Origin of the sequence: Candidatus Tumulicola sp. (assembly GCA_036490475.1) — a bacterium.
Lineage (GTDB): Bacteria > Vulcanimicrobiota > Vulcanimicrobiia > Vulcanimicrobiales > Vulcanimicrobiaceae > Tumulicola.
On the sequence record DASXDT010000006.1, the window covers coordinates 288,358 to 1,211,103 of the forward strand.

At 60.7% G+C, this 922,746-nt stretch carries 857 protein-coding genes and 4 tRNA genes (2 of these 861 cut by a window edge); 384 read left to right on the top strand and 477 right to left on the bottom strand.

Annotated elements, in window-relative coordinates:
• The 3 genes in view from VGF98_09030 to VGF98_09040 are tightly spaced (at most 29 nt apart) and all read right to left on the bottom strand, a layout consistent with a single transcriptional unit that may run on beyond the window.
• Positions 1–2,195 carry the 5' portion of a hypothetical protein gene (locus VGF98_09030; GenBank protein HEY1681764.1) on the bottom strand. The gene continues 643 nt to the left of window position 1, outside the view, so only the first 2,195 of its 2,838 coding nucleotides appear in the window; the start codon lies at positions 2,193–2,195; its stop codon lies beyond the left edge, outside the window.
• 29 nt (positions 2,196–2,224) lie between these two features.
• Positions 2,225–2,890 carry a hypothetical protein gene (locus VGF98_09035; GenBank protein HEY1681765.1) on the bottom strand — a complete coding sequence of 222 codons (666 nt, stop codon included), beginning with the start codon at positions 2,888–2,890 and terminating at the stop codon, positions 2,225–2,227.
• Positions 2,887–3,501, bottom strand: coding sequence for a hypothetical protein (locus VGF98_09040; protein ID HEY1681766.1), 615 nt, complete (start codon positions 3,499–3,501; stop codon positions 2,887–2,889). The genes VGF98_09035 and VGF98_09040 overlap by 4 nt, the downstream gene beginning before the upstream one ends.
• On the opposite strand from VGF98_09040, the gene VGF98_09045 reads away from it, so the two are divergent.
• The 6 genes from VGF98_09045 to VGF98_09070 all read left to right on the top strand — a co-directional run bounded on the left by VGF98_09045 (position 3,488) and on the right by VGF98_09070 (position 9,741).
• Positions 3,488–4,489 carry a hypothetical protein gene (locus VGF98_09045; protein ID HEY1681767.1) on the top strand — a complete coding sequence of 334 codons (1,002 nt, stop codon included), beginning with the start codon at positions 3,488–3,490 and terminating at the stop codon, positions 4,487–4,489. The two genes, VGF98_09040 and VGF98_09045, sit on opposite strands and share 14 nt — an antisense overlap.
• Positions 4,482–5,843 (top strand): CRISPR-associated endonuclease Cas1, encoded by a 1,362-nt coding sequence (gene cas1, locus VGF98_09050; protein ID HEY1681768.1) that lies wholly within the window; start codon positions 4,482–4,484, stop codon positions 5,841–5,843. The genes VGF98_09045 and cas1 (VGF98_09050) overlap by 8 nt, the downstream gene beginning before the upstream one ends.
• 81 nt (positions 5,844–5,924) lie before the next feature.
• Complete coding sequence (locus VGF98_09055) at positions 5,925–6,227, top strand: hypothetical protein (GenBank protein ID HEY1681769.1); 303 nt, start codon at positions 5,925–5,927, stop codon at positions 6,225–6,227.
• Positions 6,228–6,258: 31 nt separating this feature from the next.
• Positions 6,259–7,017 carry a hypothetical protein gene (locus VGF98_09060; GenBank protein HEY1681770.1) on the top strand — a complete coding sequence of 253 codons (759 nt, stop codon included), beginning with the start codon at positions 6,259–6,261 and terminating at the stop codon, positions 7,015–7,017.
• 272 nt (positions 7,018–7,289) lie between these two features.
• Positions 7,290–7,634: a hypothetical protein gene (locus VGF98_09065; protein ID HEY1681771.1), complete on the top strand. Its 345-nt coding sequence runs from the start codon at positions 7,290–7,292 to the stop codon at positions 7,632–7,634.
• Between the two features lie 373 nt (positions 7,635–8,007).
• Positions 8,008–9,741 (top strand): AAA family ATPase, encoded by a 1,734-nt coding sequence (locus tag VGF98_09070; protein HEY1681772.1) that lies wholly within the window; start codon positions 8,008–8,010, stop codon positions 9,739–9,741.
• A 203-nt stretch (positions 9,742–9,944) separates the two neighbouring features.
• Here the strand turns inward: VGF98_09070 and VGF98_09075 are convergent, their stop codons facing one another.
• The 5 genes from VGF98_09075 to VGF98_09095 form a co-directional block, all read right to left on the bottom strand.
• Positions 9,945–12,062, bottom strand: coding sequence for an SIR2 family protein (locus tag VGF98_09075; protein ID HEY1681773.1), 2,118 nt, complete (start codon positions 12,060–12,062; stop codon positions 9,945–9,947).
• A 430-nt stretch (positions 12,063–12,492) separates the two neighbouring features.
• Complete coding sequence (locus VGF98_09080; protein HEY1681774.1) at positions 12,493–13,188, bottom strand: hypothetical protein; 696 nt, start codon at positions 13,186–13,188, stop codon at positions 12,493–12,495.
• A 1,434-nt stretch (positions 13,189–14,622) separates the two neighbouring features.
• Positions 14,623–17,538: a hypothetical protein gene (locus VGF98_09085; GenBank protein HEY1681775.1), complete on the bottom strand. Its 2,916-nt coding sequence runs from the start codon at positions 17,536–17,538 to the stop codon at positions 14,623–14,625.
• Positions 17,535–18,200 (bottom strand): hypothetical protein, encoded by a 666-nt coding sequence (locus VGF98_09090; protein HEY1681776.1) that lies wholly within the window; start codon positions 18,198–18,200, stop codon positions 17,535–17,537. Before VGF98_09090 ends, VGF98_09085 begins: the two co-directional genes overlap by 4 nt.
• Positions 18,197–18,676: a hypothetical protein gene (locus VGF98_09095; protein ID HEY1681777.1), complete on the bottom strand. Its 480-nt coding sequence runs from the start codon at positions 18,674–18,676 to the stop codon at positions 18,197–18,199. Before VGF98_09095 ends, VGF98_09090 begins: the two co-directional genes overlap by 4 nt.
• 122 nt (positions 18,677–18,798) lie before the next feature.
• Here VGF98_09095 and VGF98_09100 point away from each other — a divergent pair, with 122 nt between their 5' ends.
• From VGF98_09100 to VGF98_09130, 7 genes are all read left to right on the top strand, one after another.
• Positions 18,799–19,806 carry a hypothetical protein gene (locus tag VGF98_09100; GenBank protein ID HEY1681778.1) on the top strand — a complete coding sequence of 336 codons (1,008 nt, stop codon included), beginning with the start codon at positions 18,799–18,801 and terminating at the stop codon, positions 19,804–19,806.
• Positions 19,799–21,118: a CRISPR-associated endonuclease Cas1 gene (cas1, locus tag VGF98_09105; GenBank protein ID HEY1681779.1), complete on the top strand. Its 1,320-nt coding sequence runs from the start codon at positions 19,799–19,801 to the stop codon at positions 21,116–21,118. The genes VGF98_09100 and cas1 (VGF98_09105) overlap by 8 nt, the downstream gene beginning before the upstream one ends.
• Before the next feature lie 55 nt (positions 21,119–21,173).
• Positions 21,174–21,839, top strand: coding sequence for a hypothetical protein (locus tag VGF98_09110; GenBank protein ID HEY1681780.1), 666 nt, complete (start codon positions 21,174–21,176; stop codon positions 21,837–21,839).
• Positions 21,840–21,942: 103 nt separating this feature from the next.
• Complete coding sequence (locus VGF98_09115; GenBank protein HEY1681781.1) at positions 21,943–23,334, top strand: AAA family ATPase; 1,392 nt, start codon at positions 21,943–21,945, stop codon at positions 23,332–23,334.
• Positions 23,335–23,346: 12 nt separating this feature from the next.
• Positions 23,347–23,892: a hypothetical protein gene (locus VGF98_09120; GenBank protein ID HEY1681782.1), complete on the top strand. Its 546-nt coding sequence runs from the start codon at positions 23,347–23,349 to the stop codon at positions 23,890–23,892.
• Positions 23,893–24,900: 1,008 nt separating this feature from the next.
• Entirely contained in the window at positions 24,901–25,245 is a 345-nt protein-coding gene (locus tag VGF98_09125; protein ID HEY1681783.1) for a hypothetical protein, read from the top strand.
• Positions 25,246–25,715: 470 nt separating this feature from the next.
• Complete coding sequence (locus VGF98_09130; GenBank protein HEY1681784.1) at positions 25,716–26,402, top strand: hypothetical protein; 687 nt, start codon at positions 25,716–25,718, stop codon at positions 26,400–26,402.
• A gap of 3 nt (positions 26,403–26,405) precedes the next feature.
• Here VGF98_09130 and VGF98_09135 read toward each other — a convergent pair whose 3' ends face one another.
• The 9 genes from VGF98_09135 to metF all read right to left on the bottom strand — a co-directional run bounded on the left by VGF98_09135 (position 26,406) and on the right by metF (position 36,507).
• Complete coding sequence (locus VGF98_09135; protein HEY1681785.1) at positions 26,406–28,241, bottom strand: helicase-related protein; 1,836 nt, start codon at positions 28,239–28,241, stop codon at positions 26,406–26,408.
• Between the two features lie 136 nt (positions 28,242–28,377).
• Complete coding sequence (gene secF, locus VGF98_09140) at positions 28,378–29,742, bottom strand: protein translocase subunit SecF (GenBank protein HEY1681786.1); 1,365 nt, start codon at positions 29,740–29,742, stop codon at positions 28,378–28,380.
• 3 nt (positions 29,743–29,745) lie between these two features.
• Positions 29,746–31,113, bottom strand: coding sequence for a protein translocase subunit SecD (gene secD / locus VGF98_09145; protein ID HEY1681787.1), 1,368 nt, complete (start codon positions 31,111–31,113; stop codon positions 29,746–29,748).
• 120 nt (positions 31,114–31,233) lie between these two features.
• Positions 31,234–31,443 carry a hypothetical protein gene (locus VGF98_09150; protein HEY1681788.1) on the bottom strand — a complete coding sequence of 70 codons (210 nt, stop codon included), beginning with the start codon at positions 31,441–31,443 and terminating at the stop codon, positions 31,234–31,236.
• A gap of 90 nt (positions 31,444–31,533) precedes the next feature.
• The gene (locus VGF98_09155; protein ID HEY1681789.1) at positions 31,534–33,561 is read right to left on the bottom strand and encodes a flagellar biosynthesis protein FlhA; all 2,028 of its coding nucleotides are present in this window, start codon (positions 33,559–33,561) and stop codon (positions 31,534–31,536) included.
• On the bottom strand, positions 33,558–34,577 hold the full coding sequence (locus tag VGF98_09160; GenBank protein ID HEY1681790.1) for an EscU/YscU/HrcU family type III secretion system export apparatus switch protein: 1,020 nt from the start codon (positions 34,575–34,577) through the stop codon (positions 33,558–33,560). Before VGF98_09160 ends, VGF98_09155 begins: the two co-directional genes overlap by 4 nt.
• Positions 34,574–35,287, bottom strand: coding sequence for a flagellar biosynthetic protein FliR (locus VGF98_09165; GenBank protein HEY1681791.1), 714 nt, complete (start codon positions 35,285–35,287; stop codon positions 34,574–34,576). The genes VGF98_09160 and VGF98_09165 overlap by 4 nt, the downstream gene beginning before the upstream one ends.
• The gene (locus VGF98_09170) at positions 35,284–35,553 is read right to left on the bottom strand and encodes a flagellar biosynthetic protein FliQ (GenBank protein HEY1681792.1); all 270 of its coding nucleotides are present in this window, start codon (positions 35,551–35,553) and stop codon (positions 35,284–35,286) included. The genes VGF98_09165 and VGF98_09170 overlap by 4 nt, the downstream gene beginning before the upstream one ends.
• A gap of 48 nt (positions 35,554–35,601) precedes the next feature.
• Positions 35,602–36,507, bottom strand: a complete 906-nt coding sequence (gene metF / locus VGF98_09175) for a methylenetetrahydrofolate reductase [NAD(P)H] (GenBank protein HEY1681793.1) — start codon at positions 36,505–36,507, stop codon at positions 35,602–35,604.
• 122 nt (positions 36,508–36,629) lie between these two features.
• Between metF and VGF98_09180 the strand changes: the two genes are divergently transcribed.
• A complete protein-coding gene (locus tag VGF98_09180) occupies positions 36,630–37,604 on the top strand; it encodes a GlxA family transcriptional regulator (GenBank protein ID HEY1681794.1) in 975 nt (324 codons plus the stop codon).
• A 1-nt stretch (position 37,605) separates the two neighbouring features.
• Positions 37,606–39,120 carry a glycosyltransferase family 39 protein gene (locus VGF98_09185; protein HEY1681795.1) on the top strand — a complete coding sequence of 505 codons (1,515 nt, stop codon included), beginning with the start codon at positions 37,606–37,608 and terminating at the stop codon, positions 39,118–39,120.
• Positions 39,121–39,134: 14 nt separating this feature from the next.
• Here the strand turns inward: VGF98_09185 and fliP are convergent, their stop codons facing one another.
• From fliP to lexA, 35 genes are all read right to left on the bottom strand, one after another.
• On the bottom strand, positions 39,135–39,800 hold the full coding sequence (gene fliP / locus VGF98_09190) for a flagellar type III secretion system pore protein FliP (GenBank protein ID HEY1681796.1): 666 nt from the start codon (positions 39,798–39,800) through the stop codon (positions 39,135–39,137).
• Positions 39,797–40,057 carry a flagellar motor switch protein FliN gene (gene fliN, locus VGF98_09195; GenBank protein HEY1681797.1) on the bottom strand — a complete coding sequence of 87 codons (261 nt, stop codon included), beginning with the start codon at positions 40,055–40,057 and terminating at the stop codon, positions 39,797–39,799. The genes fliP and fliN overlap by 4 nt, the downstream gene beginning before the upstream one ends.
• A complete protein-coding gene (locus tag VGF98_09200; protein ID HEY1681798.1) occupies positions 40,054–40,821 on the bottom strand; it encodes a FliM/FliN family flagellar motor C-terminal domain-containing protein in 768 nt (255 codons plus the stop codon). Before VGF98_09200 ends, fliN begins: the two co-directional genes overlap by 4 nt.
• 5 nt (positions 40,822–40,826) lie before the next feature.
• On the bottom strand, positions 40,827–41,552 hold the full coding sequence (locus tag VGF98_09205; GenBank protein HEY1681799.1) for a hypothetical protein: 726 nt from the start codon (positions 41,550–41,552) through the stop codon (positions 40,827–40,829).
• On the bottom strand, positions 41,543–42,088 hold the full coding sequence (locus tag VGF98_09210) for a hypothetical protein (protein HEY1681800.1): 546 nt from the start codon (positions 42,086–42,088) through the stop codon (positions 41,543–41,545). Before VGF98_09210 ends, VGF98_09205 begins: the two co-directional genes overlap by 10 nt.
• Positions 42,089–42,144: 56 nt before the next feature.
• Entirely contained in the window at positions 42,145–43,722 is a 1,578-nt protein-coding gene (locus tag VGF98_09215) for a pepsin/retropepsin-like aspartic protease family protein (protein HEY1681801.1), read from the bottom strand.
• A 51-nt stretch (positions 43,723–43,773) separates the two neighbouring features.
• Positions 43,774–45,000 carry a hypothetical protein gene (locus VGF98_09220; protein ID HEY1681802.1) on the bottom strand — a complete coding sequence of 409 codons (1,227 nt, stop codon included), beginning with the start codon at positions 44,998–45,000 and terminating at the stop codon, positions 43,774–43,776.
• On the bottom strand, positions 44,997–45,458 hold the full coding sequence (locus VGF98_09225; GenBank protein HEY1681803.1) for a FliH/SctL family protein: 462 nt from the start codon (positions 45,456–45,458) through the stop codon (positions 44,997–44,999). The genes VGF98_09220 and VGF98_09225 overlap by 4 nt, the downstream gene beginning before the upstream one ends.
• Positions 45,451–46,917 carry a flagellar M-ring protein FliF C-terminal domain-containing protein gene (locus tag VGF98_09230; GenBank protein ID HEY1681804.1) on the bottom strand — a complete coding sequence of 489 codons (1,467 nt, stop codon included), beginning with the start codon at positions 46,915–46,917 and terminating at the stop codon, positions 45,451–45,453. The genes VGF98_09225 and VGF98_09230 overlap by 8 nt, the downstream gene beginning before the upstream one ends.
• A 1-nt stretch (position 46,918) precedes the next feature.
• Positions 46,919–47,188 carry a hypothetical protein gene (locus tag VGF98_09235; GenBank protein HEY1681805.1) on the bottom strand — a complete coding sequence of 90 codons (270 nt, stop codon included), beginning with the start codon at positions 47,186–47,188 and terminating at the stop codon, positions 46,919–46,921.
• Complete coding sequence (locus VGF98_09240; protein ID HEY1681806.1) at positions 47,185–47,517, bottom strand: hypothetical protein; 333 nt, start codon at positions 47,515–47,517, stop codon at positions 47,185–47,187. The genes VGF98_09235 and VGF98_09240 overlap by 4 nt, the downstream gene beginning before the upstream one ends.
• Complete coding sequence (locus VGF98_09245) at positions 47,514–47,729, bottom strand: hypothetical protein (protein ID HEY1681807.1); 216 nt, start codon at positions 47,727–47,729, stop codon at positions 47,514–47,516. Before VGF98_09245 ends, VGF98_09240 begins: the two co-directional genes overlap by 4 nt.
• 63 nt (positions 47,730–47,792) lie before the next feature.
• Positions 47,793–48,395: an HD domain-containing protein gene (locus tag VGF98_09250; GenBank protein ID HEY1681808.1), complete on the bottom strand. Its 603-nt coding sequence runs from the start codon at positions 48,393–48,395 to the stop codon at positions 47,793–47,795.
• A 25-nt stretch (positions 48,396–48,420) separates the two neighbouring features.
• A complete protein-coding gene (locus VGF98_09255; protein HEY1681809.1) occupies positions 48,421–49,497 on the bottom strand; it encodes a DUF3810 family protein in 1,077 nt (358 codons plus the stop codon).
• 47 nt (positions 49,498–49,544) lie between these two features.
• Entirely contained in the window at positions 49,545–49,934 is a 390-nt protein-coding gene (gene rpsI / locus VGF98_09260; GenBank protein ID HEY1681810.1) for a 30S ribosomal protein S9, read from the bottom strand.
• A gap of 10 nt (positions 49,935–49,944) precedes the next feature.
• Entirely contained in the window at positions 49,945–50,370 is a 426-nt protein-coding gene (gene rplM / locus VGF98_09265) for a 50S ribosomal protein L13 (GenBank protein ID HEY1681811.1), read from the bottom strand.
• Positions 50,371–50,449: 79 nt separating this feature from the next.
• Positions 50,450–51,229: a tRNA pseudouridine(38-40) synthase TruA gene (truA, locus tag VGF98_09270; protein ID HEY1681812.1), complete on the bottom strand. Its 780-nt coding sequence runs from the start codon at positions 51,227–51,229 to the stop codon at positions 50,450–50,452.
• 11 nt (positions 51,230–51,240) lie between these two features.
• Positions 51,241–51,681: a DUF5069 domain-containing protein gene (locus VGF98_09275; GenBank protein ID HEY1681813.1), complete on the bottom strand. Its 441-nt coding sequence runs from the start codon at positions 51,679–51,681 to the stop codon at positions 51,241–51,243.
• Between the two features lie 16 nt (positions 51,682–51,697).
• Positions 51,698–52,444, bottom strand: coding sequence for a phosphatase PAP2 family protein (locus VGF98_09280; protein HEY1681814.1), 747 nt, complete (start codon positions 52,442–52,444; stop codon positions 51,698–51,700).
• The gene (lysS, locus tag VGF98_09285) at positions 52,441–53,940 is read right to left on the bottom strand and encodes a lysine--tRNA ligase (protein ID HEY1681815.1); all 1,500 of its coding nucleotides are present in this window, start codon (positions 53,938–53,940) and stop codon (positions 52,441–52,443) included. Before lysS ends, VGF98_09280 begins: the two co-directional genes overlap by 4 nt.
• A gap of 26 nt (positions 53,941–53,966) precedes the next feature.
• Positions 53,967–54,476: a transcription elongation factor GreA gene (greA, locus tag VGF98_09290; GenBank protein HEY1681816.1), complete on the bottom strand. Its 510-nt coding sequence runs from the start codon at positions 54,474–54,476 to the stop codon at positions 53,967–53,969.
• Positions 54,477–54,568: 92 nt separating this feature from the next.
• Entirely contained in the window at positions 54,569–55,474 is a 906-nt protein-coding gene (locus VGF98_09295) for a hypothetical protein (GenBank protein HEY1681817.1), read from the bottom strand.
• Positions 55,471–56,583 carry a hypothetical protein gene (locus VGF98_09300; protein ID HEY1681818.1) on the bottom strand — a complete coding sequence of 371 codons (1,113 nt, stop codon included), beginning with the start codon at positions 56,581–56,583 and terminating at the stop codon, positions 55,471–55,473. Before VGF98_09300 ends, VGF98_09295 begins: the two co-directional genes overlap by 4 nt.
• On the bottom strand, positions 56,580–57,008 hold the full coding sequence (locus VGF98_09305) for an SRPBCC family protein (protein ID HEY1681819.1): 429 nt from the start codon (positions 57,006–57,008) through the stop codon (positions 56,580–56,582). Before VGF98_09305 ends, VGF98_09300 begins: the two co-directional genes overlap by 4 nt.
• Positions 57,009–57,019: 11 nt before the next feature.
• Entirely contained in the window at positions 57,020–58,291 is a 1,272-nt protein-coding gene (locus VGF98_09310; protein ID HEY1681820.1) for an aspartate aminotransferase family protein, read from the bottom strand.
• Positions 58,288–59,283, bottom strand: a complete 996-nt coding sequence (dusB, locus tag VGF98_09315; protein ID HEY1681821.1) for a tRNA dihydrouridine synthase DusB — start codon at positions 59,281–59,283, stop codon at positions 58,288–58,290. The genes VGF98_09310 and dusB overlap by 4 nt, the downstream gene beginning before the upstream one ends.
• A gap of 10 nt (positions 59,284–59,293) precedes the next feature.
• On the bottom strand, positions 59,294–60,997 hold the full coding sequence (locus VGF98_09320; GenBank protein HEY1681822.1) for a hypothetical protein: 1,704 nt from the start codon (positions 60,995–60,997) through the stop codon (positions 59,294–59,296).
• A gap of 9 nt (positions 60,998–61,006) precedes the next feature.
• Positions 61,007–61,615: a YoaK family protein gene (locus VGF98_09325; protein ID HEY1681823.1), complete on the bottom strand. Its 609-nt coding sequence runs from the start codon at positions 61,613–61,615 to the stop codon at positions 61,007–61,009.
• A gap of 30 nt (positions 61,616–61,645) precedes the next feature.
• Positions 61,646–62,416: a type III pantothenate kinase gene (locus tag VGF98_09330; protein ID HEY1681824.1), complete on the bottom strand. Its 771-nt coding sequence runs from the start codon at positions 62,414–62,416 to the stop codon at positions 61,646–61,648.
• A complete protein-coding gene (gene coaBC, locus VGF98_09335) occupies positions 62,407–63,594 on the bottom strand; it encodes a bifunctional phosphopantothenoylcysteine decarboxylase/phosphopantothenate--cysteine ligase CoaBC (protein ID HEY1681825.1) in 1,188 nt (395 codons plus the stop codon). The genes VGF98_09330 and coaBC overlap by 10 nt, the downstream gene beginning before the upstream one ends.
• A 2-nt stretch (positions 63,595–63,596) precedes the next feature.
• Positions 63,597–64,430 (bottom strand): pantoate--beta-alanine ligase, encoded by an 834-nt coding sequence (panC, locus tag VGF98_09340; protein ID HEY1681826.1) that lies wholly within the window; start codon positions 64,428–64,430, stop codon positions 63,597–63,599.
• A gap of 15 nt (positions 64,431–64,445) precedes the next feature.
• On the bottom strand, positions 64,446–64,748 hold the full coding sequence (locus VGF98_09345; protein HEY1681827.1) for an FHA domain-containing protein: 303 nt from the start codon (positions 64,746–64,748) through the stop codon (positions 64,446–64,448).
• Positions 64,749–64,767: 19 nt separating this feature from the next.
• On the bottom strand, positions 64,768–66,021 hold the full coding sequence (locus VGF98_09350; GenBank protein HEY1681828.1) for a methionine gamma-lyase family protein: 1,254 nt from the start codon (positions 66,019–66,021) through the stop codon (positions 64,768–64,770).
• Positions 66,018–67,151 carry a PTS transporter subunit EIIC gene (locus VGF98_09355; GenBank protein ID HEY1681829.1) on the bottom strand — a complete coding sequence of 378 codons (1,134 nt, stop codon included), beginning with the start codon at positions 67,149–67,151 and terminating at the stop codon, positions 66,018–66,020. Before VGF98_09355 ends, VGF98_09350 begins: the two co-directional genes overlap by 4 nt.
• Positions 67,152–67,194: 43 nt before the next feature.
• Positions 67,195–67,821, bottom strand: a complete 627-nt coding sequence (gene lexA, locus VGF98_09360; protein HEY1681830.1) for a transcriptional repressor LexA — start codon at positions 67,819–67,821, stop codon at positions 67,195–67,197.
• A gap of 225 nt (positions 67,822–68,046) precedes the next feature.
• Between lexA and VGF98_09365 the strand changes: the two genes are divergently transcribed.
• Positions 68,047–68,325 (top strand): LysM peptidoglycan-binding domain-containing protein, encoded by a 279-nt coding sequence (locus VGF98_09365; protein ID HEY1681831.1) that lies wholly within the window; start codon positions 68,047–68,049, stop codon positions 68,323–68,325.
• A gap of 71 nt (positions 68,326–68,396) precedes the next feature.
• Here VGF98_09365 and VGF98_09370 read toward each other — a convergent pair whose 3' ends face one another.
• The 18 genes from VGF98_09370 to VGF98_09455 form a co-directional block, all read right to left on the bottom strand.
• On the bottom strand, positions 68,397–68,606 hold the full coding sequence (locus VGF98_09370; GenBank protein ID HEY1681832.1) for a hypothetical protein: 210 nt from the start codon (positions 68,604–68,606) through the stop codon (positions 68,397–68,399).
• 55 nt (positions 68,607–68,661) lie between these two features.
• On the bottom strand, positions 68,662–72,672 hold the full coding sequence (locus VGF98_09375; GenBank protein ID HEY1681833.1) for a TonB-dependent receptor: 4,011 nt from the start codon (positions 72,670–72,672) through the stop codon (positions 68,662–68,664).
• 99 nt (positions 72,673–72,771) lie between these two features.
• Positions 72,772–73,392: a hypothetical protein gene (locus VGF98_09380; protein ID HEY1681834.1), complete on the bottom strand. Its 621-nt coding sequence runs from the start codon at positions 73,390–73,392 to the stop codon at positions 72,772–72,774.
• Positions 73,389–74,444 carry a redoxin domain-containing protein gene (locus VGF98_09385; GenBank protein HEY1681835.1) on the bottom strand — a complete coding sequence of 352 codons (1,056 nt, stop codon included), beginning with the start codon at positions 74,442–74,444 and terminating at the stop codon, positions 73,389–73,391. Before VGF98_09385 ends, VGF98_09380 begins: the two co-directional genes overlap by 4 nt.
• A 112-nt stretch (positions 74,445–74,556) precedes the next feature.
• Positions 74,557–78,462, bottom strand: coding sequence for a TonB-dependent receptor (locus VGF98_09390; protein ID HEY1681836.1), 3,906 nt, complete (start codon positions 78,460–78,462; stop codon positions 74,557–74,559).
• 219 nt (positions 78,463–78,681) lie between these two features.
• Positions 78,682–82,635, bottom strand: coding sequence for a TonB-dependent receptor (locus VGF98_09395; protein ID HEY1681837.1), 3,954 nt, complete (start codon positions 82,633–82,635; stop codon positions 78,682–78,684).
• A 143-nt stretch (positions 82,636–82,778) separates the two neighbouring features.
• A complete protein-coding gene (sucD, locus tag VGF98_09400; GenBank protein ID HEY1681838.1) occupies positions 82,779–83,669 on the bottom strand; it encodes a succinate--CoA ligase subunit alpha in 891 nt (296 codons plus the stop codon).
• Positions 83,666–84,829: an ADP-forming succinate--CoA ligase subunit beta gene (gene sucC / locus VGF98_09405; GenBank protein ID HEY1681839.1), complete on the bottom strand. Its 1,164-nt coding sequence runs from the start codon at positions 84,827–84,829 to the stop codon at positions 83,666–83,668. Before sucC ends, sucD begins: the two co-directional genes overlap by 4 nt.
• Positions 84,826–85,983 carry an acyl-CoA dehydrogenase family protein gene (locus tag VGF98_09410; GenBank protein HEY1681840.1) on the bottom strand — a complete coding sequence of 386 codons (1,158 nt, stop codon included), beginning with the start codon at positions 85,981–85,983 and terminating at the stop codon, positions 84,826–84,828. Before VGF98_09410 ends, sucC begins: the two co-directional genes overlap by 4 nt.
• Positions 85,983–86,819, bottom strand: a complete 837-nt coding sequence (locus VGF98_09415) for a 3-hydroxybutyryl-CoA dehydrogenase (GenBank protein ID HEY1681841.1) — start codon at positions 86,817–86,819, stop codon at positions 85,983–85,985. Before VGF98_09415 ends, VGF98_09410 begins: the two co-directional genes overlap by 1 nt.
• Before the next feature lie 5 nt (positions 86,820–86,824).
• Entirely contained in the window at positions 86,825–88,168 is a 1,344-nt protein-coding gene (locus tag VGF98_09420; protein ID HEY1681842.1) for a thiolase family protein, read from the bottom strand.
• 57 nt (positions 88,169–88,225) lie between these two features.
• Positions 88,226–89,089: a cation diffusion facilitator family transporter gene (locus VGF98_09425; GenBank protein HEY1681843.1), complete on the bottom strand. Its 864-nt coding sequence runs from the start codon at positions 89,087–89,089 to the stop codon at positions 88,226–88,228.
• 13 nt (positions 89,090–89,102) lie between these two features.
• Entirely contained in the window at positions 89,103–89,696 is a 594-nt protein-coding gene (locus VGF98_09430; GenBank protein ID HEY1681844.1) for an isoprenylcysteine carboxylmethyltransferase family protein, read from the bottom strand.
• Between the two features lie 9 nt (positions 89,697–89,705).
• Positions 89,706–90,650, bottom strand: a complete 945-nt coding sequence (locus VGF98_09435) for a GDP-mannose 4,6-dehydratase (GenBank protein ID HEY1681845.1) — start codon at positions 90,648–90,650, stop codon at positions 89,706–89,708.
• A 12-nt stretch (positions 90,651–90,662) separates the two neighbouring features.
• The gene (gene gmd / locus VGF98_09440) at positions 90,663–91,640 is read right to left on the bottom strand and encodes a GDP-mannose 4,6-dehydratase (protein ID HEY1681846.1); all 978 of its coding nucleotides are present in this window, start codon (positions 91,638–91,640) and stop codon (positions 90,663–90,665) included.
• Positions 91,641–91,658: 18 nt separating this feature from the next.
• Positions 91,659–92,417, bottom strand: coding sequence for an OAM dimerization domain-containing protein (locus VGF98_09445; GenBank protein HEY1681847.1), 759 nt, complete (start codon positions 92,415–92,417; stop codon positions 91,659–91,661).
• On the bottom strand, positions 92,414–93,970 hold the full coding sequence (locus VGF98_09450; protein ID HEY1681848.1) for a lysine 5,6-aminomutase subunit alpha: 1,557 nt from the start codon (positions 93,968–93,970) through the stop codon (positions 92,414–92,416). The genes VGF98_09445 and VGF98_09450 overlap by 4 nt, the downstream gene beginning before the upstream one ends.
• A gap of 60 nt (positions 93,971–94,030) precedes the next feature.
• A complete protein-coding gene (locus VGF98_09455) occupies positions 94,031–95,335 on the bottom strand; it encodes an oligosaccharide flippase family protein (GenBank protein HEY1681849.1) in 1,305 nt (434 codons plus the stop codon).
• A gap of 164 nt (positions 95,336–95,499) precedes the next feature.
• Between VGF98_09455 and VGF98_09460 the strand changes: the two genes are divergently transcribed.
• The 5 genes from VGF98_09460 to VGF98_09480 are packed head-to-tail and all read left to right on the top strand — an operon-like array spanning position 95,500 to position 99,164.
• Entirely contained in the window at positions 95,500–96,093 is a 594-nt protein-coding gene (locus VGF98_09460) for a sigma-70 family RNA polymerase sigma factor (GenBank protein ID HEY1681850.1), read from the top strand.
• Positions 96,074–96,616 carry a zf-HC2 domain-containing protein gene (locus VGF98_09465; protein ID HEY1681851.1) on the top strand — a complete coding sequence of 181 codons (543 nt, stop codon included), beginning with the start codon at positions 96,074–96,076 and terminating at the stop codon, positions 96,614–96,616. The genes VGF98_09460 and VGF98_09465 overlap by 20 nt, the downstream gene beginning before the upstream one ends.
• Entirely contained in the window at positions 96,613–97,467 is an 855-nt protein-coding gene (locus VGF98_09470; GenBank protein ID HEY1681852.1) for a polymer-forming cytoskeletal protein, read from the top strand. The genes VGF98_09465 and VGF98_09470 overlap by 4 nt, the downstream gene beginning before the upstream one ends.
• 9 nt (positions 97,468–97,476) lie before the next feature.
• On the top strand, positions 97,477–98,685 hold the full coding sequence (locus VGF98_09475; protein ID HEY1681853.1) for a PLP-dependent aminotransferase family protein: 1,209 nt from the start codon (positions 97,477–97,479) through the stop codon (positions 98,683–98,685).
• 17 nt (positions 98,686–98,702) lie between these two features.
• Positions 98,703–99,164: a hypothetical protein gene (locus VGF98_09480; GenBank protein HEY1681854.1), complete on the top strand. Its 462-nt coding sequence runs from the start codon at positions 98,703–98,705 to the stop codon at positions 99,162–99,164.
• A gap of 3 nt (positions 99,165–99,167) precedes the next feature.
• Here the strand turns inward: VGF98_09480 and VGF98_09485 are convergent, their stop codons facing one another.
• Together VGF98_09485 and VGF98_09490 are read right to left on the bottom strand one after the other, a co-directional pair.
• On the bottom strand, positions 99,168–100,127 hold the full coding sequence (locus VGF98_09485) for a glycosyltransferase family 2 protein (protein ID HEY1681855.1): 960 nt from the start codon (positions 100,125–100,127) through the stop codon (positions 99,168–99,170).
• Positions 100,124–103,195, bottom strand: a complete 3,072-nt coding sequence (locus VGF98_09490; protein HEY1681856.1) for a hypothetical protein — start codon at positions 103,193–103,195, stop codon at positions 100,124–100,126. Before VGF98_09490 ends, VGF98_09485 begins: the two co-directional genes overlap by 4 nt.
• A gap of 56 nt (positions 103,196–103,251) precedes the next feature.
• Here VGF98_09490 and VGF98_09495 point away from each other — a divergent pair, with 56 nt between their 5' ends.
• A complete protein-coding gene (locus VGF98_09495) occupies positions 103,252–103,791 on the top strand; it encodes a histidine phosphatase family protein (GenBank protein ID HEY1681857.1) in 540 nt (179 codons plus the stop codon).
• A 1-nt stretch (position 103,792) separates the two neighbouring features.
• Here the strand turns inward: VGF98_09495 and VGF98_09500 are convergent, their stop codons facing one another.
• Positions 103,793–104,779, bottom strand: a complete 987-nt coding sequence (locus tag VGF98_09500) for an ATP-grasp domain-containing protein (protein HEY1681858.1) — start codon at positions 104,777–104,779, stop codon at positions 103,793–103,795.
• Positions 104,779–105,780, bottom strand: a complete 1,002-nt coding sequence (locus tag VGF98_09505; protein ID HEY1681859.1) for an NAD-dependent epimerase/dehydratase family protein — start codon at positions 105,778–105,780, stop codon at positions 104,779–104,781. Before VGF98_09505 ends, VGF98_09500 begins: the two co-directional genes overlap by 1 nt.
• 220 nt (positions 105,781–106,000) lie before the next feature.
• On the opposite strand from VGF98_09505, the gene VGF98_09510 reads away from it, so the two are divergent.
• Both VGF98_09510 and VGF98_09515 read left to right on the top strand, forming a co-directional pair.
• A complete protein-coding gene (locus VGF98_09510; protein HEY1681860.1) occupies positions 106,001–107,122 on the top strand; it encodes a DegT/DnrJ/EryC1/StrS family aminotransferase in 1,122 nt (373 codons plus the stop codon).
• An 11-nt stretch (positions 107,123–107,133) separates the two neighbouring features.
• On the top strand, positions 107,134–108,177 hold the full coding sequence (locus tag VGF98_09515; protein HEY1681861.1) for a Gfo/Idh/MocA family oxidoreductase: 1,044 nt from the start codon (positions 107,134–107,136) through the stop codon (positions 108,175–108,177).
• On the opposite strand, the gene VGF98_09520 is transcribed toward VGF98_09515, so the two are convergent.
• Genes VGF98_09520 through VGF98_09560 form a run of 9 tightly spaced genes read right to left on the bottom strand, consistent with a single transcriptional unit; the run spans position 108,151 to position 121,874 of the window.
• Complete coding sequence (locus VGF98_09520) at positions 108,151–110,544, bottom strand: hypothetical protein (protein HEY1681862.1); 2,394 nt, start codon at positions 110,542–110,544, stop codon at positions 108,151–108,153. The two genes, VGF98_09515 and VGF98_09520, sit on opposite strands and share 27 nt — an antisense overlap.
• Positions 110,460–113,081, bottom strand: coding sequence for a hypothetical protein (locus VGF98_09525; protein HEY1681863.1), 2,622 nt, complete (start codon positions 113,079–113,081; stop codon positions 110,460–110,462). The genes VGF98_09520 and VGF98_09525 overlap by 85 nt, the downstream gene beginning before the upstream one ends.
• On the bottom strand, positions 113,078–114,373 hold the full coding sequence (locus VGF98_09530) for a glycosyltransferase (GenBank protein ID HEY1681864.1): 1,296 nt from the start codon (positions 114,371–114,373) through the stop codon (positions 113,078–113,080). Before VGF98_09530 ends, VGF98_09525 begins: the two co-directional genes overlap by 4 nt.
• Entirely contained in the window at positions 114,337–115,242 is a 906-nt protein-coding gene (locus tag VGF98_09535) for a glycosyltransferase (protein ID HEY1681865.1), read from the bottom strand. The genes VGF98_09530 and VGF98_09535 overlap by 37 nt, the downstream gene beginning before the upstream one ends.
• On the bottom strand, positions 115,239–117,056 hold the full coding sequence (locus tag VGF98_09540) for a glycosyltransferase family 87 protein (protein ID HEY1681866.1): 1,818 nt from the start codon (positions 117,054–117,056) through the stop codon (positions 115,239–115,241). The genes VGF98_09535 and VGF98_09540 overlap by 4 nt, the downstream gene beginning before the upstream one ends.
• Positions 117,037–117,711, bottom strand: a complete 675-nt coding sequence (locus tag VGF98_09545) for a pentapeptide repeat-containing protein (protein ID HEY1681867.1) — start codon at positions 117,709–117,711, stop codon at positions 117,037–117,039. Before VGF98_09545 ends, VGF98_09540 begins: the two co-directional genes overlap by 20 nt.
• Entirely contained in the window at positions 117,708–119,681 is a 1,974-nt protein-coding gene (locus VGF98_09550) for a glycosyltransferase (GenBank protein ID HEY1681868.1), read from the bottom strand. Before VGF98_09550 ends, VGF98_09545 begins: the two co-directional genes overlap by 4 nt.
• The gene (murJ, locus tag VGF98_09555; protein HEY1681869.1) at positions 119,678–121,330 is read right to left on the bottom strand and encodes a murein biosynthesis integral membrane protein MurJ; all 1,653 of its coding nucleotides are present in this window, start codon (positions 121,328–121,330) and stop codon (positions 119,678–119,680) included. Before murJ ends, VGF98_09550 begins: the two co-directional genes overlap by 4 nt.
• Complete coding sequence (locus tag VGF98_09560; GenBank protein HEY1681870.1) at positions 121,299–121,874, bottom strand: sugar transferase; 576 nt, start codon at positions 121,872–121,874, stop codon at positions 121,299–121,301. The genes murJ and VGF98_09560 overlap by 32 nt, the downstream gene beginning before the upstream one ends.
• Positions 121,875–122,314: 440 nt before the next feature.
• On the opposite strand from VGF98_09560, the gene VGF98_09565 reads away from it, so the two are divergent.
• Together VGF98_09565 and VGF98_09570 are read left to right on the top strand one after the other, a co-directional pair.
• Complete coding sequence (locus VGF98_09565; protein ID HEY1681871.1) at positions 122,315–124,240, top strand: hypothetical protein; 1,926 nt, start codon at positions 122,315–122,317, stop codon at positions 124,238–124,240.
• 8 nt (positions 124,241–124,248) lie between these two features.
• On the top strand, positions 124,249–125,076 hold the full coding sequence (locus tag VGF98_09570; GenBank protein HEY1681872.1) for a hypothetical protein: 828 nt from the start codon (positions 124,249–124,251) through the stop codon (positions 125,074–125,076).
• Between the two features lie 12 nt (positions 125,077–125,088).
• Here VGF98_09570 and VGF98_09575 read toward each other — a convergent pair whose 3' ends face one another.
• Positions 125,089–125,682 (bottom strand): hypothetical protein, encoded by a 594-nt coding sequence (locus VGF98_09575; protein HEY1681873.1) that lies wholly within the window; start codon positions 125,680–125,682, stop codon positions 125,089–125,091.
• An 81-nt stretch (positions 125,683–125,763) separates the two neighbouring features.
• On the opposite strand from VGF98_09575, the gene VGF98_09580 reads away from it, so the two are divergent.
• The 7 genes from VGF98_09580 to VGF98_09610 all read left to right on the top strand — a co-directional run bounded on the left by VGF98_09580 (position 125,764) and on the right by VGF98_09610 (position 135,601).
• On the top strand, positions 125,764–126,726 hold the full coding sequence (locus tag VGF98_09580; protein ID HEY1681874.1) for a glycosyltransferase family 2 protein: 963 nt from the start codon (positions 125,764–125,766) through the stop codon (positions 126,724–126,726).
• The gene (locus VGF98_09585; protein HEY1681875.1) at positions 126,723–128,009 is read left to right on the top strand and encodes an O-antigen ligase family protein; all 1,287 of its coding nucleotides are present in this window, start codon (positions 126,723–126,725) and stop codon (positions 128,007–128,009) included. The genes VGF98_09580 and VGF98_09585 overlap by 4 nt, the downstream gene beginning before the upstream one ends.
• On the top strand, positions 128,006–129,376 hold the full coding sequence (locus VGF98_09590; protein ID HEY1681876.1) for a hypothetical protein: 1,371 nt from the start codon (positions 128,006–128,008) through the stop codon (positions 129,374–129,376). The genes VGF98_09585 and VGF98_09590 overlap by 4 nt, the downstream gene beginning before the upstream one ends.
• Positions 129,373–132,894: a transcription-repair coupling factor gene (gene mfd, locus VGF98_09595; protein ID HEY1681877.1), complete on the top strand. Its 3,522-nt coding sequence runs from the start codon at positions 129,373–129,375 to the stop codon at positions 132,892–132,894. The genes VGF98_09590 and mfd overlap by 4 nt, the downstream gene beginning before the upstream one ends.
• Before the next feature lie 127 nt (positions 132,895–133,021).
• Positions 133,022–133,966: a peptidylprolyl isomerase gene (locus VGF98_09600; protein HEY1681878.1), complete on the top strand. Its 945-nt coding sequence runs from the start codon at positions 133,022–133,024 to the stop codon at positions 133,964–133,966.
• Positions 133,967–134,045: 79 nt separating this feature from the next.
• Positions 134,046–135,230, top strand: coding sequence for a nucleoside triphosphate pyrophosphohydrolase (gene mazG / locus VGF98_09605; GenBank protein ID HEY1681879.1), 1,185 nt, complete (start codon positions 134,046–134,048; stop codon positions 135,228–135,230).
• Between the two features lie 11 nt (positions 135,231–135,241).
• Positions 135,242–135,601, top strand: coding sequence for a hotdog domain-containing protein (locus VGF98_09610; protein HEY1681880.1), 360 nt, complete (start codon positions 135,242–135,244; stop codon positions 135,599–135,601).
• A gap of 4 nt (positions 135,602–135,605) precedes the next feature.
• On the opposite strand, the gene VGF98_09615 is transcribed toward VGF98_09610, so the two are convergent.
• Both VGF98_09615 and VGF98_09620 read right to left on the bottom strand, forming a co-directional pair.
• A complete protein-coding gene (locus tag VGF98_09615) occupies positions 135,606–136,991 on the bottom strand; it encodes an MATE family efflux transporter (GenBank protein HEY1681881.1) in 1,386 nt (461 codons plus the stop codon).
• A 5-nt stretch (positions 136,992–136,996) separates the two neighbouring features.
• The gene (locus VGF98_09620) at positions 136,997–137,446 is read right to left on the bottom strand and encodes a PadR family transcriptional regulator (protein ID HEY1681882.1); all 450 of its coding nucleotides are present in this window, start codon (positions 137,444–137,446) and stop codon (positions 136,997–136,999) included.
• 158 nt (positions 137,447–137,604) lie between these two features.
• Between VGF98_09620 and VGF98_09625 the strand changes: the two genes are divergently transcribed.
• The 6 genes from VGF98_09625 to gpmI are packed head-to-tail and all read left to right on the top strand — an operon-like array spanning position 137,605 to position 143,258.
• Positions 137,605–137,880 (top strand): S4 domain-containing protein, encoded by a 276-nt coding sequence (locus VGF98_09625; GenBank protein ID HEY1681883.1) that lies wholly within the window; start codon positions 137,605–137,607, stop codon positions 137,878–137,880.
• A complete protein-coding gene (gene whiA, locus VGF98_09630) occupies positions 137,877–138,737 on the top strand; it encodes a DNA-binding protein WhiA (protein HEY1681884.1) in 861 nt (286 codons plus the stop codon). Before VGF98_09625 ends, whiA begins: the two co-directional genes overlap by 4 nt.
• A 32-nt stretch (positions 138,738–138,769) precedes the next feature.
• Positions 138,770–139,783, top strand: a complete 1,014-nt coding sequence (gap, locus tag VGF98_09635; GenBank protein HEY1681885.1) for a type I glyceraldehyde-3-phosphate dehydrogenase — start codon at positions 138,770–138,772, stop codon at positions 139,781–139,783.
• 6 nt (positions 139,784–139,789) lie between these two features.
• Positions 139,790–140,971: a phosphoglycerate kinase gene (locus VGF98_09640; protein ID HEY1681886.1), complete on the top strand. Its 1,182-nt coding sequence runs from the start codon at positions 139,790–139,792 to the stop codon at positions 140,969–140,971.
• A gap of 5 nt (positions 140,972–140,976) precedes the next feature.
• Positions 140,977–141,714: a triose-phosphate isomerase gene (gene tpiA, locus VGF98_09645; GenBank protein ID HEY1681887.1), complete on the top strand. Its 738-nt coding sequence runs from the start codon at positions 140,977–140,979 to the stop codon at positions 141,712–141,714.
• Positions 141,711–143,258 (top strand): 2,3-bisphosphoglycerate-independent phosphoglycerate mutase, encoded by a 1,548-nt coding sequence (gpmI, locus tag VGF98_09650; GenBank protein ID HEY1681888.1) that lies wholly within the window; start codon positions 141,711–141,713, stop codon positions 143,256–143,258. The genes tpiA and gpmI overlap by 4 nt, the downstream gene beginning before the upstream one ends.
• A gap of 354 nt (positions 143,259–143,612) precedes the next feature.
• Here gpmI and VGF98_09655 read toward each other — a convergent pair whose 3' ends face one another.
• From VGF98_09655 to lgt, 12 genes are read right to left on the bottom strand one after another with little or no spacing between them, the layout of a single operon-like run.
• On the bottom strand, positions 143,613–143,921 hold the full coding sequence (locus tag VGF98_09655) for a hypothetical protein (protein HEY1681889.1): 309 nt from the start codon (positions 143,919–143,921) through the stop codon (positions 143,613–143,615).
• On the bottom strand, positions 143,893–144,582 hold the full coding sequence (locus tag VGF98_09660; protein HEY1681890.1) for a sigma-70 family RNA polymerase sigma factor: 690 nt from the start codon (positions 144,580–144,582) through the stop codon (positions 143,893–143,895). The genes VGF98_09655 and VGF98_09660 overlap by 29 nt, the downstream gene beginning before the upstream one ends.
• Positions 144,579–144,752, bottom strand: a complete 174-nt coding sequence (locus VGF98_09665) for a hypothetical protein (protein ID HEY1681891.1) — start codon at positions 144,750–144,752, stop codon at positions 144,579–144,581. The genes VGF98_09660 and VGF98_09665 overlap by 4 nt, the downstream gene beginning before the upstream one ends.
• Before the next feature lie 45 nt (positions 144,753–144,797).
• Positions 144,798–145,283: a GNAT family N-acetyltransferase gene (locus VGF98_09670; GenBank protein HEY1681892.1), complete on the bottom strand. Its 486-nt coding sequence runs from the start codon at positions 145,281–145,283 to the stop codon at positions 144,798–144,800.
• 29 nt (positions 145,284–145,312) lie between these two features.
• Positions 145,313–146,041: a flagellar hook-basal body protein gene (locus tag VGF98_09675; protein ID HEY1681893.1), complete on the bottom strand. Its 729-nt coding sequence runs from the start codon at positions 146,039–146,041 to the stop codon at positions 145,313–145,315.
• Between the two features lie 9 nt (positions 146,042–146,050).
• Positions 146,051–146,656: a flagellar basal body rod C-terminal domain-containing protein gene (locus VGF98_09680; GenBank protein HEY1681894.1), complete on the bottom strand. Its 606-nt coding sequence runs from the start codon at positions 146,654–146,656 to the stop codon at positions 146,051–146,053.
• 55 nt (positions 146,657–146,711) lie between these two features.
• On the bottom strand, positions 146,712–147,713 hold the full coding sequence (locus VGF98_09685) for a beta-ketoacyl-ACP synthase 3 (protein HEY1681895.1): 1,002 nt from the start codon (positions 147,711–147,713) through the stop codon (positions 146,712–146,714).
• Positions 147,710–148,780, bottom strand: a complete 1,071-nt coding sequence (gene leuB, locus VGF98_09690; GenBank protein HEY1681896.1) for a 3-isopropylmalate dehydrogenase — start codon at positions 148,778–148,780, stop codon at positions 147,710–147,712. Before leuB ends, VGF98_09685 begins: the two co-directional genes overlap by 4 nt.
• Positions 148,781–148,789: 9 nt before the next feature.
• A complete protein-coding gene (locus VGF98_09695; protein HEY1681897.1) occupies positions 148,790–149,338 on the bottom strand; it encodes a DivIVA domain-containing protein in 549 nt (182 codons plus the stop codon).
• Between the two features lies 1 nt (position 149,339).
• On the bottom strand, positions 149,340–149,744 hold the full coding sequence (locus VGF98_09700; GenBank protein HEY1681898.1) for a cell division protein SepF: 405 nt from the start codon (positions 149,742–149,744) through the stop codon (positions 149,340–149,342).
• A 2-nt stretch (positions 149,745–149,746) separates the two neighbouring features.
• Complete coding sequence (locus tag VGF98_09705; GenBank protein ID HEY1681899.1) at positions 149,747–150,415, bottom strand: YggS family pyridoxal phosphate-dependent enzyme; 669 nt, start codon at positions 150,413–150,415, stop codon at positions 149,747–149,749.
• On the bottom strand, positions 150,412–151,278 hold the full coding sequence (gene lgt, locus VGF98_09710) for a prolipoprotein diacylglyceryl transferase (protein HEY1681900.1): 867 nt from the start codon (positions 151,276–151,278) through the stop codon (positions 150,412–150,414). The genes VGF98_09705 and lgt overlap by 4 nt, the downstream gene beginning before the upstream one ends.
• A 45-nt stretch (positions 151,279–151,323) precedes the next feature.
• Here lgt and VGF98_09715 point away from each other — a divergent pair, with 45 nt between their 5' ends.
• The 6 genes from VGF98_09715 to VGF98_09740 are packed head-to-tail and all read left to right on the top strand — an operon-like array spanning position 151,324 to position 156,062.
• A complete protein-coding gene (locus VGF98_09715) occupies positions 151,324–152,058 on the top strand; it encodes a cytochrome c biogenesis CcdA family protein (protein ID HEY1681901.1) in 735 nt (244 codons plus the stop codon).
• A complete protein-coding gene (gene lspA / locus VGF98_09720) occupies positions 152,036–152,524 on the top strand; it encodes a signal peptidase II (GenBank protein ID HEY1681902.1) in 489 nt (162 codons plus the stop codon). The genes VGF98_09715 and lspA overlap by 23 nt, the downstream gene beginning before the upstream one ends.
• The gene (locus tag VGF98_09725) at positions 152,502–153,401 is read left to right on the top strand and encodes an RluA family pseudouridine synthase (protein ID HEY1681903.1); all 900 of its coding nucleotides are present in this window, start codon (positions 152,502–152,504) and stop codon (positions 153,399–153,401) included. The genes lspA and VGF98_09725 overlap by 23 nt, the downstream gene beginning before the upstream one ends.
• Positions 153,402–153,408: 7 nt before the next feature.
• Positions 153,409–154,515: a tRNA guanosine(34) transglycosylase Tgt gene (gene tgt / locus VGF98_09730; protein HEY1681904.1), complete on the top strand. Its 1,107-nt coding sequence runs from the start codon at positions 153,409–153,411 to the stop codon at positions 154,513–154,515.
• 10 nt (positions 154,516–154,525) lie between these two features.
• A complete protein-coding gene (locus tag VGF98_09735; protein ID HEY1681905.1) occupies positions 154,526–155,179 on the top strand; it encodes a type 1 glutamine amidotransferase domain-containing protein in 654 nt (217 codons plus the stop codon).
• A gap of 10 nt (positions 155,180–155,189) precedes the next feature.
• On the top strand, positions 155,190–156,062 hold the full coding sequence (locus VGF98_09740) for a hypothetical protein (protein ID HEY1681906.1): 873 nt from the start codon (positions 155,190–155,192) through the stop codon (positions 156,060–156,062).
• Here the strand turns inward: VGF98_09740 and VGF98_09745 are convergent.
• The 6 genes from VGF98_09745 to VGF98_09770 form a co-directional block, all read right to left on the bottom strand.
• The gene (locus VGF98_09745) at positions 156,059–156,736 is read right to left on the bottom strand and encodes a hypothetical protein (protein HEY1681907.1); all 678 of its coding nucleotides are present in this window, start codon (positions 156,734–156,736) and stop codon (positions 156,059–156,061) included. The two genes, VGF98_09740 and VGF98_09745, sit on opposite strands and share 4 nt — an antisense overlap.
• 11 nt (positions 156,737–156,747) lie before the next feature.
• Positions 156,748–157,257: a sigma-70 family RNA polymerase sigma factor gene (locus VGF98_09750; GenBank protein ID HEY1681908.1), complete on the bottom strand. Its 510-nt coding sequence runs from the start codon at positions 157,255–157,257 to the stop codon at positions 156,748–156,750.
• A 33-nt stretch (positions 157,258–157,290) separates the two neighbouring features.
• Complete coding sequence (gene ileS / locus VGF98_09755; protein ID HEY1681909.1) at positions 157,291–160,053, bottom strand: isoleucine--tRNA ligase; 2,763 nt, start codon at positions 160,051–160,053, stop codon at positions 157,291–157,293.
• 34 nt (positions 160,054–160,087) lie between these two features.
• The gene (gene csaB, locus VGF98_09760) at positions 160,088–161,170 is read right to left on the bottom strand and encodes a polysaccharide pyruvyl transferase CsaB (protein ID HEY1681910.1); all 1,083 of its coding nucleotides are present in this window, start codon (positions 161,168–161,170) and stop codon (positions 160,088–160,090) included.
• 3 nt (positions 161,171–161,173) lie between these two features.
• Positions 161,174–163,177, bottom strand: a complete 2,004-nt coding sequence (locus VGF98_09765) for a DUF5693 family protein (GenBank protein HEY1681911.1) — start codon at positions 163,175–163,177, stop codon at positions 161,174–161,176.
• 220 nt (positions 163,178–163,397) lie between these two features.
• Complete coding sequence (locus VGF98_09770) at positions 163,398–164,171, bottom strand: enoyl-CoA hydratase (GenBank protein ID HEY1681912.1); 774 nt, start codon at positions 164,169–164,171, stop codon at positions 163,398–163,400.
• 74 nt (positions 164,172–164,245) lie between these two features.
• On the opposite strand from VGF98_09770, the gene VGF98_09775 reads away from it, so the two are divergent.
• Entirely contained in the window at positions 164,246–166,819 is a 2,574-nt protein-coding gene (locus tag VGF98_09775) for an MBOAT family protein (GenBank protein ID HEY1681913.1), read from the top strand.
• 14 nt (positions 166,820–166,833) lie between these two features.
• Here VGF98_09775 and VGF98_09780 read toward each other — a convergent pair whose 3' ends face one another.
• The 6 genes from VGF98_09780 to VGF98_09805 form a co-directional block, all read right to left on the bottom strand.
• Complete coding sequence (locus VGF98_09780) at positions 166,834–168,192, bottom strand: alkaline phosphatase family protein (protein ID HEY1681914.1); 1,359 nt, start codon at positions 168,190–168,192, stop codon at positions 166,834–166,836.
• Between the two features lie 130 nt (positions 168,193–168,322).
• Positions 168,323–168,481 carry a hypothetical protein gene (locus VGF98_09785; GenBank protein HEY1681915.1) on the bottom strand — a complete coding sequence of 53 codons (159 nt, stop codon included), beginning with the start codon at positions 168,479–168,481 and terminating at the stop codon, positions 168,323–168,325.
• A 19-nt stretch (positions 168,482–168,500) separates the two neighbouring features.
• Positions 168,501–168,576 (bottom strand) — tRNA-Val (locus VGF98_09790).
• A gap of 10 nt (positions 168,577–168,586) precedes the next feature.
• Complete coding sequence (locus VGF98_09795; protein ID HEY1681916.1) at positions 168,587–169,879, bottom strand: S41 family peptidase; 1,293 nt, start codon at positions 169,877–169,879, stop codon at positions 168,587–168,589.
• Positions 169,880–169,982: 103 nt separating this feature from the next.
• Entirely contained in the window at positions 169,983–170,945 is a 963-nt protein-coding gene (locus VGF98_09800) for an L-threonylcarbamoyladenylate synthase (GenBank protein HEY1681917.1), read from the bottom strand.
• Positions 170,946–171,830 carry a PhzF family phenazine biosynthesis protein gene (locus VGF98_09805; protein HEY1681918.1) on the bottom strand — a complete coding sequence of 295 codons (885 nt, stop codon included), beginning with the start codon at positions 171,828–171,830 and terminating at the stop codon, positions 170,946–170,948.
• A gap of 70 nt (positions 171,831–171,900) precedes the next feature.
• Here VGF98_09805 and VGF98_09810 point away from each other — a divergent pair, with 70 nt between their 5' ends.
• From VGF98_09810 to VGF98_09825, 4 genes are all read left to right on the top strand, one after another.
• Positions 171,901–173,241 (top strand): alkaline phosphatase family protein, encoded by a 1,341-nt coding sequence (locus tag VGF98_09810; protein ID HEY1681919.1) that lies wholly within the window; start codon positions 171,901–171,903, stop codon positions 173,239–173,241.
• 141 nt (positions 173,242–173,382) lie between these two features.
• Positions 173,383–174,660, top strand: a complete 1,278-nt coding sequence (locus tag VGF98_09815; protein ID HEY1681920.1) for a 3-oxoacyl-[acyl-carrier-protein] synthase III C-terminal domain-containing protein — start codon at positions 173,383–173,385, stop codon at positions 174,658–174,660.
• A 5-nt stretch (positions 174,661–174,665) separates the two neighbouring features.
• Positions 174,666–175,844, top strand: a complete 1,179-nt coding sequence (locus VGF98_09820) for a sulfotransferase (GenBank protein HEY1681921.1) — start codon at positions 174,666–174,668, stop codon at positions 175,842–175,844.
• 14 nt (positions 175,845–175,858) lie between these two features.
• Entirely contained in the window at positions 175,859–176,365 is a 507-nt protein-coding gene (locus VGF98_09825) for a hypothetical protein (GenBank protein ID HEY1681922.1), read from the top strand.
• A gap of 1 nt (position 176,366) precedes the next feature.
• Here VGF98_09825 and VGF98_09830 read toward each other — a convergent pair whose 3' ends face one another.
• Complete coding sequence (locus VGF98_09830) at positions 176,367–179,081, bottom strand: adenylate/guanylate cyclase domain-containing protein (GenBank protein HEY1681923.1); 2,715 nt, start codon at positions 179,079–179,081, stop codon at positions 176,367–176,369.
• On the opposite strand from VGF98_09830, the gene VGF98_09835 reads away from it, so the two are divergent.
• From VGF98_09835 to VGF98_09845, 3 genes are all read left to right on the top strand, one after another.
• A complete protein-coding gene (locus VGF98_09835) occupies positions 179,073–179,570 on the top strand; it encodes a cupin domain-containing protein (GenBank protein HEY1681924.1) in 498 nt (165 codons plus the stop codon). The two genes, VGF98_09830 and VGF98_09835, sit on opposite strands and share 9 nt — an antisense overlap.
• 2 nt (positions 179,571–179,572) lie before the next feature.
• Positions 179,573–179,989: a CARDB domain-containing protein gene (locus VGF98_09840; protein HEY1681925.1), complete on the top strand. Its 417-nt coding sequence runs from the start codon at positions 179,573–179,575 to the stop codon at positions 179,987–179,989.
• 70 nt (positions 179,990–180,059) lie between these two features.
• Positions 180,060–180,422 carry a rhodanese-like domain-containing protein gene (locus VGF98_09845; GenBank protein ID HEY1681926.1) on the top strand — a complete coding sequence of 121 codons (363 nt, stop codon included), beginning with the start codon at positions 180,060–180,062 and terminating at the stop codon, positions 180,420–180,422.
• Positions 180,423–180,434: 12 nt separating this feature from the next.
• Here VGF98_09845 and VGF98_09850 read toward each other — a convergent pair whose 3' ends face one another.
• Positions 180,435–181,790 (bottom strand): alkaline phosphatase family protein, encoded by a 1,356-nt coding sequence (locus VGF98_09850; GenBank protein HEY1681927.1) that lies wholly within the window; start codon positions 181,788–181,790, stop codon positions 180,435–180,437.
• A gap of 55 nt (positions 181,791–181,845) precedes the next feature.
• Positions 181,846–183,288, bottom strand: a complete 1,443-nt coding sequence (locus tag VGF98_09855) for a hypothetical protein (protein HEY1681928.1) — start codon at positions 183,286–183,288, stop codon at positions 181,846–181,848.
• Between the two features lie 114 nt (positions 183,289–183,402).
• Between VGF98_09855 and VGF98_09860 the strand changes: the two genes are divergently transcribed.
• Positions 183,403–185,934 (top strand): SpoIIE family protein phosphatase, encoded by a 2,532-nt coding sequence (locus tag VGF98_09860; GenBank protein HEY1681929.1) that lies wholly within the window; start codon positions 183,403–183,405, stop codon positions 185,932–185,934.
• Positions 185,935–185,939: 5 nt separating this feature from the next.
• On the opposite strand, the gene VGF98_09865 is transcribed toward VGF98_09860, so the two are convergent.
• Both VGF98_09865 and VGF98_09870 read right to left on the bottom strand, forming a co-directional pair.
• Entirely contained in the window at positions 185,940–187,283 is a 1,344-nt protein-coding gene (locus VGF98_09865; protein HEY1681930.1) for an alkaline phosphatase family protein, read from the bottom strand.
• Positions 187,283–188,482: a patatin-like phospholipase family protein gene (locus VGF98_09870; protein HEY1681931.1), complete on the bottom strand. Its 1,200-nt coding sequence runs from the start codon at positions 188,480–188,482 to the stop codon at positions 187,283–187,285. Before VGF98_09870 ends, VGF98_09865 begins: the two co-directional genes overlap by 1 nt.
• A gap of 103 nt (positions 188,483–188,585) precedes the next feature.
• On the opposite strand from VGF98_09870, the gene VGF98_09875 reads away from it, so the two are divergent.
• Positions 188,586–190,682: a catalase gene (locus tag VGF98_09875; protein HEY1681932.1), complete on the top strand. Its 2,097-nt coding sequence runs from the start codon at positions 188,586–188,588 to the stop codon at positions 190,680–190,682.
• Positions 190,683–190,802: 120 nt separating this feature from the next.
• Here the strand turns inward: VGF98_09875 and VGF98_09880 are convergent, their stop codons facing one another.
• The 3 genes from VGF98_09880 to VGF98_09890 form a co-directional block, all read right to left on the bottom strand.
• Positions 190,803–191,735, bottom strand: a complete 933-nt coding sequence (locus VGF98_09880; protein HEY1681933.1) for a GAF domain-containing protein — start codon at positions 191,733–191,735, stop codon at positions 190,803–190,805.
• 140 nt (positions 191,736–191,875) lie between these two features.
• Complete coding sequence (locus tag VGF98_09885; protein HEY1681934.1) at positions 191,876–192,535, bottom strand: hypothetical protein; 660 nt, start codon at positions 192,533–192,535, stop codon at positions 191,876–191,878.
• Between the two features lie 27 nt (positions 192,536–192,562).
• Positions 192,563–192,946 (bottom strand): transcriptional repressor, encoded by a 384-nt coding sequence (locus VGF98_09890; GenBank protein ID HEY1681935.1) that lies wholly within the window; start codon positions 192,944–192,946, stop codon positions 192,563–192,565.
• Positions 192,947–193,099: 153 nt separating this feature from the next.
• Between VGF98_09890 and VGF98_09895 the strand changes: the two genes are divergently transcribed.
• Together VGF98_09895 and VGF98_09900 are read left to right on the top strand one after the other, a co-directional pair.
• Positions 193,100–195,451 (top strand): TonB-dependent receptor, encoded by a 2,352-nt coding sequence (locus VGF98_09895; protein ID HEY1681936.1) that lies wholly within the window; start codon positions 193,100–193,102, stop codon positions 195,449–195,451.
• Between the two features lie 39 nt (positions 195,452–195,490).
• Entirely contained in the window at positions 195,491–196,405 is a 915-nt protein-coding gene (locus VGF98_09900; GenBank protein HEY1681937.1) for a ketopantoate reductase family protein, read from the top strand.
• A gap of 76 nt (positions 196,406–196,481) precedes the next feature.
• On the opposite strand, the gene VGF98_09905 is transcribed toward VGF98_09900, so the two are convergent.
• Positions 196,482–197,666, bottom strand: coding sequence for a hypothetical protein (locus tag VGF98_09905; protein ID HEY1681938.1), 1,185 nt, complete (start codon positions 197,664–197,666; stop codon positions 196,482–196,484).
• A 240-nt stretch (positions 197,667–197,906) separates the two neighbouring features.
• On the opposite strand from VGF98_09905, the gene VGF98_09910 reads away from it, so the two are divergent.
• The 6 genes from VGF98_09910 (at position 197,907) to VGF98_09935 (ending at position 205,624) form a co-directional block, all read left to right on the top strand.
• The gene (locus VGF98_09910; protein HEY1681939.1) at positions 197,907–199,433 is read left to right on the top strand and encodes a multicopper oxidase family protein; all 1,527 of its coding nucleotides are present in this window, start codon (positions 197,907–197,909) and stop codon (positions 199,431–199,433) included.
• Positions 199,434–199,604: 171 nt separating this feature from the next.
• The gene (locus VGF98_09915; protein ID HEY1681940.1) at positions 199,605–201,134 is read left to right on the top strand and encodes a hypothetical protein; all 1,530 of its coding nucleotides are present in this window, start codon (positions 199,605–199,607) and stop codon (positions 201,132–201,134) included.
• A gap of 16 nt (positions 201,135–201,150) precedes the next feature.
• The gene (locus tag VGF98_09920) at positions 201,151–202,062 is read left to right on the top strand and encodes a hypothetical protein (protein ID HEY1681941.1); all 912 of its coding nucleotides are present in this window, start codon (positions 201,151–201,153) and stop codon (positions 202,060–202,062) included.
• Positions 202,063–202,091: 29 nt separating this feature from the next.
• A complete protein-coding gene (locus VGF98_09925) occupies positions 202,092–202,556 on the top strand; it encodes a (2Fe-2S)-binding protein (protein ID HEY1681942.1) in 465 nt (154 codons plus the stop codon).
• A 3-nt stretch (positions 202,557–202,559) separates the two neighbouring features.
• Positions 202,560–203,549, top strand: a complete 990-nt coding sequence (locus VGF98_09930) for a xanthine dehydrogenase family protein subunit M (protein HEY1681943.1) — start codon at positions 202,560–202,562, stop codon at positions 203,547–203,549.
• A complete protein-coding gene (locus VGF98_09935; GenBank protein HEY1681944.1) occupies positions 203,546–205,624 on the top strand; it encodes a xanthine dehydrogenase family protein molybdopterin-binding subunit in 2,079 nt (692 codons plus the stop codon). Before VGF98_09930 ends, VGF98_09935 begins: the two co-directional genes overlap by 4 nt.
• Positions 205,625–205,628: 4 nt before the next feature.
• Here the strand turns inward: VGF98_09935 and VGF98_09940 are convergent, their stop codons facing one another.
• Positions 205,629–206,270, bottom strand: a complete 642-nt coding sequence (locus tag VGF98_09940; protein HEY1681945.1) for a hypothetical protein — start codon at positions 206,268–206,270, stop codon at positions 205,629–205,631.
• 298 nt (positions 206,271–206,568) lie between these two features.
• Here VGF98_09940 and VGF98_09945 point away from each other — a divergent pair, with 298 nt between their 5' ends.
• The 3 genes from VGF98_09945 to VGF98_09955 all read left to right on the top strand — a co-directional run bounded on the left by VGF98_09945 (position 206,569) and on the right by VGF98_09955 (position 209,345).
• Positions 206,569–207,468: a DNA-formamidopyrimidine glycosylase family protein gene (locus VGF98_09945; GenBank protein ID HEY1681946.1), complete on the top strand. Its 900-nt coding sequence runs from the start codon at positions 206,569–206,571 to the stop codon at positions 207,466–207,468.
• A gap of 207 nt (positions 207,469–207,675) precedes the next feature.
• Positions 207,676–208,464: a hypothetical protein gene (locus VGF98_09950; protein ID HEY1681947.1), complete on the top strand. Its 789-nt coding sequence runs from the start codon at positions 207,676–207,678 to the stop codon at positions 208,462–208,464.
• Positions 208,461–209,345 (top strand): oxidoreductase, encoded by an 885-nt coding sequence (locus VGF98_09955; GenBank protein ID HEY1681948.1) that lies wholly within the window; start codon positions 208,461–208,463, stop codon positions 209,343–209,345. The genes VGF98_09950 and VGF98_09955 overlap by 4 nt, the downstream gene beginning before the upstream one ends.
• Positions 209,346–209,352: 7 nt before the next feature.
• Here the strand turns inward: VGF98_09955 and VGF98_09960 are convergent, their stop codons facing one another.
• The 5 genes from VGF98_09960 to VGF98_09980 form a co-directional block, all read right to left on the bottom strand.
• Positions 209,353–209,883, bottom strand: a complete 531-nt coding sequence (locus VGF98_09960) for a hypothetical protein (GenBank protein ID HEY1681949.1) — start codon at positions 209,881–209,883, stop codon at positions 209,353–209,355.
• Between the two features lie 11 nt (positions 209,884–209,894).
• Complete coding sequence (locus tag VGF98_09965; protein ID HEY1681950.1) at positions 209,895–210,506, bottom strand: hypothetical protein; 612 nt, start codon at positions 210,504–210,506, stop codon at positions 209,895–209,897.
• 4 nt (positions 210,507–210,510) lie between these two features.
• Positions 210,511–211,185 carry a hypothetical protein gene (locus VGF98_09970; GenBank protein ID HEY1681951.1) on the bottom strand — a complete coding sequence of 225 codons (675 nt, stop codon included), beginning with the start codon at positions 211,183–211,185 and terminating at the stop codon, positions 210,511–210,513.
• 60 nt (positions 211,186–211,245) lie between these two features.
• The gene (locus VGF98_09975; protein HEY1681952.1) at positions 211,246–213,261 is read right to left on the bottom strand and encodes a M28 family peptidase; all 2,016 of its coding nucleotides are present in this window, start codon (positions 213,259–213,261) and stop codon (positions 211,246–211,248) included.
• A 62-nt stretch (positions 213,262–213,323) separates the two neighbouring features.
• Positions 213,324–214,316, bottom strand: coding sequence for a hypothetical protein (locus VGF98_09980; protein HEY1681953.1), 993 nt, complete (start codon positions 214,314–214,316; stop codon positions 213,324–213,326).
• 109 nt (positions 214,317–214,425) lie between these two features.
• Between VGF98_09980 and VGF98_09985 the strand changes: the two genes are divergently transcribed.
• The 3 genes from VGF98_09985 to VGF98_09995 all read left to right on the top strand — a co-directional run bounded on the left by VGF98_09985 (position 214,426) and on the right by VGF98_09995 (position 216,838).
• Complete coding sequence (locus VGF98_09985; protein HEY1681954.1) at positions 214,426–215,322, top strand: helix-turn-helix domain-containing protein; 897 nt, start codon at positions 214,426–214,428, stop codon at positions 215,320–215,322.
• Between the two features lie 45 nt (positions 215,323–215,367).
• On the top strand, positions 215,368–215,781 hold the full coding sequence (locus tag VGF98_09990; GenBank protein ID HEY1681955.1) for a VOC family protein: 414 nt from the start codon (positions 215,368–215,370) through the stop codon (positions 215,779–215,781).
• Positions 215,782–215,875: 94 nt separating this feature from the next.
• A complete protein-coding gene (locus VGF98_09995; GenBank protein ID HEY1681956.1) occupies positions 215,876–216,838 on the top strand; it encodes a hypothetical protein in 963 nt (320 codons plus the stop codon).
• A 16-nt stretch (positions 216,839–216,854) separates the two neighbouring features.
• Here VGF98_09995 and VGF98_10000 read toward each other — a convergent pair whose 3' ends face one another.
• The 13 genes from VGF98_10000 to VGF98_10060 form a co-directional block, all read right to left on the bottom strand.
• Positions 216,855–218,072 carry a serine hydrolase domain-containing protein gene (locus tag VGF98_10000; protein HEY1681957.1) on the bottom strand — a complete coding sequence of 406 codons (1,218 nt, stop codon included), beginning with the start codon at positions 218,070–218,072 and terminating at the stop codon, positions 216,855–216,857.
• A gap of 29 nt (positions 218,073–218,101) precedes the next feature.
• Positions 218,102–219,460 carry a M20/M25/M40 family metallo-hydrolase gene (locus VGF98_10005; GenBank protein ID HEY1681958.1) on the bottom strand — a complete coding sequence of 453 codons (1,359 nt, stop codon included), beginning with the start codon at positions 219,458–219,460 and terminating at the stop codon, positions 218,102–218,104.
• Between the two features lie 45 nt (positions 219,461–219,505).
• Positions 219,506–221,791 carry a penicillin acylase family protein gene (locus VGF98_10010; GenBank protein ID HEY1681959.1) on the bottom strand — a complete coding sequence of 762 codons (2,286 nt, stop codon included), beginning with the start codon at positions 221,789–221,791 and terminating at the stop codon, positions 219,506–219,508.
• Positions 221,791–222,183: an MmcQ/YjbR family DNA-binding protein gene (locus VGF98_10015; protein ID HEY1681960.1), complete on the bottom strand. Its 393-nt coding sequence runs from the start codon at positions 222,181–222,183 to the stop codon at positions 221,791–221,793. Before VGF98_10015 ends, VGF98_10010 begins: the two co-directional genes overlap by 1 nt.
• 131 nt (positions 222,184–222,314) lie before the next feature.
• Positions 222,315–222,734 carry a nuclear transport factor 2 family protein gene (locus VGF98_10020; GenBank protein HEY1681961.1) on the bottom strand — a complete coding sequence of 140 codons (420 nt, stop codon included), beginning with the start codon at positions 222,732–222,734 and terminating at the stop codon, positions 222,315–222,317.
• A gap of 94 nt (positions 222,735–222,828) precedes the next feature.
• Positions 222,829–223,230, bottom strand: coding sequence for a hypothetical protein (locus VGF98_10025; protein HEY1681962.1), 402 nt, complete (start codon positions 223,228–223,230; stop codon positions 222,829–222,831).
• Positions 223,231–223,243: 13 nt separating this feature from the next.
• On the bottom strand, positions 223,244–224,458 hold the full coding sequence (locus VGF98_10030) for a hypothetical protein (protein ID HEY1681963.1): 1,215 nt from the start codon (positions 224,456–224,458) through the stop codon (positions 223,244–223,246).
• A gap of 93 nt (positions 224,459–224,551) precedes the next feature.
• Complete coding sequence (locus VGF98_10035; GenBank protein HEY1681964.1) at positions 224,552–225,679, bottom strand: hypothetical protein; 1,128 nt, start codon at positions 225,677–225,679, stop codon at positions 224,552–224,554.
• A 1-nt stretch (position 225,680) separates the two neighbouring features.
• Positions 225,681–226,160, bottom strand: coding sequence for a plastocyanin/azurin family copper-binding protein (locus VGF98_10040; GenBank protein HEY1681965.1), 480 nt, complete (start codon positions 226,158–226,160; stop codon positions 225,681–225,683).
• A 287-nt stretch (positions 226,161–226,447) separates the two neighbouring features.
• Positions 226,448–226,993, bottom strand: coding sequence for a DUF1697 domain-containing protein (locus VGF98_10045; GenBank protein HEY1681966.1), 546 nt, complete (start codon positions 226,991–226,993; stop codon positions 226,448–226,450).
• Positions 226,994–227,080: 87 nt separating this feature from the next.
• Positions 227,081–229,291, bottom strand: coding sequence for a catalase/peroxidase HPI (gene katG / locus VGF98_10050; GenBank protein ID HEY1681967.1), 2,211 nt, complete (start codon positions 229,289–229,291; stop codon positions 227,081–227,083).
• A 191-nt stretch (positions 229,292–229,482) separates the two neighbouring features.
• Positions 229,483–230,643 (bottom strand): hypothetical protein, encoded by a 1,161-nt coding sequence (locus tag VGF98_10055; GenBank protein HEY1681968.1) that lies wholly within the window; start codon positions 230,641–230,643, stop codon positions 229,483–229,485.
• Between the two features lie 15 nt (positions 230,644–230,658).
• Positions 230,659–231,441 (bottom strand): 3-hydroxybutyrate dehydrogenase, encoded by a 783-nt coding sequence (locus VGF98_10060; GenBank protein HEY1681969.1) that lies wholly within the window; start codon positions 231,439–231,441, stop codon positions 230,659–230,661.
• A gap of 55 nt (positions 231,442–231,496) precedes the next feature.
• On the opposite strand from VGF98_10060, the gene VGF98_10065 reads away from it, so the two are divergent.
• Positions 231,497–232,495 carry an NAD-dependent epimerase/dehydratase family protein gene (locus tag VGF98_10065; GenBank protein ID HEY1681970.1) on the top strand — a complete coding sequence of 333 codons (999 nt, stop codon included), beginning with the start codon at positions 231,497–231,499 and terminating at the stop codon, positions 232,493–232,495.
• Between the two features lie 52 nt (positions 232,496–232,547).
• Entirely contained in the window at positions 232,548–233,033 is a 486-nt protein-coding gene (locus VGF98_10070; GenBank protein ID HEY1681971.1) for a DUF488 domain-containing protein, read from the top strand.
• A gap of 202 nt (positions 233,034–233,235) precedes the next feature.
• Here the strand turns inward: VGF98_10070 and bfr are convergent, their stop codons facing one another.
• The 4 genes from bfr to VGF98_10090 form a co-directional block, all read right to left on the bottom strand.
• The gene (gene bfr / locus VGF98_10075) at positions 233,236–233,724 is read right to left on the bottom strand and encodes a bacterioferritin (protein ID HEY1681972.1); all 489 of its coding nucleotides are present in this window, start codon (positions 233,722–233,724) and stop codon (positions 233,236–233,238) included.
• 47 nt (positions 233,725–233,771) lie between these two features.
• Positions 233,772–234,533, bottom strand: coding sequence for a TraB/GumN family protein (locus VGF98_10080; GenBank protein HEY1681973.1), 762 nt, complete (start codon positions 234,531–234,533; stop codon positions 233,772–233,774).
• Positions 234,530–235,129 (bottom strand): TraB/GumN family protein, encoded by a 600-nt coding sequence (locus tag VGF98_10085; protein ID HEY1681974.1) that lies wholly within the window; start codon positions 235,127–235,129, stop codon positions 234,530–234,532. The genes VGF98_10080 and VGF98_10085 overlap by 4 nt, the downstream gene beginning before the upstream one ends.
• Positions 235,130–235,268: 139 nt before the next feature.
• Positions 235,269–236,357: a S41 family peptidase gene (locus VGF98_10090; protein HEY1681975.1), complete on the bottom strand. Its 1,089-nt coding sequence runs from the start codon at positions 236,355–236,357 to the stop codon at positions 235,269–235,271.
• A gap of 82 nt (positions 236,358–236,439) precedes the next feature.
• Here VGF98_10090 and VGF98_10095 point away from each other — a divergent pair, with 82 nt between their 5' ends.
• A complete protein-coding gene (locus VGF98_10095; GenBank protein ID HEY1681976.1) occupies positions 236,440–236,931 on the top strand; it encodes an Lrp/AsnC family transcriptional regulator in 492 nt (163 codons plus the stop codon).
• On the opposite strand, the gene VGF98_10100 is transcribed toward VGF98_10095, so the two are convergent.
• Complete coding sequence (locus VGF98_10100; GenBank protein ID HEY1681977.1) at positions 236,928–238,733, bottom strand: FAD-dependent oxidoreductase; 1,806 nt, start codon at positions 238,731–238,733, stop codon at positions 236,928–236,930. The two genes, VGF98_10095 and VGF98_10100, sit on opposite strands and share 4 nt — an antisense overlap.
• 122 nt (positions 238,734–238,855) lie before the next feature.
• On the opposite strand from VGF98_10100, the gene VGF98_10105 reads away from it, so the two are divergent.
• The 3 genes from VGF98_10105 to VGF98_10115 all read left to right on the top strand — a co-directional run bounded on the left by VGF98_10105 (position 238,856) and on the right by VGF98_10115 (position 242,615).
• A complete protein-coding gene (locus tag VGF98_10105; GenBank protein ID HEY1681978.1) occupies positions 238,856–239,731 on the top strand; it encodes an ABC transporter ATP-binding protein in 876 nt (291 codons plus the stop codon).
• Positions 239,728–241,248, top strand: coding sequence for a hypothetical protein (locus tag VGF98_10110; GenBank protein ID HEY1681979.1), 1,521 nt, complete (start codon positions 239,728–239,730; stop codon positions 241,246–241,248). Before VGF98_10105 ends, VGF98_10110 begins: the two co-directional genes overlap by 4 nt.
• Before the next feature lie 107 nt (positions 241,249–241,355).
• Positions 241,356–242,615, top strand: a complete 1,260-nt coding sequence (locus VGF98_10115; protein ID HEY1681980.1) for a GAF domain-containing SpoIIE family protein phosphatase — start codon at positions 241,356–241,358, stop codon at positions 242,613–242,615.
• 21 nt (positions 242,616–242,636) lie between these two features.
• Here VGF98_10115 and VGF98_10120 read toward each other — a convergent pair whose 3' ends face one another.
• On the bottom strand, positions 242,637–243,212 hold the full coding sequence (locus VGF98_10120; GenBank protein HEY1681981.1) for a YceI family protein: 576 nt from the start codon (positions 243,210–243,212) through the stop codon (positions 242,637–242,639).
• Positions 243,213–243,301: 89 nt separating this feature from the next.
• On the opposite strand from VGF98_10120, the gene VGF98_10125 reads away from it, so the two are divergent.
• The 3 genes from VGF98_10125 to VGF98_10135 are packed head-to-tail and all read left to right on the top strand — an operon-like array spanning position 243,302 to position 246,399.
• On the top strand, positions 243,302–245,395 hold the full coding sequence (locus VGF98_10125) for a SpoIIE family protein phosphatase (protein ID HEY1681982.1): 2,094 nt from the start codon (positions 243,302–243,304) through the stop codon (positions 245,393–245,395).
• Positions 245,388–245,591 (top strand): hypothetical protein, encoded by a 204-nt coding sequence (locus VGF98_10130; protein ID HEY1681983.1) that lies wholly within the window; start codon positions 245,388–245,390, stop codon positions 245,589–245,591. Before VGF98_10125 ends, VGF98_10130 begins: the two co-directional genes overlap by 8 nt.
• A gap of 7 nt (positions 245,592–245,598) precedes the next feature.
• Complete coding sequence (locus tag VGF98_10135; protein HEY1681984.1) at positions 245,599–246,399, top strand: hypothetical protein; 801 nt, start codon at positions 245,599–245,601, stop codon at positions 246,397–246,399.
• Here VGF98_10135 and VGF98_10140 read toward each other — a convergent pair.
• Positions 246,396–247,415, bottom strand: a complete 1,020-nt coding sequence (locus VGF98_10140) for a hypothetical protein (GenBank protein HEY1681985.1) — start codon at positions 247,413–247,415, stop codon at positions 246,396–246,398. The genes VGF98_10135 and VGF98_10140 overlap by 4 nt on opposite strands.
• Positions 247,416–247,499: 84 nt before the next feature.
• On the opposite strand from VGF98_10140, the gene VGF98_10145 reads away from it, so the two are divergent.
• The 5 genes from VGF98_10145 (at position 247,500) to VGF98_10165 (ending at position 252,610) form a co-directional block, all read left to right on the top strand.
• A complete protein-coding gene (locus VGF98_10145) occupies positions 247,500–248,330 on the top strand; it encodes a 5'-3' exonuclease H3TH domain-containing protein (GenBank protein HEY1681986.1) in 831 nt (276 codons plus the stop codon).
• Positions 248,331–248,525: 195 nt separating this feature from the next.
• Positions 248,526–249,359 (top strand): WD40 repeat domain-containing protein, encoded by an 834-nt coding sequence (locus tag VGF98_10150; GenBank protein ID HEY1681987.1) that lies wholly within the window; start codon positions 248,526–248,528, stop codon positions 249,357–249,359.
• 282 nt (positions 249,360–249,641) lie between these two features.
• Positions 249,642–250,766 (top strand): DEAD/DEAH box helicase, encoded by a 1,125-nt coding sequence (locus tag VGF98_10155; GenBank protein ID HEY1681988.1) that lies wholly within the window; start codon positions 249,642–249,644, stop codon positions 250,764–250,766.
• Positions 250,767–250,977: 211 nt separating this feature from the next.
• The gene (locus tag VGF98_10160) at positions 250,978–251,412 is read left to right on the top strand and encodes a GNAT family N-acetyltransferase (protein HEY1681989.1); all 435 of its coding nucleotides are present in this window, start codon (positions 250,978–250,980) and stop codon (positions 251,410–251,412) included.
• Positions 251,413–251,461: 49 nt separating this feature from the next.
• A complete protein-coding gene (locus VGF98_10165; protein ID HEY1681990.1) occupies positions 251,462–252,610 on the top strand; it encodes an alpha/beta hydrolase in 1,149 nt (382 codons plus the stop codon).
• Between the two features lie 8 nt (positions 252,611–252,618).
• Here the strand turns inward: VGF98_10165 and VGF98_10170 are convergent, their stop codons facing one another.
• On the bottom strand, positions 252,619–254,121 hold the full coding sequence (locus VGF98_10170) for a hypothetical protein (protein HEY1681991.1): 1,503 nt from the start codon (positions 254,119–254,121) through the stop codon (positions 252,619–252,621).
• Positions 254,122–254,370: 249 nt separating this feature from the next.
• Here VGF98_10170 and VGF98_10175 point away from each other — a divergent pair, with 249 nt between their 5' ends.
• The 3 genes from VGF98_10175 (at position 254,371) to VGF98_10185 (ending at position 257,765) form a co-directional block, all read left to right on the top strand.
• Complete coding sequence (locus VGF98_10175; GenBank protein ID HEY1681992.1) at positions 254,371–255,885, top strand: arylsulfatase; 1,515 nt, start codon at positions 254,371–254,373, stop codon at positions 255,883–255,885.
• Between the two features lie 19 nt (positions 255,886–255,904).
• A complete protein-coding gene (locus VGF98_10180; GenBank protein HEY1681993.1) occupies positions 255,905–257,128 on the top strand; it encodes a class I SAM-dependent methyltransferase in 1,224 nt (407 codons plus the stop codon).
• A 118-nt stretch (positions 257,129–257,246) separates the two neighbouring features.
• Positions 257,247–257,765 carry a hypothetical protein gene (locus VGF98_10185; protein HEY1681994.1) on the top strand — a complete coding sequence of 173 codons (519 nt, stop codon included), beginning with the start codon at positions 257,247–257,249 and terminating at the stop codon, positions 257,763–257,765.
• 118 nt (positions 257,766–257,883) lie between these two features.
• Here VGF98_10185 and VGF98_10190 read toward each other — a convergent pair whose 3' ends face one another.
• Positions 257,884–258,360 (bottom strand): cupin domain-containing protein, encoded by a 477-nt coding sequence (locus tag VGF98_10190; protein HEY1681995.1) that lies wholly within the window; start codon positions 258,358–258,360, stop codon positions 257,884–257,886.
• Between the two features lie 262 nt (positions 258,361–258,622).
• Between VGF98_10190 and VGF98_10195 the strand changes: the two genes are divergently transcribed.
• The gene (locus tag VGF98_10195) at positions 258,623–259,132 is read left to right on the top strand and encodes a GAF domain-containing protein (protein HEY1681996.1); all 510 of its coding nucleotides are present in this window, start codon (positions 258,623–258,625) and stop codon (positions 259,130–259,132) included.
• 348 nt (positions 259,133–259,480) lie between these two features.
• Here VGF98_10195 and VGF98_10200 read toward each other — a convergent pair whose 3' ends face one another.
• Positions 259,481–260,071, bottom strand: a complete 591-nt coding sequence (locus tag VGF98_10200; protein ID HEY1681997.1) for a TetR/AcrR family transcriptional regulator — start codon at positions 260,069–260,071, stop codon at positions 259,481–259,483.
• Positions 260,072–260,209: 138 nt separating this feature from the next.
• Here VGF98_10200 and VGF98_10205 point away from each other — a divergent pair, with 138 nt between their 5' ends.
• Together VGF98_10205 and VGF98_10210 are read left to right on the top strand one after the other, a co-directional pair.
• Positions 260,210–260,767: a YceI family protein gene (locus tag VGF98_10205; protein ID HEY1681998.1), complete on the top strand. Its 558-nt coding sequence runs from the start codon at positions 260,210–260,212 to the stop codon at positions 260,765–260,767.
• Between the two features lie 116 nt (positions 260,768–260,883).
• Positions 260,884–261,639 carry a hypothetical protein gene (locus VGF98_10210; protein HEY1681999.1) on the top strand — a complete coding sequence of 252 codons (756 nt, stop codon included), beginning with the start codon at positions 260,884–260,886 and terminating at the stop codon, positions 261,637–261,639.
• Between the two features lie 74 nt (positions 261,640–261,713).
• Here VGF98_10210 and VGF98_10215 read toward each other — a convergent pair whose 3' ends face one another.
• The 5 genes from VGF98_10215 to VGF98_10235 all read right to left on the bottom strand — a co-directional run bounded on the left by VGF98_10215 (position 261,714) and on the right by VGF98_10235 (position 273,239).
• Complete coding sequence (locus VGF98_10215) at positions 261,714–264,806, bottom strand: multicopper oxidase domain-containing protein (protein ID HEY1682000.1); 3,093 nt, start codon at positions 264,804–264,806, stop codon at positions 261,714–261,716.
• 1,000 nt (positions 264,807–265,806) lie between these two features.
• Complete coding sequence (locus VGF98_10220; protein ID HEY1682001.1) at positions 265,807–268,185, bottom strand: lanthionine synthetase LanC family protein; 2,379 nt, start codon at positions 268,183–268,185, stop codon at positions 265,807–265,809.
• An 838-nt stretch (positions 268,186–269,023) separates the two neighbouring features.
• A complete protein-coding gene (locus tag VGF98_10225) occupies positions 269,024–270,097 on the bottom strand; it encodes a hypothetical protein (GenBank protein ID HEY1682002.1) in 1,074 nt (357 codons plus the stop codon).
• A gap of 123 nt (positions 270,098–270,220) precedes the next feature.
• Complete coding sequence (locus VGF98_10230) at positions 270,221–271,168, bottom strand: hypothetical protein (GenBank protein ID HEY1682003.1); 948 nt, start codon at positions 271,166–271,168, stop codon at positions 270,221–270,223.
• 709 nt (positions 271,169–271,877) lie between these two features.
• Positions 271,878–273,239: a hypothetical protein gene (locus VGF98_10235; protein HEY1682004.1), complete on the bottom strand. Its 1,362-nt coding sequence runs from the start codon at positions 273,237–273,239 to the stop codon at positions 271,878–271,880.
• Between the two features lie 1,335 nt (positions 273,240–274,574).
• On the opposite strand from VGF98_10235, the gene VGF98_10240 reads away from it, so the two are divergent.
• Both VGF98_10240 and VGF98_10245 read left to right on the top strand, forming a co-directional pair.
• Positions 274,575–274,865 carry a type II toxin-antitoxin system RelE/ParE family toxin gene (locus VGF98_10240; GenBank protein HEY1682005.1) on the top strand — a complete coding sequence of 97 codons (291 nt, stop codon included), beginning with the start codon at positions 274,575–274,577 and terminating at the stop codon, positions 274,863–274,865.
• An 8-nt stretch (positions 274,866–274,873) separates the two neighbouring features.
• Positions 274,874–275,194, top strand: coding sequence for a HigA family addiction module antitoxin (locus VGF98_10245; protein ID HEY1682006.1), 321 nt, complete (start codon positions 274,874–274,876; stop codon positions 275,192–275,194).
• 15 nt (positions 275,195–275,209) lie between these two features.
• Here VGF98_10245 and VGF98_10250 read toward each other — a convergent pair.
• From VGF98_10250 to ada, 8 genes are all read right to left on the bottom strand, one after another.
• Positions 275,210–275,284, bottom strand: a tRNA-Glu gene (locus tag VGF98_10250).
• 46 nt (positions 275,285–275,330) lie between these two features.
• The gene (locus tag VGF98_10255; GenBank protein HEY1682007.1) at positions 275,331–275,819 is read right to left on the bottom strand and encodes a methylated-DNA--[protein]-cysteine S-methyltransferase; all 489 of its coding nucleotides are present in this window, start codon (positions 275,817–275,819) and stop codon (positions 275,331–275,333) included.
• Positions 275,820–275,890: 71 nt separating this feature from the next.
• Positions 275,891–276,568, bottom strand: a complete 678-nt coding sequence (locus VGF98_10260; protein ID HEY1682008.1) for a hypothetical protein — start codon at positions 276,566–276,568, stop codon at positions 275,891–275,893.
• 178 nt (positions 276,569–276,746) lie between these two features.
• A tRNA-Ile gene (locus VGF98_10265) sits at positions 276,747–276,818 on the bottom strand.
• A 69-nt stretch (positions 276,819–276,887) separates the two neighbouring features.
• On the bottom strand, positions 276,888–277,232 hold the full coding sequence (locus tag VGF98_10270; GenBank protein HEY1682009.1) for a hypothetical protein: 345 nt from the start codon (positions 277,230–277,232) through the stop codon (positions 276,888–276,890).
• Between the two features lie 5 nt (positions 277,233–277,237).
• A complete protein-coding gene (locus tag VGF98_10275; protein ID HEY1682010.1) occupies positions 277,238–278,167 on the bottom strand; it encodes a hypothetical protein in 930 nt (309 codons plus the stop codon).
• An 11-nt stretch (positions 278,168–278,178) separates the two neighbouring features.
• Positions 278,179–278,748: an alpha-ketoglutarate-dependent dioxygenase AlkB gene (locus VGF98_10280; protein HEY1682011.1), complete on the bottom strand. Its 570-nt coding sequence runs from the start codon at positions 278,746–278,748 to the stop codon at positions 278,179–278,181.
• The gene (gene ada / locus VGF98_10285; GenBank protein HEY1682012.1) at positions 278,745–279,791 is read right to left on the bottom strand and encodes a bifunctional DNA-binding transcriptional regulator/O6-methylguanine-DNA methyltransferase Ada; all 1,047 of its coding nucleotides are present in this window, start codon (positions 279,789–279,791) and stop codon (positions 278,745–278,747) included. Before ada ends, VGF98_10280 begins: the two co-directional genes overlap by 4 nt.
• A gap of 151 nt (positions 279,792–279,942) precedes the next feature.
• On the opposite strand from ada, the gene VGF98_10290 reads away from it, so the two are divergent.
• Positions 279,943–280,614: a 2OG-Fe(II) oxygenase gene (locus tag VGF98_10290; GenBank protein HEY1682013.1), complete on the top strand. Its 672-nt coding sequence runs from the start codon at positions 279,943–279,945 to the stop codon at positions 280,612–280,614.
• A 1-nt stretch (position 280,615) separates the two neighbouring features.
• Here the strand turns inward: VGF98_10290 and eno are convergent, their stop codons facing one another.
• Both eno and ndk read right to left on the bottom strand, forming a co-directional pair.
• On the bottom strand, positions 280,616–281,890 hold the full coding sequence (gene eno, locus VGF98_10295) for a phosphopyruvate hydratase (GenBank protein ID HEY1682014.1): 1,275 nt from the start codon (positions 281,888–281,890) through the stop codon (positions 280,616–280,618).
• A gap of 38 nt (positions 281,891–281,928) precedes the next feature.
• Positions 281,929–282,384 carry a nucleoside-diphosphate kinase gene (gene ndk, locus VGF98_10300; GenBank protein HEY1682015.1) on the bottom strand — a complete coding sequence of 152 codons (456 nt, stop codon included), beginning with the start codon at positions 282,382–282,384 and terminating at the stop codon, positions 281,929–281,931.
• A gap of 66 nt (positions 282,385–282,450) precedes the next feature.
• On the opposite strand from ndk, the gene VGF98_10305 reads away from it, so the two are divergent.
• Positions 282,451–283,224: a biotin--[acetyl-CoA-carboxylase] ligase gene (locus tag VGF98_10305; GenBank protein ID HEY1682016.1), complete on the top strand. Its 774-nt coding sequence runs from the start codon at positions 282,451–282,453 to the stop codon at positions 283,222–283,224.
• Between the two features lie 3 nt (positions 283,225–283,227).
• On the opposite strand, the gene VGF98_10310 is transcribed toward VGF98_10305, so the two are convergent.
• Positions 283,228–283,773: an archaemetzincin family Zn-dependent metalloprotease gene (locus VGF98_10310; protein ID HEY1682017.1), complete on the bottom strand. Its 546-nt coding sequence runs from the start codon at positions 283,771–283,773 to the stop codon at positions 283,228–283,230.
• A gap of 96 nt (positions 283,774–283,869) precedes the next feature.
• On the opposite strand from VGF98_10310, the gene VGF98_10315 reads away from it, so the two are divergent.
• From VGF98_10315 to VGF98_10330, 4 genes are read left to right on the top strand one after another with little or no spacing between them, the layout of a single operon-like run.
• Positions 283,870–284,232: a holo-ACP synthase gene (locus tag VGF98_10315; protein HEY1682018.1), complete on the top strand. Its 363-nt coding sequence runs from the start codon at positions 283,870–283,872 to the stop codon at positions 284,230–284,232.
• A complete protein-coding gene (locus VGF98_10320; protein ID HEY1682019.1) occupies positions 284,229–285,758 on the top strand; it encodes an NAD(P)H-hydrate dehydratase in 1,530 nt (509 codons plus the stop codon). The genes VGF98_10315 and VGF98_10320 overlap by 4 nt, the downstream gene beginning before the upstream one ends.
• Positions 285,759–285,782: 24 nt before the next feature.
• A complete protein-coding gene (locus tag VGF98_10325) occupies positions 285,783–286,427 on the top strand; it encodes a hypothetical protein (protein HEY1682020.1) in 645 nt (214 codons plus the stop codon).
• Between the two features lie 48 nt (positions 286,428–286,475).
• Positions 286,476–287,876: a selenium-binding family protein gene (locus VGF98_10330; GenBank protein HEY1682021.1), complete on the top strand. Its 1,401-nt coding sequence runs from the start codon at positions 286,476–286,478 to the stop codon at positions 287,874–287,876.
• A gap of 6 nt (positions 287,877–287,882) precedes the next feature.
• Here the strand turns inward: VGF98_10330 and VGF98_10335 are convergent, their stop codons facing one another.
• The 5 genes from VGF98_10335 to VGF98_10355 all read right to left on the bottom strand — a co-directional run bounded on the left by VGF98_10335 (position 287,883) and on the right by VGF98_10355 (position 292,021).
• The gene (locus tag VGF98_10335; GenBank protein HEY1682022.1) at positions 287,883–289,076 is read right to left on the bottom strand and encodes a serine hydrolase domain-containing protein; all 1,194 of its coding nucleotides are present in this window, start codon (positions 289,074–289,076) and stop codon (positions 287,883–287,885) included.
• Between the two features lie 26 nt (positions 289,077–289,102).
• Positions 289,103–289,654, bottom strand: a complete 552-nt coding sequence (locus VGF98_10340) for a glutathione peroxidase (GenBank protein ID HEY1682023.1) — start codon at positions 289,652–289,654, stop codon at positions 289,103–289,105.
• 54 nt (positions 289,655–289,708) lie between these two features.
• Positions 289,709–290,374, bottom strand: a complete 666-nt coding sequence (locus VGF98_10345; protein HEY1682024.1) for a hypothetical protein — start codon at positions 290,372–290,374, stop codon at positions 289,709–289,711.
• A gap of 82 nt (positions 290,375–290,456) precedes the next feature.
• A complete protein-coding gene (locus tag VGF98_10350; protein ID HEY1682025.1) occupies positions 290,457–290,981 on the bottom strand; it encodes a sigma-70 family RNA polymerase sigma factor in 525 nt (174 codons plus the stop codon).
• Positions 290,982–291,058: 77 nt separating this feature from the next.
• Complete coding sequence (locus VGF98_10355; GenBank protein HEY1682026.1) at positions 291,059–292,021, bottom strand: hypothetical protein; 963 nt, start codon at positions 292,019–292,021, stop codon at positions 291,059–291,061.
• Between the two features lie 143 nt (positions 292,022–292,164).
• Here VGF98_10355 and VGF98_10360 point away from each other — a divergent pair, with 143 nt between their 5' ends.
• From VGF98_10360 to VGF98_10370, 3 genes are read left to right on the top strand one after another with little or no spacing between them, the layout of a single operon-like run.
• Positions 292,165–292,512, top strand: a complete 348-nt coding sequence (locus tag VGF98_10360; GenBank protein ID HEY1682027.1) for a hypothetical protein — start codon at positions 292,165–292,167, stop codon at positions 292,510–292,512.
• Positions 292,509–292,979 carry a hypothetical protein gene (locus VGF98_10365; GenBank protein HEY1682028.1) on the top strand — a complete coding sequence of 157 codons (471 nt, stop codon included), beginning with the start codon at positions 292,509–292,511 and terminating at the stop codon, positions 292,977–292,979. Before VGF98_10360 ends, VGF98_10365 begins: the two co-directional genes overlap by 4 nt.
• Positions 292,961–293,332, top strand: a complete 372-nt coding sequence (locus tag VGF98_10370) for a DoxX family membrane protein (GenBank protein ID HEY1682029.1) — start codon at positions 292,961–292,963, stop codon at positions 293,330–293,332. Before VGF98_10365 ends, VGF98_10370 begins: the two co-directional genes overlap by 19 nt.
• Here VGF98_10370 and VGF98_10375 read toward each other — a convergent pair.
• Positions 293,292–294,281 carry a WYL domain-containing protein gene (locus tag VGF98_10375; protein ID HEY1682030.1) on the bottom strand — a complete coding sequence of 330 codons (990 nt, stop codon included), beginning with the start codon at positions 294,279–294,281 and terminating at the stop codon, positions 293,292–293,294. The genes VGF98_10370 and VGF98_10375 overlap by 41 nt on opposite strands.
• Before the next feature lie 87 nt (positions 294,282–294,368).
• On the opposite strand from VGF98_10375, the gene VGF98_10380 reads away from it, so the two are divergent.
• The gene (locus VGF98_10380; protein ID HEY1682031.1) at positions 294,369–294,941 is read left to right on the top strand and encodes a hypothetical protein; all 573 of its coding nucleotides are present in this window, start codon (positions 294,369–294,371) and stop codon (positions 294,939–294,941) included.
• 3 nt (positions 294,942–294,944) lie between these two features.
• On the opposite strand, the gene ligA is transcribed toward VGF98_10380, so the two are convergent.
• The 6 genes from ligA to uvrB are packed head-to-tail and all read right to left on the bottom strand — an operon-like array spanning position 294,945 to position 305,970.
• Positions 294,945–296,960, bottom strand: coding sequence for an NAD-dependent DNA ligase LigA (gene ligA, locus VGF98_10385; GenBank protein ID HEY1682032.1), 2,016 nt, complete (start codon positions 296,958–296,960; stop codon positions 294,945–294,947).
• 5 nt (positions 296,961–296,965) lie between these two features.
• On the bottom strand, positions 296,966–299,920 hold the full coding sequence (uvrA, locus tag VGF98_10390) for an excinuclease ABC subunit UvrA (protein ID HEY1682033.1): 2,955 nt from the start codon (positions 299,918–299,920) through the stop codon (positions 296,966–296,968).
• A 15-nt stretch (positions 299,921–299,935) separates the two neighbouring features.
• Complete coding sequence (locus VGF98_10395; protein HEY1682034.1) at positions 299,936–300,658, bottom strand: HAD family hydrolase; 723 nt, start codon at positions 300,656–300,658, stop codon at positions 299,936–299,938.
• Positions 300,655–303,117 carry a glycoside hydrolase family 38 C-terminal domain-containing protein gene (locus tag VGF98_10400; GenBank protein ID HEY1682035.1) on the bottom strand — a complete coding sequence of 821 codons (2,463 nt, stop codon included), beginning with the start codon at positions 303,115–303,117 and terminating at the stop codon, positions 300,655–300,657. Before VGF98_10400 ends, VGF98_10395 begins: the two co-directional genes overlap by 4 nt.
• Positions 303,114–303,899: a DUF4239 domain-containing protein gene (locus VGF98_10405; GenBank protein HEY1682036.1), complete on the bottom strand. Its 786-nt coding sequence runs from the start codon at positions 303,897–303,899 to the stop codon at positions 303,114–303,116. The genes VGF98_10400 and VGF98_10405 overlap by 4 nt, the downstream gene beginning before the upstream one ends.
• A gap of 25 nt (positions 303,900–303,924) precedes the next feature.
• Positions 303,925–305,970 (bottom strand): excinuclease ABC subunit UvrB, encoded by a 2,046-nt coding sequence (gene uvrB / locus VGF98_10410; GenBank protein HEY1682037.1) that lies wholly within the window; start codon positions 305,968–305,970, stop codon positions 303,925–303,927.
• 122 nt (positions 305,971–306,092) lie between these two features.
• Here uvrB and VGF98_10415 point away from each other — a divergent pair, with 122 nt between their 5' ends.
• The 3 genes from VGF98_10415 to pth are packed head-to-tail and all read left to right on the top strand — an operon-like array spanning position 306,093 to position 308,381.
• A complete protein-coding gene (locus VGF98_10415; GenBank protein HEY1682038.1) occupies positions 306,093–307,079 on the top strand; it encodes a ribose-phosphate pyrophosphokinase in 987 nt (328 codons plus the stop codon).
• A gap of 51 nt (positions 307,080–307,130) precedes the next feature.
• Complete coding sequence (locus VGF98_10420; protein ID HEY1682039.1) at positions 307,131–307,775, top strand: 50S ribosomal protein L25; 645 nt, start codon at positions 307,131–307,133, stop codon at positions 307,773–307,775.
• 27 nt (positions 307,776–307,802) lie between these two features.
• Positions 307,803–308,381: an aminoacyl-tRNA hydrolase gene (gene pth, locus VGF98_10425; GenBank protein ID HEY1682040.1), complete on the top strand. Its 579-nt coding sequence runs from the start codon at positions 307,803–307,805 to the stop codon at positions 308,379–308,381.
• Here pth and VGF98_10430 read toward each other — a convergent pair.
• The 7 genes from VGF98_10430 to meaB all read right to left on the bottom strand — a co-directional run bounded on the left by VGF98_10430 (position 308,353) and on the right by meaB (position 316,691).
• Positions 308,353–309,618: a M48 family metalloprotease gene (locus VGF98_10430; protein HEY1682041.1), complete on the bottom strand. Its 1,266-nt coding sequence runs from the start codon at positions 309,616–309,618 to the stop codon at positions 308,353–308,355. The two genes, pth and VGF98_10430, sit on opposite strands and share 29 nt — an antisense overlap.
• Positions 309,570–310,658 (bottom strand): GGDEF domain-containing protein, encoded by a 1,089-nt coding sequence (locus VGF98_10435; protein HEY1682042.1) that lies wholly within the window; start codon positions 310,656–310,658, stop codon positions 309,570–309,572. The genes VGF98_10430 and VGF98_10435 overlap by 49 nt, the downstream gene beginning before the upstream one ends.
• Before the next feature lie 75 nt (positions 310,659–310,733).
• Positions 310,734–312,074, bottom strand: a complete 1,341-nt coding sequence (gene glmU / locus VGF98_10440; protein HEY1682043.1) for a bifunctional UDP-N-acetylglucosamine diphosphorylase/glucosamine-1-phosphate N-acetyltransferase GlmU — start codon at positions 312,072–312,074, stop codon at positions 310,734–310,736.
• Positions 312,071–313,576 carry a glutamate--tRNA ligase gene (gene gltX / locus VGF98_10445; GenBank protein HEY1682044.1) on the bottom strand — a complete coding sequence of 502 codons (1,506 nt, stop codon included), beginning with the start codon at positions 313,574–313,576 and terminating at the stop codon, positions 312,071–312,073. Before gltX ends, glmU begins: the two co-directional genes overlap by 4 nt.
• A gap of 7 nt (positions 313,577–313,583) precedes the next feature.
• Positions 313,584–313,997: a cobalamin B12-binding domain-containing protein gene (locus VGF98_10450; protein HEY1682045.1), complete on the bottom strand. Its 414-nt coding sequence runs from the start codon at positions 313,995–313,997 to the stop codon at positions 313,584–313,586.
• 6 nt (positions 313,998–314,003) lie between these two features.
• Positions 314,004–315,707, bottom strand: coding sequence for a methylmalonyl-CoA mutase family protein (locus VGF98_10455; protein ID HEY1682046.1), 1,704 nt, complete (start codon positions 315,705–315,707; stop codon positions 314,004–314,006).
• A gap of 54 nt (positions 315,708–315,761) precedes the next feature.
• A complete protein-coding gene (meaB, locus tag VGF98_10460; protein HEY1682047.1) occupies positions 315,762–316,691 on the bottom strand; it encodes a methylmalonyl Co-A mutase-associated GTPase MeaB in 930 nt (309 codons plus the stop codon).
• Between the two features lie 8 nt (positions 316,692–316,699).
• Here meaB and VGF98_10465 point away from each other — a divergent pair, with 8 nt between their 5' ends.
• The 6 genes from VGF98_10465 to VGF98_10490 all read left to right on the top strand — a co-directional run bounded on the left by VGF98_10465 (position 316,700) and on the right by VGF98_10490 (position 325,492).
• The gene (locus VGF98_10465) at positions 316,700–318,106 is read left to right on the top strand and encodes a glycoside hydrolase family 125 protein (protein HEY1682048.1); all 1,407 of its coding nucleotides are present in this window, start codon (positions 316,700–316,702) and stop codon (positions 318,104–318,106) included.
• Positions 318,107–318,152: 46 nt separating this feature from the next.
• The gene (locus VGF98_10470; GenBank protein ID HEY1682049.1) at positions 318,153–321,368 is read left to right on the top strand and encodes a PDZ domain-containing protein; all 3,216 of its coding nucleotides are present in this window, start codon (positions 318,153–318,155) and stop codon (positions 321,366–321,368) included.
• A gap of 32 nt (positions 321,369–321,400) precedes the next feature.
• On the top strand, positions 321,401–322,873 hold the full coding sequence (locus tag VGF98_10475; protein ID HEY1682050.1) for a DUF2723 domain-containing protein: 1,473 nt from the start codon (positions 321,401–321,403) through the stop codon (positions 322,871–322,873).
• Entirely contained in the window at positions 322,870–324,384 is a 1,515-nt protein-coding gene (locus VGF98_10480) for a glycosyltransferase family 39 protein (GenBank protein ID HEY1682051.1), read from the top strand. The genes VGF98_10475 and VGF98_10480 overlap by 4 nt, the downstream gene beginning before the upstream one ends.
• Positions 324,385–324,448: 64 nt before the next feature.
• A complete protein-coding gene (locus VGF98_10485; protein ID HEY1682052.1) occupies positions 324,449–324,826 on the top strand; it encodes a hypothetical protein in 378 nt (125 codons plus the stop codon).
• Between the two features lie 33 nt (positions 324,827–324,859).
• On the top strand, positions 324,860–325,492 hold the full coding sequence (locus tag VGF98_10490) for a DNA-3-methyladenine glycosylase I (protein ID HEY1682053.1): 633 nt from the start codon (positions 324,860–324,862) through the stop codon (positions 325,490–325,492).
• Here VGF98_10490 and VGF98_10495 read toward each other — a convergent pair.
• On the bottom strand, positions 325,380–326,264 hold the full coding sequence (locus tag VGF98_10495; GenBank protein HEY1682054.1) for an alpha/beta fold hydrolase: 885 nt from the start codon (positions 326,262–326,264) through the stop codon (positions 325,380–325,382). The genes VGF98_10490 and VGF98_10495 overlap by 113 nt on opposite strands.
• Positions 326,265–326,373: 109 nt before the next feature.
• Here VGF98_10495 and rocD point away from each other — a divergent pair, with 109 nt between their 5' ends.
• Positions 326,374–327,585, top strand: a complete 1,212-nt coding sequence (gene rocD, locus VGF98_10500) for an ornithine--oxo-acid transaminase (protein HEY1682055.1) — start codon at positions 326,374–326,376, stop codon at positions 327,583–327,585.
• Between the two features lie 11 nt (positions 327,586–327,596).
• Here the strand turns inward: rocD and VGF98_10505 are convergent, their stop codons facing one another.
• Positions 327,597–329,462, bottom strand: a complete 1,866-nt coding sequence (locus tag VGF98_10505; protein HEY1682056.1) for a hypothetical protein — start codon at positions 329,460–329,462, stop codon at positions 327,597–327,599.
• Between the two features lie 107 nt (positions 329,463–329,569).
• Positions 329,570–330,499 (bottom strand): DUF2249 domain-containing protein, encoded by a 930-nt coding sequence (locus VGF98_10510; protein ID HEY1682057.1) that lies wholly within the window; start codon positions 330,497–330,499, stop codon positions 329,570–329,572.
• A 72-nt stretch (positions 330,500–330,571) separates the two neighbouring features.
• Between VGF98_10510 and VGF98_10515 the strand changes: the two genes are divergently transcribed.
• The 7 genes from VGF98_10515 to VGF98_10545 all read left to right on the top strand — a co-directional run bounded on the left by VGF98_10515 (position 330,572) and on the right by VGF98_10545 (position 336,827).
• Positions 330,572–330,823, top strand: coding sequence for a ferredoxin family protein (locus tag VGF98_10515; GenBank protein ID HEY1682058.1), 252 nt, complete (start codon positions 330,572–330,574; stop codon positions 330,821–330,823).
• 6 nt (positions 330,824–330,829) lie between these two features.
• A complete protein-coding gene (locus VGF98_10520) occupies positions 330,830–332,083 on the top strand; it encodes a hypothetical protein (protein HEY1682059.1) in 1,254 nt (417 codons plus the stop codon).
• 51 nt (positions 332,084–332,134) lie between these two features.
• Positions 332,135–333,772, top strand: coding sequence for a cytochrome c oxidase subunit I (gene ctaD, locus VGF98_10525; protein HEY1682060.1), 1,638 nt, complete (start codon positions 332,135–332,137; stop codon positions 333,770–333,772).
• Between the two features lie 301 nt (positions 333,773–334,073).
• Positions 334,074–334,835 carry a translation initiation factor IF-3 gene (infC, locus tag VGF98_10530; protein ID HEY1682061.1) on the top strand — a complete coding sequence of 254 codons (762 nt, stop codon included), beginning with the start codon at positions 334,074–334,076 and terminating at the stop codon, positions 334,833–334,835.
• Positions 334,795–334,956, top strand: coding sequence for a 50S ribosomal protein L35 (locus VGF98_10535; GenBank protein HEY1682062.1), 162 nt, complete (start codon positions 334,795–334,797; stop codon positions 334,954–334,956). Before infC ends, VGF98_10535 begins: the two co-directional genes overlap by 41 nt.
• A 12-nt stretch (positions 334,957–334,968) precedes the next feature.
• Positions 334,969–335,328 (top strand): 50S ribosomal protein L20, encoded by a 360-nt coding sequence (gene rplT / locus VGF98_10540; GenBank protein ID HEY1682063.1) that lies wholly within the window; start codon positions 334,969–334,971, stop codon positions 335,326–335,328.
• A gap of 74 nt (positions 335,329–335,402) precedes the next feature.
• Positions 335,403–336,827: a serine hydrolase domain-containing protein gene (locus VGF98_10545; GenBank protein ID HEY1682064.1), complete on the top strand. Its 1,425-nt coding sequence runs from the start codon at positions 335,403–335,405 to the stop codon at positions 336,825–336,827.
• A gap of 5 nt (positions 336,828–336,832) precedes the next feature.
• Here the strand turns inward: VGF98_10545 and VGF98_10550 are convergent, their stop codons facing one another.
• Both VGF98_10550 and VGF98_10555 read right to left on the bottom strand, forming a co-directional pair.
• Positions 336,833–337,105 carry a hypothetical protein gene (locus tag VGF98_10550; protein HEY1682065.1) on the bottom strand — a complete coding sequence of 91 codons (273 nt, stop codon included), beginning with the start codon at positions 337,103–337,105 and terminating at the stop codon, positions 336,833–336,835.
• Positions 337,106–337,166: 61 nt separating this feature from the next.
• On the bottom strand, positions 337,167–337,724 hold the full coding sequence (locus tag VGF98_10555) for an NUDIX hydrolase (protein ID HEY1682066.1): 558 nt from the start codon (positions 337,722–337,724) through the stop codon (positions 337,167–337,169).
• A gap of 48 nt (positions 337,725–337,772) precedes the next feature.
• Between VGF98_10555 and VGF98_10560 the strand changes: the two genes are divergently transcribed.
• The 5 genes from VGF98_10560 to VGF98_10580 all read left to right on the top strand — a co-directional run bounded on the left by VGF98_10560 (position 337,773) and on the right by VGF98_10580 (position 343,044).
• A complete protein-coding gene (locus VGF98_10560) occupies positions 337,773–337,979 on the top strand; it encodes a hypothetical protein (GenBank protein ID HEY1682067.1) in 207 nt (68 codons plus the stop codon).
• Complete coding sequence (locus VGF98_10565) at positions 337,976–338,761, top strand: RNA methyltransferase (protein ID HEY1682068.1); 786 nt, start codon at positions 337,976–337,978, stop codon at positions 338,759–338,761. Before VGF98_10560 ends, VGF98_10565 begins: the two co-directional genes overlap by 4 nt.
• A 327-nt stretch (positions 338,762–339,088) precedes the next feature.
• Entirely contained in the window at positions 339,089–340,123 is a 1,035-nt protein-coding gene (gene pheS, locus VGF98_10570) for a phenylalanine--tRNA ligase subunit alpha (GenBank protein ID HEY1682069.1), read from the top strand.
• Between the two features lie 15 nt (positions 340,124–340,138).
• The gene (gene pheT / locus VGF98_10575; GenBank protein HEY1682070.1) at positions 340,139–342,505 is read left to right on the top strand and encodes a phenylalanine--tRNA ligase subunit beta; all 2,367 of its coding nucleotides are present in this window, start codon (positions 340,139–340,141) and stop codon (positions 342,503–342,505) included.
• On the top strand, positions 342,502–343,044 hold the full coding sequence (locus VGF98_10580) for a CvpA family protein (GenBank protein ID HEY1682071.1): 543 nt from the start codon (positions 342,502–342,504) through the stop codon (positions 343,042–343,044). The genes pheT and VGF98_10580 overlap by 4 nt, the downstream gene beginning before the upstream one ends.
• Here the strand turns inward: VGF98_10580 and VGF98_10585 are convergent.
• The 9 genes from VGF98_10585 to VGF98_10625 all read right to left on the bottom strand — a co-directional run bounded on the left by VGF98_10585 (position 343,041) and on the right by VGF98_10625 (position 354,583).
• Complete coding sequence (locus VGF98_10585) at positions 343,041–344,186, bottom strand: alanine--glyoxylate aminotransferase family protein (protein HEY1682072.1); 1,146 nt, start codon at positions 344,184–344,186, stop codon at positions 343,041–343,043. The two genes, VGF98_10580 and VGF98_10585, sit on opposite strands and share 4 nt — an antisense overlap.
• A 97-nt stretch (positions 344,187–344,283) precedes the next feature.
• Positions 344,284–345,312: a hypothetical protein gene (locus VGF98_10590; GenBank protein ID HEY1682073.1), complete on the bottom strand. Its 1,029-nt coding sequence runs from the start codon at positions 345,310–345,312 to the stop codon at positions 344,284–344,286.
• Between the two features lie 131 nt (positions 345,313–345,443).
• On the bottom strand, positions 345,444–347,882 hold the full coding sequence (lon, locus tag VGF98_10595; GenBank protein HEY1682074.1) for an endopeptidase La: 2,439 nt from the start codon (positions 347,880–347,882) through the stop codon (positions 345,444–345,446).
• A gap of 27 nt (positions 347,883–347,909) precedes the next feature.
• Positions 347,910–348,299 carry an Hsp20/alpha crystallin family protein gene (locus VGF98_10600; protein HEY1682075.1) on the bottom strand — a complete coding sequence of 130 codons (390 nt, stop codon included), beginning with the start codon at positions 348,297–348,299 and terminating at the stop codon, positions 347,910–347,912.
• 65 nt (positions 348,300–348,364) lie between these two features.
• A complete protein-coding gene (locus VGF98_10605) occupies positions 348,365–348,898 on the bottom strand; it encodes a hypothetical protein (GenBank protein HEY1682076.1) in 534 nt (177 codons plus the stop codon).
• Between the two features lie 55 nt (positions 348,899–348,953).
• On the bottom strand, positions 348,954–350,339 hold the full coding sequence (locus tag VGF98_10610; protein HEY1682077.1) for an alkaline phosphatase family protein: 1,386 nt from the start codon (positions 350,337–350,339) through the stop codon (positions 348,954–348,956).
• Positions 350,336–351,697 (bottom strand): alkaline phosphatase family protein, encoded by a 1,362-nt coding sequence (locus VGF98_10615; GenBank protein ID HEY1682078.1) that lies wholly within the window; start codon positions 351,695–351,697, stop codon positions 350,336–350,338. The genes VGF98_10610 and VGF98_10615 overlap by 4 nt, the downstream gene beginning before the upstream one ends.
• Positions 351,694–353,076, bottom strand: coding sequence for an alkaline phosphatase family protein (locus VGF98_10620; protein HEY1682079.1), 1,383 nt, complete (start codon positions 353,074–353,076; stop codon positions 351,694–351,696). Before VGF98_10620 ends, VGF98_10615 begins: the two co-directional genes overlap by 4 nt.
• Before the next feature lie 133 nt (positions 353,077–353,209).
• Complete coding sequence (locus VGF98_10625; protein ID HEY1682080.1) at positions 353,210–354,583, bottom strand: alkaline phosphatase family protein; 1,374 nt, start codon at positions 354,581–354,583, stop codon at positions 353,210–353,212.
• Positions 354,584–354,838: 255 nt separating this feature from the next.
• Between VGF98_10625 and VGF98_10630 the strand changes: the two genes are divergently transcribed.
• The 4 genes from VGF98_10630 to VGF98_10645 all read left to right on the top strand — a co-directional run bounded on the left by VGF98_10630 (position 354,839) and on the right by VGF98_10645 (position 360,638).
• Entirely contained in the window at positions 354,839–355,903 is a 1,065-nt protein-coding gene (locus tag VGF98_10630; protein ID HEY1682081.1) for an SMP-30/gluconolactonase/LRE family protein, read from the top strand.
• Between the two features lie 201 nt (positions 355,904–356,104).
• A complete protein-coding gene (locus tag VGF98_10635; GenBank protein HEY1682082.1) occupies positions 356,105–357,445 on the top strand; it encodes an alkaline phosphatase family protein in 1,341 nt (446 codons plus the stop codon).
• A 50-nt stretch (positions 357,446–357,495) separates the two neighbouring features.
• Positions 357,496–358,821 (top strand): amino acid permease, encoded by a 1,326-nt coding sequence (locus VGF98_10640; protein HEY1682083.1) that lies wholly within the window; start codon positions 357,496–357,498, stop codon positions 358,819–358,821.
• A complete protein-coding gene (locus VGF98_10645) occupies positions 358,818–360,638 on the top strand; it encodes a hypothetical protein (GenBank protein ID HEY1682084.1) in 1,821 nt (606 codons plus the stop codon). Before VGF98_10640 ends, VGF98_10645 begins: the two co-directional genes overlap by 4 nt.
• Here the strand turns inward: VGF98_10645 and VGF98_10650 are convergent.
• The 3 genes from VGF98_10650 to VGF98_10660 are packed head-to-tail and all read right to left on the bottom strand — an operon-like array spanning position 360,589 to position 363,919.
• On the bottom strand, positions 360,589–361,287 hold the full coding sequence (locus VGF98_10650) for a hypothetical protein (GenBank protein ID HEY1682085.1): 699 nt from the start codon (positions 361,285–361,287) through the stop codon (positions 360,589–360,591). The two genes, VGF98_10645 and VGF98_10650, sit on opposite strands and share 50 nt — an antisense overlap.
• 56 nt (positions 361,288–361,343) lie before the next feature.
• Complete coding sequence (locus VGF98_10655) at positions 361,344–362,900, bottom strand: glycosyltransferase family 39 protein (protein HEY1682086.1); 1,557 nt, start codon at positions 362,898–362,900, stop codon at positions 361,344–361,346.
• The gene (locus VGF98_10660) at positions 362,897–363,919 is read right to left on the bottom strand and encodes a hypothetical protein (GenBank protein ID HEY1682087.1); all 1,023 of its coding nucleotides are present in this window, start codon (positions 363,917–363,919) and stop codon (positions 362,897–362,899) included. Before VGF98_10660 ends, VGF98_10655 begins: the two co-directional genes overlap by 4 nt.
• 96 nt (positions 363,920–364,015) lie before the next feature.
• On the opposite strand from VGF98_10660, the gene VGF98_10665 reads away from it, so the two are divergent.
• Positions 364,016–364,462 carry a hypothetical protein gene (locus VGF98_10665; GenBank protein HEY1682088.1) on the top strand — a complete coding sequence of 149 codons (447 nt, stop codon included), beginning with the start codon at positions 364,016–364,018 and terminating at the stop codon, positions 364,460–364,462.
• A 9-nt stretch (positions 364,463–364,471) separates the two neighbouring features.
• Here the strand turns inward: VGF98_10665 and VGF98_10670 are convergent, their stop codons facing one another.
• The 9 genes from VGF98_10670 to VGF98_10710 form a co-directional block, all read right to left on the bottom strand.
• On the bottom strand, positions 364,472–365,899 hold the full coding sequence (locus tag VGF98_10670; protein ID HEY1682089.1) for an MFS transporter: 1,428 nt from the start codon (positions 365,897–365,899) through the stop codon (positions 364,472–364,474).
• A 38-nt stretch (positions 365,900–365,937) separates the two neighbouring features.
• Positions 365,938–366,348 (bottom strand): hypothetical protein, encoded by a 411-nt coding sequence (locus tag VGF98_10675; GenBank protein ID HEY1682090.1) that lies wholly within the window; start codon positions 366,346–366,348, stop codon positions 365,938–365,940.
• A gap of 23 nt (positions 366,349–366,371) precedes the next feature.
• Positions 366,372–367,382, bottom strand: coding sequence for a 2-oxoacid:ferredoxin oxidoreductase subunit beta (locus VGF98_10680; protein ID HEY1682091.1), 1,011 nt, complete (start codon positions 367,380–367,382; stop codon positions 366,372–366,374).
• An 11-nt stretch (positions 367,383–367,393) separates the two neighbouring features.
• The gene (locus tag VGF98_10685; GenBank protein HEY1682092.1) at positions 367,394–369,214 is read right to left on the bottom strand and encodes a 2-oxoacid:acceptor oxidoreductase subunit alpha; all 1,821 of its coding nucleotides are present in this window, start codon (positions 369,212–369,214) and stop codon (positions 367,394–367,396) included.
• A 101-nt stretch (positions 369,215–369,315) separates the two neighbouring features.
• Complete coding sequence (locus VGF98_10690; protein ID HEY1682093.1) at positions 369,316–369,792, bottom strand: carboxypeptidase-like regulatory domain-containing protein; 477 nt, start codon at positions 369,790–369,792, stop codon at positions 369,316–369,318.
• Positions 369,793–369,830: 38 nt separating this feature from the next.
• Complete coding sequence (locus tag VGF98_10695; protein ID HEY1682094.1) at positions 369,831–370,343, bottom strand: carboxypeptidase-like regulatory domain-containing protein; 513 nt, start codon at positions 370,341–370,343, stop codon at positions 369,831–369,833.
• 99 nt (positions 370,344–370,442) lie between these two features.
• Complete coding sequence (groL, locus tag VGF98_10700; GenBank protein ID HEY1682095.1) at positions 370,443–372,110, bottom strand: chaperonin GroEL; 1,668 nt, start codon at positions 372,108–372,110, stop codon at positions 370,443–370,445.
• Between the two features lie 19 nt (positions 372,111–372,129).
• Positions 372,130–372,435, bottom strand: coding sequence for a co-chaperone GroES (groES, locus tag VGF98_10705; protein HEY1682096.1), 306 nt, complete (start codon positions 372,433–372,435; stop codon positions 372,130–372,132).
• 121 nt (positions 372,436–372,556) lie between these two features.
• Positions 372,557–372,931 (bottom strand): hypothetical protein, encoded by a 375-nt coding sequence (locus tag VGF98_10710; protein ID HEY1682097.1) that lies wholly within the window; start codon positions 372,929–372,931, stop codon positions 372,557–372,559.
• Between VGF98_10710 and VGF98_10715 the strand changes: the two genes are divergently transcribed.
• Entirely contained in the window at positions 372,930–373,412 is a 483-nt protein-coding gene (locus VGF98_10715) for a hypothetical protein (protein HEY1682098.1), read from the top strand. The two genes, VGF98_10710 and VGF98_10715, sit on opposite strands and share 2 nt — an antisense overlap.
• On the top strand, positions 373,409–374,539 hold the full coding sequence (gene alr, locus VGF98_10720; GenBank protein HEY1682099.1) for an alanine racemase: 1,131 nt from the start codon (positions 373,409–373,411) through the stop codon (positions 374,537–374,539). Before VGF98_10715 ends, alr begins: the two co-directional genes overlap by 4 nt.
• Positions 374,540–374,548: 9 nt before the next feature.
• Here alr and VGF98_10725 read toward each other — a convergent pair whose 3' ends face one another.
• The 16 genes from VGF98_10725 to mraZ all read right to left on the bottom strand — a co-directional run bounded on the left by VGF98_10725 (position 374,549) and on the right by mraZ (position 391,592).
• The gene (locus VGF98_10725) at positions 374,549–375,268 is read right to left on the bottom strand and encodes a 1-(5-phosphoribosyl)-5-[(5-phosphoribosylamino)methylideneamino] imidazole-4-carboxamide isomerase (GenBank protein ID HEY1682100.1); all 720 of its coding nucleotides are present in this window, start codon (positions 375,266–375,268) and stop codon (positions 374,549–374,551) included.
• A gap of 1 nt (position 375,269) precedes the next feature.
• On the bottom strand, positions 375,270–376,439 hold the full coding sequence (locus tag VGF98_10730; protein ID HEY1682101.1) for a citrate/2-methylcitrate synthase: 1,170 nt from the start codon (positions 376,437–376,439) through the stop codon (positions 375,270–375,272).
• A gap of 180 nt (positions 376,440–376,619) precedes the next feature.
• Positions 376,620–377,561 carry a D-alanine--D-alanine ligase gene (locus VGF98_10735; GenBank protein HEY1682102.1) on the bottom strand — a complete coding sequence of 314 codons (942 nt, stop codon included), beginning with the start codon at positions 377,559–377,561 and terminating at the stop codon, positions 376,620–376,622.
• Entirely contained in the window at positions 377,558–378,511 is a 954-nt protein-coding gene (gene murB, locus VGF98_10740; GenBank protein ID HEY1682103.1) for a UDP-N-acetylmuramate dehydrogenase, read from the bottom strand. The genes VGF98_10735 and murB overlap by 4 nt, the downstream gene beginning before the upstream one ends.
• The gene (gene murC / locus VGF98_10745; protein HEY1682104.1) at positions 378,508–379,890 is read right to left on the bottom strand and encodes a UDP-N-acetylmuramate--L-alanine ligase; all 1,383 of its coding nucleotides are present in this window, start codon (positions 379,888–379,890) and stop codon (positions 378,508–378,510) included. The genes murB and murC overlap by 4 nt, the downstream gene beginning before the upstream one ends.
• Complete coding sequence (locus tag VGF98_10750; protein HEY1682105.1) at positions 379,887–380,987, bottom strand: UDP-N-acetylglucosamine--N-acetylmuramyl-(pentapeptide) pyrophosphoryl-undecaprenol N-acetylglucosamine transferase; 1,101 nt, start codon at positions 380,985–380,987, stop codon at positions 379,887–379,889. The genes murC and VGF98_10750 overlap by 4 nt, the downstream gene beginning before the upstream one ends.
• 18 nt (positions 380,988–381,005) lie before the next feature.
• The gene (gene ftsW, locus VGF98_10755; protein HEY1682106.1) at positions 381,006–382,187 is read right to left on the bottom strand and encodes a putative lipid II flippase FtsW; all 1,182 of its coding nucleotides are present in this window, start codon (positions 382,185–382,187) and stop codon (positions 381,006–381,008) included.
• The gene (murD, locus tag VGF98_10760) at positions 382,180–383,556 is read right to left on the bottom strand and encodes a UDP-N-acetylmuramoyl-L-alanine--D-glutamate ligase (GenBank protein HEY1682107.1); all 1,377 of its coding nucleotides are present in this window, start codon (positions 383,554–383,556) and stop codon (positions 382,180–382,182) included. The genes ftsW and murD overlap by 8 nt, the downstream gene beginning before the upstream one ends.
• On the bottom strand, positions 383,553–384,551 hold the full coding sequence (mraY, locus tag VGF98_10765) for a phospho-N-acetylmuramoyl-pentapeptide-transferase (GenBank protein ID HEY1682108.1): 999 nt from the start codon (positions 384,549–384,551) through the stop codon (positions 383,553–383,555). The genes murD and mraY overlap by 4 nt, the downstream gene beginning before the upstream one ends.
• Positions 384,544–385,257, bottom strand: coding sequence for a coenzyme F420-0:L-glutamate ligase (locus VGF98_10770; protein ID HEY1682109.1), 714 nt, complete (start codon positions 385,255–385,257; stop codon positions 384,544–384,546). The genes mraY and VGF98_10770 overlap by 8 nt, the downstream gene beginning before the upstream one ends.
• A complete protein-coding gene (gene murF / locus VGF98_10775; protein HEY1682110.1) occupies positions 385,254–386,621 on the bottom strand; it encodes a UDP-N-acetylmuramoyl-tripeptide--D-alanyl-D-alanine ligase in 1,368 nt (455 codons plus the stop codon). The genes VGF98_10770 and murF overlap by 4 nt, the downstream gene beginning before the upstream one ends.
• Positions 386,618–388,078, bottom strand: a complete 1,461-nt coding sequence (locus VGF98_10780) for a UDP-N-acetylmuramoyl-L-alanyl-D-glutamate--2,6-diaminopimelate ligase (protein HEY1682111.1) — start codon at positions 388,076–388,078, stop codon at positions 386,618–386,620. Before VGF98_10780 ends, murF begins: the two co-directional genes overlap by 4 nt.
• Positions 388,071–389,801 (bottom strand): penicillin-binding protein 2, encoded by a 1,731-nt coding sequence (locus VGF98_10785; GenBank protein HEY1682112.1) that lies wholly within the window; start codon positions 389,799–389,801, stop codon positions 388,071–388,073. The genes VGF98_10780 and VGF98_10785 overlap by 8 nt, the downstream gene beginning before the upstream one ends.
• 9 nt (positions 389,802–389,810) lie before the next feature.
• Entirely contained in the window at positions 389,811–390,263 is a 453-nt protein-coding gene (locus VGF98_10790) for a hypothetical protein (GenBank protein HEY1682113.1), read from the bottom strand.
• The gene (gene rsmH / locus VGF98_10795; protein ID HEY1682114.1) at positions 390,264–391,136 is read right to left on the bottom strand and encodes a 16S rRNA (cytosine(1402)-N(4))-methyltransferase RsmH; all 873 of its coding nucleotides are present in this window, start codon (positions 391,134–391,136) and stop codon (positions 390,264–390,266) included. It lies immediately after the preceding gene.
• Positions 391,137–391,148: 12 nt separating this feature from the next.
• Positions 391,149–391,592, bottom strand: coding sequence for a division/cell wall cluster transcriptional repressor MraZ (gene mraZ / locus VGF98_10800; protein HEY1682115.1), 444 nt, complete (start codon positions 391,590–391,592; stop codon positions 391,149–391,151).
• Between the two features lie 922 nt (positions 391,593–392,514).
• Between mraZ and VGF98_10805 the strand changes: the two genes are divergently transcribed.
• Positions 392,515–393,558, top strand: a complete 1,044-nt coding sequence (locus tag VGF98_10805) for a DUF3800 domain-containing protein (GenBank protein ID HEY1682116.1) — start codon at positions 392,515–392,517, stop codon at positions 393,556–393,558.
• A gap of 271 nt (positions 393,559–393,829) precedes the next feature.
• Complete coding sequence (locus VGF98_10810) at positions 393,830–395,551, top strand: hypothetical protein (GenBank protein ID HEY1682117.1); 1,722 nt, start codon at positions 393,830–393,832, stop codon at positions 395,549–395,551.
• 276 nt (positions 395,552–395,827) lie between these two features.
• On the opposite strand, the gene VGF98_10815 is transcribed toward VGF98_10810, so the two are convergent.
• The gene (locus VGF98_10815) at positions 395,828–396,313 is read right to left on the bottom strand and encodes a hypothetical protein (GenBank protein ID HEY1682118.1); all 486 of its coding nucleotides are present in this window, start codon (positions 396,311–396,313) and stop codon (positions 395,828–395,830) included.
• Positions 396,314–396,647: 334 nt separating this feature from the next.
• Between VGF98_10815 and VGF98_10820 the strand changes: the two genes are divergently transcribed.
• Positions 396,648–397,004 carry a hypothetical protein gene (locus tag VGF98_10820; GenBank protein HEY1682119.1) on the top strand — a complete coding sequence of 119 codons (357 nt, stop codon included), beginning with the start codon at positions 396,648–396,650 and terminating at the stop codon, positions 397,002–397,004.
• Between the two features lie 260 nt (positions 397,005–397,264).
• Here the strand turns inward: VGF98_10820 and VGF98_10825 are convergent, their stop codons facing one another.
• The 4 genes from VGF98_10825 to VGF98_10840 form a co-directional block, all read right to left on the bottom strand.
• The gene (locus VGF98_10825; protein HEY1682120.1) at positions 397,265–397,492 is read right to left on the bottom strand and encodes a hypothetical protein; all 228 of its coding nucleotides are present in this window, start codon (positions 397,490–397,492) and stop codon (positions 397,265–397,267) included.
• A gap of 18 nt (positions 397,493–397,510) precedes the next feature.
• Positions 397,511–398,698, bottom strand: a complete 1,188-nt coding sequence (locus VGF98_10830) for a papain-like cysteine protease family protein (GenBank protein HEY1682121.1) — start codon at positions 398,696–398,698, stop codon at positions 397,511–397,513.
• Positions 398,699–398,711: 13 nt separating this feature from the next.
• On the bottom strand, positions 398,712–399,104 hold the full coding sequence (locus VGF98_10835; GenBank protein ID HEY1682122.1) for a hypothetical protein: 393 nt from the start codon (positions 399,102–399,104) through the stop codon (positions 398,712–398,714).
• 392 nt (positions 399,105–399,496) lie between these two features.
• Complete coding sequence (locus VGF98_10840; protein ID HEY1682123.1) at positions 399,497–400,648, bottom strand: hypothetical protein; 1,152 nt, start codon at positions 400,646–400,648, stop codon at positions 399,497–399,499.
• Positions 400,649–402,334: 1,686 nt separating this feature from the next.
• On the opposite strand from VGF98_10840, the gene VGF98_10845 reads away from it, so the two are divergent.
• Positions 402,335–403,348: a hypothetical protein gene (locus tag VGF98_10845; GenBank protein HEY1682124.1), complete on the top strand. Its 1,014-nt coding sequence runs from the start codon at positions 402,335–402,337 to the stop codon at positions 403,346–403,348.
• A 1,230-nt stretch (positions 403,349–404,578) separates the two neighbouring features.
• Here the strand turns inward: VGF98_10845 and VGF98_10850 are convergent.
• The 3 genes from VGF98_10850 to VGF98_10860 form a co-directional block, all read right to left on the bottom strand.
• Complete coding sequence (locus tag VGF98_10850) at positions 404,579–405,076, bottom strand: hypothetical protein (GenBank protein ID HEY1682125.1); 498 nt, start codon at positions 405,074–405,076, stop codon at positions 404,579–404,581.
• 564 nt (positions 405,077–405,640) lie between these two features.
• Complete coding sequence (locus VGF98_10855; protein ID HEY1682126.1) at positions 405,641–406,189, bottom strand: GNAT family N-acetyltransferase; 549 nt, start codon at positions 406,187–406,189, stop codon at positions 405,641–405,643.
• A 115-nt stretch (positions 406,190–406,304) separates the two neighbouring features.
• Entirely contained in the window at positions 406,305–406,553 is a 249-nt protein-coding gene (locus VGF98_10860) for a hypothetical protein (GenBank protein HEY1682127.1), read from the bottom strand.
• A 1,244-nt stretch (positions 406,554–407,797) separates the two neighbouring features.
• On the opposite strand from VGF98_10860, the gene VGF98_10865 reads away from it, so the two are divergent.
• Positions 407,798–408,721, top strand: coding sequence for a hypothetical protein (locus tag VGF98_10865; GenBank protein HEY1682128.1), 924 nt, complete (start codon positions 407,798–407,800; stop codon positions 408,719–408,721).
• A gap of 63 nt (positions 408,722–408,784) precedes the next feature.
• A complete protein-coding gene (locus VGF98_10870; GenBank protein ID HEY1682129.1) occupies positions 408,785–410,947 on the top strand; it encodes a glycosyl hydrolase family 28-related protein in 2,163 nt (720 codons plus the stop codon).
• 2,642 nt (positions 410,948–413,589) lie between these two features.
• Here VGF98_10870 and VGF98_10875 read toward each other — a convergent pair.
• Complete coding sequence (locus tag VGF98_10875) at positions 413,590–414,945, bottom strand: alkaline phosphatase family protein (protein ID HEY1682130.1); 1,356 nt, start codon at positions 414,943–414,945, stop codon at positions 413,590–413,592.
• 1,064 nt (positions 414,946–416,009) lie between these two features.
• Here VGF98_10875 and VGF98_10880 point away from each other — a divergent pair.
• From VGF98_10880 to VGF98_10900, 5 genes are all read left to right on the top strand, one after another.
• The gene (locus tag VGF98_10880) at positions 416,010–417,290 is read left to right on the top strand and encodes an Nramp family divalent metal transporter (protein HEY1682131.1); all 1,281 of its coding nucleotides are present in this window, start codon (positions 416,010–416,012) and stop codon (positions 417,288–417,290) included.
• A gap of 1,797 nt (positions 417,291–419,087) precedes the next feature.
• On the top strand, positions 419,088–419,375 hold the full coding sequence (locus tag VGF98_10885; GenBank protein ID HEY1682132.1) for a hypothetical protein: 288 nt from the start codon (positions 419,088–419,090) through the stop codon (positions 419,373–419,375).
• 376 nt (positions 419,376–419,751) lie between these two features.
• Positions 419,752–420,498 carry a TIGR04255 family protein gene (locus tag VGF98_10890; protein ID HEY1682133.1) on the top strand — a complete coding sequence of 249 codons (747 nt, stop codon included), beginning with the start codon at positions 419,752–419,754 and terminating at the stop codon, positions 420,496–420,498.
• On the top strand, positions 420,491–420,796 hold the full coding sequence (locus tag VGF98_10895) for a hypothetical protein (GenBank protein ID HEY1682134.1): 306 nt from the start codon (positions 420,491–420,493) through the stop codon (positions 420,794–420,796). Before VGF98_10890 ends, VGF98_10895 begins: the two co-directional genes overlap by 8 nt.
• Positions 420,797–420,903: 107 nt before the next feature.
• Positions 420,904–421,356 carry a GNAT family N-acetyltransferase gene (locus VGF98_10900; protein HEY1682135.1) on the top strand — a complete coding sequence of 151 codons (453 nt, stop codon included), beginning with the start codon at positions 420,904–420,906 and terminating at the stop codon, positions 421,354–421,356.
• A 909-nt stretch (positions 421,357–422,265) separates the two neighbouring features.
• Here VGF98_10900 and VGF98_10905 read toward each other — a convergent pair.
• Entirely contained in the window at positions 422,266–422,880 is a 615-nt protein-coding gene (locus tag VGF98_10905; GenBank protein ID HEY1682136.1) for a hypothetical protein, read from the bottom strand.
• Positions 422,881–424,260: 1,380 nt separating this feature from the next.
• On the opposite strand from VGF98_10905, the gene VGF98_10910 reads away from it, so the two are divergent.
• On the top strand, positions 424,261–425,517 hold the full coding sequence (locus tag VGF98_10910) for a Fic family protein (protein ID HEY1682137.1): 1,257 nt from the start codon (positions 424,261–424,263) through the stop codon (positions 425,515–425,517).
• 610 nt (positions 425,518–426,127) lie between these two features.
• Here VGF98_10910 and VGF98_10915 read toward each other — a convergent pair.
• On the bottom strand, positions 426,128–427,666 hold the full coding sequence (locus VGF98_10915) for a LuxR C-terminal-related transcriptional regulator (protein HEY1682138.1): 1,539 nt from the start codon (positions 427,664–427,666) through the stop codon (positions 426,128–426,130).
• Between the two features lie 1,546 nt (positions 427,667–429,212).
• Between VGF98_10915 and VGF98_10920 the strand changes: the two genes are divergently transcribed.
• Entirely contained in the window at positions 429,213–429,785 is a 573-nt protein-coding gene (locus VGF98_10920) for a hypothetical protein (GenBank protein HEY1682139.1), read from the top strand.
• Positions 429,786–430,738: 953 nt separating this feature from the next.
• Here the strand turns inward: VGF98_10920 and VGF98_10925 are convergent.
• The 5 genes from VGF98_10925 to VGF98_10945 form a co-directional block, all read right to left on the bottom strand.
• Complete coding sequence (locus VGF98_10925) at positions 430,739–431,809, bottom strand: hypothetical protein (GenBank protein HEY1682140.1); 1,071 nt, start codon at positions 431,807–431,809, stop codon at positions 430,739–430,741.
• Positions 431,810–431,858: 49 nt separating this feature from the next.
• Positions 431,859–434,207 (bottom strand): glycosyl hydrolase family 28-related protein, encoded by a 2,349-nt coding sequence (locus tag VGF98_10930; protein HEY1682141.1) that lies wholly within the window; start codon positions 434,205–434,207, stop codon positions 431,859–431,861.
• A 1,070-nt stretch (positions 434,208–435,277) separates the two neighbouring features.
• Positions 435,278–436,324 (bottom strand): hypothetical protein, encoded by a 1,047-nt coding sequence (locus VGF98_10935; protein HEY1682142.1) that lies wholly within the window; start codon positions 436,322–436,324, stop codon positions 435,278–435,280.
• A gap of 1,156 nt (positions 436,325–437,480) precedes the next feature.
• Entirely contained in the window at positions 437,481–438,146 is a 666-nt protein-coding gene (locus VGF98_10940) for a hypothetical protein (protein ID HEY1682143.1), read from the bottom strand.
• Between the two features lie 505 nt (positions 438,147–438,651).
• Positions 438,652–439,101 (bottom strand): integrase core domain-containing protein, encoded by a 450-nt coding sequence (locus tag VGF98_10945; protein ID HEY1682144.1) that lies wholly within the window; start codon positions 439,099–439,101, stop codon positions 438,652–438,654.
• Between the two features lie 151 nt (positions 439,102–439,252).
• Between VGF98_10945 and VGF98_10950 the strand changes: the two genes are divergently transcribed.
• Complete coding sequence (locus VGF98_10950) at positions 439,253–439,684, top strand: hypothetical protein (GenBank protein HEY1682145.1); 432 nt, start codon at positions 439,253–439,255, stop codon at positions 439,682–439,684.
• Positions 439,685–441,127: 1,443 nt separating this feature from the next.
• On the opposite strand, the gene VGF98_10955 is transcribed toward VGF98_10950, so the two are convergent.
• Positions 441,128–441,910: a helix-turn-helix transcriptional regulator gene (locus tag VGF98_10955; GenBank protein ID HEY1682146.1), complete on the bottom strand. Its 783-nt coding sequence runs from the start codon at positions 441,908–441,910 to the stop codon at positions 441,128–441,130.
• Between the two features lie 1,135 nt (positions 441,911–443,045).
• Here VGF98_10955 and VGF98_10960 point away from each other — a divergent pair.
• The 3 genes from VGF98_10960 to VGF98_10970 all read left to right on the top strand — a co-directional run bounded on the left by VGF98_10960 (position 443,046) and on the right by VGF98_10970 (position 445,585).
• Positions 443,046–443,429: a hypothetical protein gene (locus VGF98_10960; GenBank protein HEY1682147.1), complete on the top strand. Its 384-nt coding sequence runs from the start codon at positions 443,046–443,048 to the stop codon at positions 443,427–443,429.
• Between the two features lie 1,055 nt (positions 443,430–444,484).
• Positions 444,485–444,745, top strand: coding sequence for a hypothetical protein (locus VGF98_10965; GenBank protein ID HEY1682148.1), 261 nt, complete (start codon positions 444,485–444,487; stop codon positions 444,743–444,745).
• 468 nt (positions 444,746–445,213) lie between these two features.
• Positions 445,214–445,585, top strand: coding sequence for a hypothetical protein (locus VGF98_10970; protein HEY1682149.1), 372 nt, complete (start codon positions 445,214–445,216; stop codon positions 445,583–445,585).
• Positions 445,586–445,859: 274 nt separating this feature from the next.
• Here the strand turns inward: VGF98_10970 and VGF98_10975 are convergent, their stop codons facing one another.
• On the bottom strand, positions 445,860–446,258 hold the full coding sequence (locus VGF98_10975) for a hypothetical protein (protein ID HEY1682150.1): 399 nt from the start codon (positions 446,256–446,258) through the stop codon (positions 445,860–445,862).
• A 371-nt stretch (positions 446,259–446,629) separates the two neighbouring features.
• Here VGF98_10975 and VGF98_10980 point away from each other — a divergent pair, with 371 nt between their 5' ends.
• The 4 genes from VGF98_10980 to VGF98_10995 all read left to right on the top strand — a co-directional run bounded on the left by VGF98_10980 (position 446,630) and on the right by VGF98_10995 (position 452,801).
• A complete protein-coding gene (locus tag VGF98_10980) occupies positions 446,630–448,573 on the top strand; it encodes a hypothetical protein (GenBank protein HEY1682151.1) in 1,944 nt (647 codons plus the stop codon).
• A 394-nt stretch (positions 448,574–448,967) separates the two neighbouring features.
• Entirely contained in the window at positions 448,968–449,780 is an 813-nt protein-coding gene (locus VGF98_10985) for a PHP domain-containing protein (GenBank protein ID HEY1682152.1), read from the top strand.
• Positions 449,762–451,627: an AAA family ATPase gene (locus VGF98_10990; GenBank protein HEY1682153.1), complete on the top strand. Its 1,866-nt coding sequence runs from the start codon at positions 449,762–449,764 to the stop codon at positions 451,625–451,627. Before VGF98_10985 ends, VGF98_10990 begins: the two co-directional genes overlap by 19 nt.
• Before the next feature lie 181 nt (positions 451,628–451,808).
• On the top strand, positions 451,809–452,801 hold the full coding sequence (locus VGF98_10995; GenBank protein ID HEY1682154.1) for an HNH endonuclease: 993 nt from the start codon (positions 451,809–451,811) through the stop codon (positions 452,799–452,801).
• A gap of 20 nt (positions 452,802–452,821) precedes the next feature.
• On the opposite strand, the gene VGF98_11000 is transcribed toward VGF98_10995, so the two are convergent.
• From VGF98_11000 to VGF98_11015, 4 genes are all read right to left on the bottom strand, one after another.
• The gene (locus tag VGF98_11000) at positions 452,822–453,541 is read right to left on the bottom strand and encodes a hypothetical protein (GenBank protein HEY1682155.1); all 720 of its coding nucleotides are present in this window, start codon (positions 453,539–453,541) and stop codon (positions 452,822–452,824) included.
• 473 nt (positions 453,542–454,014) lie between these two features.
• Positions 454,015–455,085 (bottom strand): AAA family ATPase, encoded by a 1,071-nt coding sequence (locus VGF98_11005; protein ID HEY1682156.1) that lies wholly within the window; start codon positions 455,083–455,085, stop codon positions 454,015–454,017.
• Complete coding sequence (locus tag VGF98_11010) at positions 455,082–455,621, bottom strand: hypothetical protein (protein ID HEY1682157.1); 540 nt, start codon at positions 455,619–455,621, stop codon at positions 455,082–455,084. The genes VGF98_11005 and VGF98_11010 overlap by 4 nt, the downstream gene beginning before the upstream one ends.
• Positions 455,622–455,818: 197 nt before the next feature.
• Complete coding sequence (locus VGF98_11015) at positions 455,819–456,940, bottom strand: site-specific DNA-methyltransferase (protein HEY1682158.1); 1,122 nt, start codon at positions 456,938–456,940, stop codon at positions 455,819–455,821.
• A gap of 1,147 nt (positions 456,941–458,087) precedes the next feature.
• Between VGF98_11015 and VGF98_11020 the strand changes: the two genes are divergently transcribed.
• Positions 458,088–459,059: an HNH endonuclease gene (locus VGF98_11020; GenBank protein ID HEY1682159.1), complete on the top strand. Its 972-nt coding sequence runs from the start codon at positions 458,088–458,090 to the stop codon at positions 459,057–459,059.
• A gap of 317 nt (positions 459,060–459,376) precedes the next feature.
• Here the strand turns inward: VGF98_11020 and VGF98_11025 are convergent, their stop codons facing one another.
• Positions 459,377–460,915, bottom strand: coding sequence for a helix-turn-helix transcriptional regulator (locus VGF98_11025; GenBank protein HEY1682160.1), 1,539 nt, complete (start codon positions 460,913–460,915; stop codon positions 459,377–459,379).
• Between the two features lie 1,384 nt (positions 460,916–462,299).
• Between VGF98_11025 and VGF98_11030 the strand changes: the two genes are divergently transcribed.
• The 4 genes from VGF98_11030 (at position 462,300) to VGF98_11045 (ending at position 466,942) form a co-directional block, all read left to right on the top strand.
• Positions 462,300–462,830 carry a hypothetical protein gene (locus VGF98_11030; protein HEY1682161.1) on the top strand — a complete coding sequence of 177 codons (531 nt, stop codon included), beginning with the start codon at positions 462,300–462,302 and terminating at the stop codon, positions 462,828–462,830.
• Between the two features lie 982 nt (positions 462,831–463,812).
• A complete protein-coding gene (locus VGF98_11035) occupies positions 463,813–464,622 on the top strand; it encodes a hypothetical protein (GenBank protein HEY1682162.1) in 810 nt (269 codons plus the stop codon).
• 85 nt (positions 464,623–464,707) lie between these two features.
• Positions 464,708–465,325, top strand: a complete 618-nt coding sequence (locus VGF98_11040; protein ID HEY1682163.1) for a hypothetical protein — start codon at positions 464,708–464,710, stop codon at positions 465,323–465,325.
• Between the two features lie 930 nt (positions 465,326–466,255).
• Positions 466,256–466,942 carry a hypothetical protein gene (locus VGF98_11045; protein ID HEY1682164.1) on the top strand — a complete coding sequence of 229 codons (687 nt, stop codon included), beginning with the start codon at positions 466,256–466,258 and terminating at the stop codon, positions 466,940–466,942.
• A gap of 3,014 nt (positions 466,943–469,956) precedes the next feature.
• Here the strand turns inward: VGF98_11045 and VGF98_11050 are convergent.
• On the bottom strand, positions 469,957–470,421 hold the full coding sequence (locus tag VGF98_11050) for a helix-turn-helix transcriptional regulator (protein ID HEY1682165.1): 465 nt from the start codon (positions 470,419–470,421) through the stop codon (positions 469,957–469,959).
• A 184-nt stretch (positions 470,422–470,605) separates the two neighbouring features.
• On the opposite strand from VGF98_11050, the gene VGF98_11055 reads away from it, so the two are divergent.
• Both VGF98_11055 and VGF98_11060 read left to right on the top strand, forming a co-directional pair.
• The gene (locus VGF98_11055; GenBank protein HEY1682166.1) at positions 470,606–470,989 is read left to right on the top strand and encodes a hypothetical protein; all 384 of its coding nucleotides are present in this window, start codon (positions 470,606–470,608) and stop codon (positions 470,987–470,989) included.
• A gap of 10 nt (positions 470,990–470,999) precedes the next feature.
• Entirely contained in the window at positions 471,000–473,684 is a 2,685-nt protein-coding gene (locus tag VGF98_11060) for an HD domain-containing protein (protein ID HEY1682167.1), read from the top strand.
• Positions 473,685–474,518: 834 nt separating this feature from the next.
• On the opposite strand, the gene VGF98_11065 is transcribed toward VGF98_11060, so the two are convergent.
• The 3 genes from VGF98_11065 to VGF98_11075 are packed head-to-tail and all read right to left on the bottom strand — an operon-like array spanning position 474,519 to position 477,861.
• Positions 474,519–475,403, bottom strand: coding sequence for a TniB family NTP-binding protein (locus VGF98_11065; protein ID HEY1682168.1), 885 nt, complete (start codon positions 475,401–475,403; stop codon positions 474,519–474,521).
• The gene (locus VGF98_11070; GenBank protein HEY1682169.1) at positions 475,400–477,211 is read right to left on the bottom strand and encodes a Mu transposase C-terminal domain-containing protein; all 1,812 of its coding nucleotides are present in this window, start codon (positions 477,209–477,211) and stop codon (positions 475,400–475,402) included. The genes VGF98_11065 and VGF98_11070 overlap by 4 nt, the downstream gene beginning before the upstream one ends.
• 32 nt (positions 477,212–477,243) lie before the next feature.
• Positions 477,244–477,861: a TnsA endonuclease N-terminal domain-containing protein gene (locus VGF98_11075; protein ID HEY1682170.1), complete on the bottom strand. Its 618-nt coding sequence runs from the start codon at positions 477,859–477,861 to the stop codon at positions 477,244–477,246.
• A 255-nt stretch (positions 477,862–478,116) separates the two neighbouring features.
• On the opposite strand from VGF98_11075, the gene VGF98_11080 reads away from it, so the two are divergent.
• Positions 478,117–479,115 carry an aldo/keto reductase gene (locus tag VGF98_11080; GenBank protein HEY1682171.1) on the top strand — a complete coding sequence of 333 codons (999 nt, stop codon included), beginning with the start codon at positions 478,117–478,119 and terminating at the stop codon, positions 479,113–479,115.
• 7 nt (positions 479,116–479,122) lie between these two features.
• Here VGF98_11080 and VGF98_11085 read toward each other — a convergent pair whose 3' ends face one another.
• From VGF98_11085 to VGF98_11110, 6 genes are all read right to left on the bottom strand, one after another.
• Positions 479,123–480,061: a hypothetical protein gene (locus VGF98_11085; GenBank protein HEY1682172.1), complete on the bottom strand. Its 939-nt coding sequence runs from the start codon at positions 480,059–480,061 to the stop codon at positions 479,123–479,125.
• Positions 480,058–480,504: a hypothetical protein gene (locus tag VGF98_11090; GenBank protein ID HEY1682173.1), complete on the bottom strand. Its 447-nt coding sequence runs from the start codon at positions 480,502–480,504 to the stop codon at positions 480,058–480,060. Before VGF98_11090 ends, VGF98_11085 begins: the two co-directional genes overlap by 4 nt.
• 11 nt (positions 480,505–480,515) lie before the next feature.
• A complete protein-coding gene (locus VGF98_11095; protein ID HEY1682174.1) occupies positions 480,516–481,178 on the bottom strand; it encodes a hypothetical protein in 663 nt (220 codons plus the stop codon).
• Positions 481,179–481,257: 79 nt separating this feature from the next.
• Positions 481,258–481,503 carry a hypothetical protein gene (locus VGF98_11100; GenBank protein ID HEY1682175.1) on the bottom strand — a complete coding sequence of 82 codons (246 nt, stop codon included), beginning with the start codon at positions 481,501–481,503 and terminating at the stop codon, positions 481,258–481,260.
• Positions 481,504–481,521: 18 nt separating this feature from the next.
• Positions 481,522–482,481 (bottom strand): hypothetical protein, encoded by a 960-nt coding sequence (locus VGF98_11105; GenBank protein HEY1682176.1) that lies wholly within the window; start codon positions 482,479–482,481, stop codon positions 481,522–481,524.
• Positions 482,482–482,612: 131 nt separating this feature from the next.
• The gene (locus VGF98_11110; protein ID HEY1682177.1) at positions 482,613–484,478 is read right to left on the bottom strand and encodes an aspartyl protease family protein; all 1,866 of its coding nucleotides are present in this window, start codon (positions 484,476–484,478) and stop codon (positions 482,613–482,615) included.
• Between the two features lie 204 nt (positions 484,479–484,682).
• On the opposite strand from VGF98_11110, the gene VGF98_11115 reads away from it, so the two are divergent.
• From VGF98_11115 to VGF98_11125, 3 genes are read left to right on the top strand one after another with little or no spacing between them, the layout of a single operon-like run.
• Positions 484,683–485,156: a lytic transglycosylase domain-containing protein gene (locus VGF98_11115; protein HEY1682178.1), complete on the top strand. Its 474-nt coding sequence runs from the start codon at positions 484,683–484,685 to the stop codon at positions 485,154–485,156.
• Positions 485,157–485,172: 16 nt separating this feature from the next.
• A complete protein-coding gene (locus VGF98_11120) occupies positions 485,173–486,327 on the top strand; it encodes an LptF/LptG family permease (protein HEY1682179.1) in 1,155 nt (384 codons plus the stop codon).
• A gap of 4 nt (positions 486,328–486,331) precedes the next feature.
• On the top strand, positions 486,332–489,040 hold the full coding sequence (locus tag VGF98_11125) for a hypothetical protein (protein ID HEY1682180.1): 2,709 nt from the start codon (positions 486,332–486,334) through the stop codon (positions 489,038–489,040).
• Here VGF98_11125 and VGF98_11130 read toward each other — a convergent pair.
• Positions 489,037–489,195, bottom strand: coding sequence for a hypothetical protein (locus VGF98_11130; GenBank protein ID HEY1682181.1), 159 nt, complete (start codon positions 489,193–489,195; stop codon positions 489,037–489,039). The genes VGF98_11125 and VGF98_11130 overlap by 4 nt on opposite strands.
• Entirely contained in the window at positions 489,176–489,943 is a 768-nt protein-coding gene (locus tag VGF98_11135; GenBank protein HEY1682182.1) for a hypothetical protein, read from the bottom strand. The genes VGF98_11130 and VGF98_11135 overlap by 20 nt, the downstream gene beginning before the upstream one ends.
• Between VGF98_11135 and lnt the strand changes: the two genes are divergently transcribed.
• A complete protein-coding gene (gene lnt / locus VGF98_11140) occupies positions 489,942–491,420 on the top strand; it encodes an apolipoprotein N-acyltransferase (protein ID HEY1682183.1) in 1,479 nt (492 codons plus the stop codon). The genes VGF98_11135 and lnt overlap by 2 nt on opposite strands.
• 4 nt (positions 491,421–491,424) lie before the next feature.
• Positions 491,425–492,198, top strand: coding sequence for a hypothetical protein (locus VGF98_11145; protein ID HEY1682184.1), 774 nt, complete (start codon positions 491,425–491,427; stop codon positions 492,196–492,198).
• A gap of 28 nt (positions 492,199–492,226) precedes the next feature.
• Here the strand turns inward: VGF98_11145 and VGF98_11150 are convergent, their stop codons facing one another.
• The 8 genes from VGF98_11150 to VGF98_11185 form a co-directional block, all read right to left on the bottom strand.
• Entirely contained in the window at positions 492,227–492,502 is a 276-nt protein-coding gene (locus VGF98_11150; GenBank protein ID HEY1682185.1) for a hypothetical protein, read from the bottom strand.
• A 71-nt stretch (positions 492,503–492,573) separates the two neighbouring features.
• Entirely contained in the window at positions 492,574–492,762 is a 189-nt protein-coding gene (locus tag VGF98_11155) for a KGG domain-containing protein (protein HEY1682186.1), read from the bottom strand.
• A gap of 134 nt (positions 492,763–492,896) precedes the next feature.
• Positions 492,897–493,475 (bottom strand): dephospho-CoA kinase, encoded by a 579-nt coding sequence (gene coaE / locus VGF98_11160; GenBank protein HEY1682187.1) that lies wholly within the window; start codon positions 493,473–493,475, stop codon positions 492,897–492,899.
• Positions 493,476–493,483: 8 nt separating this feature from the next.
• Positions 493,484–494,761, bottom strand: coding sequence for a S1 RNA-binding domain-containing protein (locus VGF98_11165; protein ID HEY1682188.1), 1,278 nt, complete (start codon positions 494,759–494,761; stop codon positions 493,484–493,486).
• Between the two features lie 45 nt (positions 494,762–494,806).
• Positions 494,807–495,589, bottom strand: coding sequence for a bifunctional DNA-formamidopyrimidine glycosylase/DNA-(apurinic or apyrimidinic site) lyase (mutM, locus tag VGF98_11170; GenBank protein ID HEY1682189.1), 783 nt, complete (start codon positions 495,587–495,589; stop codon positions 494,807–494,809).
• Positions 495,590–495,611: 22 nt separating this feature from the next.
• Positions 495,612–496,049 carry a DUF192 domain-containing protein gene (locus VGF98_11175; GenBank protein ID HEY1682190.1) on the bottom strand — a complete coding sequence of 146 codons (438 nt, stop codon included), beginning with the start codon at positions 496,047–496,049 and terminating at the stop codon, positions 495,612–495,614.
• A complete protein-coding gene (polA, locus tag VGF98_11180) occupies positions 496,042–498,654 on the bottom strand; it encodes a DNA polymerase I (protein ID HEY1682191.1) in 2,613 nt (870 codons plus the stop codon). The genes VGF98_11175 and polA overlap by 8 nt, the downstream gene beginning before the upstream one ends.
• A 5-nt stretch (positions 498,655–498,659) precedes the next feature.
• Positions 498,660–501,014 carry a hypothetical protein gene (locus tag VGF98_11185; GenBank protein ID HEY1682192.1) on the bottom strand — a complete coding sequence of 785 codons (2,355 nt, stop codon included), beginning with the start codon at positions 501,012–501,014 and terminating at the stop codon, positions 498,660–498,662.
• A gap of 263 nt (positions 501,015–501,277) precedes the next feature.
• On the opposite strand from VGF98_11185, the gene VGF98_11190 reads away from it, so the two are divergent.
• From VGF98_11190 to VGF98_11225, 8 genes are all read left to right on the top strand, one after another.
• A complete protein-coding gene (locus VGF98_11190; GenBank protein ID HEY1682193.1) occupies positions 501,278–501,817 on the top strand; it encodes a hypothetical protein in 540 nt (179 codons plus the stop codon).
• Positions 501,818–501,824: 7 nt separating this feature from the next.
• Positions 501,825–502,673, top strand: a complete 849-nt coding sequence (locus VGF98_11195; protein HEY1682194.1) for a fumarylacetoacetate hydrolase family protein — start codon at positions 501,825–501,827, stop codon at positions 502,671–502,673.
• Positions 502,670–503,047: a DUF4267 domain-containing protein gene (locus VGF98_11200; protein ID HEY1682195.1), complete on the top strand. Its 378-nt coding sequence runs from the start codon at positions 502,670–502,672 to the stop codon at positions 503,045–503,047. Before VGF98_11195 ends, VGF98_11200 begins: the two co-directional genes overlap by 4 nt.
• Before the next feature lie 39 nt (positions 503,048–503,086).
• The gene (locus VGF98_11205) at positions 503,087–504,199 is read left to right on the top strand and encodes a Re/Si-specific NAD(P)(+) transhydrogenase subunit alpha (protein HEY1682196.1); all 1,113 of its coding nucleotides are present in this window, start codon (positions 503,087–503,089) and stop codon (positions 504,197–504,199) included.
• Positions 504,196–504,510, top strand: coding sequence for an NAD(P) transhydrogenase subunit alpha (locus tag VGF98_11210; GenBank protein HEY1682197.1), 315 nt, complete (start codon positions 504,196–504,198; stop codon positions 504,508–504,510). Before VGF98_11205 ends, VGF98_11210 begins: the two co-directional genes overlap by 4 nt.
• Positions 504,507–505,913, top strand: a complete 1,407-nt coding sequence (locus tag VGF98_11215; GenBank protein HEY1682198.1) for an NAD(P)(+) transhydrogenase (Re/Si-specific) subunit beta — start codon at positions 504,507–504,509, stop codon at positions 505,911–505,913. Before VGF98_11210 ends, VGF98_11215 begins: the two co-directional genes overlap by 4 nt.
• Positions 505,914–505,980: 67 nt before the next feature.
• Positions 505,981–506,613, top strand: coding sequence for a hypothetical protein (locus VGF98_11220; protein HEY1682199.1), 633 nt, complete (start codon positions 505,981–505,983; stop codon positions 506,611–506,613).
• 12 nt (positions 506,614–506,625) lie between these two features.
• Positions 506,626–506,802: a hypothetical protein gene (locus VGF98_11225; GenBank protein HEY1682200.1), complete on the top strand. Its 177-nt coding sequence runs from the start codon at positions 506,626–506,628 to the stop codon at positions 506,800–506,802.
• On the opposite strand, the gene VGF98_11230 is transcribed toward VGF98_11225, so the two are convergent.
• The 5 genes from VGF98_11230 to VGF98_11250 all read right to left on the bottom strand — a co-directional run bounded on the left by VGF98_11230 (position 506,799) and on the right by VGF98_11250 (position 514,196).
• Positions 506,799–507,800 carry a hypothetical protein gene (locus tag VGF98_11230; GenBank protein HEY1682201.1) on the bottom strand — a complete coding sequence of 334 codons (1,002 nt, stop codon included), beginning with the start codon at positions 507,798–507,800 and terminating at the stop codon, positions 506,799–506,801. The genes VGF98_11225 and VGF98_11230 overlap by 4 nt on opposite strands.
• Before the next feature lie 63 nt (positions 507,801–507,863).
• Positions 507,864–508,904, bottom strand: a complete 1,041-nt coding sequence (locus tag VGF98_11235; GenBank protein ID HEY1682202.1) for a hypothetical protein — start codon at positions 508,902–508,904, stop codon at positions 507,864–507,866.
• 63 nt (positions 508,905–508,967) lie between these two features.
• Entirely contained in the window at positions 508,968–509,372 is a 405-nt protein-coding gene (locus VGF98_11240; protein ID HEY1682203.1) for a DUF1398 family protein, read from the bottom strand.
• A gap of 1 nt (position 509,373) precedes the next feature.
• Positions 509,374–512,607 (bottom strand): efflux RND transporter permease subunit, encoded by a 3,234-nt coding sequence (locus tag VGF98_11245; GenBank protein ID HEY1682204.1) that lies wholly within the window; start codon positions 512,605–512,607, stop codon positions 509,374–509,376.
• Positions 512,604–514,196 carry a peptide ABC transporter substrate-binding protein gene (locus VGF98_11250; protein ID HEY1682205.1) on the bottom strand — a complete coding sequence of 531 codons (1,593 nt, stop codon included), beginning with the start codon at positions 514,194–514,196 and terminating at the stop codon, positions 512,604–512,606. The genes VGF98_11245 and VGF98_11250 overlap by 4 nt, the downstream gene beginning before the upstream one ends.
• 106 nt (positions 514,197–514,302) lie before the next feature.
• Between VGF98_11250 and VGF98_11255 the strand changes: the two genes are divergently transcribed.
• From VGF98_11255 to VGF98_11265, 3 genes are read left to right on the top strand one after another with little or no spacing between them, the layout of a single operon-like run.
• Positions 514,303–514,773, top strand: coding sequence for an Lrp/AsnC family transcriptional regulator (locus tag VGF98_11255; protein HEY1682206.1), 471 nt, complete (start codon positions 514,303–514,305; stop codon positions 514,771–514,773).
• The gene (locus tag VGF98_11260; GenBank protein ID HEY1682207.1) at positions 514,770–515,825 is read left to right on the top strand and encodes an L-erythro-3,5-diaminohexanoate dehydrogenase; all 1,056 of its coding nucleotides are present in this window, start codon (positions 514,770–514,772) and stop codon (positions 515,823–515,825) included. Before VGF98_11255 ends, VGF98_11260 begins: the two co-directional genes overlap by 4 nt.
• Positions 515,826–515,835: 10 nt before the next feature.
• Positions 515,836–517,215 (top strand): KamA family radical SAM protein, encoded by a 1,380-nt coding sequence (locus VGF98_11265; protein ID HEY1682208.1) that lies wholly within the window; start codon positions 515,836–515,838, stop codon positions 517,213–517,215.
• A 13-nt stretch (positions 517,216–517,228) separates the two neighbouring features.
• Here the strand turns inward: VGF98_11265 and VGF98_11270 are convergent, their stop codons facing one another.
• Entirely contained in the window at positions 517,229–517,909 is a 681-nt protein-coding gene (locus tag VGF98_11270; protein HEY1682209.1) for a hypothetical protein, read from the bottom strand.
• Between VGF98_11270 and VGF98_11275 the strand changes: the two genes are divergently transcribed.
• Positions 517,908–518,513: a hypothetical protein gene (locus tag VGF98_11275; protein HEY1682210.1), complete on the top strand. Its 606-nt coding sequence runs from the start codon at positions 517,908–517,910 to the stop codon at positions 518,511–518,513. The two genes, VGF98_11270 and VGF98_11275, sit on opposite strands and share 2 nt — an antisense overlap.
• Here VGF98_11275 and VGF98_11280 read toward each other — a convergent pair.
• Both VGF98_11280 and VGF98_11285 read right to left on the bottom strand, forming a co-directional pair.
• Entirely contained in the window at positions 518,506–519,828 is a 1,323-nt protein-coding gene (locus VGF98_11280; GenBank protein HEY1682211.1) for a cytochrome P450, read from the bottom strand. The two genes, VGF98_11275 and VGF98_11280, sit on opposite strands and share 8 nt — an antisense overlap.
• Positions 519,825–520,157 (bottom strand): translation initiation factor, encoded by a 333-nt coding sequence (locus VGF98_11285; protein ID HEY1682212.1) that lies wholly within the window; start codon positions 520,155–520,157, stop codon positions 519,825–519,827. Before VGF98_11285 ends, VGF98_11280 begins: the two co-directional genes overlap by 4 nt.
• Here VGF98_11285 and VGF98_11290 point away from each other — a divergent pair.
• Positions 520,147–520,695, top strand: a complete 549-nt coding sequence (locus VGF98_11290; GenBank protein ID HEY1682213.1) for a TIGR00730 family Rossman fold protein — start codon at positions 520,147–520,149, stop codon at positions 520,693–520,695. The genes VGF98_11285 and VGF98_11290 overlap by 11 nt on opposite strands.
• 408 nt (positions 520,696–521,103) lie before the next feature.
• On the opposite strand, the gene VGF98_11295 is transcribed toward VGF98_11290, so the two are convergent.
• From VGF98_11295 to VGF98_11305, 3 genes are read right to left on the bottom strand one after another with little or no spacing between them, the layout of a single operon-like run.
• A complete protein-coding gene (locus VGF98_11295) occupies positions 521,104–523,254 on the bottom strand; it encodes a prolyl oligopeptidase family serine peptidase (GenBank protein HEY1682214.1) in 2,151 nt (716 codons plus the stop codon).
• Between the two features lie 13 nt (positions 523,255–523,267).
• Entirely contained in the window at positions 523,268–523,687 is a 420-nt protein-coding gene (locus VGF98_11300; GenBank protein ID HEY1682215.1) for a carboxymuconolactone decarboxylase family protein, read from the bottom strand.
• Positions 523,687–527,922: a multifunctional oxoglutarate decarboxylase/oxoglutarate dehydrogenase thiamine pyrophosphate-binding subunit/dihydrolipoyllysine-residue succinyltransferase subunit gene (locus tag VGF98_11305; GenBank protein HEY1682216.1), complete on the bottom strand. Its 4,236-nt coding sequence runs from the start codon at positions 527,920–527,922 to the stop codon at positions 523,687–523,689. The genes VGF98_11300 and VGF98_11305 overlap by 1 nt, the downstream gene beginning before the upstream one ends.
• A 260-nt stretch (positions 527,923–528,182) precedes the next feature.
• Here VGF98_11305 and VGF98_11310 point away from each other — a divergent pair, with 260 nt between their 5' ends.
• Both VGF98_11310 and VGF98_11315 read left to right on the top strand, forming a co-directional pair.
• Entirely contained in the window at positions 528,183–529,028 is an 846-nt protein-coding gene (locus tag VGF98_11310) for a dienelactone hydrolase family protein (protein HEY1682217.1), read from the top strand.
• Entirely contained in the window at positions 529,025–530,221 is a 1,197-nt protein-coding gene (locus VGF98_11315; GenBank protein ID HEY1682218.1) for a DNA recombination protein RmuC, read from the top strand. The genes VGF98_11310 and VGF98_11315 overlap by 4 nt, the downstream gene beginning before the upstream one ends.
• A 12-nt stretch (positions 530,222–530,233) precedes the next feature.
• Here VGF98_11315 and VGF98_11320 read toward each other — a convergent pair whose 3' ends face one another.
• Together VGF98_11320 and VGF98_11325 are read right to left on the bottom strand one after the other, a co-directional pair.
• Entirely contained in the window at positions 530,234–530,773 is a 540-nt protein-coding gene (locus VGF98_11320) for a hypothetical protein (GenBank protein ID HEY1682219.1), read from the bottom strand.
• Positions 530,760–531,314, bottom strand: coding sequence for a peroxiredoxin (locus VGF98_11325; protein HEY1682220.1), 555 nt, complete (start codon positions 531,312–531,314; stop codon positions 530,760–530,762). The genes VGF98_11320 and VGF98_11325 overlap by 14 nt, the downstream gene beginning before the upstream one ends.
• Positions 531,315–531,392: 78 nt before the next feature.
• Between VGF98_11325 and VGF98_11330 the strand changes: the two genes are divergently transcribed.
• On the top strand, positions 531,393–532,250 hold the full coding sequence (locus tag VGF98_11330; GenBank protein HEY1682221.1) for a hypothetical protein: 858 nt from the start codon (positions 531,393–531,395) through the stop codon (positions 532,248–532,250).
• A gap of 1 nt (position 532,251) precedes the next feature.
• Here the strand turns inward: VGF98_11330 and VGF98_11335 are convergent, their stop codons facing one another.
• Complete coding sequence (locus VGF98_11335; GenBank protein HEY1682222.1) at positions 532,252–532,794, bottom strand: DUF4760 domain-containing protein; 543 nt, start codon at positions 532,792–532,794, stop codon at positions 532,252–532,254.
• An 8-nt stretch (positions 532,795–532,802) separates the two neighbouring features.
• Entirely contained in the window at positions 532,803–533,951 is a 1,149-nt protein-coding gene (locus VGF98_11340) for an acyl-CoA dehydrogenase family protein (GenBank protein HEY1682223.1), read from the bottom strand.
• A 45-nt stretch (positions 533,952–533,996) separates the two neighbouring features.
• Between VGF98_11340 and ftsE the strand changes: the two genes are divergently transcribed.
• The 5 genes from ftsE to VGF98_11365 all read left to right on the top strand — a co-directional run bounded on the left by ftsE (position 533,997) and on the right by VGF98_11365 (position 539,622).
• Positions 533,997–534,707, top strand: a complete 711-nt coding sequence (gene ftsE / locus VGF98_11345) for a cell division ATP-binding protein FtsE (protein HEY1682224.1) — start codon at positions 533,997–533,999, stop codon at positions 534,705–534,707.
• The gene (locus VGF98_11350; GenBank protein ID HEY1682225.1) at positions 534,673–535,554 is read left to right on the top strand and encodes a permease-like cell division protein FtsX; all 882 of its coding nucleotides are present in this window, start codon (positions 534,673–534,675) and stop codon (positions 535,552–535,554) included. The genes ftsE and VGF98_11350 overlap by 35 nt, the downstream gene beginning before the upstream one ends.
• A gap of 4 nt (positions 535,555–535,558) precedes the next feature.
• Positions 535,559–536,767 carry a peptidoglycan DD-metalloendopeptidase family protein gene (locus VGF98_11355; GenBank protein HEY1682226.1) on the top strand — a complete coding sequence of 403 codons (1,209 nt, stop codon included), beginning with the start codon at positions 535,559–535,561 and terminating at the stop codon, positions 536,765–536,767.
• Positions 536,768–536,832: 65 nt separating this feature from the next.
• Positions 536,833–538,245: a S41 family peptidase gene (locus tag VGF98_11360; GenBank protein ID HEY1682227.1), complete on the top strand. Its 1,413-nt coding sequence runs from the start codon at positions 536,833–536,835 to the stop codon at positions 538,243–538,245.
• A 12-nt stretch (positions 538,246–538,257) separates the two neighbouring features.
• A complete protein-coding gene (locus tag VGF98_11365) occupies positions 538,258–539,622 on the top strand; it encodes a S41 family peptidase (GenBank protein HEY1682228.1) in 1,365 nt (454 codons plus the stop codon).
• Between the two features lie 46 nt (positions 539,623–539,668).
• Here VGF98_11365 and VGF98_11370 read toward each other — a convergent pair whose 3' ends face one another.
• The gene (locus VGF98_11370) at positions 539,669–542,290 is read right to left on the bottom strand and encodes an Rne/Rng family ribonuclease (protein HEY1682229.1); all 2,622 of its coding nucleotides are present in this window, start codon (positions 542,288–542,290) and stop codon (positions 539,669–539,671) included.
• A 189-nt stretch (positions 542,291–542,479) separates the two neighbouring features.
• Here VGF98_11370 and VGF98_11375 point away from each other — a divergent pair, with 189 nt between their 5' ends.
• Positions 542,480–542,884 carry a hypothetical protein gene (locus tag VGF98_11375; protein ID HEY1682230.1) on the top strand — a complete coding sequence of 135 codons (405 nt, stop codon included), beginning with the start codon at positions 542,480–542,482 and terminating at the stop codon, positions 542,882–542,884.
• Here the strand turns inward: VGF98_11375 and VGF98_11380 are convergent.
• The 7 genes from VGF98_11380 to VGF98_11410 form a co-directional block, all read right to left on the bottom strand.
• Positions 542,863–543,705, bottom strand: a complete 843-nt coding sequence (locus tag VGF98_11380; GenBank protein HEY1682231.1) for a hypothetical protein — start codon at positions 543,703–543,705, stop codon at positions 542,863–542,865. The genes VGF98_11375 and VGF98_11380 overlap by 22 nt on opposite strands.
• 76 nt (positions 543,706–543,781) lie before the next feature.
• Entirely contained in the window at positions 543,782–545,128 is a 1,347-nt protein-coding gene (locus VGF98_11385) for an alkaline phosphatase family protein (protein HEY1682232.1), read from the bottom strand.
• Between the two features lie 667 nt (positions 545,129–545,795).
• Entirely contained in the window at positions 545,796–546,938 is a 1,143-nt protein-coding gene (gene rodA / locus VGF98_11390; GenBank protein ID HEY1682233.1) for a rod shape-determining protein RodA, read from the bottom strand.
• Positions 546,935–547,480: a cell division topological specificity factor MinE gene (gene minE / locus VGF98_11395; protein HEY1682234.1), complete on the bottom strand. Its 546-nt coding sequence runs from the start codon at positions 547,478–547,480 to the stop codon at positions 546,935–546,937. The genes rodA and minE overlap by 4 nt, the downstream gene beginning before the upstream one ends.
• Complete coding sequence (minD, locus tag VGF98_11400) at positions 547,477–548,325, bottom strand: septum site-determining protein MinD (GenBank protein ID HEY1682235.1); 849 nt, start codon at positions 548,323–548,325, stop codon at positions 547,477–547,479. The genes minE and minD (VGF98_11400) overlap by 4 nt, the downstream gene beginning before the upstream one ends.
• Before the next feature lie 3 nt (positions 548,326–548,328).
• Complete coding sequence (gene minD / locus VGF98_11405) at positions 548,329–549,120, bottom strand: septum site-determining protein MinD (protein ID HEY1682236.1); 792 nt, start codon at positions 549,118–549,120, stop codon at positions 548,329–548,331.
• Positions 549,117–549,974, bottom strand: coding sequence for a septum site-determining protein MinC (locus VGF98_11410; GenBank protein HEY1682237.1), 858 nt, complete (start codon positions 549,972–549,974; stop codon positions 549,117–549,119). The genes minD (VGF98_11405) and VGF98_11410 overlap by 4 nt, the downstream gene beginning before the upstream one ends.
• Positions 549,975–550,167: 193 nt before the next feature.
• Here VGF98_11410 and VGF98_11415 point away from each other — a divergent pair, with 193 nt between their 5' ends.
• Positions 550,168–552,216, top strand: coding sequence for a M48 family metalloprotease (locus VGF98_11415; protein HEY1682238.1), 2,049 nt, complete (start codon positions 550,168–550,170; stop codon positions 552,214–552,216).
• Positions 552,217–552,232: 16 nt separating this feature from the next.
• Positions 552,233–553,237 (top strand): hypothetical protein, encoded by a 1,005-nt coding sequence (locus VGF98_11420; protein ID HEY1682239.1) that lies wholly within the window; start codon positions 552,233–552,235, stop codon positions 553,235–553,237.
• 25 nt (positions 553,238–553,262) lie between these two features.
• Here the strand turns inward: VGF98_11420 and VGF98_11425 are convergent, their stop codons facing one another.
• Positions 553,263–553,991 (bottom strand): RDD family protein, encoded by a 729-nt coding sequence (locus VGF98_11425; GenBank protein HEY1682240.1) that lies wholly within the window; start codon positions 553,989–553,991, stop codon positions 553,263–553,265.
• Between VGF98_11425 and VGF98_11430 the strand changes: the two genes are divergently transcribed.
• The gene (locus tag VGF98_11430) at positions 553,990–555,063 is read left to right on the top strand and encodes a stage II sporulation protein M (protein HEY1682241.1); all 1,074 of its coding nucleotides are present in this window, start codon (positions 553,990–553,992) and stop codon (positions 555,061–555,063) included. The genes VGF98_11425 and VGF98_11430 overlap by 2 nt on opposite strands.
• Here the strand turns inward: VGF98_11430 and VGF98_11435 are convergent.
• Genes VGF98_11435 through VGF98_11455 form a run of 5 tightly spaced genes read right to left on the bottom strand, consistent with a single transcriptional unit; the run spans position 555,008 to position 559,919 of the window.
• Positions 555,008–556,351, bottom strand: a complete 1,344-nt coding sequence (locus VGF98_11435; protein ID HEY1682242.1) for a DUF58 domain-containing protein — start codon at positions 556,349–556,351, stop codon at positions 555,008–555,010. The genes VGF98_11430 and VGF98_11435 overlap by 56 nt on opposite strands.
• Positions 556,341–557,300 carry a MoxR family ATPase gene (locus VGF98_11440; GenBank protein ID HEY1682243.1) on the bottom strand — a complete coding sequence of 320 codons (960 nt, stop codon included), beginning with the start codon at positions 557,298–557,300 and terminating at the stop codon, positions 556,341–556,343. Before VGF98_11440 ends, VGF98_11435 begins: the two co-directional genes overlap by 11 nt.
• Positions 557,297–558,355, bottom strand: a complete 1,059-nt coding sequence (locus VGF98_11445) for a DUF4350 domain-containing protein (protein HEY1682244.1) — start codon at positions 558,353–558,355, stop codon at positions 557,297–557,299. Before VGF98_11445 ends, VGF98_11440 begins: the two co-directional genes overlap by 4 nt.
• On the bottom strand, positions 558,352–558,993 hold the full coding sequence (locus tag VGF98_11450; protein HEY1682245.1) for a hypothetical protein: 642 nt from the start codon (positions 558,991–558,993) through the stop codon (positions 558,352–558,354). The genes VGF98_11445 and VGF98_11450 overlap by 4 nt, the downstream gene beginning before the upstream one ends.
• Complete coding sequence (locus VGF98_11455; GenBank protein ID HEY1682246.1) at positions 558,990–559,919, bottom strand: hypothetical protein; 930 nt, start codon at positions 559,917–559,919, stop codon at positions 558,990–558,992. Before VGF98_11455 ends, VGF98_11450 begins: the two co-directional genes overlap by 4 nt.
• A gap of 79 nt (positions 559,920–559,998) precedes the next feature.
• Here VGF98_11455 and VGF98_11460 point away from each other — a divergent pair, with 79 nt between their 5' ends.
• Positions 559,999–560,652 (top strand): prepilin-type N-terminal cleavage/methylation domain-containing protein, encoded by a 654-nt coding sequence (locus VGF98_11460; GenBank protein HEY1682247.1) that lies wholly within the window; start codon positions 559,999–560,001, stop codon positions 560,650–560,652.
• Here the strand turns inward: VGF98_11460 and recR are convergent.
• From recR to dnaX, 3 genes are read right to left on the bottom strand one after another with little or no spacing between them, the layout of a single operon-like run.
• Entirely contained in the window at positions 560,647–561,255 is a 609-nt protein-coding gene (gene recR, locus VGF98_11465) for a recombination mediator RecR (GenBank protein ID HEY1682248.1), read from the bottom strand. The genes VGF98_11460 and recR overlap by 6 nt on opposite strands.
• 2 nt (positions 561,256–561,257) lie before the next feature.
• The gene (locus VGF98_11470; GenBank protein ID HEY1682249.1) at positions 561,258–561,566 is read right to left on the bottom strand and encodes a YbaB/EbfC family nucleoid-associated protein; all 309 of its coding nucleotides are present in this window, start codon (positions 561,564–561,566) and stop codon (positions 561,258–561,260) included.
• Complete coding sequence (dnaX, locus tag VGF98_11475; GenBank protein ID HEY1682250.1) at positions 561,563–563,251, bottom strand: DNA polymerase III subunit gamma/tau; 1,689 nt, start codon at positions 563,249–563,251, stop codon at positions 561,563–561,565. The genes VGF98_11470 and dnaX overlap by 4 nt, the downstream gene beginning before the upstream one ends.
• A 159-nt stretch (positions 563,252–563,410) precedes the next feature.
• Between dnaX and VGF98_11480 the strand changes: the two genes are divergently transcribed.
• Positions 563,411–565,048 (top strand): RecQ family ATP-dependent DNA helicase, encoded by a 1,638-nt coding sequence (locus VGF98_11480; GenBank protein HEY1682251.1) that lies wholly within the window; start codon positions 563,411–563,413, stop codon positions 565,046–565,048.
• 136 nt (positions 565,049–565,184) lie between these two features.
• Positions 565,185–566,846 (top strand): hypothetical protein, encoded by a 1,662-nt coding sequence (locus tag VGF98_11485; protein ID HEY1682252.1) that lies wholly within the window; start codon positions 565,185–565,187, stop codon positions 566,844–566,846.
• Here VGF98_11485 and VGF98_11490 read toward each other — a convergent pair.
• The 26 genes from VGF98_11490 to dnaA form a co-directional block, all read right to left on the bottom strand.
• Complete coding sequence (locus VGF98_11490; GenBank protein ID HEY1682253.1) at positions 566,843–567,886, bottom strand: glycosyltransferase family 1 protein; 1,044 nt, start codon at positions 567,884–567,886, stop codon at positions 566,843–566,845. The genes VGF98_11485 and VGF98_11490 overlap by 4 nt on opposite strands.
• Positions 567,883–568,755: a tetratricopeptide repeat protein gene (locus VGF98_11495; GenBank protein ID HEY1682254.1), complete on the bottom strand. Its 873-nt coding sequence runs from the start codon at positions 568,753–568,755 to the stop codon at positions 567,883–567,885. The genes VGF98_11490 and VGF98_11495 overlap by 4 nt, the downstream gene beginning before the upstream one ends.
• A gap of 7 nt (positions 568,756–568,762) precedes the next feature.
• Entirely contained in the window at positions 568,763–569,908 is a 1,146-nt protein-coding gene (locus VGF98_11500) for a hypothetical protein (GenBank protein ID HEY1682255.1), read from the bottom strand.
• 91 nt (positions 569,909–569,999) lie between these two features.
• The gene (locus VGF98_11505) at positions 570,000–570,455 is read right to left on the bottom strand and encodes a hypothetical protein (protein HEY1682256.1); all 456 of its coding nucleotides are present in this window, start codon (positions 570,453–570,455) and stop codon (positions 570,000–570,002) included.
• Positions 570,452–571,393, bottom strand: a complete 942-nt coding sequence (locus VGF98_11510; GenBank protein HEY1682257.1) for a DUF3084 domain-containing protein — start codon at positions 571,391–571,393, stop codon at positions 570,452–570,454. The genes VGF98_11505 and VGF98_11510 overlap by 4 nt, the downstream gene beginning before the upstream one ends.
• A gap of 6 nt (positions 571,394–571,399) precedes the next feature.
• Positions 571,400–572,509, bottom strand: coding sequence for an LptF/LptG family permease (locus VGF98_11515; protein ID HEY1682258.1), 1,110 nt, complete (start codon positions 572,507–572,509; stop codon positions 571,400–571,402).
• A gap of 17 nt (positions 572,510–572,526) precedes the next feature.
• Positions 572,527–573,270: an LPS export ABC transporter ATP-binding protein gene (lptB, locus tag VGF98_11520; protein HEY1682259.1), complete on the bottom strand. Its 744-nt coding sequence runs from the start codon at positions 573,268–573,270 to the stop codon at positions 572,527–572,529.
• On the bottom strand, positions 573,267–573,809 hold the full coding sequence (lptC, locus tag VGF98_11525; protein ID HEY1682260.1) for an LPS export ABC transporter periplasmic protein LptC: 543 nt from the start codon (positions 573,807–573,809) through the stop codon (positions 573,267–573,269). The genes lptB and lptC overlap by 4 nt, the downstream gene beginning before the upstream one ends.
• On the bottom strand, positions 573,806–575,020 hold the full coding sequence (locus tag VGF98_11530; GenBank protein ID HEY1682261.1) for an O-antigen ligase family protein: 1,215 nt from the start codon (positions 575,018–575,020) through the stop codon (positions 573,806–573,808). The genes lptC and VGF98_11530 overlap by 4 nt, the downstream gene beginning before the upstream one ends.
• Complete coding sequence (locus tag VGF98_11535) at positions 575,008–576,177, bottom strand: hypothetical protein (protein HEY1682262.1); 1,170 nt, start codon at positions 576,175–576,177, stop codon at positions 575,008–575,010. The genes VGF98_11530 and VGF98_11535 overlap by 13 nt, the downstream gene beginning before the upstream one ends.
• Positions 576,174–576,908, bottom strand: coding sequence for a metallophosphoesterase (locus VGF98_11540; protein HEY1682263.1), 735 nt, complete (start codon positions 576,906–576,908; stop codon positions 576,174–576,176). The genes VGF98_11535 and VGF98_11540 overlap by 4 nt, the downstream gene beginning before the upstream one ends.
• Positions 576,905–578,029: a hypothetical protein gene (locus VGF98_11545; GenBank protein ID HEY1682264.1), complete on the bottom strand. Its 1,125-nt coding sequence runs from the start codon at positions 578,027–578,029 to the stop codon at positions 576,905–576,907. Before VGF98_11545 ends, VGF98_11540 begins: the two co-directional genes overlap by 4 nt.
• A 9-nt stretch (positions 578,030–578,038) precedes the next feature.
• Positions 578,039–578,806 (bottom strand): acyl-ACP--UDP-N-acetylglucosamine O-acyltransferase, encoded by a 768-nt coding sequence (gene lpxA / locus VGF98_11550; protein HEY1682265.1) that lies wholly within the window; start codon positions 578,804–578,806, stop codon positions 578,039–578,041.
• Positions 578,803–579,276: a 3-hydroxyacyl-ACP dehydratase FabZ gene (gene fabZ, locus VGF98_11555; protein HEY1682266.1), complete on the bottom strand. Its 474-nt coding sequence runs from the start codon at positions 579,274–579,276 to the stop codon at positions 578,803–578,805. The genes lpxA and fabZ overlap by 4 nt, the downstream gene beginning before the upstream one ends.
• Positions 579,277–579,291: 15 nt before the next feature.
• A complete protein-coding gene (gene lpxC / locus VGF98_11560; protein ID HEY1682267.1) occupies positions 579,292–580,152 on the bottom strand; it encodes a UDP-3-O-acyl-N-acetylglucosamine deacetylase in 861 nt (286 codons plus the stop codon).
• On the bottom strand, positions 580,145–581,170 hold the full coding sequence (lpxD, locus tag VGF98_11565; GenBank protein ID HEY1682268.1) for a UDP-3-O-(3-hydroxymyristoyl)glucosamine N-acyltransferase: 1,026 nt from the start codon (positions 581,168–581,170) through the stop codon (positions 580,145–580,147). The genes lpxC and lpxD overlap by 8 nt, the downstream gene beginning before the upstream one ends.
• 1 nt (position 581,171) lies before the next feature.
• Positions 581,172–581,582 (bottom strand): OmpH family outer membrane protein, encoded by a 411-nt coding sequence (locus VGF98_11570; protein ID HEY1682269.1) that lies wholly within the window; start codon positions 581,580–581,582, stop codon positions 581,172–581,174.
• The gene (locus tag VGF98_11575; GenBank protein ID HEY1682270.1) at positions 581,579–582,880 is read right to left on the bottom strand and encodes a hypothetical protein; all 1,302 of its coding nucleotides are present in this window, start codon (positions 582,878–582,880) and stop codon (positions 581,579–581,581) included. Before VGF98_11575 ends, VGF98_11570 begins: the two co-directional genes overlap by 4 nt.
• A complete protein-coding gene (locus tag VGF98_11580; protein HEY1682271.1) occupies positions 582,855–583,658 on the bottom strand; it encodes a hypothetical protein in 804 nt (267 codons plus the stop codon). The genes VGF98_11575 and VGF98_11580 overlap by 26 nt, the downstream gene beginning before the upstream one ends.
• A gap of 9 nt (positions 583,659–583,667) precedes the next feature.
• Positions 583,668–585,932 carry a POTRA domain-containing protein gene (locus VGF98_11585; GenBank protein ID HEY1682272.1) on the bottom strand — a complete coding sequence of 755 codons (2,265 nt, stop codon included), beginning with the start codon at positions 585,930–585,932 and terminating at the stop codon, positions 583,668–583,670.
• 172 nt (positions 585,933–586,104) lie between these two features.
• Positions 586,105–591,366 (bottom strand): translocation/assembly module TamB domain-containing protein, encoded by a 5,262-nt coding sequence (locus tag VGF98_11590; GenBank protein ID HEY1682273.1) that lies wholly within the window; start codon positions 591,364–591,366, stop codon positions 586,105–586,107.
• Positions 591,367–591,454: 88 nt separating this feature from the next.
• Entirely contained in the window at positions 591,455–593,359 is a 1,905-nt protein-coding gene (gyrB, locus tag VGF98_11595; protein HEY1682274.1) for a DNA topoisomerase (ATP-hydrolyzing) subunit B, read from the bottom strand.
• Positions 593,349–594,203, bottom strand: a complete 855-nt coding sequence (locus VGF98_11600) for a DUF721 domain-containing protein (GenBank protein HEY1682275.1) — start codon at positions 594,201–594,203, stop codon at positions 593,349–593,351. The genes gyrB and VGF98_11600 overlap by 11 nt, the downstream gene beginning before the upstream one ends.
• Complete coding sequence (recF, locus tag VGF98_11605; GenBank protein ID HEY1682276.1) at positions 594,197–595,306, bottom strand: DNA replication/repair protein RecF; 1,110 nt, start codon at positions 595,304–595,306, stop codon at positions 594,197–594,199. Before recF ends, VGF98_11600 begins: the two co-directional genes overlap by 7 nt.
• Positions 595,307–595,358: 52 nt before the next feature.
• Entirely contained in the window at positions 595,359–596,477 is a 1,119-nt protein-coding gene (gene dnaN, locus VGF98_11610; GenBank protein ID HEY1682277.1) for a DNA polymerase III subunit beta, read from the bottom strand.
• Positions 596,478–596,806: 329 nt separating this feature from the next.
• Positions 596,807–598,180 (bottom strand): chromosomal replication initiator protein DnaA, encoded by a 1,374-nt coding sequence (dnaA, locus tag VGF98_11615; GenBank protein ID HEY1682278.1) that lies wholly within the window; start codon positions 598,178–598,180, stop codon positions 596,807–596,809.
• Between the two features lie 428 nt (positions 598,181–598,608).
• Here dnaA and rpmA point away from each other — a divergent pair, with 428 nt between their 5' ends.
• The 4 genes from rpmA (at position 598,609) to VGF98_11635 (ending at position 601,240) form a co-directional block, all read left to right on the top strand.
• Positions 598,609–598,887 (top strand): 50S ribosomal protein L27, encoded by a 279-nt coding sequence (gene rpmA, locus VGF98_11620; protein HEY1682279.1) that lies wholly within the window; start codon positions 598,609–598,611, stop codon positions 598,885–598,887.
• Positions 598,888–598,966: 79 nt separating this feature from the next.
• The gene (gene obgE, locus VGF98_11625) at positions 598,967–600,229 is read left to right on the top strand and encodes a GTPase ObgE (GenBank protein ID HEY1682280.1); all 1,263 of its coding nucleotides are present in this window, start codon (positions 598,967–598,969) and stop codon (positions 600,227–600,229) included.
• Positions 600,226–600,837 carry a nicotinate (nicotinamide) nucleotide adenylyltransferase gene (gene nadD, locus VGF98_11630; protein HEY1682281.1) on the top strand — a complete coding sequence of 204 codons (612 nt, stop codon included), beginning with the start codon at positions 600,226–600,228 and terminating at the stop codon, positions 600,835–600,837. The genes obgE and nadD overlap by 4 nt, the downstream gene beginning before the upstream one ends.
• Positions 600,824–601,240 carry a DUF3465 domain-containing protein gene (locus tag VGF98_11635; GenBank protein ID HEY1682282.1) on the top strand — a complete coding sequence of 139 codons (417 nt, stop codon included), beginning with the start codon at positions 600,824–600,826 and terminating at the stop codon, positions 601,238–601,240. Before nadD ends, VGF98_11635 begins: the two co-directional genes overlap by 14 nt.
• Before the next feature lie 126 nt (positions 601,241–601,366).
• On the opposite strand, the gene VGF98_11640 is transcribed toward VGF98_11635, so the two are convergent.
• The 3 genes from VGF98_11640 to VGF98_11650 are packed head-to-tail and all read right to left on the bottom strand — an operon-like array spanning position 601,367 to position 604,499.
• Positions 601,367–602,482: an ABC transporter permease gene (locus VGF98_11640; protein HEY1682283.1), complete on the bottom strand. Its 1,116-nt coding sequence runs from the start codon at positions 602,480–602,482 to the stop codon at positions 601,367–601,369.
• Positions 602,479–603,414, bottom strand: a complete 936-nt coding sequence (locus tag VGF98_11645) for an ABC transporter ATP-binding protein (GenBank protein HEY1682284.1) — start codon at positions 603,412–603,414, stop codon at positions 602,479–602,481. Before VGF98_11645 ends, VGF98_11640 begins: the two co-directional genes overlap by 4 nt.
• The gene (locus tag VGF98_11650) at positions 603,411–604,499 is read right to left on the bottom strand and encodes an HlyD family efflux transporter periplasmic adaptor subunit (GenBank protein ID HEY1682285.1); all 1,089 of its coding nucleotides are present in this window, start codon (positions 604,497–604,499) and stop codon (positions 603,411–603,413) included. The genes VGF98_11645 and VGF98_11650 overlap by 4 nt, the downstream gene beginning before the upstream one ends.
• 17 nt (positions 604,500–604,516) lie before the next feature.
• Here VGF98_11650 and VGF98_11655 point away from each other — a divergent pair, with 17 nt between their 5' ends.
• Genes VGF98_11655 through mrdA form a run of 4 tightly spaced genes read left to right on the top strand, consistent with a single transcriptional unit; the run spans position 604,517 to position 608,329 of the window.
• Positions 604,517–605,140: a Maf family protein gene (locus VGF98_11655; GenBank protein ID HEY1682286.1), complete on the top strand. Its 624-nt coding sequence runs from the start codon at positions 604,517–604,519 to the stop codon at positions 605,138–605,140.
• A 57-nt stretch (positions 605,141–605,197) separates the two neighbouring features.
• A complete protein-coding gene (gene mreC / locus VGF98_11660) occupies positions 605,198–605,971 on the top strand; it encodes a rod shape-determining protein MreC (GenBank protein ID HEY1682287.1) in 774 nt (257 codons plus the stop codon).
• Positions 605,952–606,479, top strand: coding sequence for a rod shape-determining protein MreD (gene mreD, locus VGF98_11665; GenBank protein ID HEY1682288.1), 528 nt, complete (start codon positions 605,952–605,954; stop codon positions 606,477–606,479). Before mreC ends, mreD begins: the two co-directional genes overlap by 20 nt.
• Positions 606,476–608,329, top strand: a complete 1,854-nt coding sequence (gene mrdA / locus VGF98_11670; protein HEY1682289.1) for a penicillin-binding protein 2 — start codon at positions 606,476–606,478, stop codon at positions 608,327–608,329. The genes mreD and mrdA overlap by 4 nt, the downstream gene beginning before the upstream one ends.
• Here mrdA and VGF98_11675 read toward each other — a convergent pair.
• Together VGF98_11675 and VGF98_11680 are read right to left on the bottom strand one after the other, a co-directional pair.
• The gene (locus tag VGF98_11675) at positions 608,313–608,708 is read right to left on the bottom strand and encodes a hypothetical protein (GenBank protein HEY1682290.1); all 396 of its coding nucleotides are present in this window, start codon (positions 608,706–608,708) and stop codon (positions 608,313–608,315) included. The genes mrdA and VGF98_11675 overlap by 17 nt on opposite strands.
• Positions 608,705–611,929 carry a DUF11 domain-containing protein gene (locus VGF98_11680; protein ID HEY1682291.1) on the bottom strand — a complete coding sequence of 1,075 codons (3,225 nt, stop codon included), beginning with the start codon at positions 611,927–611,929 and terminating at the stop codon, positions 608,705–608,707. The genes VGF98_11675 and VGF98_11680 overlap by 4 nt, the downstream gene beginning before the upstream one ends.
• A gap of 87 nt (positions 611,930–612,016) precedes the next feature.
• On the opposite strand from VGF98_11680, the gene VGF98_11685 reads away from it, so the two are divergent.
• Positions 612,017–613,213: a pyridoxal phosphate-dependent aminotransferase gene (locus VGF98_11685; protein HEY1682292.1), complete on the top strand. Its 1,197-nt coding sequence runs from the start codon at positions 612,017–612,019 to the stop codon at positions 613,211–613,213.
• A 28-nt stretch (positions 613,214–613,241) separates the two neighbouring features.
• Entirely contained in the window at positions 613,242–614,324 is a 1,083-nt protein-coding gene (trpS, locus tag VGF98_11690) for a tryptophan--tRNA ligase (protein ID HEY1682293.1), read from the top strand.
• A gap of 10 nt (positions 614,325–614,334) precedes the next feature.
• Here trpS and VGF98_11695 read toward each other — a convergent pair whose 3' ends face one another.
• From VGF98_11695 to rpmH, 16 genes are all read right to left on the bottom strand, one after another.
• Complete coding sequence (locus tag VGF98_11695) at positions 614,335–615,060, bottom strand: bifunctional hydroxymethylpyrimidine kinase/phosphomethylpyrimidine kinase (protein HEY1682294.1); 726 nt, start codon at positions 615,058–615,060, stop codon at positions 614,335–614,337.
• Positions 615,057–615,725, bottom strand: a complete 669-nt coding sequence (gene thiE / locus VGF98_11700; GenBank protein ID HEY1682295.1) for a thiamine phosphate synthase — start codon at positions 615,723–615,725, stop codon at positions 615,057–615,059. The genes VGF98_11695 and thiE overlap by 4 nt, the downstream gene beginning before the upstream one ends.
• Entirely contained in the window at positions 615,701–615,883 is a 183-nt protein-coding gene (locus VGF98_11705) for a hypothetical protein (GenBank protein ID HEY1682296.1), read from the bottom strand. Before VGF98_11705 ends, thiE begins: the two co-directional genes overlap by 25 nt.
• Positions 615,880–616,731 (bottom strand): ParB/RepB/Spo0J family partition protein, encoded by an 852-nt coding sequence (locus tag VGF98_11710; protein HEY1682297.1) that lies wholly within the window; start codon positions 616,729–616,731, stop codon positions 615,880–615,882. Before VGF98_11710 ends, VGF98_11705 begins: the two co-directional genes overlap by 4 nt.
• Positions 616,728–617,483: an AAA family ATPase gene (locus VGF98_11715; protein ID HEY1682298.1), complete on the bottom strand. Its 756-nt coding sequence runs from the start codon at positions 617,481–617,483 to the stop codon at positions 616,728–616,730. The genes VGF98_11710 and VGF98_11715 overlap by 4 nt, the downstream gene beginning before the upstream one ends.
• Positions 617,484–617,510: 27 nt before the next feature.
• Entirely contained in the window at positions 617,511–618,938 is a 1,428-nt protein-coding gene (locus VGF98_11720; GenBank protein ID HEY1682299.1) for an HD domain-containing protein, read from the bottom strand.
• Between the two features lie 122 nt (positions 618,939–619,060).
• Entirely contained in the window at positions 619,061–619,738 is a 678-nt protein-coding gene (gene rsmG, locus VGF98_11725; GenBank protein ID HEY1682300.1) for a 16S rRNA (guanine(527)-N(7))-methyltransferase RsmG, read from the bottom strand.
• Positions 619,738–620,142, bottom strand: coding sequence for a DUF302 domain-containing protein (locus VGF98_11730; protein ID HEY1682301.1), 405 nt, complete (start codon positions 620,140–620,142; stop codon positions 619,738–619,740). The genes rsmG and VGF98_11730 overlap by 1 nt, the downstream gene beginning before the upstream one ends.
• Positions 620,135–622,006: a tRNA uridine-5-carboxymethylaminomethyl(34) synthesis enzyme MnmG gene (gene mnmG, locus VGF98_11735; protein HEY1682302.1), complete on the bottom strand. Its 1,872-nt coding sequence runs from the start codon at positions 622,004–622,006 to the stop codon at positions 620,135–620,137. Before mnmG ends, VGF98_11730 begins: the two co-directional genes overlap by 8 nt.
• The gene (locus VGF98_11740) at positions 622,003–622,563 is read right to left on the bottom strand and encodes an HdeD family acid-resistance protein (protein HEY1682303.1); all 561 of its coding nucleotides are present in this window, start codon (positions 622,561–622,563) and stop codon (positions 622,003–622,005) included. Before VGF98_11740 ends, mnmG begins: the two co-directional genes overlap by 4 nt.
• Positions 622,564–622,657: 94 nt before the next feature.
• Positions 622,658–624,004: a tRNA uridine-5-carboxymethylaminomethyl(34) synthesis GTPase MnmE gene (gene mnmE / locus VGF98_11745; protein HEY1682304.1), complete on the bottom strand. Its 1,347-nt coding sequence runs from the start codon at positions 624,002–624,004 to the stop codon at positions 622,658–622,660.
• A gap of 8 nt (positions 624,005–624,012) precedes the next feature.
• Positions 624,013–624,669, bottom strand: coding sequence for a R3H domain-containing nucleic acid-binding protein (locus tag VGF98_11750; protein HEY1682305.1), 657 nt, complete (start codon positions 624,667–624,669; stop codon positions 624,013–624,015).
• Positions 624,670–624,674: 5 nt separating this feature from the next.
• A complete protein-coding gene (locus VGF98_11755) occupies positions 624,675–625,547 on the bottom strand; it encodes a YidC/Oxa1 family membrane protein insertase (protein ID HEY1682306.1) in 873 nt (290 codons plus the stop codon).
• Positions 625,526–625,795 carry a membrane protein insertion efficiency factor YidD gene (yidD, locus tag VGF98_11760; protein HEY1682307.1) on the bottom strand — a complete coding sequence of 90 codons (270 nt, stop codon included), beginning with the start codon at positions 625,793–625,795 and terminating at the stop codon, positions 625,526–625,528. Before yidD ends, VGF98_11755 begins: the two co-directional genes overlap by 22 nt.
• A gap of 1 nt (position 625,796) precedes the next feature.
• Entirely contained in the window at positions 625,797–626,117 is a 321-nt protein-coding gene (gene rnpA / locus VGF98_11765; protein HEY1682308.1) for a ribonuclease P protein component, read from the bottom strand.
• Positions 626,117–626,251, bottom strand: a complete 135-nt coding sequence (rpmH, locus tag VGF98_11770) for a 50S ribosomal protein L34 (GenBank protein ID HEY1682309.1) — start codon at positions 626,249–626,251, stop codon at positions 626,117–626,119. Before rpmH ends, rnpA begins: the two co-directional genes overlap by 1 nt.
• A 141-nt stretch (positions 626,252–626,392) precedes the next feature.
• On the opposite strand from rpmH, the gene VGF98_11775 reads away from it, so the two are divergent.
• From VGF98_11775 to VGF98_11800, 6 genes are all read left to right on the top strand, one after another.
• Positions 626,393–627,751: a metallophosphoesterase gene (locus VGF98_11775; protein ID HEY1682310.1), complete on the top strand. Its 1,359-nt coding sequence runs from the start codon at positions 626,393–626,395 to the stop codon at positions 627,749–627,751.
• A gap of 49 nt (positions 627,752–627,800) precedes the next feature.
• Positions 627,801–629,066 (top strand): beta-ketoacyl-ACP synthase II, encoded by a 1,266-nt coding sequence (gene fabF, locus VGF98_11780; GenBank protein HEY1682311.1) that lies wholly within the window; start codon positions 627,801–627,803, stop codon positions 629,064–629,066.
• A gap of 104 nt (positions 629,067–629,170) precedes the next feature.
• Positions 629,171–629,773 carry a ribonuclease III gene (gene rnc, locus VGF98_11785; GenBank protein HEY1682312.1) on the top strand — a complete coding sequence of 201 codons (603 nt, stop codon included), beginning with the start codon at positions 629,171–629,173 and terminating at the stop codon, positions 629,771–629,773.
• Positions 629,770–633,336, top strand: a complete 3,567-nt coding sequence (gene smc, locus VGF98_11790; protein HEY1682313.1) for a chromosome segregation protein SMC — start codon at positions 629,770–629,772, stop codon at positions 633,334–633,336. Before rnc ends, smc begins: the two co-directional genes overlap by 4 nt.
• Positions 633,329–634,894, top strand: a complete 1,566-nt coding sequence (gene purH, locus VGF98_11795) for a bifunctional phosphoribosylaminoimidazolecarboxamide formyltransferase/IMP cyclohydrolase (GenBank protein HEY1682314.1) — start codon at positions 633,329–633,331, stop codon at positions 634,892–634,894. The genes smc and purH overlap by 8 nt, the downstream gene beginning before the upstream one ends.
• A gap of 2 nt (positions 634,895–634,896) precedes the next feature.
• Positions 634,897–635,289 (top strand): VOC family protein, encoded by a 393-nt coding sequence (locus VGF98_11800; GenBank protein HEY1682315.1) that lies wholly within the window; start codon positions 634,897–634,899, stop codon positions 635,287–635,289.
• A gap of 2 nt (positions 635,290–635,291) precedes the next feature.
• On the opposite strand, the gene VGF98_11805 is transcribed toward VGF98_11800, so the two are convergent.
• The gene (locus tag VGF98_11805; GenBank protein ID HEY1682316.1) at positions 635,292–636,407 is read right to left on the bottom strand and encodes a hypothetical protein; all 1,116 of its coding nucleotides are present in this window, start codon (positions 636,405–636,407) and stop codon (positions 635,292–635,294) included.
• Between the two features lie 73 nt (positions 636,408–636,480).
• Between VGF98_11805 and hisS the strand changes: the two genes are divergently transcribed.
• Genes hisS through VGF98_11875 form a run of 14 tightly spaced genes read left to right on the top strand, consistent with a single transcriptional unit; the run spans position 636,481 to position 648,990 of the window.
• Positions 636,481–637,767 carry a histidine--tRNA ligase gene (gene hisS / locus VGF98_11810; GenBank protein ID HEY1682317.1) on the top strand — a complete coding sequence of 429 codons (1,287 nt, stop codon included), beginning with the start codon at positions 636,481–636,483 and terminating at the stop codon, positions 637,765–637,767.
• 27 nt (positions 637,768–637,794) lie between these two features.
• Positions 637,795–638,244: a biotin/lipoyl-containing protein gene (locus VGF98_11815; GenBank protein HEY1682318.1), complete on the top strand. Its 450-nt coding sequence runs from the start codon at positions 637,795–637,797 to the stop codon at positions 638,242–638,244.
• Complete coding sequence (locus VGF98_11820; GenBank protein ID HEY1682319.1) at positions 638,229–638,840, top strand: SIS domain-containing protein; 612 nt, start codon at positions 638,229–638,231, stop codon at positions 638,838–638,840. The genes VGF98_11815 and VGF98_11820 overlap by 16 nt, the downstream gene beginning before the upstream one ends.
• The gene (gene rfaE1 / locus VGF98_11825; protein HEY1682320.1) at positions 638,837–639,820 is read left to right on the top strand and encodes a D-glycero-beta-D-manno-heptose-7-phosphate kinase; all 984 of its coding nucleotides are present in this window, start codon (positions 638,837–638,839) and stop codon (positions 639,818–639,820) included. The genes VGF98_11820 and rfaE1 overlap by 4 nt, the downstream gene beginning before the upstream one ends.
• Positions 639,810–640,298 carry an adenylyltransferase/cytidyltransferase family protein gene (locus VGF98_11830; protein HEY1682321.1) on the top strand — a complete coding sequence of 163 codons (489 nt, stop codon included), beginning with the start codon at positions 639,810–639,812 and terminating at the stop codon, positions 640,296–640,298. Before rfaE1 ends, VGF98_11830 begins: the two co-directional genes overlap by 11 nt.
• A gap of 12 nt (positions 640,299–640,310) precedes the next feature.
• Complete coding sequence (locus VGF98_11835; protein HEY1682322.1) at positions 640,311–641,525, top strand: hypothetical protein; 1,215 nt, start codon at positions 640,311–640,313, stop codon at positions 641,523–641,525.
• Between the two features lie 11 nt (positions 641,526–641,536).
• Entirely contained in the window at positions 641,537–642,424 is an 888-nt protein-coding gene (locus tag VGF98_11840) for a glycosyltransferase (protein HEY1682323.1), read from the top strand.
• A complete protein-coding gene (locus VGF98_11845) occupies positions 642,421–643,431 on the top strand; it encodes a glycosyltransferase family 9 protein (GenBank protein HEY1682324.1) in 1,011 nt (336 codons plus the stop codon). Before VGF98_11840 ends, VGF98_11845 begins: the two co-directional genes overlap by 4 nt.
• 2 nt (positions 643,432–643,433) lie before the next feature.
• Positions 643,434–644,336: a glycosyltransferase family A protein gene (locus VGF98_11850; protein ID HEY1682325.1), complete on the top strand. Its 903-nt coding sequence runs from the start codon at positions 643,434–643,436 to the stop codon at positions 644,334–644,336.
• Entirely contained in the window at positions 644,333–645,313 is a 981-nt protein-coding gene (locus VGF98_11855) for a glycosyltransferase family 9 protein (protein ID HEY1682326.1), read from the top strand. The genes VGF98_11850 and VGF98_11855 overlap by 4 nt, the downstream gene beginning before the upstream one ends.
• Positions 645,310–646,215 (top strand): glycosyltransferase, encoded by a 906-nt coding sequence (locus VGF98_11860; GenBank protein HEY1682327.1) that lies wholly within the window; start codon positions 645,310–645,312, stop codon positions 646,213–646,215. Before VGF98_11855 ends, VGF98_11860 begins: the two co-directional genes overlap by 4 nt.
• Complete coding sequence (gene aspS / locus VGF98_11865; protein HEY1682328.1) at positions 646,208–647,965, top strand: aspartate--tRNA ligase; 1,758 nt, start codon at positions 646,208–646,210, stop codon at positions 647,963–647,965. Before VGF98_11860 ends, aspS begins: the two co-directional genes overlap by 8 nt.
• A 13-nt stretch (positions 647,966–647,978) precedes the next feature.
• Positions 647,979–648,335: a hypothetical protein gene (locus tag VGF98_11870; protein HEY1682329.1), complete on the top strand. Its 357-nt coding sequence runs from the start codon at positions 647,979–647,981 to the stop codon at positions 648,333–648,335.
• A gap of 7 nt (positions 648,336–648,342) precedes the next feature.
• Entirely contained in the window at positions 648,343–648,990 is a 648-nt protein-coding gene (locus VGF98_11875) for a dihydrofolate reductase family protein (GenBank protein ID HEY1682330.1), read from the top strand.
• A 9-nt stretch (positions 648,991–648,999) separates the two neighbouring features.
• On the opposite strand, the gene VGF98_11880 is transcribed toward VGF98_11875, so the two are convergent.
• The 12 genes from VGF98_11880 to VGF98_11935 form a co-directional block, all read right to left on the bottom strand.
• A complete protein-coding gene (locus VGF98_11880) occupies positions 649,000–649,422 on the bottom strand; it encodes a hypothetical protein (protein ID HEY1682331.1) in 423 nt (140 codons plus the stop codon).
• A gap of 5 nt (positions 649,423–649,427) precedes the next feature.
• Positions 649,428–650,462, bottom strand: a complete 1,035-nt coding sequence (locus tag VGF98_11885; protein HEY1682332.1) for a DUF2332 domain-containing protein — start codon at positions 650,460–650,462, stop codon at positions 649,428–649,430.
• A 15-nt stretch (positions 650,463–650,477) separates the two neighbouring features.
• Complete coding sequence (locus VGF98_11890) at positions 650,478–651,170, bottom strand: uracil-DNA glycosylase (GenBank protein HEY1682333.1); 693 nt, start codon at positions 651,168–651,170, stop codon at positions 650,478–650,480.
• 1 nt (position 651,171) lies between these two features.
• Positions 651,172–651,690: a tRNA (cytidine(34)-2'-O)-methyltransferase gene (locus tag VGF98_11895; GenBank protein ID HEY1682334.1), complete on the bottom strand. Its 519-nt coding sequence runs from the start codon at positions 651,688–651,690 to the stop codon at positions 651,172–651,174.
• Positions 651,691–651,693: 3 nt separating this feature from the next.
• Complete coding sequence (locus VGF98_11900; GenBank protein ID HEY1682335.1) at positions 651,694–652,155, bottom strand: RES family NAD+ phosphorylase; 462 nt, start codon at positions 652,153–652,155, stop codon at positions 651,694–651,696.
• Between the two features lie 8 nt (positions 652,156–652,163).
• Positions 652,164–652,598: an antitoxin Xre-like helix-turn-helix domain-containing protein gene (locus VGF98_11905; protein ID HEY1682336.1), complete on the bottom strand. Its 435-nt coding sequence runs from the start codon at positions 652,596–652,598 to the stop codon at positions 652,164–652,166.
• Between the two features lie 29 nt (positions 652,599–652,627).
• Positions 652,628–653,512, bottom strand: coding sequence for a C39 family peptidase (locus VGF98_11910; GenBank protein HEY1682337.1), 885 nt, complete (start codon positions 653,510–653,512; stop codon positions 652,628–652,630).
• Positions 653,509–655,131 carry a peptide ABC transporter substrate-binding protein gene (locus VGF98_11915; GenBank protein HEY1682338.1) on the bottom strand — a complete coding sequence of 541 codons (1,623 nt, stop codon included), beginning with the start codon at positions 655,129–655,131 and terminating at the stop codon, positions 653,509–653,511. Before VGF98_11915 ends, VGF98_11910 begins: the two co-directional genes overlap by 4 nt.
• Positions 655,128–656,180 carry a DUF1611 domain-containing protein gene (locus VGF98_11920; protein HEY1682339.1) on the bottom strand — a complete coding sequence of 351 codons (1,053 nt, stop codon included), beginning with the start codon at positions 656,178–656,180 and terminating at the stop codon, positions 655,128–655,130. The genes VGF98_11915 and VGF98_11920 overlap by 4 nt, the downstream gene beginning before the upstream one ends.
• Complete coding sequence (locus VGF98_11925; protein HEY1682340.1) at positions 656,177–657,193, bottom strand: dipeptide epimerase; 1,017 nt, start codon at positions 657,191–657,193, stop codon at positions 656,177–656,179. Before VGF98_11925 ends, VGF98_11920 begins: the two co-directional genes overlap by 4 nt.
• Before the next feature lie 47 nt (positions 657,194–657,240).
• A complete protein-coding gene (locus tag VGF98_11930; protein ID HEY1682341.1) occupies positions 657,241–657,741 on the bottom strand; it encodes a hypothetical protein in 501 nt (166 codons plus the stop codon).
• A 247-nt stretch (positions 657,742–657,988) separates the two neighbouring features.
• Positions 657,989–658,717: a TIM barrel protein gene (locus VGF98_11935; GenBank protein ID HEY1682342.1), complete on the bottom strand. Its 729-nt coding sequence runs from the start codon at positions 658,715–658,717 to the stop codon at positions 657,989–657,991.
• Between the two features lie 69 nt (positions 658,718–658,786).
• On the opposite strand from VGF98_11935, the gene rpiB reads away from it, so the two are divergent.
• The 31 genes from rpiB to VGF98_12090 all read left to right on the top strand — a co-directional run bounded on the left by rpiB (position 658,787) and on the right by VGF98_12090 (position 684,614).
• Positions 658,787–659,308: a ribose 5-phosphate isomerase B gene (gene rpiB, locus VGF98_11940; protein HEY1682343.1), complete on the top strand. Its 522-nt coding sequence runs from the start codon at positions 658,787–658,789 to the stop codon at positions 659,306–659,308.
• Positions 659,309–659,319: 11 nt separating this feature from the next.
• The gene (gene glyA, locus VGF98_11945) at positions 659,320–660,567 is read left to right on the top strand and encodes a serine hydroxymethyltransferase (GenBank protein HEY1682344.1); all 1,248 of its coding nucleotides are present in this window, start codon (positions 659,320–659,322) and stop codon (positions 660,565–660,567) included.
• A gap of 10 nt (positions 660,568–660,577) precedes the next feature.
• Positions 660,578–661,015 carry a cytidine/deoxycytidylate deaminase family protein gene (locus VGF98_11950; GenBank protein ID HEY1682345.1) on the top strand — a complete coding sequence of 146 codons (438 nt, stop codon included), beginning with the start codon at positions 660,578–660,580 and terminating at the stop codon, positions 661,013–661,015.
• The gene (locus VGF98_11955) at positions 661,012–662,097 is read left to right on the top strand and encodes an MraY family glycosyltransferase (GenBank protein ID HEY1682346.1); all 1,086 of its coding nucleotides are present in this window, start codon (positions 661,012–661,014) and stop codon (positions 662,095–662,097) included. Before VGF98_11950 ends, VGF98_11955 begins: the two co-directional genes overlap by 4 nt.
• A gap of 14 nt (positions 662,098–662,111) precedes the next feature.
• Entirely contained in the window at positions 662,112–663,281 is a 1,170-nt protein-coding gene (gene wecB, locus VGF98_11960) for a UDP-N-acetylglucosamine 2-epimerase (non-hydrolyzing) (protein HEY1682347.1), read from the top strand.
• Positions 663,278–663,463 carry an AtpZ/AtpI family protein gene (locus VGF98_11965; GenBank protein HEY1682348.1) on the top strand — a complete coding sequence of 62 codons (186 nt, stop codon included), beginning with the start codon at positions 663,278–663,280 and terminating at the stop codon, positions 663,461–663,463. The genes wecB and VGF98_11965 overlap by 4 nt, the downstream gene beginning before the upstream one ends.
• The gene (locus VGF98_11970; protein ID HEY1682349.1) at positions 663,460–663,882 is read left to right on the top strand and encodes a hypothetical protein; all 423 of its coding nucleotides are present in this window, start codon (positions 663,460–663,462) and stop codon (positions 663,880–663,882) included. The genes VGF98_11965 and VGF98_11970 overlap by 4 nt, the downstream gene beginning before the upstream one ends.
• Before the next feature lie 31 nt (positions 663,883–663,913).
• Positions 663,914–664,645: a F0F1 ATP synthase subunit A gene (gene atpB / locus VGF98_11975; GenBank protein ID HEY1682350.1), complete on the top strand. Its 732-nt coding sequence runs from the start codon at positions 663,914–663,916 to the stop codon at positions 664,643–664,645.
• A 24-nt stretch (positions 664,646–664,669) separates the two neighbouring features.
• The gene (gene atpE, locus VGF98_11980) at positions 664,670–664,954 is read left to right on the top strand and encodes an ATP synthase F0 subunit C (protein ID HEY1682351.1); all 285 of its coding nucleotides are present in this window, start codon (positions 664,670–664,672) and stop codon (positions 664,952–664,954) included.
• A 19-nt stretch (positions 664,955–664,973) separates the two neighbouring features.
• Positions 664,974–665,405: a hypothetical protein gene (locus VGF98_11985; protein HEY1682352.1), complete on the top strand. Its 432-nt coding sequence runs from the start codon at positions 664,974–664,976 to the stop codon at positions 665,403–665,405.
• Positions 665,402–665,899, top strand: a complete 498-nt coding sequence (locus tag VGF98_11990) for a hypothetical protein (protein ID HEY1682353.1) — start codon at positions 665,402–665,404, stop codon at positions 665,897–665,899. Before VGF98_11985 ends, VGF98_11990 begins: the two co-directional genes overlap by 4 nt.
• Positions 665,892–666,434 carry an ATP synthase F1 subunit delta gene (gene atpH / locus VGF98_11995; GenBank protein HEY1682354.1) on the top strand — a complete coding sequence of 181 codons (543 nt, stop codon included), beginning with the start codon at positions 665,892–665,894 and terminating at the stop codon, positions 666,432–666,434. Before VGF98_11990 ends, atpH begins: the two co-directional genes overlap by 8 nt.
• A gap of 10 nt (positions 666,435–666,444) precedes the next feature.
• Positions 666,445–667,944: a F0F1 ATP synthase subunit alpha gene (atpA, locus tag VGF98_12000; protein HEY1682355.1), complete on the top strand. Its 1,500-nt coding sequence runs from the start codon at positions 666,445–666,447 to the stop codon at positions 667,942–667,944.
• 8 nt (positions 667,945–667,952) lie between these two features.
• Entirely contained in the window at positions 667,953–668,807 is an 855-nt protein-coding gene (gene atpG, locus VGF98_12005; GenBank protein HEY1682356.1) for an ATP synthase F1 subunit gamma, read from the top strand.
• Positions 668,808–668,836: 29 nt separating this feature from the next.
• On the top strand, positions 668,837–670,309 hold the full coding sequence (atpD, locus tag VGF98_12010) for a F0F1 ATP synthase subunit beta (protein HEY1682357.1): 1,473 nt from the start codon (positions 668,837–668,839) through the stop codon (positions 670,307–670,309).
• A 4-nt stretch (positions 670,310–670,313) separates the two neighbouring features.
• The gene (gene atpC / locus VGF98_12015; GenBank protein ID HEY1682358.1) at positions 670,314–670,733 is read left to right on the top strand and encodes an ATP synthase F1 subunit epsilon; all 420 of its coding nucleotides are present in this window, start codon (positions 670,314–670,316) and stop codon (positions 670,731–670,733) included.
• Between the two features lie 60 nt (positions 670,734–670,793).
• Positions 670,794–672,146 carry a UDP-N-acetylglucosamine 1-carboxyvinyltransferase gene (gene murA / locus VGF98_12020; GenBank protein HEY1682359.1) on the top strand — a complete coding sequence of 451 codons (1,353 nt, stop codon included), beginning with the start codon at positions 670,794–670,796 and terminating at the stop codon, positions 672,144–672,146.
• A gap of 9 nt (positions 672,147–672,155) precedes the next feature.
• The gene (locus VGF98_12025; protein HEY1682360.1) at positions 672,156–673,136 is read left to right on the top strand and encodes a rod shape-determining protein; all 981 of its coding nucleotides are present in this window, start codon (positions 672,156–672,158) and stop codon (positions 673,134–673,136) included.
• A 15-nt stretch (positions 673,137–673,151) separates the two neighbouring features.
• Complete coding sequence (locus tag VGF98_12030) at positions 673,152–673,817, top strand: L-threonylcarbamoyladenylate synthase (GenBank protein HEY1682361.1); 666 nt, start codon at positions 673,152–673,154, stop codon at positions 673,815–673,817.
• Positions 673,814–674,620, top strand: a complete 807-nt coding sequence (locus VGF98_12035) for an LptA/OstA family protein (protein ID HEY1682362.1) — start codon at positions 673,814–673,816, stop codon at positions 674,618–674,620. Before VGF98_12030 ends, VGF98_12035 begins: the two co-directional genes overlap by 4 nt.
• A gap of 8 nt (positions 674,621–674,628) precedes the next feature.
• Entirely contained in the window at positions 674,629–675,915 is a 1,287-nt protein-coding gene (locus tag VGF98_12040) for a replication-associated recombination protein A (GenBank protein HEY1682363.1), read from the top strand.
• Positions 675,916–676,009: 94 nt separating this feature from the next.
• Positions 676,010–677,167: a cysteine desulfurase family protein gene (locus VGF98_12045; protein ID HEY1682364.1), complete on the top strand. Its 1,158-nt coding sequence runs from the start codon at positions 676,010–676,012 to the stop codon at positions 677,165–677,167.
• A 56-nt stretch (positions 677,168–677,223) separates the two neighbouring features.
• On the top strand, positions 677,224–677,640 hold the full coding sequence (locus tag VGF98_12050; GenBank protein ID HEY1682365.1) for a DUF948 domain-containing protein: 417 nt from the start codon (positions 677,224–677,226) through the stop codon (positions 677,638–677,640).
• 7 nt (positions 677,641–677,647) lie between these two features.
• The gene (locus VGF98_12055) at positions 677,648–677,998 is read left to right on the top strand and encodes a hypothetical protein (GenBank protein HEY1682366.1); all 351 of its coding nucleotides are present in this window, start codon (positions 677,648–677,650) and stop codon (positions 677,996–677,998) included.
• A complete protein-coding gene (locus VGF98_12060; protein ID HEY1682367.1) occupies positions 677,964–678,332 on the top strand; it encodes an STAS domain-containing protein in 369 nt (122 codons plus the stop codon). Before VGF98_12055 ends, VGF98_12060 begins: the two co-directional genes overlap by 35 nt.
• Positions 678,329–678,766, top strand: a complete 438-nt coding sequence (locus VGF98_12065; protein HEY1682368.1) for an ATP-binding protein — start codon at positions 678,329–678,331, stop codon at positions 678,764–678,766. The genes VGF98_12060 and VGF98_12065 overlap by 4 nt, the downstream gene beginning before the upstream one ends.
• Positions 678,767–678,770: 4 nt before the next feature.
• Positions 678,771–679,571, top strand: coding sequence for a SigB/SigF/SigG family RNA polymerase sigma factor (locus VGF98_12070; protein HEY1682369.1), 801 nt, complete (start codon positions 678,771–678,773; stop codon positions 679,569–679,571).
• A gap of 45 nt (positions 679,572–679,616) precedes the next feature.
• Entirely contained in the window at positions 679,617–682,223 is a 2,607-nt protein-coding gene (alaS, locus tag VGF98_12075) for an alanine--tRNA ligase (protein HEY1682370.1), read from the top strand.
• Positions 682,220–682,936 (top strand): hypothetical protein, encoded by a 717-nt coding sequence (locus VGF98_12080; protein ID HEY1682371.1) that lies wholly within the window; start codon positions 682,220–682,222, stop codon positions 682,934–682,936. Before alaS ends, VGF98_12080 begins: the two co-directional genes overlap by 4 nt.
• Before the next feature lie 4 nt (positions 682,937–682,940).
• On the top strand, positions 682,941–684,116 hold the full coding sequence (locus VGF98_12085) for a hypothetical protein (protein ID HEY1682372.1): 1,176 nt from the start codon (positions 682,941–682,943) through the stop codon (positions 684,114–684,116).
• Positions 684,117–684,146: 30 nt separating this feature from the next.
• Positions 684,147–684,614 (top strand): hypothetical protein, encoded by a 468-nt coding sequence (locus VGF98_12090; GenBank protein ID HEY1682373.1) that lies wholly within the window; start codon positions 684,147–684,149, stop codon positions 684,612–684,614.
• A gap of 274 nt (positions 684,615–684,888) precedes the next feature.
• Here VGF98_12090 and VGF98_12095 read toward each other — a convergent pair whose 3' ends face one another.
• The gene (locus tag VGF98_12095; GenBank protein ID HEY1682374.1) at positions 684,889–685,389 is read right to left on the bottom strand and encodes a GNAT family N-acetyltransferase; all 501 of its coding nucleotides are present in this window, start codon (positions 685,387–685,389) and stop codon (positions 684,889–684,891) included.
• 165 nt (positions 685,390–685,554) lie between these two features.
• Here VGF98_12095 and VGF98_12100 point away from each other — a divergent pair, with 165 nt between their 5' ends.
• A complete protein-coding gene (locus VGF98_12100; GenBank protein HEY1682375.1) occupies positions 685,555–686,199 on the top strand; it encodes a hypothetical protein in 645 nt (214 codons plus the stop codon).
• Positions 686,200–686,479: 280 nt separating this feature from the next.
• Here VGF98_12100 and VGF98_12105 read toward each other — a convergent pair whose 3' ends face one another.
• The 3 genes from VGF98_12105 to VGF98_12115 are packed head-to-tail and all read right to left on the bottom strand — an operon-like array spanning position 686,480 to position 688,965.
• Positions 686,480–686,902 carry a hypothetical protein gene (locus tag VGF98_12105; protein HEY1682376.1) on the bottom strand — a complete coding sequence of 141 codons (423 nt, stop codon included), beginning with the start codon at positions 686,900–686,902 and terminating at the stop codon, positions 686,480–686,482.
• A 52-nt stretch (positions 686,903–686,954) separates the two neighbouring features.
• Positions 686,955–688,706: a DUF255 domain-containing protein gene (locus tag VGF98_12110; GenBank protein HEY1682377.1), complete on the bottom strand. Its 1,752-nt coding sequence runs from the start codon at positions 688,704–688,706 to the stop codon at positions 686,955–686,957.
• Positions 688,699–688,965, bottom strand: coding sequence for a hypothetical protein (locus VGF98_12115; protein ID HEY1682378.1), 267 nt, complete (start codon positions 688,963–688,965; stop codon positions 688,699–688,701). The genes VGF98_12110 and VGF98_12115 overlap by 8 nt, the downstream gene beginning before the upstream one ends.
• An 87-nt stretch (positions 688,966–689,052) precedes the next feature.
• Between VGF98_12115 and ligD (VGF98_12120) the strand changes: the two genes are divergently transcribed.
• The gene (ligD, locus tag VGF98_12120) at positions 689,053–690,678 is read left to right on the top strand and encodes a non-homologous end-joining DNA ligase (protein HEY1682379.1); all 1,626 of its coding nucleotides are present in this window, start codon (positions 689,053–689,055) and stop codon (positions 690,676–690,678) included.
• Positions 690,679–690,685: 7 nt separating this feature from the next.
• Here the strand turns inward: ligD (VGF98_12120) and VGF98_12125 are convergent, their stop codons facing one another.
• Positions 690,686–691,870, bottom strand: coding sequence for a serine hydrolase domain-containing protein (locus VGF98_12125; GenBank protein HEY1682380.1), 1,185 nt, complete (start codon positions 691,868–691,870; stop codon positions 690,686–690,688).
• 77 nt (positions 691,871–691,947) lie between these two features.
• Here VGF98_12125 and ligD (VGF98_12130) point away from each other — a divergent pair, with 77 nt between their 5' ends.
• Complete coding sequence (gene ligD / locus VGF98_12130) at positions 691,948–692,982, top strand: non-homologous end-joining DNA ligase (protein HEY1682381.1); 1,035 nt, start codon at positions 691,948–691,950, stop codon at positions 692,980–692,982.
• A gap of 7 nt (positions 692,983–692,989) precedes the next feature.
• Positions 692,990–693,853, top strand: a complete 864-nt coding sequence (locus VGF98_12135) for a Ku protein (protein HEY1682382.1) — start codon at positions 692,990–692,992, stop codon at positions 693,851–693,853.
• Here the strand turns inward: VGF98_12135 and VGF98_12140 are convergent, their stop codons facing one another.
• A complete protein-coding gene (locus VGF98_12140) occupies positions 693,854–694,231 on the bottom strand; it encodes a hypothetical protein (protein HEY1682383.1) in 378 nt (125 codons plus the stop codon). It lies immediately after the preceding gene.
• 55 nt (positions 694,232–694,286) lie between these two features.
• On the opposite strand from VGF98_12140, the gene VGF98_12145 reads away from it, so the two are divergent.
• A complete protein-coding gene (locus VGF98_12145; protein HEY1682384.1) occupies positions 694,287–694,850 on the top strand; it encodes a PadR family transcriptional regulator in 564 nt (187 codons plus the stop codon).
• Positions 694,851–694,857: 7 nt separating this feature from the next.
• On the opposite strand, the gene VGF98_12150 is transcribed toward VGF98_12145, so the two are convergent.
• From VGF98_12150 to VGF98_12160, 3 genes are read right to left on the bottom strand one after another with little or no spacing between them, the layout of a single operon-like run.
• Positions 694,858–696,084: an MFS transporter gene (locus VGF98_12150; GenBank protein ID HEY1682385.1), complete on the bottom strand. Its 1,227-nt coding sequence runs from the start codon at positions 696,082–696,084 to the stop codon at positions 694,858–694,860.
• The gene (locus VGF98_12155; protein HEY1682386.1) at positions 696,074–697,027 is read right to left on the bottom strand and encodes a trypsin-like peptidase domain-containing protein; all 954 of its coding nucleotides are present in this window, start codon (positions 697,025–697,027) and stop codon (positions 696,074–696,076) included. The genes VGF98_12150 and VGF98_12155 overlap by 11 nt, the downstream gene beginning before the upstream one ends.
• A 58-nt stretch (positions 697,028–697,085) precedes the next feature.
• The gene (locus tag VGF98_12160) at positions 697,086–697,478 is read right to left on the bottom strand and encodes an acyl-CoA thioesterase (protein HEY1682387.1); all 393 of its coding nucleotides are present in this window, start codon (positions 697,476–697,478) and stop codon (positions 697,086–697,088) included.
• Between the two features lie 63 nt (positions 697,479–697,541).
• Here VGF98_12160 and VGF98_12165 point away from each other — a divergent pair.
• The 5 genes from VGF98_12165 to VGF98_12185 all read left to right on the top strand — a co-directional run bounded on the left by VGF98_12165 (position 697,542) and on the right by VGF98_12185 (position 701,710).
• Positions 697,542–697,625, top strand: a tRNA-Leu gene (locus tag VGF98_12165).
• A 332-nt stretch (positions 697,626–697,957) separates the two neighbouring features.
• Entirely contained in the window at positions 697,958–698,650 is a 693-nt protein-coding gene (locus tag VGF98_12170; protein HEY1682388.1) for a hypothetical protein, read from the top strand.
• Positions 698,651–698,728: 78 nt separating this feature from the next.
• Positions 698,729–699,799, top strand: a complete 1,071-nt coding sequence (locus VGF98_12175) for an FAD-dependent oxidoreductase (GenBank protein ID HEY1682389.1) — start codon at positions 698,729–698,731, stop codon at positions 699,797–699,799.
• Between the two features lie 63 nt (positions 699,800–699,862).
• Positions 699,863–700,897, top strand: coding sequence for an NHL repeat-containing protein (locus VGF98_12180; protein HEY1682390.1), 1,035 nt, complete (start codon positions 699,863–699,865; stop codon positions 700,895–700,897).
• A 42-nt stretch (positions 700,898–700,939) separates the two neighbouring features.
• A complete protein-coding gene (locus VGF98_12185) occupies positions 700,940–701,710 on the top strand; it encodes a hypothetical protein (GenBank protein ID HEY1682391.1) in 771 nt (256 codons plus the stop codon).
• Here the strand turns inward: VGF98_12185 and VGF98_12190 are convergent.
• Positions 701,688–702,107, bottom strand: coding sequence for a hypothetical protein (locus tag VGF98_12190; protein ID HEY1682392.1), 420 nt, complete (start codon positions 702,105–702,107; stop codon positions 701,688–701,690). The genes VGF98_12185 and VGF98_12190 overlap by 23 nt on opposite strands.
• A gap of 146 nt (positions 702,108–702,253) precedes the next feature.
• Here VGF98_12190 and VGF98_12195 point away from each other — a divergent pair, with 146 nt between their 5' ends.
• The 7 genes from VGF98_12195 (at position 702,254) to VGF98_12225 (ending at position 710,354) form a co-directional block, all read left to right on the top strand.
• The gene (locus tag VGF98_12195; protein HEY1682393.1) at positions 702,254–702,940 is read left to right on the top strand and encodes an NUDIX domain-containing protein; all 687 of its coding nucleotides are present in this window, start codon (positions 702,254–702,256) and stop codon (positions 702,938–702,940) included.
• Between the two features lie 17 nt (positions 702,941–702,957).
• A complete protein-coding gene (locus VGF98_12200) occupies positions 702,958–704,259 on the top strand; it encodes a radical SAM protein (GenBank protein HEY1682394.1) in 1,302 nt (433 codons plus the stop codon).
• Positions 704,260–704,321: 62 nt separating this feature from the next.
• On the top strand, positions 704,322–705,254 hold the full coding sequence (locus VGF98_12205; GenBank protein HEY1682395.1) for an aminotransferase class I/II-fold pyridoxal phosphate-dependent enzyme: 933 nt from the start codon (positions 704,322–704,324) through the stop codon (positions 705,252–705,254).
• 154 nt (positions 705,255–705,408) lie between these two features.
• The gene (locus VGF98_12210) at positions 705,409–706,359 is read left to right on the top strand and encodes a hypothetical protein (protein ID HEY1682396.1); all 951 of its coding nucleotides are present in this window, start codon (positions 705,409–705,411) and stop codon (positions 706,357–706,359) included.
• On the top strand, positions 706,356–707,168 hold the full coding sequence (locus tag VGF98_12215) for an FAD binding domain-containing protein (protein ID HEY1682397.1): 813 nt from the start codon (positions 706,356–706,358) through the stop codon (positions 707,166–707,168). Before VGF98_12210 ends, VGF98_12215 begins: the two co-directional genes overlap by 4 nt.
• Positions 707,165–709,885 carry a molybdopterin cofactor-binding domain-containing protein gene (locus tag VGF98_12220; protein HEY1682398.1) on the top strand — a complete coding sequence of 907 codons (2,721 nt, stop codon included), beginning with the start codon at positions 707,165–707,167 and terminating at the stop codon, positions 709,883–709,885. Before VGF98_12215 ends, VGF98_12220 begins: the two co-directional genes overlap by 4 nt.
• Positions 709,875–710,354: a hypothetical protein gene (locus VGF98_12225; GenBank protein ID HEY1682399.1), complete on the top strand. Its 480-nt coding sequence runs from the start codon at positions 709,875–709,877 to the stop codon at positions 710,352–710,354. Before VGF98_12220 ends, VGF98_12225 begins: the two co-directional genes overlap by 11 nt.
• An 11-nt stretch (positions 710,355–710,365) precedes the next feature.
• Here the strand turns inward: VGF98_12225 and VGF98_12230 are convergent, their stop codons facing one another.
• The 4 genes from VGF98_12230 to VGF98_12245 are packed head-to-tail and all read right to left on the bottom strand — an operon-like array spanning position 710,366 to position 715,180.
• Entirely contained in the window at positions 710,366–710,845 is a 480-nt protein-coding gene (locus VGF98_12230; protein HEY1682400.1) for a hypothetical protein, read from the bottom strand.
• The gene (locus tag VGF98_12235) at positions 710,842–711,501 is read right to left on the bottom strand and encodes a DUF5671 domain-containing protein (GenBank protein ID HEY1682401.1); all 660 of its coding nucleotides are present in this window, start codon (positions 711,499–711,501) and stop codon (positions 710,842–710,844) included. The genes VGF98_12230 and VGF98_12235 overlap by 4 nt, the downstream gene beginning before the upstream one ends.
• Positions 711,498–714,734, bottom strand: a complete 3,237-nt coding sequence (locus tag VGF98_12240) for a hypothetical protein (protein HEY1682402.1) — start codon at positions 714,732–714,734, stop codon at positions 711,498–711,500. The genes VGF98_12235 and VGF98_12240 overlap by 4 nt, the downstream gene beginning before the upstream one ends.
• Positions 714,731–715,180 carry a nuclear transport factor 2 family protein gene (locus tag VGF98_12245; GenBank protein ID HEY1682403.1) on the bottom strand — a complete coding sequence of 150 codons (450 nt, stop codon included), beginning with the start codon at positions 715,178–715,180 and terminating at the stop codon, positions 714,731–714,733. Before VGF98_12245 ends, VGF98_12240 begins: the two co-directional genes overlap by 4 nt.
• A 78-nt stretch (positions 715,181–715,258) precedes the next feature.
• On the opposite strand from VGF98_12245, the gene VGF98_12250 reads away from it, so the two are divergent.
• The gene (locus VGF98_12250) at positions 715,259–715,759 is read left to right on the top strand and encodes a hypothetical protein (protein ID HEY1682404.1); all 501 of its coding nucleotides are present in this window, start codon (positions 715,259–715,261) and stop codon (positions 715,757–715,759) included.
• Between the two features lie 7 nt (positions 715,760–715,766).
• Complete coding sequence (locus VGF98_12255) at positions 715,767–716,243, top strand: GNAT family N-acetyltransferase (protein HEY1682405.1); 477 nt, start codon at positions 715,767–715,769, stop codon at positions 716,241–716,243.
• Here VGF98_12255 and VGF98_12260 read toward each other — a convergent pair.
• On the bottom strand, positions 716,240–716,920 hold the full coding sequence (locus tag VGF98_12260; protein HEY1682406.1) for a hypothetical protein: 681 nt from the start codon (positions 716,918–716,920) through the stop codon (positions 716,240–716,242). The two genes, VGF98_12255 and VGF98_12260, sit on opposite strands and share 4 nt — an antisense overlap.
• 85 nt (positions 716,921–717,005) lie before the next feature.
• Here VGF98_12260 and VGF98_12265 point away from each other — a divergent pair, with 85 nt between their 5' ends.
• From VGF98_12265 to VGF98_12280, 4 genes are read left to right on the top strand one after another with little or no spacing between them, the layout of a single operon-like run.
• On the top strand, positions 717,006–717,500 hold the full coding sequence (locus tag VGF98_12265; GenBank protein HEY1682407.1) for a hypothetical protein: 495 nt from the start codon (positions 717,006–717,008) through the stop codon (positions 717,498–717,500).
• A 31-nt stretch (positions 717,501–717,531) separates the two neighbouring features.
• Positions 717,532–718,815, top strand: coding sequence for an amidohydrolase family protein (locus VGF98_12270; protein ID HEY1682408.1), 1,284 nt, complete (start codon positions 717,532–717,534; stop codon positions 718,813–718,815).
• 4 nt (positions 718,816–718,819) lie between these two features.
• A complete protein-coding gene (locus VGF98_12275) occupies positions 718,820–719,161 on the top strand; it encodes a DUF190 domain-containing protein (protein HEY1682409.1) in 342 nt (113 codons plus the stop codon).
• On the top strand, positions 719,158–719,547 hold the full coding sequence (locus tag VGF98_12280) for a CrcB family protein (protein ID HEY1682410.1): 390 nt from the start codon (positions 719,158–719,160) through the stop codon (positions 719,545–719,547). The genes VGF98_12275 and VGF98_12280 overlap by 4 nt, the downstream gene beginning before the upstream one ends.
• 73 nt (positions 719,548–719,620) lie before the next feature.
• Here the strand turns inward: VGF98_12280 and VGF98_12285 are convergent, their stop codons facing one another.
• Genes VGF98_12285 through VGF98_12295 form a run of 3 tightly spaced genes read right to left on the bottom strand, consistent with a single transcriptional unit; the run spans position 719,621 to position 724,042 of the window.
• Positions 719,621–721,048 carry an alkaline phosphatase family protein gene (locus tag VGF98_12285; protein ID HEY1682411.1) on the bottom strand — a complete coding sequence of 476 codons (1,428 nt, stop codon included), beginning with the start codon at positions 721,046–721,048 and terminating at the stop codon, positions 719,621–719,623.
• Between the two features lie 55 nt (positions 721,049–721,103).
• Entirely contained in the window at positions 721,104–722,669 is a 1,566-nt protein-coding gene (locus tag VGF98_12290; protein HEY1682412.1) for a multicopper oxidase family protein, read from the bottom strand.
• A gap of 38 nt (positions 722,670–722,707) precedes the next feature.
• Positions 722,708–724,042: an MFS transporter gene (locus tag VGF98_12295; GenBank protein HEY1682413.1), complete on the bottom strand. Its 1,335-nt coding sequence runs from the start codon at positions 724,040–724,042 to the stop codon at positions 722,708–722,710.
• Positions 724,043–724,091: 49 nt separating this feature from the next.
• Here VGF98_12295 and VGF98_12300 point away from each other — a divergent pair, with 49 nt between their 5' ends.
• The 5 genes from VGF98_12300 to VGF98_12320 all read left to right on the top strand — a co-directional run bounded on the left by VGF98_12300 (position 724,092) and on the right by VGF98_12320 (position 728,137).
• Entirely contained in the window at positions 724,092–724,343 is a 252-nt protein-coding gene (locus tag VGF98_12300; GenBank protein ID HEY1682414.1) for a hypothetical protein, read from the top strand.
• 3 nt (positions 724,344–724,346) lie between these two features.
• Complete coding sequence (locus tag VGF98_12305) at positions 724,347–725,189, top strand: YegS/Rv2252/BmrU family lipid kinase (GenBank protein HEY1682415.1); 843 nt, start codon at positions 724,347–724,349, stop codon at positions 725,187–725,189.
• 5 nt (positions 725,190–725,194) lie between these two features.
• Entirely contained in the window at positions 725,195–726,169 is a 975-nt protein-coding gene (locus VGF98_12310; protein HEY1682416.1) for an aldo/keto reductase family protein, read from the top strand.
• Positions 726,170–726,238: 69 nt separating this feature from the next.
• Positions 726,239–727,702 (top strand): winged helix-turn-helix domain-containing protein, encoded by a 1,464-nt coding sequence (locus tag VGF98_12315; GenBank protein HEY1682417.1) that lies wholly within the window; start codon positions 726,239–726,241, stop codon positions 727,700–727,702.
• Positions 727,703–728,137 (top strand): carboxymuconolactone decarboxylase family protein, encoded by a 435-nt coding sequence (locus VGF98_12320; GenBank protein HEY1682418.1) that lies wholly within the window; start codon positions 727,703–727,705, stop codon positions 728,135–728,137. It begins immediately after the preceding gene.
• Here VGF98_12320 and VGF98_12325 read toward each other — a convergent pair.
• The gene (locus VGF98_12325) at positions 728,134–729,612 is read right to left on the bottom strand and encodes an RDD family protein (GenBank protein HEY1682419.1); all 1,479 of its coding nucleotides are present in this window, start codon (positions 729,610–729,612) and stop codon (positions 728,134–728,136) included. The two genes, VGF98_12320 and VGF98_12325, sit on opposite strands and share 4 nt — an antisense overlap.
• A 253-nt stretch (positions 729,613–729,865) precedes the next feature.
• Between VGF98_12325 and VGF98_12330 the strand changes: the two genes are divergently transcribed.
• From VGF98_12330 to VGF98_12340, 3 genes are read left to right on the top strand one after another with little or no spacing between them, the layout of a single operon-like run.
• Positions 729,866–730,264: a GntR family transcriptional regulator gene (locus VGF98_12330; protein ID HEY1682420.1), complete on the top strand. Its 399-nt coding sequence runs from the start codon at positions 729,866–729,868 to the stop codon at positions 730,262–730,264.
• Positions 730,261–731,175 (top strand): ABC transporter ATP-binding protein, encoded by a 915-nt coding sequence (locus VGF98_12335; protein ID HEY1682421.1) that lies wholly within the window; start codon positions 730,261–730,263, stop codon positions 731,173–731,175. Before VGF98_12330 ends, VGF98_12335 begins: the two co-directional genes overlap by 4 nt.
• Positions 731,172–732,203, top strand: coding sequence for a hypothetical protein (locus VGF98_12340; GenBank protein ID HEY1682422.1), 1,032 nt, complete (start codon positions 731,172–731,174; stop codon positions 732,201–732,203). Before VGF98_12335 ends, VGF98_12340 begins: the two co-directional genes overlap by 4 nt.
• 110 nt (positions 732,204–732,313) lie before the next feature.
• Here the strand turns inward: VGF98_12340 and VGF98_12345 are convergent, their stop codons facing one another.
• From VGF98_12345 to VGF98_12380, 8 genes are all read right to left on the bottom strand, one after another.
• Complete coding sequence (locus VGF98_12345) at positions 732,314–733,510, bottom strand: ABC transporter substrate-binding protein (protein ID HEY1682423.1); 1,197 nt, start codon at positions 733,508–733,510, stop codon at positions 732,314–732,316.
• Positions 733,507–734,367, bottom strand: a complete 861-nt coding sequence (locus tag VGF98_12350; GenBank protein ID HEY1682424.1) for a 4-hydroxybenzoate octaprenyltransferase — start codon at positions 734,365–734,367, stop codon at positions 733,507–733,509. The genes VGF98_12345 and VGF98_12350 overlap by 4 nt, the downstream gene beginning before the upstream one ends.
• Entirely contained in the window at positions 734,364–735,893 is a 1,530-nt protein-coding gene (locus tag VGF98_12355; GenBank protein HEY1682425.1) for a menaquinone biosynthesis decarboxylase, read from the bottom strand. The genes VGF98_12350 and VGF98_12355 overlap by 4 nt, the downstream gene beginning before the upstream one ends.
• A gap of 41 nt (positions 735,894–735,934) precedes the next feature.
• Entirely contained in the window at positions 735,935–736,885 is a 951-nt protein-coding gene (locus VGF98_12360; GenBank protein HEY1682426.1) for a HAMP domain-containing sensor histidine kinase, read from the bottom strand.
• Complete coding sequence (locus VGF98_12365) at positions 736,855–737,523, bottom strand: response regulator transcription factor (GenBank protein HEY1682427.1); 669 nt, start codon at positions 737,521–737,523, stop codon at positions 736,855–736,857. The genes VGF98_12360 and VGF98_12365 overlap by 31 nt, the downstream gene beginning before the upstream one ends.
• 9 nt (positions 737,524–737,532) lie before the next feature.
• Positions 737,533–738,108: a plastocyanin/azurin family copper-binding protein gene (locus VGF98_12370; GenBank protein HEY1682428.1), complete on the bottom strand. Its 576-nt coding sequence runs from the start codon at positions 738,106–738,108 to the stop codon at positions 737,533–737,535.
• Positions 738,109–738,196: 88 nt separating this feature from the next.
• Positions 738,197–738,994, bottom strand: coding sequence for a tetratricopeptide repeat protein (locus VGF98_12375; GenBank protein ID HEY1682429.1), 798 nt, complete (start codon positions 738,992–738,994; stop codon positions 738,197–738,199).
• Positions 738,995–739,010: 16 nt separating this feature from the next.
• Positions 739,011–739,274 (bottom strand): hypothetical protein, encoded by a 264-nt coding sequence (locus tag VGF98_12380; GenBank protein ID HEY1682430.1) that lies wholly within the window; start codon positions 739,272–739,274, stop codon positions 739,011–739,013.
• Positions 739,275–739,391: 117 nt separating this feature from the next.
• On the opposite strand from VGF98_12380, the gene VGF98_12385 reads away from it, so the two are divergent.
• Complete coding sequence (locus tag VGF98_12385) at positions 739,392–741,356, top strand: carboxypeptidase-like regulatory domain-containing protein (protein HEY1682431.1); 1,965 nt, start codon at positions 739,392–739,394, stop codon at positions 741,354–741,356.
• Here VGF98_12385 and pnp read toward each other — a convergent pair.
• Positions 741,353–743,719: a polyribonucleotide nucleotidyltransferase gene (gene pnp, locus VGF98_12390; GenBank protein HEY1682432.1), complete on the bottom strand. Its 2,367-nt coding sequence runs from the start codon at positions 743,717–743,719 to the stop codon at positions 741,353–741,355. The genes VGF98_12385 and pnp overlap by 4 nt on opposite strands.
• 146 nt (positions 743,720–743,865) lie before the next feature.
• Here pnp and VGF98_12395 point away from each other — a divergent pair, with 146 nt between their 5' ends.
• Positions 743,866–744,723, top strand: a complete 858-nt coding sequence (locus VGF98_12395) for a transketolase (GenBank protein ID HEY1682433.1) — start codon at positions 743,866–743,868, stop codon at positions 744,721–744,723.
• Positions 744,716–745,687 carry a transketolase C-terminal domain-containing protein gene (locus VGF98_12400; GenBank protein ID HEY1682434.1) on the top strand — a complete coding sequence of 324 codons (972 nt, stop codon included), beginning with the start codon at positions 744,716–744,718 and terminating at the stop codon, positions 745,685–745,687. Before VGF98_12395 ends, VGF98_12400 begins: the two co-directional genes overlap by 8 nt.
• On the opposite strand, the gene VGF98_12405 is transcribed toward VGF98_12400, so the two are convergent.
• Both VGF98_12405 and rpsO read right to left on the bottom strand, forming a co-directional pair.
• A complete protein-coding gene (locus VGF98_12405) occupies positions 745,671–746,060 on the bottom strand; it encodes a DUF805 domain-containing protein (protein HEY1682435.1) in 390 nt (129 codons plus the stop codon). The genes VGF98_12400 and VGF98_12405 overlap by 17 nt on opposite strands.
• A gap of 56 nt (positions 746,061–746,116) precedes the next feature.
• The gene (gene rpsO, locus VGF98_12410) at positions 746,117–746,386 is read right to left on the bottom strand and encodes a 30S ribosomal protein S15 (GenBank protein ID HEY1682436.1); all 270 of its coding nucleotides are present in this window, start codon (positions 746,384–746,386) and stop codon (positions 746,117–746,119) included.
• 117 nt (positions 746,387–746,503) lie between these two features.
• Between rpsO and VGF98_12415 the strand changes: the two genes are divergently transcribed.
• From VGF98_12415 to VGF98_12430, 4 genes are read left to right on the top strand one after another with little or no spacing between them, the layout of a single operon-like run.
• Positions 746,504–747,088, top strand: coding sequence for an NADPH-dependent FMN reductase (locus VGF98_12415; protein ID HEY1682437.1), 585 nt, complete (start codon positions 746,504–746,506; stop codon positions 747,086–747,088).
• Complete coding sequence (locus VGF98_12420) at positions 747,085–747,432, top strand: Rieske (2Fe-2S) protein (GenBank protein ID HEY1682438.1); 348 nt, start codon at positions 747,085–747,087, stop codon at positions 747,430–747,432. Before VGF98_12415 ends, VGF98_12420 begins: the two co-directional genes overlap by 4 nt.
• Positions 747,432–747,932 carry a hypothetical protein gene (locus VGF98_12425; GenBank protein HEY1682439.1) on the top strand — a complete coding sequence of 167 codons (501 nt, stop codon included), beginning with the start codon at positions 747,432–747,434 and terminating at the stop codon, positions 747,930–747,932. The genes VGF98_12420 and VGF98_12425 overlap by 1 nt, the downstream gene beginning before the upstream one ends.
• 24 nt (positions 747,933–747,956) lie before the next feature.
• A complete protein-coding gene (locus tag VGF98_12430; protein ID HEY1682440.1) occupies positions 747,957–748,520 on the top strand; it encodes a type 1 glutamine amidotransferase domain-containing protein in 564 nt (187 codons plus the stop codon).
• Between the two features lie 18 nt (positions 748,521–748,538).
• On the opposite strand, the gene VGF98_12435 is transcribed toward VGF98_12430, so the two are convergent.
• Together VGF98_12435 and VGF98_12440 are read right to left on the bottom strand one after the other, a co-directional pair.
• Complete coding sequence (locus VGF98_12435) at positions 748,539–749,114, bottom strand: hypothetical protein (protein ID HEY1682441.1); 576 nt, start codon at positions 749,112–749,114, stop codon at positions 748,539–748,541.
• Entirely contained in the window at positions 749,111–749,674 is a 564-nt protein-coding gene (locus VGF98_12440) for a hypothetical protein (protein HEY1682442.1), read from the bottom strand. Before VGF98_12440 ends, VGF98_12435 begins: the two co-directional genes overlap by 4 nt.
• A gap of 20 nt (positions 749,675–749,694) precedes the next feature.
• Here VGF98_12440 and polX point away from each other — a divergent pair, with 20 nt between their 5' ends.
• The 3 genes from polX to VGF98_12455 all read left to right on the top strand — a co-directional run bounded on the left by polX (position 749,695) and on the right by VGF98_12455 (position 753,334).
• Entirely contained in the window at positions 749,695–751,446 is a 1,752-nt protein-coding gene (polX, locus tag VGF98_12445) for a DNA polymerase/3'-5' exonuclease PolX (protein HEY1682443.1), read from the top strand.
• A complete protein-coding gene (locus VGF98_12450) occupies positions 751,443–752,231 on the top strand; it encodes an alpha/beta fold hydrolase (protein HEY1682444.1) in 789 nt (262 codons plus the stop codon). The genes polX and VGF98_12450 overlap by 4 nt, the downstream gene beginning before the upstream one ends.
• A 137-nt stretch (positions 752,232–752,368) precedes the next feature.
• Entirely contained in the window at positions 752,369–753,334 is a 966-nt protein-coding gene (locus VGF98_12455) for a branched-chain amino acid transaminase (GenBank protein ID HEY1682445.1), read from the top strand.
• On the opposite strand, the gene VGF98_12460 is transcribed toward VGF98_12455, so the two are convergent.
• Positions 753,301–754,287: a serine hydrolase gene (locus VGF98_12460; GenBank protein ID HEY1682446.1), complete on the bottom strand. Its 987-nt coding sequence runs from the start codon at positions 754,285–754,287 to the stop codon at positions 753,301–753,303. The genes VGF98_12455 and VGF98_12460 overlap by 34 nt on opposite strands.
• Before the next feature lie 86 nt (positions 754,288–754,373).
• On the opposite strand from VGF98_12460, the gene VGF98_12465 reads away from it, so the two are divergent.
• From VGF98_12465 to rocF, 3 genes are read left to right on the top strand one after another with little or no spacing between them, the layout of a single operon-like run.
• The gene (locus tag VGF98_12465) at positions 754,374–754,820 is read left to right on the top strand and encodes a DUF5069 domain-containing protein (protein ID HEY1682447.1); all 447 of its coding nucleotides are present in this window, start codon (positions 754,374–754,376) and stop codon (positions 754,818–754,820) included.
• A complete protein-coding gene (locus VGF98_12470; protein ID HEY1682448.1) occupies positions 754,820–755,914 on the top strand; it encodes an AI-2E family transporter in 1,095 nt (364 codons plus the stop codon). Before VGF98_12465 ends, VGF98_12470 begins: the two co-directional genes overlap by 1 nt.
• Positions 755,911–756,798, top strand: coding sequence for an arginase (gene rocF, locus VGF98_12475; GenBank protein HEY1682449.1), 888 nt, complete (start codon positions 755,911–755,913; stop codon positions 756,796–756,798). Before VGF98_12470 ends, rocF begins: the two co-directional genes overlap by 4 nt.
• A gap of 10 nt (positions 756,799–756,808) precedes the next feature.
• On the opposite strand, the gene VGF98_12480 is transcribed toward rocF, so the two are convergent.
• The gene (locus VGF98_12480) at positions 756,809–757,474 is read right to left on the bottom strand and encodes a hypothetical protein (GenBank protein HEY1682450.1); all 666 of its coding nucleotides are present in this window, start codon (positions 757,472–757,474) and stop codon (positions 756,809–756,811) included.
• A 92-nt stretch (positions 757,475–757,566) separates the two neighbouring features.
• Between VGF98_12480 and VGF98_12485 the strand changes: the two genes are divergently transcribed.
• Positions 757,567–757,821 (top strand): glutaredoxin domain-containing protein, encoded by a 255-nt coding sequence (locus VGF98_12485; GenBank protein HEY1682451.1) that lies wholly within the window; start codon positions 757,567–757,569, stop codon positions 757,819–757,821.
• A gap of 12 nt (positions 757,822–757,833) precedes the next feature.
• Here the strand turns inward: VGF98_12485 and VGF98_12490 are convergent, their stop codons facing one another.
• The 15 genes from VGF98_12490 to ubiE form a co-directional block, all read right to left on the bottom strand.
• A complete protein-coding gene (locus VGF98_12490; protein HEY1682452.1) occupies positions 757,834–758,475 on the bottom strand; it encodes an MT-A70 family methyltransferase in 642 nt (213 codons plus the stop codon).
• A gap of 1 nt (position 758,476) precedes the next feature.
• Entirely contained in the window at positions 758,477–759,253 is a 777-nt protein-coding gene (locus VGF98_12495) for a DUF92 domain-containing protein (protein ID HEY1682453.1), read from the bottom strand.
• A complete protein-coding gene (locus VGF98_12500) occupies positions 759,250–759,993 on the bottom strand; it encodes a uroporphyrinogen-III synthase (GenBank protein ID HEY1682454.1) in 744 nt (247 codons plus the stop codon). The genes VGF98_12495 and VGF98_12500 overlap by 4 nt, the downstream gene beginning before the upstream one ends.
• A 25-nt stretch (positions 759,994–760,018) precedes the next feature.
• Entirely contained in the window at positions 760,019–761,341 is a 1,323-nt protein-coding gene (hemA, locus tag VGF98_12505) for a glutamyl-tRNA reductase (GenBank protein ID HEY1682455.1), read from the bottom strand.
• A gap of 22 nt (positions 761,342–761,363) precedes the next feature.
• Entirely contained in the window at positions 761,364–762,662 is a 1,299-nt protein-coding gene (gene hemL, locus VGF98_12510) for a glutamate-1-semialdehyde 2,1-aminomutase (protein HEY1682456.1), read from the bottom strand.
• A 71-nt stretch (positions 762,663–762,733) separates the two neighbouring features.
• Positions 762,734–763,738, bottom strand: a complete 1,005-nt coding sequence (gene hemB / locus VGF98_12515) for a porphobilinogen synthase (GenBank protein ID HEY1682457.1) — start codon at positions 763,736–763,738, stop codon at positions 762,734–762,736.
• Positions 763,735–764,691: a hydroxymethylbilane synthase gene (gene hemC / locus VGF98_12520; protein HEY1682458.1), complete on the bottom strand. Its 957-nt coding sequence runs from the start codon at positions 764,689–764,691 to the stop codon at positions 763,735–763,737. The genes hemB and hemC overlap by 4 nt, the downstream gene beginning before the upstream one ends.
• Positions 764,681–766,219, bottom strand: coding sequence for a cytochrome b N-terminal domain-containing protein (locus VGF98_12525; protein ID HEY1682459.1), 1,539 nt, complete (start codon positions 766,217–766,219; stop codon positions 764,681–764,683). Before VGF98_12525 ends, hemC begins: the two co-directional genes overlap by 11 nt.
• Positions 766,220–766,238: 19 nt before the next feature.
• Positions 766,239–766,868 carry a ubiquinol-cytochrome c reductase iron-sulfur subunit gene (locus VGF98_12530; protein HEY1682460.1) on the bottom strand — a complete coding sequence of 210 codons (630 nt, stop codon included), beginning with the start codon at positions 766,866–766,868 and terminating at the stop codon, positions 766,239–766,241.
• Positions 766,869–766,982: 114 nt separating this feature from the next.
• On the bottom strand, positions 766,983–767,936 hold the full coding sequence (gene ccsB, locus VGF98_12535; GenBank protein HEY1682461.1) for a c-type cytochrome biogenesis protein CcsB: 954 nt from the start codon (positions 767,934–767,936) through the stop codon (positions 766,983–766,985).
• Between the two features lie 7 nt (positions 767,937–767,943).
• On the bottom strand, positions 767,944–769,308 hold the full coding sequence (locus tag VGF98_12540; protein HEY1682462.1) for a cytochrome c biogenesis protein ResB: 1,365 nt from the start codon (positions 769,306–769,308) through the stop codon (positions 767,944–767,946).
• The gene (gene tatC, locus VGF98_12545) at positions 769,290–770,054 is read right to left on the bottom strand and encodes a twin-arginine translocase subunit TatC (GenBank protein HEY1682463.1); all 765 of its coding nucleotides are present in this window, start codon (positions 770,052–770,054) and stop codon (positions 769,290–769,292) included. The genes VGF98_12540 and tatC overlap by 19 nt, the downstream gene beginning before the upstream one ends.
• 10 nt (positions 770,055–770,064) lie before the next feature.
• A complete protein-coding gene (locus tag VGF98_12550) occupies positions 770,065–770,361 on the bottom strand; it encodes a twin-arginine translocase TatA/TatE family subunit (protein HEY1682464.1) in 297 nt (98 codons plus the stop codon).
• A 17-nt stretch (positions 770,362–770,378) separates the two neighbouring features.
• A complete protein-coding gene (locus tag VGF98_12555) occupies positions 770,379–771,371 on the bottom strand; it encodes a polyprenyl synthetase family protein (GenBank protein HEY1682465.1) in 993 nt (330 codons plus the stop codon).
• The gene (gene ubiE / locus VGF98_12560; protein ID HEY1682466.1) at positions 771,368–772,090 is read right to left on the bottom strand and encodes a bifunctional demethylmenaquinone methyltransferase/2-methoxy-6-polyprenyl-1,4-benzoquinol methylase UbiE; all 723 of its coding nucleotides are present in this window, start codon (positions 772,088–772,090) and stop codon (positions 771,368–771,370) included. The genes VGF98_12555 and ubiE overlap by 4 nt, the downstream gene beginning before the upstream one ends.
• 79 nt (positions 772,091–772,169) lie before the next feature.
• On the opposite strand from ubiE, the gene VGF98_12565 reads away from it, so the two are divergent.
• Positions 772,170–773,045: a phospholipase D-like domain-containing protein gene (locus tag VGF98_12565; protein HEY1682467.1), complete on the top strand. Its 876-nt coding sequence runs from the start codon at positions 772,170–772,172 to the stop codon at positions 773,043–773,045.
• Here the strand turns inward: VGF98_12565 and VGF98_12570 are convergent.
• The 3 genes from VGF98_12570 to rsmI are packed head-to-tail and all read right to left on the bottom strand — an operon-like array spanning position 773,042 to position 776,207.
• Positions 773,042–773,800 carry a TatD family hydrolase gene (locus VGF98_12570; protein HEY1682468.1) on the bottom strand — a complete coding sequence of 253 codons (759 nt, stop codon included), beginning with the start codon at positions 773,798–773,800 and terminating at the stop codon, positions 773,042–773,044. The genes VGF98_12565 and VGF98_12570 overlap by 4 nt on opposite strands.
• The gene (gene metG, locus VGF98_12575) at positions 773,797–775,338 is read right to left on the bottom strand and encodes a methionine--tRNA ligase (GenBank protein HEY1682469.1); all 1,542 of its coding nucleotides are present in this window, start codon (positions 775,336–775,338) and stop codon (positions 773,797–773,799) included. Before metG ends, VGF98_12570 begins: the two co-directional genes overlap by 4 nt.
• Positions 775,335–776,207 (bottom strand): 16S rRNA (cytidine(1402)-2'-O)-methyltransferase, encoded by an 873-nt coding sequence (rsmI, locus tag VGF98_12580; GenBank protein HEY1682470.1) that lies wholly within the window; start codon positions 776,205–776,207, stop codon positions 775,335–775,337. The genes metG and rsmI overlap by 4 nt, the downstream gene beginning before the upstream one ends.
• Positions 776,208–776,294: 87 nt before the next feature.
• Between rsmI and VGF98_12585 the strand changes: the two genes are divergently transcribed.
• Positions 776,295–776,627 (top strand): hypothetical protein, encoded by a 333-nt coding sequence (locus VGF98_12585; GenBank protein ID HEY1682471.1) that lies wholly within the window; start codon positions 776,295–776,297, stop codon positions 776,625–776,627.
• 16 nt (positions 776,628–776,643) lie between these two features.
• Here VGF98_12585 and VGF98_12590 read toward each other — a convergent pair whose 3' ends face one another.
• Positions 776,644–778,065, bottom strand: coding sequence for an aminopeptidase P family protein (locus tag VGF98_12590; GenBank protein ID HEY1682472.1), 1,422 nt, complete (start codon positions 778,063–778,065; stop codon positions 776,644–776,646).
• A 77-nt stretch (positions 778,066–778,142) separates the two neighbouring features.
• Between VGF98_12590 and VGF98_12595 the strand changes: the two genes are divergently transcribed.
• On the top strand, positions 778,143–778,511 hold the full coding sequence (locus VGF98_12595; protein HEY1682473.1) for a DUF202 domain-containing protein: 369 nt from the start codon (positions 778,143–778,145) through the stop codon (positions 778,509–778,511).
• 18 nt (positions 778,512–778,529) lie between these two features.
• Positions 778,530–779,081, top strand: coding sequence for a hypothetical protein (locus tag VGF98_12600; protein HEY1682474.1), 552 nt, complete (start codon positions 778,530–778,532; stop codon positions 779,079–779,081).
• Positions 779,082–779,083: 2 nt separating this feature from the next.
• Here VGF98_12600 and nadC read toward each other — a convergent pair whose 3' ends face one another.
• The 6 genes from nadC to VGF98_12630 are packed head-to-tail and all read right to left on the bottom strand — an operon-like array spanning position 779,084 to position 784,096.
• Positions 779,084–779,989, bottom strand: coding sequence for a carboxylating nicotinate-nucleotide diphosphorylase (gene nadC / locus VGF98_12605; GenBank protein HEY1682475.1), 906 nt, complete (start codon positions 779,987–779,989; stop codon positions 779,084–779,086).
• Entirely contained in the window at positions 779,940–781,439 is a 1,500-nt protein-coding gene (locus tag VGF98_12610) for an L-aspartate oxidase (protein HEY1682476.1), read from the bottom strand. The genes nadC and VGF98_12610 overlap by 50 nt, the downstream gene beginning before the upstream one ends.
• Positions 781,440–781,467: 28 nt before the next feature.
• Positions 781,468–782,499 (bottom strand): quinolinate synthase NadA, encoded by a 1,032-nt coding sequence (gene nadA, locus VGF98_12615; protein HEY1682477.1) that lies wholly within the window; start codon positions 782,497–782,499, stop codon positions 781,468–781,470.
• Between the two features lie 12 nt (positions 782,500–782,511).
• Positions 782,512–783,480 (bottom strand): alpha/beta hydrolase, encoded by a 969-nt coding sequence (locus tag VGF98_12620; protein ID HEY1682478.1) that lies wholly within the window; start codon positions 783,478–783,480, stop codon positions 782,512–782,514.
• Positions 783,477–783,695, bottom strand: coding sequence for a helix-turn-helix transcriptional regulator (locus tag VGF98_12625; protein HEY1682479.1), 219 nt, complete (start codon positions 783,693–783,695; stop codon positions 783,477–783,479). Before VGF98_12625 ends, VGF98_12620 begins: the two co-directional genes overlap by 4 nt.
• Positions 783,692–784,096 carry a hypothetical protein gene (locus tag VGF98_12630; protein HEY1682480.1) on the bottom strand — a complete coding sequence of 135 codons (405 nt, stop codon included), beginning with the start codon at positions 784,094–784,096 and terminating at the stop codon, positions 783,692–783,694. Before VGF98_12630 ends, VGF98_12625 begins: the two co-directional genes overlap by 4 nt.
• Positions 784,097–784,612: 516 nt before the next feature.
• Here VGF98_12630 and VGF98_12635 point away from each other — a divergent pair.
• From VGF98_12635 to VGF98_12665, 7 genes are all read left to right on the top strand, one after another.
• Positions 784,613–785,596 carry a sulfate ABC transporter substrate-binding protein gene (locus VGF98_12635; GenBank protein ID HEY1682481.1) on the top strand — a complete coding sequence of 328 codons (984 nt, stop codon included), beginning with the start codon at positions 784,613–784,615 and terminating at the stop codon, positions 785,594–785,596.
• A 9-nt stretch (positions 785,597–785,605) separates the two neighbouring features.
• Positions 785,606–786,466, top strand: coding sequence for a sulfate ABC transporter permease subunit CysT (gene cysT / locus VGF98_12640; GenBank protein HEY1682482.1), 861 nt, complete (start codon positions 785,606–785,608; stop codon positions 786,464–786,466).
• A complete protein-coding gene (gene cysW, locus VGF98_12645) occupies positions 786,459–787,322 on the top strand; it encodes a sulfate ABC transporter permease subunit CysW (GenBank protein ID HEY1682483.1) in 864 nt (287 codons plus the stop codon). The genes cysT and cysW overlap by 8 nt, the downstream gene beginning before the upstream one ends.
• Positions 787,319–788,371, top strand: a complete 1,053-nt coding sequence (locus VGF98_12650) for a sulfate ABC transporter ATP-binding protein (GenBank protein HEY1682484.1) — start codon at positions 787,319–787,321, stop codon at positions 788,369–788,371. Before cysW ends, VGF98_12650 begins: the two co-directional genes overlap by 4 nt.
• 67 nt (positions 788,372–788,438) lie before the next feature.
• Positions 788,439–789,221: a sulfite exporter TauE/SafE family protein gene (locus tag VGF98_12655; protein ID HEY1682485.1), complete on the top strand. Its 783-nt coding sequence runs from the start codon at positions 788,439–788,441 to the stop codon at positions 789,219–789,221.
• A gap of 50 nt (positions 789,222–789,271) precedes the next feature.
• Complete coding sequence (locus VGF98_12660; protein ID HEY1682486.1) at positions 789,272–791,200, top strand: oligopeptide transporter, OPT family; 1,929 nt, start codon at positions 789,272–789,274, stop codon at positions 791,198–791,200.
• Between the two features lie 55 nt (positions 791,201–791,255).
• Positions 791,256–791,903, top strand: a complete 648-nt coding sequence (locus tag VGF98_12665; protein ID HEY1682487.1) for a peptidylprolyl isomerase — start codon at positions 791,256–791,258, stop codon at positions 791,901–791,903.
• Positions 791,904–791,916: 13 nt separating this feature from the next.
• Here VGF98_12665 and VGF98_12670 read toward each other — a convergent pair whose 3' ends face one another.
• Together VGF98_12670 and VGF98_12675 are read right to left on the bottom strand one after the other, a co-directional pair.
• Positions 791,917–793,248, bottom strand: a complete 1,332-nt coding sequence (locus VGF98_12670; protein ID HEY1682488.1) for an alkaline phosphatase family protein — start codon at positions 793,246–793,248, stop codon at positions 791,917–791,919.
• 59 nt (positions 793,249–793,307) lie between these two features.
• Positions 793,308–794,654, bottom strand: coding sequence for an alkaline phosphatase family protein (locus VGF98_12675; protein HEY1682489.1), 1,347 nt, complete (start codon positions 794,652–794,654; stop codon positions 793,308–793,310).
• A 67-nt stretch (positions 794,655–794,721) separates the two neighbouring features.
• Between VGF98_12675 and VGF98_12680 the strand changes: the two genes are divergently transcribed.
• Entirely contained in the window at positions 794,722–795,528 is an 807-nt protein-coding gene (locus VGF98_12680) for an isocitrate lyase/phosphoenolpyruvate mutase family protein (protein HEY1682490.1), read from the top strand.
• Between the two features lie 4 nt (positions 795,529–795,532).
• Here the strand turns inward: VGF98_12680 and VGF98_12685 are convergent, their stop codons facing one another.
• Entirely contained in the window at positions 795,533–796,339 is an 807-nt protein-coding gene (locus VGF98_12685; protein HEY1682491.1) for a hypothetical protein, read from the bottom strand.
• A gap of 123 nt (positions 796,340–796,462) precedes the next feature.
• Here VGF98_12685 and VGF98_12690 point away from each other — a divergent pair, with 123 nt between their 5' ends.
• Genes VGF98_12690 through VGF98_12705 form a run of 4 tightly spaced genes read left to right on the top strand, consistent with a single transcriptional unit; the run spans position 796,463 to position 798,625 of the window.
• On the top strand, positions 796,463–797,008 hold the full coding sequence (locus VGF98_12690) for a hypothetical protein (protein ID HEY1682492.1): 546 nt from the start codon (positions 796,463–796,465) through the stop codon (positions 797,006–797,008).
• 59 nt (positions 797,009–797,067) lie between these two features.
• Positions 797,068–797,667, top strand: a complete 600-nt coding sequence (locus VGF98_12695; GenBank protein ID HEY1682493.1) for a hypothetical protein — start codon at positions 797,068–797,070, stop codon at positions 797,665–797,667.
• Positions 797,664–798,062: a hypothetical protein gene (locus tag VGF98_12700; protein HEY1682494.1), complete on the top strand. Its 399-nt coding sequence runs from the start codon at positions 797,664–797,666 to the stop codon at positions 798,060–798,062. Before VGF98_12695 ends, VGF98_12700 begins: the two co-directional genes overlap by 4 nt.
• Before the next feature lie 41 nt (positions 798,063–798,103).
• Positions 798,104–798,625: an AAA family ATPase gene (locus tag VGF98_12705; GenBank protein HEY1682495.1), complete on the top strand. Its 522-nt coding sequence runs from the start codon at positions 798,104–798,106 to the stop codon at positions 798,623–798,625.
• Between the two features lie 481 nt (positions 798,626–799,106).
• On the opposite strand, the gene VGF98_12710 is transcribed toward VGF98_12705, so the two are convergent.
• The gene (locus VGF98_12710; protein ID HEY1682496.1) at positions 799,107–801,410 is read right to left on the bottom strand and encodes a DNA internalization-related competence protein ComEC/Rec2; all 2,304 of its coding nucleotides are present in this window, start codon (positions 801,408–801,410) and stop codon (positions 799,107–799,109) included.
• Between the two features lie 86 nt (positions 801,411–801,496).
• Here VGF98_12710 and VGF98_12715 point away from each other — a divergent pair, with 86 nt between their 5' ends.
• Entirely contained in the window at positions 801,497–802,573 is a 1,077-nt protein-coding gene (locus tag VGF98_12715; GenBank protein HEY1682497.1) for a hypothetical protein, read from the top strand.
• A gap of 106 nt (positions 802,574–802,679) precedes the next feature.
• Positions 802,680–803,606 (top strand): NAD-dependent epimerase/dehydratase family protein, encoded by a 927-nt coding sequence (locus tag VGF98_12720; GenBank protein ID HEY1682498.1) that lies wholly within the window; start codon positions 802,680–802,682, stop codon positions 803,604–803,606.
• On the opposite strand, the gene VGF98_12725 is transcribed toward VGF98_12720, so the two are convergent.
• Positions 803,590–804,822 (bottom strand): FAD-dependent oxidoreductase, encoded by a 1,233-nt coding sequence (locus VGF98_12725; protein HEY1682499.1) that lies wholly within the window; start codon positions 804,820–804,822, stop codon positions 803,590–803,592. The genes VGF98_12720 and VGF98_12725 overlap by 17 nt on opposite strands.
• Positions 804,819–807,287 (bottom strand): leucine--tRNA ligase, encoded by a 2,469-nt coding sequence (leuS, locus tag VGF98_12730; GenBank protein ID HEY1682500.1) that lies wholly within the window; start codon positions 807,285–807,287, stop codon positions 804,819–804,821. The genes VGF98_12725 and leuS overlap by 4 nt, the downstream gene beginning before the upstream one ends.
• A 74-nt stretch (positions 807,288–807,361) precedes the next feature.
• Here leuS and VGF98_12735 point away from each other — a divergent pair, with 74 nt between their 5' ends.
• From VGF98_12735 to VGF98_12755, 5 genes are all read left to right on the top strand, one after another.
• Positions 807,362–808,021, top strand: coding sequence for a helix-hairpin-helix domain-containing protein (locus VGF98_12735; GenBank protein HEY1682501.1), 660 nt, complete (start codon positions 807,362–807,364; stop codon positions 808,019–808,021).
• A 32-nt stretch (positions 808,022–808,053) separates the two neighbouring features.
• On the top strand, positions 808,054–809,853 hold the full coding sequence (locus tag VGF98_12740) for a long-chain fatty acid--CoA ligase (GenBank protein ID HEY1682502.1): 1,800 nt from the start codon (positions 808,054–808,056) through the stop codon (positions 809,851–809,853).
• On the top strand, positions 809,853–810,155 hold the full coding sequence (locus tag VGF98_12745; GenBank protein ID HEY1682503.1) for a hypothetical protein: 303 nt from the start codon (positions 809,853–809,855) through the stop codon (positions 810,153–810,155). Before VGF98_12740 ends, VGF98_12745 begins: the two co-directional genes overlap by 1 nt.
• A gap of 93 nt (positions 810,156–810,248) precedes the next feature.
• The gene (locus tag VGF98_12750) at positions 810,249–811,778 is read left to right on the top strand and encodes a hypothetical protein (GenBank protein HEY1682504.1); all 1,530 of its coding nucleotides are present in this window, start codon (positions 810,249–810,251) and stop codon (positions 811,776–811,778) included.
• A 16-nt stretch (positions 811,779–811,794) separates the two neighbouring features.
• Positions 811,795–813,342, top strand: a complete 1,548-nt coding sequence (locus VGF98_12755; protein ID HEY1682505.1) for a hypothetical protein — start codon at positions 811,795–811,797, stop codon at positions 813,340–813,342.
• Positions 813,343–813,422: 80 nt separating this feature from the next.
• Here the strand turns inward: VGF98_12755 and VGF98_12760 are convergent, their stop codons facing one another.
• Genes VGF98_12760 through tsaE form a run of 8 tightly spaced genes read right to left on the bottom strand, consistent with a single transcriptional unit; the run spans position 813,423 to position 817,564 of the window.
• Positions 813,423–813,839 carry a hypothetical protein gene (locus tag VGF98_12760; protein ID HEY1682506.1) on the bottom strand — a complete coding sequence of 139 codons (417 nt, stop codon included), beginning with the start codon at positions 813,837–813,839 and terminating at the stop codon, positions 813,423–813,425.
• Positions 813,805–814,830 (bottom strand): TPM domain-containing protein, encoded by a 1,026-nt coding sequence (locus VGF98_12765; protein ID HEY1682507.1) that lies wholly within the window; start codon positions 814,828–814,830, stop codon positions 813,805–813,807. The genes VGF98_12760 and VGF98_12765 overlap by 35 nt, the downstream gene beginning before the upstream one ends.
• A 43-nt stretch (positions 814,831–814,873) precedes the next feature.
• The gene (locus VGF98_12770; GenBank protein HEY1682508.1) at positions 814,874–815,011 is read right to left on the bottom strand and encodes a hypothetical protein; all 138 of its coding nucleotides are present in this window, start codon (positions 815,009–815,011) and stop codon (positions 814,874–814,876) included.
• A complete protein-coding gene (rsfS, locus tag VGF98_12775; GenBank protein ID HEY1682509.1) occupies positions 815,008–815,340 on the bottom strand; it encodes a ribosome silencing factor in 333 nt (110 codons plus the stop codon). Before rsfS ends, VGF98_12770 begins: the two co-directional genes overlap by 4 nt.
• Positions 815,337–815,927, bottom strand: coding sequence for a bis(5'-nucleosyl)-tetraphosphatase (symmetrical) YqeK (yqeK, locus tag VGF98_12780; protein ID HEY1682510.1), 591 nt, complete (start codon positions 815,925–815,927; stop codon positions 815,337–815,339). Before yqeK ends, rsfS begins: the two co-directional genes overlap by 4 nt.
• 19 nt (positions 815,928–815,946) lie before the next feature.
• Complete coding sequence (rimI, locus tag VGF98_12785) at positions 815,947–816,477, bottom strand: ribosomal protein S18-alanine N-acetyltransferase (protein HEY1682511.1); 531 nt, start codon at positions 816,475–816,477, stop codon at positions 815,947–815,949.
• Complete coding sequence (gene tsaB, locus VGF98_12790) at positions 816,474–817,136, bottom strand: tRNA (adenosine(37)-N6)-threonylcarbamoyltransferase complex dimerization subunit type 1 TsaB (protein ID HEY1682512.1); 663 nt, start codon at positions 817,134–817,136, stop codon at positions 816,474–816,476. The genes rimI and tsaB overlap by 4 nt, the downstream gene beginning before the upstream one ends.
• Positions 817,133–817,564 carry a tRNA (adenosine(37)-N6)-threonylcarbamoyltransferase complex ATPase subunit type 1 TsaE gene (gene tsaE, locus VGF98_12795; protein ID HEY1682513.1) on the bottom strand — a complete coding sequence of 144 codons (432 nt, stop codon included), beginning with the start codon at positions 817,562–817,564 and terminating at the stop codon, positions 817,133–817,135. Before tsaE ends, tsaB begins: the two co-directional genes overlap by 4 nt.
• A gap of 57 nt (positions 817,565–817,621) precedes the next feature.
• Here tsaE and VGF98_12800 point away from each other — a divergent pair, with 57 nt between their 5' ends.
• The 3 genes from VGF98_12800 to trxA all read left to right on the top strand — a co-directional run bounded on the left by VGF98_12800 (position 817,622) and on the right by trxA (position 822,043).
• Positions 817,622–819,037 carry an alkaline phosphatase family protein gene (locus VGF98_12800; GenBank protein ID HEY1682514.1) on the top strand — a complete coding sequence of 472 codons (1,416 nt, stop codon included), beginning with the start codon at positions 817,622–817,624 and terminating at the stop codon, positions 819,035–819,037.
• 54 nt (positions 819,038–819,091) lie between these two features.
• The gene (gene gyrA, locus VGF98_12805) at positions 819,092–821,596 is read left to right on the top strand and encodes a DNA gyrase subunit A (protein HEY1682515.1); all 2,505 of its coding nucleotides are present in this window, start codon (positions 819,092–819,094) and stop codon (positions 821,594–821,596) included.
• 120 nt (positions 821,597–821,716) lie between these two features.
• On the top strand, positions 821,717–822,043 hold the full coding sequence (gene trxA / locus VGF98_12810) for a thioredoxin (protein ID HEY1682516.1): 327 nt from the start codon (positions 821,717–821,719) through the stop codon (positions 822,041–822,043).
• A 3-nt stretch (positions 822,044–822,046) separates the two neighbouring features.
• Here trxA and VGF98_12815 read toward each other — a convergent pair whose 3' ends face one another.
• Positions 822,047–823,594 carry an aldehyde dehydrogenase family protein gene (locus VGF98_12815; protein HEY1682517.1) on the bottom strand — a complete coding sequence of 516 codons (1,548 nt, stop codon included), beginning with the start codon at positions 823,592–823,594 and terminating at the stop codon, positions 822,047–822,049.
• Between the two features lie 50 nt (positions 823,595–823,644).
• Here VGF98_12815 and VGF98_12820 point away from each other — a divergent pair, with 50 nt between their 5' ends.
• Entirely contained in the window at positions 823,645–824,313 is a 669-nt protein-coding gene (locus tag VGF98_12820; GenBank protein HEY1682518.1) for a SelB C-terminal domain-containing protein, read from the top strand.
• Here the strand turns inward: VGF98_12820 and VGF98_12825 are convergent.
• Positions 824,248–825,339: a hypothetical protein gene (locus VGF98_12825; GenBank protein HEY1682519.1), complete on the bottom strand. Its 1,092-nt coding sequence runs from the start codon at positions 825,337–825,339 to the stop codon at positions 824,248–824,250. The genes VGF98_12820 and VGF98_12825 overlap by 66 nt on opposite strands.
• Before the next feature lie 100 nt (positions 825,340–825,439).
• On the opposite strand from VGF98_12825, the gene clpB reads away from it, so the two are divergent.
• The 5 genes from clpB to VGF98_12850 are packed head-to-tail and all read left to right on the top strand — an operon-like array spanning position 825,440 to position 830,247.
• Positions 825,440–828,067, top strand: a complete 2,628-nt coding sequence (clpB, locus tag VGF98_12830; protein ID HEY1682520.1) for an ATP-dependent chaperone ClpB — start codon at positions 825,440–825,442, stop codon at positions 828,065–828,067.
• Complete coding sequence (locus tag VGF98_12835; protein ID HEY1682521.1) at positions 828,067–828,951, top strand: aldose epimerase family protein; 885 nt, start codon at positions 828,067–828,069, stop codon at positions 828,949–828,951. Before clpB ends, VGF98_12835 begins: the two co-directional genes overlap by 1 nt.
• A 50-nt stretch (positions 828,952–829,001) precedes the next feature.
• Positions 829,002–829,484: a DUF6438 domain-containing protein gene (locus tag VGF98_12840; protein ID HEY1682522.1), complete on the top strand. Its 483-nt coding sequence runs from the start codon at positions 829,002–829,004 to the stop codon at positions 829,482–829,484.
• A 4-nt stretch (positions 829,485–829,488) separates the two neighbouring features.
• Positions 829,489–829,842 (top strand): hypothetical protein, encoded by a 354-nt coding sequence (locus VGF98_12845; GenBank protein ID HEY1682523.1) that lies wholly within the window; start codon positions 829,489–829,491, stop codon positions 829,840–829,842.
• A gap of 12 nt (positions 829,843–829,854) precedes the next feature.
• Positions 829,855–830,247 (top strand): hypothetical protein, encoded by a 393-nt coding sequence (locus VGF98_12850; GenBank protein ID HEY1682524.1) that lies wholly within the window; start codon positions 829,855–829,857, stop codon positions 830,245–830,247.
• Positions 830,248–830,264: 17 nt separating this feature from the next.
• On the opposite strand, the gene typA is transcribed toward VGF98_12850, so the two are convergent.
• Positions 830,265–832,091: a translational GTPase TypA gene (gene typA, locus VGF98_12855; protein HEY1682525.1), complete on the bottom strand. Its 1,827-nt coding sequence runs from the start codon at positions 832,089–832,091 to the stop codon at positions 830,265–830,267.
• Between the two features lie 113 nt (positions 832,092–832,204).
• On the opposite strand from typA, the gene VGF98_12860 reads away from it, so the two are divergent.
• The gene (locus VGF98_12860; protein HEY1682526.1) at positions 832,205–832,624 is read left to right on the top strand and encodes a VOC family protein; all 420 of its coding nucleotides are present in this window, start codon (positions 832,205–832,207) and stop codon (positions 832,622–832,624) included.
• 13 nt (positions 832,625–832,637) lie between these two features.
• Here the strand turns inward: VGF98_12860 and VGF98_12865 are convergent, their stop codons facing one another.
• On the bottom strand, positions 832,638–833,018 hold the full coding sequence (locus tag VGF98_12865) for a VOC family protein (GenBank protein ID HEY1682527.1): 381 nt from the start codon (positions 833,016–833,018) through the stop codon (positions 832,638–832,640).
• A 151-nt stretch (positions 833,019–833,169) separates the two neighbouring features.
• Between VGF98_12865 and VGF98_12870 the strand changes: the two genes are divergently transcribed.
• Entirely contained in the window at positions 833,170–834,129 is a 960-nt protein-coding gene (locus tag VGF98_12870; protein ID HEY1682528.1) for a hypothetical protein, read from the top strand.
• 25 nt (positions 834,130–834,154) lie between these two features.
• Here the strand turns inward: VGF98_12870 and VGF98_12875 are convergent, their stop codons facing one another.
• The 4 genes from VGF98_12875 to VGF98_12890 are packed head-to-tail and all read right to left on the bottom strand — an operon-like array spanning position 834,155 to position 842,769.
• Positions 834,155–835,207: a hypothetical protein gene (locus VGF98_12875; protein HEY1682529.1), complete on the bottom strand. Its 1,053-nt coding sequence runs from the start codon at positions 835,205–835,207 to the stop codon at positions 834,155–834,157.
• Positions 835,204–839,742, bottom strand: coding sequence for a translocation/assembly module TamB domain-containing protein (locus VGF98_12880; GenBank protein HEY1682530.1), 4,539 nt, complete (start codon positions 839,740–839,742; stop codon positions 835,204–835,206). The genes VGF98_12875 and VGF98_12880 overlap by 4 nt, the downstream gene beginning before the upstream one ends.
• 1 nt (position 839,743) lies before the next feature.
• The gene (lysA, locus tag VGF98_12885) at positions 839,744–840,979 is read right to left on the bottom strand and encodes a diaminopimelate decarboxylase (protein HEY1682531.1); all 1,236 of its coding nucleotides are present in this window, start codon (positions 840,977–840,979) and stop codon (positions 839,744–839,746) included.
• Positions 840,976–842,769: a hypothetical protein gene (locus tag VGF98_12890; protein HEY1682532.1), complete on the bottom strand. Its 1,794-nt coding sequence runs from the start codon at positions 842,767–842,769 to the stop codon at positions 840,976–840,978. Before VGF98_12890 ends, lysA begins: the two co-directional genes overlap by 4 nt.
• A gap of 87 nt (positions 842,770–842,856) precedes the next feature.
• Here VGF98_12890 and VGF98_12895 point away from each other — a divergent pair, with 87 nt between their 5' ends.
• Positions 842,857–844,230 (top strand): APC family permease, encoded by a 1,374-nt coding sequence (locus VGF98_12895; GenBank protein HEY1682533.1) that lies wholly within the window; start codon positions 842,857–842,859, stop codon positions 844,228–844,230.
• Here the strand turns inward: VGF98_12895 and VGF98_12900 are convergent.
• Together VGF98_12900 and VGF98_12905 are read right to left on the bottom strand one after the other, a co-directional pair.
• Positions 844,227–845,087 carry a hypothetical protein gene (locus tag VGF98_12900; GenBank protein HEY1682534.1) on the bottom strand — a complete coding sequence of 287 codons (861 nt, stop codon included), beginning with the start codon at positions 845,085–845,087 and terminating at the stop codon, positions 844,227–844,229. The two genes, VGF98_12895 and VGF98_12900, sit on opposite strands and share 4 nt — an antisense overlap.
• A 4-nt stretch (positions 845,088–845,091) precedes the next feature.
• The gene (locus tag VGF98_12905) at positions 845,092–846,141 is read right to left on the bottom strand and encodes a hypothetical protein (protein HEY1682535.1); all 1,050 of its coding nucleotides are present in this window, start codon (positions 846,139–846,141) and stop codon (positions 845,092–845,094) included.
• 93 nt (positions 846,142–846,234) lie between these two features.
• Between VGF98_12905 and VGF98_12910 the strand changes: the two genes are divergently transcribed.
• Positions 846,235–847,155 carry an alkaline phosphatase family protein gene (locus VGF98_12910; GenBank protein ID HEY1682536.1) on the top strand — a complete coding sequence of 307 codons (921 nt, stop codon included), beginning with the start codon at positions 846,235–846,237 and terminating at the stop codon, positions 847,153–847,155.
• On the opposite strand, the gene VGF98_12915 is transcribed toward VGF98_12910, so the two are convergent.
• Positions 847,126–848,643 carry an MFS transporter gene (locus tag VGF98_12915; GenBank protein ID HEY1682537.1) on the bottom strand — a complete coding sequence of 506 codons (1,518 nt, stop codon included), beginning with the start codon at positions 848,641–848,643 and terminating at the stop codon, positions 847,126–847,128. The genes VGF98_12910 and VGF98_12915 overlap by 30 nt on opposite strands.
• Between VGF98_12915 and VGF98_12920 the strand changes: the two genes are divergently transcribed.
• Positions 848,642–848,872 (top strand): hypothetical protein, encoded by a 231-nt coding sequence (locus tag VGF98_12920; protein ID HEY1682538.1) that lies wholly within the window; start codon positions 848,642–848,644, stop codon positions 848,870–848,872. The two genes, VGF98_12915 and VGF98_12920, sit on opposite strands and share 2 nt — an antisense overlap.
• 4 nt (positions 848,873–848,876) lie before the next feature.
• Here VGF98_12920 and VGF98_12925 read toward each other — a convergent pair whose 3' ends face one another.
• Complete coding sequence (locus VGF98_12925; GenBank protein HEY1682539.1) at positions 848,877–849,695, bottom strand: GNAT family N-acetyltransferase; 819 nt, start codon at positions 849,693–849,695, stop codon at positions 848,877–848,879.
• A 3-nt stretch (positions 849,696–849,698) separates the two neighbouring features.
• On the bottom strand, positions 849,699–850,163 hold the full coding sequence (locus VGF98_12930; protein HEY1682540.1) for a GreA/GreB family elongation factor: 465 nt from the start codon (positions 850,161–850,163) through the stop codon (positions 849,699–849,701).
• A 52-nt stretch (positions 850,164–850,215) separates the two neighbouring features.
• On the opposite strand from VGF98_12930, the gene VGF98_12935 reads away from it, so the two are divergent.
• The 3 genes from VGF98_12935 (at position 850,216) to VGF98_12945 (ending at position 853,937) form a co-directional block, all read left to right on the top strand.
• Positions 850,216–850,923: an NAD-dependent deacylase gene (locus tag VGF98_12935; protein ID HEY1682541.1), complete on the top strand. Its 708-nt coding sequence runs from the start codon at positions 850,216–850,218 to the stop codon at positions 850,921–850,923.
• Positions 850,924–851,059: 136 nt separating this feature from the next.
• Complete coding sequence (locus tag VGF98_12940; protein ID HEY1682542.1) at positions 851,060–853,474, top strand: protease pro-enzyme activation domain-containing protein; 2,415 nt, start codon at positions 851,060–851,062, stop codon at positions 853,472–853,474.
• Positions 853,475–853,595: 121 nt separating this feature from the next.
• Positions 853,596–853,937 (top strand): hypothetical protein, encoded by a 342-nt coding sequence (locus VGF98_12945; GenBank protein HEY1682543.1) that lies wholly within the window; start codon positions 853,596–853,598, stop codon positions 853,935–853,937.
• A gap of 51 nt (positions 853,938–853,988) precedes the next feature.
• Here the strand turns inward: VGF98_12945 and VGF98_12950 are convergent, their stop codons facing one another.
• Positions 853,989–854,297 (bottom strand): hypothetical protein, encoded by a 309-nt coding sequence (locus tag VGF98_12950; GenBank protein HEY1682544.1) that lies wholly within the window; start codon positions 854,295–854,297, stop codon positions 853,989–853,991.
• A gap of 80 nt (positions 854,298–854,377) precedes the next feature.
• Here VGF98_12950 and VGF98_12955 point away from each other — a divergent pair, with 80 nt between their 5' ends.
• Complete coding sequence (locus tag VGF98_12955) at positions 854,378–854,779, top strand: hypothetical protein (GenBank protein ID HEY1682545.1); 402 nt, start codon at positions 854,378–854,380, stop codon at positions 854,777–854,779.
• Here VGF98_12955 and VGF98_12960 read toward each other — a convergent pair.
• The gene (locus VGF98_12960) at positions 854,776–855,609 is read right to left on the bottom strand and encodes a FecR family protein (GenBank protein HEY1682546.1); all 834 of its coding nucleotides are present in this window, start codon (positions 855,607–855,609) and stop codon (positions 854,776–854,778) included. The two genes, VGF98_12955 and VGF98_12960, sit on opposite strands and share 4 nt — an antisense overlap.
• An 87-nt stretch (positions 855,610–855,696) precedes the next feature.
• Here VGF98_12960 and VGF98_12965 point away from each other — a divergent pair, with 87 nt between their 5' ends.
• Genes VGF98_12965 through VGF98_12995 form a run of 7 tightly spaced genes read left to right on the top strand, consistent with a single transcriptional unit; the run spans position 855,697 to position 865,165 of the window.
• Positions 855,697–856,434, top strand: coding sequence for an SDR family oxidoreductase (locus tag VGF98_12965; protein ID HEY1682547.1), 738 nt, complete (start codon positions 855,697–855,699; stop codon positions 856,432–856,434).
• A gap of 48 nt (positions 856,435–856,482) precedes the next feature.
• Entirely contained in the window at positions 856,483–858,471 is a 1,989-nt protein-coding gene (locus tag VGF98_12970; GenBank protein ID HEY1682548.1) for a glycoside hydrolase family 20 zincin-like fold domain-containing protein, read from the top strand.
• Complete coding sequence (locus VGF98_12975) at positions 858,468–860,477, top strand: hypothetical protein (GenBank protein ID HEY1682549.1); 2,010 nt, start codon at positions 858,468–858,470, stop codon at positions 860,475–860,477. The genes VGF98_12970 and VGF98_12975 overlap by 4 nt, the downstream gene beginning before the upstream one ends.
• Positions 860,474–861,865 (top strand): dipeptidase, encoded by a 1,392-nt coding sequence (locus VGF98_12980; GenBank protein HEY1682550.1) that lies wholly within the window; start codon positions 860,474–860,476, stop codon positions 861,863–861,865. The genes VGF98_12975 and VGF98_12980 overlap by 4 nt, the downstream gene beginning before the upstream one ends.
• The gene (locus VGF98_12985) at positions 861,862–862,329 is read left to right on the top strand and encodes a hypothetical protein (GenBank protein ID HEY1682551.1); all 468 of its coding nucleotides are present in this window, start codon (positions 861,862–861,864) and stop codon (positions 862,327–862,329) included. Before VGF98_12980 ends, VGF98_12985 begins: the two co-directional genes overlap by 4 nt.
• Positions 862,326–863,069 (top strand): class I SAM-dependent methyltransferase, encoded by a 744-nt coding sequence (locus VGF98_12990; GenBank protein ID HEY1682552.1) that lies wholly within the window; start codon positions 862,326–862,328, stop codon positions 863,067–863,069. Before VGF98_12985 ends, VGF98_12990 begins: the two co-directional genes overlap by 4 nt.
• 14 nt (positions 863,070–863,083) lie before the next feature.
• Complete coding sequence (locus tag VGF98_12995) at positions 863,084–865,165, top strand: hydantoinase/oxoprolinase family protein (protein ID HEY1682553.1); 2,082 nt, start codon at positions 863,084–863,086, stop codon at positions 865,163–865,165.
• Between the two features lies 1 nt (position 865,166).
• Here the strand turns inward: VGF98_12995 and VGF98_13000 are convergent, their stop codons facing one another.
• The 3 genes from VGF98_13000 to VGF98_13010 all read right to left on the bottom strand — a co-directional run bounded on the left by VGF98_13000 (position 865,167) and on the right by VGF98_13010 (position 869,847).
• Entirely contained in the window at positions 865,167–865,913 is a 747-nt protein-coding gene (locus tag VGF98_13000) for a Type 1 glutamine amidotransferase-like domain-containing protein (GenBank protein ID HEY1682554.1), read from the bottom strand.
• Positions 865,913–868,144 carry a hypothetical protein gene (locus VGF98_13005; GenBank protein ID HEY1682555.1) on the bottom strand — a complete coding sequence of 744 codons (2,232 nt, stop codon included), beginning with the start codon at positions 868,142–868,144 and terminating at the stop codon, positions 865,913–865,915. The genes VGF98_13000 and VGF98_13005 overlap by 1 nt, the downstream gene beginning before the upstream one ends.
• A 164-nt stretch (positions 868,145–868,308) precedes the next feature.
• Positions 868,309–869,847 (bottom strand): amino acid permease, encoded by a 1,539-nt coding sequence (locus VGF98_13010; protein ID HEY1682556.1) that lies wholly within the window; start codon positions 869,845–869,847, stop codon positions 868,309–868,311.
• A 105-nt stretch (positions 869,848–869,952) separates the two neighbouring features.
• Here VGF98_13010 and VGF98_13015 point away from each other — a divergent pair, with 105 nt between their 5' ends.
• The 3 genes from VGF98_13015 to VGF98_13025 all read left to right on the top strand — a co-directional run bounded on the left by VGF98_13015 (position 869,953) and on the right by VGF98_13025 (position 872,590).
• Entirely contained in the window at positions 869,953–870,870 is a 918-nt protein-coding gene (locus VGF98_13015) for a hypothetical protein (GenBank protein HEY1682557.1), read from the top strand.
• A gap of 67 nt (positions 870,871–870,937) precedes the next feature.
• Entirely contained in the window at positions 870,938–872,032 is a 1,095-nt protein-coding gene (locus VGF98_13020; GenBank protein HEY1682558.1) for an AI-2E family transporter, read from the top strand.
• Positions 872,033–872,044: 12 nt separating this feature from the next.
• Positions 872,045–872,590, top strand: a complete 546-nt coding sequence (locus tag VGF98_13025) for a GNAT family N-acetyltransferase (protein HEY1682559.1) — start codon at positions 872,045–872,047, stop codon at positions 872,588–872,590.
• Here VGF98_13025 and VGF98_13030 read toward each other — a convergent pair.
• Both VGF98_13030 and VGF98_13035 read right to left on the bottom strand, forming a co-directional pair.
• Complete coding sequence (locus VGF98_13030) at positions 872,583–873,035, bottom strand: DUF4870 domain-containing protein (protein HEY1682560.1); 453 nt, start codon at positions 873,033–873,035, stop codon at positions 872,583–872,585. The genes VGF98_13025 and VGF98_13030 overlap by 8 nt on opposite strands.
• 39 nt (positions 873,036–873,074) lie before the next feature.
• On the bottom strand, positions 873,075–873,527 hold the full coding sequence (locus VGF98_13035; protein ID HEY1682561.1) for a DUF4870 domain-containing protein: 453 nt from the start codon (positions 873,525–873,527) through the stop codon (positions 873,075–873,077).
• A 72-nt stretch (positions 873,528–873,599) separates the two neighbouring features.
• Here VGF98_13035 and VGF98_13040 point away from each other — a divergent pair, with 72 nt between their 5' ends.
• The 13 genes from VGF98_13040 to VGF98_13100 are packed head-to-tail and all read left to right on the top strand — an operon-like array spanning position 873,600 to position 884,119.
• Positions 873,600–874,946, top strand: a complete 1,347-nt coding sequence (locus VGF98_13040; protein ID HEY1682562.1) for an FAD-dependent oxidoreductase — start codon at positions 873,600–873,602, stop codon at positions 874,944–874,946.
• 14 nt (positions 874,947–874,960) lie between these two features.
• Positions 874,961–876,058, top strand: coding sequence for a hypothetical protein (locus tag VGF98_13045; GenBank protein ID HEY1682563.1), 1,098 nt, complete (start codon positions 874,961–874,963; stop codon positions 876,056–876,058).
• 6 nt (positions 876,059–876,064) lie between these two features.
• Positions 876,065–877,126, top strand: coding sequence for a hypothetical protein (locus VGF98_13050; protein ID HEY1682564.1), 1,062 nt, complete (start codon positions 876,065–876,067; stop codon positions 877,124–877,126).
• A complete protein-coding gene (locus tag VGF98_13055; protein ID HEY1682565.1) occupies positions 877,126–877,986 on the top strand; it encodes a hypothetical protein in 861 nt (286 codons plus the stop codon). The genes VGF98_13050 and VGF98_13055 overlap by 1 nt, the downstream gene beginning before the upstream one ends.
• Positions 877,983–878,309, top strand: coding sequence for a hypothetical protein (locus VGF98_13060; GenBank protein ID HEY1682566.1), 327 nt, complete (start codon positions 877,983–877,985; stop codon positions 878,307–878,309). Before VGF98_13055 ends, VGF98_13060 begins: the two co-directional genes overlap by 4 nt.
• Positions 878,310–878,366: 57 nt before the next feature.
• The gene (locus tag VGF98_13065) at positions 878,367–879,254 is read left to right on the top strand and encodes a BadF/BadG/BcrA/BcrD ATPase family protein (protein ID HEY1682567.1); all 888 of its coding nucleotides are present in this window, start codon (positions 878,367–878,369) and stop codon (positions 879,252–879,254) included.
• Positions 879,251–879,961 (top strand): N-acetylmannosamine-6-phosphate 2-epimerase, encoded by a 711-nt coding sequence (locus tag VGF98_13070; protein ID HEY1682568.1) that lies wholly within the window; start codon positions 879,251–879,253, stop codon positions 879,959–879,961. The genes VGF98_13065 and VGF98_13070 overlap by 4 nt, the downstream gene beginning before the upstream one ends.
• Before the next feature lie 59 nt (positions 879,962–880,020).
• The gene (coxB, locus tag VGF98_13075; GenBank protein HEY1682569.1) at positions 880,021–881,115 is read left to right on the top strand and encodes a cytochrome c oxidase subunit II; all 1,095 of its coding nucleotides are present in this window, start codon (positions 880,021–880,023) and stop codon (positions 881,113–881,115) included.
• A 13-nt stretch (positions 881,116–881,128) separates the two neighbouring features.
• Complete coding sequence (gene ctaD, locus VGF98_13080) at positions 881,129–882,808, top strand: cytochrome c oxidase subunit I (GenBank protein ID HEY1682570.1); 1,680 nt, start codon at positions 881,129–881,131, stop codon at positions 882,806–882,808.
• Positions 882,809–882,810: 2 nt separating this feature from the next.
• Positions 882,811–883,431, top strand: a complete 621-nt coding sequence (locus VGF98_13085) for a heme-copper oxidase subunit III (GenBank protein HEY1682571.1) — start codon at positions 882,811–882,813, stop codon at positions 883,429–883,431.
• Between the two features lie 10 nt (positions 883,432–883,441).
• Positions 883,442–883,654: a hypothetical protein gene (locus tag VGF98_13090; GenBank protein ID HEY1682572.1), complete on the top strand. Its 213-nt coding sequence runs from the start codon at positions 883,442–883,444 to the stop codon at positions 883,652–883,654.
• A gap of 2 nt (positions 883,655–883,656) precedes the next feature.
• Entirely contained in the window at positions 883,657–883,860 is a 204-nt protein-coding gene (locus VGF98_13095; GenBank protein HEY1682573.1) for a hypothetical protein, read from the top strand.
• Between the two features lie 22 nt (positions 883,861–883,882).
• The gene (locus tag VGF98_13100) at positions 883,883–884,119 is read left to right on the top strand and encodes a hypothetical protein (protein HEY1682574.1); all 237 of its coding nucleotides are present in this window, start codon (positions 883,883–883,885) and stop codon (positions 884,117–884,119) included.
• Between the two features lie 104 nt (positions 884,120–884,223).
• Here VGF98_13100 and VGF98_13105 read toward each other — a convergent pair whose 3' ends face one another.
• From VGF98_13105 to VGF98_13125, 5 genes are all read right to left on the bottom strand, one after another.
• On the bottom strand, positions 884,224–885,171 hold the full coding sequence (locus tag VGF98_13105; protein ID HEY1682575.1) for a hypothetical protein: 948 nt from the start codon (positions 885,169–885,171) through the stop codon (positions 884,224–884,226).
• Positions 885,172–885,433: 262 nt separating this feature from the next.
• Complete coding sequence (locus VGF98_13110) at positions 885,434–886,024, bottom strand: hypothetical protein (GenBank protein ID HEY1682576.1); 591 nt, start codon at positions 886,022–886,024, stop codon at positions 885,434–885,436.
• A 9-nt stretch (positions 886,025–886,033) separates the two neighbouring features.
• Positions 886,034–887,365, bottom strand: coding sequence for an MFS transporter (locus VGF98_13115; GenBank protein HEY1682577.1), 1,332 nt, complete (start codon positions 887,363–887,365; stop codon positions 886,034–886,036).
• Positions 887,362–888,237, bottom strand: coding sequence for a heme o synthase (locus VGF98_13120; GenBank protein ID HEY1682578.1), 876 nt, complete (start codon positions 888,235–888,237; stop codon positions 887,362–887,364). Before VGF98_13120 ends, VGF98_13115 begins: the two co-directional genes overlap by 4 nt.
• A complete protein-coding gene (locus VGF98_13125) occupies positions 888,234–889,145 on the bottom strand; it encodes a COX15/CtaA family protein (GenBank protein ID HEY1682579.1) in 912 nt (303 codons plus the stop codon). The genes VGF98_13120 and VGF98_13125 overlap by 4 nt, the downstream gene beginning before the upstream one ends.
• A 112-nt stretch (positions 889,146–889,257) precedes the next feature.
• Between VGF98_13125 and VGF98_13130 the strand changes: the two genes are divergently transcribed.
• From VGF98_13130 to VGF98_13140, 3 genes are read left to right on the top strand one after another with little or no spacing between them, the layout of a single operon-like run.
• Positions 889,258–889,689: a hypothetical protein gene (locus VGF98_13130; protein ID HEY1682580.1), complete on the top strand. Its 432-nt coding sequence runs from the start codon at positions 889,258–889,260 to the stop codon at positions 889,687–889,689.
• Between the two features lie 23 nt (positions 889,690–889,712).
• Entirely contained in the window at positions 889,713–890,828 is a 1,116-nt protein-coding gene (locus VGF98_13135) for a hypothetical protein (protein HEY1682581.1), read from the top strand.
• Between the two features lie 28 nt (positions 890,829–890,856).
• The gene (locus VGF98_13140) at positions 890,857–891,351 is read left to right on the top strand and encodes a hypothetical protein (protein ID HEY1682582.1); all 495 of its coding nucleotides are present in this window, start codon (positions 890,857–890,859) and stop codon (positions 891,349–891,351) included.
• Here VGF98_13140 and VGF98_13145 read toward each other — a convergent pair.
• From VGF98_13145 to VGF98_13165, 5 genes are read right to left on the bottom strand one after another with little or no spacing between them, the layout of a single operon-like run.
• The gene (locus VGF98_13145) at positions 891,348–891,770 is read right to left on the bottom strand and encodes a DUF6582 domain-containing protein (protein ID HEY1682583.1); all 423 of its coding nucleotides are present in this window, start codon (positions 891,768–891,770) and stop codon (positions 891,348–891,350) included. The two genes, VGF98_13140 and VGF98_13145, sit on opposite strands and share 4 nt — an antisense overlap.
• An 8-nt stretch (positions 891,771–891,778) precedes the next feature.
• Positions 891,779–892,807, bottom strand: coding sequence for a hypothetical protein (locus VGF98_13150; protein HEY1682584.1), 1,029 nt, complete (start codon positions 892,805–892,807; stop codon positions 891,779–891,781).
• Entirely contained in the window at positions 892,804–893,199 is a 396-nt protein-coding gene (locus VGF98_13155; GenBank protein ID HEY1682585.1) for a cytochrome c oxidase subunit 4, read from the bottom strand. The genes VGF98_13150 and VGF98_13155 overlap by 4 nt, the downstream gene beginning before the upstream one ends.
• On the bottom strand, positions 893,196–894,782 hold the full coding sequence (gene ctaD, locus VGF98_13160) for a cytochrome c oxidase subunit I (protein ID HEY1682586.1): 1,587 nt from the start codon (positions 894,780–894,782) through the stop codon (positions 893,196–893,198). The genes VGF98_13155 and ctaD (VGF98_13160) overlap by 4 nt, the downstream gene beginning before the upstream one ends.
• Entirely contained in the window at positions 894,779–895,426 is a 648-nt protein-coding gene (locus VGF98_13165; GenBank protein ID HEY1682587.1) for a cytochrome c oxidase subunit II, read from the bottom strand. Before VGF98_13165 ends, ctaD (VGF98_13160) begins: the two co-directional genes overlap by 4 nt.
• A gap of 57 nt (positions 895,427–895,483) precedes the next feature.
• Between VGF98_13165 and VGF98_13170 the strand changes: the two genes are divergently transcribed.
• The 5 genes from VGF98_13170 to VGF98_13190 are packed head-to-tail and all read left to right on the top strand — an operon-like array spanning position 895,484 to position 899,722.
• Positions 895,484–896,080: a cytochrome c oxidase subunit 3 gene (locus tag VGF98_13170; GenBank protein HEY1682588.1), complete on the top strand. Its 597-nt coding sequence runs from the start codon at positions 895,484–895,486 to the stop codon at positions 896,078–896,080.
• Entirely contained in the window at positions 896,077–896,886 is an 810-nt protein-coding gene (locus VGF98_13175; protein HEY1682589.1) for a Rieske 2Fe-2S domain-containing protein, read from the top strand. Before VGF98_13170 ends, VGF98_13175 begins: the two co-directional genes overlap by 4 nt.
• Positions 896,887–896,889: 3 nt before the next feature.
• On the top strand, positions 896,890–898,254 hold the full coding sequence (locus tag VGF98_13180) for a cytochrome bc complex cytochrome b subunit (GenBank protein HEY1682590.1): 1,365 nt from the start codon (positions 896,890–896,892) through the stop codon (positions 898,252–898,254).
• Positions 898,251–899,021, top strand: a complete 771-nt coding sequence (locus VGF98_13185; GenBank protein HEY1682591.1) for a cytochrome c oxidase assembly protein — start codon at positions 898,251–898,253, stop codon at positions 899,019–899,021. Before VGF98_13180 ends, VGF98_13185 begins: the two co-directional genes overlap by 4 nt.
• On the top strand, positions 899,012–899,722 hold the full coding sequence (locus VGF98_13190) for a c-type cytochrome (protein HEY1682592.1): 711 nt from the start codon (positions 899,012–899,014) through the stop codon (positions 899,720–899,722). The genes VGF98_13185 and VGF98_13190 overlap by 10 nt, the downstream gene beginning before the upstream one ends.
• On the opposite strand, the gene VGF98_13195 is transcribed toward VGF98_13190, so the two are convergent.
• Genes VGF98_13195 through VGF98_13205 form a run of 3 tightly spaced genes read right to left on the bottom strand, consistent with a single transcriptional unit; the run spans position 899,723 to position 901,378 of the window.
• On the bottom strand, positions 899,723–900,490 hold the full coding sequence (locus VGF98_13195) for an SDR family oxidoreductase (protein HEY1682593.1): 768 nt from the start codon (positions 900,488–900,490) through the stop codon (positions 899,723–899,725).
• A gap of 3 nt (positions 900,491–900,493) precedes the next feature.
• Positions 900,494–900,970, bottom strand: a complete 477-nt coding sequence (locus VGF98_13200; GenBank protein ID HEY1682594.1) for a hypothetical protein — start codon at positions 900,968–900,970, stop codon at positions 900,494–900,496.
• Between the two features lie 9 nt (positions 900,971–900,979).
• Entirely contained in the window at positions 900,980–901,378 is a 399-nt protein-coding gene (locus tag VGF98_13205) for an ATP-binding protein (protein ID HEY1682595.1), read from the bottom strand.
• A 199-nt stretch (positions 901,379–901,577) separates the two neighbouring features.
• On the opposite strand from VGF98_13205, the gene VGF98_13210 reads away from it, so the two are divergent.
• The 5 genes from VGF98_13210 to VGF98_13230 all read left to right on the top strand — a co-directional run bounded on the left by VGF98_13210 (position 901,578) and on the right by VGF98_13230 (position 905,383).
• Complete coding sequence (locus tag VGF98_13210) at positions 901,578–902,018, top strand: hypothetical protein (GenBank protein HEY1682596.1); 441 nt, start codon at positions 901,578–901,580, stop codon at positions 902,016–902,018.
• Between the two features lie 16 nt (positions 902,019–902,034).
• The gene (locus tag VGF98_13215) at positions 902,035–903,630 is read left to right on the top strand and encodes a peptide chain release factor 3 (protein ID HEY1682597.1); all 1,596 of its coding nucleotides are present in this window, start codon (positions 902,035–902,037) and stop codon (positions 903,628–903,630) included.
• Positions 903,630–904,016 (top strand): hypothetical protein, encoded by a 387-nt coding sequence (locus tag VGF98_13220; protein HEY1682598.1) that lies wholly within the window; start codon positions 903,630–903,632, stop codon positions 904,014–904,016. The genes VGF98_13215 and VGF98_13220 overlap by 1 nt, the downstream gene beginning before the upstream one ends.
• Positions 904,017–904,035: 19 nt before the next feature.
• Positions 904,036–904,992, top strand: a complete 957-nt coding sequence (locus tag VGF98_13225) for a pyridoxal-phosphate dependent enzyme (GenBank protein ID HEY1682599.1) — start codon at positions 904,036–904,038, stop codon at positions 904,990–904,992.
• Between the two features lie 76 nt (positions 904,993–905,068).
• On the top strand, positions 905,069–905,383 hold the full coding sequence (locus tag VGF98_13230; GenBank protein ID HEY1682600.1) for a hypothetical protein: 315 nt from the start codon (positions 905,069–905,071) through the stop codon (positions 905,381–905,383).
• Between the two features lie 199 nt (positions 905,384–905,582).
• Here VGF98_13230 and VGF98_13235 read toward each other — a convergent pair whose 3' ends face one another.
• From VGF98_13235 to VGF98_13255, 5 genes are read right to left on the bottom strand one after another with little or no spacing between them, the layout of a single operon-like run.
• A complete protein-coding gene (locus VGF98_13235) occupies positions 905,583–906,236 on the bottom strand; it encodes a hypothetical protein (protein HEY1682601.1) in 654 nt (217 codons plus the stop codon).
• 9 nt (positions 906,237–906,245) lie between these two features.
• On the bottom strand, positions 906,246–906,818 hold the full coding sequence (locus VGF98_13240) for a peroxidase-related enzyme (GenBank protein ID HEY1682602.1): 573 nt from the start codon (positions 906,816–906,818) through the stop codon (positions 906,246–906,248).
• Between the two features lie 4 nt (positions 906,819–906,822).
• Positions 906,823–907,245 carry a hypothetical protein gene (locus VGF98_13245; GenBank protein ID HEY1682603.1) on the bottom strand — a complete coding sequence of 141 codons (423 nt, stop codon included), beginning with the start codon at positions 907,243–907,245 and terminating at the stop codon, positions 906,823–906,825.
• Positions 907,246–907,248: 3 nt separating this feature from the next.
• Positions 907,249–908,133 (bottom strand): alpha/beta hydrolase, encoded by an 885-nt coding sequence (locus VGF98_13250; GenBank protein ID HEY1682604.1) that lies wholly within the window; start codon positions 908,131–908,133, stop codon positions 907,249–907,251.
• A gap of 33 nt (positions 908,134–908,166) precedes the next feature.
• A complete protein-coding gene (locus tag VGF98_13255; GenBank protein HEY1682605.1) occupies positions 908,167–908,850 on the bottom strand; it encodes a YkgJ family cysteine cluster protein in 684 nt (227 codons plus the stop codon).
• Positions 908,851–908,911: 61 nt separating this feature from the next.
• Between VGF98_13255 and VGF98_13260 the strand changes: the two genes are divergently transcribed.
• Positions 908,912–909,886 (top strand): ROK family protein, encoded by a 975-nt coding sequence (locus tag VGF98_13260; protein HEY1682606.1) that lies wholly within the window; start codon positions 908,912–908,914, stop codon positions 909,884–909,886.
• Here the strand turns inward: VGF98_13260 and VGF98_13265 are convergent.
• On the bottom strand, positions 909,883–911,076 hold the full coding sequence (locus VGF98_13265) for a glycosyltransferase (protein ID HEY1682607.1): 1,194 nt from the start codon (positions 911,074–911,076) through the stop codon (positions 909,883–909,885). The genes VGF98_13260 and VGF98_13265 overlap by 4 nt on opposite strands.
• Positions 911,077–911,087: 11 nt before the next feature.
• On the bottom strand, positions 911,088–911,633 hold the full coding sequence (locus tag VGF98_13270; protein HEY1682608.1) for a hypothetical protein: 546 nt from the start codon (positions 911,631–911,633) through the stop codon (positions 911,088–911,090).
• 101 nt (positions 911,634–911,734) lie between these two features.
• Between VGF98_13270 and VGF98_13275 the strand changes: the two genes are divergently transcribed.
• The 7 genes from VGF98_13275 to VGF98_13305 all read left to right on the top strand — a co-directional run bounded on the left by VGF98_13275 (position 911,735) and on the right by VGF98_13305 (position 919,078).
• Positions 911,735–912,295, top strand: coding sequence for a lytic transglycosylase domain-containing protein (locus VGF98_13275; protein ID HEY1682609.1), 561 nt, complete (start codon positions 911,735–911,737; stop codon positions 912,293–912,295).
• A 45-nt stretch (positions 912,296–912,340) separates the two neighbouring features.
• On the top strand, positions 912,341–912,814 hold the full coding sequence (locus VGF98_13280) for a hypothetical protein (GenBank protein HEY1682610.1): 474 nt from the start codon (positions 912,341–912,343) through the stop codon (positions 912,812–912,814).
• A 1-nt stretch (position 912,815) separates the two neighbouring features.
• The gene (locus VGF98_13285; protein HEY1682611.1) at positions 912,816–914,213 is read left to right on the top strand and encodes an amino acid permease; all 1,398 of its coding nucleotides are present in this window, start codon (positions 912,816–912,818) and stop codon (positions 914,211–914,213) included.
• 115 nt (positions 914,214–914,328) lie between these two features.
• The gene (gene egtD / locus VGF98_13290; protein ID HEY1682612.1) at positions 914,329–915,282 is read left to right on the top strand and encodes an L-histidine N(alpha)-methyltransferase; all 954 of its coding nucleotides are present in this window, start codon (positions 914,329–914,331) and stop codon (positions 915,280–915,282) included.
• Positions 915,283–915,308: 26 nt separating this feature from the next.
• On the top strand, positions 915,309–916,346 hold the full coding sequence (locus tag VGF98_13295) for an ATP-dependent DNA ligase (GenBank protein ID HEY1682613.1): 1,038 nt from the start codon (positions 915,309–915,311) through the stop codon (positions 916,344–916,346).
• A 106-nt stretch (positions 916,347–916,452) separates the two neighbouring features.
• Positions 916,453–917,370: a hypothetical protein gene (locus VGF98_13300; protein ID HEY1682614.1), complete on the top strand. Its 918-nt coding sequence runs from the start codon at positions 916,453–916,455 to the stop codon at positions 917,368–917,370.
• A gap of 82 nt (positions 917,371–917,452) precedes the next feature.
• Positions 917,453–919,078, top strand: a complete 1,626-nt coding sequence (locus VGF98_13305; GenBank protein ID HEY1682615.1) for a multicopper oxidase domain-containing protein — start codon at positions 917,453–917,455, stop codon at positions 919,076–919,078.
• Here the strand turns inward: VGF98_13305 and VGF98_13310 are convergent, their stop codons facing one another.
• Genes VGF98_13310 through VGF98_13325 form a run of 4 tightly spaced genes read right to left on the bottom strand, consistent with a single transcriptional unit; the run spans position 919,079 to position 921,940 of the window.
• A complete protein-coding gene (locus VGF98_13310) occupies positions 919,079–919,690 on the bottom strand; it encodes an ABC transporter permease (protein HEY1682616.1) in 612 nt (203 codons plus the stop codon).
• The gene (locus tag VGF98_13315; GenBank protein ID HEY1682617.1) at positions 919,687–920,472 is read right to left on the bottom strand and encodes an ATP-binding cassette domain-containing protein; all 786 of its coding nucleotides are present in this window, start codon (positions 920,470–920,472) and stop codon (positions 919,687–919,689) included. The genes VGF98_13310 and VGF98_13315 overlap by 4 nt, the downstream gene beginning before the upstream one ends.
• Entirely contained in the window at positions 920,469–921,344 is an 876-nt protein-coding gene (locus tag VGF98_13320; protein HEY1682618.1) for a glycine betaine ABC transporter substrate-binding protein, read from the bottom strand. The genes VGF98_13315 and VGF98_13320 overlap by 4 nt, the downstream gene beginning before the upstream one ends.
• Positions 921,341–921,940 (bottom strand): ABC transporter permease subunit, encoded by a 600-nt coding sequence (locus tag VGF98_13325; protein ID HEY1682619.1) that lies wholly within the window; start codon positions 921,938–921,940, stop codon positions 921,341–921,343. Before VGF98_13325 ends, VGF98_13320 begins: the two co-directional genes overlap by 4 nt.
• A gap of 47 nt (positions 921,941–921,987) precedes the next feature.
• Here VGF98_13325 and ppk1 point away from each other — a divergent pair, with 47 nt between their 5' ends.
• On the top strand, positions 921,988–922,746 hold the start of the coding sequence (gene ppk1 / locus VGF98_13330; GenBank protein HEY1682620.1) for a polyphosphate kinase 1. Its footprint extends 1,365 nt past the window's final position; the window shows 759 of its 2,124 coding nt (coding positions 1–759); it begins with the start codon at positions 921,988–921,990; the stop codon falls past the right edge of the window.

Below are 922,746 nucleotides of genomic sequence, written 5' to 3' on the forward strand. Positions count from 1 at the left end.
ATGGGGAACCTACGTCGCATCGGAAGGTCGAAGTCGATCAGGGCTTTTGATTCCTCTCGTTGCGCTTTACTCACCCTCAGATTGTCAATCAGGATCTTGAGCCAGGCATTGCGCGCGAGGTTCTTCGTTGTTTCGGACGGCGTTCGTCCGATGATTGCTCCCAACGCGCTTTCCATCGCTTTCACGATCTCGATACGTCGATTGGGCAACCATTTGAATAGCACATACCGTTTGGCTGAGATTGCAAAGCATCGAAGGTTCGGATGCTTCGGATGCTCTCTCTTAAGTAGATGTGGAACGACCGAACGGTCATAGGGACTAAGGGCGTTGAACTGCTCGCGAATCTCTTCGACTTCTGCCTCCGAGATCGCGGGAATGTCTTTCGGGCAGTCCGGCCCGCAGGTGATTGCCAGACTGTCGGTATCGCAGAACGCGAACGATCCGCCTCGTTTGGTGACTTCCGATTCGAGCATTGCTAGCATCAAGCGGGCGCCGCCGGTCACGAGGGTTGCAATGATCGGATTGAAATAGCTGCCGGGCCGTTCATCGTGAATATTGGGCGATGGAAAAATCTCGTCCGAGAACACCGTGCCCGGTGTTACGGTCTTGCGCGTGTTTCCGGGCTTCACGTTGACCTCAGCATATATTCCGTATGAGCCGCTGTTCAGGAACAGCTTGAGTCCCATCTCTAACGGCTTCAGGGCTTCGTCCGCTTCTGGATCATTCTTGATCTTTTGGCGTTCCTCCACAATGGTCTTGAAAAACGGCTGGCTCGAACGCAACGGAAATTTGTTGCGAAACAAGACCGTCTTCGAACGGCGCTTGCCTCTGGTGACGACGCGCATCGCTTTGTGGATGGTCGGCGATGGTCCGCCAAGCAGCATTCCCGCCAGGACATCGGCCAATGTATACCAGCGCAGTTCCTTCGTCCGAATGGGCGACACGGCAATCGTATACGGGTCCTTGTCCTTCTCGCGCATGCGGATCGGCAAGATGGCGCCGTTCGGGTCCAGCTGGACCAAGCAGTTGAGCTTCGGCCAGATCTTCGGATCGAACAGCGAGATGTAGCGGCTACCGCTATCCATTCGGGCCACAAGGGCCGTCACGTCGGCTGTTGCGTCTTCCAGGTCGATTACCGGGGAAGTCAACACTCTGTCGAGCCGCTGTAGGCAAAAGATCGTCGGGTACATCGAGGTGAAGTCGAGCACCCAAACCGGAACGTCCGTCTTGCGAACGCGCACATCTGATCTCCCACCGAAGTACGCAGAAAGAAACCAGCCGAGATGCTCGGGCGAGAAGTCCGGTTGCTTTTCGAGCAGTGGAACGATGCCTAGTTGTTGCAGATAGGCTTTCGCTACGCTGGCCGTCGAGTACAGGCGCCCCATGTAGCGCGAATGCTTCGGCTTTCTTCGTTCGTTCGCAAACGTCGCGAAGGGATGCATCGAATATTCCTCGCGCAACGCTCTGTACAATGCCCAGGTGGCTCGCACGTCCTGACGGCCGTAGGTCAATGCCGCGCGACTAATCGATCCAAGTTCGGGCGCTTCCATCTTGTGGGTGAATGCATTGAATGCTTTCCCGGCGCTTTTGAGCCTATGCCGTTCTCCGGTAAAGGCTCGCGTGACGGCGCTGAGATCGCAAAAGCGCCCATGGAAGAATGGCGTTTCCCAGTCGTAGAGTTTACGTTTCGGCGTGAAGCCGATGAAGGCGGCATTCCCAGATGGAGATTCGATTCGAAGATCGTGCCACGTCAAGCGACGGCTCAAGGCGAATGTGAACTTGCGGCGATTGCGCCCGGATCCGCATCGAGCAAGATAGGCGATCCGGCTCAGATCGAATGGGAGATTGAAGCCGACGCAGACCGCTCCACGCAGATAGACCTCCGGGTAGAACATGTCTTCTACGAATTGCTCGCGGCTGTACAGCTTCAGATTACATCGCGCGGCGTATTCGGTTACGCATTCCATTTCGGATTGATCCAGCAGATCTGAGACTATCATCGCTTCCTGCACCATTCGATCCCGGATGTATAGCCGAAAGAAGCCGAAGAGAAGGCGCTGGGCGGTGTCTGTCGTGGTTTCCGTATCAAATACTAGGGCGCGCTCGCCGTAGGGCGTCTTGCGCCATCCAGGGCCTTTTGTTCGGTTCTTCGGTTCGACGCGTTCGGGCTTGTTTGGCTCCACCCAGGCGCGCACGGCGCTTTGCCGAGTAACCCATGGTGCACTCATGGCGTGCTCGCGGTCGGATGCGGTAGCTCCAGAACAGGAGTTGCGGGAAGCATGGTCCCGTAGTCCCTGCCGTACCTGGATACGAGGTGGGCATCAGCCCGGACGTTCCACAAGGCCCACAGGATAAGACCGGCACTGAGGACACCAAGAAAGACGGCGCGCGGCATCTGGTCATTGGCGCCGTCCCAGAAGGCTATCATCCCAATGATGGCGGCGGCGCCGAACTCAAACGCCGCCTGCAGTTCCAGCGCGCGCCGATTCGAATCGCGTAACCGTAGCGCGGCCATCGGCCCAACCTCGGCGCTTTGCGACTTGATCGCGTGGTGATTGGAGCAAAGAGGCACTCGGAACTCGCTGTTGGCGGCGTTCTCGACGTGGTCCAGTTCCAGGATCCGGACCTCCGACTCACCGCACACCACGCACATTGGTTTGGAGTAGCCGGCCATTTCGAAACGCCGCATCTTTTGCTTGCGGCTCTTGTCCGTCACCGTCTTGTTCCGCCCCTTACAGTTGCGGCACAAAATCGATTCGCAAGCATTACGGGGCTGGCACAGCATGCCGATCTCAGCATTGCCACACGTTACGCATTGTGGATCATCGACGCCGAAGCGCTGCTCCTTGCGGATTCGCGCGTCCTTTAATGCGGTAGAGTAGTCGTTCATGCCGCTGCCTCCGGCGCATAGATATCAGCAAATGAAACTGCACCAGCGCGGCCCAGGCGATCCAGCACCTTTGGATCCGTGACGAACTCGAACGTCTCACCTTTGCTCCGAACGTGCTTCCCTCGAAAGCGTTCCAGCGCGGTGGTTTCGCCGTTGCGGTAGTAGTCCCGGGCAGCGTTGTTAAAGTCGCTCACCCGCGACGCCGTTCGAGAGCTGCGCGTGGTGACCGTCACTTCGCCCTGGGCCGTCAGCATTCGTAAGCGCCGCACCAGATGATCGGTGCGCTTCACATCCAGCCGTCCGGAGCGGACCTCCAGCGCTGACCCTGCATGGCGCTTCACCGTCTTGAGGGTGGTGCCCGTCAGTTTGGCCGCCTTCGTCATGGAGAGGGCTGGGTTGCGCCGCTTCATGCTAATTGCGTCGAGCGCCCGGCGCCGGGCGTCCTCTTTGAAGAATATCGCGCGTAGGTCGAGCGTTTGCTGTACTGCCATCGAGCGGGCCTCCTTTGACCCGATGCCATCTAACGTACCGCCGAAATAGACTTCTAGCTCGACAGTTTCGCGCGGAGCCAAAACGGATCGGGTCGAATACTGACAGGTGGAATCACGCATTCGGGTCACCGAAGCGATGGCAGTCTTGAAGGGGAATGGCGTTCAGATCAGCCCCGATAAGCTTCAGCGTTGGCGCTGCTTCGGAATCGAGTCCGTTCGAGTAGGGCGCGCCAACTATCTTGATCCGCCCGTCTACCGAAATCTGCAGTATATCCTAGAGATCGAACGGAGATTTGGATTCTCGCGCGACCACGACGGGTTAGCGCTCGAACTCGCTTATAGAAGATATCCGACCGTCCCGTGGGATCGCGTACATGACGGGGCTTGCAAAGAGCTACGAATAATGTTTAACAAGTTCAGCCGTGAGCTCTACCGCATCGATAACTCCAGCGGCTTCGTAGCGCCGCGTGCGAATCATCTAGCCCGCATGATTGCGCGCCGATACATCCCGGACCGCAAAATAAAAGAAGGTCCGTCTCGGAAAGTCGCGCGCGACATTCTGGTCAGAGTTGCTGAACTGTGGCTCCGTGTAACCTATAACAACGAATCTATCAAGGATTATCAAATTCGCCCAATCTTGTACATAATGGGTGGCCACGACCCACTTGTCATCCCGTTGGCGGCCAGCATTGCGGTACTACTGAACATCGTCGTTCCGATACTACGAGTAAATCATCGTAACTCGTTGCATGAGGTTTTGGAATCAGATTTCGATATTGCTAGAATTCAGGCGACGGTTTCGGCTATGCGTAGTATCTTCGCCCTCAATCAACAGCTCTGGATCGCCGGCGTCGCTGCCTTCGAGTCTCATACAGTGGACTATCCATCGATTGAAGACGTCGAACTTGGTTCGGACAGAACCGATATTTCGCTGCGCAGCATGATCTATGCCGGGGCGGCGTATCTCGAAGCTGACCCAGCGGCAAAACCGGCTATGGACTTGTTTAAGGCTGGCACGCCACCGGACTTGTCTGTGCCGATCGCACAGCTCGCCGGACTCAAGAATGCTATCACGACCGTTTTTTCCGGGAGCTTGTCGAATGACTGACACGATTCTGACCGTCGACGGTTACAACGCGTCGTTGAACGTTGAGCGTGGCCATCTGATTGTACGCGATGGGTTCACACAAGGTGACCGGCGTGAGATTCGCTTTCCACGCGGCCGCTGTAGAGTGAACCGGATCGTGGTCCGTGCCCCAGGCGGGACGGTCACAATGGACGCGATCAGGTGGTGCGCCGATATGGGCATCGCACTTTCGTTCATGGACTCGGACAGCCGCCTCCTGAACTGTATGGTTCCGGACGCCCCGCACGACGGTCCAGTGAAACGTGCCCAGGCAATTTCCGCCGTCACTGACGATGCGCCGCACCTGGCACGGTATCTCCTCGGGAAGAAGATGGACTCGCAGATTCATGCCATGGAACGAGACTTTCCGCGTCTCGGAATAGGAACAGTCTCGGGGAATTCCGCGAGTACCGCGCAAGTCCACGCTTGCAAAGCGGGACTTTCGAAGGCGACAACGCTCGTAGACTTCCTGGGACTGGAAGGGCGTGCTGCGCAGTTCTATTGGGACGTGCTGGTCGAGACGCCGCTTCCGTGGAGACCGTGGGCTTTGTCTCGGATTCCGGCCCATTGGGCCGCGATCTCGCCGCGAACTTCCGGACGCCGCGACAGGGTTCGAGACGCTACGGACCCGTTCAACGCCGTACTCAACTATGCGTATACATTGCTAGAGGTCGAGACTCGGATCGCCTGCGAGGCTGTTGGCCTGGATCCAGACCTGGGACTGATCCACATTGACGACCGACTTCGAGAGTCGTTCATTTACGATCTGCTGGAACCGTTGCGAGCAAAAGCCGATGTCTGGGCTCTGGAACTATTGCGGAAAGAGACGATGCGACCGGTGATGTTCCATGAGCTGCGAGATGGCATCGTGCGCTTAGATCCTGACCTCGCCGGTCTTCTCGCGAAGTCGCTGATGCCGCGCTTCCGGAGCGCTGCGCTGGATCTCTCTAGCGACTATGCAAAGCAGCTACGTCGGATCACAGTACAGCGGCGATTGCTACGTGAGGCACCGAAGCCGATTGAGCAGCGTCGCGACATGTGCGAGAACTCGCGCTGCGGATACTGCAAAGAACGGTTACCGCGAAAGCGGTTAAAATACTGCGGTCGTACCTGCTATCTGAAGTACAGCACTGAAGTTGCCAGACCTATAGAGAAGGCGCATGCGCGACTTGCGGAGCTACGGGCTTCTGGGTTAAGCCCAGGGCATGGAGGCGAAGCGGCGAAGCGGCGCGGCTCTGCCCTCTCTGAGAATAATAGACTTGGGATTACCGGGAGGCGAGCTCGGCCGGTGGGCGAGAATGCGTCGATACGTTCAAAAAGGCCCACGCAAAAATAGCCCGATGAGGCGTCGAGCTCTCGCTCGTCAATCGTCGTGCCGGGTGGAGCGCGAACTTAGTCTCGGAGGGTAGCCCTACGATTGAACGAATCCTTTTGGTGGCATGAAAACGTTATGGATGAGGAACCACCCATGACCACAGCACTCGCTTCTCCCGCAAGTCCGCCTGCTCTCGACCCCGCCTACGCCGAATCGATCACTCAGCGACTCAGCGATCTTGGGGTGAAGCCCGTCGGAATAGTCAATCGGCAGCTCGTTCTACGCATCGAGGATACCGGGAGTGTAAACGCGCTCGGCCCGGACCGTTTCGTTGAAACGCTGCTGGATCGATTGAGAAGTGAGCAGCGGCTTTGGGAAAGCATTGATTCAATCAACTTTACCTAAATCGTCCGCTCCGCGGTTGCCGAGGGTTGCCGTGATTCTAACGAGCGCGTGCTACGCCGCGCTCGTTTTTTCTATCTGCGCTTTCGCATTTTGGCTTCCCGAACACCCGCCGTTTTTTCGCTGTCTCTTCGCCCAGGCGGAGTGCTCCGCCGCACTCGCAACCTGGGCGCTCGTCGCAGTTAGCACCGTAGCATTCCTGGCCGCATACTATGCGGCTCTAAAAGCCTCGGAGGCCTTCTTGGTGTCTGCTCAAGCGTTGGAAGTCTCGCAGAACGCTTTTGACCTTGAAAGCCGAGCAATTCTTGGCCAGTCGTTATGCGATCATAACGACAATCAAAAACCGCGCGTCACATTGTACGTGGACACTCAAGCGCGAACGGTTGAGTATGCAGCGCCGACCGTTTTAGACGACAAGGACTATTTCTCGATCCACTACGATTTTCTAAGCCTAGGTCGCACCCCGCTTGAGCAGGTATTCGCTACCGTGGAAATTTTCCCGACAGCCGCGGAATCATTTAAGTCGGAAATATTAGTTGGAAACCTGACATCACAAAAAGATGCGCACATAGAGCTTCGTATCAAGCGGGTTCTAAACCCACCGCAGATAGAGTGGCATTCAGTAGCGCGCGATACGCGAGGCGAATTGGCGTATCACCCGGTACCGCGGATCGCTGTGCAAGTCGTCATTGATAAGAATTCGGTCGCTGACATTAAGTACTTTCCCGTGTTGGCGCCGCCCGATGAACAGATCTCACAAAAGCAAGTAGACCCGGCGGATAAGAGTGCCTGATCAACCAAAGTCGCCTCAAGACTACAGACTCGACAGCTACCTCTGTTGGCCAAAAACTTGGTTCTGGCGGGGAGTCTTGGTACTGGTGCCGCTCGCGCTCGCGTGGATCTCGTACCATCAGGGAGCCGAGCTAGGGAATAATTCTTGCCCCACGGAGGATGCGGCTAGTTACAGCAGACAAAACTGCCAAACGATTCTTCGTAAGAACTTCGAGCACCATTTAAACAGTATCGATTACACCGTGCGGAGCATATTGAAAAAGGAACGATTCCGTGGCCATTAGCGTTTACGCGTCAGCGTCGGCAACGCCCGAGAGTCTACTTGAAAGCCTCAAACAGAAGGTTCGCGTGGGCGATATTGAGACCTGGAGTATCGACTCGGACGGCGACTTTACTCACACACCGCAACAATGGAAGGACCAAGCTTACTTGCGTCCGCGTATCGTGAATGGCGTCCTGCAATTCTTCTTAATCGGACGAAAAAGCGTTAAAATGTCCAAGGAAGTGTACGGAGTCTATCATGGACGCTTCTCCGAAATGCTTTTAACACACTTTGACACTTCGATGCGCGAACTGAAACTTTCGTCCCTGCGGGCACCTGGCGACGTATTTACATAGAATATGGAGCCCAGTAATCATTGAGGCCAGAAACTGGCCTTTGGTGTTTCTCGCGCGGCCACGCAGATAGCGTTGCTCATGAGTTTATCCACTGCAGTGGCCGACCAACTCAGGGAAACAGCGAACGCTCCTAGCCGACTGCGTCTAACAAGCTGGGCATCGCCGGAGCCGAAATAGACCCCAAGAGAGCTTTATCACGTGGGTATCCGATTGCGAGATCTAGCATGCCTGGGAAAGAAGGGGGCGGCCTCCCTTTTGGCGAGTTCACATACACGCTTCATCGTCTGACCTATCTTGGCGGTTTGAAAATCCAATGGACGTACAAGATTATCGCCGGAGCGTGAAGGGGAAATATACTTAACTCATGCCATGCGTGATTGAAACGCTGTCATTTAGCGACGGTTCCGATGTAAAACTGTCCAGATTGACGATTATCGTAGGCCCTAATAATGGAGGCAAGAGCAGAGCCCTTCGCGACATCGAAGCGGTTGTCACAAATAACATTCATCATCGCCCGCAGGTTGTGACGGGAGCAAGGCTCATTCTGCCAAGTACCCTTGAGGAGGCCGTGAAACTAAGTGGCTTTCGATATACCGAAAAAGGGCTTGACGGTTTTAGAGTGGAGGGCCTTGCATCATCTATGTCGGAGCCCTTCGCCCGAGATAATCTCTCAAAAAAGGCGGTGGTCGATATTTTCTCGGCTGCAGCATCCGCGGCACAACGAACGCAGCAGATACTCAGTATTTTTGGCCAAGGATTCGTTATGCGTCTCGGAACCGAGGAACGTCTGGCAATATCGAGCCTGAAGCAAGTCGCCCCGGCGGGAGCCCCCACTTCGCTAATAGATCTTTTGTTTCGTGGAGGTGCGAACGCGGAGCGATCACTTGCCTCCGCAATATTGCAAGCATTTCCAAGCTCTTATTTAAGGCTTGATTATAGCACTCAGTCGCGCGTCACTCTACGCGTCGGTGATTCGGACATCTTAACAGTAAGCATCGATCCTCGCGAACAAGTCCTAGACTTCGAGCCATTTTCGATGTTAGAGTCGCAAGGAGACGGGCTCAGGAGCTACGCGGCACTTTGCTTAGGCCTCGATATTGCGAAACGTCCGGTGACACTGATAGATGAGCCTGAGACTTTCTTACACCCGCCGCAAATCCAGGCTCTGGGCAGATATATCCATGAATCTGGAAGTCAACAGATTATAATCTCAACACACAGCGTCGACCTAGTCCAAAGCATAGCTCATGCCTCGTCTGAAGCGACAATTATTCGTCTCACCCGAACGGAGAACGTAAATCACGCACGAGTTGTCTCGCCAAGCAGATTAGAAGATTTAATTTCAGACCCGTTGGTCTCATCCGCTCGTTGCCTCGATGCGATGTTCTACCGCGGGGCTGTAATTACAGAGGGCGACTCGGATAGACTGCTCTACCAACGAGTGTATGATCGTCAGTTTAGAGGTGATGATATTCATTTCCTAAATGCTCAAAGCAAGCAAACTATTCACAAAATAGCACGCGCTTACAACGAAATGGGAGTTCCTTGCGCTGCCATAGTGGATTTCGACATATTAAACGACGCTCGAACCTTCACCGAGTTACTGAATGCCTTGAGTATTGAGGGCTCTTCAAGAGAAAAAGCGATTGCTTTGCGAGCACGGATTGCTGGAGATATAGAGGGGCCCGGAAAGCTTGAAGAAAGGCGCGCCAGCTATGTCAAGCAAGTTGAAACGACCCAAAGAAGAATCGACTCAACGACTGATGTTCAAGCACAAATGCAAGACCTCTCCGACCTGGGTGATAAACTACGCTTTGCAAACGATCCCTGGCTTGACGCAAAGCGCAATGGCGCCGGCGCACTACAGGATGATTCGAGCGTTGCTTTTTTCGAGCTGTGTGACATTGTCGAGCGTTCAGGTTTGTTCATCGTTCCAGTAGGCGAACTCGAGGGTTGGCTCCATGACGCGGTGAGTACATCGCGTAAGAACAAGGCAAACTGGCTAGCAGCCTCGCTGAAAGCACTTCCCCATCTTTTAACGGAGCCGACAGATGTCTGGGCTTTCATTGCGCGCGTTCGCGAATATTTGATCGGTCAGAGTAATTAGAAGGTGGATGACACTCTAGAAGAGGCAGGTGAGCAGTCCAGGCCACTAACTTATGTTTTCGGGGACACGGTGAGCGCCGGAATAGCGAAGGTGAAGCGGACCGGAAGTTTGAAGCCACTTTGTAATATCCCATGGGTTTCGCAGAGGGATATTACAAAGTGACTTCAAACTTCCGGTTTCTACTTGATCCTCGACACGCAGTTCTAATCATCCTCGCTCCCATCGAGGATATCTTTCGCATACTCTAGCGACTCCTCAGCGGTAAGCATGCCGTCTCCTTCGGATTTCGCAGTAGCATCTGAACGATACGCCTTTGCGCTTTCAATATCTCCACGCTCCTCTTGCAATTTAGCTAGCGTTGCAAGGAGCTCGACAGCATTCTCGAGTGGAAGTTTCGGATTTGATCCGACCAAGCGAGAAGCAGTAGTTAGTATAAGAAAAGCGGCGTCAAGATTTCCCTCCTTCCAACAAATCAAACTTATATGCGAAGCGACGGTATAAATCATCTCGATTGCAGTTCTCGACAGATCGCCGACAGATAGATCCGCCGCCTCATTGAACAGCTTAATTGCCTCCACTATATTGATTTTTGCGTCGTACGAGGCTTCAGCCATCATCAGGGTTACCATTTTGGAACGAACCTCGGTTCGTTCATCCTGCGCATAGCGTCGGATGATGTCGATTGCACTCTCTTCCGATGTGAAATCCATCGATAACCGCGACCATCGCACTTCGGCGTCTAGTCTAAGTGCGACATCGATGGGACGATCAGACGTTTCTAGCGCAGCCGCAACTTGTGCGTACAAAGTCCGGGCCTGCTCCGATTCGTCATGCTGTTCGAACCAGTAACCTAGGCCGACTTGAGCCAAGAAAACAAAATACGAGGTCTGTTCGAAGGCTCTGTAGCGATTTATAAGCTCTTCCAGAAGATCTCTTGTCCTTGCGCTCTGCCCAGCAGCAACGATCTCCGAAATTAATGCGGACGCACCTACTTCAAGAAGGGTAGCGTCGTTGTGTATTTCAAATAGTTGCCAGCAAAATTGTTCGATTAACTCGTTGGCCCGTCGTTGGTCTTCCTTCTGTAGATGCCTGCCCAGTCGTTGCAAGCCGACGACAAGGAACTTCAATTCATCCGCCTTGAGCAGTGGTATTCTCGCTACGAGCGAATTTGCGGCCTGAAGAGCCAACTTTTCATTCAGTTCCAGTAAATGCTTTCGAAAGACGTTTAAATACGATTCAGGCGAATCGCTCAGAAGCAGTTGACGAGCTCGCTGGACTTGATCGACAACATGTCTGAAATCGTAAATGTCCGCCGTACGGTTGTCATTCGTCGGAGGCATCACATCGCTAAACTTCTTCGCCAACGATCCAAGCGGGTCTAGAACGAAACTAGGTAGGGGAGCTTTCGTCACTTTTATTAGTTCTTGAAGGACCTCCGCTGCGTCAAGCGATTCGGAAACATCAACAATTCGCTGATCGACCGGATCCGTTAATGTAACCTTCGTAAAGTTGGCTTGGGGATTGTCGGTGTTGATAAGGCTCTCATCGGATGAAACGAAAGTGATGTCTTCACTGTTGCGAACATCAAGTGGTAGTAACCGGATCTGTTGCCGATTGTGAAGAAACCAATAAGCAGTAAAGCGAAGTGGATCTTTAAGTCTTCTTCGAAAGGCCGTCATGAAGACGTCGTTTGCCCAGCCCGAGTAGCCGATAATAATGGGTGCCGTTTGGGCTAGCCATCGATCGAGCAGTGACATCATCGATGACGATGTTGCTCTGTCTTCCCGCCTGCGTTCTTGTACGCGACCCTTCAAATTAGCGCAGTCATAGAACCGGAACGAGCCGTGAATGTGAACTATTTGTGTTTCCTCCACGTTAACCTGAATTCTTTCGGTCGTTCTAGGGTGGTCGCACAACGTATAACGCTGCTCGAAAAGATCGAGGGATCGCGTCAATAGATCATCAAAATTGGTTGTAAATGCAGTATTTGCCACTTTGCCAGCACAAAGCAGATGGGCAAGACGCAAGTTAGCTGGAGTGATATACGCGGAGTCCACTAGCGTAGTTAAGTAGGGTTTCAACAGCGATGGGTCCGGGAAGGCCGAGTTGAGCCAGTATGAGTAGGTGTCAAGGGCGTTTCCAGACGGCGCTGCTGGTTCCGGGTAACGCTCGTCGGATGCCCGCAGATCCGCGTATTTCTGTTCACACTGCTTGACGATTTCAGACGCAGTCGGGATTGACGGGAACGACAGTCCAGCGCCCACCATGAAAAAGTAAGGTGTCCAGCGGGACTCAGCTAGCGTGCGCTGGATGTTCGCCATCGCGTGGGGTAAACTGATTACTCGCAATTTATGTGCAGCTCGCTTCTTGTAAGAGGAGTTGGGTCGTCCGAAGGTGTCGCAGCGGCGTCGCTCGCTCTAGCGACTACAGAATCAGACCTAGGATTCTGCGTCGTCAGGCTGCTTAGATAAGTCCGTTGTCTCTTACATCATTGCGGTTAATAAGGTTCAACAACATCTTAGCGGCGCGAGCGCTCTTTTTGATAGGCGTGGGAAGTACTCCGCACCCAATGTGCGTGACAAAGAGGAGATTAAGCGTAGACGCCACTTCCGATTCCGTCGGATCGCTCTCTAACAAATTTAGAACGTCCGTTATGCAGTCGTCATACTCATGAGGCACTTTCGCCCAGGTGCGCAGACCCAGCGGATCCCAGGTCTTCCACAAGATGTTGCGGACATCGGCGGAATGCATTTACCGTGTCCTCTGTCGGGGCAAGCCCGGAGAAGGCGATGGGGACGGAACAGCCTGCGCACCACTGCTTTGTATATCTGTTTGTGAGGCGCTTCTAACTGTCACTAGATTCCAGTTGATTGCCGCCGGCCTTGTACCATATGTTATGGACGGTATTTCCGTGGTGCTTGACACGGCAACGTGAAACATCGTCCCGTCCTTGATAAGGATGTCGTTGCCTCGGTGAGTGAACACCCCAGCAAGGCCGAACAGTAGATATTGTCCTACTTCGTTCCCGTTCTTTTCTGAGTTTTTGTCGGCATCTGCCGTAGCGCCATTGGTTTCAACGTCGAGGGTGCTCCCGTCCGGAGCGACAAGCCTTTTTACGGTAAAGCTCAACTCGCCGCCGGAGTGCCACATCCCGGCTCGCTTCAGGTGGGTTATAACTCCATAGCCCGGCGAGCCTTTTGGCAGCACGAGGTTTCCCCGGAAGTAGTAATCCTCACTAGTGATTACTGCGAAAGTATCATTCTCGTTCGATATTCGCGATCCGATGTCTCCGCCGATCAGTTGAACGCTGATGAGATCTCCTGATGTGACTCGTACCAGCGGCGTTGAAGTAGGGGCAGGCGAGGGGGCAGGCCGGGCGACAGCGGTTTGACCAAAGAGGTAGAATAACGCAACGATGACAGAAAGAAAAAGTGCTGGCTTTTGCAAAAGAAATCCTTTTCTTAGCGCGACAGCTTAGAACTCTACATTGATGGAGGTAGCGCAGGTTCGGACGGCGTCTAGGTCGACAGCGTTTGCCATCGCAGGGCTACGATAGTTGGATCGGAGCACTCTGAAAGACTCGGCAATCAATCCACGCGCGGTACTGTACGTTTTCGAATCTGAATGAATATTGGGAGAACTGCACAAATCAAGCGCGGTTGTTATTTCATTTCGCTCCGCATTGGACCAGTCTCCGCTAAGTCGAGCCTGTGCGATCCTCAGCACTTGCTGACCCATCAACTCGGAAGTCTCGACGATGACGTGCGCAGTATCGTTGCAAGGCGACACCCCTTGGCAGTTTTGATATAAGGACATGACGCAAGTATTAGATAATTCGACGGCCTGACGAGCGTCGGAACTCGCTGTAGGATAGTCATTCCCATTCAACTCGGCGTATGAACGCTGCAGGGTGGTTACTATCGTGTTGCTGGATCCAGGACCACAGTGCGAGTCAATGAGCGACGCCACTGAGCCGGGAGTCACGGAAACCGTTGTTCGGGTACCGGTGGAACCTGATGTGAAGCTGACGTTTGCCTTAGCATTATCAAGAAATGTCTGCAAAGCAGGAAGCGATAAGGCTATGTTGTTTTGAAGCGCTCCCGTCGTCCCGGTGTTGACCGCAGTAACCATGCCATATACTACCCCTGTTTGCATATCGAACAAAGGACTGCCACTATTGCCGTGATCGGTCTGAGCGTCGTATTCAATAAACGACCCGTCACCGGCCACTGAGCTAACCGATCCTTCATGGAACGATGGCTGTAGGCTGTTGAGATCGTTGGCTAGAGAAAACTGAAACGCTGGGAATCCCGCGATTCCGATTTGAGTTCCGACTGGGGGCGCCGTTGCACTAAGCGTCAGCGGATGGCACGATGAATGATAAACCGCAAGGACAACCGCATCCAATGTGGCCGTTCGTACAACCTGTCCATGCTGCAAGCTATCTCGATCAGAAAGCATTATCACTCGAGGGAATGAATCGGTACCTACGACATGTCGATTGGTTAATAAATAGGCCGTGTCGTCGTGGCTTCCGATGCAGAACGCAGTCCCCGCTCCCACGTGCTTGCCGTCTTTCGAAATTACCAAAGCCAGGGAGGGTTCTATTGACGCGAACGTTTCAGTAGCCGCCGACCCGATAATCGGCTCAGACGCGAACGAGCATACAACGATGACGCATATGAATGCGTAAATGATGCGCATACTTAACTCCTCAGCGCGCTTAGGTTAACTCGAACGATTGAACCGGACCGTGACTGATAATGGCTTTACATCGCGGGTGGTCCAGGCGCCTCCCTTCCATGGCCCGGGTGCCCCGAACGGGTCGAAAGCCTGATCGTTCAAACGCGGTTGACGTCCGGACGACCCCCACCCGACAGTTCATGCAGACCTTGGTGCCCGGACAGCCGGAAATCCGTCCGTGGCGGAAAGAGCAACTTGGCGTCGCCGTGCGGATGCTCTGATCTTTCGCGCCGTTGCGTCACGCGGCTGAGAGGCGCTCTTTACGATGCTTCGCCACGCGCGTTCCGAAATCGCGATCTCAGCCGCCACCTCGGCTTGCGGAAACCTAGAGAGCGACACGATGCATTCATCGAGATCGTCGCGCTCGTATTCGACGGGAAGGATTGACACGATACTCGACCCTCGATCTTCGTCGAGGCGATCCACTTCCTTCCCGATGTGCCAAACAGGCTCCGACTGAATGGCAAGCCGCGACAGCAGTCCGATGGTAAGCCCCCCCGCGACATTGCCGTGCTGATCGGCGGCTTTAGCTTCGGGATGCTCCTGATACTTTTTGATATACTCGTCTAATCGCATCACACTAACGGTGCCCGCATGCCCCGTTCCGAACCAATCGAGTTTAACGCGCTTCCCCGTTCTAAAATCGATCCATTGCAGCTTCATTGACGCCTGGGCGTCGTCTTCGCGTGGCGCGATGGGCAATACATCCTTGCGCCCTACTTGCGTTTCAGGCGTCACCGTCTGTACGAATCCGAATGGTTTAACGGATTGGTCGTAAGAACGGTCTTTGTTGAATGCAGCCATGCGTTTGTAGATCGCCGGTTGGTTGATTGGAAACTTGCGACGCATCGGAAGATCGAAGTTGATCGATGCTTCGGACTCCCTTCGTTGTGCATCACTTACGTTCAAATTATCCATCAGGATCTTGAGCCAGACATTTCGCGCGAATGCCTCCGTTCGTTCGGTTGGCGTTCGACCGATGATCGCTCCCAGGGCGCTTTCCGATGCTTTCACGATCTCGATACGCCGATTGGGCAACCACTTGAATAGGACGTACCGTTTGGCTGAGATGGCAAAGCATCGAAGGTTCGGATGCTCCGTATGCTCCTTCTTGAGCAGATTGGGGACAATCGAACGATGGTACGGATTCAATGCATTAAACTGCTCTATGATCTCATCGACATCCGATTCACTTATCGATGGAATGCCTTTGGGGCAATCGGGTCCACCATTGATGGCAAGGCTATCGGTATCGCAGAAGGTGAAGCTGCCGCCCCGCTTGGCGACCTCCGATTCGAGCAAAGCCAGCATAAGACGAGCGCCGCCCGTCACTAGCGTTGCAATGATCGGATTGAAGTAGGCGCCGGGGCGTTCGTCATGGATATTAAGCGACGGGTAATTCGTGTCCGAAAAGACGTTCCCCGGCGCGTCGGTCTTCCCGGTTTTGGTCGGCTGCACGTTGATCTCCGCGAAGATTCCGTACGCACCACTGTTTGCGAATATTTTTAAGCCCAGTTCTAACGGCTTGAGGGTCTTGTCGGCTTCGCTCTCGCTCTTTGCTTTTTGACGTTCCTCCACGATCGTCTTGAAGAAAGGGAGGTTCGAATGCAACGGGATTAACCCGCGAAAGAGCGCCACCTTCGACTTGCGCCGTCCTTTCGGCACAACACGAACGGCTTTGAGAATGGTCGGCGCTGAACCACCTAACAGCATTCCCGCCAAAACGTCGGCCAATGTATACCAACGCGGCTCTTTGGTCTGGATCGGTGACACGGCAATCGTATACGGTTCGTTATCCTCTGCCCGCATCCGAATGGGTAGGATCGCGCCGTGCGGATCGAGCTGTACCAAACAGTTGAGTTTCAGCCACAGCTTCGGATCGAAGAGTGAGACGTAGCGGCTACCGCTAGCCATTTGCGTCACAAGGGCCGTCACGTCGTCCGTCGCGTCTTCTAGGTCGATCTCCGGCGCCGTGAGCACCCTGTCGAGCCGCTGAAGGCAGAAGATCGTTGGATACATGGACACGAAGTCCAGCAGCCAGACTGGCACGTCCAACTTACGGACCCGCACATCCGCTCGTCCACCGAAATAAGCGGAAAGGAACCATCCAAGATACTCGCGAGAAAAGCGCGGCTGCTTTTCCAAGAGCGGCGCGATGCCCAGCTGGCGGAGATACTCCTTTGCCACGCTGGCCGTCGAACTTAAACGACCCATGTACCTCGAATGCTTCGGTTTCTTTCGCTCGTTGGCAAACGTTGCAAACGGATGGTGGATGTATTCCGTTCGTAGGGCCTTGTAGAGCGCCCAGGTCGCTCGTACATCTTGACGACCATAGGTCAGTGATGCGCGCGTGACTGATCCGAGTTCCGGAGCCTCCATCTTGCGAGTATATGCACGGTACGCTTTCCCGGCGCTCTTGAGTGTATTCCGCTTCCCGTTAAAAGCCCGCGCAACGGCGCTGAGATCGCAGAAGCGGCCATTGAAAAACGGCTGTTCCCAATCGTATAGCTTGCGCTTAGGTGTGAAACCGATGAATGCAGCGCTGCCCGTGGTTGATTCGATGCGAAGATCGTGCCACGTCAACCGACGGCTCAACGCAAAGGTAAACTTGCGCCGATTGCGCCCGGAACCGCATCGAGCCAAATATGCGATCCGGCTGAGGTCGAATGGGAGATTGAAGCCGACGCAGACGGCACCCCGAAGGTAGACTTCCGGATAGAAGATCTGTTCAACGAACTGCTCGCGACTGTACATCTTGAGCCCGCATCGCGCGGCGTATTCTGTGACGCATTCCATTTCGGATTGATCGAGCACGTCCGAGACGATCAATGCCTCTTCGGCCAATCCATCGTGAATGTATAGTCGAAAGAAGCCAAACAGAAGGCGCTGTGCTGTGTCGGTCGTTGTTTCCGTATCAAATACCAGGACGCGATCACCATAGGGCGTCTTGCGCCATCCAGGGCCTTTCTTGGCTTCCTTACGCTCGGGGCGTTCCGAGTGCGGCTCTACCCAGGCGCGCACTGCGCTTTGCCGAGTCACCCATGGCGGCGTCATGACGCGCTCCCTGTGGACGCCGGTAGCTCCAGCACCGGGGTCGCAGGAAGCAGCGCCCCATAATCCGAGCCGTACGTGGAAGCTAGGTGTGCGTCGGCTCGCAGGTTCCACAACGCCCACAGGATCAGACCTGCGCTGAAGACACCAAGAATCACCGCGCGCTCCGCCTGCTCGTTGGCGCCGTCCCACACGGCAATCATGCCGATGATCGCGGCAGCGCCGAACTCGAATACTGCCTGCAGTTCAAGTGCACGCCTGTTTCGGTCGCGCAGACGCAGTTGAGCCATCGGGCCCACCTCGGCGCTTTGCGACTTGATCGCGTGATGATTGGAACACAGAGGAGCCAGAAGCATGCTGTTGGCGGCGTTCTCCACATGGTCCAGTTCCAGGATCCGGATCTCCGGCTCACCGCACACCACGCACGATGGTTTGAAGTAACCAGCCTTTTCGAACCGCCGCATTTTTTGCTTGCGGCTCTTCTCCGTCACAGTCTTTGCACGTCCCTTACAGTTGCGGCACACAATCGTCTCGCAGTCTTTGGGCGGCTGGCACAGCATGCCGATGTCAGCATTGCCGCACGTCACGCATTGTGGGTCATCGACGCCGAAGCGCTGCTCCTTGCGGATTCGTGCGTCTTCCAGTGCGGTTGAGTATTCGATCATGCCGCCGCCTCTGGCGCGTAGATTTCAGCGAACGAAACCGCTCCGGCGCGGCCCAGGCGATCCAGCACCTTTGGATCCGTGACGAACTCGAACGTCTCACCCTTGCTCCGAATGTGCTTGCCGCGAAAGCGTTCCAGCGCTGAGGTATCGCCATTGCGGTAGTAATCCCGCACCGCGTTGTTAAAGTCGCTCACCCGCGACGCCGTTCGAGAGCTGCGCGTGGTGATCGTCGCTTCGCCCTGGGCCGTCAGCATTCGTAAGCGCCGCACCAGATGATCGGTGCGCTTCACGTCGAGCCGTCCAGAGCGGACCTCCAGCGCTGCCCCAGCATGGCGCTTCACTGTTTTGAGGGTGGTGCCCACGAGTTTGGCCGCTTTCGTCATGGAGAGGGCTGGGTTGCGCCGCTTCATGCTAATCGCGTCGAGCGCCCGGCGCCTGGCATCCTCTTTGAAGAATATCGCTCGCAGATCGAGCACTTGGTTCTTGGGCATATTATCGGGCCTCCTATGGTCCCTGTGATCTTAAAATACCGTGGGCAGAGACCGAAAACTCGGCACTTTCGCGCGGAGCCAAAACGGGCGCCGCCGAATACCCATAGATGGCTTCAGACGTCCGAGTGAGCGAGGCGATTACTCGTCTCCGGAGCGACGGCTTTCAGATCAGCGGCGACAAGGTGCAGCGCTGGCGTTGCTTTGGGATCACATCATTTCGCAAAAGCCGCGCCAACTATTTTAAGCCTACCGTCTACCGCAATCTGCAGTATGTGCTTCAGATCGAGCGGCAGTTCGGATTCGAGCGTGACCATGATGGGTTGGCACTCGAACTCGCGTACCGGCAGTTTCCAGTTGTTCCGTTGGACCGCGTCCACGACGGCGCTCGTAAAGAACTAGCAACCATGTTCAGCGGTCTCAATCGTGAACTGCATAAAATCGACGATTCCGGAGGGCTAACATTCGCGCCGCGCCGCATTCCGCACGCAGCGCGTAACCTTGTGCGACGATACCTTCCTAACCGAAAAATTCGAGAGAATCCAGCACTTGCGAATGGGCGCAATATTCTCGAGAAGATCGTACACCTATGGTTGCGAGTCGCATACGAAAACGAGGTCATCAACGAGGCCGAGCTGCTTCCCATTCTCTATGCAATGGGCGCGCGAGATCCGGCGGCCGTGCAGGTCGCGATAACGCTCGCTAAAATAGCGGTGCCGGTTGTCCCATTGTTGCGACCCGTCAATCAAGGACCGCTGTCAGCGCTACTGGATCGACCGTTTGAGGTTGATGAAGTGCGATACACCATCGCCACAATGCGCATCATCTACGGCATGAATGCGCATATGTCAGCAGCCGGCGTTTCCGTATTCCAGTCGTTTACCCTCGACTATCCAAAAATCGAAAGCGAAGACACCGATCCGATACGTGCAGATGTAGCATTACGAAGCTTGATGTATGCTGGCGCAGTATTCCTTGCAAGCATCCCAATGGGAAAGGCGATGATCGATCACGTAGCGGCTGGGAATCCTTACGATCCTTCTGTCCCAATCGCGACACTCGTCGCAATGAAGAACGTGATCTTGCCCACGATCTTTGGAGAATCAATAGATGCCTGAAACCATCCTCACCGTTGATGGCTACAACGCTTCACTGCACGTTGAACGTGGCCACTTGGTCGTTCGAGACGGCTTCACTCAAGCGGAGAGGCGCGAGGTACGGTTCCCACGCGGTCGTTGCAAGGTCAACCGCATCGTGGTTCGGGCACCGGGCGGGACGATCACGATGGATGCCATCAGGTGGTGCGCCGATATGGGGGTCGCGCTGTCGTTCGTGGACTCGGACAGCCGCCTCCTGAACTGTATGGTTCCCGACGCCTCGCACGATGGTCCAGTGAAACGAGCCCAGGCAGTTTCCGCCGTCACGGACGATGCGCTGCACCTGGCACGGTATCTCCTCGCGAAGAAGATGGACTCGCAGATCCACGCGATGGAACGGGACTTTCCGCGTCTCGGAATAGGGACAGTCTCGGGGAATTCCGCGAGTACAGCCCAAGTCCACGGGTGCAAAGCTGCACTTTCGAAGGCGACAACGCTCGTGGACTTCTTGGGACTGGAGGGACGCGCGGCGCAGTTCTATTGGGACGTGCTGGTCGAGACGCCGCTCCCGTGGCGACCGTGGGCCTTGTCTCGGATTCCGGCCCATTGGGCCGCGATCTCTTCGCGAACTTCCGGACGCCGCGACCGGGTTCGCGATGCTACCGATCCGTTCAACGCCGTACTGAACTATGCGTATACGTTGCTGGAAGTCGAGACACGTATCGCGTGCGAGGCTACTGGTCTGGATCCGGACCTCGGGCTGATCCACATCGATGACCGGCTTCGAGAGTCGTTTATTTACGACGTGCTCGAGCCACTCCGCGCGAACGCCGATGTGTGGGCGTTAGAACTGTTACGCAAACAAACGATGAGGCCAGAGATGTTCCATGAGCTGCGCGATGGCGTCGTGCGCTTAGATCCTGACCTCGCCGGTCTTCTCGCGAAGTCGCTGATGCCGCGGTTCCGGAGCGCTGCGCTCGATCTCGCGAACGACTACGCCAGGCAGTTGCGACGGGTCACGATATCGCGGCGCCTCGTTCGCGCGACAGTAAGGCCTGTAGGGCAGCGACGCAACGATTGGGAGCGTTCCTCGTGCGGATATTGCAAAGGGCCGCTGCCACGAAAAGGTCTGAAGTATTGCGGGCGGGATTGCTACGTTCGGTACTCCGTCGAGATTGCTAAGCCGATCGAGAAGGCGCAGAAACGTCTTGCTGAGATGCGCGCTTCGGGACTGAATCCTGGTCACGGCGGTGCGGCGGCAAGGAAGCGAGGAGCCGCGCTGGCCGAGAACAATCGAAAAGGCATTACAGGCAGAAGGACTCGCGCGGTCTAAGGTTCGCGACCAACGACCCGTCGCTAGCGTTGGCATTCCAGTTAAGGAGGAAGGCGTGGATTATGCGGTTGACCAGCCACGACTAACTATACGATCCCTTGTCGATTATCTCACAGCTACGGGAGCCCATCAGCGGTTCACCCTGCTTCAAAATATGAAGAGTCAATTAGGTAAGAGGTTCTTCGCCCCTTACTACCAGGCGTCGCGAAGAGCCATTCGAGATTTCCATCGCGGGGATCCCGATGCTTTAGATCGTGAAGTGATGCGGCTGCTGCGGGCGCAACGCGAGGCTCTGCGGGCATCGGAGACGGCGCGGCTCGAAAACAACTTACGCGTAATCGCTGACTACCGTGACGCTTTTTCCGACGAGGCTTTACAATATATCCCTCGTAGATTCCAGCCTCTCATAATACACGGGGTTCGCATTTCTACAGAACCCACGCTGTCAGGGATAATTCCGCACGGCAAGAAACTAATCGCGTGTAACGTCCTTGTCGATACTCAGGCAGATGAACCTGATGATGCAGAGATCGACTATGCTCTGGAGCTACTGCATCGCGGTTCAGGGCTAACAAATCCTACCACTGCGGCAGGGGCGCAATATTGGCACCCGTCATCCAGGGGAGCGTGGATCCTGGACCGCCCCAGCATACGACGCTGGCGGGATATTCAAGACGGTGTTGCGGAGATTGCAGCGCGGTGGCCAACGATCAGCAAATGACGCGCTGAAGCTTAAGCCATTAGCCATTGGTACACGGTCAGTAGGAGTCCACACGCGCTTACGTTAGAGGCCTCCATCCATTGCACCACCGAAATGAGAACATATGAATCCGGCTAGCGACAAAGTTTACCTTATTCCAGCATTGAGGGCTGCCTCGACGAGTGAACAGGAGCACTCGCTATCGGGTATCACAGTTCTTGGCTTTAAATCAATCGAGCGTGAACGTACTTTGAGATTCAACAGGCTGACGATATTAGCAGGCGCGAACAGTTCGGGTAAGTCCAGCATTATGCAGCCCCTCCTCCTGCAAAAGCAAACTGTCGAGGCAGAGTACGATGCTTCACCCTTCGCTCTCGATGGACCGAATGTAAGCTTTGACCGACGAGAACAGTTGCTATCACGGAATGCGACCTCGATGCGTATCGGGCTCGAATCCTCATCGGGACGATCCATTGCAGTCGAATACAGGTCAAGCCCCAAAGAAAGCAAAGGCAAAGCCTTTGATGTTTGTTGGCAACAATTTAAGGATCTAGACGGAACGTTCACCTTCAGAGAAGGTATGTCGCCAAAAGAGATCGATCAACTCGTCGAGCCTCAAGTTGCGACGACTGTTCGCGATCAACTTCGGATAAACCAAACTGTCCCATGGGAGCTCCTCCAGGACCGAAGCTTCCTTAGCATCGGCCTCGGGGTTCGTGGCGTTCCTCAGAGTTTATATTACTCGAGTCCGGGGCGATTTGTGTTTTGGAATCACCTGACTAATATTATTCACCTACCTGGTCTTCGAACGTCGCCACAACGCAACTATCCGGTTGCGAACGTCACCGGGAAATACCGGGGGACCTTTGATAGGTACACAGCTAGTGTGATCGCCCGATGGGAAGATAGCGATTCTGACCGGATAAAGGCTCTTGCCGGGGATTTACTATGGCTTGGTTTAACGAATGCGATTCGTACTGATTATGTTAGCGACAGCAGCGTCGGTATTCTTGTAGGGAGAACGACTCGACCGCGACCGGTACCAAAGAGACGAAGTCACAAGCGTGACTCGGAAGACCTCGTCAATATTGCTGACGTCGGTTTAGGAGTTTCGCAAGTTCTGCCGGTCCTCGTTGCGCTGATTGCTGCAGTGCGGAATCAAATTGTCTACCTGGAACAACCGGAGATCCACCTCCATCCGCTTGCGCAGCTGCGACTCGCACGAATCATCGCAAGGGCCGTTCGAAGTGGCGTAAAAGTCGTAGTTGAAACGCACAGCTCTGTCTTGCTTCGTGGACTACAAACGGAAATAGCTCGCGGCACCATCCCGTTCGATGCCGCAAACCTTTATTGGTTCCGCAAACGCGGTACAGCGACACAGATAGATCTAGCCGTTCTCGATGAGCGCGGGTCTTTTGGCGACTGGCCCTTGAATTTTGGGGACGTCAGATTACAAGCAGATCGGGATTACTTATTAGCAGTGCAAAAGCAATCCGACTCGACCGCATCATCGTAAATGGAAAGACTCGTGATCGATACGAGCTTGATGTATTGCGCCAATCCAGAAGCTACTGGAGAAGGCGGATTGGTGGCGTTGGTGCTTATGGAGATCGCCATCGGGCGCCAGTTTCGGATTGTGCTACCGTCCGGATTAGAAGAGGAGTGGGAGCGGCACATGTCCTCCTGGTCAACGAGCTGGTTGGCAGAGTTGGAATCGCAACGAAGGGTCGTCCGGCGATTTTCAGTGGCTCTCGATGGCGCAGCAGAAAATAGACTTAATCAGTTGGTCTCCTACGACTTTGATGGTAAAGCTATGCAGCACGAATTCAAAATAATACAGGCAGCCGCATCAACTGATTCGGCCATACTTTGTTTGGATGAGCGCGCCCGCTGCTTTTTTTCGCGCGCCGCGAGGCGCGAAGCATTGATAAGAGACATTGTATGGCGTAACCCGCTGGAGACCAATCTATGCCCTTGGCTGAAAGGCGGAGCGCCGGCTAGAAACGAGGATCGATTGCGGGCGCATTTCTGTCGCAGGTCGCATCACGCAAATTGCGTTGAAGGTGTGAATTAGTGCCAGCTCAAAGTTGGGATGGACTTGAACGACCAGTTCTGGGCTGCTTATTTACGCGTTTGCTTAGCTGTGAAGCAATACAGTGTAGATGCCTCCGGGACCGTTCCGGCATGGAGTATCTCAGAATAACCAAAGCGCCGGAGCTCGGCTACGATTCCTCCCGTAATCAAATTTCCCCGTTTCATCTGCGTCCTACTTACTCTATTTGCTCTTGCAATCTCCCGAGGTATTTTAAACTATGTCAGACGCTGCCACTTGATCGTCGGGCACTCCTGACTCGAATCGATGAAACTGCGAAATTAGGGCACGTCTGCCGGAGGTTTCGCCAGAGATGCATACAAACTGCGCGTAGCCTATGCCCAAGGAAATCTCTTAATGCTAAGTCCAGATATTTTGTAGAGCTGGCATGAGAACTGGAATCGAGGTTAAGGACAGCTCCGCAACATTCTGGTGGACTGTCGCCGCGGTTCTATTTCTGGTTGGTCTTTCATTTTTCGTTAGTTTTAATTTTCTTCAGCGTATCATAACGTCCCATGCTGATACCTTAGCGACTATGACGGCCTCCGTCGTCGGATTTCTCGGGTTTACACTGACAATATGGCAGCTTCGCCAGACAAGAACCGCTGCGCAAGCGGCCCGGAAAGCATCAGACGATGTAAGGCAAAGCTTTGTTCATTACGATACGTTTATCGAACTGGGAAGGGCGAAGGAATCACTAAGCGCTTTAAAAATTCTCCATCGCGACGGAAGCTGGGCCATCGCTTGTGACCGCTACCAATTGGCAAGACATGCTCTCGCCACCGTACGTGATCTCCATGTGGGACTTCCGGCTTCTGCTCAGCTATCAATTGAGGCGTCAATCGAGGAGTTGAGCCGAATAAATCGATTAGTCGAGCGCTATCTAGCGAATGTAACCAGTAGACCACCGAACGCAGCGGATCTCAACACTAGTCTATCTGGTCAGATCGACAGCATACACGACATCGAAACTGCACTACGAAAGAGATTATGAGCACAAACGATCAACTCCAACAGATTCTCAGCCTTGTTGAAAAGCGAACCGAAGCAGAGCGACTGAGCTGGAAAGCTGTTGGAGACGAGTATCACGTCGATCTGCCACCGTACAAGGTTGTCCTTAGACGATCAATCAGCATGGATTTAACTTACGGTCCTCGGATGGTGCTATATGATGCCGAAGGAAACACGCTAGCGACTCTCGACGCATCGAAGGATTCAGGTTTAATGCAACGACTCGATTATCTGATGCACGTCGCTCGTAAGCAGGCCTTAAGGGTGGACGTCTCTCTCGCTGACATCGTGGCGAAGCTGAGCGCGGAGAAAGAAGAGTCGTGAAAGCTGGGCGTCTTACAGATCTAATCGGCTCTCGGACTCTTGAATCGACGGTGAGTTAACTCGGCGCGAGGCGAGGCGCGTTGCCCCCGGCTTGGAAGCGAGCAATGGGTGAGTAGGTTGAAGCCACTAAAACCGACATTTAGCATCCCCGAATGTCACCCGGGCCGATTCCACGTTTTGAAAGGCAACTTGAGCAACACGTTATACGAGATACAAACGCACTTGGGTACTAGTACGCCTGTTAAGCCGACAGCAGAGGGCGTGACGGGCTTGCGAAAATGGCGATGCGGCTGCTGGGCGCAGACGATTCAGGACAATCCGCAATGGAACGTGTTTCCATGCCGACCCACTTCGGGGCGCCCTGGCTTTAGGTCAGCAGCTCCAAACCGTATTTCGTCTTCTGATCACCCGACGCTGGATGGTGGCAACGCGCGGCAAACCGGAAGTTTGAAGCCATTTTGTAATATCCCATGGGTTTCGCAGATGCGCTTTCGCATGCGGGCGTTCGCTGGTTGGCCGCATCTCCCGAGACCATGCTCGCGCCCGGCGTGCCGAGCGGTGTCGCACACGACATCGCCGCGCATCAAGGGGACTCCACCGCGATGGCGCGCTCGATCGTTCGCGACGTGATGCAGACGAAATATTTCGGCGCGATTCGGCCGGCAGCAGCCTTCGACGTGATCGATTGCTCGCCCGACAAGATTCGCAGGGCCGAAACCGCGATCAAAGCACTCGACGACGGACTCATTGCCGCAGCGCGCGACCGCTCGACGCGCAGCGCGATTCGCCAAGACATCGGAGCGACCGACGGAATGGTGCGGTTCTCAGCGTCGACCCCCGACATGCCCTGGCATTCCGACCGTCCCGCGATGGCGGTGTATGGAACGATCGCCGCCGACGGGCGTCTATCGAATGATGTGCGCGCGCAAGCGCGTACGGCCGCGAGCGCGGTCCAAAATCTCGTCATTGCGCATCGCGAAAGCGACGGCTTCGCCCCATTCGACGGTAGCGATTACTCCGATGCGACCGGTCCGACCGTGCATCTCCCGCTTTCGCAGCGACAGATCGATCCGTGGCGCGACAAAGGAATCAGCGAAACGGACAACGCGTTTTATCGTGCGGTCGACGGCGACCGGTTGGCCGGCGCGATCGCCTAGACGTCATTTTCGCAGCGCCACGCGGCCCGGATAGATCGGCCGATTGATGATACGTTGGAGCGTTTGCGCCGATGCGGTCAGCGCGAGATTGCAAAACTCTTCGAAGCTCTCTCGCGTCGCCTCGCCTTCGGCGAAACGCTCGTTACGCTCCATGTCCACCTTATCCGTCACCGGAAGAAACCGCAGCGCACGACCCTCGTCGTCTTCGCTCACCGCCAGCAAGCCGGAGTCGGCGAAGATTCGAACGGCAGCGCCGATCGTGCGGTCGCTGACGCGGTCGATGCCCAGAAGGTCGGCGAGTCCGTTGTTGGCGCCGTGCAGCACACCATCGCGCGATGCGGCGCGCATTCCGCGGTAGATCTCGCGCAGCGTGCTCAGACGCGGGGCATCGACGTCGATCAAATAGTCGTTGACGCGGCGGTCGTGCTCGCCGTACAGCAGATGAATTTGTGCGGGAGCGCCGTTGCGCCCCGCCCGCCCGGCCTGCTGATTGAACTCGGCAAAATCGAAGTTGAGATGATAGAGCACGACGTGCTCGACATCGGGCAAATCGATGCCTTCGCCGAACGCGGAGGTCGCGACGACGACGCGCAGGTCGCCCTCGCGGAACATCGCTTCAACCTCTAACCGGTCGGCTGTGGGCATGCCGGCATGATAGAACATCACTTCGTTACCGATCGCACGGCGCAAGGTCTGCGCGACATCGGTTGCGTCGCGGCGCGAGTTGCAGTAGACGATGCCCTTGGATCCTTGGCGAAACAGCCGTTCCAAATACGCCGTTTTTTCTTTGCGGTTGCGGGCGTCCACGACTTCGAGATTTTCGCGCACGGTTGGATCGACAACCCACGCGTCGATCTGCAGTTCGGCGACGACCTTCGCGAACGCCTCGTCGCCGGCGGTCGCGGTCAATGCTAAGACCTGCGGCGCGCCGAGCGCGCGAATCGTTTCGCCCAAACGCCCGTAGGCTGCTCGATGGCGCGATTCGAACAGATGGTGCGCTTCGTCGACCACAACGAACGACGGCTTCCCGCCGCCGGTAAACGTCGCGCGATGAAAATCAAGGAACTCGGGCGTAGCGAGCACCATGTCCCACGCGCCGGAGCGTAACGCTTCGAACAGCTCCTCTCGCTCTTGTGCGCCGATCGAGCCATTAGCGCGGTAGATGCGCACGCCCAGCGGATCGAGCGTTCTCATCATGCCTTCGTATTGATCGTTGGCAAGCGCTCGCAACGGATAGATGACGAGCGTCTTCTGACCGTTCGCGAGCGCACGCAACGCGGCCGGATATTGAAAGCAGAACGATTTGCCCCGGCCCGTTCCCAACACCGCGAGCGTATTGCTACCGCTTTCCACGCGGGCCAATACTGCTTGCTGCGCCTCGTGCGGATTGGCCGCGCCGATCAGGGCGTGACGGATGCGATCGGCTTCGCCGTTCCACTGCGTGTGCGTTCGGCTGCGTTCGCGGTCTCGGCGTTCGACGACATCGCGCACGTCGCGCTCGACAAACACGTTCACGCCGAAATGTTTATCGCCGCCACCGGTCAACGAAGCGACGCGAGCGACGTACCGTGCGCCTGCGTCGATCTGCGGCGCCAGATGCGTCGCAATTTCTTTGCTGATAAAGCCGATCTGTAGCGCGCCGAAGTGAACGGCAATGGCGTTGGTATCTTTTGGGTTGGTCGGCTGACGCACCAGTTCCAACGGCGCATCGACGCGTAGCCCGGCAGCGACGTCTTGACGCCCTTCGAACGAAATGCCCTTGACCTTGGTGTGGAATGCCGTTGCATCGCCGATAGAGGCGTACCGATCGACGACGTAGTCTCGAGCTTTGGCAAACACCCGCTCGACGAACGCATCGCGCTGGCTCTGCGCCGGCGGCGACGCCGGCGTTTCGCGAACGCCGTTTCCCGCGGCAAGAAGACGCTCGAAGGCGTCTTCGAATGCGCGCTCGGACGGCGTTAAGCCGCCGCCCGGCTTACGAGTTGGGCGGTTCGGCGTGGTCCGGATGAGCGGGTGGCTCCGCTTCGGCTGCGGGCTCAGCGCCGGCCGGCGGCGTGGCCTCGGCTACGTCGTCCAAACCTTCGAAGTTGAGCGTGATGGCTTCGTGGCCTTGCTCGAGCGCTTCGTCGTGCAGACCGGCCCGCTGAGCGTCGAGCGGATCGATGGTCTGGTCTTCGCCCGATTCGTATGACTCGGCATCGTCGAGCGCCACCGCACCACCCGTATCGGCACGCCTCTTTCGATAGCGCGCGGGTCCGGCCGATACCGGACGTACGGTCTTGGCTTTTTGGCGCCGCTCGCGACGCGCAGCAACGATGTCCTCACGCGGAGCCCCGGCATTGCCTTGCGACGATTCCGATCGCGCGCGCGATGTGATCGAACGATCGGTGCTGAGGCTCACGCGCCGCTTCTCGACCGCCTTCTCCATCTGGCGCTTACGGAAATTCAGCACCAACGGTGCCGAGTAGAAGATCGAATGATAGCCGCCCGAGCAGATGCCGACGAGCAGCGCGAAGGCAAAGTTCTTGAGGCTGGCGCCGCCGAGCGCCAACAGTGCGACCAGCGTGATCACGACGGTCGCGAGCGTGTTGAACGATCGCGTCATCGTCTGTTTGATCGATTCGTTGACGATGCGGTCGTAGGGTTGGCCCGCCATCAACTTGGTGTTCTCGCGGATTCGGTCGAGAATGACGATCGTATCCATCACCGAGTAGCCGATGACGGTCAGCACGGCTGCGAGGAACGCATCGTCGGCACGCCGGTCCGCCAACGCGTAGATGCCGATCATCATGGCCGCGTCGCGAACGAGCGCGATGACGGTTACCAAGCCGAAGATATAATTCCAGCCGAACCGGAACGCGATGTACAAGAACTGAATTCCGAGCGCGATCACCAGCGCCAGGAGAGCCTTCATCAAATACTCGCGGCCAAGCGAAGGACCGACCGCAGTGATCGAACTCGCCGCCCGATCGACCGGCGCGACCGTTCCGAGCGCGTTCCAAAGCGGCGCAGAATCGTTCGCGAACGCGGTCTGCGTTTGCACGACGAAACCTTGGCCGTCGGTGCCGGCGGTCGTCACCGACTCTTCGGTGAGACCCAGCGAAGACAACGCGCTGCGCACGGCGTCGGCCGTGGTCGGACGCGTGAAGCGCACCGTAATGTCGGTACCGCCGGTAAACGACAGACCGAGACGCAGCATGTGGGACGGGTTGAAGCCGTTACCGCCTTGGAAACCGTGATAGACCATCGAGCCCAAGCCGAGCGCGATAATGAGGTACGAAATCGTCGAGACGATGCGGAACCATCCGACGATATTCCAATTGAGTCTACGGAATAGCATCGGCTACGCTCCCGCCCGCGAGAAGATGCCGACGTCGGCTTTGCGCACACCGTAGAGTTCGGGCGTCGTGGCCACGTCGCTATCGACCAGCGCGTCGATGAAGAAGCGCGTGATGAACACGGCAGTGAACAGCGAGACGACCGTGCCCCAGAAGAGCGTGAATGCGAAACCTTTCACCGTTCCGGTGCCGAGAAAGTAGAGCACGCCGGCGCCGACGATGGTCGTGAAATGGCTGTCGAACACGGCCGAAAACGCGCGAGCGAACCCGACGCGTACGGCACCGCGCATCGACTTACCGTTCCACAACTCTTCTTTGATGCGCTCGAAAATCAGAACGTTGGCATCGACCGCCATACCGATCGAAAGGACGAAGCCCGCGATGCCCGGGAGCGTGAGCGTCGCGTGGGACGTGGCGAGAATCGCCATCATCACCAACACGTAAATCGCGAGCGCGAGGTCGGCCAGAAATCCCGGCAAACGATACACGACGACCATGAACAGCAGCACTAGCCCCAGTCCGAGCATCGATGCCCGCAGCGACTGAATCAAGTCGATCTTGCCGAGCGTCGGTCCGATCGTCTCTTTTTCGACGATCTTGATGCTGACGGGCAGTGCGCCGGCGTTCAACTCGTTGGCGAGCGTCGTCACCTGCTCGATCGTGAAAGTACCGTTGATCTGTCCGCTGTCAAAAATCGGGCCGTTGATGATCGGCGCCGAAATGAAGCGGTGATCCAGAAAGATGCCGAGCGGCTTTCCGATGTTGTCGCTGGTCAGCTTGCCAAACTTGGCCGGATCTTTGGTTTGAAATAGGACGATCGGCGCGCTGCCGCCTGTCTGCTGGTATCCGGCTTGTGCCGCCTTCAAATCCTTACCGGAATAAACAACGGGTCCGCTTGCATTGTAGGCGCCGTTTGCGACGTAGGCTTCGGCCTGCGCCTTCACCTTGGCCGGCGCGTTCGGATTGTCGAGCACTGCCTGCGCTTCAACCGCCTTCTGATTTACGTCAGGTGGGACGATCTTGTATGCGAGGACCGCAATTTCTTTGAGCACGCGCTCGGCTTCGTCCGGATTCTTGACGTTCGGCAGCTCGACCAAAATACGGTCGGTCCCGACATTGCTAATCGACGGCTCGGTCACACCGAGCCCGTTGATGCGCTTGTCGATGACCTCGCGCGTTTGCGCCTGCACTTGGCTGGTGATCGTCGGCACATCTTCGGTCGGGTACATCTGCAGCAGCAGACGGGATCCGCCTTGTAAGTCGAGGCCCAAGTGAATTTTCTGCTGGACCGGCAGTATCGCCCACAGCGAGAAGACGATAATGGCCAGGATGACCAGCGCCTTGAATGGCGTCTTGAGGTTATTCCAGTTCATTGCATCCGAACAAAAGACAAGTGCAAACAAAAGACCCGCTGCGGCGGGCCGCGGGTCACCAGGGTTTACGGCTGTAGCGCGAACAGGCCTGCCGCGAGCGCTGAAACGCTGCGGATGCCGCTACTTCTTAGAGCAAGCTTTCGCGGCGACGCGCGCCGTAACGCCGTGCGCCGGCTTGGCACAGGCGTGACGCGCGGCCGGGAGCCGGTTGAGTGCGTACTGTTCCACGGTCATGGTCATCGAATCGTCGAGTCCGAGCGACCGATACGGCAGCGAGGCGGTTCCTGCGCCGCAACCGGCGAGGAAGGCCAAAAGCAGGACGGCGACCATGGGACGCATCGTGATCCTCCGGGAAGCGGCTGCCGGCTACTACGCGCCAAGGAACTCGATTGTTACAGCTGCGCCACGAGAAGTTCCACGTCACTGAGCGAGCTCATGCGCCCCCAGCACGGCCGCCGGCTCGAGGATGAGCTCGGGCGGCAGCTCGCCGTATCCGAAGACCGAAACCCTGACGCCCGACCGGAGCAAAAAGTCGGCCAAGAGCGGTCGCAGGGCAGCGGTGCAAACGACGGCGGCTCGCTCGCGCGGGATCGACGCCGCATACGACGCGATGCGGTCGCGCACGGCGGCGGCCGTTGCCGCCGAAGCCGGCAGCGCTCCGCCGGTCCATGCGTCGAGCAAACTTCGTTCGAACTCCGGATCGAACGCAATCGGAGCGAGCGAGCGTGTCTCACGGCGGCGGAGCAGCGCGGGCACAACCGTCCGCCGCGCCGACTCGGCTAGCTCTTGCGGATCGCGCGTTCCGGCCTCGAGCATAATTTCCAGAACGCCGACCGGGTCGCGCGGCCAAGCACCTTCGCGCAACAGCAGTCCGAATGCACGGTGCAGAATTCCGATCGGCAACGCGTCGGTACCGACGTCTTTGACGACCGAAGGAACCGACGCCCGCAGATGCTCGAGCAACGTATGAAGCTCTTGCCGGCCAACCAGCTCGGCGGCGTGCGTCCGCGCTACTTCTGCAAGGTGCGACCCTAACACCGAAATCGGATCGAACACCAACGCGCCGGCATCCAGCGCGCGCTCGCGGTCGGCATGATCGATCCAGGCCGCCGGTAATCCGTACACCGGTTCGCGCTCGACCGTACCGAGCCGAGAAACGACCGGTTCATCAGCAACCGCGAGCAGACGGTCGACTTCGAGCCTACCTTCCCCGGCAACGCGGTCGCGAACGCGAATCGCATACCGCTGCGCGTCGCGCGTCAAGTCGTCACGCAAGCGCACGCCCGGAAGTACGACGCCGATGTCGCCGGCCAGCGCGCGGCGCACCTCACCGATGCGATCGAGCAGTGCATCGGCGGCCGGTGCGATCAGCAATCGCGTGAGGTCGGCGCCCAAGTCGATCGCCAATGCATCGACGCCGATCAAGCCGAGCGCCAATTCCGGACGGCGCATGACGTTGCGGCGTGCGCGCTCGCTCTCGCGTTGCATTTCGCCGCGCTCGCGGCGAAATCGCACGGCTGCTGCCTGCGCCAACGCGAACGCGCCGATCCCCAACGTAAAGAACAACGGCCGCGGTAACGCCGGCACGAATCCGAGTGCGATCAGCAGCCCTCCGGCGCTGCGCAGGACGTCGGGACGCGCGAAGAGTTGCGCGGCGAGATCTGCCCCCAGCGCGCCGTCGGTGGCGACACGCGTTACCATCATGCCCATCGCGGTAGAAATCAAGAACGCCGGCAACGTCGTCACGAGCGCGTTACCGATCGACAGCAGCGCGAACGTGTCGAGCGCATCCAGCGGGGCCATTCCGTGGTACGCCATCCCGACGACGATGCCGCCGCACAGGTTGAGCGCGACGATCACCAGCGCAGCTACCGCATCGCCTTTGACGAATTTTCCGGCGCCGTCCATCGCTCCGTAAAAATCGGCTTCGCGCTGCACCAGCGCGCGTTTGCGCCGCGCACCGTCGACGTCGAGGGCGCCGGCGTGCACGTCGGCATCGATCGCCATTTGCTTTCCCGGCATTGCGTCGAGCGTAAAACGGGCGGCGACTTCGGCCACGCGCTGCGATCCGCTCGCGATGACCACGAACTGAATGGTGATCAAGATCGCGAAGACAATCACGCCGACAACCAAGTTGCCGTGCACGACGAACGCACCAAACGCCGGAATAATCGATCCGACCGTGCCCGGCACGGCCCCTTGCGTGAGGATCAAGCGCGTCGCCGACACGTCGAGCGACAGCCGGAATAGCGTTGCGAACAACAGCGCCGGTGCGAACGCTGAAAACTCCAATGGGTCGCCGACCGTAACCGACAGCAACAGCACCAAAGCGGAACCGAAAATGTTCAAACCGAGCAAAACGTCGAGCAGCCACGGCGGCAGCGGCACGATGAGGATGGCAACGACCGCTAAGAGCAAGCCCGCAAACGCGTACACCGCCGTCTTCACGTGCGAGCCTCGCTCGACGCGCGCGACAAGGCCCCGACCACCTCGGCAACCGCGACGTAGTGTTCGAGCGCGATCGGACGACCGACAGCGGCATCGGTAAACAACGCTCGAGCCAACGGCGGATTTTCGACGATGGGGACGCACAACTCGGCGGCCAGCGAGCGAACGCGTAACGCAGCTTGCCCGGCAGCAGCGACGAGGATCACCGGTACCTGCACGCGCGGCGGTGCGTACTGCAAGGCGACGGCGACGTGCGTCGGATTGACCACCACGAACGATGCATCTTTGACGTCCGAGGGTGCGCCGCGCAGGAACGATCGATGGAGTGCGCGCCGCCGGCCTCGCGCATTCGGATCGCCATCCTGTTCCTTTGCCTCGCGCTTGCGCTCGTCGAACGACATGCGCAGTTTCCGCAGCCACGCACGGCGCGCGCTCGTATATTCGGCTACGGCAAACGCCAAACCGCACGCGCAGGCAGTCAGCGCTGTGCCGCGTACGCCTTGCCACGCCGTAGCGGCGAGTTCGGGAGGTTCGTGCGCGCGCAACAGCTGCGCGCCCGCATGCACGACGATCGACGAGATCGCGGACGCCGCCACGCAGAATGCGGCAATTGCTCGCACGGCGTGCGCCATCGTTTCGCGCGACGCGATACGCCGGATTCCGGCGAACACGTCGAGTCGCTCCACGGCAAAGCGGATCGGGACGACGGCGACACCTCCGCTCTGAACGATCGCAGACGCGATGCCGGCGGCCGCGGCCGCGCCCATTGGAACGAGGACTGCAGCTATGGTCAGCACGGCATCGTCCCACGGCGCAATCTCGCTGGAAGCGGCGCGTGCCAGTGCGGCACTCAACCGCGTGCCGATCGGTAACACGAGCGATGCTAAGGCGATCGCCGCGGCGAGAAATGCGACGTTCGCGGGCAACTCGACCGACCGCGCGACGTTCCCCTCGCGCTTGGCTTTCTGCAGGCGCTGGGGCGTCGGGTCGAATGGCTTTTCCGCCTCGTCGCTCAACGGCGCGCCGGCAACGCGTGCACCGGAGCGATCGCCGCTTGCGATAACGACGAAGCCGTCAATGCGGTCGCGACGAGCGCCGCCGCGAAAACCAGTGGAAACGCCAAAGTAGTGCTTCCAAAGCGCGGGACGGCACGCGAAAGCGAACCGAGCGCGATCTGCACTACGAACGCCACTCCAATCGACGGGCCGGCGACGGCGATCCCGGTGGCCACCATCGCTTCTCCCAATCCAGCGCCGAACTGCGTCCACGCGTACGCGCCGGCCGGCGACGCCACCGGAACGCGCACGAAGCTGTCCGCAAATGCCGGAATAACGATTCGGTAAGCGCCGAATAAAAAGAACGCGCCGGTATATGCCAACGACCACACGCGACCGAAGCCGCTGGGAGCGACGAGTTGCAGGTTTGGAGCGATCGCTTTGACGCCGACGTAATCGTCGATCGCGCGTCCGCCGGCATAGGCCGCGTCGTACACCAGCGACGCGGCCGTTCCGATCGCGGCACCCACCAAGACCTCCAATGCCAACGCCGGGACGAGCAATGCGTCGAGCGGTGCGCGGGTTGCGGGCACGCCGGGTACGATCGCGCCGGCCAGCAACAGCGCGAGTCCGGCGCGCAACGGCGCACTAACGCTCGGATGCGCGATGCCGGGAGCGCGCGCAACGAAACCGGCGCAGCGCGCAAACACGAGAACTGCAGTCGACGTCACGTGCCCGTCACCAGCGACGGGATCGCCTCTAAGGCGCGTTCGAACAGGCCGGCCAGCAGATGCATCGCGGGCACGCCGGCTGCCAGCGTCAACGTCCCGACGACGAGTATTTTTGGAAGGAGCGTCAGCGTCTGCTCCTGCACTTGGGTGGCGGCTTGCACGATCGCAACTACCGTTCCGATCGCGGCCGCCAACGTCAAGACCGGCAACGCGAGAATCGCCGTAACGATCGACGCATCGCGTAACAACCCCGAGAACGCATCCACCGAACCAGCCTACGCCGATTCGGTGAACGAAGCGTTACCGAAAAGCGCTCAGGATGCGTTTCCCGCGGTCGCGAAGTCGAGACGCCACGCGCTGGCCGCCAGCAACGACGACACGATCGCGCGCGTCGCCGGCGACCGATTGAGCGTGTAAAAGTGAATCCCTGGAACGCCGGCCCGCAATAACGCGACCGCCTGCATCGAAGCAAAGGCGACGCCTAACGCCTCGACCGCTGCAGGGTCGCCGCGACGCGCTTCCATTTCGACGTGCAGTTTGGGCGGAATCGTCGCACCGCACATTGCCACAAAGCGCCGGATCTGATCGAAGTTCGTGATCGGCATCACGCCCGGCAGAATCGGCACGTCGATTCCTGCGGCTCGAACGCTCCGTACGAAGTCGAAATACTTTTCGTTATCAAAGAACAGTTGCGACACCAAGAAGTCAGCGCCGGCGTCGACCTTGCGACGTAGAAAATGAAGGTCCTCGGCCGGGGCGGACGATTCGGGATGCTTCTCCGGGTAACACGCCGCGCCGATGCAGAAATCGTAATTGCGCTTCAGCATCGCGATCATTTCCTCGGCGTGCGCGAACCCCGTTGGTGGCACAGTGAAGGATTCGTTGCGCGGAGGATCGCCGCGCAACGCTAAGACGTTGCGGATGCCGGCGCGCGACAGATCGTCGAAGAGCGCGCGCAATTCGGAGCGCGTCGCACCGACGCAGGTCACGTGGGCGACGACGGTCAGCCCGATTTCTTGCTGGATCTGCTTGGCGAGTGCGACCGTGCGCGCGCGCGTCGAGCCGCCCGCACCGTAGGTGATGGAGACGAACGCCGGGCGCAACGGCTGCAGCGCGGCGATCGTTTCGAACAAGCGATGCGAACCGTCGTCGTCTTTGGGCGGGAAGAACTCAAACGAGAAGAACGGCCGCAAGCTCGCGAGCGCGTCGGCGATGCGCATGCGGGCTAAGTTACCGAAACCCGGCCGCAACGCCTCCGCAAACGAGAGGCGGCCTCATGATGTCCTAAAACGTCGGTTTTTAGCCATTGCGGACATCCGGGATTTAGTCGTACAGTTTCACCGTGAAGGTGCGACGAATTGCCATCGCCGTCTACGACGGCGTCGCGGCCCTCGACGTAGCGGGTCCGGCCGATGTATTCTCGACCGCCAACGATCTGTTACGCCGGCAACCGGCGCCCTACTCCGTGGTCGTCACCGGCTCGCGCCGCGGCCGCGCTGCGGCCGAGTCGGGCGTGTCCTTGCACGCCGATATCGCGTTCAAGGATAATGTCTCGTTCGACACGATTATCGTGCCCGGTGGCAGAGGACTGCGCTTACATCCGAAGACGCGAGGTGCGGTGACAAACTTCTTGCTCGCTCATTCGAAAAGAGCCCGACGGATCGCATCGGTGTGTACCGGTATCTACGCTCTGGCGGATACCGGTTTGCTCGATGGCCGGAACGTTACGACCCACTGGCGCTATGCCGATGACGTTCGGCGGCTTTGGCCAAAGCTGAATGTGAACGCCGACGCCATCTTCATCAATGATGGAAAGTTCTACACGTCTGCCGGCGTGACGGCGGGCATCGATCTGTCGTTGTCATTCGTCGAGGAAGATTTTGGCAGCGAGCTCGCGCTTGCGGTTGCTCGCGAACTCGTCGTGTATCTCAAACGCTCGGGCGGACAACTGCAATATTCGCAACCGCTTCTCGCGCAGACGGCGGCAAGGCCGCATTTCGGGAGCCTGACGGAGTGGATTCGCGGGAATCTGCAAAGCGACTTGACGCTCGAGACGCTGGCCGAACGCATACATCTCAGCCCCCGGCACTTTGTTCGCAAATTTAAGGCAGCGCTCGGAGTGACGCCTTCGGATTTCGTGGAACAGCTGCGTTTGGATGAGGCGCGCTGGCTACTCGTGAACGGCGACGATCCGGTAAACGACCTCGCCCAGACCGTCGGTTACAGGGGTGACGACACGTTTCGACGCGCGTTCGAACGCCGCTACGGAATCGCCCCCGCCGAGTATCGGCGGCGTTTCCGGCTGGTCGAACCGTAAGATGAAAGCTGTACCGTACGAACGCCTGCGGATACCCTTATATGCGGCGGCTGCGACGTTTCTATTTCACCTCGCGGCAAACCCACACTACGGCTTTTTCCGTGACGAACTCTACTTCATCATCTGTGGCCGGCATCCGCAGTGGGGTTACGTCGACCAGCCGCCCGTGATTCCGCTGCTTGCCGCCGGATCGCAGATCTTCGGACACTCGCTCGTCGCATTGCGCGCCGTCTCTGCACTGTTCGCGGCGGCTTCGGTATTCGTCACATGCCGGCTGGTTCAGGAACTCGAAGGCGGCACGTTCGCGCAGGTCTTGGGAGCGGTCTGCGTTGCACTCGCTCCGATTCTCGCAAACTTCGGCATGATGGTCGCACCGGACAGCGTCGGCCTCTGGGCATGGCCGCTCGTCGTCCTCTATGTGGCGCGTCTCGCGCGCGGGGCTGATCCCCGTTGGTGGCTTGCCGCCGGCGTCGTCTCGGGCATCGCGCTGGAAAGCAAATATAGCGCCGCGTTTTTTCTTTTGGCCGCGTTCGCCGGCGTCGCGCTCACACCGGCGCGCACGATCCTGAAAACGTCATGGTTTGCGTGGGGCGTGTTGATTGCGGCCGCGATCGCGCTGCCGAACGTTCTGTGGCAGGCGCACTACGGGTTTCCGATGATCGAACTCCTCGACAACGGACAGCACGGCAAGAACGTCGTCCTGGATCCGCTGTCATTCGGACTACAGCAACTCGAAATCACGAACCCCGTCCTCGCGCTCGTATGGATCTGCGGGCTGATCTGGACGTTCTTCACACCCGTGGCGCGTTGGATTGGAATCACATTCGTCGCGTTATTCGCTCTGATGATCGCGTTGCACGCGAAAAGCTATTATATGTGCGATGCGTATCCGGCGCTGTTTGCGGCCGGTGCCGTCGCGTTCGAGCGTGCAACACGGCGAGCACGATTCATCCGGCCTGCCGTTCTGGCATTGGCGGCGCTGGCGGGGTTCGCTCTCATTCCACTCGTGCTGCCCGTGCTGCCCGTCAAGCAGTTTAGCGTCTACCAAGCCGGGCTTTCGAAGGTCTTGCCGCTGAGCTCCCTGGCCACCGAGCACCACCGGCAGTCCGTGCTGCCACAGACATACGCAGACATGCACGGATGGCCGGCGCTCGCGCAGACCGTCGCGGAGGTGTACGCCTCGTTGCCTTTAGCAGAGCGCACTCGCACCGTCATCGTCGCGCAGAACTATGGAGAGGCTGCCGCTATCCAGTTTTTCACCGCGCCCGAATTGCCGGTCATCAGCGGACACAATCAGTATTTTCTTTGGGGTACGCGCGGGTATTCGGGGAACGTTCTCATCGACGTGAACGGCGACTGCGGGCGCGATCGCCACCTCTTTCGTAGCGCGCAGAAAGCCGCCACGTTTACCGCGCCGTACGTCATGCCATACGAAGACGATATGCCGATCATGCTCTGCCGCGGTATCAAGCAGCCGCTCGCGGCGATATGGCCGAGTATCAAGAACTATATCTAAATCCGACGGCAACATCACCGAAAACTCGCCGCAACGCCTCCGCAGACCAACGCCCAGCCGTCGACCATCACGAATAATAACAACTTGACCGGAAGCGAGACGACGGGTGGGCTCAGCATCATCATCCCGAGACCCATCAAGATCGCGGCCACGGAGAGATCGATCGCGACGAACGGCAGATACAATGCAAACCCGATTGCGAAGGCGTTGCGAAGTTCGCCAACGACGAAGGCCGGCACGAGCACGTCGAACGGGGCGCGTTGCGGCGGCTCCGGACGGCGATGCGCGACACGCTCGAACATTGCAATATCCGAACGCCGGGCCTGACGCAGCATGAAGGCCTGAATCGGCTCCACCGCGCGCGCCAGCGCCTGCGATTGCGTCAACCGGCCGCGCGCGTAGGGCTCCAGCGCATTACGACGGATGGCATCGAACGCCGGGGCCATCACGGCCATCGTCAACACGAGCGCTAAGCCCGTCAGCGCCGCGTTAGGCGGTAGTGCCGACGCACCGATCGCCGACCGAACCAACGATAACACGACGGCGATGCGGACGAACGACGTGCACATGACCAGCAAAAACGGAACGATCGACAGCACGGTAAGCCCGGCCAAGACGTCGAGTGGAAGCGACGCGTGCGTATGCGATGTCAGCGAAGCGAGATCTCCCGCGACGCTCACGAGCGAGGCTCGGGTATTTCGACAATTCGAACGCCGAAACGATCGCCGACCGCAACGATCTCACCCCGCGCGATGCGCCGCTCGTTCGCTAATAGATCCACGGGCTCTCCGGCCGCCCGGTCGAGCTCGACTACCGAACCGCTGCCGAGTTTCAAAATATCGGCGATCGTCATCCGGCACGAACCCAACCGCGCGGTCACATGCAGTGGGACGTGCAGCAACGCATCGATGCCACGTCCGGTCTCACCATCCGTCATGCACTCGCACCCAGCGACAGCGCATAACGGTCGTTCCGAATACCCGCCGGACCCGTGCCGACCGTTCGTCCGGCAACCGTCAAGCGCGCCGCATTCCATCCGTGCAACGGAAACACGTCGCCCGTGCGCAGCGACGCTACAGCGTGTGCCGTCACCCGCGCGACGTCCACAATTGCATCGACGCGCACCTCGACGCCGCGCAACGCGTCCACCGTCAGACTGCCCGCCGGTTCGGGCGGAGCGTCGTGCGATAGCGCAACCCCGATCCGCGCGCCTACCGGTGGGTCGATCGCAATCTCGAAGTACGAACGGAAACCCGACATCGAAGGAATTCGTTCGAGCGAATCGCGTTCGTACGGTCCGCACACCGGCACCAGTGCGCCCGCAATCGAGGCGACGGCGCGATCCAGAATATCGCGCTCCAGGGGCGAGAGCGGACGCGGTGGCTCGGCGGGTGCGGCGCTTTCCCCGAACGCAGCAGCCGCCATCGCGGTCGCATCACGCAGACGCAACACGATCGCTGCGTCCGACACGCTCCCGCGAACGCGATAGAGCGTCGCGTCGCGCCCGATCTCGCGCCATCCGTCGTCACACGGAATCGCCGGCTCGAACAACCGCGTTTGCAGCGGAATCCCGAGCAACGCTCCCAGCGTCTCGCGAACGTTTGCGGCAACGAGACACGCCGCGCTCAACGGCAGCCACGATCGTTCTTCGAATGCCGCACGACGGACCGACGGTTCGCCTGGGTCGCCGACGAACGTCAAGCATCTCATTTGACGACGTCCATGACCGTTTTTCCAAATCGTCCGTGCGCGGCTTCGGCTGCGGCCAAGGCATCGAACGCAACGTAGGCATCTTTTAATCGCGCGAGGCTGCGATCGATATCGACGCGACTTTCCTCGCGACGATTGGGCGTGAGCGCTCCGAACGCGGCGTCGCCGGGAACGCCGACGTGCGGCACCACGCCGCTCGGCGGGGAAAACGACTGGCCATCGTCAGAATATCCCAGCGCCGTCGATGCCGGGAAACGCGCGAGCGCGACGCGCCCGATCGTTACGTTGCCGCCAGAACGCCGGCCGGTGCGGGGATCGACCGACGTGCGAACGTACGTCACGCTTCCGTCGCTCTCGACGCGAATGGCTCCAGCGCGTCCCAACGCGGCATCGACCGGATCGATCGCCAGCTCCTCGAGCGGCCCGTCGGGGCTTCGCCGGCCGAGTACCGGATCGCCGTGTTCGGTTACCAGATGTCCGTCTGCAAATCGAAAACTGCCGTCGCGCGTGAAGGTGCGCGTCTCGCGTTGACCCGCAACGATAAAATAGGCGCCGTCGGGCGCGGAAACAGACATTGGGTCGAGCGCGAAGCGTTGCCGTGGCGCTCCGGTCGCGACGTCGCCGTGCGACGGCAATGCGCCGGGAGTAAATGCGCGACGCACGTCGGCAGCGCGTTCGGAGATACGATCGAGCGCCGCGCTCAGCCCCGCATTTACGAACATGCCGGACCCGCCTGGACGCGGCTTTCGAACGCAAGGCCACGTGCCGCAAGCGAAGCGCGTACCTGCGCGAGCGCGCGAACGACCGTCTCGCGCCGTTCGGGTGCGCACATCGCGACCAGATATGTTTTGTCCCCACGCGACTGCAGGACGATCAACGCTCGCGCTACGCCTTCTCCGACGACGAACGCAGCGCAGCGCGGCGGTCGCTGGGGTCGCGCTAACGCACGTTCGATACGATGCGCCATCCGCGACGGCGTTCGATCGCTGCGAACGTCGTTCGCACCGATCGATTGCGTGACGCCGCGCGGCCGGGGCGACGCTACGACACGATTTTGTCTTAGGTCACGAGCTGCAACGCATACAAAAGGGCGCCCCACGTTCGCGGAGGGTTCGCGATTCGATTGCGCGGGCATGGGCCGGTTTGGAGTCGTTCGAGCGACGTGCAACGCCGAATACCAGGCTTGCGAAAGCACTCGTGGGTCGATTGCCGCCAGCGGCGCCGCGACGACGCTGACGCGGAGTTGCTCGGTCATCATGTCGGCATCGTCGCAGGCGGCGGTTGATGCCGCGTAACGGAGCGGTTACCGGAACGTTATCGCGACCGAAAGTCGTTCGTGTCGTACTGTGGACGATAGCGACCGTCGTCGAACCAGCGCGTCTTCTCGAGATACAGCGTATGATTCGCATCGTCGAACGTTACGATGAAATTGCGCAACGAGCCGAAACCGATATTTCCGGCGTCGTCGCCATCCGCAAACGCGCCGCGATCTGCCAATATGATGTTGGCATAGCGATTGTAGAGCGAAAATGGACCGATCTGCAGCCGATCGACCGTCGCAGGGACTGCAGCACTGGATCCGCCGACGCCGCGATTCGAGGCGAACGTGCGCGCCTGTCCGTAGAAGACGATGCCGGGGTTGGCCTGGACGAATGCGTGAAAAATCAGCAGATCGCTGTTGTTGCCGGTATCGACGACGAATCGCCCGTCGACTCTATTGTTGATTCGCGCGACGACCTCGAACACATCGCGATTCGTTTCGAGCGGAATCGGCGCTCCGCGAACGGGTAGCGAGCCGGGTTGTGCGATCGTCAGCATCGATTTCTCCGGATCGATGCGGATTTCGGCCGCAACAAAGAACGGGAAGCCGAGCACGCCGTCGACCTCTTTTCCATCGTACGTCAATCCGTTCAAATCGACGACGGTAACGGCGTTGACCGGTAGTCGCGCCGCACCGATGTCGATTGCGTCGAGCGGGGCGACGCCCGCTCCTTGCGTGTTGCGCGCGCCTCGAATTTCGATCGTTCCCTGCGGTGCGATGCCAAGACGGGCAGCCGCTTGCGGATCCAGCACGACCCCTTGCGAACCCGAGTCGATCAACAGCAGCAATGGCTTGCCGTTGGCCGAAGCCCGGACGTACTGTAATCCTTTATCGGACAATAAAGGGACGCTTACCGGCGCCGTCGCACCGATGCGAACGCTCTGCGGAACGGCGAAAATCGAAGGGTCGATGGGCCGGTCGACATCGACGGCCGTCACGATCGACGTGAGGCTGAGGCCACCGCCGCCGGCAGACTCCACGGAGCGCCGCGGGTACAGCGCGCCGTTGGTCACGGCGTAGTCGTAATACTCAACGGTAGCCACGCCGTCGACGTCGGGATACGCCGTTTCGTCGATCATCGAGGTTGCGGCATCGAGTGCTATTCCGTACGGATCGCCGCCCGGAACCTGTACGCGTAACCGGTATACCGCACGCCCGTCGGGCAACGTGGCTTGTCCGAGCAACACCGCATTTTCAGGGTGGTGAACGAAGGCGTTCGATTCGATCGAGTCTTGCGTTCGCTGACGAAGCGTAGCCGAAGGGCCGCTTTCGCGGACGTCGCCATAGACGTTCCGGACGTATCGTACGCCTCCAATACGCACCGTTTGGCGCGTGCGCACGCCGAGTGCCTCGTCGTACCGCTGGAGATCGCCATCGAGCCAACTATGAAACGTTCCGCTCGATCCCAAACCGGTCAACGTTCCACGAACTTCCAACGTTCGAGGCTGGACGACGTGCATGGCCGATAACGCCTGCGCTCTACGCGCTAACAGCAACTCCACCGTTATGCCGCCGGGAGCGCTCGCCGGAGCGGCCGCGAACAGCAATGCCAAGAACGGCAGGGTGAACATGCGCACGCAGGTTGATTCGGCGTTATCGTCGCGCGGGCTTGCATGGTGCGCTTACACGATCGAGGCGGCCAATGCTATGAGTTCGTGGCGCGTCGCTCCGAACGCACTCGGCTCGGAGTCCTGGCGGAGAAAGGCGAGCACTCGCTCTTCCGCCGCGACCGCACGGCGCGCCGCCGAGCCGCTCGACTCGATACCGAGCAGACGCGCATCTTCGGTGCGCTCCAGCAATGCGAGAGCGTTTCGAATGGTCGCCGCGGCCTGGAGGTGTGCGGCGTCCACGACGGCGTCCATCGTGCGGCTCGCGCTGCGTAACGCGTCGATCGCCGGGAAATGCCCTCGCGCGGCTAGGCTCGGCGACAACGCGATGTGGCCGTCGAGCAGCGAGCGCGCCGCGTCGCTAACCGGATCGCGTTCGTCGCCGTCGTCGAGCACGCTGGCGATGAGCGTCATCGAGCCGCCGTTGAAGTTGCCGGCGATTTCGACGAAACGTGCCAGCTCGGCAAACACGCTCGGCGGATAACCGCCGCGCCCGGCCGGCTCGCCGGTGGCGACCGCCGCTTCGCGCAGCGCCGCAGCCAAACGCGCCAAACTATCCAACAAGATCACGACGTGCAGACCGCGACCGGCGAGCGCCGCGGCATTGGCAAGCGCGATTTCGGCGGCGCGCACGCGCTCCATTGCAGAACGGTCGCTGGTAGCGCACACGACGGTCGTGCGGCGATCGATCGCGTCGAACCACCGCTGCGCCTCGCGACCGCGCTCGCCGACGAGCGCGACGACGATCGCGTCGGCACGGCAGCCCGCAACGATCCGTTCGAGCAACGTGCTTTTTCCGCAGCCGGGCGCTCCGAACACGCCGATCCGTGCACCGCGTCCGAACGCCAACAATCCGTCGATGGCTCGGATGCCGGTATGCAAGGGTTGCGTTATGGCGCGCCGCTCGTGCGGGAGCTTCGGCAGCACGCCGAGGGCAACGCGCGGTCCACAAAGCGTGCGGCCGTGCACGGCTACGCCGCGGGCATCCAACGCCGCTCCCAGCGTGCACGTGCCGAGCGCCAACGTTTCGCCGATCCCCTCGATTCGCGCGAACGAACCCCGCGCCAGGCCGGTGCACGACTGCGACGGCCATACCAGCGCGCGGTCGCCGTCGAGCTCGCGCACGCGCGCTGCGATCTCGCCGCGCATGCCGAGTGCGAGCACGTCGCCTATACGGGCGCCGGGAACGCAGACTTCGATCATGCCGCGACGCATGCCGTTCACGCAACCGCGAGCGATCACCGTAGTATCGTCTCGAGCCGCGCACCGAGCGATGCATCGATGCTGCCGCAGCGCACGTCGAGCACCACGTCGCCGGCCCGCAACCGTTCGTCCGTAACGACACGAAAATCGAGTGTATCGCAGGCGGCGCGGTCGTCCGGATGTACGCGCAGTTGTAGCGGCCCATGGTCGAGATAGCGCTCGAGTGCGCGCGCCGCGATTGCCGCTACGTCCGGCGGAGCCAATAACAACTCGCGTGCCAACACGTCGCAGGCAACGTCGCGAACTAGCCGCTCGAGCGAAAGAGCGAGTGCATCGGCGAGCGCGGCCCGAAAACGACGCGCCTCCGCCGCCGCGTCTTCGAGATCCGGCTCCGCCTCATTCGTCGACACGACGGTCGTAGCGAGGTCGCCGGATACGGTTGGAGGTTCGGGAGTCGGGCGCAACGCGCGATCGAGCGGAACGAACCCGTCAGGCATGACGGCGTAACAGCTCCTGCGCGTCGGCCAGCAGCGGTGCGTGCGGCCGCTGCATTCGTTTGACGATTGCGTCGCGCTCGATCTGCGGATAGAGTTCGAGCACGGCGGCCGCGGTGGCGGCAGGCAGCGCGCTGATAATCGCTGCGGCGGCATGCGGCGGCTCGTGCGCGAGCACGGTACGGACGCGCGACGGTGCGAAGCCCGCAACCGCGCTCGTGGTACGCCGCACGGAAGCGCGGTCCAACGCCGCTTTTGCGAATTCGATCGCCGGCGGGATCGAAATCCGCGCGGAAAGGACGACCGCGACGCCGATGGCAAGCGCCGGCAACAGCGGAACGAGGGTGCCGTACAACAGCCACCACGGATCTTTGCGCGCGACCGGAGCGCGCCCGAAATCTACGGCCTGCACCGAGAGCGTATCCCCGCGTTTGGCATCCAAGCCGATCGTCGCTGCAGCCAGCTCGCGAACCGCTGCCACGTCGATCCGTCTGGACGCATCGACGAATACGGCAGCCGACACACGCCGTACGGCTCCGGGCGGAGTTTCGTTCTGCGTTTCGTGGGTGTCGGCGCCGCGCTCTCCGGATTCGTCGCGTAGACGGTACCGTTTCCCGCCACCGTCGTACGTTTCGGAGCGCGCGGCGTAGGATATCGATTCGCCGGCCGGACGCCGCTCCACGTCGCGCTCGGTGCTGCGTTCGACGGATCGCTCGGCGCGCACGCGCACGATCGCCGATCCTTGCCCAAATGCATCATCGAGCGCGGATTGCAACGAGCGGCGCACGTCGTCATCATCGTCGCCGGCGGTCGTTTCGTCGAGCGCAAATCCGCGATCGTCGAGCAGCGTCACGCGCGCCGGGTCGAGGCCCGGGACGGCCGCGGCGACGAAGGCGCGGATGCCTTGCACCGCCTGTGGTGATAAACGCATGCCGCTTCGCAAACGTACGCGTACGCCGGCGCTGGCATCGCGAGACGATTGATCGGCGAACTCGGCAACCTTGGCCGGCGCGACGATCACACGCGCATCTTCCACGCCGTCGATTCCGCGCAACCCGGTTTCGATGTCGCCGGCCAAGCCGGCGCGCGCCTGTGCGTCGATCACCGTTTGTGGCGTCAACATACCGACGTTTGCGAGCGCTTCGCCGCTGTCTTCGAGGTGGGCGTGTGGAACGCCCGAGAGCGAAAGTCGCAGCAGCAGATCGCTCCGGCGAGATGCATCGACAACCAGGTTGTCGGCCGACGGCGTGAACGGCACGTTCCACGCCGCCAGCCGTTCCTCGACCTCGGCGATCTGTTCGGCATGCAGCGGTGTAGCGAACAACGCGGCGCGCACCGGATGAGCAAGAATCTCGACCGCAACGATTGCAACCACGATCGTCGCGAAACACGCGATGCTCGCGATACGCGCACTCTTCGAAAGCGCGCTCCAGCGGGCGGTCAGCAGCGCGAAGTACTGCACCTTACACCTGCATGTTGGCAACGGCTTGCAGCGACTGTGCCGCACGCTGCAGCGCAGACGTCGCTACGGCCAGCACGATGTCGGCGCGCGACCGGTCGTACACCGCATCGGCCAGCGTGCCGGCGCGGCGCGCGAACGCATCTTCGGACCGTTCGGCCCGATCGAGCACGCCTCCGACGCCGTCGAGCGCCCGCGCGAACGCTCCCGGATCGAGCGTTCGCGTGCGGTCAAAATCCGGCGCTTCATCCGGATGTACCGGAACGACCGTCATAACCGGCCCATGTCGATGGTCTTCTCCGCCAGCGTTTTCCCGGTATCGAACAGCGCAGCATCCGACTCGTAGGCGCGCGATGCATTCATCACGGCGATCAGCTCGGTCAGGATGTCGACGTCGACGCCGGGTTGCGTTCGTGTTCCCGCAAAGGCCGCATACGGCTCGCCGTCCTCGCCGGCCGCAACTCGAAACTGAGGAATCTCTCGCAGATAGCTTCCGTTCGGTCCGGCAGCTTCTGCGGCAGCCACATTTCGCGCGGCGACATCGAGGGCGGCGCGTTGTGCGTCCATCGCATCGGCTGCGGCATCGAGCAGCGGCATCGTCATCGTGCGACGCCCTTCATTTCCGCCAGCCGCGCGTGTTCGGCCGCGAGCAACGCTTCTTGAAATAATGCGGCCTGCGCCGTCTGCGCCATCGCCGCGTTGCCGTGTGCCGCGTCGCCGCCGGCCCCTGCGCGCGCCAACGCCGTTTGCGCGTCCAACAACGCGCGTTGCGCGGAATCAAAACCCGCGCGTAATGAGTCTCCTACGTCGAACATTCGCCCAGCCTACGATGCCGGCATATCCGGAAGCCGAGCGTGGCGTTGCCGCGATATGACCGTTTACATTTTCGCCGCTTCTTCCCTCAGGGCGGCGACCGCGCGTGCGAGTTCATCGACGATCGGTCGCAGACGCGGATCGTCGCTGGTGCGGTAGATTTCGAGAAGCGTTCCGTAGTTCCAGACTTGCTCGGGTGGCTCCGCACTGAACCGCTCCCACACCACCGGACCGTCCGCTCGAAGATCGGTCACGGTCGCTCGTACGTTATTGAGCTTGTCGGCGGCGCTGACGAGCCACACCGACGAGTCAGGGTTTGCCCGGAGATGTTGGTGATACGCTTCCTTGCGTGGATGCCAGGGTGATTTGCGGCCGCCCGGTTTCTCCGGAAGGTCATCCGACAGCGCCTCGACGATGCGCGCGACACGGTCACCAAATCGTAGGCGAATCTGCTCGAGTTCGTGCCGGCCGCCCTGATCTTCGGCCGCATCGTGTAACAGCGCTGCGATCGCCTCATCTTCGTCACCCTTCGCGCCGAGAACGATGTCGGTTACGCCGAGAAGATGGCCGATGTAGGGAACGCCGGATCCCTTGCGCTGTTGATTGCGATGCACGAACGCCGCGTAGGCGAGCGCATCGGAAAATCGGGGCGAGAGTACTGTCGTCATGACCGTATTCTACCCTAACGCCGTGTCAGACGGGCGGCGCACCGCCTGAAACCGGCACGGGCAGTCCGTTCGCATCCAGCGGGACGCCGAGGACCAGCCGGGTGACTTCGTTATAGTTCTCGATGCCCGAGGCAATGCGATTGGTCTTGAGATAGGCGTTGTAGGTTTTCCAGGTCCAGCGCGACAGCAGAACGTTGACGTTGTGCGCGTTGCGTTTGCGCATGGCGGCGAAATCTTGCCACACGAGTGAATTGAAGTCCGACTTCGCGTACGTCGTTTTCTGCGGCAGATATAAGAACAGTTCGAACCAGCCGGAGTACTGGATCGCCGGATCGTGCGATCGCAGGCACGTAACGATGGCGAGGTAGTTGGCTTCGTCTTCGCGTGCATACGCGGCAACGTGACTCCACTCGTGCGCTTGATCGAACGGACGCTCGAACCATAGAACGTCGCTCGAAATCTGCACGGTCAGCGCGAACGGATTGATGAACCCGCTGGTACCCGTTGCCATCATGAACGGATTTGCGATCGTCGGTTTGGCAGACCCGACGTTAGGATCCCAATCGTCACCGCCGGAGCGCACTGCCGGCAGCCAGGATGCGCGCAACTTCGCGAGGTCGAGCGGTTGTGCCGCGAGCGCGTGGGCCGCAGGCGCGAGGCGATTCATATGCTCGACCGCGATCGCGCGAAGTCGCTCTGCGGCCGCCGTGGTGATGCGCGACGGATCGAAGCGAACGCGCGACTCGATCGGGGCGCGCGCATAGTTCCAGCCCCAAGACGCCTCAAACCATACAGCATATGCTCCAGCTATGGCGGCCAGCGACAATACGAGCGATCCGATCGCACGAAACCGCTTCGCGCGCGGCGCGCGCACCGCAATCGCGATGCACCAGATCGCGCCGGCGGCGCCGATCAGCGTGGCGATGTCCCCGGCCGACCACGGAATCGGATTCGTTATCGCAAACGCGACGTGTTCCCATTGCGAATAGCCGCCGTTCGAGTAGGCGCGTTCGATCCACGACGCGTCCGGCTGCCAAGCCAATGCCGCGACGCCGGCAACGATTGCCAGCAGTCGCAGGACCAATAGAAAAGAGCCGCCCATGATGGACGGCTCCGTTCGACGTGGCTTCGGCAGATTCCGAACCGGAATTAGCGTTTGCTGTATTGGAAACGCTTACGGGCCCGCTTGCGTCCGTACTTCTTCGATTCTTTCTCGCGCGGATCGCGGGTCAAAAACCCATTTTGACGCAAAATCGATTTCAGGCTCTCGTCCATCTCGACGAGCGCGCGAGCGATTCCATGGCGCACCGCACCGGCTTGGCCGGTGACGCCGCCGCCTTCGGTCTTCACCGAAACGTCGAAGCGCGAGGCGCTCTGCGTGGCTTCGAACGGCTGGCGCACGATCTGCAGCAGCTGCGGCCGCGGGAAGTATTCTTCCACGGGCTTTTTGTTGATCGTGATGACGCCCTGGCCGAGCGTCAACTGAACGCGAGCGATGGCGCGCTTACGACGACCGGTGGCTTGAATAACGTTGTCCAACGACGACTCCCTACGACAGCGGCTGAGGATGTTGTGCGGCGTGCGGATGATCGGCACCGGCGTAGACGTTCAGTCGAGCCAAGCGATCGTTGCGCGTCCGGTTTCCGGCGAGCATTCCGCGAACCGCCATCTCGATCAGGCGCTCCGGATGCTTGTTTTGGACCTCACGTGCCGTCTGCTCGCGCAGACCGCCCGGAAATCCGGAGTGACGATAATAAATCTTCTGATCCAGTTTGTTGCCGCCCAACTCGACCTTGTCGGCATTGATCACGACCACGTAGTCGCCATCGTCGATGTGCGGCGTCCAGGTCGGTTTGTTCTTACCCGAAAGAGCGCGAGCGATCCGTACCGCTAACGTGCCCAGCCGCTGTCCGGCGGCATCGACGACGTACCAGTCGTGCTTGGTTTCGGCGGTTTTCTGTTGATAGGTCCGCATAGTTGCGCGCGTCTTCCTCAAAAATAACGTCAAGACAAAGCTCCGCGGGGCTGTCGCGCCGCGGGGCAGCCTTCGCATCTTACCTGTCGGCCACGAACCCCGTCAAGACCGCGGGCGTACGATATGAGTCGTACCCATCGCGAAAACGCACCCCGGCCAGGTACAACCCATGGGCCGGAGCGCTCAAACCGGCCGCTTCCCGCCTCCGGGCCTCGACCACCCCCGGCAGACTTTCTGCCGGTCGCCGCTCCCTGCCGACCTCCAGCAGCGTGCCGACCACGGTTCGGACCATGCGGTGTAAAAAGCCGTCGGCCGAGATTCGAAAGCGGATGAGATCGCCGCGACGCTCGATCTCGAGCGATCGAACCGTCCGCACGGTGTTGCCGTTGTCCGGCGGAACGCCGCAAAACGACCGAAAGTCGTGGCGGCCGATCAGCGACTCGGCGCCACGGCGCATGGCGTCCATATCGACGTCGTAGGGCACCAGGGTGGCTCGGTATGCCAGCATCGGCGAACGGCTTCGGGCGTTATAGACGGCATACTCATAGGTCCGCTCCTCGGCCGAGAAGCGGGCCGAGAAGTCCTCATCGACCGCAGCGCTCTCGCGCACCGCCAGATCGGACGGAAGAACCGAGTTGAGCGCGAGGACCAGCCGGTCGAACGGAAACGCGCGCTCCGTCTGAAACGATACGACCTGTCCGGTGGCGTGAACGCCGGCATCGGTGCGGCCGGCGGCAGTGCATTTGATGGGCTCCGACAAGAGACGCCCGAGTGCGGCTTCCAGCGTGCCGGCCACCGTGCGGAGTTTCGGCTGCCACTGGAAACCGCAAAAGGCCGAACCGTCGTATTCGACGGTCAAGCGCAGTGAGGTCAGACGACCGACGCCGTCCGTTTCGGAACGTTGCGCTTCTCGTCGAGGTCCAGAACGTCTACCCACGTCACGACGTCGGTGCGATCCGGCGCCACCTTGCTACGCAGATCTTCGAAAAAGCCGATCGAATCGCCGTCCGGGCGGCGTTCCAGAAACTGCTGGTTAAACTGTTCGATCTCTTCGGTGGACTTGGCCGCGACGAACGCACGCGTGTAATCCTCGATGCCCGCGTCGCCATCCGATTTCTTGATGGCTTCGAGCAATTGAGCGCCATTGATGTTCAAAAATCCGAACACCGCTTGATCCATCGGGCAGTCGAAATTGTACTCGCCGTTGGTTCCGGCGGCCGTCGCTTTACCTTTATCGACCGCGCGACCGAGCATGACGACGCCTTGCCACTTGTCGCGAGCGCTGCGCGGATATTCCTTGGTGAGATCCACGGGAATCTTCGTCTCCTTACTTTTGGGAAGTTAGTACTTCCCCGAACGCGTCCACGCCCTCGGAGGTTGCGGCGACCGGCAGACCCAAGGTCGCGCGCACCTCGGCCCTCGCCGCGGCGAAATCGGTCTCGAATCGCGGCTCTCGCATCAACGCGTATGCGACGATCGTACCCGCGATCCAACCGGCCTCAACGTCGGTGGGATAGTGCACGCCGGCGACAATACGACGGTCCGCAAAAATTTCGGCGCGGCGGAAAATTGCTTTACGCAATTCTGGTACCATCTCTGCCAGCAGGATCGCCGTGCAAGATGCAAATGCGGCGTGGCCGCTCGGATACGAGCCGTGCGTCTGCGGCGCGCCTTCCGGGCGCGGGCGATCGAAGTACGCCTTGGCCACATCGATCAACGCTTCGGTGTCGCCGCTGGTGTGAGCGAAGAGTTGCACGGTTAGCGGCAAACGTTCGGCTACGAAATTTGGTCCCAAGAGGTTCGCAAACGTAAAGACGGTGCGATGCGCGTCGGCAGCCGCATCGGCGATGTCGGCCGGTGACCGATCGGCCATCACCGTTGCCATCGTTCTGGCGTCGTCGATGGCTGCGGCCGAAGCCGGCGCCGGAGGCGGTTCGAGGAGTTGCGACAAGTCGACTTGGGCGGGCGTGAGGTAATACGAAACCGCCGGCTTCTTGGCTAGCGCCGGCGACCACAACGTTACGGCTGCGAACACCGCGGCGCACGCCGTAATCGTTAGCGTGCGTGCCGTCATCCGTGCTGTCGTTGCAGCGGAAACGCCAGTATTTCGCGGATCGAGGTCTGGCTCGTCAGCAGCATAACCAGCCGGTCGACGCCGATTCCAATTCCGGCCGTCGGCGGCATGCCATATTCTAACGCGCGCACGTAATCCCAATCCGGCTCGGGCGCCTCGTCATCGCCGCCGGCGCGGTCGAGAATCTGCGATTCGAAGCGGCCACGCTGATCGTCGGGATCGTTCAGCTCGGAAAATGCGTTCGACACTTCCATCTGCGCGCAGAACAGTTCGTACCGTTCGGTCAAGTCCGGATCGTCGTGCCGGCGCTTGGCCAGCGGTGAAATCACGACGGGATAGTTCGTCACGAAGGTCGGCTGCATCAGATGCGGCTCGAGCACGCGTTCGAAAATTTTGTCGAGGGCGTGACCGTGTGTGGGTGACGCGGGCATCTCGAGATCTCGAAGAATCTCGGCCGCGCCGTGCGGGTCGAGTAGCCGGTCGCGTCTGAATTTGCCGTCGCTGTAGCGCTCCAGGCCTTCTAAATATCCGATCCGTGCGAAGGGGCGCACGAACGAAATCGCCGCGTCTCCCCGACGCAATTCGGTGTCACCCAGGGTGACCACGTCGACCAGATGCGCGATCAATTCTTCGTTGAACTGCAGCATATCGTCGACGTTCCAATACGCAGCGTAGAGTTCGAGCATCGTGAACTCGGGATTGTGCGTGGTATCGATGCCTTCGTTGCGAAAGATTCGTCCGATTTCATAGACGCGCTCGAGCCCGCCAACGATTAATCGCTTGAGGTTGAGCTCGGTCGCGATGCGCAATTGCATGGTACGATCGAGCGCGTGGCAATACGTCTCGAACGGACGCGCCGCCGCCCCGCCGGCCAGATGCAGCAGCGTCGGCGTTTCGACCTCATAGAATCCGCGAGCATCGATAAAGCGACGCATTTCCGCGATGATTTGGCTGCGGGTGATGAGCAGATCGCGCGCGTCGGGGTTGACGATCAAATCGACGTAACGCTGGCGATAGCGCTTCTCGACGTCGACCAGGCCGTGCCACTTGTCGGGCAACGGCAATAACGATTTCGATAGCACCGAAAACGACGTGACGTGCAGCGTAATTTCGCCCATCTTCGAGCGAAATACGTAGCCTCGCACGCCCACGATATCGCCGCGTTCGACGTCGTTCCAGTCGGCAAACGAGCCTTCGCCCATTTCGTCCTTGCGCACGTAGAGCTGGATGCTTCCGGTGCGATCGCTCAAATCGGCGAAGATGGTTTTGCCCATCGTTCGCTTCGAAAGCAGCCGTCCGGCAAGGTTCCAGCCTTCGGCGGACGCGTCCTGACCGGGCACCAGGAAGTCGTAGCGCGCGTGCAACTCGTCGGCCGTCGCGTCTACGTCGTAATGCGTTTGCGCGAACGGGTCGTTACCGCGCGCGCGAAGCGCGGCCAGACGCTCGCGCCGCGCCGCTATCAGGACGGCTTCGGTTTTGCCGAGCTCTTCTTGCATGATCCCGTCCCGGCGTCGGGCGCCGATTAGCTAGCTTTCTTTGCGGCTCTCTTTGGAGAGTTGCTTTTGATCGATTCGATCTTGTACTTCATCACGCCGCGCGGCGTAGCAACGTCGACCGTCGCGTTCTTCTTGTGGCCGATCAAGGCGCGTCCCAACGGCGATTCGTTGGATATACGCTGATTGCTCGGATCGGCTTCGGCCGAACCGACGATCGAGAACTCGTAGGTCTCGCCGTTTTTCAGGTCCTTGACTTTTACGACCGCGCCGAGGTGCACTTCGTCGGCGGCATACTCCGATTCGTCGATGAGCCGCGCGTTGCGAATCATGCCTTCCAGTTTCAAGATACGGCCTTCAATAAAAGCCTGTTCTTGTTTGGCGTCTTCGTACTCGGCGTTTTCGCTCAGATCGCCGTATTCTTTGGCTTGGCGAATCCGGTCGTTCACTTCTCTGCGGTGAACCGTCTTGAGTTCGTCTAACTCGGTTTCGAGCTTCGACAACCCCTCTGCGGTCAATACGATCTCTTTATCGTTCAAGGACAAACCCTCGGAAAAAGGGGCCGCCCTATCGGGCGCTGGCGCGGTTTGTTCGGGGGGTAAAATGCTTCCCCTCCCTTCGTCGCCGGGTGCTAGTTGAGTGGCACCACCCGCGGATGCAACTCGAGGTCCTCGAGCAAGCGTTCGTAATCGGCAGCCGTCACCTCGTCCCAGCGCTTGCCTAAAAGCGCGACCAGTGCGGCCTCGACGACGTTGGTTCCGAACGACCGCCCGCCGAAATCCGGCGTCGTCGTTACGAGCGTTTTGACGCCGCGCGCCGCGAGCTCGGCGACGTCGGCCGGCGTTACCGTGTTGGTCAACACGATCTTGCCCTCCATGCGCTCCGGCATGAACTGGCGCATAAAATGAAAATCGCCCGCGATGATGTCGGCTTCTTCATAATACTGCGGATATTTGGGTTGCGGCGGCCGGTCTTGCTTTTTGCCGGTCGGATAGAAGAACTGGAACGGCAGCTTGCACGCGTCCGGCAAATATTTCTCGGCCATCGTTTCGAAGGTCGCCAAGTCACGCACCGGCATATCTTTGTCGAGCGCGAAAATAAAATCGCCAAACAACACATCGGCACCGGCATCGACGAGCGCTTGCGCCATGCCGAAGCGATCCAGCGCGCTCACCATCAGCACGTGCGTTCCGCGCAGTTCGATTCCGAGATCCTCACGCATGAAACGAATCGCCTCGCGTTCGAGCGTGTTTTTGAGACCGCTGCCGTCGACGACGGGCGTGGTGTGCGCCGCTTCGAGCAATCGCAATCCGTCGCGCAGTGCGTACCGGTGCCGCCCGGCGTACAGATACACGTCGATGCCGCCCAAGCCGATGGCGTCGACCGTTCCGTCGAGTTCGCGAACCTTGGCAACCGCCACGTCCAGTTTTCCGTCGGTGCCGATCCGCGCGATATCGAAGGCTTCGCCCAAGAGCGTCACTTCGGCGCGGTGGTCGCGTCTCGACGAACCGAGCGAAACCGAAACGACCTTTTTCACGCGACGACCTCCTTGCGCCGGGCGTGCGCCGCGGCTTTGGTTGCGGCGATGCGCTCGGGCGTGATGGCTGCGTCGAACGCACGCATGCTCGCCGGAGCGAACCCGCAGCGATCGGCCATCTCGCCGATCTCGACGACCTTGCGCAAATCGATGCCGCGGCCTAACGTGAACGGCTCGATACGTTCCTCGAGCGCCAGCACCATCGTTTCGCCCATGCACGCCAGCACGGTCTTCGGCGGCAAATTCAAATCGAATTCGGTTCCAGGTTCGCGTATCCGTTCGAACCGCGGGTTGCCCGGGACGAGTACGTTGCCGCCCTCGACCACCAGCACGTCGGGCCGCTCCCCGCTAACGCGGACGCTGACGTCGTGCGGAAGCGACAGTTCGCATACGACGGCGCCGGTTTGCAACGATTCGGGTTCGATCACGTCTTGCGTTGAGGACGTCGCGGTAACGATCAGCTGGCCCCGGCGCACGCCCTCGTTGACATCGGTCGTCCACGACGTTTCGCACGGGTAGTGCGCGGCCTTGGTTTCGGCAAATTTGCGCAGCCGCGTTTCGTTGCGCGCAACGAGTACCAACCGCTCGACGTGCGGCGCGATCAGCTCGGCGCACGCGCTGCCGATCGATCCGGTGGCGCCGACGACGACGGCAGTGGCCCGCGAAGCGTCGACCTCCATTTCGCGCGCGCCGCGAAACAAACTATCGATGCCGGCTTTGATAGTGAGCGAGTTGCCGGTGGTCACTGGAATCGGCGAGCGCTCGTTGACGGTGACGCCACCATCGCCGACGACCGCGGTGAACGCACCCAATCCCGCGACGTCGGCACCGAGTTCGGCACCGATGCGAATCGCTGCGACGATACGTTCGTAGACCTGCTCGCGCGGAAACTCGATCATCTGCTCCGGCAGGAGCGGCGCCGAGACGAACCATCCCTCGGTTTCGCGTCCGTCGGGCGTGCGCACGCCGGTGACGTGGACCACCGCCCACGGCGGCATCCACGACATGATCTTGCGCATGATCGCATCGCCTTTGCCCTTGGCACCCGGCTCGTAGCGCGCGACATCCTGCAGCGACAGCGGATGGATGACGAAACAGAAACGCTTCATGCTTCTTCGGCCTGGCGCTTGAGCGCGGCCAGCATCATCTCGCTGTTTTCTTGCACTTTCTTTTGCAGGGTCGGACCGATCAGTTCGGCCAGCGTCGGAACGCCGAAATCGTAATCGACGCCGAGCACGACGTGCGTCACGCCATCGCGTTCTTCGAACGTCCACGCGCCTTCGAATTTATCCAAGTCGCCCTCGATCAGCTTGTAATCGATACGCCGGCGTTCGTCGTCGAACCGGTCTTCTTCGGTCCACTCGATCGGCGCTTCTTCGACCAACGTTTTCCAGCGCGTGACCGTGTACTCGGCGTGCCGTTCGAGGACGACGACGGTTTCGACGTCCGGCATGAACTGCGGAAAGCGTTCTTGATCCTTCGCGAGTTCGTAGACGACGCGAGCCGGAGCGGCGATCGCGATGGCGGTTTCCACATAGGGCATCGCTATAGTTGGCCGAGCTTCTCGTAGGCGGTAGCCACCCCTGCCCGCAACGCCGCCAACGCCGTTGCGACCTCGTCTTCCCGCACGATCAACGGCGGTTCGAGACGAATGACTCGTTGCAGGTTGAGCGTCCACGCCGCCGTTACGCCGGCTTTCAACATTTCGGGAATGATCCAGCCGCCGTAACCTTCGTGCCGTAACTCGACGCCGGCCATCAATCCGAGACCGCGCACCGCTGCAACCACCTGTGGAAACTCGCTGCGTATCGCTTCGGCACCATCGAGCAACTGTTTACCCCGTACGCGGGCATTTTCGACCAAATTGTCGTCTTCCAACACGTCCATTGCGGCCAGAGCGGCGGCGCATGCCAATTCGTTGCCGCCAAAGGTCGATGTATGCAACAACGGCGCCTTCGCGAAGGCGCGATTCCAAGCAGCCGGCGTCGCGATGAACGCGCCCACCGGAATGACCCCGCCGGATAGACCTTTGGCCAGCGTCATCACGTCGGGAACGACGTTTTCGCGTTCGCACGCGAAGAGATAGCCGCAGCGGCCGAGTCCGGTTTGCACTTCGTCGGCGATAAACAACGCACCGGTGGCGTCGCAGGCCTCGCGAACGGCGCGCAGATAACCGTCCGGCGGTATGTTGATTCCGCCTTCGCCTTGCACCGGCTCGACCACGAACGCCGCCGCGTCGTGCAATGCGGCTTCGAGTACCTCCGGGCGTCCGTACGGTACGTGTACGAATCCTTCGAGCAGGGGACGGAACGGTTCGCGGAACGTGTCGCGTCCGCTGACGGAAAGAGCGCCCATCGTCTTGCCGTGAAACGCGTCGAGCGTGCTGACGATTTTCGCGCGGCCGGTGGCGGCGCGTGCGAGTTTGATCGCGCCTTCGATCGCTTCGGTTCCGCTGTTACACCAAAACGAAATTTGCAGATCGCCGGGAGCGATTTCGGCCAAACGGCGGGCCGCTCGTCCGAGCACGGGGTTGAACATCGTCTTGCTCGACAGCGACATCCGATCCATCTGCTCGCGCACCGCGGCCAGCACGCGCGGATGCGAATGTCCCAGCGTAAACACGCCGTATCCACCGGCGAAATCGAGATACGCTTTTCCGTTTTGATCCCAAATGGTGCTGCCGCTCGCACGCACTTCGACCGGCGAACCCGACAGCTTCATGACGCGCGCCAACGGTGGATTGACGAAGTCGCGATAGTCGCTAAACGTTTGCGCCGCGAGCTCGGCGCCGCTCGCGGCGGCCGTTTCGGTATTCACGCTGCGACGTCGACCGTTTCGAGACGTTCGATCGCCGCTTCGATCGTTGCGACCGCATCGGCCGCGCGATCCAAATGCATGATGCGCTCGCGAAGCGCGGCAGCGCCGGGTATACCCTTGAGGTACAGCGCGACGTGTTTACGCATTTGCGGAACGGCGCGCGATTCGCCCCACTCGTCGACCATCGCTCGATAATGCACCAAACAATAGCGTAATCGATCCGCCGCGGGCGGCAGCGCACGTTGCGGCCGGCCTTCCATCACGTCGCGAATTTGGGCTATCAGCCATGGATTACCGAGCGCGGCGCGACCGATCATGATACCATCGACACCGCTTTCGCGCATGCGCTCGACGGCCACCGCGGCATCGTTGAGGTCGCCATTCCCGATCACGGGAACGTCGAGCGCGCGTTTGAGTCGAGCGATGTGCTCCCAATCGGCGACACCCTTGTAAAACTGACGTGCCGTGCGAGCGTGCAGCGTAATCGCCTGCGCTCCGGCCGCCTGCGCGCGCTTGGCGACGTCGACGTAGACGAGTTCTCGCTCGGTCCAGCCCAAGCGCATCTTTACGGTAACGGGGCAGTCGACGGCGTCCACGACCGCACGCACGATCGCTTCGCAGCGATCGGGATCGCGCAGGCAGGCCGAACCGCCGTTGGTTTTTGTCACCTTTGGCGCCGGGCAGCCGAAATTGATGTCGACGATATCGGCGCCGCATTCGCGAACCAAGCGAGCTGCTCGCGCCATCGTTTCCGGATCGTCGCCCCACAGCTGGGTCGAGACCGGTCGCTCGACGCCGTGCTGATCGATCATCTCCATCGTGCGCCGGCTTCCGAACTTCAGCGCGTTGGACGAGACGAACTCGGTAACGGTTAGCCCGAGTCCAAAGGGTTTGTACAGCGCCCGCATCGTGCGGTTGGTCACGCCCGACATCGGCGCCAGGACGACCGGGGGATAAACTTCGATCGGTCCGATCTTCAGCGGCGCGAACATGGCCGAACCACTATAACACGACCGCGGACGTGGCGTCGCGGTATACGATCCTGCCGCAATTGACGGATGGCAGGCGCGTGCTCGACGTAGCGATGACGGCGTGCAACGACCGCGCCTGCGCGCAAACCGACGCATCGAGGCCGTCGATCACGCGAGCGTTTGGGTTCACGATGATGACGGCCCCTGCGGGCAGATCGAACGTCACGATCGGCCGACCGGCGTGCAAGCCGGCGTAGACGGCCGCTCCTCCGAACCGGTCGCGCACGTAGTCGTCGGGATGATTGCGCGCGACGCCGGCAGCCCACGCCCCGAGCAACGCCATCGCACAAACGGCGGTCGCGACGCGCACGCGCTGCGAACCGCGCCAGGCGACGGCGAGCGCGACGAGTCCGGCGACGGCAACGACGAGCGGAGTGTCGTGCGTCGTCGCGTCGTTCGAAAACAACGCCCATTGGGTAGCGACCCCCACGATCGTTCCGACCGAGGCGACGGCGGCGACGGCCCACCGTGCGGCACGCAGCGAAAGCATCCACAACAATCCGAGCGTCGCAAGCGGCAACGCAAATCGCAACGATTCTCCGCTCGCTAATTGCTGCACCGTTCCAAATTCATACGCCGTCGGGATGAACAACAATGCGGCGAGCGAAAGCGCCGCAGCCAACCCGAACGCAGGCTTTCGCCACAACACGATCGACATTGCGCCCGCGAGCAAAAGCAAGCTCCACATCCAACCTGCGTTCCACGATGCGGCGACGAGAACGGACAACGAATGCGGAACGTTGGCGCCGATTGTCGATTGCCATGGATCCGGTATTCTCGTCGACGCGATCGGAACGACGGCGTTTCGAGAAAGCGCGAGATCGCGCAACGACCAGAGGCCGATCGAAGCGACGGCCACTGCGATTCCGAGCAACGTCCGCGTGCGATCGCGCGTCCACGCCGCGCCCGAAGCCAAGGCAAAGATGAATCCGTACGGCTTGATCAGTGCGAGAACGCCCATCGCCGGTGGCCAAAGCCAAGTGAGCGTGCCCGCGAATAAGGCTGCCAGCCAGAGATCGTTGCGCAAGCTGATCAGTTGCGACGCAGCGACCGGAGTTGCAAGCAGCGCGCACGCACCCAACGTTCCAACGAAAGCCGGCGATCCGGCGCGCACCGCCGCCTCGCGTGCCACGGCAACGATCAATGCGGCCGGAAGCAACGCGCCCCATCCGGCCGCGCCGGCTCCGCCGATCGCCAACAGCGCGCTTGCGAACAACTCCGACGCCGGCGGGTACCACCAGTAGCGCGTGTCGGTGGTCCATAGACCGTGATGCACGATCCAACTTGCCGCGTTCGGCAGATGGTAGTGCAACGAATCGCCGTCCATAACCGGCCGCACCGCTACCGGCCACGCCAGTGCGACGAGAACGGTGAACGCGAGTGCAACGTCCCAAGACCCAAGCATTGCGCCGGCATCCGCGAAGCGATCCGAACCGGACGAGCGAATGCGCGCGACGATCGCTACCGCCAACGCAAGCCACAGCGTCCACCAATACAGCACGTCGCACGTTGCCAGCACGAGCGGCAGCAGCGTTCCGAGCACCATCATCGACAGGATGCGAAGCGCTGCGGAAGCGTTGCCGGCGCGAACGGGCGCTGCGATCCACAGACCGGTGTACCACGCCACTGCCAGCAGACCCAGAACGACCGAACCAAGCTCGAACGGATAATGCATGCGCCGGCCTCAGAAGAACGTTGCGGAAAGCGCGACGACGACTGCTGCGCCCCAGAGAGAGCGCGTACCGAACGCTGCCTCTCCGAACGCTCCGGCAATCGCGCCAAACAGGTACAGCGCCCAAACGGCTAGATCTGCAACGCCCGCGCGAGTGCGAGCAGCGACGCGGCGCCCGCACAACGCCATCGTTGCCGAAACCAGCGTGCCGGTGACGTACGTGGTCGACACGCCGTGCATTCCGAGACGAACGGCGACGACGCTCTGCACGCCCATCGATGCCGACAGCGCGATGACGATCGACCACAGCGGAAGAACGTGCCATCCGATCGCCGACGCTGCCAGAAGAATCGCGACGCAAAAGAGCAACGGGCGGCGATAGGTGGATTCGGACGGACGATTGCCGACGGCCGTGGCCGTTATGGCCGCACCCGCCACGAACGCGAGAATCGACAGTAGCGGCAATACGAGACCGATCGTTCCCGGCAGACGCGGCCACCAATGCGCCGCAATCGAGCCGGCCAAGAGCACCGTATTGCCGGTCATGTTGGCGGTGAAGACGCCCGCACCAAAAAAAGAGACCGCGTCGACATAGCCGGCGGCCAACGCCAGAACGAACAAGAGCGTGCGTAGGCGCGGCGCCGGCGCGATTCAGTCCTCCAGCGATGCGTGGAAGAGTTGTAAACCGCGCAGGCTGAGATGCGGATCGACCTCTTGCACGGTCGAGGTATGGCGTGCGAACAGTTCGGCCAACCCACCGGTCGCGACGACGCGCGCGTTTCCGCCGAGTTCGTCACGCATGCGCGATACGATCGCATCGGTCTGACCTGCGAAACCGTACACGATGCCGGAACGCAACGCGTCTTCGGTCGTCCGGCCGATCGCAGAGTTCGGCGAATCGAGGGCGACCTGCGGCAGTTTGGCGGTGCGGGCAATCAGCGCGTCGATCGAGATCGCGATGCCCGGCGCGATCGCCACGCCATCGTAGGCACCGTCGGCGGCGACCGCGACGAACACCGATGCGGTGCCGTAACACACGACGATGAGCGGCGCGCCGAACCGCGCGCGCCCGCCGATGGCGGCCGCTACCAAATCCGCTCCGGACTGCGATGGGTATGCCGTGCGAACCGGGATGACGGTTTGCGTCTCCGGATGCAAGAAGGCCGGCGTTACACCGAACGCGCTGCGACAGACTTCGTCAAAGACCGGATCGAGTTTCGGCACGACGCTGGCGACGGCCGCGGCAGCGACTGCGTGCGGATCGATTCCGCCTTGCGCGAACAACTGTCGAAACAACGTCGCGTATTCGTCGGGGGTCCGGCGCACGTCGGTCGTCACGCGCCATGTCGCGGTCAACGTGCCGGCCCGATCGAAACAACCGAGTTTGATCTCGCTATTTCCCGCATCGATGGTCAAGAGCATCGCATCAACTCCTCGACGGCATTCAACAGCCGCGCCGCAAGCGTCGATTTGTCCGCAGTACCCAACTCCCGGCGTCCGTCGTTGCCCCACAACAGGGTCAGCGTGTTTTCTCCAGCCCCGAATCCCCGTTCGCCACCGACGTCGTTAACGGCGATCGCATCCAGGTGCTTGCGTTCGAGTTTTTCGCGCGCGTTGGCTTCAAAGTTTTCGGTTTCGGCCGCAAATCCGACCAAAAAACCGCCGCCTTTGCGGCGTCCCAACTCGGCCAGCACGTCGGGATTGGCGACCACCTCGAGCGTCTGCACGTCGTCGCCTTTTTTCAATTTCTGCGCCTGCTCGACGCGCGGCCGCCAATCGGCGACCGCTGCGGTCGCGATGACGAGATCGGCGCCGGCGGCATGTTCTAGTGCGGCGTCCATCAGTTCCCGCGCCGTCGTTACGCGAACGATCTCGACGCCCGGAGGCGGTTGCAGCTGGGTGGGTCCCAGGAGTAAGGTGACTAACGCCCCGCGCAACGCCGCCTCGCGAGCCAACGCGATTCCGGTCGCGCCGGTCGACGCGTTACTTAAAAACCGCACGGGGTCGAACGCTTCGCGAGTCGGGCCGGCCGTAATCGCGACGCGTTTACCGGCCAGCGAACGTCGCCGGGCGATGGCGCGTTCGATCGCATCGAGCAATCGCTCCTCATTCGCGAGGCGTCCCGTGCCGGTTTCGCGCTCGGCCAGAAATCCGCGCTCCGGCTCGACGATTTCGTAGCCGCGCGCCGCCAAAATCGCAAGATTGGCTTGCGTCGCAGCGTGTTCGTACATGGCGGAGTTCATCGCGGGCGCGATCAGAATCGGAATGCGAGCCGCCAAGATCGCGGTCGTCAAGAGATCGTCGGCGATGCCCGACGCAAGTTTCGCGATGATGTTGGCAGTAGCCGGAACGATCGCCGCGACGTTCGCCGCCCGAACCAGCCGGATATGCGGGATCTCTTCGGGTGCGTCCCACAACGACGTAAAGACCGGTCGTGCGGTGAGCGACGAAAACGTGAGCGCGCCGACGAAACGCTCCGCTTCGGCCGTCATCACGACATCCACTTCGGCGCCGCGTTGCACCATGGCACTCGTGAGAGCCGCCGCCTTGTACGCGGCGATCCCACCGGTGACGCCCAAAAAAACGCGCGCGCCGTTCATTTTTAACCCTTCGGTTCGACCAGCAGGTTATCGATCAGCCGGGTCGTTCCAAAGCGAGCGGCTCCAATGACGAACGCCGCACGATCGATGTGGTCGAGCGTTTCGAACGTCGTCGCGTCGACGGCGTCGAAATAACCCGCTACCCCCGGTTCGGACAAGACCCGTTCGGCCACGGCGCGCGCACGCTCTTTGGGCGCACCGCGCAGCAATTCGTCGCGCATCGCTTCGAGCGCGCGATGCAACGATGGCGCCGCCGACCGTTGCGTTTCGTTGAGATATGCGTTCCGGCTCGAGAGCGCCAATCCATCGGGCTCTCGCACGGTCGGAACGATCGCGACGTCCACGCCGAACGCGAGGTCGGAGATCATGCGCCGCAACACCACGGTTTGTTGCGCGTCCTTTTGCCCCAACAGCAAGATGTCGGGCTCGGCGACGTGCAGCAACTTCGCCACGACGGTGGCGACGCCGCTGAAATGTCCGGGACGCACCGCGCCTTCGAACGTCACGCCGGCCGGACCCGGATCGATGACGGTGCTGAAGCCGGGCGGATACATCGCAGCGGGGTCGGGAGCGAACAGCACGTCCACGCCGGCAGCGGCCAGTGCCGCGCGATCGCGTTCGAGGTCGCGCGGATACGCCGCAAAATCTTCTTGCGGACCGAACTGCAGCGGGTTGACGAAGATCGACACGCCAACCGACGCGCAGCGCTCGCGCGCGGTGCGCACCAATTCTAGATGGCCTTCATGCAAAGCACCCATCGTCGGAACAAAACCGAGCGGACGGGGGAGCGCTGCGAACGTGGCGCGCGCCGCTTCGATCGTTGTAACGAGCTGCATTGGAGTGCGGCGAGATTACGCTCGCGTCACCCGCAGGACGGTGCGTCCTATTGTGAACGGAAGCCCGACAGCCAGACACGCGTCGCCCTGGACGGGCTGGCCGTCGAGTTTGACGCCGTTTCGACTGTCCAGATCGGTGAGGACGATCGCGCCCTTTTCGATGATGCGCACGCGCGCGTGCCGTCTCGAAACGTAGCGATCCAAGGAAATACAGGCCGCCGCGACCGCGTCGTCCCGCCCGATCGTGATCTCACGTTCGAACGGCCACGTTTTACCGTCCAGCGGGCCGCTTAGGACCTCGAGCAAGTACATCCACATTTTGCCTTCTCTAGCGCGGTCACAATTCCGCCACGGACTTCGCCGCCGACAGAGCGCCGAAGCGTACGTGATCGGCCGACGTTCCGCCCTGCAAGTACACGTCGAACGGTGGGCGCAACGGCGCATCGCACGAGAGTTCGATGGTTGCCCCGGCTACGAACGCACCGCCCGACATGACGACCGGGTCGCGGTAGCCCGGGACGGGACCGGGCTCGGGCCGGAACCGCGCGTTCAATGGCATCGCGGATTGCAAACCGGCCGCGAACCGCAACAATCGCTCGGACGAGCCCAAACGAATGGCCTGAACGATATCGGTGCGGCGTTCCCCCGGTTGCGGATCGACGGCGAAGCCGAGTTCGTCAAAAAGCGCGGCCGCAAAATCCAGGCCGCGTAAGCATTGTTCGACGACGGCCGGTGCGAGAAAAAGCCCTTGCACGAACGCCCGGCCGAATCCAAGTGTCGGCCCCAACGCATCCCCTAAGCCCGGCGCGTAGAGATAGGCGGCGACGCGATCGACGACGGCGGCCGTACCGGCGATATATCCTCCGCCCGGCGCGATCGAGCCGCCGAGATTCTTAATTAACGAACCCATGATTGCATCCGCGCCGGCATGCGTCGGTTCGCGTTCCTCGACCAGTTCGCCGTAACAGTTATCGATCAGCACCAACGCATCGGGATCGATCGCTTTGACCGCGCGAACGGCGCGCGCACATTCGTCGACCGGAATCGACCGGCGCGGCGCGTATCCGCGCGAACGTTGCAAGAAGACGACCGAAGCACGCTCTTCGGACAGCGCGCGTTGGAGCGCGCCGGTGTCGACCGTTCCGTCGTCGCACAGGGCGATCTCGCGATAGCGCCGGCCGCGCGCGACCAGGGAGCGCGGATCGTCGACGATCGCGTTACGCAACGTGTCGTACGGACGTCCGGTTGCGGCCAGAATGCCGCTGCCCGAGGGCGCGCATGCAGCTAATGCGACGACGATGGCGTGCGTACCGCTCACGATCGAGAGACGCGCCAGAACGCGCTCGGTGCCAAAAATGCGCGCGAGGAGCGCCTCGTACGTAGCGCGCGCCGCGTCGTCGTACCCGTATCCGAACGTACCGGTTAGATCGCTCTCCGCGATGCCTTGCGCGAGAAAGGCATCGAGCACGTTGAGCGCAACCTCGCGCTGCGCGTCGTATACGATATCGCGCGTCCGTTCGTGCGCGCGTTCGGCAGCCAGGCGAAGTGCGGACGGCAGCGACAAGCGATCGCACATACGGTGGAGGCTCATACGCTGAGAGTGCTTTCCAGATGGCGTTCGTACGCGCGGACGAATGGGTAATACACGAGCGTCGCGATGCCGATGTTGATCGCTACCAATGCGACGGATCGTACGTCCTGGGTCGCTACATACGCCGAAACGAACGACGGAATCGACGACGGCACGTAAAACGCCGCGCGCGCGACGAAGCCGAACGCGACGGCTGCGTACGTCAGCGTCGCGAGAATCAGCGGAGCGAGGATAAACGGCACGATGAGATATGGATTGAAGACGATCGGCAAGCCAAAGATCAGCGGGTCGTTGATGTTACATAGCGCCGGAAGAATCGTCAGACGGCCGATCCTCCGCAGATGTTTGACGCGCGAAAACGACAGCATCGCAGCCAACGGCAGCGTCGACCCCGATCCTCCCGGGAAAACGAATAGAAACAACGACGTGACCACGATGAACGGCAATGGCGAGTGTGAGGAATATGCGTGCGTGTTTTGCATCTGCATCGTCAGATAGACCGGCGTCACGATCGTAGCCAGCAATGCCGGTCCGTGGACCCCGGCCGACCACAACAGCGATTGGGCGAGCACGATGACCACCAGCGCGAGGTAAGAATCGCCCATGCGTGCGATCGGGTGCATCGCCTCGGCAATAAGGGCCGACGGAACGACCCCAAGCAGCGCGAGTCCCAGGAAAAACGCTATCGCCGTTGCCGCAGCGAGCCATTGACGAGCGACCGATTCGCGCGACCGCAGCAACCACGCGAAAAAGGCCGTTAGACCGCACGCCATCATCGCCAAAAACAAACCCGAAGGACCGACCGCGCGCAGATACGCGACGACATCGGGAGCTCCGCGATGCGGCAACGCAGCCAAAAAAGCCAACGCGCTGCCGGCGACCATCGGGATGGGCGCGTAGCGCGCACACCTGGCAAATCGCAACGGTAGTGCGACCGCCAGAACGGCCGCCATTACGCCGAAGGCGGGCAGCAGCGCGCCGGCGATGCGTAATCCAAGGGACGAGCTGTGACCGAGAGCCGCGGGCTGCACGAACAACACCGCGACGAAGGCGACGGCTAGACCACCGATACTCCAGGGGAGCGCCTCGCGCACGGCGACGACGAAGGGCCAGTCTCCGAGGCGGCGCATGACGGGAACCGCCCGCCGCTCGAACCAGGCAAAGAGTGCGGCGCTATAAGCGCCGGACGACGGCCTCGACTCGGCCGAGGATCTCGACATCGCTCGCGTAGATTGGCGCCATGCTCGGATTCTCCGGCTGCAATCGGACGCGACCCGTCTCCCGGTAGTAGCGCTTGACGGTCGCCTCGCCGTCGAGCATGGCGACTACGATTTCGCCGTTTTCGGCCGTACGGCGGGGCCGGACGACTAAGAGGTCGCCATCCAAAATCGCCGCGTCGATCATCGAGTCGCCCTGGACGCGCAGCATGAACGCGTCCGACGCGCGCGGGACGAAATCGGCCGAGAGCAAGAAATCGCCCTCGATATTTTCGGCCGCAGTGATTGGCACGCCGGCGGCGACCTTTCCGACGATCGGCAGCAGGACGCTGTCGCGAATCGGTTGCTGATCCAAGCTGCTCGAACGCAGCGCTCGAGGCTTGGTAGGATCGCGCGAGATCAACCCGCGACGTTCGAGCGCTTTCAAATGGGCGTGGATCGTCGAGGTGGACGACAGGCCGACCCGCTGGCCGATCTCACGAACCGACGGCGGGTAGCCGTGCTCGGCCCTGAAGGCGTCGATCGCTGCCAGAACCTGCGTCTGCTTTTCGGTCGCAGGCCGTTCGCCGGTCGATCCAGCCATAATTCTCTCCCATCCGAGGCGCGACAATGCCACCCATATGGCACCTCAAAACGGTATCACCGTACCATATTCTCAATTTCTTGGCAAACATACGTTCGATAAATCTTGACATCGCTTGGCAGCTTCGTGCTAAAATGTAGTGGACGAACAGACGTTTGGCCCTAAATATGGGATTTCCGACCGAAAACCGGGTTTAATCGTACGCTCGCAGGGGAGAAACAAAAAGTGGTAAGGCGCAAACGGTTCACGCTCATGCCGGCGATCGCGCTGGCGGCCCTCAGTCTAATCGTAGCGCTGCCGACGCTCTCGAGCATGCGGCTCTATGCCGCCGGCGCTGAGCGGTATGCCAACGTTACGGTGCACCCAGGCGACACGTTGTGGTCGATCGCCGCGGCGCACGATGCCGGAGGCGACATCCAGCAGACCATCGATACAATCGACGCGGTCAACCACTTGCATGGGGCTGCTCTGCAGCCAGGTCAGAAGCTGCGAATCCCCGAGTAGTTCCCGAAAATCAGTGATGTGCGAAGATGGCGCCCCTTGGGCGCCATCTTTATTTTTGGCCGGCGGGCGCTTCAGCGCCGCGAGACGAGCACGATGCTGTGACCTTCGTGCTCGTCGAGAAACGCGAAGCCCTCGGCCATCCACGAGTCGAGGCCCCCGGTCGAGTGCTTCGAGACCTCGCGCACGATGTGGGTGCGGTCTTTGAGCCACCGCAGCTCGCTGCGCGTCGTCACCGGAAAGATTGCGACCTCGCAATCCTCGCACTTGTAGCCGTATTGCATCGGTGCCAGCGCTTCGCTCCGCAACGCTCCGGCCCCGCCGCGCTCGAGCGCTCCCCTACAAACGCACCTGTACGGTCATGTATACCTGGAACGGCGAGGCGATCTGGCTCGTCGAGGGCGCGTAGGCCTGATCGAAGATCTTCGGGTAGCCGGCCGTGCCGTTCACCGACTGGTGCGGCGAATTACCGTAGAAGTATCCGGCGCCGGCGGTATTGTACGCTTCGCCCGGCGACCAGCCTAAGTACTCGCTGTTCGGATAATATCCGCAGATGACGCCGTTGGGCGGGTATGCCGCCGTCCACGGCTCGGCCGAACCGCCGAAACACGCGGTCATGATGTTTGCAAACATCGCGCTCGCATGGATGCGGGGCGTGATGTCGTAGCCGATCTGCGCGCCGAGATTAAACTCCCACGGCTCGCGATATTGCGCGATACCGTCGAACTTGCCGGTCACGGGATTCGGTATCGAGATTTCCGACGCGCAGGTTTGGTAATCGCCGTACTTCGAGCCCGGCACTATTCCGAGCTGGCCTTGGTTATAGATACACGACCGCGGATCGTATCCCGCGAACTCGGCAGGCGAACCGTACTGCGTACCCTCCCAAAGATTGCCGGTCGCGGTAATTTGGAAGCGGTTGTGCTTGTACGATAGAAATCCGGCAAACACGTTCGGTGGAATGATCGTCGAACCGTCGCCGTCGTTCAGTCCGTCTGGGAAATAGTTGGCGTAGGTCGGATAGAACGCGGTCAGCGGATACTGACTCGCGAGTTCGGCATTGGTGTACGTGAACTTGTAGTACGGGTTGTACACCGCGTCCGATTTCTTACAATTTTCGGGCTTACCATTGGCATAGCACTGCGCGCCGCCGTTGATCTTTTCCAAGCTCACGAACGGTTTTAGCGCGCTCAGCAAGGTCGAGACGATGTTGGTTCCGTTGATCAACGAGTACTTGAGCTGCGAATACGTATACGTGTACGAAAGCTGGCCCGAGAAGCCGTTTCGCGATGCGTCGCCTTTTTGGATCGCGACTTCCAAGCCTTGCGTCTTCTGCGTGCCGGAGTTAAACGCGCCGGCGAGGCCACCCGGAAGCGCCACCGACACCGATTGATTGGACGTATACCGATAGTACGGCGAGATCTTGTAGCTCCAGTCCGTGCCCTTCAACCGCTGTTCGAACGATGCATCGAAGTTGTTCGAAAACTGGACTGGATTGTTGTGCACGATCGACGCGTAGCCATTGTTGTAATATGACGAATCGTACAGATTGGTCGCCATCTGGTAGCCGTCGGGATACGTCAGCACTTGCTCGTCGGCGGTCGGCGTCGGTTGCGTGTACCGTCCGTACGAAAAGCGGAAGACGCTATCCGGATTGAACGCATAGGTCAGCCCGAAACGCGGCGATTCGGTGTTATTGGTAATCGTTCCGCTGCCACCGAGCGTGATTGCCGGTACGCCGTGTTGGCCTGGATGGTAGAGTTTATCGCCGGTGAGCGGATCGGTCGGACATGCGACACCGGGAGCGGTCGTTAAGTAGGACGGATATCCGTCTGGAACCAGCCGGAAGCGATCCCGGCCGTTGTTAAAGTCACTCTGATTGACTTGTTGCAATCCGCGCGGGTCGACGCACACCGTCGCGTTGATTTGGGCGAACCAGAACTGCTGCTCGGCAGACTCGTAATTACCCAGACCGTATCCGTAGCTTTCGAATCGAACGCCCGCGTTGATGTCGAGCTTGTCACTTGGCCGCCACTCGTCTTGCAGTGCGGCGGTGAGAAATTTTGGACTGACGGTGTTGATGTTGGCATTTTGTTCGAGGTTCTGCGTGAGCTTCCACGTCGTGCCCGCGGGCGTATCACCCGGAACGGCTTGCAGGCACCCAAAGGTTTTTCCCACTGGACAATTGTTCTGGCCGTGTTGCACTGCATTCACCGGAGCGCCGGCAAGTGCCGATAGGCACGATACGGGATCCCCGGCTTGCAGCGACTTCGCATAACCCGGGTCGATTAGGCCGCCCTTCTGCTGGTTATTGTACGCCGCATAGCAGCTACCGTCGGGGGCCTGCAGCGTTGCGATCGGGGTGCCGTTTGCAGAGAACGTATACTGCTGGTTGTTGTTGCGCAACACGCTTGCCGTCGTATAGCTTGCCGTGGCGGACAAGAGGTTTTGCTGGTTGATCTGGTCCGAAAAATCGAGATTGAGACCGCGCGTATGCGTATTCAGTTCGTAGTCGCCGGCCGCTCCGCCGCCGACGTAGAACGGCGTCAGGCCGTAGTTGGGATCGGTCATCAACCAGTCGGAGTAGAACGAATACGCGAAGAATCGCAGAAAAGCGCTAGATCCAAAATTCTTGGTGTACTGTACTTTGATGATCGAGCCGTTATTGTTGGTATCGGAGTTTTGATACGGAGAAAATCCGGAGCCGAATGCGCGGTCCGTAGCCGTGCTCGGAAAGTAATATGGTGCTACGATATTCGGCGAGCCGAGCGCGGATTGTCCGAATTTCGCGCCGACGATCTGTTGTGCGTCGTAGTACGGGGCGGGAGAATACCCGGTCGACGCACATGGGGGCGACGCACCGAACTCGTTGAAAAGATTGAAATACGCGCACATTCCAGCATACGCCGGCATTTGCGCCGCCGGCAGCGCATACTTCTTGCCAAATAGGTTGACCATAAACGAGTTGTACGCACCGGATCCATTGGGGTTGCCCGCCGGCGAAAGGTACTGTTGAAAGAACGGCAGGCCGCCGAACGTCGAGAGGTTATCCCACGAGGTCGTCTGGTAGAAAAAATTGTCGTAGAGCAGTTGAACGTCGTCGCGTCCGCCGTCGTTCTTATGCGGAATGCCGATGTGGAAGTTAATGACGTTTTCGCGATCGCTCAAATCGTCGCCGCCCAGTGCGACGGTCCCCGTCGCTTCCAACGGACTGTACACGTTACACGTGCCGAGCTTTTTCTGGCCATAGATTTGGGCGATGAGCGGCGAGAGATACGAACCGTTGGCCGGCGCTACTGCGCCACCGTCGATGCACGTCGACCAGGGTCCGCGTGCGCTGGTTCCCAGAATTTCTTCGGGTGGAAGTAACAGCGTATTGAACGAGAAGCCTTGCACCGCATACGGGTTGTCGCCGTCGGGATTGAGATTACCACCGTTCTCGTCGTTGTACTCGTATGGGATTTGATTGGTACCGCGAATGCCGACGTACCACGAGAATAAACGGTCTGGCGTCGAGCCGCCGGCCTCGACTTCGGCTTTGTGATAGTAGGCCGGCGACCCGACGCCGAGGGTCGCGTTGGCGTATCCGGGAAACGTTCCGGTCTTGATGACCTGGTTGATGTAGCCGCCCAGCGTCGGAGACGTCGCGTTAGCGGGACCACCGCCGGTGTACACTTCGACCGACGAAGCGCCCAAGTTGGACAGCGAGCTGGCCTGATAGTTGTCGAACGAACGGTTGACGGGCACGCCGTCGAACTCGTAACCGATCTGGTTATAGCTCGAACCGTGGATGAAAAAGACTTGCCCGAAACCGTAGTTGCCCGGCAAGCCTAACACGCCGGGCTGCTGGTAGATTGCCGAATACGAGCTATCGAGATTGTTGCCGCCGGCGCCGGTGGCGAGCTGCGCTGCCGTCGCCGAGTTGACCGCGTAGACGTCGACCGTCGTGCCCGGTTGCACCAACGTCCCGCGCGCCTGCGACGTCACGTTCGCGATGTTCTTCAGCGACTTGCGAAGCAGCAGTTGAAGGGTCAGGTTTTGATCGGCGAAGACCGTCACGCCCGCGGTCGACGCGCCGCCGAATCCGTTCTTATCTGCCGTGACGACGTATGTATCGGGTGCGAGGGTCAGAAACGCGAAGTGCCCCGAAGCGTCCGAAGTCGTCGTGGCATTTTGCGATGGGGACGAAGCTCGAACGACCGCGCCCGCGACGGCGGCGCCGCTTTCGTTCACGACGCGGCCGCTCAGCGCACCGGTCGTGCCGGCCAAGCCCCATGCCGGAGCGAGCAAAAAAGTGATCGCACAAATACCGGCCGTGCCAACCCGCCGGACGATGCCACGAATACTCATAGCCGCGCTCCTCCACCGTTTATTGCGTGAATCCCAATTTTGTCAGCTTTCGCTCGCGCGCTTAGAGTCCTACGATTGATGCCGGCCGGTTTTCATCCTTTACCAGTGCAGCAAACCGGCACTGTGAGGGCGCACCCACACGACGAGATCCCAAATTGTCGGAAATTCGAAAATCGTGCCTACGTCGGTGGCCGATGGTACGCGTCCGAGTTTAACCAGTGTCTCTGCCGACGGATCGCTCAAACTGCCGCCGGCGGCCGTGAAGTCGTCGTTCCAAACCCATTGGTCATAGATCGTTTTCTTCTGGCTTGGATCGACGATCGTATAGTGCACGTGTCCGTTAAATTCGTACCAGCGTCCGGCGTCGATGCCCCATAGGACGGGACGCGCTTCTTGATGCGGACGCGGCACGGAAAAATCGGCACCCAAGAGATTGCCCGACACGTCGTACCAGAGCTGACTGGGATGGGTTGGGTCGGAGTTCCAACGACGGTCGGCGTAGCTGACCGCGCCGGTATCGTCGATGCCGGTGTAGCGTACGTATCCGGCCTTTTCCGCATCGGTAACGCGCGGAAAGCGATGTAACAAATCGATACGAACCGTGTCGACGAACGACTGCTCCGAAGGCGAGAGCGGGCCGGTATTGGTCGGCTGCTCGTCGGCACGCGCGAGGGTCGCGGTCGCAAATATCGCGCAGAGCAAGACGACGATAATTTTCATGGATGCGGAACCTCGCACGACTCGAATGCAAAACTGTACAGCCCCAGTCCGTATTGCTGTGGGGACAGGCGCAGCTCGTATTGGCCGAATGCGGGGTTCGCAACGAGATCGTAGGCGCGCGCGGCATCGACGATTACGAACGACTGGCCCGCGGAATCGAAGCGAATGTCGCTGCCGGCGTCGGCGCGCGACAACGGGCGTCCGTTCTGCGTCACGTCGACGTGAATCGCGCTGCCATTTTCAGGTTTCATGACGGCGACCACTTGGATCGCGTGATAGGCCAGCGCCGCCGAATCGCTAGGGGCGGTGGTGACGACCGCGTCGGACGAACGCTTCCAATAGCCTTGCAGATACAAACGGCCATCGACGTGGTGTGCGCTGTCGAGATATTGGTTCTCGCCGCCGGGCTGCTCGAACGCGCCGGCGTTTGCGACCGGAACGTGCTTCACGATCAGCTCGGCAGTTTGCGGATAGCACACGGCGCCCGGTTTGTCGTAACTATCTTGGGCCAGCAGCGGAACGACCGGTGGAAGCCCGTGCACGCCGCCGGCCTCCAACAGCCGCTGGATCTCGCGTTCGGTATCCTGATAGCGCCCTTCGCCGAAAACGCTTTCGACCAGCCGCCCGCCGCGATCGTACAGATATTCGTGCGGCCAGCCGTCGTTGCGATATTGATTCCAAATTGCGAGGTTCGCATCCATCACTACCGGCCATCCGATGTCCAATCGGCGGACGGCAGCTTGGACGTTGACGGGTTGCGCCGAAAAATCGAACTCGGGTGTGTGGACGCCGACGATCGTAAAGCCGTACTTCGCGTAGCGTTTGTACCACTCGCGCAAATATGGCAACGTACGCAAGCAGTTGACGCACGTGTACTCCCAAAAGTCGACTAGCACGATCGACCCGCGCAACGAGTGCGCGTCGATGGGGCCGCTATTCAGCCAGCCGGTGTTACCCGCAAACGACTGCGGTCCGTAGGGTTCGGCGGCAGGCGAAGCAGCATACATGGATGCCGCTAGGACGAGCGCGACGACGAGTCGGCGACCCCTCATACTTGGCTAACGATGAATGCTTGCATTGCGTGACCGCGTTCGGAAGGAGTGCAAACGCAAAGAGCCTTCCGCCTAAGCGGAAGGCTCTCGTGGTCAACGCTCCGTTGTGGCGCTAGAGACGGATCTGAGCGTTAAAGTAGACTTGGAATGGAATCGCGTTGAACAGCGGTTGATACTGCTGGTTGAATACTCCAGGGTATCCCGCCGTTCCGTTGGCCGGATCGTGACCGGAGGCTCCGTAGAAGAATCCCGCACCCGGCTGATTGCCGACGTACGCGAAACCGTTCGGGGCGTATCCGCACACAATACCGTTCGGCTTGTACGCCGCGGTCCAATTTTCGGCCGAACCGCCGAAGCAGGTGTTGACGACGTTCGCCAACGTCGCGGTCAGTTGAATTCGCGGCGTCACTGCGTACCCGAACTGCAAGCCCATATTGAGCTGCCACGGTTCGCGGAACTGCGTTAAGCCGTCGAAGTTACCCGTCTGCGGATCGGGAATCGCGAGATATCCCGAGGTGACCGCACCCGAAAAACCGCAGGACTGGTAGTTGGCATACCCTTTGTATGGTGCACCGATGCCCGCGACGCCGCTCTGGTTGGCCGAGCATACGCGCGGATCCAGACCGACGATCGCAAGCGGAGAACCGTAGGTCGTGCCTTCGTTGAGAATGGCGTTCACCGTCGCCGTGAAGCGATCGTGCTTGAAGTTCAAGAAGCCGGTGAACACGTTGGGTGAGATGGCCGAGGACGTTACCGTATCCGGCGACGACTGCGGCGGGTTGTTCGCGTACGTATCGTACCAACCGTTGCGATCAAGCGTACCTTGGAGCGAGTCCCCGTAGTACGGATTCGCGATCGGTTGTTGCTTCGCTCCACAAACGCCGTTTTGCGACCCTCCGTTGCTTCCATTTGGGCCTTTCCCGTTGGTGCAATACCAGGGAGAACCGCCGCCTGCTTTGGTGAGACCGTTGAACGCCGTGATGTATCCGTTGATCACGTCGATGGCGTTCGAACCGTTCGCCAACGTACTGTATTTGATTTTCGCGTTGGTGTAGGTGTAGCTGAGCTGACCCGACAGACCGTTGCGTGACGGGTCGCCTTTTTGAATGGCGAGCTCGACACCTTCGGTGCGCTGCGTCGCGGCGTTAATCGCCGAGGCGAAGCTTCCGCCCAACGATACCGTCACGAGCTGGTTGGTCGTGTATCGATAGAATGGCGACAGCTTGAGCGTGACGTCCGTTCCCTTCAGATGCTCTTCGAACGACAAGTCGTAGTTGTTCGAAACCTGCACGGGATTGTCGTGGTTCGGCGTGTCGAATCCGAGCCCCCAGAAGTGCGTGAAGTCGAACTTCGCGGCCCCCAGGCCCGATGCGTTGAGGTACTGCTCGTACGCGGTTTGCGTCGGTTGCGTGTACCGGCCGTAGCTGAAACGAACGACGGTGTTCGGATCGAATGTGTACGTCCCGCCGACGCGCGGCGACCATTCGGGATGTGAGAAACCGTTAACGCCTTGGTTGGTGTACAGCATGCTTCCGTTCTTACCGTTCGGATGCAGCGCTTGTTTGCCGGACGGGGCGATGAGCGGTGAACCACCCGATTCGTAACACAATCCGGGCTTTTCGGCGGATCCGCTATTCGGAGCGATCACCGGGCCGGCTTGGCTCGGCGGCGATCCGAGCGGCACTTGCACGAGAATCGGCTGTCCCGTACCCGGATCGTAACAATAGGCGTTGGCCGCTTGCGCGAACCAGAAGTTGTTCTCGGCAGTGTCCGTATTCTGGAGATCGTAAACGTAACTTTCGAAACGAACGCCGAGGTTGAGGTCGAGTTTATCGTTCGGACGAAACTCGTCTTGGAGCGCCGCCGACGAAAACTGCGGTTGCACCTCGTTGATCGTACCGTAGCCTTGCGGCACGGTAACGATGAAGTTCGCGTTGGCCGCGCAAGCAGGCGAATTTTTCGGAAGATTCGCGCAGGCGCTTCCGCCGCTCCACGTCGATGGCGTCGGGTTCGAGTACGATCCCGCTGTGCCATTCTCGAGGCAGTTAGATAACGCTCCGGAGCCTGCGTCGTAGCACTGACCGTTGGCGCCCACCAAGTTCGTCACATTGCCCGGTGCGGCGTACCATTGGTTGTTCCAGCGCGTTACATTCGCCGTCGTGTAGTTGCCGGTGAAGGTCAACAAGTTTTGCGCGTTGACCTGATCTGCCGCCTGCAGTTGAAGTCCGCGCGTATGCGAGCTCAACTCGTAATCGGGCGACGGATAATCGGCGCCGGTGCTGAGGTAGCCATATCCGGTCACGAATTGGCCGGCGAAATTGGCCGACGACATGAGCCAGTCGGAATAGAACGTATAGCCGAGCAATCGCACGTAGGCGTTCGAACCGATATTCTTCTGGTATTGCAGCTTGATGATCGAACCGTCGTTCCACGTGGTATCGAGGTTCGTCGGCGAGATGCCCGCACCGGGACTGTGTTGGACTTGGCTCGGTGCGAAATACGTCGTCGATCCGACACCAGTGGCGCTCTGACCGAACGTCGTGCCGGGATTAAAGATCGTCGTGTCGGCGTAGCGCAGCGGAGATCCGCCGGTCGTCGCGCACGCGCCCGGACCGAACAGCACCGCGTTGTATCCGCACAAGTTGCTATACGGCCCATTGAGACCGTTATATGCTCCCGCGCCGAAGGCTTCGGCGTATCCGCTGGGTCCGCCCCAGCCGGCGAGGTTGCTGTTTAAGAAACCTAAACCGCCCTGTTGATCGATCGAGCCACCGAACTCTTGGTGATATCCAAAGTTGTAAAACAACGCTTGGATATCATCGCGGCCGGCATCGCCATGATGGGGGATGCCGAAGTGGAGGTTGATGATGTTCTCACGATCTTGCGTCACCAACGGCGTGCCCAGAAAGCCCGAGCCCGCCCATGGTGCGTAGGAGTTACAAACGGGGATGATGTTTACCGATGCGCCCTTAGGCGGCCCGTTGGGCGTACACGTCGAGTACGGACCGTTTCCGTAGTCGGTGAATACACCGGCGATCGGGTTGAAGTCCGACGAAAAGATTCCGTCTGGACCGCTGCCGTCGGTCGGAATCCCGGCACCGTTATTGTTGTCGATCGTGTTGTACGTTTGATTGTTGCCTTGGATGCCGACGTACCACGAGAACAAACGATCGGGCGTCGCGCCGCCGGCTTCGACGCCGGCCTTATGATAGAAGCCCGGCGTACCGATGCCGAGATTTGCTTGCGCATACCCCGGGAACGTGCCGGTCTTAATCACCTGGTTGACGTAGCCGCCGAGCGTTGCCGACGAGCCGCCGGCAGGCGAGCCGCCGGTGTACACTTCGGTCTCTTGCGAGCCTAAGTTTGAAAGCGATTGGCCGTTATAGTTGTCGAACGCGCGGTTGACGGGGATCCCGTCGTACTCGTAGCCGACTTGACTGTACGCCGAACCGCGAATGTAGTAGACCTGGCCGAAGCCATACATGCCGATCTGCGACGTTACGCCAGGCTGCGAATAAATCGCAGAGTAGGCGCTGTCGAGATTGTAGCCACCGCCGGTGCCTTGCACCGCTTGCTGGGTGGCGGAATTGACAGAGTAGACGTCGGCTGTCGTACCGGATTTAACGAGGTTTCCGGACGCGGTCGACGACACGTGAACGATCGTTTTTAGGGCACCCTTTTGCACCCGCAGAGCGAGATTTTGAGCTTGGTCGGCAAAAACGACCACGCCCGGGTTGGAGGCTGGTGCGTACCCTGGCTTGCTCACCGAAACGATGTACGTGTCGGGCGCAAGCGAGAGGAACGAAAAATGGCCGCCGCCGTCGGTGGTGGCGGTAACCGTCTGCGAAGCGGACGCGGCTTTGACCGCGGCGCCCGCGACGGGGGCTCCGGTTTCGTCGGTGACTTGGCCGCTGAGGCCGCCGGTCGTTCCCGCCAGAACCCATGTTCCCTGGACGAGGAATGCGACCAGGAGCGCAACTGCCAAACCCGCTCGACGAAGCGTGCGTGAAGTACTCATTGCTCCTCGATCCTTATTACAAGGGATGCACGGCGCGACGCCCCGTTCGTCGCCCCATTGGAAGGGCGAAATGTGCGCCGGCCGTTACCTGAGGAAGCGCTGAGGCCAACCGGGTTGTGACACAGGTCGACCTGCTCCCGTTGCCCGCACACAAAAAGCCCCCGCTCTTTCGAACGGGGGCTTTATTTTTCCGGCGCCTTCCGGCGCTAGACCAACCTGCTAGAGGCGGATCTGAGCGTTGAAGTACACCTGGAAGGGAAGGGCGCCGAACAGCGGTTGATACTGCGAGTTGAACACGCCGGGGTATCCCGCCGTGCCGTTCGCCGGATCGTGACCCGATGCTCCGTAGAAGAAGCCCGCGCCGGGCTGGTTGCCGATGTAGGTTTGGCCATTGCCGGCATAGGCGCAAACGATGTTGTTCGGGTTGTACTTCGCCGTCCAACTCTCAGCCGAACCGCCGAAGCACGTGTTCAACACGTTCGCCAGCGTCGCGGTGAGGTGGATACGCGGAGTAACATCGTACCCGAACTGCAGACCCATGTTGAGCTGCCACGGTTCGCGGAATTGGCCGACGTTGTCAAACGTACCGGTTTGGGGATCCGGGATCGCTAAGTTGCCCGACGCAACGAACGTCGAGGGGCCGCAGGTTTGGAAGTCTGCATACCCTGCGTACTTCGAGTTGCCGGCAATGCCGGATTGATTGCCCGAACACGTACGCGGATCGAGCCCAATGATACTGAGCGGCGAACCGTATGAGGTGCCTTCGTTCAGGATCGCGTTCACGGTTGCGGTGAACTTGTCGTGCTTGTAGTTCAAGAAACCAGCAAACACGTTGGGCGAGATTGCCGATAGCCCCTCATCCGGAGTGGCCTGCGGCGGTTCGTTCGGATAGGTATCGTACCAACCGTTGCGATCGAGCAACCCTTGCGGGCCTTCGCTGTAGTACGGGTTGGCGATCGGAGCTTGACCCGGACCGCACTGACCGTTCGCGGACGGACCATTGCTGCCGTTCGGGCCTTTAGCGTTGGTGCAATACCACGGTGAGCCACCGCCGGCTTTGGTCAGCTTATTGAAGCCGTTGATGTAGTTGTTGATGATGTCGATACCATTCGACCCGTTCGCCAACGTCGAATACTTAATCTTCGCGTCGGTGTAGGTGTAGCTGAACTGACCCGACAGGCCATTGCGGCTCGGATCACCTTTTTGAATGGCGAGTTCGACGCCCGAGGTTTTCTGCGTCGCCGCGTTAATCGCGGAGGCGAAGTTACCACCCAGCGAAATCGTGACCAGCTGGTTCGTCGTCCAACGATAGAACGGCGAGAGCTTCAACGATACGTCTGTGTTCGCGAAATGCTTTTCGTACGACAGATCGTAGTTGTTGGATACCTGCACCGGGTTATCGTGATCCGGCGTGTTGAAGCCGAGTCCCCAGAAGTAGGTATAGTCAAACTTCGCAGCTCCCAAACCCGAAGCATTGCTGTACTGTTCGTACGCAGTTTGCGTCGGTTGGGTGAAGCGGCCGTAGTTGAAGCGCAGCACGTCGTTCGGATCGAACGAGTAGGTGCCGCCGATACGAGGCGACCATTCCGGATGCGAGAAACCCGTCGCACCTTGGTTGGTGTACAGCTGGCTTCCATTCTTACCGTTCGGATGGCGGGCCTGAATGCCCGACGGCGAGATATACGGCGTGCCATCGCCATTGTAGCAAAGTCCGGCAGTCTCGCCGGCACCGGAATTCGGAAGGATCTGCGGGCCTAAGGAGCCTGGAGAAGATCCGGGAGTGATATTCTGCAGAATCGGTTGCCCGGTTTTCGGGTCGTAGCAATACGCATTCGCGGCTTGGTTGAACCAGAAGTTAAACTCCGGGTTTACCGTGTTGCCGAGATCGTAGACGTAACTTTCGAAGCGAACGCCGGCGTTGATGTCCCATTTGTCTCCGGGACGCCATTCATCCGTCAGCGCGAGCGACGAGAACTGCGGTTGCACCGTGTTCAGTGTTCCGTAACCTTGCGGCACGGTCACTTGGAAGGAGGCACCCGCGGCGCAGGCGGGTGATCCAGCAATACCGTTTGCCGGAGCACATGCACTGTTGGTTGTCCAGCCTTGGGTTGGGCCACCGTTGCCGATACCCGTTCCAGCGCCCGTGTATCCGCCCGCAGTAGAACCAAGTAAACAGTTCGACTGCGCGCCCGACGACCAGTTGTAACATTGGCCGTTTTTCCCGATGAGGTTCGTCACGTTACCGGGAGCGGAATAGAACTGGTTGTTCCAGCGCACGACCGTCGCGGTCGTGTAGTTGCCGGTGAACGAAATTAAGTTCTGAGCGTTGATCTGGTCCGATGCTTGTAACTGAACACCACGAGTGTGCGTGTCCAGTTCGTAGTCCGGAGCCGGATAGTCCGCACCGGTCGTGCCGTATCCGTATCCGCTGAAACCTTCGCCCGCAACGTTCGCGTTGGACTGTAGCCAGTCGGAGTAGGAGGAGTATCCCATAATACGGACGTACGCGCTCGAGCCGAAGTTCTTTTGATACTGCAGCTTGATGATGGACGCGTCGTTCCACGTGGTGTCCGTATTGCTCGGCGAAATTGTGGTTCCCGCCGCGTAGGAGCCTTGGCTGGGCGCCAGGTAGCGCGTCGCCTGCGCCGTCGCAGCGTTCTGTCCGAACGCCGTTCCGGGCTGGAAGATCTGCGTGTCGTAGTACTTCAGCGTGGATGCTCCGAAACCGCACCCTTCGCTAATGCCGAACTCGGCAAGTACCGCGTTGTAACCGCACAAGTTGCTGTACGGTCCGTTTTCGCGAGCGTACGGGCCGACTCCGAAATCCTGTTCGGCAATGCCGTTCGGACCGCCCCAGCCGGAGAGATTGCTGTTCAACGTCGCGAGTCCACCCTGCTGAGCGATGTTGCCACCGAAGTCTTGATGGTAGGCGAAGTTGTAGAACAGCGCTTGCACGTCGTCACGGCCCGCGTCGTTCTTATGCGGGATGCCGAAGTGGAAGTTCATGACGTTTTCGCGATCTTGCGTGTCCATCGGAAGACCGAGGAAGCCGCCCTGCCACGGGATGTACGAGTTACAGACCGGAATTCCGAGCTCGCTCAGCGAGCCTTTCGGAATCTGGCCCGTGCCGTTATTTCCGGCACCGCCGCACGTCGACCATGGGCCGTTATAGTATGAGGTGAATAGGCCGGCCACCGGATTGAAGAACGAGTTGAAGATGCCGTACTGGCTGCTTCCATCGTTTGCAATGCCCGCGCCGTCGCTGTTGTCAATCGTGCGATACGACTGATCGGAACCTTGGAAACCGACATACCATGAGAAGAGACGATCCGGGGTCGCACCACCGGCTTCAACGCCGGCTTTATGGTAGAAGCCCGGCGTTCCAAGACCGAAGTTGCCCTGGGCATAGCCCGGGAACGTACCGGTCTTGATGACCTGGTTGATGTAACCGGCCAACGTCGCCGACGTGCCGCTGGCGGGCGAACCGCCGGTGTACACTTCGGTTTCTTGCGAGCCTAAGCTCGAAAGCGAGTTGGCGTTGTAGTTATCGAAGGCACGGTTGACGGGGACACCGTCATACTCGTAACCGACTTGGCTGTAGGACGAGCCGCGGATGTAGTACACCTGGCCGAAGCCGTAGTTACCGATCTGCGACGTGACGCCCGGCTGCGAGTAAATCGCAGAGTAGGCGCTGTCCAGGTTATAGCCGCCGCCGCTGCCCATCACCGTTTGTTGGGTCGCGGAGTTGACGGAATAGACGTCGGCCGTGGTGCCCGATTTTACCAGGCTTCCGGCTGCCGTTGCCGCCACGTGCGCGATTTGACGAAGACCCTTCGGTAACCGAAGAGCCAACGTTTGCGATTGGTCGGCGAAAACTGATACACCCGGATAGCTATTCGGGTTGTAGCCTTGCTTGGTTACCGTCACGACGTACGTGTCGGGAGCAAGCGAAATGAATGAGAAGTGTCCGCCGCCGTCTGTGGTAGCAGTGGCCGTTTGCGAAGCCGAGGTGACCTTTACGGCCGCACCTGCGACTGGAGCTCCGGTTTCATCCGATACCTGACCGCTTAAGCTGCCCGTCGTTCCCGCCAGTACCCATGTTGCCTGGGCGAGAAAGGCGACGAGCAGCGCTACGGCCATGACGACGTGACGGAGGGTCCGTGAAGTCTTCATTCTGTTCCCTCAATCAGTTGTGCTGTGGTCGCATCAAAAAAGGAGGCGAAGCGGCAAAAATCCTCAGCCGCCTCCCTGTTTGATGTGAAGCGGCACTTTTTCGTTGGTGACTTACGTTCCTTTAAGAATGCTGAGGAGAGCCGCTATGCTTGCGAAGCACTCATCCCAGCAATCCGGCGGGCAAGCAGACCCGGAACCTCGGACGGGCGGTCCGCAACGGGGACCCCCGCAGCTTGAAACGCTTCGATCTTGCTCTTGGCAGTTCCAAAGGTGCCCGAGACGATCGCCCCGGCGTGGCCGAGCGATTTCCCGGGCGGCGCGTTCCGCCCGCCGATAAAGGCCACGATCGGCGTGCGCGGCAGATGCTCGGCAATGAAGGCCGCGGCGTCTTCCTCATCGGACCCGCCGATCTCGCCGCACAAAACGATCGCGCTCGTTTGAGAATCGTTCGCAAATTCGCGTAAGCAATCCACGAAGGTCGTTCCGATGATCGGATCGCCGCCGACACCGACGCAGGTCGATTGGCCGAGCCCCGCCCGCGTGAGTCCATCGACGACTTCGTACGTCAAGGTGCCGGAGCGCGAAACCAAGCCGACATTGCCCTCGAGAAAAATGTGGCCGGGCATGATGCCGACCGACGATTTGCCGGGAGAGATTAACCCCGGGCAGTTGGGCCCGATGATCCGCATGCCCGGCGTGGTTCCCACCACCTTGAGCACGTCGTGTACCGGCACGCCTTCGGTAATACACACCGCCGTCCCGATTCCAGCGTAATACGCTTCGAACAGCGCGTCGGCCGCAAACGGTGGCGGCACGAAGATACAGGTGTGGGTCGCGCCGGTTGCGGCAACCGCGTCCTTAACCGTATCGAACACCGGCAACCCGTGCGACCTCGTCTGTCCGCCTTTGCCGGGGGTCACGCCGCCGACGATGTTGGTGCCGTATTTGAGCATCCGCTCGGTGTGGTGCGAGCCTTCGGCACCGGTGATGCCTTGCACGATCACCTTGCTGTTTTTATCGAGGAAAATACTCACGCCGCGGCCTCCACGGCGCGCTTAGCGCCTTCGTCCATCGTTTCGACCGGCGTCATCCCGGCCTCGGCCAAAATCCGCCGGCCTTCTTCTTCGTTATTACCGGTCAGGCGAATGACCAGCGGGATTTTACGCGAGCTGGTCGTCGCCATTGCGTCCACGATACCCCGCGCGACTTCGTCGCCACGCGTGATTCCACCAAAGATGTTGATGAAGAACGACTTGGCGCCGGTGTTGTTGACGACCAGCTCGTAACATTTGCGCACGCGTTCGGCGTTAGCGCCGCCGCCGACATCGAGAAAGTTCGCGACTTTGCCGCCGGCGAACGCGACCGCGTCCATCGTAGCCATCGCCAAACCCGCGCCGTTGGCCATCGTACCGACGGTTCCGTCGAAGCGTAGGAAGTTGCGGATTCCTAAGCCGGCGCTGCTCGCCAATCGCTCGTCCTCATCGAGCGGTAACGCCTCTTGCCACTTCGCGAATTCGGGATGGCGAAACAGCGCATCGTCATCGAGTTCGACTTTAGCATCGGAGGCGACGACCTTACCGTCTTTGGTGAGCGCGAGCGGATTGATTTCGACCAGTTTAGCGCCGTACTCAAAAAAAAGTTCGTACAGCGCTCCGACAATCGCCGGTAGTTGCTTACGATAACCTGGATCGAGCTGCGCGTCGAACGCCAACTGCCGCCCGATGAAGGGTGAGTAGCCGATGGCCGTATCGATGTAGGCTTTCGCGATCGACTCGGGGTGATGCTCGGACACTTCCTCGATATCCATGCCGCCGAAACGGCTGACCATGATCACGGGTCTTTTCTGAGCCCGGTCGATCGTAATCGCGCAGTAGGCTTCTTTTTCGATCGGAAGTTTCTCTTCGACCAGCAACGATTTGATCGGTTCGCCGTTGGGATTCTGCCTGTTCGGTGGCATCGGCGTCGCCAAGATGTTTTGTGCGACGTGCCGGCCTTCGTCGGCGCCGGTTGCGAATTGAATTTTGCCGGCCTTCCCGCGACCGCCCATCAAGACTTGCGCTTTGACGACCCACTCGCCGGCCTGTTCTTTCAAAAAGTCCGCGACGTGCTGCGCGGTTGGGGCGTGGCTGTTGCGCGGAACGGGAATCCCGGCCCGGCGAAACAGCTCCTTGCCCTGATACTCCATGAGGTTCATTCAAATTTTCCCAATAGCGAACGAGCGATGATGATCTGTTGAATTTCGGACGTGCCTTCGTAGATCTCGGTGACCTTGGCATCGCGATAGTGCCGTTCGACAGCGAACTCGGTCGTGTAACCGTAACCGCCGTGAATTTGCAGCGCTTCCGCGGCATGCTTTCGCGCGGCGGTCGACGCAAACAGTTTGGCTTTTGACGCTTCAATCGTGAACGGACGGCCCGCGTCGGCCAGCGCGGCTGCGCGATACAGTAGAAGTCGCGCGGCGTCGAGATCCATCGCCATCTGCGCGATTTTGAACGATACGCCTTCGAACGCACCGATCGGTTTGCCGAATGCAATTCGCTCCTTTGCGAACTGCACGGATTCGTCCAAACACGCTGCGAGAATGCCGACGGCTTGCGCGGTGATACCGATCCGACCGGAGGTCAACGCCGTCATCGCACCACCGAAACCGTCGCCTTCGCTGCCGAGCAGCGCGTCGCCGGGAATCTTCGCGTCTTCGAACGCGAGATCGCACGTGTTGCTCGTGCGAATTCCAAGCTTATCGGTAACGCGCTCGACGACGATGCCGGTGGTACCGCGCGGTATTAAGAACGCGCTGACGCCCTTAGGGCCGGGGCCGCCGGTGCGGAACATGCCCATTACGACGTCGCAGTAGCTGCCGTTGGTACACCATTGCTTGCGACCGTTCAACACGTATCCGTCATCTTGACGGCGAGCGGTCGAGCGAAGCGAAGCCGCGTCCGAACCGGCATCGGATTCCGTCAGCGCAAATCCGGCAATCGTGTCGCCGGTCGCCAACTGCGGCAACCAACGTTCTTTTTGTGCGTCGCTACCGAGCCGCGAAATGGCGGCGCAAATCATGGAATGCACCGACACCGTAACGGCCGTGCCGGCGTCCACTCGAGCCAGCTCTTCGATCGCGAGTGCGTACGATACGTAATCGGCGCCGACCCCGCCATACGCTTCGGGAACGATGATGCCCATGATGCCGGCGTCGGTTAACTTTTTGTATAACTCGCGCGGAAACGTATGCTCGCGATCCCACTGCGCGATGTGCGGAGCGATTTCGCGTTGCGCGATCTCGGCTGCCAGCCCGCCGATAGCGCGTTGGTCGGCGGTCAGTTCGAACGCGATCGACGTCGAATCCATTAATACGTGTAGAAGCCGCGGCCGCTCTTGCGTCCCAGCCAACCGGCGGCGACATATTGCCGCAGTAGCGGACACGGCCGGTATTTGCTATCGCCGAACCCGTCGTGCAGCACTTCCATAATCGCCAAACACGTGTCGAGCCCGATGAAATCGGCCAGCGTCAGCGGCCCCATCGGATGATTCATGCCAAGCTTCATAACGGTGTCGATGGCTTCGGGCGTCGCGACGCCTTCGTATACCGTGTAGATCGCTTCGTTGATCATCGGCATCAACACGCGGTTCGAGACGAATCCCGGGAAGTCGCGCACTTCGACCGGCGTCTTGCCCATCTGTGCGGCTAGATCGCGCGTAAACTCGAACGTCTCTTGCGACGTCGCGATGCCCCGGATAATTTCGACCAGCTGCATCACCGGCACCGGATTCATGAAGTGCATGCCGATCACGCGCTCCGGGCGCGCGGTAACTGCGGCTATTTCGGTGATCGAAATCGACGACGTATTACTCGCTAATCGCGCGTTTACCGAACACTGTGCGTCGAGCAGGCGAAAGAGTTCGAGCTTGATCTCCAAACGCTCGGTCGCCGCCTCGATCGCCAGATCGACGTCGAAGGCATCGATCGCCGGCGCGGGCGCGATTCGCCCCAGGACGGCGTTGCGGTCGGCTGCCGTTAGCCGGCCTTTCTCGACCGATCGATCGAGGTTCTTTTCGATGCCGGCCAATCCGCGTTCGATATATTCGGGGCTACGGTCGTTGAGCAACACGTCGTGGCCGCTCGTCGCAGCGACCTGCGCGATGCCGGCGCCCATTTGGCCGGCACCGATAACCGCTATCTTCATTCCGCCTACTCGACTTTGATCAACAAAGCGTCGCCTTGTCCACCGCCCGAACAAATCGACGCAATTCCGTATCCGCCGCCGCGTTTGCGCAACTGATTGATCAGGGTTCCGACGATGCGCGTTCCGGACGCGCCGATCGGATGGCCCATCGCGACCGCACCGCCGAAGCGGTTGATGTTGATCTCGTCCAGGCCGAGATGGCGAGCCGATGTGATTGCGACGGCCGAAAACGCCTCGTTGATTTCCCACACAGCGATGTCGTCGCGCGTGAGGCCGGCGCGATCGAGCATTTTCTGCGCGGCCATCGCGGGCGTGATGCAGATGTACGGCGAGTCCCACGCCACGTCGGCATGATCCAACACCGTAGCGAGCACTTCGCGTCCGTGCTGGGCTGCGTAACCCGCATCGGCCAGGATCATCGCTGCCGCGCCGTCGTTGACGCCCGGCGCGTTGGCTGCCGTAATCGTACCGCCCGGATCGAGCGGGCGCAGTTTTGCCATCGCTTCCGCGCTGGCATCCGTGCGTACCGATTCATCGCGGTCGACCGTCGTCGAGGCTTCATTGCCGGTGACGAACGGAGCGTATTTTTCGTAATCTAGCGTGAACTGTTCGGATGGTTGATGATCCCACATACGATTCGAACCGCCTCCGACCGAGGCCGGGACGCGAACCTGGCCGCGACGCGGGAGCGCGTCGACCACAACTTTTCCGCGCGACTTGGTCGCGACGCGAACGGGAACGATTTCGGCATCGAAGTGACCCGCGGCGTGCGTTTCGGCCGCGCGTTGATGGCTTGCAAGCGCGAAACGATCTTGATCTTCGCGTGATAAACCGAGTTCGGTAGCGACTAGATTTCCTTGCGACGACATCGTCATCGGAAAATATTGATCCCACAGTCCGTCGTAGACCATCGCGTCGACCAGCTCGCCGTTACCGAAGCGGTATCCGAACCGTGCGCTGCGCAGCAGATACGGCGCGTTCGACATCGACTCCATGCCGCCGGCGGCGACGACCGTACGCGCTCCGGCGTTGATCGACCGCATCGCGTACGCGATCGCGACGAGACCCGACGCGCAAACTTTGTTGACCGTTTCGGCGGTTACGGTTTTCGCAAGGCCGGATTTAAAGATCACTTGGCGAGCCGGATTTTGTCCCGCACCGGCTTGCAGCACTTGACCGAAAATGGCGTGGTCGACGTCGCTCGGATCGATGCCCGCGCGCTCGATGGCTGCCGCCAACGCGACCGCGCCGAGCGTCGTGGCCTCGAGCGGAGCGAGACCGCCGCCGAGCTTACCGAATGGCGTGCGAGCGGTCGAGAGGACGACCGCTTTGGATGACGTGGAATTCATAACCGAGTCGGCTTCGCCCGGCTCGAGGTCCGCCCCTCGCCCTTGGTTATGACGGCCTTAATGCGCGACCACGACCGGACAGTTGTCGCATTCGAACTGTACCGTCACATGCCCGATACGAAAGTCCCGCTTCAGACATTCGTCGATTTCGCGCAATATCGTGGCCGCCTCGCTGATTCGCCGGTCCTCGAGCAACACGTGTGCGGACAGGGCATACGACGAGCTGCCGATCGACCAAACGTGCAGATCGTGCAAGCCGCCGACGCCCGCTATCCGCCGTAGCCGCGCTTCCACTGCGTCCGGGTCGAGGCCCGGCGGAACGCTTTCGAGCAAGACGTCGACGGCCTCGCGCATCAATCGGAAGACACCGGCCACGATCATCGCTGCGACGAGCAACGAAAGCGCGGGATCGATCCAGGCGCGATGCGTAAGCGCGATCGCGACGCCGCCGATGACGACGGCGATCGCACCGAGTGCGTCGCCCAGCACGTGAAATAGTGCGCCGCGCACGTTGACATCGTGTTCTCCGCGTTCGCGCAACGCCAGCGCCGCAACGGCGTTCAAGATCAAGCCGACGGCCGCGACGATCGTCATGATCGTCGTTTGCGGCTGCACCGGCACAGAAAAACGACGGGCCGCTTCGAATGCGATAACGACGGTCGCGACCAGCAACAGCGTCCCGTTGACGAGGGCGCCGAGAATTTCGATGCGCCCGTATCCAAACGTGCGCCGCACGTCGGCCGGCCGCGCGGCCGCGATGGATGCGGCGAGCGCCAAAACCAATGCGAAAATATCGGTGCAGACGTGCACTGCATCGGTCGTCAACGCCAAGCTGTGCGAACGAATTCCGCCCCAAAACTCCAGCGCCGCCACCGCGATGGAGGCAGCCAGCGCGATCGTTAACCCGCGGCGTGCCGACACGAAGAAGCCTCGCCTATTCTCTCGTTTTAAATGCGAGGACGGCCAACATTGCTGCGAAGGTGACGAACGTTCGCGTTTCCGCACTGCGGATAACCTCAGGCCGCCACGCGCCCCGGCCCTCATCCCACGGTGTCGTACGCGGAAGTAGCGGCGGTACGTTTTCGCGGTACCGGTTGAACTCGTGACCGAACTCGCCGAGCAGAAACTGCTCTTCATGCGGTACGATCGTCGCGTACACGCCGGCCATTACGCCGAGCGACGCGGCGATCGCTGCGATTCGCCGGCCCGGCCGAAGCCCACCGGTGAACGCGATCGCGAATCCGGCCGCAGTGATAAAATTGCCGACGTACAGCGGATTCCGTACGTAGGCGTACGGCCCGGCCGAAACGAGCTCGGGCGCTTCGACCTTGTCGCCACGGGTCGTGACACCCGAATAACCGACGGCCCAGCAGCGGAGCAGTTCGCCGGCGATGGCGAGCGGAATTCCGACGCGGGCGCTGGCGCGCGTCGGCTTACCGGTGAGTGCTAGGAGGACGGCCGGCAGCGCTAAGAGCGTGCCCCGATTTTTGAAAACGAACGCCTGCACGCTTTCGGGTGAATCTGCCATATGCGGGCCTTACGAACTCTCGCCGGGTTTTCCCGGCACGGCCGAGCGGTAGATGTCACGCAGCGATTGCGACAGTGGAATCGCCGGATGCCAGCCGGTCGCCGCTTCGAGTTTCTGCGCGCTACCCACAAAAACCGGAACGTCGAGCGGGCGCATCCGTTCGGGATCCTCGCGCACTTCGACCGGAACCCCAGCGATGGCGATGAGCTCGCGCAAGACGTCGCGCACGGTTCGGCCGGCGCCGCTGCATACGTTGTAGATTTCACCGGACGTACCGTCGCGCGCTAACGCGACGTATGCCGCGACGACGTCGCGCACGTCCAGAAAGTCGCGCACGGCGTTGAGATTACCAACCATGAGGACCGGCGAGGACGCGCCTCCGGCGATCGTCGCCAGTTGCCGCGCAAAGCTAGGAACCACGAATCGTTCGTTCTGTCCGGGCCCGATGTGATTGAACGCGCGAGCAACGACGACGTCGAGGCCGAAGCAACGGCTTTCCGCCAACAAGACGGCTTCGGCGCCGGCCTTACTCGCGGCATACGGCGTCGCCGGCGCCGGCAGCGTCGATTCGCGCAACGGCATCTCGCCGGCCGAACGCGCCCCGTATACTTCGGCCGAACTCGTAAAGAGAATGCGCGGCATCGCGCGCCCGTCCGCATAGGCGCGCACTGCCGAAGCGAGATGCGCCGTGCCGACGACATTCGTTCGATACGTCGCGACCGGCGACGCGAACGATTCGGGAACGAACGTCTGTGCCGCCAAATGAAAGACCAGATCGGGGCGCGCGATGTCGAGGGCCGCGGCAATCGCGGCCGGATCGTCGAGATCCAACGCGAACACGTCCGGCCCGTCGTGCGGACCACCGCACGCGAACACCGAAGCACCGCCGGCTTCCAATGCCGCGGTGAGGTAACGGCCGACAAAACCGGTCGCGCCGGTGACGAGCGTACGCATCGCGAAGCGACGCTAAACCGTCGAGCGTTCCGACAGGCGGTCGATATCGGCTTCGACCATCATTTGCACCAACTGCTCGAACGTTACGTCCGGCGTCCAGCCCAACTGCCGGGCGGCTTTGCCCGCATCGCCGATCAACAAATCGACTTCGGCGGGACGGACGAAACGCGGATCGGTGAAGACGTACGGCTCGTACGAGCCGAGCCCCGCAGCCTCGAACGCGATGCGAACGAAGTCGCGAACGCTATGCGTGCGACCGGTCGCGATCACGTAATCGTCCGGTTCGTCGGCCTGCAGCATCATCCACATCGCCCGGACGTAATCGCCGGCAAAGCCCCAATCGCGCTGCGCGTCCAGGTTTCCCAAGCGCAGTTCGCGGGTCAGCCCCAATCGGATGCGCGCCACGCCGTCGGTAATCTTGCGGGTGACGAATTCCAATCCGCGACGCGGCGATTCGTGATTGAACAGGATGCCGCTGCACGCATACATGTCGTACGACTCGCGGTAGTTCACCGTGATCCAATGTCCGTAGACTTTTGCGACGCCGTACGGACTGCGCGGATAGAACGGCGTCGTCTCGGTTTGCGGTACTTCGACCACCTTACCGAACATTTCCGAACTCGAGGCTTGATAAAATCGGATCGACGTGTCGACGTGGCGCACCGCCTCGAGGGCTCGCGTTACCCCCAGCGCGGTAAACTCGCCGGTGAGTACGGGTTGGTTCCACGACGTCGGTACGAACGATTGTGCGGCGAGATTATAAAACTCGTGCGGCCGCACGTCGGCAACGATCGACGACATCGACGTTTGGTCGAGGAGGTCGCCCGAAACGATTTCGATATCGTCGACGATGTCTCGAATGCGCTCGTGCACCTCGGTACTCGTACGCCGCGTCATACCGACGACACGATAGCCCTTCCCAAGTAAGAACTCGGCCAAATACGAACCGTCTTGGCCCGTGATGCCGGCGATGAGTGCGGTTTTCTGCAACGGTGCTCCGATCGTCGTTTATGCGAATAACTGGCTGCCGGAGCGGCGAAGACGCTCGGCCAACGTAACTGCGATGAATGCTGCGACTTCGCTCGGCAGCGTACCGCGACCGAATCCGGCGTCGTAGCCGAGCTCGGCTGCGAGCAACCCGGTAACGCGCGGACCGCCGCAAACCAACACGACACGGTCGCGTAGCCCTTCGGCCTCCAGCAGTTCGACCAACTCGGTGAAGTTTTTGACGTCGCTGCCTTTCTGGGTGACGATCTGCGACGCGAGGATCGCGTCGACGTCCTTCTCTTTGGTGAACCGGACCAGATCTTCTGCGGCGACTTGGCTACCCAGATTGAACGCCTCGAACCAATGATACCGCTCGAGGCCATAATCGCCCTTGTAGCCTTTCATGTTGAGAATGGCATCGATGCCGACGGTGTGCGCGTCGGTACCGATGCACGCGCCGGCCACGCGAATCTTGCGGCCGACGTTCTCGGCCACGAACGCGTCGACTTCTTCCATCGACATAGCATGTGCGCGCGCCGGCGACGCTTTCACGTTGTCGACGTCGACGCTGTGCGGCGTGCTCGCATACAAGACGAAAAACGAAAAGCCCGTAGCGATCTTCCGGCCTTCAACGACTTGCACGTCGACCAGACCCATGTTTACAGCCAGTTGGCGCGCGGCTTCGTCGGCGGCTTCGTTCCACTCGATCGGCAACGTAAACGACAGTTGCATCTTGCCGTCGTTCATCGTATCGCCGTATGGTTTCACGCCCTGCGTCATGCCGGCACCGTCAGTTCGGCCCGTAATGCGTCTTCGAACGGGTTGAAATATCCGGGTGCGCGTGCGAACACGCCGTCGGCCCCGCGACCGCCGTCGGGCGAGCGTTTGACGTCGGCAAAAAACGCGCCCTCGATCGCCTCCATCAAACCGATCGACGCAACGCGCTCCAATAACACCTCACAACCGGCCAGAACCGACGCGGCGCGCTTTTCGATCGTGCCGCCCGGCTTGACGACGATCTCGTCGCCGAAATGGCGTGCGGTATTCATGACGTAACGCGCGTTATCGATCGACAGAGCCCGGTCGCCGAGAAACGGGGTGTGGATCGCTTCGGTGAGCATTCCGCACAAGTGGATCGTTTGACCCGTCATGACCGACGTTAGGTTGAAAAGCGCGTCGATGAGATGGCCCTTGAAGACGTCGCCGGTCATGTGTTTTGTCGGCGGCATATATTTGAGCGGCGCGTCCGGAAAGACTTGTCGCGTCAGTTGCGCTTGCGCCACTTGAAAAAGAAATCCGTCCTCTAAGCCCGGATCGATTTCGTAGGCGTCGCCCAGCCCGATCTGCCGGTCGGGCATACCGGCACGATGCGCGAACTCCTCGTTAATAAATTGCGAAGCGAGGACGGCCGGTGCCTGATCCACCGCGTCGGCGGTGGTGAGATAATTATCCTCGCCGGTGTTGATGATGATGCCGGAGTAGGCGTTCAGCGTGCGGCTGAAATGTTGGTCGACGAACGTGCGCTTCATGTTGATGTCGCGGAACAAGATGCCGTACATCGAGTCGTTCAGCAACATGTCGAGACGCTCGACGGCCGCCAGCGCCGCGATCTCGGGCATGCACAGGCCGCTCGCATAATTCGTGAGCATCACGTATCGCCCGGCGCGCTCCGACGCTTCATCGAGGGCCGCGCGCATGATGCGGAAATTCTCTTGCGTTGCGTACGTGCCGCCGAATCCTTCGGTCGTCGCGCCGTACGGCACGAAGTCGAGCAGCGATTGTCCGGTCGAACGGATGACCGCGATGATTTGCGCGCCGGCTTCGACCGCGGCGGCGGCCGCAGTACGATCTTCGTAGATATTGCCGCTAGCCACAATCACGTACAGGAGCGGCGGCGGCAGTTGCTTCAAGCGCTCGAGCCGTTCGCTGCGTTCGGCCCGCCGTTCGCGTAGGCGGCGCATACCCGCCTCGACGTGCGGAGCCAGCGCCGCTCGGGCCGCCTCATCCGGCGTGCCCCCGAATTGCGCGAGCCCCAGCTCACCGGCCGCGATCGCCGCGCCTGCCTGCGCCGGATTCAAGCCGGTTTCGGCCACCATTTTGCCGATCGCCAACGCGATGCCGCGGGCCAGCACCGGCGTGGCGAGGGACTCGACGACAACGTTCGGCACCGGAATCTCGTCGCGTCCGACGCCGTCCACCCCCAGCAGCCGCAGAACCGCACGCTCGACGGACACGGTTGAGTGTGCGGCGATAAAGGCTTCGACGGGCGCGACGATCGAGCCCGACAGTGCGCGGCAGCGGTCGACGGAGGCCCGGTCGATGCAGAGTTCCATAGTAGCGCTATCTTACGGGGTTCGGCCCGCGCGCTCAAGCGAAAAAGCGGGCGGGCGCAGTTACGTTGCGGCTACGGGAATGCGACGACGCCCGGTGGTCGCCTGGATGGCCAGCGTGGCCGCCACCGCCACGGCGGTAATCGCGTTGCCTGCGGCGATCACGTTGACGACCTGGGCGAGCGAGGCATGCATGGCGATGATGGCCAGGAGCGTTCCGACGACGCCGACCAGTAGCGGCGCGGCAAATGCGATCCGATGGGTCGCGATGCCATACGACCCAAGCATGATACTCAATGCCAGGAACATCATCGCAGTGCTATAGGGCAACAACAACGGCACGGCTCCGTCGAACGCGTGGCCGACTAGCGCGTGGATCAGGAGGATGCCGAAGAAATGCACCAAGATGAGGCCGACCACGCCGATGCCCAACAGGATGGCGACGCACATTGCCAGCGCGTAGCGCGTCCGCTCGCCCCGAACGTGACGTTCGGCGGCTTGAGGAAGCAACACGGTGGGCACGAAGCCAACGAAATACAACAGCACTTTGCCGCCCAGCGACGCCGCCGAGTACACACCGGCAGCATCCGCATCGAAATAATGCTTGATCAAAATGACGTCCGCGGAACCCATCAGCGCACCGCCGATCGTGATCGCCGCGGCTCCGATGCCGCTGATGGCGATGCGCCGCCAATCGTAGCGGATCACGCAATGCTCGACCGTTCCGTAATTACGAAACAACCGTACGCCGATCGCAACCGCGCCGCCCAACGCACCGCACAAAAAGGCGGCAATACCGCCGAACAGTGCCAGACCGAGCGCGGTAAACGACAGCACGCCGATCACCTTGGCGACGCCGTCGGCCACGCACGAGCGCGCGAAGCCGGTAAAATCTTGCGTTCCTTGCGCGACGGCCCGCAAAACGCCGCTGAGCAAGAGCGTCCCGCCGATGATCGCCACAAACGGTGCGGGCCAAATCGGCGCGCGCAGAAAGACACCCGCCGGTTTCATGAGTACCAGCGACGCGATGATATAAAATACGCAGATGTACAAGCAGAATCGCACGACGTCGAGCACGAGGCGGCGAATATGCCGTTCGTCGTGCAAAACTCGGAACTCAGCAGCAAAGCGGGCGACCACCGGAGCGGCCAGGGTGGCCGGAATCGCAAGGATCGTGCTGGTAGAAATCAGCGCGTACAGCACGCCGTAGTCGGCCACGCCGATCCGGCGGCTGGCGACCGCATGGAACACGAAGCCGCCCATATTGAGGATCATGGAGGCGGCAAACACCAAAACGCCCTGACGGACGATGATGCTGCCCTGCATGCGTGCGAGGCCCCGGTCGATCAACGCTGCTACGGTTGCCATTTATGTCTGCTCAGAACGCGAGGAACCGCAGCCGCAGCACCAATCACGAGCATGTCGCACCGGATTCTGGTTAGACGCTCGTCGCGTCGGCTTCCTGTCACCCGTAACAAACGCCACCGCTCGCGGTACCACCCGGCGAGACACAAACCTTGACGGATGAAGCGGTGATCGCACGCGTACGCGAGGGAGAAAGGGAACTATTCGAGGTGCTGGTCGAGCGCTACAAACGAGGTATCGCCAATTTCATCGGCGCTGGTGTCCGCGACTCGGCCGAAGTGGCGGATTTGTCGCAAGAGACCTTTCTGCGAGCGTACGCGCATCTCGGAACGTTCAACCCAAAGCTCGGAAAATTTTCAACCTGGATCTACCAAATCGCGCGAAACGTGGTTCGGACGCATCTCGGAAAATCGCTGCGGCGCCCCGCGGCGGCAGCCATGGGCGACGATCAAACGCTCGAAAATGCGCTAGCGGACGGTTCCGTCGAGGCCGACCCGGCCGGCGGCGTATTACGCGCCGAAGCCGAGCGCGAACTTCGCGCGGCGCTGGCCGAGCTGCCGGAACGCACCCGTACGGTGCTCGCGCTGCGCTATTTCGATAACCTCGAATACCATGCAATCGCCAGTACGCTCGGTCTATCGCTGGGCAACGTGAAAACGCTCATCCATCGCGGCAAGATCGCCCTGGCAAAAAAAATGCGCGAACACGCGCAGCGGCCGCCGTCGCCGCGAGGAGGGCTGCGTGGCCTGCTCCTCGTGTGAGTCCTTGCTCGACCGCTACGTCGATGGCGATCTCGATCGGCGCCAAGCCGCCTGGGTGGCGCGTCACCTTGACGGTTGCCCGTCCTGCGAGCGACTGCACCGCCGGCTGCGTACGGTCGATGCGCTGCTCGAGACGACCCGGCCGGCCGAGCTTGCACCCGACTTTACGTTTGATGTGATGGGTCGTATCCGCGAACTCCCCGCACCGGCCATTGTGGCCCGGCCGTGGTGGATACTCCTCGGGATCTACCTCCTGGCAGGCTGGGCCGCCCTCGGTGTGGCGCTGCTCGAACTACGGACGGGAGCCGCGGCTAACGCCGGCAGCGCCTTGCACGCCATCAAAAACGCGCTGGGCGCGGTCGGCTCGGTCGCCCATTCGCTTTCGACGGTAACGCCGTTTGCGGTGTCCGCCGTCGTGTTAATGCTGACGATCGACGTGTTGCTTTTTGCGATCCTCGCCGTGTACTACCGCAAGTTGGTTCCGCGCCTCGCCGCGCACCTCGCCGCCGCGGGCATACGATGAAGCCGCAAGTCATACCGATCGCCCTGCTCGCGCTGATCTTCGCGACGATGTTGACGGCATCGGCCCGGGCAGACGTTCCCGGCCTCTATCACGGCGGAGCGTACATCGGATCGATCGTCGTCGAGCCCGACCAGACGGTCAAAGGTGATCTGACGGTGTTCTTCGGCGACGTTACGGTCGAGGGTGTTGTGGACGGCAACGTCAACGTCATCGGCGGAAACGTGTACGCACGTCCCGGAGCGATCGTCACCGGACAAGTCAATGCCATCGGGGGCGACGTCACCAGCGCGGTGGTGCCCTGGAGCGCTTCCCCCCAGCAGGCGCCGGGGTTGGCCGATCTACGCTTGATGTGGCACGTCGCGTCGGGCTTGTTGGTGGTGCTGTTCTTCCTCATCTTTCCGGTCCGCTCGCGCATCGCGTTAGATCGACTCGAACGGCATCCGGGGCTCTCGTGTGCCGTCGGACTATTGGGCTGGGTCGCGGTTCTCCCCATCGCGCTTTTACTGATTTGTACGATCGTACTCATTCCGGTGGTGGCGCTCGAGGCGGTCGCCGTGGTCGGCGCGATTTTCCTCGGCAAGGCGGCGTTGGCGCTGTTGGTGGGTCGCCGCCTTTGCGAGCAAATCAAACCGAACGCGACGCCCGCGCCGCTGGTCGCGCTCGTCGCCGGCCTCGCCCTGATTACCGCAGCCGAACTGATTCCGGTCGTCGGCGGGCTGGTGACGGTCTTCGTATTGCTCATCGGCATGGGTGCTTCGATCCTGGCGTTTAGCGGGTACCCGTTACCCGAAACCGCCGGCGTGCGGGTTCCGAAACCGCCGCTTAGCGGACCGCCTATGCCCATCGGCTAACATGGCGGCATGACCACCGTTTCCCGGTCGGCGCGGTTCGCGGAGCGTACCTCGCATCTGCGGGCTTCCACCATCCGTGAGATGTTGAAAGTGACGCAGCAGCCCGACGTTATATCGTTCGGCGGCGGCCTTCCCGCGCCCGAATTATTCCCGACCGACGCCATTTCGCGCGCGGCGCGCCGCGTGATGGAAGTTCGCGGAGCGGCGGCCCTGCAATACAGCGTTACCGAAGGCATCCCCGAGATGCGAACGTGGGCGGCCGAACGGCTCACGCGACGTTCCGGGCGCGTGTTTTCGGCCGAGGACGCGATCATCGTCAACGGATCGCAGCAAGGCCTCGATCTGGTCGGCAAGATTTTTCTCGATCCGGGCGATCACGTCGTGTTGGAAAGTCCGTCGTACCTCGGTGCGATCCAAGCGTTCGACGCGTACCAGGCGCGCTATCTCACGATCGCGACCGACGACGACGGGGCGATTCCGGAGTCGCTTGAGGAAGTACTCGAGCACGCCGATCCGTTTCCGAAATTTCTCTACCTCGTACCAAACTTTCAGAACCCAACCGGCCGCACGTTGTCGGCCGAGCGCCGCGAGCGTATCGTACGCATCTGCGAGCGATTCGATCTGCCTTTAGTTGAAGACGACCCGTACGGCGAACTGCGATTTGAAGGCGACGATCTGCAACCGTTGGTCGCGTACGAGAGCTCGGCACCGGTCCTCTACCTCGGAACCGGCAGCAAGGTGATGGCTCCCGGTATGCGGGTCGCATGGCTGGTGATTCGCGACGACGACATCCGCGAGAAAATCGTCTTAGCCAAACAGGGCGCCGACCTGCACAGCGGCACCTTCGCACAGTACGTCTTTTACGAATATGTCAGCGACGACGTTGGGTTCGACCGTCACGTCGGAACCATCGCGAGTACCTATGGACGCCGTCGCGACGTCATGTCGCACGCGCTCGAAGGGCTCGGATTATCGCGCCTACACTTCACGCCCCCGAAGGGCGGAATGTTTCTGTGGGTGACGTTGCCTGGAATCGATACCAGCGAGTTGCTGGCGGTTTCTGCTCAACAGAAAGTCGTGTTCGTTCCAGGCGTTAGTTTTTATCCGGCCCGCGACGTTCTCGACGGCATGCGGCTGAATTTCTCGAACGCGTCGGAAGATATGATCCGCGCAGGCATCGAACGACTCGGTCACGCAATCGCCACCTTCGCGCGTTAAGGAAGAGAGGGTTATAAGTGGCACAACGTCTGATCGTAGGAATCTTCCCCGACAGCGATGGAGCGGCGATCGAAAGCGCGCTGACCAGCGCACAGATCGATCCCGGCCAAGCGAGGGTCGTTCGCAGAGCGGGCCTCGCCGAGGACGACTCCGCACCCGACTTGCAGTTCATTGACGTCGTTCTCGAACAAGAGGTCAACAGCTACTCCGACGACATGACCAAAGGAATGGGCATCATGGGCGACGGCGGCGGCACTGGCGTCCCAATGGGACGCGACGCGTCGGCTTCATCGTTCGCGACGCGGCCGAACGGACCGGGATATTTCTCTAACTCCGGCATCCCCGACGATGAAGTCGACAACTTCAACGACGCCGTGAGCGAAGGCCGGGCAGTGGTGCTGTACAGCGGCGCCGTCGACGCGGAAGCGACCGCGACAGCCTTGCGCGCCGCCGGACTGCGCAACGTTCGGGTCTACTAGCCCTTAGGAAATCGACGGCGCGGGAGCGCCGTTTTTGTCGAGCAACGGCGGCGGCGGCGGCGGCAGGGTCATCGTTAGGCCGGCAATCGCACCGCGCACGAACGCGGCCGATGTCTTCAGGTGCTGCTTACTCTGCACGGCACAAATCAGCACGTATGCGAGCACCGTTGCCGGATAGAACAACGCAAAGAACACCGCCTTCGAAAGCCCCTTCGCGTGACGGCGCGCCAAGAGTGCGCGCGACCGCGCATGGTAGTACGCCCGCATCGGGTCGTCGATTGAAAAATCACCCGAGCCGATCGGCGAGCGATACTTGGGCACGGGCGTTCGATGGAACTCGCGAGCGTCGCGCGCGACGTAGTTTTTGAACCCCGCTTCCGAAGCACGAAACGACCAATCGGCTTCTTCGTGATGAAACGGAAAGGTCGCGACGTCTTGTCCGCCGATCGTCTGCAGCACGCTGCGACGAACCATGTAACAGTTTGGCGCGCACGTCGTTTCGACAACCTTTTCCTTCGGAATCTCCGTCAAGAAATTCGTCAGCCCGGTCGTGATGTTCAAGTCGCAACCCGCGTACCATATGCGATCGGGGGCGTCGTAAAAGTACATGACCGGCGCCACGAGTGCAGCGTCCGGGTGCGACAGCATCGCATCGTACAGCTCTCGTACGCAGGCGCGATCGACCACGTTGTCGTCGGCACTGGCAAACACGAACTCTCCGGTCGCGGCAGCGATGCCTTGATTGACGGCCATCGAAGCCATCAAGTTCTCGCGGTTTGCAATCACGCGCACTTGCGGAAAGTCGCGCGCCAGCATCTCGACGGTACCGTCGCTGGACGCGTTATCGACGACGATGAGCTCTTCGGGAACCTTGTCGCCGGCTAGCACCGACTGCAACAAGGCCTTGACTTGATCTCTGCGATTATACGAGACCATCGTAAACGTCGTTTTGTGCTCCATCATCCTCTGGCCGGGCCTTCAACAGCGGACCCCTCGATTCTGGCTTTCCGCCGACGCCGCGGGATAGTTGTTGCCAGAATCCCGCCGAACGCACAGATGACGAAGGCCATCGACAGCGCGATTCCTGCATCCAGCGTCCGTTGCGGACCGAAGGTCAACACGACGTCGCCGCCGCCGGGTCGAAGTTTCCAGCCGTTGGCATAGCCATTGACCATGAGATGTTCGAGCGAGATCCCGCCTTGCGTCGCCTTCCAACGGTCGTCAAACGAATCGGTCCATACGAGAAAACGACCTTCGGTTCGGATTCGCATCTCGCCGGGGCGATCGTCCGTTATTTCCGCACCGGCCATTACGCGCCGTGCCGGAGGCTGCAGCCGGGCGGCAGCGAGCACGAGCGATTCGACGCCCTGAACCCCCGGTTCGCGCGCGAAGCTTCCGCAGAACCGTAACGCGAGCACGTGCGTGCCTGCTCGCAGCGGCGCTTGCGCCAAGCGAACGACCCGCTGCGATTCATTGCTGCGAATGCGCGACCCAACGCACGATGCGGCGCGTCCATCGAGCGTCAACTGCAACGACAGCGATCGCCCCACGTCCTGCACCAGTGCCGACACGTCGTAGATGCCGGCGTGTTGCAAACGCACGGTGGCGAACACGGCGCTCGGCGCGGCAGGAACGAACAGCACGCGCGGACGGTCGTGTCCATAGTAAACTTGATCGAAGCGATTACCCGACGTTCGAAAATATGCCGGGGACGTGCTGGGTCCTCGCGCGTACGTCCAATGCATCCCGCCGAAATACGAGTCGACCGCCTGACCGTTGACGTTGGTCGACGAAAACCGGACCGAAGTGGCATCGCCCCACGCGGGATTGCCGAGCTTTTTGAAACTCTTGAAGTCGAGTAGTGCGTCGAGCGGCGTAAAGCCGACGTCGACGTTCGCTTGAAAAGCGTTCCGTTCGTCCGGTGCGAAGACTTGCACGTGCACGAACCGCGGTAAGCTCGAGGAGATTCGCAAGCCAAAGCCGGTCGCGCCCTTCGGCGCGCGCTGAAACGCGAAGGTTTCGTTTTCGCCGGCGCCCGACGCGAGGGTTCCCGAATAACCGGCGACCGGGCTGCCCTCGAGATGGAGATTGCTTTGGATCAATCGTAACGGCAGCGAAGACGGCCAGGAAACGAACGTTGCGGCAGGCAGGATCGTTTCGGACCACGTTTGCGAATCGGACGACGCGATCACGGCGGGTTTCGCGCACGAAGCCGTCGCCCCGGCGAGTGCGAGAATCTCATAGACGCCGGCTCGTTGCGGAGCGTACAGCAGGCAATCCGGCGCATACGCCTGCGCCACCGGAGCGTCGACTTTCCACAGCGACCGGTCGTCGAACGACGTTTGCAGCGTCGCAACCCGATTGCGTTGCATCGCCGCTTCTAAATACGGCTTACGGTTTTGTCCGTACAGTCGCATGCCGGCATAGGGCACGCCGATCGAGTGCACGACCAGGTTCTTGACCGCGGCCATTTTCAACAGCATGCGTTGTTGGGCCGGCGTTCCGCCGTCGGGAATGAGTTCGTCGAGCGCCTGCAGCAGCTCTTGCGTGGGTTCGTACGGCGTCCACTTGACGCCAAAGCCCATCGTCATGCTCGGCAAAAAACGAGTTTGCGGTTCGTCCGACGCCTCGAAATAGTAATCGAAAACTCCGGGATGATAATAATAGCCGGGCGAGACGGGCACATACATCGTGCGGAATTCCCGATTAGCCGGTTCCTGTGCCATTGCAACGGTTGCAGATTCGCCTTCGCTTTCCTTAAACGGCCCGATCAATCCGAAGAAATTGCTGTGTAGAAAGAACCCCTGGCCATAACATACGACGATGACTGCGCCGATCGCGACCCATACGGCCGGAACGCGCCAGGCGAAGCTGCGTGCCGCCAAATATACCAAGATCGGAACGACCAACGTGCCGACGAACATCAAATGCTGCGGCGTCCGCAGAAACAAACTATACGGAAGCAGGGCTTTGAATGCGAGAATGATGAACGGCCCGACCACCGGATTTCCGCCCAACGGCACCAACGCCGTCAACACAAAAAGCACTGCCAGAACGATTCCGATGGCCGAGGGCCTGCGCACCAGTGCCGTCACGACCAGCGCTAACAATACGCCGTATGCGATAAAAAAAAGCGGCGCCGCCTGTGCGATCGCATGTTGATAGAACTCGCCCGGGAACGCGAGCATGGTGAGCGTCAGTAAGGGATTTGAAAACTGCGCGAACACCGCCAGCGCGTCGGTGATCGGCGACACGTCCGCGATCGACTGAACGGGATGACCCCCAGCCGCAACCGGCACCAACCAGTACGAACAGAGCGCGACGGTCGCAGCGGTAAGCGCGATCAAGCGCACGACGGCGCGGACGGAGTGAGCGGACACGAAACAGACGATCCACGCGACGGTCATGGCAAAAGCGAAGACTTGCACGGAGGCGAGCGAGGCGGTGAACGTCAGCGCCGCGCCCAACGCATAGGCGATCCAGTGCCGTCCGTCCGCGCGCACGCAGCGCAGCGAAAGTGCGATCGCGAGCGGGCTTAACGCGGCGGAGATTAGCGCGCTTTGATCGCCCGAAATTATCTGGTTATAGGCATACGGAGCCAGAGCGTAGAGCAAACCCCCAAACGTCGCGGCGATTCCGTCGCGAGCATTGTCTTCGTCGCGCGTTAACGTCAACAAGAGAAACCGCATGCTGAGCGCGGAGACGAAAACGTTGAGCAATACCAGCGCTTTGCTGACGAACTCGCCGCCTAATCCCAAGAACCCGGGTATGCCGAAGAGCAGGCCCGTAAAAATGGTCGCGTAGCGAAACGTTACGTACGAACCGAAATCGTAGTCTTGCCACGCGCTGGCTTGCCCGTATGCAAGCCGTCGTAGTTCGGCCGGATCGGACGGTACGATCCAATCCCAATGATGGCCTAACGTTCCTCGCGTAAATAGCACGCCTGCTAGGGCGACGACCGAAACCACAGCGTAGAGGACGATTGCGACGTTCCAACGCGACGCACGGATCAACCAGGCCGGGAACACCATCGCCGGGGTTGGCGGCTTCGAAAGGCATCCCTGCCCCTATACGTAACGCGTACGCCGTGATCGTATTGTGTCGCCACGGAGCGACCGACGGCAACGCAGGGGGCGCGTTCCTGTCGGCCAGCGATCCACCGCTTAACACGGTTGGCTTAAAGCAAGCGGCAGAAGCTGCGCGTGCCCTGCACGACGTCGCATTCGATCTCGCGTTGACGAGTCCGAAACGGCGTTGCCGTCAGACCTGTGCGATCGTCGTGCCTACGATCGACGCGCGCATCGACGACAGATTGATCGAAGTAGATTTTGGTGAGTGGGAAGGGCGCACATCGCAGTGGCTGGAGGAGCATGCAGCCGAAGCACTGCGCCGGCGGCGCGAGCGTCCCGCCGACTTTCGGCCGCCCGGCGGCGAGAGTTTTATGGATGCCGCAATCCGCTTGCAACCGCTCGCCGAAACGTTGGACCGAAACGACGCGGTGCGCACGTTGATCGTGGCGCACCGCGGAACGTTAGGAGTGTTGGAACGGTTGTTGCGAGGACTGCCGATCGACTCGACCGCGGTCGTTCCACTCGAACCTGGCGAGTTTCGTACGCTCGAACGCTAAGTTAGCGTTCCATCGTCGTGCCGAGCCGGCGCGCGCCGTCGGCTTCTTCGAAGGTTTCGCTCCAGTAACGAACCATCGTCACGCCGGCCCGGTGCCGGCCGCGCATGTCGGCGACCGGGTTGCCGGCAACCATATCGAGTAACATCGTCGCGAAGTTGACGCCCGACGCCGTCGTCAACGCCAACGTTCCCGAGAATCGTGGGTTCATTTCGACGATCGGAAAACTGCCGTCGGCACGCAGCATGCCTTGCACGTTGGCCGGCCCGGTAATTCCGGTTTTCGCAACCACGTCGGCGGCGATCGCTTCGATCGCGTCGTGACGATACGTGCGCCCTTTTACCGACACGCCGGCTTTGATCGCGATGCGCTCGCGCGGCACCGCGGCGACGACGCGACCCGGAGCTGCCGCAAAACAATCGACGGTGAATTCGGCGCCCTCAACTTCGTCCTGTACGATCAAGTCGTCGCGCCCGAGCGCCGCTTCGTGCAGCGAGTCGAGACCGAGAATGCGCTGCGTTCCCACCGAGCCCGAACCGCGCCGAGGTTTGAGATAAACCGGAAATCGTTCGGGCGTTACGGCCGGCTCGTACGCGACGGTATGCGGTCCTTCGATGCCCGCACGGTCGAGAAACTGCGCGAAGGCCAACTTATCGCCGGCATTAAGGACGACGTCGCGAGGCGGCACCGTAACGTGGCAACCGAGCTCGGCGAACTCGTCGCGCCGGGCGTCGATCGGCAGAAACTCGCGTTCGACGATGATCGGGACGAACAAGTCGATCTTGAGCCGTCGGACGACGTCCAAGCATGCCGTCACGAACTCCGGATCGTCGGCGCGCGGCACGCGTACGAATTCGTCGACGAAAAACTTCGTTGCGTTCAAGTCGTCGAGATCGACGATCGCGACGAACGACGCCCGGCCATCCTCGCGCAGCGCTTTGATCAGCGACTGCGCCGTAACCGTCCCACCAGCCGAGATGAGGATTCGCATCAATAGTGCATTTCGGACCAGCGGTGGGGGTTACTCTGTAACCATTCCCATTCGCGGGCGAGACCGTCGCGCAACCTCGTGGACGGGCGCAAACCGAATGTGCGTTCGGTTTTGGCGGGGGACAGATGCATGATGCCGAGTTCCGACGGCAAGCGCATGCGGCCATCGACTAATTCGGATCGCTCGCCGGGAGCGACTTCTTCGCGAATCGGTCGAGCCTCGATTCCGGTGACGTCGCAGACCGCTTCCGCCAAGTCCACGATCGACGTCGCTACACCGGTGCCGACGTTGAACGAATCGGCGCCGGTACGATCGGTCTCGATGCACGCTCGATGAACCGCGACCGCGTCCTTTACGTACACGAAATCGCGCAACTGATCGCCCGCGCCGAACACGACCGGCGGTTTTCCCGAAAGCGCGCGCTTCAAGAAGATGGTTAGTACGCGGCCGTACCACTCGCGCGGACCGTAGACGATTCCGTAGCGTAGCGAAAAAACCGGAAAGCCGTAGTCGTTCGAAAAGACCTGCGCGTATTTTTCGGCTGCAAGTTTGCTCGCACCGTACGACCAGTTCGGATTGTGCGGATGCGCATCTTCATCCACCGGCGGCGCTTCGGCTTGTCCGTATATGCACGCCGACGATGCGTTCACGACGCGCTCGACGCCAGCCAGGCGAGCCGCCTCGAGCACGTTGATGGTTCCGATGAGGTTGGTATTGAGATCGCCGATCGGATCCTCGAGACATTTGGTAATCTCGAGCTGCGCGGCCTGATGCGAAACGATATCTTTACCGCGCGCCGCTTTGATAATCGCGTCGCGGTCGACCACATCGCCCTCGACGACTTCAACCTCGCCGGCAACAGCTTTGAGATTGTCTTCCAATCCGCTCGAGAAATTATCGAACACGGTTACGCGATATCCGGCCTTCACGAGGTCCTCGACGATATGCGAGCCGACGAACCCGGCTCCGCCCGTGATCAACACCGATTTTGGGGATCCCACGATCTTCTCCGTCATAAAAAGCGGCGCACGCTACGCCGGGTCATGGTACGCGCTTTTATTGAACTTCGGGCGCGCAAAGTCATGCGTTGGCGAATGGATAGCGGCGCAACGCCCCGAAGGGGACGCGCGAACCTCCGTCCTCGGAATCTTCCCTGCGACAGAGGTCGCCCCAGCGGCTTCGCCCGCTTCACACTACCATATCGGGAGTCCCTGCACCGCTATGAACGTCCCATTCGTCGATCTCAAAGCGCAGTATGCGTCGATTAAGCCTGAAGTCGGTCCCGCGATGAACGAAGTCCTCGAGGCTTGCAGCTTCATCATGGGTCCGCAAGTGACCAGTTTTGAAGACGAGTTTGCCCGCTATAACGGGACCCGTTACTGCGTCGGCGTCGAGTCCGGAACCGCCGCACTCAAGCTCGCGCTCGAGGCGATCGATGTCGGACCGGGCGACGAAGTCATCCTTCCCGCCAATACATACATCGCATCCGCGATTGCAGTATCGGCCGTCGGCGCCACGCCGGTGTTCGTCGACCACGACGACTATTATCTTATCGACGCGACCGCCATCGAAGCCGCGATCACTCCGCGCACCAAGGCGATCATACCGGTGCACTTATACGGTCAGATGGTTCCGATGCAACCTATTATCGACATCGCGAAACGCCACGGCTTGCGCGTCGTCGAAGATGCGGCCCAATCGCACGGCGCCCGCTGGCAGGGACATCGCGCCGGCAGCGTCGGCGACGTCGGTTGCTTTAGTTTTTACCCCGGAAAAAATCTCGGTTGTTACGGCGACGGCGGCGCGATCGTCACCAACGATGAAGCCATCGCAGAACGCGTGCGGCTGCTGCGCGACTTCGGTCAAAAGCGCAAGTACGAGCACGAGATCAAAGGCGACAACTGCCGCCTCGATTCGATTCAAGCTGCGGTGCTCAGCGTGAAGCTGCGTCACATCGATGCGTGGAACGCACGCCGGCTCGAAAATGCGAAAGAGTACGATCGCCTGCTCGGCGCCGCCGGCTTCGACGTTCCGAAACGGCTCACCGATGAAGGGCATGTCTACCACCTGTACGTCGTAGAGGTCGACGACCGCGCCGCCGTCATGCAACGTCTCGGGGAGCGGGGCGTGCAAAGCGGCATCCACTATCCGATTCCGATTCATTTGCAAAAAGCGTATGCCGACCTCGACGTGCCGCGCGGATCGTTTCCACGAACCGAGCGAAACGCCGATCGCATCCTGTCCTTACCGATGTTCGCGGAAATGACGAAGGAACAAATCGCGTTCGTCGTTGAGTCGCTCGCAGCGGTCGCGCGCCCGGCTGCTCCGGCCGTACACGCGTAAAGGCTCGCTGCATGCAATCCCCGCTCAACGTCGCAGTAGCCGGTCTCGGTTACTGGGGACCGAACTTAGTCCGTAACTTCGCGGCCTCGACCAAGTGGAACGTGGGCTGGATCGCCGATGTCGACGAACGCCGTCTGACGCCGATGGCCCGCCTGTATCCGAAGACGCGCACGACCATGCGTTTTGAAGACGTGCTCGAAGATCCGTCGGTCGATCTGGTCGCGATCGCCACGCCGCCGGCGTTGCATCACAAAATGGCGCTACAAGCCATCGCTGCAGGCAAGCACGTATTGGTCGAAAAGCCGATGGCCGAAACCTCGGCGCACGCGCGCGAAATGCTCGACGCAGCCGAAGCCGCCGGCGTTCACCTGTTCACCGATCATACGTTTCTGTATGCCGGTGCCGTCGAAGCGATGCGCTCGAAGTTTCTCGACGGCGAGTTGGGCGACATCTACTATGCCGAATCGTCGCGCGTCAATCTCGGCTTGTTCCAACAGTCGAACGTGATTTGGGATCTTGCGCCGCACGATCTCTCGATTCTTAATCACGTTTTCGGCGAACAACCCGAAGCCGTCGCATGTCATGCGATGGCATACATTCATCCGCCGGTTTGGGACGTCGCGTTTATATCGCTACGGTACGGCAGCGGCCGGATGGCGCAAGTGCATCTCAGCTGGCTGTCGCCGGTCAAAGTGCGCCGGATGATGCTCTCGGCCAGCACTCGCATGGTCGTGTGGGACGACGTCGATCCGTCCGAAAAACTACGTATTTACGACAAAGGCGTCGAGCGCCATCCCACGAGCGAAACGCTGCCGGCGCAGATGGTCAGCTATCGTTCGGGCGACGTGCGCATCCCGATCATCGACAATCGCGAGCCGCTCGCCAAACTCGCCGACGACGTGTATGCCGCGATTCTCGACGGCGCACAGATCCGCGTTGGCGGCACCGTGGGTTACGACGTCGTGCGCTGTATCGAAGCGGCATGCGTTTCGCTCGAACGCGACGGTGCTTGGGTCTCGCTCGCTTCATTACCAGACCCAAAGGTCGTCGCGTAGCGCCGCGTCGGCGCGCCGCGCTCGTACGAACGCCCATCCGAAGATAACCGCGGCCGCTAACAAACCGGCCGCTTGCGCTAATCCCGGCAAATACAGACGCGAACGACCGGCCTCGCCGGCCGGCCAGGCCATCATCCATCCGTCCGCCAGCGACGGTGCAATGAGGCGCCCCCCGTCGATCACGCGCCAACCGGCGTCGTAGCCGCTTGCAAGTGCGAGAACGCTCGTTCCGCGCAACTGCGGTTGCGCATCGCACGACGTAACGCTCAACGCGGCCACTCCGCCCGACAACGGGACGACGGTTCGGTTGCCCGCCGAAACGGCGTACCGTTTCCAACTCCCGTCGATCGCCACGCCGCCGGGTCCGAGCGCGCCGCCCGCCGTTGCGGCAGCCATCACGCAACGCGCCCTAGCCGGCACGTCGAACGGCAAGCGTTGATTTCCGAGCGTCCACACGAACGGATACATACTGTCGGGCATCCACGCGAGGTAGCGCCATCCAAGCATTCCACCCACCCAGTTACCACGCGGATCGGCCGTCAGCGGCGAAGGCGTGACGTCCAGGGACTGCTGCCCGAAGCCGGATACCCCGACCTCTCCCGGCGCCAGTTCCGAAAAACGCATCGCTCCCGAACGTACGCGGGCCAGATACTCGGCCGCCGCCGGCTTGCGCACGGCATAGACCGTTGAAAGCGAGGTTTGTGCGAGCATCTGCAGATGCGGATCGCGCGCCAGCGACGCCCCCAGTTGTGCGTCGCTGGCGCCGGCGAACGCCATCGGAAAACCGGTTCCGAAGTTCTGCCGGCGATCGGACCGTACGTACGTGCGGAAAACGACGTAGCGAACGTCCATGCGCGCGAGTGCCGTCCAATCCGGACGTCCGGAGCGCCAGGCCGCAAGCGCGTACGCGAGTTCCGGGTTTTGATAATCGTCGCTGATCGAGGGGTTATCGCGGGGCCCATACGTCGAAAAATCGCGTCCTTGATTGGCAGCGTTGAGCAGTCCGAGCGGTTCTTCGGCCGGCAGCAAGAGAACGCGTCCCGGCCCGTGCGCGCTCGCGACGCGCATATCGCCCACTGCATCGGCCACGAACGAACGAGGTACGATGATCTCGCGTAGCGCCTGCCCGGCCATCAACGGAGCCGCGATCCATACGGCCGCGGCGAGTGCCGGAACTCCCCACCACGCCGGCCGAAGTTCTACCGAAAGTCCGATCGCCAAGGCCATACCCGCAGCCGTCAATGCTGCAAAGTAGTGCAGGTCGCGGAAGGCCGTAAACGCAGCCGAGCGTTCGAACGCGACCGCGAGCACGCCGGCTAGTGGTCCGTACAAACCCGCGGTGAACGCAAAGCCCAACACGCACAGCAGCAGCGGGTAGACGCCCGTGCGTTTGGCGGCGACGATCGCGCCGAATAACCCGGCCGCAAGCAGCACGTAGAGCACGATTTCGGCGCCTGGCAGCGCGTGCGACTCGTAGTAATGCGTAAAATATCCGAGCATCACCCCGGCATCGCCCACCGGCGAGCTGTTATTTAGCTCCCAGCTCAACAACGCGCGCTGGCTGAGATACACGGAAGGCACCGCGCTTATCACAAGCGGCAACAACGACTGCAGTTGCACCACGATCGACAATCCGATCGCAATCGCTAGCCGAACCGTCCAACCGCGGGCACGGTCGACGAACGGGATTGCCGCGGCCACCGCGAGCCAACCGATGACATAGAACTGCACTTGACTCGCGGCGATCCCGACGATGATGCCGAGTACGACGCAGCGCATCGCGCCGCGTCGCGTTAGCACGCGCTGACCGAGTGCGATAACGAACGGGAGCATGGCGTAGCCGGCCAAGTACGCGAGATGTCCGGCGGCTTCACGCGTGAACGCAACTGGGCCAAACGCATAGAGCACCGCCGCCGACAATCGCGCCGGCCACGAGCGTACCCCGAACGCCGCCAGCATCGCGATACATCCGCCCGCCGCCGCACCCAACGTCAGCGCTAGCCACAACGCGATACCGAGCGACGGTCCGAGTACGATCGCGCATCCCGCTTGAAGAATTACGAGGTACGTTTGCCAACCCAAAGTGTTGGGTCCGCCCAGGCCGCGACCGTCCCACAGCCCGGCGAACGTCGACAACCACTGCACCGCGAGCGTGCGCGACAGCGGCCAGGTCCAATCTTGCTGGAATGCGGGAATACTTCCCGAGACGAGAACCGGCCATACCGAACAGATGCACAACGCAGCGACGATCGCTGCGATCGCCCATCCGGTGCGACGCGTGGTTACGAGACCTCGACCGTTTCCGGAGCGGCGCTCAATCGCCGGTTGATGGCGCGAAAGGCAACCACGGCGGTTAACAGCATACATGCCAGCGAAATCAACAAGCCTACACCGTACGGCACGATCAGGACGTTCACGGCATACATCGTAGCGCGTCCGGACGCTCGCACGATCCATCCGTTCGCGAAACCGTCAGCTTGAAAGTGCTCGCTCACGCGTACGGGTCCGCGGGACCATAACGCCCACACCGGCGCGAACGACTGCCGGAAAATCACGCCGCACGTGCCGCGCAGATCGCCGCTCACAGCATACACCATCGGATTGACTTCCCACGACCGCACTCCCGAACGATCGCAGGTCGATGGCGGCGATTGCAACGGTGGGCTGCGCGAGAGCCAACGGAGCCGTACGCCATTCAACGTCACGTGCTCGTGTGTCAGCACGATTGCGATCAGCGTCATCTGGCGCGCCCACGGCGGGACTTCCGCGATGGTGTGATCCGCAGCGACGAAATGCGTCTGACGTCCGTCGCTAAAGGCCATCGATCGAACGACCGTGCCTCCGCGCGCGTCGACCGAGAATTGCACCGCACCAAAGCGCTTTGGATTGGGCAACGTCAACGACACGCAGGCCAGCGTGTCGACCGTCGTAACCGGCAAGCTTTGCGACTTCGACAGGTGCGCCAGCCGGCTGGAATGGCCGCGGCAGCTTCCGATGCGCTGAAAAGCACTCGCCGGCAAATACGTCGTTTGGACCGGCGCGGGCGGCGCGGGCGCGAACGTTCCGGGAACGGCTCGTGCGGCGGCGGATGCGTCGTCCGACATCGGCCGGTACGGTAATCCAGTTTGCGCGATCTGCCACCACAGAAAATCGTCGAAGGTTGCGACGGCAACGGGCGCATCGAACACCCCGATCTCCGCTACCGGCGGAATCGTCGTCGCCGCAACGAGCCGAACGCCGTCGTCGCGGCGCTCGTCGACCGACGTTACGAAACCCTCGGCGGTTAAACGGCGCAACGTATCGAGCGAACCGTCGACTTCGACGTTTGGCCATTGTAGTTGCGGGCCGAGTGAGTCTGCGGCCACGGCGATCGTTCCGATTCCGAGTAGCGGCGCGAGCGCGCGAACCGTACGCGTCTGTCCGAGTTCCATTGCTTCGGCCAGCCGGCTCTGCAACCGGTCGGTACCACTCGAAACCCACTCTTGCATCGTCGGTCCGATCGCGTCCGATGGCGAGTTGAGCGATGTAAATCCGTTGATCACGTACGGCGACCAGCGATACGTAACATCGCGATCGGCGGGCATCCACAAGGTGTTGCCCAGCACCGGACGGCGGGAGAACTCGGCGTACTGTCGCGGCTGTGCGCTTTGCGGCAAGCCGGCCATCGGATTTCCGATCGGCAGAAACGCGACTGCGCCGCCGAGGGCGATGAGCCAGACGACCGCCGCGGCGGACGGTGCGACGCGCGCGCCCAGGCGCAAGCCCGAGGCCAGCATCACGAACGCGCCGATGATGTACAACGGCGAATAGTAGTCCGGCTCGACGAACGATCGCAACCCCGGAACCGCCGTGCGGAACCATTCATACCCCGCAGGCCAAAGCGCGATGCCGTCTACCAGCCAAAACCCCAGCAGCGCCAGTGCCAACCCGCAATACATCTTCGAGCGCAGCGACGGGCGGCGTGCCAGCAAGACCAACCCGAGCAGCAGCAGCGGGAGCAGCGTGCAAGCGATCTTGACGACCGCCGCCTGCCGGTCGAACGTCGAGTAAAAGAAACTCGACAGCCGGGCGGTATTCCACAAACCGACGCGCGTCGCGTAAAACACGAACGAATCTAAGGTGAAACGTTGATTGACCAGCGCGATATCGCCGCCCGAATTCAGGAGCCAATCGGCGATCATCGTAAACACGTAGAAGGCGCAGGCGGCGACGACCGCGCCGGACAAGGCCGCCAAACTCACGACCGCCGGCCAGCCGCGTAGCACGATCGCTCGAACGCCGATGCCCGCGCAGGTCACGACGGCGATATACGTGATCTGCGGTGCCGGAATCAGCAGCAAAACCGACAGAGCGAAATACAGCGCGCGGTCCAATCTCGGGCGTTGCAAAAAGCGCAGATATAAGTATAGCGACAACGGCAACGCTTGATACGAGAGAAAGATCAGCGACTGCGCGACGCGATCGTACGACCACAAATTGAACGTGTAGAAGATCGACAGCGGAACGGCATAGCGGCCCGCGCCCAACCGGCGGGCGAGCAAAAATGCGCCGACGATTCCCAGCGCTCCCTCGGCCGAGAACCATAACCACTGGCTGAGCTGCAGATTGTGAAATGTCGCGATCAAGACATCGATCGCGACGTGGTAGACCAGTCGCGGGACGCCGACGAACGTATTGTCCGCTCCGCCTGAAGCCGCACCGCTCCACGGAAGAATATAATCGATCCAAAACGGGTTGAGCGGAAAGTTCGTATCGGCGTATTCGTACAAACCGCGCGCGTTCAGGAGTGGAAAAAAAATTGCCGCCGGCAGCAACGCCAGCAGCCAGGGGCGTCGGTATAGGGCGTTCCAAACCGGACCGCCCAACGCGTACATGCGATGCATTGGCCGCCGAACGGCCTTCACCGGCGCTCCGTGCTCGTCGTCGTCGTCGCGGGAGGCGGAGGCACGTATGCGGCCTCATTGCAAGGCCGCCCGGTGCGAACGTCGTGAATCATTCTCGCGATGACCGCACGGTCGTGCATGCGCGCGATATCTTCGACCCTGTCTGAGATGGCCTGCGCGTTCCGCTCGAAATAATCGACCAGCGCGGCCGCGCAGCTGCGTGCGTCCGGAGCGAAGAGTTGGCACGGCAGCGCTCCCTCGAAGCGCAAATAGGTCGAAACCAACACCGGCTTGCGGGCCGCAAACGCAGCATGCAGCGGCGAACTCGCACCGTATGCCACCGTGTACGGTAACACGATTACGTCGGCGGCGCTCATGAACTCGGCTAACTGCGGCTCGGGCACGTATCGATCGTGCCACACCGCACCCGAAGCGCTGGCGCGTTCGCGAAGCCGTCGGTAGAACGCTTCGTAGCGCGCCTCGCCACGTAGACGCGGATGTTGCCCCGCGATGATGTGCAGCGTTATATCGGGAATCGTGCGCCGCGCGATGTCGAGCGCATCGAGGAGTACGTCGAGGCCCTTGTAGTACGACGCGTATCCAAAGAAGAGCGCGACTTTATCGTCGCCGATGCCGAGGCGGCGACGCGCTTCGCGCATGTCCGGACGCGCCGTTTCGTGCATTAACGGGAGCGGACATACGAACAATTTCGACGGCCGGACGAGATATTCGCGTTCGAGCACGGTCGCCAGTTCCACGTCGAGCACGATCAAACGATCGGACGCCCAATTCAACAGCCCGTAGATCGTTTTAAATCCTAGTCGGCCGATCCTCGAGTACGGCAGAACGAAGCCGTTCTCGCGCAACATCTCGCGCGTGACCATCGACAACGGCACGACCGAATGGACCGTCGTGACGATGCGCGTCCCCCGCGCTCGCACGGCGGCCAGGACGAATGGTAAGAGCAGCGATGCGACGACGCCGCCGAACAGATATGGTTCCCACTCGACGTGCAGCACGTCGAACCGGTGCCGCATGGCTTCGGCAAGAATTTGAAGCGGCGACGTGTGGCCGAACCGCCAACAACGACGGACCGTAACGTTCGGAGCGTATTGTTCTTCCGCTCCCAGGCGTCCATCGTCGATGGTGTCGGCTAAGATTACAAACGTGTCGCCGCGGTCGCCCAGCAACGGGTCCAATATCGTCTGAACGTAGGCGGCGACGCCGCTCTTGCCGACGCTGTGGTCCTCCGGAAAAGTCGTGACGATACCGACGTTCATCGCAACACCTTGGTACTCGACGCGACCGGCCATCCACCGCGTTCGATCGGTTTGCCGCGGCGCATCACTTTGGCGCCAAGCAACGCGCCGAAGGCCAGCGCTCCCAGTGGATCGCGAACCGCTTGCTCGAGCGCCGTGCGAAACGCATCGGTCGCGCGCAAATCGTAATAGCGAGTCAAATCGCTCTGCGGCCAGCGTTGCGCCAATAGCTCGCGTCCTTGCGCGTAGCGGTCGGTCTGCTTCAAATAATCCGTCGGCGTCTGCGGTGCGCGAAAGCGTACGACCGCGTCGGAACGCAACGCGTACGAAAACCCTTCGTGCAAACAAACGAGCATGAAGTGCGCGTCTTCGGTGTGTAGCGGCACGTTGGAACGCAAAATGGCCTCGACCATCCTTCGGCTCATGCCGAGCAATCGTCCGTTGGTGCAGAGCGCCGGATATCGATCCAGCAACTGGTCGCGCAGCCGTGCGTGTCGCAAGGCACTAAATACGGCGCCGCGTTCCCAAAACGTGCGGTTAAGCTGCAGCGGCAAGGCGTTGGCTAGCACCAGATCGGAGCGGCTTATTTCATCCAGCACGGCTTCGATCGACGCCACGCTCGTTTCGACATCGCAGTCGATGGTAAGGACGGCTCCGATGCCGTCGTCGAGCGTCCGCATCGCCGCTACGATGCCGGCCACTTTGCCGCGACGTTCGGCAGCTCGCATCACGCGAACGTTCGGTTGCGTTTGCAAATCGAACAACACCCCGCGGCTGGCGGGGTCGTCGGAGGCATCGTCGATCAACACGACATCGAGCGCGCCGGCGCTCGAGAGCGTCGACACGAGGGTGCGCGCGTTTTCCCCTTCGTTATAACACGGAACGAGAACGACGCAGCCGGTGGGGCGGGACACGTCCGTCATGGTACGGAGCCTTTTACTCGACGCAGCTCCGCACTGTTCCTGGCCTGCCGGAACCGCTCCCAAAATGGCTGACGGGCCGCGTCACGCGCGGCCCCCGCGATGTCGAAGCGGTAGAGCAGCACCGGGGTGCCCGCGATCAAGCTGCAGGGACGTTCCTCGATCCGCTCGACGAATCGAAACGGCCGCAACGGCCCCGAGACGTCGAACTCGCGCGTAACCCGAACGTCGCGCTGCGCGACGGTACGAACATCGATGTTTTCGAACCGTTGTGCGAGCCGCTCGGGACCGACCGAACGACCGCGCAGAACGATCGTTTCCGGCGAGTACAAAGTGTATCCCAAAGCTGCCGTTGCATACGGTGCGGCGTAGTCGTTTCCGGCGTACACGATGATGTCTCCGGCATCGTACGTCAGCTCGCAGCCGTCACCTAATCGCCGGACGGCCGGATCGATCGCGAACGTATTCAGCAGTCGCATTTCGCCCTCGAACCCGAGCGCTTTCGAACCGTTGAGGAACGCCGCCATCACGATGGCTACCGCAAACGCAGTGCCGAGGTACGCGGAAATGCCGGCTGCGGCTACCAGCGCTGCCACGCGCGCGGCCGAGCGCGACCCAACCGGCAACAGGAGCGGCCGGTAAGCGGCTACGACGAGCGCCAGAGCCAAAACAGCTGCCGCAACCAACAGCCCGGCATTGGGAACGACGCAACGCAGCGCTCCGGGCACGACGCCCGTACCGAAGTTGAGCAGCAGGTATTCTTCACTGCCCTCTTGGCAGAATTGCATTGCTACCGCCGTTGCCGAGAGCAGCGCGCCGATGACGCTAACGACGCCGTCGCCGGCGACCGCACAATACAACACGAGTGGGCCGGCGATCCACAAATAGAATGGCGGATGCGCGCCAGGGTCGAGCATGACGAGGGCGACGGCCGAGACCATCGCGGCCCGCGCGATGTCGGCGCGTTGCGGGCGGTGTCGGAGCTCGGCCAACGCCAAGGCGACCGGAACGATCACCACCGCTAGATCTTCGAGCGCAGGACGCAAGAAGGGCGCCATGGCGTTCAACAACGCCCACGGCGAAGCACTGTCGACGCGATGGCTTTCGGAGCCGAAACTATTGTTGGCAAACGCTCCGGCGAACGCAGCGGTGCGCCCGGCGACGACCGGAACGACCGTACAGGCGGCCACGACTGCAAAATACGCCGCCGAAGCCAGCGCGCGTTTGGGCGAGCCATTGCGATACGCGACGACCAGCAACAACGGCACGAAGGCGGCCGGATACAGTTTCGCGCCGGTTCCGACTCCCAGCGCGACGGCGGCCCATTCGAAACGCCCCGAAAGTGTCAGGGCTATTCCGGCCACTGCGAAAACGCCCGCGAGCGCGTCGCTTTGGCCGTGTGCGACCGTCACGAAGAAAACGGCCGGGTCGAGCAAATAGCGCAACGCCCAAAGAGTTCCGCCACGCTCCCCGGCGTATCGCCGGATGATCAGCGCCGTGCCCGCGTCCGCGATCAACATCGGCAGTTTGAGCAACGCGAGCCGTACCGGCACTACCGCCCACAACTGTGGGAATGCCGCAACCGGCAACTGCGATAGCAGAACGGTCGCCAAAGCGACGCCGCCGTACGGCCACAAAATCGCGGGTTGCACGTGTGCAAAGAACACCCGGTCGGCGTGCGTTAGAAATGCGGCGACGTCGTACGGATGCGCGATCCACGGCAACAACGCCGCGTCGAATGCCAGCACCAGCGCGATCGGCCACCATCCGCAACGATCCAGGGCGGCCTCGGCGCGATTACGAGCGCCAGTATCCACGAACGAACGTTTTCTGCTGGGGTTGGCCTCCAGGCCGCCAAAAACAACGGTCGCACGTTAACGCACCGCTGGAGCGGGCGCGAACGAACGAGGCCCATGTGAGGTTGCAGTCGTGCCAAACCGCTCGCGAAAGCCGGCTACCCGCAAAATTCACGGACCGCAGGTTCATCGACTGACCGACGAATGGCGACCTGTCGCGCAAATCCATCTCCGATAGATCGACGGGCTGGATCAGGTAGGTAGCACGCAACGCCAGCATCGACCAGGCCAAATGCGCCGTTCGAGACGCGGCGCGTACGGAGCCGTCGCGCTGCGCACGCAGATTGTTGAGACGCAGCGTAGCCAACGAGTCCCCCCACGCGTAGGTGGCCAAATCGACCGCCGCGGCGGCAACGATACGCGGCTCGACGTCCTTGTTGGCGATCGCGCCTACGACCGCGTCGAGGCTGCGCGTATCCAATCCACCGAGACGCATATGACGATGTAGCGCTTCCCAAGAAACGACCGATGGATTGCGTTCGAACGCGACGGCGAACGGAGCGAGCGGCGGTTGCGGTACCGAAAGATCGACGCGTTGTATGTATCGCGCGCAGCCGGCCGTCAGTGCCACCGACCACACCAGCGCGATCGAAACGGCGGCGCGGCCGCCCGTCAACGCACCCAGCGGGTGTCGACCAGGCTCGAGACTTCGGCGGCAGCGGGCGAATTGGAACGGAAGTACGTCCAATTCCCGTCGAGATCGACCGAGCGGACGTCGATGCCGACGATCGCGCGCATGATCTCGAGGAACATATCGCGCGCCGTTTTGTCCCACGAGAACAGTTCCGCACGCCGCAACGCACCGCGTTGCAGCCGCGCCCGTAACGCATCGTCCTGTAGTACCGAAACGATCGCGTCGGATACGTCTCCTCCGATCGGAACGATCAAGCCGCTCTCACCGTGGACGATCGCTTCACGTAATCCCGGAACGTCGTAGGCAATGGCCGGCGTCCCGCACGCATTTCCCTCGATGGGGGATATGCCCCATCCCTCGATTTCGGACAACGTCGCGGTTACCCACGCGCGTTGCAAGAGTTCGCGCTTGCGATCGTCGTCGACGAAGCCTTCGAACCGCACCGCGTCCTCGAGGCCGAGACGTTTGGCTAGCGCTTCGAGCGAAGGCCGCGCATCGCCGGTTCCCGCGATCTCGAGAACGGCGCCGGGAACGCGTTCGCGCACCCTGGCGAACGTTTCGATCAACAGATCGACGCGTTTGTGCGCTTTGAGGCGACCGAGATAGAGCACCGTCGGCGTCGCCGCTTTTTCGCCCGGCACCAGCCGCTTATCGACGCCGCAATGCACGAGCCCGGTGGTACCGGTGCCGACACCCGAACTCCGCATCTCGCGCAACGTATCGTCTGAAATCGTGACGAAGTGAACGCCACGGTACAGCAACGGTACCAACCGGGCCGACCACGCGAACAACGCGGCCATCCACTTGGGCAGATACTTGTTAAACGCATCGCGATGCACGTGATACACGATACAAATCTTCGGTTTCAGAGAAAACAGCGGCGAGAAGAACGGAATGCCGTTCGAGGAATCGATCACGACGTCGAAACGATCGCGAAACTCACGCAGATACACGAACGGAACGTGGAAATAGACGGTGTATGCGTTCCCGACGCGACGGATGGGAATTCCATCGATCAGGTCGCGGGACGCGCCACCCGGGAAGCCGCCGCTCAACCACTCGACGTGATTGCCCCACTGCTGCCAGCGGCGCGCTTGCTCGAACAGATACGTTTCGGCGCCGCCCGCCCACGGATGCTTGGGATCTCGCCAGTTGATGACCAGGATGCGAAGATGGTCGCGCGTTCGTACCGGTTTCGTCGGGAAAAGTCGATCGTAAACCGGCAACACGACCGACAAGAACGAATGTTTTAGACGTAACCGAACGACCGCTAAAAACATTTTTAGCGAGGTCGACACGAGCTTCACTTTCGATCCGGGTACGTCGATCCAATAGGTCGGTTCTTCGCGAACGCGCAGGCTGAGGCGCTTCATCGCGAACAATAAGTCGACGTCGAAGGCGAAATTGGCGGTCTCGACGTCGCGCATGACGTTTCGCAGTGCATCGCGCCGGAAGACTTTTGCCCCGCACTGCGTGTCGTTATACTTCAAGCCGAACAGCGTCGCGACCAGGAGGTTAAACGACCGACTGGCCAGCCGTCGCAACCACGGCTGTTTGATCTCAACCACGGCGTGCGGAATCCAGCGCGAACCGATGATGCCGTCGTTGGGGCCGAGGGCTTCGCAGAGCCTGCGCATTTCGCCGGCCGGCGTCGAGCCGTCGGCATCTACGTAGCCGACGACCTGCGAACGCGCCATCAGGAAACCCGCCCGCACCGCGCCGCCTTTACCGAGCGCGTCGGGAATATCTATCACGTTTACGTGGTCGTGTCCGGCAGCGACCGCCTCGACGACCGCATGCGTGTTGTCCGTGCAGCCGTTCAAGACGACGATGATCTCGGAGTCCGCGAACTCGCCGACGTAGGACGCTAGCGTCACGCCGATGCGCTCTTGTTCGTTGTGAGCCGGGATGATGATCGAGAAGCGTGGGTGCGGGGCGCGCCTCGTCGTCATGCGATGGGCGCCTCCCGGTTATCCGGCGGGCTTACGAGATTGCGCTCGAACTTCGCGACGATCGTGCGTCGCGCCAGTTCGAGTTCTTCGACACCGAGCATGCGCGCGACCGCAATGAAGACCGTGCCGCCGATCGCGATTTGACCGAACAGGAACCAGGCGCGCGATGCGAGCGTCGCTTCGGGCGTAACGCCGAGCCGGTTGATCCAGCTGAGCGCTAAAAACATGGCGAGCGAACTGAGCGCGATCTTGGCCATGGAGCCGACCAGCGAACCCCAATCGATGCCGGAGACCAAGCGCGCCGTCAACATCAGCAGCAACACCGCTTGCATCGTTTGGCTGATCGAATTTGCCAGCAGCAATCCCCGCGCGCCTAAGGTCGGTAGCCATATCATGGATAGCAACACGTTGACGATCACGGCACCCACCGAAATCGTTACCGGCCAAGCCGTCTCCTTGCAAGCAAAACAGCAACGCGTCAACACGACGTTAGCGGCTAAAGCGACCAACCCGGCCGCCGCGTACGGCAGCAGCCCGGCGGTAAGATCGGTAGCGCCCGCCTGGAACGTACCGCGTTCGAACAGCGCTTGCACCATCGGCTTGGCGAGAACGATCAAGGCGCAAACGGCGGGGATGGTGATGAAGTTGACCAGACGCAAACCGGTTACGAGGCTGCGGGCGACGCCGCGGCGATTGTCGCGCGCGAACTGCACCGCGAGCAGCGGAAAAATAACGGTAGCGATCGCCGCGGCGAAAATCTGTTGAGGAAAGTTCACTAATTTGACGGCGTAGTTCATGCCGGCGATGTAGCCTGGAGCCAGCGTCGACGCAAAAAACCGGTCGAAGAACAGCGCCAGTTGCCCGGCCGCCGAGCCGACGACGATCGGGCCCAGCAGCGTCCAAATCTTGCCCAGGCCCGGATGGTGCAGATCGATCGTAAAGCGGTATTTCCCGATCGATAAAAACGACGGCAGCTGCACCAAAAACTGTGCCGTCAAGCCGAGCGTCGTTCCGACCACGAGTGCATAGATGCCGAGCGAGTGATTGAAGAACAGCACGCATGCGATCGTCACGGCGTTGACCGCGGCGCCGACCATGGCGGTGGCGCGGAACCGGTGGTACGCATTGAGCATCGCCGAAAGTACGCCGCTCAAACTGACCGCGACGATCGTGGGCATGAGCCAGCGGGTCATCCGAATCGCGACGCCCATCTGCGGCGCCGGAAATCCGTGCGCGATGATCGGAACGTACCAGCGAGCGGTAAAGAATCCGACGATCGCGCACACGGTGAGCACGATCGCTAGAATGTTGAGCACCGTGCTGCCTAAACGCCAGGCTTCTTCGTCTTTTCGGTGCGTTATGTACTCGGAGAAGGTTGGAACCAGAGCGCTGATGAGCGCGCCGTTAAACACTCCGAACAGAATCGTCGGTATCGTGGCGGCGGCGAGAAACGTATCCATTTCCCAACGCGTGCCGTAATATTTGGCGCTGACGACTTCGCGCATGAATCCAAAGATCGTCGACAGCAGCGTCGCGCCCATGACGAAGAGCGTCGAAGCCGCAAGCGAAAATCGCCGCCTTCGCTTGCGCGGCTCGGGAACGAGCCGCAGGTGCTGCTTAATGCGCGCCGTCCTTTCGCAGTACGGCAGGTACCGTCTGCGCGACGAGAATCAAGTCGCCGAGCGGCGACCACGTGTCGACGTACGTGCCGTCGAGATGCATCCACTCTTCGAACGAAACACTGCTGCGGCCGTTAATCTGCCAGAGACACGTGATGCCTTGCGGAACCGTCAGACGGCGCATCGCGAAGCCGTCGTAATGCTCGACTTCACTCGGAAGCGCCGGACGAGGGCCGACCAACGACATATCGCCGAGCACGACGTTCAGCAGGTTGGGCAGCTCGTCGATGCTGGTGCGCCGCAAGAAGCTGCCGAGCGCATGCAAGCGCGGGTCCTTGCGAATTTTAAAGACGGGGCCATCGGCTTCGTTGAGATGCATGAGGTCGTCGCGCATCTGATGCGCTCCGTTGACCATGGTCCGCAACTTGAACATCTTGAAGCGCCGCCCGTTCATCCCCACGCGTTCTTGTGCGAAAAACGGAAAACCGCCGGTGACGCAGACGATGCCGGCGGCGGCAATCGTCACGATCGGAAGCACGATGAACAAGAGCAGCGTGCCGAGCGTGAGATCCACCCAGCGTTTCCAGACCCACCAGGAATCGGGTACGGTGCGCTCCCTAGGCGGGGCGATAGCGGCTTGCACCCTGCTAGCGAACCAATTGTCCGGCGCTGGTCGCACCGTCGTTGTGGAAACTCGCTCCGCAGATTCTTACTGCACGCACCTCGATACCCAGCCCTCGGTCGCCCAACCACCAATGCAGCGGAACGGACGCATTTTCGCGTTTTCGGCACTGGCGACAAAGACCCCGGTCCGGCGTGGCGCCGGCCGGGGCAAAAAGGGCCGGCCTCTCCGCTTGGTTGCTCGTCAAAACGCGCTCGAAAAGTGAAATACGCGCACGTCCCGCGTTTCGGCTTATGCGGGAACGCGCCTTCCCCGCCGGGCGAGGCCGGCGATAGGATACTCAGGCTGCCGCTCCAAACCGTTGCCCATTCACTACCCGTCAGAGGATCTTCGTGCGACGTATCTCGCTCTGCTTGGCCCTTGCTCTGATGACGTTCGCGTTTGCCGCGGGCGTTGCTCGCGCCAACACGATGATGCAGTTATCGGCTTCGCACATTGCGTTTTACAACGATCAGTTCGAGCTCGAAGCAGACGGCAACGTCAGGGTGACGACCAACGACGGCTTTACGGTTACCGGCGATGCGTTCTCGATGGACCTAAAACTGAACCGCTTTTTGGTCGCGGGACACGTGACGCTGCAGTACGGCAACCAGCGCGTTTCGGGCGCCGCTATCTCCGACTTTCTCGATTTCAACCGCATCTATTTCGTGCCCGTCACGTCGGAACCGGATCGCTGGACCTTCCTCAACGGCGATCTAACGCACCCCGTTAAGGGACGCATCATGCCGGGCGACGTTTTCGCGTTTCCGACATTGCCGAAAACGCCGAGCATCGTCGCGGCGAGCGCGACGGTCGGCACGCGCAGTTTCATCCACTTCTCGGGCGCGACCGGCTACTTTGCCGGCGTAGGAGTTCCGCTCGGTTCGTACGTCATCAACTTTTCGCCCAATCAATATTTCGCGCAAAACTCGCTGACCGGCGCGAATTTCGACGCCACCTTCAACGTCGCCGGCAACAACAATTCGCTTTCGGCCGTTCACGTTCGATACGATACGTTCAACCACGCGTATCTCGCGTTCGAACAGCATTTCGTCGGCAGCCACGACTACGCGATCTTCTCGGCCAATCCGCTGACGAAAACGCAGCGTTACTTTAATTTCATCGGCTACGAAAAGCTCGGCAGCCGCTTCCAGGTTCAGACGTTCTCGCAATTATATATCGATCAGGGGATTTTCTTTCAAGCGCTGCCGTCGTCCGAAACGCAGACGACGTACGTCAACATGACGTACGCTTTTCCGCATTCGTATCTGTCCTTGGCGACAAACTTTACGAACTACAACACCCTGGGTCCCGGATCGTTTACGAATCCCGCGCCCGTCTGCACGATACCGAATCCTACAAAAGATAATCCCTCACCCAAACCGGTGTGCGTCATCAATCCGGCCGGAAACCTTTCGCATCCGACCCAGGCACAACTCACCTGGACGAGTTTCCAAAATCAAATCTTTAAGAGACTGCCGTTATTCGAGCAGACGTATTTCAGCTACGGATTCAATCACGACTCGGTCGGACAGCAGTACGCCTTGCCGATCAACATCCACGGGCTGCAGGCATTCGGAGGCCAGTGCGTTTTCTCCAAGGCCGACGGGCCGGTTCCGTGCCCGACGACCTACACGACCATCTACAATCAGATCGTAGGTTTTAATTTCTTTCTAACGTCGGTCAAAATCGGCGGGGACAACCCGTCCAAAGACTATTTTTTCAACGCGACGTTTAACAAGCAACGGCAGTACAACTCGCTGCCGCATCACATCGACAGCACGACTACCACGGGCAGTTTGAGCCGGCAATTCTCGCGCCAGGTCAACTCGTATGTCAGTTTCCAGGTGCAGAATACCGGCGACTACTATTTGCAAGGCGGTTATCAGCCGTGTACCTTCATCCAGCCCAACCCGCCGCAGCCGCCGGTGCCGTGTCCGTCGTCGTTGCAATCGTTCACGGGCGTTTCGACGTTGCGTACCTGGACGTTGGGAATTAACTACGATCCCAATCCGGACTTCAACGCGTCGCTCATCGCTCGACGTCACGCCGACTTCCCGATTCCGGAGCCCAACGTGTTTCCGCTGCCGTCGGTCAACGTGTTAGGGCAGCCGCTGTACAACGACTACCTCGGCCAGCCGCCCTACGATGTAACCGGCGACGTGCGCTTTCATTTGCTTCCGCACATGCTGGTCGACATTCAGCGCACGTACTATTTCAACTTTGGAAATATCCGTTGGAGCCCGGCCTTTATCGTACAGGTGCTACCGCAACAATGATCCGCCGCATGACGGCCGCCTTCGCGGTCATACTCGCTGTCGCGTTGCTCGCGGCTGCCCCGCAATCGATCGCGGTGACCGGGCAGTTGCTGGCATATCAGGACGGCTTCGTATTCTTTACGACCGGCGACGGTTTCCGTGCCGCACCCGGCTTGGCGATTCGTAGCATGAACGGCGGACCGACGACGCTGGTCCCGGCGCCCCGCGTCTGGGCGCGAGCCCATTTCGATCCGAGCGGGACGATTACCGAGCTGGATCTGTCACGCGATCCGCTTCCACAAGAAGGAAGTTTCGGCGACGTCGCTCGTTTTGCGGTAGCCCTATCCTCACCGGTGCCGAATCCGGATCTGCTGCCGTCAACCCCCGCTCCCGGACAGCCGCTAGTGGCGGTCCAGCACTTCTCGGGAAAACCGGTTCTGGTAACGTTCATCGTGCAAGTACCGCCCAATACGGCCTTCAACGCATCGGTCTACATCACGACCGACGCCAGCGGCTGGAATCCGCAGGCCATTCCGATGGATCGTTCCGATGCGTTGCATTATCAGATCACGCGGCGCTTGAACTCGGGCACCATCTTCCGGTATCTCTACGATCGCGGGTCGTTCCAATCGCAAGAAGCCGCCGAGAACGGCATGCAACGGACGCCGCGTCAGATCGTTGTGACCGACGCCGACGTGCGCGTTATTCGCGACACGGTGTACGCATGGACCGACGCTCTCAACGGTACGTTCAACCAGCAACCCAGCGCGCTCCCGACGCCGTACAACCCGGCGCCGTTCCCGAATCTTCCGCACGGCCTGCCAACGCCCGGCGTGCCGGGTCGACCGCCGGGCTAGACTCGCGACGGTTTAGCGAACCGTAATCGGAATCGTCGTTTCGGTCGACACGCCGCGGGTGTTGCGAGCGATCACGTGCATTTGGAACGTTCCGCGCACGAAGAACGGCAGATTCCCGATCGGATAGGTCAACGCGAAGCGTCCGATTCCGGTTTTCGCCATGCCCATTCCGAAGGTCGCGATACGAACCTCGACGCTCGCTACATTAGACGTCGTAGAAACGCTCCCGGTCACCGTGTCACCCGAATGGACGGTCGTTTCGCTAATCGAAACCGCAAGAATTTTTGGCGGGGCATCGGGCTGTACCATCGGCACCGCGACGTGCTTGGGTGAAGCGGTCGCAACGGGAACGCTGGTTTCGACCGGCGTCGGCGTCGCCGTTGGAGTCGCGGTCGGAGCTTGCGTAGGCGAAGGCGTCGCGGAGGGGGTCGAAACGGGTCGCGTTGGCGTCTGCTGAGGCGACGAGAACGGAGCCCCCGATGGGGATGGCACGGCATCCGGAGTGCTCGATGGCGGCGCCGTGCCGGTCGACGCCGTATACCGGCTGCACGCAGCTGGAACCAACACCATCGCGGCGAGCAGCATCGCGCTCCGAAGTCGCATCACAGGCCTGCGGTTTCTCGGCGCGTTGAACGGTTCCGCCCGTGGCGAGGCCGCCGCGCTCGCCCGTCGAAGCGCTCGCGAACAATGCGAGCTGCGAACGCCGATCGTCCGACGTTGAGCGTCGTCGTTCCGATGTATAACGAAGCGGGCAACGTATCGACGCTGCTCGAGCGCATCGTCGAGAACGTCGACGGCATCGAGGGCGAGCCGACTTACGAGATCCTGGTGGTCGACGACGGAAGCACCGACGGCACGGCCGACGCGGTTCGCGAAGAGTTACGGCGACGCCCCAACCTGGCACTGGTTCGGCTGTCGCGTAATTTCGGGCATCAGTTGGCTGCAACCGCCGGCATCGAGCTAGCTGCCGGGGACGCGATCGTCCTGATGGACGGCGACCTGCAAGACCCGCCGGAATTGATCGCGCAGTTCTTCGCGCGCTGGCGCGAAGGTTACGATGTGGTCTACGCCGTGCGGCGTACGCGCAAAGGTGAGAGCCCGTTCAAACTCTTCACCGCCGGGTTGTTTTACCGAACGATCAAGCGCCTGACCAAGGTGTCGATCCCAGTCGACACCGGCGATTTTCGTTTGATGAGCCGGCGCGTCGTCGAAGCGCTCCGCCGTCTGCCCGAACGCCACCGGTTTTTGCGCGGCATGGTCAGCTGGGTCGGCTACCGGCAGACCGGCGTCGAATACGACCGGGACGAACGCTCGTGGGGAGCGACCAAGTATCCCATCCCGACAATGCTACGATTTGCAATCGACGGAATTACCTCGTTCTCGGACATTCCGTTACGCTTCGCTTCGTATTTCGGGTTTTCGGTTAGCGCCATCGCATTCGTCTACGCGCTCGTCGTGGTCGTCGCCAAACTGCTGCGCATCTATCCGCCGGGCTACACGCCGGGCTGGGCGTCAACAATCGTCGCGGTGGTTTTCTTGGGCGGCGTCCAGTTGATTAGCCTTGGAATCCTCGGCGAATATTTAGGACGCATCTACGACGAAGTCAAGGGCCGCCCGCTCTATTTAATCGACGACATCGAACGCTCTTGACGTATCACCCGGTCGTCGATCGATTTGCGATTCCGGTCGTGCTCGATCCCGCGTCCGCGCTGTTTTTTGCCGTAGCCTTTATCGTAGCCGCGTTCGTAACCACGCGGCGCGCTTCGTTCGGCGTAGCGGCGCTGGTGGCGACGATGCCGTTTGCCTTCGCGCGCGACGCAGCCGGCACGACGCTAACGCTGCCGAAAATCGTGCTGCTCGGCGTCTTGACCGGTTTGACGACCTACGGCTTCCCATCGCTGCGCGCTCCGGCCCGTGCGATCGCGATTGCGATCGGCGCGTATTTGGCGGTCGTCGCCCTATCCGCGCTCGGCGCGCAACATCCGTCCGCGTCCTTGCGCGAAACCTTGAAGGTCGCTCAATATGCGTTGACGTTTCTAGCCGCCTATTGGTGCTGCCGCGTCGACGGCGACGACCGTCCGTTGATTTGGACGATTGCATTGACGGCGGTCGCGGTATCGCTGACCGCGCTGGCCCAAGAAGCGATCGGAGCGCCATCGGGACTGTTCGTCGGCAAAATCGTAGTGCCGCGCATCGCCGGCGTGCTGGAAGGTCCCAATCAACTGGCGGGCTATTTGCAGGTCGCCGTTGCAGCGCTGGGGGCCTGGACGGTCGTTCGACGTTCGGCCGTCACCGACGTGGCGCTCGCCTTCGCCGCATGCGCGGGTGTCTTGACGTTATCCCGGGCGGGATTGTTTGGTTTAGCCGTCGTCGTCGTGGTGGTCGCAGTAACAAGAGGACGCAACGCCTGGGGCGCACTGTGGCCGGCGTACGCGGGTGCGTTCGCGGGGGGAGCCATCGTTTGCGCGTGGGCGTTGTACGCGCACACCGCCAACGTGCTGCGCGTCTCGTTCGAAGAAAGCGCGTATGCCGGCGGCGTCGGCGACCGGCATGCGTTGTGGCAAGCCGCATGGCGAATGTGGCGTTCGCATCCGTGGCTCGGCGTCGGCGCTGGAAACTACGAACTCGAACTTGCCGCGTACGGCGCACCCGGCATACGCACGCACGCCAATAGTTGGTTTCTGCAATCGTTAGCGGAGGGCGGAATCGTGCTCTTCACTGCAACGATCGCGTTGCTCGCGACGATTCTCTGGTCGTTCGGACGCCGCTTGCGCGCGAGTTCTCCGTGGATCGTCGCGGCATTCGCAGCCAGCGTGGCCCTCACGCTCCATCAAATCGCCGATTATCTCGTTTTTTATCCGAAGGTTGGCGGCGCGTGGTGGCTGTTGCTGGGAGTCGCTGCGGCTTCCGCGCTTCGCACCGCGCAACCGTGATCCGCACGCGCGCTGCCGTCGCGATGGTGGCATGCGTTACGCTCGCAGCGATCGCGATGCGCGTCCTGCTGCCGCACGCTCCGCTCGGCGTGCGTGTTCAATTATCTCAGCCGCTTGTTGTTTTGACCGACGCCGGAATTTTCGGCGCGGTGCAATTGAGCATACTCGCGATCGGACTCATCGTCGCGACCGCAGCCTACCTCATGTTCATGCGCGAACTATCGAAGCGCCAAGCGCTCGATTCGCGCGCCGTTCGCCTGGCCGCACTAGCGGCGATCGGTGTGCTGACCGCCTGCTGGCTGGTTCCGGTAACATTTTCCAGCGATGTTTATGCCTATGCGGCGTACGGCGAAGCGGCGCTGCGGGGAGCGGATCCCTTCGCCCGGATCGTATCGAGCGGGACCGGTCAGATGACCGCGGCGTTGCGCATGCAATGGGGCGCTGCCGTTCCCGCCTGCGTGTACGGTTGGGGCTTCATCGCGACGGCGGCATTCGTTATGTGGCTGACGGTGCCGATGGGTCTTCTCGCCCAACTCGACGGCTTGCGTCTGACATCGTCAGCGGCAGTCTTGGCCTGTGGGGCGCTAGCATACGCTGCGTTTCCGGGCGACCGCACGACCCGATTGCGCTCGGCCGTTCTGATCGGCTGCAACCCGGTTACGTTGTGGTGCGCCGCCGAGGGGCACAACGACGCATGGGCGGCCGCGGTCGGCTTGGCCGGATGCGCGCTGGCACGAAGCCGGCCGCGGCTCGGCGCTTTTGTGGCCGGAGCCGCCGGGGCATTCAAGCTTCCGGCGATGGCCGCGGGCGCATTCGTAAGGTTCCGGAGACCGGACGTGTGGATGTCTGCGGTAGCCGGTATTGCCGTGAGTGCCGCAGCTATGTGGCCGGTCGCAGCACACTGGGCGAGCGGTTCGAACCTGCACGGCGGCTACGCTCCGCAGGCATCGCTCCAGGGCTTAACCTTCGTTCTCCTCGCGCCCGTGGCTGGATATGCAACGGCTCGAATGGCTGCAATCGTGCTGGCATCGTGCGCTGCGATCGCGTTGGGTACGGTCGGCGGCGCGCACCTGCGCCGCAGCCAGCGCGACGGCTGGGTGTTGCTGGCCTTGGCAGCTTGGTTGCTCATACCGAATCCGTATCCGTGGTACGGACTGTGGCTCACGCTGGCAGCAGCCTTGGCGCCGGCCAGCCGGGCAGCGACGGTCGTCGTATGGACGATCGCGGGATCGCTCGTACGCTACGCGCCGGATGCCGCCGGAATGCCGCCGTTTTGGGTATCCGCGATGTTGAGCGCGATCGCGATTATCCCGTATGCGTTGCTGATTCGGGCTCGGTGGTCTGCTATAATCAACGGCCCGACATGAGCACCGTTCTCGATCCAACACATTCGTACTCGTCCGCACGCGATCCAATCGTCGATGCGTTGATCGCCGCTCCGCCGGTCGACGCGTTGATCGAGCGGTTGACGCGCCTGCGCGCGTTGAGCGGGCCGAAACCGGGCGCGTACGCGTTGCACGAAACGGCGGCCGCCGCCCGCCCGGCGTTGTTGGCGGCGATACACCGGCGGCTCGGCGGAACGCTGCTGGCGGTCGTTCCTACGGTCGACGTTGCGGAACGCGCCTTCGCCGATCTTTCGTATTATCTCGGCCAAAACGAGCCCGATACGATTGCGTTAGTGCGTTCGCGCGACGAAGCGGTGGGAGCGATCGAGAGCCCGTCGGAGCGCAGCGCGCGAATGACGCTGCTGGCCGACTTACAACGTGGCGTCCCGCGCATCGTATTGGCGCCGATCGGAGCGGTCCGCCAATACATGATGCCGGCGGCGCTCTTCGCCGAGTTGCGTTTCGAAACACGCATCGGCGACGAACCCGGTTGGGAAGCGTTTCAACAACGCCTCTACCGCCTCGGCTACACGCGCGTCGACGTCGTCAGCGCCGCAGGCGAATATGCCGTGCGCGGCGGGATCGTCGATGTGTTCGCTGCCAGCGAGCCGTTGGCGACGCGCATCGAGTTTTTCGGCGACACCGTCGACAGCATCCGCCAGTTCGATCTCGGGTCGCAGCGCACGCAATCGTCGATCGACCGGGTCGACATCGTGCCGTGGAATCAAATTCCGCGCGACGACGAGTATCGTTCGCGCATCCTCGAACGCTTCGACGGACCGCCTGCAACGCGCCGTGAGTTCGAAACCGCGATGCAAGCCAACGCCGATGTGCCCGAAGCGTGGTTGTCGCTCGCATTCGAACGTCCGGAAACGCTGTTCGACTATCTTCCGACCGGCAGCGTTGTCGCGTTCGACGAACCCGCCTCGATCGCGGCAATCGCGGACGCGCTCGACCGCGAGCGCACGCGCGAGCAGCACGTGCTATTGGCCGACGTTGAGTCGGGCGAGCTTCCGGTGGACGAATCGCGCGTCGGCGAAGCCTTGTTGGCCGAAATCGCTGCTACGCACCCATCGCTCGACGATCTTGCGCGAGCTGCAGCCGACAAGGCTACCCTGATCGTACCGGGTGCGATCGAAAATGCCGGGGTAACGCAGTGGCTACCGCCGGTCATCGAGCGATTTGCGCTCGAGTGCCGGCCTGCCGAACATTTCAACCGACAGATCGAGCTCTTTTCCCGCAGCGTGCGCGAAGCGGTCGAGGACCACGAGCGCGTTGCGATCGTTACGTCGGCCGTCGGCCGAACCAACGATTTGCTGCGCGCCGCCGGAGTGCCCGAGGGCGGAGCAACGGTCGTCGCGGGAAGCATCGAAGCCGGCTTTAGCGTTCCGTCGTTGCAGTTGCGCGTGCTGGGCGATCGCGAAATTTTCGGAGCGCCGCCCAAGCGCGTCAAAATGCGGGCCATTAAAGAGGGCGTACCCGTCACCCTCGGCGATCTCAAAGTCGGGGACTTCGTCGTCCACGCAGTACACGGCATCGGCCAGTACCTCGGGTTACGCGCAGAGACCGTGCTCGGCGCTACGCAGGATTACCTCGACCTGCGTTACGCCGGCAGCGATCGTATGCTCGTACCGGTGACGCAGATGCATCAAGTCACCAAATATACTGCGGCCGAGGGCCAGCTGCCGCGGCTTTCAAAAATGGGCGGCGCCGATTGGGCGCGGACCAAGACGCGCGTTTCCGAATCGTTAGCGAAAATTGCCGATGGATTGGTCGAACTGTACGCCGAGCGCGAACTTTCCAGCGGCTACCGCTTTGCCGTCGACACGACATGGCAAGTCGAAATGGAAGAAGCGTTTCCGTACGAGTTGACCGTCGATCAACGCTCGGCCATCGAGGCGACCAAACGCGACATGGAAGCCGCCAAACCGATGGACCGGTTGATTTGCGGCGACGTGGGCTACGGTAAAACAGAAGTCGCGATGCGCGCTGCGTTCAAGGCGGTCGCCGACAAGAAGCAAGTGGCGGTGTTGGTGCCGACGACATTACTCGCGGACCAGCATTACCGTACGTTCGGCGCACGTTTCGGCGGATTTCCATTGCGCATCGAAGAGTTATCGCGCTTCAAGACGCGTGCCGAACAGCGCGTTACCATCCGCGATCTGGCACTCGGCAAGGTCGACATCGTGATCGGAACGCACCGGCTCTTGCAGAAGGACGTCGTCTTCGCCGATCTCGGATTGATCGTCGTCGACGAAGAGCAGCGCTTCGGCGTAATGCACAAGGAACGTTTGAAGGAGTATCGCGCCGGCGTCGACGTGCTGACGCTCTCGGCAACGCCGATTCCGCGGACGCTGCATATGGCGCTCCTCGCGGTTCGCGATCTTTCGCTGATTCAAACGCCTCCCAAGAACCGTATGTCGATCAAGACGCTGGTGGTGCCGGCCGGCGATGCGGTGGTTTCGCACGCGATCAATGCCGAGCTCGACCGCGGCGGCCAGATCTATTACCTACACAACCGGATCGAATCGATCTATGCGCTGAAGGCCGCGCTCCAGAAGCTCGTGCCACGCGCGCGCATCGGCATCGGACACGGACAGATGCGCGAATCCGAGCTCGAACCGGTGATGCAGGCGTTTATCGACGGTCAACTCGACGTGCTGCTGGCCACGACGATCATCGAAAATGGGATCGACATTCCCAACGTCAACACGATGGTCGTCAACGATGCCGATCGCTTCGGCCTCGCGCAACTGTACCAGTTGCGCGGGCGCGTCGGCCGTTCGAACCATCAAGCCTACTGCTATTTGCTGTATCAGGGGCACAAGTCGTTGGGCGACGATGCCAAGGCGCGACTCGAAGCGATTCGAGAGTTCACGCATCTGGGTTCGGGCTTGCAGATCGCGATGCGCGACCTCGAGATTCGCGGAGCCGGCAATTTGCTGGGCGCGGCGCAATCCGGATTCATCGCGTCGGTGGGCTTCGAAACGTACTGCGAAATGCTGGCAGAAGCGATCGCCGCTCGTCGCGGCGCGGGGTCCGGCATCGAACAACGCCGTGAGGCCGTGATCGACGTAAAGATCAGCGCTTTTATTCCGAGCGATTACATTCCGCAAGTCTCGCAAAAGATCGGCGTCTACCAGCAACTCGCCAAAGCCCGCAGCGAAGCCGACGTCGACGAGATCGCGGCCGGCGTGCGCGACCGATTCGGCCCGTTCCCCAAGCCGCTCGAACATTTGGTCGAACTAACGAAGTTGCGCGCCGTCGCGCTCGCCAAGCACGTTACGCGCGTTGTGATCGATGAAGAACGATTGACGTTGGGTGTTGGTTCGGGCTTCAGTCTGGCGCCCGAAGCGATCTCGAAATTTCAATCGCTCACGAAGAATCGATTCCGAATCGGCGAGGGCAAAATGACGGTCGATTTGCCGTCGGCCGGCGGAAGCAGGCGGGCGGAGGGCGCGTGGATGCCACTGCTCCGCAGCCTCTTAGAAGCGATGTAGTCTCATGAAATCCACAGATTAGGCGCTCCGAAAGGACCTGGGATATTCCGCTCGAACCGGTCGGTCTTAACGTGGGGCGCTCTGCCCCGCGCTTACTACGCACTGACTTTTCCCTGTGGAGCCGACCATGTCGAAAGCCCAACGCCTTATCGCGGGCATCGCGTCCTTAGTCCTCGCAGCCGGTTTGACGGCTTGCGCGACCGGTGGAGCGGTGGCCACGGTGAACGGCGAAAATATTAGCACTGCCGCATTTCAGGACAAACTCGAAGCGAGCCCAGGCGCGCGCAACACCCTGCAGCAGATGGTGCAGGAAACCCTGATCATGCAGTACGCCAAGAGCAACAATATTAACGTCACCGATCAAGACGTTTCCGTCCGCGAAGACGAGCTGAAAGCCAACTTCCCGAACGGGTCGTGGAGTGAGATGCTGAAGGCCCGCGGTTTGAGCGAGGCCGACGTCCAGCAGGCGTTGCGCGAACAAATCATCCTCGATAAGGCGCTGGCCAAACAAGTAACCATCACGCCGGCCCAAATCAAGACGTACTTCGATAAGAATCACGCTGCGTACGACAAGCCCGAATCGGTGCAAGCGCGCCACATCCTGGTCGCCAACCTCGAAACGGCTCAAAAAGTCGAAGCAGCCCTGAAGTCGGGTCAAGACTTTGCAGCGGTAGCCAAGCAATACTCGGTCGATCCCGGCAGCAAAGACAAGGGTGGCGAACTCGGCACGTTCAAGCGCGGACAAATGGTTCCGGCGTTCGACAAAGTCGCGTTCTCGGCGCCGATCAACCAGATCAGCCCGCCGGTGAAATCGCAGTTCGGCTATCACATCATTCAGGTCGAAGCCCGCACGCCCGCGCAGACCGCTACGCTCGCCAGCGCGACGCCGCGCATCGAAGAAGCGTTGCGTCAGCAGCAGGAAGCACCGCTGATTCAGCCATTCCTGCAGAACCTTCAGCAGAAGGCGCAGATCAAGGTCAACGATCCGCGCTTCGCCGATCTGTTCCCGCCGCCCATGCCGATGCCGGGCGGAACCGGAGCGGCGCCGGCAGCGTCGCCGTCCGGAATGTAACCAACCCGACGTCGCATGTTCGAAAGGCCCCGGCAAATCGCCGGGGCCTTTTTTATGCTGCCACGAAGCGCACGCACGTATGGTGCTGTCGATCGTCGGCCTCGGTCCCGGAGAGTCGCAGTTTCTGAGCGTTGGCGCACTCGAAGCGCTGCGCGCGGCCGCGTGCGCGGCGGTAATCGGTGCGCCCGCCGACCTGCGCGCTTATCTTCGCTCCAACGGTGTAGACCTCGACGGTGATTTGATCCTCGATGAAGCCGGTCTGGCGTCGGGCGCAAGCGCGGCCGTCGCGCAGTTCGCTCATCGCATTTCGGGACTCGACGGCGTTGCGTTGGGCGTACTCGGCCATCCGCTGACCGATTTTGCCGGCCTGCCGGAACTGGTGCGCGAGCTGGAAGCTCGCGGAGATTCCGTCGCGATCGTGTCGGGCATGCCGCGCGCAACGCTCTCCGCCTCGATGTCGATCCCGCTCGTGCCGCTGCCCGCACCGTCCGCGCATTACAGTTGGGACGATCTGGTCGAAGTGATGGCGCGTCTGCGAGCCGGATGCCCGTGGGATCGCGAGCAAACCCACCGCAGTTTGGTACCGTACTTGATCGAAGAAACGTACGAAGTCGTCGAAGCGATCGAAAACGAAGACAATGAGGGCCTGTGCGAAGAGTTGGGCGATTTGCTGTTGCAGATCGTTTTCCACGCACAGCTCGGTGCCGAAACCGCGACGTTTACCGTTGCCGACGTCATCGACGCGTTGGCCAACAAAATGGTACGCCGCCACCCGCACGTATTCGGCGACGCCGAAATTCGTGACGTCGACGCACAGTGGGTCAACTGGGAGAAGCTGAAAGCGCTCGAGGCTACCGGTAAGAAGCGCCGTAGCCGCTTGGACGGCATTCCGCGTGCGCTCGGCGCGCTGCAACGCGGACAACGCATGCAAGAGAAAGCGTCGCGCGTCGGGTTCGATTGGAAAAGCGTCGACGGCGTGCTCGACAAGCTCGACGAAGAACGGCGCGAACTTGCCGTCGCTCGCGAAGAGGCGAACCCCGACGGCGTCCGCGAAGAGTTGGGCGACGTGCTGTTTACGCTCGTCAATCTCGCGCGCTCGCTCGGCGTGGACGCCGAAGCCGCCATGCGCGAGGCAAACGAAAAGTTCTATCGTCGCTTCCGCTTCATGGAAGAGGATGCCGCACGCAAAGGCCGGCCGCTGGCCGAGATGTCGATCGAGGAGCTCGAAGAGTTATGGCAGCAAGCCAAGACGCAAGCAGCATAATCCGTTTGCGCATGAGTGCGCACGACGCACACTACGGTGGGAATTTGGTCGACGGCGCCCGTATGCTGTCGTTGTTCGGCGACGTCGCAACGGAATTGTTAATCCGCATGGACGGCGATGAAGGCCTGTTCGTCGCCTACGATCGGGTGGAGTTCCTCGCGCCGGTGTTCGCCGGGGACTACGTGGAAGCCGAAGGCCGGATCGTTTCGGTCGGCCGCACGTCGCGCACGATGGAGTTTGAAGCCCGCAAAGTGATCGCCGCTCGCCCCGATATCGACGATAGCGCGGCCGACGTCCTAAATCCACCGGTCGTCGTGTGCCGGGCTTCGGGGACGTGCGTCACGCCGGCCGCCAAGAAGCGCATTCCGTAAAACCTTAAACCAGACGCTCGTGGGTACGGCGTTTCCAGACGAACTCGTAGTAGCTGAACTGCAATACCAGACCGCTGCAGAACGCGATCGGATAGCCCATCCAGACGCCGGGCAATCCGAAGTGGCGCATTAAGAGATAGGCGGCCGGCACTTCGATGCACCAGATCGAAACAACGCTGATCGTCGTGGGCCATAACACCGCTCCGCTGCCGCGCATGACGCCGCTGAGAACTGCGTTGTTGCCGAATATTACGTAGCTCCATAGCGTGATCGTCAGCAAACCGTGGGCGATCGCTAGCGTCCGTTCGCTAACGATAAACCATCCGAGAATATCCCAAGCGAACACATAGCATAGAGCGACCAGCACGATGCCCATGATGTAGTTCAAGCCGACCGCATTGCGGACGACCGATCCGAGCTTATCCTCGCGGCGCGCGCCGATGCACTGCGCGGCGAAGATCGACGCGGTGATACCGATCGAGATGGCTGGAAACTGCACGTAGCTGACGACTTGGTTGACGGCACCATACGCAGCCGTGGCATCCGAACCGAAACGGTTGACGAACCCCAGCAAGGCGATTTCGGCCAACGAAACCATCATGATTTGGAAGCCGGTAGGAACGCCGATTCGTATGACCGTTCGTAGAATCGTCCAGTCGACCAGCATATCCGACAGCGTTTCGCGATCGAATTTTAGCGGATGATTCTGGCGATGCAACGTCCACAGAAGCCACGCAAACGCGCCGCCGTTGGCGAACAATCCCGCCACCGCGGCCGAGACGACCCCCAACTTAGGAAAGCCGAACCAGCCCAGGATAAACAACGGCGTGATGACGACGATCAGCAGCGTCGAAACGATCAATGCATAGAGCGGCGTTGTGGTGTCACCGGTGCCGCGTAGAAACGTCGTGTACGCGATATACGTGAAGATGACCGGCATCGTAAGAAATACGACCTTCGCGTACGCATCCGATTGCGCCAAAATATTGGCCGGCGTTGCGAGCAGCCCCAAGATCCAGGGCGAGACGAGGAAACCGATGACGGCGACCGCGATGCCCATGTATAAGGCGGCGCCGAGCACGGTGCCCGCAATTTTTTTGACCTTGGTATGGTTGCCGGCCCCGAACGCCTGGCCAATCAAAACGCTGCCGCCGCTCGCGATTCCAATGAAAAACGAGATGAGCAAAAACAGTAGCGGGAAGACCGCCGACATCGCGCCCAGCGAAGCCGTTCCGAGCAGCCGCCCGATCCAAACGCTGGCAACGGTCTGCGATGCCGCTTGCAGCACGTTGCTAAGCATCAGCGGCACCAAAAAGACGAGCATCGTACGCCACATGGGCCGCTGCTCGTCGAAGATGTTGACCCCGCGACGAGCGGCGGCCTGAGCCATGGCGGTTACTCCTGGGCGAGCAGCGTGTAGATCTCTTTACGCGCCCGGTCGAGCAGTTCGCGGACGTGCTCTACCGTCTCCGGCTTGGAGTCGCGGCCGATTTGCGCGACCGCTTGCATTAAGCGACCGGCGGCACTGCGTAACTCGTTGCCTTCGCCCATCTCGGGCGCATCGTCATCGGCATCTCCGAAGAAGCCGTGACGCATCGGACCATGCTCGCTGAGATGCTTACGCCCCTCCTCGGTGATCTCGTATATGCGCCGGTCGCCCTCGTCGCGTCCGGCAATCAGACCCTCTTCCTCAAGGGTGGTCAGAATCGGGTAGATCGACCCGCCGCCGCCGCCCCAGCCTCTACGACGAAAGTCTTGAATCAAGTCGTAGCCGTGGCCCGGATCGTCGGCCAGCCGCTTTAAAATGACGAATTTTAGAATCCCGCGCTTGAATCGACGGCCCATATGCCGCAAGTGTCCGCCGAAGTCTTCGCCGAATCCGCCTCGGTGGTGATGATGAATATGTTCTCTCATGTCGATACAGTATTTGATATATCGATATCTGTCAACATCTGTCGGGGCGAGAAGCGGGACGCAGGGCCGCCGGCGGTGTAGCCACGCGAGTGCGGCTCGATAAATTTATGAAGGTTTCGCGGCTTTCGCGCCGGCGCAGCGAGGCACACGAAGCGCTCGAACACGGCCGCATTACCAAAGATGGCAAACCGCTAAAACCAGGCTATCAAGTAAAACAGGGCGACATCATCGATATCCATTACGCGACGCGATTCGTAACCGTCATCATACGAGACGTTCCGTTACGCGTCACGCCATCGGTCAAGCCGGCCGATTTGTACGATGTCGTTTCCACTCGCCGGGACGACCCGGCCGACTGGGCGTGACCGGCAGCGACGTCAAGGACTCGCTGGCGCGCGAGATTCCGGAGTGCGCCGGCTGCCGCAATGCGTTGGGCGATGCACTCATTCTGTACGGCGCTCGCGACGGACGATTCGTGGCACACCGCCCGGCGGTGGCACGGCTTTTCTGGTCGCTGCTGGGCGCCGACCGAAAACAGCATCCGATTCGACGGCTGCCGCCTTCTAGACTCGGCCTGTCCGGGTTCGAGATCGCGGTACCGGATAGCCGGTCGACGGCGCCGCCGGTACCGTCGCGCCGCTGCGAGCGTTCGGCTGAGATTCGCGGTGCATTTTTGGCCTGTGGCACGTTGACGGCCGCCGGCCGCGGCTATCATCTGGAGTTCGTCCCGCAGGACGGGCGTGCCGTACGCCTGGCGCGGCTGCTGCAGCCGTTCGGCGTGCCCAAGCGCGGGCATCGCAACCGGCGCGAAACGTTGTATTACAAAGACTTCGAGGCCATCGCCGGCGTACTCGCCGCAATGGGCGCCCACGCCGCGGTTCTCGCGCTCGAGGACCTGCGCGCGCTGCGCGAGACCAAGAATCGCGTGCACCGATTGGTCAACTCCGAAGCCGCCAATCTGCAACGAACCGCCGCGGCAGCGGCCACGCAGAGCGAGTCGGCCCGCATTCTCGCGCAGGCGATCGGTCTCGAAACGCTGCCCTCCGCCCTTCGAGAAATTGCCGAGCTTCGACTCGAGCATCCGGACGAATCGTTGGCGGAACTCGGGCGCCGCTGCCGGCCGCCGGTCGGCAAACCCACCGCCAGCGGACGTCTGGCATCGTTGCGCCGGATGGCCGAGCGGGTACGAACCGGGCAGGGGCCCGTCAAGCAGGCCCGGTAAATCGACGCGTTCTCACTTCACGGAGCATTGCATTGCGTATCGGAATTAACGGCTTCGGCCGCATCGGCCGGAACTTCGCCAAGGCGCTGATCGAGCATCACCCCGACATCGAAATTGCGGCAGTCAACGACCTCACCAGTGCCGCCGAGTGCGCGCACCTCTTCAAGTACGACAGCAACTACGGGACGTATCCGGGAGACGTTTCGTCATCTGGCGATTCCATCAAGATCGACGATCGAACGATCGCGGTGACCGCCGAGCGCGATCCAGCCAAGCTGCCGTGGGGTAAACTGGGCGTCGATGTGGTGATCGAGTCGACCGGACTGTTCACCGACGCCGCCAAAGCGCGCGCGCACATCGACGGCGGCGGCGCCAAAAAAGTGCTGATCTCTGCACCGGCCAAGGGCGAAGATCTCACGGTGGTGCTGGGCGTCAACGATGGCCAGTACGATCCGCAAAAGCACAACGTCATTTCGAACGCGTCGTGCACGACCAACTGCTTGGCGACGGCCGTCAAGCCGATCGTGGATCATCTCGGATGGGTGAAAGGTTTTATGACGACCATTCACTCGTATACGAACGATCAGAACATTCTCGACGCTCCGCATAAAGATTGGCGTCGCGCGCGCAACGCCGCGACCAACATCATCCCGACGTCGACCGGCGCGGCCAAAGCGCTCTATCTAACGATTCCCGAAGTGCAAGGAACGTTCGACGGATTCGCGTTACGCGTACCGACGCCGACCGTTTCGATGATCTATCTCGTCGTTCAAACGAAAAAAGAAACGACCCGGGAAGAGCTCAACGGCATCTTGCGCGATGCAGCCAACGGCCCGATGTCGCGCTACGTCAGGTTCACCGAAGAGGAGTTGGTGTCGTCCGATTTCAAACGCGATCCGCACAGTTCCATCATCGATGGTAAGCTCACCAACGTAATGGGCGACTTGATTCAAGTCGCGGCATGGTACGACAACGAGTGGGGCTACTCGTGCCGTCTCGCCGATCTCACCGACATCGTTCTCAAAACGCTTCCAGCGCCGAAATAGCAGCGCATGGCGCTGCGCTTCATGAACGAGCTGGACGTCCGCGGCAAGCGCGTTCTGCTTCGGGAAGATCTGAATGTGCCGATGGACGGCGCGCGAGTGGCCGATTACACTCGGATCGACGCGGCGCTGCCGACGCTGCGCGCGTTGCACGACCGGGGTGCGCGAACGATCGTTCTCTCGCATCTCGGCCGGCCCGACGGCACGCCCGACCCGAAATACTCGTTGTGGCCGGTCGCGCAGGCGTTGTCCGAACGATTAGGGTTGCCGGTGGCATTTGCGGACGATTGCGTCGGACCGCAGGCGCAGGTGGCGGTCGCCGCACTGCACGACGGCGATCTGCTGTTGCTCGAAAACGTGCGCTTTCACGCCGGAGAGGAGCGCAACGATCCGTCCTTCGTCGCGCAACTCGCGGCATTGGGCGACGTCTACATCAACGACGCGTTCGGCACGGCGCATCGCGCGCATGCTTCGACCGAAGGGTTGGCGCACGCGCTCCCGCACGCCGCCGGACTGTTGATGCAAAGCGAACTGGACGCACTGCGCAAGCTCACGGATCGTCCTGCCAAACCGTTCGTCTGCGCGATTGGCGGCTCGAAAGTAGCCGATAAAATTGGTGTGTTCACCCACTTGATCGAATTGGTCGACGCGTTTTGCATCGGTGGCGGAATGGCCAACACGTTCTTAGCGGCCGAAGGAGTGCCGGTCGGCAAGTCGTTGCGCGACGCCGATCTGGAACCGGCGCTCGCCATCCTATCGCTCGCTCGGCGAAGCGGCGTCGCCTTGCATCTGCCCATCGACGCCGTCACCGGCAGCGGAGTCGACGATCCGTCGCCCCGAACCGTTTCGACCGCGGCAGTCGCCGCCAACGACATGATCCTCGACATCGGTCCGGCAAGTGCGAAGGCGTACGCAAACGTGATCGAACGCGCCAAAACCATCGTGTTTAACGGGCCGATGGGCGTGTACGAAAAGCCGGCGTTTCGCGCCGGCACGCAGGTGGTGGGTGAAGCCATCGCGCGCGCGACGCGGCGCGGCGCACTCAGCGTCGTCGGCGGCGGCGACGCAGCGGCAGCCGCCCATATGCTGGGCTTCGCGGATGACGTTTCGCACGTATCCACCGGCGGTGGCGCGACGCTAGAATACTTGGAAGGCCGCGTGCTGCCGGGCGTCGCGGCATTGGAAAGCTGACGCGCGTGCCGCGTACGATCGTCGCCGGCAACTGGAAAATGCATAAAACAGCCGCCGATACGATGGCCTATCTCGACGTATTGTTGGCCGAACTCGAACAAACGCCGCCGCACGTCGACGTCATGCTCGCTCCCCCTTTCACGGCGCTTGCCGCCGCCTCGGCCCGGCTCGCGGGCTCGCGCGTACTGCTCGGCGCCCAAACGATGCATTGGGAGTTGGAAGGCCCGTACACCGGCGAAATTAGCGCACCGATGCTCGAAGAGTTCGGCGTAACGTGGGTGATCCTCGGGCACTCCGAACGGCGCGCGGCATGCGGTGAAACCGATCGAACGGTCAATTTGCGATTGCACGCCGCGCTCGCGCAGCAACTGCTGCCGGTCGTCGCGGTCGGAGAAACGGCTGCCGAACGTGCCGCAGGCGCGGCAGACGAACGCGTCGTTCACCAAACGCGCGCCGCGCTCGCCGGAATCCCCAACGAATCGCTACAACGCATCGCGCTGGCGTACGAGCCGGTATGGGCTATCGGCACCGGCAACAACTGCGATCCAGACGAAGCCGATCGGATGATGCACCTGATTCGCAACGCGGTTCCCGGCTTAGAAGAAACGCCGATTCTCTACGGCGGCAGCATGAAGGCCGCCAACGTCGCCGATTACACCGCCAAACCGAACATCAACGGCGGCTTGATCGGCGGAGCGTCGCTCGACCCCCGCGGCTTCGCAGATTTAATTCGCCGAGCGTGACAGCGAATCGCCCCCTGGTCCTCGCCATTCTCGACGGCTGGGGTTGCGCGGACGCCGGTCGCGGCAACGCGATCGACGCAGCCTCAACGCCGCATTGGGACGCACTCCTAGCGCGCTATCCTCACACCACGCTGGAAGCTTCCGGCGTCGACGTGGGCTTGCCCGCGGGAATCATGGGCAATAGCGAAGTCGGCCATTTGAATTTAGGCAGCGGCCGCGTCGTTCCGCAAGGGTTGGTCGTCATCGACGAGGACGTCGCGTCCGGCGCGCTGGGCCGCAATCCGGTATTGACTGAGGCGATCGAGCACGTACGCCGTACCGGCGGAACGCTACACTTGATGGGGTTGCTATCGGACGGTTGCGTGCACAGCTCGCTCGGGCATCTGTTCGCGCTCATCGACGCGGCGGTGGACGCCGGCGTGCGGGTCGCGATCGACGCATTTCTGGACGGCCGCGATACGCCGCCGCGTTCCGCGCAAACCTACGTCGCGCGGCTCGAAGAACAACTCGCCGGCAGAGGCCGGCAAGGCGCAATCGCGAGCGTGTCCGGACGTTTCTATGCGATGGATCGCGACAAGCGATGGGACCGCACGCGAATGGCATACGATATGCTCGTCCACGGCAATGCGGCCCACCATGCCGCCACCGCCGCAGAGGCGGTCGATGCCGCGTACGCGCGCGGCGAAGACGACGAGTTCGTCGTGCCGTGCATCGTCGGCGCGGCACGTCCGGTACGCGATGGCGATTCGTGCGTCTTCTTCAACTTTCGCCCGGATCGTGCCCGTCAGTTGACGAGCGCGATCGATGCCGGAACTCCGGCCTACCGGCACGGCGAGTTCGAAGCGTTCGTACCCAAAGAATTTCGCGATTTGTACTTTACCACGATGACGAAGTACGAGGAGCATTACAAAAACCCGGTGTTGTTCGGCCCGCGCCCGCAGTACGACACGTTCGGCGACGTACTTGCTTCACACGGGCTTCGCCAGCTGCGCCTAGCCGAGACCGAAAAGTACGCGCACGTTACCTATTTTTTCAACGGCGGCCGCGAAGGCGAATTGACCGGTGAAACGCGTAGGCTGGTGCCGTCGGACCGTTCGGTTGCGACCTACGACCTCGCCCCGGAAATGCGAGCGAATGAAATTACGACCGAAGCGATCGCTGCGATCGAGAGCGGAACCTACGATGCGATCGTGATGAACTATGCGAACGCCGACATGGTCGGGCATACCGGTAAATGGCAGCCGACGGTGCGCGCGGTCGAAATCCTCGACGATTGCATCGATCGTTTAGCACGCGCGGTATTGGCGGCCGGAGGAACGCTCGTGATTACGGCCGATCACGGCAACGCCGAAGAGAAGATCGACGCAGACGGAAATCCGTTGACCGCGCACACCACCAACCGCGTTCCGCTCGTCATCGTAGGCAACGAATCGAACTTCGCACTTGCATCCGGCGGACGCTTAGCCGACGTCGCGCCGACGCTGTTGCATCTGATGGGCGTCGACGTTCCCGAAGCCATGACGGGTCGCGACCTTCGCGCATAACGATGACTACGGTCGTCGCGCGCTTGGCGAACAAAGCGCCAACGTTTGTATTTCTCAGCGAAATCACTGCAGATGTCCAGACCGTTATCAGTAATATGTGATTAAACATAAGGAGCGCACCGAAACAGGGAGGCTGCTCCGAATGGACGAGCGTTTAGTAACCGAAGATCGCGGCGTAGCGATACTCGCAAGAGCGATGGTCTGGTTCACCCTCATTGGATCCGCAACAGTAGCCGTCGCATTCGCGGCGCACCTCCGCTGACGTACCGCCCCGTCATGACGGCGAAGCCACCTGGACGTTCGGAACGTTCCCCACCACGACTACGCGTGTGTCTCGGAATCATCCGACAACGATCAAACGTCGATCGCATAACTACCGCTCGCATCGACGCGCAGGCGCCGCCCTCCGACGGCGATCGAACGAACGCGATGGTCCCAGAACGACAAGACCCGAAAGACCGCCGGACGCAAACGCGCGACCACACTGCGAGCCCGGCGCGACAATGCGACGGCGTCGCGCACCCAGGCGGGATGCTCCCGCGGAAGATCGGTAACGTCTCGTTCTTCCGCAATCGCCGCGACGACCGGCTCGGGCGCCGCAACGGCAACGGCCGGCAGATGCGGAGCGCGTTCTTCAGGATCGACTCGACGCAACGAGTACACCGGCTTGCAGTTTCGCGAGCGCCGCCAAGTGAAGCTGCGAAACGCGTTGAGGTGAGATCGCCATCCGCACGCCGATCTTCCGCAGCGAGACCCCTTCGACGTAGTGCTGCAACACGACGTCGCGCTGACGGGAAGGTAACGCACGGACGAGCGCGTTCAGGGATGCGCGCTCGGTACGCCGCTCACTAATCCCGGCCGGATCTCCGCTCCAATCGCCGGCGAGCGATTCGCCGATCGGCAGCGGGGCATCCAGCGACAGCGGCTGGCCTACATAGGCCGCCGTTATCGCACGCAAGTACCCCGGCTTGCGCGCTTCCATCTCGCGCGCACTGGGCAACTCGCCGTTCGTCATCGCCAGCGCATACCGCACGTTTTCGCCTTCGCGAACCGTCCGTCTGGCGCGCTCGGAGACGGGATCCATCCGCCGGATGCCGTTGAGCATCGCGCCGGCGATCAAGCGCCGAGCATATTGCACTGCGGTCGGTCCGCGAGCCGGATCGTACGAGTCTACCGCGCGAATTAATCCGATGCTGCCGTCGCCGACCAAATCTTCGAGGTCGAAACCCGGAACCAAGCGCTTCACACGGCGAGCGATCCGTTTGACGAGCGGGAACATTTGCCGGACGCGTTCTTCACGATCTGTCGCATCGAGGACGGTCACGGTGCGGCTCCGAGCGCGCCGTCGACGAGTTGCGCGAAACGATCGTCGCGTTGAGCGACCGATTGCGCGAGCAGGGTCGCGCCATATCCGCCGAGCGGGTCCGACGGTCCGAACGCCGTCTGCAGCACCGGCGTCAGCAGCGCCGCTTCGAGTACGATGCCGATGGTCATGCCGCGATTCTAGCGCGCGTTTATCGCCCAAATGTTGCCCGCGCGTCAGTGATTATCGCGCAAGTCGATGCGCCAGTCGTTACAGCGCATCCAATGCCCCTTCGGATATTCGACCCTATGCTCGCCTACATTCGTAAACCCGGCATTGCAGCACACCGCGTTGGAAGCGGCGTTGTCGACGTTCGGAAACGCGTGGAGGAACCGGCGCTTTGCTTCTTTGCGAGCGAGCGAGACGATTTCCAATGCGGCTTTCGTTGCGAGTCCCCGCCCGGCGTACTGCGGAAGCGTCATCCATCCGGTTTCGTAGACGTCTTCGCCGAGCCACGAGCGCTCCCAAAAACCCACCGACCCGACAACGGCGTCACCTTCCCAAACGGTGAACATGTCGCGGCCGCTTACGAATCTCGCGTGGCGCCGCTCGATCTGCTCTGCCGATTCTATGCCACCCAGATGGAGCATCATTGCGGGGTTTCCGAGGGTCGCATGCAGCACCCAACAATCGTCGGTCGTCCATGGCCTCAGCGCGATCATGACGCCCGAGTTCTCGATGTTGGTTTTAGCTACCCGCGCTGCAAGTTGTTGGCGATGCGTAGCATTTCATCTGCGGCTTGGACGCCTTTTGCGTTCGCCTCGTAAGCACGTTGCGCCGACAGAATCTGCATCATCGCCTCGACAATCGAAACGTTCGAGCGCTCCAGGGTGGCGAACCGCACTTTCGGACCGTTCTCCGTTCCTAGTTCGACGAAGCGCGCGGGCCCCGATTCGGGGGTCGCCGCGAACAGCGAACCGCCGGCGCCGCGAAGCCGCTCCGGCGCAGCAAATTCGGCAACGCGTATCCGTCCGATATCCTGCGTTCCATGCGCCATCGTAGCGGTCACGCGACCGTTTCCCGCAACGCTCATCGACAATGCGCCGGCCGGGACACGCACGCCGTCGAGGCGCATGTCGAGCGCGTTTCGCAACGTGCCGTCGGACGCGCGCGCGAACTGGCCATCGCGCGTATACCAACGTTTGCCACGATCGTCGGCGACCGTGAAAAACCCCGGGCCGTCGATCGCAACGTCGAACGGCCCGTTCGATTTCTCCAGCTTTCCCTGCGACAGCACGACCTGCGGCCCGAGTGCGATCGTACCGCTCCCATCTTCGCCGGGCGCGGTCAACTCAGCAAATCGCTGCACTTGGCCTTTGAACCCGGCGACGTCGCTGTTTGCTAAGTTATCTGTGATCGTGTCGAGATTTTGTTGTTGTGCGGCCATGCCCGTTGCGGCCGCGGATAATGCGCGATCCATCTCGGGCCTCTATCGAACGCGCGCGACGTCGGATGCGTTTTTTTGACGGAGCGAGTCGATCGCGCCGACCACTTTCTGTGCGCTTTCGAATGAGCGCGATGCGTCGACGATTCCCACCATTTCGGCGATCGGATCGACGGACGACTCTTCGAGGAAGCCGGCCCGCACCGTCGAGTCGTGCGGCAGTGGCAGCGTTCGATGCGTATCGGTGTCGCCCGCCAGCACGCGCCCGCGTTCGTCGATCGTGGCGCCTTGCGGCACGATCAACGGTTCGGCGTCACTCAGCAGCGTTCGCCCGCGCGCATCGACCAGCGTTCCCCGAAGCGTGCGCTCGAAGGACCCCGAGCGCGTTTCAACGACTCGCCCGGCGGCATCGCGTACGGAAAAATGTCCGGGGCCGACGATTGCCAGGTCGTAGTCGCGGCCGGTACGCCGGATGCCGCCGCGTTGACTCGAGCGCTCGGCGTCGACGCGCGCGCCGTTCGACGTCAACACACCGCGCGCCGTGAGCTTTCGAAAGCCGTCGCTCGATACATTCGCGAGATTGCGTGTGGCGATATCGAGGCGCGTACGCGCCGCCAGCATCGCGCTTCCGGCCCAATCCAAAGCATCCATACCGCCTACGATAGCGGCGGTGTATGAACGCCGTGTGTCCGATTTGTCGCCGGCGTTATCCGGCGGTCCAGATCACCACGTTTCCGGCCAGCACGAGACCGCCGCCGAAACCCATCAGCAACAGCTTATCGCCCGGACGCACGCGTCCGTCGCGCACCGCAGGCGTTAATGCCAACGGGATGCTGGCGCCGGACGTGTTGCCGTATTCTTCGATGCTGAGCAGCGTGCGTTCGATGGGAAACGGCAGCCGATGGGCGAGTGCTTCGATCATGCGCGCGTTGGCGCTGTGGGGCACGAACCAATCGATGTCGTGCAACGTCAGACCCGCGCGATCCAATACCGCCTGGATCGCCGCCGGAATGTTCTCCATCACCCAGCGATAGATCGATGCGCCTTCCTGACGCACCAGCCGCGACGAATCGATCTTGCCGTTTACTTCTTGCCGTACCGCGGTGCGATATAAAAATGCGCCGGCAGTTCCGTCGGAGCCGGCATACATACCGGAGATCGCCGGCTTCTCCGAGCGCTCGACCAGCGCCGCCCCGCCACCGTCGCCGAACAGCACGCAGGTCGCGCGGTCGGTGTAATCGATCGTGCGCGTTAACGCGTCGCCGACACAGACGAGTACGCGCTCCGCTTGTCCGGAGGCGACCAAGCCCGCCGCTAAGTTCAAACCGTAGGTGAACCCCGCGCAGGCCGTGCTGATGTCTACCGCACCAACCGTCAGCGGCATCTTGTAGTGCGCCTGTACGAGTGCGGAAATACTCGGGAATGCATAATCGGCGGTCGACGAGCCGGCGATGATGAAGTCGACGTCGCGGATCGTGTATTGCGGATTATGCGCGAACAGATCGTCGATCGCTCCGAAGGTGACGGTGCTGGCGTACTCGCCTTCGCCGACGCGATGGCGACGCCGGATGCCGGTGCGCCGGACGATCCACTCGTCGCTGGTGTCGACCATGCCCTCAAGATCCGCGTTTGTGAGCAGTCCGGCAGGCGCCCAAGCGCCAATCGCCGCGATGCGGGCCGGGGCTGATATCACCTTCGCTCCGTTCATAAGAGGGTTGCGACCACGTTGGTAAATTGCGAAGTCGACAGCGCCGGGCCGCCGGCCGCGACATCGGCCGTGCGCGCGCCTTGCGCATAGGCGGTTTCGACCGCGGTCTCGATTCGCGTAGCGCCATCCTCATCGCGCAAGCTGTGACGCAGCAGCATCGCCGCGGACAGGATCGCCGCGGTCGGATTGGCGACACCACGGCCGGCGATATCGGGCGCGGTACCTCCGATCGGCTCGTACAGTCCGAACCGTCCTGTTTCGGTTTCGCGCGTTCCGAGGCTCGCGCTCGGAAGCGTCCCAATCGAACCGGTCAAAATCGCCGCCTCGTCGGAGAGAATGTCCCCGAACATATTCTCGGTTACGATCACGTCGAAGTCACCTGGACGCCGTACGAGTTGCATCGCGGCATTGTCGACCAGTAAATGATCGAGCGTTACATCCGGATACTCGCTCGCAAGACCGCTTACGACGCGCCGCCAGAGTCGCGACGTTTCCAAGATATTTTGTTTATCGACCGAGGTGCAGCGTCCTCGGCGCGAGCGTGCCAACTCGAACGCGACGCGCGCGATGCGCTCGACTTCGGGTGCTCGATAGATCATCGTATCGATCGCTTCGTCCACTCCATCGACGCAACGTTGTTCCTTGGGCGTGCCGAAGTAAATGCCACCGGTGAGTTCGCGCACGACCACCAGATCGAGACCTCGTACCAACTCCGGTTTGAGCGACGAAGCCGCTTCGAGGCCCTCGAAAACGCGCACGGGCCGTATGTTGGCGAACAGCTCGAAGTCGCGACGCAGGACGAACAGCGCGTATTCGGGCCGTTCCTTGAGCGGCTTGCCGTCGTATTGCGGTAAACCAACGCTGCCGAACAGCACCGCCGCGCTGCGCTCGCACAGCGCGAGCGTTTCGGGCGGCAACGCGTTGCCGGTGCGCTCGAGAGCGGCGCCCCCAGCCAATGCTTCGACGCAGTCGATGTCGGGACGCACGAGTTGCAGAATTCCGGCCGCAGCGGCAACGACTTCCGGACCGATGCCGTCACCGGCCAGTACTGCGACAGTGTGCTTCACGAAAAAGTGTTAGTAAACCGTAATACGGGTCGTGTCGTCGCTCGGCGGCGCCTCACCATTGCCCGATGCAGTCGATGGCGGTGGCAGCGCAGCTTCCGGGGGCGGCGTCGGCAAAACGCCTTTTTCGAGTAGGGCGAGATGCGTCGCCAGCAGATTACGGAACTCGGTTCGAGTTTTTTCGCTCGCTTCGACGGTGCGCTGATGTTCGCGACGGATATCGCCGATCGCGTCGTTGTAACTGGCGATTTCCCGCTCGGCTTCGAGTCGCGCTTTCTCGCGAATGAGGTCGGCTTCTTTATGCGCCGATGCTTTGGTTTCGTCGGCCGTGCGCTGCGCTAACACCAACGTGTTTTGCAGCGACTCTTCCATGGCTTTGAAGTGGCTGATGCGCTCTTTGAGATCGGCGGCTTCGGCTGCGAGCGCGGCTTGGTGCTGCGCGCCGTCTTCGAGCGTTTCGATGATCTCGTCGAGGAACGCATCGACTTCGGTGCGATCGTAACCTTGAAGCGCCTTCTTGAAACTCTTGTGCTGGATATCGATCGGCGTTATCTTTTGCATGCTATCCTCGGCCGGATACAAAATCGAGCGTGCCGTCGGTCATCATCGATTCGCGTAAGCCGGCGGCGTTGACGACGATTCCGGCCGGAACGATCAGATAGATTGCCTCGGCGAGTTTCTGCATCTTGCCGTCGATCGTATAGGCAACGCCCGAGGCGAAGTCTACGACGCGTTGCAGCAACGCGCGATCGGCGTTCTGCAAGTTCACGATCACCACTTGCCGGTTGCGCAGCGAGTTAGCGACTTCCATCACGTCTTGGAAGCTGCGCGGAGAATACACGCTGACTTCCGTGCCGGCGCGACGGCCGGCCTGTGAGATCGGGACGACCCGACCGTCGGATTCTTCTTCATACGGATCGTCCTCGTCGTCGCGAATCGAGAAGAACGAACCAATTTTACTGAACATGCTCACGCTGAGATCCTCCCGCCAAACAAAGCCGTGCCCACCCGCACCATCGTCGATCCGGCTCGCACGGCTTCACGCCAGTCGCCGGACATACCGATGGAGAGCGTTGTTCCACCTACGCGGTCAAACGTCTTGGCGGCCAGAGCGAAAGCGCGAGAAATCTCTTCGCGAGACTGGGCGAGCGGCCCGATCGCCATGACGCCGTCGAAGTGCAGTGCGGCATGCGCGCGCAGCTCGTCGGCGAGGCGCGGCGCTTCCTCGGGCGAGCAGCCGAATCGCTCGGTCGGGGAAATGTTGACTTGGAGCAGCACGGTGACGCGTTTGCCGATCCGCTCGGCTGCGTTGGCGAGCGCCAAGCCTGCCCGGTTGCTATCGACGCTCTGCACCACGTCGAAGAGCTCCGCCACCGCCTTCGCCTTGTTGGTCTGAAGATGACCGATGAAGTGCCGGCGGACGGGAGGGAGCGCCGCAAACGCCTCCTGCGCCTCCTGCAGGTAGTTCTCTGCCACGTCGGCCAGCCCGGCGTGGATCGTCTCGGCGACGAGGTCGAGCGGCTGACGTTTAGCCACGCCGACGAGCGTGACGCTGCCGGCCGGCCGGTGGTTACGAGCCAATTCATCCTCGATCGCCGAGCGCAGCGCCGCCAGCGCGGCCGCCGCGTCGCGGCTCACTGCGAGGTGGTAGGGGCGGCGACGGGGACGGCGTCGCCTTCGGTTCTGGGACCGGGCCGAGTCGCGCAGTAGACGATTCCGATGACGCCGATCAAGATCATGGGTAAGGCGTATAGCTGTCCGCCGGTGATGCCCAGGAACGTGAAGTCGGCCTGGCGCCACAGTTCTGCGACGCTGCGCGTGATGCCATAGGCGGTGAACCACGTCCAAGCCACGACGCCGTCTTTCGGTTTAGCGCGATAGACGAGCAGCAACAACGGCAACGTCAATAGATCGAGTACGGCTTCGTACAGTTGTGCCGGATGGCGATAGGAGTTCAGCGGCGGCCACGCCGCGGTGTCTTTGGGGATCATGCACCACGCGCGGTCCGGTATGCAGAGATTGCCCCACAGTTCGTCGTTGATGAAATTCACGAGGCGTACTAGTGTTATTCCCAGCGGCAGCATAACGACGACTTCGTCTCCCAGGACTCGAAAGCGCAATCCCGGATGCTTGCGTAAGAAAAAAACGATCGCGATGACGACGCCGATCAATCCGCCGTGAAACGCCATGCCACCGTTCCATACCGCGATGAAATTGATCGGGTTCGAAAAGTAAAAGCTCGCGTCGTGGCGGCTGATGATGTCGTTGATGACGAAGAACGTGCGTCCGCCGACGAGCACGCCGATCAATCCGTAGAATAAGAAGTCTTGTATCTGCTCGCGGGTCAAGCCCAAGCGGCGGCGTCCGGCCGGCCGGCTCATCCATAGGTAGACGCAAACGAACGCGACGAGATAGGCGATTCCGTACCAGTGAATACTTAGCGACCCGAGGTGAATCGCGACCGGGTCGATATTTGTCGGATAGGTAAACCAGTGAGTCATCAATGAGAGGCCTTAAACGGACGACGGGATAACCTTTTTCGACGCATGAGTTCCGCGCCGCATATTACCGTCTGGATCGCCTTCGTGGCGGGTTTCGTTTCCTTCGTTTCGCCGTGCGTCCTCCCGCTGGTTCCCGCCTACCTCTCGTTGCTGACCGGCGAAAGTCTCGAAGACCTCAAATCGGCGACGACGGCCGCCGCTCGCGGTCGCACGATGGCGCTCGCGTTGGCCTTCGTGGCCGGATTCAGCATCGTGTTCATCGCGCTCGGATTAGGTGCCAGCTTAGCCGGCGGCGTCTTAAACGCGCATCGCGTGCTGGTGGCACAGATCGGCGGCGCGATCGTGATCGTGCTCGGTCTGCACATGATGGGCATCATTCAAATTCCGTTCCTGATGATGGACGCTCGCGCGCACGTTCAGCAATCGGGTCGACGAACGTTGTGGACCTCGCTGATCGTCGGAATGGCGTTCGCAGCGGGTTGGTCGCCGTGCATCGGACCGATCCTCGCGGGCATTTTAGCCATCGCCTCCGAACAGCGCAACGGCGAGGCGGCACTCCTGTTGGCCGCCTACTCGCTGGGATTGGCCGTCCCATTTTTGGCGACTGCAGCCGCGATCGGATTCGTGCTGCCGATCCTCAACAAAATTAAACGCGCTCTTCCGATTATCGAGTTTGCGGCCGGCGCTTTCTTGGTCGTCGTCGGACTCATACTCGTCAACAACGCATTTCTCAACGTCGCAGGATGGTTTTATCAGTTTGTCCCGCAACCGAAACTCTAGCCTCGTCCAAGCGCTGACGATCGCGATCGTCGCGATCGCGACCCTTTGGCTCGATCAATACACGAAGCGTTTGATCGTGCAAAACTTCATGCCGGGTCAGAGCCGTTTAATTATTCCGCACGTGCTTCGGTGGACGTACGAACGCAACGTGCACGGCGCGTTCGGGCTGTTCGGCAGCAACTCCGTGTTGCTGATCGGAATGGCGATCGTCGTGCTCGTCCTGTTCTGGTACAGCTTCCGCGAAGCCGCCGCAAAATCGCTGATGGTGCGCATCGCGTTCGGCATGATCGCGGGCGGCGCGATCGCCAACATCATCGATCGCGTGCACTACGGTTACGTCATCGATTTCATCGACGTCTTCGTCTTTCCATGGTGGGGCAACATTTTTAACGTCGCCGATTCGTGCATCACCGTCGCCGTCGCGTTATTGATTATTTCGTCGTTTGCAACACGCCGTCAGCGCTGAAGAAGCGGGCTTTCGCGCCGACGTCGTCGTCGCGCGCCTAGCGACCGCATCGCGCGCCGCCGTCGCGGCCGCGATTAAACGTGGCGACGTTACCGTGAACGGCGAGCCGGTCAAAGCGAGCCGCACCCTCGAAGAAGGCGATGTCGTCGTATACGACGTTCCTCAGCCCGAACGGCCCATCGCTCGGGCGGAATCGATCGACGTTCCAATCGTGTACGAAGACGAGGATCTCATCGTGGTCGACAAGCCGGCCGGCATGGTGACGCATCCCGCGCACGGCTCTCCCAACGGCACGTTGGTCAACGCACTGCTCGGCTATCTCGGAACGCCGCTGCCCGGCAGTTCGGTCCGCCCCGGACTCGTGCACCGGCTCGATCGCGACACATCCGGCCTGCTGGTCGTGGCAAAAAACGAGCCGGCGCTGTCGGCGCTCGGGATTGCGATGAAAGCGCGCCGCATCGGTCGTGAATACGTCGGGTTAGTGACCGGCATTCCGGATCATGCGCGGGGCACGTTGGACGGTCCGGTCGGCCGCGACCCTCATAATCGGCTCAAGTTCGCAATCGTGTCGAACGGAAAGGCCGCCGTCACGCACTACGAGCTGATCGAACGATTTTCGCGCAACGCCGAATTGTCGTTCCGGCTCGAAACGGGGCGGACGCACCAAATTCGCGTGCACTTCGCTGCACTCGGTCATCCGCTGGTCAACGATCGCATCTACGGACGCGCCGATTCGCGCAGCGAGCTGCCGGGTCAAGCATTGCACGCCCGCCGCCTCTCGTTCGCGCACCCGCGCACCGGCGAAGCGATGACGTTCGAAGTCGATCCGCCGGCGGAGTACGAGCGCACGCGCGAGGCACTCGCCGTCGAACGCTAGGGCGAACGTGGCGGATTTTACGCTGGTCGCCGTCGACGGTAGCGCGCGCAGCGGTACGCTCGCGCTGACGCACGGCGTCGTCGAGACTCCTTGTTTCATGCCGGTCGGCACGGCCGCCACCGTTAAAGGGTTGACACCCGACGACTTGCACGCGACCGGCGCGCAGATCGTGCTGGCCAACGATTATCACTTGTGGTTGCGACCCGGACTGCGCGTACTCGAGGCCGCCGGTGGATTGCACCGCTTCATGGGCTGGGACGGCCCGATCCTCACCGACTCCGGTGGCTTTCAGATTTTTAGCTTGGAAGGCCGCCGCACGATCGACGACGATGGCGTCACCTTTCGATCGCACATCGATGGTAGCGAGCACCGCTTCACTCCCGAGAGCGTCATAGCGTTTTCGCGCGCGCTCGGCGTCGACGTCGCAATGGTGCTGGACGTGTGTACCAAACTGCCGGCCAGCTATGCCGAGCTGGAGCGTGCGGTCGAATTAACAACACGGTGGGCCCGCCGTTCGGCCCCCGGTGCAAACGATGGACCGACCGCGGCGTTCGCCATCGTACAGGGCGGTCTCGATCGTACGCTCCGCGAGCGCAGCGCGCGCGAGCTCGTCGAGCTCGATTTCCCAGGGTACGCCATCGGCGGTTTATCGGTGGGCGAGACGCGTGACGAGCTGTATGCGACGGCGCGATTCACCGCCGAGCGATTACCGCAGAACAAGCCGCGCTACCTGATGGGCGTCGGCACGGTAACGGATTTAATCGAAGCGGTCGACGCTGGCGTAGACCTGTTCGACTGCGTGTATCCCACCCGTTGCGGACGCACCGGTCGCGCGATGACGCGCGACGGTCATTTCAACATTTTTAACGCACGGTACAGCGACGATTTTGGCCCGCTCGATCCGAACTGCGGCTGCCGGGTCTGCGCTCGATTCAGCCGCGCATATCTCGCGCATCTCTTCCGCAGCGAAGAGATGCTGGGGCCACGCCTGCTCTCCGAGCATAACGTGACGGTTCTCAACGACCTCATGCGCGACGCCCGCACGGCGATCCGCGCCGGTCGATGGCGCGTTTTGGCCGAGTCGCTCTTGGGCAGAACCAACCATCCCGCCTAAAGGAGCCGTCTTGCCGAATATTCTTTGCGTCGTTACGAGCCATTCCGAAATCGATTCGGACCATCCGACCGGATTGTGGTTGGAAGAATACGCCCACGCGTTCGCGATTTTTCGCGACGGCGGCTGCGCTATCACGACCGTCAGCCCGCGCGGCGGGGTGATACCCATCGATCCGCGCAGCAAAAACGACGACAGCGACGCCGAAGCGGTCGCCGCGTTGCAGACGACCCTCATGGTGCATCAGGCCGGCGACGCGATGCAATACGGAGCGATTTACATTCCCGGAGGGCACGGTGCGATGTTCGATCTGGCCAGATCGGCGCCGCTCAAATCGTTGTTGAGCGAGTTCGACGCGCAGGGTAAGATCATCGCGTCCATTTGCCACGGTCCGGCTGCGTTCGTCGACGCCATCCGCGCGGGCGAACCGGCAACGCTCGTGGCCGGGCGGCGCATGACGTGTTTCACCGACGCCGAAGAACGCGAAACGGGGTTGGTCGATCGCATGCCGTTTTTACTGGCGTCCAAACTCCGCGAACAAGGCGCGAACGTCATCGAAGGTGATTCGTGGAGCGATCACGTGGAGGTCGACTGCACGTGGGTGACCGGGCAAAATCCGCAATCGACGGCAAGCACGGCCCGCGCGGTTCTCGCCGCACTGCAGTAACGTCGCGCGAATGAGCCGGGCGAGCACCTGGTTCGCCTGCGCGCTCTTCGCGGTGCTTCCATGTGCGGCGATGGCACAATCGTCGCCGGTGTCGACGCCTTCACCGGCACCATCACCGACTGCGGATCAGTGCGGCGGACACGGTCGATTGCTGTCGACCGCCAACCGGCCGACGATCGGCTATTCCGCGTGCGCGGTCGCGCCGCGAACCGCCGTTTTCGAACTGGGGTATCAAAACCAAACGACCGGATCCCCGCAAACCGGTAGCGTTACCTCGCAAGTGCCGCAGGCGTTCACGCGCATCGGCGTTGCGCCACGTTTTGAGGTCGATGTGATCGGCCCGAACTACGTCGCGACGCGAGCCTACGACGCGGTGACACCGATCGCGCGCACGGCCGGCGTCACGGATTCGGGCGTTGGCGCGAAATACGAACTGGCGGCGAGCAAACGTTGGATCGTTGGAATCGATGGTCTGTACACGCCGCCCACCGGATCCACGTTTCTGACGGCCGGCAACGCGACCATCACTGGGAACCTCGACGTCGCCTACGCGTTGAGCGAGGCGACCGGACTCGGCACGACGATCGCGGTCGCGAGCACCGGCGGATTCGCGCCGGACGGAACGCACGCGCGGTACGGCGTCACGACGCCGTCGTTCGTCGCTACGACCCGCCCGGCACCCAACACGCAACTCTATGCCGAATACGTCTACGTTTCGAAGATCGCCGCGGTCGAGGGCGGTCGCGCGTTTGCCGATGCCGGCGTCCAGCAACTGCTTGGCACGAATTTCGAACTCGACGTCGAGTACGGCCACTCGTTCATCGCGAGCCCGGCTCTCGGCTTTCAATACGTCGGGGCCGGCCTCGTGCTGCAGATCCCTTAAGGCGCTTCGCTTGTAAAATCCTCGACCGAACGGAGCGCCCCGAATGCGGCAGTCAAGTTGCTGCCGGAGATCGTTCGAAGCACGTACTGCCATGCCGCGTTCGAGCCGGCACGCGTCTCGAGTAATCGACAGATCCAGACCGCGACCGGAACGAACACCACACCGGCGGCCACGTTCGCCAATAGCCAGGTGCGGTCGAGCGTCGCCGATACATCGACGCCGAAAACGGCATGCAACCCGACGATCGTCAGCGGCACCCACGCTAGTAACGCGAAGGCGAAAACACCGCGTGCCGCTCGCAGACGCTGCAGCCGCAAACGTTCCAGTGCTGATTGCACGAGCGCAAGCGGACCGGCGTAGTCGATCGAACGCAGTGTCGCGATTTGCATCCCGAGGTTGATCAACAGCAGGATCGCAAACACGTCCAGCACGACAGCCGATACGAACGCGACCGGTTCGTGCACCCACTCCGCGGCGGCATTTCCGAGCCACGCGACCGTACAAATAGACAGTGCGAGCTCGGCCCAGAGTCCGGCTTGGAACCAGCGCAACGGTCCGCGAACTCCGTTACTGCTGAGCGCGTGCAATGCTCCGCGATCGACCACAACGATGCGGCCGTGGTCGCGATTCTGCTGCAACCAGCGCTCGAAAGCTCTCTCGAAACGTTCCTCCATGCGATCTCCGTTCACAAGCGATCCTCTCTTAGTTGTTGGTCGAAGCGGCATCGCAGCTCCGACTTTATGCGGTTGATTTTCGTCCCGACGTTGCTCTCGCTGATACCGAGCGTCTCGGCGATCTCGCGATGCGGATACCCCTCGAGGTAGAGCAGCATCAGGGCTTTTGGAAGCGGGTCGAGTTCTTCGATAAACGAACGCAGCGCCGTTAGGTCGTCCGCATTCTGCGGTTCTTGCTGCACCGCCGCATCGATGGCGGCATCGTCGAACAGCATGTGTTCGGTATGACGGCGCATGCGCCGGCGGTACGAGATCGCGACGTTCAGCGCCACGCGGTACATCCACGTTGAGAACGCATACCGATCGTCGTAACGCTCGAACGAGCGCCATAACTGCGCGACGATCTCTTGACCGAGATCCTCGCGTTCGTTACGGTCGGCGCAGTACGAGCGGCAAACCGTATAGAGAATGCCGCGGTGCTCCTCGATCAGCCGCTCGAAGCGGCCCTGGCGTTCGTCCATCTACCGCGGTTATTCGCAGCCGCGGCGGAAAAATCACAGATCGAGGCTGGAAAGTACCTCGGCGCAGTCGGAACACACCAGCGGATTGGCCGGGTCCGAGCCGAGCCGCCGGAATTTCCAGCAGCGCGCGCACTTCTCACCCGAGGCGGCAAGTAATTCGAAGCTCTCCGTCTCGCCCTCGGATCGGAACAGTTCGACGTCCGAAACGACCAAGGCTTCGCGCAGATTGTCGCCCAGCGATGCAAGCCAGTCGAAGCTCTGAGCCGGCGCACCTAGCCGGACCCTGGCTTCGAAGTCACGCGGGGATTGCGATGCGGCGACGCGCGCTCGTAGCTCGCGCAGTTGCTGCCACCGCCCGACCGCGGGATCTGCGGGATCGCCGTCACGCAGTTCGAGGTCGAACACGCTGACAGCATCGCCGTGCAACGCTTCGGGCAGCGACTGCCACGCTTCTTCGGCCGTAAACGACAGCACCGGCGCAAGAACGACGAGCAACCGCTCGAGTACGTAGAGTAACGCCGACTGCGCGCTGCGCCGGCGCGCATCGTGGCGTGCCCGAGAATACAGCGGATCCTTGAGCGCATCGAAGTAGAGGCTCGACATGGCGCTTTCGAACTCGACGATTTGCAGGTACGCCTCATGCAACGCGAAGGCATCGTACGAGCGTCGGACGCCTCCGGCGAACGCGTCTGCGACCGCGCACGCCAAGCGGTCGAACGGCTCCATCGCATCGCGGGGAACGATCGCATCGTTCGGAAGATCGTTGACGTTCCCGAGCAAGAATCGGATTCGATTGCGCAGATTGCGATACACGCGACCGATTTGATCGACGACGTTGGGTCCGAAACGCACGTCGTCGACGAACTCCACCGAGGCCGTCCACAAGCGCAACACGTCGGCGCCCCAGCGTTCCATTGCCTCACGCGCGCCGATGCCGGTGCCGGTGGATTTGGACATCGCCCGGCCGTGCTCGTCATTGACCCAGCCGTGATTGATCACGCGTCGATAGGGCGCGCCACCCTCGATCGCAACGCCGGTAATCAGCGAACTGCGAAACCAGCCGCGGTATTGATCGGCACCTTCGAGCACGGCGTCGCTCGGCCAGTTCAAACCGTCACGCCCGAGCACGGCCAGGTGCGAGACGCCCGACTCGAACCAAATGTCGACGATGTTCCGTTCGAGTTCGAACTCGCCGCCCGCGCAATGCGGACAGGCAAAGCCGGCGGGAAGATAGGTTTCGACCGGATCGGTCCACCAGACGCTGGCGCCCGCTTCTTCGAACCGATCCGCGGCGCGACGCGCGACGCCGGGATCGAGCACCGACTGCCCGCACGCGCGGCAGATCAGCGCGGGAATCGGCGTTCCCCACGTGCGTTGGCGCGAGATACACCATTCCGGATGCGTTTCGATCATTTGGCGTTGTCGCGTGCGTCCCCATTCGGGAACGTACGACACGTCTTCGATGGCCGCAACCGTCCGTTGGCGCAGCTCGTTGCGGTCCATCGAAATAAACCACTGTGCCGTGGCGCGGAAAATTACCGGATTGTGACAACGCCAACAATGCGGATACGAATGCTCGTACGCTTCGACGCTCCACAGTGCGCCGGTCGCGCGCAAATCCTCGACGATGCGGTCGTTCGCATCGAAGATAAACTCGCCCGCGTATTTGCCCGCGGCTTGCGTGAAATGGCCGGCAGCGTCGACTGGATTGAGAATTGCTAGTCCGTAGCGACCGCCGGTTTCGAAGTCGTCGGCGCCGTGGCCGGGAGCGGTATGCACGGCACCCGTTCCGGTTTCGAGCTCGACGTACGCACCGAGGACGAGCAATGAATCGCGCTCCTCAAACGGATGCCGCACGGCGGCACGTTCGAGCTGCGATCCCTCGACCGTCGCCAGCAGTTCGGCAGATGCGAATCGCTCGCCCAACGTGCGTTCGGCCAGCGCGGCAGCAAGGATCAACCGCTCGCCGTGTACGCGATACATGCCGTACGTAGCGTCGGCGCGCAACGCGATGGCGACGTTGGCCGGCAGCGTCCACGGCGTCGTCGTCCAAATAAGAATCGAAAGCGGAGCGTCGTCGTGCGGCGTACCGAAGCGTCGTTCCAGTTCGCGCACTTGTTCGCCGCGTGCTGGGAAACGCACGTAGATCGACGGCGACGTTTTGTTTTCGTACTCGATCTCGGCTTCGGCCAGCGCCGTTTCGTCGTGCACGCACCACAGCGTCGAACGCAAGCCTTTATAGATCTGCTCGCGCTCGGCGAGATCCGCCAGCACGCGTACGATCGTCGCTTCGTACGACGGCTCGATCGTGCGGTACGGCCGTTCCCATAAGCCGAAGTTGCCCATCCGGATGCGAATGTCGCGTTGCCGTTCGAACCAGTAGATGGCCCGCTCGCGGCACCGTTGGCGCAGTTCGACCGGATCGATCGCATGGAAATCCGTGATGCCGAGATGCTTTAGCGTTTCGAGTTCGATCGGCAGACCGTGCATGTCCCAGCCGGGAACGAACGCCGAGTACTTGCCTTCGAGCAACGCAACCTTGACGAACACGTCCTTGAGGACCATGTTGAAGAAACCGCCCATATGCGGCTCGTTATTGGCATACGGGGGACCGTCGTGCAGCGTCCACCGCGCGTTGGCCGCGTTGCGTTCGAGCCGCCGTTCGTACGAGCGTTGGCGCTCCCACCAGGCAACGCGGTCGGGCTCGCGCTTGGGCAGCTCGGCCTTCATCGCAAAGTCGGTGCGGGGCAGATTTAACGTGTCGCGATAATCGCGGCGCGCTCCGGTATCGGTCATGGGAACGCTCGAGTTTCGCGCAGGCTCGGGGGCTTTACTCCCCGATTAAGTCGTCGAGCACGTCGAAGTTGCGCTCCGCCGCCGCCCGGATCGCCGCGACATCACCGGCCAGGTGCTCGGAAATCGCGTCGTGCTCGGCGATCAGCCGGTCTACCAGCTCGTCGGCCGATGCCGGTTCGCGCCGGCGTCCCGGCTCCCACAGCGGTTCGAGTGGGTAGCGGAGATCGTCGCACAGCGCGTTGACCTTCGGATCGTAGGCCAGCGCCAAGAACGGCACGGCAAAGCGCGCAGCCAAAACGAGCGCGTGTAGCCGCATCCCGATCACCGCGCGCGAGCCTGCGATAATTGCGCCGGCTTTTTCCAACGAGCATTCCGGCAACAGCACCGGCGCGCTCGCACACTTGCGAATGATGTCCGTCGAAATTTCTGCGTCCGGCGCGCCGCCCAACGGAAGAAACGCGCTACGGATGCCGTGAACGCCCGCCAACCGATCGACCGCGTGCGCGACGGTTTCGACCCCGTCGCGAAAGCCCGGCGACTTGCGAACGCTTATGACTGCATACTGGCCGCTATCGGGACCTAAGCCCTCAGCGCTCAGGTCGTGGGCCGGCGCCGCCGGATCGTACAGAAACACCGGATCGGCCGTGCGCTCCACCAAGGTGCGCGGGAGTAGCCGCTGGAGCAATCCACGCGAGCGCTCGTCACGCACCGTCGCGCGCGAAACGCCGCTACAGAATTGCCGCACCAAGAACTCACCAAGACGATCCAACGGTCCGATCGACTGCGCGAAAATCATCGATTTCCGGCGCGCTCGTACGGCCTCACGAACGATTCCGGCATAATACAGCAAGCTGCGCGAGCTCGTAGCATTTTGTAACAGGCCGCCTCCTCCCGAGAGAACGACGTCGCACTCGCGGATCGCACGACGTACGTTTCGCCATTGTTCTCGCGGCGACGATCGTACGTCGAGTTGGCGAGCGGTCAACAGCGGCGTAGCCGACAAAACTTCGATATCGGCGTTTGGTACGCGTGCGCGGATGCGCTCTACGATGATTCGCAGCAGCGCCTCATCGCCCAGGTTGCCGAATCCGTAATAACCGGAGATCAGCAGGCGCACTCGCTAGGTAAGAGTGGCTGGGCGCACAGCCATCTTTCGATATACGTACACGACGATCGAACCCACGATGGCGCCGATGATCAGCCCGTTGACGATCCGCAACAGCGAGATGGAAAGCGGCGTGTGCAGATGCGAGAACGTATCGATCACATCGCCGATTCCGACGCCCGCTCCGAGCGCGAGCAGCCAGCCGACGGCGCGCCGGTGTAGCGGTGTTAACGCCGCGATCAGCATCATACACGGGAAGCCAACCAAAAACTCTTTGAATCGCGGCCGGACCGACAGCACGTTCGTTAACACGTGACGCAGCGTCAGCTCGAACTGCGACGGCGAGATGTCGCTGTCGTTTCCGCTGCGCATGACTAGGAACGCGGCCCCTGCGACGACGACCAGCCCCGCCAAGAGTTGATACGCCAGCACCGGCGATGAAGACAGCTCTTTCAACCGGCGCCCGACGCCGAACCGCGGGTCGAACGTATACATCAACAGCGCGATGAGTGGCGGAAGTGCAAGCACGAGTTTGACGCCGCGAAAGCGCTCGATCTCTTCCATCGCGAGTGGCGCACTCATCAGCCCGACGACGACCAGTGCGCCAAGAAGTGCGACGCCGGTGGCGGCCAACGTCCACCCCGAACAGCGCAACAGTTGGGTGCGCGTGTCGCGTGCCGGCTCTTCACGAAATGCGGGAGCGAGCACCGCGAACGCAGCGGTGGCGAACAACAGAGCTCCGGCGAGCGCCAGGACCGAGCGAATCAACAAATCGTGATGCGATACGACGCCGCCCGCGTACGCGAGCACCGTTACGGCATAGGCGGCGATTGCCCACCGCAGACGGTACAAGCCGAACCACTCGAGCAGCAAGATGAAGATCGACGGCACGGCGAGCGCTGCGACGGCGACGATGAGACGATTGTTTCCGTGGTACGGTGGAATCGGCGTCGCGCGGCCCAGGCGGTAGCCGCCCGATTTAAGCTGGTTCGCGATGGACGCGACGAAGTCGACGTTCGTTCGCTCGATCGACTTGTTTCCGTCGCGATGATCCCACGGACGCAAGTACACGACGCGCACGTTTCGCTCGCGCGCGCCCAACACGTAACGAGCGACGGCGACGTCAACTTTGATTTTGTCCAGCTCGGTTTTCGCGATGGCTTGTACGCGCACGGTGCGGCCGGGGATCAACTCGGCCAGGCCGTCGTTACCCTTTTGCACCGTCGCTTGATCGTAGGTTTCGATCGAGCCGAAATTAAACCGATGCTCTTTGAAAATTGCCGCCATATCCTCGAGATGGTCGGGAAATCCCATGACTTGGTTGCGCAGCCCGAAGAAAATCAACGTCGATACTTTCGGATCGTAGCGCAATACCGCGTCGATTTCGGCGGACATTTGCGAACGTTCGAACCGTTCGTCGTTCTGTAGCCGCGGAATGACTAAGAGGCCGAGACGACGCGCGAGCAAGATCTCGTCGGTTGGTATACCCAACGAGGTGGTGTTGAAATAATCGATTTGCGTGCGCACTTCGATCAACCACGGCCGCGATGCTCGCAGCACGCGGACGCTGCGCGGAGCGAAGTGCAGACCCAACTGCAAGCGATATCGTTGATAGGTCAGTGCGTCATCGACCAACAGATACACCGCGCCGGGATCGATACGTCCGGACGCGACCATTCGCGCCAGCAACGGATCGCGGATGGGCGCAATTTGCGCCTGATTGCGCAACGACGCTCCCGTAAGAACTTGCGCCTTCCCGTCGTCGCCGACGTTCGCGCCGAGCTCTTCTGTCAGCGCGAGCGAGGTCAAACCGGCTCGCCGCAATGCGATCAAAAAGCCCGCAGGGTTATAATCATACGAACGCGCCAGCGCCGCGAAGTCTTGATAGTCCATCGAGACCTCGACGCGTTTGGCACGATCTTCCGTCTGTAGACGAAACACCGCGACAGCCAAACAAGCAAGTAACCCGACCAGAAGCACGATTCCGGCATAGCGCGTACGCGTCGACACAAACGTCACGGGGCGCTCTCATTCGACGCGCGCGCCGCGTGCCCGCTCCGAAAAACACAGGGAGACTCGCCAACGGCGAGTCTCCCTGGCGTCGCGTATGTACGAGCCCTTTTTGTCGGGACAATACATACCGGGTGTGGGCGACGGTTTATGCGCGAAACGCGCCCACTCATAGCCCATATGAGTGTCGCGGAACTTCTCTGGAGCGTACCGAAACCCACAGGGTTTGTCAATGCCAGCGCGGCGCGCGTTTTTCTAAGAACGCGTCGATGCCCTCGCACGCGTCGGCTTCCGACGCGTTTCGAATCATGACTTCCTTGGTGTAGGCGTACGCACCGGCCGTGTCGCGGTCGATCTGTGCGTAAAACGCTCGCTTGCCAATCGCCAAGACCGTTGGACTTGCGCCGGCGATCCGCGTCGCTAGGGCCAACGTTTCGTCATGAATACGCTCGGGTGCGACGACGAGGTTGACGAGTCCCCATTCGCAAGCGGTGCGCGCGTCGATCGGATCCCCGGTCAACAGCATCTGTAACGCTCGCTTGCGACCAACCGCGCGCGACAACGCAACCATGGGCGTGCTGCAAAACAACCCGATCCGCACGCCGGGTGTCGCGAAGGTCGAACGTTCCGATGCAACGGCCAGATCGCAGGCCGCCACGATCTGGCAGCCGGCGGCGGTCGCGATGCCGTCGACCTCGGCGATGACCGGCTGCGGGATATCTTCGAGGCGCTGCATCAGGCGCACGCACGCGTCGAACACATCCCTGTGGATAACTGGGTCGCCTTGGCGGAGCTCGCGCAAGTCGTGGCCCGAACTAAAGGCTGGGCCCTCGGCCCGCAGCACGACCGCCCGTACGGAGCGTTCGCCGGCGGCCGCTTCGAGCGCGTGATCGAGCTCGCGCATAACAGCTAGCGACAGCGCGTTACGCCGCGCGGGACGGTCGAGCGTCAGGACGCGAACGGCGCCTTCATCGACAACGGCGATGGTGCGATCTTCGAGCATACCAACCTTTACGAATCGGCGACGCGAGGCTCCCGCGTGGGAAGGCTCGTCCCGGGCACGAACCAGCTTCCGGCTTGCGTTCGTTTCGAGGCGGCGCCGTGCTCGCCGGCGCGCTGCTCCTCTTCATTATTATCGACTTGGCCGCATTCTACGCGCCGCTCTACCGGCCGCTGCTCGACCCGAAATCGAGCACCGGCGCGTTCGAAGGTTCGTTGGGGGCCTTGCGCGCGCTGCCGCCCGCCGCGGAGAGCGACGTCCTGGTGCTCGGCGACTCGCGCATCTATTCCGGGCTGGACCCGGCGTCGGCGGATCGCGCGTCTCGCGGCATGCTGCGGTTTCTCAATGGCGGCGTCCCGGGAACGAATCCGCGCTGCTGGTACTTCTTTCTGCAAGAACTCGATCCGCATGCGACTCGCTACCGAGCGCTGGTCATTCCGGTCGACACCTACTCCGACGACGATAGCGCTCTCGGCAGCATCGACGGCGACCAGCGGACGCCCGACCTGCACTACATCGCGTTAGCCGTGCCACCGAGCGACATTCCCAAGCTCGCTCGCTCGTTCCCCGACCCAAGAACGCGGTTGGCCGTAGCCATCGACATGCTCTTGCGCGGCCCGGAGTTGCGCGGCGACGTGCAAGCGTTGCTAGGCTCACCGCACGCGCGCTTTCAGGCCATCGCCGACGCGAAGTCTCGACACCTGTACGACCCGTTCGCGAGTCATCTCGAAGTCGCGTCGGTTTCCGGCACTCACCTCGACGCGCGCACCGGACGGCTCACGATCGCGTCGAACGTGCCGGCCAGCGAGCGGCCGCTCCTCGCCGACATCGTCCTGCGGCTCGGCCGGCCAAGCCCGTCGTACGCCGAATATCGACGCCGCTGGCTCGAGCCGATCGTCCGTCGATACGCCGCCGCAGGCGTTCCGGTCATTTTCGTTCGCATTCCCACGCGTCCGATTCACCGCGACGAAGGCGAGCGGGTGGATGGTACCATTGCCGGCTTCGAACGCCAGTATGGCGCGACGTTACTCGATGCCGCTCCTTACGGTCATCTCGAGCAACCGCAACTCTTCTTCGATCACGACCACCTCGATCGAAGCGGCGGCCAGACCTTCAGCCTCATGTTGGGGCGAGATGTCGCTCGGGTACTGTCGGCTCCACACTCCGGCGCGTCGATCGCCGGCGGACAGCCGGCAACCACGCATACCGCGGAGCGCCCGCGCACCGGGCTGCTGGTCGGAATCGGAATTCCGATGCCGATGCAGTCCTACGAATTCTGGATCTTCATTCTGGTGGTAGCTGCGGGCTTCTACTGCCTGCCGCTACGCGTTCGCTGGTGGTTTCTGCTGGGCGCGAGCTACTATTTCTACGCGCGCTGGAATGGCGCGTTCGTCGGCTTCTTGTTGGCGCTGACGCTGTCCGATTGGGCGATCGGACTCGGACTCGAACGACTAACCGGAAACGTACGGCGCGTCGCGTTGGCCGCCGGCATCGCTGCGAACGTCGCATTTCTCGGCACGTTCAAGTATGCCAACTTCGCCAGTTCGACGATTGCGGCGCTGGCCGGAATGCATGGCAATCCGTGGTTCGTCAAGCTGTTCGTGCCGATCGGTATCAGCTTTCACACGTTTCAAAGCATTTCGTATCTGGTCGACGTGTATCGCCGGAAAATATCGGCGACGCGCAGCCTGTCGCGCTATGCGATGTATTTAGCGTTTTTCCCACAGCTGCTGGCCGGTCCGATCGTGCGAGCCGGGCTGTTTTTTTCCGAGCTCGCGCACTGGCGTGCGCCGGACGCGTCCGACGTGTCGTACGGCTGCATGCGCGCCGCCTTCGGATTAGCGAAAAAGATCGGGATCGCCGATCAATTCTCGCCGATCTCGGACGCGTATTTTTCGGCACCGGCGGCGCATCCCGGCGCATTAGCGGCGGCCGGTGCGATCTTCGCGTTCTCGATGCAAATTTATTTCGATTTCTCCGGATACAGCGATATCGCCATCGGCTGCGCCCGCCTATTTGGATTCGTCTTCCCCGAAAACTTCGCCCAACCGTATCTCGCTTCCAGCGTTACCGATTTCTGGCATCGCTGGCACATCACGCTGTCGACGTGGCTGCGCGATTATTTGTACATTCCACTTGGCGGCAACCGCCACGGCGAGTTCGGTACGTTACGCAATCTCTTGCTAACGATGCTGCTCGGTGGATTGTGGCACGGCGCGCAGTGGACGTTCGTCGCGTGGGGAGCCGTGCACGGGGTACTGTTATGTGTCGAACGCCTCGCCGGAATCGGGCGCACCGGCGACGCCCCGCGCGGCATCGCGTACATATCGCGCGCCGGCGCGACGTTCGCGGTCGTGAGTCTCGCGTGGGTGTTGTTTCGAGCGCCCGATTTCGCAACGGCTGGAACGATGTACCGGCAGTTGTTTAGCGGAGGATTGTCCGGTTGGCCGCTGCATGGCTGGGTCGCGTTGCTCGCTGCGGGAATCGTCTGTTTCGCGATACTCCGCGCCTGCTGGCAACGCATGCAAACCTTTCAATGGAACGCGGTTCCACCGGCACTACGTGCGGGAGCGCTGGCGACGGCATTACTCTGCATCGAGCTTCTGTCGTGGCCCGGCACGCCCGCAACGTTTATTTACTTCAAGTTTTAGCCACCGTTCCGCATTTATTCGAAATCGGGAGGTCGCGTGTCGACCGCTCGCGTTAAGAAAAATTGCTCGTCTTGCGGAGCCTTGATCGGCACGAACGCCCGCGGCTTCTGCTTGAAGTCGAAGCAATCCAAAGCTGGGGAATTTGCGCGCTTATCGGACGCCGACAACTGCGGCAACCCGAACAGATCTTCGGTGAAGCGCAAAATGCTGCCGTGCTCGTATTGCACGTTCGATATGTAGTTTTTCTTGGCGTACGGAGAAATGACCAGCAACGGAGTCCGGAACCCTAAGCCGTCATACCCTGCGTACGGCGGAGGAACCTGATCGTACAACCCACCCCAGTCGTCCCAGAAGACGAAGATGGCGGTCGAATTCCAGAACTTACTGTTGCCGACGGCGTTGACCAACGACGTTACCCACGAAGGCCCGAGGCCGCCGCCGCAGGCGGTGTGATCCGACTCTTCGCACGTAGGCGTGATCCACGTCACGCTCGAGAGCGTGCCTTTTCTAACGTCGCTAAGAAACTTCTTTTGCGGGTTGATAACGTTCGCCCAATCCGGACCGTAGCGGATATGTTTGATCGCCTGATAGCCCGACCAAAAACCACCCATCGGTTGGGAAACCGGACTCGTGTAGAACCGCCACGTGAGTTTTGCGGTGTCGAGTTCGTCGCCGAGCGTCGGGTAATCGAAACAGGCTTGTTGTTGGGGTCCGAACGTCCGGTCTTTCAAGATGGTACCGACCTGGGCGCGCGTTCCACCGTCACAGCCCCATTCGGGCCCCAGCGGTACGTCCACGCTCGACTGCGCCTGACCGGCGATGATGTATTGGTGCGAAACGAAGCTCTCGTCGACTTGTGAGGGGTGGAAATTGTCGCCGAGGACCCACTCCTTTGCCATATCCCAATATGGTTTCGATTCGTTGTGCGGAACGTAGACGTATTGAGGGTTGGGCGGTCCGCCGTACGAATATTCTTGATCGAACGCATCCATACGGCAGTGCGTGCCCGGCATTTTTCCCGTACCGTCGCACGCGGCAAACATTGCTTGGGCCGAATGATCGATGACGTATTTCGTTTTCAAGCTGACCGGCTGCAGCTGGATCGTTTTACCCTTCGAATTTTTTCCGCTCGACACGGTATTCGCACCCGGGTACCCTTGGAACATATTGTCGACCGTACGATTCTCTTGCACGATGATGACGACGTGCGAGATCGCGCCGGCGCCGCTTGGCAGAATCGTGTGCAGCGGCACGCCGTTCGGTGCGCTTTGCGGCAACCCGCCGACGGAGTTGGAATTTGACGAACATGCAACCGAAGCGACGGCAGCTATCGCCGCCATCGTCGTCCGTAACGAACGAATAGAAAAAAACATAGCGAGACCTCCTAAGGGGGAAGCGACGCGTCGTTCGACGGTATGCGCCGGCTTCACTCCGAAGCAACCGGCCCGGTTAGCACGGTTGCGGTGTCGACTAGCGAACGTTTGAACGGGAGGCGACGTCCGGTTAGGGTTCGTCCGGTCCCGTGCCGCCTTCGTTTGGTGGTATGCTTCCCGGATCCGGAGTTTCGGGCGCCGGTCCAATGCCCGGTTCGGCGGGCGACGACGGATCCGTCGTTTTGTGCGACTCGTCGTGCCCGCGTTGGTTACTCAATCGGTCGGTCATAGCAATCCTTACGATACAATGGTGGGCGATGACGGGCTCGAACCGCCGACATCCTCCGTGTAAGGGAGGCGCTCTCCCAGCTGAGCTAATCGCCCATGCCAGCCGTTAGATCGTTTTGGCTTGCGCTATCTTCTTCTGCAAGAATAGGATTGCGGCCCGCAACTGTGCGTCGTGATCGACGTCACCGATGAGAGAATCGCTATTCTCGTCGACACGCAAATCGGGCTCGATGCCCTTGAGGTTGATGTCGCGCCGGTTGGGCGTCAAATAATGGGCGGTCGTGATTTTGATGCCGGCGCCGTCGGGCAACGCCGTTAGCGTCTGCATCACGCCTTTGCCGAAGGTCTTGGTGCCGACCAGTATTCCGATTCCGTCGTCCTGTAGTGCGCCGGCCGTGATCTCCGACGCCGATGCGGTATATTGATTCACCAGAACGATCAGGGGCAGCGTGACCGACGTTTCGTTATCGGCGCGGATGGTTTCTGCGCGATTACCGCGTTCTTCGAAAATCAGCAACGTCTTGTTTGCGATGAATCGAGAACTGATCAACAGCGCCGAATCGACTAAACCACCTCCATCGAAGCGCAAATCCAAGGCAATCGCTTTGGCGCCTTGCGCTTTCAAGCGCGCGACCGCCGTGTCGAACTCCGACGGCGTGGCTTTACCGAAAACCCTAACGTAAATATAGCCGATATCGCCGGGCAACATGCGAAAGACGACGGTCGGCGGCTGCACTTCGGCGCGCTCGATCGAATACGGTGTTTCGGTTCCGCCGTTGCGCACGACGCGCAGGACGACGGTCGAGCCCGTATCGCCGCGTAACCGCTTGCTGGCATTTTCCACCGACATGCCTTTGGTCGAGGTCGAGGCGATCGATGTTAGGACGTCGCCGGGTTGTAGTCCGGCCCGATCGGCGGGCGTGCCCGGGACGACGTACGTCAAGTCGATTTGCGATGTGGCTGCGTCGATGCCGATCATAACGCCGATTCCGCCGATTCGCTCGGGATCGAGCGCCTCATTAAATTTCTTCAACTCATCGGGCGTAAAGAATTGCGTGTAGCGGTCACCGAGCGATCCCGCCATCGCGCGAATCGCAGCGTATGCGAAATCGGTCGGCGATGCGTGCGCGGCGTCGGCCGCCGCCGCGATCGCGGAATCCAATCCGGCAACCGTCTGCGTAGGATCGGATTCGACGCGCAGCGCGGGCGGACCGATCGTCGTGCCGTGTTTCTTCGCTTCGTCGACCAGCGCGTCGGACGCCGCAGCGAGTAGGGACTGCGGACTGACCGTGCGATACGCGGTAGACGTCAGCAGCGTATAACTCAACTGAACGTCGCCGGCAACGCCCGCAGGCAGCACCGGCGGCTGCGCCGCGGCTAACAAACAAACGGATAGCACGACAAGCGCGCTACGACGACCGAAATTCAGCATCGCACCTCTTTACCGGCAAAACATAACGTCACGCCACTTCGTTACCGGCCGCGCAGTTCCGCCGGAAGGATCAGCTCGACGAAGCTTCCGCACGGCGCAGCCGGTCGGCGATCGCGAGGCCGATGCCCCGCTCCGGAATGCGTTCGGCGTCGATGCGTTCGAGCGAGCGTTCGTCGAGTTCGTGTAGCGCCTCGAACAACATCGCAGCAGCTTCACGCAAGTCGCCAGTGGGCGAGAGAACGCGCGAGTACGCATATCCCGGCGCCGGATGGCGCAAGCCGAGCCAGCCCGCACGCGAGCGGCTGGCAGCGGGCACGCTATCCCAGTCCACCACGTTTAAGGGCGTCGCCGGGGCGTAGTGGTGGACGACGTTGCCGGGAACCGCGACACTTCCCGGCGTCGCTCCACGGGCCAGCGGTCCGATTACTGCCTCGATCTCCTCGGGGCCGATAGCGCCGGCGCGCAGCAACGCCGGCTCCGGATCCAAAGATACGATGGTCGACTCGAGCCCGTATTCGGCCGGTCCGCCGTCGACGATCAGGTCGACCGCGTCGCCGAGGCCGCGCCAAACGTGCTGCGCGCGCGTTGGGCTCAGCCGTCCGAACGGGTTGGCGCTCGGCGCCGCCAGCGGCACTCCGGCGCGCTCGATGATCGCTCGAGCGACGGGATGCGCCGGCGCTCGAACGGCGACGGTCGCGGCACCGGCCGTTACGATTCCCGGTACGGCAGCAGCTTTCATGAGAACGATCGTCAGCGGCCCGGGCCAAAAGCGCTCCATCAGTCGATATGCGGCGGCCGGAATCGCGCCGGCCACCGCCTGCAGCATCGCCTCGCCGGAAACGTGCACGATGAGGGGATCGAACGACGGGCGTCGCTTGATCTCGAAAACGCGCGCGACGGCCACAGCGTCCAGCGCATTGGCGGCCAATCCGTACACCGTCTCGGTGGGAATGGCGACCACGCCGCCGTCTCGCAGCAAGGCTGCCGCGCGCTCGATCGTTGCCTCGCTCGATGCCGCAGGCGCCGGGGCCACCTAAACGAACAGCGTTCCGCGCCCGGCGCGCACGGCGCTGCCGCCCACTTGGAACGCCGGCGCGCCGTCGGTACCTCGCGCGCGGCGCACGAACAGCTCCGATTCGCGCCCCATCGCGACGCCCTGCCGAATCGTGAAGCGCTCGCCGCCGGGTAATGCACCCTTGCGATCGAGCATCGCCGCCAGCGGCCCGGCAGCACTCCCGGTCGCCGGATCCTCGGCAATCCCCGACATGGGCGCGAACATACGCGAATAGGCACCTTTGCCGGTGAGTGCGTACACATAGACGCCGTTGATATCGTCCCAACCGGCCCGAGCCCGCACCTCGTCGGCCACGACGGCGGCGCGGTCGACCACCGCCTGACTTGCGACCGGGACGTACAAAAAGGGAACGTCGGCGCCCGCTAACCCGGCCGGCAGATCCGGGCGCAGATCTGATGCGCTCAGGCCGGTCATGGCCGCGGCCTCGGCCGTCCCGAATTCCGCCCCGAATCGCACCGGCGGGGTAGTAAGCCACGCGACGGTTGCCGACAGACTGCGTTCTATGGCGATACGTATCGGGCCGATACCGAGTTGCAGTTGGAACTCGAGTGCCGCCGGTTCCACCCAGCCGGCGTCGTCGGCGAGAACGAGCGCCGCCCCGATCGTCGGATGTCCCGCGAAGCGCATCTCGTGAAATGGAGTGAAGATCCGCAATGCAGCAGCCACGCCGGGAGCGCGATCCACGAACACCGTTTCGGAAAGATTCAGCTCGCGCGCGATCGCTTGCATCGCCACGCGATCGACGTTCGCCTCGAAGAACACCGCCAACTGATTGCCCGAAAACGGGCGGCTGGTAAAGACGTCGAGGAGCGCGTACTGCAGTTCGACCTCGTACCTCATCATTAATTAAGCGCTTGCTGCCTTCGATCGGCGGTGTGAAAGATGAATGGTCGGCCTGAGGAATAGTGCGAACATGAATCGCAGGCTACTGCCTATCTTCGTCGCTTTCTCTATGGCCGCTTGCTCTTCATCCGGCGGCGGATCGTCGACTCCATCCGCGGCCGTCCCGACCGCCAATCCAGGACCGGCGACAACGACCCCCATCAAACATGTCGTCATCATAATTCAAGAAAACCGGACCTTCGATGATCTTTTTTCGACGTTTCCCAATGCCGACGGTTCCACCGTCGGCCTGCACGACGGTAAGCCGTTTCACAACACGCGCGGGCCGTTGGTCGGAAAAGATCTCAATCACATTCACTCGGGTTTTAAAACCGAATACGACGGCGGCAAAATGGATGGATTCGACAAGGTCCATTTCGGTGCGAGCGGACAGGGACCGCCGGCCGGAACGTATGCGTTGCGCTACGTCGATCCGAGCTACATCCAACCGTACTGGGCGATGGCACAACAATACGCGCTGGCCGATCATATGTTTCAAACGCAAGGCAGCGGAAGCTTCACGGCCCATCAAGATTTGATCCGCGGCAACACCGCGATCAACGATCACGAAAGCTTGATCGATTTTCCGTCGCGTGGTCCGTGGGGATGTGACGCCGGGCCGAGCGCGCACACCTCGTTGCTCACCGATACCGAGCAGTATCTTTTCAACAAAGGTCCCGCGCCGTGTTTGGATTACACGACGCTGCGCGATTTGCTCGATGCGAAAAACGTGAGCTGGAAGTACGACGTGCCTCCGCTCTACGGCGGCACCGGATACCTGTGGAACGCGTTCGACGCAATTCGTGCCGTGCGCTACGGCAACGGCGGTGCGGAGTGGAAGGGCAACGTGATCTCGCCGGAGACCGGCGTGTTCAACCAAATTTCCAACGGCCAGCTGGCCAACGTCACGTGGCTCATACCGTCAGCTCAGAATTCCGACCACCCCTACTATATCGACCACGGACCGCAGTGGGTTGCCCAAGTCGTGAACGCGATCGGAAAGAGCCAGTACTGGAATTCGACGGCGATTATCGTCACGTGGGACGATTGGGGCGGTTGGTTCGATCACGTGTCGCCGCCGCAACTCGACTATCAAGGTCTTGGCTTTCGCGTGCCGATGCTCGTAATATCGCCGTACTCGAAGCCGTCGTACGTTTCGCACACGCAGTATGAGTTCGCCAGCATTCTCAAATTCGTCGAAGACAACTGGAACTTGGGCCGCATCGGCGTCAACGACGTGCGCGCCGCGAGCATCGCCGATTGCTTCAACTTCTCGCAAGCGCCGCGCGCCTTCACCACAATCCAGTCGGACTTGTCGCGTGAATACTTCGAACGCGAACGCCCGAACAACGTGCCCGTCGATCCGGAATAGCGACGCCGCTTCAGAAGTTAACCGCAATCATCGCTATATGATGACTAAAGTTCTTAAGCTCAAAACGAGCTACGGAACGGCCGCCTTGCTGAAATGGAAAGCCTAAGAACCCAACGAAAGGCGGCTTGGAAGACAAACGTTATGATAACATCGACCTCCATCCCCGCCACCCCCGGATCCCGTCAAACCGCTACCGCCGCCGGCACCATCGCGGGCGGGCGCCTGCCCTACCCCGTGCCCGTCGTCTTTGCCGATTTCGAGAACGTCGTGATGACGCCATTACGCGATCAAGACGAACTCAAAAAGATCCAAGTTCATTTCATGACGATCGCGCAAAGTGCCAAGCGCGGTCTAACCACCGACGCAGAACGCGAGGAGCTCGGTCGCGCGATCGCCGAACGCATGGAACGTTTTGGCGCGGCCTCGCGCCACATCTCTGCGCGCCAAGTCGGCGTTCTCGACTCGAACTTCGTCGTACGCGACGAGCTAGCAACCGGTTCCATCGGTGAATACGGTAACTTGCGGGTTCCGACCGGCGAGCCGCTCGACTCGCGCATGAGCCTATTCGAACAAACCGCCTACACCATGCTTGGACGGGTGTACGGTGAAGGCGCGACCCCACCCGATGGCATCGTGCACGTTACGTGCTCCGGGTACGTCTCGCCGAGCCCCGTTCAAATGTTCTTCTCCCACCGCGGATGGCTGCGTACTGCAGTAACGCACTCGTACCACATGGGATGTTACGGCGCATTCCCGGCGATTCGGACCGCGCTCGGACTCGTCGGCTCGTCGTACGTGTCGCTGCCGGAGCCGAAGAAACGTGTCGATGTCGTGCACACCGAGTTTCTGTCGCTGCACTTCGATCTGTTGGGTGAAACGCCCGATGCCTTCGTAACGTCCACGCTGTTCGCTGACGGTTTCATCAAATATTCGGCCTACCCGCACGTCGAGTTCGCGAAGACCGGACGGCGCGGCTTGCGCGTGCTCGCGTTCGAGGAACAGTTGCTTCCCGACTCGCTTCCCGAAATGACGCTTCGCCCGGGGCCGCTGCAGTTCGACATGTCGCTATCGAAGCGCGTGCCGTTCTTGATCCGCGATTCGATCGCGGGATTCGTTACCGCGCTGTGCGATCAAGCCGGCATCGACTTCGAGGCGGAAAAAGGTCGCATGGTGTTTGCCATCCATCCTGGGGGCCCGGCAATTCTCAACCAGATTCGTAACCGCTTAGGCATCGAAGAATCGCAGTTGGAGGCGAGCCGCCGGGTGCTCTTCGAGCGCGGAAACATGGCTTCGGCGACGGCACCGCACATCTGGCAGGAGATCGTCGAATCCGAGGACATCCCGACCGGAAGCAAGGTGCTTAGCATGGCATTCGGCCCGGGCCTGACAGTAATCGGCGCCCTGTTCGAAAAAGTCTAGCAGCCATGGCTTCCCAACAGACGACTCCCAACCAGCGCTTCAGCGTGCCGGCCGGCTTCTACTGGGCCGTGCGCGGGGTTCATGCCGGTGCCCCGCTCTTCGTCGGCCTCGGCAATCTCGAGTCGCAGGTACTCGGACGCCGCATGCGCGAGGTCAAGGTCGATCGACCCGTCTACATTTGCGGGCTGCCGCGCGCGGGCACGACGATTTCGCTCCAAATGCTGAGCGAGCACCCCGATGTCACCACGCATAAGTATGCAGACTTTTTGATGCCGTACGCACCGTATGCGTGGAACTGGCTGTTTCCGAAAGTTCCGGTCGATGCGATGCGCAAACCCGTGCCGCGCATCCACCGCGATCGCATTCAAGTGACGCGCGACAGCGCCGAAATGGGCGAAGAGATTCTGTGGGAACGCTTCTTCCCGTTCATTCATAACGAAGAGCGCGTCAGCGTTTTGGACCGCAATACCAGCAATGCGGATTTCGAGCGGTTCTACACCGAGCATCTGCAAAAGCTCTTGCTTTCGCGCAAGCGCCCGCGGTACGCCAGCAAAGCGATCATGTGCGTCATTCGCATGCAATATCTGCTGAAGATGTTCCCCGACGCAAAGTTCTTGCTGTATATCCGTAATCCGATCGATCACGTTGCGTCGCTCCTCAAACAAGATCGCATTTGGGACGAGCTCGATCGCGACGATCCGCGTCAGATCGAGATCATCGAGCTGACCGGGCATCACGAGTTCGGGCAGCGGCAAATCATGGCCAACGTGGGCGACTCGCGCGTGCTCGACGAGATTCACGAATTGCGCGACGCCGGCCGGACGACGCGCGCTCGCGCCCGCTACTGGTCGTACATGTACGATTTCGTGCTCGCCCAGCTCGCGGGCGATCCCAACTTGGCGAAAGCCGTCACGGTCGTCCGCTACGAAGACCTGTGCGGCGACTCGGGAACCACGATCGACCGCATCATCGCGCACGCAGAGCTCGACCCGGCGAAGTTTACCGCCGTGCGCGAAACGTACACACAGAAACTTTCGTTACCCGACTATTACAAACCCAAGTTCAACGCGGACGAACTCAACGATATCGTCGAAGTGACCGACGCGACCGCCAAGCAATTCGGGTACGACGTCGCCGCCATCGCGAACCGTGTAGCGGTTCCGGCAGAAACGAGCACAGCGTAATGTTACGTACGATTATGAGCGTTCTCGCGGCCGCGGCGTTAACCGGTTGCGCGGCTTCGACACCGGTACAATCGTCGATCCCATCGACGACGACCGGCGCGGCTATTCCAGCGGCGAAAAGCACCATCGCCGGACAGTACCAAGGCACCGGCAAGGACTCGCAGTACGGAAAAGGGGAAGGCGCGGCCGACCTTTCGCAATCCGGGAAAGCGGTCGGCGGCGCTCTCGGTTTCGAGTATCAGCCACAAAACGTCGACGGCTCGGCGGCACTGATCGATAAGGCCGGAGCCCTCGCGGGAACGATGACCGTGACGATCGGCTCGGTCGCGTGCAGTTTCACAGTCGCGGCCGCGTACGACGATCAGAAATTTACACTCGACGGAACGTACACCGCAAAGCATGGGTGCACCGGAGAAACCGGCACGTTCAAACTCAAGGAGCGCTGCTACTACATCGACGGAATCCGTACGCACAACGCTCGCCGGGCGCGTCCGGCGGCGGGCGGCCTCAAACCCTGCTAGTTTAGAGCTGCTGCGCGAATGCGGCGGCGCGTTCGTCGCTCCACATCGCACCTTCACGCACGGCCGTTTCATACGGTGCGTCGCCCATCGCACGTCGCACCTCGTCACGTAAGCGGCTCGCAATCGCCGCATCGGATGCAGCCAACGTCCACTGCAAACGGCCGAGTTGCGCATCGATGAACCCGATCGTTCTCGCTCGCAACACCATTCGATCGTCGCCGGAAAGCGCGGCCAGATAGAGCGTCGCGCACAGCTCGGCGACTTCGTGGCGCGCTTCCCGCGCCAACCGCAACGATTGACGAGCGAGCGGGAGGGCCGCATCGCTATCGCCGAGCGCGACGTACCAGCCGGCCATGCCGTTGATCAAGAACATCAACAGATCCGGCGGACAGCCATCCAGCGCTCCGGCGGCAATCGACACGGCCGCCGCTGGGTTGCCGGAAACGCCTTCCGCATCGGCCCACCACATCATCGCTCGCGCCATTTCGTCGTCCCGGCCGAGCGCGCGGAACAGGTCGATCGCTTCGGCGTATCGGCTTCGCGTCAACGCCATGTCGGTCGATTCCGACACCATCGCGCAACGCTGCAGCGTCGCCGCCAACAAGCGCGGCTCGCCGGCCGCGCGAGCGAGCTCGAGTGCGCGATCGGCCGTGGCGCGCGCGTCGTCGATTTGACCGCATGCGGCGCTTTCGTATGCGACTTGCGACAGCGAGCGCGTGAGACCACGCTCGTCGCCCGCAACTTCGTACCGTTCGACCGCTTCGCGTGCGCAGCGCAGCGCGCGGTCGTCGGCGCCGAGATTATGGTACAGCATCGAAGCAGCATACTGCAGACGCGCCGCCGTTCGTGCGGACAACACATCGGTGGACGACATCGCGCGTTCGCACCATCCGGCGCCCTCGCGTAGCAGCGAAAGGCGCATAAACAATGGAGCCGCCGATGCCGCCAGCGACGCGGCGTCGTCGAATCGTTCCGGACGTTCGAACGACCACCGCAACGCAGCCCGCACGTTGTCGAGTTCGAGCGCGTAGCGCGTAAGCCAGTCGGCGCCCGGATCGGTGTCCCATTCCGCGTACGCTCGATCGGCGAACTCGCGAAACGTGCGCGCGTGGCGTTCCAACGCCGCCGGTGCTTCGCCGTCCCCATCGAGCCGATCGCGCGCGTATTCCCGAATCGACTCGAGCAACCGGTAGCGCTGCGTTCCGGCGCCGATATCGGCAACGAGCAACGACTTCTCCGTAAGCGATGTCAACGCATCGAGTGTGTTCCATTCGCCGGCGCCGTCGAGTTCGCAAGCGGCTGCCAGCGTAAACCCTCCCGCGAACACCGACAACGCGCGGAACGTGCGTCGTTCGTCGCCTGCGAGTAAGTCGTAGCTCCAATCGATGAGAGCGTGCATCGTTTTTTGACGCGGGTCGCGATCTCGGTCGCCGGACGTTAGCGCGCGCAACTCTAGGCGACGCAACAGTTCTTCGAGCGAAAGCACGCGCATGCGTGCGGCGGCAAGCTCGATGGCCAGCGGGAGACCGTCTAAGCGGCGGCAGAGCTCGATTGCCAGCGGACGAGTGCGATCGTCGAGGGTAAACGCCGGATCGACCATTGCCGCGCGCTCGGCAAAAAGCGCGGCAGCCGAATCGTCGTCGAGAGACGTCAGCCGATATTCGCGCTCGCCATTCACGCGTAGCGGCGCGCGACTCGTCGCGAGCGTCGCCACATGCGGACAGTGCGCCAGCAGCGCCGACGACGTGCGAGCCGCCGCATCGACGACGTGTTCGCAGTTGTCGAACACCAGCAGCGTACGGCGTTTGCGCAAGACGTCGACCAAGGCGTCACGGGCCGATGCCGCGTGCGAACGGCCGGCCCGCAGCGTCGTTAACACCGCGCTTGGTACCAACTCTTCGTCGCGCAGGGGCGCGAAATCGATGAACCACGCGCCGTCGGGATACTCGGCGCGAACGTCCGATGCCGCGGCGAGGGCTACACGCGTCTTGCCGATGCCGCCCGGACCATCCACCGTCACTAACCGGCCCCCGCCTAACGCGGCGGCGATGGCGGCGCGAGCGGAAGCGCGTCCGATCAATTGCGTCGGCTGTAACGGAAAATTACTGGGCGGCGCCCGGAGCGCGTGGAGCGTTGGAAAGTCATCGCGAAGGTCGGCCGCGCACACCTGAAAGACCCGTTCCGGATCGGGCGTCCCGCGGAGCGTCAGTGCGCCGAGCGCGCGTAAGGTCACTCCGTCCTCGAGCCTGCCGATATGCTCGACGGCGACCGCAGACACGAGAATCTGACCGCCGTGGCCGTGTTCCAGCATCCGCGCGACGCGATTGAGCGGCGGCCCAAAGAAATCGCCGTCGCGAAGTTCGGCATCGCCGGCATGCACGGCCATCCGCACCCCCAGTCCACCGACCGCGTCCCACGGTTCGTCGCGAATAAGGCGTTGGGCGGCCACGGCGGCCGCGATGGCCGGACCGGTAGAATCGAAGGCCGCGCAAAACGCGTCCCCGATCGTTTTGAAGACCGTCCCGCCGCGCGACTCGATCGCCGAGCGAAGCAGCGCGTCGTGGCGCCGGACGGCGTCCGCCATGGCCGCCCCGTGCCGCTCCCAACGCGAAGTGCTGCCTTCGATGTCGGTAAATAAAAAGGCCGGCACGTTCACACGGTACGCGATTCGGGGGAAAAACGCCAGCGCGGAGGGGGGCGGGAGCGCGTGCTCCAAGCCCCTCCCATGCGCAAGGTCAACACTACTGCTCTAGAAGACCTCGAATGGGGATCGCCCAAGAAAAAATACCGAGGTTTCGGGAAGCAAATTTCCGAGGCACTCGGTCGCAAGCCGCTGTCGCTCGATTTAAACGAACGCCACCCGTTCGACGTCGAGATCATGCGTTTAGGACCCGGCGATGTTCCCTATCCGTATCACTCGCATAGCGCGCAGTGGGAGTTTTACCACGTCATCTCGGGCAGAGGTAAAGCGCGCCACGCGGATGGGACGACGCCGATCGAGACCGGTGATGCATTCATCTTCCGGCCCGGTGAGCCGCATCAGCTGTTCAACGACGGCGATGAGGATCTCATCATCTATGTCGTCGCGGATAATCCGATCGGCGAATCCACACATTATCCGGATAGCACAAAATGGATCGTGCGTTCGCCGGAGCGCGCTATCGTTCGATCCGCACCCATCGATTATTTCGACGGAGAGGAATAACTATGAAAATACTATTGTCGTTCGTCACCGTAATCGCAATGGCAACGCTTCCCGCAGCGGCCGCATGCGCCGGCGCGGATCCCTCGCTCGGCAGCGTTTCGGCCGGCCACGTTTCCACGGCCGCCGGATTGTCGACGTATCGGCTCACCGGTACCGTCACCAATGCCGGCAACACGGCGCAAGCTTCCGATGTGCTGCAGTCCGTCGATGTCTTTCAAGACGGGCAAAAGGTCGATACTATTGGCATTCCGCCGCTTCATCCGCATCAATCGTACACGTTCTCGTACTCCGCGAAGCGTTCCAGTGAGGCCGGCGCCGGAACGACGAAGATGCTGTTCCGTCTCCGCATGAGCCGGCCGGTTGGAACCGGGCCGCAAGACTGCAACGCGGGGAATGACTCGAGCACGATGACGTTCTAGCGCAAGATCCCGACCAGCAGTTGTTTGCGCCTCGCGATGGGGACGGGTCCGTTCCGGGTAATGATGCACCATGAACGAGCGCAGCGAAGTCGGCCTTTTGCCCGGCGACCTGGATCCGACGACCAGCATCCTCGACGTCCGGCATTCCGGACACCGCCAGATTCGCGGGGCCTTGCAATACGACCCAAAGGCGCTGCTCGACGCCGATCCGCTAGCACTCCCGTTACCGCACGATAGAACGGTCGCGGTATACGGCGACAACGACGAAACGGTAGCGCGGGTCGTGCAAAAACTGCGCGCCGCCGGATATTCCGGCGCAGCACCGTTGGCCGGCGGCATCGCCGCCTGGGAAAGTGCTGGTCTTCCGCTCGAGGAGGTTACCGAAGAGCAGCCCGTTCCGGGCGAACCCGGATCGGGCATGCAGCGCCTTTAGCGAGCGGCCGCCTTATTCGTAGTCGGTCGGCTTACCCGAAGGTTTTTGCTTGAGAAAGTACGCCTTGGAATATTTCGTGCCGATCGTTACGAACTTGCGCGGAGGTTGCGTGAAATCGAATACGTCGTCGATCATGCTGGCGGCGCGGACGTCGGTCGTGCCCAAACGCGACAGACCCCAGTTGTCTTCGACAAACTTGATGATCGTTCCGAATTCGTACTGATGGTGCGTAATGTACCCTTTGCGCGCATACGGCGAGATTACCATCATCGGGACGCGGAACCCGAGGCCCCCGAACGACTGCGTTCCGGGAGGACGCACGTGATCGTACCAGCCGCCCCAATCGTCCCACGTAACGACGATCGCGGTCGAGTTCCAATCTGGGCTATTGCCGATCGCGTTAACGACCTGCGCCACCCAGGACGGTCCGGTGTCCGATGTATCGCCCGGATGATCCGAGTTTTGATAATCGGGAATCACCCACGAAACCGACGGAAGGTTGCCCGCGGTAATATCTTTGAACACGTTGGTTTCCGGCCACGTGACGTTAGTGTTCCACTCCGAGCCATATCGCACGGCCCTGATTCCATCGAACGCATTCCACAGGTCTCCGCCGAAGCTTTGGCCGACTTCCGGCGCGTAATAGCGCCACGGCACGCCGCCCGCATCGAGCGGATCGCGCAACGTTTGATACGACAGGCATGGAAACGGCCCGGCGTTGTGCATGAAAGCGTTCGTTTTGGTGATCAGGCTGGTTTGCGATCCCTTTTCGGCGTCGCAACCCCACACCGGCCCGATGCTAGGAAAATCGATAACCGCATGCTCGGGATCGATGTTGGTGCCGCCCGCGATCAAGTCTTGGTGGGCGGTGTAACTCCCACTACCCTCGGTTTGGAACGTGTGGTCCGACAACACGTATTGTCGAGCTAAATCCCAATACGGAACGATCTGCGCCGGGTCGACATATTGATACACGTACTGGCCGCTGATCGGCCCGATGTTCACGGTGTCGAAGCCGTTCATGCGGCCGTTGTTCCAATCGTGGATCCAACAACATTCGTATCCGTTACCTGGAGAAATGCGGCTCTCGAGATTCGCCTTCGCTAGCCGAATGTTTTGCCCGTTATGTCCCTTGCCGACGGTAACGCCGTCGCCGCCGGGAAACGTCGCGAATAGATTATCGTAGGTGCGATTTTCTTGAATGATGATAACGATGTGTTTGAAATATTTGCCCGCTTTTGCCGGTGGCAGGTTGGGGAGGGGACCGGTCGTCGGTCCATTGCCGCCGCCGCCTCCGCAACCGGCGAACACGGCCGTCAAACATGCGAACGCCGCGACGAACGCACGATTCACCCAGTTATGCTTCATACGGGCGGTATCATCGGGGCCGCGGCGATTTCCCTGCCCGTTCGAGTTCGAACCTCTACGTGGCGTACGGTAGAACGCTTGAAGAGCAACCCGCGCAACGGACCACGATCGTTTGCACGCCGCCGTGCAATACAAGCGGTACGACGACGCCCGCACGGCCGGCGGCGATCGTGGGGCGGCCGCTTACTCGCAACCGCGCCGCATCGGTCCAAAACGCGAGTGCGAACGGCGTTGCCTTCGGCGCGGCGATGGTCAGCTCGACGCGTCCGGCGAGCACCCGCGCCACCACCAAACGCGGCATTTCGGCTGCAGGCACCGGCACCATCGGACGATCGAAACGCGATCGAGTTTGCGCGTCATACCGGAAAATGCGCGACGGAAACGTGTGCCCGGCTAGGAACGTCATGCCGGCCGTGCGATCGTGATAATCGATGGTCGCCGGATAGAGCGCATCGCCGCCCAACACCGGCGACGGTACCGCCGGCGCGGCCGGAAGCGACGGAAACGCCACGGCGCGTGGAGACGAAGCAAACGCACGCGCGTCGCGCGCCGCATCGCGCAAGGTTTGCCGGCGCAAATTATCGGCCGCCACGCGTCCGAAGAGCGCGTCGACGATCGCGTCGTCGCCCGCGTTCGTTTCTTCGCCGCTCTCTTGTTGCGTTACGACCACGAGCGGTTGCGTCTGGCCGGCTGCAGCGTAGGCGTCGATCACCTGCCGCACGTAGCGTTTCGCGGTGTCGATGCTCATGCCGGCGCGTTGCAGATCGTCAGGATCGGTAGAAAACCAGTCTTCGCGACCGCTCAAATATGCCCGCGTTAGATCGCGAGCCGTCCATTCGAACGCGACCTCCGGACAACTCGCGTACGGATCGGGTCGCTTGTAGGATTGCGGGTCGGCGCAGTACGTACCCCAGGGCGCACCACGGTCGGCGGTTCCGTCGACGCCGTGACTATTCCACGCAATTCCCCAAAACGCGTGTTCCCCAAATGCACCGGCGCGCGAAAGATCGCGCTCTTGCCCCGCGCCTGCGACGCTTACGGTCGGAACGTACCACGGCATGGCCGCCCGCATTCGATCGTGCAGGCTGGCAAAGTATTCGGCTTCAACGTCGTCGCCGTTGGCGGCGTGAAAGCGATTGTAATAATCGGCGAGTCCGATCCACCACAAATCACCGAGCATCCACGTCATCGGAATCGAATATCGTGAAGCCGTACGTTCCAGCGCCAACATCCCGGAAACAGAGAACCGTTGCTGCAGCGAGGTCGCGACGAACCGCGTCTGCGTGGGGCCGTTCGGAACGGCCCAAGACGGCGGAGCCACGACATACGATCGCGACAGCGCGAACGAACCGCACTGCGCGTAGCGCGCGTCGATCGGAGAGAACGACCCAGCCGGCACGCGGTACCACAAGCCTGCGTCGTACGCCACGGCGCACGAAGTCGAGCTTTCGTCGTACGTACGCGCGATCGCGGTATGCTCGCACGCCAAAAACGCCACCGCGAACGCGATGAAAAGTCGTGGCGCGCGCCCCGGCGACCGCCGTCGCTCGCCCGCCCTCCCTACAGACCAAGGGGGGTTTTTTGTCTGCTGCGAGTAGGACCTAAGACTCACGTGTCGATTTTTCAACAGCTCCAACAAGCGCTCGATTCGGACGATGCATTTGCCGCGGTAGCCGATGCGATACCGCAGTTGGTTTGGACGTCGGCTGCCGACGGGACAATCGATTATTTCAACCGTCGCTGGATCGGGTACACCGGCGTAACGCTGTCCGAATTGCGGGATCGCGGGCCGGTGCCCGAGATCGTCCATCCCGACGAGTTGGACGAGACGTGGTTCCGTTGGAATGCGTCCATTTCCGACCGAGTGCCGTTCGAAATCGAACATCGCCTGCGCGGCGCCGACGGAAATTATCGTTGGTTTCTCACGCGCGCCGAACCGCTGCGAAACGCCGACGGCCAGGTCGTGCGCTGGGTCGGCACCGCGACCGAGGTCGACGAGCAGCGCAGGCTGCGTGACAGCCTGGCGTTCATCGTTGAAACGAGCAACATCTTCCTCTCCTCGCTCGACGAACGCGCGATTTGCCACGCGTTAGCGGACATCACCGTCGGAAACTTTGCCGACTGGTGTTTCGTTTGGTTGATAGAAACGGGCAGTGTCCGCACCGCCGCCATCGCGCATAAGGATGTAGCGTTGTTGCGGTGCGTCGAACGATTACGCCTGCGAGACCTGCCGTTCGCGGGCGCCGCGTTATCGCGGGTGCTCAGCGAAGGGTCACCGCTGCTCGTCGAACGCATCGTTCCGGAACGCTTCGCACAAGACGCCTGCGAACCGTCGCACGCACAACTTCTGCAAACGCTTCGACTGCATTCGGCGATGGTCGTTCCGATGGTGACGCCCTCCGGCACGATTCTCGGCGCGCTCGGCGTGGCGTCCGCCGAATCGGGGCACGAATTCAACTCAGGCGACCTCGACGTCGCCGGCGCGGTAGCGGCGCGGACCGCGGCGGCGATCGAAAACGTTCGAATCCTGGCCAGCGAACGGACGACGTCGCAACGACTCCGTTTTACCAGCCGCGTCAACGAGATGTTGCTCGACTCGAGAGACGTATGGAGCACCATGAAAGCCGTGGCGACCGCGATCGCAGAAGATCTTGCGGACGCATGCGCCGTGATCAAGCTCGAGGGCGACGCCATTCGCGTGGAAGCGGCCGCCGCTCGTAACCCGGTCGCGGCCGCGGCGATGGCCGCCTTAGAGGGCCAGCGTCCGTTGCGGCCCGAGGTAGAACGCCGGCTCGCGCGCCGGCTCCGCGAACACGGTTCGGTGGTCCACGATCCCGACTCACCGCAACGGATGAAGTTGCGGACGTGGCCGTATCTGGCCGATCACATCGACGCCCTGCGCGTCCGGTCGACCGTGATCGTGCCGTTACATTCGGCCGACGCGACCTACGGTGCACTCACGGTGATGTTTTCGGAGCACTCGTACGAACCGTTGCGCGACTTGCCGGCGATCGAGGATGTCGCGGCACGCGCATCGGTCGCGGTCGAGCGAACCGAAACGTTCGAGCGCGAACGCAATATCGCATCCACGCTGCAAAAAGCGTCGCTGCCGACGATCATTCCGAAATCGAAAGGATTGCAGTTCGACGCGGTCTATCTGCCGGCCGGACAACAGGCCGAAGTTGGTGGCGATTGGTACGATGCGATCGAACTCGACGACGGGTCGGTCGTCATCAGCGTCGGCGACGTTACCGGACGCGGCATTCAGGCGGCCGCGATCATGAGCAAAGTGCGTCACGCGATGGGCATGGTGCCGCTGCACGAAGTCGACCCCGCTAAGATTCTCGATTCGGCCGAATGGTTTTTGCGCAAGCGGTATCCCGAAGCGATCGTAACGGCATTCGTTGCGATCGTGAACCCCGAGCGGACCTCGATGCAATTTGCCAACGCGGGGCATCTTCCACCGTTTTTGCGGCGGCACGGCCAACTGCTCGCACTCGAGGATGCCGGTTTGCCGCTCGGCCTGCGCTATATGGAGACCGGCGCGCAGAGCCGCAGCATCGAGTTGCACGAGGGCGATCTGCTCGTCTTGTTCACGGACGGTTTAGTGGAATGGAATCGCAACTGGGATGAAGGCGAACGCGCCCTAGAGCGCGTCTTGTCGAGCCACGCGGTTGTCGCAACGGGAGCGCCCGCAAAGCTGATCGCGCGCAGCTGCTTGCCGGCGCGTCCGTACGACGACGTCGCGATCTTGGCGGTCCGTGTCGGACGCGCGCCGGTTTGGTCGTTCACTGCAGACGATGCGCGCGCCGCAGTCGACGCACGCAGATCGTTCGTCGCCTTCCTCCGCCGGAGCCCGGGCGATGCACAGATGGTCGCGCGTGCCGAAGTCGTTTTCGGCGAACTGCTCGGTAACGTGGTACGCCACGCTCCGGGACCGGTGGAGATTCAGCTCTATCGCAACGATGGAACGTGGAAATTGCACGTGATCGATTCGGGCGACGATTTCGATGCGTCGGGCACGCTGCCCAGCGATATCTTGAGCGAACTAGGCCGCGGGCTCTATATCGTGCAGCAGCTAGCGAAGCGCGTTCGGGTAGAACACGTCGCCAACTGCGGCAATCACATCACCGTGGAGCTGTAAACGCCTTACTCGGGATCCTCGATGTCCGGGCTACCGGTTCGAGTATCCGAGCTCGGATCGAACGGCGGAGCTTTAATCGGAACGAAGGCGCGTGGCCGCTGCTTGAAGTCGAACGCATCGTACAGGTTATCGGAGCGAACGTCGGTCGTTTGCATCGAACCGAGATCGAACGTTTTTTCCGCGAACTTGAGGATGCTGCCAAACTCGTGCACTTTGTGCGACACGTAGCCTCGTTTCGCATACGGCGAAACGACGACTAACGGGACTCGAAACCCCAACTCGTAGTGATTGTAGAACGGAGGCTTGACGTGATCGTACCAGCCGCCCCAATCGTCCCACGTGATGAAAATAGCCGTCGAGTTCCAATATTGACTTTCGCCCACTGCGTTAACGACTGCGGAAACCCACGAAGGCCCCTTAGCGCTTAGGCTGTCGGGATGATCCGAATACGCGTCCGACGGCGGAATCACCCACGACAGCGAAGCGAGGTTGCCCGATCCGATATCCGCGAGAATCGTTTGCGACGGCGTGATGACGTTGGCGTAATCCTTGCCGTAGCGCACTTCTCTGATCGCATCGAAGGCGTGCCAGTTGCCGACCCCGAGGTCGTGCTGATAATACCGCCACGACAAGCTTTTGGCATCGAGCAGATCGGCCAGCGAGACGCGTTTGAAACACGCAAACTCATCGGGTCCGTACGAGCCCGTGTGAATGTCGAGCGTTTCGACGTACGAGGTATCGGGGGCGTCGCAGCCGACTGGCCCGGGCTTTCCGTTCTTATCGTCGACGCCGTTGCTCGAAACGCTGTCGGACGACGCCGGCAACGCGGTAGCCGCGCCGCTCACGATGTACTGATGGGCCGGGAAGCTGCCGGATTGCTGCGTCTCAAACATGCGATCGGCGAACACATATTGGGTTGCCATATCGAGATACGGTTGTACTTGATGCGCGGGTGCGTACCCGTATGGATGCTGATGCTGACTCCAGGGAAGGCGGCTATCGAAGCCGTCCATCTTACCGTCGTTGTAGTCGGCGATAAACGACTCACGGTTATGTCCGAGGTCCCACGGGGCGGCCAGCGAGATCGGGACGAGTCGGATGCTTTGTCCGCGCGAGTCGACACCGGTGGTTGCGATGTCCGCGCCGGGAACGCCTTGAAACAAATTATCCGGCGTGCGATTCTCTTGAAAAATAATAACGATGTGTTGAATTGGCGAAACTTGTGCTCGGCGAGCGCGCGTGGTCGAAACTACCGCTTGACTGGATTGGGGAAGCGACGAACCGGACCGTTCGGCGCACGCCGAAACCAGAACGAGTCCGATCGCCGCACATAGGAATCGTGTTTGCACTAGACGGCGAACGTTTGCCAATCGTAGTCGGAAAACCCTCGGATGTAGTCCAGCCATCCGGTGCGATACGTTTTCCCGATTCCGACTTCGTCGTCGAATCCTATCACGCTGACCTCCAGCACCGCTTTTGGCCGGATATACCGTAAAGCGGTGGCTGGAACGCCGTGCAACAAGCGGTGGAGAATTTCGTCGTTTCCGACGACGGACGACAGCAACTGTGCGGGAACGCGTTCGAGGGCCCGCTTGCCCAACGACTGGAAGTATGCGTTACGCATTTCGACTTCCAAAATTTTGCGCTGCATCGTTCCGAAGACAGCGTAGGCAATTTCGATCGCGTCGGTATAGTGGAGTTCGGGTTCGAACGGCGGGTCGAGCAGCACGACGTCCGCCGCGCTGGAAATCGCATGCGCGATGCCGACCGGCGAGTTGCTCGCGACGCCGCCGTCGCAATACGAGTTGATCGTTCCGTCGCCCACCGGTAACTGCACCGGATCGAACACGATCGGCAACGCAGCCGAGGCGAAGATCGCTCGGTGTACTAGGTCGGGCGTCGCTTCCCGCACGATCGTGTGTGGACCGAGCGAAAGCTGCAACGCGTGAATCAGGCGATCCGACAAGTCGCGGTTGTCCGACGGCGGACGCATGTAGAAATACTCCGGCCGCTGCTGCGATAGATTCGTCACGGCAAAAACGAAGGGAATGACGAGTGGCGTTTGCGGATCGATATTTCGTTGGATCCACGCGAGCACCGGTTCGGATTGGAGCATGCCGGCCTGATCGTCGGTGAGGCCGATGAGCCCGACGACGGACCCGACGCGATCGAACAGCCCACTCTCGGGATCGCGTAATGCCTTGTATTGCGGCTTCAGGCGGATCAAATGCTGTCCGCTAATCCCGTACCACAGCTCTTTGAGCTTGCTATACTGACCGGTGGCGACGAACCAGCCGTTCAATGCACCGATCGAGGTCCCGCAGACGCCGCCGTACCCGGGAAGCGGTTGGCCGTCCGGCACGTTGTAGGCTGCGGCCAAGGCGCCGATCAATCCGGCCTCATATGCGCCTCGAGCTCCGCCACCGCTGAGTACCAACGTGCGGGGTATCGGCTCGATCGCCGGTTCTGCGCCGGCCAGCGCCGGGGACGCGAGTAGCGGCGCCGCGCTTACGGCGCCGGCGCTCATAAGGAAATTTGAGCGTTTCATCGTGTAAGCGCACGCTTGGCCGTGCCAGGGTTTCGAGCCTGCGCCGCATGGGCAAAGCGCGTTCACCCTCTTACGAGTTTGAAAGAAACGGGTGTCCCACCTCATGCCCAAAAAGAGCGACCGCGAGGCCGATGCCAGCGGAAAAGCCGGCGAACTGCATCAGCTCGCGGGCGGTAACGTCGAATGTCTGACCACGCAACAAGGCGTCGTCATTTCCGACGATCAGAACTCGCTACGCGCCGGCGCCCGCGGCCCGACGCTGCTTGAAGACTTTGCGTTGCGCGACAAGATCTTCCACTTCGATCACGAGCGCATTCCCGAACGCGTCGTACACGCGCGCGGTTTCGGCGCGCACGGATACTTTGAATGTTACGAACCGCTGACCGAACTCACGATGGCAGCGCCGTTCGCATCGGCCGGAGAAAAAACCGAAGCGTTCGTTCGGTTCTCGACGGTGGCCGGAAGCCAAGGTTCGCCCGATCTGGCGCGCGATGTGCGCGGCTTTGCCGTTAAATTGTATACCAAGAGCGGTAACTGGGACATTGTCGGCAACAATATTCCGATTTTCTTCATTCAAGATGCCATCAAGTTTCCGGATTTGATACACGCGGCAAAACCGGAGCCCGACATCGACGTGCCGCAGGCGCAAACGGCTCACGACAACTTTTGGGATTTTATTTCGTTGACGCCCGAATCGATTCACATGGCGTTATGGATCATGTCCGATCGCACGATCCCGCGCTCGTTCCGCTTCATGGAAGGCTTCGGAATCCACACGTTTCGTTTCGTCAACGCCGAAGGGACGTCGACGTTCGTCAAGTTTCATTGGAAACCGAAGCTCGGCATGCAGTCGGTGCTTTGGAACGAAGCCCTGAAGATCAACGGCGCCGATCCCGATTTTCACCGGCGCGACCTGTGGAACGCCATCGCCGCCGGCAATTTTCCCGAGTGGGACTTCGGCATTCAGGTGCTGGACGACGAGTTTATAAAGAACTATCCGTTTGACATTCTCGATCCTACGAAGCTCGTGCCCGAGGAAGACGTACCGGTCCGGCGCGTCGGGCGCCTGGTCTTAGACCGGCACGTCGACAACTTCTTTCAAGAAACCGAACAAGTCGCGTTTTGTACGCAAAACATCGTTCCCGGCATCGACTTTTCCGACGACCCGCTCTTGCAGGGGCGAAATTTCTCGTACCTCGACACGCAGATCAAACGGCTCGGCAGTCCCAACTTTACGAACATTCCCATCAACGCACCGCGCTGCCCGTGGAGTTCGTTTGCGCAAGACGGGCACATGGCAACTAAGAATCGGACCGGCCGCGCTAACTACGAACCGAACTCGTGGGGCGCCGCCGGCGGTCCCCGCGAGGATCCGGCGACCGGCTTTCGCAGCTTTCCCGCCACGGTCGACGGCGACAAGGTTCGCGAACGTTCGGAAACCTTCGCCGACCACTACAGCCAAGCGCGACTGTTCTACGTCAGTCAAGCGCCGCACGAACAGGCACATATCGCCGCGGCCTTTACGTTCGAACTTTCAAAAGTGCGAACGGTGGCGATCCGTGAACGAATCGTCGGACATCTGCGTAACGTCGATAACGATCTCGCGCGCACCGTCGCGAACGGGCTTCGCCTACGCGAACTTCCGGCGGCAGCATCGGCCGCTCGTCCCACGATCGCCGACCTGCCGCCGTCGCCCGCTCTCAGCATCGCAGACAACGGACCGAATAGCTTTGCGGGGCGAAAACTCGGCGTCGTAATTTCCGATGGCGTCGACGGTGCAGCACTCGACCGGCTGCGTACTGCGGCGGAGTCGGCCGGCGCGAACGTTGAGATCATTGCGCCGCACGTTGGAGGGGTGAAGTCGGCTGGGGGCGCGTGGATCGAAGCCGACGAGAAGCTGGACGGCGCTCCGTCGGTCGTGTACGACGCCGTTGCCGTTTTGACGTCCGAGGCGGGAGCTCGCGAATTAAGCGCGGCGTCGGTCGCACGGGACTTCATCTCGGACGCATTCGCGCATTGTAAGTTCATCGGGTATACGCCGAGCTCGGCGGCATTGATCGAGGGCGTTATCGGCCGCGACCGGCTGGACGATGGCGTCGTGCAACTCGATGCCGATGACAGCGAAGAAGCGTTTATCGTTGCCTGCGGCGCGTTGCGCATTTGGGCACGAGAGGCGGCAATGCAGATCCCGCCTGGCTAAGAACCTGGCAGAAAATGTGCTCGCGAGTTATACTATTCGCGAGCGCATAGTCGCGCTCGGAGGCCGGTAACATGGACGAAGCTATCAAAAAACTCACGCCTCGCGAGGCGGCGCGCAAGTTCACCCCACAGGTGGCTCCGAATCTTCAACAGACGGAGAAGGTGTCCACCCAATCTCCTGGGGCGTCCGTAGAGCGCGCCATGAAAGCAAAAGAGCGTCTACGCGGTCTGGTGTAGCGCGCATCAGCGCTCGAACTCGCGGATGGAGAAACGCATAGCCGAGCAGCTCGGCTAACCCCCGCGCCACGTTCTCGGCGTCGGCGCCGAACGTCGACGGCTGCTCGCGATCTACCGAGAGCATCCCCACCGGCTGATCGAGGACGCGCACCGGGACCAGCAGCAGCCCGTGATACTCGATTTGTGCGTCGCGAATCGAAACGTAAAACGACGATAACGGCGCGTCTTCGAGATTGTATGCGCGGTTTTCGGCGAACGCTTGGCCCATCAATCCGGAGTTTGGCAAGAAGCGAAAACGTTTGGTGCGTTCGTCGCGGATATCGTTGCTGAACATAAAAAACAGATCGCCGTCGCCCTGATCTTGCCACCACAACGATATACGAATCGGCTCGCCCGCATCGCCCATCCATTCTTTCGCGTCTTCCATCCGCTCGAGACAGTGGCGAAACACCGAACTCAACGCCGTATCGTCGTCGACGTCCCGGCGCTGCAGATAGGTATTGAACCACGCAACGGTTCCCAGCCACTCGGCGACTAGCTCCGTCGCCGCTCCGAGCGCATGCTCGAAGCCGGCGATGCCTTCCTCGCCCGCGGCTACTGCTTGCGCGAACTTCACTCCGCCGCCGCCGGGCAACTCGATCGAATCGATGCTCGGCAACAGAACGCCTAACGCGGCAAATCCGAGCCAACCCATCGTGATGAGGTCGGTGTCGGGCCAGTAATGGGCCGCACCGCCGAGCGCGTGCGATACCGCGCCGGCGAGACCAAACACGACCCAGATCGTCCGGATCGGTCCGGGTACGCGCGGGCGTTTCATCGTTTTTCAAGTATCCCCTGAGCGATGCCAACTGTATGGCACACACTTTATTGAGCACTCCGGACGTGAACACGCCGCCCCGTTCGGGAGCGGCGTGTTCACCGGGTCTGCTCAAAATTGGACGCTATGGAGACGCGCGGTTAGATTGAAAACGAAACGATTTCGTCGCCTTCGCGATGGCTCGTCCACCACGCCGATCCGTCGTATGCGAGCGCTCGTACGTCGATATCGAAACCGGCGACCGGGCGTACGTCCGGAGCGTCCTGCGAGATATCGATTTGCGCCAACTCGAGTTTTTCAAACTCTTCGTCGGCACTGATGATATATGCTTCGTTACCCGCAAATCCGAGCCCGGCGAACCGCGTCGACAAATCGATCGTGCGCCGAGGCGCACCGTCGTCACCCAACTCGAGAATGCGCGTGTTACCGAGCTGGCAGAGATATAACGTCGATCCCTTCACCGCCAGATGCGAGCCGGTGTGATCGGGACACGCGCGCTTGGTCGAGAGATCGAACGCGTCTTGCGAACACTCGAACATATACCGATTGTCGTCTTCCAACGCGACCACGACGCGAAGCGAATTCTTGAATGCGGCGATGCCGTAGGGACGGCCCGGCGCCGGAATTTCTTTTACCACTTGCCAGCTTTGCGGGTCGATCGCGTAGAGGCTGTCCGTGTCCCACGATCCCATCCAAAGCAAATTGTTGAAGAATGTTAGTGGCTGCGGGCGTTTAGCGGGCGACGGCCGCCGGCTGAGGACGTGTACGTTCTGCATATATGCGGCACAACTCGCCGCCACCGGCCTGGGTTGCGGACCGCCCGCAGGCTAACGCGAGCACGTCGCGCAGACGCCGTACAGCGTTAGCGCATGATCTTGCACGCGAAAGCGCGGCGGCACGAGTTTGCGTACGTTTTCGATACAGCCACCGACGTCGTACACACGTTCGCAGCGGCGGCACTGAAAATGGTGATGGTGTCCTTTGCCGCCGCGCTCGTACCGCGACGGCTCGCCGGGGATATCCACCGCCTCGAGCCAGCCTTCTTCGACGAACGCGTTGATTGCGCGGTAGACCGTGGCCATTCCCAAGCCATCGATCGTTCTCGAGGCGCGGTCGAAGAGTTCCGGCACGCTGAGCGGCCGGTCGGACTGCTCGAAGACGGCGCGCAGCGCGTCGCGCTGACGCGTCTTTCGATTAGCGGCTACAGACATAACTGCGTTCCCGGCTTCCTCTCACTCGGCGCGCGAGCCTCTTGACGTAACGATATTGATATTCTATTATCAATAACGTCCTAACCCGCCGTCCAGCCCGGGAGTTTTTCGCAGATGACCGTTCGATCGATACGCCGGCGCGGCGTTTGTTTCGTGCTGCTCTGGATACAGTGGAGCGTTGCGGCCCCCGCCTTCGCCGGCGCGCCGACGGCGATCTTGCGCGGCCGCGCGACCCACGCCGGCAAACCCCTCGCAGGCGTCAGGATTTCGCTGAACGGGAACGACGAGACCATACGCACCGTAAGCGACGCATTCGGGCATTTCGCCTTCGCGCCGCTTCCACTTGGTACGTACGATCTCACGGCCGATCGCGACAACCTGCGTGCGCACGTTCGCGTCGATCTCGGCAGCGATGGCGCAACGATCGCGGTCGCGCTACAGCCGCTCTCCGAAATTCACGACGTGACGGTGTATCGATCGTCGACCATGCACGGCAGCGGCAGCGACGTAACGCTCGACGCGTCGGATCTCGAGCGCTTTCCATACGTCAATAGTTTTCCAAGCATGCTGATCCAGCTACCGGGCGCCGTGCGCGGTGCCGACGGCGTCGTACACATCAACGGCGACCACGGCGTCATCGATTATCAAATCAACGGCGTCGCGCTGCCGCAAGGATTGAATCGAGACATCGGCAGCGAGATCGACCTGAACGACATTTCGTACGTCGATGCAATCGAAGGTGCGTATCCGGCGCAATACGGCTTGAAGTTCGGAGCCGTTCTCGATCTGGCGACGAAGTCCGGAACTGGGCCGGCCGGTTTCGACGGCCAAGCGTCGGCCGGATCGTACGCGAACGCCGGCGCAACGGCCGGATATCACGTGCCGCTGTCGGGCGGAGGCGGTGTCTCGATTGCGGCCGGCGGATTCTCGACCACCCGCGGATTGGATCCGTCGGACTTCGACTCACCGCACAACGATGCGGCAGGCGCCAATCAATATCTCGGCGCTGCGATTCCCACCGGAGCGAACTCGTTTGCCGATGTAACGCTGGTCCATAGCCGGTCATCGTTTCAAATACCAAACGACGTCGAGGGCGGCGAACCCGCTGCGACGGACGATCGCGAAACGCAAGCCGACACATTCGCGAGCGTGCAGTTCCGGCATGCGATGGGACCGGACGGCAGTCTTACCTTTGGACCGGCCTTCAAAGTTTCGACGATTGCCGATTCCGGCGATCCGGTCAACGATTGGATCTATGGCGAGGCGCTCAACGTCACGCCGCCACCATTCGGCAACGGAGGCTCGCCAAGCGACTGTGCCGATGCGTTACGCACGGGAGATTTCGCACCGACCACCTGCGCGTATTCGCTCTCGGATCGCCGCACTGCAACCGACTACATCTTGCAGGCGGACGCGTCCCAGCGCATCGGGCATCACGAACTGCGTGCGGGCGTCGCTTACGATCTCGAGCGGGTCGATAAGAATTACAGGATCGTGTTACAACCGCATAATTTCCTGGCGCCGCTGCTAACGCCGCAGACGCCCAACGCACCCACGCCCGTCGCCGACGACAGCCCCAACACCGGCAACACGTACCAATCGTACGTTCAGGATTCGTGGCTCATCGACGAGGCGTGGCAACTCGATATGGGATTGCGCTACGATTTTTTCGCGATTCGCTCGTCGCAGTTTGCCCAAGGCTTCGGCGCCTTCAGCCCGCGCGTGAAGCTTACGCGCAATTTCGATCCGCGCGCCAACGTGTATGCGTATGTGGGCCGCTTTTTTGAGCCGTTTTCGTTCGAGAACGTTTCCCCGCAGGCAGCGCAACTGTTGAATCTGCCGCTACAGCCGTCGCTCGCACGGTTCGATCTCAAACCCGAGCGCGACACACAGCTCGAGCTGGGCGGACATCTTCCGCTCGCATCCGGCGAGTTGGGGTGGCGCGTCTGGCAGAAGAACGCCAACGATTTAATCGACGACACGCAAGTCGGCGTTACGTTGTTGCATCAAGACATCAACTACGTATTGGGGCGGCTATCGCAGGAAGCGCTCGACTACGTTCGCCCGCTCGCCCGCGGCGGGCGTGCGTACGTATCGGTCGCACACACCGTCTCGCTCAACAAAGGCTGCGAAACGCAGTTGCTCGCACCGTGTTTTGGATCGCCCGATGACTTCACGCCGGCCGACCACGATCAAACCTACAGCGCCAACGGCGGCATTCTGTTGAACGACACCCGGGGTGGCTGGTTCGCAGCCGACGCCGAATACGGCAGCGGCCTCTCGTCGGATATTTGTCCAGACGACACACCGGGCTTTTGCAAGCGAACGCCGCACACGATCTTCAGCGTGTTGAAAGGCATCGCGATCGGACCGCGCGTGCAGTTGACATTCGCTATCCAGAACCTGCTGAACGACCGCTACTATGTGACGATCCTCAACGCGCAGGGCAACCACTTCGCACCGCCTCGAACGTTCGCACTCGGCATACGCTTCGGCAACCCGTAGCGCCGCAACGATTGCCGGCGCGCCCGCGGTTCCAGGCGCATGCGGATCGGAATACTCGGTGCCGGCGCGATCGGCGGTTTCTTTGGAGGCCGCTTGCTGCAGGCCGGACGCGACGTCACGTTCATCGTGCGCCCGGCGCGCGCGCAAGCACTTTTTCGCGACGGATTGACGATCGCGAGTCCGGGGGGCGAGGTGACCCTGCCGGCACCGCCATCCCGCGCGGCCGGCGCAGCAGGCGAACCGTTCGATCTGATCCTGTTGGCATGTAAGGCGTACGACCTCGAGGGCGCGGTCGACTCGATCGCACCGTCGGTCGGACCTCAAACGGCAATTCTTCCGCTGCTCAACGGCATGCGGCACCTCGACGTCCTGCGCGCGCGCTTTGGCGACGGTGCGGTGCTCGGCGGAGCGTGCATGATTGCGGCGACGCTCCGTCCGGATGGGCGGGTCGTGCAACTCACCGAACTCGCCGCGCTGACGTTTGGCGAACTCGACGGTAGCCGCCCCGAACGCATCGATCGCATCGAGCAAGTGCTATCCGACGCTCGTTTCGATGCGAGCGCATCTGCGGCGATTCTCGCCACGATGTGGGAAAAATGGGTGTTCTTGGCGACCACCGCGGGTATCACGTGCTTGATGCGCGGGACGATCGGAGAAATCGTTGCGGCTGGCGGTTCGTCGACGACGCTGGCGTTGCTCAACGAGTGCGCGGCGATCGCCGCCGCGGCCGGATATCCGGTCTCGGAGACGAGCATAAGCGAGCTTCGAACCGTGGTGACGACCCCGCAATCGCGTATGGGCGCCTCCATGTTTCGCGATCTTCAACAAGGCCTGCGGGTCGAAAACGATCACGTCATCGTCGATCTATTGCGGCGCGCTCCCAAACCGGAGGAATGTCGCACCCTAGCCACCGTCGCCGCACACCTCAACGTCTACGAACGGCAACGGCAATAAACGAAAGACCCCGCACATTCGTGCGGGGTCTCGATATCGAGTTTGCCCCGGCGTAACGCCGGTGCATTCGATGTCGCTAACAGGCGCCTTGCGCGCTCGTGAACGTTCCTTCGAACGAAAACTTACCGCCGGTTCCGGTCGAATTCGTGCGGTAGAACCACGAGAAGAACGCTAGTTCTTGCGGATGGTACTGGAAGTTCTTGTACGTGAGGTCGAACGGCGTACCCGTAAGCGGATCTCCGACTTCGAAGTTGTTCTGGCAACCACCGACTTGGCCGATGTGGCCCCATGCCGGCGTACCGTTGTTGACGAACGGGTCGTTGATCAACTCGCCGAGTTCGTGCGTCCACGCATGGATGTCTTCGATCGGCACGCTGAAGATGCCGGAGTCGTTGTACGCGCCGACGGCGTAGGTTTGCACACCCTTGGAGGTGCCGAACGCACTGTGGTAACCGAGAACGCAGCAGCCGCCGCCTTCCGTTTCGAACGTGTTGTACGAAAGAACGATCGGAACTTGGTTCGGTGTGGCATATTTGGCGGCGAGCGTTTCCATCTCGTCGTCGTACGAGTTGATGTCGATCTCACCGATACGGTGGCTGACCTTCTTCGAATCCGAGCAGACGCCGCCGACGGTCGTCGAGCCGCTCGGCGCGGTGTAATCGACGATAATCGGTTTCTTGGCCGCGGTCAAAAGGAGGTGATAGTTCTTGCTCTTCAGGATCGTCCAGAACTCGGCGCGTTGGAATGCGTCGTTGATCTGCGTCTTGCCGACGTTGATGCCGTTCGACTTCAACGCGGTCTTTTCGAAGTTCGGTCCCTTGAAGAAACGATCTTCGACCGAAACGGTGTCGTTACAGCCGGGCTGCGTGGGATCGAGCACGGTGCCGTCGCTGAAATGGATACGTACGACGATCGGAACGTACTCCAGTTTCGTAGTGCCGGTCGACTTGGTCGGATCGGCGCCGACGATTTGATAGCTGTACGTTTTTCCGTCGAGCGGCGACTTGACCGACCCGTCGTAGAACGGGAGCGACTTGTTGCCGTCGCGCAACCCTTCGATCTTCGACATGTCGACGTTCTTGGGTGCCATGACGGCGAAGTGCGGAACCCATTCGCGCTGATCGGCAATAGTACCGGTGCGGCCGGCATTCACGCCGGCGTTGGACGCGACACCTTGCCCTGGCAGTCCGCCACCTTGGCCGCTGCACGCCGCAAGGAGTGCACCGGCCGAAGCTGCGGCCGCAAAACGAAGCAATTTCAAGAGTTTCTTCCTCCAATAAGTTTTTACGGAATGGCGTGGTCCACATACGTAACGATTGGGGACGTCGATGTGTCCCGAAACGCAGGCCACAGCGAAAGCATCATAGCACGTTTTCCTAAATTCAGAACAAGGGAGGGTCGCACGCCTGCCTTGGAGGGCAACGCTCGCGCAGGATTGTGCCAAAACCGGTACGGTGTTACCATGTGGGACATTCCCGGCTACGCGTACGTTAGGAGCTCGATGATTCGCCGTTTAATCCCATTAGCCGCGATTACAGCGCTCGGAGTTGCCGTATCCGCCTGTTCCGGTAACCAATCCGCACCCGGCGTTCTACCGCAAGGCGCACCTGCATTCTTGCAGTCCTCGCCATCGCCACCCAACATCCTACCCGAACCGCCGGTCGTTGCATCGGTCAATCACGTTGCGACGGTCTCGCTCGAAGCGCGCGTCAACATCGCGACCGAGTTGCCGGCGTTTTTCTGGAACGGTGAAGCGAACGTCGCGCCAACGATTCGCGTGCATCCCGGCGATACGATCGTCATCGATCTGCTCGACAGCTTGCCGCAACCCGGCGCGCTCGGTGAGATGAACTTGCATTTCCACGGGCTGACCGTTTCGCCGAAGAAACCGGCCGACGATGTGATAACGATGCTTGCAATGCCGGGCGACACGCTGCATTACGTCGTGCCGATTCCGAAAACGCAGCAGCCCGGGTTATATTGGTACCATCCGCACGTATTTCCGGTAACCGACAAACAGGTCGGGCAGGACGGAATGTCCGGCGCGATCGTCATCGACGGACTCGAACGGCACATTCCCGCGCTGGCGAACATGAAATCGCACGTCATCATCGTGCGTGCGACCGGTCTTGCAGACATCAACGCGCAGCCGAACCATCCGCTTCCGCATCTTAACGGCGCACCGCCCTGCGGCGCCGATCCCGGGTACACGATTTCGCTCAATAATGTCGTGAAGCCGATCATTCCGATCGGAGCCGGCGAATCGGAGTTCTTCCGAGTGATCAACGCAACCGGACACAAAACGCTGCGCCTGGCGGTCGATAATTCGTCGCTGCAGCTCGTTGCGATCGACGGCGTCGCGCTGGACGCATATCCGGGCACCGGACCGACCGAAACGGTCCCGGACATCGTGTTGCCTGTGGCCGGGCGTGCCGAGTTCGTCGTAACCGGTCCCCCCGGTGGAAGTGTCAAGTTCCGAACCAAGTGTTTCGACGCCGGCCCCGGCGGTGACGAAGATCCCAACATCGTCTTGGGCACGCTCCAAACCAAGCATGCGCTCATGGGCAACGCGCGCCGCGTGGCGTTCGCCGACTTGCGTGCGAGCGGAACGCTGCCCAATGGCGGACCGCTTCCTCCGCCGGTCACGAAGCGCATCGTGACGCTGAGCGAAGACGACAAACGCATGTACATCAACGGCAAATCGTTTCACATGTCCGATCCGCCGATGTTCGACGTGAAGATTGGCACGGTCGAAAAGTGGGTCATTACCAACGTAACCGACGAGATCCACGACTTCCACATGCATCAGACGCATTTCGTGGTTAAAGAAATCAACGGCAAGCGGCTGCAACATCCGTATTGGTCCGATAGCGTGGTGGTGCCGAACGAAGGCAAAAATGGACTTCCGGGAACCGCAACGCTGCTCATGGACTTTCGCGATCCTGTCATCAAGGGAACGTTCATGTTCCATTGCCACATCCTCGATCACGAGGACAGCGGCATGATGGCCAAGATCCGAGCGTCATAGCAATCATCCGGGCGGGTGCCTCGACGGGCGCTCGCTCGTGCGCTTGCCGACCCAAGCCACGGGTCGCATGAAGGAAACCCGCCGCACACCCTGCATTTAGACTCTCGGTTCGAGCGAGATTCCTCGCTCGCCACGCCCCTTTCGCTACTGATGCATCCTGGAGGATCACGAGTGCTACGCTCTTGGAAGAGTCTTATTGCCGTTAGCGCGCTATTTGCAACCGGCCTCGCCGGCTGTTCGGGCGGCGGCGGTGCGGTCCCAACCGTGGCCGGAGTACCGGCCGGCAGACACGGCAACTTGTACATGCGCCCGGGACTGGCGCGAATACAATCGCAGCCACCTGACTACATGCAGATGGCGTTCGTCATGACCGACGGTTCGGTCCTCACGCAATCGTATTCGAATAACGCCGTTTGGTATAAATACACGCCCGACCAAAACGGCGACTACTCGGACGGCACGTGGACGCAAGTCGGTTCGCTGCAAAGCGGATACGGCCCGGATGCGTTTTCGTCGGACGTCCTGCCCGACGGCCGCTTCGCGATCATCGGCGGCGAGTACAACACGCCGGGTAACTACGATCTGCAGTTAGTGAACCTCGGCGCCATCTACGATCCGACTTCTGCAACGTGGACGCCGCTCGGCCATCCCAAAGGCTGGAAGTACATCGGCGATTCGGCTTCAACGGTGTCGGCCGACGGACGCATGCTGGTCGGCCAGAAGCTGACGCAAAATGTCGCCGCGCTCGATGAAAAGACGCTGAAGTGGACGAGCCTTCCGCATACCGGTAAATCCGATTTCAATTCCGAGGAAGGCTGGACGCTGCTTCCCAACGGCAACATCTTGACCGCCGACGTGAAGAACTCGCCGAACACCGAGTTGTATAACGTTTCCACCGGAACGTGGAAGAGCGCCGGTAAAACCCCGGTCAACCTAGCCTCACCCACCGACATTTACGGCTGCCTTCAGTACGGACCCAAGCCGAAGGACTGTTACTATCCGCCGGGTGAGATCGGGCCGGCAATACTGCGCCCCGACGGTACCGTGTTTGCAACCGGTTCCAACTCCGGCGCTAGCGGGTACGGCGCGGGCCATACCGCGATCTATAACGTAAAGTCCGGACAGTGGACCGCCGGCCCGGATATTCCGAATGGCGACAACGCCGGCGACTCATTCGCGGCGCTGCTTCCCAGCGGCGACGTCCTGGTCTTCGGTTTGTTCGGCGGGTTATACGAATTCGACGGCACCAAGTTCACCGACGAAGGCTCGTACGGCGGAGCCCCAGTGCTTCTGCCGACCGGCCAAGTGCTGATCGTCGGCAATAACACCGTATTGTACACCGGCCAAGGCAAACCGAAAGCCGCATGGGCACCCAAGGTGACGAAGTTCACGGCAACGATGTCGCGCGGACAAACCTATGCCGTATCGGGTAGGCGGTTCAACGGAATGAGCCAAGCGATGTCGTTTGGCGACGAATTTCAAAATGCCACGAACTATCCGCTCGTTCGCATCACCATGACGAGCAGCGGTCACGTGTTTTACGCGCGCACGCACGACCATTCGTCGATGGGCGTGCAGACGGGCAAGCTGATCGTTTCCACACAGGTCGATATTCCGTCGAACATGGAAGCCGGGTCCGGCTCGCTGGTCGTCGTCGCGAACGGCATTCCGTCGAAGCCCGTTGCGGTCACCATCAAGTAAGGAGCCCCAGTTCTCAATGTCCACCATTGCACGAGTCGCCGGCGCGTTGAGCTGCGCCGCCGCAATCTGCACGAGCGGTTGTGGAGCCGGAAACGGTTCCACAACGTCCGCCGTACCGGCCGCCGGCGCGGTCTCGATGGCGGTAGCCGCATCACCACACTACATGCTTCCGCTCGGTGCCCCCGCACCGGCCGTTCATCCAGATACGTTCTTGACATACAATGCCGGGACGGTTTTGGTAGCGCCTAAGATGTACTTGATCTTCTGGGGATATAAGAAGGCCGGCGATCCCGATAGAGTCGCAACGCTGTTAACCACGTATGCGAAGAGCATCGGCGGTAGTGCTTTAAACGGCGTCGTAACGCAATACTATGAGGAGTCGGGGAAAAAACAAATCCTCATTACGAATCCGAAAAACCAGTTTGGCGGAGTATGGAACGACAACTCCGCGATTCCCAAGAGTCCGAACGACGGTGACGTCTCGGCGGAAGCCTTGCGAGCCGTCGCGCACTTCGGCTACGATCCAAATGGATCGTATTTCGTCGCCACCGCGCACGGACACGCCACGTCGGGTTTCGGAAAATCGTTTTGCGCCTATCATAGCTCGACGATCTCCGGCAAGAACGTCGTCTCGTACACGAACTTTCCGTACATCCCCGACGGTGGCAAGCCGTGCTTCGTGGACGCTATTACGCCTCCGTCCGACGAAGGCGGCAAAGTTGAAGGCGTTACGGTCGTGGCCGGACACGAACTTGCCGAAACCGTCACCGATCCCGATCCGTTTAGCGGCTGGAACAGCGTGCAAGGCGAAATCGCCGACATGTGCCAGTCGGTGACGCAACTGAAGAACGACCCGTTCGGTAAGAACTCGTGGACGTCGCAGCCGCTGTTTAGCGATAAAACGCAAACCTGCGTCCATAGTCTGTGACTGTTTCGTCTTCTACCTCCACGCCGCCGGTGACGGTTTCCATAACCGTTAACGACGCCGTGTACCGGAAGACGATCGACGTGCGCACCAGCTTGCTCGATTTTCTGCGCGAAACGCTCGGGCTCACCGGCACAAAAAAAGGCTGCGATCACGGACAATGCGGTGCGTGTACGGTGCACGTCAACGGGCGCCGCATCAACTCGTGCTTGCAACTCGCCGCGATGCACGACGGCGACCACGTCATCACCGTCGAAGGACTCGCGCGAGACGGCGTGTTGCACCCCGTGCAAGCGGCATTTTTGCAGCGTGACGGATTCCAATGCGGCTACTGTACGCCCGGGCAGATCATGTCGGCGGTCGCGCTGCTCTCGGAACCGTGCGGCTCCGGCGATGCCGACGTCGCCGAGGCGATGAGCGGAAACATCTGTCGCTGCGGTGCCTATGAAAATATCGTCGCCGCCATCCAAGATGCGCGCCGTACGCTCGGCGCCTAAAACGTGAAGCTGTTCGAGCTACGCCGTCCGGCAGATCCTCTCGAAGCGATACGAGACGGGCTGTCGCCGGGCGCGCGCTTCATCGCCGGCGGAACCACAATGGTCGATTTAATGCGTCTCGACGTCGAGCGTCCCGACGTGCTGGTCGATCTCAACCACCTCGGCTTGACAGACATCGAACGCACGGCCGACGGCGGCGTGCGATTGGGCGCGATGACACGCAACGCCGACGTCGCACATCATCCGTGGATCGTTGCCGAATACCCGGTGTTGTCGCAAGCGTTGCTGTCCGGCGCATCCGCGCAGTTGCGCAATGCGGCGACCACCGGCGGCAACGTGCTGCAACGCACTCGCTGCATTTACTTTCGCGACGTTCACGCTGCATGTAACAAGCGCGTTCCCGGTAGCGGATGTCCGGCGCTCGACGGATACCACCGCAATCTTGCGGTGCTCGGTACCAGCGCGAACTGCATCGCGACCAATCCATCGGATATGAACGTGGCGCTGATTTCGCTCGATGCGATCGTCTCGTTGCGTTCGAGCGAAGGCCAGCGCGATGTTGCGTTCGCCGAGTTCCATCGCGAGCCGGGCGACACGCCCGAATGCGAAACGGTGTTGCGTCCCGGCGAGCTCCTTGCTGCGATCTCGCTCCCACCGGCACGTCCGCACGCGCGTTCGTACTATCTCAAGCTGCGCGATCGCGCGTCCTACGAGTTCGCGCTGGCCTCGACCGCAGTAACCATGTCGTTCGACGACCGCACGATGCGCGACGTCCGGCTGGCGCTCGGAGGCGTCGCTACCCGGCCGTGGCCGGCGACACAGGCCGCTCAACTGTTGGAGGGCCGTTCGCCCGAACCGAAACTCTTCCGCGACGCCGCCGAACTTGCAATGCTCGGCGCCGTCGGACGGCCGCAAAATCGCTTTAAGATCGAGTTGGCAAAGCGCTGCATCGTATCGGCACTCGCGCACGTTACTGCGGCGGAATTCGTATGAGCACGATCGGCCAGCCGGTCGACCGTGTCGACGGATCGTTGAAAGTAACCGGTGCGGCGACGTACGCTGCCGATTACCGGCTAGCGAATATGCTGTACGGCGTTCCGGTCGGCAGCACCATCGCGGCTGGAGAGCTGCTGTCGCTCGACCTGAGCGCAGCGCGCGCGACGCCCGGCGTTGTCGAGATCTTTCATCACGACAATTTCGAGAAGCTCCGCGAAGCGCCGTCCGGCGATATGCCCGATGGACCCGATCCATTGGTCGACGAGCGACGCCCTCCGCTGTCCGACACCACGATTCGGTATTACGGTCAATACATCGCGCTGGTCGTGGCCGAAACGTTCGAGGCGGCGTCCGAAGGTGCCATGCTGGTACGCGCAACCTATCGCACGACCGACCCGGCGACGCCGCTGGGTGGCGAGCCGACGGGTCCGGCGCGCGAGGAGAACGCGCGAGGCGACGTCGACAAAGCGTTCGCGGCCGCGCCGATCCGTATCGACGCGGTGTACGAGACGCCGGTCGAAACGCACAATCCGATCGAGCTGCACGCAACGGTAGCAGCCTGGGCCGACGGGCGCGTGACGCTGTACGAGACGACGCAGGCCGTGGTCAATCATCGCCGGGTGCTCTCGATTATGCTCGGCGTACCCGCGTCGCACGTGCGTGTCATCAGTCATTTTCTGGGTTCGGGATTCGGCGGCAAACTATGGCCGTGGCCTCAGTCGCCCTTGGCCGCCGCGGCTGCCCGAACGTTGCAACGGCCGGTGAAGGTCGTGGTGACGCGACCGATGATGTTTCAAAACGTCGGGCACCGGCCCTATACGCACCAACACGTCCGCATCGCCGCCGAATGCGATGGAACGATCGTCGCGCTCGATCACGACTCGTACAACACGACGTCGATTCTCGACGATTACGAAGAGTCGTGCGGTGAAGGTACGCCGTCGTTCTACGGAGCGCCGAACTTGCGCGTACGCAGCGCCCTGCGACGCCGCCACACGGGAACGCCGACGGCCATGCGCGGACCCGGCGCCGTCCCCGGCTTGTTCGCGACCGAATCCGCAACCAACGAGTTGGCGGACGCACTGCAGATCGACCCGGTGCAACTGCGAATTCAAAACGAACCAGAACGCGATTTGAGTCTGAAGGTTCCGTTTTCATCGCGTCATTACGTCGAATGCTTGACGTTGGGTGCGCAGCGCTTCGGGTGGCAGAATCGCTCCGCAGAGGTCGGATCGATGCGCGCGGGCGACGATACGGTTCTCGGTTGGGGCGTGGCCGGCGCGTCGTGGATCGCCGAACGCTTCGCAGCCGACGTTAGCATCGAACTGCGCGACGACGATAGCGCCGAGATTCGCTGCGGCACGCAAGACATCGGAACCGGAACGTATACCATGTTTGCGCAGATCGCGGCCCACGAGCTGGCAATACCGCTCGAGCGCGTGCATGTAACGCTGGGCGACACGGATTTGCCGCCGGGACCGATTTCAGGCGGATCCATGGTGACGGCCTCGATCATTCCGGCAATCGTGCGCGCGGCACGTTCCGCCCGCGAGCAACTGGCGCGTAACGGCGGTTCCAAGGCGACCGGCCACGGTTCGTCGCCGGCAACGTTCGGCGAAGAGCAGCCGACGGTGTCCCGCCACTCGTACGGGGCGCATTTCGTCGAGATCGGATGGCAACCGCAGTTGGGACGGTTACGCGTGCGGCGCATCGTTACCGTCATGGACGCCGGCCGCATCATCAATCCCAAAACAGCGCGCAATCAAATCGCCGGCGCGATGGTGATGGGCGTGGGTATGGCGCTGCTCGAAGAAACGATCTACGATCCGCGAACGCTCGAACCGCTCAACCGGAATCTGGCCGACTATATGGTCGCGACGAATGCGGACGTGCCGTCGATGGATATAACGTTCTTGGATTATCCCGACATGCACGTGAACGAACTAGGCGCCCGCGGTGTTGGTGAAATCGGTTTAGCGGGTGTGGCGGCGGCAATCGCTGCCGCCGCCCATCATGCTACCGGCGTGCGCGTGCGCGCTTTACCGATAACGATCGAGAAGCTGCTTCTCTAAGCCGCTACCAGCCCGAGCCCGTCGTGGGTTGGCCGGTCGGACTGCCGGTCGGGCTGCCCTTCGGCATGGGGGTCGCCTGAATGCCGGGTTTTGCGGACTTCGAAACGACGAACACGTCCTGCATGCCGTCCTTGTAGTGGAAAAAGCAACCGACGAGATACGTGCCGGGCTTCGACAGCGTCACCGTTACCGAGCCGCCCGGTTTGATGATGCCGCTGGCGTAACCGACGCCCAGGACGCCTTTACCGGCAGGTTTTTGCGACAGTTTCGGGCTGTCCGGAAACTTCGCGGGACGGCCTTTGATCTCTGCGACCACGTCGAGCGTGTGGGCCGTATTTTTTGATAAGTTTTTTATCGTGAGTTTCGTGCCGGGCGGGAATCCTAACGCCTGCGAATACGTCTGCTGGGTGTATCCTCCGAGCGTCGCTCCCCAATACGACGAGTGCATGCTGCCGATGCCTTCGCCCGGCAGTTCTTCCCCGACCGTGTTCTTGGGCATCGTCACATCGATCTTCATATCGCTTCCGAGCTGCGTCGTCATAACGTTGCTTTGCGGTACGAAACTTCCAGTGCTTTGGTGCGTGCTACACGCGGCGACGATCGTCCCTACCGCAAACAGTGCGGCCATGGCGCGTCCCTTCATCATGCAATCCTCCGATTTGTCGTGAGCCGAGTCTCGCCATGATGCACCGTAGGCATGAAGGAAGCTTGAAGTCAGCCGGGAGCGGGGTCTCCCGTCTGTTTGGGGGTGCCGTCGGGGTTCGTCAAGACCGGGTCGCCGGCCGAACCTTCAATTTTGTCGTCGTCGGGAACATCGTCCCCGGGTCTACTGGGAGCGTCGTGCATATTGAAACCTCTGCGGAAGCCGCGCAAGCCGGTTTCCCGGTCGAAAGGGCCGCTCCCCGGCGAGGAACCGCGTACGTCGGGCTTCGAAGGTCGAAGGAATGCCCGAGCTGCCCGACGTCGCCGCCTACCTGCAAGCCCTGGAAACGCGCATTGCGGGCCAGCCGCTCGAGGGCGTGCGAGTGGCGGGCGTCTCCACCTTGCGCACGGCCGACCCGCCGTTGCACCAGCTCTTCGGCCGGACGGTCCGCTCTCTGCGCCGGATCGGAAAACGCATCGCCATCGGACTCGACGGCGATCTCTGGATCGTCGTGCACCTGATGATTGCCGGCCGGTTACACTGGCGCTCCGCCGGCACGAAGCTCGCCGGCCGGCGAGACCTGGCGGCGTTCGATTTTCCGAACGGAACCCTGACGCTCACCGAGGCCGGCACCAAACGGCGCGCGTCGCTGCATGTGATCCGCGGCACGGTAGCGCTCGAGGCGATGGATCCCGGCGGTATCGACGTTCTCGCGGCTCGCCTCGAGGCGTTTCGCGCCGCTCTCTCGCGTGAAAATCGGACGCTCAAGCGCGCGCTGACGGATCCGCGCATCGCCGACGGGATCGGTAATGCATACTCGGACGAAATTCTGCACGCCGCGCACCTCTCACCGATCGCGCTCACCTCGAAGCTCGACGACGCGGAGTGGGAGCGCTTATACGAAGCGACGCAATCGACATTGCGTTTGTGGATCGATCGTCTGGGCGCCGAAGCCGCCGGCGGATTCCCCGAGCGCGTGACCGCGTTTCGCTCCGACATGGCAGTCCACGGACGGTACGGCCTGCCGTGTCCGGTCTGCGGAGAACCGATCCAGCGCATCCGCTATGCCGACAACGAAACGAATTATTGCCCCGCGTGTCAGACCGGCGGAAAGCTGCTTGCCGACCGAAGTCTATCGCGTTTGCTCAAGAGCGATTGGCCTCGCACCCTCGAGGATCTCGAAGAACTCAAACGCCGGTGATTTCTCCGCGCCCCTTGTAGGGCCGATGTCAATGTGGTATCGTAGCGCACACATATGATGCTTGTAGCAATCGGCACCGCGTACTATTATTACGGTCGTTTCGAAATGAATCGGCCCGGTGTGCCATTGCCGTAAGCGAACATCGTCGCAAACGTCAAAGCCGCCTCGCCGATGCGAGGCGGCTTTTTTTATGCAAAGGAGATCGTCATGACCGCCGTTACGGCATTCGAACCGTTCGCGCTCGACCGGTTTAAGCGTCGCGTCGCTGCGACCATCGAAGACCATCCCATCGTGCGAGAGAATCGCTATACTCGATGGTTCGCTACCGGCAACGCGTCGGACGACGAACTGCGGGCGTTCAGCGTTCAGTTCTCGGTCTTCAGCCATCTCTTTCTCGAAGCACAACTGCGCAAATGCATCAACGCGTCGGATCGATCGGGATATCGCGCGGCCAAAGAAATTCTGCTGAACGAACTCGGCGTCGCATTCACGCCCGATGGATCGGTCGAAGGCGGAACGTTCCGATTTACCGCCGGTCACTTCGAATGGCTCGCACAGTTCGCGCAAACGTTCGGTCTCGATTGGAACGATCTCGGTAAGCGCCGATTGGGTTCGCCGTCCACGCTGGCGTTCTGTGATGCGTTGCTCACGTGGTATGGCTCGGAAGACGAGTCGACCGCGACCGGGGCGTCATATGCGATCGAACACTGGGCTGCGGCGGGCTTCTGGAAAGAACTCATCGCCGGGCTGCGGGTCATCAAACAAAAGCGCATACCCGACCTGCCGCTCGGCTTCTGGACGTGGCACGACGCGCTCGAAGAGCGTCACGCCGAACACACCGACGACGAGTTGCGCGAAGCCCATTCCAAAACGGGCTTTTCGCCCGAACGCTTTCTGGTCGCCGGTACCGCAATGCTCGATGCTGTGGAAGCGTTTTGGAACGGACTCGCAACCGCGCAACCTGGGTTGGCCATGCCGGGTCTGCGCGAACGATGAGCGATGTAACGTCTACCTCGGCTCTCGGTGGCCGGTTCACGTTCCCCGGGACCACGAGAAGCGTCAACCGCGTCGGCTATGGCGCGATGCGGTTAACCGGTCCCAATATCATGGGTCTTCCGCGCGATCCCGACGAGGCGATCGCCGTTTTGCGCGAAGCCGTCGAGCGTGGCGTCGACCATATCGATACGTCCGATTATTACGGTCCGCACACCGTCAACCAACTCATCCGCAAAGCGTTGCACCCGTATCCCGCTAGCTTGACGATCGTCACCAAGCTTGGCGCGCGCCGTCCGCCCGACGGCTCGTGGCAGCCGTGGATTTCGCCGCAAGACTTGCGGGACGGCGTGCTCGACAACTTGCGCAACCTCGGGATCGAGGCGCTCGACATCGTCAATTACCGCTCGATGGGCGACGGCCACGGACCGACCGAAGGATCGAATGCCGAGCAAATCTCGACGCTGGCCGATCTGCAACGAGAGGGTTTGATTCGACATATCGGCGTGAGCAACGTCACCCACGCGCAGATCGCCGAAGCGCGTACAATCGTCGATATCGTTTGCGTGCAAAATCTCTTTAACGTGGTCGTCCGTAACGACGATGCGTTGATCGACGGACTGGCCGCCGACGGCATCGCCTACGTTCCGTTCTTTCCGCTCGGTGGGTTTACTCCGCTGCAATCGTCCGAACTGAACGCCATCGCGTCGCGTCTGGGTGCGACGCCGATGCAGGTCGCGTTAGCGTGGTTGCTCGCGCGTTCGCCGAACATTCTATTGATTCCAGGTACCTCGTCGCTCGTGCACCTGCGTGAAAACCTCGACGCGGCGAAGGTCGAGCTCGACGAGCGGACGCTACGCGAGCTAGAAGCGCTGCGCGGATAGACGCGCGTCAGTCGTCGCTACCGGCTTTTCCACTCGGCTCACCGTTGACGGCCAGAAACGTTACGACATCCCAAGCGTTGCGAATGCCGATGAAAATCAGGAGCACCGCCGCTCCCCCCAGCACGAATAACGACTGCGCCGGCTTCCACAAGAGCCCCAGTCCCGCGCTGAGCACGGCGATGTACGCGAGGAGCGGCAAGATGACGAACCACGTCCAATCCTCGAGGTCGGCCCGGTACTCGGAGAGACGGCTGGTTCGGGTCATCACGTAGATCGAAAAGATCGTTCCGTAAGCGCCGAACGCTGCGATCAATCCGCCGACCCAGGTGAGCGAGCGCCACGGAGCGCTCACGATTGCTGCAACGAACAGTGCGGCACAAAAATGCAAGACCGTCGGGGTGCTGAAGGTCGCGATCCCGTCTGGGCTGCGCTTTCGTTGCTCGTTGTTGACGAGCGTGATCACCACGAACATCAAACCCGTCAGCGCCGCCGCCGAAGAGCCGATCATCACGTAAAAGCTCGACCATGGTCCGAGCATCGCACCTGCCATCAGGACGCTAGCGTTGGATGCACCCCTGGAAGAAAGCCTGCTCGAATGATGGCAACGATCGACGGTGGGGTCAAAACATCGACCTGCGACGACTTCGGACGACGAATCCGGTCTCCGTAGGCACCCGCGCCCCACGCGATCAGCGCATCGTCCCACACTACGCGCGCGATGCCATCGCCGGAGACGATGTAGGCGCCGTTCGGAAGTGACTCGACCGGAGCGCGAACGGTGCGCTTCGTACGACCGTCGAGCCGCTCGGCGTGCAACGTTGCGTCCATCGCGTCGGCGCCGGCTCGTTTTCCGAAACACGTTTCCCACAACGCGGCAAAGCGCTTGTAGTCGGCGTTGCGGCACTCGGCACATGGTCTGTGTCCCGCGGCGAACGCGGCCGCTTCGTCGAGAAAGAACAGTTCGGTGTAGCGGCGCGGCGTCATGACGACTCGTCGAATGCCACGCCACTCCAGACGGCACGCGATCCATCTGCGCAATTGCCACTGTCGTTTGAGCGTGCGGTGCTCGTCGTGCAGCTGGCCTCTATTTCCCATGATCGAACCGCGCCCGGGCAACGCGACGATTTCGCCGAACGGCGTCACCCGGTTTTGCAGCGGCAAGGTTTTATTGCGCGGGCGATGCGCCGATCAAACGAAGCTCGACGTAATCCTTGTTATAGATCGTCTTCTGCGGGAGATGCGCGCGCTCGTCTTCCACGATGGCCGGCAGACCGACTTCGGCATCGTAATAGATGTGCTGTTCGAGATCGCTGCCGCGATATGCGCCGCCGACCTGATCGGACTTCCCGTTCACATCGATGGAGAAAAGGGTATTGCTACCGGCTGCGGCGCCGGTTCCGTGCATCGCAAACTGGTAATCGTAGAGATACAGGTCACCATGGCTTACTCGATACGATTGCGTCCAACTTCCGTCACCCGAACGACCCAACCGGCTGAAATACTGGCGACCGAGCATCGGGAACAAAACCAGCTGCATCGGCGACAAGTCATAGGGGCGATCCAAGCAGGTGACGTTGCCGTTGGGATACACTTCGCACGAATTGGTTGCGCGGGAGCGGACGGAGTTCCACCACGTATCGGTGGCGCTTACCATAACGCCGCCGTCGGTCATCGCCGCGCCGATATCGACGCTCATCGTTCCCGTACCGGGGCCGGTTTCGGCAGCCGCGGTATTATATCCGAATCGGTAATCCGCGTGAACGATCGTGAAATTTGCAGGCGGCGATCCGGCCGATGCGCCCTCGATCGACGCTAAAAGAGCTAATGCCTGAACGAACATAGCTGCGACCTCGCTTTCTTGCTCCGTACCCTACATTATAGCTGTCCTAGACCGTTCGGTCTAGCGCGCGGCGGCTGCCTGTGTCGCGGCATCGAAGGCGGCTTGGAGCGTGGTAAGCGCCGAGTCGCCATCCGGTGACAACGTCTCGTCGAGCGACGGCAACACTCCGCCTGCGTAACCCGAAACCGAATACAGCAGCGTACGCGACCACTTCGTGGAGTCGGGTTGGAAGAATGCGTTTTCGGCGGACCGCAACTGTGCGTAGGTCGTCGCCGCAGCCGCGACATCGTTCGCTGCGACCGCCGAGTCGGCGCGCGCGTCAAGCGCGTTTGCAGCGACGCTGAAGGCATCGGCCTTCGGAACCAACGACTGTGCCACGACGGCCCGGCGCGCTTCGTCGCCCTTGCCCTTTTCGAACGCGGCGATTCGCTCGCGCAACGTTTGCGCGACGCCGGATAGCCGCAAGTCGGGATAGTCGGCGTCGGCAAGGCGCAACACCGCCATCGAGGTGAACCGGGCGGCCGCAGCCGCACGATGCATTCCCGGGTCGAAGATCGCAAGCGACGCCGGATCGTCGTAGGCCGAGTGGTATGTTCCGAACGGCCCGGCGTACGCGCCGGCCAGCGCCGGAATGTTTTCGTGATAGACGAACGGCTCGTGGTCGCTGCCCCCGCCGATCGCATCGACTTCTCGCTGCGGATCTTGCGCCAGCCAATATTTGTCGAGCGGCGTGATCGCATCCGGTGCTGCGACGGCCGTCGTCGTATCGCGCAGCATGCCGGCTAAATCGGGCGTCGCCGCTGCTCCGAACTCGGGCCCGTACGCGACTTCGTCGGTGTTAACGTACGCAACGCAATGCGCGCGCAGGGGCGCTTCGTTTTGACGCACCCATATATCGCTTCCGAAAAGATTGAGTTCTTCGCCGTCCCACGAGCCGATGACGACGGTTCGTCGCGGACGCCAACCCGTGGCGTGCAGCTTTCCGAACGCGCGCGCCAGTTGCAACAGATCCACGGTGCCGCTAATCGGATCGATGGATCCGTACGTCCACGCATCGCGATGGCTGCCGACCACGACGGTTTGATCGGTCGTTCCGGGCAGCGTGCCGATCACGTCCCAGATCGGTCCGAAGAATCGTTTGCTACGCAACACGAAGTGCGCGCGAACGGAGCCGCCCAGGTGCTGCGAAAATGCGAATCCGGGATGCCAATCGGGCGGCGCCACGGGACCATCGAGCGGCTCGAGCAGTTCGCGTGCCACGTCGCCCGTAATCGGCGCTTCCGGGATAGGCGGAAGTTTGATCGCGGAAAACGGCTTGTGCGGCGCACCCGGAACGGGAATGCCGATCGCCGTCGGATCGCCCGGATCGTTCGTGAACGTCATCGTGTTGCGCGTCGCGCCGCCCAACGGCCTCCACGCGCCTTTCGGATACGTATCGCCCATAAAGTACCCGCCGGTGAGCGGGTCGTTGAAGACCAGCACCGCAGACGCTCCATGCTTGGCGGCTTCGAACGCTTTTGCGGTTAACGCACCGCCGCCGCTGCGCGCGACGACGATCGCGCCGCGTAAATCGACGCCGGCTTTGGCCAATGCCTCGAAATCGGCGGCCAGGGCATGGTTGGCGTACACGACGGTTCCGGTCGCATCGCCGTCGTTGCTATATCCCGAATACGGTATGCCGATGGCGGCATGATCGGACGAATACGGATCCGATGCGATCGATGGTTCGTACAACGAAACATTGCGCGCGCGGGCCGTTCCGGCGAAGAGCGTCAAACGCTGCTGCACAGGCCAGGCAATCGGCACGACATAGGTGACGATCTGCGCGTTCCATCCGGCTTTGATTAGTTGATCGCGCACGTAGTTGGCGGTGCGCTCGTCGCCGGGCGTTCCCATCCGGTGAACGAAGGACGCCAGCCCCAATTCGTCGGCGCGGGCGGCGGCTTCGTTGGGCGATGCCGCGACCGTTGCTTCGTATTGAGATTCCGCGGTCAACTGGTTCGGAGCGAATCCGCGGGCCGTTATGCCCGTCGTTAACAGTGCCGCAATCGCAGCAAGAGCAAGACGTCGTACCATCGTCCGTTCTACTGTGGCGCGGCGGCTAATCCTATGCCGCCACGCCACTGACGAACGCCGTCTTAGGGCCCGACGGCAACCCCGTACGGTGACGATAAATACGAACCGGTGACGACCTGAACCGGCGTTTGTGCGCCGGCGCGCGCGTTCAACACGAAAATCGATGGCGGACCATCGAGCGACGTGCCACTCGTTGCGTAGAGAACGTTGGCGTGAACCGCGACGCCATTCGGTAGTTTGAGCGGCGGCGAGTTCGAAGAGATCGTGCGATCCGGAGCGCTCGTCCCGTTAGCGGTGGGCGAATACGCAAGGATATTGCTGTCGCCGGTGTTGGCGGCATAGAGTTCGCCGGATGCTTGCAACGCCAAACCGCTCGGAGCGTTTTGCTGTCCGGTACCGACGATCGCGCGCACTAGCGTCGGATTGGTGCGCGGTGTGGTAAACTCGCTTATTTCGTTGGTATCCGAAACGTACAAATTGCCCTTCGAGTCGATCGCCAATCCATTGATATCCGCATGACCGTCAGGCAATGCAATCCGTTGGATCGTCTTGGCGGTGCCTTTCGCACCCGGCGCGTACACCGCAATGTATGCGTTGGTGAAACCGCCCGCGTATTCGTATCCGGCGCCGTCGATTGCGACGGCACTCGGGACGAACGGCAACAATAACGTACGCGTCGCGGGCTGGTACCCGCTGGCGTCTTTCGGATAGACTTCGATCGATTCGTTCTCTTCATCGGCAACGAAAAGATTGCCGGTGCTGCCGATTGCGATCGCGCCCGGATTATACGAAAGAACCAGCGACGATCCGGCCGGCGTCACCAACGTTCCGTCGGAGTTGCGCGCGAAGCGGAATATCGATTTACCGTAGAAATCGCTCGCATAGAGCGCCGCCGCGCTCGCACCTTGGGGGTGTTGTTTGGATGCCGGTTGTGACATCGGTCCAGCGTTCGTCCCGCCGGGCATCGTAGAAACGGAGTTACCGCCGCTGCATGCGGACAGCAGTAACGCGCAGGCCGCCGCAGCGGCCGCGTATGGATAGCCTGTAAAGCGCATTGTAGTCGCCCTCCCTAGCAGGGCCTTTCCCGGCTCGGACGATCTCCCTGGGAAGCAAGCGCGCAACCTGCGCGAGCTAATGGGCATAACGGCGTCGAAGCGTCGGAGCGTGCACGTAGCGACGGCGCTCATCGATCCGGACGTTGCGACGGGCGACTCGGCCCTCGGCCGCTGGACCAGCGCCCACTGGTCGCCGCCGGCTGCGTCCCCGCTGCTGGGCGTTGTGGATCGTATTTGGTATTTCGACGGAACGCTGGCGTTAGCACGCGAGCGCGTCTTTCCGGATGGGACGGCCGAGATCGTCGTGCAGCTCGACGAGCCGCACCGCGACGGCGACCTTTCGTTGCCGGTTCACTTCCCTGTGATCTGCGTAAGCGGCTTGCGAACCACGCCGAGCGTCGTCGTCGCTCCCGCGGGTCGCTGCCGTGTTGCGGGGATCCGGCTGCGAGCGCCAGCCGCGTCGTGCGCCCTCGGCCTACCGGTCGCCGAACTGCTGGATATCACCGTCGACCTGCACGCCGTTGCGGGACAAGCCGCTCGCGAGCTGGGCCAACGTTGCTTCGAAGCCGCCGAGACGGTGCACGGCAGCGCCGCTCGGCGCGCCGTTTCAGTCGTGCGTGCGGCGGCCGGCTGGACCATCGCCCGGCTTGGCAACACACGCAGCGACGAACTCGTCGCACGCGTGGCACGCGCCGTCGTGCGCGAGCGTGGCGACGTCCGGATCGAAACGCTACGCGCAGAAAGCGGCCTCAGCCGGCCCGAGCTCGCCCGGAGATTCCGGCGCGAACTTGGCATCGCGCCAAAACGCTTCGCTCGAATCGTGCGCTTCAACCACGTCCTTCGCGCGCTTGCCCGGCGCGAGACATCGAGCGCGGCCGCCGCCGATCTCGGTTACTTCGATCAGGCGCATCTGTACCGCGATTTCGAGGAGTTTGCCAGGATGACACCGGGTGCGTTCCTGGCCGCCACGCTGTACGCCGGCTCCGTCAGTATCGCGGAGCCGTGATCATTTTTCCAAGACGTTCGGCCTGTAGTCGGGTACCATGGTCGCATGAACGAAACAACCAACGGTAAGCAATCCATCTATCCGGCGCTGCGTTACGACGACGCACGCGCAGCGATCGACTGGCTCAAATCCGTGCTTGGCTGCACCGAGCACGTGGTGTACGCGGACGATGGGAATGTCATCCATCACGCCGAGCTCGAGCTTGCGGGCAATTTGTTTATGCTCGGCAGCGTGAAGAACGACGGGTCCGGCAATCCCGCGCAAACCGTGTACGTCGCGCTCGATAGTCGCGAAGCGGTCGACGTCACCTACGCGCGCGTTACCGCCGCAAAGGCCGCCATCGTGCGGGAACTAACAGACACGGATTACGGCTCGCACGAATTTGGCGTTCGCGATCCCGGAAATCATAGCTGGAGTTTCGGAACCTACAAACCGCAGGCGGGCTCGGCGCCCCACTGACGCGGACGAACTTCACGCGAATGTAGCGCTCCGAGCGGCTTCATCGATTAGCCCATCGAAGCCTATGGGTGCCTTCGGGTGAGGAGCGTACCGTATGATGAAACTGGTTGCGGCGACCGCCGCATGTTCCATGCTCGCCGCTTGCACGTTCGGAAATTCTGCGCCGGGAGCGGCGTCCTTCCAATCGCCATCGGAGCGCCGAGCGGACGTTCCGGTCGTCGGCGGCTGTCAAATCTTCCCATCGAATAATTGGTGGAACACCGACATTTCCCAGTATCCGCTCGATCCGAATTCCGATGCCTATATCGGAGCGTTGCCCGGCAGCTTGCATCCGGATTTCGGACACGACCCGCATTACGGGATACCGTTCGTCGTCGTGCCGAAAAATCAGCAGAAAGTTCCCGTACAATTCGGGTACTCATCACAAAGCGATCGAGGCCCGTACCCGATTCCGCCCGACGCTCCCATCGAAGGCGGGGCGCACGCCAAGGGCGACCGTCACGTGCTCGTATTGCAACAAGACGCCTGCAAGTTGTACGAAATGTGGCGAGCGTTTCCCGAAAATGGCGGCAAGAAATGGCGCGCCGGCTCGGGTGCACTCTTTCCGCTCGACACCAACAAACTGCGGCCCAACGGTTGGACGTCTGCCGACGCTGCCGGCCTGCCGATTCTGCCCGCGCTGGTCAAGTGCGACGAAGTCGCCGCCGGCGAAATCGATCACGCGCTACGGGTGACATTCTCGCAAACGCAAGCCGGGTATATCCATCCGGCGACGCACTTTGCCAGCGATAGCAAAGATCCGACGTTGCCTCCGATGGGATTACGCATTCGAATGAAAGCCTCGTACGATCTTTCGGGTATGACCGGCCAGGCGTTGATCGTTGCAACGGCGATGAAAAAGTACGGTATGTTCGTCGCCGATAACGGATCGAATTGGTATTTTCAAGGGCAGGGCGGGTCGCCGGCGTCGTGTTGGAACGACGACGACCTGGATCAGCTCAAGAACGTCCCGAGTACGGCGTTCGAAGTCGTCAAGACCGGAAAGATCTTGCGGTGACGACGCCGTAGCGCGTTTACGTCGGTTGGTTGGCTTTGATCGACTTGTAGATCTGGCCGAAAAGCTCCAGCATGTGGCTATTCTTTTCGACCGGGCGGCTGTTGGCGAAAATCGCGACCACGAGCCCGGAGTCCGGAAAGTACAGATGCGTTGCGCGAAATCCTAGCGTCTCGCCTTGATAAAACCAAAACGAACCGAGATTCTTATCGTACTTTTGAGCAACGCCTAAACCGAATGCCGATGGGGTGCCCGCATCGACGGCGGCGACGGGCTTCGCCGTTTCCGTCGAGATGAGGCTCATCAGCTCGCGCTTTTGCCGCTCCGGCAGGAGTGCGTTTCCCTGATAGATCGCTCGAGCCCAAACGGTCAGGTCTTCGGGGGTCGAAACGATCGAACCGGCACCTTGCGCCCACGAAACGGTATAGGGTGTCACATTCTTACCGTGAAATTTCTCAAACCCAGGATCGTCGTTTTCGTAGTAGCCGGCTACGACGCGCCGAGCGACGCTTTCCGGATAAAAATTATTCGCATAGTAGGTATTCTTGAGCCCGGCCGCCGCGATGATTCGCGCGATTTCGACCGAGAAGCTATGGCTCTTGCTACGCGCCGCGACCACTTCTTGAGCTAGGAGATAACCCGTGTTGGAATATGAGTACTTCGTGCCCGGCGTCCATTTGATGCGCGGATAGATCAACCGAATCAGTTGATCGGCCGACGTATAACGCATGGGAGCGTTGGCGAACATGCGATACCAAGCGCTGGTATCGTCGTAGGTTTCGATGCCGCCGGTCATGCTCAACAGCCGTCGCAATGTCAGCTTAGCATACGCCGGATATTGCGGCAGATACGTTCCGATCGGCGCGTCGATCGAAAGGCGGCCTTGCGCTTCGAGCTGCAAAACGGCGACCGACGTGAACGCCTTCGTGTTGCTGCCGATCTGATAGAGATCCGAGGGTGTCGCTTTCGGTCCACCGCCGTATAGCGTCGTTCCAGCGACGACGTCGATCGGATTGGTACCGGCCTTGAGACTCACCGCGAGCGACAGCGCCGACACATGTTCGATGGCGCCGTATTTCGTTAGATATCCGGTGAGATCGCGTTGTAAGGCCTGCGTTAACGCAGCACGGCTACCGGCCGCAGAGGAAGCCGAAAGCCCAGGCGCGGCGGTGCCTGCAAGCGCAACGAGACACACCGCAGCTACGGCGGAAAACGTACGGTTCCATCGAGAAATCATCGCGATCGATTGCTCCTTAGTATACGAGGCTAGTGTGAGGGCCGAATCGGTGCCGGATAGACGGCCGGACTGCGCAGGCCGTTGCGGTCTACGCTGCGCACGGCCATGATGTAATCGTCTTTCGACAGTGGAACGGTCGTTTGTGCGACATCGCCGACGTCGCGGGCGTGCTCCCATAGCGGCGCATCGGTCGAGCGCCAAACGACTTCGTACGACGTCGCGTCCGGCACGCGCGTCCAGCGAAGGGTCGACGAGTAGCCGAGACGGTCGAGCAGCATCTCCACGCCGCCCGGTTGCGCGGGGCCGAGCGCGAGCGTCGCCAGCGAGGCGACGTTGGCTTGCGTCGCGCGCTGCAGGTACGACGGATCAATATATTGCGGCAAGTCGCCGTATTGCACGCCGTCGCTCACGCGCACATCCTGGTGCTGATGCGTGAAATTTTCGTGCGGTTCCACAAAGCGTATAGCCGCCGAATAGCCGGCATCCTGGAACGATTCCTGATCGCCGCCTCGTAAGAAGCGATCGGCCCGAAAGATCTGCCGCACCGAAAAATCCGGAACGTACGCCGGAATCGTTTCGGCGACGAAACGCGACAACTCGCGCGACGGCGAATCGTTTTCGGAGCCGATCGCGTTAACTGCAGACCGTTCGCTTTTCACCGGAAGAGCTTCGCTAAAGACGCGAATGAGGCCGGGTTCCGAAAGCCCGTCGCCACCGGTCGAGTTCCCGATGATATCGTTGTTGAGCACGGCGAGAATCGGTGACTTGCTCGCCGCCATCTCGCGCGCGAAATGATTCGAACCCCACAATCCGAGTTCTTCGCCGTCGAAGCACGCGAAGACGATCGTACCACGGAATTGCGACGACGCCATCACGCGAGCGGCTTCCAAAACGGCCGCGACGCTCGATCCGTTGTCGTCGGCCCCGGGTGCGATTCCGGCGCCATCGGTACAGCGTCCGTCACAATCGTCGTAGTGGCTGGCCATCACGTAGATGCGGCCGGGATCCGAACCGTGCAGCGTGGCGATGACGCTCGACTCGGTCACCGCACGCGGCGTACGCGGTGTCTTCGGTTGGAGATACGTGTCGAGCGCAACGCTCATACGCCCACCGCTGGAAGCGGCAATATCGCGAAACTGCTTCGCAATCCAGTCACGCGCAGCGAAGACGCCGTGCTCGCCGGTCGACGTCGTTTCTGAAAAATCGTTCCGCGTGCCGAACGCAACCAGCTTTTGGACCGAAGCGCCGAGGCGAGTGGCTTCCACCGAGTTGGCCATGGCTGCAATCGGCGGGTACGGAGCGATAGCCGGCATCGGCCAATCGCCCGAGGCCGCCAACACACCGATCGTCGCAACGAGAACGCACAGCTGTCGAACGCGTATCAGCACCACTCAAACCTCCGTGGATGAGGGCTTCGGGCTGCGAAGGGCCGTTTACTTGCCGCCAGTCGTGGAACTCGCCGGTTCGAGCAGCAACGTTTGGCGCGCGTGCCGACGCAATGCGAACGCACTAAACGGCAGCGGCGATAATCGTCCTGCGATCCAATCCGGCGTCGAATCGGTGTAGTACGGCGATCCCGGCTCGCCGGACTCGCCGCTCGGAATAACGATACCGCCGGCGTCCCAATCGCCAACGTCCCAAACGGCGCGAAACCCTTGTGCGAATCCCGGCTCTTGCAGGCGAATCGTGTCCTCGTTGCCGGAGCCGGGCAGCACGTCGCCGTTGAGAAAACCGAAGCGCATCGGCGACAGCGGATGCTCGATCGCAATCGCGCCCGCCGCGCCCCAATCTCGACGATCCATCGTCGCCGACACGAGCGACGCAGCAACGTCCTCTTCGAGTCCCGGCTCCCAATCGCCGCGCGCCGATCGCAGCTGCGCCAGGCGCGCCCTGGCCGGAACGCCCGCGCCCAGCAACCAGTATCGCACCGAGTGCTCCAGAGCGGCACCGCGCGAATCCGGATCGAAGCGCCCGTCCCATCGTGCGAGCACGTCGAACGCGGCAAGCTCGTCGCGCGTCACTCCTTGCATCGCTCGGGCCCGCAACACATCGGAGGCGATTTCCGCGTCGATCGGCGAGTACGTGTCGAGTTGCATGGTCGCAAAGTACGCGGCGTCGTAGCGCGATCGCGCGCGTAGGAGTTGCGCGATTCGGTAGGCGCGATACGGGGGCTCGAACTGCGCCGACAGACGATACGGATAGTTCGCACCGTACGAACGATTGTTGGCACTCACAACGATTGCGTTGCGTGACGGTGCTGCAGACGGCAACCGCGCGAACGACAACTCGGCGAACGATCGCTCTACGTCGGAGGCCGGATGCACGTATCTGCCCCACGCCGGGTCGTCGGGAACGATGCCGGCCATGTGATAGACGACGTTACCCGAACGGTCGGCCACCACGAAATTTTGTGGCGATCCGCGATACCCGGCCAGCGCACGCACGGCATCGCCGGCATCGCGCGCCGCATTCAATCGCAAAATCGTCTCGATCGTCGAACGTCGTTGGGCGTACATCGGCCAGCGCACCAGCAGCGGCGCGGCGGCGGCTTGCCCGGGAACCGAAAACTCCGCAGGTGCGCGATAGTAGCGTACGGCGCGGTCGCCTGCGAATCGCACCGAAAAATGTTGATCCGTCCATCGCCCACCACGCGCTCGCGAATTGAATCGAAAGACGCCGGTCGTCGCGACTTGCGCGTTGGTCGACGCCCATGCGATGCGCTCGTTGTGTCCCAACACGACGCCGGGGACGCCGGGAATCGTCGCCCCGGCAACGTGCACGTGCGGCGACTGCAAGTCGACGACGTACCAGATTCCGGGGATCGACACGTCGAGATGCGGATCGTTCGCCAGCAGCGCGTGCCCATCGAACGACCGGGCCGAACCCGCAGCCCACGCGTTGCTCCCGATCGACGGGCGTCGCACGGACGCGACGCTTCCCGGTCCGCAATCGTCCGGCAGATCCAACTGCACGCGGCGCGGTATCGCGTCGCCCCGAACGGAAACGTCGTAGCGGCCATCCGATAACGGAACGAGCGCATCGAAACATCGCGATCCCTGGGAACGCCAAATCGCATCGCGCGCGACGACATCGTTCCAAGAATCGGACAATTCGAGGGACGCGACGATCGAAACCGCCAGCGAATCCTTCGGCGTCCACGGTGCGGGACGATAGAGCATCAGCCGAAACTCCACCGGCAGCGGCTGCCGGGCCGCCGCAGCGTTGATGCCGTCGCTAAATGCCGATAATGCGCTGCGCGTGGTTTCCGGCAATGCACGCAACTGACGGCGAGCGATTCCATCGATGTCGACGGCCCGCTGTGCCACGTCGATCGGGAATGTCTTTGCGCCCAGGACCTCGGACAGCGTTCCGTACGCATATCGTCTCGTCAAATCGAGTTGGAAGAGACGGTCGGAACCCTGCGCGTAACCTTCACCGAAATACATGTCCCAATCGTCGCGCGCTCGCACGTGGGGTACGTCGCGATCGTCGCGCACGATCGTCACGACGCTCGATAGGCCGCGAACTGCTATGACGCCGCCGGTGCGGCTAACGCCGTGCAGTCCGTACGCAACGTCAACCGCATAGATCGCGAGCGAGATGACGCAGCAGATGATGAGCGCGATTGCATGGCGGCCGATCGTTCGAATCACCGCGATCGCTGCCGGCTGATCGGCGCTCGACGCGATCCTTGGGTCGGGCCGCTCGAAAAAGCTCATTACGCGCGGCGCTCATCGAGAAATGCTTTTGCGAGCTTTGGGGTGGCGCGCACGAGCCAGGCATCGGTCAAAACGTCGCGCAAGCGAATTGTATCGATCTTCGACAACCGGACGAGCACGGCAGCGAAACCGTCGAAGTGCGGGATGGTAAAGAATATCGCCCGATCGCTCTTGAGGAGAGCCTCCTTCATTTCTAAGCCGTCGGTGCGCACGCCGAGAATCGCTCCGTGCGGGGCGTCCGGCCCGAGCGCCGCGACGTCGGATGCGCGCAACGGGCGGTCCCACGCGAACGCCTTACCCCCCACTTTCCACGCGAGGTTACCGTAACTCGTGCCTTCGGTCGTCTCCGGAAGTGCGAGCGTGATTCGCCGGACGTCGTCCCAGGTGGCCACGTAACGAATTCTACCGTATTTTTCGGCGGGTTCAAGTGGTCACGGGCGACGGCTCGAGTGCGTTCAGGGCATGAAAGGGTAGCGGCGCGGCGACCCCTGTTTGCATTTGGGCGGCCGGGCGAATCGACGAGCTACTCAGGCGACACGCGCGTCCACAGTTCGTTAAAGTCGACGCTGTCGAAAAACGCTACGACGTCGACGATCGAACCCTCGCGAAAGCGAAGAAACCACGAATAGGAATTACGATACGGGAGACCGTCCGTCGCAACCGTTTCGGCGTCGAACAACGCCACCACGGTATCGCCGTCGGCATATAAACGCCGGACGGCCGGCACCAGCGGGCGCGCGAAGCGTTTGTTTAACGGCACGATCACTTGGTTCATAACCGCCTCTTTGCTCGGGTACGTTCCGGCGACGGCGGAGTGGCCGGCGATTTCCCAGCGAACGTCCGGCGCCATCAAATCGAAGAGGTTTCCCCGGCCCTCGCGCCACCGTTCGAACGCCTGTCGAACGGCTTCGCGATTCCGTTCAACGCTCGAAGAATCGGTCATTGCGACGACACCGCAATCCCGCGCCCGGCGCTAGAAGCGTTCATCCGGTCGGTAATCGCAAATGGAAAGGCGCGCATGGCTTTCTCCTCGTCGATCACAAAATGGCCTGTTCGCCAAGTAGTCGCGTTACCAGCGGATTCGGGTCGAGAAACAGCGCGTTTTGATGGCGCACGGCGATGCCGTGAATTCGTCCGAGTGCGTTGGCCATCGCGGTCGAACGGCTAATGCCCGCTTCACAATGCACTAAAAGCAGCGTAGCGGCCACGCAGTCGTCCCGAACGAACGTCAACGCTCTGCGCGCCATGGCCGCATCGAACACGTCGAGTTCGCCACGTTCTACGTCCCAGAACTGCAGATCGCAGCGCGCTATCAGCGACGCTTGAGGCAACGCAACGGGCCGGCTTCCCGGGTCGGTAATGCTGATCGCGCCGAACGGCTCGCGCCATGCGAACGCCTCCGCGCCGGCACGCGATGTGGAATAGATCAATTCGAGCATTTCGTGCCTCGCATCACTTATCCGAAGGTGTATACGCGGCTCCCTCGATTCCACTGTAGAAATTTGGGCTCGATACGCTCGTCCACTTGTTCGTGCCGTATCGTCCAAGATCGAGCCATCCGCCGGCGTCCGCGAGCGCGAAGTTCGATTCGGCTTTGTTGAAGCCGCCCGAAACCGGATCGCCGATGCCGAAGGCATTGAGCGGTGTCGGACCGAGCGTGTTGAACGGCTTGCCACCGGGCGCTAGCGGCAGATGGTACTGCGAGATCGTTCTCGCTTGCTGATCGACGACGTTGAGAACCGAGCCGCCGCCCGTTACGTTGACGCCGCCAAAGAAACCGTAGGTTCCAGCCGGCTCGACGATCGTTAGCGCCGGGTTCTTCGCCGGGCTCGTGATTTCGCCGAGGCCCGGGCCGTACACGCTGCCGTTGTAGCCGACGAACGTGAACCAGATATTATCCGAGGCATCGAAGTCCATAAAACCCACGCCGCAGATCGGACTGCAGCTGTCGCCGAGCGTGATCAGATGCGGCGACGCGCTCGTCTTGCCTTTTGACCACCACTCAAATCCGGCGCCGAGATTCGATACGCAACTCGGGTTACACACTTCGATCGAATAGATGTTAAGTGCCGCAAACACGTTGCCCTTAGAATCGATGCCGCTGTCCCAGCCGTATCCGCTGAACGTCGAGCAGCCTTTTACCGAAGACGGACAATTGAACAAGAATTGCTTTTCGTACCGTCCGGCCGAACTGTATTGTTGCAACGCGCCGTTCGTGCTGCTCGGCGACGTCAGTTCGCACGCCACCCACTCGTTCTGCGATGCGTCCACGCGTACGCCGACCGGCGACAGGCAGTTGTTCTTCGAAAGGTCGACGGCGACGACGGTTTTACGTCCGCTCACCGTCTGGCCGACGAGGTAATTGAAGTCGGTATCGGTCGCCCATATGCCCACCGTACCCGCGGCGCGGCGGCCGAAGGTTGGGCGTGGTCGCGCGATGCGGTTGAGCCGATCTCGTAACCGCGCTTGCGGGACGGGTCCTGGAAGTTGTCCCGACGCTTGCAACTGCAATAAGCGCGCCGGAGTCATCGGCTGGCGCAGCAGCGCGATTCGACTCGCGTCCGACGTCTGAGCGGGTGACGATGGTGCGGCCGAACCAGCGCATCCGGCAAGAATGGCGGTTGCGATGAACCCACCGAGCAATACGAGCGAACGCGGCGTGCGCATCGAGTTTCTCCTCAGCAATAGCATCGAGCGAATGTTCGATGCCTTACTGCCGCCTGCGGGCCGTTTCCTAGGGAACCGCTTGCGTTCGCCGCTTTACAGTTTGTAGTAGCCGGGGAACGCGACCGTGACGGCGCCACCCAGCGTGGGATGTTGTCCCGGAAGCGCGATCGGAGCAACTTCTTGCACCAAGAAGCGGAACGGAGCGATCATGAACGCACCGTAGTACGTCATATCGCGAACCACAAACGGATTCGCGGTCGCATCGTAGCGCATACCGAGATAGGCGTGCGGCACGGGATAGATTTTGAGTCGCGCGTATCCGCCGCTGGATCGTTGATTCGTTCCGAACCCGTCCGCGTTGTGGTCGTCTCCCCACCATTGCTCCGCTTGCAGGTCGACCGGACCGAAACGTCCGTGCGCCAGTAAACCGTAGCGTTGGTATGCGTCGCTAAACGCGGAGCGGCCGGTCGGAAGAATCCCGCGATTTCCTTCGAGAAACTCTCCGCCGGCGTCCACTTCGGAGTTGGCCTTGGAGAGAATGCCTTGATCGAGCCACAATCCGACCTCGGGTGCACCATTGAATGTCGTTTCGCCGGTATCCACCGGCTTGCCGCCGTACGCAGCACCCTTGAACTCGCTGAAATCTACCGTCAGATTCGCGACGAGATTACCGATCGTTTTCTGATCCCATAAGCCCCAACGCGGAGACGCCAGCGGCAGGTCGTTGAGTCCGACGTGCGCGTTATAGTAACCGTATCCTTGGAGGTCGTCTAATCGCTCGCCCGGCGATTGCGCCAAGGGCAATTCGAACAATCCCAAGCGGTATTCGGACTTGGTGTGCGCGTTGTAGTCGGTCAAGAAGCCGAGATACAGTGCGGCCGGACCGCCTCCCGCTCCCAGGCTATAGTGCATGAACGCAGAGATGTTGCCGAGATCTGCGGCGCCCAGCACGATTCCGCCAGGCGTCCAACGGCGCGTTCCAGCCGCCGGATCTTGCGAATACCCCATCTGATAGCGGATCGCCAACAGAGTAGTCGGATGCTTTGGCAGCGGCAACTTATAACCGTGCATGCGGAAGTAATTTCCGAATGCGTTCAGCTCCGGCATCACGCTATGGCAGGCACCGCACTGTAAATGATAGCGTTGCGCGAAGATTGGAACCGCTTGCGCCGGCGCCGAAACGCACAGCATGAGGAGCGCGAACGCGACGGCAGCTGCCAATCTATTCAACAACGATCGCACCCCGCATCGGCGCGCCATAGTGGAAGTAGCAGCCGAAGAGATAGAGGCCTTTCTTATCGGCCTTGAGCGTTTGCGAGCTCCCTCCGGCCTGCATTGCACCGCTGCTCCAACCGCCCGACAGCGTCGTTCCTGATTGGGTGAGCGCGCCTTGGCCGAACGGCGATCCCGCCGGGAATTTCGATGCATTCGGGATGTAGGTGGCGGTATGTGCGAAACCGTCGCTGTTGGTGAACGTGATGGTATCGCCGACGTGCGCGATCGTCACCGGCGGTTTCATGCCACCGCTTTCCCCATATGGTGTTTTCACCGGCTGGTTGAGCGTAAGGTTGACGTCGATCGTAAGATTTTGCCCGGTCGGCGCCGTTCCGCCACCGCCCGATGATGCGGCGGTGATTCCATTGGGCGTACAAGCTGCCAGAGCCAACGACAGCAAGACGCTTGTAATCGGTATACGTTTCATGAGAACGCGATACAGTAGCCGTTAGGCGAGATGGTGCCGCTCACGATCTTGCACGATCCGTCGCCCCCGGAAGCACCGGGAATGAAGGATTGGCATTTCGCACAACGTTTATCGCCGTTCGGCTTGTCTTGATACTGGACGGCGGACTGAGCCACTTTTTCGTCCGCTTTCGCGGCTTTCGAAAGCGCAATCCATGCAACGGACGCGCTGGCCGCGGTTAGAATAAATCGTTTACGAGTTGCTGCGCTTCGCATGAGCGCACCGTAACCCCAATGTATGAAGAAATTCTAAAGGCTGCCTCCATCGAGCGCGGCCTGCATTTTGAGGATCGTATTCCAATTGCGCGCCGTGCCGCGGGTCTCGAGGGCCCGTTCGATGACGGCGTTGGTGAGTTTTGTGTCGGCTTGTCCGGCGGGATAGGTGATGTAGAGGTGTCGTGTGCCCGGCGCGACGAGTTCCGGCCCGCGAATCGAATTCCGCAGCCGCTCCAGACCCAGCGCGCTTGGCGATTGCCGCAGAACGACGACGGCCAGCCGCGACGGCTGTTCGATCGCTTCTCGTTCGAACGGATTCGCCTCGACGATTTGCTGCAGTTCGCAGGCATCGCGGATGAAATATTCGGTTCGTACGCCGAGACGCTGCTCGGTTTCGCGCTGAAGCAGCGTTTCGAGCCGCGCGCCGGCACGTTTCGACGCTTCGAAGACGACGTTTCCACTTTGCAGTAGAGTCTTGGTTCGTTCGAAACCGAGATCGGCGAGCATCGCTTTGAGCGCCGCCATCGACAGCGCGTTTCCAGCTACGTTTACCGCTCGCAAGAACGCTGCATATCGCATCGCTACAGCTCCCAAAAGAGAGCAGCGAGACCGCTCGAGCTCGTACTCGTGCGGTCCCGCTGCGGGAATGATGGCCGTATTGGTGTGTTACTTCGAGACGGTCAGATCGAACCGGTCGAGGTTCATCACCTTTTCCCACGCGGCGATGAAGTCGTGCACGAAATGCTCTTTTTCGATCGCATAGACTTCGGCGATGGCGCGCAGCTGCGAGTTCGATCCGAAGACCAGATCGCAGTTGGTCGCGGTCCACGTCGCGTCGCCCGTGCGGCGATCGCGCGCTTCGTACACGTAGTCCGTGCCGGACGGCTGCCATTTGGTCGTCATATCGAGCAGGTTGACGAAGAAATCGTTCGTCAACGTTTCCGGCTTCTTCGTGAACACACCGAACTTCGAACCACCGGCGTTTGCACCGAGAACGCGCAAGCCGCCGACGAGCGCCGTCATCTCCGGAGCGGTCAGCGTAAGAAGCTGGGCACGATCCAATAACCGCTGTTCGGGCGAACGCGAATGACCGCGCCCGACGACGTTTCGGAACCCGTCGGCTGTGGGCTCGAGCACCGCAAACGACTCGACGTCGGTATTTTCTTGCGACGCATCGGTACGGCCGGGCGAGAACTGCACTTTCGCATCGGTACCCGCGTCTTTGGCGGCTTTCTCGATCGCCGCCGCGCCGCCGAGAACGATGACGTCGGCGAGCGACACGTTCTTGCCACCCTTGAGCGACGCGTTGAACTCGCTACGAACCTTCTCGAGCGTCTCAAGAATTTTCGCGAGTTCGGCCGGCTGATTGATCGCCCAATCTTTTTGCGGCGCCAGCCGGATGCGCGCGCCGTTCGCACCGCCGCGCTTGTCGGTGCCACGGAACGTCGATGCCGACGCCCATGCGGTCGAAACGAGTTGCGAGACGGTGAGGCCGCTGCTAAGAATGCGACGCTTCAGTTCGGCCGCGTCGGCCTCGTCGATCAACGCGTGGTCGACCGCCGGAACCGGATCTTGCCAAATCTGTTCTTGCGCCGGGACTTCCGGACCGAGATACCGCGCGATCGGACCCATGTCGCGATGCGTCAGTTTGTACCACGCCTTGGCAAATGCGTCGGCGAACTCTTGCGGGTTCTCGTGGAATCGCTTCGAGATCGGCCCATACGCCGGATCTACTTTTAGCGCGAGATCCGTCGTGAACATGATTGGCGAATGCTTCTTCGAGCGATCGTGCGCATCCGGAACGGAATCTTTTCCCGCGCCGTCTTTCGGCGTCCACTGATTTCCGCCGGCGGGGCTCTTCGTCAGCTCCCACTCGAAGTTGAATAGATTGTTGAAAAACCCGTTATCCCACTTGGTCGGAGACGTTGTCCACGCGCCCTCGAGGCCGCTCGTGATCGTTGCGTCGCCATGTCCGCTGCCGTACGAGTTGCGCCAGCCGAGATTTTGTTCTTCGATGCCGGCGCCGGCGGGTGCGAACCCGACGTACTGTCCGGGGTCTGCAGCTCCGTGCGCTTTGCCGAACGTGTGACCGCCCGCGATTAACGCAACGGTTTCTTCGTCGTTCATCGCCATGCGACCGAATGTCTCGCGAATGTCGTGCGCCGCTGCGATCGGATCGGGCTGGCCATCCGGGCCTTCGGGATTCACATAGATGAGACCCATTTGCACCGCCGCTAACGGCTGCTCCAGCTCGCGATCGCCGCTGTAACGCTTATCGCCGCCGAGCCACTCTTCTTCGGGACCCCAATAGATGTTTTCGTCGGGCTCCCACGCGTCGATGCGGCCACCCGCAAAACCGAATGTTTTAAATCCCATCGATTCCAGAGCACAGTTACCGGCCAACACCATCAGGTCGGCCCACGAAATTTTCCGTCCGTATTTTTGCTTGAGCGGCCACAGTAACAACCGCGCCTTATCGAGGTTCGCATTATCCGGCCAGCTGTTGAGCGGCGCGAATCGCTGGTCGCCCGAACCGGCTCCGCCGCGTCCGTCGTGGATGCGATACGTTCCGGCACTGTGCCACGCCATTCGGATAAAGAGCGGGCCGTAATGACCGTAATCGGCCGGCCACCACTCTTGCGAATCGGTCATCAGTTTGTGCAGGTCGTGCTTGACCGCTTTGAGATCGAGGCTATTGAATTCACGAGCGTAATCGAATCCGGCTTCCATCGGGTCCGACAATCGCGACGGCCGATGCAACGGTGAAAGATCCAACAGCTCGGGGAACCAGTCGATGTTGACTCTCGGCCGAAGCGGTACGTGCTTAACCGGACAGCCGCGATCGCTTTCCGATAACTCGACGATCGTGTTTTCCATCTCGTGCTACTTTCTATCTGCGTGTAAAAATTGTGAACGATGCGGCCCATTGCCCATCGATTTCGGTGCTCCTGGTGCCCGTCCGGCAACCGGTAGCGTCTCAAAAGTGAAAGTGAAAGTCACTCTCATATACGAGGAGAATACCGCTCCGCGAAGCGGCCGTCAAGGGCAAAGACCCCAGGCCGGAGCTCTTAGGTTCCGCCTTCAGCCGGAACGCTTCGAGGCCCCGGCTGCTGCCCCACTGAGGCAAACCGCAGGGCGGCGAGAAAACACGGGCGCCAAGCTTTCCAGAGCGACCGCGCCGCCGGATTTCCGGCATCGAAATCGGCGTTCAACTCGAACGTTCCAGGAGCGATATCGCCCGGCACGAGCAGCCACGAAAACGCTCCCGAATCGGTCGTCATGGAGCGCATCGCGCGCAACAGCAACGCGCACAAGGGGTTCGCGCGCTCGATGAAGCCTGCTTCTCCCCGCGCGCTCGTCGACGGATCGCCGGCGTTATAAACGGCGCGCACGCCAAAACGCTTGACGCCGCGCCAGCTGCGCTTCGCACTCGGCAGTCGAATGCCGGCCGTATCCAGAGCGTTTCCCTGCAACCCGGCCACCAAGCATTGCGCTCCAGCATCGCTTCGTTGCCACGACGGCGCCCAGAAGTGGCGCATGAAGTCGTCGTACTGAGTTGCCGTTCCGTCCCAGATCGAATACTGTCGATTTGCTTCGAGATCCGGTGAAGGGATCGACGCCAACGGGTTCCACTGAATTTCTACGTCTTCTTCTCGCAGCACGGCGCGCAGCTCCGCCGATGGCTGCCATCGTGAAAACAGATGAATCGTTCGAAATCCGGTTTTGGAAAAAATACTTAGCGTCATCGCCAGGTCGCGCGCGAATCGAATCGTGCACTTCGCACAGGTTGGCTCCCGACAGGAATTCGCATCGATCAGCTTTTCGGTGACGCCCCAGAAAAATTCGCGCATTGTATCGCCGGTCGCAATCAGTGAAAGATGCCGCTCTAGGCGAGCGTTCTGCTCGTTGGTTTCGACGCGCGAACGCACCGTGTTGACGCAGCCGGTTGGGAATTCCCAGGCTCCGTTCCAACCGCGCTTGAGACTGTCTTCGGCTTCGGCTTGCGTCTCGGATGCAAAATCGACGACGATTGCGAGACGCTTCTGCGTGAACGGTTGAAGCAGCCATTCGCCGTCGGTAATCAGCGCTGCGAGTGAGCCGGCGAAGGCGGTAAAGTCGAGGCATTCGTCGGGATATCCGGCCGCGATTCGCGCTCCGTCCTCAGCTGGCTCGTGTGAAATAAAATCGTGCGCTCTCATCGCCTCCAGCGTATCGTCGAGGCGTGCCAAGCGTCCGGCGAACGCCTACTCCATCATCCAGCCGTGGCTCACCAGCAGCGACTGGCCGGTCAGAGCGAGCGTCGGGAACGAAGCCAAAAAGAGCGCGACATCGGCGACCTCTTCGACGGTCGTGAACGCACCGTCGACCGTGTCTTGCAGCATCAGGCGTTTGACGACCTCGTCTTCAGAGATACCGAGCGTCTGCGCTTGTTCGGGGATTTGCTTTTCGACTAATTGCGTACGAACGAAACCCGGGCAGATGACGTTAGCCCGAACGCCGTGTGGCGCGCCTTCTTTCGCGATGGTACGTGCGAGGCCGATCAAGGCGTGTTTTGCAGCCGTGTAGGGCGCCTTCATGATCGACGCCGTCTTGGAATGCGCGGAGCCCATGTACAGCACGCTGCCGCCGCGTCCGGAAGCGTACATATGCGGGAGACATGCCTTCGTCGTTAGGAACGCACCATCGAGATGGACTGCCATAATCTTGCGCCAGTCGGAATAGGCGTATTCGTGTAGCGGCCCGACGATTTGAATACCGGCGTTACTCACCAGGATGTCGAGCCCGCCAAACAGGCCGATTGTGGCTGCGACGCCCGCATCGACCTGACGTTCGTCGGTGACATCCATCCGAATCGCGGCGGCCCGGCCGCCGGCAGAACGAATCACCTGTGCCGTCGCCTCGGCGGGTGCTTCATGAAGGTCAGCAACGACGACGTTCGCGCCCTCTCGCGCGAAGACACGCGCGATCTCTCTCCCAATGCCGTTGCCCGCGCCCGTGACGATCGCCGTCTTATTCGAAAGCTTCATAACGTCTGCTCTTCGGCGGAACGTGCCGCGGAGCCGTTGAACGCAGCGCCGTACCATGCGTTTACTCGTTCTCGGCGGTACCGGTTTTCTCAGCGGCGCGATTGCAACGCAAGCGTTGCACGACGGAGACGATGTCACGTGCCTGGTACGCGGCACGACGAGCGTTCCACCGGCCGGCGCGACGTTCGTTCGAGCCGATCGCGACGATCCCGCGGCATACGATGATGTCGCCCGCGCCGATTGGGATGCGGTCGTCGAAATCTCGAGCGATCCGCGACGGATGCGAGCCGCCGCAACCGCACTGGCGCCCCGCACGCGACACATCGCATACATTTCCTCGGCTAGCGTGTACGTCGACGATGCGACGCCGGATCAAGACGAGTCGGCCGCGATTCACGAGCCAACCGAAGATGGCGCTGCTAGCGATCCCGAATTGTATGGCGCGCATAAGGTTGCATGCGAACGCATCGCCCTAGCGGAGTTCGGAAACGGTACGACGACAATCTTTCGCGCCGGCCTGATCGGCGGTCCGGGCGATCGCTCGGACCGCACCGGCTATTGGCCGTTGCGCTTCGCTCGACCGGCCGACGAACGCGGACGCGTTCTCATTCCCGACGCTCCCGATCTCGCGACGCAGGTGATCGACGCGCGCGATCTCGCGACGTTCGTGCTCCATTGCGTACGTGCCCGTATCGCTGGAACGTTCAACGCCCTCGGCGATTCGATCGACCTCGCGCGGCATCTCGCGGTAGCACAACGCGTCGCAGGCTTCCGTGGCACAACGGTTGCAGCCGATCCGGAGTGGCTTACGGCGCACGATGTCGAGCCCTGGATGGGCCCGCGTTCCTTGCCGCTGTGGTTGCCGCAACCGGAATACACCGGCTTCGGAAAACGAGACGGCTCCGCGGCACGCCGCGCCGACCTTCGCATCCGCCCGCTGGAAGAAACGCTCGCCGATGTGCTCGCCTGGGAACGCACGCGCGACATCACGGTTCGTCGCGCGGGATTGACCGGCGACGACGAGCGCCAACTATTGCAAGAACTCGAAGGCTAAGGCAGCGCTCCCGCTTATCACCGTCGGCCACGGCACGGCAACAGCCGAGACGCTGGCAAATCTGTTGCGCGGCTCCGGAATAGCGGCGCTGGTCGACGTGCGCACGGTTCCGAAAAGCTTGCGCCATCCGCAGTTTCGCATGGACGCGATGGAAGAATGGGTTCCGCGTGATGCCGGCGCTTCGTATCGTTGGGAACCCGCCCTCGGCGGCTTTCGTAAGCCGCAGCCCGGCAGCAGCAACATCGCCTTGCGGCATCCGGCGTTCCGCGGCTACGCGGATTACATGCAGACCCAAGCGTTCCAAAAGGCGCTCGATACGTTGCTCCGTGGAGCCACCGAAGAACGATCGGCCATTCTCTGTTCGGAATCGTTGTGGTGGCGATGCCACCGGCGCCTGATCGCGGACGCCGCCTCGTTGCTCCACGGCGTCGAAGTGCTGCATTTGATGCACGACGCAAAACTGCGCCCGCATGTACCTACCGACGGCGTGCGCGTGACGAGCGACGGGCAGTTGCGGTACGATGCGACGTTGGTTTGACGTGCTGCGCCGGAATGCCGCGCACGCAGGCCGAAGGATTACCTAACGGTGTTTATTTGTATCTGCAACGGACTGACCGAACGACGCATCGTCGAAGCGGTCGAGCAGGGCGCGCGCTCGCACGAAGAAGTGTACGCTCGCTGCGATTGCGTCGCGCAGTGCTTCGCGTGCGCCGGCGAGATCGATCAGATCGTGCTTCGGGTTACGACTCGGACGTCGGAAGATCGCCCATCGCCGACTGCAGGTAATTCTCCCGCCCGATCGACTTGACCAACGCGATTTGCGTTTCTAAGAAATCGACGTGCTCCTCAGAATCGGCGAGAATTTTTAGCGCAATGTCGCGGCTGACGAAGTCACCCTGCGCTTCGAAGATCGGAATGCTGTCGGCGGTATCGTCGCGCGCGATCATCTCGAGTTTGAGATCGCATTCCAACGCCTCGACGCCATCTTCTCCGATATGCAGCTTGCCGAGGTTCTGCAGGTTCGGTAAGCCCTCGAGAAACAGCACGCGCTCGATGATCCAATCGGCGTGCCGCATCTCACCCATCGATTCGTGATACATGCGCTCGGCCAACCGGTAGTAGCCCCAGTTCTTGTGCATCCGCGCGTGTAGAAAGTACTGGTTGATTGCCGTCAGCTCGTTGGTGAGCATTTTATTCAGCCGCTCGATAACGTCGCGATTGCCCTTCATACTACGCGATATGCGACACGTAGCTTCCGGCTACCTAGGTCGAGCGCTTACGGCGCGCATAACGAAAGCAGCGATCGAACTGCAGCCGAGTCTTCAGGCATTTCGGTTCGCCTAACATACTCCGCAAGATAGGCGCGGTCCGAGAATCCGACGACGATTTCCCTAGAATCGCCGTGCAGCACGAGCTTGTAACGCATTCCGTCTTGCTTGCCCTGGCAAATTTTCACGTGCGTCGAGGACGTTACGCCTTTGCTGCCGGCTTGCGCGATCAGGCCCTGCTGAAAGAACGTATCGAAGGTGTCGAGATCGAGCCCTTGGGCGCCGGCCGGAATGTCAATGTGTCCGGTGACAAGTACACCGGCACCGTACGGAGCATCCCACATGGCATCCGACCGAAACGCCCCCACGACCAGTGATGTTTTATGCGACGTCCAGCCGGCTGGCGGGACGATCGTTCGCGGAATCGGCGTTGCAGACGGCGCGGGCGATGCGGACGGCGAGACGAGAGGGGCACTCTCCGGTGCGGATCCGTTCGGTGCGGTTGACGGGGCTGCAATCGGATCGACATCTTTGGTGGGAACGCGCGTTACCGAAAAGCCCATCGCAGCCAGCAACGCCGGAACTCCGTCTGCGCCGAGCATGTGTAAGGCTCCCACCGAAACGAAGGACGTGCCGGGCTGCTGCAATCGCTTGGCGAGCAGTGCCGCCCACGCTTTGTTGCGGTTGGTCAATAAGCGTGCGTACAGCGGATCTTCGGTGCCCGTATCGAGCCGGATCGTCGCCGCGAACTTCTCCTGATCGCCGGTCATCCAGACATCGACCAGGGATCCAACTGCGGATCGCCCCTTTGCGGCTTTGCAATCGTCGCGAGTCCTTCCTCGAGTAACGCTACTTGTTCCGCCTGCGAAAGGTCGGCAAATATATGCAACTGCGAATCCGCAGTTTCCAATCCCAAGATCGGCTTACCGGCTGTCGCGAACTGTTGGCGAATCTGCAGATCGACGCCGTTGCCGGAAGTGTATCCTGAGTGGACTGCGGGCAATATCGATAGCGTCAAAAATACGTACCAGGGCTGCATTTGCTCGAACGCGAGCTCGCTCTCCATATTGTATCGCTTTGCGATGCGATCGAGTTGCTCGACGTCGGCTTTCGATATCTTTGTTGAAAGCGGATGCGTCCGGTCGAATGCCAGTAGGGGATAACGATTTCGCCATACCGGCGACGTTTGCGGGATCGGCAATCTCGAGATACAGGTCTTGGCTTTGCGCGATCGCCGCCTCCAACTCCGGCGACTTCCACTGTGTGGTATCTCGCAGAAGATGGACGGACCCGAACAGATACACTGTGCCGGCAGATCCCCGTACGACCCACAATGCGGGAGCGGCCGACGCCGGCCGAATCCCACAAAGAAACAATGCCGCCACTAACAGCATCATCAATCTGTCGAATTTCATACGCCACGCTTCCTATCGAAAGGCGATTTGGCGGGTCGGTTGCGTGCGTGGCCCGCGATTCCTGCGGATCGCGGGCCGGTGGCGGCGCGGCTACAATGTGGGCAACGATTGCTGCAATGCCGCCGACGGATCGGCGGCTGCCTTTTCGCGCTCCGGTACCACCTGCGGGAAGGTATTCGGTGCCGCGGCGAGCGCGCGCCGATACGCCTCCAACAGCGAATCTCCGGCCGAGGTGGGCACGTCCGGTGCGACGCCGACGCCTTCCCAATTCGTTTTCGTGTAGGGATTATGCGCGTAGCCGAGCGGAACGAAAATGCTGAAGTGATCGCTCAGCCGGAGAAAGCCGCCCGGATTCGCGCCGCCGCCGGTGGTGGTTCCGATCAGCGTCGCACGATGCAACGTTTTCATGTCGTACGCGAACTGTTCCGCGCACGAGAACGTGCGGTCATCGGTTAATACATAGAGCGGCTTTCCGAGATACTTGTGGCCGGTAACCTTTGCGGTGGAAAATTGGTGGAGCGTTTGTGTCGTGCCTCCCTGCACGATAACGATACTCGTCAGTTCGACCGGCTTGCCGTAGAAATATCCCATCAGGTAATCCAGCGAATCGGGATCGCCACCGCCGTTATGGCGCACGTCGATCACCAGCGCATCGGTCTCGTGCAGCATCGCCATCGCGGCGTCGATGACCGCTTTCGAGCCGGGCATCGGTCCGAAGTTTCCAAGATGCAGGTAGCCGATATTTCCTTTCAAGCGCAACGCACCGGCAACGCCGTAGTTTCTCGACGCGAACATCTGCATAGCGCGCTGAATGTCGGCTTTGCTCGGCTGGCTGGTATTTGGCGCCAAAATATCGGACGAGTAGTCGAGCCGAATGTGTTTGTCGTGTGCGACGGCATACAAACCGGCGGTAACGGCATCCGCGAACGCTTGCGGATCGCCGATCTGCAAATACGATGTTCGATTCGCTACCAGCACCGCGCGCAATGGCGCGATACGGTCGTGGAACGCGTAATGCCCGAGTGCAGTGGCAGCGGCATCGAGTATGGCGGCTCGATCGGCAGCCGTGAACGCGGTGGCCGCGGGTGAGGCGCCGGGAGCCGTGGTCACGGCCGGCAGCGGGGTCGCACCGGTCAGTGCGACGGTTAGGACGAGGGCGCTAACGAGTCGGACGAGCATCACGGGTCCTCCGGGCTGATTTTTTAGGGTTCACCCACCATACCGCGGGAGACACCGCGAGATTCACTGAAAATCGTGGCGTATGGCGGATTTTACCGATAAAAATTCTGCAATAGACTCGATTGACCGAGATATCATCGAAAGGCTCGAAGGCGACGGGCGAATTTCCTTCATGGAGCTAGCCCGAGCGGTCTCGCTTAGCCCGAACGCGACGGCCGACCGAGTACGGCGCCTGCGAGCGTTGGGCGTCGTCACCGGTTTCAGAACCGAGTTATCGGCCGACGCCTTGGGATTCGGACTCTCGGCCTTCATCGACGTCAAGCTGCGTTCCGAACGAGCCGCTGAGGACTTCGAGCGCGCGCTGGCCGACGTTCCCGGCGTGGTCGAGTGCATTCTGACGACGGGCAGCTTCGATTTCACGTTGCGGGTCGCGTGTCGCGATCGCGACGATTTGGTGCGCATCGCCGAGCATCTTCGCACGCAAGCGGGCGCCGCGGAAACATACACGCGCATCCTGTTGCGCGAGCGTCGTTTCGGTTTGATGCACTCCGTGCGAGCCAAGAAACGTCGCTAAACGTCCCAGCGCTGCACGGCATCGCTCGACGGAAGTCCGAGCTCGGCGCAAATCCACACCGCGGCTTTGGCGCGCGTCATAGCCGCCGCGGGCCATGGAAGTTGCTTTCCTGCGTGCGCGTCGACGCCGTTACGCTCATCGCTTGTGATCGTCGCCGACGGCCGGAAGTGCAGATCGTTCGCATCGGCTAGAAAACCACGAACGCCTAAAAGATGCGCGGCCGCATACGTCTTCGGATCGGTCGAGTAACTAAGATCGTCCCACCAAAAAATTGGAATGCCTTGCTCGAGCAGCCGTAACTGCACGGCGGCCAGCCGCGACGCATTGCTTTGCGACTGGGCCGGAAGTACGGCTTGACCAACGCAATATGCGGCCAGCACGCCGGCCGCTTCGCCGATCGCCCATTCGCCCGGATGCACGCGATACGCACCGGACGTGAGATGCGTTCCACCGATGTTCTTGCAGGCTGCGATGACGTTCGTCGCATCGGTGGGAATGAGGCTCCCGAGCGGAATCTGGAACGGTTTGACGCCGGAGACGCCGACCCACGGAGTACCGGCTGGGCCGTACACTTGATGAATGTCGATCGAGTACATGCAGATACCGCACGAATCTGCGAAGTTCATCGGCGCGCGCGCGGCCGGCGACGATGGATCTGCCGCAACGTGTTGCTCGAGCAGCCGGACGATCGGCTTGGCGATGCGCCGCGATTCGCGGATATACGCTTGCGGCGCGGTGCCATCGGCGCGTCCAAAGATATCCGAACGCGCCATGAGGTTCGGATATCCCGTGCCGCTACCGTCGTCGCGCGGCGCTTCGGTCTGCAGCCAATACAGATACGCGATCGAGACGGCACGCGCGGCTTCTACGATGCCGGCATCTCTCGCGGCATCGCCGGTCGGAATGACCGCAGCCTGATAGTCGTTGCATCCGACATTAATGACGGAACGGTCGTGAGCGTAGTTCGGATCGGTAAAATTCGCGCTGTCGATATATTGGCGGTAGTCGAAGAGCGTCTCCCAACCCGGGTTGGCGGACTTGGCCGATGAGAACACTCCTCCGATCATCCCGTTTCGACCGTCGTAGACGCCGAACGCTTGATCGGCCACGAGCTGGCTGTAATTGGCCGGCTGAGGAATGACGTGCTGCTCCCCGTCGGGCCGCAGTTCGACCGCAATGGAAACCGTGATCGGCTGGATATGTCCCGGCGACGCGGAGGATTCGGCGTGCGGTTCTCCCGTGTCGCTCTTTGCCTCCGCACCGATCGTCCAATCGATGCCGCATTTCGGCAACAGGTCGCCGAGGTCGGTGGCGTCGATCACGATCGCCGCTACAATCGTATCGCCGTTCGACAGCGCTAGCGATTCGATATGTCCGCCATTGACGCCGACACCAACGACTGCCGTTTCGAATATGGGCGTAACGAAGGCTTTCGCGTCGCCGAGCATTTGGCGCAAGATTGTCTCGACCACGTTGCAATCCGCCGAAAACGGATGACCCGGGCTTGCGAAGCCGGGATTAAAGTCCGGCGCATGGCCGCGCGATCCGACCTTCGTGTAGGTGCGATACCACTGGCGCACGTCTTCTTTGAGAACTTGATACGACTTCGTGCTGCCGTACGTATTGGGCGATAGCACCGGCGCGCTTTCGTCCCACCGCGTTAGACCTTGGGCCGTCGCCTGTCCACCAGCGTTGTTACCGGCCTCGATGAGCGCGACGCGTTTGCCGTACCGCGCGGCCGCCAGGGCGGCAGCCACGCCTCCGAAGCTTGCGCCGACAATAGCGATGTCGTACTCTGCCAACGTCGTTCCCTCCAGCCTGAGTTGGGGTTACGGTAGCGCGTCGCAGGGCGTTTGACAAGGTCTCGCTCGAGCAGCGTCGGCGCTGTTTCGAAACATCCGTGCCGCAAACGCGTAGTTTCGGCATGAACCGCCTGGAAATTGAGGCACTTAGCAAGCGTTATCGCAGCGGTGCGCAGGCGCTCAACGGCGTCTCGTTAGCAGTCGGACCCGGCGTTCTCGGGCTGCTCGGTCCAAACGGCGCCGGGAAGTCGACGCTGATGCGCATCGCTGCCACCGTGCTCAAACCGACCTCCGGAATGGTGTCGTGGAACGGCATCGACGTGCTCGGCAATCCCGACGCGCTGCGCTCGCAACTCGGCTATCTGCCGCAAGATTGCGGTGTCTACCCGAACTTGAGCGCACGCGAATTCTTGCGGTACGTCGCCACGCTCAAGGGTATGCCGGCGAATGTCGCCGAGCGCAGCATCACCGAACTTCTGGAGGAGCTGAACTTGGGGTCGGCGGGAAATCGTCCGTTGGGCGCATTTTCCGGAGGCATGAAGCAACGCGTCGGCATCGCCCAGGCCTTGTTGAACGATCCGCAGATCGCGATCGTCGACGAACCCACCGTCGGACTCGATCCCGAAGAGCGTTCTCGGTTCCGCGATTTGATCGGCGGTATCGCGGGAGAGCGCATCGTTATTTTATCGACGCACATCGTGTCGGACGTCGAAACGATTGCCGAGCGCGTGGTAATGATCGCCGGCGGCACGATCGTAGCCGACGACGGGCCCGCGGCGCTCGCCGCGCGCCTGAATGGAGAAGTGTGGGAGGCCCTGGTCGCACCGGATCGCCTTTCGGCCCTGCGCGAACGATTTTCCGTGACGTCGGCAATTCGCCGGCGCGACGGCGTGCTCGTTCGAGTGCACGCGCAGGAGGCCCCGGTTGGATTCTCGAGCGTAAGTCCGACGTTGGAAGAGGCTTACCTCGTCACGGTTCGAGCGAGTCGAGCCGCATGAGCGCCGTGTTGTCGATCGCCGGAGCCGATGCTGCCGAACGGATGCGACGATTCGCGTTCGTGGTGACGATCGCGGCGGCGTTGTACGCCGGATACCTGTACGTTCCGGATATTCACGCCGGATATGCAACGGTCGCGATGAACGGCCATCGCGGAGTGTACAGTTCTGCGTATCTCGCAGCGGCCATCTCGATCCTCACCAGCGCGTTCCTCGGGCTCATCGGATTCTATCTGGTGCGCGGTGCGCTAGAACGCGATCGGACGCTCGACGTCGACGGGATCGTCTGTGCGTCGCCGGTTCGGCGCGCGACGTTCGTTTTCGGTAAATTCGCAAGCAATCTCGCCACCTTATGTGCGATCGCCGGCGTTTCGTTTCTTGCCGCCATGTGTATGCAAGAACTGCGTGCCGAAGACCGGCACTTCGACATCGTCGCATACGTGCTACCGTACGCGCTTATTTCGATACCGGCCATGGCGATGGTTTCGGCGATCGCGATCGCCTTCGATGCGATCAAGCCCCTGCGCGGCGCGCTCGGCGCCATTCTGTACGTATTCATCTGGTCGGCATGTCTCAGCCTCCCAATGACGACGACGCAAGGCGCTCGAATGTCTCCGTTCGATCCGCTAGGCATGACGGTCGTTACGGCTAATCTGCGAACCGCTGCCGTAGCCGCGTTTCCGGCCGAGAAGCGAAAGAACGACGCAACGATCGGCGTGGAAGCGTTGCCGAAGGGCAAGCTGACGACGACGTACCCGTTTGCCGGTATTCGTTGGACGGCGCCGGTGCTCGCACAGCGCGCTACGTGGCTGGCGATCGCGCTGTTGCTGGTTCTTGGTAGCAGCGTCCTGTTCGATCGCTATCGCCGCGAAGCCACCGGATCGCGACGTATGGGTGCGAGCCTCGATATCGCGCGCGTCGTTCCGAACATCGCACCGTTCCGGCTGCTGCGAGCGGAGTTCGCGCTGCTCGTTAACGGTTCGAGCATCTGGTGGTTGTCCGGCGCACTCGGCCTGGCGATTGCATTGTGCTTCGCACCGATCGCCGTCGTTACGCGCTTCATTTTGCCGGTGGCCCTGATTTGGCCGCTGGAGCGCTTCTCGGCGCTCGGAGCGCGCGAACGCCGTTGGAACGTTGCCGACATTCTTTCGGCGACGCGCAGCTTTGGCGGGCGAACGTTGTTGGCACAGTGGGCGGCCACGACGCTGCTTGGAAGTTTGATCTGCGCCGGATACATCGTTCGCCTCGCTGCTGTGGGTCATCCGATCGAAGCTCTCGCCTGCATCGCGGTCGTTGCCGCTACCGCCGGCGCGGCGCTCGCGTTCGGGACCCTGACCGGGGCTTCGCGACTCTTCGAGGCAGTCTATCTGATCGTTTGGTATCTCGGGCCGATTAACGCGTTGCCGGCGGTCGATTTTTCGGGCTCGATCGCGACCGCCCCGGTCGCCCTAACGTCCATATGCGTTGCGCTGACCGCGATTTTCTTGACCGCCACCGCCGTCGCCCGGCGAGTGCGCTAACTGCCTCCACGAAAACGCGCGAGGGCTTCGACGATCGACGAGTATGGTACCGGCCCATAAAAACAAAATCGAGGGGCGTAACCACCCGCGCACAGAAGCCGCTCTCAATGTCTGCGGCTCACCACGACCCAATACTCGACCCCAGTCGTCTGCGGGCGGTATTCGCGTCGAGCCTGCTTGACTCCGAACGGGAGTCCACGTTCGACGACCTAACTCGACTCGCCGCAGAGATCATCGGCGTGCCATTCGCCTTTGCAACGATCGTGGATACTACTCGTTCGTTTTGGAAAAGCTCGTTCGGTATTCCGAAAGACGGCCCGAACGAAAACCGAGTTGAAGAGTCGTTCTGCCAATATGTGGTTCGGTCTGACGACGAGATCGTCGTCTCCGATGCAGCGCTCGACGAGCGCACGCGCACCAATCCGTCGGTGCGATCGATGGGCGTTCGAGCCTGGGCCGGAGTACCGCTTCGAGGCCTTACCGGCGAAGTGCTAGGCTCGTTCTGTGCTGTCGACACCACACCGAAGGTTTGGAGCCAAAAAGATCTGCACGTTCTGCGCACGTTAGCGGCGTCCGCGTCCCGCGAGATCGCGTTACGAACCGTCGTGCGCGAGGAGCATGAAGCTCGCTTACGCGCCGAAGTTCTCGCGCACACCTTGCAAGCCAGCCTCTTGCCCCCGTTACTTACGACCGTGGAAGGTCTCGACGTCGGAGCATATTTTCATCCGGCCGGTCATGGTCTCGAGCTAGGCGGCGATTTTTACGATCTCTTCCAATCGGGCCATGGAATCTGGACGTTCGTCATCGGCGACGTTTGCGGCAAAGGCGTCGAAGCGGCTCGAATCGCCATGTTCGCTCGCTACACGATCGGCGCGGGCGCGATGCGAACCACCGCTCCGGCGCAAATGTTGCAATGGCTACACGAAACGCTGCGAGCACGCGCGCCGTCATCGGAACGGTTCTTAACGGCGATCGTCGGAAACTTGCGGACGACAAAAGACGGCTGCGATATTACGCTCGCAAACGGCGGTCACTCCCCCGCCATCATGCGGCGGTCAAGCGGGGACGTCGTTGCGCTCGACGTCCCGGGAGCGATCATCGGTTCTACTGCGCCGTTTTTCTCGACGTCGATCGATATCCATCTCGGAATCGGTGAGACGATCGTTTTGTACACCGACGGCGTAACCGAAGCGCGTAGGGATCGCCAAATGTTCGGCGAGGACGCCGTCCGCGCTATCGTTGCAGGCGCCGGCACGACGACATCGTCATCGAATCTCGCGCGTCGAATCGTCGAGACCGCTTTGGAGTACGACGGTGGAAGCGCCAAAGACGATATGGCCGTCCTCGTTCTCAAGCCAGTAGAATAAAAGAACCCCGAAACGACGCCGCTACGGGCCGTCCGCTTCGATGTTGAGCGAAATATCGACGGTATTCCCCACGAACATCGGGCCGTAGTCCATGCCCCACTTCGTTCGGTCGATCTCCGCAGTCGCCGAATACGCGATGATCGACTTTCCGCGCGGAGATTTGCCGGAAGCGAGGACTTGCGCGTCGAGGACCACCGGGTGCGTCTGCCCGCTCATCGTCAGATCGCCGTTAATGGTAAACTGCTTGGGGTTCGTTCCCTCGACCTTGGTGCTCTCGAAGCGAATCTCGGGATTAGCGGCAGTGTTGAAAAAATGCGCCGAGCGCAGGTCGCTGTCACGGTCGTCGTTGTGCGTGTCCAACTTCGAGACATCGAGAACCGCCGACACCGCGACGGGAATTTGGTTGTCGCCGGATAGCTTTACCGACGCGCTACGGATCGGAATCGTGCCGAGCACCGGAACGATTCCAAAATGCTTTGCCGTAAATTGCGCGGTGGAATGAACCGGATCGACCGTCCACGTTTGGAACGTCGCCGCCGAAACGGATTCGGCAGCCAACGCCAGGATGCATGACAGCACGAGCGTAGCAAATTTCATCCGGCCTGTTTCGCTCGAACGGGGTCAAGGCCTCGCTCGGCCGGCGGGCTGCAACCAACCGGGGTCAGCGTAGGCTCTCGACTGGTATTGTGGATAGCGATCTAAGCGACGCTGCCAAGACGGCGATTTTATTGGGAGAAAGCGACCACTCGGTCGCGGAACTCGAGACGATTGCCACGTGGTGGCTGGCGATGAGCGGAGCCGCTACGCTTGACGAAATCGAATCCGCGGCGCTGAGCGCACTGGTTGCTTTGACCCATGCAAAGATCGCGTATGTCGCGCGTTGCCAGGATGACGTCTGGACGATTACCGCGGACGTTGGGTTAACCGGCGACGTTCGCAGGCTCGCGGTACCAGAATCGGATGCGCCGTACGCAGCCGAACTTCGTTGCGGCCGGACGATCTGTTACCAGGACGAATCGGAAATGGGGCATCAACTTGCGTCGGTGCTCGCCGCGGTTGGAATTGGCTCGCTGTATGCGGCTCCAATTATGCTCGATGGGAATTGCGTTGGCGCGCTCGCAATTGCAGACCTTGCCGCGTCGACGTTCGATGCGCGAAGCCGGGCTCTCGTACGCTTGTTTACGGATCACGTCGCAACCCTCGTCGCCAATCGTAATCTTATACATTCGCTCGAGACGCTCGCCGAAGGCATTCCGGTAATCGTGCTTCGGACCGAGCCGAGCGGTTGGATCAACTGGTACAACAGGCGTTGGTACGAGTTCACGGGACAGACTCGTGAAGAAGCCTCGGGTTGGGGCTGGCAGACCGCGCATCATCCAGAAGATTTTCTGCGCGTTATGGAAGAGTGGCCAAAAGCTCTGGCTACCGGAGAACCGATCGAAATCGAATTTCGTCTTCGGCGTTACGACGGAGTTTACCATTGGCATCTTGCCCGTGTCGTACCGGTGCGAAATGATCGCGGAGAAATTCTTAGCTGGTACGGGAGCGTCGTGGATATCGAGGCGCAGAAAGAGGCGCTCGCGCGGACCAAACACATCGCAGATACGCTTCAAGACGCTTTTCTGCCGCCGCGTCTGCCGCAGCGCGCCCGGTTGCAAGTCGATGCCGTGTACGTTAGCGCCGACGAAGGTAGCCGCGTCGGCGGAGACTGGTACGACGCTTTCGAGCTGCCAGACGGCGGGCTTGGCTTTTCGATCGGCGACGTCGGAGGACACGGTCTCGACGCCTCCGTTACGATGTGCAAGTTGCGGCAGTCGATCCGAACGCTCGCCCGCATGGACGACGACCCCGCGCATGTGTTGGCCGAGGTCAATCGCATATTGCGACTGGATGATCCCGAAACGTTCGTCACTGCGGTCACCGGATTCGTGACGCCCGACGGTTCCGCGGTGCACTACGCAAGTGCCGGACATCCTCTGCCGATCGTGGCAAGCACACGGGGAGTAACCCACGGGTCGCCGAGTTGTGGAGGCCTCCCGCTGGGCGTCGTCGAGGAACTCGATCTCGAAACGCACGTCGTTCCGATTGAGACCGATGAAGTGATCGGATTTTATACCGACGGCCTCACCGAATACGCCCGAAACGCGCTCGAAGGCGAAGCGCAACTAAGTGAAGCGCTTTCCACCCTCGCCACTATTGCGCGCGAACGGCCGGCCCAATATGTCGTAGACACGGTGTTGCGCGGCCGGCGCCCGCCGGATGACGTGGCGCTCTTGATCTTTCAGTTCTCCAAGAGCGACCGCCGTCTGCCGATCTACTTCCCTTCAACCAATAAGGAGTGGCGGTTTCATGCGAGCGACGCCAAAGCTGCCCACGTCGCCCGTATCGAAGTGGGCGAGTTTCTTCGCACGACGTGCGGGGGCACAGAAGAGACGTTTCAAAGCGAGCTGATTATCGGCGAGCTTCTAGCGAATACCGTCGACCACGCCCCCGGCTTGGTGCATCTGATTCTGGAATGGACCGGCGATAACTACACGCTAACCGTGCGCGATAGTGGGCCGGGTTTCGAATCGGTCGCATCCGGACTTCCTTCCGACATCATGTCCGAAGGGAGTCGCGGTCTGTTCATCATCGGAGCTTTGGCGTCCGACGTACGGAAAGAGCCGTTGCCTGGTGGCGGCGTCGAAATGCGTGTGACCCTCCCGCTACGCCCGATCGGCAGAAGAAACCAGAAGGCAGAAGAAAACCAGATCGAGCTAGAAGGGCCGATTCATGATTGAACCAGATCGCCCGTCCCCGCATCACCAGCCCGCGACGGAAAAACAGTTGTTAGGCGAATTCTCGAAGAGAGACCAGGCGGTTCTAAAAGAACGACTCAGCCAAGATGCCTACCGGCATTTTGAAGATGCTCTGCACGGCAAGCACGTACCGAATCAGGACGAAATCGCCGAATGGAAACGGGTTAGCGGAAACTAGTCGACGGATGCGTCGTTCGATCGGGTTGCAAATGATGCTACTGGCGTCGCTGTCGTTGACAACCCTCGGAGCGCACGACGGCGAATCCACGAAGCCGTTCCCTTCCGCAATAGCCGATGCGCTCGTGCGCGATCCCGACGTCGCCCCGTGCGCTCAGACCGCGCACGCGCGATCGAATGCGGCGTACGCGAGTGCAAACTTCGATTTCTCCCGCGTTAAACTGACCGGCGGCGCACAAATGATCGTCGTTACCGGCGGAGGCAGTTGTGTTTGCGGGAACGCCAACTGCAAGATCGTCGTGTTCGAACGGAACGGCGACGCATATAGATCCGTCCTTTCCGACTACGGGATCGATTGGAAGGTGCGGCCCGACGGAACCGCCGTCGTCACGTCGCACGATAGCGCCGCGGTCGTTTATCGTACGTCGTATCGCTGGAGCGGAAAAGCATATACGGTCACGGCGACGGATATGGTCTACTTGCCCAGCAACGTATCGAAGCCGGCCACTCGGGCCATCACATTCGCTCCGGGAGCGCCCTCGACGGTGATCCGCGGAAATAAGCTGACGCTCGGTTTCGCAGATGAGTGGACGTTCTCTGCTCGTGCCGGCCAGACGCTCACGCTCACACTCGACGAGCACGATCGCCACTTCGGATCGTTTTCGGTGCGAAGCGATGCAGAAACGCTGGGCACCGCGAACGCGGGAACGCTGCGCGTCGCATTACCGCAATCGCGCCGGTACGAAATTACCGTGGAAGGCGGCGACGAATCGTTTTCGAAGTATGCCTTGAACGTAACGATTCGCTAACAGTTCCATTTCCCGAGGAATTTGCGTAAATCGCCGATCGAACCCGCATAGTAGTAGTGCGGTTCGTCGTAGCGCAGGTTATCGACGACATACCACGGACCGCGCTGATGAACGACGACCGTAACGTGACGTATCGCGTTGGGCTGCTTGCTGACGGACCGCAACGAAACGGGCACGAGGATGCTGGTTCCTTCCTTACGAGGCACGCCGACAGCATATGAGAACGCCGGCGACGATGCATTTGCGAACGGGTCGAACGCAACGTCGTTGGCGCATCCCGCGCACGGCGAGACGCTGAACCCGCCGCCGGTAGCATACGAACTGGAGAGCTCTTCAAACAAAGAGTCGTCGAGGAGCGCTCTTGTTGCCAGCATGTGTTCTTCGACGCGTCCGTGACTCGCGACGTAAAGGTCGTAGAAGGCTTTGACGACACCGAGTGGGCTGCCGGCACTACGTCTCAGTGTATCATCGAGCGGTAACGCGCCGGTCATCATCAAAAAATTTCGAAGATCCACGATCGGACCGAAATTGTAGTACCGTGGCTGGAGATACAGCAGATCGGAGATCGCATAGCGCGCTCCGGAACGAGTCAAAACAAACGTGACATGTGAGGCCGCTTTCGGCAGGCCGGACTGTAGCGTCACCGCGACAAGGGCTCGATCGCCGGTTATGCGCTCGCGGTCGATCCAATACGACGACGCGGCTGTCCGAGCGTACGAGAACGGATCGAACGTTTCGTACGGACACCGGCTGATGTCGACGTATCCCGGGCACGTATTAGCAGAGAACATTCCCGCGTCTGCACGACTGAGCGCGCCGTAGAGCTGGGGTTCGAATAGTGCTTTCACCGTCGAGAGCCGCTCACCGGCACGAGCGTTACTAGCAATGTACCCGTCGTAGAAGGCGCGTACCGTCTGGGATGGCGCCGTTTCGCCGGCACGTGCCACCCAGGCCGACACCCCGACTAGTATCAACACCGCGAGCGAAAGAAATGACGCGTATTTCATCGACTTCACCCTAGAACGCCATTCGCTGAAAAGCCGCCAAGCGTCCTCTGCGTCCGAGCGGGGTGTTCTCGACTCGTGACGTAACCAGACGGCGTGATCGTCCATCTCATCGACGGAACCTACGAACTGTTCCGCCATTTCTACGGGCTTCGTCGAGTCAACGACGGCAAAGTACGCCGGTTCGGAGCGGCTGCCGGAGTGCTCAATACCGTGCTGCAAATGATCGATGAAGGCGCCACGCACGTCGGCGTCGCGACAGATCACGTTATCGAGTCCTTTCGCAACAAACTTTGGAACGGCTACAAAACGGGCGAAGGAATCGATCCTGCGCTCCGCACGCAGTTCGAGCCGCTCGAAGAAGCCCTGCGAGCGATGGGCGTGCCGGTTTGGGCGATGGTCGAACTCGAGGCGGACGATGCCTTGGCCTCGGCGGCCGCGATTGCTTCGCCGGACTCGCGCGTCGAGAAAATCTGCATTTGGACTCCGGATAAAGATCTCGCGCAATGCGTCCGCGGAGATCGCATCGTGCAGGTCGACCGAAGAACCAAGGTGGTTCGAGATGCCGATGGCGTCCGAGCTAAGTTCGGCGTCGATCCCGAGCTGATACCGGACTATCTTGCGCTCGTCGGAGATTCGGCCGATGGGTATCCCGGCATCGCAGGCATCGGGCCGAAAGGCGCGGCCGCTCTCCTCAATCGCTACGGCGCGATCGAGCAATTTCCACCGCAAGAGTTGGGCGATCGTCAGGCTCTGGCGCTGTCATTCAAAGAGCTAGCCATCCTTCGAACCGATGCGGAACTCTTTGCGAACGTCGACGAACTAGAGTGGCACGGCCCTACCGCTGAGTTTTCGGCCACGTGCGAACGGCTCGACGCCCCCGGCGTCCTCGCGCGTGCTACCAGAGCGGCGCAAGCCTTTTCATAAGCGGCGCAAGCCTTTTCATAGATTCTTTACCTTCCCAAGCGATGCTGGACTATGCGCCGTTTGATCTCGATCGCGGTTCTGCCGCTAATCGTATCCGCTTGCCAAGGGACTGAGTCGGTCCCAGCCCGAGCCCCATTTTCCGTTGCCTTCTCTAAACCCGATATATCCGAGGGCCCGCGCGCAGCGCCCACGACATTGATCTTTGCCTCGAACGGTGAGGTCGGCAACGTCGACGTGTACGATGCCAAGACGCTCAAGTTGATCTCGCAGTGCCCTTGCACTGGCGTGGGACTCGCAGTCGACCCACAGTCGGGCGACCTTGCCGTTGGGACGGAGTTGGGGACGGTTACCGTTTGGCACGTGACGAGCAAGCGCATCGCGCAATTTGCCACACTACAACTCTCGCAAGGTCCATATGCGATCAGTCTCGCGTTCAACCAGAAGGGTGACTTGTACGCAGCCAACGCCAGCGACAACGTCATCGATTTCTTCGATGCCACAGAAATAGAAAGCGGCGGCGGAACTCCTACTCGCACGTTATTTACCTCGCACTTGAGCGAAGCGGAGTATATAGCCGCCGATGCGCACAGCTTGCTGGCCGACGGTTACGACAGCAACGGCCAGCCACTGCTCGTTTCGGTAAACACGCGAACCGGCGCAGATACGGTCCTGCAGACGATCCTATCCGGCACGGTGCCCGAGGGCATCGCATTCGATCGCCGTGCGAATCTCATCCTGAATACCGTCGGCACGAACAACACGCTCGCAGTGTATGCAAAGCCGTGGACCGGCGCTCCCACATCGACGCTCGTATACGGCTCAGGCGCGGAAAACAGCTACTACACCGGTATTTCTTTGAATAAATCGCAAAATGCACTTTGGGCTGGGAATTTTACGTTTGCAAACCCGTCACACGCGTCCGGAAGCATACAAGCCAACAGCTACCCCCTGAAAACTGTCGGGCGTTCTTCATCTGAGATCGCGTCCGAGTACTACGATAGCGTGGCGGTAGACCCTCAAACCAAATAACGCGCCTCCGAGAGAAGTCGCTGGAGCAGATTGTGCGCTGGAGCGCAACCTTTCCGATTTGCTGCGGGTTTTGAGGCTGTTATCGAGGACGAGTCTGTGAGACACTCCTTCTCGTCCTCAAGCGCGATCTTTCGAGTGGTCGATAAATTGCGCCACACCGAAAGATAGGCAATCATCTCAATCTTTTCCGAATTCCCCCTGAATGCTGCGCTATTTCGCGGCATCGAAGACTTCAAATATACCGAGGCCACGCCCATACAGCAGGCGGCTATTCCCGTTGCTCTGGCCGGCCGCGACGTCTTCGCGAGCGCTCCAACCGGCAGCGGCAAGACCGCCGCTTTCGGCATTCCGATGATCCAAAAACTCCTCGAGCGTCGCCCCGCCGGTCAGGCTGCGGCGCTGATCTTAACGCCCACGCGTGAGCTCGCACAACAGATTACGCAGCATCTTGGGCGGCTCGCGAAACACACCAAACTGCAAATTACGCCGATTTACGGAGGCGTGGGCATGCGCCCGCAGATCAAAGCCATGCGCCGCGGTACCGACATCATCGTCGCGACGCCCGGGCGCCTGATGGATTTGATGCAGCAGGGCGAAGTTCGTCTCGACTCCATCGAGACGTTCGTGCTCGACGAAGCCGATCGTATGCTCGACATGGGCTTCCTACCGCCCGTAAAGCGCATCGCCGCAAAGCTCCCGGCCCAGCGGCAGACACTTTGCTTCTCGGCGACGCTCGACGGTGCGGTGGCTAAACTGGCGCGCGAGTTTCTCAACGATCCCGTGCGCATCGATTTGGCGCCGGCCTCTCCCGTCGCAACCGTGACCCAGTGGGTGTACGAAGTGGAGACGGAAAAGAAAACCGACCTCCTCGTGGATCTCCTCAAAGACGGCCGCATCTTCAACGCGATCGTTTTTACACGGACGAAATCGCGGGCCGAGCGCGTGGCCGGCGCGTTGACGCGACATAACATCGACACGGAGCGCATTCACGGCGATCGTTCGCAGGCGCAGCGCACGCGGGCTTTGGAAGCGTTTAAAAAAGGACGCTATCGGATCCTCGTCGCCACCGATGTCGCCTCGCGGGGCATCGATATCGCCGATCTCGGCCACGTTATTAACTACGATGTGCCCAACGAGCCGGCCGATTACATACATCGCATCGGACGCACGGCGCGCGCTCAAAAAACCGGCGATGCGATTACGTTCGTTTCACGTGACGAGGCGCGCACGTTTGCGCGTATCGAAGGAGCGATCGGCGCGCCTTTAAAGCGCAGCGAGCACGGCTTCATGGAACCGGCATCCGCTCGAGCGTCAGCGGTGGCGCCGCAAGTGCACCGCCGTTCGTTTACGGCGCGTAGCCCGCATCGCAAGGTTAGCCGGCGCGTATCCAAAGCCGCGGCAAGGTAGAGTCCCCTCAGGACTGCGCGGTATAACTTGCCACACAGTCCTGTTTGTCCCGCGCGCCGGACACTAAAACGGCAGCTATACTTGCAAACATGAAGGTTTGCTTTCGTTTTTGAGCCCGCATCTATGGTCAACGCTTTCGACCGGACGATAGGTCCTCTGCGCGCAAGGGTGCCAATTTTGGCGCGCGAGATATAGCTTAAAGGATTGTTCCATGCGCATTGAGCTTCGTGCTGCCACGGAAGAAGATCGAGCCTTCGTCGAGGAATTGTATTTCAGTACGCAGCGCTGGATTATCGAAAAGTTGTTCGGCTGGCGAGGCGACGCCGTGGAGAAGGCCAAGTTCGCCTCATTTTACGACCAGCGGAACACACAAATTATTCTTGATGAAGATCGAGCTATGGGCTGGTGGACAGTGGTTCGCGATGATGATTTTGTAGAGCTAGGGCAGATTTGTCTAACACCGGAACATCAACGGCGCGGGATCGGAACGCTTCTGATAAGCCAGCTGATCGAGGAGGCGAAAGAGCAGCGGAAAACCGCTTCGGTGAGCACCGCTAAAATAAATCCAGCGCTTTCTCTTTATAAGCGATTGGGCTTCGTCCCGGTTAGCGAAACGGATTTCAAAATCTACCTCGAACGTCGCTAACGTCACAAATCGGCCCGGTCGACGTATCTGGAGCCTAGGAGGTCATTTCATGCGTTACCTTACCGCGCTACTCGCTTTCGTTCTTCTTGCGGCGTCTGCGCCATCGGCCAATCTCAGCGGCACGTGGCAAGGGACGATGACCGTCCCCGGCATCGGAAAGCTTCCTCGGGTGATGCGTATCACCAAGACCGCAGGCGTGTACGACGTCAAGATTTACAGCGCCACGGAGAGCGAAGTACCGATCGCGACGCGCGACGTCAAGGTAAGCGGGTCGACGATCACCATGACGTTCGCCATGAATAGCGACCCGTGGCTTGACTACCACCGCACCTTCACGGCGGCGCTATCCAGCGACGGCAAATTGCTCCGTGGCACGTGGGGAGTACCCGGTGTGATCAACCTGCCGATGGTATACCATCGAACGCCGCCCGTAACGTTGCACATGTTGCAACCGAAGCGCGACCTCTACATTGAGGTCGCGGACGGCGTCAAAGACGAGGTCCTCGACTGGGGCGGCACGGGCCGGCCCATGGTACTATTGGCCGGTCAAGGAGTTACGGCCCGCGGTTGGCGGGCGATTATCCCCGACCTCGTTCCGAAATATCATGTGTATTCGATCACGCGTCGCGGTTATGGCAATTCGAGTAAACCGCCGGCAACTGCCGAAAATTACAGCGCCGAACGGCTCGGAAAAGACGTTCTCGCCATCCTCGACGCGTTACACGTTAGGAAACCGATCATCGTCGCTCATTCGCTCGGCGGCGAAGAGCTCAGTTACATCGGAACGTACGCTCCGCAGAAAGCATCGGCGCTGATCTATCTCGATGCGGCGTATTCCGAGGCATATAATGGGGGCGTTCCCACACCGGCGCCGCCCACTCCGGCACCCGGTCTGCCGACGGAGCAGCCGATCGATACGACGATCGATAACAACCCCGGAAATTTCACGGCGCCGATCGAACTGCCGATCCTTGCGATTTTTGCCAATCCGCATAACGATAAGCCCGGCCCCGGACAGTCAGCGGAGTTGATAGCGGCGGTGAATGACTTTACGACAAAGCAGATCGAGGCGTTCAGAAAAGGTCAGCCTAACGCGAAAGTCGTCGTCATACCCAACGCTAACCACTTCGTGTACATGTCGAATAAAGCGGAAGTGCTTCGCGACATCGATAGCTTCGTCGAGACGCTGCCAAAGTAGCAGACCGCCTATTTCGTACGAACCGCCATCATGCTCCACGCCGGCAACGTTACGGTAAAACTCCCCTTCCAAGCCGGAAGCGATGCAGTCGTGGGGCTTTTCCAAACGTTACTTTTCGACGCGTCGTAGAGCGTCTTATCGTAGACGATGGTGGTTCCACCGGAACCGCTGCTTACGCCGGAGATGGTAATCGGAACGCTAACCGACGAGTCCTTATCGAGGTTGAACAACAGCAAAGCGTAGCCCCCGTCGTAGGTCGAGGCGAACGCGCGTACGTTGGGAGCGGACTTGACCGAAACGCCGAGCATGTGCTCGCCGTCGCGAATAAAATTGGACGCGACTTCATACGCGCTGCCGGTCGGCAGCACCGTCCCGCGCGGGACGTCGGTCTTCGAACAAGCGTCGTAGACGGTGCCGTCAGAAAAGATCATATATCCGCCGAAGTCTTGCCACCCATACACGGATGACTTAAAGTCGCCGCCCGCACTCTTCGAGAGGCAGTTTCCGTAGCCGAGCCACCAAGTCGATCGCGCGACGCCATTTTGCAGCATTTGCCCTATGAGCTGTCCGGCGAATAAAGCTTGAGTGATCGACATCGTCTGCTTCCCAGGCGTGCCATACGTCGAACCGAGCTCCCCGACGTAGATCGGGGTCGATGCGCGACCCGCGGCCTTCAGCTCTTTTTTGAGCGATTGCAGATACTGATCGAGCTTAACTGGAGCTTGCTCGACCAAGAACTGGTCGTTCGACTTCGTTCCCTCCGGATAAAAATGCAATTCGACGCAATCGTACTTTGCTTTTGCTAACACGGTCGAATCCCAGCCACGCGTATCGGGATCGACGTCGACGCAAACGTTGATCGGCGTCGACGACGCTTTCTTCATCTGCGGATAGAAATCGTCGGCCACGTTCTGCGCGTATTGTGACGGATCGTGCGGGTGACTGTGCAGGTCGGTTTCCCACGAACCGAACTGCTCGTTGCCGACCGTCCACCACTTGATGGCGAGTTTTTTGTCGTTGTTAGCGTATTTCACCCAGCCTGCGGCTTCGCTTGGATCCGCACCGGCGGTGCACGCCGGATTCGAACCATAGTTAACGGTGATTGCAACGTCGAGCTTCGCCGGACCGACGATGTCGTTCAGAAGGCTGTCGAACGTCGTATTTGGATTGATGTACCCATTCTTATCGCACGGATGTTTCCCGAGCGAGTTCGTTTGCCAGTGATACTGGTCGGACTCCGATCCGCCCGGCCAGCGCGTCGCGGTCATGCCGGCTGTGCGAAACGCGGTTGCCATGTTGGGTTGCGTGAGATCGTACCAGGTTCCCATGTTGGCCCCGAGTACGAGCGTCGAAACGACGGGTCCGCGCTGAGACGGATCGACGGTGATTGAGGCGCCCGTCGCGGCGCGCGCGGCGCCCTCGAATACGGGCAAGGCTGCCGGTGGAGCGGCTGCATTACAGGCGCTGACTGCAAACACCAACAGCGCGCAGACAATTCGTACTGGCGACATGCTTTCTTATACTACCGGTCTGACGTAGTGTCAACGCGACCCGGCGCCGTGAGCCGCTGCTCTCCCACCCTTCACGAGCCGCGCTCTTGCTGTGGGATTGCTGTGCTCGGGCGGCCCTTCGAGTACTTAGGCGGTGGGTGCGTTTTTCGGATAGAGGTTCCGCAGACCACCGCGATATAGTTTTACCTGGCCGAAGCTGCGAGGGCTCTGGCGCTTAATTTCGCGATGTTGAAGAAAGGCCCAACGAATATGCCTGGCAAGAAGCCGAACATCCTCATCTTATGGGGCGATGACATCGGTATCTGGAATATCAGTAAATTTAGCAATGGAATGATGGGGTATCGCACGCCGAACATCGATCGCGTTGCGAACGAAGGCGGACTGTTCACGGATTACTACGCGCAGCAGAGCTGCACGGCCGGCCGCGCCTGCTTCATTACCGGACAAAACCCGATCCGCACCGGTCTCACCAAAGTGGGCATGCCGGGCGCGACCATCGGCCTACAGGCCGAAGATCCGACCATCGCGGAATTGCTCAAGCCGCAAGGATACGCTACCGGACAATTCGGTAAGAACCATTTGGGCGATCGCAACGAGTTTTTGCCGACGGTCCACGGCTTCGACGAGTTCTTCGGCAACCTGTATCATCTCAACGCCGAAGAAGAACCGGAGCTGCCGGATTATCCTAAGGATCCGAAATTTAAAGCGATGTTCGGACCGCGTGGTGTGTTGCATTGCAAAGCCACCGACACGGACGATGCGACGGTCGATCCGCGCTGGGGACGCGTTGGTAAGCAAACGGTCCAAGACACCGGTCCGCTGACGAAGAAGCGCATGGAAACGGTCGACGAAGAAATCACGACCCGCGCGCTCGAGTGGATGGAAACGCAGGCTAAGGCCGATAAGCCTTTTTTCTTGTGGTACAACTCGACGGCGATGCATTTCCGCACGCACGTCGCCGATAAGAACCTTGGCAAGAGCGGTCAAGATCCGTACAGCGATCGCATGGTGGTGCACGACGAGCAGATTGGCATGATGCTCGATAAGCTCGATGAGCTCGGCATCGCTGACAATACCATCGTTATGTACTCCACCGACAACGGCCCCGAAAACGATACCTGGCCGGATGGCGCCAATACGCCGTTCCGCGGACAAAAGGATTCGAACTGGGAGGGTGGTTGGCGCGTGCCGTCCTTCATTCGCTGGCCTGGAACGATTAAACCCGGGTCGACCTTCAACGGCATCGTCTCGCACATCGATATGTTCCCGACATTGCTGGCGGCCGCCGGCAATCCGGACGTGACCAAACAGTTGCTCGACGGAGCTACGGTGGATGGCAAGAAGTTCAACGTCCATCTCGACGGATACGATATGACGTCGTATTTCTCCGGAAAAACGCCCACCAGCCCCAGAAACGAGATCATTTACTTCAGCGACGACGGCGAAGTGATCGCGGTACGCGTCGGCGATTGGAAGTTTAATCTGTCGGTGCAGCGTGCCAATCAACTGCAGCAGTGGGCGGAGCCGTTCATCAAGCTGCGCTTACCGCACATCGTGAGTTTGCGGCGCGACCCCTTCGAACGTGCAGACTTCAACTCGAACACGTACTACGATTGGATGGTCGATCACGTGCCGCAGCTGTACATGATGCAGGCAGTCGTAGCCGGAGCGATCGAGGACTTCATCAAGTTCCCGCCGCGCCAGAAACCGGCTTCGTTCAATCTCGACGACGTGTTGAATCAGGTCAAGAGCCCGCACGGTTAACACGGTTAAAGCGTAACCGATGCACGAATCGGCGGCGGAGAGGGTCAGCGAATTTTACGAACGCTATCCCTATCCGCCGCCCAAGGACGACCTTAAAGCGTACCGTCAATCCTGGGACTCGCACCGTCGTCGTGCAGAGTCCCACCTTTTTTGGCCGAGCGAAACGTATCGAGAAGACCGCAGTATACTCGTCGCGGGCTGCGGCACGACGCAGGCCGCACACTATGCCGTGCGCTGGCCGCACGCAACGGTCGTCGGCGTCGACGTTAGCGCCCAGAGCCTCGCCTTCTCGGAAAACCTGAAGCGCACGCACGGGCTCGACAACCTCGAATTGCAGCAACTCCCAATCGATCGCGTCGCCGAGCTGGACCGCGAGTTCGACCATATCGTCTGCACCGGCGTCTTGCATCATCTGGCCGATCCCGATGCCGGCTTGCGCGCGTTACGCGGGGTGCTCGCTCCCAACGGGGCCATCAACCTCATGCTCTACGCGCCGTACGGGCGCGCAGGCGTGTACCTGCTGCAAGACTATTGCCGGCGCATCGGTGTCGGTTCGAGCCAACGCGACGTCGACGAGCTGGCCGCCAGCCTCAAAGCATTACCACCGGATCATCCAATTGCGTCGCTGCTGCGTTCCTCGCCCGATTTTGCCGACAAAGCCGGTCTGGCCGACGCGCTGCTGCACCCGCAGGACCGCGCCTACGATGTTCCCGAGCTAATGGATTTGCTGGATCGGGCCGGCCTTGCATTTGGCCGCTGGTTGCGCCAGGCGCCATACCTCCCATGGTGTGGTGCGCTGGCCTCGACGCCGCACCAGCCTAAGCTCGCAGCACTGCCACCGCAAGAGCAATACGCGGCGATCGAACTCTTTCGCGGAACGATGGCCAGACACACCGCCGTGGCCTATTGCAAGAGCGAAGCGACGCGCAACGACGCCGTCGATTTCGACGGCGACGCCTGGCTCGGCTATACGCCCATCCGACTGCCGGATACGATCGAACTACGCGAGCGCCTACCCGATGGAGCGGCGGCCGTTCTAATCAATCGCAATCACACATTTACGGATTTGTATCTGCCAGTCGACGCGGCCGAGGAGCGTCTGTTAGGCGGCATCGACGGAACGCGAACGATCGCCGAAATATGTGGTGACGCAATCGATCGCGACGCTGCCCGGACGAGCTTTCAGAAATTCTGGCGGTGGGACCAAGTCGTGTTCGATACCTCCTCGCGCTATTTTCCTTAAAGACGCTTCTCTTGGTCTGCAGGAGAGGGAAGCGTAGGCTCGCATTCTATGTACCCCCCTTTTGAAGCGGGGATCGGGCTAGTTTTCTTATGAACTAGCCATTGAAGGGAGCCACACCATGCGTTTAAGCCTACTCTGTGCCAGCGCAGCGCTCGCCTGCGGCTTAGCACTCTCCGCGTGTTCCAGCGGTACCAATTCATCGTCGCCCGTACCGTCATCGGGCGGGCAAGCCCCAGCGATAACTCGGATCAACGGCCACGATTTGGTGACTCGCCCGTTGCCCGGGGTCAAGATGCTAGCCGGCCCATCGTGTCCCAGCGAGTACGTCTTTTGCATCGTAGTGACGCCGGGCAATCTCGGACCCTACGTCTCGACCTCAGCCGGCACCGGCGTGGAACTGTACAATGCCGCGTACATCGAGAGCAAGAAGGGCAAGATCGACAAGAAATTCAGCACCTATTTTTACCCGGATCCCGGCAATCCGACCTCGCAGTACATCGACTTTAAAGGCAAGGGCCCGAAGAAGCCCGGCAACGTCAAATATTCCGACTTCTACTGCATTGGGTTCTCGCCAAGCGACTGCACTGGCAGTAACTATACTTTCATAATTGGGATTTCGTTGGATCCGGCGACGTAGCGCTCCAGTCCAATATCCCAGCATAAAGAGAGGGGGTCGGGCACGTGCCCGGCCCTCTTCGATGCGAGCGGTGCCGCGGAGTTCGAGGGCGGCTCGCAACGTCTACGATTCGAGTTGCTTACGAACGAGTAAAGCGTTCGATTAAGCACTCGTGTTGAGGAAAGGCCCCGATCAACGCCTGTCGCTCGCCCATCTCGAAATCCGCAAAGTCAAATCCTGGCGCGACGTCGGCACCCACGAGTGCGTAGCTTTGGGGATCCCGTGGCTTGGCTGCAAACCAGACACCGGCGGCGATTGCAGCCTGCCAACAATCGTCCATTCCGATAACGACCTCGCGGTGACGCCCGTCACTTTCGATGATCTCTATCGAGATCGGTGAGCCGCGGTAATGGTGCCAGATCTCGTCGGATTTCAAACGATGGAATGCCGAGAACATATCATCCGATAGCAGATAGTAAATGGAGGTAACGGCATCTCGGGCGACCCCGGATGTCGCGATTCCAATACCGCTCCGATACGTTTCGCAGTAGTATCCGCCCTCAGGATGCGGTTTGAGTTTCAGCGCTCTAACGAGGCGCTCTGCTTCTGCGTGCATCTCTTATGAAACGTCTTCTACACCTGAAAAGCCTTGTTTACGCGAGCAAGCCTGCGGCTTCAGTGGGAACGAATGCTCTCAATGACGTGGCGGCCTTGGCTATTGTCGCTCTGCGCGTTGGGATTGCTACTCGTCGTAGCGAACGCGGTTACGGACGTAACGCTCGGCGGTTCGCTCGGGCTTTCCGGCACCTCGACGCCGATTGCGTCTACCGATCGTCTCGTCGTCCAGCCGGGGCAGGCAGCCGCCGAAAGACCTTTTCGTGGATCGCATCTTCTTTCGAAGCCGACGCGAAGACGAAGAAGCGCTTCGCACGTTCGCGCACGAGATACCCTACGTCACGGATCGAGATATTCTCTTGCGTCGCGCAGCCCAAACCCTCGATCGTCACACGGATGCAACGTCGGTGGATATCGTACTTCACTTCGACGATAACGATCCGGCGATCGTGCGTCTGCGAGCACATCCACAAGTGCTCGACCTTCATGGCGTGAAGACGACACTGCGCGGCGATATCGGCTTCCCAATGACCGCGCGCGGTCGCTTACTCGGCGTTATCGTGCTCGGTGCGCGCAGCTCCGGCGAAAGATACGCGCCCGACGAAATCGGCGCAATATCGCAACTCGCGACGAGTCTGGGAGCGGCACTCGATATATTCACGACTCGAGATGGAAAGGACGGCGCCGTCGAGCGCCTCGTCGCGTCGGTCGATGCTTTACGCGAGGAGCTCATCCGCCGTTTCCCCACGGCGGCTAATGAGAATTCGGGCTAGTTAGGATCTTGGGCCGAGTCGAAACTTCGACTCTTTGCAAATCTCATTGATTTGTTCTGAGCTCAAACGGCGGAACGTCTTGTTACAATATAGAAATTCTTCCCCACCTTCGACAGCGTCGTAGCGGGCCTTCGCGCCGGGGTTGAGAGGCGGACGTTGCCGTAGGACGTGATTCTTGAAATTCACTCCGTAGGCTTGGTCCTTTGCGAACAACACGACTTCACTTCGCGCGTTGACGTATCCGCCATAGATCGGCTCGAAGGAGTCTGCGCTATCCGACCCCTTTACGCCATCTATGGCTATCGCTGCGATAGGTGATGCGTTATCTATCATAACAAGCTTAAGACCTCACGCGACCCCAAAAGGTTGCACATTTGAGCGTCCAGGTTCCAGCATTCGTTCCGCGACACCGTCCACGAGGATGTCGACCATGTTCTCGACGATCGGTTCGAACGGCTCGTTCGGCGATTGGTACCGCCAGTCCATGGCCGCGCCGACCAAGGCGGAGGCGATCACCATCGACGCGCAGTGTGGGAATCTCGCTAACAAAAAGTCTCTCAATTGCGCTTCGAGGCTTCGCTGCATCTGCGGTTCGAACTCGCGGTCGATCTTGCACCGCCGGTGCGTGCCGACGAACGCGAATACATTTTTGCCGACACCGAGCAGGAGCACGCGGGCATCGGGAGCGCTCAACGGATCTCTTTGAACCAGATGTTTGGCGACGTCGTCACGGATCATCGAATCGAGAAGGTCGAACTTATCGGTAAAGTGCGCGTAGAACGTCGCCCGGTTCACCGTCGCCTCGGCAGCGATATCTTGCACGCTGATCGATTCGAAGTTCTTGTCGGCCAACAGGGACGCAAGCGCCTCGCGCAAGAGCTTTCGCGTTCGTGTCACGCGGGGGTCGATGCGGGGCCGTTCCAGGGTAGCGGTCGTCATTTTGGGTGTTCTCGTCGGTTAAGCAACATTTCGGTCATTTTGTCGGTTGACTCAGCATTAACAACGACTGTACCATAGCCAACACAAGACTAATATACGACAGGCGTTGCGAAATGGCAACCGCCGAAAGGAGCTCCCGTGAATCCTCAGCTGCAAGAAGAGACGACGTACATCGTCGATCCCGCCCACAGTACGGTCGAGTTTATCGTCCGCCACCTCATGATCGCCAAGGTGCGAGGCCGATTTACGACGTTTACCGGTCAAGTCGAGCTGCCGGCTGTAGGCGATCTTCCTAGCTCCATTTCGGCCACCATTGAGGCGGCGTCGATCGACACGCGCGAAGAACAGCGCGACGGGCATTTGCGCTCGGCGGACTTCTTCGACGCCGAAAAGTTCCCACAGCTTACCTTCAAGAGCACCCGCATTCACGGCGAGCCCGACGATTTCACAATCGACGGGGATCTCACGATTCACGGCGTCACGCACCCCGTGAAATTGAACGGCACGTTCGAAGGCCGCGCTACCGATCCGTGGGGCAATCAACGAATCGGGTACGCCGCGCACGGCAAAATCAGTAGAAAAGATTTCGGCCTCACCTGGAACGCCGCGCTGGAAACGGGCGGCGTCGCCGTCAGCGATGAGGTGCGCCTAGAGTTAAACGTCGAGGTGCTTGAACCGCAGAAAGCCGCCTCCTAACATCTCGTCCGGCATGCCGGGCGGCACGAGTAGCGGCCCGGCAATCGGGGATGTTGCGCTGTATGGATTGCACGCAGCCAGCGGCTTTGTTAGGATTCGGTAGGAACGGAGGACCTATGAAGTATTCACTTCTCGGCGTCTTTATTGCCGGCACGCTTCTTATGGCGTCGCCTGCGCTATCGCTAACGACACCCGGAGCCGCTGGAACCGCGGGAACGGCATTACCCGCGGTGCGCCACCTCGTCTATCGATTCGGTTACAACACCAAGGCAACCAAAGAAGGCACCGGAACCGGCACCACGACGATCGATATCGTCGGGCTCGCCGCCGATGGCGGTATGAACGTTACGGCTACCGACTATTGGTGGAACACGGTGAATCCGCGGCAGACGTCGACCTGCGAAATCTACACCGACGGCGGTGTGACCTGCGCGCAACGCCCCTACGTGCTATCACCGATCCAAGTAACGATTCTATCGCTACTCGGCCGGCACTATTTTAGCGCGTTGTCGGGCGGCACGAATGTGAGTTGGACAAAAAACTTTGCGGTCAAAGCCTCCTTTGCTCCGATCGCGTCGACTGGTTTTGCAGGCCAACTGTACACCTGGAACTGCACGAACGCGTTACAAGCCAAGGGAACGACTCCGAACAACGGTAAGCCGGTCGTCGTTATCCACGGGACCGGCTCGATGAAACAGCAAGGCGGCCGATATATAACCGCCAACCAAAAATCGACGATCCTCTTTGACCCGGGTCTGAAGATTCCGGTATACCTTGCTGAGGAATTCACGTTCGTGCCGCAGCGCACCACGAATCGTTACACGGTCGAACTAAAACTGATCAACTACTCGACGACCCCCAGCAGCTCATAGATTACGACCCGGCGGCGTTCTCTACGGGTGACCAGCAGGATCGGCGGAGCCGAAGTGCGCGAGCGTACTTTCCGTTAGTCTCCGCCGAGGACTGCCGAAGCCGTTCCAGTCCCCGACCAAACGGCGTGCACCGGCGCTAGGGTAAACTGGTGTTCGCTGTGGTTCGGCCACGTCAAACGATACTTTTCGATCTTCTGAGTTTTGCCGTAGCCGCCGCTTGCTAGAAGATCGGCCCCGATCGTCGTCGAGGTTGCTGCGACGTGCACCGACGAACCGGCAAAGGGTCTGAACGAAGCGATCGCGCTAAAGTTCGAAGCCATCTCATGCATCGCGCTGTGCAGGTACATCTTCGGAGCGCCTTGGAGCGTGGTCGTGGTCGAGAGCACTTTTACCATACCGGCTCCGCCAAGTTGACCGACGGCAATTGCTTCGGCGCCGCCATATTGACCCGCGAGCCAACCCGTCGCGACCGAAATCGGTCCGCGATAGCCTTCGCCAAACGGCATGAACGAAGCATCGAGATGCGGCGTGCCGGGATTGTTCGGCCACGCCGGCGCCGCACCGATCGGCGTCATCAACGAGTACGAGAACACGTTGACTCGGCCGCCGCTGTTGGCAGCGGTAACGATGCTGTTGCGTCCGGTAAGGAAGTCGACGAAGCCGGCAGCCAGGTTCACACCTGACGTATCGTCGCCGTATGGTTCGAACGTTGCGAACGTCGCCGGCGCCGTGCCGCCGGCGGGTAGTTCACTGCTAAAAATGCGAACCCGATCTTTGCTCCCGGCACCGGAGCCGACGATGATGTTGTCCGGCGATCGACCATCGATTTGGGTGGATGCAACGCTCACGCCACCGGTCTGCGAAGCGTCGAACGCTTGGAAGCGCGCAAGCTCGGTCGTGAACGGCTTTTCTCCGCTGCCGGGCGCTCCGGAATACGCCACGATTTCGGGTGCGTGCCCCTTACCGGCACCGACGATGAGATCGTACACCCCGTCGCCGTCGACATCACCCATGCTCACGCTCGGCGTGCCGAAGAAATCCGGGAACGGCGTTACGCTTGCGATCAGGCGATCGCCGTTACCATCGAAAACGTTGACGATCGCGGGATGTCCCGGCGAGCCCGGAACTGCCACCGCGTAGTCGGAGACGGCGGGAATGACGTTGACGAGCATCATCAGGCCGTTGTCTTCATGGTTGAGCCGGTGACAATGCAGCACGTACAGTCCTAAGTAGTCGATAAAGTGCGTGCGCATCGACAGGGTGCCCGGCTGAATCACCGATTCTTCGGGCCCCAGCAGTGGAGCCGGGACGTTCGCGTTATCTTCGCCGTGCATTTGCGGTCCGAGCTTGAGGCCGGTCGTGGGATCGTGGTATGCCGTTACTTGAAAATCGTTCACGTGCACGTGAATCGGATGCGCATCGTTATTGTGGTTGATGAAGTCCCATTCTTCCACCGAACCGAGCCGCGCCTGAATCAACGGCACGTTCGGAAACGCATTTCCAAAAAACGCATAAACGAACGCCTTGGGATCTTGCTTGCTGGCGTGGTTGTTGAGAAAGCCGCCGTTGATGAGGATCGTGCGCTTAACATCGGGCGTGATTTTTGACAAGTCGTGGAACGGAGTCGGTGCGTTCAACTCCTGTCCAGGAACGAATGCGGTCGTAACGCCTTGCCCGGCCTCCGGGACGACGTTGAGAAGTGTCTGCGACGGAAACATGAAAAAGCCGTCGGCATAACTGACGGACTCCGGCAGTATACTCAACGAACCCAAATGTCCCGGCGGATTTTTCGTACCGTCGTTGGTGTACAGGATACCGGGCGCTGCGAGCGCGCGCGCGCCGGAACCGAGACCAGGCAACTCCATACGCAGGCCCCCATTGGCCGGCATGGTGACGGCGATGGCATAACGAGAAGCGGGCGGAATCAGTAACTCCGTGCCGTCCATCTCGTGCGGATACTCGACTCGACCGTACGCGATGCCGTCTTGTCCGACGATCGCAATCTTTGGGTGATTGCCGGTGGCGGTTTCGGTGAGCCGCACGTTCATGTACGCGATGTCGCTAACGTTCGCGAGTACCCAAATTTCGGTCTGTCCCGGCTTGACGTTTAACACCGGCTCGAACTGGCCGTTCACCGTGAACTGCGTATCGCGTTCGTAATCCGGCAGTTTGAGGTTCGCTTTCACGACCGGGCCGTCTTTATCGAACGGCGTGAAGCGCTGCAAGTTCGACGGGATAAATTGGAAGCGACCGCGCTTGTTTTCGATCGACAGCGGTCCGGTGTACCATACCGTGGCCCACTGCGTACCCTTTTTCGATTGTAAGAAGTTCACGGGCGCGAGCAGCGGACGATACGTGCCTTTGGCAAGCTGGTCGCCAGTGGGTTTGATCAGCGTGCTGACCCACTGCGGCCAATTGGGGTTAGTCATCTGCGACATGCCGCCTTGACGATCGAAGACGGTGTTATATTGCAAAAGCATCGTACGGATCGGGATATTCTTTTGCGTGACCAGCGGTATATCGCTGTCGGCGCGTCCCACGAGCAGCATTCCAGCCAAGCCGAAGTACGTTTGCATCGCCGTAAGCGTGTGAAGATGACTGTGGTACCAGTACGTGCCCGGCGTCATGTTCTTGGGAATGTCGTACACGTACGTGTTCGACATGCCGGCATCGATGTGCAGCAGCACGTTGTCTGCGTTTCCGCGCGGGCTAACGTGCGCGCCATGAACGTGCAGGTTGAACGGCGCCGACGAAAGCATCGTTGGATACTTCGGCACGGTCTGCCCAACGGGCGTGTATTTCGGATCGTAAAAATCCGGAATGCTAAGATTGCGCTGTTCGTTATTGATGTGGATGATCAACCGCTCGCCGGGCTCGACGTGGAGCGTTGGAGCGGGATACATGTGGCCACCCGACATTTGGCCATCGGACGACGATCCGCGCTGCACGGAATAGTCAAAGAGCAGCATGTTCTTGACCGGCTGGGCAACCGTGTCGAGAGTCGCCGTCGTCTGACGCGGCGTCAGGGTCACTTCGAGGATGCCGTCTTTGCTCGATAAGATTACTGGTTCCGCGAATGCGTGTCCGCCCTTTGCGGAATCGGCGGCAGATCCGGTCGCGAACGCTAACGCAACGAGCAAAACGGAAAAAGCAAAAACCCGCGTCATTGCAATAAGCCCCCTAAGGTGCAGCGCGATATGAGCGGCGAGTTGCATGGAACGTCCGCGCGGTCCTGGCGGATGAACCCTCGGGATTATGGAACGTCGTACGCTAGCGGTTGCCTGCTCTCGTTTTCTACGCCGCGAGACCTACTGCCCTAGAGTCCACCAACAGATTGCGGCGCTTGGACATCGTAGTTTCCGAGATCGCTTCTGAGATCACTCAGCAATCCAGTCGTGTATCGATCCGTATCCGCCGGTCCTCTTGCAAATAAAAGCCATCGTATCTCTCGACTTGGCCATTCGAAGTAACGCCGGAGCGGTGAAATTCGATGGATTTCTATGGGAACCGGCTGGCGCGTAACTCGTAAACTGAACGAAGGTTCCGCAATCGGCAGCGCTAGATATCGGCCAGGCGGCCAATGTAGCTGTAATCGTCCAGCTCTCGGACGTCCCCAAATGGGCGGATGACCCGTGGCCCTGATCGCATCTCTCAGTTTTCCCTGCGACGCTAGATTGAGTGCACCACGGCCGGCGAGAAGACCCGATTGACCGCCCAGTCTCCGCAGCGAAATGCGACGGGTTTTAGCGAGCGCGGCGATTGCATCGTAGGACCCCTGGCGTCCTCGACCGAGCGACTGGTTCGGGCCTAGCCAGAGCTCGCGGAGGTTGACTCGTGTATTCAATAGATCGACAAAGTCTTCACATGACGCGTCGATATCAAAATTTGTCATGCGTACAACTAAGACGCGAACATTCCCGAACTCCCGAATCAACGCGAGACGCGCCTCCAATGCCGAGTATGCTAAGCAACCATCGTATCGGGGATTAACGAAGGTTGCTGGAGCTGGAAACAAGATTATTGCAAGCGCAGCCAGCCCCGTGTCCGTTCCAGCTCGCGACATTTGATGAAAAAGATCGAAATGAGCATCCGACAGCGGATCGAAGGCACCGACGACTGCGACTACGGAAGACCCTATTGGGATAGTCGAATGTCGTTCTGAAATCCTCACGTGCCGTAGTAGTCGCTAGCGCACGTCGTTAGCCACGTTCCCGATAACAACGGCACGGGCTTGTTTTGTGAATAGAGGGCGAGAGCCGTAGCTGGGCCCAGAAAGCCTACCCATAAATCGGGGGTGAGGCGCCTAGGATCTTCGGAAGCCCAAATACTCAAGCCGCCGGTTCGTTGAAGTTGCAAGCGGAGCACGTTTGCCGCGGTTCGGCTTCTGCCCGATGCTCTTTGATACAAGCGCGGATATTTTTCTACCAGACGCCATAGTTCAAGTTCGCCGGCTATCCCGTGACAGTACACAGGGCTTCCAATCGATCTCGTACTCGAGCACAGATCCACACACCAATCGATTGCGCGCTTCAGTTGTTCGTCGTCGCCGAGTGCGGACAGCATACACCAGAGATATCCGGCGACTCCATGGCACCATGACGGCACCATGACGGCAGCATCGCTTTTACCAACTCGATGTCGAAGCGCCGATCCTCCTCGCACGCGACCGAAGCGATACAGGCGGTCGAACGTTTCGATCGCAAGGTCGGTCGCATCGGACTCGCCGGTCGCCTTCCCCCAGATCGACAACGCCAGGGCGATCCCAGCCGATCCGTGCGCCGCACCAGTGAGCGGCGGCTCGTTTGCGTCGCAACTCGGCCAAACGTAGAGCTTATCTTGTAATGAAGCGTTTTCGATCAAGCTCTTCGCGCAAGGCGCGGCACGATCGAGTAGGTTGCGATCGTCGAGAATTTGCGCGAGCAAACAACCGGCCCAAAGGACGCCCGCGCTTCCAGAGAACAAATCGAAGTCCCCTTCGACGGTCAGGCTCTTCGACAAATATTTGTGCGCCGCGGCTATAAAGGCCGGCTTCCGAAATCGCTTACCGGCTACGGCAAGCGCGACTGCAACTCCAGCATTTCCCGTGAAGAACCCGTTCGCGTTTGGTTCGGGTTCCCGGCTTTCGAGATGCTGTGCTCCACGAATGATATCCTCGTCAAAAATGCGAGTGCGGCACGCCTCGTCGATCGTCATGAGACCCAGAAGAATCCCGGCGCTTCCTATGTTTATCCCATGTAGGGGAGCCGCATCTTGGTCAGTTTCACTTTTCCAAACGCACCCGTTACCCATGTCTCGCCGGTAGCGCCGTGTGGCTACACCTGCTTCGACGGCGCTGCGTAGACACCAGCGCGTACGTCGGTCGCGACCCCGCGTCCGTTGAACGCTCGACGGCGTGAGATCCCGTAACCGAATGGCTGCTTCGGCCGCGCTCGGGCGACGTGAAGCGTCGAGTTGCAACAGTTCTCTTACAACTCGGACTGCCTGTGGATACCCGAGTTGTTGCAGGAGTCCCACGATGCGTCCGCCACCGATTGCTAATCCGGCCGGATCAATTTTTAGAAAAACGTGCGCGGCGCAAACTCCCAATGCGTAGACATCCATTGCCGGCGTTCTACGATCGGCGGCTTCGGGTGCGAGATAACCGACCGTTCCTCTCGACTCGCCAACTTTCGAATCGATCGGTACGGACAGCTCAAAATCGACGAGGCGAACGTTCGACTCTCTAGCGATCACGTTAGCCAACTTGACATCGCCGTGAATGAATCCGACCGAGTGGAGTTGAGCAATCCGCAAAGCCAACCACGACAGCGCACGCACTTGTGTTTCAAAGTCTAATTCCAGGTAATGCCGGCCCTCTACGTACTCCGTTACGAGGATTGCGAAATCACGATCGCAAGAATAGTCGACCGGGAGCGGCGCCAACTCGTCGAACGGCTGCAGCTTTTGCAAAACTGCGAATTCTTGTCCCAGTCCTACCGTCTGGAAATTTTCCGACTTACCGACGCCAACGCCTCGGCGTCGTACCTTCAGTAAGACCTCTTTACCATCTGATAGCCGAAGACCCAACAATACGTTGCCCAGAGCTGAGCGGTGAAGCAGCATCAGCGGCAGATACGAATCGCTTCCAATCGACAAGGAGGCCGACATATCCGGAACGGCGGGAACTAAACCGGTGATTGGCGGCGTCGCCCAGTTCGGTTGCCGCCCGTCCACACTGCGAACGTCTTCATTGATTCTGCCGAGCTCGTCGTGTATCGAAGGAACATTTTTGCCGAAGCGGTCGACGACCGTTTCACCCGTAAAACTCCCGTATCGAACAAAAACGGACCCTCCCGGACGAACCGCGAGATCCGAGGGAACGGCTGGGCCGGTGCTGCTTGGCCAGAGATCGTCTAATGCCATCGCCAGGCGCGCCGCGTCGTCATCGCTGCCCGGATAAACGGTAATGATCTTTCCGGTCTGCGTCGCGCCAAACTGGCCCGAATTTACGCAAAAGATTGAATTACGATCTGCTAAAATCTTGAACGTTGCGCGCTGCTCGATCAACCAAGGAACGATCGACGAGTTCAGACCATTGGCGTCGGCTGTCGAAGCGCTGATATGGATCTTCCAACCCTGGCTTGGGAGCGCTCTGCCTTGGCATTCGACTTGATACCAACAAAGATTGCCAGACCGACGCGAATGGACGCGCCACGAGCAGTCGAGACTGTCGAGTAGCGATTGTAATGCGTCCGTATATTCCAGAGCAGGCTCGACTATGCCATGCAGGGGCTGCACGGATGCGACGCTTTAGTTGATTTCCCTTAGGAGATGTGTATAGTCGTGATCACGCATCTCGTAAACCAACAAGTCGTGGTACAGGTTATGTAACAGTCTTCATGAGTTTCAAGAGCCATGTCACTAAGTAGCTCGTTCTGGACATCTTCGCTGATACCGAAAGCTCCAAGAACTGCTCGCGGGTTCGCTTTCAGCTCGTCAGAAAACTTCGAGTGCGATTTAATTTCCTTTTGGATTCGATCCACAGCTTTTCGAACATCGGCCAAGCTCGGGTAGAGAACGCCGTCCACGAGTTTCGTTTCTTTGTGATCGTGATGCATCACTAACTCCTTAAGCAGTAGCGTCGGGGTTTTCGCGACACGCGGCGCGGTTGGGCCCAACCGCGGAATTCTGTTCTTCAGAAATTGGTTCCTGCGCTTATGGATTCCAGAGTCCGCGGATTGAGGATCCTCGCTTGCGACCGTCGCAGCGTGCCACTCGTGACCAAAGGCTAGAAAGTCGCGCTCCGAGCCCGAGCACGGCCGCGCTTCGGGACTGCTCGTCGAGGAGGGTGAGAATTTACGCGGGAGCGCGTTCGCGTTTAGCGCGAGCCGTCGTAGCGTCCGCGCTATTGCGGCGAGCGTTTGTTGTAGGCAACGCCTTCAACGAAGAGATTCGCCGAAAGGCCGTCGTTAAAGCTATAGAGGTAGGTGACGCCGCCGGTCGGGCTGTAGCTGTATATGTCGATTTGGCCGTTGTCGAAGTCGGCGACTGCAAGTTTATTATTGTGCAGACTATTGAGATGGCCGTAGATGGCGGGAGCGATTAGCGGCGTCGAACTCAGCAGCTTGCAGGCCGGCTTGCAGCCTGAATAGACGTCCACTACGCCGGTGCCCGAACTACCGCCGCCCCTGACGTCGATCGTGACGAGGTTGCCCGACGCGTCGATATCGATCCCGCCGGGACCCGAGTTGGTGAATCCGGTCGTCTGAACGCCGCCTCCGCTGCAGCCGGCGAAGTATGTCAAGGTAGCCTGAATCGATGGATTAATGCCATCGGCCCAGCAGTTGCCTTGGTTATCCAGCGCGACGGCGGCGACTCCATCCATGGCCGGGTTCGTAAGATTCTTCTTGCAGCCGGCAGAAACGGTGCAAACCGAGATGCTGCCGGGCGTGCTGCCATTATCGAACGTGTTCGCTACCGCAATCTTCCCAGTCAACGCGTTGGCACTGCTTGCGTCGACCGGCTGCCCGTATGGGTCGCTGATCATCGCCGCCTCGGCTCCACACATGTTCGGACCCTGCCCGATGATAATCGCCCCGGCTGCGCCATCGGGGTCGATCAGGTTGCCCGCGCCGTCAACGGCAACGTTGTTGACGGAGCCGATCGAGAAGGGGACGGTGCAGATGGCGGGATCGTTGGATCGCTGTCCCTTCTTGTAGCCGAGGATGTTCGAGCCGGCGACTTGGCTAACGTAGATGCCGCGCTTGGCCGTGGCTGGCGCGGGCTTGCCGAAAAAGGGCATCGGTCCTCTGGTCCGCATTCCGTGTGGAATCAGGCTGACGCGTGCTGACGACTGCGGGTTTTGAATGCCCGTTGCCGGGCCTACGGGAGCTACCTGCGACACGCCGCTACAAGCGGCAAGGATCGCGCCAACAGCCGTAATGCCGAGTACGCGTTTGGCCGAAGCGGAAAGACGCATGCGTGTGCCCCCTTTGGGTAGTAGTGAGGACTATTCCGTGATTGGCCCTCGCGGTATGTCGTCGAGCCAAATTTTTTTTTGCGCTTCGGCTCGGACCGCGGTCTGCAACTCTTGCGCGTAGCGCTATGGCCCGGTAACAACTCCCCAGCATTGCTTGGAGCAAGCGCTCGCGACAGTGCCGTCGTCTTTGAGCGTCAGCTTTTCCGAACTGTAATGAAACGCATACAGCGCCGTCGGTCCGCCGCTCGTAATCGGGTGAGCCGCTGCAACGAATAGGTGGTTTTGCGGGCGGTCCAACGCGATGTTACGCATAATGTACGAGACCTTATACGTCGCCGCCGCGTTACTGCTGCCTGCAGCGAAAATCTCGATCTGCGCGCGAGAAACGCCAGGCAAGTTGTCCGCAACCACGATGTTGCCGGCTTCGTCGACCGCGATACCCTCGATCACCGAAGCGTTTTGGCTGCCGAACTTGAGATTCAAGTTCTGCGGCGTCGACGAGCCACGCGGTATTTCAAATACCGCCGAACCGCTGGTGCCGACGGCAGCCACGTAGATGTTTCCTCCTCCGCCGATCGCTATTGCGTACGGAGAACTCGGCAACGAAATAGTTTCCTTCGCTTTGTTTTTTCCGCGCGGGAAAACAACAATCGCTTTCTTCGTGATATCGGCGACGTAGATTTGACCGTCGTCGGATAAAACGTCGATCGGATACTTAAGGCCGTCCGAATACGTAAAGCTCGGCGAGGTCGCGCCGCTTTCGTATTCCACGACGTCATCTTCGTTCGCAACCAGAAGTTTGTGTCCGTCTAGGGATACACCGGCCGGCGCAACCAGACCAGACGTGATCGTGCCGGCCGGAGCGTACGGAGCCGCGGCCTCAAAAACATTGACGACGTTCGCCTTCTTATCCGAGACGTACAAGAGCTGGGGTGGCAGGTCAGTTCGCGCGTTTGCGGGAGCTGTCGCCCACAGTTCGTGCGCGAGTGGCGACCCTGCGCCTGAACATGCACTCAGTATCATCGCTGCGGTCGAAAACAGCGCTACAGAAAATCCGCGTCGCTCGCTCATGGCGATTCCTTTCGCCGGAGAAGCATGCTAAACTTTCTACAGGCTGTTCGAACGCGACGCATCGGGACCGATCTGAACGCCGCTTAGAGTAACACCTTGGCCGCGACGAAGAAGATTTGAGGTTCAATCGTTCCGATGAACTCCTTGGGAGCCACTCGCATTTCGTTGCGATTCACCGACCCGTGGAAACCGCGTCACGAGGACTAGGCCATGTGGCGTGTACTATCACGTCGCATCTACGCCCACGTCGTCGAATCGCTTCAGGTTTTGTGGTAGCGCCAACGCTCCCAACGACGAGCCGGCGGTGATGGCCATCACTTTCGATGATCTCTATCGAGATTGGCGAGCCGCGATAATAATACCAGATCTCATCGGATTCAAACGATGGAATGCTGAGAACGTGTCATCGGAAGCAGATAGTAAATCGACGTAACGGCATTTCGCCTGGCTTCGGATGTCGCCACTGCAATATCGCTCCGATACACTTCGCAGTAAAATCCGCCTTCCGGATGAGGTTTGAGTTCAAGCGCCCTAACGAGCCGCTCTGCTTCTTCGTGCATCATTCCCCAGTTTTAAATCATCGCTTCTAGCGCGCCCACCGGCCTCCCGATCCATTCGGCGCCCAACCTAACAAAGAATGGCGTCGTACGATCAGAGTTTTTACAACGCCCGCCGACGTGGCCATGGACGTCGGCGGCGGCGTGTAAGCTTACTTCTCTAGCTCCCACGCATCTTTGAGCGCTTCTACGGTCGGGCGAGCAGTTAACGTGTCGAGAAACTTCTTGCTGCCTGGCGAGATCGCGTTGAGGCCGAACCAGGCGTGGTCGTAGGCGCATCCGGGGAAATGGCCCGTGAACACCCGGTCGCCCACATGCTCGCTCGCATAAGCTGGATTGTTACTATCCGCTTTCCACCACTCGTCGGTCCACTCAAAGTAAAATCCGCCCGACACTACACCGTCCTCGTTGTATCCATCGGAGATGAGCTTGGAGTTATTCGAAACGAGGTCGACCATGCCGTCGATCCCTGGATTGCCTGAGGCCGGCAATTCTGCGGCGTTGCGGTTTACCGGACCACTTGGCTGCGTCGGATTACAGCTGCCCGGGCCGTTAAGATTCTTCGGATACTTGTAGGTGTTTGACCAATCGGGGTGATAGGAGGCCGGCGCACCGTATTCCGTTAGCAGAACGGGCTTCGTCGTTTCCTTACGAATCTGTGTGAACAAACCCGATGGGCCCTGGCCAAATGAGCGGCCACGATACGGGTTGTCGCCCCATACATCGACTTGCGCGTGGTAAAGCTCACCGTAGTGAATAACGAGCAGTATTTTGCCGGTGGGATCGACCGAGTCGTGGTTAGACGTTGCGATGATTTTGTTTGCATTTCCACCGGCCGCGAAGCCGGCCTTTGCGGCCTTCGCGACCTCGTTGAAATTATTCCACCAGTGAGCGTTGGTCCATGACGGCGCATGGAAGATCTCGTTGCTAATGGTCACGCCCATCACGGCGGGATACAATGCGTACTTCTTGTCCATATCATAATACTGCGTGGCCAGGTCTTTTGCAGAGGCGTCGTTGTCCAATGCGCTACCGTCGAAGTAGATGGTGAGGAGCGCATAAATCGGATCGCTTCCATCGCCCCACGCTGCATCGAGGAAGTTGGAAATTGGTCCGGTATCTTTGTCGTACGGCGGCGGCACGACGTTGTAGACCCGGATGGCGTTGGCTTTCATTGCGTGCAACAACGACAGGTCGCGCTCCCAGATTTCCGAGTTGGCGTTACGAAGCGGATCGTTCATGAGCGGCGCGCCCCAAGGGTACGCACCGATGGGCGTCGGTCCATAGTCAACGCCCTTGACGAAGAACTTTTTGGCCGATGCCCCGTTCTTGCTAAGGTAGATAAAGCGTCCTTTTACCGTAAAAGCGGTGAGCGTCGCGTTGGGACGCGCAGCCGCATTCTGCTGCGTCGTTGGTGGCGCACCGGGCTGGCCCTGCGATCCGGCGCACCCCGTGAAAAAAAGAGAAACCGTGCAAACAGCTGTTGCGAAACGGCAAAAATTCGAAGCTTTCATAGTGCTTTTCCTTGCAGCGAGAGGGCGCCTTACATATGGGGAGACGGCGAACCGATTTGGACTAATCATACGCTTAGCCGGCCGTCCTGTAAACAGGCTGGGCCCGGCGGTCGATCGTTCAGTCGGATCACGTGCTGATCGAAGGTTGAAACGACTGCCGGCAGCCTGGGCGACCGGTCCTCGTTCTGACCAAAACGCAAAGAACGTATATCAGGGCACACAGTCGCGCACATTTACAACACTCTGAAGACGATCATGCGCTGGGGTATTCGGATGGGAGCGCTGGCTCGAAATCCGGTTGATGCCGTTCCGCCGCCCCGGTTTGCGCAACGTGAGATGGAGGTGTTGGATCCGACTGCTCTATCGGACTTATTACGCGCCGCTGAGGGTTTGGAGCTACATACGCCGATAGTCGTCGCGGTTGGTACCGGTTTAAGAAGACGTGAACTGTTGGGCCTGTGATGGAGTGATCTCGACCTTCACGAAGGCCGTTTAGCGGTAAGACGATCGATCGAAAGCGTTAGTGGAGCGAGACGTATCAAACCTCCAAAAACCAGACGCAGCGCTCGGACAATCTCGCTACCGTCTTTCGTTATCGAAGTCTTACGCCGAGAACACATTGCCCAGGCCGAGACCAGGTTGGTTGCTGGGTCTCGGGCGCGACGAAGAAGGCTGGGTGTTCACTCGTGGCGACGGGTCGCCTTGGGAGCCGGGCGCTTTTTCGTTGCGATTCGCTCGCCTTGTGAAGGGCTCAAAGCTTCCACATATATCATTCCACGGCTTACGGCATTCTTTCAGCACCATGGCTCTTGCTTCGGGCGTTGATCTTCAGACCGTTTCGCGCGCGCTGGGCCATGAGTCGTCTGCGATCACGTCGCGTATCTACGCCCACGCCGTCGAATCGCTTCAGCAAGAGGCCGCGTCAAAAATCAACGATCATTTTTCTGACGCCGTAAACGGCTCGGTCGATCGGGCATTTAACGCGGTTCGAGGATCGTCTGTGCCACAACGGTGCCACTCACCGGGTGAGGATGAAAAAAAAGCCCACGACCATGGGCTTTTTCATGGTAGCGCCAACGGGAATCGAATCCCTCTCCTGCGGTTCCGGCCGATCCCGAGCAGTGACAAAAACGCTTATTTGATAAGGATTCCGGCGCTTCGCCGTTCCAACCGGTTCCGACCCTTACCGGGGCGATTCGGCCGCTCCGCGACAGATTTGTGACAAGATTGGAACGTTAAACCCGTTGGTGCAACGCATCCCACTGGGATGCAGATAGACAAACGTCGGTCTGCTTTATCGCTTGACGATTTTATCGCCACGTGATAATATCACGCATGGACTTCGCGGATCGTGGAACACGCGACCTCTACAACGGCGTAGCTTCGAAGGCGGCGCGCAGAATCGTCCCAGCCGCTTTGCGCCAGAAGTCCATTGACAAGTTGACGCTGCTGGACGCAGCAGTGAGCCTGCTGCAGCTCCGCATCCCGCCGGGAAATCGGCTGGAGGCACTCCACGGGAATCGAGCGGGCCAGCACTCGATCCGCATCAACGATCAATACCGCATCTGTTTTCGCTGGACGGAGGCAGGCCCGGTCGATGTCGAGATTGCCGACTACCACAGTTAGGAGATAAAATGTACCGCCCATTGACAATCCCAAGCCGGCGCCGGCCAACACCCCCGGGCGAGATTCTTCTGCGCGAGTTTCTTGAACCGCTCGGTCTGACACAGACGGCTTTTGCCAAACACATCGGCGTCACGAACGCGCGTTTGTCCGAGATCATTCATGGGAAGCGGCCCGTGACGATGGACTCTGCGCTTCGCTTTGAGCGAGCCCTGGGATTCAGCGCCGAGTCATGGATGCGGATGCAGATGACGGTCGATATGTTCGATGCCCTGAACGGTCGTGTAGGCAAAGCCGTTGGCCGTATCAAGCTGATCGGGCGCGCGTCGTAATGTTCTCCTCGCGGATGGTAGCGCCAACGGGAATCGAACCCGTCTTTCCGCCTTGAAAGGGCGATGTCCTAACCGATAGACGATGGCGCCGCGTAGGCAGGGGTTCGCAGTCCACCCCGCTTTTCCGCCGCCCGGCCTATGAGGCGGTGTGAAGAAAGTCAAAGGCCGGTTCCTGGCGCTCGAGATCGAGCAGGACCGCCTTGCTATGCAAGCCGCCGCCGAATCCAGTCAGCTTTCCGGAGGCGCCGATCACGCGATGGCACGGCACGACGATCGCGATGGGGTTGCTTCCATTCGCGAGGCCCACGGCGCGGCTCAGCTTCGGGTCGCCCAAACGGTGCGCAATATCTCCATAGCTGCACGTTTCACCGAACGGAATCTGCAACAACTGCTTCCACACGCGCTTTTGAAAGTCGGTCCCTTCGAGCTGCAACGGCAGATCGAACGCGCGACGTTCGGCCGCAAAATATTCTCGCAGTTGGCCGATAGCAAACGTCAACAACGGATGCGCGGCGTCTTCGTGGGCGCAGCTGTCGCGCTTAGGGCGCCGGCTCGACGCGAACGAGAGCCCAACTAGCGCGTCACCGGCCGCCGTTAGCGTTAACGTGCCAACTGGTGACGCCATCGTCGCGAAGACCCGTTCGAAACCGGACATAGCGTGTACCACGACACAGACTTGTTTCGAGGGGTTGCCGCTCAGACGCCGCCGCCAACGTCCACGGCGACAAGCCTGCCGTCCCTGAACAAGAAGCCCAAGTAGGCGATGACTGCAACGTTAGCCGACGTCTTAAAATCCTGATTGTACGTGAGTAGCTGGTAGCCACCGTTCGAGCGGAAGGTGCCCGGACCGTCGATCGCTTTGACCTGTGCAACCGTCATTCCGACGCGCACGCCATTTCGCGTTTGGTTGGGCGCCGGATGGATCGAGAGTCCGGTGGGTGCGTTAGAAACCGTGGTCACGGTGAGGTCGGACGCCGTGCCGTACTGAGAGTAGATCAACGCCGTCTTCTGGGCCGAATCGTAGAAGCCCGATAAGCAACGCCCGTTGCCAACACCCTTAGGGTAGTGCTTCATGGTCTTGTACCATGTAGCTTGGTCGTGCGAAAGCGGGAACGCAGAATAGTCGAGTATGGTATCCGGCTTGCGCGGTCGCGCCGACTTCCCGTAAAAGTTGTTCGTCGAGTTCAGGGCGAGTTGCGAACCAGGCTGCGCGGCAAACCAGCGCTGAGCGGCTTCACAGTCGGTGTTGCTCGACCCGACGACACGGGATGACATAATTGCCGCGACCGCTGCTAACGATGGAGACTGCGTTAACTCGGCTGTAAGCGCGAACGCGATCAGTAACGATGCCATAGTGGCGCGGACGATTGCCATGATTCGAGCCTCCCTGAAGAACCAAAAATTCACAGTTATGCTGCATAGCTTTTGCAAAGCGTTGCCGATCTAAAAACGGTATCAACGGCGCTCGGACACAACTCCATGAGCTCGTTGACTTCATCGAAAAGCGCGGGCTAAATCGTCGGTTTGTCCGAGTAGACGAGTGTTTTAGGTTTGGGCCTGGTAGGATTCGAACCTACGCGCAACCAGTTATGAGCCGGCCGCTCTACCGCTGAGCTACAGGCCCCCGCCGATGCCGCAGCAATGACCATTTCGCGCCCGGCCGCAAGCCTCCGCCCACAGCCCCAGCGCCAGGCTATCCGAAACGCCGGACGACCGCAATCTCCCCAACGATGTGCGCGTTAAACGCATCTAGATCTTCCGCTGGAATCCAATACTCGAGATGCTCACGCCCGCCCACCTGCTGCACCTCGTAGCGAGCGAGAAACGACGCATCGACATCGAAGCGCGTTACGAAGCCCAAAGCATCCGGCTCGCGAGCATTCCAGTCGCGGGCAATTTGCACGGCGTACGACTCGTTGAGTACGGGATAGAAAATCGGTTGTTCTGGAAGACGAGGCGGGAACGCGCGGAACCCCAGCCCTTCGATCAAATCGAGTTCGGCCTTGCCAACCGGACGAAACAGCGTAACCGCAGCCATGCGGATTATTTGGGGGGAGGCTCGCTTACGACGGCGCTGTACGGCTTAAAGATTTGGTCCGAAATCGACGAAATAAGAGTGCCGTCGCTTGCGCTGTAAACGCGCACCGCATCGTGATAGAAGTCTGGAACGATGACGTTACCCGCTCGAAAAGCGAGTGTTAGCGCTTCTTCGGTACCGGCGAACGGTATGATTGAGTCCACCTGCGCGACCCCGTTCGCAACCGTCATCTTGTACCCGACACCCTCGTTGTTACTCCCTACGGCCGCGACCAGTAAGTACGGGTTGGTGAATACGATCCCGAGCGGATATTCCAGCGTTCCTCCGTTGATGGAGAGCTGCTCAAACTCCGATCCGTGCAAGGCAAGCTCGTACAAGTGGCCCTGCGAACTCGTGACGAATAGATTTCCTTGGTTATCATAGGCGAGTGAAAACGGCGTGTCCACTCTTGATAACTTGTACGCTTTGCCCGTGTGCTTGTCGGCGGGGAAGATGCGAACGTTTCCGTGCCAATTCTGATGGTTTGCCACAGCGAGTTCGGCGGTGACCGGACTAACCGAACAACTCGAGGCCCTTTCCATGCCGGGCTCGTGAATCGTCCGGTAGGGGACGTTACCGCCATGGTGATAGCGGAAGATCTTGCTGTAGCCGCTATCCGTGATAAAAACGTCGCCGTCTTTATTGGTGCACATCCCATTCGGACTCCGGAAAGCGTTCATGCCAAAAACTTTCTGCCCGATATGCCCGTCGCTATAGGCGTAGACGTTGACTTCGGCAGACTGCTGCTCGGAAATGTACAGTAAATCGTTTTTTGCGGGTCGCTCGAAAGACGCCGGTTTCGCGTTATCGAGACCGCTGGTTGACGACGCCGGAAGCGCCGAGCATCCCACGAGCAGGCTCGCTACTATTCCGAAAGCCAGAACTCGAACGCGCATTTTTCGCTCCTTCAAACAACCCGCCTGAATGTCAGATTTAGACGTTCGCCCGTGCAACGCTCTTTCGGTACTCGATGCGCGTAACGATGCTGGCTCTTGACCGTCATCACGAGCAGGCTGCCGTGCGGCAAGGCAACCGACAAAGGCGGACCTTTCCGCCCTTCACGCAGTTGAAACGTGCGCTCGACTCCTAACGTCACCGAGACGATCGCATCGCGAAGCTCGGGCTCTCGATCCGAATGCCAGCCCATCGAGTCGTCGCCGTTGCGATACCAGTTGGCCAAACACGAATTTACATCGATGCACAGCGAATCGCGCAGTTCGTCGCGCAAACGGCGCAGCGACGGCGTCCAAGCAACCGGTTCGTTTCGCAAGCGGCTGTAGGTGTACGTCCCGCCGGGATCGCCGTACCAGCCGGTCAGTCGCGGCATCGCAACGTCTCGGCCGAAAAACTGCAAGAATTCTTGACGCACGTCAAGCTCGCAACGCAACGCTTCGAACAATGCGTCGGCGTCGGGAACAGCCGCGCGATACAGCGTCATGCCCTCAACCAACGGCGATCCGCTAGAAAGATCGATCACGAAGCGCGTTCGCGCTCGGCCAACATTTGCTTGCGATGAACGCCCCACGCGTAGCCGCCGGCGCTTGCATCGGCGCGGACGACGCGATGGCATGGAATCGCCACCGCCAACGCGTTCGCGGCACATGCAGCCGCGACGGCGCGTGCAGCTTTTGGCGCGCCGATGCGCGATGCGATTTCCGAATACGAAGCCGAACTGCCGGCCGGTATCGCCTGCAATGCGTTCCACACGCGTTGTTGAAACGCGGTCCCGCGAACATCGAGCGGCAGGTCGAGGCCGATTCGCGGGTTTTCGACGAATCCGACGACGCGAGCGACCAGACGCTCGTACTCGCGGTCCCCGCCAACCAACGTCGCCCTCGCAAAGCGGTCTTGCAAATCGCGTACGAGCTGCTCGGGATCGTCGCCTAATAGAATCGCAACGACGCCGCGCGCGCTCGACGCGACCAACACCGAGCCGAGTTGCGATTCTCCAACCGCGAATCGGATGGTTTCGCCGGCGCCACCGTCGCGATAACGCGCGGGCGTCATACCGAGCAGCTGCGTCGACCGTTCGTAGAAGCGGCCGCTCGAATTGAACCCCGCGTCGAAAATCGCTTGGGTTACCGAAGATTTTTGCTGCAGCGAATCGCGAACGCGCTCGGTTCGATGCGCGGCCGCGTATTCGCGCGGTGAAACGCCGGTTACGGCTTTGAACGTACGCTGAAGATAGCTCGGGCTCAAACGCGCCGCATCGGCCAGTTCTGCCAGCGACGGCGGCGTTTCTGCACGTTCGATCGTTCTGCAGATTGACGCGATCAACGTAGCCCGCGCGTCGGCGATCGAGCGTCCATCCGGGCGGCAGCGCCGGCACGGGCGAAACCCAGCCGCCCTCGCAGCAGCGATCGACGCGTGGAAGGCGACGTTGCGCGGGTTAGCGGCGCGCGATGGGCAGGATGGACGGCAAAAGATCTTCGTCGTCGCCACCGAGTACCAAAACGTGCCGTCGGCGCTCGCGTCGCGAGCCAATACGCGTTTCCAGCGTGCGTCGTCTTCAAGCATCATCGTAGGTGCGTTCCTTGTGTTCATGACCCCGTCAGTATGACCGGCGTTGCGCCAAGCAACACTCCGACGCTTGCGCTCGAATCGAGAGAGAGCCGATTTGACAGCTGAATTCGGATGGTCGTGACCCTGTCTCTGCGGTAATATGGAAACGATGGAAACCGACGCTCTGCGGAACGCAATCGATACCGACGGTTTCGCGCTCGTTCCCCGGCTGGTAGGGCCGGAAGCGGCCGAGGCGCTGCGCGCGCGGTTCGACGACGAAGCGTCATTCCGTAAGACAATCTCGATGGAACGTCACGGCTACGGTCGAGGTACGTACCGGTATTTCGCGTACCCGCTTCCGGCGGCAGTGCAAAAACTACGCGAGGACCTGTATGCCGCGCTGGCTCCGATCGCCGGCAAGTGGGCCGAACGCCTTGGAACCGACACTCGTTATCCGGCCACGCTCGATGAAATGATCGCTCGCTGCGCGGCTGCAGGTCAACTGCGGCCGACGCCGCTCTTACTGCGCTACGAGACCGGCGACTTTAACGCGCTGCATCAAGACGTTTACGGCGACGTTGCGTTCCCGTTCCAGGCAACAGTTTTGCTAAGCCACCCGAACGACGAGTTCGCCGGCGGAGAGTTCGTGCTCTACGAAACGCGAGCGCGTAAGCAGAGCGTCGCTCGCGTCGTGCCACTGGAGTTCGGCGATGCCGTGATTTTTCCGAATGCGTTTCGTCCGAACGCAAAGGGCGGAAGATCGCAATTTCGCCACGGCGTTTCGGTCGTGCGTGCGGGCTGCAGGACGACGCTCGGCGTCATCCTGCACGACGCGAAATAACCTAGCGGCGGCGGTAAGCCGAGGCGCCGGCGTAGCGTGCGGCCGAACCGAGTTCGGCTTCGATCGCCATGAGCCGGTTGTACTTTGCGATGCGCTCGCTACGCGATAGCGACCCGGTCTTGATCTGCGTCGATCCGGCGCCCACCGCGATATCCGCGATGCTGGTGTCCTCGGTTTCGCCCGACCGATGTGACATGACCGTCGCATATCCCGATGTATGTGCGAGCGAAACGGCATCCAGCGTTTCGGTCAACGTTCCAATCTGATTGACTTTGATCAAGATGGCGTTGCCGACGCCTTCGGCGATTCCGCGTTCGAGGAACTTCACGTTGGTCACGAAGATATCGTCGCCAACCAATTGCACGCGATCGCCGAGCGCTTCGGTTAGCTTACGCCAGCCGTTCCAGTCGTTTTCGGCTAATCCATCTTCGATCGACACGATCGGATAGACGTCGCATAACTCGCGATACAGCGCGATCATGCCGTGGGCGTCCAACCCGCGATCTTTCGTAAGGGCGTAATATTTGCCGTCTTGATAGAATTCGGACGATGCCGGATCGAGGGCGATCGCAACGTCCTGGCCGCTGCGATAGCCGGCAACGTCGATGGCTGCGACGATCAAATCGAGCGCCTGCTGCGGCGTTTCGAGCGCGGGCGCATATCCGCCCTCATCGCCAACCTGTGTCGGCAAGTTGCGATCGTGCAGTAGTTTTCCGAGCGCGTGAAAAACTTCGGCGCCGCAGCGAACCGCTTCGGCTTCGGTCTTTGCGCCGAGCGGAACGATCATCAGCTCTTGAAATTGTAACGCACCTTCGGCATGTTTTCCGCCGTTGATCACGTTCATCATCGGCGTCGGTAACGTCGCCGCGCACGGGCCGCCGAGATAGCGAAACAGGGGCAGCGATAAACTTGCAGCAGCCGCTCGCGCCACCGCCAGCGAAACGCCGAGCGTCGCATTCGCGCCGACGCGCGATTTATTGGGCGTGCCGTCGAGTTCGATGAGCGCCTCGTCTATTTGGCGCTGCGACGTCGCGTCGAGCCCTTCGAGCGCCGGACCGAGTTCGTCGTTAACAGCAGTAACGGCGTTTAGAACGCCTTTGCCCCCGTAGCGTTTCGGATCGCCGTCGCGAAGTTCGACCGCTTCGTTCGTGCCGGTCGACGCCCCCGACGGAACCATGGCTTCCTCGACGGCGCCAAAACTGGTCGCGACCGTCACCGCTACGGTCGGGTTACCACGAGAATCGAGTACCTCGCGCGCGTGCACGCCCTCGATCAGCGGCCGGCCGCCGGCGCGGAGGGTTTCGAGCGGCGCGCTCACTCGCGGATCCAACGCTCCATGTCGTGCCGCCGTGAAACGAATTCGTTGTCGTTAAAAAAGATCTTGAGTTCGCGCTCGGCGCTGGCGGTCGAATCGCTCCCGTGCACGAGATTGCGACCGATCGATTGGGCGTAATCCGCACGAATCGATCCCGGCGCGGCCGTCAGCGGATTGGTCGCGCCGATCAACTGGCGGCAGCCGTCGACGGCGCCTTCGCCTTCGACCGCAAGCGCCACCAGCGGGCCGCTCGTAATGAACGACACGAGACCGTCGAAGAACGGCTTACCTTTATGCTCGCCGTAATGCTCGCGCGCACGATCGCCGTCGAGCTGCATTAATTTCATCGCAGCAACGATGTAGCCGCGCCGTTCGATGCGCGTCGTAATTTCACCGATGAGCCCGCGTGAAACGGCGTCGGGCTTGCAGAGAATGAGCGTCCGTTCGATTGCCATAGGAGCGCGCAATACGGCCCCCCGCGGGGGTAAGCCTGCGGCCCCCGGCCAACGCTAGACGCTCGCATGGATTCTCCAGCGCATGCGTACGCGCGCGTTTCACACGACCTGGCCGGAACCGCGTTTAGCGATATCGCGTACGTCGACCAAACCGACAGCACCAACGCCGACGCAGCCTCACTTTTGGGCGATCCCCGTCACGCCGGCTTCAGCATTGTAGCCGGGCATCAGACCGCGGGTCGCGGTCGCAAAGCGCGCGAGTGGATCGACGCCCCGGGCTCGGCGCTCCTCGTTACGACGGTTCTTCCGCGACCGATTGCAGCGTCTAGCCTGTGGGCTGCGCCGTTTTGGGTGGGTCTGGCGTTGCGCGAGGCGCTGGCGAGGGTAGGCGTCGAGGCGGCGCTGCGATGGCCGAACGACCTGTTACTCGACGGCCGAAAGGTCGCTGGAATCCTATGCGTGTCGCGCGTTACCGGCGGGGAGGCCTGGATCGCTTGCGGAGCCGGCGTCAACGTTCACCGGCCCGCCTCCACCTTGCCGGTCGATCCACCGCCGGCGTTTTGCGACGACGCCACTTCCGTTGACAGTAGCGCGTTGCTTGGCGCGCTCTTGCGCGCGTACGACGCATCGCTCGGACTACTGGACTGGCCGCAACGGATCGCCGAACGATGGGAACGCGCTGCCGGAATTCGCGGAAGCCGTTACGTCGTGCTCGAGGATGGTTCGACGGATGCGTTTGAGGCGAACGCGATCGGACTTTCGGGGGACGGCGGACTCAACCTCGAGCAGAACGGCATCGTGCGTACCGTTTCGTTAGCCGACGCGCGCGTGCTGCGCTAGCGTTTATTGCCGTTCGTTTCGCGCGCGGTTGATGCGGCGGTCGCACGCTTCGCAAAAATGCGACATTTTGTTGTCCGTCTCGAAGATCGAGTTAGAATAGTACATCGCGCAGCGCATGTTGTAACAATGCTTGAGGCCAAACGCATGTCCGAGCTCGTGCACCGATTCCTTGAGCGCGCGTTGAAACAGCAGATTCGTATCGGCTTCTTCGCCATAAAAATCCGAGCGCAGCCGATGCAACGAAACGGCGGCAAAACCTTGGGTGTCGTCGGCATCGCCGAAAATGAACCGATGCGACGTTTTGTAAAGGTCGAAGTCGGTGACTGCGAGCAGCACGCCGTCGCCGTCGGGATGCGCACGCTTCACCTTGGTCGTTAGCGTCGTCGCAAACAACTGTTGACGCGTGACGTTCAGCGCGCTGCGGGGAAGCACCAGTGCACGCTCGACTCGCGCGGTCGACAGAAACCGTTCTTCGAGACACAAAGCAAGCCGATCCAGAAATCGGGGGTCGATAGCGTTGATCGGAACGATGCGTATCCGCGAGTTCATGGCGACGCGGACGATTTTCGACGCCCTCCACATAAACCCCGGCGAGCCGCGGCGGCGACAAGGCAAAAAATCCGTTGGTAAGAAGTCGTGATATGCATGATTTTGGGTATTGGCATCGATCTAGCGGAAGTCGAGCGCTACCGGTTCGGTCCGCGCGAGCTCGAATGGTTCGCGCGCAAGATCTACACCGATGAAGAGATGCGCTACGCGATGCGCAAACGCCACTGGCCCGAACGGTTGGCCGGCTTCTACGCCGCCAAAGAAGCAACGCGCAAAGCGTTCGGGCATGCCATTCCCTGGCGCTGGATCGGCGTCGGCCATAAGCCGAGCGGCGCCCCGACGATCGAGTTCTTCAATAAAGCCATCGCTCTTCCCGAACGGCGCGGCGTTACGAACGTTCACCTGACGATCACGCATTCGGCCACGACGGCATCCGCTGTCGTTATCTTAGAGCGATGATCGTCGTCCTCACCCCCGAGCAGATGCGCGCAGTCGACGCGCAGGCCGTCGCGGTCGCAGGCGAAGACGCGTTGATGACGGCGGCGGGAACGCGAATCGCCGAGCGCTTGCGCTCGATGTTACGACCCGGTGGCCGGGTCGCTGCCTTCGCTGGGCCGGGCAACAATGGCGGCGACGCATTCGCCGCACTCGCGCTGCTCGAACCGCAACACGAACGAGTCGTCTATGTCGCCGACGCGGAGAGCGGGTCCGCTGCGCGACGCGAAGCGATGTGGCGGGCGCGTGCGGCCGGGGTCGACGTGCGACCGCTTCCATCGGATGACACCGAACTGGCCGACGCGCTACGGGCTTCACTCGCAGTCGACGGGCTTTTCGGAACGGGAGCTCGGCTGCCGATCGCTCAGCCCTATGCGGCGATCTGCCGCGCGCTCGACGCTCGACACCGTACCGTGCTGGCGATCGACATCCCGAGCGGCATCGATGCTCTTACCGGAGCCGTTAGCGACGACGCGGTACGCGCGACCGTAACCGTGACGATTGGTGCCGCGAAGCCGGGCCTCTTCTTCGAACCGGCACGCGAATACGTCGGCGAGTGCTGGCTGGCATCGATCGGGATCGATCCCCCGCTCCTGGCCGCTCAACCACAAACGTTCGCCGCGCTCGACGACGATGCGTTCCTGCGCATGCTGCCGGTGCGTCCGGCAAATGGCGACAAACGAACTTCCGGAGCGCCGCTGATTATCGCCGGCTCGGGGCAGTTTCCCGGAGCGGCCGTTCTATGCTCGCGCGGTGCGGCACGCGCCGGTGCGGGTTACGTGACGGTTGCGACGCCGGCAACCGTTGCGCCGACGCTTCGGGCGCACCTCGTCGAACAAGTCGTTGTGGAAATCTCGAACGACGCTTCGCCGGAGGATGTCGTCGACCAACTGATCGACATTTCGAGCCACAACTCGGCGGTCGCGATCGGACCGGGGCTTGGCCTCGACGATCGCACCGGAGCGATCGTTACCGGATTTCTGGCGCGAAACGAACTGCCCGTTGTGGTCGATGCCAGCGCGCTCTTTCACTTGTCCAAACACCTCGACGTATTGCGCGGCAAGAAAGCCGTCGTTACGCCGCACGCCGGCGAATTCGCGCGACTTTCGGGTAAGGGCACGATCAAGCCGGGCGAGCGCGTGGACCGGTTGCGCGAGTTCGTGTTGCGGACCGGTATCGCGACGCTGCTCAAAGGCAGCGATACGCTCGTGTACGACGGCGCATCGATGCACATTAATTCGACCGGAACCAGTGCGCTCGCCACGGCGGGCACCGGCGATGTGCTGAGCGGCATCATCGCAACGCTGGCGTCGCAAGGATTGCCGATCGCCGATGCAGCGCGAGCCGGCGCGTATTGGCACGGCCTAGCCGGTCGTCACGCCGCATCCATCCGCCGCGTGGGCGTCGTAGCCGGCGATATTGCGGAATCGCTCGCAGCGGCGTTACCCGAAGGCCAAACGCCGGACGACTCGCTGCGCCGCCTGTTCTAACGAGCCGGTTGGAGGTGCATCGACGTGACCGCACAGTACGTTTGGGTCGCGCTGTTTCTGCTAGGTTGCTACCACGGCATTAATCCAGGAATGGGCTGGTTGTTTGCCGTTGCGCTCGGTTTTCAGGAACGCAGTGCCGCTGCTGTTGTGAAGGCGATCGTGCCGCTCGTTCTGGGCCACTTGATTTCGGTCGCCGCGATCGTGTTCGTCGCGACGGTCGCGGCAGCACAACTGCCACATCCGCTCGTGCACGAAGCGAGCGCCGCCATTCTGATCGGGTACGGCATCTATCGCTTGATTCGAGTTCGCCATCCACGCTGGGTCGGGATGCGCGTCGGATTTTGGGGACTCGTGTTCTGGGGCTTCTTAATGTCGAGCGCGCACGGTGCGGGTTTGATGCTCTTGCCATTCATCGCGTCCGCACATACAGCGGCGCCGGCCATGGCCGGCATGCCGGCGATGCCCTCGGCGCCATATGGCATAGGGATGGGAACGAGCCTTCTGTATGTTGCCGTTCATACGCTCGGGTACGTTACAGCGTTAACGGCAGTCGCACTCGTCGTGTACTGGAAAGTCGGCGTGAGCTTCTTGCGAACCGGCTGGCTAAACGTCGATGGTGTATGGTCGATAGCGCTGGTCGTGACGGGCGTTATCGCTCTCTTTACCTAGGATAGAAGGGCGACAGGAGACGGCTCGGGACGGGGGAAGCTGCCCGGCATGCAGCTCAAGCCCGACCCCACCTTTTATGCCTCCGCCAAAGACGCGATGCAAGCGCCGCCGGAGAAGCTCGCTTACGTCGCGCTCTTAAGCGCGAGCGGTAATCACGTTCCGGATGCGCTCGCAGTCGTCGACGCCGATCCGACTTCATCGACGTATGCGAGCGAAATCGGCCGCGTCGAATTGCCGAATACCGGGGATGAGTTGCATCACTTCGGTTGGAACGCGTGCAGCGCCGCGCTGTGTCCGTTCGCACCGCGCGCGCATGTCGAGCGCCGCTATCTGATCGTTCCGGGATTGCGTTCGTCGCGCATCTACATCATCGACACGAAGCCGGATCCGACGAAGCCGCGCATCGTTCGGACCATCGAAGCGCAAGACATTCTCGAAAAGACCGGCTACACGCGGCCGCACACCGTGCATTGCGGGCCGGACGCGATTTATGTCAGCGCTTTAGGAAATGCCGACGGCGAAGGTCCTGGCGGAGTGTTCATGCTGGACTGCGACACGTTCGATATTATCGGAAAGTGGGAAGCCGATCGCGGTCCGCAGTACCTCGCGTACGATTTCTGGTGGCATCTTACGCACGATGCGATGGTAACGAGTGAGTGGGGCACGCCGAATATGATCGAAGGCGGCCTGAATCCCGAGTTGTTGCTCGCGGGCAAGTACGGGCATCAACTCCATTTTTGGGATCTGCGCAAGCGAAAGCACGTGCAGTCGATCGACCTCGGAGCCGAGCAACAAATGGTGCTCGAGTTACGTCCTTCACACGATCCGGCGAAGACGTACGGTTTCGTCGGCGTCGTCGTTTCGTTAAAAGATTTGTCGGCATCGATTTGGTTGTGGTATCGCGATAACGACAAGGACACATGGGCAATCAAGAAGGTGATCGAAATCCCGGCCGAGCCGGCCGATCCCGCACAGCTACCCGACATGCTCAAAGGCTTTTCGGCCGTACCTCCGCTCTTGACCGACATCGGGCTCTCGCTGGATGATCAATACTTGTACGCGTCTTGCTGGGGCACCGGCGAGCTACGTCAATACGACGTGAGCGACCCGTTCAACCCGAAACTCGTTGGTTCGGTCCATATCGGTGGCATCGCTCGTCGCGCTCCGCATCCGCGTAACCCTGAAAAGCCGCTGCTCGGGGGACCGCAGATGGTCGAGATCAGCCGCGACGGTAGGCGCGTCTACTTCACGAACTCGCTGTATCGCAGCTGGGACGATCAATTCTATCCCGAGGGCGTCGACAGCTGGATGGCCGGCTTGGACATCGCAGAAGACGGCACTATGCGCTTCGACGAGAACTTCTATCTCGAATTCGATAACAATCACCGCGCGCATCAAGTGCGACTGCAAGGTGGCGACGCGTCGTCGGATTCATACTGCTTTTCTTGATGAGAACTAATGTGATTGAGGAAAAGTACCCGGTGCCAGTGCATCGGCTAACGCGCGAAAGACGGCGGTAGCGCCTAAACCCGCATTGCCTTTATCGTCGTACGCGCCCGAACCGTTCGTCGCTTCGACCGCAATCGTCAGCTTGCTGCTCGGGAGGTAACCGACGGCACCCGACGCGCCCGCAAAGCCGAGCGTCTGCGCGATCCAAGCGCCGGATCGAATGACACCCAGGCCATAGCTAAACGTTTCGTCGTTCGCTCGACACGCCGGACACCCGCTCTGTGCGTGGCCGAAGCCAATCAAGCTCGGCGCGAGTTGCGCCGCCGACGACTCCTTTGACAACAGCTTTCCATTCGAAACGGCTTCGATCGAAAGCGCCAAATCGTGGATGTCGGTCGTTTCAACTGCGCCATCTATGGTCGTCCACGATGGATTCCAGAATGTCGCCTCTTCATAGAACGGCGTTCCCGGCGCGATGCCGAGCGTTTCGCGACGCTCGGAGCTGAACGTATGTAAAACCGGCGAGGGGATCGATGCGCCGGCGTTCGTCTGCGTTTGCGTCAATCCGATCGGGTGCAAGACATTGTCTCGAATTGCATCGGCGAGCGGCACGCCCGCGATCTTTTCAAGCACCCGTCCTAAGATCACGTAGTTCGTGTGCGAGTAGCCCCAGTTCGTGCCCGGCGCGAACTGCAGCGGCTTCGAAACACCGATGTGGATGAGTTCGTCCGACGTCCACTTGCGAAACGGATCGCGATACGTGCCGTCGATCGTTTCGGGCTGATACACATAGTCGGCGTATCCCGACGTCATCTGCGCCAGATTCCGAAGCGTTATCCGGTTCGCATCTGGAAGATTCGGAAAGTACTTCGAGAGTTTTGTATCGAGCGAAACTTTCTTTTGGTCGACGTACTCGAGCAACAGCGTCGCCATAAAGCTGAACGCGATCGCTCCGTTGCGGAAATGCATGTCCGTAGTAGCCGGCACTCCCGTCATCGATTCGCCGAACGCGCCGTTATAGATCGTTTTACCGTTCGACCGCACCTGTACGATGAGCGCTCGAAGGTGATTGGCCGCCATAGATGCCCGGGCGACGTTTCGAACCGTCGTCGCCACAGGCACATCGGCTCGCGCACTTGCAAGACAAGATGTGGCGGCCGCGGTGGCAAGCACCCCACCCAGCAAGAAACGCAAACGCATCGGAATCGATCGATGCCGCCGGTTTGTTACGCGCCCTTGCGTGAAAGTTCGCGTTCGATCGACTCGCGAAGACGGTTGTCATCCGGCTTGACATCGGGTGAGAAGCGATCGACGACGGTGCCGTCGCGACCGATCAGAAACTTCTCGAAGTTCCACAGTACTTCGGGCGCCGGATTCGGAGTAACGCCAAACTTGACCAGACCTTCGCGAAACTTTTCGGTGTCGGGCACCTCCGGACGTTGCTCGATCATTTCGGCGTACAGCGGGTGCTTGTTCTCACCCACAACCGCGATCTTCGAAAACATCGGGAAATCGATCGCGTAGTTGGTCGAACAGAAGTCCGCGATCTCGGGCTCGCTGAGAGGCTCTTGGCCGGCGAAGTCGTTCGACGGAAAACCCAATACCTCGAGGCCTTTATCGCGATACGTCTTGCTGAGCGCCTCGAGCCCTTCGTATTGTGGCGTCAGGCCGCATTTCGAGGCCGTGTTTACGACGAGCAACACCTTGCCGGCATACTCGCCCAATGTTGTGTCGCGCCCGTCGATGGTCGTAATCGGTATTTGTTGTAAATCGTTCATAACACGTACCGCCTTCGGCGGGCGTGCCCCACTGCCTTCGACCACCGAGCTCAGCTACGGTGCCACATACATTTTCTGGACAGAATGGCGCAGAGGAGGCCACACCCCAACAATGGGAGTGCCGCGCATCGACGAACGAATCGCGTTGATTTCGGATTTAGTGATCCCATCGCCGGTGATCGCCGTCATCACTTGATCTCCGTTTCGCCATGCGAACTTATCGTGGACGATGTAGACGTGGCGGCCGTTACGTTCGTCTCCTTCCTCGACGATATACTTCGACGGCGGCCCTCCGTGCGGATCGAAAGCGGCTGCCATCAGCTGAAACGAAGCGCCACGCCGCCGGCGATACGTGAACCAGACGTTGGCAGTTCCAACGCTCCACGCGCGCGCAGATAAGGAGTAATCGGCGCCGGGCATGGTCGCAATAGTTTCCAACGTTACATCTTTTGGAAGCCCGACCGGTGCGACGATGGTGAATTTCACCATCGACTGTGCCTTCGCGAGCGTGCCGGTTTGCGAGCGCAACGCTGCAACGAGCGAAGCAGACGGCGGAGGAGGCGGACTCCAGCGCAGCACCGTCTCGACGATCCGCGATTCGAGGCGCTGGACGAAAGCGGGAGCAACGATGGGAAGTACCGCGAGCGCAATCGCCGTTGCTGCCGCAACGGTTACATAGAAACTGGTACGCGTTATGGGTTCGCGCGCAGGTCGTCCCATTCGGTACCGAATGGTTGCTAGAGAAACCGGGGGTACTTCGATATCCCGCACCATGCAGTGCAGGCCTTTGGAAATTCGAGCGTCACCGTACATCGAGAAGAACTCCCTCGGTCGGCTGCGCCGCATCGGCGACGGCAAGTGCTTTTCGCAACGCCGCACGAGCGCGCATCAAGTGAAAACGAACGGTCACGGGCGCGATCCCGAGCGCGGCCCCGATCTCTCCGCTATTCAAACCACCGTAGTAGTGCAAGAGTATCGTTGCGCGTTGGCGTGGCTCTAGGGTTCCGAGTGCCTCGTTGAGATCGAAGGCATCACCACTGTCGATGTGTGTTTTCACGCGGCGCACTTCATCGAGGCTTGCCGAGGCAGGCCGCGAGCGGACGGTGTCGAGCGCCCGGTTCGTTATAATCTTATAGCTCCAGGCGGTGAAAGCACCGGAATCTTTGAGGGAACTCAAGCGGCGCGCGATGGTGGCGCAAGCTTCTTGCGCCGCGTCTTCGGCAAGGCCACGATCGCGCACGATTGCGAAGGCGACTCGATACGCGTCCGGCCAAAGCCGAACGATGAGCGCCTCGAGAGCCTCGCCTCCCAGCCGCGCCGCTTCCACGGCCTCACGTTCGATCAGCATAGCAATACAGACGCGGCGCGAGGCTCAAGTGTTAGTGGCGATGCGACCGTTGCGGCCTATTTGGGCGGAGGCCAGAACGCGACGCCGTCCGGCCAGGCGTACTTACTCCATTGATCGGACTGAACCGTTCCTATCATTTTGACCTTAGGATACGAGAATATCTCGACGTCGAAGTTCTCGAAATTCGAAACGAACAGCAACGATCTGTCGGTGTTAAATGCCAAGCGATAGGGGATGCCCGGAACGTTGAAAGAGCCGCGTGCTTTGCCCGTTTGTGAGAAAATGTTGATTACGCCACCACCGGCCGCCAAGAGATTTCCCTTCCCGTCCTCGGCGATTCCCCAGGGCGAACCGTACGTAACGCCGAGATCGATTGCGGGCGGTTTGCCATGCACGAAACCTGCGATATGGCCTTTGTTATCGTTGGTGCTATACGTGGCGAACACGTCTTGATTGTTGGGGTCGCGAACGATACCGAGCGCCTGAAATGAATTAGGAATAACCGTCGTTCGCAACGGAATGTCTTTCGTGCGTCCATACGCAGAAACCGAACCCGGTCCGAAATATCCGTCCGGACCGAAGTTTGCTGCGAACAGTTTGCCGTTCGCAGACGGTGCGACGTCGGCGATGTTGTAACCGGGAACAATCAACCGGCTTGGGCTCGCGGCGCCCGGTGCATATACCGCGATGTCCCCGACACCGGGACCCTCCGTTCCGAGACCCTGGTCGGCAACGTATAAATTGCCGGCCGCATCGGTGTGTAGGCCTTCGGGACCGTTGGAATCTTCAATCTGCCGTTGCAGTTCGTACTGTCCTTTGACCAAAACGAAGACGTCGATTCTCCCGATGTTCGAATTGCCGACGAACAGCAGCGATTTGGCCTTCGGCTGCGCGCCAACGGCCGAGATCGCGGCCGGCGCCGTTGGAACGGTTCTATTTCCGCCGGCGCATCCGCAACTCACCATAGTAAGAGCAAAAGCGCCGATTCTACTAGCGACACGGTTAGGGCGATGGTTCATGAGCAATGCTCCTCATTAAGCGCCTGGTCGATCGCACTCGCGGGCGATAATAGTACCCTCGTGAAGCAGCACAAGCAAGCCTATGGATCCGCGATACGACAGACAGTGGAGGGCAGCGCTTGCTTGGACGCAAAAGGCGAGATATGCGTGTATTTGCCATTCTCGCGCTCGCGTTGGTTTGCGCGGCGCCGGCCGCCGCCGCGATCCTCAATCAATCGGACGCGGTCGCCCTTTCCGAAGTGGTGCAAGAGCGTCTGAACGCGACGGATATTAACGTGAGTATGGTCGCGGAACTGCCGTACGCGATAGCACATTGGCCCGCCGGCAATGGCTACGGTGGAGGCCAAGCCCTAACCAAAAAGATTGACGGAAACTGGACCATCGTCAAGATGACCAACGCGTCGTTCGATGCATCGAAACTAGAAAAGCTCGGCGTTCCGGTCGCCAAAGCGAAAGCATTGGCAGCCGATCTGAAAGTAGCCGGACAATGAACGTGCGCATCGTTACCTTCGGTCTTGTGCTGGCGCTCGCTCCGCTGAGTGCGCTGGCGCAGACGAAGGCGATTCCGCCGCAAGCGATCGTCAAACTCGCAAATGTGGTCGTTAACGTCGGCAACACGAACGACGGTTCATCGCTATCCGGGATTTTTACGTCCGATGCGGTTGTCGTGGATGAAAATGCGCCGTTCGTCTGGCGCGGCGCGAACGCCGGCACGGAGTGGTGGAACGGTCTCACCGTGCTCATGAAACGCGCCCACATGGGTCATCTCCACGTTGGAGCGGTGCGGGTCGGCGAATACCGGCAATCACCGACCGACGCCTATCTCGTCGATTCGATGGTCATAACCGGCACCCAAGCCGGCAAGCCATTTGCCGAATCGGGAACGATGACGTTCACCTTTCATAAAACCGGTGGACGGTGGCTGATCTCGACTGAAGTTTGGTCAACAAAACCGTAGCGACGGTCCTACTCGGAGCGCTCTTTATTGCCGCGGGCGCAAACCACTTCGTGCACCCGGCACTCTATCAACATATCGTTCCACCATCATTTCCATCTCCGGCGCTGCTGGTCGTCATCAGCGGCGTTGCGGAGATTGCGGGTGGTATCGGCGTTCTCATCGCGCGGACGCGCAAGGCTGCGGGAATCGGGCTCGTTTTGCTGCTCCTTGCCGTTTTTCCGGCGAACGTGTACATGGCGCAGCACCCGGAGCTCTATCGTGACATGGCTTCTGCGACGGCACTGTACATCCGGTTACCGTTGCAAGCCGTTCTCATCGCGTGGGTGTGGTGGGCGTGCTTCGGCCGCGTTTAGGAACGCGCTTCTTTTCGTAGAGTTCGGCGGTCGCTCGAGCTGTGCTCGCAATCCGTTCGCGCAGCTCTGCGGGAGCGAGCACCTCGACCGAATCGCCCAACGCCAACAGGTCGCGAGCCGCTCGTTCGATCGACTCGATGGGCACGGTCACGATTGAAGAATCGCCCTTTGACGGCTGGGCCGGACCCGGTCCGATGCGATGCAAAAGTGGCAACGCACCCGGCGTACAACGCACGGTTGCCTCGCCGCGGACGAGGCTTCGTTCGAAGCGCTGCGTCGACGACTCCCAATACGCTCGCAAATTAAAATCGTTGCTCGTCACGAACGTTGCGTCCAACGGCTGTACCGATGCGATTTCGCCGACCCGATATGTCCGCAGTTTGCCGTCACATCGAGCGACGAGGTACCAGGTCGCGTTTTTGAGCACGAGTCCGTGTGGCTCGACGTCGCGCTTCGCGCGTTTCCGCCAACTCTGGTACTCGATTCGCAACTTGCGCAAGTCCCAAACGGCGCGCGCGAGCGCCGGAAGATGGGCCGGCATTTCGGCGGGTGCGTACCATCGCGCGAGATCGACGTGCAAGCGTTCGTGCGTGCGCCGCGCGCTTTCCGCGGTAGCACGGGGCAACGAAGCCAGTAACTTTCGTTGAGCGCCGGCCGCGGCCGATCCGATTCCGAGCGCTTCGGCGATCGTCGTCCACCCAGCCAGTCCCAACGCTTCGGATTCTGGAAGATCGAGACCGGTCAACCGCATTCGGTATCCATCGACGATTCGGATTCCGCCGCCATTGCCGGCTTCAGCGTAAATCGGAACGCCCGCATCGTGCAGCCGCTCGACATCGCGATAGACGGTGCGCACGGAGACGCCCAGCTCGTCCGCGAGTTCGGGAGCGCTCGCGCGCCCGCGAATCTGGAGCAATAACAGCAGCGATATCTGACGACCGGCCGACAAACTCGACGATTTCGCCACCCGTAAAAAAGAACCCTGACATTACCTGTCAGGTTTGGCTGCTACACTCGAGACATGAAGAGGGCCTTGATGACACTCCCGATCGCGGTGCTGGTCGCGTTGCATGGAACGCCGGCCGCGCTCGGCCAGACGCTCGCCCCAAACCGGCCTGCAGTCTCGCAGCGAGACGGCAGCCACGACTTCGACTGGCTCGCGGGCAAATGGCACATGACGTTTAAACGGCTCCGCAAGCCGCTCACCGGATCGCACGATTGGTATTCGTTCGAAGGGTCCGTTGAGAATCGATCGCTCTGGAACGGAGGCGGCAACTTCGAATCTGGCCGCCTCAACAGCCCGCTTGGGGCGATCGATTTCGCGACGTTACGTTTGTACGATGCAACGAAGCGGGCGTGGAGCATTTATTGGGTGACGGCCAAAAACGGCCTCGGCCTGCCACCGGAGGTTGGATCGTTCGACGAGCACGGCGTTGGAAAGTTCTATTGCTGGAACGATTCCTACGAAGGACGCCCGATCGCAAGCCGTTACATATGGACGCCGGTCGATGCCCCAAAGCATTATCACTTCGAACAAGCATTTTCCACCGATGGCGGCAAGACGTGGGAAGTGAATTGGATTTCGGACGTGTACCGAACGTCCGACTAGTGTTTAACCGGACAGCAACGCTTCGAGAGCCGATTCGTCGAGAATGGCAATGCCGAGTTGCTCGGCCTTCGCTAACTTGCTCCCCGCTTCATCACCCGCAACGACGTAGTCGGTCTTCTTGCTGACCGATCCCGTAACTTTGCCGCCCGCAGCAAGAATCAACTCGGATGCACGATCTCGCGTGAGGTTCGGTAGCGTGCCGGTGAGTACGAAGGTCTTGCCGGCCAACGGTCCGGGCGCCGCACGTTCGCGTTTCGGCGCGGTGAGATCGACGCCGGCGTCGCGCAGGCGGCCAACGATGCCGCGGTTGTCTTCCTGCTCGAAGAACAATCGCACGCTTGCGGCAACTTCCGGACCGATTCCGTCACTCTCTCGCAACTGCTCTTCACCGGCGGCTTCGATCGCATCGATCGAGCCGAAGTCTTCTGCCAGAATTCGTGCCGTTTGCTCGCCGACGAAGCGGATGCCGAGCGAAACTAGGACACGCGCTAAGCCTCGTGCCTTCGATGCCTCGATCGAACGCAATAAATTACCCGCGCTTTTTTCGGCCAGCCGCGGAACCGCGAGGAGCGCGTCCAGATCGAGCGCGTAAATGTCGGCGATGTCGCGGATCGCTCCGGTTGCGATCAACTGCTCCGATAGCACGTCACCCAAGCCTTCGATATCCATCGCTCCGCGGGATGCAAAATGACGCACGCGTTCGTAGACTTGCGCCGGGCACGCCGCATTCGTGCAGCGCGACATCGCCTCGCCTTCAGGGTGGTCGACGTCCGCGCCGCAAACCGGGCACGTATCGGGCATGCGGAAGCGCTTTTCGCGCCCGTTTCGTTCGCTAACGATCGGCCCGACGACGCGCGGAATCACGTCGCCCGCACGCGTGACCAACACGGTATCGCCGATGCGGATGTCGTTGCTCTCGATGTACGCAGCGTTGTGCAGCGTGGCGCTCTTCACCGTCACTCCGCCGATCGGGACGGGATCCAGCACCGCATTGGGATTAAGCGTTCCGGTCCGTCCGACGGACACCACGATATCGCGCAGCTTGGTACGCGCCTCACGCGCTTTGAACTTAAAGGCGATCGCCCAGCGCGGATCGCGCGATACGGTTCCTAGTTTCTCCTGGAGATCGAGGTCGTCTACTTTAACGACGACGCCGTCGATTTCGTAGTCCAGCTCGTCGCGGCGCGCTTCCCATTCGCGACAATACGCGATCACGTCGTCGATCGACGCTGCCTGCCGAATATTCTCATTCACTTTAAAGCCGAGGGCGCGCAGATACTCGAGCGCTTCGGACTGTGTCGCGTGAGGCGCGCCGCCCCGCTGCTCTGCAATTTGATAGGCGTAAAACGATAAGCGACGCTCGGCAGTCGATGCAGGATCCAACTGCCGGACGCCGCCGGACGCGGTGTTGCGGGGGTTCGCGAACACGGGCAATCCTTCGCGCTCGCGCGCCACGTTCAAACGGTCGAAGTCGCTCTTGCGCAAGTAGACCTCGCCGCGCACTTCGAGAAACGTAGGTGCGTTATCGACCGCACGCAGTCGCAACGGAATGGTTTTGACCGTACGAAGGTTTGGCGTTACCTCTTCACCCACGCGGCCGTCGCCGCGCGTGCCGCCGCGAGAAAGCAGGCCACCGTCGTAATCGAGCGCGATCGCCAATCCGTCGATTTTCAGTTCGCAAACGTAGCGCAGGTCGATGCCCGCGAGTTTGCGGGCTCGCTCGTCGAACGCTCGCAAATCTTCTTCGGTCGTCGAGTTGGCCAGGCTCAACATCGGCCGTGCGTGCCGATAGGCCGCGAAGCGGTCCGATGCCGGTGCGCCGACTCGTTGCGTCGGAGAATCGGCGCTTTGCAGTTCGGGGTGTTCGGTTTCGAGGGTTACGAGCTCGCGCAGTAGCGTGTCGAATTCGGCGTCGGTCAGCGCCGGATCGTCGAGCACGTAGTAGCGATGATTCGCCTCATCGATCTGCGCGCGAAGCTTCTCGACGCGGGCTTCGGCGCTTCGGCTCGACTTCGCCACGGCGACTACGCCTCGACGGGAATCCGCTCGGTTTGCGTGAGTTCGTCGAGCATCGAGAGATTCTCGTGTTCGATACGGTCGAGTTTCGTACGGTCCAGTGCGCTATGGCCGACGGCGCGCTGATCGCGTAATACCGGCGCGAGGAACGCGCCCGTAAACGATGCCGGGTCGGCTGCGACTTCCTCGGGCGTGCCGATCGCAACCAGCGTGCCACCCTTATCGCCACCTTCCGGACCGAGATCGATGAGATAATCGGCCGTTTTGATGACGTCGAGATTGTGCTCGATCACCAGCACGCTGTTGCCGGTAGCGACGAGCTTCTGCAGTACGTCAAGCAACTTGTGGATGTCGGCGAAGTGCAAACCGGTCGTCGGTTCGTCCAGTACGTAAAAGGTGCGGCCGGTCGAGCGCCGCGACAATTCGGACGCCAGTTTTACGCGCTGCGCCTCACCGCCCGAGAGCGTCGTCGCCGGCTGCCCCATCTTGATATAACCGAGCCCGACCTCGCAAATCGTCTTGAGTTTGTTGTGGACGCGCGGAATCGCCGAAAAGAACTCGTTGGCCTCATCGACGCGCATTTCCAATACGTCGGAAATCGTTTTGCCCTTATATTTGACTTCGAGCGTCTGCGCGTTGTAACGCTTGCCTTTACAAACTTCGCACGGCACGTAGACGTCGGGCAAGAAGTGCATCTCGATCTTGATGATGCCGTCGCCCTCGCACGCCTCGCAGCGCCCGCCTTTGACGTTGAACGAGAAACGCCCCGGCTGATAGCCCCGCATGCGCGACTCTGGAACCTTCGAAAACAGTTCGCGGATATAGTCGAACGTGCCGGTGTACGTCGCCGGATTGCTGCGCGGCGTTCTGCCGATCGGGGATTGATCGATCACGACCAATTTGTCGAGTTGCCCGGCGCCCTTAACGGTGCCGTAGGTTCCGCTCGGTGGCTGTCCGTGCAGATGCTGGTTGAGCGCGCGGATCAACACTTCGTTGACCAAGGACGACTTGCCGCTACCGCTGACGCCCGTTACCGCACAAAACGCGCCGAGCGGAAACTTCACGTCGATTCCACGCAAATTGTTAGCGCGCGCGTTGCGCACTTCAAGCCAAGAGCGCGGAACGCGCCGTTCCTTCGGAACCGGGATAAACTTGCGCCCCGAAAGGTACGCGCCGGTTTCGGAGCGTTCGTCGGCCAGAATCTCATCGAGCGTTCCAACCGTCAAAATCTCGCCGCCTTCGGCGCCCGCACCCGGACCGATATCCACGACCACGTCGGCAGTGCGCATCGTGTCTTCATCGTGCTCGATCACGATCAAGGTGTTGCCGAGATCGCGCAACGTCTGCAGCGTCGCCAACAGACGCTCGTTATCGCGCTGATGTAACCCGATCGACGGCTCGTCGAGGATGTACAAGACGCCGACCAGTGCGCTGCCGATCTGCGTCGCCAGACGGATCCGTTGCGATTCGCCACCCGACAGCGTCGTGGCCGAACGTCCCAACGTGAGGTACGTAAGGCCGACGTTGCTAAGAAAGCCGGCGCGGCCGCGAATCTCCTTGACGATTTGATGCGCGATCTGCGTCTGTCGCGGCGTCAGCTCGAGCCCTTCGAAAAACTGCTCGAAGCGCTCGATCGGCAGGCGGGTCAGCGCGTCGATGTTGACGCCGCCGATCGTCACCGCCAACGCCTCCGGCTTGAGCCGCGCGCCCTTGCAGGCATTGCAGTTGGAAGCCGACATAAACCGCTCGATGTCTTCCTTGACGCTCTCGCTCGACGTTTCGGCATATCGCCGCTGCAGGTTGTTCACCACTCCTTCGAACGACGCGCGATACTCCCACGTTTTGCCGGCCCGCGACGTGTAAGCGAACGCCTGCTCTTTGTCCGTCCCGTACAAAACGACGTCGACCACGTCGTCCGGCATGTCCTCGATCGGCGTCGACATCTTTACTTTGTATTTGCGCAACACGCGCTCCAGCTGTTGCAAGTAATACGGGTTCATCGACGGATATTTGCCGCCACCGAGACTGCGGCTCCACGGAACGATGGCGCCATCGGTAATCGACTTGGTGCGATCCGGAATGACTTTCCACGAATCGATCTCGATCTTCTCGCCCAAGCCGCTGCAGACCGAGCACGCGCCGTAGGGCGAGTTGAACGAAAACAGGCGCGGCGCCAGCTCTTCGAACGATAATCCGCAGTACACGCACGCGAAGGCTTCGCTAAACGTCAGCTCGCGATCGTCGACGATCACGGTAACGATGCCGGTCGATAGGCGAAGCGTCGTTTCGACCGAGTCGGTCAGCCGCTTGCGCACGTCGGGTTTTACGACCAACCGGTCGACGACCACTTCGATCGTGTGTTTACGCTTCTTATCGAGTATTATTTTCTCACGAAGTTCGCGAATCTCACCATCGACCCGCACGCGAGCGAAGCCCTCTTTGGCGATTTCCTCAAACAATTTGCTATATTCGCCCTTGCGTCCACGCACCAGCGGCGCGAGCAGCAAGAGTTTGCTGCCTTCGGGTAGCTCGAGAATCGAATCGACGATTTGCTCGCTCGATTGCGTGCTGATCTCGCGCCCGCAGTTGTAGCAATGTGGCGTGCCGACGCGGGCGAACAGCAAACGTAAGTAGTCGTAGATTTCGGTGACGGTGCCGACCGTCGATCGCGGGTTGCGCGAGGTCGACTTTTGGTCGATCGAAATCGCCGGCGACAATCCCTCGATGTAGTCGACATCGGGCTTTTCCATTTGCCCTAAGAATTGGCGCGCGTACGAGGAGAGCGACTCTACGTAACGGCGCTGGCCCTCGGCGTAAATCGTGTCGAACGCCAGCGACGATTTACCGGACCCGGATAGGCCGGTAACGACGATCAAGCGGTTGCGAGGCAACACCAAATCGACGTTCTTTAAATTGTGCTCGCGCGCGCCCTTAATGACGATCGAATCAAGACCCGAAGGCATAACTCTACCGAAACCTCAGGGGTAGGCCTGAAGGATGCGCCCCGCTTCTTCAATTGTCGAGCACTCCGCGTCGGGCGGCCGGACGCCCGCGGGCAAGGGCTCGTTCCGTACGTTCAGCCAGATGGTCGCCAGCCCGGCCTCGAGCGCTCCGGACATATCGCGGTCGTACCGATCTCCCACCATTGCCGCGTGCGCGGGCGCAGTTTCCAGCGTGCGGCACGCGTGCGCGAACAACAGCGGGTCGGGCTTGACCATGCCGACTTCGTCGGCGATGAAAATCGCATCGAAGAACTCGCCCAAACGCAGCAGCTCGATCTTCTCTCGATGCGTTTCCGAAAAGCCGTTCGTGACCAGACCCAGGCGGCGGCCTCGGCCGCGCTCGGCGGCCAAGACGGCGGCCGTCTGCGGAAACGGAACGTAGCGCTTCTTTCGATAGTCGTGATATCGTTCGGCCGACCGCAACGCCAATGCGGGGTCGGCGATGCCGACCCGGTCGAGCGCGTTGCGCCACAACCGCCGTCGCACGCCTTCCATCGTCTCTTCCAACGCATCGGGGGAAAGGCGGTGCCAGAAACCCTCGGCTTCGGCCACGTAGGCCGCCGTCAGCGCGACGGCGTCGATGCCGCGCTCGACCGCGATCTCGCGCGCGACCTCTTCGGCGGCATCGCGGTATGCGAACGTATCGTCGTGCAGCGTGTCATCGAGGTCGAACAGCACGGCACCTAAGCGCCGCGTCATCGAAAGCGCACCCGAAACGACCGCAACGCATATGCTCCGACCGTCCCCACGATCGCTTCGGCGTCAATACCTGCGGTTTCATCCAGCGGTCGCTCTAATGCGTCGACCGCGACAGCAGAACGCATGCGGGCGCCGCAGCGCAAACGCATCTCGCGAGAAACGCCGTCGCATTCACGCACGCGAACCACCACGCCGTCCCCGTCCTCGGCCGGCTTACACGCTACGACGACGATCGATTCATCGTCGGAATCGAACAGCGGCACGCCGGAAAGGCGTGCGAACCGCCTCCACACTGCTTCGAGGGCGCCAAGGCTGGCATTCCGCGTTGGAGCGACGGCCCACGTGAGGAGGTGCTCGCCGCGATCGGCATCGGGGTCGGGCCATACCGTGCCGCGTAGGAGCGAGTGACCGAGCAACATTGTTTCGTTCTTCTCCATTCGGCCGCTCCAGCCGTATGTGTCGAGTGCAAACGACGCAAAGCCGTCCCCTCGCTCGTCGCACACATAGGCGAAGCGTTGGCCCGGCACCTCAAACCGCGCGCGCTCGGCTGGTGTCTCGAACCGCGTGCTACGCCGAACCACCCCATGCGGCGCACCGTAGATCGCTTCGGACGTGGCGACGTCGAGATCGTGCTCGACCCGCAGCAGCCGGCGGCGCTCGTGCCAATCGATCGCCATCTCGACGCGCACGAACGGATCGCCCTCATGTAACGATACGCGCATCGTGGCGTGCGACGAACGCCCAGCGTCGAGCCGAATTTCTAACGCCCCATCGACGATCGCGGCTTCGTGCGCCTTGAGCGGTCGCGCCGAATTCCAATAGCCGGCGTCGACGTTCCAGGCTTCCCATTTACGCGGACGATCGCGATAGATCGTCGGCACGTTGGCGTGCCGTATGACGTTGCGGCCGCCGGTGACATGCGCATCGACCAGCGCACCCGCCGGCGTCACGGTTGCGGAGAGCGACGCGTGCTCGAAGACATAATTGGAGCCGTCACGCCGCACGGCGCACACCTTCGGCTCGAGTGCGGGCCGGGCGCGAGGAAGCATCGCGCGCAGCGCGGTTTCGGCGCTATCGAGCAACGCTTCGGCGCCCGCGTAACCGGCGCGCGCGTCGACATACACTTCCGGTATCGACGTGCCGGGCAACACGTCGTGGAACTGATTGCGAAGCGCGATCTCCCAAACGGCGTTCGTTGCCGCGACGATGCGCTCGATCGCGGCTTGCGGGACGCCTAACGCGACACACCAGGCCGCGGCAGTTTCGATTTCACCGAGCTGCCGTTCGAGACGTGCGTTTGCAGCCTTGACGTCGCGGTGGGTCGTGAAAACGCCCCGGTGATATTCCAGATACAATTCGTCGTCGTGAACGGCGAGTTGTTCGCGATCTGCGGCCAGACGTTCGAACCATACGCGCGGCCGTTCCCAGCGACCAACGGCCGGCGCCTCGTTGAGTTCCTTGGCGGTCGGTCCACCGCCGCCATCGCCATATCCGACGACTAGCGGCTCGTTGCGTTCGCGCGCGGCGGCGACGCGCCACGGCGCAAAACCGCCGTCCATGCCGCGTAGCGAGGCTGCGACGACTTCGGAGCCGTCGGGCCCGCGCCACCGAAACTGGCGTAACGGAAATTCGGTGGTATCGTTCCAGTACAGCTTGGTCGTCGCAAAATACGGTACGCCCGCGTGGGCAAGAAGCGTCGGAAGCGTGCGCGCGAAACCAAACGTGTCGGGCAGCCACGCAATGGTTGGAGACGTACCGAAATGTTCGCGACAATATCGATTTGCGAACAGGAGCTGGCGTAGCAGCGATTCGCCGGACGGAATATTGCAATCCGGCTCGACCCACATGGCCGCAATATCGGGGTCGAAACGACCGCGCACGGCGAGTTCGCGAACGCGCGCAAACAGTTCTATGTCGGCTTCTCGCACGTAGTCGTACAACTGCGGTTGGCTTTGCGCGAATACGAAGGTTTCGTCGCGTTCGAGCAGCGCGACGGCCGTCGCGAAGGTGCGCATCGCCTTACGACGCGTCGCGTCGAAGCTCCACAACCACGCAACGTCGAGATGGCTATGCCCCCACAAACGCAACGGATCGGAAGACTCGGGCTGACGCGCAAGGTCAGCGGTCGGTACCAGCGTGGCATGTTGCGGAGGCGCGGGCGCGGCGTGACCGAGCATCCAGCTCCACTTTAGGCCGGGACCGGCCGGCAAACCGTTATTCGGTAACGAGCGGCGCTCGACCTCAAGCAGTAACGCGCGTTCTCGCTCGCACGCCTCGATATCCAGCGACGAATGCTCGCGATCGAACGCACCCCGTGCGATGCCGTCGATGCGAATCAATGCGCCGGCCGGGGCTTCGCAGTGCAGCGCGCGTGCGTCCGCGAAGGCGGGAAGTCGCGTTTCGATAAGCGCAACGGCCGCATCGCCGCCGGCGTCGGCCAGACGCAAGCGCGAAATCACGGAACGGTCGGCAAATGCCGCAGCAACATCAGCCAGCCGTCCGACGAAATGCGTACGGACCCGCCGAAGGGCCGGTCGAACTCCGCAATCACGATGAATAGAATTCCGATCAGCCCCGCTAAAATTGCCGTCATCACGAGCTGCGCCCCACTATTTTCGACGCCAAAAAGAAACGCGAATGCGAGCACGGCTAGCGCGCCGGCAACCAAGGCAAACCACAGCACCAACGGAACCGATGGACCCGATTCGTAGACGCGCGACCGCCGCGCATCGAATAACCGCTCTAACTGCGTCATCGCCATCTGCTGTACGTTGGACTCACCCAGCGACGCGGGCTTGAACCTGTCGATGTGCTGCCCGATATCCTCGAGGTGCGGCATGTCGCGTTGCACGGAGAGTCCTTTGCGCATTTGCGGCCACTCGGTTCGCAGCACGCTATGCGCGTACCCAAGCAGTTGGGAACGTATGTGTCCGCGCAGCGGTTCGGGCACGCCGCCCACCGTGCGGTACAGGTCCGAAACGGCGGCGATTTCCGTTTCGACGTTAGACAACGTCGCGTCATACTTTTCCCAGACGACGATGACGACGAAGCCGAGCACGACCGCATAAATGACCCCGACCGCGGAAAACAAGAACCCAGCCACGTCGTTGTGCTTGCGTAGAACCTCGCTACTAAAGCGCCGCCGCCACAGCGCATGCAGCCCGACGCAGAACGCCGCGATGACGACGACGATGAGGAGCTCGCCGATGACTTGTGACACGTGCATCGTCGTATGCGTCACGATAGGCGAACTCCTCGCCGGAGTGTCAGCCGCCGACTAATTCTTGCAGCGCACGATCGAAAATCTTGGGCGCTTTACCCGCAAAGAGAAGCCCTTCGTTGCCGCCGATCTGCTTGCGCAGCTCGACCAGTTCGTCCCGCAGTGCCGCCGCCTTCTCGAACTCGAGGTTGGCGGCTAACTCCCGCATCCGCCGGTCCAGGTCGGCGGCGGTCTTCAAGGCGATCTCGCGCGGCAGCTTGTCGTACTTGAACTTCTCGGTGTTTTCGCGGGTGGCGCCGACCATCCCAAGGATGTCGCGCACTTCCTTGCGGATCGAGCGCGGCTCGATGCCGTGCTCGGTGTTGAAGGCCACTTGCAACTCCCGGCGCCGCTTCGTCTCGCCGATGGCCCGCGCCATCGACTCGGTCATCACATCCGCGTACATAATCACCTTGCCCTCGACGTGACGGGCGGCACGTCCGATCGTCTGAATCAGCGAGGTTCCGCTGCGCAGATACCCTTCCTTGTCGGCATCCAAGATGCCAACCATCGACACCTCGGGCAAGTCTAGCCCCTCGCGCAGCAAATTGATTCCGACCAGCACGTCGAACGTACCGATACGCAGATCGCGAAGGATCGCCACGCGCTCGAGCGTGTCGATTTCGCTGTGCAGATAGCGCGCGCGCAATCCCATTTCGAGTAAGAAGTCGGTCAGATCTTCGGCCATCTTTTTGGTGAGCGTCGTCACCAGAACGCGTTCTTGACGATCGGAGCGCACGCGAATTTCTTCCATGAGATCGTCGATCTGATTGCGCGTCGGACGCACGTCGACTTCGGGGTCGACCAAACCGGTCGGGCGGATGATCATCTCGACGACTTGGCTGCTACGCCCGGTTTCGTACGCTCCCGGCGTCGCCGAAACGTAGATCGCCTGCTTCACATGATCGTCGAACTCTTCATATGTAAGCGGCCGGTTATCCAACGCACTCGGCAAGCGGAATCCGTGCTCGACCAGCACTTCTTTGCGCGAGCGATCGCCGCCGTACATGCCGCGGACTTGCGGCAACGTGACGTGCGACTCGTCGGCGAAAAGAAGCCAGTCTTTGGGGAAAAAGTCGATCAAGCACGACGGCGTCGATCCGGGCTCGCGGCCGGTAAGATGTCGCGAGTAGTTTTCGATCCCGTTGCAGTAGCCCACCTCGCGCAACATGTCGAGGTCGTAGCGGGTGCGCATCTCCAAACGTTGTGCTTCGAGAAGCTTTCCGTGCGCCCGAAAATACTTTAAACGATCGGCCAGTTCGGCTTCGATGGAGTCGACGGCGCTCCGCAATTTCTCGTCGGGCGTGATGAAGTGTTTGGCCGGAAAGATGTGCAATTCGTCTTTGCTCTCGACGTACTCGCCGGTCATGATGTTGACGACGTTGATGGCTTCGATTTCGTCGCCGAAAAATTCGATGCGATGCACCAGCTCTTCGTCCACGGCGACGAACTCCAACACGTCGCCGCGAACGCGGAACGTCCCTCGCACGAGGTTGAGGTCGTTGCGACGGTATTGCATATCGATCAGTTTGCGCAAAAACACATCCCGGTCCAACGAATCGCCGACCCGCACCCGTACCGACATCTCCATATAATCCGAGGGCGACCCTAAACCGAAGATGCAAGAGACGGATGCGACGATCAGCGTGTCGGGACGCGTCAATAGCGATTGGGTGGCCGAATGACGCAGGCGCTCGATCTCGTCGTTGACCGAACTGTCTTTTTCGATATAGGTGTCGGTCGATGCGACGTACGCCTCGGGCTGGTAGTAGTCGAAGTACGATACGAAATATTCGACCGCGTTCTTTGGAAAAAAATCGCGGAACTCGGCGCACAGCTGGGCGGCCAGGAGCTTGTTGTGGCACAGTACGAGGGTCGGCTTTTGGACGAGCTCGACGGTGCGGGCCATCGCCATCGTCTTACCGCTGCCGGTCACACCCAGCAGCGTCTGCGTCCGATCGCCGCGCTCGACGCCTTCGGCGAGCGCCTGGGTGGCTTTGGGTTGATCGCCGGCGAGACCGAAGGGGGCAACCAGCTCGAATCGTTGAGACATTACCACTACTCAACCGCCTCCGGCACCGAACCGATTCAGCTCGGGCGCTCTTCGCGAGGAGCCCGGCCGGGCTCGCGTGAAAGCCAGCGGTTCGCTGCTGCTCTCGCCCACCGGGGGAGTCCGTGAGCCTCACTCCACTCATTTTTAGCGGAACTTCGAATCCGCAACTCGCTACAGACATCGCTAGACGTCTGCGGCTCAACGTCGGCAAGGCGCTTGTCGGCGAGTTTCGCAATGCGGAAACCCGGGTCGAAATCGGCGAGAACGTTCGCGGCGCCGAAGTCTTCGTCGTGCAATCCATCTGCCGCACGCCGCAAGGCAAGAGCGTCAACGACGCGCTGATGGAACTGCTCCTGATGATCGACGCATTACGCCGGGCATCCGCCGCGCGGATCACCTCGGTCATACCGTATTACGGGTATGCGAAGCAAGACAAAAAAACCAAAGGTCGCGAGCCGATCTCGGCCAAGGTCGTGGCCAACCTGCTCAAGGTGACCGGCTCGAAGCGCATCGTGACGATGGACTTGCACGCCGCGCAGATTCAAGGCTTTTTCGATATCCCGGTCGACAACTTGGTGGCGACGCCGGTGCTCTGCGAATACCTCAAGAAGCAAGGACTGTGCGATGGAAACGTCACGATCGTCTCGCCCGATGCGGGCGGCGTGCATCGCGCCGAAATCTTCGCAAAGCGCCTGAACTCCTCGCTGGCGATCGTCTTTAAGCGCCGTCCGGAACCAGACGTTTCGGAAGTCACCGACATCGTCGGCGATGTCGCCGGACGCGCTGCGGTGATCGTCGACGACATGATTTCCACCGGCGGCACGCTCGCGAAGGCGGCCGAAGCGATTAAAGCCCGCGGCGCGACCCGCGTGTTTACGGTAGCGACGCACGGTATCTTCGCCGGCGAAGCGGTCGACGTACTCGAACGATCGGACATCGAGAAAGTGATCGTCACCGATACGGTTCCGTTCGCGAACGTTCCGGAGCATCCAAAGTTCGTTCAACTATCGATCGCGCAGACGTTTGCCGATGCGATCAACCGGATTACCACCAACCGCTCGGTGTCCGAGCTCTTCGGCGACGATCAACCGTTGCCGCCGGCTGCCTGAGCGCACGGCGCAAAACTTTTACCCGTCTAGAAAGCAGAGGATTTACACAACGTGGCGACCGCAGATTTCAACCTCTCCGTCGAAAAGCGCGTAAAGCCCGGCACGACCGGCTCGAACGCGCTACGCCGGCACGGCAAAATTCCCGCCGTTCTCTATGGGCACGGGTCGCAACCCGAATCCATCGCGATCGACGCGAAAGCCTTCGCAGAACTTTTGCACCACGGCGCGCGGAATGCGATCGTGACGCTCAAGCCGGACGGCGGTCCCAACGAAACGGCCCTCGTTCGCACGATTCAATTTCATCCCGTCAGCCATCGCATTCTGCATGCCGATTTTCAGCGCGTTTCGGCCAACGAAGCGATCGTTGCGACGCTCGACGTCGTAACCGCGGGCGTCGCGCCGGGCGTCAAGGATTCCGGCGGCGTGATGGACGTCGTCATGCATCAACTGGAGATCCAGGGGCCGGCCAGCCAAATTCCCGAGCATCTCGAAGCTGACGTATCGAAGCTAGGCCTGTACGAGCACGTGACCGCCGGCGACATCAAGCTACCCGAAGGCTTCACGATGATCACTCCGGCCGACACGATCGTCGTCAGCGTCGAAGCGTCGCGCACCGAGCGTCAGGTTGAGGAAGCCGCGACCGGACCGACCGCAGCGGCCGAGCCGCAAGTCATCGGCGCTACCGACGAAAAATAGCCTCTGACCGATCGCGAATCAATTCGGCTGGTAGCCGGACTCGGGAACCCCGGCAAAGAGTATGCGGCGACGCGACACAACGCCGGGTTCATGGTCGTCGACGAAGTGGCGCGGCGCTACGCCGTGACGCACTGGAAGAAGAAAGACAGCGCCGAGCAGGCATTCGATGCCGCCCGGCGCGTCGTTTTCGTTAAACCGACGTCGTTCATGAACCTGAGCGGAGCGCCGTTGCGGCTCATTTCGTCGTGGTATAAGACGCCGCCGGGCGGCGTGCTGGTGGTGGTCGACGAAATGGACGTGGCATTCGGAAAACTTCGGATGCGGCCGTTCGGCGGGCACGGCGGTCACAACGGCTTGCGCTCGATCATCGCTACCATCGGCGACACGTTTCCGCGCTTGCGGATCGGTGTCGGGCGGCCGAGCTTCGCGTCGGTAGATCACGTGTTATCCCCGTTCGACGCGTCCGAACGCGAGCGATTACCCGACGTCGTGGCAGCGGCAGCCGACGCGGTAGACCTGTGGTTGCGAGAAGGGCTCGAAGCTGCGATGCAGTTCGCGAATAACTGGCAGATAACGCCTACGGACACCCCGCCGGAATGCGATTGATCGCCGCAATTCTCGCCGACGCGTCGGGACGATTGTTGAGGAAGAGACGCGCTCCGAGCCCGGGACACGCTTCCTGCATTTGTTGATCGGTCGCGCGAACGATCGAGCGTATGGCGGCGGCCGGATCCCCGCCGATCGACACCGCGTAACGGTCGGCGTCGAAATCGTACGAGCGCAACGCAGCATTCCGCACCGGAACGGCGCCGATATACACGAGCGCGAGCAACGCTCCGACCAGCGCTAGACGCGATAGCGGATCGTCGTCGCGCCGGAAACCGCACCGGTCTGCCAAGACCACGGCCAACGCAGAAAAGATGATGATGATACCGCCCTCGATGAGGGCAACGAACAGCGGATCGGCGTGAATCGCATGAGCGGTTTCGAAGGCGGCATCGTACACCGCTTCCTCGGGCGTGCTGGCGGCGACAACGCCACCGTCGAGCACGACTCGGTGCTGCAATCCGCCGAGCATCACCGCGCCCGCGAACGGCGAGCCGCTCGGACGCTGCGTGTAGGCCGCTACATCGTGAATTCCCCCTCGCGCCAGCGCTGCCGAAATTTGTTGCGCCAATACACCGCTGACGGGCTGCAGCACCGACTGTTGGGGAACCTCGAAGTATGGACGCGCGTATGCCCACGAGATGCTCACGCCCAAAATGGCAAGGATCGTGTAGATGTACCACTGGTGTGTGCGCTCGACAAGCCAGAGGATGAGCGCCGCCGCGATGCCGGCGACGGTCATGGCCAACGCCGTATGCAGCACCCAAAATCCGAACCATTGGCGCGTCAACTCTCCCGATAAGCCCATGGTTCGCTCGACCCGATACAAATAAAACGCCGGCAACAGCGCGGCGACGCGCGCGATCAGCGCCAACGCAGCGCCGAATGCGAAGCGCACCGACCAGCGCGTTTTCCAGCGGCGTCGCAGCCAATCGCGCAAACCCGCGGCGCGGCCCGAACTCCAAAAATACGCCAGCGCCAGTGCCTCGAACAGCACCATTACGAACCAACCGGGCAGTTGAAACGCCGTTAAGCGCCGCGCTACGACTTGACGGTCGGAATCGACCAAGGCAGACGCCGGTTTGGTAAGGAGATCGCCGCGCGGAATCGCGTCGACGATCCGATCGGTCTGGTTCGGGCGAGTCGCCGCAGCATCGGCACCGGCAAAGCCGAACGCGCCGAAGAGCGTTAACGCGACGATCGTTCCGAGAACGATTCGGCGGATCGCTCGTCCCATCGTCGGGAGGTTCGCGGGTTTAGCACCGCGGCCTCCGGTAACACCGACGCCCAACGACCCGCTGCCAGCGAAAACGAAACGCGATTGCGACCGGTGTGCTTACTGTAGTACATCGCGCGATCGGCCGCATCCAGCAGCTCGCCCGGCGTTGAGGCGTCGTGCGGGTAGGCCGCGACGCCGATGCTCGTCGTCACACCGGCAAGCGCAAATGCATGCCGATTGACCGCGGCGCACAAGTCGTGCGCTCGTTCGATCGCGCGCGCTTTTCCAGTTGCGCGCGCCAACAGGCAAAACTCGTCACCGCCGGCACGCGCCGCCACATCCAGTCCGGCGACGGCTTGCGCGCGTAAGAGCGATGCCAGCGTTCGCAGCACGCCGTCACCGGCTCGATGCCCGAGCCGGTCGTTGACGTCCTTAAATCCGTCGACGTCGACGAACCACAGACACATCGGAGCCGGCGGACGACGCGAAGAAGCGTGGCGAATTTCATCGTCGAGCCTGCGCCGGAATGCGCGAGCCGTCAGCAGTCCGGTGGATTCGTCGATCTCGGCTTCGGTACGCACCGCCTCACGTTCGCAGGCGGCTGCGAATGGAGCGGCCGACATCGCGATTGCCGGCAGTGACATTTCGGCACCGGGATAGATGGACGATGCATATGCAATCGCCGCCAGCGTGCTGCCGTCCATCCACGGGACGGCGACGGCGCTGCGGTCGGCGAGCAACAACCCGCGGCCGTCACGCGGCATCGTTGCGCACACCTGTGTGGCGGCAGCGCGAGCAACCAATCCTCGACCGTCGCCAAACGGAAGACGCCATCCCTCGAGATAGCTCGCACGATGACCACGAACGTGTGCGCACCTGAGTTCGCCGTCCTCGACGACGAAAACGGCCAACACGTCGGCGCCGCGTTCGACCTGCGAAAGCGTCTGCGCGATCGCGTCGACGACGTGTGACGGCGATCGCCGAGAGGCGTCGAGCAGCGACGTCGCAGCGTGGAGTAGCCGCGCGTCGCTCGACACGCGCGACGGCCGTCGTTTCACCGTGAAAGTCGCCAAAAAATCCGCCACGCTCACCACGCAGCGGTTAGTGCCCAGCCGAGCCGCGCTTGCTGAAACCTAGTGAGAACGATTTGGGAGCGGACGCGCCGGATTTCCGGCAACGCGTTCGCCGGGCGGCACGTCGCGCGTCACGACCGAACCCGCGCCGGTTAGGGAGCCGTCTCCCAGCGTGACCGGTGCGATCAACGAGGTGTTGGATCCGATCGAAACGTCGCGGCCGATCGTCGTTTGATTTTTCTGTCGCCCATCGTAGTTGCAGGTGATCGTGCCGGCGCCGATGTTGGCTTCTTCTCCAACGACCGCGTCGCCGACGTAGCTGAGATGTTTCGCTTTGGAACCGGCGGCGAACGCCGATTTCTTGATCTCGACGAAATTGCCGATTTGCACTTCATCGCCGAGATCGGCCTTGTCGCGAACCTGCGCGTACGGGCCAACCGTGACCCCGCGGCCGATGGTGCTGTCGACGACGATGCTGTCGCGAATCTCGGAACCATCGCCGATCTTGGCGTACGACACACGGGCGTTCGGACCGATCACACAACCTTCACCGATCTCGCTCAAGCGCGAGATCGTGGTGTTCGGATAAATAACGGTATCGCGACCGATCATCAGTTCGGGCTCTAGATAGGTCGTCGCAGGGTCGACGATCGTCACCCCGTCGCGCATATGTTGCTCGCAGATCCGTTCGTTCATCGCGCGCCGGGCGCGGGCCAATTCGACACGATCGTTGATGCCGATCGCATCCTCGTGTTTGGGCGCTGAAACGGCGTGAACGCGCTTGCCGGCCTCGACCAGCCCGCGCACGGTATCGGTCAAGTAGAACTCGCCCTGCGCGTTGTCGGCGCGTAGGCCGCCGATTGCCTGGCGCAGGGCCGGCTCCGAAAACGCATAGACGCCCGCATTCACTTCGTCAAGCGCGAGCTGTTCGGGCGTCGCGTCGCGCGCCTCGACGATACCCTCGACCGCGCCGTTGCGCCGTACGATTCGCCCGAAACTCGACGGGAGCGGCATCTTCACGGTAACGAGCGCGAGGTCGACGCGTTCGCCGTCCAGCTCACGGAGCACGTCGCCGAAGATCGATCCGGAGATCAGCGGCATATCGCCACTCGCGATCAGGATGCGGCCGCTCGCGTTTTCGGGCATGTCATCTAACGCGGCTCGCACGGCATCGCCCGTTCCGCGCTGCTCGGTCTGTACGACGGTACGCACGCCGAACGAAGCGATACGCTCCCGAACGTCGGCCGCCACGACCACCACGACGTCATCGATGCCGGCTTCGCGCAGGCCGTTCAGCACGTACCACAACATCGGACGTCCGCACAGATCGTGGAGCACCTTGGGTCGCGAGCTTTTCATCCGCGTACCCTTGCCGGCCGCCAACACGATGGCGCGAATCATATACTTCCCTCTTGCGGTCGAAGCGCCGTGTCGAAATCGCGACGCCAATCATCTTGCTCGCGCTTGCTGGGCGCACCGAGCAGTTCGAGCGCGCCACGCAAGCGTTCGCGCGTCATGTCCCGCCCCAGTAATTCCATCGAGTCGTACAACGGAATCGACGTCGCGCTCCCGGTGACCGCGACGTACAGCGGACGCGCGATCTCGCGCGGTTTGCGTCCCATTGCACCGGCGACCCGGTCGATCGCGAACTCGATGCCGCCCACGGAAAACTCCGTCAACGTTTCGAGCGTCCACATCGTCAACGCCAGCACTTGCCGCGTCTGCAGTTCGTCGAGCTTTCCCGAAACGAGCGCCTCGCGGCTCACCTTCAAACGGCCAGCCAGTAAAAATGCCAGCAGCGGGGCGACGTCGCTCAAACGTTCGACGCGCGGTTGTGCCAGCGCGGCGATACGGTCCCAACGATCGGTTCCGGCACCGGCCCATGCACGCATGCGCTCCGCAAACGTTTGCGGCGTTAATCGCTCGCGCAAGTAGCGGCCGTTCACCCAGTCGAGTTTAGCCGTATCGAAAATTGGGCCGCCGACCGGAACGTGCTCCAACTCGAAACGCTCGACCATCTGCTGCAAGTCGAGAATTTCCGATTCGCCTTCACGCACCGGATTCGAGAGCAATCCCAAGAAGTTCATCAAGGCTTCGGATACGTACCCCATCGCCCGGTAAAATAAAATGCCTGTCGGATTCTTACGTTTGCTGAGTTTACTCTTGTCCGGATTGCGCAGGAGCGGCAGGTGGAGCAAGGCCGGCGGCTCCCAGCCAAAATAGCCATACAACAGCAAGTGTTTGGGAGCGCTCGACACCCACTCCTCGCCGCGCAGCACGTGGGTGATCTGCATCAGGTGATCGTCGACGACGTTCGCGAGGTGGTACGTCGGCATGCCGTCGGACTTGATCAGCACTTGCATGTCGACCGACGTCCATTCGAATTCGATGACGCCGCGACGCAGGTCGTTTACTTGGCAGACGCCTTCATCCGGAACGCGAAGACGAACGACGTGCGGTATGCCGGCCGCTTCTTTTTCAGCGATCTCACCGGGAGCGAGCGTTCGGCATAAGCCATCGTACCGCGACGGCTTTCCGGCGGCACGCTGGGCCACGCGCATCTCTTCCAAACGCTCGGGCGTGCAATAGCATTTGAAAGCGTTGCCGGCGTCGAGCAGCTTGGCGGCGTATTCGGCATAGATCGAGGAGCGTTCGCTCTGACGGTAGGGTCCGTACGGACCGCCGACATCCGGCCCTTCATCCCACGTGAGACCGCACCAGTGCAACGCATCCAGGATCGCGCGCTCGCTCTCAGGCGTGCTGCGCGCGCGGTCGGTGTCCTCCATGCGCAGGATAAACTGGCCGCCGTTGCGCTTGGCAAAACAGTAGTTGACCAGCGCAACGTAGGCCGTGCCGACGTGCGGGTCGCCCGTCGGAGACGGCGCGATTCGGGTTCGGACCATCGAAGCGTTATCCGACGAGTTCGCGGCGCCGGCCGCACTCGCGCTCGACGAAGTCGACGATCGACTGCAGCGGCGCTCCCGGCGTGAAAATTTCGCGGACGCCGATCGCTTTGAGTTCTGCGGCATCCTCGGGCGGAATCGTTCCGCCGCCAAAAAAAACGATATCGCCGGCATCCTGTTCCTTGAGCTGCTCGACGACCAACGGGAACAGGGTCATGTGCGCTCCCGATAGGATGGATAGACCGATCCCATCGGCGTCCTCCTGAATCGCAGTTTGGACGATCTGTTCGGGCGCCTGAAAGAGCCCGGTATAGATCACTTCCATGCCCGCGTCACGCAACGCACGTGCGATGACTTTTGCGCCGCGGTCGTGACCGTCGAGGCCGGCCTTGGCGATAACGATACGTAACGGACGTGCCATAATGAGCTAAAACACCGACCGTTCGGTGTAGCGGCCGTACACCACCACCATCGCTTCGACGATCTCGCCTTCCGTACAGTACGCGTTAACGCAATCGATCAGGTGCGGCATAAGGTTGTCTTTCGGGTCGCGACATGCGGCCTGCAGACGCTCGAGGGTCTGCGTAACGGCATGGCCGTCGCGGCTGCCGCGAACGTCGGCGACGCTGCGCGCTTGCGCGCGCTCCATCTCCTCGGTGATCTTCAGCAAATCCATCTCGATCCGTTCGTCGTCGTGCACGAAGGCGTTGACGCCGATGATCACGCGGTCTTTGGCCTCGATCGAGCGCTGATAGCGGTAACTCGCCTCAGCGATTTCCTTTTGGAAGAAGCCCGACTCGATCGCTTCGATGACGCCGCCATATTCTTCGATCTGGTCGAAGTACGCTTCAGCTTGGCGTTCCATCTCGTCGGTCAGTGCTTCCACGAAGTACGACCCGCCCAACGGATCGACGACGTTGGTAACGTTGGTTTCGTAGGCCAGAACTTGTTGGGTGCGCAATGCGATCTCGACCGATTTTTCGCTCGGAAGCGCTAGCACTTCGTCCATCGAATTGGTGTGCAGCGACTGCGTTCCGCCCAATACCGCTGCCATGGCTTCGTACGCGACGCGTACGATGTTGTTTTCGGGCTGCTGCGCCGTGGCGCTGCATCCGGCAGTCTGCGTGTGGAAGCGAAGCTGCCACGATTTCGGGTCTTTGGCGCCGTACTTCTCGCGCATGTGCCGCGCGTAGATACGGCGGGCCGCGCGAAACTTGGCGATCTCTTCGAAAAAGTCGATGTGCGAGTTGAAGAAGTACGAGAGCCGCGGTGCGAACGAATCGACGTCCATCCCGGCTGCCATGCAGGCTTCGACGTACGCAAAACCATCGGCCAGTGTGAACGCCAACTCTTGCGCCGCAGTGGATCCGGCCTCACGAATGTGATAGCCCGAAACCGAAACCGTGTTCCACTTGGGCATCTCGGCCGTGCAGAACTTGATCATGTCGACGATGATGCGCATGTGCGGACGAGGCGGAAAGATCCACTCTTTTTGGGCGATATATTCTTTGAGGATATCGGCCTGAATCGTCCCGCCGAGTTTGGCGCGCGGAATGCCCTTTTTTTCGGCGGCAGCGATGTATTGCGCCACGGCGATGGCGGCCGGTCCGTTGATCGTCATCGAGGTCGTGATGTCGCCCATGTCGATGCCGTCGAACAGCGTTTCCATATCGGCCAGGGAGTCGATCGCGACGCCGCACTTGCCGACCTCGCCGCGCGATTGCGGGGCGTCCGAGTCGTAGCCCATGAGGGTCGGCATGTCGAACGCCACCGATAGACCGTGCTGGCCTTGCGCCAGCAGGAAATGATAGCGCTCGTTGGTCTGTTTAGCCGATCCAAAGCCGGCGAATTGGCGCATCGTCCACAGGCGGTCGCGATAGCCGTTTGGATGGATGCCGCGGGTGTACGGATATTGTCCGGGCCACGCCAGGTCGCGGGGTAAATCGAGAAGCTCGACATCCTTCGGAGAGTAGACCGTTTGGAGCGGGACGTCGGATAGCGTGCGGTCGGTCGCGCCCGAACCCGGACCGCTACGGCGCTTGCCGCGCTGAGACGCAGCCTCCCAGACCCGCTCCTGCTCGAGGAATTCGAGGCTTGGGGGCATGCCCAATCCGCTGGGGCGATCGATCATCTTAGCCACAGATCTGTTTCCTTATCATTCCGCACCCCGATTTTCGACGGTCGCTTATTCCTTACCCACACCAAACGTTTCGAGCAACCGGTCGGCGGCGGCATACGGGTCGGTCCCGCCATCGCTCGTTTCACGCAGCCTTTGGTCCAGCCGCCGTTCGAGTCCGCCGAGCGCCAGCTGGCGAACCTGATGAACGAACGTCTGCCGGAGCTTATCGCCGTATTTTCCGCTGGCGTGCAGGTAGGCCGCGTGGCTTTCGATCGCCGTCCAGAGGTCGTCGATACCCTGGCCCGTGAGCGCCTGCGTCATGGCCAATTCCGGAACCCAGCCTGGAAAACTGAGCATTTCCATCATCGAGCGAATCTCGCGGCGCAATTGATTCGCCATTGGATGATCGGCTTTGTTTATTACAAAGACGTCGGCAATCTCCATGATGCCGGCTTTAAGCACTTGTATCGAATCGCCGCTGCCCGGTTGCAAGGCGACCAGCACCGTCTGCGCCAATTCGGCGACTTCTATTTCGCTTTGCCCTACGCCGACGGTTTCGATCAGCACGACGTCCATGCCGAACGCGTCCATTAGCAGCACTGCGTCGATTGTCGCACCCGCGACGCCGCCCAAATGGCCGCGACTGGCCATCGAGCGGATGAAAACGTTGCGATCCGTAAAGTGTTCGGTCAGCCGAATGCGATCGCCAAGTAATGCGCCGTGCGAAAACGGTGACGTCGGGTCGACAGATACGACGCCGACGCTTTTTCCCAGCGACCGCGCTTTGCGCACCAGCGCCGACGAGAGCGTCGACTTTCCGACGCCGGGCGGACCGGTCAACCCGATCGTCTGGGCGCGGCCCGTGCTCGCGTACAAGCGATGGAATAGCTCCGCACCGCGCCCCGATTCGGCCCACGAAATCGCTCGCGCCAACGCCCGCGGTTTGCCCGCAAAGAACTCGCTCACGAGTGTGTCGGGTGTGTAGGATTTTACCAAAGCGTAGCTTGATTGCGAGCCGCCTGCCGCCCGGCCCTGCCCGGCGCTTTATCGCAGCGCTGGTCGTGGTGCTCTTTGCAATCGCACCGCTGAACGCCGCCGCACAGGCTCTGATCGTTCCGTTAACCGGTCGCAGAATTCACGATCTGCAAGCCGCTCAGCTGTTTCACACCCTTTTCAGCGATTTTTTCTACGAACGAGACGGAACCACGTACGTGCAGACCGGCGACATTCCGGCGATGTGGCTGCGCGATTCGTCGGCGCAGACCATCCCCTACATCCGATTCTACCGCGAGTTTCCGCAACTCCGCTCGCAGTTCGACGGCGTAATTCAGCGCAACGCGCGAAACGTTATCAAAGATCCGTATGCCAACGCGTTTCAGGCCAGCTATCACGTGTGGGAGCGCAAATGGGAAATCGACTCGCTGGCTTGGCCGGTCGTTCTTGCGTGGGTATACTGGCGGCAAACCGGCGACCGGCGCGTCTTTACGCCGCAGTTTCACGTCGCGTTGCGCAAGATCGTCGACACCTATGCCTGCGAACGCAATCATCCGCGATGCGGGCGATACAACTATCCGTATCACGTTTCGAGCAGCGACCGATATGCCGCTACGGGCATGATTTGGGGCGCGTTCCGGCCGTCCGACGACGCGGTACGATATCGCTTCAATATTCCGCAAAACGCATTGGCCGTTGTGGCGTTACGCGAAATCGACGTTCTCGCGCGCGTCGGGTATCGCGACGCCCGCTTGTCCGACGATGCGCGGTCCATGGCGGCCGGTGTCATGCGAGCGATCGAATTTTACGGCCGCTACTACGACTCGTCGCAGCACCAATGGACGTACGCATACGAAACTGACGGGTTCGGCCGGTATGCGGTATTGGACGATGCGAACATTCCCAACCTCATCACCCTGCCGTACATCGACTGGTGTTCCGCGCACGACCCGACATATCTAGCAGCGCGCGCCATGTCGCTCAGCCGGCGCGATCCGGATTATTACGAGGGGCGGTATGCCGCCGGCCTCGGGAGCGCGCATACGCCACCCAACTACGTGTGGCCGCTGGGCATCATCGGCCGCGCCCTTACCGCCACGAGCTCGGGCGAAGTCGCTGAAGCCGTCACGACCTTGGCCGAAACGGACGGCGAACTCGGAACGATTCACGAGAGTTTTTACGACGACGGATACTGGCGCTACACCCGCGACGAATTCGGATGGGCCAACGCCTTGGGCGCGGAGTTAACGTTTCGAACCCTCGCCGGTTACGGCTCGACGCAGTTCGATCCGGGCGGTCCGGTCTTGCCGCTCCAAACGCGCAGCGTTACTCCCGCACTCGTAACTCGACCCTACGAACAACTGCGGAATGCTGCAAAAATCGTAACGGCCCTCGGTCAACTGCTGCACCACCGCTAACGGCCAGAATGAGGCGGCCGACCCCATCGCCAAGTGCCGTAGCGACATGGATCAAGGATATTATCGCTATCCGACTATTGCCGGAGGCCGGATCGTCTTCGTGTGTGAGGACGACATATGGAGCGTTCCCGCCGGCGGGGGAACGGCCGCCCGCCTAACCGCCAGCTTTGGAAGTTGTTCGTTCCCTAGGCTGTCACCCGACGGCAGTACGATCGCGTTCGTTTCGACCGATGACGGTACGCCCGAAGTGTATTCGATGTCCGCGGACGGCGGCCAAGCGCGCCGTTTAACCTTTCTTGGATCCTCCTACGCCTCCGTATGCGGATGGAGCGTCGACGGACGCGAGATCTACTTCCTGGCTAACCCGACGACGTGGGACGAACAGCCGCGCGCGTTCGCAGTCGTTGCGGGCGAGTTACCGCGCGAACTGAATCTCGGACACGTGCGATCGATTTTACCGATCGGCGAAAAAGGCTTCGCGATCGGGCGCAACGCGACCGACCCGGCGCGTTGGAAGCGCTATCGCGGTGGAACGGCCGGCGAAATTTGGGTCGACGCCGAGGGAAGCGGAACGTTCTCGAAACTTCCCTTGCCGAACGGGAACCCGACCTGGCCGATGCCGGTCGCCGATCGCATTTACTTCTTAGCCGATCACGAAGGCATCGGCAACATTTATTCGTGCGCGTTCGACTGTGCCGACGTTCGCCGGCACACGCACGAGCCCGAATATTACGCTCGATTCCCCTCTACCGACGGCGAGCGCATCGTGTATTCGGCCGGCGGTGAGATCGCGTGTTTGGACGCCGCGACCAACGAAGTGCGCCGCATTTCGATCTCGACGCCCTCGACGGCGCCTCAAACGATTCGCCGCTTCGAAGAGGCCTCCGAATCGCTCGAGCATTTCGCACCGCATCCCGACGGAACGCGCTTGGCCTTCGTGTCGCGTGGCCAAGCGTTTGCGATGCCACTGTTCGACGGCGCGGTAACGCATCACGGGCCGGGAAGCAAAGCGCGGACGCGTCTGACCGAGTGGCTACACGACGGAAAGCGTTTCGCCACCGTGACGGATATTAACGGATACGAACAGATCGCCATTTACAATACCGGCTCGACCGGCGCACCGAAATTGGTCACGACCGGGGACATCGGTCGCGTTACCGATCTCAAGTGCTCGCCGACATCCGACGTGATCGCCTTCGCAAATCACCGGCACGAGCTGTGCTTCGTGGATGCCGACGACGGTAAGGTGCGCGTGGTCGATACGTCCCCGTCGCGTCGTATCCTAGACTTGGCGTTTTCGCCCGACGGCCGCTACCTAGCGTACGTATGGTGGCCGGCGCCCGAAACCTCGATCCTCCGCGTCGTGAAGGTGCGTTCGGGCAAAGTTCGCGACGTGACGACGGCGTTGCGAACGGACAAGTCTCCCTCGTGGGATCCCGAGGGCAAGTATCTGTATTTCATCTCGACGCGCGATTTCAATCCGGTGTACGACGCGCTGCAATTCGAGTTGAGCTTCCCGCAGGCGGGCCGCCCGTTCGCGGTGACCTTGCGCGAAGAAGTGCCGTCGCCGTTCGTGCCGGCGGCCAAACCGATCCATCGCGACCACGAGCACGATCGCGACGACAAAAAAGTAGATAAGCCGGCCGATATCGACATCGATTTCGACGGCATCACCGGACGCGTGTTAGGCTTTCCGGTCGACGAAGCCGATTACGGGCAGATCGTTGCGGTGCGCGGACGCGTGTTATTCACGCGCTTCGACATCAACGCGATCAAGCCGGTGCGACGCGAGGACCTCGATGACGATTCGAGCGGAACGTTACTGGCATACGACTTCGAGCAACAGCGTTCGGCGACGATCGCGACGCAATGCGACGAGATCCGGTTGGGAGCCGATGGGCGTACGTTGATGTATCGCGGCGACGATAAGCTGCGCGCGATCGACGCGCTCGGGGACTTACCTGAAGAAGGCGACGAGCCGAAGCCACCGTCGGAGCCTGGTCGCAAGAGCGGATGGATCGACTTAGAGCGCGCGCACGTCGAAATCGAGCCGCGCGACGAGTGGGCGCAAATGTACCGCGAAGCGTGGCGGCTGCAGACCGAACAGTTCTGGGTCGAAGACATGAGCGACATCGATTGGGACCGCGTGTTCGACCGCTACAATGCGGTGCTGCCGCGCGCTCGTACCCGTGGCGATCTGTCGGATCTCATCTGGGAAATGCAAGGCGAGCTCGGCACGTCGCACGCATACGAGTACGGTGGCGACTATCGCGTACCGCCGCAGTATCAGCGCGGCTTCTTGGGCGCGGATCTAACGTGGGACGACGATCGCGACGGATACCGGATCGACCGGATCTATCGCGGCGACTCGTGGAATCGCGAAGTCGATTCGCCGCTGGCCGAACCGGGCTTAGCGATTCACGAAGGCGACACCGTCGTCGCAATCGGCGGCAAACGATTGTCGCGCGATGTTCCCCCCGGGCGGTTACTCGTGAACGCGGCCGGCAAGCACGTGTCGCTGAGCATCGCGCCGCGCAAGGGCGACGAGCGCACCGTGCTGGTCAAGGCGCTCGAACGCGAAAATGCGTTGCGCTATCGCGCCTGGGTCGAAACGAATCGTGCGTTCGTACACGAGCGCACCAACGGTCGCGTCGGGTACCTCCACATTCCGGATATGGGTCCGTGGGGGTTCTCCGAGTTTCATCGCGGATATCTCGGCGAGTTCAACCGCGATGGTTTGCTCGTGGACGTGCGCTTCAACCGCGGCGGGCACATCTCGCCGCTGTTGCTCGAAAAACTCGCGCGCAAGCGCGTGGGATACGATCTGCCGCGCTACGGCGCCCCGGTTCCGTATCCGCCCGAATCGGTTGCCGGCCCGATCGTTGCGATGACCAATCAATACGCGGGTTCCGATGGGGACATCTTCAGCCACTGCTTCAAGCTGTACAAGCTGGGGCCGCTCGTCGGCAAACGCACCTGGGGTGGCGTTATCGGCATCGATCCGTACCATCACTTGGTCGACGGTACGTTGACCACGCAACCCGAATACTCGTTCTGGTTCGTCGACGCCGGATGGGGGGTCGAGAACTACGGAACCGATCCGGATTACGACGTCGACATCGCACCCCACGACTATCGCGACGGCAACGACCCGCAAATGGAGCTAGCGCTGCAACTGATGGAGAAGGCGCTCGGAGAACGGCGTGAAGTGAAGCCCGACCTCTCGACGCGTCCGTCGCTGCCGTTGCCGACTCTGACGTGATCCCGGCCCGGCCCACAGGCGATGCGACGCGTTTGCGTCGCCTGTGCGGCTTGGCGGCGTTCCTGCTACCGGCGATCGCCTATATCGCCGGCGCTTCGCACGAGCCCGCCGCGTGGGACACAGCCGAATTACAAGGCGTGCCCTATATCATGGGCATCGCGCATCCGACCGGCTTCCCATTCTACGTTTTACTCGGGTATGTATGGTCGCACGTGCTCGCGTTCGACTCGATCGCGTTCCGTCTCAACGCTTTGTGTGGAGTCGCCGGTGCGATTACCGCGTTAGCGGGCTATCTGGTCGCGCTCGAATTCGATGCGTGGCCACCGGTTGCGATGGTCGCTGCGTGGTGGTTTGCATTCGTCGAAGTCGTTTGGTCGCATTCGGTGCGTGCCGAAGCGCAGGTCGTTGCGGTAACGTGCGCCGCGCTCGCAATGCTGTCGTTCTTGCGATGGATGCGCAGCGGATCGGCAGCCGCGTTCGTGATGGCGTGGCTGCTATTCGGACTTGGCGTCGCATCCCATCCGAACGCGATATGGATCGCACCGGCGATGGTCGTGGGATGTTGTATCGCAGCGCAAAGGCCGTCGGGGCGACTCGCTTTGCTCGGTGGCGCAGTGGCGATCGCCGCCATCGGGCTATATCTGTATCTACCGTTACGCTCGGCGTATGTCGTGGCGCACGGACTCGATCCGACGCACGTCTTACGCGGTGCTGCCGGCGGTATTTTTTGGAATTACAACGATCCCAGCACCGCGACCGGCCTGTTCGCCGAGTTGAGCGGAAGCCAGTCCGGTGCGCCGGGGTATGCGTTGGCGTCGCTCAATCCACTGCGTCTGCAAGACGCGCTCTTGGCGTTTTTTGAAGCGATCGGCACAGGCTTCGGAGCGTTCGCGCTGATCGCGGTCGCTGTGGGCGCGGTCGCGATGTGGAAGCGCGATTGGAAAAGAACTGCCGTCCTCGTCTTCGCATGTTTGGCGGCGCTCGTTTTCTCCGTGACGTATGCGAACGAAGCCGATGTGTTCCGTTACCGGTTGTTGGGTACTTGGCTCGCCGTACCGTTGCTCGCGGCCGCATTGCCGAACCCGGTCGCGGCCGGCCGGCGATACGCGCTGCTGGGCGTTGCATATCTCGTTTTTCTATCGATCGGCGCCGGCAACGCGCTGTACGCGCGACGAAGTTATTTTCAGCACCGTAGTGGCGAGGGCGGCCGGTGGATCATCAACGCAGTGCGTCGGTACGTTCCACCCGGAGGTGTGGTGATCGTCGACGGCTGGTTGGACGCGACATCGTTAGGATACGGCGCCTACGCCGACCGTTCGCTGCCCGGACGCATCGTCGTTTCGGGTTATAACGCAGGGGACACGGGCCTCTATACCGTGTGGGCGAGCCAACGACCGGTGTTCGTTCTGACGAATCCGCAGAATATACCGCTCGTTCCGGGCGCGATCGGCGTCGCCCGGCTCGACGCGTATCACGAGCTGTTCCGCATCCGGCACTTACCATGAGGCCACGAACGGACCGCATTGCATGGATCGCGGCCGCAATCGTGTTCGTCGTGCACGCGGCCGGCAATCCGCACTACGGCTTCTTCCGCGACGAACTCTATTTCATTATTTGCGGGTTCCATCCAGCCTGGGGCTATGTGGATCAACCGCCGCTAACGCCGTTGCTAGCCGCCGGCTCGCAGTCGTTCGGGCACTCGCTGTTTCTCTTGCGTTTGATTCCAGCGGCGTTCGCCGGCGCCGGCGCTTATGTGACGTGCCGCCTCGCAGCCGAGTTAGGAGGCGACGCGTTCGCCGAGGCCGTGGCGGCGCTGACATACGGCTTTGCGGGCGTGCTCATGGCCTTCGGCACGAAGGTCGGCCCGGACATGGCGGGCCTGTGGCTGTGGCCGCTCATCGCACTCTACGCGATACGCATCGTCCGCGGCGTAGATCCACGCTGGTGGCTGGCGGCGGGCATCGCAGCCGGCGTAGCGTTCGAAACAAAGTACACGGTGGTGTTTTTTGCGCTCGCGCTCGTCGTGGGATTGTTACTCACACCGCACCGGCGCGTGCTATTTACGGGCTGGTTCGCCGCCGGCATCGGCGTAGCTGCGTCGATCGGATTGCCGAACGTTGCATGGCAAGCGTTCCATCATTTTCCGATGTACGAGTTGCTCAAGAACGGCCACGACGACAAGAACGTCCACGCGTCACCGGTTCTGTACGTCTTTCAACAGCTGCTGATTACGAATTTGCTTCTGTGGCCGGTGTGGGTCATCGGATTGATCGCGCTACTTCGCGACGCCGGCGTCCGGTTTCTCGGATACGCCTACGTGCTGCTGATGTTGATGATGCTCGTACTCGGCGGCAAAGACTACTATCCCGGCGACATCTATCCGATCCTGATCGCGGCGGGTGCGGTGGCGATTGCGGGATGGGTGCGACGGCCGGTTTGGCGCGCGGTCGTCGTGGTCTACGTCGTCGCCGGCGGACTGATCTTCACGCCGTTCAGCTTGCCGATACTGCCCGAGAATGCGATGGCGGCGTACGATGCGCACGTCGAAAACGCTCTCGGAGTTCATAAGTCGATGCTGCAAAACGAGAAAGGCGCGACCGCGACGCTCCCAAACGATTGGGCCGATATGCACGGCTGGCCGGAGCTCGCGCAGCAAGTCGCCACGGTGTATTACAGTCTGCGATCTGACGAGCAGGCGCGTGCCGGCATTTTTGCGAGCAATTACGGAGAGGCGTCCGCGATCAACTTCTTCGGACCTGCGTATGGACTGCCGACCGCAGTCTCGGGTCATAATAATTACTGGCTCTGGGGTCCGCACGGCTACGACGGCTCGGTGCTAATCGAAGTAGGCGGACACTGTTTCGCCGACGGCCATATCTATGCCAGCGCCATCGAAGCCGGACACTTCGACAACCCGTGGACGATGTCGTACGAGCAACACCAGCCGATCACCATTTGCCGCCGCCCCACGATGACGCTCCAAGCGTTGTGGCCGCAACTGAAAAACTACAACTAGACGGGACGAGCGTTCCAGCGCGAGGTGCCAGGCCTTTCGCGGCTAGCCCTAAAACGAACCAATCGTGCGATATCTTCTTTTGGCGATGCTGGCGGTTGGCGTGGCGACCGCGTTCGCGAGCGCCGACCCGGATCAAACCGCGGGATCGAACATCACGGTGACGAGCTGCCATGCGCAACTCGACCCGCCGCCGTTGCGTATCATCTATAAAAATACGGCTCCGCAAACCGTTACCGAAGTCGACTTCGACGTGCGCACTCCGGTCGGTCTCCTTACGTCGGTGCGCGACAAAGGCAAGATTGCCAACGGCGCGACCATCAATCACGTGTTCGCGTTGCCGAACGGAAGCTCGCCGCTCGGCTTGAGCCAGGTGAAATGCGAGGTCACGCTCGTGAAATACGCCGACGGCACGGTTTGGCCGAGCCCGTCACCGTCGCCCTAGATAACGCGCAAATCGTCGTGAATGGGAGCCGTCATGGACGATCTACAGCGCTGTAGCTGGGCGCGCAGCGACGAGATGAAGCGCTACCACGACCTGGAATGGGGCGTCCCGGTCCGCGACGATCGAACGCTGTTCGAGTTCCTTACGCTCGAAGGCGCGCAAGCCGGTTTGAGTTGGGAAACGATCTTGCGCAAACGCGACCGGTACCGCACCGTCTTCAACGAATTCGAACCCGAACGCGTCGCGCGTATGCGATCCACAACGATCGAGAAGATCCTCACCGATCCGGGTATCGTGCGCAATCGTGCCAAGGTGCTTTCGACCGTTTCGAATGCCAAGGCGTTTCTGGAGGTCGCACGCGAGCACGGTTCGTTTGCCGCCTTCGTTTGGCCGTTCGTCGGCGATCGCACGCAAGTCAACGCACCAGAAACATCGGCCGATCTACCCGTCACCAGCGACGAGGCGATCGCACTGAGCAAAGCGCTTCTTTCGCTTGGTTTCAAGTTCGTCGGTCCGACGATCTGTTATTCGTTCATGCAAGCCGTCGGGCTCGTCAACGACCACCTAACGTCGTGCTTTCGCTTTGCGGAGCTGACGGATCGATCGAGTGCAGCAGTTGCTGGTACGCGCGGGCGGAAAGGCCGCCGGGGCGCAGCGGCTCGATAATATCGTGCGATAGCGGCAAGCCGCGAATCGTTTCCCATTCCACCGCGTCGGGACGACGCTCGGACCAACGGTCGAAGAGCGTTCGAGTTGCACGGTTGTTGACGCTGGTCTCGCTCAGGTTGTTCACCAAAAGGATTCGCGCCGCTCGAGGGGCGCTACTTGCCGCGTCGCGTAGAACCTCCGACGCGATGTTCAACGCGTACGCGATCGAGTGCGTCGCGTAGCGCGGATATCCGTGCTCCGGCGTGTGACGGCCGCGCTGAATGGGATCCCACCATGCGAAGAAATTCGGGAGGCGAAGGACGAGTGCGCTCAGCGTCGGCGTCAGTGCACGCGGAAGCCACGCGATGCCGAGAAACGGTGCGATCGCAACGCATCGTTCGACGTCGAACCGCTGCGCCGCCCAAGCGGTCAATAAACCGCCGAGCGAAAATCCCGCAATCGTGACGCGCGACCCCAGTTCGCTTGCGACCGCGACGCACTCCGCGACGGCCTCCAACAATTCGTCAGGGCGAAGCCGTTCGAGCGACGTCGACATGCGATCGGCGTGTCCGTGGCGCGGCAGCCGCGGAACAACGACGTTATAACCCCGCGCGTGCAGGCCGTCCGCATAACGTACGAACTGCGCCGGGGTTGCGGTGAGACCGTGGAGCAACAACGCCACGCGCTCGCGCGGACCGTCGTGCAGTCGCACGATCGTACGGCCGTTCGTTTCGACGGCGGCGTGATCGCGCTCCAACAGGCGTTCGAGTCGTGGCCAAGAGGTGGGCAAGAGGGGCGTCCTTAAGTCAAAACACTCAGTGTTCCTCGAACGCGGGCGCAGCGCGCCCCCGCGGTCCCGGCCGACCAGCCGGTAAACACAAGCGGCGCCACGGAACGATATGGACACGATTTCAAGCCGCAGCCGCGAATTCATCGAACTCGAAGACCGCTATGGGGCCCACAATTACGAGCCGCTCGACTTGGTCGTCGACCGTGCCGAGGGCATTTGGCTGTACGACGTCGATGGAAAACGCTATCTCGACTGCGTGAGTGCGTACTCTGCCGTCAATCAGGGGCACGGACACCCGCGGATCCTCGCCGCGCTTGAGGCGCAAGCGCGCAAAGTAACGTTAACCTCGCGGGCGATGCGTAACGATCGGCTGCCGGGCTTCCTCGAAAAATTGACGCGCCTATGCGGATTCGACATGGCGTTGCCCACCAACACCGGCGTCGAGGCGGTCGAAACCGCCATCAAACTCGCTCGCCGCTGGGGCTACGACGTCAAAGGCATCGAGCCGGATGCGGCTGAGATCGTCGTCTTTTCGAATAATTTTCACGGGCGTACGATGTCGGCGATCAGCGCCAGTACGACGCCGCAGTATCGCAAGAGCTTCGGACCATTCGTCCCCGGCTTCGTGTCGGTGCCGTTCGGCGACATCGACGCGCTCGAACGCGCCCTTTCGCCGCGCACGTGCGCCGTACTGATCGAACCGATTCAAGGCGAAGGCGGCGTCAACGTTCCGCCCGACGGATTTATCAAGCGTGCTTGGGCCTTATGCCGCGAGCATCAAGCGTTGCTGCTCGCCGACGAGATCCAAACCGGATTCGGTCGAACCGGCGACATGTTCGCCTTTGCGCACGATAACATCAAGCCCGATGTCTTGATCGTCGGGAAAGCGCTGGGCGGCGGATTTTACCCGGTGTCGGCTACCCTTGCTTCGGAACCGATCATGAGCTTGTTCGGTCCGGGCGATCACGGCAGCACATTCGGCGGCAACCCGTTGGGCTGTGCGGTCGCCGAGGCGGCACTCGACGTCATCGTCGACGAAAATCTCGCCGCTCGTGCACGCTATGCCGGAGCGTCGATCATGCAGGGCTTGCGCGCGATGCGCTCGCCGCTGATCGTCGAAGTTCGCGGACGCGGGTTGTTGATCGGGATCGAGTTAACCATTCCGGCGCATCGCGTGTCGGATGAGCTGCTCGAACGTGGCATCGCTGCAAAAGACACGCAGGAAACGGTCTTACGCATCGCGCCGCCGTTGGTGATCGACGATGCCGCCGTCGAGTTGCTGCTCGACGGCGTCCACCAGGCACTCACGGCGCTGGCCTAAAGCCACGCCCCCTACGTCTTTGGCTTGATCACTTCCGACAAACGGTCTGTCGTGCCGTCGATGCGCACTAAGTGCGGATAGCGCGGCCCGTCGTAGTACGGAATGGAAATGGTGCGATACGTATCGCCATGCAGCAGCAGCAGATCGACCGGGCTGCGGTTGGTCCGCGCGGTTTGTAACGCATCGTAGAGTGCATCGCTCGAATACGAGCGACCGTTGACGGCGATGACTTTCGTATCGACTCCCAACCCCGCCGTCCACGCCGGCGATCCGAGACGAACGTCGTTGACCAGGCCGTCCGTGTTCGCTCCGAAGCCGAGCGAGAACCAAAAATTTCCCTTCGGCACGTCATGCGACGGAGTCGCAGTGTACACTAATTTCCAACCCTCGGCAGTAAAACCGTCCGGCGGATGCACGGCGATATCGTCGATCCAGGTCTTGAAGAAGCCGGCCCAATCGTAGGGCGCAACCGCATTCAAACCGGCGATGACGTCGTCGCGATCGTACGTTACGACGTCCGGCCCCGTGTCGCCGCCATTTCCAAAGAAGGCCTTCGCGAACGTGTCGAGTGACGATTTGTCGTTGGTTTGCTGACGGATGATGCTATCGACCTTAAGCCACATCAACTCCGCTTCGCTATAGAAATCTTCGCCGCGGCGTTCGGCACCGTAGCCGCGCGGCGCGCTATAGATAAATGGTCCGGACGTCGCGTCGTCGCCCAGCGAACGCCACTGCCGGCCCGGCTGATTATCGTAATACGCATAGAGTTGCGCGATGTGATCGGCGTACGTATCGGGTTTACGAATGCCGTCGCGCCACGACATGACGTTGCCGTAGTATTGCGTCATGCCTTCATACACCCACAGCAGTGAGTCGTCGTACGGAATCTGCAAATTCGACGGATATAATCCGGCCGGCATGCGGTACTTGCCGTCCCACGAATGATTGAATTCGTGCGATAGCAAATCGCCGCCGCGCTCGAATGCGACCGGGTTGGTGAGATAGTCGCCACCACCGCCGTCATCGCTCGACTCGTGATGCTCGATGCCTTCGCCCGGCAGCACATCCGACAGCGTCAACAAAAAGTTGTAGTTGCGCCAATGGCGCGCCCCATACATCGCAAGCATCTCGGCAACGAGCTTGCGATAGTGCGCGATCGTCGCGTCTGAAACGTTTAACTCTTCGGGCGTATCGGCAAACGCATTGAGATAGGCGCTTGCGTTTCCATTCTGCCACAGCAACCAGCGCCGATAATTGACGCCCGCATCCAGCGGCGCGTCGATCAGGTGCTCGAGCGAGACGTCAGCAAACGTCACGGCGTTCCCATCGCGACGTCCGCCCGGGAGCGCGGTCGCATATTGCCAGTTGGACGCGGGCAGCACGATCGTCGGCCGGAAGATCGTGTTCTGGATCGTGCCGGTGGATGGGTAGAGCAAGTTCTCATCCCACGTAACGACCAGCATGTTCGACGTCGCGACGCGCGACGACGAGTATCGTCCGAACGTCGCACCAAGGTAGGTGTCGTTGATTTCGATAGAACTAACACCGGCCGGCACATCGACGTCGATGGCGTACAGGTCGAGCGGCTGGCGTCGCCACGCCAGGTCCGTCCCACCGGCCCGAATCGTGAGTCCGGACAGATTTGCGATCGGGCCGACCGGCTGATGCTGTCCGGGAAGCCACTTCGGATAGTATAGTGTCAGCTTTCCGGGCCGAACCGGGATGATCTCGCGCGTCGTGACCACGTTCTGCGATGGTGCGGCCGACGTGTCCACCCGCAGAACGATTGGTTCGCCGGCCGCCTGAGCGCGTGCGGCGGCAAACGAAAAGACGACTGCAAAGGCGACCGGGACAAGGAAACGGCTAATACATCGCATGCGCCAATCTTCACGCTCCACCCGCTCCGTCCCCGGGCTTCGGTTCTCGCGCTACCCTAAGCGCGGGGCGGTCGTCCGACCGGGCAGCACCGCTCCCACTCGACGAGCTAACCTCGTTGTATAAGCGTTAAGAGCTTGGCCCGGTCTAAAAGATAAATGTGTCCGGCCTGCCGGCGTACGGCACCGAAAGCTTCCATCTCCGCCAACGCTCGACTGACGACTTCCTTTACGGTACCGGCAGAGGTAGCCAAGTCTGTTTGCGTCATCGACGGCAAATGCGCCGAGGCGAGGGTCAAACCATCGCCGGGAGATGCAAACGGCAACAACGCCGAAGCGACGCGTGCCGTTGAAGAAAGCTCGATGTGTGTGGTGTAACGCTCGATGGTTGCGCGCGCGTGTTGCGCTGCAGCTTGCTCGATATTTTTGGCGACGCACCGCTCGCGCTGCATAACCGCACGAAAGCGGTCGATCGGGATGAGCAACACCGCGGTTCCGGCGAGCACTGCGACGAACCGCAATGCGATTGCGCCACGGTCTAGCAACGCAAACTCGCCGAACGTATCGCCGGGAAACGCGTCGTAGACGGCTTGCGAGCGGCCCGTCGCGGTCGGAATTTGCGCCTGCACCATACCTCGATCGACCAGACCAATGTACGGCCAGTTGATGCGTTGCTCGACCACGCAGTGGTGTCGCTTGATGACGGCTCGGCGGGTGTAGTGCGCCAGATCGAGCACGGTGGCCTCACCCGCTCCAGCAAGCATGTTACTCTGCCGTAGCGTGTCCGCAATAGAATCGGCTATGTGAGCGACGCGTTCGATTCGCGCTTCCCACCGGCCGTCACCGATCTGTCGCTGGTTCCAAACGGTTTTCCCAGGGTAGCGTTGAGCGAACTCGGCTCGAAGCGGGCGCGGCTCGTGGTCGCTTACGACGGTGAGCGTGCGGCCTGGACTTAACGACTCGAACGTCGCAAAGATTCGTGCGTGACGCTCTTTCACTGGAATCGATCGTACGTCCAGTCTAACTTCCGCTTCGCCCATTATTGCTTTTGTCGCCGTAGATTGCAAGCACCGGTCGCTGCAAGCAGTCGCTGCTCGGCGTATCGTGAGGATATGCCGTACGTGATAACGGAACCCTGCATCGGTACCAAGGACCGCGGGTGCGTCGACGTGTGTCCGGTCGACTGCATCCAAGGCGGAGACGCGGACGAAATGCTCTACATAGATCCCGCGGTTTGCATCGACTGTGGCGCGTGCGTGTCTGCCTGCCCGGTCGAAGCCATTTATGCGGAAAGCGACGTCCCGGAACGTTGGACGCCCTTTATCGAAAAGAACGCCGCCTACTTTCGCGACCGCCCGGGTTAGCTAGCCGTGCGCGCGTGGATCCCGCCGCTTCCGCTCGTTTTCGGTATCATGTGTTTCGGGTTGTCGTGGCCGTTGCTCTTTGCGATCGCTCGATCTGGAACGTTCGGTGTGTCGTTTCTGGTGCTATCGTGGTTGCATCTCATCGCGTTGGGATGGATTACGTCGATTGCATTTGCAATTTTATTGCACGCCCTTCCGGCGTTCCTAGACGTACGGTGGAAGACGGCGACTGTCTGCCGAGCACTGCTGCCGCTATTCCTACTGGCCGTGTTTGTTTTGGTCGCCGGCTTCGCGAGCGCCGATCTGCGTTTGGTCCAATATGGCGCCGTGGCGACGGCATGCACCGTATTGGCATACCTGTCGTTGACGTTCGAACCGCTGGCTCGCGGAATTCGAAAGGGCGGCGCGACGGCGCTGGTGGCGCGCGCTTTTGCGGTGCCGTTCCTATGTCTGACCGCGACCGCCATGCTGGGCGGAATACTCGCGAATGCGCTGACCGGCCGATTGCCGCCGCACTTGCTACTACGCCTGCCCGCGGTTCATGCGCTGCTCGGCATCGGCGGGTGGCTAACCCTGTTGCTCCTAGGCGTGTGGGCACGCACGCTTGTCCCGATCGCCGACCCGAGACGCCGCTTCAAACCGTTGCACGTCGCGTCAGCGACGTTGTTGTTGACCGGGATCCTTTGTGCGGTGGTTGGCGCCGCCGTTGCGTCGGCGGCAATCGTGCGCGTGGGCCTGGGAATAGTGTTGGTCGGTCTGCTCTTTTTTGCGATCGACGTTGTGTACGTCGTGGCGCACGCGACGGTGCGCCACCGGCCGCCACAAGTGCTTATGGCGACGTCGGCCGTATGCGCAGTCGCCGCGGGCGTTTTCGCCTTAGTTGGCGGATGGTTCTCACCGGCGTACTCGGTCGCCGTCTACATCGCTCTAACTGGTCTCCTGGGTTGTGCCGTTATCGCGCACATCCACCACATCGGCGTGCGCGTGCTGCTGACGCTCGTTCTCGGAGATGATGACGACACGCGCCCGGATTGCGTACTGGATGGCAGATTGTCGTGGATTACCGTTGGCGCGTACCAGGCCGCCGTGCTAGTCGGTGCGGCGGGGGTTGCCCGTGCGAATGCCGCACTGCTCGAAGCCGCTTCCGTCACGGGCTTCGCCGCCTTCGTTTGTATCGTAGCGAACGCGGTCGTTGCATATCGGAGTGCGAAAACGCGGCGAAGGATCTCAAGAAGCGCTAAAGACGTTTGTCTGAATTAGAATAGGACGGGAGTCAATGCTGCACCTCGCTGCGAGCGATACTCTGGGAGTATGATCGCCACGGCGCCGGTACAGATTGAGGGACACGTTCATCCGGAACCGGCCGGGTTTATTCGCCGCTACGTTTTTTCCACCGATCATAAAATCATTGGAATTCAATACATCATAACCGGATTGATCTTTTTCGCACTTGGCGGCCTGCTCGCCGAAACGATCCGGACGCAGCTGCTGCATGCCAACGGCGGGTTCGTATCGACCGCCACGTACAACGAAGTGTACACCATTCACGGAAGCACGATGGTTTGGCTGGTCGTCATTCCGCTGCTGACCGGGGGTTTCGGCAATCTCATCATGCCGTTGCAGATAGGCGCGCGCGACGTCGCGTTCCCATGGCTTAACATGCTGGCCTTCTGGATATTTCCCGTCGCCGGACTGATGCTGTATTCGTCCTTCCTGATCGGAGCGCCGACCGCGGGATGGACCGAGTATCCGCCGATCTCGCTGCAAGGCGGTGCCGGCACCTCGATGTGGGCGGCGGCAATTTTCTTAGTTGGAATCGGTTCGACGATGACTGGCCTAAACTTCATCGTCACGATTCTCAAACTGCGCGCCCCGGGAATGACCTTAACGCGAATGCCACTCTTCGTATGGGGACAGCTCGCAACCGCGCCGATGTTGATGATTGCAACCACCGCGTTATCCGCGGCGTTGGGCGCATTATTTCTCGAACGGCAGTTCGGCATTCCATTTTTCGATCCGGCAAAGGGCGGAAGCCCCGTACTCTGGCAACACATGTTCTGGTTTTATTCGCACCCGGCCGTCTACATCATGATTATCCCGGCCTTCGGAATGATATCCGAGATCCTCCCTACGTTCTCGCGTAAGCCGATTTTCGGATACAAGCTCATCGCGTTTTCCTCCATGGCGATCGCTTTGGCCAGCTTCTTGGTTTGGGCGCATCATATGTTTACGTCTGGGCTGGCGCCGTACTTGCAGTTGCCGTTCATGATCATCACCTTTATCATCGGTATTCCGACCGGCATAAAGATCTTCTCTTGGACGGCGACCTTGTGGGGCGGCAAACTGCATTTCACGACCGCGATGCTCTTTGCGATCGGGTTCGTGGCGCTGTTTACCTGCGGCGGCATCACGGGTGTCTTTTTGGCGGCCGTTCCCTACGATTTAGACGTGCACGGTACGTATTTCGTCGTCGCCCATTTCCATTACGTACTGGTCGGCGGAAGCATGATGGGCATCTTTGCCGGCATGTATTATTGGTTTCCGAAAATGTCGGGTCGACTGCTGAATGAAACGATTGGCAAGTGGCACTTCGCGCTATTCTTTCTCGGCTTTAACGGCACGTTTCTCCCCCAGCATTGGCTCGGCGTGATGGGCATGCCGCGGTGGGTGGCCACGTACGATCCGCAGTTCGAGTTTTGGAATCGCTTTTCGTCGATCTCCTCGTACGTTATGGGCGTCGGCGTGCTGTTGTTTTTTGCGAACCTCGTCTGGAGCGTACGGTACGGCAAGAAGTCCGGCTCCAATCCGTGGGGCGCCCGCACGTTAGAATGGCAGATCGCGTCGCCACCGCCGTATTACAATTTTGCTCGGATCCCGACCGTATACGGTTTACCGTACGACTACTCTCAGCCGCTTCCGTACCGAGATTTCGAACCCACGTCTCCCTAAGGCAGCAGTTTTTCTCCGCCGGCGGACGCTTGCCAGATGGCCAATAGCGCCTCCAACGCCGGCGGCGTCAGCCGCTCTTTCGGCCCGCGGGCGACTGCCGAACCACCCGTGGGCCCTCAGCAATACGATGGCGTACTGCTTCTGGCGCGATTCGCGACGTTGACACCACCCCCAGGCGGCGTGATATCATCTGCGAGCCGAAGCAGCGGTCCACGGCCTAGCCGTTCCGCTCACCGGATGCCCAAGGGCGATCCGGTCTTCACTCGAGGAAGTCGCCGGCCGGCTTTCGCGTGGTGGGGAGTTGCCGAGGCAACGCCCTTTTTTCTTTTTCTGGAGATATGCCATAGCACGACCGCTCCGCATCAACGATCAAATCCGCATTCGTTCGGTCCGCGTGATCGACGATAACGGCGAACAGCTTGGAATCATGGCGACCGAGGACGCCCTTGCGCGCGCTCGCGGCGCCGGGCTCGACCTGATCGAGGTCTCGCCCAACGCCCAGCCGCCGGTGTGCAAGATCGCCGACTATGGACGACTGAAATACGAACAGTCGAAGAAAGATAAGGACGCTCGCAAGAAGCAGCGCCACTTCGAACTCAAGGAAGTCAAGTTGCGTCCGAAAATCGAGACGCACGACTACGAGACGAAGGCGCGCATGGCAGAGCGCCTGCTGATCGACGGAAGCAAGATCAAAGTGACGATCATGTTTCGCGGACGCGAGATCACGTACACGAGCTTCGGGCGCCGGCTGCTCGATCGAATGGCGGAAGATATGTCTCCGCTCGCAACGCTCGAACGCGAAGCCCGCCTCGAGGGGCGGAATATGTTCATGATTCTGGCGCCGCGAGCGGTGCCCACCGGACCACCGAAGTTCTCGCCCCTCGGGCGTGAGAAGGACGCCGAGCCGGTGGAAGAGTCCGATGACGCAGACCTCGACGACAATCTCGACGACCACGAACTATTGGAGGAACAGACCAGTGCCCAAGATACGAACTCACCGGGGAACGGCCAAACGCGTCAAAGTGACGGGGACCGGGAAAGTTCTCCATCGCCATCAATTTAGCGGCTGCGGTCACATCCTCAGCAAGAAGACGCGTAAGCGCAAGCGCAACTTCCGTAAAGACCAACCGACCTTCAAAGGCGATCTGAAGCGCTTGGCGCCGACGATTCCGTACCTGGTATAAGGGGGCTGCGTCATGGCAAGAATTAAGCGAGGAGTCCACGGTCTCAAGCATCGCCGCAAGGTGATGAAGCTGGTCAAAGGCTTCCGCGCCGCCCGCCGACGCAACTACCGCGTCGCGAACGAAGCGCTGCTCAAGTCGCTGGCCTACGCGTTCCGCGACCGCCGCGTCCGCAAACGTGAGTTCCGTTCGCTGTGGATCAGCCGTATCAACGCGGCCGTGCGCAGCGAGGGTCTGTCGTACTCGGTCTTCATGAACGGCCTGAAGAAGTCGGGCGTCACCGTCAACCGAAAGGCCCTTGCCGACCTGGCCGTGTCGGATCGCGCCGCCTTCGGCTCGCTTATGAACCTAGCGAAGCAGGCCGTCGGGAAGTAGCTCCGGACGGCTGATCTGCAAAGCGGCGTGTTGCCTTCCGAGGCTATGCGCCGCTTAGCATCTAACCTTCTGCCATGAACCTTCGAGCCTTTGCGTTTTTTGCATGGCTGGCCGGCGCTATGCTGGCCGGCTCCATTGTGATGCCCGCGCAGGCGGCACCGACCCGGCCGGCCCACGCTCCGGGGTTCGAATCGCGGGTCGCGACGCTGGCCCAGCGCGAGGTCGCCGAAGGCAGGACGCCGGGCATGGCCATCGCTGTCGTCCGGGACGGCGCACTCGTCTACTCGCACGGGTTCGGCTACGCCAACATCGCGCACCACGTGCAGGTCACGGCCGACACCGAGTTTTTTGCCGCCGGTATCACACGCCAGTTTACTGCGGCCGCCGTGTTGCTGCTGGTTCAGGACGGCAAGCTGCGGCTCGACGATAAGGTCGACAAATACGTGCCGGCGCTGCATGTTGCAGCGGATGTGAGCCTCGGCCAGCTGCTCACGCAAACGTCCGGCCTTCCGGTACCCAGCGGTTTGACGGCGCCGCTCGACGATTTCACCCGTTCCGTTCGCGCGGCCGATCTGATCGCGGCAGTCGATCAGTTGAAACCGGCCTCCCCGCCGGGTAGCGTCTACGCCGATAATCCGCTGAATTTTCTGGTGGCGGGCATGATCGTCGAGAACGTTTCGGGCGAGCCGCTCTCCGATTTTCTGCAACAGCGAATTTTCGTACCGCTGGTAATGGAACACACGTTTTTGGCGGGCGACACCGGCATTTCGCCGAGCGTCGCGACGGGATATACCAAAGCTGCGCGCGGCGGTCCGTTCGAGACTGCCAAACCGTTCGATCCCGCTTGGCTCGCCGGCGATCGCGGGCTCGTAACAACGGTCGGGGATCTCGCAAAATGGGACGTCGAAATGCCGATCCTCTTGCGCGACGACGCCGTTCGAACGATGTTTACGGCCGCCGCCACATCGCAAGCCACGCAGTACGGTATGGGTTGGGTCATCGATCGTCGCGGCGGTGGTCGCTACGCATGGTACGCCGATCAGACTCCAGGTTATTCCGCCGCAAATGCGTTGTTGCTAGATCGCCACGACGCCGTCATCGTGCTAGCCAACACCGATTCGCTGAATGGAGGACGCGTGGTCGCGCCGATCGACGTCGCATCGCACGTCTTAGATGCGTTCGATCCCGCTCAAACGGCAAATCTCGACAACGCGGTGATCGCGCGCGTTCGCGAATGGCTGCAGCGCCTCGCCGATAAGAACATCGACCGGACGGAATTAACGCCGTCGTTTAGCCGGTATCTCAGCGATCAAGTCGTATCGCGCGCGGATGTTGCCGCACTCGGAAAACTGCAAAGCATCGTGCCCGTTTCAAGTTCGCAACAGACCAATGGCGACACGCAATACGTGCTTTTGGTTCGATTTGCTAAAGCCCAATATCACTGCCGGTTCGCGGTAACCGCCGACGGCAAAATCGACGGCCTCTATCTGGTGAACTGAGGAGCTTACTCCTCGCCTTCCGCTAAGCGGCGCCCAGTCGCCTCGACGACTTTGCCGAGCATCGTGACGGCCTCGGCGCGCGTCGCGTTGCTAAACATATAACGCAATCGCTCGTCGGCATCCTCAACCACCAACACCGCGCGGCGGCCGGAACGAACTGCGGCGATTAACGACGTTAGATAGGCTTCGTCTTCAGGTGCGAGTGCCGTTTCTCCATCGGCACGACCGGCATACAACAGTCGTTTGAGAACGGCGTCGATATCGCTCGGTATTTCCACGAGGTCCCTCCAACGCGGATGCTCGCGTCGTAGCAACTCGACGCGAAACGATGACTACGGTCTACGACCGAGTCGTCCCGCTTCGCAGTTCGTTGTCTCGCGCCTTCAACCACAGCAACGCGAGCGCCGTTTTCGCGTCGCATACTCGCTCGGTAACCAAGCGCCACGCTTGGTCGACCGAAATCTCTCGTACGTCAATTCGCTCGTCCTCATCGAGCGCCCGTGCGCCTTGCACTAAATCGTGCGCCACGAACACGTGTACGACTTCGTCGCAAAATCCGGGCGTCGGATAGATCGACGCAAGCAGCTCGATCCGCGCGGCCCTGTAGCCCGTCTCCTCACGCAATTCGCGCAACGCTGCGTCTCGCGCATCTTCACCTGGATCGACCGCTCCGGCCGGCAATTCCCATACGTACTGGCCAACGGCGTGACGGTACTGTCGCACGAGCACGATCGAACCGTCGTCCTGCAACGCCGCGATTGCGACCGAACCACCGTGCTCCACGACGTCGATGCGGTGCGGTGGTTCGGAGGCGTATTGAATCTCGTCGACGCGGACATCGAAGACGCGTCCTTCGTACGCCGGGCGAGAAGAAACGACGCGTACCGATTCGGGCATTCTCGCGCTGTTGGCGGAACCTCGCTGCCCCGCCTCGTAGCACGTGGAGTGAAGCCTGCGCGCTCCTCGATTGCCGTGGAAATCGGATGGCTGGCGTATTTTTTGGCGGTGTTTGCGATCGCCGTTTACGCCATGGTCATTTTCGTGGTTCCGCATCATTTCAACGATAAGGTCGCGATCGCGGTGGCCGGGCTTTTTGCAGCGCTGGTGCTGATCGCGACGCGCGCTAAATTCGGACGGCCTCCGCCGCCGTGATCGCCCCGCTTGGAGCGCAGTCGGATCGGTTGACCCGCGTCGCATCGCTCAAGACCGCCAAGGGCCGCCGTCGGCACAAGCAATTTGCTTTTGAAGGCCCGACCTTGCTGGACGAAGCGTTGCGCGCCGGAACGCCGATCGACGAGCTGTACGTCACGCAAGCCGCGCTCGATGCCCACTCGGACCTCACCGAACGGGCGTCCGGCATTCCCGTTCACATCGTAAGCGAACGCAGCTTTGCGAAGATTTCAGACGTCGAAACGCCGGCCGGTCTGCTGGCGGTGGCTCACGCGAAACAAGCCCCGTTGGAGGCATTGCTGGACGGCGCGGGGTTGGTAGCCGTGCTTGCCGGCCTGAACGACCCGGGCAATGCCGGCACCCTCCTTCGCTCGGCCGACGCGTTCGAGGCGCGCGGCGCGGTTTTTGGCGATGGCGGGGTGGATCCGTTTTCGCCCAAAGTGGTGCGGGCCGGTATGGGCGCATTTTTCCGCCTCAAGATCGCCGTCGCGACGCCCGACGGTTTCGCCCAGGCGGCCGCGTCGAGCGGTTTCACTGCGATCGGCCTTCGGGCGGGCGCACAGCCTCTCCACGAGGTCGATTGGCCGGAACGAACCGCGATGGTCGTCGGCCACGAACGCCGCGGGCTGGGGGCCTGGGAGGCGCTTTGCGAGCGTTTCGCCGGCATCCCGATCGGTGGCGCGGCGGAGAGTCTTAACGCAGCAGTCGCGGGCTCGATTGCTTTCTACGAGGTCGCTCGGTCTGGCGGAAAACGGCTCATCTGAGAATTTGTCAAGAGAGCGGTTTCGGCCCAAAAAGTCAAGACTACCCGGGTAAAAACCTGCGTGCTATACTCACGACATTCCTCGACCCGGCCGCACGGAATCGACGGCTAACAAGGAGACCGAAGCGCCAATGACCGCTACTTTCTTCTGGAAACTTTTCTCTCAAACGGGTTCGATCGATGCCTACCTGGCATATCGCCAGATACCCCCGGCAACGAGTCCGAGCTGACGACCGGAGAAGTCAGCGTCAGCTTTGAAAACGCCCGGTAGAATGAACACCGGGCGTTTTCAAATTGTGCCGCCCGCACGCACGCGAAATGGAGCATCGTGAACGGGCTGGAGATGAGTCTCAAAGACGTACGGCAGCGATTCGCCACAACCATCGAACGCGCCGAAGACGAGCGGGCACTCGAAGCCGCGCGCGTCGCGTACTTGGGGCGCAGCGGAGAAGTCACCAACGTGCGCCGGCAAATCGGTGCGCTGCCGCCGTCCGAACGGCCCGACGCCGGGCGCGTCATCAACGAGGCCGTGGCGGCGATGGAGGCGATGCTCGACGACGCAGCTGCCGTGCAGCGCAACCGCGCGCTCGAGTCGCAGTTGGAAGAATCGATCGACGTCACGTTCCCGGCGATTCGACCGGCCGAAGGATCGATTTCCCCGCTCCGGCGTGTGGTCGAAGATGTGTGCGCGTATTTTCGTTCGCACGGCTTCGCAATCGTTACCGGTCCCGAAGTCGAGCCGGACTATTATAATTTCGACGCGTTGAATATTCCGCCGGATCATCCGGCGCGCGAAGGATTCGACTCGTTCTGGCTCACCGATTCGCTGCTGCTGCGGCCGCACACATCGCCGGTGCAAGTGCGCACCATGCAACAGCATCGACCGCCGATCGCGATCATCGCGCCGGGGCGTTGCTACCGTCGCGATGCAGTCGACGCGCGCCATCTGTTCCAGTTCCACCAGATCGAAGGACTGATGGTGGCAGAGGGCGTGCACTTCGGGCATCTCAAAGGAATGCTGGAAGCAATGTGCCGCGAGCTGTTCGGCCCGGCGCAGAACGTTCGTTTCCGGCCGTCGTTCTTTCCCTTCACCGAACCGAGCGCTGAGGTCGACACGACGTGTCCGCGCTGCGGAGGCCACGCGCAAACCTGCGGTATGTGCGGAGGTTCGGGTTGGATCGAACTCGGCGGGTGCGGAATGGTGCATCCGTCGGTGTTGCGTTACGTGAACTACGATCCCGAAACGTACACCGGTTGGGCCTTCGGATTTGGAGTCGAACGATTGGCGTTGGCGCGATACGAGGTCGACGACATCCGCCGATTCATCAACTCCGATCCCGCTTTTCTCGCCGCACTGCAGTAAGGAAGTCGTTGTAGGATGCGCGTTCCCATTGGGTGGCTGCGTGAGTTCGTCGATCTGCCCGACGATGCCGGATCGATCGCCGATCGACTTGCGTCGCTTGGATTTCCAGTCGCGGAAATCGAACGCCGGCCAGACATCACAGGCGTGGCCGTCGGCAAAGTGCTCGACATCGCTAAACATCCCAACGCAGACCGTTTACAGGTGGCACGCATCGATGCCGGCGACGACGAGCCGCTCACGATCGCAACGGCCGCGACCAACGTCGCGGCAGGGCAGACGATCGCCGTGGCGAGAATCGGTGCGCGTCTCCCGCAGTTGACCATCGCTCCCCGCACCATGCGCGGCATCGCGTCGCAAGGCATGATGATTTCGGCCGAAGAGTTGGCTTTGCCGGCCGAGTGGTTCGAGGACGGCATTTTGCAGCTCGATCCCGAGACGCCGGCCGGAGCCGATGCGGTGGCGCTGTTCGGCCTCAACGATCCGGTGTTCGATGTGGAAATCACAACCAATCGCGTCGACGCGATGTCGATGCTCGGAATCGCACGCGAGCTGGCTGCATCCTATCGTTGTCCGTTGCGCCTACCCGAACTCCTCGAGGCCGGCGACGTACGCGCGAACGGAGATCCCGGTATTGTGGTCGACCTCGCTTCGACTGGATGCACGCGCTTCGTGGTGCAGCAATTTGGGGAACTGCACGCCGGCGTCGCGCCGGCGTGGATGCGCGTGCGATTGGCGTTAGCGGGCCAGCGGCCGATCGATAACGTGGTCGACGTTTCGAACTACGTGATGCTCGAAACCGGCCAACCACTGCATTTCTACGACGCAGGCCGAGTTGCGGGTTCGACGCTCACCGTACGCGACGCGCACCAAGACGAGACGATCGTCACACTCGACGATGTCGAACGAAGGCTTGCGCCGTCAACGCTCGTCGTTGCCGACCAGCAGCGCGCGTTGGGGGTTGCGGGCGTGATGGGCGGCCGCGACTCCGAAGTCTCGTCTTCCACGTCGACGATCGTGCTCGAAGCCGCCACCTTCGAAGGCTCGCGCGTGCGCCGCGCGGCGAAAGCGTTGGGACTGCGTACCGAAGCCGCAGCGCGGCACGAGAAAACGCTACCCCCGCGTCTGGCCGATTTTGGAGCGGCGCGGGCGGCGTGGCTGTTGGTGCATATGGGAGCGACGGCGTCGCAGCCCAGAGCGTATGGCGAGGAGCTCGAAGACGCCGCCCCGATCGCGTTACGCACGCGCGATGTGAAGCGACTGCTGGGATTGGAAGTGCCCGCGCAACGTATTGCCGGCGAACTCGAATCGCTCGGCTGTCGCGTCGCACAGTCTGGCGACACATTCGACGTTACGCCGCCGTGGTGGCGACGCGATCTCGTCATCGCTGCCGACCTAATCGAAGAAGTCGCCCGCATGGAAGGCTACGACCGGATCGACGCAACCGTGCCGAGCGTCGCGCCGCACGCGATCTCCAGCGATTCGTTCGATCGCGAACGGGATGCGGCGAACGCGTTAGCGGCCCTCGATTATCGCGAAATCGTGACGTACTCGCTGCGCCCGTCAAACGAGCTCGAGCGCGTTCGACGCGCCGGCTTCTCGTTCGCAGATGCCGCGGTGGAAGTGCGCAATCCGCTTTCCGAGGATCAACGCTTTCTTCGCACGTCGCTAGCCGACGGATTCGTTTCCTATTGCGCGCAAATCGATCGCCCGGTTCGCGTCTTCGAGATCGGCGACACGTTCCGTCGCGATGACGGCGGTGCGATCGACGAACGCAACAGCGCTATTTTTGGATTTGCAGCCGAGTCGCTCGACGAACCGGCATGGCACGACACGCATTTCTTGCGTCTCAAGGGCGACTGCGCAACGCTGCTCGAGCGACTCACGGGACGCGCGTGCGCGGCCGAACGTGCGAGCGCTCCGGGCTTGCACCCGGGCAAGACGGCCGCGCTGACAATCGACGGAACGCGCCTAGCGACGTTCGGTTGCATCGATCCTCGCCTAGCGGCGGCCTTCGACGCGCGTTTGCCGCTGTATTTCGCCATCGTTGCACTCGATCGACTGCCGGCCTACGCGGTCAAACGCTACCATCCCGCATCGAAGTTTCCCGGAACGTCGCGCGATTTAGCGTTGACTCTGGATACTTCGGTCGACGCCGGTACGGTCGAACGTACGATCGCCGACGCAATCGGGGCCGCGTGCACGTCGGCCGAAGCGTTCGACGAATATCGCGGGCCACAGATTCCGGCCGACAAAAAAAGTCTGGCGGTGCGTGTCGCTCTGCGGCTCGACGACGCAACGATCACGGACGCGCAGGCCGACGAAGCGATCGAACGCGCGCGCGAGGCGCTGGATACGAAACTCGGAGCGACGCTTCGAACGTGAGCGGCAGCATCGATTGGCCCGACATCGCGATCGGGCTCATCATAGCCGCTGCCGCGATCAAGGGATTCTCGCGCGGGTTCGTAGCCGAACTCGCCGGCATCGCAGCGATCGTCGCCGGCTTCGTCGCGCCGTGGTGGTATAACGGCGCGGCCGACGGACAGATCGAGTCGTTAACGCATTTGCCGGCGGGAGACGCGCACATCGCGGGCATGCTGTTGACGGGAATCTTCGCCTACGTCGTGGTGCTCGTGCTGGCGGCGATCGTCGGCCGCATAGCAAAGCTGCCGATCATCGGCATTGGAAATGCTTTGGGCGGAGCGCTGGTCGGCGTCGTGAAAGGCGCGGTCGTCGTTTGGCTGCTGCTATTCGTCGCGCTTTTTTTTCCGCTGACGCCTCAAATGCACGAGCAGCTTCGCGACGCGCGATTGGTGGGCTATTTTACGGCGTTCGACGACACCGCTGGCAGTGCGATCGAACGGTTCGCACCGCCGTTCGCGCAGCCGGTCATCGCGCCGTTGCTAGACCGGCACCACCTCTAAGCCGGGCGAAACGCCGCGCGCGCGGCTGCGACGCCGGCACCGGGTTCGAACGAGGCGCCTTGATCGCGCAACGCCGACTCGAGCGCGTCGATCGCGTGAAGCACGTCGTCTTGTGCAATGTCGCCCATCGTGCCGAAGCGCACGATTTTTCCAGCGAGTTCTCCTTGACCACCGGACAGCACGACGCCGTAGTGCTCGCGCAATCGGTCCAGCAACGGCGCGATCGCGGTTCCCGCCGGGGGCACGGCCGCGACGACCGTCACGGAATGCGCGCCGGGTTGAGAAACGAGCGCCCAGCCGAGTGCTTCGAACGCTGCCCGAACCGCCTGCGCGTAGCGCGCGTGCCGGGCAAATGCGGCGACCATTCCTTCGGCGTGATATCGTTGCAGCGCGACGTCGAGCGCGTACACGATCGATACGGGTGGCGTCCACGGCGTTTGACCTTCGCGTGAAAATTCGTGCGCTTTGGTGAGGTCAAAATAGTACCGCGGCGTACGGCTTTTTGAAACCGCCGCGCGGGCGCGGTCGCTGAGTGCGATCATCGCGACGCCGGGTGGTGCTGCCAGTGCTTTTTGTGAGGCGGTCGTTACGACGTCGTAACCCCACTCGTCCATACGAAACTCCGCGGCGCCAAGTCCGCTCACCGAATCCACGAGCGAGAGGGCGCCGTGGCGACGCAACACTGCCGCAAGCGCGGCCATATCGTTTTGCGCTCCGGTCGAGGTTTCGTTGTGCGTTAATAACACACCGGCGATGCGCCGATCGCCATCGACATCCAAACGCTCGGCCAGCGCTTGCGGACGTACCGCACTACCGGTTGGTGTATCCAACGTTTCGACGTAACAGCCATACGTTTTGGCGATTTCGCCGAAGCGGCGTCCGAAGACGCCGATGGGGCACGACAAGACGACGTCGCCCGGTGAAAAGCAATTAACGATGGAAGCTTCCATCGCCCCGGTTCCCGACGAGCCTAGAACGTACACATCGTTGCCGGTACCGAATAACGGTTTGAGCGCCGCGCTCACGCGATCCAGCAACTCGCGAAAGCGAGCCCCACGATGATTGATCATCGGCTGCAGCATCGCTTCTAACACCGGCGCCGCGACGGTCACCGGTCCGGGGAGCAGCAGTAACGGCTTCACGCTCAGACGATACGCTCCCGAAGTACGATGTCCCCGCGCGAAAAACAAATGCGGAGCCGCTTTCGCGACCCCGCATTGTTGGCTTCCGAATTCGGAACTACTTACCTTTTTTCTGTACGATGACCGCTCCGTACGGACCGCCGTTACCTGTGAACGACGACATTTGAGATCCGCCGGGGAACGTATACGTATAGCCTGCGTTCAAGCCATAATCCGGTCCGGCGAAGGTGGCAGTGCCGCCAGGGCCGTCGCCGCGCTTGTATCCGGCAACGACGTCAGACGACCCGCTCAGCAGGATATTTTTCACGATCGTAGCCGTGCCACCGCTGACGGTCGCCTGATTAACGGACGATCCAAAGCCGTCGCCCTGATCGCCCAATAGCAGGTACGATCCGCCCCATTGAATCTGGCCAGGGAACGCGATCGAGCCGCCCGTCACGTTCAAAGCGTTGAACGTGGTCGACCCGCTCACGGCTTCGTTGAGTTGATAAACGCCGCTGGTATTGCGCCCTGCAACGTACAGGTCGCCGCTGTTATCATACGCGACGTATTCGTCGATGGGATCGTTCGACACCGTGTAGACGGCCGGCGTACCGGACGCGCCGGCGTAAATCGAGACGCTGCCGCTATCGAAGTTCGCCACTGCTAAATCACCAGTGGTCGGATCCACCGAGCAGCCAAACGGTTCGAAGCCACTGTCACTGAGCGTCTGCGTTGGGGTGGACGAACCGTACGCAAATTCGGTAATAGTTTCTAGGTCGAAGTCGGGGATGAAGACATTCCCTTTGTTATCGGTGCATCCGGGCGTCGGAAACTCGAAACCGGTCAGCGTGCCCTGAAGCGGCGGGTTGTTGCCGCCCGCGTATTTATAGATGTTGACCGTGCCATAGGTGATTTCCGAGACGTACATGAGCGCCTTCGAAGAAGCCGCTGCCGGATTGGCCCAGGATTTGCCGGTCGACGGCCGGCTAAGGTGCGAAACAACCGGCTTCAAGGACGGCGAGAAGCCGTGGTGCGAAGCCGCCACAACGTGCGAAGACTGAGGAATGGATGGCGACGAACTTAGCGCCGATTGCGAATTGCCGCTGCAGCCGGCCAATAAGGCAGCTACCGCAGCGAAAGTCACGAGGCGCTTTGTCGACGGAAAACTCATACAAAAGCTCCTTAGTTCTCTGGTTGGAAGAGACTAGTACGGGGCGGTTGTTATGCAGTGCGAAGCAACCACCCTGCTGGAGCTACGACAAAAGTAAACGAACGTCAGCGCTTGCGCGTTGCCTCGCTACGCTTGCGCTCGGGACGCGCGCTCTTGGCGACCCGGCGTCCGCGCATCGGAACGACGTTATCCCGGGCGCCGGACTCGGCACCTAAGGGAACGCGCGAGATCACGCGTTTCCCAAGAGCGTTGAACAGCACTTCGGACAGCTCTTCGACCGGCACGAAGGTCATCGTATCGCGGACTTCCTTCGGGATATCGTCGAGGTCCATCTCGTTACGCTTCGGCAACAAGATTTTACTGATGCCGGCACGCTTTGCGCCGAGCACTTTTTCTTTCAGGCCGCCGATCGGCAGCACTTGTCCGGTCAACGTAATCTCGCCGGTCATCGCGAGATTCGGATCGACCTTGAGGCCGGTCAAAATCGACGCGATCGAGGTTGCGATTGAGATACCCGCCGACGGGCCGTCCTTGGGCGTCGCGCCGGCCGGGACGTGAATGTGCAGGTCGTGCTTTGCAAAGTAATCCTCGGCCAGTCCTAACTCGCCGGAGCGCGACCGGAGGAACGACACCGCTGCCTGCGCGCTTTCCTTCATCACGTCGCCGAGTTGGCCGGTGAGCACCAGTTTGCCGGTGCCCGGCATAGCTTGTGTTTCGATGAACAGGATATCGCCACCGACCGGTGTGTAGGCCAGGCCCGTCGCGACGCCGACCGACGCCACGCGCTTACGAACTTCGTTGAAGAATCGCGGCTTGCTGAGATACTCCACCAAATTGGCGGGCTGGACGCGCGTTTTGAAGCGCGCGTTCTCGGCGATCTTGCGCGCGATCTTACGGAACACCGTTCCGATTTCACGTTCGAGGTTCCGGACGCCGGCTTCGCGCGTGTAATCGTTGATGATGGCGCGCAGCGTGGTATCGGTGATCTGCGCCTGCGCGTCTTTCAAACCGTTGGCCTTGCGCTGCTTCTTCAGCAAATAGCGCTTCGCGATTTGGAGTTTTTCCATCTCGGTATAGCCGGCCAGCGTAATAATTTCCATGCGATCGCGCAGCGCCGGAGAGATCGTGTCGAGACTGTTGGCCGTGCAGATGAACAGCACTTGCGACAGGTCGAACGGAAGGTCTAAGTAGTGGTCGCGGAAATTGAAGTTTTGCTCGGGGTCCAACACTTCGAGAAGCGCCGACTGCGGGTCGCCGCGATAATCCGCGCCGACTTTGTCGATTTCATCAATCATCATGACCGGATTTTTCTTTCCGGCATCGCGAATCGCGCGAACGATCGTTCCCGGCATCGCGCCGATGTAGGTGCGCCGGTGCCCGCGAATCTCGGATTCGTCGCGAACGCCGCCGACCGACAGCCGCACGAACTTACGTCCCATCGCACGTGCGATCGACTGTCCGAGCGACGTCTTGCCGACGCCGGGCGGTCCGACAAAGCACAGGATCGGCCCGGTCAGCTTTTTCTTGAGTTTGCCCACCGCAAGATACTCGACGATGCGGTCTTTGATTTTCTCGAGATCGTAATGATCTTCATCGAGAATCTCTCGCGCGCGCTTGATGTCGATGTGGTCGTTCGTTTCGCTGCTCCAGGGTAGCGTGATCAACCAATCGAGATACGTGCGGATGACGCTATATTCGGGGCTGGCCTGCGGCACTTTCGAAAGCCTGTCGAGTTCGCGGTCGGCGGACTTTTTCACGTCCTCCGGCATTCCCGCCGCTTCGACTTTTTCGCGCATTTCGTTCATTTCGGCCAACTGCGGATCGACTTCGCCGAGTTCTTCTTGAATCGCGCGCATTTGCTGGCGCAGATAGAACTCGCGCTGATTCTTTTCCATCTCACGCTGGATGTCGCTCTGGATCTTATGACCCAGCTCGACGACTTCGAGCTCCTTGGTGAGCATCATCGTCAGCTTGCGCATGCGTTTGGCGGTATCGCGCTCTTCCAGCAACGCTTGCCGGTCGGCCGTTTCCAAACGCATGGTCGAGGCGACGAAGTACGTCAGCACCGCGGGATCGGTGATGTTCTGAACCTCCATCTCCATCTCGCGCGGAGCCTGAGGCAGAAACGACAGCAGCTTTTGAAACAACGTCGCCAGGTTGCGCTGCATCGCGACCAACTCTTCGCTCTCCAGCGTGATATCGGGAAGCTCGGTGTAGGCCGCCACCATGTAGGGCGCCGATTGCGTGAACTGATCGACTTTAAAAACTTGCTGTCCGGCCACGATGCAACGCAACGTGCCGTCCGGCACCTTCAGCATCTTCTGAATCGTACCGATGGTGCCGACGCGCTGGACATCGTCCGGACCAGGATTTTCGGTGTCGCGATCCTTCAGGACCGTCAAACCGATCGGTCTGCCTTCGCGCAACGCCTCTTCGACGAGCTGGATGCCGGGTTTCTTGACGACAGCCAACGGGATGACGGTGTGCGGAAACAGCACCGCTTCTTGCAGCGGCAATATACCGATCGTGCTAGCCGGTACCACCAGGGTTGATTTTTTCCGAGCGGGCATCTACGAATGAGTCCTCTTTACCAAAATGCGGAGTTCCGTGCGCGCGGTCGGACGATACGCCGTGGCGGCGATCGGAAGCGCGATTATCAGAAGGCCGTCTGCGTAACTTGCGGCAACGCCGTCGAACTCGACGGCGACCGGCAAATGGATCCGTTTGGCGAAGTCGCCGTACGCGATTTCCTTTTGCACGAACGAAGCGCTGCGTAGCCGCAGCGGCTCCCGGCGGGTGCCCGCGATGTACAGGTGACGCTCGTCGACCTCGACCCGGAGCGACTCCGGGTCGGCCCCGGCTACCTCAACCATGGCCACCACCCGGCCCCGATCCTCATCGACCAGAACGTCGGCGTTAGGTTCGGGGGCCGCGATGCGGCTTCGTATCACGAACTCCATGCTCTGATAGAACTCCCCGTTTTAGCACTCGGATGCACCGGGTGCTAAAATTGCTGCCGGCCGGGTTACATGCTCGGATCGGGAAGCGGGCGTCCGGCCGGCCAGGCGACGCAGGGCAGTATTACGATCTGGAGCGTAGACATCGACGCTCCCGAGACTTGAACCCGGAAAAACTGCGTGTACTTGGTCGCGATCCCGTTGCGCATTTGCGGGGGAAAGGTCGAGATGTTCTGGCCAGGGGCGTGTGTGATGCTCAGAACCTGGTTGATCTGGTTTGCAGCGGCGCCCGACATGTACTGCTGCGCGCGCTGTCCGAGCCACGTCGAACCGTCGCCGAGCGTGTACAGATACCCGATGGTCTCGCCTGGAAGCATCGTCGCGGTTGAGACGACGCGGTCGATACGGACGACCTGCATCGAGCGCTCGATGGGGGGCATCAGCACGCGCGGAACCGGTCGCGGCGCATCCAAACACGAGCCGCTCTCTAACGTTTGTTGCGAGGGCGACGCCAGTTGGGCTAACAGCGTCTGCGTCGAAGGGGTTTGTCCCGGCGCGGCCTGTGCGGCGATCAGCGCCGAAAGGATGATCGATGCAAGCATGCGAGGGGATTCGCACTAGAGCGCTCCGCTCCCGTTGCCTCCGCGTGGATTACCGCTACTCGCTATCGACCGGCCGCGGGTCGATCGGCTCTCTTTCGAAGTACGTCTCGTCGAACGCCGCCGGTATCGCTGCAAACGGCCGAGGCGGACGGGAGAAATCGAAGCAATCTCGTTCCGGCGAGATCGCGCGCTTGTCCGAAGCCGCTAAACGCGGCAGGCCGAATTGGTCCTCGACGAACTTTAGAATGCTGCCGTGCTCGAACTGGACGTGCGAAACGTACCCTTTCTTGGCGTACGGCGAAATGATAAGCAATGGAATGCGGATACCGAGACCATCGTAGTCGACCATCTTTGGCGGAACGTGATCGTACCAGCCACCGTATTCGTCCCAAAAAATAAAGATGGCACTGGAGTCCCAATATTTGGACTTGCCGATCGCATTGACGAGCGACGCCACCCAGACGGGACCGTGATCCGACGAACAACCCGCGTGGTCGGAATTGCGGCACGACGGCGTTATCCAGGTTACGGGTGCCAGCTTACCCGCCTTGATATCCGGGAAAAAACGTCGTGCCGGAGCGACGACGCGATCGCTCCAATCCGGCCCGTATCGAATATGCCGAATCGCACGGTACGCACTCCAATAACTGCCGCTTCCCTCTAAACCGGACGTATAGTACTTCCACGACATTCCCGCGGCGTCCAATTCGTCGCCGAGCGTTTGATTGTTGAAGCAACTCGAAATAGGCGTTCCGATCGTACGTTGGGCGGTCAGTGTCGGAACGGTGTCGATTGGACCGCCTCCACAGCCCCAGATCGTTTCCGGGAAATTGACCGAAGAACTCGACTGACCGGCGATGATGTACTGATGCGAGGTAAAGCTCGATGCGTCCAAGTGTGACGTGAACATGCGATCGGCGAAGACGTACTGCTCGCCCATCGAAAAATACGGCTTCGTCTCGCTGTGCGGGACGAACCCGTACTGCGGATTCGGCGGGCAGCCACGAAGACAGCTCGTGGTTTCCTCGTTGAATCCATCCATCTTGCAGTCCGTCCCCGGCAGCGTCCCTCGGCCGTCGCACGCTTCGAAAAACGATTGCGAGCTATGGTCGATATCGTACGGAGCAGTTAACGGAACGGGCTGCAAGCGTATCTTCGTGCCGTCAGTATTGTATCCGTACGGACGCGTATCGGCGCCCGGAAAGCCTTGGAACAGATTATCGACGCTGCGATTCTCCTGAATAATAATAATGACGTGTTTGATTTTGCCCGCGGCGCGATCGTCGAGCCCGTTCAGAGCGGCCGTCGCGACCGGAGCGTTGCTTTGCGGCACGACCAATGCGGCCGATCCGGTGCCGTCTCCACACCGAGCGAGGAGAACGGCACCGGCGGCGAGAGCGAGGGGCGTTGTAATTCGTCGTGTGTTGAACGCTGTCATCATTCCGTATCCGTTGGGCGAAGGTCGAGTGGTTCGCGCTCGAAATCGTGCCGGCCGAGCGCTGCCGGAATCGTTTGGAACGGCCTGGGAGGGCGCGAGAAATCGAAGCAATCCTTTTCCGGCGATTTCGCTCGCTCGTCCGATGCCGCAAGGCGGGGCAGTCCAAACTGGTCTTCGACGAATCGAAGAAGGCTGCCGTGCTCGTATTGCACGTGCGAAACGTAGCCTTTTTTTGCATACGGAGAAATGACGAGCAACGGGACGCGGATACCGAGGCCATCGTAGTCGACCATCTTCGGAGGGACGTGGTCGTACCATCCGCCGTATTCATCCCAAAAGACGAAGATCGCGGTCGAGTTCCAATATTTTGAGGTCCCGACCGCGTTGACGAGGGAGGCGACCCACTCCGGTCCGTGATTCGAGTCGCAATCGGCGTGATCGGAGTTTTCGCACGTCGGCGTCACCCAACTGACTGCAGGCAATTCTGCGTCGTCGATCGCCTTGAAAAATTTCGTCTGCGGACTTATGACGTTTCTTTTCCAATCGGCTCCGTACCGGATGTGCCGGATCGCTTGATATGCGTTCCACAATTGACCGTTCGCGTCCAACGCCGACGTGAAGTATCCCCAAGAAATACCCGCTGCGTCCAGTTCGTCGCCTAGCGTTCGATTATTGAAGCACGGACGAACCGGCGTCCCTTGACGGCGCCGCATCGTCAACGTCGGAACCGTATCGGTCGAACCACCGCCGCAACCCCACAACGAGCTTGGGAAATCGTCCGACGAGCTAGACTGACCGGCAATGATGTATTGGTGCGACGTGAAGCTGCTGGCGTCGATATGTGAAGTGAACATGCGGTCGGCGAAAACGTACTGCTCGCCCATTGCGAAGTATGGCTTGGTTTCGCTGTGCGGGACGTAACCGTATTGAGCGTCCGGTTTGCAGGTGAGGCACATTAACGCTTCTTTGTCGAAGCCGTTCATCCGGCAGTCCGTGCCGGGCATGCTTCCACTTCCGTTGCACGCTTGCAGAAAGGACTTGAGGCTGTGATCGATATCGTAGCCCGCTTCCAGCGGAACCGGCTGCAGCCGGATCTTGTGATTCTTGCTATCGTAACCGTACGAACGTGTATCGGCCCCGGGAAAACCGGTGAAAAGGTCGTCGACGCTACGATTTTCCTGAATGATGATAACGACGTGCTTGATTTTTCCGCTCGCCGGCTGCCGCAAATCGTCGAGACCGCCGATCGCTTGGGCGCCGCCGGCGGAAGATGTTGGGAACGATGCCCCGCTCCATCCGTTACATGCTGCGAATGACAGAACCAGCGCCGCACCGAAGAAGGGCTTCGAGATTTTCATCATTCTGCGTCCGGAACGCGCCGGTCGAGCGGCTCGTTCTCAAAATACGTTTTGCCGAACGACGACGGAATCGTCTTAAAGGGGCGGGGCGGCTTTGAAAAATCGAAGCAGTCGGCTTCGGGGGAATTGGCGCGCGTATCCGATGCCGCTAGGCGCGGGAGGTCGAACTGGTCTTCGACGAACTTCAGAATGCTGCCGTGTTCGAACTGCACGTGAGATACGTAACCGCGCTTCGCATACGGCGAGATAATTAATAACGGGACGCGTAGGCCTAAGCCATCGTAATCGAGCATTTTTGGCGCGACGTGATCGTACCAGCCACCGTACTCGTCCCAGAAGACGAAGATCGCGCTCGACTTCCAATACTTTGACTGACCGATCGCATTGACGAGCGACGCTACCCAGTGCGGACCGTGATTCGACTCACAACCGGCGTGATCGGAATTGTTACACGTCGGCGTGACCCAGCTCACGGCGGGAAGCGTTCCTTGGGCGACCGCCTTAAAAAATTTGGTTTGCGGGCTAAACACGTTTCTCTTCCAGTCCGGGCCGTAGCGAATGTGCCGGATCGCCTGATATGCGTTCCATATACTATCGGCGTTATTGAGGGTCGCCGTGTAATATCCCCACGAGATGCGCGCCGCATCGAGTTCGTCGCCGAGCGTCTGATTCGTGAAACACGGTTTGATCGGGGTCGATTCGCTGCGCTGCATCGTGAGCGTCGGAACGGTATCGTTCGCGCCGCCGCCGCAGCCCCACCGCGAGGCCGGAAAATCGACCGAAGAACTGGATTGGCCCGCGATGATGTATTGATGCGATGTGAAGCTGCTGGCATCGATCATCGACGTGAACATGCGGTCGCCGAATACGTAACTCTCGGCCATGTCGAAATAGGGTTTCGTTTCGCTACGCGGCACGTAACCGTACTGGGGGTTCGGAGGGCAGCCGACCAGGCAGCCAACCTTCTCGTTATTGAAGCCGTTCATTTGGCACTTCGTCCCGGGTAGTTTTCCGAGTCCGTTACACGCGGCTAGGAACGACGCTAAACTATGATCGATATCGTACGACGACTCGAGTGGCACCGGTTGCAAGGCGATCTTGTTGCCGTTGCTGTCGTAACCGTACGATCGCGTGTCGGCTCCTGGGAGGCCCGGAAAGAGGTCGTCGACGCTCCGATTTTCTTGCACGATGATGATGACGTGCTGGATCTTTCCGCTTGGTCTATAGCCCGGCCCATCGAGCGATCGCATCCCTTTTCCGCCGACATCCGGTAACGACGCTGCGGCGCTCTGGTTGCAGCCAGCCACGAATAGCGACGTTGACAATAACAGGCCGACGGTAATCGTCCTCTGGACGAACCCGAGCCGATGGAGAAAAATCAAAACAATCCCTTTTGCAAGACGTCGCGCGCGCATGCGACACGGCCAAGCCTTCCAGCCCGATCGACCTTCTACTTAATGTGGAATGCTCCGCCGGTTCGATTGCGTTGACGAGCGAAGCGACCAAATGCGCGCTCTATTCGGAGTCCGGAATGCGCGGGTCGTTCGGCTCCTTTTCAAAATATGCTCGCTTGAGTTTGGACTGAATCGGCTCGAACGCTCGAGGTTTCTGCGTGAAATCGAACGCATCTTTTTCGGGCGACGTCGCACGCGTATCCGACGCTGCCAACCGAGCTAGTCCGAACTGATCCTCAACGAAACGCAGTATGCTGCCGTGCTCGTATTGGACGTGCGACACGTAGCCTTTCTTGGCATACGGCGAAATAATCAACAGCGGAACACGTAACCCTAAGCCGTCGTAGTCCAGCATCTTTGGCGCGACGTGATCGTACCAGCCGCCGTATTCGTCCCAGAAAATAAAAATTGCGCTCGAGTTCCAATACTTGGATTCACCGATTGCGTTGACGAGCGAAGCTACCCAGTGCGGCCCGTGATTCGACCTGCATCCCGCATGATCGGAGTTTTGACACGTCGGAGTGACCCAGCTTACTGCCGGCAGCGCGCCACCGTCGATGGCTTTGAAGAATTTTGTCGCCGGCCAGTGCACGTTTTTGTGCCAATCCGGTCCGTAGCGGATGTGATCGATCGCCTGATACGCGTTCCATATATTTCCGTCGCCATTAATCGACGCGGTGTAGTATCCCCACGAAAGGCCGGCCGTGTCGAGTTCGTCGCCGAGCGTCGTGCTTGGAAAACACGGTTGAATCGTCGGCCCCTCCACTCGCTGCTGGGTGAGCGTCGCAATAGAGTCGCTCTTTCCGCCGTCGCAGCCCCAAATCGAGGTGGGAAAGTTGACCGACGACTGTGCCTGGCCCGCGATAATGTACTGATGCGAAACGAAGCTGCTGGCATCGATCATCGACGTGAACATATGATCGGCCAACACGTATTGTTGCGCCATCGCGAAGTATGGTTTGGTTTCGGAGGCCGGGACGTAACCATACTGCGGATTGGGCGGACACTGCGACGGTCCGTGACCGCACGTTACGAGCTCCTTATTGAATCCGTTCATCTGACAATTCGTCCCAGGCAGACTTCCCGTACCGTTGCAGGCTTCGAGGTACGACTGTAGGCTGTGATCGACGTCCCATGGGGTTTGGAGCTTAATGGGCGTCAGGGCAATCTTTTTTCCAGTACTATCGTAGCCGTACGACCGAACGTCGGCGCCCGGATAGCCTTGGAACAAATTGTCGACGCTACGGTTTTCTTGGACGATGATGATGACGTGCTGAATCTTGCTCGATGCGGCTGCGTGCCGTTCGATGGCGCGAAGATCGGGCAACGCGCCGACCCAGCTCGGCGCTCCTGCGGTCGGAGTGCTGCAGGCCGGCAGCGCGACGGAACAAGACAGAGCTAGAATTCCCAAACAAGGCAAGCGCATAAAATTCATCTACAATGACCTTCTCGGCGAGGGATCGACACTGACGCGGTCACGCCGCGCCCTCAAAGCCTACCTTAGGGTTCGCCCTTGGTTTGCTGCGCTTTACGTTTTCTTTACAAATCTCAGGGCCACGATGAAGGTCGTACCCACCCAACCTTCCAAACTCGCGTCATCGACCTTAGGGTAAGAGCCCTTGGTTGTTTCGGTAACCCTTCGCCCACCCCAAGGCTCGTTTTGACGCCTAGAAAAGGGAAACATTTACCTATGAATATGCCACAATCGGCAAAATATATTTTGGGCGTGGCCGCAGCGGCCGCGCTCCTCGCGGGTTGCAGCAGCGGCGCAACCTCGTCGCTTGCTCCGTCGGGCGCCCCGGTCGTCGGCGGCGCCAGCAAGCTCATGCACAACGGCCACGTCCTTACGACCTCGATCCTCGACCCGAAGGTCGCGATTCGTAAGAGCGACCTCTCGAAGTCGCATCCGCTTCACGGCAAGATCGACTCCAGAACAAAGACGTTCTGGATCAGCGATTCCGGCGATAACGTAGTTCAGGTGTACTCCTATCCGTCGGGCAGCTACATGGGCGCCCTCGCGGCCCCGCCCGAAGGCTTCTCGGAGCCGCAAGGCATGTGCTCGGACAAGAACGGCAACGTGTTCATTGCGAACACGGAAAACAGCAAGATCGACGAGTACGCTCCCAGCGGCACGTTCACGCAAGCACTGTCGGATCCGGGTGAGTTCCCGGCCGGTTGCGCAGTCGATCCGAAGTCCGGAACGCTCGCCGTTTCGAACATCATCAGCACCAGCGACTATGCTGGCGGCATCAGCCTGTATGCCAACGCTTCGGGCGCCCCGCAGCAGCTGACCGATCCGAACATGTTCGAAGTGTTCTTCATCGGCTACCTCGGCAAGACTGGAAACCTCTACTACAGCGGTTTCGATAACTCGTTCTATGCGGCGATCAGCTCGTACATCGGCGGCAACTTCGCGCTCCTCCCGATCAGCGGCGCGACGATCGGCTTCCCGGGTACCGTGTCCAACGCTCATAAGACGGGCTCTTTGGCCATCGGCGACCAAGACACGTTCAGCGGCCCGACCTTCTACCAGGTCGACGCCACCGGCACCGTGAGTGGTTCGACCGTTCTCAGCTGTCCGTCGGGCTACTGCGACGTCGTTCAAGCGACGATCAAGGGCACGAAGGTCGTTGCTCCGGATGCCGAATCGCTCGACGCCGGCGTCTATCCGTACCCGGCGGGCGGCGCCGCGCTCGTCACCGTCAGCGGTTTTGGCCAGCCGATCGGTTCGGCAGTCAGCTCCGTCAAGAACTAACACTCCGAATCGACCTCGGGTCGACTCAAAAGGGGCCCGCTTCGGCGGGTCCCTTTTCTTTGGGCGTGGCTTCGAATTGGCAACGGCTCGCTTGCGCAGGCCGTTGCTTTTTACGTACGCGCCGAACATACTGGAAAGGCATGGCCGCGACGTACTCGCCTGCTCTGACGTACGCGCCTGCTCTAAGGGGGGTTCTCGATCATGCGGCCATCGTCGCAACTCACATTCGTCGCCTGCACCGCGCTGCTGGCCGGCATGCTTTCGGCGTGTTCGTCCAGCCCGACGTCATCGCAAAGTAGTTCGTTTTCGCCTCAGGCGCAACGGTACGCACCGGCCGGAGCGAATAAAATTCAACACGTGGTCATCATCGTTCAAGAAAACCGAACGATCGACAACCTGTTTCAGGGATATCCAGGTGCCAACACGCAGTCGGAAGGTAAGAACTCGAAAGGCGAAACGATTAAACTTACGCCGGTCAGCTTAAAGACGCAATATATTATCAATCATTCGGCTGCGGCGATGTTCGACGCGTGCGATGGCACCGGAAGTCTTCCCGGAACGAAGTGTAAGATGGACGGCTTCGACAAGGAAGGCTCGTACGGAGGTCCTACCAACCCGGAATACGTCTACGTTCCGCACAGCGAGTCCAAACCGTATTGGGACATGGCAAAAGAATGGGTGCTCGGAGACGACTTCCACACGTCGCAATTGGACGAAAGCTTTGCGTCGCATCAGTACATCATCGCCGGGCAGGCTGCGACGAGCGTCGACGTTCCCGAACCGGGCGAATGGGGTTGCTCTGGAGACGGGCTGGTCGAAACGCTGACGCAGGCCCGCACGTACGGAGGGAGGCAAACGCCGTGCTTCGATTACACGACGCTGGGTGACGAACTCGATGCTGCCAGCCTCACGTGGCGTTTCTACTCCAGCAAGATCTCGCAACCAATGGGCGGCTTTTGGTCGGGATATCAAGCCATCAAACATATTCGATACGGCAAAGACTGGGCGAACGTCATCACTCCACAAAAAAGGATCCTTAACGACGTGCCTGCCGGCAAACTTGCCAGCGTGACGTGGGTAACCCCGACGTGCGAAGAGTCGGATCACAGTGCGTGTGGCGGCGGCCTCGGACCGGCCTGGGTAACCTCGGTGGTAAATGCGATCGGCGAAAGCAAGTACTGGGATTCCACCGCGATTTTCGTCTTTTGGGACGACTGGGGTGGCCTCTACGACCACGTGAAGCCGCCGATGGTCGATTACGATGGACTCGGTTTTCGTACGCCGCTGCTCGTTATCTCACCGTATGCCAAACGCAACTTCGTTTCTAAGGTGCAATACGAGCACGGCAGCATCTTGAAGTTCACCGAAGATATTTTCGGACTTCCGCGGATGGCAGACTCCGACACGCGCGCGACATCGGTGGCCGGCGACTGCTTCGACTTCAACCAGAAACCGCGAACGTTCGTGCCGATTCAAGCTCCGCAGAAGGCAGAGTTCTTTTTGACGCGCGCCGCCGACGAACGGGCACCGGACTACGAATAGCGGCTCGGCGTGGCAAGGGGGTTCGTCGAGCGGTCACTAAGGCCGCACTCTTGCCTACACTGCTCCGGCGACTAGGGACACGCGATGCCGCGCTCATCGTCATGGGCGGTATCGTCGGCTCCGGAATCTTCATGAATCCGTCGGTCGTTGCACGCTACGTGCCGTCGGCCGGCGGTATTTTATTAGCATGGGTTGCCGGTGGCGCAATCGCATTGTTGGGCGGCGGTCTGTTCGCCGAGTTGGCGTCGCGACGGCCACGCGATGGCGGCTTGTACGCCTACATGTGCGATGCGTTTCATCCATCGGTCGGATTCCTCTACGGATGGACGCTACTGCTGGTGTCGCAGAGCGGCGGCATGGCGGCCGCGGCCGTAACCTTCGCCAATTACTTCGAGCCGCTGACGGGGTTGCACGTTTCGGCGCGGACGCTCGGCGTGCTCGCGATCGCGTTGTTCACCGCGATCAATTCGCTCGGCGTGCGCTCGGGCGCCGGTACGCAAAATGTATTCATGGCAATTAAGGTCGCCGCCATCGCAGGCTTCGTGTTGGTCGGAATCGCGGCGCCGCGCGCAGCATCGGTGACGCTCGGACCGGCCGCGACCGCGGGGGCATCGGCCGCAGCGATCGGTTTGGCAATGGTGCCGGTACTGTTCGCCTACAGCGGCTGGCAGACGGCCAGCTTCATGTCGGCCGAGTTGAAAACGCCGGAACGGACGTTGCCGCGCGGATTGATTCTTGGTTTGTCGTGCGTCGTGATTCTCTATCTCGCCGTAAACGCAGTGTGCGTTCGCGTACTTGGGCCGGCTGGATTGGCTGCGACGCGAACGCCTGCTTCGGCGATCGCGCAAACGGCGTTCGGTCCTGTGGGTGGGCGGATCATGGCCGCCGTGGTAGCAGTGTCGACGCTCGGGTTTTTGAGCAATCAAATCCTGACGTCGCCGCGCGTCTATTTCCAGATGGCCGCCGACGGCACGTTCTTTCGCAGCTTAGCGTGGATCGATCCGCGCACACACGTACCATCGTTCGCGATCCTCGCGCAGGGTGCGGTTGCGGCGATCGTCGCGTTATCCGGCCGGTACGATCAAATTCTGAACTACGTTACCAGCGTCGACTACGTGTTCTTCGGATTGGCCGGCGTCGCACTGATCGTCTTCTGCCGTCGCGACGCAGCCGAATCGAGAACACGCCCGCACATACGGTTGCCGGGCTATCCGTGGAGCGCGATCGCGTTCGTCGTCATTTCGTGGGCGGTCGTCGGCGACGTCGTTTTTAAATCGCCCGGCGACACTTCGATCGGGCTCGGCATCATGCTGGCCGGGTTGCCGGTGTACGCAATCTTTCGCGCCGTCAACCGGCGCCGGACCGCGACATCGTGAAGCGCTCCGTGCGCATAACGCTCGTAATTTTGTTGGGGCTTTTCGAGCTTGGGTCGATCGTCGCGACGCTCGCGACCTTCGACCAGAGCGTCGGCGAATACGGTTATAATATCGGGCCGGATGGAATGACGGTCATCGCGGTCGAGCCGGGGCTTCCGGCCTCGCGCGCCGGCATCGTCCCCGGCGATCGCATCTCGTACGAACATCTCGCGCTTCCCGGGCGCATGAACGCGATCCTCAACTCCACGATGTCGCCCGACACACCATTGACGCTCGATCTCCGGCACGGATCGAGCGTTAGAACCGTGCACTTGATGCCGGCGCTGCTCCCGCGTCTCTACGGCGCCGCGGATCTTTCGTTCGCGTTCGCCGGATTCTGTTTGGGCGCGGTGAGCCTCGCGCTCGTCTTGATGCGCCCGAACCGCATGACTTGGGGCTTCGCGTTGGTCGTGCCGCCACTCGTACTGCCCGAAGCGGCTTTCTTATGGGCGCAGCACGCACCGCTCGCGCTAGGGTTGTCCTACGCGATTTTTATCTCGCTGCTATACGGTTTACAGTCGTATGGAACCATCGCGTTCGCCAGCCGTTTTCCAGCCGACGAACCGGCCGGCATCGCACGCTGGATCGACAAGTTGGCGGCTCCGGCGGGCATAGCCGCCGCTTCGATCTATATCGGCACCGATTACGCCATTTGGCTGGCCTCCGCGCCCCCGCCGCATTGGTTGCTCGTATCGCAAGACTATCTCGCCCCGATCGTGCCCAACGCGTTCGCACTCATCGCGATCGTAGCCACTTACGTACGCAGCGACCGAAATCTGCGCAGCCGCCTCGCGCCGGCGTTAGCCGCGATGGTGCTCATGATCGCCAGCGCGATAGCGCAACAATTCGGCGAAGTGGGAACCAGCAACGCGACGATCTTGCTCGCCACCTATTTCGCGTTCGCCGGATCGGCCGCGTTCCTGGCCGCGTCGGTCGCATATGGCGTGGTTCGCCACCGCGTCATCGACGTCAATTTCTTTATCGGCCGCACCCTCGTGTACGGAACGTTGACGATCGTCGCCGTCAGCATCTTCTCGCTGATCGAATATTTGTTTGGAAAGTTGCTCGAACGCGGCGGACTGGCGACCGTTCTCGAGATTCTTTCGGCGATCGCGCTGGGGTTGTCGCTGAATGCGCTGCACGGGCGCCTCGACTATTTCATCGACGTCGTACTGTTCCGCCGGAGGCACATCGCCGAGGCGCGCGTCGCGCGGACGGCGCACAACGTTGCGTTTGCAAACTCCACCGAGATCGTCGAAGAGATGCTCGTGAACGAACCTGCCGACGCGTTCGATTTAGCATCGGCGGCCGTGTTCGCCGAAGATCCCCGCGATGCGTCGTTCGTTCGCCGGCACGCCGTCGGATGGGACGACGGCAGCGCTGCTGCGTTGGACGGCGACGATCATCTTGTAGTTCGGATGCGTGCCGAATTACGGGCCAGCGATCTTTCGGATTTACGCTGGCCAAGGCACGACGTTCCAGCCGGTGCGCGCCAACCGATCTATGCGATTCCAATCGTTGTCGGACGCCGTTTGCACGCGATTGCGCTATACGGTGCCCACTCCAGCGGCGAAGACATAGACCCCGACGAGCGCGCCGGCCTACGGCAACTCGCGGCCGGCGCCGCATTGGCCTACGATCATCTTGCGACCAAGGCGCTGCGCGATCGGGTCGCATCGCTGCAACGCGAAAACGCCGCGCTGCGCCGCAGCGAAGAAACGCTGTCGGCTATTGTGGCGGAACGATTGCCGCGGTCGCTTGAACCGGACGGCGCTTGATCAGTTCGAGGCCGACTGCAACGAGAAAAACCGCGGTCGGCAGCGCGCCGAAGATTCCCGGGCCGGTGTTGCTCGGTGACATAAATCCTTCCCGGAAGAAAATTGATAACGTCGCGATGCCGTTTCCGGCCGCAGCAACGTACCCGATCCACACGAGCCACTCGGGCGCGGAATCGTGCCGGCGCATGCTGTGCGCAACTGCGAACGTGAAGATCGCAGCGGGCCCGTAGGCCAGTCCGCCTTGCAAGAACACGAACGTATCGTACACGGCGGCCATACCAAAGGATTGAAAAACGTCCGCAGCGGCGTACGCCACCGTCGTTTCCAAGCATGCCGCGACGATCGATAGACAGATCATCACGACGCCGGCAACCAGCGCGAACATCGAGAGCCCCTCTTGCCGTCCGGGTGCGTGTGACAGATACGTCCGAAGACCGACGATGAACCACAAGAAGAATCCGGCCGCCGGAAACATCAACCACGCGCCCAGGAGCAGCGTGGGTCGATGCAGGTCGAGCAACAGACCGATGTCTGTCGCTTTCAACGTCGGCGACGGGAGCGGGCTCGTCACCACGGTCGCTATGAGGATCAGCGCGACGAAACTAAGAATCGACCAGCCCGCCGAACGCTCGGCATGCACGTTTTCCATAAGGCCCGTTTACTTGGTTCGGAAAGCCGGTCCTCCCCGGCTTGTGTCGCCTTGCATTACAGGCCATAGTACTTAAACGAGGGCCACATCTGCGCCAGCGGCGCATGTGGATGCGTGCACAAGTAGATCGGAAGCGGTCCTTCAAGAACCCAGCGAAATTCGTTGCGATAGACGGCGATTTGCCGCACGCTTCCGAACGCGCGTAAGAGGAGCGGATAATCCGTCGCACCGACGGCCAGCATCGACGCGCCGGAATATCCTCGAACGCCCCAGACGTAATATTGATTGTTTGGGCTAATCGCGACCGGTAACCCGTAGCTGGGTCCGTAGCGATTTAATGCGCCGGCATAGGCATACCGGTCCGCGAAGATTGCCGTCTGCGCGCGCTGCGGTTGCGGTATCGATCGATAGGCGAGCGCGACGGTTTCCACCATCGCTTTCCATCCCAGCTGATCGGCGTAGAGCGGATTCATCAGCCGTCTGCTTCCGTCGTGCGCTATCGAATCGCCGATGCGGCTCACACCGATCAACGATTCGTATTGCATATAGGCGGGCAACGACAAGATCGGGAGCGCGATCGGAACGAATATCGCCGCGACGATGAAGGCCGCCGCTGCGAGGGCCGCACGACGACGCGGATGTGGGGCTAACCAGCGTTCGACGGCTACGCCGCCTGCTGCGAATAAGGTTGGATAGATACCGAAGATATAATATGGACGCCCGACGCTGACGACCGCAATTGCAAGCAACACGCCGTATGCGACCGCTACGAAACGCGCGTCGTCGCCGAGACGCCCACGCGCGGACGCGACGACACCGGCGATCCACAGCGGCGCGAGAAATGCATTGAGATAGAGAATCTGCCCGATCGCCAGAAACAATGCGTTGCGGGCCATTCCAGACGATTCGTCGGCTATTCCGTTGGCCAACGCGTGGCGGTTCGCGCGATCGCCGGCGATCACGCCAAGCATCGGAATATGGTGCGATAATTGCCACCAGACGTTCGGCCACACGAGCACGACGGTCAACAACGCGCCGAGCGCGAGCCAACGCGACCGCAACACGTACGCTTTTCCGGTGAGCAGTAGCCCGAGAGCGAGGGCGAGCGCGCACGCAACGATCGAATACTTGGCGTAGAAGGCGACCGCGACGATCAACGCCATCGCAATATACCATCGTCCGTCGCGCGTGCGAACTAAGCGTAGCGTGCAATATGCGAGCGCAGTCCATGCCGCCGGGGAAAGCAACTCGGTCGACAGTCCGTACCCGAGACCCAGCAACCCTGGAGCGAGCGCGGTTCCGATCGCAGTCAACAGTTGCGCGTACGCACCACCGCGCAACTCGCGTGCGACCGCGCACGCCAGCAAGACGGTGACGCCGGCAAAGATTGCCGGCGGTAATCGCAGCGCCCACACCGCATAGCCGGCGGGTGCCGACAACCACGCTACGAACGGCGCGAACGGCGGCTGATCGACGTACCCCCACGACAGATGGCGAGCACAGTCGATGAAGTACAGTTCGTCTCGGTAGTATCCGTAGCGGTGGTTGAACGCGACGTGCACCAGCAGCGTTGCCACGGCCGCCACGTAGGCGACCGGATGCAGCTTCTTCACGCAGCGCCGGGGCGCGATTGATATCCGGCTATAAAGAGTTGCGCCACGCAGACGCCGGCGATCCCGGCCAGCGCGATGCATCCGAAGGTAAAACTCGCATCCCACCACGTCCCGCCGAACATCGGGAAGGCGAACAGAAAGTACGCCGCCATATACGCTGCCGGCACGACCCCGCCGAACCAGCGCAAAGCGCAGGCTCGCACGACCGACGGGCGATATTTCGCGACGATCGCGTCGCCCGCGGCACCGGCGACGATCGATGCGAGCAAGATCAATACGAACTCGCCGGCATCGGTCGATAATTCGCCGCCGATCCAACATTTTTCCGCGACGCACAGCACGATCAACGCACCGGGGTGCAGTTGTTTGCGGCTGCACATGTAGATCGTCGCTGCAGCCAAAACCAAGCTTTGCCAGATGACCGTCAAGATCTCGGTAGACTGCTTGTAGAACAGCATCACCGACAACACGAATTGTTGATGGATGAATTGCTGTTGCGAAAGCGGATGGTCGCGCAGCAGCGCCTCGGGATAAAATCCGAACTGCGTAACGAACTGCACGACTTCGAACGCGACCCCGAGGGAAACGAGCATCGGCAACTCGTCGACTAAGTTCGCGGCATTCGGCCTAGCCAGTCCGCTCCGCACCGGGCCGGTCACCAAGAAGAACAATCCCGTTAGTAAGACGAGGTGTGGCGGACTCAACAAGAGATCGAGCTGGTGCTCGAAGCCGAACACGGAATGCCACGCCGCGTCGAGCGCCCCGCCGAGAATCAAGCAAGCGGCACCTACCACGCTTTGCGTGTAACCGTGCGGGATAGCCGCCCAAAAGGAGCGACCGGGCTTCTGGTTCCGGCGAATCTCGAGCGTCAGGATGACCGCTGAAGCGATCGCTCCGCTGTACAACGTGACGTGCCAGGGGTTGAGAAACGTGTCGATCGTTTCAAACAGGTGCTGATGCGCGTCGATAAACAGGCCGGTCATCATCCAAACGGCTGCTATCGTTATGTACCAGTCCAAGCGTGTGGGTACGCCGGGACGAGAGTCGATAGACTCCTTTGGGATGGTAAACAAGGCCAGGGACGTCCCCATTAAGAAAATCGCGAGGCTCACCTCATGTTTCGGCTCGCCACAAAACACCTGCCGTGGCCTGTCGTGGTTGCATGTTGCATCGCGCTTGTTGGATGCGGCGGTTCACCCGTTGCCGTACCGTCCAACGTCGTCGTTGCAGCCCACCAACCGCGCGAATGGCCCTCGGCCGTCGTACGAACCCCCAACGCACCGCCGCATATGTTGCGCGTGTGGCTTTCCACGTTAACGCTTCATCCCGGCATGTGGCTCGACGGATCGGTGGTTGCCGATACGAACGTGGCTTCCGTCGAGATTCGAACCGCAGCGTTCTCGATCAACTGCGAGCACGTCGGACCCGGCTTGTTCCGGTTTCACACGCTGTTCTTGGAGCTGCCGCCGCTCTCGCGACGGCATACCTATCAGCTCGATATTATCGCGCGCAATACGCCCGGGGACGAAGAGATCGAACACGCGCCGCTGCGCATCGAATAATCAGTTGCGTTAGGGCGTCCGAGCTACGACGCGATGGTGCAGCTTCCCCAGCGGCAGAAAGTGCCGCAATGGAAGCTCGGCGGTGGCGGCGTGCCGGATGCCGGCGACCGATATCAGCGTGACGACGCCGACTGCGACGCACACCCAAAAAGCGGCGATCAGACCGCCGGCGAGGGCATCGGCCGGCGTTGCGCCGGCGTGCAACAACGCGCGGGCGCGCAGCTCTTGCGCCGACGCACCGAGTGCGACACCGAAGCCAATTCCCAACTGCAGCGCGAAACTCAGCGCGGCCGAAGCACTGCCTTCGTCGGCATCGTCGACATGACCGAGGCCGGCGATCATGCCGCTCTGATACGCGAGCATTCCACCGAAGCCGCCGATCACCGTGGCTGGAAGTAGGCCGTACCAGAACGGGGTGGATGGGTGGAGGAACAACAAAATCGCTTCACCCGCAACCATCACCGCGCTTGCGATGAAACCCATGGCACGCACGCCGATGCGGCGCACGATCGTCATCGTCAATGGAGCTGCCACAAACGATGCGATGACCGACGACGGTAAGAAGGCAAGACCGGCGTCGAGGGCGCTATATCCGGCGACGCGTTGGGCGTACATCGACGTAAAGACCAGCACGCCCGCATACGACATCGGCTGCAACAGCATGACCGCCGCGCCCGATAGCAAGTCGGGATACCGAAATAAGCGTGACGGCAAAATCGGCTCGGCTGCCCGGCGCTCGATTCGGACGAGCAGCACCAACAGCGCGATCGTCGCGACGATGCCGGCGCCGGTCGCAATCGACGTCCATCCGCGCTGCGGTACCGATTCGATCGTGTAGACGAACGTCAGCAGTGCGGCCGTCAGCGTTAGCGCGCCGACGACGTCGAGACGCGACGAACTTCGCTGCGGTGTGTCGCACGGCACGTACGTTCGCACCAGTACGAAGACGGCCACGGCAAACGGAATGTTGACGAAAAAGACGGATCTCCAGCCAAGAAATTGTACCAAAATCCCACCGAACAGCATCCCGGCTGCGATGCCGCTGCTGCCGATCGTTCCCCACAATGCAATCGCGCGCGAACGCGCGGGCCCGGCCGGAAACAACGACAATACGATTGCCAGCGCGGCCGGATTGACCATTGCAGCGCCAAGGCCTTGCAGTCCGCGCATCGCGATCAGGAACGTCCCGTCGTGCGCGAGACCGCCGAGTAGCGACGCGATGGTAAAGACCGCGAGGCCTACGATAAAGAAGCGGTAGCGGCCGTACAAGTCGGCGCACCGGCCGGTTAACATCAAAAAGCCCGCCAGGAAGATCGCGTACGTGCTGACGATCCATTGTCCTTGACCGGCGCTGAGATGAAGCTCGGTCTCGATCGTCGGCAACGCGATCGAAACGATCGAGAAATCGACCAGCAACATAAAGAAAGTCGCGCTCAAAACGAAGAACGCGACCCATGTTTTGCGACTCGGTGCCGCTACGGCGATGATTTGATCTTCGCGAGGAACCTGTATTGTTTTCCGCTTCTGGTCGCGGTTCCGGAGATGGTTCCGTCGTTCTCGAGCTTCCCGCGTACGGTGTATCCACTGATGCCACCGACGTCGAGATAGATATTGCCGCCGGTCACGGTGCCGGTCACATTGATCGTCCGGCCGTACATCGGGTCGGGCTTGACCGAGGTCGCCGTGTAGGTTCCGGAGATGATTCCGTGGTTGAATTTGAGCTTTAAGTCGCCGGAATACGGAACGCCGCCGTTCCACAGTGGATTGTATGCCGCGACGTAGGTCGCGCTCCATTGCGAAGCGTGCACGGAAACTGCGGCCGGTGATGCCGCACAGCAAATCGCGGCCAGCACGGAGGTGAGAAATGTAGCGCGCAAATATCGCACGGCGGCTCCTTTCGTTTATGCGGCTACGGCCGCATCAGCGCATCCCAATCGGTTCGGGAGATGCGCAGCGATTCTTCGTCGTGGTCTACCAGCGAACGCTTAGGCAAGCGTTCGCGTTCGCAGAGGTCGCGTGCGTTCGTATCGACGTAGAGCAGGCCGGTGACGAACTCCCCGCGCGCGGTTGCTTCATGGATAACGCCAAGCGCTAGACCGGCGTTGGTCGGATCGTAATCGACCTCCAGCTTGCGCAGCAGCACGTGCGATCCGTCATCGAGCTCGACGTCGCGCACGGTTCCGGGTTCGTAGTCGACCGTGATCTCGCGGCCGCCGGCGATGTAATCGGCCGTATGCAGCACGATGTCGTGATCCTTGACATACGCGTAACTCTTGGTCGAGCCTTCGTGATCGTTGAACGTAACGCACGGACTGATGATGTCGATAATCGCCGTTCCGCGATGCGAAAGGGCCGCTTGCAACAGAGGTACGAGCTGCTTGCCGTCGCCCGAAAACGAGCGGGCGACGAAGGTCGCGCCAAGTTCGATCGCCAGGCCGCAGACGTCGATGGTGGCGTACTCGTTTACCTTGCCGCCCTTTTGCGTGGAACCGACATCGGCGGTCGCCGAAAACTGGCCTTTTGTGAGCCCGTAGCAGCCATTATTTTCGATGATATACGTGAGGTCGACGTTGCGTCGAATCATGTGGCAATATTGCCCCAGTCCGATGCTGGCGGTATCGCCGTCGCCGCTGATGCCCATGACGACGAGATTGCGGTTCGCAACTTTCGCACCGGTTGCGGCCGACGGCATACGCCCGTGCAAGCCGTTGAAACCGTGCGCCTGCTCGACGAAGTACGCCGGCGTTTTAGAAGAGCAGCCGATACCGCTCATCTTGGCCAGCTTGTGCGGCTCCAATCCGTAGTCGTACAGCGCCTTGATTAAATGATTGGTAATCGAGTTGTGACCGCAGCCGGCGCACAGTGTCGTCGGCAGTCCTTTGTAGACTTCGCGGGTGAGCCCGATCAGGTTAACCGTCATGTTTCGACCCTTTAATCGGCGACGACCGCCGGCTGGCGTTCGGCTTCGAGCAGCGGCTCGACGATGGCGTGTGCGTCGATCGGCACTCCGTTATAATGCCGCACCGATTGCAGTCGCTGAATGAGATGCGTCGGCAGTTCGGTGCGTAGAATTCCGAAGAGTTGGCCGTCGCGGTTCTGTTCCACGACGTAGACGCGATCGTAGCGCGCGATCGTCGTCGCGACGTCGGGAGACAGCGGCAGCGCTCGCACGCGGATGTAGTCGACGTCGATGCCGGCGTCGTGCAAGCGGTCGCGTGCCTCGACCACGGCGTGATGGGTCGTACCATATGCGAGAATTGCAACCCGCCGTCCGGACGCCTCGACAATCGGCGCCGGCACGGACATGCGCGCCGATTCGTGCTTGCGCACGAGACGATCGAGATTCCGCTTCCAAACGTCGGGAAGTTCTGAATAGCGCGCTTCCTCATCGTGGCCGGTTCCGCGCGTGAAAAAGCCGGCGTCGCTGTGTTTCGTGCCGGGCAGCGTTCGATACGGGATGCCGTCGTTGTCCACATCGCGATACCGGCCCCACGACGGCAGCCGGTTGAGATCCTCGGCCGTCAAAACTTTGCCGCGATCGAACGGCTTCGTCGGATAGTGCAGCGGTGGCGTCAGCCACGAGTTCATCCCCAGATCCAAATCCGAGAGCACGAACACCGGCGTTTGAAAACGATCGGCCAAATCGAACGACTCCATCGCGAACTCGTACGCCTCCTCGATGGTAGCCGGCAGCAGTACGATGTGCTTGGTGTCGCCGTGCGACAGCGTGTACGCAAAGGCGACGTCGCCCTGCATGGTGCGCGTCGGCAAGCCGGTCGACGGCCCGGCGCGCTGCACGTCGAAAATCACTCCCGGCACTTCGGCAAAGTAACCGAAGCCGGCATACTCGGCCATCAGCGACACACCAGGCCCCGACGTGGAGGTCATCGCACGCGCCCCGGCCCAACCGGCGCCGAACACCATGCCGGCCGCGGCCAGCTCGTCCTCGGCTTGGACGATCGCAACGGCGCGCTCGCCGGTCTCCGGATCGGTGCGGTAACGCTCGCAAAATTGAATGAAGTATTCGACCAGCGACGATGACGGCGTGATCGGATACCAGGCGGCAACGGTGCAACCGCCCATCACGCACCCCAGTGCCGACGCGCGATTACCTTCCATGAAAAGAAGGTTCTCGGTGGCACCGGTCATCGGTTCGAGCTTATACGGGTCGCGTTTTTCGAAATGTTCGCGCGCGTAGTCGTAGCCGACCCGGACCGCCGCCATGTTCGATTCGATTGCCGCCGTTTTTTTCTTAAACTGTGCGCGGAGGCCGGCCTCGACGGTTTCCAGCGGCAACTCCAATAGCTGCGCCAGCGCGCCCACGTAGATCATGTTGGTGAGATACTTACGCAAGTCGCCGCGATCGCCGAAGTGCTCCTTAGCGAGTTGCGTGAACGGCACTCCGTAATACACGACGTCGTCGCGCAGCGTCTCGCCGGCCACTGGATAGGCGGCTTCGTGCAGAATCGCCCCACCCGGCTTGACGCCGGTCACGTCGGTCGCCCACGTCGTCGCATTCAGCGAAACCAGTACGTCGACGTCACGCGTGCGGCACCGATAACCTTTGGCGGTAACCCGAATATCGAACCACGTCGGCAGTCCCTCGATGTTCGAGGGAAACACATTCTTCGGCGCGACCGGAACGCCGAGCCCGACGATGGCGTTGGTGATCGCCAAGTTGGCAGACTGGCTTCCCGACCCGTTCACGGTGGCCACGCGAATCGTAAAATCGTTGACGGCACGCTGCGTCATGCGGCGTAGTTCCGACCGCGTACGGAAATACCCTTACGAAGGCTACGCCCCGCGGATTGGTGGCGCTCCGCGATTGCCGGGGCCGTTCGACATTTGAGAGTTTACCTCGAGAGTTCTGGTCCGGGTCCGAACGTCAGGCCGGGAACGAAATGCAGCGCGTAGATGTTCGTTCCATTGACGTCGTAGAGCGGCCAATAGGACGGGATAACATAGGCATCGGCAGCGCGTCCGGGTTGCACGAGCGCTGCCTTTTGCCGTACCTGCATTCCGTCGATGAGCCAGAATACTCGCGACATCCGCGCGACCATGCTGGTAGTCGCGTCGGCGCTGACCGCAACATCTTGGATCGCAATCGTTCCAAATTCGCGCCGAGTAATCGTCACAGCGTACGTGGCCGGCACGAGCGAGATAAAGACGAAGTGCCCGGCGGCGTCGGTGACGGTTTCCTCGCGCTGCGCCGGCGACGTTGCGACGACGGTCGCGCCGGCAACCGGCGCGTGACGTTGATCGGTCACGACACCGCGCAACGCACCGGTCGTCTCGGCCGAGACAACACCAGTCAAGAATGACGTCGTCAAAGCGACAACGATCGCGCAGAGAGCGCAGCGACGCAGCATCATCGCGAGAGCGCCGGTCCGGCACCGAATGTTACGCCGGGAATGAAGTGCAGCGCGTAAATGTCGTGCCCATCGAAGCTGTAGAACGGCCACTCCGAGGGGATCGAATACACGTCGGAGACGACGCCCGGCCGTACGAAATTCGTCATCAGCCCAGGCCCATCCACCACCACGTGCAGGATCTGCGGGCGCAGCTCGACAGTGAGCCGCGATTCGTTGTCGGCACTAATCAACACGGTGCTTCCTGCGTTCTCGTAGCCGTACCGGGATACGCTGACAACGTACGAGCCCGGCGCAAGTGAGACAAAGCAAAAATACCCACGTGCGTCGGTTGTCGTTTGTTCTTTTTGGACTTCAGATGTAATGGTCACGGTTGCGCCGGCGATCGGTGCCTGCGAATTTGGATGTGAAATTCTTACGGTGCCAGCCAGCGCGCCCGTCGTACCGGCAACGCCGGCAACCGGGAGCAACGACGCGACGGCCAACACGGCCGTGACCAGCAAAGCCCTCATACGGTTCGAACGTTCGTGCGGTGCGTGCAGTGACCCGCACAAATGAAAACGGGCCCGGCAATCGCCGGACCCGCTCGAAGCTTCCGTCGGAACGGAGAGCTACATCATGTCGTAGCCGCCCATGCCGCCGCCGCCGCCCGGCATTCCGCCGCCGCCGTCTTTTTTCGGCTCGGGCTTGTCGGCGATAAGGGTTTCGGTGGTAAGAATCAGGGCGCCGATCGACGCCGCGTTCTGCAGTGCCGAGCGCGTTACCTTAAGCGGTTCCACGATACCGGCTTTGAACATATCGACGATCTCGCCCGACATCGCGTCGAATCCCATCGGAGCGGATTTGCTCCGGACGTTATTCACCTCGACCGAACCCTCGAAGCCCGCGTTATACGCGATTTGCTTGAGGGGCTCTTCGAGCGCTTTGCGGATAATGTCGATGCCGATTTTTTCGTCGGCCCAGGTGCTGGCGTGTCCGTTGGTCTTCGGCGGCTCGTATTTGTTGATCGCCTTAACCGCATGTACCAGCGAGCTTCCGCCGCCGGGGATCATGCCTTCTTGCACGGCAGCGCGGGTCGCGCTAAGCGCGTCCTCGATGCGGTGCTTCTTCTCTTTAAGCTCGGTTTCGGTGGCAGCACCGACTTGAATCACGGCGACGCCGCCCGACAACTTGGCAAGACGCTCTTGTAGCTTCTCGCGATCGAAGTCCGAATCGGTATCCTCGACCTGCTTTTTGATCATTTCGATGCGACCCTTGATAGCCTCGGGCTTGCCGCCGCCATCGACGATCGTCGTCTCTTCCTTATTTACGGTGACGCGCTTGGCGCGGCCGAGCTGTTCGGGAGTGACTTTGTCGAGCTTGAGTCCGAGCTCTTCGGAAATCACGGTCGCTCCGGTGAGCGTCGCGATGTCCTTGAGCATTTCTTTACGGCGGTCGCCGAAGCCGGGCGCCTTGACGGCAACCGACGTGAACGTACCGCGCAGCTTATTGACCACCAGCGTCGCGAGGGCTTCGCCTTCGACGTCTTCGGCGATGATCAGCAGCGGCTTCTGCACTTGGACGACCTTCTCGAGAAGCGGCAGGATGTCGGCGATGGCCGAAATTTTGCGCTCGGTCACGAGAATGTACGGATCGTCGAGTACGGCTTCCATGCGCTCGGAGTCGGTCACCATGTACGGCGAAATGTAGCCCTTATCGAACTGCATGCCGTCTTTGGTTTCGACTTCGGTTTTTAACGTCTTCGATTCTTCAACCGTGATGACGCCGTCTTTGCCGACCTTTTCCATCGCCAGTCCGACGAGATCGCCGATCTCTTTGTCGTTGGCCGAGATCGACGCGACTTGCGCGATCTTCTCTTTGGTGTCGACGACTTGTTTGAACGATTCCATCTCGCCGACCGCGATCTGCACGGCCTTCTCGATGCCGCGCTTGATCAGCAACGGGTTGCTGCCGGCGGTGACGTTGCGCAGGCCTTCGCGAATGATCGCTTGCGCGAGCACGGTTGCGGTGGTCGTGCCGTCGCCGGCGATGTCGTTGGTTTTTGAGGCGACTTCCTTAACGAGCTGCGCGCCCATGTTCTCGAACACGTCGGCCAACTCGATTTCCTTAGCGATCGTGACGCCGTCGTTGGTGATCGTAGGCGATCCGAATTTCTTGTCGAGAACGACGTTGCGCCCCTTCGGCCCGAGCGTTACCTTAACAGCGTCGGCCAAGAGATTGGCGCCGCGCTCTAACGCGCGCCGTGCGTTCTCGTCGAATACGATTTGCTTTGCAGCCATGTGTAGTTTACTGAACTCCTTAGACGCCGGCCGCGACTTTGTCGACGACAGCGAGGATATCTTTTTCAGGAATAATGAGGTATTCGGTGCCGTCGATCTTGACTTCGCTACCCGAATACTTGCGATAGAGAACGCGATTACCGACTTTGACGCTCATACCGAGCTTCGTGCCGTTTTCCAGCACGCGGCCATCGCCGATGGCCCGGATCACGCCCTCTTGGGGCTTCTCTTTAGCGGTGTCGGGCAGAAAAATGCCGCCCGTCGTTTTATCGTCTTGCTCGACGTGCTCGATAACGACGTTATCGTGCAAGGGCTTGAGATTCACGGAAAAAACAACCTCCACAGCGGTCCCGAAGAACGATTAGCACTCTCGGCATGAGAGCGCCAGCTGTGCCATTTTAGCAGAGCCGCCCGGCGAGTGCAAGGGACTTTTGGAGCAGGCTTGCTTAGGGGACGAGACGGGCGAATTCGGCCCCGCCGAAGAGGTAGCTGACGACCAGCATCCCGGCTAAGAAAATCCAAAAAAGCCTCGTAGGAGGCCGTTCGGCTGAGAGTCCAACCACCGCGATTCCCGCTCCGACCGTTACGACTGCGGCATGCGCGGCTGTCTGCGCGTCGCTGTGCCGAAGAAAAAGCCAGAGTCCGAATGCGCCTCCCAGCCCGAGCAGCGCCCCCAGCAGCGATCCGGCCGTCCAGATGACGACCTCGGTCGGTTCGGGAACCGAATGCTGCGGAAGCATGGCGCGATGATACCGCCGGTTCCCTAGGTTTGGCTGGGGAACTCCAGGCGAGCGAATCGCAAACGCGAAGGCCCGGCACATGGCTACCTCCGTGCGCCGCCTTCCGTGGGGCGCCATCGTCTCGCGCGGGCTTGCAGCCGGGATCACCGGCGCCATCGCAATCGACGCCTATCTCTGGTTGACGACGCTACTGCCCGTTCATGCGCCGATTACGACGATCTGGCAGTGGGTCGCGTCGACCGCCTTCGGGAAAGGCGCGCTCGCCGATCCGGTTTTCGTGTGGGTGGGATTGGCGATGCATCTTCTCGTGAGCGCGGGTTGGGGCGTCGGATATGCGTACATTGCGGCGACGCGACCGTCGATCACCGCGCGTTGGCCGGTCGCCGGCATCGTCTACGGCATCGTGGTGTACGCGATCATGTCGATCATCTTATTGGCCGACAATAATTTCACGTATCCCCCCACGATCAACGCGTTCCTAAACGCGGTCGCGGCGCATGCCGTATTCTTCGGAGTTCCGGTCGCGTTCGTCGTCGACCGATGGAGGCGCCGTTCGGCGTGAGCGCGCGCGTCGTGGTTTCGCTAGCTGCGCTTGCGCACAACGCCGTCGCGTTACGCGACTTGGTTGGCGCCGGTCACGCCGCCTTCGTCGTTAAAAGCAATGCGTACGGCCACGGACTGGTCGAAACCGCAAAAACCGTCGAACCGTTTGCCGTTCGATTGTGCGTGTACGCACCCGGCGAAGGCCTCGCATTGCGCGAAGCCGGCATCGCCATTCCGATTTTGGTGCTCGGACCCGTCGAGCCGCACGACGCCGATGCAGCCGTTGCGGCCAACTTGGAATGCGCGCTATGGGACACCGGCGAGTTCGCCCACGCGCTCGCAGCCGCGGCGCACGCGCACCGAACGCGCGCAGGCGTGCACGTAAAGATCAACACCGGATTGAACCGGCTCGGTCTCGAGCCGCACGAATTGGCCGATGCGCTGGAAGATTATTTGCGACGGCCCGAGCTACGCGTCGCGGGCGTCTTTTCGCATTTGTCGTCGGCCGAGGAACTGGACTCGCCCTCGACGATGCGACAACTAGAAACGTTCGAACAAGCTATGGCGCCGGCAGCACCGCTCTTCGAACAACACGGCATCTCGCCGATACGGCACATCGCCGCATCGGCAGCCGCCATGCTGTGGCCACAAACGCGTTTGGATATGTCCCGGTTCGGCATCGCGCTGTACGGATTGTGGCCGTCGCAGCAAACCCGCGAAGCGATGAACTCCCACGGACTAGATCTGCAACCGGCGCTATCGATGACCTCGACGCTGGCGGTCACCCGCAGCGTACCCGCCGGGTCGCCGATCGGCTACGGCGCGAGCTATCACGCTCCGCGCGATATGCGCGTCGGCGTCGTTCCGGCCGGGTACGCCGACGGTATCCCGCGACTGCTTTCAAATCGAGGATCGTTTTTGGTCGACGGCGCGCTCTGTCCGATCGTCGGACGCGTCGCGATGAACGTCACCGAAATCGACCTGACCCGCGCGCCGAACGCGCACGCAGGCTCTACCGTCACGTTGATCGGCCGAGACGGTGACGCGAGCGTTACCGCCGACGATTGGGCGGCGTGGAGCGAAACGATCAACTATGAAATCGTCGCGCGGCTACCCTCAGAACTGCCGCGGGATTACGAGGACTAAGAGGCTAGACTACGCGACGGCTTCGATCGCCGCGCGCAGGTCGAGCGTGCCTTTATACAGCGCGCTACCGACGATGCACGAATCGACGGTTAGCGGCACTTCGCGCTTGAGCGTCAGCAAATCGTTGATACTGCGCGCACCCCCCGACGCCGTAATCAACACTTCGGCCGCATTGGCAACCGCGTTGAGCGCGTCGATATCGTAACCCGCGCCCATTCCGTCGTGCTGAATTTCGGTGAAGATGACGCGGGTTACGCCCCATTGCGCTACGCGTTTCACCAACGCATCGCGATTGACGGGCGTTCGCTCTTGCCAGCCGTGGGTGGCGACTTGCGTTCCGCGCGCGTCGATGCCGGCCAACACGCGGCCCGGAAAGCGACTGATGATGTGGCGCGAGAGGCGCTCGTCTTCAACCAGCAGCGTTCCGATGATGATTTCGGCTGCGCCGGCGTCGATCGCCGCTTCCGCGTGCCGAACGGCCCGCAGGCCGCCGCCGGTTTGCACCGGCACGTTGACTGCAGAACAGATGCCCTCGATGGCCGAGAGATTTTCGCCCGATCCAAAGGCGCCGTCGAGATCGATCACGTGTAATCGCGTCGCGCCGGCCTGCACGAACGCTTTGGCGCGCTCGGCGGGGTCGCCGTCGTACGTCGCGGTGGTGGAGGGGTCGCCGCCTTCCATCCGCACGCATTTTCCGCCGCGCAAATCGATCGCGGGAATAACGATCACGTCAAGAGTTCCTTGCCACGGTGCCGTCGCGCTTGTCGATCGGGACGAACGGTCCTGCCGGCGGGCCATCGTACGTCGCTTGCGGACGGATGAGACGATTATCGGCTAACTGCTCCAAAATATGCCCGGTCCATCCTGCGATCCGGCCGCACGCAAACAGACACGTAAACTCGTCGCCTGGGATGTTGAGATCGGCCAACACGGGCGCCGTGTAGAAATCCACGTTGGCGTAAATTGTGTTGTCCGGCTTTTTCTCTTGCAACACTTTGCGGCTGGCTTCTTCTAAACTGTGCGCGATCTCGTACCAGCGGCTCGAACCTTGATGGTCGGCCAGCTTATGCGCCATCTCTTCTAAGTGCCGCGCACGTGGATCGCGCACTTTATATTCGCGATGCCCCATGCCCATGATGCGCTCGTTGCGTGCCAGCGCATCTCGAACGTATTGCTCGGCGTTTTCTGGCTCGCGGACTTCGGTCAGCGTATGATAGGACGCGCTGGCGGCACCGCCGTGCAGATCGCCTTGCAGGGTCGCGAGCGCCGCCGTAACCGACGCGTAGACGTCGGCACGGGTCGACGCGGCGACTCGCGCGGCAAACGTCGATGCGTTGAACGAGTGATCGGCGAGCAACACGAAGTACCGGTCGAGCGCACCGGCTTCGATAGCGTGCGGGACCTTACCCGAACGCATATATAAGAAGTTCGCGGCTTGCGACAGATCGGCGCGCGGGTCGACCGGCTCCAATCCGCGGCGGATGCGATCCCACGCCGCCACGATGGTCGGCATTTTGGCGACCAGCTCGATGGCCGTGTGCACGTCGGATAAATGCTCGCCATGCGCGTTGACGGGCGAAAACAAACCTAACCCACTTACGATGGTACGCAGCACGTCCATCGGCCACGCCGATTTGGGCACGTTCTGCATCGAGCTGATGAGCGGCTCCGGCAACGAACGCCGGGTGCCCAGCTCGCGACGCAGCGTTTCCAGTTCGATCCGGTTCGGAAGGCGGCCGTACAACAGCAAGTGCACGACTTCTTCGAACGTTGCGTTCGGCGCGAGATCGTCGATGTCGTAACCGCGATAGGTTAACCGGCCGGTCGTGCCTTGAACGTTACTGAGCTGGGTTGATCCGACGACGACGCCTTCTAGGCCGCGATCGACAACGGTTGGCAAAGAGATCCTCCAGTGACGCGCTCCGAAGGGGCGGAGCGTTCGAGTGTTTCTTGGCGACCGTGGCGGCTCGCCTGCACCCCCCAGACGAAAAACGCTCGGGAAGCGAGAAATGTCACTCTGTGCTGCGACTTCTCACGAACCGAGCGTCCGACGGCTCGTAGGGACCGTTATGGAAGCGGCTTACGCGACCGCGTCACGCATGTCGCCGCGAGCGAGCGCATAGCCGAGTAGACGGTCGACCAACGCCTCATAGGTGATGCCAACACTCGCACAGGCTTCCGGGAAGATGCTGGTGGCCGTCAAGCCCGGCAGCGAATTTATTTCGAGTATCTGCGGACGCTGATCGTTGCTAACGATGAAATCCGTTCGCGAGCAGTCGCGAAGCCCGAGCAGCCGGTGTGCCGACAGCGCGAGCATTTGTAAGCGCGCGGCAAGATCTTCGTCGATCTGCGCCGGTACGATGTGCGTGCTCCCGCCCGGTTCGTATTTGGCGTCGAAGGTATAGAACGCATCGCGGTTCGGCACGATTTCCACGATCGGCAACGCTTCTTCGCCCAACACCGCACATGTAAACTCGCGACCCTCGATAAACTCTTCAGCCAAAATCTGCGAATACGATTTCGAGGCCGACAACATCGCCGCCGTCCATTGTTCGTGCGTGCGCACGATCACGACGCCGATGGCCGAACCTTCGAAACGCGGCTTTACGACCAGCGGCGGATCGAGCGAACCCGGCAGCAGTGGCAACGTGCCGCCGCTCAAATCGAACAAATCCCATGCTGCAGTCGGCAGACCTTCGGCAGCCAGCAGTTTCTTCGTCAGGTGCTTGTCCATCGACAGCGACGACGCTTCGACGCCGCTGCCCGTGTACGGGATCGAGAGGTAATCGAGCAGCGCTTGCACGTGGCCGTCTTCGCCACCCGGGCCGTGCAGCGCGTTGAACACCGCATCCGGCGCGAGCGAACGGATTGCGTCGAAAAAGCGATCGTCGTATTCGATCGGCGTCGCGTCGTACCCGAGCGACGCTAGCGCGCGCAGCACGCCCGTTCCGGTATTTTTCGAGATGTCGCGTTCGGCGCTGTTGCCGCCCATCACGACTGCGACCTTGGCTTGACGCTTCATCGATCTACGAATACTCCGACAAGATGCACTTCGAGTTGTAAGTCGACGCCGAAACGTTCGGCGACACAACGACGAACGCGCGCGAGCAAGACGGCCACGTCTCGCGCGCTCGCGCCACCGACGTTATTGATAAAGTTGGCGTGCAGCGGCGAGACTTCCGCTCCGCCCTCGCGCCATCCCTTGGCACCGGCCGCCTCGATGAGGCGTGCCGCTTTATCGTCCGCCGGATTGCGGAAGCACGATCCTGCGTTCGGCAGCGCGATCGGCTGCGTGTGCTTGCGCCGAACGAGCCGCGATTGCATGACGCCACGCACCTCTTGCGGCTCGCCGCGCTCGAAGGCTAAGGTGGCACGCGCGACGACTGCATCCCGCGCCAGCGAGGAGCGGCGGTACTGATACTGCACCGATACCGCGTGCGGCGCCGGACGCGATGGCGATTGGATCCACACGGCCCGCACGAACTCGCCGATTTCACGATCCGTCCCCGCGTTCATCCGCAACGAGCCACCGACCGTTCCGGGGATGCCCGAAAGCGCATCGATACCGGTGGCGCCGGCCGACGCCGCTCTCGCGGTCACCGTCGCCATCCCGGCCGAGGCCCCAGCTTCGATTACGACCTGCTCGCCATCGGTGCGAACGGTGACGTCCGCAAACGCGCCGGCCAGCCGCAGAACGACTCCGCGTATGCCCCCGTCGCCAACCAACACGTTGCTGCCGGCGCCGATTACGAACCACGGCAATTTGCGACGTCGCACGAGCTCCAGGACGGCGGCTAACTCATCTTCCGACTCGAGCGTCATCAAGGCGTCGGCCGGGCCGCCGATTTTCCACGATGTGTACGGCGCGAGCGACTCGTCGAATGCGGCGCGCGTGCCTGCGATAGATCGAAGCGAGGCTCGATCGTCGTCGTCCAACAGCGACGCCATAGCGCGTTCGGTCGTCAGGCTCACGTGGCCACCGGCGAGACGGATGCCACGCGTTGCGCTAGCCGGTGCGCGACGTTGGTGATCGTGCCGGCGCCCAACATTAATACCATCGTGCCGGCCGGCGCTTCGTCGAGTAGTACGTCTTCGAGTGCGTCGACACCCGGCACGTAGCGCACCGTCGCGCCCGCAGCTTCTAGCGGTTTGCCGATCGAACGCTCGCTCACGCCGGGGATCGCAGGTTCGGACGCCGCGTACACGGGTGCCAAATACACGCGGTCGGCGCCGGCCAACGCCTGCGCGAACTGCGCGGCCAAGAAAGCCGTGCGCGAATAACGATGGGGCTGAAACGCGACGAACAGCAGTCCGCGATGATAGCCGCGGGCGGCGGCGATCGTCGCAGCAACTGCCGTGGGATGATGGGCGTAATCGTCGACCACGATCATGCGTTCGACATCGGCCAGCACGTCGAAACGGCGGCGCACGCTGCGAAATCCGCGCAACGCCTCGGCGACTCGTGCGAAGGGAACTTCGAGTAAACGCGCGACCGCAATCGCTCCCAACGCATTCTGCACGTTCATCGCTCCGGGAACCGGTAGTTCGGCCGTTCCCAAACACGCGCCGCCGGCGATGACGTCGAACTGCGAGCCGAGACGATCGAACCGCAGATTGGTCGCGCGAACATCGGCTTGCGCGCCGAACCCGAAGCGCGTTACCGGAACCGGCAAGTCGTGCGACGCCAAGGATGCCGAGTGCACGTTGTCGGTGCCGACGATGGCGGCGCCGCGGTCCGGAAGCTTGCCGAGAAACTCCGCGAATGCGCGGACGAGCGCCGGAAGTTCGTCGTCGCTGGCGAGATGATCGTTTTCAACGTTGATAACGACCGCAACGTCCGGCTCGAGCAACGCGAAAGAACCGTCGGATTCATCAGCTTCGGTAACGAACCACGGCGAGGTACCGTCGTGTGCATTCGTGTTCAGCGTGCCGTCGATTCCGCCTAAAATCAACCCAGCGTCGATTCCGCCCGCGCGAAGAACCGCGTGCGTCATCGCGGTGGTGGTCGTCTTCCCGTGCGTTCCGCAAATCGCGATGCCGCGACGACCCTGCATGAGGCGCGCCAACATCTCGCCGCGATGCAGTACCGTCGTCCCCGCGCGGCGCGCGGCCGCAAACTCCGGATTGTTGCGATCGATAGCGGAACTGACGACCACGATCGATGCGTCGCGAACGTTGTCGGCGGTGTGGCCGATCGCGACGTCGACTCCCTCTTGGCTCAAGCGGTCGAGCAGCAGCGACGGTGCCGAGTCGGAACCCGAAACGGCTTGGCCGCGTTCGAGCAGCACCCGTGCGATCGCACTCATGCCGATCCCGCCGACCCCGACGAAATGAACTCGCTCGCTCCTCACGCGCGTTGTGTTCTCGAAGCTAGCCGTTCGACCCGGGCAGCGATGCCGGCAAGCGGATCTTCGGCAGCCATTCGCCGCGCCGCCGAAGCCGCATCCGCCAAACGGACCGTCTCCATCGCACCTTGCAGCGCAGCGATCAACCCGCCATCGCGCACGTCTCGGTCCGAAACGACGGTCGCCGCGCCGCCTTTTGCGAACTCGACGGCGTTGCTCGTTTGATGGTCGGCCGCGGCGAACGGATACGGCACGAGGACGGCCGGCTTTCCGACAGCCGCCAATTCGGCCAACGTCGAGGCGCCGGCACGAGCCAGCACCAGGTCGGCTGCGGCGTAGGCGGTCGCGGGGTCGTCGAGATACGGCCGCACTTCGACCCCCGGACGCTCCGCCGCGCGATAGGTATCGAAGTCACGGTCACCCGTCACCACGATGGCTTGCCAGCCGGGAAACGCGCCGGCACGCAGTCCCGCAATCAGCGCATCGTTGATCGAACGTGCACCCTGGCTGCCGCCCATCGCGAAGAGAATCGGCTTGGCGGGATCGAGCCCGAACGCCGCCGCCGCGGCAGCGCGGCCCGGAAGTTGCCGCAGCCCGGGGCGCACCGGTACTGCCGTGCGCACGTACTTGCCGGCGAATCCGGCGTCCCCACCCGCAAACGGCCCCCATACCTCGTCGACCCAGCGCGCGGTGACGCGGCTGGTCAAACCCGCAGCCGCGTTCGGTTCGAGCATCGCGATGCCGGCCTTCGATAGGCCGGTGCGGCGCAACAATGCGGCCGCCGCGACGACCGGAAAGCAGACGTACCCACCGGTCGCGATGACGACGTCCGGTCGTAAGCGTCGCAACAGCCGCGCACTTTGCGTCACACCCCACGCATTGGCGAAAGCGTTGACGAGCGTTCGTTTCGGGGCGACGAACATCGGTTGTGCGCTCACCGCATATAATCGATAGCCTTCTGCCGGTACGATCCGCGCTTCCAGACGATCGCTCGTCCCGACGAAGTCGATGGTTGCGTCGAAGCGCTCGCGCAACGCGCCCGCAATCGCGAGCGCGGGATAAATGTGACCGCCGGTGCCGCCGGCGGCGAAAACGACTTTCACGCCGCGCGCACGCGGCGGTTACGTTCCGGCGCGCAGGCGCCGGTGCCGCCCGACGTTCGCGATCAGCGCGACGGCCACCAGATTCACCACAAGCGAGCTTCCACCGAACGAGATGAACGGCAGCGGCACGCCGGTCACCGGCCATGACGATGTGACGACGCCGATATTGATGAAGGCTTGGATCGCGATCATCGCGCCGAAACCGCACGCCAAGAAAAAGCCGAACCGGTCGGGTGATGCCAGTGCGATGCGAATCGCGCGGTACGTCAGGGTGCAGAACAACACGACCACGACGATCGCGCCGATCAGGCCCAGTTCTTCGCCCAGCACCGAGAAGATGAAGTCGGTATATTGCTCGGGCAGATAGAAAAATTTGGCTCGCGACGCGCCGAGGCCCATGCCGAACAAACCGCCGCTTCCCAGTGCGAGCAACGATTGCACGATGTGAAAGCCGGTGTTCTGCGGGTCTTTCCACGGATCCAAGAACGCGAAGACGCGCGCCCGCCGGTACGGGCTCGCCACGACCGTCAACGCTGCGATCGGCAGCGTCACCGCGGCGACAGCGATGAGATGTGCGATACGCGCGCCGGCCGCAAAGAACAGCGCGAAGGCGGTAAACACGAGCAGGCTCGCGGTGCCCATATCGGGCTCCTTTAGCACGAGAACCGCTATAACCAGCACCGGCGCGAACAATGGAAAGAGTCCGCGCGGCAACGACGTGATATGTTCGCCTCGGGTCGATAGCACTGCCGATAGATAGACGACGAGCGCGAGCTTGGCAAATTCCGACGGTTCGAAGCTCAGCGATGAAAAGCCGATCCAGCGACGCCCGCCGTTCACGACGAAGCCGATATGCGGCACGAACACCAACGCCAACGCGAACACCGACGCCACCAGCAAGTACGGCGCCGCCCGTTTGAGCTTGAGCAAGTCCATGCGATAGGCGAAAAATGCCGCGACGATACCGACCACGAGCCATATGAGCTGGCGCTTCACGTAGTAGGCGATATCGGCGTGCTCGGCATACGCAGTCGCGCTCGAAGCAGAGAAAATCATGACGAGCCCGATCGCCACGAGCGTCGCGACGACCGCAAACAGCACGGCGTCGGGCCGCGCCGCCACATACGAGCGCAACGGAGCGCGATCGCTTTTGGTCGACTGCACGATCCGCGGACGCGGCTTAGATGCAGTATTACGCACGCGCACGCTCCCCCAAGCCGGCGACGGCTTCGGCAAAGCGTTCGCCGCGATCTTCGGCAGAGGCGAACATATCGAACGAGGCACAAGCGGGAGAGAGAAGCACGACGTCCCCCGGCGCTGCAGCATCGCACGCTCGCTCGACGGCATCGCGCATCGACGCTGCCTGGGCGGCATGCAGGCCCGAGGCGCGCGCGATCTGCGGCCCGGCTTCGCCGATTGGAATCAACGCTTTCACCCGATCGTGAATTTCGCGTCCGAGCTCGTCGAAGTCGCCGCCCTTCGCTCGACCTCCCGCAATCAAAACGATTGGCTGGGAAAAGCTACGCAGCGCGGCGATCGTCGAGTGCGGCGTGGTCGACTTCGAATCGTCAACATAGGCGACGCCCGCGCGTTCGACGATCCGTTCGAGACGGTGATGCAGGCCACCAAAAGTCGCCAACGCGCTGCCGGCGCGTACCGGATCGCACCCGGCGGCAATCGCGGCAAGTAACGCCGCCATCGCGTTCTGCACGTTATGCGCTCCCGGTAGCGGCATCGACGAGGCGCGCGCCACCGCGGTTGACTGCCGCCCGTCGCCGGGCGAGAAGATCAGCATTCCGTCGCGGACGCACATGCCGGCGCCTTCTAACGAATCGGACAGCGTGAACCACAGTTGCCGCGCGCGTAATTCATCGTTGCCACGCAACCCGGCGACGCGCGCGTCGCCGACATTCCCGACGAACCAGTCCCGGGCATCTTGCCGGGCAAACACGTTGTATTTGGCGCGCGCGTAGTCGTCCATCGACGAGTAGCGGTCGAGGTGGTCGGGCGCGATGTTGAGCAGTACCGCGACGCGCGCGTGAAACGTGGTCACGGTCTCGAGTTGAAACGACGAAAGTTCCGCCACGATCCACTCGTATTCGCCGGGCGCATCGACTTCACCGACCAGCGCGTTGCCAATGTTACCGCCGACCCGCGCGCGCAGTCCGCATGCGTTGAGAAGATGCCCGATCAACGCTGTGGTCGTCGACTTGCCTTTGGTTCCGGTGACGGCGACGATCGGCGCGCGACGCAGGCGATACGCCAGTTCGACTTCACCGATGATGGGCACGCCGGACGCGGCGACAGACGCAACGACTGCTGCCGTCTGCGGAATTCCTGGCGACAGCACCGCCATCTCGAATCCCTCGAGTCGACCGCGCAATTCTCCGGGCGATTCGAAGCGTGCGCCCTGCGACGTGATGCCGGAGATCGCTTCGCTTAAGCGTTCGGGTTGCTGTTCGTCGGTCGCGACGACCGTCGCACCGTGCGCGAGCAGCGCCGAAACGCTGGCGCGACCGCTCCGTCCCAAACCGATCACCAGTACGCGCCGGCCCTCGAACGCCATCATCGAACGATTGCCAATCCGACGATCGAACAGGCCAACGAGGCCAGCCAAAACCGCGACGTCACTTTGGTTTCCGGCCAGCCGCTCAGCTCGAAATGGTGATGCAGCGGGCTCATCCGCAGAATCCGCTTGCCGCCGGTGGCCTTAAAATACGCTACTTGAAGGATGACGGATACTGCCTCCGCCACGAACACGCCGCCGATCACGATCAGCAGCAGCATCTCTCCGGATAGAATCGCGACGCCGGACAGCAGTGCACCCAGCGCCAGCGATCCAGTGTCGCCCATGAACATCTTCGCTGGGTGCCGATTGTAGAACAGAAACCCGACGCACGAACCGACGCCCGCCGCCGCGCCGATCGCAGCTGCCGGAACGATCGTCTGCGATGCGATGGCGACGAACGCGGCCAGCGGCGTCACAACCGTGCCGGCTGCGAGACCGTCGAGCCCGTCGGTAAGATTAACGGCGTGGATCGTCGCGGTTACCGCCAACGCACCCAGAACCAGCCACAACCAATACGGTCCGGTCAGCGCCCACGTCCCGGCGTGGAACAGCACGTTACGTGGGAAAAAGGCCGGCGAGGCCGCCAGCATGCGCAGAAAGATAATTGCGACGACGGCGGTCGCCAAGAATTTGGTACGCGCCTTCAACCCGCGATTCCGGCCGAGCGCGATTCCGAGCGCGTCATCGAGCAATCCGATCGCTCCGCACCCGACGACGAGCAGCGCAAGCTCAAACATCAAGGGCGCGCGCGTTGCCATCGCCACGACGATCGTCGTGAGAATGAAGACGAGCCCGCCCATCGTCGGCGTACCGCTTTTGACGGCGTGCGTCTTCGGCGCATCTTCGTACGCTTGCTGGCGCAGTTGCAGGCGGCGTAATAACGGCAGCAGCAAGGCGCCGCCGACGGTAGCGACGAGCAAACCCAGCAACACCCACAACGGTGCGGTGGCAAACAAACGCTCGGGCGTCAGCGATAACGTCGTCGCGCTAGGCACCGGCGGCCACCAAACACGGATTGCGGCCGTTGCCGCGCCACTTTATCACGACCACCGGCGTCTGCTCGTCGCCGTTGCCGTGTGGATTGTCGAGCAACGCTTTCTCGACGGCGTCGCGATCGACGCCGCTCGAAGCGCCCAACACCTTGGCTTTCTCGAGATCGTTGGCGTCGACCACGGTACATTCGACCTGCAACCGTTCGAACACCGACTGCGAGAACGCGTCGGGATTGCGCGGCGCCAACACGATGGCGCGTTCGAACGGGGGCATGGTTCCGGTATAGCCGTCGATTGTGGAAATCGCCTCCCCGAGCACGCGATAGAAGCCGCCCGACCGTCCCGTCAAGCGACCGAGCAATTGCGCGAACGTCGCATACACCACGCGCCACCAGCCAACGCGGTCGATGACCAGTTGTACGGATTCAGGTTGGCTCATCGTTGCCAGCGCGCCCGCGCGGCGTGCGAGCGTATATGCGAGCTTCGACGGCCGGATGTGCTCGGCTACAACGAACTCGCCTTGCGCGATCGCCAGCGCGGTTTCGGACAGCGCGATCACATCGCCGGGTCGCGCGATACCGGTAACGGCGCGTTCGACGACGTCGACCGGATCGTCGCCGGGACGCACCAACGGCGTACGCACCGGTATGGCGATCAATCCCGCCGGCAGTTCGGGGCGCGCGACCGCCAACGCACGAGCCGCGCTCACGATTGCAACTCTTCCAGAATTTCCTCGAGCCGGTATTTGCGCGACCCCTTGAGCAACACCACGTCGCCGCTGCGCGCGTTCTCACGCAGCCAGCGCGCGGCGCCGGCGTTCGAATCGACGCGCACGACATCGGCGGCGCCGGTTTTCGCGCCGCGCTCCAGCGCGTCGGCATAGTCGCCGGTGACGACGACCACGCCCGCCCGTTTCGCGGCGTGTGCGCCGACCCGTTCGTGCAACTGCGTCGACTCGTCGCCCAGTTCGGCCATGCTCGCGAGCACGGCAATAGCGCGGCGTGCGTGCTGGTCGTCGAGCGCGTCGAGCGCTGCAATCGTACCGCCGGCGCTCGCATTGTACGCGTCGAAAATCAAGCGCCAGCCTCCGCCCATCTCGAAGGTTTCGAAACGTCCGGCAGGCATCTGTAGCTTGCCGAGTGCGTTGGCGACATCAAGCACGTCCACGCCCAATTCGATCGCGCAAGCCGCCGCTGCGGCCGCGTTGGGGCGGTTGTGCTGGCCCGGTATATCGAGGCTAACGTGCAGGTCGACCGCCGCGCCCCCGCCGCCATCGATAAGCCGGTTACCGTCGACGATCGCCGTGACGTGTCCGGGCATGCGAATCGTTTCACTCGAATCGTAGGCTGCGAACCAATGCGGTTCGTGCCTCAGCATGGACGCGCGGGAGAGCGAAACGTCGTCGCGTGCGTTGAGAATCGCGCGCGCGCCGCGTGAGAAGAGCGCCCATTTCGTTTCGGCCAAGCGTTCGCGCGAGCCCATGATCTCGACGTGCGCGTCGCCGACGTTGGTAAGGATACCGACATCGGGCGTAGCCGCGTCGACCAGCGTCGCGATGTCGCCGGGGTGCCGCGCACCCATTTCGACGACCGCAATGTCGTGTTCGGCCGGATCGAGCCCTAGCAGTAGTTTGCTCACACCGATCTCGTTGTTTTCATTGCCCGGCGCCGATGCGACGCGCGCGCCGTACCGCGGAGCGAGTAATTGCACGACGAAGGCGCGGGTCGTCGTTTTTCCCGTGCTGCCGGTAATGCCGATGACCGGCCCGTCGAAACGACGGCGCGCTAGCGCTGCCAACGCCAGATACGCAGCACGCGTGTCGTCGACCAACAACGCCGCAGTTCCGGCAACGACCGAATCGGCGCCTTCGACGACGACCATTCGGGCGCCGCGTTCGACTGCGGTCGCAACGAATTGGTGGCCGTCGAACGACGGCCCCCGCAACGCCACGAACGTTTCGCCCGGCTGCAAAGCGCGCGTGTCGGTGGTTACGATAACGTCCGCCGGCGCCGCGTCTGCGTCGATCAATCGGCCGCCGGTCGCGGCGACGACATCTTTCAACGGCAGTTTCATACCGCACTCCGAGCGCGCAACGCCTCGCGGGCGACGGCGGCGTCGTCGAAATCCAATACCCGATCGGCGACGATCTGGTACGTTTCGTGTCCCTTGCCGGCGATCAGCACCACATCGCCAGGTTCGGCGACGGCAATCGCACGCACGATGGCCGCACGGCGGTCGAATTCCACAGTATATTGCGCTCCGGCCATGCCGGCGGCAATCGCATCGACGATCGCACGCGGATCCTCGCTGCGCGGGTTGTCGTTGGTTAGGTAAATGCGATCGGCGTCACGCGCGGCGATCGCCCCCATTTGCGAACGCTTACCACGATCGCGATCGCCGCCGCAACCGAAGACCACCGCCAACGACCCGCGCGTGGTTTCGCGCAGCGCCTCGAGCGCGCGTTCCAACGCGTCGGGCGTGTGCGCGTAATCGACGACGGCGACGACTCCGTCGCCCGCGATCCGCTCCATCCTTCCCCGCACGCCTTGCGCGTCCGCGAGGGCGGCGGCGCTGCGCGCGTCGTCGATACCGAACTCGCGTGCCACCGTCACCGCGGCCAGCGCATTCAGCACGTTGAAACGACCGCTCACGTGCAGTTCGAACGCCGTCCCATCGAGTTCGAAATTCGTCCGATCGTCTCGAACGGCGACGTCGACTGCGCGCACCGACGCTCGTTCGCTCGTACCGTACGTGACAACTTTTGCACCGGACGATAGCAGTTCGCCGCTCCAACGCGCGCCTAATTCGTCGTCGAGGTTGAACGCGACCACCGGAGCCATATCGAAAAGCTGTCGCTTGGCGGCGGCGTACGCATCGAACGTCTGGTGAAAATCGAGGTGATCGCGCGTCACGTTGGTAAGGACGGCCATTCGAAAGCGCACGTCGTCGACCCGTTCGAGCGCCAACGCGTGCGAACTGACTTCCATCGCAACCGCGCTCGCGCCGTCGTCGCGCATTCCAGCGAGTACCGCATGCAACTCGTTCGGAAGCGGCGTCGTGTGCTCCAGTGGCCAGGCGCGCGTGCCGAAGAATGCCCCGATGGTTCCGATGGTCCCGCACGGACGCCCCGACGCGTTGCAAATCGCAGCGATCATATGCGTGGTCGTCGTTTTGCCGTTCGTTCCGGTAACGCCGACCACGTCGAGCGCGTGCGACGGCCGTCCGTAGAATGTGTCGGCGAAGGCTGACAACGCGGCGCGCGCGTCGTTCACGGATACGCTTGCGATGCCGGACGGCACCACAACCGGGGCGTCGGCTAGGATCGCGACGGCGCCCGCGGCGATCGCGCGCTCCACGAACGCCCGGCCGTCGTTGTGCTCGCCACGCAACGCGACGAACAACGCGCCCGGTTCGACCCGTCGCGAGTCGGTGGCGATGCCGGTGATGGGAGTACGGGGATCGCCCTCGATGCGCCCGGGTATGGGGAGGGAGTTGGCCAGATCGCGGAGCGAGACGGTTCGGTTAGCCATGTGGCGATGCCGTCGGAACGATTCCGGCGTGCAGCATCGCCGCCCTTGAAATGGCCGCAAACGCCGGCGCCGCGACGAGCGATCCATAGTAAGAACCGATCGGCCGTTCGACCTTCACGTAGACGATGTAGCGCGGGTGCTCGTAGGGCACCATGCCGATAAACGACGCGGCATAGTAGCCGCCGCGATATTCGCCGTCGACGACCATTTGCGCGGTACCGGTTTTCCCGGCCGTGGTGTAGCCCTCAATTTGCGCGCTTGGATTACCCGTCCCGTGTAACACGACTTGACGTAAAAATCCGCGTAACTCGCTCGCGGTACGCTGCGAAAAGATGCGACGCACGACGTGCGGACGCATGGTCCGCTCCAGATTGCCTTGTTCGTCGTATACCGCGTGCACGATTTGCGGCTGCATCAGCAAACCGCCGTTCGCGATAGCGCAATAGAAACGGGCCATCGCCAAGGGTGTTACCGAGACGCCCTGTCCGAACGACATCGTCGCGAGCGACGAGGCACTCCAAACGCTAGGTGGCGGCACGATGCCGGGATTTTCACCCGGCAACCCGATGGCGGACCGATCACCAAACCCCGCGCGTCGTTCCATGTTGTAGAACGTCCGGCCGCCGATGGAGAGGCCGACTTCAGCCGCGCCGACGTTGTGCGAATACTGGATGATCTGTCCGAGCGTTTCGCTGCCACCGGCGATCGCCATGCCGTCCTCGGCGTTGTGAATCGTGCGGCCGCCAACCTCGATCGCGTCGCGCGCGGGGAAGAGCGTGCTGAGATTTACTTTCCGCGAGTCCAGCGCAGCCGCCGCGGTGACGAGCTTAAAGGTTGAGCCCGGTTCGTAGGCGTCCATTACGGCGCGGTCGCGCCGCTGGTCGTCGCTATATTTCCAAAACTTGTTCGGATCGAAATCCGGTGCATTCGCGAGGGCGAGCACTTCGCCGGTGTACGGATCCATTACGATGGCCGTGCCGTCGAGCGCGTGAAACGCAGAAACCTGCTTGAAAAGCGCACGCTCGGCGACGAACTGCAGATACGAGTCGATGGTGAGCTGGACGGTAGATCCGGGATCGGCTTTCTTGAGCACACGCTCTTGTCCGAACGGAATCGGATGCCCGAACTCGTCGGCTTCGAGCATCACGCTGCCCGAACGGCCGCGCAGCAACGCGTCCTGAGAATACTCTAATCCGTCGAGCCCGTTTTCGTCGGTGCCCACGAACCCGACGACGGTCGACGCCAACGTTCCCACCGAGTCGACTCGAAGTCCCGTTTCCTCTTCTTTGAGGTTGACGCCGGAAAGCCCCAAGGCACGCACGCGCTCGGCTTCGTCGTGCGGCACTTTTCGAGCGATCCAAACAAACCACGACGTGCGATCGTGCAGCTGCGCGATCGTTTGCGGCGTTAGCTTGCCGATCACCGACTTCAGCTTGGCGGCAGCCACATCGGGATCGGCGATGTCGCGCGGAACGGCATAGACACTTTCGGACGGCATCGATTGCACCAGCACGCTTCCGTTGCGATCGACGATACTACCGCGCCGTGCGAAGACTTCGACGGTGTCGGAACGCTGCGCCAAGGCCTCGCGGCCGTATTGCGCGCCGTGCAGCACCTGAACGTCGTAGAGACGCCACGTCAAATACGCCGCGACGATCATCCAAATATAGAAAAGCCATCGCGCTCGAACCGGCGAAACGCGGGCGAACGTGCGCTGATGCACGCTAGACGACTACCGGTGGTGCTCTACTGCCGGGAGAAACATCCCGGCCAACGACGAGAGCACGGCGACGTGCGAACGATCGTTCTCCGGATGTTGTTGCGGAACGCGGACCACCGCGAACCGTTCGGGATCGCGCATGCCGAGGCGCGCGGCAATAATCGATAGCCGTTCGTCGGATTGCAACGCGTTGATTTTGTCGTCTAAACGCATCGATTCCATTTGCACCGCCTCGCGTTGCCGTTCGGCCGACGCGACCGCATACGAAAGACCGGTCAAACTCGACATCAGCACGACGTACGACATAAATGCGATCAGCAGTACGCCGATCACCCGTGCGGCCCGCCATACGTCGGTGTAGCGTGCGCGAGATTTGCGTACGGTGCGACGTTCGGTGGCAGCACGCGCGACGCGCGGATTGGAGACGCGCGGGCGCGGAGCGGGGAGCGCACGAGGTTGGATCACTTAACTGGCCTTCCGTCGGGCTGCGCGCAGTTTAGCACTGCGCGAGCGGGCGTTTGCCGAACGCTCGGTATCGTCGGCGACCACGGGACGTTTGGTGAGGACCTCAAGCCGCTCGTCGCCGCGGAACGTTTGCTTGACGATCCGGTCTTCGAGCGAGTGGAAACTAATAACGACGACGCGGCCCGCTTTACGTAAACGGCCGATCGCCGCGTGCATGCCGTCGCGCAACGCGTCGAGCTCGTCGTTGACGGCGATTCGCAAGGCTTGAAATACGCGGGTCGCAGGATGCACGCGTTCGCGGTGCCCCGGACGGTGCACGACGCCCGAAACGAGCGATGCGAATTCGGTGGTTGTGGTCGGAAGCGCTCCGGCCGAGCGACGTTCGACGATCGCATGCGCGATGCGTCGCGCGGCGCGCTCTTCGCCGAAATGAAAGAAGATGTCGGCCAACTCGCGCTCGCTGGCGGTGGACAACACGTCGTAGGCACTTTGGCCGGCGTGCGCGTTCATGCGCATATCCAGCGGAGCTTCCTTAGTAAAGGAGAAGCCGCGATTGCCGTCATCGAGCTGCATAGACGAAACACCAATGTCGAACAGCGCGCCGTCGATGGACTCGACGCCCAGCCGCTCCAGCACCGAATCGAGTTCTCGGAAGTTCGCTTGAACGAACGTCAGGCGCGGATCCCCGATCGCGTTCGCTCGTTCCGCCGCCATCGGGTCGGCATCCAGTACGATCAGCCGGCCGCGATTCAGGCGTTGTAGGATCGCCTGTGAGTGACCGCCCGCTCCAAATGTGGCATCGACGTAGATCCCATCGGGGACCACCGCCAGCCATTCCAAAACGGGCTCCAATAGAACCGGAACGTGCGTCATAGTTGGCGCACATCAGTACAAGCCGAGGTCGGCCATAAAATCGGCGACCCCCTCCTCGGGTTGCGAGTAATCGGCATACCGCTCCTTGGCCCAAATCTCGACGCGGGTCAGAGAACCGACCGATACGATCTCGCGCTCGATGCCCGCGTACGCGCGCAGAGCTGCGGGAATGAGGAGCCGGCCTTGTGCGTCGCACGCGACTTCCTCGGTGTGGGCGAACAAATGCCGGATGAACCGGCGGTAGCTTTCGGGCTTACGCGGTGCTGCTTCGAGGCGATTGCAAACGCCGGCCCACGTGACGCTCGGAAAGAGCGCCAGGCAAGGGTCGGGTTCGGCGATCGTCAGCACGAAGCCGGCGCCCAAGCGCTCGCGAAAGCGCGCGGGCACGATGAGCCGGCTCTTGTCGTCAAGAGCATGCTCGACGGACCCCGTAAAACGCGGTAATTCCGCGTGCACATAATCCTCCCCGTAGCACCACCGGACACCACTTCACACCACTATACGCCCCAGGGAATGTTAAGGCAAGCGTAAGCAACCGCGAGTTTTGTGAAAACTCGAAGTGAATGCGACTTAGGCGTAGAGAGTGCTACTATTGCGAAGAGGATGCTATTCAGTACCGCGCACGATCTGAAAGGCTAAATTGCTCCGAACGCAAGTTCGGATTATCAAGTGGTGCGGCCAGTTGGGAGCCTAGGAAGCGCGCTCTGGACCGTTCGTGACCTTGACTGTGCGGCGGCGCCGCAAATTCCAGAGTCTACACTGCAAGGGTGTGCCGATATTAGCCGGCTGTGCCATTGGCTCTTCTATGAGCGCGGAAGGCCTCAAGCAGCAATACCTTACCGATCTAGGCGCAATTGCAAGATCGAAGCCCGCTAGGAGTGGAACGACGTAGGGAAAAGGGTCTAGGGCGCGCCGCCTCGTTAGTCGCGTTTGTTTTGCTCATGGTCAGCAAGAACGGACGCGGCGACGGTGCGCTCGGACTTATTTCCGTCATGCATAAGGCTGCCAGCGAGTGACGCTACGTGATTGCGCGTATGAGCTGGCGGATTTGTGTCTGACAGTGCCGCTGCAGCGACGCTGCGGACGTCAGGTTTTGGGCTCGTGCGAAGCAGTTTGCTAGCAAGGTGATCGACGTTTTTGTGGGTGGACATAGGCCTCCAAAAAGTAGCGTGGGAACGTATGTTCGATTACACCATGACCACAGGCCGTCGCGCTACACCCGACTTGAGGAGCTGACTTCTCACGTCAATCGAGCCGGTTCTGTGCTGAATCGTCCAAATGGTGTCTCGTCTCCGAACTAAATGAGCACTCCGATCGGAATGTCGCGATAACGCATACAGTTCGTGGCTGTGCGCGCGTCTTATGTTACAATGCACAAATGGCGCCGACAGAATCGTCGCCGGAAGATTTAGAGAATAGCCGCGATCACCGGGTTCTCAGACAACGAATTGCTCTGCAACAGGTGCTCGTAGCGAATCTCCGTCTCGCGAAGCGCTCTAGAATCGACTTAGCGCTCGATCCGGCACTTATCGAACCGGCCCTCAAACAGGCCGAGGACGAACTGAGCAACCTGACAGCACAGGCCGGCGGCCGCATTGAACCTCGAAAGAAGGCTAAGGTCGATTCCATCGAGACCTGCACGGTGTACATTGATGAGTGTGGCACGCATTCGCTAATGGCGAAAGAGGAATTTGGAGCCTTTTGCCTCGCCGGTGTAATCGTACGAGATAAAGATCTTGAGGCGTTTGAGGCAAAATGGAAGCATTGGAAGTTAGAAAATTTAGGAGCTGAACTACGCAAGGTTCATGAACCGGATGTGCGCAGACGCACCGGATCATTTTGGCTCGGAAAAGACACCGCTCGACAGGATAAAGTGATTGCATCGTTGTCGGAAGTGCTCGGGGAGCTTGACTATACCGCAATCGCTTGCGTTCTCCATCGTGAAAAGTACCTCGAACAATACGGCGATGACGTTATGGATGCTAGTCTGCCTCGTCACGGCTATCTCATGACCGTGCACTTCTTGGCCGAACGAGTGGCCATGGCGTTGCAACACCAATTCGGTGGGGCGAAGGCCCGTTTGATCCTCGAATCCAGGGGCCCAAAGGAAGACGCGCTGATTCAGTACGAGTTTGCTCGTTTGTTTCTCGACGGCACGGCCTATCTTGCGCCGGGCTATTTTCGACGGCAATTCTTTCCTGGTCTCGAGTTTAAGTCGAAAGACGACCACGTCACCGGTCTTGAAATAGCTGACCTAGTCGCTCGGCCATGCGCGGACAAGGTGTTGGACCCAAGAAGCGACCCGGCACGATGGCAGGACGTTCGTAAGAAACTGTGTCAAGGGCAGGGTACGAAACACTCGATATTGGGCCTTAAGGTTGTCCCGTGGGCGGCCGAATATGCTGACCTTTGGAAAAGCTGAAAGGACCGCTTTCGCGATCCCTCCCGCCGACCAGGCTAAATCCTAGCCCTTGAATGCAGTATACGGACAGTAGGCAGTCAAGTCAAGGTCGGACATTTTACCACACGGTCTATCCTGTGAGCAAATTAGAGGATTCTCCTTTCGGTGCGAAATTTTCCGGGGAAGCCTAGTGCCACGGGCTTCGTCCCTTCCGGTTCTAGACTTATAATTGCACGTGTCTGCGGATCGCCGGCGCGTCGTAATCGGACCCTTTCCAGAGGGCATCGTTCGATTGGACTGGGTCGGCCCGATGCAACGGATGGAAGACGGACCGGTCTTCCCGGTCCAGTTTTCAAGGCTTCGGCACGGTCTAAGCGTCGTAACGGAGGACGAATCCATTTTCGAGCCGCGCCGGATCGTCCTACGAACGGGCTTTGGCTACGCTCCAGTACTTCAGGCTGGTACGATTTGGGAAGATCGCGTCTTTAAGAGGCGTTGGCCTTTCAAAGAGACTGTATTCGAAACCGTCGTGTCTACGTCGGTTCCAGTCGTCCATGCTTACGGTAAAGTTGGAATCGACGGTAATGAACGATTCATCATACCTTCCGGACAATTTTTTATTGATGCTCGAGTCGCTGGTTCAAAAGTATGCTGCTTTCAGGCAATAACCGATGGGAAACCGGTGTTACTCCTGATCCCGTGTATGGAAATCTTTCGGTTCTATTACGGTCATTCCACAAAACTTGCGTACAGAATTTTGCGCGGGGACTTTCTCACGGCGCCGTACTCGGTATACATTGCTGATGGCAGCTTCGTTGCGTCGGACGGGACTGGGCGGCTTGAGCTCGCGCCCACAATGGACGGTGGCGATGCGTATACAGTTGCGCGGTTCGTCCTCGACCCCACAGGATTAGCGCGCGCTCGGGTTATCGTTGAACGAGCGATGCTTGACGCGGCGGGGTCGACTCCGATTGATGTGCTTCCGCCATTCGACGGTCTTTGGCGGTTGAAAGTGCGCGGAAAGTGGCTTTCCTATGGTCGCGAACACGCGTTTCTCGTTTTCGCAATCGTGCGTTGCGCAGCGGCCGTGTCGTTCAACCACTTGGAGGTCTTCGGCGGTAGGGCCGCCGACGTAACATCTAGGCCTGCCGCTACGATCCGGGAGGAGCGCCGGGCACCAATCGAACGACGCAAGGGCGTACCACCGTCAGCCGATCTCACCTTAGAAAAAGGCGAACCGAGTGCGCGAAGCTTACCACAAAGACTGCCTACGCTTGACTCGGACGATCGATATCCGCAGATGGGGGTTCGGTACGCTATTCGCCGACGAAAGAAAAATTTGAGCCGCGGACGCAAAGCTAACATAACGGCAGTTGAAGACGATAGCTCGGCAGCCGTAGCCGATCTACTGTCTGAAACTGGTCCGAGTGAAGGTTCCTTCGGTGCGAAACGAACAACTCGTAAGTCGGAGATAGTAGAGGGACGCAATATGTTGGACCTTTATGAGAGGGCACTCAATGCGCTCCCAAAGATCGCCCGAGAGATCAGTATCTCTTGCATCATCGAACGAAGGACGGTTGACCTAGTAGAGGCGTTTAGCGGTATAGCGCCGCCAATCGCCTTTATCGATCGTAAGTCTGAAATTTCGCGTGTGGTATTGCTCGCCGAAGTTCAACTAGGAGAAGCGCGGGCGGCGGTGATGGAGATTCAGCGTAGACCGGGGGTGCGCGAAGAAAGCCGAACGATAATCGTTATTGAAGAAGCGTTCAATGAAGTTGGAGAGGAGAAAATCAACAAGCTGCTCGTTCTTTGGGCCAGTCGGGGTGGGCACCTTCGCGACATACGGGGCCTGCCGGCACTGCGGAATTTACGCTTATCTGGAGTCAATCACCGTCAAAGCGACACTGCGGAGACGTACGCAACGAGAATGCTCGATGGACTCGTTCGTCTTATCCTTGATATCGAGCCTGACGTAGCACTCCAAGTGACGCCGTTGAGTTTTGAAGAACCTTAGCCACTGACTCGAATGTCACGCATCTAAAAGAACTTGCAGCCTACCGCTCGTGAGGATATTTCTTAAAATATTGATCAAGCGTATCGACACCTGCATCGTCGAGGATTCTAACAAGTGTGGCGTCAGGACGCCGTCCTGGAGCAAACTTCGGATACATTTCACGCAACGTGACGACACGCGTGTCGCGGCGCTTCTTTCGTCCGGTCCCGTCGCTATCTCGTTGACGTCCTCCGGGAGCGGGCTGAAACCGACTGGCCATGACTCTTCCTTTTCTAGTTAGTTGAAAGCGCCGTGATTGCGCAGTTGATTGGCAACAGCTTCTGCTGCGATGAGGGGCGTGGTGGTTCGTAGGAATGTCCATTGTCTTGGAGCGGGACTGTCAGGTGTTACCGGCTGCGGACCAATGTATGGGAAAAATGGATCTGCTTCTTCGTCGGGTTGTCCGATTCGGTTCATCAACAAGACCGCATAAAACTTGCCAAACGTGCGCGGTGAGTAGGGGCTATTAAAGGCGTCATGATCGGGTTGCTCCATGAGGATGCCGAGCGCGTTCCAATATGCTTTCATCCACGCGCTCCGATTCGCGAATTGCCGATCATAACGTTGGATCTCGACCAGTTTCGCGATCTCGGACGGGGGTCTTTTTAGAACTTCCTTGATCGCGATCGCCGCCAGCAGAGAGAGGTTGCCATCCGCGACCTTTCTAGCAAAATTACAGAATTCGTCGTACACGTGGTCTCCAATGCTCACGGAAAACTTCATTGAGTCGACTATACCATGTTTTCATACCGCGTCAAGCAAGCTGGTAGCATTACTTGTGCCGTGGTACTTGACTTTGTTCCCTAAATATAGAACAATGTTCCGGATGACTGCAACCGAACTAAGAGCATTTTTGCGAGAAGCGGGGCTTTCGCAGAGTGACCTAGCCGCTCTACTTGGTATAACACCCAGAGCCGTGGCTTTCTGGCTGACAGGAGAGCGATCGATCCCTGGGGCGGTTCAAGCATACGCTCGTGTGTTTCAGGCTTTGCCGACAAGTCATCGGAACGTTGAGCGATCTCGCCTGAAGGAAAGACAAATTAGCATGAGAGAGGGTATGTATGCTGTTTCTTATCAGAACGAAACGGCGACGAACTATGGTTACGCTACCGTAATTCTCGAGAACGGAAGAATTCACGGCGCCGACGTACTGGGTAGCAAGTACGATGGTAACTATGCTTTTGACGAGACAGTAGCTCGCGCGGAAGTGCACCTCAAGGTGACGTTTCCACCCAATGTGGCTGCGGTCTTCGCGCCGGCTCAGCCGTTCGAGTGGTCGGTCGATATGTCGACCTACATGGATCCTGAGTTCGATCGAGGCTTCCTCGAACTGACAACGACGCTCGGTCAGAAGGTACACGCGCGATACCAATTCTTGCGCGACTTACCAAGTGTCGGATCTTTAGCCGCGTAAAATCTCGATCCGTCGAGGATATTCTCGGAGCTACCGGTTAAACCAGCCTAACACTGAGCGATAGCGGGGGCGTAGAGCGAATGGCGTGGACGACGATGTCATAGATCTTGTGCAGATCGATGTTCGTCGCACGTCCGAGTTCGCGGACAGTGAGCGGACCGTTGGCTGCAAGGCAGATGAGAGCACGATCCGCTCCACCTCGGCCGAACAGCCACGGAAGCTTCGTGCGTTTCGGCCTGGAACGCGAAGCTTTCTTCGCGTCAGTCACGTTTTTCGACGAGTTCCGGCGGGTGCTCCATCAGCAACGTGAGGCAGTCGCGGAGATGAAACAGAACCTGCCTTCGCTGCAGCGCGTACGGCAGGCTGAAGTCGCGGGCGACTGAGGCCGCCAGCAAAATAGGGTCCGGAACGGTCCATTGAAGGTCTTTGGGCAGCGAGGCCGGGGTGGGAAAGGTCGTACCGTCAACTGCTGCCCAGATTTCCCTCAAGCGCTCTAAGATCTTCTTCTAACCCCGAAACTCTTTCGCGTGTAGGTCCGAATACAGAGTTCCATCGAGACTTGAGAAAAATGTCATTTCTCCGGCACGGATGCAATAGAAAGGGAAAAACGGGCTCCGTGATTCGACACACAACTTCCATACGAGTGTATCTCTAACCGTCGCGTTTGCTGTCTGCACCAGTCCTCGACCGGGAACCTTAATCTCTCTCCGCGATCTTAGTTTCTTTTGCAACGATTCCACTGAGAGAATGCGTTCGGCTTCATCATTCGAGATGAACCGCGTGCCTCCGAAACTTCCGCCTTTTTGGTCGACCATACTGAGCAGAGCCCCGCGCTGACTGTGCCTCAAAAGCACGAGAAAATATTTTGCATCGGTGTCTAGTCTCTCAACCAGGAAGACGGCTTTTGAATTAATGCCGGGTCTAGTCACGAAATTAGCGTTCAGCGATTCCAGCTCCGGAACGAGGCCGTTTGCAACGAGTCCTCTTTGGGTTGCCGCAATGGCGTCGTCGGGCGAAATCGGCCCTTCAGGTTCTACGTCCATGAACGACCTTGCCGAAATAGGTGGCACAGGGGGCTTTCCGCCCCCGCCGCTTGGCGGGACCAGTACCGAAACAAACAGCGCAGCGCCGCTGCCAATATCTGTTGCGTTGAAGTACTTGTCACTGTTCCAGGCTGACCAAGCGAGGTAGAGGTTCGGCTGTCCGTTCTGCGTACAGGAGTCGGGGTCCGCGTGCGGGGGTATAGGGCCGGCGGGAACTGGAGGCCATGGGTCATTCACCCATACGCCGATGATGTTCGACGGATCGCTCGCGTTTGCTGGAACGCTAGTTTGAACACCTTGCACCACAACCCAGTGATTTCCGTCCTGTACTAGCGCAGCTACAGGCGACTGCCCTTCGGACAGTGCGCCGAAAATGCGGGCCATGGCAAAAGCCACGTCCGCTTGTGCGTCGACGGCAAAAGTTGACGTGAAGGCAGCGGGTTTCTCTTGATTCATGCAGGTCCGTAGTCCATTCGGATGTGTGTACCACCCCGCAACCAGAGGATTGCCATGAGTCAAAGTATAGAGCGTCACTTGATCGATGAGGCTGGCTCCTATCTTATCCAACAACATTTGCGCGGATGCTGCTCCGCAGTAATAACTTGTGTCCTGTTGGTGATAGGGAACGTTAAGATTGACAATCGTCGTCATGAAATAAATCCGCCTATGAGGTCACGCCTTGCTCGGGCCAGCGTGCAGCTACAATGCTGTTTGCAAACACGAGAAGTGGAGCAATGAAGATGACCAACAACGAGACACCTATGGATCGAGACGGGTCAGCGCTAGGCGGATTAATCCAGACCGTATCGATGCCCAGAGCATAAACAACGAAGCCGATGAGACCGGCGACAAGCTTCCAATAGGGGAAGACGAAATTCGGTTTTGGGTTACCCGGGGGCGCCGCATTCAGCTTCCTGTTGAAATCAAGGAACTGCAAACCCAGAATCCAGAGCATCGTGAAAGCAATGCAAATCCAGAATGCGATTGCCGCGTCCGTCCGCGCCCACATCGGATACGACGCGATGTCTGGTTTCGACTGAGTCGACGTTCCGACCATGGCTGAACTAGCATTTAGGGACCCTGTGGCGGCTGGCGAGTGGGTCGCTGCCGTAGTTGGGGGCGAAGCGAGAGCTGCACCCGTCGGCGATGGCGCGGGTTTGCTTGCGTCGGTACCTCTATCGCTTGAGCTGGTTTGCTTTGCTTGCGATGTTCCCGCCGAAGCGGCTGCTCCGCGAACAGCCGCTTCGGCGCTGACGTATATCGTCAGAACCTCACTAGGAATGAACACAACAACGCTACTTACGAAAGTCGCCACCGGCTGCAGTACAGGACTCGCACCGCCTCTTATAGCGATCGTTCCTTCGGTTCCAAGAACCATAGATGTCAGGCTCATGTATTCGCCTTCTTTCAAGCATCAATGGATTGCCTTGTTGGTTTATTCCGTATGAATCAGCATCCCGGCGGCGCTCCGAAATTGAAATGCGGGCCCTCGAGCGGCTTTTCGACATTGCCGTCGATTGCGAGCGGGCCCTTGGGTGCCATTAAAACCCCATCTTCCGACTTCTGAGGTAGCTGCTGCAATATTCGGTTAATGCTGGTAAGCATCGGCAACTGCGCGCGCGTTGCGACGTCGCATGCGACATCATGACGAACGTCCGCAGCGTAGACGCTCTCGAGCGCCCCGATAGAAGAGATGCAACTCATGGTCGACAGACTCGTAACACAATTTGTCAAGCCACTTACGTTGGAAGTCGCCGCTTCCCCGCCGCCCTTCGTCATGAGATTTTCCAAGTGCTGGTTGACTGAAGTGGCGACTGAGTAGAGGTATTCTCCGCGGAGTACGTTGTAATCGTACGAATGGTCCATGTCCAGACCGATGATCTGCTGATAAAGACTATTTCCAGCGGAAAAAGCCGTTTTCAAATCAGTAGCATCTATATATGGTGCGACGTTTTGGGGATCAAAGCCGCACGTCGTGTCGTCGGTTTTGTCCGAAGCGGCGGAAGTGCTCGGCTTTGTCGAAACGGACTTGGCAGAGTTATCCGAAGCAGCGAAAGTGCTTGACTTGTCCGAAGCGGGCTTTGGGGATCTGTCCGAAGATCCAGATTTATCCGATGCCTTGCTTCCAGCATATATGAGCGCGTTCCAGCAAGTGCGTAGGGTTTCGAACTGGGCTCTAGCGCCTTTCCATGTACTCTCAGATATAGTTACCGGCGGATATCCAGGTAGCTTGGGTTTGGTGCGAATAGCGTCGAGTATATAGATGTTGTCGATGATGCTTACGCGAAGGTTGCGTAAAGAAGACGTCGGATCGTTCCGTTTCCAGTCGAAGTTCATGAGTTGATCGGCGGCGGCCCCCTGTGCGTTGGCCTGATCGGCGTCATGCTCGAACTTCGCGACGTTATATACGGCGTAACCGCCGCAAAGGATGATGCAGGTCCAGGTTGTACCGCTTATTTCCGCGCGGGCGGGCGATGGGCGGCCTACGACGAGCGGCACAACCAAAAGCATCGCTATCGCGATGCGAGTCGATCGTGCCGTAGCGAGCCGCGAGAAAAGCGACGATCGCAATGACGCCTTGGCAGCGAAAAGCGTGCTCACAGTCGATATCTCCTCTCGGGCTGGATCCTTTACTTAAGGCGCATGCTAACATCAGTTGCCCCTCAAATCAAGGGGTTAGTAGCTAAACTAGGCTAGCTATTTGGGTCTAGTGCCTCTCGGCCCACGAGCGATTAGGGAATCGGGCGAGTGACGGTGCCGCCCATTCCGGTCGTCGCGGTCACGTTAGCGTCACACTTCCTTGTCCAATCGGAAGGCCGGCGGGCGAAAAGTTGAAGTTCCTGCCATTGACCTGAACCGAGGCGACTCGGACGCTGCCGACGGCAGCAGAAAGCAGTGGCCGCATGGCTCGACGATGGATCGCTCGACAAGGTCGATTTTCGGCGCGAATCTTGCCAAGCTTGCGAGGCATCACGGTCCGCGTTATCGCAGATGCGCTGGGCATTTCGCAGGGCTCACGCATCGAAGGCCGCGGTGGGAAGACGCCGCCGCATAAGCGGCATTAGAAGGTTTTGCGGGACCTGACTCGGCTCGCTAAATCCGAGTTAGAACCCGCTCGACCTCGCTCCACACAACGCCATGGCGCAACATGGTGGGACTCAATTGCGCCGTTGGAAGCCGTTCAAGTGGAAGGCGATCTTCTAGACGTGGAGATTGACGGCCCATGGGACTACATGGATACAAAGCAGTCTGCATTTAGAGCGCGTATGACGTCACAAACGAGCAAGAGACGGCTATGGAAGGCCTCGCAGCCATAGATTTCTCTACGATGATTGCCTCGCTGGGATCGTCTACGCAGCCTGGCCCGGCCTTGAAATTACTGGAGTGTTTTCCCGCCATCAACGGTTGCTGTCGATACCGCAAAAAGTAGTCAAAGCATGGTCGAAATCACCGAGCCGCTGCTTTTATGTCGCTCCCCGTCAAAAAAGGTCAACCGACCCCGTCTTACTTACCAAAGAAAAATTTACGCTTGGGCTGCTAAGCAATAGAAGGGGCTTCAAGACGGGCTAGAAAAGGCTAGAAAAGGCTAGTTCCCGAGCCGCCACTGTGCTCAGCGAGGTGTGGGCAAAGTCGGTAGGTTGGAAAACTCATCGAGGTCCGTTACGCGGGACACCGGAGCGACTCGGCATCGCTTGCAAAACAAGGAGCCAACAAATAATGCGTATGTCTACTTTAGTCACCACGTCGTTGATCGTCGGGCTGGGTCTTTCGGCATGCAGCGGCAGTCAACCAACCGCGACTCCGGGACTCACCAGCGCGAGTGGCATCAGCCAGCCCACGCATCGGGTCAAACCAGATTTCACTTCGACGTCGGTCACAATAATAAACAACTACAGTTCGGAGATATTCAAACAAGCCCTTAGCGCTTCATGTCTAAGTGGCACGCCACCGTCGTCTATCCCGGCAAATACGTCGGCGTCCCCGTTCACAGTCTCGTATAACATCGGTTGCACTCAACCGTCGTCGTTCTTCGACGTGACGTACGGGCCGACTGCCGCCAGCGGCGACCAGTGCACATTCAACATTGGCTACACTCCGTCGACAGGCGTTTTCTCATATGGGGTTACGAATGGCTCGAACACGAACTGCAGCACGCCGTCTACCTCGGGTGCTGGCGTTACCTTCAAGTACTCTCACATGTGACCGACGGCGTCACGAAGATCGCTGATGCCGTAGCATATAGTAGGTAGAAATGATTCTCGCTGCCTGATATGCAATTTCCGTAGCATGGATCGCACCGGCTATCCCACTTCCCGCACGCTAAACGACATAATAACCAACCTATCGGCGGGGTCCCACTGTTCGTTTTTAGAGCGTGTGGCAAGCCTGTCCTTAGACGGCGCTTTATTCGGAAGTCTTCCATATAGAAATTTAACCGATCACGACCGCGAATCTCGTGGAGCAAAATCATTCCTGGAGGCTCTTACGTTGGCTCGCGGGCTGGCTTTTCTTAACCTCGGCAGTTGCGTTGGTCGTCGCACATTGCAACCAGATTTCGAAGTGCGACTTCCTAGTGGATGTGAGGTGGGGATCGAGGTGACCGACGCTTTCCGAACTGCTTCTTATCAGGGGCGTCTTCAAAACATTCGACTAGCAATAATTGATCGTATCCGGTCCGAGCCCTTAGCCTTGGATGGTCGACTCATCATGTTAACGTTTCGCGCGGTTATGGAAACGAGCGTTGCGATGAATCTCGGTCGCGAACCTACTGTCCCGGACCAAGCGATTCCTTACAAACGTTCAGATGTGGATGCCTTCGTTTCAGACTTTGCAAGCTGGATATCCGCGGGAGAGCACCGCACCGACCGAAAAATTTCAGATGAATTCAGCGACCAGCGTTTCCCAGAGTTAACGCGATGGGACGTAATGTTGTCGTCGAGTTCTATGGGGGACGCGCACCAAGGCGAATTCGAAAACTTACTACCCCACATTGGCCAGAGCTCCGCGCAGGTACGCTCAACAGTCGAAACGAGGATCGACAAGAAGCGTCGAAAGGCTGAGACCTACGGACTCCATCGGCCGCTTTGGTTGTTTATCGAGATCGCAGATCGCAACGTTCGCGCCTCACGCGCACTTGAAGAAATCGTCCAAGCGGCAGATACATCGGTTGCTCCATTCGAACGCATCGTTCTCATTTACGAGGCATTCGCCGTCGACCTACGGCCCGGCATGGCAACGAGGATGGACATGGTGTCTGTTAACCGAGATATACCATATTGGCCGGCTATCGGTGGTTTCTAGCGCGGATTTCTCGCGGCGTTCGCGGACCCCGACAAAAGCGATGATCAATTACCAAATTGTCGCCCGCTACGATAACATCGACCAGTTCTTCGCAACGACTGCGACATCGAAGGCATATCGTTGCTAAAACGCGGCGACCTACCACGCGGCATCGATGGAGGCTGTTTCCGCGATCAAATGGGTGACACGCGCCAAGGTTATTCGATCCGAATTCGTAACAAGCGATGCAGTGGAGCGCGACGAGAGTCTTCTTTCAAGTCTCGAATCCAGCATTGTGGAAAGCAGTAGAAAGTTTCGACAAAGCCAGTTGGCCTGCCCGCGGTGCAGGGGATTCCAAAACCCGCGTTGACCGGGAGGTGGTTCCCGCGTTTGCGAGAGGCTCCGGCATGCTTCGGCGGGAGCGTCGGTGAAGCTCATGTGAGGATGGCTGAGAGCAACGCCCAAAAGTCGCAAGCGGACCTCGAACAGATGTGTGCGCGAAACGCTGAGCGCCTAGAAGCGCTGCGCGCAAGAATATTTACCGGATTGGTAGACGCTGCCGGTGCCGCAAGATTAATCTCGCGGTCGCGCTCGACTGTTCTGCGGCTTGCACGAACGAAACGGTCTGCTGGCAGTTCGCGACGGTCGTCGCATTCAGTATCCTCGATGGCAGTTCCACGAGACGTCTGGGCGGATGCCATATATTACGCCGCATTGCGAGCTGTTGCGTCCAGTAGGGCTGACACCGCAAAGAAATTGCCCGAGACTACCGGAGACTAATTGTAGGCGGTTGGCGCCATCTTGAGAACCGGCTAAGGGAAAAGGCGACGACTTCTTCTCGCCATGTTATGTAGTGCGTCACCTTGACTCGAGGGTGGTATTTATGGCTGTAAATGTGCCATCGCAGTTGGCGTGGTGCTCTATGAGTGATCTGGAGGTCCAACCACTTTTGAGATTTGGGTGGGGTGAAGCAAGTTTCGACGAAACGTCTCCATCGGCGGTCGTGCGTGAACTCGTCGAAGCACTTGGTGCAGTTAGTTGCCACGATAGCTTTTGTGTGACGGAAACGCGCGTCTTCGCAAGTACGAATCGGTGGCGCCGTGCGAGCATTCCCAAACTAAGAATTCACCCCGCTACAGTAACAGCGCAGCTTAATAGTCCAAAGGTTACGAGAGGGGGTAAATCACTCGCAGCCCTTTCGCCTATAAGTAACGCAGCGCGCATTCGAGACCGCGTCACCCATTCGTCACGTCATGCTAGTCCCATGGTTGCACGAAGAAGACGCGCCGCCTTAAGTCGCGCGCCCTTTTTACGCTTGGCTCCCATAACGTCGATAACGTCAATTTCATCCTTGCGTGTGTGCATCACATTGCGCATACGTGGATTTCGCTCCATTCCGAGACCTATGAATGTTACTTCTAAGGCCTTGATGGCCTTTTCGTTATATTTGGATTCAAGCGCCAAGAAGTACATCCATGCGGTCCCACGATGTCTCGCAAGAATGTCGTTGTACTTCTCGATCTTATGGGGCTGGAAGCACTCGCTGGCGAAGTCGTTCAGGGTGTGGCCAACATAATATGGATATTCAGCGCCACGCGAAGTTCTCAGCGTGAACACGTAAACGCCCCGATCGTCGGCGCACTTGCTCTCTTCAAAAAAAGTCCGCATACGGTCTTTATCGATCCTGCGCCCGTGAGGCATCTTCGCTATTGGAAGTCGAAATGGTCCAAGCGGAACGAACGTTGCCATGATGAGGCCAAATTATCCAAACTATCTCCGGGACCCTGCGCGCTTATTTTTATGCCATTCAGCTTCGCGGTAAGGACAACGACATACGACGTTATCGCCAGGCGTGCCCTTTCCGCATCAAATTTTTATCGGTTGCTTTCACAACGACTCACTCTCGGACCGAAAGTATACTGCCTTCTCTCGCAGCATAGCAAAAATGGGCTGGAGTTTACAAGAGCGAGCCGAGTATGCCGTACCTCGTGAACGCGCGCGCGCTCTATACAAGATGGCGGAACTGTTGTGCGGATCGACAATCGACCGGATTTCGCAAGCTTCTGATACGGGGATCGATCCTTGGCTCGTCAGGTGGATTCTTAACAACGCACGCAAGCGCGCGTCGGACCTCAGGGGCGTGAATGCAGCGCGCGGCATAGTGATTCCGATCCGAAGCACAGATCTGGTCGGATGAAGCGACGAAAAGCGAAGCTTTGGAATGCTGAAAAGTGAAGGCGAACTTCCGACGAACGGTCGTATCGGTGCTGCTGAGCCTATGGCGGCTTCGCGGTCGCTTTTAAACTAGGATCATTACGTAAGCGACTGCTGAGATCCGATTTCTCGGAGCCCAAGGCGTTTGCTCAGGACGATTGATTCGTAATCTTGACGTTGCCATTGGTGTCGATCAACCTCTTCGAAGCCAAGACGTTTATAAAATAGCAGCAATTCCATTGCGGTGCTTGCTGTGTCGCAGCACAGTTCCGACATGCGGTCTGCGACAGCCCTGTCTTCAACATGCGAAAGCAAGCTGCGTCCGATACCAAGGCGCTGTTTCCAGGGCGCGACGGCAAATTGTCCGAAGTGACCGACACTTGTGTGCGCATACCATTTAGGTTCGGCTCGCGGATACCGAACGTGATCGTAGTAGGAAATGACGCCCACGATGATTTGTCCCATTCTCGCAACCCACGTGGCCGTTGCCGTTTCGATTCGGCGGCGGGTAACCTTCAAAGATTGTGTGGCTGCCCCGAACCGTATTCCCTGGTCATTGTGAAGCGCGTATGCCTCATTGATTAGTTCCGTCGCGATGTCGAAGCGATCGCGATCCGACGCCCAAGGAGCGATTTCGACTTTTTCCATGCGATGCCCAGTTCACCATCTTCGACGATCAATTCTTCATTATCGACGACTAAGCAGCTCCGCCGGCACGTTTCTGATGTGCGACCAGCTACTGCTGTCCGCCGGAGAGTTCTGATTACGCGATGACTCGGTTATCGTTCAGCTCGGCGACGACGATATGGTAACCACTTACCAACATTGGAGCAATTCCTTCAGCGATCTCTAAAGCCCCGGTTCCTGGCATCGCTTCTATGAGCAACACGTTCGGCACAGGATGCGTAAAAGGGTGTCCACGCTGCGCAAGAAATTGTTCGACGTCTTGCGCTTGCGCCACCGCATTCGAGTCGGGTGCAAAAAAGATATAGAGTAGAAAGACTGCGCCCATGTTCAAGTCACCTCCGAAAACGATTACTTAGTGAGTCTACCGTCAGTAGCATACTGAATTGATGCATGCTACAGCCCCCGGTGCGAGGAAACGCCCTATGCTCTTCGAAGATTGAAGCAGCGTTACGGTACTGTCCGCTGTTAAAAGCTTGCCTGAGAGTTTCGTGCCATTGCCGTCTCTTGAGAGAATTTCGGGAATTACTCACGCCGCATTATACGGGAAGGGGCTTGAGTTGCCCCTTCCCCCTTCCGAGGAGTTGGCCGCCCGGCATCCCTCCCGGGCTTCCGTCGCCAAGCGGTGCGACCACGGTCACTTCATGAGAACTGATGGAGTGACCGGTTGGAGAAAACAAGAGAAGAAGCGCTAGAAATAGCGCCATTTGTAGTGCCTCCGCAGTCCATCGACACGAGGTCGAAAGGACTAGCTCAGTAGCTAGCTAAAAGCAGCCACCAGACTACGCTACTACGGAAGCACATCCAAGGCAACAGGGCGCTTGATTGGAAGCAGCATGCTGTACCAACGACGCTTGCCGGGAAGAATGGAAGAGTATGATGGCCGATTACTACTCGATCAACGAAGGTCTTAAGCCCGTCAATGAACGGGTGTACCATAACAACGAAAACTGTCGCGCGGGCCGCGACATTCCGAAAAATGAACGAGAGGAAGGCAAAAACGGCTATCGGCTTTGCAAAGACTGTTAGCCCCTTCGTGGGGGCACCGCTCTCGATAGCGCGGTTGAACGCCGTATTGCTTCGACATTCGAGCTCGCGCTTTGTCAGTTTTATGGCGCGGTTAGCTAACGTGCTTCATGCGTGAACGATTCATCTACACCCTCATGAAGACAAAACAAAGCTTACTGAGCAATCCCTACTGTGGCGGATCAAAAAATCTGACGAACGCCGCAACTGAAGAATCCCAACAAAAAATCGACTTAAGTGTTTAATTTGCTAGATTAGGCGCTCGAGACTTGCGCAAAATATCGGAAGCCTTGACTCAAGGAAGCGCCTGAGAGTATTCTTACATCGAGCCAAACCTCTTTAGAGGTCGGGCTGCGAAGCCAACACATTGTGCTGCCTTCAACGCACTTTCGAAAGGATTCGATTATGTCTCCACAAGTACGATATCTGCTAAGTGGGGCCGCAGGATTTATTCTCGCGGCGTGTTCTTCGGGGAGCTTCACCGCAGGTCCGACGACTGCTGCTAGTTCTACGGTTCATGGATCCGTTGCGAAAAAGAACGCTAACGTGACTGTGTCTGCCCTGAATCTTGGTGGAAGCACCGCAACAGTAACCGTATATTCGAACGCCGGAGCTCGTCTGCTTCGGACGATTTCACTAGTTGCGGTCGATGATCTAACCAAGAAGCTGTTCAACATGACTGCCAGTAGTTCGGGCTTTCTCTATATCGAATTGCCGGCTGATCCCGGTCAAGTAAAGAGTCCAGGACTTTTAACGATCTACAAGGGCAAAGGCGCCAAGAAAATCGCCTCGATTGGCCTTTCGAGCAATTATTATTTACTCGTGGCCGATGCGGTCGGCAATGTGTACACGATGTGCAAAAACAGATTGATGTGCGAATATAACGCATCAGGTAAGTCCGTACGAAAAATTAATGTTGGAAAGTACGGATGGAACGGAGCCGAAGCGCTCGCAGTAGATAGTTCCGGTGATTTGGCCATTGTCTATAACGATGCGGCCATGGTCTTCCCGCCTGGAGCTACTAAACCGTCGTGGTCGATCGGATCTTCTCAAGGGATGGGAGGGAACATTTCTGCGACGTTCGACCCATCTGGAAACCTATACATTGCCGGTATAAATGACAAAGTGTTCGTGTTTGCCCCTAACGCTAGTTCACCGAGCTATGTGATCGAAGATGGAGTAGCCAACCCCTCGGAAGTAGTCTGCGACTCGTTGGGTAACCTGTACGTGCTTAACGGCTCTACGATTGCAAGGTATGCACAAGGTGAGAGTACGCCGGAGAGTACAATCGGCGTTGGGCCGAGCGCAGTGTCTATGGCTCTGGATGCCGCTGACAATCTCTATGTTGCCAACGAAGGCGGAAGCGGCAATACTGGGAGCGTTACGGTGTATGCGGCGGGATCAAATTCGCTTGTAAGGACCGTTACAAACGGAATTGAAGGTCCCGCTTCCGTCGGCGTTAGTCCATAGTTTAGCAGCGATTTAAGAACCTAAAGCTAAGGAGAACGTAAATTGACATCGATCCCTGCCAACGTGGACCTATCCGCGCTTGGCATCTATAACGTAAAAGATTTTGGAGCCGTAGGAGACGGCCTGACCGATGATTCGCCGGCTTTTCAGCTGGCCATTAATGCTGCATATGAAGCGGGAGGTGGCATCGTGTATGCTCCTTCGGCGTCGTATCTGCTCAATGGTGGTCCGATGTACACGCCGAGTGGAAATCTACCTGGAGACCCCACCGGCGTCACGTGCTCTGGCTTGGCTCCGATTCCGCCCGGGGTTGTTTATGCAGAGCTGGCCGGAACCAACTACATCGGACCGAACTGTCCTGCATCCTTCGGCAGGGGCGGAACGCTACCGGTTGACGTGCTGCCAAACGGACCACTTCTTTTGTTCGACAACGTCATTCTTTCAGGAGACGGTCCGGAACAAACGATCTTGTTGGCGGGCGAGCAGTTTTACGGAGGCTTGATGTTTAGCCCGACCGGTCCAACGGGTGAGCCATATGAAGATCTTGCGACTCCTCAAGTTGGCACGGTGATCGCTACGATGAATTGGTGGTCAAGCTATCTGGCCGACATGGACAATTTTCCCGACGGCTACTTTGCTAAGAAAGTGTACGTGCGCAATCTCTCCATTGATTGCCAAGGTAGCAAGGGCATCAACGCGGGTCTCCCAACTCAAGTGTTTCTGGAAGAGAGCGATTATCCCGTTGCCAATCCGGCGATTGCTCCTTCCGCTCAGCCACCGACCCCCGCTGGCGCGCTGTACGGCTCGTGCATTTCACTCCAAGACGCACTCGACTGTGGCGTCGATAACGTGTGGGTTTATAATGGAAACGTTAATGGCATAGTTTTGCTGGGCACGCAGAATCTGGATGCGCACGAATCGGGTCCCGTACCGATCTCGTACCAGCAAACGCTTGCTGGATATCCGAGTTTTGTCGCCTCACCCCCGCTCTCTCAGCAAAACGTGCCTACGATGAACGGATCGGTGGCGAACTGCAAGGTCGACATGAATTACCCGGTCTGGCTCGCTGGCAGTCGTACTAATCCTGGCGGAAGCGCTGGGCAATTACCGATAAGATCAGTCGGATTGAGCGGGGTTCTCATAGCACACAACAAAGTTGGTCAGCGCAACGTCCCATCCGATTTTCCTCCTCCCGAGGAAGGCTATAGTAACCCACCCGCTGCCGGTCCGGGCACAAACGACGCGTTAGATTGCCCGGGGAGCTGGCACATACTCGTTCATGGAAACACCCTTACAAACTGCGGGGATGGAGTGGGAGCCAATGGCAACGGCGACATGGTTGTTTCCAACAACGTCATGTACAACTTCGGATCCGTAGGCTTTAGCGCGGGTTCGGGAACCGGCAAGAGTGCAAGCCAGACAATTTTTACCGGTAACACGATCTTCCTAGGATCGGATTTTGGCTCCCCGCAATCAGCAATCCTCATTCTCGATCAAATCCCACCAGACCCCGCTCATGATGTTCCGGCAACCGCAACGCCAGGCTCGTTAGTCATCTCTAATAATGTCATTTACGGGCCCGGCTACAACAGTATGGTCGATCTGACTGTCGTAGGCGCTACCGTCATCGGAAATGTATTCGATTTCGGTTTCGGCGGTAGTGGGGGCACCCCCCCATATGGACAGCCAGGCTCAGCGGGTTGGGCGCTGCCTGGAGGTTATGGCGTACGAATCGTCGGCAATGACATCGTCATCGAGGGAAATATTTTTCGAAATGGATCCACGGTCGAGGGAACCGTGACCACCGGAATCTTTTTCCCGTCAGGATTCCCCTCGGTAACGCCCGCGCGGGTACTCATCAAGGGAAATATTTTCGACAATACGATAGGTCGGCCGATACTTGACAGCTCCTCTGGCCCCACGCATCTTCTCGGCGTCCGAATTTTGGACAATATCGGCATTAATCCAACCGAGACTCTGACGGCTGGGCTGACGCCTTTTCCGGCTTCAATGGCGACTTTTGAAAACCCATATCCTTACGATTGCTTTGTCAGCATCGCGGCAACAACCGGCGCAGTTTCAGCGGTAGCCCTCAACGGGGTTACCACAGGGGTAAAAGTCGCCACAAACGACCAAAAATCGTTCATTGTCAAGGCCGGCGGCAGTATTGCGGTAACCTACAACAACGTTCTACCGACGCCGACCTGGATTTGGGTCGGCCTATGATCAAGCTCGCACGTACACAAAATTGCTGCGTGCATGGGCTGTAACTTCGAAGTGACTTCGAGAGTTCTCTAATCAGTGGTCCGATTCGCCTCGAATCGGGCCACTGTTCTCTTTCCGACTTGTAAGCTGGCGATAACGACAAAATAGATGGCCGATGATCGAGCGAAGGGTTGCGCTTCCGGGGGGACGCGACATCACCACCCTAATGCTTTGTCCCGATCGGTGCCCAAACTCCCATCATCGGGGTTCGGCCGGACTCGCTATCCGTCGCCCGCGATCGCGCAGCAAGTGTCCTCGACGCCTGCGATGGCGTCGTTATTTCTGGCTGTCTTGAAGTGTTTCAGCACGATCTAGCAGTCGTTGCGGCTTAATTTCAAGTGCTCTTCCTATTGCGAAGAGCGTTTGCAACCGGGGAAACGTCTGGCCCGCCTCACTTTTCTGCAGATGCCGTAGCGAAAGGTTGGCTTCGTATGCCAAATCCTCTTGGGTTCTATGGGAGGCTCGGCGTCGTTCGGCAATCGCGCGTCCGAGCCCGAGCATGGATCGCCTTTTCGGACCATCTAATCATTGTTGGGGAAAGCCGCTCAACCAGCAACGTCTAGACAGACGCGGCATTAACACGCAGGTTAAATTGCCATCTTTACGTAGTAGGACCTCCAGAATAGTGCGGAGTCGCGGTGGTAGTATTCAGCGAATCATCAAGTCCAGGCGCTCGTGGCTTTTTCCGATGTCCAAATAGTGACCGTCGGCCGCTTAGCTTCCTGCGCGGCCCCCAATCCTCGAAGCCTGGGTAGAAACGGGGAAGACGCATCCATCCAGACAGCGCACGGAATTGTGTGAAAGTGAGCGAAGGAGACTCCAGTCGTCAGTATTCAGAAACCATCGATTGTGACTTCGACCGCCGCCGCGGCCGGCATCACTCGACGATCACTAGCGCGGAAGTGCCGGCGAAATGCTTGAGCGAGCGCGGAGTTCGTACGCGCCAGATAACCTCGCAATAAAACCGTAAAAAGGGCGATACAGATCCAGTTCTCCTATCTGGCGCATACGCGATATTTGAACACCGATGAGTGCGGTATCCGTGCGTCATCGATGATCGGTCAACATTCATGAAGCGACGCCGTCGCAAAACTGAAAAGCATGCTCCAAAGAGCGAGTCTGCTCAACGAACGGACATTGGGCCGATATACCGCGTGACGCGTGATGCGCGGGCGTTCGCGGCTTTGGCGGGAGATGCACAACATCTCTTCGTCAAAGATATCAATGGCAGCATGCGGTGCGTCACCCACGACAGACCAGCACCATCGTGCGTCCCTCCGTCTTCAGATCGTTGCGTGTGGAGTGACACTCTTGACGGTGGCCGTTACACTGTCGCGGTAACTCGCACGGCACCCTATAATGCGCTATTGACCGCAGTGCGAGATGGTCGTCTCATTTCTGAACGATGCGTGGGTCTCATGTACAACGCTGAGTTCAGCCCAGATTATGAAGACGTGCAGTCATGGCAAGCGTTAGGAATGCCCGCGGCTGACGCCGACTATCGACGACGAGGTGAAACCCCGCCGGTCTGAAAGGTTGGCATACTCTCGGTTAAGGATCGCCGCAATCGGAACCGAAGTCAAGCTACCGAAAAAGAGCTGCGATAAATTCTTCGGGATCAAGAACTGGCTTTATGATCAAGAAATTGTGTTCACGCCTGGTGCGCCTTTGAACCTAAACCAACCATACGCATTTCGCGTTGGCTCAGAGGAAAGTCCGGCGGCCCCTTCCAGGGACAACTCGAATGGCTCTATGCCTGCGTAACGAGCGACATCAGTAGGGAATAATCCAATCTCATCGCATAGATCAACGATCCAACTAGGCTCTAGGTTCTTCATCATGCAAAGCGCATTAGCGAACAGTCGAGGCACTTCAAAACTTATGTGCTCGTCGAGCGGCTCAACGGTGCGCCATCCTCGGCGATTCCAGTTGAGCCAAAGTCGTTTCGCGCTCTGAGCCTCTATCATTCCAAGGTTCTCCGCGCGACGGAGCATTGCAGCCACAGAGATTTTCCACTACGCCTTTGCGAGTTGCAGTGTTTGGCCGGAACTCACAATTTCAACTTCGGCTAGTTTCCCACCTCAGGTCACACCGACCACAAGTTTTCTAGGTTTCAGAGCAGCGCGTAACGGTAGGCTGTACCATGAACGCAACGACGTCCACCTATATCTGTCGAGCGCCGCGAACGATTATCACGGGAATCTATAGGTGTGGGCGTATTTTGCAACGTCCCGCTAGCTCGCACGGTGCATTTGGTGTTGGGAATGGACGGGAATTACGATAGAACTGTCTGGCAGGCAGAGACGATGAAACGATAGTCGCTAGAGCGCCGCATTCTTGTCGACTGGCAGTCGAATGGTCGGCGTCATTCCTATTTGCATACTCTGCGGGATGTACCGAACGCATTTTAGGCTTCAGTACCTGGCCGATCCGCAGATTGGGAACATCAAACCACATATCTTTGATCTCTCTGTCGACGCGTTGTACAGCAATGCCGATCGAAGCGTCGATGCTCAAAACCGAATTTGGTATGTCTGGTTGAGGGGGACGTACCGCGACACTAGGCGGCCGGTCAACGCAGAGATCGGCCGGCGGGTCTCGGGTTAGTAGTCCTCGGCATCGAGAATGGCATCCGGCGCGTTACCGGATTGGAAGGGCGGCGCTGTTATCGGAGTAAAAGCGCTTGGAGGGTCCTCGAAATTAAACGCATCCATCAAATCGTCCGAACGCATATCGGTGCCGTGCAGCGAACCCTTCTTGATACCGAATGTCTCCTCCGCGAAGGCTAGGATGCTCGCAAACTCATGTTGGCGATGCGAGACGTAGCCTTTCTTGGCGTAAGGCGAAACGATGACCAGCGGTACCCGGAAACCGAGCTCGTAGCGATTGTAGATTTTGGGCGGGATGTGATCGTACCAGCCGCCCCAATCGTCCCACGTGATAAAGATCGCAGTACTGCTCCAGTATTGGCTTTGCCCGACGGCGTTGACGACCGCGGCGACCCACGATGGACCCGCAGCACTTTTGCTTCCCGGGTGATCCGAATGCAAGTCGTCGGCTGGCATGACCCATGAGACTCCCGGCAGATTGCCGGTTGAGATGTCGGTGAGGATTGAGGCCGGCGGCGTAACGACGTTGGCGTAGTCCGAGCCGTACCGGATGTGTTTGATCGAGTCAAAGGCATGCCACCAACCGGGTCCGAGGTTGCGCTGATAGTATTTCCACGCGACGCCTTGCTCGTCCAAGAAATCGGTTAGCGAGGGCCGGTCGAAGCACGGGTACAGCGACGGACCTTGGATTGCGGCGTGTAGATTAATGGTATTGACGAGCATTTGTTCCGGGGCGTCGCAGCCGGCCGGGCCATTTCTACCGGTCTTGCGATAGTACGGTCCGCCCGCGATTTCGTCGACCGTTTGCGGCAGTGCGCGCGCGGTCGCGCTGACGATGTATTGGTGTGATGGATAGCTGCTGGATTGATCGGTTTCGAACATGTGATCCCCGAAGGCATATTCCGTTGCCATGTCCCAGTATGGTTGCGCCTCGCTCGCGGGAACGTAGGAATACGGACGCCATGCTAGTTTCACCGGTTCGACAAGATTAAATCCGTCTTGTTTGCCGTTGTGCCACTCCTTTAAGAACGTGTGGTGGTTATGCTCGATGTCCCATGGAGCAGCCAGAGACTGTGGCTGCAGCTGCACGGTCTGGCCGTGCGAATTGGGGCCGCTCTGCGCGATCGTCGCACCCTCGGCGATCAGCGCTGGCGATTGGAACAGATTATCGGGCGTGCGATTCTCTTGAAAAATGATGACGATGTGCTGGATGGGAGAGGTTCCCGTGAGTCCGGCTTTCGTGCGAGCATTCGCGGAGTCGTAGCCCACCGGCAACGACGCCGTTTGCGGTGCGGAGCATGAAGCGAATGCGACGATGGTTACGAACGGAATAAGGCGTAAATGTTTCATCAATTGCTCCCTTATTTGCCGACCATCGAGTGTCGACAGGTTCGCAGTCGAGCGGCTGGCCTCAGGTAACATTAACAGGAGGACAGCCTGATGACATCCCGCTCGACCAACTGCGCCCAGGTCAGCTGCAGGCAGTTGGCTGCAGGCCATGATTACGAGTTGTCAGCTGTGCCGCGCTTCGATCTTCCTATCGTGCGGCGCGAACTCTTCACGGTCTTCGGATGTGTCCGAGCCGTCCCGTTTCGGTTCTTCCCGTATTCGTGTGGGTTATCACTCCGAACGCGAGAGTGGTGACTTTAGGCATCATTCCGAATGAAGGAGGGTACAGCTGACCCATCGGAACCGAACGAAGATCGCATCTTCTCCAATCGAGAGCTTGCAAAAGTACGGCGGCGAGCTGATTAAGGCGCCTCCAGAAAAGGCACACACCCATCGACCTGAGATGCCGGCGACCTCTGAACAGCCCCGACCGCACAGGCGACCGTTACCATGAACAGCGAGTTGTCAGCGGCGGTTCCGTCTCCGTGACGGGAAGCTTGTGAGCACGTTGTCTTGGCCGAATGTTTTGACCCCAAATTGCGAGCGTGCGGACGGCGTGAGCCGCATACTAATCTTAGTCTTCGAAACGTTCAGCCGAAGGTTGCTAGGATATCGCGTTTGCTAAGTCCGATCAGCTTTTCGCCGTCGAAAACAAACAAGCGAGGAACTAGGTCCGATTAGGTTCGCTGCGAAACTTGCCGCAGTGATGCCCCGGTCGCGGCTCCTTGAAGCCCGACCGGATCATCCCGGGCGACGATTGGACGAACTCCATATGGCAGACGGTGCAATGACGCCCCGTTCCGATCGAAAAGGTGATTGCACCCTCAAAGCGAGTATTGCGAACCTTGATGAATAGTGATAAACGGCAACGTTTGCGATCGGTTCGGCTACGAATGCTCATCGCAACGTCGTGGCAGTTCGGCGTATCACGAGTTGGTTCGTGCGTGCAACGCAGGCCTGCCTTATCGATGATGCCATTGTGGCATCGCGCCGTCGCCAATAAGTAACTCGGGGAAAGCGGTCCCGTGAAGGACTGGGGGCTACGATCTCGGGTCGTCCATTTTTTTCGAACGTTGGGGCCAGGATTGATCACTGGAGCGGCGGACGACGATCCATCCGGGATCTCAACCTACTCAGTAACTGGTGCCACAACCGGCTACTCGCTGCTGTGGCTCACATTCATCTCGACGCCCATGATGGCGGTCATCCAAGGGATGTGCGCTCGGATCTCTATGGTCACGGGCGAGGGTCTCGCGACATTGATGCGCAAACGGTTGCCGTGTTCGCTCATGTATCCGCTTGCGGCATTGGTCATTGTCGCGAACACATTCAATATTGGCGCCGACATTGGCGGTATGGCTGCAGCGGCGAAATTACTAGTCCCAATACCAGTCGAAGTATGGGTGATATTCTTTGGCATTGCGTTGATCGCCGCACAGGTCTGGCTGTCCTACAACATGATCGCGTCGGTCTTTAAGTGGCTCACCGTCGTTCTCTTCGCGTATGTCATCACTGCGTTCGTCGCGCATCCACCGTGGGCGCAAGTTCTATCGGGATTCGTAATTCCGACCGTGCACTTTCAATCGCAGTGGCTGTCGACGATAGTTGCCATCCTCGGCACGACCATTACCCCGTACTTGTTTTTTTGGCAATCGGCGGAAATGGTGGAGGAAGAAAAGAAAGCTGGTCATGCGACCGTTGCATCGCGGAGGGGCACGGACGAACAATCGATTAAAGATGCGCACACCGATATCAACGCGGGTATGATCTATTCAAATATCGTGGCGGCCTTCATCATCGTTACCACGGCCGCAACGTTGGGTGCCCATGGCAAACACAACATTGCGACGGCGCAGGACGCAGCGGAAGCCCTACGTCCGCTGGCTGGTAATTTCGCTGCCCTGTTATTCACAATCGGGATGGTCGGGACCGGCGTTCTCGCCGTTCCGGTGTTGGCGACATCGTCGGCATACGTCGCGGCGGAGACGTTCAGATTCCGCGAGGGCTTAAGCGAGAAGCCGAGCCGGGCCAAGCATTTCTACGCCGTTATCGTCGCGGGGATTATTATCGGCGTCGTCATGGATCTGCTGAAGATCAATCCGATCAAGGCGCTCTTTTGGTCAGCGATTCTCAATGGTGTTGCCGCCGTGCCGCTAATTGCGGTCATTGTCTGGCTAGCATCGAATGAGTCCATCATGCGAGAGTGGCGCAGCTCGCGTGTCGCCGTTGCGTGGGGTTGGTTCAGCGTAACGCTGATGGGTGCTGCGACGTTAGGCATGTTCTACTTTATGGCCATTGGCGGATAGAATGCTTAAGCGGAGTGCTGTGAGGTCACAGTCGCTCGATGGCCGGTTGATCATGTTGACCTTCCGCAGTGTGATGGACACAGGCGTCGCGATGAATCTCGGCCACCAACCTGCCGTGCCAGACGAGGCCATTCCGTATAAGCGCTCGGATCTTACGGCCTTTTTATCCGATTTTGCGAACTGGCTGTCTGCAGGTCAACATCTGCAAGACCGTAAGATCTCGGACGAGTTCACAGATGATTGCTTTCCGGAGCTTAAGCGATGGAACGTAATGTTGTCGTCAGCCCTAATGGCGGAACGTTCTCAGGGCGTTTTCGAAGTGTTCTTGCCGCACGTGGGTCAGAGCGCAGGGCAGGTGCGAAGTTCCATTCAAGCGCGGATTTCGCGGAAGCAAGCAAAGGCGAGAGGTTAAGGTCTACATCGACCGCTTTGGTTGTTTATCGAAGTTGCAGATCGTGCGATTCGCGCGCCTCGCGCGCTCGAGGAGTTGTTTCAAGAAGGAAATCTCGGGATCGCTCCGTTCGAGCGGGTTGTCGTTATTCATCAGGATACGGCCCTTGACATACGACGCGCGTCTAAAACTCGAATGGACAGCGTATCTTTGCACCGCGAGCTACCCTTTTGGCCCGGGCTGCTGTAGGAGTGCACCCAAGAACAAGTAGAACCAGAAATTTGCCGAAGACCTATTCGAACCTAACTAAAGTTGACTATGGAGAGCAAAGATATGGCCAGAGTTGTCGTCCGTGTAGAATTGCACGGGGCTACTACCGAGGAACAGTACGCGCGGCTGCACGTGCAGATGGCTGCGGCGAAGTTTGCACGTAGAATAAGCGGCGGCGACGGCGCAATCTATCTGCTACCAACAGCTACGTACGTCAGCGATGCATTTGAAACAGTAAACGCCGCTCTTGATTCAGCGTGGAGCGCGGCAGCCGGCATAACCGCATCCTATGGGGTGATCGCGACGCAGGGCAGCAGTATGTGGACGGGTTTACCGAAGGTATAGCACTTTCGCACAGATATCAACTTATGCCACAGTAAAATGCGCCCTGCTCGTTGTGAAGCGGGTTCGAGGTTACCGTATTTTATGCTACGACTGATTTCCACCGGGTCAGTCGATGCGTCAACTTATGCCGCCGTATTCGATTCGACCGAGGATTTTGCGCACTTCGGAAAACCCTTGCTCCGTTGAAATCAGCCGCGCCGGAACGGCACCGCCTAACGCCAGATTCTCACGCCGTATCCACTTGAGCGCGCGCTTCCGATCGCCAATAGCTTTGCTGGCAGCCGCGATGATGCGCACCAGCGACAGAGCCTGTTTTGTTGATCGGTTGAAAGGCGCTCTTAGGTTCCCGACTCCCTAGGTTTTCCTCGGGTATTCCGAGCCAGTCGGAGATCTCGCTAGCGGTGGCATCGCGGCTGAGCAGAGTCTGTTTAAGCGCTTGAAACATCTGCGCCAATCCTACTGCTAAATCGTTAGCACCTCAACTCTGTCGCACGCCGCACGGGTACTAAGAGGAGGCGAGATTTCCTCGGCTCTAAGCGGAACTGGATATCTGTCGATACTTAGACAATCAAGCGATAGCTCGCTACCCGCAGTTTATCAAAAAAAAAGATCCGACTAACGCCTATGTCTCAAGAACTCCTTCTTTTTGTGATTATGTCGGGTAGCTGGCCACGGCCAGCCGGGGCCGACCGCGAACGTGTGCGTCGCAAGAAAGGGCGGCCTCGGGATCCGCAGAGGCGGCCACCGACAACAAAGCTCTCGACATCTTTTCGAGCGGGGGCGCCTATTGGATGAACGTCAACACCAGTCAGTACAGCGGACTACCCGGAATCAACGGCCCGCACCACTACGTCGTCACCTATGACGGGACGAGCGTGAAGCTCTACGTCGCTCTCGTCAACGTCGTTTCTGCAACCGCGACGGTGCCCACTCTATCGGAAACCGGATCTCTTCTGCGTTGGGCAAACGGAGCAAACTTGCAGACGAACACGCATCGGTTTGCGAAGCTCACGTCGTATAGCGCGGTGCTCACCAGCTCGCAGATGGCAGCCAACTACGGCGCCGGCAACGGTGTCTAGCAAGTGCCTATCGACGAAGCGACGTTTGCGAGGCGTTCCGGCTTCGCTGGCGCGTGCTTCGGATATGAGCCGACTCCAAAGGCTCGCGGAAGTGCGGAAAGCGCGCCAGAGGCCCGCAATACCCGAAGGGGCATCCCGGGCCGATCGAAACTTGGCGCGTGCTGCTTGGGGATCCGAAGTCGCTCGTCGAGGCGGAGCGGAGTTACCGAAAGCACATGCTCACGGTGCATCCGGATGTCGGCGGCGAGACGGCCTTTGCCGTAAGACTAAACGCGGCTATCGAGACCGCGCGGCGATATTGGGGAACGGGTTGAATGCCGGTCGGGCAAGCCGTCGAGCGGGATGTTATCGCGCGCAGTCCCTAGAAGCAGGAAGCGTGGTGAGTGAGCAAGGCCCAAGTGAGTGGCCCTCGTATGCGTCTCCGCCGATCCTCGAAGCCTCTTTTATAATAAAAATCCGGCCAATTTCGACCGAGCGATTCGCCTTGCTAGGACGAGTGGGCGAAATGCTCGGATCAAAATTTCCCAGAGCGGAACTCCTAACGGATTCCAAGCCGAAGTACCTTGAGGTGCCTTCGACGGTATATGGCATGGTCTACACATCGGAAGATGAAAGCGAAAGCGTTCAAGCTCGATCGGACGGATTCTATTTTAGTCGGCAGGCACCGTACGAGGGATGGCGCAAATTTTTGGAACACGCCCGGTCGGCCTGGGGCGCTTACAAAGAAGCCTTGTCCTCGCTTGCCATAGTCGAGGTGCAGGTGCGGTACGTTAATTCTATACCCTTTCCGTTGGGCGTGCCGTTGCATGAGCTGTTTAACACTCATCCCACTTACCCGGACCCTTCGCAACTTTTCGATGCCCTCACAATGTTCTACAGAGTTACGATACAAACTGAGCCGCGGACCGAGCTATCGGTGCTCATGACGAATCTACCGCGTGGCGAGCGGTACGGGTACATAATGCTCGACAACACGGTAAGCATGACCGTGACAAGTGAAAGCGAAGTTTGGGAGCAAATTCCGACGCTACGAAACATCAAAAACAGCGTTTTCGAATCGCAATTAAAGCCCATATTGAAAGATCAATTTGGACGTACCTTAAAAGAGGAAACACATGAGTGAGTATGCCGTACCGACGCTTGATTACAAGCTGAGCGGCGACGACCCCCTCCTTCTTGGCAAGCTGCAGGGTGGAACCGCCAACAAACAGGTGAATAAAACGCTTGAGGCAGTGTTGGCTGAACTCAGCAAGAGCATCGACTTCAACCGTCTTTACGCAAATATGGGGGAGCATGATCGCCGCCCTTATGCATTAAGGCCGATTACATTGACTGACGAAGAGGTTGCGGAACTTGATGACATCAAGAGGCGCCCTTCACCGTTAATCGGTCGGCATCTGCGTAGCATTCCCGACAAATAGGACTGGCGTATCTCTCTTAACTGACGGTCAACTTGGCTCTTAGCAAGACGCTCCTTGTCGAAGCGAATCTTAGCCTCGACGGGGTACGACTCTTTGATTGTGGGAGCTTGCCCCGCGATCGAAACGTAGCCAACTTTCTTCGCGATGAGGCCTTGCAGCAAATGAGAACTGACTCTGGCTTGCGTGTTTGGCTTTTCTGGAATGTAGATGAGCTCGTTGGCTTCGCCTCCTTGGGGCAAACCGAATGGAGCTATCCACGCCCGAACGGAAGCAAGAAAGTTGTCGTTCAAATTATCCCCAACCTAGCCGTTTCAGTAACTCACGGCAACCGCGGGTACGGCAGAGAAATTTTGCAAGGCGTCATCGTTGAGGCTTTGAGACGCCGAGATACCGTTTCGGAACTGCTTGGATTATTAGTGCATGTCGAAAATGCGCGAGCCATTCATATCTACGATACCGAAGGATTCGAGAATCACGGCAAGCCGAGTACTTATGATGGCGAGTCTTTCCAACGGATGATAATAACCCTACCTGCCGCTCACGAAGTGGTAGTGTCGTAGGTCTTGCAAATAATTTCGGTCGCTAGCGACACTTAGTAAAACTTCACGCTGTTAGACCGACTTAAGGCGCGGACGACCCGCTCCTATGATTATTCCGTTCGCTTTCAGTTCTGTCAGGGGATTCGATTCGGCATTGCTCAGATGACTGTCAGCAACGAGCTTCCGCATGCGATTTCGCGCGATCAACTGGATTGGCTCAAAGATCGTCAGACAGAGGGCTAGGCTCGCTTGCATTGAAGGGTATGGTAAGCACGATTAAGCGGCGCTTTGGGGTCAGGCTTCGCTGCTTGGTTTCGAACGTTCGCTTTGTCGCGGCTCCCTTACTTATAAATAGTGGGCTCTAGCCCAAGGAGCAGACATGACGAAATTAAGCGCGCGTGTATCGGTTCTAGTGGCAGCGGTCGTTCTAATCACCGCGTGCGGGGGAGCGGGATCTTCTTCGAGTTCGGGAGGATCGGCGTCAGCCGCGGTGCTCCCGGCGAGCGGTCACGCTCATCCCAACACAAGTTCGTTCACATGGGAAAGCCAGTCGTTCAGCTATACTTCAGCCGGTAATTATGCTCCAACGGTTAGCTGCCCCAGTGGTCAACATACCGCCGCTGGCGGATACCAGTTCGGAAGTTCCTACAGCCTAAGTTATGCCTATGTTTACGGCAGTTATCCCGTAATAGGACAGAATGAATGGCGAGTAAACGTCACGGATCTCAGTAATAGTGCCACAATCACCATCACGGTTTACGCTAGCTGTACTACCTCGTAACATAGCTTAGAGTCTGGAAAGGTGGTGGCTCTAGTCTCGCGCTTAGGGCCGCCGTCTCATTCGGTTCAACGCTGCGAATCGTACGGTAAAACCCGGATCTCGCCAAGCCGTGATAGGATTTGTCAAACACTCGGTCATTCAGCCAGATGCTAACCGGCATTCGTCTTGTCCGGATGACTGATGACGTTCCATCGCGCCACAAAGACTTCGTATGCCTTTGTTTTGATGTGAGGCGGAGATACAGCCTGGGCGTATGGTAGGGCGCCTGCAGCTAAGTCTCCCAACGTCATCATAAGATCTTCGTCGATCAGCTTTCGCTTCAGCAGCGCTACGGCTCGTATGTAATAGTTATTTACGATAATTGCGGCACTGACCGCTTTTGTAAGAGCGCCCTGATCCGACACATTCGATCGCTGACCGCTATAATAGTGTCCGACATCGGACTTAATGCTCGCGATCTTCTTGCTTTCCGCCAGCCTCATTAGGTGTTCCGAACACTCCGCAGCCGACCAAGTGATCCCCGAGACAGTCGTCTTTTCGTGGTACTGTCGCAGCATCGCGAACGCAAGATTTACTTGCTGCTGGCCGTTTGCTTGGGTCAGCGCAGCTTGATAGTTCGCTTGCTGTGAGGAATTCGACGTTCGAACCTCGTCGATCTGTTTCATCGCGGAACGCCAGGCCCAACGGCCGACTAAAACGACCGCGACGATCTGAGCAACGCCAACGATAACGAGCGCACCGCCGACGGCCACGGACCAATCCACATCGCACCACCAGCCTCCGCTACACATCTTTTATACGCATCCCCACTCGCCCGCTTCGTTCGCTCGCGGCCTTCTCACGGCATATCACACAGTGGCCGTCAGCGACGTGCATCGACACGATGTGCGGGCACTTCCCGGCGGGACACCGGTACGCGATCGATGCTGTCGGCCCGCTTCGACGAGCTCACCGCCTACCTGATCGCGTGGCCTTCCGCTTGCCTTTACGAATGGGGCGGCGTTTACTCGACCGGGCGCCGGCGCCGCGCTTGCGGCCGGGAGACGCGGCCACTGTGCCCGGATTGCAACGATGACGACCCTTCAGGACCCGGCGGCAGATACGGCACCGATGCTTTCTTTTGACTAACATCCCCATATTGTATCAGATCAGATTTTCACGTTTGCGCGTTTCGAAACAAGCGCTGCTAGACGCGTCTGAGCCGGCGCCGCTCGCCCGCGAGAATCTTGGCGGAGCCGCGGGCATCACCGCGCGGCAGAACACCAGCCAGACACCGACGCGGGTCCGTTCACCGTTTGCAGCTGGCGCGCTACGTTGGCGGTACTGTTTGGCACCCCGGTATGGGAGCTGCGCCGGGACTCGTTTACCCGACCTTCCCACCATCCCAGCGCCGAAAACTTCGCCTTAAGCTACTGCGATATCCAGACCAGGAAGCGCACAGGCCCAGTCACCCGGCTCTCTAGAGCGTGCCTTCTCCCGGCAAACGACGCAATGGCCGGCGACGTGCATCGAAGCCATGTGCTGGCACTTATCGCAGCGGGTTCGGACAATGCGATCGGCGCGCTTAGAAATGCTCACTCAATCTCGATGGACTTGGCCTGGATATACGGCGCGTGTGGCAGCATTGGGATCGCAGTGAGATAGTTCCTGAGAGATTTCTTGAAGTCTTCCTTGTCAGTCGCGCCGTATGCTTGTCGTGAGATAACCTCCAGCTTAATCGTCGCAGTGTACTTACTCATGGTCACGTCCTTTCTTGAGCAGCTACAACCGCATTATGATGGAAAACGGACGTCAGCGTAAGTATGAGCCAGCGGACTGTATGAACCAGTGGGCCGCTGGCAAGTGTCCGCACATCGCTCCTATGCCACGTCTGCCACGTCGCGGTTGGCGATTGCGTCGTGTGTAGAGAAAAGGCAAAGGCCAGTAAGCCGGGGGAGTGGGGGCGCGCGTTAGTTGCCATGTCATGTGGCCGCTGTTAGAGGCCTCTCCGCGCCTGGGCTGGAGACTAAGCCTTCCTTGAGATCTCCTCATGGGTGGACATGTCAGGGGGATCCCCTAGGCCTACCTCAAGGAAACCCTAGGGTGGGACCGCTCTTATCAAGGTAAACTTGCCATTTGCCTAGGTATACGATAAGGTCCACGATATGGATGCATCCGAATTCACGGCCCGTAAGACGGGCGACCTCGTTAAAATCACCGAGGGAGGATGCGCTTTTGTTCCGGACCTTTTACCGATTTCGGTTGAACTCTCCCATATGGTCAACTTGGAGCTCGAACAAGCTAGCTTGGAACTCGGGCGACTGGACGGACATGGCCAGAACCTTCCCGATCCGCAGTTGCTTATCGCGCCATTTCTTCGCAAGGAAGCGGTACTGTCGAGCCGGATCGAGGGTACCCAAACAACGTTTTCCGACTTGGTACTGTTCGAAGCGATGCAAATCCAGGAAGCTGTAAGAAGTCGCGACAATCGCGAAGTCTCGAATTATGTGAATGCTTTGTTGTACGGGTTGCAGCGGTGTAAAGAGTTACCGCTTGGCAAGCAACTACTATGTGAAATGCACCATCTACTGCTCAGGGGCATTGAAAAGGACGAGGCGCTGCTCGGATCCTTCCGAACCGCTCAAGTGCATATCGCTCCCGCAGGTGTGCCAATCCAGTTCGCGAGATTTGTTCCGCCGCCGCCGTATCAGATTCCGGCTCTATTCGATAATTTGCAGAATTATCTCGCGGCCCCGGACGACTTGCCCCTACTAGTTCGACTCGCGATCGTGCACTATCAGTTCGAGACCATTCACCCCTTCATGGACGGCAACGGTCGTCTCGGTCGATTATTAATTGTTTTGATGCTTTGCGCCGCTGGGCGGCTCGCCGCGCCGATGCTTTACCTAAGTGCTTACTTCGAACGCCGGCGCGGACAATATACCGATTTGCTGCTTAATGTCAGTAGGGAGGGACGTTGGGAGGAGTGGATTTTGTTCTTCTTGCGCGGCATCGCTACGCAGGCCAGAGATGCAGTCCAACGTGCGCGCCAGTTGCAAGCATTACGCAAAGATTACAACGAACGCCTCAAGGGAGCTACTGACGCTACGCATCGGCTTGTCGATGAACTTTTCAAGCTGCCAGTAATGACGAACAAGATAGCGGAACGTGCGACTGGATTTTCATGGCAGTCTGCGCGCGATACCGTCAAACGGCTGGAAAAAACAAAAATCATCATGCGCGTTAATAGCCAGGATAAGGAACACATCTACCTGGCGCCAGAAATTATCGCGATCGTTGATGCGGCGGAAGCCGTCCCTCCAGCGGTCCCAGTTCTAGAATCCTACGGGCCGCCGCAGCCCTTTGAGATCACACAAGACAGTTCCGAGGTTCACGTCATCGAGGCTGGTCGCTCAGCTTAACTGGGGTCCGTGGCCCACAATTGGCCCACGGACTTACGCAGACAATAAAAGCCTGGCTAGGACACGGACGCGGCGATCTCTTTAGATGTCGCCTTTTTCGTCCTCTGTAGTCACGTCGGGTCTACCAAAGGTATCGCTTTCGATTCCCGTTGGCGCTATCACGTAGTGCGCTGGTGTCGCTTCGACTCCCGCTGAGGTCAAAAGGAAAGACCCCAGTTCTTCGCTGATCTGCGTGCTATATCAGCCGAACAAAACAATTCTGCGTGCTTTATTCAGCCCGGAGGGCGCTCCTGACAAAGGCAACAATTAATTAAGCACCCAGAGTTGCTTCAGGATGTCGGCTATCATTCGCTAGAACACCGATTTCCAGTGAAGGTCTCAGCATCTAGGATGCCGCGCTAAGGCGGGGGTAGGATAAACACCAACGCTCCTTCACTTTGGGCAAGCCGACTCCACATCGCATCCGGCCAATTGCTCCGCGACTAGCACAGAGCAGCTAGCCGCTTCAAGCCGACTATCGTTTGGTCGTTTGAGTCACTTCCTAGGCCTTTATCCGTAGCCGAAGACAACTGCCGATGGACGGGCGGTTCGCTGCGGGCACTATCTTGGGTCACCGCATCGTCGGGGCCATACCTCGACGAACGGCTTCAACCAGAAGCGATTGGCGCGTCTTAACCCCAAAGGCTTTGAATATCTGCTTGATGTGATTGCTAATCGTGAACTCGCTTCGACTTAAGGTGTGGGCAATCTCCGCAGTGGACTTGCCTTCGCAAAGCTCTTCAAAGACGCGCTGCTGCATCGGAGGCAGAAGCGTTTCAGCCGGGCCTGACACTTTTTGGTATTCTCGCCAGAGCCAGCTCTCGCGGTAATGCAGCAGACGCTCACGGATGGACGGAAGGAGCGCCCGATTCCGCGTGATCGCAAACTCGTCGAGAAGACAGCGCGCGGCACGTGCGTCGAAGCCGAAGCGCTCAAAAACAGTTCGTGCGGCACGCAGTTCGGTGAGCGCACGCTTTCGGTTGCCGAGCGCGAGCTCGACACTTCCGGCTGCGTACTGCGCATAAGCTGAGCGACGAGCGTCGTGACGATTATACAGAGGCGAACGCAGTTCTCCAAGCTCGCGGTAACGTGCTAGGTACATAGCCGACCTTCCTGAGTCGATCTTGCCGAATAGTTCGGCCAATTGCAAGAGACCGATTCGTTCTTCGCCGAGCGTAGAGTGCCAATCTACGGTGTCGGCGAGTGCTTCGGCCTCGTCCAGCTCCACGCGTGACCAGCAATGTTCGTCAAAGCATCCGGCCAAATAGGCGCGGTCGCAAGCGGCGACCACCTTCCAAGCAATGGTGTCGCTCGTAGACGTCGCTTTCTTGAGATTTCGAAAAGCATTGAAATAATCACCCTGCAAGGCCTTCGCCCAAGCCAGCGCTCTGTACGCCTGAAAAACGTTGTGAGCAAAATCTTCCGGCAGCGGGACCCCGTCGAGTTGGCGTTCGACCTCCGGTATGGCGGCAGGTAAGTACAACTCTCGGGCGAGAGCCGCAAGCGTATGCGTTCCCCACACACGAATCTCCGTAAAATCTGTGCCCGCAGGATCAATCGATCGCAAAACTTCGATCAGTTTGTTTGCCTGCTCGAAGACGCGTTCTTCGTAAGGCAAAATGAGCGTTTCGCAGTACGCGGCATAGATAGCCGCTCGGCGAGATACTCCGCGCTGCGCTAGCTCTAAGCTTGCGCGAGCATTAGCCGGACGCTCTTCCAGAAGATAACGTCGCACGGCTCGATATCCTAGAGCCGCGATGACCTCCGGGTCGCCGAGCTGAAGCGCCGCGTGGACTGCCCTCTGGAGATTTTCGTCGGCCGCATCAAACGCTCCAGTGCGAGCATGTGCTTCCGCTAGAAGGCTCTCCCTTTCGATCGACAGGCGAATGTTTGAAGTGGGCACTTTCAAACCAACGAGGCGGCGAAGCACTTCCGCAGGATCAGTCCGCATACGAGAAGACGCTGCTACCAGGACGATATCAATCGGTTCGCTTCCACCCTCATGCTCTTCGAAGATTGAAGCAGCCTTGCGATACTGTCCGCTATTAAAAGCTTGCCTGAGAGCGTCGTGCCATTGCCGTGTCTTGAGAGCGTTTCGAGAAGTACTCACGCCGCGTTATACGGGGAAGGGGTTTGAGTTGCCCCTTCCCCCTCTAGGGGTTAGCCGCCCGGCATGCCGCCCGTGCTTCCGTCGCCAAGCGGCGCGACCACAGGCCCTCCATGAGAACTGATGGGGTGACCGGTCGGAGAAAACAGGAGAAGAAACGCTAGAAATAGCGCCATTTTTGTTGTGCCTCCGCAGCCCACCCGACGCAACGTCGAGAGGACTAGCTTGGTAGCTAGCTAAAATCAGCCAGCAAACTTAAGCTACTACGGAAAGCGCTTCTAAGGCAACAGGGCGTCCGTTGGCGCAGCCTCTGCTGCTCCAACAAACCCTTGCCGGAAGACTGGGGATATCATGGCCGACTACTACTCGATCAACGAAGGTCTCAAGCCCGTTAATGAACGTGTGTATCACAACAATACGAACTGTCGCGCGGGCCGCGACATTCCAAAAAATGAACGGAAAGAAGGCACAAATGGCTATCCGCTTTGCAAAGACTGTTGACTCCTTCGGTGAGGCATCGCTCTCGATAGCGAGCTTGAACGCCGCGACGCTTCGACGGGTCCGAAGCTCGCGCTTTACGAGCTTGATCGCACTGTCAGCATGAGCGATCGGACTGTCAACACCTTATGAAAAGTTAAGGATAATAGAGGAGGTTACTCAGTGACTGCTAGCGATGCAAAGCCAGGCGAGTCGTGTCAAGTCTCGGGGATCTATGAAGTTTTATGACGCCGAGCACGGTTACCGAGAGATAATCTAGTTAAGGTGACAAGTTTCCGCCCTGCGGAAAATGCGAACACCCTAAATTTCGGTTAGTGAAGCGCGTCGACCATGTTACAAAAGACGTCGGAGCAATACCTCAGTCTTAATCGTTCCGACGCACTCTGCGGAGAGCTTGAGACTTCTCATTCGTAGCCATGTTCCGGCCAACACTGAAAGCGTCGTCATGCTAGCGCGATGGCAATGCATTGTCAATTAGAGCAAAGTCCGCATCGGATCTGATGCAAGCCGCAAGCCAGGGCGATCTGTACGACGATAAAGCCGACGAAGTCGCCAAGTTGTGGTGCAAGTGCGGCCTGCTGCATCGGCTGCTCTTACCGAAAAGCATGCCAGGATCGAAACTCCGTTCCGGTTCAGGCAACGTTGGTTCACCGGCGATTCCGAAGACGGTCTGCAAACAGAAGTTTACGAATGCCTTTCGTTTGCGGTCTGCGCCAAGAACAACGTGTCCCGAACAAAGCAGGGCGCCATTGCGAAGCCGGCGCTTACAAAAGGCCGATCGGTTATGCGGCTAGGACGTAGACCCGAGCGGGCCAAGATTCGCCGAAAAGGCGAAGGTCGTGACACGAAGCTTACACTCCTTGGCCTGGTGTCCTCGCCTCTATGCGCAGAAACGCGATAGCTGTCAGGAAACTGCCCTTCGGCACTGCGTTTGGAACGGCGGTTGGGCGAGCGAGCATATGACATACGTTGCGCCGATCACTCCTCTGCGAATCGCAGGATACAGACGAACTCTTTTCGATTCATTCGAAGCTAGCAACTGGGGGTTACGATGCCGATTTCGTTTTCACTTCGCGACATTCTGTCGACGGCGGAACGAACTGCGTTAAAGGCTGCTTTCGGAGTCGCTACAGATGCCGAACTCGAAACAACCATGACGAACGTCTCAAAAGCCGTTCTACGGGAGTTTTCAGATGCCGTTCTAGGCCTATACCCAGCTCGTTCTGGTCCCGAAATCAACGAGCGCCGCCTTCTGCATTTGATTCAATACCACTTTGGGATGCGTATACCAACCGAGCTGCAGCTGACGCAGTTGCTGCGAATCACGGAAACGAATGCAACAACGCTGTTGCGGAATCTCAGCGCTAGACAGCAAGCTGCGCTACAGCCTTCCTATGTTAACACGCTACAAATCATGTTCGATGCAAAGGTTCCGAACGTTGATAATGTTGCTCACCATGTCACGATTGTCTCGAAACACATCGTTGAGTGGCTCAGAATGCGGTCTTCTGTTGTGGCGCCGACGTTCGGTGCAATCTCAAAGGTTAAGGGCACTAACGACAGATATGCGATCCCGCTAGATACGTATAATGCAATTTGTGCGTCGTTAGGGCTAAGAGCATAGGAACGGAACATGCCAGTCAACTTCGACAAAGAATTATTAGATAATTTTCAGGCGATATCCACGCTTCTCGCACTTGCGGTCGTCTTGTTCGGGCTTCAGTATCAGAAGATTCTGGACGCCGTGCGAACGTCCATCCCCGAAGGGCCTCTTGCGCGCGCCGGTGTGCGGCGCGTATTCCTTGATACGTTATGGTACGGTACTCTACCCGTAGCCTTGGTTAGCGGCGGCGCAACGTATCTCTTACTCCCGGCGACGACCTATATAATTCTCAATTGCCATCTGTCACTCTGGACGTTTGATTTTCTCAGAAGTGCTTGGTTTCTTGTGTTCCTTCTTCTCGCCGCCGTCTTCATATGGTCTGTCCTCCAGATGGTAGCTCTATTTAGATGCGCACGCCGAGCGATAGGTCATTAGCTAGAAATGTACTGCAATATAGTAGGCGCAGACTCTCTTCCCAATCTGAAATAGTTTGTGCATCTTCGCAAGAAAGTAGGGGAAGAGTGCCGGTATCCGTTCAAGCCACGATTCTGGCAAAAGTTGTTGCGACGAGACCGTTATCGACAACCTGGATAGAGTCCTAACGATCACACCCTCCTGATCGAGTAGCAGTGCCGAATAATCCGTGTTCGTCTTTGATCGCGCAGATTGTCGCAGCTCGCTGATCTCCGGCGTGCCTAGGCTGCCAAAGCGACGCTTCCATGTGTAGAACGTGTTCTCGTGAATACCGATCTCGCGAATGATCTCAGCGACTGGAACGCCGGCCTCAGCTTGTCGTAACGCAGATGCGATCTTGTTCGGGGTGAGTGGCTTTCGCATTGGCAAAGACTAAGTGTGCTGATAGAAAGTTTGCCGTTTTTTCGCGAGTCCCGCTGGTCCAGACATCGGGGCGGTCACTGGATCTGCGGCCCCGCTCCCAACTAGCCGTCTACGGAGATTCATTGAGTACCCAGAGCTCAAGGACCAATCGCGAGTCCTATCGGACTCTCGATACCGACGGTAATGGTACGGATGGGAGTACTCCCATTCGGGGCATAGACGGTGATGTTGTTTGCAGTATAGTTGGCGACGTACAGGCTTCCAGTGCCGTCGAACGCGATCGGATGGATGCAAGCGCTGTGAAGCCCGCAGCCGCCGACACCTTGCGTGATGGAGCGGATTGGCTCCGTTCCCGTGGGAGGGAAAACCGTTACTTTGCCTTGGTTCAGAACGTACGCGTTGCCCGAGGCATCAAAAGCGAGCGCATAGGGATTGACTATGCCGTCCGTCAGGGTGCGCGTTGCGTATTCGGCATTTGGCGCAAATTCCTCAACGGCCCCGTTCTCGCCAGCGACTGCAACGTATAGGTTTCCGGCTGGGTCAAATGCCGCGTCGTCAATCACAGTACCCGCATTGGCGGTCCAATACGGCTTGGATTGCCCCGGGGCGAAGACACACTCGACACCGTTGTAACCTTTGCCTCCACAATCGGAAACGGAAACGTCTCCACTGTTATCGACGGCGAGTGGAGACGTAGCGTGGGGGAACTTACGCGAAACCTTTCCCAAGACATTGTATTCGCAGACGGTAATGCCGCAGGTGGTATAGAGATTTCCCGAAGCATCGGGAGTTATGTCGACATAGGCGGGCTTCTGATGGCGCCAAGTGTCAACGAGTTTCGAGCCACGCTTGCCATAGATGCGGAGCACGGGACGACTGTGCCTGTTTCCACCGTAAACCGATTCGTACAGCAAGCCGTCGGTGCCGACGCCGAACGCCGGAGAACCGCTCTTTGGAACCGAGATGGTGCGAAGAAGCTTTGCTCCGCCGGAAGAATAGACGGCAATCGAGAAGCCGCCGGAGGACAGATCGGAATTCATTGCATAAAGCGTCCGGCCATTGCTTTTCGCTCCAGCGGCTTGCGCGAGACCGGCGACCGAAGTCAGCGATGTCGTATTGGCAGTCATCGGCTCGTTGCTGACCCCGGAACACGCCGCGAACCCTCCACCAACCAGGATGGCCGCCATAATATTGATTACGAGTTTCACGCTTTTCTCCAATCGCATCGAGGAAAGAAAGAACGACTTCTTACTTAATTTACATGCCCGCCCAGGCCCATGTTGGCGCTGCGCCACCTGACCAGGAAAGCTCTATCGTACCGCCAGCCTTCACGAGTAACGCGCGTTGCTGGCCAGTGGCGATTGCTCCAAAAGCGACGCCGTACAAGTGCACGGTTACCGTGCTCATTCCAGCGGCGACGTTCACTAGGCAGTCATAAGGATACGGATTAGCAAACACCGTACCGTTCGGCGGCGAGGAGCCAACCAGTGAGACGGTTAGTGGGCCGACAGGATTCACGCCGATGTTATCTGTGATCCGCACGCCCAGCAGGCCGTCCGAGCCGGAGCTATTGTCCTGAATTGGTACGCCAATTGTTCCGTCGAACATATTGCCCTTAATGATAACCCGCGTGGTATCGACTCCCTGCAGCGGTGGGGGAAAACTGTTCGGGAATGATATCCCAATAACGTCCTCGTTTGTTTCCCCTGCAGGACAAGCGTTCCGGAAAATGTTGTCCGAGATAATGATCTGATTGCCCTTTACTGCTATGCCTGTGCACGAGGGAAATGGCCAGCCGTCCGTTCCGCTTCCAACCGCGACAAACTCAAGCGGATTGTTGTAAGGTGTATGACTATATACAGGTTCTACTGACCCGCCTGCTGCAAAGTCGAAGATATTCCCCTTAACAATGGCGCCCCAAGCGGCGAGGTTAATCATCATGTTGTTGCCTGGGCCATAAAAAACATTATCACAAATTATGAGATCGCCTTGCTGGGACGTCGCTTGCTGTGACACGTCGCCGCTGCCGAAGTTTTGGCCACTACGGTAGGGATCAAGGCCACCTGGCGAACTTGGGATTTGCTCGTCAATGTTTATGGCCATCTGCGGTTGACCGGAGTCAGCCGATAGGAAGAAGACGTTGTCGGCGATGATCGTTTGGCTGCATGTCTTTCCAGAATTTGACGGCGCGTCGACGCCAACGGACCCAAAATTGTGAAAAATGTTTCGAGCTACGGTCATCACGCCGTTCCCTTCAGAGCCCACGCCGTCACCACAGTTTGTAATGATATTATCAATAATTAGCATGTGCCAGCAGCCGGGACAGTCCATTGCATCGTCCGTATTGGGCGGAACCTCTGGATAGTTTTGATACGGCGCAGCGGGCGGGAACTGGGCAAAATTCGATGGTTGGTTGTGGATTCCAACGCGATTGCCGGCAACCACCACCGAGGCACAGCCGACCGCTCGGATCGGAAGGCTGCCGTCGCTACCGCCTGTTCTTCCATGTCCGGATTCCGGCCGGGTGCCTCCTACCCAGAAAGGAAAATTGAGATCCACTTCGCAGTCGCGTATGAAGCCGTTTATTGTGGGGACGTTTGAGGCTGACATGCTCGCCATCACCACCGGTGGTACATACACATCCAAGCCGTCTGGATTCCCTGTCAGTGGTGCTGTGAGCTGTTGGAACGACTCCGGAACTGGCCCGTTCGCATGCGCGTTGACATTCTGCGTGCCGGTGAGGTTGATGCCGTTAACATTCGCATTTATCACTCGAACTCGTTGGACGCCGCAGTTAAGCGTCATCTGTAACGAGACGGCGGCCCCGTACAACGTGCCCCACGGTATGCTGGTGTCAGCCCCTTCTGCAAACACGATTTCGGGGTTAATCACGTCACTCGAACCTACGCCCGTTGGATCGAAAAGATGCAGCGGTTTCCCGGCGTTCACTCCCTGGTCAGCTTGGCCGTCGACCGATAGTTCCTTTACGTAGCAATTATGTGCCGCGTAACCGTCGACGTCAGGGTAGCCAGGACCCGAGGAGCTCATTAATGGCCAAGACGCCCAGTTGTTCCACGTCGTGATGATGGCACCGAGCTGCGGAAGCGGCACAAGACTTCCGTGTGCCGGTGGGGGCGGATACATCTGACCTGCCGGATTGAAAATCCATCCGTCGTAGATGTTTTCTCCGGCGATCAGGATCGTAAGGTCGGGCCCATCCCCAAGCAATGTCACATTGTCGAACAGCAGAAGTGGACCATTGGGCAACATGCCGTCCGGCAGCGTCCCTCCTCCAGTCGGGTTTAGTGAGTAGGGATAGTTTGGGCCGGCGTAACCCGTTTGCAGGTTCGATTCTAGAGCCCAACTGACTCCTGGCGGCATTGCGGCCGTTCCCATGCACTGAGCGCCAGAAACGTCGCCCGGAGCAGATCCCCTGACGATCGTTCCTCCGTCAATAAGGTAGGTGCCTTTCGGAAGATAAACGATACCGCCGTTTGCAACGAAGGCAGCATTGATGGCCGCTTGAATCGACGGCGTATCGTCAGTAATCCCGTTGCCAGCGGCTCCGTAGTCGAGTACGTTAAAGATGCCAGGAGTCGAACTCACGCAATTGTCTCCTTCTTACCCGGTAGACCTGTGGCTTCGCACCGGTCCAAAAACGAATTACCGGCTATTTTTAGCTAGCCAATGGTTTGGGTCCTCTCCCGGCAAAACTTCACTCGAGGCCGGCGGCTCAGAGCGAGATCAAGCCGACAACAATGCACCTCTTCATCGGATCGACAACCCCTACGGCGTCTTTGGGTACTTTGTTCACCAAGTTGCGATCAGGGACGCGCAAGATGTCTCCAACGTGCGGAACGAGGGCGACCTACGGTCGTTCTCACATTCACACAGAGCTGCGTGACGATGGCATTACCGTATCCTCCATGCGCATTGCTCGATTTGAGGGTCTCAATAATGTTGAGACCCCCTGCGTTTTTTTAAAAGCGTAAACATGTCTTCCGAACACGGTGGTTGTTGTACGAAATGGTCACGTTCTGACTGGCTGACGTTACCCATTGGTCAATCAGCTCCGAGCGGACGTCTGTCTTCCGCGGCGGCCACAGATCGCGCGAATACGGGCGCCTACTCGACTGTAGAGGCTAGGGCATGTGCTCAGATTGAGCGGATGGAATGGCCCCATCGCGGAAACGTAATATACGCTCACCGATTCGTCATATTCGCGATCGCTGACGCGTAGTGCCCTAGAATCTTGCGAGCTACATGAAAGTTGGGTCGAGCTATACAGCCGTTGCGCCGTGATTCCAACCAGTCAGTGCAGGGCTTCCGGGTGGGTTCGAAGATGCAGACTATGACGATTTCGCTGAGCAAATCTTCTGTGGCGATGTGCTACGCCTACAACCATAAACGTTCCATAATTATCTCGTCGAAAGCCTACGGACGGTCGCACAAATCTGCTGGGAGCCTTCGGGGCGCATCTTTACGAACAACCTCGAGGCGCTTCAAGACGAGACAACTGGCTTGCCGTGCCGATCGGCGATCCGGGCTTGTAGTGCCGATCAGGGTGGCTAAGCTCTGCGTGCTGAACTCGCGGCACTCCTAAGCCACAAAAAGTAACTGAGGTCCCGGAAATCACTAGCGCGTGCTGGTCCTTGCGCGTGCGTCGCGTGAAGAGTCTAGGGCCCGACCACGACACTACTCGAGCGTTTAATGTTTTTCGTTATAGTCTCGCTTAGCGAATACGTGCCTGCCGCGTAAACCGTGATACTTCCAGGGTCACTATTAGTCGCACCGACGTTCGCTACATACAAATTGTTTGACTGGTCGAAAGCCATCGAGGCAGCCCCGGCGATGCCTTGCGTAATGACCTTCGACGGTGAGTTGCTGCCGGAAGCGTAAATTGCAATGTTGGTGAAATTGAGGACGCCGAGATTTCCGCTGGAGTCCGTGCGGAGCATCGACGGGTTCGTGATACCTTGGCTGATCGTCCGCGTTGGCGAACTATCGCCAGGAGCATACACGGCGATGTCCGGCGTATCATTCGTACCAGCACTCGCATTAGCAACGTACAGATTTCCTTGCGGGTCGACAGTGAGAGCTTCGGGACCCACGACGCCACTAGTTATCGTTCGTTGTGGAGACGTACTGCCCGGAGAGTAAACTAGCACCGCGTTATCAACTGCGAGATAGAGGTTGCCCGAGCTGTCAGTTGCTATGGCGCTGAACCTTCCAACGCTAAGTTCCCGTATCGGCCCTTGGTCTCCGATTTTATACTCGCAAACCAGACGATGTCCACATTCCACGTAGAAGTCGCCCAGACCATCGGCCGTGATCGCGTCGCCATAAACTAGCGCTCGCGGACCGTTCTTAACCCGAAACTTCTGAACGAGCGTTTTCCCGGCGTCGGAGTAGACGGTTACAGGGTCGTGCGCAATATAAACATTACCGCTAGCGTCCGCAGCAAGTGAAGCGCCGTGTTGAATCTTTCGTGAAAACGATGCTCCACCCTTAGAAAAGACGGCTACGAAAGGGAGGCCTGAGGCGTTTATACTTTCCGCGTAAACTGTCGGTCCGCCGGATCGTTTAACCGCGGGCCGCGCGTTGAGGCTACTGCTTACGGACGGAGTGCCCGCGCTCGGGCTTAAGATGTTCTGTCCAGCGCAAGCCGTAAGCAAGGCAAGCGAAGCGGCTACCGTTGGCAGCAGACGAAAAAGCGGAGACATCGACCTCTCCTTACATGAATAGCGGATATAGTGCGGACAAAAGAACTTGTGTTTGTGCGCCCATACTAGCTCAAGCGAGGTAGAGACGTCAAGCCGGACCGTGTGAGTCGAACCTTATCCTCGATTTTTCAACTGGACGAAACGCGCCGCGTTTGGAATTAAATGACTAAGATACACAATTGGGTTAAAATTATGCCCAGCGGAGTGGCGATCCGGGCTCGGTAGGCTCTCGTGGCGGCCTTGGCGATCGGCGGCTCATACTGCACTGCACAGTGCTATCTGCACGAGGCCCATTTGTGCGATTCGGCGCGCTTTTCGACCCCGAACTCAGTCCCTCGCTTGAACCGGGCTCGAACTGACTGTGCCGCGGAGCGCGAAGAATATGAGACGCGACTGGATTCCTTTCGATTTTGCTGTTTGAAGAACAATATGATAGTTGGTTGTGCTAAAGTGACAGAAGACGATGGCTGACTGTCGACCGAGTCGCATTCTCGACGTCACAAATGAGCTCGGGACAATGGTGGGATAGGCGATGCGCTTATAATTATGCGCGCTCCGAGCTATCGCTGTCTATGTACGCCTAATCGCAAAAACTCGATTGCTAATCGACGCGCGTCGCGATCTCCCACAACATCGAGACCGCTGAAACCGGTGCTACTTTATCCAAAGACGGACACGAACGCCGTGCACCATCAGTCGGAGAATGTCAACGAGCGTCATTTCAGAGTCCTGGGGCTTTTGAGTAGAACTTGCCGCTACTGCGGATACAAACAGTAGCCCGAACCGGCGACAATCAGCGAAGCGCATTGCGAAGAAAATGTGACGACGACCACGCTCGTTATTGACGGTGTAAGCTCCACGCTCGAGAACGACCTATCAGATCCGGTTAACTCTTTCCCTCCTAACGTAATTTTGCCGATGTATCCGGAAAGCGATATGGACTGACAGGCCCCGGGGGCTATAAAAAGTTCGGCCGGCTTGCTGCCGGCTAGGTCTCGCAACGTGTACGTCGCTGAAACTGAGCCTGCAGTTCTATTACACAATTTCAGAGGATTTCCGGGCGTCTGTGCCTGGGCATCCACTTTACCCGTCGCGCATAAAGGCGCGAGTGCGATTAAAACCATGGCTAGAGCAAACCGCTTCATGAAGTCCCCTTTTATTGTCCAGTATCGATTGGGGTCGAAATAACCGCAAGTAGCTGCTTTTGTGGTCCTGTTGAAGTAACCTTTCCGAGTTGATAGAAGACCAAGTAGATCACCTCACCTGACGAAATGACCGGTGGCTTCTGCACGAAAAAATACTCTGCGGACTGGCGGCCCTTGAGCGCAAACACGTTGTCAACGAGCACGGGAGTTTCTTCTCGCAGCAGCGTTGAAAGCGCGGTGCTCGTTTTCAGGGTTCGTTCGGCGAAGAAGTACCGTACCTCGATGGTTCCAAAATCGTCTGGCACGAACTGAAAGTGAACCCAAAAGCCGAGGCGCTTTTGCGCATCCGCCGGCACGTTCGTCAACGCATTGCCGTTTTCGTCGAACGCCTTCGTGTGGAGATAGATGTCGAGATAAGATTGTAGCGCTAGCGGGTGAGCGGTGTCGACTTGAATCGTTGGCCCCGCAACGAATGCGATCTGCTCGGAAAAGACGCTCGGGCCGACGCTCCAAACTGCATGCGCCCACCACAAAAGCCAGCCAAGCAGCGCTATGACAGCAGAGCTACCGAAGAACTTTATGCATCCAGCTATGAGGCTGCCTGCAGCCGTCGCGGCATTAGAACTCGATCGATGAGGCCGATCGACCGGCGCAGGTGTGGGGGTACTTTCGGACATTGTCGCGACTCCACGCAAGTGATTACTTAAGGCTAGCTCGCACGGCTTAGGCTGTCAATAGGCCGCTTAATCTGCTTGTTCGTTTTAGTTCTTAATATGGCCGCCGGACGAGAAGGGCGAAAGGATGAGTAAACCTGTTTTCCTGCGCTAAATAGAGCGGCGGCGCGGTCACGAAGTGAAGGTGCGCTCGGCTCGCCGTTTACCGATCGTCTCGAGCGTTTCACAAGAAGTGCAGTATGTGGTCCACGGCGGCGAAGTAGAGCTTCAGCCGTTCACTCGTCCTTAAGGATCAATCGATTAGCAGCGCTTTGAACCTCGAGAACGCCCTTACGAAGCGCTCCTCCCGGAGGCATCTTCACGCCGATTGGAGGATGTTGCGCCATGGAAGAATGCAACGAGCTACCGGTTAGCGGTACCGACTCCAATGGAAACATCTACGTTAATTGTGTGATAACTGACGTGAGGTGGTCTTTAGCACAAGAAGGAATTGTGAGGGGTTAGCAATCTAGAACTTCCTCGCAAACTCTTTCGGAGTGAGACCGCCCAGCGTTGAATGCGGTCGAACCTCATTATAGTCCGTCTTGAAAGGGCCGGCCAGTTCTTTGACGTGAGCGGGGCTTGAGAAACTGTGAGCATTCAAGAATTCGTCGCGAACTCGGCCGTTGAACGATTCGATCTTTGCGTTTTGTGTCGGCTTTCCAGGCTGAATGAAATGCAGTGCAACCTTCTGGTCGGCAGCCCATTGTAACATTGCTCGGCTTGTGAATTCGCTCCCGTTGTCAAATCGCACGGTTTCGGGCAGATTGCCGCGCTCAAAAGCAATCGATTCAAAGCAGCGGATGACGTCATGGGTTCCGAACGAGAAGGACGGCTCGAGAGCTAAGCACTCGCAGGTGCAGTCATCGACGATGTTCATGGTACGAAATGTTCTACCGGTGCTTAGGCTGTCGTGCATAAAATCGATCGACCTTGCGTTTCTTTCTTGGCCGCACTTGTAGCGCCAGAGCGCGGTAAATCCGGCGAAATCGATATTCGCCGGTGCCAGGGATCTCGCGGCGCGCCAAAATCAGTAATCGACGCCAGCCAAAGCGTGGGCGCTGCTGCACATGCTGCTCGATACAGGTGCGCAACTTCTGATCTGCCACCCGCTCGGGGCGACGCTTGTTGAAGAGCGATCGGCGTGGCTGTCCGACGTACATACAGGCGCGAACTTGAGAAAGGCCCATCTGCTGCAATGCTACGACCGCCTCTCGGCGTTGCGCGGGCCCCAGCCGTTTTTTGAGATCAACTCCTTTAACGGCGTCGAGCTCGAGCGTTTGGCGAGCGATGATACGCTGCATGCGCAGGTTATCGGATTCGAGCTGCTTGAGTCGAATGAGGTCGCTTCGTTCAAGGCCGGCGTATTTATCGCGCCAGCCGCGGATTGTATTCGGATGCAGCCCGTGCCTTCGCGCCAGCTCGGTGGCCGGCGTTTCACCGTCGAGTTCCCGCAGGATCCCAACGATTTGCCTTTCGGTGAAGCGGTTTTCTTCACATGAGTCTCCTTGGCCAAAAGGCCGGGACTCACAATTTCAACCTGAGCTAGATCCTCACCTCACGTCACCCTTTGCTGTCTTGGAGTGTTTCGGCGCGATCGAGCAGACGTTGCGGCTTAATTTCAAGTGCTCTTCCTATTGCGAAGAGTGTTTGCAACCGAGGAAACGTCTGACCGGCCTCAATTTTCTGTAGATGCCGTAGCGAAAGGTTGGCTTCATATGCCAAATCCTCTTGGGTTCTATGGGATGCTCGGCGTCGTTCGGCAATCGCGCGACCGAGCCCGAGCATGGGATCGCTTTTTCGGACCATCTAATCATTGTTGGGGAAAGCCGCTCAACCGGCCACGTCTGGCTGAACGCGGCATTAAAATGCAGGTTTAAGAGATATCTCCCACGTACTGAGGCCCAGAGCAGCATGGAGGTCGCGGATGCCAGTATTCATCGATTCGTCAAAGGGTGCGAGCGGTCGCGGTCAGAGCCCGAGTGGCGACCTCGGCTGTCCTGGCTTCTTCCTCCGCCCCAATCCTTGCAGCGTGGGGCTTTGAACGGGGACTCCAGACCCGGGACGCTTCCCGTCCGACAGCACGCAATTATCGCATCTAGTGCAAGTCAGCGACAAGAGACTTCGGGTCGTCGGCAGTTTCGAAACCGCCGCATATGACTTCGACCGACACAGCGGCTGGCGTTGTTTTCCGATCGCTATTGCGGAAGCTGTCGGGGCATGCTCTTGAGTCTGACGACCGCGGTGTTCGTACGCACCAGATAAGCTCGCAACAAAAAACGAGAAAAGGCGGCGCAGTTCCTGGTGATCTAAATAGCGGGTCCGCGATATTCGGTGCACTACTAAGTGTGGTATTCGTGCCTCACCGATGACGGGTCAACATTCGTGAAGCGACGCCATCGCAAAACCGAAAATCACGGTCCGACGAGCGAGTCTGCGCAACGCACGGACACCGGGCCGATATACCGCGTAACGCGCGATCCGCAGGCGTTTGCAGCTTGGTTGGGAGATGCCCAACATCTCTTCGTCAAAAACATCGATGGTAGCATGCGGTGCGTCATCCACGATCGATCGGCAGCATCGTGCGTCCCTCCGACCTCAGATTATTGCGTGTGGCGGGACACTCTTGACGGTGGTGGTTATATCGTCACGGTAACTCGCACGGCGCCCTATAAAGGCCTATTGACCGTAGTACGGGATAATCGCATCATCTCCGAACGGCGCGTCGGTCTCATGTACAACGCTGATTTCGGACCAGATTATGAAGATGTGCAGTCATGGCAAGCGTTAGGAGTGGCGGCAGCTGACGCTGACTACCGACGGCGAGGTGAAACGCCGCCAGCTTAAACTTCGGGCTTTCTCGGTCACTTCTGGCCCTAAAATCAACCTTGCTAACGAATCGCTTAGACTCAATAAGCTTCCACTACGTACTGAATCCTATGGTTCTACTTCGCATCATCATCCGGCGCCTGAGGGGGCTTAAAGCCTTTAGCGTACCGTCGCGATGCACGGTCGACACGCGCGAGCCATCTGCGATTCTCGCTTGCGACAAGTTCACTAATCAGTTTGATGTCGTTATCGGCCACATCAATCTCTAAGTGATCGTTTAGGAGCGTCTCAAGCGCCTGCCTAGCTTCGAGTGAAGGATTGACCTGATGCTCGAGGTGCCTGAGGGCCATAGCGGAACGACCAATATCGCCTTCTATGAACTCCCAGCTCAGCACGTCGTCTTCTTCGATGGGGTCGAGGTGGTCGGGAAAGTATAGCGCTGGAATATCCAGAGACGAGTTTTCAATAATACGAGCGCAACGCGAACGTAGATCTAGGTACAGGGCTTCGGCGTTGACGTTAACCGCGATATACGGTCCGCCGTACACTGCCCAAAAGAGTGTCGAAATGCGATCGTAAAATGCGCGAAGCATTACTATGTCGAAAGACTTTTGCAGACTTACCATGTGTAGTTCGTCAGCTATTTCTTCAGGCGAAAGCGCCTCTGCGACATAATATCCATCCCGATCCGTCGCGGCCACGAGTTCGCGAGCGTTTCGCCTCAGAGCATCTCCTAGCTTTGTTGTCACGCTGACACTTGCGGCAAGCGCTCCATTTTCAATACGTGAAATGCGAGGTTGACCAAGACCCGTCTTACGAGCCAGTTCTGCTTGTGAGATTCTTTGCTCGAGCCGGACAGCGGCCACGCGTTTACCAAAAGCTTCCATTTCATCCTCCAAGCCAACCTTACCGCGCCGACAGCACGCATAGCAAGATGCATAGAACATGCATAAGAACGCGCACTCTAAATTCGGAAGCATCGGCTTAGCTGATTGCCGGCCAACTCTCCAAAAAGAGAGGCGAGATGCGGCGACGAGACCCATGCCGGTCGACGGCCAGCCATCATCGGGAAGGCACTCAGCCGCGGCGAGCCGCGCTCGATCGACGTGTAGTATACCGGACGATCGATCTCGGCGCGCGTTGCCTTGGCCCAGCAGGCTTGAGCCTCTGCTCGACGGCGAGCGAGCCTCACGTCTTTGCCGTCGCATCGCCGTTTTTGTGTGGGCGGTGAAGATGAGAAAACGACGGCGCGGGCATTGGGGCGTGGCTCCTGCGCCGCGACGACAAGCCGATCTACATCGAGCAGCATCTGGTCCGCGGAGCGGGCTCAACAAACATGGGCTCGCGTTGCTCAATTTGCACAGGTTGATGCTTCAAAAGCGTGGTACGGCATGACGTGGGCCGACATAAGGACGGGCTGACCCTAGCTTCAAACCTATTCAAGATAGAACGGCCAATCTTTGAACGCGCTCTTTCGAAAGAGACCTTGCATTCGTCTTCGCCCGAGCCGAACGAAGGAGCAGAACGTCTTCGCAACGCCATGCTTGGGCTGCGACGCGTCATACCCGAGGAGTTTTTCCCGAAATGGGGGCACATGCCGCTGCCACGTATTACCGAAAGCCCACTGGATATACTCAGAGGTAACAACGGATTCGAGGAATTCGTAAACTTGATAGAGGGAATCGTCCGTGGCGACTTCGCTTGATAATCGTTGAGTTGCACATTCTCCGATGAACAGAACCCGGGGTTGAAGCCGAGCCGTAGTGCCCAATGTCTACATGGCGTCGCTGGACCGTGACCGGACCGGCTGGCGCACGTAGCTCCGTTCGGGCGGGAGTTTGGCCGCGGATAATCGAAATTATTGGCGAACTTGAGCAAGCGCTCGGTGTGCGGGCAGTGTTGCTGATTATATAATGCTATCAGGTATCAAGTGTTCGACCGAGCGAGTACGGAAACTTGGCTAGCAGCACATGCATTGCCGGGTACGCCGAAGCACTACAAGGGCAGTTATATTTGGTGAAACGCTAGCTCCCTATGGATGATCCAAACATCGAGCGTCTTTTGCGAATTCCGTCGGCGATCGAAGAGGTTCAACAAATGTCGCCGTCCGAAGTCGTGCATGAACTCGTCGAGGCACTGGGGGCACAGTTGGTTGCTGCAATAGTTTGTGCGACAGAAACGCGCGTCGTTCGCTCGTGGGAAACCGGTGAGGCTCCCAAACGCGTCGGCTCGCTGCGTGCAGCGCTACAAGCCACGCGTAGCATACTCATGACTTGTAGCTCGGCTACTGCGCGCTCGTGGTTCGTCGGCTGTTCAAGCCGGCTCGGTTACGTTTCGCCTCTCGAGGTAATCCGCGAGGACACAGAGGAGGGGCGCGCGCGCGTCGTGCGGGCTGCAGTCGGGTTCGCTTCGGACTAGAATTGTACGCATCATCATTTGCTCACATTTTTTCTCGCGGCAAGCGGCAGCTCGGGGCAGACAACAAACCGATTTACAAGACCGAGGAGGCCAGAATTCACTCGAAATCCCTGATCGATTTCCTCAAGTAGCTAGTCGCACATGCCCTCAGACATGGCGAACTATCGTGCCTTTTAGAAATCTTCCAATTGTAAGGAGCGTCGCAGACCTCAGGGTAGCGAACGTTGTCTTAACGTTGGTTCTTAACGAGAAGGCTAGACGGCTTTGAGCGCGCACTGCAGTTTGACGTTTTCTTCCGCGAAAGGAATCTGCTAACGAGGTGGCATCGGAAGCGCCGGCAGTTCTCGGCGAAGTGGTGCCGCGCGACCGCCGCCTTTGGAGACTCGAGTTCCCCGGACATGTCGTCAGCATCCCGGGACGACAAACACCGATGGTCCAGGTGGCTCTTACGCCGTTCGTCACTCGGGCCGTATCTCGCCAGTCGCTCGAGCTAGAGCGCAACTTCGATCGCAAAAACGTAGTTCAAGGTCTGGCAGCGGGTTCTGATTTCGGATTCCTGCGAGCCGGGTCATTTTGGATCAATGGAGTTCCGTGCAGCGCATTTCCGCCGTACGACGTTCGGAACTTTACAATTGACGTTTCGGAAGCGACTACAGGGCTGTACGCTGCTTATCAAAAGATAGGCCAACGCCATCTGATCCCACCATTCGCTCGATACGTGCCTTTTGTCCACACGTATTTCCTTGCTCTCAAGACGACCTCTCCATCGCTGACCGTTCTCATTCCGTGCAGCGAGATTTCCGTTTCTATTATTCTGGGATATCGGGCAAGCTAGGAACCGCGATATTGGACGGTACGCATCTAACCGAACGATGGAAAGTCGTCAACGAAAGCGCTTGCTCGTGGCCAGATCAGGCCGGCAAAGCGGTACTTCGGCGAGGACCGTATGTCAACGACGACGATGTGATCGACGTCGCTCGATTAACATTTTCTCCGTATGCTCGAGCCCAAGCCGAATTCATCTGCACCAGTCTGCCGAATCCGCATGGAGGAGCGTGCATTCGAATGCACTGCTGGCAATTCGCGACGGCCGTCGCATCCGCTATCCTCGCTGGCAGTTCGATGAAACGTCTGCCAATGGCGTCGTCACCGGCCTGGACATTGTCTTGGCGGCGATGGATGCATCGACATTCCGAAAAGCTGCTTGGCTCATCAAGCCCAATAGGCACCTTGATGATCTCGCGCCTATTGAAGCGCTGCGCCTGGGTTTACTCGCGCGCGTTTACGCCGAAGCCAAAACGGTAGCGAGTAGCTGACGAAGGTAAAGCGCTCTTTGGCAGCTAGTGGAGCAGTAAAAAATCCCATGTTCCTCATTGCTCGAAGCCCTTAGAAAGCCTAGTTTCGATTCAAACCTACGGCCCAAGAGTGTATCCAAGGCTTTCCCGAGGCTTTCGCGATATAGTACGTCCTCGAGAGACGCTGGTCCCAACAGCTTCGAGAGTCGAAACCTGATGATCGCTCGATTCTCGCGGCTGCAAGCCGACGTTGCCGCCGTGCATGTTGATTGCGTAGCCAAGCCAGCGTTCTAGAAATCGGCCGCGCCATACGCCAAACCGATGTCGTGCTCGTTTGTAGGCGGACAGGTCAGCAAGTAGATCCCGCGCATACTGGGGAGCGCCGTTGTCAAATCGAAGCGAATGCGACATTTGCGAAGACTGCACATATCTGTTACGGTCGTCCTCATCTGTCACGGGTTGTAGAATTTGCTGCATGATGTAGCGAGGTTGCATCCCATTGTCGCCGGCGCGATTGGTGCGACAGGTTTGGTCGGAGTGGTAACCCTGTTGCGTCGCGTTTCACCTGAACTTCGGCTTGCCTTGGATGACCGGATGGCCGAATTCGTCAACTTCGCCATGGAGTTTTTAGCGTTTCGCGACCAATCTGAGGCGGCGTTTCGAAGCGCTTATCCGCCAGCGCCCGACGCCGCGCATTTGTCTGACTTAGAGCGTACCGCGATTTTGCGGCGTTTCGTGCTTTCCACGGCGAGTGGGCAACGTCAAGTGAGTCCCTCGGCGCACGGGATCTGGAAAATGCTTCCTGACCTCGGTGTACCACAGCGTGAGCAGCTCATTCGTTCCGAGTTACGCACGCGGTAGGTCCGAACAGTAAATCCACCGAGCCAGCGTTCAAGAGATGTCAGGCCCGGGTGCAGTCGAGCTTCGGGCGATGAACGCGTTGCGCGGGGTCAGTTCGAACCTAAGCTTTTCATATGCGCAATGCGAAGCAAGTAACCAAGCGCATGAACGTCTGTACCACTAGATCAGGCTAGTGAGCTAGTATTGAAACCCCGGGGAAGTTTGCGGGGACCTATCGACGTAAAGTGTGCTGAATTTAGGAGAACTCCATGAAAGCATCCCTTGTCGGTTTCGGTTACCAATGTTGTGTTATCGCCGCGCTAGGGGTGGCGCTTGCCGGTTGCAGTGAGCAGCAATCCTCGGCGATAAGCTCCTCCATTCCTTCCAACGTTCGACCGCTCACGGACGCTTCTACGCAGGTCGATATCAGCAACAGTTGGACAGCGTCCATTGCTGGGACGACCTCCGCGTCGTCATGCTGGACGATCTCGTCGCTTCCGATTGTCGGCGCCGGCGATACTGCGGGTCCCGTGACAATCACGTATAACGCGTCGACCTTCTGCGGCATTCCCGCGTCAGCCGGCATATCGTACAGCCCGGCGGCTTCGACCGGCCCGCGCTGCACGTTTAATGTCGTGTTTGACGTAAACTTCTCGTTCTCTGTCACCCAAGGCACTGGGACGAACTGCAGCATCAAGTATCCGCCGACGATCAGCGCGATATTTGACTACAGCCAATTAACGCCTACTCGAGTTCGATCGAGCCATCCAATTTCGAACTAAGACCATCGAAGGGGCGTGGCTCAACGTCGTCGCGCTCCTTCCACCTTTTTCGAAGTCACGTATTGCAACAACCGAGTCGCACATCGCCCCCGCCTTTCTTTCAATCGTTTTGCGGCTTTACCAACAGGGCGATGTCAACTGATCGAACCCGCGTTATGCACGAAAGGGCTCCGGAACGGCTCGACGCTCGTGCATGCGTCGAACGACGTGTGATCTTAACAATCACTTAGCTTCGCTTGCGCGTCGTACTTTGCGCGAACAAGCCACTAGCGATGGAGGAATCATGAGCGCCGCGATAACTGAGGATGCCAACGAAGCAATAGCGGTCATCGTCGTGCATGGCGTCATGCCACATCCCAGGTATGAGATTCAAGACTTTGCGGCAAGCAACTTGCTGAAGGAGCTTCAGGTAGATCCCTATTGGGGCCAAGGTCGAACGTGGAAATCGAGCGTGTATAATCGCCCGGATCCGAAGGTCGAGAAGTCATACATGCCCAAGCCAACGATATCTCGAGTGCAGACAGTTGGCATAGACGCTGAGCCGACTCCGTATTTTGACGTCATAGAATCGTACTGGAGTCCCCTTGATAAAGGTAAGACGTCTTTTATTTCCGTCGCTGCCTGGTTGCTACGATCAGTTTTCGTCCCTTTGAACACCAGCGCGCATTATGCTGCCCGGTTTTGGAAAACGGTTTACGATTTCGGTCTCATCTTCTCAGGCATCATCGCGGTCGTCGCATTTCTTTTGGGGGCGCTACTCGCCACCGTCGCTACTATGACGCGTCTTGTTGCGTTAGCTGGACGCTGCGAAACCGGCTCCTCGGCCAGCACTTGGATCGTACGGCTCCGTCAGGGTTCATTGCCATACTCCTGGAATGTGCTGCTTCACAAAAACTCGCTACCGCTCTTCTGGAACGCGCTGCTTCATCAGGGACCCGTGCCGAGCTCTTGGGACCTCCTGCTGAGTCCCGCAACCCGGTCGAACGTCCAACACGCGGCGCCGTGCGCTGTCGCGAGTGCCTGGAGCGTTCTTCTGAACCCAACGACTCTAGAGAGCATTTTCTCCCCGTGGACGTTAGGCATCATTGCCGCCGGAGTGGTTGGAGCATTTCTTGTTGCGCAAGTCTGCAAAGCCGTCGTGACGGTGGTATCGCAGGATAAGCAATTGCGCCGTTACGGCGAACAGCGCTACGAACGCTGGGCATTCATCGTGCTCGCGCTCGCGGGCGGTCTCGCTTTACTATTCGTGACTGCCGTTTTGCCGATCAAACCTGGCGAACCGGCGGGTGGATTAGTGCCGGTGTACTTCGTGCTGGCGGCAATGTTGTTCGTTGGCGGCCGCACCATCGCGAAGTCTTGGATTGTCAATTTTTTTGGCGATGTGCAGATCTACACGACTCGTAACGAAAATCTCGACTTTTTCGCGATGCGCGAAGCGATATTGGAACGCGTTACGAAGACCATCGTTTCCGCATGTAAGCATGCCGGGCCTGATGGAACATCGTACGACCGGGTGTACGTGTTGGCCCATAGCCTAGGTTCGACGATCGCGATGGACGCGCTCATCCGATTTTTCGACCTGTGCGAGCAGGCTCCTGATTTGAGCCAAGCGATGAGGCGCCTTCGCGGCTTCGTGACGTTCGGATCGCCGCTCGAGAAGACGAAGTTCTTTTTTGATGTTAACGATCCGAGCCCGTCATTGGCTCTCGACCAGTGGAATAGCGATCTTTACGGCACGCTATTCACGCCAGATGCGCGCGAACTGACAAGATCGAATGAGGATGCGCAGGGAATATTCTGGTTGAACGATTGGTACTTCTTGGACGCTGTCAGCAATAAGATAAACTCGTACCGATCGTTTACCCGTGCTGGCGCTGGACTTGCCCAAGGCCCGGCCGCTCGGACCGATGCGCTGAATGCAGCGAGGGGAGGGCCAAAGAATTCCGCAGTGGTCGCGCCGGTGGTGGCGATGAATCAAATCGGGTCAAAGGGCTTCGTCTTTCCTGAAATTATTCCGCATAGCGAGTATTTGAGTGATCCTTGGTTCTGGGAAAGTAGCGGCACACACCTGGGCGTGCTTGATGTTCTGACGGGTCAATACGCCGCTACACAGAACAGGCTCGATGCAATCCCGCCACCGCAATATCGAACCTTCAAGAGTGCGCGCTATTCCGTTGTTGAAGCCAAGGAGGCTGCGCGTTATCCCGAGCATTACAAGATCTACTAGAGTGCGCTCGTATGCGGAAAGCATGCTGCCTTGATAGGAAGTGCCGCGCGCTTGAGCCTCGCCGTTCCAGTCAATTGTGGGTCTATCGTATTCATGGACACCTGGCCATCCGGAGCGGTCGTTCCGCCTAGGTCGTTGATCGACGATGAGAGGCGAGTTAAGTGTCACCGTCGCGCTCCAAAGCTCAGGGTATTTCGCTCGACATTGGTGCCTGACGCCGTCGCGGTCGTAGCGTAGAATGATGAAAATCGCTGGACGGCAACCGTGGGTGCGTTTGGGGGGCAAAGGCGCTCGCAACGAGCGCGACATAGCCCCCAGGTCATCAGACGTGATAGGGCTAATAACCGCGAACCTGCCTCGAATGCTCTACAAAAAAAGGGAGGGCTAAAGTCAAATGACCTTTCAGTCGCTGCTGAACTTACCAAATGGAGCGCGGTTCTACAAGTGCGCACTCCAGGTGAATCCGTACCATTATGTTCAGAGCGAACAGAAGCCGACGCCGTTTGAAAACGAGACAGATTACAATCGGGCTATGGTTGAGGCTATGGCGGCCGCAGGCATCGCGGCGATCGCAGTAACGGACCATCAAAATGTAAAGTCTTCCATCACTCTGTCGAATGCGGCTCGGGAAGCCGGCATCCACGCCTTTAACGGTTTTGAGCTTGAGTCTAAAGATGGAATTCATTTTCTAGCCCTGTTTGACGCAAGCAAAGACATCAATGTTCTTGATCGTATTCTCGGCAGCTGTGGCATCGTCGATGGCGACCGAGCTCGCAACAATCCGTGCGATCTTGAATCACATGCATTATTATCGACTATTCGACAGCACGAAGGGGTTGCTATTGCCCCGCATGCCATCATGAAGAAAGGTTTATTATACGCCGGTGGCCGTAGCCGAGCCGCGCTTTGGAGAGATACGAATCTCGAGGCCGTCGGCATACACTGCCCAGTTGTAGATATAGACGCCAAATACCGGGACATAATCAGCAATGTAGACCCCGCGTATGACCGACCGCGGCCCGTCGCGATTTTGCACTGCAATGATGTCTGGTCGCCGGAGCAGTTCAAACTACCCGAATCGACGAGCCTGATAAAAATGTCTGCATTTTCGCTTGCCGCATTACGTCAGGCATTCCTAGATCCTGAATCCAGGGTTCTACTGAGCAGCGACGTTCCCCCGGAGCGAGAATGGAACTCATCGGTATAGAATGGATAGGAGGTTTTCTTGACGGCGTCCGGCTCCATCTCAACGATGCGATGAATGTTCTAATCGGAGGTCGAGGGAGCGGGAAGTCCACGGTCATCGAGAGTATCCGCTATGCACTGGATCTTCAGCCCTTAAGCGAAGATGCTAAGAAGGTCGCGAGCAATGTTCAACGCTACGTTCTTGGAAATGGAGCGAAGGTGACGCTTTACCTGAAGACACACACGCCGTCACCAAAAGTGTTCACGATAGAAAGAACCGTACCGGAACCACCTATTGTGCGTGACGATTCGGGTAAGACGCTAGACGTAAAACCTAGCGCGGTATTCGAAGGCATTCAGGTCTATGGACAGCACGAGATTGGAGAGATCGCAAAGTCGGGTAGTCAGATGACTGATCTGCTGAGACGATTCGTAGAGAAAGACGAGAATCTAGCCGTCTCTCGCATCAATTCGCAAAAGCAATTGGAAAGCAATAGGAACGCGATAGTTGGACTTTCTTCCCGCATCGATACTCTAACGGAACGTCTCTCGGCACTGCCCGCTCTCGAACTTAAGATCGAAAGATTCGAGGAAATGAACGTTCAGTCTAAACTTCACGCCAAAACACGTCTCGTCCAAGAAGAAGCAACAATAAAACGAGCAAAGAAGCTCATCGAGCCGATAATGCAAATGCAGCGTGACCTGAAGTCTCGATTGCCCTTAGATTCCGGGTTTGTCAATCAGACAGCACGCGAACAGGGCGGTCTTGATGCGGGACTAGAAGAAGTTGAAGCTACGTTGCTCGACCTTTCTTCGAGCTTGGTTACACTAGCAGAGGGCATCGGTAGTGTTCTAAGCGCTGCTGACGCTCGACTCGAATTGGCGGCGGCGCAATGGAAGTTGCGATCAGAAGCAAATGCGGAGGAATATGCTGCGATCCTTCGGGATTTGCAAGAGGACAACATTGATGGAACCGATTACATCGCGCTGCAGGCCAAGTTGCAAGAGCTTAGGCCGCTCAACGCCGAGTTGGCTGCGACTAAATCGCTGCTGCAGAAGTCCCAGGAAGACCGACGCGAGTTACTCGCTCAGTGGGATGATGTCCAACGACAACAGTTTGCGCTGTACGACAGCGCTGCTAAACGTCTCTCTAAGCGGTTGAACGGTCGACTGTGGGTTAGGGTGCTGTTTCAGGCCGACAAGGCGCCGCTTATCCGTCGGATTGAAAAACTTGGCGGTCGAACGAAGGAAACCAAGGAAGTGATCGGCTCCGACCAATTTTCGCTAAGGGAGTTCTCGCGAAGTGTACTGGATGGGCGGAGCGCTATTCGGGAGCGATATCCAAACATTTCTGAAGCGCAGGCCGAAAAACTGGGGTCTGCTGATCTGTCCTTCAAGCTAGAACTACAGGAGATCGAATCGTCTCACAACACCGAAGTTCTCCTCAACGTAGGGCCGCCGCAAGGAAGCGTTCAATGGCGCTTGATTGATCATCTCTCGACTGGTCAGCGCGCTACCGCTGTACTGCTACTTTTGCTAATAGGGACAAACGCTCCGCTCGTCATCGACCAGCCAGAAGATGATTTAGACAACGCGTTTATCAGCGAGTCCATCGTCCGAGAGCTACGGCTGTCCAAGAAAAGCCGTCAGTTTGTATTTGCCACGCACAACGCAAATATTCCAGTTTTGGCGGATGCCGAACTCATAGCAGGCTTATTTCCTGAAGGAGAAGCGGGCTCTGGACACGCGGCGATACCGATAGAGACAGTTGGTTCGATTGACTTGCCCAGCGTTCGTGATTTGGTCGGACAGGTCTTGGAAGGGGGGCGTGACGCATTCGACACGCGCCGAGTTAAATACGGATATTGAGTAGGGTCCGACCGCATTCCCGGCAAGTCCACGAACTCGACTGGTAACCCACGTATTAATTGGCGATTCATGGATAGTCATCGCTCAGCGAAAAGGACGAGAGCCACAAGAAACTCTTCGCCTCGATTCGTTCGAAGTTATAAGGGCAGGCTACAATGGAGACGGTACCGTACGTAGATTCATGACAAAGCTTGAGTCAGGTAAGGCCGATCTTTACGAACGCTTGAGGTTGGATGTCACTGCGAGTGGCGGGTCCATGCTGCTGCTATCACCGGTAGACGAGTGGCCACAAGTGTTCTCTGTTTCACTGGGAAGCACATCAGCAAGCGTACGCGTTTATATTTGGCATCTCACGCATGACCTTGCTCGTGGCGACTATAAGTTTCAACTTACCGGCGTTTCAGGTAATCAATTCGTATTCGAAAGTGGCGTCCGCACGATAGTCCTTGGATATTACGAACCGTTGCGGGTTTACCTGGCTGCCGACGCGAATCATCGCAGAGGCAAATTTGGTCGATCGCCTGCGATTCAAACCCGCCAGAGTCTACTTGATAGTGCGAATGCGGACGGTTTTTGCGCGTTTACAAAGGCTCGCACGAGCGAGAGCGCGATCGTTCTGAGGCGGGATGTTATGGCGTCGTACTTAGTGGAAGCGCACTCCATCCATGCGGTCGTTGCCGGAACAAATGGCGTACAACAACTGAACGCGATGACTGCCCTAGTGGGAAACCCGTCATCAGTCATTCTGAAGCCTCGCGCAAAAGCGGCGACTACGGTGGTTCGTTCCATACGGAGTTTCGACTTCAGTAACCGAATCATGATTGCGTACCAACACGCGTGCTGCGTCTGCGATATTCAGATGGACCTTCTGGATGCCGCTCACATTGTGCCCGTCGGGGCTCCGCTCGGAAGCGACGACACTCGCAACGGTTTGGCGCTTTGTACGCTGCACCATAAAGCTTACGATGCTGGTTTGCTCGGGATAAAGCCGGACTATTCTATTGAAATAAGCAGTAACCAAAGCTCGTACCTTCATGGAATTGCGCGATCGGGGGGGCTCGACATGTTCAAGGCAAACTTGCGGTCGTCCATTGCGCTTCCGTACAACAAAGCGGACCGTCCTGACCCATCTTGCCTTCAACTTGGACTCGGATCGCGAAACTGGAAGCAATGAAGCTGTTTCTCCTGCGCGTTTTAGGTGATAGCCCTCGCGGCCCAAGAGCGGAGGCCGTCGCAAATGCCCTCGAATGTCGTTATTGTCGGTGAGAGCATTGATAGAGGTTTCGGTGACTCTGATTCGACGGACCACACTGCAATGAGGGATCGCCCGATCAGTTCCTCGACGCTCTGTCGCTTCTCGTAAGCCCGAGCGTACAGTATAACTTGCGCAGTCGCACCTCGAACGCGGTCCCTCCAGTCGTCGTCCTCAAAGTATTTCGCTTCTCCTATTGCTACGACAAGATTAGAACGTCGGTCAAAGACTACAACGTCTGGTCGATCATAGCCGGTCGAGATGCCGTATTCGCGGAGGATATCAAACTCGCGCTGTTCCCAGTCGGTCAGCGTCGGCGGTGCAAAATCGGGTCCGGCTTGCTGCCAACGCACCGCGTACGGGCCGACCTCAATTATGGCGTCTGCAGTCCCTGGCAAGATGTTTTTCAAGGAGAGATCAGTATCGATACGCTCGGCTATTGCGCCCGCCATTGCAAGCGCAAGAGCTAGTTCAAACTGCCGCCAACGTTCCATGGGGCCGATCAATGCATCGGCAAGCAGATCGCGGATTGCGTCTTCGCCAAGGCGCTCGATTGCACGAAGATGGTCATAGGCCAGGGCTGCCTTACGATACAGTTGTCGACGTGAAGAGCGCGCGGCACGAATGTCGCCAGGACTGGGTATCGTCGCTACGTCGGCCAACGGTAGGAGATGTCGCACGGTTTCTAATAGCCGGAGTCGCTCCATCGTTAGTGTAAAGTACGTGCCGGCGGTCGGGAGAATAAAACGGAATCGCCGCGCCAACTGTACAGCGTATTTAAGGGTCCATAAAAGTACGCGATTCGGCCCAGTATAAGTCGATCGATAGGGTTCGTCGCAAACAAACATTCCATCGTCACCAGTTCGTGCCTGTAACACTAGCGTCTGCGTGGCGCGTACTGAGCCGCGAATGCCTCCTCGATTGACTAGGGTTTCTGAGTGAAGCACGGTCCCTACTTCGTGCTTGTTGTGTGCGAGGTGAAGGCAAAGATCATATACTGGTTTCGATATCGACCATTGTAGTAATAGTAGGTCGCGGTCCGATTCGTGGACGGTCGGATTCGTAACATTTTGTGGAGAACCGTTCCGGAAATACCTCAGGAGAATGCGAGTTAAATAACTCGCTAAAGGGTCACTCACAACCCGATGGAAATCATCTGTTGTTTGAACCGGCTGGCGGTGCCCGGCTCAAGGTCTAATTGTTCGATCACTGCATCAGCCACCTTGCGAATCTCATCCTGCAAGATTCCATCGAGCATTGGCATGACATTTATCATGAATGCGTCCAGGTAACTTTGCGACGTTCCGGTGTCAGGTGCCGCAGAAAAATCGAAATTAGCGTCTACGACCAGGCAGTGATTTATGATGTCGATAAACGGTGCTGAGCCAATCGGGCGAATGGAATTTACTGATTGCAAGATCGTTCCTAGAGGAAGATTCCCGCCGGTCAATGTTTTATTTTTGCGCTTCGTTATAAATTCAAACAAGAATCCATTGAGATCGATCGGCACGTCGATGAAAATCCAAGCGAAGCGACGACTCAATGCGTAGCTCATCTGGTAGAGCGAGGCCTTGTCGATCGTGTTAATCGTAGCAAGAATCCGCCACTCGGGTCCCGGAGAATACTTTGGTTCCGCGTACCCAGGCTGAAAGGTCCCGAAGATTTGGTATTGTTCCGAGTCCCTATTCGCAACGTCGACGCGATAAGGAAGAGTTGTTGTGTGGCCCGAGAGCACAGTGAACATTGGGCCAAGCACTTTATCGATATCGCAACGATTCAACTCATCAATGATGATTGGGCGATCGAAGGAGCGTAGCATGATGCCGGGGATGAAAGAGATTTTTCCGTCGCCGATTGGTTGATATCCGCCGATGAGATCCTGCGAGGTCCAGTCTGCCGAGCCTGTTACGAGTGTAAATCCGTTCGAGCTGACCTGCGCGGCAATCTCCGAGGCGAGTTGTGTTTTCCCTGTGCCAGGAGGCCCGTACAGCATCAGGTGGCGCTTCCCCGATTTAATGGCGGCTTCAACTTGACGATAGACGGCCTCGTCAATTCCTATCAGAGTCGAACTTTTCGCGATGGTGTGTAGTAGCAGCGGCTCGGCCGCCTTCGAAGCGTTATATTCTACCAGTGCTGTCCGGCTCGCTTCAACCGCTGCGGCCAATGATGCCGGATCGTCGGCTTGGTAGACGGGAACAGTACTCATTCTTCGTTCTTCTCTTCGCCGGCCGGTGTCGTTACCACAGGAGTAATGTTAATCAACTGTGTTAGAGCCTTCGTCGCGTCGCCGTATGTCAACTGTCCGCTATCGACCTTCCAGACGTCGCTATCGGGGGTAAGTTCAAAAAGCGACGCGGTGACATAGGGCTGCGCGACGGCGCGACCGTCAATGGTGCTTTCGAGGCGACCGGTTCTCGGGTCGAAATCAATTGTGGCGCCCGAGCTTCCGCGTTCGACGAAAAGCGCCAATCCAGGAAAGACAAACGCGAGTCCCCACTCCCAGTACGGGTGAGCCTCGAATCGAACGCTACTTGCCGCGGATTCTATCCGCACCACAGGGATAATGCGGCACAAAACGCCTTGCAGCGGACTTTTAGTGTTGTAGGTGCCTGTTAGGCGTTTGGCATGCGTTGCATTTGGTAGAACGGCTTTCCAGGATCCGCTACTCGCGTTAAAATGAAAGTGCACGAGCCATGCGAGCGGCTTACCATCGACGCCATCCGGTTTCCAATTGCCAGTCATTGTGCTGATTTCGGGAAGCTGCTCGCGCGTCTTCTTCGAGCCTGCCTGGCTAATCTGCCGGTCAGAAATGTCGTTGAGCAAGGCAGTTAGCGCAGCTCCGACCTTTTTCCGTGCTGCTGCTACGGACTCCACATCTGGCAAAAGACAGCACCTCCTTCGACGGCGCCTTCGCCGGGAAGAAGCGAGAAACTAGCCACTCAGGCGAAGGTTGGTGTCGATCGAACGAGCCGACTCACACCAGCGCTCTCTTGAGTTTCACAATGTTCTTCAGCAACATATCGCTGAGGCCGCCGAGCGCCACCGTCGGCCGGCAACGGCTCGTCTCTGCCAGAATCTAACGGGAGAGCGCAGGGTTGATGGATCGCGTACTTGACCGGCGTCGGTCGCTCCGGTGTGCCGTCGCTGAGGAACCGGCCACGCGCACCCTCCAAATATGTTTGCTCGAGTTCGCAGCAGAGCCAGCGGCGCTTTAGAGTTTCCGCAACCTCGCCGGTTACACACGAACCGGCGAATGGATCTAACACGGTGTCCCCCGGATCGGTTAGCATTCGGATGAAGTATTCAGGGAGCGCTGCGGGATAGCGTGCGGGGTGAGGCTGGATGCCGTGTTGCTTGCAATATGCCTGATAACGACCGTTAGATTCGGTGTTTGCTACTGCGAGTAAGTTCGGCGGAACAGATCCGGCATTTCGTTTCGAAAAGTTCTCGGAAATGTCGTGCCCGGACGGACGCAATTTCGCCTTATAACCGTTTTTCAAGAGGTATTCCATGGCTTCGGAGTACGGAGCAAGAACGCGCTTATTGCTTGCTTTCGGCCACGGCGTTTTGCTCAACCACCAAACGGTATTGATCGCATCCTTGACGCGTACGCGACGGATGTTCACCCACTCCGCAGGCGTGGGAAGTTTGGCCGGGTTCCACCAGTAGTGCTCCTGACACAAATGAAAGCCGTACTCTCTGCAGAGCATGATCAACAATTCGAAGTGATAGAGCGATCTGGCGGGGATACCGGGCTTCCACGATCCGCCAATATCTATGACCAAGCTTCCTTTTGGAGCAAGTACTCGGTTAAAGCCTTCAGCAAATGGGCGGAACCATTGCAAGTATGCATCCGCGTCCTCATTCCCATACGATTTTTTTCGCACCAAGCCGAATGGGGGCGAGGTCATAATTAAGTTCACAGAATTCGGGGCGAGCGTGTGATGCATCAACCCCAGTGAATCACCCAGGTACATAGTCCCGCTCGGTGTGTGGTGGAACTGACGCGGCCGCCCGTAACGGGAATCGGCTTTTTTCCTTTGCGCATTTTCTGCTGACATACTCTGCCTGTACGCGACGTGAAGGTAACGCACGTACTGGCTGAGTGACTCGAACCCCAAGGTTCGATACTCGGCTTCCATTTGGGAGCGCTCAGTTGACGTTAGGCGGACGTTGGCGATCGAGATCCTAGGGGCGGGGGACTTCGGTCTGCCCATTGTTCTCCTAGCAGGCTTCGGCTGAAACGAGTATAGCTCAGGGTTTCTTGTATTACAAGAACCCCTCTGGGAGGAATCAACCCAGTGTGGCTCGTTGCTAGAGGGCCATGAAGAGCAGCTTGACCTACCGGGACGCAGAACATGAGGGAAGAGCCTCCGCGCTCCGCAACCGAATAGAGACAGCCGGCTTGACGATTGCGGAATTTCGTCGGCGAGCCGGCTTCTCTCGAAATATTGCCTACGCCATTTCCAAGGGGCGCGAGATGACACCAGATGAGCGAAAGCGAGCCGACAAGGCCCTGGAGGGCGGCAAGGCCCCAAACTAGCCGAGTCGTAGGTGGTTCGGAACGTCCTGAGCGCTCCAGGAGCACCAGGTGTCCCGAGTCCGACCGCTGGTTCTAGTTGCGGGTCTACAATGAAGTCGCGCTGAGGGCCAGAGCTACCGAAAGACATGCGCAGGAGAACTCATTCTGCTCGTCTGCATCGCAATAGGTCTGGCGATCGAAACCATTCAATGAGGACAGGCCACCTACGTTCCATACCGGAGCGGGAATGTGCGAGACTCAGTTCGCAAGTAATTAGAAAGTTGCGTTCGACCTGGACTGCGACGAAGCTTCGGAGCCAACCCACAGGTGCGTGCCAGCAGATTAGGCGCTCATCGTCGGCTTCTCAGGAAGATCCTGACAACGGCTTGCTCGCCAGCGTGGCCCGTGTGTTGCACTCTACAATCTGACCGGCTGTGACGAGGTGCGCTGATCACGGGAGGTCGAAGCGGCCTGAGCGCAACGCCCGCGCTTCGCTAGTGGATCGCCACGTCGGGGCGCAGAAGGCACATGAATGCTCTGCGGAACCCGCCTTGTTTTTGCTGTAGTGACCGTGGATCTCAGCGAGATACTACGCTGGTTATCAATCGTTTGAGGTCGACATTCCGATCGGGATCTTTGCGGCCCTAATACTTAAGGGACATACCCTATCCCGAGGAAACGACGATATGCTTTGCATCTTCTGTATTCAAGAGCGACCAGCACGTTCCGGTGCTGGCGAACACCCTATCCCGCTTTCTGTCGGAGGTTCGTGGGCTATTGATCGCGTGTGTGAAAAGTGCGATAACGAGTTCGGTTACACACACGATGCGCTGCTGACAAGGGTGACAAGCGTAGCTGCGCGGAGAGCCCAACTTGGCCTTGCCGGCAATTCCGGCCGAGTTCCAGTTAATCCGAGTGAAGTGCTGCCTCGCCATCCAGTCAGTGTCGTCGACGCGCCGTATCACAAAATGATATTGCGTCGGGATGTCGCCGGCAAGATCAAGGCAAGATCAATTCCGAACATCGAATTCGATATATCGGATGGAGACGGCGAGGGAGTGCTGGTCGCCATACGGCCTGAAACCTTCGTGATCGACGTGATTCCCGAAATTGAAGCGGTAGAACTTATCACGCGACGACTAACGCGCGCTCTGGAAGAGCGGGGCTTCCAATTTAATAACGAAATTATCGAAGCGGCCGCTGAAAAGCTATTTAGCCAAGTCTCCGTCTTCGAGCGACCGATTACGGTGCGTGTGGAGCGCAAGACCGTGAATAGGGGCTTCGCAGCGTCGCTGTTCAAGGCCGCATACGAGGCCGCATGGTACTGGCTCGGCGACGATTGGCTATCCGACCCCGAAGCAGATCGCATGCGGCGTCACTTGAGAGGGGACGAATCGATTCTTATAAGGGGCGCTATTCAGGCAGGAGAGATTCGTCCAGTTCGTGTCGCACCTGCCACACGATCTGCGGCCCACGTAATTTACTTAGTAAATGCCGTTGCCTGCTTTACGGTCGAGCTTCAGCTTTTTGATATCTTTAGCATCGGCGTACTTGTCACGAATGAGCCGGGCCGCTACACGGTCCGGAAGTTCTCGGCAATTATTATGGACGCGGTCGGCGGCACTTTTCGAGAACTCGCGTCGAATGAGCTTTTCTAAACCGTAGGTTTGCGATCTGATCGAAGCCTACTCGGAGCATATATCATCGACGACATCGGTAGTTTCTAAGCTCCTGTATATGAGTCGGTGTTGAGGATGCGAGATCAACCTTCTGTTCATTGTCGTGCTGGAGTATGCGGTGTACGCCCGTGCAACTCAAGAAGCAGACCAACGCCCATGTCGATTTGAGCGTATCGGATGCTAGCCTCGTTCGTTCCGAGGTTGTATCCCTTTACGTTTATGTTTTACCACGGAAAGAGTTCGTTATCGGTTCATCCCGATTGAAAAAAGACTTCGGAAGTGAGACCCCGATCTGTTCAGATCAATCCGTCGCTCATCACCTTGACGACCAAAGCCTCTCTAGAGTTGACGCCAAGTTTCTTATAGACAGCCTTCAAGTGATTCAGGACGGTATTGCGACTAATATTAAGGTGCGCGGCTATCAAATCTGTTGACAAACCTCGACATACGAGTTGTACAACCTGGTTCTGCATCTTAGGAAGCTCGATTTTCTTTGATCCGACAGCAGAAGACGAAGCAATCAACGTCTTCAACAGCCACGAGTGACCATAGTTTTCTAGCTTATCTTCGGCCAAATGTAACCATCTTGCTTTATCGGTCGCTCTGTATAAGGCTATCGCAGCGCGAGCCGCTCGAACATCGTAACTGATGCGGTCGAACGTCGACCAAGCTGACCGCAGATGCTCTTGGGCTTTTGGAATGTCACCTGCGCTTGCGCTCACGACACCTGATGCATAGGCCACCATTGCTGTTAAGCGTTCATCGAATGCCAGGTGTTGAAGATGGCTACGCAATCGGCCCAACTCATTAAATCGAGCCAAATAGTAGGGCGCGCGTTTTGGTGCTTGTGATGCGGCAAGCTCTGCGAGTAGCAGCAAGGCGACTCGCTCCTCTCCCGAAGTTTGTTGCCATTCGATAGAATCGGCAAGCTCTTCTGCGGCGCTAAACTCATTTGCAGCCCAGCGCTCCTCGCCAACGATGGATGCAAAATAGGCCCTATCACAAAATAGAACGACTTGCCAGACAGGATGCGGTGCAATATGACCTGCCAGGCGAAGATAGCGTAGGCAACTGAGTTCGTCCCCGCTGAGAGCCTGGCACCACGCTACACCCTTGAGGGCTTGAAATCGATATGTTTTGAAGTCTTCGGGCCATGCGAATGCAGAATCGATCTCGCTCTTCGCGCGGCGAGCCAAACTCGGGACAGGAAGCTCACGAGCAAGAACGGATAACGTGTATGTAGCGACGCAATAGTCTTCAACAAAATTCTCTCGTTTTTCCCCAATCAGATCCAGTACGCGGACTAGACTGAGTGCCTGGTCTTTGTACGCTTCTGTGCGAGCGAAAATATAGGACTGCAGGTGCTCGCTGCGAACTTTACCGACTAAGCTTCGATCAACCAGGCTTTCTCGTTGCCATTCCTGCGCGGACTCAATGTCGCGCTGTGCGAGGTAGCGCCTTGTCAAATGGGCTGCGAGCTCTGCCCTTATCGCGCCAGTCTTCATTGCAGCCTTCGCATCAGCGAAGTATTTGTCAGCTTCGGCGAAGTCGCCCAAGCGCGTGTAACTTGTCCCTAAATACAATGCTCGCCGGGCAATTTGAATCTCGCTTGGATTGACCAGCTTTGACCTGAGCAGGAAGGACGTCAGCTTTTCATTATCCGTTTTGAGGAAGAGGCGAGCCCGTAGCAGTATGGCGTCTACCTCCGGGCGCTGCCCTTCTCGAATAGCGTCATCATAGTATTGCGCCGATGCCCTAAAGCGCCCCCGCTGGAAATGCTCCTTCATTTGAGAGAACCAGTCGCCATTGGCGATCTTCCTGCCCGTGCGCGCCATCCAAACAGAGATTAGGACGGCGGGCGCATAGTCCCGCCATCCTTTCGCGGCGATCAGACCTTGCGATGCGATTTCGTGTGGTGGGGCTCTACCATATGTGTTCTCGTGGCTCTTCTCAGAGAGGTGGCGTTGGCTGTTCCGATCTTTGTCGATGGGCCAGCCACGTCGCGGGTTGTAGCGCGGGCCGAACCGTCACCGGTCATGGCGCCGCCCGAATCGTCACCGGTCATCGCTCCGCCCGAATCGTTTTGATGGGCAGCACTCGGGTGGGCCGAGGGTAGAACGCCTTGAGACGCGCAACCCGAAATAGAGAAAGCTAGCAACGCCAAAAGCGCCGCCTTACTAAGCGTCTTCACAGGAGCAACCTTTCGCAGGTCATAGCCTGACCTGACTAGTAGATGGTTCCGACCTGTTCTAGCTAGTTTCTCTTAGGCCTGGGTGGTTTGAGCAGGCCCGTAGGGCCGCACAGGCGCGCCCTAGTCTTGGTAAAAAGGCGCCTCAGCCGTTCAAAGTGCAGAGTTTTGACGGTGCGCGCTTCGGCGCGTCAAGAAGCTGATAAATTGCGATCCGTGGAGGTGCGCCGACCAAGTAACCTCTGCGGTCTTGACGATGCCACTAAACGGCAGAGGCCGGTAGGGAAGTCACAACTTACACGACGAGACCGATGGCCCGGGCCGAATCCGGTTCGTTGCGTCGGGTTCCATTAGTAGTCTGAATTGTCGGCGAAGTACCTTAGCTGCGGCAATATCCGGGAGCGGTCGGTGCTGGTTGGCTTATCGGTGAAGGGCTTACATCGTCAAATCACAATTTGGCTGAGCGCCCGATTCACGGCGGAAAGCGAGTTACGGTTCCCTCGTATTCAAAGAACGCAAGAATGCTTGTCGACTGCGGCCCATCAGGAGGAGCCAGTCTAGATCAAGCTAAGACCACTTTCGCTGTAGGAGAAGATCAGATGGGTTACACACCTGGGGACAAAGCCTGGAAGTCGGGCGCGATTTACTGTAAGCAACACCCGGACGTGAAAGCTCACGTAGAGAAAGACAAGGCTTTTCCCCCGACGCACACTGCTGACTGCCAGTGGGAATACGCACGATAAAAATTCCAAACCGAGTCTCGTGGATCACCTGGCTGAGCCTGATCCCCGTAGAGGAACAAAGCGCGACTCTTTGCTCGCCTTTCAGGCACCATAGAACCGACACGAGTTCTCGTTAAAACTGCATGGTTCGGAAGCCGTTCTTAGCAGTTAAATTCTTACAACTCATCCACGATGCTCCTAGAGCGAAACATCGTGAGGATGTAGAACGCTGCGAAGAAGCCGAAGCTGCGACTGCTCCCGGTACATCTTAAATCGGTAGTTACACGCATTCGATAAGGGAGGGCAATAATGGACTTTGTGCCGTTTGACGATTCGACGCATCCAGACTTGATGCGCTATCAGAACGATATCCAGTACGCCGCCGCGCAGGCGAAGATACCATCATGCTTCCTCGCCACGATCGTATGGCGCGAGACTGGCGGCCAAAATATTTTCCAGACTGGGAAATCGCGTGGTCCGGGTTGCGGTGTTGGCCTCGCTCAGATAACGAGCGATGTGATTTGGGACAACTCGGAAGATCCGACCTATGGAAAATATCGTCTCATGGTGCCGAGCGATAACCTTTATGTGGCCGCCAACTACTTTATTGTGAGCGATCTCAGGAACGCACAACTCGCTCAGATCAACGATTCAAAGGCGTTTAACCAATCGTGCCGCGGTCAACTGGCGTTTGCGGCAGCGTGTGCGTACAACGCAGGATGGCATGCTGTAGAATTGGCGTTGACTGGCGGAACAGACGCAGATATCACCACGACTCACGGTTATGGGGCAGACGTCCTAAGTAAGTATATCGAGCTTTGCAATAATTCCCACAAATGAGTTGCGTTGACGTACCCACCCGGGTTGGTGCGGCGTTTAACGTAATGTTTCGAAGGAGTAAGGTCGAGAGCCCGTTCAACTGTAACCTTGAAGTGGTCAGCAATCAGGATTGTTCGACCAGCACAACGCGAGGATCGGATTTCGGCTTGATCGCGTCGCGCGATTACTGATTTCCGTGAGCGCAATTTCGTACTTCCTCCCCGCTACTCGCGGATCATCTCATCAAGGTTGTTCCTCGGCGCTAAAAGACCACTCACACGCCACGAAAGTGAGCGAAGCAACGTTGCATAATTCAAACAGCGAGGGCCTTTCTAAGGTCCCTTAGCGCTCGATCAAGTTGTGGAAGTGAGTCCGACCGTGGTTGTGCACGAGCTTGTAGAAGCATTCAGTGCACAGCTAGTTGCGGCGATCGCGGGCGTTACAAATACGAGGGACGTTCGGACTTGGGAAGACGGGGACACGCCCGCACAACTGGATTCGCTGCGTGCGGCGCTGGAAGCCACGCGGACTTATCATTATGACCTCCACGTCCGCCACGGCGCGCGCCTGCTTCATACGGTAACGCTGCCGCGCTTCAGGATAAAATCATAAGATGCGCGTCTCACGTCAGGGCTGCGTTGGCTGAGGACCAACATCGAATAAAAAGGAGTCATGGGCGGTTAATATTTTTGGCGGCGGAACATTCTCCATGCTAAACGAAGGGGAAAGGCGCCAAGCTGGCGCGATATTTCGACCGGCAAGTTCTTCTTAGGAGGCATTATGCGTATTACGAAGCTTGTTGGTCTTGCTCTCGCCACGATTGGGGTTTCTGGCTGCGGCACGGCCGGTTCATCGACACCAACGTTTGTGCCAAAAGCATTGAAAACAGCCGATTACAAACGCAGTTCATGGATGGAGCATGCAGCTTCCGGAAAGGATTTGCTGTATATCGCTGATCCGGATATAGGCGGCCTCACTGTCTATTCGTACGAACCGCCGAACTATGCTCGTCGGAGTCTTAGCTACCCCGCGCAATGCCGAAGGCGTGTGCGTTGACGCTGCGCAAGACGTATTCGCGCCCGCTGAGGCGGGTGAAGGCCACGGTGCTGTGGTTGAATATGCGCATGGCGGGACGACGCCGATCGCAATCCTCGGCGGCATACCAGGCACCGTTGAGAATTGCGCAGTGGATCAATCGGCAGGAACGCTTGCGGTGCCGGCCATCCCCCCAGCGGTGACGTATCAACAACCTACTCCGCAAGTCGCATTCTTCAAGAACGCGAAGGGAACGCCGTCGCTTATCTCCTTACCGAAAGGATATGCGCTTCTAACGTATTGTGCCTACGACAGCAGCGGCAAATTCCTTGTATCAACCTATGTGGGGGCGCAGTCGGGTGACAAGTTCGCATCGCTCGAGTTACCCAAGGGAACAAAGCAATTCGTCCCCATTACGCTCAAACAAGCGTTCACGAGTCCATTTTCAGGTGGAATCGTTTGGGACGGTAAGTATCTCGACATCGCGGACCCTTCTCAAGATATCATCTATCAGTTTGCGATCTCCGGAAACGCTGGTACACTGAAAGCGAAGGTTACGTTGGAGAAGTCGTACGATATTACCGGCTTCTTTATTGACGATGGGAGATTGATCGCGCCAGCGTTTAGTACGCCGGCTGACGGGCCTTCGGGAACTGGAATTGTTAACATCTACGACTATCCAGCAGGCGGGAAGAAGGTCGGTGCAATTACAGGCGTCGAGTACCCCGCTGGGCTTGTCGTGAGTCGCGCGCTAAGTGGCAAGAAGCGCTTGAAGTGAAGTGCGCATAGGCAGCTAGAACCGCGCTTCAGTTCGAGAAGATTGGCGGTGTGTTAAAAAAATCGACAAAAAGGAGAGGACGTCCGTGTCAGATTTTGCCTTGCGTGAGATCCATGACCTTATGAATCGCCGAGCGACATCGCCGCACGAAAAGCAAATCCTGTGGTATGTTTGCGCTTTATTCCCGGCGCTAGCGTATGAGCACATTCCCCAAAACGAAATTGATCACCAAAGGCGTGTTAAATTCGTTCCTTGTGATTCTTATCAGAGGCTCGCAGCAAAGGGTTCCGCCGTAGACGTGGCCACGATCTTTCAAAGTATCGACATCGACCTGCCCGCGCCATTTGTGGTTGTTAGCCAGGGAGTAATCGCCGTCGGAACGCTCGTGAGAAGCGAGTTGTTCATCGCGTTCCGCGGAACGGAACACACATTTGCCGACTGGTCGACCAACCTTTTTTGTTGCCTTAGGCTGGCGACCGCGTACCGCCCTTGTTCCCCGTCCTTTGCGTTTAGTTCTGCGCATGGCCGAGTCCACGCGGGCTTCGGTCGCGGGGCGATGCGCATCAGTGGAGGTATCTGCAAGGAAATATTGCAGCGATATGGCGGGCGGAAGATAGATCACATTTTCTTTACCGGCCATTCTTTGGGCGGCGCGGTTGCGGCCATCGTCGGGCGGTTTATGGATTTTGCGCCTGACGGGTAGCCATGAGTTATGCCACTGATAGGTGGATGGGTAGCAAGTTTAGTTTGGGTCGGTCAGCCTAACTGGGTCCGTGGCCCACAAATTGGCCCACCTACCTGCGGCGACGGGTCACAACAGGAGACTACACGCCGACCGGATTTCTCTTTAGAGGGTCTGTTTTCGTCGTCGCCCGTAGTCACGGGTTGTCCTGGTATATCGCTTTCGATTTCCGTTGGGATCACCGAGTAGCATCTTACTATAAGCGTTCGTACGAGATTGGCACTCCGTTCATCCTATTTCGATAGAACAGGCCGATGCATGCGCATGACGACGGAAGGCTGGTCCGTCGACACGAGGCCGGCCGACTTCGTCGTAGCAACACTCCAAAACTCGCCGGCGAGTCGGGGGCGATCTCGTAAGATTTACCTAATTCCCAAACCTTTATGACGACTCCGAACCGGGCTGGACGGTCGACATTTATTCCCCAAGCAGCTAGCTAGCAAGCAAGCGACTCTTTTCAAGCTTAGTATCCTTGCTAGCTTTTAATTGGCTATTGTTCTTTTCAAGCGCCGGGGATAATGTTAAACTCTACCTACAAGACTAAAACTGAGGAGCATCTAAATGCGTCTCTTATTCGGATCGGCTGCGGCAGTTGCCGCGATAACCCTCTGCTCATGCGCTGCCTCGAGTGACGTCACAACTTCGAACCCCACGACTCATGAGGCGGCGGTCAAGTCACTTCGTCACGCTACTTTCAGCCAACTGTTAGTTGTGGCGAGCCAAGGCAACAAGTCGATCTTATCGTTCGGCATCCCGACGACGAGTACGGCCCAGTCGCCGTACCAAGATATACATGGGTCAAGCACGGACATAACCACAACGCTAACTTCAGTGTCAGTTGGACCTTCCGGGCACATTTTTTCAAGCAACTTCGGAGACTCCGGTTTACGGTTGTACAAGTACGCGACTGGCGCCAGCGGAAATGTTTCTCCTCAGGCGACCCCTGATGCCGAAGGATTCCCCCTTGGCGTAGCTGTTGATTCCGGTGGCAATATTTGGAATGGCTGGTACGCGCCGTCAGAATACGATTCGATATCCGTCCAGTCGAGCAGTTTTGCTTACATAAAAACAATTGGTGGAGCGCATACAGGCCTAGTTGGACCTTACAGCCTGGCTTTTGATGCTTCCGGCAACGTGTACGTCGCGAATGATTATCCCTATCCTTCCACCGTCTCCGGCAACGTAGAAGAGTTCGCATCTAGCGCTACGGGCAACGCTTACCCCAGTAAAGTTATATCGGGATCGCACACTCTTATTGTTCAACCAACAGAAGTTTGGGTCGACCAGAGCACCACCGGGATGGGAAGACTTCTGGTGTCCGATTATGACGGGAACGTGTTAGTATTCGGCAGTACCGCATCGGGCAATGCGACTCCAGTCCAAGATATCACTAGCGTCGCGCATCCGACGGGCGTTACTACAGACAGCTCAGGAAATATTTACGTATCAGTGCCAAACGATAACTCGATACGCGTATTCTCACCCGGAGCAACCGGAAACGCTACGCCGACAACAGTTATAAAAGGATCCTCGACGAACATTAGCAACCCGAAACAACTTTACATGGCTCCCTTCTGAACGGTTAACCGCTTTCGACGCCTTATAGGCGTGCGCCGAAGAGGTGCCGACAGTTTGCCGGCTTGATGACCTAGAAGACGCTCCCGGAAGTGCGTTTCCGAAAGCGTCTTTCTAGGCCACCGTTAGATTGTGTCCCGGCTGGTGATCTATGAACACAACTGTGCTGCATGGGCGTTTTGAGTATGTCCTGGAATGGACCGAGATCACGGTGGAGTTTCCCAAGCGCAAAACTTAAGAAGACCCAACATGCCCGAAGTCACTTGACGGAGCATGTCGCCGTCCTTAAATGCGATGCGCATCTCACTTGACGAACTCACTCGCCGACATGGTGCATGCAAACGACGTTCGTATTGGCAAGTCGAACCACAATACCGCTAAAAAGCGTTTTCCTAATCAACATCTCGCACGCGGTTAGAAACCAATCTTCGACTTGCACGGTAAGTCAAACTTCTGACCTGAGTGCTTCCTCAGCTCGTCGAAGTGCACAAACAACCGATTAGTCATAAGCTAACCCTATTTACTAGCGCCTGATTGGCTATTGTCCTTTTCAACCTTGAGCGATACCATTGACATACTTGCCGAAATAAGTTAGGAGCCCTTAAAATGCGTATCTTTCTTGCGTCAACCGCAGTTGTTGTGGCATCAACTCTGTGCGCTTGCGCCGCCTCCAATGGTTTCGCAAATTCGAATCCCTCGACTCAAGGAGCAGCAACGAAGTCACTTCGCCACGCTACTTTCGGCCAACTATTAGTCGTGGCTAGCCAGGGTAATAAATCGATCTTGTCTTTCGGCATCCCGACGACGAGTACGGCCCAGTCGCCATACCAAGATATACATGGTTCAAGCACGGACATAACCGCCGCACTAAAGTCAGTGTCAGTCGGACCGTCCGGGCACATCTTCTCGAGTAACTTCAGCGACCCGCATATTCGGTTGTACAAGTACGCAACGGGCGCAACCGGAAATGTGGCGCCGCAAGCGACTCCTGGCTCTGAAGGACTTCCACTCGGTGTAGCTGTTGATTCTAGCGGCGACATTTGGAACGGCTGGTACGCGCCCTCCGAAGACACTTCGATAACCGTTCGGTCTAGCGGCTTTACATACATAAGAACGATCGGCGGATCCCACACCGGCCTATTTGGACCCGACAGCCTAGCTTTTGACGCCTCAGGCAATGTGTACGTTGCGAATGATAACGCTTATCCCTCTACTAATCCCGGCAACGTGGAAGAGTTCGCATCTAGCGCTACGGGCAACGCTTATCCCAGTAAGGTTATATCGGGCCCCCACACTCTTATTGTTCAACCAACCGAAGTGTGGATCGACCAGAGCACGTCCGGGATGGGAAGACTTCTTGTATCCGACTATGGTGGGAACGTGCTAGTCTTCAACAGCACCGCTTCGGGCAATGCGACTCCAGTCCAAGATATTACTAGCGTCGCGCATCCGACGGGCGTTGCTACAGACAGCTCGGGAAATATTTACGTATCAGTGCCGAACGACGACTCGATACGCATATTCTCACCCGGAGCAACCGGAAACGCCACGCCGACAGCGGTCATAAAAGGATCCACGACGAACATCAGCAACCCAAAGCAGCTTTATATGGCTCCGTTCTAACGGCCAACGTACTCCGCGCCGACGTGCTCGACCGTTCGATGCCTCTGAGGGACTACGTCGACGGTTACCAGGATGTTGCCTTGAGACGCTCTCGTAACTCACTTCCGAGAGCGTCTTGAAATTCGAGAAAAGGCTTCGTCCTTACCTCGTCGCAAGTGCCTAGGAGCCGCATCCCGGCGCGACCGTTTATTGCGTCTTAGGTACGTCTAGGCCCATTGCCGATAGGGACGCGCGGCAGCTTCTAAATATTTTAACGGAAGGGTATCTCAACGCGTCAGAGTTTCTTGGGCCATGGTGCTGTCTCCAAGAGCAGCATTCAATTCGGGAAGGTTTTTGATGCGACTAACGATCGAGCGATGCTCGTATTGTCGCTTGAGTAGTTCGAACAGCCGTTGCTGATACGCTTTGCGACGATATTGTTTGGCTTTACATTTGGAGTGGCCGCCAACGTCGATGTCGTGTAAAGCTTCGCAAAAATGCTAAGGATGGTTCCCCTAGCCTCCAGGATCCCTTATGAGACGTTCTCCTGGTTCGTTGGCGTCTCGCGTCCAGCAATGCGGTAAAACCTATGATCGCTCTTTCGCGGTGTACATAGTGAATACGTAGATCCTATGAACGAGCGCTCGCGCAAAGTGGTCGAGTAGACGCCACCTTCGACCCGCGGACCGCGCAGCTACAAGGATGGTTAGCCCGCACCTCAAGAGCCGGAATAACACATCGCGACTTGAAGTAACTCGTCTGACAATCACCACCGAACATCGGCCGAGAAAGAGGTGGCCATGCCGTCGTATTTGGTTCGTGTGGAGCTTCATTGAGCTCCGGCCGCACCTTATACGCAACTTCACGCTTCAATGGAAGCGCAGGGTTTGACGCTGGGTTAGATTCCCTGACGGACGATATGATTGCCGATCGCCGAGTATCGGATCGAAATGTTACGGAACAGCGTGCAAACGTTTCGGCAAAGGGCCGTCAATGGTTCTTGCGTCGCCAGTTATAACTCGAGTACTCAAGCGCTAAGGGGCGTACGCGAAGTCATCGTGCCGCTCCACACCTACGGAGACTTTCTGTGTCAGACTTCAACGAGATACCACTAAACGGCACGGATGACGCCGGAAACATCTATCTCAACTGCTTTGTCCGTTTGCCCGTTCCGGATGGACTAAACGAAATACGTTGCAGCAAGAATTTGTTAGAAAACAGCAAACTAGAATAGTCGCGCTTCGTTATGATCTGCGCTTCGGCAAATGCATTTTGCAACGTGCAGTTCAAGACACGTCTGAGGCAGCAAATCACAGGTGGGCTGCGACCGGCCGTCGACGATCGGAGTTACAAGGTTATTTGTTACTAACTATGGAGCAAACTAGTTGAAACGGTAAGTTGATTCGAAGCAGGCTTCATGACTTGAGAGAAGACGCGCCACGAACATCTATCCGCACGACCTCTGCCTGGTTAGCTTTGCCGCGCAAGGTAATAATGATCGCGTTCGGTTGAACTTCGAAAAAGGCTGCCGCGAGCAAGAGCCTTGCAAGGCTCAAAGTTGTGCGTCCCTTCTCGAACTGTGAAACGGCGGACTGCGAAACGCCAATAGCTGACGCCAATGCTCCTTGCGTAACCTTCGCTCGACGTAGAACTTGAAACGCGCCGCGATCGGGTTCCCACCTTCCCGTATTTAGACCCCGGGCATCAAGAAACTGCCGAAGTTTCGTGAAGGCGACGCTGAAATTTCCGGTTCGATACTCGATCTGAATATCCCGAAGTAGCCCATCTTTAGATTCGGGAATTCGATCGTCCGCCAATGCGCGACAGAGAAAGACCAAGTCGGGATCGTTTTCATGAATCGCCGCGCTTACAAAATCCATCCAGGTCAACTCAGCTTCGCACGCCGTGGCAGGCTTGTCAAGTATATGCGACATCACTTATACTAGTAATGTTACTTCTATAAGTACTATTTAGAATACAGTAGTGCGGCCGGGTTGGACCGGGGAGACCTTGCTGGCCACACGAACATATGTTCGATTGATTTTTAGTAGAGAGGTTCCCAAAATGGCTTCAGTGGGTAGTGACGAGTTTTTTGCCGGCTTCTTGGCCGGAGTGGCGCTTCTTCGTCTTCGCCTTACGGGCGGCCGGGTGGTCCTCAATCGTGCCTTCTGGAGTGCCCTTAAGGCTCCAGAGGGCGACTTCGTCGATCGTGATGCCCTAGCGATTGACTATGATCCGCTTTACGCGGTAAGCCCGTGGTTCGAACGTGCCCTCACCCGCGCACAGAGAGATTTGCTGATTGGCTTTCCCAATCCGAGCTATCAGGATGTGGAGATTAGGCTGAGCCCCGAGCAAGCGCAACAGCTTCTTCGTGCGACTCCTGATGGAGAAAAGTTGAAGGCGCTCGCGAAGCGCTTTGTGGAGAACATTAGTTGCGCTGCGTCGTGACATTTCGAAATTGAGGCCGCTCCCTCCCATTCTGGGCGGCTTATCCGCTGATCTGCAGGCGTTTTTCGGCCCCCGACTACGCGAATATTCTGAACGACAGCGGCATACCAAGCCGAGGCCGACAAGGCCAAAAATCATCAACGACGCGATTTGGAAAACCGTTCGCCTGGAGCCGTGGGAAGGCATCATCCTCGACACATATCCGCTCCAACGGCTGCGAAGTGTTTGTCAGCTAGGACTAGCCCGACTCGTTTATCCTGGAGCGGGTTATACGCGATTCGAACATAGTGTCGGAGTGCTTTATCAAACGCAACGAATGATCGATTCAATCAATCATAACGCTCGCTCAGAAGGTCGAGGTATCAATCCTCTACTTCCGCGCGATGAAGCTTTGCTACGATTAGCTGGGCTATTACACGATATCGGGCACGGTTTTTTAAGCCACGTTTCTGAACGCGCAATGTCTCGGATATCCGCGCTTCCCCACAGCGGATCGGCCGAGGACGCGAGAGCCGAAGCGAGGGTTTATTTCTCCACTAGAAAGCTGCCCGCATTCGCAGAGCTTCTAGCCAGCTTGATAATCCTATTGCCGGAGTTCACGGAAATCCTGGAACTCGCCAACATCCCAACCTGGCCTGATGCGGAGAACCTCGCAGATCACATTGCTCATTTAATCGTTGGTGGAAACTTGAATTCATCTCGTCCTTTCCTAGGCGAGATAATCTCAGGGGCCGTGGACGCGGACAAACTCGATTATATGACACGTGATTGCGTTCTAGCGGGGTTACCAATGCCCGTCGATGTCGAGCGCCTACTCCAAAAGCTGCAAACCGTTGCAATATCAACAAGTAGCGAACAAGGCCGCCCCTGGGCCGAGTTCGCTGGCCTGCCGCCAAATCAGTCGATTTACATGATGGCCATGGACGAACGGGGCGGGATTGCTGCCGAAGAGCTCGTTGTCAGCCGCGTGCTCTTATATGACAAACTATATCATCACCAGAAGATTCGGGCTTTCGAAGGCCTCGCCGAAGCGGCACTTGATGTACTTATCGACTGCGTTCCCACCTTCCAGTCTCCCGTAACGTATCTAGAACTGAGCGATGCCGATTTTTTGGAAGCAAAATGGCCGACGCAAGGTTGTACTGACAAAGACAAATTGGCTTTAGCTAAGGACTTGGTACGAAGAATTTCAGATCGGCACGACATCGCTCGGGCCATTGCCTTTGGTCCAAACTTGATCGACAGCGCGACCCCTGTGATGGTCTGGCGAAGATTGTTACCATTTGTAACGCGCGAACGCAATGCCAACACCACGAAGTTCAGATCACTTATTACGGAACGTGCCAAACAATATCTCATCGCAGCCGGAAAAGCATCGTTATCCGACTCCCTTATTGAAGAACTGATAATTGTCGATTTACCGGATCCTCAGGGGATAACGGAAAAAACTCGTTTCCTCGTAGGAAACGAAAGCACCGGTGTGCGACTATATGCCGAAGTTGCTCGGGTGGATCGCTGGGCCGAGGCATACGAAGCTGACAAGAGCATTGGCTACGTCTATTGTCCCCCTGAGCATGTGTACGCAGTTCACTTAGCCGCACGTTCGGTAATTAAGGACCTGTCGGGCGTCGAGATGGAAGATCGGCAACTGACGCTGACAAAGATGGACGCCAATAGGCTGAATGAATTTGCCGAAATCGTCCGCGGTCAAAATATCGATGTGCCAGCGGTTCATGTATCCGCCGGTTTAAAGCAGGACACTCCGATGGTTCTAGCTCATGATGTAGAAAAGACATATCAATCGGATATTGAATTCCTAGGCGAACAATTTCGAAGTTATGAACCGTTCGATGGTCCGCGCATAGACGCAGCGTACATCGTAAACTGGCTCGTGCAGTTTCCCCGTGATGATATTCCGTTGGTTATCCGGGTTCTACGCAACGTGCAATTTTGGACGAGGCAAAGAGTAGCGGACGGTTTCAAAGTATTTTTCGAAGATTGCACCTGTACATCAATGCAGCTTCTAGCGCTTGGGGGACCGACGACAAGCGCAGGTCATCTCCAGTATTTGATGCACGATCTGCGCGATTTAACGATCGATCTGAAAATACTAGGCTCCCCTGGTGAAATCGATCCAGCAGTTCCGCTAGTTCTGTTTGACGATTTCATAGGCTCAGGTGGGCAAAGCCGCACCGCCGTTATGCAGTGGTACGACGCGCCGCCGAATGAATGGATCGTTCACGAAAGACACTTTGAGCCGCTTAGTCCGGACGTGCGCGCAAAAATTGAAGCATCTAACATCACCTGTTTATTTGTCGCCGGTCGTCGGCCGGGCCTGCGCGCATTGCGTGATACAATGAAAGAATACACCGGGCTCGATGTGGCCGGATACATCGCTGAGCCCCGTGACTATGACTGTTTTAGATTAGTCTCCAATATTTTTGAACGCTCCGCAGACGCTTCTCGAGCGAGAGACATATTTTTCGACGCTGGAATGAAGGCTCTCGCTGATGAAGACTGGACTCCTGAAAAGAAGCGTGGACGAGCACTTGGATACGGTAACAAAGCTGATCTCAATGTTTTTTATTACAACACGCCATCATCCACACTAAGCGCACTCTGGAGCGGCACAGTTCAAGCGGCCGACCCTTGGATGCCGCTATTCAAACGCCGTCGCCGCCCGGCAATAGTCTGACGCTGCGTCTATGTTAAAGGTTCTTGCTAGGAAAGTCCATGTAGCTAGATCCTAAACATTCGATCGATTGCTTGTAGATCGGCACCAGGTCTTTCGTACTTGCAAATTAACGTCATTAGGGTGCTACTGCGAGTCCGCACCCGTTGCCGGCCAAACCTGGCCTTACGGCTCCACGACGAAATAGTTCGATGCGTACCATGAAACAATGAGCTCGATACGTTGTTCATCAGGTAGTTATGCAAGTGTACCAATTCATCAGGTGCTGCCTTCGACGGACCTTGAAGGTCACCGCCACACGACGTACAAACGAATCGAAGCGCGATATTTTTGTGGGTGGGCGGCTGCTGGGTGCATATTCGAATCGGACGATCGCAAATATCGCAGGCATCTGAGAGATAGACTCCATGCCTCGGGCAAATGGTGGAAACCGCTAGACGCCACGCCTTTCTATAGTACGCAACATGATCATCGAGAATGCAAAGGTGACAATACTGCAAGCCGTACGTTCGTCGCTTTCCAGAGCCGTTAGAGAGTGGCATTACCGCTATTTCCACCGGATGCCGGGTCGACATAACGTCTTCCGTTAGGAAGGTCGTCTGAACTACCCGCTTAACGAGCACTCCGGTACCAATCGAGATTGCTTCGATAAGGCCTTGGGGCGCCTGCATATCGATGTCTCGAGTCCAGATCGGGCCGCCGAGAGCGGCTCGCGCAAAATTCGTGAGACTCATTCCGTGCCCAAGCGCGATGCGCGTAAGCCACGAAGAAAGCAGCTCGTCGGGTAATGGTGCCGGATGATACGGCCAGCGCACTGGAGCCGTTTCGAACGCTGCCCTACCCAGCATGCCGTCGCTTTCGCTGCGACGGGGTGACGTAATCGACTTTTTCAATCAATTTCGCGTCTATACGTTCGCGCTTTGTCTCTACAGCGAGCACGGCTGCTCGAGTAAGCAATGTGGCGATTTCGCCGATTGTTCCTTCACTTTTCCCGAGAATCGTGGCTGCTAGTGTCGTCTCGACGAGATCGGAACGTTCGCGAAGTGGGAGCATCGCTTCGAAGCTCGCCAATAGCCGGAGAAATTCTTCATCGAACTTCCAGCGAGGGAGCAGTACTGGTTCGAAGCGATTCGCCAGTTGCGGATCCGATTGAAGCGCATGCAGCGCATCGCTCGTTCCTACGCCCACAATCGGAATTTGGAGTTCGTTTCCAAGATATTTGATAGTGTTGAGGAATACGCGCTGGCGCTGAAGGCTGCCGGCGATTATGTGGTGGATCTCGTCGATGACGAGCACCCTGATGCCGATCGCTTTGAAAAGTGTGAGTACCTGCAGCAATCGTTGCTCAGCATTGCTGCTTGGGCGCATTGGCGCGTACAACGTATGCAGTATCTCGCCATAGAAGCGCGTTTCGGTTGGGTTGCTTGGCGCCTGAACAACCAACACCGGAGCACTGATGGCGTCGATTGTGCGATTATCCGAAGGAGGATGCCGAAGCCGGAACTCGTTTACGATCTTGGTCTTACCATTGTTTGTTTCGCCGACGATGACCATGTTCGGCATGCGATGCGTCTTGGGATGGTGTAATAGGTCTTCAAGTTTCTTGAGGAGGTCGCTCGCCCTGCTATATCCGATCCAACGGTCGCTTCGGATGTGCTGGATACGCTCCGCTTCCGTAAGCTCCAGCGCTTGACGCGCCCGCTCTTGCAGATGCTCGGTCACGTCTCGCGCAGGTCTTCAAAGGGTCGAATTTTACTGTAATCAATTTTTTGGGCTAACGGGCTTGTATCAGTATCCGTTACGCGCGGCTTACTAATGCGCGCGTGTTCAAGACGCCGCTGCCGATTGCGTCGCACAGTCCGCGTTTCTTTCGCCGCTTCATCTTGGTAGGATCGTAGCCGCACGGCGGACTCCATGAGCGCCCCCTCATCAACCGATGCCCTTCCCTCACGCAGTAGCGCTGCCCGAGCCTCGCGCAGTTCCCAGATGCTTATGGCGGGAAATGCACTGTTACGATACGGAATTGCACAATAATGCTTAAGTTCCGGATCGAAGAAGTATAGGACGCTAATGTCCCTTGGGTCTCGACGAAAAAGGTACTTTCGGTTTCGCTCTTTCCCCGTCGAATGGATGTAAGGACGTAAGACGTCATGGTAATAATGAATATCGTCCGCCACGACGCCATACGGCTGAACGGTACGCTGCACGAACGGCATAAAGTCCAAGCGAAATTTGTCTTCGTCGACAACCTTTCGCGGCAGGCCAATGGCTGGTTTACTCGCGTCCCCTCGAAATCCATGTTCGTAGCGGTCAGCCGGGCTGGCCTTTATGGAAGTATGCAAACGTTGATGATAGCTGCCCGTAAAAAATTCGGCAATTGACTTCTCAAGCTCGGTGACAGTAAAAACGGCCTTCTGGCCGGAGTCATACTCGGCTTTCTGTTTCGGATTGGAAAATGTAGCTCCCAGCCAATTCTTGAGTTCAATGGCCACCGTTCCCATTAGGCGTTCAATATGCGCCCCGAAGTGTGGAACCTTGACGGGCCGGAACTCGAGATTGAAGCCATACTCCTGCGCGCAGCGATGTAGCATCTTACTATGAAACTCGCGACCGTTATCAGCATGCACCGTATGGGGAATCCCCCAGCATCGCCAGGTTGTGGAAAGACCCAGACCCGCGAGATACACGTCTTTTTGTAAGATACTGTTAACGAGGCACAATCCGACGGCTGCATCGCCCGGGGGGTCGAGCGAAAGATAGAAGCCGGTGACCATGCGACTGTAAACGTCAATCGCCAGTGTCAGCCAGGGACGTCCCAGCGGTCGACGGCTGATTTCGTCGACGCACTCAATATCAACTTTGGTGTGATCGATTTGAACGATCTGAAGCGGCCACTCGGCGGCGAACCGGCCGGGACGCGGCTCGAAACGATCCGCGGCTTTCTTTTTATTTGCGCGGCGTCGCAAACGAACTTCTTCGGTAATGGTCAAGATGCGCCGCCGCACCGTCGTTAAATGCGGGGCTTGAATGCCTGCGGTCGCGCATCGCTGCATTACCGTTTTAGTGGTAGCTTGAATCGAAGGCTGCTGTTCCTGAAGATACGTGTCGTCGATTGTCGCCGTCAGAATTGCCTCAACGGCACTCTCTAAGCGACTCTTACCACGGCCGCCGGTCGGCTTATGTGGCAGTAGCCCGGAAATTTTGCCCACCGACTCATAATCGGCGATCCAGCGGTACATCGTCGTGACATGAACGCCAGCGCCCGCAGCGACACGCTCGACATCTGCCCGCCGCCGCCCAGTCTCGGTGAGGATCTGTTGCACGTACGAAAACCGGCGCTGCGCTTCTTGCCAATCTGCATCGTTAACTAAGGCCAGTTCGACGTCATCGCTTTTTTCGGTTGATTCAGATCTGACGGGAAGCATGTCGGCAATAAACAAGCGTTGGCATTTGCCGGTTTGAGGATCCTCGGCGAGTACGCTTTCAACGTCAATGTAGCTGATAACCAGGTACCGGTGCCCCTTGACCATTACCTCGCTCCCAGGGGCGATCGTGAGTGTGGCTAGAGCCATAGCCGACTCGCCATCGTGAGCGGCTGATCCAAATCGACGCTAATCCGTCGCGTTCCGACCAAGTTCCAAAGGGTGGGGACGAGCTGGGCTTGATTTCCGACGTCGAGATAGATAGAGGCCAACAGGCCATCGGCGGTCGCCTCTCGGAGCTCATTGAGACTGTCGAGCAGCACTGCCGCGTCGTCCTGATTGGGAGCGTACCGCACGTACGGGAGCAGAAAGCGAGCATTGGAGAGGTACGTGGTTCGTATATGGCGGTCAGTGATGATCTGGAACTCCCAGCCGTGTTCCTTGGCGTACCTGCTGGCCGCAAGCAAGGCTGGTTTGAAGTCTCGCCATTTTGCGCGTAGTTCGGCATCGTATTTCACCTGATAGAGGCGAGACCGCTGACCCGGCAGCCGCTCCTGGTCGAAATGGACGAGGAAGTCCGGGACGTGATAATGACGGCGACCGTCCCGGCCACGGAAGGCGATACGGACCGGCTGCTCGTCATAATCGTGGACCGTGGGATCGAATTCCACCAGCGTGATGAAGTCGCGCTCGAGGGTCGATTCGAAAGCATGACTACGGCCAGTTTTATGGCTTGCATGATGGCCCGTGACGCTCATTCGGTTCGGCGGAACCTGCCGTACACTCACGTCATCTTTACCTTCCCAGAACTGGTAGCTCCGACTTAGCACGAATTTCGAACTAGTCGCGCCAACTCCCCTTCTTGGTCGCGTCGACTTAGACATGGCTTGCTACGGTCTTACGCATCCGCGAGTCGCGTTCACTTCGCAAAATGACAAGTTTATTGCTTTTTACGCGTTATTAGCGAACGTTTGTTCGACTGCAATACACAAATCGCGGGTATCATTATCATTGTGAAAAAGCGAATATTAGGTTCGGCTTCCCCGCTCGAAGTTTCGGAAATCGGATTCGGCTGCATGGGGATCAGCCACGGCTACGGACACAAGCTCGACACGGCGGACGGCGTCAAAATCATCCGTGAGGCGGTCGATCGCGGCGTGACGTTTTTCGATACCGCCGAAGTGTACGGACCCTTTACCAACGAGCGCGTCGTTGGAGAAGCGTTGCGACCGGTTCGCGACCAGGTCGTCATCGCGACCAAGTTCGGCTTTGCAATCGATCAGGAAACCAAGAAGCAGTTGGGGCTCAACAGCCGGCCCGAACACATTCGCGAAGTCGCCGAAGCCTCGCTCAAACGGCTCGGAATCGAGGTCATCGATTTGTTCTATCAGCATCGCGTCGATCCGAACGTTCCGATCGAAGAGGTCGCCGGCGCGGTTAAGGGCTTGATCGAAGAAGGCAAGGTCCGGCACTTCGGACTCTCCGAACCGGGCGCGAACACAGTCCGTCGCGCACACGTCGTGCAGCCCATTACCGCGCTGCAAAACGAATATTCGCTCTGGACGCGCGGCCCGGAAACGAATGGCATTTTCGAAACGTGCGAAGAGCTAGGAATCGGCCTCGTGGCCTATAGCCCGCTCGGTAAGGGCTTTCTCACCGGGGCTATGGGCAAGGACACGAAGCTCGATGAAGGCGATTTTCGCAGCATTTTGCCGCGCTTTACACCCGAAGCAATGGAGAAAAATCAGGCGCTGGTCGATTTACTCAAAGACATTGCCAAAGAAAAGAATGCCACGCCGGCGCAAATCGCGCTCGCGTGGGGTCTGGCGCAAAAACCGTGGATCGTTCCGATTCCGGGCACGACCAAACTGCACCGGCTCGAAGAGAATCTGGGCGCGGCCGGCATCGAGCTATCATCGGGCGATCTCGAACGCATCCAGCACACGGCCGCCGCAATCCACGTCGAAGGCGAGCGCTACCCGAAGGAGCTACTCGCCACGACCGGACGCTAAGCGCCCGCTAGGGATAGGTCGACGATGAGGCTGCGGGCTTCTCGGACGTGAGCGTCAGCGACGACGAGTTCACCGAGTAGTTGCCCGCGGCGACCAGATGATTCGGCTGCGCACAGATGACGCTGCTGTTCGGGCCGTAGATCACGACGAGGTTCGGCGGTCCGCACGGCGTCTGCGTTAGTTGATAGCTCTGGAGCAATTTCGCTCCGGGGCTGCTGGTTTGAACTTGATACGACGCAACGGCTGCGTTGTTCGCAGCCACGACCGAACCGTAAGCCGCTGCAGTCACCGCTCCGACCGCGAACGGACCCCAAAAGCCGCCGCCGTAGTAATACGGCGCGGGGTACCATGCAACGCCTGCGTTCCATCCCCACGCAGGATAGTGGTAGTAGACCGGATTGCCGACCACGGCTCCGTGATATACGTAGCCATTATTCGCGTACGTGCTCGTGTGGTACGTCTGGCCGTAGGCGTTGGTTGCGGTGCCGGAGCCGCTATACGTATGGTTGTAGGCGTTACCGGTTCCAGAGTTGCTGTAGGAGCCGTATTGATTGCTGCCGCTGCCGCTGTGGTAGACACTACCGTTCTGCGTGTTGCCGTTGGTGGCGCTATGCTGGCTACCGTACGCGGTCGACGTGCTGCTGTTGTGATTGAAATTTCCGGTCGAGGTATTGTAACCGCCGTTGGTCGTCCGATTGTAATCGCCGTTCGAAGCCGTCGTCGTTCGATGATAGCTGTCGCCGCTATTTGTAACGGTCGTGGAACGACTCGTGCCGGCCGGTCCGGTGCTCGAGTGCGTGCCGGTGTCGCCGTGGAAATCCCAGCCTCCGCCGCCGCGGCCTCCACCACCGCCGCCGCCGCGTCCCCCTGCGATCGCACCGGCTTCGGCAAGAACGAGCAGAGCCGAGCAAACGATAAGGATGCGCGAAAAATATGTTGTGTTCACTTGGTCATCCGATCAACCGTTCCGGTCAGCGAGAAATAGGTTCCCCGTTTCGTCGTCGCGGATACGAGTACGCCGTGCGGGGCGAGCCGGGCCGAGGTCATGGAAAGGGGTTGGCTCGACGTGGTCGGATTCAACCAAACCGTACCCGACTTGAGCATAATGCGAACTTTGTGGCCACCCTGATACAACGTTGCGTCGTACGGCAAACATTCGACGAGCTCGGCGACCTTCGTGCATGCGGCCTTTCCGATAACGAGCGTACCGACGCCGTCGGAAGTCGTCACTTCCATTTGTTGGTCGCGAATCGCGATCACGACGTTCTTGTACACCTTCGTCGTACCGTCGCTCTGTTGAACGGTAGCCGTTCCGGTGGCGTTTGCCGCGCACGGCAAGAGGATGAAAGCGAACCCTAGAGTGATCGCCGTCGATATAGAACGCGTCATGTTACGAACTTTCATTGAGCCGGCGCGATCGTCCACGAACTGCTGTACTGCTTCTCCCGGCCGAGCCGCCCGACGTGAACCACGATCGTGACGTTGCTCGACGCCGAGGCGATCGTGAAATCTGCTCCCAGGGCGATGTTCGTCGTGGCGTTGACGTTGGTTGGAAACTGGCGCACTCCGGGCTGAATCTTGGTCGAACCCGAACCGCTGCCGGAGATCGTCGCATGCGTGTGAGAGGCTTGTAACGACCGCATCAGCATCGACACGTTGACGGTGTCGCTGTCGATGGGAACCGGGAGGTTGACCGACCACGTCGCGTTCGCCGACAACGGCTGCGGCGCGCTCTTGAGGAGGAGCCCGATCTGCGCGAACGGCTTAAGCACGTCCTTGAGCTGCGGCGGTACGTTTAACGTGCCGTTTGCGCCGGCGGAAATCGTTTGGCCCGGCGCGCCGTCGACGCTCACGCTAAACGATGTCGGCGTCGAGTGCGTAAACTTGATGTAGTGGCTCGCGCTTTGCGGGCCGCTTTGCGTTACGGACTGCGACGTAACGTGATACGTCATCGTGCGCCCGACCGGAATCGCAGCCAACGCCGAGCCTGCCGCCGCCGGCAACGGTGCGGTAACTGCCGCGACGAGTAGCCCCGCCGACGCAAAAGCAACGACTGACTTCATATGGTCTCCCCTATTGTTTGCTTAGGCACATCATAAGGCCCCGGATGGGCTATCGCCTATCCTGAAAGCGAAAGTGCGTCTAGGGCTGACAGCCTTGGTCGGCCCAAGTTTTAAACGTTGCGCTCATCTCGGGGGTCCAGCGTTCGCCGGTTCCGCTGGGCGGCATGCTGCCGTCGGTGACGGTCCGAAGAATCGCCTGCGAATGTTTTTCGACGTCGTCGCGATCGCTCAGATCCATGCCAGCGTGCTTCATGTGGTCGACGTCGAGGTCGGTGAACAGCGGGCGGATGTCCCGTGCAAAGCTCAGGTTGACGTTATCTGACATGGTACTCTCCTTGTGGCGCTAGATCGTACTAACGGTCGCGCCGAACGGCTCATACACGGTTATCTGCTTTTCCGGAGCGTTTCCCGCCGGATATGCGTAGAAACCCACGACGTCGCCATCTTGACTCGGTGCTACGAGCACGGCGTTGGCTTTTCCCTTGGTTGCCGGAACGATCCAGAATTGATTGACGTAGTTGGCATCGCTTAACATAACCGTGCCGGCAATTTTCCCCTTTTTCCCGCTCGTCAGATACACTTCCGACGTATCGGTGTCGCCCACGGCGATATCCTTGCCGTCGAACGAAACGCCACCCGGCCACTCAATCGATCGTTTGAGCTTAATCGTCAAGAAGACGTTCTTGCCATGCGGTAATTCTGCGAACACGAACTCTGCGCTCGACGTAACGCCGCCGACATACAGGTCACCCTTGTTGTCGTAGCCGCAGAAGCGATATTCCTCGAACTGTGGATCCGAGATCACCTTCGGCGAGCCGGTCGCACGGGCGTAAATCGAAACGCTACCAGCGCCAGATGTTGCATAAAAATTCGTTACGGCTAGATTACCGGTGACGGGATCCACGGAGCACCCTTCGGGGTATTCACCGGGATCACCGAGCGTCGCGATCGGCTTGGTTCCGCCGTGGGCGTACTCGACGATTTCTTTAGCACCGTCGTCCACGATCCACACGTCGCCGGCCGCATCGCTGCACAGCCCGTAGGGATCGTCGAAGCCGGTCAACGTACCCTCCGCTTTTCCGCCGGGATACGAATAGACGTACACCTCGTTGGTGAGAATCGACGATACATACAACAACGATGGCTGCATCTTCGCATCGGGTAACAAGTGCGATCCGACGATGGCGCGAGCGGCCGGTGCGAAGGCGGTGGCCGTTTGCGTGCCCGCAGGCCCGGAGCACGACACGAGGACGGCAGAGGCGACGAGACACGCAAAGTCAGAACGAATCGAGCGAAACATCATGCGATGACCCTCCAGCCCAAGCGATACAAGCTAGCGTCGCCCGTCCCTGCTAAACGAGGCTAGTTATCGAATCACCAAATGGACTTCGGGCCGGACGCGACCGCAAGCGCCAGAATCGTCCGGCGTCGGGTTTAGACGAAGTCTTGTAAGGTCAACGTGAGCGTGGCATGGGTTCCGTCTTTATGCGTGACGCCGATTTGCAGTTGCGTACCGGCCGGCTGGAAGAAGAGCTCCCGCACCGCCTGCAGACTCATACCGGCAGCCGGCTTTCCTCCGATCGAATCGATGGTATCGCCTTTAACGAATCCCGCGCTCGCCGCCGCCGTCTGCGGCCGCACGTCGTAAACGACGGCCGTACCGTTACGATTAATCAGGAAGAGGCCGGCGCGCTCGTAGTCGTCGGGCGTCATGAAGGCGTTGTTGGAGGTGAGCGCCATCGTCTGCTTCTCGTAATCCAGCGTGAGGCTAAAGCGTTTGAACACGGCGCCGCCGACATTGCCGGCAACGAACGGTGCTGCGAACGCACCCTTCTGCGCCGCGCTGAAATCGGTGATAACGTTCGACAGAATGAAGTTGCCGAAGCCGAGCGTTTTGATCCGCCCTAAACGGCCCATCGCGCCACCGCCCACACCGAAACCATTGACGCCGATGCCGCTCATCTTCGACGGAACGACCTGCGGGTGCGCCGCTATCCACGGCGTCATCAACGAAATCGAAGAGCGCGAACCGGTATCGAGCGTACACTGCGCGGCGATCGAGTCGATGGTGCACGGAAACTGCGGTTGGCGTCCGTCCAGTACGAAGGGGACGACGTTTGCTCCGGCCGGCACCGTTGCCGCATCCGGCATTTGGAAGATTACCGTGTTGCCGGCGTAGTCGAAGGTCGTGACGAAGCGCGACAGCACTTCAAAGCCGATCAGACCATCGACGCGCTGACCGCCGGCGATGCCGAAGCCCTGGCGCGTCGGAGCCACCGCAAACAACTGGTTGGTGATTTTTGCCGTGCCGATCTGCATGCTGTCGACGTTGGCGAAGGCCAGCGATTCGGTCGTGTTGCCGACGCCGCCGCCTTGTACCGAGCCGTGGCCGGCCGCGCCGATCTCGCGCGCAACCGCCGGATCGACGTAGTTCGCGCCGCCGGTATCGAGGATGAAGCGGTACGGGCCGCGTCCGTTCAGGAGCAGCGACAGATACACGTGGTTGTCGACCAAATCGAACGGAACGCTGGTCTGCGTTCCGCCGCCGACGATCGAGAAGTCGTGAACGTTCGACGCGGGCTTTTTGAGATGCGCGTCGAGGTCCGGCGGGTTTGCCACAACCGAGGTAACGGTGACGGAGGTCGAGTTTCCATCGCTGGTTGCCGACTCGACCGAATAAGGGATCTGCAGTCCATTGACCGGACGGTAATCCGAGTAGGTAGAGGTCGACACGATCGGCCCGATCGATTGCACGGATCGCCACGGCAAATGCGTCGTTCGGTCCAACCACAGTTGAAATGGAACGAGCGAGTTGGGAGCGGTCACTTCGAGCACATCGTACTGGTTTCCAGCGGCCGTCTGAACGCCGGCCGAGCGAACCGTCGCGCCACCGTTATTCGCCGTCCATAATGCGTAGCTCGACATGAAGTCGCCGCTAATCGTAGCCGATCTGCCGGCGTCGCCGCCATCCACCGACACGAGTCCGGAACCGTCGAGGTTCCACACGTCGGTCCCGTCGTAGCCATCGCCGCCCGACACCGGTGGCGTGTTGTAGGACTCCGCCGAGAGCGGCCGTCCGATTGCTTGCCACGAAATGTCGGTGCCCGTCAGCCCCCCGAAGCTGATCTTCGAAGTAACCTCGAGTCCCGACACGTTTTCGACCGCCGAACCGCCCAGAGCGGCGCGCGAGGCAGCGAGCAGAGCCGCCGTTTGGTCGTCGGTGGGAGCGGCCTGCACGGCGGCGGGCCCGAGGCACGCAAAAAAGGCGCCCATACAAGCAGCGAGACGGTTAACGTTCATGCGCTTCTATACGACGTCGAGAGCCCGCTTGTTTCGCCGGCGCCACTCAGCGGTTCAACAGGGAACATCGATAGGATGATGCCTATTCTTGCACTCCGCGAAAGGTCCGGGACCAGGCCCGCCGGGAGCGTTAGAAGAAAGCGCGGTTAGAGATTCGGCGTTCCCATCGCGGAACACCGGCACCCATGGTACCTTGAGGAACGGATGCGGCGATTACTCGCGATGTTCGGCTCGTTGAGCCTCCTGTACGCCTGCAGCGGCTCGGGCTATATTCCGTATGGCTCGCACTCGCTCGCCCCGTCGCAGATTCGCTCGCTCGTGTCGGGCGCATCGCAGGAGACCGGCGTGCCGCAAGGGCTCATCAACGCGGTCGTTATGGCCGAGTCGGCCGGCAATCCGTCCGCGATTAGTTCGGCTGGCGCGCAAGGGCTGATGCAACTGATGCCGGGCACCTCGTCCGGCTGCGGTATTTCGGATGCCTTCGATCCGCAGCAGAACGTGCATTGCGGAACGAGCTACCTGCACTCGCTGTTGCGCCGTTATCACAATAACGTGACGCTGGCGGTCGCGGCGTACAACGCCGGACCAGGCGCGGTAGACCGGTACCACGGCGTTCCGCCGTATGCCGAAACGCGTGCGTACGTTACGCGCGTGATCTCGGCATACCGCAGCTACTAACGAGGCGCCGCCTCCGATGGCGACCCTAACCCGACCTCAGCCGATGCCGCGAGTTCGTGCGGCGTGGCCGCGCCTGCGTCTACTCGACAGCTACTTGCTGCGCGAGATGGTTGGGCCGTTCTTGTTTGCGTTCGGCGCGTTCTTGTTGTTCTGGGCGCTCAACATTTTCTTCTTGGCGGCCGACTACATTATCAATCAGCACGCACCGTTCTTCTTGGTGTTGCGGTTTGTGGTGTTCCGTATCCCGCAAGCGATTCCGATGGCGTTTCCGTTCGCATGTTTGTTCGCAGCGTTGCTGGCGATGGGCCGAGTGATGGGCGACAACGAAGTGACGGCGCTGCGCACCGCAGGCATCTCGGTCATGCGAATCGCAGTCGCGCCGCTCGCCTTCGGCTTTTTCATGTTCCTGGTTTGTTACGCAACGAACGAGTGGGTCGAACCGCCGTCGGTCGAGCTATCGACGCGGACGTTCTATCAGATCATCTACCATACGGCGTCGCTTCCGGTCGAACCGCAGTTCTTCCGCAAAGATCAGGACACCGGCAACGTCTTCTATGTGAGTCAAGTGGCTCCCGACAACCATACGATGATCGGCGTGCAAATTTTCAAGCCGGCCAAGTACGGTCCGTGGAACGAAACGCTGCAAGCGCGCACAGCGTCGGTCAATGGAAGTACGCTAGTCTTGCATGACGTGATCGATACGCGCTTTAACAACGACGGCTACATGACGAGCCAGCAAAAGGTCAAGGACATTTCGATCGGCTTACCGCTGGGCGAAACGGCGTCACAATTCGTCAGCAACGTCAACAACGACCCGTGGACGATGAGCAGCAAGTCGTTGAAAACGCAGGTCAACGCGCTGCAATCGCAGGGCATCGGTGGAACCGCCCTCGGCACGCTGCAAGTGAATCTCGCGAACAAGCTGGCTTGGCCGTTCGCATGTTTCATCGGCGTCGTCCTCGCCGTCCCCGTCGCCCTACGATTTGGCAAGCGCGGCCGTACGCTCGGCATCGCGCTGGCGATTATTCTCTTCTTCGTCTACTACCTCATGACGTCGGCGGCGGCCGCCTTCGGTCGCAACGGTGCGATCAATCCGTTTATTGCGGCCTGGGTTCCCAACGTCATCATGGGAGTTACCGGCACGGTACTACTGTGGATGGAAGAACGCTAACGCCATGCGTTCGAGGTGGTTAAACCATCGCGGCATCACCGCGATCGCGGCCTTCGTCATATTCATAACCGGCTCGGTGCCGGCGGGCGCCGAGGTTTCGGGTATGGACCAAGTCCAGACCGGCCCGCAGGCATTGCCCGGAGCGCCGACTGCTGCCCCCGATCCGACGGCGGCTACGGCGTTGATGCTGTTCAGCAAACAGACCTGCGCGCAAAAGAACGCGGCGTCGGCAGATCAAATCGTACAAGCCGCGCAGGCCGACCAGGCTGCGCAGACCCCCCCGCCTTCGCAGGTCGACCAGGTCGCACAAACCGGCCAGCCGGATCAAGACGATCGGGCCACGGATGCTCCGTTGCCCCCTCCGTCGGTACGGTTCGCGCAAGCGACGACGCAGCCGTCCGCCTCTCCTGACGACCAGGAAACCGAGGCGCCGGGCGTTCCGGGACCGGCTACTCCGGGCCCGGTCAACACGCCCGGGCTTCCGAACGTTCAGCCCGGCGTGGGAAACGGAACGTATCAATTGCGTGCCACGGCCAGGCCCTCGCCCGAGGTGTCGCCGCCGCCGGTTCCCACGCCTACGCCCAATCCCTCGCCCTCAGCGGGAGCGATTTTTCTGGAGCGCGGCGGAAATACGCCGCCGCCCATTACGCCCGCCGGCCGAGCGACCCCGACGCCGAGCCCCGAACCCAGCGGCGTGCCGACACTCGCGCCTAACTATGTGGCGGTTATCGCCGACCGCGTGACGGGCGGCGCCGGCAAAGGACAACCGGGCGACGCCGACGGCAACGTTCACATCTTTTATCGCGACGAAGAAATCGTCGGCGACCACGCGCATTTCGACGGCGTGCGAACGGTGACGATCACCGGCCATCCGTTCTTGATCAACCACACGCACGACTCGGTGCTCAAAGCCGACGAAATTAAATTCGACACGCTCGCCGAAACCGCGCAATTGCTGAAGGGCAACGGCGAAACGGCCGAAGGCGTCGAGATCGGCTTCGTCCATTTTCAAGCCGACGATCTGCACACCAACACCGACGGCACCGCACAGGGCGCCAATCCGTACGTAACGACCTGTGAGAACCCGCGCGCCGGCTATCACATTACGGGAAAAACCATCGAGGTCGTTCCCGGCGACGCAATTATCATCACGAAAGCCATACTGTGGCTTGGCGCCGCGGCGGTGTTCTATCTGCCGCGGTTAGTGATTCCGCTTCGCACCGTTACCGATCAGCGTGCGCGGCCGCACTTCTTTCCGGAAGTGGGTTACGACTCATACGAAGGCGCCTGGATCAAGATGCAGCTGCCGTTCGGAAAAGATCAGTATTACTACGGCTACTACATCGTCAACTATTACACGAAAATGGGTCTCGGACTGGGGTACGTCGGCTTCTATGCCAGCCGCCGTGGACGACGAACCTTGAGCATCAACTTTTACGGAATGAACGACCGGCTCGAGGGGCAACGCACGTACAACGTCGCGATCCAAGAGCAAGAGAACTTCGATCCGCATCTTCGGGGCAATTTTCAGTTCGGCTATCAATCGAATTATGGCGCCTTGACGCAGATCCCGCCCAACGAGTCGCTCACCGGCGCGATCGTGCATCAAACGCAGAACACGTCGCAGAATTACTCGTTCACCCGCAGCACGGTCGGCACGGAATCCGAAAGCAACAGCCTTTCGTTTACCGATTCTCGGCAGTTCAACGAAAATCTAAGCCAAGACATCAGTTACAATATTTCCAACAGCTCGTCGAACTACGGCGAATCGTCGTTTAACGCGCAGTCGGAGTTCGACTATCTGATGCATTACACGACCGAGGGCGCAGATTACCAACTAGAGTACGATAAGACGTTCGCGCAGCAGCCGTACGGTATCAACAAGATACCGGAAGTCACCGTGCGTCCGAACGACTTCTTCCAGCATTTTATCTTTCCGATGTCGGCGCAGCTGGTGGTGGGCGAATACAGCGAACCGACGAGTCAGCTCGCGACCTGGCGCACCGACGCGGGTGTGGTGTTCGGGCCGGCCACCGCAAAGGTGTTCGGCAGCGATTTCGAAGGCACGATCAACGTCGATCAGTATGCGTACGGCACGGGCGATCTCAAAGCGGCGATCGAACAAGACTTCAGCTTGACGACGCCGATCGGCAAGCATTTTTTGAACTCGATTACCTACAACGAGGACAACTACAACGGGCCGGCCTTCGTGCCGTTTCAGTATCTCGACCAACAGCCCACTGAAAACACGAAGAATGCCCAAGACCTTTTCCGCGTGTTCAACGACGACGTGTACGATTTTTCGCTCGGCTATTCAACGAACTTCGACGGCGTCGCGCAGCCGTGGAGCTATCAGCTTACGGCCAGGCCGTCTCTTCGTTCGGTGGTGCTGCTCAGCGGATCGTTCATTCCCGGTCCGGGTCAGGGATTCGAAACGACCAACCTACAGTTGTCGATGCCGTTCGGACGCGACGCATCGATCCAGTTCGTTACCGACTTGAATTGGAAAGGCGGCCCGGGCGTAGAATTGTTTTCCGATAAGGTGCTTTACTACACCCGCACGTTCGGCAACTGTTACCAAGTGCAAGTGTTGTATAGCGAGGCGTCGCAGTCGATCAACGTCGGCTTGAGCCTATTGGCGTTTCCGAATCAAACGGCGACGTTCGCGGTCGGTCAGCCTGGCCAGATCGTCCCGTCGACGTTCAACTTCTAATTTTCGTCGCACGGCGGGTGGCCGCAGTCGCACATATCGCTCTCGATGGTCGCGACTTCCGCGTCGCGACAGCCTTCGGAACAGTACGCCTCGCCGCCGACTTCGCCGGTGATCGTGCAGTTGCACGGGGCGTGACTACATTCGAGAAGTTGCATGTTTGGCATCTCCAGTATCTGCCGAGCACGGCACCGCGTTCGGAGCGGGGCTCGGATTATTAGCAATTTCTACGCTAACGATTTCGGCCGGCGGATCGATCTGCAAGCCGCTCGACAACGAGTACAACGTTTGATCGAAGCACTGGTAGGTCGGCAATGCGGGAGAGCTGTACTGCGGAGTGTTGGGACCGCCGGCGCCCATCGAATCGACAAACACGAGATTATTTTGCACGCTAGCCTGCGTCGTAAACCCATTGAACAACCAGTTGGCGGCCAAGGGCGCCGGGCTCGCCAGCGGCCCCAAAAAGATCGATCGCTGAAAAATAACGTTGAACTCGGTGCCGCTTCCGTTGCTATTAACATTGAACTGCAGCTGCTGCGGCGTTGTTTGCAACGTCAAAAATGCGGGCGGAACGTGCGGGTTGGACGGGTTTTTTACGAATTGCACCGCGCGAGCGAAGGCCGAGCCGCCGTTTCCGGCCACTTCGATCGCCTCCGAATATGCCGCCCAATTGTTGAGGAACGGTTGGGTTCCGGGAGTAAGCCCGTTTCCACTCGTGTTGAAGACGATCCAATACTGATAATTCGAAAAGTTGAACTGCGCCGAGACGTCAAAGAAGACGCTCATGTACCCTTCGGGCGCGCCGCCCGGGCCAATTCCCGGAGGATTGGGCGTCACTTGCCGCCCGCATGCAACGACCGTGACCGCCGCTAGTAGTACCAGTACGAAACCGAGTCTGCGTATCATGCGTTCCTCTTGGCTGCGCGACGCAGGCGTCGCGGCTTGTGCCGCACTCGCGTTAGCTGCGGCTTTCCCCAAGTTCGGCGCGGCGTGGCTGGTACCGTTCGGGACGGCCGCGCTTTTTTGGACATGGCAAGGCGCCTCCTGGAAACGGGCCGGAGCACTCGGATGGTTCGCAGGGGTCATTTTCTTCACGATCGGTTTTTCGTGGATCGGCCATACGGTCGGCAGCTATATCGGCGTTTTCGGACCGGTCTTGCCCTTGGCAGTGGCGATGATCGAAGCGCCGTTTTTCGCCCTGGCTGCGATCTTAGCGTCGTTCGCATATCGTCACGTTCGGCCGGCGTTCGCGCCGTTAGCTGCGGCGGCCGCGTTCACCGCGTGTGATTGGATTCGAACGATCGGCGTGCTCGGAGCTCCGTTCGACCAGCTCGGTTATTCGCAAGCCGATACACCGTTGCGAGCCATCGCGGCGTATGCCGGTACCTACGGCATAACGTTCGTGCTGTGCGCGATCGGCGCATATTTCGCCGACGCCGTGATTCGACGAACGTGGAAGCCGTTCGCCGCAACGATCGCCGCCGTCATCGTCGCGACATCGTTCGCGTGGCTCGCATGGCCCGCGCGTCGCGTGCCGCCTCCGACCATTCCGGTTGCGGCAGTACAAGGCAACATCGCGCAATCGCTCAAATGGAATTCGCTGGACTTAGCTGTCATACGTTACATCGGAATGACGCATCAAGCACTGCTGCACCATCCGAAGCTCGTCGTATGGCCCGAAACCGTTATTCCGACCATCTTGAATACCGATCCGTACTTTATTCAATCCTTTCGGACGCTCTCCGTCGGTTGGAAATCGACGCTCGTCGCCGGCAGTCAAAGTCTGCGCGGGCGCAGCGTGTATAACTCGCTGTACATATTCGCGCCGAGCGGCGGTCTTGCAATCTACGATAAACGGCAGCTCGTACCGTTTGCTGAGTCGTTTCCGGGGCGCAAGTTTTTGTCGTGGCTTCCGTACGTCGCGAAGCTGAGCGGCCAATTCGGCACCGGTCGCATCGACGGTGTCTATCAAACCGAAGCGCTACCGATCGCACCGCTGATCTGCTGGGAGTCGGGTTTTTCGGATCTGGCGTTCGCACAGATTCGCCGCGGCGCGCAACTGCTAGTCATCAGCACCGACGACGCGTGGTTCGGCACGACATCCGGACCATACATGCACGCACAGATCGCGCAACTGCGCGCGATCGAAAGCGGCGCATACGTGGTGCGCGCGGCAGCGACCGGTATCAGCGGTATCATCAACCCCGACGGATCGTGGCAAGCGCGCAGCAAGATGGAAGAACGCATCGTTGTCTACGGAAAGGTCGGGCGGCGAGTCGACACGGTTTTCTCGCACGTCGGTCCGACGGCAATCGGTTTGGGGGCGTTCCTGTTATACGCGTTGCTGATCGTTTTGCCCGACAACAGGCGGCGGCGGAGCTGATCGGATGCTGCTCGCGATATCGTTAGCAATCGTGGCGGGCTTAGGTTTTGGCGCCGCGACCTACATCGTGTCCGCCTTAAGCTGGCGCGGCGGCTTTTTATCGTTCGTTCTCGGCTTTCTCTTGGGTCCGATCGGTCTGTTGATCGCACTTGCGGGTGCACGCCGGGCTCGGCTCGAGGACCCCGACCGAAAGCCCCCGCGTCTCAAGAAAGTTCTCGTGCGGTGTGGCTACCTCGTTTTCGGCTTCGGAATCGCCGCATGGGTGGTGATCGAAATTCTTCTCGCAGACAGCGGGAAAGTTCCGCCGCCGCCGGCGACGGTCAGCATGGATTTGCACGGCGGCCATGTGGTCGGCAACCGCATTCAGACGAAGTCTTGGACGTTCGACTATACCAAGGCGCACCTGTCGCCGGACGGACTCACCGGCAGCGTCGACGGCGTTCGTGACGGCGTAATCTTTCGCAAAGGTAAGCCGTACCTACGCATATCCGCGCAGCACATTCAAGTCGACGTGCAGTCGCTCAACTTTACGGCGATCGGAAAGATGCACATCGAACGGATCGGCGACCCGCAGCATCTGGCGTTCGACACCGATCACGTGGTCTGGACCAACGATGCTAAATCGCTCAAGATCGACCATCCGGCATTCATCCACACCAACGGACAAACGCTTCGGGTCGACCATATCTCGGTCGACTTCGATGCGAATACGGTTCATATTGGAAAAATCGGTGGACAGCTCGACGTCCACACTGGAAAGGTAGCGCCGGAGATCTAGGCGCCGCTACGGCACCTAAAACTCCGGACTACGTGTTGCCTTCTTCGGCAATCTTTTTCTTGGCCTCGGCGATCAGTTTCTTTACTTTCTGACCACCCTTATGGCCGATTTCCTCGTAGAAATCGGAACCATACTTTTCCTTGACGACCTTCCCACCTTTTTGTCCGATCGATTCGTAAAATTCTACGCCGTGGCGGTCGCGCGTCGCTTTGCCGCCCTTGCGGCCGATGTCTTCATAGAACGTAGAACCGTAGCGGTCGCGCACGGTGTCGCCACCTTTTTTGCCAGCCTCGCGGACGGACATTTCGCGTTTCGCCGCGACTTCGTTTGTTTTTTCAGCCATGGGTCCTTACGGGGTCGGATGGGCGAGAAATGTTAAGAAGCCGTTCCAGCTTTTTTTTTGGGGCGCTGTCCGCCTTTTTGGCCAATCACCTCGTAGAAGGACGGGCCGTACTTGGTTTTCGTCGCCTGGCCGCCTTTGCGACCGATCTCCTCGTAAAATTCTGAACCATATTTGGCTTTGACGCGTTCGCCTCCACGACGTCCCGCTTCGCGAACGCTCATGCCGCCGGACGGTCCCGGTTCTTGCGTGGTCATGCCTGCCTCGTATCTGGGAAGAGTGATGATCAGTTTTTTCCCAAGTAGGCGCCAGGCAAACTAAGAAAACTCACAGGAACGGGCGCTCGCCTGAAAACTTGTCATATTAGCAGCCGGTCGTAGACGTCGCGGGAGCGCAGCCGAAGCTGCTCGAGCGATCCGTCATTAGCGATCGCGAAGTCGGCGAGTTCGACGGCGCGCTCGGGCGCCAATTGCGCGGCCATACGCTGCTCGATGGCGTCGGCGTTCAATCCGTCGCGCGCTTCGACCCGCCGCAGACGTTCGGCGATGGGTGCCGTTACGACGATCGTTCGATCGACCAATTTGTCGTAGCCGGTCTCGAACAAGAGCGGTACGACGTGCACCACCACTTGTCCGGGCGCCGCGTGGGCCCCCCGCTCTGCCGCAATCCGCCGCACTTGCGGATGCACGATTGCGTTGAGACGTTCGCGCTGTGCGGGATCGGCGAATACGATGTCTGCGAGCGCGCCGCGGTTGAGTTCGCCGTCGCGAATCGTCTCGGGCCAAGCGCGCGCAATTTGCAAGAAGCCGTCGCTATTGGGCGCGACGGCTTCTCGTGCGATAAGGTCGGTATCGATGACCAGCGCTCCAAACGAATGGAAAAACGCCGCCACGGCCGACTTGCCCGAACCGATTCCTCCGGTGAGGCCGGCGAGCATTTGGGCTGCTAGGGAGCCGGCTCCGCCGAAGGAGCGGCGTCGGGCAATGCAGCTTCAGAGGTAACGGCTTCGGACGGAGCCACATCGGGCGATGCAGCTTCGGACGGAGCCGTGTCCGACGATGCAGCTTCGGGCGACGACGTCTCTATCGGCGCAGCGGCCGACGGCGCGATGACGTCGATCTCGGGAACGACGATCTGTTCGATTTCCTCGAGCGGAACGTCGGCCACGTGTTGGATCGACGCGGTGATGCGCCGGGTCGCGTGATTGATCGTCAGCAGCGTCACTTCGACGTCTTGCCCGGGACTGTACTGGGCGACCGAGTCGAACTCGCCCTTCGGAACCATCGCCAGAATGCCCGGAATGATCTCGACCAGCAAATAGTTCGGCGTAACTTTGACGACTTGCGCCGTCAGTTTATTGGTTTCGTACAACTTGTCCGCATGCTCGTCCCACGGATCGGGAAGCGCGTGTTTGAGCGACAAGCTCACCTTTTTCGCGTCGGGATCGAACTTCATGATCTCGACTTGCACCACATCGCCGATACGCGCGACTTCCGAAGGATGCTTGATGCGTGCGTACGACAGCTCGCTGTTGTGAATTAACCCGTCGATGCCGCCGAGATCGACGAACGCACCGAAATCGGCGAGACGCACGACGATGCCTTCGCGGATCTGTCCCACTTCCAACGTGTCGAGCAGCTCTTGCTTCTTGGCCTGCAGCTCTTCCTCGAGTACTAAGCGCTGCGACAGGACGACGCGATGGCGTTTGTGATCGAGATCGATTACTTTCAAACGCAAACGCTGGCCGACCAACTCATCGAGATTACCGACGGGTTGGCGGCGAATCTGCGAGGCCGGGACGAATCCGCGCATGCCCAGATCGACGAGCACACCGCCCTTAACGACTTGCGTTACCGTCGCTTCGATCACTTCATCGCGTTCGTGCGCTTCGATGACCTTTTCCCACGTCTTGAGCGCGCGGGCACGACGCTCCGACAGGAACAGCGTTCCGTCGAGATCGTCGATGCGGTGAATCATGACTTCGAGCGTATCGCCGACTTTGAGCAGCTTCGGCTCGACAGCGAGCGAGAGCTCGCGGAACGGAAGCACGCCTTCGGACTTACCACCGACGTCGACGAGTAATTCGTCTTTGTCTTTCTGGACGATCGTGCCGGTTAGAACTTGGCCTTCGTCGAGAACTTTGAGCGACTCTTCGTAAAGTTGCTGTTCGAGCGCGAGCTGATCTTCTTCGGGCTGTACGGGAGAGATTTCAGTCGTAGTGATGTTGGAGTTCCTACCTTCGTTATATTTTTTTGTTGCGAACGAACGTTATCGTTGGCATCCGCGGCACCACCAGGTTCCGCGTTGACCGAGTACCGTCCGGATGACGGGCTTGCCACATCGTAGGCACGGTTCGCCGAGCCGGCCGTATACCGACAAGACGTTTTGAAAGCCTCCCCGCAACCCCCCGGCGTCGACATAGTCGTCGATGCTCGAACCGCGCATGGTCACCGCGCGATCCAGCACGTTGACGATAGCACGATGGAGCCGGAGAATCCGCGGAGCGGTCAACGACTTGGAGGGACGGCTCGGGCGGATGCCCGCCTCCCAGAGCGCTTCGCAAGCATAGATGTTGCCGATGCCCGCTATGCGCCGCTGGTCGAGAAGTGCCACCTTGACCGGCGTCGTTCGCCCCGCCAGCATACCCGTTACGGCCTTGACTGTAAAGTCTGGCGAGAGGGGCTCCACGCCGAGGTCGCGATCCCACGCTTCGCCGGGTTCGACCAGGCGCATCCGGCCGAAGGTGCGCACGTCGGCGAAACTCAGGCGGGTATCGTCGGTGAAGTGCAAGACGATATGGGTGCCGGGATAATCCGGCTCTCCGGCGCGCTGCATCAACATGCGCCCGGTCATGCGTAGGCTGGTTACGAGGCTACGGCCCGAGGCCAAGTCAAGGATCGCGTACTTACCGCGCCGCCGTGCCCCCACGATTCGCTCGCCCGCCGCGGCGTCGACGAACACGACACCGGGCGGCGCCACACCGATTTTCGCAAGCCGCACCTCGGCGCGCTCGATCCGTTTGCCGACCGCTGCCGCGGCTAAGCCGCGCACGATCGTTTCTACTTCAGGAAGTTCAGGCACCAGGCGGAATGGTCAAGTGGGTTCCGCGTTTGATCCCGTCGCGCGCCGCCTCGCCCGACGGAAGCTCGATCACGTACTTCGCAGCGCCCGGCTCTATTGGAATAGCCGGATCGGCGGCATTCCGCGGTGCCGGCGCCACCGCCGCGTCGACCAAACGAACCGTGCCGTCGGCAGCGACGAATACCATATCGAGCGGAATCAGTGTATCTTTCATCCAGAACGTCACCGGTCCGTCGCTGTCGAAAACGAACAGCATTCCGGTGTGTTCGGGCAACGACGTTCGATCCATCAAGCCGCGTTCGCGCTGTGGGTCGTTGCGCGCCACTTCGAGGTGCAGCGTCGCTTGCGGAGCGTGCAGCGCTATCACCGGCAATGGGCTGGGCGCAGGCGACGCAGCGGCCACGATCGACGCCAGCAACAGATCAAACATTCGCGCCTTCCTCCTCGAGCAACGGCTCGACGTCGTACCAGTTGTGGCCGGTTTTTACCGTGACTTCCAGCGGCACGCTCAGCGCGACCGCGCTTTCCATATGTTCGCGCACCAGTGCGGCCAATGCATCGCGTTGCGACACGAGCACCTCGAAAATCAACTCGTCATGAATTTGCAGCAGCATACGCGCATCCAGTCCGGAGCGGGTCAGCGCTGCATCGATGCGGACCATCGCCAGCTTCATGAGATCTGCCGCACTGCCTTGCAGCGGGGCATTGGTCGCTTCTCGCTCGGCGGCCGCACGCAACATATAATTACCCGAAGTCAAACCCGGCATGTAGCGCCGGCGCCCGAGCATCGTCGAAACGTAGCCGTTACGCCGGCCCTCTGCAATCGTTCGATCGATGTACGCGCGCACCGACGGAAAACGCGCGAAATATGCCGCGGTGATCTCCCTCGCTTCAGCCCGGCCGATCTCGAGCCGTTGCGCTAATCCGAAATCCGACATGCCGTAGAGCAATCCGAAGTTTACGCTCTTGGCCATGCGGCGCTGATTGCCGTCGACGTTGTCGCCGGCGGCCACGTTGAAGATCTGACGCGCGGTGAAATCGTGAATGTCTTGACCTTCATGAAACGCCGCGCGCATCGCTTCATCGCCGGACAGATGGGCCATCAAGCGCAGCTCGATTTGACTGTAATCGGCTGCGACCAAGAGATACTCTTCGCCGCCGGCGACGAACGCTTTGCGGATCTTTCGCCCGAGCTCGCCGCGCACCGGCACGTTTTGCAGGTTAGGGTTGGTCGACGACAGCCGGCCGGTTGCTGTCGATGTTTGATTGAATACCGTATGCAGCCGTCCGTCGGCGGGGTCGACCGACGACCCAATGACGTCGACGTACGTGTTCTTGAGTTTGGTGACTTCGCGCCATTCGAGCACCAACGCACAAATCGGATACTCACGCGACAATCCTTGGAGAACTTCCACGCCGGTCGCCCAACCGGTCTTGCTCTTTTTCCCGTTCGGAATCTGGAGTTTGTCGAAGAGAATCTTGCCGAGTTGCAACGGAGAGCCGATGTTGAACTCTTCGCCGGCAAAGTCGAAGATGTGCCGCTGCAGCCTGCTCGCTGCCGATTCCACCTCGCGGCCGACGATGGCCAGTTCGCCAAGGTCGATGGCGACGCCGGCGGCTTCCATTTTCGCCAGGACGGGCGCGAGAGGAAGTTCGACATTGCGGTAGAGATCGAGCTGCTCGCGCTCTTGTAACGAGGCTCGTTCGGGTTCGATCATGCGTAGCGTCGCATCGGCGACGGCGGCTGCACTCGATTCGGTCGAAGCGCCCAATATCGCCGCCGCAGCATCTTGGGGATCGGCGAAGCCGCGGCCCGGATCCAATAGATGCGCCGCGAGCATCGCGTCGTCGGCGAATTGCGGAACGTCGATGCCGCGATCCAACAGCGCGCGCATGAGGCGTTTCGCATCGTACGCAACGAGCAACGCGTCCGACCGCAACAGCGTTTGTAACGCGTCGCGCACTCCGCCGTGCGCCAGGGCTGCGAGCGGAAAGTCGAGTCCGGTTTCGGGAGCCGCGCTCGCACCTAGGTCGTGGCCCAATACCGCAAGCGCGATGCGCGCGGCACTCGCCAATTCTCGCAGTTCCCCGGCGAGCCGTTCGAACTCCGGCGGATCGGCGGCGGCGGCATACGAGCGGTACGAACCATTCAATCCCGTTCGCGCGTCGAGCAAGAGCAGTTCGGGCGGTGCCTGTAGCTTTGCGACTAACGATTTGAATTCGAGATCGCTGTACAGTTCAAAGAGTTCGGCCTTATCGGGTGCGCGGTATCGACTGGCTTCCCAATCGACGGTGACCGGCAAGTCCCGAACCACGATCGAAACCGTGCGGCACAAACAGGCCTGATCGCCGTATTGCTCGATCAGCTTTTGCAACTTTGGCGTTCCGGCCAGCGTGGGATTTGCAACGAGCGCGTCCAGCGAACCGGCCGCCTGCAATAACTTCGTCGCGGTCTTTTCGCCGACGCCCGGGATACCCGGCAGATTATCCGACGGATCGCCCTTGAGCCCGCGATAATCCGGCAACTGCGACGGGTCCAGTCCGAAGCGTGCGCGCACCGCTTCTGGGTCGTATCGGGCCAGATCGGTGATTCCGCGGCGCGTCACGAGCGCAGTCGTGCGTTCGTCCACGACCTGTAACAAATCGAGATCGCCGGTGACGATGACGGTTTGCTCGCCGGCTTCTTCGGCTTGCCGAGCCAAGGTTGCGATCACGTCATCGGCTTCTTGCCCGTCGAGTTCGACGATCGGAATACCGAACACGTCGAGGATTCGGCGCACGAGCGCGAACTGGCTGCGCAATTCGTCGGGCATCTTTTCGCGTTGCGCTTTGTATTTTTTATACAACGCGATGCGATGCGCCGGCATGCCTTTATCGAACGCCGCAATCACGTGTACCGGTTTTTCGTCGGCGATGATCTTGTTGAGCATCATCGTAAAACCGTAGGCTGCGTTGATCGGCACGCCCTTGCTGGTCGTCAGACCGGGCAGCGCAAAAAATGCGCGATACACTAACCCGTAGGTATCGAGCAACATCAAGCTCACGAGTGCACCACCAAGATCGCAGAACCTGCGCCGACGCTGCCATCGTTTGCGATTCGCAACACCGACAGCGTGTAACGTCCGGCCTGCGATGGAACCGGAATCGTTATGTCGCCGCGAGTCGCCGGGACGATTTTCCAATACACCGGTTGTGTATCGGATTGCGCCAGCGATAGTTGCGCGGGCGGCTGAGTGCGCCGCACGAAACCCAAGACTTGCGCGTGATTACCGGTCGAGTCGACCCACGGGTGCCAGCTTTCGGTCGACAGAGCGCTGGTTTGCGTCGCCGCGACGTCGACTGCCAGCAAGTCCGGCGCGGAGTCGAACAGCGCGCTACCCGATGGTTGTTCTCTGCTGATACGTATCGCTAACGTCGCGATCGAGGGCGCGTCGGGAATCGTTACCGCAGCAATCTGGGCCGGCGCAAAGCTGGCGCCCCCCAGCGACGGGACCACCGCCGCCGGACGCCCGGGTGCATAGACCTGTAACGGCAGCGTCGACCATTCGATCGCTCCGTCGCGAACGAAACTCGATCCGGCGAGCAACTCTCCCGGCGCGCTCGACGCGCGAAAACTCGCGCCGGCACCGCCGCCGTTTGCATCGACGACGTCCGCATCGACGCCGAGTGCGCTCTCGAGCGTCACTAGGGCTTGCCCTTGTCCGCCGGCAAGATGCGCGTCGACTCGAATCGAGTCGCCGGAACGATACGTCTGGCGATCGACGGCGAGCGAGACGTTACCACTTCCCCGATCGACGCTTTGCCCGGACGATTCGGCGTCGACCTGCACCGAGACGGCATCGGTCGCACGTCCGCCGAGGTCGACGCTGGCGAAAATTAAATCGGTTCCGAGAAGTGGAGACGCGAACGAACCTCGTCCGCGACCGTCGGCGTCCAGTTTGAGCGTTTGGAGGTTCGTCGATGTACCGTGCACCATACGCACCGTTACGGTCGCACCGGCCAACGGTTTGCCGGTGGCAACCTCGCGCGCTTCGATATCGAAGCCGATGGGCGAACCGACGCGCTGCTCTTCGCGATCGACCGCGACGCGGATCGCGGCTTGCGCCGTGGCGACGACGATGCGCGTGTCCGCGGTAGCTTCGTTGGAATCGACGTGAACGCCATAGGTGGATCCGAGTTCGTCGGTCGGATGCGGAATCGTAACTGTCGCATCGCCTTGCGCGTCGGTCTGTACCGTTTGATCGAGCCACATGCTAGTCGCCCATGGCGTAACGTCAGGCACGGCCCCGACGTACACGTGCGGCGAGCGCACGACTTGCACGCGAACCGTAGCGCCACCGCGAGACGCATGCACGCGCAGCGGAACGTCCTGGTGTGGGTCGCACGAATCTCCGCACCCGGCCGCAACCGAAAGCGACAAACCGCCGACATCGGCGTCGACGTGCACGGTCGCGCCGCCGGCACCGCTTCCGCTTTGTGCCAGCAGCGTATACTCGCCCGAACGCGCGCCGGCCGGAACGGAGAATTGCGTTGCGAACGCACCGGCGGAATCGAGTGCCACGCGTTGTTCCCCGACGAGCGTCGCGCCCGAACGCAGCGTGACCGTCACCGAGCCTGAAGCGGGGCGAAACGACGTTCCGTTCCGCGAGCGTGCGAAGCCGACGGCTCGAACGATGTCGCCCGCATGCACCACCGCGGAGTCGGTGCGCACCGCAACGATTGCTGTCGGCAACGGCGCTTGCGCCAGCGGGCTCAGAAAGGCGTAACTGGATCCCCACTGCGCGAGCGCAAACACCGGTCGCGGAAAGTGCTTCCAGCGTACGATTCCATGCGCGTCGGTTTGTGCCGTTTCGAACCTGCTACCGACCACGAACTGCACGCGCATGCGTGCCATCGCGCGGCCCGTGCCGAGATCGGTTCCATACAGCAACAGTTCGGCGGGCGTTTCTTTGGAAATCAGGCCGACCCGCGTGCGGTTGATCCACACTTGCTCGCCTACGTCGCCGCGCCGTGCCTCGACGACGAAGAATCCCTCACGCGAGCCAAGTTGCACGTCGATATAATTGGATTGAAACTGATAGCCGCCGGGGGGTGAGAACGTAAACGAAGCGACCGGACGCCGTCCGCGCGTAACGATCGCGCGTGGTCTCGCATTCGAACCAGCCGTCAACACTTCGGCCGGGTCGGCCGCATACACCCCGATCGAAACCGGTGCGCTGGAGTAGGTATCCAAGCGAACCGTCGTCGGCTTCCATGGTACGTTCGAATCGTTGGCAAACAACGCGAAGTACGCATCGAATCGATGTAAGTCGACGATCTGACGTTCGGCACGTACGGGTGCGCTGCTAAATGCGAGCACGACCGCGAGCGCTGCCAGCGCGCGGCGAGAGAACACGCAAGCCCATTCGCCGGGCACTATCGTGGGCCTCGCGTAGAGAGAGGTCGCGGCCGAGGGCGCGGGTAAAGCCGACCGGAGTGGACGAGCAACCCGTCGGAGGAAATCCGACTTCCACCCGCTGCCGGTTTTGCGGCACCCCTGAAAACGAAAGCGACGAATCGAAAGCACGAGACAAGTCGCACGTCCAGGTGGTTATCGCGTGCGGTTCGTGCGGCCACCCCTTCGCCGTCCTGTCGCGTAATTAGGAGTCGTTTTCACCCGTGACCATCGATCGCACGCGCGCTGCCGTACTGTTCGCCCTCGCGCTAACGTTGGCCGGCGGCGCAGCACGCGCCGCGACACCGTCGCCGCATCCCACGATCCCGCCGCCGCCCTTTCCAAAGGTGAAACTGCACGCGGAGTACGTCGTCGAGGTGAACAGCAAAGGCCAGGTCGTTAAAGTCAAATCCGGGCACGGCACCAAGTTCGCGACGTTCAACGCGCAGACTTACGGCAACGCTTTGCAGATGTGGATCCGCAAGGCAGACGGAACGGCGGTCGTCGGCTTATTCCGCGTTTCGTACGACTACAACCCGACCACGCATCATGTCGACCGGAAGATCGCGCTTTTGTCCACAGGCGGAAACTGGGGCAACCAGCCGGGCGCCGCTACCGTAATGATCGACACGGCAAAGAAAGAATACGCCGCGTCGGAAGCGGCCGCCAAGAAACAACAGGCCGCGTCGCATGCCAAGCTGCCGTCTCTGAACGAGATTACCGGCAAGCCGACACCGTCGCCGTCGCCTTCGCCGCACCCATAACGCCGGTATGCGGCTGGTTACGTTTCGAACGCGCGACGGGCGAACGCTCCCGGGAGCGCTCGAGGGGGATGCCATCCGCACGATCTCGACGGCAACGATGCGCGACTACATCGCGTTGGCGCCGCACGAGCGCATCGCCTGGCACTCACCCGAACCGTTGATTCCGCTCGCCGACGTCGAGCTCGACGCACCGGTGCGCCCGGCGCGCAACGTGTTTTGCGTCGGCCGTAATTATTTGGAGCACGCAAAAGAGGGCGCCAAAGCCTCGGGACGTGAGCTCAAGCTTCCAGACGTTCCGACGTTCTTTACCAAAGCGCCGACGGCCATCGTCGGCCCGGGCGCGACCGTGCGCCTCGAGCGTTCGATCTCGAGCGAGTACGATTTCGAGGCCGAGCTGGCCGTCGTGATCGGAGCACGTTGCAAAAACGTAACCGAGAGCGAGGCCTTGGACGTGGTGTTCGGATATACGGCGTTCAACGACGTCACCGCGCGCGATCTCCAGCGCGCACACGTGCAGTGGTTCAAGGGAAAAAGTTTAGACGATAGCGCGCCCATCGGCCCGTGGATCGTGACACCCGAGGAGATCGGCGATCCGCAGGCGCTCTCCATCGGCTTCCGTTTAAACGGCATCGAGAAGCAGCGCAGCAACACGTCGGAAATGATCTTTTCGATACCGCGCCTAATCGCCGAACTTAGTCGCGGTATGACGTTACTTCCGGGCGACGTCATCGCAACCGGAACTCCGGCCGGCGTAGGATTCGCTCGAACGCCGCCGGAATTTTTATCGGACGGAGACGCAATGCAAGTAGAAATCGGCGGTATCGGTTCCCTTCGCAACCCGGTATCGATCGCGTGACGGCCGCATTCATTGCCGGCGGCGTCGTCGCGGCCGGACTCATTTTGGTCGGCCTCTGGGCGCTGTTCGATCCGCGTCGCATGGCACACGCATACGGTCTTCCCGCCGAAGGTTCGCACGCACACGGCTTTACGCGCGCGACCGGCATTCGCGATCTCATCATCGGTGGGGTGCTCGGCGCCGCCGTCGTGCTGCACGATTTGCCATTCATCGCCGTTTTGGCCGTCGCTGGAATCGTGTTATCGATCGCCGATTTCGTCATTGCGTATCACGGCGCAGGGCGGCGGATTCGTCCCGCGCACGCAAATCATGCGGCCGGCGTTATCGCATTCATCTTGGTACTGGCAATGGCGTTGCTGGCGATCGGCATATAAATCGTAGGACTCCTTCCGTATTAGCCGTATGAACGGCGCATGATCGTCGCCGTACCTCGCGAGAGCTCGGCCGCCGAACGTCGCGTCGCACTCGTGCCCGAAACGGTTGTTAAGCTCGTGAAATCGGGTATCGATGTGCGCATCGCACGCGGAGCGGGCGCGGGCGCTTCTTTTCCGGACGAAACCTATGCGGCCGCCGGGGCCACCTTGATCGACGACCAGCCGCAATCGTACGCGGATGTCGACGCGTTGATTACGGTCGGACGTCCACCCGGAGCAATACTGCAAGCTCTGCGACCGGGTACCGTGGTCGTCGGATTTTTCAATCCATTGGGCGATCCGCAGTACGTCGAAACGCTGAAAAGCGCCGGCGTCAACGCGCTGGCTATGGAAATGATACCGCGTATCACACGCGCGCAATCGATGGACGCCTTGTCGTCGCAAAGCAACATCGCAGGCTATAAAGCGGTGCTACTCGGTGCGGCCACACTACCGAGATTCTTTCCGATGCTCACGACGGCAGCCGGAACGATTCCGCCCGCCAAAGTACTGATACTGGGCGCCGGCGTTGCCGGTCTACAGGCGATCGCTACGGCGCGACGGTTGGGCGCGGTCGTGAGCGGATACGACGTACGCGCCGCCGTCAAAGAGCAAATACAGTCGTTGGGCGCGACCTTTTTAGAATTCGATCTTGGCGGCGACGCCGAAGGCGCCGGCGGCTACGCGAAAGAGCTGACGCCCGAACAACAAGAGCGACAACGCGCGTGGATGGTCGATCAAATTGGAGCCAACGACGTCGTCGTTACCACCGCGCTCATTCCCGGACGCAAAGCACCGATCTTGATCAGTGAAGCGGCTGTCGCCGCCATGAAGCCCGGAAGCGTCGTCGTCGACCTTTCCGCCGAAGCCGGCGGCAACTGCGCCTTGACCGTCGCGGGCGAAACGATCGTCTCGCCCAATGGCGTGACGATTATCGGAACCACCAACTTGCCCGGCACGATGCCCTACCACGCCAGCCAGCTGTACTCGCGTAACGTGTACGCGTTGTTGTCGCCGTGGATCAAAGACGGCAATCTCATTATCGATTCGAACGACGAAGTCGCTCGCGGCGCGTGCGTCGCCGGCGCGGCTGCGACCGGAGGTTCCGCGTGAGCGACGTTTCTCATTATATCAGCCTGCTGACCGTGTTATTGCTGGCAGTGTTCGTCGGCTTCGAAGTCATCTCGAAAGTGCCGACCACCCTGCACACACCGCTCATGTCGGCGACCAATGCTATCCACGGCATCGTGCTGGCGGGCGCAATCGTCATCGTCGCGCAACTCTTTGGGGCGACAACGCAAGGTCCGCTCATGACGATCCTGGCGATCGTCGCGGTAACGCTCGGCGCGATCAACGTGTTCGGCGGATTCGCAGTCACCGAACGCATGCTGCAAATGTTCCGCCGCAAGGATTCCAAGAAGTGAGCGCCGGTTCGATCGTTATCGCGCTGGCCGACCTCGTCGCCATCGCACTGTTTATCTACGGCCTGCACGACTTGAATTCGCCGGCCACAGCGCGACGCGGCAATCGTCTCGCGATGGCCGGCATGTTCATCGCGCTGGTCGGCGTCGGCGCATCGACGCAAGGCGTCGGCTGGTGGGCAATCGCGATCGGCACCGTTATCGGCGGCGTGATCGGCGTTTACGCGGCGCTCAAAGTAAAGATGACCGCCATGCCGCAAATGGTCGCGCTGTATAACGGCGCGGGCGGCGGCGCGGCCGCATTGATATCAACTGTCGAGTTCTACGTGGTTCGCGGCGGCACCGTCGGGATGGACGACGTCATCGCGATCTCGTTGGTCCTATCCGCGATCATCGGTGCGATCAGCTTCGCCGGTTCGATCGTTGCGTTTCTCAAGCTCCAAGAGCTGATGACGGGCCGTCCGATCACGTATCCCGGCCAACAATTCGTCAACGCGCTGGTGGCTATCTCGATTCTCGCGCTAGCGGGCTGGTTCGTCGTGACGTTGGGCATTTTGCCGCTGTGGGCGTTTGGCATCATGATGGCGGCGGCACTGGTACTCGGCGTGCTGTTCGTGCTGCCGATCGGCGGCGCCGACATGCCGGTCGTGATCTCGCTCCTCAACTCGTTCACCGGTTTAGCCGTCGCGATCACCGGCTTCGAAATTTCGAGCACGCTGTTGATTATCTGCGGCGCGCTGGTCGGCGCCAGCGGCACGTTACTGACGGTCCTAATGGGCCGCGCGATGAATCGCCCGCTTACCAACGTGCTGTTCGGCGCGTTCGGTGCGGCCGGCGGTTCGGAGCCCGCAGCAAGCGGCAGCGGGGCAGCGCAGCAAGTACGCAGTGCCAGCGCCGACGACGTCGCCGTCATGTTGGCCTACGCGAGCAAAGTAATCTTCGTTCCGGGCTACGGCATGGCCGTCGCACAAGCGCAACACAGCGTGAAAGCGCTAGCCGATCAGCTCGAAAAACGCGGCGTCAAGGTGGCGTACGCGATCCATCCCGTTGCCGGGCGGATGCCCGGCCACATGAACGTCTTGCTAGCCGAATCGAACGTGCCCTACAACCAATTGCTCGACATGGAAGACGTGAACCCCGAGTTTCCCACCACCGACGTCGCGCTGGTGATCGGCGCGAACGACGTTACCAATCCGGCGGCGCGTAATGTGACCAGTTCGCCGATTTATGGCATGCCGATTCTCGACGTAGATAAAGCCGCCAACGTCGTCGTGCTCAAGCGCTCGATGCGTTCCGGCTTCGCCGGCATCGAGAATCCACTCTACGAACTTCCCAACACTTCGATGCTGTTCGGCGACGCAAAGGCATCGGTCGACGAACTTACCGCAGCGGTAAAGGCACTGTAAAACGCTCGGCGCGCACGTCGTTCTTAGCGTCGCAATATGCGCCGGAACGCCAGCGCAAGGTTCTAGTTTGCACGTCCAGATCGAAGATCGCGTCGGGCACGCGTACGCCGATCGTACGGTTTTAGTCGAGCCGCAACGACGTGAGTACACGCTCGAGCTCGACGCACCGCCGGGCGTCTATCGCCTCAGCGCAGCAACCACGGCGCCGCAATGTTCGGCCAACACATTCCTGTATTTTTTACCGCGTTCCGACCGGCACATCGGGTTGACGCTCCTCGATCGGCCAACTTCCGCGCCGCGGCCAATCTATCTATTTGCCGGACTCGTTTCGCAATCCAACGCACCGTATGCGCGTCCCGCACCGATCCTGTTCGACCAGAACGCGCAATGCGATGAGCCTGCCGGTAAGCCGCTGCAGCTGCACGCACTGACCGAGAGCGAACCAGGATCGTACTACGTCACGCTGTTTGCCGAGCCAAACGTTCCCGCCGCGTCACAAATGGTAACGCTCGACCTGCAAAAGCCGGCGGAAACACACCATTACGTGTATATTCCAATGCCGTTTCCGATCCCCGTACCAAGCGATGGTTGGCCCGTGTCGTTTCGCCTCGACATTTCGCCGGCACTCGTCGAACCACTCGACGAACGAACTGCATCCTGGGTGGTGTGCGGACTTTTTCGAATCTCGTCGTCGAGATAAATTCTTACGAGGATGAACGCCGCGAGGATTGGGTTGGGGGTTGCCGGCATTCTCGCGTTACTCGTGGCAAGAACTGCGTTGTGGCAAGGCGGCGCTGAAGCTCGGTTCCAGTGGCCGGCGCTCGGCATCGCATGCCTGTGCACCGCTATCTTGTTGCTGACGTTCGCATTCTCGCGCCCCAAATCTTAGGGCTTTTCGAGCGCTCCTCGTGGCGCCGAAGTTAGTAACGGCACGAATCCCAGCGTCGGCGGCGGCGCTCGCACGATGCCGTCGTGCATATCCTCCCATGCCTGCGAAAGCAGCGGCAGCAACGTGATCAAGCTATGCGTTCCGCCGGTTTGCGAGTAAAACGAAACCGGTACCCCTTCGGACTGTAAGAATACAGCCGTCGACGTGGGGTATTGCGTTGGAACGACGTTGTCGCGCGAGCCGGTGATTACGTAGAACGGTGTCTCGCGCATGCTCGAAAGCACGCGCTGCGACTGGCGATCGATCAGACCGCCTGAGATCGACATGACCGCCGTCCAGTCGTCGGGATGCAGCGGGCCGACTTGAAATACGGAAAAGCCGCCGGCGGAGTATCCCGCGAGATACCGCTTGCGGGAATCGATTGTAAACGCGCTCGTCGCTGCCGCGAGCGCGTCGTAGACGTCGCTCGCCATTTTAGGTATATCGTATTCGCCCCGAACGTAGGGCGCGATAATGATGCTCCCACTTCGCTCCGCCAATGCGGCAATAAACGGCGGCGCGAGCAGGTTGGTCTCCGATTGCGGTCGCCCGTGCAAGAACATGACCAAGGGAGCGGGACGCCCCGCCCGATACGTGGATGGCACATAGACGGCGACGGGCTGCATCGTTCCGTCGACGCTCGAGCGCAATAACGTTTCGCCGAGTCCGCGGATCGATCCGAGCGGCTGAAACTGCCGCGTCATGATTTGATGAATAAGGCTCAGATCGAGCGTGGCTTCGTTGACCAGATACGCCTGTCGCTGTTCTTGCGTATATCCATGCCAGCTCGTCGTATCTCCGAGCGCATCGTAATCGTCGTTGAGCCGCTGGAGATAGTCCATCGCCGTATCGCGGCCGACGAGCGGTGCAAGATCGGCGACCTTATCGTAGTAGACTGCTGCCGTGGCGTGTAGATCCTGACGCAACTGCGTCGATGATGCGCTAACGCCCGTCAGCATCGCAATTGCTGCGGCTGCAGCGATTGCTCGCAAACCTTTTATGACTGTCTCCTCATCGTTGGTTCACTGTTTTTCGGGCGTTCCCGAGGGCGCCGTCAGCGGCAGTGGCACTTGGCCGAGCAACGGCGGCGACGCGCGCACGATACCGCCGTGCATGTCGTCCCACGCTTGCGAAAGCACCGGCAGCAGCGTTATCAGGCGATGCAATCCGCCGGGCTGCGAATAGAACGACACCGGCATACCTTTGGATTGTAAGAACGCAGCGGTTGCGGTCGGGTATTGCGTGGGAATGCTCTGGTCGGCCGAGCCCGTAAGCACGTAAAACGGCTTCTGACTCATCGTCGAAACGACGGCCCGCGCATCGTGACCGAGTAGGCCGCCGGCGATCGACATTACCGCGTCCCAGTCGTCCGGATGAAGCGGCGCGACCTCGTACACCGAAAAACCGCCCATCGAATAACCCGCGAGAAATCGTCTGCGACGATCGACTGCAAACGCGCTCGTCGCCGCATCGAGTGCGTCGTACACATCGCCGGCAGTCTTTCGAAAATCGTATTCTCCGCGTCCGTACGGTGCGATGAGGATGCTCCCGGTTCGCTCGGCAAGCGCGGCGACGAACGGTGGCGAGAGAAGATCGGTTTCGGATTGCGGACGGCCGTGTAAGAAAACGACCAACGGCGCCGGACGATCCGTACGATACGACGACGGTACGTAGACGGCGACGGGTTGCATGGTGCCGTCGACGCTGGAACGCACGAGTGTTTCACCTAAGCCGCGTATTGTGCCAAGCGGCCGAAAATGCCGCGCCATGATTTGGTTCACCAGGCTAAGGTCGAGCGTCGCCTCGTTGTCCAGATACGCCTTCCACTCGTCCTGCGTGTATCCGTGCGACAGCGTCGAATCGCCAAGGACCTCGTCGTCGTCGTACAGGCGCTGGAGATAATCGATGGCCGACTCGCGGCCGACAAGCGGCGCGAGATCGACGACGTTCGCGTAGTAGGCCGATGCGGCCGCGTGTAATTCGTTGCGGAGGTCCGTGCTCGACGAGTTGACGCCGGTTAGGGTCGCGATCGCCGCGACAGCCGCAATAATCCGGCCAACCATAGCTACCCTAACGAACCATCTGCGACTTCGTGACCGAAATCGACCGGCAGGCTCGCGACCACCTCAGTCGGGGAAGCGCTCCTCATGTACGCCCGCGTCGCGTCCGATATAGAGCACGCGCTTTCCGGAAAACGAGACGAAGTATCCGGCGCATCCGGCGGCTGCCGCCTTCTCGCAAAAACCAAGGTACGTGTATCCGGCAACGAGCTGCTGCGCTTCCCGTATTGCAGCTTGTAATGTTACAGCGTCGAGCGCGGCGGCAACGGGTGTCTTGACGACGTGGGTGGCAAGCGAAACGCTGCGTCCGTCCGGAGTATAATACGTTGCGAGCGAACATCGAAAATTGATCGTATAACCCTCGAAGCCCTGGCGTTGCAGCGACCCGACGATTTCCGGAAATGTCAGCGTATTTTGCTGCGCGCCGTTCAAACAAAAGGACGCTGCGGCTTCCATCTCGTCGTCGAGCATGTTATATCGTCTCCGGTGGAGGAGGTGTTTGCGGCAGCGTCTGCTTGGCGACGACCGCCGTTTTCTGATGGCCGGGCTTCTTCTTGCGGTCGGTCCAGTTGACGACGATTACGTACAGCACCGGAACGATGGCGAGGTTCATGATCGTCGAAACGATCATACCGCCGAGCACGGCGGTACCCAGCGAGATGCGCGACTGCGCGCCGTCGCCGTGCGCGAAGGCGAGCGGCAAAATACCCAGGATAAATGCGATCGACGTCATGAGAATTGGCCGCAAACGCTCGGTCGCCGCGTGCGCGACGGCGTCGACCGTTTCCATACCGTGCTCGCGAAGTTGATTTGCGAACTCCACGATCAAGATCGCGTTCTTGGCCGCCAGACCGATCAGCATGACGTAGCCGATTTGCGCGTAGATGTCGCTCGACGTCTGCGGTACCAGCACGAGATGACCGGCCAGCTTCGAGTGAATGACGGTGCTGAGAATTTCGCACCAGCGCCGAACGTAGATGCCGCCGACCGCGCCGACCAACGCTAACGGTACCGCCATCATGATGACGAGCGGCGTCGTCAAGCTTTCGTACTGCGCGACGAGCACTAAGAACACGAATAGCAAACCCATCGCGAAGACGATAATCGTCTGCGGTCCGCTCTGCACTTGCTGACGTGCGATGCCGGCCCAATCGTACTTCATGCCCTTTGGCATTTTTTCCGTCGCGATTTGGGCGATCGCGTCGAGCGCCTGGCCGGAGCTCGAATTCGTGCCGGGCGATCCGTCGACCTCGTATGCGTTGTATTCGTTGAACCGCATGATCGTCACGTTGGACGTCTCTTTTGTGATGTCCAAAAACTGCGAAACGGGCATCATGTTCCCGTTTTGGTTGGCGACGTAAATGCGATTGAGATCCTGGGGGACGGTACGGTATTTCGCACCGGCCTGGACCAGCACGTTATACGAACGGCTACCATAGTCGAAAAAGTTAACGAACGCCGCACCGGTCGTTGCATCGAGTGTATTGAAGAAGCTCGTCGGGGTTACGCCGAGCGACAAGGCCTTGGCGCGATTGAACTTTGCGACGACGTACGGTCCGGTGAGCAGCGTTGGAATGTAAACTTGCGATAGCCGATTATCTTTCTTCGCTGCCGCCAGGATCGAGTCGCCGACCTTATTTAACGTCGGCAATCCGAGATTATTGATGTCTTGAATTTCGAGAGCAAAACCGCCCGTCGAGCCGAGACCGGGAATCGCGGGCGGGTTGGCGGGAAGAGCGGTGACGCCCGAGATCTTACTGAATTTTTGGTACAGCGCGTACTGCAGGTTGAGCGAACTGTTTTCGAGCCCCTTACGCTTGTCGAGTGGCCATAGCTGCACGAACAGTGTCGCCTGATTGGCGCTGCTATTGGCGAAGCCGAAACCGATGCCCGACGTTACCGCTTCGACTTGCGGCATCTGCAGCATCATCGCTTCCATGCGTTTCACGACGTCGGTCGTCTGGTCGAGCGATGCGCTGGTCGGCAGCGTCACCAATACGTAGAGCAAACTCTGATCTTCGGTCGGAAGAAACCCTTGCGGCGTTATCACGAACAGAATACCCAGCAATGCCAAGCCGGCCAGAAAGATGCAGACCATCACCCGCGTGTGGGCCACGAGCTTTGGAACCAACGCCGAGTACCAACGTTTCAGACCGTCCAACTGACGGTTGAACCACTGCATGAAGACGTTCTTGATGGGTTCCTCGCTATGCACCAACTCGTACGTCAGCACGGGCGCGAGGGTCAACGCGGTGAAGAGCGAGATACCGATCGACGCAGCCATCGTTAACGCGAACTGCTGATAGAGCAGGCCCGTCGTGCCGGGCAAGAACGCAACCGGTATGAAGACCGACATCAACACCAGCGAGGTCGCGACGACCGCTCCGGTGATCTCCTTCATAGCGCGTTTGGTGGCTTCGAAGTTGTCGACTTTATCATCGACGATATGGCGGACGATATTCTCTAAGACGACGATCGCGTCGTCGACAACCAATCCGGTGGCGAGCGTTAATCCAAACAACGTCAGCGTGTTGATCGTGAAGTTCATCATCTTCATCGCCGCAAACGTTCCGATCAGCGAGACCGGAATCGTAATCGAAGGAATCAGCGTACTCTGCCAATTCTGCAAGAAAATGAAGATGACGAGAACGACCAGCAGGATGGCAATGAAGAGCGTGATCACCACTTCTTTGATCGAAGCTTGCACGAAGTCGGACGTATCGAACGCAATCGCGTAGTCCATGCCGGTCGGGAAGTAGGCTTTGAGCCGTTCCATTGTGGCGCGTACGTTTTTCGAAATTTGCAACGAATTGGCGGTTGGTTGGCCTTCGATCGCCAGCACGACGGCCGTTTGACTGTTGTAGCGGCCCGAGGTTACGTAATTCTGCGCGCCGAGCTCGACCGTGGCGACGTCGCCCAGCCGGATGTATCCACCGTTGGGCTGCGAGGCGACGACGATTTGCCTGAACTCGTCCGGCGTCTGCAATCGTCCGTTGACTTTGATGGGAATTTGAAAGGGTTGCGACCCGGTCGTCGGCGCTTGGCCGATGGCTCCCGGAGCGACGTCGACGTTTTGTTGCTGGATCGAGCTCAATACGGTGTCGAGCGATATGCCGTTGGCTTGCAGTTTATGTGGGTCGACCCAAATGCGCATGCCGTAGGTGCGATCGCCGAGTACGTTGACGAGGCCAACACCGGGGATGCGTTTGAGATCTTCGATGACGTTGATGTCGGCGTAGTTGCTGACGGCGACGTCGCTGACCGCCGAACTTTTCGAAAGCATTGCGACGGCGATCGTGATATTGCCCGAGCTCTTCTGAACGGATACGCCCTGTTGTTGCACTGCCGTCGGCAGTTGCGCGAGCGTAAGGTCGACGCCGTGCTGGACGTTGGTTTGATCGGTCGTCGGGTCGGTGCCGAGTGCGAACGTGCACGTGATCGTCACGATGCCGTTGGAACTCGAGTACGATTGCATGTATTGCAACCCGTCGGAACCGTTGATGTTGATCTCGAGCGGCGTCGTTACCGAGCGAACGACGGCCTCGGCATCGGCGCCCGGAAAATTCGCCGTCACCGTGACCGTCGGCGGCGAAATCTGAGGATATTGCGCTATCGGCAAGGCCGGAATGCAAATCAAACCGGCGAGCAATACCACGAAACTCAAGACGCCGGCAAAAAGCGGGCGCTTGAGGAAGACCTCAATCATTCTGCAGTATTAGTACGGACGAGCGCGCCCGCTCCCTTTGCCCGTCGCCACATCCACGCATTCCACGTCGGAACGAACGGGCCCGGATCGAAGCGTTGTAGGCCCCGAACGTACGCATACGTGTAGTCGGCATCGAACAAGTAGAGGATGGGGACCTCGCGGGCCGCGATCGACGCGATCCGCCGATACAGTCCGCGCCGCGCCGACTTGTCGGTATGAACGAGCGCGGCCGATTCGAGTGCCGTCACGGCTGGGTCGCACCAGCGCATGTAGTTAGATGTACCGTCGCACGCGAGCACGGCCGAATCGTCCGGGTCGGGTCCCATCGTCCACGGCACGTAGGCAACGTCGAACCTTCCCGTGGCGAGGGCGCCGGTGCGCGGCATGAAGAGCTGCGCGTTCGAAATCGACTTCACCTCGACCGAAATACCGCGCTCGCGTAACGCCGCTTGGACGGCCGCCGCCACGCGCACGCCGGTGTTCGATTCCGGAAACTGCACGTACAGCACCTCGAACGCACGACCGTTCTTCTGTAATATTCCGGCCGGGTCGCGATGCCAGCCGGCCGCCGAGAACAGCCGGTCGGCTCCGGCCGGATCGTAGGCGGGCTGTCGAATCGAAGGGTCGTACGCCCACGAAAACGGCGGCTGGATGGAGTTCGCGACGGGATAGTACCCGAGCGTAATCTTACGCGAGATCGCCGCGCGATCGATCGACATTGCGACCGCTCTCCGCATTGTGGGATCGTCGAAGGGCGCTCGCGCCGTATTGAAGGCGAGCCCGGCCACCACCGCCGACGGCGCGCGCAAGAACCACAGCCGGTCGTTACCGCGGAGGGTGGTCAGTTGCGACGGTGCGATCAGATTCCAGTCGAGCTGCGCGGACTGCAGCATCACGAGATTGGTCGACGGGTCGGGGGCGATGCGAACGTCGAGACCGACCTGCGGCGCGCCTTGCCAGTAACGGACGTTCGGGGCGTATCGCAGGCCTTCGCCACGATGCCACCAGAGCAAACGGAACGGTCCATCGCCAACCGGCGCGGCCCCGAACGGCGATTGCGCAAGCGGACCGGCGCCGGCCAACAGGTGCGCCGGAAGCACCGCCTGCGGCACGACGCCGTATGAGAAGTACGTCGCGACGGCCGGCGCCCACGCGTGACGCAGATGAAGAACGACGGTATCGTCACCGCGCGCCGTGGCCCGATCGATCAGCTCGTAGCCCTCGTGCGAGCGAACCGGATTGCGCGGGTCGAGAATTGCGTGCAACGTGAACAGGATGTCCCGCGACGTCACGGGCACGCCGTCGCTCCACCGAACGCCGTGCCGCAGACGGAAGACGATCGTCCGGCCATCGGCCGAAACGCCGCCGTTTCGATCGGTCGGAATCTCGGCGAGCAACGCCGGCACGGCGTTGCCGCGAGCGTCGAAATCCAGGAACGGTTCGAACATCAGGCGCGCCAGTTGCTGCTCGACCGAGGCGGCGTCGGGGTGGATGAAGAGTGGGTCGAGCGTCTGGGGATCGGCCGCGATGCTGAACCGGATCAGGTTGGCGGGCGGAGCCGGATGAGCTGGTGCGCAAGCCGCCAGCAAGGAGGCTAGCCCAAGCGCGCGGAGCCATCGTATTGCGCCGAACGAATCATCGGTGCTATAGTGATTGCGCCGAAGATTTCTCGGTATTTTGCTCTCCTTGACGAACATGATAGCGCCAACTGAAGAATTAGACGAACTCGACCTGCAACTGCTGGATGCCCTCCAGACCAACGCTCGCTCGACATTTGCCGAGCTGGGCTCGTTGGTCGGATTGCGCGCACCGTCGGTTCACGATCGCGTGAAGCGGCTCGAGCAACGCGGGTACATTCAACGATATTCGGCTCAGCTCGACGCCAAGCGGCTCGGCTTGGAGCTGACCGCGTTCGTCTCGCTGTATACGACCCCGGACTGCGCCTACGAGACCTTCACGGCCGAACTCGGACGCATGCCGGAAATCTGCGAAGTCCATTCGGTAGCTGGCGAAGAGACCTTCGTTTGTAAAGTCGTAACCAGCTCGACGCGCCACCTCGACGATCTGCTCGCGCGCCTGAAAGGCATGCGGGGGATGGCGCGCACGCGCACGACGATCGTTCTGACGACGCCCTACGATCGCGGCGGCGTCACGGTGCAATCGTGAACGCGACCGATCTGCATCCGCTCGGCGCGCATCGCGTGCTCGAGCCGCCCGGCTCCATGCCGCAGACGGCGTGGAAGGTCGACAATACGCCGGTCGCGCTTGCCAACGAAATTTTGTGCGACGTCGAGACGCTGAACATCGACTCGGCCTCGTTCAAGCAAATCGCCGACGCCTGCGGCGGCGACGCAGCTGCGATCGCCGATCACATCGCTGCGAACGTCGAGCAGCGCGGCAAACAACACAATCCTGTGACCGGTAGCGGCGGCATGTTCGTCGGACGCATCGCAGCCGTCGGCGAGCGTCTACGCGGCCGGCCCGGCCTCGAGGTGGGTGCGCGCATCGCGTCGCTCGTCTCACTAACGCTGACGCCACTGCACATCGATGAGATCGTACGAGTCGACGTTCCAACCGGACGCGTGTGGATTCGGGGCCGCGCTATTTTATTTGAAAGCGGCCTGTGGGCGCGACTTCCCGAGGACATCGATGAAGGCGTTGCGCTGGCCGTGCTCGACGTCGCGGGGGCTCCGGCGCAAGTCGCGCGCATGTGTTCGCCGGGTCAGACCGTGGTCGTGATCGGCGCCGACGGCAAATCCGGTTTGCTCTCGTGCGCGCAAGCCAAAGCGCGTGTCGGCAACGGCCGAGTGATCGCCGTCGTTCCCGACGCGTCGACCGCCGGCGCGCAACTGCTGCGCGATGCCGGCTTGGCGGATGCGATCGTCGTCGCCGACGCGCGCGACACGCTCGACATCAGCGGTAAAGTCGCCGTCGTCGCACCCGCGCTCGCCGACATCGTGATTAACTGCGTCAACGTGCCCGGCACCGAGCTCGGCTCGATCTTGTGCGCGAAGGACGACGGCATCGTCTACTTCTTTTCGATGTCGACATCGTTTACCGCAGCGGCGCTCGGCGCCGAAGGCGCGGGCCGCGACGTCACCATGATCGTCGGAAACGGCTACACCAAAGGTCACGCCGATACCGCGCTGCAGACGCTGCGCGCCAACCCGAAAGTACACGACTATTTCAACGCCAAATACGCACCGTCCAACGCCTGAGGATAACAACATGAACGACACGATCGCACGTCATCGTAAGCCGCCCGTGGGTCCGGAGGCCTTCGAGTACAAACAGCTCAAGCAGGGCGAGTTTTGGCGCCATATTCCCGCCTATAAGGAAATCGACGAAGCGACGTTCCTCGATCATTTATGGCAACAGAAGAACGCCGTCAAGACCGCCGACGAGTTGCTCTCCACGATCAAGGGCGTGTGCTCGCCGCAGTTCTACGCCGACGCAGAGGCCGGCTTTCAGCAAGCGCCGATGGCGGTGCGCGTTTCGCCCTACGCGATATCGCTGATCGACTGGAACGATCCAATCGCGGATCCGATCCGGCGTCAGTTCGTGCCGCTCGCCTCCGGCTTGCTACCCGACCATCCACGCCTTACGCTCGATTCGCTGCACGAGCAGGACGATTCGCCCGTCCCGGGCCTCGTGCACCGTTACGTCGATAAAGCGCTGTTTTTGCCGCTTAACACGTGCCCGGTATACTGCCGGTTCTGCACGCGCAGCTACGCCATCGGACCGGACACCGAAAACGTGGATAAAGTCGGACTCGCCAAGACACCCAAACAGTGGGAAGAAGCGTTCGCGTATATTGCGGAACGCCCCGAGCTCGAAGACATCGTGATTTCAGGCGGCGACACGTATCAGTTAGCTCCGCGCAATATCGAGATGATCGGCAACGCGTTGCTCGACATTCCGCACGTACGCCGGATGCGCTTTGCCACCAAAGGCCCGGCCATCATGCCTATGAAAATCATCACCCACGGCGAATGGCTCGACGCGATCACAAAGGTCGTCGAACGCGGCCGTGGTATGGGCAAGGAAGTCGTGTTGCACACGCACTTCAACGCTCCCGAAGAGATTACGTGGATCACCGAAAAGGCGATGCGCATGTTGTTCGAACGCGGCATCTTCACGCGCAATCAGTCGGTTTTGATTCGCGGCGTCAACGATACGCGCGAGCGGATGACGTTGCTGGTCAAGCGGCTGGGCCACATAAACGTCCACGCGTATTACGTGTATATGCACGATATGGTGCGCGGCGTCGAAGATCTGCGCACGACCATCTACAGCGCGACCGATACCGAGAAGTTCGTGCGCGGCAGCACGGCCGGCTTCAACACGCCGACGTTCGTTTGCGACGCACCGGGCGGCGGCGGCAAGCGCGACGTGCACTCGTACGAGTACTACGATCGCGAGAACGGTATCGCGGTTTACGCGGCGCCGAGCGTGAAACCGGGCCAAGCGTTCGTCTACTTCGATCCGATCGACAAGCTCTCGCCCGACGCGCAAGCGCGCTGGGCAGTGCGCGAGATCCAAGATCAGATGATCGCCGAGGCAGTGCGCAAGGCCGGCGTCGGAGACGAACAGCTCGTCCTAGCCTAAAACGCCGTACCCGTTAGCGAAGCCGTACCGGCCGCGAGAGTTCCGAGTTGTCGATCACGATCGAGGCTCGCTCTTGCGGCCGGCATTCGTTGAGATAGCGTGTTTCACCGACGACGTACCGCCGATTAGACGGGTCGGCCGCTCCGCGTGCCGATCCGTCGCGCAGCGCGCAACGTTCGATCGCGACTTCGAACGAAACCGCGAGAAAGATCGATACGTCCCAATATTGACGTAGTTCGTCTCGATTGAGAAATAAGCCGTCGACGATAAGAATCGTGCCGTCGTATGCGCGCAGCCGGTCGCTCTCGATCGGCGAATCGAGCTCGCAATCGAATATCGCGGTCCGGTACCGTCGCGATCCACCGGGCTGCAGCGGATCGAGGAGTTCGCGTCTTAGGCCCTCGTAATCGTACGATTCTACATAGTGGCCGTCGGGCGAATCGCGGCCCAGCCGGTAGCGCTGCGCCTTCGGCCGGTGAAAGTCGTCCACACTTGCGCGAACTATAACGCGCCCGCCCGATTGCAATTGCACTGCCAACTCGTGGGCAAAGGTCGATTTGCCGGCACCGGATATGCCGTCGATGGCGACGCGCACGATCGGTTCGACCCGCGCCAGCACGATATCGGCCACGGATGCGATCAGTCGCCGCCGTTCGACGCTAATTGCGGTCGTCACGAATGGGGTCTCACCCATGCATGCTGAATACGCGGGCATGGATGAGAAACGCTTTCGAGTCGATCTCTACATCGCCTCACTAGCACTGATATTCAGCGGATTGGCCGCCGCGGCCGCGGCCTACCAGACCTACGTCATCCGGCAACAGTTTAGCGCGACCGTATGGCCGTACTTGACCTTTATTAGCTCGACGTCGGGCAAAGGATGGTTCGAACTCGACCTCAACAACGCCGGAATCGGGCCCGCGCTCATTCGTACGGCCGTTATCTCTCGCGACGGCAAACCGGTGAAAGAAGGCCTCGGACCGACTTCGCTAACCGCGTTGGGAACGGCGATCGCTCCCGAACGCGCGGAGGCCAGCGGGGACGAGGCGCGCGCGAACTCGCACATTCATAACGACCTAACCGTCACCTCGCTCACTCGCGGCGACGTGATCCCGGCCGGCAGCAGAATCCAACTCATCCGCATCGTTGGATCGTTCCTGACGAAGCGCGTGGTTGCCGACGCACATCACATCGATATCTCTGTGTGCTACTGTTCGCTGCTCGGTGATTGCTGGACGAAGCGCTTATGGGATCCGGCGGCCGAACCGCATTCTATTCGGGCCTGCCCGACTACGTAGTTACTGCAGACGTGGTACGAACGCGTTCGACGGCGCGCATCTCGACCGCACCGCCCGGGCGTAACGTCACCAACGGCGCTATTTTTACCGGTTCGCTCGAATCGCGCACGAACGAATAGTTGCGGCCTACCGCTTCGAGTACGACGGCCGCTTCCGACAATGCAAACTCGGTGCCGATGCATTGCCGCGCGCCCGCGCCAAACGGCAGGTATGCGAACGGCGGCGCGTCCCAATCGATCCAGCGATCCGGGTCGAAGCGCAACGGATCGCGATACAACGACGGTAGGCGATGCAAGAAGAGCGGAGCAAACAGCACCGTCGTCCCCTTCGCTATGCGATACCCGCCGGTCAGCTCGACGTCTTCGAACGGTTCCCGGCCGATCACCCAAGCCGGCGGATAAAGCCGTAGACTTTCGCGGATAACGCGTTCCACGTACCCGCGGTCGCCGCGCGCCACCGCTTCGCCGAAGCGCCCATCGACGTCGGGATTTTGCGCTAAGAGATACAGCGTCCACGTCAGCAGGTTGGCGGTCGTTTCGTGTCCGGCTGTAAACAGCGTCATCACTTCGTCGCGAATCTGACGGTCGTCCGGACGATACCCGCTTTCAGCGTCGCGCGCATCCAACAGCATCGAAAGCGCGTCATCGCCCGCATCGCTGGGCCGCTCGCGCCGGCGCGCGATGATTCCGTAAATGATATCGTCGAGCGTGCGTTCGGCCCGCTCGAACCGCTTCGTCGAAGGCAAAGGCAGTCGACGACGCAGCTGACCGAACGGCATCAACACGTACGGAAATTCTTGCATCATGTCGTGCAGCGCAGCACTCACCCGCTGGGTCGAATCGCTTTCGTCGCTACCGAAGAGCGTGGTCGAGGCGATCCGCAACGTCAACGCCGTTATCGATGCATGCACGTCGAACATCTTACCGGGTTCGATCGATGCTGCAAAATCGTCGGCCGCCTCGTGCATCATCTCGACGTAACGCGCGACACGAGCTCGGTGAAATGCCGGCTGCACGATGCGCCGCATCTGCCGGTGCAGCGGCTCTTCGCTCGTCAACAATCCGTCGCCGAGCAGATAGCGCAACATGCGCGTGCCCATCGACTTGCCGAACGAGTGCTGCTGGGTTACCAGTACGTCCTTGATCAGCGCGGGCTCGTTGATGAAGACGTAGTTGCGCCACGGCAGCGAAAACGCCGCGATGTCGCCGTAGTTCTCGACCAGCTCGGCCAGGAATGACGGAAAGTGCAGGAACGGAGTTGGAAACAGGCGCCGCAGGGTGGTCCACTGTGACGGCCCCGGCATACGTGCGTTCATCCGCCCGCGAGCTTGGCTTTCTTGCCGGCAGCGGAAAACCACGCGGCAATTTTTTCGCGATGATCGCCCTGGATCTCGATCGTTCCGTTCTTTGCCGTGCCGCCGCTGCCGCAATGACGCTTGAGCGCCTTCGCGGTTTCATCCAGATCCGATTCCCGAACGCCGGTAACGATGCTCACGGTGCTGGCACGCCGTTTCGCTCGCGCGATGCGAACGATGCCGTCGTCGGGAATTCCCGGCCGCACGCTCGGACGGCTTGTGTTCCGCACGCCGGCAACTTCGGCAGGCGCCGCGCACGCCACTGCCCAAGCCGCGAGCGTGCCACGCATCTGCGTTTTTCTCGGCAGCAGCTTCGGAAACGGCGACGAGTATCTTCGCCTCACCGAAGAGTGCGCGCGTGCGATCGTGCACGCCGGGTACGGAATCGTGTACGGCGGCGGCCGGATCGGTTTGATGGGCGCGTTAGCCGACGCTGCCTTGGCTGCCCGTGGCGAAGTAATCGGCATTATTCCGGAGTCGCTCGAACGACGCGAAGTCGCGCACCAGGAACTTTCTGAGCTGCACATCGTCGCCGGCATGCACGAGCGCAAGGCACTCATGGCCTCAATGAGCGACGCCTTCGTTACGTTGCCGGGCGGCATCGGAACGCTCGACGAATTCTTCGACATCCTGAGCTGGAGCGTGCTCGGACTCCATGCAAAGCCGATCGGTCTATTGAATTATCGCGGCTTCTTCGATCCGCTGCTCGCGCAACTGGACAGTATGGTTGCGCGGGGCTTCATTAAAGCGGAGCATCGAGGGTTGTTGGTAACTGCATCAGATATGTCCGAGTTGCTAAAGCGCTTTCAGAACAGTCACCTTGGGTGAACGAACCACAAATTACGGCAGTTTTCGAACGTTAAATACGCTCGCCTGTAGCACGCATAATGCTCGGAAGCAAACATCGCCAGTATCTTCGGAAGGACCGAAGCCAGCATATCGACTGATTCGGCGGATGTTTGCGGAACGCGTTCCGGTTCGACCATCGCTATGAGGTAGTCCAAGGAGAACAAATCTTTTATGTGCTCGGTAGGGGCGATATACACGACCTCTTCACCGCGGTCTCGGACGAAATCTATCGCGATGCGGTCATTTCGATATCGGTCGATCTCGTTACCGAACGACAGACCGCCGAGATACTCGCGTGTGACAGAGAAAGACTCTCTAGCACCGCTCCGTAGTTGGAAGCGGTATGAAGGTCTAACCTCGCGGCTTTATCAGTCATCTACGACGGAATTACCAATCCGTAGGTAACGTAACGTCCAGACTCTTTACCAAGAACGAATAGATATCGGCGGTCGAATCGATGCTCTGCGACAGCATCGTGCCGCCGCCGTGACCGCCCTTTTGCTGGACGCGCAACAAGATCGGCGCCGGGCCGGCTTGTGCTGCCTGCATTCGCGCGGCGAACTTAAAGCTGTGTGCCGGGAAAACGCGGTCGTCATGATCGGACGTCATGATCAAGGTCGGCGGGTAGACAGTTCCCGCTTTGACGTTGGCGTACGGCGAATATTTGTACAGCCAGTTAAAGTTGTCTTGACCGCACGACGAGCAGCCGTATTCGGGAATCCACGCGTTGCCGATCGTGAACTTGTCAAAGCGCAGCATGTCTAAGACGCCGACGCCCGGCACGGCCGCGCCGAACAAGTCGGGGCGCTGCGTCTCGACCGCGCCGATTAGCAAGCCGCCGTTCGATTCGCCCTTAACCGCCAACTTTGGCGTAGACGTGTACTTGTTAGCAATTAAATACTCGGCCGCTGCGATAAAGTCGTCGAAGACGTTCTGCTTGTTGCCCAGCATGCCGCCGTGATGCCATGCCTCGCCGTACTCGGAGCCACCGCGAATGTTCGCAACCGCATAGACGCCGCCCATTTTAAGCCATGCCGCGATAAACGCCGAAAAATACGGCGTCATCGGAATGTCGAAGCCGCCATAGGCATACAGAATCGTCGGTGCGCTCCCGTCGAACGCGGTGCCCTTGCGGTAGGAAATCATCATCGGCACGCGCGTGCCGTCTTTACTTGGGTAGAACACTTCCTTCGTTTCGTATTGCGACGGGTCGAACGACACGCGCGGTTTGCGATACACCGTGCTCGCTCCCGTCGTAATGTCGTACGAATAAATCGTCGGCGGCGTGGTCCAGCCGGCGTACGAATAAAACGTCGTATTGTCGTTGCGAAAACCGCCGAAACCGCTAGCGTCTCCCAGACCTGGTAAATCGACGTTACGTATGAGTTGGCCGTTGCGAGCGTACACGCGAACCGCCGAATGCGCGTCCTGAAGGTACGTGAGAATAAAGCGGCGCCCGACCGACGAGGCGTTCGACAATGCGAACTTCGACTCGGGGATGACCGTCCGCATCGTGCCGGGATGTCGCACGTCGATTGCGACCAGCCGGGTATTCGGTGCGTTCAGCGTGCTCGTAAAGTAGAAGAGCGGTCCGACGTTATCGACGTAGCTCCACTGGGCGTCGCTCTTCCACAATAGCTCGTGCATTTTGTGCCCGGCTTCGCGTAAATCGACGTAGCCGATGCGCGAGTTAATCGATGAATTATCCGAGACGCTCAACACCACGTAGCGTTTGTCTTCGGATACTTGCGCGCCGTAGAACCAGTTCTTGTGATCCGGGCGATAATAGAACTGCGTGTCGGAGCTCTGCGGAGTGCCCAAACGATGCAGCCAGACCGATTGCGCCGAGAGCGCCGCTTTGTACGTTTGTCCCGCGGCCGGTGCCGGATAGCGCTCGTAAAAGAACCCGGTGTCGTCGGGTAACCACGAAGCCGCGGAAAATTTGCTCCACTGCAGGACGTCGGGCAGATCGTTGCCCGAAGCGACGTCGCGTACGTGCCACGTTTGCCAATCCGACCCGGACGTCTGCGTCGCATAAGCGAGCAAACGCGCGTTCCAGCTCGGCGTCTCGCCGCTAGCGGTGACCGAACCGTCTTTCGACAACGTGTTTGGATCGATCAATACGCGCGGCGTACCATCGAGGCCGTGGGTGGTATACAGCACGGCTTGGTTCTGTAAGCCAGAGTTATACGTGTAAAAATATTCGTTCCGCATGTGAAACGGCAAACTGTACCGTTCGTAGTTCACCATCGACTGCAGGTGCGACTTGATCGTCTCGCGCTGCGGGATCGCGTCGAGGTACGAGCGCGTCAACGCGGCCTCGGCACTCACCCAGGCCGTCGTCGCCGCCGAATCGATACTCTCGAGCGGCCGGTACGGATCGGAAACTTGCGTGCCGTAATACGTATCGACGGTGCCGTCCGAAGGCGGCGTGGGGTAGGTGAGACCACCGGAGGCTGCCAGCGACGGCGCGGCTGCAGCGACGGAAACGATCAGGCAGCCCGCTAAAGCGGCGCTCGCAATTCGAAGCAATGGCATAATCGCCCGGTTCCTAGGTGGTCGGGGCTGCTCCTCCGGACCGGCTCGGGCTGACGGAGCGTTTGTCGACCACGCGTTTCACGACGGCCAGCGCGTTGAGCGCTTTGGGAAATCCGACGTACGGGATGAGCGTCATCACGGCTTCGACGACGTCGGCCTGCGTCAGGCCGACGTTGAAGGCGCCATGCACGTGCGTTTCGAGCTGGCGCTCGCAGTCGCCCATGGTGATCAGCGACGAGATCGCGATCAGCTCGCGTTGACGCAGGTCGCCCGCGCGCGAATAAATCGTACCGAATGCAAATTCGGTAAGGTACGTAAGGAAGTCCGGCGCGAACTCGCCGTACGTCCGCAGCAAATTGTCGGCGACGGCATCGCCGTCGACCAAGCGCAGGAGCCGCTCGCCGCGCTCGCGCGGCGTTTGTGGCTCCGGCACTATTCGGCCAGCGCCGTTGCGACGATACGCTCCTGCTCGACGGCGTGTTGGCCCGCATAGCCTTCGCTCGGGCTGGCGCGGTAGCCCCGGCCGATGTATTCGATGTCGAATCCGTCGCGCTTACTTTCCAGCAAGCGACGGCGGACGAACGCGCGCGCCCCCATATTCTTCGGCTCTTCCTGTACCCAAACGATCTTCTTGAGATTCGGATAGCCTGCGATGACTCTGTTAATGTCGGCCGCCGGAAGCGGAGCGAGCAACTCGATTCTCGCAACCGCGGTCTTGTGCAGCGCTGCGTAGGTCGCGTGCGCGGTGAGATCGTGATAGATTTTTCCGCTGCACAGAATCAGCCGTTCGATCGCGGCACGGTCGAGCGCTCGCGGATCGTCGATGACCGGACGGAATCCACCGTTGGCCATCTCGTCGAGCGAGCCCGACGCGCTTTCCGCGCGAAGCAACGATTTCGGCGTCATCACAACCAGCGGCACGGCGAGCGGCGAGCGGGCTTGCATGCGCAACAGATGATAGTAGTTCGCTGCGTTCGACGGATAGGCAACGCGTAAGTTGCCCTCGGCGACCAACTGTAAGAACCGTTCGAGACGCGCGCTGGAATGTTCCGGGCCGCCGCCTTCGTAGCCGTGCGGCAGCAGCAGCGTGAGGCGCGTCGTCTGCCCCCACTTTGCTTGTCCGGCGGCAATGAATTGGTCGACGATAATCTGCGCACCGTTGAAGAAGTCGCCGTACTGCGCTTCCCACAACACCAGCGCTTCGGGCTCTTGCGTGGAGTAACCGTACTCGAAGCCCATGCACGCGTACTCTGAAAGCGGACTGTTGTGCAGTTCGAACGACGCTTGGCGCTTGGCGATATGCTGTAGCGGGATCCACACGCCCGACTCTTTGGTATCGTGAAATACCGCGTGACGATGGCTATACGTGCCGCGTTCGGTGTCCTGGCCGGTGAGGCGGATCGGCGTTCCCGCCGTGAGCAGCGATGCGAACGACAACGCTTCGGCCGTACCCCAATCGACGATGCCGCGTTCCGCCACAGTGGTGCGGCGGCGTTCGAACTGCTGGGCCAGCTTGCGATGCATCGTGAAATCGGCCGGCGCTTCGGTCAGACGATCGTTCCACGCCACGAGCTGCGCGCGGTCGACCGGCACCACTTCGGTTCCGTCGAACGTGTTGCTGCCCGACATCTTGCGTCCGCTCAAATGCGTTGCTAAGACGCCCTTGACCGACTTGCGGACGTCCGCCAAGCGCGCGGAGGCTTCGTCGGCCATCGCCCGTGACTGATCGGCCGTCAGCAATCCTTGATTGACGAGTTTGTTCGCGAACAACTCGCGCACCGTCGGATGCGATTTGATCTTTTCGGCCATGTGCGGCTGCGTGTAAGCCGGCTCGTCCTGTTCGTTGTGGCCAAACCGGCGGTAGCCGATGAGATCGATCAGCACGTCTCGACCGAACGCACGACGGAAATCGACCGCGAAGTGCACGGCCGCAATGGATGCGTCGACGTCGTCGGCATTGACGTGCACGATCGGGACGTCGAAGCCCTTTGCGAGGTCCGACGCATAGCGCGTGGAGCGTGCGTCGGCGGCATCGGTCGTAAAACCAATTTGATTGTTGGCGATCAAATGCACGGTGCCGCCCGTCGCGTATCCGCGCAGCGACTGCAGGTTGAAGACTTCCGAAACGATACCTTGTCCGGTGAACGCGGCGTCGCCGTGGATGAGAATCGGAACTGCGCGGCGGACGTCGTGCGGCGCCTCGCCTTGACCGTGATCGGTTTGCAGCGCACGCGCGCTGCCTTCAACCACCGGATCGACCGCTTCGAGATGGCTCGGATTGTGGGCCAGCGTGACGGCGATCGACTTGCCTTTCGACGTGACGAACGTGCCGGTGGCGCCGTGATGATATTTTACGTCTCCCATCACATCGTCATCGCCGAGTTCGCCGCGATACTGCGCGGCCTCGAACTCGGTCATCACTTCTTCGTAAGGCGTATTGACGACGTGCGCGATCACGTTGAGACGGCCGCGATGTGCCATGCCGAGTACCGCGTTGGCAACGCCGTCGTCGGCGAACATGTCGAGCATTTCCTCGAGCATCGGCACCATCACGTCGAGGCCTTCCCCCGAAAACGTTTTTTGGCCTAAGAACGTCTTGCGAACGTAGCGATCGAACGCTTCGACGCGCGTTAACCGCGCGAGCACTTCGATTTGCCGCTCGGGAGATAGCTTGATCTTGTTCTTGCCGGACTCGATGTAGTCGCGCAGCCACGCGCGCTGCGTCGCGTTCGAGATGTGTTCGATTTCGTATGCGATGCTCGAACTGTACGTTTCGCGCAGACGCGGCAGCACGTCGCCCAGCGTGTTGCCCGGAACCTTCACTTGCAAGACGGAGGCCGGGATGGCATTTTGCATCGCCGGGGTCAATCCGTAGGTTTGCGGATCGAGCGACGGATCGCCGACGGGTTCGGTGCCGAGCGGATCCAGATTGGCTGCTAAGTGGCCGTGACGGCGATATGCCGACACGATCGCCATGCCGGCCGCAACGGCGCGCAGCATCTCGTCGGACGGCGCCGGCGCAACTGCGTCGTGTGCCGCGCGCGGAACGCCCGGCGTTGCCGGAACGGACGCCGGCTGCAGATCGAACGACGCGAACACGTGCTGGAAGAAATCGTGACGGCCTTGCAGCAGTTCGTCGATGTACCGCAAGTACTCACCGGATTGCGCACCCTGTACCACGCGATGATCGTACGTGTTCGTCATCTGCATGACTTTGGAAACACCGAGTTGCTGCAGCGACTGTACGTTTGCGCCGGCAAACCCAGGCGGATAGCCGATCGCTCCGGCCGCAACGATCGCACCTTGACCCGCCATCAATCGCGGAACCGACGCGACCGTTCCGATCCCGCCGGGATTGGTCAACGTAAACGACGCGCCTTGCAGATCGTCGGCGCCGAGCTTGTTGTCGCGCGCTTTTGCAACCAACTCTTCATACGCGCGGCGAAACTCCGCGAACCCAAGCGTTGCGGCGTTCTTAATGACCGGCACCACCAGAAAGCGGCTACCGTCTTTGCGCTCGCTATCGACCGCCAAGCCTAAATGAATGCCCGGCTCGATGCGCTGCGGCGCGCCGTTTTCGTCGCGACGAAACGAATACGTAACGAACGGCATCGTCCGCGCTGCGGTAACCAGCGCGAATGCGATGACGTGCGTAAACGAGATCTTTTCGGTGCGTCCGGCCGCCCGTAATGCGGCGTTAAGTTCCGCGCGACGAGCATCGAGCACGTCGACGTTGATCGTGCGGAAACTCGTGGCCGTCGGAATGGTCAAACTTTGATCCATGTAGGACGTCAGCGCGGCCGCCGGTCCTTTAAGCTGCGTTACGATCGCGCCGGCGGGTACCGGCTGCACGATCGCAAGCGCACCACCGGCGGCGGGGCGTCGATGGGCCTGCCCGGCTTGCGTGACAACATCTTGGCGCAAGATCAACCCGTTTGGGCCGGAGCCCCGCACTAAGGACAGGTCGACCTCGAGTCGTTCGGCCATACGCCGCGCTTGCGGATCGGCGGGGGCGCCCGGTCTGGCCGGAGCTTGTGCCGCCTGCAAAGCCGCTGGCGCCGGAGCTTTGGCTGACGCCGCCTTCGCGGGTGCCTTGGGCGGAGCCGATCCCGCGGAATCGAGCTGCATGAGGGCTGCGCCCACCGGCACCGTGTCCCCGGCCTTCACATCGATGCGGACGACGCGACCCGCGGCCGGCGCGGGAACTTCGACGTCGACCTTGTCGGTCGTCACTTCGACGAGGACTGCACCCTCTTCGACCCAGTCGCCGACCGCGCGACGAACCTCCACGATCGAGCCTTCAGTTACCGACTCGCCCATCTCGGGCAGCGTTACCTCGACGAATACTGGCTCGGCCGGTGCGGCCGCGGCGGAACCGTTGCTCGCGGCGGCATTGCCTTGGCCTTCGGACTGCGACGTATCGATTTCGGCCAGCACGGCGCCGACGGCGACCGTGTCGCCCTCGCCTGCCATGATCTGCGCGATGACGCCTGAGGCGGTCGCCGGTACTTCCACATCGACCTTATCGGTCGTCACATCGACCAGAGGATCGCCTTCGGCGACAAAATCGCCGACGCGCTTGCGCCATTCGACAATGGAACCCTCGGCAACCGACTCGCCCATTTCGGGCAGCGTTACCTTGACCGTCGCTTCCGGCATGAACCTCATTTTATCGCTCTCCTCGAGCCGGGCCTACGACCTAGCCGAGACCGGCCGCAAGTAAGCGAACGTCATCGTCCGGCAAATCGGCCCTCGCGGCCCATGATACCGGTCGTCTTCGTCGCGTCGATTGTGGATGCGATCGATGGCGCGCGCGACGACGTCGTGTCGATCGCGTGCACATCGTTATGCGCGCAAGGCTGAAATGAACGAAGCAACTTTGCAACGTCGAATCGAGGAGGGATAGGTTCGCCGTCAAACGGCATACTATGACTTCGCCCGCAGATCCCAATCGCTCGACGTCGTTACAACTTCGTCGTGGTGCGTTCGTCGGGTTCGTCGCAGCTGCCGGTGCGGCGGCCGGGACGCTCCCGGCATTTGCCGCGACGTTGCCGCCGGTGCCCGAAGACGACCCGAGCATCGTCGTGCAGCACGTCGACCTTGCGAACGGGAAAGACGCGATTCCGGCCTACGCCGCGTGGCCGAAGAACGCGGCCGCCGGCGTGCCGTCAGTCGTCGTCGTGATGCATATCTGGGGCGTCGACACATCGATTCGAGAGGTCGTGCGCAGGCTCGCGGCGGCCGGCTACGCCGCGATCGCTCCCGATTTGTACGCTCGTTTCGGCGCCCCCAGCGGCGACGGCAACAACGATTTCACGACCTTTCGTCCGTATGCGAAAAAACTCGAACGTCCACAGTTTGTCGGCGACGTAGCGTCTGCGGCGGACTGGCTCTCGGCGAAGTTTGCGGGAACGAAGACGGCGGTGCTCGGTTTTTGCATGGGCGGACGTATGGCAATGCAAGCCGCTATCGATACGGGCCACCGATTCGTGGCCGTCGCTCCGTTCTACGGATCGTTCGACGACGTCGACCCGGCAACAATCGAAATGCCGTGGTGCGGTTCGTACGGTGCGCGCGACACCAGCATTCCGGCGGATAGCGTCGATGCGTTTGTGGCCAAACTCACGGTTCCGCACGACGTCAAAATCTACGACGACGCCGGCCACGCATTTATGGACGATCATCGCGCGTCGTACGTACCTTCGGCGGCGGCGGATGCCTGGCAACGCGTACTCGCCTTCTTCAAGCGATATATGACGGCAACCCAATCGTGACCGGCTACGTTCTGATCGCCTTCTTGATCGGCGGCGCGATCGGTGCCGCGATCGCCTGGTTGGCGGCGCGCGCCGAGACGGCGGGCCTCCGCGCGACGCTCGCTGCCTCCGGCGACACCCAACGGCTAGCGGTCGAAGCGCTGATCGAGCGAGCGAAGAACGATCTGCGGGACGCGACCGCCCAACGAGCCGGCGAACGCGTCGACGCCGTCGTCGAACCGGTCGCACAAAAGCTGCAACAGATCGACCGTCTGATGACCGAATTGGAATCCAAGCGCCAACACGACGCCGGAAAATTGCACGCACACATCGAGCAATTACTGGGACGGGCCGACCGGCTCGAAACCGCGACATCGAGTCTCACGACGCAAACCTCGACGCTCGTTACGGCTCTGCGCAACCCCGCTTCGCGCGGCAAGTGGGGCGAGATGCAGTTGCGCAACGTCGTGGAGAAGGCCGGAATGTTGGAGCATTGCGACTTCACCGAGCAGCAGACCGTCGCGATCGCAGAAGCGCGGCTGCGCCCCGACATGACGGTTAATCTCCCGGGCGAACGCGTCGTGTTCGTCGACGCAAAGGCGCCGATCGACTCGATGCAGGCCGCACTCGAGGAAGCCGACGACGACAAGCGGCGTTTGCTCGTTCGCAAGCACGCGCGCGCCTTACGCGATCACATCGATGCGTTGGCACGCCGCGGCTACCAGACGGCGGCCGGATCGGCCGACTATGTCGTGCTGTTCGTTCCGGGCGAAGCGTTTCTCGGCGCGGCCTGCAGCGACGATCCAGCGCTGATCGAATACGCACTCGACAAAGGCGTTCTGGTCGCCGGGCCGCTCTCGTTGATCGGACTGTTGCGTACGTTCGCCATGGGTTGGCAGGCGGTACGCCAAGAAGAAAACGCCAAGCGAATTGCAACCATCGGCAAAGTACTGTACGAGCGCACGCTGAAATTTTCGGAACATCTTATCGAGCTCCGCAAGAGCCTCGAGAAGTCGGTCGGCGCGTTCAACAGCGCGATCGGTTCGTATGAGACGAAGTTGCTACCGCAAGGACGCCGGCTGAAGGACGAGGCGTCGCTGAGCGGAGACGAGATGCTCGACATTCCGCCGATCGATATCGTACCGCGCGATATCACCGCGCTCGACACGGGAACCGAACCGCGGCGAATACCGCGGTCGCAGCAACTGTTCTAGCGAGCGCGCCCGCTACGGGCGGCTGGTCCCATCGGTAAAATCGACGCGGACGACTTTATACGAGACGCCGGCCGCACGCAACAGCGGCGCTGCTGCAAAATTTTTCTTGAGTTGCGCGCAGTTGTCGTTGTATCCGCGGTGACCCATCCCGCCTTGCCAATCGCTCAGATTGTGCCAGCCTTCGATCCCGACGTTGGGTGAAAATTCGCCGGTGCGATCGAGTTGCATGGTTCCGAGATCGCCGCCGTTGCGGCCGGAGATCGAAAACTCGAACTGCACCCGGCTCATCGTCTTGTCCGTCACGTTTTTGAACGAGATGCAAGCGACGATCGCCGTCCCATCGCGCTTTACGGCCGCGAACCCGCGGGTAACGTCGACGCCGTACTCGGTTTCTTTGTCGAATGTCGGACTGGCGAACGTGATGGAACGATACGGATTGGGCGTCGGGCTCGGAGACGGCGATGGGCTGGGTGTAGCGGCGCGCGATGCCGGCGCCGCAACGATTGCGATCGTTGCGACGGCGATCGCGGCGACGAGCTTATTGATGCGCACGGTCGGCTTGCCATGCTTTCAACGCATTCAGCGTGTTCGTTACGTGATTTACGGGATCCAGATCGGTGTACGTGTAGATGATCGTGCCGTCCGGCGCGATGACGTACGACGTCCGATTAGCATATTGCGGATGCGAAGCGAGCACCGCGTCGTAGGACGTCTCGACGGTCTGTTTCGTATCGGCGGCGACCGCGAATTTACTACGGCAATCGCTAACGGAGAACTTTTGCAGTGTGGCGAGCGGATCGTGCGATACGCCGATGACCGTCGCTCCTAGCGCCTTATATTGGTCGATCGCGTCGGCGAACTCGTGCGCCTCGATCGTGCAGCCTTGGGTGAAGGCGGCGGGATAAAAATACAGGACGACCGGGCCCTTTTTGAGCGCGTCCGCCAGCGAAAACGTAAAAACGTTGCCGCCCTGCGTGGCTTGCAAGGTGAAGTCCGGGGCCTTCGAGCCGGTCGGGAGCGCGGCCGAAGCCGGTGCGGCGAGCGCCAGCACGGCGGCAACCGTCGCAAGAATAGATGAACGAATCAGCTTCATGGTTCCGTCTTCGCACGAAAAGGTTAAATCTTCCTTGAGCGTGGAGGCCGACCCGGCGGGGGCCGAGTAGCCCGCTCTATGGTTACGGCCGCGGCAACGCCGTCTCCCGACCCGTACGCTCTGTTTTCACAGACGCGTTCGGCGGTGAGCGCGGCTCGATACCCGGGCCGGATCGATTATACGATCGACGTGAGCGGCTACGATGGGAGCGTCGCTAAAGCCAACCATTATCAAGCAATCGACCGCGTCGCCGAGCAGTCGCTGAAGGTCGGCGCCATCAGCGCCGAAGAGAAGGCCGCACCGCCGATTCCGCAAGGTGTCAACGTCAAGTTCGTACTGGGAATTTGCTTTGGGGGCTGTGGCGGCATCGTCATCCCGATGGGCCGTCCGGTCGCGTCGCAAGATCTGCTCGGAGTTCCGCTGCTAACGCCCGCGTACACGTTCGGAATGCAATATCCACTAACGCGGCGCACCACGTCCCAAGCCGATGCCGACGTGGAAGGTCTGCCCGTCATCGCGGTCGTCGCAACGCAGGCGCGCGATTACGCCATCGATTTTGTGGACGTGCAAACGATCGACGACACGCCGGTGTACCACCTCCGATTGACGCCGCTGCGAAATCCAAAAGAGAACCGGCTCCGTGAGCTATGGTCCGGAACCACCGACCATCTGCCACGCAGAGCGATCGTGGCCGGTAACTTTACCGTCGCACCGCTCGTCGACGTTCCATGGACGATCGACTATACCGTGATCGACGGCGCGCCGTATATCCAACGCGAACGAGCCGACGCCGTGCTGTACATGCCGCATCGCCAAGTCGTGCGCGACGCACAAATCTCGTTCGAAGACATTCGCGAGGGTGCGGGATTTATGAACGAGCCGCTCATTCCGTCCGATGCAACCGATACTGCCCTAGAAGAGCCCGGCTCGCGCTAACTTACAGCTTGAACTCGATGTCGCGGAACTGTGCCGGATCGTAATTTCGATCGCCGGTTGGACGCGGTTGTTCTTTCCACCAGACGCTATACACCGCTAGCCATTCGAAGTTCTCGAATAAGTATTCGTTTTCGCGAACGCGGCGTAGGCGCTCGACGAACGGCAGAATCGTGCTCCAGCGATAGCGCAACATAAAGCCGACCGCGTCGACGATCAACGACGCGTCCAGCACGCCCCGCCGCGCCAAACACGAAACGGTTTCGACGTATTGGGCCACGATCGTCAGCGCTTCGTCGTCGTCAGAGTCTTCAAATCGAGCTCGCACGGCTTCGTCGTCCGGATAGCGCGAACCGATGGCTTCTAACTGTTTGAAGGCGCGCACGATTTGGGGATCGGTTAGCTGTCCGATCGCATCTAAAATGGCGAGTGCGTTACGCTCGTGCTCGAGGTGACGGTTTTGCCGCGAAAGGAAATAGGTCGAGAAGGCGAGCGTGCCTAGCGATATGACGACCGACGCGGCGCTAAACGCCTGCTCGGCGGTCATCTCAGATCTTAGAGGCCCATCAAGCGGGCGATGACCACGCGTTGTACTTCGTTGGTGCCTTCGCCGATCTCGTTGATCTTCTGGTCGCGATACATCCGTGAGATCGGATACTCGTCCATAAAGCCGTAGCCACCGTGGACTTGCAGTGCTTCGTTGACGACGCGGTGGGATAGTTCGCCGGCGAACAGTTTTGCAAAACATGCGCTCCGCACGTAGTCGCGGCCCTGGTCTTTCTCCCACGCCGCTCGCAGCATCATGAGCCGCGCATGCTCGATTTCGGTCAACATGTCGACCAGCTTGAACGAGATGGCCTGAAACTTGCTGATCGGCCGTCCGAACGCGTGGCGTTCTTTGGCATAAGCGAGCGCCTCGTCGTATGCGCCCATGGCCAAGCCGATCGATAAGGCGGCTACCGATATGCGTCCGCCATCGAGGATCGTCAGAAACTGCTTATAGCCCTCGCCACGTGGTCCGAGCAAGTTCTCTTCCGGTACGGACGCATCGGCGAACGAAAGCTCTCGCGTATCGGACGCGCGCCAGCCCATCTTGCCGTACTTCTTACTACGGGTGAAGCCGGGCGTATCTTGTGGCACGATAATGTTCGAAATCTCGGGCTTACCATCGGGGCGCTTTCCGGTGACCGCCGTGATGGTCGTGCCGCCACTGATGTCAGTGCCCGAATTCGTGATGAAGGCCTTGGTGCCGTTCACGATCCAGTGCCCGTCGCGCAACTCCGCCTTGGTCGAAACGTTGCCGGCATCGCTGCCCGCATTGGGTTCGGTTAGGCCGAAGCCCCACAGTCGCTCGCCCTGCGCCAACGGAACGAGGAACCGCTCCTTTTGCTCCTGCGTGCCGAACAGATAGAACGGCGTCGCCCCGAGCGAGACGTGCGCCGCCATCGTAATCGCGGTCGACGCGTCCGCGCGCGCGATTTCCATCACGGCGAGTGCATAACTGACCGTGTCGCCGCCAGCGCCGCCATATTCTTCGGGGAACGGGAGGCCCATGAACCCGAGCTGCGCCATCGTCTTCACCAGATCGTAGGGGAACGCGGCTTCGCGGTCCATCTTCTCGGCGCGCGGCTTCACCTCGTCCTGCGCGAATTCGCGCGCCAGGCTTTGGATCGCCTTTTGCTCGTCGGTCAAGTCGAAGTTCATGGCGGAGGTATAGGCCGCACGTCTAGGAAAAGTCCTCTTGCAGCGATGCTCTCACTGCGCAACGTCTCGCTTGTGTACCCGAACGGCGTGCACGCTCTCGACAACGTGAACCTAGAAATCGCGAAAGGCGAGTTCGTGTTTCTCGTTGGCGACTCCGGGACCGGCAAATCCAGCCTGCTTCGTTTGCTCTATCGCGAAGCGCGTCCGACATCCGGCGAGATTACGGTCGACGGAATCCGCGTCGATCGACTGCGCCGCAATCGCATACCGGCACTGCGCCGGCACCTCGGCGTCGTCTTTCAAGACTTCAAGCTGCTGGTCGACAAGACGGTCTGGGAAAACGTCGCCTTCGCCATGCAGGTCACCGGCGCGCACACGCGCGACGTCATGCGACAGGTCCCGCGAGTGCTCGACCTGGTTGGGCTCGCCCACAAGAGCCGGATGTATCCCGGCGAACTTTCCGGTGGCGAGCAACAGCGGAGCGCGATCGCACGCGCGCTCGTCAACAATCCGAAGATCCTGTTGTGCGACGAACCGACGGGAAATCTCGACCCGGACAACGGCAACGAAATCATGGAGTTGCTGTCTCGTATCAATTTAAAAGGCACCACGGTCGTGGTGGCGACTCACAATCAATCCGTCGTCGATCGCATGCGCCGCCGCGTCGTCCGTCTCCAAGAAGGGCGCGTTGCAACCGACGAAGAGCGAGGCTACTATTACCTTGGACTGGGGCAAGGTCAAGTTCTTTCTGGGTGAGGTGTTGCGCAACTTTACGCGCAACGCCGGGATGCAGGTGACGGCCATCGGGACCGTCGCCATTACCATCATCCTCCTCGGAACGTTTCTCTTCGTGCGTGCCGCGCTCGCCGGACTCGGCGGCCAGCTGCTCGATCAAATAACGATTTCGGCAACGGTCGCTGGCAACGCTTCGGCCGCGCAGACGATCGCGCTACGGCGGTTGATCGCGACCGATCCGCGCGTCGCTTCGGTCGAATACATTCCAAAAGCAAAGGGTTGGGCCGATCTGCAACGCCGCTTGCGGGGGCAAATCGATACGTCGCTCATACCCGGCAATCCGCTGCCCGACGTCCTTCGCGTTCGTGCGCGGCATCCCGAACAGGTCCCGGCCGTCGCAGCAAACATCGGCCGGCTATCGGGAATTGGCACCGTCCGCTACGGGCATTCCGAGGTCGTCAAACTCTTACAGCTCGGCGACGTCCTGCGACGCATCGGCGTCGGAGTCATCATCTTGTTCTTTTGCGTGGCCGGTATCATCATCGCCAATACCATTCGCTTGACGGTGTTTGCAAGACGGCGTGAAATCTCGATCATGCAGCTCGTCGGTGCGACAAACTTTTACATCCGCGCGCCATTTATTTGCGAGGGGCTGTTGGACGGATTGGTCGGCACCCTGCTGGCGGTCGTCGTGCTCGGCATCGCTCGCGTAACCATTTGGCCAAAACTCGTTGCGGCGTTGTTGTTCATCCCGCTCAACTCGGTTTCGTTCGAACTCGGGCGGATGGTCGCCGAACTGTTCCTCGTCGGCGGTGCCGTCGGCATCGTCGCGTCGTGGATCGCCGTCGGACGGCATCTACGCGCGTAGCCGCATGAGGGTTTTCCGCATGCAACGGCTGGTCGTCGCCGCAGCTCTCTTGGCATTGTGGTCGGCAGGCTCCGCCGCCGTTTGGGCGCAGCCGACGCTGCAGCAGCGTATCCAAAGTCAACGCTCGAAGGCCGAGCAAACGCAATCCCAGCTGCATGAGAAGCGCTCGCAGCTACACGTGGCGACGTTGCATTACAACGATCTCAGCCGCCAGCTCGGCGAAACCAACGATGCGATCGCAGGCGTCAACGCGCACCTCGACGGCCTGGCCGCCAGCGCGGCTTCGACACAACGGCGCATCGACTGGAACACCGTGCAGTTGAACGCGGCGCGCAAGTCGCTTGCCTTACACGACACGATGCTCAAGCGTCGACTCGTCGACATGTACGAGAATGGCGACGTCAGTTACGTCTCCGTGCTGCTGGCCGCGCACTCGTTTAGTGACTTCGTCGAACGCTGGGACGATTTGCGGCTGCTCGTTGCCGCCAACCAAAGCGTGGTGCGCGAACGCAAGAGAGCCGAAGCTCGCGTCGCTTCAGTCGAGCGCGACTTGGAGCGCACGCAGCTTGAGTTACAGCAAGAGCAGGCGGCGCAAGAACAAGCACGGACGCAACTGAACTCGTTGGCGTCGGAACGGCAAAACCTGGTCGTGCTCGCCTCGCAGCAGCGCCACCAAGTCGCCTCGCAAGTCGCTCAGATGGAAGACCTGTCGGCAGCCGAGGAAGCGCAGCTCGAGTCGTTGATTCAGGAACGCCAGCGTGAAATCGAGCAGCAGCGCCGTGCCAGCGGCATCGCTGAGGGCGGAACCGAGTCCAGCGGAGGCGGGACGGGAAGCTTTTCCTGGCCGGTAACCGGGCCGATCACATCCCCGTTCGGCTGGCGTTCGAGCCCGTTTACCGGTGCGCCCGACTTCCATCCGGGGTTAGATATTGCAGCCCCAACCGGCACTACCGTAACGGCGGCAGCCGGCGGCACCGTTATTATGGCACAATGGTACGGGGGCTACGGCAACTATATTCTGATCGATCACGGCGGCGGCTACTCGACCGGCTATGGCCACCTTTCGGCCATGTACGTCTCAAACGGCCAAAGCGTCAAGCGCGGCCAGGCAATCGGCGCGATCGGCATGACGGGCGAAGCAACCGGGCCCCATCTGCATTTTGAAGTCAGAATTGATGGAAAACCGGTGGACCCGTCCCCCCGTCTGCATTAAGACTTAATCAGTAAACTGTTCCGGTAGAAACCACTCACCCGGTTTTTCGGGTAGTGAGAGGAGATATGACGCTTCGTATTCGTGCGCTGATTGCGGCGCTTATCGTCGTCGCGGTTGCGGCCGCCGGCACGCTCTATATCCGCCAGCGCGCCGTCGCGAGCGCCGGTCCGAAAGGCGTAGACGTCGCCATGAACGGCGGCCTGGCCGACGTCTTGGGACAGCCGCCGCCCGATGGACCGCAATTAGCCCGGATGGCCGTACGCGATCTGCAAGAGGTGTATTACAAGCCGGTCGACGGCGCCGTCGTCGTCAAGGGCGAGTCGGATTCGCTGCGCGATTTTCTTCGCACGAAGCACGTCGCCAACGCGACGCTCGCCAACGACGCGGCCGGCTCCGATGAAGACCGGGCCGCCGAAACGCTGACCGGTGCGCAGGACCGCTACGCATCGTCACTCGGGCCTGACGGACGCAACCAACTCAGCGAGGCCGCCCTGCGCGGCATCATGTCGTCGATGAACGACCCGTATACCGTGTTTCTTTCGGCGCGAGAGATTCAAGGTCTCAACGAGTCGCTGAGCGGCGGCAACTTCGGCGGGATCGGCGTCTACATCTATCAGCTCAAGGACGGGCGCGTGCTGGTGCAGCCGATCGAAGAACTGCCTGCCGCGCGTGCCGGAATGAAACCCGGCGAAGTGGTCGATACGGTCGACGGAACTCTCGTGCGCGGTTTGGCGCTCGACCGGGTCGAGCAGTTAATCCGTGGAGTAACGGGTTCGACCGTCCGCATCACCGCTCACCAATATAACGCACCGAAAGCCGAGCGCACCTTTAACGTAACGCGCGAAATCATTCACGTTCCGTCGGTTCGCGCGAAGATGGAAGACGGATACGATTACATCCGGCTGTCGGACTTCGGCCAAACTTCGGCCGAGGAAGTGCGCAAGGCGCTGGTAGACGGCGAACAACACCACGCAAAAGGTTACATCTTCGACCTGCGCGATAACGGCGGCGGTTTAGTCACGGCTGCCACGCAGATTTCAAGCTTGTTCGTTGCGCAAGGCCCGATCGTTTCGACCATACAGCGCGACGGCCAGAAGACGACCGATTCGGCTCTCGGCGACCAACTGCCGGGTTTGCATCCGGTCGTCGTGCTGGTCAATAAATATACGGCAAGCGCGTCGGAGATTACGGCCGGAGCGCTCCAAGACTATCATTTAGCAACAATTCTTGGAACCAAAACCTTCGGCAAAGGCGTCGTGCAAACGATCATTCCGCTCGGGGGCGCAAACGCGCCGCTCGGCGCGTTCAAGATCACCACGGCGCGTTACGTGACGCCGCTGGGTCGCGACATCCAACATCGCGGCATCATGCCCGATGTCGTCGTAAACCAAAGCGTCGATCCGGCTTTGATCGACACGCCTAACGATAAACAACTCGCCGCCGCAAAAGCCAAGCTGCGCGCGCTCTCGCAACGGTAAGAACGAAATAGCATGAAACGACTCTACAGCGCACTCGTCGTCGGCGTGTTTGCCGCGGCCGTCACCGCATTGCCGGCGGCATCGACGCTGGCCGCCTCCGGCGGCCTTTCGGCGGCGGACTCGACCGAAATTTCGACCGGTTATCAGCATCTGACGACCGATTTCTATAAGAAGGTCGACGACCAGACGGTTCTCAACTCGGTTCGCGCAAAGTTGCTTTTCGCGCTCAAATCCTCCGGCGTCACGCACCCGTCGCTCGCTCCGATGCAATCGAACGAAGCGCCAGGGGCCAACGTTCGTACGATCGATCGAGCGATCGCGTCGGCGGCGGCCCAGAGCCACGGTAAGCTATCGGACCATCAAATGACGTATGCCGCGCTCGACGGGATGATGGGATCGGTCAACGATCGTTACACCGTGTTCTTAAATCCGAAGGAATATGCCGGGCTCAACGAAGATCTCGACGGGGGCGACTTCGGCGGCACCGGGATCGTTATTCAAATCGACGATAGTACGAAGTATATCTTGGTCGAAAATATCGTTCCCGATGGTCCGGCGGACAAGGCCGGCGTTCAACAAGACGATTTGATCACCGCGATCGACGGCGTGTCGACGAAAGGCATCACCGTGCAACAAGCCAGCGCAAAGTTGCGCGGTAAAGAAGGCACGAACGTTTCGTTGACCCTCAGTCGCGACGGAGCGGCCCAACCTCCGCTCGCGATCACTCGCGCCAAGATTCACGAGTTGAGCGTCTACGAAAAAATGTTCCCCGGCAAAATCGGGTACGTCGAGCTCACCGTTTTCGGACGCGATACCGGTGCCGAACTCAACGCCGCGCTCACCCGCCTGCAACAACAAGGCGCTCGTGCGATCGTCATGGATCTACGCGACAACGGTGGCGGTTACTTAGACGCGGCCGTTGCGGTCAGCTCGAAGTTTATTTCCAGCGGGCCGATCGTGTCGGTCGAATCGCGGGCGTCGAACATCACGACGCTCGATGCCGACGACACGGCCATCGATCCGCTGCCGTTAGTCGTTCTGGTAAATCAATACACCGCGTCGGCGTCGGAGATTACGTCGGGCGCGATTCAGGACAGCGGCGTCGGCACGATCATGGGGACCAAGACGTTCGGCAAAGGCGTCGTGCAGACGATCTTTCCGCTGGGCGCCGACGGATCGGCGATCAAGATCACCACGGCGCGCTACCTCACGCCGCATAACCGCGACATCAACCATCTCGGCATCAGCCCGGATGTCCCGGTTGCGGAAAACAAGCATCCGCAGTTCGGCGTTCCGGCCAAAGACGATCAGCTGGAGCACGCGCTGCAGTTTGTTACGCAAAAGATCGCACTGCTCAATAAAGAGAACGGCGTGTAAACGCCGTTCTCTCGGTTCCGCCGTGGGCGCGCGATGCGCTTGCGGATTAGGCCTTTTTCTTCCGTGAAGACGCCGCAGCCGGCGTCTTCTTTTTCTTTGCGGCAGCCGGCTTTTTAGCGGTGGCCGATTTCTTGCGCTTGGGCGCGGCCGTCTTCGCCGGCGCGGCCTCGACCGGTTCGGCCGGAGCGGCGGCTTTGCGCGTGCGCTTCGGTTTCGCAGCGGGTTCCGGAGCCGGGAGCGCGGCAGGCGGGACGTCTTCGACCCGCGCCACCGCGGCGCGTGACGTGGACGCGCGCGGGCGGCGGGTAGGCTTTGCGGACGCAGGCTTTTCCTGGCGGGCCTTCAGGCTTGGAGGCGGGGGTTCGATGGCCGGCGGCGGCGATTTCGGGACGGGCGCGATAGCGCGAGACGGTTCGGCCGGTTCGGCCTTTCCATCTGACGCATTGCCGTGATCGGCATCCAACGGCGTCGCGCTACTACGACCGCCACGGCCGCGACGACGACGACGGCGTTTATGCCGGCCGTCGGCGTCGATTGCGGGCGTTTCGCGGTCCTGCGGCGGCGTCGCCGGCTCGGACGTACGCTCCGGACCGCTCTGCGCTTCGGGCGTTCCCGGCGTTTCGACGGTCCCGTTGCGACCACGTCCGCCGCGTCCACGGCGACGGCGGCGGCGACGGCGGCCGTCACCCTCGCCTTCGGTTTGTTCGGACGGCGCCGATCGTTCGGACGGGACCGATTGCTCGGGCAGCGCCGACACCTGTTCGGCGGCCACTTCGACCGAGCGGCGTTCGGCCATAGCGGCCTTATCTTGCCGTTCTTCCTCTTCGGTGACGGGGCTGATGCCGATCGGCGGGCGCGCACCGGCTTGGTGCGCCGCCTCTTCGGCTAGCTGGCGCAACTGCTTCGTTTCTTCGGCGGACGTCAGGTCGGCGCGGCTGCGACCGCGCCCGCGGCCACGACGGCGTTTTGCCGCCCCGCTGGCGGCCGTGACCAGTTCGGCCAATACGAAATCTTGTTCGTCGACATCGATAATGCGAATCCGGGCCGAGCCGCCGGCGTTGTTGGCCGCGTTCTCGACCTCGACGATGCGATTGCCGACGACCGCGGCAGCCGACGTCGGATTAGGCAGGCGCCCCGCCAGCAATTCGACGTCTCGCTCGTCGCCGACTCGCACCGGTAGTTCGATGTCTTCGCGAATCGTTCGCGCGACGTCGATGCGTATGTGCTCGGGATGGAGCATCGGGTCGACGCGGACTTTGATCGGGTGCGCCACCGACTGCGCCAACGTGCGACACTCTTCTTCGTACCAGAAGTCCATCTGTGCCGCGACCGTCGGAGCGACGTGCGCGACGACGTCGCCGGCGGCTGCGCCTTCGGCTCGATCGCGAATTTGGCGGAACGTTTCGATCGCCATCGATTGCGGCGACATCACGCTGCCCTGGCCGTAGCAGGTCGGACACGTGCCGCGCAGCTGCGCGCCGAGATCCTTACCGATTCGCTTACGCGTGAACTCGAGCAGACCCAGATTCGAAAACGATTGAATGGTCGCGCGCGTGCGGTCGCGCCGCAATCCGTCTTCGAGCGTTTTGATGACCCGGCTGCGCGACGCTTCCGATGACATGTCGATGAAGTCGACGACGATGATGCCGCCGATATCGCGCAAGCGCACTTGACGGGCCACCTCGGTGGCGGCTTCGATGTTGGTTTTGAGAATCGTGTCTTCGAGGTTACGGCCGCCGGTAAACTTTCCGGAGTTGACGTCGATGACGGTCAGCGCCTCGGTCGATTCGATGACGATCGATCCGCCGGACGGCAGATTGATCTTGGGTCGCATGAGCTTCTCGATCTCTTCGTTAATCTTGAAGTCATCGAACAGCTTGCGGCCGCCTTCGTATTGCTCGATGCGCGCCAGATTTTGCGGACCGAGCAGCTGTAGAAAGTCGCGCACCTTGCGAAACTCTTCTTCGTCGTCGATCAAGACCCGATCGACGTCGCCGGTGATGAAATCGCGCGCCGCCTTAAAGATCAAGTTCATGTCGCGGTGCAGCAGCGACGGGGATGCAGCGCGCTTGTAGGTCTCCAATATCCCGTGCCACATACGGATCAGCACGCCGAGATCGGCAATGAGTTCCGCCTCGCTCACGCCGGCGGCGGCGGTGCGTACGACCGTCGCCATGCCTTCGGGCCGAATGCGCTGCATTACGGTCTTGAGACGGTTGCGTTCTTGCGCCGATTCGATCTTGCGCGAAACGCCGGAGTATCGGCCGGTCGGCATTAGGATCAGATAGCGGCCGGGCAACGATATGTTGGTCGAGATGCGCGCGCCTTTGAGGCCGCGCGGCTCTTTAACGATCTGCACCAACACGTCGTCGCCGCGTTTGACTTTTTCGGAGATCGTGAAGCCGCTGTGGCCTTGCGTGATCTCGACGTCGCCAATATTCAGCGGCTGCCGGTTGATGTCGTCGACGTAGAGGAACGCGTTGCGCCCCAAGCCGATATCGACGAACGCCGCGCCCATGCCGGGCAGAACGTTGTGTACTTTTCCTTTAAAGATCGAGCCGATAACTTTTTCTTCGCGCTCGACGTAGAGTTCGGCGAGTTGGCCGTCCTCAAGAATGGCGACCCGGTTTTCCCAGGGGTCGCTCGAGATCAAAATCTCGCTCGACAAATTTTCCTCAACTCTTCGTGGCTGCGGTTGCATGCGGGCGCTCGCGTTGTATTGCGAACGGCACTCGGCCTCGCGACCTACAGCTCAGGTCTAATTTCTAAATTTCTCCCGGCGGGTCTCGCGCGATACGCGCAGCCTCCGGCCGGTCGAAGGGGCCATTCCCGCCTGCCCGAAAGCGGACCTCCCATCATGGTACCCACCTCCGCGCGCACAGCCGCCGCCGTTTGCATGGCAATTGTCGCACTCGCCGCCTGCGCTCGCACGGCGGCCCCGTCGCACGTCGGCGGCAACTACCGCGGCCGCCTGGAGGACGACACGTTGGTCGAAGCCTCGACGACGGTGATCGTCACCAATAAGCCGGTGGTGATCGCGTTACGCTGCAACATCGTCGACGGGGCAATCGCCGCGGGCGACGATGCGACCATCGACCGAGCGGTCGCCGCTGGAGTGGCGGCCCGCATTCCGAGCGGTGTCACGCTCTACTCACCGCCCTTCTCGGCGCAAAACCCGAAGGGCAGTCCGCTCGTGGTGACCGACGACAAACGCGCCGGAACCCTCTGCACGCCGCAATCCTACGACGTCGTTAAGTCGTAACCGTTTCCGCCCGGTTTCGCCGGCGACGCCTCGCGCTCCAAACAGAATGGCGCGGCCGCCGGTAGTCGCAGCCGCTTGTTGATCTCGACGTTCTTGCGTCGTCCACCGATGTCGATACTGGCGCGTGCGAGGCGCGGCAACGAATAGAGCACCTCCGCCTCGAGCATGCCGAACTGCCACAGCTCTGCCAGTTCTAGTGATTCGAGCGACGGAAGTGCGAGCAGACCGGAAAGCCGTTCCAGATGCGGCAGTCGCTGCAGCCAGATCGAACGCAATCGTGCGTGCCCGCTGAGACCCGACAACGACCGCACGCGCTCGACGGCGCTCGCGCGCAGCGCGCCCAGTTGCGGCAGCGCTCCCACCTCGTCGAAACAGTCGACCGCAACGTCGCGCAATTCCAACGCACGTAGGCCGGTTGCTTCCAGTGCTCGCAAGTTCGCGACCGATCCTTCGACGATTGATAGTCCGTCCAGTGGCACGTCCGCCGCTTGCGTTGCGTCGAACCGCGTCCCACGCAAGGCGATGCGAACGATGCGCGCGTTGGGAAGCCGGCGCAACCACCCGGCGATGCCCTCGCTTGCGGAGAACGTGACGCACTCGACGCGCTGCAACGCCGGCAATCCGGTGGGCGGCGGCCCGGCGCCGAGAACGAGCCGCCGCGGTGCCGCAGCCCCGAGCCGTCGCAGCAGTTGGAACGCGAGCGCGTCCAAACGAAGCGTTGCATCGGGACGCTCTTGGAGCCATTCGACGACCTCGCGCGACACCGTTTCCGGCAACGATTCCCGCACGTGCAGGCATGCGTCCGGCGGCAGGGTACGCATTCGCGCCGGCGCCGCTCGACACGACGAGTATACGTACACTGCTATGAAGCCCGGTCGTTTCTACGACGATCGCGTATTAGTCGTCCGCATCCGACCCGCTGCCCGAACCTTTCGAAGGTTTAAATTTCGGCGCTTTAATCTTCACGAACACGATCGGCGTTTGCGTAAAGTCGAACGCGTCCATCAAGTCATCGGCGCGAACGTCGGTCGTGCCGAGCGATCCTTTCGGAATCCCGAAGGTTTCTTCCGAAAACGCCAGCAGGCTGCCGAACTCGTGCTGGTCGTGCGAAACGTATCCGGCTCGCGCATACGGCGAAATGATGAGCAGTGGCACGCGGAAGCCGAGTTCGTAATAGTTATTAAACTGCGGTGGTGCGACGTGGTCGTACCATCCGCCCCAGTCGTCCCACGTTACGAAGATTGCGGTGCTATTCCAGTAGTGGCTCGCGCCGACCGCGTTGACGACCGCAGCGATCCACGACGGGCCGCTCGCACTATCGCTTCCTGGATGGTCCGAATGCGGAAGATCGGCCGGCATCACCCACGATAGTCCCGGCAGTTGGTTGTTGGAGATGTCGGAAAGAACGGTTTCCGGTGGCGTGATAACGTTGCTGTAATCCTGTCCGTACCGTACGTGTTTGATCGCGTCCATCGCGTGCCACAATCCGGTGCCGAGCTTATTCTGATAGTATCGCCACGATACGCCTTGCTGGTCGAGCAAATCCGAGAGCACGGGGCGCTCGAAACACGGGAAGGGCGTCGGCCCCGGTCCGCCGTCGTACGGACTAACCGTGTCGACCACGCTGTATTTGTTCGCGTCACATCCGGCGCCGGAGCCTTTTCCATTTTGGCTGTCGTATGGATTTCCAGCGGCCGGCCAGGACGTCGTGGGTAACGCAGAAGCGGTACCGCTTACGAGATATTGATGCGACGGAAAGCTGTCGGATTGGTTGCTTTGAAACATCCGGTCCGCGAACGCGTATTGCTTAGCCATCGCGAGATACGGAGCGGTTTCGCTTTTCGGCGCGTAGTGGAATACTCCGTATTTTTGCTGCTGGTGCGTTAAGCCGGTATCGAACCCATCCATCTTCCCGCCGTCGTAGTCGCGCTCGAAGCCGACATGGTTGTGGTTGAGATCGTATGGGGCGGCCAACGAAATCGGCGTGAGTTTGACGGTTTTACCGGTATGGTCCAAACCGGTTTTGGAAATGTCCGCGCCCGGAACGCCTTGAAACAGATAATCGGGCGTTCGATTCTCTTGCACGAGGATGATGACGTGTTGGATCGGCGATGTATAGTGGACGGCAGAGTGTGTCGTTCGTGACGTGCCGAATTCCGAGCCGGGCATGGAAGCGCCAGGTTGCGGCGCTCCACAAGCGGCAGGTAGCAACGCGAGGACGCATAGCCAATAACGTAAACGCACGATAGTAACCCCTTTCTTCGCGCAGGCATTGTTCGCGACGACGGCTGAAAATGCTGCGGTGCCGCCATCTCCCGAACGATCTGCAGGACGCCGGTTCGACCGCGAGCGCGGCGTTACGACGCACGCCGTTTTGTTCTTACGAGACTTGGATCCGGAAGCGGTCGGCGACGCGGGCGCCCACGCGACGCATTACGAGGCCGTTCCCGTCGAAGGATTTCGCAGCTTGCTGCGGGCGCTTCCGGACGACGCAGTGCGGCGTTCCACCTTCGTCGACGCCGGCGCCGGCATGGGTCGCGCGGTACTTTTAGCGCTCGAATATCCGTTCGCACAGATCGTCGGCATAGAGATCTCGCCCGGACTGCACGGGATCGCGACCGACAATCTTGCAAAGGCGCATTTGCCGGTACGGCGTTGCGCCGACGTGCGACTCGTTCGCGCCGATGCGCGCCGCTATCGCTTTCCACCGGGCGACCTGGTCGTGTTCCTCTACAATCCGTTCGACGGCGAGGCGCTCGACGCGATGCTCGATCGCTTAGCCGTACGGCGTAAGCGCGGCACCGAATATATCCTGTATCACACGCCGGTGCATTCGGACCGGCTAACGGAGCGCGGATACACCCAAGTGTACGCCGGCAACGACATGCTTGCGGTGTTCAGGCCAACCGATTCAAGCGTTGCCGAGAACGTCGCGGTCGCGCTGCCCATAGATATTCAACAAGATGCCGACGGCGGCGAATTCGGTAAGAATGGCCGAACCGCCGAACGACACGAACGGCAGCGGAATTCCGGTGATCGGCATGATCCCGATCGTCATACCGACGTTCACGAGCACGTGAAAGAACAAGATGCCGACGATGCCGGAGGCGAGCAGTAACCCAAAGCGATCGCGCGCCGCGAGCATCGAGCGAATTCCGCCGTACAACAGCATGGCGTAGATCGCCAGCAAGGCTGCGGCGCCGGCGAATCCCCACTCTTCGGCCAACACGGTAAAGATAAAGTCCGTCGAGTTTTCGGGAACGAAATGCAGTTGCGTTTGGGTACCGTGAAATAGGCCGCGCCCCAACCATTCGCCGCTTCCCACCGCAATTTTCGATTGATTGAGGTTGTACCCGGCGCCGAGCGGATCGAGTTTTGGATTGAGAAAGACGAATAAGCGAGTCTTCTGAAACGGTTTGAGGACGACCGACGTCCCCACCGCAACCGCACCGACCAACAGGACGCCCAGCGCATAGATTGCAAAATCGCCTAACTTCGGCAGGCCCATGAAGAGCTGAACCGAGAGCAGTGCCAGCAACACCAATGCGGTACCGAGGTCGGGCTGCTTTAAGATCAAGAGCGCGGGTACGCCGACGACCAGCAACGGCTTCCATAAATCTTGTAGTTTGTCGTACGATCCGCGACACAGCGTGGAGGCAAGCGCGATGGCGACGATGAGTTTTGCCGGTTCCGACGGTTGAAACGTTCCTAACGGTCCCAGCGACAACCAGCGCTGTGCCCCGAGCGCGCTGTGGCCCCCGCGTAAAATGAACAACAGTAACACGAGATTGACAACGTATAAGCCGATCGCCCATCGTTGCCAGTTGCGATAGTCCACGAACGATAAGCCGGTCATGACGCCGACTCCGAGCACGACGTACAACACTTGACGGCGTACCTCAGCGGCAACCTGTTCGTCGTGTAGCCCGGCCGAATCGATGCAGACCAGGCCCACGACGGTGGCCGCGACGGCTGCCACCGCGAGCGGCCAGTTGAAGTTGCGGAAGAAGCGTCTGACGTCGCCGCGTAATGCGACGCTCGCCACCGCGCTCACGGTGCCGGCGCGGCTTCCGGCGACTGTGGCGCTCCCGCCATTTTTCGCTTGCGCCGGCGGCGGCGCCGTTTCGGATCGGCGACGGAAGCGTCGGGTGTTGGCACGTCGACCGGCGTGTCGCCGACTGGCATTGCTTCGTCCGGCGTCTCCGCGACGACGGGCGTTTTGGAACCGGATGTTTCCCCATCGAGCGTTTCGCCTGCGGGCGCGTCGGGATCGATATCGGCCGGCGCGGCCGCGACGATTGGAGCCGCCGCGACGATCGGTGCCGCCGCGTGCCCGTTGCCGGAGCGGTTGACCGCGAGAATCGGAATGTTGGCCAGCATCGCCAGCGATTTATCTTGCTGTTCGAACGTGACGTCGATCTTCTCGCGGTCGACTTCGACGTAGCGCGAAATCACGTCGACCAAATCGCGCTTCATCGCCTCGACCATGTCGGGCGCCAACTCGAGATGATCGGTCATCAATACGAGTCGAAGCCGTTCCTTAGCGGTCGAGCTCGAACCCGACTGGCCGAACAGCTTGCGGAAGAAATCGATCACGCGCGCCGGCCTCCGAACCACGCGCCGACGCGCGACAGTAGCGATTCTTTTTGTAGCGGCATCGGTGCCGGTACGTCTTCGCCCGCGACCCGCGCGGCGATCGCACGGTACGCAGCGGCCGTCGGCAGATCGGTACGCAACGCCACCGGTTCGCCGCGATTGGTCGAAACGATAATTTCCGGTTCGTCCGCAATCACACCCAGCAGCGGCAATCGCAGGATCGCGTTGACGTCGTCCACCGACAACATCTTGCCCTTTCGAACGAGGTGCGGACGAATGCGATTGACGATCAACTGCGGGCGAAAGCGGTTGCCGAGCAAGCCGACGACGCGATCGACGTCGCGCACGGCCGACACCTCGGGGGTGCAGACGACGATCGCTTCTTCGGCGCCGGCAACGGCATTTTTGAAACCTGTTTCGATGCCCGCGGGACAATCGATCAGCACGTACTCGAAGCGTTCGCGAAGCGCGCGCACCAAGTCGCGCATTTTATCGATATCGACGTCTTCTTTTTCGCGCGACTGCGCCGCGGCCAAAAGAAACAGCGTCGGGCTGCGTTTGTCGGCCACCAACGCATCGTCGAGCGTCGCGCGCTCCTCGATGACGTCCAGCACGTGATGCTGCACGCGGCTCTCGAGCCCGAGCACGATGTCGAGATTACGCAACCCGACGTCGGCATCGATTAACACCACGCGCGCTCCGCGCTGAGCCAGCGCCGTTCCGAGGTTGGCGGTCGTCGTCGTTTTACCGACGCCGCCCTTGCCCGACGTTACGACGATCGCGCGACCGAGTTTGGGCGCGCCGTCCGTAGCCTGCGCTTCGGCGGTTTCGCTCAAGACATGCATCGTTTACCCTGCTTTCTTTCCACCGAATAACCGGCCTAGCAGACCCTGTTGGTCGAAACGCGTAAACGGAACGATCTCGCCTTCCAAGCGGCGCGCGATATTATCGTACACGCCGCGCAGGCGGCTGTTCTCTTCGAGCACCACCGGCGTGCCGCGATTCGTCGTATCGATAATCTCTTCGTCGTCCGGAACGATGCCGAGCAGTTCCAGCGCCAAAATTTCGCAGACGTCGTCGACCGACAACATGTCGCCGCTGCGGACCATTTCGGGGCGCAAGCGATTGACGATCAGCCGGGCCGGCATCTCTCGATCTTGCAGCTTCCCGACGACGCGGTCGGCGTCTCGAATCGCGCTCACTTCCGGCGTCGTTACCACGATCGCTTCGGCCGCACCAGCGACGGCATTGCGAAATCCGTTTTCGATGCCGGCCGGGCAGTCGATGAATACGTAATCGGCTTGTTCGGCAGCTTTTGCGACCACGCAAGCAAACTGCTCTTGCGTGATCGCGTCTTTCTCGCGGGTCTGCGCGGCCGGCAAGATGGACAACGATTCAAATCGCTTATCTTTGATCAACGCTTGGCGCAGTTGGCAGCGTCCTTCGACGACTTCAACCAAGTCGAAAACGATGCGCTTCTCGAGACCCATCACGAGGTCGAGATTGCGCAATCCGATGTCGGCGTCGATCAAGATGACGCTTCGGCCGCGCTTGGCCAGTGCCGCGCCGAGATTGGCAGTGGTCGTGGTTTTTCCGACGCCACCTTTACCCGACGTCACGACGATTCGGCGTCCGTTCATCGCGACGCGTCCTCGACGACTGCCGGAAGACGGTCGAGCGGCACGACCGCGATCTTGCCATCTAGAACGAAGGCCGCCTCGGGCTGGTGCGAACGGCGTTGCGGCCGCTCCAACTCGGCTCCGATGAAGGAAGCGATGCGCAGCTGGGTCGGGTCGAGGTCGAAGGCCATTACCCGGGCCGCGGCATTGCCGCCGGCGCCGGCATGCGCAACGCCCGCCAACCGGCCGAAGACGGCGATATCGCCGAACGCGACAATTTCCGCTCCGGGGTTAACATCTCCGACGATCACGACGTTTCCTGAGTGATGCACGCTTTGACCCCCGCGCAGCGTGGCGTCGTGGTACAGCGTCGACGGCCGGTCCTCGACGGCTCGCAACCCGGTCTGAACGGGACCGCCCGTTGCCGCGCGCTGCGGCAACCGCGGCACGCTGCCCTCACCGCGCCGCCGTCGCGCCGCGATATCGGCCCGCGCGCCGGCGAAGTCGGCGATCAGCGATCGCGCCGACGCCGAAAGCTCGCTGTCGCTCGCTTCGCGCGCCGGACGCAACCGCAGTTCGGCCGGCGCCGTTTGGGCCGGTTCGAAGCGCAATCCAGCTTCTGCGGCAAGACGTTCGGCCGCCGGTCCCCCCAAGATACCCTCCAGAACAATCCCGGCGTTCTCGAGAACCGCTCGCAAGCGATTCCACTCTTCGGGTTGCGGAAGGACGTCGCCCAAACGCGCCACAGCCGGCGTGCCGCGATAAAAACCGGGGCGTTGCGCCAGCACGTCTTCCAACTCGCCGAGGGCTTCCTCAAACGCCCGCCCTGCGAGAGCTATTTCGAGCCCGCGCCGGCGGCCGCGCAAAATCGTCACGTCGTTCTCCGAATACTATGACCGGGTCGAAGCGGTTATGAGAGCAGTCCGCGTCAGTTCACGCTTGCTGCCACCCGGTCCCCGTCGCCATCCACACAGGATTCGCAAGTTCTTGCTATTATCCACAACTCGTACACAAGCCCCGGCGCGAATGCCGGACTCCTACGAACTCCCAAAGAAAGCCGCTAGTGCTATGCGCCGTCTTCTTCCCGCGCTCGTCGCGTTGTCGCTTTTATGCAGCCTGTGTCCCGCCCCGGCCGTCGCGATGTCGACCGCGGCCGAGATTCAACTCGGCCAGTCGGAAGACCAAGAGATCGTCGCCGGCAGCGTGATCGAAACAGATCCGCTGATGAACGCGTACGTTCAGGGCATTGCCGAAAATCTTTGGAACCAGGTCGCGCGCAAAGACGTGCCCTACTCGATCAAAGTCATCAAGGACGATAGCATCAACTCTTTCGCGACGATGGGCGGCTTCGTGTACATCGACGAGGGCCTCATCGACTTCGTGCAGTCCGACGATGAGTTTGCCAGCGTCATCGGCCACGAAACCGGTCACATCGAGCGGCGCCACGTCATTACCACGCAATCGAAAGCGCAGATTCTCGACATCCTGTTCGGATTGGCATCGATGTTCTCGCCGCTGATCTATAACTTCGGCGGCCTGGCGGAAGCCGGCATCATGGCGAAAATCTCCCGCGAGGACGAGTTGCAAGCCGACCGCTACGGATTGCAATTGATGTCGCGCGCCGGCTACGACCCCGAGTCGATGGTCACGATGATGGCGCACCTCGGCGTGCTGCAAGACGAGCACAGCGATCTGTTGACCAAGTATCTGCAAGACCATCCGGATCCCAAAAACCGCGTTTCGCATCTGATGGGCTATCCCGAGCTGGATCCCAAAAACGTGACGACCGCGCAGCAACTCGTTCAATCGTCGAGTGACGAAGAGCGCGCTCGCTACTCTTTTTCGGAGTACCGGTTGCACCAAGTGCTTGCCAAAGAGCCGCAGAATCCCGAAGCGCTCCTCGAGCTGGGCCAATCCGAACTGGCCGAAGGCCAAACCAGCAAGAGCGAACAGACGCTAGCCGAGGCGGCGCAACTCGGATCCGCCCAGACGCGCGCGACCGCCAACCAGCGCATCGCCGCGCTCCGGCAGATGGAAGTACAGCGCGTTAATCTTACGCATCCCAACTTGCCGAAGCTGCAGGCGGCCGTTCAATCGGCCAAAACCGCACAACTGGCTGCTGCGACCCAAATTCAAGCGCGCGCATCCGAGGGCAAAGATCAGATCAAAGCGGTGAACAACCGCATGAACTCGTTGCAATACGAGATTCCGGACCTCAGCCGCATCAATATCAAGCGCGGCTCCAAAGTCGAAGCGATCGTCAAGAATTTAAACTTGATGTCGCGCTCGATTAATAGCGCGCTGCAAGACGCTGGAGACGCCATCGGCGGTGTCGGATCGTTAGAAGTCAACAAGCAAAGCGGCTTGCTCAAAGAAGGCTCGACGATCTACGACGAGATGCTCGCGCCGTTTTCTTCGTCGCCGATTCCCAGCGATTCGTTGGCGATCTTGCCGAGCTATCCCCAAATGCTAACCGCCATGTCGACGGCTAACGAAGAAATGTTGCGTTCCGTCGATGCGTCGCGCGCGTCGCTGACGCTGCTGGATCAATCGCTCGGCGACTTGGACGATTTTCTCAAACAGCTCGACCAAGTTCGCATGGGGTATAACGGCGATATCGGCCAAGAATCGTATGCCGGCATCGAGCCGCTGATGAAAAAGAACGTGGCCGAATTCGACGCGGCCGCCAGCGAAGCGTCGCAGGCCTCGCAACTGTATAATATGGCGCGCACGCGGCAACTCTCGACGCGCATCACGCTGCTGGGATTGGGCACTTCGCCCCAACGCTATTCTTCGTTGCAATACGCGTTACAACAGCGATTCGGTTCGACGGGTCTGGACTATCGCTCGATGCTGCGCGGCGGACTGACGCCGGGCGACGTGACGGTTGCGACGATCGTCGCGGCCGATATCAAGAGCACGCCCGAGGCGATCGTCGCCGAAGCCCGTAGCTCGAACGAAACGGTCGTCGACGTCGCTAACGCCCACGGGATGCACGCTTGGCCGTTGGAAATCTTCACCGGTTTGGTGTATCTCGACTTCACCGACGATCCGTTCAAAGAACTGCGCAAAGCCGACGGCACTGAGTCCGTCGAGCTGTCGCAGTTAGGTCTGTAAAGGCGGTCGACTCCTCATGGCATCCGTGATCCAGGTACGCAATATCTTCCGGCTGGTACGCCGCGGTATCGACGTTCGCACCATTCAAGCCCACGTGCAACGGCCGTTCCGCTTTCTATTAAGCGGAGATCCGGCACTCGTCGGACAGTTGCGCGGTCTATTGCTCTCCGGGCATGCAGACGGCGTACCGCTCGACGCTGCCGCCTGTCTCGAGACGTTCGTACCGGGTAACGTGCAGAACGCTACGGGCGACATTCGCGCCGCCATCTTCGTCGGCCGGCCCGGCGATGCGGCGGGCGCCGATCTCAGCGGACTGCGCCGGTTGAACGTTCCGTTATTCTTGTTGACGATCGACGACGCAGTCGCTGTTTCGTCGGGACCGCCGTCGGCGCCGGCACCGGGGATCCCGGCCGAGTACGTCGCGCCGGAGATCTCGCGCGACGCGCTGCGTCACTCGTTTTTCACGCACTTGATCGATAGTTCGCGCGGCGTCGAAGTCGCCGTCGGCCGCCGGTTGCCGCCGCTGCGCGAAACCGTCGGTTCTAAACTCACTCGCGAAGCCGGTAAGAACGCGTTGAAGGTCTCGGTCGCCAGCGCCGTCGTCGACCACGTACCGGTGCTTGGCGCCGTGCTGGGTGCGTTCGCGTCGGCCGGCGATATGATCGCGATCACCGGCATTCAAATGATGCTGCTGCTCAACATCGAGGCGGCGTACGGTCACGATCCCGACTTGCAGCGCATGTGGCAGTTGCTACCTGTCGTCGGCGGCGGATTCGGCTGGCGCACGCTAGCGCGCGAACTGAGCGGATTCATACCGGTGGCCGGAATCGCGATCAAAGGAGCGATCGCCTATGCCGGAACGATCGTCGTCGGCGAAAGCGTCACGTTCTTACTCGAGAATGGCCGCCACATGAGCGGCGAGCAGGCCAAGAAGATTTTTGACCGCACGAAGAGCGACGCGATGACGACGGCGCGCGACCTCGTTACGAAGTTCCGAAACCGAACCTCCGGCGATTCATAGTCGCTCGAGTAACGCCTCGGGCGACTTACAGTCGCTCGAGTAACGCCTCGTCCTCGTATGCCTGCATTTCCGGGGGCAGGCGGTCGCGAACGCGTGCCGCGATTTGCGCTGCAAGTTCGACCCTGCGCACCTCGGAGAGCGCATCGCGCCGCTCTAAGAATCGCGCGACTAACGATCGCTCGTCGCCCGACAGATATCGCGTCGCACCATAGACCGGTTCGCCGGCCGCGCGTTCGGCCGGAAGACCGAGTGCCGCGTCGCGCACCACGAGCGTTCCAGCCGCAAAATCTCCTAAACGCTTGTTCTCGTTTGAGAGAATCGTGCTGACCGCGGCGATCGCGTAATATCCCAACAACAATTCGCCGACTCGAACGAGATTACGAACGACTGCAGCACCGATGTCGAGCGGAAACCCGCCGTCGCGCACGACGCGAATCCCGAGCAGTCGTTTTCCGGGCGTCTGACCGTTCCAGAACGCCTCGAATACGATGAAATAGCCGAACAGCACGGCGAAGAGTACGAACACCACGATCGCGGTTGCGATGGCGGCAACGAGCTTGCCGCTAGCGGCTTCGTGACGAGCCGCCGCCGGCGCGTGCGACCCCGCTAGAGCTATCCCCGCAAAAATCGCAATGAGGATCGCGATTTGGATCGACTGGTCGACCAAGACGGCCAAAAACCGGCTCCCCAATCCGGCCAAATGATACGTCAGCTCCACGCTTTCCGGCGTTCTGACGTCGAGGTTGCGGTCCATGACGCGCGGCTTCGCCTCCGGGAACCCGTCGGCCCCGGTCGAATCGCCCGTTTCATCGATGCGATCGCAAACGCAGTTTCGAAACGCGCGCCAAGCGTCGTGGCAACGACTCGATGCGCTGGTTATGCAAGCGGGCCGCCGCGGCGTGCGTTCGTTGCGCGGCGGTGCAGCGGCCGAAGCCGGCAGGCTCTATCGTTCGACCGCCGCCGACCTGGCCTACGCGCGCGGGCGGGAGTTCGATTCGGCGCTCGTTGAGTATCTCAATCGCCTAACGGCGCGCGCGCACGCCGTCGTCTACGGGGCGTCGGTAGACAGCGGAACGGCTCGCGTTCGCACGTTCTTCTTCGAAACGTTTCCATGCGAGTTTCGACGCTCGATCGCAGCGATCGCCATATGCACCGCCATTACGGTCGCCACGTCCGTTGGTTCGTACGCGGTCGTGCGAGCCCACCCCGACCGCGCCGCGGCACTGCTGCCGCGCCAGTTGGTTCCGGACCGAATTCAAAAGAGTTTGCACGATTCCAACTTCGGCTTCGACCGCAGCTACTCGCCGGCGGTGTCGGCGCAGATCATCACCAACAACGTGCAAGTCGCCATCGTCGCATTTGCCGGATCGATCACGTTGGGCATTCTGACGCTGTGGATCTTGGCGTTTAACGGATTGATGCTCGGCGGGTTGGCCGGGCTCTACACCAACGCCGGATACGGGCTCGATTTCTGGGCTACCATCGCGCCGCACGGCGTCATCGAACTGACCGCGATTCAAATCGCCGGCGCGGCCGGCCTGACGATCGCCGCCGGCGTGCTCTATCCCGGACGTCTATCTCGTCGCGATGCGGTGCGCGCCAACGCACGCCGGGCCGGAACGCTCATCGCCGGAGTCGCTGCGATGCTCGTCGTTGCCGGGACGATCGAAGGGTTTCTCTCGCCGCAACGCTGGCCACCGAACGTTCGCATCGGCATCGGGGCCGTAACCGCGCTCGTCCTCGTCTGCTATTTCGGATTCTGCGGGCGCGCTACAGCAAGCCGCGTTGCTTCACCCGCAGATAGCGGTCGACCAACGCCACCGTAAGCTCGTTGGCCGGCACGTCGACGACGATCGCGCCGGCATGTGTGAGACGAGCCGCGGCCGCCCGGCGTTCTTCACGCACGTCGAGCGCGACGGCCACGCGGTAGGCGTCGGTGACGCTGGACGGTGCGATCGCTAATGCGCGATCGATCGCGGCATCGCTCGTGAACGCGCAGACCACGACGTGCCGCCGCGACATCGCGGCGAGTTCGGCCGTCAATCCGGGCTGCGAAAGCGGGTCGACCGCGTCGGTAAGAAGCACGATCAGCGAACGCTTGCGCAAGTGCCGCCGCACGTATGCGAACGCGGCCGAATAGTTGGCTTCCTCGAATCGCGGCTCGAGATCGTACAACAGCTCGGTCAGCCGCGCGATCGACGCGCGCGTCGAGCGCGGCGCGCTTGCAGCGACGATCGTTCCTGCGAACGCCACCGCTCCGACGCGATCGCCTGCCGTCCCGGCGACGCCGGCCAGCGACAGCGCGGCGGTAACCGCATAATCCAGCTTGCGCAGTTCGCCGACGCGCGGCGTCATCAACCGTCCGCAGTCGATCAGCAACAGCACGTTTTGGCTGCGTTCGATCTCGTGCTGCATCGCCATCAGTTTGCCGCGTCGGGCAGTCGCCTTCCAATCGATCGTGCGAAATTCGTCGCCGGCCGTCCATTCGCGCAACGATTCGAACTCGGTTCCGGCGCCGCGAGCTCGTAGTTTACGCAAACCCGCGTCGATACTCCGTTTACGAGCGCTGAGGTGTCCGTACCGTTCGAGCGCCGACAGATCCGGAAAGACGCGAAACGGTTCGGTCGCTTCGACACGCATTCGCCGGCGCAACAATCCAAAGCGATTCTCGTACCATACGTACAGGGCTCCGAACGTATCGCCACCGCGCGCGACCGGCAATATCGGTCGTTCGATCGACGTGCGCGAATGCGGCAGCACGATCGCGACGGTTTCGTCTTCCACGAAGCGTAACGTTCGGACGGGCGATTCGACCACGCCGGCGCGAATCGCACGTGCCGAACGATTCTCGATTTCGTAGGCGATCGACGACGTCGTACGTAACGCCAGGTGCGGCTGCGAGCGCCGTGCGATGGCGATGTCGCGTGCGCGCGGTCCGGTCGCGGCGTCGGCGACCGTCGCGAGCGCGATTCCGGCCGCCAGCGCGATGGCCGCCACTCCGAGTGCCGGGACCGCGGAAGCGCACGCATACAACAACGCGGCCGCGCCGAACGCATATAACAATCGCGGCGTCACCCAAACGGGCAGCCACAAGCGAAGACGTTTAGGCTTCACGCGGTACGGCGGTCGATCCGAGAATCTCGCCAACGACCGATGCCGCGTCGACGCCTTCGATCTCCGCATCCGGTGCGACGATCAATCGATGGACGAGTACGAAGGGCGCGACGTCTTTGACGTCGTCGGGCGTCACGTAGTTGCGACCGTCAATTGCGGCTGCAGCCTGCGCTCCCGTTAGCAACGCGATGCCGGCGCGAGGTGACGCTCCTAACGTCAAGGCCGCGCGTTCGCGCGTCGCGACCACGATGCGGTAGACGTATTCGCGTACAGCCTGCGAACAATGCACCGCGCGAACGGTTGCGCGCGCCTGCATGATTTCCTCACCGGCAGCCACCGGCCGGACGCCGGCCGCGGCTAGATCGCGCGCGTCGAATCCGGCGGCAACGCGTTCGAGCAACTCGAGCTCGCTCTCGCGCCTGGGATATGCTGCAGCGATTTTTACGGCAAACCGATCCAGCTGTGCTTCGGGCAACGGGTACGTTCCCTCGTACTCGATCGGATTCTGCGTCGCGCACAGCAAGAACGGTTGTGGCAGCGGATGCGACTGCCCGTCGATCGTGATCTGCCCCTCTTCCATCGCTTCGAGGAGCGCCGCTTGCGTTTTCGGTGGCGTGCGATTGATTTCGTCCGCTAAAACAACGTTAGCCAAGAGCGGACCCCAGCGCGTAGAAAACTCAACCGTTTGCGGATTGAAGACGGTGGTGCCGACCACGTCTGCCGGCATCAGATCGGGCGTAAACTGAATGCGCCGGAACTCCAGACCGAGTAACGCCGCAAGCGTGCGCACGATTAACGTTTTGCCGGTGCCGGGCACGCCTTCGATCAGCGCGTGACCGCCGGTCAACAGCGCGACGGTTAGCGCGAATGCCGTACGATCGGCATCCACCACGGCCCGGCCGATGCCCTCCGAAAGGCGGCTGGCCAGTTCGCGGACGTCGACGTTCATATGCGATCCTTTCGTAGTTGAAATTCGAGCCAGGCTGCGCGCCGCAGCACCGCATCGGAGGGTGTAGAAGCGAGCAACTCGTCCAGTTCGCGCACGGTCCCATCGCGTTGCGTCGAACGCGCCGCGCGCCGCACGTTGCGAGCCAGCGACGCAAGTGCATCCGCGCGCGCGCGGGCGCGCCGAAGAAGCGACGCCATCGCGTCGACGTATGCCGCGCTGGTGCGCTCGTCCGGAGCGTCGAGCGGGACCGGCGGAGCGAACGGCACGTTCGCACCGATCAGTCCCACGAGTAGAATGACCATCGTCGCGCCGAGCGCCCACCTGATCTCAATGGGAATTGCTTGCCAGAACGTAGCGTCATCGTTGTAACCGTGCGCGTACTCGTCGAAAACCACCGGTCCGTGACCGGCCAGGACGGCGTACGCAAACCGCACGTTGTCGCGTTTCGTCAGGCGTTCGTTGCCGAACGCTTCGGGCGACGTGACTGCAATCACCGAGCCCTTCCCGATGCGATACGCGATGGCGACGCGATCGCCGCCGGGCGAGACGAGAAGCGGCATGGCACCGGAGGAGCGTGCGAACGCCGACTCCGACGGTGTGTCGACGGTTCGAACTCCGGCGGCGGTCCGCAAGACGGTCGCAGCAATGGCGACTTTAACGTCGGCAGTGCTCGTCGCCGGAACGTGCGGGACGATATCGCGAAGCCCGTCGAAATCACCGGACAGAACGACGAGCCGGCCGCCGCCGGAAACGAACCGCGACAGTGCGGCTCGATCCGTCCGATCGAAGGCGATGCGAGCCGGGTCTCCGCTATCGTCGGACAACACCAGCGTGCCACCCGGCGTTATCGTCGTCAGCGAGCGGCGAAGTTGGCGCACGGGAACGTGCGCGGATTCCAGCACGCGGTACAACGCTCGGTACCCGTTGCGCCCAGCGTCGTAGGTCGAGGGTCTCGACGACGTTTGCGCCTCCTTGGCGTGACCACCCAGCGCAAGCGCGACCAGCACGATCCCCGCGACGGCGAGTGCGACGGTGTCGCGCGCGGTCGCGTTCATGCCTCACCCGCGATCGCGCGATAGGCGCCGATGGCGCGTTCGAATTCGGCTAGTTCGAGCGGACGTTCGGCATACACGCCGATAGCGAACGAGCGCGCTACCGTTGAGAACGGCCGTGCGTATTGCGGTGCGCGTACGGCCAGCGCTCGCTCCAGTTCACCGATCGTCGCGCCGGCCGCCGGTTCGATCGCTCCGCGCTCGGCTAATGCGGTGACCGCTGCGGCCAGAATGCAGCGGCTTGCGCTCGTGAGATCGCCACCCGCCGCGGTCGCGAGCGCGCGCCGATACCATTCTCCTGCGCTCACTGGGTCTTCGAGCCGTTCGGAGGCCGCGGCGCGGCGCCGGTCGATCGTGACCGTCGACAGCAAACGCAGTCCAAAGAAGATCACGCCCAACACCGCCACGACGAGCAAAACGTCGCCGACCGCCGCCGGAGCGTGGCCGGCATGGGCGCGGCCGAAGACCGACTGCACGACGTATCGCCAAAATTTTCCGACCCAGGACGCGATCCACTCCAGCCACGACCAGTGCTGCGCCGACGCCGACGGGAGCGCGATGCGATACTCCGGTAAAGCCAGTTCGCGAACCGCCAGCGAGTGTAGATCGGCGGGCGGTTGCGCGAACTGGACGGCGTTCACGCAGGCGAAGCGGCGACGCGTTCGAGTTCGGCTTCTAAATCGAACCCTTCGTGACGGATACGCAGATCGAAATAATAGACCGCGAGCAGCACGATCGAAAACGGCTGGATGACGGCGTTGCCAAGCGTCGATAGTATGACGGCGGCAGCGATCCAATGCATGAAGAGGAAAATCGTCGACACGACGCCCACGATCATCGATCCGGCGACCGCGGCGGCCATCGCGGCCAGCGCGAACAGCGTCGCACGCCAGAACTCTCCGCCCGAAAAAACGCGGGCAAACCCTTTGCCGATGGCTCCGATGGCGCCGAGCCTTTCGATCGGCACCGCGAACATCGCGCACGTCATCGCGACGAATACGGGCAATGCGGTCGCGAACGACGCAATCACCACGACGATCGCCACGATGAAGGCGACGACTCCAATGACGACCGATGCTTTCGCAACGAGCGCCGCGATCAAAAACGTCGTTATCGTTACGACGAGGACCATCGCGTACCATAAAACGAGAAGAACGATTTCGCAAAACAAGACGCCCAACAGCGCGGGCCAGCGAGATAATGCCACGCGATAACACGCCGCGAATTCAACCGTGCGTCCTCGGTAGAGCCGCGCCACGCCGACCGAAACGGCGGCGACGGTCACGATCCAAAACGCGTAAAAGACTACCGCGATTGCAAGGATCGCAGCGATGATTCCGGGTTGTTGCGGGACCAGCATTGCAGGCGGCGGCTGCGCGCCGGGATGCTGGATCAGCCACGGGATCGCGGCCAATTGCGAAGCCTGATTGAGATCGATCCAATACTGTGCGAACGCATACGGAACCAGCACGACCAGCACGATCGCAAAAAACGCTTTGAAGTTTTTTATATAGAGCGTAATCGCCCGGTCGAAAATCTCGCCGAAGCCAAGGGGCCGGAGGTCCATCGCTGCGCCGTTCTTGCAGAGCGGCGCGGAACCCCCCAGCCGGGACCGGTTAGGACGCCGTACGGGCACTACACGATGCGTGCGCGGACAACGCGGTTTTTCGTTGCTCGAAGTGCTGATCGCATCCGCCATCGCCGTCGTCTTGGCGTGTCAATCGATTGCGGCGATCCACGCGTTCGCGCTCGAAGCGGCGTCGACCGGGCGGCGCGTCCGGGCGGCGTCGGCGTGGGCCGGCCTCCGCGAACGGCTAGCGGGAAGCGCCGCGACGGCGTGGTCGGTTTTCGTGCCGCAACGCGACGTCCTCGGGAATGCCAACGCCGATGGCCACGAAGTCGACTTCGTAACGCAAGACGCGACCCGCCGTTCCTTTTGGTGGGCGTACGCATTCGATCGTTCGAAACGCCGCATCACGCAGTATGCGTATTCTCCGGGCGGGGACATGCGCGCCGGCGCAACGTACGACGACATCGACGGTTTTGCGGCCATCGCCTATCCGATTTCGGCGGTCGCGTTACCATCGAGTCCGGCGTACGATGCGTTGTTTGCCGGAGCGACCGCACCCGATGTAACCGTTCCGTTCGCTTGGACGCCGGCGGCGGCCGGTGGTAACGGAATCGTGCGCGCGACGATCGATGCACCCGGCGTACACGCTCTCGAAATACTGGCGCCGGCGACGGCACCGACCAGGTTTACCGTGGTGCTGACGTACACGCCGGCACCGCCGGGATTATAGCGCGGTGCGGCCCTCGAGCGCTTTGGTGAGCGTGACCTCATCGGCGTAGTCGAGGTCCCCGCCGATTGGAAGCCCGTATGCCAACCGAGTGACGATTATGCCGAGCGGATGGATTAGCCGCGAAACATAGAGCGCCGTCGCTTCGCCTTCGGCGTTCGGGTTGGTCGCTAAAATGATTTCGCGCGAATCTTCCTGACCGATTCGTTCGACGAGTTCTTTGACGCGAAGTTGCGAAGGGCCGATTCCGTCCATCGGCGATATCAAACCGCCCAGCACGTGATAGCGGCCTTTGAACGCGCCGGTGCGTTCGATCGCATAGACATCTTTCGCTTCTGCAACGACGCACACCGTGCGCGCGTCGCGGCGTTCGTCCGCGCAGATCGAACACGGATCGCCTTCGGTCAACGAAAAGCACGTCGAACAGAATCGCACGCGATCCTTCACGGCGACGATGGCTTCCGCCAACGCCTGCGCTTCATGACGCGGACGGTTGAGTAAGTGGAAGACGAGCCGCGCAGCAGTTTTCGGCCCGATGGTCGGCAGCTTACTGAATTCGTTGATCAGTGCTGCGACCGGCCCCGCGACGGAGCCGGAATTCGGCATCCTTACATCAAGCCGGGAATACGCATCCCGCCGGTGACCGATGACATACGTTGTTGTGACACTTCGAGCGATTTGGCGAGCGCGTCGTTGATCGCGACCGCGATAAGATCTTCGAGGGTCTCTATGTCCTCGGGATCGACCGCTTCTTTCGCAATGGTAACGCGCTTCACGCGCTGATCGCAGGTGAGCTCGACGCCGACCGCGCCGCCGCCGGCCGAGCCGGAGACCACCGTCGCGGCGAGCTCTTCTTGGGCCTTCACCATGTCGGCTTGCATTTTTTTGACTTGCTGCATGAGCTGTACTTGTTTCATCGTTCCGGTATCCGTTCGCTGAGGTAGTTGAATAAGGCCTCGGGGTCGTCCCCGCTTTGCTCGGCCGGGGCCGATCGTGCCTGCGGCTTTTCGGCTGCGGAGGCGGGCGCGCCGATTCGTAGCCTGATGGCGACCGGCACACTCAAAACATCGCTCGCCGCCGCTTCGAGCAAGGCGACGCGCTGGCGCACGATAGAGGCGTCGAGTTCGGTCCGGACCTGAACGAAGACGACGTTGCCTTCGACGCCGGCTATCCGCGCGCCGGAGAGCGGACCTTTCAGCGGCATATGTTCGCTCTCGACCTTGGCGCGGACGCTCGGCCAAGCCGCGTTCGCCCGTTGCAACGTCAGCGGTCCGGCGGGTTCGCGTAGCTCGGGCGGGGACTCCTCGACCGGCTCAGGACGCGGCTCGGGCGCGGGCTGCCGGACTGGTTCGGCATGGCGTGCTGTTGGGGCCGGTTCGGGGCGGACGGGCTCGGGACGCGTTCGCGCCGGCGGTGACGACGGTCGAGCAGCGGCCGGGGCCGTCGTTGGAGCAGGCGGTGGCCCGCCGGATCGACCCTCGAGTGCCGCTAGCCGCGCCGACAGCGCCTCGATGTTGGGATCTTCGCCGACCAGCACGACCCGCAAAATCGCCGTCTCGAGCTCCAATCGAGCATTGCCGCCGGACCGCGCCAGCGCGATCGCGTCGGTCAGCACCCGCAAGGCCCGGACTAACTGCGACTGCGTCACCGACCCGGCTCGCTGCGTGGCATGCGCTGCGTCGTCGGGAGCCAGATCGCGCTCCAACAGCGCGGGATCGATACGCGCCACCAGCACGTTTCGCAGGGCGGCCACCAGTAGGCGCATGAGTACCAGCATGTCGATCCCGGCGTCGGCAGCGGCTTCGATCGCGTTCAGCGCACCTGCCGCGTCGCGCTCGGCCAGAGCATCGACCAACGATTGCGCGATGTCGCGCGCGCTGGTACCGAAGGCTGCGTCCAACGACTCGGCCGTGATTCGCCGGCCATCGGCAAAGGCGGCGGCTTGCTCGAGCATCGTCAGCGCGTCGCGTAAACCGCCTTCAGACCGATAGGCGATCGCGGCCAAAGCGGCATCGTCGACTTCCATGTTTTCGGCCGACGCGATCTCGCGCAAACGCTCGATAATGACGGGCACCGGAATTCGCCGGAACGCGTAGCGTTGACAACGCGAAAGAATCGTAACGGGCAGCTTTTCCGGTTCGGTGGTCGCGAGGATGAAGACCGCCCACTCCGGCGGCTCTTCCAGCGTCTTCAGGAATGCGTTAGCGCCCTCTTTGGTGAGCATGTGGGCTTCGTCGATGATGTACACTTTGGATCGCATGCTGGCCGGTGCAAACTTAACCGCGTCGCGGATTTCGCGAATGCCGTCTATGCCGCGATAGCTAGCTGCGTCGATCTCCAATACATCCAATGCCGTTCCCGCGAGCATGGCACGACAATTCTCGCAGGTGTTATCGGGCGTCGGCGTGGGACCGTGAACGCAGTTGATGCAGCGCGCCAAGATCTTGGCGGCCGACGTTTTCCCCGAGCCGCGCGGTCCGGAAAACAAATACGCGTGCGCCAATTTTCCGCTCGTTAGCGCTGCCGAAAGCGTGCGCACGACCGCGTCTTGACCCACCAGGTCTGCGAACGAACGCGGGCGCCAGGTACGGTAGAGGGACACGCAGCATCCTCTTACGGAGGGCGTTTGGGGGTGCCTGCCGTCGGGTAGACTGAAACGGCGCAGGGGCCGAACGGTGTTAAGCGATCGAGGGCTATCGCAATAAGAGCGCCCGCAGTTCCCATTCTAAATCGATTACGAGAGAGCGAGCCTGAGGCTTCGGTGGACGTATATTCCGCGCTCAGCGCGCATTTTGGATTTCAAACCTTTTACCCGGGTCAAGAAGAAGTCGTGTCGCGCGTTTTAAGCGGGCAGGACACGCTGGCGATTCTCGCCACAGGTGCCGGCAAGAGCCTGACCTATCAGTTACCGGCACTGATGATGCCGGGAACGACCGTCGTCGTCAGCCCGCTGATCGCGTTGATGAAAGATCAGCTCGACATGCTGAAAGAACGCGGCATCACCAACGTCATCGCGCTCAACTCGACGCTGTCGGAAGATCAAGAAATGCGGGCGCGCGCACGCATCGCCACCGGCTCGGTCAAAATCGTCTACACGACCCCCGAAAAGCTGGAGGATCAAAGCTTTTTAAAGATCCTTCAGAAGTTGGACATTCCGCTCTTCGTCGTCGATGAAGCGCACTGCATTAGCCAATGGGGCCACGACTTTCGCCCCGCCTACCTCGCCCTCGGCGCGGCCGTTCGCCAACTCGGCAATCCCACGATTCTGGCCTTGACGGCTACGGCCACGCCGTCGGTGCGTGAAGATATTCTGCGCCAACTGGACATCGAAACGGTGCGCCCGCTAGTGCGCGGCTTCGATCGTCCCAATCTCGTGTACGAAGCCCGCCGCGCCGATAAAGAAGCCGACAAGCTCAAAATTCTCAACGCGCTATTCGTCGGTGACGACGCGCTACAAGGCACCGGCATCGTCTACACCGCGACGATCAAGAACGCGCTCGAGGTGCAAGAGCATCTGACGCAAGCACTGGGCATTCCGGCCGCCGTGTATCATTCGAAACTGCATAAAGAAGAACGCACCGCGGTGCAAAACGCATTCATGGGTGAGACGATCCGCGCCGTCGTCGCGACCAACGCATTCGGCCTCGGCATCGATAAACCGAACATTCGTTTCGTCGTTCACTACGATTTACCGGGCTCGGTGGAAGCCTACACGCAGGAAGCCGGACGCGCCGGCCGCGACGGCCTAACCTCGCGTTGCATCCTCATCTATCGCATGAGTGACACGCGCGTGCAGAACTATTTCTTGACCGGTAAGTATCCCGACGTCGAAGAGGTGCAGCGCGTTTTCGGCACCATCGAAGTATTCGGCGATCAAGACGGCGGCGTAACGATGACGGACCTGCGCAAGATCTTGCAATTGCCGCTAACCAAGTTGCGCGTCATCTTGGCGCTGCTCAAGAAATCGGGACACATCGAAGTAATCGGGAAATCGGCCTATCGGCTGACGCAGGCGGTTCGGGCGAACCGCGACCTGGTACTCAGCCTGGCGAATTACGAAACAAAAAAGTCGTACGACCAAAGCAAACTTGCAATGATGTTGCAATACGCCGAATCCGCTTCGTGCCGCCGCCGGTTCATCCTAAACTATTTCGGCGAGGATTTCGAATCGGACAACTGCGGCGCGTGCGACAACTGTCTCCTGGCGCTCGCCCGGGGGACGGACAGGGACGCTTCGACCAGCGGGTTCAGAATCTCGGAGGCGGTCGATCATCCCAAATTCGGACCGGGCACGATCGAACGGGTGGAGCGTGACTTAGTGACGGTGCTCTTTCCGAACGTGGGCTACAAGACGTTGCTGGCCTCCGCCGTGCATCGGGCCGAAGCAACAATCGCGTAGCGCCGGCAGGTACTGGAACGAGGCAAGGGAGCATACTCAACCAGTCTGTGACCGAGCCTTCGACGCCGCAAAGAGTAGCTTTGCGAACGCACCTTTCGGGCAGCGGCTTTTTGGCCGCGCGGCTTCGTTGCGTCCCGTGAGACTTCGTCCGCGAGCCGCCCGCGGCGCGGCCGTGTTAGCGGCGCTCGCGTTGGTGGCTTTCGCACGTCCGGCGGTTAGCGCCCAGACCCCACCGGCCACACCTCAGCCGGCGGCCTCGCCGTCCGGCGTCGCCTCTCCAGCGGTCTCCGCCGTGCCGTCTCCGCCGGCCGCACAACCGCCGCCGGCCAACGGTGCCACGCCACCCCCAATCGTCGTCACGCCCGACAACGCGCAAGTCGCCGTTGGAGCGTCGGTACGCCTGGCCGTGGGTTCCGTCATCGGACAAATTTCTGCGACGGTCGCCGATCAGACGATCGCCCAAGTCTCGGTCGATCAGACGAGTCAGGCAGTGGTCGTCTTCGGAAAACAACCCGGTTCGACGGTCGTTACCATCGTCGACGGCCGCGGACTACGCCGCGACGTCCCAATTCGCGTCGCCTATTATGCGGGCAGCGTTCCGTCCGACATCTCGCTCGCGATCACCGGCGATCCCGCGTCACCCGATTTCGTGCGCGATCAAGTCGTGGGCGCGATCCGGCGTGCCGCGCAACTGCGTCCGGGGGCACAGATCGTCGTCGGTTCCGACGACGTGCCGTTCAATCAAACGCTGGGACAGGATCGCGATGCGTCGGTCAACGTTTCCGTTTTGATGCAAGGCACGCAGTACTTCGAAGTCGATTCCACCGTACACATTCAGATCCGTAACGTTGCGGCGCCACGTATTTCTCCCGACTCGCTGATGGTCAGCGACTATCCAGAACGTCTCGAAGAAAATGGAACGCTCTTCACCGCCGATTTGCGCGGCGAACAGCCGTCGCGCTTTTTGTATTTTCATTACAATCCGCCGGGCCAGCCCGATCGTCGGATCGTGCTGCACGCCGACAATCCGTCGAGCGAACCGATGACGCTGCAGTTTATCAGCGGACGCGGCGGCCCGTCGCAAAACGAAATGGCCGCCGGACACGTCGCGACCAAAGCCTTCTTGGTAAACGCCCTGCAAAATCAGGGCCGCTTGATCGAAGTTCCGGCCGGCACCTCGATGGCCATCGTCACGCAAGATATTCCGGCCGGCGCCGTGGTCTGCAACATTTTGCAGTTGCGCGTGTTGTCGGGTGGCGGAAGCGTCCACCTGACGCTAGCGGCCGAATCGGCCGACGGCAGCGCGGTTCCCGCACCGTCGTCGACGCTGCTGGAAGGCGCGCATAAGCACGCACGCGGCATCTACCCGATTCCGGAGTTTCACTATGCCACGCAGTGGAACGTGAACGACGAGTACCTAGAACTGCCGATCGGCCACATTCCATTGCCGAACGACTTGCAGGGACAAGCGCTGGCCGGCGATTACGGCGTTCTGCAATCCTTCGTCGTGACGGTTCAGAACCCGAACGGTTCGCCGGCATCGATCGCGATCTACGAAAATCCGCGCGGTGGACGCGCTACCGGCACGTTTCTGATCGATGGCGTCTTAGTACAGTCGCATCAAACGCCGGCGTATTCGCGCTACAAAATCCGGCAATACGTCGTACCGGCGCGTGGCTTCGTGCGCGTGACGATCGTTACCATGCCCGAGGCCGGGTCGAGCTATCCGCTCAAATTGATTTTTGCTCCCGACGACGGGAGCGTCGCACCCGGCGCACCGGGTTCCCCGGCCTTCTAGCTTCTCGAAATCCCGTTGCTCGACGCCGCAGCGTAGAGCCTTTCCATGGCGCCGGCGGCGGCGTCCCACGAGAATCGTTCGATCGCGATCGCCCGCGCACTCGCAGCGCTCACGTCGTACGCGCCGGCGAGCGCCGCCTGCAGCGTTTCGGTCCACGCCCGCTCGTCATCCAGGGAGATTACCGGCACGCCGGGGCCCGCAATTTCGGGGAGGGAACCGCCCTCGGACACGACGCACGGAACGCCCGCGCACATCGCCTGCGCGGCAGCATAACCGAAGCCTTCGTAAGTCGATGGCACGGCGACGACGCCGCAGCGCGCATACAGATCGAGCACGTCTTGGCGCGAAACGTATCCGCGCATCTCGAGGCGGTCCGAAATCCCCAGCGATGCCGCGAGTGCGGCGCATTCGTCGAGGTACGGGGTCGGCGGCCCGATCGATACGATGCGCGCGCCGTCGAGTTCCGGCAACAGCCGGATCAGCGCCGCTAGATTCTTTCGCCGTTCGACGGTTCCGACGACGAGGATCGTCGAGCGGTCCGCCGTCCCGCGTTCGAGCTCGCACATGTCGGCGGCTACGCCGGGATAGACGACCGTAACGCGCTGCGGGTCCAATCCCGGACAAACCTCGAGTAGTTCGCGCCGTGAAAACTCGGAGTCGACCGCGATCTGGCGCGCCGACGCGTATCTTCGCAGGGACAACGCTCCGAAATACCAGCGCGCGTACCAACGCGTATGCGCCTGCACCCGCAACCACGCGACGTCGTGCACCGTGACGACGACCGGAATGCTTCCGACCAACGGCATCGTACCGGACGCGCAATGTAATACCGGAGCGCCGGATGCACGCGCGCGACGAGGTAGCAACAACTGGTCCCACAGTACGCGCCGGTCGAACCGCCATGGATCGAGACGCGGTTCGGACAACTCGACCACGTCGACGCGCTTGCGCCGGCGTAACGCGGCGGCCAATCCGTTCGCGTACTCGCCGATACCGGTCGGCGTTCCGACCGTGAGTTGCGCGTCGAACGCAACCTTCATTGCGAAAGATATCGCGCCAGTGCGCGCACCATCAGTGCGTTCGGATCGAAACGCCGCGCCTGCCGCAATTGTTCGGCGGCGGTTCGCACGTCGCCGCGTTCGTAGGCGGCGACTCCTAACCCGGCGATCGCATCGGCACTTCCCGGATTTGATCGCGCGGCTTGCGCGAACAACGCGCGCGCGCGCTCGACATCGCCCAGCAGCATGGCTTGATTGGCGGCCGCAATGGCGTACCGATCGGATAGCGGAGCCGCAGCGACGGCGCGCGCGAATGCGTCCATGGCACGGCGCAGCCACGAGCCTTGCGCCGGACTAGCCGGTATTTCACGCCACGCTCGCCTATTTGCCAACAGGCCCATATGCCATTGCGCTTCGGCAACCGCGTCGGGATGCGTCGCAGTCGACGCTAGCCGTTGCGCTAGCGTGCGCTCGAGCGCGTACGCGGCTGCCGGGTCGTGCGCCGCGACGCCTTCCACGTAGTGCTCGACCGCGTCGACATCCGGCGCGGCTAAGAAATACTCGAACGCCAGCGCCTGGTCGCCACCTGCCGCTGCGGCTCGTCCGAGCAAATCGTCACGAACCGGCGAGGGGGGCAACGCGATCGCGTAGCGATGCGCCGCGAGGGAATCGCCACGCTCGAGTGCGTATGCGGCGAGCGTCGCTTCGACATATGGAGCGGGCGCGATTCGGTCGAGTAGGCCGTAGGTAGCCACCGCAAAGCGCAACGGCACGAGCCGGGCCGGCGAGTACGGCGCGGCGGCCGTTGCAGCAAATGCGTCGGATGCGGCTTGTATGCAAGCGAACGATGCCAGCAGCGCAATGACGACGGCGCCGGCGATCGCGCGAAACGGACCGTAGCGCCGGTTCACGCCGCGGCTAGAATTTGACGGTAAAGTTGACGTCCTCACGCGTCTGCGTGTACGTATCGGACGGCAGCAAGTTGTCTTGATAGTGCAACTGTCGCGCCGAAATCGAAAGGGAGCCGGCCGAATGCGGAATGGCGAACGTGAGACGTCCACCGTACGAGTTATCGGTCGCATCCAAATTGTTCACGCCTGGCAACCCGTAGGCGCCGAGCATGCGATCCGAAGCGACGTTCAGATTCAGCGTTAGATTGTTGACGACCGGAACGGCAAGCGCGGCTCCCAAAGAGATGCGGCTCATGTCGGCATAGTTGGGCACGACCAACGGGACGTCGCCGCCCGGCAACTGCCAGTTCGACGACGGCGAAAAGGCGGCCGAACCGGACGGGTCGTCGCGCATCAAGCGCTCGTAATCGCTCGAGACTGCAAAGTTGAGATTGCGGTGCAAGGCGCGAACGTTCACGGCCGCACCGGCGCCGTAACCGCCATCGGTCAGCGCCGATTGCTGTTGCGTCAACTGCGACGAATCGAAGTGCGTGCTCACGTGGACCGGGCCGAAGGCGGTTCCGCCGGTTGCGGCCGACGTCCATGTGCTGGTCGACGGTGACTGCGAAAACGCTAATCGTCCCGTTTCGGACGTGCCGGTCGAAGTAGAGCCGATAGCGCTCTCGGTGGTCGTCACCGATGGCGCGGGAGCGTCGGGGCGGTACTCGCCGGAAATGAACGACGTCCCACCCGGCGACGCTACAAAATCGGTTTGGCTTGAGTATGCGGGCGTCGACGCCACATATTGCGCAGCGCGCGCCGGCGCAAATGCAGCATCATACTGTTCGGATGTGTCGATGAGTGGAACGTCGTCGCTCACCGCCGGATCGACGATCGCAAAGGTCGGCGCGACGGTGGCGACGTCCCACGCGGCCATCTGCGGCTGCACCCGAACCGCGCTCAGCGCCAGATTGCGGAGCGGCGATTCGCTCTGCGCGTTTCCGTAGGCCGCCTCGAGCGACGCGCGAGCATCGGTCGTTTCGCCGAAGAAACGCAGCAACAGCTGCTGTCCGAGATCGGCCGCCGGGACGGCGGTAGCGAGCGTTCGGGCATGAGCAAAACCTGGCATCATCGTCAGTACCGAGAGAAGAACGACGCTAAGCACCCGCCGCACGAAAAAGCCCTCCGGTTACACCGTATACCCGCCAAAAGGCGCGCGATATCTCATATCGCTCCATCGGGCGGGAGTTTCATGTTGGAGGTGGCTAGGCGTCTCCCCTTGCTGGGGGAGCGTCTGTGGTACCAAGATACCGCCGGCCGATCAAAATCGCGGCGTAGTCGTCGATCGGGCGGTCCGGCACCTGGAGCCCGCGGGGCAGCAGCCGGCGCCATCCGCGCGGTGGATGATCCGTAAAGAAGAGATCCCGAGCACGCCGGGTCGTCTCGTACTCGTCCACCCAGCGGATCGGCAATCCGAGCGCGGCGAGCGCCTCGGCGACGGGCTTCGCGTTCGTCCCTCGACCCAGCGCGACGACTGCCGGCGTATGCGTCGCGACGACCGTCCGCAACCGCTGCGCCAACGATTCTACCGGACAAATTCCCGAGTCGAGCGGATCGCCGGCCGAATCGAGCACCGCGTAGCCGGCTTTGATGCGACCGGGGTCGACGGCGATGACGGCGCCGCCAGTCAGGGCCCCGCCGATGACGGCGCCGCCGCTCACGACCCGGCCGCCGCCGTCAGGACGATCACGATCGGAATCTGGCCCAGATGTGGATAGTAGTCGGCCGCGGCAAATGCCGTAAGCGAATAATTGCCGGGCTTGTTGATTCGCTGCTGCATCTGCCGGATGTCCGGTATCAGCTCCTCGGTTTTAATGCTCTCAGCCATGAACGGTAAAAGTCCGCGGCGTCTCGCGTTCAACGAAACGTACGTCTGCAACTGATTCAGCGCGAAGGCGATGTTCGCGTCGCTCTTCCCGGAAATCGACACTTGGGCGATCACTTGCCCTTTGACGAAGTAACGCGCATCGGGCGTGCCGGTGATACCGAAGTGCGCCTGGTCATTCTCGAAGAGATTTTGGTCGGCCGTCGCCGTCAACATGACGCGCGCTTGTGATTGCAATGCAGCTACCGTCAAGTCGTATGCTGCTAACCGTTTTTCTATGTCGGGCGGATTGACGTACTGGCGGAGGCCCAGGCGCGGATACGTCGCGTTGATAAACTTGACGCAATCGTAGTAGAACGCACGAATCGCCGCCAGTCGTTGGGCCGGCGTCGCAGATTGCTCGATGAAGCGTTCGAACGGTACCATCGGAACGTCGACCGGCACGACCAGTCGCCCGGTGTTGACCTTCGTTTCGAGCGCTCGTTCGCGGCTTTGCAATTCGCCGATCTGTTGGTTGATCGAATTGAGCTTGAAAAAGGCCGTTTTGACCTGCTGCGACGCGAAGATCGCGACGAGCGTGACCACCAGCGCGATGGTCATGCCCGTTGCGATGGCGATGATCGTCGACGTGTACCGCGGACGAATCCCGAACAGCGTGAGGCGGCGCCGGCCGACTTGATGGCCGACCCGGTCGCCCACGTAGGCGACCGCTCCGGCGATGGCCATCACCACCAGGACGTTGCCGATTCCGCGGACGATCTCGACGAGGTTCATCGCGCGCTACACCGCGGCCGCGCGCCGCAGACGCGACAAGCCGATGACGGTGAAGATGATGTTCGGCATCCACGCCCATAGTATCGCCAAGTTAAGAAACGCTTCGCCGAGGAACGAGCACACCGTCATCACGACGTAGTAGACGAAAACGATCGCCAGCGAGAGGCCGAAACCGAGGCTGGCACTGCGGCCACCGCTACGGACGGAGCGCACGCCAAACGGCAACGCGATCAAAATAAAGACGAAACACGCGAACGGCCGAGCCAGCTTTTCCTGATAGGTCGTGACGTATTTGCGCAATTCACTCTCCGTCAGTTGACCGGAGCGAACGACGTCGGCAATTTGCGCGCGGCTCATGCTGTCCGGGTCGTCGTTCTTGATGCGTTTGACCAGTTCGGTTGGACTTTCGCCAATTTCGACCTGCTGCGTCGGCACGTTGGGCTCGGCCAACACCGACCCGTCGCGCTCGAAACGATAGACGCTGGAGTCTTGCAGGGTCCAACGGTCGATCTCGAACTCGGCCCGTTGCGCGAACACGATCTGCCGCGGCTGGTTATACTTGTCGTATTGAATCAGCGTCACGTGCAGCAGCGCGCGCGTGATGGGTTCGTAGGCCGTGGCAGTCGTGATCTGGCGGCCGCCGCCGGGCAGCGGGGCGAACACGGTAAGATCGCGGCTGAACGGACTGCTATGATTGATGACCGCGTCCTCGATTTCGGTACGCTGGTCGGAGGCATACGGAACCAGGCCTTCTTGTAAGTACAACGTCGCGAACGACAAGACGATGCCGACGGCGAGCAGCGGCAGAACGATTCGTCCGAACGTAATTCCGGCCGCTTTCATTGCCGTCAATTCGCTATCGCTGGAAAGACGCTGCACCGCTAAGAGCGTGCCGAGCAGCAGCGCCATCGGGATCACCAGCACGATGTAGCTGGGCAACGACCATAAAAAGACCGAGACCGCCGCCCAAAGCGGCGCGTGGTCGCTGCTCACCAGCTTGCCGATGGCTAAAATTTCGGTGGCCGCGAAGATCAGCGTAAATGCGGCGAGGCCAAATCCAAACGGACCGGATAGTTCGGCCAGCATGTAGCGGTCGAGAATCGTAAATCGCGGCATGCGCCGATTGCCGTGCGCTAGAGCCGGAAGCCTTCGCCCAAATAAAATGTTCGGGCGATCGGCGAGTCCATGACTTCTTGCGCCGAACCCGAGACTTCGATTCGGCCGTTGTTCATGATGTACGCACGGTCGACGATCGCCAGCGTTTCACGAACTTGGTGGTCGGTGATCAGAACGCCCAACCCGCGATCGCGCAGCTGACGGATCATCGTTTGAATGTCCGCCACGGCGATCGGGTCGATGCCCGTAAACGGCTCGTCGAGCAGTAAAAATGACGGTTCGATCGCTAGCGCTCGCGCAATTTCTACCCGCCGGCGTTCTCCGCCGGATAAACTGTCGCCGCGAGCGTCGATGAATGCGCGCAGGCCGAACTCTTCGAGCAAGCCGGGCAGCCGCCGCTCGCGTTCTTCGTGCGGGATGCCGTTTTGCTGCCAGATCAAGCGAATGTTGTCACCGACCGATAACTTGCGGAAGATCGAGTTTTCTTGCGCCAAATATCCGACGCCGTTGCGAGCGCGTGCGTACATCGGGGCGCCGGTCAAGTCGATCTGGCGGTCGACCATATCGAGCAGCACGGTGCCGCCATCCGGACGAACCAATCCGACGACCATATAGAACGTCGTCGTTTTCCCAGCACCGTTGGGACCGAGCAGACCGACGACTTCGCCGATGCCGACCTCCGCCGACACGCCGTTCACGACGGTACGCTCGCCGTATCGTTTGACGAGACCGCGTAGTTTGATCGAAGCTCCGTTATTCATTGCATCCGTACGTGAGAGAGCGAAATGTCCGAGTCGAACTTCGAACCCGTTCCGCGAAAGCCGTTTGCGTTTATGATGACCACGTTACCGTATCCGTGGAAGAGTTGCTCGTTTCGGTCGTACACCAGCCGGTCACACGTCAGCGTTATACCGCTGCTGGTTCGCGCGTGCACGTCGTCGATTAACGTCAACGTGTTGGCGCGCTCGTCCAGCACCGCTTGCGGAGAGCGCGCCGTCAGCGTTACCCCCTTGCGATCGTGAAACGTAATGGTGGCATCGCGTGCGACCGCTCGCTCGCGACCCTGGGCGCCCCTGCTCTCATACGACTTCGTTACCAATTCGTACTCGATACGGTTTTGATTTTGCTGAATGATCCGCACCGGACGGCCCTGCGTGCCCTGGCCGGTGATATGCAGCGGCGGCGGGGTGGCCGGGTGGGCGTGCGCCGGAGCGGGCGTTTTGACCGATTTCGGCGCCTGCGGATTGCAGCCGGCAAGCATCGTGACGCACGCGCCCAGCGCGTAGACGCGACGACTCAATCCGGTTCGGATGCGGCCATATCGCCGGTGCCGGCCGCGGCCAGCGCCAGTCCCATCGTTGGAAACAGCAGTCCGAATATGACGATGCTCATCGTATCGATCAGGCCTTGCACGGCGACGCCGGTGAGTCCCGCCGCGGCCGCCAGCGCCAATTGACAGTTCGACACGCCCATGCGCGCGACTCGGCGCCGCAACTCGAGCGCGAACGACCACATCATCCATGCAAATGCAGCTACGCCGGTAACGCCCAATTCCGCGAAAAACGTGAGATACAAATTATGCGCGTGAAAGGCGGAAGCATCGGCGTCCGGCACGTGCACCGACGGGTAAATACGCGGGAAATCCAGCGGCCCCACGCCGGTCAAGGGAAAGCGATCGATGACTTGCACGGCGGCGTGCCATATCGCCAAGCGCGTGTAGTCCTCGCTGGGATCGTGGTGGTTGTTGAACAGTGCGACGACGACCAGCAGCGCCACTCCGATTACTGCAGCCGCCGGGGCGGCTCCGCGCGGCGCCCCACGACGCGTTAGGATCACGAACGCGGCGGCGGCGGCGGCACCCATCCAGCCGGCGCGCGAGTACGACAGAACCAATGCTAGCGCTCCAACGCCGAGTGCGACCCAGGCCGTGGCCCGCAGGGCCGTGCTCGACCGTATGCGCGTTACGGCGTACGCGATCGGCAAAAGGACGATAAAATACGCAGCCAACTCACCGGGCAACACGAACGTGCCGGTCGCTCGCCCGTGTCCGGTGGCGTACAGCGCCGCCGGCCACCGCGTAAGCACGGTCAGGACGGCGATCCCGGCCGCGGCCGTCGCGGAAAGTAAATACGACCAGAGAATCGCTCGCGCCACGCCGCGATCGCCAAAAAATCGCAGTAGACTGCAGTGCCATACCGCGCCCAGCAAAGCGACCCCGAGAAAAACCACGCCGCGCAACGGGTCCAACCCTAGGACGGCCGAGAGAATACCCGCAGCGATCCAGAGCGCGATCGGCGTCAGCAGCGGCTGCGAATCCGGTTTCGGATAGCGCGAGAGTGTGATGCCGGCGTAAATCGCGATCGCGACCACGAGCAGCAGCACCCCGACGGCGGCCGCGCGCGGCACTAACGAAACGCCCGGAAACGCAACCGCCGTTAACACGATAAACGACGGGAACAGCGGCAGCACCGCGTAGACGGCCGCGAACGCGGCCGGCATCAGCCGGCGCACGACGACACTCCCACCACTGCGAGAATGCGCGCGGCGATCGTCAGCGCGCCGCCGGGCGGCCCCATGCGGAGTTTGCCGGCATCCGCCATGCGGGTGCGGCGATGCGGATCTTCGAGCAGCGCATCGATACCACGCTCGGCTTCACCCGGATCGTCTGGGAGCACCGCGAGCGCATCCCCCAACAACCGTCGCTGGCGATGACGATACCACGAGCTACGCGTTCCCGCGCCGCGTTCCAGCGCAACGACGGGCACGCCGGCAGCGGCGGCCTCTTCGTTCGCAGTTCCGGCTTGTCCCAAAGCCAACGTCGCGTGACGCAACAGCGGTGCGAGCGCGCCCGTCCATCCACGAAGCACGGGCCGGCCGCCGCGCGATGCGACGAACGCGACCGGCCCGGGTCCGTCGGCGACGTCCCAGCCGTCGGCACGCACCTGGGCCGAAAAACGCCGTGCGTCCATTCCGGGCGCTACCGACAGCACGGCTCCCAACGATGGACGGTCGGTTTGTAACCGTCCGACGATGTCGATCAAGCGACGGGCGTCACCGTACGCGCTTTCGCGGCTACCCGGCAGCAGCACCAACACCGGCGCGAAACCTTCGAGCGCATCGCTCGCGTCGGTTTCCGGCGCGCTTGCAAACAAATCCACGATCGCGTTGGCCGCGTCGGCGCGAAGGCCGTGCGAACGTAACCGCTCCGCCGTCGGCTCGTCGCGCACGAAACACGCCGCTGCGCCGCGCAGCAATCGTTCCTCGAACGGCCCGTACGGTGCGACGCTCACGCTTTTGGCCGTCCCGACGAAAACGATCGGCGAGCGCGCCGAGCGCGCCATCGCATAAGCATACGTATCGCCTACCGCGACGACGGCCCCATAACGCCCGTGCGCCCGACGCAAAAACGCACGCTGCGCGAGGACCAGTCCGATCAATCCTGCGCCGATATCGCGCGCGATGTTCCCCAGATTGCCCATCGCGATCAAACCGCCGCTGGGCAACACGCGCTGCGGGCCGACGTCAGACATGCTATGCGAACGCGCCCGTCCGACCAGCGCGAGATGGTCGCAGACGATCGACGGATCGAACGCTCGTACGGCCGCCGCAATTGCGTCGGCGATGGCGGCTTCACCGTGACCGTTAGAAACGAAGAGTAGCGGCTTCACGCCGCCGCGCCGGCCATCAACGGAACGAGTTCGAAATCGCGCAATTCGAAGCGCCGGCGTGCGGCGTCGTACTCGAGCTCGCTCCGCGAGACGTACCGTCCGTACGCGCCGGTGTGCACGATCGGAACGCCGGCGACGACTTCGGGCACCGGCAACGTGTCGTGGCTGTGCCCCCCCAGCACGATGTCGATGCGCGGAATGCGTCGCGCCAGCTCGCGATCCAGCGACAAACCGACGTGCGACAGTACCACCAACGCGTCGCCGTCGGGGATTTGGCGCGCGTACGGTTCGATCGCATCCCACGGGTCGAGAAACCGCCAGCCGAAGATGTGCTCCCAGACGCTCTCGACGGGATATTGCATGATCAACAAGCCGAGAACGTGTATGCGCGTTGCTCCGTCGTCGAATACCAGCGAGCGTTGAAACGGCAACTCGCGGCCTCTGGTGTCGAGCAAATTCGTACACACGAGCGGATGGTGCATGCGTTGCGCGCGCGCCCGCAACAGGTTGAAAAAGTAATGAAATTCGCGGTTGCCGATGGCTTGGGCGTCGTAACCGGCCGCGTCCAAGTCGGCCATCATCGGTTCGTGGCGATGATACACCGTCTGACTGCCGCGCAGCGAGTCGCCGCAATCGAATAGCAATCCCGGATTGGCGGCGCGCAACTCGCGTAGCCGCTCTACGAAACCGCGATGATCGTGGAGATCGGAGGTGTGGTACAGGCGAATCACGACGTTGACGTCGCGTTCTGGCGCGCCAGCGAAACGGCAAACTCGGCGCAGCGCTCCAACGCGTCGGCCGGTCCCAGGGCCGCGCGCAATCCGGACAGCCGCTGCATCTGCTGCGACGGGTCGCGTAAAATCGCTTCCATTTCATCGCTCAGACGTTGGGGTGACGCTTCTTCCTGCAACAACTCCGGAATGATGGCTTCCCCGAGCACCAGATTCGGCAACGTGATGAAACGATGTTTGATCATCCCGCGAGCATGTTTGACCAAGATTGGCTTGACCACATACAGCGCGACCGCGGGAACGCCGCTTAACGCAGCTTCGAGCACGGCCGTTCCCGATGCGACCCAGGCGGCATCGGCATTCGAGAGCGCCTCTTGCGCGCCGATGACAACCGCAACGCCCTCGATCCCGTCGCGAGCTACGTCGCGTTCGAGCCGGACGCGCGACGCAGGACTCGACGCACCGATCGTGCCCAGCACGTTCGGGCGCGTGCGGCGCACGATGCGCAACGCGGCGAGCAACAATGGCAAATGGCGGTCGACTTCGCCGTCGCGGCTTCCTGGTAGCAGTGCGATGGTACCGCCGTCCGGCGGCGGCGCCGGACGGGGCGGGCGCGCCGCGTAGCGATTGGCTAGCGGATGGCCGAAGTACGCGATGCGCAGGCCGAGTCCACGATAGAAATCGCGTTGATGCTCGAACGCCGTCAGCGGCATCGCTACATCGCTGACGATGCGCGCTTTGGCTTCGTTATCCAGCCAGGTTCCAGGCGGAAACACGTCGAGCACCGGTCCGGCGTAGTGCAGCCGGCGCAACGTCATCGCCAAGCGCAAGTTGAACACGCCGAAATCGACCAACACGACGAGGTCGGGCTTTGTGTTGCGCAAATGAAATGCGGTGAGCCACATGATCGCGAGCAGTTTGGGGATGCGTGGAATCGCGGCTAAGGGACCCATACTGGCCCAGCCTCGATGGTCGCGCCATATCGTAAAGCCGAAGTCGCGCATGCGGTCGCCGCCGATGCCTTCGAACGTTGCGTCCGGATCGGTATCGCGAATCGCGGCCGCCAGCAGCAGCGCTACCGATTCGCCGGAGGGCTCACCGCTCGAAAAAAAATAGCGCAATTGCCGCGCTCATTTCAGGACGCCGCGCTGCGAGCGCGATTCCAAGAACTCGACGATTTCTTTGCCGGGAGCCGTCGCCGCTTGATCCTTCATGACGGCCAGCGCCTGCGAAACGTTCATCTTCGGGTTGTACAACGTCTTGTAAAACCGTTTGATTTCGGTACGCTCTTCGGCCGTAAAGTTTGCGCGCCGCAAACCGACGCTGTTCAATCCGTACGGACGCGCGGGGTTTCCTTCGATCAGAAAAAACGGTGGAACATCCTTGGTGATCTTGCTCGCACCACCGACCATGGCATAGCGCCCGATTCGGGTGAATTGATGCACGCCGGCCTGACCGCCGATGGTCGCAAAATCGCCGACTTCGACGTGCCCGGCCAACTGCGCCAAATTACTCATGGTCACGCCGTTTCCCAGCATGCAGTTGTGCGCGATGTGCGTGTAGGCCAGCAGCAGACAATCGTCGCCCACGGCCGTCACCTCTTCTTCGCCGGTCGCGCGCTGGATGCTGACGTACTCCCGTAGCACGGTTCGACTACCGATTCGCGTGTACGCACGCTCGCCGACGTATTTACGATCTTGCGAAGCGGCCCCGATGGTCGCAAACGGATAGATCTGGCAGTCTTCGCCGATCTCGGTCCAGCCGTTGACGACGATATGCGCTTGCAGCACGCTGCCGGCACCAATTTTGACGTGCTCGCCGACGACGCAATACGGACCGACCTCGGTCGTCCTCGCGATGACCGCGCTGGGATGAACGATCGCGGTAGGATGGATCACGGATGCAACACCGTCGCATCCGCGCCGTACATATTTTGATTGGTGACGATCGAAAACATCAACTCGGCGGCGCACACCAATTGACCGTCGACGCTGGCGTTGGCGGCGCACCATCCGATGTTGCGCTTGTGCCGGAGAATCGTTACTTCCATATCGAGGCGGTCTCCGGGAATAACCGGCCGTCGAAACTTGGCCTTATCGATACCGGCGAGATATGGCGTCTTGCGTGAAAATTCGCCCGGCTCGAGTACTACCGCTCCGCCCAATTGCGCCATCGCTTCGAGCATGTACACGCCCGGAAACAACGGGTTGCCCGGAAAGTGTCCGGTGAACACGGGCTCGTTGTAGGTGATGTTTTTATAACCGCGCACCCGCACCATCGGTTCGAGTTCGGTAATTCTGTCGATCAACAGAATCGGGAACCGGTGCGGCAGCACATCGAGAATCTGCCGTATATCTAACTCCGACACACGCCTCCTCCTGGCTTATGACGCCATGCGCGCGCGCAATGCGCGCGTAGCTGCGGCATGTAGTTCGTGTCCGCTCTTGATCGCCACGATGTCGCAACGCGGCCACGCGCCGAGCAGTGCGAAATCGCCGATCAGATCCAACACTTTATGGCGAACGACTTCGTTGGACCAGCGCAACGGCTGCATCGGTCCATCCACCGCGAACACGATTGCGGTTTCGAGACTTCCACCCAAGGCCAACCCGCGCTCGCGAAGCGCTTCGACTTCATGCAAATATCCGAACGTTCGCGCGCCCGCGATCTCGTCGCGATAGCTCGCGGCGTCGATTTCGCCTTCGTAATACTCGGCGCCGATCGGCGGCGGAAAATCGGCGACGAACCGAACGCGAAACGCCGGTGCCGGCAATGCCGCGATCGTACGGTCTCCAACGGTCAACACGAACGGTTTCTCCAGGTCGAGCGTGGCTCGTTCGGCGTCCTGGGATTCGACGCCGGCGGACGCGATGGCGTCGACGAACGCTCGTGCGCTTCCGTCGGCGATCGGAATCTCGCGGCCGTCGACCCGGATGTCGGCGTTCGACACGCCCATTGCAAACAATGCCGATAGGAGATGCTCGGTGGTGGAAACGCTGGCGCCGTCGCGGCCGATGACGGTGGCGCGCGACGTATCGATCACGTTTTCGGCTAACGCCGGCACGCGCACCCGTCTCCCGGGCGTATGCGGATGTGCGAGGTCGAATGCGAGCCCGGCATTGGCCGCTGCGGGAAGTACCTCCACAGCACAATGCGCGCCGGTGTGCAGGCCGACACCTTCGAAATGCAGTGGCGCGCCGAGCGTTGCTTGCGTCATCGGGCGATACGTCGCGCCGTTACTCACGGTCTCGTTCGAGCGCGCGCTCCAAAACGTCGACACGAGCGACGAGCTTTGGCAGGTTACGAATCATGACCTCTCGCCGCAAATCTTCGCGGTGATTGCGCGCCGGATTACCGGAAACCGTCGTACCGGGCGGCACATCGCCCCAAACGCCCGATTGACCGGCGACGCTCGCGCCGGAACCAATCGTCATGTGCCCTCTGGTGCCGACTTGTCCCGCGATTTGCACGCCATCGCCGACGACGGTCGATCCGGCCAGACCGGTGAGTGCGGCGAGCACGCAGTTCTTACCGATGCGGCAGTTGTGACCGATCTGCACGAGGTTGTCGATCTTGGTTCCGGCGCCGATCTGCGTGCTTCCGGTCTGCGCGCGATCCACGCACGTATTGGCGCCGATCTCGACGTCGTCGTCCAAGACCACGTTGCCGATTTGCGGAATACGTTCGAGCCGGCCATCTAGAAACGCCCAGCCGAAACCTTCGCTGCCGATCACGCACCCGGCATGCAGCACGACGCGATTTCCCACCACGCAGCCCGCCATGACGCGCGCGCCCGGGTGCAGCCACACGTCATCGCCGATCCTCGCACCGTCGCCGACGTACGCACCGGCGCTCAAAGCTGTTCCCCGGCCGATGCTGGCGCCCGAACCGACGTAAACGTGCGCGGCGACGTAGGCGTCAGCCGCAACGTCGGCATCGGGAGCGATGGCCGCCAACGGATGGCGATGGGGGCCGAGTGGCCTGGGCGCGCGCAAGCCCGCCAGCAGGCTTGCCAGCGCGTGCCGCACGTGATCCACGATCAAGAGGGGCTTGGTGGAACGTTCCGGCGCGATCGCCGCGTCTACCAAAACGGCTTCCGCAGTGCCGGCGAGGGCCTTTGCTAAATAGCGTGCGTCGGTCGCAAACGTTAGGGCGCCGGGCCCGGCTTCGTCGACGGCGGCGATCCGCGTAATCGCAACGTCTCCATCGCCGGCCACGCGGCCGCCGACGCGCTCCGACAGTTGACGAAGCGTTCCGAGCAAACTACGTTCCGGGCGAAGGGGTCGCTTTTTCCGTAATGTTGAGCGACTTCTCGACGTCGGGGGTGATGTCGACGCCGCCGTAGCCGATACCCTCGCGCGTCAACACGAGCTTCAGCTGCTTCTGCTGCGCAATTTTGGTGGCCGCGACGCGGATCTGCTGCGTCAACTGCTCGGTGATCTTGCTGTACTTTTGTTCCAACACGAACGCTGCGCGTTGCTTCTGACGAGCGTTTCCGCGCTGCGATTGGATCGACTTTTCGTCCGCTAGCAGTTGATTTTGATAGCCTTGATATTCCGGCCAGTTCGTAACGATGCGCTGCACGTCGACCAGCCCGATCGGGCTGGACGTGCCGCAACCGGTCATACCGGCAAGGGTGGCGGCGCAAAAGACTGCGTAAAGATGCTTTTTCACTCGTGTTGGCTTTCGACGTCCTTGATGATGTCGTTCGTCAGGTCGTAGCCGCCCGGGGCGGCGTTGACGTTTTCGAAGACGATGCTAAAACCGCGTTCTTGGGCGATGCGCGACGCATCGCGCGAAACCTGATCGGAGATCTGTTTGTAGAGCGCTCCCCGGCGCTTCTGCAATGCGGCGAGCTCGGTTGCAGCCGCTCCGGTGGCCCCGACGTCTGCGCCGTGGAGCGCAGCAAATTGCCGGTCTAGGTCGGATTTCGTCGCGTTGTAGTCGCCTACCGTTTTTTGCGCGTCTCTCTGGAATTGCGCCGTGAAGGTGCGATGGATGTCGGCGATCTGTTTCTTGACGTTGGGCGGGACGGCCGCAGGCACGGCCGGGGCGGCTCCCATGTTCCGCAGCTGGGCCCCTACTTCGTTCCGGCGCTCCAGCAGCTTGGCTTGGGTCTCCCCTTGCATCGAAGAAACCTGGGATCGAATCGCGCTCGAGGTCTGCGCGTCGAGTTGACGATGATAGGCCTGCAACGTTGCAGCGTCGGAACGGCGCTGTGCGTCCAGCGCGTTGTTCTCTTTCACATTGAGCGCGGCGAGCTGGTTCTGCAGATCCTTACGGGTGCTCTCGTCCATCGCCAGATTCGAGAGGCGGGTGCGAATGGCCAACCGCTGCGATGCATCGGCCTGCGACAATTTGAGCGATGCGTCGGTTTCTTGCTGCTGCAATTGCTCGGCCTTGGCGCGGTATTTTTGCGCGGCCTGTATCTGTAACTGGCGGACGACCGAATTGGACGCGGCGTTACCGGCCGACAGAACGCTCTGCTGATACGATTGGAAATCTTGATTGGCGGCCGCGACGGCCTGGCGTGCCTGGGAGGCCGAAGCGCCGTTCATTTGCATCGCGGCCGCGGCCGCGCCGCTGATGCCGGCAGCGCGCAGCGCCGCAGAAACGGCCTGCGCTTCTTTGGCCGCGTACGAGCTTTGCTTCTGTGCGAGTATTTTATTGGCGCGATCCTGCGCCGCCCGCAACTCGCCGTTGAGTATCGACGTCTGCTTCGCGATCTGCGACGCGCTCAACGGGACGCGCGGCGCCGCCGCGCTTAAATTGATCGACGCGATCGCGTCGTCGATTTGCGAAAGCTGCGGATACAGCGGATGATGCTTTACGACCTCGTCCAAGCGGACGTAGCCCGTGCCGCGGATCGACGACGAATGCACGTTTGCGCCGCACCCGGACGGCAACACGGCCGCGACAAGCATCGCGACGGCGAGCGTTCGGAGCCTATTTGGCGAGATCGTTTTGGACATCCGCGGTGATGTCCGTGCCACCATAAATGACGTCGGCACGATCGATCACCAATAGCAGCTTCTTCGACGACGCGACGCTGGCGGTCGCGCTCTTCGTTTGATCGACGAGCGGCTTGAGCAACTGGTCCTGCTTATCGGAGATGACCTTATTGAACTGGTCGAAGACTTTCTTCTTATCGGCGTCGGTTTTGGCTTGTGCCAGTTGCGGCGCGAATAGGGTGCGTTGGGTCGTCTCGAACTGCGTCATTTCGTCGTTGGCGGTTTTGACTTTTGCGACGTTATCGAGAACCGACTGATCGACGAATCCGATCTCCGACGGCGGCGGCGACGCGGCCGGCGGCTGCAGCGCTTGACCGCTCGAGAAGAGCGTTGCGACATCGCGCGTGATATCTTGACCGCCAAAAATGACGATACGTTTATCGACGACGATCGAAAGGTTCTTCGCCGAGCTCACTTGCGCGATCGCTAGTTGCGCGCGCTGGAACATCGGACCGACGATCTCGCGTTGCTTATCTTGAAATGCTTGTTGGAACTGCAGCGTGATGCGTTGGCGATCGGCGTCGCTGCCGACGTGCCGCAACGCGGCGTTGTACTGCGCGTCCATCTGCGCCTTGGCGCCGGCCAACGCGCGATTCGCGCCGACGAACTGCGGCATACTCGCCAACTGCGCCTGATCGACAAACCCCACGTCGGTGAGGTCGGCGCCGATCGCCGCCGGAGCGACGACGACGGCCAACAGCGCGGCAGCTGCGAAAGAACCGATGATCCGAAGCTTCATACCTTCCTCTTAAAAGCTCTGGCCGATGCCGAAGCTCGTATGCGTACCGTCGGCGCCCTTGGCGAAGTCGATACGTACGGTGCGCAACCCAAGCTGCGGGACGTCGAATCGAACGCCGACGCCGTAGTCGCCGTATAGCGCCCAATTACCCGGATATCCTACGATACGGTTCGTATACTGGTCCAACAGTGGGTAGGCGCCGCGAATGCGGTAGTCGAGTTCGTCGATGAACGCGGCCAGCGTAATTCGGCGATCCAACGCCAACGGCTGCCGAAGTTCGATCTGCCCGAGCCCGGCATCGGTCGCATAAAACACGGTATTATATCCGCGCATCTGTTGGTCGGAGAACGTGACCAACTGACTGGGCGGGATCACGCCTGACGACCCGTTCAACTGCAAGTGGAAGCCGAGCGTCGCCTCCTTGAGCACCGGGAAGAACTTCGCGATGTTCAACGTAGACTGCGTGAACTTGAAGTTCGAGCCGAATGCCGGCATCGAGATCATCGAGGTCAGGGAGGCGTTCACGCCGTTGCGCGGATTGAATGGATCGTCGAGCGTCGACGTGGTCAAACCGATGACGGCCGTGTTGAGCTTGTACGGGGCACCGGTGTTGACGTTGGCGATCGACGATGCGGCGATACCGAACGAGCCGCCATAGGAGTTGATACTCGAGTTGATCGGACCGGGCGTGGGTCCGACGAAAATGTTCGGCTGATTGCCCTGGAAGTAGTACGGAGACGGCACCGTCGTGCTATAGCGAATCGTCTGCGCTCCGCCCGTTACGGACAGAATCGTATAATCGCTTAAGCGCCGAGCGATACTTGCATTGGCACCGGTGGCGCTCGACGAGTTGGTCGCGACGACGTTCGACAACTCCGACGATGTGCTCGATCCGTACAGCGTCACGGGAATCGGTGCCGGCGTGGCGCCGACCGATTTGATGCCCGGGCCGCTCGACGTCACACCGTAGACCGGATAGTAGTAGGTCGTGTTGTTCGTAAAGAGCGAACCGCCGACGCTGTATTTTTGTGACTGCGGAGTGTTGCCGAGATACGGCACCTGAACGGACAGCTGGGCGACACCGGTGCGCGCGCCCTTCTCGAGCTGCAGCGATCCGGAGTTGCCGGTGCCTTGCAAGTTGTTGTCGGAGAAGCCGAGCGTGCCGTACAAGCCCTGTCCGGTCAATCCACCCGAGTAGCCGAAGCCGACCGAGGCCTGTGCGGTACGCTGCTCGGTGACGTGCCACACCAGCGTTACTAGCTGCGGCTTCTTCGGATCCGGACCCGGAACGATGTTAGGTTCGACCTTCGAGAAGAAATTGAGCGAGTTCAGACGCTCGTAATCGCGCTTGACGGCGTCGGTGTTGAGAACCGTACCCGGGACCTCGCGCAGAACGCGCCGGATGACGGCGTCCTTGGTGCGGGTGTTTCCGGTGATCTCGACGGCGGCGACGCGGGCCACATAAATGTTGTACTTGACGTCGACCGTGCCCGCTTTGAGATCGATCGACGACGGATCGGGACCGGCTTCGAAGTTACCGAGCTCGAGATGGAACTTATCTTCGTACAGTTTCTGCAGCGCCTTATAATCGGCGTCGCGGACGGCATCCGAGTACTCGGTTCCCTCCTTGACCGTCAGTGCCGGCAGAATGATCTGCGGCGGCAGCAGCGGGTCGCCGCCGATAATAATGTGCCGGACGATCAGACCCTCTTGAATCGTCAGGGTCACCGCACCCGTTTTCGGATCCAGGTTGATGTCTTTAACGTGCGTGGGCACCTGGCCGGCGTAGCCGATGCGCTCGTAATAGTTATTGATCTTCAGAACGTCTTGCCGGAAGGTGTTGGTATTGAACACCTGGCCGACCGACAAGTCCATCAACGCCAACAGCGTATCGCTGGGCACCTTTTGGTTGCCGGCAAACGTTATCTTAGTGATGACGGGGTTTTCGACGACGCGATACGTGATCGCGATGCCGTTCGGACGCTGCCGGATCAGCGGTGGCGCGATGTCGGCGAAGTAGCCGAGCGAGTTAATCCGCGCTAGGTCTTCTTGGATGACTTTCGGATCGTACGCCTGACCGGGACGCGCTTGCACGACCGCCATGATCGTCGCCGTTGGCACGTGCAGATTGCCCGTGACATCGACGGAAACGATCTGGTTCCCGTTCGCGGGTGCGGTAGCGGCGACCATCGGCGAAGCCGCGATCACAAACGCGAGCAGGGCGCCGGCCCAGCACGCCAGCGCGCGGAGGGCGCCCCGAAGGTCGAAGGTCATGCGAAAAATCGTCCTCGAATTGAAAGAGCGAAGCTGACGGCGTCAGCAAACGGAGGGTGCGAACGGACGCACCGGATGGGACCCGGGTCGGCGTGTTCGCCCCGCCGGACCCCGGTCCTTGCCTTGAAGATTAGGGTCGGATTGAGCAATTGCGCCGCAACGCAACAACCACTTACCATAAGTAGCGCTGCACCGATACGTTAAAGCCGCTATTCCCGAGCAGTGGCTGAGATAGAAGCAGGCCGTTAGACGGCCCGACGATCGTCACCGGTTCTTGGAACAGCTTGGTCGGGCTCGTTTGGTAGAAAAAGTTCAACGTGGCCGAGGTAAACGGGCTCGGCTGCATCTTGATACCGAACGACTGGATTTGTGGAATCCCGAAGGTGGTCGCATACACGGCGCTCACCGTTTTCCCGAGCAGCCGGGTTGCGGTAATCCCTACGTTTCCGTAGTAACCGAGGTTCAAATCCACGCTCGAGAGACCGAGCCCTTGGCCGAGCGCACCCTCAAGCGGTGCAAGCAAGCCCGCAGCAAACTGCGCGTTGAGAATATTGAACGCTTCCTGACCCACAGTGATCACGCCGTTACGCGTTTGGTACGCGCCGGCCGGCAACGGTGAAACCGCGCCGAGCGGCGTTATGCCGCCCGGCGATTCGACTTGATACGGCGATTGTGAATTGAACGCGATGCCGTTGAGAAAGCCGCCGAACGGCGCGATCATCGAAATGATCTGGTCGCGGGTGTAACCGGATGGATTGGTCGTGAAGTCGATTTTCAGACCGTCGATCGGACCGTCGACGGCAATCGTGATTTCTGCTTGCCCGTAGGGGTTGCGCGCGCGGTCCGGATCGGGGTTGACGACGCTCGTGGTTGCGACCGCGTGGATGTCGGGGACGAGTCCGGCACCTTGGGCGAACGACACATTGCCTTCGTGCACCCGAAACGCGCGATCGAAGTAGGTGAGCGTTCCGCCCGTCGAGCCGATCGAGCCGATCAACTGCGGGGAGCTCGTCGTGCCGGCTAACCGCACCGAACCGGCAACGCCGATATCGAGTCCGGCGCCGTATCCGGATCCGCGCACCCGCACGTTACGACCGGCAGCCGCATCCACGTCGAACGCCAGCGGCGGAAGATGGAAGGCGCTTGCACTCGTCGTGGTGTCCGCGTCGCCGCCTTGCGCGGCATGCAGAAAGGCAGCGAACGGCAGGCTCGCATCGGACAAAGTTGCTTTGCCCGAAAGGAGCGCCGAAGACGACGGCGTCTTCGTTAGCGCGAGATCGGCGTTGAGCGTACCGGTCCCATACTCGGGTAAATCCAGTTGCGCGCCGGTCGCAATCGCTTTGACCACAAACGAGAATCCGCTTCGCGCTTGAAACCCGTGCGGAAACGCGACTCGGCCGGAAGCATCGACGGTGCCGGATCCAAGCCGAGCGCCGGCCCGATCGATCGACGCGCTCGTGCGGTCGAACGTCAAACGACCGACGGCGTTGGTAATCGGCGTGCGCTCGACGTTGCTGACGTACGAACCGTTTTGCAGCGTCGCGTGTCCGATCACGATCGGCCGCGCGATCGTTCCCGTCAACCCGAGATGGCCGTCGATCGATCCGCTCAACCGCGTGCCGTTGCCGAGCAATCCGTCGATCGCGGCCGGATTCAATCCCACCGCATCGATATCGAAGCTGATCGGTTGGTCTTGCGGACCGATACGCAATGGCGCCAATTCTAACGGCAACGACCCGGCCAGCGTTAACTCGCCTCCGGAAATCGTCGCGCCGGCATTCGATAGCACGAGCGATCGCCCGTGCAAGCGCACCTCGCCGAAAAACGACGAGATGGCGATGCCGTACGCGTCGACGTCCGTGGCGTCGATCCCGGCGACGAACGACGGCGAACGGAACGTTCCGCCGACGTGCAAGGTCGATTCGAACGATCCGGAGATCGGAATACTTGCGCCGGTTACTTGAGCGACCAACACCGGCAATTGCGATGTGGCCGCATGGAGCGACACGTCGACTGGATCGCCGGGACGCAGTCCGATCGAGCCGCCCACCGTCGCCTGTAAACCGCGCGTTGCGATTTCGGCGTTGTCGATCGTCAATCGCCCGCTTCGGGCGTGTACCGCTGCCGTCGCAGTGTCGAGCGCGAGCGGCCCGACGCCACCATCTCGCACCGTCGCCTGTGCGCGCATCGCGGCATCCGGATACCGTCCGTCGATCCGCATCGTTGCGTCGGCGCGCCCCCGGATCGGCAATTGCGCGAAGCCGAATGCGGCGCTCCACAACGATAAGTCGGCGTTGGTAACCGAGGCCGAAAGGTTGTAGCGCGAATTCACGATCGTCGTTTGCAGATCGCTCGCCGGTCGAAGTACGAACGAACCGTTTGCGCTCAGCCGGCCCTCTTTTCCGCCGATGGACAACGCGCCGGTAACGGCATCGTGCGCGCTAGACCAGTTCGCAACGGCGCCGCCGATCGGCAGATCGCGCCACGCTAGACCCTCGATGGCCACGTTGCCGCGGCTGCGCATGCGCGCACGATCGAGCGCTGCGCTCAATGCGACGCTACCGCGGCCTGCAAACATGTCACCCGCGTCGAAGAAATTATTGAAGTCGGCGAGATCGGCCGATGGCGCCTCGACCGTTACGCGCGTGCGCTCGCGGCCGGTCGACGCGTCGAAACGCGCCGACGTCGAACCGATTCGAACGCTGCCGCCGTTTGCGCGCACCCCGCTCGCGTTAGCGAAGAGTTGCGCCGTCGCATCGACGAACGGCAAACCGTTGACGTTGCCGGCCGGTGCGTTGACGGTGCCGCCGACGTTCGGCGTGGCTCCGCTACCGCCGATGTGCAACCGCGCGTTGAACGTACCTTGTGTCATGTAGTTGGGATATCCCAGCGCGTGCAGCGTCGAAGCGACGTCGGCCGCCGGAACGTCCGCATCGAGCGCAAACGACGGGCCACCCGCGGCGAGCGATCCGATGTCGCCGTCGACTTTCGCGTACGTCGTTCCGAGCGACCCGATGACGCGACGCAAGTGCGCGGTTTCTCCCGAAAGCGCCACGTCGCCGTCGCCGGAAATCGCGTAGCGTTGCAGGCGTCCGCCCGCGATTGACACGCCGCCGTTGAATTCGGGCAACGGCGAACCGGCAGAAAGCCGGCCCGACGCCGTAACCCGGCCGGCATCGAGCGGCAATCCAAGACCGCGCAAACCAGCCGCTTTGATGTCGCGTACCGCAAGTGCCAAGCTGCCGGGGTCGCCGTGCGGCGAAAGCCCGAACGACCCGGACGCGACGACTTCACCGCCGTCGGCTTTTGCGAGCGCGGAATAAATTTGTAGCTGCGGACCTGCCACGGCGAGCGTGAGATCCGCCGAGTCGACCGGAATCCCGCGGAAGCTCGCGTCGTGCAAGCGCATGTTGCGCCCTTGTACGACGATCTTATTGCCCTCAACGGCGATCGACGCGCCGCCCGAGATGCCACCCCGCGCTCGCAGATCGGGCCCGATAAATTGCCGCAACCCTTCGAACGTTCCGCGATAGTCGCCGCCTGCAACGAACGCCTTGGACGACATCTGCCCGCTCCCCGAAAACGTTCCCCACGGTCCGGCGGCGCGGATACCGGTAATGCGCGCCGCGGCTGGCGAGCCATCGAAGGAAGCTCGTGCGAATGCAAACGGGACGGTCGCGATCGTCAGCGCGCCGGTCGCAATCGTTCCGGCGAGAGCGGCATCGGGTCCGGTGTTTCCACCCACAATCGCGGCCGCGCGCAGACTGCCGGACATCGGCGGAACGACCGGCAGCGTCAGCCCGGGAAACTGGGTTTGCAAGGCGTGTATCGATAGGCCGTCGGCCAGCGCCCAATAGGCGCTCGACGCGTGCGGACGGTCGAGCTGGTAGCCGCCGGTGAGGGAGCCCGAGCCGGAGTGCAGCCAGAACGGCGAAACCTCGGCCGTACCGGTCGGCCCGAGTTCGAAGATCGCGGCCATCGGACCGATGCCGCGGGCCGAAGAAGCCGCTCCATGTACCGCAAAGTTCAAATCGATTCCGTGGGCAACCGCGTCGAGCCGCACCGCCTCGTCGCCCATCAGCCGGTTCAAGAATGGTAAGCCGGACGCCGGCCCTGCAACGTGTAGCGCCAGCTCCGACGTCAGCCTCTTTCCGATCCCAAGGACACCCCTCAGCCACAGATGCGTCGTTCCGTAGGCCGCGGTCAGCGGGGCGAACCCAACCACGTTATGGTGATAGACCACGCCTGCGCGCAGGCCGTCGAACGGCACGTTGCGGTACACCAGATGCGGCGATGAGGCACGCGCAACGATGATAGGATCGCCGATCGGACCGGCGACCAGCACGCCCAATTGCAGCGCGCCGCGCATCGGTTCGCGACGCGTAAATGTGAACGCATTGCGCAACTGCGCGAGGTCGCCGTCGCCATGGATGCCGAGGCGCAGTTGCGGGCTGCCGGTCAGGCCTCCCGCGAAATCGTAGATTCCGCCGGTCACGTGCAAGCGCACGCCGGCCAGACTCGCGTCGATGCGGCGAAGAAAGAACGTGTCGTCGACCAGCTGCACGCGGCCGCGCACATTGTCGAGCGGCGCCGCCAACATCGCCAGAGCCAAGCTTCCGCCGTCGATATCCAACTGCAGGTTGGCGTGATAGTCGGGCGTGACGTTTGGCTGCACGTCGAGTGCGTACAAACGCGCATCGAAGTTGCGTGCGCGGCCTTTGAGCACGCGAATGACCGGCGAGTCGGCGAAGTAATTGGCCAACGCCCGCAGGGGAAACCGCGGCGCCCGGGCTCGATGCGTCGCATACCCACGCAGCGCGTCCATCGTACCGTCGATTGTAAACGGATCGTCGCGACGGGTTCCGGCAAAGGCGCCGCGCGCGCGATAGCGCGACACGGCTCCCGTATCGATCGACGCGTCAACTCGAAATCCGTGGATGACGACGCGCTTGGCGCTTGGATCGTAGGCAGCCGGTTCGAGCAGTTCCACCGCCGTATCGCGCAGCCGTAGTGTAAACCGCAAGGGAACGTTGTCGACCTCGACCGGCAATTGCGCTTGCGGAAGTTGCCAGGGGGCGGGCGGCCCGAGAAAGTTGTACGTGCCGTCCGCGGCGCGCTCGATGGTGAGCTTGGCCCCGTACACGTCGATCGCGGCAACTCCAAAACGCCTGGTGCTGCCGGGCAACAGATCGCGCAGCGAATAGCGCAGGTCGACGCGCGCCGCGTCGAGCAGTGGAATACCCGCGCGCGACACGTGGACGTCCTGCAATTCCAAAGCGTCGAACCCAACGCGCTGGCGTGCGATCGAAACGGAATAACCGGCCGCGCCGGCAGCCGCGCCGATGACGAACCGAACGAAATCGTGCCTGCGCGCTACGGCAAACCCGGCTACGAGCACGGCGGCCACCAGGCCGATCGCCAATACCTTGCGCACCTCGGAGTAGGTTATACCGCCTTTCGGCAAAGGCGCCCCTGCAGCGCGTGCTTACAGATGCATGAGGAACGCGGCGGCGCCAGGGTGGCTAGAGGTCGAGGTTCTTTACGCTCTTGGCGTATTCGAAGATGTACTGTTTGCGGGGCTCGACTTTGTCGCCCATCAGATCGCTGAAGATCTGCTCGGCTTCGACCGCATCTTCGATGGTGATTTGCTCTAACCGCCGGTGGCCGACTTCCATCGTCGTTTCGGCTAACTGATCCTCGTCCATTTCGCCGAGACCTTTGTACTGCTGAATGGTGAATTCTTTGGGATCTGCGTCGCCGATAATCGAGCGGTAGTCCGCTTCACTGAACGCCCACCATTGCTGCTTGCCCTTGCGGATGCCGTACAGCGGCGGTTGAGCGATGTACACGAAGCCGCCCTCGACCAGCGGCTTCATCTGGCGATAAAAGAACGTGAGCAAGAGCGTGCGGATGTGCGAGCCATCGACGTCGGCATCGGTCATGATGATGATCTTGTGATAGCGCAGCTTATCAAGATTGAACTCGTCGCCAAAGCCCGTTCCGAACGCGGTGATCATCGTCCGGATCTCTTCGTTCGCGAGGACTTTGTCAAGCCGCGCTTTTTCGACGTTGATGATCTTACCGCGCAGCGGCAAAATCGCTTGCGTCAGCGGGTCGCGTCCACCCTTGGCAGTGCCGCCCGCCGAATCGCCCTCGACCAAAAAGACTTCGCTCTCGGCCGGATTGGTATTCTTACAATCAATCAGCTTGCCGGGAAGGCCCGACCCTTCGAGCGCGTTCTTGCGGCGCGACAGGTCGCGGGCTTTTTTGGCCGCCTCGCGAGCGCGTTGGGCTTGCATGCACTTGTCGACGATCGTCCTGGCGACTTTCGGATTCTCTTCGAAAAAGAACTCGAGACGCTCGTTGACGAGACCGTACACGATGCTGCGGACTTTGTTATTGCCTAACTTGGTTTTGGTTTGACCTTCGAACTGCGGGTTTTCCAGCTTGACCGAAACGACGGCCGTCAGGCCTTCGAGAATATCGTCGGTCGATAACGAGGCTTCGCCCTCTTTGAGCATTCCGCGTTTGCGCGCGTAGCTATTGACGGCGTTGGTGACGGCCGTGCGAAAGCCCAGCACGTGCATGCCGCCTTCGATCGTATTGATGTTGTTGGCATAGGCGAAGATCTGCTCGGTGTACACGTTGGTGTATTGCATCGCAACTTCGACGTCGACGCCGTCGCGTTCGGAATGCGTCGAAACGATCGGATGCAGCGGATCTTTCTTTTCGTTAAGCCACTCGACGAACGACACGATGCCGCCTTCGAATTTGTACAAGCGCTCGCGCGGTTCGTCGCCGCGCTCGTCGCGGAGGGTAATTTCGAGCCCGCGATTGAGGAACGCCAATTCGCGCAGCCGCTTCTGCAGAATGTCCCAATGAAAGTCCAGGACTTCGAACATCGTTTCGTCGGGCTTAAACCACTGGAACGTGCCCGAGCCTTCGGCTCGACCGGTTTTCTTGAGCTTCTGCACCGTGATGCCGCGCTCGAAGCGCATCTCGTACGCCCAGCCGTCGCGTTTGACACGCGTGACCATCCATTCCGAGAGGGCATTGACGACCGAAATGCCGACGCCGTGCAAGCCGCCGGCCACTTTATATCCGCCCTTGCCGAACTTACCGCCGGCGTGCAAAATCGTCATGACGACTTCGACCGCGGGCAGCTTCTCCTCGGCATGGATGTCGATCGGGATGCCGCGACCATCGTCCTCGACCGAGCACGAGTTGTCTTTGTACAGTACGACCCGCACGTGTTGGGCGTGGCCGGCGAGGGCTTCGTCGACGGCGTTGTCGACGGCTTCGTACACCAACTGGTGCAATCCGCGCTCGGCGGTGTTGCCGATGTACATGCCCGGGCGCTTGCGAACGGCCTCTAAGCCACGCAGCACCTCGATTTGTTCGCCGGTATAACTATTATTATTCGCCATTCGTTTCCGTTCGTTGCGTTTCGTAGAGCCGGTCATACGACGCGTCGCCTAACACGCCGCGCATAACCGCGGGATCGATTTCGTGCGGCCGAAGCCGCGTTGCGAGCAACACGTATGCGCTCGCCAAGCCACGTTCGCCCGGAGCCGGATGCTCGGCCGACGCCGCGCGGGCGCGTTCGAGCGATTGCCGCCAGTCCGAGAGAAGCCGCGCGCGCAACACCTCATATTCGGTTCGCGACAACTCGTCGACCAGTTCCGCAGTTCCGGCATAACCGAGCCACGGCGCTTCAGCCAAAAGTCGCGCCGCTCGCTCCGTTCTGCGCCGGGTTAGGGCGCTTTCGCACGCAGCGCAACGCGCAGCACTTGAGGGTCGAAGCAAGGCGTTGCAGTTACCGCATTCTTTCCACCCAGCAACTCGTTTCGCCCGCTCCCAGCATTCTACGTGACGGCGGAAGGCGGCTAACGCGTCGGCCGCAGTTTCCGCTGCGGAGGCGCGCGGAACGGCCGCTTTCGGCATCGCAGTGGTGCGCGGCGACGTCCGCCGGCGCACGGCGGTGATCTTCCCCACTCTAAACCGCAAACGCGCGACCGATGTTTGCGGCGTACGCTCGCGGACGGCGGCCAACAACCCCTCCGCCAAAAACGTCAACTGCTGGCCCCACGCCCCCGACGTCGTCACGATGAACAGCGTACCTCGTTCGATTTTCACGGGTTGCGAGTTGCGAGCGATGTCGGCGCCGACGATCTCTGCCCAGGCGGTTGCAATGGCCGTAACCGGATCGTCGATTCGAGCCGAGCGCGCGGGCGTCCAGCGCGCCATTGCCTGCCCGAGCGGTTTTAGCACGCCACCGCCGTGACGTTCGCGCGTTCGACGGTATAGACGTGCGCACCCGACCGCAACGCGGGCGGCAACTGCACCGCCGTCAAGAACACTTGCTCGTACTCGCCCAGGCCGGCCACGAAGGCCGAGGCCCGCTCGTCATCCAGCTCCGACAGCACGTCGTCGAGCAAGAGCAGCGGCGCTTCCCCACCGCGATCGCGTAGCGTTGCATATTCGGCAAGTTTCAGCGCGAGCACCGCCGTGCGCTGCTGACCTTGCGATCCGTAGGTCGATAGCGATCGTCCGTCGAGGGTCAGTATTACATCGTCGCGATGCGGTCCGGTAACGGACGCTTTTCGCGCCCGCTCGACGTCGGCCGTTTCGCGAAGGCGGCGCTCGAAGGCGCGCGCGACATCTTCAGCGTCGAGCGCGTCGCACGCAATGTCGCCGGCGTACTCCACGTGCAGTACTTCGGCGCCCGCGGTGAAGCGCCGGTGCGACTCGGCGGCCGAAGTGTCGAGTTCTTGCACGAACCGGGCGCGCGCCGGAATAAGTTCGGCGGCCGATTCGATCAGCGTGCGGTTGTAGACATCGAGCAACTCGGGGTCGACCGGCGCGAGCGCGCGTAGGAGCGCATTCTTTTGCGCCAGCGTTTGCATGTAGCGGGCCAGCGCGCGATAGTAACGGGGCTCGGATTGCGCGAGAGCGCCGTTGAGCAGCGCCCGCCGCAGGGCCGGCGCACCGCCAATAAGCTGCAAATCGGCAGGCACGAACGTGACGACTCGTAGGTGCCCTAAAAAGCGGGCGTACCGGACATCGCTTCCGTTCACCGCAAACGCTTTGCGCGTGCCGCGCGCGCCGCGCACGACCGAACAGCCGAGATTCACGCTGCCGGCGCGAAGCATCGCCTCTCCCGTTACGGCGGCGCGCTCGCAACCGTAGCGGATCACCGATCCGTCGCGCAGCGCTCGGAACGACTTGCCGGTGCCGAGCATCGCGACGGCCTCGAGCAAGTTGCTCTTACCCTGCGCGTTACTCCCAACGAAGGCCGTCAAGCCCGGTCCGGGAGCGATTTCAAGGCGTTCGTAGTTGCGGAAGTCCAGCAGCTCGAGTCGCGTCAGTTGCATACGCGAACGGCGGCACGCGCCGCCGTTTTTGTCGTGCGCGAGGAACCGGACGTCACTGCCGCAGCGGCATGAGCACGTACAGTTGCGTGCCCGAATCCATCGGCTCGAGGGGACGAATAGCCGCCGGCGAGAGCGGTCCGAGAAACTCCAAAACGGCCCGCTCGCTTTTGATATGATTGAGGATCTCGACCAGGTACCGCGCGTTGAAGGCGATCGTCAAATCGTCCCCCGTTTGTTCGACCTCGAGCTCCTCGTAGGCGGTGCCCGAGATGTCGGAGTTAGCCGTCACGACCAGGGTCTGATTCGAGATGGCCAGCTTTACCATGCTTGCGCGATCGCCGGCCACCAGCTCGGCGCGGCGTAGACTTCCGATCAGCCGCGACGTGCTGACCGTTACGCTGCGATCGAATTTTGCGGGGATGACTTGCTGGTAGTTGGGGTACTGGCCGTCGACCAGCCGTACCGTTATCGACACGTTTCCGGCCGTCATTTGCAACTGATTGCTCTGCGCGCCAAGTGCGTTGACCGCGATCGTTTCGCCTCCGCCCAGGTTACGGGCGGCCTCGGCCAGAGCGCGCGATGGCACGATGTATTTCTCAGAACCCCCGATGGCTTCGTCGAGCGTCGTTGCGAACTTGGCGAGGCGGTACCCATCGGTCGCAACCAGCGTCATCGCGTCGCCTTCGATCTCGATCAACGTCCCCATCAGGACGGCGCCACGCGCCTCCTCGTTGGACGCGGCGAAAATCGTCGCATCGATCGCGTCTCGAAACTTTTTTGCACCCATGGTGAAGTGCGAGCCTCGGGTTGCCGCCGGGAGCGGCGGATATTCTTCGGCGGGCAGCGCGTGAAAGTCGTAGTTACTGCGTTCGTGCTTGACGCTGGCACGCGTCGGCGTGCCGCTGAGTTCGAGCGTTCCGGCCGGTAAGTTTCCGAGATAGCTCGCGAACAGCTTGGCCGGAATCGTCACCGAGCCGCTCTCGCCGACATCCGCGGCAAAACCGTGTTCGAGCGTCAGCTCGAGATCGGTCGCGCGAACGGCGATCTTCCCGTCTTCTGCTTGCAGCAAAACGTTGGACAGGATCGGAACGGTCGTATGCGCGTTGACGATCTTACTGGCCGCTCCGACGGCTGCCGAGATGTCTTTAGTGTTACAGCTGAACTTCATCATCCACCGCCGCGAGCGAAGCCTCGCGTCCGTAATTAAATTTGATAATTATAGTCGTACCAGCAGTAGGGCGGTGCAATCTGCGAAGAACGCGCCAAACATCCGGCAGCTACACGCTTTTGGCCTTGGGATAAGTTGTGAGCGTTTGAACCCGCAGTATCCACGTTTCCACCTCGATAACCGACCGCTGGGAGTTATACCTGCGGTCGCCGGGACCTTGTGGGCGATGTGCGGACAACGTTGGGGATACGGGCGCTCTCGCGAGACGGACAAAGAAAAGACCGGCGAGCTGGCTGCGCCGGTCTATCGAAATGAGGGAAGCGAAGGCTGCGTTAACGCGATTGGCACATCGCCATGAGCTGGCGGATCTTGTTGCGATACGCTTCGTCGCGCTCCATCTGGTCTTTGATCTTGTCGCGCGCGTACATCACGGTGGTGTGATCTTTTTTCCCGAACTCGCGCGCGATGTGCGGCAGCGAATAGTTGGTGAGCATACACGCGATGAACATCGCGATCTGTCGCGGTGCGGCTAGCCGCTGATCCCGACGGCCGGTATCCATTTCCTTGACCGTGAGGCCGTGGGCGCCGGCCACGGTTTCTTTAATTTTCGCGATCGTGACTCGTTGCGGCGGCGCGTTGACGATCACGCTCTTGAGCACTTCTGCGGCCAGTTCGCTGGTGATCGGCGATTTGGTGAGCGAAGCGTACGCGACCACGCGAATCAGGGCACCTTCGAGTTCGCGAATGTTCGACGGAATCACTTTGGCGATGAACGACGTGACTTCATCGGGAACCGGAATCTTTTCGCTCTCGGCTTTTTTGCGAAGGATGGCTTCGCGCGTTTCCAGGTCGGGTGCTTGAATGTCGGTCAGTAGTCCCCACTCAAACCGCGAGCGCAGGCGCGACTCGAGCGTTTGAATCTCGCGCGGCGGGCGATCCGAGGAAATGATCAGTTGCCGGCCGGATTCGTGCAGGGCGTTAAAGGTGTGAAAAAACTCTTCTTGCGTCGTTTCTTTGCCGGCCAAGAATTGAATGTCGTCGATCAGCAGCACGTCGACTTGGCGGTACCGGTTGCGGAACTCGGGCGTACGGTTATTTTGCAGTGCGATGATGAACTCGTTCGTGAACTTTTCGCACGTGAGGTATACGACGTTCGCGTTCGGATTATCGAGCCTCACGCGGTGGCCGATGGCGTGCATCAAATGGGTCTTGCCCAAGCCGACCCCGCCATACAAAAAAAGCGGGTTGTAGGCGCGAGCCGGGGCGCTGGCGACGGCTTGTGAAGCCGCGTGTGCGAACCGGTTGGACTGCCCCACGATGAATTCTTCGAATGTGTACCGGACGTTGAGATTGGCGATGCGTAAATCTTCGAGCGGGCGAGCGGGCGTGGAGGGCGAGGAAGGCAACGCGGTCGACGGCGCGGCGGGCGGTTCCGAAGAATCGGCGACCGATAGACGCAGCTCTAATTCTGGTCCGAAGGCGACCTTGAGGACGTCGACGATTTGATGCTGGAGTTTGGTCCCGACCCACTCGCGCGCAAATTTGCTGTGCACGGCCAGGTGCAACTCGTGGTCCCGAAACGAGATAAACCGCATCGGCTTTATCCACATTTCGTAGACGGGTTTGGAAAAATTTCGTTCGAGGGTTTCTAAAGCGCCCTCCCACACCGCTGCGGACGCGTCGGATCGGCCGGTAACAAGCCCCATGATGTCGTCCTTTTCCCGCGTCGCAATCCGGGCGAGCAAACCTGGTGAGGGCGCAATCTCTTGGCTTAATGGAGTCGCCCTCCTGCGCGTTTTATACACCACCTTATCCACTTATGCACAAGGGGCTATGCGACGAAGTTTCGCGGCTTTTCAAAACTTATGCACCGCCCCTCAACGATCTCGCGGCGGTGGCGAAAACGCTTATATGCGCGGATGATTTCGAAATGCTTGCCGGAGGTTATGGCCGCGATGTTCACAGCTATATGAACAATGTGGAAAGATGGTGGCCCTTTCGCTTTCCCGGGCGAAGCGGGCGGGACGTGGCGAGCGGCGACTAGCGGGTCGCCCGAGCGGCCTTAATGTCCGGAGAGCGACTATGCCGGGGGCGCTTGCGCGGGACGCCATCGGTTTGATATAGTCTTGCGGCTATGTGGCATTTTGATCTTCAGCTTTTCGCCTCGAAAAAGGGCGCCGGCTCTACCCGCAACGGTCGCGATTCGAACGCCCAGCGTTTGGGCGTCAAGCGCTTCGGCGGCGAAGCCGTGATCGCCGGCAACATTTTGGTCCGCCAGCGCGGCACCCGTTTCTACCCCGGGAACAACGTGGGAATTGGACGCGATCACACGCTTTTCGCGCTGATCGACGGAACCGTCGAATTCTCCGAACGCCGTAATCACAAGCAAATCAACGTCCGCCCGCCGGCCTGACGGCGGGTTCCAGAGCGAATCGAAGGGGCCGTAAGGCCCCTTTTGCTTTGGCCGCGAACGGAGCACGACTCTCAAAGCAATGCAGTTTATCGATGAAGCCGAGGTGGCGATCGCGGCCGGCGACGGTGGAAATGGTGTCGTCGCGTGGCGCCGCGAGAAATACGTCCCCAAGGGCGGGCCGGCGGGCGGCGACGGCGGCCACGGCGGCAGCGTTGTGCTGCGAGCCACGCCCGAACTGTCGACATTGCTCGAGTTTCGCTTCAAGCGCGGCTTTGCGGCGACTGCCGGCAAGGCCGGCTCTACCTCGAACAAATCGGGACGCAGTGGTCCGGATTTAACGATCGACGTGCCGGTCGGTACGCTCGTGTATCGCACGCTCGAAGGGCAGTCCGAAACGCTATTGGCGGACTTGAACGTCGCCGGCGCAGAAATTCGCGTCGCGCGTGGCGGCCGAGGCGGATTGGGCAACCAGCATTTTGCCAACAGCGTGCGTCAAGCGCCGGAATTTGCCGAACGGGGCGAGCCGGGCGAACGCTGCACCGTGCGACTTGAGTTGCGTTTGCTGGCCGATTGCGGCGTCATCGGCGTGCCGAACGCCGGTAAGTCGACGCTGTTGTCGGCGGTATCGGCCGCGCGTCCTAAGATTGCCGATTACCCGTTTACCACCATCGAACCGCAACTGGGCGTCGTGCGCGTTTCCGACGAGGCGTCGTTCGTAATGGTCGACGTTCCGGGTTTGATCGAAGGCGCGCACGAAGGCGCAGGTTTGGGCGATCGTTTTTTGCGCCACATCGAGCGAACCCGCGTGTTGCTCCATCTGCTCGACGGCGCAAAGCCGCTCGACGAAATAGTGCACGACAAAGTCACGATCGAACGCGAGTTGGCCGCGTGGAACCCCGCGTTGGCAGACAAGCCGGTCGTGCTCGCGCTCAACAAGATCGATCTCCCGGACGCGCAAGAACGCTACGTCGAATTGCAGCAGCGCTTTGGCGAGGTTCGTGGAATAAGCGCCGCGACCGGAGCCGGCGTTTCCGAATTGGTCTACGCGTTATGGGGCGATATCCAGCGCGCACCGGTTCCCGAAATCGTGACGCCGCCGGCGCAGATCTCGTTGCGTCCGGCCGAGGCGTTCTTGATCGAACGCGGGCGCGACGGTGCGTTCGAACTCGGCGGCGAACGCATCGAGCGCCTCGCCGCGATGACCAACTTCGATTCGGATGAATCGCTGGCGCGCTTCGAGCGGCAGCTCGAACGTATGGGCGTCGAGAAAAAATTGCGCGAGATGGGTGCGGTCGAAGGGGATACGGTGCGCGTGGGAACGTACGAGTTTACCTACTCGTGAGAATTGGGATCTTCGGCGGGACGTTCGATCCCGTCCACAACGCGCATTTGTTCCTGGCTGAAGCGGCTCGTTTGATGGAGCGGCTCGACCGCGTATTGTTCGTGCCCGCCAATAATCAGCAATATCGCGAGCGATCGCAGATCTCGGCCGAACATCGATGTGCGATGATCCTCGGCGCGATTGCCGGAAACCCGGCGTTCGGTTTGGACGATTCCGACGTGATCGATGGCGCGACCGGATTTACGGCCGACCTGCTTCCGCGAATCGCGCAACGCTATCCCGGCGCCACACTCACGTTCGTCATCGGCGCCGATTCGCTGGTGAATACGCCGTGGGTCCGTTTCGACGAAGTACTGGAAGGGCTCGAGCGATTTTTGATCGCGCCGCGTGCGGACGTGCGCGCCGACGCGCTAGGACGCGTGCTCGAAGCGCTACCCGCGCGATTGCGAGAACGCGTCAGCACGCTCAATCTGCCGGAGATCCCGGTCTCGTCGTCGGCGATTCGCGGGCTGCTATCGCAAGGCCGCAGCGTGCGCTATTTGGTGCCCGACGCGGTGTGGAACTATATCGCCGAGCACCACCTGTACGGCTACGATGGGCAAGCTTAGGGTCGTTGTGGTCGCTGCGGTCGCGCTGCTCGGCGGCTGCGCCTCGAATGGTTCTGCCGCGCCCGACAATGCCGCCGTCTGCCGCGCCTTTACATCGGGAACGTCACACATCGAGGTCACCGCGCAAGGTACGGTTGTGCGCGCGTTCGGTGTCCAGGCGGGCCGCGAAAGCCCGCATGAAGGCTTTTTGATGCGGCTCTCTTCGGACTGTTCCGTCATCGTGCGCGTCGAGGCCAACGTCGACTTCACCGGTACGTTTGCGTTGCGCCCTGGTCAAGCCGTCGTCGTGCGCGGAGAATACGAGTACTACGCGCTTGGCGGAGTCATCCACTGGACCCACCACGACCCCCGCGGGAAACATGCCGGCGGGTTTATCCAGGTCGACGGGCACCAGTTCGGGTAACGCAGCGGCTCTTTCACCGCAGCTTGTCGTTGCGGCTTCGGTCACGTACCGTAGTACGCTCCCTCGGCCGCGCCTAAAGCTGCGGCGAAATAGCCAGCTGTGAGCTGGCTAACGCGTCGCGAGGCGCTAGCGGGTTGTGCGGGCGAAGCGGTAGCTAGCTAGGGCGAAGACTAGGATGCCGTAGCCGAACATGAGGGCGATCGAGGGCCAGAGTTGTACGACGCCTGCACCTCGTAGAATGATGCCGCGTAAAATATCGATGTAATAGGTGAGCGGGATGAAGAGCCCGACGATTTGCATGGTTAGCGGCATCAGCGAGCGCTCGAAGACGGCTCCGGACAGCAGCACCGACGGGAGCAGCAGAAAGATCGACATGAGCTGCGCCTGGATTTGGGTCTGCGCGAACGTCGAGATCAGAAGGCCCAGGCCGAGCGCCGTTACCAGAAATCCGGCCGACAAGAACGCGAGCAATGCTAAATTGCCGACGATCTGCACGTCGAACACGAACCGCATCGTGATCAAAATCGCCACGAAATCGATGCCGGCGACGATCGCGTAGGGCAGCAATTTGCCCAGCATCAATCCCGCCGAGCCGATCGGAGTGACCAGCAGCTGATCGAGCGTGCCGCGTTCGCGTTCACCCACGATCGCCAACGACGTGAGCATGATCGTCATGTTTTGCAAGATCATGCCGATCAGACCGGGTACGAAAAAGTCGGCGCTGCGCATTGCGGGATTAAAGAGCACGTACGGTCGGACTTCGAGCGAAAATCTCGGCGCCAGCGAGACCGCGCGCAACGGAACGCCGCCCAGCGCGATGGCCGATCCATACGCAATTTGTGCGACGGCCGAGTCCGAGCCGTCGATGAGGGCGCCGATGGCCGGATGTTTGCCGGCGAGCAAGTCGGCCGTAAAGTTTTCGGGAATGTCGAACCCAACGCGGGCTTTGCCGGCCACGATGGCCGCGCGCAGCTCTTCGCGGCTGTTGACGTAGCCGACGACGTTGAACGTCCGCGACGCGTTGACGGCGTCGGTAAAGGCTTGCGCGGCGTGGCCGCGGTCGCCGCGATACATGACCGACGGAACGTGTTCGACCGTCGTCTGAATGGCGTATCCCAGCAAGAGCAGCTGGATGATCGGAATGCCGATGGCTAAGAAAAACGTAATCGGACTGCGCATGATCTGGCGCAGTTCCTTGTAAAAAACCGCGCTGAAGCCGCGGACGTCCCAAGCCGACTTCATTGCGACGCCGCGCTCGAGCGGGTGAGGGCGACGAATGCATCTTCGAGCGACGGCGGAATCTTCGCGACGCTGTCGTCGAGCACGCTCAAATCGCGTGCCAACTGCTCTTTCGGTTCGGATGCATCGACCACGACGTGAATGTCGCGCCCGAAGATCGTCGCTTCACGGATCGACGGTACCGAATGCACCCGGCGAAACGTCTCCATCACGTCGTTGCTGGAGACGGCGTACCGGACGGTGCCGCTCGGGGTGACCGTCGGCAGCGCGCAGATTTCTTCCGGCGAGCCGTACACCAGCATATCGCCCAAATAAATGTACGCCAGCGACGAACATCGTTCGGCTTCGTCCATGTAGTGTGTCGTCACGAAAAACGTAATTCCAGCGGCGGTGAGCGTGAACAGCAAGTCCCATAAATCGCGGCGTGCAACCGGATCGATGCCGGCCGTCGGCTCGTCCAAAAAGACGACCGACGGATTGTGAATCAGTGCGGCGGCCAATGCTAGACGGCGCTGCCAGCCGCCCGAAAGATGACCCCCGAGCACTTTTGCATAGGGGCCGATGCCGACGATTTCGATGACCTCGCTCTTGCGTTTTTCGGCGTTGCGGCCGAGACCGTAGGCCCGCGCATAAAACTCCAGATTTTCCGACACGGTGAGATCGCCGTACAGGGCAAAGCCCTGCGCCATGTAGCCGATCGACCGGCGCACGCGATCGCTTTCCGTTTCGACGTCGAACCCGGCGACTCGCGCCGACCCGCTCGTCGGATGCACCAAACCGCACAGCATCTTGATGGTGGTCGACTTGCCGCTGCCGTTCGGCCCGAGAAATCCGAAGATGCTGCCGGCCGGAACCGAAAGATTGACGGCGTTGACGGCGTTACGGTCGCCGTACCGTTTGGTCAACCGGTCGGCGAACACGGCGACGCCGCTCAACGCGGATACACCGTTACCGTCGTACCATCCAGCAGTTGATGCTGCGGGTCGTGAATGCGAATTTTGACGCCGTATACGAGCTCCGCGCGTTGGTCGGCCGTTTCGACGTTTTGCGGGGTGAACTGCGCGCTGCGATCGTGTTCCTCGACGACGCCGTCGAACTGGCCCATGCCGGCGTCGGATTTCACCGTTACGCGGGCGCCCTGTCCGAACTTATGCAAGTCTTCTTGGGAGGCATAAATGTACACGTACGGATCGGCGAACGTGTCGATCACCGCGACCGGCTGATTCGGGTTGAGCAAATCGCCCGGGTGAAGATCGAAGCTTTCGACGGCGCCGTCTGCCGGCGACCGCACGACGGTCTCGCGCAGTTGCGTTTGCGCGTGCGCGACGGCCGCTTCCGCAGCTTGTTCTTGCGCGCGCGCCTGCGCGACCAGTTCCGGTCGCGGTCCGTTTTTCGCAGTCCGGTAGCCCGCCGACTGAGCGAGAGCCGTCTGCTGCGCAGAAGCCTTTTCGCCGGGGAGCACGGCCGAAACGAGCGCGTGGTAATCGGATTGCGCCTGCTCCACCTTTTGATGCGCCGCATCGTTTTCTGCCCGCGCCTGATCGAGCGCTTGCGACGACACGTCGCCGCTGGCCGCCAGCGCCTTTGCGCGCGCAAAGTTCGCGCTCGCAAGCGTTTGGCCGGCTTGCGCGTCGCGCACGATCGCGGCCTGCGCGGCGATCTGCGGTTGCGTCGCGGCTACGACTTGCTGGTATTGCGCCTGCGCTGCGGCGCTTTGCGCCTGCGCCCGCTGGACGTCGGTGGCGACGGTTCCGTTCGCCATTTCGTTCTGGCGCTGCATCGCTTGCTGTTGCAGCGCGATGGCCTGTTCGTATTGCGACTGAAGGAGCGAATCGTCGATGCGAAGCACGATGGAGCCGCGATGAACCCGCGAACCGGCAGCGACGTAGATCGCCGATACGCGACCTCCGGTCTGGCTGCCGATGGTGATACTCTCGGTTTGAACGGTGCCGCTATATGTCGGCGGCGCCGTGCAGGCGCCGAGTACCGACAGCATCGCGACGGCAAGGAGCCTGCGCATGCGGGCCTGATACGCGAATGACGCAGCCGTGTCCCCTTAAGCGAATTGTTTTAGCGAGCGCGTCGCCGCGCCGTTTAGCACTCTTACGCTCGCTCGGATTGGATGTCGAAACGGCGGTCAGCGGGTACGGCGAGCCGCCGCTCGATCTCGCGCCGGCCGGACTTGCGGCCGCTCACGCAGATGCGAAACTCGACGCGGTTACTGCGACGTTTGACGCGTTCGCGACTCCGATCGTGGCCGCCGACACGGTGGTCGACGTCGACGGGGAGGCGTGGGGTAAGCCGGCCGATGCGGCCGAGGCAACGCGGATGTTGCGCGTCCTTTCGGGGCGCGAGCACGAGGTGCACACCGCGTTTGCGTTGGCGGCGGGCGAGCGACGCGTGCTCGAGACGTCCAGCACCCGGGTTCGGTTTTACGATCTTTCCGATGCCGAGATTCGCGAGTACGTCGAGAGCGGAGAGCCGTTCGATAAGGCCGGAGCGTATGGCATCCAAGGGCGGGCTGCGGCCCTCGTCGAGCGGGTCGACGGCGATTTTTATACGGTGGTGGGTTTCCCGCTCGCTCGGTTCGTTCGCGCATTGCGGGGGTTGGGATTTTCGCTGCCGGTCGCGAAACGGACGCCACTTCACCCCGAAGGCTAATTCCGCCGCATCCGTTCGAGGTTTCTCATCTTTACGTACCGGGACGAACGCAGACTGTTGGCCCTGATCGTCGTCATCATCGTGGCGGCGGTGATTGCGCTCGTCCAAATCGATGCGGCTCGGGAGCACACCCAGAGCCCGCTGGCGCAGATCGTCGTTTCCCCGGTCGCGGTCGCGCAAAGCGCCGTAACGGCCGTCGCTGGTGCGGGACGTTCGGCGACCGTGGCGATCGTAGCGCTCCCGGGACTTGAAAACGACAACGCGCGCCTCAAACGCGATAACGCCTCCCTAACGGCTGAAAATGCGCGCTTGCACGAATTGGCCGCTGCGTATGCCGCCGAAGCCGGCGTGCACGCGACGGTCGCTACGTACGGCGGCGTGGAAGCGCGAGTCATCGGATTCCCGCCCGAAAATGAAGTGCGGACGGTAACGATCGATCGCGGCTCCGGCTCGGGCATTCGTATGGACGACGGCGTCGTGACACAAGACGGCGCGGTTGGGCGAATCGCCGCGGTGGGTCCGCTCACGAGCACCGTCGTTTTGATCACCGACTTCTCGAGTCGCATTCCGGCGATCGTGCGGCGCGGCCGCTGGTGGGGGATCGCGCATGGCAACATCACCAGCGTGCGCATGGATTTCGTGTCGCAAGATGCGCCGTTGCGCGCCGGCGACGTCATCGTAACGGGTGAGGGGCGCTCGTTCCATTCCGGGGTACCGATCGGGACGGTGCGATCGGTCGACCGCGGCGATGCGACGCTTTATCAAACTGCCGTCGTCAAACCGGCGGTCGATCTCGGTGCTCTCGACCGCGTTGTCGTTATCACGCGATAAACGGCACGTCGCGCCGTTCGTCGGACCGCGTTGGTACGTCGCGGCCGCATGGTTGTTTGGCGCCGCCGTGGTCCAGACCACGTTTGGCCATTCGCTCTCCATTCGCACCGCCGTTCCGAGTTTCGTACTCGTCGTGGTCGTTTGGTATGCGGTTCGCGTCGATGCGGTGCGAGCCGCGACGTTCGGATTGGCCGCGGGCCTCGTCGAGGACGGACTGGCAGTCACCACCGGTGCGGCGTGGACGATCTCGACGCTGGTCACGGCCGTCGTCGTGAGCTTGCTGTCGCGCGGATTCTTCGCCGATTCGATCCCGCTGGCCGCCGTTGCGACCGCCGTCGCGACGTTGCTTCGCGCGCTACTGTTTTGGACGATCGCATCGCTCGAAGGTTTTCCGCCCGGGCTGGCAACGTCGCACTTCCATCAAACGCTGTTGGCAACCGCAATGAACGTCGCTACGATGATCGTCGCGATGCTGGCGATGCGGCGGTACGAAGCGCTGCGTTCGTGAATCAAGGGCGCCCACAGGAGCGGCGCATCGGTTGGCAGCCTCCGGTGTGGCGCATCGTCGCGTTCATTGCGTTGGTGTTGCTCGCGCTGGCCGCGCTGGCCGCACGATTGGTCGAAGTGCAAATCTTCGATGGCGACCGCTATCGACAAGAGGCGTTGGCTAATCAGATTCGTTTGATTCCGGTCGCCGCGCCGCGCGGCATCATGTACGACCGGCACGGTACGGTGTTGGTGCGCAGCCGGCCGTCGTTCGTCGTCGGGCTGATTCCCTCGCAAGTGACCGACATCGATTCCGACCTGCAACGCTTATCGACCGCTATCGGCGTTCCGGTAGCGACGTTGCGCGACCGGCTATTGCATCATCGCGGCATCGACTACAAGACGTTCGACGAAGTGGTCGTGAACGAACCGTATGGCCCGGTGGTGCTGGCGCGCGACTTGCCGGTCGCTTCGACCGCACGCCTCTCGGAATTGTTGAGTGACATGCCGGGTGTCGATTTGGAAGTACAGCCGGTGCGCGATTATCCGCATGGCCCGCTCGGCTCGCACATTTTCGGCTACGTCGGTGCGATTACCGAAGAAGAGTATAAAACGCTGGCGCGCGAGGGCTACTCGCCCAACGACGTCATCGGTAAAGACGGACTGGAATACCAATACGATCGCTATCTGCGCGGCATTCCGGGGGGCGAGCGCGTGATGGTGAACTCCAGCGGCTCGGTGGTGGCCAACGTCGCTTCGCAATCGCCGGTTGCCGGGGATACGCTGGTCACGAACCTCGATTGGCGACTGCAATCGATCGTGGAAAGTGCGCTGGCCGACGGCATCGCGCGCTGGGGTCACGGGCGGCGGCTTTCGGGTGCGGTGGTGGCGGAAGATCCGTGGACCGGCGGCATTCTCGCGCTCGCGAGTTATCCCAACTTCGATCCGCGAGACTTCGCGGCCGAAAAATCGTCGCGCGTTCGCCGTTACCTTACCGACGTGTCGGAGCCGCTGTTCGACCGCGCCATCGCCGCCGCAACGCCCACCGGTTCGACGTTCAAAATGGTTACCGGGTCGGCCGCGCTCACCGAAGGCGTGGTGCGCGTCAATCAAGTGGTGTACGACAGCGGTGGCTGGAACTGCGGCGGTTACTATGCGCGCGACATCGCGTCCGGCGGCATGGGCAATACGACGTTCGTGCCGGCGCTGGCGGCGTCGAGCGACGGCTATTTCTATCGTTTGGCGTGGTGGCTCGGAAACGCGCGATTGCGTAAATATGCATTGGCGTTCGGCTTGGACGCGAAGAGCGGCATCGACATTCCAGGTGAAAACGAAGGCAATTGGCCGACCAATGCGTGGGAGATGCGAAACTTCGGCGTTCCGATGGAGCCCGGTGACGCGTGTTTTTTGGGAATCGGTCAAGGCGCGATGCAAGCCACGCCGCTGCAGATGGTCAACGTCGCGTCGACCGTGATTAACGGCGGCACGTTATGGCGTCCGCAGATCGTTCGCGAAATTCGCGATCCACACGGCGCGGCGGTGAAGTCGCTTCCGCCGGTGGCGATTCGCCAAGTGCCCGTAACGCAAGAGGCATTGGCCGCGGTGCGGGCCGGCATGGCGCGCGTCACCGGCCCGGGCGGAACTGCCGCCGGTCTCGGGATCGACGGCTTGCCGTACTCAGGAAAAACCGGAACCGTAGAAACGGCCGGTGGTAACGGGCCGAATACGACGTGGTTCGTCGCGTGGGCACCGAGCGATCATCCTAGAATTGCGTTAGCAGTGTTCGTCGATCGCAGTGGCGGATACGGCGCGCAGGTGGCGGCACCGATCGCGCGCGACATCCTTGTCAGATACTTTAAAAAGAAGCCGTAGCGCCCGTTAGCAGCGAGAGGTCGCGTGCGATGCGTTCGCTGCGCGCGCCCGGCCGCGTTGCGAAATAGGTTTGGACGACGGCATCTTCGCCGCGCACCGTCAACGCGTTGGCTGCGGCCAGTGCGACCGCTTCGGACGGATCGTCGAGTGCTTCTTGCAACATCGCGGTTCGATCGGCACCGGACAATTCGCCGATCGCGAAGATCATGTCGCAACGCGCGGCTTCGGAAAGGCCTTCGAATCCCTCACCCGCTCGTCCCGTCCACGACGTACGTTCGACCGGCTGGACGCGCCGGCTCGAGCGGCGCGCTAGGATGACGGCGACGAGGGCGATCGCGACGACGACCGCAACGACGACCGCAACGACGGCAGGGATCACTGCGTCGACAACAGCGCTCGAACGTCTTCGAGAGCGCGATCTAACTCCGGGTCGGCGCGATGTTGCAATCGTTCGAGGAAGTCGGCCGGGTCGAGCGATGCCGCTTCGTCCATGCGCCGTATCAGTAATGCGCGATAGCGTGCCGCCGCATCGTCGCGATCCGGCAGAAGTCGTGCCAATAACGACCATGGAGCGGCGGTCGCCAACGGGGCCGCGTCGAGGCGTTCGCTGGCCTCGTCGAAATCCGTTGGGTCGAAGAAACCGCGAAACGTTTCTGCATCGTGCGGCGGATCGGCCGGCGCCCCGGTCGCGAGCGACGCTTCGTAGGCAAGGCGTTTGATACTGGCCCGCAACGACGGCGTTTCGACGTCGCGCTCGGCCAACGCGTAACTCGGCAGGCGGAGCTTGATAAACAGCCGGTCCAGCTCTTCGCGTAGTGCGTCGCGCACCGCCGACAATGCGGTGCAATGCGCGCTGCCGATCGCGTCGGGCAGCAACACGCGAATCGCGAACAAGTGTGCGCCTAATCCGTCGAATTTCGCTTGCGCCAGGAAACGTCGCGCGTGTTCGGCGCGCTGTGGCGACAGCCAGAGTGCGAACCCGGTACGCGCCGCGATCGTCTCCACGATCGATCCTTCGTGCACTTCGCCGCCGCCGGCGCCCGGCACGAGGATCGCGGCCTCCAACACCAAGTCCGCACCATTCGCGGCCACCACCGGCGTTGCGGGCGGAAGTTCGAGGAAGCGATGTTCGGTTAACGAGCGCGCGTATTGCGGCGAGGCCGGCCCGATCACGCCGTCGAGACCGAACGGCAGGCCTGCGATCGCATTGGCGAACACCGGCGTCGAGCGAACTTTGAGTGCGTTCGATGCAACGGTGTCCGCGCGGTCGCCGTCGTACCGGCATTCGGCGGTAGCGACCAGCGCTTCACCGGCCGCAACGCCGTTGTTGACGACGTCGCGCCAGCGAATCGTCGCCTCGACACCTGGGTCGACGTCGTTCAGCGCGATGCCGTCGACCGCGAATGCCGGCACGGCGCCGGAGTCGCGCACCGGCACGTCGTTCACCGTGGTCGAGTTCGGCACGTAAATCAACGCGTTTGGCCGCTCGACGGCGATTCGCACGCGCCGCGCCGGGCCGTCGCCGCCGTTGCGAACGTGCAACGTCCAGTCGATCGTTTCGCCGACGTCGACCACATCGACCGGTTCGCTGGACAGCGTTGCAATCGAAAAATCCGGCTCGGCTGCGGTCGCGATCGTTAATCGCTCCAACTGCAGCGGAAGCATCGCGCGGGCCGTCAGCACGGCGTCGACGGTAACGGGAAATTCTTTGGCGAGTCCGCGCAACAGCCGCACGCCTAAACGGGCGCGTGCGTTGCCGCCGGGAGCGATTTCGCCAAACACCAGCGAAGATTTTTCGCGCGCCGCTCCATCGACCGATTCCAACCGCGCTTCGGGCGAAACGTATAATCGAAGCCGAACGTCGTGAGCCACGTCGGTTCCCGCGTTAACGAGCATGACGTCGATGTCGGCGATTTGATTCGGCCGTACGACCTCGTCGCCGGCACGTTCGATGCGCGAAGTCTGCGGATCGAATCGCGGATGCGAATCGACCGTCCAGCGCACGTCGCCAAGCGAGGTCTCGCCCAGCTCGCGGCAGTGCACGGTCGCGCCCAAGCGTACTTCGCTGCGATCCGGCATGGGCGAGCGCACGCGCGCCCGCAGTGAGATACGGCGCGCCGCGTTGGGTTCGAGCGTTCCCATATCGAGCGCGTCGATTTCGAGCGGCAGGCGCGTGGCTTTATCGAAGGCGCGCACGTCTTCGATGCCGTCGCCCGCTCGAACGTGCAGCACGACGTCGCCGGCGGCGGCGCTGCCGTCGTTGGCGAGGTCGACCCAGGCTTCGATTGAGTCGCCGGGGTGCACGGTCTGGCCGGTCGACGTCCACAAACCGTTGCGTCTTGCGCCAAGTGCCGGTTCGGACCGGACCGTGATCGTGCGTTCCAGGCGGCGCGACGACGACGCGCCGGCCGGTTGCCAATCGAGCGTTACCGCGACCGGCAGCGAGCTAGCGTCGGGCATCGGTGTGACGACGACGGCTTCGAGACGCAGCTCGGCGCCGCTTTCGGAATCGATGCGTCCGAGATCGAAGCTCGACGCGTTGTTGCGACGCGGCGGAATCGCGCGTCCGTCGATTTTCGCGCTCCCGCGCACGACGGACAGGCCATCGGGAAGTTCGACGCCCGCGGTAACGGTTTCGGCGCACGCAGTGCCACCGTTCCACACGGCAAGAACGAGAGCGACGCGTTGTCCCGGACGTGCGTCTTGCGACGGGTCCAGTGAAAGCGACGTGCGATCGTCGGCAAAATCGGGAGCCGACCGAACGACTAAGGCGGCCGGCGCGAGCGCGAAGGCCGGAGACTCTTGCGACGCAACCGAGGCTGCAACGTTGACGACCGTGCCGTCGGACAGCGGCGCTTCGATGCGGACGCGATAGGCCAGGATTGCCGATGCGTTCGCAGGCAGCACCGGCGCGACGACCGGCGCGTACGAACGGTCGAACGCTTGGCCGGAAGCGTCACGATCGAAATCGCGTCCATTGAGCCGAGCGGATCCCGAGACGTAGCTGGTGTGCAGCGGGATCGGCGCAACCACGACCACGTCGTGGGCGCTCGATTCGCCGGCGTTGTGCACGCGAACCGTGACCGTCGCTTCGTTGCCGGGTACCGCTGACGAGCGGGCCTCTATGGTGGCCATGGTTAACGCGTTTTCGAGGGCCGGCCGGCTGCGTGCGACGAGACGAACGACGTTGGACCCGACCGGCGCCAGTTCGAACGATGCGACGGCCGCCTGCAGTTCGATCGTGGTACCGTTTTCGATCGCGCCGGCAACGCTGTATGCGATGTCGATGCGGCGTTCCTCACCCGGGGCGACGTCGCCCAGCGGGGCGCCGGCGCGCGATATCAACGGCGACGTACCACGTTCGTCGTCGAGAACCGTGCCGTCGACGTCGCCGCTTCCGACCAAATACACCAGGCCATCGGGGATCGTGAAACGGACGCGAACGCCGGTTGCGGGAGCGCCGCCTTGGTTGCGAAACGTGAACGTCGCGCGTATCGTCATTCCAGGTTCGAGCTCGCGCTCGGGCGAAACGACGAGCGTCCGGAGGCCTTCGGGTAGCGTCGGTGTTCCCGGCGCGAACGCCTCCGACAAGGTTCGCATGACGCGTTGACGTTTCGCCGCAGGCAAGTGGCCCCCTTGACGCGTTCCCACCAAGTTACAACGAGAGATTCGAAAGGGAAATCGTACATGCTCGCAACGCACGATGCCCGCATCACGTCTGCGGTCGAACGTTTGGGATCGGAGAACGCATTCGAAGTCCTGGCGCGCGCGCGCCAGCTCGAAGCGCAGGGCCGCCGCGTCGTGCATATGGAGATCGGCGAGCCGGATTTCGACACGCCCGAACACATCAAGAAAGCGGCGGTCGAAGCGTTGTACGACAGCCACACGCACTACACGCCGTCGGCCGGTATCCCGTTGCTGCGTGCGACGATCGCCGAGTATGCCAGCCGCTTCCGCCACATTTCGCCGGTGTATACGGCCGAAAACGTCGTCGTGGGACCGGGTGCGAAACCGATTATTTGGAACGTGTTATCGGCGTTGTTGAACCCGGGCGACGATTTCATTTATTTCGATCCGGCGTATCCCGCGTACGCTTCCTGTTCGAGTTATCTGCAGGCCAACGTGCACGCGATTCCGTTGCTCGAGTCGCGCAACTGGAGAATGGATCTCGACGAGCTTGAAACGCGCGTCTCGAATAAGACCAAAGCGCTCGTGATCAACTCGCCGCACAATCCGACCGGCGGCGTGCTGACGCGCGGCGATCTCGAACGCATCGCCGAGATGGCGCAACGCCACGACTTCCTCGTGATCGCCGACGAAATCTACAGCCGCAACTTCTACTTGGATTCTGACTATCTGTCGATCGCAGCTTTAGACGGCATGCGCGACCGCACGATTATCGTCGACGGCTTCTCGAAGGCGTACGCGATGACCGGCTGGCGCTTAGGCTATGCGATTCTACCGGAAGAGCTCGCGAAAGTCGTGACGCTGTTCAACAATAATACGTTCAGCTGCGTCACCGGCTTCGTGCAGATGGCCGGCGTCGCCGCGTTGACCGGTCCCGACGAACCGGTGCGCCGCATGAACGAAACGTTCCGTCAGCGCCGCGACCGTTTGGTCGCCGGTCTCAACGATATCGACGGCTTATCGTGCACCCTGCCGGAAGGCGCGTTTTACGCGTTTCCCAATGCGATGGCAATCACGCACGACGATCGCGCGCTCGCAAAATTCTTGCTCGAAGAGGGCGGCGTTGCATGCGGCGGCGGCTCGTCGTTCGGTGCTGCAGGCAAAGGCTATTTGCGTTTTTCATACGCCGCTTCGCTCGACGACATCGACTGGGCGCTCAAACAGATCGCCACCGTATTGCCTCAATTCAACGGCTAACGTCCTTCGTTTACAAGCAGACCCTAGCGTGAAGAAGATACTCCTTACCGGCGATACGCCGACCGGGCGGCTCCATCTGGGCCATTTGGTCGGCAGCATCGAAAATCGCGTGCGTCTCCAAGACGAGTACGATTGCTATTTCATCATCGCCAACAAGCACGCTTTTACGACGAATGCCGCAAATCCGGATGCGATTCGAGATAGCGTCATGCAAGTCGCGACCGACTGGCTTGCGGCCGGAATCGATCCGCAGAGGAGCTCGCTCTTTATTCAGAGTGAAGTCCCCGCGATCGACGAGTTAACGTTTTTCTTCTCGATGCTCTTACCGCTCAACCGGGTTCTTCGCAACCCGACGCTCAAGAGCGAGCTGCGCGACAAGAATCTCGGGGAAAACTACGCGTTCGGTTTTCCGTTGTATGCCGTGGGGCAAGTGGCCGACATCTTAGCCTTTCGCGCCGACGTCGTACCCGTTGGCGAAGACCAGCTTCCGCATTTGGAAATGACCCGCGAAGTGGTCCGGCGCTTCAACCAACTGTATTGCGGCGTCGACTCCAATGCGCCCGACGACCGACAAGTCGAGATGGGCGGATTGTTTCCGATGGTGCGGCCGTTGCTCGGGCGCGTCAAACGATTGGTGGGCATCGGAGCTCCCGGACCGGACGGTCAGCTTTTAAAGATGAGCAAATCGCTCAACAATGCGATCTATCTATCCGATTCGGCCGACGACGTACGGAAAAAAGTGAGAAGCATGTACACGGATCCTAACCGTTTACGCGCGACCGACCCCGGCCGGATCGAAGACAATCCGCTGTGGATTTTCCACGATGCGTTCAATCCCGATGCGGCGTGGGTCGAAGAGCATAAAGACTTATACCGACGCGGCCAGGTTGGTGATTCTCAGGTGAAAGACCGTCTCGTCGAGGTTCTGAACGACTTGCTGTCGCCGATTCGGGCGCGACGCGCGGAACTCGAACGCCGGCCTTACGACGTTCTCGATGCGCTTCGGTTGGGCACCGTCAGAGCGATTACCGCCACCGAAGAAACGGTCGCGCGAGCGAAAGAAAAAATGAAACAACATTTCTTCGACCGCTCCCTCAAACTCGTCCCCTAAGCGCCGGCGCTCAGCGCGCGGCGATTTGAGCGCGCACGTATGCGCGCGCTTCCACCACCGCGTGTCGCAGCGATGCGCCGCGCGCGAGCTCGCAGGCCAGTGCGATCGCCAGCGTACAGCCGGTCCCGCGCATCCGGCCGGCAATGCGCGTGTCGCCGAACGTCTCCGTTCCGTCGCGTGTTGCCAGCACGTCGACCGGGTCGCCGTCGAGGTGTCCGCCTTTCAACAACACGGCTCGCAAGCCGCGACGCAGGAGCGCCTCGGCTGCTGCGGCCATGCCGTCGCGCGCCGGCGCCAGGGCCTCGAGCAAAGCGGCGGCTTCGGCGAGATTTGGTGTCAGGATGACGCTCGGCAGCACCGAGATCATTGTGGAGAGCGCGGCGGCAACGTCGTTGCCGGCCAGCGCGCCGCCTAGGGTCGCGCGAAGCACCGGGTCGACAACCGCCGGAAGATCCGGCCGCGGTCGGAGCCGTGCTGCGACCGCTCCGACGTGCTCTGCGGACGGCAGCGCGCCGACGCGCATCGAACCGGCCGATTGCCATGGCAACGCATCGAGTTGCGCGTCGAACGTTCGTATGTCGACCGCCGCGAGCGCGCGTACTCCGGTGGAATCTTGGGCGCTGACGGCCGCCACGGCGGTAAAAACGCGCGCGCCCATCGCCGTGCCGACGACGATATCGCGTCCGGTTCCGGCCACGTTCCACGGATGCGTCGTGCCGATCGAGAGAACGATCACTCGCAGCGTTCCCGGTTCCAAATAGCGACTAGCTCGCGGGCAGCCGCGGCCGGATCCGGCGCGCTTGCGACGGCCGAGATAACCGCTGCCATCGCGACGCCCGTGCGTGCGATTTCGGCCATGTTTGCCGCACCGATGCCGCCGATCGCGGCGGCCGGGAGATCGCAGGCGGCGGCCACGGCACGCAACCCGTCGAGTCCGATGGGGGCGCCGGCGTCGACTTTCGAAGCGGTCGCGAAGACTGCGCCGATGCCGATGTAATCCGCGCCGGCGGCTTGGGCCGCGCGCGCTTCCTCCGGCGTGCCCGCGGAAACGCCGATGAGCCGGTCGATCGACCGCTCGCGCACGAGATCCAGGCCACCGAAGGCACCGTCGTCGGGTCCGAGGTGAACGCCGTCGCAATCGAATGCCAAGGCCGCCTCGATGTCGTCGTTGACGACGAGCAGTGTGCCGGTTTCCGCAGTTATCCCGCGCAGTGCTCGCAGCCGCGCCACATCGATGCCGCGCTTTGCGCGGTATTGCACGACGTGCACTCCGGCGCCGATGCATGCGCGCACGATGTCGACCGGATCGGGCGAGCCGTGGCCGTCATTCACGATTACGTACGGCCCGCGCAGCAACGCTAGACGCGCGTTGCGCGTCAGCGGCGAAACGTGCGGCGCCACGCGATCGCGTTGGCGATAAGATAGACGAGGAACAGCACGATGACCGCGATTGCAAAGGGAATTTGATGGCGCTGGATAGCGAGCGGAACTAGCAAGACGAAGCAGATCGCGCCGAACATCGCCATCGTGAGGATGCGCCCGATGACGGCGACGTTCATGATTCGCCGAGCAGCAGCTCGCCGATACGCACGAGCTCATCGCTATTGGTAAAACGCAATTCGATGCGTCCTCCGCGCTTACCACGAACGAGCGCCGCGTGCGCACCATAGCGTTCGCGCAGGCGGTTTTCGAAATCGAGTTCGTCGGGCGTTAAGCCGGTGCGCCGTCGGACCTTCGTCGTTGCGATGCCGGCCGCAATTCGCTCGAGCGCGCGCACCGTCAGTCCTTCACGAATCGCGCGCTCGGCCAGCGCGATGCGACGCTCGGGCGGCGCGGCCAGCAACGCGCGCGCGTGACCGGCCGACAGCTTCGCCGCGGCGACCATCGCTTTAATCGCGTCCGGGAGCGTCAGCAGTCGCAGCGCATTCGCAATCGCGGGACGGCTCTTTCCCAACCGTTGCGCGACCTCGTCTTGCGTAAGTCCGTGCTCGTCGGTCAGATCGGCGAAGCCGGCGGCTTCTTCGAGCGGATTCAAATCCTCGCGCTGCAGATTTTCGATCATCGCCAGTTCGAGCGCGACGCGGTCGTCGCTATCTCGCACGATGGCGGGAATCGTGGCGCGCTGTAATGCCGCGCTCGCGCGCCAGCGCCGCTCTCCGGCGATCAATTCGTAATCGTCGCCGCGCCGCCGGACGATGACGGGAACCAACACGCCGTATTCGGCGATCGAACGCTGCAAATCGTCGAGCGGTTGCGCATCGAATAGTTTACGCGGTTGGCGCGCGTTAGGCGAAATGCGTGCGACGGGTATTTCGCGCAACGCCTCATCGCGCGAGGACGGCGCAAGTGCGCTGCCGCTCAGTAACGCGTCGAGGCCTTTCCCGAGACCTCGTTTTGGGGTGCTCACGAAGCGACGCGCTCGGCGTCGAGCATTTCACGAGCGAGCGAAAGGTACGCTTGCGCACCCCGGCTCTTCACATCGAACAGAACGACCGGGCGGCCGAACGACGGCGCTTCGGAGATGCGCACGTTGCGCGGAATCTGTGTTTTAAACATTTCGCGCGGAAAGAACTTCACGAGTTCGTCGAGCACTTCGCCCGCCAATCGAGTGCGGCCGTCGAACATCGTCACCAGCACGCCGCCAACTCGCAGCTGCGGGTTGAGCGCCTGGCGCACGCGGCCAACGACAGCAACCAGTTGCGACAACCCCTCGAGCGCGTAATACTCGGCTTGCACCGGAATAAGGCATTCCGAGGCGGCCGTCAGCGCGTTGACCGTCAATAAGCCCAACGACGGGGGACAGTCGATCAACACGAAATCGTAGCGTTCGGCAACCGGCGCCAACGCCTGGCGCAAACGAGTTTCGCGCGATAGTGCCGACACGAGTTCTATTTCGGCGCCGGCCAAATCGATCGTGGCCGGCAACAGAAACAGCGTTTCGAGCTCGGTCGAAACGATCGCGTCGTCCGCGGCCACGTCGTGCAAAAGAACGTCGTACGTATCGTGCCGCACTTGCGTTTTGTCGACGCCGAATCCGGTCGTCGCATTGCCCTGCGGATCGGCATCGACGATCAGCACCCGACTTCCGCATACCGCTAGGGCCGCACCAAGGTTGACGGCCGTCGTGCTCTTGCCGACGCCCCCTTTTTGATTGACCAAAGCGATGATGCGCGGCAGGTTCCAACCTCACTTGGCGAGCGCCGCGCGCTCGGTATACCGGTCGAAGTATTGTTCCAAAAGGAGCAACAGCGAAGTGCGCTCGTTACGCTCGGGTGCATCGGTGACCTGCTCGAACAACCAGTGCAGCGCTTCGCCCACTCGCGCGTCGCCACGAAAGCCGGAATCGACCAGTCCGCGCCGCACCATCGCATCGATGACGTCGCTGCCGCGCACGTGCAGGTCGGTCACCGAAAATGCCGGTTTACGGTCGATTTCGGCCGATACACGTTCGGCGAAACGCTCGTTGTGGTCGCCGCGTTTCGGTAATCCCGAGCCGGCGACGTCGGCTTGTCGAACGGCGAAAAGGCGATCGATCCGTGCGAGTCCGACGCGACGGATGAAGCGCCGCACGGCTGCGTCGCTCAACGCTTCATCGGCTGCGAACATATGCAGCGCTACCAGCTGCGACACGTCGTCGACGATCTCGTTCGAAAAGCGTAGCCGCGTCAGCATCTGGGCGGCCATTTCGGAGCCGACGCTCTCGTGGCGATAAAAGTGCGGCCCGTCTTTCGTGCGTGGTTTTCCAACGTCGTGCAGCAGTGCGGCGAGCCGTAGCGTGAGGTCGCCCGGCGGCGTCGCGTCGACCGTCGCCATCGCGTGATGCCACACATCGTAGGCGTGCCACTCGTTTTGTTCCACGCCGTAGCCCTCGGTCAACTCCGGCCAGAACTCGCGTAAAACGCCGGTTTTCCTCAGCAATTCGAGGCCGGTCGACGGTCGCGGAGCTTTCAACAGCAGCTTGCTGAGTTCGTCGGCGATACGTTCCGGAGAAATCGTCGGCGTCAGGTGCGCCGAGCGCGTCATCGCTTCGAGCGTTTCGGCCGTGGGTGCATAGGCGAATCGAGCTGCGAATTGCGCTGCTCGCAGCATGCGCAGCGGATCTTCCTCGAATGCCTTGCGACTGAGGATGTCGATTTGGCGCAACGCGATGTCGCCGACGCCCCCATACGGATCGACCAGTATTCCAGAGGGAAGCGCGCGTGCCAGCATGTTCATGCGGAAATCGCGCCGGCCGAGATCGTCCTCGAGCGACACGTCGGGCCCGCTTTGCACCTCGAACTGCCGGTGTCCGGCGCCGGTGGAACGTTCGCGACGGGGCAACGCGATATCGACGGTCCGCCCAAAGAGCGTCAGCTTGACGACTGCAAACGCCGCTCCCACGACGTCGACACGGCCTAACGGTTGAAGGCATTCAAGCAAGCGCTCGGCAGTAATGCCGGTGACTAAGTAATCGAGATCGTCCTGCGTTTCGACGCTTTCACCGGCTGCCTGACGGAAATGGTCGCGAACTCGGCCGCCCACGGCGTACAGGCTCCCGGCCGGCAGCACCTCAGCCAATCGACGATCGATGACTGCGTCGATGCCTCGCTCTGGCGTTTCACGTGAAACAGTCATGGTAGTAGTTCATCTTTCTTTCCCGCCGGGAAACCCTCCGGGAAGCTCGCTCATCCAATGTTTCACGTGAAACAGTCGGGCGAAGCGAGGCGCCGGATACGGGCGTTCGAGGGTTACCGGCTCTAGCGCTCGAGGCAGAGTGGGCGCTGATCCGGCACCCCGGCTCGCCGCGGGAAGCGCTGCGGGGTGGGACCCAGCTTCCGCACCAAGATGATCCGCCGGTCACCCCCGGCCGGCAGCTCGGCCTCCACTTCAGCTGCTAGCACCGGTGCAGCATCGCTCATCGCTGCGCGCTCCGTTTCGTCGAGTTTGCCGCGCTGCAAGAGCGCTACTCCGCCCGCGGCGACGAACGGAAGCAGCAGTTCCATGACGGTCGGACCGCTACCGACGGCGCGGGCGGTTCCCGTGGTGAAGTGATCGCGCAGTCGCCCGACATGTCCGGCAACCTCGGCGCGTTCGTTCACGACTTCGCCCTCAAGCTCTAGCTCGTCGAGTGCTCTACGCAGGAAAAGGGCTTTTTTCTGCGTCGTTTCCACCATCGTGATTGGCCGGCCCGAAGCGATCGCCAGCGGAATGGCTGGAAAGCCGGCGCCCGAGCCGACGTCAATGAGGTCCGCTCCCAGATACGGTAGCAGTGAAAGGCTGTCAAGCAGGTGGGGAGCCAAGTCGTCCTCGGTCTTCGCGCCGGTGAGGTTCAGCGAACGATTCGTTTCAAGGACCAGGCGCCCGTATCGGGCGAGCCGGTCGCGAACGCCGGGTTCGACGCCGGCTGCATCGAGCAGCTCGGGCAGCAATGCCATCAGCCGATGGAGATCGCCGCGACTAGTATCTCTTGCGCCTTCGTCAGCCGGCCCGCCAGCTCGGGCGGGACGCCGTCTTCGCGCAACATGTGCTCGGCCGGGTGGAACGCGATCACGGTCGTGCCGTCGGGTCGTTCACGCGCCAGGACTCGCAGCGGAAGATCGAGTGCCGCTCCTGGTGCGGCCAGCATGACGGGCGTCCCCCCGGCGGGAGAGCCGTAGATCAAGACCGTCGCCGGCAGCATCTCCAGGCCGGCCTCACGGGCTCCGGCGGCATGGTCGATTTCGGAGAAAACGCGCATTCCCGCACCTTCGATTGTTTGCTTCAGACGGTCGACCGTCGCCGAAAACGGCAGTCCTGAAACGTGCTCGACGGCGGCCCCGTCGCGAACCGGGTTATCCACGATATTCTCCCTCTGTTACGGCCACTTGCGGGCGGCCAACAAAGACACTTAAAATTGCTACGTCCGCGGGGGTTACGCCCGGGATGCGCCCGGCGGCTCCAAGCGTCTCGGGACGCCGGCCGGTCAGTTTTTCGCGTGCTTCCCTCGATAGCGCTACCACCGCTCCGTAGTCGAACCAACTGGGAATCGGTACGCGCTCGGCCTTAGCGGCCTTTTCGATCGCGAGTTCCTGTCGCTTCACGTATCCGGCGATCTTGATTTCCAACGTGACTCGCTCGCCGATCTCGTCGGTGAGTCGGGGGTCGAAGTCCGTCGCGACATCGGAGTAAACAACCTCGGGCCGCCGCAAGGCCGATGCAATGGTCGTACCCGCTTCGAAGCGGTGCCCCCGCACATAGCGCGTGATTTCCGCACGACGAAGCCCGTCATCGAGCGCGTCGCGACGGGAGCCAAATGCCTCCCAGGCCTCGTCGCCGATCAATCCCGCTTCGCGTCCGACCGGGGTCAGGCGCAGATCGGCGTTGTCGTGCCGCAGCACGATCCGATGCTCGGCGCGCGAGGTCAACATGCGGTACGGCTCGTCGACGTCCTTGGTAACGAGATCGTCGATCAGGACGCCGATGTACGCTTGGTCTCGACCGAGCCGAACGGGCGCCTTCCCCAGGGCGGCGCGCGCCGCATTGATCCCGGCCATCAGACCTTGTGCGGCCGCCTCTTCGTAGCCTGACGTCCCATTCAACTGGCCGCAGTGGTACAAGCCGGCGACGCGCCGCGTTTCGAGCGTCGGCAGCAGCTCGATCGGCGGTACGGCGTCGTATTCGACGGCATAGCCCGGCCGGAGCATCGAGCAATGCTCTAAGCCGCGCATCGAATGCAGCATCGCCAGTTGCACGTCGGCCGGGAGCGACGTCGAGAAGCCGCCGACGTACAGCGTCGGCTCGTCCCAGCCTTCGGGCTCGATGAATATCTGATGGCTCGGGTTGTGGGCAAATTTAATGACTTTGTCTTCGATCGATGGACAGTAGCGAGGTCCGATTCCGCGGATCAAGTCGAGACCGTAGAGTGGCGATTTGGCCAAGTTATCGCGTACGAGCGCGTGGGTTTGCGCGTTGGTTTCGGTGATGTAGCACGGAAGTTGCGGACCGGCAAATCGCACCGGCGACCGGTATGAAAACATGAGTGGGACGGCACTCGGTGGCTGCTCCACCATCGCGGCACGGTCGATCGTGGCGCGATCGATGCGCGGCGGCGTTCCGGTTTTCAGCCGTCTCGTCGGGAATCCGAGCCGGCGCAGCGTGCGCGACAGTTCTGTCGCCGGCGCTTCACCAAAGCGGCCTTCGGGCAGAACGACGTCGCCGCGGAACGACTGTCCGCCAAGAAACGTGCCGGTCGCCAGCACCACGCGGCGCGCGCGAAACGTGCGGCCGTCGGAGGTGACTACGCCTCGCACGGCGCCGCCCGAGGTCAGGACGTTATCGATCAGTCCGGCAACGATCGTAATATTTTCGATGCCGCGCATTTCTGCGACGGCGTTGCGTGCATAGGCCGGCTTGTCCATTTGCTGGCGAAGCGCTCGAACGGCCGGTCCCTTGCTTTCGTTCAGGAAGCGAACGTGTAGCGAGCTGCGATCGGCCAAGCTTCCCATTGCGCCGCCGAGCGCGTCGATTTCTCGCACCAGTTGACCTTTGGCGCTTCCGCCGATCGAAGGATTACACGGGAGCGTACAAATTTTCGACGGATCGCCGGTTAGCAAAAGCGTCGGCACGCCCAAATGCGCCGACGCCAAGGCCGCTTCCAAGCCGGCATGTCCGCCGCCGACGACGATGACTGCTGCATCGTCGTCGCGCGTCGTCGAGATCGTCACACGGCCGCGACGGCACCGCCTGCTGACGGATGCGCACGTAAGCGAAACGCCAGCGCGATCATGATGATGCCGAAGACGACTGCATACGTCGCGACGATCCAAATAATCGACACTGCGGCCGCGATCGGATGCCAGAACATGAAGACGCCGAACACGATCGACGCGAGCCCGGCTAGGATGAGCAGCCACTCGTTTGCGATCGCTTTGCGCAGCTGTATGCCGGCTGCGATCTCGAGTATGCCGGTAACGAACGCCCACACCGCGATCGTGAAATACACCGCCAAAATCGTGATGCGGACGTCATAAAACGTTACGACACCGATGGCTAAGCCGACGATGCCTTCGAGTACGAACGGCCACCAGCGCTCGTGCGCTTGCGCGGCCCGAACTGCGGAAACGATTGCAAAAATGCCGTCGACGAATGCATACGCACCGAACAGAATGCACACGACATACCACGTTACGCCGGGCAAAGCGAATGCAAGAATACCGAAGATGACGGCTGCGATGCCGCGGATGAGGAGCGCCCACCAGTTGCGGGCGAGAACGTGAACCATGTCCGTGCTCCTTATGGATGGCGCGACAGAAAAACGATGCATTCGCCTTCAACGGCGCATGCGGAAATCATGCGCTGTCGGTGTGCGAACGCGATCACTTGCCGATGCAAAACCGAGCGAATATACGGTCCAGCAGCTCTTGGGCGGCGGCATTTTCGGTAACGTGGCCGAGCGCGGCGATGGCGCGCTGCAACTCACCCGTAATCAAATCGACCGGTTCGCCGCGGCGCAGGGTCGCGGCCGCGAGGTTCGACGCTTCCAGTGCCTCGTTGACGGCGTCGAACTCGCGCAGGGCGGCGAGATGCGGCCGCTCGACGTCGGGATCTTCGCCGTTCCATCCGGCGACGGCCAGCGCGCGCTCGATCCGTTCGACGGTTTGGGAATCCCACGTGCTGCCGCGAACGGCGTCCGGCCCGTTGTAGCTGCGGGCACCCGCATCGCCGGCGTCGGCCTTGTTCAAAAATACCACGCGTGGCCGGCCGTCCGTCCGATCCAAAAGCTCGCGCGCGGTCAGGTCGAGCGGCATCGAACCGTCGATCACGAGCAGCGCGACCCGCGCCCCATCGAGCGCCCGTCGCGTTCGCTCGATGCCTTCCGACTCGAGCCGTCCGGCGCCGGAGCGGATGCCGGCGGTATCGACGAGGCGCACCGGCACGTTGCCGATGGCGATCGACTCCTCAATGGTGTCGCGCGTAGTTCCGGCGATCTCCGACACCATGGCACGATCTTCGCCGAGCAGGGCATTCAGGAGCGAAGACTTGCCGGCATTGGGCGGTCCCACGATGGCGACCGTAACGCCCTCTCGCACCAGGCGGCCGCGCTCGCCGTCGCGCTGCAGGCCCTCGAGACGCACGATCGCAGCCTCGATCGCCGCCAGCAAAACGGCCGGATCCGGGTCGGGGACTTCATCGGGAAAGTCGACCGCCGCTGCCAACAGCTCGAGCGCGTCGCGTAAACCCGCGCGAACGTCCGCGACGTGGGCGGTGAGTCCGCCGGCCAGGTTAGCGCGAGCGGCACGAGCGGCCGAGCGCGTTTCGGCCGAGATGAGGTCGGCCACCGCTTCGGCCTGATGCAGTCCGAGTTTGCCGTTCAGAAACGCGCGCCGCGTGAATTCACCGGCATCGGCATAACGAGCACCGCAGGCGATCCACGCCCGAACGACCTCGCGGACGATGACCGGCGAGCCATGCAGCTGGAGCTCGAGTACGTCTTCGCCGGTGTAACTCGCCGGCGCCGGAAAGAACAGCGCCAGGCCATCGTCGATCGCGCGGCCGGTTTCGTCGAGCACTTCGACTCGAGCTGCAACGCGCGGCTGCAGAAGGCTGCGGCCGCGAACGAGACGGGCTGCCAGCGTCCGAACGCCCGGTCCGCTAGCACGAACGACGGCCAGCGCACCACGGCCGGGCGGCGTCGCCGGAGCGACGATCGTTTCGCCGCCCAACTCGCGGTCTAGGCCGGAAAAATGACGACCCGGCGTTCCGGTTCTTCGCCTTCGGACTCGGTCCGAACGTCCGGAAACTCGGTCAGCGCCAGATGCACGATCTTGCGTTCCGACGGCAGCATCGGTTCGAGACGTTGCGGCGAACTCTCGCGGATCGCACGGTCGCGCGTCGCCAGCGCCAGCGATTTGAGATGCTCGGCGCGGCGAGCGCGATAGCCTTCGGCATCGACCGTGTAATAGCGGCGATTGTTGCGAACGCCCGCGTTGAGGGCGTTGTTGATGACGAGGTTCATGGCTTCGAGCGTGTTGCCGTGACGCCCGATCAACATGCCCAACTCGGGGCCGGTGACTTCCAGATATTCACCTTCCGAGCGCGGGATGTAATGAATTTCGGTGTTTTGCAGACCCATCAGTCGCAGTAGCTCGGCAAGGATGTCGTGTGCCGGCTTGGCGTTGTCGGGAAGATCGAAATGCTCTTGCGTGGCACTCGATCGATGCAACGGCGCACCGTATCGACGGCCGTTGCCCGGCGGGCGTCCGCCGGTGCGACGGGCTCCGTCGCCGCCGCGCTGCACGCGGTTGTCTCCGCCGGGACGGCCCGGAATTGCCCGGTCGCGAATGTTGGCGGGTTGTTCTTCGTATTCGAAATCGTCTTCGTATAACATTACGATTACGCGCCTTTCTTGTTTTTCTTCGGGCGATTGCCGTTCGTTCCGGCACTCTTTTTGGCCGCACCGTTGCCGCCGGAGCTTTTCGAAATTGCTTTGGCTGCTTGGGGCGGAAGCGGCCCGTCGTCGGTGACGAGGTGCTGGCTGTCGGCAAACGATAGCGGTTCGTGATAGCGGCGAAGCATGTAGAACGTTTGCGCCATGGTGAAGATGTTGTACGACAGCCAGTACACGACCATCGCCGACGGCCACTGATACTTCCAGCCGAAAAAGCCGAGCATCAACGGCGAGATCAATGACATCGTGCGCTGCATGCTGGCTTGCTGCGGATCGGTTGCCGGCATGCTGCCGAACCGGACGCTCAGATACATCGACAGCGCGTACAGCACGAGTAAAATGATGTCGCTGTGCGCCAGACTGATCGCCATGATATGTGGAATCGACAGCGACAGCGGCGAGCCGATCCACAAAAAGTCCTGATTTTCGAACAGCGACTTGTGGTTGAGTACGACGTAGTACACGCTGATGATGAACGGATACTGTACCAGCATCGGCCAGCAGCCGGCCAACGGGTTGACCCCGTTTTGCTTGTACAACGCCATCGTTTCTTGCTGCAGCTTGGCGGCGTCGGCTTTGTCTTTGTAGCGCTCCTGCAGTTTCTTGATCTGCGGAGCGACGCACTGCATCTTGAGCATTGACTTGAACTGTGCCGCGTTGAGCGGCCAGAACACGATCCGGATCAGCGCGGCGAAGAGGACCAGCGTGATTCCGAGATTATTGATCGGGCGATTGATCTCTAAAACGAGCCACGACAGCGCGTTGACGATCGGATCGAGCCACGAGGTTGCGAGGATTACGTGTGCGAGCGGGTGCAACGAAGCCGGGTTCCTTTACGCGAAGCGCGAGCGTGGGCCGGAACGACGAAGTCGACGCCGCCGGGATTGAACGGATGACAGCGTGCCAACCGCGCGAGCGCCAAAAGGCTTCCGCGCAGGATCCCATGCTCGTTCACCGCGTCGATCGCGTACTGCGAACAAGTGGGATAAAAGCGGCACGCGGCCGGCATGTACGGTGAGATGACCAGTTGGTACGCGCGAAGTAGCGCGATTGTGGCGGCGCGCACGTTATCGAGAAACCAGCGAACACAGCTCGGCGCGTAGTTCGCCGAACGTCAGCGCGGCGGCGGACGGGCGCGGAACGATAAGTATGCGTACTCGGCTCGGGCCGAGTAGTTCGTTCACGATCGCCGCGATACGGCGACGCAGCTTGTTGCGGACAACGGCTTTTCCGATCGATGCGCTCACGGTGATGCCGACCAGCGAAACGGAATCGCCCGGGGCGGCGGGGGTGGTGTAGATGGTCACGCTGGGGGTCGTCATGCGCCGGCCGCCCCGCTTGAGCCGGCCGAAATCGGCCCGGCGGCGCAGGGCTGCAAAACGGCGCATTAGACCGTCAGGCGATGGCGCCCCTTCTTGCGGCGGCGCGCCAACACTTTGCGGCCGTTCTTGGTGCTCATCCGCTCCATAAAACCGTGGACGCGCTTGCGCCGGCGGTTGTGCGGTTGAAAAGTCCGCTTCATCGAAAATCTTCCTCACACGAACAAAAGAACTGCCCCCGGCCGAGCCGACGACAGATAGCCACTGATTATAGATGCGGAGTCGCCGGAGCGTCAAGGACAAGTCACCGGGCCTGGAGGCTTTTCGGGCGAATCGCCCCGGTGATGGCCCGCATTCTCTCCGCCTTCCTCTTGGTACTGGCGCTCACCGCTGCCGCTCCGAAGCCCAGGGATCCGGGGGATGCGACCTGGCTTGTCGTGAGCGACATCCATCTCAATCCGTTCGACCGCTCGGCCGAACCGTCGCCCTACGGCCATGATGGGAACGCCGCTCTGCTCGCGTCGCTCCTGCGCGCTATGCACGCCGCCGCCCCCAACCCAAGCCTGATCGTCTTGCCGGGCGACTTCCTCGCGCACCACTTCGGGCTGCGCTCGCACGAGCATCAGGCGTCGGCCGACGCAGCCGGATTGCGGACGATGGCGATCGTGGCACGGGCGTTGGGGCGCGCCTTTCCCACCAGCCGTTTCGCCGTCGCTCTCGGCAACAACGACACACCCTGTGGCGACTATCGCACCGATTTCGGGACGCCGTACGCTCGCGCACTGGCCGCGGTGTGGGCTCCGCTCATCCTGCGTGGCGCCCCGGCGAGCGCTCAAGCCGCCCTGGCTCGCGACGGCTACTACGCGCTGCGCCCGTTTCAGGGCATCCGGGTGGCGGTGCTCGACACGGTCGTCTATTCGCAGATGAGTCGCGGACCGTGCCCGGGCAGCGTCGCCGCTTCACCGCAGCGGCAGATCGATTGGCTCGATACGACGCTGCCGTCTACTCCGCCGGGCATTCGCAACGTCGTCTTGATGCACGTGCCGCCGGGCTACGATGCCTATTCCACCCAAATCGCACGCGGCTTTTTGGCGTGGCCGTTCTTGCGTTTGCCGTGGAACGAACGGCTCGCTCAAACGATCGCGGATCCTCGCAACCGAATCGCCTTTGCGCTCGCCGGACACACGCATCGTTTCGATGTGCGCGTCGCGGGCGACGTTCCGATCGTCGTGCTCGGCGCGGTCTCCCCAATCTACGAAAACAATCCCTCCTTCTATGCGCTGCACGTCGGACGCGATGCGACGCTGCGAGACGTCGACGCCTACACGTTCGATGAAACCGCACAAGCGTGGAGCGGCCCGCGACGTTTCGACTCGATGTGGAACGTCGGACGCATCGATGCAAAAACTGCACTCGCGTTGCACGAACGCCTTGGAACCGATGCAGCAGCGCGCAGCTCGTGGGGCGCCATGTCCAGCGGATGGCCGGCGTTCGGTTCGCCGATGTCGGGCATGTGGCGGGCGCGCTGGCGTATCTCTTGGTGTGCGCAGGTCGAGCTTTCCGACGGCTTCGCTCGCTGCGCGGGCATTGCCCGGAGGGTCGAATTGGCTCGCGTCGCCATGCTGGCGGGGGTAGGCATCGCGCTCGTGGCGCTTGGATTACTGATTGCAGTCATCGTTCGTTCCGCCGTCGCACGGCGCTAAGCGGGCTTGAAAAGGGACGGATTCGGCGCCGCCGTAACTTGCTGGAGCTTTGAACGATTCTCTTACCCGGGTGCAGCGCCGCCGCGTGGTCGTAACCGGCCTCGGCGCCGTGACGCCCATCGGAAACAACCGTAAGGACTTCTGGAGAAACTGCGTCGCCGGTGAGTCGGGCGTTGCTCCGATTACCGCATTCGACGCGACGCTGTTCGCAACGCGCATCGCGGCCGAGGTCAAAGATTGGGCACCCGAGGAACTGCTCGGACGCAAAGAGGCGCGCCGTATGGATCGCTTCACGCAGTTCGCGGTCGTCGCCGGGGCCGAGGCGATCGCCGACGCGCGGCTTCCCGAAGACGCGGAGTATCGTTCGCGCGTCGGAGCGGTACTCGGTACCGGCATCGGCGGTATTATCACGTTTTGGCTCAATTCTGAAAAGGCCAGCGAGAACGGGACGTGGTCGAAAGTCACTCCCTTCTTCATACCTATGCTGATGTCGAACGCGCAAGCGGCGCACATTTCCATGCGCCACAACTTCCGCGGCCCAATTTTTTCGGCCGGAAGTGCGTGCGCCAGCGCAAACGATGCGATCGCGACCGCATACAACTACATCGCGTTCGGCGACGCCGATGCGATGATCACGGGCGGCAGCGAGGCGACGGTGTCGCCGCTGGCGATCGGCGGCTTTGCGTCGATGCGCGCTATGTCCACCCGAAACGACGACCCCACCCGCGCGAGCCGTCCTTTCGATCGCGAGCGCGACGGTTTTGTGTTGGGAGAAGGCGCCGGCGTGCTGGTGCTCGAGGAGTACGAAATCGCGAAAAAGCGCGGCGCGCATATCTATTGCGAGATGTTCGGTTACGGCCAGTCCGCCGATGCGTACGACCTGGTCGCAGTCGATCCCGACGGCACCGGTGTGATGTTGGCACTGACGCGCGCGTTCGAGAAATCGGGCATCGCGCCGGCCGACGTCGACTATATCAACGCGCACGGAACGTCGACGCCGATCGGCGACCCAGCCGAATCGAAGGCCATCGAAAAAGCATTCGGCGATCATGCGACGCGGATGGGGGTCAGCTCTACCAAGTCGATGCACGGCCACGCGCTGGGTGCGGCCGGCGGAATCGAAGGCGTAGCGACCGTCCTGGCCGTCGCCGACGACATTATGCCGCCCACGATCAACTACGAATTTCCCGATCCCGAGTGTACGCTCGACTACGTGCCCAACATCGCGCGCCGGGCGCCGGTTCGGGTGGCACTCTCCAATTCGTTCGGATTCGGCGGTCACAACAGCGTGATCGTCTTCGGCAAAGTACGTTAGGACCGATTCTGGCTGGCGAGGCGCATCGCCGCCGGCTGCGCGACCTGCTGCGGCTGGCCGGTGTCGAACGTGCGGGCGATCTTGCGATCGTCGAGCGCGCCTTCGTGCACGAAAGCTACGCGCGCGAAGGCGGGATCGAATCCAACGAACGCATGGAGTTTTTGGGCGATTCGGTTCTTGGGTTTATTACCGCGGAGTGGCTGCACGAGCGGTTCGGCCAAGAACCAGAAGGCATGTTGACGTTGCGCAAAGCCGCGATCGTCAACGACGCAGAACTTGCGGAAACCGCGCGGCGGCTGGGATTTTCGTCGATCATCCAACTCGGTGCGGGTCTGCGCGCTTCGGGCGGAACCGGCAACACGTCGGTATTAGCGGATGCCTTCGAAGCATTCGTTGCCGCCGTGTTCTTGCGCTACGGACTCGACAAAGCGCGGCGCTTCTTGCTGGCCGAGCACGTCGAGCAGGTTTCCGGGCGCCTTCGCGATTTGGTCGACCCAAAGACGCGACTGCAACATTACGCGCAGGAACATCTATCGGCTACGCCCATGTATAGCGAAGTCGACGACGGAACTCCGCAGGCTCCCGCGTTCGAGTCGACCGTGAGTGTGGCAGGCAAGGAGTTGGGAACCGGCAATGGTTCGTCGAAGAAGGCCGCGCAGCGCGCTGCCGCAACCGATGCGCTTGCAGGCTTAGGACAGCGCACATGAAGCTCAAGCACGTCAAGACATTTGGATTCAAGACGTTTGCCGACCCGACGACGCTTACGTTTTCGCCGGGCATTACGGCCATCGTCGGACCGAACGGCTCGGGCAAATCGAACTTGGTCGACGCATTCCGCTGGTCGCTGGGAGAGACGTCCAACAAGAGCTTGCGCGGCGGCAAATTGGAAGACGTGATCTTCGCCGGTAACGATTCGCGCAAGCCGCTCGGCTTGGCCGAAGTCTCGGTGCTGTTCGATAATTCCGACGGACGCTTGCCGGTCGCGTTTGCGGAAGTGGAAATTACCCGGCGCACGTATCGTACCGGCGACAGCGAATATTTTATCAACCGGTCTCCGGTTCGCTTGCGCGACATCGCCGACTTACTTTCGGGAACCGGCTTGGGCGTCGGGTCCTATGCGATGATTTCGCAAGGACAGATCGATGCCATACTCACGAGCAAACCCACCGACCGGCGCGTGCTGTTCGAAGAGACCGCCGGAATCGGAAGGTTCTTAGCGCGTAAGAACGAGTCGATGCGCCGGCTGGAACAAACCGAACGCAATGCGGTGCGGCTCAACGACCTGATCGTCGAACTCGAGCGCCGCGTCCCCGAATTGGAAACGCAAGTACGTCGTGCAAAGCGCTACCGGAAAGTCAGCGCTCGCGTTCGCGACCTCGAAATCCTCGGCTATTTGCGGGCCGGCGCGTCGCGTCGCGCCGAGCGGGAAATGGTGCGTGCGCAGTTAGATGCAGGCGAAGCGCGGCGCGCTGCGGCGGCCGCCAACGTCGCGAGCTTGGGAGCCAAACTCGCCGGCGCGCGCACGGATGCATACCGGCAAGAACTCGCACTCGAAGAAGCGCGAACGCACGTGCAATCGCGTCGTGCCGAGCTCGCGCGACTCGAAGCCGATTACGCGGCGTCGCTAGCGCGACGCGAGGCGTTGGAAGGCCAGTCCACGCAGACCGCGCAAGACGCCGCGCGCGCCCAGCAAGAACGCACGACGTTGCAAGCCACGATCGAACTGCGCGAGCGCGAGATCGCCCCGCTCGCAGAAGAACTCGATACAGCACGCGAACGGGAGCTGGAGGCAGCGAACGCCCTGACGGCGGCGCGCTCGACGCTCGAACAGATCTTCACGCAGTTGCGCGAGGTGGAAGCCGCGGCTGCCGAGCGCGCGACTGCGAACGCGGAGCGTCGCGTCCAGGCGGAAAATCTGCGCGCACAGTCGGAACGTGCCGATCGCGACCTCGAGGCCGCGCGCGAACGTGCGGCGCAGCTGGCGATTGCAGCGGGATCGGCGGCGCATGGATTGCGCGAACGTGGCGAGCGTACCGCCGAGTTAGAAGACGTCCGGCGCGATAACGCTGCCGGCCTCGAAAGCGCAGAGCGCGAAGCGTCGGAGGCCCAAGACGTCTTGGCCGCTGCGCTGTCGAGCCATCGCGATGCGATGTCGGCCGTTACCGGCGCCGAATCCCGGCTGCACACGATCGAAGAGCTCGAGAACAACTTAGAAGGTCACGTGCCCGGGACGCGTGCGGTGGTCGAAGCGTGGCAGCGCGGCGAGTTGAGCGGCATCGAGGGCATCGTTTCGAACTTAGTAACGATCGACGAGCGATACGCTCGAGCGATGGACGTCGCGTTCGGCGCGCGTCTTTCGAACGTCGTCACGACAACCTCGGAAGGCGCGGAGCGTTGCATCGAGTTTCTCAACCGCAAAGAGGCCGGTCGCGCGACGTTCTTACCGCTCGATACGCTACGCAATCGCGAGGGGCGCGTGCTGCCCGACGAGTTAGGCCGCGTTCCCGGCGTGATCGGGTACGCGCACGCATTGGTAGAGACTGACGAGCGGTTCCGGAGTATCGTCAATTTTCTCGTGGGCAACGTGTTGATCGTCGACCGGCTGCAAACCGGCATCGAGCTGGTTCGCGCACGCGGCTTGCGCGACACCGTCGTTACCCTCAGCGGCGAGCAGATTACCGGCGGCGGCGCGATTACCGGCGGCCGTTTTCAACGAGAGCGGTCGATTTTGTCGCGGCGCGTGCAAGCCAGGACGTTGCGCGAAACGCTGATCGAGCTCCGTGCGAACTTAGCGCGTGGCGAAGCCGCCTTACAAGCCGCCCACGAACGCGCGCAAACGGCCATCGACGCGCGCGAAAACGAGCGTCGTGGGCTGGCGAATCTCGACCTGCAGATGGCCGAGTTGCGAGCCCAAGCGGCGGCTGCGGCGACCGAGGCGCGGCGCACCGAGACCGAGTCGGCCGCAGCAAGTGCGCGCGTCGAAGAATTGGCGGTTTTACAGCGCGAGTCGCGCGAGCAACGGCGTGTGGCCGAAACGACCGCCGTCGCCGGCGACGAAACGGACGCCGACCGCACGCGGCTCGAAGGTGACCTTGCACAAGCGCGTTCCACGATCGGCCAGGCCGAAGAACGACAAACGCATGCGGCTTCGCGAGCGTCGGACATCCGCGAACGTCTCGCGGGACTTGGCGCCGATCGCGACGCGTCGCGCGCTCGATTGGGGATTCTCGACGTCGACGAAAAGCGTGCGATCGGTGCGCGAGAATTGATGCTGGCCGACATCGCAACGCTGGCCGATGAGACGCGCTCGCTGCACGTTCGTATCGAGGGAGAGCGGCGCGGCGTGAACGACGGCGATGCGGCGCTCGAGCACGCCCGCCGCGATCGCGACCGCATCGCAGCAACGCAGCTCGAAGTCGAAGCCGATTTGAAGCTGGCCGAACAGACCGAACGCGAGGCGTCGGGCGTGGGCGAGCGCGATCGTACGCGTTTAGCCGAGATCGATGCGGAGCTCGGTATGCTCGTATCGCAGTTCGCGGCCAACCCGGCCGACGAGGAAGAGTGTCGCGACGTCGAAGCGCGCTACGCCGGCGAGCCCGACGAGGTGGTCGACGACTTACCGCGACTGCGCGAAGAGTTCGCGCGTCTGGCGACCAATGCGAATCTCAACGCCGAGGCCGAGCGTGACGAAGTCAACGAGCGCCAAACGTTTCTACGCACGCAAATGGACGACCTGACCGCTGCCCGCGAAACGCTCCTGGAGTCGATTCGCGAGATCGAGCTTCAGACGCAGGCGCAGTTCAACGAAACGTTTGCAAAAGTGGCCGACGCGTTTGCGAAAACGTTTGCCGAGATTTTCCCGGGCGGAACGGCGTCGATGTGGCAGAGCAATCCGGAAAATCTTTCCGAAACCGGCATCGAGATCGCGGTCGCGCCGCCCGGTAAGAAGTCGATGCCGCTGGCCGCGCTGTCGGGCGGTGAGCGCGCGATGACGGCGGCAGCGTTGATCTTCGCGCTCATGACGGTCAAGCCGTCGCCGTTCTACCTGCTCGACGAAGTCGATGCGGCGCTGGACGACGCCAACGTCGAGCGATTCGCGGCCATGATCCGGAAGTTCTCGGCCGACGCGCAGATGATCATCGTCACCCACAACAAGCGGACGATGGAACTCGCCGACCGGCTCTACGGCGTGACGATGCGCGAGCCGGGCGTCAGCGCGATCGTATCGGCCGAGCTGTCACCGCTCGCGCCGGAGCTGTCACTTGCCTGAGGCGCGCCCAACGGCGTTGCTGTCGCTTTCGGACAAAACCGGCGCCGAAGCATTGGCTCGTGCCCTGATCGAGCGCGGCATGGCAATCTACGCGACCGGCGGTACGCGCGCGCACCTAGTAGAATGTGGCGTCGCCGTGCGGGGTGCCGGCATCATCACCGGCTTCCCGGAACTGTTCGGCGGACGCGTCAAGACACTCCATCCAAAAATTTTCGGTGGGATTTTATACGACCGGGACGACGCCGATCACGCCCACCAGGCCGAAACGTATGCGATTCCGCGGATCGACGTCGTCGCCGTCAATCTGTATCCGTTCGAGGATACGGTCGGGCGGGCGGGGGTGACGTTGAGCGATGCGATCGAGCAGATCGACATCGGGGGCGTTGCGCTGTTGCGCGCGGCCGCAAAAAACTTCGCGCACGTATCGATCTTGACCGACCCGTCGCAATACGAATCGTTTCTTTCAGCGTTGGCCGCCGGGCAAGATTTGGCGGCGTTACGGCGCCGCCTGGCGATCGTCGCATACGAGCGGACGGCCGAATACGACGTCGCGATCTCGCACTATCTCGCGACCGCCGGGGAAGTGCCGCCGAGCGAGTTGCCCGGCGCGCTGGCTCTGACGCTGCCGCTCGTGAAGCGATTGCGCTACGGCACGAATCCGCAAGAACGCGCGGCATTTTATCTCGATCGCCGCGATCGTCTGCCCGAACAGCTGCATGGCAAGACGCTAAGCTACAACAATCTACTCGATTTAGACGCGACGCTTCGGTTGCTTTCGCGCGCGGCGCTGGGAGCCGATTTCGGTAGCGAGCACGAGCGCTACGTGCGCGCCGTCGTTGTGAAACATACGATTCCGTGCGGGGTCGCGCAACGCTCGCGCGTCGATCTGGCGATTGCGGAAGCGTTGGCGGCGGATTCGATTTCGGCCTACGGCGGCATCGTCGCCACCGACGCGCGGATCGATCTGGCGGCAGCCGAATCGCTATCGAAATTCTTTTTGGAGATCGTCGCGGCGCCGGAGTTCGACGATGACGCGCTGGCGTTGCTGTGCAAAAAGAAAAATTTGCGGGTCATGCGTTTCCACGAAGATCTTCCGCACGTGTTGGCCGGCGAGCTGCGCGTTCGTAGCGCGTTGAGCGGCGTGTTGGCTGAAGATAACGATCCGGCGGCTCCGCCCGAACGATGGCGGGTCGTGAGCAAACGGCAGCCGGAACCGCAACAATGGCACGACATTGCATTGGCCTGGGACGTCGTACGGCACGTCAAATCGAACGGCATCGTGATCGCTAAAAACGGAACGACGCGCGGCATCTGCGCCGGCCAAACGAATCGCGTATCGGCGGTTCGGATCGCCGCCATTCGCGCCGCGGTTACCGGCGCGGCGTGTGCGAGCGACGGATCGTTTCCATTTCCGGACGGCCTCGAAGCGGCGGTCGAAGGCGGCTGCACCGCCATCATCGCGCCCGGCGGCTCCATTCGCGACGAACTCGTGATCGAAGCCGCCGACCGGCTCGACGTCGCGCTGGTCTTCTCTACCTACCGCTACTTCACGCACTGATCGTGCCGCGCTTTTTACACACGTCGATCTTCGTGAACGACATGAACGAGTCGATCGAATTCTATACGGCCAAGATGGGCCTGAAATTACTGGGCGGCCCGAACCATCATCCGGGGAACGCCGACATGGCGTTCGTCGGCCACGATTGGAATGCGTACATCGAGCTGGTGTACGATTTAGAAGAGCATCCACCGTACGAACTCGGTAATCGGTACGAACATCTGGCGATCGAAGCCGACGGCGATCTGCGAACCTACATCGATCGACTCCGCGCCGCGGGCGTCAAAATTATCAAAGACGTCTACAAGGCGCCGAGCGGGACGCGCGCGATAGCGTTCGTGGAAGACCCGAACGGCATTCCAATCGAGGTGCTGGAGCGAGGGCGCGGAGACTAGCGTCAGCGATACACGAACGGATCGCCCGGAGGGTCGACGCGTCGCACTGCAGCGGGTTCGAGCCGGAGAGCGCCGTCGGGACCGGTAACGATCGCGCCGTCGACGCAGAGCCAGGTGCCTTCGCCAAACGGGAGCCGGCGCGACAAGCGCACCGCAATCGGCGCGGCGTCCGCGCGGCAACACGTGATTGCGTAACGCGCCACGACATCGCCGTTCGACAGCGCGCCGGTAAACGTCAATCGCTCGCCGGCGAACAAGCCATTCATCGTCGTTTCGGACGCGCGGTACTGCGGAGCGGAGGCTCCGGCAAACGCGCCGGCTAGCATGAGTGCGGGAGCGACGCGCGCGGCACCCAACGCCTGCCGGCGGTACCGGTATGCGAACGCCGCGCAGGCTGCGGCACACGGCAGCAGCGCGACGCCGATGACCGGATGCACCAATCCGTTTCCGCGGTGTATTCCAACCGCGAGTAGCGCCGTCGCGAGCATTCCGTACGCGAGCGCGTCGTGACCGGTGGAACGCGCGGCGCGGACGAAGACGCGGGCGTCGATCACGCCTGCCGTGCACAGAAGTCCCGCTGCGGCGGCCGGTGCGGAGCCATGCAGCGTCGCCGCCAATGCCGCAGTACCCAATGCGCACGGTGCGGCCAACCCGCCGGCCAGCGCGCCGGCAACGAATTGGAGTGCCGGTGCCAGCCCGTGCAGATCGAACGCGGCGGCCTGCTGCAATGCCCCTGCGGCCAGCGCCGCCGGTACCAGCGCGGCCAGTTCGGAGGCGGGTTGCGCGACGTGCCCACACGCATCGGCTGGCCGAAGTCGCTTCGCACCGGCGGCCACCGCGACAGCCGCCGCCACCCGTGCGAGCGCGACGCCGGGTCCGAAGGAGAGCGCCAGTGCGAAGGCTGCGGGAACCGAGCGCGCCGACGGCCCGAGCGTACATCCGCATCCCGCGAACGCGACGGCCCACGCCGGGACGATGCGCGATAGGAGAGCCGTCAGCGCAAGAAACGGCACGGCTTCGTAGAGTGCCGAGGCTGCAGCTGCCAAAACGCTGCGCGACGTTTCGGCTGGGAGCAACGCGAGTGCCGCGACGGTAACGACTGCGAAGGAGAGCGTCACGGATTCCAATCCCCCGCACACGCCCGCGGGCCAGCGCGGAAACCGCTACCCGCGCTGCGAACAGCCTGCGCCCATGGCTCACACCGTAACCGCGCCGCGCGGAACGCAAGACATCGTGCCGCCCGAATCACGCCGATGGAGCGAACTCGAGGCGCGAATCCGTTCGTTGTCCGATCGGTTCGGGTACGCCGAGATCCGCACGCCGGCGTTCGAGGCCACCGAGTTATTCGTGCGCGGTGTCGGCGATGCGACCGACATCGTCGAAAAAGAGATGTACACGTTTCGCGATCGTGGCGACCGCGAACTCACGCTGCGTCCGGAATGGACCGCCCCGGTCGTGCGCGCTGCGCTCGAGCGGCGTCTGCTGGACGGCGAAACGCGTCTGTTTTACATCGGCCCGATCTTCCGGTACGAACGTCCGCAAAAGGGCCGCTACCGGCAGTCGCATCAGTTCGGCGTCGAGTGCTTCGGCGCGGCCGGTTCCGAAGCCGATGCCGAGGTCATCTCGATGGCGTGGGAACTGACGCGAGCGTACGGGCTGAACGACGTGGTGTTGAACGTCAATTCGATCGGCGACGCCGTCTGCCGGCCGGTGTATCGTCAGGCATTGCTCGACCATTTTCGGCCGCACGCGCACGAACTCAGCGAAGAATCGCGCCGCCGGCTCGAGCGTAATCCGCTGCGCGTGCTCGACAGCAAAGATCCGTCCGACCGGCCGTTCGTCGAATCGGCGCCGGCTTTCGAAGGTTCGCTGTGCGACGCATGCCGCGAACACTTCGAAGCCCTCAAAGCGTACCTGAACGCGATCGGCATACCGTACGTCGTCAACTCGCGTATCGTTCGCGGGCTCGATTACTACAACCGCACCGTGTTCGAAATTACGTCGGGCGCGTTGGGCGCGCAAAGTACGGTTTGCGGCGGCGGACGATACGACGGGTTGGTTAAGGAGCTGGGCGGACCGGCGGTTCCGGCGGTCGGCTTCGCGCTCGGCCTCGAACGCTTTTTGCTGATCCTGGATGCGCTGGGCCAAGCTGCCGAGCGGCCGCGAAGCGGCGTTCAAGTGGTCGCCTTGGGTCAGGCCGCACTCTCCCAGCTCGTTCCGCTGATCGCGCGGCTTCGGGAAACGCTTTCCCAGCCCGTCTTCGCCGACTACTCGGATCGCAAGTTGTTGGCGCAACTCAAGATCGCCGACCGTAATGGGGCGCGCTACGCGCTGGTGGCGGGCAGCAACGAACTCGCGGCCGGGCACGTTCTGTTACGCGATTTGACGGATCGTTCCGAACGAGCGCTTCCGACGCAGTCGTTCGAAGGGCCGGGGGTCGATTTGGCCGCGATTTTCGGGCAAAACGAGGCACCGTGAGGGAGCCGGGCCGAAACACGAACACCAATGCAAGATAGCGACCCCCGCGCCGAGGGCGACGCCGAACTGCAGACCCTCCGAACGCTGCTCGAGCTGATGCACGAGCACGATTTGGATCGTCTGAAAATCAAGGTCGGCGACGCGGTCTACGAGATGACACGCCGCGGTGAAGCGGGCACGGCGACGGCCGGTTCGCCCCTTCCCGAAAGCGGCGCCGTCGCTCCGCGCGCCGGTGCGAACGTCAAGAAAATTGTAGCGCCGTTGACTGGCGTCTTTTACCGTTCGTCCTCGCCCGACGCCGAAGCGTTCGTGCTTGAAGGCCAGCGCATCGAGAGCGGCACGGTCGTGTGTATCCTCGAAGCGATGAAACTGTTCAACGAGATTCAGAGCGATTACGCCGGTACCGTCGTTCGCATCGTGCCGGAAAATGGCGAATTGGTCTCACAAGGTGCGGAGCTTTTTTGGATCGAGCCGTAACGCCGAAGGACGTCATGGGACGCCGCGGGTTCGGCGAACTGCTCGCCGATCGCACGGGATTGCTCGACGCTGCGCATTACCGCGAACAGGTCGAAGCGATCGTCGACGCGGTCGTCACCGCGTTACGCGACGGCAAGAAAGTCTTGTGGTGCGGTAACGGAGGCAGCGCGGCCGAGGCGCAGCATATGGCCGCCGAACTGTCCGGCAGATATTTGCGCGAACGGCCGGGCTTGCATAGCGAAGCGCTGTCCGTGAACTCGTCGACGTTGACGTGCATCGGCAACGACTACGGATACGATCGGGTGTTCGCGCGTCAAGTCGAAGCCTTCGTTCATCCCGGCGACGTCGTGATCGGCCTGACGACCAGCGGCACGTCGGCGAACGTCGTCGCAGCACTTCGAGCGGCACGCGCGCGCGGGGCGACGGCGGTCGCTTTTACCGGAAACGGCGGCGGCCCGGCCGCGGCCGAAGCGGATCTTTCGTTGATCGGTCCGGACGGCTACGCCGCAATCGTTCAGGAAGTGCATCAAGTCATGGCACACATCGTGTGCGATCTGGTCGAGCAGCGCCTGATCTTCGACGACGGCATCGCATGACCGCCGGTATGCTTCCGCTCGACGCACGCGCGATTTTCGAGCGTGCGCGCGGGCGCAGCGTGCTGGTCGTCGGCGACGTCATGCTGGACGAATGGATTTGGGGAACGGTGTCGCGGATCTCGCCCGAGGCTCCGGTTCCGGTAGTAGCCGTCGACCGGCATTCGTTTACGCTGGGCGGCGCCGGCAACGTGGTGAAGAATTTGCGTGCGCTGGGTGCCGATGTAACGTTCGTTGCGACGATCGGCGACGACACCTTCGCACCGCAGGTCCGCGAGTTGCTGCGCGATGCCGGCGTCGATGCTCGCGGCATTATAGCGCTCGACGACCGTCCGACGACCCGTAAGACACGCGTCGTCGCGCACCACCAACAAGTCGTGCGCGCCGATTGGGAATCGACCGCACCTCCGCCACCGGCCGAACGCGACCGCATCGTAGCATTCGTGCGAGAGCGCGCGGCGAACAGCGATGCGGTAATCCTGAGCGACTACGGAAAAGGCTTGTTGTCGCGCGAAGTTGTCGAAGCCGCAATGGCCTGCGATTTAGTGTTGGCCGATCCTAAACCGCAGAACGTCGACGTCTTTCGCGGCGTCACGTGCATCGCACCGAATCTGCACGAAGCGTCGGCTATCACCGGACAAATCGCCCGTGACGACGCGACTCTGGAAGCGATCGGAATGAAATTGCTGGACCGCTTGCAATGCCGGTACGCGGTGGTAACGCGCGGCGAACACGGTATCGCGCTGTTTGGGAGCGACGGCGAACGCCTGCGCGTCCCCTCCGTCGCGCGGACGGTGTTCGATGTTAGCGGTGCTGGTGATACGGTGGTCGCCACGCTGGGCGTCGCGCTGTCGGCCGGCGCTTCGATCGCGCAAGCCGTGCGACTCGCCAACTATGCGGCCGGCGCGGTGGTCGAGAAACTCGGTACCGCCACCGCCTCGCCGGACGAAATCCTTGCATTGGTCGCACACGATGGCGCTTGATTCGCGGCCGCAGCTCTTCGATTCCGCCGCTGCTCGCGTGTGGCGCGAAGCGCTTCGCGGCGCCGGTAAGACCGTCGTCTTCACCAACGGTTGTTTCGACGTGCTGCACGCCGGTCACGTCGGTTATCTCACCTGGGCGCGCCAGCAGGGCGACGCCTTAATCGTTGGGTTGAACGACGACGAATCGGTGCGCCGGCTCAAGGGAGCCTCGCGTCCGATCGTCCCCTTCGAGCAACGCGCCGAAATGCTGCTGGGGTTACGCAGCGTCGACGCCGTGGTCGGATTTTCACAGTCGACGCCCGAAGATTTGCTCGAAATCGTCCGCCCGGACGTGCACGTCAAGAGCGATCAATATCGTGCCGACGAGCTTCCCGAACGGACGGTCGTGTTGCAACACGGAGGACGTATCGTTCTCGCACCGCACCGTTGGGGAACGAGCACGACCGACACGATCGCGCGCATCCTGCGAACGTTCTAAACACCGTTCTCGATGCGTATCGCTCTCAGCGCTAACGGTCCGGGCGAAGTCGCCGGTTGGGTTCGCCCGCTCTTGCGCGCCCTGTACCGGCGGGCACCCGAAACCGAAGCCTGCGTGTTTCTGGTTCCCGACGATTATGCCACCGGACACGAGGCGAAAACGGTGCGCGGTTTCTTTCCGCAAGCCCGCGTCTTCGACCCGAAAACATACGTGCGCTTTGCGTTGGGCCGCGACGTTCCCGGTGTTCCCGATCGCGTCGACGTGGTGCAATACGCCGGCGGCGACTTGCTGCACGCCGGCCGCCTGCACGCGCGTCTCAAGGGCCGTGCGGCCACCTATAAGTTTTCGCGCAAGCGGTACAGCAAGACGTTCGATCGAGCGTTTGCAGTCGATGCTGCGAACGTCGCGCAACTCGAAGGCTGGGGCACGCCGTCCGAGCGCATCGAATTGGTCGGAAATCTGGCAATCGACGGCGCGTTGCTGGAAGCGCAAGCCGATCCGGAACCGGGTACGCCTGACGACGGCATTTTGATCATGCCGGGCGCGCGCCCGCACGAAGTCGCACACCTGTTTCCGCTGTTCTTTACGGCCGCACTCAAACTGTTGCAAGAACGTCCGGAGATTCCGATCGCGTTCGGATTGTCGCCGTTCACGTCGCCGCTGCAAATGCGCACGGCGATCGAGCGCGGCGGCGACCCGCGGGTGTTCGCCCAACGCGGTCGCATGGTGCACGCCGGCGACAGCTGGTTTCTCGAATCGCTCGACGGCCGCCACCGAATTCCGGTGTTGTTCCGGGCGCTTTCGGCCGCGCTGCGCGCCCGTCTGGTCTTGACGATTCCCGGCACCAAAACGATCGAGATGGCGGCGCTCGGAAAGCCGGCCGTGGCGGTAACGCCGTACAACGCTCCCGAGCTGGTCGCGGTGAACGGACCGCTCACCTATCTGGACCGCGTGCCGCTGGTCGGCGTGCCGCTGAAACGGTCGGTCGCGATGGCGGTGGCGCGACGGTTCGAATTCCACACGCAGCCCAACATGGACGCCCGCGAAATGCTAATCCACGAACTGCACGGCACGGTGACGCCCGGACGCATCGCGCGCGTCGCGTTGGAACGCTATGATGACGCATCGTGGCTCGCCGACGCCGGCAGCCGGCTCGGGCAGCTCTATCGCGATCAGGCCGGCGCCGCCGACCGCATGGCTGCATCGTTACTCGCGTTAGCCGGGTAGTGGGAAACGACATGGACGTATCGGTCGTCATCGCGACCAAAGATCGGTCGCGGACGCTGGCCCGCGCGCTTCGTTCGCTCGAGCTGCAGCGTGCGGCGCCCGCGTTCGAGGTAGTGGTCGTCGACAACGGTTCGACCGACGCTACCGCAGCGATCGTCGAAGCGCAGGCGAATCGCGGTCCCTACCCGGTTCGCTATCTCTACGAGGCCGAACCGAATCGTGGTAAAGCGCGAAACCGGGGGATCGAAGATGCGTCCGGCGCGTTGATCGTTTTCTGCGACGACGACGTGCAAGCGCCGCGCCATTGGCTCGCGGCGCACGCGCGCGCGCACGACGGTCACTCGAGAACGGTCGTGAACGGTCCGATTATCAACGTTCCGTCGTATGACAGTTATCCGAAGCCGACGCCCGCGAATTATTCGGGAGCGTTTCTCTGCACCTGCAACGTGTCGGTGCCCCGGGAGGCGTTGCGCGAAGTCGGCGGATTCGACGAGCGCTTCGATTTGTACGGGTGGGAAGATACAGAACTCGGCGTCCGCTTACGAGAAGCCGGCGTGCGCCGCCGTTTTGCGTGGGACGCGGCGATCTGGCACGTTAAGCTCGCGGCCGAGAACTCGCTCGACGTGGAAGCCCGCAAGACCGTCGAGCGGGCGCGCATGGCGCACAAATTCATCGCGAAACATCCGTCGCGGCGTGCGCGCGCCGCAACCGGCGCATACGCATTGAATTTCTGGCGGGCACGACTAACGCCGCAATGGGTGTTGCCCGCATACGCCGGCGCCGCCACCTGGGATCGCTTACCTCCTTGGCTGCGCGCGATCGCCCGCGCGCGCTTTCTCGACCAGTTGTACGTGCGGGAACTGTCGAGCAGCCGGCCCGTCGACGACGCGGGGCGATGAGCCGGGCGCTTCTGTCATGTGCCGGCGGCGGTCTGGGCGACGCTTTGGTTGCGTCGGTCGTCGCGCGCGCGCTGCGTCAACGGTTCGAAACGGTCGATGCGTTCGCATTGGCGTCGCATGCCGAATTGCTGGCCCGCGTTCCCGACGTCGACCACGTGCTGATCGACGATGGCCGTCCCGAGCGCTCGCTCGTCGAAACGATCGCCGGTCGACGCTACGATGCGTGCGTCACGACTTGGGCGACGGCGCGGAACGCTCGCATTCCGGCTGCCGCGCATATTCCAGTGCGCGTCGGTCAAGCGCGCCGCCTGTATTCGTTTCGCTTTACCGATCGGGTGGTCGTACGCAGTGAAGACGGGGACACGACGTCACATTGGTCCGACATTCTGCTCGACTACGCCCGCGCGATCGGATGCGACACCGCCGACCGTCGCTACCGGTTCGTGCCGACCGAGGCCGACGAACGCGAAGCGTCGGCAGCGCTCGAAGCCACGGGCCTGACTTCCGGTGAATTTCTGATCGTCAATCCGTGTAACGCCGTCGCGTCGCAACGCGAAATCTGGCCGCTGCAAGGCTGGGCGTCGCTGATCGATGCGTTGCAACGGCGCTTCGATTGTCCGATCGTTCTAACCGGGTCGCCGGCCGATGCGCCGTTGACCGGCGCTTTGACAGCGGGTGCCGCATCCAGCTCCGCGGTAGTCGTCTCGATGGCAGACCGGCTCGGAATCGGAGGTTTCGGCGCGCTCGCGCAACGTGCGCGCGGATTCGTCGGCATCACGACCGGATCGATGCACGTTGCCGCTGCGGTCGACTGCCCGACCGTCGGTGTGTTTCCGTTTCAAAGCGACTTTCCGGAACGGTGGGCGCCGTTAGCGCCGGTGTCGGCGATCGTTTGGCCGTCGTATCCGTGTCATCGTGGGGACACCAAAGAGCGGTGCCGCGACTACGCATGCATTGCCAATCTGGATGTCGGGCGCATCGTCGCGGCGACCGAGGCGATCGTCTAGCAGTGCTTGCCACCATTCAATTCTGCACGTACAACCGCGCGATGCTGCTCGAGCGAGTGCTCGACGCCTGCTTCGAACAAACGGTCGGCGACGACGTGTATGAAGTGGTGGTCGTCAACGACGGTTCGACCGACGAAACGTCCGAAGTGTTGCGCCGCATGGCTCCGCGCGCTCGCTGTGCGTTCGAAGTTATCGAACAGCCCAACGGCGGACTAGCAAACGCGCGCAACGCGGGCATCGCCCGAGCACGCGGCGAGCGCCTCATCTTGATCGACGACGACGTGCTGGTGCTCCCGAATTTCGTGTCGGAACATCTGCGTAGTGGTAGCGAGCGGCCGGGAACGATCGTGCGCGGCGGCGCCATCTCCGTTGAAAGTTTCGACGAGTTGCCGCCACCGGTATGGTCGCTGAAACACTACAGCGGCAATTTCTTCTGGACGACCAACGTTTCGGTTCCGCTGGCCACGCTGCGCGCGATCGGTGGATTCGACGAAGCGTTTAGCGAGTACGGTTGGGAAGATATCGATGTCGGACTGCGCTTGCGCGGTCGCGGCGTACGAGCGACGTTCAATCCCCAGGCGCTGGTGTACCATTGGAAGCCGCGGCTTTGTGTCGGCGCGGTCCAAGGGATGATCCGTCAGGCGCGGGCGCAAGCCCGTACTGCGGTCATTCTCGCCGAGTTACATCCGCATTGGCGCGCGTATTTAGCCACCGGGATCAATCCGGTGCAGCGAGCTTGGCATCGAGCAACCGGCAACGTTGCGCGCGCCGGGCGGCGCCAACAAATGTTCGTGGGCGAGCCGCCCGACCGGCCGTTAACCGATCGCGAGTTGCGGGCTGCGAAATGGCTGGCGAGCGTCGCATACTTCGACGAAATCGAACGGGTAATGCGCGGACGCGCATGAGCGCGGTACTGTTATCGCGGACCGATCGCATTGGCGATTTGATCTTGTCGACGCCTGCGATTGCGACGGTTCGAGCATCCTTTCCGGACGCGCGCATTCGCATGATCGTCAGCCCATATAACCGCGTTGTGATGGAGCGCAACAGCGACGTCGATGAGTTGATCGATTTGCCGCCCGGCCATTCCCCGTCGCGCTTCGGTAGCGAGCAAGGGCGGTACGACGTGGCCGTGGCGCTTGCGCCGCGCTCCATCGATTTGCGGCTCGTGGGCGCGACGCGCGCGGGCGTGCGCGTCGGGTACACCTACGAACGCCGGTGGTTCGCACGCTTGACGGCGCCGCTGTACGTGAACCGGCTGATGATCTCGGAGGCCGACCCGGAGTTGTGCGAACGCGATCCACACCGCGTCGTGCGTCACGAGGTCGATCAATTGCTCGATTTGGTCGCGCTGGGCGGCGCGAGCCGGCGAATCGAACGCCTGCGGCTCGATGTCGTCGATGCCGATCGAACGCCGGCTCGCCGCTTACCGCCCGGTTCGATCGTCTTGCACCTCGGCAGCCGATGGTTGAGCGAGGGGTCGACCCTCGAGTCCACATTGGCGATGGTCGAACGGTTGTCGAGGCTCGGACCGCTCGTGGTAACCTGTCCGCAAGAGTCTGACGAAGTGGCGCCCGCCTTCGAGCGCGCCCCCGGCGTCAATGCCGTCTTACGCGATTTGCCGTTTTTCGAATGGGCGGCGGTTTTGGAGAGCGCGCGAGTGGTCGTCACGGTCGATACGGGTGCGACTCATGTCGCAAGCGCTATGCGAAGGCCCACCGTCGTAGCGTTCGAACACCGCTACTTCCGGCTCAACTCGCAAGAGTGGGCTCCCTACGGCGTTCCGCACGTTCTCGTGCGAAAGCCACTTCGAGAGGATTCAGAATCGCTGGCTCGCTTTCGCGATGACATCGTGAACGGCGTCGCGACGCTGCTGCAATGATCGAATGTTCCGTCGTCATTCCGACGTACAACCGTCTCGACACGCTCCGGCACGTCGTTCCGACGTTGCTCGCGCAAGATCTCGAACCGGACCAGTACGAGTTGTTGATCTGCGATTCCAACTCGACCGACGGGACCGCCGAGTATCTCGCCACGGTCTCGCCGGAGCATCCAACCGTACGGCATTTGCCGGGCGCTTATTCGGGTCGCGCGGCGGCGCGAAACGCCGGAATCGCGGCGTCGCGCGGCGAGGTCGTTCTCTTTAACGACTCCGACATTTTAGCGTCTCCCGATCTGCTTTCGCGGCATCTCGCGCGCCATCGCGAGCGGCAGCGCATTGCGGTCGTCGGTTTGGAAGTACAGGTTAACAATCTCGACGACTACGCGTACAAGCGGGACCATCCCGACGAACGCGGATCGCTGCATCCGGCCTCGCGCACGCACCTGACGTGGCTCTATTTCCTTACCGGCAACGCATCCGTGCGGCGTGTCGACTTGCTCGACGTAGGAAGCTTCGACGAAAACTTTACCGGCTACGGCCATGAAGATCTCGAGCTGGGTTACCGGCTGCAAAAATCGGGCGTCCGCATCGAATACGAACCGGAGGCGGTGAACTATCACTGCCAAGACGTGGGGCACGAAGACCAAAAGGCGAAAATGCGTTTGGCCGGGCGTTCGACCGTCCGCTTTTACCGTAAGCACCCGGATTTCGACGTGCGCTTGCGGTTGGGAATGACCCCGGTTTCGTTAGGCCTGCATTCGCTGCTGACGAACGTGCCGTCGCTTTTAGGATATTTCGACCGCCGCTCCGAAGGTTCGAAGTTCGCGCGAGATCTGGTTCAGCAATACTATTACGTCTCAGGAATTAAGGAAGCGTTGAGCGTTGGAGACTCCGGTGGGTAAGGTTGTGTCGTGCGGGGCGCTGCGCGCTTCGGATGCGAAATCGAACGTCGAGCTGCGCGGCTGGGTGAATCGCCGCCGCGATCACGGCGGTCTGATCTTTATCGACGTTCGCGACGCTGAGGGCGTGACGCAGGTCGTCTTCGATCCGCAGCATCCGACCTTCGCCGAAGCGGAACGCTTGCGCCACGAAGACGTCATCCGCGTGGCCGGCGCGGTTCGTCTGCGTCCGGCCGGAACGGAAAATCCGCGTTTGGCGACTGGCGACGTCGAGGTCGAAGCCGGCGAACTCGAGGTGCTCAATCGCTCGCAGGTTCCGCCGTTTCCGGTCAATTCGGACGGGGCCGTCGACGAAAACCTGCGCCTGGAGTATCGCTACCTCGACTTGCGCCGCCCGCGCATGCAAGAGAATCTGCGCGTCCGGCATCGCATCGTCAAAGCGATTCGCGACTTCTTCGACGAGCGCGGTTTCGTCGAAATCGAAACGCCGATGCTGATTAAGTCGACGCCCGAAGGTGCGCGCGACTACCTCGTGCCCAGTCGCTTGCACGAAGGCATGTTCTACGCGCTGCCACAGTCGCCGCAATTGCTCAAGCAAGTGCTGATGATTTCGGGTTTCGGTCGGTACGTGCAGATCGCACGCTGCATGCGCGACGAAGATCTGCGCGCGGACCGGCAGCCGGAGTTCACGCAACTCGACGTCGAGATGTCGTTCGTGACGCAAGAAGAAGTGCTCGAAACGATGGAGGCGTGCATCCACTACGTTTGGAAGCGCGCGCTCGACATCCAGCTGTCGCCGTTTCCGCGTTTGACGCACGCGCAAGCCATTCAGAAGTACGGTGTCGATAAGCCGGATCTGCGGTTCGGTCTGGAACTCGCCGATTTGTCGCAAGCATTTGCTAACAGCGATTTTGCCGTGTTTCGTTCGGCCATCGCGGACGGTGGCGTCGTCACCGGATTGCGGTATCCCGGCGGCGCAGCGTTGTCGCGTCGTGACTTCGACGGGCTGGTCGAACTGGCGCGCGAGTTCGGCGCGAAGGGCATGGTTTGGGTTGCGTTGGCGTCCGACGGTATCAAGTCGCCGGCGGCCAAATTCCTGAACGATGCCGATATCGCGGCGTTGCGTTCGGCCTGCGAAGCGCAGGACGGCGACGCCGTGCTGTTGTTCGCGGGTCCCGCTTCCGAAGCGTATTCGGTAGCGGGCAAAATGCGCAACGCGGTCGGCGAACGATGCAAACTGCGCGATCCCAATGCGATGGCGTTTTGCTGGGTTACCGGTTTTCCGTATTTGGAAGTCGACGAAACGACCGGCCAAGTTGCGCCGGCGCACCATCCGTTCACATCGCCGGCACCGGGTGAGTGGGATTTGATCGATAGCGATCCCAAGCGCATGCGCGCGCAGCACTACGATATGGTGCTCAACGGCTACGAACTGGGATCGGGTTCGATCCGTATCCATCAGGCCGACCTGCAGCGGCGCATTTTCGAGATGCTCGGCTTAACGGCCGAACAGATCGACGACCGTTTCGGCTTTTTCATGCGTGCTTTGGAATACGGAGCGCCGCCGCACGGTGGCATGGCGCTCGGGATCGATCGCATCGTGATGCTGGCGTGTGGAGAAGACAACATTCGCGAGGTAATCGCATTTCCCAAAAACCAAGTCGGACGCGATTTAATGATGGACGCTCCGTCGGACGTCCCGCCCGAACTGTTGCGCGATTTGCACCTGCGCAGCACCGCGGCGAGGACGTAACCAGCGGCCGGCCGTGCGCGTCGCTGCCGTCGTCGCGATCCTGATCGCGCTCTGCGCTTGCGCGGGGCGGCGGCACGACCCGGCTTCGGATACGACGGCGTTGCACGGGTGCGAAACCCGGCAAGTCCAGCTCGCGGGCGTCGATGCAACGGTAATCGCGAATGCGGACGCATCGCTCGCCGAAGTCGATTTTGTGGACGGTTCTTCGACCGGACGCCAGTCGGCGCTGCGCGAAGCGTATAAGGCCTTCGGCAAACCGCACGCAGATACGAACGTGCATTCTATCCAATCGAAGTGGGGTCTGACGATGTTGGTCGACCGCTGCGGCCGTGCCTTTTCGCCTCACCGTACCTCACTCTCAGCCCATTAGGAGTTATGTGTCCAAACTTCGCGTCCATTGCTTTTCGATGTCGGTCGACGGCTATAGCGCAGCTCCGAATCAGGATCTCGAGAACCCGGCCGGAGCCGGCGGCTTGCCCGTGTTCGGCTGGCAGTTCGCAACGTACACCCATCAGCAGATGCACGGTAGCGGGTCCGGCGAGACCGGGCTCGACGACGACTTGGTTCGGCGGGGGTTCGACGGAATCGGTGCATGGATTATCGGGCGCAATATGTTCGGCCCGATACGGGGACCGTGGGTCGACGATGCGTGGAAGGGCTGGTGGGGTGAGAATCCGTCGTACCACGTGCCGGTCTTCGTCCTAACGCAATATCCTCGCGCGCCGATCGAGATGCTTGGCGGAACGACATTTTATTTCGTGACCGACGGTATTCACGCGGCACTCGACCGTGCGAGACGTGCAGCCGGCGAACTCGACGTTCGTTTGGGCGGCGGCGTCGTAACGATGCGGCAGTATCTGCGCGCCGGCTTGGTCGACGAGATGCATCTCGTGCAGTCGCCGGTGCTGCTCGGATCCGGCGAGCGGCTGTTCGACGGACTGAATTTGCTCGAGGTTGGTTATCGGGTTCGCGAACGCATCGCATCGCCCAACGCGACGCACGTTTTTATCGACAAGACGCCGTAAACCGGCGCTCTATTCGTTGAAGAAGCCGGCCAGCGCGCCGGACCGGTCGGTAACGAACATGACTTTCTGCGAGCCGTTTGAGAACGTTGCCAGAAAGTGGTAGCGTTCGAAGTTGCCCGCCGTGTCGTGGCTAACGAACTGCAGACGCGCAAACGTCCCAAGCGACGAAAAATATTGCTGTACCGGCATCAGCGCGGCCGGCGTCATCGCCGCCTGCATGACGGGCGTGATGTTTCCGGTTGGCGGGCGGCCGGCGATCACGTCGCTGAAGAACGTACTGAACTGCGCTACTAACGCCGGATCGAGCTGAGCCGCGACCGGCGCGGCCGATGGCGCCGGCGTTGCGGCGTAGGGCGACTGCGCGTTCGCCGCTGCCGTTGCGAACGTACACAGTACCGCCATCGTTCCCGCGAGGAACGCCAACGATTTCATCCCGGTCAGGTTTCGCCTTCGAGCCACCGGATGTCTTGCGCGTGACCGTCGGACCGGCAGATCGTTACGGCATCGCCATCCGGCAGCATGCGCATCGACGTGTCCCACGCACCGTCGCAAAATTCCATTCGAATATAGGCGACCGGAGCAGACGACGAAGCCCGCCGCCCGACCGAAGCGATCGCATCGTTCAGCTCTTGCAGCGTCGCCGGCGTCAGGTGTAGTTCGACGACCGTCTGAACGATGACCGTTGCGCATCCTGCCTTCGGATACACCTCGCGAGCCAGCCATGTCGAAAATCGTTCTGCATCGACCACGACAGGTGTCGTCGCTGCCACCTCGAGGGCACCGCGTAAATTCTGCAGCCGTTCCGGTTGGTCGGCCCAAACGAACGACTGTAACCGGCGAATGGCCCGTGCGTCGCCGACGTCGATGGGGTTTGCATCGCACGCGCGCCGCTCGAAAATATCGATTGCTGCGTCGAGATGCTTTGGGCGTCCGGAAATGGTTCGGTTCCGCAACACGACCGGCGAACGCGCATCGCCCCATTGCCAATCGGAACCTTCGTAGCGATAGCGATCGAAACGGGCGTTTAAGCCCGCGCTCGCGCCGATCTCGAACAGACGGAACGGACGGTCGTAGATGGCTGCAAGATGGAGAAACGCCGCGAGGATTAGGGTCGAACGTAGCGTTTCGTTCGTCTGAACGTTTTCTCGGCACAGCCGCGCGACCAGTGCCGGGTCATGCTCGAGCAGCGAGCGCGCTTCGGCCCACGCGTTGCGCGCGTTACCGTCGCCTCCAACCGAGGGGAAGTGTTTGCCGAGCGCCGGATCGCCTTCGAGCGCGAGATAGTGAAAAGCGCCCGCCAACCGAAGACCCGGCCTTGACAGCGCCGTCATCTCGTCGAGTAAATCGCGCACGCGAACGTCGATGGCGTAGTCATTCGAAGCTGCTCGTAGAAATTGGCCCACGAACGGCGACCCCATCGCCTCGCAGAAGCGCGCCTGCTGGTCGAGTTCGTTTGCGACGTCGATGTTCAATGCGCGTTCGCAGCCCTATGCTCGGACGATCGCTCGAACGCGAGCAAAGATCGCGTCGAACATCGCGACGGTGAGGACGCCGGTGTTGGTGTTTTGACGGCTCGGATGGTACGAAGCGATCGCGTGCAGGGTCCGGCTGCCGTTCGTTGCCGTCAGTTCGACGCCGTGACCGAACTTAGGACGCGCCGGATCGAGCGCATAGCCGGTTTCGCGTAGTGCGGCAAGGATCGCCGAAAATCCGATCGACCCGAGTCCGACGGCGACGCGCATGCCGGACAGCGTCGTAAACTCCTCGATGAGATACGAGAAGCAGTTCTGGAGTTCGCGCGGCGTTGGCTTATTCTGTGGCGGCGCGCATCGCAAAGCTGCCGTAATGAACGCGTCGTGTAATTGCAGACCGTCGTCGCGGTCGACCGCCTTCGGTTGCGAGGCGAAACCGGCACGATACAGCGCCGGATACAGAAAATCGCCGGAAGCATCGCCCGTGAACGGCCGTCCGGTGCGATTGCTCCCGTGCGCGCCCGGCGCGAGCCCGACGATGGCGACACGAGCGCGGGGATCGCCGAATCCAGGCACCGGCTTCGCCCAGTAATCGCAATCGCGATACGCGCGCTTCTTTTCTTCGCCGACCGCGGCGATATAGGCGCGAAGCTCGGGGCAGCGGGTGCAGCCGATGACCGCGCGTTCGATCGACGACAACGATTTCAAATCAGGAGAGACCCGGGAACCCGAGACGCTGCAGCGCCGCGTACGTCACGATGCCGACCGACGTCGACAAATTTAAACTGCGCACCGATTCGTCACGCATCGGGATGCGCAGAGTTCGGCCGGCATAGCGCTGGAGAAGCTCGGCCGGCAGACCACGCGTCTCCTTACCGAACACGAGCACGTCACCGCGCGCGAACGGCGCTTCGCCGTAGTGCATGCGGCCGCGGGTCGAAACGAACCAGCGTGAAAGCGATGCCGTCGCTTCTAAGAAGGCGTCGAGCGACGGATGAACCGTCAATCGCACGTGTTGCCAATAATCGAGGCCGGCGCGTTTGAGCTCGCGATCGCCGATTGCGAACCCTAGCGGCTCGACCAAGTGCAGCGCACAACCGGTGGCCGCGCATAAACGCGCGACGTTTCCGGTATTCGGCGGAATTTCGGGTTCGACGAGGGCGACGTGCAGCGGGACGCTTTGCAGAGCGTCGAGTGGTGTGATGCGCTCGTGCGGTTGCGTTGCCAATCGTTACGGCTTCCCGCGAAGGCGAGCGTCGATCGATAAAACGTCGCTCGCGCCGATGGCTAGACGCGCAAAGTCTCGATGCGCCGGATTGAGTAGAACGTTCTTTTCGATCCGCGCGATGGCGCTGGGGACGCGCAGTCCGACCGAAGAACCGCTCGCGGCCCAGCGATCGCCGAGACGCTGGCATTCGGCGGGCGCGGGATATTCAAACCAGTTCTGCGGCAATACGTTGGGGTCGAGCGTATCGAGGCGAACGTCGTCTGGAATATCGACGGCCGCGTACACCATGTCGACCGGGATGTGCGAGTTCGAGACGTTCACCATAATTTCGAGTAACGCTAGGGAAAAATTTTCCGCCGTGTAGACGACCGGTACTCCGGGAGAGTTCCAACGACCGCCATAGCGTCGCGCGCCTTCACCGGAAAACGCTGCCGGCTCGTGTTTGGTTTGAAACGCGCGATACACTCGCACGACTAGCTAAAGACGCCGTGTTCGATTCTGCCGATGACTTGCTCTACTTGACGAACGCCGGCATCCGTTCCGAGCATCTGCATCGGGACGCGGTTACCCAGGGCCGCATTCGAACGGCGCAGCCACGCGATGCCTTCATCGCGTCCGAGCGCTTCCATCGCTAATGCTGCAATTCGCGCCACCCGCGCGACCCGGTCGGATTCATCGGGCTTCAGCAGTGCGTGCTGCCCCGCGCGCCGGCTGAACGTCGAGCGGTCGATACTGGTGACGTTTTGCAGCTCTCGGAGCGGCGCATGGGTGCTCTTTGCCAAGTGCGAAACGGCCGCGGCCGGGAGCCCCGAGGCCACGAGCCGCTCAAGGTCGGCGTCTCGCTCGAGCGGCTTGCCGATGACCCCAGAGCCGCCGAGGAGAGCTACCAGCGCTTCAAAAGGACTCATTTGAGTATCAGTATAGACTCATTTGAGCATTACCGCAAGACCTCGGCATAGTTGATGCCTGGGGGAGCGACCACGTAAGCGATCGCGCCGCTGCGCTGCCATATCCGTTCGAGCGCGGCGCGAGGGTAGACGACACGCACGTTGGGCGCAGCCGGGTCGTTGACGGCACAATCTCCGTCGCCGGTGAAGCCGCGCAGCACCGCCAGATGGCCGGCCGACGACTCGAGCGGAGCGCCGGGAAGTTCCCCGGCCGACCACGAGTACGAGAGCACCAGCGGGAGGTTGCGTTCGATCAAGCGCTGCGCTACGTCGAGATTCCCGAGATGTGCGACGACGCCGCGAAGCCCGAGCCGCCCGCTGTATGCGACGTTGAACGCCCAGTTGCCCGTGCCGTTGTAGGCCCGATCGAAGACCTCGCGAGCGGTCCGTTCCACCGAAACGTCGATGCCGTGATAGGCGTGAATCATCGACAGGCTTGCCGGGCTACACCACCCGCGTTCGTTTTCGACGATATATTGCGAGCGAGCCGGAACGTCCAGAATGTACGCGTCGCGCGCGTACGGGAGTGAGGCGGCCGCCGGCCGCGCGGACGAGAATGCGATCAACCGCAGGTCCACGTCCACAGCGCGCACGTCGATTCCGTCGAACGGAAGATTCGACGCGATGACGTCTACGTCGACACGCACACCATCGCCCTCGGCGTTGTACGACGTCGAGCCGCCCGGCTCCCAACGCGCGTACGGTAACCATCGGGTGGCTGGAGCGTGCGCCCGCAACAATCGGAATTCGAGTATGCCTTCAGGGTCCAACGCGTTCCAGCTCAACACCCCGTCGCGCGTGCTTTCGAACAACAACCGTCCGCCATCACTCGAATCGAGCGCTTGCGCGAAGCGCCCCGCCGGACGATCGTTCATACCTTCCACTGCCACGCGTTCCATGTGTCGCCGATGAACGCCGCCGGGATATAATTCTTCACGTCGTCGTTCATCGCTGCGTAGCCGCCCTCCCAACTGAAAAACACCGCCGGTACGAGGTCGCGCAGGCGTTGCTCTTCGCGCTGGTAGAGCGCTTTTCGCGTCGCTCGATCGAAGGTTCGCTCGGCCGCCGCACTCGTCGCGTTCACGATCGGATCGTCGAGCCAGGACGTGTTGGCGCCGTTCGGCGGAATGAAGGCGCCGTTCCAGCTGCCGCTGTTGTCGGGGTCCGGGCCGTTCGTGTCGATCGACCACTCCATGTCGTACTTTCCGGTGTACAGCGGGCCGTCTTGTGCGAAGAAGAGATTGGCCGGATAGTTGCGTACGCGTACGTCGAAGCCGCTGTTGCCGAGCATCGACTGCATCAACACTTCGGCTTCCTCGTTCTCCTGATGGCCGACGGTTGCCGAGATCGTCAACGTTAACGGTGCACCGTTACGGAAGCGTTTTCCGCCGGCGCCGGTACGCCATCCGGCGTCGTCGAGCAGCTTGGCCGCGAGCGCCGGTTGATAGACGTAGGCGGGCAGCGACGGTGCCGCCCACGACTCGGGAAAGATGTCCGAAACCGCCAATCGATCGAGACCGTGATACACGCTGCGCTCGATGCGATTCCAGTCGACCGCGAGCGCGATCGCCCGGCGCACGCGCACGTCGCGCAAATTCGGGCGCGACACGTTCAATCCGAGGTGATGCCAATTGGCCAGCAGTTGACGCTTGACCACGATGCCGTCGATGCCGGACAGTCGTGCGACCGAGTTGGCGTCGACGTTGGGATAGACGTCGATGTCGTGCGTTCGCAACTGGTTGAGCAGCGTATTCACGTCGGGCACGATTGCGTACGTTAGGCGTTGAAGCTGCGGGGCGCCGCGAAAATATGCCGGATTGGGAGCGAACTCGAGCGATGTGCCGCGATTCCAGGCTTTCAAGACGTACGGACCGCTCGAAACCGGCATGTCGTTCACGGCCGCGCGATTCAAGTCGGCCAACCCGCGCAGCAGATGGGCCGGAAGCGGCGGATATCCGGTGCCGATTGCAAGGATGCCGAGCACCGACGCCGACGGCCGCTTTAGGTGAATGACGATCGTCGCGGGATCGGGTGCCGTCGCACCGGCGAGCGCGTCCCATCCGTAGCGGCTCTTGACGTTGTTGCGCGGATTGAGGACGGCGCGGTACGTGAAGAGCCAATCCCCCGCGGTTAGCGGCTGTCCGTCGGCCCAGCGAACGTTCTTGCGCAGATGCACGACGATCGTCGTACCGTCGCGGCTGATCCCGCCGTTCCTAACCGTCGGCACTTCGGTCGCGAGATCCGGCACGTAGTTGCCGGTGCGATCGTACCGCAACAAAAACGAATACACCAACCCGGCGATCACGTCGGAGGACGCGCTGTGCGAAAAGAGCGGATTCAAGCTGTCGGGTTCTTCGTCCATGCCGACTCGTAACGTGCCGGGAATCGTCCAGGGATTTCGTTCGCCGGCACGCGCGACGGTCGAGCGTTGCGCACATGCGCCGGTACCGAGAACTGCGATGGCGACGAGCGTCGTACAAACGGCGCGGATCACGCCGGCTTGATTCGCTTTATTAGTACGGGCGCGATCGCGGCATAGAAGTTGCCGGCGCCGAAACGCACCACGTCGTCGGCCGGCAGTCCGGTCTCGGAACGCGCGCGTTCGATTGCTCGATGCGCGTCTTCGGTGGATAGCGAACGAGTATTGAGCGCAATTCCGACGATCGGCGCGGGCTTGACGCGCGCGAGCAGCCGTTCGTGGACGTCGATCGCTTCGGCGTACGACATGCATCGTATCGTCGTTTCTTCCAGATACTCGCGCGATGGATCGCACACCAGGACGAGTGCGTCGGGCGCGCAGCCAAACAACAGGGCGGCGCTAACGCCGGCATATGCCGGGTGATCGATCGAACCTTGACCTTCGACGACGATCGGATTGCCGGCGCGGCGCGACGCTTCGAGCACCAGTTGCTCGCACGCGCCCGCAGCGAAGTCGGCGATGACGCGGTCGACCGACGCACCCCAGCCGGCAATCATCACGCCGGTTTGGCCGGTCGGCACGAACAGAGGCGCCGCACCCGCGTTGCGAGCGGCGCGCACGATTTCCAGCGCCGCCGTCATCTTGCCGACGGCACAGTCGTTGCCGACGGTGAGCAAAACCGGCGCTGTGATTCGATACGCGGCGCCGCTAAAAATCGGCACTTGGGGCGGTATGCGAACGTCCCAAATCGTCGTGCCGGCCGCATTCGCTGCGGCACGAAACTCCGCGTCGTACCCCAGAATGTCGTGCAGTCCGCTGACGATTTCGAGACGCGCGGCAATTGCCTCGAGCACCGCCGCTCGCCAGTCGGGCGGAAGCGCACCACCTTTTGGTGCGGTGCCGATCAGCAATGCGGTCGGTTCGAGCGCCAACGCTTGCGCGACCGTCGCGACGATCGGCGCATCGCTTTCGAGATGTGGAACGACGTCGCGCACGCGCTTTCCGGCGTGTTCCGGATCGATCACCGCAACGACCGGGTCGGAAGCGTATCGGATGACGCCGTGCGCGGTCTTGGCATCGCTCGCGAAGCGATGCGGGGCGAGAACGGCGTAGCGTCTCGTCACGGGCTGGTTTCGCGAACGCCGAGGCCCGGGGTGTCGGGGAGCACGAGCTTTCCCCGGTCGTACGTAACGCCCGAGTAGGGGTCGGATGCGGTCAAGAACGGACCGTCGATGTCGGCCCAATCGGCTAACGGTGAGATATGTGCCGCAGCGGTCGCCGCAATCGCGCTTTCGACCATGCAGCCGATCATCACGCGCATTTTCATCGCGCGCGCGGTATGAATCATCGCCAGCGCGCCGCGCAAACCGCCGGTTTTTGCGAGCTTAATGTTGACACCGTCGACGCAACCGTAGAGTGCGGGAAGATCGCGAGCGGTATGCGCGTCTTCGTCGGCGACGATCGGGATCGACGTTCGCTCGCAAATCGTTTTCAAGGCTTGCGGGTTGCCGGCCGGGATGGGCTGTTCGCAGCACTCGATCTCGAACGGCTGCAAACGCCGAAGAATAGCGACCGCCGTTTCGGGTTCCCAACCTTCGTTGGCATCGAGACGCAACGTTCCCGAGAAGCGCTCGCGAACCAGACGGACGATCTCCACTTGATCGTCGGCCGAACCCGCGCCGATTTTGAGCTTGAGAATCGAGTGGTCGCCGGTCTCGGCAACCTTTGCCAGCGTTTCATCCGGGGTCGCGATGCCGATCGTAAACGACGTGACGGGCGTGCGTTGCGGATCGAGTCCGAACAGTGCGTACAACGGCTTTCCGAGATCCTTGCCGATCAGGTCGTGCAGCGCAATGTCGAAGCCGGCGCGCGCCGACGGCGGAATCGCGTCGTCGAGCAACGTTTCGAGATCGTACGGATCGCTCGAAATCGGTTGATAGCGATCGAAGAACGCGACGACGCTTTCGACCGACTCGCCGTAGCGCTCGATCGGGGTGGCTTCGCCGATTCCGGATCGTCCGTTGGCGTCGACGTGAACGACCGCAGTACTCGCGACCAGCTCTTCGCTGCGGGCGATTTTAAATGGATGCACGAGCGGCAGCTCGAGCGGCGTCACCGCGATCGACAGCTTTCCCACGGTGCGGCAGTTTCGCGCCACGCGCCGCTTCCCCGCCGTGGCCCGTTTTACGCTAGGATTCGTATCGGCGAGGACACTCGATAACAGGTTCCGGAATGATCCAAGCGCGCGGATTCGCCTAACGTCCCAGCGGCGTGACGTTCGGAACCGCAAATGACACGCCGCTCTTCTGCATTGTCATAGCCTGCGACGCGCCGATGCGACAGGCGCTGCTCGGCCGCGCGCGATTCGACGGCGTGATCGATCTCGTGTCCCAAGCCTAACGCCGGGGACTGGTGGCCGCCGCTGCTGGTGCGCAGTGCCGAATACGGATCCCATGCGATGGTGTCGGTATTCGGGTCGAAGTGGTCGTCGTTACGGTGGTTCACCGTGAGTCTGAACTGTCGTCCGCGCGCGCCTTCCAATCGTTCGAACAGCGCACGCTCGCTTGGATCGCGGCACAGGTAGCGTTTGGCTTGCTCGTACAGATGTTCGCTCGCACGAGGGAGCGTTAACGTTCCGCGATGGGCGGTGGAGGTGTTCGAAGGGTTCGCGGGCGGCACGAGCATCGTACGTCCATCACGCGCCGAAATCGAACGTCAAGAGCGGCGAAGTTCCTTCTTGACCGGCGGTGGTACGGTAAAGGGACTCGACTGCGTGTAACGCGCATCGCGACTAGGCGCCGAGCCGACTATAATACCAACGGGAGCATAAGCTCCGGATACGACGGGCTGGCTTGGGTTAAAAACCTGCTGGACCGGCGCCCGGGCCGCACCCACCTGCGAGACGCAGGTTCGAACGCCGGCTGCGAAGACGTTACGTGCGGTTGAGTTCTTTTGCCGCGAACGCGACTTTCCAGGCTCGCACGGCGCCGCCGATATCGGCCGTTCGTGCCTCACCAGATGCCTCGTCCAGACACACGTGTCCGCGGAACGCCGCGAACGTCGCAAGCGTTTCGTCGATCGACCGTTCCGTCTGCGAGCCGATCGAACTCCACAGCAAGACCGTCTGTGCCATGGCCGTCTCAGGGTCGCTCGCAAGGGCGAACGACTGCGGTTCCGGGCCCAGCCGCAACCACGCCGAATCGGCTTCCTTTAGCACGCGCTTGCATTCCTGAGAGCTGCCTGCATACGTACCCGGCGCATTCCGAACGGCCAACGTGACGTTGGCGCTTTTCGCGAGCGACGTCGCAGTATTCAAGCGCTCGAGTTGTGCGCTCCAGGTCCGATCCGTTTCGAGCGAAAGAGCACCCGACAGGAGCGGAGCGCCGATCGCGGCGGCTCGATCGAGCATTGCCGCCATGGTCTCAGCATCGCCCGAGAAAAAATCGCCGGCCCAGAGTGCGGCAACCGTAAGGCCGCAGTCGGCGGCCATCTTCTTGATTTGGGCGAGGTAGTCGCTATCCGTTCGCGGAAAATGCCGCTCGTCCAATACGATGCCGTCACATAACCACTCGCGCGCGGACAGATCGACGAATTCGAGTTGGGTCAGGTCGCCGCTCTCGAACGCGCGATGCAGTGCGCTGCTGCTGCAAGCAACTTTCATCGGCGTGCATGTTTCGACCGACTCGCACCAGCGGCCCGCCAGAGACGTACCGGTCATATAGGAAGTTCGATGAAGATAGCGCTTGGAGCCGATCACGCCGGCTTCGGATACAAAGACCAAATCGCGCAACTGCTGCGCGACCGCGGGCACGAAACGATCGATTTTGGGACGCACGATACGACTCCGGTCGATTATCCGCAGTATGGGTACGCCGTCGGAGAGGCCGTCGCGACCGGACAGGCCGACCGAGGTATCGTCGTTTGCGGTTCCAGCCTTGGGATCGCGATGGCGGCCAACAAAGTCCCGGGCATTCGTTGCGCGCCGGTCGCCGAACCCTATTCCGCCGAACTGGCGCGTCGTCATAACGATTGCAACGTTATGGCGTTTTCGGAAAGACTCACCGGCTGGGAGATGATCGAACGCATGCTCGACGTTTTCTTGGATACGCCGTTCGACGGCGGCCGTCACGCGTTTCGAACCGAGCAGCTGTTTGACTTCGGTGACCGCCAACGAGAGCGCACGTTGAAAGACATCGAAGCCGGCGCCGTGACCGACGCTAAAACGCCCAAAGATTTGGTCGGGAAGCCGTAACGCCGGTAACCATGGACATTTTAGAGCGTCGCAACATTCAGACGAACGACCCCGAGGTGTTCGCCGCGATTGCCGGAGAAGAGCGCCGGCAAAAAGCGAATCTCGAATTGATCGCTTCAGAAAATTACGCGAGCGCCGCGGTACGTGAAGCCATGGGCTGCGTGATGACCAACAAGTACGCCGAAGGATATCCGGGCAAGCGCTATTACGGCGGTTGCGAATTCGTCGACCAAGCCGAATTGCTGGCGATCGACCGGCTCAAGCGATTGTTCGGCGCCGAACATGTCAACGTACAGCCGCATTCCGGAGCGCAAGCCAACATGGCCGTCTTCATGGCATGTTTAGCACCCGGCGATACCGTACTCGGTATGTCGCTCGCGCACGGCGGTCACTTGACGCATGGAACGAAAGTAAGCTTTTCGGGAAAACTGTACAACGCGATCGCGTACGGTGTGAATCCCGACACCGAACTGATCGATTTCGACCAGGTGCGAGCCCTTGCGCGCGAACACAAGCCGAAGCTGATCGTGGCGGGCGCGAGCGCCTACCCGCGGACCATGGAGTACGCACCGTTCCGCGAAATCGCCGACGAAATCGGCGCGCTCCTGATGGTCGACATGGCGCACATCGCGGGCCTGGTCGCGGTCGGATTGCATCCGTCCCCGGTCGGCATCGCCGAGTTTACGACCTCGACCACACATAAGACGTTGCGCGGTCCGCGAGGCGGAATCGTGCTGACGAATCAAACCTGGGCGGCGCCGATCGATAAGAGCGTTTTCCCAGGCATTCAAGGCGGACCGTTGATGCATACGATCGCTGCCAAAGCCGTTGCTTTTGGGGAAGCGCTGCAACCCGAGTTCCGCGTCTATCAACAACAGGTCATCGATAACGCAAAAGCCATGGCCGAGGAGTTCTCGAGCGCCGGATTGCGACTGGTCGGAGGCGGCACCGACACGCATCTGCTATTGGTCGACTTGTCGGTGAAAAACGTTACCGGAAAAGCGGCTGAGGCGTATCTGGACGAGATCGGCATCACCGTCAACAAGAACGCCATTCCGTTCGACAAGCAGAAGCCGATGGTCGCCAGCGGTATCCGAATCGGAACGCCGGCCATCACGGCGCGCGGGTTCGGCGTCGAAGACTGCCGCGAAGTCGCACGGATCATGGTGGACGCGCTGGCCGATGTCGAAGCGCGCCAGCGGACGCAAGCGCTGCGCGGCCGCGTCGGAGAACTGACCGATCGTTTCGGCGTTCCGTAAGCTTCCCGGTATGCGGCCCGGCTGGGACGAGTATTTCATGCAGATCGCGCGCACCGTCAGCACGCGGTCGACGTGTCCGCGCGCGTCGGTCGGCTGCGTGTTCGTGCGCGATCATCGCATATTGACGACCGGATACAACGGCGCGCCGCGCGGCGTCGCGCATTGCACCGAAGTCGGTTGCACGATGGTCGACGAGCACTGCGTACGCGCGACGCACGCCGAAGCCAATGCGGTGGTGCAGGGTGCGCTGCACGGCGTTAGCTTGGAGGGCGCGACCGCGTACTGCACGCATCAGCCGTGCGTGGGCTGTTCGAAGCTGCTCATCAGCGCCGGCGTGGTTAAGATCGTGTACGACGGTGCCTACCCCGATGCGGTCTCCGGATTACTGCTGGGTGAAGCCGGCGTAGCGGTCGTGCCGTACGCGTCGCTGGAAAAGATTCACGGATGAGCGGGTCGGCCTGGACCGCGGCCCTGATTTATGCGATCACGTTCGCGATTGCAGTCTGCGTTACGGCGGCAGCGACACCGTTGATCGTTCGGCTCGCGCGCCACCTCGGCGTTCTGGACACCAATAACGAGGAGCGGCGGGTACATGAAGTGCCGACGCCGCGCATCGGCGGCATCGCGGTGTTTTTCGGATTCGCGTGCGCGTTGTTCGCGGTGCTCGGGTTCGCGTTGGCGTCGCCACTCGAACTCTTACCGGCGGCGACCCATTTTACCGCAGCCAAGCAGATCGAGTTACTCACCGATCGTTTTGCCAGCGTACATCAGTTGGTCGGCTTGCTGTTCGGCAGCCTGCTCATTTTATCGGTTGGCATTTGGGACGACGTGATCGGCATGCGCCCGCGCAACAAGCTCGTCGCGCAAGTGCTGGTCGCGCTCATCTCGTTGTTCTACGGTTTCGTCATCCCCGGCGTTACCAATCCGTTCGTACACGATCCCAACTCGAACTGGATCGAGTTTCCGTTGTGGATCGGCATTCCGATCACGCTGCTGTGGTACGTCGGTATGATGAACGCCATCAACTTTATCGACGGACTCGACGGCTTGCTTTCGGGCGTCGCGGCGATTTCGAGCATCTTCATTTTCGCGATTTCCGTGTTGCACGGTAATCCCGTCGTCGCGCTGGTCGTCATCGCGTTGGCGGGCTCCGCGCTCGGATTCTTGCCGTTCAATTTCAATCCGGCGCGCATCTTTCTGGGCGATTCCGGCTCGCTCTTCATCGGCTACGTCTTCGCGACGGTTTCGATTATCGGAGGCAGCAAACAGGCCATCGCGATCAGCATCGTTATCCCGTTGCTGGTTTTAGCGCTGCCGGTGCTCGACACCGCCGCGGTGATCGTGCGCCGCGCCGCCGCCGGCAAGCGAATTATGGAGGCCGACCGCGGTCACTTCCACCACCAACTGATCTTCCGCTTCGGTCTAAACGTGCGCCAAGCGGTGTTGCTGCTGTACGCCGTATGCTTCGTATTGGGGGCGGTCGCCTTGGCCTTGTCGGGCGAGTTCACGCACGTCTTCCGTCATGCTTGAAGTCGAGGAATACCGTGGCCGATAAATTACGCGTGATGACGGTGTTCGGGACGCGTCCCGACACGGTCAAGATGGCGCCCGTCGTACACGCCCTGGCCGCGTCGCCCGGCATGGAGGCGATCGTCTGCGTCACCGCCCAGCATCGCAAGATGCTCGACGATCTCCTCGAGCTGTTTTCGATCGCACCCGACTTCGATCTCGACGTCATGACGCGCGATCAAACGCTCACCGAGATTACGACCCGCGTGCTGACGCGCATGGAGCCGGTGCTGCAAGAGGCACGGCCGGATGTCGTGCTCGTTCACGGCGATACGTCGACCAGCACGGCGGCGGCGCTCGCCGCGTTCTATCAACGCATTGCCGTCGGGCACGTTGAAGCCGGGCTCAGGACGAACGACCCGTGGATGCCGTTTCCCGAAGAGATGAATCGCCGTCTGACCGGGACGATCGCTTCGTATCATTTCGCCCCGACGAATTTGTCGCGCGAGCACCTGTTGCGCGAGTACGTCGCTCCGGCCAATATCGCGGTGACCGGCAACACCGTCATCGATGCGTTTCACGAAACCTCGCGACGGCCGGATCTAACCGCGCCCCCGCGCTGGAACGAACTAGATCCGACGCGTCCGATCGTCGTCGTCACCGCCCACCGTCGTGAAAATCACGAGCATATGCGCGAGATGTGCTTAGCGATGGCCGAGATCGCATCCGGTTCGCGCGGCGCGCAAATTTATTGGCCGGTGCATCCGTCGCCGCGCGTGGCGCCGGTCGCCCACGAAGTGCTCGACGGAATTCCCGGCGTAGTGCTGGTCGACCCGATCGAGTACGGACAAATGGTCTTCGCGGTCCGCGACTGCTCGTTCGTGTTGACCGATTCGGGCGGCATTCAAGAAGAAGCGCCATGTCTCGGTAAGCCGGTCCTGGTGATGCGCGATGAGACCGAACGCCCCGAGGGTATCGACGCCGGCACGCTCGAGCTGGTCGGCCACGACGGCAAGCGCATCTTCGATGCCGCGATGCGGCTGCTGAACGAGCCGGAGCACTACGCGAGAATGGCGCAGGCCGCCAATCCGTATGGCGATGGACGGGCAGCCGAGCGCATTGTTGCCTGGCTTCTCGCACGCCGTCGCGGCGGAGCCTACCCCGAGCCGTTCGACGCTGCACCGCCGGCCGCAGCCGCGTTATGAAAGAGCTGACGCCGGTCCTTTCGGCCGGCGGCACTTTCGCAATCGCCGCGCTTGCCGGATTGGTCCTCGGGATATGGGTAGGCGGTAAGACGGGTCAGGCCTGGTGGGCTTTTGTGGGCCTGATGGCCGGCTTAGCGGTCGGCGCCTACAGCGCGTTTCGCCTGCTACAACGCTCGCTGTGAGCGGGGAGGAGACCGAACCCCCTCGGCGTAGCTACAGCCTCGCCCAAGCGACCACCGATCTCGCGATCTATCGACGGCTCAAGCGGTTGGCGATGTTTGGGACCCTACTGACCGTGACGGTCGTCGGGCTGCTCGCGGTCCGCTGGCTGACAATTCCGGCGCTCGCGGTGTGGACCGGAGGCTGTTGTGGGGTCGCTAACGCGCTGCTGACGATGTGGAGCGGCGAGCGGCTGGTCGAACGCCGCAGTGTGGGCACGTTCGTCTTAAGTAGTTTGCTGCGAATCGCTCTCTTCGGTATAGTCCCGGTGGCGTTCGCCGCTGTCGGTCCGTGGTGGTCGATGGCGTGGTACTTCGCCGGATTTTTCCTCCCGTTGGGAATATTCGCGTACGCCGCGCGGCGCGCGTTTGCCGCGAAATAGCACGACGATTTCGGTAGTTTCGGAGTAGGGGTTGCACGAAAATCTCGGGGAGCATATCCTCTGGCACGTGCCGGTGCTTGGCGCCGTGCATGGCGATACGATCGTGACGACATGGCTCGTCATGGTTATAGCATTGCTCTTTTTTGGTTGGGTCGGGGCGAGCTATCGTTCGGCCTATCAATCACGCCGCCAAGTCGTGACCGAAGGTGTCGTGAACTACATTGCGGACCTGGCGACGTCCACGATCGGGCCCAAAGGCGAACCCTTCGTTCCGTTCTTCATCGCGTTGTTCGTATTTATTTTCTTGATGAACCAGATCGGGATGCTGCCGTTCAAAGTCTTGGGCGTTCCGTTCGGTGGCTCTCCGACGGCCGATGTCGCAACGACCGTGGCTCTCGCATCGATCGTGTTCTGTTTGACTTGGATCGTCGGCATCCGATACACGGGCATGAAGAGGATCACGCATCTCTTCAAGCCATTTTGGTGGCTTTTCCCCATCAACGTCATCGACGAGGGTGTCCGTCCAGTAACGCTCGCGGCGCGTTTGTTCTTCAATATCTTCGTCGGCGAGTTGCTGTTCATCATCGTCGCCTCGGTCATTCAAGCCCGCGTAAGCGTCGGCGCGTTTAACCTGTCGTTGGCAGCGGCCATCATCCCGTTTTTTATCCAGTTTTTTAACTTTTTCGTCGGCACCGTTCAGGCGTTTGTTTTTACGCTGCTGGCGATCGTCTATCTCGCGCTATCGATTTCCGACGACCACTAGACTTCTGATGGAAAGGGTACTCAGTTGACTTCTCAAGCATTAGTCGCGGCGGCGACGCTCATCGCGTTCGCACTTATCGTGACGGGTGTTGCCTTCGGATCGGCCATTGGCGACGGCATCGTCGCGAGCAAAGCGGTCGAGGCGATTGCGCGCCAACCCGAAGCTCGCCCCAACATCTTTACCTTCCTGTTCCTAGGCGTCGGCGTTCTGGAGGCGTTCCCGATCATCGGACTTGGCTTAGCATTCTACATGCTGCTCATCATTGTGGGCGTGCCAAACGGTCTCTACTCTAGCCTTGCCGGTCATTAGTTAGAAGGAAGGCGCCCGCGTGTTTATTCTTCCCGACGTTCCGACGCTGATCGTGCAGCTCGTCAATTTCGCGATTTTCTTCGCGTTGTTGAACGTGCTGTTTCTGCGTCCGGTCGGTAAGGCGATCCGCAAGCGGCGCGAGTACATCGATAGCGTCGTTAGCGATTACGCTTCGTATCAGTCCGAAGCGAAAACGCTGCGCGAACAGGCCGAGCGCGTCCGCGGCGACGCACGCCGCACCGCCGAGGCGCATCTAGCCAAAGCGCGCGGCGAAGCGTCGAACGAAGCGGCAACGGTTTCCGCCGGCTACAACGAGCGAGCGCAAAGCACGCTTGAAGAAGCGCACAAGCGCGCCGGCGATGCGTTAACCGCGGCGCGCGCGAACGAGGACAAACTCGTCGATCAGTTGGCCAGTACGATGGTGGATCGCGCGCTGGGGGCCAGCTCGTGACGCTGCGAACGTACCAGCATATCTCGGACTGGAGCCAGATCATTGCCGCGGTCTTGTTCCTCGGCGTCCTGGTGTGGCTGTGGTTTAAGTACATTCAACCAGCAATCTTGGCCGCGCAAGATCGTCACAACAAGCAAATCGCCGAGGCCGAACGGCATCGCGACGAGGCCAAGGCCGCGCTCGATCTGTTGCACGGCGAGATCGATACCGCCGGGCACGACGCCCACCTCATCGTGGAACGCGCCGACGAGCAAGCACAACGCGAGACGGTCACGACTATGGAACAGACCCGCGAGGCCGGAGAGCGTTCGTTGCGCAACGCCGGGCTGGAGTTCGACCGTGCAATGGCGGCGGCAACCGAACGATTGCGCGACGAGCTGGCCGGCAAAGCGCTCGATCGCGCGCGTGATCTCGCGGCGGCCCGCGTCGATGCGTCCGAAAACGCAGCCCTCGTCGATCGCTTTATAGCGTCGCTGGAGCGTACGCGTGGCTAACGAAAAACTCGCTCGTCGCTATGCCTCGGCGATCTTCGGTTTGGCCGTGGAAAGTAACGCGACAGATCGGGTTGGCGACGACCTCGCGCGGATGCGTGACGTGTTGCAGAACGACGAAGCTATTCACACGTTCTTTGTGTCTCCGATCGTGGATCGCCGGCAAAAGGAGCGCGCGTTAACCGAAGCGTTCTCGAAGCGCGTCGACAACCTGGCACTGCACGCATTGCTGCTGATGGTTCGCAAGCGCCGCGAAGCGCTGTTCGGCGAAACGATCGACGAATATCGTAAGCTGCAGCTCGCCGCGCGCGGCGAGGAGCCGATCGTGGTGACGTCGGCCAAACCGCTTTCCGACGAGGAGCTCGCCGCGACCGTCGCGCGTTTGCAGAAGATCTACGGAAAAAAGTTCCAAGTCAAGCAAGTCGTCGATCCGAGCGCGATCGGCGGCGTACGCATCCTGATGGGCGATCGTCGCGTGGACGGCACGGTTGCCGGACGGCTCGATTCGTTGGCCCGCTCACTCTTCGCCAGAAACTAGGACCGAATACATGATCAACGCAGACGAAATCGCAGGCATACTCAAACAACAGATCGCCACGTTTCAGACGGGCGTGCAAGAAGACGAGATCGGCACGGTCATCGAGGTCGGCGCCAATCTCGCGCGCGTCTACGGTTTGCGCGGCGTGCGTTCTTCGGAACTCGTCGAGTTCGCCAACGGCCTGCAAGGCGTCGCGCTAAACCTCGAAGAGGACAACGTCGGCGTCGTCATCCTCGGTCCGGACCAAGAAATTCGCGAAGGCGATAAGGTGCGTCGCACCGGGCGCATCGCGTCGGTTCCCGTGGGCGAGGCGCTGCTCGGACGCGTCGTCAACGCACTGGGACAGCCGATCGACGGCAAGGGCCCGATCGATACCAAACGCTATCGCACCGTCGAAAACGTCGCGCCCGGCGTCGTGCAGCGTCAAGCCGTCAAACAACCGTTGCAGACCGGTATCCGCGCCATCGACGCGTTGATCCCGATCGGCAAGGGCCAACGCGAGTTGATCATCGGCGATCGCTCCACCGGCAAAACCGCCATCGCGATCGACGCGATCATCAATCAAAAGGGACGCAACGTGTTTTGCGTCTACGTCGCGATCGGTCAGAAGAACTCGACCGTTGCCGCGCTAACGCAAGTGCTCGATCAAAAGGGTGCGCTCGACTACACGACCGTCGTGGCAGTCAGCCCGTCGGAAGCCGCCGCGTTACGCTGGCTGGCGCCGTTCTCCGGCTGCGCGATGGCCGAAGAGTTGATGTACGAAGGCAAAGACGTGCTGATCGTATACGACGATCTCACCAAGCACGCGCAATCGTATCGCGAAATGTCGCTGCTGCTGCGCCGCCCGCCGGGTCGCGAAGCCTATCCGGGCGACGTTTTCTACTTACATTCACGCCTGTTGGAACGCGCTTGTAAACTGTCCGACGATCTCGGCGGCGGATCGATGACGGCATTGCCGGTCATCGAAACGCAAGCCGGCGACTTTGCCGCGTACATTCCCACCAACGTGATCTCGATTACCGACGGACAGATTTATCTGACGCCGCAGCTGTTCTTCCAGGGCATCCGGCCCGCAGTCGACGTCGGCCTTTCGGTCTCACGCGTCGGCGGCGCCGCACAAACCAAGGCGATGAAATCGGTTGCCGGCCAGCTCAAGCTGGAGCTGGCGCAATATCGCGATCTCGCTGCCTTTGCAAAACTCTCGAGCGACCTCGATAAGGGGACGCAGATGCAGCTTATGCGCGGTGAGAAAATGACCGAGCTGCTCAAACAGGCGCAGTATCAGCCGCAACCGATGGAAGATCAAGTTGCGATTCTTTTCGCTGCGACCAACGGATTCGTCAACGACGTCCCCACTCCAAAGCTGCAGAGTTGGGCTCGCGGATTCATCGACTTCCTGCACGCCAAACACGACGACATTCCCAAGGCGATCGCGGATAGCAATCAGCTCTCGGACGACGTCAAGAAGAAGCTCGGCGACGCGCTCAAGGAGTTCAACTCCTCCTTCTAATGCCGAGTGTGAAAGATCTTCGCGATCGCATCCGGTCGTTGAAGAATACGCAGCAAATCACCAAAGCGATGAAGCAAGTCGCCGCGGCGCGTATTCGCCGTGCCGAAGCGGCGCAACGCGAAGCGCGTCCGTATTCGGACACGCTGAGCGACATGTTGCGCGATCTGATGCGCGCGGTCGGCAACGTCGATCATCCGTTCATGAAGCCCGGAAAGAGCGGCGCGCCTTCGGGCGTGATCCTGATGACGGCCGACAAAGGGTTGGCCGGCGCGTTCAACTCCAACACCGTTCGGGTCGCAGAGACGTTCGCTGCCGCCCATCCCAATATCGCGTATTACACCGTTGGAAATAAAGCTCGCAACGCGGTCCGTCGTTTCGGCGCCGGAGATCGTCCGTCGTGGCAGTTGGCCGGGTCCAAACTCGAAACGGCGCGCGAAGTGAGCGAGAAGGTGAGCGACGATTTCGTCCGCGGAGACATTTCGGAAATCGTTCTGATTTCTTCGAAGAATATTTCGATGATGTCGCAGCGCCCGCGGAGCCGCACGCTCGTTCCGATCGAACGTCCGCCGGACGACGACGCACATGCTAAGGCGCCGCAGGGCGCGGTCGAGTTCTCACCCTCACCCGAATTCGTCTTATCGCGACTGCTGCCAAAATATCTCGAGTTCACGATCTATTCGTCGATGCTCGAGACCGACGCGGGATTTTTCGCGGCGCAGTTAGTCGCGATGAGCAACGCCACCGATAACGCGTCGAAGTTAATCGACGAGCTGACGATTCAAATGAACAACGCCCGTCAAGCGGCCATTACGAAAGAGCTGCTCGAAATCGTCGCCGGCGCCGAAGCGCTGGGCGTGCAATAGACCTCGCACAGGGAAGGATCGAAGATTCCATGACAGCCTCCAGCGGAAAAGTCGTTCAAGTACTCGGTAACGTCGTCGACGTCGAGTTCTCGGCCGACACGTTGCCGAAGATCAACGACGCGCTCACGGTTCGCGTCAACGATGACGCCGGTGCGCCGCGTAACGGCGCTGTGAGCGACGGAACCGATCTCGGCGGATCGGCGATGGCCGCGCGCGACCTGACGCTGGAAGTGCAGGACGAGCTCGGCAACAATCAAGTACGCTGTCTGGCGATGGGATCGACCGACGGTCTGGTCCGCGGCGCGGCCGTCACGAGCAGCGGTTCGCCGATTCTGGTTCCGGTAGGCGAGGGCACCCTCGGGCGTATCTTCAACGTTCTCGGCAAGACGATCGACGGCGACACGCCGATTAAAGCGGCGGCGTATTGGCCGATCCACCGTCCGGCTCCCGAGTTCAAGCATCAGGATCCGACCCCGCGTATTTTCGAAACCGGTATTAAAGTCGTCGATCTGATGGCCCCGTATACGCGCGGCGGTAAGGTCGGACTGTTCGGTGGTGCCGGCGTCGGCAAGACGGTCTTGATTCAAGAGTTGATCCGCAACATCGCCAACGAACACAAAGGCTTCTCGGTATTCACCGGCGTTGGCGAACGCACGCGCGAAGGCAACGATCTCTGGACCGAAATGAAAGAGTCGGGCGTTCTCGCGCAAACGACGCTCGTGTTCGGTCAGATGGACGAGCCGCCGGGCGTTCGTTTCCGCGTGGCACAAACCGGCGTTACGATGGCCGAATATTTTCGCGACGAACTGGGTGCCGACGTGTTGCTGTTCATGGACAATATCTTCCGTTACTTGCAGGCCGGTTCGGAAGTATCGGCACTGATGGGACGCATGCCGTCGGCGGTTGGTTATCAGCCGACGCTCGGCACCGACATGGGCGTGCTCGAAGAGCGCATCACCTCGACGCGCAAAGGCTCGATTACATCGGTTCAAGCGGTTTACGTTCCGGCCGACGATTACACCGATCCGGCCGTGGCCGTCACGTTCGCACATCTCGACGCGACCACCGCGTTGTCGCGGCCGATTTCCGAACTGGGTATCTATCCGGCCGTCGATCCACTGGCCTCGACGTCACGCATTCTCGACCCGCAGATCATCGGCGAGGAGCACTATAACGTCGCGCGCGGCGTGCAAGAAGTCTTGCAGCGTTACAAAGACTTGCAAGACATCATCGCGATTCTCGGCGTCGAAGAGTTGGCCGAAGAAGATAAGGTGATCGTCGGACGTGCGCGCCGGATCCAGCGCTTCTTTTCGCAGCCGTTCTTCGTGGCCGAGCAGTTCACCGGACGCGGAGGCAAATACGTCAAGCTATCCGACACGATCGCGTCGTTCAAGGAAATCCTCGACGGCAAGGTCGACAATCTGCCGGAATCGGCGTTCTTCTACGCCGGCACGATCGACGACGTAAAGGCCGCCGCCGAAAAGATGGGAGCCACCGCCTAACCACATGGCCTCGAGCATTCCGTTCAAACTGATCACTCCTCGGCGGGTCGTCTTCGAAGGCGATGCGTCGTTGGTGATCGCCGTGACTACCGAAGGCGAGGAGGGCATTCTGCCCTCGCACGCGCCGTTTCTGGCCGCTCTAAAACCTGGGATCTTGCGGGCCAACGTCGCCCGCGACGGCGGTGAGACGCGTTTGGAAGTGGCGACCGGGGAGGGCTTTATGCAAGCGCTGCCCGACCGTGTGACGGTTTTGGTGGACGAAGCCTTGCATTTTGACGATATCGACGTCGCGCGGGCCCGCGAGGAGCTCGCTTCCGCCACCGAGCGCCAGCGCTCGGCAGGCGGCGATCGAGCGGCATTCGCTCGAGAGCAATCCGCTATCGACTTCGCCAACGCGAAGCTTCGGCTGACAGGCCACCATTAGTCCGGAGGGCCCCGGCACAATGTTACCGGGCGCCCATCATCGAATCTCGACGCAATAATCATGCTCGATCGGTTAGAAACGTCGCTGCGCGTTCGCGGCGGCGCGCGGCTCGAAGGCTCGGTTGCTACACACGGCGCGAAAAACGCCGCGTTGCCGATCATGGCTGCCGCATTGCTTGCGCGCGGCACGGTGACGCTGCATAAGATTCCGCGTATCACCGACGTATCGGTCATGTGGTCGCTGCTTGAAGCGCTCGGCGCGCGTCTCCGCTACGAGAGCGCCGACACGGTCACCATCGACTCCAGCAACGTCGCATCGTATCGCGCGCCCTACGCGCTCGTTCGTAAGTTGGCCGCTTCGTTCGACATCGTCGGGCCGCTGCTCGGACGTTTCGGTCGCGCCGAGGTTCCGCTTCCCGGCGGATGTGTCTTAGGCACGCGCGCCACCGATATGCACGAGCGTGCGTTCGTCGCGCTGGGCTGCGAAGTTCGCAACGCGCACGGCTATCTGATCGCCGAGTCCAAGCACCGCCGGTTGCAGGGAGCGGCTATCGAGTTCCGCTTGCCAAGCGTCGGGGCAACCAAAAATGCAATGCTCGCGGCGGTGACTGCCGACGGCACGACGACGTTGCGGAACGTCGCGATGGAACCGGAAGTCGTCGATCTCGCGAACTTCTTGGTCGCAATGGGTGCAAAGGTGCTCGGTCAAGGTACCGACACGATTGTGATCGATGGGGTCGAAGAGCTGCACGGAACCGAATACGAAATCATACCGGACCGCATCGTTACCGGTACGTTACTACTCGCCGGTGCGATTACGCGCGGCGACGTGACCGTACGCGAATGCAATCCCGAGCATTTGCGCAGCGCGCTCGACAAGTTCGTCGAGTGCGGCGTGGCCACAACGACGGGTGCCGATTGGATTCGCGTCAATGCCGAAGGGATTACCGGCGGCACCGATATTTTGACGGCGCCGTATCCCGGATTTCCAACCGACCTGCAACCGCAAATGGTCGGTTTTTTAGCGACCTGTCCGGGTACGAGTGTGGTTGAAGAATCGATCTTCAACGCGCGGTTTTCGTACGTTAACGAGTTGGCCCGCATGGGCGCCGATGTCAAAGTGACGATGGAAAGCAACGCCGCGGTGATCAAGGGTGTCGACCGGTTGTCGGGCGCGCCTGTCGAAGCGCCGGACATCCGCGCCGGTGCCGGTCTCGTGGTTGCCGGTCTAGCGGCAGCCGGCGAAACCGAGATCATCGGTTTGGAATATATCGATCGCGGTTACGAGCGCTTGGAAGAGATGCTCTCGGAACTGGGCGGTCAAGTACAACGCAGCAGCGGCGTTCGGCCGCTGGTCGAACCTAATGGATTTTTCGAAACGAGCGAATATCCGCGCGTTTCCGCAGCAGGGTAGGAGTAGGCATTGGAAATCGGCATCGACCTCGGGACGGCTAACGTTCTGGTGAACGTTCGCGGCAGAGGTATAGTGCTGCGCGAACCTTCGGTGGTCGCAAAAGACATGAGAACCGGCCGCGTTCTCGCGGTCGGCGAAGAAGCGCGCTTGATGCTGGGGAAAACGCCGGCGCATATTACGGCAATCCGTCCGTTACGCGACGGGGTCATCGCCGATTTCGAAGTGACCGAAGCGATGCTTTCCTATTTTATCAAAAAAGTGATGAAGGACCGCTCGTGGTGGGAGTCGCTGTTTCAGCCGAAACCGCACGTGACGATTTGCGTTCCGGCAGAGATTACGAGCGTTGAAGAACGCGCGGTGAAAGACGCTGCGAAGTTGGCTGGTGCGCGGGACGTCGAAATCGTGGAAGAACCGATGGCGGCGGCGGTCGGCGCCGGGTTGCCCATCGACGGTCCCTCGGGAAGCATGGTGGTCGACATCGGCGGCGGCACGACCGATGTCGCGGTGATTTCGCTCGGCGGCATCGTCGTTTCGCAATCGATCCGCGTCGCCGGCAACAAGCTGGACGAGGCGATCGCTCGCTACATCCGTCGAGTGTACAACCTGATGATCGGCGAACGCACGGCCGAAGAGATCAAGATCAAGCTGGGCTCCGCCTATAAGCTGGAGCAAGAACTGGCGATGGAGATTCGCGGCCGCGACTTGATCAACGGCTTGCCGAAAACCGTCAAAATCACCAGTGAAGAAATTCGCGACGCGCTCTCGGAGCCGGTTGGCGCGATCGTCGAAGCGGTGAAAGCGGTATTAGAGAAAACGCCGCCCGAGCTGTCGGCCGACATCATCGATCGCGGCATCATCATTACGGGCGGAGGCGCGCTGCTACGCGGTTTGGATAAACTCTTGTCCGACGTCACCGGCGTGCCGGCGATCGTAGCCGACGACCCGCTCTCGTGCGTCGCACTCGGTACCGGTTCGCGCGTGCGCCTCTAACAGGCGGATCGGACGATGCGCATCGGGGCCGTCATCGATGCCCGTGAAATGCCGCTGGCGGAAGTCGCGGAAGAGGTTGCCAGCGTCGTGTTCGCCGGTGGCACGGTCATCGTGCCCAACGACACCAGCTATCTGATTGGCTGCGATCCGTATCGCTCGCCCGCGATCGATCGAATTTACGCGGCCAAGGGGCGCCCAGATAACCGGCCGCTGACCATGCACGTCGCATCGCCTCAGGAGTTTCTCGAATATGCGAGCGACAATCCGTTGGCTGTGGTCGCTGCCAAACGTCTCCTCCCCGCGCCGGTTATCTTGCTGGTGAGCAAGCCGGACTTCATGAGCGATGAGCTCGCCGCCGGGTTATCCACGCTTGCATTTCGTGTTCCCGAGGACGCGCTTGCCCGCGGGATCCTCGAGCGTTGCGGGCCGCTGGCGGGCACGACCGTGGCGCTGGCCGGCAAGCCTCGCTATCGGGGCGACGAAGACGAGGAGATGTTGCCGCCGGCCGATCTGCTCGTGCGCTACGGGCCGACGAAGTACGACCGCGAATCCTCGATCGTGGACCTTACGGGAGCGCACGCACGCATTTTGCGTGAAGGCGTCGTCTCGTCCGAGCGGCTGTCGGAACTTCTGGGGCCCGTCGAACGTCCGACGATTAAGGTACGTACACAGCACACATGATTCGATCGATTGCCGTCTTCGTTGCCATCGCGGCCACCGCGACCGCGACCGCACCCGCAGCCCCGACGCCCGGCGCGTCGCCGGCAGCGACCGCTGCGGCACGCACGTCGCCGGCAGCAACCGCTGCGGCACGCCCGGCGCCGGCGCGACCGCCCGCTCCGGGACACCGCCCGGGTCCGCCTCCGGCCGCTACCGGCGGCGGAGCATCGTTCGACTTAGGCGTTTGGACGGTGCACGCAAGCTCGGTCGACGCCAACTTCAAAAACGGCGATTTTAGCACGCCCGCGCAGATCGTCATGACGCGCGACGGTGGAGACGTCACCGCCGATCGTGCGAACGGCAACTATAAAAAGCAAATGGTGTACCTCAACGGACACGTCGTGATGCACGACACGAAGGGCGATTACGGCGGCATGAGCGGATCGTCGAGCGGCAGCAACAACGGTCCGTCGACGCTGACGGCCGACAAAGCGCAGATCGACGGCGGAGCCAAAGAATACAAAGCCATCGGCAACGTGCATTACGTGCAAGGCGATACCGTGGTCGATGCCGATACCGGAACGCTGAACGAAAGCTCGCACGATCTTTTTCTGAAGGGAAACGTACGGATCGTACAAGGGACGCGCAAGATCAACGCGCAGAGCGTGGTGTATAACACCGTTACGTCCAAGGCGCATGCCCAAGGCGATGTCACGATGCAGTTCCCCGGCCAACTCCACCGCGGTCTCGCAACGCCGAAACCGTTGCGCGTTCCCAAGAACGGTTTCACGCAGGACGTTACACCGGCGCCGCGTCCTTCTTAAGAATTTTCTTGCCGCCGTCGCTCTTCGAACGACCCGACTCCGCACCGCTCGCCGCTCGCATGCGGCCAACGACGCTCGACGAGTTTGTCGGCCAGCAGGACACGCTCGGTCCCGGGCGACCGTTGCGGCGCGCGATCGAATCCGACGCAATCCCCTCGATGGTGTTGTGGGGGCCACCGGGTACCGGTAAGACCACCTTCGCCGAGATCGTAGCGCATCGCACCGGCGCGTATTTCGAGCGGTTGTCGGCGGTGAGCGCGGGCGTTGCCGATCTGCGGCGCGTGGTCGCCGAATCGCAGACGCGCCGCCGATCCGGTCGTCGAACGGTGTTGTTCGTCGACGAGATCCATCGCTTCAATAAAGGCCAGCAAGACGCAATTCTTCCGTACGTCGAGGACGGTACGGTAACGCTGATCGGCGCGACCACCGAGAATCCGTCGTTCGAAGTCAATGCGGCGCTACTCTCGCGGGCGCGGGTGTTCGTTTTCACGTCTCTAAGCGACGACGACGTCGGCACGATCGTCGACCGCGCGATGTCCGATCCGCAGCGAGGATTAGGCGATCGAGGCGTGACGATGACGCCGGAAGCGCGCACCGCGCTGATCGGAATCGCCAATGGCGACGCGCGGACGGCGCTGAACGCGCTGGAATTCGCCGCCGCGGCCGCCGGCGCCGGAGCGACCTTAACGGACCAATCGATTGCCGACGCGGTGCAACGGCGAGCGAGCGTGTACGACAAGGGCGGTGACTCGCACTTCGACACGGTGAGCGCATTCATTAAGTCGATTCGTGCGAGCGATCCCGACGCCGCCGTCTATTGGCTGGCTCGAATGATCGAAGGCGGGGAGGACGCGCTCTTCATCGTGCGCCGTTTGGTGATTCTCGCTTCGGAGGACGTTGGGTTGGCCGACTCGCATGGACTGCAGATCGCAATCGCGGCACAGCAGGCGGTACACTTCGTAGGAATGCCCGAGGGGTATTATCCTCTCGCTCATGCGACGCTGTATCTCGCTCTCGCGCCCAAGAGCAACAGCGTCGGTCGCGCATACGGCGCGGCGCTCGACGACGTGCGCAACCTACGCAACGAACCCGTTCCGCTGTGGCTGCGCAACGCATCAACCCAACTGATGCGCGGTCTCGGATACGGCAAAGGCTACCACTATGCCCATGATGATTACGGCGTCGAACAGACGAACGTTCCTGAGAACGTGTCCGGCCGGACGTACTACAATCCCGGGGACCGCGGAGCCGAACGCGAGTTCGGTGAGCGGACAAAAAAAAGACGGCCCGAGTAACCTCGAACCGTCCTTTTCCCGTTGCTACTTCTCGGAGTCGTGCGTTGGAGCTTCGCACAAGCGTTATAGTAGAGCGGCGAACTGAGAACGTGCTGTGAATTCTGCGACAAATTCGCGCGTTTATTTGGACTATGCGGCGACGACGCCCATCGACCCGCGCGTGCGCGCCGCGATGGAACGCGTTCGCGAGGATGCCGCATATAATCCGAGCTCGCCGCATGCCGAAGGTCGACGTTCGCGCGCGCTGTTAGATGCGGCGCGCGAGCGCGTCGCTCGCGTGCTGAACGTACCGCGGCGGTCGATCGTGTTTACTGCCGGCGGAACCGAATCGAACAATCTCGCGCTCTTTGGCGTCGCGCGCGCCGCGGGTTCGCGGCGGCATATAGTGACTACGGTAATCGAACATCACGCCGTTTCGCGTGCAGTCGATACATTAGAAGACGCTGGGTTCGTGGCGACGCGAATACCGGTCGATGCGTCCGGTCGTGTCGACTCTGCAACGTTCGCCGCGGCGCTGCGCCCGGACACCGCGATCGCGTCGGTCATGTATGCGAACAACGAGATCGGAACGGTGCAATCGCTGGCGCAGCTCAGCGAGCACGCTCGCGCCCGTGGAATTCCGTTTCATACCGACGCCGTCGCCGCCGCCGGCTGGCTGCCGCTCGAGATCGAGGGGTTGGGCGTCGATCTGCTCTCGCTCGCGGCGCACAAGTTCCATGGGCCGCCCGGCCTCGGCGTGCTGTACCTGCGCGACGGCACCCCGCTCGAGCCGATGCTGGCCGGCGGTAGCCAAGAACTCGGACGCCGCGCGGGCACCGAGGACGTTGCCGGTGCCGTTGGTATGGCAGAGGCGTTGGAGCTGGCCGAGGCCGATCGCGTGGAGGCCGGACGCTGGATCCAGGCGTTACGCGACGCGCTCGAGTCCGCGGTGGGATCGTCGATAGCGGGCGCACGTCCGAACGGCACGGGTGGCAACCGGCTACCCAACATCGCGAGCATCACGTTTGCAGGAACTGACCCGGCCGCATTGCTGATGCTGCTCGATCTGCACGGCTTTGCTACGTCGGCGGGCAGCGCGTGCACGTCGGGATCGCTGGAGCCCAGCCATGTGATCGCGGCGATCGGCGGCGACGTGCGCGGGGCGACGATTCGCTTTTCCCTAGGCCGACCGACCACCGAGGAGGAAATCGAGCGGCTCGTCGCCGTTCTACCTGGGATCGTCGCCGACGCCGGACGGGTCGAGGCGACGTAAGATTGCGCCCCCAGGCGGGGATATATGCGAGAGCTACTGACGCATAGGAGAATCGCGTGACATCAAGCGAGATCGGACCGCTGGTCCTCGACGTTTTGGCCGGCGTCGGCATTCTGCTGGCGGGTATCGGCATTATGCTTGGGATGCGCGCCCTTGCGACGACGTTGGCGCGCGTTAATACGACGCTCGACCGTGTCGACCAGCAAGTCGACAATCTCAGTCAGCCGGTCACGGCGACGTTAACGCACGTGGACGGCATCGCGAACACGGCCGATCAAACGCTGGCGCGATTGAGCGGCGTGGTGCAGTCCCTCGAAGATATCGCGGGGAGCGTTTCGGAGACGGCACAATTGACGAAAAACGCGCTTTCGCCGGCGATCGTCAATGCCGGCGCAACCCTAACCGGCATCACGACCGGTTTACGACGCTTGGTTACGGGAAAGAACGGTTCGGATACATCATCACAGGAGTAGCGTTTATATGAGCAACGGAAAAGGCGGAGGATTCTTCGCCGGTTTCCTTATCGGCGCCATTGTCGGCGGTGCGGCTGCCGTTCTGCTAACGCAGGAAGAGCAGCGCGACCTGCTGATCGGTAAGGCGCGCGAAGCTGGAAACTTCGCGAAAGATGCGACCGACGATTTGCGAGGACGCGTCAGCGACGCCACCTCCACCTGGCAGTCGGGCGCTTCCGATTTATACGAGCGCGGCAAGAACGTGGTCGATAGCGCACGCGCTAATATCGATGCCGCGGTCGACGAGGCCAAGAAAAGCGCCGATCAAATGCGTAGCACCCTCGATGAACAGGCTGGGGGCACGGACGTTGGACATTAAAGTCCAAGTCCGCGAAGCACCCGGCGAATGTTACGTCGTCGAGCTCAGCGGCGAGATCGACGTCTATACGTCTCCAAAAGTCAAGGACGCCGTTAGCGATTTGATCGACCGCGGCGTCTATAATTTGGTGATCAACCTGGAAAACGTACGGTACATCGATTCCACCGGCTTGGGGGTGTTGATCGGCGGCCTCAAGCGCGTGCGCGAGCACGGCGGAACGGTAAACTTGGTTTGTAGCAATCCGCAGATCAGGAAGATTTTCGACATCACCGGTCTGGTAAAGATTTTCGGTATCTTCGATAACGAAGATGCTGCGATGAAGGCGCTGGTTTGAACCAGCCCGCAACGCAGTCCGCGCAATCGGACGTGGTAGAACTGCGTATCCCATGCCGCCCCGAATGGGTTGCGCTAGCGCGCTTAGCCGTCGCTGCCGTGGCGAATCGTTCGCGGTTTTCGATCGAAGAAATTGAAGACATCAAACTCGCCGTTACCGAAGCGTGTACCGCCGTCATCCAACACGAAAACCACGGCGAAACGATCGAAATCTCGTGTGAAACCGACGACGGCGCGTTACGGTTCCGCGTCCACGATGCCGGCCGTCACGTGCACGCACCGAAGATAGCCGCGATCGATTTCGACGAAGCGCGCGTTGCCGGACTTGGTGTATTTTTGATTCGAACGTTAATGGACGAAGTAACGTACGAAGTCCATCCAGACACCGGTACCGATTTACACATGGCCAAAAGAATCCCAGGCCGGACGACCTGATCTGGTGACCGAACGCAGCGAAACCCGTCCGGATCGGGAGCGGACGCGGTCACTTTTCGCGCGCTTCATCGTCGTGCGCGAGCAGCGAATGACTCATAGTGAAGTGCTGGCCGAATACGAGCAGTTGCGCGACGAACTCGTGGTGGCACACCTGAACCTCGCACGCTTTCTCGCGGTCAAGTTCGCGAATCGCGGCGAACCGCTCGACGATCTGGTGCAAGTCGGCACGGTCGGGCTGCTCAAGGCCATCGACCGGTTCGACATCGAACGCGGCGTCGAATTCACGACCTATGCGACGCCGACGATCGTCGGCGAGATCAAGCGCTATTTCCGCGATAAGGGCTGGGCGGTCAAGGTGCCGCGCCGCCTCCAGGAGCTCAACCTGGCCGTCAATCGGGCCAGCGACAAACTCGCCATCGACCTCGGCCGCAGCCCGACCGTAGGCGAGCTGGCCCACCACCTGAACGCCGGCGAAGAAGAAATTCTCGAGGCGCAAGAGCTCGGGCAGGCCTATAATCTGCTGTCGCTCGATAGCGAAGTCTCGGGCGAGTCGGATAAAAAATCGCAGACGCTGGCGGATACGGTGGGGGCCAACGATACCGGTCTCGCGCTGCTGGAAGACCGCGCCAACCTCGAGCGGGCCTTCGAGATCCTCTCCGGCCGCGAGCGCGTGATCATCTATCTGCGGTTTTACGAGTCGGTCTCACAAACCGAGATCGCCAAGCGCCTCAACGTATCGCAGATGCACGTCTCCCGCCTGCAGGCCAAGGCGCTGGAGAAACTTCGAGCGGTTCTGGCCGAGTAATAGCGCCCGGCCGGGGGAATCTGCTATCATTCTGCGTTGACGCCCATGAAAAGCCAAGAACTTCGCCAAGCGTGGATCGACTTTTTCGTCAACCGCGAGCACAAGCTGCTGCCCTCGGCAAGCCTCGTGCCGCACGAGATGTCGACGACGCTCTTTACCATCGCCGGCATGGAACAGTTCGTGCCGGTATTTTTGGGCGAACAGCCTCCCCCCGGTCCTCGGGCCGTGACGGTGCAGCGCTGTTTGCGCGTCGCAGGCGCGAAGAGCGACATCGAAAATGTCGGTCGTACGGGGCGCCACGGAACGTTCTTGGAGATGCTCGGCAACTTCAGCTTCGGCGATTATTACAAACGCGAAGCGATCGCGTGGGCGTGGGAGTTCTCGACCCAGGTATTGCGTCTGGATCCGACTCGGCTCTACGTCACCGTTCATACGGGAGACGACGAGACCGAACGAATCTGGATCGATGAAATCGGATTGGATTCGTCGCGCATTTCGCGATTCGACGAAGATAATTTCTGGACGATGGGCCCGACCGGTCCGTGTGGGCCGTGCACCGAGTTATTCTACGATCTCGGGCCGGAGCACGCGAGCGGCCCCGGCGACACCGGTCCAAATCTCGGCAACCGGTATGTCGAGTTTTGGAACGTCGTTTTTCAGCAGTTCAATCGCGGTGCCGATGGAAGCATGTCGGATTTGCCGCGCAAGGCGATCGACACCGGCGCCGGATTCGAACGTATGCTGGCAATCTGCAACGGTCAAGCATCCATGTACGACACGGATCTGTTCAACGACGTCGTGGCAGCGCTGCCGAAAGCGAAACGCGATGTCGGCGATGCGCAACGGCGCGTTCGAGAAAATATCGTCGCCGACCACGCGCGTGCGGTGACGTTTCTGCTGAACGATGGCGTGTATCCGTCGAACACGGACCGCGGATACGTGCTGCGCTTTCTCATCCGCAGAGCGATCGCCAACGGCCGTTTGCTCGGCTACCCGAATGGCTTTTTGGCCGGATTGGTAGCGCCCGTCGTCGCGACGCTCGAATCCGGCTACCCGGAGCTACGTCAAAACCAAGCGCGGATTGCGTCCGCATTGGCGATGGAAGAGCGCACCTTCGAACGGACGCTCGAACGCGGCATGTCCATGCTCGATCGCATCGTCGATGAATCTGCGTCTGCCGCGTCGCACGAAATTTCGGGCGAGCAGGCATTCGTATTGCACGACACCTACGGCTTTCCGGTCGAGCTGACGCGCGAGATTGCGGCCGAACGCGGCGTCGCCGTCGACGCCGTCGAGTTCGAACGCTTGATGACGGAGCAACGCCAACGTGCACGCAGCGACGCTCGGTCCAAGCGCGCAGTCGTCGGCGTTACCGATCTACCGGCGTTTCGCAGCGAGTTCACCGGATACGAAGGCCTTGAAGGCGGCGGTACCGTCGTCGCATTGTTACGCGACGAGAAACCCGCGCAGTTGCTTTCGACCGGCCAGGAAGGCACGATCGTGCTCGACTCGTCGTCGTTTTACGCCGAGCGCGGCGGACAGATCGGCGACCGGGGCACCATCGAGACCGAGGGCGGCGTCTTCGAAGTTAAGGACACGCAGTTGCTGGGTGAAGCGATCGCGCATCACGGTGTCGTTGTAAGCGGCGAGATCGCGAGCGGCGAACGCGTGCGCACCGTCGTGTTCGATTGGTGGCGCCGAGAAATTCGCCGGCACCACACGTCCGCCCATTTGCTGCAGCGTGCGCTGAGAGACGTGCTCGGCGACGAGGTCAATCAAGCCGGATCGTGGGTTGGTATGGATCGCATGCGATTCGATTTCCGTTGGCCGGGCGGCGCATTGTCGTCCGAACAAAAGCGAGCGGTCGCGCATCGCGTTAACGAGATGATTCGCGACGACTCGCACTTGGAAACGCGCGAGCTTCCGATCGAAGAGGCTAAACGTAGCGGCGCGATTTGGATGGCGGGCGAAAAATACGGTGAGTCCGTGCGCGTGGTGATGGCCGGTCCGGCGATCGAGTTTTGCGGCGGAACGCATTCGCATTCTACCGGCGAACTTGGCGTGTTTCTCATTCTTTCGGAGTCGTCGATCGGCAGCGGCATTCGTCGTATCGAGTCGTGCGTGTCGGCTGCGGCCGAAGCGATGATCGAGCGTCAAGGAGAAACGCTGAGCCGTCTGTCGTCGTCGTTGGCAACCACGCCGGATGATGTCGGCGAACGTGTCGAGCGATTGCAACGCGAGCTCCGCGACGCACAGGCTGCTCGCGATCGCCTGAAGGCGCAACTGGCGTCGGCCGACGCGCAAGCCTATTTGGATCGTTTGGAAGAGCGTGGAAACCGGCGGTTCGTTGGTGCCGTGGTCGCAGAGGCGAATGCCGAGGCGCTCAAGCACCTCAGCGCCGCTATTCGGAGCCGTTTGCACAGCGGTACGATCGCGTTGATCGGAACCGATGGTGACACCGCAAGCGTGCTCGTTACGGTCAGCGACGATCATGTTAAAGACGGCGTCCACGCTGGAAATCTGGTCAAGCTTGCCGCACCGCTGGTTGGCGGCCGGGGTGGCGGACAAGCCGCACAGGCGCAAGGCGGCGGTAAAGATCCGGCCGGAGCCAACGACGCCCTCAACGCGATCCGCGACAGCGTGCTGGTATGATGGTGACCCGGCGGGCGGTTGTTGTTGCCGCCGGGTTCTTGTGTTCGATCGCGGCTGCGGCGCCGAATGGCCGGGAGACGAACGCACCGCTCGACTCTCAATACGTCTTGCAACGCTATGCGATCGCCGTGCAGGCGATTGCGGCGCCGAAAAACGTCGTATTTACGTATAGCGTTTCGCAGGCAGGTCCGGCAAACATCGAACAACGCCACCAAATCTATCGCAGCGGCTCGAACGTACGCGACGAACTATTAGCAGTCGATGGATTGGCGCTGGCGCGAAAACGCGTGACGTTCGCGCGGCGTGAAAATCGCTATGCGATCGATCGACTCGCACCGAAAACCGATACCGCGCAAGTCTTGTTTCTAACGAGCGTCAAGGTCGGCAAACGCTACGATTACACCTACGAAGTAACGCCGCTGGAACGCCAATCGGGCGTGTACGTCGATCGCATAACCATCGACGGATCGACGTTCTTACCGCGCCGGCTGCACTTTCATACGGCGTCGGGGGAGTCGCGCGGAGTCGGAGAAATCGTGTACGCGCCCGTCGGCAAGTTCTGGATGCCGGTGATGGCCTCGATCGATGCAACCGTTGGCGTGCACCCGGCGCGCGAGCGCATCACCTGGGCCGACTATCGCTTCCCGGAAACGTTGCCGCCCTCCACGTTCCAGGCGCCCAAGCCGCTGCCGGCCACCGCGGCCTCGGAGTAGTCCGGTGACCGCGCGGCGGATCGACGCGGCCTATATCGCGGGATTCGTCGCGTTTATCATCACCGCGGCGATTTCGCATCTGCGTGCGACGCCGTACGACAACTTCGTGTTGCTGGCGCAGGCGTGGCTGCACGGCCACTCGTGGATCGATTGGCCGGGCGCATACATCGATGCACTCGCGTATAACGGGCAGCACTACGTCATCGAGGCACCGATGCCGGCGGTCTTACTGCTGCCGGTGGTCGCGTTGTTCGGCCTGGCGGCAAATCAAACGATCGTGGTCGCGATCCTCGCGGCCATCGCAGTCGGTGCGGCGTGGCGATTGGGCGACCGCTTTGGATTGAACGCCGACAGCAACGCGTGGATTTGTGCGTTCCTATTATGTGGCACCGACTTGTTGTGGTGCGCCAGCTTGGGCGATGTGTGGTTCGCCGCACATGTGAGCTCGGTGTGCTTCACGTTACTAGCACTTGCAGAGATCGCGGGCAAGCGCCGCGCGTGGCTGGTCGCATTGTGGGCGGCGTGCGCGTTCGAGTCGAGGTTCTCGCTGGTCGTCGCGATCCCGGTCTATTGGTATTTGTGCGCCGGGTCGCCCGACCGCCCGCTTGGAGACGCCGCTGGCTGGCGACGCGCGACCGTGGCATTTGCGGCCGTACTGGTACCAGTTGCACTGTTATGGACGTGGTACAACTTCGCGCGATGGGGCACGTGGAACGACATCGGGTACACGGCCTGGTATCACCAAGATCAAGCCGGCTTTCCGACCGGGTCGCCGTTTCGCTTAGAATACGTTCCGTACGAGCTGAACTCGTTCTTCGTGCAGCTGCCGACGGTATTGACGGGGTTTCCGTACCTACGTCCCGAGATGACGGGCGTCGCCTTAACGTGGACGTCGCCGGCACTGATACTGGCCTTTTTCGCGCGTGGGCCGCTGCGTTGGGTTGCCGCGCTGTGGATCCTAACGGTCCTTGCGGCCGTTCCAAATCTTCTGTACTACGTGAACGGCTTCGCGCAGTTCGGAATGCGCCACGCGCTCGATTTCGAGCCGTTTTTGGTTGCGTTGATGATGTTGGCCGTGCGCGATCGATTTGCACGTTGGGGCTACGTTCTCGTCGCCTATTCGATTCTCGCCGGCCTGTGGGGCTGTTGGTTCTGGCATGTGTATGTGCGCCCGGCGTGAACTCGTACGAACCATAGCGTGGAGGGCCCGGTGGTAACTGCTAGTCCAAAGGTTCGCGCTCTACTCTTAAGTGCCGGAGCGTTGCTGCTCGCGGGCGTCGATCCGCCGCCGCCCACTGCTTCGGCTGCGCCCGTCGTAACGCCGGCTCCGCTCTCGAACGCTAATCCTGCCCCGGCGCCGGTAGCTACACCCGCAATCGTAATGCTCCCGCCGGATGCGTTGCCGCAAATACTGTGGATCGGGTTAAGTTCGACCACTCCGCACGCCGGCGACCCGCTCGATATTACCGTTTTGGCCTCGTCGAACGTGGCCAGCGTCGAACTTCGAGTCGGCGGTTACGGCATGAGCATGAATAAGACCGACGCCGGGCATTTCGAGTCGACCACACAGGTCCCGAGCCTTCCGTTTTTCATGAACCACAACGTCACTTTGCAAATCATCGCACGCAACTCCGCGGGCATTGCGATCGAGCAAGACGTCCCGATTCAAGCACGATAGAAGCGGCGCTGCAATCGCGAATCGTTCATGTCGTGGTCGCACGGCGCCGGCCAACGGATGTCACGAACGGGGGCGAAAAAGCGCTTTACCGTTGCCGAACTCGAAGCGGCAACCTTCGGCGTCAATTGTCGAAAAGACGCCGGGGTATCGACGAGACGCCAGGGGCTTACGAGAGCATCGCCGCCGTCATCGAGGCCGAACGAGACTTGATCGATGTCGTCCACACGCTCAAACAAGTCGTCTGCGTAAGGGGTGAAAGAACCCGCGATGGGGTTCAGGGAGGGCGTCGGTTGGCGCCCTCTCGCTTTATAACGAGCTCGACCTCATCGTGAATTCGAATCCCCGCGTTTCCAACGGTGGGAATTTGCGGCTTCAACGCTCGCGCACGGTCGACCGCTCCAACGCGAACGTTCGCGATGTGAAAGCCGCGCCGTTGGTAAAACGCGAGCGCATGTACATTATCGTTGGTGGTTGTAACCCACAGCTGCGGTGCGCCAGCCGCAAAGCATATTTGCTGGACACATCCGATCAGCGCCGTTCCAATGCCGGCTCCAGCGTGCTCCGCGTGTAGCAACAGCAGCTCCGCGCGCGGCACCACTCGATAGATAGCCAATCCTTGACGATCACCGGCAACGAGCGCCGGGTGTTCCAATAAATCGATCCGCTGCTCGTTCACGACGGCGAAGCGGCCACCCCAATGGTGGTCGAGTATTGCTTCGATCCATTCCGATTCGGCTGCCTCACTTTGGCGCACCGCCCAATTCTGATGCGACATCGGGAATTTGGTTCTCCCCTGAATGTCTTCGCCCAGCTTTTAAATGGGAACCTAGCTTAAGAGGACTATTCAAGGCGTGGAAACCGTGATACGCTGCACTTTCTGGTCGGCGCGCAGGCTTTTCTGCCGCGTCGGTTTCCCCATTCGTACGTCATGGGAGGCGCTATGAACCGCTGTTACTATCGCAATTATTTGTTCGTTCTCGCTGCGACGCTTTGTGCGATTCCGATCGTAAGCATGTCCGCTCCGATCCAGCCTCCGGCACCCGCTGCTCCTGCGTCGGTTACAACGACGCCGACGAGCGGGCCGGTGCCGGCAAACTCGATTCTAGTTCCCGGGGGCACGACCGTCGTGGTGAGTCTTACCGAACCGGTTTCTTCGAGTACCGCAAATGAAAACGATCAGATCGCGCTGGTCGTCAAGCGTGATGTGCTCGTTAACGGTCAAGTCGTCGTCGCGGCGGGCGCGAACGGCCACGCGACGGTCACGTCGGTTTCACACGCTGGAAGCAACGGAAGCGGCGGAAAGATCGCAATGAGCGTGGATTGGGTCTACAGCGTGGACGGCGGTAAGGTCGCCCTCTCGCAAACGAACCATGCGAGTGAAAATGGCGACAATAAAGGGGCCGCGAGTACGGCCACATTGTTGTCATGGGCGCTTCTCGGTCCGCTTGGATTCTTCGCGCACAACTTCGTCCGTGGGCACGACGTCAGCATTGGGACGGATAAGTCGTTCACGGTATTCGTCGATCACGACGTTCATGTGGTACCGACACCGAAAACCGCCGCCTCCGCTGGGTTCGATCACTAGCGAAAAACCGGCTGAGTCACCAGACTCTGACCGCCTTTTCTGACCGAGGGAACGCTTTTCGCTCTATGCCTTAAGGCGTCGTAGCCAATCTTGGATCAGCGAGCGTACCGAAGATCGCCGCATCAACGACGCGATGATCTCGCTCGCGTTAAATCTATTCCTGAGTCGCGCGAGCGGGCGGTCGAGAGCTGCGTCCATCATTCGCCCGACGTCTTGGGCGCAAGCATCTGCCTCACGTTTGATCGATTTGGTATCGATTTCAAACGGGATTCGTGCCAAGTTAACGCACCCGCGTGGGCATCGGCACGCCGCCGATGTTGGGGCGCACGCGCATCGGCTCTGGCCCTGCCGGCGGCACGGGAGGTACTTCCGCGCCGTTGTAACCGGACATCCAGTAGCGCGAGGCGAGCATGTAGGCGACGCAGTCGTTGTACGCTTCGCATTCGTTCTGGATGGTGAAGCACCGAACGATCCACATCGGCACCGTAATAAACAGGCCGACACCGGTAAAGAGCGCGAGCGACATTAAGACGCCACGAGCGTAGTTGCCCAGGTAATACGATTCACCACCGACGACTCCGAGCACGAGCGTCAGCACGAACGCGAGTGCGGGATCCTTGGCGTAGCGTTGATATTCGTAGGCGAATGTTGGCTGCGCTTCGTGGCGCATCCCGGCGGCAAGCATCTGGGCATACGGTGTCACGTTTAATGTCCTCCACTCATCTCTACGGCTGGAAGCGGCGCGTGTTTCAGCCTCAGCCCGTCGCCGCGGCGAGTCGATCGTAGGCCTGGCGCAGGCCGGCCGGATCCGTCACCGGCGGCCCGCAGGCAGAATCGGTGCAGGCGTAGGCCGCCGGCGCCGGAGACGCCGGCAAGCCGGCCTCGGCGGCCGCCTGGGGCGGCACGGTTCCGACCGCAGCCAACGCCGGCAGCCGGCTCGCGGCCTCGCGAAAATTGGCGGTTTCTTGCGGGCTGCCGACGATGCGAACGGCATAGTGCAAGCTCGTCAAGCGGCGAACCGCCCGCGCGTAGGCCGCTGCGAACGACCCCGCTTGGAGCGAGGCGGGAGCAAAGAGTTTGAGGGTGCGGACGGCGGCGCTTCGATACGCGTCGTCGTGCGCGAGCGCATAGAGCCGCAGAAGGTTCTCGGCGAGCACGCCGTTCTCGGCAATAGGCCGATCGCTACGGTCCAGGCGGCCGATCGTTTCTTCGATCTCGACGCGATCGTAGAATCCGCCGTCCGGGGCCTGAAAGCGCGCGAGCAGTCGATCGGCGATGTCACGTGCTCGCGCAAGGAACCGCCCTTCGCCGGTGATCTCGTGGGCGTCGATCGACGCGCGGAGGTATGCGACTTGGTCGGTCAGTAACCCGCGCACCTCGGGCGTCCCGCCTGGGCGCAAGACGTGATATGCCAGACCATCGGCATCGATGAGCCGGTCGGCAACCGCATCTAACGTTTCGCAGCCTTCTTGCACGATCGGTTCGTCGTCGAGCGCCCGGCCGGCGAACAACAACGCACCGGCCAGTCCGCACGTCCAATTGGTATACGAGGTGCGGTCGACGAACGGTGCCTCGCGTTCGCGCCGCTTTTCTAGCGAGAGTTCGAAGTAGGCTTCGTCGGCGTCTTGGCTGCCGGCAAAGAGCGCCGTTTGCGGATCGCGCAGCGTCGCGCGCACGAAGCGAATCGACGACACCAGTGCGGCGCGAATGTCCCGAGACGGCGCGAGCGTTTCGAGTTGACCTAGCACGCGCAACAAACCGCCGTGGTCTTCGGCCATTTTCTCAAAATGCGGCACCGACCAATCGCGAGTCGTTGAGTAGCGGAAAAAACCACCCTCGACGTGGTCGTACGTTCCGCCGCGCGCCATGCCGAGGAGTGTTTCTACGAGCATGTTGTAACAGCGCTGGTCGCCTGCGGCGCGCCATTCGACCAACAAAAACTCGAGCAACTCGGGTTGTGGAAACTTCGGAGAGTCACCGAAACCACCGAATTCCGCATCGAAGTTGCCGGCCATCGCGTCCGCTAAGCGCTCGGGAATCGAAGCGTCGATTTCAGCGTCGGCTCCGCCGGCTCCGAATTGCGGTGACGGCGGTGCCTCGCGTTCGGCGATCGTCTCCTTGTTCGTCGCATAAAAATTGGCGATCTCTTCGAGCGCGCGATTGAGCTGATGCGGCGGCAGATAGGTAGCGCCGGTCAAAATCTGGCCGTCCGGCGCGAGAAACGCCGTCGTCGGCCAGCCGCCCATGTTGTAGCGTGCGTTGACATCCGGCCGGCGATCGTTATCGACTCGAACCGGAACGTAGTGCTGGTTAATCGTTGCGATAGCGGTCGAATCGGAATACGATGTTTCGTCCATCACGTGGCACCAGTGACACCACACGGCAGAAATCGACAGCAGTATCGGCTTATCTTCGGCGCGTGCGCGATCGAAGGCGGCTGCGCCCCACGACATCCACGCGATTTCGTTCGCGCGATTTGGTCGCGGAGAGAAACGAAACTCACTCATCGTCGGCTCCCCGTACAAAAGACGTTGCATAAAAAATGGCTAATGGCGTAAAGACGGCGAGCGCAACGATTCCTGCGGTTTCGTACCGCAAGCACGCGGCGAGCGCGAAGACGGCGGCGAATGCGATGCCGATCGCGGCGTAGCGCCGATGGAAGCCCGGCGTCATGCCGTACACCTGGCCATCGTAGTAGCCGGCCGTTGCGGCGCTGCGCCGCCAAGCGACCGCCGATAACGCGATCGCCAAGACTAAACCGGCCACGCTCCACACGATGCTCTGTTGTTACCCCGATACGGCCAGCGCCTTGCGGTGCGGGTAGGCCGGCGCCCATGCGTCGAAACCGCCACGATGCCGTCGGCCAAAAAGACATCGAGCGGCGCGCGACCCGGATCGCTCGATCTGTATAACAAGAAGCGCGATTTCAAGCAAACGCCGGAACCCAGCGGCAAGAAGGCGCGTTCGGCCAAACAATTGCGCTTCGTGGTGCAGATGCATCATGCGTCGCGGCTGCACTACGACTTCCGGCTCGAAGCCGACGGCGTCTTGGCCTCATGGGCCGTGCCGAAAGGCCCGACCCTCAAGCCGCTCGACCGGCGGTTGGCAATGCACGTCGAGGACCATCCGATGGATTACCGGACGTTCGAAGGCAACATCCCGTCGGGTCAGTACGGCGCCGGCAGCGTCATCGTGTGGGATGAGGGTACCTACGAACTGGCAGAAGGCGACGACCCCGCGACCGAAATCGCGAACGGCAAGATCAAGTTCGTCATGCACGGTCACAAGTTGAACGGCGAATTCACGCTCGTGAAGATCAAGGCGCGCGAAGGCGAACACGGCGAGCCGTGGTTGCTGCTCAAAGACCGCGACGAACACGCCGATGAGAAATACGATCCGGTCGATCACCCGGAGTCGGTGAAAACGGGCAAGACGCTCGACGACGTTGCCGGCGATGCGAAGGCGAAGATCTGGAATTCGAAGCCGAAAGCCGGCCATTCTTCCGCTCCCAAACGTCCGCAGCGCGTAAAACGAGACCCGATTCCGAAGCTGAAGTCGGTGATGCTCGCGACGCTGGTCGAGGAGCCGTTCGACGACGACGATTGGCTGTTCGAAATCAAGTGGGACGGCTACCGCGCGATCTGCACCATCGACGAAGACGGCGCGCTGACGATGCAGTCGCGGAACGACATCGATTTGCTGGCTCGCTTTCCTGCACTAGGCGACGTCGCGCAGGCGTTCAACAGCGCACCCATCATCGTCGATGGCGAGATCGTCAGTCTCGATGACGAGGGACGCTCTTCGTTCCAACGATTGCAAGAGGCGCAAAAAACGCCACGCGATTTGACGTTCGTTGCGTTCGACCTGATTTACGCCGACGGCCGCGATCTGCGCAAGACGCCGCTCGAAGAGCGGAAGGCGTTCCTGGAACGATCGATTCGCAAGAACGACCGAGTCCTATATTCGAAACACGTCGTCGGCACCGGGCGCGAGTTCTTCAAAGCTGCCGCAGCGAGTGGACTCGAAGGCATCGTCGGCAAGCGTCGCGATTCCACGTACCAAGAACGTCGCTCGCGCGACTGGGTAAAGATCAAAGCGCAGCACGAGCAAGAGTTCGTGGTCGGCGGATGGACCGATCCGCGCAATAGCCGTGTCGGCTTCGGAGCGCTTCTACTGGGCGCGTACGACGGAAAGAAGTTGCGCTACACCGGACACGTGGGAACGGGCTTCTCGCAGAAGCTGCTCAAAGAACTGCATGCGCGGCTCGTCAAGATCGCGCGCGATACGTCGCCGTTCGATACCAAGGTCGACTCGAATATGAAGCCGCACTGGGTCGAGCCGCAGATCGTCGTGCAGGTTCGTTTTACGGAGTGGACTCGGGATAAGCTGCTGCGTCATCCAGCGTTCTTAGGCGAGCGTATCGATAAGAAAGCCGCAAGCGTGAAGCTGGAGACACCGAAACCTCGCAAAGATTCGTAAGCCGGCGTTATATATGCGCCTGCTTGAGTTCTTCTTCCGTGTACACGAAGGGCACGTTCGACGGCGTCATGATCCGTGCGATATCTCGAAAAATGACCGTGGCAACGCCTTCGGGTGGCTGTAGCGCTTGATACGTAACCCACGCGACGATGGTCACATCGCCCGCGGGGTAATAATAATCGGCGGTGTTGTAACCGGGAAGACCACCGGTATATCCGTACCAACCGGCGGTACAATTGATTGCCAGACCGAACTTCTTATTGCCGACGACTTGCTTGCATTCTGAGTCGGGCGTGTACGACGGCGGACCGCCGGTTTTCGCGAGGGAATAGAGCTTTATCCACTTCTTAACGTCCGCCATATTCGAAACCATCTCACCCGCCGCACCCATGAACTGCACCGGAACCGTATTGCTGACGTCTTCCCAATTTCGTTTCGCGTCCAGTCCGTATCCGCGGGCCCACGGACCCGGCATGGCTTCGGTGCTCGGATACGTCGTGTTTGCGAGTCGGAACGGCTCGATGAGGCGCTTGCGAATCTGATTGCCGACGCTGTCTTTCGTCACGTCTTCGACGATGAGTCCGAGCAGCAAATAGTTGGTGTTGCTATAATGATAGCCGCCGTTCGGCGCAAAATACGGCTTGTGTGCGACGGCCCACCGAATCAACATGCGGGGATCGAACTTCGCCGGAAGCTTCATCTGTAGCGCGTCGAACTGCGGCGTGTTGTAGGCTTCGAAGAGGCCGCTGCGCATATTGCACAGCTCACGAACGGTAATGTTGTTACCGTTCGGAATGCGAATGCCGAGCGAGAAATGACTGACCGGATCGTCGAGCGTGAGCTTCTTCTCTGCAATCAACTGGAGCAATACGCTCACGACGAACGTTTTGGTATTGCTGCCGATGCGAAAGTGGTCGGCGGCCGTGAGCGGGCGCTTCGCCTCCAAATCCGCGTACCCGAAGCCTCGGGTGAACGAGTGACCGGAGCCGTCCCACACGCCGATCAGGACTCCCGGTATCGGCGTGACGCCGCCGTACTTGCGGCGGTCTCTTTCGACGGCGGCCACGATCGCAGACTGGATCGACGCGTCGGACACCGACGGCGTCGCGGTCGCACCGCGTGCGGTGGTCGCCGGTACGATCGAAGCCACCACGGCCGCAACGGCCAATGCCAACATACTGAAATGCTTCACACATGCGACTTCGCTGGCGGTAGGACGTTCCCCCAGCCTCGCGCAATGGCTCGACGGTCAGGGAGGGTACCGTGAGCGTGAGCGAACGCACGACCATCGACGTAGGTTCGCGACGCGTAACGGTGTCGAACCTCGATAAAGTACTGTGGCCGCGGGACGGCTACACCAAGGGCGACTTGATCGCGTATTATCGTGCAGTTGCTGCGACGATCGTGCCGTATCTCAAGGAACGCCCGCTGACGTTGCAGCGCTATCCCGACGGCGTCGACGGCCCGTCGTTCTTTGAGAAGAACTTGCCGAAAGGCGTTCCCGATTGGGTCGATCGCGTCACAACGTCGGCGTCGGAGGGCGGTAAGAAGGTCACGTACGTCGTGTGTAACGACGAGCCAACGCTCGTCTATGCCGCCAATTTAGCGTCCATTCCGTTGCACGCGTGGACGTCGCGCGTGGAAACGCTCGACGAGCCGGATTTCGTATTTTTCGACATCGACGCCGGCGACGATTGTACGCTCAAAACACTCGCGGCAGTGACGCTCGCAATGCGCGATACGCTCGACGGGATCGGATTGCAGTCGTTGGTGAAGACGTCCGGCGGAATGGGGTTACACGTTTTCGTGCCGCTCGCCGGCGGCTATTCGTACGAAAGCGCAAAACTATTCGCCGAACTAGTCGCACGGCACGTCGCCTCCGGACTGGGCGAGCAGGTCACGCTCGAACGGGCGATCGCCAAACGCCACCCGGCAGCCGTGTATCTCGACTACGTGCAAGTCGGGCGAGGCAAAACGTATGTGGTTCCCTACTGCGTTCGGGCTCGTGATAAGGCGCCGGTCTCCACGCCGCTCGAGTGGGCCGAGGTCGAGGCCATGGCGCGCAAACGCGGACCCATCGTTCCGGCCGATGAGTTCGCCAAGTTCACCATCGCCACCACACCTAAACGCCTCGCGGCAAAAGGCGACGTATGGGCCGGGAAAGCTTGGAAACAACAACGCTTAGAGCCGGCGATCGAGGCGGCCCAGACCGCCTGGACTGAGGAAAAAGCGGGCGCCGCCAAAGCCCCTCGTACGAGCCGGTCGAGCAAGCGAGGGACGGAAGCCGCGAAGCGGGTAGAATAGTCGGACTATGGCGCACGCGATTTGGTCCGGTTCTATCAACTTCGGCCTGGTGACCATCCCGGTCAAGGTCTTCACCGCCGTTAAGTCCGACGATCTCTCATTCAACATGCTGCACGCAAAGGACGAGGGTCGTATTAAGTACGAGCGCGTTTGCAGCGTCGACGGCAAGCCCGTGCCTTGGGACGAGATCGTCAAGGGTTACGAATACGAGAAGGGCGAGTACGTCATCCTCACCGACGACGATTTCAAGAAGGTCAATCCCGAGGCTACGCAATCGGTCGATATTCTCGAGTTCGTCGAACTCGATCAAATCAACCCGATGTTTTTCGACAAGCCGTATTATCTCGAGCCGACCAAACAAGGGAAGCACGCGTACGCGCTCTTGCGCGAAGCGCTGTCGACCAGCAAACGCGTGGCGATCGCGCGCGTGGTGATACGAACCAAAGAGTACATCGCCGCCGTCAAGCCGTTGGGCGACGCGCTCGTGCTCGAGTTGATGCACTGGGCCGACGAGATCGTCGACACCGGGACGCTCGAGTTACCCGATAGCGAAAAACTTCCGGAAGCTGAAATGAAAATGGCAAAAATGCTGATCGACGCCATGAGCGTCGAAGCGTTCGAACCGGAGAAATTTACGAACAAATATCACGACGAACTGCTCGCGATGATCGACGCTCGCGTCAACGGCAAAGAACTGCCGCAACCCAAGAAGGCACCGGCGCGCTCGAAGGTCGTCAACCTCATGGACGTGCTCGCAAAGAGCTTGGAAGAGAGCAAGAAACGCAGAGCTGATGCATCGAGCGAAGATGCCGACGAAACCGAACGCGAGCGTCCGGCTCGCGGCGGCCGCAGAAAGAGAACTGCGGCGTAGTCAGCGCCGGGCCGGAACCAGCCGCGCACCGAGCGCCACGAGCGGTGCCAGCGTGAGCAAAAACGTCAGGTGATACCACAGCGGAAGACGAGTCCCGATCTGTACGTGCGTCGGCACAAAGAACGCGAGCAAAACGAGGCCGACGATCCACGGGGCGACTCGGCTCTCAGGGGCGATCGTGCGCACGATGGCGCCGGCGATCAACGACGTCGCAACCGCAATCGAAAGCCTCGCGATCTCCATCGTCAACGTAAACGTGAGCGCGTGCTCCACGCTCGCGTAGCCGGGAATGCTCCACCGAAGCACGATATCCAGCAGTGTGACGACGAGTACCCAGGCCACCAGGCCAACGACGACTCCCAGGACGGTCCGCCACATACATCTGCCTCCGCTACTCGTTTTCTTGGTTTGATTATAATAGTGTAATTAAACTATGAAGGCAAGGCTCCTGATTCTCGGGACGCTCCATCGGGGCGATCTGCATCCCTACGAGATCAAGCGTCGGCTCGAAAGTGCCCTGGTGGAGTGCTACCTCGATGTCGACGTCGGATCGCTGTACTACTCGATCCGGCAACTCGAGAAGGACGGTTCGATCGCGCCCGTCGCGCAGGAGCGGGTACCGCGCGGCGGCGTCCGGACGATCTATACGATTACGCCGCAGGGCCGCGCCGAGTTCGAAGAGGGCTTCTATCGTTTGTTCGACGGCGATCGTCCGGTTTCGCAGACGCTCTACGGACCGCTTCTCTTTTTGCACTGCGTTCCACGCGAGAAGTTGGCCCAGGCCATCAAGCGCAAGATCGCGCGTACCGAAGAGTTGATCGCCGAATTGAAGTCGTTACGCAAAGAGATGGGCGAGGGCGTTTCGACCGGAGGCGCGCAGCTGTTCCGTCATTTGGAAAAGCAACGACGCCTCGATCGCGATTGGCTCAAAGATCTGTTGGAGGAAGTCGAATCCGGGCGCATTCGCGACGGCAACCCGCAAACGTTACCGCGTTAGAGCGCGCTTATTGCACGGACTCCGCGCTCAGCATTTCGACATCGTCGGCAAGGTTGTCGGGTTTCTGGACTAATTCTGGCGTTTCGCGTTCGGCGCGCGCTCCGAGTAAACCGAGAAGCAACGCGACCGCCTCGAGCGCGAGTGGTTCCAGTCCGGCGAATCCGGGTCCGTATCGGCCGAGTAAACCGGTGGAAATTGGTGGCGCGAGAATACCGGACAACGAATCCAACGACGACGACGCCCCGAGCACCATGCCCTGCTCGCGACCCGTCGCGGTGTTGCTGATCAATGCGGTTATGCCCGTATTTGCAAGCGCCATACCGAATGCAAAGAGCAGCATCGTACCCGCGAGTGCGAAAATGTTGTGCACGACAGCTACCGAAGCAAACGCCAGCACTAAGGCTGCTAAACCGACGTTGGACATGGTACGATCGCCGAGCCAGTTCGACATGCGCCCAACCAGAAAGACGTTCGACAAGACGTTGAAGACCGCAAAAAACGAGAAGAAATAATCCGTTTCGGTCAGCGTGAAGTGGAGCTGGCCGTTTAAGTACAACGCGATCACCGAGAACCAGCCGTACAGCCCCAGCGAAATCGCCAGCTTTTGCCAGAGAATTCGCGAGAGACGCGGTTTGCGAAAACTGGTTAAAATGCTGCCGACGCCGGTGGTTTCCTCGCGCTCGAGTTTGGTGCGAGACTCGGGCAGTGCGAAGTACGTCAAGAGCAACGTCAAGAATTGCAGCGCCGCCGCAGTCAGAAACGGTGCTTTGAAACCGAAGCGGGCAAAAAGCAACCCGCCTCCGAGCGGGCCAAAAATCATCGCGGCCGCAAAGGTTCCGCCGATCAGGCCGAACGCACGCGAACGATCTTTCGGCTCGACGAGATCGGCGACGTAGGCCTGGGTGACGCTGATGTTGCCGCCCGAAATGCCTTCGACGATCCGCGCGAAGAATACCCAACCGATCGTCGGTGCGAATGCGAGCATCGTCCAGCCGATCGTCGCTCCGATTTGGCTGACGATCAGCACCATCTTGCGACCGATGCGATCCGAGATAGCGCCCCAGAGCGGCGCCGCGACCAATTGGCAGGCCGAAAACGACGCGAACAGCAGCCCGACGACCAGCGGCGTCGCGCCGAAGTGCGTCACGAAATACGGCAGCATCGGGATCAGCATGCTGAACCCGACGATGTCGATGAACGTGATCCCGAGGATCGGAAGTAGCTTACGTATCATCGCGCGATTCGACCGGTAACACGATCGGCGACAATCGTTCGCCTTTGCGCAGAACGTCCAACTTATACGGACGGCTGAGATCGACGCTCGTAAGAATCTTGTGCAGCGCGTCGAGCCCGTTCAGCCGGCTTCCTTCAAATGCAAGCAGCACGTCGCCGGGCTGCAGCCGCGCGATGTCGGCGGGGCTTCCGGATTCGACCGAATGCACGATGATGGCCGAACCCTTATCCAGACCGAAACGCCGAACCGCCGCATCGGAGAGCACGACATCTTGGCCGGCAAATCCGAGATAGCCGCGCCGAACCTTACCATCGCGCATCAGCAAGCCGGCAACGAATTTCGCAGTGTTGATCGCGATGGCGAAACACAAGCCTTGACCCGGAAGCACGGCGGTGTTAACGCCGATCACGTCGCCGTCGGCAGTCACCAGCGGTCCGCCGGAGTTGCCCGGGTTCAAGGCCGCGTCGGTTTGCACGATATTGTCCATCAGGCGCCCGGACTGCGAGCGCAACGTTCGTCCGAGCGCGCTCACCACGCCGGCCGTGACGGTGTATGCTAGCCCGAACGGATTGCCGACGGCGACGACGAGCTGTCCGGGGCGCAACTCGCTAGAATCGCCGAGCGTCGCGTGCTGCAACTCCGGCGCGTCGAGTCGAAGCACCGCCAAGTCCGTATGCTGATCGTCGCCGATGAGGCGAGCGGGTAACTCCCGGCCATCGAGCAACGCAACCGTAATCGACTCCGCGCCGTGCACCACGTGACTGTTGGTGAGAACGAATCCGTCGGGCGTGAAAATGAAGCCGGAACCGTTGCCGCCGCCGCGTCCGTTTCGAACTTCGATCGAGACGACGGCAGGGCTAACTCGTTCGGCTGCGGCCGTAACGGCCTGCGAATAGGGATCGAGAATCGCCGGGGCGGCGAGCTCAACAAGAGAAAGCGGCATACCGGTCCCTCAAGACCTCGCACCCGGCGGCCCGGTTGCGACGTCGGTCGCTGAGGGCTTATTCGGGCAGATCGAGCGGATGGGTGCCCTCGAAATTGATCGGACGTCCGCTGTCGTCGACGGCGACCATCACAAAGTGGCTGACGGTGCAGAGGCGGCGTTCGCCAGTCAATAGGTTCTCGGAGAAAAGTTCGGTCTTCACGACCATCGACGTCTTGCCGCGCGAAACGACGTTGGCCACGACTTCGGCCAGGTCGCCTTGCCGCACCGGTTGGCGAAAATCGGTTTTATCGAGCGACGCGGTGACGCAAGCGGTTCGGCTGAAGCGGCTCGCCGCGATGAATGCGGCTTTGTCCATCATCTTCAGCGCTTCGCCTCCAAAGAGCGTGCCGTAATGATTCGTTTGGTCGGGAAAGACGATTTCGGCCATGATGGCTTCGTGCGGCTTCATCGCTGCCGAGCTTCTGCGCCGGGCAGGGCGGATGCTCCCCGGCGCGAAGCCGTGCGATTCCGCGCCCAGGTGGCGGAATTGGTAGACGCGCTGGTTTCAGGTATCAGTGGTGGCAACATCGTGGGGGTTCGAGTCCCTTCCTGGGCAAATTTTCCGTGGATGCACTGAACAGCATCGCGCCGAGATACAGGCGAACTAGTATGGGCTGCGCTTTAGCCGGTGCCGACATTTCACGAACCGCTTACCGAGCCGGTCTGCTGGCGTCGGTCATTGTCGTCTTGCAAGCGCAAACGCCCTTGCCTGTACCGAGCTCTACGCCCTCGCCCCAACAAGTATTCGCTACTTCTTTTCGACGACTACAAGCCTATCCGATCGGTCCCTATGCCGTGTGGACGACCACTTGGGAGACGAGAGTTAGCACCGGTGTTTGGGCGGGTGCGGGAGATGCCACAACCTCCTCGCGGCTCGAGCGATGCGCGGTGCGCACATCCGACGGGACAGAAAATCTCTCGACACCGGACGATCCCAATGGAACCATCGCGGACGGGAAACTTCCTCGAGCGTATATCGCGCAGCAGATCATCACTCCATTCGCCTTGTCGTTGCGAGCATCGGTTCGTGTGGCAAAGTCCAGTAACGATCCCACGATACAACCGGGTGTCGCGAGCGGCCTTAAGACGATCGCCGTGGTCAGCGCGACTTCGAATTCAGACTATGCGATTGAAAACGTGGGAATCGAAAGCATCAACGACCACATGACGTATCACCTGATCTTGAGGCCTTTGAAAAATCCCTCGACGCACATTCTGCGCGATCTGTGGGTCGACGTACGGACCTTCGATATCTGGAAGGCGCACTATATAGGAACCGTGGATACCAAACCCCCAACGTCCGCCGAATTCACAAGCTATTTCGCTCCGATAGCGGGTTACTGGGTAGTTACGCGCTCGATATATTTGTACGAAGCTCCGTTTGACTTTCGCGAATATGCAAGGGTGACGAGCGACGTTCAAACCAACGCAGTAACGTTTCCAACACATCTGCCGGATTGGCTCTTCGATTCGAGGAAATACCGTCAACAGGAGCATCTTAACGAGCCCGACGTCCTTGGGATACTGCTTAATCCGCCTCTCCGCTCGGGCAGCGCGGGTGCGCCCACGGCTTCGCCCTAAGCCTAATAGAACTGGTTAGAGAAAAATTTGAAACGCGCACGATTCCTTACGATATGCAGTGCGACAGTGGGCGTGGGTATGTTCGGTGTTCCACGGCTCGCGCTCGCCCAGTCGGTGCGCTCGCTTACTCCGGTCGACGTTTCGCTCGATCGTGTTACGCGCACGACCGTCGGATTACGTCCCTACCGCGCCGGCGGATTCGTTCTTCGCGAAGAGCGCCGCAACAACAAAACGATCGTGCACAACTACGGGCATGGCGGCGCAGGAATGACGCTTTCTTGGGGCACGGCGTTGCTCGCCCGCGACATCGCACTCCGAACGCAACAGCGGCGAGTCGCCGTCATCGGTTGCGGTGTCAACGGCCTTTCGACGGCGCGCGTTCTTCAAGACGCCGGTTTCGACGTGACCATCTACGCGTGCGACTTGCCGCCCGATACAACATCGAATCGTTCCGGTGCCCAATGGTCGCCGACCTCTGTTTTCGATCCGGCACGCATAGACGCAGCGTTTCGAGCGCAATTTATTCAAGCCGCTAATCTTTCGTATCAGCGATATCAAACGATGCTCGGCGAACGCTACGGCGTGCGCTGGATTGAAAACTACGACTGCCACGACGAACCCGCGAGTCAAGAAATGAATTCGTCCGGCGTGCGCCTCATCTCAAACCTCTACCCCGAAGTCAAAACGTACGGCCCGGGCGAGCATCCATTCCCTACACGATATGCAACGCGGTTGCTCACGATGTTCATCGAACCGAATCGTTACCTGGCCGAGCTCGAAACCGACGTGCTCGAGCACGGCGGCCGGATCTTCGTGCGCTCGTTCGCATCGGCGGCGGAAGTGCTGCCCCTCGACGAAGCGCTTATCATAAACTGCACGGGTCTTGGGGCAAAAGAGCTGACCGGCGATACGCAGCTCGAGCCGATTCGCGGGCAGCTCTCGGTTCTCGCACCGCAGCCTGCCGTCGACTACATCACGTTGCACGGTGGACGCTACATGTTTCCACGCACCGACGGCATCGTTCTGGGTGGCACGTTCGAGCACGGCAACGCCAACCTCGCGGTAGACCCGTCTGAAGTCACGCAGATCGTCGGGGAGCACGCCGCCTTCTTCAACGCCATGCGGGCGAGAAGTGGCCGCCGATCCTAAGGCGAAGGTCGCTGAGAGTTTTTGACCGGCACGAACGTTCTTTAAAGGCGAAAGGATGACAACTTGAGACATCGATCTTTTACCTATTTGGGGAGCCTCGCGTGCGCGTCACTGCTCCTTGCCGGCTGTTCTAACGCCGCCCAGTCGTCCAGCGGGGCGTCCAACGCATTGCCGGGCGCCGTAACATCTCCGGCAGTCGCCTGCACCGCGCCGACGCGAGTTATCCGCGGCGGCGTCGACAAACCGCGTTCGATCGTGTTCGACACCGATGGCGATCTCGTCGTCGCGAACGCGAATGCGAACAACGTGACCGTCTACCCGCCCGGAAAAGACGCCCCGTCAGAAACGATCGAGATCGGTGTGAGCCACCCGACCGCGCTGGCGTTCGATTCGAAGGGCGACCTCTTCGTCGCGAATCGCGCCAACGGGTCTGTTACCGTGTACGGCCCGGGGAAATTCAATCTTAAGCGCGAGATCGTCGATGGAACCGACTCTCCCGAGGCGCTGGCGTTCGATTCGTCCGGCAATCTGTACGTCGTAAACAATTATACTAGCACGATATCGGTCTTCGCACCGGGCAAGGACACGCCGGAGCGGACGATCTCCAAGGGACTCAACGACCCATTCGCCATTGCCTTCGATTCCGATGGAAATTTATACGTTGCCAACCCACGCATTAATAGAATAGCGGTGATCGCTCCCGGGGGCAGCGCGCCCGAGCGGTTCATCACGAAAGAGATCAAGGATCCGCAAGGGCTAGCGCTGGACGCTCAGCAAAACCTGTACGTTGCCAACTTCCGTGACGACAGCGTTTCGATCTATCCGCCCGGCGGCGATACGCCCACCCGCGAACTCTTCCGCGGTGTTAGCAAGCCGAACGCGCTGGGGATCGACGCAGCCGGCGACCTCTACGTCGGCAATGCCGACCTCACCGGCGGGGCGGTCAATAAATACGCGCCGCATTCGGGACGCCCGATCGCGAGTTTCTGTCCCGACGTCAAACAGCCGATCGCGTTTCTCTTCGACAAGTCCGGAAATCTCTACGTCGATAACTTTCAGTCGAGTACGATCACGATCTTCCCCCCGGTTGGCAAGTAAGCCGGGCGTCACGACACCGGTCCTGCGGGCGTTGCGCTTGACATGAAGGCCACTTCCTACGGCCGGATCGTTTTCGGCGCTTCCGTCATCCTCTTCGGGGTCATCTTAGGGATATGGCACGATGTCGATACGTGGCAGAGCCTGCACCGCATCTTGCGCTTGCCAATGGGCGACGTCATCGGCGACATGCTGATGGTCGCCCTGATCGTGGGGGGAGTTCTGCTGATCGCCACTCGTGCTGTGCGCATCGGGGCGGGAATCGTCGTCGTACTGTTCGGGATTTTTTCGATCGCGTGTATCCCGGGTATGTTCGCCGCTCCCAAAATCTACGCACAATACGGCTCGTTCTTCGAACAGTTTTCGATTTTGAGCGGAGCGATCGCGTTGTACGCCGCGAACGAACTCAACACATCCCGGGCGGCGACGCTAAATGGGATCGCCCGGATCGGTTACGGTCTGAGCGTCGTGTCGTTCACGCTCATGCAGACCGTGTATTTCGGCGTCACCGCCGGATTCGTCCCCAAATGGATACCACCGAATCAAGTGTTCTGGGCCGGTCTGACGACGGTTGCGTTCGCTCTAGCGGCGATTGCCATTCTTCTCAACATCCGTGCGCGGCTCGCGCTCGCTCTCACGGCCGTTATGATCGCCGTATTCGGGTTGCTCGTGTGGGTTCCGGCACTCATCGCGCACCCACGATCTCACAACAGCTGGTCGGAGTTCGCGCTGAACGCAATGATCATGGCCGCCGCGTGGGTGACGATAAGCGCTGTCGGACGTTCAGCCTCGTTCAAAACCATTTCGCCTTTATAACGCCGCACGCAAGATTTCGATCGGCGTGCCGAGCGTTCCGTATTAGCAACACGTAGCGTCCGCTGGTCAACGAGCGCACCGGCGTATCGTCGCGTACCGTGTCGATGTAATCACCACGAAACGTTCCTAACACTCGAACGTGCTTCGGCAATGCACAATCGCCGTTCGCCAGCGCAACCGCGTAGTTCGCGTCGTGCGGGAGTTCGATGGTCGTAATCTCGATGTCGCTTCCGCCGTGCGGCACGCACGGGTAAGAGCAGGGCTCCAGATATACCTCGGCTCGCGCGACGACCGCGCCGCTCGGTGCGCTGAGATCGACGTGGGTCGGCGCTCCCCACGGCCCGGCGCACGAAGATAGCACTATCGCTAGGCCAACAGCCGCTAATCGTGTAGGCACCGGCTACCTTAGATCGCGATCTCCGCGGCAGGGTTTGGGCAACCGCGCGAAAGTGTTTCGGAGCACTTTCCAATGATGCCGCGCGAGGATTTTATCGTCCTGCGGCGTTGTAAGGCAATTAAGTTCGTGGTATAATGCCACTAACAGTGAAGATTCAAGAGCGGTCGGTAGCGGGTGAGTTCAAAATACCGATCGCGACGGTGGACGTGGCGCTCTTTACCCTGCGCGAAGACATCCTGCAGTTGCTGCTGGTCAAGCGGGAGCTGGCCCCCTTTGCTGGCGCGTATGCTCTACCCGGCGGCTTTATCCACGCGGACGAGGACGCCGACGCGGGGGCCGCCGCACGTCGTATTCTCGCCGGAAAGGCGAGTCTCACTGGCGGGTACTTCCTCGAGCAACTCTATACATTTTCAGGTGCGGCGCGCGATCCGCGAGGCTGGTCGATCAGCATCGTTTATTATGCCGTAGTTCCAGAGGCCGCGCTGCCACAGCACGGACCTTGGACTCTGATTGACGTGCGTGCGATTCCGCGACTGCCGTTCGACCACAACGCGATCTGCGTGGCGGCACTGGATCGTTTGCGTGGGAAAGGCGCATATTCGTCCCTTCCGGCGTTTCTGCTCGCGCGAACGTTCACATTGGGCGAATTACAAACTGTATACGAGTGCGTCATCGGCGAACGCCTCGATAAGAAGTCGTTTCGCCGAAAGATCGACGACCTCGACGTGGTGGAACGGGTTCCCGGAAAACTGCGTCGCGGCGCGGCCAACCGGCCGGCGCAACTCTACCGCTTGTCCGCGCGTACGCTCAGCGAATTCGACCGGGCGATTTAACGATGGCTACGCGCATTATGAACCACGTTACCATCCTTTCTAACTTCGGGCGTGCCTACGATAAGTACGGTCGCAGTTACGACAAGTCAGCGATCGGTGAAAGTACGTATCCGGACAGATTCTTTCTGCTGGAAGACGACGATCTGCAGATTGGACTGCAAAAAGCGACTCGCTTGTTGAACAAGACGGCCCTTCCGGGCGATCGTCTTCTGGTCATGCGCGCTGAGGTCGAAGATCAGCAACTGCGCCTAAATGAACGAACCGGTTTAGGTACGTTCCTTCCCTCGGGCCGCCTAAGAATTTTGGAACTTCGCATCGTTGCGCTGGACGGATCGATCGGCGTAATGAGTGTGGAGGAAGCATACGCCGCAGCCCTGCGGATTCTCAATCCGACATTGTTAGGCTACGATGCGCTGCGGCCGAGAAGCCTTTCGGTTCTGCCGGTTGCCAGGGCTTGTCAAGCCGCATGTAAGTTTTGCTTTTCTGAAGCGTCGGCATCGCGAACGCAAATCGGTACGGACATCGATTTCGAGGCGATCGGCACTTGGTGTCGTGAGGCGCAGCTCCGCGGTGCGCAACGATTTGTAATAACTGGGGGCGGCGAACCGGGCTTGGTGCGTCACGCGAAGCTGGTAAGGCTCATTGCACTCGGCGCCGCGCATTTTCCGACCGTCGTTTTAATCACCAACGGCATTCACCTGGCGCGCAGCGACGAAGCCATCCGAAAGGACAAGCTGCGCGACTATTCGGACGCCGGGTTAAGCGTGCTTTCAATCTCTCGGCATCACGGCGATGCGGAATCCAACTGCGCCGTAATGGGCGTGGATACGAAAACCGAAAAGATTCTTGCGACCCTCACGACCTTCGATACGCTCAAATTTCGCCGGCGCTTAATTTGCGTTTTACAGAAGGGCGGGGTCGATTGTGAGACTGCACTAACCTCCTACCTGGACTGGGCAGTCGACCACGATGTCGACGAGGTCTGCTTCAAGGAGCTTTACGTCTCGACGACCCTCGAATCGACACATTATAGCGATGCTTCGAACGTCTGGGCGCGCGACCATCAGGTCACGCTCGAGCTCGTTTGTGATCTGCTGCAACGGCGAGGCTTTTGCATCCGGACGCGCCTGCCGTGGGGCTCGCCGATTTTCGAGGGAATCTGGAGCGGTCGTTCTCTTCAAGTGGCGGCGTATACCGAGCCCACGTTATTTTGGGAACGGGCGAACGGTATCGCCCGAAGCTGGAACGTCATGGCGGATTCTACTTGCCTCGCGTCGCTCGAGGATCCCCAGTCGTTCGTTGTGCCGGCGGCGCCGTGACGTTTCGAGAATTCCAAGCGATAAAGGCAACCGTAATCGCCGAGAAACCAACGATACGAAATTTGGCCGAGCACGACATCGCCAAGGCGTTCGCGGGCGAGCGACGCATCGAACCTGCGCTCGAAGCCGTTCATCGATGCGATCTTAGCCGGTTTTGGCTCGAAGCATATGCCTTGCCAATCGAGTGGAGAAAGCGCGTTCTCATTTCCGGCGGCGTACGTCATTCGCTACGACTGCTCTTCGGCTTTTGGGCGAAGCGTGGGAAGCGCGCGTTGCTACCGCAGGACGTCTATCCGGCGTACGGCCGCATCGCCTGCGAAGAGCGACTAGCGTATGATGTCTACGCGACCGCCGAACGCATCGTCCTGCACTCTTCCGATGCGGACATTATGCTCGTCCCAAATCCGGTAGAGCCGCGCGGCGATTACCTTCGCCAGGAAGAGATCGAGCAACTCATCGCGTGGGCGGGCCATGACCCTAATCGGCGGATCGTGATCGACGGCGTCTACCACATGCAGACCACCCTCGATATGGCGTCGCTGCAGTTGCTCGGCACCGGACAAGCCATCTACGTGACTTCGCTCTCGAAGCTTTGGGCCTCGCCAGGGGTACTCGGCGTTACCGTCGTTCCGCCAGATGATCTCGACGCTCTTTTCGAAAGCTTTGCTGCCTCGGAGAATTCGCAAGAACATCTTCGCTTCGCGGCCAACCTGCTTCGCGACGGCGGCGGAACTGCGAGAACAGTTGCAACCGGATTTGCAGTTGCAAAGCAGGCGTTACGCGCATCGCTCACGTCGGAGCGTATCGAGGTTTCGAATTCGGCGAGCGGCTACCACACATTGCTGAATCGCCCATGGCAGCAGTTGTTGCACGAACATAGCATGCTCGCCATACCGTTCGATGTGTTCGGCGGCCACCCGATGATGTCGGTTGCTACGCCCCTGTCGTTCGTTCCACGAAGAGAGGTACCGAGCGGGCGGATGCATCTGCTCTAGTAACCGACGTAGCGGCGGGACGGTCGGACCATTCGCCGAAGGGAGCGGCCACCCACAACGCCGTGCTGTATAGCAGCGGGAATACACCCATGACGAGAACCCTGCGGCCAATCGCCGTCATCGGCACGCAGTCCGAGCCAGTCGCAGGCAACTGATGGGCGCGACGCAGGCGGGCCAATCTGCGACGCTGATCGTTTGCGCTCGCGTTCGTCCCGAAAGCGAATCGGCGTTCGCGCAATGGCACGCGAAATGGCAAGCGGAGGTGCTGGCCTCGCCCGGTGCCGAGAGTTTCGAATACGTCGCGCCGACGCCCGATCAGGAAGAAGCGGCGCTGGTGGCGCGATTCAGAACGGTCGACGCCTTGCGCGTATGGCGGCACGGCAGCGACAATTCTGCATTGCTGGACGAAGGGCGGCCGATGGTCGAGGGCGGTGTTTTCGTGCAGTTGGCGGGTCAAGCGGCGCTCGAGTATTACGCGCAGCATAGCGCGACAGAAGTGATTATCACGCGCATCAAGGCCGGCAGCGAACTTGCGTATCGCGCGTTTGCCGATCGTATCCAAAAAGTGCAGGAGCGCTTTCCGGGATACATCGGTTCGTTCGTGCAGCCGCCGCACCAACGCGAAACCGGTTGGACGACGGTACTGCGTTTCGATTCGGTACCGCATCTCAACGCGTGGCTTAGCTCGCCCGAACGCGCGGCGCTGCTGCTAGAAAGCCACGATCTCATCGAGGGCTTCGAAGCGCAGCGGGTTGATACGTCGTTCCCAGGGTGGGTACCGGCCGATCCTGCGACCGGCCGCCCGCCGAATATGTGGAAAACTGCGTCGCTGGTATTGCTGACGCTTTTTCCGGTCGTTATGCTGGAGCTGCGCTTTCTCAACCCGCTGTTGCGCGCGGTTGCGACGCCGCCGTCGTTGGGAACGTTCGTCGGGAATGCCATTAGCGTTTTGCTCACGACGTGGCCGCTCATGCCGTTGGCGATCGCGCTCTTCACACCGTGGTTGTATCCCGAAGGACGGCCGCGAGCGTTGGTCAACGCGATGCCGTTCTTTCTCGTCGGCGCCTATGCGATCGAGATTCTCGTGCTCTGGAGATTATTGTGAACCTTAACACGGTCACGACCGTCAAGCGTCCGCATTCGCTGCAAGAAATCGACGGCTGGCGCGCGGGCGACGCCTGGCTGGCGGGCGGAACGTGGCTGTTTTCCGAGCCGCAGCTTCACACCGACACGCTGATCGATTTGGAAACGTTACGCTGGCCCGCGCTGACCGAGCGTGAAGACGAATTGGAAATCGGCGCTACCTGTCGCATCGCCGAACTGTATGCATATCGAGCGCGCTCCGAGTGGATCGCCGCTTCGTTGGTCGGCGAGTGTTGCCGGTCGTTTCTTTCGTCGTTCAAAATTTGGAACGAGGCGACGGTCGGTGGAAATATCGTTATGTCGCTCCCGGCCGGACCGATGATCTCGCTCGCGGCCGCGCTCGAAGCCGTTTACGAACTCTGGCCGCTCGATGGCGATCCGCGTCGCGTACCCGCGGTCGATTTCGTTACCGGCAATCACGCGAACGTGCTCGCGCCGGGCGAATTGCTGCGAAGCATTCGTTTGCCGGCTACGGCGTTGCGTAAGCGGCACGCGTTCCGGCGGGCATCGTTAACGCATCTCGGGCGATCGTCGGTGTTATTAATCGGAACCCGCGCGACCGATGAAATATTGTTGACGATCACGGCTGCCACGCTACGTCCGGTGCAGCTTCGGCTGGAGCCGGCGCTTTCGGCACACGATGTGCGCCGTCGAATCGACGCGGCGATTCCCGACGAAATGTATCTTGCTGACGTTCACGGCTCGCCGTCGCATCGCAAGCATCTGACGCATCATTTCGGAGCACAGATCGTTGCGGAGCTCGGCATATGAAGCTGACGGTGAACGGCAAGACGTTTTCGGCTACACCGGCTCCCGGACAATGTCTTCGAACATTCGTGCGCGACCTGGGCTGGTATGGAACGAAGAAGGGCTGCGACGGCGGTGACTGCGGCGCATGTACGGTATGGGTCGACGACAAACCCGTGCACAGCTGTTTGTATCCGGCGTTTCGAACCGAGGGTAAAACCGTAACGACGATCGAGGGGCTGGCGCAACCCGACGGCGCGCTACATCCGATGCAGCAGGCATTTCTCAATGCGCAGAGCTTTCAGTGCGGATATTGCGCCGCCGGGATGATCATGACCGGCGCGGCGTTGACCGACGAACAGAAATGCGATCTGCCGCAATCAATGAAGGGCAACCTTTGCCGGTGCACCGGTTACGAATCGATTCGCGACGCGTTCGCAGGCAAGGTCAACGTCTCGAGCGACTTTGCGGGCACTTCGACCGGTCACAGCGTTCCCAATCCGTTCGCTCGCGACATCGTAACCGGTCACGCCCGTTACACCAGCGATATTGCGCCGCTCGATGGCATGCTCCATCTTAAGGTGCTGCGCTCGCCGCACGCGCATGCGCGTATCACGGCGATCGATCGGAGTAAAGCGCTAGCAACGCCCGGTGTTGTCGACGTTTTCACGTGGGAAGACGTGCCGCGAAAGCGCTATACGACGGCGATCCATGAGGACAACCGGGTCGACCCCGACGATATGTATTTGCTGGACAACGTGGCCCGCTTCGTTGGCCAGCGAATTGCCGCCGTCGTGGCCGAAACCGAGGCCGCCGCCGAGGAAGGCTGCCGGAACCTCAACGTGACGTACGAGGTGCTTCCGGCGGTCTTCGATCCGGAGGAAGCGATGCTTCCGGGGGCACCGCAGCTGCACGATAAAGGCGAGTTCTCCCGGGCGATGCATCCCGAGCAGAATATCTTCGTCGAGATGCACGGCGAAACTGGCGACCTTGTCGCCGGATTCGCGCAAGCGGACGCGATCTACGAAGACACGTATTACGCCTCCCGCCAACAACACGTTCACCTCGAGACGATGCAGTCGATTTCGTGGCGCGGCGAAGACGGGCGCTATCACGTGCGAACGAGTTCGCAAGGTCCGTTTATCGTCAAGTCAAAGCTCTGTTTCTTGTTTGGCCTTAATCTGGCCGACGTGCACATATTTTGCGAGCGAGTCGGCGGCGGTTTCGGCGGCAAACAAGACATGATGAGCGAGGATCTGCCCTTGCTCGCGACCCTCAAGACCGGCCGTCCGGTACAATGGGAGTTTACGCGCGAAGAGCAGTTTACCGGCGCCACTACCAAACACCCGATGAACGTGCAACTGAAAATTGGGGCGACCAAGGACGGCGTGCTGACGGCCATGCAGTGGCGCGTCGTTTCGAATACCGGCGCGTACGGAAATCACGGTGGCGAAACGCTAGCCAACGCCATGTCGGGACCGTGGGGGCTGTACAAGTGTCCGAATAAAAAGGGCGATGGCTACGCGGTGTACACCAATCTGCAGTGCGGTGGCGGCTTTCGCGGCTACGGCACGAGTCAGACTACCTTCGCGATCGAATCGGCGATCGACGAACTCGCGCGGATCCTCGACATCGATCCGATTACGATCCGCCGGACGAACATGGTCGGACCGTACGACGAGATCGCGGCCGCCTCTCCGGAGATCAGCGACTTAACGATCGGAAGTTACGGTCTCGATCAATGCCTCGACGCGGTCGAACGAGCGATGCAAGAGCGTAAAGGTCGCGCCAAACCCGAGGGCGACGATTGGCTAGAAGGCAGCGGAGTTGCGATCTCGATGCTGGATTGCGTGCCGCCGACCGAGCAACGCTCGGGGTCGGAAGTGACGCTGCTCGAGAACGGACGGTATCGCTTCACGGTTGGCTCGACCGAAATTGGGAACGGCTTGATCACGGCACAACAGCAAGTCGTCGCTCAAGTCTTAGGCTGCTCGACCGATCGTGTCGATTTTATCAACGCCGATACGGATCGCACGCCGTACGACAGCGGGACGTTCGCAAGCGTCGGCATGATGGTGCCGACGAAAGCGGTCGAGAACGCCGCGGTCGCATTACGCGAGCGCATGGTCTCGTTCGCGGCGCGGTTTACAGGCGAACGCCCCGAGCGGCTCAGCCTCGATAGCGACGGTATTAGCAATGGAGACACATCGATCTCGCTGCAAGAATTGCACGCCCTGGGGGTCGGTAGCAACGTTGAGTTCAGCTCGTTTCGCAAGGCGTACGGGTCGCCGCGGACGGTGGCGTTCTTCGCCTACGGTGTGCGGCTGGCCGTACACCGGATCACCGGTGAAATCGTTATTCTGTATAATATCGAGGCGGTCGATGCGGGCGTCGTGATGAATCCGCACCAACTGCGCGGGCAGGTGGTCGGGGGAGCGGTCCTCGGCATCGGCTACGCGTTGCAGGAGAAGATGGTGTATGACGACGCCGGCACGGTCGTGAACCCAACGCTGCGCAACTACCGAATTCCCGCGATGGCCGACGCGCCCGACATGGACGTGTTCTATGCCGAAACGCACGATCGCATCGGGCCGATGGGCGCTAAATCGGTCGCGGAAAATACCAACAACCCGGTCGCGCCCGCGATCGGCAACGCGCTTCGCGATGCTACCGGCGTGCGTTTCACCAGTCTTCCGTTCACGGAAGATCGCATCTTCGATCGACTGAGCGATGCCGGATAAGCCGAAAAACCGTAGCAAAGCCCAGCTCGACTACGCCTGGGAATGGTTTTCGTACCACGCAACGCAGCGCACCAACATGCTCAACTATTTCTTGGTGGGTATCGGCATTCTCGCCAATGCCTACGTCGCCGCCGTCACCGCAAAGTTTACGCTTGTCGCCCTCTCGATCGCGATCCTCGGGGCAGTCGTGTCGTTCAGCTTTTTCATGCTCGAACTGCGGAACCGAGCGCTGGTGGGGTACGCGCAGGACGTATTGCGCCGATTGGAACGCGACTATCTTTTTGCTTCGGACGACGTGCACAAAGCATCCGATGAGGGTATTCTTTCGGCCGACGATGCGCGCGCGGGAAGCTTGCCCGCGTTGACTGCCGTTCTCAACGGTCATCATAAAGTGTATATCCCGCTGATCGAAATCGCGGCGACGGTCGCCTTCATCGGGGCCGCAGCTTGGACGTTGGCTACCCGCTAAAGGAACGGCGTCTAGAACGGTGGAGATTCGCCGCCGGTTCCTTCGAAGGCGTTAGTTTCCGGGTCGATCGTACTCTTGCGAACGTCGAACTCGAAACACGCGTGGCCGGAAGGGTGCTTCCATCCTCGATCGGCCGGTCGAGCCGGACGGTACGAGAGTGCGAACGTTGCACAGAGCTGGTACACGTTTCGGTCGGTGCGTCGATATTCGTACGGCGCTCCGCTTTGTGGATCGCTCGCGAAGTTGCCGCGCGTCCCAACGGTGCCGAAGTCGCTTGGTTTCAGGTCGGATGGAAGGCTGGCCGGCACTCCGTTGCTGGTACCGAAACGATCGTGCATCGCGAGCGCGATTTCGTACAGGTTCGAAGTGCGAATTCGATCCAATGCTGCCAGCCTGGCGTGCCCGGGGGTTCCGATCGTTACGAATGCCCAGATCGCGCCGCCCGCGACGACGGCGATCGCGAAGTACGGTAGAATCCGACGAATATTCACGCGCGGGTCGTCGGCGGCTCCATCGTCATGAGGTAGTAGAGGAACACGCCGCCGCCGAGGACCAGTAACACGAGCGAATCGAGAACGAACCGCACGCTCAACTGCCCTTGCAGAAAACTCGTAACGAACCAAACGGCATCGGCAACCAACACGATCGCGGCCAATACGAGCGCCACGTACGTCAACCAGCGTCGTACTGGCGAATAATAAAGATCCGGCCGCTTTCGCAACTGCCGTTGAATGAGCGAATGGACGACCAAGAAGACTGGAAACGTAACGATGACGGCGGCGAGCTGTCCGGCGAGTTCATCGCGTATCGATGACATCCAACCCGCATCGAGCGCGTCCGGAAATCGGCGTTCGATCAGCAGGTAAAAGATCTGGCCGAGCGCGATCGTCCAAAATGCCAGCGTGATGAAATTCAGCAAGTAGTAGAATGCGTCGCGCGCGTTTTCGACGTCGAGTCCGCGAGAGGGGACCGGCTCGCCCAAAACCTCTTCGTAGTACGCCGCCAGCCCGCGATAGATCGATCGCTCCGAAAATCCGCGATGCCGGAGCAACGAAACGAGCGACTCGTCCGAAACGCCGCGTTGTTTGGCGGATTGCAAAAACCCGCGCAGCTGATCTTGCGAAGACGGCGTAGCCGGCGCGGTCATGGCGTCACTTGCGGAATCGGCGGCAGCGGCTTCATGCTTGCGGCCTGCAATGCGGAGTTCGCTACCGGAATGGCATTCGATACGAAGGCATTATAGCGACCGGCGCCGTCGCGCAGCTCGCCGTTGACGCGGGCGATAAACTCGATTACCGGTTGCGTCGGAAGACCTTGCGCGCCATAGTACGCGCTCTGGACGTCTTCGCGCAACGCACCGGGCCGCTGGATACCATCTTCGTCGTTATGATAGTCGGCCGTCAGAGAATCGAACAGCGTCTTGCGCGCGGCCAAGAAGTCGTTTAGTTTTGCGACGAGCGTCGTGTTCTGCGCTTTTTGTGCGGCTGCAAGATCGGTAGTAGCAGCTTTGGTTACGTCGTCGAGATGATTCAGCATCGTATCGACGAGCGAAAACGAGGCTTGCAGCTTCAGCCCGCTGGCAAAGATATGCTGGTAGTCGGCTTGGGTGAGCTGCGAGCGGGGATCCGGCTTAATGACGAAGCGCCGTACGTAGGAATGCGTTCCGAGCGTTAGGCGAACGGAATACGAGCCGGGTGGCACGCCCGGACCCGAGTCCGGTCCTTGGTAACGCTCGCGCGCCGCACCCAGCCACTTCACCGGGCCGTCGACGCCGAAGCTCCACACATATCGGTTGAGTCCGGCTTTATTTGTCACGTACGGCTCATCTTTACCGTGGATCTTGTGGGTTCCCGAAATCGTGCGGATCGTACGGCCCGTCGAGTTGAGGAATTCGATTTTCGGCGGCGCCGTTTGTGGCTGTGTTTGATAGAACGTGACGACGACGCCGTAGGCCGGATTGTCGGCCGCGTAATTGGTGTAGGTGCCTTCGTCGTATTCGTGCAGCGACCACTCGTATGACGGGCGGGGCGCAAAGAGCCACGTGCCGTGCGCGACGGCTTGCTGCAGTTCTTGCACCGGGCTCATGTCGTCCATGATATACACCGCGCGTCCGTGTGTCGCGATCACGAGATCGTTCGCTTGCTTTTGCATGCGGATATCGTGGACTGAAACGGGTGGTAGATCGTTGCGAAACGCTTGCCAGTGTGCGCCGGCTTCGAACGAGATAAAGATCCCTTGTTCGGTTCCGAGATAGACGATGTTTCGATTGCGAATGTCCGGTCGAATCGAACGGACCCACTCGCCGGCCGGCAATCCATCGACGATTTTGGTCCAATGCTTTCCGTAATCACGGGTGACGAACGCGTACGGCGCGGCGTCGCCCGTATAATGACCGTCGGCGATCGCGTACACGGTTCCGTCGTCGAGCGTCGACGGAGCGACGGTCGCAAAACGGCCGTACGTTGGCGCGCCCGGCGGCGTCACGTTTTTCCAATGTTTGCCGTCGTCGAGCGTCATCTGCACGAGACCATCGTCGGTGCCGACCCAAATCTCGCCTCGGCGCACGGTCGATCCCTCGATATCGAGGATCGTGTCGCTAAATTCGGCGCCCGAGACGTCGTGCGTGATCGGCCCGCCGGACGGCGCCTGATGCGCCTTTTCGTTCCGCGTGAGATCGGGACTGATGACGGTCCAGGAGCGGCCACGATCGCTCGTCTGAAAGAGCACGTTACCGCCATACCAAGCGATATGCGGATTCCACGGAGCAAAACCGATCGGTGATTCCCAGTTAAAGCGAAACTTGCTGGTACGCAGATCGAAGCCTTCTACCGAGTTTTGCAGATACGGGGCTGCCGACCATCCGTCTTGCGTTACGCGGTTGAACACCACCAACGATCCGTTTTCGGAGTCCGACCAGATCCAGTTGGAATCGTCGGGCTCGGGAATACCCCATTCTCCGTCGCCCCCGACCGTTACGATCCACTCTTTATTTTGAATGCCGCTCGAATCGAGAGAATTCGACGGACCGCACCAGCCGTTGTTGTCTTGCAACCCGGCGCAGACGGTGTACGGATTATCGTTTCCGAGGCCGACGCGATACACTTGTCCGATTGGAACGTTGGCCGAAAAGAACCAGTTGTCGCCGCCGTCGAGCGTGAGGGCGTACCCACCGTCTTCGCCGACGATAATCCGTGACGGATCGTTTGGAGCGATCCAAATAGCGTGGTAGTCCACGTGAACGGTGTCGGCGATTTCTTTGAACGTCTTGCCACCGTCGGTACTTTCCGAAAGCGCTTCGGAAACACCGTACACGCGATCCGCATTTTTAGGATCGACTGCAATATGGCTGAAGTAAAACGGGCGTTGGTCGACGAGCGTGTCCTTGCTGATCATCGTCCACGTCGCGCCCGCGTCGTCCGAACGCCACAGAATACCCTTGGCCGATTCGATTAACGCGTACACGCGATTGGGGTTGCTTGGAGCGACGGCTAACCCGATGCGTCCGACGGGGTTGGCGGGAAGGCCCGAGCCCGTCAGTTTCGTCCAACTGGCTCCGCCGTCAGTCGACTTGTACAAGCCGTCGTGGTCGCCGCCGCTTTGAAACGTCCAGGGCTGCCGGCGGAATTCCCATAGGCCCGCATACAGAATGCTGGGATTCTGTGGATCCATCGCGATATCGGAGATACCGCTCTTGGGACCTTCGTAGAGCGTTTGCTTCCATGTCTTGCCGCCGTCGTTGGTAACGTAGATGCCGCGTTGGTCGCTGTCGGCAAAAACATCGCCGAGCGCCCCGACGACTACGTGGTTGTGATCGCGCGGGTCGACGACGATTTTCGAAATATACTTCGTACCGCGAAGGCCCAGGTTAGTCCACGTGTCTCCGCCGTCGGTCGTCTTATATACGCCGTCGCCGTACGAGACGTCGTTGCGCGGATTCGTTTCGCCGGTTCCGACCCAAACGGTCTTGTCGTCCGTCGGATCGATCGTTACGGCACCGATGGCCGCGACGGATTGCTTATCGAAAACGGGATCCCACGTCTGGCCGCTGTTTTCCGACTTCCAAACGCCGCCGCCGGCGCTGCCGATGTAATACAGTTTTGAATTTGTTGCAGATCCCGCGACCGCGGACACCCGCCCGCCGCCCGCTGCCGGGCCGATTTCACGCCACTGCATGTTGCCGAAGGGTGGTCCGGGAGTTGGCGTAGCTGTCGGTACGGGCGTCGGAGCGGCGGGCTTGGGCGGTTTCGGTGCGACGAGCGCGGGCGAGGCCACCGGCGATGACTGGGGTGCCGGCGAGGCGGCCGATTGAGCCTCTGCGGGAAGGCGGAATGTCAACGCCGCTGCGAGGCCGATGACGAAAGCGAACGGGCGATAGGTCATGGGTTGCCTACGATCGGTGATTCTTGCGCCGACACGGCCTGCCAGATCGTGCCGCGACGAATGAAGACGTCGGTAAAACGGACGCGTTCGGTCGGATGATGCGAGTGCGTAATCGAATTGACGCCGTGAACGATCGCCACATTGGAGACAAAATCGACCGTTTGAGCGGTGGCTTTCATCGTGAACGCTTCTTTCTTCGTCGCCGCCAGCTCCTGAGCGCGGTAGAGTAGTTTGCCGTCTGCGGTAATATGCGTGAATTCGGGGTCGTGACTGAGGATCGCGTCGACCGTTCGACGGTCACCCGCGACGATGGCCGTCAGCCAGCGGCCCTCTTGGGCCAGAACGGCTTGCGCATCGGGCGACGCATCGGCTCGCGCCGGCGCCGGAACAAGGGATGCGATGAAAACAATGACGCTACACAGCGTCGCAATCGAAAATCGCTGCATGCCGGGCCGTTCGGGGGGATGCCATAGGGGTACCTCCGCCGAGCAAGTTACCAGGGCGCCGGCGCCGTATTGAGCGTCATGCAGACTTTTCGGAACGTTGCCGCTGTCGCTCTATCCGTCGTTGCGTTCGCGCTTCCCGGAGCGGCTCGCGCCGCCGGGCAGTTAACCGGACCAATGGCGTCGCTGAACGCGAAGGCCGGAACATGGACGTGCGCGACGACCGTTCCCGCGATGGGCGGGCGTCCAAGTCGCGTCGACACGGTAACGCTCGCACTCGAAGTGGCCCCGGCAAACACCTTGCACGACCACATTACCGGAGCGGACTATTCCGGTGACGATTATTTTGGATACAGTGACGATGCTAAGGTGTACTGGAGCGTTAGCGATGACAATAGCGGAACGCATGGCGCCGCAACGTCGACCGACGGGCGAACCTTTACCGGCACGAACACGATGGGTCCGATCCAAATGAGCGGCAAAATAACGTATACGCTGACCGGCGACTCGCATCTTACCGTTCATGAAGTGCTATCCGTCCATGGCACGGACGTGCCGATCGATAGCGACTGCCACAAGTAGGAGACCGGTGAATCTTCGCAGCTGTGGCGAAGACGATTGGGTGGCGTGGCGTGCGGTGCGGTTAGCCGCGCTCACCGAAGCGCCGTACGCATTTGGCTCCACGCTGGCGGATTGGCGCGATGCAACCGAAGAGCGTTGGCGCCAACGCTTGCGCAGCGTTCCCTGTAATATGGTCGTTGCAATTGACGGTGTCGACGTTGGAATGGCTAGCGGTTTCCCCGAGGAAGGCAACGTGCTGCTCATCTCGATGTGGGTTGCACCATCCGCGCGAGGGCACGGCGTCGGCGACCGGCTCATCGAGTCGGTCACCGAATGGGCGCGCGAACTCGGCGTTCCGGCCGTCGACTTGGACGTCGTCGAGAGTAACTTACCCGCTATCGCTTTGTATCGGCGCAACGGTTTTGTCGACGCGGGTCCCAGCACGCACGATCAGATCGAAGGCGTACCGCAGCGGCGGATGATCTTCTACTTCGGTCGCGACTAGCGGTCGCGCGGTTTCGGTCCCGACTGCCCATCGTTTGCGTATCGGTTTGCTAGCGTATTACCGATGATGCCGATACAAAGAACGCCGCCGACGAAGAGGAGGCCACAAATAACGTTACCGGTGTACGTGCTCGGACGGCTGCTGCCAAGCGTTAATGCGTATCCGACGGTCATGGCCAACGCATCGAGGTAATTCTTCACCGGAGAATTGCCGGCCTGCGCTTCTACCGCGAAGAGCATCGCTGCTGCCAATGGAACGATCAGCACGTAAATCCAGGCTAAATACATCGCATTGTTGCGTGCGTTGGCGAGCCGTTCGAGCAACAGTGCGGTTCTCCACGATGCGTACCCGAGGCGAAAGAGCCGTGCGAACGCAAATCCGGTAAGGTACGGAACAACGGTCAGCAGCGAGACGATGTCGAGAACGATCAGGGCGTAAAAACTGAAGCGTCGCTCGCGTACGAACAGCAGGCGGCTCGTTATCTCGAGCACCAAGATTGCCGCCATGCACGCCTCGACGACACCCGACGCTGGCGAAGCGACCAATCCAATATAGCCGTCGTTCCACGCGCCCGCGAACACGAAGAGATAGGAAACGACGACGACCACAACTTCGTGTGCGATCCCCTGCGAGTTGATAAAATCGTCGAGCCGCCGTCGAAACGCATCCCATCGCATGTCAGTGCCGGTGATACGCTGACCGCTTGCGGCCGCCCTTGACGCAGAACGTCACCCTCCGGCCCGGCTGCGCGCTATGAGAGCTATGACCTCGATCTCAGCCTATGCCCGGGCAGCGGTGCTAGCCGGTCTCGCCGGCAACGTGGCGATCAGCGTGTATCTGGCGATCGCGCTCCGGCTCCTTTTCCACACCAAGCCGATGCTGCTGTTCCAGTGGGATGCCTCCAACATCGTCGGGAGTTCGGCGTACGCGGGTGGAGTTTGGTCGGCGTTGCTCGGTTTTGTCTTCGATTGTATCGTCGCGATCTGTTGGGCGGCGATCTTTGCCGCGATCTACCAAACCGTTCCGGCGGTGCGGCGATCGCCGGCAGTCGCCGGCATGTTGTTCGGTGTTATCGTCATGCTCGTAATGATCGACATCGTCGTCCCACTCGGCCGCGCCCAGCACGCGGCACAACATGCGGCAACGCTCCTGAACACCGCCGTGGCGCACGTTGTCTTTTTCGGATTGCCGGTAGCGCTCACCGTCGCTGCAGTGCTCGGCTCGGAGCGGTCGGGTCCGCCGGGCGAGCGTTTGTAGGTTCGGCCGGACGCGCGCGGAAGGTCGCTATATGGCCGAGCGACACTCTGCGACGCTGTTCGAAAACGTGCGTGTATTCACCGGCGCCGACGAACTGTCGCCGCCGTCGAGCGTGCTGATTGCCGGCAATTGCATCGAGCGTATCGGACACGATCTGATCGGCGATTCTTACGATGACGTCGACGTCATCGACGGCGCAGGCCGAACGCTAATTCCCGGCCTGATCGACGCACACTGGCATAGCATGTGGGCGACGGTTCCGATGCAAGTGCTGATGACGTCGGATACGGGCTATATCAATTTGCTCGCTGCGCATACCGCGGAAGAGACGCTGATGCGCGGTTTTACAACCGTGCGCGATGCCGGCGGCCCCGTCTTCGGTCTCAAACGCGCGATCGACGGCGGCGTCGTACCGGGTCCTCGCATCTACCCGTCGGGTGCGTTGATTTCGCAGACATCGGGGCACGGCGATTTTCGTATGCCGTGGGACGTTCCACGTGCCGCCGGCGGACAACCGACACACATGGAACGCGAGGGGCACATCGCGATCGCGGACAGCCCCGACGAAGTGCGCTTGCGGGCGCGAGAACAATTGCGGTTGGGAGCCACGCAGATCAAACTCATGGCCGGCGGCGGCGTCATGTCGCCGCACGATCCGCTCGACTCGACGCAGTTCACACCGTCCGAAATGCGCGCAGCCGTCGAAGCCGCAGAAAATTGGAATACGTACGTGATGGTGCACGCGTACACACCGCGCGCCATTCGGCAGGCAGTCGACGCCGGCGTCCGCTGTATCGAACATGGCCAGATGATCGACGAATCGACCGCCGAACTGTTGGCGCGCCGCGAGATTTGGCTGAGCTTACAGCCGTTTCTCGCCGACGAAGATTCGGTAGCGACGCTGAGCCCGCAGGGACATGCCAAACAACGCGAGATGACGCACGGAACGGCCACGGCATACGAGCTTGCAAAGCGATACGGAATCAAAACGGCCTTCGGTACCGATACGCTGTTCGAAGCGAAAACCGCCGCGCGACAGGGCGCGCAGTTGACGAAACTGTTGCAGTGGTATAAACCGGCTCAGATACTCACGATGGCGACGCGCGATAACGCAGAGCTTCTGGCCATGTGCGGCCCGCGCAATCCGTACGCCGGCAAGCTCGGGGTTATCGAAGAGGGTGCGCTGGCCGACCTTCTATTGGTCGACGGGGACCCGCTCGCCAATCTGCGGCTGATCGAGGACCCGTCGCGCAATTTCGTAACGATCGTCAAAGACGGAATCGTCCACAAAGATCTCAGCGGCCCGGAGCGATAATAACGTGAAACGCGAGAGTACCGCAAAGCTCGTCCGGATATTTCTCGGTGAATCGGACCGTTGGAAGGGTCAACCGCTCTACATCGCGGTCGTCGAAGCCATGCGCGCAGCCGGATTGGCCGGCGCAACCGTCTTCAAAGGCATCCTGGGTTTCGGCGCGCATTCGGTGATGCACGCAGCGCGCATCGTCGATCTCTCGTCGGATCTGCCGATCGTGATCGAACTGGTCGACACCGAAGAAAAGGTCGAAGCGTTTCTGCCGACGCTCGACGAGATGGTGTCGGAAGGGCTGGTAACGATCGAAAGCGTCCGCGTGATCGCATATAAGGCGGGCGAACCGAAATGAAGCTGGGCGCATTTGCCGCGGTGGCCGCCGGCGGCGCGATCGGTTCGATGCTGCGCTACGCCATCGCAATCGTGATGGTCGAGCGACTCGGTCCCGGATTCCCGTGGCATACCGCGCTGATCAACGTTGCCGGATCGTTCTGCATCGGCGTTATCGCGGCGTACGCGCAATCCAGCACCGGTCTGTCGCCGTACGTCGGCGCGTTCCTTACCATCGGCGTTTTGGGCGGTTTTACGACCTTCTCGACGTTTAGCTTCGATACGGTGACGCTGCTTTCCGAAAGCCCGGCCCTCGCGGTCGCGTATTGTGCCGGAAGCGTCGTACTCGGAGTACTCGCGGCAATCGCCGGTTTAGCCGGCGGTCGCGCCGTGCTGCACGCCACCTAAGCAAGGTTTTCGCATTCAACAAGACCGGAGGCGCAGCGCCCCCGGTCTTCAACGATCGTGGGGTTGACTGTGCTTATTTCTGAGTGAAGTCGAACGCGTTGGTAAACGGATTCGCGAGCTTGTCGCGTTTCGCCAACGGCTTCAGTCCGAAGCGCTGTTCGATCAGAGCGAGGATCGAAGCCGTTTCGTATTGGGTGCTGTCGATGAAGTGCTTCCTGGCAAAGGGCGAGACGATGATCGCTGGAACGCGGCTGCCCGGTCCCCACTTATCGATCTGTGGCGGCCCGATCGGATCCCAACGGCCGCCATTTTCGTCATAGGTCAGAATGACGACCGAGTCTTTCCAATACGGGCTCTGGCGAACCATGTCGACTAAGCCCATTGCAGCGAGTTGGCCGTGCAGAAGCGACGAGTAGCCTGGATGTTCGTTGTCCTGTCCGATCTGTTTGATGAAGACAACCTGCGGCAGTTTGCCGTCGGCGATATCGCGCTTGAAGTTCTTCAGGTCTTGTAGATGTTCGGCGCGTAGCTTGGTGCCGTCGCCATAATTTTGATAGTACGCGAAAGGTTGATGGTGGAACTGGAACAGCGGTGACGGGTGGCCTGCGAGCGCGGCATCCCAACCGCCCGAGTACCACTTCCAGCTAACATTCGCGCCGTTCAAGCGGTCGCCGATCGTCGGAGCGGTTTGCGGAGGAACCAAATCGTCCGACGACATGCCGGCCGGATGCGGCTGGTAGATCGAATACGACGTGTTGACCACGTAGCCGTCCGGCGTGACGTGGTTATCGTTGAGCTTGGCCGGGTTCTTACTCGGCACCGAAATGTAATCGCTGGGAGCGTTCGGCCACGTGGGCGCGCAAGCGCAGATCAAGTATTGATGATTGAGGAACGAGCCACCGAACGCGCTGTGAAAGTAATGCGACGCGAGCGTATACTGCTTGGCGAGATCGCCTTCGGGAAGCGAACGCACGTCGTACTGGCTCAGCACCAAGCCGCCGTTGTCGCTGTACGTCACGAACTTATCCATCTTGCCGCCATCGATCTGGTACATTTCGTGATAATACCTGTGCACGATGTCGCCGGTCTTTTCGGCCGCGGGCACATACTGCGAAGCCAAGTACGTTTGCACCGGCAACGAGGACGGAAAACGGTTGTCGGGATTTCCGTTATAGTCGAGCGGCTGCGGTACGCTGGTCAACGGCTTTCCGCGCCAGTCGTTCTGCGTTACCGTCGTGCCCGGAGCGACGCCATCGGCACCGGCATATTGGCCGTACAACCCGGTCAGCGGCCAGTTTTCTTGATAAATCACGATGATGTGCCCGATCTTCTCAAATCCGGGCGGAGCGTGAACGATCGCGGCGTTGCGCATGGTCTGCGCTTGCGCCGGGGCCGCGCCGGATGGAACCGACGCCGAGTTGCAGGCCGATAGGCCGAGCGAGGCTACGAGCAATGGCGCGGCGACACGAAGCGCGCGCAAACGTAAAGAAGTAGCGGTCATTCGCTAATTGAACCCGAGCGAGCATAACCGCGCATTACCGCGACCTTATGCGTTGTTAAAGAACTCGGATGGAAGCCATCATTCCGCCGTCCTCGTGATCCAGGATATGGCAATGATAGAGGAACGTTCCTTTGATGACTGGGTTGCGGAAGTCCATGAGCACGACGACGGTTCCCGGCGTCACCCCGCGATGCGGATAGAATGCGGGCGGGACGGTGACGGTGTCCGCCCAGTAGGGCGGGGACGCGGGTTTGCCGTCGATCGACTCGACTAAAAAGTGCACTTGATGGATGTGAAAGTCGTGCACTTCGGCAGTAAAGTTGCGGAGCGTCCAGCGCTCGATCGAGCCGGTATGAGCGGTCATCGAAGGCGGCTCTCCCATTACGTAGCGGTGGTTGTTGATATAGAAGCCGTCGGCGTTCTCGGTGAAGTCGACATGACGGTCGGCGACCGGCACGGGCAACGCGGACGTATCGGCTGCGAGCGGCCGAACGCCGGCGGACAACGGATCGACGTCGGAACCGGCCGGCGCGTGTCCGTCGGAGCGCAACGTGGCCAACGTAACGGCCGGATCGCGATCGCCGGCGTCGCCCGAGGTATAGCAGCTGGAGGCCAGCTTCGCCGGCTGCGATTGACCCGTCACCACGAACTCTGCGCGCGCGGCCGGCGCGAGAAGGTAGTGCGAAACGCTGCGAGCCGCCGGGGCGCCGGGGGCGGCATCGAGTGGGACTCCATCGATGGCGACCAACTGTAGCTCCTCGCCGTCGACGTGCAGGTCGTAGTAGCGTCCCGCCGTCGCGTTTACCACTCGAAACAGTTGACGCTCTCCGGGATCGATCCCGAGCGTTGCCTGCGCGCGGCCGTCGAGCGTCGTTTGCATTCCGGCGAGCGGCGCACAGGGCAATCCGGCTGCGTCGTCATCGTCGATCGCCGTTCGGCGTCCGGCTCGACGGCGGCCCGCGATGACGTAGTCGCGCAGGGCTGCCGGTCGCGCGACGATCGGAATGCCGTCGATATCCGGATCCGTTTGCACGTTGCGCAACACCAGGATGCGCTCTCGCATGCGCGCCAGCGCGGGCAAATGTGTCTGTAAGCCCTCGACGACGAGCGCGCCCGACATCCCACTGGTGATTTGCCAATACGTCGAGCCGTGCACGTGCGGGTGGTACCAATACAATCCGGGCGGCTGCGTTCGGGCGATGCGGACGTCATAGACGATCGACGCTCCGGGCGCCGCGTCGCGCATCGCGTCGTCCGATGGTGGATCCGGCGAGACGGTCAAACCGTGAAAGTGCAGGTTGATGAAATCCGGGGACGTTTGTCCGGCGGGCATTCGGTTGTGAACGACGATGTGAATCGCTTCGCCGGGTTGCACGCGGATGGTGGGCGTAACCCCGATCTGTCCGTCGTATTCAAAGGCCGGCGCCTTCGTCTTGGGATCGATGACCGCGTCGAGCGAAAACGAAACGACTCCGTTCCGCGATCGAACTTCGGGGACGGTGGACGTCGACGGAATCGTCGCAGAGCCAGCGGTAGACGCAGCATGCGACGAACAGCCGGCGAGAACGGCAACAACGAGCGGTACGAACGAACGGCGGTGCATCGCTCGATTATGGCGCACCTACATCCGCAATGGTTTAAGGCGAGATTATCGGGGGTTTAAGCCGTTCGCTGCGCCCGGTCTGCGAGCCGTCGTAGAATGGTACTGCTCAGAAGAGCGGGCACGATGCCTAACAGCACCAGCACCGCGAGTCCGCGCCAGGCGAAGCTGTACCCGAACGCTTGTGCGATGGCGCCGAACAGCGTTGGGGCGACGAAGGCCGAGAAGAAAATGAACGTCAGTGCGACGCCGAGGGCGCTGCCGGAATGTTCCTCGCCGCCGATTTCGGCGATTCCAATCACCGCGACCCCGAACCATCCCTCGACGCTGAATCCTAACAGCGCCGCCAGCGCGCACGCTTCCCACAATGCGGTGTGCGTCGAAAAAAGCGAGACGCAAAACACGCACGCCGATCCCATGATGCAGACCACAGCCAGCGGAAGCGACCGGCTGCCGTGAAAAATGTTGTCGCTGATCCAGCCCCAGATGATGCGGCCGGCGACGGCCGCCGCTTGGGAAATGGTAAACACGAACACGGCAACGCCAATAGCGTATCCGGCTTCGTTGGTCAACGTCAGCGCCAGAAACGCGAACATCGTCATTTGCGCGGCCACCAGGGTCATCGACGTCAACGTGAGCAAAATCAGCCGCGCGTCGCTCGAGATTCGCAACATGTCGGCCAGCATCGCGCGCAGCGAAATTCGTTCGCCGTGCAGCTGCTCGGGTTCTCGATACAGCATGGACGCAGCCGTACACGCCACGATGGTGACGATGCCGGCGACCGCGATCGACCATTGGTAACCGAAGTGAATGGCGACTGCCGGTAACAGCAGCGAACCGATGACGCCGGCGAGCGGCACCCCGCATTGCCGGACGCCCATCGCGAATCCGCGCATCTCTTTCTTGAAGAAGAAAACGATCGCATGGCTACCCGCGGGCGTGACGGCCGCATATCCGATGCCGTAGAGCGCCAGCCATCCGAGAATCCAATGAAAGTCGCGCACGAGGCTCGCGCAAATCAGCGAGATGCCCATGAACCAACCGCTCCACAGAACGACGCGTTTGTCCCCGAATCGATCGGTCAGGCCTCCGGCCATCGCGGTTGCCAGCAGCGCGCCGACGAGTTCGACCGACAGGACCATGCCGAGTTGCGTCTGGCCTAAATTGAACGCGGTCTTTAAGAATGGAGTGATGGTGCCGGTAGCAACGGAAAAAATAGACGCCGCAACCATCGCGCCGGCAAACAGCGCGAGCACTTCGTAGGGCGATTCCGGCATTGGATTAGCCGGACGGTGGCGCAGCGCGATCGTTCGTATCTCCGTAGCGGTCGTCAGCTTTCCGGCCGCGTCGTGTGAATCCCGCCGAGGGTATCCGGCGATGCGTGCAAAAGCCAATCGCGATGACGGCGAGCCACTTGTAAACGTGCGGCGCGATAACCATGAATTGGTCCGCTACGTAACGATCTTCGCGCTATCGGCTCCGGCGGCGGTTGCCGTTTGGTTCGTCTTTCACGGCGTGTTCGAAACGTTGAGCGCGACGGAGCGCGCTACCGGCTACGTCGACTCGATCACGCAAATGGGGATCTACCTCGGATACGCGGGGATGTTTGGTGGAACGCTCGTTTTCGCCGGCCTCGCGATATGGGCCGCCGCACGTGCGTTGGGCGTTTGGTTAGCCGATCGTCGAGAACCCTAGCGCGTGCGAGTCGGCGTCATAATCAACGCTCGTTCGCGGCGCGGAACGGCGATCGGAAGCGACGCGTTGCGACAACTCGAGCGACTCGGCGTACAAGTTACGTCGGTGCACGGCACTTCACATGGTATCGACCCATCGCAGGTCGACGCGATCGTGGTCGTCGGCGGTGACGGGACGCTAACGCACGCGATTCCGCGCGCTCTCAGCGCCGGCATTCCAATCGGCATCGTGCCGGCCGGTACGTTTAACGAGCTGGCACGAACCCTCGACGTTCCGTTGGATGTAGCGGGCGCTTGCGATCTCATTGCGGCCGGCCACACGCGCGCCGTCGATGTCGGCTGCGTCAACGGCGTGCACTTCTTGGCCGAGGCGAGCATCGGCATTTCGAGCCGCGCCGCTCGCTGGCAGAACACCGAGATCAAACGCCGTTACGGCATGCTGGGCGTGCTGGCGACGGCGTTGCAAGCGATCGTGCATGCCCGGCCGATGCGGGTGGAGGTGCGCTACGACTCACACGTCATGCGCTTGCGCACGATGCAGCTAACGATCGCCAATAGCCATCGCTTCGGAGGCGTAATAGCGATCTCCGACGCGGCTATCGACGACGGATGGCTAGATCTCTATTCGGTGCAGATCGACAACCTGCGCGAAGCCGCCGCGTTGATGTGGGCGGTTATGCGCGGTCGCCGGGAAGCGGTGCCCGGACTGCGCGTCTTGCGCGCACGGCGGTTCGAGCTGCATCAACGGCATCATCATCATATTACCGCCGACGGCGAGCCGGCCGGTAAAACGCCGGCCACCTTCGATCTGCTTCCGAAGGCCCTTCGCATCTTCTCGCCGGAGTAACCGGCATGCGATATCGGAAACTCGGGCACTCGGGACTGCACCTCTCGATTATCGGTTTAGGTTCGTGGTTGACGTTCGGTAATTCCGTCGATCGCGACACGACCCGGGCGTGCGTTCGGCGCGCGTGGGACGGCGGCGTCAACTTTTTTGATACCGCCAACGTGTACGCGCGCGGTGCGGCCGAAGAAACGTTGGGGCCGATCCTCAAAGAACTCGAACGCGGCGCGTTGGTGCTCGCTACCAAAGCATATTTCCCGATGGGCGATTCGGTGACCGAGCGCGGCCTCTCGCGAAAGCATTTGCGCGATCAGTTGGATCGTTCGCTCGGGCGCCTGCAAGTCGAGTACATCGATCTCTATCAGTGCCACCGCTTCGACGAAACGACGCCGCTCGAAGAAACGTGTCGCGCGATGGACGATTTCGTGCGCCAAGGAAAAATTCTCTACTGGGGCGTTTCGGAATGGAGCGCCGATCAGATCTCGGCAGCCGCAGCGCTATGCTCGGCTCGCGGGTGGGCGATGCCGGTGAGCAATCAGCCGCAGTACAGTGCGTTATGGCGTCGGGTCGAATCGCGCGTGTTTCCGGCGTGTCGCGAGTACGGGATTGGCAACGTCGTGTGGTCTCCGCTGGCCATGGGCATTCTCACCGGCAAGTATCCGAGCGTCGATCGCGTTCCGGCCGGAACGCGTGCGGCCGGACCGTTCAAAGAGATGATGGAAGACTATTTCACGGCCGGCGTGCTGGCCGCGGTACAACAAGTCGTGCCCTTAGCGCAGCAGGCAGGCTGTTCGATGGCTCAGCTCGCGCTGGCGTGGTGCCTGCGCCTGCCGGTCGTAACCAGCGCCATCGTGGGCGCGACCAAGCTCCAGCATTTGGAGGATAACTTGGCAGCCGGCGATCTCGACGTCGACCCGGCCATCTTTGAAGCGATGGATCGAATTCTCGTTCCGGTGGCCCCGTCGGAGCCCTACCTCGCATAATTCTCGCCGGCGGCGAAAACTTTTGGTCACGCGGGGCGTATAGCGAACGTAGAATCTCCGGAGGGTGTCATGAGCGTGTACGAATTCGGACCGTTCCATTTGGATGCCGAGCGGCTCTTGTTGGTCGAGAACGGCAAACCGATGCAGCTGGGTCCTAAGGTGGTCGAAACGCTGCTGGCCATGGTGGAGCGCGACGGCGAGATCGTGTCCAAGCAGGCGTTGCTCGATCGAATTTGGCCCGAGGGCTATGTCGACGAAGCGAACCTGGCGCAAAACGTGTACGTGCTGCGCAAGGCACTGCGCGCAGCTTGGGATAGTCCGGCAATCGAGACTATTCCGCGGCGCGGCTATCGATTTGTCGCCGACGTCCAGCCGTGCGAACGCGTTCCGGCCGTCGAGCCGGCGGTTCATGCCGACCTCGCATTCGACGGGGGGCGTCTGGTAGCGCCGGATCCGGGGCTCCATCCGGCTTCGGCAATCCGCTGGCGCTGGCCGGTCGTGGCGGCGCTCACGGCTTTTCTTCTCAGCGCCGGGGCCGCGTTCGGCATCTTGGCGCCGCACGGCGGAACTTCTATCGCGGCGAACAGTGAAGCCTCGCGACTGTACGCCATCGGACGTTTCTACTGGAATCAGCGTACACCGGAGGGGGCCGCCAAGAGCTTGAGCTACTTCGGGCGGCTCGTGCGGGAAAATCCGTCCGACGCGCGAGGGTATGCCGCGTTAGCCCTCGCTAACGAAGTGATGGGCGACTATATGTACGGGCCGCTTCCGGCTGCGACATACTTTCGAAAAGCGCGCGAGTACGCGCATAAAGCATTGGGTCTCGATCCGCACACCGGCGACGCGTACGCCGTGCTCGGCATCGTCGACATGGATGCGGGCCACATGACCCCGTCCGAAGTCGATTCCGCGCTGACGGAACTGCGCCGTGCGATTGCAATCGATCCCCAAAGCGCTGCGGCGCACGAGTGGTACGGAATCGCTTTAGTAGAAACCGGACAGTTCTCCAAAGCCTTTACCGAACTTCGCCGGGCCGACGAACTGGATCCGTTGTCGGTTGCGACCACGTCGTGGCTGGCCAGCACGGCATATCTCGAAGGCCGCTACGGCGATGCAATCGCATACGCGCGCGAAACGCTCGATCTTTCACCCGGGCGTGCCGAAGCGTTGCAGACGCTCGGCTTGGCCTACGAAGCGCTCGGCGACAGCCGCCGCGCCATTGCGTCGTTCCAACGTATGGCATCGGTGTGCGCGTCCTGCCGTCCCGAAGCCGCCGCGTTGCTCGCGGTCGTGTATGCGCCGATCGACGCTACGACGGCTCGTGCCGAACTGGCGACCGCGCGTGCGCGCTCGGCGGATGTTGGCGCCGGCGATTTGGCTGCCGCGTATGCCGCGGTCGGACAACGCCGCGGTGCGTTGACCTGGCTGCGCCGTGACGGTGCCGCCGCGTATATTCGGGCTGAGGTGGCGGCCGATCCCCGGTTTGCCTCGCTGCGCCGCGACGTCGCCGGCCCGCCGGATAAACGGGCCTAATTGGCGCATCTATGGGACGCGCTTCGCCTGCGTCCCGAGATCGCTCGCACGTTGGCCGCGCACGACCGCGCCGTCGATCGAGGCAGCGTCGATCCACGGACGAAGGCACTCTGCGCGGTCATGGTTGCGTGGCTCAACGCGTGCGAGCGCTGCGTCGAAAACAATCTCGATGCGGCGCGCGAGCTGGGCGTAACCCAGGCGGCGTTGGACGCCCTCGAACGCTACACCGAAAGCGACGAGTTTTCTCCGGATCAACGCGTTGCGCTCGAAGCTGCGGTTGCGATCACGCGCGAACCTCGCGGTGTCTCGCCGGTGTTGTGCGAACGCTTACGCGTACATTTCGACCAGGGTCAAATCGTCGAACTCGTCGCGGCCATCGGTTTACAGAACTATCTATCGCGCGCCAGCAACGCGTTTCGGACGGCCATCCCTTAGTTCGACCCGGTGGCGCGAGCGACGACGCGCTCGACTTTCACGAGACGCGTCTTCGTCCATCGATCGTGCAAAAACGTATGCCGCCAGAAGAAACTCAGGAGCCCGATAAGCGGCCACAAGAAGAACACGATCGTGTAGCGGAAGATCGTCTGTGCCAGTTTGGGCTTGCGAAAATCGACCGTAACCACGCGGAGCCCCGCGATCATCATTCCGAACGTCTGGCCGGCGAGCGTCACTAGCAGCGCCATGTACACGACAAACCAAAACAGCTTACCCGACCGATTGTTGGGATCCAACGCACGCGGCGAAATCAGAAACGGCCCGAGCTTGAACTCAACATTGTTCGAGGGTACGAAACTGATCGGCCCGATATTCACCGTTTGCGGCTCCGGCGTTGCGGTCGGCTCCGGCTTCACCTTATCGACAGTTTCTTTATCCGCAGTTTCCTTATTTGTAGTTTTGTGACGTGCGGTCGCCGCAGGTTTCGAATCGTCGTCGTTGATGTTGACGGCCACCGGCACGCCGTTGCCTCCACCGAACGAGTTGATGATCGATAGCACCAGCGCGATGTCGATGCCGAAGGCGGCGAAGCGCCGCCACCAGCCGGCGCAATCTTTTTTGGCTACCGTCGTGATGCCCGGCGCCGCAAGCTTCGGCGGCTCTTCGTCCCGCTCGCGAACGAACCAGGCACGTGCCAGTTCGTACATCGGCGTCGACATGAACTCGCGCAAAGAAGCGATACGCGTCGTCGCATACGGTTCGGCTCCCAGCCACACGCCCCAACGCGAAACCGAATCGGCTTGCAGCTCCGCATATTGCTCGGCAAACGCGTGATAGTCGACCTTGCGTCCGAACTCGTGGAATTCGGCCACGCCGACGGCGCGGATGGCAGCGTTCAAGTCGCCGCAACAGAGCAATCCGAACTTGTCGCAGGTCGCGGCGCAACGTCGCAGCCAGGCGCCGAAAATGAGCGCGATGATCGGGTTCTCTTTGCCGTTCACACTGAGCAGCGAGAGAAAACGCGTGTGTCCGGCGGCGATGTGTCCGAGTTCCCGACCGATCATGAAGGCCAGCTCGTCGTCGTCGAACACCTCGATCCAGTGGCTGGAGAGCACCAGCGAATACGGCTCTCCGAATCCGAGCGCCGCGACCGGCACGTAGTTGTCCTCGCGGACGAACACCAGCGGCATCGGAATATCCAACGCGGCGCAAGCCGACTTCACGATCGAAAAAACGCGCGGGTACTGTAGCTCGTGAACGCGCACGCTGGTTCCGAGTAATCGGCCGCGTGCCAGCGTCACATAGACCATCGCAATGACGATGAACAACGCGACCTGCGAGGCGCCGATCGACTCGTGTAAGATGTAGCCGATGAAGAGCGCCGCCGGAAGCGCCAACAGGGCCGTGGCCCAGAAAGCGATGCGCTCGCGGGGGTCGCGTAGCGAGTGCGGGCCGGCAAAGACCGTAGCGTCCACCGCGCCTTCTCGGCTTCGACGGTCCGGCTTTCCTACAAAAAAATATTTCGCTAGGGTTCTTGACACCTAAACCATGTTGTACTAGTGTAATAGTACAACAGTAAGCTAATACGGAGCCGAGACATGACCAAGAACCTGACCAACGCCCAAGACTCGAACCCGCTCAACGACCAGCGGACCACCGTGCGCTTCCCCAACCCGACGGGCAGCTCGTTCTTCCAGGGCTGGGGCCCGAAAGCCTAAACAGGCCGTCATGCCGGCCGTCCTTACGGTCGACCCTGGAAGCGGGGTGCCGATCTATCTACAAATCATCGAGCAAGTCAAGCGCTCCGTCGCGTTGGGCGTGCTGCAATCCGGTGAGCAACTGCCAACCGTCAAGCAGCTGGCCCTCGACCTGACGATCAACCCAAATACGGTCGCCCGTGCGTATCGAGATCTCGAGCGCGATCAGATTATCGAAACGGCTCCCGGCCGCGGCTCGTTCGTGCGCCAAAACGGCGCCGAGGCGAACGTCCGGGCGGCTGCCACCGACGTAGCCCGCGCGGCCGTGGACGGGGCGCTGCGAGAAGCCAAATCGCTCGGCCTTACGCGCTCCGACGTTCGCGCTACGGTCGACCTCGCACTCGACCGTTGGTTTCCGGAGGAACGATGAACGCCATTGCAATTTCGCACCTGAGTAAGCGCTACGGTTCGTCCGTGGCCGTCGACGATCTGTCGTTACAGATTCCGTCCGGCACGGTGTTCGGATTGCTCGGGCCTAACGGCGCGGGTAAGACGACGACCTTCAAGTGCATGCTCGGATTGATGCGTCCGAACGCAGGCAGCGTCGAATATGCGGGTCAACCGCTCGCGCCGTCCACGTTCGAAGATATCGCCTACGTTCCCGAGCGCAGCGTCCTCTACGATTGGATGACGGTCGCGCAACACGTCGAGATGAACCGTCGCGCATTTGCGCGATTCGATCCGAGCGGCGCGGCGCAGTTGCTGGCGCGCTTCAGTATCGATCCGCGAAAACGCGTGCGCGCACTGTCGAAAGGCATGCGCACCGCAGTCATGGTGTCGCTGGCATTCGCCCGGAACGCAAAAGTACTGATCCTCGACGAACCGACCAGCGGTCTCGACCCGGTGAATCAACGCCACGTCTTAGGCTTGATCGTCAACGAGGCGGCGCGCGGTAATACCGTTCTGTTTTCATCGCATCAAATCGGGCAGGTGGAACGTGCGGCCGATCGCATCGCAGTGCTCGACCACGGACGGTCGATCCTGACCGGCCTGGTGGACGATTTAAAAGCCGATCGCAAGATCGTCGAGGGTGTGTTCCTCGATGGAGCGACCGACATAAGCGCCGTGAGCCGCGACCCGCGCGTTGCGCGCGTCGACCGCGTCGATCGTATCGTGCGCATGCTGGTCACCAGCGGCGCTGACGACGTCGCGCAACGGATGACGGCTGCCGGCGCGACGGGCGTTCGCCTACTCGATCTCAACCTCGAAGACATTTTCTTCTATGCAGTATCGCCCGCCGACGCATCGTCGGACGCGGCGACGAGGAGTATCGCACAGTGACCTACGTAGAATGGCTACGTGTCGCCGTCGCGCTCAAGCGAACGGCAATTTTTCTGGGCATCCTGATCGTCATCGCCATAGCAGCCCGGATATGGGTGGCATATTACGGGCCGGTCAATGCGATGTCGTACGTCAACTCCATCCAGCACGATCCGGCGTCGCATGTGGTCGTTTCGACCTTGGCGGATGGATCGCAACGAACCGTTATCGACAATCCGGTAAAACAAGTACACCTCGAAGTGACGGATCGCGGTCACGGCGATGAAATCGTGCGCATCGTCCGCTCGGGCGTCGCCCACACGCCGCTAGTCTTTGGTGACGCCGACATACACAGTTCGATGCACAGTTCGATGCACGGCGACCAAAGCGATATAACCATCGAGACGCACAAAGACCAGCTCGATGGTTCGGCGGCAGAATTCGGTACCGCCGGCGTCATCGCGCTCATCATCGGCATGATGTTGGCCGGATGTTTCGCGCGAGAGAATGACGGCCATTTGGAGATAGCGCTCACCAAGCCGGTGTCGCGCACCCAACTATCGATCCGTATCATGCTGGTCGACATGGCCGGCATCGTGGGCGCCTGGGCTTTGAGCGTCGTCGCTGCGTACATCATCATCGCGCTCTTTGTGGGATTTCACTTCGGCGTGACCGCAAACGACTGCCAGTTGGCCGTCGCAGTGATACTCGGTGCGATCGCGTGGTATGCGTTACTGTGCTGCGCTACGGCATCGCTCAAGCGCAACTACGGTATCATTTTGGGCACGGCGTGGATCGCCGGGCAGTTGATTCCAGTGTTGACACGCATTCCCAGCGATGCGCCGCCGTTGCTCGGTTTTCTTCGGATCGTAGCGACGCCGCTATCGTGGATCGATCCGTTCACCTACGCCCGGGTCTCGGTGGCTCTTCCGTCGGCGGCGGAAATGTTGCGCGTCTATCCCTACGCCCTCGAGATTCCCGTACTCGTTGCTCTTACTATCGCATACGCGTTCTTTGCCATACTGCAGTGGCGCCGAGTGGAGGCATAACCGTGGAGATCTTCGGAACCAAATTCACCGTCGCGATGGGTGGCTGGCGTTTGCGCTTCGTGCTGGCGCTCGAAGACGCCGACGCGTTACCCGCATCGCGGTACTCGGCGCTAGAGAACGAACCCGTTACGAATAGCCGGGCGTGAAAACGCGAAGCCTTTCTTGCCAACCTGATAGATATAGATGTTCGGTATTAACGGATCGCCGTTGACGCTGAACCCGTATTGGCCAACCAGCGTCGTGAACGAGGGATTTCGCTGCATCGTTGTCAGCAGTGAGAACCGGGTTCCGGCGCCGGTGCGTCCGGCGGCAGAAATGATCACCTGCGCGGCGGCGTAACCGTATGCAGAGAGCGCGGTAATCGCACCGACCTCGTTTTCGAAGTCGGTCAGCAGCCCGATGGCGCTCGGCACGCGATCGAGCGGGGGAAGATTTGAAGCAACGAACGCGCCGTCGAACGTCGTCGCGTAATTCGCGATCGTATCCGAGTTATAGAAACCGTCGGACGCACCGAACTCGCCGGTGAAGCGCGCCAGACGTACGGCCTCGGCTAACGAGCCGAGTTCGACGGTCTTTCCCGCGAAAAATACGTACTGCGGACTGCGATCCAGAACGCTGCGCGCTGCAGCCGCCGGATCGAAACCGCTTTGCGGAAACAACAAAACGTCGGCGCTGACGCGATTGCCTCTGGCGCCTTGGATGAATCCACGGGCTACGTCGGAACCGTAGTCGCCGTCGAGCGCGACGGCTAACGCGGTGATCCCGCGCTTCTTTTCGAGCACCGTGGATCCAAAAAGCTGGCCGGCATTGGTGTCGTTGGCCGGCAGGCGATAGATGTTGTGATACCCGCGAGCGGTGATCGCGTTAGCGGTAACCGTGGGCACGACCACGGCAAAGTTGACGTTCGCATAGCGCGGAAGCGCCGCCAGCGTCATTTGTTTGGTGAGATTGCCGACGAGGCCGATCACCGTTGAATCGGCGGCCGCGACGCTCGCATTCGAAGCTGCTTGTGCTGTGTCGTTGCGATCGTCGTAGGTGCGCATGCCCCACACGTGACCGATCGGGGTCGTGAAGCGGTTGGCTTCGTCGACCGCAGCTTGAACGCCGCGCACCACTTCGGTGCCGTACTTGGCCAAAGGACCCGACAGCGTTACGCATACGCCGATGGTGTACTGCGTCAAAAACGTGTTCGGAAACGGGGCGGGCTGCTGAATCGGCACCGGCACCCGAACTTGCGCGTTCGCGCGTAGAGCGGCGCCGCTGGCGCCCGCCGCACCGATCGCGGTGAGGAACGCGCGACGCTTCATGCGGGACGGCCGACGGCAAAGCCGATCGCGGCGGACGCCAAAAAGACGAGTGAAAATGCCATATTTGCTATGAAGACACGCTCGTTGAGCACGAAGACGTTTTCGCTGGCGTCCAACAGACGCTTCTCGTACACGATTAAAATCGCATTGGCAGCGACTCCGGCGTAATACGGCCAGGCGCCGTTCGCAATCCATCCGGCCGCTGCCAACGCCGCCAGCATCGCGCCGTGCAAGGCCAGCGGTAAAACGTAGCCGCTTCGTTCCCCGAAGCGAGCCGGAACCGAAGCGATCCCTTGCTCGCGATCGACGCCGAGATCCATCAATGCATAGATGATGTCGAACCCGGCGACCCACAGCGTGACGGCGACGAACAACAACACGCCGGGGATTCCGATTCCACCCGCGACGGCCACGTAGGCCCCGAGCGGTGCGAGCCCGTCGACCGCGCCGAGCACGAAATGCGTCGTCCACGTGAACCGCTTGCACAGCGGATACGCCAGCAGCAGCACGGCCGCGATCGGCAATAGCTTAACGCACAGCGGATTGAGCATCCAGGCCGACCAGACGAGCAGCGCGAGCCCGGCAGCGGTCGCCCACAGCATCGATGCAGCCGATAGCTTGCCGCTAGCGAGGGCGCGCCGAGCGGTGCGCGGATTACGGGCATCGATATCGCGATCGAGATATCGATTGGCCGCCATCGCGGCCGTGCGCGCTCCGAGAACGGCCAGCGTGATCCACAGCAGCGCCGGCCATGACGGAATTCCGCGCGCGGCGACGATCGCACCCGTATACGCGAACGGGAGTGCGAAGAGCGTGTGTTCGATTCGGATTTCTTTGAGGAAGACGCCGATCTTCAACGGGGCGCGCTTTCGTCGCCGAGTAAACGGCGTAACGCCGCGGCGCCTTGTCCCGACCACGTGTCGGACGTCGCGTTACCGTCGAGCGAAGCCAATCCGTATTCGCGCCAACGTTTGCTGACGCGCTGCCGCACGTCGTCGTTCATCACCATATCGGGCGGCCACTCGCGAGCGTATCCTTCGGACGCATCTTTGCGGGTTGCATCGATACCGATCTTCGTGCCGTACGCAACGTTGTACGATCCGTGATCGAGGTCGTCGACGGGACCGGGCATCATGACGATATCGCGATCTGGTGCTAAGTTGTTCAAAACGAACCATGCCGTGGCACGCGTATCTTGCACGTCGACGTCGGCGTCGACGATCACCAGTGCGCGCGTCAGCATCATCATGTGGCCGAGCCCCCACAGCGCGTTCATCACCTTTTTTGCGTGTCCGGGGTAGGCTTTTCGAATCGACACGATTGCAAGATTGTGAAAACCGCCTTCGACCGGCAGATTCATGTCGACGACTTCGGGCAGCACCATCTGCAACAGCGGCAAAAAGAGGCGTTCGGTGGCTTTACCCAACCACGCGTCTTCCATTGGCGGTTTGCCGACGACGGTGGCGGGATAGATCGCGCGCCGCCGGCGCGTCAGGCAAGTAAGGTGAAACGTCGGATAGGTATCGGCCAAACTGTACACGCCGGTATGATCGCCGAAGGGGCCTTCGGTACGAAGATCGTCGTTGTCGACGTATCCTTCCAGCACGAATTCCGCGCCGGCCGGAACCAGCAGATCGACGGTTTTGGCGCGAACGAGTTCGACCGATCGTCCGCGTAGCAATCCGGCGAACGCGAACTCGTCGACGATCGGCGGTAGCGGCGCGGTAGCGGCGTACGTCAGCACCGGATCGGTGCCGATCGCAACCGCAACGGGAATTTTCCGGCCCGAAGCTGCGGCGTGCGCGCGTCCTTGCTTGTGGCGCTGCCAGTGCATGCCGGTTTCGCGTGGGCCGTAGACCTGCATGCGATACATGCCGACGTTCGGACGCCCGGTTTTCGGATCGTTGGTGATAACCAGCGGTAACGTAACGAACGGACCTGCGTCGAGCGGCCATGTGGTAAGCACCGGAAGTTCGCGCAAATCGGGGCGGCGATCGACGACCTCGTGTACGGGTGCGCTCGAAACGATTTTCGGTAGCGCATTGCGTAACGGAGCCAACGACGCGAGCGCGCCGATGCGCTCTCGCAGCGACCGGACGGGCGCGGGCACTTGCAACAGCGCGCGAAGACGGTCTGACGCATCGTCGAGCGATGCGGCATCCAGTGCCATCGCCATCCGCCGGCGGGTGCCGAATTGATTCGTCAGCACGGGGAAGCGCGAGTTTGCGGGCCGCGAGAACAAGAGCGCCGGGCCGCCTGCTTTCACCACCCGGTCGGTGATTTCGGCGATCTCTAAATAGGGATCTACCGGAGCGGAAATTTCGTGCAGTTCGCCCGACGCGCGCAAGGCATCGACGAAGGCGTGAAGGGATGCAAAGGGCACCGACCCGTGTTACGAGTGCGGCGCGGCCGCCCCTGTGCGGTTTATGCCATCGTATAGGCCGGTAAGCTTGCGACGAAACGCGCGCCGCCGCCGTCGGAGGTTCCAACGGTCACCTCGCCTCGATGGGCTTGCGCGATCCAGCGCACGATCGCGAGTCCGAGGCCGGTGCCTCGGCCGTCCTCGCTGCGACGATAGAAGCGTTCGAACACGCGCTCCCGATCGGCTTGGGGAATGCCTTCGCCGTCGTCTTCGACCACGATCTCGCACGTACGACCGTCGTCGCGGGACGTCACGCGCACGTTTTCGCGTGCGTGACGGATCGCGTTTTCCAACAAATTGCGCGTGAGTTCGCGCAAACGCCGCTCGTCGCCGTCGACGATTGCTACGGCCGGAATGCTGTCGATGCGAATGCCGCGCTGCGCGGCCAGTGGTGCGGCATCGCGCGCGCATCGCCCGACGATCGACGCGAGGTCGACCGGCTCGCAATGCAACGCTTCTAGCCCGGGACTGCGCGCGAGGGTGAGAAGATCGCCGACGATATCGGATGCTTCAAACGCTTGTGCCGCGATGGTTGCAAAGGCTTCGCGGCGTACCGGATCCGCGTCGGCGGCGTTAGCTTGCGCGACGCTCGTGATCGTGGTGAGCGGCGAACGAAGTTCGTGCGCCACGCCGGCTGCGAAGATGCGCTCGCGTTCCCGAGCGGCAGCGATCGGAGCGATCGATGCGCGTGCCAGAACGTACGACGCAATGGCGACGATGGCTACCAGCGGTACGTCGATCGCAACGATGACGAGTGCGACGGGGCGCATCGAGGCCCACAAGCCGGCCGATGCTTCGGGCGTGCCGAGCGCCGGCTGCAATAACGATGTGTATTGGCGTAAAACGAAGGCATAGGCGCCGGCGTCGAGGGCAACGAGAATTGCGACGAACACGGCGAGGTACAGCGCGGCGGTGCGCGCGATTAACGAAGCAAGCGGTATCCTACGCCCCATACGGTGTCGATCACCCGTTCGCCGCCGGCCTTCTTGAGCTTTCTGCGTAACTGGCTCACGTAGACGTCGACGATGTTGCTCGAGCCGTCGAAGTCGTCGGCCCAGATTTTTTCGAGGATTTGAATGCGGGTCAACGCGATACCCGCATTCCGAATGAGGTATTCGAGAACGCGAAACTCGGTCCCACCGAGTTCGACCGGTACGCCGTTGTACGAAACGGCGCGGGCACCGAGATTCATGGCCAAGCGCCCGGCTTGCAGTACCGTGACTTGCGGACGGTCGCCGCGCCGGACGATCGACTGCAGTCGCGCGATCAATTCGCTTTCGACGAACGGCTTGACGAGATAATCGTCGGCGCCGCAATCGAGGCCCGCGACGCGGTCTTCCACCGCATCGCGAGCCGTCAGCATGAGAATCGGCGTCCAGACTCCCGCGGCGCGTGCCGATCGCGCGATCGAAAAGCCGTCCAACCCGGGCAATCCGACATCGACGATCGCGGCGTCGTAGCCCTCGCCGAGAAGATGTTCGAGGCCTTGGTGGCCGTCGCCGACGACGAGCGCGGCGTATTTCCGCGCCTCGAGCATCGCGCGCACGGCGCCGGCTATGGCCTCGTTATCTTCAACGACGAGGATCCGCACGATGCGCTATTAACCTTGCGGTCCGGGCTTTGCCTTGGCCTTGACGATGATTACATCTTGCATGCCTTCGCTGTAGTGAAAAGCGCACCCGATCAGGTACGTCCCCTTGTTCGAAAGCGTAATCGTCACTGTTTTACCGGGCGCGACGACGCCGCTCGCGTATCCGACTCCCAATACGCCGTTGCCCGCCGGTTGTGTGGAGAGCGACGGGTTGGGCGGGAAGTTTGCCGGCGGCTTACCGGCCTTCATCACGACGTTCAACGTGTGCGGAGTCGTTGACGAAAGATTCATGAACGTAATTTTCGTGCCCGGGGGAAACGCGAGAACTTGTGCCTTTTTCGTTTGCGTGTATCCACCGACGGTGCCCCACGTCGGATCGTTTTCGGTACCGACGCCTTCACTCGGCAGCTCTGCGCCGACCGTGTCCTTTGGGAGCTTCGCTTGCATGACCATATCCGGTCCCATCGGCATGGTCATCATGTTGTTGTTGCCGCTCTGCGCGGTGCTAGAGCCATTGCTGCCGCCGCATGCGGCAAGCGCTAAAATCGCGGCTAAAGCCGCAAGGGAGCCAAAACGCTGCGTCACGATACTAGTTCCTCTCTTCGCGAGTCGTGATTCGTGGGTGTGGCAAAACCGTAACGGCGCCGAATGAAGAAAGTATGAAACGAGCGCGTTAGCGCGTCGAGTCGCGCATCGATGCGGCGAGATTCGAGAGGGCGGGATCGCCGGCGGCCATGCGGCATGCGCGATCGAACGCTTCCCGCGCTTGCGCGCGGCGATGTTGCGAAAGCAATACAACCCCCAGCGCGAATTCGGCTCGCGCGTAGTTGGGTGCGAGCGTCAGAGCCGTCCGCAGCTCGCGTTCGGCAGCATCGTAGCGTTGCAAACGTTCTTCGGCGATTGCGAGACCGTAGTGTGCCACGGCGTAGGCCGGGTCGAGCGAGAGGAGTTTGCCGAAATCGGCGCGCGCGCCGGCTGCGTCACCGGCTTGTAACGCGACGATGCCGCGAGAGTACACCGCTCGCGCAGAATCAGGTGCTAGCGCGACATACCGATCGGCAACAGAATGAGCTTCGCGCAGATTGCCGGTCGCAAGATCGACTGCGATCAGGTTGGCCATTGCAGCCAAAAATTCGCGGTCGAGTGCGAGGGCCGAACGGAATGCCGAAGCCGCGTCGCCATTACGGTGTAGATTGGCGTATGCGATGCCCAAATCGTATTGTGCCGACGAGCCCTTCGGTTCGGGCGGATGGAGCGCGACCACGCGCGAGAACTCGGCGGCCGAGTCGCTCCATCGTCCGGCGGTTTGATCGTCGATTCCCATCCGGAATCGTTCTTCCACCTCGCGCGCGGTCGCCAGTGCCTGTAGCGCCGGCAGAGACGTGGTGCGCGGCGCCGGGGTGGCGGGCGCGTACACCTGCGCGAAGGCGGGCGCCGTTAGGGCGCATAGCGCGAGCGCGACGGCGGCCATAACTGGTCGCACGGGGTTAGGGTGCCGGCGAAGGATCGGCGGGCGGAAGCTCGGCCTGGTGCGACCCGGTCGCAGACGCGGCGCGTTCGGGTTTACATTCCCAGCCTTTGCGGCCGGCCGACGTAATTGGTCCAAGCAAGGCGGGAGCCTGCGGGTTGAGCGTTCCCTGCGCGAGCGCGTCGGCCACGGAGGCAGCCTGCGTCGCGCCGTACGCCCCGAAGGACGCGGCCACAACAAACCCCAGCGCTAGCAGCGCACGCCTAAACAATTCTCTGGACACTGCTTTCGATTATAGCCGAAGGTGTTAGGAATCCGTGAAGCAAGCCGCCCGACCCCTCATTTTTCCTTCGAATCGCCAGGGGTTAGTGGAAGGCGAGGAAGCATATTCGATGGGTCTGTGAGGGAACCATCGGTGCCGCGCGTGGCGGATTTGCGCAAAAAACCCGTAGCGAGCGTAGCTTCGAGCTGCGCGGGGCGCCGGTTTCAGCTCGGGCTCACCATCGCTTTCGTGGCGACACTGTGGCTCGCGTCTCCCGCCGTCCCGGCCTTCGCCCAGACCGCTCTGACCGTCGGATCGGTGCGCGATCAGACCGGAGCCGCCATCCCGGACGCGGAGGTCGAGGGCTACGACGCGCGCGGCGCTCAAACCCAGTCGGTTCGAACCGACGGCGCCGGGACGTTCGCGATGCCGGGCGAGGGTGTGGTGCGAGTGGCCGTTCGCTGCCGCTTCTGCCGGACCACGAGCGCGGGCCTGGTACCGGGCCAAGTCGCCGTCGTGATCGTGCGCCGCTTCCAAGCGTTGCTGACCGACGCACCATCGCCGTCGGATCTGCAAAACGTGCCATACTCGCGCGTCGAATCAGCCATCGCCTTGCGACCGTTCGCGCTGTTGCGGCAGTCGACGACGGTCACTAGCGGCTCGCAACTGAGCGCGCTCGGCTTTCAGCCAGCGCAAGCGTTGTTGGTCGATTCGGGTGTGCCGAATTACGACGTGATCGGCGGGACGAGTCCATACGATGCCATCCCAGCCAACGACGTGCGCGTTGCGAATATCGCCGCGCCGGCCGAAGCGTTTTTATACGGCGATCGCGCCGGGTCGGGCACGATTTCGGTGGAGCCGTTCGGCGACGCTAACGACTCGGTTGGATTGATTGGCGGCGCCACCTCGATACGCGTGCAAGGCGGATCGCCCCAAGCCGGCGCGGTGTTGACGGCGTCGAACGATGCGGCCGATTGGCGTCAGCGGTTCGACGCGCGGTTCCAAACACAACTAGCGGCGTCGCAAACGTTGGGAGTCGACGTCGCGACATCGCAGTATCGCGAAACGGGCGTGTCGAGCGATGCTCTAGACGGGAGCTATAGTTTCGCACATGCCGCCTATAACGACGCACAGCCGGGCTACGACGTCGGCGTCGACCTAACCACCGATCGCGGCGTGTATTCCGCCTCGGGATTGCGACCGGTATCGGACTTTGAAGCAGCATACGATGGCGTTTGGTCGGATACGGGCTTTGCTGCCGGAATCCGAACGCACGGCTCCGTCTTCTTTTTTGCGGATACCGGCGTGCGTTTATCGAGTGGTGGGTACGACACACAGGGCTTTGCATACGATGCGAGCGGGAACATCGTGCAGCGCCGGCTCGATGTGGGCTTCGAGGCCGACGAACCCGACTATACGCTGAGGGCCGGCGTCGGCCAATTCGGAATCGACTACCAGGGCGGCGGTTGGGGTTCGTCCGGCGGCCAACGCACCGCGCTAGCGACTCCGTCGTTGCAACTGCAACTGTTTCCGAATGCACGTTGGGGCGCGTCGTTCTCGGCCTCCGGATCGTTTTCGTTGCCGACGATCGTCGAACAGTACGACGGGTATCCGTACAGCTCGCTCGATTTCGATCGCGCCTCTTCGTACACCGGTACGCTCTCGTACACCGATTTGCAACGCGTGCGCATCGACGTCGAGGCTGCGTCGCAACACGTCGCCGGTTCGGTGAACGGTCTCGTGACGAGCGCCGGACTTTCGGTGACGTGGCAGTTCGCACCGGCATTGTCGTTGCGAGCTTGGACCATGCGCGTCGACGATGCTACGACCCCTGCATTGCCGGCGTCGTACACGCCGTATCCGTATCCGTATCCATCGACCTTCGGGGACGCGACGGTTAACGCGTTTTGGCTCACCTATGAAAATCCCGGCGCGATTCGCTTCGATGCGATCTATCGCCGGGATTTGCTGAACGGACAACCGTTCGAACACGTCGACGGTGACGTGTCGGGACCGATCAAGGACGGTCTGCGATGGTATGCCGGCGTTCAGGACGTCGCACGAACGACGTACCTATCCGCCGGCCTTCGCTTTAACCCCTAGTCTTCGCGGCGGCCTTGCGGACGACGACGGCGACGCATCGGCGGAGCTCCGGGCGCGTCGGCGGACGGAGATTCTTCCGAGTCGTCGGAGTCTGAGGCGTTCGAGCCGTTGCCGGCGTCGCTCGTGCTCGTGCTCGGGCTCGGGCTGCTGATGTTGCCACCGCTGGGACGCGGGGCATTGCTGTTGCGATCCTCATCGTAATCGCGCGCGGGACGCTTGGGGCGTTCTTGCGGCGGTGCGCCGTTCGAGGATCCAAGTACCGCCTTGTGCGATAGATTCACGCGTCCTTGTGAGTCGATTTCCATCACTTTGACCATCATCTTGTCGCCAAGCGAGACGACGTCTTCAACCTTTTCGACGCGTTGCGGCGCCAGTTGGCTGATGTGCACGAGGCCGTCTTTGCCCGGCAGAATCTGCACGAATGCGCCGATCGGAATGATCCGCACGACGGTGCCTTCGTACGTTTCGCCGACCTTGATCTCTTTGGTGAGATTTTCGACGATCGTGCGCGCCTTGTCGCCCGACTCGCCGTCGGCCGAGGTGATGTACACCGAACCGTCGTCCTCGATATCGATCTTGGTGACGCCCGTGTCGGCGATGATCTTGTTGATCACCTTACCGCCGGGACCGATCACATCTTTGATCTTGGCCGGATCGATCTTGACGATGATCATGCGCGGTGCGAAGTTGGAGAGTTCGCGACGCGGCTCGGCGATCGTTTCGATGAGTTTGTCGATGATGAAGAAGCGCGATTTCTTGGCGCTCGTCATCGCTTCACGCATGATGTCGATCGTGATGCCTTGGACCTTGATGTCCATCTGAATCGCCGTGATGCCTTTTTTGGTACCCGCGACTTTGAAGTCCATCTCGCCCAGTGCGTCTTCGAGGCCCTGGATATCGGTAAGGATCGCGTACTTATCGCCCTTGAGAATCAGACCCATCGCGACGCCTGCGACGTGTGCGGTGATCGGCACGCCGGCATCCATCAATGCGAGGGTCGATCCACAGACCGATGCCATCGACGACGAGCCGTTCGATTCGAGCACTTCGCTCATCACGCGCATCGTGTACGGGAACTCAGACTTGGGCGGAAGGACCGGCAGCATCGCGCGTTCGGCTAACGCGCCGTGTCCGATTTCGCGACGTCCGGGTCCGCGCATCGGGCGCGTCTCGCCGACCGAAAACGGCGGGAAGTTGTAGAAGTGCATGTAGCGCTTATCTTCCAGCGCGACGATGCCGTCGAGACGTTGGGCGTCGCTGCTCGAACCGAGCGTAGCGGCGCTAAACACCTGCGTTTGACCGCGCGTAAAAACGCCCGACCCGTGAACGCGCGGCACGTAATGCACCTTCGACCAGATCGGACGAATTTCGTCGGGCTTGCGGCCGTCGGGACGAATTTTCTCGTCCACGACCATCGTGCGCAGCTCGTCCTCTTCCATCGCCTTGATGATTTTATGGAACTCTTTGCGCGTGACCGAATCTTCGAGCAGCGCGCGAACGTTCGCATCTTTTTTGCCGCAACGCGCGATCGCTTCGTCGGCATTGAGCTCGGAGAACGCCTCTTCGCGCTTACCTTTTTCGACGATGCGCATCGCCTTGGCGACGTCTTTGGCGAACGACTTGCGTACGAATTTTTCGAGGTCGCCATCGCTCTTTGCAACGACGAACTCGCGCTTTTTCTTGCCGCATTTTTTGACAAGTTTGTCGATGGCGGCGACGATTTTGCGAATCTCATCGTGCGCGAACGCGACCGCGCCGAGGAAGTCTTCCTCGTCGATTTCGTGGGCGCTGCCTTCGACCATCATCACCGCGTCGGCCGTTCCGGCAACGACGATTTCGAGTCCGCCGGTTTCGTATTGCGGAAGCGTGGGATTGGCGATGTAGCCGCCGTTTTCGTCGCGACCCACGCGGATCGCAGCAACGGTTTTATCGAACGGAATGTCGCTCAGTGCGAGGGCGGCGCCGGCCGCGCAAACGCCGAGCACGTCGGCGTCGAGTTCGGGATCGACCGAAAGAACGGTCGCTACGACTTGTACGTCGTTGCGAAAACCTTCGGGAAACAGCGGACGGATCGGTCGATCGATTTGCCGCGAGCTAAGCACGGCGTGTTCGCTGGGGCGGCCTTCACGCTTGATGAAACCACCGGGGATTTTTCCGGCCGCGTACATCTTTTCTTCGAAGTCGCAGGTGAGCGGAAACCAGTCGATGCCTTCTCGAGGCGAGTTGGAGGCCGTAGCGGCGCAGAGCACGACGTTTTGATCGCCATAACGAACGAGAGCGGAGCCATTTGCTTGCTTCGCGAGTTCGCCGGTCTCGATGACCATCGTGCGCCCGCCGACCTCTAAGGTCACGGATTCGGGCACGTTAACTCCTAAAATGAAATCGTTTTTGTCTTTTGTGTAACCATTTTCGGTTCGGTCCGCGGAGGGGTCCGCCCTTCCGGAACTCGCCTCCCGCGAGGTCGCGCGGCGGTAGGTTCGTGAGGAAGCGTCGGGGTATATCGGGCCCCATGCCGACCCTAACCCCCGACAAACTACGCGATCTGGAGCTCAAAGCCAACGACATCCGCCAAGGCATCATCCGCTCGCTGCATGCGGCCGGATCGGGCCATTCGGCCGGTCCGTTGGACATGTCCGACGTGTTCGCGGCCCTCTACGGAACGCTGATGCGGCACGACCCGCAACGGCCGGACTGGCCCGAGCGAGACCGCCTGTTGCTATCGTGCGGCCATATCGCTCCGGTGCGCTACTCGGCGATGGCCAACTTCGGCTACTTCCCGGTCGAGGAGTTGTTGACGCTGCGCAAGTTTGGTTCGCGCCTGCAAGGACACCCCGAACGGGTGACGCTTCCGTCGCTCGAGTCCACGTCCGGGCCGTTGGGCGAAGGTCTAGCGCAGGGCACCGGCATGGCGTTGGGCGCGAAGATGGACGACAAGGATTTTCACGTGTGGGTCGTCACCTCGGATGCCGAGCACCAGTGTGGACTGCATTGGGAAGCCGTGATGACCGCGGCCAAATTTAAACTCGACAACCTCACCTGCATCATCGACCGCAATTTCATTCAAATCGACGGCAGCACCGAAGACGTGATGCCGCTCGAGCCGTTGGGCGATAAATATCGTTCGTTCAATTGGGAAGTGTTAGAGTGCGACGGTAACGATATGCAAGCGTTCGTCGAAACCGCCGAGCGCGCGCGTACCGTCAAAGGCAAGCCGCAAGTCATCGTCGCCAACACCGTTCCCGGCAAGGGCGTATCGTACATGGAAGGCGACTACACGTGGCACGGTAAGCCACCCAACACCGAACAAACGGAGATCGCACTGAAAGAACTCGCGCAAGCCCGCGAACGGATCGTGGCCCGTGGCTAATCTGGTCGATTACCGCAAAGGCGTCGCGCAAGTTCCGACGCGCAACGGATTCGGCGAAGGATTGGTCGAGTCTGGAACCCGCAACCCCAACGTGATCGGCATCTGCGCCGATCTTTCAGAATCGACTCGATTCGAAGCGTTCAAGAAAGCGCATCCCGCGCAGTACGTCGAGATCGGCGTGGCCGAACAGATGCTGGTGGCGATGGCCGGCGGCCTGGCGTCGGTCGGTAAGATTCCGTGGATCGCCAGCTACGCGATGTTTAATCCCGGCCGGTCGTGGGAGCAAGTGCGCACGATCATGGCGCTCAACGATACCAACGTAAAAATTGCGGGCGCACACGCGGGCGTTTCGGTCGGACCGGACGGCGCGACGCATCAAGCCATCGAAGATATCGCGATCATGCGCGTGATCCCGCACATGACGGTCGTCGTGCCGTGCGATTCGGTGCAAACGAAAAAAGCGACGCTCGCGCTTTCGGAGCGTTGGGGTCCGTCGTATTTGCGATTAGGTCGCGAGAAATCGCCCGTGATCACGACCGAAGAGACGCCGTTCACCGTCGGAGAGGCGCAAATCTTCCGCGAAGGCGGCGACGTCGCAATCGTCGCTTGTGGCATCCTGGTCTATAACGCGCTGATGGCGGCCGACAAACTATCGCGCGAAGACGGTATCGAGTGCCGCGTCGTCAATAACCACACGATCAAACCGATGGATGACGCTGCGATCGTCGCTGCGGCACGCGATTGCGGCGCGATCGTCACCGTCGAAGAACATCAAAAACACGCCGGCATGGGCTCGCGCGTCGCGGAAATCGTCGCGCAGAGTCATCCGGTTCCGATCGAGTTCATCGGGGTCGACGACCGGTTCGGCCAATCCGGCGATCCGCTGGAGCTGATCGAGTATTACGGAATGGGCATCGACGCAATCGTCGACGCCGTTCGGAAAGTCGCTAAGCGAAAGGCGTAGCGAAGGGCGTTTTCGGATTTGGGCCATAGCGGTTTTCGCCGGGCTGACCGTCCTCGACGAGGAAGACGAGCACCACGATCGTTCCGACGAGCGGCACTAACTGAAGTAAGCACCACCAGCCGCTGCGTCCGGTGTCGTGCAGTCGCCGAACAGCGACGGCGATTGCCGGCAGCAACGTGAACAACGCGAAGAGCTGGACAAGAATTCGGATAGTTAGGTGATTTGCGCCGCCTAACGTACCGAAAAAGGCGGCGAAAACCCCCCAACCAAATCCAAAGATCGCATTGAAGAGAACGAAATACCAGTACTCGCTGCGCCGCGCTCGGCCGGAAAAGACGGCGTATTTTTCGAGTGCGGCGAGCCAGTAATTCACGGCGGTTTCCGCGGCGTCGCTACGAGCTTACGGCGAGCGACGCCGACACGCTAAGCTTAGCGGCGTAAGCCGAGGTCGGAAATCAGCGTGCGATAACGCTCGACATCTTTATTCGAAAGATAGTTCAACAAACGGCGGCGCTGGCCGACCTGTAATAACAGGCCGCGGCGGCTGTGGTGATCTTTCTTATGGATCTTCAGATGCTCTGTGAGATGATTGATCGACGCGGTCAGAACCGCAACTTGCACTTCGGCCGAGCCGGTGTCGTTGGGGCCGCGTCCGTATTTGGTGGCCAGTTCGGCCTTGATCTCTTTGGAAAGTGGCACGGGTCATACTCCTCGGTCAGGATGGTCTCGCTCGGGTACAGGCTCGCGTCCATCCCGGCGACCGGCCTACCATAGCAAAGGACGCCGCCCCGTGCAAGCGCAATCGCACGCTTCACCATGGACAACCGTCCGCTCGTCCCCGTCATCTACGGCTCGGTCCGCACCGAGCGGCAAGGCATTAAATTTGCCCGGTTCGTGTGCAAGCAACTGGCCGATCGGAACATCGACGCCGTGCTGATCGATCCGCTCGAACGGCCCTTTCCGCTCCTGGACCGGATGTTCAAGGAGTTTCCGGCCGGCGAAGCGCCCCCGGTCATGACCGAGCTGGCGTCCCTGTTGCGACGAGCGGACGGATTCGTGGTGGTCTCCGGCGAGTACAACAACGGTATCCCGCCGGCATTAAAAAATATGATGGATCACTTCCTGGAAGAGTATTTTTGGCGGCCGGCCGGCATCGCGTGCTACTCCGGCGGACACTGGGGCGGGATACGCGCGGCCATGCAGTTGCGGATGACCCTTTCGGAAATGGGCATGGCCACGATTCCGTCGCTGCTGCCGGTCGCGCGCGTAGGCGAGTCGTTTTCCGACGACGGCACGCCGACCGACCCGGCCACCGTGGGGTTTTCCAAAGAATTCTTCGACGAGCTGGAGTGGTACATGAACGCGATGGGCACGCAGCGTCGCCAGGGAGTACCGTATTGAGCGACCGCGTCGAGGCCGCCGAAGTGGCGTTCATCCCGGTCGGGCCGTTGGCGGGCGTCACGCCGGATCGACCCGCGATCGTGCTCGTTGGCTCGTACGAGGTAGCGATTTTCATCGTTGAAGGCGAGGTCCGCGCCTACGAAAATGCGTGCCCGCATCAGGGCGGCCCGATTGCCGAAGGCGAGATCGAAGGCACGAACGTGACGTGCCCGTGGCATGCCTGGACGTTCGATCTGCGTACCGGCGGAATGGCGATCGGGGCCGATTTCGCACGCCTGCGCCGCTTCGATGCACGCGTGCGGAACGACATGGTCGAGGTCGCGTTGGAACCGGAGGCAATTTGATGGCCGAATCCACCTGGGATGGGCGCAACGGTACCGCCGGAGGTCCCGCATTCGGAACGGCGTTGGCGGTCTGTCTGGAGGGCAGCGATGTCGATCGGGATGCGCTAGCGGAGTCGATCGGCCTGGCGCCGGCTGAGTTCGACGAGGTACTTGCGGGAGTGCGGCGCGTCGGGGTGAGCGCGCTGGCACGACTGGCAGTGGCGCTACGCCTGCGGCCGATCGAGTTTATGCAACGGACCGGGTTCTTGTCGCTGGAGGTCTACGCTTTCGGTCTCGACCCGCTCTATTTTCTGCCTGAAGGGCAGCTGCGCTACGACGCCCGCATCTACATGCGGGAGATCAATCCGCGCCACCGCGTGCCCGAAGGGGACATGACCCGGCGCAACCCTACGTTGCAGGCACTGGCCGACGATCCGATTTTGGATGCTGTCGGAAAAGCGGAAGTGGAGCTGACGTACCTCTTGCGCGCGGCGGTCGAGCAGACCGGTGGGACCCTCTAGCCGGTCCCGCGAACGGAGGCGGCGATGCAAGGCGTAGACGGAAAACGGATCGCGGCCCTAATCGCGGATGGTTTTGAAGAGATCGATTTGTTGGAGCCGCGCCGCGCGCTCGAGGATGCCGGGGCCGTCGTGACCATCGTCGGACTGGACGAACGCGCTCGTCAACGGATCCGCGGAAAACGCGGTCTGGACGAGGGTCAGAATTCACGTGCGGAAGAGTTGATCCCGGATTGCACCGCCGAAGATTTCGACGCGTTGCTCATTCCGGGAGGCACTTCGCCCGATTTGGTTCGCACCGATCGCGACGTGCAGCGGTTATGCCGCGAGTTCGACGCCGCTAAAAAGCCGGTGTTTTCGGTCGGCCACGGCGCGCAAGTATTGATCTCGGCGCAAATCGTTCGCGGACGCCAGTTGACTGGTGCTCGCGCGATTGCCGACGACATTCGGAACGCGGGCGGACTCTATCGCGACCAACCGACGGTGAGCGATTCGAATTGGGTCTCGACGCGGGGCGGCGAAGATATGCCGCAATTTAACCGAGCGATGCTCGAGAAACTCGCGACCGCCGCACCGCCGCAACCCGTTTAACAAACGCTGCCGGTCGTTTCAGACCGGATCGTAGCGCGCCAGCGCTTCGCCGTACTGCCGCAACGCTAAGAACGTAGCGACCGCCGCAAACCCGGCGGCGATCCACGGTTGTCGTGCCCATACGATCGTGACGACGACGATCGCGCTCGCGGCGGCGGCCATAACAAGATAGAGCCGGCGAGGCGCGCCCGCACGCAGTGTGGCGCACAACGCTGTGAGCGTCGTCGGGATTGCTGCCGCAAGCGTTCCGGCGAACACGAACGGAATTTCCCGCCAACCCGCCAGCGACGCCGTCGCGCAATAGGCCGCCGCCGCAATGACGGCGATGGCGCACGAAACCAGCGCTTTCGCGCGGGCGAGCTCGCGTCCGAAGAGCGGCGCGCACTGTTCGCACAGATCTAAATCCGGAAAACGTCCCGGCCCTTGCTGCAGTGCCGCGACGATGCCGGCCAGCGAGCAGAAAAATGCGGGAGCGGCCAAGCCTCGCGGTTGCACCGCACCCACCAGACCGGCGGCGACCAATCCGTACACCAGCGTGTGACGCTGCGAGAACATGCGGGCTTCGACGACCGCGGCGAAGGCTCGGCGCGTCATGCGCGCAACGCCTCCGCGGCGGTAAACGCTTCGGCGGATGCGGGATCGAGATGCGTCGTAAACGTGGCGCGCGATCCGACGGCGGCAACGATCTGTCCGGCGTACGCCGGCTGCGGCCGCTCCAACACCACCAGCGTCGCCGGCGTAATGAGCGCGCCCGCGAGCGGGAATGCGAAGGCTTCGTGCACGCCTTCTAGGCGTTCGAGCACGAGCTTTGCGTGCGCGGTGGCGCGAATGCGGTCGACGTTCCATAACGCGGCTCGGTAAGCGATGTAGCGTTCGAAATCCATCTCCGGCAACGGCATCGCGGCGTGCGGAACGAAGACGGCGATTCGCTTGCAGTGCGCCGGCTGTACGCGCGGGTCGAACTCGCCGATGGAAACGTTTCCAGCGGCCGCCTTCACGATGCCCGCGGCAATCCGCGCCGTCACGGCGGCCGCGTGCGGCGAGGTGCAAACCACGGTCACGTGCTCTCCGGCCCGTACGTCGACGTCGAGCGGGCCGACCAGGTCGTCGCCGGCGCCGAACGACGCGCCGCGCATTCGCAGTACGAAGCTCAAGGCAGTACGATTCGCGTCGCATGGCCAAACTCAGTTGCGTGCTATCGAATGCCGAAGTCGCTGCCAAGCTGTTAGAGACCCGCACGCTGATGGAAATGGCGGGCGAGTCATTCTACAAATATACGGCCTACGAAAAGGCGGCGACGTCGGTAGAGAACGCTCCGCCGCTTGCCGACTTGGTCGCCGCCGGCGAGCACTTGAAACTCCCCGGGATCGGTAAGTCGATCGGCGTTGCGGTCGAACAGCTGGTACGTTCCGGCACGTCGGAACATCTCGACGAACTGCACAAGCGATTTCCTCCCTCGATCCTCGAAGTGCTATCGGTCAGCGGCATCGGGGTGAAGACTGCGGCCATGCTGTACGAAGAGTACGGGATCGCGTCGCTGGCGACGTTGGAAGCGGCGATCGCCGCCAACGTGTTGGCCGACGTACCGCGCTTAGGTTCTAAGACGATCGACAACTGGAAGCGCGGCATCCTTGCGGTGCAGGGCCGCCGAAATCGCACGCCGTTAGCAACCGCCCTGACGATTGCCTACGAAGCGATCGCCTATCTGCGCGAAGGTCCGCCGCTCGATCGGCTAACGTACGCGGGCAGTTTGCGCCGTCAAGAAGTAACGGTGGGCGACATCGACATCGTTTGCACCACCGCACAAGCCGCCGAAACGATCGCGCACTTCACCGCCTGGAACCGCGCGGAAGCCGTGCTCGGCGAAGGCCCGACCAAGGCCAGCATTTGGCTGCCGGGCGGACTGCAAATCGACCTGCGCGTGCTGCCGAATCATTTGTACGGTAATTTGCTACAGCATTTTACCGGGTCGCGCGACCACAACGTAAAGCTGCGAGAATATGCCGTGAGGCGCGGCCTGCGCGTCAGCGAAAACGGCATTCTTAATCTTGAAACCGGCGATGCGATCGTTTGTTCGGAGGAAGCCGAAGTATACGCCGCGCTCGGCATGCAATACGTGCCGCCCGAGCTTCGAACCGGCGGCGACGAGGTCGAGCTAGCGCGTAAATATGCATTACCAGCTCTGGTCGAAACGAGCGACGTCCGCGGCGACTTCCACATGCACAGCACGTGGAGTGACGGCGACGATTCGCTCGAGGAAATGATCGAAGCGGCGGCGGCGCGCGGCTACGAGTATCACTCGATTAGCGATCATTCGCACGGCCAAGGCGGGCGTAAGCGCGGTCTTTCGATCGACGATGTCCGGCGCCAACGCGTCGAAGTAGAGATGTTCGGCGCACGCCATAAGATTCGCACCCTGTGTTCCAGTGAAGTCGATATCTTACCCGACGGTTCGATGGACTACTCCGATGAGGTATTAGCGCAGCTCGACATCGTCGTCGGCTCGGTGCATTCTGCGGTGCGACAGTCGCGCGACGAGATGACGGCACGTTTGATTCGCGCCTGCGAGAACCCGTACGTCAATATCATCGGCCATCCCACCGGGCGCCGGCTGGACGGCTATCACGGCTACGAGTTCGACTACGACGCGGTGTTTGCGGCCGCCGCGCGAACCGGAACGGCGATGGAAATCGATGGACAAGCCATGCGCCTCGATCTGCCGTCGCCGTTAGCGCGTCTTGCGAAGTCGTTTGGCGTAACGTTCACGACCGACAGTGACGCTCATCGCACGCGGGACCTCGTCAATATCGAACTGGCGGTGGGACAAGCGCGTCGGGCCGGCATCGAAAAAAAAGACGTGCTCAATACCGCGCCGTTGGAAGCGGTGCTCGAATTCGTACGCAGCAAACGGGAGCGTGGAACGTGATCGTCACAAGAACCGTAACGCAATCCGACGGTGCCGTCGCCGGAGCGCGCCTGGCCGGCGAGCGCGGGCCTGCGTTGATCTTCGTGCACGGCGTCGGCTCAACCGGCGCGATCTGGGATTATCAGCTCGACGCGTTCGGCGGCGACTACCGTTGTGCGTCGATGGAGTTGCGCGGTAACGGCGCGCTCGAGAATCCGCCTCCCGAGCTCATCACCCGAGAGGGATTCGCTTCCGACGTGCTGGCCGTTGCGGATGCAAACGGCTTCGAAACGTTCCATTTGATCGGATGCAGCCTCGGCGGCGTCGTCGCATTCGAACTGTGGCAACGCGCGCCGCAACGATTCCGATCTATGGTGATCGTCGGATCGTTTGCAAAGTATCCCGATGGGCAGACGTATGCTGACAATATCAAGGCTGCGGTTCGCGCCGCCGGCGATATGCGCACGTTTGCCGAAGCGCGTGCCGCGCAACTCGGCCTTCCGCCACAACGATTGCGCGAGACGATCGACCAGATGGGGTCGAAATCGGTGCCGTCGTATCTGGCTTCGACGCAGGCGACGTGGACCGGCGATTATCGCTCGATGCTAGGATCGATCGAGGTGCCCGTGCTGGTGACGCGGGGAGAACGCGACGGAATCGCGCCGCAACCGTTATCGGACGAAATTGCCGACGGCATTCCGGGCTCGCGGCGCGACGTCGTTTCCGATGCGGGTCACGTTGCCAATGCAGATAATCCCGAGCGCTTCAACGCGATGCTCGGGGAGTTTATGTCGGCGACGGCATAAGGCGCTCGGCGGCACGCCGGGCTCGAGCGTCAGGACTTGGGCCGGAACGGTTCGGCCCCCGGGCGCTCCCGCCCGCGAAGGAAGCGTGGCACTCCGAACCCAACAGCGCTTTCCCGGTTCGCAGAAAGGAACACCGCATGGATCTCTCCTCGACCATCGTGTACGCCGGCGGCACGTTCAAACGGTACGACGAAGCCAAGGTTGGCCTCATGACGCACGGTCTGCAGTACGGCACCGGTTGCTTCGAGGGCATTCGCGGCTATTGGCTCGACGATGAAGACGACATGCTGCTGATCCTCTTGCGCGATCACTTCGATCGCCTCGCGACATCGGCTAAAATTTTGACGATGGTGCTGCCCAAGTCGACCGACGAGTTGATCGACATCACGCTCGAGTTGTGTGAGCGCAATAATTTCAAAACCAACGTGTACTTGCGACCCTTCGTGTACAAAGCAGCCGAAGATGTCGGCGTGCGATTACACGGTGTCGAGGACGCCTTCGCGATCGTTCCGCTACCGTTTACGAGCTACATCGATACCGAGCACGGCTTGAGCGCGTGCGTGAGTTCGTGGCGCCGAGCCGACGATACGATGGCACCGCCGCGCGCGAAAATCACGGGTTTGTACGTAAACTCCGCGCTGGCCAAGAGCGAGGCCATCGGTAACGGCTACGACGAAGCAATCCTGCTATCGCACGACGGCCACGTTTCCGAAGGCTCGGCCGAAAATATTTTTCTCGTGCGGCACGGCAAACTGTACACGCCGGATCCGTCGCAGAACGTGTTGGAGGGCTGCACTCGCCGCGCGATTATGACCATCGCGCACGATGTGTTCGGACTCGACGTGATCGAGCGATCGATCGATCGCGGCGAACTGTACAGCGCCGACGAGGCGTTTTTCACCGGCACGGCTGCGGGAATCGCGCATATTGCGTCGATCGACCGCCGCCTCGTCGGCGACGGCTCGCGCGGTACGATTACCGAGAAACTACGGGCGTTCTATCAGCGCGTCGTCACGGGCCGCGAAGCACGCTACGAGGCTTGGTTAACGCGTCTCTATGCCGGGCGCCGTCAACGAGTGGGAGCGGTTTCGGCTCCCCAGTAGTTCAAGTCGGGCGACGCATCATCGGCCGGTGCCGACGCGTCGAACGGCTCGAACGTGAGCCCGCTACTGCGGCGCCACGTCGCGAGCCGGCGTTCGTCGGCATAGGCGAGTCGTGAGATCGTGTGTATGAACCGGCGTCCGGCATCTTGCGAACGTAACGACGTCGTCATGACGGCGATGACGTAGGGCGCGTCGCCTGCGTACACAATGCCTGCATCGTTGAGCGTATCGAAGAACGAGCCGGTCTTGTGTGCGATCTGAACGTCGTCCGGAAGCGGTTCGGGGATCAGCGTGTTAAACTGATCTTGTTCGAGAATCGAAATCATTTCGTTCGACGACCATTGGTCGACGAGTTGGCGGCGCGCCATCAGCTCGAGCAGCCGAACCAAATCGGCCGGCGACGTGCGCAAGGTTTGGCGGATTCCCCAATCCGTTGTACGGATGTCTTGGGTGAGCCGGGTGCGATGCAGACCAAGATCGACCATACCGCTGTTGATCGACCGGCGCCCCACGAGGCGGATCAGCATGTTCGTCGCGGTGTTATCGCTGACGTCGATCATTTTGTCGACGAGCACCGAGATCGGATACGTCGTGCCGACCGGTGCGTCGCACAAATCGCCGGAACCATAGTCTTTATCGGAGGCGGTCAACTTGACGCGACGCTGCAAATCGAATTTACCGGCTTGCAGTTGCGAAAAAACTTCGACCATCACGGGGATTTTGATCGTCGAAGCGGCCGGCATGCTGGCGCTCGAATTCAATCCCATATGATAACCCGTACTGAGATCGAAGACTTCGATCGCGGTTGGAGCCGCGAGACCGGCTGCGAGCTTACGCACGTCGTGCGTCAATTGTGCGAGCGGCGCCGGTAAGGATGCATCGGCGCGAGCGAAGCCGACGAGAAAGGCGACACCGGCGAGCGCAAGCACGCTCGAGATACGACGAAACATCATTCGAGCATTCAGAGAACGGCGCGCTGCAATCCTGCCGCACGCCAATACAACCGGGGCCTTGCCGTCCGGCTCGCGAAGTCGGAACGATGAACGCTCCCGACTTGCGTCTCGAACCTCCGCGGCGGTGGAATGTCGAAATCGATGGAGTGCGCTGGCTCGCGCGCTTGGCCGACAAAGCGCGCGCCGCACACGACGGAACGCTGGGTACGTATTTATACGGACACAGCCCGATGGACAAGTCGTTTCTCGGCGTGCTGCGCTTGACGCACGATGATTTCGCGCGATTGGCAGTGCAAAACGACGACGTGGAACTCGCTGCGTCGCTCGAGGCCTACGATCCGGGCCTGCAACGAGCGCGAGCGTGGAGCGACGTGCTGCCGAAGCGATACGGCTGGTTTCTGGCCGTGCTGGATGTCGACGACGGTTACCGCGCTTCTCCGTTGTACGGAGCGGTATCGGCCGGCGCCGACGCGATCTCGGGACTTGTCAAACGCATCCTGCCGTCGAAATACCGGGGTAAACGCGGCACGTAATGCAGCGCGACCCGTGGACCCGGTACACCGAAAAGCGCGTCACGTACGCGCTCAAGGTGTTGATGACGATCGTCCTGGCGATCTATCTCTGTCAAACCGCCTTCGGATTGATCGAGCGTATCCGCGGCGTGATGTATGTCTTAATCGGAACCATGTTCTTTTCGTACTTGATCTATCCGGCGGTGCACTGGCTACGGCGCCGGATGCCGACCGCGTTAGCCATCGTGATCGTGTACGCGGCGATCCTGATGGGGCTGACCGGCGTGGGTTGGTTCATCGTTCCGCACATCACCGGCGACGTTATGACGTTCATGCGTCAATATCCGCAACTGGCCGATCGTGTGACCCGCTTGGTGTACGACCCCAACGATCCGGTGACGTCACGCCTTCCGGATTGGATGCGCGCCGAAATTTCGCGCGTCCCGACCGAGCTCGCAGCCTGGGTGCAAGTGCGCGGATTCGAGAGCGCCAGCCGCGTGGTGGTGGTCGTCGCCGGCGGGTTCGCGGCGGTCACGACGTTCGTCATTATTCCGCTCGTCACCGCGTATCTGTTGATGGATCTCGAGCATCTGCAACGCGGGCTGCAATCGATCGTTCCGCCGCGCCGCTGGCGCGGACTGGTCGACCTGTTACGCGAGATCGACGGCGTGGTCGGCGGATTTATTCGCGGCCAACTGCTCGTCGCGCTGTCGGTCGGCGTGTTGATCACGATCGCGCTCTGGTTGTTGCGCGTACCGTACCCGTTTTTCTTTGGGTTGATCGCCGCGCTCGGCGACTTGGTTCCCTACGTCGGCGCGCTATTGGCGTTCTTGCCGGCATTCGGCACCGCCTGGCTGAGCAACGGCATCGTGAACGCGCTGTTCGTGTTGGGAGCTTTCGTCGTAATCTTCGAGGCCGAGGGGCATTTCTTAGCGCCCAACATCGTCAGCCGTACGGTTAGCTTGAGCCCGTTCGTCGTCTTGCTGGCCTTGTTGGTCGGCGGCGAACTCGGCGGGATCATCGGCCTGCTGCTGGCAATTCCAGTGGCCGGCATCCTACGCGCGCTTGCACTGCGGGTGCTCCGGCCGCACGACTCGAAGGCGGCCGGACCGTGACCGAGACAGCAACCGTTCCCGCCCGCGTCGACATCGTCGGCGTTCCGATGGACCTCGGCGCCAGCCGGCGCGGCGTCGATATGGGTCCCTCGGCGATCCGTTATGCCAAGCTGCACGAAAAACTCACCCGGCTCGGAATCGAAACGATCGTCGACCATGGCAACCTGATGGTCCCGATTCGCGAATCGGCCGACGCTGAAGAAGCCAGCTCGAAATATTTGAGCGTCATCCGGCGTGTGTGTTCCGATTTAGCCGACGTCGTCGAAGGCGCGGTGCGGGAAGGCGGTATGCCGATCGTACTAGGCGGCGACCATTCGATCGCGATGGGAACGCTCGACGGTCTCGCTCGGGCACGCGAAAAGGCGGCCGGCGTTGTATGGATCGACGCGCACGCGGACATCAACAGTCCGCAGAGTTCGCACAGCGGCAACGTTCACGGGATGCCGTTGTGGTTTGCGTTGAAAAACGGTTTGGCCGAAGCGTCGCGTTGCGTGCAAATCGGATTGCGCGACGTCGATCCCGGCGAAAAGCAGTTACTGCGCGAGTTTGGCGTGCGTGCGTTTTCGATGAGCGACGTCGACCGGATGGGCATGGTGCGCATCATGGAAGAAGCGATATCCATTACCGGCGACGGGCCGGACTCGATTCACGTTTCTTTCGATATGGACGGAATCGATCCGAGCGAAGCGCCCGGTACGGGCACGCCGGTGAAGGGTGGTTTAAGTTTCCGTGAAGCGCATCTCATCATGGAGATGCTGCACGAGAGCGGTTCGCTCGGTTCGATCGAGATGGTCGAGATCAATCCGATTCTAGATCAGCGCAATCAAACGGCCGTCTTAGCCGTCGATTTGATTTGCTCCGGACTCGGAAAATCGATTCTGTAAGCAGCCCGGGCTAGAGCCGGATCGTCGCGGTGCCTTCGCACGCGATGCCACCGCCGCAGACCGCCGGATCCCAGTTCGCGTCCGCCAGTAGCGACTGAATCCGCGATTTCATCGCGTCGTCGACCTGCGGATTGAAGCCGACGTTCTTGACCTTTCCGTCCTCATCGACGGTGACGGTCAGCGTAAGATGCACGCCCAGCGCCGCCAGCTGCTTGCGAATGACGGGGTCCAGAACCGGCTCGGGTTGGTCCGCTCCAAACGGCATTAGGCCACCGGTATCGCGACCGACGGTGCCGGACACTGCCCGAGGAACCGGCGACGCGGTTGCTTGCGGGGCCGCGGCGACCTGCGAGTGCCCGGTGCCGAGGCGCGTAAACGCAGCGACACGCGGCGCGGAGGCCGGCTGGCCGTGCGTGAAGTTGACATGAACGGTGTGGCGCGATGTGGCCCGAGACGGCGCGGTCTCGGCAGCGAGCGAAACGTTCGGCTTGACCTGCAGATGCGGCGCTTGTGCCAGCGGTATCGGGTGCGGGGTCGGTTGAATTTGGATCCGGGCGATGCGCGCGAACGTGATCGTCGGCACGGCGTCTCCCGCGGCCGTCGTCCATATCAGGGCCGGAATGAGCAATGCGACCAGGACGTGGAGTGCCACCGACCCGGCGAAGGCTCCGCGCATCCGGAGGTTCGAAGCAAGCGCCCCTATCATCGCACACCTCATCTTCGAGGAGGGCTGCAACCTACCCCGTCGCGGGTCTGATTGCAACGGCCATGACCGATACCAACATCGTCCTGTACCAAGCCGAGTGGTGCCCGTATTGTGGGCACGTCCGGCGCGAGCTGACCGACCTATTGCTCGACTATAAAGTGGTCAACGTGCCCGAAGATCACGCCGCCCGTACGAACCTCAAAGCGCTATTCGGAACGACCGGCATTCCGTCGATGACCGACGGCGACGTGAAGATCGCCGACGACGACGACGCGATCATCGAGTATCTGCGAAAGACGTACGGCAAAAAGAAGTAGCGGGCAGTCGATCTACGGGTCCGGCAGTTCGGCGCCCCACGCATCCCAATTGGGCGTGCGGGCGCGTGCGAACAATTCGATACGCGGTCGACCGCCGCACAGGCGTTCGATCGCTTCGCGGAACACGGCCGGTTTTTCGCTATGCGCGCCACGGGGTGCCAGCACGACTTGCGCTTGCGCCAAATCGAGTAGCGGAAACGGACGCCCGGTCGGCATCGTGGTTGCGGCGAGTAACAGTTCGGTGGTCGGCTTGGTGAAGGTCGGCGGCACGCCTTGTCCGTTGATGATGCGTCCGCTCTTCCCCACCTTCACCCACACGTACGCGACGCCGCGATAATGCAGTTTCCACTCACGCAATAAATCGATCGCATAATTCAAGCGCGGACAGGTGGCCCATAAAAACAGCGCCGCGCGTTTGTTGAGTAAACGGCGTACGTCGATCTGGGCTAGCTCGTCGAGCGTCATCAACGGGTAATGTTTTGCGGCGGCCGCATCTTTTATCGGACTGCCGTAGTAGTGCCAGGGCGGGTCGACGTAGGCGATGTCATAGCGATTGGCCGGTAGCGGCGGCAGTGTTACATGCGGGCGCGCCGTACTTCGCTGCGCCAAGCGTTTGCGATGTGCGACGTTCTTCGGCGAAAGCTCGCGTTCCACGTTAGCGAGTCGCCCACGCGACGAACAACGCGGCAACCACCGCGCCCGTCAACGTCGCGGCGAGATTGACCGCGTCGTTATCCATCCACTCCAAACCGCGACGCAGTTGGGTGGGCGTTCCGCACGCGTGCGGATTGGTTTCGCAGGCTCGCTCGCAACGCGGGCACCAGCGCAGCGCTTGCAGCGCCGCCCCAATCGCCGAATCGGCTAACGACCCGGCGACGCCCGCGACGACGACCGGCGCGAACGCCGCGACGCCCGTAAGCGCGGCGGTAGAAGCTACCGCGACGGCGCCCGCGATCGAGGCGAGCGTACCGGCGACGGTGACGCCGCCGGAAAGTCCGGCCACGACCGGTCGAAAGGTCAGAATCGAACGCGGCCGCTCGGGCGACAGCACGCCGATCTCGGTCGCCCACGTGTCGGCCGCCGCCGCCGCGAACGCCCCTGCGAAGGCCGCTGCGAACGCGCCGTTGCCGCGGGTCGCGGCCAATGCACAGACGGCCGCCACGCCGCCATTCGCGAGCACCTGTCGCGCATCGCGCGGTCCGTGCTTGCCGGTGTCGGTCATCGCGCGTTTGCGAGCCTTGCCGGTACGCGACAGAAGCGCCGACGGAATGAAGAACGCGAACAGCACGGCGGCTGCCGGCCACCCGCCTGCGCCGAACGTCGCGGCTCCTACAAAACCAGCGGCGATCGCTCCACCAGTGGTCAACGCTCGTGCGCGCCACGCAATAGCCGCAACCATCGCGGCCAGCGCCACGCCCCACAACGCACTCACCTTTCGGTTGCAAAATGCGAGGCGAGCGCTTCGATCAATCCGAGACCGGTATAGGGTGCCGCGACGACGTCGACGGTCAGACCGGCCGCGCGGGCGGCTTCTGCGACGATCGGACCGATACACGCGATCACTTTGCCCGACGCGAGGGCGAGCGCGGATTCCTCACCGCCGGCCGCCGCGACGAATCCGCGCACGGCGCTGCCGCTGGCAAACGTAATTGCGTCGGCGCTTTGCGCGTCGCCGCTAAAGTTCGGAGTTTCCGTTAGCGAGGTGCGATACGCAGCGACGTCCAGCGGGTCGAAACCGTTCGCACGTAGCGCGTCGGGCAGAACGTCGCGTGCTTCTTGCGCGCGAACGATCAATATGCGCGCTCCGGGCTTGGCTCGTGCGGCGATCGACGCGGCTAAGGCTTCGTTGACGTGTTCGCCGGGGACGATGACGTCGGGCACGCCGTAGCGTTCGAGATGTTGTGCGGTCTGCGTTCCGATGGCGGCGACGCGAAGACCTTGAAGAGCGCGCGCGACGTGCCGTGGCGCATCGAAGGTCGTCGAGAATGCATCGACGCCGTTGACCGATGTGAAAACGCACCAATCGAAGTCGCGCAAATGCGCGAGCGCATTGCGGAACGGCGCGGGATCATCGGGCGGCTCGATGCTAACGACCGGCGCGATCAATACGATCGCACCGCGCGCCTTCAACTCGGCGACGAATTCGGGTGAGCGGTCTCGCGGCCGCGTCACTAGGACGCGCTTGCCTGCGAGCGAGCTAGGAGTCGGCGTTGGGGCGCGCCACTAATGTCGCGATGTGTTGGGCGAGGTCGAGTTCGAATAGATCGTCGAGCACGCGAGCGTACGACAATGCCTGCGCCCCATCTGACGTGGCGCGCTCGCGCACCTTGAGAATCACCGAATGCAACAATTTCGAGACGAGCGTCATCGTCAGGCCGGTCACCAGAAGCTTCTCGCGCTCGGACAGTTCCGGACAACGCGCGAACAATCGCTCGAGTTCCGCAATGCGAATCGTCTCGGCCTTACGCGTGAGCTCGGCGATGATGGGTAACGCGTCGCGCGAGCGATACCAGCGTTCGAAACGTTCGGAAACCTCATCGATAATTTCTTCGACGTCGGGGATCGCGTCCCGGCGCACGACGAGTTTCTCGTCGACCACCGATTTCAAACCGTCGACGTCGACCAATGCGACGTTCGGAATCTCCGCAACCGCCGGATCGACATCGCGCGGCACCGCAACGTCGATGACGAACATCGCTCGGTCGGGCCGGCGTTGCATCGCCGCCATAACGTCGTTGCATTCCAGCACGAACTCCGGCGAGCCCGTAGCCGTGACGACCAAATCGCATTCGGCCAATGCGTCGACCATTTCGGACATGTCGATCGGCCGTGTGCCGCCCAACTCGTCGGCCACGTCCTGCGCCCGCGACATCGTGCGGCTGGCGATCGCGACGCGGCGCGCACCCTCCTGACGCAGACGGCGAACGGCGGCGCGCGCCATGCGACCGGTTCCCAGCACCACGACCGACGCGCCGTTCAACGTTCCCAAGCGCGACTTAGCGAGTTCGACGGCTGCCGTCGCGATCGAGCTGGACTGATCGCCGATACGCGTTTGCGCTCGCGCGGTCTTACCGGCGTTCAGCGCGTCGCGGAACAGACGATGCAGCGATTTGCCCAGCGATTGCGCGCGTTGCGCCTGCACGTACGCGTCTTTGACCTGGCCAAGAATTTCGGCTTCGCCGATCAACATCGAATCGAGGCCCGTGGCGACGCGGAACAGATGGTCGACCGCGTGATGTCCCAACTTGGTGTACAGAAACGACTCGATGTCGTATCCGATGTCGACGTGCCGGAAGCGCGAAAGAAACGACGTGATCTGGCTGACGCCGGCTTCGAAGTCGTCGACCTCGGCGTAAATCTCTAACCGGCCGCACGTCTGCAGCATCGCGGCTTCGCGAACCGCCTCGTAATCGCGCAGGGCGACCAGCGCTTCGCTCATACGGGACGCGGGGAAGGCATGGCTCTCGCGCACTTCGACCGGAGCGGTATGATGCGAGAGTCCAACGCAGACGATCGGCATTACGGGCGACGTTTCTCGAGGGTCATCGTAGAGCTAGAACCCGGGAAAAGGCCGAATCGGCTGCAGCCAAGGTCTGTTCGACGTGGCGGGTCGTGTGGGCGGTCGACAAAAACCCGGCCTCGAACTGTGACGGGGCGATGTAGACGCCTCCGTCCAGCATCTCGGCAAAGTAGCGGGAGAAGGCCTCGGTGTCGGAGCGCATCGCGCTTTCCAGATCGGTGACCGGTCCGTCGGTGAAGAACGCGCAGAACATCGATCCGGCAGCGACGCAGTAATGCGGCACTCCGTATTTGTTCATGATCTCGTGTAAGCCATCGACCAGCAAGTGCGTCAGCACCTCGAGCCGCTCGAACAAGGTCGCATCGTCGCGTACGATCTTCAGCGTTGCGATGCCGGCCGCCATCGCCATCGGATTACCCGACAACGTTCCGGCTTGATATACGGGGCCCGACGGCGAGAGATACGCCATGATGCGCTCGGGGCCACCGAACGCGCCGACCGGCAATCCTCCACCGATCACTTTGCCGAGCGTCGTCAAGTCGGGGATCACACCTTCGCGTCCCTGGACGCCGCCGCGGCCGACGCGGAAACCAGTCATGACTTCATCGAAAATCAACAGGGCACCGTTGGCCGTGCACAACTCGCGAAGGCGTTGCAGAAATCCTGGAGCGGCGAGCACGAGCCCCATGTTGCCGGCGTATGGCTCGACGATGACCGCCGCAATCGCTTGCGGATTCGCATCGAACGCGGCTTCGACGGCATCCGCGTCGTTGAACGGGACGACGATCGTATCGGCTGCGGTGCCTTCCGTGATGCCGGGCGACGTCGGCGTTCCGTGTGTGAGCGCGCCGGAACCGGCGGAAATCAAAAACGAATCGCCGTGGCCGTGATAACAGCCGGCAAACTTGACGATCTTCGGGCGTCGCGTGTAGCCGCGCGCCAAACGCACCGCACTCATCGTCGCTTCGGTGCCGCTCGACACGAAGCGGATGCGTTCGATCGACGGCATCATCGAAACGATCAACTGTCCGAGTTCGGTTTCGGCCTCGGTCGGCGCGCCGAACGACGTCCCTCGCGCCGCCGTCGTCGAAATGGCTTTGACGACCGCCGGATGCGCGTGCCCGAGCAATAACGGTCCCCACGACAAAACGTAGTCGATGTACTCATGTTCGTCGAGATCGTGTAGCGTCGCTCCGGCACCGCTCTTCATGAAGATCGGTGAACCGCCGACGGCCTTGAACGCGCGCACGGGCGAGTTGACGCCGCCGGCGATCACCCGTTTGGCAGCGGCAAATGCGGCAATCGATCGTTCGAACTTCATGCTTTCTCCCCATACTGTTGCGGCATCGGGACGGACCGCACCCCTAAGCCGGTCATTTGTTGCCGCACCGCTCACCCGAGCGCTCGCTGTCGCCGCGCATACTCTTTGGCGAAGTACGTGATGATGACGTCGGCTCCGGCTCGAACGAACGACGACAATACTTCGTCGACGACCCGCGGACCGTCGACGCAACCGTTGGCGATGGCGGCTTGGATCATCGAATATTCGCCGCTCACGTTGTAGACGGCAATCGGTACGTCGAACGTGTCGCGCGCGCGTCGCACGATGTCGAGATACGCCAGCGCCGGCTTGACCATCACGATATCGGCGCCTTCGTCGATATCGAGTGCGATCTCGCGCATCGCCTCGCGCGCGTTCGGCGGATCCATTTGATAACCGCGGCGGTCGGCGAACTGTGGCGCCGAACCGGCCGCTTCACGAAACGGTCCGTAGAACGCCGAAGCGTATTTCGCACTGTATGCCATGATCGCCGTGCCGGTCGCACCGCGATCGTCGAGCGCGCGGCGAATCGCACCGACGCGTCCGTCCATCATGTCGGACGGTGCGATCACGTCGACGCCGGCATCGGCATACGTTAGCGCGGTACGCACCAGCAACTCGACCGTCGCGTCGTTGTCGACGCTGCCGTCGGGCGCGACGATCCCGCAATGCCCGTGATCGGTGTATTCGCAGTTGCACAAGTCGGCGCAAACCAGCACATCGTCGAATGCGGACTTGATGGCGCGCGTCGCCTGCTGCACCACGCCTTGCGGATTGTAGTTGCTCGACGCAATCGCATCTTTATGAGACGGAATTCCGAACAATAAAACCGTGTGAATGCCGAGCTCGCGCAATTCCGCCACTTCGGCCACCGCGCCATCGATCGTTAGGCGCGATACGCCCGGCATCGCGGCGACCGGACCGGCATCCTCGGCTCGCTCAACAACGAACAGCGGCGCGATCAACTGGTCGACGTGTACGCGATGTTCGCGCACCAGCGCGCGAACGGTTTCATCGCGGCGCAACCTGCGCAAACGTACGGTTGGGGCTCGTTCGGACGTGGTGGGACGTGTCATGGGCTAGATAAGCCTTCGGCACGCGGCCTCGATTCGTCTCGTCGCTCGTCCGCTCGTAGCGCTGCCGCGAGCGCCTCGCCGAGCGCTTCAGCCTCCACCGCGTTGGCTACGGGCGCGGAGCGATCCGCACGGGCCGGCGGCGCGCCCTCTGCGATGCCGCGCACGTTGCAGCGAGCGTTCGCCCGCTCGGCATAGATCCCGAGCGCAGCGCTACAGCCGGCCATCATCGCGCGTAACGCAGCCCGCTCGGTAAGAATGCTCAGCTCCGTCTCGGTGTCGTTGACGGCTTCACGAACTTGGGCGGCGATCCAATCCTCGCCGGCCCGGGTTTCGACGGCGAGCGCGCCTTGCCCGACGGCCGGCACGACGTCCTCGACCGAAAATGGAACGACGTACCGAGCGCCGGTACGGAGACGCCGCAGTCCGGCGGCGGCGAGAACGATCGCATCGTATTCGTCCGCGACGAGCTTTCGTAAGCGCGTGTCGACGTTGCCGCGGATGCTGCGATACTCGAGATCGGGACGCATGAGACGCAATTGAAAGGTGCGCCGCGGACTCGACGTGCCGACGATCGCGCCGGCCGGCAGGTCTGCAAATGTGGAATAGCGCTCGCTGCAATACGCGTCGCGCGCATCCTCGCGTGCGGAGATCGCCGCAATTTGCATATCGACTGCGAGCGTGCCCGGCAAGTCCTTGCAAGAGTGAACGGCATAGTCGGCGCGCCGGTCGCGCAACGCGGCTTCGAGCTCGCCGACGAACACGTTAACGCTGCCGATTTGTTCGATCGGGCGATCGCGCTCGCGGTCTCCGGTTGTGGTTATTGGCAGAATCGTCGTGACGATGCCGTGCTCGGCCAACCGCGCGGCAACCAGCCTCGTCTGCACCATCGCAAGCGCGCTCGATCGTGACGCGCAGACGAGCCGTGCGGTGGCGGATACTTCCCTAGGGTTTATATCCGCTCACTTGCGCTTCCGACACCGCCGACGCTTTGTTATTGCCGAGCGACGTCCGGATGAACGTGATCACGTCGGCGATGTCTTTGTTGGAGAGCGTGCCCTTCCACGCGGGCATCTGTCCGTTGTAGGTCGTTCCGTTCACCGAGATCGAACCGTGTAAACCGCCCAGTAGGATGCCGACCACCTTACCGGGGTCGCCGGTAACGACCGGGTTGTTTGCGAGCGGCGGGAACGAGCCGGGGACGCCTTGGCCTTGTGCGCCGTGGCACGAAGAGCAGTTTGTCGAAAAGACTTTCGCACCGCTGGCAGCTTGCGCAGTCGACGCCGATCCGCCGGTTGGGGCGCTGCCGTTCGAGGAACCGGACTCGGTGCTCACGGGAGCGCCTCCGGCGCTGGTGGTATCCGACGTCATCGACAAGATTTGTGCTTGGCTCATCGACGGTGGAGCTGCGGCCTGTTTCGCCATGGTCTGAAGTTGCGCGAAAATGGATAGTCCGACGATCGCGATGATCATAATCGTCGTTCCCCACAAGATGCCCGCGCGCGAGGAGAAGCTGCGCACGGTGCTTCGGTCGATCCACGGAATGGCCAGGACGACGATTAAGAAGATCGTCGGTACGATGACCGTCGCGATGAGTTCCATCGGCAACGGAAACGGTCCGATGCTTAAGGACGCCGGCACGATTCCGAGTAAGCCGAACAACGACAAGAAATACCAAGCCGGATAGGGCACGAACTGCGAGTTGGTCGGATCGGCTTTTTGATCGAGGAACGGCGGCACCAGTAACGCCAGCGCTACGATGATCAAAAACACGATGAACGAAGCGAACGCGTCCATGAACATCTGATCGGGCCAGAAGCGGCCGGGCTTCATTCCGCGACGATCGTCGGCGACCGGGCCGGCCGAACCGTTGTGACGGAAGATTGCCAGATGCGCGCCGACGAGTCCGAGAAGTGCGGCGGGCATGAGCCACACGTGCAAGCCGAAGAATCGGTTGATAGTGGCGGTGCCGATGGTTCCCCCGCCCTGCGCGATGTTCTGCAGAATCGGACCGGCGACCGGCGGCAGGCCGGCGATATTCAACGAGACTTGCGACGCGAAGTACGCGTCCATATCCCACGGCAGCAAATATCCGGTCAGACCCAAGACGAGCGTGACGAGTAGCAATAGTACGCCGACGATCCACTGCAGTTCGCGCGGCGACTTATATGCGCCCCAAATCAACACTTGCAGCAAGTGCAAAAACACGAGCGCGATCATTGCCGACGCACCCCAATAGTGCACCGAGATGATGAAGTGCGTGAACGGATTTAAATAAATTGCGCGCGTGGATTCCCACGCCGTCTCGGCCGACGGAGCATAGAAGAACGTCAAGAAAATACCCGTGACGATCTGCACGATCATCGCGAACAGCGTCGCGCTGCCGAAAACGTACCAATAACTCGCGCCGCCCGGAACGTCCTCGGTGAGGAATTCCTGCGTCATCGAGATAAAGCCGGTGCGTTTTTCGATCCAATTGAGCATCGGTATTAACTCCTGGCCGTTACGCTTGGTACGAGATGATGACGCGATCGGGTACGTTCGGCTTGAACTGAATCCAGGTCACTTGGGCCGCCCCGCTCTGCTCGCGGAACGGCAGGGGGTCGAGTCCGCGCGGTGCCGGTCCGGCTTCGTGCGTTCCATCGAAGTTGTACTGCGAACCGTGGCACGGGCACAGGAAGCGATTCGCTTCCGCGCTCCAGTTGAAGCGGCATCCGAGGTGCGGGCAAATCGGGCTAAAGATAACGAAGCCGAGATTGACGGCCGGATAGTCGACGTTGCCGCCCTTCACTTGATAGATGTCCGGTCGTGCCGCTTGAAACTTGGCGGCGTCGATCTTGATGCCCCACACGTATTCGTCGGCGGCCTGCTCCGGCAGATATCCGTCTTTGTATTTCAGGGTGAAGGTCATCTTGACGGGTTTCGATGTCGCGTCCGAGAGCTGGTCGATTTCCGACTTGGTCAGCCCCGACCAACTGCCTTTGTCGCCGCTTCCCACTGGGATCAGCGAACCGATCAGCGGTACGGCCAGCACCACGCCGATGATTCCGCTGATCGTCATGGTGGCGTTGGCCATGAACGTCCGCCGGGATATCTCGTCGCCGGTTTCTGGTTCTTCGTACGCGCGATGCATGGACAAATCGAGTTCTCCTAATAGGCGTGACCGCTTCTGGGCCATCTTCCCGGCATTGTAAGCCCGCCCTCTAGAAGAAGCAAAGGACGAAACTCGGGAGCGAGGTGCGCCGGGCTAGACTTTGTAGCTATGCAGGCCCGAAATCCAGATGTTAACGCCTAAGTAGCAGAAGACGATCGAGACAAAACCGAGCACGCTCACCCAGTTGGTGCGAACGCCGCGCCAGGCATGGCGCGTATGCAAATGCATGTACGCCAAATAGATGATCCACGAAAACAGCGCGGCCGTTTCCTTCGGATCCCATTGCCAGTACGCGCCCCACGCCTCTTTGGCCCACATCGCGCCGGTGATGATGCCGATCGAAATGAGCGGCAATCCGATCGCAACGGCGCGATAGACGACGACGTCGAGCTGCGGGAGCGTCGGAAGCGACATAAACCAGGTAGCGACCGTGCTGCCGTTGGCGGCGGCGGCTTCGAGCGCGGGCGTGTCGCGGCGCATCGATAGCGCGGGCGACGCACCGGCTGGAAAGGTCGTGCCGGTTGAGGTGGCCAGCGCCGGCGAAGGCCCGCGTTCGAACGCACGCTCGGCGTAAAACTTCACCAGGTAGATGCCGGAAAAGACGAATGCGACTAAAAACGCAGCATAGGATGACACGACGATCGGCACGTGGATTTTTGCCCAATACGATTGCAGCGATGGTACCGCCGGCATCGTTCCCTCGTTCCACGTGACGCCGTAGGCCAGAAAAATTGCCGCCAGCGCAAGCACAAATCCGCCGGCAAACCACAGCTTGTAGCGGATCGCGAAGCCGATAAAAATCGCGACGGCCATCGCAGCAAACAGCGAAAGCGAGCCGTAGAGGTTGAGCAGCGGCCAGACGCCGGTGGTTTCGAATCGGACCGCCAGCTGGGCGAACTGGGCGGCACAGCCCAATACCGCCAACGGGACGCCGAACAGTCGCAGCCACTCCTCGCGCGAAAAGAAATAGACCAGCAGCGCCAACGCCGCGAGCACGTACGAGCCGAGAGCCGTTACCATCAGCACTTCGTCGAGCGGCATTTTCATATCAGCATCATCCTGGGTTCAACGCTAGCACGAGTTTCTGAAACTCTTGTTCGAAAACGTCGTACCCCTTGACCGTTGTCGCCGCGACGCCGACGCGCGACCTCTGCGGGCCGTCCGGATCGACCCGGACGAATAAGCGCGCGGGCAGCACGTAGAACGAAACGATGAGGCCGATGAGCAGCACGATCGCGCCGATGCCGACCAGCGGTACGCCCGGGTCGTACCGATATTGAAAGCCACTGTAGAGCGTGTAGCGCTGCGGCGTCACGCGCCAGCCGCCGCCGATATCGATCCACGTGCGCAGCGGAACCGCGGCTTCACCGACGGGTTGGCCGTCGATCACGGCTTGCAGAATCGCCGCCGGATTGTTGACGCGCGGGTCGGCGGCGGGTAATCCGGTACGGCGGTCGACCGTCGGCACGAAGCGTTCGTAGATCAGCGTCCGGCCATCGGGGAATTGGATCGAGTCACCCTCCAGCAAGGTCCGGCTGGAGCGATCGACGTCCGGACGACCGTTGTGCGTTATGTTGAAGCGCACGCCGAAGCCGTAACTCGCTTGGTAATACAGCGTCTTGTCGATGTCGACCGGATGGTTGACGCGAACCGTCAGCGCTTGCGACCGGCCGTCGTTGCCGACTGCGGTTACGTGCGAAACGTAATCGACCGGCTGATACACCATTCCGCTCTTGGTTAGAATTGGTTGGATTTTGTAAGCGAAGTCGTCGAGCCGCAGCACCGCGCCCGTCTGCGGAATGCGTACCGACTGCCCGGTTAGCACTGCGGTTTCGCCGGAAAATCCACGAGCCCAATAGAGCGTCGTGCCGGCCGCGATGATCACGAACCCTAGATGCGCGATCAACACGCCGCGACGCGCCCAATTGTTTTTGTCCGCGAACGTCCACTCGACGCCGCCGAAGGCTTTCTCTCGAATCGTCCAGCCCCGTTTGCGCAGCGTCGCAGCGACGCGGTCGCGTACCGCGGCTTCGTCGCCATCGGCATCGAAGGTCGCATGCAATGGAATCTTCTCGACTGCGACCGGATGCAACCGCGGTAACCGAGCCGGAATGACGCGTTTGAACGTGCACACGGTGAGCGAGATCAAGATCAGTGCGACGATGCCCACGTACCACGCCGAATGGTAGATGTTATCGAAGCCGAGGCGCACGATGGCGCGCGCCAATGGCGCGTCGTACGATGCAACGTAGGTCGAAAAATCTTTGTCCTGATCGACGACGACGCCGATCAGCGTCAGCAGTCCCCATACCAAGAATAAGCTAACGGCGAACAGCACGTTGCCGAACGTGTTGACGAAATCGGAATACGCGCGAACGAATCCCGCGCGCTCGAGTGCGGCTACTCCCCCTTGCGCCACGTGCGCCCGAGAAGCAGAATGATCCAGATCGATATCTCGTACAGCACGTACATCGGCACGGCCAGCATCGCCATGGTCAACGGATTACCGTCGGGCGCTGCGACTCCGCCCGCAACGAAGAAACCAAACAATGCGTGACGGCGGTAACGTTTGAGCGCGGGCGCATCGACGATTCCAAGACGGGCGAGACCGACGAGAATGATCGGCGTTTGGAATACGATCGCGAACAGCGCGAGCAGAATGATGACGAAATTGAGCGTGGTCGTGATGCCGAAGGTCGGAGTCGCCACCTCGCTGGTGATGTTCAGAAGTGCCGCTACGACGCGCGGGATGACGACGAAGTGCGCGAACGCCAGTCCGGTCAACGCCAACAGAAACGATGGTATGACGAATGCGTAGACCATTCGCCGGGTGCGCGGCGCGATCGCCGGAACCACGAACAGCCACAACTGCTGTATCAATACCGGCAATCCGAACACCACACCGCCGACGATCGACAGCTTGAACTCGGTGAAAATCACGTCCGCCGGCCCGAATGCGTGCAGCGCGATGCCGTGAAAATATTCGTTCATCATCCATTTGATGATGAACTGCGACGGCCAAAAGAGCAGAACTGCAATCCCGCCGACGGTCGCCAGCGAGATCAAAATACGGCGACGGAGCTCCCTCAGGTGCTCCGTAAACGGCATCTCCTTTTGGTCCCACGGATCCTCAGAGGGCGCGGGAGATTGCCGCTGCAGCAGCATCGACGAATTCCTAGGAGCTCAGCGTTCCCTTACCGGGTGTCGGCGGCGGGACGGCTTCGCCGGTCATCGAGCCTGCCTCGACGTTGTTCATGATGTCGGAATGTTGTTCTGCCACACGGCGGCGCGCTTCTTCTCGGGCGCGCGTCGTCGCCTCGTCGGCCTCCATTTGACCCATCACAAACTCTTTTTTTGCTTGTCCGGCGCTACGCGCCAGTTTCGGCAGCTTGTCCGCGCCGAAGAGCAAAGCGCCGACGACCAAGATGCCGATGATGATCGGTGCGTCGATAAAGGCTAGTTGGACGTGCATGCTCATGAGGTTCTCCCTTATCCATTCGATTCGCCGGGTGCGCCGGACAGCGCATCGGCAAGTTTCGACAGTTCGTGTTTCGCCGGGCTCGCTGCAATCGGCTCCAGCGCGGCCCGGGCTTTCTCTACGTACCCGGCGATTCGGCGGCGCGTCGCGTCGATGCCGAATTCTCTAATGCCGGCTACGATCGCCGGAATCGCGTCCGGGCTGTCCCCCTCGTAGAAACGCCGCACTACGGCTCGAAAGTCGCCGCCGCTACGCGCCAGCGCGTCAATTAATGGAATCGTTACCTTTCGTTCGGCTAGGTCGTTTCCGACCGGCTTGCCCAGCGAGCGTTCGTCGGCGGTCATATCCAGAACGTCGTCACGCATCTGAAACGCGATGCCGAGATATTCGCCGAAGGCGTGTAGCGCCGTCGTTTGTTCGTCGGACGCTCCAACGGTCACCGCGCCGCACTGTGCCGACGCCGCGAACAGCGAGGCCGTTTTCTTGCGAGCGATTTCGACGTACTCGTTGGATGTGAGACTGAGATTGCCGAGCGCCTGTAGCTGTAACACTTCGCCGTCGCAAATATCCGCCAGCGTGGCCGACAGTACGTGCGGGATCGGGTGCGGATAACCGGCCGTGACGTTCTTGAAAATCCAGGCGAACAGATAATCGCCGGCGAGTACGCTCACGCGATTGCCGTAATCGACCGCGGTGGCGTTGACGCCGCGACGGGTGCTCGCGTTGTCGACCACATCGTCGTGTACTAACGTGGCGACGTGGATCAGCTCCATGTACGCCGCTAACGAAAGATGTTCGGCCGGACGTCCGCCGCAGGCAGCCGCCGCGAGCAGCGTGATCCGCGGGCGGATGCGTTTTCCGCCGGCCGCCAGCATGCGTTTGACGGCTTCGGTAACGATGGCGTTGTCGGTCGAGAATCGCGAGGCGAAGAAATGCTCGACCAGGCCGCGCAGATCGTCGTTGTCGTTGGCGTCGAGCGCCGGAGAAAAGAGGGCGTCGCTCACGGTTTGATTCCGTGGTGGATCGCGATCGTACCACCCATCAACGGAACGAAGCCTGCGCTCGCGAACCCGGCGGCCGCGAAGCGGTCGCGTAACTGCCTTGCATTCGGATGATGCGTCAAGGAGTTCGGCAGATAGGCGTACGCTTGGCGCGAGCCGCCCACCAGACCGCCGACGATCGGAACGATGCCGTAGAAGTACGCGTCGAACGCACGCTTCATAAGAGGATTGGGCGCTTTACTCACGTCGAGATTCACGAATCGCGCGCCGGGCCGCAGCACGCGCAGTACCTCGTGTAGCACGCGATCCACGTCCTCGACGTTGCGCAGGCTGAACCCCATGGTGGCCCCGTCGACCGACGCATCCTCGAACGGCAGCGCCATGACGTCGCCTTCGATGAATACGGCGTTCGAGCGAACCGTCGCCGCGCGCTCCCGGGCCCGGTCTAACATCGGCTCGCAAAAATCTACGCCCGTTACCGCCAGCGTGGCGTCGTGCTTCAATAAATTGAAGACGAGGTCGCCGGTGCCGCAGCACAAGTCGGCGATGCGATCGTGCGGCCGCGGGGCGAGTACGGCAATGGCACGCCGGCGCCAGCGCTCGTCGAGTCCGGCGGTCAGCACTCGGTTCGTGGTGTCATAGCGGGGAGCAATACGGGCAAACATCGCTCGTACGAATGCTCCCTTGTCGCCGTTTGCGCGCTCGATCTGGCTCGAAGTCATGGGTCTCCGGCTGCTTTCCGGCGGGCGAGGCCCTCTCCTGGGCTAGCGGTGCCGCGGCAAGGTGGGATCGAGGTTCGTCATGGTGCGACTAAGTTCGGGCTCGGCCGCCCTCGCGTCGGTCGGCAAGGGCCGCGATATCGCGATGATCGCCTACACATTGCGGTCGCGGCCCTTGCTGCATGCGCTCGAAGACGCCGCCCGGCGAGGTGCGCGGGTTGCGGTACGCCTCGAAGGCGCACCCTATGGGGATCCCGACGGTTCGTTCGCTACCTATAACCATCGCCTAGCGATCGAGCTGCGCCGTAGCGGGGCGTCGGTTCGTTTAAATCAGCCGGCGGCCGGCGACGCCCCGCTGCACGCCAAAGCGCTGGCGGTCGACGGCGAGTTGTTTCTCGACGACCGGAACTGGGCGCGCGATGACGTGATCGTACGCGACGACGATGCGGCCGACTCGGCAGCTGTCCGAAACGCGGCGGCCGGCCGGGTGCCCTCGGACCGGACGGGATTCGCGCTGCACAAACGGCCGGCGCTGCAGTTGGAGGCTCGCATGTTGGAACGCGCTCGAGCCGGCGATCGCGTGAGGGTCGAAACGGAAACGTTCGGTAGTTCGAACGCCGTTTGCCGCGCGCTGGACGATCTCGGCAAACGCGGCCTGCATCCGCAGTTGCTCGTGGAACGCCGGCCGCTGGCTTCGAACGCCCGCGAGCGCGCGACGCTACAGCGCCTCACAAAGGACGGCGTCGAAGTGCGCACCACCACCGATACCGAGAAGTTTGCGATGTGCGGACGTGAAGCGTGGATCGGATCGGCCAACGCGTCGCCGGCCTTCGGAACGCCGGACGAGATCGACTGGGGTACATGCACCCGGAACGGCGCGATTGTGAGCGCGGTGGCCGAGCGACTCGAAACGCGCTGGCTCGATGCCCGTGCCCTGGAGCCGTCCGGCGCGCGTTAAATGGAAAACAACGCAGCGGCGTTGCGGCCGGTAATCTCCTCGACCTCGGCGATATCGATGCCGAAGAGTTCCGACAGCGTGCGCGCGACGTACGGCACGAACGCCGGTTCGTTACGTTTTCCGCGCATCGGCACCGGTGCCAGATACGGTGCATCGGTCTCGAGCACGACCGCGTCGAGTCCGACGCGTACCACTGCATCCCGCAACGGCTGCGCGTTCTTAAACGTCAAGACGCCCCCGATTCCGAGTTTTACATCGAACTCGCGCACCAGCATTTCGGCCTGCTCGGCATCGCCCGTGAAACAATGCACGACGCCGCGAAGACCCGGAAATTCATCGCGTAGCACGCCGAGAAAATCGTCGAACGCGTCGCGTTGATGAAAGATGAGCGGCAGTTTCCGCTCGCGCGCGAGCCCGATCTGCTCGCGCAGCACGCGAATCTGATCCTCGCGCGGACTGTGGTTGTAATAGTAATCGAGTCCGGTTTCGCCGATGGCGACGACGCGTTCGTCACGCGCGAACTCGTTCAAGGTTTGCAAATAGTCGGCTGCTACATCCTCGGCTTCGTGCGGATGCACGCCGGCGCTGGCGAAAAGATCGTACTCACGCGCGGTTGCGAGCGCGCGCCGGCTGTCTTCGACATCGCAACCTACCGTGATCATGCGGTCGACGCCGAGTTCTCTCGCGTGCGCGATTGCAACCGCGCGATCGTCGTCGAAGCGCTTGTCGTGCAGATGACAATGCGTGTCGATCATCTGTCGGACAGTTCTTCGGGTTTGCTCGTGTCGATGCGCGGAAAGAGTGGCGCACCCCCCGAAACGCGGGCTCCGCCGGTCGATCCCCAAGCGCCCAGCGACGACCAATCGCCGTCGATCCGTCCGGTCGCGCCCAGGCGTTGCCACATCTCCTTGGACTTGGATGGCATGAACGGATGCAACAGCATCGCCAGACGCCGCAAGCCTTCCCACAAGTCGAACAGCAACGCGTCCAGCTCCTCGTTCCGGCCCTCTTTAAACATCAGCCAAGGTTTGCCGTCGTCGACCGATCGGTTCAATGCGGTAACCAATTCCCACGCGGATTCAAGTGCTTCGCGGAAGCGCAAGTCCAGGACGTGCGTTGCGAAGCTCGCCGGGAGCGCGGCGAAGCGTTCTTGCAACGGATTCACAACGTCCGGCCGCGCCGGCACCACGCTATCGCGATATTTTTGCAGCATCGATGCAGTGCGATGCAGCAGGTTTCCAAGGTCGTTCCCGAGATCGCTGTTGTGGCGTTGCGCGATCTTGTCTTCCGAATATGAAAAATCGCTGCCGAAGGGCGCTTCGCGCAATAAGAAGTAGCGCAGCGAATCGGCGCCAAACGTCTCGACCAATGCGAACGGATCCACCGCATTGCCCAGGCTTTTGCCCATCTTTTGACCGTCTACCGTGATCCAGCCATGGGCGAATACGAGATCGGGCGCCACCTCGCCGATCGACCACAGCAACGCCGGCCAGATCAAGGTGTGAAAGCGCGCGATTTCTTTTCCGACCAGTTGCACCGACGCCGGCCAGTAGGTGGAGAACATCGTTTCATCGGTCGACCATCCGATGGCCGAAATGTAGTTGAGCAATGCGTCGAACCAGACGTAGATCACTCCGTCGTCGCCGCCGCCCGGAACGGGAATCCCCCAAGCTAAATTCTTGCGCGTGATCGACAGATCGTCGAGGCCCTCTTCGAGCAGCGCCATCATCTCGTTGTAGACGCTGCGCGGACGCACCCAATCCGGATGATCGCGGAAGTGCGCTAGCAGGCGGTCGCGGTAATTCGAAAGTCGAAAAAACCAATCTTCTTCGGAAATCCGCGTGACTTCGCGGCCGCACGTGGGGCAACGCCCGTCGCGCAACTTCGATTCAGGCCAAAATGTCTCGTCTGAGACGCAATACCAGCCTTCATACGTCCCGAGGTAGACATCGCCGTTGGCGCGCATGCGTTCGAACACGGCTTGTACGACCCGTTCGTGACGCGGTTGGGTGGTGCGAATAAAATCGTCGTACTCAACGTCGTACGCGGCGAACAGCGCCTGCCAGCGCGGCACCAATTCGTCGCACCATTCTTGCGGCGTTTTGCCGGCTTGGGCAGCGGCATCGGCGACCTTTTGCCCGTGTTCGTCGGTGCCGGTGAGAAAACGAGCCGGGCCGCGAGTGCGAGCCATCCGCGCTAGCACGTCGGCGACGATCGTCGTGTATGCGTGGCCGATATGCGGATTGCCGCTAATATAATAAATCGGCGTGGTGACGTAAAAGGCGCGGCTCATCGCGCAGGCCTTTCGCCGGTTGCCGCGGCTCCCTTGCCGCGTTTACGTTCCACCACGCGATCGTATACGTCGCCGCGCGTGCCGAGGCCGCGCGCCGCGAGTTCTTTGGCGATGTCGTTGGTACGCTCGCCGGCCGCCAACAGCACATCGATTGCGTCGTCGAGCCGCGCGTGGCCGGCGCCGGATTCATCGTCGATCGCCGGAAACGTGCCGGGCGCCAACGCGAATGCGATCTCGCCTCGGACCGGCTCCGGTAACGCGGCTGCCACTTCGGACGGCGTTCCGAGGACCTGTTGCTCGTGCAGTTTTGTATATTCGCGTACTAAGAACATGCGGGTGACGGGCGCGATGGTATCCAGCGATTCGAGTGTCGCACGGATGCGACGCGGCGACTCGTACCAAATCGACGTGACGCCCGAGCACAGGGCCCGCAAAAAGCCGGCGCTACGGTCGCGCGCCGTTCGAGCCGCAAAACCTTCGAAGGAGAATCGGTCCAGCGGAAAGCCGCTCAATACCGCAACCCCGAGCGCGGCGCTGGGGCCGGGCAACACCTCGACGTCGACGCCCGCTCCGCGCGCTGCGGCGATCAGCTCGGTGCCGGGATCGGAAACGCCGGGCATCCCGGCGTCGGTCGTGAGCGCCACCACGCCGTCCCGCGCGCGCTGCAGGATGCCGTCGGTTACCGAGCGCGCATTTTGTTCGCGATAGCTCCAGCACGGTTTCGCCGGCAGATCTAGCGCCGAGAGCAGTTTACGCGCCACCCGCGTATCTTCGGCGACGATCAGTTCGGCGTCGCGCAACGTATCGAGCGCGCGCAGCGTAATGTCGCGCAAATTGCCGAGCGGCGTCGGAACCACGATTAGCGGCACGCCAACCTCTCTCGCTGAAGGAGCCAAGCGGCGCCGTCCCGCAGTCGCCGGTACGTTGCTCTGCTATGTGTTGAGAGGTGTTTGGTTATGCATGATTCGACCGATTCAATGACCGGAGCCGCGACCGCCGGCCTCGTCGGAATGTTCGGCATGATCGCCGTCATCGGCATCGCGCTCACCATTTTCTTCGTTTGGCTGTTCTGGCGTATCTTCGCGCGCACCGGCCAGAACGGCGCACTCGGTCTACTGTGTTTGATTCCTTCGGTTGGGCCGCTTATCTGTTTACTGATGCTGGCCTTCAGCCGCTGGCCGATCGAAGACGCTATAGCCGCGCACGCCTATGGAACGACGCCGCCGACAAACTATCCCCCGAGCTTCCCGCCAACCGATCCGCCCGGCACGTCGGTGATGCCTAGCTAGCGTCGTCCCTCGCGGCTCACGCCGACCAGATCCCGGCGATCCAGGCTTCTAGTTCGCCGGCTCGCGAGGGCAGCACCGACGACAGATTTTCGAAACCGCCGGATGTGACGACCACATCGTCCTCGATGCGCACGCCGATGCCGCGAAAGCCTTCGGGGACGGTGGCGTCGTCGGGCTGGAAATACAATCCCGGCTCGACGGTCAACGCCATCCCCTGGCGCAGCGTTCCGTAGCGATAGTTTTCGGAACGCGCTTTTGCGCAGTCGTGCACGTCCATTCCGAGCATGTGGCTGACGTTATGCAGTGTGTAACGGCGATAGAGTTGACGTTGCGGATCCAACACCTCGTCGACCGATCCGCGTAGAATGCCGAGATCGATCAAGCCCTGCGCCAACACCGCCATCGCGCGGCGGTTCGGCTCGAGAAAATCGTTACCGGGCGCGACCGCTTCCATCGCTTGTCGCTGCGCTTCCCACACTAATTCATAGATCTGCCGCTGCTCGGGCGTAAACGTTCCCGAGATCGGCAACGTGCGCGTCACGTCGGCGGTATAGAGCGAGTCGCACTCGACGCCGGCGTCGAGCAACAGCAAGTCGCCGGGTTGCAGAACGCCGTTATTTCGCGTCCAGTGCAACGTGCACGCGTGATCTCCGGCGGCCGCTATCGTCAAGTAGCCGACGTCGTTGGCTTCGATCCGCGCGCGATTCCAAAACGCGCCTTCGATCGCGCGTTCGCTCGCGGTCTCGCGCATCGCAACGATCGCGTCCTCGAAGGCGCGTTTCGTGATGGCGCATGCCGTGCGGAGTTCGGCGACCTCGTACTCGTCCTTGATCAGCCGGGCCTCGGAACAATAGGTGGCCAGCTCGTCGTCCGCGGCATAGGCTGCATCCAGGGTCGTGTCGAGACCGCCGATCGCGCGTACCCGCGCGTTCGACCGGTCCAGGCCCTGTAGATACGAAACGGCGTCGTGAAGCGGCCGGCACTCATCGACGCCATAATACGGAAGGCTCTCGTCGACCCCACGATGCCGCCCCACCCAGAGCTCGCCGTGCGCGCGGTCGGTGAAGAAATCGGCGGTGCCGCGATTATGCGGCCGTACGAACAGGATGGATCGGTGCCCGGTACCATCCGGCTCGAGCACCAGCAGGTCGCCGGGTTCGCCGCCGCCGGTGAAATACGCAAAATCGGTCGCCGGGCGGAAGCGGAAATTCGTATCGTTGGCCCGCACCCGCTCACCGCCCGCCGGCAGAATGAGGTGCGTGGCCGGAAAAGCGCGCGATAGCACGGCGCGTCGCTCTCGCAGACGGTCCACTTGCGGATGGACGGTCGAAGCGGCCTTTCGTTCGAGCCAGCCGTCGCGCATGAAGTCGATCAGCGCTTCCGGAGCGTCGGTGTCGTAGCCCGTCCGAGCGACGGGGGCTGAACGCGGAGAGGTCATGCGGATGCTTTCGCCTCGCGGCGATTTCGCGGCCTGCAGGCCCGGTTTCCGGCAAGCGAGCGTCGAACCGAGTGGGGGTGCAAAGCGACGTGCGCACCGCCGACGCCCTCGCCAACGAACGAACGTTCCTCGCATACGTACGAACGGCGCTGGCGTTCGTTGCGTTCGGGTTCGTTATCGCGAAATTTTCGTTGTTCGCGCGCGAGTTTGCCGTACTGGTGCGCATCCATCCGGCGCACGAGAACGTCTCGACCGGCTTTGGAACCGCAATGGCCATCGCGGGGGTCGCGATTGCGCTACTCGGTGCGTTCCGGTACGCGGCGACCGATCGCGCGCTCAAGCAAGGCCGCATCAAACCGATGTCGATCGTAACCGGCTATGCGATCGCCGGCCTCGTCGCAGCGATCGGCGCGGTCGTCGCCATGGCGTTGCTGGCCTACCGCTAGAGCGTAGCCATGTGCAGGATGGGTCACATCGCGATTTCGGCAGTTGTCGCCGCCTGCATCAGCCTCATCGTTCCTGTTGAAGTGCGCGCGAGTTGCGAGCCGGGCGGCACTCCAACGTACGACGACATCTCCGGCATAGCCGTACGCCGCGGGTGCGGCACCGATCGATTTCATTACCTAGCGTGGGCGCGCAACGACGGCCTCATATTTTTCGCCGCTAAAAGTGAAACCCCAGTCAAAGGTTATTACGATGGCCGCGACGGACGGCCGTTGTTCGTGCGATTGCGACAAACGCTACGCGATGAAGACTTTCTTGCCGTGCGCTTAAAACCGTCGCCGACCGTCTATTTTGATGGGCCGTGCCAGACCGTGGAAATAATGCGCTGCGGTGTGGTTATCGCCGTCGGCGGGTTAAGTCCCGGAATACTTCCCTTTGAGGCCGATACGAGCGACCCTCAAATCCGTCGCTTCGAGGCAATCGTCGACAAACTGCAAGCGTCGATTTTCGCATGGCCATGGCAAAACGAGCACCCGGAAGTGAAACCATCACCGAGCCCGACGCCAAAGTAGCCTTAGTTTGACATTTCGATATCGAGGCCGACGTCCAGTGCCGGCGCGCTGTGCGTTATCCAGCCGGTGCTGATGACGTCGACGCCGGTGCGAGCGATCGTGGCGATCGATTGCAGCGTGACACCGCCGCTGGCTTCGGTCAAAACGCGCCCGGCGACCATCTCGACCGCACGCCGCAGCACGTCCGGCGGCATGTTGTCGAGCAGCACGGCGTCGATCGGCGTTTCAAGTGCTTCGCGCAACTGTTCGAGCGAATCGACTTCGACTTCCACCTTCATCATGTGACCGATGCGCGCACGCACCGCGGCGACTGCATCGCGAATCGATCCGGCCAGCGCGAGATGGTTGTCTTTGATCAGCACAGCGTCGTCGAGACCGAAACGATGATTGATGCCGCCGCCGCAACGCACGGCGTATTTTTCCAACGCGCGCAAACCGGGCGTCGTTTTACGCGTATCGGCAACCTGAGCCCGCGCGGGGGCGATCGCATCGACCATGCTTCGCGTCGCGGTCGCAATTCCACAAAGGCGCCCGAGTAGGTTGAGCGCGACGCGTTCGCCGCTCAATATGCAGCGCGCACTCCCCGATACGTGCGCGATCGCTCCACCGGCTGTTACGCGTTCGCCATCGGGAACGTCGATCGTCCATTCGATCGACGGCTCGAGCAAACGAAAGGCCAACAATGCAATCGACGTTCCGGCGACGACGCCGTCGCGCCGAGCCGCGAGCACGGCGCGCGCCCGCACCTCCGGCGAAACGATGGCGTCGGTCGTTACGTCGCCGCCGCGGCCGAGATCTTCGGCCAGCGCGGCTCGCACGACCGGCTCGGCGACCACCTCGAGAAATTGCGCCGAAACGCTAACCGGCATCGCGTAACCGCGTAAACGAACGCTTTGCCAGCGCTTCATCGGAGGTCGGATTGTCGCTGCGATAGTGGCTGCCGCGGCTTTCGGCACGCGCTAATGCGGCTTCGGCGATCAAGCGTCCGACCACCAAGAGATTGCGCAACTCGTCGCTGGGATCGCTAACCGATCGCTTCAGCTCTCCAATGCGTAACAACGCTTCACGTAAGCCGCGTTCGTGGCGTACGAGACCGACGTTCGAATACATGACGTTGCGCAGATCGCTAACGGCCTGTACGCCGGTTCCGCGTGGCGGCGGTTTCGGTGCGCGCGATGTCGGGCGACCTTTGGGCGCGGGCGCCGCGTCGAGTATATCGGTTGCGACCCGCGACCCATAGACCAACGCCTCGAGCAGCGAGTTGCTCGCTAAACGGTTCGCTCCGTGGACGCCGGTCGCGCTGGTCTCGCCACACGCCCAGAGTCGCGCCAAACTTGCGCGGCCCCACTCGTCGACGGCGATACCGCCCATGTGATAATGCGCCGCAGGAGCGACCGGAATGTTTTCGATGCGCGGATCGATGCCGGCCTCGCTGCAAAACGCGAACACGGTTGGAAACTTCGTGGGAAACGCCGCGCCGATGCGGCGCGCGTCCAGTCCGACGGTTCGTCCGTGATGCAACTGCTCGAAAATGGCTCGCGCGACCACGTCACGCGGTGCGAGTTCGGCGTCGGCATGGCGCCCCAACATAAATCGTTCGCCGAGATCGTTCACGAGAACGGCGCCTTCGCCGCGCACCGCCTCGGTCACCAACGGCATCGGGTCGCGTCCGATCGCAAGCGCAGTCGGATGAAATTGGACGAATTCCATATCGGCCAACAGTGCGCCGGCACGAGCAGCCATCGCGATTCCGTCGCCTGTGGCTTGCGGCGGATTCGTTGTAAACCGGTAGAGCCGGCCGATACCGCCGGTTGCCAGAATGACCGCGCCGGCGCGGTACTCGACGATTTCGCCGGACGCGTCGTCGCGACCGTACACGCCATATACACGGTCGGCGTCGGCGATCAAATCCAACGCCGATACGTTTTCGACGACATCGATCGACGGGTGCGAGAGGACCGCTTCGATCAGCGTGCTGAGAATCGCGTGGCCGGTTGCGTCGCCGCCCGATTTAACGATACGACGGCGCCCGTGCGCGGCTTCCCGGCCGAGTTCGAGTTCGCCCTCGGCGTCGCGATCGAACGTGGCGCCTAGTTCGAGCAGTTCTTCGATGCGGGCGGGTGCGTCGTCGGTTAAAATGTCGACGATCGCCTTGTCGCTGATTCCCGCGCCGGCACGCTGCGTGTCGAGTGCGTGCAAGTGGGGAGAGTCGTCTTTGCCGACGGCTGCAGCGATGCCGCCTTGCGCCCAATCGGTCGCCGCGCCTTTCCCCAGGCGCGTTTTACACAGGACGGTGGTTCCACGCGGGGCGAGTTTGAGCGCGGCCATCAAGCCGGCGATGCCGGCTCCGACGACCAACGTTTCGCTGCGACGAATCGTCGGGGCGTCAATCGCGCGGACGGCTAAACTCCAACATGCGGTCGACCGATAACCGAGCGCGGCGCGCGATCTCGGGATCGATCGTCACTTCATATTCCATCGATTGCAGCGAGTGCAGTATTTTGGGCAACGTATTGCGCTTCATGTGCGGACACAGGTTGCACGGCCGTACGAAATCGACATTCGGATTCTTTGCCGCCACGTTATCGGCCATCGAGCATTCGGTCATCATCAATACGCGCGGCCGCTTCGTCGCCGGCGTCTCGTCGAGACCGCCGACGTATTCGGCCATGCCTTGCGTCGAACCGACGTAATCGGCCGCGGCCAAAACATCGGGCGGACATTCCGGATGCGCCAACACGATCAGTCCCGGATCGCCCTCGCGATAACGTCGAATATCGTCTCCGCTAAAACGCTCGTGCACCTCGCAGTGGCCTTGCCACGCGATGATTTCGACATCGGTTTTGGACGCGACGTACGCGGCCAGATATTCATCCGGAAGAAAGATCACGCGCGGCACACCCAAGGCCCGAACGATTTGCACCGCGTTGCCGCTGGTGACGCACACGTCGGATTCGGCTTTGACTTCGGCCGACGTATTCACGTACGTTACGATCGGAACGCCGGGATACTTCTCGCGCAGCAGCCGTACGTCGGCGCCGGTGATCGATTCGGCCAGCGAACATCCGGCTTTGAGATCGGGCACCAGCACGGTCTTTTGCGGATTGACCAGTTTCGCGGTTTCGGCCATGAAATGCACGCCGCATAAGACGATCACGTCGGCTTCCGTTTCCGCCGCCTTGATCGCCAACGCGAGTGAGTCGCCCACGATGTCGGCGACGGTATAATAGATTTCCGGCACTTGATAATTGTGAGCGAGGATGACCGCGTTTCGCTCGCGCTTGAGACGCTGAATGGCCGCGACGTACGGAGCGTACAGCGGCCATTCGACTTCGGGGATAACGCCGCCGGCTCGCTCGAACGTTTCGTGCGTTTCGGCGGCGATTTCAGGCGTGTAGGTGAGCTCGGCGATGGTCATTGATTCCTTACCTTACAACCCGGACGGCGAAGACCCGTTTGCGGCCGGAGCCGGTAACCCGTTGATAAACTGGTGCACGGCCGTATAAAACGCTTCCGGACGGTCCAACATCACGAAGTGGCGCGACGGACCGATTGCGACGACGGTTGCCTGCGGCGCCCCCTTCAGGAGAGAAGTGTAGAACGCGACGCCTTGGTCTTGCGTGAAGCCGGCTTTCGAACCCATCTGCGGGTCGTACGGCATAATCTCGAGGACGGGAATCGTGATTTTCGAGAGATCCGGGCGCAGATCGGCGATCAGGTCGGCTTGCAGCCAGGCAGCCACAATTTTTGGATCGCTGCTCGCTTCGAGCTGCGCCGTCGGAGCGACGAGCTGCGGATCGAGCGTACCGATGTTCTGCATGTATCTCGTTTCATACGCAAGCGCTCCGGCAGGCGATAACCCGGCGTACGATCCAGCCGCTTGTTTGGCAACCACGGTACGCTGATCGGTCGTTTGCGTGCTCAGCAGCGGGAAGATCGGCAGGCCGTCGGCGGCGACGATGGCGCGTAAGCGCTCGGGATGTTGCTCCGCTAGGTAGATCGCGAGCGTTCCGCCGAGGCTGTGCCCCACCACCACCGGCGACGCGATGTTGTGCGCCGACAGCATTTGCCAGAAGTCGTTTGAAAACGCCTCGAAGGTCGGCGTTTGAGCGGGCGCGGGCGTTCCGTCGAACCCGGCGAGCGTGACCGCATAGACGGTGAAGTACTGCGAAAAGTGTTCAATGGTGCCGTACCACGACCACGGCCCGCTACCTAAGCCTGGAATCAAGATCAAGTTCTGCGGTCCGGAACCGTATTTGTCCACGTGGAGCATTCCGGAATCGAAGGACGCCGACGGCTTAGGAGCGGGCGGCAGCGTCGCAGCCGAAGCCGGTGCGGCTGCGACGGCGAGCGCGATGAGGGTGAGCGCGACCGCGATTCGGTTGACGAGGCGGATCATCGTGAGGGTTCCTCCATGGTGAGTGGGTCGGCTTCGAAAACGTCTTCCACCTGCCGCCCGAAGATTTGGCTTATTTTGAACGCCAGCGGTAAGCTGGGTGCGTATTTCCCGGCTTCCAGCGCGACCACGGTCTGGCGCGCGACGCCCAGCCGGTCGGCCAGTTCGGCCTGAGACCAGTCCCGCTCGGCGCGTAGGACGCGTAACCGGTTTTTCATCGGTAGCGCAACCGCAGGGCGACACGCGCAACTCCCCAGCTGCCCATCACGACGAGCCAGGTGTACCACGCAGAGAGATGGGGCAGACCCGCCGATTCTAGAAAAGCGTATGTGACTGAGAATACGGCCGTTACACCGGCTGCGATGGCCAGCGACTCGGTCGTAAGCTGCCGCTCGAATTCATCTGTATCGCGAACGTACCGTAGCACCGCCGGAACGATGGCGACGACCGGTAGTAGCGGTACCAGAATCAAGAGATAGCGCCAGGCGCCCTCGATGTTCAGCCGCTGAACCGCCAGTATGCTGCCGACCAGCAAAAGCACGTAGAGCGACATCGCGATCGTGAGTTGCACGGTGTACCGGCGGCTGGCGCGAGTGGTGGGGTTGGTGAGGCGTTGCATGAACAAATAGTATCTTGTAGCGTACTTTATGTCAAGTATAGACGACATTTTGTGAAATGAAGACGACTTTATGACGTCCGAACGCGCCATTGCGTCCGCGAGGTGTGACATGTGCGATTCCGTGGTAGGAATCGAAGACGCACAGAGGAGGTAACAATGAATCGTTGGTTTGCCGGAATGGTCCTGACCGCCGTGGTGATTATGGGCGCTGGCGCAGCTCGAGCAACAGCCGCTCAACCGATGCCATCCACGTCCCCGATGCCATCGGACACCCCGACTCCAATGTCGAGCATGCAGCCAAGGTAGATCTTCGCAGCGCCGCCTAGGGCGGCCGGTTCCATGGAAGAGGCGCGTCCCGTGAGGGGCGCGCCGTCTTTTTGTCCCAGCCTTCGTTGCTCCCAGAGGAATAATAACCACAGTCATTAATCCGAGGCGGCAAATAGTAACTAATGTCAACTTCTTGTAGTTTGGAGCGAACCTCGAATGCGATGGACAAAGCCCCTTCTCGTACTTTGTGTGCTTGCCACGGCGGCGGTGGGGGTGGTTGGGCCTGCATCCGCCGCCAACGGCTCCATGATTTTGAACGTGTCGTTCGACCCGACGCGCGAACTCTACAATGACTTCAACGACGCGTTCGCCCGCTATTGGAAGGCCAAGACCGGCCAGACCATCACCGTACAGCAGTCCAACGGGGGCTCGGGGAAGCAGGCGCGAGCGGTTATCGACGGCTTACAGGCCGACGTCGTGACCCTCGCGCTGGCATACGACATCGATGCGATCGCCGACAAGGCGCAGTTGCTGCCCGCCAATTGGCAGTCGCGTTTGCCGGAGAATAGCACGCCGTACACATCGACGATCGTGTTCTTGGTGCGCAAGGGCAATCCGAAGCACATCAAGGATTGGAGCGACCTTATTCGCCCCGGCGTTTCGGTCGTGATGCCCAATCCGAAAACGTCCGGAGGCGCGCGCTGGAACTTTCTCGCGGCGTGGGCCTACGCGTTGCGCCGTCCCGGCGGTAACGAAGGCGCGGCTCGCGATTTCGTAACCAAACTGTATAAGAACGTTCCGGTGCTCGATTCGGGCGCGCGTGGTTCGACCACGACGTTCACAGAGCGCAACATCGGCGACGTACTCGTCGGCTGGGAAAGCGACGCGCTACTCGCGACGCGCGATCTTGGTCCCGACAAGTATTCGATCGTGTATCCGCCTACCAGCATCCTGGCGGAGCCGCCGGTGGCCGTGGTCGACAAAGTCGTCGACGCCAAAGGCACGCGCGGGATCGCCGAGGCGTACGTTAGGTATCTCTACACTCCGCAAGGCCAGGAAATCATCGCCAAGCATTTCTTTCGTCCGCGCTTGCCGTCGGTCGTCAAGAAATATGCATCGACGTTTCCGAGCATCCGGATGGTGACCATTTCGCAAGTATTCGGCAACTGGAAAAGCGCGCAGAAGAAGTTCTTCGATGACGGCGCGCTGTTCGACCAAATCTATCAGCCGTAGTAACCCAACATGATCGCCGCCGCCCGCCGCCCGCGCAGCATTCTGCCGGGCTTTGGATTAACGCTCGGTCTGACCGTTGCGTATCTGTCGCTCATCGTGCTTATTCCGCTGGCGGCGGCGTTCTTCAAGGCATCGACGCTCGGCTGGTTCGGCTTTTGGCACGATGTAACGACGCCGCGGGCGCTGGCATCGTACCAGATCACGTTCGGCGCATCGTTCCTCGCCGCGTGCATCAACTTAGTGATGGGTGTTTTGACGGCATGGGTGCTGGTCCGTTACCAGTTTCCGCTGAAAAAACTGTTCGATTCGCTGGTCGATCTGCCGTTCGCGCTGCCGACGGCCGTAGCGGGCATCGCGCTCTCGACGATCTACGGTCCAAGTGGAATATTCGGAAAGCCGCTGCTCAAGTTGGGCATTCATGCCGCGTATTCGCGTATCGGCATCGTCATCGCGCTGACGTTCATCGGGCTACCGTTTATCGTACGTACCGTGCAACCGGTGCTGGCCGATATCGACCGCGAACTCGAAGAAGCGGCCGCGAGTCTTGGCGCTAACCGGTTCCAAACGTTTACGCGCGTACTGTTGCCCGCGATTTTGCCGGCGGCTATTACCGGCTTCGCATTAGCGTTCGCTCGTGCCATCGGCGAATACGGCTCGGTCATTTTTATCGCCGGCAACATGCCGATGCGCACCGAAATCACGCCGCTGTTGATCGTAACCAAGCTCGAGCAGTACGATTACGCCGGTGCCACCGCTATCGCAGTGGCAATGCTGGTCGTTTCGTTCGCGATGCTGCTGGCGATCAATCTGTTGCAGAAGTGGGGCGGCGGTCGCGAGTCTCGCGGCCAAGCGAGGCCAGCGCGTGGCTAAATCGATGGCGTGGGGTACTCCACAGCACATCGCAGCGCGCCGGCTCGCCGCGACGTCCGAATCGCCTGCGGTCAAGTGGCTGCTCGTCAGTATTGCCGTGGCGTTTCTCGTGGTGTTTCTATTCGTACCGTTAGGTGTTGTGTTCGGCTCCGCGTTCGCAGCCGGCATCATGCCGTACTTCAAATCGTTCGCCGACCCCGACACGCAGGCGTCGATAAGACTGACATTGATAGCGGCTGCGATCTCCGTCCCGCTAAACGTGGCGTTTGGAATGTGCGCGGCGTGGGCGATCGGAAAGTTTCAGTTTCCCGGCCGCAGCCTGCTGATCACCTTGATCGACCTCCCGTTCTCGGTTTCGCCGGTCGTCGCCGGTTTGGTCTACGTTCTGCTATTCGGACTGCAGGGCGTGTTTGGGAAATGGCTGCAGGCGCATGACATCCACATCATCTTCGCGATTCCCGGAATCGTATTGGTGACAATTTTTGTGACGTTCCCGTTCGTCGCGCGCGAGTTGCTACCGATGATGCAGGCGCAAGGCAACGACGAAGAAGAGGCCGCGCTGACGCTGGGCGCCGGCGGTTGGCAAACGTTCACTCGTATAACGTTGCCGAACGTTCGCTGGGCGCTTATTTACGGCGTGATCCTATGTAACGCTCGCGCGATGGGCGAGTTTGGCGCGGTATCCGTCGTTTCGGGTCACATCCGCGGTTTGACGGATACGATGCCGTTGCAGGTGGAATTTTTGTACAACGACTACCAGTTCGTCCCGGCGTTTGCGGTGGCATCGCTTCTAGCGTTGCTCGCGCTGGTCACACTGGTCGTCAAGACCGTCGTGGAGGCTCGTTTCGAGTCATGAGCATCAGCGTTCGCGGGGTAAGTAAGCGCTTCGGCGCGTTTACCGCGCTCGACAACGTCGATTTAGAAGTGCCGGCCGGCCAGCTCGTCGCACTGTTGGGGCCTTCGGGGTCCGGTAAGACGACGCTGTTACGGATTATTGCCGGTCTCGAATTCGCCGACGCCGGCGAGATCCGGTTCGACGGGACGGACGTGGCGAATCGCCGTACGGCCGAACGGCGCGTCGGCTTCGTTTTCCAGCACTATGCGCTCTTCCGGCACATGACGGTGTTCGACAACATCGCGTTCGGCTTGCGCGTGCGGCCCCGTTCGACGCGCCCGTCGGAAAGCGCGATTCGCAAGAAAGTCGGCGACTTGCTGGACCTCATTCAGTTGCAGACGCTGGCCGAGCGCTTCCCGTCGCAGTTGAGCGGCGGCCAGCGTCAACGCGTCGCGCTGGCGCGTGCGCTCGCGGTCGAGCCGAGCGTGCTGCTATTGGACGAACCGTTCGGAGCGCTGGACGCAAAGGTTCGCTTGGAGCTGCGCCGTTGGTTGCGGCACCTGCACGACGAGGTGCAAATAACGAGTTTATTCGTTACGCACGATCAGGAAGAAGCGCTCGAAGTCGCCGATACCGTCGCCGTCATGAACGAAGGACGTTTCGAACAAATCGGAACGCCCGACGAAGTGTACGGTAAGCCGGCAACCTCGTTCGTGTTCAAGTTTCTCGGCAACGTCAATCTGTTCCACGGTCGCATCGACAACGGCGTTACGTACATCCAGCAAACCGAAACCGATCACGTCGTCTTCGTTCGGCCGCACGCGCTGGATATCGCGCGCGAAGCGCCGGCCGGACGAAATGCGTTCCGAGCTACCATCGTGCACGTTAACGCGGCGGGACCGTTGGCGAAGATCGAAGCGCAAGCTGAGTGGGGCAGTCGGGTGCAAGTAGAGATCCCGCAACCGCAGTTTCGAGAGCTGGCGCTAGCCAAGGGTGATGAGGTATTCGTCGTTCCGCGCGAGCTGGCTGTCTTCAGTAATGGCGAGGTCGCCAAGGGCGCCGGCATCTAGTGCCTGGAAGCCGCCGGTCGAGCCGCCGCGGGGAGTCGGCGCATGCTAGACGAACGAGCGGCCGATAATGCTCTTGAACCTCGAGATCATTCTCATAGGCCTTGCCGTCGGGACCATCGTCGGCTTAACCGGTGTCGGCGCAGCCGGGATCATGACCCCGCTGCTGATCATCGCGCTGCACGTCAACCCGATGAAAGCCGTCGGCACCGACCTCTTGTACAGCGTCCCAACCAAGCTCTACGGAGCGTTCCTCCACAACCGTCAGAAGACCGTGAATCCCGATGTGGTCAAATCGCTGCTTTGGGGCGGTTTGCCGGCGTCGCTGATTGGACTGATCGCACTCTTCTGGCTGCGTCACCACGTCGAGGTCACGGTCATCGAAGACTGGACCCGTCGCGCGATCGGCGTGACCCTATTCGTCGCGGCGCTCATCATCATCGTCCAGCCGCTTATCCGGCGCAACATCGTGACGCAGACGTTCGAGTGGCACCCCCGGCAGCGTGGACGCGTGATCGCGATCGGTGCGTTGGTCGGATTAATCGTTACCGTCACGTCGATCGGGTCCGGTTCGGTAACGTTGCCGCTGCTGACGCTGGTATTACCGTTCGCGGGCCTAGCACAACTGATCGGTTCGGACATCGCATTCGCAGCGTTCCTCATCCCGATGGCGGCGCTCGGCCGTTGGTCGATGGGTGACGTCGATCTGTCTCTCGTGCTCAAGCTGTTGATCGGTTCGTTGCCGGGCATCTACATTGGCAGTAAATTGTGCGGCCGCCTCGACCAGCGCTATTTGCGCCCGGTCGTCGCCATCGTGCTGATCGTGGTCGGAACCCGCCTCATTTGGCGATAAAGCACGCGGGCGTCGCTGACCCCGCGAGCGACCGTCGACCGGAACTTACCTTGCGCGGGCTCCTTTTGGGAGCCGCGATCACATTGGTGTTCACGGCCGCGAACGTTTACCTCGGGTTGAAGGTCGGCCTTACGTTCGCGTCCACGATTCCCGCTGCGGTCATTTCCATGGCCGTCTTGCGCGCCGTTAAGAACGCCACGATCGTCGAAAACAACATCGTGCAGACGGTCGCGTCCGCGGCCGGGACGCTGTCGGCCGTTATCTTCGTTCTACCGGGTCTAGTAATGATCGGCTGGTGGAGCGGTTTTCCGTTTTGGGAAACCTTCGGCGTGTGCGCCGCCGGCGGCATTCTGGGCGTGATGTACAGCGTGCCGTTACGGCGCGCGCTGGTCGTGCAAAGCGATCTCCCATATCCCGAAGGCGTTGCAGCGGCCGAAGTGCTCAAGGTCGGCGCGGAGCGGTCGCCCGAGGCTTCCGGTGGTGGATTGCGAGCGTTGGTCACCGGGAGCCTCGCGTCGTTCGGGTTTGCAGCCGTCGTCGCCAGCCAACTCTTCACCGGTGAAATCGACGAATACGGGCGCATCGGACCATCGACGACGGGCATCGGTTTCGCGCTCTCGCTCGCGTTGATCGGCGCCGGACACTTGATCGGATTGACCGTCGGTATTGCCATACTCGCCGGCTTGGTCATTGCGTGGGGCGTCGCAATTCCGCTGTTGACCGCGCTCCATCCGTTGGCCGGCGACGCCGCCACCGTCGCGACCGCCGTCTGGTCGCATCAGGTACGTTTTATTGGTGCGGGTGCGATCGGCATCGCATCGATTTGGACGATCGGACAACTCGTCAAGCCGGTCGTGAACGGATTGCGTTCGTCGATCCAAGCGTCGCGACACGCCGCCGCCGGAAACGACGTTCCGATCACGGAACGCGACTTGCCGATCGGCACGGTCGCGATCATCGCCGCGTTGTCGCTCATTCCGGTGGCGCTATTGTTCGTCGAGTTCCTCCGCGGTTCGGTGCCGCCCGGATTGATGGCAGCATTGGTTGCCGGTGCGGTGGCGTACGTCGTCGTGGCTGGATTCGCGGTCGCAGCCGCCTGCGGCTATATGGCCGGGTTGATTGGGTCGTCGAATAGCCCGGTGTCGGGCCTCGCGATTTTAGCGGTGATCGGTGCATCGCTACTGTTGGTCGCGCTGGCCGGTTCGCAAATTGCCGCGCTCGGGCACGCGCTGGTCGCGTATTCGTTGTTCGTTACCGCCATTTTATTGTGCGTCGCAACGATCGCAAACGATAACCTGCAAGACCTCAAGACCGGACAACTCGTCGGTGCCACGCCGTGGAAGCAGCAGGTCGCATTGATTGCCGGCGTGATCGCCGGCTCGCTCGTCATTCCGCCGATTTTGAATGTGCTCGCGCACGCGTACGGATTTCCCGGCGCGCCGGCGCACGGCAACATCCAGCCGCTGGCAGCACCGCAGGCGACGCTGATCTCGGCATTGGCGCGCGGCGTCATTCAAGGCCAGATCGATTGGCGCCTCATCGGCGCGGGTGCGATCCTCGGTGCTGCGATCGTCGCGATCGACGAACTTCTGCGCAAAACGACGCGCCTGCGTTTGCCGCCCCTCGCCGTTGGTCTGGGAATTTATTTACCCGCATCGAGTACGGCGCCGGTCGTCGTCGGTGCCGTCGCCGGCTTCTACTTCAACCGCTGGGCCGCGCGACAACGCGACGAAGGTCGCGCCCGCCAGATGGGCGTCCTCGTGGCTTCCGGTTTCATCGTGGGCGAAAGTCTCTTCGGCGTGCTGTTAGCCGGCCTGATCGTGACGACTGGCCGTCCGACGCCGCTCGCCGTCGTGGGAGACGGATTTGCGATGCCTGCGCTGTTGCTCGGCGCGGCTGGGTTCGTCATCGTGGTTGCGGCATTGTATCGAGCGGCGGCTTCGCTGTACTTGCGGTCGGAGCGGCGCTCGGCAGCTTAAGCGCAATCCCGGCTAAACGGGAGGCGCGCCGCGGCGGGGGCGTGAAACGTCGAGCGTGCTTTCAGCAATCGCCGCCCTACCGTTGATGCTGGCGCTGGCGAATTCGCCGGCTCCCAGCCCGAAGATTTTCCATCCGACCGCGCTAACAGCCAAGGCTCCGGCCAAATACGACGTCGCATTCAAAACGACGGCTGGTTCGTTTGTCGTCGAGGTCGACCGGTCGTGGGCGCCGCAGGGCGCCGACCGCTTTTACAATCTCGTGAAGTATGGATTTTACAATGGCGCGACGTTCTTCCGGGTCGTTCCGCATTTCGTCATTCAGTTCGGTTTGAGCTCCAATCCGAAGATCAACGCCGCGTGGACCGATGCCGACCTTCACGACGATCCGGTGAAGGGTAGCAACAAGACCGGCTATTTGAGTTTTGCGTCGGCCGGTCCGAACACGCGCACCACGCAAGTGTTCATCAATCTGGCCGACAATGCACGTCTCGACGCCATGGGCTTCGCACCGTTCGGCAAGGTGATCAGCGGAATGAATGCCGTTAGCAAAATATTTGCAGGTTACGGCGAGCAACCGGATCAAAACGAAATCACGTCGGAAGGCAAAGCCTACACCGACAAGTCGTACCCGAAACTCGACAAGATCGAGTCGGCGACGATTTCGATACCGGCCCCGGCGCCGAAGAAAACGCCGGGACACTAGCCTCAGCTATCGACTACTCGTAGTCGACCTCGTGCAGCGACGGTCGCTCGTGCACGAATCGTCTGATCGGATATTCGGACGCGATCGGCTTGAACGGAATCGGCTTCTGATTGAAATCGAAGCAGTCCAGCATACTCGCGGCACGCCGATCGGTCGTTCCCAGGCTCTGCAGTCCGTCGATGTTTTCGACGAACTGCAAGATGCTGCCGAATTCGTATTGCGTGTGTGAGATGTACCCCGGTCGCGCATACGGCGAAACGACCAGCATCGGCACGCGGAATCCGAGACCTTGTAAGTCGATCTGCTTCGGGGCGACGTGATCGAAGAAACCGCCCCAGTCGTCCCAGGTAATGATGATCGCCGTCGACTTCCACAGTTGCGGATTCTCGCCGATCGAATTAACGACCGAGGCGACCCACGACGGTCCGGTGTTGGAATTCGATAGCGGATGATCGGAGTTCTTGTAATCCGGGATGACCCACGAGACTGCGGGCAGATTGCCGTTCTTCGCATCGGTGAGGACCGTGGTCTCGGGCGTGATCACGTTCGCCTTCCATTCCGGCCCGTAGCGAACGGCGTGAATCGCATCGAACGCCGTCCACAACCACCCGCCGCCGTGTTGCTCGAACGTCGGCGCATAGTATTTCCACGAGACGCCGGCGGCGTCGAGCGTGTCGCGCATCGTCTTGTACGTCAGACACGGAAACGGCCCTTGGTTCACGAGAATTTCTCGCGACTGCGTGAGCAGCGACGTCGCGGTACCGGACGGTGCGTCACACCCCCACGGGGTACTCGAGGGAAGGTTGACGAGCACTTGGCTCGAGTTGATCGCGGTATCGCCGGCGATGAGATCTTGATGCGCGACGAAGCTGCCGCTACTTTGCGTTTCGAACATCTCGTCGGAAAGCGTGAACTCTTTGGCCATCGTCCAATACGGCGCGATATTCGTGGGATCCACGTACTGATAGGGCCAGTTGCCGGCCGGTTGGCCATTTGCAAAATCGATGGAGCCGAAGCCGTTCATCTTACCGTTGTTGTATTCGGTTTGAAACGTTTCGAAGTAATGACGGATGTCGACCGGATCCTTGAGCGGATACTTCATCAACTTGACGATTCCGTGTTTGCCTTTGCCGCTGGTCGCACCGTTAGCACCCGGAAACGTCGCGAACAAATTGTCGAAGCTACGATTTTCTTGAACGATGATGACGATGTGTTTGATGTACGGATTGGGAGAGGATATCGGCCCGGTGGTCGGCTGCACGGGCGGGCTGCTCGAGCTTCCCGAGCCTCCGCCCGAACATGCGCTTGCCAGGATTGCTAAAGCGAATATCCACGAACGTTTCATGAAAACGCCATACGTATGCATGCGGTGTGATTCCCTTCGAGGTACTTTCGATACACGGACTATTCGGAATCGACTTCGATCGACGAGGGGCGCTCGTTGATGAACGTCGACATACTCGTTTTGGCTTGAATCGGCTTGAACTTGAGGGGCGTTTGGCTGAAGTCGAAGCAATCCATCATGCTGGTGGATCGGACGTCGGTCGTGTTTAAGCTCGGTAAGCCAAACGTTTGCTCGACGAACTTGATGATGCTTCCGAATTCGTACTGCGTGTGTGAAATGTGATGGGGGCGCGCGTACGGCGAAACGACGATCATCGGAACGCGGAAGCCTAGGCCTTGCAAATCGATTTGCTTGGGGGCTACGTGATCGTAGAATCCACCCCAGTCGTCCCATGTAATCAGGATCGCCGTCGACTTCCAGAGGTCGGGATTTTCACCGATTGCGTTGACGACTTGTGCCACCCAAGACGGTCCGGTGCTCGATGGCGAGCCGGGGTGGTCGGAGTTGAGGTAATCGGGAATAACCCACGATACTGCCGGCAAATCGCCGTTCCGAGCATCCGTCAACACCCGCGTTTCGGGCGAAATCACGTTGGATTTCCATTCGGGGCCGTATCGAACGGCGTGAATCGCGTCGAACGCCGTCCATATCCAGCCGCGGCTCTTGGCGGTAAACGGCGGCGCGTAGTATTTCCACGATACGTTCGAACCGTCGAGCGTATCGCGTAGCGTCTTATACGTCAGACACGGAAATGGCCCCTGATTCGATAAGAAAACCCGCGGCTTCTTGAGCAGCGAAGTGAGCGTACCTTGCGGTGAATCGCAACCCCACGGTTCGTGTGTCGGGATATTCGCCAGTACCTCGTCGGAATTGATCGCCGTGTCACCGGCGATGAGATCTTGATGTGCCACGAAGCTGCCGCTGCTCTGCGTTTCGAACATTTCATCGGACAGGGTATATTGCTTGGCCATCGACCAATAGGGTTGGATATCGTTGGGATCGACGTACTGATACGGAAAGCTTCCCGCCGGCGACCCGTCGTTGTACCCGATGTTTCCGAATCCATCCATCGCACCGTTGTCGTATTCGGTTATGAACGTCTGCCAAATATGGTGAATGTCGAGCGGATCTTCAAGCGGGTATTTGGCGAGCCGGACGGTGCCCTTCTTCGTCTTTCCGCTGGTCGCTCCGTCGGCGCCCGGGAATGTTGCGAAGAGGTTGTCGAGGCTGCGATTTTCTTGAACGATAATGACGACGTGTTTGATGAGTGGATTCGGCGTTGGGGCCGGGCCGGTCGTCGGTCCCGATATTGGCGGCGAGCCCGAGCTCGACGATCCGCCTCCACCCGAGCATCCGGCGGCGACAACAAGCAAGAGCGCGAAAGCCAGCATTCTCCTATCGAGCATAGAACGTTGTACCTCGACGCCGTCGAGGCTTCCCTCCCTGCGCTTCTCAGAAAGGCCGGTTCTCATCGTGCGTAGATCCGTAAACGCGTTCCGCGAATTGCACGAGGACGGCGAAATACTCGTTCTCGCCAATGTGTGGGATGCGGGCTCGGCCGGTCTCGTTGCCGCAAGCGGTGCTCGCGCCATCGCGACCAGCAGTGCCGGCGTCGCCTGGGCGTGGGGCTATCCCGACGGCGACATTCTGCCGCGCGAGCGCCTGTTCGACACCGTCGAGACGGTGTGTCGCGCCGCCGGCGACGTTCCAGTCACGGTCGACATCGAGAGCGGTTTTTCCGACGACCCTGTGGACGTGGGCGAGCTCGCGCAACATTTGTGCGACCTCGGTGCCGCAGGCATTAACTTGGAAGACGGAACCGGATCGCCCGATTTGCTCTGCGAAAAAATCGCGGCGGTCAAGCGGATGACGCACGATGCGGGATTGTTTGTCAATGCGCGAGCCGACGTGTATCTGCGCGAGTTAACGCCGGAAGCGCAGGCGTTACGTGAGTCGATGGATCGTGTCGAACTGTACGCGCAAGCGGGTGCCGACGGCGTGTTCGTGCCCGGCGTCGTACGCGCCGGCGATATCGCTTCGCTCGTTCAGTCGGTCGCGCGACCGCTGAACGTACTGGCGGTAGCGGGACTGCCGTCGCTTTCGGAGCTGCGGCGACTGGGTGTGCGGCGCGTTAGCGCCGGAGCGCTCGGCGCCAAGCTCGCGTATGGAACCGCACTGGCGGCGACCCACCGTTTTCTACAAAGCGCTGTTGCGTCGGAGTTCTTTTCGGGCGATTCTTTGGATTATACGGAGACGAACCGAATCTTCACGCGCGAGTAGACGCTCATTCCGTGCCGTAGTCGAATTCAACCGACATCTCGCTGACGACCGGCGTGCATAGGAACTTCGCAGGTTTGTAATGCGATTGTTCGGCGCCGGCTATCGCTACGTCGTCGACTCCTGCGACTCCGCTGCTCTTTTCGAGCGTTGCGTTGACCGGATGACCTGCGGAATCTAAATACACGTGTATCGTGGTCGTCAATGGGCGATCTCCGAAGTGACCGATGTCCGGGCCCTCGCGACTGAGCAACACCGGCTCGATGTACGCCGCGCCACAGTCCAGCGCCGGCAGATCTTGTTTGAACGCTGCAGCGGTGATGGCCACGCCGGCAAAGGACGGCGCATCTTTGCCGGTGGCTAGTTTCCCCTGCATCGAGTGCACTTCTTGCACGACGCTCGGGCACGGTGTCTGCGCCGCACCATCCACCCCCACGCTGTCGATGTAGGCGAACTCGACATCGCGCGGTGCGTCGAAACCGACCATCATCGCGGGGGCGTAATACTTCTTGTCGTCGCCTTGCTTCAGCAGCGTGCGATCCATCGTGACGCTATACGCACCTTGCGTCGAAATGAGCGTGACCGTCGCCGCCACGGAACTCGTGCCATCCGCGCTCAGATCCAACACGTAGCGATCGCTCCGGCCGAGCGGTGCGGGTTCGTCGCGCCTGTGATCCCAGGGAAACACTTGCACGTCGGCCGAGCAGAACGGATTGTGCCATGCCGACGGGCCATCGGCTCGCGCCGCCGGGCCACCGACGAGCGTACAAAGCAAGAAAACCGCGGACATGAATGCCCAAGGACGAAATCGCACGCCCCGGTTTTCGGCGCCACGTCCCTTCTATCCCTATGGGACTAGTTTCGAATTGCCGCCTGCTTAGCAGGGCCGGGGACGCAAGGGGCATCATCAACCCCTATGCGCCGTACGTGTGGTGTAATGAAGTGGGCCGTGATCTGTGCCGGCGCGCTGGTGACAGCACTTTGTTTTGCTGCGCCGGCGCCGGCTGCTTGCGTTCCCGGGACGACATGGACGTACGACGACATCCGCTATGTGTCCGTCGTGCAATCTGCGTTCCCCAACGGTGGTTGGCCGGACTACTCCTTTGAGGCGACGTATTTCCCCGCTCGAGCGACGTACGCCGAGCGCGCTTCCGCGCGATTGACGGCCAAGCGAAACGTCCCGCGAACGGGTGTTTTCGTTGCGTCCGATCCGATTGCGTCGTTTCGAAAAATAGTCGGTGTGCTGAAAGCGGCATCTTTCTTCGATATGCGCCTAGCACCAGCGACGAGTTCGTACATCGATGGCCCGGAGGACACGGTTACCGTCGCACTTTGCGGAATCCGCTGGTCGCTGGGGACGATCGTTCAACCGGGTCAAGTAGCACAAAATGACGATAGCGGGCGACGCTTCTTTGCATTGGAAAGCGAATTGCGCAAAATGATTTTCGCGGACGCCTGGTCGACATCTACGACTGAGCCCTAGCGCCTCGCCAGACGCCTGGCAAGCGCGGGAGCGACAATGGATGGCAAAGGAGCCTTCGCATGCCATTGTTTGTATTCGGGGCGTTTATGGTTTGCGTGCTGGGTGCCGGCATCGCCGCCGCATCGCCAGCCGCACCGTCGCCTCAATCGTCTAGCGGTCCAACGACCGCCATCGTTCCGCGCGGTACCGTCATTCCGGTGCTCGTCACCAAAGAGATCCGCGTTGGCGGATTCGGGCGGTCGCAAGAAGAGCATAAAGTAAAACTTACGGTAGCCGAAGACGTCATCGCGGGCGGTTTCGTTATCGCCAAGCGCGGCGATCTCGCCGAGGCCGTCTACGTTACGCAAACCAATGAAACGCGTCGCGTTTTCAGCACCAACGTTTCGCAGGAGGTCGAACTCGACGTCGACGACGTCGTCAATTTCTGCGGCGACACGTTGCACGTGCAGTTTGCTCGCACGTTTGTCGGCGGTGGGCGAGCCGGCGCATTCTCCTTCGGACCGCACGCGCACGACGCGGTGTTTTCCAAGGGCGCCGTTCTTAAAGCGGAGACCGACCGCGTCGAGAAATCTATTTGTGCCGAGGCGACCAGCGCAACACCCGAGCCACCTCCCAGCGATATCGTCTTGCCCGACGACGAAGTGTCACCGGAGCCGTGAGCGCGCTTTCGATGACCATCCGCGAGTTTGACGAGCGTCTATATCTCCAGCTGCGGTTATGTCTCGATGGCGACTATATTGGCGTCGGCAGCGACGCGCTGACGCCGCTCATGCTCGCAGGTCTGCGACGGTCGGTCGACGTGGCAAGCGTCGGACGGCTATGCGATTGCGGCGAGCCGTGGTGCCGGAGCTTTCAAATAGCCGGAAGGCAGGCCTCGCGTGAGTCGCGCCGTGTGCGCTTTCGCGTGCACGGCGAGCTGGCCGTCGTATGCGACGCGTTCGGCGACCTGCAACGCATCGAGTGGCTCCCCGAACTTCCGAACGAGACCTCACGCCGCCACGAGCAGCGCGAGGAAGCGTGTATCGAAGTTTCGGTCTGCCCGTTTCCAGATTGATTTCGCCGGGACGTGCCATTCGCTAGGCGAATCGTCGGTGGATGATCGTCTATCTCAACGGTGCGTTCGGTATCGGAAAGACCACCGTTGCAAGGCTGCTAATGGCGAGGATTCCGGAGGCGATTCTCTTCGATCCGGAATTGATCGGGAGCGTCGTAACCGAAACGCTCGGCAGTCTCGACCCCAAGAGCGATTTCCAACAGTACGAGTCCTGGAGCGAACTCGTTGGGGCATGTTTACGATCGTTTCGAAACGCGTATCCTCGCTCGACGATCGTGGTCCCGATGAGTCTATCGAACGAGCGCATCCGAGATCGAACGATCGCGGCGATGCGCGAGGCCGATGCGGATTTCTGTCCGTTTACGCTGGTGGCCAACACGGAAGAGCTAGAGCGGCGAATATATGGGCGTGAGTGTTCCGACGCGTCGCGTGCGTGGTGTTTGCAACACGTGGCCGCCGCTCCGAAGCCGCAGGCCGGCGACGAGACCGTTATCGATACCACCGCGCTCGCCCCGGAAGCAGTCGCCGATCGGATCCTCGACGCCATCGCCAAACGGGGCTGATAGAAATGTTCCGCAAGAGCATGGGCGATCGCTAAGGAGTAGATTCAGCTCGAGCGTTCGTACTCTTGTCGTCCTCTTGAGTGGTCCAGTCTAGCCAGTCGTCGATTAGCGGTGGATGCGTAGCATTCTGCAACGGCAAAAATACGGCGTTTATAACGAGTACCAACGGCAATAGCATTCGATAAAAATACATTGCAAAAGTCGGTCGCGCCACGACGAACCGTGATGCAATCAATAGGGTTACGGTGAAAACCGCTGCGATTGCCAGCCCCGAACACACCTGGAGGAGATACGTTCGACGACTCCACGTCGAGCGATACGCCGCCGTCGTGAAGGAAGACCACCACTTCGGTCGCGTGCGATTGAGAAGCGCACACAACCCGAAAGTGACGATAAGGGAAACCACGATCGGTATCGACCCGATGAGATTTTCACGCACAACGATCTCATTAGACGAGCGATGTTTAGCTCCTCGCTGCCGCTACGGCAAGAGCATGGGGCGAACGTCGAACGTGAAGCCGTCGCTCGTAACCTCGATTGCGCCGTTTTGGTCGGTGCGATAGATCGTAGCGCCGGCTTGCTGGAGCGCTTCGATCGTGGACTGTGCCGGATGGCCGAAAAGATTGTGGCGTCCGACTGAGATGAGTGCGTACGTCGGCCGCACTGCTTCGAGAAACGCAGGTGTCGAGCTATATGCTGAGCCGTGGTGGCCGACCTTGAGAATCGCGCATCGTAGGTCGACATCTTCGCGCAGAAAGCGCTGCTCGGCGATTGCGCCGGCATCGCCGGTAAAGAGCATACAAAACGTACCGTATCGCAGCGTGAACGCCAGCGAGTTTTCGTTGATGTTGTTCTTGGTGTTCGCAACCAATGGCAACGACGGGCCGATGAACTGGATCCGCACGCCGTCATCGGTCGACCACGACGACCCGGAGCGGGGCAACAGGATCGGAATCGATTTTGCGCGCGCGGTGGCGACCGCGTCGCGATAGGCGTGCCCGCCGTAGGACTGTCCGCTGTCGATGATCTCGTCGACGCCAATGCGTCGCAGGATCGGAGCGGCGCCGCCGGCGTGATCGCCGTGTGGATGTGAAATCGCCAATACATCGAGCCGGTGGATGCCTCGTCGAAGCAAGAACGGGACGACCGTTCGTTCGCCGACGCGTTCGGCGATCGAATCGCCGGCCGGCCCTCCACGTTCCAGCCGGCCGCCGGCATCGATCGCGATCGCGTGGCCGCGCGGGGTCTGGACGACGATAGAGTCGGCCTGTCCGACGTCGAGCATGGTGATGTGCAATCGCATATCTGTTGTGCGCGGCGGCCACAGTACGAACGTTGCCGACGCGAGTAGGAGCAGGATTGCGCCCGCGGCGGCACCGCGTCGCGCGAGGATCGGCGCGAACACGATCGTCGCGTCATACAGACCGATGCACCAGGCGGGCGGCGGCGTCATCGGCAGGCTCGACCCCGGCAGCGACGCGACGGTGCGAACGACGCCGAGCATCCATTCGAGTAGCCAATTATCGAGATTGGCCAACGCTTGCGCCAGCGGTTCGGACCAGGCGACGGCTAGCTGCGATGCGGCGAGTCCCATCGTAACCGCGACACACGGCACGACGGCGACGTTGGCGGCGATCGCATACGGCGAAAACTGCAAGAAGACCGCGGCGCCGAGCGGCCACGTTCCCAGTTGCGTTGCGATCGACAGCACGAGCGCTTCGCGAACGCGTGCGGGCAACGCGACGTGCGACTCGAGCCAATGCTCGATCGGCGAAGCGCACGCAAAAATCGCACCGACGCACGAGAACGACAACGCGAACGATGCGGTTGCGACGCTCGCAGGTCGAAACGCGCAAATGCCGATCGCTGCCAATGCCAATGCGTTCCAAGATAGGGACGCCCGGCCGCAAGCGCGCGCGGCCAATACCGCGGTAGCCATGCATGCGGCGCGAACCGACGGTAGTTGCGCGCCGCTCCACACCACGAACAGCCACGCAGCCGCGATAGCGATCGCGCACGTCGCTGCACGCGGCAAAGCGAATGCGGTGAGTAACGCGACGACTAGTGCGACCACGGCGCCTAAATGCAGTCCCGCCGTAACGAGCACGTGCACGGTTCCGGTTTCCTGAAATTCGGCTTTCAGGTTCGGTGGTAATTCCGAGCGTTCGCCCCACAGTTCGCCCGCAAGAACGGTCGCTTGCGGTTCTCCAAGCCGAGCGGCCAGCTGTTGATGCGCCCACCGATGCACCCGTGCGAGCAGCACGCGCCAGTCGCTTCCATCTCCGGGAGCTTGCGACACGATATGCGCCGTCTCGAGACGCGCGTCGAAACCGCGTTCGTGTTGGATCGCCCGCTCCGACGGCTCGCCTGGATTGCGCGGACCGTCGAACTCGGCAAGCCGGCCGAGCACCACGACGTGCGATCCGATCGGCGGAATGGGCGTTGGCAAAGCAGCCAGCAGACGCGGCCCGGCGTCGACCTGTAGCACCGCATCTTGGCCGGCGACATCGATGACGGTCGCGGCATAGCGCTGCGTTCGCAGCTCGATTGTTTCCGTTGCTGCCGGTTCGCCTCGGATCGCACCGTTGAGCACCGCCAAAGTGACGACCGCCAGTAGCGCCCACATCAGGCCTCGATTTGGTCGGGCGAGTCTCGCGGCCAGCAAGAACGCGCCGGCGATCGACGCCGCCGCGCACACGCGATCCGTGGGCGACAGCGCTTGCGTCGACGCAAGCGTCGACGCGACGGCTACGGCGGCGCACGCCACCAGTGCGTACGGCTGCACGCTCGTCTATCGCGACGTACGCCCGCGCGGCTAGTGCGGCCCAACGTGTCGCAGGCGCAGCCTTGGAGCATGAGAAGATACGCGATGTGAAACAGCTATTTGTGGCGATCGTCCTGGTGGCGCTCTGCGCGTGCTCGAATTCCTCGAATACATCGAGTTTCTCGCCGGCATCGCAACTCGCCGGAGCGGTACGCCGTGCCACTGCGACAGCATACGTTGCTGAAGTGTGCGAGCGTAAGAACGAGAAGTGTCCGTTTCCGAAAGGCCTGGTCGAAACGCTCGACGGTACGACCATTACCGACGGGATTTTCGATCCGTGGTCGCTCGCGTTCGACGCAAGCGGCGATCTGTATGCGGGCAACCAGAGCGGTACCAGTCCCAGCGGCTTCGTCACCGAATACGCATCCGGAAGTGCGTCGCCGTCCCGAACCATCGACCTGGGCTGGACGCCGCACGGCCTGGCGGTCGACGCTTCGAACGATCTGTACGTCGTTGGCAACGCCAAAGCCGGATGCTGCGGTTTTCAGGGGTTCGGCGCTGCGTACGGGCCTAGCGGAAAGAAGCGATTGCAGAAGCTCACCGGCGTTGCGAGTTTCCCAGGCCGCCCGGCGATCGACTCACAAGGCAATCTGTACGTACCAAACTTCGATACGTTTCCCGGCGACGTCGTCGTGTACGCACCGGGCGCGAACAAGCCGACGCGCGCGATTCAAAACGGTATCGGCTTTCCGAAAGTGCTGGCGTTCGATTCATCCGGAAACCTCTACGTACTCAACAACACGTTTCAGTTCGGCTCGAACGTAACCGTGTACGCGGCTGGAACCGGCACGTTGATTCGCACCATTTCGAAAGGTATGAAAAGTGCCTATACGATGGCGCTCGATTCGCACGACAACGTCTACGTTGCGAACGACGCGGCAAGGGGCGTAACGAATCAAGTGTTCGTCTATGCGGCCGGCACGACGACCTTACTGCGATCGATCGTGAATGGCGTGAAATATCCGGTGGGGCTCGCTTTCGATGCAAGCGGTAATCTGTACGTCGCAAACGCGCCGAAACGTGGAGCGACGGTAACCGTCTATCCGCCGGGTGCGTCGGACCCGTCGAAAACCTACAAGCTGCGAGAGTCGCCGACGGCGATCGTCGTTCCGCCGGGCGAATAACGCAACGGTCGTAGGACGTTCGGACTAGTCTCTTCGGAATAAAGTCCGGTTGGCAGAGGGGGGCGCAGGCAACCGTCAAAACCTCGGCCCGTCATAAGGAGAATCCATGCGGATCATCGTTACCGGCGGCGCCGGTTTTATCGGCTCGCACGTCATCGCAGCATATCGCGAACTTGGCCACGAGGTGCTCGTGGTCGATTCGTTGTGGGATCACGGTGGGGGAAAACGTGAAAACGTGCCCGACGGCGTCGAGTTCGTACACATGGACATACGCGATAAGGCGTTGGCCGGCGTGTTCGATCGTTTCAAACCGGACGTCATCAATCATCACGCTGCGCAGCACTCCGTTGCGATCTCGTCGCGCGATCCTATGTACGACGCCGACGTGAACATCGTTGGTTTGTTGAACGTATTGGAGAACGCGTCGCGCACCGGCGTGAAGAAGGCGATTTTCGCTTCGAGCGGCGCGACCTTTGGCAATCCGCCGTCGCTGCCGATCAACGATGAGACGCCGCAACGGCCGACCTCGCCGTACGGCATCAGCAAAATGATCGCGGAACATTATCTGCGATTCTACAAAGCCGAGCGCGGCATGGATTTTACGGCGTTACGCTACGGCAACGTGTACGGACCGCGCCAGGACGCCAGTGGCGAGGCAGGCGTGATCGCAATCTTCATAGGCGCGTTCTTACGCAATGAGGGAGTGCGGATCGATTCCGACGGCGAGCAGACTCGCGACTACGTATACGCCGGCGACGTCGCGCGTGCCAACGTGGCGGCGCTCGAACGTGGCGGCGGTGAATGCTATGCGATCGGCACCGGCGTCAAAACCAGCGTCAATCAGCTGCATAAAAACCTCGTGGCCATCACGGGCTTCGATGCGCCGGTGACCCGCGCGCCGAGACGTCCGGGCGACGCTCGCGACGCACAGTTCGATTCCTCGCGTGCGGCCGTGGAATTAGCTTGGACCCCACAGACGCAGCTCGACGAAGGCATGCGTCTGACCTACGACTACTTCAAGAAGGCGAAGTAAAGGCGTCGGGCGTCCGGACGTGTTCCGGGCGTACCCCCATGCCGATCAGCCTCGCCGGTAATCCGCGCAAGCGGGGAAATGCCTCGAATAAACGCATCGCGAGCGGCGGCCGGTCGATCGTCGCCGTTCCGCCGATTATCGGCGCGATTGCGTGCTCTTGCACGAACACCTGGAACGCTTGCGTCACTTTGGTCGGAAACATTCGTCGCACTTGAATCCGTTCGAGCGCCGGGCCGGTGTCTTCTCCGGCCAATAGCGGCGCGGCCAGCGCGTTGGCCGAGGCCACCGCATCTTGGATTGCCAGATTGATGCCGACGCCACCGATCGGCGACATCGCGTGCGCCGCGTCGCCGATGCACAGCAAGCCGGGGCGATACCACTTTTCGAGCCGGTCGACACGCACTTCGAGCAGCGAAACTTTCGACCAATCGTCAATTTCTTTTACTCGGTCTTCCAACTGCGGTACCGCGTCGACGATATCGCGCTGCAGTGCCTCGATGCCGGCAGCCTTGAGTTGATCGAACGTTCCCTTCGGGATCAAGAACGCACACTGCCAGTATTCGTTACGGTCGATCGTAACGAGAATGCGGCCGTCGCGCATCGACCCGAGCGGCTGCACGGGATCGCCGGCACGCTTGGTGATACGCATCCACAACACGTCCATCGGCGCGCCGAGGTTTTCTACAGCCATCCCGGCTCGCTCGCGCATCGTCGAGTGGCGTCCGTCGGTGCCGACGACGAGTTTCGCGTCGATGGTCGCGCTGCCGTCGTCGTCGCTCGCAATTACGCCCGTTACGCGACCGTTCTGCACGACGATATCGGTGCCGTTAGTTTTCATCAACAGACGAAAGGTCGGATAACGTTTGCCGCGTTCGGCGAGAAAATTGAGGAAATCCCACTGCGGCATCAGAGCGATAAATTTACAGTGCGTCGGTAAGCGAGTAAAATCGCCGACCTCCACATACTCACCGTTGATTCTCGCGCCGACACGTTCCAGTTGGTCGTGCGGTAGTTTCAGGAAATCGTCGAGCCAGCCGAGCTCGTACAATAGTTCCAACGTAGACGGATGAATCGTGTCGCCGCGAAAATCGCGAAAGAAATCCGGATACTTCTCAAGCACCGTCACGTCGACGCCGGCCCGCGCCAACAAGACGCCCAGCATCATGCCACACGGGCCTCCGCCCACGATCGCACAGGTCGTCGTTATCGGTTTCATCCCACCACCAAGTTCAACAGTTTGCCTGGAACGAAAATCTGCTTTCGAAGCGTGCGGTTTTCCAACTGCGAGCGCACCGCCTGCTGCTCCATTGCCAACGCCAAGGCGTCCTCGGCGGTGACGTCGGGTGCTACCGAAACGCGCGCTCGGACTTTTCCGTTTACTTGGATCACCAGTTCGATTCGCGCGACGGCGAGAGCGCGGTCGTCGGGCTGCAGAAAGCGCTCCAAGTGGACAGACGTTCCATGGCCCGTCCGCTCCCAGAGTTCCTCGGCTATATGCGGAGCGAAGGGCGCGAGCAGAATCGGCAGCGCGTGCGCGGCATACGCGGTGGCCGGCGAGTCGAGCCGGTCGCGAACCGCTGCCGTGAGTGCGTTCACCAACTCGTCGAGCTTGGCGATCGTGGCGTTGTAATGAAATCGCCGGCTGAACGTTTCATCGACCGCCGACTTAGCGGCGATGTGGACGGCACGGACGAGTGCCCGGTCTTCGTCGCTCGACATGGCGGGCAGATCGCCATTACCGGCATGCGGACGTCCGAAGAGCGGCTCGCACGCGCGCCAGACGCGATTGAGGAACCGGACGCGCCCGCTGATGCCTTCGTCGGTCCACTCGGCCGTATCTTCGGGCGGCGTGACATACAACAAGAAGAGCCGCATCGCGTCGACGCCATACGTGCTCGCGGTCTCGTCGACGCCGACCACGTTTCCGCGCGATTTCGACATCTTCTCGCCGTTCGACAGCACCATACCCTGATGAAAAAGCCGTTCGAACGGTTCGTCGCTCCCGCCGACCCATCCGCAGTCGTGAAAAAACATGTAGAAGAATCGCGCGTACAGCAAGTGCAGCACCGTGTGTTCTGCGCCGCCGATGTATTGATCGACGTTCATCCAGGTGTCGGCGTCGCTACGTTCCCAGGGAGCGACCGTGTCGTGCGGGCTAAGATAGCGCAGATAGTACCAAGACGACTCGAAGAATGTATCCATCGTGTCGGTTTCGCGGCGCGCCGGGCCGCCGCAGCGCGGGCAGGTCGTGTTTACGAACGACTCCATGCGCGACAGCGGCGCGCCTTCACCGTCGAGCGGTGCACCTGGCGGAAGCAGTACCGGCAGCGCATCGTCGGGCACCGGAACCTCGCCGCACGCGTCGCAGTACACGATTGGAATCGGCGTGCCCCAATAGCGTTGGCGCGACACCAGCCAATCGCGTATGCGCGTGGTGACGGTTACCTGTCCGGTGCCGCGTTGCTCGAGATCTGCCGCCATGGCCGCGCGCGCCTGTAAACTGCTCAGGCCGTCGTACTTTCCGCTGTCGAACAAACGCCCATCATCGGTGAACGCTTGGCCGGCTGGGGCGCTCGCATCGTCGAGGGGTTCGATGACCGTCACCACCGGCAAGTCGTATGTTTTCGCGAACTCGGAGTCGCGTTGATCGTGCGCCGGAACGCCCATCACCGCGCCGGTCCCGTAGTCGGCCAGCACGTAATTCGTGACGTAGATCGGAACGCGACCGGCGGACAGCGGATTGATCGCGTACGCACCGGTGAAGACGCCTTCTTTTTGCATCAGGCTCGTACGCTCGAGTTCGGTCTTTGCCGAGATGCGTTCGGCGAACGCCGACACCGCTTCGCTGCGTGCCGCCGGCACGATCGTCTCGAATCGCGCGACCAGCGGGTGCTCGGGCGCGATCGCCAAAAACGTAACGCCGAACGCCGTGTCGACACGCGTGGTGAACACCGGGATCGTTTCGTCCAGGCCGTCCACCGCGAATTCGAAACGAACGCCTTCGCTGCGGCCGATCCAGTTGCGTTGCATCGTTTTCGTGCGCTCGGGCCATCCGTCGAGCCGGTCGAGATTCGACAGCAGGCGGTCGGAGTAGTTGGTGATTTTCAAAAACCACTGCGACAGGTTCCGCCGTTCGACCAAATGCTCGCAACGCCAGCAGCGTCCGTCGACGACTTGCTCGTTGGCGAGCACGGTCTTGTCGTTGGGGCACCAATTGACCGGAGCTTCGCGCTTATATGCGAGCCCGCGCTCGTACAGACGCAAGAACAGCCATTGATTCCAGCGATAGTAGTCGGGAAAACACGTTGCGAATTCGCGCGACCAATCGTAACCGGTGCCCATCAGACGAATCTGGCGCTGCATGTTGGCGATGTTTTCGGCCGTCCAACTCGCCGGGTCGACGCCGCGAGAGATGGCTGCGTTCTCGGCGGGCAAACCGAACGCGTCGAATCCCATCGGATGCAGCACGTCGAAGCCGCTCATGCGCATCATTCGCGCGATCGCATCGCCGAACGAATAGTTCTTGGCGTGTCCGACGTGCAAGTCGCCCGACGGATAGGGCAACATCTCGAGCACGTAGGACTTCGGCCGCCCATCGGAGCGCGCACGATACGTCGCGTCCAGCTCCCATCGCTCGCGCCATTTTGGTTCTACGTTGCGAAAATCGTACGCTTCGGCCATCGCACGACATCGTACACGCAAGCAACGCGGGCGGTCTACCTTTCCGGTCGGAGAACGGCGCGTGATGGTACTGCGTGCTGAAAAAACTGGGTCTGGGCATGGTCGCGATCGTCGTTATGGCCGCACTGCTATGGCATCCGCCGCCTCGCCCGGCATGGACCGCAGCGTCGCCGTCGCCGCTCGCATCGTCGCGATCTCCCGAGTCGCGCCGAACGGCCGCGTCTGCGGCTTCGGTGGTATACGTTGCCGGAGCGGTCGTGCGGCCAGGGTTGTACGCGTTGCGCGACGGTGCGCGGGCGGCCGAAGCGGTAGCCCGTGCCGGAGGCTTGCGAACCGATGCCGATTCGGCCAGCGTCAATCTCGCGCAGCGAGTTTCCGACGGTGACGAGGTCGACGTGGCGGTCCTGGGGGAGCGTCCGGCCCGAAGCCGCTCGCGAACGTCAGGCTCGCGGTTCCGACGGTCGCGGTCGGCTCACACGCGATCCGGACGGTCGCGTCGCGACGACGATGCATCGCCCTCGAATGACGCATCGACGGAATCGCCGGTCGACGTCAATGCGGCGGATGCGGCTGCATTATCGGCCGTTCCGGGAATCGGGCGTTCGATCGCCGGTCGAATTGTCGAACTACGCGAGCGAACCGGTCCGTTCGCAACGTTGGACGAGTTGCTGGACGTCGCGGGCATGACGCAATCGCGACTCGAGCGAGCCCGTCCATATTTGCACGAACCGTAAGGGTTGCTTTTTCCACCGGCGAAGTTCGATACATGGCGTTCGAGCTGAGCGACAAAGTAACGCTCCCGCAGCTCGTTCGAGCGGCGCTCGCGACGCCGCGCCCCAACGCGATGACCGAACGTGTCGACGGCGTATGGACTTCGACTTCGAGCAACGACGTGCTGCGCCGGATCGAAGACCTCGCGTGCGCTATACGCTCCGCCGGTCTATCCGCCGGCGATCGAGTCGCGTTGATCGCGCATAACAGTGTCGATTGGTTGGTCGCCGACTTCGCAACGGTATTTGCCGGATGCGTCGTGGTGCCGGTCTATCCGACGCAAGCCCTCGACCACACCGCGCACATTCTGGGCCACTCCGGTGCAAAGCTCGCATTCGTCGACTCACAAGCGACGCGCGAACGCGTCGAATCGAGCGGTGCCGAGGTCGCGCGAATTGTCGTGTTCGACGATGTCGGTGTGAACGGTTTAGGGGCGTTCGAAGGGGCCGGCCGCGCGATTCGCGATGCCAACCCGGCGCTGCCCGGCGCGTACGAGGCTGCGCTGCATCCCGACGATCTCGCGATTATCGCGTACACCTCGGGAACGACCGGGGATCCGAAAGGCGTGATGCTGTCGCACGACAACGTCGGATTCGACGCTCGTTCGGCGGCGCGTTCCGCGTTGTCGGAGTTACGCGTGGACTCGCCCGCGCTCTCGGTGCTTCCGTTTTCGCATATCTACGAGCATACGATCGCATACGTGTACGCAGCGGCGCGCGTTGCACACTACATCTGTCACGAGCCCGAGCAAATGCCGGCCGACGTACGTGACGTGCGCCCCGAAATCATGACCGCGGTGCCTCGTATTTTCGATCGCCTGCTCTCGGCCGTTGCCGAGCGAGCGCTTTCGACCGGCGGCCTGCAAGCCAAACTCATCCCCTGGGCGCTCAAGATCGGCCGGCGATACGCTCGAGCCGAAACGTTTGATGGCGGTGCCGGTCCCGGGCTGCGCCTTCGCTACGCGGTCGCGAATTCGCTAGTGTTGCGCAAGCTGCGCGTGCGGTTGGGGCTCGACCGGTTACGGTTTTTCGTGAGTGGAAGCGCGGCACTTCACGTCGACACCGCGATGACGTTCTTAGGTATGGGTTTGCCCATCATGCAAGGGTACGGGCTGACGGAAGCCTCGCCGGTGGTCGCTGCCAGCCGCTTCACCAATAATCGGTACGGCTGCGCCGGACAAGCGATCGAAGGCGTCGAGTTGCGGGCCGACGCAGACGGAGAAATTCTCACGCGCGGCCGGCATGTGATGCAGGGGTACTATCGCGACCGGGAAGCGACTGCGGCAGTCATTCGCGACGGCTGGCTGCACACGGGCGACATCGGCACAGTGGATGCGAACGGATTTCTGCACATCACCGATCGCAAACGCGAGATTTTCAAGACGGATGCCGGCAAGTGGGTTTCCCCCGCGCGGGTCGAGTCGGCCATCAAACGCTCGCCGCTGGTGCGACAGGCGATGGTCGTCGGCGATGGGAGGCCGTACCCGAGTGCGCTCATCTGCCCGAACTGGGAGTTGGTGCGGCTAACGATCGGCGCCGATCCGCTCGAACCCGGAGGTCGCCTCGCCCGGCGCTCCGACGTCCTCGAACTGCTACGCTCTGCGGTCGCAAAGCAAACGTCGGAGTTAGCCGCCTACGAGCGAATCCGCCGCATCGTCGTCGTTCCGGACGAATTTAGCGTCGCGGGCGGCGAACTGTCGCCCGCCATGAAAATCAAACGCCGGTCGGTCGAGTCCCGCTACGCTAGCCAGATCGAAACAATGTATGACAACCCCGCCGGTGTAGCCACCGCCTGATGCCGTTTATCGCCATCGTCCATCTTCGCGAGTTGCAGTGCCCGGAATGCAGCCTCCCGATCGCCGAGGCCGGTGCGCGATCGTTCGTCGTCGGCACCGACGGCGCTCCGGTCTGGTTCGCCGAAGCGGATATGCCTTCAGAACTCGCAGTCGATGTTGCATGCGAAAATGGCCATCCGGTACGCTTGCTACTGCCCAACGAAGTTGGCGCCGAGGAGGCCGCAAACGTACCCGAGGGTGCTCCGTTTGCACCCGACGCCGTGTTGGAATCGGGCCTCACAGAGCCGGACACGGTGCTTTGATATAACTTTGACCGTTTCGAGCAGGCAGAGTGAAAGGGTGCGGGCATCCCGGCAGTAAGTAGTTCGTCCAACCGCCTCTCCGTGGAGGTTTCCTTGAGTTTTCGCTATCGACCATTGCGAGCGCTGTTGCTCGCCGGGTTTCTATCGTCCGCAATCGTCCCGTCAGGGGCGCAGGCTGCGCCGCCGCCGCCGATCCCGAAGCTGACTGCCGACGCCGTCACGCATCAGACGTTACAGCTCAACGGCCGGACGTACGCCTATACGGCGCGCGCCGGCACGATTACGCTACGCAACGAGACCGACCAACCGACCGCTCGTGTGTTTTACACGGCGTTCACGCTGGACGGGTCGGAGTCGACGCATCGTCCGGTTACGTTTTTGTATAACGGAGGACCGGGCAGTTCGACGATTTGGCTCCGCATGGGCTCGTTCGCGCCGATGCGGGTACAGACGGCCGACGGGACGACGACCGCCGGGCCGCCCTTCACGCTTTCGCCCAACAAGTTCAGTTTGATCGATAAGACCGACTTGGTGTTCATCGATATGCCGGGAAGCGGTTACGGCCGCATCATCGGTGCCGGAACGCCGAAAGACTTCTGGGGTGTCGATCAGGACGCCAACGCGTTCGCGCAGTTCATTCAACGCTACGTTACCAACTTCAATCGTTGGAATTCGCCGAAATTCTTATTCGGCGAATCGTACGGAACGACGCGTTCGGCCGTATTGTCTAACATTCTGGCACAAAAGGGCATCGCGCTTAACGGTATCGTGCTGCTGTCGTCGTTCCTGAACCCGATGGTCGATTACAACGACGGCGCACCGATCGGTGGTGGCGACTGGGCCTACGTGCTCTACTTGCCGACCGAAACCGCAACGGCGTGGTATCACGGCGCGCTCGGTCGCGGCGTGCCGCTCAACTCGCTGCTTTCGGAAGTGAAGTCGTTCGCACTTGGCGAGTACCTCGACGGGCTCGCGCAGGGTTCGCGCCTCGATCAAGGGCGCTTCAACGATATCGTCGCTAAGCTGCACCGGTACACCGGGCTCAGCGAACAATATATTCGTAACTCGAATCTGCGTATTCCGTACGACCGGTTCGAAAACGAGTTGTTGCGCAGCCGCGGGCTCACCGTCGGGCGCCTCGACGGACGTTTCCAGACCTACGTTCTGGACCGTCCGGAGATCTCTCCCGACTGGGATGCGACCGATTCGGCGATCGACGGCGCGTTTATCGCAACCGGCAACTACTATTTGCAGCAAGTGCTCAAGTATAACCCTCCGTTGCTCTACCGGTCGGAGATCTACGACCTGATCTATTCCGATGGAAACAGTTGGGATTTCAAGCACGGCAACAATCCGCAAGACTTTAACGTCGCGCCCGATCTGGCACAAACCATGACGCTGGAGCCGCGAATGAAAGTCTTTTCGGCGAACGGCTACTTCGATTTCGCGACCCCGTTCTTCGCGACGCAGTACGTGCTGAGCCACCTGTACCTGGCGCCGGCGCTGCAACGCAACATCAGCTACGGATTCTACGAATCGGGTCATATGGTGTATCTCCATCCGGCCGCACTGGCAAAGTTCCACGCCGACTTGGAACGCTGGTACGCTCAGGTGCTTCGTTAACGTGGAAAGACGATACGTGCTAATCAATCGCTTTGCTCTCGCGTTCGCCGCTCTCGCGATGGGGTTTGCGGGCGCTTCACTGCCGGCCGCGGCCGCAGGTCCCCCGGCCGCCGCAGCGCCGGTCGGCCCGCCGCCCGAGGGCGGTTTCCCGGATTCCGTAACGCAACAATCGATTACGCTCGCGGGACGCGCCTATCCGTATACCGCGCGCGCCGGAACGATCACGTTGCAAAGCCAACAAGGACAGCCGGCGTGCCGGATGTTCTTCACCGCCTTTACGCTCGACGGCACCAATCCTAGCACGAGACCGGTCACGTTTTTGTATAATGGCGGGCCGGGAAGCTCGACGATTTGGCTGCGCATGGGTTCGTTCGGTCCGATGCGCGTCGCGATCGGCGACGCCGCCCAGGGTTCGAATGCGCCGTTTCATCTGGTCGAAAATCAGAATACGTTGCTGGATCGCACCGACTTGGTTTTCGTCGATGCACCCGGCACGGGTTTCAGCCGCCTGATCAACGGCGCAAAACCGTCCGATTTTTATGGCGTCGATCAAGATATGCGCGCGTTCACGCAGTTCGTTTCGCGCTATATCAGTACGTACAACCGCTGGAACTCGCCGAAATTTTTGTTCGGCGAATCGTACGGCACGCCGCGTTCGGCCGTGCTCGTCAACAATCTTCAACAGGCCGGCATCGGGATCAACGGCGTCGTGCTGCTTTCGTCGGTACTCGACTTTGGCTTAGATTGGGACATCAATTTTTCGCCGACCGCAATCGGCGGCGGCGATTGGGCGTTCCCGCTGTATCTGCCGACCGAAGCCGCCTCGTCGTGGTATCACAATGCATTGCCGGGACCGCAAACGACGCTCGCGCAGCTGTTGCCGCAAGTCGAGCAGTTCGCGATGGGCGAATATCTCAACGCGCTGGCGCAAGGTGCGAATCTGTCGCCGTCGACCTACAACGACGTCGTCGCCAAACTGCATGCGTACACAGGGTTATCGGAGCAGTATATTCGCGCCTCGAATCTGCGCATTCCATACTCGCGCTATTCCACCGAGTTGCTTCGCAACACGGGGCAGACGTTGGGACGCTACGATGCTCGTTACACGTCGTACGCGCTCGATCGCATCGCCGATCAACCTGAGTTCGACGCGACGGATTCGGCCATCGATGCCGCGTTTGTCGGCGGCGGTAACTTCTTCATGCGCTCGATGCTGCGTTACAATCCGCCGATGGAGTACCTGCCGGTCGCGTACGGCATCAACCGCCAGTGGGATTGGAAGCACGGCGGCGCCGTCCCGACCAACACGGCGCAAGACCTCGCGCACGCGATGGTCTTCAATCCGGGTTTACGGATCTTTTCGGCCAACGGCTACTACGATTTTGCGACGCCGTTCTTCGGGACGGTCTACACGCTGAATCATCTGAGTCTTCCGCCGGAACTGCAGAGCAACATCAGCTACGGATTCTACGAATCCGGGCACATGGTGTACCTCCATCCGCAAGCGCTGCAGCAGTTCCACGACGATCTCGAACGGTGGTACGCCGACGTTCTCAAACAGTAAACGGTAACTCGTACGGATACACAAAGGGCGCCGGGAAACCGGCGCCCTTTGCAATTCGCTCGCAAGCCGGCGAGGGGACTTTATGGTCCGCTGGGGTGCGAAACGAAATGCGGGTTCGCACACGGATGCGGATACGCGTTCATCACCGCGTCGAAGCGCTTTTTGACAGACGCGGGGAGGTTGGCGGGCGGCAGCGCTCCCGAATATGTCCAGCGTCCGTTACGCTCTGCGAAGTACATACCGAATTCGCCTTTCCACTCCAGCTCTGCGAGCGCGAACGAATCGACGACGATCAGATACATGATCCGGCTTCGATCGTGCGGCGGCCGGCCGAACGCAAGCGTTTCAACCATCTTCGTATCGGCGGGCGGTCCGCAATACGCCGCGAGCGCGGGTTGCGACGACAGACCCGCCATCGCAAGCGTTAGGAGCGCGCCGGTTGCCCAGCGCCGTGCGATCGTGCTACCAGCCGCCGCCGGAATCTCCGCCGCCGCCACCACCACCGAAATCGCCGCCGCCGCCTCCGCCGAAGTCACCGCCGCCGAAGCCGCCGCCACTCCAGTCGCCACCGCTGGCGCCACCCATATCGGCTTGTCCGGCGTCGCTCTGGAAGCCGCCGGCATCCGGAGCCGAACCGGAACCGCCCCAGCCGCCGCTGCTGTCACCGGTCACCGCGGTTTGGCCCGCGTCTTGCCCGGTCATAGCGCCGCCGCCGCGGTTGAACATTTCATTGCCGAGCCACGCGCCGCCGAGTCCGCCCAGCAAGCCACTCCAGAAACTGCCGCCGCCACCGAAGCCGCCACCCTGCCCGTAGCCGTAACCGGCGGGCGGAACGCCGCCCGGCGGTACCGCACCGGGCGGAACGCCCGGCGGACCGTAGCGCGGGGCCGACATGGCGCGCATAACCGATCGCAAGACTAAGAAGCCGATGCCGATGATAACGATCCACCACAGCATGGAAATATGAATGCCTCCGTTGGTCGAGCGCCGGGTCGTCGCCGGGACGGATCCGCTACCGTTCTGGGTGCGTCCGCTGGACGAAAGATGCGCGCGGTAGATATTGAGAACGCCGTCGACCGCCGACGTTACGCCGCCGTCGTAATCCTCGGCCTTGAACTGCGATTCCATCGTCGCCCGGATCGAATCGAGCGTATCGCGCGTAAACCAGCCGGCTTCGACGCCCGCCGCATCCGGCACGATGATGTCGCGGCGATCGTCGCGTGCGATGAAGATGAGGATACCGTTGACGTTCCGTTGCGTGTACGCTTGGTGCGCGGCGTCGGCCAGCGACGTACCGTTGAGCGATGCGACCGTGTCGACCACGATCTCCTTACCGGTTTGCGCGTTGAAGTTGCCGATGACGCGGTTGAGCGAAGCCACCGTGCCGGCCGACAGCATGTTTGCGCCGTCTTGCACGAAGGTTGCGGCCAGGGCGGGAAGGGCGATCGCGGCGCAGACGAGCGCACAGAGTCCGGACAAGCGTTTCATCGTGTTCCTCCTCCGGTTTGTACCGGCGGCGCGATTTGAAGTTTCAGTGGGAGATGCCGACGATGAATGCCGCACCGGCCGCACTGAGTGCGAAAAACGCGATGAATATCCACAACAGCAGCCGCTTTAGCAAGTCGCGGCGCGCCCGGCTGGCGCGCGTTTCGTGACTGGCCCGCTTCACGCTCGTTCGACGCCGGCCGGCGGGGCTTCGGCCCACAAGCGTTCGATGTTGTAGAACGACCGCTGCTCGGGCGTGAAGACGTGGACGATCACCGAACCGAGGTCTAACAAGATCCAAGTGGCGTCGGCATAGCCCTCGGTTTTGCCGGTCCTTCCACCCTCACGTTCGACCGCCTCGGTGATAGCGTCGGCGATCGCGCGGGTCTGCACGTTGGAACGTCCCGATACGATTGCGAACTGGTCGGCTAAAATAGTACGGCTCGATACCTCGAGCACTACGAAGTCCTCGCCCTTCTTATCTAGGGCCGCGTCGCGAACGACGTCGATCAACTCTCGAATGCCGTTATCTCCTCCGGATGTAATCCGAACGCACGCGCCGCTTCGTAGGTTTGCGGTGCGACCACGCGTCCGTGCGAAATCGTGTATAAGAGCCCGTGATACAAAACCGCCTTCATTCCTTCGTGCAAATCCTCCATAGCCGTGTCCCATAGCGAAGCGCGCTCGTCGAAGGTTCGGCCCGGTTCGACGCCGTCGGCGATGTATACGATGCAATCGAGCGGCGACATCGCCGCCGCCGCAAGCGTGTGGCGCGCGATAGCCGACGTGATCTCGGGGTCGCGGACACCGAACAACTCTTCGGCCAACGCGGCGCTCAGTGGGGCGTGCAGCACGATGGGGTGAGCTGCCTCGAACGCATCGATCGCGATATTGCGCGTTCGACACTCCCCCACCAAGCGGTCGGCGGTGTATAAGCGCGCTAGATCGTGCAGCATGCCCGCGACGCGCGCTTTTTCGGACGAGACGCCGTGCCGCATGGCCAGTAGCTCTGCGCTGCGTGCGACGCGCACGCAATGCGCGTAGCGATGCGCCTGGCCGACGTGTTCGCGAACGCCGCACGACAAATCGTTAAACGTCATCGCGCTGCCGCGCGGCGCGCTACCGGCAGCGAGAACGAAGCACCTGCAATCGGTTGCGATACAGGTCGCTGCGCAAGTTCCCTGCCCACATCACCAGCGCGCTCTCGTTATCGTCGCTGTAGTAGCCGCGTCGAACGGTAACGGTGGTAAAGCCGTATTTGCGATATAACTGTTGCGCCGTCGCGTTACTTTCACGCACCTCGAGCGTCATCCACGAAGCACCGCGTTCGAGCGCTTCGTCGATCAAACGCAGCAACATGACTTCGCCGAAGCGCCGTCCGCGATGATCGGGCGCAACCGCGATCGTCGTTACGTGCGAATCTTCGAGTATCGACCAGATGCCGCCGTAGGCGACGATGCGCCCGTCCAACCGTCCGACGAAATAATGCGCGAGCTTGTTCGTTGCCAGTTCGTTGGCGAACGCATCCGCGGGCCACACCGTCGAGAACGACGCGCGTTCGATTTCCAGCACCGCTGGAATATCCGGTTGCAGCATCGGTACGATGGCGAGCGCGCTGGGCGAAATTTCGTGTCCGAGTTCGGCCTTCACGAGCGGCTCCAGGGGCGTGCCGGGACCTTCGCGACGGGCAGTTCCCCGTAGTCGGCATGCAAGGCGTGTACGCTTTGCTCCGCCTCAATCGAAGCGGCGATGACGGCGATGGCGGCGGCGGGCGGAACGATGGCCGGGAGACGGGCGGAAGCCACGATACCGCGTTCGGCGAGCGCGGCAATCACGTCCTCTGGCGCACCGGCAACGACGCTCGGCGCGGAGCGGTGGGCCAGGACCTCGTCGAGCGCTTGTGCGATCGGACCGGACGCCCGGGACACGCGCGTGCCGTCACGTAGACGTAACGAAACGATGCCTGGACGCGGTGCGACGACGGTCAACACGTTGTCTTCGTTTATGCCCAATTCGAGTGCGTCGAACGACGAAACGCCGGCCAATGGCAGGTCCCATGCCTGAGCGAGAGACTTTGCGTAGGCGATCGCAATCCGCAAACCCGTGAAGGTGCCGGGGCCGATGCCGACCGCGATTCGGTCGAGCCGTTCGGGCCGCATGGCTGCGCCTTCCAACACCATGGCTACGAGGTGCAAACCGCGTTCCAACGCGACGTTGCCCGGTATGGACGCGCTGGCCCGCTCGCCTGCGTCGCCTGCGAACGCGACCGAAAACGATCCGAGCGCCCCGTCCAGTGCCAACACGTTCACGCCGGTTCGCGCACCACGATCGAACGTGGGCCATCGCCTGCGCCGTCGATCACGATTTCGAAGCGCCGCTCCGGAATCATCGAGGCGCCACGTTCCCACCATTCGACGAACGCGATACTGTCGGCCACATCGAACGCGATCTCCGCGCCGAGTTCGAATAATTCGGCGGAATTCTCGATCCGATAAAAATCGAGATGGTCGATCGGCGGCGTCCCCGGATAGCGGTTCCAGATCGTAAACGTCGGGCTGGTGACCGTTTCCTCACCGTGCAACTCCGCCACGGCCGCTCGCACGAATGCGGTCTTGCCGGCACCCAGCGGACCGCTCAGTGCGACGACGTCGCCCGGGCGCAACGAGGCCGCGAAACGGCGAGCGAATGCTTGCAGATCGGCTTCCGAGGCGGCGACGAAGACGATATCCGAGGTCATCAAACTGCGCGACTACGCGTCGAGGAACGGAACAATCCTGCGGGAAGTGTGCCAAACATGCTGGGAATTTTTTCGCGCATCCGTCTGTGGCCGCTGGTCGCGGCCGCCGGTTTGTTGCTGAGCGCGTGCGGTGGCGGAGGGGGCGGCGGCAGTTCGAGCGTGCCCAATCCGACGGCACAGCCCACGACCAATCCGGCGCAACCGATCCAACACGTTATTATCATGATTCAGGAAAATCGCACCCCGGACCAGCTTTTTCAGGCGTTTCCGGGCGCCGACACGCAATCGTACGGATACACGCATACCGGTGAGAAAGTCAATCTGCACAAGGTTGCGCTGCGATCGCCGTTCACGCCGAGCAATTATTACATCGACTTCAAAGACGATTGCAACAGCAAAACCGGCCCTCCGGGAAAAGATTGCCAGATGAATGGCTTCGATCTACCGCCGATCGGAGGCCATCCTCCGGGAACGCAGACGTATCAGTTCGTTAACCCGGCCGACATCGAGCCGTATTGGTCGATCGCCAAACAATACGTGCTGGGCGATCGCATGTTCCAAACGCAAGGCAGCGGAAGTTTTACGGCGCACCAAGATCTGATCCGCGGCGGCACCGCCATCAACGACTCGCAGTCGGAAATCGACTTTCCTTGGAATAAGCAGAACGCTTTCGGTCACTGGGGATGCGACGATCTCCAGGGATCGACGACCGCGCTGATCACCAATAAACTGCAATATTTGGGTGCGTCGCCGCACCCCGGCTATACGCCGCCGGGGCCGTTTCCGTGTTTTAAGTATACGACGCTGCGCGATCTGCTCGATGCGAAATCGATCGGCTGGAAATACTACGTGCCGGAGTTTACTACCGATCTCGGCGGCTCGCTGTGGAACGCGTTCGACGCGATTCACGACGTCCGCTACGGATCGGAGTGGGGCACCAACGTGCAGTGGCCGCAAACCAACGTGCTCAAGGATATCGCCAACGGACAACTGGCATCGGTCAGTTGGGTGATCCCCGATTTTGTCAACTCCGATCACCCGGGAGCATCGTCCGACACGGGGCCGTCGTGGGTGGCCTCGGTCGTCAACGCCGTCGGCAACAGCCAATACTGGAAGTCGACGGCGATCGTCGTCGTCTGGGACGACTGGGGCGGATTTTACGATCACGTCCCGCCGCCGTTCGTCGACGCACAAGGCGGCTTGGGCTTCCGCGTGCCGTTACTGGTGGTGTCACCGTACGCCAAAGCCGGCTACGTTTCGCACACGCAATACGAGTTCGGCAGCATCGTTCGTTTCGTCGAGGACAACTGGAATTTAGGTCGCCTCAATACGACCGACACGCGAGCCGCCAACATTCTGGACTGCTTCGATTTCAAGCAGCAGCCGCGTGCGTTTTCGACCATCCAAGCCAAGTATTCCCGCGCGTTTTTCTTGAAGCAAAAGCCCTCGTATCACTGGGTCGACAGCAACTAACGGCGGCACCCCGGCATAGGTTCAACGGGCCTCTGTGGCGAAGATACAAGGCCCTTGAATAACGATATTATCCGCCAGGTCAACGTCGAAGATGAAATGCGGGAGAGCTATCTCTCGTATGCCATGTCCGTCATCGCTTCGCGCGCGCTGCCGGACGTTCGCGACGGCCTAAAACCAGTTCAGCGGCGCATCCTGTACGCGATGCGCGAGATGGGATTCGACCCGTCCAAGCAGCACCGTAAGTGTGCCGGTATCATCGGCGAAGTGCTCAAGAGCTATCACCCGCATGGTGACAGTTCGGTGTACGACGCATTGGTGCGGCTGGCGCAAGACTTTACCATGCGCTACAAGTTGGTCGACGGACACGGCAACTTCGGTTCGATCGACCCCGATCCGCCGGCCGCCTACCGGTATACCGAAGCGCGTCTCGCCCGCACGGCGCTGGAGATGCTCGGCGATATCGATAAAGAAACCGTCGGCTTCGTTCCGAATTTCGACAATCAGGGCGTCGAGCCGACCGTGCTTCCGGGCCGCATGCCGCAGTTGCTGGTCAATGGATCGTCGGGCATCGCCGTCGGAATGGCGACCAACATTCCGCCGCACAATCTCACCGAAATTTCCAACGCGATCGTCGCCCTGATCGACGAGCCGGACATCACCGACGACGCGTTGATCGATCACGTGAGCGGTCCCGACTTTCCGACCGGCGGGACCATTCTCGGCATCGAGGCGATCCGCGAGGCGTATCGTACCGGTCGCGGTTCGATTGCCATTCGCGGCAAGGCCGAAATCGTCGAAGAGAACGGCCGCTACAAGATCGTCATCACCGAGATTCCGTATCAGGTCTATAAGTCGCGCATCGTCGAAGCCATCGCCGAAGCGCATTCGGAAAAGCGGATTCAAGGCATCGCGCGGCTCGACGATGAGTCGAACCGCAAGGGTATGCGCGTCGTCGTCGAGTTGCAACGATCGGCGACGCCAAAAGTCGTGCTTAACCAGCTCTTCAAGCACACGCCGCTGCAGGCTAGCTTCGGCTTTAATATGCTGGCGCTGGTGCCGGTCGGCCCGCCGCGTGCCGACGGATCGGTCGCGCTCGAACCCCAGGTGCTGTCGCTCAAACAAATGCTGACGCACTTCATCGACCACCGCAAAATCGTCGTCGTGCGGCGCACGCGGTACGATTTGCGCAAGGCCGAAGAGCGCGCGCATCTGCTCGAAGGCTACCGCATCGCGCTCGACAACATCGACGAAGTCATCGAGATCGTTCGCGGCAGCCAGACGACCGACGAGGCCAAGAAACGGTTATCGGCGCGGTTCGAACTAAGCGACGTGCAGGCGCAGGCGATCGTCGACATGCGTTTGCGGACGTTGGTCGGGCTCGAACGCAAGAAAATCGAGGACGAATACGCAGAACTCATAAAGACGATCGCAGAATTGACCGATATCCTCAACAGTCCGCGACGCATAGCCGAGATTATCAAAGGCGAAACGCTCGAACTCAAGCGGCGTTTCGGCGACGAGCGGCGGACCAGCATCGAAGCCGCCGACAACGAAATTTCGATGGAACAGCTGATTCCGAACGTCGAGGTCGTCGTTACCTACACCGTGGGCGGCTACATCAAACGCGTTAGCCTCGATACGTTCCGGACGCAGAATCGCGGCGGTCGCGGCGTTACCGGCATTTCCAACCTCAAGCGCGAGGACGTCGTCCGCAATTTCTTCGTGACGAAGACGCACGACCACGTCCTGTTTTTCAGCAACAAGGGCCGAGTGTATCGTTTACGCGGGTACGAAATTCCGGACACGACGCGCCAAGCGCGCGGAACCGCGTTGGTCAACCTGCTGACGTTGCCGCCGGGCGAAGAAGTGTCGGCCGTTTTCCCGACCGACACGTTTGCCGGCGAGCAATACCTCGTCATGATCACGCGTCGCGGCGTCATCAAAAAGACCAAGCTCGCGGAGTTCGCCAACGTCCGGCGCAACGGTCTCAATGCGATCAATCTCGATGAAGACGACGAATTGCTGGCCGTCAATCTGTCGGACGGCTCGCACGACATCATTCTCGCATCGACGATCGGCATGGCGGTTCATTTCAACGAGCGTAACGTCCGCCCGATGGGCCGCAACGCACGCGGCGTCAAAGCGATGACCTTGGATCCCGGCGACTCGATCGTCGCGATGGATATCGTCGAAGATAACCGGCGCGAGGTGCTGCTCGTCACGACGCTGGCGTTCGGCAAGCGCACGCCGATCGACGATTACCGGCACACGTCGCGCGGCGGCAAGGGTGTCAAAGCGTTCGCGCGGCAACGCGACGACGTCGGCAAGGTCATCGATCAGATCCTCGTCGCGCCCGACGATGAGGTGCTCATGATCACCAGCGGAAATCAAGTCATCCGTCTCAAGGTGAACGAGATCCGCAAGACCGGCCGCGACGCAAAGGGCGTGCGACTGCAACGTCTGGGCGAAGGCGAAGAGGTCGTCGCGATCACGAACTTGGGCAAACAGGTCGCACAGCTTACCGACATCACCGGCGAGCCGCAGCAGCCCGAGTTGTAGTTCGGCTGCGGGCCGCCACGCAGCAACCCCGGCCGGAAGGCGCGCCGGCTGGGGATGAACGTTGGAAACCTCCGAGCCGCGGAGGCGATTATAGAGCTTGGAGGTATATCCAGAAACACAATGAGTGCATTAGCCGACGTAACTCAGGCGAACTTCGACGCCGAGGTATTACAAAACGCGCAGCCGGTGCTGGTCGACTTTTGGGCGCCCTGGTGCGGCCCGTGCCGCATGCTGAGCCCGGTCGTCGAAAAGGTCGCAGCCGCGAACGAGAGCAAGGCGAAATTCGTCAAGCTGAACACCGACGACAACCCCAACATCGCGGGGCAATATCAAGTTTCGGGGATTCCGTGCTTGATTCTGTTCAAGGGTGGACAGGCCGTGGATCGTATCGTCGGTTACGTGCCCGAGGGCACGATCTCGTCGATGCTCGCGCGCCACGTCGCTTAACCGTTAGGCAGGTTCGCTAAACCAGCCCGACGGTTTAACGTCGAGGTTGATGTTGATCTGTTTGACCTCGGTGTAGGCGTCGTACCCGTAGGTTCCCAGTTCGCTTCCGAACCCAGAACGTTTCATACCGCCCCACGGTGCTTCGTTGTACGTGGGGTGGTATGTGTTTATCCAGGTAATTCCGGCGCGGAACCCGCGCACCATCCTGTGCGCTTTGGCAGCATCTTGCGTGAACACCGCCGCGGCCAAGCCGTAGTCGGTATCGTTGGCGACGCGCAGCGCTTCGTCTTCACCAACGAACGTTTGCACCACCAGAACCGGGCCGAAAATTTCCTCGCGCACCACGCGCATTGCGGGTCGCGTGTCGGTGAAGATCGTCGGCGCGATATAATTTCCGCCCGCCAGCGCGCCGCCTAAACGTTCGCCGCCACACAGTAGGCGCGCGCCTTCGTCGACACCCGTCGCGATGTAGCGTTCGACGCGTTCGCGTTGCAGCGCCGAAACCAACGGTCCCATCTCGGTTTGCGGATCGAAACCGTCGCCGACCCGAATTCGCATCGCCTTGCCGGCCAGACGCTCGAGGAATCGTTCCGCGATGCTGCGTTCGAGCACCAGTCGCGATCCGGCCGAGCAGACTTGGCCGGCGTTCATGAAAATTCCGAACAGTGCGTAGTCGACCGCCGTCTCGAAGTCGGCGTCGGCGAACACGACGTTAGGCGATTTACCGCCCAGCTCCAGGGAGACTTTCGTGAGATTCGGTCCGGCCGCCGCAAGAATTTGCTTGGCGGTATGGGTGCCGCCGGTGAAGGCAATTTTGTCGACCAGCGTGCTCGCTGCAATTGCAGCGCCCACGACGGGACCGGCGCCGGGCAAGATGTTCACGACCCCCGGCGGAACGCCGCACGCCTCAAAGATCGCCGCCAACCGGATCGCCGACAGCGGCGTATTCTCCGCCGGCTTGAGTACGCAGACGTTGCCGGCCGCTAGCGCCGGCGCGAGCTTCCAGACCGCCATGAGCAGCGGATAGTTCCATGGCACGATCTGACCGCACACGCCGATCGGTTGGCGGATGGTAAAGCTGGCCGTTTGACCGGGAACGTCGAAGGTTTGCCCGTGTGGTTTGGTCGTGAGTCCGGCGTAGTAGCGAAAACAATCCGCCGCGTCGGCGGCATCCATCAGCGTTTCGCGCAGCGGTTTACCGCCGTCGAGCGTGTCGATTCGCGCAAATTCGTCGCGCGCGGCGTCGATCGCATCGGCGATCCGGAAGAGCACTGCGGCGCGTTCGGTTGCAGTGGCGCGCGGCCAAGGTCCGTCGTCGAACGCGCGGCGCGCGGCGGTCAGAGCGGCTTCGACGTCCGCCGGCCCGGCTTCGGCGACGACCGCAATCGTTTCGCCGGTCGATGGATCGATCGAGTTGCGAATGGCGCCGTCGAGCGCGGTGCAAAAACGTCCGTCGAGGTACAACGGCACGTCGCCGTCGAGGCGTGGGACGGAGTGAAGGACGTCGGCCGCCTTGGGACGCGGCGTGCCGGCGAGGTCAACGGTGTGCATGGTCTGCAACAAGCTTCTCCACGCCCGGCGGCCGCCCCGCGAGACTGCGCTTGAGCCACGTCCCCCCGTCCGAAGAAGGCGCGCTCGACGGGCGGATCATCGAGCTGATCGAGTCGGCGCATCGCGCCGAGCCCTGGGCGTTGGGCTCGACCCTCCTCGCGCTCGCTCGCCGGCTCGATCTTCCCGAGCCGCCGTTGCTCGATCGATTGCGCACGTTGGTCGAGGACGGCCGGCTGGTTCGGAGATTCGGCTATTTCGCGCTGTCCGGCCACACCGTCGTTCTGTCGCCCGAACAGCAAGCGTTTTTCGCAGCGCTGCTGCCGGAAGGCGACATGCCGGCACCGATAGCGTATGCGTCGCTCGCGAGTGACGTGCGGAGCAGCGGTGTCGCCGGGATCGCCAAAGCATTCGACACGTTGCTCGCGACCGGAGCGCTGATACGCGTCGGAAACGATTGTTACCGGGGCGCGCAGATTGCCGCGATGCGGCGGCAGATCGAGGCGCACTTTCGTGGGAACGCGCGGCTGACGGTTGCGGAGTTCCGCGACTTCGCACGAACGACGCGGAAGCATGCGGTGCCGCTGCTCGAGTGGTTCGACGATCGCGGTGTGACGTCGCGTGACGGAGTCGACCGCGTGCGCGGCGACGCGTCGTTAGTGGTGAACGAGCGTAGCGATTCCCACGATGAGCTCCAACGCAATCAACACGATCACGATTAGCTCGAGAAACTCGTCGCGACGGCTGCGCGCGTCGTCGGTGAAGAAGCCGTAGATTTCGCCGATGCTGGCCAGTTTGCGATCGATCTGCCGTTGCCAGTCGGCCAGTCCGAGCCGTTGCGCCGCGGTCCGATAGATTCGCGCGTCGTACGCATCGCCAACTACTTTCAACGCATTGCTGGAGCGGTCGATCAACTCCAAGACGTCGACGATCAAGTACCGCAACGAGTCGGCGCGATCGGCTTCGCGGCGTCCCAGCAGCGACCGTCCCAAACGGCGCGACCCGAGATCGTAAATTCGATCGAGTTCGCGATCGAGCAATGCGTCGTAGGTGCGCAACTCGAGCAGCTGCGAATTGGCGAATTCGAGAATATCTTCGACGGCGCGTGCGTTGTCGGGCCGGTCGAAGATAAACGACGTATCCCACTGCACGACCGTCAAGTCGTCTTCGAAGTACGAAAAGCGGGTTCGCAGCGCTTCGACGCGCTCGTCTTCGGCCAGGCGCCGGCGTTCGCCTAACAGCAATCCGGCCAGTACGTTCGGATCGCGTTCGAGTAACTCGGTTGCGCCGGTGCTTTCGGCAAACCGGTGCACGCTGACGATAAAATAGTCTTCGACCAGCGGCACGTGCCGGTCGTCCAGATCGTCGGCATGTTCGTCGCAGAATCGCTGCATCAACTCGGATGCTAGGGCGAGCGCCGAGCCGTCGGTGCGAACCCGATCCGCGAGTGCGACGAGTTCCGCCCACGGGCCGGCCGCATCGAACGTAAGGCGCAGCGAGACCACGCCGTATTCGTAGGCTTTCAGCCGAAGCTGACAATCGCCGCCGGCCGCGCGCCCCTCGCCGAGCTCGACGATCGCCGGGGGCACGACGAACTGCAAGTAGCCGGGAAAAACGCGACCGTCGCGCGGCGCGCCCGCCCCGGCCGGAACGTGGGCGACGCGACCGTCGAGCGCGGCCAAATCGATCGTATCGGATACGTCGAACAGATAATAGGCGTTGACCGTTCCGGCGGTGACGTCGAGCATTCTGCGCGGCCTTAGGCTCGGGAGCGGGAACGCCTTCCGGAAGGGCCTGCGACGCTTGAAATAGGAACTGTGATGTGGCTCGTGCGGTTATGGAGAAAAGATGAACGTTGAAAAAATGACCGAGCGCGTTAGCGAAGCGCTCAATGCGGCATATTCGCGTGCGTTGGCCGAACATAACACGCAAACCACGCCCGAACACATGCTGGCGGCCATGCTCGAGCAAGAACGCGGCATCGCGGGAGACATTCTTGCGAAAGCCGGCGCGAACGTGCCGGCGCTCACCCAGCGCGTCGATGAGGCGATCGGACGTTTACCGCGTTTGAGCGGATCGAATGCGGATAGCGCACAAGTGACGCTATCGCCCGAGCTCGCGCGCGTGATGAATACTGCCGAACACGATGCGAAATCGTTGCAGGACGACTACACGTCGGTCGAACACGTGCTGCTCGCCATGTCCGAATCTCCGGGCGAGATCGGTCGTTTGCTTCGCGATTCAGGCGTTACGCGCGACTCGTTATTGCAAGCGTTGCGCGACGTACGCGGCAATCAACGCGTGACCACCAAAGATCCCGAAGGAACGTATAAGTCGCTGGAGCGCTACGGCCGCGACCTGACGCTCGAAGCCGAGCGCGGCAAGCTGGACCCGGTGATCGGTCGCGATGAAGAAATTCGCCGCGTCGTACAAGTGCTATCGCGGCGCACCAAAAACAACCCGGTGCTGATCGGCGAACCTGGCGTCGGCAAAACCGCTATTGTCGAAGGTTTAGCGCAGCGTATCGTTCGTGGGGACGTTCCCGAGGGCTTAAAAAACAAGCGCGTGGTGTCGCTCGACATGGGCGCGCTGATTGCCGGCGCGAAATATCGCGGCGAGTTCGAAGAGCGCTTGAAAGCCGTGCTCAAAGACGTCGCCAACTCCGAAGGCCAGATCGTGCTGTTCATCGACGAGCTGCATACGGTCGTCGGTGCCGGCAAGACCGAAGGCTCGATGGACGCCGGCAACTTGCTCAAGCCGATGCTCGCGCGCGGCGAGTTGCACATGATCGGCGCCACTACCCTCGACGAGTACCGCAAGTATATCGAAAAGGACGCGGCGTTGGAGCGCCGTTTCCAACCGATCTTCGTCGGTGAGCCTACCGTGGAAGACACGATTTCGATCCTGCGCGGCCTCAACGAGAAGTACGAAGCGCACCACGGCGTTCGCATCAAAGACGCAGCGCTCGTGGCAGCCGCCACGATGAGCAATCGCTATATCAGCGATCGCTTCTTACCGGATAAGGCGATCGACCTGGTCGATGAGTCTGCCGCTAAGCTGCGCACCGAAATCGATTCGATGCCGCAAGAGCTCGACGAGGTTTCTCGTCGCGTCATGCAGCTCGAAATCGAACGCGAAGCGCTTCGTAAAGAAACCGATAACGCCAGCGTTCGGCGCCTGGAACAACTCGAACGGGAGTTAGCCGAGCTGCGCGAGCGCCAGGCCAAGTTGCGTCTGCAATGGGATGCCGAAAAGAGTGCATCGATGAAGCTGCGCGGCTTGCGCGAGCGTATCGAGCAGACCAAAGTGCAGATCGAACAGGCCGAACGGCAGTACGATCTGAACCGCGCGGCCGAGCTGCGCTACGGGCAACTGACGCAACTCGAGCGCGAGCTGAACGAGGCCGAAACGTCTGCTGCTACGCAAAACGGCGCGCGGCTCTCGAAAGAAGAAGTCGACGAAGACGATATCGCCGAGGTGATCGCACGTTGGACCGGCATTCCGGTGGCGAAACTGCTGGAAGGCGAACGTCAGAAGCTGCTGCATCTCGAAGACGAGTTGCACAAGCGCGTTATCGGCCAAAACGAAGCGGTAGACGCGGTGGCCGAGGCGGTGTTGCGCAATCGTTCCGGGCTCGCCGATCCCAACCGGCCGATCGGATCGTTCATTTTCCTCGGACCGACCGGCGTCGGCAAGACCGAGTTGGCGCGAGCGCTAGCCGAGTACTTATTCGACGACGAACGCGCGCTGATTCGTATCGACATGTCGGAGTATCAGGAAAAGCACACGGTTGCGCGCCTGATCGGAGCGCCGCCCGGCTACGTCGGCTACGACGAAGGCGGCCAACTGACCGAAGCCATTCGACGCCGCCCGTACAGCGTGGTGCTGTTCGATGAAATCGAAAAAGCGCACCCGGACGTATTTAACATTTTCTTGCAGATCTTGGACGACGGGCGTTTGACCGACGGCCAAGGCCGAACCGTCGACTTCAAGAACACGATCGTGATCATGACGTCGAACATCGGCAGCCATCGAATCCTCGAACATCGCGGAGCGTTCGGCGGCGCCGACTACGCCATCATGCGCGCGACCGTGCTGGACGAGTTACGACAGCACTTCCGCCCCGAGTTCCTCAACCGCGTCGACGAGATCATCGTGTTCCACGCGCTCTCGCAAGAACAACTGGAACACATCGTCGATATCCAACTGCAACGATTGCGCAAACGTCTTGCCGAGCGGCGTATCACGCTGGAGCTCGACGAGGCGGCAAAACGTCACATCGTCAACGTTGGATACGATGCGAACTATGGCGCGCGTCCGCTCAAACGAACGATTCAAAAGGAGCTAGAAACGCCGCTGGGCCGAAAAATTCTGGGAGGGGAGATCAACGATGGCGACACCGTCGAGGTTGGATTCGACGACGTCCGCGGCGAGCTGACGTTTACGGTCGCATCGAAAGAAACGGTGCCGGCATAATGGCGCTCGAGCTTCGCAATACGCACGGTGAGCGCGTCACGTTTTCGGACGTCGGCGCAGCGATCGTCGAGATCTTCGTTCGCGACGGATCCGGCGAGATCGGTAACGTGGCGATGGCAGCCGGCGGCAGCGCCGGCCGCGTCGTCGGACGTTTCGCGAACCGTATTGCTAACGGCGATTTACCGCTCGACGGCCACACCTACCGGTTGCTGACGAACGAGGGAACGACGACCCTGCACGGCGGACCCGATGGCTTTTCCAAGCGGACGTGGAACGTTGAAGACGGGGCGACCGAGAGTTCCCTAACGTTTCGGATCGAGAGCCCGGATGGCGATCAAGGCTTTCCCGGTGCAGTGACCTGCCGCGTAACCTATACGTTCGACGACGATTCGGCGCTACGGATCGATTACGAAGCCACGACGACCGCGCCGACGGTGATCAATCTCCTCAACCATGCGTATTTCAATCTGACCGGCGACCCGAATGCTTCGATCGAAAACGTCTTGTTACAAATCGAGTCGGAAGCGTATTTGCCGGTCGACTCTGCATTGATTCCGACGGGTGAGATACTTCCGGTTGCCGGAACCGATCGCGATTTCCGCGATGTGCGTGCGATTGGATCGACGCCAATCGATTGCACGTATGTTTTGGAAGGTCAGGGCCTGCTGCAAGCCGCGCAGGCATTGGATGTGCGCTCCGGGCGCAGTCTCGCCGTTGAGACGACGCAACCGGCGATTCAACTCTATACCGGCAAGCCCGGCGCGTTTGCGCTGGAAACCGAGCATTATCCCGACGCTCCACATCATGCGAACTTCCCGTCGACCGAGCTAACGCCGGAGCAACCGTTTCACTCGACGACGATTTACCGCTTCACGGCCAGCTGATGCAGTTGCGTCTGTCTATTGCCATCGTCTCATTCCTATCGATGTTTGCTATGCCGACTGTTTGTGACGGCGAATGCGGCGTGGGAAAGACGCCAACGTACACAGATATATCTGCCGTCCGGTATGCCCGTACTTCGTGTTTCGGCAGATGTCCGAATTACCAAGTTCTCTTCGCAAAAATATCGACCCGCGACCCGAAGTTCATTTGCGAATACGTGGCGAGATCGAACGTTTCTAAGCACGGAACGTATACGGCAGTTTGCCAAAGCGAAGTCTTGTCGAAAGTTGTCAGTCTCCTCGAGACCACCGGCTTCTACTCATTAAGCGTCGTTCCCGATCTAGTCAGCGACGTGCCGCACTTGCTGATTGCAGTTGAGCGATGCGACGTTACGACGGTGCTCGACTGGCCGGAATACCCGCAACGGCCTGATATCGACGGTTTAGCTAAAGGACTCGATCGAATAACCGACGCGCAGACATGGAGCAAAACCAGCGACTCGAGCGAAAGCTCTTGGATCCAGGCGTCTTTTTAAGATAATGGAACGTTTCCCAATATCGGCAATAGTGGTCACAGCGGTTTTTGCGCTGCAGGTCCTCGTTCTGAGTTCGGGCCCGCTATCGATGGTGACGGCTGCGCTTTTTTGGGGCCTCGCAATCGGGCTGGCACCGCTGATGCAGGAGACATCCATGGGCGACGCCTCGACGACAGTGCAAATGGTCGTGCTCGTCGGGGTCTTATTTATCGTGCTCGCCTTCCTCGAAACGGCCGTCATCGTCATCTTGCGAAAGGCGACGCCGCGCGTGCGGTGGATCGTGCGCGGGACGGCCGGTGTAATAGCGATCGGGCTGCTGCTATTTACCCCGTCGGCCGGCCCGATGCGGATGTTTTAACGCGCGATGCGCATGGAACGCTTTCCGGTTGGGGCAATCGTCGTCACGGCGGTATTTGTGATCCAGGGCCTGACGCGCCGCGGTGCGGACGTAACGATAGCGCAGTCGGACGTTGTGTACGGTCTAGCGAGCGTGCTCGCACCGATGATGCACCTTGGTTCGTTAGATGTAAAGCCAATGGGGTTAATCGCGGCGATCGTTACGCTGCTGTTTATTATCTTGGCGTTCGTCGAGACCGCAATCTACGTCGTCCTGCGTAAGACGACGTCGCGAGTTCGTTTGACGGTTCGCGCGGCAGCTGTAGCGATAGCGGTTGCGCTGTTGCTTTTCACTCGGGCCGTGGGCCCAATGCCAGTCCTAAACTACGGCTTCGGAACGAGTATCCATACATGTTGCCACGCGTGACAACACCTTGGCGAAGCTTATTTCGGGGCTGCCACGCGTTTGCGAGCTTTGAGGCGCTCGCCTTCGTCTAAGATCCGCTTGCGCAGGCGGATCGACTCTGGCGTCACTTCGACGAGTTCGTCATCTTCGATGAATTCGATCGCGCGTTCGAGCGACAGTGTGTCGGGCGGCGCGAGCCTCACGTTCTCGTCGGTACCGGCAGCGCGCATGTTGGTGAGTTTCTTCTCGCGCACGACGTTCATGGCGATATCCTTGTCATCGTTGGCCCGGCCGACGATCATGCCTTCGTACACGTCGACTCCCGGCCCGATGAAGAATTCACCGCGTTGGTCGAGTCCCTGCAATGCATAACCGGTCGTGCGGCCCGTATCGCTTGCGACCAATGCGCCGACCGAACGTCCGGGTAGTTCGCCCTGCCACTCTTGATGGTCGTAGTACGTGTGCGACATTACGGCGGTACCGCGCGACAGCGTCAACAACTCGCCGCGGAGACCGAACGTCGCGCGCGTCGGCATCGTGTATTCCAGCCGGCGCGAAGCGCCGATGTTAATCATGTTCGACATCAATGCTTTGCGTTTGCCGAGCGCTTCGATGACGGGACCAACGTACTCTTCCGGCACGTCGACCACCACGTACTCGACCGGCTCCCAGCGCTTGCCGTCGCGTTCGATAACGATGACCTGCGGCTTGGAAACAGCCACCTCGTAGCCTTCGCGTCGCATGGTCTCGATCAGGATCGAAAGATGAAGCTCGCCGCGTCCGCGCACGTCGAACGTGTCGGCCGATTCGGTATCGGCGACGCGCAGCGCGACGTTCGATTCCAGTTCGCGAATCAACCGCTCGCGAATCTGTCTCGACGTCAGAAACTTACCTTCGCGGCCGGCGAACGGCGACGCGTTAACGCTAAACGACATCGAAACGGTCGGCTCGTCGACCGCTACCGCGTGAATGCCTTCGGGATTATCGGCAGCCGCAATCGTATCACCGATGTTCAGATCGTCGATGCCCGAAACGCACACGATATCGCCGGCCGACGCTTCCTCGACTTCGATGCGCTCGAGGCCGGCAAACGTGAGGAGCGTCGTTAGGCGCAAGCCCATAGCAACCTCGCCGTCGCGCGCGACCTTCGCGATCGGCGCGTTAACACGGGAGGTGCCACGGAAGATCCGGCCGATGCCGATTCGGCCGACGTACTTATTATGGTCGATGGCCGAGATCAACAACTGAAACGAACCGTCTTCGGCCGGCGCTTCCGGAACGTGTGTGACGATCGTCTCGAACAGCGGCTCGAGTGAATCGCTTTCATCGTCGAGATCGCGCTTCGCGATGCCGGCCCTCGCGTTCGTATATAGCACCGGAAATTCGGCCTGTTCGTCGCTCGCGCCAAGTTCGACAAACAGGTCGAACGTTTCGTTGACGACTTCTTGCGGTCGAGCATCCTTGCGATCGATCTTATTTACTACCACGATCGCACGCAGATCGAGTTCCAGCGCTTTGCGCAACACGAAACGCGTCTGCGGCATAACGCCTTCGGCCGCATCGACTAACAGCAGCACGCCCTGCACCATCTGCAGCACGCGCTCGACCTCGCCACCGAAATCGGCGTGTCCGGGCGTATCGACGATGTTGAACTTCGTCGCACCGTGCCGGACCGCGGTGTTTTTAGCTAAAATCGTGATCCCGCGTTCGCGTTCGAGGGGGTTGGAATCCATCACCCGCGTCGTCAGGGCTTGCCCTTCACGAAATACGCCGCTTTGGCGCAGCATGGCATCGACCAGGGTGGTTTTCCCATGGTCGACGTGGGCAATAATGGCGACGTTGCGGATATCTGGGCGGGTTCTCACGGCGACCCATCGTTCCAAGGGCGAGGGCCAATACCATGCAAAAGCTGCAAGGGGAGCGGCTATTTCTCCGCGTAAGGCTGGCTGCCTGCGACCAAAGACAGAAAGGATCAGGAATGCAACTCGAGCCGTACCTTTTCTTCAGCGACGGCGCGTGCGAAGATGCGCTCAGCGCCTATACGACGATCCTCGGCGGCGAAGTTCAGGGTCTCACTCGCTTCAAAGACATGCCGGCCGATGCTGGGCCGCACGTGACCCCCGGAACCGAAAACTACGTTATGCACGCACGCTTCCAGGCCAACGGCATCGCGTTTATGGCCTCCGACGGCCGGCCCGGTCAGAAATATCTCGATGGTCCGATCTCGCTCAGCCTCAGTGTCGAGACGCGCGCGAAAGCGGACCAAATCTTCGCGGCGTTCTCCGAAGGCGGAAAAGTCGATATGCCGATGCAGAACACTTTTTGGGGATCGTACTTCGGTATGGTGACCGACAAATTCGGAATCGACTGGATGATCAGCGCGCCCGAGAACGCATAAATCGGAAGGACGGTCAGCGACCGCCCTGGACCGAGAGCTCCCACCGGTAGCCGTCGGGATCGTGAAACCACAGGCCCATGTTTTTCGATCCCTCGGCTTCCGGACCGATTTCATCGCCCGGATCTTCGAGCTCCACGCCGTTCCGCTTGAGAGCGTCGAGCGCCGCACGTAACGCCTGCATGTCGGGTAGATGAAACGATATATGATCGATCGCGGCCGGATCCGGCGTCCCTTTCGAGAGCACGATCGTAACGTCGTCGTTGCTTAGCCCAACGTAATCATCGCCTGTAAAAATGGTCTCGAGATCGAACGATGCTTGCCACCATTTCGCACTTTGCTTCGGATCGTGCACCGCCAGGCCGAAGTGCCCTACCGCACCCAAATGAATTGTCATACGAGCTGTATCGTACCCGGTTGTAGGTCGTTGCACGCGGCGCTCGCCGGGAAAGCGTCCGAGCGTGACGCTTGACGTACCGGTCTCCTTGCAGGCATGATGCGGAGGTTCACGTTCGCTTCGTTGGAGGTTTGCTTTGAAACGTCGCCTCTTGTCCATTGCGGCTCTGGCGGGGCTCGCCGTCGCGCTGCAGCCTTCGGCGGCTCCGGCCGCCTCCGCTGGTCTCGCATGGGATTCGGTGATGAAGTTCGATTTGGGAGCCGATGCTTCGACGCTGCAGCCAGGCTCGTTCGACAGCGACTTTGCGACGGCATCGGCGGTGCAATCGCAAGACGAGGGCGGTGGCGGCGGCATCTTCGGTCATCTCAAACAGGCGATTGCGGCGGGCAAGGGTGCCATGCAGATGATGCAGAGCGGAGTGGCCGAGCACCACTACATCGCCGGCTACAAAGAGCGAACCGACGAAATATCGCAACAAACCGCGACGATCACGGATTGTAATGCGCGAACGATCACGACGCTCGATTTGCGCCACAAGACGTACACCGTCGTATCGATGGATCAACCGCAATCGAGTTCCGGATCGAGTGGCGGTGGCAGCACTCCGCACCCGATGGCGTCGGACGATTTGTCGCATCTCTCGATCGCGATTCGCAACACGGCGCTCGGGGCTCGCACTGTCGCCGGCACACCGACGCAAGGCTATCGTTCCGATACGACGATTACCGCGACCAACGCGCAAGGCCAGACCTCGACCACCCAAGGGTTAATGAACGGGTACTATGCGTCGTTTCAAACGCCGTCGCTGTCGTGCCGCCGGTTCGGTTCGGGATCCCCGATGGGGCCGTCGGCCGCCCAGACGGCGCAGGGAATGCAAATGTACAGCCATTTGATGCAAGCGTTCTCTTCGAACCACATGGACAAACGCTTCAGCATCTCGCAGAGCGGACCGCCGCTTCCGCTCGGCCGGTTTTCGATGTTCGACGTGCTCACATTCAAGGGCCAGTCATCCGGTCAAGGACTGTCGATCGAAAACGAGCGTGGAAACGTGCATTCGGTCGCTGCGAACGATGCGATCTTCTCAGTTCCGAGCGATTTTACAAAACAGTAAGAAAACGCTCGACAATACTCGGACGTTATTGCATCAACGTGCTTCGTACGTGCGAGATCACGCTGGACGTAATATCCGTCGCGCCGGCGGGTGCGTTCGACTCGTACACGCGCCCCAAGCCGCGCTCTCCGGCAACGGCGTCAGCGGTCGTCTCGATCGAAGCGACGATCTCCGAACGTAGTGCTGCACGCGCCTTCTGCACGCTCGCCATTTCGGACGCAAGGCGTGCGGCCGCTAAGCGATTTTGTGTCGCGACGTCGCCCAGCCGCTGCGTTATGTCGGCGGCGCTCGTTTTGTAGGCTTGGAGCGCGATCGCGCGATCGTCGAGCGTCAACGCTGCAGCGGGGGTTCGAACGTCGTCGCGCAGTTGCCCGGCCGCACGGCGATGCTCCTCGACATCACCGGCCAGTTCGTTGAGATTCGAAATCGCTTCGCGTTGCAGCGCGTTTGCGAACTCGGATAGCGTGATGGCATCCTGCCTGCGTATGCCGGCCACCAGCCGGTCCTCTTGCGATTGAAGTGCATCGAGTTCGGCTTGCATGCGACAGCGGTCGTTGGGCTCGAGATGCAAGTTCCGCAACTTCACGCGAATTTGCAAACGTGTGCCGGCATGCGTTCGATCGAACGCATAGGCGGCGTTGGCTTGGCTCTCTTGCAGTTGTGAGGCACGTAGCGTTAGCGCGCGGTCGTTGCGAACTTGCAACGCATCGCGATAGGTAGCGACGGCCGCTTCGCCGTGGTCCGCAGGCGTTCCGGTCGTCGGAATAGAGGGGACTCGAATTTGTATCGCGCCGGTCTGGCGAGCCGCCGCATTCAAGACGTCCTGCGCGTCGCTAACGTCGGCTGCGATACGCTCGGAAAGATTCCTCAGGCCCGCCGGCGTTTGGATGAGTTGTAGCGTCGCGAGGTTGGCGTCGTATTGCCGCAACATCGACGCCAACGGATGGCCGGCAACGGCGCGTTGCAGATCGAGCCGCGCCGGTTGGCCGAACGGCCGCGGCGTGGGACTTTGCGAAGCAGTCGAATGCGCGCAGGCCGCGAGTGCGACCAGCAATCCGAGAGAAACGCGACGCATCACGGCGGCGGAAACGTCCGTTGATATTTGAAGTCGATGCCGTTCCCGCCAGTGGCGATTGGAATCGTCGCCGTCGATATGCCGGTGCCGGTCGACGTCGTTTGGGAGAGGAACGGCTGCGTTGCGAAGGGATTCTGCTGCAGCGATGTGTAGGCCGTCATCTGCAACTGCGACGAGATGTTCGGGCGATATTGCACCGTATACGCCGTTCGGCGCGTTTCGTTGAACGTTTCGGCGAAGATGAAGCTGACCTTGTCGCCAAGCTTTTTCACGGCGCTAATGCCCAAGCCGCTCTGCAGGTCGTTGGTGATCTGAAAGTTCTGGAGTCCGAGCGTGTCGCCGACGGCCACCGATAGCGGTTCGAGCAAATTGCGCGTGAACAGCGTGTTCAACTGGCCTGCGGCAAGGTTCGCGATCGCCGCACCGGCCGAGAACGACCCGCCACCCGTCGCTGCGACGCCGCGCACCGCCCCTAACGATTGCGCGTTCACCAAGAGCCCGAGTATCTGATCGCGATCGTACGGCGGCTGCGACGCAAACCCAAGATTCAAACTGGTCGCCGGACCGGTGACGTGGAGCGTGACGTCGGTACTCGGATTCGAAACGTACGTCGTGGCCGTTGCGTCGACATCGGGAACGATGCCGCTGTTGGGATCGAACGTAACGGTACCGCTCTGCACGCGGAAGTCGCGAAGAAAGCTGACCGTGCCGCCGGTCGACGTGAACGTTCCCGAGAGTTGCGGCTTGGCCAGCGTTCCGGCAACCCTGAGCGAGCCGGTGGCACCGAGATCGATGTTCGGGCTCTGCACGCGGACGTCGCGGCCAACATTGATTTGCAAGTCGAAGGCGAGCGGCGGAAGCGCCGGTGCCGATCCTCCCGCAGGCTTCGGATTATACAGCGCTGTAAGCGGGATGCGCGCGGATGCGACCGACACCGAACCCGATGCGAGGATCGGGCTGCCGGGCTGGCGGCTGAGCGCGACGTTGGCATCCAGCTTGCCCTTGAAGTATTTCGGAAGATCGAACTGCGCTTGCGTGGTGCGCATCGACAATGCGAACAACGCATCGCGCGGATCTCGAAAGTTCGGAATCCACGCGTACCCGTTGCCGGCCACGCCGCCGCCGCCCGCTCTCGCCGAGAATGTGTTCAGCGTAATGGTCTGCTTGTCGAACGCGACCTGCGCAACGGTGTCGGTTATCGGAATCGATTCCGCCGGCCCCGAGAACGAGCCGCCGGTAAGCCCGAGCGATCCGCCGAGTTCGGGTTTGTTGAGATTGCCGGCGATCTGCACCGTGCCATCGATACGTCCCGTCACGTTGGTGTTTTTCGGCAGCATCGATACGAAGTTCGACAGCTCGACGTCGTCTGCGATGATTCGCGCCGAAACGGGCACCCCGCCGGGATCGAGTGCGAACGGGGCGAGCCGGATCGGCAAGGTCGCGTCGGCGAGGATTCGCCCACGTTCGAAATTGATGCCGGCGCCCGCCAGCGACACCGCACGCCGGGTCGCCGTGATACGTCCGAATACCGCATTAGCCGTGAAATTTCCGTACCGCGGCTTCGTCAATTGAACGTCGTCGGTAATCATCGGATCGTCGCGCGTGCCCGCGATGTGCGTGTTCATGGCGAGCGAACCGGATGCGTCGTACTTCGTGCCCAGCGTCGTATTGACGAGTGCCACGGCATCATCGCTCTTGGTGCGGACGTCGATCGCGAGCGGGTCGGTGGAGTGCAATCCGAACGCGCCGTCGGCATCGACATTCAGATGCGGCGCGCGAATCGCTAAACTTTGTAAACGTCCGCGTCCGGCTCGCGTGGCGAGCACCGCGCTCACGCTTTGGACCGGCAGCCGCAATACGGTCGCGTCGATCACGTTGGCACGCACGTTGGTATCGAGGTTCGGAAAGCTGCCGGCGACGGTCGCGTCGACCGACGCGGTTCCGGTAACCGGCATTTGCAGTCCGGCAACGGGGAGCCAATGCGCCAGTGCGACGTTCCGCGCGTGCGCCGCGATATCGACGAAGCCGCGGACCCCGACCGATCCGGTCGCCGAGAAGTTGCCGTATTGCCCGTCGGCGGCGACATCGGCGTGAATGTCGCCGGCGTTCCCGTTCCAGGCCGCGCGGGTCGTTCCGATCGCGATGCCGCGAACGGCCGTTCCGACGATCGTTGTTTGTCCGTTCGTTGCGAGCACCGTTCCGCCGGCTAGCGTGGCCGATGCGCGCAGACTCCCCCGCCCCGCCAGCATGTCGCCGGCGTCGAAGAAGTCGTTGAAATCGGCGGCGTTCATGTACGGCGCCGAAACGCTTAAGCGCTGTTGTGACGGTGACAAATCTCCGGAAAACGCGATCGCGGTGGAGCCGATGCCGACGTTGCCGTCGCGCAACTGTACCGAGCGCTGCGTTCCGCGTAGATTGGTGTGTAACTCGTGGAACGGTAAGCCGTTCACCGCGCCTTCGGGAGCCGCCAGCGTTCCCGAAACCGCAACGTCGGCGCCGCGGCCGGTGGCGTGCAAACGCGCGTCCGCGCTTCCTTCGATCGTTTTGGCCAAACTAGGACGCGCCAACGCGACGACCGACGAGAGGTCGGCTGCGTGCAGGTTTGCATCCAGGGCGTACGCCGGTGCGCCGTCCGTCAGATCCGTCACGGTTCCTTGCGCTCGCACGAAGTTGCCCTGCGCGGCGACGGTCGCGTTTTGCAAGTCGATGGCGCCATCGTTGTAGGAGGCGACCGCCATCGCGATCGCATCGAGTGCGCCGATACCGCGCGCGGTTAAGGCGATCGCCAACTGCGAGCCGTGCGTCGTGCCGAATCGCGCATCGGCGGCGGCCACCGGGCCATATGGCGTGACGACATCGCGCGCGTGCGCGAAGCCATCGGCATACGTGCGATTTCCGTGCATCCCGGCCAGCATATCGGCATCGATCGCGGCACCGACGCCATTCATTCCGACGCGCAGTCCGGTCGCGTTGACGTACGCATCGTAGATTTTGTGGGGGTGGTCGATGACGGCGCGGGCGTACAGCGAGCCGTCGCGCCCGGCGAAGGTGACCGGTCCGATCGTTCCCGTACCGTTGCCACGCAAGTGAAACGTTGCGGCCAACGTGTCGCGTGCATTCGATCCACGCGCAGCGCCGAACGCGTCCACCGACGCAGGCGAATCGCCGATCGCGAGCGCGTCGGCATTCACCGGTAGCCCGGCCAGCATTGCCGGCGTCTGCGGAATCGCATTGGCCGGCACGTTCGCAGCGGCAGCGAACGCGACCGCGCTATGCTTCGACTTCAGATCGAGCCGGCCGTGCGCGCGTACCGCAATCGAGCGGTAGGATGCGGATGCGTCGAGTACGACGACGCGGCGGCCGTCGAACGCCAGCGTGGCGCTGGTGGAATTCGCGACGTATGTTTGAAAGCGAATCGCCGGCGCTCGCGCGGAGATCAATACCAACGGCGCCGTCGGTGCGCCTTCGACCGCGACGCTGAGCGCGACGCGTCCAGATAACGGAAGGTTGGCCGTTTGTGCGAGTGCCGTTCGCAGTCGAGCGACTTCGCCTTGGCCCGCGACCGTCAGATGCAATTGCGGCGATTGCAAACCGATGACGCCGCCGTCCAGACGCATGGGCACGGCTGCCAGCGTTCCCGCCACACCTTGCAAGAGAAGGCCATCGTCGTACACAGCAATCGGTCCGTTCACCGCAGCGAGCGGTGCGTCGAGCCCCGCTACGACGACCCGGCCGCCCGATAACAACGTCGTAGCGCTGATATGGTTATCCATCGTGCCGCCGGGGCCGGGTAATGTCCCGACGCGCGCCTCCAACTGCGTCAAGTTACCGTCGGTCAGTCGCAAACTCGTCGAGTGGATCGCGAAGTCCGCAAGCGCGGCGATCGGCAGTCGCGCCGACGACCAGTGTTGCAGGCCCGTCTTGGTCGTGGCATCGAGCATGCCGCGCCCAGCGATCGGAAAACGCCCCGAACGTTCGACATAGGTCAGACCGGCCACGTATTTCGTGATCGCATTGGTGGCGACGTGCATGTCTGCGTTCACGTCATCGAAGGCGAAGTGCGCGCTCGCTGGAATCACCGGCGCGCGATCGTACACGTCGACGCGTACGTTGCGGATGCGCCCGTCGAAAACAAACGGCGTGGTGGGCGCGCCGCGGCTCGGGCCGGCCTTCTGAACCGGAAGATTGTAGGTGCCGTCGGCGTGACGGATCAGAACGAGTTGTCCGTTCTCGACATCGAAGCCGGTTAATCCGAATGCGCGCGAACCGCCGGGCAGCAAATCGCGTAACGAATATCGCACCGTCGTCGTAGCGATTCGGCCGATCGGCTCGCCGGCGAGATTTTTGAGATCGACGTCGCGCAACACGATTTGCCCGAAGTGCAAATCCACGCCACCGACGGCCGCACGTACGCCGAAGCTAGCGGCTGCCGCCGTAACGGCGCCGCGCAACAATTGGGGTGCAAGGAATGCGCCCACGACCACGATACAAACGAGGACGGCGGCGGCGACCGCGATCCGACGCCATGTCGAACGCACGTTAACGCTCCGCGAAATCGAGCGCGAGCAAGTCGTCGAGCGATTCGCGCCGCGCGAGCAACCGTTCGGTGCCGTTTTCTAAGCCGACGACCGCGGGCCGCGCGAAACGATTGTAGTTGCTCGCCATGCTGTACGTGTAGGCGCCGGTCGTGCGCATCGCCAGCAACGTTCCTCGCTCGATACCTGCGGGTAGCGCCATCTCGGCCATCTCGTCATTCTCGCACGAACGGCCGCACACGGCCATCGTTTCAAACGGTCCCACCGCGCCGTCGGCGACGACATCGTGATGGGCTCCATAGAGGGCGGGACGCGGGTTATCGGCCATACCGCCATCGACGATCACGTAGGTGCGGCCGGGGCGGCGTTTCACGGTCATCACGCGGTACAAGGTCGTACCCGCTCCGGCTATGATTACGCGTCCGGGCTCGATCTCAATCGCCGGCAGCGCAATTCCAGCCGCCACGGTTGCCCGGCGAACCTCGGCGCCGAGCGCGGCCGCCACTCGATCCATCTGCAGCGCGGGCAGTCCCTCCGCGTCGATTCCGAACCCGCCGCCGGCGACCAGCGTGCGCACCGGAAACCCTCGCGCGGCGAAGCGACCGGCGGCCTCAACCAGACGCTCGACGTTTACGACGAACGGTTCGATCAGATCGATCTGCGACCCAATGTGACCGTGCAGGCCAGTCAAATGCAGAGCACCGTTTGCTCGTAGTATCGAAACGGCTTCCTCCTCGAGATCCGAATCGATGCCGAACTTGGTGCGGTCGCCCGCAGTTCGAACGAATTCGTGCGCGTGCGCTTCGACGCCGGTGTTCAGACGCAGCACCACGTCGACCGGCCGGTCGGCAATTCGTTGCAGCGCGCGCAGTTCGTCGATGCCGTCGACCACGATGCGGCCGGCACGACCGTCGACCACCGCCTGCAACTCGTCGAGAGTCTTGCCCGCACCATGAAACGTCAGTCGCTCCGCCGGAAAGCCGGCGCGTTCGGCGGTGGCGAGCTCGCCGAGCGAACATATGTCGAGGCCGATACCGAACGACGCGATCCGTCGCGCAAACTCGACCGTTAGAAAAGCTTTACCGGCGTAAGAAATTGCGATGCCCGCGGGGTCGCAGGCAGTTCGAAGCTCGACCACCCGCTCGCGAACGGCGTCGAGATCGACAACGAGCAAGGGCGTACCGTACCTTTGTGCCAGCGATTCGCCCGTCACACCGCCGATGAGCAATGGCTCGGTCATTCGGGTACCGCCGCACCCATGCCACGCAAGCGATCTTCCAGCGCCACAATGCGTTCTCGCGACCGGTCCGCATCGATGTGGTCGTAGGCGGCGGCAGCGCTCGCGGCGATTGCCTCGAGCAGCGCGCGTTCCGGCGGCGTCAGCGCGACGTCGTCTTCGCGGCCTCCATATAACACGAAACCAACAACGCGTCCGCGCATGATCAGTGGAATCACCAGCGTCGGCGCCTTGCGGCCGGTCGGGAGAACGATCGATTCCAAACGCCCTTCGTCGAACTCGATCGAACCGAGGTCGGCGCGCAGCGCGACGATGATCGGATCCTCTGCATCGATCCGCTGCGCTTCAGTGGTGTTCCAGCCGCGGTCGGCTCTTCGTTCGAACGCCGTACCGTCGGATGTTGCGACGAACAGCGCGCTCGACGTCAGATGCAGCACCAGCACCGGTTCGTCGATCAGAAACTCGACCAAGGTTTTTTCGGACGACGTATTGGCTAAAGCGCGCGCCGCTCGTCGCAGAATGTCTTCGGCGCGTCGCTGCTCGCGGAAGAAGATTCGATTCAGGATATCCTCGACGCGGCCGTGCAACGATTTCATCGAAAAGCCGATGACCAGCGCCGCCGCCAAACTCACGTACACGGCCGGTCGCGTGCTTTCGAATATTTGTTCGGCCCACCACTCGATGATGCCGAAGAAAACGACCAGGATCAGTGTCGTCGCGCCGTATAGCACGGCGCGCCCGATCGCGAACCGGACGTCGATCACTCGTTGCGATAAGAAGCCGTACAGCACGAACGCCGATCCGATGACGGCCGTCCATGGCTGTAGCGCGTCGGCCCAGGCTTCTACCGCCAGTAGCGGGGTGGACGTGTCGCCGATCAACGCGCTCAACGTATCCGAAACGGCCCACAACAAATCGAGCATTGGTGAAAGCGCGATACCGGCGACCACCCAGGCAACGCGGCGGCGATCCAGAACGGTCGCGCCCGACGCAATATAGGCTAAGCCGCAGATAACCGACGTCAACAACAGCGTGTCGGAGGCACTCATCATCAATCGCGTCGGCCCGGGCATCTGGAATCGCTGAAACACGAGCCAGACGATCGGATCGACCCAGATGACGAACACGACGATCGAGAGCACGACGGAGGTGCCGAAAAACCACGGCCACGCCCGGCCGCGCCGGCCGTACAATCGTTGCGCGAAAATGAGAATGGTGATTTGCGTCAGCGGATACACGATTTGGATTAACAGATCGCTGCCGAGATTCACCGGCCACTTGGCCAGCTCGAGCACCGACTGATTCACTTTGATCAGTACCAGCAGCGTATAGCAATAAAACGCCAGCGTGATCGGCATCGGGCGCATGATAAACAGCACCGTCGCGAGACCGAGCGAGAGAAAGAAGCTCAGCGGAATGCCGATGTCGCGCGCCATCGTCGCGCGGCGCGAATAATCCGGCGGCGTCGCCGAAAGCAACAGCGGAAAACGATGCGCGCCGCGGCGAACCGTGAGCGCCATGCGCGCACTCGACGGTGCGGCTAATAAGTTGAAGCGCTGCTCGGGCGTCATCTGCGAGAGATCGATGCTGTCCCCGGTGCGCAACGTGTCGCTTGCGGGCGAACCTGCCTGCACCTGTACGCGATCGGTATTGTTTTCGAAATGCAGTGGAAATGAGCCCAAATGCGTCGCGTTGGTTTCGACCGAAACGAAGACGAGCAGCATCAACACCGTGCCGATTGCAACGATCGCCAACGACAACCGGTCGCACAGAAACCTGATAGCCGCACGCATTCGCGGCAATCTTACGCGAGCGGCGGTCGGCACCTTCGCTTTGAAGGGGGAGAACGGCGCGAACCCGCACTTTTGGGAATGGCAGCAGTGCCCACGAACGAGCCGATCTTGCAGGTTCCGCCATTACGCCGCAGCCTCGGGCTGGTCGACGTTGCGTTGTTTTTCGTCGTAGCTGGGTCGAACTTGCAATGGGTCGCAACGGCCGCCGCCGCCGGACCATCGTCGATCCCGGTGTGGATTTTGGGCGCCGCGACGATGTTTCTACCGTTGTCGATCTGCGTCGTATCTCTCACGTCACGCTATCCCGACGAGGGCGGCATGTATGCGTGGAGCAAACGCGCTTTCGGACCGTTTGCCGGATTCTTCACCGGCTGGACGTACTGGACGTCAAATCTGCCGTATTTTCCGGCTCTGCTCTACTTCGCCGCCGGAAACGCGTTGTATTTCGGGAATTGGAGCCACGCTCTCGGGTCGTCACCGCTGTACTTCATTGGGTTCGCGCTCGCCGGATTAGCGCTCGGAACGATCGTCAACGTCTACGGCTATTCGGTCGGGCGCTGGCTCAACAATGCGGGCGCGCTCAGTCGTTGGATCGTGACGCTGGCGTTGATCGCGCTGGGCGCCATCGCATGGGTGAAGTTCGGTGCGGCGACGCCGATTACCGCGGCCACGATGCGTCCCGAAGCAAGCTTGAAGAATGCGATCTTCTGGTCGGTCATCGCGTTTGCGTGGACTGGGCCGGAGGCAATCTCGTTTATCGCCGGTGAGGTACGCCAACCACGACGTTCGATTCCGCTGGGGCTGGCGATGGCGGCCCCGGCGATCGGCGTGATCTACGTGCTCGGCACGGTCGCGGTGCTCGTTGCGCTGCCGTCGCATTCCGTCGATCAGTCGTCGGGTGTCATGCAAACGATCGCGCAAGTCGCAGTTCGGTTAAATTCGGCGTGGATCGTGCCGGTCGCCGCATTTCTCGTGGTTGTGAGTTGTTTAGGGAGTTGCGGAGCGTGGTTGGGTGCCGTCGCGCGTATTCCATTCGTTGCCGGCATCGATCACTATCTTCCAAAATCGTTCGGAATCATGCACCCCCGCTGGGGCTCTCCGGTCGTCGCGCTGCTGTCACAGTCGGGCATCGCCGCGGTCTTCGTCGTCCTCGGACAAAGCGGCAGCAGCGTACACGGAGCTTACGATATTTTGGTAAGCTCGACCGTGCTGATCACGATGCTCCCGTTCATGTTCTTATTCGCAGCCGCCATTAAATTACGCGGTGGCTTTTGGATCGTCGCTTGCGCCGTCGTCGGCTTCATAACGACGGTCGCGGCCGCCATCTTCGCATTGATTCCAGCGCCGGACGACGCCGACAAAGTAGTAAGCGTGGCCAAGGTGCTGTTCTTGACCGCGTTGCTCGCGGGAGCCGGCGTCGCGGTGTATTGGCTGGGCCGTCGCCGTCTCCCGAACGGTTAGCGCTTCCCCGCTTCGGGCAAGCAAAAACCTGTCCACACAGCTTTAGCAAACTCCCAAGAAAATGTCTCGTAAGACGCGTAAAATCTACTAGCGACGCCCGCATATAGCAGCGCGGTCGCTCCGTACGTCAAGACTACACTCAGATTGAAAATCTGCGATTGCGCAAACAGACAGCCGAGTGTGCTCATCATCGCCGCTATTGCTACGATGCCAAGGATATCTGTATTCCGGTTTCCCTCAACGCCCTGGCTAACGCGCAAAATGCCCAGCACCAGCGTGGCAATAAGTGAACCGATTAAGATCAATGATGCGGTAGCAGCGATCCAACAAAGATGCCAATAACCGGCAGTCCACCCCAGCATGTAAACGAAGCCGAGGGCAAACGCCACGGCCAGTCCTCGCATCATCGAGTATAACCCCTGAAACTGCTGTGCGTACGTCCCAGAATCGTTAATGTTTGTTAAGGCCCGAGCCAATCGAAAGGCAGATTTTCTGACCGCGTCAACCTCATCGTTTTGGTCCAGATGAACCTTGGGGTCGATACCAAAGCAGTCGATACATTTTGCCGAAATTTTCGCTTTCATCGGCGTCGAAAGAGTCTTGTCGGAGGAATCCAGCAACCGTGTAGATGGGTAACGGCCGCCGAATTCGGAAGGCACTGCTTTTGTCGCCATTGATTGCAAGAAATATCCGACAAGGTAAGAAATAATTGCTGCGACAACGGCCAACGAAAATTCGCCCCAATCAAGGGACGGCCTCCACGCCGTCAACGCGAATGGCCCGTAGGTAATGAGAAGTATGACTAACCCAGGAATGAAGTACCCATACACATCGTAGAAATTGAATTTTTCGATCACGCTGTCAGACCGCAGCGGAGTCGATAGGGCTCTCGCGTATATCACCTAGAATCGCATCAAAAACATCCTGTGCGTGTTCAACGGCTGTTCCGGGCACGATGACAGAAGCGACTCGCCTGTGGCCACCGCCACCATATTTGCGAAATAATTCGCCGAGTTCGATACTGCGAAATTGCCGCCAAGGGTTACGCATTGCCGTTATCTTCCAGTGTTGCTTCGTGCGAGTCAAAGACAGTGAATACGAAGCGTCCGGATAAAAGATATAAGGGCTATATCTGCTGATGGTTCTCGCTTCACTCTCGGACGTTGAAACCGCCACGATATCTCCGTCCACCAACCGCACGGATTTTTCGACGGCCTTCAGGCCAGCGCGTATCCGGCGTCGCGCCGTTATTGTTCGCTTCTGGACTTCGGGCAGCGCGCTGACCTCCTCTAGCGACAACCGAAGCAGGGAACGCACGAGCAGCTCCGCATATTTTGAATCGGCACCTCCTGCGGATAGCCCGAGGTTGATGTCCATGGCGGGGCTCCCTCCATAGACGGCCTCTTCGACCGATGAATAGCTAGCCGAATCTATCTTGTCCGCCCATTGAGCCATATCACGATACCGGTCGGGATCCGATAGGCTATCCCGAAGACGCTCAAACAGTAGCAGGGCACACGATTGTGCTTCGGGGTCGTAAATTAACCACTCGCCTGGACGGTCTCTTTTTGCCAAGTAGTCCTGTTGATTTTCGCTTGTTAAGAAAGTCGTGGCATGGTGATCTGCCCAGAAAACTGCGCCCGGGTGGTACAGAAAATCAACGACAGCCGATCGGTGCGGCAGACTGATATCCAGCCACTGGGCTTTCAGATCATAATCAACAGGCCGAAAATCCTCGATTTTCCAGTCGTGGAACATGGTCAGGTGGTCGGCGGCAATCGCACTTGAGATCAGTCCGTCAAAACACGGAAAGTGGAAGTAAATAGCGTCGCTGCCGGCCGCGCGTTGTTGCATGAGGCGTGAGGCATGAGGCGTATTATCCACGGTAATGATTCCTGCTTGTAGCGACACGAACGTGTGTTCAAAAGTTCCCCGGACGGTTCCTACCGGGCCGTCATTCTCGATAATCTACCACGGAAGTTTCGCCGTTCGACTCGAGCGGCCATGACCTTTGAAAACCTGCGAGCCATCGCACACCGTGCCTATCGAAGCATCGGCGACGCCCATATGATGAGCGTTAACACAGTGTACTCAAATATCCGGTGGGGTGCCGCCGTGATCGTTCTCGCTTTGCCGCAGGCGGTCGCGGCCGCGTCGCCCGCGCCGAGCGCGGTTCCGCGTATCGCGCACGTTACGATCATCGTGATGGAGAACCGCGACGACGAATCGGTCGCGGGAAACAAAAATGCTCCGTACTTCAATAATCAACTCGTTCGGCAGGGCGTGCTGATGACCAACGCGCACGCGGTGGCGCATCCTAGCCAGCCGAATTACCTCGCCCTATTTTCGGGATCGACACAGGGCGTAACGTCGGACCACTGTCCTGTCTCATTCGAAGCTCCGAATGTCGCCACCGAGCTAATGGCCGCGGGCTTAACGTTCGCCGGGTACGCGGAGTCCATACCGCGCGACGGCTATCAGGGCTGTTGGACGGCGCTGTATGCGCGCAAGCACGTGCCGTGGGCCGATTTCGCGAACGTGCCGGCATCGCTCAACCGCGTCTATCACGGGCTGCCGTCGCAGCTGCCGTCGTTGCTGTGGATCACGCCGAACATGTGCAACGATATGCATAACTGCTCGACGCGCACCGGCGACCGTTGGCTGCAGGCAAATCTCCCGCAACTCATTGCGTGGAATGCGAAGAACGACGGCCTATTGATCGTTACGTGGGACGAAGCCGAACCGGATCGCGACGGAACGAACCGGATTCCAACCGTGCTGGTCGGGCCTATGCTGCGAGCCGGAACTACCTCTGCGCAGCGTATCGACCACTATTCGACCTTGCGCACGATCGAGGCCGCGTTCGGCCTTGGCTGCTTGCAAAAGGACTGTTCGTCAAGTCCCATCGGCGGTATCTGGCGTTGAACGGCGGTTTGAGAGCGTCGTAGCGGCGATCAGCGCCGAACCCAACGTCAGCAGAACGCACGCCATGGAAACGACGCGAAACCCATCGAGATAGGCACCCTTCACGACTGCAGTTTCGCGTGGGTCGTGAAATCGCGCCGCCGCCATTGCGGCGCGTTGCGCTGCTAGATCCGCACGCTGCTGCGCCGAAAACGAAGCCGCGTCCGCGCGCTTCGACAAGTGGCTGTCGAACGCGAATGCGATCAGCGATCCGAGTATCGCAACCGCCAGCAGTCCCGCGACGCGCGACACGGCATTGTTGACACCCGACGCCACACCCACGTTGTGTTCCGGCACCGAGTCGATCATCGTGGTGGTGAGCGGAGCGACCGTCAATCCCATTCCGATACCGACCAGAATGACGGCCGGGAAGACCCCCGTCCAATAGTGCATGTTGGGAAGGAACGCGAGCGCGCAGAAACCGAGGGCCGTCACCGAAGGCCCGGTTACCAGCATCGTACGCCGTCCGACACGATAGGTAAGCGCTCCCGAGTACCGCGATAACGCCACGATCAGCACGACGAACGGCAGCATCGAAAAGCCGGTCACGGTCGCGCTGTAGCCATCCACTTGAATCAGCACGAACGGCAAGAAGAAGAACACGCCCGATAACGCGGCGTACAGCAGAAACGTCATCGCGTTGATGCCGCTGAATTCGCGATTGGCAAATAGGGCGAGCGGAAGGATCGGATTCTTGACTCGGCCTTCCAGCACGACGAAGCCAATGAGTGATGCGACGCCCAGCACCAACGAACCGATTGCGATTTCGTTCCAGCCGGATAGTCCGCTGAACACAAAGGCGTAGACGACCAGACCCAGACCCAGTGACACGACGATCGAGCCCAAGATGTCGAGCGGTCCGCCCTCGTCCTCGTCGCGGCTTTCGCTCACGTGGCGCAGCGCAATCACGACTACCGCCAGCGCGATGGGCACGTTGATGAAAAAGATCCAGCGCCAGCCGAAATGGTCGACGATCGCGCCGCCGGCTACCGGCCCGATCGCGCTGGTCATCGCGGTCCAACCCGACCACGTTCCGATGGCTTTTCCGCGCGCTTCGCCCTCGAAGGTTGCGCCTAGGAGCGCCAAACTCGCAGGGGCCAGCATCGTTCCGCCGGCGCCTTGCAATAGGCGAGCCCCGATGAGCGCGGGCATCGAATTGGCCATTCCGCATAAGATCGATCCAAGAGCGAACGTGACGACGCCCATCACAAAGAGTCGTTTACGGCCGTAGCGGTCGCCAAGCGCGCCGCACAGCAACATGAACGCACCCAACACGAGCGTGTAGCCTTCGACCACCCACTGCGCGTCGAAGGTGGTGGCGTGGAACGCGTCTTGCAGCACCGGCAACGCGATCGAAACGACGCTGCCATCGATAAAGACCAGGCTCGAGCCGAGCACCGTGGCCGCCACGATCCACGCACCCGAGGTCGCCGCGGTTCCACGCTGCATGGCCGGCACGTTCGCCGCCGAATCATCCAACGTCTCGTCTCGAGCAAAGGAGCGTCAGGTGGAGCACACCCTCGTACACATCGCCGCGACCGCCGCGTGGTTTTTTGTGATCGTCTTTATCTTCGCGCTGATCGGCGTGGTTGCAATGATCAGGTGGATCGTCGGCTTATTCCGTCGCGGCGAAGCTGCCGTCGAATCGGGAGTGCAGTCGATCGAACGCCGATTATAACAGCCTAAAAAATAAGCGACTGGTAGTCGGCGACATACGAGAAGCCGACGCGACGGTACATCGCGATCGCGCTTTCGTTGAAATCGTTGACGAACAGCGATAGCGACGGCGAAAAGTCGAGTAGCTTTTCGCAAATTGCCGTGAGCGATGCGGTGGCGAGCCCGCGACCACGCAGATCCGGCGGGCTCCAAACGCCTTGCAACTGCGCCGTTTCGCGGCACCACGCGCCGACGCTGCAGAAGAAGCATAGCCGTCCGTCGTATTCGCCGACCCACCAGCGTTCGCGAGCGATCATCTCCCGAATGCCGCCCGAGAACTCGGCCCGTGCTTTGCGCGGATCGTATCCAAGCTCGCCGACGATCATTTGCGCCGAATTTTCGGCGACGATCGAGGCTTCGGCCGGTCGCGCGAGACGAACGCGCACCGGCAGGGAGGACGGACGTAACGACTCGCGTTCGACGCGCATCACGAGCTGTCGCTCGCGCACGATGCGCGGGGGTATGCGACCGGCGGCGATTCGCGGCCAAAACGAAGCGACCGTCGCTTGCGGGCCGACGATCATCCGTTGTCCGTTGCGTCGAAAACCCGCGGCGAAATCGGCAAACGCCTGCGCCGTCGCTTCGTCACCCGACAAGAGGATTTCGTTCCCAAAGAACCCGACGCCGCGCACGCCGGACGCATCGAGCGCGAGAGCGATCGAGTTGCGCGCGTGCGGCGACCCGTACATCACGAGGTGTGCGATAACGACGCGTTCGTACGGCCGCCGTTCGAGAAACTCCAGCGCCGAGCTTTCGTTCGCAGTGGATAATCGCTCGATGCGCACGTGCTACGACGCGTCCTTGCGTTGCGGATCGTACGAGATCGACTCGATAACGACGACCGTCGCGCCGGCTGGACGATGCACGGCAACACGGTCACCGGCGCGGTGCCCGTCGAGCGCTCGGGCGTACGGCGACGTCCAGCTGACTTTTCCGGAAGCCGGATCGGCTTCGTCGTCGCCGACGAGATGCAGCGTTAGCGCGGTTCCGTCGGCTTGCCGTAGCACGACGTACGCGCCAAACATCACGCGTTTGCACGGTCGCGATGGCGGTTCGATGACGCGCGCAGACTCCACGCGCGCTTGTAGATATGCGGCCTCGCGCTCGTCACCCTCGGCACGTGCTCGTTCGAGCGCCGTCCGTAGCTGCGCCATTCCATCGGGCGTCACGTAGTTCGGATGTTCGCTTTCGGCGATGCGCGGTAACGGGCGTTCCGGCCGATCGTCGTCTTCTTTGACGAATGCCCGGCTCACGCTTCGACCGTTCGCGCAATGGCGAAGCGACCCTCGGCGCGAACCGCGACGCGTGCGGGAATTGATCGAACGATTGCGGGCGGCACAGTCGGTCTTCGTGTTAACCGGTTCGGGCATTTCGGCCGAGAGCGGCTTGCCGACATTTCGTGGCGTCGGCGGCTTGTGGCGCACACATAGAGTCGAAGAACTTGCATCGCCGGAAGGTTTCGCGCGCGACCCACGCTTGGTCTGGACCTGGTATAACGAACGGCGCGCGGCGCACGAACGCGCGGAGCCCAACGCGGGTCATCGCGCGCTGGCCGCGATGGAACGTCGCGTCGGCGATTTTACGTTGGCAACGCAGAACGTCGATTCGCTGCATTTGCGCGCTGGTTCGTCGCGCGTTCTCGAGCTGCACGGCAAACTGCGCGAAGCGCGTTGCGACCGCTGCGGCACGGGCCGTCCGATCGATGCGTCGGGCTTGCCGCTCGACGAAATCGATCATGCCTGCGGCGGGCGTTGGCGCCCCGATATCGTGTGGTTCGGAGAATCGCTGCCGGCCGCGGTGTGGAGGGAAGCCGAGATCGCTGTGGCCCGCGCTGAGGTGATTTTGGTTGTCGGAACCAGCGCGGTAGTCTATCCGGCCGCCGCGCTGGCGACCCGCTACAACGCCGCCGCCTACGTCGCCGAAATCAACCCCGAGGCGACCGCGATCAGCGGCCGGGTGGATTGCGTCGTCCGGTGTGGCGCCGCGGAGGCCTTACCGCTGCTCGATTGGTGAGCGTCCGAGCGCGCTAATATTACTAAGCAAGCCTTGCGGCCGCCTGGCGGAGCGGCTCCAGGGACTGCCGAATAAGTCGCAGATAAACTCGGACCGTTTGTTACACATCAGGAGGCATATGCGAAGAACATCACGGGTGGTGGCGTCTGCTTTAGGGCTGGCGCTAGTACTGTCCGCATGCAGCGGCGGCCACAACGCAACTCTTCCATCGCTTGCGAGCCCGGACGGAGCGCTCGGGTCGACGCAGGCGGCGGTAACGCATTCGAACGTTTCGGAAACGCCGTTGACGTCGATCCCACAAATGTACGGCAAGCTCGCGTTCACCGATAGCGGGCGCCATCCGAAGAACGCGATCGTTCGCGTTGCTCTCACGCTGAAATACAACAATCAAAACGAACTCGATGCGCTGGTCGCCAAACTCAACGACCCGCGAGCGGGAAAACATCGGCGCTTTCTTTCTCCTAACCAATTTAACGAACGTTTTGCGCCGACGCGCGAGCAAGAACGCAGCGTCGTTCGTGCGTTGCAAACTGCCGGCTTTAAGATCGAAAAACGGTACGCCAACCGGACGATCGTAGATGCCACGGCGCGCACGTCGACCGTCGAAAGCTTTTTCTCGACGGAAATCCACTCGGTGCAGCAGGGTAAGTATGGCGATCGCTATACGAACGTCAAGCCCGCTACCGTTCCGAAATCGATCGAAGCGGTCGTTCGCGACGTTTCGCTCAACAATCTCGTCGTGGTTCGCACGGTCGTAGATTCGACCGGCGGCGGACGCACGGCGCCGGTCATCAAGACCGACTCCGTCGGACGCCAGATTCTTCCGCTGCCGGGCATCCAGCCCAACGATTCCAGCGGTAATCTGGTCAACGGCGGTTTCGAAACCGGTTCGCTGAGCTCGTGGATCGACGAGACCACCGGATCGCCCGACGCGAACGTCACGTCCGCAAGAGCACATTCCGGAACGTACTCGGCGGAAATGGGTGCGCTCGCGCCACCCGAGACGTACGGCTGGTCGGCCATCGCACAACAAGTCAAAGTTCCCAGCGGTGGCAAGCTGAGCTTCTGGGTGTATCAAGGCTCCAACGAAGGCACGCTCGGTTACGGAACCAAGTATGCGTATCAAGCCGGCTATCTGTTGAACAGCCGCGGCAGCATTCTGACCACGTTCTATAAGACGGTAAACAACACCAACGGCTGGGTGAACTACACGATCAACCTCAGCTCGTACGCCGGACAGAGCGATTACATCTACTTCGGGGTGTACGGCGACGGATACAGCAAAACGTACACGTATCAATACCTCGACGATGTTGCGTGGTCGGGCGCGACGCCCACCCCGTCACCGACGCCGACGGCAAAACCGACGGCGACGCCGACGGCACAACCGACCGCAACTCCGACGGCAAAGCCGACGGCAACTCCGACAGCCGGCCCGACTGCGACTCCGACGGCGAAGCCGACAGCCACCCCAACAGCGCAACCGACGTCGACCCCTGGTGCGGGATGCAACAACTCAGCGCCCGACAACGGTCCGTTGACAAACTCGGACGGAACGCTGGCAACCGGCGTTGCGAAGCCGTTCGACTTCCCCGTTCAGCACGGTTGTAACGGCGCCGGATACACCGCCGCGATCGTGATCGACGATCCGGTTAACACGAGCTATCTGGCTTCGTATCTGAGCGCTTCGCAAGTCACGCAGACCGGAACCGTCACCAATGAAGCGGTCGACGGCGGCGGCAGCGGTGACGATCCCGAAACCGATCTCGACGTCCAAACGATCGCCGGTCTCGCGCCGGGCGCGAACATCATCGTGTACGACATCGGATCGCTCGGCGATCAACAAATCGAAGACGCGTACAATAAGGTGCTCACCGACGGGAAAGCGTCGGCCGTGAACTCGTCGTTCGGCGGTTGCGAATCCAGCGATACGTCGTTCGCCGACTCGACCAATGCAATCGCCGAACAGGGCGCATCCGAAGGCGTCGAATTCTCGGCGTCGTCCGGCGATACCGGAAGTAACGAATGCAGCGGCAAGAAGGGCGTGAGCGCGCCGGCCGGCGGTCCGTACTTCTCGTCGATCGGCGGCATTAATTTCACCGACACGTCGCAAGGTGTGCTGCAGACCGTGACCATGGGCACGGCTTCCGGCGACTCCGGCGGCGGCGGCGTTTCGACCGTGTTCGCGCTCCCGAGTTTCCAGACCGGAATCACGGGCATGATCACGACCGGACGCAATCAACCCGACTATTCGTTACCGTTCTTCCCCGTGGCAGTCTTCACGGGTGGCGCGTTCGGCGAATATCTCGGAACGTCGTGGTCATCGCCGGCGTCGGTGGCGTTGATCATCACTTCCGACCAACTCCACGCGAGCAAACTGGGATGGGTTAATCCGACCATTTACAGTCTGTTCAGTTCGACCGGGTACAGCACGTACTTCACGCCTTGCACGTCGGGCAGCAATGGTGCCTACTCGTGTAGTGCGACGCAGTACAATCAAGCAGCCGGCATCGGGGCTCCGAAGGGCTGGGCGCTCGCAAACGCGCTCTAGTTCGTTCGAAACCTGAAAGCAAAAACGGGGTGGTGCGGTAACGCATCGCCCCGTTGCCTTTCAGAGAGCAGCCAAGGGTTCTCTCGCATGCAATCGAACGCCGACAGCACAGGAGGGAACCATGGCTTTTTCGTTTTCGCTGCGTCGCTTTGGTTACGGCGCGATTGCAGTTGCCGCACTTGCCTGCGCGGCCGTTCCGGCGCAGGCGCAAATGCGCCAACAAATCGCCGATAAGGCGGCGGTACAAGCTGGCAACAGCTTCGTTACCAAGATCAACGGTCAGAGCTGTAGCGATTTCGCTACCACGCTCAAATCGATGAAAAGTGGTGGTTCGGGCGGCAGTTCGAGCTCGATGTCGTCAAAACTAAAATCCAATACCGAAGCTCGGACGCAGTTCGTGAACATCGTCGCCGCCCCGCTGCTCAACAAGATGATTACGTGCGACCTGCTGCCCGGCATGTAAACGTAGCATAGCAAAAGGGAGAAAAGAGCGGTGCGAAAGCGCCGCTCTTTTTTAACGAAAGCGTTCGAAGAGAACGGCGATCAGTACGATCGCTAGTAAACCGAGCAACGTTCCCTTAGCTGCCCACATATGACGCTCGCCGACGGAACGCACAAACGCCGTCGGCTCGATCGGCCCGCGGATATGTTTGAGGATGTTATAGAGAAACATAGCAAAGAGCGCGGCGTAGAGCGTCTCGTTGACCCAAAGCGGAAGAAACGGGTGCGAAGGCGGACGAGCCGGCAACGCTACTATCAAGAACGCGCTACCGGCTAGGCCGAAAGCGTTGAGCGTCATGTACGTCGGCTTGTGGCGGATCATACGAACGCTTTCGACGTGCCTGGGATGTTCCTTGGGGATAGGAATAGGCGTCGCTGGGGTCGGCGTCGTAGGGCAGACCTATGGATCAGCCGCTCGAATTCCTGAAAAGCCGAATTCCGAATTTCCCTGGATACGGGTCGGACGACGATCGTAAGTTGTCGGACGAATTGGTACGTTCGTATTTAGGCGAACGGCTCGCTACGCTCGAAACGGACGATGGTCTGAACGACGAAGTGCGCAAGACCGTCGGCGAGTTGATGTTGCGAACGGCATTCACAAATCAAATAGCGTATAAAGTGTACGAAGAGGCGTCGCGCACGAACCACGATTTCGACGGCATGGCGGCCGCCGACGCCGCGACGGTACGGTTAGCCGATGGCGCCGGCGCCGTTACCCCCGCCGACGCACTGAAATTCGCACAACAATCGGCGCAGACGCTCGACGGTCGCGACCTCGCGATGCGCGGACAAGCCGCGGCTTAGTGGCAGGTGCTGGTCGCGCCCGGGGTCGCCGTAGCGGCCGGCTGCGATTTGTGAAACAACCCGCCTAGGGCTGACGAGACGGCACCGCCGGCAACGCCGCCCGCGACGCCGCCGGTCGCGTTATTGACCGCACTCGCGGCCGAACTGCCCGCGTATCCGACGATCTCGCCGGTCGCCGCATCCCAATTGGTTGGAACGCCGAAATCCGGCGAAAACTGATTGATAATCGCTTGCGTGAGTTGGCCGACTTGCGCTTGCACGATGCCGTTGACCGCCTGCGCGAATAGCGACTGCCCGGGGCGCACGTCGAACACTTTACCACCGTGCGTCGTTACGACGACCGGTGCATCCGGACTGCACACTTCGTACACGTTCACCCGGAGCGAACCGTCCGGCGCATACTCGATGTCACCTTCGGTTCCGCGCACACCCACGGTCGCGGTCGCGGTGGAAAACGTGTAGTTGGCTTTCGCGCCTGCCGCGTGCTTGACCGCGAAGCGGACGCGTCCGTTGAACACGACGAACTTGGCGGTCGCGATCTGCGTTTGATTGAAAAACGCGAGTTGTACTTTCGTGTCGGAGCCCACCATCACCATCGAACTATCCGGCAGCGTGACTTGCGCCAGCGACGATCCGCCGGTGATCGCGAAATCTTTGTCGGCCAGCCCGACGCTCGCGTTTACCGAAATCGGTACCGCCTTACCATTCGGAACCTGGTACGAAACGGTGCCCTTTTGACTTTGCAGTTGTTTGTCATCGCCGGCAACGGCCGGACCGGCGAGCACGAGCCCAATGCAGGCTCCTAGTGCTAATAAGCGGCGGAATTGCATCGGCAAACCTTACGCTCGGTTGCCCTGCGTCCCTCCAACCGTCACGGGCGGAACTCGCGGGTACGAAGAGTTGTCCCTTCGTGACATATGGCAAATAACAACAAGACGGCGATCGTCACAGGTGCGGCCAAAGGCATCGGCGCCGCAATCGCCCAGCGTTTAGGGTCGGATGGATTCCAGACGGTCGTCAACTACCTCTCGAGTGAAACCGAAGCGAACCGGCTGGTCACCCTAATCGAGGCGGCCGGCGGTCGCGCCATCGCGGTGCACGGCGATGTGTCCGATCCCGCAGCCGTACGTTCGCTGTTCGATCGTGCCGAGGCCGAGTTCGGACCGGTCGACGTACTGGTCAACAACGCCGGTACGTTGCAACGTAAGCCGCTGCTCGACGTCACCGACGACGATTACCAGCAGCTGATTGCGAGCAATCTCACGGGCTCGTTCAACGGCATGCGCGAGGGCGCCAAACGCGTTCGCGACGGCGGCCGCATCATCAACTTCTCGACGAGCATCATCGGCTATTACGTTCCGACGTATGCGATTTACGCGGCGACGAAGGCGGCGGTCGAAGCGATGACGCACGTTCTCGCAAAAGAGCTCGGCGCACGCAATGTCACCGTGAATGCCGTCGCTCCGGGTCCGGTCGCGACCGATCTCTTTCTGACCGGCGCTTCGCAAGAAATCGTCCAACGCCTGACCGGCGAGATCCCACTCGGCCGTCTCGGCCAGCCGGATGACATTGCCCGCGTGGTTTCGTTTCTAGCCGGTCCCGACAGCGGCTGGGTCAACGGCCAAGTGATCAAAGCCAACGGCGGACGTAACTAACGCAGTCCGCTGGGGGAACAGCCGAATTCGGCGACTAACGCGACGAGCGTGCACCGCTGGAGACGCGCCGCAACCGTCGCTCTGATCGCGCTCGCTCCGGTCGCCGCCTACGCGCAGCCGGCGCTGCGCCTTGTACCGGCACCTTCGGTCGTTGAGAGAGTTGCCGGATGCGATCTTCCGGCATCGTCCCTGCTTCGAGCGCCGGTTGGACTAGATGCCGGCGCGTTCGAAGAGTTGCAGTGGCGTTGGCAAGCGTTGGGCATCGGATCGCTAGCGAGCGGTCCAGCGTCGAAGGCAACGATTGCAGTCGTCCACGACGGTTCGTTGGCGCCACAAGCATATCGCTTGGCTATCGATCGTAAGCGTGCGGTGGTGTGGAGTTCGGATGCTGACGGCGCATTTTATGGGATCGTGACCCTCGCGCAGATGGCGCAGCGGTCGAACGCCGGATGGGTCGTGCCGTGCGCCCGCATCGAAGACCGTCCGAAGCTGCGGTGGCGTATATTGTCCGACGACGTATCGCGCGGACCGCTTCCGACCATGCGTTATTTTAAAGAGCGCGTTCGCACGATCGCGGCCTTTAAGATGAATGGCTATTCGCCGTACATGGAAAATGCGTTCGTCGATCCATCCAATCCGCTACCGTCGCCGCTCGACGGCATCACGCCGTCGCAGTTGCGCGCATTGGCCGTATATGCCGCCCGGTATCATGTCACGCTAATCCCAGAACAGCAGACGTTCGCGCACATGCATAATGCGTTGCGCGTGGAGCAGTACGCATCTGCAGCCGAGTTGCCGCATGGGTTTTTGCTGTCGCCGGTCGACCCGCTGAGCGAGGCGTACCTGCGCAGCACGATCGATGCAGAGCTCGCGGCCGATCCGCATCCGCCGTTCTTCCATATCGGTTCCGACGAAACGTCCACCCTCGGAGCGGGAACGACGCAGGCGTACGTCGCGCAGCATGGGCTGCTACACGCTTTTGCCGATCACGTCGACGCGATGCAGAAGATCGTCGCACCATCGGGTGCGCGAATTATGCTGTGGGGTGATGCGGTCGACAAAGACTCGTCGATCATGCCGATGTTGCCGCGTAACGCCGTGATCGTCAATTACCAATATACCGCGCAGTTTGATTTTTCCAAGTCGATCGCACGCATAGCGAGTGGCGGCTTCGACCAGATGGTCGCGCCCGGCGCCAGCAATTGGAATGAGATCTATCCGAAGATCGATACCGCCATCCCCAACGCACGCAATTTCATCGGCGCCGGCAAGGTCGCCGGCGTGCTCGGTGCATTCGAAACGGTTTGGCACGACGATGGCGAGTCGTTATATGAAGCGACGTGGTATCCGGTATTGTATGCGGCGGCTCAGGCATGGGAATCCCGCGACGTCGACCCGCAAACGTTCGCGGCGAGCTATCCGAGCGCGTTTTTCGGCGTCGACGACCCGCGATACGCGCGCGATGTTCGCTCGTTGGCCGCCGTCACGAATGCGCTTGAAACGTCGGAATACGACACGACCAACGCGTTGTTTTGGACCGATCCGTTCGACGTGCCGGCGCAGGCTCGCATGGCCAAGGTCGATTTGCGCCAAGTGCGCCTCGATGTGGAGTCGGTCGAACGGCATCTGATCGACGCACGTCCGCCGCTACATGCCAACGCGGCATTCGTGACATTCTTGGCGGCGCGCAGGCTCGACGCGCTGGCGCGCAAGTTCCAAATCGGAGCAGAAGTGCGTGCGATGTACGCCGATGCGGTCGCGAATATCGACGAGCTAAACGGGCCGACGCTGCGCGACCTGTATTGGTGCCGCTATTGGATGTGGGAGTTGCGCGATACCTACGAAGAGCTGGCGCCACTCTACGAGCGGGCTTGGCGCTACGAATCGCGTGACGGTCATCTCGCTTCGAACCTCGAGCGCTACCATGTGTCCGCTCAGCACGCGATTAGCGACGCCGATGCACTCTACCGCGCGACCTACGACGGCTACGTGCGCGGCAAGACGCTTCCGTCGTTCGATACGGTCATCGGTCGATGACCGCGATATTGGTCCTGCTGGCGTTCGCAGTGTTCGCCGTGCTGATGTACGTGCGCGTGCTGCCGGCGTTGATTGCCGTTCCGGCAATGGGATTGACGATGGCATTGGCGGCCGGGGTGCATCCGTCGGCGCTCGGATCGATCGTCACTGGCGGCGTGGTCGCGCTTGCGCCGGTATACGCCGCGGTCGTGTTCGGCGCGCTGTTGGGTCGTGTGACCCTCGACACCGGCATCGCTCGTGCGATGGTCAATGTCGCGGCCGAATATGGCGGCGAGAAGCCGCTGTGGATGGCGCTGGGACTGTGCGCCGTCGTCGCGCTGCTGTTTACGTCGTTGTCGGGGTTGGGCGCGATCATCATGGTTGGATCGGTCGCGTTGCCGATCATGATGACGACCGGCGTGCCGCGCCCGATCGCCGCCACGCTGTTCTTGATGGCGTTCGCCCTCGGCTTCATATTCAACGCTGCCAACTGGACGTTCTACACGACCTACTTTAGCGTCGGCGAACCACAGTTATTTCGCTACGCGCTGGTGCTGGCCGCGATCGATGCCGTAGCGCTAGTCGTCTACGCGTGCGTGTCGTTCGCTCGCCATCGCGACTATGCGACGTGGGCAGTTCGCGCGAAGACCGACGAGCGACAAGGCGTGCCCGCGATTGCGATGATCACGCCGTTGCTGCCGCTAGCGTTGTATTACGGCCTGCACCTCGATGCCGTGCCGGCGTTCTTGATTTCAGCGGTGTTCGGAGCGGTCGTGGCGCGTCCGAAAACGGCGATCACGACGCTGGTGGCAGCGGGGATCCGCGGAGTGGAAGACGTCGCTCCGGCGCTACTGCTGTTCATGGGCATCGGCATTCTCGCGACCGCGACCAAACAACCGCAGTTCGTGGCGGCGCTGCATCCGCTGATCGGCGATTGGCTGCGCAACCCGATCGCGTACGTCGTGGTGTTCGGTCTGGCGAGCCCGCTCACGTTGTACCGTGGCCCGCTCAATCCGTTCGGCGTCGGCATCGCGGTCTTCACCGTGCTGGCCTCTTCGCATGTGTTGGCGGCGGTCGTGCTGGTGGCGGCGGTCATGGCGGTGGTGCAAGTACAGAACGTGTGTGATCCGACGAACACGGCCAACGTATGGATCGCGAACTTCACCGGCGTGCAGATCGAGACGCTGACGAAACGAACGTTGCCATACCAAGTCGGCGTGGCCGCGCTGGCGACGTTGGCGGTGGTGCTGCTTTCGAGCTGGTTGTTCGGTACGCAAGCGTTCGCATCGGCGTTACCGGTGGCGCGGGCTGCCGTCGCCGAACTGCCGGGTTTGTACGCGCCGTCGCAAGCCGCCGGACGGATCGGTGTCGAGGACGACGGCAGTACGTTCGGCCGCGCCGCGACCGCCGCAACCATTGGCGCGCTGAACGCTTCGGGTACCGGGCTTTCAGCAGCGCCCGCGCAGGGCGATGCGAATCTCACCGACTGCAGAGCCAAACCCTTCGCTGCGTACGCCGACGTGCTAACCTCGACGTTCCAGCTCATCGAAGGAACCGACCTCGACGTCGGAATTCGGCTCGAAGACTGCGGCGGTTGGATCGTGAATGAATGGCACGACCATCGCGTGTTTGCGGCGCCGTCGGTCGATGACGCGGCCGCATTGGCACGCGAAAGCGCGGCCCGATTGCTCGAGTGGTCGCACGCGCAACCGGCGCGAGGCCGCGCACTGTTTCAGCAAGGCTTGGCGGTGCTTCCCAGCGACCCGCCGACGTACTTGTACTCGCTCTTCAAAACGGTGGACGGGCAGATGCGCACCTACGTTCGCGCCGGCGGTCCGGCCTACGTCGCCGGCTTGCGCACCGGGGACATCGTCGACACGGTCGACGGCAAGTTCTGGTGGGAATATGGTACGTACCAAACGCAGCAGCGTGCCTACGACGGAAAGCCGCACGTGTTCGGCATCCGTCGCGGCACTGCAACCTATGAGATTCGCTTAGGTGATCCGCTCGTGAAAGGATCTTCGTGAACGTCAACGATTCCGAACTGCTCGACTATTGCCACAAGCACGAGCGCGAACACCTGGCGACGCTCGAGCGAGCGATTGCGATTCAGTCGGTTTCGGCCGATCCGAAGCGACGCGGTGAGGTTCGACGCTGTGGCCAAGCGTTCGTCGATCGCATGCGTGATGTTGGTTTAACGGCCGAACTGCTCGAGACTGCGGGCAATCCGATCGCCTTCGGTGAGTGGACCGGTGCACCCGGCGCGCCAACGTTACTCATCTACGGCCACTACGACGTGCAGCCCGAAGACCCGATCGAACTGTGGAACTCGCCGCCATTCGAAGCCACGATCCGGGACGGAAAAGTGTACGGTCGCGGCGCGGTCGACGATAAGGGCCAAGCGCTGATGCATCTGGCCGCGATCGAAGCGCATATGAAAACGCGCGGGCGCCTGCCGATCAACGTCAAGGTGTGTTTTGAAGGCGAAGAAGAGATCGGTTCGCCCAGCTTTGAAGCGGCCGTCGAACGGTATCGCGACAAGTTTGCGGCCGACGTTGCCGTCATTTCGGATACCGGCATGTTCGCCAAAGACATTCCGTCGTTGACGACGTCGCTGCGCGGCCTGGTGCATTGGGAAATCACGGTCGACGGTCCGTCCGTAGACCTACATTCGGGGTATTTCGGCGGCGTGGTGCGCAATCCGATCGAGGCATTAGCCCACATCATTGCCGCGCTCAAGGACGCAGATGGACGCGTCCAAGTTCCGGGCTTCTACGACGGCGTGCCGGAACTCGACGAGACGACGCTGTCGGAGTTGCGCGCGCTGCCGTACGACGAAGCGCGCGAAGCGCAGGGCATGGGTGTGCCCCAACTGTGGGGCGAGGCGGATCAATCTCCATTGGCGCGCCTTTGGTTCCGGCCGACCATGGAGTGCAACGGCATCTGGGGCGGTTACAATGGCCCCGGCAGCAAGACGATCGTCCCGAGTTGGGCCAAGGCGAAAATATCCGCGCGCCTGGTCGGCGCGCAGGATCCGAAACGTGTTCGCGAGCTGGTGCGCTCGTTTATCGAAGCCAACACGCCCGAAGGCGTTCGAGTCAGCATCGAGGACGACGGCACGGTGCGCCCGATCGTCGCGTCGCGCGACCACGCCGCGGTCGCCGCTGCGGCGCGCGCGATGGAGTATGCGTTCGGCAAAGCGCCCGTGTTCGTCGGTAACGGCGGTTCGATCGGACCCGCTGCGATCTTCGATCAGGTGCTCGGCATACCGCAAGTCTTGATCGGCGTCGGTTTACCCGACGACTCGATCCATGCACCGAACGAGAAGTTCGATCTCGACCAATTCTACGGCGGAATACGCACGGCTGCGATTTTCTACGACGAGCTCGCCAGAGAAAGTGCGGTTGCATCGTGAGTGCCGTGCGTGTCGTTGCGATGCTCGTACTCGCGTTCGCTCTTGTCGTGAGCACGAGCGGTTCGGCGCGGGCTACTTGTGCGTGCCATCTTCACCCGCAGCATCGAACCGGCGCCTTCGTCATCATCGTTTCGGGAGCGAAGTCGTACGTGCTCGGGAGCAAATTCTACATTTCGATCACGATCGCTAACGGAGAGCACTCGCCGCCGCTTCCGGTCGGTCCAACGAGCGCGGCCCGGTCGTTTTCATTGACAGCCGTCACCCCAGCTTACACATCGGTCGAACACGATAAGGCGCTTCCCGCGCAGCGAACGCGAACGATCTCGGCCGGCGGGCGTTTCACGTTCCCGCCGAAAGCTCTGCAGGATTGGGGACTGCTCGGCTATCGGACGGGCACGTACAGGGTTAGTCTCGCGTACGACCACGTGGACTCGAATATGTTCACGTTTGCGGTGCATCGATGACATCGAAGGATTTCCGTTCGACCGAGCGTTTTAGCGATCGCGCTACGGCGTATGCATCGAACCGTCCTGGCTACCCAGAGGAAGCGGTCGACGCAATTTTCGCCGGCCTCGGCGATCCGCGCACGCTGACGATTGCCGATATCGGCGCCGGCACCGGTATTTCATCGCGACTCTTTGCCGATCGAGGTGCGTCGGTGATTGCGGTCGAGCCGAATTCCAAGATGCGCAAAGCTGCTTCCGCCCATGAGCGCGTGCGTTGGCAAGACGGCACTGCCGAAGGTACTGGGCTGTTCGGTGACAGCGTCGATATCGCGGTTGCTTGTCAGGCTTTTCATTGGTTCGCCAACGATGCCGCGATGGCCGAGTTTCATCGCATCTCTCGCGGCCGCGCCGCGATGCTACAGTACGAGCGCGACGAACGCGACGCATTTACGAAAGCGTATGGCGACATCGTTCGCGCCTACGCGGGCGACGATACGGAATTACTTCGCGCGAATGCTCTCGTCACGTTCAAAAGCTTTCCGGATGCGAAACACACGTGCACGGAAGCGTACTCGCGGCAGCGGCTGGATGAGGAGTCGCTGATCGGCCGGGCGGCCTCGTCGTCGTATCTTCCGCAGGAAGGCCCACGTGCCGAAGCGTTACATGTCGACCTGCGTGCGCTCTTCCGGCGCTTTGCACGTGACGGTTCCGTCGAACTGGCGATGGTGACCTACGCTCTGACGGCTGACTTTCTCTGAGCGCCCGTTACCGATTGGGAATAGACGTCGGCGGAACGTTCACCGACGTCGTCGCGATCGACGCTACGACGCGCGCGGTCGTCGCGCAAGTCAAGGTGCCGACGAGTCACGATGCAGAGGACGGCGTCGCTGCCGGCATCGTAAGCGGGATCGAGCGATTGTTGCGCGAGTCGAATATCGCAGCGGCGGACGTCGCGTTTATCGCGCATTCGACGACGCAGGCAACGAACGCGTTGCTCGAGGGCGATTTGGCCGAGGTCGGTGTGGTTGGCGTGGTGCGAGGGGGCAACTGGTTGGCTCGGCGGCAGATGCATTTCGGCAGCGTCGCGTTGACGGACGATTCGAAACTCGAGCCCCGCTATGCATTCGTGCGCGACGGCGATCGTGCCGCGATGACAGCAGCCGTCGATCGATTGATCGGTGAAGGCGCGCAAGCGATTGCCGCCAGCGAGGCATTCGGCGTGGATCGTCCGGATTCGGAGGCCGAGGTTGCCGAATACGCCCGCTCGCGCGGAGTCGATGCGACGACTGGCCACGATGTGAGCGCGACGTATGGACTGCGCGCCCGCACACGCACGGCGGCATTAAACGCAGCCATGCTGCCGCGCATGATTCGCACGTCGCGCGTGACGGCGGCAGCGGTCGAACGCGCGACGATTCCGGCGCCGTTGATGGTGGTGCGCAGCGACGGCGGCGTGATGGACGTGCGCGAGATTGAACGCCGCCCGATCTTGACGTTATTGTCGGGGCCGGCGGCCGGAGTGGCGGGCGCACTATTGTACGAGAATCTCACTGACGGCATTTTCGTGGAGGTTGGCGGCACGAGTTCGGATTGCTCGGCGATTAGCGCCGGGCGCCCGCAGATGCATCCGGCCAGGATCGGCGGACACCGCACGACGTTGCATACGCTCGACGTGCGGACGGTCGGCATCGGCGGCGGAAGCATGCTCCGCGTGAGCGGCGGCGCGATCACAGATGTCGGCCCGCGCAGCGCGCATATCGCGGGTTGTGCGTACGCGTGTTTCAGCGACGCGCGCGTGGTTGGGGAGTCGCGATTGGAATATGTCGCGCCGTCGCCGCGCGACCCAAGCGACTATGCGGTGCTGATCGCTCCCGATGGAACGAAAATCGCCCTTACCACCACATGTGCGGCGAATCTGCTCGGGACGATTCCCGATGGCGCGTTCGCACGCGGTGACGTTACGGCGGCGCTCGCCGGCTTCGCGGTTCTGGCTCATCATATCGGCGGAACGCCCGAGGAGCTTGCGCGACGAGTACTGACGTTGGCAGTGAAGAAGCTGCGCCCAACCATCGATGCGCTGGCAGCAGATTACCAGCTGGACGCAGAGCAGGTCACGCTCGTCGGTGGCGGTGGCGGTGCGGGTGCGATCGTGCCGTTTCTGGCTGACACGCTTGGCCTGACGTTTCGCATCGCGCGTGATGCCGAGGTGATCGCTCCGATCGGTGCCGCGCTGGCGTTAGTGCGAGACGTGGTCGAGCGAACGATTACTGCGCCCACGCCGGAAGACATCGCGCGTCTGCGGCGAGAGGCCATCGACCGGGTTGTCGCTTCCGGTGCGAATCCCGACCGCGTCGAGGTCGTTGTCGAAATCGATGCTCAGCGTAGCCGAGTTCGTGCTACGGCCTCCGGTGCGACTTCATTATCGGATTCAGGCGCTTCGGCCGTTGCGGATAAAGATGCCGCACTTACCGCTGCGGCGCGGTCTTTGTCGTGCGACTCACGTGAGTTGGAGTCGATAGAGCTGACGCCCATGCTGACGGCATACAAACACCGGGGGCGCTTTCGTATCGCCGACGATCGTGGCGTGGTCCGTCTAGCGTTGCCGGCCGCGGAGATCGACATCATACCTGCCGGCGAAGCAGAAAGCCGCACGCGTGAAGCGATCGAACGCGAAACCCGCTTCGGGGACGTTGGGCGCGCGTTACCGGCAGTCTACGTCGCGCACGGCGCTCGCATTGCCGCGTTCGAAGGCGTAGTCGATCGCGATCAAGCGGTCGCGCTCGTGTGTGAAGAATTAAGCGGTTGCAGAGTGGACGAGCAGATCGCGGTTATTACGGTAGCGCGTAGCCAATAGGTTACGGAGAAAACAATCTCCAGTCGCCCTCGGAGATTACTTCGATGTTTCCGTCCTTCACTCGGATGGCCGTCTGATCGTCAATTGCGTAGACCGGGACGGGTAACATCGACGCCCATTTTTCGGCGTTCGCTAGAGAAGCGTCTTCATGATCTGGGTGGTTGAGGTGCGGAACGATCGCAAAGTCGACGAACCCCGCTCCGCGAGCCGTAACGAAAAGTCTGCTCGTGTTGCCTTGGGGCGTCGCGAATTCGATGTCCCGCGATGTCAACACGCAATTGCTATCGATTGGCGAACTGTCGTACGTCTCACCAAAGGTGGAAGCGACAGTCATGCTCCCGGCACTAACTCCGACGTAAACGAGGTTGGGCAGCGTCGAAAGGAGATCTGTTAGCCCAGATTCGCGCATCCAGTGGCTGAGATAAACCGGGTCACCGCCCCAAACCAGTATCGCGTCCGCCTCCTCGACCGCGCGGGACCAGGTCTTGTTGTCGATCGTTGGCAGCGCGGTGAGTTCCAGCAATCCTACCGATTTCCAACCCAATTGCGTCATGGTAGATTGCGTCATTGGAGATTGCGGTTCTCCGCAGATCGCCTTATACGCGATATATGGCCCGCCGGCGAACGGATAGATTCCCGTAACGACAACGAGCGCATTCGATTCGGCAATCGGTTTGTCCAAAAGGTCGACGAGCGCAGCTTGGATGCTCGCATTCCTGGCGCCGGAGGAAGTGAGAAGCAGTTTCATTACAGCGTCGTAGGGTCGATCCAGCCCAGACCCTTGTTGCCTGGTTCATTAAACCAAACGTCGTTGTTCGGACCGTACAAAATACTCGGTGAAGGCGTGTAACCGCCGTTACGGTTGTAGGTGAGCACGGTGGTAACGGTTCCGCTCGGTGTTATACGGCCAACGCATCGGTCAGCGGAGTCGTAGTACCACACGTTGCCGTCGGGCGTGACGACAACATCGTTGGGATAACAGTCGCCGGGATACGTATAGCTAGCGATAACTTTTCCGGTCGCATCAATTTCATAAAGTTTTTGATAGTTTGTGTACCACAGCTCGTCGTTAGCAGACCACAAGGGTACGATGTTAACTTGGAACTCATGACCGTGGCGTGTTTGTTTTCCCTTCAACGTCATTTTGTAGAGATAGTTTTCGTCGTCGTACCACAAATCACCGTCTGACGCTGTAACGATGTACTGTGGATCGGAAGGAGTTTTAAACGAGGTCAGCTGCCCGTCGGTCGTCAACCGGTCGATCTTGTCCTGGTATGGCTGAGTAAACCAAAGCGCGCCATCGCCTCCAACCGTCATCGACATCGGATCTCCGCGATATCCGAGCTCCGTAAAAGTAACCTTTCCTTGCGGGGTGATCTTACCGATGCGAGCGTTGGTGTAGTCGGTGAACCACATATTTCCATCGGGAGCCTCAACGATCGAGCAACCGGCTAACGACGTCGTTGCTTTGTAGTCGTGAATCGTGCCATCGGGTGCCCGCGTCGCGATATGACCGTTACTAAGGCACATCCAAATCGTGCCATCGGTGGCGAGAGCCATGTTGTAGCTCTCGCTCGGTAACGGATACTCTTGCGGGGTTGACGGGATGACGGCCGCCGGAGTAAGGCGAGCGCCACCATTGGCGGTAGCACCGATCGTAGCGACTGCGTCGGCGCCGGAGAATTTAACACCGATCTTTTCTTCGGACGTCGTTACGTTTGACTTTGAAAGCCCCGCGTTTTGCTGGTCGGTAGTTGACAAGTGAATCGGGTATGGATACTTCCCCGTGATTATTTTGCCGTGTAGGTCGCGCACTTCGACTGTGAGCGGAATGCTTTGGGCGACGCCGAGTTGCGGCTGCTTCTCGAGCGTCAGCGCGATCGATTGATACTCTGGATCCGATTTCTTGACATCGTGCAGTTCGACACGGCCGAGTAGACCGAGTTCCGATCCTTCGGTGAACCAGATGTTCTTGTCGCTACCGACGGTAATCTGAGCGAGATAGTTGTAGTCGTATTTGCCTTTTACCGGCAGCACGGTGAAGGCTCCCGAAGTTGTCATTCGGAGGATCTGATTCGTCTCGGTAAGCCACAGCGCGCCATCCGGACCTGCGACGATTGAAGTAGCGCCGGCGTCACCGGCCGGCAACACATATTCCTTAAAAGTTCCGGACAGCGTCATGCTTGCAATCTTGTTGGCCGAACTCTCGATGAACCATAGCGTGCCGTTGGCGGCCTGGCAAATTTCCGCAGGGCCGGCGTTCTGTGTCGGAATAGCGTAGCGCTTAAATTTGCCGGGTGCAGTCATGTGCGCGATGGAGTTATTGCGGTAATCGGTAAACCAAATGGACCCATCGTGAGCGCCCGTCAGAGACACGCCTTGCGATCCGGGCCCTAATTTGTAACCGTGGAATTTCCCTTGCGGCGTGATCTCAAGCATGTAGTCTGCATAATAGTACGGGTCCAGCGTCCAAAGATCGCCGAAGCCGCTCGCTATAGAAAACACGCCCGCGGACGATCCACCAAATTGTTTGGGGACTGGAAACGAGTCGAATTGTCCAGCCGGCGTTATTCGATCGATTGCACCTGGAAACGACGTCATCCAGAAATTGTGGTCGGGACCTTCGGTAATGGATGCGATGTCGTCGCCCAGAGGAATGGCATAATCGGTCATCTCGCCGGCGACCGAACTTTTGCCAACGACGCCGTGACCGGTGAACCATACGTTTCCATCGGAGCCGGAGGTTATGCCGCCTAACGTCGTGTTGACCGGCGTATACATCTGGTCGATGACGTATGTCTTGCCACCCGCCCGCACCGAACTCGATACGATGCGAGCCTGCGTAGTCGTCGTTTGCTTTGCCGACCCTTGATTCGGAGAGGGAAGCAACGACGCATGTTGTGCCGAGCATCCGCCCAGTACGGCGCTAAAAAAAGCGAAAAAAGAGCGTTTGCATATGATGCGCGCGGCGGAAGGCATTCCGTAGCTCCTAGAGGGTAGTAGCGACGCGCATTCTCTTCGCAACAGCCAGCACGGCACCTACCGCCACGTCGCAGGCCGAGTGCCTTTACTGGACTGAAATGCAAGCGGGGCACCGTAATCCGACGCCCCGCTACAACTGGTCTACCGCGTGACCGGCCGCCTCAGTTTACTGGTGGCTGCCGTACCGCGAGCCGGTCGATATCTTGCAGCGCGACGGTACTCTTATGTCGGCCGTACGCAAAGTAGAAAATCAATCCGATAACCAGCCAGATGATGAACGATAGCCAAACGAACGGGAAGAAGCCCCAAATGAGTGGGTTCCCGAACCGTAGGAAGTACATCAGAGACAGCGCTGTGAGCGCCGACAATACTGGAATGAGGTACGGTCCGAACGGTAGCGTGAACTGTCCGGTCACTTCGGGATGCCGTTTACGAAGGATCGGCACCGCGATCGAGACCAGCACGAATGCGGCGAGCGTTCCCATATTGGTGAGTGCTCCGACGATGTCGATCGGCGTAAAGGCTGCGATCGCAGCGATGATGATCCCAAAGAACGCCGTCGAGAAGACCGGAGTGCGCCAAGTCGGATGCACGCGTGTAAACGCCGGCGGTATCAAGCCGTCACGCGACATCGCGAAGAAGATACGGCTTTGACCGAACATCATCACGAGCAGCACGGTCGTTAAACCGGCGATCGCGCCAATCGAAATGATGACGCCGGCCCAGCCTAAGCCGACGTAGTTCATCGCAAATGCGACCGGGAACGCGACGTTCAGTTTATAGAACGGCACCATACCGTTCAGAATCGCGACGACGATGATGTAGAGTATCGTACAAACGCTGAGACTGACGAGGATGCCAAACGGAAGGTCGCGCCCGGGGTTTTTTGCTTCCTCCGCGGTCGTCGAGACAGCGTCGAATCCGATATACGCAAAGAAGATGAATGCTGCGCCACCGAGCATGCCGTACACGCCGAACGGGAAATAGCCACCCATGCCCGCCGGTCCGCCCGGTGGAAGGTGGTAGTTGACGCCGTCGATGTGCCCGATGCCGATCGCAATAAAGAACAGCACGATCAACAGCTTGATCGTTACGATCACGGCGTTGACGGCGCCCGACTCTTTCGTACCGCGCACCAGAAGCGCAGTGATAATCAGGATGATGCCGGCCGCGGGGAGGTTCGCGTACCCCGACACTCCCGCTTGGCCCGCCAAGCCCCAGTGTGGTCCATTTGTCCATTCCGGCGGAATATTAAGCCATCCCAATCCCGGTGCCGCGGCCGCCTGGTGCAAGATGTTGACAAAGTAACCGGACCAGCCGATGCTGACCGTCGCCGCGCCAAGCGCATATTCCAGCACGAGATCCCAGCCGATAATCCAGGCCAAAAACTCTCCGAGCGTCGCGTACGTGTACGTATACGCGCTGCCCGAGATCGGAATCTTGCTGGAGACTTCAGCGTAGCAGAGCGCAGCCAAGGCGCTGACGAGGCCCGCCACAACAAACGAAATCGTCAGCGCAGGACCGGCTCGAGTCGCCGACGCGACGCCGGTCAGCACGAAAATACCGGTGCCGATAATGGCGCCGATGCCCATGGCGGTAAGCGCCCACGGGCCCAACGACCGCTTTAATGCGTGCTCGCCGTCTTTATCGCTACCCTCGGCGAGAATCCGCGCGATCGGCTTAACCCGTTGAAATAGCATTAGCGAGAATATCGCGTGTCTTGCTAAACTCCCTGGTTTCGGCGCCGCGAGGTAAAAGTTTGCCGATCGTTAACGCAGCAAACAGCTCAACGGAGATAGAATACCGTGTCGATTTCGAAGATGGTGGTTCGCCTCGTAGTTCCGCTCGTCACCTTGGTTTTATCGGGTTGCTTTGGTAATGCCGGTTCGGGCGGTGCATCGGAGCTCGTGCATCTGGAATACCCACACGATCGAGTAGCACCGGGCTTGGTAAACGCCGCTCCGGCGCCAGTGCTGTACGTAGCTCAGTACAATGGCAGCCGCATATTACTATTCGATCCGAGAAAGCACGATAAGAACCCGATAGGACAGATCACAGACGGTGTCCAGGATCCGATGGGTCTTGCAACCGACAACAAAGGCGATCTCTACGTTCTCAACACCATCTATCCGTCCGTAACGATGTACCCGCCCGGTTCGAAAGAGCCGAGCTTTACGATCAGCAAAGGCATAAGTTTCGCTCCGTATGGTCTGGCGGTCGATTCGTCCGGAGACGTATTCGTCAGCGAGCAAGAACCCGACGCAATCGTTGGATATCGCGCCGGCAGCACGTCGCCCTTCGAGCGGATCACGTTCAAAGCAGATCCGGTCGCATTCGGAATCGATCGTGAAGACGATCTCATCGTGATAAACGGCTCTGAAGTTGTCAAAATTCCGCACGGAACGAAAGAGAAGATCGACCTGCATCTCGAGGGACTTACCGGTCCGGAGGCAGTGTCCGTCCGCGGAGATGACGCGTTGTACGTTTCGGACTTTGACCAAAACATGGTGTTCGTTTATCCGGCTGGTAAAACGAAACCATCGTATTCCTTCGGCGCGGGCATGGACGGCCCGATATTCAGTACGTTTGGAATTGGAAGCCGCTTTTTTCAAGTCAACCAAAACAATCAAATCGTTGAAGGGTTCTTGAAAAACCAACGTAAGCCATTTGCAAAGATTTACGGCGAGGGTCGCCTAACGGGCGTCGCGGCTTTCCCGAAATAGCACGTAAATCCGGCTAGAAGCGTTGGCCTCGCGGGTAGGTGCTTCCGCCGTGGGGTAAAGTAGCGCTATGTCGCTTTCCGAAGGATCGTTGCGTCCACAAAACGGGTGGCTCCGCGCGTTGATCGTCATCGCCGTGCTGATCGGGATCGGCATTCTGGCGTGGATGCTGGGCGTCGCCGCGGGGCGCATTCAAAACATTCTCACGACGATCGTCGCGGCCGTTCTCTTCGCATATATGATTTATCCGCCGGTACGCTTGTTGAGCCGCAAAATGCCGCGGGCGCTCGCGGTCCTGATCGTGTACGTCGTCGTGCTCGGGCTGATCGGGTTGGCCATCGCGTACCTCGCGCCCACGGTCACGCGCCAGGCAATCGAACTGTCGCAAACGTTCCCTGCGACGTTGCAATCAGTCGAGCGAGACGCTGCGAATCCAGGCTCGAGTTCGCTCTTGCAACATCTCCCGCCGGAGCTTCGCAGCTTCGTGCTCGCAAATCTCGCCAAAGCGGGAGCCGTTGCGGCGGCCTTAGGCGCGACGCTTGGGATGCAAGCGCTCGGAATACTTCGCGGCACCGTAACGTTCTTCGTCGACCTTCTGCTCGTGCTTACGTTGACGTTCTTCTTCGTTACCGACGTCGAGCGCATTCGCTCCGGCTTCATGCGCTTGCTGCCGAAGAAAGCGCGCCCGGGAGCCGCCAGCTTTATCGACGATTCCGACGCCGTCATCGCCGGTTTCGTGCGCGGTCAAGTGCTCTTGGCGCTCATCATTGGCGTCGCGGCGATGGTAATTCTTCTCATTATGCGCGTCCCGTACGCACTATTGCTGGCGGTCGTCGCCGGAATCGCGTCATTGATACCGATCTTAGGCGAATTCATCGGCGGTATTCCAATGTTCGTTGTCGCGCTCGTTGCCGCCGGGCCGATTCGCGCTTTGATCGTGCTCGGGCTGTTTATCCTCGTATTCGAAGCGCAGGGGCGCGTTCTCGCTCCGATCATCGTGGGGAAGAGCGTCGGCGTTTCGGCGCTGGTGATCTTCATATCGATCGTCGTTGGTGCCGAAACGCTCGGAATCATCGGCATGATCTTAGCCGTTCCGGTCGCCGGAATCGTACGCGTCGCGTTGGACCGAATTGCGGCGGCGAACGAGCAAAAAGCTCTGAGCTAACGCTTCCGACTTATGGAACGATGGTTTCCGATCGCGACGGAGCGATTATTGCTGCGCGAATTCAGCGCCGCTGACGAGTCCGATATTCATGAATACGGCGGAGATACGATCGTAGCGCGATACGTCGATTGGGGGCCGAACACACCGGAGAAGACCCACGAAATTCTTGCGAGCCGTCTACGCGATCAACTAATGTGGCCACGAGACGAGGTTGACTTGGCCGTGGAACTGCGCGAAGAGCAAAAGGTGATCGGCAGCATCACTCTCTGGATGTTGGATCGACAAACCGGCGTCGCCGGCTACGGATATGCGTTCAACAGAGCCTATTGGAATAACGGCTACGCGAGCGAAGCCTCCCGCGCAATTCTGCGCGTCGCCTTCAGTACTCTACGTCTTCATGGAGTTTTGGCGACGTGCGACGTTCGCAACGTCGGATCGTGGCGCGTTATGGAGAAGGTTGGGATGCATCGCGCGCGTAGGCTCGAGCGAGACGTTCTGCAAAAGGGAGAATGGCGCGACTCGTACGAGTACGCCATCATCAGCGGCGATATTACTTGATGAAGTTGATGGCGAACGGGTAGCGGTAGGTACGGCCCTGGCTCGCGGCTACGGCTCCGAGAATCACACAGACCAGCGATCCGATTCCAGCAAAAATGAACAGCGCCGCGACGCCGAACATTCCAACCATGGCTCCAGGCGGAAGCTGCGTATTGGACGAGTCTCCGTTGGATGCGGCGATAGCGGCTGCGATTACGCCAAACCACGCGACGACGAGAGCGATGATTAATAACACGAGCCCGATCGACAGCGTGATCTGGAAGTTGAGCGACGACTTCGCGTGCTCGGTCGCGAACGGCCGCTTCCCATTGTTGATCAAATAGACCACGAGCGGGCCAACGACGTGCCCGAAGGGGATGCCGGCCACTGCGACCAGCGCCGATAGGTGGGCGGCTACGCCCCAGCCGCGTTCTTCACGTTCGGTGGCGTCGATCGTGTCAATCATACGCTTACTGTACTATGGCGCGGGGTCCCGTGTTTCATGCTACTTAACGAACTCTCTCGCCAACGGGTACCGGTACGTGCGGCCCTTGCTGGCGGCCACGGCGGCGAGGATATTTTGCACGAACGTCCAGACGAAAAATGCTACGCAGGCGATGACGACGGCGAAAATCCCGATCAGCGCCCCGGTCGAAAGCGGCGTTGGCTTACCCGCGTCCGACGACCCGGCAACCACGGTGACCAGCAGAATCGCGTAGACGACAAGCGCCGCGATGATCAACATGATCGCGACGATCGTCATCGTTATCTGAAAGTTGAGCGATGCTTTCGCGTGTTGCGCCACGAGCGGCTTCTTATCGCGATACGAAAAGTACATGATGAGCGGGCCGGCGATGTTTCCAAAGGGGACCACGAACCCGCTGATTACTGCAGACAGATGTGCGAGAACGGCTAAGTTGCGCTCTTCACGCTCGCTCGGATCGATCGTCTCAATCATGTTGGCAGCTTACCACAATCCACTCCCCGGTACGCCGCCAGGCGCCGCTCGCCCATCGCCGAAACGGACGACGTGCTCGAAACCGGCGTACTCGTGATCGGAGGCGGCAATGCGGGCTGCGCGGCGGCGATCGCCTCGGCCCGTCATGGCGCGCGCACGACCCTGGTCGAACGATACGGATTTCTGGGGGGCACGGCGACCGCCGCGATGGTCGGACCGTGGATGACGTTTCACTCCGGTGGCGACCGCATCGTCGGCGGTATCGCGCAAGAGATCGTCGAGCGATTGATGGCCAAGGGCGCGTCGCCGGGGCACGTCGCCGACTCGTCGGATTACGTCGCCACAATAACGCCCTTCGACCCCGAAGTGCACAAAGCGGTGCTTTTCGAGATGATGCGCGAGGCCGGCGTCGAGCTATTGCTGCACGGCTATTTTCTCTCAACCGAAACAGTTGGCGACGGCGTAACGGGAGCGACGTTCGCGACGGTAGCAGGCTCGCGCCGCTACCAGGCGACGGTCGCGATCGATGCGACGGCCGACGCGCTCGTCGCGCACTCCGCCGGCGTGCCGACGCAGCAAGGCGACGAACGCGGCCGCGTCCAGCCGGCCAGCCTGATGTTTCGGCTTAGCCATGTCGACATGCACGAGCTCGCGCGCTACGTGCGCGAACATCCCGACCAAATGCGAACATCGCTCGCACCCGGCCAGCGTAAAGCAGCGGCGCTTACCGCGGTCGCGGGCTTGAATGAAATCTGGCAAGCCGCGGTGCGGGACAACATCGTCGACGTGCCGCGCGAGCTCGTGTCGATCTTTGCGTCGCCGTACGCCGACGAAGTGATCGTGAATATGACGCGCGTCGTCAACATCAATCCGCTCGATCCGGACGATCTGACCCGCGCGGAAGTTGAGGCACGTTTACAGACGATGCAACTACTCGACTTCTTCCGCACGCGCGTTCCCGGTTTTGCCAACTCACGCATCGCCGCAACCGGAACGCAAATCGGCATTCGTGAATCCCGGCGTATCGTGGGTCGTTACACGCTCACCGCTGACGACGTGTTAAACGCGCGGCAATTCGACGATGCCGTGGCGCGCAGCGCGTATCCGATCGACGTGCATAATCCGTCCGGCTCGGGAACGACGACGAAGCGGCTCGCACCGGGCAAGAGTTACGAAATCCCGTACCGTTGCATGGTGCCGGTCAATCGCGAGCAGTTGCTGGTGGCGGGGCGCTGCATTTCGACCACGCATGAAGCGCTCGCATCGGTACGCCTCACCCCAACCGTGATGACCTTGGGCCAAGCCGCAGGCACGGCGGCCGCGCTGGCCGTCAGGTCCGGATCGATGGTCGGAGAGGTCGATCCGGCGCAACTCCGGGCGACCCTTGAGGCCGATGGCGTGGATTTACGGCGTACGTGAAGAAGACAGCAATCATGCGCTCTTTCGCACGATCGCTTCGCATTTCGTTCATCTGCGCCGCCACAATCGCCGGTCTGGCCTCCTGTGGCGGAGGTTCTCTGCGCAGCACCCCGCAGGTCGCAACGCAATCCTTCGAGGTGCCCGCTCGCCGAAATGCCGACTTGCCGATACTCAAAGAGTACCGTATCACGGCAAAAAATATGGAGAACGCCCTCGATCTCACGTTCGATGCTGCGGGTTCGCTCTGGGTGAATTCGACCTTGGCATACCTGGGCAAAAGAAGCCCCAACGGCCACATAACGGCACATAAGCTGCCGAATCAGAGAGACAATTATGGGTATGGGTGGGCGTATAATTTCGCGACCGATTCGAGCGGCCGCGTGTATTTCACGACGTATTATGGCGAGCACGTCGGATACATCGAACCGACTGGGAAAATCGTCGAGTTCGAACCCGCTCATCTGTACGCATGGACGTCGGGATTGACCATAACGCACGATCGCTTGTGGGTCGAAATAACCGGCTTCTACAGCACCTCACTGCTCGAGTTCACGTTGACCGGCAAACTGGTGAAGCAGTTTCCACTCCCGAGTCCATATTGTTATAGCGGACCCATGACGGCATCGAAAGACGGCTCGTTGTGGATCGGATACAGCGCCAACTGTCCTTCGATTTTACATGTTACGGAAAAAGGCGTCGTCACGAAATATCCGATCGTCGCTTCCAACGGTGTATGGAAGATCGCGAACGGTCCGGACGGCAACGTTTGGTTCGCCGCGGGGAGTGGCCCGACGCAGCACGACTACATCGGGAAGATCACCCCAAACGGAACGATCACGGAGTATCCGATTCCGAATCAGGCAGATGGGCTTGCGGTCGGACCGGATGGCAACTGGTATCTAACGATGCCGTTCGTCGGACAGATCGCTGAGATGACGCAAAGTGGAGACATCGTCAACACGATCACGCTGCCCGGCGCCATCAACGGGAGCGCGCCGAACTACCAGCTAGGCAGCATCACTTTGGGACCCGACGGCAACTTGTGGTTTGTCGAGGGCCAGCGTAACCAAATTGGCGAGCTGAAGTTCGGCACTCGGGCAGAGAAGAGGTAACAGGGTATGGCTATGAAGTCGTCGTCGTTTCTAGCGCCGCGATCGAAGCTTCCGCAACAAGCACTGGACGAGCTGCGCAGCATCATCGATGGGTACCATCTGATGCGCTCCGCGTCGGATGCCGGGTCGAACAGCGACGCGGAGATCTCCAAGCTTGAGAGCAAGCTGCAGACGTCGCCTGCGCAGCTATGGTGGTCGGATCTCGCCATGGCCGAGTTGTGCGTTGCGGCTATATTGCCGGCCGACCAGATTCGTTCGACCCTCCCGTCGTGGCGGCGCCGCCTGCAGGACGTCGTCGGTTCGAACCGCTACTCGCAGTACGTCGCCAGCGCGGTCGACATTTCGCAAGAGCAAGACGTCGACGTTTTGCGCGCCGATTTGATGTCGTGCATCCGAGCCGTCTACTATTTTTACGGTTCGTACGGCGTCGCGGCGTTGAGCCGCACTCGGGCCGCCGAACGGCTTGTCGCGGCCGCCATCGTCATCCTCGCCGTCCAAGCGATCGCATTCGCCGTTGCGTGGCTGTTGCCTAACATCGCCGGCTCGTGGAGAGCCGTTGCCGCCCTCGCAATCGCGACGTCGGCCGCTGCGGTCGTGGGCAGCGTCGTAAGCGTTCAGCGACGCCTGCAAGACCCAACCGTCGAAGTCGATCCGTTTTACCGTTTCATTCAAACGGATGCAGATTGGTTTGGAATCGCCGTTATTTCGCCGATGTTCGGAGCCATTTTTGGCCTGCTCGTGTACGGTCTGCTCGTGTCGAAGCTCTTGTCCACCAGCATAGTAACGTTCCAAGAAACTTCGAGCGATCCATTAGCGATTGCGTTGCCGGCATCCGTGGCCGGTTACGCCGCTGTCGTTATCCTCGGCTTCATCTCGGGGTTCGCGGAGCAGTTGATACCCGACGCATTGACGCGAATCGCGACTCGTGCGCTTGCCGGCGTTGCCGGTGGCGACTCGACGACGGTGCAATCACCCGCTGCCAGTCCGTTTGTGAGAAGCGCGGCGAAAGCGAGCTCCGATGGTTCGAACGCTTCCGCAGTGGATGACGCGACGAAGTCGACGCAATAGTGCAGCAGCACGTTCTTCTGGCAACGTGGATAGCGAATCACTGGTCCGACGTCGCGAGCGTCGCTTCGATCGTGATCGCGTTCGTCGCGGCATTTCGGCCGGAGCTGCACGCGCTCTTGCGACCACGACGCGTCGACGTTCTGCTTAGCGACAGCCTATTTTTGGAGATCGGCTTCAATGGTTTTGGGCCGACGCTCGGAGTGATCGGCACCTTGAACAACGAGCACGCGCGCTCATTGATAACCAAAATGCGCATTCGACTCAAAGCCTCCGGCGCAAACGGTGAGTTTGTTCTGACGCCGCTTTTTAATCGGGAACGCGCCATCAATAGCGCGCTCGCCGGCGGTGAAGAAGCTCGCGGCAAGTTCTGGTTACCATTCCTGATCGAGGCGGACGTCGCCATCCCCTTCGACATCTTCTTTCGCAACGATGCTGCGACCGCCGCGGTAACGTCGAGTGGCTTCAACCTAGGGCAGGCGTGGATGTCCTACGCCAACGCCAAGGTGCAAGAAAACGAACAAGCGCTATCCGATCCGGATCCAACTACGATGCAGGCGAAGGTCGCGGGCTACCTAACCGCCCTCTCTAATGAGTCGGGTAGCCAAGACTTTATCGTGACCGCTAGCCGGGAATTGAGTGATGCGTTTGTATGGCAGGTGCAAACGTATGAAGCTCGCCTAGAAGTCGACGTGCTGGATTGCCATCGCGCCTTCTCACGGAGTTTCCAATTTGCCATCTCCGAAGAACAGCTTCGACAGCTTCAGGAGAACATCGGCGTCATAATCGCGATCGTCTGCAAACAGCTCGACCCGAACACCGTTCCGTGCTCCGCTTTTTCGAAGATAACGCTCGAAGATTGAGCGAAGCATTGCGGTCGGCTCGCGCGTACAACATCGCGATCCGTTTTGTGGACCTCGGGGATTGGAACGGCGGCGGCGAACTGCGCGCGGAATACGACGCAACCATTCCCGAGATTCGCATCAATCGCCGCATCACCGAATCTATGCCGGATAGCGAGCGCGAACGGTTCGTCGCGCTCGCCATCGGCCACGAGCTATATCATCATCGGGAACATTTAGGAGAAATTCCCACACTGTCAAAGCATGCCGAGCGCGAAGCCTCGGCAAATGCATACGCCCTCAAACTACTCGCCGAGTTGCGGCCCGCACTCGCGGAACGGTAACCTACACAATGGGAATCTTCCGTAAGCATCGAATTTGCTGCGACATCGTGATAATTGATGGGCGATAACCTTTTCGCCGGAATCGACGGCGGACAAAGCTCGACCAGGGCGGTCGTGGGAACGGGTGACGGGCAGGTTCTCGGCCGCGGAGCCGTCGGCGGAGCGGATGAGGTCGGTGCTACCACACATTCCACGCGACTTCGCGATGCACTACGTGATGCGCTCGCAGCCGCGGTCGCCAACGCCGGCTTACCTGCAGACGCGCAATTCGATACGATCGTTGCGGGCGTATCCGGGTTCGACGGCGCGCATGTTGGCCGTCCACCCGAATTGCCGGCTCGCGAAACGATCGTGCTGCACGACGCGCCGATCGCGCTCGCGGGAGCGCTCGATGGCGAAGCCGGCATCGTCGTGATTGCCGGAACCGGTACCGTCGCATATGCTGCGAACGCGAATTCGGATGACGCAAAAACGTATGGCGGTTGGGGCTATCTGTTCGGTGACGAGGGTAGCGCGTTCTGGCTGGTGCGCGAAGCTCTTGCGCAAATGATGCGGCACGAAGATGACGGCAGACCCCTCGACGCTCCGGCCAATGCGATACGTGCGTACTTCGGAGTCGACTCGCTTCGCGAGATCGTGTCGGCGACGCACGCCGGGCGACTCACGCGCGACCGCCTCGCTTCCTACGCTCCGTCGGTTTTGAAAGCGGCGCCGTTCGACCATCTCGCGCGACGCGGCGTGCAGCGACTGGCCGAGCTCGTCGGGGCGGCGGTCCGCGATGGAGCCGCGCCGCGCGTCGCCTTGATCGGCGGCATGTTCGCGAACGCCGATTACCGCGAGCGCGTCGGCGCTGCTATCGAGCGCCTCGGCGTACGAATCGTCCCCGCCAAACGGCCGCCGGCTGAAGGAGCGATGCTGCTCGCTATCCGCGCCGCCGGCGGATGAGCGATCCGCGAACCGCGGACGCCATCCTCGAGAAGCTGCGCGGCGGCCTGATCGTCTCGGTCCAAGCCTTCGACGGTTCGGCGATCGATCGGCCCGACGTGCTCGCCGCCATGGCCGATGCCGCGGTCCGCAACGGCGCCGCCGGCATTCGGGCGAGAAGTTTGGCGTGCCTAACAACGATGCGAAATGCGATCGACGCACCGCTAATCGGTCTCGTAAAGGCTGCGTACGACGGATTCGAACCCTACATCACCCCGACGATTGCGGATGCCGAGGCCGTCGCTGCGACTGGTGCCGACATCGTCGCATTCGATGCGACGGGACGGCCGCGACCGGATGGCAGCACGATGGCCGAAGCGGTACGCGCCATTGCGACTGTCGGAAAACTCGCGATGGCCGATTGTGCTACGTTCGACGACGCCGTCCGCGCCGCAGAAGCGGGCGCACACATCGTTGCGACCACGTTGAGTGGCTACACGCCCCAAACGAGCGGCCGCGCGCTGCCCGATCTCGACTTGGTCGAACGCATGACTTCACTAGACACATTTGTCGTATGCGAAGGCGGCGTGCACCATCCCGAGCAACTGCGCGCGGCGTTCGATCGCGGTGCGGATGCCGTCGTTGTCGGTACTGCAATTACCAACGTCGACTGGCTCGTGCGTCGATTTGCAGGGTTGACGGGTGCCGCGCCAAACCGCTCAAAGTAGATGCGCAGCGCGGAGCTTCCTTATAGTCTATCAATAGAGCGCTTGGGAGAGGGAATTCATTGGTAAATCAGACGGCGCCGCCAGTTCGGCTCGGCAGTCAATTTTGGATGGTCAGCGCCGTCCTCGCAGTGCTGGCTGCCGTCGGAATATGGTTCTGGTACTGGTTCCCGATCGAGCAATACTTGCCGGCCGCCATCGTAACTGCGCGTCAAGTCGACACACTCTTCCGCTTCATGGCCGCGACCGGCACCGCGCTCTACATTTTCATCGCCGGCTACCTCGTCTATTTCTCGATCGCGTTCCGCGTGCGCAAGAGCGATCCGCCCGACGCGATCGGCGTCCAAATCCACGACAATCACAAACTCGAATTGTGGTGGACGATCATCCCAGCGTTGTTCGTCGTGCTGCTGTCGGCCGTCAGCGTTCGGATCTGGTACGAAATCATGCTGGAGCCGCAAAACGGTTTGGTCGTTCAAGCAATCGGCCACCAGTTCGATTTTACGTTCCGCTATCCGCAGGTCAACGGCGAGATCACCGACGAGATGCATCTGCCGATCGGCGTTCCAGTGACGCTCAATTTGACGTCCTCGGATGTGATCCACTCGTTCTGGGTGCCGGCGATGCGCCTGAAAAACGACACCGTCCCTGGCCTCGTCACCGAGATCCGGTTTACGCCGCGCCTCGAGGGACGCTATCAAATCATTTGCACCCAGTTCTGCGGCGTGTTGCATAGCCAAATGAACAAGCAAGTGCTGGTCATCGAAAGCCGGGACAAGTTCAACGCGTGGTTCCACGGCTGGCAAGTCAAGAACGCGCACGTCAGCAACGCATTACCGACGACGACCGGCACGGCGATCAACCTGTCGAATGCGAACATTGGGGCCGGTCAGACGCTGTTCAAACAGAAGTGCTCGGCGTGCCATTCGACGGGACCGTTCGATCAGCGCATCGTCGGCCCGGGCCTGAAGGCGGTGTTGCACGACCCGACCCACCCGAATCTCGTAGACGGCGATCCGGCCACAGAGGCCAACGTCGCAAAGATTTTGCAGACCGGGTACACCGGCAGCATCGGCAGCATGCCCAACGCAACCACCAACGGACTCTCGGATCAGGATATTGCGAATCTAGTCGTGTACCTGAATTCCCTGAAGTAATCGGAGAACGATCATGGCAACCCACGCACCAGTAGCTCATCCCGGCGGAATCGCGGGTCACATCCACCAGGAACCGCAGGGGTTCGTTCGACGATACGTCTTCTCGATCGATCATAAGATCATCGGAATTCAATACCTGATCACCGGGTTCGTCTTCTTCATCCTGGCGGGCTTACTGGCCGAAACGATTCGCACGCAACTACTCAACGCTAACGGCGGCTTCGTTTCACCCGAGACCTATAACGAGGTGTACAGCATCCATGGCAGCGCCATGGTATGGCTGGTCGTAATTCCCATCCTGACCGGTGGATTCGGCAACTTGGTTTTCCCGCTGCAGATCGGCGCGCGGGACGTCGCGTTTCCGTGGCTCAACCTATTGAGCTTCTGGATCTTTCCGGTGGCGGGTTTGATGTTGTTCTCGTCGTTCCTGATGGGCGCGCCAACCGCCGGCTGGACTGAGTATCCGCCGGTGTCGCTGCAAGGCGCGGCGGGTACGTCGATGTGGGCGGCTGCGATCTTTTTAGTCGGTGTCAGCTCGACGCTGACGGGTATTAATTTCGTCGTAACGTTGCTCAAGATGCGCGCGCCGGGGATGACTTTTACGCGCATGCCGCTGTTCTGCTGGGCACAGTTCGCAACCGCTCCGCTGCTGATGATCGCCACGACGGCGCTGGCCGCCGCGCTGGCGGCGCTGTTCATCGAGCGCCAGTTCGGCGTGCCGTTCTTCGACCCGACCAAGGGCGGCAGTGCGGTGCTATGGCAGCATATGTTCTGGTTCTACTCGCATCCCGCCGTCTACATTATGATTCTGCCGGCCTTCGGAATCATCTCCGAAGTGCTTCCGACGTTCGCGCGTAAGCCGATCTTCGGATATAAGCTGATCGCGTTTTCGTCGATGGCAATCGCGTTGGCGGGCTTCATGGTGTGGGCGCATCACATGTTCACGTCGGGCCTCGCACCCTATTTGCAGTTACCGTTCATGATCTTGACGTTCGCGATCGGCGTGCCGACCGGCATCAAGATCTTTTCGTGGACCGCGACGCTGTGGGGCGGCAAGATCCATCTGACGACCGCCATGTTGTTCGCGATCGGATTCATCGCGCTATTCACGTGCGGCGGTATCACCGGCATCTTCCTGGCCGCGGTGCCCTACGACCTTGACGTGCACGGCACGTACTTCGTGGTCGCGCACTTCCACTACGTGCTCGTAGGCGGAAGCATGATGGGCGTGTTTGCCGGGATGTATTACTGGTTCCCAAAGATGTCCGGACGACTCTTGAACGAGACGCTCGGAAAGATTCACTTCTGGCTGTTCTTCATCGGATTTAACGGTACGTTTTTGCCGATGCATTGGCTCGGTGTCGAAGGCATGCCGCGCTGGGTCGCGAGCTACGATCCGCAGTTCGAGTTCTGGAATCGCTTCGCGTCGATTTCGTCCTACGTGATGGCGCTCGGTATGTTGGTGTTCTTCTACAACGTCATCTCTAGCGCACGCTTCGGCAAACGGTCCGGACCGAATCCGTGGAACGGCCGCACGCTCGAGTGGATGATTCCGTCGCCGCCGCACTACTACAACTTCAAAAACATTCCGACCGTGTACGGCCTGCCGTACGACTTCTCGCATCCACTCCCGTATAAGGGTCTGGAAGACGAACTCAACGATTCGCCGCCCGCAGCGGCCGGAGCGCATTAAGCATGGCTGTCGCTTCGGTCCCGCACGGCGGCGTGCACGTGGAGCAGCCGGATCAGCTGTACAACGAAATCCGAGACCTGCGGCTGCAAGGGTTTCTTCTGGCGCTCATCAGCGACTGCGTCCTATTCTCGTCGTTCGTCTTCGCGTATTTGTACTTGCGCAATAGCGGCCAAGGCTGGCCGCCGCCGGGCATTCCGCGACTCGACGTGCCCTTTGCAGCCTGGAACTCCGTGTTACTCTTTGGCTCGGGCGCGACGATGCATTACGCGCTCGAGAACCACAAGCACAACAACTTCATGAAATACATGTTGTTCTTGATCGCAACGATCATTCTGGGCGCGGGCTTCTTGGGCGGTCAAGGGTATGAGTACACACACCTTATCGTCAGCGAGCACATCACGTGGAGCGGAAGCGGCATCTTCGGCGCCTCATTCTTCACGCTTACCGGTATGCACGGCTTCCACGTATTCGTAGGCGTCATTTTTCTCACGGTGCTTTTGATGCAGTCGGCCGCCGGCGTCTACACGCGAGAAAAATTCTTCGGCATCACCGCCGGAACGTTGTACTGGCATTTCGTCGACGTTATCTGGGTGCTACTCTTCTCGATCTTCTATCTGATTTAAGGAAGCGACGATGCATCTCAATTGGCCAATCCTCGAACGCACCGGTGCCATCGCCGGCGGCATCATCGTCGGTATCGTCGCGTTCTACGCGCTCTATAAAGACTGGAAGACGCCGGGACTCGAGAACCAAGTGTTCAAATTGATGTTACTGTTGCTTGGCTTTGGAGCGCTGCTGGCAATCTTCGCGGGCGCGGGCGTGCTCGGAAACTTCGGGAAGGCATAGAGATGATCGTACCGGATTCAGAGTATCTCGATTTTAGTCAAGTCCCGCAAACCAAGGGCATTCCGAAATCGATTTTGTACTCGGCGATCGTTGGCCTTGCCATGATCTTCGGGATCGGCGCATCGGTGGTATTGCTTTCAGGCAACGGCCATCATTGGCCGGCGGCCTCCTCGATGCGTGTGGACCTCGGTGCGCTCCACGAGTAACTGCGCGCTCGCGTAGACGACGATGTCCGAGCGGCGTCTACGCAACATCGGAATGTTCGTCGTCCTCGGCGGCCTTTTGGCGGGCGGAGCGATTCGTTGGGAACCCCTGCGGACGCTGATTTTACTGGCTGTTTTTATCTTTGGTGTCTTCGAATATTGGCGCGCGGGCAATCGTCGCGCTGCCATCGGGTCCGTCGTCTTCGTCATCATCGGTACGACCTTGGCTCTCCTATACGCTTACCACAATTCAAACCGCTAAAGCCGGCGCGTCGGTTAGCGGCGACGTCCTGCCCTGGGAAAATGTAAAAAAGCAGACGGACCTTTCGGCCCGTCTGCTTCACGGAGATGGTGCGTAGCGGATTGTTAGGGTGGCGAGACGATATCGAAATCGCCCGGGTTGATTGTCGACAGATTCTTTGCGTCGGTGCTTGTCCAAACCGGCGTCCCGTTCGAATCTTTCGCGAGGATGATCGCGTTGCAGCAACCCGTATCGTACACGTAGAGACCATATTGTTGCATTGCGAGGGCGACGATCTTGGCTTCGCGACTGAAACCGGAGATATCGAACGAAGATTTTAGTCGCGCGTGCGAACCGTACGGCATCGGAGAATCGCTCCCGGGCCCCCTATAGGCGTTACCGTCGGTGCAGTGTGCTTTTCCGGCGGGCGAAACGCATGGAGCGCCGGCCACGCCGTTCAACGAGTGCGATACGGCGTTCCAACCGATCGCATGTCCGATCACGCCGGCAGTAAGTTCTTCCGGTCGAACCGCCAGCAGGCCTAACGGAATTCCGGTCGCGGTTGAAAGTGCGCCGTTCTGCGGTTGCACGAAGGGCTTGGTGAGATCGATGTGTTCGTTATTGAACATCGACAAATAGTTGCCCGATTGGTAGTAGTACGTCAGGTACCCTTCGTAGTACTGACACGACTGCGTGTTGATCACTTCGGAGTGATGGTCGCCGTCTTTCTCGATGAAAAAGCTCGACGTCCACGGGATCGGCGAGTACGGATGATCGTAACTGTTCCCGGGTTTGACCGTGACCAGCGGCGTAGAGTTGGTTGCGGAATTGATGTCTTGCAGACTAACCCAAGCTTGGAAACCGCCTCCGCCTCCGCCGGCGAGTGTTGCGGCAATGTATTTTGCGCTCATCGATTCCGGCGATGCTTTTGTGATCGTCGTTTGATACACGTCACCGCTCGGATACGGGCAGCCGAGAATTTTTGGAGCGCTTGACGGCTGCGCGGTCGGCTTACTGGACGGAAGGGCTTGCGCCCCGGCATACTGCCCTGGAATGGGGGATTGCGAATTCAATCCACCTTGACATGCGCACAATGCGCCTAGTGCCAGCGTCGCTGGCAAGCAACGAAACATACCTCGAACCATGTGTTGGCCTCCTCACCCACAAGTCGGCGTAGGACTTAAGTCCCGGTCGCCATGATTCTTCAGTTGCTCTTATTATCATGCTTTGCGCACGAAGCAAGCTGATGGTATCTTGCAGATCGCCTGGTGTTAGGGACCGCTACTTGTAAAGCCGCACGTGCAAGCAATGAACCGAATGGACCAATCGCTAAATTTACTTGCGAAACCGTTCGCGCGCAATGCCGATTGCGAGCGCCGGTAGATCGCCATCTGGTAACACACCGGTTGGTTTTCCGTCGATTTTGTGGATCCCGGCATACGTCGAGAACTCGAGCATCGATGGAATCGTCGCTTCGGCCAGCGCAATCGTTCCGAGAAATTCCCATTCGCATGCGACCGACGCATCCGGAAATAATGCGGCGACGTATCCGCAGGCGTCGTCGCGCGATTGCGCGTCGCGGTCGCGATAGCGCACGTAGCCGTCTAAAATATAGATCGGCTTGAACGTCTGCATGTAAGCTGCGATCGGCGCAACCAGCACCGCGACGAAATACCCGGCGAACGCGATCGCGCCGATCGCGAATATCGGTGCGATCTTTACTAGCGTCGCATCGCTGGCGACGTGATGCGCGCGCCACACGATACCCCATGTGAGCAAGACCATAAATATCGCTCCGACGAGCGGCTCTATGGCGATCGCCATGCGGCCACTCAGTCCGCGCGCGACGATGCCCCGTTCGCGTTCGGTCCATGCCCGGTGCGCCAGCCCGAGCGCACGCCGGTCGAGCGGGCCGAAGCGTTTCATACCGCCCGGCTAAGCCGCTTCTCCGATCGGCTCGCGGCGTTCTTGCCGGCGCGACTTCAGCGCGGTCGTTAACGCCAGAGCAACGAGCGCGACGGCGCAAAATGCCAGATAGGCTTCGCGATAGCCAACGACTTCTTGTGTCGCCAGGCCGATGATGCCGCCTACTAACGACGAGCCGACGATCTGCCCTACGATCAAACATTGGCTCAGCAGTCCGACAGCGATTGCGCGCGTGTGTTCGTGCGTTTCGTTGGTAACGATATACCGCGTTGGCGCGCCCAGCAGCGCACCAAAACCGGCGCCGGCAACCAGCATCGCGAGCACCGCCAACCAGATCGAGCTAAAGCCGAGTGCGAACAAGCCGAGCCCCACTTCCACTGCGACCGTGCCGACTAACAACACGTCGCGGCTTCCTACGCGGTCGAGTGCGCGTCCCGCCATCGGAATAACGATCACGAATGCCAACGCGCCGAGCGCGGCGATCGAGCCGGCGGCGATATACGACACGTGCAGCGCGCCGACTAATACGGTCGGAACGAAAAATAGCGAACCCTCGAGGATGCCGATCGCGATCTCGAGAGCGTACGTTTTAGCCAGCTGCGCGTTGCGCAACAACACCGGCGGGACCACCGGAAAACGCGCACCGCGCGATTCCCACAACCAAAAGCCGGCGAGCACCACTATGCTGCCGGTGCCGAGCACGACGTGCGCTTCGATCAAGCCGTCGGTCAGGGCTAATAACCCAACGCACAGAAGCGCTAATCCTAAGACGTCGACCGGCTGCCGTTTGCGCGGCGCGAACGACGGGACGTAGCGCATCGCAAGCCAGAAGACGACTGCCGCCAGCGGCACGTTCGGCAAAAAAATCCAACGCCAGGATACGTAGTGGGCGATCGCACCGCCGAACAAAGGTCCGATGACGGCCGCCAATCCCCACATGGCGGCGACCATTCCAAGTGCAGCCCCGCGCCGTTCGCGCGGCACGACGTCGCCGATCGCGGCGGTCGCGACTGGAAAAATGCCGCCTGCACCTGACGCCTGCAACGCGCGCGCGAACAGAAACACGCCGTAATTCGGCGCAGCCATCGCCACGATGCTGCCCGCGGCAAAGAGCGCGATGCAGCCTAAGTACGCTGGACGCCGTCCGTATCGGTCGGCCAGTGCGGAAGCGATGGCGATCGAAGCGACGGTGACCAGCAAGTACAACGTAAACACCCACGCCAAGTCGGCGGTCTGAACGTTGAAATCGTGGCCCAGCGCGGGCAGTGCGGGAGAGAGAACGCTCAAATCGAGCGCTCCGGCAAACACGCCGGCGGCCAGCGTGCCGAGCAGCGGTTTCACGCGACGATGATGCGATCGACGACCATGAACAGGCACATCAGCGCGAGGTATAACAGCGAAAATCGAAACAACCTGCGCGCGGCTAACGTTCCATCGGTTTCACGCCACGTTCGCACGGCATCGAGCAAAAAGATCGCTCCCAATACTGCCGCAGCGGCAAAATACAGCGCACCCATGACGTGCAACGGATACAGCGCCAGCGACGCGATCACTAAGATCGCGCTGTAGTAAAAGATCTCGCGTTTCGTTCGCGGCCGGCCGTACACGTTGGGGAACATCGGAACCTTGGCACGGTCGTAATCCAGCTCGGTCATGAGCGACAACGACCAGAAATGTGGTGGCGTCCATAAAAAGATCAGCGCGAACAGTCCCAACGCCGGACCGCCGATAGAGTTGGTCACCGCGGCCCAGCCCACTAGCGGCGGCACCGCGCCGGCCGCGCCGCCGATCACGATGTTCAGCGGCGTTAATCGCTTGAGCCACATGGTGTAGATGACGACGTAGTACACGTTGCCCGCCAGCGAGAGCCAGGCTGCCAACGGATTTACCAACACGTACAATATTGCGAAGCCGAGCAGGCCCACGATGGTGGCGTAAATGGTGCCGGCACGCTTCGAGATGCGGCCTTGCGGGATCGGCCGGTCGACCGTGCGCCGCATGATGCCGTCGATGTCGGCGTCGTAGACGCAGTTGAAGGCGCCTGCCGACGCCGCCGACAACGCGCCGCCAAGCAGCGTCCACAGTGCGATCCCAATCGGTGGAAGGCCGTGTGCCGCCATGGCCATCGCCGCCGCCGTTGTGATCAGCAGCAGATAGATGATGCGTGGTTTCGAAAGCTCGTAATAATCGGCGAGGACGTTGCGCAAATTCACGAAGCGGCCGCCGTCGCTGCGCGCGAACGGGCGGCGTCGAGCGACGCGAAGACGGTGCCGACGACGAACGCGAGGAAGGTCAGTGCCGCGTTGACGGCGTGCGCCTCGCGCAAATCGGTAGGCAAGCGAAGTACGACATTTAACAAGCCGAGCAATACTTGCACGAGAACCAGCGTGACTCCGGTGCAAACCGCAACCCGCGTCTGCTTCGACGAGGAAACGGCCCACACGATTGCCAGCGATCCCGCTGCGAGGAGCAGCGTGGCGCCCGCCAGCCCGCGATGCAACATTTGTACGAACTGCCCGCTGCCGTAGACGATCACGTTACCGGCGCAGCCGGGAATGTCGAGGCACGCGAGGCCGGCACCGCTGGAACTGACGTACGCACCGACGCACATCGTGATGAATGTTATTGCGGCGGTCGTACCGATGATCGCGCCGGGCGCGATTCCGGTCGACCGGCGGCTGCGCGCCGGGTCCGAATCGGCGGCCGAGGCGAAAATTGCTAGCGCCGAAAGCGCGGCGACGAACGCCATGGCCGTTCCCCAGTGGAGCACGACCGACATCGGACTGTTGAACAATTTGACGGTCGCGGCTCCGAGCAGCACTTGAACGACGAAGAGAGCTGCTACCAACGTCATCGCAGGCACGATAAAGGCCGAGCGGCGACGTTCGCGCCACGCCACGACCAAGAGCGCGATGACCAGCGGCGTCACCGAGAAGGCCAGCAACCGGTGCGCCCATTCCCAGATCGTGCCGTCCGACAGCGACGGAATCAGACGTCCGTGACAGAGCGGCCAATCGGGACAGGTTTCTCCCGCACCGTTGATGCGGGTCCAGCTTCCCAATACCACGGTTGCGAGCGCAACGAAATCGGCGGCCAGCGCCAAGCGACGCAAAGTCCTCATCAGCTCGTTTTAGCGTAATCCCTGTTTTCGCACGCGCACAATGACATTGGAGGCTTGTGAAAAGGCGCCTTTGGAGGGGGCGGTCGTCGTGAGCCGGGCGAAGGCGACCGCCGTGAGACGCTGGACGGCGCTGGTTGCGCTTTTGCTGCTGACCGGCTGCCGGGAGGTACGCGTCAATACGCTGGCGCAGGGGACCACGACCGTTCCCGGAGCCGATCAAATCGTCATCGTCCGCAACACGGTCGACCTTGCTAAGGAGGGGTTGCACGCCCCAGTCCATTTTCGCGGCGAGTTCGGTGTGATTCTTCTCATGGGCCCGCACACGCGTACCGGTTACAAACAGATTATCGAATCGATCCGCGCCAACGATCAGCGGGTTCGGGTGGTGGCCTTCGAGCAGGAGCCTGGCGACGGCGGCGAATCCTCGCCCAGCTATCGTACGTACACTTTATGGATCGTTCCGAACCGCGTTTACCGGCGAGGCCTTCGCGTGGATGTGGTCACGCCCAGTGACCAGCCGATCGCAACTACTTACTTGCCATGAGCTGAAGGGATAGCGCCGCGTCAATGCGTTCGCCCGACAATCAATCCGAAACGACGGCCGGCGCCGATCTCGATATCCGTATCGATCGGCTCGGCCCGGTACTCGAACCCGATGGAAGCCCGAACGAAGCCTGCGGAGTTCTCAATCCGGCCGCGACGCACGCTCCGGGCGGCGAGCTGCTTCTCTACCCACGTTGCGTGCAAGACGGTAACATCTCGCGCGTCGGCACGGTTCGTATCGCCGAACACGATAGGCGTTTCGACGTCCAGCGCTTAGACTACGCGCTCGTTCCGCAAGCCGAATATGAGCTGCGGCCGCAACCGGGCTACGGCTGCGAAGACCCGCGCGTCACGTTCGTACCCGTGCTCGACGCGTACATCATGGTGTACACCGCGTTTGGACCGAACGGTCCGCGCCTGGCGATCGCACAATCGAAGGATGCATACCATTGGGAACGCATCGGCTTGCTGCATTTCGAAGGTGCGACCGGCGACGACAAGGACGGCGCGATGTTCCCAGAGCCGGTGCTGTCGCCGAGCGGCGTGCGCAGTTTGGCCGTCTACCATCGTCCAATGTTACATCTTTCGGCGGTCGACGGACGCGCCGCAATTCCGATGATCGAAGCGATGCCGTTCGAAGATCGTGAATCGATTTGCATCGGATACATTCCGCTCGATCCCGTGTTAGCCGATCGCACCAATATTCTCTGCATCGCCGAAACCTGTACGGTCATGTCGCCTGTGGCAGCGTGGGGTTCGATCAAGATCGGTGGAGGAACGCCGCCCGTAAAAACATCGCGCGGATGGCTGTCGCTGTACCATGGCGTCGACGTCGTCAACGGCCGATTGGGAACGCCGGTGCTGTCGTATAGCGCGGGCGTCGTGATCCACGATCTAGAGCGTCCCGATCGCATCGTCTATCGCTCACCCAAACCGGTGATCTCGCCGACCACCGAAGCCGAACGCGTCGGCGTGGTCGACAACGTCGTGTTCCCGACCGGATTAGTTCCACGCCTCGACATGGGCGACGACGTCTACGACGTGTATTATGGAATGGGCGACTTCGCCGTCGGTGCGGCCCGGTTGTGGATCGCCGGCGTCACGGATTTCCCAGCACTTTCGAGCGTGAGCCGCGCATAGCCGGCCCCGCATCGTGCGGAGGACTTGAATGAACGTATTCTCGCGTATGGTTCGCGGCAAGCTGGCCGGCTTGGCCGGAACGGCCGCGCTCGACGCCGTTACCTATCTCGATATGGCGATTCGAGGCCGCCCACCCAGCGAACTGCCCGACAAAATGGTTCGTACGCTTGCCGAACTCGCGGGATGCGCAGAATTTGCGAAGCCGGCTGAAGAGCTCGACAACAAGACCAAACAGCAACGCGCTGGGATTGCAGCCTTGTTAGGCTATGCCGACGGTGCCGGTTCGGGAGTGGTGTTCGGTCTGGCACGTCCGTATGTTCGCGGCGTACCGTGTTTTTGGGCCGGTATCGGGCTGGCCGGATTGACGATGCTGCTCAGCGAGGGGCTTGCGGCGAAGCTGGGCCAAACCGATCCGTCGAGTTGGCCCGCTTCCGCTTGGATCGAAGACATCGTCCCGCGTTGCGTATATGGCTGGGTGACGTGTTACGTCTATGACCGGCTCGCGGGAAGCGACGACGGCTAAGAGCGCTTCCGCGCAGTTTTCTTGCGCGTCGTCTTCTTGCGCGTAGCTTTCTTCTTGGCGGTTGTCCTTTTTGTGGCGGTCTTCTTTGCGGTGGTCTTCCTTGCGGCGCCCGTCGTTTTCTTGCGGCCGCCGGTCGATTTCTTACGCGTTGCCGTCTTTTTTCTAGTCGTTTTTTTGCGCGACGCAGTGCTCGCCTTTTTCCCGAGCTCGCTCCAGTGCGTCTCGGTCATCTCGACGCCATACTTTTTGGCGGCTCTCTTGATCTTCGCAAACGCGAGATCGCGTTCGGCATCCGAGACGCCTTCGGTTTGATCGAACCGTGCGATCGCATTGCGCACGTGGGATGCATCGGTCAGCGGTTCTTTCCGCTCGTTCGGAAACGCGAATTTGGACTCCGGGAGGTCTGATCGTTTGGTCACTCTAGCCATCATGTATCCTTTCTGGAATAACGTAAGAGGTCGACCGCGAAGCGTTCTTCGGGGTGCAGTTGCGATTTGCGCCGGCTCTTGCGTACCGCAAGTTTGCCGGTTTCGAGGTAGCGTTCGAATACGGCTGGATGGATGTAGCACTTGCGGCAGACGGCCGGAGTATTTCGCAGTTGCGAGGCGGTGAATTTCACCGCTTCCGCCGCATTCTTCGAACGTTCGGCTTCCGTTTCGGCGGGGTGTTCGAGTAGCCACTGTGCACAGTGTACCGTCCCCAACCACGTCCGAAAGTCTTTGGCGGTAAAATCGGCGCCGGAGATCTCGCGAATATACGCGTTCACGTCGGACGAGTCGATCGGCACCGCGTTGCCGTCATCGTCGAGGTAGCTAAACAAATGTTGGCCCGGCAAATCCTGACAAAGCGCGACCAGCTGCGCCAACTTGCGGTCGTGCAGATCGACCCGGTGATGCAGGCCGCTCTTGCCCTTGAATTCGAAACGCAGGCTTGCGCCGCGGACGCAGGCATGACGGTTGCGCAGCGTCGTTAGACCGAACGACTGATTGTCGCGCGCGTACTCTTCATTCCCGACTCGAATCAGCGTCGCTTCGAGCAACGTCACCACGCCCGCCAGCACTTTTTCCTTGGGCATGCCGCGCAGCGATAGATCGCGCTCCAGCGATGTACGCATGGCCGGCAGCGCGTCCGCAAACTCCACCAGCCGCTCGTACTTCGCGGCGTCGCGCACCTCGCGCCAGCGCTCGTGATAGCGATACTGCTTCCGTCCGCGCGCATCGCGGCCGGTCGCCTGTATGTGCCCGAGCGGATCGGTGGAGATCCACACGTCTTCGTAGGCCGGCGGAATCGCCAGGTGCGCGATTCGCTCGTGGTCGCCTTCGTTGCGAACGGTCGAACCATCGGGCTTCACGTAGCGGAACTTGCCGCGAAATTTCTCCCTGCGGATCCCCGGTTTCGCATCGCTGACGTAATGTAGACCGGCGCTCTTCGCCTCGACCACCGCGTCGACCGTCACCGTTCACCCTCGGCGCGCGCGCTTTCGGCGCCCAGCCGCCAACCGATGAATGCGATGGCGGCCAACCCGGCGAGCAACAGCGGGATCGACCACACCATCCCGCAGAGCACTACCGCCGCACTCGAGGCCATCAGAATGGGCCACGCGCTCGAACTGGTGAAGATGCCGAGATCCTCTCCCCCGGCTTGGCGCTGCGTCATGTGCGGATCATCGCCTGAAAGATTCGCATCGCGTTCGGCGAGTACGGCCCATAGCGTCGCAAAAGCCAAACCAGTGGCCATCAGTCCAAGCAGAATCGTACCGCCGGCATGGTGCGACGAAAACCAATACGCGGTTGCGATCAGAATGCCAAACACGGCCGAGCTTACGAACAACGAGATGCCGGTTTTCATGCGGCTCCTTTGGGCAGCAACTCGGGATGGCGAACGTCGAAGGCCGGACGCTCCGACCGAATGACGGGCAACGATGTAAAGTTGTGTTCGGGCGGCGGGGACGACGTCAACCATTCCAAGGTGTAGGCGCCCCACGGATCGTCCCCGACCGGCACGCGTTTACGCGCCGAGACGACCACATTCGCGATGAACAGCAGCACGCCGATCGCCATCACCGCAGCACCGGCCGAAGCGATCGCGTTGAGCGCCGGCAAGTGCTCGACCGGCGCGTAGGTGTACACGCGGCGCGCCATACCTTCGATGCCCATGAAATGCATCGGTAAGAACGTGCAGTTGAACCCGAGGAACAGCGTCCAGAAGGACCACTTTCCGAGCCGCTCGTCGAGCTGAAAACCGAACATCTTCGGAAACCAGAAAAACAGCGCCGCGAAGATCGCAAACAAGCTGCCGCCGGCAATCGTGTAGTGAAAGTGGGCGACGATGAAATAGCTATCGTGCACGTCGTAGTCGATCGGCGGCGACGCGATCTGCACGCCGGTGATCCCGCCGACCAGGAAATTGAGCATGAAGCCGATGGCAAACAGCATCGGGGTGGTAAAGACGATCGAGCCACGCCACATCGTGCCGATCCAGTTGAAGAACTTGATGCCGGTGGGTACCGCGATCAGGAACGACACCGCGGAGAAGAACGGATTGTCGACCACGCCGGTGGTGAACATGTGATGCGCCCACACACCCATCGACAATCCGGCGATGGCGAACGCCGCCAGCACCATCCCGACGTACCCGAACACCGGCTTACGCGAGAATACCGCCACGATTTCGGTGATCACCCCGAAGAACGGCAGAATTAACACATACACTTCGGGATGGCCAAAGAACCAGAACAGATGCTGGTAGAGAATCGGGCTGCCGCCACCGTTCGGATCGAAAAAATGACCGCCTAAATGCCGGTCGATGAGCAGCATGAAAAAGCACGCTGCCAGCGGAGGAAAGGCCATCAAAATCAAGAGCGATGTCGCGACCATTTCCCAGGTGAAGATCGGCATGCGCCACATCGTCATGCCGGGCGCGCGATAGAGAAAGATCGTGACGACGAAGTTGAGCGCGGTAAGAATCGACGACACGCTGGTCATCAGCAGACCGATCAGCCATAAATCCTGGCCGGCGCCCGTCGCGATTTCGATCTCCGACAGCGGTGCGTACGACGTCCATCCGGACGACGCCGCGCCGCCGGCAGCAAGCGCGCCCGATAGTACGATCAAACTGCCGAAAACGAACATCCAGAGTCCGGTCGCATTCAGTCGCGGAAACGCCATATCGGGCGCGCCGATCTGCAGCGGAATCAAATAGTTCGCGAGACCGATCCCAAACGGCGCCACGAACAAGAAAATCATAACGGTGCCGTGTAACGTAAACAGCTGGTTGTACTCGTGCGGCGTAACCACCGATAGGCCGGGCTGTGCGAGCTGCGTGCGGATGATCAACGCCAAAATCCCGGCCACGCAGAAGAAGGTGAAGGTCCACACGAGGTACATGATGCCGATCTTCTTGTGATCGGTCGTGGTGAGCCATTCAATCACGACGGGCTCCGGCCGCCGGCCGCAACCCAGGCGCGATACGCTGGCAGCGGGACGACGCGCACGGTAAACGTCATCAGCGCATGGTCGAGGCCGCAAAATTGCGTGCAGCGCCCGGTGAACCGGCCAATCTTGACCGGCGTAAGGTCGAAACGATTGACCATGCCCGGAATCGCGTCGCGCTTGAACAAGAAGGCCGGCACCCAAAACGAGTGATTGACGTCGACCGAATGCAACATAATTTGCGTTTGCTCACCCTCCGGAAGAACCAGCTCGGGCGGCCGTTGCGGCGTTCCGACGATGTGAATACCCGACGGGTAATCGAACTCCCACGACCAGCGAAATCCCGTGACGTCGATCACTTGAAACGGGTGCGCCGAAACCGCATCTACCGGCATCTCGCGACGATAGGTCACGTAAAACAAGCCGGCCACTAGTAACAGCGAAACCACGACACCGCCGATTTCGAGCGGGGCATTTGACGCAAACTGCGGCGGAAGAGCTTCCGAACGGCGCCGCCACAGTACGAGTGGCGCCAGGATAAAGGCGTAGACGACGACGCCGACTGCGACCGATGCCGCGATGAAGACCAGCCAATCGCCGCGCATCACCTGACCCTGTAGCGTCGCGGGGTCGAAGACGGACATTGAAGCCGTTATACCCAAGCGGCCGCCGGGTAGAACGTCGCCGAGGAGCTTTCGCTATTGTCCATTGCCGGCGCCGTTACACCCGCCCGACGCGACCGTCTGCCGATCCGCGCCCATCCGCTGGTGTTCGGCGTCGTCGTCTTTTTGGCCAGCGAACTGATGTTTTTCGCGGCGCTGTTCGCCGCCTATTTCGATTTGCGCGAGCAAGCCGCACCGGGAACGTGGCCGCCTTCGTACGTGCATCTCGACATGCTCGACTCGACGATTGGCACGGTGCTGCTGTTCGTATCCAGTCTGGTGATGTTCGCGATGGCGCGGGCGGCCGGCCGCCAACGAATCAGCGCGGCGCGCGCCTGGCTGACCGTCGGAATGGTTTGCGCCGTGGGCTTCATCGCAATCGCATTGTACGGCTACGCGCACGACACGTTCACGATCGCTTCGAGCGCCTACGGCTCGCTCTATTACACGATCACGGGCTTTCATTTACTGCATGTGATCGCCGGCGTCGGATTGCTCGTCGCACTGTGGCTCGGTTTGCGTAGTCCGGCTCTTCGCGCCAACCATCTGGCCGGCGCCGAGGCCATTTCGTATTATTGGCACTTCGTGTTCGTCGTTTGGCTGGGACTCTGGTCGGCGATCTACCTTATCCGATGAACGCACGCGAACGGGCGATCGCGGCCGCGCTACTATTGGCGATCGGCGGCAGCGTCGGTTTTATGATCGTCTATGCGCGTAACGCCGGAACCCAATTTGAGGGTGCGGCGCTAGGAATCGCGTTGTTGGGCTTCACGCTCTCGGCGTTAGGCTGGGCGTTCTGGATCCTCGGTCGCGAGCAAACCGAAGATCTGCGCGACACGTATCCGTCGAGCCCGGCGGATCGAGCCGGAGCGGTGGCCGAACTCGAACACGGCGAAGCCGAGGTGTCTCGTCGCGGCGTGCTGGTCAATCTGCTGATCGCCGCACTCGGTGCGTTTGGTTTGGCGACATTGTTTCCGATCCGCTCGCTCGGGCCGGCGCCCGGAAAAACGTTGTTCAAGACGCGCTGGGCGCCGGGACTGCTGCTGGTGCGGGACGACGGACGGCCGGTGCGCGCAACCGATCTCAACGTCGATTCTGCGGTGACGGTGTTCCCCGAAGGGGCGGTCGGCGATTCGGCATCGCAAACCATGCTGGTACGATTGCCCGAGGGCCTCGGCGACGCCGTCGACGGCTACGTCGCGTATTCGAAAGTCTGCACGCACGCCGGCTGTCCGGTGGCCCTGTATCGGGCGACAACGCACCAACTGCTGTGCCCGTGCCATCAGTCGCTGTTCGATGTGGTCGACGCCGGGCGCGTCGTTGCGGGACCGGCCGACCATGCGTTGCCCCAACTGCCGATCGCGGTCGACGAGCACGGTTTCTTGCGTGCGCGCGGCGATTTTCCGTCGCCGGTCGGACCGGGCTTCTGGGAGCGCGGTTGAGCCGTGGTCCAACGGTTCGTGACGTGGCTCGACGACCGGCTCGGAACGTCGCATTTTCTCAAGCATGCGTTGCGCAAGGCGTTCCCCGATCACTGGTCGTTCATGCTCGGCGAGATCAACGTCTATTGCTTTGCGATCTTGCTGGCGACCGGAACGTTCTTAGCGCTCAACTTCGACCCGACACCGCTGAAAGTCGTGTATCACGGGCCGTACGCGCCGCTCGACGGTGTGACGATGTCGCGTGCGTACGCGTCGACGATGGACTTAAGCTTTTCGATCAACGCCGGACTGCTGATCCGGCAGATCCATCATTGGGCGGCGTTGGTATTCGTCGCCGGCATTATCGCGCATATGTCGCGCGTGTTCTTTACCGGAGCGTTTCGTAAGCCGCGCGAGATCAACTGGATCGTTGGAATCGCGTTGATGGGTTGCGCGATGCTCGAGGGTTTCACCGGCTATTCGCTTCCCGACGATCTGCTCAGCGGTATCGGGCTGCGCATCGCCGACGCCGTTGCGTTATCGGTGCCGGTGGTCGGCACGTGGGTGTCGTTTCTCTTGCTGGGCGGTAGCTTTCCGAGCCCGCACATGACGGGCCGCCTCTTCACCACGCATGTCTTTATCTTACCCGCCGCAATCGCGGGATTGATCGCGGTGCATCTAGCCATCGTCTGGCGGCAGAAACACACGCAATTTCGCGGTACCGGCAAACGCGAGGATAACGTCGTCGGGTCACCGCTCTTTCCAACCTACACTGCGAAGTCGATCGCGCTCGGGATGGCGACATTTGCGGTGCTCGTCTTGCTGGGTGCATTCGTACAGATCAATCCGATCTGGTTGTATGGACCGTACGAGGCATCCATCGCGATGTCGCCCGCGCAGCCGGACTGGTATGTCGGCTGGCTGGATGGCGCGTTGCGCATGGGGCCGCCCTGGTCGATCCATCTGTGGGGACATCTGATTCCGTCTCCGTTTTTTCCGGCCGTGCTGCTGCCCGCCGTCTTGTTCGGAGTGCTGTTTCTGTGGCCGTTCATCGAACGCCGGGCCACCGACGACGGCCGTTCGCATCAACTGCTCGATCGCGTGCGCGATGCGCCGGTGCGTACCGGCATCGGCGTCGCGCTGCTAACGTTTGCGTTTGGCCTGACGGCGGCCGGCAGCGACGACGTGCAGGCGCACTTCTTGCATGTGTCGGTTGAGTACTTAACGTCGATGTATCGTATCTTCGCCTTCGCAGGCCCGCTGGTTGCGTTCGTTATCGCCTACGCCTTCGCGCGCGAGTTGCGGCGACGAGGCGGCGTACATGCAGCGCCGCGCGTTCGCCTGCGCCGGAATGCCGACGGCGGGTTCGACGAGGAACCCATCCTGTGATCGTCGCGTTGCTGAGCGCGATAGCGCTCGCCGCGTATGCGTTCGCGGCGGCGGCATATCGCGAACGTCTGCCGCATCGCGCGTTTCCGGCATGGCGTTACGCCTGGTTCGCGTTAGGTGTGCTCGCGATGGCGGTCGCGCTATCGCCGTGGGGCGATCGCGCAGCCGACGCATCGTTTACGGCGCACATGCTGCAGCATCTCACGCTGATGCTGATCGGGCCGCCACTCATCTTGCTGGGTGCGCCGTTACTGCTGGCCGCAGCCGTCGCGCCGGCCGCCGTCGCTCGTACGTTCGGCCATCTGTTGCATCGCGAGGTCGCGCGGATCGCGCTCTCGCCGGTAGCCGGGTTCTTCGCGTTCGTAGCGGTGCTGTGGCTGACGCACCTGACGCCGTTGTACGAGGCTTCACTCGAACATCCGGCGCTGCACGTGCTCGAACACGTCGCGTTTATCGGCAGCGCATTTCTCTTTTGGATCTGGGTGGTACCGTCGGGCTCGCTGCCGCGGCCGGTCGCCTACCCGGTGCGATTGCTTCTACCGTTTCTGGCCATTCCTCAGGGCGCCTTTCTAGCGGTCGTTTTGCAAAGCGCGCGCAACGTTTTATATCCGCACTATCTAGCGAGCGAATCGGTCGCGCGTGCGATGGCCGATCAGCGTGCGGGGGCCGAACTCATGTGGCTCGGCGGCGGAACGTTGTTGTTCGCCGCGTTCGTGGCCGTCGCGTCGGAATGGGCCGCGCGCGAACGGGGTGCGGCATGCGCGTAACGGTTATCGCCGCGCTGGCATTCGTGGCAGCGTGCTGCGTCGCAATCGCCGCTTCATCGCAAACGTTGGATGGCGAGCACGTCTACGCGCAGCGCTGCGGTTCGTGCCATGGACTTTCGTTGCACGGCACCGCCGACGGACCGCCGTTGCTCGGCGTCGGTGCGGCGTACGTAGATTTCATGCTGCGCACCGGACGCATGCCGGCGGCGGTCCCGACCGGCCAGCCGCTGCACGAACGCGCGTTGCTCGACGACGCGCAAATTCGCGCGGTCGTCACCTACGTCGTGCGCGCGGGCGGCGGCAGTCCGGCGTTGCCGGTGGTCCGTTCGGGAAATCCGATTCACGGCCGGACAGCATTCGTCAATAACTGTCAAGCGTGTCACGGCGTCTCCGGGCGCGGTGCATCGGTGGGCTACGCCGAGGTCGCGCCCTCCTTGCTGCAAGCGACGCCGGAAGAAATTGCCGAAGCGATTCGCATCGGTCCGGCCGTGATGCCGCGCTTCGGGCGCGACACGATCGACGATAGGACGGTCGACGACATCGTCGCGTACGTAGCATTACTCAAAGAGCGGGATACACGCCTGGGCCAAGGTGGGCTGCAGATCGGCGAAATCGGCCCGGTCGCCGAGGGATTCATCGCCTGGGCAGTCGGTTTGGGATTGCTGCTGTTGATGTGCCGCTGGATCGGAACGCCGGATTGATTAGTACGTCGAAGCGATAAGACCGCCGTCGATGGCGATCGTTTGCCCCGTAATGTAACTCGCAGCTTCGCTGCATAAGAACGCAACCATTGGTGCGAACTCTTGCGGCGTTGCGACGCGGCCGATCGGAATCTGGGTTTTCGCAGCCGCATTTAACGCTGCTTCGTCGGGATACAGCTGGCGAAGGCGGTCGGTTATGACGCGGCCCGTTGCGATCGAATTCACCGTCACGCCTTGCGACGCGACTTCGATCGAAAGCGTTTTTAACGCCGCGACGAGCGAGGAGCGAAAGGCGTTCGAGAGTGTGAGATTCGCTATAGGCTGCTTCACCGACGACGACGTGAGTGCCACAATGCGGCCCCATTTGCGGGACACCATCTGCGGCAACATCGCGTACGTGAGCTCGAGCATCGACCGAAGCACGGCGCGGTAGCCGGCGTCCCAATCGTCGAGCGACATCGTGGTAAACGTTCCGGGCTTCGGACCCCCGCCGTTCAAAACCAAAATTTCGACCCTGCCAAACGCTCTGTCGACGTCGGCGACGAGATGTACGACCGAATCCGGATTGGTCAGATCGACTTCAAATGCGCGTGCGTCGCCCGCGCCGGCCTTGGTGGCGAGTTCGACAAGCTCGTCGAGCCGATCGCGGCGTCGCGCCGCGACTGCGAGCGTCACGCCCTCGGCAGCGAGCGATAGTGCGACGGCTTTACCCAAACCGGAACTCGCGCCGGTGACGAGCGCGACGCGATCGTGAATTTGGAGGTCCACGCCTTAGTTGGTTGTCGTATTGGCCGACTTGAGCGAATCGAATTCGGTGTCGAGCGAGCGATCCGGTGGTTGTAGTTCGGCCGCATTGCTCAACGGCCCGCGATCGGTCGGGACGCAACCGCATTTTTGAAAGATCGTTTGTGTGATCTGCATCGTATCCCGATCGTCCGCGCACAACAACACGTTAGCCCCCGCTTGCGGAAGAACCAGCAGCGCACGAACCAATCGTTGCGTTCCCAAGCGCTTGCCGGTTGCTTCGAGCGCGGCACGGTCGAAGTGACTGTCGGTCGCGTCGATTAACACCGTCGAGCTCGTTCCTGCAACACCGTCGATCAAACCGAGATCGTATTTGCCGTTCGCTAAAATCACCACATCGGGGACCGATCCATCGAAGGACGATGTCACGGTATAGCCACCCGAGATCATCAGTTCGCGAGCGGCGTTGGCGCGCGCGTCTTGCCCGATCACAACGATAGTCATGCTAGCGTCTTACCCTCCGATGGCTCGTTTGCCTCGTAGGTCGAAGAGCATGCGAACGCGCGTTCCGCTCTCAGTAGCGTCGATGGAGACCTCGCGCGCGATGGCGCGGACGATTCGCAAGCCGAATCCTCGATGCGGGCGCGGCGGCCGCTCCAAGAAATGCCCGTGGTCGACCACGTCGATCCACAGCGCCGAATCGTCCTCGGTGTGCGCGACCAGCTCCATTTCGGTGGCCGTAACGCCGGCGTGGGCGTAGGCGTGTTCGACGACGTTGGCCAGTGCCTCACCGACGGCCGTCAATACGTCCTCGACCTTCATAACGTCGACGTCGACGGCGGCCAGAAAGGCTCCTAATGCATGCCGTAGCGGCCGAGCCCGATCGGCCGAAGCTGCACATCGCAGATGCAACTCCGATGGTCCCCTCAGGACTGGCCTCTTTTGGTCATACTAGTCATTTTATTACGCTCCAAGGTCTACCCTTCAGCACCGCATGCGATCCGCAGGAACAGCCAGCGATTACCGACAGTATCAAGTCGATGCCGGCCGGCATGTTTGCTCAGAAAGGGGATCGCTAGCGCTTCGTTACCTCGCTTTGGCGACGGTATTAGTGCTCGCCACGGCGATCGTTGTTGCGGGTTGGGGGCTGCGCGACCGTCTGCGTATCAACGTCGGCGAAGGCCACGGGCGGGGAGGCGCGCCCAATCCGCAGGCATCGACGACGCCGCCGCTCCCATCGGCCTTAGCCGGCGATGCCCCGTGGGCGCTGTCGGCGCTTCCGGAGTGCTTCGAGCAACTGTCGGTCGATACGGGCCCTCGGGCATTCTTGTCCCGACATCTGCCCGTCGGTTCGGTACGGGTCGCATCGCCGGCACGGTTGAAGTTCGCCGACTGCACGATTTTCGCGGTCCGCGACGAAGTGTACGTACGACGCGGAGGAGATGCTTTTCGCATCCCGCCGCCCGCGACCTTATATCGTTCGCCCGGCCGGCTTTCGTTGTTGCGAGCGACGGGCGGCGGCGGCGAACTGCGCGTCTACCAACCACACTAGCCTGGCGAATCGAATTGTGAATCAAATCGAAGAAGAAGTCTCCAAACGGCGATCGTTTGCGATCATTTCGCATCCCGACGCCGGCAAAACGACGCTGACCGAAAAATTGCTGCTGTACGGCGGCGCTATTCATGTTGCCGGCCAAGTGTCGGCGCGCAAGCGCCAACGCCAGGCTGCGAGCGACTGGATGGCGCTCGAACGCGAACGCGGTATTTCGATCACGTCGACCGTGTTGCAGTTTCCATACGAAGGCTACACGCTCAACCTGCTCGATACGCCGGGTCACCAAGATTTCGGCGAAGATACGTATCGCACGCTGCTGGCCGCCGATAGCGCGGTGATGTTGATCGACGCGGCCAAAGGCGTCGAGCCGCAGACGAAAAAGCTGTTTGCAATCTGCCGCGAGCGCGGCATTCCGCTCTTTACATTCATGAACAAGTTGGATCGCCCGAGTCGCGATCCACTAGAACTGCTGGACGAACTCGAAAGCGTGCTGGGCATCGGCGCGTATCCGATGAACTGGCCGTTAGGGAGCGGCGATGCGTTTCGCGGCGTGTACGATCGCGAGCTGCGCGAATTGCACGTGTTCGAACGATCGGCGCACGGCGCGACGCGCGCGACCGAACGCGTTGTCGATGCCGGCGACGACGCGGTGCTGCAACGCTTAGCAGACGATTCGACGCTGGCGCAGTTCCGCGACGGTCTGGCGCTGCTCGACGGAGCGGGCGCTTCATTCGATCGCGACGCCATGCTGCGCGGCGAAGTATCGCCGGTGTTTTTCGGCAGCGCGGTCACCAACTTTGGCGTGCGCCCATTCCTCGACCGTTTCGTAACGATGGCGCCACCGCCGTCTCGTCGGTCACGCGTCGGACCCGGCGACGACGAATTCACCGGCTTCGTCTTTAAAATTCAAGCCAACATGGATCCGCGGCATCGCGATCGCATCGCATTCGTGCGGGTGTGCTCGGGCAAGTTCGAGCGCGACATGACCGTGCGCAACGCGCGCACCGGCAAAGAGGTGCGCTTGTCGCGTGCTATGCGACTGTTCGCCGACGAGCGTGCGTCGATCGACACTGCCTACGCTGGCGACGTAGTCGGTCTTGCCAATCCCGGTGTCTTCGCGATCGGCGATGCGCTGTACGACGGCGCTCCGGTCGATTTTGGACCCATCCCCTCCTTCGAGCCGGAACATTTCGCCTTAGTGCGCAGTACGGATACGGCGAGCTACAAATCGTTCGGAAAAGGCATCGCGCAGTTGCGCGAAGAGGGAGCGGTGCAAGTGTTCTACCCGTACGGCTCGACGCGGACCGAACCGATTCTCGCCGTGGTCGGCGAGTTGCAGTTCGAGGTCGCCAAGTACCGTTTGGAAGAGGAATACAACGCCAAAACGGTCTTCGATCGCATGGCCCTGTCGCTCGCCCGCCGGGTAACCGGCGACCCCGCGCGCATCGCGTCGGCGCAGATGCCGTCGAACGCACGTCTCGTCGAGGATTGGGACGGGCACCCGGTCGGTTTGTTCGAGAGCGAATGGAGCTTGCGGCTCGCACAAGAGTGGAATCCGCAGCTTCAGTTCGTCGCATTTTCCGCAATAGCCGAGGAGGTCGTTTCATAGTGAAGTTCGCTCGAGTTCTCGTTGCCGTCGCGTGCGCCGCATCGGTTGCCGGATGTTCGTTCCAAAATAAGAACGAGCGCGAAGCCGATTCGATCACGCATGCGGTGATCAACAACGATTTGCGACCGGTTCAGAATGATATCGCGAAAGGCGTTACGATTCCGCGCATCAAGGTCGCCGAATGGTCCGACGAACTGAACGCCCAGGGCAAGTTGAAGTCAATCAAGGAGTTTACCGATGGGTGCGCCCCCGGATGGCATTGCTTCAACCTGGTCTTCGAAAAGCACGCGTACGTGGAGCACATGCAACTCGATGAAAACGGCAAGGTCGTGAACTGGAACTTCCACATGGCCCAACCGTCGGCACAGCCTGCAGCCGCATCCTAACGTAGCGGAATCAAACCGCATGGCCGTATCGTTCGAGGATGTTCGTGCGGCCGCATTGCGGCTCGCGGGCATCGCGCATCGCACCCCAATCGCTCGTTCGCGGACGTTGGACGAGCGTTGCGGCGCGGTCGTGCTGCTGAAGTGCGAGAACCTGCAGCGGATGGGCGCGTTCAAGTTTCGCGGCGCCTATAACTTCCTATCGCAACTGAGCGAAGCGCAGCGCCGCGCGGGTGTCGTGGCATTTTCGAGTGGCAACCACGCGCAAGGCGTCGCGCTGGCCGCGCGTCTGCTCGAGATGCCGGCGACGATCGTGATGCCCAGCGACGCACCGGCGGTGAAGGTCGAAGCGACGCGCGAGTACGGCGCAGAGATTGTCTTCTACGATCGCAATAACAACGATCGCGAAGCCTTGGCGCAACGTATCGCGGACGAACGCGAGGCCATCGCCGTTCCACCGTTCGACGATCCCCGCATCATCGCGGGTGCCGGAACCGTCGGCCTGGAGTTGGTGGAAGATGCCGAGCTCGACGCGATCGTCACACCGGTCGGTGGCGGCGGTTTGATGAGCGGAACGAGTATCGCGGCGCACGGGATCGATCCGTCGATCGAGATCTATGGCGTCGAGCCGCAAGCCGGCGACGATTTCGCGCGTTCGATGCGCGCCGACGACCGCATCGAGATACCCGTGCCCACAACGGTCGCAGACGGGCTTCGCACCACGCAGCCTGGCGAGCACACGTTCGCGATCGCGCGGTCACACGTCAGCGATGTCGTTACCGTAAGTGACGACGAACTGCTGCGCGCGATGCGCTTTGCGTTCGAGCGCATGAAGCTCGTGATGGAGCCGAGCGGTGCCGCCGGTCTTGCCGCAATGCTCGAACGTCGCATTCCCGGGCTCGCCGGTAAACGCGTCGGCGTCGTCATCAGCGGCGGCAACGTCGATGCCGCAACGTTCGCGAGGGCCATAGCAAGCTAGACGCGGCTCTCCACCCGCAAACTCGGGCACGGACCATGAGATGCCAGTCGATTCGGGGTGGTTAGGTCCGGCGAACGTGCTAGTATTCACGGCATTCATACTTCCTGGGTTCATTGCTTGGAAAATCGGTCAGCTTCGCCTACCTCAAGGCGAGCAAAAGCCACAGGATGTTGCCGCCAACGAGATGGACCGCCTGGCCGGCGGCTGGCGTACAAGCGATAGAACTTTTCATCACGGTGTTTGTTTTGCCCGTCGTGCTTTCGTGCGCGCTATGGACGGGCAAACGGGGCTCTACGTACCGATAAAGGACGTGCTTACGATGGAGGTGCTCGAAGCCTCGGAAATAATTGACGATACGAGAAAAGCCAAGGTCGAAAGGAACGAGTCATGAAGCGCGAGGGTTCGATCACCCTAAAGAATGGGGAGGAACGAGCGTGATTCGCTTCACGATCGGCAGCTTACGGGAAGGAGCGAGGCGGCCCGACTTCACCCTTCCGCCCGACCTACCCAAAACGGACGGTCCGTCTTCGTCCGTTCCGCCGCTGCCCTGGCAGGTGAAGGCGAGCCTTAAAAAAGATCGCTAACGAAGTTTAAAAATTGTGATTCGTTAGTTCTGCAACGGCGTTGGTGTGCATGAGGTCGTTTGTGACCTCCGGACATGACTTCTGTTCGATCGGATTCCCCATTCTCGTCGCCGACGACAACAACCAACATTTGCCCGGAATAATTGCACAATAGCAAAGTTTGAAGCCCATGCGCCGGGAAGCAGTTAAAAGCTGCGTTGCAAAATGTTTGCTCTTAATGGAAAACCCGAGACCATTCTCTCCGGGGCGAATCACCATTCCGGGACTGCCGCTGTCGATCGATATCTCCATCGTGTCGCCAACCGGGCTCCGTTTGATCAGGTTCGGCCCCAACAGCGCGTGCAGCACGCCGATATAACTCGATTGCTCCTTGCCATCGACCGAAATCGAAAAGCTGCGCATGATTGCCGGTCCGAGCCCGTCGTTTCTGAGTTGAATCCTGACGGTGTTGCCGCTGATGCCCTCGGAATCCGAAACGTACGGCCAAACCTGCGCGCCGAGCTGCTCTTGCAGAACCTCGGTCTGAGCCACCAGCAATCGGGCTTGCCACCACGAGGCGCAAGCCGCAACGCTCGAAATCATCAGTGCGCAGAGCGCGATGATGAGGTCGGTACGAATCCCGCGCTCGAGTTTTTGATTACCGTCTTTTCTGTCGCTCATTGACCGTACTTAGCGGCCCATCGTGTAGAATTCGTCGTTGGGGCGCATATCCATCAAGCCCGCCATGCGATTCGAGAATCCAAAGAATGCTGCGATCGCCGCGATATCCCAAATGGTCCGATCGGTGAAGCCGGCCCTGCGCAGCTCCGCGATCTCATCGTCGCTCGCGGCGAACCCCGGTTCGTTGACGCGCGAGGCGAACGCCAGCATCGCACGCCAGCGTGGTGAGATTCGAGCGGTACGCCAGTTGTTAGCGATCTGTTCGGCCAGTTGAGGATCTTTGCCGAGAATGCGCAAAGCGGCGCCGTGGGCAGTCATGCAATACTGGCAGCAGTTTTCGGCGGACACCGCAACCACGATCGCCTCGCGTTCGGCGCGCGACAAACCGCCTGCACCCTTCATGAGCACGTCGTGGTACTGCATGAAGGCGCGGAAATGTTCGGGGCGCAGAGCGTACGCGCGAAAGACGTTCGGAACGAATCCGATCTTCGCGCGATTCGCTTCGTAAACGCTTCGAATATCCTCCGGAAGCGCCGCTTCCTCGGGTTCGCCGAAGCGAGACGCCGCGCTGGCCCCTTCCACTACGTTACTTCGTGATGTCGCCGCAGGAGACGTACTTTTGAATGTCTGCCGCACTCTCGTGCACATTGATCGACATCGGCGATGCCGTTAGCTCGGCGAGCGTAACGCCTTTGATCATCGTTTTCGAAGCGCCGGCGACGACGTTAGTCAGCGGATATTTGACGCCGCCCGGTTTGGGGCAAGCGCCGGTGTGAATGTGCGCCGGTTGCGCCGTGGCCGGTGCGCCTTTGAGGTCGATGACCACGTTGACTCCACCGGTGACTTCCGTAATCGTCGCGGTGCCGTTTTCGCCCGAGCCGTTTTGCGCGGCGAGTTTGACCGTGGCCGTGGCCATCGTAGACATGCTGTCGGCAGCAACCGCTGGGACTGCCGAGGCGAGTCCCGAGATGACGAGCGCCGCGACCGCGCAACGTAGGTATGAATTCATGAATTAGTCCTTTCGAAGTACGGAGCTGATAAAGGCCGAAATATCGCGGAACGCTTCGCGCGATTCTCGCAAACCTGCGAAAATGTGCCAAACGTGCGGAACGCCGTCCCATAGCCGTAGATTAGATTCGACGCCGGCACCGCGCGCCTTTGCATCGAGACGAACTGCATCGTCGCGCAGCATCTCTCCATTGCTCGCCTGAATCATCACCGGCGGCAAACCGCTGAGATCGGAATAAATTCCTGAAGCTAATGGGTGGTCGAGCGGGCGGTCGCCGACATACTCTTGTGCGGCTCGCTCCGACCCACGCAACGGCACCGCTGCCGTATCCGGCCTGCGAACCGCAATAGTGGTGAGATCGACCCAGGGAGCGATGAGCACGGCGCCGGCCGGTAGCGGATCGCCCGCATCGCGCAAAGCGATGAGTGCCGAAAGCGCCAAACCGCCGCCCGCCGAATCGCCGGCGAAAACGATATCGCCCGCCGGAACATTTTGTGCGAGCAGCCAGCGATACCCGGCGATTGCATCGTCGACCGCGGCTGGAAACCGATGCTCGGGCGCCAAGCGATAATCGAGTGCAAACACGCGCACGTTGCAGCGCCGGCAGAACGCGCCGGTAAGCGTGCGATACGTCGCGGGCGATCCGGCTACGAAGCCGCCGCCGTGAAGATAATACACGACCGCACGTGCGTTCGCGCTACTATCGGAAAGAATCCACTCGCCACGCACGCCGGCGTCGACGTCGTTTACCGTAAGTCGAGTGACGCCGCGCGGCAAGCGGCCGAACAGCAGCGATCCGCGACCGATGACACGCCGGTATTTGTATACCATCCCCGGACCGCCCAGTTTTCGGGCGACGGGTAGGGCATGCATCACCCGGATCATCATCCGGACGGCGTGAGCTCCGAGACTCGGCATGCCTTACAGGCGTTTTCCGTTCTTGGAACGTCCGGGATGTTTCGGTTTGAACTCCGGTCCCAGTTTCCAATCGGTCCGGCGCGGAAGCGAATCGTCGACGTCGTCACAACCGATCGGCGTGAAGTCGCGGCAATCGTGTGGCCGGCCTTCGTAAACGCCGCAGTAATACCGCCCACTGCGCGATCCCATTAAGAATACGCACTTGTCGGCCACGTCTTCGGTGACTTTGCGGAGCCAACCCACGTGGAAGCCGTCGGCCGACTCACGCTGAACCACGTATTCGTTAAGAACGTCGTCGTAGGTCATACCCAAGTGATCGGCGAGCCGTTGAACGTCGGATCTGCTGACGAACGGCTCGTAACCGCTGCAGCACTCGGCGCATCCGGGCGGACACGCAATATTTTCCGGCATTTCCTTGAAACGCTTGCGCGCGAGATCGATCACCTTACCAACTGCGCGCACGAACTCGGCGTCATCGTTATATTTATAAATCCATTCGCGCTTCGTGATTTCGTTGGCGTTATAGAATCTCGTGGTCTTCTCGTCGAACTCGAGCGTGACGTGTTCTTCGTCGATCTCCATCTTATTGACGTGATCGATCGGGCGCGCGTCGAGCAGTTCGGGGTGCGTCGGCTGGCCCGTGCGTTTCGCATAGGCGCGAAGATTAATGAGGTCGATCGTCTCCATTATGTATTCCGATTCCCCCGCTCTGCGGGTGCGGCCTGTGGCCGCCGCAAACAATACGAGCATGCGAACTGCAATCGGTATCGATTTAGGCGGCTCACACGTTACTGCGGCGGTCGTCACCGAGGACGGAACGATTCACGCCGCGCACGAGCAAGACCTCGACGACCTCGCGTTCGACGCGGTGGTGGAGGCGCTGAGTACGCAGGTTACCGCGGCCCTCAAGGACGCCGGTTCGAAGGTAGCCGGCATCGGCATCGGATCGCCCGGCAACATCGACGCCGAGTCGGGTGCCGTGCTGTATAGCCCGAACTTCGGCTGGACCAACGAGCCGCTCGGTGGCGCCGTACGGTCGCGCTTTAAATTGCCGGTGTTCGTCGGAAACGACGCACGTTGCGCGACGCTGGGCGAACACGCCTTCGGCGCTGGGCGTGGAACCGGCGATTTCGTGATGTTGACGATCGGCACGGGCATCGGCGGCGGAATCGTCGCAAACGACACGCTACTGTTGGGTAATCGTTGGGGCGCCGGTGAAATCGGACACCATCAAATCCGTCCGGACGACGGCTTCGTATGCGCCTGCGGAAAGATCGGTTGCTTTGAAGCACAGGCATCCGGAACCGGCCTGATACGGCACGCCTTCGCAGTTGCACCTTCGTTTCCGCGCAGCACGATGCTCGACATTCCACGCGAAAAGCTGAGCTCGAAGAAAATTCGGAAAGCGGCGCAATCTGGCGATAAGCACGCGCTAGCTGCTTGGAAAAATTATACGTCGGATATGGCGATCGGGTTAGCCAACATCATCTCGTTCGTGAATCCGAAACGTATCGCGTTGGGCGGCGGAATGTCGTCGGCCGGCGATTTCTTGATCGATGCTGTCGCCGGACGCGTAGACGATCTTACGACGATGGTGCCCCGCGGGACGACGGGAATCGTGATCGCGCAACTCGGCAATAACGCCGGTCAAGCCGGCGCTGCTGAAATGGTCTTTCGAGGTGGATTGATGGCTGCTGCGACGTCGGCGGCGACGCCCGGCTAAACGCCGGCGACTTGGCGAAGCGGCTCTTGGTCGAGCTCGTCTTCCGCCGGCAGCGTGCCGTCGCGCGCCATCTGCGCAATGAGTGCCGCGATTCGTCGCGAGCTTCGACGCGGTGCGACGACTTCTTGATTGTGCCGGATCGCGATCAGCCGTTCTGGTTTGCGCAGCATCGCGGCCACCGCGCCGACGACTTCTTGCGCTCCCGACAACGCCACCGCACCCAGGCCGTTGTGGCGCACGAAATCGACGTTCCCGCGTTCTTGACCGGGCACGTAGTCGTACACGATGACCGGCAGGTGCGCTGCATTGGCCTCGGCCAGCGAGCCCGGGCCGGCCTTGGTTACCAGCAAATCGACCGCGCGGAAATATTCCGGGATTTGGTCCGTAAAGCCAAGCACGTCGATCGGCGTCGGCAGGCCGGCCGACATTTCGGTCAGCTTCTGTTTCATATGATCGTTGCGGCCGCATACGACCACCATATGAATCGGCAAGCGCGCGCGAGCCAAAGCCAGCGTCGTGGAAAGCAGTTTTCCGCCGCCTTCTCCGCCGGCCATCAGCATCACGATGAACGCATCCTCGGGCAAACCCAGGGCCGCTCGCAGTTGCGCCTTGGTACCGGTCACGTCATCGAATTTCGGATGGATCGGATGTCCCAGCAGCCGTAACCTTGATGGGGACACGCCGCGCGAAAGTGCGCGCTGGTAGACTTCGCGGGCCGGCACGACGATCGCGTCGGCGTCCGGGACCAGCCACGACTCGTGCACCTTGCCCAGATCGGTAATGACCGTGATGACTGGAACGTGCTGCATGCCTGCGTCGGCGCGCGCTCGTAACGCCGCGTGATTGAGCAGCGGATGCACCGAGACGATGGCATTTGGCTTGTAATCCAGGAACAGGTCGCGGAGACGTTCGCGGTAGAGTGGTTCGCAGAAGCGGATGAGCGCTTTGTATCGCCGGCGGCCGTTGGTCGCGTAATACAGCGCTCCATAGACTGGTGGCGCATACCGTAGGGCCATACTGTAGCCCAAACCGAGTTGGGTGAGCGGGAACGAGCAGTGCGCGGCGACGTCGTCGATCCGGTGCTCGAAGGCGGGTTCGGTGATCTCGTCCAGCGCCGCGGTGATCGCATTGGCCGCGCTGCGGTGGCCTCCGCCGGTATCGGAGATCAGGAACATCGCCCGATTGGTCATTCGCTCTCCCGTTAGGCTCGCACCGGCGCCTTCCTGGAAGACCGCCGTATGCTGGCGTTTCGCGTTCGCCGGCTGGTCGGCGCCAAAAAGGCGATGAGTGCTCGAGCCGGAGCGTCGTAGAAGCGAAAGATATCGCCAAACTCGATCTCAGGATTTCGGTGGTGGCCCTCGTGGTCCTCGGGCAGCACGACCCCTAAGGGGCGAAGCAAGCGCTGGACTGCCGCTGGAGTTTCCCAGCCGATTTGGGTCGTGTGCCGCCACCAGACGTGCAGTTGGCCGATACCCAGACCGAGCAGCGCTCCGGGCCATGACAACCGGCAGACCACTGCCGCGATCAATAGGTACGGGACCGCTCCCAAGATGCCGTCGAGCATCACATACGGATCGATCGACAGCACCGCGTGGTCCCAGTACGAACGGCGCTTGTCGTGATGGGTTCGCAGGTGCAGCGTGAACCACAGATGCTGTGGAACGTGGTAGAAAAATGTGGATGCAAAATCGCCGGCGATCAGCACGAGGGCGGCTGCTACAATCGTGCTCGATATCGATGAAAGCATTTGCTCCTTTGATACTCGTTTTAGCTGCGGCAAGTTGCGGATCGGGGCAAGGTGCGTCTTCGCCGCCCGCCCGGCTCAGTCGTCTTTCAAATTACGTTCGAATGCGTCCGAATACAATATCGTTCGAACCGTTGAAGGGCGCGGCTCCGCTGCGCGATGGCGGCCCTACGACCTTTGCCGAGTTGGCGATCGCGCGCGCCTTGTTGCACACCAATTCGCGTATAGAGCCGGTCGAAGCGCTGCACCTCGCCATACGCACAACTGACGCTGCCCGGGAACGGGGCTTGCCATCCGAATTTTTGGCCGCGACGTTACTGCAAGAATCGGCCTACGATGCCGATGCGGTGTCCTCGGCGGGGGCCATCGGCATCGCGCAGTTCATGCCGTCCACGGCTGCGGGAATTGGGCTCGACCCGCGCGACCCCGAGCAAGCCATCGATGGCGCGGCGGCACTGCTACACGGCTATATCGTGGCCTACGCCGGCCGCTACGTCGATAACTATTCGGCGGCGCTGGCAGCCTATAACGCGGGTCCGGGCGCCGTGGCGAAGTATCGCGGCGTTCCGCCGTATCCGGAAACGATCGACTACATCGCCACGATTTTCGACCGGTGGGCGCGCATTCGATCGTACGAGCATCCACCGCACCGTTCGAGGCACTAGCCCTCGCTTGGTTGAACGACGCGCGCAGCTACGAAGGAGAGTTACATGAATCGAATCGTTTCGATCGCCGCCGCAGCGGCGGCGCTGCTAACCGGCGGTTGCGGCTTGACCTCGAGCCCCGCGGAAAACATTACGTTTGAAGCCCCAAAGAACTGGAGCTCGTCTCCCGGGATCGCCGGCTTCATGCAGTTTTGGAAGAGTCCGCGCGACGGAGAAGTGTTGATGCTGTACCGCTCTCCGAAGCCGATTAATACCTCCGACGTGTTTCAGTCGGCCAACCTTAAGGACGCGCAGATCGAATCGCGTAAAGATCTCACCATCTGCGACAATCAACCGGCTCAACAGTTTACGTTGAGAGCAAAGAGCGAGTCGAATGGAACGTCCAGAGACATCGATGCGACGACCGTGATGACGACCACTGGAGGCGCGACGTACTTCGCCGTCTACGTGCATCGCGCCGATACGCCGGCCGATCCGAACGCGACGGCCGCCATCAGCGAACTCTGCCCGAAGAAATAACGTGACCGGCGGCTTCGCGCGGCTATTCGCCCGCCAGCCGCTGCAGTCGATTTCGGGCCGCAGCGATGGCCCGGCATTGCGGCGTGCGCTCGGATGGCCGGCGCTCGCCGCGATCGGCCTCGGGACGATGCTCGGCGGTATCTTTCCAACACTCGGCGCCGGCGCGCATGCGGCCGGTCCGGCGGTGATCGCGGCGTACGTCGCGAGCGGTTTGGTGTGCGCCTGCGTCGCACTGTGCTACGCCGAGTTCGCATCGATGGTTCCGGTCGCAGGCAGCGCGTATACCTACGCCTACGCGACCCTGGGCGAGCTGGTCGCATGGGTGATCGGTTGGGATCTCATCCTCGAGTACGGATTGTCGCTAGCGCCGACGGCGTCGTCGCTGTCGGATTATCTGCAACACGGTCTCGCCGGAAGCGGTATCTCGTTACCGTTCTGGGCGCAGACCGCGCACGTCGGCGTGGCCCATTGGCAAATCGACGTCGTCGCTTCGCTGGTTACGCTGATGATCACGCTGCTCGTCGCGATTGGAATTCGTGAATCGGCGACCGTCAACGGTGCGCTGGTCGTGGCACAAATAGTTGCTATGCTGGTATTCGTCGCGGTCACGGCGCACGCGGTGCGGCCAACGCATCTGGTTCCGTTCGCGCCGATGGGATATAGCGGCGTGCTGTCGAGCACGGCGCTCGTGTTCTTCGCATACATCGGATTCGATACGGTCACGGTCGCATCCGAAGAAGCAAAACATCCGCAGCGCGACGTGCCGATCGGTATTTTGCTGGCGCTCGTCATCGGCGGGGCGTTGTACGTCGCGCTCGCGGTTTGTACCGTTGGCGTCGTGCGGTACGATCGTTTATCCGAGGGCGCGGCGATGCTCGACGCGTTGTCGGCGGTCGATCACAATTCGGCGATCTACTGGATCGTGGCGTTGGGTGGCGTAGCCGGCAATATGACGGTCATGCTCACGTCGTTGCTCGGACAGGTGCGCATCTTCTACGTCATGGCGCGCGACCGGATGTTGCCGCCCGGTGTCGCGCGGATCCATCCGAGATTTCGCACGCCGGCCCGCATGACGCTGATTACCGGTTGCGTGGTCGCGATTCTCGCCGCCGTGCTGCCGCTTACCGATTTGCTCACGCTCGTCAACATCGGAACGCTGGCAGCATTCGCCATCGTTTGCGGCGGCGTATTACTATTAAGAATTACCGATGCATCGGCCGTACGCCCGTTTCGTGCGCCGCTGTTGCCGGTCATTGCGATCGCCGGGGCCGTCGCATGCCTCTATCTAATTACGGGTCTGCAAGCGGCCACGTGGATTCGCTATGCCGCATGGTTGTCGATCGGCATCGTGATCTACGCGTTTTACGGGTACCGGCAATCGCGCCTGCGCAAAATTTAGCAGTCAAACAGGGGCCTGCAGGTTGTCCGCGCGGTCGCCGTGGTATAATCCGCCGCACGGAGGGCCTATGCCAAGCGCCGACCCCGCGGTCTCGGACCGTTTCGAACTAATCGAGGTGCCGCGTTCACACGCTACCCGATCGTTCGCCCGCGACGTAACGGAGGGACTGACGTCCTCACCCAAGCGTCTGTCATCCAAGTATCTGTACGACGATGTCGGATCGGCGTTGTTCGACGCGATCACGCGTATGCCCGAATATTATCTGACGGCGGCGGAGACCGAGATTCTGCGCGACTGGGGATGGGAAATCGTCCGGATGCTGGGCGAGCCCATCGACTTTTTGGAAGCCGGAAGCGGCAGCGCCGCAAAAACGCGGGTACTGATCGCCGAAGCGCTGCGCGTACAAGATCGTTTGCGGTATAGTCCCATCGACATATCGACCGAAGCGTTACGTACGTCGTCGTTAGCTCTCGTCGAGTCGTTTCCAAAGCTATCGATCCGCGCGTACGCCGGCGACTACTTCGATGTGCTAGCGTCGCCAAAACTGCAACTCGAACGGCGCACGCTTGCCATGTTCATGGGAGCAAATATCGGCAACTACGAACCGCCGGACGCGATGCGCGTTCTCGAGTTACTGGCTGGTGCACTGCGTAAGGGGGATGCGCTGCTGCTCGGAGTCGACCTCAAGAAAGATGTCGATATGCTCGAGCGCGCTTACGACGACCCGCCCGGCATCACCGCCGCATTCAGCAAAAATGTGTTGGCGCGCATCAATCGCGAGCTCGATGCAGACTTCGATCTGCGTAACTTCAAACACATCGTACGCTACGACCACAGTCGCGGCAGCGTCGATTCGTTTCTCGAAGCGCAGGCGCCGGCAACGGTGCTATTGCGCAAAGCCGGCATCGAAATCAATTTTGCGGCGGGCGAACTCCTTCACACCGAATCTTCATACAAATTTTCGGACGACGATGTCGCGCGTTTGGGCGCCGCCGCAGGCTTTACAGCCGGCAAGACGTGGCACGATCGGCAAAAGCGATTTGGCGTCCGGCTACTGATCAAAGCGTAAAGCGAATTCCATAGCGAGGAAACTCGATGTCGACGTTTGACGATCTGCCCTTGCAGCCGCCCGTCGAGCCGATGGAATCGCGCCAAGCTGCAAAGATTCCGATCGGAGACGAATGGCAGTACGAACCGAAATGGGACGGGTTTCGCTGCCTCGTATTTCGCAGCGCTGGTAATGTGGAGTTGGAATCGAAGTCGGGTCAGTCGCTCACGCGCTATTTCCCCGAGCTCGTTGCAGCTGCGTTGGCCGTCGATGCCGGCCGCTTCGTACTCGATGGTGAGATCTACATCGAACTCGACGCCGGATTCGATTTCGACGCGCTGCTGCAACGAATCCATCCGGCGGCCAGTCGCGTCGCGCGATTAGCGGTCGAGACTCCGGCTCGTTACGCCGCGTTCGATTTGCTCGTGAATGCTAGCGGCGAACGTTGTTACGAGTGGCCGCTACAACGCCGTCGCATCGAACTCGAGCGCTTTGCGCGTTCGTTCGCAGACGGTGGCACGTTCGCACCGTCGCCGGCAACGACGGACGTCGACATCGCGCGTCGATGGCTCGCGGGCGATACCGCACGGCTCGACGGAGTGATCGCAAAACGCGTCGACGCGCCGTACGCGTTCGGATCGCGCGACGCGGTGGTAAAGATCAAACGTATCTATACTGCAGACTGCGTAGTCGGTGGCTTTCGTCGATCGCCCGATGGCAAGATTGCGTCGCTCCTCCTCGGGCTGTACGACGGCGACGAACTCGATCACGTCGGATTTGTTGGAAGCATGAGCGCCGAGCAGCGGCAGCGGGCGGCAGCCTTGCTCGAACCGTTGGCCGGCGGCTCCGGGTTCAGCGGTGCTGCGCCGGGCGGTCCGAGCCGTTGGCGCAAGGACCCGCAATCGGCCGCCTGGGTGCCGGTGGATCCTGCGATCGTGGTCGAGATTACGTTCGATCACGTCACGGCCAGAAGATTTAGGCACGCCTCAAAGCTTATTCGGTGGCGCCCGGATAAGGCGCCGGAGCAATGTACGATCGAGCAACTGTTACAGCCGAAAGATACAACCGAGCGCCATGCTCGTTAGGGCCCGAGACGTTTACGATAGGTACGACGTTAACAGGGGGTATGGCCCCTTAGAGAAAACTGAGAGTCCCTTCACCTCTTTCAAACCCCAATGAGGAGTCTCGCGAATGCATAATGTTTCGCGGCTTGCCGGCATCTTCGCATGCGCGGCAACGCTGGCGGCGGCCGGTTGTGCCGGCAGTTCCGGTGTAGCCCCAATGTCCGGACCAGCGATCGCCGGTCAGAGCGACGCAGTCCAAACCCACCAAAAGATTTACATGCCGACCGTTAATAACGTAAATAACGCTCGTCCGCAATACTCCAACGCCGTATACGGTGGCGGAGCCTTACTGTACAAGCCGAAGATGTTCCTGATTTTCTGGGGCTTCAAGCAAGCCGGAGATCCGAATGGCGTCGCCAAGCTGCTCGAATCGTACCAAGCGTCGATCGGTGGCAGCCCGTACAACAACATCTATACGCAGTACCAAGGCACCAAGAAGTTCATCAAAAACCCGAAGAACCAGAACGGCAAATTCTGGATGGACAACAAGAATGCCATCCCGGCCAACCCGACCGACGGACAAGTTGCGGCCGAATCGGTTCTCGGCGTGAAGCACTTCGGTTACGATGCAAACGCTTCGTACGTCGTCGTTACGGCGCACGGTCACAATAGCTCGGGCTTCGGCTCGTCATATTGCGCGTATCACAGCGCGACGAGCAGCAGCGGCAATCTCGTCTCGTACACCAATCTTCCGTACATTCCGGACGCCGGACAGAGCTGCGGCGCGGGCATCATCACGCCGCCGGCCGGCGAGACCAGCGAAAACGTCGGCACGACGATCGTCGAAGGCCACGAGTACGGCGAGTCCGTGACCGATCCGAATCCGCCGAGCGGCTATTACAGCAACCAGTGGGGCGAAATCGGCGACATCTGCGCGTGGCAGGACATCGAGAACGACACGTTCGGACAGAATCAGTTTGCCTCTCAGCCGATGTGGAGCAATGCGACCAGCAGCTGCGTCCACAGCTACCAGAAGTCCAAGTAAACTCCAGGTTCTAGGTACACCGTGAGAGGGTGCGGCAAGCGCCGCGCCCTCTTTTACAATCTCCGCACTGAGGGATCCCGGCATGAAACGAAGCGTACTTTCTTTTGCGGTGGCGTTCGCAATGTTAGCCGGCTGCAACGGCGGATCGAGCGGACCCAGCGCCCTCGTCCCACCGGCCACCGGAAACGCGTTCGGCGTTACCAACGGTCGCACGAACCCGGATGTCGACGTCAATGAGCTGCCGCAGCCGCCTACCGTGAGTTCGGTCAATGGCATCGCGAAGCTCGACCTCGTCACGACCATCAATCCGGCTACCGGATTTCCGGGATTCGACTATCAGGGACAGCACAACGTCATCCCGACGATCCGAGTCAATCCCGGCGACACGATCGTGGTCAACGTCGACAACGAAATGCAGCCCGTCAAAGGGAGCATGTCCGACGACATCAACTTGCACTTTCACGGACTCGTCGTTTCGCCGAACGCTCCGGGCGACGACGTGCTCGACACGATGGCCGGACCCGGACAGAAGCTGCACTATGTCGTGCACGTCCCGAAGTGGCAAGAGCCGGGACTTTATTGGTATCACCCGCATATTCACGGTGTCGTAAACTATCAGGTCGGCGAAGGCGGAATGTCCGGCGCGATCATCGTTAACGGCTTAGAGCGCCACATTCCGGCGCTCGCCAAAATGAAAGAACGCCTGATCATCGTGCGCTCGACCGGCATCGGTAACACGATACAGCCGAACCCGGGCAGCCCGACTGAAATGGACGGCATGCAAGGCATGGATTCGGACGATAGCGATCCGTCGATGCAGGCCGACGCGCGTCCCAACCACAGCAATAAAACGCCCTGCGGTCCCGATACGGGTTTGACGACCACCCTTAACGGCGCTTTGCATCCCGACATTACGATCGCACCGGGAGAGCAGCAGTTCTTCCGCGTGGTCAACGCGTCCGGCCACAAGACGTTGAAGCTCGAGATCGACGGGGAATCGCTGCAACTCGTTGCGGTCGACGGTTACGCCCTCGACAGCTATCCGGGAACGCCTTCGACGATCACCGAGAAGTACATCATCGTTCCGGCGGCCGCACGTGCCGAATTCGTCGTCACCGGTCCGGCTAGCGGAAGCGCAAAGTTCCGCAGCGATTGCTACGACACCGGACCCAATGGCGATCCAGATCCGGGGCTCGTGTTGGGCAACCTCACCCCGCCGAAGCATCGGGGTGGGATGCAGCATCCGATGGCGCTAACCGTCGCCCCGGGCACGCTTCCGGACAATGCGTATTCGTCGGCGCTCCCGGCCCCGTCGGTCACGCGGCGAGTGGTGTTTAGCGAAGGTCCGGTGCATTTCTTCATTAACGGCAAGTACTTCAAACCCAACGATCAGCCGATGTTCACGGCCAAGGTCGGAACGATCGAGCACTGGCATATCATCAACGTTACCAAGGAGATTCACGACTTTCACATCCACCAAATTCACTTCTTGGTCACCTCGATTAACGGCGTTAAGGTGCAACATCCGTACTGGGCGGATAGCGTCATCATCCCGCATCGCAGCAAGCGGGGTCTCAACGGCACGCCGGGCTATATCGATGCGTTGCTGGATTTCCGCGATAAAAACATCAAAGGTACGTTCGTCTTCCATTGCCACATCGTCGACCACGAAGATAGCGGCATGATGGCGAAGATCCAAGTCATCTAGTTACGTCCGGACGGCGCGCTCTGCAAATCGAAGCGTGCCGTCCGTAAGAATCGCGAGCACCGAAGCGGCAATGCTGCCGCTAACGATCATAGCGGGCTGATGTAACGTCAGCCCGTTAAAAATTAAGACGCCTAATCCGCCGCCGCCGACGTAACCGCCTAACGTCGCGATCGCGATCGCGGCGATGGCCGCGACGCGCACGCCCGAAAGTACGATCGGTAACGCGAGCGGAAATTCGACGCGAACGAGACGCTGCATCGGCGACATCCCGAGGCCGTTTGCAGCGTCGCGTTGCGCCGGGTCGACGCCGCGGATACCGACCGCAACGCTGCGCGCCAGCATGAACTGCGCGTACACGACCAGCGCCGCGAAAATCGGCGAAAAGCCTAAACCGACCGCTTGCACCAGCAGCGCCAACAATGCCAGGCTGGGAATGGTGTACAGCGCTCCGAGCGTCCCGAGAATCCAGACGCCCGCGTGCGGACGGCGCGCCGCCCACACGCCAAGCGGTACCGCGATCAGCGAAGCTGCAGCGAGCGAAACGAATACTAGCTCGGCATGCGCGAGCGTCAGCCAGGCGATTTTTCCGAAATGGGTGACTGCGTACGTCATCGCAGCTCGTCGCGCAAGTGTAGATAGTACCGGCGGTAGACGTCGTCGCCGGCACGCACGAGATCGCGCACGTATTGCGTCGCCGGCGCGTCCAGCAGTTCGTCCGGCGGAGCCGATTGTTCGACGCGGCCTTCGCGCATCACCACGACGCGATCGGCCAGTAGCAGCGCTTCGGAAACGTCGTGCGTCACGAACAGCGTCGTCGTCTTGAGCGTGCGCACGATACGAACCAGCTCGCGCTGCAGCGATTGACGCACGATCGCGTCGACCGCGCCGAACGGCTCGTCCATCAGCAACACGCCCGGTTTGCCAGCGATGGCGCGCGCCACGCCCACGCGCTGCGCCTGACCGCCGGACAGCTCGCGCGGCCGGCGATTGCGAAATGTTTGCGGTGCCAGATCGATCAACAGCAACAGCTCGTCGACTCGTGCGTCGATGTCGGCACGGGACCAGCCCAGTAGCGTCGGCACGATCGCGACGTTCTCCGCGACCGTCATGTGTGCGAACAAACCGACGGCCTGAATCGCGTAGCCGATGCTTCGGCGCAATTCGACCGCATCGAGCGACGCGACGTCCTTATCGCCTACCAGCACCCGGCCGCCGTACGGCGTCACAAGACGATTGACGGTTCGCAGCAATGTCGATTTGCCGCAACCGGATGGACCGAGTAACACCACGAGCTCGCCGGCTTCGACCGATAGGGTCACCCCGTCGACTGCAAACGTTTCGCTGCCCGCATAGCGCACGCGCACGTCTTCGAACAGAATATCGGCCGCGCTCACGTGGAAACTCCCTTGAGAAACGCGGCCGCGACGTCGCTCGGATCCTGGCCGGATTCGACTGCGGCGTTCATCTGCCGCGCGACCGTGTCGGTAATCGCGGGCGAAACGCGGTCGAGAACGCGTGCGACGTGCGGTTGCGTTTGCAGCGTTTGTTTCCGAACGACGGGCGCTACGTTATACGGCGGCCACAGCTTGCGATCGTCGCGCAACACCGTCAGACGATCGACGGCGATCGCTCCGTCGGTCGTAAAGGCGCTCGCGACGTCGGCTTTGCCTTCAAGCAGAGCCCGATATTTCAGCGCGATATCGTACGTACGCACTTCGCGGAACACAAATCCGCCGTACAATTTCTGCAGGCCGGGTATGCCGTCCGGGCGCACGACGAATTCTTGGATCGTCGCTAGGCGAAACCGCGATGCGACCGGCGCTAACTGCGACAGCGTTTCGATGCGTTCGCGTTTGGCGAAATCGCTGGTGACCGCCAAGCCCTGTGAGTCGTTCATCGGCGACGGCGTTAGCCAAAATAAGTCGTATCGTTCCGCGAACTCGCGCGCCACCGTGCGATACAACTGCACCGGATCGTGCATCGGCGGTAAGTGCAGCACGTCGATCGCGGCCGTTCCCGTGTATTCAGGATAGAGATCGATATCGCCGCGGCGCATCGCGGCCAACGCGATCTGGGTCGAGCCGAGATTGAAACGCCGGTCGACCGGCAAACCGGATCGCTCGAGCGCTTGCGCGTAGATTTCGGCGATCACGAACGATTCGGTGAAGTTCTTCGAGCCCACACGAATGTTCTTGCGCGTTCCGCAAGCCGAAAGCGCGGCCGCACCCGCGAGATACGCCAGCGCGTCACGCCGCGAGACGGTCATGCTCGCGCCTCGATCCGCACTGCCGCGCGACCCAGGGCCAGTTCGACCGCCAACGCTAGGAGCGCGACCGTTGCGGCCCCGGAAATGAGCGCGACCGTATCGCCGGTTTGCATGCCGCGAACGATCAGGTCGCCGAGACCCCCGGCACCCACGAACGTGGCCAGGGTGGCGCTGGCGATCGTCTCCGTCGCGGCCGTTCGTACGCCCGAAAATGCAACCGGCAGCGCCAGAGGCACGACAACCCGGCCGAACGTCTGCGACGGCCGCATGCCCATGCCTAAGGCTGCATCGAGCGCGGCTGCCGGCACGGCGCGGATCCCGGCATCGACGGCGATCAGGATCGGGGGAGCGGCCAGGAGTGCGAGCGCCACAATGGCCGGGGCCGACCCGACGCCGAGCATCGGAAGCAAGAGCATCAGCACCGCCAAGCTTGGGAGGGTGCGCCCGATGCCTGCCAAGGCCAGCGCCGGGCTACGGAGCGGCCGCAGAAGCGCAGAAGCGATGCCGAGTGGGATGCCGGCCACGAGTGCCAAGAGCAGAGCGGAGCCCGCTAGGTACACATGCGTTACCGCATGCGCGGCCAGATCGCTCCACATTGCCGCTAGAGTTTTGCCCGGCCGGGGCGAAACCCGTCAAAGCACTTATGATAGAATCGACCGTCGCCGTTCCGAGCACCGTCGCCGCGACCCCGCCGGCTTTGCCGCTCGACGATCCGTCGCTGCTGATCAGTCGCGAGCTGTCGTGGGTCGAATTCAACGACCGCGTGCTCGAAGAGGGGTTGGACGCATCGAACCCGCTGCTCGAACGGCTGAAATTCGTCGCGATCTATGAAACGAACCTCGACGAGTTTTTCATGATTCGCGTGGCGGCGATCAAGCAGCAAATCGAAGCACACGTCGTGCGCCGATCCGACGACGGCCGGACGCCCGCCGAGCATCTGTCGGCGATCTCACAGCGCTTGCGCGCGTCGCTCGCGATGCAGATGCTGTTACTCAACGACGAGCTGTTGCCGGCGCTCGAACGTGAAGGCATTCGCTTGATGCGCGTCTCCGATCTCGACGACGAGACGCAAAGCGTGCTGGAGCACACCTTCGACAACTCGGTCTTTCCCGTATTGACGCCGCTGGCCGTCGATAGCGGACATCCGTTCCCGTACATCTCGAATCTGTCGTTGTCGTTGGCGGTCGAACTCGAAGAAGCCGGCAAAGACGGCGTCGAACTGCATTTCGCGCGGGTCAAGATACCGCCCACGCTCCCGCGATTCATCCCGATCGAGAATGCGCCGGCCGGCGAGCGGCACTTCGTGTTGCTCGAGGACTTGATCGCGCACCATCTCGACGTTCTATTTCCCGGCATGCACGTTCGGGATGCGTATCTGTTTCGTGTGACGCGCGACGCCGAC

Coding starts and splice junctions, on each gene's coding strand:
- VGF98_09035 (HEY1681765.1), bottom strand. CDS start 2,890: ATGAACGACTACTCTACCGCATTAAAGGACGCGCGAATCCGCAAGGAG.
- VGF98_09040 (HEY1681766.1), bottom strand. CDS start 3,501: ATGCGTGATTCCACCTGTCAGTATTCGACCCGATCCGTTTTGGCTCCG.
- cas1 (HEY1681768.1), top strand. CDS start 4,482: ATGACTGACACGATTCTGACCGTCGACGGTTACAACGCGTCGTTGAAC.
- VGF98_09075 (HEY1681773.1), bottom strand. CDS start 12,062: ATGGCGAACATCCAGCGCACGCTAGCTGAGTCCCGCTGGACACCTTAC.
- VGF98_09085 (HEY1681775.1), bottom strand. CDS start 17,538: ATGACGCCGCCATGGGTGACTCGGCAAAGCGCAGTGCGCGCCTGGGTA.
- VGF98_09090 (HEY1681776.1), bottom strand. CDS start 18,200: ATGATCGAATACTCAACCGCACTGGAAGACGCACGAATCCGCAAGGAG.
- VGF98_09100 (HEY1681778.1), top strand. CDS start 18,799: ATGGCTTCAGACGTCCGAGTGAGCGAGGCGATTACTCGTCTCCGGAGC.
- cas1 (HEY1681779.1), top strand. CDS start 19,799: ATGCCTGAAACCATCCTCACCGTTGATGGCTACAACGCTTCACTGCAC.
- VGF98_09115 (HEY1681781.1), top strand. CDS start 21,943: ATGAATCCGGCTAGCGACAAAGTTTACCTTATTCCAGCATTGAGGGCT.
- VGF98_09125 (HEY1681783.1), top strand. CDS start 24,901: ATGAGCACAAACGATCAACTCCAACAGATTCTCAGCCTTGTTGAAAAG.
- VGF98_09130 (HEY1681784.1), top strand. CDS start 25,716: ATGGGTTTCGCAGATGCGCTTTCGCATGCGGGCGTTCGCTGGTTGGCC.
- secF (HEY1681786.1), bottom strand. CDS start 29,742: ATGCTATTCCGTAGACTCAATTGGAATATCGTCGGATGGTTCCGCATC.
- secD (HEY1681787.1), bottom strand. CDS start 31,113: ATGAACTGGAATAACCTCAAGACGCCATTCAAGGCGCTGGTCATCCTG.
- VGF98_09150 (HEY1681788.1), bottom strand. CDS start 31,443: ATGGTCGCCGTCCTGCTTTTGGCCTTCCTCGCCGGTTGCGGCGCAGGA.
- metF (HEY1681793.1), bottom strand. CDS start 36,507: ATGCGCATCGCCGACGCGCTCGCGAGCTTGCGGCCGTTCTTCTCGTTT.
- VGF98_09185 (HEY1681795.1), top strand. CDS start 37,606: ATGAAAGCTGTACCGTACGAACGCCTGCGGATACCCTTATATGCGGCG.
- fliN (HEY1681797.1), bottom strand. CDS start 40,057: ATGACGGATGGTGAGACCGGACGTGGCATCGATGCGTTGCTGCACGTC.
- VGF98_09205 (HEY1681799.1), bottom strand. CDS start 41,552: ATGTTCGTAAATGCGGGGCTGAGCGCGGCGCTCGATCGTATCTCCGAA.
- VGF98_09210 (HEY1681800.1), bottom strand. CDS start 42,088: ATGATGACCGAGCAACTCCGCGTCAGCGTCGTCGCGGCGCCGCTGGCG.
- VGF98_09215 (HEY1681801.1), bottom strand. CDS start 43,722: ATGTTCACCCTGCCGTTCTTGGCATTGCTGTTCGCGGCCGCTCCGGCG.
- VGF98_09225 (HEY1681803.1), bottom strand. CDS start 45,458: ATGCCTGACGGGTTCGTTCCGCTCGATCGCGCGTTGCGCCCGACTCCC.
- VGF98_09235 (HEY1681805.1), bottom strand. CDS start 47,188: ATGACGGTCGTTCCGGTACATCCGGATGAAGCGCCGGATTTTGACCGC.
- VGF98_09240 (HEY1681806.1), bottom strand. CDS start 47,517: ATGACGATGCCGCTGCTCGATGCCGCAGCCGATGCGATGGACGCACAA.
- VGF98_09245 (HEY1681807.1), bottom strand. CDS start 47,729: ATGTTCGACGTAGGAGACTCATTACGCGCGGGTTTTGATTCCGCGCAA.
- VGF98_09250 (HEY1681808.1), bottom strand. CDS start 48,395: ATGACGACAGTACTCTCGCCCCGATTTTCCGATGCGCTCGCCTACGCG.
- VGF98_09255 (HEY1681809.1), bottom strand. CDS start 49,497: ATGGGCGGCTCTTTTCTATTGGTCCTGCGACTGCTGGCAATCGTTGCC.
- rplM (HEY1681811.1), bottom strand. CDS start 50,370: ATGCGGACCTATCAACAGAAAACCGCCGAAACCAAGCACGACTGGTAC.
- VGF98_09280 (HEY1681814.1), bottom strand. CDS start 52,444: ATGACGGCACGCACGCTAACGATTACGGCGTGCGCCGCGGTGTTCGCA.
- lysS (HEY1681815.1), bottom strand. CDS start 53,940: ATGCAAGAAGAGCTCGGCAAAACCGAAGCCGTCCTGATAGCGGCGCGG.
- VGF98_09300 (HEY1681818.1), bottom strand. CDS start 56,583: ATGAAGCGTTTCTGTTTCGTCATCCATCCGCTGTCGCTGCAGGATGTC.
- dusB (HEY1681821.1), bottom strand. CDS start 59,283: ATGTTCGCGCCGCTGAAGATCGGACCGATCGAAGTTTATCCCCCGGTC.
- VGF98_09320 (HEY1681822.1), bottom strand. CDS start 60,997: ATGCATTATCCGTTCGAGCTTGGTTCGGTCGTTCTGGGTCTGCTGGCA.
- VGF98_09330 (HEY1681824.1), bottom strand. CDS start 62,416: ATGCTCTTGACCATCGATGCGGGAAATAGCGAGATCAAACTCGGTTGT.
- coaBC (HEY1681825.1), bottom strand. CDS start 63,594: ATGAACGGCGCGCGCGTTTTTTTGGGCGTCACCGGTGGGATCGCCGCG.
- panC (HEY1681826.1), bottom strand. CDS start 64,430: ATGCAGCTCGTTACAACGATCGAAGCGGCGCGCGCCACGTTCGCAGCG.
- VGF98_09345 (HEY1681827.1), bottom strand. CDS start 64,748: ATGTGGATGTACTTGCTCGAGGTCCTAAGCGGCCCGCTGGACGGTAAA.
- VGF98_09350 (HEY1681828.1), bottom strand. CDS start 66,021: ATGAGCCTCCACCGTATGTGCGATCGCTTGTCGCTGCCGTCCGCACTT.
- VGF98_09355 (HEY1681829.1), bottom strand. CDS start 67,151: ATGCGCCGCCTCGGAGACTGGCCCTTCGTCGTCGCCGTGCGCGAGGCG.
- lexA (HEY1681830.1), bottom strand. CDS start 67,821: ATGGCTGGATCGACCGGCGAACGGCCTGCGACCGAAAAGCAGACGCAG.
- VGF98_09370 (HEY1681832.1), bottom strand. CDS start 68,606: ATGCAATACGGCTACAAGTGCGAGGATTGCGAGGTCGCAATCTTTCCG.
- VGF98_09375 (HEY1681833.1), bottom strand. CDS start 72,672: ATGAGTATTCGTGGCATCGTCCGGCGGGTTGGCACGGCCGGTATTTGT.
- VGF98_09380 (HEY1681834.1), bottom strand. CDS start 73,392: ATGAAAATTATCGTCGTCTTGCTCTGCGCGATATTTGCGACCGCGACC.
- VGF98_09385 (HEY1681835.1), bottom strand. CDS start 74,444: ATGAGGGGTCGCCGACTCGTCGTCGCGCTCGTCCTAGCGGCATCCATG.
- VGF98_09390 (HEY1681836.1), bottom strand. CDS start 78,462: ATGAGTACTTCACGCACGCTTCGTCGAGCGGGTTTGGCAGTTGCGCTC.
- VGF98_09395 (HEY1681837.1), bottom strand. CDS start 82,635: ATGAAGACTTCACGGACCCTCCGTCACGTCGTCATGGCCGTAGCGCTG.
- sucC (HEY1681839.1), bottom strand. CDS start 84,829: ATGAACCTCATGGAGTATCAGGGCAAGGAGCTGTTTCGCCGGGCCGGG.
- VGF98_09410 (HEY1681840.1), bottom strand. CDS start 85,983: ATGGATTCGACGTCGATCGCGTTCGAACTGACCGCCGACCAACGCGCT.
- VGF98_09415 (HEY1681841.1), bottom strand. CDS start 86,819: ATGAAGATAGCGGTTATCGGTGCCGGCCAAATGGGCGCCGGCATCGCG.
- VGF98_09420 (HEY1681842.1), bottom strand. CDS start 88,168: ATGAATTCCACGTCATCCAAAGCGGTCGTCCTCTCGACCGCTCGCACG.
- VGF98_09430 (HEY1681844.1), bottom strand. CDS start 89,696: ATGGCAGATTCACCCGAAAGCGTGCAGGCGTTCGTTTTCAAAAATCGG.
- VGF98_09435 (HEY1681845.1), bottom strand. CDS start 90,650: ATGCGTACGCTCGTCACCGGCGCGACCGGTTTTGTCGGCCGTTACCTC.
- VGF98_09445 (HEY1681847.1), bottom strand. CDS start 92,417: ATGACGCAGGGCGTGAAACCATACGGCGATACGATGAACGACGGCAAG.
- VGF98_09450 (HEY1681848.1), bottom strand. CDS start 93,970: ATGGAACTCTGCATCGACCGGGCCTCCGTCGACCGCTGCCGCGCACTG.
- VGF98_09455 (HEY1681849.1), bottom strand. CDS start 95,335: ATGGCAACCGTAGCAGCGTTGATCGACCGGGGCCTCGCACGCATGCAG.
- VGF98_09470 (HEY1681852.1), top strand. CDS start 96,613: ATGAAGCCGCAAGTCATACCGATCGCCCTGCTCGCGCTGATCTTCGCG.
- VGF98_09475 (HEY1681853.1), top strand. CDS start 97,477: ATGACCACCGTTTCCCGGTCGGCGCGGTTCGCGGAGCGTACCTCGCAT.
- VGF98_09485 (HEY1681855.1), bottom strand. CDS start 100,127: ATGATGGAGCACAAAACGACGTTTACGATGGTCTCGTATAATCGCAGA.
- VGF98_09490 (HEY1681856.1), bottom strand. CDS start 103,195: ATGGTGTTCCCGGCCTGGTTGATCCGTGCGTCGCGTTGGAACGTCGCA.
- VGF98_09500 (HEY1681858.1), bottom strand. CDS start 104,779: ATGCGAATCCTCATCTCGGCTGGTGGGACGGTTACGGCGCAGTCGCTG.
- VGF98_09510 (HEY1681860.1), top strand. CDS start 106,001: ATGAACGTCCCATTCGTCGATCTCAAAGCGCAGTATGCGTCGATTAAG.
- VGF98_09515 (HEY1681861.1), top strand. CDS start 107,134: ATGCAATCCCCGCTCAACGTCGCAGTAGCCGGTCTCGGTTACTGGGGA.
- VGF98_09520 (HEY1681862.1), bottom strand. CDS start 110,544: ATGTATGCTGTTAACCGCCGTGGTTGCCTTTCGCGCCATCAACCGGCG.
- VGF98_09530 (HEY1681864.1), bottom strand. CDS start 114,373: ATGGCCGGTCGCGTCGAGTACCAAGGTGTTGCGATGAACGTCGGTATC.
- VGF98_09535 (HEY1681865.1), bottom strand. CDS start 115,242: ATGACGGACGTGTCCCGCCCCACCGGCTGCGTCGTTCTCGTTCCGTGT.
- VGF98_09550 (HEY1681868.1), bottom strand. CDS start 119,681: ATGACGACGAGGCGCGCCCCGCACCCACGCTTCTCGATCATCATCCCG.
- VGF98_09570 (HEY1681872.1), top strand. CDS start 124,249: ATGACGGCCGCCTTCGCGGTCATACTCGCTGTCGCGTTGCTCGCGGCT.
- VGF98_09580 (HEY1681874.1), top strand. CDS start 125,764: ATGCGAGCTGCGAACGCCGATCGTCCGACGTTGAGCGTCGTCGTTCCG.
- mfd (HEY1681877.1), top strand. CDS start 129,373: ATGAGCACCGTTCTCGATCCAACACATTCGTACTCGTCCGCACGCGAT.
- VGF98_09600 (HEY1681878.1), top strand. CDS start 133,022: ATGTCGAAAGCCCAACGCCTTATCGCGGGCATCGCGTCCTTAGTCCTC.
- mazG (HEY1681879.1), top strand. CDS start 134,046: ATGGTGCTGTCGATCGTCGGCCTCGGTCCCGGAGAGTCGCAGTTTCTG.
- VGF98_09610 (HEY1681880.1), top strand. CDS start 135,242: ATGAGTGCGCACGACGCACACTACGGTGGGAATTTGGTCGACGGCGCC.
- VGF98_09615 (HEY1681881.1), bottom strand. CDS start 136,991: ATGGCTCAGGCCGCCGCTCGTCGCGGGGTCAACATCTTCGACGAGCAG.
- VGF98_09620 (HEY1681882.1), bottom strand. CDS start 137,446: ATGGGCCGTCGATTCAAGCGCGGGATTCTAAAATTCGTCATTTTAAAG.
- VGF98_09640 (HEY1681886.1), top strand. CDS start 139,790: ATGGCGCTGCGCTTCATGAACGAGCTGGACGTCCGCGGCAAGCGCGTT.
- VGF98_09665 (HEY1681891.1), bottom strand. CDS start 144,752: ATGACCATCGGCATCGTACTCGAAGCGGCGCTGCTGACGCCGGTGCTG.
- VGF98_09670 (HEY1681892.1), bottom strand. CDS start 145,283: ATGATCGCGCTGAGGCCATGGACGACCGACGATTGTTGGGTGCTGCAT.
- VGF98_09675 (HEY1681893.1), bottom strand. CDS start 146,041: ATGGATCGCGCATTATCCGCGGCCGCAACGGGCATGGCCGCACAACAA.
- VGF98_09680 (HEY1681894.1), bottom strand. CDS start 146,656: ATGGATGCTTTGGATTGGGCCGGAAGCGCGATGCTGGCGGCGCGTACG.
- VGF98_09685 (HEY1681895.1), bottom strand. CDS start 147,713: ATGAACGGAGCGAAGGTGATATCAGCCCCGGCCCGCATCGCGGCGATT.
- VGF98_09695 (HEY1681897.1), bottom strand. CDS start 149,338: ATGCAAAAGATAACGCCGATCGATATCCAGCACAAGAGTTTCAAGAAG.
- VGF98_09700 (HEY1681898.1), bottom strand. CDS start 149,744: ATGTTCAGTAAAATTGGTTCGTTCTTCTCGATTCGCGACGACGAGGAC.
- lgt (HEY1681900.1), bottom strand. CDS start 151,278: ATGACTCACTGGTTTACCTATCCGACAAATATCGACCCGGTCGCGATT.
- VGF98_09715 (HEY1681901.1), top strand. CDS start 151,324: ATGAGTTCCGCGCCGCATATTACCGTCTGGATCGCCTTCGTGGCGGGT.
- VGF98_09740 (HEY1681906.1), top strand. CDS start 155,190: ATGAGCCGGGCGAGCACCTGGTTCGCCTGCGCGCTCTTCGCGGTGCTT.
- VGF98_09745 (HEY1681907.1), bottom strand. CDS start 156,736: ATGGAGGAACGTTTCGAGAGAGCTTTCGAGCGCTGGTTGCAGCAGAAT.
- VGF98_09750 (HEY1681908.1), bottom strand. CDS start 157,257: ATGGACGAACGCCAGGGCCGCTTCGAGCGGCTGATCGAGGAGCACCGC.
- ileS (HEY1681909.1), bottom strand. CDS start 160,053: ATGACCGATACCGGAGCGCGCCGCGATTATCGCGACACGTTAAATCTG.
- VGF98_09770 (HEY1681912.1), bottom strand. CDS start 164,171: ATGCTCGAAGATCGCACCATCGCCGTTGTCGATGAAGGCGCCGTTCGC.
- VGF98_09780 (HEY1681914.1), bottom strand. CDS start 168,192: ATGTTTTTTTCTATTCGTTCGTTACGGACGACGATGGCGGCGATAGCT.
- VGF98_09785 (HEY1681915.1), bottom strand. CDS start 168,481: ATGACCGACCGATTGAGTAACCAACGCGGGCACGACGAGTCGCACAAA.
- VGF98_09805 (HEY1681918.1), bottom strand. CDS start 171,830: ATGATGAGGTACGAGGTCGAACTGCAGTACGCGCTCCTCGACGTCTTT.
- VGF98_09810 (HEY1681919.1), top strand. CDS start 171,901: ATGAATCGCAGGCTACTGCCTATCTTCGTCGCTTTCTCTATGGCCGCT.
- VGF98_09815 (HEY1681920.1), top strand. CDS start 173,383: ATGATAACATCGACCTCCATCCCCGCCACCCCCGGATCCCGTCAAACC.
- VGF98_09820 (HEY1681921.1), top strand. CDS start 174,666: ATGGCTTCCCAACAGACGACTCCCAACCAGCGCTTCAGCGTGCCGGCC.
- VGF98_09825 (HEY1681922.1), top strand. CDS start 175,859: ATGAGCGTTCTCGCGGCCGCGGCGTTAACCGGTTGCGCGGCTTCGACA.
- VGF98_09840 (HEY1681925.1), top strand. CDS start 179,573: ATGAAAATACTATTGTCGTTCGTCACCGTAATCGCAATGGCAACGCTT.
- VGF98_09845 (HEY1681926.1), top strand. CDS start 180,060: ATGAACGAGCGCAGCGAAGTCGGCCTTTTGCCCGGCGACCTGGATCCG.
- VGF98_09850 (HEY1681927.1), bottom strand. CDS start 181,790: ATGAAGCATAACTGGGTGAATCGTGCGTTCGTCGCGGCGTTCGCATGT.
- VGF98_09870 (HEY1681931.1), bottom strand. CDS start 188,482: ATGAAACGCTCAAATTTCCTTATGAGCGCCGGCGCCGTAAGCGCGGCG.
- VGF98_09875 (HEY1681932.1), top strand. CDS start 188,586: ATGCCCAAAAAGAGCGACCGCGAGGCCGATGCCAGCGGAAAAGCCGGC.
- VGF98_09880 (HEY1681933.1), bottom strand. CDS start 191,735: ATGAAACGCCCGCGCGTACCCGGACCGATCCGGACGATCTGGGTCGTG.
- VGF98_09890 (HEY1681935.1), bottom strand. CDS start 192,946: ATGTCTGTAGCCGCTAATCGAAAGACGCGTCAGCGCGACGCGCTGCGC.
- VGF98_09900 (HEY1681937.1), top strand. CDS start 195,491: ATGCGGATCGGAATACTCGGTGCCGGCGCGATCGGCGGTTTCTTTGGA.
- VGF98_09910 (HEY1681939.1), top strand. CDS start 197,907: ATGATTCGCCGTTTAATCCCATTAGCCGCGATTACAGCGCTCGGAGTT.
- VGF98_09920 (HEY1681941.1), top strand. CDS start 201,151: ATGTCCACCATTGCACGAGTCGCCGGCGCGTTGAGCTGCGCCGCCGCA.
- VGF98_09935 (HEY1681944.1), top strand. CDS start 203,546: ATGAGCACGATCGGCCAGCCGGTCGACCGTGTCGACGGATCGTTGAAA.
- VGF98_09940 (HEY1681945.1), bottom strand. CDS start 206,270: ATGATGAAGGGACGCGCCATGGCCGCACTGTTTGCGGTAGGGACGATC.
- VGF98_09945 (HEY1681946.1), top strand. CDS start 206,569: ATGCCCGAGCTGCCCGACGTCGCCGCCTACCTGCAAGCCCTGGAAACG.
- VGF98_09950 (HEY1681947.1), top strand. CDS start 207,676: ATGACCGCCGTTACGGCATTCGAACCGTTCGCGCTCGACCGGTTTAAG.
- VGF98_09955 (HEY1681948.1), top strand. CDS start 208,461: ATGAGCGATGTAACGTCTACCTCGGCTCTCGGTGGCCGGTTCACGTTC.
- VGF98_09960 (HEY1681949.1), bottom strand. CDS start 209,883: ATGCTCGGACCATGGTCGAGCTTTTACGTGATGATCGGCTCTTCGGCG.
- VGF98_09970 (HEY1681951.1), bottom strand. CDS start 211,185: ATGTTCGTTCAGGCATTAGCTCTTTTAGCGTCGATCGAGGGCGCATCG.
- VGF98_09975 (HEY1681952.1), bottom strand. CDS start 213,261: ATGGTACGACGTCTTGCTCTTGCTGCGATTGCGGCACTGTTAACGACG.
- VGF98_09980 (HEY1681953.1), bottom strand. CDS start 214,316: ATGCGCTTTACAGGCTATCCATACGCGGCCGCTGCGGCGGCCTGCGCG.
- VGF98_09990 (HEY1681955.1), top strand. CDS start 215,368: ATGAACGAAACAACCAACGGTAAGCAATCCATCTATCCGGCGCTGCGT.
- VGF98_09995 (HEY1681956.1), top strand. CDS start 215,876: ATGATGAAACTGGTTGCGGCGACCGCCGCATGTTCCATGCTCGCCGCT.
- VGF98_10000 (HEY1681957.1), bottom strand. CDS start 218,072: ATGATTTCTCGATGGAACCGTACGTTTTCCGCCGTAGCTGCGGTGTGT.
- VGF98_10010 (HEY1681959.1), bottom strand. CDS start 221,791: ATGAGCTTTTTCGAGCGGCCCGACCCAAGGATCGCGTCGAGCGCCGAT.
- VGF98_10020 (HEY1681961.1), bottom strand. CDS start 222,734: ATGACCGATTCTTCGAGCGTTGAACGGAATCGCGAAGCCGTTCGACAG.
- VGF98_10025 (HEY1681962.1), bottom strand. CDS start 223,230: ATGCTCGAATTGATCTATTCCACATCGCGTGCCGGCGCGGAGGCGTTC.
- VGF98_10030 (HEY1681963.1), bottom strand. CDS start 224,458: ATGCGCACGCCGCGTTCGCTCGTATTGCTCGGTGGGTTCATCGCAACC.
- VGF98_10040 (HEY1681965.1), bottom strand. CDS start 226,160: ATGAAACGTATACCGATTACAAGCGTCTTGCTGTCGTTGGCTCTGGCA.
- VGF98_10045 (HEY1681966.1), bottom strand. CDS start 226,993: ATGCGATATGCAGCGTTCTTGCGAGCGGTAAACGTAGCTGGAAACGCG.
- katG (HEY1681967.1), bottom strand. CDS start 229,291: ATGGAAAACACGATCGTCGAGTTATCGGAAAGCGATCGCGGCTGTCCG.
- VGF98_10060 (HEY1681969.1), bottom strand. CDS start 231,441: ATGAAGCTTTCGAATAAGACGGCGATCGTCACGGGCGCGGGCAACGGC.
- VGF98_10065 (HEY1681970.1), top strand. CDS start 231,497: ATGCGTTTACTCGTTCTCGGCGGTACCGGTTTTCTCAGCGGCGCGATT.
- bfr (HEY1681972.1), bottom strand. CDS start 233,724: ATGAAGGGCAATCGCGACGTTATCGAGCGGCTGAATAAAATGCTCACC.
- VGF98_10080 (HEY1681973.1), bottom strand. CDS start 234,533: ATGACCGGCGATCAGGAGAAGTTCGCGGCGACGATCCGGCTCGATACG.
- VGF98_10090 (HEY1681975.1), bottom strand. CDS start 236,357: ATGCTCGTCCGACTCGTTAGCGCCCTCGTCCTAACCGTCGCACTGACC.
- VGF98_10095 (HEY1681976.1), top strand. CDS start 236,440: ATGGCGGATTTTACCGATAAAAATTCTGCAATAGACTCGATTGACCGA.
- VGF98_10105 (HEY1681978.1), top strand. CDS start 238,856: ATGAACCGCCTGGAAATTGAGGCACTTAGCAAGCGTTATCGCAGCGGT.
- VGF98_10110 (HEY1681979.1), top strand. CDS start 239,728: ATGAGCGCCGTGTTGTCGATCGCCGGAGCCGATGCTGCCGAACGGATG.
- VGF98_10115 (HEY1681980.1), top strand. CDS start 241,356: ATGTCTGCGGCTCACCACGACCCAATACTCGACCCCAGTCGTCTGCGG.
- VGF98_10120 (HEY1681981.1), bottom strand. CDS start 243,212: ATGAAATTTGCTACGCTCGTGCTGTCATGCATCCTGGCGTTGGCTGCC.
- VGF98_10130 (HEY1681983.1), top strand. CDS start 245,388: ATGATTGAACCAGATCGCCCGTCCCCGCATCACCAGCCCGCGACGGAA.
- VGF98_10135 (HEY1681984.1), top strand. CDS start 245,599: ATGCGTCGTTCGATCGGGTTGCAAATGATGCTACTGGCGTCGCTGTCG.
- VGF98_10160 (HEY1681989.1), top strand. CDS start 250,978: ATGCGCATTGAGCTTCGTGCTGCCACGGAAGAAGATCGAGCCTTCGTC.
- VGF98_10165 (HEY1681990.1), top strand. CDS start 251,462: ATGCGTTACCTTACCGCGCTACTCGCTTTCGTTCTTCTTGCGGCGTCT.
- VGF98_10170 (HEY1681991.1), bottom strand. CDS start 254,121: ATGTCGCCAGTACGAATTGTCTGCGCGCTGTTGGTGTTTGCAGTCAGC.
- VGF98_10175 (HEY1681992.1), top strand. CDS start 254,371: ATGCCTGGCAAGAAGCCGAACATCCTCATCTTATGGGGCGATGACATC.
- VGF98_10180 (HEY1681993.1), top strand. CDS start 255,905: ATGCACGAATCGGCGGCGGAGAGGGTCAGCGAATTTTACGAACGCTAT.
- VGF98_10185 (HEY1681994.1), top strand. CDS start 257,247: ATGCGTTTAAGCCTACTCTGTGCCAGCGCAGCGCTCGCCTGCGGCTTA.
- VGF98_10190 (HEY1681995.1), bottom strand. CDS start 258,360: ATGCACGCAGAAGCAGAGCGCCTCGTTAGAGCGCTGAAACTCAAACCG.
- VGF98_10200 (HEY1681997.1), bottom strand. CDS start 260,071: ATGACGACCGCTACCCTGGAACGGCCCCGCATCGACCCCCGCGTGACA.
- VGF98_10210 (HEY1681999.1), top strand. CDS start 260,884: ATGAAGTATTCACTTCTCGGCGTCTTTATTGCCGGCACGCTTCTTATG.
- VGF98_10215 (HEY1682000.1), bottom strand. CDS start 264,806: ATGACGCGGGTTTTTGCTTTTTCCGTTTTGCTCGTTGCGTTAGCGTTC.
- VGF98_10225 (HEY1682002.1), bottom strand. CDS start 270,097: ATGCGTCTTTCCGCTTCGGCCAAACGCGTACTCGGCATTACGGCTGTT.
- VGF98_10230 (HEY1682003.1), bottom strand. CDS start 271,168: ATGAGCGAGCGACGCGGATTTTCTGTAGCGCTGTTTTCGACCGCAGCG.
- VGF98_10235 (HEY1682004.1), bottom strand. CDS start 273,239: ATGAAAGCTTCGAATTTTTGCCGTTTCGCAACAGCTGTTTGCACGGTT.
- VGF98_10240 (HEY1682005.1), top strand. CDS start 274,575: ATGGACTTCGCGGATCGTGGAACACGCGACCTCTACAACGGCGTAGCT.
- VGF98_10245 (HEY1682006.1), top strand. CDS start 274,874: ATGTACCGCCCATTGACAATCCCAAGCCGGCGCCGGCCAACACCCCCG.
- VGF98_10255 (HEY1682007.1), bottom strand. CDS start 275,819: ATGGCGTCACCAGTTGGCACGTTAACGCTAACGGCGGCCGGTGACGCG.
- VGF98_10260 (HEY1682008.1), bottom strand. CDS start 276,568: ATGGCAATCGTCCGCGCCACTATGGCATCGTTACTGATCGCGTTCGCG.
- VGF98_10270 (HEY1682009.1), bottom strand. CDS start 277,232: ATGGCTGCGGTTACGCTGTTTCGTCCGGTTGGCAAGGCCGAACTCGAT.
- VGF98_10275 (HEY1682010.1), bottom strand. CDS start 278,167: ATGCGCGTTCGAGTTCTGGCTTTCGGAATAGTAGCGAGCCTGCTCGTG.
- ada (HEY1682012.1), bottom strand. CDS start 279,791: ATGATGCTTGAAGACGACGCACGCTGGAAACGCGTATTGGCTCGCGAC.
- VGF98_10290 (HEY1682013.1), top strand. CDS start 279,943: ATGGAAACCGACGCTCTGCGGAACGCAATCGATACCGACGGTTTCGCG.
- ndk (HEY1682015.1), bottom strand. CDS start 282,384: ATGGCAATCGAACGGACGCTCATTCTCTGCAAGCCCGACGCCGTTTCA.
- VGF98_10305 (HEY1682016.1), top strand. CDS start 282,451: ATGGATTCTCCAGCGCATGCGTACGCGCGCGTTTCACACGACCTGGCC.
- VGF98_10310 (HEY1682017.1), bottom strand. CDS start 283,773: ATGAACTCGCGGATACGCATCGTTCCGATCAACGCTATCGACCCCCGA.
- VGF98_10315 (HEY1682018.1), top strand. CDS start 283,870: ATGATTTTGGGTATTGGCATCGATCTAGCGGAAGTCGAGCGCTACCGG.
- VGF98_10320 (HEY1682019.1), top strand. CDS start 284,229: ATGATCGTCGTCCTCACCCCCGAGCAGATGCGCGCAGTCGACGCGCAG.
- VGF98_10330 (HEY1682021.1), top strand. CDS start 286,476: ATGCAGCTCAAGCCCGACCCCACCTTTTATGCCTCCGCCAAAGACGCG.
- VGF98_10335 (HEY1682022.1), bottom strand. CDS start 289,076: ATGCGTTTGCGTTTCTTGCTGGGTGGGGTGCTTGCCACCGCGGCCGCC.
- VGF98_10340 (HEY1682023.1), bottom strand. CDS start 289,654: ATGAACGATTTACAACAAATACCGATTACGACCATCGACGGGCGCGAC.
- VGF98_10345 (HEY1682024.1), bottom strand. CDS start 290,374: ATGGGACGACCTGCGCGCGAACCCATAACGCGTACCAGTTTCTATGTA.
- VGF98_10355 (HEY1682026.1), bottom strand. CDS start 292,021: ATGAACCATCGCCCTAACCGTGTCGCTAGTAGAATCGGCGCTTTTGCT.
- VGF98_10360 (HEY1682027.1), top strand. CDS start 292,165: ATGCGTGTATTTGCCATTCTCGCGCTCGCGTTGGTTTGCGCGGCGCCG.
- VGF98_10365 (HEY1682028.1), top strand. CDS start 292,509: ATGAACGTGCGCATCGTTACCTTCGGTCTTGTGCTGGCGCTCGCTCCG.
- VGF98_10380 (HEY1682031.1), top strand. CDS start 294,369: ATGACACTCCCGATCGCGGTGCTGGTCGCGTTGCATGGAACGCCGGCC.
- uvrA (HEY1682033.1), bottom strand. CDS start 299,920: ATGCCTTCGGGTCTTGATTCGATCGTCATTAAGGGCGCGCGCGAGCAC.
- VGF98_10395 (HEY1682034.1), bottom strand. CDS start 300,658: ATGACGCGGCGCTTAGGTGCCGTGCTGTTCGACCTCGATGACACGCTG.
- uvrB (HEY1682037.1), bottom strand. CDS start 305,970: ATGTCTCAACGATTCGAGCTGGTTGCCCCCTTCGGTCTCGCCGGCGAT.
- VGF98_10430 (HEY1682041.1), bottom strand. CDS start 309,618: ATGGGACGAGCGATCCGCCGAATCGTTCTCGGAACGATCGTCGCGTTA.
- glmU (HEY1682043.1), bottom strand. CDS start 312,074: ATGATTCGCGCCATCGTGTTGGCGGCCGGCAAGGGTACGCGGATGAAA.
- gltX (HEY1682044.1), bottom strand. CDS start 313,576: ATGGTCCGAACCCGAATCGCGCCGTCTCCGACGGGCGACCCGCACGTC.
- VGF98_10450 (HEY1682045.1), bottom strand. CDS start 313,997: ATGGCACGTCCGTTACGTATCGTTATCGCCAAGGCCGGCCTCGACGGT.
- VGF98_10455 (HEY1682046.1), bottom strand. CDS start 315,707: ATGATCGATCGCCCCAGCGGATTGGGCATGCCCCCAAGCCTCGAATTC.
- VGF98_10470 (HEY1682049.1), top strand. CDS start 318,153: ATGGATCAAGGATATTATCGCTATCCGACTATTGCCGGAGGCCGGATC.
- VGF98_10480 (HEY1682051.1), top strand. CDS start 322,870: ATGAGGCCACGAACGGACCGCATTGCATGGATCGCGGCCGCAATCGTG.
- VGF98_10490 (HEY1682053.1), top strand. CDS start 324,860: ATGGACGATCTACAGCGCTGTAGCTGGGCGCGCAGCGACGAGATGAAG.
- rocD (HEY1682055.1), top strand. CDS start 326,374: ATGGACACGATTTCAAGCCGCAGCCGCGAATTCATCGAACTCGAAGAC.
- VGF98_10505 (HEY1682056.1), bottom strand. CDS start 329,462: ATGCGATGTATTAGCCGTTTCCTTGTCCCGGTCGCCTTTGCAGTCGTC.
- VGF98_10510 (HEY1682057.1), bottom strand. CDS start 330,499: ATGGGCGAAGCGGAAGTTAGACTGGACGTACGATCGATTCCAGTGAAA.
- VGF98_10515 (HEY1682058.1), top strand. CDS start 330,572: ATGCCGTACGTGATAACGGAACCCTGCATCGGTACCAAGGACCGCGGG.
- ctaD (HEY1682060.1), top strand. CDS start 332,135: ATGATCGCCACGGCGCCGGTACAGATTGAGGGACACGTTCATCCGGAA.
- rplT (HEY1682063.1), top strand. CDS start 334,969: ATGGCAAGAATTAAGCGAGGAGTCCACGGTCTCAAGCATCGCCGCAAG.
- VGF98_10545 (HEY1682064.1), top strand. CDS start 335,403: ATGAACCTTCGAGCCTTTGCGTTTTTTGCATGGCTGGCCGGCGCTATG.
- VGF98_10555 (HEY1682066.1), bottom strand. CDS start 337,724: ATGCCCGAATCGGTACGCGTCGTTTCTTCTCGCCCGGCGTACGAAGGA.
- pheT (HEY1682070.1), top strand. CDS start 340,139: ATGCGCGTTCCCATTGGGTGGCTGCGTGAGTTCGTCGATCTGCCCGAC.
- VGF98_10600 (HEY1682075.1), bottom strand. CDS start 348,299: ATGGAGTTCGTGATACGAAGCCGCATCGCGGCCCCCGAACCTAACGCC.
- VGF98_10605 (HEY1682076.1), bottom strand. CDS start 348,898: ATGCTTGCATCGATCATCCTTTCGGCGCTGATCGCCGCACAGGCCGCG.
- VGF98_10610 (HEY1682077.1), bottom strand. CDS start 350,339: ATGATGACAGCGTTCAACACACGACGAATTACAACGCCCCTCGCTCTC.
- VGF98_10615 (HEY1682078.1), bottom strand. CDS start 351,697: ATGATGAAAATCTCGAAGCCCTTCTTCGGTGCGGCGCTGGTTCTGTCA.
- VGF98_10625 (HEY1682080.1), bottom strand. CDS start 354,583: ATGAATTTTATGCGCTTGCCTTGTTTGGGAATTCTAGCTCTGTCTTGT.
- VGF98_10630 (HEY1682081.1), top strand. CDS start 354,839: ATGAATATGCCACAATCGGCAAAATATATTTTGGGCGTGGCCGCAGCG.
- VGF98_10635 (HEY1682082.1), top strand. CDS start 356,105: ATGCGGCCATCGTCGCAACTCACATTCGTCGCCTGCACCGCGCTGCTG.
- VGF98_10650 (HEY1682085.1), bottom strand. CDS start 361,287: ATGGAAAACGTGCATGCCGAGCGTTCGGCGGGCTGGTCGATTCTTAGT.
- VGF98_10665 (HEY1682088.1), top strand. CDS start 364,016: ATGTTTCGGCTCGCCACAAAACACCTGCCGTGGCCTGTCGTGGTTGCA.
- VGF98_10680 (HEY1682091.1), bottom strand. CDS start 367,382: ATGACGGTTAACCTGATCGGGCTCACCCGCGAAGTCTACAAAGGACTG.
- VGF98_10685 (HEY1682092.1), bottom strand. CDS start 369,214: ATGACGCAGCGTGCCGTCAACGATTTTACGATTCGCGTGGCCACCGTG.
- VGF98_10695 (HEY1682094.1), bottom strand. CDS start 370,343: ATGAGGGCTTTGCTGGTCACGGCCGTGTTGGCCGTCGCGTCGTTGCTC.
- groL (HEY1682095.1), bottom strand. CDS start 372,110: ATGGCTGCAAAGCAAATCGTATTCGACGAGAACGCACGGCGCGCGTTA.
- VGF98_10715 (HEY1682098.1), top strand. CDS start 372,930: ATGGCTACCTCCGTGCGCCGCCTTCCGTGGGGCGCCATCGTCTCGCGC.
- VGF98_10710 (HEY1682097.1), bottom strand. CDS start 372,931: ATGTGCCGGGCCTTCGCGTTTGCGATTCGCTCGCCTGGAGTTCCCCAG.
- VGF98_10735 (HEY1682102.1), bottom strand. CDS start 377,561: ATGAAGCGTCAAGCCAAGGTCGCAGTCGTGATGGGCGGCAACAGCGCC.
- murD (HEY1682107.1), bottom strand. CDS start 383,556: ATGATGGCGTTCGAGGGCCGGCGCGTACTGGTGATCGGTTTGGGACGG.
- murF (HEY1682110.1), bottom strand. CDS start 386,621: ATGAAACTGCCGTTGAAAGATGTCGTCGCCGCGACCGGCGGCCGATTG.
- VGF98_10780 (HEY1682111.1), bottom strand. CDS start 388,078: ATGGCTAACCGAACCGTCTCGCTCCGCGATCTGGCCAACTCCCTCCCC.
- rsmH (HEY1682114.1), bottom strand. CDS start 391,136: ATGACGCACGTTCCGGTTCTATTGGAGCCCGTTTTGGAATGGCTGGCG.
- VGF98_10805 (HEY1682116.1), top strand. CDS start 392,515: ATGGCGCCGACAGAATCGTCGCCGGAAGATTTAGAGAATAGCCGCGAT.
- VGF98_10815 (HEY1682118.1), bottom strand. CDS start 396,313: ATGAAGTTTTCCGTGAGCATTGGAGACCACGTGTACGACGAATTCTGT.
- VGF98_10820 (HEY1682119.1), top strand. CDS start 396,648: ATGTATGCTGTTTCTTATCAGAACGAAACGGCGACGAACTATGGTTAC.
- VGF98_10830 (HEY1682121.1), bottom strand. CDS start 398,698: ATGACGACGATTGTCAATCTTAACGTTCCCTATCACCAACAGGACACA.
- VGF98_10835 (HEY1682122.1), bottom strand. CDS start 399,104: ATGGTCGGAACGTCGACTCAGTCGAAACCAGACATCGCGTCGTATCCG.
- VGF98_10845 (HEY1682124.1), top strand. CDS start 402,335: ATGGATCGCACCGGCTATCCCACTTCCCGCACGCTAAACGACATAATA.
- VGF98_10850 (HEY1682125.1), bottom strand. CDS start 405,076: ATGGCAACGTTCGTTCCGCTTGGACCATTTCGACTTCCAATAGCGAAG.
- VGF98_10855 (HEY1682126.1), bottom strand. CDS start 406,189: ATGGAAAAAGTCGAAATCGCTCCTTGGGCGTCGGATCGCGATCGCTTC.
- VGF98_10860 (HEY1682127.1), bottom strand. CDS start 406,553: ATGGGCGCAGTCTTTCTACTCTATATCTTTTTTGCACCCGACTCGAAT.
- VGF98_10875 (HEY1682130.1), bottom strand. CDS start 414,945: ATGAAACATTTACGCCTTATTCCGTTCGTAACCATCGTCGCATTCGCT.
- VGF98_10885 (HEY1682132.1), top strand. CDS start 419,088: ATGAACGTCAACACCAGTCAGTACAGCGGACTACCCGGAATCAACGGC.
- VGF98_10895 (HEY1682134.1), top strand. CDS start 420,491: ATGAGTGAGTATGCCGTACCGACGCTTGATTACAAGCTGAGCGGCGAC.
- VGF98_10910 (HEY1682137.1), top strand. CDS start 424,261: ATGGATGCATCCGAATTCACGGCCCGTAAGACGGGCGACCTCGTTAAA.
- VGF98_10920 (HEY1682139.1), top strand. CDS start 429,213: ATGCCGATTTCGTTTTCACTTCGCGACATTCTGTCGACGGCGGAACGA.
- VGF98_10935 (HEY1682142.1), bottom strand. CDS start 436,324: ATGTCTCCGCTTTTTCGTCTGCTGCCAACGGTAGCCGCTTCGCTTGCC.
- VGF98_10940 (HEY1682143.1), bottom strand. CDS start 438,146: ATGTCCGAAAGTACCCCCACACCTGCGCCGGTCGATCGGCCTCATCGA.
- VGF98_10945 (HEY1682144.1), bottom strand. CDS start 439,101: ATGCACGACAGCCTAAGCACCGGTAGAACATTTCGTACCATGAACATC.
- VGF98_10950 (HEY1682145.1), top strand. CDS start 439,253: ATGCTGCTCGATACAGGTGCGCAACTTCTGATCTGCCACCCGCTCGGG.
- VGF98_10960 (HEY1682147.1), top strand. CDS start 443,046: ATGGATGATCCAAACATCGAGCGTCTTTTGCGAATTCCGTCGGCGATC.
- VGF98_10975 (HEY1682150.1), bottom strand. CDS start 446,258: ATGCTGCAGTTCGTCCCAGTGCCTTGGGTGACAGAGAACGAGAAGTTT.
- VGF98_10980 (HEY1682151.1), top strand. CDS start 446,630: ATGAGCGCCGCGATAACTGAGGATGCCAACGAAGCAATAGCGGTCATC.
- VGF98_10985 (HEY1682152.1), top strand. CDS start 448,968: ATGACCTTTCAGTCGCTGCTGAACTTACCAAATGGAGCGCGGTTCTAC.
- VGF98_10990 (HEY1682153.1), top strand. CDS start 449,762: ATGGAACTCATCGGTATAGAATGGATAGGAGGTTTTCTTGACGGCGTC.
- VGF98_10995 (HEY1682154.1), top strand. CDS start 451,809: ATGACAAAGCTTGAGTCAGGTAAGGCCGATCTTTACGAACGCTTGAGG.
- VGF98_11005 (HEY1682156.1), bottom strand. CDS start 455,085: ATGAGTACTGTTCCCGTCTACCAAGCCGACGATCCGGCATCATTGGCC.
- VGF98_11010 (HEY1682157.1), bottom strand. CDS start 455,621: ATGACTGGCAATTGGAAACCGGATGGCGTCGATGGTAAGCCGCTCGCA.
- VGF98_11015 (HEY1682158.1), bottom strand. CDS start 456,940: ATGTCAGCAGAAAATGCGCAAAGGAAAAAAGCCGATTCCCGTTACGGG.
- VGF98_11020 (HEY1682159.1), top strand. CDS start 458,088: ATGCTTTGCATCTTCTGTATTCAAGAGCGACCAGCACGTTCCGGTGCT.
- VGF98_11025 (HEY1682160.1), bottom strand. CDS start 460,915: ATGGCGCGCACGGGCAGGAAGATCGCCAATGGCGACTGGTTCTCTCAA.
- VGF98_11030 (HEY1682161.1), top strand. CDS start 462,300: ATGGACTTTGTGCCGTTTGACGATTCGACGCATCCAGACTTGATGCGC.
- VGF98_11035 (HEY1682162.1), top strand. CDS start 463,813: ATGCTCGTCGGAGTCTTAGCTACCCCGCGCAATGCCGAAGGCGTGTGC.
- VGF98_11050 (HEY1682165.1), bottom strand. CDS start 470,421: ATGGATTTTGTAAGCGCGGCGATTCATGAAAACGATCCCGACTTGGTC.
- VGF98_11055 (HEY1682166.1), top strand. CDS start 470,606: ATGGCTTCAGTGGGTAGTGACGAGTTTTTTGCCGGCTTCTTGGCCGGA.
- VGF98_11070 (HEY1682169.1), bottom strand. CDS start 477,211: ATGGTCAAGGGGCACCGGTACCTGGTTATCAGCTACATTGACGTTGAA.
- VGF98_11075 (HEY1682170.1), bottom strand. CDS start 477,861: ATGAGCGTCACGGGCCATCATGCAAGCCATAAAACTGGCCGTAGTCAT.
- VGF98_11090 (HEY1682173.1), bottom strand. CDS start 480,504: ATGACGCGTTCTATATCGACGGCGATCACTCTAGGGTTCGCTTTCATC.
- VGF98_11095 (HEY1682174.1), bottom strand. CDS start 481,178: ATGAAGTCAGTCGTTGCTTTTGCGTCGGCGGGGCTACTCGTCGCGGCA.
- VGF98_11100 (HEY1682175.1), bottom strand. CDS start 481,503: ATGTCAGATAACGTCAACCTGAGCTTTGCACGGGACATCCGCCCGCTG.
- VGF98_11105 (HEY1682176.1), bottom strand. CDS start 482,481: ATGATGTTTCGCTCGATTCGTTCTGACTTTGCGTGTCTCGTCGCCTCT.
- VGF98_11110 (HEY1682177.1), bottom strand. CDS start 484,478: ATGAACGTTAACCGTCTCGCTGCTTGTATGGGCGCCTTTTTTGCGTGC.
- VGF98_11115 (HEY1682178.1), top strand. CDS start 484,683: ATGCGGCGATTACTCGCGATGTTCGGCTCGTTGAGCCTCCTGTACGCC.
- VGF98_11120 (HEY1682179.1), top strand. CDS start 485,173: ATGGCGACCCTAACCCGACCTCAGCCGATGCCGCGAGTTCGTGCGGCG.
- VGF98_11125 (HEY1682180.1), top strand. CDS start 486,332: ATGCGTTCGAGGTGGTTAAACCATCGCGGCATCACCGCGATCGCGGCC.
- VGF98_11130 (HEY1682181.1), bottom strand. CDS start 489,195: ATGCAACTTCTCGAATGTAGTCACGCCCCGTGCAACTGCACGATCACC.
- lnt (HEY1682183.1), top strand. CDS start 489,942: ATGCGTTCCTCTTGGCTGCGCGACGCAGGCGTCGCGGCTTGTGCCGCA.
- VGF98_11135 (HEY1682182.1), bottom strand. CDS start 489,943: ATGATACGCAGACTCGGTTTCGTACTGGTACTACTAGCGGCGGTCACG.
- VGF98_11145 (HEY1682184.1), top strand. CDS start 491,425: ATGCTGCTCGCGATATCGTTAGCAATCGTGGCGGGCTTAGGTTTTGGC.
- VGF98_11150 (HEY1682185.1), bottom strand. CDS start 492,502: ATGTCCGTCCGCGAGGCTGGCAAAAAAGGTGGCGACACCGTGCGCGAC.
- VGF98_11155 (HEY1682186.1), bottom strand. CDS start 492,762: ATGAGCGTTCGCGAAGCGGGACGTCGTGGAGGCGAACGCGTCAAAGCC.
- coaE (HEY1682187.1), bottom strand. CDS start 493,475: ATGCTCGCCGGCCTCACCGGAGGAATCGGTTCGGGCAAGTCGGCCGTG.
- VGF98_11175 (HEY1682190.1), bottom strand. CDS start 496,049: ATGTTTGATCTGTTGCTGGCGTCGATCGTGGCCGCTGCGTCGCCTGCG.
- polA (HEY1682191.1), bottom strand. CDS start 498,654: ATGTTGCTCGATACCTACGGGTTAGTGTATCGCGCATTTTTTGCGCTG.
- VGF98_11195 (HEY1682194.1), top strand. CDS start 501,825: ATGCGGCTGGTTACGTTTCGAACGCGCGACGGGCGAACGCTCCCGGGA.
- VGF98_11205 (HEY1682196.1), top strand. CDS start 503,087: ATGATCGTCGCCGTACCTCGCGAGAGCTCGGCCGCCGAACGTCGCGTC.
- VGF98_11225 (HEY1682200.1), top strand. CDS start 506,626: ATGAACGCCGCGAGGATTGGGTTGGGGGTTGCCGGCATTCTCGCGTTA.
- VGF98_11230 (HEY1682201.1), bottom strand. CDS start 507,800: ATGCTGACGGGCGTTAGCGCATCATCGACGCAGTTGCGTCAGGATCTA.
- VGF98_11235 (HEY1682202.1), bottom strand. CDS start 508,904: ATGGTTGGCCGGATTATTGCGGCTGTCGCGGCGATCGCGACCCTAACC.
- VGF98_11240 (HEY1682203.1), bottom strand. CDS start 509,372: ATGCTCGACGACGAGATGGAAGCCGCAGCGTCCTTTTGTTTGAACGGC.
- VGF98_11245 (HEY1682204.1), bottom strand. CDS start 512,607: ATGATTGAGGTCTTCCTCAAGCGCCCGCTTTTTGCCGGCGTCTTGAGT.
- VGF98_11255 (HEY1682206.1), top strand. CDS start 514,303: ATGATAGCGCCAACTGAAGAATTAGACGAACTCGACCTGCAACTGCTG.
- VGF98_11265 (HEY1682208.1), top strand. CDS start 515,836: ATGAACGACACGATCGCACGTCATCGTAAGCCGCCCGTGGGTCCGGAG.
- VGF98_11275 (HEY1682210.1), top strand. CDS start 517,908: ATGCATGCTGAATACGCGGGCATGGATGAGAAACGCTTTCGAGTCGAT.
- VGF98_11270 (HEY1682209.1), bottom strand. CDS start 517,909: ATGGGTGAGACCCCATTCGTGACGACCGCAATTAGCGTCGAACGGCGG.
- VGF98_11280 (HEY1682211.1), bottom strand. CDS start 519,828: ATGAACGCACGTATGCCGGGGCCGTCACAGTGGACCACCCTGCGGCGC.
- VGF98_11285 (HEY1682212.1), bottom strand. CDS start 520,157: ATGCGTGGCACGCTCGCGGCTTGGGCAGTGGCGTGCGCGGCGCCTGCC.
- VGF98_11295 (HEY1682214.1), bottom strand. CDS start 523,254: ATGCCATTGCTTCGAATTGCGAGCGCCGCTTTAGCGGGCTGCCTGATC.
- VGF98_11305 (HEY1682216.1), bottom strand. CDS start 527,922: ATGAGGTTCATGCCGGAAGCGACGGTCAAGGTAACGCTGCCCGAAATG.
- VGF98_11310 (HEY1682217.1), top strand. CDS start 528,183: ATGACTTCGCCCGCAGATCCCAATCGCTCGACGTCGTTACAACTTCGT.
- VGF98_11325 (HEY1682220.1), bottom strand. CDS start 531,314: ATGAAGCTGATTCGTTCATCTATTCTTGCGACGGTTGCCGCCGTGCTG.
- VGF98_11330 (HEY1682221.1), top strand. CDS start 531,393: ATGGTTACGGCCGCGGCAACGCCGTCTCCCGACCCGTACGCTCTGTTT.
- VGF98_11335 (HEY1682222.1), bottom strand. CDS start 532,794: ATGACCGCCGAGCAGGCGTTTAGCGCCGCGTCGGTCGTCATATCGCTA.
- VGF98_11340 (HEY1682223.1), bottom strand. CDS start 533,951: ATGAACTTCGACTTGACCGACGAGCAAAAGGCGATCCAAAGCCTGGCG.
- ftsE (HEY1682224.1), top strand. CDS start 533,997: ATGCTCTCACTGCGCAACGTCTCGCTTGTGTACCCGAACGGCGTGCAC.
- VGF98_11355 (HEY1682226.1), top strand. CDS start 535,559: ATGAGGGTTTTCCGCATGCAACGGCTGGTCGTCGCCGCAGCTCTCTTG.
- VGF98_11360 (HEY1682227.1), top strand. CDS start 536,833: ATGACGCTTCGTATTCGTGCGCTGATTGCGGCGCTTATCGTCGTCGCG.
- VGF98_11365 (HEY1682228.1), top strand. CDS start 538,258: ATGAAACGACTCTACAGCGCACTCGTCGTCGGCGTGTTTGCCGCGGCC.
- VGF98_11375 (HEY1682230.1), top strand. CDS start 542,480: ATGGTACCCACCTCCGCGCGCACAGCCGCCGCCGTTTGCATGGCAATT.
- VGF98_11380 (HEY1682231.1), bottom strand. CDS start 543,705: ATGCGTACCCTGCCGCCGGACGCATGCCTGCACGTGCGGGAATCGTTG.
- minD (HEY1682235.1), bottom strand. CDS start 548,325: ATGCATGTCTTGAGCGAAACCGCCGAAGCGCAGGCTACGGACGGCGCG.
- minD (HEY1682236.1), bottom strand. CDS start 549,120: ATGAACGGACGCCGAATCGTCGTGACGTCGGGTAAAGGTGGCGTCGGA.
- VGF98_11415 (HEY1682238.1), top strand. CDS start 550,168: ATGCGCCGTCTTCTTCCCGCGCTCGTCGCGTTGTCGCTTTTATGCAGC.
- VGF98_11420 (HEY1682239.1), top strand. CDS start 552,233: ATGGCATCCGTGATCCAGGTACGCAATATCTTCCGGCTGGTACGCCGC.
- VGF98_11430 (HEY1682241.1), top strand. CDS start 553,990: ATGACGCGCGGCTTCGCCTCCGGGAACCCGTCGGCCCCGGTCGAATCG.
- VGF98_11425 (HEY1682240.1), bottom strand. CDS start 553,991: ATGGACCGCAACCTCGACGTCAGAACGCCGGAAAGCGTGGAGCTGACG.
- VGF98_11440 (HEY1682243.1), bottom strand. CDS start 557,300: ATGAACGTCGACGTCCGCGAACTGGCCAGCCGCCTTTCGGAGGGCATC.
- VGF98_11445 (HEY1682244.1), bottom strand. CDS start 558,355: ATGAACGCGACCGCGCGCGACACCGTCGCACTCGCCGTCGCGGGGATC.
- VGF98_11455 (HEY1682246.1), bottom strand. CDS start 559,919: ATGGACCTCCGGCCCCTTGGCTTCGGCGAGATTTTCGACCGGGCGATT.
- recR (HEY1682248.1), bottom strand. CDS start 561,255: ATGCCGAATTCCGGCTCCGTCGCGGGGCCGGTCGCAGCACTGATCAAC.
- VGF98_11470 (HEY1682249.1), bottom strand. CDS start 561,566: ATGAAACAAGTACAGCTCATGCAGCAAGTCAAAAAAATGCAAGCCGAC.
- VGF98_11490 (HEY1682253.1), bottom strand. CDS start 567,886: ATGAAGGTTGCGTTCGACGCGCAACTCACGGTCGGAACGCCGACCGGT.
- VGF98_11510 (HEY1682257.1), bottom strand. CDS start 571,393: ATGAACCTCGTCGAGATCGTCCGCGGAATCGGCAACGTCCTGGTGGTG.
- VGF98_11515 (HEY1682258.1), bottom strand. CDS start 572,509: ATGCCGCGATTTACGATTCTCGACCGCTACATGCTGGCCGAACTATCC.
- lptB (HEY1682259.1), bottom strand. CDS start 573,270: ATGAATAACGGAGCTTCGATCAAACTACGCGGTCTCGTCAAACGATAC.
- VGF98_11575 (HEY1682270.1), bottom strand. CDS start 582,880: ATGTCCAAAACGATCTCGCCAAATAGGCTCCGAACGCTCGCCGTCGCG.
- VGF98_11580 (HEY1682271.1), bottom strand. CDS start 583,658: ATGAAGCTTCGGATCATCGGTTCTTTCGCAGCTGCCGCGCTGTTGGCC.
- VGF98_11585 (HEY1682272.1), bottom strand. CDS start 585,932: ATGACCTTCGACCTTCGGGGCGCCCTCCGCGCGCTGGCGTGCTGGGCC.
- gyrB (HEY1682274.1), bottom strand. CDS start 593,359: ATGGCGAATAATAATAGTTATACCGGCGAACAAATCGAGGTGCTGCGT.
- recF (HEY1682276.1), bottom strand. CDS start 595,306: ATGCAACTGACGCGACTCGAGCTGCTGGACTTCCGCAACTACGAACGC.
- dnaN (HEY1682277.1), bottom strand. CDS start 596,477: ATGATGAAGTTCAGCTGTAACACTAAAGACATCTCGGCAGCCGTCGGA.
- dnaA (HEY1682278.1), bottom strand. CDS start 598,180: ATGGGGCTTGTTACCGGCCGATCCGACGCGTCCGCAGCGGTGTGGGAG.
- rpmA (HEY1682279.1), top strand. CDS start 598,609: ATGTGGCATTTTGATCTTCAGCTTTTCGCCTCGAAAAAGGGCGCCGGC.
- obgE (HEY1682280.1), top strand. CDS start 598,967: ATGCAGTTTATCGATGAAGCCGAGGTGGCGATCGCGGCCGGCGACGGT.
- VGF98_11635 (HEY1682282.1), top strand. CDS start 600,824: ATGGGCAAGCTTAGGGTCGTTGTGGTCGCTGCGGTCGCGCTGCTCGGC.
- VGF98_11640 (HEY1682283.1), bottom strand. CDS start 602,482: ATGAAGTCGGCTTGGGACGTCCGCGGCTTCAGCGCGGTTTTTTACAAG.
- VGF98_11650 (HEY1682285.1), bottom strand. CDS start 604,499: ATGCGCAGGCTCCTTGCCGTCGCGATGCTGTCGGTACTCGGCGCCTGC.
- VGF98_11655 (HEY1682286.1), top strand. CDS start 604,517: ATGACGCAGCCGTGTCCCCTTAAGCGAATTGTTTTAGCGAGCGCGTCG.
- VGF98_11680 (HEY1682291.1), bottom strand. CDS start 611,929: ATGCGAACCTTGTCGGAGGCGTTCGCGCCGGGAACACCGACGCTACCC.
- VGF98_11685 (HEY1682292.1), top strand. CDS start 612,017: ATGCTCGCAACGCACGATGCCCGCATCACGTCTGCGGTCGAACGTTTG.
- VGF98_11705 (HEY1682296.1), bottom strand. CDS start 615,883: ATGAACGTCGCCGTCATCGGGCGCATCCTCACGATGGCGATGTTCGGC.
- VGF98_11720 (HEY1682299.1), bottom strand. CDS start 618,938: ATGACTGTTTCACGTGAAACGCCAGAGCGAGGCATCGACGCAGTCATC.
- rsmG (HEY1682300.1), bottom strand. CDS start 619,738: ATGGCATTGCTGCCCGAGCTGCTCGATGCAGCCGGCGTCGAACCCGGC.
- VGF98_11740 (HEY1682303.1), bottom strand. CDS start 622,563: ATGGTTCACGTTCTCGCCCGCAACTGGTGGGCGCTCCTCATCCGCGGC.
- VGF98_11750 (HEY1682305.1), bottom strand. CDS start 624,669: ATGTTATACGAAGACGATTTCGAATACGAAGAACAACCCGCCAACATT.
- rnpA (HEY1682308.1), bottom strand. CDS start 626,117: ATGCGCCGTTTTGCAGCCCTGCGCCGCCGGGCCGATTTCGGCCGGCTC.
- rpmH (HEY1682309.1), bottom strand. CDS start 626,251: ATGAAGCGGACTTTTCAACCGCACAACCGCCGGCGCAAGCGCGTCCAC.
- VGF98_11775 (HEY1682310.1), top strand. CDS start 626,393: ATGGCCCGCATTCTCTCCGCCTTCCTCTTGGTACTGGCGCTCACCGCT.
- smc (HEY1682313.1), top strand. CDS start 629,770: ATGAAGCTCAAGCACGTCAAGACATTTGGATTCAAGACGTTTGCCGAC.
- hisS (HEY1682317.1), top strand. CDS start 636,481: ATGGCTCACACCGTAACCGCGCCGCGCGGAACGCAAGACATCGTGCCG.
- VGF98_11815 (HEY1682318.1), top strand. CDS start 637,795: ATGCAAGATAGCGACCCCCGCGCCGAGGGCGACGCCGAACTGCAGACC.
- rfaE1 (HEY1682320.1), top strand. CDS start 638,837: ATGACCGCCGGTATGCTTCCGCTCGACGCACGCGCGATTTTCGAGCGT.
- VGF98_11830 (HEY1682321.1), top strand. CDS start 639,810: ATGGCGCTTGATTCGCGGCCGCAGCTCTTCGATTCCGCCGCTGCTCGC.
- VGF98_11835 (HEY1682322.1), top strand. CDS start 640,311: ATGCGTATCGCTCTCAGCGCTAACGGTCCGGGCGAAGTCGCCGGTTGG.
- VGF98_11840 (HEY1682323.1), top strand. CDS start 641,537: ATGGACGTATCGGTCGTCATCGCGACCAAAGATCGGTCGCGGACGCTG.
- VGF98_11845 (HEY1682324.1), top strand. CDS start 642,421: ATGAGCCGGGCGCTTCTGTCATGTGCCGGCGGCGGTCTGGGCGACGCT.
- VGF98_11855 (HEY1682326.1), top strand. CDS start 644,333: ATGAGCGCGGTACTGTTATCGCGGACCGATCGCATTGGCGATTTGATC.
- VGF98_11860 (HEY1682327.1), top strand. CDS start 645,310: ATGATCGAATGTTCCGTCGTCATTCCGACGTACAACCGTCTCGACACG.
- VGF98_11880 (HEY1682331.1), bottom strand. CDS start 649,422: ATGAAATCGTTGGCGTTCCTCGCGGGAACGATGGCGGTACTGTGTACG.
- VGF98_11905 (HEY1682336.1), bottom strand. CDS start 652,598: ATGAGTCCTTTTGAAGCGCTGGTAGCTCTCCTCGGCGGCTCTGGGGTC.
- VGF98_11910 (HEY1682337.1), bottom strand. CDS start 653,512: ATGAACGATCGTCCGGCGGGGCGCTTCGCGCAAGCGCTCGATTCGAGT.
- VGF98_11930 (HEY1682341.1), bottom strand. CDS start 657,741: ATGCTCGTGCCGCCCGCGAACCCTTCGAACACCTCCACCGCCCATCGC.
- VGF98_11935 (HEY1682342.1), bottom strand. CDS start 658,717: ATGAAAGTTGCTTGCAGCAGCAGCGCACTGCATCGCGCGTTCGAGAGC.
- rpiB (HEY1682343.1), top strand. CDS start 658,787: ATGAAGATAGCGCTTGGAGCCGATCACGCCGGCTTCGGATACAAAGAC.
- glyA (HEY1682344.1), top strand. CDS start 659,320: ATGGACATTTTAGAGCGTCGCAACATTCAGACGAACGACCCCGAGGTG.
- VGF98_11950 (HEY1682345.1), top strand. CDS start 660,578: ATGCGGCCCGGCTGGGACGAGTATTTCATGCAGATCGCGCGCACCGTC.
- VGF98_11955 (HEY1682346.1), top strand. CDS start 661,012: ATGAGCGGGTCGGCCTGGACCGCGGCCCTGATTTATGCGATCACGTTC.
- VGF98_11965 (HEY1682348.1), top strand. CDS start 663,278: ATGAAAGAGCTGACGCCGGTCCTTTCGGCCGGCGGCACTTTCGCAATC.
- atpA (HEY1682355.1), top strand. CDS start 666,445: ATGATCAACGCAGACGAAATCGCAGGCATACTCAAACAACAGATCGCC.
- atpD (HEY1682357.1), top strand. CDS start 668,837: ATGACAGCCTCCAGCGGAAAAGTCGTTCAAGTACTCGGTAACGTCGTC.
- atpC (HEY1682358.1), top strand. CDS start 670,314: ATGGCCTCGAGCATTCCGTTCAAACTGATCACTCCTCGGCGGGTCGTC.
- murA (HEY1682359.1), top strand. CDS start 670,794: ATGCTCGATCGGTTAGAAACGTCGCTGCGCGTTCGCGGCGGCGCGCGG.
- VGF98_12030 (HEY1682361.1), top strand. CDS start 673,152: ATGCGCATCGGGGCCGTCATCGATGCCCGTGAAATGCCGCTGGCGGAA.
- VGF98_12035 (HEY1682362.1), top strand. CDS start 673,814: ATGATTCGATCGATTGCCGTCTTCGTTGCCATCGCGGCCACCGCGACC.
- VGF98_12055 (HEY1682366.1), top strand. CDS start 677,648: ATGAGCAACGGAAAAGGCGGAGGATTCTTCGCCGGTTTCCTTATCGGC.
- VGF98_12060 (HEY1682367.1), top strand. CDS start 677,964: ATGAACAGGCTGGGGGCACGGACGTTGGACATTAAAGTCCAAGTCCGC.
- alaS (HEY1682370.1), top strand. CDS start 679,617: ATGAAAAGCCAAGAACTTCGCCAAGCGTGGATCGACTTTTTCGTCAAC.
- VGF98_12080 (HEY1682371.1), top strand. CDS start 682,220: ATGATGGTGACCCGGCGGGCGGTTGTTGTTGCCGCCGGGTTCTTGTGT.
- VGF98_12095 (HEY1682374.1), bottom strand. CDS start 685,389: ATGTCGCATCAGAATTGGGCGGTGCGCCAAAGTGAGGCAGCCGAATCG.
- VGF98_12100 (HEY1682375.1), top strand. CDS start 685,555: ATGAACCGCTGTTACTATCGCAATTATTTGTTCGTTCTCGCTGCGACG.
- VGF98_12110 (HEY1682377.1), bottom strand. CDS start 688,706: ATGAGTGAGTTTCGTTTCTCTCCGCGACCAAATCGCGCGAACGAAATC.
- ligD (HEY1682379.1), top strand. CDS start 689,053: ATGCCGTCGGCCAAAAAGACATCGAGCGGCGCGCGACCCGGATCGCTC.
- VGF98_12135 (HEY1682382.1), top strand. CDS start 692,990: ATGGCGCACGCGATTTGGTCCGGTTCTATCAACTTCGGCCTGGTGACC.
- VGF98_12140 (HEY1682383.1), bottom strand. CDS start 694,231: ATGTGGCGGACCGTCCTGGGAGTCGTCGTTGGCCTGGTGGCCTGGGTA.
- VGF98_12145 (HEY1682384.1), top strand. CDS start 694,287: ATGAAGGCAAGGCTCCTGATTCTCGGGACGCTCCATCGGGGCGATCTG.
- VGF98_12150 (HEY1682385.1), bottom strand. CDS start 696,084: ATGATACGTAAGCTACTTCCGATCCTCGGGATCACGTTCATCGACATC.
- VGF98_12155 (HEY1682386.1), bottom strand. CDS start 697,027: ATGCCGCTTTCTCTTGTTGAGCTCGCCGCCCCGGCGATTCTCGATCCC.
- VGF98_12160 (HEY1682387.1), bottom strand. CDS start 697,478: ATGAAGCCGCACGAAGCCATCATGGCCGAAATCGTCTTTCCCGACCAA.
- VGF98_12175 (HEY1682389.1), top strand. CDS start 698,729: ATGTTCGGTGTTCCACGGCTCGCGCTCGCCCAGTCGGTGCGCTCGCTT.
- VGF98_12185 (HEY1682391.1), top strand. CDS start 700,940: ATGAAGGCCACTTCCTACGGCCGGATCGTTTTCGGCGCTTCCGTCATC.
- VGF98_12200 (HEY1682394.1), top strand. CDS start 702,958: ATGAACCACGTTACCATCCTTTCTAACTTCGGGCGTGCCTACGATAAG.
- VGF98_12210 (HEY1682396.1), top strand. CDS start 705,409: ATGGGCGCGACGCAGGCGGGCCAATCTGCGACGCTGATCGTTTGCGCT.
- VGF98_12220 (HEY1682398.1), top strand. CDS start 707,165: ATGAAGCTGACGGTGAACGGCAAGACGTTTTCGGCTACACCGGCTCCC.
- VGF98_12225 (HEY1682399.1), top strand. CDS start 709,875: ATGCCGGATAAGCCGAAAAACCGTAGCAAAGCCCAGCTCGACTACGCC.
- VGF98_12235 (HEY1682401.1), bottom strand. CDS start 711,501: ATGACCGCGCCGGCTACGCCGTCTTCGCAAGATCAGCTGCGCGGGTTT.
- VGF98_12240 (HEY1682402.1), bottom strand. CDS start 714,734: ATGACCTATCGCCCGTTCGCTTTCGTCATCGGCCTCGCAGCGGCGTTG.
- VGF98_12245 (HEY1682403.1), bottom strand. CDS start 715,180: ATGCAGCGATTTTCGATTGCGACGCTGTGTAGCGTCATTGTTTTCATC.
- VGF98_12250 (HEY1682404.1), top strand. CDS start 715,259: ATGCAGACTTTTCGGAACGTTGCCGCTGTCGCTCTATCCGTCGTTGCG.
- VGF98_12260 (HEY1682406.1), bottom strand. CDS start 716,920: ATGCGATGGGATGCGTTTCGACGGCGGCTCGACGATTTTATCAACTCG.
- VGF98_12265 (HEY1682407.1), top strand. CDS start 717,006: ATGACCTCGATCTCAGCCTATGCCCGGGCAGCGGTGCTAGCCGGTCTC.
- VGF98_12270 (HEY1682408.1), top strand. CDS start 717,532: ATGGCCGAGCGACACTCTGCGACGCTGTTCGAAAACGTGCGTGTATTC.
- VGF98_12280 (HEY1682410.1), top strand. CDS start 719,158: ATGAAGCTGGGCGCATTTGCCGCGGTGGCCGCCGGCGGCGCGATCGGT.
- VGF98_12285 (HEY1682411.1), bottom strand. CDS start 721,048: ATGACCGCTACTTCTTTACGTTTGCGCGCGCTTCGTGTCGCCGCGCCA.
- VGF98_12310 (HEY1682416.1), top strand. CDS start 725,195: ATGCGATATCGGAAACTCGGGCACTCGGGACTGCACCTCTCGATTATC.
- VGF98_12315 (HEY1682417.1), top strand. CDS start 726,239: ATGAGCGTGTACGAATTCGGACCGTTCCATTTGGATGCCGAGCGGCTC.
- VGF98_12330 (HEY1682420.1), top strand. CDS start 729,866: ATGCCGGCCGTCCTTACGGTCGACCCTGGAAGCGGGGTGCCGATCTAT.
- VGF98_12335 (HEY1682421.1), top strand. CDS start 730,261: ATGAACGCCATTGCAATTTCGCACCTGAGTAAGCGCTACGGTTCGTCC.
- VGF98_12345 (HEY1682423.1), bottom strand. CDS start 733,510: ATGAAGCGTCGCGCGTTCCTCACCGCGATCGGTGCGGCGGGCGCCAGC.
- VGF98_12360 (HEY1682426.1), bottom strand. CDS start 736,885: ATGGGGCGTAGGATACCGCTTGCTTCGTTAATCGCGCGCACCGCCGCG.
- VGF98_12375 (HEY1682429.1), bottom strand. CDS start 738,994: ATGGCCGCCGTCGCGCTCGCGCTATGCGCCCTAACGGCGCCCGCCTTC.
- VGF98_12395 (HEY1682433.1), top strand. CDS start 743,866: ATGCCGACCCTAACCCCCGACAAACTACGCGATCTGGAGCTCAAAGCC.
- VGF98_12415 (HEY1682437.1), top strand. CDS start 746,504: ATGGACAACCGTCCGCTCGTCCCCGTCATCTACGGCTCGGTCCGCACC.
- VGF98_12425 (HEY1682439.1), top strand. CDS start 747,432: ATGGCCGAATCCACCTGGGATGGGCGCAACGGTACCGCCGGAGGTCCC.
- VGF98_12430 (HEY1682440.1), top strand. CDS start 747,957: ATGCAAGGCGTAGACGGAAAACGGATCGCGGCCCTAATCGCGGATGGT.
- VGF98_12435 (HEY1682441.1), bottom strand. CDS start 749,114: ATGACGCGCCGAGCCTTCGCCGCGGTCGTCGAAGCCCGCATGTTCTCG.
- polX (HEY1682443.1), top strand. CDS start 749,695: ATGGCCAAACTCAGTTGCGTGCTATCGAATGCCGAAGTCGCTGCCAAG.
- VGF98_12455 (HEY1682445.1), top strand. CDS start 752,369: ATGGATCTCTCCTCGACCATCGTGTACGCCGGCGGCACGTTCAAACGG.
- VGF98_12460 (HEY1682446.1), bottom strand. CDS start 754,287: ATGATGTTTCGTCGTATCTCGAGCGTGCTTGCGCTCGCCGGTGTCGCC.
- VGF98_12465 (HEY1682447.1), top strand. CDS start 754,374: ATGAACGCTCCCGACTTGCGTCTCGAACCTCCGCGGCGGTGGAATGTC.
- VGF98_12470 (HEY1682448.1), top strand. CDS start 754,820: ATGCAGCGCGACCCGTGGACCCGGTACACCGAAAAGCGCGTCACGTAC.
- VGF98_12480 (HEY1682450.1), bottom strand. CDS start 757,474: ATGCGCGGAGCCTTCGCCGGGTCGGTGGCACTCCACGTCCTGGTCGCA.
- VGF98_12485 (HEY1682451.1), top strand. CDS start 757,567: ATGACCGATACCAACATCGTCCTGTACCAAGCCGAGTGGTGCCCGTAT.
- hemA (HEY1682455.1), bottom strand. CDS start 761,341: ATGCCGATCGTCTGCGTTGGACTCTCGCATCATACCGCTCCGGTCGAA.
- hemL (HEY1682456.1), bottom strand. CDS start 762,662: ATGAAGTTCGAACGATCGATTGCCGCATTTGCCGCTGCCAAACGGGTG.
- hemB (HEY1682457.1), bottom strand. CDS start 763,738: ATGACACGTCCCACCACGTCCGAACGAGCCCCAACCGTACGTTTGCGC.
- VGF98_12525 (HEY1682459.1), bottom strand. CDS start 766,219: ATGCTCAATTGGATCGAAAAACGCACCGGCTTTATCTCGATGACGCAG.
- VGF98_12530 (HEY1682460.1), bottom strand. CDS start 766,868: ATGCATCGCGCGTACGAAGAACCAGAAACCGGCGACGAGATATCCCGG.
- ccsB (HEY1682461.1), bottom strand. CDS start 767,936: ATGAAAATGCCGCTCGACGAAGTGCTGATGGTAACGGCTCTCGGCTCG.
- tatC (HEY1682463.1), bottom strand. CDS start 770,054: ATGCTGCTGCAGCGGCAATCTCCCGCGCCCTCTGAGGATCCGTGGGAC.
- VGF98_12550 (HEY1682464.1), bottom strand. CDS start 770,361: ATGCACGTCCAACTAGCCTTTATCGACGCACCGATCATCATCGGCATC.
- ubiE (HEY1682466.1), bottom strand. CDS start 772,090: ATGACTTCGAGCCAGATCGAGCGCGCAAACGGCGACAAGGGAGCATTC.
- VGF98_12565 (HEY1682467.1), top strand. CDS start 772,170: ATGGTGCGACTAAGTTCGGGCTCGGCCGCCCTCGCGTCGGTCGGCAAG.
- VGF98_12570 (HEY1682468.1), bottom strand. CDS start 773,800: ATGATCGACACGCATTGTCATCTGCACGACAAGCGCTTCGACGACGAT.
- metG (HEY1682469.1), bottom strand. CDS start 775,338: ATGAGCCGCGCCTTTTACGTCACCACGCCGATTTATTATATTAGCGGC.
- VGF98_12585 (HEY1682471.1), top strand. CDS start 776,295: ATGCATGATTCGACCGATTCAATGACCGGAGCCGCGACCGCCGGCCTC.
- VGF98_12590 (HEY1682472.1), bottom strand. CDS start 778,065: ATGACCTCTCCGCGTTCAGCCCCCGTCGCTCGGACGGGCTACGACACC.
- VGF98_12600 (HEY1682474.1), top strand. CDS start 778,530: ATGGGTCACATCGCGATTTCGGCAGTTGTCGCCGCCTGCATCAGCCTC.
- nadC (HEY1682475.1), bottom strand. CDS start 779,989: ATGAAGCGCTGGCAAAGCGTTCGTTTACGCGGTTACGCGATGCCGGTT.
- nadA (HEY1682477.1), bottom strand. CDS start 782,499: ATGACCATCGCCGAGCTCACCTACACGCCTGAAATCGCCGCCGAAACG.
- VGF98_12620 (HEY1682478.1), bottom strand. CDS start 783,480: ATGATCCGCCTCGTCAACCGAATCGCGGTCGCGCTCACCCTCATCGCG.
- VGF98_12625 (HEY1682479.1), bottom strand. CDS start 783,695: ATGAAAAACCGGTTACGCGTCCTACGCGCCGAGCGGGACTGGTCTCAG.
- VGF98_12630 (HEY1682480.1), bottom strand. CDS start 784,096: ATGCAACGCCTCACCAACCCCACCACTCGCGCCAGCCGCCGGTACACC.
- cysT (HEY1682482.1), top strand. CDS start 785,606: ATGATCGCCGCCGCCCGCCGCCCGCGCAGCATTCTGCCGGGCTTTGGA.
- VGF98_12650 (HEY1682484.1), top strand. CDS start 787,319: ATGAGCATCAGCGTTCGCGGGGTAAGTAAGCGCTTCGGCGCGTTTACC.
- VGF98_12655 (HEY1682485.1), top strand. CDS start 788,439: ATGCTCTTGAACCTCGAGATCATTCTCATAGGCCTTGCCGTCGGGACC.
- VGF98_12670 (HEY1682488.1), bottom strand. CDS start 793,248: ATGAAACGTTCGTGGATATTCGCTTTAGCAATCCTGGCAAGCGCATGT.
- VGF98_12675 (HEY1682489.1), bottom strand. CDS start 794,654: ATGCTCGATAGGAGAATGCTGGCTTTCGCGCTCTTGCTTGTTGTCGCC.
- VGF98_12690 (HEY1682492.1), top strand. CDS start 796,463: ATGAAGTGGGCCGTGATCTGTGCCGGCGCGCTGGTGACAGCACTTTGT.
- VGF98_12695 (HEY1682493.1), top strand. CDS start 797,068: ATGCCATTGTTTGTATTCGGGGCGTTTATGGTTTGCGTGCTGGGTGCC.
- VGF98_12705 (HEY1682495.1), top strand. CDS start 798,104: ATGATCGTCTATCTCAACGGTGCGTTCGGTATCGGAAAGACCACCGTT.
- VGF98_12720 (HEY1682498.1), top strand. CDS start 802,680: ATGCGGATCATCGTTACCGGCGGCGCCGGTTTTATCGGCTCGCACGTC.
- VGF98_12725 (HEY1682499.1), bottom strand. CDS start 804,822: ATGAAACCGATAACGACGACCTGTGCGATCGTGGGCGGAGGCCCGTGT.
- leuS (HEY1682500.1), bottom strand. CDS start 807,287: ATGGCCGAAGCGTACGATTTTCGCAACGTAGAACCAAAATGGCGCGAG.
- VGF98_12740 (HEY1682502.1), top strand. CDS start 808,054: ATGGCGTTCGAGCTGAGCGACAAAGTAACGCTCCCGCAGCTCGTTCGA.
- VGF98_12745 (HEY1682503.1), top strand. CDS start 809,853: ATGCCGTTTATCGCCATCGTCCATCTTCGCGAGTTGCAGTGCCCGGAA.
- VGF98_12765 (HEY1682507.1), bottom strand. CDS start 814,830: ATGAAACGCTTGTCCGGACTCTGTGCGCTCGTCTGCGCCGCGATCGCC.
- yqeK (HEY1682510.1), bottom strand. CDS start 815,927: ATGACGTTTAACGATTTGTCGTGCGGCGTTCGCGAACACGTCGGCCAG.
- tsaE (HEY1682513.1), bottom strand. CDS start 817,564: ATGACCTCGGATATCGTCTTCGTCGCCGCCTCGGAAGCCGATCTGCAA.
- VGF98_12800 (HEY1682514.1), top strand. CDS start 817,622: ATGCTGGGAATTTTTTCGCGCATCCGTCTGTGGCCGCTGGTCGCGGCC.
- trxA (HEY1682516.1), top strand. CDS start 821,717: ATGAGTGCATTAGCCGACGTAACTCAGGCGAACTTCGACGCCGAGGTA.
- VGF98_12815 (HEY1682517.1), bottom strand. CDS start 823,594: ATGCACACCGTTGACCTCGCCGGCACGCCGCGTCCCAAGGCGGCCGAC.
- VGF98_12825 (HEY1682519.1), bottom strand. CDS start 825,339: ATGCTCGACGTCACCGCCGGAACGGTCAACGCCTATTATCTGTTCGAC.
- clpB (HEY1682520.1), top strand. CDS start 825,440: ATGAACGTTGAAAAAATGACCGAGCGCGTTAGCGAAGCGCTCAATGCG.
- VGF98_12835 (HEY1682521.1), top strand. CDS start 828,067: ATGGCGCTCGAGCTTCGCAATACGCACGGTGAGCGCGTCACGTTTTCG.
- VGF98_12840 (HEY1682522.1), top strand. CDS start 829,002: ATGCCGACTGTTTGTGACGGCGAATGCGGCGTGGGAAAGACGCCAACG.
- VGF98_12845 (HEY1682523.1), top strand. CDS start 829,489: ATGGAACGTTTCCCAATATCGGCAATAGTGGTCACAGCGGTTTTTGCG.
- VGF98_12850 (HEY1682524.1), top strand. CDS start 829,855: ATGGAACGCTTTCCGGTTGGGGCAATCGTCGTCACGGCGGTATTTGTG.
- VGF98_12860 (HEY1682526.1), top strand. CDS start 832,205: ATGCAACTCGAGCCGTACCTTTTCTTCAGCGACGGCGCGTGCGAAGAT.
- VGF98_12865 (HEY1682527.1), bottom strand. CDS start 833,018: ATGACAATTCATTTGGGTGCGGTAGGGCACTTCGGCCTGGCGGTGCAC.
- lysA (HEY1682531.1), bottom strand. CDS start 840,979: ATGACCGAGCCATTGCTCATCGGCGGTGTGACGGGCGAATCGCTGGCA.
- VGF98_12890 (HEY1682532.1), bottom strand. CDS start 842,769: ATGCGTGCGGCTATCAGGTTTCTGTGCGACCGGTTGTCGTTGGCGATC.
- VGF98_12910 (HEY1682536.1), top strand. CDS start 846,235: ATGACCTTTGAAAACCTGCGAGCCATCGCACACCGTGCCTATCGAAGC.
- VGF98_12920 (HEY1682538.1), top strand. CDS start 848,642: ATGGCCGGCACGTTCGCCGCCGAATCATCCAACGTCTCGTCTCGAGCA.
- VGF98_12915 (HEY1682537.1), bottom strand. CDS start 848,643: ATGCAGCGTGGAACCGCGGCGACCTCGGGTGCGTGGATCGTGGCGGCC.
- VGF98_12945 (HEY1682543.1), top strand. CDS start 853,596: ATGGCTTTTTCGTTTTCGCTGCGTCGCTTTGGTTACGGCGCGATTGCA.
- VGF98_12950 (HEY1682544.1), bottom strand. CDS start 854,297: ATGATCCGCCACAAGCCGACGTACATGACGCTCAACGCTTTCGGCCTA.
- VGF98_12955 (HEY1682545.1), top strand. CDS start 854,378: ATGGATCAGCCGCTCGAATTCCTGAAAAGCCGAATTCCGAATTTCCCT.
- VGF98_12960 (HEY1682546.1), bottom strand. CDS start 855,609: ATGCAATTCCGCCGCTTATTAGCACTAGGAGCCTGCATTGGGCTCGTG.
- VGF98_12965 (HEY1682547.1), top strand. CDS start 855,697: ATGGCAAATAACAACAAGACGGCGATCGTCACAGGTGCGGCCAAAGGC.
- VGF98_12975 (HEY1682549.1), top strand. CDS start 858,468: ATGACCGCGATATTGGTCCTGCTGGCGTTCGCAGTGTTCGCCGTGCTG.
- VGF98_12990 (HEY1682552.1), top strand. CDS start 862,326: ATGACATCGAAGGATTTCCGTTCGACCGAGCGTTTTAGCGATCGCGCT.
- VGF98_13000 (HEY1682554.1), bottom strand. CDS start 865,913: ATGAAACTGCTTCTCACTTCCTCCGGCGCCAGGAATGCGAGCATCCAA.
- VGF98_13005 (HEY1682555.1), bottom strand. CDS start 868,144: ATGCCTTCCGCCGCGCGCATCATATGCAAACGCTCTTTTTTCGCTTTT.
- VGF98_13010 (HEY1682556.1), bottom strand. CDS start 869,847: ATGCTATTTCAACGGGTTAAGCCGATCGCGCGGATTCTCGCCGAGGGT.
- VGF98_13020 (HEY1682558.1), top strand. CDS start 870,938: ATGTCGCTTTCCGAAGGATCGTTGCGTCCACAAAACGGGTGGCTCCGC.
- VGF98_13025 (HEY1682559.1), top strand. CDS start 872,045: ATGGAACGATGGTTTCCGATCGCGACGGAGCGATTATTGCTGCGCGAA.
- VGF98_13030 (HEY1682560.1), bottom strand. CDS start 873,035: ATGATTGACACGATCGACGCCACCGAACGTGAAGAACGCGGCTGGGGC.
- VGF98_13035 (HEY1682561.1), bottom strand. CDS start 873,527: ATGATTGAGACGATCGATCCGAGCGAGCGTGAAGAGCGCAACTTAGCC.
- VGF98_13045 (HEY1682563.1), top strand. CDS start 874,961: ATGCGCTCTTTCGCACGATCGCTTCGCATTTCGTTCATCTGCGCCGCC.
- VGF98_13050 (HEY1682564.1), top strand. CDS start 876,065: ATGGCTATGAAGTCGTCGTCGTTTCTAGCGCCGCGATCGAAGCTTCCG.
- VGF98_13065 (HEY1682567.1), top strand. CDS start 878,367: ATGGGCGATAACCTTTTCGCCGGAATCGACGGCGGACAAAGCTCGACC.
- VGF98_13070 (HEY1682568.1), top strand. CDS start 879,251: ATGAGCGATCCGCGAACCGCGGACGCCATCCTCGAGAAGCTGCGCGGC.
- ctaD (HEY1682570.1), top strand. CDS start 881,129: ATGGCAACCCACGCACCAGTAGCTCATCCCGGCGGAATCGCGGGTCAC.
- VGF98_13085 (HEY1682571.1), top strand. CDS start 882,811: ATGGCTGTCGCTTCGGTCCCGCACGGCGGCGTGCACGTGGAGCAGCCG.
- VGF98_13090 (HEY1682572.1), top strand. CDS start 883,442: ATGCATCTCAATTGGCCAATCCTCGAACGCACCGGTGCCATCGCCGGC.
- VGF98_13095 (HEY1682573.1), top strand. CDS start 883,657: ATGATCGTACCGGATTCAGAGTATCTCGATTTTAGTCAAGTCCCGCAA.
- VGF98_13100 (HEY1682574.1), top strand. CDS start 883,883: ATGTCCGAGCGGCGTCTACGCAACATCGGAATGTTCGTCGTCCTCGGC.
- VGF98_13110 (HEY1682576.1), bottom strand. CDS start 886,024: ATGAAACGCTTCGGCCCGCTCGACCGGCGTGCGCTCGGGCTGGCGCAC.
- VGF98_13125 (HEY1682579.1), bottom strand. CDS start 889,145: ATGAGGACTTTGCGTCGCTTGGCGCTGGCCGCCGATTTCGTTGCGCTC.
- VGF98_13135 (HEY1682581.1), top strand. CDS start 889,713: ATGCGTTCGCCCGACAATCAATCCGAAACGACGGCCGGCGCCGATCTC.
- VGF98_13140 (HEY1682582.1), top strand. CDS start 890,857: ATGAACGTATTCTCGCGTATGGTTCGCGGCAAGCTGGCCGGCTTGGCC.
- VGF98_13155 (HEY1682585.1), bottom strand. CDS start 893,199: ATGAAAACCGGCATCTCGTTGTTCGTAAGCTCGGCCGTGTTTGGCATT.
- VGF98_13165 (HEY1682587.1), bottom strand. CDS start 895,426: ATGTCCGTCTTCGACCCCGCGACGCTACAGGGTCAGGTGATGCGCGGC.
- VGF98_13175 (HEY1682589.1), top strand. CDS start 896,077: ATGAACGCACGCGAACGGGCGATCGCGGCCGCGCTACTATTGGCGATC.
- VGF98_13190 (HEY1682592.1), top strand. CDS start 899,012: ATGCGCGTAACGGTTATCGCCGCGCTGGCATTCGTGGCAGCGTGCTGC.
- VGF98_13200 (HEY1682594.1), bottom strand. CDS start 900,970: ATGACTATCGTTGTGATCGGGCAAGACGCGCGCGCCAACGCCGCTCGC.
- VGF98_13225 (HEY1682599.1), top strand. CDS start 904,036: ATGGCCGTATCGTTCGAGGATGTTCGTGCGGCCGCATTGCGGCTCGCG.
- VGF98_13235 (HEY1682601.1), bottom strand. CDS start 906,236: ATGAGCGACAGAAAAGACGGTAATCAAAAACTCGAGCGCGGGATTCGT.
- VGF98_13245 (HEY1682603.1), bottom strand. CDS start 907,245: ATGAATTCATACCTACGTTGCGCGGTCGCGGCGCTCGTCATCTCGGGA.
- VGF98_13250 (HEY1682604.1), bottom strand. CDS start 908,133: ATGATGATCCGGGTGATGCATGCCCTACCCGTCGCCCGAAAACTGGGC.
- VGF98_13255 (HEY1682605.1), bottom strand. CDS start 908,850: ATGGAGACGATCGACCTCATTAATCTTCGCGCCTATGCGAAACGCACG.
- VGF98_13260 (HEY1682606.1), top strand. CDS start 908,912: ATGCGAACTGCAATCGGTATCGATTTAGGCGGCTCACACGTTACTGCG.
- VGF98_13265 (HEY1682607.1), bottom strand. CDS start 911,076: ATGACCAATCGGGCGATGTTCCTGATCTCCGATACCGGCGGAGGCCAC.
- VGF98_13270 (HEY1682608.1), bottom strand. CDS start 911,633: ATGCTTTCATCGATATCGAGCACGATTGTAGCAGCCGCCCTCGTGCTG.
- VGF98_13275 (HEY1682609.1), top strand. CDS start 911,735: ATGCGTCCGAATACAATATCGTTCGAACCGTTGAAGGGCGCGGCTCCG.
- VGF98_13280 (HEY1682610.1), top strand. CDS start 912,341: ATGAATCGAATCGTTTCGATCGCCGCCGCAGCGGCGGCGCTGCTAACC.
- VGF98_13295 (HEY1682613.1), top strand. CDS start 915,309: ATGTCGACGTTTGACGATCTGCCCTTGCAGCCGCCCGTCGAGCCGATG.
- VGF98_13300 (HEY1682614.1), top strand. CDS start 916,453: ATGCATAATGTTTCGCGGCTTGCCGGCATCTTCGCATGCGCGGCAACG.
- VGF98_13305 (HEY1682615.1), top strand. CDS start 917,453: ATGAAACGAAGCGTACTTTCTTTTGCGGTGGCGTTCGCAATGTTAGCC.
- VGF98_13310 (HEY1682616.1), bottom strand. CDS start 919,690: ATGACGTACGCAGTCACCCATTTCGGAAAAATCGCCTGGCTGACGCTC.
- VGF98_13320 (HEY1682618.1), bottom strand. CDS start 921,344: ATGACCGTCTCGCGGCGTGACGCGCTGGCGTATCTCGCGGGTGCGGCC.
- VGF98_13325 (HEY1682619.1), bottom strand. CDS start 921,940: ATGTGGAGCGATCTGGCCGCGCATGCGGTAACGCATGTGTACCTAGCG.